Origin of the sequence: Synechococcus sp. RS9907, assembly GCF_014279615.1 — a bacterium.
Classification (GTDB): Bacteria; Cyanobacteriota; Cyanobacteriia; order PCC-6307; family Cyanobiaceae; genus Parasynechococcus.
Genome location: NZ_CP047944.1, coordinates 1,592,365 through 2,485,485, shown reverse-complemented (window position 1 = coordinate 2,485,485; position 893,121 = coordinate 1,592,365). Strand labels below are relative to the sequence as shown.

General features: G+C 60.6%; 903 protein-coding genes, 12 tRNA genes, 6 rRNA genes, 8 pseudogenes and 1 riboswitch (2 of these 930 cut by a window edge). Of the genes and pseudogenes, 475 read left to right on the top strand and 454 right to left on the bottom strand.

Annotation, left to right across the window (positions count from 1 at the left end):
- Both aspS and gcvT read right to left on the bottom strand, forming a co-directional pair.
- Positions 1-1,725, bottom strand: the 5' portion of a protein-coding gene (gene aspS / locus SynRS9907_RS13430) for an aspartate--tRNA ligase (protein ID WP_188021363.1). Its footprint begins 105 nt before the window's first position; 1,725 of the gene's 1,830 nt are visible here — the first part of the coding sequence; its start codon is at positions 1,723-1,725; the stop codon falls past the left edge of the window.
- A gap of 49 nt (positions 1,726-1,774) precedes the next feature.
- Positions 1,775-2,878, bottom strand: coding sequence for a glycine cleavage system aminomethyltransferase GcvT (gene gcvT, locus SynRS9907_RS13425; RefSeq protein ID WP_188021362.1), 1,104 nt, complete (start codon positions 2,876-2,878; stop codon positions 1,775-1,777).
- Positions 2,879-3,008: 130 nt separating this feature from the next.
- On the opposite strand from gcvT, the gene SynRS9907_RS13420 reads away from it, so the two are divergent.
- A complete protein-coding gene (locus SynRS9907_RS13420) occupies positions 3,009-3,221 on the top strand; it encodes a hypothetical protein (RefSeq protein ID WP_188021361.1) in 213 nt (70 codons plus the stop codon).
- An 84-nt stretch (positions 3,222-3,305) separates the two neighbouring features.
- A complete protein-coding gene (locus SynRS9907_RS13415; protein WP_115160958.1) occupies positions 3,306-3,701 on the top strand; it encodes a cyclic nucleotide-binding domain-containing protein in 396 nt (131 codons plus the stop codon).
- Here the strand turns inward: SynRS9907_RS13415 and speB are convergent.
- Together speB and speE are read right to left on the bottom strand one after the other, a co-directional pair.
- Positions 3,695-4,585 (bottom strand): agmatinase, encoded by an 891-nt coding sequence (gene speB, locus SynRS9907_RS13410; protein WP_188021360.1) that lies wholly within the window; start codon positions 4,583-4,585, stop codon positions 3,695-3,697. The two genes, SynRS9907_RS13415 and speB, sit on opposite strands and share 7 nt — an antisense overlap.
- Positions 4,582-5,424 carry a polyamine aminopropyltransferase gene (speE, locus tag SynRS9907_RS13405; RefSeq protein WP_188021359.1) on the bottom strand — a complete coding sequence of 281 codons (843 nt, stop codon included), beginning with the start codon at positions 5,422-5,424 and terminating at the stop codon, positions 4,582-4,584. Before speE ends, speB begins: the two co-directional genes overlap by 4 nt.
- 269 nt (positions 5,425-5,693) lie before the next feature.
- Here speE and arfB point away from each other — a divergent pair, with 269 nt between their 5' ends.
- The gene (gene arfB, locus SynRS9907_RS13400; RefSeq protein ID WP_115009815.1) at positions 5,694-6,125 is read left to right on the top strand and encodes an alternative ribosome rescue aminoacyl-tRNA hydrolase ArfB; all 432 of its coding nucleotides are present in this window, start codon (positions 5,694-5,696) and stop codon (positions 6,123-6,125) included.
- Here the strand turns inward: arfB and mazG are convergent.
- Together mazG and SynRS9907_RS13390 are read right to left on the bottom strand one after the other, a co-directional pair.
- Entirely contained in the window at positions 6,122-6,955 is an 834-nt protein-coding gene (mazG, locus tag SynRS9907_RS13395) for a nucleoside triphosphate pyrophosphohydrolase (RefSeq protein ID WP_188021358.1), read from the bottom strand. The two genes, arfB and mazG, sit on opposite strands and share 4 nt — an antisense overlap.
- 33 nt (positions 6,956-6,988) lie before the next feature.
- A complete protein-coding gene (locus SynRS9907_RS13390; RefSeq protein ID WP_188021357.1) occupies positions 6,989-7,471 on the bottom strand; it encodes a metal-binding protein in 483 nt (160 codons plus the stop codon).
- A gap of 58 nt (positions 7,472-7,529) precedes the next feature.
- On the opposite strand from SynRS9907_RS13390, the gene SynRS9907_RS13385 reads away from it, so the two are divergent.
- Positions 7,530-7,601, top strand: a tRNA-Val gene (locus tag SynRS9907_RS13385).
- A gap of 1,009 nt (positions 7,602-8,610) precedes the next feature.
- Here the strand turns inward: SynRS9907_RS13385 and SynRS9907_RS13375 are convergent.
- Genes SynRS9907_RS13375 through SynRS9907_RS13350 form a run of 6 tightly spaced genes read right to left on the bottom strand, consistent with a single transcriptional unit; the run spans position 8,611 to position 11,630 of the window.
- Positions 8,611-8,916 (bottom strand): TIGR03894 family protein, encoded by a 306-nt coding sequence (locus SynRS9907_RS13375; protein ID WP_115009834.1) that lies wholly within the window; start codon positions 8,914-8,916, stop codon positions 8,611-8,613.
- 57 nt (positions 8,917-8,973) lie between these two features.
- Complete coding sequence (locus SynRS9907_RS13370; RefSeq protein WP_115009835.1) at positions 8,974-9,210, bottom strand: high light inducible protein; 237 nt, start codon at positions 9,208-9,210, stop codon at positions 8,974-8,976.
- 38 nt (positions 9,211-9,248) lie between these two features.
- The gene (locus tag SynRS9907_RS13365) at positions 9,249-9,986 is read right to left on the bottom strand and encodes an MBL fold metallo-hydrolase (RefSeq protein WP_188021356.1); all 738 of its coding nucleotides are present in this window, start codon (positions 9,984-9,986) and stop codon (positions 9,249-9,251) included.
- Positions 9,983-10,393 carry a transcriptional repressor gene (locus SynRS9907_RS13360; protein ID WP_188021355.1) on the bottom strand — a complete coding sequence of 137 codons (411 nt, stop codon included), beginning with the start codon at positions 10,391-10,393 and terminating at the stop codon, positions 9,983-9,985. The genes SynRS9907_RS13365 and SynRS9907_RS13360 overlap by 4 nt, the downstream gene beginning before the upstream one ends.
- A 50-nt stretch (positions 10,394-10,443) precedes the next feature.
- Positions 10,444-11,352: an oxidoreductase gene (locus SynRS9907_RS13355; RefSeq protein ID WP_188021354.1), complete on the bottom strand. Its 909-nt coding sequence runs from the start codon at positions 11,350-11,352 to the stop codon at positions 10,444-10,446.
- A gap of 20 nt (positions 11,353-11,372) precedes the next feature.
- The gene (locus tag SynRS9907_RS13350) at positions 11,373-11,630 is read right to left on the bottom strand and encodes a hypothetical protein (protein ID WP_006852028.1); all 258 of its coding nucleotides are present in this window, start codon (positions 11,628-11,630) and stop codon (positions 11,373-11,375) included.
- A 54-nt stretch (positions 11,631-11,684) separates the two neighbouring features.
- Between SynRS9907_RS13350 and SynRS9907_RS13345 the strand changes: the two genes are divergently transcribed.
- Together SynRS9907_RS13345 and SynRS9907_RS13340 are read left to right on the top strand one after the other, a co-directional pair.
- Positions 11,685-12,134: a protein phosphatase gene (locus SynRS9907_RS13345; protein WP_186514280.1), complete on the top strand. Its 450-nt coding sequence runs from the start codon at positions 11,685-11,687 to the stop codon at positions 12,132-12,134.
- Entirely contained in the window at positions 12,131-12,754 is a 624-nt protein-coding gene (locus SynRS9907_RS13340; RefSeq protein ID WP_114987741.1) for a 2OG-Fe(II) oxygenase, read from the top strand. Before SynRS9907_RS13345 ends, SynRS9907_RS13340 begins: the two co-directional genes overlap by 4 nt.
- Here the strand turns inward: SynRS9907_RS13340 and SynRS9907_RS13335 are convergent.
- Both SynRS9907_RS13335 and SynRS9907_RS13330 read right to left on the bottom strand, forming a co-directional pair.
- On the bottom strand, positions 12,734-14,062 hold the full coding sequence (locus SynRS9907_RS13335) for a mechanosensitive ion channel family protein (RefSeq protein WP_188021353.1): 1,329 nt from the start codon (positions 14,060-14,062) through the stop codon (positions 12,734-12,736). The genes SynRS9907_RS13340 and SynRS9907_RS13335 overlap by 21 nt on opposite strands.
- Positions 14,062-15,270, bottom strand: coding sequence for an extracellular solute-binding protein (locus SynRS9907_RS13330; RefSeq protein ID WP_255445927.1), 1,209 nt, complete (start codon positions 15,268-15,270; stop codon positions 14,062-14,064). The genes SynRS9907_RS13335 and SynRS9907_RS13330 overlap by 1 nt, the downstream gene beginning before the upstream one ends.
- A gap of 129 nt (positions 15,271-15,399) precedes the next feature.
- On the opposite strand from SynRS9907_RS13330, the gene SynRS9907_RS13325 reads away from it, so the two are divergent.
- The 5 genes from SynRS9907_RS13325 to SynRS9907_RS13305 are packed head-to-tail and all read left to right on the top strand — an operon-like array spanning position 15,400 to position 21,366.
- A complete protein-coding gene (locus SynRS9907_RS13325) occupies positions 15,400-18,144 on the top strand; it encodes a valine--tRNA ligase (protein WP_188022497.1) in 2,745 nt (914 codons plus the stop codon).
- 4 nt (positions 18,145-18,148) lie between these two features.
- The gene (locus tag SynRS9907_RS13320) at positions 18,149-19,123 is read left to right on the top strand and encodes an ATP-binding cassette domain-containing protein (protein ID WP_188021351.1); all 975 of its coding nucleotides are present in this window, start codon (positions 18,149-18,151) and stop codon (positions 19,121-19,123) included.
- Positions 19,123-19,920 carry an ABC-2 family transporter protein gene (locus SynRS9907_RS13315; RefSeq protein ID WP_188021350.1) on the top strand — a complete coding sequence of 266 codons (798 nt, stop codon included), beginning with the start codon at positions 19,123-19,125 and terminating at the stop codon, positions 19,918-19,920. The genes SynRS9907_RS13320 and SynRS9907_RS13315 overlap by 1 nt, the downstream gene beginning before the upstream one ends.
- A complete protein-coding gene (locus SynRS9907_RS13310) occupies positions 19,920-20,708 on the top strand; it encodes an ABC transporter permease (RefSeq protein ID WP_188022496.1) in 789 nt (262 codons plus the stop codon). Before SynRS9907_RS13315 ends, SynRS9907_RS13310 begins: the two co-directional genes overlap by 1 nt.
- Positions 20,709-20,742: 34 nt before the next feature.
- Entirely contained in the window at positions 20,743-21,366 is a 624-nt protein-coding gene (locus SynRS9907_RS13305; RefSeq protein ID WP_188021349.1) for a TVP38/TMEM64 family protein, read from the top strand.
- Here the strand turns inward: SynRS9907_RS13305 and SynRS9907_RS13300 are convergent.
- The 3 genes from SynRS9907_RS13300 to SynRS9907_RS13290 are packed head-to-tail and all read right to left on the bottom strand — an operon-like array spanning position 21,342 to position 23,978.
- A complete protein-coding gene (locus tag SynRS9907_RS13300; protein WP_188021348.1) occupies positions 21,342-21,527 on the bottom strand; it encodes a hypothetical protein in 186 nt (61 codons plus the stop codon). The genes SynRS9907_RS13305 and SynRS9907_RS13300 overlap by 25 nt on opposite strands.
- Complete coding sequence (ligA, locus tag SynRS9907_RS13295) at positions 21,524-23,566, bottom strand: NAD-dependent DNA ligase LigA (RefSeq protein ID WP_188021347.1); 2,043 nt, start codon at positions 23,564-23,566, stop codon at positions 21,524-21,526. The genes SynRS9907_RS13300 and ligA overlap by 4 nt, the downstream gene beginning before the upstream one ends.
- Positions 23,559-23,978 (bottom strand): hypothetical protein, encoded by a 420-nt coding sequence (locus tag SynRS9907_RS13290; RefSeq protein ID WP_114987734.1) that lies wholly within the window; start codon positions 23,976-23,978, stop codon positions 23,559-23,561. Before SynRS9907_RS13290 ends, ligA begins: the two co-directional genes overlap by 8 nt.
- A 78-nt stretch (positions 23,979-24,056) precedes the next feature.
- On the opposite strand from SynRS9907_RS13290, the gene SynRS9907_RS13285 reads away from it, so the two are divergent.
- Together SynRS9907_RS13285 and SynRS9907_RS13280 are read left to right on the top strand one after the other, a co-directional pair.
- On the top strand, positions 24,057-24,599 hold the full coding sequence (locus SynRS9907_RS13285) for a SprT family zinc-dependent metalloprotease (RefSeq protein ID WP_115009846.1): 543 nt from the start codon (positions 24,057-24,059) through the stop codon (positions 24,597-24,599).
- A gap of 105 nt (positions 24,600-24,704) precedes the next feature.
- Positions 24,705-25,241, top strand: a complete 537-nt coding sequence (locus tag SynRS9907_RS13280) for a hypothetical protein (RefSeq protein ID WP_188021346.1) — start codon at positions 24,705-24,707, stop codon at positions 25,239-25,241.
- Here the strand turns inward: SynRS9907_RS13280 and SynRS9907_RS13275 are convergent.
- The 9 genes from SynRS9907_RS13275 to SynRS9907_RS13240 form a co-directional block, all read right to left on the bottom strand.
- Entirely contained in the window at positions 25,238-25,675 is a 438-nt protein-coding gene (locus SynRS9907_RS13275; RefSeq protein WP_188021345.1) for a hypothetical protein, read from the bottom strand. The genes SynRS9907_RS13280 and SynRS9907_RS13275 overlap by 4 nt on opposite strands.
- Positions 25,676-25,765: 90 nt before the next feature.
- Positions 25,766-26,365: a chorismate lyase gene (locus SynRS9907_RS13270; protein WP_188022495.1), complete on the bottom strand. Its 600-nt coding sequence runs from the start codon at positions 26,363-26,365 to the stop codon at positions 25,766-25,768.
- Entirely contained in the window at positions 26,362-27,054 is a 693-nt protein-coding gene (locus tag SynRS9907_RS13265) for a pilus assembly protein PilZ (protein ID WP_255445926.1), read from the bottom strand. Before SynRS9907_RS13265 ends, SynRS9907_RS13270 begins: the two co-directional genes overlap by 4 nt.
- A gap of 24 nt (positions 27,055-27,078) precedes the next feature.
- Positions 27,079-29,010: a tRNA uridine-5-carboxymethylaminomethyl(34) synthesis enzyme MnmG gene (gene mnmG, locus SynRS9907_RS13260; RefSeq protein ID WP_188021344.1), complete on the bottom strand. Its 1,932-nt coding sequence runs from the start codon at positions 29,008-29,010 to the stop codon at positions 27,079-27,081.
- Between the two features lie 39 nt (positions 29,011-29,049).
- The gene (locus SynRS9907_RS14140; RefSeq protein ID WP_255446054.1) at positions 29,050-30,465 is read right to left on the bottom strand and encodes an Ig-like domain-containing protein; all 1,416 of its coding nucleotides are present in this window, start codon (positions 30,463-30,465) and stop codon (positions 29,050-29,052) included.
- Positions 30,466-32,335: 1,870 nt separating this feature from the next.
- Positions 32,336-34,348: a SwmB domain-containing protein gene (locus SynRS9907_RS13255; protein ID WP_188021343.1), complete on the bottom strand. Its 2,013-nt coding sequence runs from the start codon at positions 34,346-34,348 to the stop codon at positions 32,336-32,338.
- 113 nt (positions 34,349-34,461) lie between these two features.
- Positions 34,462-35,865 (bottom strand): replicative DNA helicase, encoded by a 1,404-nt coding sequence (dnaB, locus tag SynRS9907_RS13250; RefSeq protein ID WP_115081281.1) that lies wholly within the window; start codon positions 35,863-35,865, stop codon positions 34,462-34,464.
- Between the two features lie 71 nt (positions 35,866-35,936).
- Complete coding sequence (gene rplI / locus SynRS9907_RS13245) at positions 35,937-36,395, bottom strand: 50S ribosomal protein L9 (RefSeq protein WP_114987727.1); 459 nt, start codon at positions 36,393-36,395, stop codon at positions 35,937-35,939.
- A gap of 78 nt (positions 36,396-36,473) precedes the next feature.
- Positions 36,474-37,331, bottom strand: a complete 858-nt coding sequence (locus tag SynRS9907_RS13240) for a fatty acid desaturase (RefSeq protein ID WP_255445925.1) — start codon at positions 37,329-37,331, stop codon at positions 36,474-36,476.
- A 201-nt stretch (positions 37,332-37,532) separates the two neighbouring features.
- On the opposite strand from SynRS9907_RS13240, the gene SynRS9907_RS13235 reads away from it, so the two are divergent.
- The 4 genes from SynRS9907_RS13235 to SynRS9907_RS13220 all read left to right on the top strand — a co-directional run bounded on the left by SynRS9907_RS13235 (position 37,533) and on the right by SynRS9907_RS13220 (position 42,566).
- Positions 37,533-38,825, top strand: a complete 1,293-nt coding sequence (locus SynRS9907_RS13235) for a methionine gamma-lyase family protein (protein ID WP_188021341.1) — start codon at positions 37,533-37,535, stop codon at positions 38,823-38,825.
- A gap of 10 nt (positions 38,826-38,835) precedes the next feature.
- Positions 38,836-39,225 carry a glycine cleavage system protein GcvH gene (gene gcvH, locus SynRS9907_RS13230; protein ID WP_188021340.1) on the top strand — a complete coding sequence of 130 codons (390 nt, stop codon included), beginning with the start codon at positions 38,836-38,838 and terminating at the stop codon, positions 39,223-39,225.
- An 87-nt stretch (positions 39,226-39,312) separates the two neighbouring features.
- Positions 39,313-42,183: an aminomethyl-transferring glycine dehydrogenase gene (gene gcvP, locus SynRS9907_RS13225; RefSeq protein ID WP_188021339.1), complete on the top strand. Its 2,871-nt coding sequence runs from the start codon at positions 39,313-39,315 to the stop codon at positions 42,181-42,183.
- 128 nt (positions 42,184-42,311) lie between these two features.
- Positions 42,312-42,566 (top strand): hypothetical protein, encoded by a 255-nt coding sequence (locus SynRS9907_RS13220; RefSeq protein WP_188021338.1) that lies wholly within the window; start codon positions 42,312-42,314, stop codon positions 42,564-42,566.
- A gap of 2 nt (positions 42,567-42,568) precedes the next feature.
- Here SynRS9907_RS13220 and SynRS9907_RS13215 read toward each other — a convergent pair whose 3' ends face one another.
- The 5 genes from SynRS9907_RS13215 to SynRS9907_RS13195 all read right to left on the bottom strand — a co-directional run bounded on the left by SynRS9907_RS13215 (position 42,569) and on the right by SynRS9907_RS13195 (position 46,790).
- Positions 42,569-42,775 carry a hypothetical protein gene (locus SynRS9907_RS13215; protein WP_011365459.1) on the bottom strand — a complete coding sequence of 69 codons (207 nt, stop codon included), beginning with the start codon at positions 42,773-42,775 and terminating at the stop codon, positions 42,569-42,571.
- Between the two features lie 89 nt (positions 42,776-42,864).
- Positions 42,865-43,620 (bottom strand): pirin-like bicupin family protein, encoded by a 756-nt coding sequence (locus SynRS9907_RS13210; RefSeq protein WP_188021337.1) that lies wholly within the window; start codon positions 43,618-43,620, stop codon positions 42,865-42,867.
- An 8-nt stretch (positions 43,621-43,628) separates the two neighbouring features.
- Complete coding sequence (locus tag SynRS9907_RS13205; RefSeq protein WP_188021336.1) at positions 43,629-44,144, bottom strand: NADPH-dependent FMN reductase; 516 nt, start codon at positions 44,142-44,144, stop codon at positions 43,629-43,631.
- Between the two features lie 36 nt (positions 44,145-44,180).
- The gene (locus SynRS9907_RS14155; protein WP_188022493.1) at positions 44,181-44,894 is read right to left on the bottom strand and encodes a rubrerythrin family protein; all 714 of its coding nucleotides are present in this window, start codon (positions 44,892-44,894) and stop codon (positions 44,181-44,183) included.
- A 93-nt stretch (positions 44,895-44,987) separates the two neighbouring features.
- The gene (locus tag SynRS9907_RS13195) at positions 44,988-46,790 is read right to left on the bottom strand and encodes a diflavin flavoprotein (RefSeq protein WP_188021335.1); all 1,803 of its coding nucleotides are present in this window, start codon (positions 46,788-46,790) and stop codon (positions 44,988-44,990) included.
- A gap of 50 nt (positions 46,791-46,840) precedes the next feature.
- Between SynRS9907_RS13195 and SynRS9907_RS13190 the strand changes: the two genes are divergently transcribed.
- Positions 46,841-47,941, top strand: a complete 1,101-nt coding sequence (locus SynRS9907_RS13190) for a hypothetical protein (protein WP_188021334.1) — start codon at positions 46,841-46,843, stop codon at positions 47,939-47,941.
- Here SynRS9907_RS13190 and SynRS9907_RS13185 read toward each other — a convergent pair.
- Positions 47,935-49,683: a diflavin flavoprotein gene (locus SynRS9907_RS13185; protein ID WP_188021333.1), complete on the bottom strand. Its 1,749-nt coding sequence runs from the start codon at positions 49,681-49,683 to the stop codon at positions 47,935-47,937. The two genes, SynRS9907_RS13190 and SynRS9907_RS13185, sit on opposite strands and share 7 nt — an antisense overlap.
- An 82-nt stretch (positions 49,684-49,765) precedes the next feature.
- Between SynRS9907_RS13185 and SynRS9907_RS13180 the strand changes: the two genes are divergently transcribed.
- Positions 49,766-51,061: an NRAMP family divalent metal transporter gene (locus tag SynRS9907_RS13180; RefSeq protein WP_188022492.1), complete on the top strand. Its 1,296-nt coding sequence runs from the start codon at positions 49,766-49,768 to the stop codon at positions 51,059-51,061.
- Between the two features lie 127 nt (positions 51,062-51,188).
- On the opposite strand, the gene SynRS9907_RS13175 is transcribed toward SynRS9907_RS13180, so the two are convergent.
- The 5 genes from SynRS9907_RS13175 to SynRS9907_RS13155 all read right to left on the bottom strand — a co-directional run bounded on the left by SynRS9907_RS13175 (position 51,189) and on the right by SynRS9907_RS13155 (position 56,742).
- Complete coding sequence (locus tag SynRS9907_RS13175; protein ID WP_188021332.1) at positions 51,189-51,581, bottom strand: Hsp20/alpha crystallin family protein; 393 nt, start codon at positions 51,579-51,581, stop codon at positions 51,189-51,191.
- Positions 51,582-51,747: 166 nt separating this feature from the next.
- Complete coding sequence (locus tag SynRS9907_RS13170; protein ID WP_188021331.1) at positions 51,748-52,227, bottom strand: MEKHLA domain-containing protein; 480 nt, start codon at positions 52,225-52,227, stop codon at positions 51,748-51,750.
- Positions 52,228-52,241: 14 nt separating this feature from the next.
- Positions 52,242-53,129 carry an SWIM zinc finger family protein gene (locus SynRS9907_RS13165; RefSeq protein WP_188021330.1) on the bottom strand — a complete coding sequence of 296 codons (888 nt, stop codon included), beginning with the start codon at positions 53,127-53,129 and terminating at the stop codon, positions 52,242-52,244.
- 2 nt (positions 53,130-53,131) lie between these two features.
- A complete protein-coding gene (locus SynRS9907_RS13160; RefSeq protein ID WP_188021329.1) occupies positions 53,132-56,329 on the bottom strand; it encodes a DEAD/DEAH box helicase in 3,198 nt (1,065 codons plus the stop codon).
- Positions 56,326-56,742 carry a hypothetical protein gene (locus SynRS9907_RS13155; protein WP_188021328.1) on the bottom strand — a complete coding sequence of 139 codons (417 nt, stop codon included), beginning with the start codon at positions 56,740-56,742 and terminating at the stop codon, positions 56,326-56,328. The genes SynRS9907_RS13160 and SynRS9907_RS13155 overlap by 4 nt, the downstream gene beginning before the upstream one ends.
- 25 nt (positions 56,743-56,767) lie before the next feature.
- Between SynRS9907_RS13155 and alaS the strand changes: the two genes are divergently transcribed.
- Positions 56,768-59,434 (top strand): alanine--tRNA ligase, encoded by a 2,667-nt coding sequence (gene alaS, locus SynRS9907_RS13150; protein WP_188021327.1) that lies wholly within the window; start codon positions 56,768-56,770, stop codon positions 59,432-59,434.
- A gap of 75 nt (positions 59,435-59,509) precedes the next feature.
- Here alaS and SynRS9907_RS13145 read toward each other — a convergent pair whose 3' ends face one another.
- Together SynRS9907_RS13145 and SynRS9907_RS13140 are read right to left on the bottom strand one after the other, a co-directional pair.
- Positions 59,510-60,997 carry a mechanosensitive ion channel family protein gene (locus SynRS9907_RS13145; RefSeq protein ID WP_188021326.1) on the bottom strand — a complete coding sequence of 496 codons (1,488 nt, stop codon included), beginning with the start codon at positions 60,995-60,997 and terminating at the stop codon, positions 59,510-59,512.
- A gap of 50 nt (positions 60,998-61,047) precedes the next feature.
- Positions 61,048-62,385: an ATP-dependent 6-phosphofructokinase gene (locus tag SynRS9907_RS13140; RefSeq protein ID WP_188021325.1), complete on the bottom strand. Its 1,338-nt coding sequence runs from the start codon at positions 62,383-62,385 to the stop codon at positions 61,048-61,050.
- Between the two features lie 186 nt (positions 62,386-62,571).
- Here SynRS9907_RS13140 and SynRS9907_RS13135 point away from each other — a divergent pair, with 186 nt between their 5' ends.
- Positions 62,572-63,282 (top strand): FecR family protein, encoded by a 711-nt coding sequence (locus tag SynRS9907_RS13135; RefSeq protein ID WP_188021324.1) that lies wholly within the window; start codon positions 62,572-62,574, stop codon positions 63,280-63,282.
- The gene (locus SynRS9907_RS13130; RefSeq protein ID WP_255445924.1) at positions 63,279-65,048 is read left to right on the top strand and encodes an adenylate/guanylate cyclase domain-containing protein; all 1,770 of its coding nucleotides are present in this window, start codon (positions 63,279-63,281) and stop codon (positions 65,046-65,048) included. The genes SynRS9907_RS13135 and SynRS9907_RS13130 overlap by 4 nt, the downstream gene beginning before the upstream one ends.
- 19 nt (positions 65,049-65,067) lie before the next feature.
- Here SynRS9907_RS13130 and SynRS9907_RS13125 read toward each other — a convergent pair whose 3' ends face one another.
- From SynRS9907_RS13125 to speA, 3 genes are all read right to left on the bottom strand, one after another.
- Positions 65,068-65,961 (bottom strand): methylglyoxal synthase, encoded by an 894-nt coding sequence (locus tag SynRS9907_RS13125; RefSeq protein ID WP_188021323.1) that lies wholly within the window; start codon positions 65,959-65,961, stop codon positions 65,068-65,070.
- 1,224 nt (positions 65,962-67,185) lie between these two features.
- Positions 67,186-69,060: a CHASE2 domain-containing protein gene (locus SynRS9907_RS13120; RefSeq protein WP_188021322.1), complete on the bottom strand. Its 1,875-nt coding sequence runs from the start codon at positions 69,058-69,060 to the stop codon at positions 67,186-67,188.
- Positions 69,057-70,988, bottom strand: coding sequence for a biosynthetic arginine decarboxylase (speA, locus tag SynRS9907_RS13115; RefSeq protein ID WP_188021321.1), 1,932 nt, complete (start codon positions 70,986-70,988; stop codon positions 69,057-69,059). The genes SynRS9907_RS13120 and speA overlap by 4 nt, the downstream gene beginning before the upstream one ends.
- Before the next feature lie 106 nt (positions 70,989-71,094).
- Between speA and ndk the strand changes: the two genes are divergently transcribed.
- On the top strand, positions 71,095-71,553 hold the full coding sequence (ndk, locus tag SynRS9907_RS13110) for a nucleoside-diphosphate kinase (RefSeq protein ID WP_188021320.1): 459 nt from the start codon (positions 71,095-71,097) through the stop codon (positions 71,551-71,553).
- A 15-nt stretch (positions 71,554-71,568) separates the two neighbouring features.
- Here ndk and SynRS9907_RS13105 read toward each other — a convergent pair whose 3' ends face one another.
- Positions 71,569-72,927: a ShlB/FhaC/HecB family hemolysin secretion/activation protein gene (locus tag SynRS9907_RS13105; RefSeq protein ID WP_188021319.1), complete on the bottom strand. Its 1,359-nt coding sequence runs from the start codon at positions 72,925-72,927 to the stop codon at positions 71,569-71,571.
- 431 nt (positions 72,928-73,358) lie between these two features.
- Between SynRS9907_RS13105 and SynRS9907_RS13100 the strand changes: the two genes are divergently transcribed.
- Complete coding sequence (locus tag SynRS9907_RS13100) at positions 73,359-77,153, top strand: autotransporter-associated beta strand repeat-containing protein (protein WP_188021318.1); 3,795 nt, start codon at positions 73,359-73,361, stop codon at positions 77,151-77,153.
- Positions 77,154-77,201: 48 nt separating this feature from the next.
- Positions 77,202-78,473 carry a CHAT domain-containing protein gene (locus SynRS9907_RS13095; protein ID WP_188021317.1) on the top strand — a complete coding sequence of 424 codons (1,272 nt, stop codon included), beginning with the start codon at positions 77,202-77,204 and terminating at the stop codon, positions 78,471-78,473.
- Between the two features lie 8 nt (positions 78,474-78,481).
- Here SynRS9907_RS13095 and thiO read toward each other — a convergent pair whose 3' ends face one another.
- From thiO to SynRS9907_RS13080, 3 genes are all read right to left on the bottom strand, one after another.
- Positions 78,482-79,600, bottom strand: a complete 1,119-nt coding sequence (gene thiO, locus SynRS9907_RS13090) for a glycine oxidase ThiO (RefSeq protein ID WP_188021316.1) — start codon at positions 79,598-79,600, stop codon at positions 78,482-78,484.
- A 7-nt stretch (positions 79,601-79,607) separates the two neighbouring features.
- Entirely contained in the window at positions 79,608-80,132 is a 525-nt protein-coding gene (locus tag SynRS9907_RS13085; RefSeq protein WP_188021315.1) for a cyclic nucleotide-binding domain-containing protein, read from the bottom strand.
- 179 nt (positions 80,133-80,311) lie between these two features.
- Entirely contained in the window at positions 80,312-82,777 is a 2,466-nt protein-coding gene (locus SynRS9907_RS13080; RefSeq protein ID WP_188021314.1) for a cyclic nucleotide-binding domain-containing protein, read from the bottom strand.
- A 109-nt stretch (positions 82,778-82,886) separates the two neighbouring features.
- Here SynRS9907_RS13080 and gatB point away from each other — a divergent pair, with 109 nt between their 5' ends.
- Both gatB and SynRS9907_RS13070 read left to right on the top strand, forming a co-directional pair.
- Positions 82,887-84,368 (top strand): Asp-tRNA(Asn)/Glu-tRNA(Gln) amidotransferase subunit GatB, encoded by a 1,482-nt coding sequence (gene gatB, locus SynRS9907_RS13075; RefSeq protein ID WP_188021313.1) that lies wholly within the window; start codon positions 82,887-82,889, stop codon positions 84,366-84,368.
- Positions 84,368-85,189: a 2OG-Fe(II) oxygenase gene (locus SynRS9907_RS13070; RefSeq protein WP_188021312.1), complete on the top strand. Its 822-nt coding sequence runs from the start codon at positions 84,368-84,370 to the stop codon at positions 85,187-85,189. Before gatB ends, SynRS9907_RS13070 begins: the two co-directional genes overlap by 1 nt.
- Here SynRS9907_RS13070 and SynRS9907_RS13065 read toward each other — a convergent pair whose 3' ends face one another.
- Positions 85,190-85,528 carry a transcriptional regulator gene (locus SynRS9907_RS13065; RefSeq protein WP_188021311.1) on the bottom strand — a complete coding sequence of 113 codons (339 nt, stop codon included), beginning with the start codon at positions 85,526-85,528 and terminating at the stop codon, positions 85,190-85,192. It abuts the gene before it with no gap.
- Positions 85,529-85,635: 107 nt separating this feature from the next.
- Positions 85,636-86,253, bottom strand: a complete 618-nt coding sequence (gene coaE / locus SynRS9907_RS13060) for a dephospho-CoA kinase (RefSeq protein ID WP_188021310.1) — start codon at positions 86,251-86,253, stop codon at positions 85,636-85,638.
- Between the two features lie 50 nt (positions 86,254-86,303).
- On the opposite strand from coaE, the gene argJ reads away from it, so the two are divergent.
- Positions 86,304-87,506, top strand: a complete 1,203-nt coding sequence (argJ, locus tag SynRS9907_RS13055; protein ID WP_188021309.1) for a bifunctional glutamate N-acetyltransferase/amino-acid acetyltransferase ArgJ — start codon at positions 86,304-86,306, stop codon at positions 87,504-87,506.
- A 207-nt stretch (positions 87,507-87,713) separates the two neighbouring features.
- Here argJ and SynRS9907_RS13050 read toward each other — a convergent pair whose 3' ends face one another.
- Positions 87,714-88,535, bottom strand: a complete 822-nt coding sequence (locus tag SynRS9907_RS13050; protein WP_188021308.1) for a hypothetical protein — start codon at positions 88,533-88,535, stop codon at positions 87,714-87,716.
- A 313-nt stretch (positions 88,536-88,848) separates the two neighbouring features.
- On the bottom strand, positions 88,849-89,505 hold the full coding sequence (locus tag SynRS9907_RS13045) for a sulfotransferase family 2 domain-containing protein (RefSeq protein WP_188021307.1): 657 nt from the start codon (positions 89,503-89,505) through the stop codon (positions 88,849-88,851).
- A 485-nt stretch (positions 89,506-89,990) separates the two neighbouring features.
- On the opposite strand from SynRS9907_RS13045, the gene SynRS9907_RS13040 reads away from it, so the two are divergent.
- From SynRS9907_RS13040 to SynRS9907_RS13030, 3 genes are read left to right on the top strand one after another with little or no spacing between them, the layout of a single operon-like run.
- Positions 89,991-90,563 carry a hypothetical protein gene (locus SynRS9907_RS13040; protein WP_255445923.1) on the top strand — a complete coding sequence of 191 codons (573 nt, stop codon included), beginning with the start codon at positions 89,991-89,993 and terminating at the stop codon, positions 90,561-90,563.
- A 45-nt stretch (positions 90,564-90,608) separates the two neighbouring features.
- Positions 90,609-90,920 carry a hypothetical protein gene (locus SynRS9907_RS13035; RefSeq protein ID WP_188021305.1) on the top strand — a complete coding sequence of 104 codons (312 nt, stop codon included), beginning with the start codon at positions 90,609-90,611 and terminating at the stop codon, positions 90,918-90,920.
- Positions 90,920-92,572 (top strand): AarF/ABC1/UbiB kinase family protein, encoded by a 1,653-nt coding sequence (locus SynRS9907_RS13030; RefSeq protein WP_188021304.1) that lies wholly within the window; start codon positions 90,920-90,922, stop codon positions 92,570-92,572. Before SynRS9907_RS13035 ends, SynRS9907_RS13030 begins: the two co-directional genes overlap by 1 nt.
- A gap of 21 nt (positions 92,573-92,593) precedes the next feature.
- Here SynRS9907_RS13030 and eno read toward each other — a convergent pair whose 3' ends face one another.
- Positions 92,594-93,886: a phosphopyruvate hydratase gene (eno, locus tag SynRS9907_RS13025; RefSeq protein WP_188021303.1), complete on the bottom strand. Its 1,293-nt coding sequence runs from the start codon at positions 93,884-93,886 to the stop codon at positions 92,594-92,596.
- Between the two features lie 112 nt (positions 93,887-93,998).
- Between eno and gloA the strand changes: the two genes are divergently transcribed.
- The 8 genes from gloA (at position 93,999) to rplL (ending at position 100,708) form a co-directional block, all read left to right on the top strand.
- Positions 93,999-94,397, top strand: a complete 399-nt coding sequence (gene gloA, locus SynRS9907_RS13020; protein WP_188021302.1) for a lactoylglutathione lyase — start codon at positions 93,999-94,001, stop codon at positions 94,395-94,397.
- A gap of 8 nt (positions 94,398-94,405) precedes the next feature.
- Positions 94,406-97,180 (top strand): ATP-dependent Clp protease ATP-binding subunit, encoded by a 2,775-nt coding sequence (locus SynRS9907_RS13015; RefSeq protein WP_188021301.1) that lies wholly within the window; start codon positions 94,406-94,408, stop codon positions 97,178-97,180.
- A gap of 70 nt (positions 97,181-97,250) precedes the next feature.
- A complete protein-coding gene (gene secE, locus SynRS9907_RS13010; RefSeq protein ID WP_006850159.1) occupies positions 97,251-97,493 on the top strand; it encodes a preprotein translocase subunit SecE in 243 nt (80 codons plus the stop codon).
- Positions 97,494-97,514: 21 nt separating this feature from the next.
- Positions 97,515-98,183 carry a transcription termination/antitermination protein NusG gene (nusG, locus tag SynRS9907_RS13005; protein ID WP_114987676.1) on the top strand — a complete coding sequence of 223 codons (669 nt, stop codon included), beginning with the start codon at positions 97,515-97,517 and terminating at the stop codon, positions 98,181-98,183.
- A 109-nt stretch (positions 98,184-98,292) separates the two neighbouring features.
- A complete protein-coding gene (gene rplK / locus SynRS9907_RS13000; RefSeq protein ID WP_006851160.1) occupies positions 98,293-98,718 on the top strand; it encodes a 50S ribosomal protein L11 in 426 nt (141 codons plus the stop codon).
- 72 nt (positions 98,719-98,790) lie between these two features.
- Complete coding sequence (gene rplA / locus SynRS9907_RS12995; RefSeq protein WP_038552494.1) at positions 98,791-99,498, top strand: 50S ribosomal protein L1; 708 nt, start codon at positions 98,791-98,793, stop codon at positions 99,496-99,498.
- 238 nt (positions 99,499-99,736) lie between these two features.
- Positions 99,737-100,264, top strand: coding sequence for a 50S ribosomal protein L10 (rplJ, locus tag SynRS9907_RS12990; RefSeq protein WP_006851480.1), 528 nt, complete (start codon positions 99,737-99,739; stop codon positions 100,262-100,264).
- Between the two features lie 54 nt (positions 100,265-100,318).
- Entirely contained in the window at positions 100,319-100,708 is a 390-nt protein-coding gene (gene rplL / locus SynRS9907_RS12985; RefSeq protein ID WP_114987674.1) for a 50S ribosomal protein L7/L12, read from the top strand.
- Positions 100,709-100,978: 270 nt separating this feature from the next.
- On the opposite strand, the gene SynRS9907_RS12980 is transcribed toward rplL, so the two are convergent.
- The gene (locus tag SynRS9907_RS12980) at positions 100,979-101,722 is read right to left on the bottom strand and encodes a DUF3747 domain-containing protein (protein ID WP_188021300.1); all 744 of its coding nucleotides are present in this window, start codon (positions 101,720-101,722) and stop codon (positions 100,979-100,981) included.
- A 51-nt stretch (positions 101,723-101,773) separates the two neighbouring features.
- Here SynRS9907_RS12980 and rnhA point away from each other — a divergent pair, with 51 nt between their 5' ends.
- The 6 genes from rnhA to SynRS9907_RS12950 all read left to right on the top strand — a co-directional run bounded on the left by rnhA (position 101,774) and on the right by SynRS9907_RS12950 (position 108,529).
- Positions 101,774-102,532 (top strand): ribonuclease HI, encoded by a 759-nt coding sequence (rnhA, locus tag SynRS9907_RS12975; RefSeq protein ID WP_188021299.1) that lies wholly within the window; start codon positions 101,774-101,776, stop codon positions 102,530-102,532.
- A gap of 8 nt (positions 102,533-102,540) precedes the next feature.
- Entirely contained in the window at positions 102,541-103,722 is a 1,182-nt protein-coding gene (locus SynRS9907_RS12970) for a quinone-dependent dihydroorotate dehydrogenase (RefSeq protein WP_188021298.1), read from the top strand.
- Positions 103,723-103,836: 114 nt separating this feature from the next.
- Positions 103,837-104,772: a hypothetical protein gene (locus SynRS9907_RS12965; RefSeq protein ID WP_188021297.1), complete on the top strand. Its 936-nt coding sequence runs from the start codon at positions 103,837-103,839 to the stop codon at positions 104,770-104,772.
- Positions 104,769-105,449: a PilN domain-containing protein gene (locus SynRS9907_RS12960; protein WP_188021296.1), complete on the top strand. Its 681-nt coding sequence runs from the start codon at positions 104,769-104,771 to the stop codon at positions 105,447-105,449. Before SynRS9907_RS12965 ends, SynRS9907_RS12960 begins: the two co-directional genes overlap by 4 nt.
- A complete protein-coding gene (locus tag SynRS9907_RS12955; protein ID WP_188021295.1) occupies positions 105,446-106,171 on the top strand; it encodes a hypothetical protein in 726 nt (241 codons plus the stop codon). Before SynRS9907_RS12960 ends, SynRS9907_RS12955 begins: the two co-directional genes overlap by 4 nt.
- Positions 106,172-106,240: 69 nt before the next feature.
- Positions 106,241-108,529 (top strand): type II secretion system protein GspD, encoded by a 2,289-nt coding sequence (locus SynRS9907_RS12950; RefSeq protein ID WP_255445922.1) that lies wholly within the window; start codon positions 106,241-106,243, stop codon positions 108,527-108,529.
- A 15-nt stretch (positions 108,530-108,544) separates the two neighbouring features.
- On the opposite strand, the gene SynRS9907_RS12945 is transcribed toward SynRS9907_RS12950, so the two are convergent.
- On the bottom strand, positions 108,545-109,330 hold the full coding sequence (locus SynRS9907_RS12945) for a pentapeptide repeat-containing protein (protein WP_188021294.1): 786 nt from the start codon (positions 109,328-109,330) through the stop codon (positions 108,545-108,547).
- A 49-nt stretch (positions 109,331-109,379) separates the two neighbouring features.
- Between SynRS9907_RS12945 and cobD the strand changes: the two genes are divergently transcribed.
- Positions 109,380-110,453 (top strand): threonine-phosphate decarboxylase CobD, encoded by a 1,074-nt coding sequence (cobD, locus tag SynRS9907_RS12940; RefSeq protein WP_188021293.1) that lies wholly within the window; start codon positions 109,380-109,382, stop codon positions 110,451-110,453.
- A 1-nt stretch (position 110,454) separates the two neighbouring features.
- On the opposite strand, the gene murG is transcribed toward cobD, so the two are convergent.
- Positions 110,455-111,531: an undecaprenyldiphospho-muramoylpentapeptide beta-N-acetylglucosaminyltransferase gene (gene murG / locus SynRS9907_RS12935; protein WP_188022489.1), complete on the bottom strand. Its 1,077-nt coding sequence runs from the start codon at positions 111,529-111,531 to the stop codon at positions 110,455-110,457.
- Positions 111,532-111,589: 58 nt separating this feature from the next.
- On the opposite strand from murG, the gene SynRS9907_RS12930 reads away from it, so the two are divergent.
- A complete protein-coding gene (locus tag SynRS9907_RS12930; RefSeq protein WP_255445921.1) occupies positions 111,590-112,327 on the top strand; it encodes a hypothetical protein in 738 nt (245 codons plus the stop codon).
- Here the strand turns inward: SynRS9907_RS12930 and SynRS9907_RS12925 are convergent.
- Complete coding sequence (locus SynRS9907_RS12925) at positions 112,324-113,211, bottom strand: NAD(P)-dependent oxidoreductase (RefSeq protein WP_188021292.1); 888 nt, start codon at positions 113,209-113,211, stop codon at positions 112,324-112,326. The two genes, SynRS9907_RS12930 and SynRS9907_RS12925, sit on opposite strands and share 4 nt — an antisense overlap.
- Before the next feature lie 72 nt (positions 113,212-113,283).
- Between SynRS9907_RS12925 and SynRS9907_RS12920 the strand changes: the two genes are divergently transcribed.
- Positions 113,284-113,649 carry a hypothetical protein gene (locus SynRS9907_RS12920; RefSeq protein ID WP_188021291.1) on the top strand — a complete coding sequence of 122 codons (366 nt, stop codon included), beginning with the start codon at positions 113,284-113,286 and terminating at the stop codon, positions 113,647-113,649.
- An 8-nt stretch (positions 113,650-113,657) separates the two neighbouring features.
- Here the strand turns inward: SynRS9907_RS12920 and pgk are convergent, their stop codons facing one another.
- Complete coding sequence (pgk, locus tag SynRS9907_RS12915) at positions 113,658-114,863, bottom strand: phosphoglycerate kinase (protein ID WP_115081229.1); 1,206 nt, start codon at positions 114,861-114,863, stop codon at positions 113,658-113,660.
- A gap of 118 nt (positions 114,864-114,981) precedes the next feature.
- Here pgk and ylqF point away from each other — a divergent pair, with 118 nt between their 5' ends.
- Positions 114,982-115,848, top strand: coding sequence for a ribosome biogenesis GTPase YlqF (ylqF, locus tag SynRS9907_RS12910; RefSeq protein WP_188021290.1), 867 nt, complete (start codon positions 114,982-114,984; stop codon positions 115,846-115,848).
- Complete coding sequence (locus SynRS9907_RS12905; RefSeq protein ID WP_188021289.1) at positions 115,845-116,849, top strand: RluA family pseudouridine synthase; 1,005 nt, start codon at positions 115,845-115,847, stop codon at positions 116,847-116,849. Before ylqF ends, SynRS9907_RS12905 begins: the two co-directional genes overlap by 4 nt.
- A 232-nt stretch (positions 116,850-117,081) precedes the next feature.
- On the opposite strand, the gene SynRS9907_RS12900 is transcribed toward SynRS9907_RS12905, so the two are convergent.
- The gene (locus SynRS9907_RS12900; RefSeq protein WP_188021288.1) at positions 117,082-118,722 is read right to left on the bottom strand and encodes an ABC transporter ATP-binding protein; all 1,641 of its coding nucleotides are present in this window, start codon (positions 118,720-118,722) and stop codon (positions 117,082-117,084) included.
- Between the two features lie 20 nt (positions 118,723-118,742).
- Between SynRS9907_RS12900 and SynRS9907_RS12895 the strand changes: the two genes are divergently transcribed.
- On the top strand, positions 118,743-121,076 hold the full coding sequence (locus SynRS9907_RS12895) for a bifunctional (p)ppGpp synthetase/guanosine-3',5'-bis(diphosphate) 3'-pyrophosphohydrolase (protein WP_188021287.1): 2,334 nt from the start codon (positions 118,743-118,745) through the stop codon (positions 121,074-121,076).
- Here SynRS9907_RS12895 and SynRS9907_RS12890 read toward each other — a convergent pair.
- Positions 121,073-121,546, bottom strand: coding sequence for a DUF2062 domain-containing protein (locus tag SynRS9907_RS12890; RefSeq protein ID WP_188021286.1), 474 nt, complete (start codon positions 121,544-121,546; stop codon positions 121,073-121,075). The genes SynRS9907_RS12895 and SynRS9907_RS12890 overlap by 4 nt on opposite strands.
- 54 nt (positions 121,547-121,600) lie before the next feature.
- Here SynRS9907_RS12890 and mnmE point away from each other — a divergent pair, with 54 nt between their 5' ends.
- Genes mnmE through SynRS9907_RS12865 form a run of 5 tightly spaced genes read left to right on the top strand, consistent with a single transcriptional unit; the run spans position 121,601 to position 127,727 of the window.
- Positions 121,601-122,953, top strand: coding sequence for a tRNA uridine-5-carboxymethylaminomethyl(34) synthesis GTPase MnmE (gene mnmE, locus SynRS9907_RS12885; RefSeq protein WP_188021285.1), 1,353 nt, complete (start codon positions 121,601-121,603; stop codon positions 122,951-122,953).
- 23 nt (positions 122,954-122,976) lie between these two features.
- Positions 122,977-123,816, top strand: coding sequence for a carboxylating nicotinate-nucleotide diphosphorylase (gene nadC, locus SynRS9907_RS12880; RefSeq protein ID WP_188021284.1), 840 nt, complete (start codon positions 122,977-122,979; stop codon positions 123,814-123,816).
- Positions 123,817-123,859: 43 nt separating this feature from the next.
- Complete coding sequence (gene argS / locus SynRS9907_RS12875) at positions 123,860-125,632, top strand: arginine--tRNA ligase (protein WP_188021283.1); 1,773 nt, start codon at positions 123,860-123,862, stop codon at positions 125,630-125,632.
- A complete protein-coding gene (locus tag SynRS9907_RS12870) occupies positions 125,629-126,747 on the top strand; it encodes a histidinol-phosphate transaminase (protein ID WP_188021282.1) in 1,119 nt (372 codons plus the stop codon). The genes argS and SynRS9907_RS12870 overlap by 4 nt, the downstream gene beginning before the upstream one ends.
- Complete coding sequence (locus SynRS9907_RS12865; protein ID WP_188021281.1) at positions 126,744-127,727, top strand: asparaginase; 984 nt, start codon at positions 126,744-126,746, stop codon at positions 127,725-127,727. Before SynRS9907_RS12870 ends, SynRS9907_RS12865 begins: the two co-directional genes overlap by 4 nt.
- On the opposite strand, the gene SynRS9907_RS12860 is transcribed toward SynRS9907_RS12865, so the two are convergent.
- The 6 genes from SynRS9907_RS12860 to prfB all read right to left on the bottom strand — a co-directional run bounded on the left by SynRS9907_RS12860 (position 127,711) and on the right by prfB (position 131,407).
- Positions 127,711-128,433: an MBL fold metallo-hydrolase gene (locus SynRS9907_RS12860; RefSeq protein ID WP_188021280.1), complete on the bottom strand. Its 723-nt coding sequence runs from the start codon at positions 128,431-128,433 to the stop codon at positions 127,711-127,713. The genes SynRS9907_RS12865 and SynRS9907_RS12860 overlap by 17 nt on opposite strands.
- Positions 128,434-128,468: 35 nt before the next feature.
- Entirely contained in the window at positions 128,469-129,062 is a 594-nt protein-coding gene (locus SynRS9907_RS12855; protein WP_188021279.1) for an aminodeoxychorismate/anthranilate synthase component II, read from the bottom strand.
- Between the two features lie 14 nt (positions 129,063-129,076).
- Positions 129,077-129,484 (bottom strand): diacylglycerol kinase family protein, encoded by a 408-nt coding sequence (locus tag SynRS9907_RS12850; RefSeq protein WP_244272960.1) that lies wholly within the window; start codon positions 129,482-129,484, stop codon positions 129,077-129,079.
- Between the two features lie 122 nt (positions 129,485-129,606).
- Positions 129,607-130,107: an rRNA maturation RNase YbeY gene (gene ybeY / locus SynRS9907_RS12845; protein WP_188021277.1), complete on the bottom strand. Its 501-nt coding sequence runs from the start codon at positions 130,105-130,107 to the stop codon at positions 129,607-129,609.
- Positions 130,108-130,109: 2 nt separating this feature from the next.
- On the bottom strand, positions 130,110-130,274 hold the full coding sequence (locus tag SynRS9907_RS12840; protein WP_071840165.1) for a DUF3285 domain-containing protein: 165 nt from the start codon (positions 130,272-130,274) through the stop codon (positions 130,110-130,112).
- Between the two features lie 4 nt (positions 130,275-130,278).
- Positions 130,279-131,407 (bottom strand): peptide chain release factor 2 gene (gene prfB, locus SynRS9907_RS12835; protein WP_188021276.1). Its coding sequence is split into 2 segments (ribosomal slippage): positions 130,279-131,331 and positions 131,333-131,407, totalling 1,128 coding nucleotides; the frame shifts between segments, so codons are not numbered across the junction.
- Between the two features lie 77 nt (positions 131,408-131,484).
- Between prfB and grxC the strand changes: the two genes are divergently transcribed.
- Both grxC and gshB read left to right on the top strand, forming a co-directional pair.
- Positions 131,485-131,742: a glutaredoxin 3 gene (gene grxC, locus SynRS9907_RS12830; protein WP_188021275.1), complete on the top strand. Its 258-nt coding sequence runs from the start codon at positions 131,485-131,487 to the stop codon at positions 131,740-131,742.
- Positions 131,743-131,745: 3 nt separating this feature from the next.
- A complete protein-coding gene (gshB, locus tag SynRS9907_RS12825) occupies positions 131,746-132,669 on the top strand; it encodes a glutathione synthase (RefSeq protein WP_188021274.1) in 924 nt (307 codons plus the stop codon).
- Here the strand turns inward: gshB and SynRS9907_RS12820 are convergent.
- A complete protein-coding gene (locus SynRS9907_RS12820; RefSeq protein ID WP_188021273.1) occupies positions 132,636-134,042 on the bottom strand; it encodes an isochorismate synthase MenF in 1,407 nt (468 codons plus the stop codon). The genes gshB and SynRS9907_RS12820 overlap by 34 nt on opposite strands.
- 70 nt (positions 134,043-134,112) lie before the next feature.
- Here SynRS9907_RS12820 and menA point away from each other — a divergent pair, with 70 nt between their 5' ends.
- The 3 genes from menA to SynRS9907_RS12805 are packed head-to-tail and all read left to right on the top strand — an operon-like array spanning position 134,113 to position 137,185.
- On the top strand, positions 134,113-135,057 hold the full coding sequence (gene menA / locus SynRS9907_RS12815; protein WP_188022487.1) for a 2-carboxy-1,4-naphthoquinone phytyltransferase: 945 nt from the start codon (positions 134,113-134,115) through the stop codon (positions 135,055-135,057).
- Positions 135,054-136,022, top strand: coding sequence for an o-succinylbenzoate synthase (gene menC / locus SynRS9907_RS12810; protein ID WP_188021272.1), 969 nt, complete (start codon positions 135,054-135,056; stop codon positions 136,020-136,022). Before menA ends, menC begins: the two co-directional genes overlap by 4 nt.
- A complete protein-coding gene (locus tag SynRS9907_RS12805; protein WP_188021271.1) occupies positions 136,019-137,185 on the top strand; it encodes an AMP-binding protein in 1,167 nt (388 codons plus the stop codon). Before menC ends, SynRS9907_RS12805 begins: the two co-directional genes overlap by 4 nt.
- Here the strand turns inward: SynRS9907_RS12805 and SynRS9907_RS12800 are convergent.
- Positions 137,156-137,605 carry a thioesterase family protein gene (locus tag SynRS9907_RS12800; protein ID WP_188021270.1) on the bottom strand — a complete coding sequence of 150 codons (450 nt, stop codon included), beginning with the start codon at positions 137,603-137,605 and terminating at the stop codon, positions 137,156-137,158. The two genes, SynRS9907_RS12805 and SynRS9907_RS12800, sit on opposite strands and share 30 nt — an antisense overlap.
- A gap of 59 nt (positions 137,606-137,664) precedes the next feature.
- Here SynRS9907_RS12800 and SynRS9907_RS12795 point away from each other — a divergent pair, with 59 nt between their 5' ends.
- Entirely contained in the window at positions 137,665-138,342 is a 678-nt protein-coding gene (locus SynRS9907_RS12795) for a hypothetical protein (protein WP_188021269.1), read from the top strand.
- Positions 138,343-138,346: 4 nt separating this feature from the next.
- Here SynRS9907_RS12795 and SynRS9907_RS12790 read toward each other — a convergent pair whose 3' ends face one another.
- Positions 138,347-138,691 (bottom strand): DUF2752 domain-containing protein, encoded by a 345-nt coding sequence (locus SynRS9907_RS12790; protein ID WP_370586613.1) that lies wholly within the window; start codon positions 138,689-138,691, stop codon positions 138,347-138,349.
- A 42-nt stretch (positions 138,692-138,733) separates the two neighbouring features.
- The gene (locus tag SynRS9907_RS12785; RefSeq protein WP_115009907.1) at positions 138,734-139,918 is read right to left on the bottom strand and encodes an NAD(P)H-quinone oxidoreductase subunit H; all 1,185 of its coding nucleotides are present in this window, start codon (positions 139,916-139,918) and stop codon (positions 138,734-138,736) included.
- A 54-nt stretch (positions 139,919-139,972) separates the two neighbouring features.
- Here SynRS9907_RS12785 and rsmH point away from each other — a divergent pair, with 54 nt between their 5' ends.
- Positions 139,973-140,857, top strand: a complete 885-nt coding sequence (rsmH, locus tag SynRS9907_RS12780) for a 16S rRNA (cytosine(1402)-N(4))-methyltransferase RsmH (RefSeq protein ID WP_188021268.1) — start codon at positions 139,973-139,975, stop codon at positions 140,855-140,857.
- On the opposite strand, the gene SynRS9907_RS12775 is transcribed toward rsmH, so the two are convergent.
- Entirely contained in the window at positions 140,854-142,026 is a 1,173-nt protein-coding gene (locus tag SynRS9907_RS12775) for a cysteine desulfurase family protein (RefSeq protein WP_188021267.1), read from the bottom strand. The genes rsmH and SynRS9907_RS12775 overlap by 4 nt on opposite strands.
- A gap of 26 nt (positions 142,027-142,052) precedes the next feature.
- Here SynRS9907_RS12775 and SynRS9907_RS12770 point away from each other — a divergent pair, with 26 nt between their 5' ends.
- Genes SynRS9907_RS12770 through SynRS9907_RS12760 form a run of 3 tightly spaced genes read left to right on the top strand, consistent with a single transcriptional unit; the run spans position 142,053 to position 144,298 of the window.
- On the top strand, positions 142,053-142,565 hold the full coding sequence (locus tag SynRS9907_RS12770) for a hypothetical protein (RefSeq protein WP_188021266.1): 513 nt from the start codon (positions 142,053-142,055) through the stop codon (positions 142,563-142,565).
- A gap of 39 nt (positions 142,566-142,604) precedes the next feature.
- Positions 142,605-143,342 carry a response regulator transcription factor gene (locus SynRS9907_RS12765; protein WP_188021265.1) on the top strand — a complete coding sequence of 246 codons (738 nt, stop codon included), beginning with the start codon at positions 142,605-142,607 and terminating at the stop codon, positions 143,340-143,342.
- Positions 143,339-144,298, top strand: a complete 960-nt coding sequence (locus SynRS9907_RS12760; protein WP_188021264.1) for an RNA pseudouridine synthase — start codon at positions 143,339-143,341, stop codon at positions 144,296-144,298. Before SynRS9907_RS12765 ends, SynRS9907_RS12760 begins: the two co-directional genes overlap by 4 nt.
- On the opposite strand, the gene bchM is transcribed toward SynRS9907_RS12760, so the two are convergent.
- Entirely contained in the window at positions 144,262-144,975 is a 714-nt protein-coding gene (gene bchM, locus SynRS9907_RS12755; protein WP_188021263.1) for a magnesium protoporphyrin IX methyltransferase, read from the bottom strand. The two genes, SynRS9907_RS12760 and bchM, sit on opposite strands and share 37 nt — an antisense overlap.
- 27 nt (positions 144,976-145,002) lie before the next feature.
- Entirely contained in the window at positions 145,003-146,190 is a 1,188-nt protein-coding gene (locus SynRS9907_RS12750) for an N-acetylglucosamine-6-phosphate deacetylase (protein WP_255445920.1), read from the bottom strand.
- A gap of 11 nt (positions 146,191-146,201) precedes the next feature.
- Between SynRS9907_RS12750 and purE the strand changes: the two genes are divergently transcribed.
- Genes purE through SynRS9907_RS12735 form a run of 3 tightly spaced genes read left to right on the top strand, consistent with a single transcriptional unit; the run spans position 146,202 to position 148,495 of the window.
- Positions 146,202-146,756 carry a 5-(carboxyamino)imidazole ribonucleotide mutase gene (gene purE / locus SynRS9907_RS12745; RefSeq protein WP_114987595.1) on the top strand — a complete coding sequence of 185 codons (555 nt, stop codon included), beginning with the start codon at positions 146,202-146,204 and terminating at the stop codon, positions 146,754-146,756.
- Entirely contained in the window at positions 146,753-147,382 is a 630-nt protein-coding gene (locus tag SynRS9907_RS12740) for an oxidoreductase (RefSeq protein WP_188021262.1), read from the top strand. Before purE ends, SynRS9907_RS12740 begins: the two co-directional genes overlap by 4 nt.
- A gap of 21 nt (positions 147,383-147,403) precedes the next feature.
- Positions 147,404-148,495 (top strand): AI-2E family transporter, encoded by a 1,092-nt coding sequence (locus SynRS9907_RS12735; RefSeq protein WP_188021261.1) that lies wholly within the window; start codon positions 147,404-147,406, stop codon positions 148,493-148,495.
- A gap of 220 nt (positions 148,496-148,715) precedes the next feature.
- On the opposite strand, the gene SynRS9907_RS12730 is transcribed toward SynRS9907_RS12735, so the two are convergent.
- Genes SynRS9907_RS12730 through SynRS9907_RS12710 form a run of 5 tightly spaced genes read right to left on the bottom strand, consistent with a single transcriptional unit; the run spans position 148,716 to position 152,053 of the window.
- Positions 148,716-149,546 carry a sulfotransferase gene (locus SynRS9907_RS12730; protein ID WP_188021260.1) on the bottom strand — a complete coding sequence of 277 codons (831 nt, stop codon included), beginning with the start codon at positions 149,544-149,546 and terminating at the stop codon, positions 148,716-148,718.
- A gap of 40 nt (positions 149,547-149,586) precedes the next feature.
- Entirely contained in the window at positions 149,587-150,366 is a 780-nt protein-coding gene (locus SynRS9907_RS12725) for a sulfotransferase family 2 domain-containing protein (RefSeq protein WP_188022484.1), read from the bottom strand.
- A gap of 21 nt (positions 150,367-150,387) precedes the next feature.
- Positions 150,388-151,041, bottom strand: a complete 654-nt coding sequence (locus tag SynRS9907_RS12720; protein WP_188021259.1) for a hypothetical protein — start codon at positions 151,039-151,041, stop codon at positions 150,388-150,390.
- Between the two features lie 18 nt (positions 151,042-151,059).
- Positions 151,060-151,695: an adenylyl-sulfate kinase gene (gene cysC / locus SynRS9907_RS12715; RefSeq protein WP_188021258.1), complete on the bottom strand. Its 636-nt coding sequence runs from the start codon at positions 151,693-151,695 to the stop codon at positions 151,060-151,062.
- A 31-nt stretch (positions 151,696-151,726) separates the two neighbouring features.
- Positions 151,727-152,053: a translation initiation factor gene (locus tag SynRS9907_RS12710; RefSeq protein ID WP_188021257.1), complete on the bottom strand. Its 327-nt coding sequence runs from the start codon at positions 152,051-152,053 to the stop codon at positions 151,727-151,729.
- 98 nt (positions 152,054-152,151) lie between these two features.
- On the opposite strand from SynRS9907_RS12710, the gene trpB reads away from it, so the two are divergent.
- Positions 152,152-153,408: a tryptophan synthase subunit beta gene (trpB, locus tag SynRS9907_RS12705; RefSeq protein WP_188021256.1), complete on the top strand. Its 1,257-nt coding sequence runs from the start codon at positions 152,152-152,154 to the stop codon at positions 153,406-153,408.
- A 10-nt stretch (positions 153,409-153,418) separates the two neighbouring features.
- On the opposite strand, the gene hrcA is transcribed toward trpB, so the two are convergent.
- Positions 153,419-154,393, bottom strand: coding sequence for a heat-inducible transcriptional repressor HrcA (gene hrcA, locus SynRS9907_RS12700; protein ID WP_188021255.1), 975 nt, complete (start codon positions 154,391-154,393; stop codon positions 153,419-153,421).
- Positions 154,393-154,749 (bottom strand): rhodanese-like domain-containing protein, encoded by a 357-nt coding sequence (locus tag SynRS9907_RS12695; protein ID WP_114987584.1) that lies wholly within the window; start codon positions 154,747-154,749, stop codon positions 154,393-154,395. The genes hrcA and SynRS9907_RS12695 overlap by 1 nt, the downstream gene beginning before the upstream one ends.
- Before the next feature lie 53 nt (positions 154,750-154,802).
- Between SynRS9907_RS12695 and SynRS9907_RS12690 the strand changes: the two genes are divergently transcribed.
- The 9 genes from SynRS9907_RS12690 to SynRS9907_RS12650 are packed head-to-tail and all read left to right on the top strand — an operon-like array spanning position 154,803 to position 162,310.
- Positions 154,803-156,383, top strand: coding sequence for a DUF3352 domain-containing protein (locus SynRS9907_RS12690; RefSeq protein WP_255445919.1), 1,581 nt, complete (start codon positions 154,803-154,805; stop codon positions 156,381-156,383).
- Positions 156,361-156,846, top strand: a complete 486-nt coding sequence (gene sixA / locus SynRS9907_RS12685) for a phosphohistidine phosphatase SixA (protein WP_188021253.1) — start codon at positions 156,361-156,363, stop codon at positions 156,844-156,846. Before SynRS9907_RS12690 ends, sixA begins: the two co-directional genes overlap by 23 nt.
- Before the next feature lie 16 nt (positions 156,847-156,862).
- Positions 156,863-158,053: a citrate synthase gene (locus SynRS9907_RS12680; RefSeq protein ID WP_188021252.1), complete on the top strand. Its 1,191-nt coding sequence runs from the start codon at positions 156,863-156,865 to the stop codon at positions 158,051-158,053.
- Positions 158,054-158,080: 27 nt separating this feature from the next.
- Positions 158,081-159,199, top strand: a complete 1,119-nt coding sequence (gene nuoH, locus SynRS9907_RS12675) for an NADH-quinone oxidoreductase subunit NuoH (protein ID WP_188022483.1) — start codon at positions 158,081-158,083, stop codon at positions 159,197-159,199.
- A gap of 59 nt (positions 159,200-159,258) precedes the next feature.
- Positions 159,259-159,906 carry an NAD(P)H-quinone oxidoreductase subunit I gene (gene ndhI, locus SynRS9907_RS12670; protein WP_186514118.1) on the top strand — a complete coding sequence of 216 codons (648 nt, stop codon included), beginning with the start codon at positions 159,259-159,261 and terminating at the stop codon, positions 159,904-159,906.
- Positions 159,903-160,502, top strand: a complete 600-nt coding sequence (locus tag SynRS9907_RS12665; RefSeq protein ID WP_038552703.1) for an NADH-quinone oxidoreductase subunit J — start codon at positions 159,903-159,905, stop codon at positions 160,500-160,502. Before ndhI ends, SynRS9907_RS12665 begins: the two co-directional genes overlap by 4 nt.
- Positions 160,502-160,831, top strand: coding sequence for an NADH-quinone oxidoreductase subunit NuoK (gene nuoK, locus SynRS9907_RS12660; protein WP_188021251.1), 330 nt, complete (start codon positions 160,502-160,504; stop codon positions 160,829-160,831). Before SynRS9907_RS12665 ends, nuoK begins: the two co-directional genes overlap by 1 nt.
- Positions 160,832-160,849: 18 nt before the next feature.
- On the top strand, positions 160,850-161,800 hold the full coding sequence (locus SynRS9907_RS12655; protein WP_188021250.1) for an NAD(+) kinase: 951 nt from the start codon (positions 160,850-160,852) through the stop codon (positions 161,798-161,800).
- A gap of 3 nt (positions 161,801-161,803) precedes the next feature.
- The gene (locus SynRS9907_RS12650) at positions 161,804-162,310 is read left to right on the top strand and encodes a CYTH domain-containing protein (protein ID WP_188021249.1); all 507 of its coding nucleotides are present in this window, start codon (positions 161,804-161,806) and stop codon (positions 162,308-162,310) included.
- Between the two features lie 208 nt (positions 162,311-162,518).
- Here SynRS9907_RS12650 and SynRS9907_RS12645 read toward each other — a convergent pair whose 3' ends face one another.
- Complete coding sequence (locus SynRS9907_RS12645; protein ID WP_011365335.1) at positions 162,519-162,797, bottom strand: helix-turn-helix transcriptional regulator; 279 nt, start codon at positions 162,795-162,797, stop codon at positions 162,519-162,521.
- A gap of 67 nt (positions 162,798-162,864) precedes the next feature.
- On the opposite strand from SynRS9907_RS12645, the gene SynRS9907_RS12640 reads away from it, so the two are divergent.
- Complete coding sequence (locus tag SynRS9907_RS12640) at positions 162,865-163,770, top strand: methylenetetrahydrofolate reductase (protein ID WP_188021248.1); 906 nt, start codon at positions 162,865-162,867, stop codon at positions 163,768-163,770.
- On the opposite strand, the gene SynRS9907_RS12635 is transcribed toward SynRS9907_RS12640, so the two are convergent.
- The 6 genes from SynRS9907_RS12635 to SynRS9907_RS12610 form a co-directional block, all read right to left on the bottom strand.
- A complete protein-coding gene (locus SynRS9907_RS12635; RefSeq protein WP_188021247.1) occupies positions 163,751-164,929 on the bottom strand; it encodes an NDP-sugar synthase in 1,179 nt (392 codons plus the stop codon). The genes SynRS9907_RS12640 and SynRS9907_RS12635 overlap by 20 nt on opposite strands.
- Before the next feature lie 46 nt (positions 164,930-164,975).
- A complete protein-coding gene (locus SynRS9907_RS12630) occupies positions 164,976-165,878 on the bottom strand; it encodes a segregation/condensation protein A (RefSeq protein WP_188021246.1) in 903 nt (300 codons plus the stop codon).
- Between the two features lie 58 nt (positions 165,879-165,936).
- Complete coding sequence (locus tag SynRS9907_RS12625) at positions 165,937-166,338, bottom strand: lipopolysaccharide assembly protein LapA domain-containing protein (protein ID WP_186509302.1); 402 nt, start codon at positions 166,336-166,338, stop codon at positions 165,937-165,939.
- Between the two features lie 67 nt (positions 166,339-166,405).
- Complete coding sequence (locus SynRS9907_RS12620; RefSeq protein WP_188021245.1) at positions 166,406-168,043, bottom strand: NAD(P)H-quinone oxidoreductase subunit 4; 1,638 nt, start codon at positions 168,041-168,043, stop codon at positions 166,406-166,408.
- 92 nt (positions 168,044-168,135) lie between these two features.
- Positions 168,136-170,145 (bottom strand): NAD(P)H-quinone oxidoreductase subunit 5, encoded by a 2,010-nt coding sequence (locus SynRS9907_RS12615; RefSeq protein ID WP_188021244.1) that lies wholly within the window; start codon positions 170,143-170,145, stop codon positions 168,136-168,138.
- Positions 170,146-170,179: 34 nt separating this feature from the next.
- Positions 170,180-170,911 (bottom strand): NnrU family protein, encoded by a 732-nt coding sequence (locus SynRS9907_RS12610; RefSeq protein ID WP_188021243.1) that lies wholly within the window; start codon positions 170,909-170,911, stop codon positions 170,180-170,182.
- Between the two features lie 81 nt (positions 170,912-170,992).
- Between SynRS9907_RS12610 and SynRS9907_RS12605 the strand changes: the two genes are divergently transcribed.
- Positions 170,993-171,982: a LysR family transcriptional regulator gene (locus tag SynRS9907_RS12605; protein ID WP_114987555.1), complete on the top strand. Its 990-nt coding sequence runs from the start codon at positions 170,993-170,995 to the stop codon at positions 171,980-171,982.
- Here the strand turns inward: SynRS9907_RS12605 and SynRS9907_RS12600 are convergent.
- Together SynRS9907_RS12600 and SynRS9907_RS12595 are read right to left on the bottom strand one after the other, a co-directional pair.
- On the bottom strand, positions 171,973-172,608 hold the full coding sequence (locus tag SynRS9907_RS12600) for a DUF3172 domain-containing protein (protein ID WP_115081177.1): 636 nt from the start codon (positions 172,606-172,608) through the stop codon (positions 171,973-171,975). The genes SynRS9907_RS12605 and SynRS9907_RS12600 overlap by 10 nt on opposite strands.
- Positions 172,605-172,952, bottom strand: coding sequence for an NAD(P)H-quinone oxidoreductase subunit M (locus SynRS9907_RS12595; protein ID WP_188021242.1), 348 nt, complete (start codon positions 172,950-172,952; stop codon positions 172,605-172,607). Before SynRS9907_RS12595 ends, SynRS9907_RS12600 begins: the two co-directional genes overlap by 4 nt.
- An 88-nt stretch (positions 172,953-173,040) precedes the next feature.
- On the opposite strand from SynRS9907_RS12595, the gene pds reads away from it, so the two are divergent.
- Positions 173,041-174,459, top strand: coding sequence for a 15-cis-phytoene desaturase (gene pds, locus SynRS9907_RS12590; RefSeq protein WP_188021241.1), 1,419 nt, complete (start codon positions 173,041-173,043; stop codon positions 174,457-174,459).
- A 3-nt stretch (positions 174,460-174,462) separates the two neighbouring features.
- Positions 174,463-175,371 carry a phytoene synthase gene (locus SynRS9907_RS12585; RefSeq protein WP_188021240.1) on the top strand — a complete coding sequence of 303 codons (909 nt, stop codon included), beginning with the start codon at positions 174,463-174,465 and terminating at the stop codon, positions 175,369-175,371.
- A 72-nt stretch (positions 175,372-175,443) separates the two neighbouring features.
- On the opposite strand, the gene SynRS9907_RS12580 is transcribed toward SynRS9907_RS12585, so the two are convergent.
- Both SynRS9907_RS12580 and SynRS9907_RS12575 read right to left on the bottom strand, forming a co-directional pair.
- The gene (locus tag SynRS9907_RS12580; protein WP_188021239.1) at positions 175,444-175,875 is read right to left on the bottom strand and encodes an RNA-binding protein; all 432 of its coding nucleotides are present in this window, start codon (positions 175,873-175,875) and stop codon (positions 175,444-175,446) included.
- Between the two features lie 61 nt (positions 175,876-175,936).
- Positions 175,937-177,130, bottom strand: coding sequence for a CCA tRNA nucleotidyltransferase (locus SynRS9907_RS12575; RefSeq protein ID WP_188021238.1), 1,194 nt, complete (start codon positions 177,128-177,130; stop codon positions 175,937-175,939).
- A gap of 32 nt (positions 177,131-177,162) precedes the next feature.
- Here SynRS9907_RS12575 and SynRS9907_RS12570 point away from each other — a divergent pair, with 32 nt between their 5' ends.
- From SynRS9907_RS12570 to SynRS9907_RS12560, 3 genes are read left to right on the top strand one after another with little or no spacing between them, the layout of a single operon-like run.
- On the top strand, positions 177,163-177,414 hold the full coding sequence (locus tag SynRS9907_RS12570) for a Ycf34 family protein (protein ID WP_011365320.1): 252 nt from the start codon (positions 177,163-177,165) through the stop codon (positions 177,412-177,414).
- The gene (tsaB, locus tag SynRS9907_RS12565) at positions 177,411-178,034 is read left to right on the top strand and encodes a tRNA (adenosine(37)-N6)-threonylcarbamoyltransferase complex dimerization subunit type 1 TsaB (RefSeq protein WP_188021237.1); all 624 of its coding nucleotides are present in this window, start codon (positions 177,411-177,413) and stop codon (positions 178,032-178,034) included. The genes SynRS9907_RS12570 and tsaB overlap by 4 nt, the downstream gene beginning before the upstream one ends.
- A complete protein-coding gene (locus tag SynRS9907_RS12560; RefSeq protein ID WP_115081171.1) occupies positions 178,034-178,609 on the top strand; it encodes a YdcF family protein in 576 nt (191 codons plus the stop codon). The genes tsaB and SynRS9907_RS12560 overlap by 1 nt, the downstream gene beginning before the upstream one ends.
- On the opposite strand, the gene SynRS9907_RS12555 is transcribed toward SynRS9907_RS12560, so the two are convergent.
- The 5 genes from SynRS9907_RS12555 to rpaB are packed head-to-tail and all read right to left on the bottom strand — an operon-like array spanning position 178,572 to position 183,240.
- Complete coding sequence (locus SynRS9907_RS12555) at positions 178,572-179,225, bottom strand: 1-acyl-sn-glycerol-3-phosphate acyltransferase (RefSeq protein WP_115081170.1); 654 nt, start codon at positions 179,223-179,225, stop codon at positions 178,572-178,574. The genes SynRS9907_RS12560 and SynRS9907_RS12555 overlap by 38 nt on opposite strands.
- Positions 179,222-180,118 (bottom strand): ACP S-malonyltransferase, encoded by an 897-nt coding sequence (fabD, locus tag SynRS9907_RS12550; RefSeq protein ID WP_188021236.1) that lies wholly within the window; start codon positions 180,116-180,118, stop codon positions 179,222-179,224. The genes SynRS9907_RS12555 and fabD overlap by 4 nt, the downstream gene beginning before the upstream one ends.
- A 28-nt stretch (positions 180,119-180,146) precedes the next feature.
- Positions 180,147-181,166, bottom strand: a complete 1,020-nt coding sequence (locus SynRS9907_RS12545) for a beta-ketoacyl-ACP synthase III (protein ID WP_188021235.1) — start codon at positions 181,164-181,166, stop codon at positions 180,147-180,149.
- A gap of 27 nt (positions 181,167-181,193) precedes the next feature.
- A complete protein-coding gene (gene plsX, locus SynRS9907_RS12540; RefSeq protein WP_188021234.1) occupies positions 181,194-182,513 on the bottom strand; it encodes a phosphate acyltransferase PlsX in 1,320 nt (439 codons plus the stop codon).
- On the bottom strand, positions 182,494-183,240 hold the full coding sequence (gene rpaB, locus SynRS9907_RS12535; protein ID WP_038552777.1) for a response regulator transcription factor RpaB: 747 nt from the start codon (positions 183,238-183,240) through the stop codon (positions 182,494-182,496). The genes plsX and rpaB overlap by 20 nt, the downstream gene beginning before the upstream one ends.
- A gap of 90 nt (positions 183,241-183,330) precedes the next feature.
- Between rpaB and radA the strand changes: the two genes are divergently transcribed.
- Positions 183,331-184,728: a DNA repair protein RadA gene (gene radA / locus SynRS9907_RS12530; RefSeq protein ID WP_006851231.1), complete on the top strand. Its 1,398-nt coding sequence runs from the start codon at positions 183,331-183,333 to the stop codon at positions 184,726-184,728.
- A gap of 1 nt (position 184,729) precedes the next feature.
- Here the strand turns inward: radA and SynRS9907_RS12525 are convergent, their stop codons facing one another.
- Complete coding sequence (locus SynRS9907_RS12525; RefSeq protein ID WP_006849793.1) at positions 184,730-185,251, bottom strand: photosystem I assembly protein Ycf3; 522 nt, start codon at positions 185,249-185,251, stop codon at positions 184,730-184,732.
- Positions 185,252-185,336: 85 nt separating this feature from the next.
- On the opposite strand from SynRS9907_RS12525, the gene SynRS9907_RS12520 reads away from it, so the two are divergent.
- The 3 genes from SynRS9907_RS12520 to holB are packed head-to-tail and all read left to right on the top strand — an operon-like array spanning position 185,337 to position 189,231.
- On the top strand, positions 185,337-187,664 hold the full coding sequence (locus tag SynRS9907_RS12520) for a cation-translocating P-type ATPase (protein ID WP_188021233.1): 2,328 nt from the start codon (positions 185,337-185,339) through the stop codon (positions 187,662-187,664).
- Complete coding sequence (gene tmk, locus SynRS9907_RS12515; RefSeq protein ID WP_188021232.1) at positions 187,661-188,290, top strand: dTMP kinase; 630 nt, start codon at positions 187,661-187,663, stop codon at positions 188,288-188,290. The genes SynRS9907_RS12520 and tmk overlap by 4 nt, the downstream gene beginning before the upstream one ends.
- Positions 188,287-189,231, top strand: coding sequence for a DNA polymerase III subunit delta' (gene holB, locus SynRS9907_RS12510; protein WP_188021231.1), 945 nt, complete (start codon positions 188,287-188,289; stop codon positions 189,229-189,231). The genes tmk and holB overlap by 4 nt, the downstream gene beginning before the upstream one ends.
- A gap of 15 nt (positions 189,232-189,246) precedes the next feature.
- On the opposite strand, the gene SynRS9907_RS12505 is transcribed toward holB, so the two are convergent.
- The 4 genes from SynRS9907_RS12505 to SynRS9907_RS12485 all read right to left on the bottom strand — a co-directional run bounded on the left by SynRS9907_RS12505 (position 189,247) and on the right by SynRS9907_RS12485 (position 191,348).
- Positions 189,247-190,035, bottom strand: a complete 789-nt coding sequence (locus SynRS9907_RS12505; RefSeq protein WP_011365307.1) for a response regulator transcription factor — start codon at positions 190,033-190,035, stop codon at positions 189,247-189,249.
- Between the two features lie 282 nt (positions 190,036-190,317).
- A tRNA-Asn gene (locus tag SynRS9907_RS12495) sits at positions 190,318-190,389 on the bottom strand.
- A gap of 16 nt (positions 190,390-190,405) precedes the next feature.
- Positions 190,406-191,143, bottom strand: a complete 738-nt coding sequence (locus tag SynRS9907_RS12490; protein ID WP_370586612.1) for an ABC transporter ATP-binding protein — start codon at positions 191,141-191,143, stop codon at positions 190,406-190,408.
- Positions 191,085-191,348 (bottom strand): hypothetical protein, encoded by a 264-nt coding sequence (locus SynRS9907_RS12485; protein ID WP_188022481.1) that lies wholly within the window; start codon positions 191,346-191,348, stop codon positions 191,085-191,087. Before SynRS9907_RS12485 ends, SynRS9907_RS12490 begins: the two co-directional genes overlap by 59 nt.
- A gap of 164 nt (positions 191,349-191,512) precedes the next feature.
- Between SynRS9907_RS12485 and psbD (SynRS9907_RS12480) the strand changes: the two genes are divergently transcribed.
- On the top strand, positions 191,513-192,568 hold the full coding sequence (gene psbD, locus SynRS9907_RS12480) for a photosystem II D2 protein (photosystem q(a) protein) (protein WP_006851499.1): 1,056 nt from the start codon (positions 191,513-191,515) through the stop codon (positions 192,566-192,568).
- Between the two features lie 52 nt (positions 192,569-192,620).
- Here psbD (SynRS9907_RS12480) and SynRS9907_RS12475 read toward each other — a convergent pair whose 3' ends face one another.
- Positions 192,621-193,361, bottom strand: a complete 741-nt coding sequence (locus tag SynRS9907_RS12475; protein ID WP_255445918.1) for a hypothetical protein — start codon at positions 193,359-193,361, stop codon at positions 192,621-192,623.
- 87 nt (positions 193,362-193,448) lie between these two features.
- Here SynRS9907_RS12475 and SynRS9907_RS12470 point away from each other — a divergent pair, with 87 nt between their 5' ends.
- Both SynRS9907_RS12470 and SynRS9907_RS12465 read left to right on the top strand, forming a co-directional pair.
- Positions 193,449-194,384: a hypothetical protein gene (locus SynRS9907_RS12470; protein ID WP_188021229.1), complete on the top strand. Its 936-nt coding sequence runs from the start codon at positions 193,449-193,451 to the stop codon at positions 194,382-194,384.
- Between the two features lie 29 nt (positions 194,385-194,413).
- Positions 194,414-195,904, top strand: a pseudogene (locus SynRS9907_RS12465) (DUF2079 domain-containing protein); the annotation flags it as partial.
- 7 nt (positions 195,905-195,911) lie between these two features.
- On the opposite strand, the gene SynRS9907_RS12460 reads toward SynRS9907_RS12465, so the two are convergent.
- Genes SynRS9907_RS12460 through SynRS9907_RS12445 form a run of 4 tightly spaced genes read right to left on the bottom strand, consistent with a single transcriptional unit; the run spans position 195,912 to position 201,540 of the window.
- Positions 195,912-197,360, bottom strand: a complete 1,449-nt coding sequence (locus tag SynRS9907_RS12460) for a DUF2079 domain-containing protein (protein WP_188021228.1) — start codon at positions 197,358-197,360, stop codon at positions 195,912-195,914.
- Positions 197,338-198,873, bottom strand: coding sequence for a glycosyltransferase family 39 protein (locus SynRS9907_RS12455; protein ID WP_255445917.1), 1,536 nt, complete (start codon positions 198,871-198,873; stop codon positions 197,338-197,340). Before SynRS9907_RS12455 ends, SynRS9907_RS12460 begins: the two co-directional genes overlap by 23 nt.
- On the bottom strand, positions 198,836-199,966 hold the full coding sequence (locus tag SynRS9907_RS12450) for a glycosyltransferase family 2 protein (protein ID WP_188021227.1): 1,131 nt from the start codon (positions 199,964-199,966) through the stop codon (positions 198,836-198,838). The genes SynRS9907_RS12455 and SynRS9907_RS12450 overlap by 38 nt, the downstream gene beginning before the upstream one ends.
- Positions 199,967-199,989: 23 nt before the next feature.
- Entirely contained in the window at positions 199,990-201,540 is a 1,551-nt protein-coding gene (locus tag SynRS9907_RS12445) for a glycosyltransferase family 39 protein (RefSeq protein ID WP_255445916.1), read from the bottom strand.
- 589 nt (positions 201,541-202,129) lie between these two features.
- Between SynRS9907_RS12445 and SynRS9907_RS12440 the strand changes: the two genes are divergently transcribed.
- The 5 genes from SynRS9907_RS12440 to SynRS9907_RS12420 all read left to right on the top strand — a co-directional run bounded on the left by SynRS9907_RS12440 (position 202,130) and on the right by SynRS9907_RS12420 (position 209,316).
- Positions 202,130-203,626 carry an iron uptake porin gene (locus SynRS9907_RS12440; protein WP_188021225.1) on the top strand — a complete coding sequence of 499 codons (1,497 nt, stop codon included), beginning with the start codon at positions 202,130-202,132 and terminating at the stop codon, positions 203,624-203,626.
- A gap of 221 nt (positions 203,627-203,847) precedes the next feature.
- Positions 203,848-205,506, top strand: a complete 1,659-nt coding sequence (locus SynRS9907_RS12435; protein ID WP_188021224.1) for an iron uptake porin — start codon at positions 203,848-203,850, stop codon at positions 205,504-205,506.
- 113 nt (positions 205,507-205,619) lie between these two features.
- Positions 205,620-206,588, top strand: a complete 969-nt coding sequence (gene cysK, locus SynRS9907_RS12430) for a cysteine synthase A (protein ID WP_188021223.1) — start codon at positions 205,620-205,622, stop codon at positions 206,586-206,588.
- The gene (locus tag SynRS9907_RS12425) at positions 206,585-207,253 is read left to right on the top strand and encodes a J domain-containing protein (RefSeq protein ID WP_115080533.1); all 669 of its coding nucleotides are present in this window, start codon (positions 206,585-206,587) and stop codon (positions 207,251-207,253) included. The genes cysK (SynRS9907_RS12430) and SynRS9907_RS12425 overlap by 4 nt, the downstream gene beginning before the upstream one ends.
- On the top strand, positions 207,250-209,316 hold the full coding sequence (locus tag SynRS9907_RS12420; RefSeq protein ID WP_188021222.1) for a glycosyltransferase family 39 protein: 2,067 nt from the start codon (positions 207,250-207,252) through the stop codon (positions 209,314-209,316). The genes SynRS9907_RS12425 and SynRS9907_RS12420 overlap by 4 nt, the downstream gene beginning before the upstream one ends.
- Here SynRS9907_RS12420 and SynRS9907_RS12415 read toward each other — a convergent pair.
- Positions 209,295-209,549 (bottom strand): NAD(P)H-quinone oxidoreductase subunit O, encoded by a 255-nt coding sequence (locus SynRS9907_RS12415; protein WP_006850906.1) that lies wholly within the window; start codon positions 209,547-209,549, stop codon positions 209,295-209,297. The two genes, SynRS9907_RS12420 and SynRS9907_RS12415, sit on opposite strands and share 22 nt — an antisense overlap.
- An 82-nt stretch (positions 209,550-209,631) precedes the next feature.
- Between SynRS9907_RS12415 and SynRS9907_RS12410 the strand changes: the two genes are divergently transcribed.
- On the top strand, positions 209,632-210,561 hold the full coding sequence (locus tag SynRS9907_RS12410) for a TIGR01777 family oxidoreductase (protein ID WP_188021221.1): 930 nt from the start codon (positions 209,632-209,634) through the stop codon (positions 210,559-210,561).
- Here SynRS9907_RS12410 and SynRS9907_RS12405 read toward each other — a convergent pair.
- Genes SynRS9907_RS12405 through SynRS9907_RS12385 form a run of 5 tightly spaced genes read right to left on the bottom strand, consistent with a single transcriptional unit; the run spans position 210,509 to position 213,051 of the window.
- Positions 210,509-210,781 carry a hypothetical protein gene (locus SynRS9907_RS12405; protein ID WP_115160820.1) on the bottom strand — a complete coding sequence of 91 codons (273 nt, stop codon included), beginning with the start codon at positions 210,779-210,781 and terminating at the stop codon, positions 210,509-210,511. The two genes, SynRS9907_RS12410 and SynRS9907_RS12405, sit on opposite strands and share 53 nt — an antisense overlap.
- Positions 210,778-211,947, bottom strand: a complete 1,170-nt coding sequence (locus SynRS9907_RS12400) for a lipid-A-disaccharide synthase-related protein (RefSeq protein WP_188022478.1) — start codon at positions 211,945-211,947, stop codon at positions 210,778-210,780. The genes SynRS9907_RS12405 and SynRS9907_RS12400 overlap by 4 nt, the downstream gene beginning before the upstream one ends.
- Before the next feature lie 14 nt (positions 211,948-211,961).
- Positions 211,962-212,129 (bottom strand): hypothetical protein, encoded by a 168-nt coding sequence (locus SynRS9907_RS12395; RefSeq protein WP_188021220.1) that lies wholly within the window; start codon positions 212,127-212,129, stop codon positions 211,962-211,964.
- A gap of 60 nt (positions 212,130-212,189) precedes the next feature.
- Positions 212,190-212,609 (bottom strand): hypothetical protein, encoded by a 420-nt coding sequence (locus tag SynRS9907_RS12390; protein ID WP_115009298.1) that lies wholly within the window; start codon positions 212,607-212,609, stop codon positions 212,190-212,192.
- 49 nt (positions 212,610-212,658) lie between these two features.
- On the bottom strand, positions 212,659-213,051 hold the full coding sequence (locus SynRS9907_RS12385; RefSeq protein WP_114987465.1) for an iron-sulfur cluster assembly accessory protein: 393 nt from the start codon (positions 213,049-213,051) through the stop codon (positions 212,659-212,661).
- A 70-nt stretch (positions 213,052-213,121) separates the two neighbouring features.
- Here SynRS9907_RS12385 and zds point away from each other — a divergent pair, with 70 nt between their 5' ends.
- Genes zds through SynRS9907_RS12370 form a run of 3 tightly spaced genes read left to right on the top strand, consistent with a single transcriptional unit; the run spans position 213,122 to position 215,509 of the window.
- Positions 213,122-214,588 carry a 9,9'-di-cis-zeta-carotene desaturase gene (zds, locus tag SynRS9907_RS12380; RefSeq protein ID WP_188021219.1) on the top strand — a complete coding sequence of 489 codons (1,467 nt, stop codon included), beginning with the start codon at positions 213,122-213,124 and terminating at the stop codon, positions 214,586-214,588.
- Positions 214,588-215,025 (top strand): SRPBCC family protein, encoded by a 438-nt coding sequence (locus SynRS9907_RS12375; RefSeq protein WP_115009301.1) that lies wholly within the window; start codon positions 214,588-214,590, stop codon positions 215,023-215,025. The genes zds and SynRS9907_RS12375 overlap by 1 nt, the downstream gene beginning before the upstream one ends.
- Positions 214,988-215,509: a hypothetical protein gene (locus SynRS9907_RS12370; RefSeq protein ID WP_188021218.1), complete on the top strand. Its 522-nt coding sequence runs from the start codon at positions 214,988-214,990 to the stop codon at positions 215,507-215,509. Before SynRS9907_RS12375 ends, SynRS9907_RS12370 begins: the two co-directional genes overlap by 38 nt.
- On the opposite strand, the gene SynRS9907_RS12365 is transcribed toward SynRS9907_RS12370, so the two are convergent.
- From SynRS9907_RS12365 to SynRS9907_RS12345, 5 genes are all read right to left on the bottom strand, one after another.
- Positions 215,485-216,282, bottom strand: coding sequence for a uroporphyrinogen-III synthase (locus SynRS9907_RS12365; RefSeq protein WP_188021217.1), 798 nt, complete (start codon positions 216,280-216,282; stop codon positions 215,485-215,487). The two genes, SynRS9907_RS12370 and SynRS9907_RS12365, sit on opposite strands and share 25 nt — an antisense overlap.
- On the bottom strand, positions 216,279-217,481 hold the full coding sequence (locus tag SynRS9907_RS12360; protein ID WP_188021216.1) for a glycosyltransferase: 1,203 nt from the start codon (positions 217,479-217,481) through the stop codon (positions 216,279-216,281). Before SynRS9907_RS12360 ends, SynRS9907_RS12365 begins: the two co-directional genes overlap by 4 nt.
- 65 nt (positions 217,482-217,546) lie before the next feature.
- The gene (locus tag SynRS9907_RS12355) at positions 217,547-219,148 is read right to left on the bottom strand and encodes a glycoside hydrolase family 3 N-terminal domain-containing protein (RefSeq protein ID WP_188021215.1); all 1,602 of its coding nucleotides are present in this window, start codon (positions 219,146-219,148) and stop codon (positions 217,547-217,549) included.
- Complete coding sequence (gene rbfA / locus SynRS9907_RS12350) at positions 219,129-219,551, bottom strand: 30S ribosome-binding factor RbfA (RefSeq protein WP_115080513.1); 423 nt, start codon at positions 219,549-219,551, stop codon at positions 219,129-219,131. Before rbfA ends, SynRS9907_RS12355 begins: the two co-directional genes overlap by 20 nt.
- A complete protein-coding gene (locus tag SynRS9907_RS12345; RefSeq protein ID WP_006850467.1) occupies positions 219,551-219,757 on the bottom strand; it encodes a DUF751 family protein in 207 nt (68 codons plus the stop codon). Before SynRS9907_RS12345 ends, rbfA begins: the two co-directional genes overlap by 1 nt.
- Positions 219,758-219,816: 59 nt before the next feature.
- Between SynRS9907_RS12345 and SynRS9907_RS12340 the strand changes: the two genes are divergently transcribed.
- Positions 219,817-220,542 (top strand): glutathione S-transferase family protein, encoded by a 726-nt coding sequence (locus SynRS9907_RS12340; protein ID WP_188022477.1) that lies wholly within the window; start codon positions 219,817-219,819, stop codon positions 220,540-220,542.
- On the opposite strand, the gene SynRS9907_RS12335 is transcribed toward SynRS9907_RS12340, so the two are convergent.
- Positions 220,508-221,185 carry a DUF6816 family protein gene (locus tag SynRS9907_RS12335; protein ID WP_188021214.1) on the bottom strand — a complete coding sequence of 226 codons (678 nt, stop codon included), beginning with the start codon at positions 221,183-221,185 and terminating at the stop codon, positions 220,508-220,510. The two genes, SynRS9907_RS12340 and SynRS9907_RS12335, sit on opposite strands and share 35 nt — an antisense overlap.
- Here SynRS9907_RS12335 and SynRS9907_RS12330 point away from each other — a divergent pair.
- Positions 221,184-221,447: a chlororespiratory reduction protein 7 gene (locus SynRS9907_RS12330; protein ID WP_188021213.1), complete on the top strand. Its 264-nt coding sequence runs from the start codon at positions 221,184-221,186 to the stop codon at positions 221,445-221,447. The genes SynRS9907_RS12335 and SynRS9907_RS12330 overlap by 2 nt on opposite strands.
- 3 nt (positions 221,448-221,450) lie before the next feature.
- On the opposite strand, the gene SynRS9907_RS12325 is transcribed toward SynRS9907_RS12330, so the two are convergent.
- Positions 221,451-222,026, bottom strand: coding sequence for a shikimate kinase (locus tag SynRS9907_RS12325; RefSeq protein WP_188021212.1), 576 nt, complete (start codon positions 222,024-222,026; stop codon positions 221,451-221,453).
- A gap of 51 nt (positions 222,027-222,077) precedes the next feature.
- Between SynRS9907_RS12325 and SynRS9907_RS12320 the strand changes: the two genes are divergently transcribed.
- The 5 genes from SynRS9907_RS12320 to SynRS9907_RS12300 all read left to right on the top strand — a co-directional run bounded on the left by SynRS9907_RS12320 (position 222,078) and on the right by SynRS9907_RS12300 (position 226,166).
- Complete coding sequence (locus tag SynRS9907_RS12320; protein WP_188021211.1) at positions 222,078-222,998, top strand: 6-carboxytetrahydropterin synthase; 921 nt, start codon at positions 222,078-222,080, stop codon at positions 222,996-222,998.
- Between the two features lie 11 nt (positions 222,999-223,009).
- Positions 223,010-223,723 carry a RibD family protein gene (locus tag SynRS9907_RS12315; RefSeq protein ID WP_188021210.1) on the top strand — a complete coding sequence of 238 codons (714 nt, stop codon included), beginning with the start codon at positions 223,010-223,012 and terminating at the stop codon, positions 223,721-223,723.
- A 105-nt stretch (positions 223,724-223,828) separates the two neighbouring features.
- Positions 223,829-224,515: a hypothetical protein gene (locus tag SynRS9907_RS14125; RefSeq protein ID WP_255445915.1), complete on the top strand. Its 687-nt coding sequence runs from the start codon at positions 223,829-223,831 to the stop codon at positions 224,513-224,515.
- A gap of 58 nt (positions 224,516-224,573) precedes the next feature.
- Positions 224,574-225,749 carry a GNAT family N-acetyltransferase gene (locus tag SynRS9907_RS12305; protein ID WP_188021209.1) on the top strand — a complete coding sequence of 392 codons (1,176 nt, stop codon included), beginning with the start codon at positions 224,574-224,576 and terminating at the stop codon, positions 225,747-225,749.
- Between the two features lie 9 nt (positions 225,750-225,758).
- Positions 225,759-226,166 carry a DUF4346 domain-containing protein gene (locus SynRS9907_RS12300; protein ID WP_188021208.1) on the top strand — a complete coding sequence of 136 codons (408 nt, stop codon included), beginning with the start codon at positions 225,759-225,761 and terminating at the stop codon, positions 226,164-226,166.
- Positions 226,167-226,169: 3 nt separating this feature from the next.
- Here SynRS9907_RS12300 and SynRS9907_RS12295 read toward each other — a convergent pair whose 3' ends face one another.
- Positions 226,170-227,744: a B12-binding domain-containing radical SAM protein gene (locus SynRS9907_RS12295; protein WP_188021207.1), complete on the bottom strand. Its 1,575-nt coding sequence runs from the start codon at positions 227,742-227,744 to the stop codon at positions 226,170-226,172.
- Positions 227,745-227,888: 144 nt separating this feature from the next.
- Here SynRS9907_RS12295 and SynRS9907_RS12290 point away from each other — a divergent pair, with 144 nt between their 5' ends.
- Entirely contained in the window at positions 227,889-227,981 is a 93-nt protein-coding gene (locus SynRS9907_RS12290; RefSeq protein ID WP_011365270.1) for a hypothetical protein, read from the top strand.
- On the opposite strand, the gene SynRS9907_RS12285 is transcribed toward SynRS9907_RS12290, so the two are convergent.
- A complete protein-coding gene (locus tag SynRS9907_RS12285; protein WP_188021206.1) occupies positions 227,974-229,197 on the bottom strand; it encodes an MFS transporter in 1,224 nt (407 codons plus the stop codon). The two genes, SynRS9907_RS12290 and SynRS9907_RS12285, sit on opposite strands and share 8 nt — an antisense overlap.
- A complete protein-coding gene (gene rimO / locus SynRS9907_RS12280) occupies positions 229,194-230,570 on the bottom strand; it encodes a 30S ribosomal protein S12 methylthiotransferase RimO (protein WP_188021205.1) in 1,377 nt (458 codons plus the stop codon). The genes SynRS9907_RS12285 and rimO overlap by 4 nt, the downstream gene beginning before the upstream one ends.
- Positions 230,571-230,655: 85 nt before the next feature.
- Between rimO and SynRS9907_RS12275 the strand changes: the two genes are divergently transcribed.
- Positions 230,656-231,585 (top strand): vitamin K epoxide reductase family protein, encoded by a 930-nt coding sequence (locus tag SynRS9907_RS12275; RefSeq protein ID WP_188021204.1) that lies wholly within the window; start codon positions 230,656-230,658, stop codon positions 231,583-231,585.
- A gap of 14 nt (positions 231,586-231,599) precedes the next feature.
- Here the strand turns inward: SynRS9907_RS12275 and nadB are convergent, their stop codons facing one another.
- The 3 genes from nadB to SynRS9907_RS12260 all read right to left on the bottom strand — a co-directional run bounded on the left by nadB (position 231,600) and on the right by SynRS9907_RS12260 (position 234,559).
- On the bottom strand, positions 231,600-233,258 hold the full coding sequence (gene nadB, locus SynRS9907_RS12270) for an L-aspartate oxidase (protein ID WP_188022475.1): 1,659 nt from the start codon (positions 233,256-233,258) through the stop codon (positions 231,600-231,602).
- Between the two features lie 70 nt (positions 233,259-233,328).
- Complete coding sequence (psbU, locus tag SynRS9907_RS12265; protein WP_188021203.1) at positions 233,329-233,736, bottom strand: photosystem II complex extrinsic protein PsbU; 408 nt, start codon at positions 233,734-233,736, stop codon at positions 233,329-233,331.
- Positions 233,737-233,848: 112 nt separating this feature from the next.
- Complete coding sequence (locus SynRS9907_RS12260; RefSeq protein WP_188021202.1) at positions 233,849-234,559, bottom strand: DUF3120 domain-containing protein; 711 nt, start codon at positions 234,557-234,559, stop codon at positions 233,849-233,851.
- Between the two features lie 110 nt (positions 234,560-234,669).
- Between SynRS9907_RS12260 and SynRS9907_RS12255 the strand changes: the two genes are divergently transcribed.
- From SynRS9907_RS12255 to rrf (SynRS9907_RS12215), 9 genes are all read left to right on the top strand, one after another.
- Entirely contained in the window at positions 234,670-235,533 is an 864-nt protein-coding gene (locus SynRS9907_RS12255; protein ID WP_188021201.1) for an undecaprenyl-diphosphate phosphatase, read from the top strand.
- 19 nt (positions 235,534-235,552) lie between these two features.
- A complete protein-coding gene (locus SynRS9907_RS12250) occupies positions 235,553-236,950 on the top strand; it encodes a TIGR03279 family radical SAM protein (RefSeq protein WP_188021200.1) in 1,398 nt (465 codons plus the stop codon).
- Between the two features lie 24 nt (positions 236,951-236,974).
- A complete protein-coding gene (locus SynRS9907_RS12245) occupies positions 236,975-238,726 on the top strand; it encodes a TolC family protein (protein ID WP_188022474.1) in 1,752 nt (583 codons plus the stop codon).
- Complete coding sequence (locus tag SynRS9907_RS12240; protein ID WP_188021199.1) at positions 238,720-239,523, top strand: inositol monophosphatase family protein; 804 nt, start codon at positions 238,720-238,722, stop codon at positions 239,521-239,523. The genes SynRS9907_RS12245 and SynRS9907_RS12240 overlap by 7 nt, the downstream gene beginning before the upstream one ends.
- A gap of 607 nt (positions 239,524-240,130) precedes the next feature.
- A 16S ribosomal RNA gene (locus SynRS9907_RS12235) occupies positions 240,131-241,616 on the top strand.
- A 184-nt stretch (positions 241,617-241,800) separates the two neighbouring features.
- Positions 241,801-241,874, top strand: a tRNA-Ile gene (locus SynRS9907_RS12230).
- Between the two features lie 9 nt (positions 241,875-241,883).
- Positions 241,884-241,956, top strand: a tRNA-Ala gene (locus tag SynRS9907_RS12225).
- 434 nt (positions 241,957-242,390) lie between these two features.
- Positions 242,391-245,258 (top strand): 23S ribosomal RNA (locus SynRS9907_RS12220).
- 110 nt (positions 245,259-245,368) lie between these two features.
- Positions 245,369-245,485 (top strand): 5S ribosomal RNA (rrf, locus tag SynRS9907_RS12215).
- Between the two features lie 177 nt (positions 245,486-245,662).
- On the opposite strand, the gene SynRS9907_RS12210 is transcribed toward rrf (SynRS9907_RS12215), so the two are convergent.
- Positions 245,663-246,058 (bottom strand): DUF4440 domain-containing protein, encoded by a 396-nt coding sequence (locus tag SynRS9907_RS12210; protein ID WP_188021198.1) that lies wholly within the window; start codon positions 246,056-246,058, stop codon positions 245,663-245,665.
- Between the two features lie 940 nt (positions 246,059-246,998).
- Between SynRS9907_RS12210 and SynRS9907_RS12205 the strand changes: the two genes are divergently transcribed.
- The 7 genes from SynRS9907_RS12205 to SynRS9907_RS12175 all read left to right on the top strand — a co-directional run bounded on the left by SynRS9907_RS12205 (position 246,999) and on the right by SynRS9907_RS12175 (position 253,820).
- A 16S ribosomal RNA gene (locus tag SynRS9907_RS12205) occupies positions 246,999-248,484 on the top strand.
- 184 nt (positions 248,485-248,668) lie between these two features.
- A tRNA-Ile gene (locus tag SynRS9907_RS12200) sits at positions 248,669-248,742 on the top strand.
- Between the two features lie 9 nt (positions 248,743-248,751).
- Positions 248,752-248,824, top strand: a tRNA-Ala gene (locus tag SynRS9907_RS12195).
- 434 nt (positions 248,825-249,258) lie between these two features.
- Positions 249,259-252,126: ribosomal RNA gene (locus SynRS9907_RS12190) — 23S ribosomal RNA — on the top strand.
- A gap of 110 nt (positions 252,127-252,236) precedes the next feature.
- Positions 252,237-252,353, top strand: a 5S ribosomal RNA gene (gene rrf / locus SynRS9907_RS12185).
- Together the 16S, 23S and 5S rRNA genes with 4 tRNA genes alongside form the textbook arrangement of a ribosomal RNA operon.
- Before the next feature lie 145 nt (positions 252,354-252,498).
- Complete coding sequence (locus tag SynRS9907_RS12180; protein WP_255445914.1) at positions 252,499-253,416, top strand: YihY/virulence factor BrkB family protein; 918 nt, start codon at positions 252,499-252,501, stop codon at positions 253,414-253,416.
- Between the two features lie 53 nt (positions 253,417-253,469).
- Positions 253,470-253,820 (top strand): hypothetical protein, encoded by a 351-nt coding sequence (locus SynRS9907_RS12175; RefSeq protein ID WP_188021196.1) that lies wholly within the window; start codon positions 253,470-253,472, stop codon positions 253,818-253,820.
- Here the strand turns inward: SynRS9907_RS12175 and SynRS9907_RS12170 are convergent.
- The 8 genes from SynRS9907_RS12170 to SynRS9907_RS12135 all read right to left on the bottom strand — a co-directional run bounded on the left by SynRS9907_RS12170 (position 253,796) and on the right by SynRS9907_RS12135 (position 259,505).
- Positions 253,796-254,149, bottom strand: a complete 354-nt coding sequence (locus SynRS9907_RS12170) for a DUF2834 domain-containing protein (RefSeq protein WP_188021195.1) — start codon at positions 254,147-254,149, stop codon at positions 253,796-253,798. The genes SynRS9907_RS12175 and SynRS9907_RS12170 overlap by 25 nt on opposite strands.
- A complete protein-coding gene (gene xseB / locus SynRS9907_RS12165) occupies positions 254,142-254,411 on the bottom strand; it encodes an exodeoxyribonuclease VII small subunit (protein WP_188021194.1) in 270 nt (89 codons plus the stop codon). The genes SynRS9907_RS12170 and xseB overlap by 8 nt, the downstream gene beginning before the upstream one ends.
- Complete coding sequence (xseA, locus tag SynRS9907_RS12160; protein WP_188021193.1) at positions 254,411-255,574, bottom strand: exodeoxyribonuclease VII large subunit; 1,164 nt, start codon at positions 255,572-255,574, stop codon at positions 254,411-254,413. Before xseA ends, xseB begins: the two co-directional genes overlap by 1 nt.
- Positions 255,564-255,740, bottom strand: coding sequence for a hypothetical protein (locus tag SynRS9907_RS12155; RefSeq protein ID WP_170950480.1), 177 nt, complete (start codon positions 255,738-255,740; stop codon positions 255,564-255,566). The genes xseA and SynRS9907_RS12155 overlap by 11 nt, the downstream gene beginning before the upstream one ends.
- Positions 255,741-255,853: 113 nt before the next feature.
- On the bottom strand, positions 255,854-255,994 hold the full coding sequence (locus SynRS9907_RS12150; protein ID WP_011365253.1) for a chlorophyll a/b-binding protein: 141 nt from the start codon (positions 255,992-255,994) through the stop codon (positions 255,854-255,856).
- A 93-nt stretch (positions 255,995-256,087) separates the two neighbouring features.
- The gene (hrpB, locus tag SynRS9907_RS12145; protein ID WP_188021192.1) at positions 256,088-258,592 is read right to left on the bottom strand and encodes an ATP-dependent helicase HrpB; all 2,505 of its coding nucleotides are present in this window, start codon (positions 258,590-258,592) and stop codon (positions 256,088-256,090) included.
- 223 nt (positions 258,593-258,815) lie between these two features.
- The gene (locus SynRS9907_RS12140) at positions 258,816-259,199 is read right to left on the bottom strand and encodes a hypothetical protein (RefSeq protein ID WP_006851931.1); all 384 of its coding nucleotides are present in this window, start codon (positions 259,197-259,199) and stop codon (positions 258,816-258,818) included.
- A 33-nt stretch (positions 259,200-259,232) separates the two neighbouring features.
- Positions 259,233-259,505: a DUF2973 domain-containing protein gene (locus tag SynRS9907_RS12135; RefSeq protein WP_186493916.1), complete on the bottom strand. Its 273-nt coding sequence runs from the start codon at positions 259,503-259,505 to the stop codon at positions 259,233-259,235.
- A 102-nt stretch (positions 259,506-259,607) separates the two neighbouring features.
- Here SynRS9907_RS12135 and SynRS9907_RS12130 point away from each other — a divergent pair, with 102 nt between their 5' ends.
- Complete coding sequence (locus SynRS9907_RS12130) at positions 259,608-260,780, top strand: trypsin-like peptidase domain-containing protein (protein ID WP_370586640.1); 1,173 nt, start codon at positions 259,608-259,610, stop codon at positions 260,778-260,780.
- A 10-nt stretch (positions 260,781-260,790) separates the two neighbouring features.
- Here the strand turns inward: SynRS9907_RS12130 and SynRS9907_RS12125 are convergent, their stop codons facing one another.
- Both SynRS9907_RS12125 and abc-f read right to left on the bottom strand, forming a co-directional pair.
- Entirely contained in the window at positions 260,791-260,979 is a 189-nt protein-coding gene (locus tag SynRS9907_RS12125) for a hypothetical protein (protein WP_114988709.1), read from the bottom strand.
- A 114-nt stretch (positions 260,980-261,093) separates the two neighbouring features.
- Entirely contained in the window at positions 261,094-262,818 is a 1,725-nt protein-coding gene (gene abc-f / locus SynRS9907_RS12120) for a ribosomal protection-like ABC-F family protein (RefSeq protein WP_188021190.1), read from the bottom strand.
- 70 nt (positions 262,819-262,888) lie between these two features.
- Between abc-f and SynRS9907_RS12115 the strand changes: the two genes are divergently transcribed.
- Entirely contained in the window at positions 262,889-263,065 is a 177-nt protein-coding gene (locus tag SynRS9907_RS12115) for a hypothetical protein (protein WP_188021189.1), read from the top strand.
- Here SynRS9907_RS12115 and SynRS9907_RS12110 read toward each other — a convergent pair.
- Entirely contained in the window at positions 263,043-263,273 is a 231-nt protein-coding gene (locus SynRS9907_RS12110) for a hypothetical protein (RefSeq protein ID WP_188021188.1), read from the bottom strand. The two genes, SynRS9907_RS12115 and SynRS9907_RS12110, sit on opposite strands and share 23 nt — an antisense overlap.
- A 47-nt stretch (positions 263,274-263,320) precedes the next feature.
- Positions 263,321-263,620: a hypothetical protein gene (locus tag SynRS9907_RS12105; protein ID WP_114988706.1), complete on the bottom strand. Its 300-nt coding sequence runs from the start codon at positions 263,618-263,620 to the stop codon at positions 263,321-263,323.
- A gap of 105 nt (positions 263,621-263,725) precedes the next feature.
- On the opposite strand from SynRS9907_RS12105, the gene SynRS9907_RS12100 reads away from it, so the two are divergent.
- Complete coding sequence (locus tag SynRS9907_RS12100) at positions 263,726-264,019, top strand: hypothetical protein (protein WP_188021187.1); 294 nt, start codon at positions 263,726-263,728, stop codon at positions 264,017-264,019.
- On the opposite strand, the gene SynRS9907_RS12095 is transcribed toward SynRS9907_RS12100, so the two are convergent.
- Genes SynRS9907_RS12095 through SynRS9907_RS12070 form a run of 6 tightly spaced genes read right to left on the bottom strand, consistent with a single transcriptional unit; the run spans position 264,016 to position 271,957 of the window.
- A complete protein-coding gene (locus SynRS9907_RS12095; protein ID WP_188021186.1) occupies positions 264,016-265,155 on the bottom strand; it encodes an anhydro-N-acetylmuramic acid kinase in 1,140 nt (379 codons plus the stop codon). The two genes, SynRS9907_RS12100 and SynRS9907_RS12095, sit on opposite strands and share 4 nt — an antisense overlap.
- A 4-nt stretch (positions 265,156-265,159) precedes the next feature.
- Positions 265,160-265,864, bottom strand: a complete 705-nt coding sequence (locus tag SynRS9907_RS12090) for a TrkA family potassium uptake protein (RefSeq protein WP_188021185.1) — start codon at positions 265,862-265,864, stop codon at positions 265,160-265,162.
- 24 nt (positions 265,865-265,888) lie between these two features.
- Positions 265,889-267,304: a TrkH family potassium uptake protein gene (locus SynRS9907_RS12085; RefSeq protein ID WP_188021184.1), complete on the bottom strand. Its 1,416-nt coding sequence runs from the start codon at positions 267,302-267,304 to the stop codon at positions 265,889-265,891.
- A gap of 29 nt (positions 267,305-267,333) precedes the next feature.
- A complete protein-coding gene (locus tag SynRS9907_RS12080) occupies positions 267,334-269,151 on the bottom strand; it encodes an SLC13 family permease (protein ID WP_188021183.1) in 1,818 nt (605 codons plus the stop codon).
- Complete coding sequence (gene hflX / locus SynRS9907_RS12075) at positions 269,139-270,815, bottom strand: GTPase HflX (RefSeq protein ID WP_188021182.1); 1,677 nt, start codon at positions 270,813-270,815, stop codon at positions 269,139-269,141. The genes SynRS9907_RS12080 and hflX overlap by 13 nt, the downstream gene beginning before the upstream one ends.
- Positions 270,812-271,957 (bottom strand): NAD(P)/FAD-dependent oxidoreductase, encoded by a 1,146-nt coding sequence (locus SynRS9907_RS12070; protein ID WP_188021181.1) that lies wholly within the window; start codon positions 271,955-271,957, stop codon positions 270,812-270,814. Before SynRS9907_RS12070 ends, hflX begins: the two co-directional genes overlap by 4 nt.
- 67 nt (positions 271,958-272,024) lie before the next feature.
- On the opposite strand from SynRS9907_RS12070, the gene SynRS9907_RS12065 reads away from it, so the two are divergent.
- Both SynRS9907_RS12065 and SynRS9907_RS12060 read left to right on the top strand, forming a co-directional pair.
- Positions 272,025-272,792 (top strand): phosphoadenylyl-sulfate reductase, encoded by a 768-nt coding sequence (locus tag SynRS9907_RS12065; RefSeq protein ID WP_188021180.1) that lies wholly within the window; start codon positions 272,025-272,027, stop codon positions 272,790-272,792.
- A gap of 6 nt (positions 272,793-272,798) precedes the next feature.
- A complete protein-coding gene (locus SynRS9907_RS12060) occupies positions 272,799-273,518 on the top strand; it encodes a type III pantothenate kinase (RefSeq protein WP_255445913.1) in 720 nt (239 codons plus the stop codon).
- On the opposite strand, the gene bcp is transcribed toward SynRS9907_RS12060, so the two are convergent.
- Positions 273,496-273,963 (bottom strand): thioredoxin-dependent thiol peroxidase, encoded by a 468-nt coding sequence (bcp, locus tag SynRS9907_RS12055; RefSeq protein WP_186496137.1) that lies wholly within the window; start codon positions 273,961-273,963, stop codon positions 273,496-273,498. The genes SynRS9907_RS12060 and bcp overlap by 23 nt on opposite strands.
- Before the next feature lie 92 nt (positions 273,964-274,055).
- Here bcp and SynRS9907_RS12050 point away from each other — a divergent pair, with 92 nt between their 5' ends.
- Entirely contained in the window at positions 274,056-274,553 is a 498-nt protein-coding gene (locus SynRS9907_RS12050; protein ID WP_188021178.1) for a thymidylate synthase, read from the top strand.
- A 303-nt stretch (positions 274,554-274,856) separates the two neighbouring features.
- Positions 274,857-275,489, top strand: a complete 633-nt coding sequence (locus tag SynRS9907_RS12045) for a protein phosphatase (protein WP_188021177.1) — start codon at positions 274,857-274,859, stop codon at positions 275,487-275,489.
- A gap of 21 nt (positions 275,490-275,510) precedes the next feature.
- On the opposite strand, the gene SynRS9907_RS12040 is transcribed toward SynRS9907_RS12045, so the two are convergent.
- Complete coding sequence (locus SynRS9907_RS12040; protein WP_188021176.1) at positions 275,511-277,703, bottom strand: AAA family ATPase; 2,193 nt, start codon at positions 277,701-277,703, stop codon at positions 275,511-275,513.
- 156 nt (positions 277,704-277,859) lie between these two features.
- Between SynRS9907_RS12040 and SynRS9907_RS12035 the strand changes: the two genes are divergently transcribed.
- From SynRS9907_RS12035 to SynRS9907_RS12025, 3 genes are read left to right on the top strand one after another with little or no spacing between them, the layout of a single operon-like run.
- Positions 277,860-278,933 carry an efflux RND transporter periplasmic adaptor subunit gene (locus SynRS9907_RS12035; RefSeq protein ID WP_188021175.1) on the top strand — a complete coding sequence of 358 codons (1,074 nt, stop codon included), beginning with the start codon at positions 277,860-277,862 and terminating at the stop codon, positions 278,931-278,933.
- Between the two features lie 9 nt (positions 278,934-278,942).
- Complete coding sequence (locus SynRS9907_RS12030; RefSeq protein WP_188021174.1) at positions 278,943-282,374, top strand: efflux RND transporter permease subunit; 3,432 nt, start codon at positions 278,943-278,945, stop codon at positions 282,372-282,374.
- Positions 282,374-282,667, top strand: a complete 294-nt coding sequence (locus SynRS9907_RS12025) for a hypothetical protein (protein ID WP_188021173.1) — start codon at positions 282,374-282,376, stop codon at positions 282,665-282,667. The genes SynRS9907_RS12030 and SynRS9907_RS12025 overlap by 1 nt, the downstream gene beginning before the upstream one ends.
- An 86-nt stretch (positions 282,668-282,753) precedes the next feature.
- On the opposite strand, the gene SynRS9907_RS12020 is transcribed toward SynRS9907_RS12025, so the two are convergent.
- Entirely contained in the window at positions 282,754-284,412 is a 1,659-nt protein-coding gene (locus tag SynRS9907_RS12020; protein WP_188021172.1) for an alpha-D-glucose phosphate-specific phosphoglucomutase, read from the bottom strand.
- A gap of 126 nt (positions 284,413-284,538) precedes the next feature.
- Here SynRS9907_RS12020 and SynRS9907_RS12015 point away from each other — a divergent pair, with 126 nt between their 5' ends.
- A complete protein-coding gene (locus SynRS9907_RS12015) occupies positions 284,539-284,874 on the top strand; it encodes a hypothetical protein (protein WP_255445912.1) in 336 nt (111 codons plus the stop codon).
- Positions 284,875-284,891: 17 nt separating this feature from the next.
- Entirely contained in the window at positions 284,892-285,131 is a 240-nt protein-coding gene (locus SynRS9907_RS12010) for a hypothetical protein (protein ID WP_186496112.1), read from the top strand.
- A gap of 12 nt (positions 285,132-285,143) precedes the next feature.
- On the opposite strand, the gene SynRS9907_RS12005 is transcribed toward SynRS9907_RS12010, so the two are convergent.
- On the bottom strand, positions 285,144-285,515 hold the full coding sequence (locus SynRS9907_RS12005; RefSeq protein ID WP_188021170.1) for a hypothetical protein: 372 nt from the start codon (positions 285,513-285,515) through the stop codon (positions 285,144-285,146).
- 190 nt (positions 285,516-285,705) lie between these two features.
- On the bottom strand, positions 285,706-287,745 hold the full coding sequence (locus SynRS9907_RS12000) for a tetratricopeptide repeat protein (protein ID WP_255445911.1): 2,040 nt from the start codon (positions 287,743-287,745) through the stop codon (positions 285,706-285,708).
- Between the two features lie 359 nt (positions 287,746-288,104).
- Here SynRS9907_RS12000 and SynRS9907_RS11995 point away from each other — a divergent pair, with 359 nt between their 5' ends.
- On the top strand, positions 288,105-288,317 hold the full coding sequence (locus SynRS9907_RS11995; RefSeq protein ID WP_188021169.1) for a hypothetical protein: 213 nt from the start codon (positions 288,105-288,107) through the stop codon (positions 288,315-288,317).
- Between the two features lie 1,011 nt (positions 288,318-289,328).
- Here the strand turns inward: SynRS9907_RS11995 and SynRS9907_RS11990 are convergent.
- The 8 genes from SynRS9907_RS11990 to SynRS9907_RS11955 form a co-directional block, all read right to left on the bottom strand.
- Positions 289,329-290,360 carry a reprolysin-like metallopeptidase gene (locus SynRS9907_RS11990; protein ID WP_188021168.1) on the bottom strand — a complete coding sequence of 344 codons (1,032 nt, stop codon included), beginning with the start codon at positions 290,358-290,360 and terminating at the stop codon, positions 289,329-289,331.
- 114 nt (positions 290,361-290,474) lie between these two features.
- Positions 290,475-291,875: a phosphatidylserine/phosphatidylglycerophosphate/cardiolipin synthase family protein gene (locus SynRS9907_RS11985; RefSeq protein ID WP_188021167.1), complete on the bottom strand. Its 1,401-nt coding sequence runs from the start codon at positions 291,873-291,875 to the stop codon at positions 290,475-290,477.
- A gap of 39 nt (positions 291,876-291,914) precedes the next feature.
- Positions 291,915-292,121 (bottom strand): hypothetical protein, encoded by a 207-nt coding sequence (locus SynRS9907_RS11980; protein ID WP_188021166.1) that lies wholly within the window; start codon positions 292,119-292,121, stop codon positions 291,915-291,917.
- Complete coding sequence (locus SynRS9907_RS11975) at positions 292,112-293,185, bottom strand: DUF4912 domain-containing protein (RefSeq protein ID WP_186541268.1); 1,074 nt, start codon at positions 293,183-293,185, stop codon at positions 292,112-292,114. The genes SynRS9907_RS11980 and SynRS9907_RS11975 overlap by 10 nt, the downstream gene beginning before the upstream one ends.
- A 184-nt stretch (positions 293,186-293,369) precedes the next feature.
- Positions 293,370-294,140: a phycobilisome rod-core linker polypeptide gene (locus tag SynRS9907_RS11970; protein WP_370586611.1), complete on the bottom strand. Its 771-nt coding sequence runs from the start codon at positions 294,138-294,140 to the stop codon at positions 293,370-293,372.
- A gap of 108 nt (positions 294,141-294,248) precedes the next feature.
- The gene (locus tag SynRS9907_RS11965; RefSeq protein ID WP_188021164.1) at positions 294,249-294,842 is read right to left on the bottom strand and encodes a phycobiliprotein lyase; all 594 of its coding nucleotides are present in this window, start codon (positions 294,840-294,842) and stop codon (positions 294,249-294,251) included.
- 98 nt (positions 294,843-294,940) lie between these two features.
- Entirely contained in the window at positions 294,941-295,279 is a 339-nt protein-coding gene (locus SynRS9907_RS11960; protein WP_188021163.1) for a hypothetical protein, read from the bottom strand.
- Positions 295,279-295,923 (bottom strand): metalloregulator ArsR/SmtB family transcription factor, encoded by a 645-nt coding sequence (locus tag SynRS9907_RS11955; RefSeq protein WP_188021162.1) that lies wholly within the window; start codon positions 295,921-295,923, stop codon positions 295,279-295,281. The genes SynRS9907_RS11960 and SynRS9907_RS11955 overlap by 1 nt, the downstream gene beginning before the upstream one ends.
- 158 nt (positions 295,924-296,081) lie before the next feature.
- On the opposite strand from SynRS9907_RS11955, the gene SynRS9907_RS11950 reads away from it, so the two are divergent.
- From SynRS9907_RS11950 to SynRS9907_RS11930, 5 genes are read left to right on the top strand one after another with little or no spacing between them, the layout of a single operon-like run.
- Complete coding sequence (locus SynRS9907_RS11950) at positions 296,082-296,438, top strand: ferredoxin-thioredoxin reductase catalytic domain-containing protein (RefSeq protein WP_038553034.1); 357 nt, start codon at positions 296,082-296,084, stop codon at positions 296,436-296,438.
- A 5-nt stretch (positions 296,439-296,443) separates the two neighbouring features.
- Complete coding sequence (gene sufB, locus SynRS9907_RS11945) at positions 296,444-297,883, top strand: Fe-S cluster assembly protein SufB (protein WP_188021161.1); 1,440 nt, start codon at positions 296,444-296,446, stop codon at positions 297,881-297,883.
- Between the two features lie 43 nt (positions 297,884-297,926).
- Positions 297,927-298,715, top strand: coding sequence for a Fe-S cluster assembly ATPase SufC (sufC, locus tag SynRS9907_RS11940; protein WP_115131764.1), 789 nt, complete (start codon positions 297,927-297,929; stop codon positions 298,713-298,715).
- A 2-nt stretch (positions 298,716-298,717) separates the two neighbouring features.
- On the top strand, positions 298,718-299,896 hold the full coding sequence (gene sufD, locus SynRS9907_RS11935; RefSeq protein ID WP_188021160.1) for a Fe-S cluster assembly protein SufD: 1,179 nt from the start codon (positions 298,718-298,720) through the stop codon (positions 299,894-299,896).
- Entirely contained in the window at positions 299,893-301,173 is a 1,281-nt protein-coding gene (locus tag SynRS9907_RS11930) for a SufS family cysteine desulfurase (RefSeq protein WP_188021159.1), read from the top strand. The genes sufD and SynRS9907_RS11930 overlap by 4 nt, the downstream gene beginning before the upstream one ends.
- A gap of 6 nt (positions 301,174-301,179) precedes the next feature.
- On the opposite strand, the gene SynRS9907_RS11925 is transcribed toward SynRS9907_RS11930, so the two are convergent.
- Both SynRS9907_RS11925 and SynRS9907_RS11920 read right to left on the bottom strand, forming a co-directional pair.
- Positions 301,180-301,374, bottom strand: a complete 195-nt coding sequence (locus tag SynRS9907_RS11925; protein WP_188022508.1) for a hypothetical protein — start codon at positions 301,372-301,374, stop codon at positions 301,180-301,182.
- An 80-nt stretch (positions 301,375-301,454) separates the two neighbouring features.
- Positions 301,455-303,392, bottom strand: coding sequence for a prolyl oligopeptidase family serine peptidase (locus SynRS9907_RS11920; protein ID WP_188021158.1), 1,938 nt, complete (start codon positions 303,390-303,392; stop codon positions 301,455-301,457).
- A 49-nt stretch (positions 303,393-303,441) separates the two neighbouring features.
- Between SynRS9907_RS11920 and def the strand changes: the two genes are divergently transcribed.
- The 4 genes from def (at position 303,442) to SynRS9907_RS11900 (ending at position 305,158) form a co-directional block, all read left to right on the top strand.
- A complete protein-coding gene (def, locus tag SynRS9907_RS11915) occupies positions 303,442-304,047 on the top strand; it encodes a peptide deformylase (protein ID WP_115009393.1) in 606 nt (201 codons plus the stop codon).
- A gap of 3 nt (positions 304,048-304,050) precedes the next feature.
- Complete coding sequence (locus SynRS9907_RS11910; RefSeq protein WP_006850702.1) at positions 304,051-304,248, top strand: hypothetical protein; 198 nt, start codon at positions 304,051-304,053, stop codon at positions 304,246-304,248.
- A gap of 50 nt (positions 304,249-304,298) precedes the next feature.
- Positions 304,299-304,928 (top strand): DUF3747 domain-containing protein, encoded by a 630-nt coding sequence (locus SynRS9907_RS11905; protein ID WP_188021157.1) that lies wholly within the window; start codon positions 304,299-304,301, stop codon positions 304,926-304,928.
- An 80-nt stretch (positions 304,929-305,008) separates the two neighbouring features.
- Positions 305,009-305,158, top strand: a complete 150-nt coding sequence (locus SynRS9907_RS11900) for a hypothetical protein (protein WP_006851286.1) — start codon at positions 305,009-305,011, stop codon at positions 305,156-305,158.
- Here the strand turns inward: SynRS9907_RS11900 and SynRS9907_RS11895 are convergent.
- The gene (locus SynRS9907_RS11895; protein ID WP_188021156.1) at positions 305,152-306,699 is read right to left on the bottom strand and encodes a YifB family Mg chelatase-like AAA ATPase; all 1,548 of its coding nucleotides are present in this window, start codon (positions 306,697-306,699) and stop codon (positions 305,152-305,154) included. The two genes, SynRS9907_RS11900 and SynRS9907_RS11895, sit on opposite strands and share 7 nt — an antisense overlap.
- A gap of 74 nt (positions 306,700-306,773) precedes the next feature.
- Here SynRS9907_RS11895 and SynRS9907_RS11890 point away from each other — a divergent pair, with 74 nt between their 5' ends.
- From SynRS9907_RS11890 to SynRS9907_RS11880, 3 genes are read left to right on the top strand one after another with little or no spacing between them, the layout of a single operon-like run.
- Positions 306,774-307,115: a histidine triad nucleotide-binding protein gene (locus SynRS9907_RS11890; RefSeq protein ID WP_115131770.1), complete on the top strand. Its 342-nt coding sequence runs from the start codon at positions 306,774-306,776 to the stop codon at positions 307,113-307,115.
- Between the two features lie 55 nt (positions 307,116-307,170).
- Positions 307,171-309,147, top strand: coding sequence for an ABC transporter ATP-binding protein/permease (locus SynRS9907_RS11885; protein WP_188021155.1), 1,977 nt, complete (start codon positions 307,171-307,173; stop codon positions 309,145-309,147).
- A 9-nt stretch (positions 309,148-309,156) separates the two neighbouring features.
- Positions 309,157-309,357 carry a chlorophyll a/b-binding protein gene (locus SynRS9907_RS11880; protein ID WP_188021154.1) on the top strand — a complete coding sequence of 67 codons (201 nt, stop codon included), beginning with the start codon at positions 309,157-309,159 and terminating at the stop codon, positions 309,355-309,357.
- Here SynRS9907_RS11880 and SynRS9907_RS11875 read toward each other — a convergent pair whose 3' ends face one another.
- The 4 genes from SynRS9907_RS11875 to psbX are packed head-to-tail and all read right to left on the bottom strand — an operon-like array spanning position 309,358 to position 311,471.
- Positions 309,358-309,834, bottom strand: coding sequence for a hypothetical protein (locus tag SynRS9907_RS11875; protein WP_188021153.1), 477 nt, complete (start codon positions 309,832-309,834; stop codon positions 309,358-309,360). It abuts the gene before it with no gap.
- Positions 309,831-310,361, bottom strand: a complete 531-nt coding sequence (locus SynRS9907_RS11870) for a hypothetical protein (RefSeq protein ID WP_188021152.1) — start codon at positions 310,359-310,361, stop codon at positions 309,831-309,833. Before SynRS9907_RS11870 ends, SynRS9907_RS11875 begins: the two co-directional genes overlap by 4 nt.
- A gap of 5 nt (positions 310,362-310,366) precedes the next feature.
- Positions 310,367-311,299, bottom strand: a complete 933-nt coding sequence (locus SynRS9907_RS11865) for a Ycf66 family protein (RefSeq protein ID WP_188021151.1) — start codon at positions 311,297-311,299, stop codon at positions 310,367-310,369.
- Between the two features lie 49 nt (positions 311,300-311,348).
- On the bottom strand, positions 311,349-311,471 hold the full coding sequence (psbX, locus tag SynRS9907_RS11860; protein WP_115009364.1) for a photosystem II reaction center X protein: 123 nt from the start codon (positions 311,469-311,471) through the stop codon (positions 311,349-311,351).
- Positions 311,472-311,551: 80 nt separating this feature from the next.
- Between psbX and SynRS9907_RS11855 the strand changes: the two genes are divergently transcribed.
- A complete protein-coding gene (locus SynRS9907_RS11855) occupies positions 311,552-311,884 on the top strand; it encodes a YggT family protein (RefSeq protein ID WP_255446049.1) in 333 nt (110 codons plus the stop codon).
- A 2-nt stretch (positions 311,885-311,886) separates the two neighbouring features.
- Here SynRS9907_RS11855 and accC read toward each other — a convergent pair whose 3' ends face one another.
- Positions 311,887-313,233 (bottom strand): acetyl-CoA carboxylase biotin carboxylase subunit, encoded by a 1,347-nt coding sequence (gene accC / locus SynRS9907_RS11850; RefSeq protein ID WP_188021149.1) that lies wholly within the window; start codon positions 313,231-313,233, stop codon positions 311,887-311,889.
- A gap of 120 nt (positions 313,234-313,353) precedes the next feature.
- Between accC and SynRS9907_RS11845 the strand changes: the two genes are divergently transcribed.
- The 3 genes from SynRS9907_RS11845 (at position 313,354) to msrB (ending at position 315,158) form a co-directional block, all read left to right on the top strand.
- Positions 313,354-313,435, top strand: a tRNA-Leu gene (locus SynRS9907_RS11845).
- 9 nt (positions 313,436-313,444) lie between these two features.
- Complete coding sequence (locus SynRS9907_RS11840) at positions 313,445-314,728, top strand: glycosyl transferase (RefSeq protein WP_188021148.1); 1,284 nt, start codon at positions 313,445-313,447, stop codon at positions 314,726-314,728.
- A 28-nt stretch (positions 314,729-314,756) separates the two neighbouring features.
- Positions 314,757-315,158 (top strand): peptide-methionine (R)-S-oxide reductase MsrB, encoded by a 402-nt coding sequence (gene msrB / locus SynRS9907_RS11835; RefSeq protein ID WP_114988670.1) that lies wholly within the window; start codon positions 314,757-314,759, stop codon positions 315,156-315,158.
- A gap of 25 nt (positions 315,159-315,183) precedes the next feature.
- On the opposite strand, the gene SynRS9907_RS11830 is transcribed toward msrB, so the two are convergent.
- The 3 genes from SynRS9907_RS11830 to SynRS9907_RS11820 form a co-directional block, all read right to left on the bottom strand.
- The gene (locus SynRS9907_RS11830) at positions 315,184-316,233 is read right to left on the bottom strand and encodes a PRC-barrel domain-containing protein (RefSeq protein WP_370586639.1); all 1,050 of its coding nucleotides are present in this window, start codon (positions 316,231-316,233) and stop codon (positions 315,184-315,186) included.
- Positions 316,234-316,323: 90 nt separating this feature from the next.
- A complete protein-coding gene (gene smc, locus SynRS9907_RS11825) occupies positions 316,324-319,932 on the bottom strand; it encodes a chromosome segregation protein SMC (RefSeq protein ID WP_188021146.1) in 3,609 nt (1,202 codons plus the stop codon).
- 50 nt (positions 319,933-319,982) lie between these two features.
- Positions 319,983-320,339 (bottom strand): hypothetical protein, encoded by a 357-nt coding sequence (locus tag SynRS9907_RS11820; protein ID WP_188021145.1) that lies wholly within the window; start codon positions 320,337-320,339, stop codon positions 319,983-319,985.
- Positions 320,340-320,398: 59 nt separating this feature from the next.
- On the opposite strand from SynRS9907_RS11820, the gene SynRS9907_RS11815 reads away from it, so the two are divergent.
- The gene (locus tag SynRS9907_RS11815; RefSeq protein ID WP_006850868.1) at positions 320,399-320,821 is read left to right on the top strand and encodes a YqjD family protein; all 423 of its coding nucleotides are present in this window, start codon (positions 320,399-320,401) and stop codon (positions 320,819-320,821) included.
- Positions 320,821-321,207, top strand: a complete 387-nt coding sequence (locus SynRS9907_RS11810; RefSeq protein WP_115080570.1) for a phage holin family protein — start codon at positions 320,821-320,823, stop codon at positions 321,205-321,207. Before SynRS9907_RS11815 ends, SynRS9907_RS11810 begins: the two co-directional genes overlap by 1 nt.
- Here the strand turns inward: SynRS9907_RS11810 and SynRS9907_RS11805 are convergent, their stop codons facing one another.
- Entirely contained in the window at positions 321,208-322,350 is a 1,143-nt protein-coding gene (locus SynRS9907_RS11805) for a class I SAM-dependent RNA methyltransferase (RefSeq protein WP_188021144.1), read from the bottom strand. It abuts the gene before it with no gap.
- A gap of 287 nt (positions 322,351-322,637) precedes the next feature.
- Between SynRS9907_RS11805 and SynRS9907_RS11795 the strand changes: the two genes are divergently transcribed.
- Entirely contained in the window at positions 322,638-323,720 is a 1,083-nt protein-coding gene (locus tag SynRS9907_RS11795) for a tyrosine-type recombinase/integrase (protein ID WP_255445910.1), read from the top strand.
- A 106-nt stretch (positions 323,721-323,826) separates the two neighbouring features.
- On the top strand, positions 323,827-324,150 hold the full coding sequence (locus SynRS9907_RS11790; protein WP_188021143.1) for a hypothetical protein: 324 nt from the start codon (positions 323,827-323,829) through the stop codon (positions 324,148-324,150).
- Between the two features lie 227 nt (positions 324,151-324,377).
- On the opposite strand, the gene SynRS9907_RS11785 is transcribed toward SynRS9907_RS11790, so the two are convergent.
- On the bottom strand, positions 324,378-329,042 hold the full coding sequence (locus SynRS9907_RS11785) for a lectin-like protein (RefSeq protein WP_188021142.1): 4,665 nt from the start codon (positions 329,040-329,042) through the stop codon (positions 324,378-324,380).
- Between the two features lie 675 nt (positions 329,043-329,717).
- Here SynRS9907_RS11785 and SynRS9907_RS11780 point away from each other — a divergent pair.
- Both SynRS9907_RS11780 and SynRS9907_RS13960 read left to right on the top strand, forming a co-directional pair.
- Positions 329,718-330,080: a hypothetical protein gene (locus SynRS9907_RS11780; protein ID WP_188021141.1), complete on the top strand. Its 363-nt coding sequence runs from the start codon at positions 329,718-329,720 to the stop codon at positions 330,078-330,080.
- A 611-nt stretch (positions 330,081-330,691) separates the two neighbouring features.
- Positions 330,692-330,955 carry a hypothetical protein gene (locus SynRS9907_RS13960; protein ID WP_223157664.1) on the top strand — a complete coding sequence of 88 codons (264 nt, stop codon included), beginning with the start codon at positions 330,692-330,694 and terminating at the stop codon, positions 330,953-330,955.
- A gap of 930 nt (positions 330,956-331,885) precedes the next feature.
- Here SynRS9907_RS13960 and SynRS9907_RS11770 read toward each other — a convergent pair.
- On the bottom strand, positions 331,886-332,464 hold the full coding sequence (locus SynRS9907_RS11770; protein ID WP_188021139.1) for an outer membrane protein: 579 nt from the start codon (positions 332,462-332,464) through the stop codon (positions 331,886-331,888).
- Positions 332,465-332,657: 193 nt separating this feature from the next.
- On the opposite strand from SynRS9907_RS11770, the gene SynRS9907_RS13955 reads away from it, so the two are divergent.
- On the top strand, positions 332,658-333,047 hold the full coding sequence (locus SynRS9907_RS13955; protein ID WP_223157663.1) for a hypothetical protein: 390 nt from the start codon (positions 332,658-332,660) through the stop codon (positions 333,045-333,047).
- A 52-nt stretch (positions 333,048-333,099) separates the two neighbouring features.
- Here SynRS9907_RS13955 and SynRS9907_RS11765 read toward each other — a convergent pair whose 3' ends face one another.
- On the bottom strand, positions 333,100-333,555 hold the full coding sequence (locus SynRS9907_RS11765) for a DUF3750 domain-containing protein (RefSeq protein WP_188021138.1): 456 nt from the start codon (positions 333,553-333,555) through the stop codon (positions 333,100-333,102).
- A gap of 387 nt (positions 333,556-333,942) precedes the next feature.
- On the opposite strand from SynRS9907_RS11765, the gene SynRS9907_RS11760 reads away from it, so the two are divergent.
- Positions 333,943-334,296: a hypothetical protein gene (locus SynRS9907_RS11760; protein WP_188021137.1), complete on the top strand. Its 354-nt coding sequence runs from the start codon at positions 333,943-333,945 to the stop codon at positions 334,294-334,296.
- A 504-nt stretch (positions 334,297-334,800) separates the two neighbouring features.
- Here the strand turns inward: SynRS9907_RS11760 and SynRS9907_RS11755 are convergent.
- The 9 genes from SynRS9907_RS11755 to SynRS9907_RS11720 form a co-directional block, all read right to left on the bottom strand.
- Complete coding sequence (locus SynRS9907_RS11755; protein ID WP_188021136.1) at positions 334,801-334,947, bottom strand: hypothetical protein; 147 nt, start codon at positions 334,945-334,947, stop codon at positions 334,801-334,803.
- Between the two features lie 351 nt (positions 334,948-335,298).
- On the bottom strand, positions 335,299-335,811 hold the full coding sequence (locus tag SynRS9907_RS11750) for an SHOCT domain-containing protein (protein ID WP_223157662.1): 513 nt from the start codon (positions 335,809-335,811) through the stop codon (positions 335,299-335,301).
- A gap of 31 nt (positions 335,812-335,842) precedes the next feature.
- The gene (locus SynRS9907_RS11745) at positions 335,843-336,298 is read right to left on the bottom strand and encodes a hypothetical protein (protein WP_188021135.1); all 456 of its coding nucleotides are present in this window, start codon (positions 336,296-336,298) and stop codon (positions 335,843-335,845) included.
- 121 nt (positions 336,299-336,419) lie between these two features.
- The gene (locus SynRS9907_RS11740) at positions 336,420-338,288 is read right to left on the bottom strand and encodes a VapE domain-containing protein (protein WP_370586610.1); all 1,869 of its coding nucleotides are present in this window, start codon (positions 338,286-338,288) and stop codon (positions 336,420-336,422) included.
- Between the two features lie 372 nt (positions 338,289-338,660).
- Positions 338,661-339,035 (bottom strand): hypothetical protein, encoded by a 375-nt coding sequence (locus tag SynRS9907_RS11735; protein ID WP_188021133.1) that lies wholly within the window; start codon positions 339,033-339,035, stop codon positions 338,661-338,663.
- A gap of 159 nt (positions 339,036-339,194) precedes the next feature.
- On the bottom strand, positions 339,195-339,338 hold the full coding sequence (locus tag SynRS9907_RS14185; RefSeq protein ID WP_370586609.1) for a DUF4278 domain-containing protein: 144 nt from the start codon (positions 339,336-339,338) through the stop codon (positions 339,195-339,197).
- A gap of 69 nt (positions 339,339-339,407) precedes the next feature.
- Positions 339,408-340,691 (bottom strand): hypothetical protein, encoded by a 1,284-nt coding sequence (locus tag SynRS9907_RS11730; RefSeq protein WP_188021132.1) that lies wholly within the window; start codon positions 340,689-340,691, stop codon positions 339,408-339,410.
- A 190-nt stretch (positions 340,692-340,881) separates the two neighbouring features.
- On the bottom strand, positions 340,882-341,034 hold the full coding sequence (locus SynRS9907_RS11725) for a hypothetical protein (RefSeq protein WP_188021131.1): 153 nt from the start codon (positions 341,032-341,034) through the stop codon (positions 340,882-340,884).
- Positions 341,035-341,702: 668 nt separating this feature from the next.
- The gene (locus SynRS9907_RS11720) at positions 341,703-341,927 is read right to left on the bottom strand and encodes a hypothetical protein (RefSeq protein WP_188021130.1); all 225 of its coding nucleotides are present in this window, start codon (positions 341,925-341,927) and stop codon (positions 341,703-341,705) included.
- Between the two features lie 111 nt (positions 341,928-342,038).
- Between SynRS9907_RS11720 and SynRS9907_RS11715 the strand changes: the two genes are divergently transcribed.
- Positions 342,039-342,524: a hypothetical protein gene (locus tag SynRS9907_RS11715; protein ID WP_188021129.1), complete on the top strand. Its 486-nt coding sequence runs from the start codon at positions 342,039-342,041 to the stop codon at positions 342,522-342,524.
- A 104-nt stretch (positions 342,525-342,628) separates the two neighbouring features.
- Complete coding sequence (locus SynRS9907_RS11710) at positions 342,629-343,132, top strand: DUF2808 domain-containing protein (RefSeq protein WP_255445909.1); 504 nt, start codon at positions 342,629-342,631, stop codon at positions 343,130-343,132.
- A 10-nt stretch (positions 343,133-343,142) separates the two neighbouring features.
- On the opposite strand, the gene SynRS9907_RS14120 is transcribed toward SynRS9907_RS11710, so the two are convergent.
- Positions 343,143-343,277 carry a hypothetical protein gene (locus SynRS9907_RS14120; RefSeq protein WP_255441776.1) on the bottom strand — a complete coding sequence of 45 codons (135 nt, stop codon included), beginning with the start codon at positions 343,275-343,277 and terminating at the stop codon, positions 343,143-343,145.
- Positions 343,278-343,395: 118 nt separating this feature from the next.
- Entirely contained in the window at positions 343,396-343,611 is a 216-nt protein-coding gene (locus SynRS9907_RS11705; RefSeq protein ID WP_188021127.1) for a Nif11-like leader peptide family natural product precursor, read from the bottom strand.
- A gap of 83 nt (positions 343,612-343,694) precedes the next feature.
- On the opposite strand from SynRS9907_RS11705, the gene SynRS9907_RS11700 reads away from it, so the two are divergent.
- On the top strand, positions 343,695-344,381 hold the full coding sequence (locus SynRS9907_RS11700; RefSeq protein ID WP_188021126.1) for an SDR family oxidoreductase: 687 nt from the start codon (positions 343,695-343,697) through the stop codon (positions 344,379-344,381).
- Positions 344,382-344,394: 13 nt separating this feature from the next.
- Here SynRS9907_RS11700 and SynRS9907_RS11695 read toward each other — a convergent pair whose 3' ends face one another.
- From SynRS9907_RS11695 to SynRS9907_RS11660, 8 genes are read right to left on the bottom strand one after another with little or no spacing between them, the layout of a single operon-like run.
- Entirely contained in the window at positions 344,395-345,246 is an 852-nt protein-coding gene (locus SynRS9907_RS11695) for a sulfotransferase domain-containing protein (RefSeq protein ID WP_188021125.1), read from the bottom strand.
- Complete coding sequence (locus tag SynRS9907_RS11690) at positions 345,230-346,006, bottom strand: sulfotransferase family protein (protein WP_188021124.1); 777 nt, start codon at positions 346,004-346,006, stop codon at positions 345,230-345,232. The genes SynRS9907_RS11695 and SynRS9907_RS11690 overlap by 17 nt, the downstream gene beginning before the upstream one ends.
- 3 nt (positions 346,007-346,009) lie before the next feature.
- On the bottom strand, positions 346,010-346,927 hold the full coding sequence (locus SynRS9907_RS11685) for a hypothetical protein (RefSeq protein ID WP_188021123.1): 918 nt from the start codon (positions 346,925-346,927) through the stop codon (positions 346,010-346,012).
- On the bottom strand, positions 346,924-349,209 hold the full coding sequence (locus tag SynRS9907_RS11680; protein ID WP_188021122.1) for an N-acetylneuraminate synthase family protein: 2,286 nt from the start codon (positions 349,207-349,209) through the stop codon (positions 346,924-346,926). The genes SynRS9907_RS11685 and SynRS9907_RS11680 overlap by 4 nt, the downstream gene beginning before the upstream one ends.
- A 39-nt stretch (positions 349,210-349,248) precedes the next feature.
- The gene (locus SynRS9907_RS11675) at positions 349,249-350,529 is read right to left on the bottom strand and encodes a capsular biosynthesis protein (protein WP_255445908.1); all 1,281 of its coding nucleotides are present in this window, start codon (positions 350,527-350,529) and stop codon (positions 349,249-349,251) included.
- Positions 350,530-350,564: 35 nt separating this feature from the next.
- On the bottom strand, positions 350,565-351,593 hold the full coding sequence (locus SynRS9907_RS11670) for a DUF6716 putative glycosyltransferase (protein ID WP_188021120.1): 1,029 nt from the start codon (positions 351,591-351,593) through the stop codon (positions 350,565-350,567).
- A complete protein-coding gene (locus SynRS9907_RS11665; RefSeq protein WP_188021119.1) occupies positions 351,590-352,897 on the bottom strand; it encodes a DUF6716 putative glycosyltransferase in 1,308 nt (435 codons plus the stop codon). The genes SynRS9907_RS11670 and SynRS9907_RS11665 overlap by 4 nt, the downstream gene beginning before the upstream one ends.
- Positions 352,898-352,923: 26 nt before the next feature.
- Entirely contained in the window at positions 352,924-353,604 is a 681-nt protein-coding gene (locus SynRS9907_RS11660) for a cytidylyltransferase domain-containing protein (protein ID WP_188021118.1), read from the bottom strand.
- Positions 353,605-353,636: 32 nt separating this feature from the next.
- Between SynRS9907_RS11660 and SynRS9907_RS11655 the strand changes: the two genes are divergently transcribed.
- Positions 353,637-355,634, top strand: a complete 1,998-nt coding sequence (locus SynRS9907_RS11655) for a capsular polysaccharide biosynthesis protein (protein WP_188021117.1) — start codon at positions 353,637-353,639, stop codon at positions 355,632-355,634.
- Positions 355,635-355,707: 73 nt separating this feature from the next.
- A complete protein-coding gene (locus tag SynRS9907_RS11650) occupies positions 355,708-357,693 on the top strand; it encodes a capsular biosynthesis protein (protein WP_255445907.1) in 1,986 nt (661 codons plus the stop codon).
- Here the strand turns inward: SynRS9907_RS11650 and SynRS9907_RS11645 are convergent.
- Genes SynRS9907_RS11645 through SynRS9907_RS11635 form a run of 3 tightly spaced genes read right to left on the bottom strand, consistent with a single transcriptional unit; the run spans position 357,644 to position 360,195 of the window.
- Positions 357,644-358,924 (bottom strand): beta-ketoacyl synthase, encoded by a 1,281-nt coding sequence (locus tag SynRS9907_RS11645; protein WP_188021115.1) that lies wholly within the window; start codon positions 358,922-358,924, stop codon positions 357,644-357,646. The two genes, SynRS9907_RS11650 and SynRS9907_RS11645, sit on opposite strands and share 50 nt — an antisense overlap.
- Positions 358,925-358,926: 2 nt before the next feature.
- The gene (locus SynRS9907_RS11640; protein ID WP_255445906.1) at positions 358,927-359,211 is read right to left on the bottom strand and encodes an acyl carrier protein; all 285 of its coding nucleotides are present in this window, start codon (positions 359,209-359,211) and stop codon (positions 358,927-358,929) included.
- Positions 359,212-359,253: 42 nt separating this feature from the next.
- Positions 359,254-360,195: a GNAT family N-acyltransferase gene (locus tag SynRS9907_RS11635; RefSeq protein WP_188021113.1), complete on the bottom strand. Its 942-nt coding sequence runs from the start codon at positions 360,193-360,195 to the stop codon at positions 359,254-359,256.
- Between the two features lie 120 nt (positions 360,196-360,315).
- Here SynRS9907_RS11635 and SynRS9907_RS11630 point away from each other — a divergent pair, with 120 nt between their 5' ends.
- Entirely contained in the window at positions 360,316-361,446 is a 1,131-nt protein-coding gene (locus SynRS9907_RS11630; RefSeq protein ID WP_255445905.1) for a polysaccharide biosynthesis/export family protein, read from the top strand.
- Between the two features lie 9 nt (positions 361,447-361,455).
- On the opposite strand, the gene purB is transcribed toward SynRS9907_RS11630, so the two are convergent.
- Entirely contained in the window at positions 361,456-362,751 is a 1,296-nt protein-coding gene (purB, locus tag SynRS9907_RS11625) for an adenylosuccinate lyase (RefSeq protein WP_188021111.1), read from the bottom strand.
- Between the two features lie 98 nt (positions 362,752-362,849).
- Positions 362,850-363,482 (bottom strand): hypothetical protein, encoded by a 633-nt coding sequence (locus SynRS9907_RS11620; RefSeq protein WP_188021110.1) that lies wholly within the window; start codon positions 363,480-363,482, stop codon positions 362,850-362,852.
- 201 nt (positions 363,483-363,683) lie between these two features.
- Here SynRS9907_RS11620 and SynRS9907_RS11615 point away from each other — a divergent pair, with 201 nt between their 5' ends.
- Positions 363,684-364,826: a hypothetical protein gene (locus SynRS9907_RS11615; protein WP_188021109.1), complete on the top strand. Its 1,143-nt coding sequence runs from the start codon at positions 363,684-363,686 to the stop codon at positions 364,824-364,826.
- Here SynRS9907_RS11615 and SynRS9907_RS11610 read toward each other — a convergent pair.
- The gene (locus SynRS9907_RS11610; RefSeq protein WP_188021108.1) at positions 364,775-365,986 is read right to left on the bottom strand and encodes a glycosyltransferase; all 1,212 of its coding nucleotides are present in this window, start codon (positions 365,984-365,986) and stop codon (positions 364,775-364,777) included. The two genes, SynRS9907_RS11615 and SynRS9907_RS11610, sit on opposite strands and share 52 nt — an antisense overlap.
- Positions 365,987-366,047: 61 nt before the next feature.
- On the opposite strand from SynRS9907_RS11610, the gene SynRS9907_RS11605 reads away from it, so the two are divergent.
- The gene (locus SynRS9907_RS11605; protein WP_188021107.1) at positions 366,048-367,112 is read left to right on the top strand and encodes a hypothetical protein; all 1,065 of its coding nucleotides are present in this window, start codon (positions 366,048-366,050) and stop codon (positions 367,110-367,112) included.
- On the opposite strand, the gene SynRS9907_RS11600 is transcribed toward SynRS9907_RS11605, so the two are convergent.
- Genes SynRS9907_RS11600 through SynRS9907_RS11580 form a run of 5 tightly spaced genes read right to left on the bottom strand, consistent with a single transcriptional unit; the run spans position 367,098 to position 374,951 of the window.
- A complete protein-coding gene (locus SynRS9907_RS11600) occupies positions 367,098-367,847 on the bottom strand; it encodes a peptidylprolyl isomerase (protein ID WP_188021106.1) in 750 nt (249 codons plus the stop codon). The genes SynRS9907_RS11605 and SynRS9907_RS11600 overlap by 15 nt on opposite strands.
- Positions 367,840-368,118 (bottom strand): hypothetical protein, encoded by a 279-nt coding sequence (locus tag SynRS9907_RS11595; protein ID WP_188021105.1) that lies wholly within the window; start codon positions 368,116-368,118, stop codon positions 367,840-367,842. Before SynRS9907_RS11595 ends, SynRS9907_RS11600 begins: the two co-directional genes overlap by 8 nt.
- Positions 368,118-369,374, bottom strand: coding sequence for an HlyD family secretion protein (locus tag SynRS9907_RS11590; RefSeq protein WP_188021104.1), 1,257 nt, complete (start codon positions 369,372-369,374; stop codon positions 368,118-368,120). Before SynRS9907_RS11590 ends, SynRS9907_RS11595 begins: the two co-directional genes overlap by 1 nt.
- Entirely contained in the window at positions 369,374-372,193 is a 2,820-nt protein-coding gene (locus SynRS9907_RS11585; protein WP_188021103.1) for a peptidase domain-containing ABC transporter, read from the bottom strand. Before SynRS9907_RS11585 ends, SynRS9907_RS11590 begins: the two co-directional genes overlap by 1 nt.
- A 22-nt stretch (positions 372,194-372,215) precedes the next feature.
- Positions 372,216-374,951, bottom strand: a complete 2,736-nt coding sequence (locus SynRS9907_RS11580) for a glycosyltransferase (RefSeq protein WP_188021102.1) — start codon at positions 374,949-374,951, stop codon at positions 372,216-372,218.
- Positions 374,952-375,043: 92 nt separating this feature from the next.
- Between SynRS9907_RS11580 and SynRS9907_RS11575 the strand changes: the two genes are divergently transcribed.
- From SynRS9907_RS11575 to SynRS9907_RS11560, 4 genes are all read left to right on the top strand, one after another.
- Positions 375,044-375,631 carry a hypothetical protein gene (locus SynRS9907_RS11575; RefSeq protein ID WP_188021101.1) on the top strand — a complete coding sequence of 196 codons (588 nt, stop codon included), beginning with the start codon at positions 375,044-375,046 and terminating at the stop codon, positions 375,629-375,631.
- Between the two features lie 584 nt (positions 375,632-376,215).
- Positions 376,216-378,501: a rhamnan synthesis F family protein gene (locus SynRS9907_RS11570; protein WP_188021100.1), complete on the top strand. Its 2,286-nt coding sequence runs from the start codon at positions 376,216-376,218 to the stop codon at positions 378,499-378,501.
- The gene (locus tag SynRS9907_RS11565) at positions 378,498-380,945 is read left to right on the top strand and encodes a polysaccharide pyruvyl transferase family protein (RefSeq protein WP_188021099.1); all 2,448 of its coding nucleotides are present in this window, start codon (positions 378,498-378,500) and stop codon (positions 380,943-380,945) included. The genes SynRS9907_RS11570 and SynRS9907_RS11565 overlap by 4 nt, the downstream gene beginning before the upstream one ends.
- Positions 380,945-382,216 (top strand): glycosyltransferase, encoded by a 1,272-nt coding sequence (locus tag SynRS9907_RS11560; RefSeq protein ID WP_188021098.1) that lies wholly within the window; start codon positions 380,945-380,947, stop codon positions 382,214-382,216. The genes SynRS9907_RS11565 and SynRS9907_RS11560 overlap by 1 nt, the downstream gene beginning before the upstream one ends.
- Before the next feature lie 2 nt (positions 382,217-382,218).
- On the opposite strand, the gene SynRS9907_RS11555 is transcribed toward SynRS9907_RS11560, so the two are convergent.
- From SynRS9907_RS11555 to SynRS9907_RS11545, 3 genes are all read right to left on the bottom strand, one after another.
- Complete coding sequence (locus tag SynRS9907_RS11555; RefSeq protein ID WP_223157661.1) at positions 382,219-383,343, bottom strand: hypothetical protein; 1,125 nt, start codon at positions 383,341-383,343, stop codon at positions 382,219-382,221.
- Positions 383,344-383,487: 144 nt separating this feature from the next.
- Positions 383,488-383,970, bottom strand: coding sequence for a dual specificity protein phosphatase family protein (locus tag SynRS9907_RS11550; protein WP_188021096.1), 483 nt, complete (start codon positions 383,968-383,970; stop codon positions 383,488-383,490).
- A complete protein-coding gene (locus SynRS9907_RS11545; protein WP_188021095.1) occupies positions 383,970-386,462 on the bottom strand; it encodes a tyrosine-protein kinase family protein in 2,493 nt (830 codons plus the stop codon). Before SynRS9907_RS11545 ends, SynRS9907_RS11550 begins: the two co-directional genes overlap by 1 nt.
- A 99-nt stretch (positions 386,463-386,561) precedes the next feature.
- Between SynRS9907_RS11545 and SynRS9907_RS11540 the strand changes: the two genes are divergently transcribed.
- The 46 genes and pseudogenes from SynRS9907_RS11540 to SynRS9907_RS11315 all read left to right on the top strand — a co-directional run bounded on the left by SynRS9907_RS11540 (position 386,562) and on the right by SynRS9907_RS11315 (position 438,573).
- Positions 386,562-387,623, top strand: coding sequence for a polysaccharide biosynthesis/export family protein (locus tag SynRS9907_RS11540; protein WP_255445904.1), 1,062 nt, complete (start codon positions 386,562-386,564; stop codon positions 387,621-387,623).
- A gap of 89 nt (positions 387,624-387,712) precedes the next feature.
- Complete coding sequence (locus tag SynRS9907_RS14180) at positions 387,713-387,772, top strand: hypothetical protein (RefSeq protein WP_188022469.1); 60 nt, start codon at positions 387,713-387,715, stop codon at positions 387,770-387,772.
- A gap of 627 nt (positions 387,773-388,399) precedes the next feature.
- A complete protein-coding gene (gmd, locus tag SynRS9907_RS11530) occupies positions 388,400-389,503 on the top strand; it encodes a GDP-mannose 4,6-dehydratase (RefSeq protein WP_188021094.1) in 1,104 nt (367 codons plus the stop codon).
- On the top strand, positions 389,500-390,468 hold the full coding sequence (locus tag SynRS9907_RS11525; RefSeq protein WP_188021093.1) for a GDP-L-fucose synthase: 969 nt from the start codon (positions 389,500-389,502) through the stop codon (positions 390,466-390,468). Before gmd ends, SynRS9907_RS11525 begins: the two co-directional genes overlap by 4 nt.
- A 93-nt stretch (positions 390,469-390,561) precedes the next feature.
- Complete coding sequence (locus tag SynRS9907_RS11520) at positions 390,562-391,968, top strand: nucleotide sugar dehydrogenase (RefSeq protein ID WP_188021092.1); 1,407 nt, start codon at positions 390,562-390,564, stop codon at positions 391,966-391,968.
- Between the two features lie 8 nt (positions 391,969-391,976).
- Positions 391,977-392,495: pseudogene (locus SynRS9907_RS11515) on the top strand (NAD-dependent epimerase/dehydratase family protein); the annotation flags it as partial.
- Between the two features lie 4 nt (positions 392,496-392,499).
- Entirely contained in the window at positions 392,500-393,462 is a 963-nt protein-coding gene (locus SynRS9907_RS11510) for a UDP-glucuronic acid decarboxylase family protein (protein WP_188021090.1), read from the top strand.
- Between the two features lie 8 nt (positions 393,463-393,470).
- Complete coding sequence (locus SynRS9907_RS11505; protein ID WP_188021089.1) at positions 393,471-394,331, top strand: ABC transporter permease; 861 nt, start codon at positions 393,471-393,473, stop codon at positions 394,329-394,331.
- A gap of 1 nt (position 394,332) precedes the next feature.
- Positions 394,333-395,565: an ABC transporter ATP-binding protein gene (locus SynRS9907_RS11500; protein WP_188021088.1), complete on the top strand. Its 1,233-nt coding sequence runs from the start codon at positions 394,333-394,335 to the stop codon at positions 395,563-395,565.
- Between the two features lie 2 nt (positions 395,566-395,567).
- On the top strand, positions 395,568-396,338 hold the full coding sequence (gene rfbF, locus SynRS9907_RS11495) for a glucose-1-phosphate cytidylyltransferase (RefSeq protein ID WP_188022468.1): 771 nt from the start codon (positions 395,568-395,570) through the stop codon (positions 396,336-396,338).
- Positions 396,338-397,450, top strand: coding sequence for a CDP-glucose 4,6-dehydratase (rfbG, locus tag SynRS9907_RS11490; protein WP_188021087.1), 1,113 nt, complete (start codon positions 396,338-396,340; stop codon positions 397,448-397,450). Before rfbF ends, rfbG begins: the two co-directional genes overlap by 1 nt.
- Entirely contained in the window at positions 397,447-398,940 is a 1,494-nt protein-coding gene (gene rfbH, locus SynRS9907_RS11485; protein ID WP_188021086.1) for a lipopolysaccharide biosynthesis protein RfbH, read from the top strand. Before rfbG ends, rfbH begins: the two co-directional genes overlap by 4 nt.
- Before the next feature lie 381 nt (positions 398,941-399,321).
- Entirely contained in the window at positions 399,322-399,771 is a 450-nt protein-coding gene (locus SynRS9907_RS11480; protein ID WP_188021085.1) for a 2OG-Fe(II) oxygenase, read from the top strand.
- Between the two features lie 29 nt (positions 399,772-399,800).
- On the top strand, positions 399,801-400,340 hold the full coding sequence (locus SynRS9907_RS11475) for a dTDP-4-dehydrorhamnose 3,5-epimerase family protein (RefSeq protein WP_188021084.1): 540 nt from the start codon (positions 399,801-399,803) through the stop codon (positions 400,338-400,340).
- Positions 400,337-401,185, top strand: a complete 849-nt coding sequence (locus tag SynRS9907_RS11470; RefSeq protein WP_188021083.1) for an NAD(P)-dependent oxidoreductase — start codon at positions 400,337-400,339, stop codon at positions 401,183-401,185. Before SynRS9907_RS11475 ends, SynRS9907_RS11470 begins: the two co-directional genes overlap by 4 nt.
- 168 nt (positions 401,186-401,353) lie before the next feature.
- A complete protein-coding gene (locus tag SynRS9907_RS11465) occupies positions 401,354-402,310 on the top strand; it encodes a hypothetical protein (protein ID WP_188021082.1) in 957 nt (318 codons plus the stop codon).
- A gap of 8 nt (positions 402,311-402,318) precedes the next feature.
- Complete coding sequence (locus tag SynRS9907_RS11460; RefSeq protein ID WP_223157660.1) at positions 402,319-403,008, top strand: cytidylyltransferase domain-containing protein; 690 nt, start codon at positions 402,319-402,321, stop codon at positions 403,006-403,008.
- 4 nt (positions 403,009-403,012) lie between these two features.
- Positions 403,013-403,501, top strand: coding sequence for a YhcH/YjgK/YiaL family protein (locus SynRS9907_RS11455; protein WP_255446048.1), 489 nt, complete (start codon positions 403,013-403,015; stop codon positions 403,499-403,501).
- Positions 403,494-404,246: an inositol monophosphatase family protein gene (locus SynRS9907_RS11450; protein WP_188021080.1), complete on the top strand. Its 753-nt coding sequence runs from the start codon at positions 403,494-403,496 to the stop codon at positions 404,244-404,246. Before SynRS9907_RS11455 ends, SynRS9907_RS11450 begins: the two co-directional genes overlap by 8 nt.
- A 69-nt stretch (positions 404,247-404,315) precedes the next feature.
- On the top strand, positions 404,316-404,897 hold the full coding sequence (locus tag SynRS9907_RS11445) for a hypothetical protein (RefSeq protein WP_188021079.1): 582 nt from the start codon (positions 404,316-404,318) through the stop codon (positions 404,895-404,897).
- Positions 404,898-404,900: 3 nt separating this feature from the next.
- Entirely contained in the window at positions 404,901-405,770 is an 870-nt protein-coding gene (locus SynRS9907_RS11440) for a 6-hydroxymethylpterin diphosphokinase MptE-like protein (RefSeq protein ID WP_370586638.1), read from the top strand.
- Between the two features lie 1,037 nt (positions 405,771-406,807).
- Positions 406,808-407,995, top strand: coding sequence for a glycosyltransferase family 4 protein (locus tag SynRS9907_RS11435; RefSeq protein ID WP_188021077.1), 1,188 nt, complete (start codon positions 406,808-406,810; stop codon positions 407,993-407,995).
- Between the two features lie 2,359 nt (positions 407,996-410,354).
- Positions 410,355-412,385, top strand: a complete 2,031-nt coding sequence (locus SynRS9907_RS11430; protein ID WP_188021076.1) for an acyltransferase family protein — start codon at positions 410,355-410,357, stop codon at positions 412,383-412,385.
- A 627-nt stretch (positions 412,386-413,012) separates the two neighbouring features.
- Positions 413,013-414,068 carry a glycosyltransferase gene (locus tag SynRS9907_RS11425; RefSeq protein ID WP_188021075.1) on the top strand — a complete coding sequence of 352 codons (1,056 nt, stop codon included), beginning with the start codon at positions 413,013-413,015 and terminating at the stop codon, positions 414,066-414,068.
- Between the two features lie 1,964 nt (positions 414,069-416,032).
- On the top strand, positions 416,033-416,983 hold the full coding sequence (locus tag SynRS9907_RS11420) for a glycosyltransferase family 2 protein (RefSeq protein WP_188021074.1): 951 nt from the start codon (positions 416,033-416,035) through the stop codon (positions 416,981-416,983).
- Between the two features lie 104 nt (positions 416,984-417,087).
- Positions 417,088-417,864: a bifunctional 2-polyprenyl-6-hydroxyphenol methylase/3-demethylubiquinol 3-O-methyltransferase UbiG gene (locus SynRS9907_RS11415; protein WP_188021073.1), complete on the top strand. Its 777-nt coding sequence runs from the start codon at positions 417,088-417,090 to the stop codon at positions 417,862-417,864.
- Positions 417,861-419,204, top strand: coding sequence for a glycosyltransferase (locus SynRS9907_RS11410; RefSeq protein ID WP_188021072.1), 1,344 nt, complete (start codon positions 417,861-417,863; stop codon positions 419,202-419,204). Before SynRS9907_RS11415 ends, SynRS9907_RS11410 begins: the two co-directional genes overlap by 4 nt.
- Positions 419,205-419,389: 185 nt before the next feature.
- Positions 419,390-420,460, top strand: coding sequence for a glycosyltransferase family 10 domain-containing protein (locus tag SynRS9907_RS11405; RefSeq protein WP_188021071.1), 1,071 nt, complete (start codon positions 419,390-419,392; stop codon positions 420,458-420,460).
- Positions 420,461-420,481: 21 nt separating this feature from the next.
- A complete protein-coding gene (locus tag SynRS9907_RS11400) occupies positions 420,482-421,525 on the top strand; it encodes a glycosyltransferase (RefSeq protein ID WP_188021070.1) in 1,044 nt (347 codons plus the stop codon).
- Positions 421,526-421,528: 3 nt separating this feature from the next.
- A complete protein-coding gene (locus SynRS9907_RS11395; RefSeq protein ID WP_188021069.1) occupies positions 421,529-422,578 on the top strand; it encodes a glycosyltransferase family 4 protein in 1,050 nt (349 codons plus the stop codon).
- 14 nt (positions 422,579-422,592) lie between these two features.
- On the top strand, positions 422,593-423,726 hold the full coding sequence (locus tag SynRS9907_RS11390; RefSeq protein ID WP_255445902.1) for a glycosyltransferase: 1,134 nt from the start codon (positions 422,593-422,595) through the stop codon (positions 423,724-423,726).
- Entirely contained in the window at positions 423,726-424,832 is a 1,107-nt protein-coding gene (locus SynRS9907_RS11385) for a glycosyltransferase (RefSeq protein WP_255445901.1), read from the top strand. The genes SynRS9907_RS11390 and SynRS9907_RS11385 overlap by 1 nt, the downstream gene beginning before the upstream one ends.
- Before the next feature lie 39 nt (positions 424,833-424,871).
- Positions 424,872-425,030 (top strand): hypothetical protein, encoded by a 159-nt coding sequence (locus SynRS9907_RS11380; protein WP_188021068.1) that lies wholly within the window; start codon positions 424,872-424,874, stop codon positions 425,028-425,030.
- A 96-nt stretch (positions 425,031-425,126) separates the two neighbouring features.
- Positions 425,127-426,254, top strand: a complete 1,128-nt coding sequence (locus SynRS9907_RS11375; protein WP_188021067.1) for a glycosyltransferase family 4 protein — start codon at positions 425,127-425,129, stop codon at positions 426,252-426,254.
- Positions 426,255-426,525: 271 nt separating this feature from the next.
- Positions 426,526-426,837, top strand: coding sequence for a Uma2 family endonuclease (locus SynRS9907_RS11370; protein WP_188021066.1), 312 nt, complete (start codon positions 426,526-426,528; stop codon positions 426,835-426,837).
- Between the two features lie 839 nt (positions 426,838-427,676).
- Positions 427,677-428,870, top strand: a complete 1,194-nt coding sequence (locus SynRS9907_RS11365; RefSeq protein WP_223157659.1) for a glycosyltransferase family 4 protein — start codon at positions 427,677-427,679, stop codon at positions 428,868-428,870.
- Positions 428,871-428,873: 3 nt separating this feature from the next.
- Complete coding sequence (locus tag SynRS9907_RS11360) at positions 428,874-430,028, top strand: glycosyltransferase family 4 protein (RefSeq protein ID WP_255445900.1); 1,155 nt, start codon at positions 428,874-428,876, stop codon at positions 430,026-430,028.
- On the top strand, positions 430,028-431,419 hold the full coding sequence (locus tag SynRS9907_RS11355) for an oligosaccharide repeat unit polymerase (protein ID WP_188021065.1): 1,392 nt from the start codon (positions 430,028-430,030) through the stop codon (positions 431,417-431,419). Before SynRS9907_RS11360 ends, SynRS9907_RS11355 begins: the two co-directional genes overlap by 1 nt.
- Positions 431,391-432,497, top strand: coding sequence for a glycosyltransferase (locus SynRS9907_RS11350; RefSeq protein ID WP_255446046.1), 1,107 nt, complete (start codon positions 431,391-431,393; stop codon positions 432,495-432,497). Before SynRS9907_RS11355 ends, SynRS9907_RS11350 begins: the two co-directional genes overlap by 29 nt.
- A 6-nt stretch (positions 432,498-432,503) precedes the next feature.
- Positions 432,504-433,055, top strand: a complete 552-nt coding sequence (locus SynRS9907_RS11345; protein ID WP_188021063.1) for a WcaF family extracellular polysaccharide biosynthesis acetyltransferase — start codon at positions 432,504-432,506, stop codon at positions 433,053-433,055.
- Entirely contained in the window at positions 433,055-433,882 is an 828-nt protein-coding gene (locus SynRS9907_RS11340; RefSeq protein ID WP_188021062.1) for a glycosyltransferase, read from the top strand. Before SynRS9907_RS11345 ends, SynRS9907_RS11340 begins: the two co-directional genes overlap by 1 nt.
- Positions 433,882-434,775 carry a hypothetical protein gene (locus SynRS9907_RS11335; protein WP_188021061.1) on the top strand — a complete coding sequence of 298 codons (894 nt, stop codon included), beginning with the start codon at positions 433,882-433,884 and terminating at the stop codon, positions 434,773-434,775. Before SynRS9907_RS11340 ends, SynRS9907_RS11335 begins: the two co-directional genes overlap by 1 nt.
- Positions 434,772-435,350: an ElyC/SanA/YdcF family protein gene (locus SynRS9907_RS11330; protein WP_188021060.1), complete on the top strand. Its 579-nt coding sequence runs from the start codon at positions 434,772-434,774 to the stop codon at positions 435,348-435,350. The genes SynRS9907_RS11335 and SynRS9907_RS11330 overlap by 4 nt, the downstream gene beginning before the upstream one ends.
- 48 nt (positions 435,351-435,398) lie before the next feature.
- Positions 435,399-436,385 carry a glycosyltransferase family 4 protein gene (locus SynRS9907_RS11325; RefSeq protein WP_255445899.1) on the top strand — a complete coding sequence of 329 codons (987 nt, stop codon included), beginning with the start codon at positions 435,399-435,401 and terminating at the stop codon, positions 436,383-436,385.
- A complete protein-coding gene (locus SynRS9907_RS11320; RefSeq protein WP_188021059.1) occupies positions 436,385-438,256 on the top strand; it encodes a nucleoside-diphosphate sugar epimerase/dehydratase in 1,872 nt (623 codons plus the stop codon). The genes SynRS9907_RS11325 and SynRS9907_RS11320 overlap by 1 nt, the downstream gene beginning before the upstream one ends.
- A gap of 176 nt (positions 438,257-438,432) precedes the next feature.
- Positions 438,433-438,573, top strand: a complete 141-nt coding sequence (locus SynRS9907_RS11315) for a hypothetical protein (protein WP_188021058.1) — start codon at positions 438,433-438,435, stop codon at positions 438,571-438,573.
- A 13-nt stretch (positions 438,574-438,586) separates the two neighbouring features.
- Here the strand turns inward: SynRS9907_RS11315 and SynRS9907_RS11310 are convergent, their stop codons facing one another.
- The gene (locus tag SynRS9907_RS11310) at positions 438,587-439,021 is read right to left on the bottom strand and encodes a hypothetical protein (protein WP_188021057.1); all 435 of its coding nucleotides are present in this window, start codon (positions 439,019-439,021) and stop codon (positions 438,587-438,589) included.
- 256 nt (positions 439,022-439,277) lie between these two features.
- On the opposite strand from SynRS9907_RS11310, the gene SynRS9907_RS11305 reads away from it, so the two are divergent.
- Complete coding sequence (locus SynRS9907_RS11305; protein WP_188021056.1) at positions 439,278-440,177, top strand: N-acetylmuramoyl-L-alanine amidase; 900 nt, start codon at positions 439,278-439,280, stop codon at positions 440,175-440,177.
- Between the two features lie 8 nt (positions 440,178-440,185).
- On the top strand, positions 440,186-440,935 hold the full coding sequence (locus SynRS9907_RS11300; RefSeq protein ID WP_188021055.1) for a YdcF family protein: 750 nt from the start codon (positions 440,186-440,188) through the stop codon (positions 440,933-440,935).
- A gap of 9 nt (positions 440,936-440,944) precedes the next feature.
- On the opposite strand, the gene SynRS9907_RS11295 is transcribed toward SynRS9907_RS11300, so the two are convergent.
- Positions 440,945-441,283: a P-II family nitrogen regulator gene (locus SynRS9907_RS11295; protein WP_186541119.1), complete on the bottom strand. Its 339-nt coding sequence runs from the start codon at positions 441,281-441,283 to the stop codon at positions 440,945-440,947.
- 125 nt (positions 441,284-441,408) lie between these two features.
- Between SynRS9907_RS11295 and queF the strand changes: the two genes are divergently transcribed.
- A complete protein-coding gene (queF, locus tag SynRS9907_RS11290; protein ID WP_188021054.1) occupies positions 441,409-441,798 on the top strand; it encodes a preQ(1) synthase in 390 nt (129 codons plus the stop codon).
- On the opposite strand, the gene SynRS9907_RS11285 is transcribed toward queF, so the two are convergent.
- The 7 genes from SynRS9907_RS11285 to SynRS9907_RS11255 form a co-directional block, all read right to left on the bottom strand.
- Positions 441,786-442,181, bottom strand: a complete 396-nt coding sequence (locus SynRS9907_RS11285) for a HEPN domain-containing protein (RefSeq protein ID WP_188021053.1) — start codon at positions 442,179-442,181, stop codon at positions 441,786-441,788. The two genes, queF and SynRS9907_RS11285, sit on opposite strands and share 13 nt — an antisense overlap.
- Positions 442,178-442,531, bottom strand: a complete 354-nt coding sequence (locus SynRS9907_RS11280) for a nucleotidyltransferase domain-containing protein (protein WP_188021052.1) — start codon at positions 442,529-442,531, stop codon at positions 442,178-442,180. Before SynRS9907_RS11280 ends, SynRS9907_RS11285 begins: the two co-directional genes overlap by 4 nt.
- Positions 442,528-443,856 carry a cytochrome c biogenesis protein ResB gene (locus SynRS9907_RS11275; protein ID WP_255446045.1) on the bottom strand — a complete coding sequence of 443 codons (1,329 nt, stop codon included), beginning with the start codon at positions 443,854-443,856 and terminating at the stop codon, positions 442,528-442,530. Before SynRS9907_RS11275 ends, SynRS9907_RS11280 begins: the two co-directional genes overlap by 4 nt.
- Before the next feature lie 5 nt (positions 443,857-443,861).
- Positions 443,862-444,575, bottom strand: coding sequence for a cytochrome c biogenesis CcdA family protein (locus SynRS9907_RS11270; RefSeq protein WP_188021051.1), 714 nt, complete (start codon positions 444,573-444,575; stop codon positions 443,862-443,864).
- Positions 444,576-444,629: 54 nt separating this feature from the next.
- A complete protein-coding gene (locus tag SynRS9907_RS11265) occupies positions 444,630-445,007 on the bottom strand; it encodes a DUF6165 family protein (protein WP_188021050.1) in 378 nt (125 codons plus the stop codon).
- Positions 445,007-446,245, bottom strand: coding sequence for an FtsW/RodA/SpoVE family cell cycle protein (locus tag SynRS9907_RS11260; RefSeq protein ID WP_255445898.1), 1,239 nt, complete (start codon positions 446,243-446,245; stop codon positions 445,007-445,009). Before SynRS9907_RS11260 ends, SynRS9907_RS11265 begins: the two co-directional genes overlap by 1 nt.
- Before the next feature lie 108 nt (positions 446,246-446,353).
- The gene (locus SynRS9907_RS11255; protein WP_188021049.1) at positions 446,354-446,554 is read right to left on the bottom strand and encodes a hypothetical protein; all 201 of its coding nucleotides are present in this window, start codon (positions 446,552-446,554) and stop codon (positions 446,354-446,356) included.
- A gap of 96 nt (positions 446,555-446,650) precedes the next feature.
- On the opposite strand from SynRS9907_RS11255, the gene SynRS9907_RS11250 reads away from it, so the two are divergent.
- Positions 446,651-447,457: a TlyA family RNA methyltransferase gene (locus SynRS9907_RS11250; protein ID WP_188021048.1), complete on the top strand. Its 807-nt coding sequence runs from the start codon at positions 446,651-446,653 to the stop codon at positions 447,455-447,457.
- A gap of 57 nt (positions 447,458-447,514) precedes the next feature.
- Here SynRS9907_RS11250 and SynRS9907_RS11245 read toward each other — a convergent pair whose 3' ends face one another.
- The 4 genes from SynRS9907_RS11245 to SynRS9907_RS11230 form a co-directional block, all read right to left on the bottom strand.
- Positions 447,515-447,715, bottom strand: a complete 201-nt coding sequence (locus SynRS9907_RS11245; protein WP_006851140.1) for a phycobilisome linker polypeptide — start codon at positions 447,713-447,715, stop codon at positions 447,515-447,517.
- A gap of 5 nt (positions 447,716-447,720) precedes the next feature.
- Positions 447,721-448,209 (bottom strand): allophycocyanin subunit beta, encoded by a 489-nt coding sequence (gene apcB, locus SynRS9907_RS11240; RefSeq protein ID WP_114989511.1) that lies wholly within the window; start codon positions 448,207-448,209, stop codon positions 447,721-447,723.
- A 39-nt stretch (positions 448,210-448,248) separates the two neighbouring features.
- Complete coding sequence (locus SynRS9907_RS11235) at positions 448,249-448,734, bottom strand: allophycocyanin (RefSeq protein WP_114989510.1); 486 nt, start codon at positions 448,732-448,734, stop codon at positions 448,249-448,251.
- Positions 448,735-449,139: 405 nt separating this feature from the next.
- Positions 449,140-452,097 carry a phycobilisome rod-core linker polypeptide gene (locus SynRS9907_RS11230; protein ID WP_188021047.1) on the bottom strand — a complete coding sequence of 986 codons (2,958 nt, stop codon included), beginning with the start codon at positions 452,095-452,097 and terminating at the stop codon, positions 449,140-449,142.
- A gap of 146 nt (positions 452,098-452,243) precedes the next feature.
- Here SynRS9907_RS11230 and SynRS9907_RS11225 point away from each other — a divergent pair, with 146 nt between their 5' ends.
- The 14 genes from SynRS9907_RS11225 (at position 452,244) to SynRS9907_RS11160 (ending at position 461,910) form a co-directional block, all read left to right on the top strand.
- A complete protein-coding gene (locus SynRS9907_RS11225) occupies positions 452,244-453,413 on the top strand; it encodes a bifunctional 2-polyprenyl-6-hydroxyphenol methylase/3-demethylubiquinol 3-O-methyltransferase UbiG (RefSeq protein WP_188022459.1) in 1,170 nt (389 codons plus the stop codon).
- Between the two features lie 46 nt (positions 453,414-453,459).
- Positions 453,460-453,798 carry a hypothetical protein gene (locus SynRS9907_RS11220; protein WP_188021046.1) on the top strand — a complete coding sequence of 113 codons (339 nt, stop codon included), beginning with the start codon at positions 453,460-453,462 and terminating at the stop codon, positions 453,796-453,798.
- Positions 453,799-453,822: 24 nt separating this feature from the next.
- Complete coding sequence (gene atpB / locus SynRS9907_RS11215) at positions 453,823-454,548, top strand: F0F1 ATP synthase subunit A (RefSeq protein ID WP_006852023.1); 726 nt, start codon at positions 453,823-453,825, stop codon at positions 454,546-454,548.
- 170 nt (positions 454,549-454,718) lie between these two features.
- Positions 454,719-454,967, top strand: coding sequence for an ATP synthase F0 subunit C (gene atpE / locus SynRS9907_RS11210; protein WP_006851467.1), 249 nt, complete (start codon positions 454,719-454,721; stop codon positions 454,965-454,967).
- A 69-nt stretch (positions 454,968-455,036) separates the two neighbouring features.
- Positions 455,037-455,501 (top strand): F0F1 ATP synthase subunit B', encoded by a 465-nt coding sequence (locus SynRS9907_RS11205; protein WP_006851720.1) that lies wholly within the window; start codon positions 455,037-455,039, stop codon positions 455,499-455,501.
- Positions 455,501-455,983, top strand: coding sequence for a F0F1 ATP synthase subunit B (locus SynRS9907_RS11200; protein ID WP_114989506.1), 483 nt, complete (start codon positions 455,501-455,503; stop codon positions 455,981-455,983). The genes SynRS9907_RS11205 and SynRS9907_RS11200 overlap by 1 nt, the downstream gene beginning before the upstream one ends.
- The gene (atpH, locus tag SynRS9907_RS11195) at positions 455,983-456,531 is read left to right on the top strand and encodes an ATP synthase F1 subunit delta (RefSeq protein ID WP_115010103.1); all 549 of its coding nucleotides are present in this window, start codon (positions 455,983-455,985) and stop codon (positions 456,529-456,531) included. Before SynRS9907_RS11200 ends, atpH begins: the two co-directional genes overlap by 1 nt.
- A gap of 59 nt (positions 456,532-456,590) precedes the next feature.
- Positions 456,591-458,111, top strand: coding sequence for a F0F1 ATP synthase subunit alpha (gene atpA, locus SynRS9907_RS11190; RefSeq protein ID WP_114989504.1), 1,521 nt, complete (start codon positions 456,591-456,593; stop codon positions 458,109-458,111).
- Between the two features lie 13 nt (positions 458,112-458,124).
- Entirely contained in the window at positions 458,125-459,075 is a 951-nt protein-coding gene (locus SynRS9907_RS11185; RefSeq protein WP_114989503.1) for a F0F1 ATP synthase subunit gamma, read from the top strand.
- A 103-nt stretch (positions 459,076-459,178) separates the two neighbouring features.
- Entirely contained in the window at positions 459,179-459,889 is a 711-nt protein-coding gene (locus SynRS9907_RS11180) for a TIGR02466 family protein (RefSeq protein ID WP_188021045.1), read from the top strand.
- Between the two features lie 32 nt (positions 459,890-459,921).
- Positions 459,922-460,251 carry a 2Fe-2S iron-sulfur cluster-binding protein gene (locus SynRS9907_RS11175; RefSeq protein ID WP_188021044.1) on the top strand — a complete coding sequence of 110 codons (330 nt, stop codon included), beginning with the start codon at positions 459,922-459,924 and terminating at the stop codon, positions 460,249-460,251.
- Positions 460,252-460,292: 41 nt separating this feature from the next.
- Positions 460,293-460,433, top strand: a complete 141-nt coding sequence (locus tag SynRS9907_RS11170; protein ID WP_255441771.1) for a hypothetical protein — start codon at positions 460,293-460,295, stop codon at positions 460,431-460,433.
- A gap of 23 nt (positions 460,434-460,456) precedes the next feature.
- Positions 460,457-461,482, top strand: coding sequence for a DUF3326 domain-containing protein (locus SynRS9907_RS11165; RefSeq protein ID WP_255445897.1), 1,026 nt, complete (start codon positions 460,457-460,459; stop codon positions 461,480-461,482).
- Positions 461,482-461,910 (top strand): YchJ family protein, encoded by a 429-nt coding sequence (locus SynRS9907_RS11160; protein WP_188021042.1) that lies wholly within the window; start codon positions 461,482-461,484, stop codon positions 461,908-461,910. The genes SynRS9907_RS11165 and SynRS9907_RS11160 overlap by 1 nt, the downstream gene beginning before the upstream one ends.
- Here SynRS9907_RS11160 and ald read toward each other — a convergent pair.
- The 5 genes from ald to SynRS9907_RS11135 all read right to left on the bottom strand — a co-directional run bounded on the left by ald (position 461,907) and on the right by SynRS9907_RS11135 (position 467,678).
- Positions 461,907-463,046, bottom strand: a complete 1,140-nt coding sequence (gene ald, locus SynRS9907_RS11155; RefSeq protein ID WP_188021041.1) for an alanine dehydrogenase — start codon at positions 463,044-463,046, stop codon at positions 461,907-461,909. The genes SynRS9907_RS11160 and ald overlap by 4 nt on opposite strands.
- Positions 463,047-463,119: 73 nt before the next feature.
- A complete protein-coding gene (locus SynRS9907_RS11150) occupies positions 463,120-464,805 on the bottom strand; it encodes an NAD+ synthase (protein ID WP_188021040.1) in 1,686 nt (561 codons plus the stop codon).
- The gene (locus tag SynRS9907_RS11145; RefSeq protein WP_188021039.1) at positions 464,805-465,386 is read right to left on the bottom strand and encodes a nicotinate-nucleotide adenylyltransferase; all 582 of its coding nucleotides are present in this window, start codon (positions 465,384-465,386) and stop codon (positions 464,805-464,807) included. Before SynRS9907_RS11145 ends, SynRS9907_RS11150 begins: the two co-directional genes overlap by 1 nt.
- Position 465,387: 1 nt before the next feature.
- Positions 465,388-466,683 carry a GTP-binding protein gene (locus tag SynRS9907_RS11140; protein ID WP_188022458.1) on the bottom strand — a complete coding sequence of 432 codons (1,296 nt, stop codon included), beginning with the start codon at positions 466,681-466,683 and terminating at the stop codon, positions 465,388-465,390.
- Positions 466,680-467,678, bottom strand: a complete 999-nt coding sequence (locus SynRS9907_RS11135; protein ID WP_188021038.1) for a CNNM domain-containing protein — start codon at positions 467,676-467,678, stop codon at positions 466,680-466,682. Before SynRS9907_RS11135 ends, SynRS9907_RS11140 begins: the two co-directional genes overlap by 4 nt.
- 87 nt (positions 467,679-467,765) lie before the next feature.
- Here SynRS9907_RS11135 and SynRS9907_RS11130 point away from each other — a divergent pair, with 87 nt between their 5' ends.
- Positions 467,766-469,091 (top strand): aminopeptidase P N-terminal domain-containing protein, encoded by a 1,326-nt coding sequence (locus SynRS9907_RS11130; RefSeq protein ID WP_188021037.1) that lies wholly within the window; start codon positions 467,766-467,768, stop codon positions 469,089-469,091.
- 41 nt (positions 469,092-469,132) lie between these two features.
- Here SynRS9907_RS11130 and SynRS9907_RS11125 read toward each other — a convergent pair whose 3' ends face one another.
- Positions 469,133-469,855 (bottom strand): TIGR01548 family HAD-type hydrolase, encoded by a 723-nt coding sequence (locus tag SynRS9907_RS11125; RefSeq protein ID WP_255445896.1) that lies wholly within the window; start codon positions 469,853-469,855, stop codon positions 469,133-469,135.
- A gap of 102 nt (positions 469,856-469,957) precedes the next feature.
- Here SynRS9907_RS11125 and SynRS9907_RS11120 point away from each other — a divergent pair, with 102 nt between their 5' ends.
- Positions 469,958-470,473, top strand: a complete 516-nt coding sequence (locus tag SynRS9907_RS11120; RefSeq protein ID WP_115010092.1) for a 30S ribosomal protein PSRP-3 — start codon at positions 469,958-469,960, stop codon at positions 470,471-470,473.
- Between the two features lie 169 nt (positions 470,474-470,642).
- On the opposite strand, the gene atpC is transcribed toward SynRS9907_RS11120, so the two are convergent.
- Entirely contained in the window at positions 470,643-471,053 is a 411-nt protein-coding gene (gene atpC, locus SynRS9907_RS11115; protein WP_115010091.1) for an ATP synthase F1 subunit epsilon, read from the bottom strand.
- A 74-nt stretch (positions 471,054-471,127) separates the two neighbouring features.
- The gene (gene atpD, locus SynRS9907_RS11110) at positions 471,128-472,591 is read right to left on the bottom strand and encodes a F0F1 ATP synthase subunit beta (RefSeq protein WP_115010090.1); all 1,464 of its coding nucleotides are present in this window, start codon (positions 472,589-472,591) and stop codon (positions 471,128-471,130) included.
- A 223-nt stretch (positions 472,592-472,814) separates the two neighbouring features.
- Here atpD and groES point away from each other — a divergent pair, with 223 nt between their 5' ends.
- The 3 genes from groES to SynRS9907_RS11095 all read left to right on the top strand — a co-directional run bounded on the left by groES (position 472,815) and on the right by SynRS9907_RS11095 (position 475,416).
- Positions 472,815-473,126, top strand: a complete 312-nt coding sequence (gene groES / locus SynRS9907_RS11105; RefSeq protein WP_006850452.1) for a co-chaperone GroES — start codon at positions 472,815-472,817, stop codon at positions 473,124-473,126.
- Positions 473,127-473,203: 77 nt separating this feature from the next.
- The gene (groL, locus tag SynRS9907_RS11100; RefSeq protein ID WP_188021036.1) at positions 473,204-474,838 is read left to right on the top strand and encodes a chaperonin GroEL; all 1,635 of its coding nucleotides are present in this window, start codon (positions 473,204-473,206) and stop codon (positions 474,836-474,838) included.
- Positions 474,839-475,059: 221 nt separating this feature from the next.
- Entirely contained in the window at positions 475,060-475,416 is a 357-nt protein-coding gene (locus tag SynRS9907_RS11095; RefSeq protein WP_188021035.1) for a hypothetical protein, read from the top strand.
- Between the two features lie 60 nt (positions 475,417-475,476).
- Here SynRS9907_RS11095 and SynRS9907_RS11090 read toward each other — a convergent pair whose 3' ends face one another.
- Both SynRS9907_RS11090 and SynRS9907_RS11085 read right to left on the bottom strand, forming a co-directional pair.
- Complete coding sequence (locus tag SynRS9907_RS11090; protein ID WP_255445895.1) at positions 475,477-476,901, bottom strand: hypothetical protein; 1,425 nt, start codon at positions 476,899-476,901, stop codon at positions 475,477-475,479.
- A 135-nt stretch (positions 476,902-477,036) separates the two neighbouring features.
- Entirely contained in the window at positions 477,037-478,251 is a 1,215-nt protein-coding gene (locus tag SynRS9907_RS11085) for a hypothetical protein (protein WP_255445894.1), read from the bottom strand.
- Positions 478,252-478,337: 86 nt separating this feature from the next.
- On the opposite strand from SynRS9907_RS11085, the gene SynRS9907_RS11080 reads away from it, so the two are divergent.
- Positions 478,338-479,450: a hypothetical protein gene (locus SynRS9907_RS11080; protein ID WP_188021034.1), complete on the top strand. Its 1,113-nt coding sequence runs from the start codon at positions 478,338-478,340 to the stop codon at positions 479,448-479,450.
- Between the two features lie 12 nt (positions 479,451-479,462).
- Here the strand turns inward: SynRS9907_RS11080 and secG are convergent, their stop codons facing one another.
- Positions 479,463-479,693 (bottom strand): preprotein translocase subunit SecG, encoded by a 231-nt coding sequence (gene secG, locus SynRS9907_RS11075; RefSeq protein WP_006849683.1) that lies wholly within the window; start codon positions 479,691-479,693, stop codon positions 479,463-479,465.
- The gene (gene gpmI / locus SynRS9907_RS11070; protein ID WP_188021033.1) at positions 479,693-481,330 is read right to left on the bottom strand and encodes a 2,3-bisphosphoglycerate-independent phosphoglycerate mutase; all 1,638 of its coding nucleotides are present in this window, start codon (positions 481,328-481,330) and stop codon (positions 479,693-479,695) included. The genes secG and gpmI overlap by 1 nt, the downstream gene beginning before the upstream one ends.
- 107 nt (positions 481,331-481,437) lie before the next feature.
- Here gpmI and pyrR point away from each other — a divergent pair, with 107 nt between their 5' ends.
- Positions 481,438-481,989 (top strand): bifunctional pyr operon transcriptional regulator/uracil phosphoribosyltransferase PyrR, encoded by a 552-nt coding sequence (gene pyrR, locus SynRS9907_RS11065; protein WP_188022454.1) that lies wholly within the window; start codon positions 481,438-481,440, stop codon positions 481,987-481,989.
- On the opposite strand, the gene SynRS9907_RS11060 is transcribed toward pyrR, so the two are convergent.
- From SynRS9907_RS11060 to SynRS9907_RS11050, 3 genes are all read right to left on the bottom strand, one after another.
- Complete coding sequence (locus SynRS9907_RS11060; RefSeq protein WP_025362490.1) at positions 481,973-482,194, bottom strand: ferredoxin-thioredoxin reductase variable chain; 222 nt, start codon at positions 482,192-482,194, stop codon at positions 481,973-481,975. The two genes, pyrR and SynRS9907_RS11060, sit on opposite strands and share 17 nt — an antisense overlap.
- A gap of 30 nt (positions 482,195-482,224) precedes the next feature.
- Positions 482,225-483,070 (bottom strand): hypothetical protein, encoded by an 846-nt coding sequence (locus SynRS9907_RS11055; RefSeq protein ID WP_188021032.1) that lies wholly within the window; start codon positions 483,068-483,070, stop codon positions 482,225-482,227.
- Between the two features lie 74 nt (positions 483,071-483,144).
- Entirely contained in the window at positions 483,145-484,719 is a 1,575-nt protein-coding gene (locus tag SynRS9907_RS11050) for an Hsp70 family protein (RefSeq protein ID WP_188021031.1), read from the bottom strand.
- A 62-nt stretch (positions 484,720-484,781) separates the two neighbouring features.
- Here SynRS9907_RS11050 and SynRS9907_RS11045 point away from each other — a divergent pair, with 62 nt between their 5' ends.
- The 4 genes from SynRS9907_RS11045 (at position 484,782) to SynRS9907_RS11030 (ending at position 486,277) form a co-directional block, all read left to right on the top strand.
- Complete coding sequence (locus SynRS9907_RS11045) at positions 484,782-485,066, top strand: hypothetical protein (protein ID WP_188021030.1); 285 nt, start codon at positions 484,782-484,784, stop codon at positions 485,064-485,066.
- 42 nt (positions 485,067-485,108) lie between these two features.
- The gene (locus tag SynRS9907_RS11040) at positions 485,109-485,336 is read left to right on the top strand and encodes a DNA-directed RNA polymerase subunit omega (protein WP_025362489.1); all 228 of its coding nucleotides are present in this window, start codon (positions 485,109-485,111) and stop codon (positions 485,334-485,336) included.
- Positions 485,337-485,346: 10 nt separating this feature from the next.
- On the top strand, positions 485,347-485,718 hold the full coding sequence (locus SynRS9907_RS11035; protein WP_115131815.1) for a DUF1818 family protein: 372 nt from the start codon (positions 485,347-485,349) through the stop codon (positions 485,716-485,718).
- A 313-nt stretch (positions 485,719-486,031) separates the two neighbouring features.
- Complete coding sequence (locus SynRS9907_RS11030; protein ID WP_006851681.1) at positions 486,032-486,277, top strand: DUF2811 domain-containing protein; 246 nt, start codon at positions 486,032-486,034, stop codon at positions 486,275-486,277.
- Here SynRS9907_RS11030 and SynRS9907_RS11025 read toward each other — a convergent pair.
- The 6 genes from SynRS9907_RS11025 to SynRS9907_RS11000 form a co-directional block, all read right to left on the bottom strand.
- Entirely contained in the window at positions 486,229-486,957 is a 729-nt protein-coding gene (locus SynRS9907_RS11025; protein ID WP_188021029.1) for a hypothetical protein, read from the bottom strand. The genes SynRS9907_RS11030 and SynRS9907_RS11025 overlap by 49 nt on opposite strands.
- Entirely contained in the window at positions 486,941-487,387 is a 447-nt protein-coding gene (locus SynRS9907_RS11020) for an EVE domain-containing protein (RefSeq protein WP_115081082.1), read from the bottom strand. Before SynRS9907_RS11020 ends, SynRS9907_RS11025 begins: the two co-directional genes overlap by 17 nt.
- An 85-nt stretch (positions 487,388-487,472) precedes the next feature.
- A complete protein-coding gene (gene murD, locus SynRS9907_RS11015; protein WP_188021028.1) occupies positions 487,473-488,858 on the bottom strand; it encodes a UDP-N-acetylmuramoyl-L-alanine--D-glutamate ligase in 1,386 nt (461 codons plus the stop codon).
- A gap of 42 nt (positions 488,859-488,900) precedes the next feature.
- Positions 488,901-488,972: transfer RNA gene (locus SynRS9907_RS11010), tRNA-Val, on the bottom strand.
- A 73-nt stretch (positions 488,973-489,045) separates the two neighbouring features.
- On the bottom strand, positions 489,046-489,825 hold the full coding sequence (locus SynRS9907_RS11005) for a photosystem II S4 domain protein (RefSeq protein WP_188021027.1): 780 nt from the start codon (positions 489,823-489,825) through the stop codon (positions 489,046-489,048).
- Positions 489,822-490,322 (bottom strand): hypothetical protein, encoded by a 501-nt coding sequence (locus tag SynRS9907_RS11000; protein WP_114989480.1) that lies wholly within the window; start codon positions 490,320-490,322, stop codon positions 489,822-489,824. Before SynRS9907_RS11000 ends, SynRS9907_RS11005 begins: the two co-directional genes overlap by 4 nt.
- A gap of 106 nt (positions 490,323-490,428) precedes the next feature.
- Here SynRS9907_RS11000 and serA point away from each other — a divergent pair, with 106 nt between their 5' ends.
- The 4 genes from serA (at position 490,429) to SynRS9907_RS10980 (ending at position 493,843) form a co-directional block, all read left to right on the top strand.
- Positions 490,429-492,015, top strand: a complete 1,587-nt coding sequence (gene serA / locus SynRS9907_RS10995) for a phosphoglycerate dehydrogenase (protein WP_188021026.1) — start codon at positions 490,429-490,431, stop codon at positions 492,013-492,015.
- Positions 492,015-492,902, top strand: a complete 888-nt coding sequence (prmA, locus tag SynRS9907_RS10990) for a 50S ribosomal protein L11 methyltransferase (RefSeq protein WP_188021025.1) — start codon at positions 492,015-492,017, stop codon at positions 492,900-492,902. Before serA ends, prmA begins: the two co-directional genes overlap by 1 nt.
- 155 nt (positions 492,903-493,057) lie before the next feature.
- The gene (locus tag SynRS9907_RS10985) at positions 493,058-493,357 is read left to right on the top strand and encodes a ferredoxin (protein ID WP_006043345.1); all 300 of its coding nucleotides are present in this window, start codon (positions 493,058-493,060) and stop codon (positions 493,355-493,357) included.
- Between the two features lie 99 nt (positions 493,358-493,456).
- Positions 493,457-493,843 (top strand): hypothetical protein, encoded by a 387-nt coding sequence (locus SynRS9907_RS10980; protein WP_188022453.1) that lies wholly within the window; start codon positions 493,457-493,459, stop codon positions 493,841-493,843.
- Between the two features lie 49 nt (positions 493,844-493,892).
- Here the strand turns inward: SynRS9907_RS10980 and psbV are convergent, their stop codons facing one another.
- Together psbV and rnz are read right to left on the bottom strand one after the other, a co-directional pair.
- Positions 493,893-494,405, bottom strand: coding sequence for a photosystem II cytochrome c-550 (gene psbV, locus SynRS9907_RS10975; protein WP_222929014.1), 513 nt, complete (start codon positions 494,403-494,405; stop codon positions 493,893-493,895).
- Between the two features lie 73 nt (positions 494,406-494,478).
- Complete coding sequence (gene rnz, locus SynRS9907_RS10970; protein WP_188021024.1) at positions 494,479-495,438, bottom strand: ribonuclease Z; 960 nt, start codon at positions 495,436-495,438, stop codon at positions 494,479-494,481.
- A 5-nt stretch (positions 495,439-495,443) separates the two neighbouring features.
- Between rnz and SynRS9907_RS10965 the strand changes: the two genes are divergently transcribed.
- From SynRS9907_RS10965 to SynRS9907_RS10955, 3 genes are read left to right on the top strand one after another with little or no spacing between them, the layout of a single operon-like run.
- Complete coding sequence (locus tag SynRS9907_RS10965; RefSeq protein WP_188021023.1) at positions 495,444-496,931, top strand: SpoIID/LytB domain-containing protein; 1,488 nt, start codon at positions 495,444-495,446, stop codon at positions 496,929-496,931.
- Complete coding sequence (locus tag SynRS9907_RS10960; protein ID WP_223157658.1) at positions 496,891-497,658, top strand: glucosamine-6-phosphate deaminase; 768 nt, start codon at positions 496,891-496,893, stop codon at positions 497,656-497,658. Before SynRS9907_RS10965 ends, SynRS9907_RS10960 begins: the two co-directional genes overlap by 41 nt.
- 19 nt (positions 497,659-497,677) lie before the next feature.
- Positions 497,678-497,941 carry a hypothetical protein gene (locus SynRS9907_RS10955; protein ID WP_114989473.1) on the top strand — a complete coding sequence of 88 codons (264 nt, stop codon included), beginning with the start codon at positions 497,678-497,680 and terminating at the stop codon, positions 497,939-497,941.
- Between the two features lie 30 nt (positions 497,942-497,971).
- Here SynRS9907_RS10955 and SynRS9907_RS10950 read toward each other — a convergent pair whose 3' ends face one another.
- The 3 genes from SynRS9907_RS10950 to truB form a co-directional block, all read right to left on the bottom strand.
- On the bottom strand, positions 497,972-498,142 hold the full coding sequence (locus SynRS9907_RS10950) for a Nif11 family protein (protein WP_071823080.1): 171 nt from the start codon (positions 498,140-498,142) through the stop codon (positions 497,972-497,974).
- Between the two features lie 105 nt (positions 498,143-498,247).
- Complete coding sequence (locus SynRS9907_RS10945) at positions 498,248-498,991, bottom strand: YebC/PmpR family DNA-binding transcriptional regulator (RefSeq protein WP_186495933.1); 744 nt, start codon at positions 498,989-498,991, stop codon at positions 498,248-498,250.
- Positions 498,992-499,044: 53 nt separating this feature from the next.
- Positions 499,045-499,953, bottom strand: coding sequence for a tRNA pseudouridine(55) synthase TruB (gene truB / locus SynRS9907_RS10940; RefSeq protein ID WP_188022451.1), 909 nt, complete (start codon positions 499,951-499,953; stop codon positions 499,045-499,047).
- Between the two features lie 41 nt (positions 499,954-499,994).
- Here truB and SynRS9907_RS10935 point away from each other — a divergent pair, with 41 nt between their 5' ends.
- On the top strand, positions 499,995-500,747 hold the full coding sequence (locus SynRS9907_RS10935) for a bifunctional 2-polyprenyl-6-hydroxyphenol methylase/3-demethylubiquinol 3-O-methyltransferase UbiG (protein WP_188021022.1): 753 nt from the start codon (positions 499,995-499,997) through the stop codon (positions 500,745-500,747).
- Positions 500,748-500,829: 82 nt separating this feature from the next.
- Here SynRS9907_RS10935 and rpmA read toward each other — a convergent pair whose 3' ends face one another.
- Complete coding sequence (gene rpmA, locus SynRS9907_RS10930) at positions 500,830-501,096, bottom strand: 50S ribosomal protein L27 (RefSeq protein ID WP_114989469.1); 267 nt, start codon at positions 501,094-501,096, stop codon at positions 500,830-500,832.
- Positions 501,097-501,141: 45 nt separating this feature from the next.
- Positions 501,142-501,507 (bottom strand): 50S ribosomal protein L21, encoded by a 366-nt coding sequence (gene rplU, locus SynRS9907_RS10925; protein ID WP_011365073.1) that lies wholly within the window; start codon positions 501,505-501,507, stop codon positions 501,142-501,144.
- Positions 501,508-501,639: 132 nt separating this feature from the next.
- On the opposite strand from rplU, the gene SynRS9907_RS10920 reads away from it, so the two are divergent.
- The 3 genes from SynRS9907_RS10920 (at position 501,640) to kaiC (ending at position 504,490) form a co-directional block, all read left to right on the top strand.
- Positions 501,640-502,524, top strand: a complete 885-nt coding sequence (locus tag SynRS9907_RS10920) for a circadian clock protein KaiA (protein WP_188021021.1) — start codon at positions 501,640-501,642, stop codon at positions 502,522-502,524.
- Positions 502,521-502,886: a circadian clock protein KaiB gene (gene kaiB, locus SynRS9907_RS10915; RefSeq protein ID WP_186509993.1), complete on the top strand. Its 366-nt coding sequence runs from the start codon at positions 502,521-502,523 to the stop codon at positions 502,884-502,886. The genes SynRS9907_RS10920 and kaiB overlap by 4 nt, the downstream gene beginning before the upstream one ends.
- 65 nt (positions 502,887-502,951) lie before the next feature.
- Complete coding sequence (gene kaiC, locus SynRS9907_RS10910) at positions 502,952-504,490, top strand: circadian clock protein KaiC (RefSeq protein ID WP_186509994.1); 1,539 nt, start codon at positions 502,952-502,954, stop codon at positions 504,488-504,490.
- Between the two features lies 1 nt (position 504,491).
- On the opposite strand, the gene SynRS9907_RS10905 is transcribed toward kaiC, so the two are convergent.
- A complete protein-coding gene (locus SynRS9907_RS10905; RefSeq protein WP_188021020.1) occupies positions 504,492-506,558 on the bottom strand; it encodes an ATP-binding protein in 2,067 nt (688 codons plus the stop codon).
- Positions 506,555-507,862 carry a phosphoribosylamine--glycine ligase gene (gene purD, locus SynRS9907_RS10900; RefSeq protein ID WP_188021019.1) on the bottom strand — a complete coding sequence of 436 codons (1,308 nt, stop codon included), beginning with the start codon at positions 507,860-507,862 and terminating at the stop codon, positions 506,555-506,557. Before purD ends, SynRS9907_RS10905 begins: the two co-directional genes overlap by 4 nt.
- Positions 507,863-507,920: 58 nt before the next feature.
- On the opposite strand from purD, the gene SynRS9907_RS10895 reads away from it, so the two are divergent.
- Genes SynRS9907_RS10895 through msrA form a run of 8 tightly spaced genes read left to right on the top strand, consistent with a single transcriptional unit; the run spans position 507,921 to position 515,730 of the window.
- Positions 507,921-508,829 carry a hypothetical protein gene (locus tag SynRS9907_RS10895; RefSeq protein ID WP_188021018.1) on the top strand — a complete coding sequence of 303 codons (909 nt, stop codon included), beginning with the start codon at positions 507,921-507,923 and terminating at the stop codon, positions 508,827-508,829.
- On the top strand, positions 508,826-509,578 hold the full coding sequence (purC, locus tag SynRS9907_RS10890) for a phosphoribosylaminoimidazolesuccinocarboxamide synthase (RefSeq protein WP_188021017.1): 753 nt from the start codon (positions 508,826-508,828) through the stop codon (positions 509,576-509,578). Before SynRS9907_RS10895 ends, purC begins: the two co-directional genes overlap by 4 nt.
- 43 nt (positions 509,579-509,621) lie before the next feature.
- Complete coding sequence (locus SynRS9907_RS10885; RefSeq protein ID WP_188021016.1) at positions 509,622-511,820, top strand: outer membrane protein assembly factor; 2,199 nt, start codon at positions 509,622-509,624, stop codon at positions 511,818-511,820.
- Positions 511,820-512,647: a UDP-3-O-acyl-N-acetylglucosamine deacetylase gene (gene lpxC, locus SynRS9907_RS10880; protein ID WP_188021015.1), complete on the top strand. Its 828-nt coding sequence runs from the start codon at positions 511,820-511,822 to the stop codon at positions 512,645-512,647. Before SynRS9907_RS10885 ends, lpxC begins: the two co-directional genes overlap by 1 nt.
- A complete protein-coding gene (gene fabZ / locus SynRS9907_RS10875) occupies positions 512,644-513,099 on the top strand; it encodes a 3-hydroxyacyl-ACP dehydratase FabZ (protein WP_188021014.1) in 456 nt (151 codons plus the stop codon). Before lpxC ends, fabZ begins: the two co-directional genes overlap by 4 nt.
- Before the next feature lie 5 nt (positions 513,100-513,104).
- Positions 513,105-513,929 (top strand): acyl-ACP--UDP-N-acetylglucosamine O-acyltransferase, encoded by an 825-nt coding sequence (gene lpxA / locus SynRS9907_RS10870; RefSeq protein ID WP_188021013.1) that lies wholly within the window; start codon positions 513,105-513,107, stop codon positions 513,927-513,929.
- The gene (gene lpxB, locus SynRS9907_RS10865; protein ID WP_188021012.1) at positions 513,929-515,110 is read left to right on the top strand and encodes a lipid-A-disaccharide synthase; all 1,182 of its coding nucleotides are present in this window, start codon (positions 513,929-513,931) and stop codon (positions 515,108-515,110) included. The genes lpxA and lpxB overlap by 1 nt, the downstream gene beginning before the upstream one ends.
- Positions 515,107-515,730: a peptide-methionine (S)-S-oxide reductase MsrA gene (gene msrA, locus SynRS9907_RS10860; RefSeq protein WP_188021011.1), complete on the top strand. Its 624-nt coding sequence runs from the start codon at positions 515,107-515,109 to the stop codon at positions 515,728-515,730. The genes lpxB and msrA overlap by 4 nt, the downstream gene beginning before the upstream one ends.
- 211 nt (positions 515,731-515,941) lie before the next feature.
- Here the strand turns inward: msrA and SynRS9907_RS10855 are convergent, their stop codons facing one another.
- On the bottom strand, positions 515,942-516,094 hold the full coding sequence (locus SynRS9907_RS10855; protein ID WP_188021010.1) for a hypothetical protein: 153 nt from the start codon (positions 516,092-516,094) through the stop codon (positions 515,942-515,944).
- Between the two features lie 231 nt (positions 516,095-516,325).
- Here SynRS9907_RS10855 and SynRS9907_RS10850 point away from each other — a divergent pair, with 231 nt between their 5' ends.
- The 5 genes from SynRS9907_RS10850 (at position 516,326) to SynRS9907_RS14110 (ending at position 518,034) form a co-directional block, all read left to right on the top strand.
- Positions 516,326-516,616, top strand: a complete 291-nt coding sequence (locus SynRS9907_RS10850) for a DUF3104 domain-containing protein (RefSeq protein WP_114989456.1) — start codon at positions 516,326-516,328, stop codon at positions 516,614-516,616.
- 198 nt (positions 516,617-516,814) lie between these two features.
- Positions 516,815-516,982, top strand: a complete 168-nt coding sequence (locus SynRS9907_RS10845) for a DUF4278 domain-containing protein (RefSeq protein WP_255445893.1) — start codon at positions 516,815-516,817, stop codon at positions 516,980-516,982.
- Between the two features lie 134 nt (positions 516,983-517,116).
- Positions 517,117-517,269 (top strand): hypothetical protein, encoded by a 153-nt coding sequence (locus SynRS9907_RS10840; protein WP_188021008.1) that lies wholly within the window; start codon positions 517,117-517,119, stop codon positions 517,267-517,269.
- Between the two features lie 196 nt (positions 517,270-517,465).
- Positions 517,466-517,633, top strand: a complete 168-nt coding sequence (locus tag SynRS9907_RS10835) for a hypothetical protein (protein ID WP_188021007.1) — start codon at positions 517,466-517,468, stop codon at positions 517,631-517,633.
- A gap of 218 nt (positions 517,634-517,851) precedes the next feature.
- Complete coding sequence (locus tag SynRS9907_RS14110; RefSeq protein ID WP_255445892.1) at positions 517,852-518,034, top strand: hypothetical protein; 183 nt, start codon at positions 517,852-517,854, stop codon at positions 518,032-518,034.
- 33 nt (positions 518,035-518,067) lie between these two features.
- Here SynRS9907_RS14110 and SynRS9907_RS10830 read toward each other — a convergent pair whose 3' ends face one another.
- The 5 genes from SynRS9907_RS10830 to SynRS9907_RS10810 form a co-directional block, all read right to left on the bottom strand.
- Positions 518,068-518,304: a hypothetical protein gene (locus tag SynRS9907_RS10830; protein ID WP_114989453.1), complete on the bottom strand. Its 237-nt coding sequence runs from the start codon at positions 518,302-518,304 to the stop codon at positions 518,068-518,070.
- Positions 518,301-519,770, bottom strand: a complete 1,470-nt coding sequence (locus tag SynRS9907_RS10825) for a leucyl aminopeptidase (RefSeq protein WP_188021006.1) — start codon at positions 519,768-519,770, stop codon at positions 518,301-518,303. The genes SynRS9907_RS10830 and SynRS9907_RS10825 overlap by 4 nt, the downstream gene beginning before the upstream one ends.
- 56 nt (positions 519,771-519,826) lie before the next feature.
- Complete coding sequence (locus tag SynRS9907_RS10820; protein WP_188021005.1) at positions 519,827-520,399, bottom strand: GIY-YIG nuclease family protein; 573 nt, start codon at positions 520,397-520,399, stop codon at positions 519,827-519,829.
- Positions 520,399-520,968 carry a hypothetical protein gene (locus SynRS9907_RS10815; RefSeq protein WP_188021004.1) on the bottom strand — a complete coding sequence of 190 codons (570 nt, stop codon included), beginning with the start codon at positions 520,966-520,968 and terminating at the stop codon, positions 520,399-520,401. The genes SynRS9907_RS10820 and SynRS9907_RS10815 overlap by 1 nt, the downstream gene beginning before the upstream one ends.
- A 95-nt stretch (positions 520,969-521,063) precedes the next feature.
- On the bottom strand, positions 521,064-521,771 hold the full coding sequence (locus SynRS9907_RS10810) for a response regulator transcription factor (protein WP_188022450.1): 708 nt from the start codon (positions 521,769-521,771) through the stop codon (positions 521,064-521,066).
- A 201-nt stretch (positions 521,772-521,972) separates the two neighbouring features.
- Here SynRS9907_RS10810 and SynRS9907_RS10805 point away from each other — a divergent pair, with 201 nt between their 5' ends.
- Together SynRS9907_RS10805 and tyrS are read left to right on the top strand one after the other, a co-directional pair.
- Positions 521,973-522,302: a DUF1825 family protein gene (locus SynRS9907_RS10805; RefSeq protein ID WP_011365051.1), complete on the top strand. Its 330-nt coding sequence runs from the start codon at positions 521,973-521,975 to the stop codon at positions 522,300-522,302.
- A gap of 60 nt (positions 522,303-522,362) precedes the next feature.
- Complete coding sequence (tyrS, locus tag SynRS9907_RS10800) at positions 522,363-523,610, top strand: tyrosine--tRNA ligase (RefSeq protein ID WP_188021003.1); 1,248 nt, start codon at positions 522,363-522,365, stop codon at positions 523,608-523,610.
- Here the strand turns inward: tyrS and SynRS9907_RS10795 are convergent.
- Positions 523,600-524,364, bottom strand: a complete 765-nt coding sequence (locus SynRS9907_RS10795; protein WP_223157657.1) for a hypothetical protein — start codon at positions 524,362-524,364, stop codon at positions 523,600-523,602. The two genes, tyrS and SynRS9907_RS10795, sit on opposite strands and share 11 nt — an antisense overlap.
- Before the next feature lie 233 nt (positions 524,365-524,597).
- Between SynRS9907_RS10795 and pyrF the strand changes: the two genes are divergently transcribed.
- Positions 524,598-525,335 (top strand): orotidine-5'-phosphate decarboxylase, encoded by a 738-nt coding sequence (gene pyrF / locus SynRS9907_RS10785; RefSeq protein ID WP_188022449.1) that lies wholly within the window; start codon positions 524,598-524,600, stop codon positions 525,333-525,335.
- Here the strand turns inward: pyrF and SynRS9907_RS10780 are convergent.
- Complete coding sequence (locus SynRS9907_RS10780) at positions 525,319-526,677, bottom strand: autotransporter outer membrane beta-barrel domain-containing protein (protein ID WP_188021000.1); 1,359 nt, start codon at positions 526,675-526,677, stop codon at positions 525,319-525,321. The two genes, pyrF and SynRS9907_RS10780, sit on opposite strands and share 17 nt — an antisense overlap.
- Positions 526,678-526,966: 289 nt before the next feature.
- On the opposite strand from SynRS9907_RS10780, the gene SynRS9907_RS10775 reads away from it, so the two are divergent.
- Positions 526,967-541,675, top strand: a complete 14,709-nt coding sequence (locus tag SynRS9907_RS10775) for a DUF4347 domain-containing protein (RefSeq protein ID WP_304623051.1) — start codon at positions 526,967-526,969, stop codon at positions 541,673-541,675.
- A 31-nt stretch (positions 541,676-541,706) separates the two neighbouring features.
- On the opposite strand, the gene plsY is transcribed toward SynRS9907_RS10775, so the two are convergent.
- The 9 genes from plsY to SynRS9907_RS10730 all read right to left on the bottom strand — a co-directional run bounded on the left by plsY (position 541,707) and on the right by SynRS9907_RS10730 (position 547,353).
- Positions 541,707-542,309 carry a glycerol-3-phosphate 1-O-acyltransferase PlsY gene (gene plsY / locus SynRS9907_RS10770; protein WP_188020999.1) on the bottom strand — a complete coding sequence of 201 codons (603 nt, stop codon included), beginning with the start codon at positions 542,307-542,309 and terminating at the stop codon, positions 541,707-541,709.
- 152 nt (positions 542,310-542,461) lie between these two features.
- A complete protein-coding gene (locus SynRS9907_RS10765) occupies positions 542,462-542,671 on the bottom strand; it encodes a Txe/YoeB family addiction module toxin (RefSeq protein ID WP_188020998.1) in 210 nt (69 codons plus the stop codon).
- Positions 542,668-542,910 (bottom strand): type II toxin-antitoxin system Phd/YefM family antitoxin, encoded by a 243-nt coding sequence (locus SynRS9907_RS10760; RefSeq protein ID WP_188020997.1) that lies wholly within the window; start codon positions 542,908-542,910, stop codon positions 542,668-542,670. The genes SynRS9907_RS10765 and SynRS9907_RS10760 overlap by 4 nt, the downstream gene beginning before the upstream one ends.
- Positions 542,911-542,981: 71 nt before the next feature.
- The gene (locus tag SynRS9907_RS10755; protein WP_188020996.1) at positions 542,982-544,001 is read right to left on the bottom strand and encodes a DUF3086 domain-containing protein; all 1,020 of its coding nucleotides are present in this window, start codon (positions 543,999-544,001) and stop codon (positions 542,982-542,984) included.
- A 109-nt stretch (positions 544,002-544,110) separates the two neighbouring features.
- Positions 544,111-544,503, bottom strand: a complete 393-nt coding sequence (locus tag SynRS9907_RS10750; protein WP_188020995.1) for a HEPN domain-containing protein — start codon at positions 544,501-544,503, stop codon at positions 544,111-544,113.
- Positions 544,500-544,841, bottom strand: coding sequence for a nucleotidyltransferase domain-containing protein (locus SynRS9907_RS10745; protein WP_188020994.1), 342 nt, complete (start codon positions 544,839-544,841; stop codon positions 544,500-544,502). Before SynRS9907_RS10745 ends, SynRS9907_RS10750 begins: the two co-directional genes overlap by 4 nt.
- Before the next feature lie 39 nt (positions 544,842-544,880).
- Positions 544,881-545,282, bottom strand: coding sequence for a DUF3119 family protein (locus tag SynRS9907_RS10740; RefSeq protein ID WP_188020993.1), 402 nt, complete (start codon positions 545,280-545,282; stop codon positions 544,881-544,883).
- Entirely contained in the window at positions 545,279-546,028 is a 750-nt protein-coding gene (locus tag SynRS9907_RS10735) for an ABC transporter permease (RefSeq protein WP_188020992.1), read from the bottom strand. Before SynRS9907_RS10735 ends, SynRS9907_RS10740 begins: the two co-directional genes overlap by 4 nt.
- Complete coding sequence (locus SynRS9907_RS10730; RefSeq protein WP_188022447.1) at positions 546,025-547,353, bottom strand: MFS transporter; 1,329 nt, start codon at positions 547,351-547,353, stop codon at positions 546,025-546,027. Before SynRS9907_RS10730 ends, SynRS9907_RS10735 begins: the two co-directional genes overlap by 4 nt.
- Before the next feature lie 131 nt (positions 547,354-547,484).
- Between SynRS9907_RS10730 and SynRS9907_RS10725 the strand changes: the two genes are divergently transcribed.
- Positions 547,485-547,555: transfer RNA gene (locus SynRS9907_RS10725), tRNA-Gly, on the top strand.
- Between the two features lie 4 nt (positions 547,556-547,559).
- On the opposite strand, the gene SynRS9907_RS10720 is transcribed toward SynRS9907_RS10725, so the two are convergent.
- Positions 547,560-549,665, bottom strand: coding sequence for a glycogen-debranching protein (locus tag SynRS9907_RS10720; protein ID WP_188020991.1), 2,106 nt, complete (start codon positions 549,663-549,665; stop codon positions 547,560-547,562).
- 41 nt (positions 549,666-549,706) lie between these two features.
- Between SynRS9907_RS10720 and SynRS9907_RS10715 the strand changes: the two genes are divergently transcribed.
- The 5 genes from SynRS9907_RS10715 (at position 549,707) to SynRS9907_RS10695 (ending at position 552,471) form a co-directional block, all read left to right on the top strand.
- The gene (locus SynRS9907_RS10715) at positions 549,707-550,366 is read left to right on the top strand and encodes an MBL fold metallo-hydrolase (protein WP_188020990.1); all 660 of its coding nucleotides are present in this window, start codon (positions 549,707-549,709) and stop codon (positions 550,364-550,366) included.
- A 134-nt stretch (positions 550,367-550,500) separates the two neighbouring features.
- A complete protein-coding gene (locus SynRS9907_RS10710) occupies positions 550,501-550,776 on the top strand; it encodes an HU family DNA-binding protein (RefSeq protein ID WP_006850925.1) in 276 nt (91 codons plus the stop codon).
- Positions 550,777-550,843: 67 nt separating this feature from the next.
- Positions 550,844-551,725, top strand: coding sequence for a tRNA glutamyl-Q(34) synthetase GluQRS (gluQRS, locus tag SynRS9907_RS10705; RefSeq protein WP_188020989.1), 882 nt, complete (start codon positions 550,844-550,846; stop codon positions 551,723-551,725).
- A gap of 66 nt (positions 551,726-551,791) precedes the next feature.
- Positions 551,792-551,980 carry a hypothetical protein gene (locus tag SynRS9907_RS10700; RefSeq protein WP_115080922.1) on the top strand — a complete coding sequence of 63 codons (189 nt, stop codon included), beginning with the start codon at positions 551,792-551,794 and terminating at the stop codon, positions 551,978-551,980.
- Between the two features lie 218 nt (positions 551,981-552,198).
- Positions 552,199-552,471, top strand: coding sequence for a hypothetical protein (locus SynRS9907_RS10695; protein ID WP_255445891.1), 273 nt, complete (start codon positions 552,199-552,201; stop codon positions 552,469-552,471).
- A 19-nt stretch (positions 552,472-552,490) separates the two neighbouring features.
- Here SynRS9907_RS10695 and SynRS9907_RS10690 read toward each other — a convergent pair whose 3' ends face one another.
- The 4 genes from SynRS9907_RS10690 to SynRS9907_RS10675 form a co-directional block, all read right to left on the bottom strand.
- Entirely contained in the window at positions 552,491-553,270 is a 780-nt protein-coding gene (locus SynRS9907_RS10690) for a prohibitin family protein (RefSeq protein WP_115080921.1), read from the bottom strand.
- Positions 553,271-553,383: 113 nt separating this feature from the next.
- Positions 553,384-554,112, bottom strand: coding sequence for a succinate dehydrogenase/fumarate reductase iron-sulfur subunit (locus tag SynRS9907_RS10685; protein ID WP_188020988.1), 729 nt, complete (start codon positions 554,110-554,112; stop codon positions 553,384-553,386).
- Positions 554,109-556,028, bottom strand: a complete 1,920-nt coding sequence (locus SynRS9907_RS10680) for a fumarate reductase/succinate dehydrogenase flavoprotein subunit (protein WP_188020987.1) — start codon at positions 556,026-556,028, stop codon at positions 554,109-554,111. The genes SynRS9907_RS10685 and SynRS9907_RS10680 overlap by 4 nt, the downstream gene beginning before the upstream one ends.
- A complete protein-coding gene (locus SynRS9907_RS10675; protein ID WP_188020986.1) occupies positions 556,025-556,651 on the bottom strand; it encodes a succinate dehydrogenase cytochrome b subunit in 627 nt (208 codons plus the stop codon). Before SynRS9907_RS10675 ends, SynRS9907_RS10680 begins: the two co-directional genes overlap by 4 nt.
- Before the next feature lie 226 nt (positions 556,652-556,877).
- Between SynRS9907_RS10675 and SynRS9907_RS10670 the strand changes: the two genes are divergently transcribed.
- From SynRS9907_RS10670 to SynRS9907_RS10625, 10 genes are all read left to right on the top strand, one after another.
- Positions 556,878-557,873: a hypothetical protein gene (locus SynRS9907_RS10670; protein ID WP_255445890.1), complete on the top strand. Its 996-nt coding sequence runs from the start codon at positions 556,878-556,880 to the stop codon at positions 557,871-557,873.
- The gene (locus tag SynRS9907_RS10665) at positions 557,870-558,958 is read left to right on the top strand and encodes a hypothetical protein (RefSeq protein ID WP_255445889.1); all 1,089 of its coding nucleotides are present in this window, start codon (positions 557,870-557,872) and stop codon (positions 558,956-558,958) included. Before SynRS9907_RS10670 ends, SynRS9907_RS10665 begins: the two co-directional genes overlap by 4 nt.
- A gap of 213 nt (positions 558,959-559,171) precedes the next feature.
- Positions 559,172-560,392 carry a site-specific integrase gene (locus SynRS9907_RS10660; RefSeq protein WP_188020985.1) on the top strand — a complete coding sequence of 407 codons (1,221 nt, stop codon included), beginning with the start codon at positions 559,172-559,174 and terminating at the stop codon, positions 560,390-560,392.
- A gap of 229 nt (positions 560,393-560,621) precedes the next feature.
- Positions 560,622-561,023 (top strand): hypothetical protein, encoded by a 402-nt coding sequence (locus SynRS9907_RS10655; RefSeq protein ID WP_188020984.1) that lies wholly within the window; start codon positions 560,622-560,624, stop codon positions 561,021-561,023.
- A 239-nt stretch (positions 561,024-561,262) separates the two neighbouring features.
- Positions 561,263-561,553: a hypothetical protein gene (locus tag SynRS9907_RS10650; RefSeq protein WP_188020983.1), complete on the top strand. Its 291-nt coding sequence runs from the start codon at positions 561,263-561,265 to the stop codon at positions 561,551-561,553.
- Complete coding sequence (locus SynRS9907_RS10645) at positions 561,550-561,846, top strand: hypothetical protein (RefSeq protein ID WP_188020982.1); 297 nt, start codon at positions 561,550-561,552, stop codon at positions 561,844-561,846. Before SynRS9907_RS10650 ends, SynRS9907_RS10645 begins: the two co-directional genes overlap by 4 nt.
- The gene (locus SynRS9907_RS10640; protein ID WP_188020981.1) at positions 561,831-563,057 is read left to right on the top strand and encodes an AAA family ATPase; all 1,227 of its coding nucleotides are present in this window, start codon (positions 561,831-561,833) and stop codon (positions 563,055-563,057) included. The genes SynRS9907_RS10645 and SynRS9907_RS10640 overlap by 16 nt, the downstream gene beginning before the upstream one ends.
- Positions 563,054-563,989: a hypothetical protein gene (locus SynRS9907_RS10635; protein ID WP_188020980.1), complete on the top strand. Its 936-nt coding sequence runs from the start codon at positions 563,054-563,056 to the stop codon at positions 563,987-563,989. The genes SynRS9907_RS10640 and SynRS9907_RS10635 overlap by 4 nt, the downstream gene beginning before the upstream one ends.
- A 649-nt stretch (positions 563,990-564,638) precedes the next feature.
- Complete coding sequence (locus tag SynRS9907_RS10630; RefSeq protein ID WP_188020979.1) at positions 564,639-566,261, top strand: phage major capsid protein; 1,623 nt, start codon at positions 564,639-564,641, stop codon at positions 566,259-566,261.
- Positions 566,262-566,322: 61 nt separating this feature from the next.
- On the top strand, positions 566,323-566,565 hold the full coding sequence (locus tag SynRS9907_RS10625) for a hypothetical protein (protein WP_188020978.1): 243 nt from the start codon (positions 566,323-566,325) through the stop codon (positions 566,563-566,565).
- A 153-nt stretch (positions 566,566-566,718) separates the two neighbouring features.
- On the opposite strand, the gene SynRS9907_RS10620 is transcribed toward SynRS9907_RS10625, so the two are convergent.
- Positions 566,719-566,791, bottom strand: a tRNA-Thr gene (locus tag SynRS9907_RS10620).
- Positions 566,792-566,834: 43 nt separating this feature from the next.
- Between SynRS9907_RS10620 and SynRS9907_RS10615 the strand changes: the two genes are divergently transcribed.
- Complete coding sequence (locus SynRS9907_RS10615) at positions 566,835-567,107, top strand: DUF3493 domain-containing protein (protein WP_370586607.1); 273 nt, start codon at positions 566,835-566,837, stop codon at positions 567,105-567,107.
- A gap of 600 nt (positions 567,108-567,707) precedes the next feature.
- Here SynRS9907_RS10615 and SynRS9907_RS14100 read toward each other — a convergent pair.
- The 10 genes and pseudogenes from SynRS9907_RS14100 to grrP all read right to left on the bottom strand — a co-directional run.
- Positions 567,708-568,268, bottom strand: a pseudogene (locus SynRS9907_RS14100) (low-complexity tail membrane protein); the annotation flags it as partial.
- A gap of 14 nt (positions 568,269-568,282) precedes the next feature.
- Entirely contained in the window at positions 568,283-571,630 is a 3,348-nt protein-coding gene (gene infB / locus SynRS9907_RS10610) for a translation initiation factor IF-2 (RefSeq protein WP_188020977.1), read from the bottom strand.
- 69 nt (positions 571,631-571,699) lie between these two features.
- The gene (locus SynRS9907_RS10605; protein ID WP_114989435.1) at positions 571,700-571,978 is read right to left on the bottom strand and encodes a YlxR family protein; all 279 of its coding nucleotides are present in this window, start codon (positions 571,976-571,978) and stop codon (positions 571,700-571,702) included.
- Positions 571,975-573,420 (bottom strand): transcription termination factor NusA, encoded by a 1,446-nt coding sequence (nusA, locus tag SynRS9907_RS10600; RefSeq protein WP_188020976.1) that lies wholly within the window; start codon positions 573,418-573,420, stop codon positions 571,975-571,977. The genes SynRS9907_RS10605 and nusA overlap by 4 nt, the downstream gene beginning before the upstream one ends.
- A 53-nt stretch (positions 573,421-573,473) precedes the next feature.
- Entirely contained in the window at positions 573,474-573,941 is a 468-nt protein-coding gene (gene rimP / locus SynRS9907_RS10595) for a ribosome maturation factor RimP (RefSeq protein ID WP_188020975.1), read from the bottom strand.
- Positions 573,942-574,051: 110 nt separating this feature from the next.
- On the bottom strand, positions 574,052-574,309 hold the full coding sequence (locus tag SynRS9907_RS10590; RefSeq protein WP_188020974.1) for a hypothetical protein: 258 nt from the start codon (positions 574,307-574,309) through the stop codon (positions 574,052-574,054).
- A gap of 58 nt (positions 574,310-574,367) precedes the next feature.
- A complete protein-coding gene (locus tag SynRS9907_RS10585; RefSeq protein WP_255445888.1) occupies positions 574,368-574,829 on the bottom strand; it encodes a hypothetical protein in 462 nt (153 codons plus the stop codon).
- Positions 574,829-576,028 (bottom strand): cyclophane-forming radical SAM/SPASM peptide maturase GrrM/OscB, encoded by a 1,200-nt coding sequence (gene grrM, locus SynRS9907_RS10580; protein WP_188020973.1) that lies wholly within the window; start codon positions 576,026-576,028, stop codon positions 574,829-574,831. The genes SynRS9907_RS10585 and grrM overlap by 1 nt, the downstream gene beginning before the upstream one ends.
- Positions 576,025-576,426, bottom strand: a complete 402-nt coding sequence (grrA, locus tag SynRS9907_RS10575) for a GrrA/OscA1 family cyclophane-containing rSAM-modified RiPP (protein ID WP_186513534.1) — start codon at positions 576,424-576,426, stop codon at positions 576,025-576,027. Before grrA ends, grrM begins: the two co-directional genes overlap by 4 nt.
- 40 nt (positions 576,427-576,466) lie before the next feature.
- The gene (gene grrP / locus SynRS9907_RS10570) at positions 576,467-577,327 is read right to left on the bottom strand and encodes an extracellular substrate binding-like orphan protein GrrP (RefSeq protein WP_188020972.1); all 861 of its coding nucleotides are present in this window, start codon (positions 577,325-577,327) and stop codon (positions 576,467-576,469) included.
- A gap of 183 nt (positions 577,328-577,510) precedes the next feature.
- Here grrP and SynRS9907_RS10565 point away from each other — a divergent pair, with 183 nt between their 5' ends.
- Positions 577,511-578,575 carry a trypsin-like peptidase domain-containing protein gene (locus tag SynRS9907_RS10565; protein ID WP_188022443.1) on the top strand — a complete coding sequence of 355 codons (1,065 nt, stop codon included), beginning with the start codon at positions 577,511-577,513 and terminating at the stop codon, positions 578,573-578,575.
- Between the two features lie 38 nt (positions 578,576-578,613).
- Positions 578,614-579,333, top strand: a complete 720-nt coding sequence (gene rpiA, locus SynRS9907_RS10560; RefSeq protein WP_188020971.1) for a ribose-5-phosphate isomerase RpiA — start codon at positions 578,614-578,616, stop codon at positions 579,331-579,333.
- Here rpiA and hisD read toward each other — a convergent pair.
- On the bottom strand, positions 579,326-580,633 hold the full coding sequence (hisD, locus tag SynRS9907_RS10555; RefSeq protein ID WP_115131862.1) for a histidinol dehydrogenase: 1,308 nt from the start codon (positions 580,631-580,633) through the stop codon (positions 579,326-579,328). The genes rpiA and hisD overlap by 8 nt on opposite strands.
- 108 nt (positions 580,634-580,741) lie before the next feature.
- On the opposite strand from hisD, the gene rpsT reads away from it, so the two are divergent.
- From rpsT to SynRS9907_RS10490, 14 genes and pseudogenes are all read left to right on the top strand, one after another.
- The gene (rpsT, locus tag SynRS9907_RS10550; protein WP_011365018.1) at positions 580,742-581,038 is read left to right on the top strand and encodes a 30S ribosomal protein S20; all 297 of its coding nucleotides are present in this window, start codon (positions 580,742-580,744) and stop codon (positions 581,036-581,038) included.
- 48 nt (positions 581,039-581,086) lie between these two features.
- A complete protein-coding gene (locus SynRS9907_RS10545; protein WP_038553492.1) occupies positions 581,087-581,875 on the top strand; it encodes a TatD family hydrolase in 789 nt (262 codons plus the stop codon).
- Positions 581,876-582,156: 281 nt separating this feature from the next.
- On the top strand, positions 582,157-585,450 hold the full coding sequence (gene rpoB / locus SynRS9907_RS10540; RefSeq protein ID WP_188020970.1) for a DNA-directed RNA polymerase subunit beta: 3,294 nt from the start codon (positions 582,157-582,159) through the stop codon (positions 585,448-585,450).
- Positions 585,451-585,498: 48 nt separating this feature from the next.
- Positions 585,499-587,403 carry a DNA-directed RNA polymerase subunit gamma gene (locus tag SynRS9907_RS10535; protein ID WP_115131864.1) on the top strand — a complete coding sequence of 635 codons (1,905 nt, stop codon included), beginning with the start codon at positions 585,499-585,501 and terminating at the stop codon, positions 587,401-587,403.
- A gap of 47 nt (positions 587,404-587,450) precedes the next feature.
- Entirely contained in the window at positions 587,451-591,539 is a 4,089-nt protein-coding gene (locus SynRS9907_RS10530; RefSeq protein ID WP_188020969.1) for a DNA-directed RNA polymerase subunit beta', read from the top strand.
- 35 nt (positions 591,540-591,574) lie between these two features.
- On the top strand, positions 591,575-591,727 hold the full coding sequence (locus tag SynRS9907_RS10525) for a hypothetical protein (RefSeq protein WP_006850847.1): 153 nt from the start codon (positions 591,575-591,577) through the stop codon (positions 591,725-591,727).
- Positions 591,724-592,782, top strand: coding sequence for a 23S rRNA (adenine(2503)-C(2))-methyltransferase RlmN (rlmN, locus tag SynRS9907_RS10520; protein WP_188020968.1), 1,059 nt, complete (start codon positions 591,724-591,726; stop codon positions 592,780-592,782). Before SynRS9907_RS10525 ends, rlmN begins: the two co-directional genes overlap by 4 nt.
- A 54-nt stretch (positions 592,783-592,836) precedes the next feature.
- Positions 592,837-594,433 (top strand): annotated as a pseudogene (locus SynRS9907_RS10515) (sodium:solute symporter family protein).
- Positions 594,434-594,463: 30 nt separating this feature from the next.
- Positions 594,464-594,589, top strand: coding sequence for a hypothetical protein (locus SynRS9907_RS14095; RefSeq protein WP_255445887.1), 126 nt, complete (start codon positions 594,464-594,466; stop codon positions 594,587-594,589).
- Positions 594,590-594,619: 30 nt separating this feature from the next.
- Positions 594,620-595,432, top strand: coding sequence for a HEAT repeat domain-containing protein (locus SynRS9907_RS10510; RefSeq protein ID WP_188020967.1), 813 nt, complete (start codon positions 594,620-594,622; stop codon positions 595,430-595,432).
- Positions 595,433-595,507: 75 nt separating this feature from the next.
- Positions 595,508-595,711: a DUF2997 domain-containing protein gene (locus tag SynRS9907_RS10505; protein WP_115010030.1), complete on the top strand. Its 204-nt coding sequence runs from the start codon at positions 595,508-595,510 to the stop codon at positions 595,709-595,711.
- Positions 595,711-596,103, top strand: a complete 393-nt coding sequence (locus SynRS9907_RS10500; RefSeq protein ID WP_186513516.1) for a DUF1257 domain-containing protein — start codon at positions 595,711-595,713, stop codon at positions 596,101-596,103. The genes SynRS9907_RS10505 and SynRS9907_RS10500 overlap by 1 nt, the downstream gene beginning before the upstream one ends.
- Before the next feature lie 3 nt (positions 596,104-596,106).
- Positions 596,107-596,457, top strand: a complete 351-nt coding sequence (locus SynRS9907_RS10495) for a ferredoxin (RefSeq protein WP_244272378.1) — start codon at positions 596,107-596,109, stop codon at positions 596,455-596,457.
- A complete protein-coding gene (locus tag SynRS9907_RS10490) occupies positions 596,457-597,656 on the top strand; it encodes an aldo/keto reductase (RefSeq protein WP_188020966.1) in 1,200 nt (399 codons plus the stop codon). Before SynRS9907_RS10495 ends, SynRS9907_RS10490 begins: the two co-directional genes overlap by 1 nt.
- 9 nt (positions 597,657-597,665) lie before the next feature.
- On the opposite strand, the gene rsmG is transcribed toward SynRS9907_RS10490, so the two are convergent.
- A complete protein-coding gene (gene rsmG / locus SynRS9907_RS10485) occupies positions 597,666-598,397 on the bottom strand; it encodes a 16S rRNA (guanine(527)-N(7))-methyltransferase RsmG (RefSeq protein WP_188020965.1) in 732 nt (243 codons plus the stop codon).
- Positions 598,398-598,422: 25 nt separating this feature from the next.
- Between rsmG and SynRS9907_RS10480 the strand changes: the two genes are divergently transcribed.
- Positions 598,423-598,962, top strand: a complete 540-nt coding sequence (locus SynRS9907_RS10480; protein WP_188020964.1) for a J domain-containing protein — start codon at positions 598,423-598,425, stop codon at positions 598,960-598,962.
- Complete coding sequence (locus tag SynRS9907_RS10475) at positions 598,904-599,176, top strand: DUF3143 domain-containing protein (RefSeq protein WP_255445886.1); 273 nt, start codon at positions 598,904-598,906, stop codon at positions 599,174-599,176. Before SynRS9907_RS10480 ends, SynRS9907_RS10475 begins: the two co-directional genes overlap by 59 nt.
- 11 nt (positions 599,177-599,187) lie before the next feature.
- Here SynRS9907_RS10475 and bioA read toward each other — a convergent pair whose 3' ends face one another.
- The gene (bioA, locus tag SynRS9907_RS10470) at positions 599,188-600,486 is read right to left on the bottom strand and encodes an adenosylmethionine--8-amino-7-oxononanoate transaminase (protein ID WP_188020963.1); all 1,299 of its coding nucleotides are present in this window, start codon (positions 600,484-600,486) and stop codon (positions 599,188-599,190) included.
- 30 nt (positions 600,487-600,516) lie between these two features.
- Here bioA and SynRS9907_RS10465 point away from each other — a divergent pair, with 30 nt between their 5' ends.
- Entirely contained in the window at positions 600,517-600,777 is a 261-nt protein-coding gene (locus tag SynRS9907_RS10465) for a hypothetical protein (RefSeq protein WP_188020962.1), read from the top strand.
- Positions 600,778-600,781: 4 nt separating this feature from the next.
- Here the strand turns inward: SynRS9907_RS10465 and SynRS9907_RS10460 are convergent, their stop codons facing one another.
- From SynRS9907_RS10460 to SynRS9907_RS10440, 5 genes are read right to left on the bottom strand one after another with little or no spacing between them, the layout of a single operon-like run.
- The gene (locus SynRS9907_RS10460; protein WP_170951106.1) at positions 600,782-600,937 is read right to left on the bottom strand and encodes a hypothetical protein; all 156 of its coding nucleotides are present in this window, start codon (positions 600,935-600,937) and stop codon (positions 600,782-600,784) included.
- Positions 600,934-601,593: a dethiobiotin synthase gene (bioD, locus tag SynRS9907_RS10455; RefSeq protein WP_188020961.1), complete on the bottom strand. Its 660-nt coding sequence runs from the start codon at positions 601,591-601,593 to the stop codon at positions 600,934-600,936. The genes SynRS9907_RS10460 and bioD overlap by 4 nt, the downstream gene beginning before the upstream one ends.
- Positions 601,590-602,354, bottom strand: a complete 765-nt coding sequence (locus SynRS9907_RS10450) for a methyltransferase (RefSeq protein WP_188020960.1) — start codon at positions 602,352-602,354, stop codon at positions 601,590-601,592. The genes bioD and SynRS9907_RS10450 overlap by 4 nt, the downstream gene beginning before the upstream one ends.
- Positions 602,336-603,025, bottom strand: coding sequence for an alpha/beta hydrolase (locus SynRS9907_RS10445; protein WP_188020959.1), 690 nt, complete (start codon positions 603,023-603,025; stop codon positions 602,336-602,338). Before SynRS9907_RS10445 ends, SynRS9907_RS10450 begins: the two co-directional genes overlap by 19 nt.
- Positions 603,022-604,161, bottom strand: coding sequence for an 8-amino-7-oxononanoate synthase (locus SynRS9907_RS10440; protein WP_188020958.1), 1,140 nt, complete (start codon positions 604,159-604,161; stop codon positions 603,022-603,024). Before SynRS9907_RS10440 ends, SynRS9907_RS10445 begins: the two co-directional genes overlap by 4 nt.
- 54 nt (positions 604,162-604,215) lie before the next feature.
- Between SynRS9907_RS10440 and SynRS9907_RS10435 the strand changes: the two genes are divergently transcribed.
- A complete protein-coding gene (locus SynRS9907_RS10435) occupies positions 604,216-605,136 on the top strand; it encodes a bile acid:sodium symporter family protein (RefSeq protein WP_188020957.1) in 921 nt (306 codons plus the stop codon).
- On the opposite strand, the gene SynRS9907_RS10430 is transcribed toward SynRS9907_RS10435, so the two are convergent.
- Positions 605,133-605,363: a hypothetical protein gene (locus SynRS9907_RS10430; RefSeq protein WP_188020956.1), complete on the bottom strand. Its 231-nt coding sequence runs from the start codon at positions 605,361-605,363 to the stop codon at positions 605,133-605,135. The two genes, SynRS9907_RS10435 and SynRS9907_RS10430, sit on opposite strands and share 4 nt — an antisense overlap.
- A gap of 245 nt (positions 605,364-605,608) precedes the next feature.
- Between SynRS9907_RS10430 and SynRS9907_RS10425 the strand changes: the two genes are divergently transcribed.
- Positions 605,609-608,383, top strand: coding sequence for an RNA helicase (locus SynRS9907_RS10425; protein WP_188020955.1), 2,775 nt, complete (start codon positions 605,609-605,611; stop codon positions 608,381-608,383).
- A 2-nt stretch (positions 608,384-608,385) separates the two neighbouring features.
- Here SynRS9907_RS10425 and SynRS9907_RS10420 read toward each other — a convergent pair whose 3' ends face one another.
- Complete coding sequence (locus SynRS9907_RS10420) at positions 608,386-609,819, bottom strand: class II fumarate hydratase (RefSeq protein WP_255445885.1); 1,434 nt, start codon at positions 609,817-609,819, stop codon at positions 608,386-608,388.
- Positions 609,820-609,879: 60 nt separating this feature from the next.
- On the opposite strand from SynRS9907_RS10420, the gene SynRS9907_RS10415 reads away from it, so the two are divergent.
- The 4 genes from SynRS9907_RS10415 to SynRS9907_RS10400 all read left to right on the top strand — a co-directional run bounded on the left by SynRS9907_RS10415 (position 609,880) and on the right by SynRS9907_RS10400 (position 613,346).
- Positions 609,880-610,395 (top strand): DUF1997 domain-containing protein, encoded by a 516-nt coding sequence (locus SynRS9907_RS10415; protein WP_255445884.1) that lies wholly within the window; start codon positions 609,880-609,882, stop codon positions 610,393-610,395.
- An 88-nt stretch (positions 610,396-610,483) separates the two neighbouring features.
- Entirely contained in the window at positions 610,484-611,245 is a 762-nt protein-coding gene (locus tag SynRS9907_RS10410) for a hypothetical protein (protein ID WP_188020954.1), read from the top strand.
- Entirely contained in the window at positions 611,245-612,093 is an 849-nt protein-coding gene (locus SynRS9907_RS10405) for an ABC transporter permease (protein ID WP_255445883.1), read from the top strand. The genes SynRS9907_RS10410 and SynRS9907_RS10405 overlap by 1 nt, the downstream gene beginning before the upstream one ends.
- A 44-nt stretch (positions 612,094-612,137) precedes the next feature.
- The gene (locus SynRS9907_RS10400; RefSeq protein WP_188020953.1) at positions 612,138-613,346 is read left to right on the top strand and encodes a sugar ABC transporter; all 1,209 of its coding nucleotides are present in this window, start codon (positions 612,138-612,140) and stop codon (positions 613,344-613,346) included.
- Positions 613,347-613,372: 26 nt separating this feature from the next.
- On the opposite strand, the gene SynRS9907_RS10395 is transcribed toward SynRS9907_RS10400, so the two are convergent.
- The 8 genes from SynRS9907_RS10395 to SynRS9907_RS10360 are packed head-to-tail and all read right to left on the bottom strand — an operon-like array spanning position 613,373 to position 625,743.
- The gene (locus SynRS9907_RS10395) at positions 613,373-616,852 is read right to left on the bottom strand and encodes a rhamnan synthesis F family protein (RefSeq protein WP_255446043.1); all 3,480 of its coding nucleotides are present in this window, start codon (positions 616,850-616,852) and stop codon (positions 613,373-613,375) included.
- Between the two features lie 42 nt (positions 616,853-616,894).
- Positions 616,895-618,031: a dTDP-glucose 4,6-dehydratase gene (rfbB, locus tag SynRS9907_RS10390; protein WP_188020951.1), complete on the bottom strand. Its 1,137-nt coding sequence runs from the start codon at positions 618,029-618,031 to the stop codon at positions 616,895-616,897.
- 58 nt (positions 618,032-618,089) lie between these two features.
- Positions 618,090-618,974 (bottom strand): dTDP-4-dehydrorhamnose reductase, encoded by an 885-nt coding sequence (gene rfbD, locus SynRS9907_RS10385; protein WP_188020950.1) that lies wholly within the window; start codon positions 618,972-618,974, stop codon positions 618,090-618,092.
- Complete coding sequence (gene rfbC, locus SynRS9907_RS10380) at positions 618,971-619,561, bottom strand: dTDP-4-dehydrorhamnose 3,5-epimerase (protein WP_188020949.1); 591 nt, start codon at positions 619,559-619,561, stop codon at positions 618,971-618,973. Before rfbC ends, rfbD begins: the two co-directional genes overlap by 4 nt.
- On the bottom strand, positions 619,551-620,489 hold the full coding sequence (gene rfbA, locus SynRS9907_RS10375; protein ID WP_188020948.1) for a glucose-1-phosphate thymidylyltransferase RfbA: 939 nt from the start codon (positions 620,487-620,489) through the stop codon (positions 619,551-619,553). The genes rfbC and rfbA overlap by 11 nt, the downstream gene beginning before the upstream one ends.
- Positions 620,490-620,497: 8 nt before the next feature.
- Positions 620,498-623,482 carry a rhamnan synthesis F family protein gene (locus tag SynRS9907_RS10370; protein WP_255445877.1) on the bottom strand — a complete coding sequence of 995 codons (2,985 nt, stop codon included), beginning with the start codon at positions 623,480-623,482 and terminating at the stop codon, positions 620,498-620,500.
- Positions 623,483-623,505: 23 nt separating this feature from the next.
- Positions 623,506-624,516: a tRNA dihydrouridine synthase DusB gene (gene dusB / locus SynRS9907_RS10365; protein ID WP_188020946.1), complete on the bottom strand. Its 1,011-nt coding sequence runs from the start codon at positions 624,514-624,516 to the stop codon at positions 623,506-623,508.
- Positions 624,517-624,519: 3 nt separating this feature from the next.
- Positions 624,520-625,743 (bottom strand): sulfotransferase family protein, encoded by a 1,224-nt coding sequence (locus SynRS9907_RS10360; RefSeq protein WP_188020945.1) that lies wholly within the window; start codon positions 625,741-625,743, stop codon positions 624,520-624,522.
- Between the two features lie 240 nt (positions 625,744-625,983).
- On the opposite strand from SynRS9907_RS10360, the gene SynRS9907_RS10355 reads away from it, so the two are divergent.
- The gene (locus SynRS9907_RS10355; RefSeq protein WP_188020944.1) at positions 625,984-626,433 is read left to right on the top strand and encodes a DUF1823 family protein; all 450 of its coding nucleotides are present in this window, start codon (positions 625,984-625,986) and stop codon (positions 626,431-626,433) included.
- Positions 626,434-626,447: 14 nt separating this feature from the next.
- On the opposite strand, the gene SynRS9907_RS10350 is transcribed toward SynRS9907_RS10355, so the two are convergent.
- Positions 626,448-626,831 carry a L,D-transpeptidase gene (locus SynRS9907_RS10350; protein WP_115010016.1) on the bottom strand — a complete coding sequence of 128 codons (384 nt, stop codon included), beginning with the start codon at positions 626,829-626,831 and terminating at the stop codon, positions 626,448-626,450.
- Between the two features lie 129 nt (positions 626,832-626,960).
- Between SynRS9907_RS10350 and der the strand changes: the two genes are divergently transcribed.
- From der to proC, 6 genes are all read left to right on the top strand, one after another.
- Entirely contained in the window at positions 626,961-628,328 is a 1,368-nt protein-coding gene (gene der / locus SynRS9907_RS10345) for a ribosome biogenesis GTPase Der (protein ID WP_188020943.1), read from the top strand.
- A gap of 3 nt (positions 628,329-628,331) precedes the next feature.
- Entirely contained in the window at positions 628,332-629,240 is a 909-nt protein-coding gene (locus tag SynRS9907_RS10340) for an energy-coupling factor transporter transmembrane protein EcfT (RefSeq protein WP_188020942.1), read from the top strand.
- A gap of 14 nt (positions 629,241-629,254) precedes the next feature.
- Positions 629,255-629,521, top strand: coding sequence for a PipX family protein (locus tag SynRS9907_RS10335; RefSeq protein ID WP_025362464.1), 267 nt, complete (start codon positions 629,255-629,257; stop codon positions 629,519-629,521).
- 4 nt (positions 629,522-629,525) lie between these two features.
- Positions 629,526-630,188: a YggS family pyridoxal phosphate-dependent enzyme gene (locus tag SynRS9907_RS10330; RefSeq protein WP_188020941.1), complete on the top strand. Its 663-nt coding sequence runs from the start codon at positions 629,526-629,528 to the stop codon at positions 630,186-630,188.
- Positions 630,189-630,263: 75 nt separating this feature from the next.
- The gene (locus SynRS9907_RS10325) at positions 630,264-630,830 is read left to right on the top strand and encodes a cell division protein SepF (protein WP_114989400.1); all 567 of its coding nucleotides are present in this window, start codon (positions 630,264-630,266) and stop codon (positions 630,828-630,830) included.
- Positions 630,831-630,874: 44 nt separating this feature from the next.
- On the top strand, positions 630,875-631,651 hold the full coding sequence (gene proC, locus SynRS9907_RS10320; RefSeq protein ID WP_370586605.1) for a pyrroline-5-carboxylate reductase: 777 nt from the start codon (positions 630,875-630,877) through the stop codon (positions 631,649-631,651).
- On the opposite strand, the gene cobI is transcribed toward proC, so the two are convergent.
- Entirely contained in the window at positions 631,648-632,358 is a 711-nt protein-coding gene (gene cobI / locus SynRS9907_RS10315; protein WP_188020939.1) for a precorrin-2 C(20)-methyltransferase, read from the bottom strand. The genes proC and cobI overlap by 4 nt on opposite strands.
- A 68-nt stretch (positions 632,359-632,426) precedes the next feature.
- Here cobI and SynRS9907_RS10310 point away from each other — a divergent pair, with 68 nt between their 5' ends.
- From SynRS9907_RS10310 to SynRS9907_RS10295, 4 genes are all read left to right on the top strand, one after another.
- Positions 632,427-632,987 carry an acireductone dioxygenase gene (locus tag SynRS9907_RS10310; protein ID WP_188020938.1) on the top strand — a complete coding sequence of 187 codons (561 nt, stop codon included), beginning with the start codon at positions 632,427-632,429 and terminating at the stop codon, positions 632,985-632,987.
- 21 nt (positions 632,988-633,008) lie between these two features.
- Positions 633,009-633,392: a hypothetical protein gene (locus tag SynRS9907_RS10305; protein WP_188020937.1), complete on the top strand. Its 384-nt coding sequence runs from the start codon at positions 633,009-633,011 to the stop codon at positions 633,390-633,392.
- Between the two features lie 107 nt (positions 633,393-633,499).
- A complete protein-coding gene (locus tag SynRS9907_RS10300; protein WP_255445875.1) occupies positions 633,500-634,066 on the top strand; it encodes a L,D-transpeptidase in 567 nt (188 codons plus the stop codon).
- Entirely contained in the window at positions 634,067-634,585 is a 519-nt protein-coding gene (locus SynRS9907_RS10295; protein ID WP_188020936.1) for an isoprenylcysteine carboxylmethyltransferase family protein, read from the top strand.
- 9 nt (positions 634,586-634,594) lie between these two features.
- Here SynRS9907_RS10295 and SynRS9907_RS10290 read toward each other — a convergent pair whose 3' ends face one another.
- From SynRS9907_RS10290 to hpf, 5 genes are read right to left on the bottom strand one after another with little or no spacing between them, the layout of a single operon-like run.
- On the bottom strand, positions 634,595-635,764 hold the full coding sequence (locus SynRS9907_RS10290; protein ID WP_188020935.1) for a glycosyltransferase family 4 protein: 1,170 nt from the start codon (positions 635,762-635,764) through the stop codon (positions 634,595-634,597).
- A 32-nt stretch (positions 635,765-635,796) separates the two neighbouring features.
- On the bottom strand, positions 635,797-637,176 hold the full coding sequence (locus SynRS9907_RS10285) for an MFS transporter (RefSeq protein WP_188020934.1): 1,380 nt from the start codon (positions 637,174-637,176) through the stop codon (positions 635,797-635,799).
- Positions 637,177-637,204: 28 nt separating this feature from the next.
- Positions 637,205-637,978, bottom strand: a complete 774-nt coding sequence (recO, locus tag SynRS9907_RS10280; protein WP_115080822.1) for a DNA repair protein RecO — start codon at positions 637,976-637,978, stop codon at positions 637,205-637,207.
- Positions 637,979-638,659: a 2-deoxyribose-5-phosphate aldolase gene (locus SynRS9907_RS10275; RefSeq protein WP_188020933.1), complete on the bottom strand. Its 681-nt coding sequence runs from the start codon at positions 638,657-638,659 to the stop codon at positions 637,979-637,981.
- A gap of 14 nt (positions 638,660-638,673) precedes the next feature.
- The gene (gene hpf / locus SynRS9907_RS10270) at positions 638,674-639,261 is read right to left on the bottom strand and encodes a ribosome hibernation-promoting factor, HPF/YfiA family (RefSeq protein ID WP_011364962.1); all 588 of its coding nucleotides are present in this window, start codon (positions 639,259-639,261) and stop codon (positions 638,674-638,676) included.
- A gap of 11 nt (positions 639,262-639,272) precedes the next feature.
- Between hpf and lipB the strand changes: the two genes are divergently transcribed.
- From lipB to queA, 5 genes are all read left to right on the top strand, one after another.
- Positions 639,273-639,971 (top strand): lipoyl(octanoyl) transferase LipB, encoded by a 699-nt coding sequence (lipB, locus tag SynRS9907_RS10265; protein WP_188020932.1) that lies wholly within the window; start codon positions 639,273-639,275, stop codon positions 639,969-639,971.
- A 28-nt stretch (positions 639,972-639,999) separates the two neighbouring features.
- Entirely contained in the window at positions 640,000-641,913 is a 1,914-nt protein-coding gene (locus SynRS9907_RS10260; RefSeq protein WP_188020931.1) for an AMP-binding protein, read from the top strand.
- Positions 641,914-642,005: 92 nt separating this feature from the next.
- Positions 642,006-642,449, top strand: coding sequence for a YlqD family protein (locus SynRS9907_RS10255; protein ID WP_188020930.1), 444 nt, complete (start codon positions 642,006-642,008; stop codon positions 642,447-642,449).
- 56 nt (positions 642,450-642,505) lie between these two features.
- The gene (locus tag SynRS9907_RS10250; protein ID WP_188020929.1) at positions 642,506-643,831 is read left to right on the top strand and encodes a dihydrolipoamide acetyltransferase family protein; all 1,326 of its coding nucleotides are present in this window, start codon (positions 642,506-642,508) and stop codon (positions 643,829-643,831) included.
- 12 nt (positions 643,832-643,843) lie between these two features.
- Positions 643,844-644,944, top strand: coding sequence for a tRNA preQ1(34) S-adenosylmethionine ribosyltransferase-isomerase QueA (gene queA, locus SynRS9907_RS10245; protein WP_188020928.1), 1,101 nt, complete (start codon positions 643,844-643,846; stop codon positions 644,942-644,944).
- Between the two features lie 75 nt (positions 644,945-645,019).
- Here queA and cysK (SynRS9907_RS10240) read toward each other — a convergent pair whose 3' ends face one another.
- The 5 genes from cysK (SynRS9907_RS10240) to psbD (SynRS9907_RS10220) all read right to left on the bottom strand — a co-directional run bounded on the left by cysK (SynRS9907_RS10240) (position 645,020) and on the right by psbD (SynRS9907_RS10220) (position 651,233).
- Positions 645,020-646,006: a cysteine synthase A gene (gene cysK, locus SynRS9907_RS10240; protein WP_188020927.1), complete on the bottom strand. Its 987-nt coding sequence runs from the start codon at positions 646,004-646,006 to the stop codon at positions 645,020-645,022.
- Positions 646,007-646,060: 54 nt separating this feature from the next.
- Positions 646,061-647,557, bottom strand: a complete 1,497-nt coding sequence (locus tag SynRS9907_RS10235) for a PLP-dependent transferase (protein WP_188020926.1) — start codon at positions 647,555-647,557, stop codon at positions 646,061-646,063.
- A complete protein-coding gene (locus tag SynRS9907_RS10230) occupies positions 647,554-648,696 on the bottom strand; it encodes a PLP-dependent aspartate aminotransferase family protein (RefSeq protein ID WP_188020925.1) in 1,143 nt (380 codons plus the stop codon). The genes SynRS9907_RS10235 and SynRS9907_RS10230 overlap by 4 nt, the downstream gene beginning before the upstream one ends.
- Positions 648,697-648,805: 109 nt before the next feature.
- On the bottom strand, positions 648,806-650,194 hold the full coding sequence (gene psbC, locus SynRS9907_RS10225; RefSeq protein WP_011364942.1) for a photosystem II reaction center protein CP43: 1,389 nt from the start codon (positions 650,192-650,194) through the stop codon (positions 648,806-648,808).
- Complete coding sequence (psbD, locus tag SynRS9907_RS10220) at positions 650,178-651,233, bottom strand: photosystem II D2 protein (photosystem q(a) protein) (protein WP_006851499.1); 1,056 nt, start codon at positions 651,231-651,233, stop codon at positions 650,178-650,180. Before psbD (SynRS9907_RS10220) ends, psbC begins: the two co-directional genes overlap by 17 nt.
- Before the next feature lie 188 nt (positions 651,234-651,421).
- On the opposite strand from psbD (SynRS9907_RS10220), the gene SynRS9907_RS10215 reads away from it, so the two are divergent.
- Both SynRS9907_RS10215 and SynRS9907_RS10210 read left to right on the top strand, forming a co-directional pair.
- Complete coding sequence (locus SynRS9907_RS10215) at positions 651,422-651,958, top strand: photosystem I assembly protein Ycf4 (protein WP_115009215.1); 537 nt, start codon at positions 651,422-651,424, stop codon at positions 651,956-651,958.
- Between the two features lie 4 nt (positions 651,959-651,962).
- Positions 651,963-652,634 (top strand): peptidylprolyl isomerase, encoded by a 672-nt coding sequence (locus SynRS9907_RS10210; protein WP_188020924.1) that lies wholly within the window; start codon positions 651,963-651,965, stop codon positions 652,632-652,634.
- Position 652,635: 1 nt separating this feature from the next.
- Here SynRS9907_RS10210 and ilvN read toward each other — a convergent pair whose 3' ends face one another.
- The gene (gene ilvN, locus SynRS9907_RS10205; RefSeq protein WP_011364939.1) at positions 652,636-653,166 is read right to left on the bottom strand and encodes an acetolactate synthase small subunit; all 531 of its coding nucleotides are present in this window, start codon (positions 653,164-653,166) and stop codon (positions 652,636-652,638) included.
- Positions 653,138-654,103, bottom strand: a complete 966-nt coding sequence (locus SynRS9907_RS10200) for an alpha/beta fold hydrolase (RefSeq protein WP_188020923.1) — start codon at positions 654,101-654,103, stop codon at positions 653,138-653,140. The genes ilvN and SynRS9907_RS10200 overlap by 29 nt, the downstream gene beginning before the upstream one ends.
- A 37-nt stretch (positions 654,104-654,140) precedes the next feature.
- Between SynRS9907_RS10200 and SynRS9907_RS10195 the strand changes: the two genes are divergently transcribed.
- The 5 genes from SynRS9907_RS10195 to SynRS9907_RS10175 are packed head-to-tail and all read left to right on the top strand — an operon-like array spanning position 654,141 to position 657,516.
- Complete coding sequence (locus SynRS9907_RS10195) at positions 654,141-655,271, top strand: N2,N2-dimethylguanosine tRNA methyltransferase (RefSeq protein WP_188020922.1); 1,131 nt, start codon at positions 654,141-654,143, stop codon at positions 655,269-655,271.
- A gap of 28 nt (positions 655,272-655,299) precedes the next feature.
- Positions 655,300-655,401, top strand: coding sequence for a cytochrome b6-f complex subunit PetM (gene petM / locus SynRS9907_RS10190; protein ID WP_011364936.1), 102 nt, complete (start codon positions 655,300-655,302; stop codon positions 655,399-655,401).
- A gap of 56 nt (positions 655,402-655,457) precedes the next feature.
- Entirely contained in the window at positions 655,458-656,420 is a 963-nt protein-coding gene (locus SynRS9907_RS10185) for an NAD(P)H-binding protein (protein WP_188020921.1), read from the top strand.
- A 53-nt stretch (positions 656,421-656,473) separates the two neighbouring features.
- Positions 656,474-656,689 carry a hypothetical protein gene (locus SynRS9907_RS10180; protein WP_186495858.1) on the top strand — a complete coding sequence of 72 codons (216 nt, stop codon included), beginning with the start codon at positions 656,474-656,476 and terminating at the stop codon, positions 656,687-656,689.
- A complete protein-coding gene (locus SynRS9907_RS10175) occupies positions 656,689-657,516 on the top strand; it encodes a methyltransferase domain-containing protein (protein WP_188020920.1) in 828 nt (275 codons plus the stop codon). Before SynRS9907_RS10180 ends, SynRS9907_RS10175 begins: the two co-directional genes overlap by 1 nt.
- Here the strand turns inward: SynRS9907_RS10175 and SynRS9907_RS10170 are convergent.
- The gene (locus SynRS9907_RS10170; RefSeq protein ID WP_255445865.1) at positions 657,449-658,111 is read right to left on the bottom strand and encodes a pseudouridine synthase; all 663 of its coding nucleotides are present in this window, start codon (positions 658,109-658,111) and stop codon (positions 657,449-657,451) included. The genes SynRS9907_RS10175 and SynRS9907_RS10170 overlap by 68 nt on opposite strands.
- A 201-nt stretch (positions 658,112-658,312) precedes the next feature.
- Between SynRS9907_RS10170 and infA the strand changes: the two genes are divergently transcribed.
- Entirely contained in the window at positions 658,313-658,582 is a 270-nt protein-coding gene (gene infA, locus SynRS9907_RS10165) for a translation initiation factor IF-1 (protein WP_006041809.1), read from the top strand.
- A 23-nt stretch (positions 658,583-658,605) separates the two neighbouring features.
- On the opposite strand, the gene trxB is transcribed toward infA, so the two are convergent.
- From trxB to SynRS9907_RS10150, 3 genes are all read right to left on the bottom strand, one after another.
- A complete protein-coding gene (gene trxB / locus SynRS9907_RS10160) occupies positions 658,606-659,988 on the bottom strand; it encodes a thioredoxin-disulfide reductase (RefSeq protein WP_188020918.1) in 1,383 nt (460 codons plus the stop codon).
- Positions 659,989-660,095: 107 nt separating this feature from the next.
- A complete protein-coding gene (locus SynRS9907_RS10155) occupies positions 660,096-660,344 on the bottom strand; it encodes a hypothetical protein (protein ID WP_255445864.1) in 249 nt (82 codons plus the stop codon).
- Between the two features lie 96 nt (positions 660,345-660,440).
- The gene (locus SynRS9907_RS10150) at positions 660,441-661,796 is read right to left on the bottom strand and encodes a DEAD/DEAH box helicase (protein WP_370586637.1); all 1,356 of its coding nucleotides are present in this window, start codon (positions 661,794-661,796) and stop codon (positions 660,441-660,443) included.
- A gap of 174 nt (positions 661,797-661,970) precedes the next feature.
- Between SynRS9907_RS10150 and SynRS9907_RS10145 the strand changes: the two genes are divergently transcribed.
- On the top strand, positions 661,971-662,204 hold the full coding sequence (locus SynRS9907_RS10145; protein ID WP_186510690.1) for a hypothetical protein: 234 nt from the start codon (positions 661,971-661,973) through the stop codon (positions 662,202-662,204).
- Between the two features lie 48 nt (positions 662,205-662,252).
- On the opposite strand, the gene SynRS9907_RS10140 is transcribed toward SynRS9907_RS10145, so the two are convergent.
- Positions 662,253-662,831: an EF-1 guanine nucleotide exchange domain-containing protein gene (locus SynRS9907_RS10140; protein ID WP_188020916.1), complete on the bottom strand. Its 579-nt coding sequence runs from the start codon at positions 662,829-662,831 to the stop codon at positions 662,253-662,255.
- 124 nt (positions 662,832-662,955) lie between these two features.
- Here SynRS9907_RS10140 and SynRS9907_RS10135 point away from each other — a divergent pair, with 124 nt between their 5' ends.
- The 4 genes from SynRS9907_RS10135 to SynRS9907_RS10120 are packed head-to-tail and all read left to right on the top strand — an operon-like array spanning position 662,956 to position 666,843.
- Positions 662,956-664,095, top strand: coding sequence for a Re/Si-specific NAD(P)(+) transhydrogenase subunit alpha (locus SynRS9907_RS10135; protein WP_244278586.1), 1,140 nt, complete (start codon positions 662,956-662,958; stop codon positions 664,093-664,095).
- A complete protein-coding gene (locus tag SynRS9907_RS10130; RefSeq protein ID WP_011364925.1) occupies positions 664,095-664,391 on the top strand; it encodes an NAD(P) transhydrogenase subunit alpha in 297 nt (98 codons plus the stop codon). The genes SynRS9907_RS10135 and SynRS9907_RS10130 overlap by 1 nt, the downstream gene beginning before the upstream one ends.
- Complete coding sequence (locus SynRS9907_RS10125) at positions 664,391-665,812, top strand: NAD(P)(+) transhydrogenase (Re/Si-specific) subunit beta (protein ID WP_188020915.1); 1,422 nt, start codon at positions 664,391-664,393, stop codon at positions 665,810-665,812. The genes SynRS9907_RS10130 and SynRS9907_RS10125 overlap by 1 nt, the downstream gene beginning before the upstream one ends.
- Positions 665,812-666,843, top strand: a complete 1,032-nt coding sequence (locus SynRS9907_RS10120) for an alpha/beta fold hydrolase (protein WP_188020914.1) — start codon at positions 665,812-665,814, stop codon at positions 666,841-666,843. The genes SynRS9907_RS10125 and SynRS9907_RS10120 overlap by 1 nt, the downstream gene beginning before the upstream one ends.
- 35 nt (positions 666,844-666,878) lie before the next feature.
- On the opposite strand, the gene SynRS9907_RS10115 is transcribed toward SynRS9907_RS10120, so the two are convergent.
- The 3 genes from SynRS9907_RS10115 to SynRS9907_RS10105 form a co-directional block, all read right to left on the bottom strand.
- On the bottom strand, positions 666,879-668,024 hold the full coding sequence (locus SynRS9907_RS10115) for a fatty acid desaturase (protein WP_188020913.1): 1,146 nt from the start codon (positions 668,022-668,024) through the stop codon (positions 666,879-666,881).
- 222 nt (positions 668,025-668,246) lie between these two features.
- Positions 668,247-668,609, bottom strand: a complete 363-nt coding sequence (locus SynRS9907_RS10110; protein ID WP_188020912.1) for a ferredoxin — start codon at positions 668,607-668,609, stop codon at positions 668,247-668,249.
- A gap of 2 nt (positions 668,610-668,611) precedes the next feature.
- Complete coding sequence (locus SynRS9907_RS10105) at positions 668,612-669,859, bottom strand: 1-deoxy-D-xylulose-5-phosphate reductoisomerase (RefSeq protein ID WP_188020911.1); 1,248 nt, start codon at positions 669,857-669,859, stop codon at positions 668,612-668,614.
- Between the two features lie 79 nt (positions 669,860-669,938).
- Here SynRS9907_RS10105 and SynRS9907_RS10100 point away from each other — a divergent pair, with 79 nt between their 5' ends.
- Positions 669,939-671,258, top strand: a complete 1,320-nt coding sequence (locus SynRS9907_RS10100) for a sodium-dependent transporter (RefSeq protein WP_188020910.1) — start codon at positions 669,939-669,941, stop codon at positions 671,256-671,258.
- 21 nt (positions 671,259-671,279) lie between these two features.
- On the opposite strand, the gene SynRS9907_RS10095 is transcribed toward SynRS9907_RS10100, so the two are convergent.
- The 7 genes from SynRS9907_RS10095 to SynRS9907_RS10065 all read right to left on the bottom strand — a co-directional run bounded on the left by SynRS9907_RS10095 (position 671,280) and on the right by SynRS9907_RS10065 (position 683,206).
- Positions 671,280-671,522, bottom strand: coding sequence for a hypothetical protein (locus SynRS9907_RS10095; RefSeq protein WP_370586604.1), 243 nt, complete (start codon positions 671,520-671,522; stop codon positions 671,280-671,282).
- Between the two features lie 287 nt (positions 671,523-671,809).
- Complete coding sequence (locus tag SynRS9907_RS10090; RefSeq protein ID WP_188020909.1) at positions 671,810-672,562, bottom strand: beta-1,6-N-acetylglucosaminyltransferase; 753 nt, start codon at positions 672,560-672,562, stop codon at positions 671,810-671,812.
- A gap of 22 nt (positions 672,563-672,584) precedes the next feature.
- Entirely contained in the window at positions 672,585-675,503 is a 2,919-nt protein-coding gene (locus SynRS9907_RS10085; RefSeq protein WP_188020908.1) for a glycosyltransferase family 2 protein, read from the bottom strand.
- 11 nt (positions 675,504-675,514) lie between these two features.
- Positions 675,515-677,101, bottom strand: a complete 1,587-nt coding sequence (locus SynRS9907_RS10080) for a sulfotransferase family 2 domain-containing protein (RefSeq protein ID WP_188020907.1) — start codon at positions 677,099-677,101, stop codon at positions 675,515-675,517.
- Positions 677,102-677,526: 425 nt separating this feature from the next.
- Positions 677,527-679,008 (bottom strand): cysteine--tRNA ligase, encoded by a 1,482-nt coding sequence (cysS, locus tag SynRS9907_RS10075; protein ID WP_188020906.1) that lies wholly within the window; start codon positions 679,006-679,008, stop codon positions 677,527-677,529.
- 46 nt (positions 679,009-679,054) lie between these two features.
- On the bottom strand, positions 679,055-682,015 hold the full coding sequence (polA, locus tag SynRS9907_RS10070) for a DNA polymerase I (RefSeq protein ID WP_188022435.1): 2,961 nt from the start codon (positions 682,013-682,015) through the stop codon (positions 679,055-679,057).
- Positions 682,016-682,039: 24 nt separating this feature from the next.
- On the bottom strand, positions 682,040-683,206 hold the full coding sequence (locus SynRS9907_RS10065) for an efflux RND transporter periplasmic adaptor subunit (RefSeq protein ID WP_255445862.1): 1,167 nt from the start codon (positions 683,204-683,206) through the stop codon (positions 682,040-682,042).
- A 51-nt stretch (positions 683,207-683,257) separates the two neighbouring features.
- On the opposite strand from SynRS9907_RS10065, the gene ychF reads away from it, so the two are divergent.
- On the top strand, positions 683,258-684,349 hold the full coding sequence (gene ychF / locus SynRS9907_RS10060) for a redox-regulated ATPase YchF (RefSeq protein ID WP_188020905.1): 1,092 nt from the start codon (positions 683,258-683,260) through the stop codon (positions 684,347-684,349).
- Positions 684,350-684,368: 19 nt separating this feature from the next.
- Here ychF and SynRS9907_RS10055 read toward each other — a convergent pair whose 3' ends face one another.
- Together SynRS9907_RS10055 and SynRS9907_RS10050 are read right to left on the bottom strand one after the other, a co-directional pair.
- Entirely contained in the window at positions 684,369-685,505 is a 1,137-nt protein-coding gene (locus SynRS9907_RS10055) for a hypothetical protein (protein ID WP_188020904.1), read from the bottom strand.
- Between the two features lie 6 nt (positions 685,506-685,511).
- On the bottom strand, positions 685,512-686,780 hold the full coding sequence (locus tag SynRS9907_RS10050; protein ID WP_188020903.1) for an MFS transporter: 1,269 nt from the start codon (positions 686,778-686,780) through the stop codon (positions 685,512-685,514).
- Between the two features lie 32 nt (positions 686,781-686,812).
- Here SynRS9907_RS10050 and SynRS9907_RS10045 point away from each other — a divergent pair, with 32 nt between their 5' ends.
- Entirely contained in the window at positions 686,813-688,459 is a 1,647-nt protein-coding gene (locus SynRS9907_RS10045; protein WP_255445861.1) for an alpha/beta hydrolase, read from the top strand.
- Here the strand turns inward: SynRS9907_RS10045 and SynRS9907_RS10040 are convergent.
- From SynRS9907_RS10040 to SynRS9907_RS09980, 13 genes are all read right to left on the bottom strand, one after another.
- The gene (locus SynRS9907_RS10040; protein WP_188020902.1) at positions 688,453-689,472 is read right to left on the bottom strand and encodes an ABC transporter permease; all 1,020 of its coding nucleotides are present in this window, start codon (positions 689,470-689,472) and stop codon (positions 688,453-688,455) included. The genes SynRS9907_RS10045 and SynRS9907_RS10040 overlap by 7 nt on opposite strands.
- Positions 689,472-691,031 (bottom strand): ABC transporter substrate-binding protein, encoded by a 1,560-nt coding sequence (locus SynRS9907_RS10035; RefSeq protein WP_188020901.1) that lies wholly within the window; start codon positions 691,029-691,031, stop codon positions 689,472-689,474. Before SynRS9907_RS10035 ends, SynRS9907_RS10040 begins: the two co-directional genes overlap by 1 nt.
- Before the next feature lie 89 nt (positions 691,032-691,120).
- Positions 691,121-691,357 carry a hypothetical protein gene (locus tag SynRS9907_RS10030; RefSeq protein ID WP_041435076.1) on the bottom strand — a complete coding sequence of 79 codons (237 nt, stop codon included), beginning with the start codon at positions 691,355-691,357 and terminating at the stop codon, positions 691,121-691,123.
- A gap of 101 nt (positions 691,358-691,458) precedes the next feature.
- Positions 691,459-692,766 (bottom strand): homoserine dehydrogenase, encoded by a 1,308-nt coding sequence (locus SynRS9907_RS10025; RefSeq protein WP_188020900.1) that lies wholly within the window; start codon positions 692,764-692,766, stop codon positions 691,459-691,461.
- Between the two features lie 92 nt (positions 692,767-692,858).
- Positions 692,859-693,281 (bottom strand): SufE family protein, encoded by a 423-nt coding sequence (locus SynRS9907_RS10020; RefSeq protein WP_188020899.1) that lies wholly within the window; start codon positions 693,279-693,281, stop codon positions 692,859-692,861.
- A 7-nt stretch (positions 693,282-693,288) separates the two neighbouring features.
- Complete coding sequence (locus SynRS9907_RS10015; RefSeq protein WP_188020898.1) at positions 693,289-693,732, bottom strand: hypothetical protein; 444 nt, start codon at positions 693,730-693,732, stop codon at positions 693,289-693,291.
- Between the two features lie 11 nt (positions 693,733-693,743).
- Complete coding sequence (locus tag SynRS9907_RS10010; protein ID WP_188020897.1) at positions 693,744-694,292, bottom strand: 5-formyltetrahydrofolate cyclo-ligase; 549 nt, start codon at positions 694,290-694,292, stop codon at positions 693,744-693,746.
- Positions 694,289-694,753, bottom strand: a complete 465-nt coding sequence (ruvC, locus tag SynRS9907_RS10005) for a crossover junction endodeoxyribonuclease RuvC (protein ID WP_115161318.1) — start codon at positions 694,751-694,753, stop codon at positions 694,289-694,291. Before ruvC ends, SynRS9907_RS10010 begins: the two co-directional genes overlap by 4 nt.
- 18 nt (positions 694,754-694,771) lie before the next feature.
- Positions 694,772-695,860 carry a magnesium chelatase ATPase subunit I gene (gene bchI, locus SynRS9907_RS10000; RefSeq protein ID WP_114988646.1) on the bottom strand — a complete coding sequence of 363 codons (1,089 nt, stop codon included), beginning with the start codon at positions 695,858-695,860 and terminating at the stop codon, positions 694,772-694,774.
- A 20-nt stretch (positions 695,861-695,880) separates the two neighbouring features.
- The gene (locus SynRS9907_RS09995) at positions 695,881-697,233 is read right to left on the bottom strand and encodes a DUF3370 domain-containing protein (RefSeq protein WP_188020896.1); all 1,353 of its coding nucleotides are present in this window, start codon (positions 697,231-697,233) and stop codon (positions 695,881-695,883) included.
- A complete protein-coding gene (locus SynRS9907_RS09990; RefSeq protein ID WP_188020895.1) occupies positions 697,230-698,375 on the bottom strand; it encodes a serine hydrolase in 1,146 nt (381 codons plus the stop codon). Before SynRS9907_RS09990 ends, SynRS9907_RS09995 begins: the two co-directional genes overlap by 4 nt.
- Positions 698,376-698,403: 28 nt before the next feature.
- Positions 698,404-699,150, bottom strand: a complete 747-nt coding sequence (locus SynRS9907_RS09985) for an RNA methyltransferase (RefSeq protein WP_188020894.1) — start codon at positions 699,148-699,150, stop codon at positions 698,404-698,406.
- A gap of 9 nt (positions 699,151-699,159) precedes the next feature.
- The gene (locus SynRS9907_RS09980) at positions 699,160-699,573 is read right to left on the bottom strand and encodes a c-type cytochrome (protein ID WP_188020893.1); all 414 of its coding nucleotides are present in this window, start codon (positions 699,571-699,573) and stop codon (positions 699,160-699,162) included.
- 56 nt (positions 699,574-699,629) lie between these two features.
- Between SynRS9907_RS09980 and petG the strand changes: the two genes are divergently transcribed.
- Complete coding sequence (gene petG / locus SynRS9907_RS14090) at positions 699,630-699,746, top strand: cytochrome b6-f complex subunit V (RefSeq protein ID WP_071823076.1); 117 nt, start codon at positions 699,630-699,632, stop codon at positions 699,744-699,746.
- Positions 699,747-699,756: 10 nt separating this feature from the next.
- On the opposite strand, the pseudogene rsmD reads toward petG, so the two are convergent.
- The 5 genes and pseudogenes from rsmD to SynRS9907_RS09955 form a co-directional block, all read right to left on the bottom strand.
- A pseudogene (rsmD, locus tag SynRS9907_RS09975) lies at positions 699,757-700,296 on the bottom strand (16S rRNA (guanine(966)-N(2))-methyltransferase RsmD); the annotation flags it as partial.
- Positions 700,293-700,934, bottom strand: a complete 642-nt coding sequence (hisH, locus tag SynRS9907_RS09970; RefSeq protein ID WP_188020891.1) for an imidazole glycerol phosphate synthase subunit HisH — start codon at positions 700,932-700,934, stop codon at positions 700,293-700,295. The pseudogene rsmD and the gene hisH, both read right to left, overlap by 4 nt.
- Before the next feature lie 26 nt (positions 700,935-700,960).
- A complete protein-coding gene (gene trxA, locus SynRS9907_RS09965) occupies positions 700,961-701,284 on the bottom strand; it encodes a thioredoxin (RefSeq protein ID WP_006851354.1) in 324 nt (107 codons plus the stop codon).
- Between the two features lie 180 nt (positions 701,285-701,464).
- A complete protein-coding gene (locus SynRS9907_RS09960) occupies positions 701,465-702,628 on the bottom strand; it encodes a GuaB3 family IMP dehydrogenase-related protein (protein WP_115081876.1) in 1,164 nt (387 codons plus the stop codon).
- Positions 702,629-702,691: 63 nt separating this feature from the next.
- The gene (locus tag SynRS9907_RS09955; RefSeq protein WP_188020890.1) at positions 702,692-703,246 is read right to left on the bottom strand and encodes a CAAD domain-containing protein; all 555 of its coding nucleotides are present in this window, start codon (positions 703,244-703,246) and stop codon (positions 702,692-702,694) included.
- Between the two features lie 90 nt (positions 703,247-703,336).
- Here SynRS9907_RS09955 and gyrA point away from each other — a divergent pair, with 90 nt between their 5' ends.
- Together gyrA and crtL are read left to right on the top strand one after the other, a co-directional pair.
- Positions 703,337-705,934, top strand: a complete 2,598-nt coding sequence (gene gyrA / locus SynRS9907_RS09950) for a DNA gyrase subunit A (RefSeq protein ID WP_188020889.1) — start codon at positions 703,337-703,339, stop codon at positions 705,932-705,934.
- A gap of 2 nt (positions 705,935-705,936) precedes the next feature.
- Positions 705,937-707,220: a lycopene beta cyclase gene (gene crtL / locus SynRS9907_RS09945; protein WP_188020888.1), complete on the top strand. Its 1,284-nt coding sequence runs from the start codon at positions 705,937-705,939 to the stop codon at positions 707,218-707,220.
- Positions 707,221-707,256: 36 nt separating this feature from the next.
- On the opposite strand, the gene SynRS9907_RS09940 is transcribed toward crtL, so the two are convergent.
- On the bottom strand, positions 707,257-708,852 hold the full coding sequence (locus SynRS9907_RS09940) for a glycoside hydrolase family 57 protein (protein WP_188020887.1): 1,596 nt from the start codon (positions 708,850-708,852) through the stop codon (positions 707,257-707,259).
- 109 nt (positions 708,853-708,961) lie between these two features.
- On the opposite strand from SynRS9907_RS09940, the gene SynRS9907_RS09935 reads away from it, so the two are divergent.
- Complete coding sequence (locus tag SynRS9907_RS09935; RefSeq protein ID WP_188020886.1) at positions 708,962-710,584, top strand: 2-isopropylmalate synthase; 1,623 nt, start codon at positions 708,962-708,964, stop codon at positions 710,582-710,584.
- A gap of 10 nt (positions 710,585-710,594) precedes the next feature.
- Complete coding sequence (locus SynRS9907_RS09930) at positions 710,595-711,419, top strand: carbohydrate ABC transporter permease (protein ID WP_188020885.1); 825 nt, start codon at positions 710,595-710,597, stop codon at positions 711,417-711,419.
- Here the strand turns inward: SynRS9907_RS09930 and SynRS9907_RS09925 are convergent.
- Positions 711,336-711,650 carry a hypothetical protein gene (locus SynRS9907_RS09925; RefSeq protein ID WP_188020884.1) on the bottom strand — a complete coding sequence of 105 codons (315 nt, stop codon included), beginning with the start codon at positions 711,648-711,650 and terminating at the stop codon, positions 711,336-711,338. The genes SynRS9907_RS09930 and SynRS9907_RS09925 overlap by 84 nt on opposite strands.
- A gap of 61 nt (positions 711,651-711,711) precedes the next feature.
- On the opposite strand from SynRS9907_RS09925, the gene SynRS9907_RS09920 reads away from it, so the two are divergent.
- Complete coding sequence (locus SynRS9907_RS09920; protein WP_188020883.1) at positions 711,712-711,957, top strand: Nif11-like leader peptide family RiPP precursor; 246 nt, start codon at positions 711,712-711,714, stop codon at positions 711,955-711,957.
- A gap of 30 nt (positions 711,958-711,987) precedes the next feature.
- Here the strand turns inward: SynRS9907_RS09920 and SynRS9907_RS09915 are convergent, their stop codons facing one another.
- Positions 711,988-712,197 carry a hypothetical protein gene (locus SynRS9907_RS09915; RefSeq protein WP_186510127.1) on the bottom strand — a complete coding sequence of 70 codons (210 nt, stop codon included), beginning with the start codon at positions 712,195-712,197 and terminating at the stop codon, positions 711,988-711,990.
- Between the two features lie 70 nt (positions 712,198-712,267).
- Positions 712,268-712,756 carry a hypothetical protein gene (locus SynRS9907_RS09910; RefSeq protein ID WP_255445860.1) on the bottom strand — a complete coding sequence of 163 codons (489 nt, stop codon included), beginning with the start codon at positions 712,754-712,756 and terminating at the stop codon, positions 712,268-712,270.
- 48 nt (positions 712,757-712,804) lie between these two features.
- Here SynRS9907_RS09910 and SynRS9907_RS09905 point away from each other — a divergent pair, with 48 nt between their 5' ends.
- The 4 genes from SynRS9907_RS09905 (at position 712,805) to SynRS9907_RS09890 (ending at position 714,540) form a co-directional block, all read left to right on the top strand.
- Positions 712,805-713,053, top strand: coding sequence for a hypothetical protein (locus SynRS9907_RS09905; protein ID WP_186510128.1), 249 nt, complete (start codon positions 712,805-712,807; stop codon positions 713,051-713,053).
- Entirely contained in the window at positions 713,053-713,355 is a 303-nt protein-coding gene (locus SynRS9907_RS09900; protein ID WP_115008649.1) for an MTH1187 family thiamine-binding protein, read from the top strand. Before SynRS9907_RS09905 ends, SynRS9907_RS09900 begins: the two co-directional genes overlap by 1 nt.
- Before the next feature lie 82 nt (positions 713,356-713,437).
- Positions 713,438-713,926: a hypothetical protein gene (locus SynRS9907_RS09895; protein ID WP_188020882.1), complete on the top strand. Its 489-nt coding sequence runs from the start codon at positions 713,438-713,440 to the stop codon at positions 713,924-713,926.
- A 26-nt stretch (positions 713,927-713,952) separates the two neighbouring features.
- Complete coding sequence (locus tag SynRS9907_RS09890; protein WP_188022431.1) at positions 713,953-714,540, top strand: RluA family pseudouridine synthase; 588 nt, start codon at positions 713,953-713,955, stop codon at positions 714,538-714,540.
- A gap of 30 nt (positions 714,541-714,570) precedes the next feature.
- Here the strand turns inward: SynRS9907_RS09890 and SynRS9907_RS09885 are convergent, their stop codons facing one another.
- Positions 714,571-716,661: an HDIG domain-containing metalloprotein gene (locus tag SynRS9907_RS09885; protein ID WP_188020881.1), complete on the bottom strand. Its 2,091-nt coding sequence runs from the start codon at positions 716,659-716,661 to the stop codon at positions 714,571-714,573.
- 70 nt (positions 716,662-716,731) lie between these two features.
- Between SynRS9907_RS09885 and folD the strand changes: the two genes are divergently transcribed.
- The 5 genes from folD to SynRS9907_RS09860 are packed head-to-tail and all read left to right on the top strand — an operon-like array spanning position 716,732 to position 721,187.
- Positions 716,732-717,613: a bifunctional methylenetetrahydrofolate dehydrogenase/methenyltetrahydrofolate cyclohydrolase FolD gene (gene folD, locus SynRS9907_RS09880; protein WP_188022430.1), complete on the top strand. Its 882-nt coding sequence runs from the start codon at positions 716,732-716,734 to the stop codon at positions 717,611-717,613.
- A gap of 8 nt (positions 717,614-717,621) precedes the next feature.
- A complete protein-coding gene (locus SynRS9907_RS09875) occupies positions 717,622-718,299 on the top strand; it encodes a TIGR02466 family protein (protein WP_188020880.1) in 678 nt (225 codons plus the stop codon).
- 40 nt (positions 718,300-718,339) lie between these two features.
- Complete coding sequence (gene crtE, locus SynRS9907_RS09870) at positions 718,340-719,230, top strand: geranylgeranyl diphosphate synthase CrtE (protein WP_188020879.1); 891 nt, start codon at positions 718,340-718,342, stop codon at positions 719,228-719,230.
- Complete coding sequence (locus tag SynRS9907_RS09865; RefSeq protein ID WP_115161337.1) at positions 719,227-719,739, top strand: divergent PAP2 family protein; 513 nt, start codon at positions 719,227-719,229, stop codon at positions 719,737-719,739. Before crtE ends, SynRS9907_RS09865 begins: the two co-directional genes overlap by 4 nt.
- Entirely contained in the window at positions 719,736-721,187 is a 1,452-nt protein-coding gene (locus SynRS9907_RS09860; protein ID WP_188020878.1) for an ATP-dependent RecD-like DNA helicase, read from the top strand. Before SynRS9907_RS09865 ends, SynRS9907_RS09860 begins: the two co-directional genes overlap by 4 nt.
- A gap of 1 nt (position 721,188) precedes the next feature.
- Here the strand turns inward: SynRS9907_RS09860 and SynRS9907_RS09855 are convergent, their stop codons facing one another.
- The 7 genes from SynRS9907_RS09855 to SynRS9907_RS09825 all read right to left on the bottom strand — a co-directional run bounded on the left by SynRS9907_RS09855 (position 721,189) and on the right by SynRS9907_RS09825 (position 728,426).
- Positions 721,189-721,875: a GAP family protein gene (locus SynRS9907_RS09855; RefSeq protein ID WP_188020877.1), complete on the bottom strand. Its 687-nt coding sequence runs from the start codon at positions 721,873-721,875 to the stop codon at positions 721,189-721,191.
- A 146-nt stretch (positions 721,876-722,021) separates the two neighbouring features.
- Positions 722,022-722,396, bottom strand: a complete 375-nt coding sequence (locus SynRS9907_RS09850; protein ID WP_188020876.1) for a hypothetical protein — start codon at positions 722,394-722,396, stop codon at positions 722,022-722,024.
- Between the two features lie 115 nt (positions 722,397-722,511).
- Entirely contained in the window at positions 722,512-722,793 is a 282-nt protein-coding gene (locus SynRS9907_RS09845) for an acylphosphatase (protein WP_255446042.1), read from the bottom strand.
- On the bottom strand, positions 722,760-724,187 hold the full coding sequence (locus SynRS9907_RS09840) for a cobyrinate a,c-diamide synthase (protein WP_188020874.1): 1,428 nt from the start codon (positions 724,185-724,187) through the stop codon (positions 722,760-722,762). Before SynRS9907_RS09840 ends, SynRS9907_RS09845 begins: the two co-directional genes overlap by 34 nt.
- A gap of 14 nt (positions 724,188-724,201) precedes the next feature.
- Entirely contained in the window at positions 724,202-725,488 is a 1,287-nt protein-coding gene (locus SynRS9907_RS09835; RefSeq protein ID WP_188020873.1) for a glucose-6-phosphate dehydrogenase assembly protein OpcA, read from the bottom strand.
- 56 nt (positions 725,489-725,544) lie between these two features.
- The gene (gene zwf, locus SynRS9907_RS09830) at positions 725,545-727,068 is read right to left on the bottom strand and encodes a glucose-6-phosphate dehydrogenase (RefSeq protein ID WP_188020872.1); all 1,524 of its coding nucleotides are present in this window, start codon (positions 727,066-727,068) and stop codon (positions 725,545-725,547) included.
- A gap of 167 nt (positions 727,069-727,235) precedes the next feature.
- Positions 727,236-728,426, bottom strand: a complete 1,191-nt coding sequence (locus SynRS9907_RS09825) for an FAD-binding oxidoreductase (protein WP_188020871.1) — start codon at positions 728,424-728,426, stop codon at positions 727,236-727,238.
- Between the two features lie 161 nt (positions 728,427-728,587).
- Between SynRS9907_RS09825 and SynRS9907_RS09820 the strand changes: the two genes are divergently transcribed.
- A complete protein-coding gene (locus SynRS9907_RS09820) occupies positions 728,588-729,109 on the top strand; it encodes an SRPBCC family protein (RefSeq protein ID WP_114988555.1) in 522 nt (173 codons plus the stop codon).
- Positions 729,110-729,236: 127 nt separating this feature from the next.
- Here the strand turns inward: SynRS9907_RS09820 and SynRS9907_RS09815 are convergent.
- Positions 729,237-729,309 (bottom strand) — tRNA-Glu (locus SynRS9907_RS09815).
- A 47-nt stretch (positions 729,310-729,356) separates the two neighbouring features.
- Positions 729,357-730,508, bottom strand: a complete 1,152-nt coding sequence (locus SynRS9907_RS09810) for a histidine kinase (RefSeq protein WP_188020870.1) — start codon at positions 730,506-730,508, stop codon at positions 729,357-729,359.
- 108 nt (positions 730,509-730,616) lie between these two features.
- Here SynRS9907_RS09810 and SynRS9907_RS09805 point away from each other — a divergent pair, with 108 nt between their 5' ends.
- The 3 genes from SynRS9907_RS09805 to pepN all read left to right on the top strand — a co-directional run bounded on the left by SynRS9907_RS09805 (position 730,617) and on the right by pepN (position 734,572).
- A complete protein-coding gene (locus tag SynRS9907_RS09805; protein ID WP_188020869.1) occupies positions 730,617-731,204 on the top strand; it encodes a hypothetical protein in 588 nt (195 codons plus the stop codon).
- Positions 731,205-731,366: 162 nt separating this feature from the next.
- Positions 731,367-731,777, top strand: a complete 411-nt coding sequence (locus SynRS9907_RS09800; protein WP_188020868.1) for a cAMP phosphodiesterase — start codon at positions 731,367-731,369, stop codon at positions 731,775-731,777.
- 191 nt (positions 731,778-731,968) lie between these two features.
- The gene (gene pepN / locus SynRS9907_RS09795; protein WP_188020867.1) at positions 731,969-734,572 is read left to right on the top strand and encodes an aminopeptidase N; all 2,604 of its coding nucleotides are present in this window, start codon (positions 731,969-731,971) and stop codon (positions 734,570-734,572) included.
- Here the strand turns inward: pepN and SynRS9907_RS09790 are convergent.
- From SynRS9907_RS09790 to SynRS9907_RS09765, 6 genes are all read right to left on the bottom strand, one after another.
- A complete protein-coding gene (locus SynRS9907_RS09790) occupies positions 734,562-734,771 on the bottom strand; it encodes a transcriptional regulator (protein WP_188020866.1) in 210 nt (69 codons plus the stop codon). The two genes, pepN and SynRS9907_RS09790, sit on opposite strands and share 11 nt — an antisense overlap.
- Before the next feature lie 55 nt (positions 734,772-734,826).
- On the bottom strand, positions 734,827-735,066 hold the full coding sequence (locus SynRS9907_RS09785; protein ID WP_255445859.1) for a hypothetical protein: 240 nt from the start codon (positions 735,064-735,066) through the stop codon (positions 734,827-734,829).
- A gap of 38 nt (positions 735,067-735,104) precedes the next feature.
- Positions 735,105-735,302 (bottom strand): hypothetical protein, encoded by a 198-nt coding sequence (locus tag SynRS9907_RS09780; RefSeq protein WP_156783098.1) that lies wholly within the window; start codon positions 735,300-735,302, stop codon positions 735,105-735,107.
- A 125-nt stretch (positions 735,303-735,427) separates the two neighbouring features.
- Complete coding sequence (locus SynRS9907_RS09775; protein WP_188020863.1) at positions 735,428-735,664, bottom strand: hypothetical protein; 237 nt, start codon at positions 735,662-735,664, stop codon at positions 735,428-735,430.
- Between the two features lie 32 nt (positions 735,665-735,696).
- Entirely contained in the window at positions 735,697-735,864 is a 168-nt protein-coding gene (locus SynRS9907_RS14175; RefSeq protein ID WP_188020862.1) for a DUF4278 domain-containing protein, read from the bottom strand.
- Between the two features lie 254 nt (positions 735,865-736,118).
- The gene (locus SynRS9907_RS09765) at positions 736,119-736,517 is read right to left on the bottom strand and encodes a hypothetical protein (protein WP_186493625.1); all 399 of its coding nucleotides are present in this window, start codon (positions 736,515-736,517) and stop codon (positions 736,119-736,121) included.
- Positions 736,518-736,601: 84 nt separating this feature from the next.
- On the opposite strand from SynRS9907_RS09765, the gene SynRS9907_RS09760 reads away from it, so the two are divergent.
- On the top strand, positions 736,602-737,333 hold the full coding sequence (locus SynRS9907_RS09760) for an AhpC/TSA family protein (RefSeq protein WP_188020861.1): 732 nt from the start codon (positions 736,602-736,604) through the stop codon (positions 737,331-737,333).
- A 16-nt stretch (positions 737,334-737,349) separates the two neighbouring features.
- Here SynRS9907_RS09760 and SynRS9907_RS09755 read toward each other — a convergent pair whose 3' ends face one another.
- On the bottom strand, positions 737,350-737,889 hold the full coding sequence (locus SynRS9907_RS09755; RefSeq protein WP_188020860.1) for a rhomboid family intramembrane serine protease: 540 nt from the start codon (positions 737,887-737,889) through the stop codon (positions 737,350-737,352).
- 44 nt (positions 737,890-737,933) lie between these two features.
- Between SynRS9907_RS09755 and SynRS9907_RS09750 the strand changes: the two genes are divergently transcribed.
- Together SynRS9907_RS09750 and SynRS9907_RS09745 are read left to right on the top strand one after the other, a co-directional pair.
- The gene (locus SynRS9907_RS09750; protein ID WP_188020859.1) at positions 737,934-739,469 is read left to right on the top strand and encodes an NAD(P)/FAD-dependent oxidoreductase; all 1,536 of its coding nucleotides are present in this window, start codon (positions 737,934-737,936) and stop codon (positions 739,467-739,469) included.
- Between the two features lie 43 nt (positions 739,470-739,512).
- Positions 739,513-739,713, top strand: coding sequence for a hypothetical protein (locus SynRS9907_RS09745; RefSeq protein WP_188020858.1), 201 nt, complete (start codon positions 739,513-739,515; stop codon positions 739,711-739,713).
- Here SynRS9907_RS09745 and SynRS9907_RS09740 read toward each other — a convergent pair.
- On the bottom strand, positions 739,704-739,955 hold the full coding sequence (locus tag SynRS9907_RS09740; protein WP_188020857.1) for a DUF6737 family protein: 252 nt from the start codon (positions 739,953-739,955) through the stop codon (positions 739,704-739,706). The genes SynRS9907_RS09745 and SynRS9907_RS09740 overlap by 10 nt on opposite strands.
- Entirely contained in the window at positions 739,933-740,541 is a 609-nt protein-coding gene (locus tag SynRS9907_RS09735; protein ID WP_188020856.1) for a PCC domain-containing protein, read from the bottom strand. The genes SynRS9907_RS09740 and SynRS9907_RS09735 overlap by 23 nt, the downstream gene beginning before the upstream one ends.
- An 85-nt stretch (positions 740,542-740,626) precedes the next feature.
- Between SynRS9907_RS09735 and SynRS9907_RS09730 the strand changes: the two genes are divergently transcribed.
- Entirely contained in the window at positions 740,627-740,863 is a 237-nt protein-coding gene (locus SynRS9907_RS09730; RefSeq protein ID WP_188020855.1) for a CopG family transcriptional regulator, read from the top strand.
- Positions 740,864-740,882: 19 nt separating this feature from the next.
- Here the strand turns inward: SynRS9907_RS09730 and SynRS9907_RS09725 are convergent, their stop codons facing one another.
- Together SynRS9907_RS09725 and SynRS9907_RS09720 are read right to left on the bottom strand one after the other, a co-directional pair.
- The gene (locus SynRS9907_RS09725) at positions 740,883-741,956 is read right to left on the bottom strand and encodes a transporter substrate-binding domain-containing protein (RefSeq protein WP_188020854.1); all 1,074 of its coding nucleotides are present in this window, start codon (positions 741,954-741,956) and stop codon (positions 740,883-740,885) included.
- A gap of 87 nt (positions 741,957-742,043) precedes the next feature.
- Complete coding sequence (locus SynRS9907_RS09720; protein ID WP_188020853.1) at positions 742,044-742,271, bottom strand: hypothetical protein; 228 nt, start codon at positions 742,269-742,271, stop codon at positions 742,044-742,046.
- 41 nt (positions 742,272-742,312) lie between these two features.
- Here SynRS9907_RS09720 and pdeM point away from each other — a divergent pair, with 41 nt between their 5' ends.
- The 5 genes from pdeM (at position 742,313) to SynRS9907_RS09695 (ending at position 745,538) form a co-directional block, all read left to right on the top strand.
- Positions 742,313-742,987, top strand: coding sequence for a ligase-associated DNA damage response endonuclease PdeM (gene pdeM, locus SynRS9907_RS09715; protein WP_188020852.1), 675 nt, complete (start codon positions 742,313-742,315; stop codon positions 742,985-742,987).
- A gap of 77 nt (positions 742,988-743,064) precedes the next feature.
- The gene (locus SynRS9907_RS09710) at positions 743,065-744,441 is read left to right on the top strand and encodes a hypothetical protein (RefSeq protein WP_370586636.1); all 1,377 of its coding nucleotides are present in this window, start codon (positions 743,065-743,067) and stop codon (positions 744,439-744,441) included.
- Between the two features lie 2 nt (positions 744,442-744,443).
- Entirely contained in the window at positions 744,444-745,013 is a 570-nt protein-coding gene (locus tag SynRS9907_RS09705) for a 4'-phosphopantetheinyl transferase superfamily protein (protein WP_188020850.1), read from the top strand.
- Positions 745,014-745,041: 28 nt separating this feature from the next.
- The gene (locus SynRS9907_RS09700) at positions 745,042-745,239 is read left to right on the top strand and encodes a hypothetical protein (RefSeq protein WP_188020849.1); all 198 of its coding nucleotides are present in this window, start codon (positions 745,042-745,044) and stop codon (positions 745,237-745,239) included.
- A 56-nt stretch (positions 745,240-745,295) separates the two neighbouring features.
- The gene (locus SynRS9907_RS09695; RefSeq protein WP_186497990.1) at positions 745,296-745,538 is read left to right on the top strand and encodes a hypothetical protein; all 243 of its coding nucleotides are present in this window, start codon (positions 745,296-745,298) and stop codon (positions 745,536-745,538) included.
- A gap of 274 nt (positions 745,539-745,812) precedes the next feature.
- Here SynRS9907_RS09695 and SynRS9907_RS09690 read toward each other — a convergent pair whose 3' ends face one another.
- Positions 745,813-746,145, bottom strand: coding sequence for a hypothetical protein (locus tag SynRS9907_RS09690; RefSeq protein WP_370586603.1), 333 nt, complete (start codon positions 746,143-746,145; stop codon positions 745,813-745,815).
- Positions 746,146-746,210: 65 nt separating this feature from the next.
- Entirely contained in the window at positions 746,211-746,654 is a 444-nt protein-coding gene (locus tag SynRS9907_RS09685) for a hypothetical protein (RefSeq protein WP_188020847.1), read from the bottom strand.
- A 470-nt stretch (positions 746,655-747,124) separates the two neighbouring features.
- On the opposite strand from SynRS9907_RS09685, the gene SynRS9907_RS09680 reads away from it, so the two are divergent.
- The 4 genes and pseudogenes from SynRS9907_RS09680 to dcd all read left to right on the top strand — a co-directional run bounded on the left by SynRS9907_RS09680 (position 747,125) and on the right by dcd (position 748,983).
- Positions 747,125-747,550 carry a cupin domain-containing protein gene (locus tag SynRS9907_RS09680; protein WP_188020846.1) on the top strand — a complete coding sequence of 142 codons (426 nt, stop codon included), beginning with the start codon at positions 747,125-747,127 and terminating at the stop codon, positions 747,548-747,550.
- An 81-nt stretch (positions 747,551-747,631) separates the two neighbouring features.
- Positions 747,632-747,974, top strand: a pseudogene (locus SynRS9907_RS09675) (hypothetical protein).
- Between the two features lie 295 nt (positions 747,975-748,269).
- A complete protein-coding gene (locus SynRS9907_RS09670; protein ID WP_188020845.1) occupies positions 748,270-748,422 on the top strand; it encodes a hypothetical protein in 153 nt (50 codons plus the stop codon).
- Between the two features lie 36 nt (positions 748,423-748,458).
- Positions 748,459-748,983 (top strand): dCTP deaminase, encoded by a 525-nt coding sequence (gene dcd / locus SynRS9907_RS09665; RefSeq protein ID WP_188020844.1) that lies wholly within the window; start codon positions 748,459-748,461, stop codon positions 748,981-748,983.
- Here the strand turns inward: dcd and SynRS9907_RS09660 are convergent.
- From SynRS9907_RS09660 to SynRS9907_RS09645, 4 genes are all read right to left on the bottom strand, one after another.
- Positions 748,980-749,270: a 2Fe-2S iron-sulfur cluster-binding protein gene (locus SynRS9907_RS09660; RefSeq protein WP_025362165.1), complete on the bottom strand. Its 291-nt coding sequence runs from the start codon at positions 749,268-749,270 to the stop codon at positions 748,980-748,982. The two genes, dcd and SynRS9907_RS09660, sit on opposite strands and share 4 nt — an antisense overlap.
- A 277-nt stretch (positions 749,271-749,547) precedes the next feature.
- On the bottom strand, positions 749,548-749,718 hold the full coding sequence (locus SynRS9907_RS09655) for a hypothetical protein (protein WP_188020843.1): 171 nt from the start codon (positions 749,716-749,718) through the stop codon (positions 749,548-749,550).
- Between the two features lie 326 nt (positions 749,719-750,044).
- Positions 750,045-750,314 carry a hypothetical protein gene (locus SynRS9907_RS09650; protein ID WP_188020842.1) on the bottom strand — a complete coding sequence of 90 codons (270 nt, stop codon included), beginning with the start codon at positions 750,312-750,314 and terminating at the stop codon, positions 750,045-750,047.
- A 34-nt stretch (positions 750,315-750,348) separates the two neighbouring features.
- Positions 750,349-750,822 (bottom strand): CBS domain-containing protein, encoded by a 474-nt coding sequence (locus SynRS9907_RS09645; protein ID WP_188020841.1) that lies wholly within the window; start codon positions 750,820-750,822, stop codon positions 750,349-750,351.
- Positions 750,823-750,853: 31 nt separating this feature from the next.
- Between SynRS9907_RS09645 and SynRS9907_RS09640 the strand changes: the two genes are divergently transcribed.
- A complete protein-coding gene (locus SynRS9907_RS09640; RefSeq protein WP_188020840.1) occupies positions 750,854-751,390 on the top strand; it encodes a CDP-alcohol phosphatidyltransferase family protein in 537 nt (178 codons plus the stop codon).
- On the opposite strand, the gene SynRS9907_RS09635 is transcribed toward SynRS9907_RS09640, so the two are convergent.
- A complete protein-coding gene (locus SynRS9907_RS09635; protein WP_188022429.1) occupies positions 751,359-752,279 on the bottom strand; it encodes an NAD-dependent epimerase/dehydratase family protein in 921 nt (306 codons plus the stop codon). The genes SynRS9907_RS09640 and SynRS9907_RS09635 overlap by 32 nt on opposite strands.
- Positions 752,280-752,350: 71 nt before the next feature.
- On the opposite strand from SynRS9907_RS09635, the gene hisA reads away from it, so the two are divergent.
- The 19 genes from hisA to fba all read left to right on the top strand — a co-directional run bounded on the left by hisA (position 752,351) and on the right by fba (position 768,601).
- Positions 752,351-753,118, top strand: coding sequence for a 1-(5-phosphoribosyl)-5-[(5-phosphoribosylamino)methylideneamino]imidazole-4-carboxamide isomerase (hisA, locus tag SynRS9907_RS09630; protein ID WP_188020839.1), 768 nt, complete (start codon positions 752,351-752,353; stop codon positions 753,116-753,118).
- 128 nt (positions 753,119-753,246) lie between these two features.
- Complete coding sequence (locus SynRS9907_RS09625; RefSeq protein WP_226424454.1) at positions 753,247-753,615, top strand: Fur family transcriptional regulator; 369 nt, start codon at positions 753,247-753,249, stop codon at positions 753,613-753,615.
- 68 nt (positions 753,616-753,683) lie between these two features.
- Positions 753,684-755,279 (top strand): DUF3685 domain-containing protein, encoded by a 1,596-nt coding sequence (locus SynRS9907_RS09620; protein ID WP_188022428.1) that lies wholly within the window; start codon positions 753,684-753,686, stop codon positions 755,277-755,279.
- A gap of 15 nt (positions 755,280-755,294) precedes the next feature.
- On the top strand, positions 755,295-755,861 hold the full coding sequence (locus SynRS9907_RS09615; protein ID WP_115009433.1) for a thylakoid membrane photosystem I accumulation factor: 567 nt from the start codon (positions 755,295-755,297) through the stop codon (positions 755,859-755,861).
- Positions 755,862-755,925: 64 nt separating this feature from the next.
- Positions 755,926-757,086: a F420-0:Gamma-glutamyl ligase gene (locus SynRS9907_RS09610; protein WP_188020838.1), complete on the top strand. Its 1,161-nt coding sequence runs from the start codon at positions 755,926-755,928 to the stop codon at positions 757,084-757,086.
- Positions 757,087-757,124: 38 nt separating this feature from the next.
- Entirely contained in the window at positions 757,125-758,156 is a 1,032-nt protein-coding gene (locus tag SynRS9907_RS09605; protein WP_188020837.1) for a hypothetical protein, read from the top strand.
- The gene (ruvX, locus tag SynRS9907_RS09600) at positions 758,156-758,632 is read left to right on the top strand and encodes a Holliday junction resolvase RuvX (RefSeq protein ID WP_188020836.1); all 477 of its coding nucleotides are present in this window, start codon (positions 758,156-758,158) and stop codon (positions 758,630-758,632) included. The genes SynRS9907_RS09605 and ruvX overlap by 1 nt, the downstream gene beginning before the upstream one ends.
- 20 nt (positions 758,633-758,652) lie before the next feature.
- Entirely contained in the window at positions 758,653-759,207 is a 555-nt protein-coding gene (locus SynRS9907_RS09595) for a DUF3727 domain-containing protein (protein WP_115009429.1), read from the top strand.
- Positions 759,195-759,716 carry a YqeG family HAD IIIA-type phosphatase gene (locus SynRS9907_RS09590; RefSeq protein ID WP_115081822.1) on the top strand — a complete coding sequence of 174 codons (522 nt, stop codon included), beginning with the start codon at positions 759,195-759,197 and terminating at the stop codon, positions 759,714-759,716. Before SynRS9907_RS09595 ends, SynRS9907_RS09590 begins: the two co-directional genes overlap by 13 nt.
- Entirely contained in the window at positions 759,713-760,786 is a 1,074-nt protein-coding gene (proB, locus tag SynRS9907_RS09585) for a glutamate 5-kinase (protein WP_188020835.1), read from the top strand. The genes SynRS9907_RS09590 and proB overlap by 4 nt, the downstream gene beginning before the upstream one ends.
- Before the next feature lie 35 nt (positions 760,787-760,821).
- Complete coding sequence (lpxD, locus tag SynRS9907_RS09580; RefSeq protein WP_188020834.1) at positions 760,822-761,865, top strand: UDP-3-O-(3-hydroxymyristoyl)glucosamine N-acyltransferase; 1,044 nt, start codon at positions 760,822-760,824, stop codon at positions 761,863-761,865.
- Between the two features lie 32 nt (positions 761,866-761,897).
- The gene (gene leuB / locus SynRS9907_RS09575) at positions 761,898-762,971 is read left to right on the top strand and encodes a 3-isopropylmalate dehydrogenase (RefSeq protein WP_188020833.1); all 1,074 of its coding nucleotides are present in this window, start codon (positions 761,898-761,900) and stop codon (positions 762,969-762,971) included.
- Positions 762,972-763,035: 64 nt separating this feature from the next.
- The gene (locus SynRS9907_RS09570) at positions 763,036-763,938 is read left to right on the top strand and encodes a phosphoribulokinase (protein WP_114987927.1); all 903 of its coding nucleotides are present in this window, start codon (positions 763,036-763,038) and stop codon (positions 763,936-763,938) included.
- Positions 763,939-764,005: 67 nt separating this feature from the next.
- Positions 764,006-764,293 carry a hypothetical protein gene (locus SynRS9907_RS09565; protein ID WP_115132082.1) on the top strand — a complete coding sequence of 96 codons (288 nt, stop codon included), beginning with the start codon at positions 764,006-764,008 and terminating at the stop codon, positions 764,291-764,293.
- On the top strand, positions 764,281-765,078 hold the full coding sequence (locus SynRS9907_RS09560) for an A24 family peptidase (protein WP_188020832.1): 798 nt from the start codon (positions 764,281-764,283) through the stop codon (positions 765,076-765,078). Before SynRS9907_RS09565 ends, SynRS9907_RS09560 begins: the two co-directional genes overlap by 13 nt.
- Positions 765,079-765,133: 55 nt before the next feature.
- Entirely contained in the window at positions 765,134-766,015 is an 882-nt protein-coding gene (accD, locus tag SynRS9907_RS09555; protein ID WP_115081815.1) for an acetyl-CoA carboxylase, carboxyltransferase subunit beta, read from the top strand.
- Positions 766,012-766,383 (top strand): hypothetical protein, encoded by a 372-nt coding sequence (locus SynRS9907_RS09550; protein WP_188020831.1) that lies wholly within the window; start codon positions 766,012-766,014, stop codon positions 766,381-766,383. The genes accD and SynRS9907_RS09550 overlap by 4 nt, the downstream gene beginning before the upstream one ends.
- A 1-nt stretch (position 766,384) precedes the next feature.
- Positions 766,385-767,467, top strand: a complete 1,083-nt coding sequence (locus SynRS9907_RS09545; RefSeq protein ID WP_188020830.1) for a Gfo/Idh/MocA family protein — start codon at positions 766,385-766,387, stop codon at positions 767,465-767,467.
- 60 nt (positions 767,468-767,527) lie between these two features.
- Positions 767,528-768,601, top strand: a complete 1,074-nt coding sequence (gene fba, locus SynRS9907_RS09540; RefSeq protein WP_114987921.1) for a class II fructose-bisphosphate aldolase — start codon at positions 767,528-767,530, stop codon at positions 768,599-768,601.
- A gap of 108 nt (positions 768,602-768,709) precedes the next feature.
- Here fba and SynRS9907_RS09535 read toward each other — a convergent pair whose 3' ends face one another.
- The 3 genes from SynRS9907_RS09535 to purS are packed head-to-tail and all read right to left on the bottom strand — an operon-like array spanning position 768,710 to position 770,564.
- Positions 768,710-769,663 (bottom strand): LD-carboxypeptidase, encoded by a 954-nt coding sequence (locus SynRS9907_RS09535; protein WP_188020829.1) that lies wholly within the window; start codon positions 769,661-769,663, stop codon positions 768,710-768,712.
- On the bottom strand, positions 769,663-770,313 hold the full coding sequence (gene purQ, locus SynRS9907_RS09530; RefSeq protein WP_188020828.1) for a phosphoribosylformylglycinamidine synthase subunit PurQ: 651 nt from the start codon (positions 770,311-770,313) through the stop codon (positions 769,663-769,665). Before purQ ends, SynRS9907_RS09535 begins: the two co-directional genes overlap by 1 nt.
- Entirely contained in the window at positions 770,310-770,564 is a 255-nt protein-coding gene (purS, locus tag SynRS9907_RS09525) for a phosphoribosylformylglycinamidine synthase subunit PurS (protein WP_188020827.1), read from the bottom strand. Before purS ends, purQ begins: the two co-directional genes overlap by 4 nt.
- A gap of 55 nt (positions 770,565-770,619) precedes the next feature.
- Here purS and SynRS9907_RS09520 point away from each other — a divergent pair, with 55 nt between their 5' ends.
- Positions 770,620-771,024: a hypothetical protein gene (locus tag SynRS9907_RS09520; protein WP_188020826.1), complete on the top strand. Its 405-nt coding sequence runs from the start codon at positions 770,620-770,622 to the stop codon at positions 771,022-771,024.
- 38 nt (positions 771,025-771,062) lie between these two features.
- Positions 771,063-771,377 (top strand): Tat pathway signal protein, encoded by a 315-nt coding sequence (locus tag SynRS9907_RS09515; RefSeq protein WP_188020825.1) that lies wholly within the window; start codon positions 771,063-771,065, stop codon positions 771,375-771,377.
- Here SynRS9907_RS09515 and SynRS9907_RS09510 read toward each other — a convergent pair.
- From SynRS9907_RS09510 to SynRS9907_RS09500, 3 genes are all read right to left on the bottom strand, one after another.
- A complete protein-coding gene (locus SynRS9907_RS09510; RefSeq protein ID WP_188020824.1) occupies positions 771,338-772,363 on the bottom strand; it encodes a mechanosensitive ion channel family protein in 1,026 nt (341 codons plus the stop codon). The genes SynRS9907_RS09515 and SynRS9907_RS09510 overlap by 40 nt on opposite strands.
- Before the next feature lie 65 nt (positions 772,364-772,428).
- The gene (locus SynRS9907_RS09505; RefSeq protein WP_188020823.1) at positions 772,429-773,046 is read right to left on the bottom strand and encodes a DUF938 domain-containing protein; all 618 of its coding nucleotides are present in this window, start codon (positions 773,044-773,046) and stop codon (positions 772,429-772,431) included.
- A gap of 2 nt (positions 773,047-773,048) precedes the next feature.
- Positions 773,049-773,366, bottom strand: coding sequence for a metalloregulator ArsR/SmtB family transcription factor (locus SynRS9907_RS09500; RefSeq protein ID WP_186510191.1), 318 nt, complete (start codon positions 773,364-773,366; stop codon positions 773,049-773,051).
- 60 nt (positions 773,367-773,426) lie between these two features.
- Here SynRS9907_RS09500 and SynRS9907_RS09495 point away from each other — a divergent pair, with 60 nt between their 5' ends.
- From SynRS9907_RS09495 to SynRS9907_RS09480, 4 genes are all read left to right on the top strand, one after another.
- A complete protein-coding gene (locus tag SynRS9907_RS09495; RefSeq protein WP_188020822.1) occupies positions 773,427-774,449 on the top strand; it encodes an ArsJ-associated glyceraldehyde-3-phosphate dehydrogenase in 1,023 nt (340 codons plus the stop codon).
- Complete coding sequence (gene arsJ / locus SynRS9907_RS09490; protein WP_188020821.1) at positions 774,446-775,693, top strand: organoarsenical effux MFS transporter ArsJ; 1,248 nt, start codon at positions 774,446-774,448, stop codon at positions 775,691-775,693. The genes SynRS9907_RS09495 and arsJ overlap by 4 nt, the downstream gene beginning before the upstream one ends.
- Positions 775,694-775,782: 89 nt before the next feature.
- On the top strand, positions 775,783-776,007 hold the full coding sequence (locus SynRS9907_RS09485; protein WP_188020820.1) for a hypothetical protein: 225 nt from the start codon (positions 775,783-775,785) through the stop codon (positions 776,005-776,007).
- Between the two features lie 46 nt (positions 776,008-776,053).
- Positions 776,054-776,791: a hypothetical protein gene (locus SynRS9907_RS09480; RefSeq protein WP_255445858.1), complete on the top strand. Its 738-nt coding sequence runs from the start codon at positions 776,054-776,056 to the stop codon at positions 776,789-776,791.
- Positions 776,792-776,955: 164 nt separating this feature from the next.
- Here the strand turns inward: SynRS9907_RS09480 and SynRS9907_RS09475 are convergent, their stop codons facing one another.
- The 4 genes from SynRS9907_RS09475 to SynRS9907_RS09460 form a co-directional block, all read right to left on the bottom strand.
- Positions 776,956-777,168 (bottom strand): hypothetical protein, encoded by a 213-nt coding sequence (locus SynRS9907_RS09475; protein WP_188022426.1) that lies wholly within the window; start codon positions 777,166-777,168, stop codon positions 776,956-776,958.
- A gap of 240 nt (positions 777,169-777,408) precedes the next feature.
- Positions 777,409-778,323 carry a polyphosphate kinase 2 gene (gene ppk2, locus SynRS9907_RS09470; RefSeq protein WP_188020819.1) on the bottom strand — a complete coding sequence of 305 codons (915 nt, stop codon included), beginning with the start codon at positions 778,321-778,323 and terminating at the stop codon, positions 777,409-777,411.
- Between the two features lie 68 nt (positions 778,324-778,391).
- Positions 778,392-779,717, bottom strand: a complete 1,326-nt coding sequence (locus tag SynRS9907_RS09465; RefSeq protein ID WP_188020818.1) for an ATP-binding protein — start codon at positions 779,715-779,717, stop codon at positions 778,392-778,394.
- A 1-nt stretch (position 779,718) separates the two neighbouring features.
- Complete coding sequence (locus SynRS9907_RS09460; protein WP_188020817.1) at positions 779,719-780,444, bottom strand: response regulator; 726 nt, start codon at positions 780,442-780,444, stop codon at positions 779,719-779,721.
- Positions 780,445-780,580: 136 nt separating this feature from the next.
- Between SynRS9907_RS09460 and SynRS9907_RS09455 the strand changes: the two genes are divergently transcribed.
- Positions 780,581-781,045 carry an EF-hand domain-containing protein gene (locus tag SynRS9907_RS09455; protein WP_188020816.1) on the top strand — a complete coding sequence of 155 codons (465 nt, stop codon included), beginning with the start codon at positions 780,581-780,583 and terminating at the stop codon, positions 781,043-781,045.
- Here the strand turns inward: SynRS9907_RS09455 and SynRS9907_RS09450 are convergent.
- From SynRS9907_RS09450 to SynRS9907_RS09440, 3 genes are read right to left on the bottom strand one after another with little or no spacing between them, the layout of a single operon-like run.
- Positions 781,030-781,398, bottom strand: coding sequence for a hypothetical protein (locus SynRS9907_RS09450; protein ID WP_188020815.1), 369 nt, complete (start codon positions 781,396-781,398; stop codon positions 781,030-781,032). The genes SynRS9907_RS09455 and SynRS9907_RS09450 overlap by 16 nt on opposite strands.
- A gap of 59 nt (positions 781,399-781,457) precedes the next feature.
- The gene (locus SynRS9907_RS09445) at positions 781,458-782,072 is read right to left on the bottom strand and encodes a DUF4335 domain-containing protein (protein WP_188020814.1); all 615 of its coding nucleotides are present in this window, start codon (positions 782,070-782,072) and stop codon (positions 781,458-781,460) included.
- Between the two features lie 7 nt (positions 782,073-782,079).
- Positions 782,080-782,628: a DUF3038 domain-containing protein gene (locus SynRS9907_RS09440; protein WP_188020813.1), complete on the bottom strand. Its 549-nt coding sequence runs from the start codon at positions 782,626-782,628 to the stop codon at positions 782,080-782,082.
- Positions 782,629-782,635: 7 nt separating this feature from the next.
- Between SynRS9907_RS09440 and SynRS9907_RS09435 the strand changes: the two genes are divergently transcribed.
- A complete protein-coding gene (locus SynRS9907_RS09435; RefSeq protein WP_188022425.1) occupies positions 782,636-783,190 on the top strand; it encodes an adenine phosphoribosyltransferase in 555 nt (184 codons plus the stop codon).
- On the opposite strand, the gene SynRS9907_RS09430 is transcribed toward SynRS9907_RS09435, so the two are convergent.
- The 5 genes from SynRS9907_RS09430 to dapB all read right to left on the bottom strand — a co-directional run bounded on the left by SynRS9907_RS09430 (position 783,181) and on the right by dapB (position 786,431).
- A complete protein-coding gene (locus tag SynRS9907_RS09430) occupies positions 783,181-783,393 on the bottom strand; it encodes a DUF2949 domain-containing protein (protein ID WP_115010222.1) in 213 nt (70 codons plus the stop codon). The genes SynRS9907_RS09435 and SynRS9907_RS09430 overlap by 10 nt on opposite strands.
- Before the next feature lie 20 nt (positions 783,394-783,413).
- A complete protein-coding gene (locus tag SynRS9907_RS09425; RefSeq protein WP_188020812.1) occupies positions 783,414-784,559 on the bottom strand; it encodes an FAD-dependent monooxygenase in 1,146 nt (381 codons plus the stop codon).
- A gap of 41 nt (positions 784,560-784,600) precedes the next feature.
- Entirely contained in the window at positions 784,601-784,852 is a 252-nt protein-coding gene (locus SynRS9907_RS09420; RefSeq protein WP_114987899.1) for a high light inducible protein, read from the bottom strand.
- Positions 784,853-784,930: 78 nt separating this feature from the next.
- Entirely contained in the window at positions 784,931-785,587 is a 657-nt protein-coding gene (locus SynRS9907_RS09415) for a hypothetical protein (protein ID WP_188020811.1), read from the bottom strand.
- Positions 785,588-785,597: 10 nt separating this feature from the next.
- Positions 785,598-786,431, bottom strand: coding sequence for a 4-hydroxy-tetrahydrodipicolinate reductase (gene dapB, locus SynRS9907_RS09410; RefSeq protein WP_188020810.1), 834 nt, complete (start codon positions 786,429-786,431; stop codon positions 785,598-785,600).
- A 117-nt stretch (positions 786,432-786,548) separates the two neighbouring features.
- Here dapB and SynRS9907_RS09405 point away from each other — a divergent pair, with 117 nt between their 5' ends.
- Positions 786,549-790,559, top strand: a complete 4,011-nt coding sequence (locus tag SynRS9907_RS09405; protein WP_188020809.1) for a magnesium chelatase subunit H — start codon at positions 786,549-786,551, stop codon at positions 790,557-790,559.
- Between the two features lie 80 nt (positions 790,560-790,639).
- Here SynRS9907_RS09405 and SynRS9907_RS09400 read toward each other — a convergent pair whose 3' ends face one another.
- The 4 genes from SynRS9907_RS09400 to SynRS9907_RS09385 are packed head-to-tail and all read right to left on the bottom strand — an operon-like array spanning position 790,640 to position 793,404.
- The gene (locus tag SynRS9907_RS09400; RefSeq protein ID WP_188020808.1) at positions 790,640-791,623 is read right to left on the bottom strand and encodes a GlcNAc-transferase family protein; all 984 of its coding nucleotides are present in this window, start codon (positions 791,621-791,623) and stop codon (positions 790,640-790,642) included.
- Complete coding sequence (gene folP, locus SynRS9907_RS09395) at positions 791,620-792,465, bottom strand: dihydropteroate synthase (RefSeq protein WP_255445856.1); 846 nt, start codon at positions 792,463-792,465, stop codon at positions 791,620-791,622. The genes SynRS9907_RS09400 and folP overlap by 4 nt, the downstream gene beginning before the upstream one ends.
- Positions 792,443-793,174, bottom strand: coding sequence for a triose-phosphate isomerase (gene tpiA / locus SynRS9907_RS09390; RefSeq protein ID WP_115010249.1), 732 nt, complete (start codon positions 793,172-793,174; stop codon positions 792,443-792,445). The genes folP and tpiA overlap by 23 nt, the downstream gene beginning before the upstream one ends.
- 32 nt (positions 793,175-793,206) lie before the next feature.
- Positions 793,207-793,404 (bottom strand): RNA-binding S4 domain-containing protein, encoded by a 198-nt coding sequence (locus tag SynRS9907_RS09385; RefSeq protein ID WP_041435023.1) that lies wholly within the window; start codon positions 793,402-793,404, stop codon positions 793,207-793,209.
- Between the two features lie 39 nt (positions 793,405-793,443).
- On the opposite strand from SynRS9907_RS09385, the gene SynRS9907_RS09380 reads away from it, so the two are divergent.
- Positions 793,444-795,189 (top strand): ABC transporter ATP-binding protein, encoded by a 1,746-nt coding sequence (locus SynRS9907_RS09380; protein WP_188020806.1) that lies wholly within the window; start codon positions 793,444-793,446, stop codon positions 795,187-795,189.
- Between the two features lie 49 nt (positions 795,190-795,238).
- A complete protein-coding gene (locus SynRS9907_RS09375) occupies positions 795,239-795,469 on the top strand; it encodes a DUF6447 family protein (RefSeq protein WP_188020805.1) in 231 nt (76 codons plus the stop codon).
- Between the two features lie 57 nt (positions 795,470-795,526).
- On the opposite strand, the gene SynRS9907_RS09370 is transcribed toward SynRS9907_RS09375, so the two are convergent.
- From SynRS9907_RS09370 to carB, 3 genes are read right to left on the bottom strand one after another with little or no spacing between them, the layout of a single operon-like run.
- Entirely contained in the window at positions 795,527-796,879 is a 1,353-nt protein-coding gene (locus SynRS9907_RS09370; RefSeq protein WP_188022424.1) for a sodium:alanine symporter family protein, read from the bottom strand.
- A 56-nt stretch (positions 796,880-796,935) separates the two neighbouring features.
- A complete protein-coding gene (locus SynRS9907_RS09365) occupies positions 796,936-797,601 on the bottom strand; it encodes a DUF3386 domain-containing protein (protein WP_186510211.1) in 666 nt (221 codons plus the stop codon).
- Positions 797,602-797,636: 35 nt separating this feature from the next.
- Positions 797,637-800,960: a carbamoyl-phosphate synthase large subunit gene (carB, locus tag SynRS9907_RS09360; RefSeq protein WP_188020804.1), complete on the bottom strand. Its 3,324-nt coding sequence runs from the start codon at positions 800,958-800,960 to the stop codon at positions 797,637-797,639.
- A 104-nt stretch (positions 800,961-801,064) separates the two neighbouring features.
- Between carB and SynRS9907_RS09355 the strand changes: the two genes are divergently transcribed.
- The 6 genes from SynRS9907_RS09355 to SynRS9907_RS09330 all read left to right on the top strand — a co-directional run bounded on the left by SynRS9907_RS09355 (position 801,065) and on the right by SynRS9907_RS09330 (position 805,328).
- Positions 801,065-801,700: a DUF3318 domain-containing protein gene (locus tag SynRS9907_RS09355; protein ID WP_186510213.1), complete on the top strand. Its 636-nt coding sequence runs from the start codon at positions 801,065-801,067 to the stop codon at positions 801,698-801,700.
- On the top strand, positions 801,693-802,049 hold the full coding sequence (rsfS, locus tag SynRS9907_RS09350) for a ribosome silencing factor (protein WP_038554011.1): 357 nt from the start codon (positions 801,693-801,695) through the stop codon (positions 802,047-802,049). Before SynRS9907_RS09355 ends, rsfS begins: the two co-directional genes overlap by 8 nt.
- 11 nt (positions 802,050-802,060) lie before the next feature.
- Complete coding sequence (locus SynRS9907_RS09345; protein ID WP_186510214.1) at positions 802,061-802,555, top strand: CGLD27 family protein; 495 nt, start codon at positions 802,061-802,063, stop codon at positions 802,553-802,555.
- 16 nt (positions 802,556-802,571) lie between these two features.
- Positions 802,572-803,540, top strand: a complete 969-nt coding sequence (locus SynRS9907_RS09340) for an asparaginase (protein ID WP_188020803.1) — start codon at positions 802,572-802,574, stop codon at positions 803,538-803,540.
- A 45-nt stretch (positions 803,541-803,585) separates the two neighbouring features.
- Positions 803,586-803,662 (top strand) — tRNA-Met (locus SynRS9907_RS09335).
- A 280-nt stretch (positions 803,663-803,942) separates the two neighbouring features.
- Positions 803,943-805,328, top strand: coding sequence for a hypothetical protein (locus tag SynRS9907_RS09330; protein ID WP_188020802.1), 1,386 nt, complete (start codon positions 803,943-803,945; stop codon positions 805,326-805,328).
- Positions 805,329-805,333: 5 nt separating this feature from the next.
- On the opposite strand, the gene SynRS9907_RS09325 is transcribed toward SynRS9907_RS09330, so the two are convergent.
- The gene (locus SynRS9907_RS09325; RefSeq protein ID WP_188020801.1) at positions 805,334-805,534 is read right to left on the bottom strand and encodes a DNA-binding protein; all 201 of its coding nucleotides are present in this window, start codon (positions 805,532-805,534) and stop codon (positions 805,334-805,336) included.
- 80 nt (positions 805,535-805,614) lie between these two features.
- Positions 805,615-806,319 carry a hypothetical protein gene (locus SynRS9907_RS09320; RefSeq protein WP_223157656.1) on the bottom strand — a complete coding sequence of 235 codons (705 nt, stop codon included), beginning with the start codon at positions 806,317-806,319 and terminating at the stop codon, positions 805,615-805,617.
- Positions 806,320-806,512: 193 nt separating this feature from the next.
- On the opposite strand from SynRS9907_RS09320, the gene SynRS9907_RS09315 reads away from it, so the two are divergent.
- Positions 806,513-807,013, top strand: coding sequence for a hypothetical protein (locus SynRS9907_RS09315; RefSeq protein WP_188020799.1), 501 nt, complete (start codon positions 806,513-806,515; stop codon positions 807,011-807,013).
- Between the two features lie 49 nt (positions 807,014-807,062).
- On the opposite strand, the gene SynRS9907_RS09310 is transcribed toward SynRS9907_RS09315, so the two are convergent.
- Genes SynRS9907_RS09310 through SynRS9907_RS09295 form a run of 4 tightly spaced genes read right to left on the bottom strand, consistent with a single transcriptional unit; the run spans position 807,063 to position 807,943 of the window.
- Positions 807,063-807,392 carry a hypothetical protein gene (locus SynRS9907_RS09310; RefSeq protein ID WP_188020798.1) on the bottom strand — a complete coding sequence of 110 codons (330 nt, stop codon included), beginning with the start codon at positions 807,390-807,392 and terminating at the stop codon, positions 807,063-807,065.
- A complete protein-coding gene (locus tag SynRS9907_RS09305) occupies positions 807,389-807,535 on the bottom strand; it encodes a hypothetical protein (RefSeq protein ID WP_188020797.1) in 147 nt (48 codons plus the stop codon). The genes SynRS9907_RS09310 and SynRS9907_RS09305 overlap by 4 nt, the downstream gene beginning before the upstream one ends.
- Positions 807,517-807,699 carry a hypothetical protein gene (locus tag SynRS9907_RS09300; RefSeq protein ID WP_188020796.1) on the bottom strand — a complete coding sequence of 61 codons (183 nt, stop codon included), beginning with the start codon at positions 807,697-807,699 and terminating at the stop codon, positions 807,517-807,519. The genes SynRS9907_RS09305 and SynRS9907_RS09300 overlap by 19 nt, the downstream gene beginning before the upstream one ends.
- A 22-nt stretch (positions 807,700-807,721) precedes the next feature.
- A complete protein-coding gene (locus SynRS9907_RS09295) occupies positions 807,722-807,943 on the bottom strand; it encodes a hypothetical protein (RefSeq protein WP_188020795.1) in 222 nt (73 codons plus the stop codon).
- A 298-nt stretch (positions 807,944-808,241) separates the two neighbouring features.
- Here SynRS9907_RS09295 and SynRS9907_RS09290 point away from each other — a divergent pair, with 298 nt between their 5' ends.
- From SynRS9907_RS09290 to SynRS9907_RS09280, 3 genes are all read left to right on the top strand, one after another.
- Positions 808,242-808,532 (top strand): type II toxin-antitoxin system Phd/YefM family antitoxin, encoded by a 291-nt coding sequence (locus SynRS9907_RS09290; protein WP_186513732.1) that lies wholly within the window; start codon positions 808,242-808,244, stop codon positions 808,530-808,532.
- Entirely contained in the window at positions 808,519-808,788 is a 270-nt protein-coding gene (locus SynRS9907_RS09285) for a Txe/YoeB family addiction module toxin (protein ID WP_188020794.1), read from the top strand. The genes SynRS9907_RS09290 and SynRS9907_RS09285 overlap by 14 nt, the downstream gene beginning before the upstream one ends.
- A gap of 108 nt (positions 808,789-808,896) precedes the next feature.
- Positions 808,897-809,346, top strand: a complete 450-nt coding sequence (locus SynRS9907_RS09280) for a hypothetical protein (RefSeq protein ID WP_188020793.1) — start codon at positions 808,897-808,899, stop codon at positions 809,344-809,346.
- Positions 809,347-809,451: 105 nt separating this feature from the next.
- Here SynRS9907_RS09280 and SynRS9907_RS09275 read toward each other — a convergent pair whose 3' ends face one another.
- Together SynRS9907_RS09275 and SynRS9907_RS09270 are read right to left on the bottom strand one after the other, a co-directional pair.
- A complete protein-coding gene (locus SynRS9907_RS09275) occupies positions 809,452-809,943 on the bottom strand; it encodes a hypothetical protein (protein WP_188022423.1) in 492 nt (163 codons plus the stop codon).
- Positions 809,944-810,952: 1,009 nt separating this feature from the next.
- The gene (locus SynRS9907_RS09270; protein WP_188022507.1) at positions 810,953-811,183 is read right to left on the bottom strand and encodes a hypothetical protein; all 231 of its coding nucleotides are present in this window, start codon (positions 811,181-811,183) and stop codon (positions 810,953-810,955) included.
- A 321-nt stretch (positions 811,184-811,504) separates the two neighbouring features.
- Positions 811,505-811,656, top strand: a riboswitch (cobalamin riboswitch).
- Positions 811,657-811,680: 24 nt separating this feature from the next.
- Here SynRS9907_RS09270 and SynRS9907_RS09265 point away from each other — a divergent pair.
- Positions 811,681-812,292, top strand: coding sequence for a HupE/UreJ family protein (locus tag SynRS9907_RS09265; protein ID WP_188020792.1), 612 nt, complete (start codon positions 811,681-811,683; stop codon positions 812,290-812,292).
- A 383-nt stretch (positions 812,293-812,675) separates the two neighbouring features.
- Here the strand turns inward: SynRS9907_RS09265 and SynRS9907_RS14085 are convergent.
- From SynRS9907_RS14085 to SynRS9907_RS09245, 4 genes and pseudogenes are all read right to left on the bottom strand, one after another.
- A pseudogene (locus SynRS9907_RS14085) lies at positions 812,676-812,888 on the bottom strand (hydantoin utilization protein A); the annotation flags it as partial.
- Between the two features lie 137 nt (positions 812,889-813,025).
- Positions 813,026-813,583 carry a GNAT family N-acetyltransferase gene (locus tag SynRS9907_RS14170; RefSeq protein WP_188020790.1) on the bottom strand — a complete coding sequence of 186 codons (558 nt, stop codon included), beginning with the start codon at positions 813,581-813,583 and terminating at the stop codon, positions 813,026-813,028.
- 1,374 nt (positions 813,584-814,957) lie between these two features.
- A complete protein-coding gene (locus SynRS9907_RS09250; protein WP_255446041.1) occupies positions 814,958-815,209 on the bottom strand; it encodes a DUF1651 domain-containing protein in 252 nt (83 codons plus the stop codon).
- A 348-nt stretch (positions 815,210-815,557) separates the two neighbouring features.
- Positions 815,558-815,779: a hypothetical protein gene (locus SynRS9907_RS09245; protein WP_188020789.1), complete on the bottom strand. Its 222-nt coding sequence runs from the start codon at positions 815,777-815,779 to the stop codon at positions 815,558-815,560.
- Between the two features lie 64 nt (positions 815,780-815,843).
- Between SynRS9907_RS09245 and SynRS9907_RS09240 the strand changes: the two genes are divergently transcribed.
- Entirely contained in the window at positions 815,844-816,026 is a 183-nt protein-coding gene (locus tag SynRS9907_RS09240) for a hypothetical protein (RefSeq protein WP_188020788.1), read from the top strand.
- 767 nt (positions 816,027-816,793) lie between these two features.
- Here SynRS9907_RS09240 and SynRS9907_RS09235 read toward each other — a convergent pair.
- Positions 816,794-816,937 (bottom strand): hypothetical protein, encoded by a 144-nt coding sequence (locus SynRS9907_RS09235; RefSeq protein WP_188020787.1) that lies wholly within the window; start codon positions 816,935-816,937, stop codon positions 816,794-816,796.
- Between the two features lie 1,386 nt (positions 816,938-818,323).
- Between SynRS9907_RS09235 and SynRS9907_RS14165 the strand changes: the two are divergent.
- The 3 genes and pseudogenes from SynRS9907_RS14165 to chrA all read left to right on the top strand — a co-directional run.
- Positions 818,324-818,716 (top strand): annotated as a pseudogene (locus SynRS9907_RS14165) (ATP-dependent zinc protease); the annotation flags it as partial.
- A 57-nt stretch (positions 818,717-818,773) separates the two neighbouring features.
- Positions 818,774-819,724, top strand: coding sequence for a 30S ribosomal protein S6--L-glutamate ligase (gene rimK / locus SynRS9907_RS09230; RefSeq protein ID WP_370586635.1), 951 nt, complete (start codon positions 818,774-818,776; stop codon positions 819,722-819,724).
- Positions 819,725-819,981: 257 nt separating this feature from the next.
- Positions 819,982-821,166 carry a chromate efflux transporter gene (gene chrA, locus SynRS9907_RS09225; RefSeq protein ID WP_188020786.1) on the top strand — a complete coding sequence of 395 codons (1,185 nt, stop codon included), beginning with the start codon at positions 819,982-819,984 and terminating at the stop codon, positions 821,164-821,166.
- Between the two features lie 90 nt (positions 821,167-821,256).
- Here chrA and SynRS9907_RS09220 read toward each other — a convergent pair whose 3' ends face one another.
- Complete coding sequence (locus SynRS9907_RS09220; RefSeq protein WP_188020785.1) at positions 821,257-821,586, bottom strand: metalloregulator ArsR/SmtB family transcription factor; 330 nt, start codon at positions 821,584-821,586, stop codon at positions 821,257-821,259.
- A gap of 73 nt (positions 821,587-821,659) precedes the next feature.
- Between SynRS9907_RS09220 and SynRS9907_RS09215 the strand changes: the two genes are divergently transcribed.
- Genes SynRS9907_RS09215 through SynRS9907_RS09205 form a run of 3 tightly spaced genes read left to right on the top strand, consistent with a single transcriptional unit; the run spans position 821,660 to position 824,061 of the window.
- A complete protein-coding gene (locus SynRS9907_RS09215; RefSeq protein ID WP_188020784.1) occupies positions 821,660-822,763 on the top strand; it encodes a rhodanese-like domain-containing protein in 1,104 nt (367 codons plus the stop codon).
- Positions 822,764-822,808: 45 nt separating this feature from the next.
- The gene (locus SynRS9907_RS09210; RefSeq protein WP_188020783.1) at positions 822,809-823,318 is read left to right on the top strand and encodes a rhodanese-like domain-containing protein; all 510 of its coding nucleotides are present in this window, start codon (positions 822,809-822,811) and stop codon (positions 823,316-823,318) included.
- On the top strand, positions 823,315-824,061 hold the full coding sequence (locus SynRS9907_RS09205) for a sulfite exporter TauE/SafE family protein (RefSeq protein WP_188022421.1): 747 nt from the start codon (positions 823,315-823,317) through the stop codon (positions 824,059-824,061). Before SynRS9907_RS09210 ends, SynRS9907_RS09205 begins: the two co-directional genes overlap by 4 nt.
- Before the next feature lie 88 nt (positions 824,062-824,149).
- Here the strand turns inward: SynRS9907_RS09205 and SynRS9907_RS09200 are convergent, their stop codons facing one another.
- The 6 genes from SynRS9907_RS09200 to SynRS9907_RS09175 form a co-directional block, all read right to left on the bottom strand.
- Complete coding sequence (locus SynRS9907_RS09200; RefSeq protein ID WP_188020782.1) at positions 824,150-824,359, bottom strand: DUF3104 domain-containing protein; 210 nt, start codon at positions 824,357-824,359, stop codon at positions 824,150-824,152.
- A 286-nt stretch (positions 824,360-824,645) separates the two neighbouring features.
- On the bottom strand, positions 824,646-825,140 hold the full coding sequence (locus tag SynRS9907_RS09195; RefSeq protein WP_188020781.1) for a phosphate-starvation-inducible PsiE family protein: 495 nt from the start codon (positions 825,138-825,140) through the stop codon (positions 824,646-824,648).
- Positions 825,141-825,145: 5 nt separating this feature from the next.
- Positions 825,146-825,361, bottom strand: a complete 216-nt coding sequence (locus tag SynRS9907_RS09190; protein ID WP_188022506.1) for a hypothetical protein — start codon at positions 825,359-825,361, stop codon at positions 825,146-825,148.
- A 300-nt stretch (positions 825,362-825,661) separates the two neighbouring features.
- Entirely contained in the window at positions 825,662-825,898 is a 237-nt protein-coding gene (locus SynRS9907_RS09185; RefSeq protein ID WP_188020780.1) for a hypothetical protein, read from the bottom strand.
- Positions 825,899-826,029: 131 nt separating this feature from the next.
- On the bottom strand, positions 826,030-826,254 hold the full coding sequence (locus SynRS9907_RS09180) for a DUF2811 domain-containing protein (protein WP_188020779.1): 225 nt from the start codon (positions 826,252-826,254) through the stop codon (positions 826,030-826,032).
- Between the two features lie 329 nt (positions 826,255-826,583).
- Positions 826,584-826,967 carry a hypothetical protein gene (locus SynRS9907_RS09175; RefSeq protein WP_188020778.1) on the bottom strand — a complete coding sequence of 128 codons (384 nt, stop codon included), beginning with the start codon at positions 826,965-826,967 and terminating at the stop codon, positions 826,584-826,586.
- An 857-nt stretch (positions 826,968-827,824) separates the two neighbouring features.
- On the opposite strand from SynRS9907_RS09175, the gene SynRS9907_RS09170 reads away from it, so the two are divergent.
- Together SynRS9907_RS09170 and SynRS9907_RS09165 are read left to right on the top strand one after the other, a co-directional pair.
- Positions 827,825-828,466: a hypothetical protein gene (locus tag SynRS9907_RS09170; protein WP_188020777.1), complete on the top strand. Its 642-nt coding sequence runs from the start codon at positions 827,825-827,827 to the stop codon at positions 828,464-828,466.
- Positions 828,463-829,107, top strand: coding sequence for a hypothetical protein (locus SynRS9907_RS09165; protein WP_188020776.1), 645 nt, complete (start codon positions 828,463-828,465; stop codon positions 829,105-829,107). Before SynRS9907_RS09170 ends, SynRS9907_RS09165 begins: the two co-directional genes overlap by 4 nt.
- A gap of 126 nt (positions 829,108-829,233) precedes the next feature.
- Here the strand turns inward: SynRS9907_RS09165 and SynRS9907_RS09160 are convergent, their stop codons facing one another.
- The 4 genes from SynRS9907_RS09160 to SynRS9907_RS09145 are packed head-to-tail and all read right to left on the bottom strand — an operon-like array spanning position 829,234 to position 833,565.
- Positions 829,234-830,832: a DNA primase gene (locus tag SynRS9907_RS09160; RefSeq protein ID WP_188020775.1), complete on the bottom strand. Its 1,599-nt coding sequence runs from the start codon at positions 830,830-830,832 to the stop codon at positions 829,234-829,236.
- The gene (locus tag SynRS9907_RS09155; protein ID WP_188020774.1) at positions 830,829-832,463 is read right to left on the bottom strand and encodes a DnaB-like helicase C-terminal domain-containing protein; all 1,635 of its coding nucleotides are present in this window, start codon (positions 832,461-832,463) and stop codon (positions 830,829-830,831) included. Before SynRS9907_RS09155 ends, SynRS9907_RS09160 begins: the two co-directional genes overlap by 4 nt.
- The gene (locus tag SynRS9907_RS09150; protein WP_188020773.1) at positions 832,460-833,389 is read right to left on the bottom strand and encodes a hypothetical protein; all 930 of its coding nucleotides are present in this window, start codon (positions 833,387-833,389) and stop codon (positions 832,460-832,462) included. Before SynRS9907_RS09150 ends, SynRS9907_RS09155 begins: the two co-directional genes overlap by 4 nt.
- The gene (locus SynRS9907_RS09145) at positions 833,389-833,565 is read right to left on the bottom strand and encodes a hypothetical protein (RefSeq protein ID WP_188020772.1); all 177 of its coding nucleotides are present in this window, start codon (positions 833,563-833,565) and stop codon (positions 833,389-833,391) included. The genes SynRS9907_RS09150 and SynRS9907_RS09145 overlap by 1 nt, the downstream gene beginning before the upstream one ends.
- A 415-nt stretch (positions 833,566-833,980) precedes the next feature.
- Here SynRS9907_RS09145 and SynRS9907_RS09140 point away from each other — a divergent pair, with 415 nt between their 5' ends.
- From SynRS9907_RS09140 to SynRS9907_RS09045, 20 genes are all read left to right on the top strand, one after another.
- Positions 833,981-834,730: a hypothetical protein gene (locus SynRS9907_RS09140; RefSeq protein WP_188020771.1), complete on the top strand. Its 750-nt coding sequence runs from the start codon at positions 833,981-833,983 to the stop codon at positions 834,728-834,730.
- Between the two features lie 110 nt (positions 834,731-834,840).
- The gene (locus tag SynRS9907_RS09135) at positions 834,841-835,734 is read left to right on the top strand and encodes a recombinase RecT (protein WP_188020770.1); all 894 of its coding nucleotides are present in this window, start codon (positions 834,841-834,843) and stop codon (positions 835,732-835,734) included.
- Positions 835,735-835,929: 195 nt separating this feature from the next.
- Positions 835,930-836,244: a hypothetical protein gene (locus SynRS9907_RS09130; protein ID WP_188020769.1), complete on the top strand. Its 315-nt coding sequence runs from the start codon at positions 835,930-835,932 to the stop codon at positions 836,242-836,244.
- Positions 836,245-836,301: 57 nt separating this feature from the next.
- Positions 836,302-837,198 carry a sigma-70 family RNA polymerase sigma factor gene (locus tag SynRS9907_RS09125; protein WP_188020768.1) on the top strand — a complete coding sequence of 299 codons (897 nt, stop codon included), beginning with the start codon at positions 836,302-836,304 and terminating at the stop codon, positions 837,196-837,198.
- Between the two features lie 23 nt (positions 837,199-837,221).
- Positions 837,222-837,578, top strand: coding sequence for a single-stranded DNA-binding protein (locus SynRS9907_RS09120; RefSeq protein WP_188020767.1), 357 nt, complete (start codon positions 837,222-837,224; stop codon positions 837,576-837,578).
- A gap of 82 nt (positions 837,579-837,660) precedes the next feature.
- Complete coding sequence (locus tag SynRS9907_RS09115) at positions 837,661-838,167, top strand: hypothetical protein (protein ID WP_188020766.1); 507 nt, start codon at positions 837,661-837,663, stop codon at positions 838,165-838,167.
- On the top strand, positions 838,167-838,511 hold the full coding sequence (locus SynRS9907_RS09110; protein ID WP_223157655.1) for a RusA family crossover junction endodeoxyribonuclease: 345 nt from the start codon (positions 838,167-838,169) through the stop codon (positions 838,509-838,511). Before SynRS9907_RS09115 ends, SynRS9907_RS09110 begins: the two co-directional genes overlap by 1 nt.
- Before the next feature lie 165 nt (positions 838,512-838,676).
- Positions 838,677-839,630, top strand: a complete 954-nt coding sequence (locus SynRS9907_RS09105) for a PD-(D/E)XK nuclease-like domain-containing protein (protein WP_188020764.1) — start codon at positions 838,677-838,679, stop codon at positions 839,628-839,630.
- The gene (locus SynRS9907_RS09100) at positions 839,630-840,163 is read left to right on the top strand and encodes a hypothetical protein (protein WP_188020763.1); all 534 of its coding nucleotides are present in this window, start codon (positions 839,630-839,632) and stop codon (positions 840,161-840,163) included. The genes SynRS9907_RS09105 and SynRS9907_RS09100 overlap by 1 nt, the downstream gene beginning before the upstream one ends.
- 96 nt (positions 840,164-840,259) lie before the next feature.
- Entirely contained in the window at positions 840,260-841,102 is an 843-nt protein-coding gene (locus SynRS9907_RS09095) for a sigma factor (RefSeq protein WP_188020762.1), read from the top strand.
- A gap of 101 nt (positions 841,103-841,203) precedes the next feature.
- Positions 841,204-841,572, top strand: a complete 369-nt coding sequence (locus tag SynRS9907_RS09090) for a hypothetical protein (RefSeq protein ID WP_188020761.1) — start codon at positions 841,204-841,206, stop codon at positions 841,570-841,572.
- A 25-nt stretch (positions 841,573-841,597) separates the two neighbouring features.
- The gene (locus SynRS9907_RS09085; protein ID WP_188020760.1) at positions 841,598-842,176 is read left to right on the top strand and encodes a hypothetical protein; all 579 of its coding nucleotides are present in this window, start codon (positions 841,598-841,600) and stop codon (positions 842,174-842,176) included.
- Positions 842,173-843,327, top strand: coding sequence for a hypothetical protein (locus SynRS9907_RS09080; RefSeq protein ID WP_188020759.1), 1,155 nt, complete (start codon positions 842,173-842,175; stop codon positions 843,325-843,327). The genes SynRS9907_RS09085 and SynRS9907_RS09080 overlap by 4 nt, the downstream gene beginning before the upstream one ends.
- A 204-nt stretch (positions 843,328-843,531) precedes the next feature.
- Complete coding sequence (locus SynRS9907_RS09075) at positions 843,532-843,672, top strand: hypothetical protein (protein ID WP_188020758.1); 141 nt, start codon at positions 843,532-843,534, stop codon at positions 843,670-843,672.
- A 3-nt stretch (positions 843,673-843,675) separates the two neighbouring features.
- A complete protein-coding gene (locus SynRS9907_RS09070) occupies positions 843,676-843,873 on the top strand; it encodes a type II toxin-antitoxin system HicA family toxin (RefSeq protein WP_188020757.1) in 198 nt (65 codons plus the stop codon).
- Between the two features lie 27 nt (positions 843,874-843,900).
- Positions 843,901-844,053 carry a hypothetical protein gene (locus tag SynRS9907_RS09065; RefSeq protein ID WP_188020756.1) on the top strand — a complete coding sequence of 51 codons (153 nt, stop codon included), beginning with the start codon at positions 843,901-843,903 and terminating at the stop codon, positions 844,051-844,053.
- Entirely contained in the window at positions 844,050-844,421 is a 372-nt protein-coding gene (locus SynRS9907_RS09060; protein WP_188020755.1) for a hypothetical protein, read from the top strand. Before SynRS9907_RS09065 ends, SynRS9907_RS09060 begins: the two co-directional genes overlap by 4 nt.
- Positions 844,421-844,693: a hypothetical protein gene (locus tag SynRS9907_RS09055; RefSeq protein WP_188020754.1), complete on the top strand. Its 273-nt coding sequence runs from the start codon at positions 844,421-844,423 to the stop codon at positions 844,691-844,693. The genes SynRS9907_RS09060 and SynRS9907_RS09055 overlap by 1 nt, the downstream gene beginning before the upstream one ends.
- 517 nt (positions 844,694-845,210) lie before the next feature.
- Positions 845,211-845,390, top strand: a complete 180-nt coding sequence (locus tag SynRS9907_RS09050) for a hypothetical protein (RefSeq protein WP_255445853.1) — start codon at positions 845,211-845,213, stop codon at positions 845,388-845,390.
- 142 nt (positions 845,391-845,532) lie between these two features.
- A complete protein-coding gene (locus SynRS9907_RS09045) occupies positions 845,533-845,727 on the top strand; it encodes a hypothetical protein (RefSeq protein WP_186514748.1) in 195 nt (64 codons plus the stop codon).
- 121 nt (positions 845,728-845,848) lie between these two features.
- On the opposite strand, the gene SynRS9907_RS09040 is transcribed toward SynRS9907_RS09045, so the two are convergent.
- Positions 845,849-846,301 carry a hypothetical protein gene (locus tag SynRS9907_RS09040; protein ID WP_188020753.1) on the bottom strand — a complete coding sequence of 151 codons (453 nt, stop codon included), beginning with the start codon at positions 846,299-846,301 and terminating at the stop codon, positions 845,849-845,851.
- A complete protein-coding gene (locus tag SynRS9907_RS09035) occupies positions 846,294-846,455 on the bottom strand; it encodes a hypothetical protein (RefSeq protein ID WP_188020752.1) in 162 nt (53 codons plus the stop codon). The genes SynRS9907_RS09040 and SynRS9907_RS09035 overlap by 8 nt, the downstream gene beginning before the upstream one ends.
- A gap of 72 nt (positions 846,456-846,527) precedes the next feature.
- Here SynRS9907_RS09035 and SynRS9907_RS14070 point away from each other — a divergent pair, with 72 nt between their 5' ends.
- Both SynRS9907_RS14070 and SynRS9907_RS09030 read left to right on the top strand, forming a co-directional pair.
- The gene (locus tag SynRS9907_RS14070) at positions 846,528-846,659 is read left to right on the top strand and encodes a hypothetical protein (RefSeq protein ID WP_255445852.1); all 132 of its coding nucleotides are present in this window, start codon (positions 846,528-846,530) and stop codon (positions 846,657-846,659) included.
- Positions 846,656-846,922, top strand: coding sequence for a Nif11-like leader peptide family natural product precursor (locus SynRS9907_RS09030; protein WP_188020751.1), 267 nt, complete (start codon positions 846,656-846,658; stop codon positions 846,920-846,922). Before SynRS9907_RS14070 ends, SynRS9907_RS09030 begins: the two co-directional genes overlap by 4 nt.
- A 54-nt stretch (positions 846,923-846,976) precedes the next feature.
- Here the strand turns inward: SynRS9907_RS09030 and SynRS9907_RS09025 are convergent, their stop codons facing one another.
- Positions 846,977-847,342: a hypothetical protein gene (locus SynRS9907_RS09025; RefSeq protein ID WP_255445851.1), complete on the bottom strand. Its 366-nt coding sequence runs from the start codon at positions 847,340-847,342 to the stop codon at positions 846,977-846,979.
- 304 nt (positions 847,343-847,646) lie between these two features.
- On the opposite strand from SynRS9907_RS09025, the gene SynRS9907_RS09020 reads away from it, so the two are divergent.
- On the top strand, positions 847,647-850,145 hold the full coding sequence (locus SynRS9907_RS09020) for a dynamin family protein (RefSeq protein ID WP_188020750.1): 2,499 nt from the start codon (positions 847,647-847,649) through the stop codon (positions 850,143-850,145).
- Positions 850,146-850,173: 28 nt separating this feature from the next.
- Positions 850,174-852,903: a DEAD/DEAH box helicase gene (locus SynRS9907_RS09015; protein WP_188020749.1), complete on the top strand. Its 2,730-nt coding sequence runs from the start codon at positions 850,174-850,176 to the stop codon at positions 852,901-852,903.
- Positions 852,904-852,980: 77 nt separating this feature from the next.
- Here SynRS9907_RS09015 and SynRS9907_RS09010 read toward each other — a convergent pair whose 3' ends face one another.
- Positions 852,981-853,790 (bottom strand): hypothetical protein, encoded by an 810-nt coding sequence (locus SynRS9907_RS09010; RefSeq protein WP_188020748.1) that lies wholly within the window; start codon positions 853,788-853,790, stop codon positions 852,981-852,983.
- Between the two features lie 150 nt (positions 853,791-853,940).
- On the opposite strand from SynRS9907_RS09010, the gene SynRS9907_RS09005 reads away from it, so the two are divergent.
- On the top strand, positions 853,941-854,276 hold the full coding sequence (locus SynRS9907_RS09005; RefSeq protein ID WP_188020747.1) for a hypothetical protein: 336 nt from the start codon (positions 853,941-853,943) through the stop codon (positions 854,274-854,276).
- Positions 854,277-854,351: 75 nt separating this feature from the next.
- On the opposite strand, the gene SynRS9907_RS09000 is transcribed toward SynRS9907_RS09005, so the two are convergent.
- The 10 genes from SynRS9907_RS09000 to SynRS9907_RS08955 form a co-directional block, all read right to left on the bottom strand.
- A complete protein-coding gene (locus SynRS9907_RS09000; protein ID WP_188020746.1) occupies positions 854,352-855,248 on the bottom strand; it encodes a restriction endonuclease in 897 nt (298 codons plus the stop codon).
- 30 nt (positions 855,249-855,278) lie between these two features.
- Entirely contained in the window at positions 855,279-857,411 is a 2,133-nt protein-coding gene (gene brxL / locus SynRS9907_RS08995) for a BREX system Lon protease-like protein BrxL (RefSeq protein ID WP_188020745.1), read from the bottom strand.
- A 3-nt stretch (positions 857,412-857,414) separates the two neighbouring features.
- On the bottom strand, positions 857,415-859,964 hold the full coding sequence (pglZ, locus tag SynRS9907_RS08990) for a BREX-1 system phosphatase PglZ type A (RefSeq protein ID WP_188020744.1): 2,550 nt from the start codon (positions 859,962-859,964) through the stop codon (positions 857,415-857,417).
- A 10-nt stretch (positions 859,965-859,974) separates the two neighbouring features.
- Positions 859,975-863,550 carry a BREX-1 system adenine-specific DNA-methyltransferase PglX gene (pglX, locus tag SynRS9907_RS08985; RefSeq protein ID WP_188020743.1) on the bottom strand — a complete coding sequence of 1,192 codons (3,576 nt, stop codon included), beginning with the start codon at positions 863,548-863,550 and terminating at the stop codon, positions 859,975-859,977.
- Positions 863,551-863,600: 50 nt separating this feature from the next.
- Positions 863,601-865,082, bottom strand: coding sequence for a DUF234 domain-containing protein (locus SynRS9907_RS08980; protein ID WP_223157654.1), 1,482 nt, complete (start codon positions 865,080-865,082; stop codon positions 863,601-863,603).
- 67 nt (positions 865,083-865,149) lie between these two features.
- The gene (brxC, locus tag SynRS9907_RS08975) at positions 865,150-868,641 is read right to left on the bottom strand and encodes a BREX system P-loop protein BrxC (protein ID WP_188020741.1); all 3,492 of its coding nucleotides are present in this window, start codon (positions 868,639-868,641) and stop codon (positions 865,150-865,152) included.
- Positions 868,638-869,252 carry a DUF1788 domain-containing protein gene (locus SynRS9907_RS08970; RefSeq protein ID WP_188020740.1) on the bottom strand — a complete coding sequence of 205 codons (615 nt, stop codon included), beginning with the start codon at positions 869,250-869,252 and terminating at the stop codon, positions 868,638-868,640. The genes brxC and SynRS9907_RS08970 overlap by 4 nt, the downstream gene beginning before the upstream one ends.
- On the bottom strand, positions 869,249-869,893 hold the full coding sequence (locus tag SynRS9907_RS08965; protein WP_188020739.1) for a BrxA family protein: 645 nt from the start codon (positions 869,891-869,893) through the stop codon (positions 869,249-869,251). Before SynRS9907_RS08965 ends, SynRS9907_RS08970 begins: the two co-directional genes overlap by 4 nt.
- 246 nt (positions 869,894-870,139) lie before the next feature.
- On the bottom strand, positions 870,140-870,847 hold the full coding sequence (locus SynRS9907_RS08960) for an outer membrane protein (protein WP_188020738.1): 708 nt from the start codon (positions 870,845-870,847) through the stop codon (positions 870,140-870,142).
- A gap of 72 nt (positions 870,848-870,919) precedes the next feature.
- Positions 870,920-871,852: a hypothetical protein gene (locus tag SynRS9907_RS08955; protein ID WP_188020737.1), complete on the bottom strand. Its 933-nt coding sequence runs from the start codon at positions 871,850-871,852 to the stop codon at positions 870,920-870,922.
- A gap of 98 nt (positions 871,853-871,950) precedes the next feature.
- Here SynRS9907_RS08955 and SynRS9907_RS08950 point away from each other — a divergent pair, with 98 nt between their 5' ends.
- Positions 871,951-874,125, top strand: coding sequence for an AAA family ATPase (locus SynRS9907_RS08950; RefSeq protein WP_188020736.1), 2,175 nt, complete (start codon positions 871,951-871,953; stop codon positions 874,123-874,125).
- 56 nt (positions 874,126-874,181) lie between these two features.
- On the opposite strand, the gene SynRS9907_RS08945 is transcribed toward SynRS9907_RS08950, so the two are convergent.
- From SynRS9907_RS08945 to SynRS9907_RS08935, 3 genes are all read right to left on the bottom strand, one after another.
- The gene (locus SynRS9907_RS08945; RefSeq protein ID WP_188020735.1) at positions 874,182-874,682 is read right to left on the bottom strand and encodes a hypothetical protein; all 501 of its coding nucleotides are present in this window, start codon (positions 874,680-874,682) and stop codon (positions 874,182-874,184) included.
- A 66-nt stretch (positions 874,683-874,748) separates the two neighbouring features.
- Positions 874,749-875,402, bottom strand: coding sequence for a hypothetical protein (locus tag SynRS9907_RS08940; RefSeq protein ID WP_188020734.1), 654 nt, complete (start codon positions 875,400-875,402; stop codon positions 874,749-874,751).
- A 66-nt stretch (positions 875,403-875,468) separates the two neighbouring features.
- Positions 875,469-876,641 (bottom strand): Fic family protein, encoded by a 1,173-nt coding sequence (locus SynRS9907_RS08935; protein ID WP_188020733.1) that lies wholly within the window; start codon positions 876,639-876,641, stop codon positions 875,469-875,471.
- A 149-nt stretch (positions 876,642-876,790) separates the two neighbouring features.
- On the opposite strand from SynRS9907_RS08935, the gene SynRS9907_RS08930 reads away from it, so the two are divergent.
- The 3 genes from SynRS9907_RS08930 (at position 876,791) to SynRS9907_RS08920 (ending at position 878,024) form a co-directional block, all read left to right on the top strand.
- Positions 876,791-877,306, top strand: coding sequence for a DUF4236 domain-containing protein (locus tag SynRS9907_RS08930; RefSeq protein ID WP_188020732.1), 516 nt, complete (start codon positions 876,791-876,793; stop codon positions 877,304-877,306).
- 201 nt (positions 877,307-877,507) lie between these two features.
- Positions 877,508-877,678 (top strand): hypothetical protein, encoded by a 171-nt coding sequence (locus tag SynRS9907_RS08925; RefSeq protein WP_255445850.1) that lies wholly within the window; start codon positions 877,508-877,510, stop codon positions 877,676-877,678.
- A gap of 94 nt (positions 877,679-877,772) precedes the next feature.
- Positions 877,773-878,024, top strand: a complete 252-nt coding sequence (locus tag SynRS9907_RS08920; protein ID WP_188020730.1) for a hypothetical protein — start codon at positions 877,773-877,775, stop codon at positions 878,022-878,024.
- A gap of 435 nt (positions 878,025-878,459) precedes the next feature.
- On the opposite strand, the gene SynRS9907_RS08915 is transcribed toward SynRS9907_RS08920, so the two are convergent.
- Genes SynRS9907_RS08915 through SynRS9907_RS08905 form a run of 3 tightly spaced genes read right to left on the bottom strand, consistent with a single transcriptional unit; the run spans position 878,460 to position 880,438 of the window.
- The gene (locus SynRS9907_RS08915) at positions 878,460-879,314 is read right to left on the bottom strand and encodes an RAD52 family DNA repair protein (RefSeq protein WP_255445849.1); all 855 of its coding nucleotides are present in this window, start codon (positions 879,312-879,314) and stop codon (positions 878,460-878,462) included.
- Positions 879,274-879,894, bottom strand: a complete 621-nt coding sequence (locus tag SynRS9907_RS08910) for a siphovirus Gp157 family protein (protein WP_188020729.1) — start codon at positions 879,892-879,894, stop codon at positions 879,274-879,276. Before SynRS9907_RS08910 ends, SynRS9907_RS08915 begins: the two co-directional genes overlap by 41 nt.
- A gap of 58 nt (positions 879,895-879,952) precedes the next feature.
- Positions 879,953-880,438, bottom strand: a complete 486-nt coding sequence (locus tag SynRS9907_RS08905) for a DUF2493 domain-containing protein (RefSeq protein WP_255445848.1) — start codon at positions 880,436-880,438, stop codon at positions 879,953-879,955.
- 792 nt (positions 880,439-881,230) lie between these two features.
- Here SynRS9907_RS08905 and SynRS9907_RS08900 point away from each other — a divergent pair.
- The 6 genes from SynRS9907_RS08900 (at position 881,231) to SynRS9907_RS08880 (ending at position 884,106) form a co-directional block, all read left to right on the top strand.
- Positions 881,231-882,046, top strand: coding sequence for a hypothetical protein (locus tag SynRS9907_RS08900; protein WP_188020727.1), 816 nt, complete (start codon positions 881,231-881,233; stop codon positions 882,044-882,046).
- A gap of 274 nt (positions 882,047-882,320) precedes the next feature.
- The gene (locus SynRS9907_RS08895; RefSeq protein WP_188020726.1) at positions 882,321-882,725 is read left to right on the top strand and encodes a hypothetical protein; all 405 of its coding nucleotides are present in this window, start codon (positions 882,321-882,323) and stop codon (positions 882,723-882,725) included.
- A gap of 5 nt (positions 882,726-882,730) precedes the next feature.
- The gene (locus tag SynRS9907_RS08890; protein ID WP_188020725.1) at positions 882,731-882,955 is read left to right on the top strand and encodes a hypothetical protein; all 225 of its coding nucleotides are present in this window, start codon (positions 882,731-882,733) and stop codon (positions 882,953-882,955) included.
- 49 nt (positions 882,956-883,004) lie between these two features.
- Positions 883,005-883,136, top strand: a complete 132-nt coding sequence (locus SynRS9907_RS14065; RefSeq protein ID WP_255445847.1) for a hypothetical protein — start codon at positions 883,005-883,007, stop codon at positions 883,134-883,136.
- A complete protein-coding gene (locus SynRS9907_RS08885) occupies positions 883,133-883,834 on the top strand; it encodes a hypothetical protein (protein ID WP_188020724.1) in 702 nt (233 codons plus the stop codon). Before SynRS9907_RS14065 ends, SynRS9907_RS08885 begins: the two co-directional genes overlap by 4 nt.
- Positions 883,834-884,106 (top strand): hypothetical protein, encoded by a 273-nt coding sequence (locus SynRS9907_RS08880; protein ID WP_188020723.1) that lies wholly within the window; start codon positions 883,834-883,836, stop codon positions 884,104-884,106. Before SynRS9907_RS08885 ends, SynRS9907_RS08880 begins: the two co-directional genes overlap by 1 nt.
- 16 nt (positions 884,107-884,122) lie before the next feature.
- Here SynRS9907_RS08880 and SynRS9907_RS08875 read toward each other — a convergent pair whose 3' ends face one another.
- The 3 genes from SynRS9907_RS08875 to SynRS9907_RS08865 are packed head-to-tail and all read right to left on the bottom strand — an operon-like array spanning position 884,123 to position 885,712.
- Entirely contained in the window at positions 884,123-884,353 is a 231-nt protein-coding gene (locus SynRS9907_RS08875) for a hypothetical protein (RefSeq protein ID WP_188020722.1), read from the bottom strand.
- Between the two features lie 17 nt (positions 884,354-884,370).
- The gene (locus tag SynRS9907_RS08870; protein WP_188020721.1) at positions 884,371-885,387 is read right to left on the bottom strand and encodes a glycoside hydrolase family protein; all 1,017 of its coding nucleotides are present in this window, start codon (positions 885,385-885,387) and stop codon (positions 884,371-884,373) included.
- A gap of 34 nt (positions 885,388-885,421) precedes the next feature.
- Positions 885,422-885,712, bottom strand: coding sequence for a hypothetical protein (locus SynRS9907_RS08865; protein WP_188020720.1), 291 nt, complete (start codon positions 885,710-885,712; stop codon positions 885,422-885,424).
- A 451-nt stretch (positions 885,713-886,163) separates the two neighbouring features.
- Between SynRS9907_RS08865 and SynRS9907_RS08860 the strand changes: the two genes are divergently transcribed.
- The gene (locus tag SynRS9907_RS08860) at positions 886,164-887,807 is read left to right on the top strand and encodes a GMC oxidoreductase (protein WP_188020719.1); all 1,644 of its coding nucleotides are present in this window, start codon (positions 886,164-886,166) and stop codon (positions 887,805-887,807) included.
- Here the strand turns inward: SynRS9907_RS08860 and SynRS9907_RS08855 are convergent.
- The 3 genes from SynRS9907_RS08855 to SynRS9907_RS08845 form a co-directional block, all read right to left on the bottom strand.
- Positions 887,788-888,054 carry a DUF2811 domain-containing protein gene (locus SynRS9907_RS08855; RefSeq protein ID WP_115081922.1) on the bottom strand — a complete coding sequence of 89 codons (267 nt, stop codon included), beginning with the start codon at positions 888,052-888,054 and terminating at the stop codon, positions 887,788-887,790. The genes SynRS9907_RS08860 and SynRS9907_RS08855 overlap by 20 nt on opposite strands.
- A gap of 209 nt (positions 888,055-888,263) precedes the next feature.
- A complete protein-coding gene (locus SynRS9907_RS08850; protein ID WP_188020718.1) occupies positions 888,264-888,419 on the bottom strand; it encodes a hypothetical protein in 156 nt (51 codons plus the stop codon).
- 41 nt (positions 888,420-888,460) lie between these two features.
- Positions 888,461-889,576 (bottom strand): sirohydrochlorin chelatase, encoded by a 1,116-nt coding sequence (locus SynRS9907_RS08845; RefSeq protein WP_188020717.1) that lies wholly within the window; start codon positions 889,574-889,576, stop codon positions 888,461-888,463.
- Here SynRS9907_RS08845 and SynRS9907_RS08840 point away from each other — a divergent pair.
- Positions 889,517-890,830, top strand: coding sequence for an FAD-binding oxidoreductase (locus SynRS9907_RS08840; protein WP_255445846.1), 1,314 nt, complete (start codon positions 889,517-889,519; stop codon positions 890,828-890,830). The two genes, SynRS9907_RS08845 and SynRS9907_RS08840, sit on opposite strands and share 60 nt — an antisense overlap.
- 30 nt (positions 890,831-890,860) lie before the next feature.
- Entirely contained in the window at positions 890,861-892,423 is a 1,563-nt protein-coding gene (locus SynRS9907_RS08835) for a SulP family inorganic anion transporter (RefSeq protein ID WP_188020716.1), read from the top strand.
- On the opposite strand, the gene SynRS9907_RS08830 is transcribed toward SynRS9907_RS08835, so the two are convergent.
- Positions 892,402-892,725, bottom strand: coding sequence for a hypothetical protein (locus tag SynRS9907_RS08830; RefSeq protein WP_188020715.1), 324 nt, complete (start codon positions 892,723-892,725; stop codon positions 892,402-892,404). The genes SynRS9907_RS08835 and SynRS9907_RS08830 overlap by 22 nt on opposite strands.
- A 90-nt stretch (positions 892,726-892,815) precedes the next feature.
- Between SynRS9907_RS08830 and SynRS9907_RS08825 the strand changes: the two genes are divergently transcribed.
- Positions 892,816-893,121, top strand: the beginning of a protein-coding gene (locus SynRS9907_RS08825) for an amino acid ABC transporter substrate-binding protein (protein ID WP_188020714.1). 756 nt of this gene lie beyond the right edge of the window; the window shows 306 of its 1,062 coding nt (coding positions 1-306); it begins with the start codon at positions 892,816-892,818; its stop codon lies beyond the right edge, outside the window.

Sequence of the window (893,121 nt, the reverse complement as noted above, 5' to 3'; positions counted from 1 at the left end):
CTGGGTCTTGGGGAAGGCGATCGTGTCGCGGATCGACTCCTCGCCCGCCAGCAGCATCACCATCCGGTCCACACCGAAGGCCAGGCCGCCGTGGGGAGGTGCGCCCACATCGAGGGCGTCCATGAGGAAGCCGAACTGCTCCTGGGCCTCCTCGAGGGGCAACCCAACCGTCTGCAACACCTGGCGCTGCAGGGCGGAGTCATGGATGCGCAGGGAGCCACCGCCCAGCTCAAGGCCATTGAGCACAAGGTCGTAGGCCTGGGCTCTGGCTCCGGGCAGGGTTTCGGCCCACTTCGACGCATCGCTGCCGAGATCCTCCGCATTGGGCGCGCAGAAGGGGTGGTGCAGGGCCTCGTAACGGTTCTCGTCGCTGTTGAACTCGAACATCGGGAAGTCCACCACCCAGAGGAAGTTCCACTGGTCGTTGTCGCGGTCGGCCTTCACCATGCCCAGCTCCTTGGCCAGGTACTGACGCACCCGGTCGAGGGCCTTGTTCACCGTTGCGGTGTCGCCGGCGCCGAACAACAGCAGGCTGCCGGGTTCCGCGCCGGTGCGGCTGAGCAGCTCCTGCTTCTGCTCATCGCTGAGGTTGTCCTTGATGGCGCCGATCGTGTCGATTTCACCGCCCTCGCGCACGCGGATGAAGGCCAGGCCACCGGCACCGGCTTTCTGGGCCTCGCTGAACACATCGCCGCCGGGTTTGATCCGCACGTTGCTCACCGCATCGTTGCCGCCCGGCACCGCGATGCACTTCACCGCGCCGCCGGACTTCACGGCACCGCTGAACACCTTGAAGCCCATGTCTTTGACGATGTCGCTCACGTTGGTGAGCTCCATGCCGTAACGGGTGTCAGGCCGGTCGGTGCCGTAGCGGTCCATGGCGTCATGCCAGGTCATGCGCGGGAAGGGGCGCGGTAGTTCGATGCCCTTCACGGCCTTCCAGATGGCGCAGATCAGTGATTCGTTCAGCTCCAGGATCTGCTCCTGATCCATGAAGCTCATCTCGATGTCCAGCTGGGTGAATTCCGGCTGGCGGTCGGCCCGCAGGTCTTCGTCGCGGAAACAGCGGGCCACCTGGTAGTACCGCTCGATGCCGCCCACCATCAGCAGCTGCTTGAACAACTGGGGGGACTGGGGCAGGGCGAACCATTCGCCGCCGCAGACCCGGCTGGGCAGCACGTAATCGCGGGCGCCTTCCGGTGTGGAGCGGGTCAGCACCGGGGTCTCCACCTCGATGAAGCCTGCGTCCTCCAGGAAGCGACGGGCGGCCTGGATGGTCTGGGCCCGCAGCCGCAGGTTGTCGTTCATGCGCTTGCGGCGCAGATCCAGGTAGCGGTGGCGCAGCCGCAGTTCTTCGCGGGTGTTCTCCTCGTCGTGCACTGACACGGGGAAGGGCAGGTTGCCTTTCACGCTGTTCAGCACGGTGATGCCGCTGGCGAGCACTTCCACAGCCCCCGTGGCCAGCTTGTCGTTCAGGGAGTCGCCAGGCCGGGCCCGCACTTTCCCCTCAACCTGCAGCACGGTTTCGCTGCGCAGATGCTCGGCGACGGCGAAGGCGTCGGCGCCCAGATCCGGGTCCACCGTGATCTGCACCGTGCCGCTGCGGTCCCGCAGGTCGATGAAAATCACCCCGCCGTGATCACGGCGTCGATCCACCCAGCCGCACAGTTGCACCTGCTGATCGATGTTCTGTTCGCGCAGGTCGCCGCAACCGTTGCTGCGCATGGGATGTCTCAACTGGAGAAGAGCGAGTTTCCCACAGCAGCGGTGAGCTTCAGGCGCGTTTGTAGAAGGGCTTGCGAACGACCGTTGCCGGCTGGGCCTTGCCGCGGATCTCAACGCTCAGTTCGGTGCCGAGCTTGGCGAGGGATGGAGGCACGTAGGCCAGGGCGATCGCTTCTTCCAGGGTGGGGGACCAGGTGCCGCTGGTGACGATGCCCACCGTCTCTCCGTTGTGCATCACGGGGTAGTCGTGGCGGGCGATGGCACGACCCTGCAGCTTGAGCCCCACCAGGCGTTTGGCTGGGCCGGATTCCGCCGTTTGCTCCAGCGCTTGCCGGCCCACAAAATCCACGGGCATTTCCAGGTGCACGAGCCAACCCAACCCCGCCTCGAAGGGGTTGGTTGTGTCGTTCATGTCCTGGCCGTAGAGGTGCATGGCGGCCTCCAGCCGCAAGGTGTCCCGTGCCCCCAGGCCGCAGGGGGTGACACCGCGGTCGAGCAAAAGCTGCCAGAGCTTTTGTCCGTCGTCTGCGTTGAGCAGCAGCTCGGCACCGTCTTCGCCGGTGTAGCCCGTGCGCGCTGTGAACACCGGCTGGTTCAGGCCGTTCAGGGTGAGCAGCCGGTGGCCGAAACGGGGCAAGCCGCTGAGGTCTTCGCCGCTCAGCTCCTGCAGCACTCCCATGGCCTCAGGGCCCTGCAGAGCGAGCAGCACGCCGTCCTTTTTGATGTCGGTCACCGTCAGGCCAGCGGGCCCCATCTGTTCACGGATCCAGGCGGTGTCGCTGTCGGCGCAGGCGGCATTGATCACCAGCACCAGCGCACCCCGTTCGGCATCAATGGCACCGCAGTCGTAAACGATGAGGTCGTCGCGAATGCCCCCGCTCTCGTTCAGCAGAACCGAGTAGCAGGCTTCGCCGGGACCGATGCGGTGCAGATCGCTGGGGAGCAGCCGTTGCAGCGCATCCTTGGGATTGGCACCTTCGAGGCGGAGCACTCCCATGTGGGAGATGTCGAACATGCCGACCCGTTCGCGAACGGCCTTGTGTTCCTGGATCAGGCCGCTGAACTGAACCGGCATCTCCCAGCCGGCAAACGGCACCATGCGGCCCCCGGCGCTGCGGCAGGACTCGAACAGGGGAGTGCGCTGCAGGGACATGGGGGCGGCCGATGAGAAGCGCATTCTTATGGAGGGCTTCACGATCCGGAAGGGAACCCGGAAATTTGCCCCTGTCCATGGTCCATTTCGCAGACCGTCACTAGTTTGAGCGCGTTTCCGGAGCGCTTGTTTGGCCGCCAGCTCCTGCTGTCGCAGTTGTCAATACTGCACCCTGCCGGCAGGTGCGAAGGGGTGGTGCCGTCTGCGCCGGTTGGAGGTGCATGCCGAGATTGCAGATCTGATGGTCTGTCACCACTGGACCCCCCGTTCCCCCAAGCTTCCCTCTCTGCAGAGCAGCGGTGTTGGAGAGCGTCAGCTGGAGCTGGATCGCAGCTTGACGTGAGCCTGGATCCATCCATGACTCCTCCATTGCTGATGGCCTCCACCGGATGGACGCGGGATACTGCAGCCAACCCCGGTTGTTGCCTTGTCCGCCTCAGCTCCGCTGACTCCTCTGGAACTGATCCAGGAACAGCCTGAGGTGGATCGCCTGACCCTTCCCACCGGCGCAACTGTTTTCAGTGCCGGTGAGCCTGTGCAGTTCATCCATGTGATTGAACGGGGATGGATGGAACTGAGCAGTGGTCCGTTGAACCGCATTCGCTTTGGTTCCGGTGAATTGTTTTTCTATGAGGATCTGGTGGATGGCGCCGAGTGTCACAGCCGTGATGCCACAGCGGTGACGCCTGTTTCGTTGTTCCGCCTGAGCCGCTCCAATTTTCTGGCGCTCATCCATCGGCACCCAACGCTGGTGCTGCAATTGCTCAGCAAGCAGCACAGCCGTTTGCGGCAGCAGCGGGCTGATGCCCGTCACTTCTATTGATCGCCACCCAGGAGCAGCAGGAGGCTGCGGGTCACCTTGGCGGCCAGCACGGAGCTGATGCCACTGGTGTCGAGTTGTGGGGCCAGTTCCACCACATCGGCCGCCACCAGGTGATGCTCTCGAAGCACCCCGATCAGGCTGGCGAAGTCAGACCAGTTGTAACCACCGGGTTCCGGTGTGCCGGTTCCAGGCAGAACGGCGGGGTCAAACCAGTCCAGATCGACGGTGAGATAGATGGGTTTCCCCTGCAAGGGAGCGAGGGCCTGTTGAAGGGCGTCGACGCTGGGCATCAGCCGGCCGCTCTCGTGCAGTTCGCTGAATTCCTCGCGCGTGCCACTCCGGATCGCGAGTTGAAACAGCGTCTGGCTGGGAAGAACCTCCAAACAGCGGCGCATGGCGCAGGCATGGCTGTGGCGGGCCCCCAGCCAGCTGTCCCTGAGGTCGGCATGGGCATCCAGCTGCACCAGCACCAGGTCGGGGTGGCTTTGTGCCACAGCCTCCACGGCACCTGAGCTGATCGAATGCTCCCCGCCCAGCATCAGGGGACTGAGCCCCAGGCTGAGCACGGCTTCGGTTGCTTGCTTCACCTTGGTGAGAACGGGCTCAGGGTTGCCGAAGGGAATCTCAACGGCACCAAGATCCGCAAAGTCGAGATCCTCCAGATCCAGGTTGAGTTGCGGGCAATAGGTCTCCAGGCCAGCGCTCACCTCTCGGATGGCGGCGGGGCCGAAGCGGGTGCCAGGGCGAAAGGAGGTGGTGCCGTCGTACGGCACACCAAACAGACCAACGCGGCAGTCGGCAGGGTTGCGACGGGATCCCATGAAAATGGTTCCGTCGCTGTCAAACAAACTGTCGAAAAGCCCACTCGGCGGTTGTGCGGTCATGGCTGCAGCTCCCGTTCGACGAAGGCCGGAATGGCGTCCATGGCACCTCTCTGCCAACGCGGGGACCAGATCTCGCAGCCTGCGGCGATGGCCTCGCTGCGCTCTGGGTCTGGAGTGCGGTAACGGGGTGTTGCCATCGCAGCGAAGGTCCAGCTCCACCAGCCGCTGGGGTACATCGGCACCCAGCCATAGAGCGGGTCGGCATGGTCAAACACCTCGCGTAACAGGCGCACCATGGCGATGTGGACATCGCGGAAGGCTTCCGGAGATTCGCTCTGCGTACCGAACACGCCCCCGGGCTTCAGCATCCGTCGGCAGTTTTCAAAGAAGGCGCGGTTGAACAGGCCTTCGGCGGGTCCGGCGGGATCAGAGCCATCCACCAAGACAACGTCATAGCTCTGGTCCTCAGCCTCAGCGGCCCAGGCGATGCCATCGCCCACCGTGAGCTGGAACCGCGGATCAGACCAGGCGGATCCGCCGATGTCGGGAAGGTGTTCCCGGCTGAGTTCCACTACACGCCCGTCAATCTCCACCATGTCCAGCCGCCGGACGCCTGGGTGGCGCAGGCATTCCCGCGCGGTGCCGCCGTCCCCGCCTCCGATCACCAGAATCCGCTCGATCGAGCTGGCGCTGCATAGGGCTGGGTGCACCAAGGCCTCGTGGTAATGGCGTTCCTGCTGTTCCGCTGTCATCCAACAGCCATCCAGGAGTAGCCCCCGCCCGTAGCGCTCACTGCGAATCACGCTGATCCGCTGGAACGGACTGGTCTCCTCGACCAGCACCTCTCCCTTCAATCCATAGCGGACGCCGCGGTGTTCTTCGTCAATCCAGCTGCTCATGGGCTGCGGTGGGCATCTCTCCAGCTAAGGACCCGGTGGGGCTGTTCCCAAACACCAGATGTAGTGCTCTTGGGATTGACGAACGCAAGATGTGGAGGTTGAATGTGTTTGGTTGGGGAGCTGCTGTGGAAGAGGGCAGCTCCAAAGCCTTTTTCGTCAGATCAAGGCTTTTGTTTTATCGGTAGGGGTCAGGGTTGGTGCAGGTGCTCCCTCTTCGAAGCATCAACCTGGTGGGAGCATCCTGTTGTTCTTGAGCCAGGAGATGGCTGGTGCAAGACCTGGTGGTGAACGAGCGGTTGACCATTCCGTCCAGGGAGCTGCGCTGGCGGTTCAGCCGCTCATCCGGCCCCGGCGGGCAGGGGGTCAACACCACCGATTCCCGTGTGGAGTTGCTTCTGGATCTAGCGAACTGTTCCTGTCTGGGTCCATTTCGCCGCGCCCGATTGCTGGAGCACTTCCAGACCCGTTTGGTGGAGGGCTGCCTACGGGTTGTGGTCGCAGAAGAACGCTCCCAATGGCAGAACCGACAGAAGGCTCTGCATCGCATGGGGGAGCTGCTGCGGGAGGGCTTGCAGCCAGCACCGCGTGCCCGAAAGGCCACCCGGCCGGGTCGTGGTGCCGTGAAGCGGCGCTTGGACACGAAGAAAAAGCGTGGTGACCTCAAGCGTCAACGGCGCAGTCGTCCCTCCCTGGACGACTAATCGGATCCAGAGGTGGGCGAGTGTTCTGCTCGGATCGCCGCTTTGGCCTGTTTCCAGAGGGCTTCCAATTCGTTGATGCTGCGGCCCTGCAGATCCCCTTCCAGGGCAGCTTCAACGCGGGAGAAGCGGTCGAGGAAGCGTTGATTCGTGCCGGCGAGACCCTCCTCGGGTTCGATGCTGCACCAACGGGCCACATTCACCAGGGTGAACAGCAGATCGCCCAGTTCCTCCTGGGCATGACCTTTGTCGCCGTTGGCCACCGCCTCCTTGAGTTCGTCCAGCTCCTCATGGACCTTCTCCCAGACGCCGGCCATGTCATCCCACTCGAAGCCGGCTTTGGCCGCTTTCTTGGAGATGGTCATGGCTCCAGCCAGGGCCGGCAGGCCCCGCACCTTGGTTCTGAGCCGGTCGCTGAGGGGGCTGGAGGAGCCCGCCAGGGTCTCGGCCTGCTCCTGGAGCTTGATGGCCTCCCAGCTGCGTCGCACCTCGTCACTGGTGCTGGCGACGGCATCGCCGAACACATGGGGGTGACGGCGGATCAGTTTGTCGCTGATGCCGTCGGCAATCGCATCCAAATCAAAGCGCTGCTGCTCCCGAGCGATCTGGGCATGCAGCACCACCTGCAGCAGCAGATCCCCCAGCTCTTCCTTCATCTCGGCATCGCTGCCCTGGCGGATCGCATCGGCCACTTCATGGGCCTCTTCCAGCACGTAGGGCACCAGCGAGGCATGGGTCTGCTCCAGATCCCAGGGACAGCCCGTTGTTGGATCCCTGAGTTGGGCCACAACATCGATCAGTCGCTGGATGGCGTCAGAAGGAGCGTTGGCCATGCCGGGGCAACAACTGGGGCAACGCCCACCTTCTCATCGCTGTCGTTTCTTCGACCATTCCTGGGGCCAGGGGTCGCCATCGAGGATCAGGTGGATCCAGGCACTGCCCTCCAAACCCACAAGCAGAGCGATGAACTCCCGTGGGTGCTGACGCATCAGTTGCTGGAGCGTCGTCAGCAGCACCGCTGGTGAGAGTGCTGGAACCGCCATGCTTACGATCAGGCACCAGGTGAGCAGCACCGCCAGGCGCGCGGTTGTTCCCAGCAGCGGGCCATGGGACCAGAGCGAGCGATGGGCAACCAGCAGGCGGTAGGGCCACCAGAGAAAGCCGAGGGCTCCCCACCGCCGCAGCGCATTGGAGCGGGTATCTAGGTCTGGGGACAGCCATAAACCGCCAGCCAGGCAGCTGGCGGCTGCGATCAAGGCTGCAGCCCATCCCAGCACCAAGCCCACAGCGATGCCGAGCGGGAGACTCAGGACCCAGATGCTCTGATCGTGGCGGCGACCCGTTGCCAAGTCTTCGGGGCTGTCGTGCGCCCCCAAGCTGACGCGTTAGGGCAGAATTTGCCGCATCGGGCGATTAGCTCAGCGGTAGAGCACCTCCCTTACAAGGAGATTGTCACTGGTTCGATCCCAGTATCGCCCATCTCAAAACCCGGTGCTGCACTGGGTTTCGTTGGTTTTTTGCTTCAGCCCGCTAACGCTCGTTCACCTGGGCCATCGCTTCCTGTTTGGGCGCTGAATTCACCGCGCAGGACGCCTTCTGCCCTTCGCATCATTTTCAGGCAGGTCTCCCTGTCAGCAGCGGCGTAGGCAGCATCCATGCATTGCACGTACTGCTCTTCAGGAGTCACAAGCCGTTTGCCGTTGGGCGGAGTATCGGTCCGATTCGAATGGCTTGCCGTAGCTGCAATTACTCATCCGCTCGGTGCGTCGGACGGTTGGGTGTGCAAAGGTGGGGCGACGCCAAAGAGCCTGATTGAAGGCCCACTGCGCGAGAACCGATAACTCGATTCCATGAACAGAAGATCCAGCACTCCCCCGAGGGAGTGGCGAAATGCTGGCAGCAATGCCAGCAGAATTGACCTCAGCGGCTATGCCTCATCTCAGCATCGCCGTTTCCTGAAGGCGGAAGCCGAGCAGGCCCCAGGGGAGCTCAGGCATCGCTGACGAGGTTCCTCCCTTCAGCGGAATGAAGACGCCTCAGCTGTTGCTGCCGTCATCCATGCCACGTCTGATCAGGCTTTGCATGAGCCAAAGCAGACCAATGAAACCGGCCGTGATGATCAACAGAGTCAAGATTCAGGCTGTGGTGCGGACGTAGAGACGTAGCTCGATTTGCCACCACATCATCATTGGAAGGTAGGCCTCAAAGGCACTTTGTGATGCAGTTGGTCTTGGCGCTTGTGGTTCCCGTGGTTCTGCTAGTGGGGTTCACTGCGCTGTTGGCAACTGGCAGGTTGTCGATCTCTCGCAACGCTGCGTGGTTGTTGGAACGCCAAGGCAGCATCTGGATGGCTGGAATCGTTGCCCTTGCTGCTGCGGCGGCTGTGGTTGCTCTGCAGCGTTAAGCCGTCTCGCCGAAGCGCTTTCAAAAGCTTGACCCATCCCCAGGGAGGGAGCGGGATGGGTGGCTTGCCATTTGGAGGTCTTGATCAGCGGCTGCTGGAGCGCTTGCGCACAACCCTGGGGGTCTCCCGCTCGGTCTTGGCATCGGTTTCAGACACCGTCTTGTCTTCGCCGGCTGCTTCTCCCTGCCCGGGCTCATCGTCGGGTTCCTGCGCCTCAATCACTCCAAGCACCATGGCGGCTTCTAGCTGATCACTCATGTCACCGATGGTGAGCAGAGCCTTTAAGACCAGCTGGGCGCGAGGCGCTTTGGGCAGGCCGGGACGAAGCTTTTTGGTGGTGTTCCACAGCTCCAGGGCCACTTCCTTCAGCAGTTCCTTGTCAGCAGCCATTCGATTCGAACGTGAATCGCACCATTCTCGTCATCGGGGGGTGGTCCCCCTTCCGAATCAGAAGCAGAAGGGCAGGAATTGGGTGCGGCAGGCGGCATAGCCATCCACCAGGGGACCCAGCCCGATCTGGTGAACGATGCCGGCACCGGTGAGCCCCTCGGTGATGATTCCGATCACGATGCCGACCATGGCGGCACGGCCGTTGAAGCGTTCGGCCTTTTTGAGCTGCTCCATGTGGATGTCGCGGGCAGCGACGCCTTGGAACCAGGAATCGCTCGCTTGCGTGGATTTCATCGAACTCAAGCTGTTGTTACAAAGCTTAATCCGAAAAATCAGTTTTTCAGCAGCAGTCGTTCCCCCGGTGTTGGATCGGTCCAGGAGCTGCTGGCGGGTAGCTGGGCTCCAGTGCTGGCTACGGATCCTTTCATTTGCAGGGCCCGACTCAAGGCGCCGCCAAAGCGCACGTCGCCGCCGGAGGTGCTGGCGAGCACCGTGGTGGGTTGGAAGCGTTCCACCAGTTGCGGCACCACGGAGCAGCCTTTGACGAACGCTCCAAGCGCCGGCAGCCCCAGATCCACCATCGGCGTGATCACGGCATCCAGGGGCTGTGGCTCCAGGGCTGGATCGAGAAAACCGTGGGGTTCGAGATAGAGCGACCCGGCCGGATGTTCGAGCAGATAACCGTTTTCCACCATCGGCACCGGTGCACCGGCGCTGGCGCGCACCCGCAGGCCCTGGTGGTTGGTGCTCTCTCCGGGGGAGAGGGCTTTCACGCTGGTGAATCCCAGGCGTTCCACCACCCGTGCAGCCGCCGCCGATCCAATGACGGGCAGGTCCTTGGGGAGAAGCGCCAAGGTGTCCGGATGGGCGTGGTCTGCAAGCCCCTGGGTGAGCAACAGCAGGTTCAGCTTCTCGGGCACCTTGCGCTCGCAGGGCAGTTCCCCTTTGAGCAGCCACTCTCCGGGGGGGAAGCTCAGGCTGCCGCGCAACCAGGGATCCACCAGAACGCGGAGATCATCGAATTCGAGCAACCAGCCATTGGCTCCGTAGTACGTGGCGGCCAGGGTCATGACGGGCTTTGCTGCCGCTCGCGGCAGTCGCTGCAGAGACCAAAGAATTCAAGCGTGTGAAACAGGAGATCGAAGCCTTTGCGACCGTCTTCGGGCACCTCCAGGTCGTGAATCGGGCAGTGGTCGAGCACCTGGGTCTTGCCGCAATCGACGCAGGTGAGGTGGTGGCGATCCCGCTCCAGCGGCGCATAGAGCGCCTCGCCATTGGGCAGGTGGCGGCAGCGCACCAGGCCCCGTTGCTGCAGCTGGCGCAGATTCCGGTAGACCGTGGCCAGGCCCATGGCCTGTTCGGGCTCCAGGCTGCGGTGCAGCTGCTGACCGCTCATCTCATCACCACAGGCCTGCAGGTTCGCCAGCAAGACCTTCTGGCGGGCATTGATCTGGGTGGCAGGGCGGCGAGTGGCCATGGTTTCAAAGGGCGACCAACCAGCGGCCACTCAACATCACAGCGTGGGATTTAGCCACCGATCAGCTGCTCGCTCAAGCTCCAGAGCCGCTGCCGTTCGGCAGGTTGGCTCGCTGCTGGTGCAACGCGGCAGAGCGCCGGTGCACCCCGCAAGCCGCCGAACTGCTCAGGGCCGTAGTGCTCGCCACCCTGAGCAGTCGCCGCGGTGGCGGCATGCAGTTGGGGCAGGGCACCCATGCCGGCGCTTTGGAACAGGGGATCCATCAGCCGGTAGGCAAGGGCCTCGAAGCGGTTGCCGACGCTGGCGATTGCGGTGGGCTGCAGTTCCGTGCGCGCGATGCCGGGATGGGCGGCCAGGGAGCGGATGGGGCTGCCCTGCTCGCGCAGGCGTGCATCCAGCTCAAGGGCAAACATCACGTTGGCGAGTTTGCTTTGGCCATAGGCCCCATAGCGGTCGTAGCTCTTGCTCCAGCTAGGGTCGTTCCAGCGGATCTTGCCGAAGTACTGCGCTCCGGAGGTCACCGTCACCACGCGGGGATCGGGCCGGTTCTGCAGCAGCGGCAGCAGGGCCTGGGTCAGGGCCATGTGCCCCAGGTGATTCACCCCGAACTGCAATTCATGCCCCTGGGCGGTGGTGCGGCGCGGCGGTGCCATCACGCCAGCGTTGTTGATCAGCAGATCAAGGCAGCCGTAGCGCTCCCCGACGGTGGCCGCCGCCTTTTGCACGCTGGTCAGGTCCGCCAGATCCAGGTCCACCAGATCCACCGCTCCCCCATCGCGCTCCTGCAGCAACTCCTGCTTGGCCCTCTCGGCTTTGCGGGGGCTGCGGCATGCCAACACCACGGTGGCCCCGCAGCGTTTCAAGGCGCGCGCGGTTTCCAGGCCCAGGCCGCTGTTGGCTCCAGTGATCAGGGCGACACGGCCCTGCTGGTTCGGGATGTCAGCCGCGGACCAACCCATCGCGTCACCTGAGCCTGGGCTCAGTCCTCAGGGAAGAGCAGCTCGGCCAGTTCGTCGGCGTCCACGTCGTAGACGCGGGCCAGGCTGGTTTCGATGGCGTTGGTTACCTCGCCCGGCAGGAAGCGCATTGAGTTGAGGGCGTCCTCGGCGATGTCGTCGGTGAGCAGCTTGTCGTCGCTGTCCAGCTTTTCGTCATTGATCACCGCCATCACCCAGCTCTGGTAGGCGTAGACCAGATCGGAGAACTCGAGTTCGGGATCGTTCAGGTCCAGGGCCATGGTGCGAATAGCCAGTCGTCCCAGTCTGACCTTTCGCAGGAGAGGATGAACAGCATGGATTCCGCTGATGCCACTGGCCTGCAGGCCACGCTGTTTGATTTTTCAATCGCTGAGCTGGTGCGGCAGCACCGGGAAAGCTTCCAACCCCTGTGGACGGCGGAAAGTTGGGTGAAGCTGCTGATCTGGTTGTCGCTGAATTGCGGCAGCTCCGGGGATGAAGCCGGCATGGCCCGGTTCGTCGAGGCGCTTGGGCCAAGCCTCACCACCCGGATGCGGCGGGTGTTCTTTGAGCGGGAGCTGGAGGCCCTCGATCTTCAGGTGATGGCCGATCCGGCTGAGCAGCAGGTGCTGGTGCTGCCGATGGGCCCGGGTGTTCCCCTGGATCTTGAGCGCGCTGCCACGGTGATCGAACAGGTGCAGTTGCAGGGCCATGTGGCTGACCGGTCGCGTTGGCAGCAGCTCGATGCTGTGGTGGCGATTCCTCGCGTGGAGGCCGCGGCATGAACCTGATCGGGCGCTACAGCAATCCCGGTTACGCCTCGGTGGCCGATGCGGTGCGTGAGTTCTTCGAGCGCCGGGTGGACTTACAGCGGCCTGGCGTGGCCTTCGGGCCTGAGGGTGAGGGGGAACCGGCGAAACAGAGCACCGACATCAGCCTGGTGGCGATTGATCGCTCGGAACCTGAATCCTTTGCCCTCTCGCAACTGATCCTGCGGGGGGTGACGGCCGGCTTGGAGCGCTATCTGCAGGAGCGGCCGTTGTTCCGGCAGTGCTGCCCGCAGCAGAGCCTGTTTGTGAATCCGATCTTCAACCTCCAGCACTACGCCCCGGGGGAAGGGTTCAAGCGATGGCACTGCGATTGGACCATCAGCGATGAGGCCACCGAACCGGTGCACCGGGTGCTGGCCTGGATTCTTTATTGTAACGACGTGGATGAGGCTGGCACCGAGTTCCACTGGCAGGACCACCACGAACCGGCGGAGCGGGGCAAGTTGGTGATCTTTCCGGCTGGTCCGTCCCACATTCACCGCGGACGGGTGAATGAGAGCGCCAGCAAGTTGATCGCCACCGGTTGGATCAACGCCGGACGCCAGGAGGACTACCTACGGCGTCTCGCCAGCTGAGTCGTTGGCAGGATCGCTGTCTGCTTCGGCCTGGAGCTGATTGCTGGGGCTGCCGAGCCGGTGGGTTTGTTCCTTGGAGGGGGGCCATTCCATCGGATACACCTGCCGCTGCGGGAAGGGAATGCCGATGCCGTTCTTGTCGAACGCCGTCCAGATGGCTTGCCGCAGATCGCTGCCCACAGCGAAGGCTTCCAGGGGATTGCGCACCCAGAAGAGCAGCTTGTAGTTGATCGATGAATCGGAGAAATCCACCGTGAACGCCTGTGGTGGTGGGTACTGCAGCACTTTCTGGTGCTGACGGGCCACCTCCTCAAGGACTGCGATCACCTGACTGGGTTCATGGTGATAAGCCGCCCCCACCACCACCGCGTCGCGGCGTGAGGTTTCCTCCGCGGTGTACGACTCCGCCTCCTGGGTGAAGAAGTTCTGGTTCGGAATCAGCAGTTCCGCTCCATCGCGGCCGCGCCGCAACTGGGTGGCCCGCAGGCCCAGCTTGCGCACGGTGCAGGGGTCGCCGTTGATCATCAGGATTTCGCCGGGGCGCACCGATCCTTCGAACAACAGCCAGAGGCTGCTGATGAAGTTGGAGACGATCTCCTTGATGCCAAAGCCGATGCCCACCGAGAGGCCCCCGGCCACGGCCACCAGGGCGGTGCCGTTGATGCCGACGTAGTACGCGACTCCCATCACGCCGACGCCAATCACCGAGTACTGGAGGATCACCTCCAAAGCCCGTTGCCCCTGGGGTTTCAGTCCGATGTAGTAGCCCCCCAGCCAGGCCACAAGCGCAGCGGGCCGCTTGGCATAGGCGACGATCAGGTAGGTGATTGTGAGGGCTGTGAACAGCTTGCCCACGGTGAGGGTCACCCCGAAGACGTCCCCGATTTCAATGATCGCCAGGGATTCGCGGCTGCCCAGGATCTGGAAGAAACTGAGCACCGTGAACAGCAGCAACAAGGGCCGGAACAGCATTCGATCCAGTTCATCCACCGGCAAGTTCGGAAAGCGCTGCTCAATCAGCAAGTTGATGGGTTTGAACAGCCGCCAGAGCAGCCAGAGTGTGGCCAGGTACTGCACCAAGCCACCGGGGAACCCCAACGCTTTGATGGCAGCCCCCAACAGGATCAATAACAAGGGGGAGGCCAGCTCGGCAAAGCTGCTGAACACCTCGGAGTTCAGGCGACGCGTCCATCGGCTGCGCTTTTCAACCAGCACCGTGCTCACCACGATTGCTAGCTGCAGCAACACGGAGCCCCGCTGGAGATAGCCCAGCCAGGTGACCACTTCCCGGTTCAGATCCTGGAGCATCAGCGCTTCTCCCTCAAGCCCTGGAGGATTTGTTCAGCCCCCTGCTCAGGTGTCTGGATGTCGTAGATGGTGTCGAGCAGGGCATCAGAGATGGTGTCGTAGCGAACGGGGTCGCGGAAGATCCGTGCCTTTACGCGCATCTTGCTCAGCGGCCGCTCGGCGCTGATGTAATTGCGCAGGGCTTCATTGCCGCCGGGGATTTTCGAGGCCACCACGGTGGCCGCCTTTTGGCTCACTGGCATGGCGTTGTTGGTGGCAAGGGAGTAAGTCTTCTGGGCCCAGGGCTTGGTGACGAAATCGAGCATCAACAGGGCCTTGCGCCGTTGAAGCGGGCTGGAGTTCCGGCCCAGGGCCCAGACCTCCAGACGCGTGGTGGCGGTGCGGTTCTGATTCGGTCCTTTGGGAAGGGCCGTCACCCCGAGCCTGTCGCCCAGCTTCTGCTTGAGACCTCTGAGGTTGTTGCTCCAGCAGGTGATCCAGTCGAGTTCGCCTCGTATCAGTCCGTCTCGGAGGTTGCCCTGGTTGTTGAGAAAGCGGATGTTCTGCTGGTAGCTGGAGTCCACCAGCCAGCGCAGCCAGGCGGTCACCTTCTCCCGATGGGCTTGAACTGTACTGGGGGAGTCCATCGCGGCCTTGAGGGCCGGGCTGGCATCGAAGGCCTCGGCACTCCAGAACAGGTCCTTGAGCTGAACGGCCATGCCGAAGGTGGCGTCACTGCTGCTTTGTTTCAGCTCCTCCAAGCTCCTTGGAGCCGTGGGCAGGCGCTCTTTGTTGAAGCAAGCCAGCTGCACGAATTGATTGACGGGGCGTGCCACCAGGGCACCGTCTTTGGCGGTGACCAGATCGAGCAGGCTTTGGGGGGTGTCCTGACGGTCCTGCTCCGAAAGTTGGATTGGGTCGATCAGCCGCGATCGATACAGCGTCAGTGCTGTTTCGCTGTCGGTGATGATCAAATCAGGCCCGAAGCCGCTCTCCGTTCGCTCGCGGATCTCGTCGATGAAGCGTGTCCGGGATGACAGTTGGAGTTGGGGATGGATCTGTGGATCGATGTCGCGGATCTGCTGGAACACCAGAGCGGAGATGTCCTCCAGCTGGTCGTAATCCTGCGTTGTGATGTTGGCTTTGTTGTCGATGGTGCGGACGATGTCCACCACCGCTGGCGGTTGCAGTGCATCGATGGCCGAACAGCCGCTCAACAGCCCGGCCATCAGGCCCAAGAGCCACGCTCGACTTAACCCAGCAGCCATGACGTCCAAGGCGTGAGCTGAGGTTAGTGAGAGTCGCCGAGCCCGTCAGCACCTTTTGCGACCATGGCTTGACTGAATTCCATGCCTCCTGTGCCCGAACTGGCCAAGACCTACGACCCGGTTGGCACGGAGGCCCGCTGGCAGCAGGCCTGGGAGGACCAGGGAGCGTTTCATCCCGACCCGAAGGCCCCCGGTGAACCGTTTTCTGTGGTGATCCCGCCGCCGAACGTCACCGGCAGCCTGCACATGGGCCATGCCTTCAACACGGCCCTGATCGACACGATCGTGCGCTACCAGCGCCTGGCGGGAAAGAACGTTCTTTGCTTGCCCGGCACCGATCACGCCTCGATCGCGGTGCAGACGATCCTCGAAAAGCAGCTCAAAGCGGAGGGCAAGACCCGCCACGACCTCGGCCGTGAGGCGTTCCTCGAGCGGGCCTGGCAGTGGAAGGCCGAAAGCGGTGGCCGGATCGTGGGCCAGCTGCGGCGGCTGGGGTATTCCGTGGATTGGAAGCGCCAGCGCTTCACCCTCGATGAGGGTCTGAGTGAGGCGGTGAAGGAGGCCTTCGTGCGACTGCACGAGCAGGGGCTGATCTACCGCGGTGAGTACCTGGTGAACTGGTGCCCCGCCTCCGGTTCGGCGGTGAGCGATCTGGAGGTGGAGATGAAGGAGGTGGATGGCCACCTCTGGCATTTCCGCTACCCGCTCAGCAGCGGCGACGGCCACCTGGAGGTGGCCACCACCCGGCCTGAAACGATGCTGGGCGACACGGCGGTGGCGGTGAACCCCACCGATGAGCGCTACGCCCACCTGGTGGGCCAGACCCTCACCCTGCCGTTCGTGGGGCGGGAGATTCCGATCGTGGCCGACGACCACGTGGAAAAGGAGTTCGGCACCGGCTGCGTCAAGGTGACGCCGGCCCATGACCCCAACGATTTCGCCATCGGCCAGCGCCACGGTCTGCCCCAGATCACGGTGATGCGCAAGAACGGCACGATGAACAAGGAGGCCGGCCAGTTCGAGGGGCTGGATCGCTTCGAGGCTCGCAAGGCTGTGGTGGCCGGTCTGGAGGAGCTGGGGCTGCTGGTGAAGGTGGAGGACTACCGCCACAGCGTTCCCTATTCCGACCGCGGCAAGGTGCCGGTGGAGCCGCTGCTCTCCACCCAGTGGTTTGTCAAAACCGAGCCCCTGGCGGCTCGCTGTCGTGAGGCCCTCGAGAAGCAGGACCCCCGCTTCATCCCCGAGCGCTGGGAGAAGGTGTATCGCGACTGGCTCACCGACATCCGCGACTGGTGCATCAGCCGCCAGCTCTGGTGGGGCCATCGCATTCCCGCCTGGTTCGTGATCAGCGAGACCGGCGGCAAGTACACCGACACCACGCCCTACGTGGTGGCCCGCAACGAAGCCGAAGCCCTGGAGAAGGCCAAGGCGGAGTACGGCGCGGCGGCGGAGATCGAGCAGGACGAAGACGTGCTCGACACCTGGTTCTCCAGTGGCCTCTGGCCCTTCTCCACCCTGGGTTGGCCCGATGCAGACAGCGCCGACCTGCAGCGCTGGTACCCCACCAGCACCCTGGTGACGGGCTTCGACATCATCTTTTTCTGGGTGGCCCGGATGACGATGATGGCCGGCGCCTTCACCGGTGAGATGCCCTTCCAGGACGTCTACATCCATGGCCTGGTGCGGGATGAGCAGAACCGCAAGATGAGCAAGAGCGCCGGCAACGGCATCGATCCGCTGCTGCTGATCGACCGCTACGGCACCGATGCCCTGCGTTTCGCCCTGGTGCGGGAGGTGGCCGGTGCGGGTCAGGACATCCGCCTGGACTATGACCGCAAGAAAGACACCTCCGCCACGGTGGAGGCCTCGCGCAATTTCGCCAACAAGCTGTGGAACGCCACCCGCTTCGCCCTGATGAACCTGGGCGGCGAAACACCGGCCCAACTCGGTGAACCCGACCCCGCGGCCCTGCAGCTGGCCGATCGCTGGATCCTCTCCCGCCTGGCTCGGGTGAACCGGGAGACGGCCGAGCGCTACAGCAGCTATGGCCTGGGTGAAGCCGCCAAGGGGCTTTACGAGTTCGCCTGGAACGACGTTTGCGACTGGTATCTGGAGCTGAGCAAGCGCCGGCTCAATCCCGGTGAGAACACCTCGGCCGAGGCCCTCGCCGATCAGCGGGTGGCCAAGCAGGTGCTGGCCAAGGTGATCAGCCAGATGCACCTGATGCTGCATCCGCTGATGCCCCACCTCACCGAGGAGCTCTGGCACAGCGTCACCGGTGAGCCGGAGACCATCTTCCTGGCTCTGCAGCCCTGGCCGGTAGTGGACGAAGCAGCCCTCAACGAAGACCTCGAAGCCTCGTTCGCTGAGCTGATCGGTGCCATCCGTGTGGTGCGCAACCTGCGCGCGGTGGCGGGCCTCAAGCCCTCGCAATCGGTGCCGGTGCGCTTCGTCATCGGTCGCGGTGAGCTGGCGGCTGTGCTCACTCAGGGCACGGCCGACATCACAGCCTTGACACGGGCGGAGTCGGTGGCGGTGATGGCGCCGGCGGAGGCCGATGCGGCGCCGATGGCCAAGGCCCTGGCGGGGGTGAGCGGTGAGCTGCAGGTGCTGCTGCCGATCGAAGGCCTTGTGGACCTCGATGCGCTGAAAGGGCGCCTGGAGAAAGACATCGCCAAGGCGGAGAAGGAGATCAAGGGCCTGGCGGGCCGGCTGGGCAACCCCAACTTCGCCGACAAGGCGCCGCCGGAGGTGGTGGCGGAATGCCAGGCCAACCTCGATGAGAAGCAGGCCCAGGCCGATCTGGCCCGCAAGCGCCTGGCGGATCTGAGCTGATTCGGTGATTCAGGTTGAGGGGCTGAGCAAGATCTACCGGGTTGCCGAGAAGCAGCCCGGCTTGGCCGGCACTCTGCGCCATTTCATCCGCCGCCGCACCCGGGACGTCACCGCGGTGCAGGACGTTTCCTTCCGGATTGAGCCCGGGGAGATGGTGGGCTTCCTCGGTGCCAACGGCGCCGGCAAAACCACCACCCTGAAGATGCTCTGCGGCTTGATCCACCCCAGCGCCGGCGAGGTGCAGGTGGCGGGGCACCGGCCCCAGCGCCGTCAGGCGGAGTTCCTGCGCCGGATCACCCTGGTGATGGGGCAGAAGCAGCAGCTGCTCTGGGACCTGCCGCCGATGGATTCACTGCGGGTGAATGCGGCGGTCTACGGCATTCCCGATGCTGTGGCCCGGAGGAGGATCAGCGAACTTGCCGATCTGCTGGAGCTGGGGGAGGAACTCACCCGGCCGGTGCGCAAGCTTTCCCTGGGCCAGCGGATGAAGGCCGAACTGTTGGCGGCCCTGCTGCATGAGCCGGAGGTGTTGTTCCTCGATGAACCGACCCTGGGGTTGGATGTGAATGCCCAGGCCCGGGTGCGGCAGTTCCTGGCGGAGTACAACCGCCGAACGGGGGCAACGGTGCTGCTCACCAGCCACTACATGGCTGACATCACGGCGTTGTGCCCCCGGGTGCTGTTGATCCACCAGGGGCGGTTGTTCCACGACGGCCCTCTGGAAGCGCTGGCTGATCAGTTGGCACCGGAGCGGGAGGTGCGGCTCGAGTTGGAGTCGCCCGTTGCAGCCGATGCCTTGGCGGGGTTGGGGCGTCTGGAGCAGCTGGAGGGCTGTGATGTGCGGCTGCTGGTGCCCCGCGATCAGCTCACCGCCGTGGTGGCGCAACTGCTGGATCGCTTCCCCGTGCGTGATCTGGATGTGACCGATCCACCGATCGAAGAGCTGATCGGTGGGTTGTTCCGGCAGGGGCGGGTCTGATGCGGATCTTCGGGCTGAACCGGCGGATCATCCGGGTGCTGCTGGGCTCCCAGTACGCCCACATGCTCGAGTACCGCGCTGAGATCGCCCTCTGGGCTTTGTCCGGGGTGCTGCCGTTCATCATGCTCAGCGTCTGGAGCGGCAGCGACGCGCGCTCGGGGCTGGGGCTGGATGGTGTGGCCCTGGATCGCTATTTCCTCAGCGCCTTTCTGGTGCGTCAGTTCTCGGTGGTGTGGGTGGTCTATGCCTTCGAGGAAGACGCCCTGCTGGGCCGGCTCTCTCCTTACCTGCTGCAGCCGCTGCATCCGCTCTGGCGTTATGTGGCCGCCCACCTCGGCGAGCAGCTCACCCGTCTGCCCTTTGCGGCCCTGATTGCGGCGGTGTTTGTTGCGGTGCGGCCCCAGGCTTTCTGGTTGCCGTCGTTGGGGGGCTTCCTGCTGGCCTGGCTGGCCACCTGGATGGCCTTCGCCATCGCCTTTCTGTTCCAGAGCTTGATTGCGGCCCTCTGCTTCTGGAGTGAAAAGGCCAGTGCCCTGGAGCGGCTTCAGTTCATTCCCTTTCTCTTCCTGTCCGGTCTGCTGGCACCGCTCACGGCCTTTCCGCCGGTGGTGCGGGCCCTGGCCCAGTGGACGCCCTTCCCCTATTTGATCGACTTCCCGGCCCGGGTGCTGGCCGGCCAGCCGGTGGATCTGTTGGCGGGCTTTGGGGCGCAACTGGCTTGGATCGCTCTGTTGTTGCCGCTGGTGCTGCTGCTCTGGCGGGCCGGCGTGCGGCGCTACAGCGCCATGGGGGCCTGATGGGGCGCTACTGGCGAACCCTGCGTCGCTTCTGGGGCACGGCCGTGGCCGTGCAGCTGGAGTATCAGGCCAACGTGCTGATCGAGCTGCTGGCGGTGGCGATGAGCCTCAGCGGCAGCCTGTTCCTGCTCTCGTTGTTCTACGGCCCTGATCAAACGTTGGGGGGCTGGAGCTGGGCCCAGGCCCTGATGGTGCAGGGGCTTTACACGGTGTTCGATGGCATGGCCACCACCTGGTTGCGCCCCAACCTCGGGGCGATCGTCACCCATGTGCGTGAGGGCACCCTGGACTTCGTGCTGCTCAAACCGATCGACAGCCAGTTTTGGTTGTCGCTGCGCACGCTCTCGCCAGCGGGGCTGCCGGAGATCGCCCTGGGGCTTGGGCTTCTGGCCTGGGGGTGCCATCAGGCCGGTGTGGTGTTCAGCCTGTCCTCTCTCTTCACCGTGCTGGTGATGCTGCTGGCCGGTGGCTTGATCCTTTATTCGCTCTGGTTTCTGATCGCTGCCACCAGCATCTGGTTCGTCAAAACCTGGAATGCCACTGAGGTGTTGCGGGCCCTGCTGGCCTCCGGCCGTTATCCCCTCAACGCCTACCCGCCTGCCCTGCGCCTGCTGTTCACCCTGGTGCTGCCGGTGGCCTTTCTCACCACGGTTCCGGCCCAGGTGCTGTTGGGTGAGGCCGCCGCACCAATGCTGCTGGCGGGCTTGGCTCTGGCGGTGCTGTTCTTTGCGGCGGCGCGGGCCTTCTGGCTCTTTGCCCTGCGCTTCTACACCTCAGCATCGAGTTAGTGCAATGCTCCACGCCATGTGTGGGTGATTCCGCTTGATCTCCTTGGTTCAGCACTGGCTGCCGGATGTGTTGGAGCTGCTGCGCTCCCCCGCTGGGGCTCTGTTGTTCATGCCGCTCTATGCCCTCTGGGTGACGCTGCTGCTGCCGGGGGTTTGGGCGTCGATGCTGGCCGGGGTGCTCTATGGCACCTGGCTTGGCAGTGGCCTGGTGTTTGTTGGGGCCTGCCTCGGGGCGGTGGTGGTGTTTCTGCTGGGGCGTTCGGTGCTGCGCGACTGGGCCCGGCGCCGGTTGGAGCAGTTCCCCAAGTTGCAGGCGGTGGAGCGGGCCGTGAGCAAGGAGGGCCTGAAGTTGGTGTTGCTGACGCGCCTCTCGCCCGCCTTTCCCTTCTCGCTGCTCAACCTGGCCTACGGCCTCAGTGAGGTGAGCCTGCGGGATTACAGCATCGGCTTGATCGGAATCCTCCCTGGCACGGTGCTGTTCTGCGGCTTGGGGGCCTTGGCCGGCGATGTGGCCCGGTTCGGTGAGGTGCTGGGGGGTGAGGCCGATGCAGGCACCTGGGCACTGCGGCTGGTGGGGGTGCTTGCCACGTTGGCCGTGGTCTGGCTGGTGAGCCGAGCCGCCCGGCGGGCGCTTCAGGATGTGGAGACGTCTCTCTGATCGGGATTGGGCAGACGCCAGTCCCGCAGGGCAGCGATCAGGATGAACCAGGCCAGGCGCACGCGGGCGGTGGGTCCGGTGCGCTGCTGCAGCTCAGCCAACTTGGCTCGTCCGCAGTCGGTTTTGATCCAGCGGTGCAGGGCAGGGGTGGATGGGCTCATGGCTGCAGCAGGGCAGTGAGGTCGGCTTCGCTGAGCACCGTCACCCCGAGGCTTTCGGCTTTGGTCAGTTTGCTGCCGGCGGCTTCGCCAGCCACCAAATAGTCGGTCTTCTTGCTGACGCTGCCGCTCACCTTGCCACCCGCTGCTTCGATCAGCGCTTTGGCTTCGCTGCGGCTGAGGTTGGGGAGTGTGCCCGTGAGCACCAGGGTCTTGCCCTGCAGCACGCCGTCGGCGTCAGCTCCGGCTTGGCTGGCGGCCTGCTGCTCGGAGGCACTCGCCTCCAGGGAGAGCCCAACGCTGCGCAAGTCCTGCAGCAGCTGTTGGTTGGCGGGGGTGCGCAGCCATTGGCACAGGCTTGCGCTGATTTCCGGGCCGATGCCATGCAGTTCGGCGATCTGCTCCGGGGCTTCCAGCGCTGCTGCCGCCAGGCTGTCGATGCTGAAGAAAGCGGCCGCGAGCGCTTTGGCGTTGACCTCGCCGATGTGGCGGATGCCAAGGCCGTAGAGCTGGCGGTGCCACGGCTGTTGTTTGGAGGCCTCCAGGGCCTCCACCAGGTTGGTGGCCGACTTGTCGCCCATCCGATCCAGGCTGGCGAGCAGGGCCGCATCCAGGCGGTAGAGATCCGCCAGCGAGCCCACCAGGCCGCGGTCCACCAGCTGTTCGATCAACTTGCTGCCAAGCCCATCCACATCCAGGGCTCCTTTGCTTACCCAGTGCCGCAGGCCACCCCGCAGGATCGCCGGGCAGCTGCTGTTCACGCAGCGGGTGGCGGCTTCATCGCCCTCCCGCACCAGGTTGGAGCCACATTCAGGGCAGTGCTGCGGCAGTTGCACCGGGGTGGCGTCGCTGGGCCTGAGCTCCGGCAGCACCCGCACCACTTCGGGAATGATCTCCCCGGCCTTGCGCACCACGATGGTGTCGCCCAGGTGCAGATCCAGTTCAGCGATCCGATCGGCGTTGTGGAGGGTGGCGCGGCTGACGCTGGTGCCGGCCAGGGCGACTGCCTCGAATTCGGCGACGGGGGTGATCGCACCGGTGCGGCCCACCTGAGCACCAACGCGGAGCAGACGGGTGGGGGCTTCTTCGGCTGGGTATTTGAGGGCGATGGCCCAGCGCGGGGCCTTCTGGGTGAAGCCGGCTTCGTCCTGCAGCTGAAGGTCGTCCAGCTTCACCACCACGCCGTCGGTGGCATAGGGGAGGTCATGGCGACCCTGCTCCCAGTGGTCGCAGAAGCGCTGGATGGCGGCCAGGTCTCCGCAGAGCTCTCGGTTCGGGTTCACGCGGAAACCGGCCGAGTTCAGCCACTCAAGAGCTGCCCATTGGCCGGGGGGTTGGGTGTCACCCGGCAGGTGCAGGGTGTAAGCGAAGAAGTCGAGCCGGCGGGCGGCCACCACCTTCGGATCCAGTTGGCGCAGAGTGCCGGCGCAGGCGTTGCGGGGATTGGCGAACAGCGCTTCACCCCGTTGTTCCCGTTCGGCATTGATCGCCGCGAGGGTGGCATCAGGGATGAAGGCTTCTCCTCGCACTTCCACCCAGTCCGGTGGGTTCTCGATTTGCAGCCGCAGCGGAATCGAGCTGATCGTGCGCACGTTGGCGGTGATCTCTTCACCGCGGCTGCCATCGCCTCGGGTGGCGGCTCGCTCCAGCACCCCATTGCGGTAGCTCAGGGCCAGGGCGTTGCCGTCAATTTTGAGTTCCCCCACCAGGGGCAGGCGGGTGTCGCTGGGACGGTCCAGCACCTTGAGCAGCCGCTCGTGCCAGGCCTGCAGGTCGTCGCGGTTGAAGGCGTTGTCGAGGCTGAGCATGCCCACGCGGTGCTCAACGCTGGTGAACCCCTCCGCCGGAGCTCCGCCCACCCGCTGGGTGGGGCTGTCGGACCGTTGCAGGTCCGGATGCTTCTGTTCCAGCTCGAGCAACTCGCGATAGAGGCGGTCGTAGACCGCGTCCTCCATCACCGGAGAATCGAGAACGTAATAGGCGTGGCCGGCACGGTTGAGCAGCTGCCGCAGTTCCGCGGCCCGCTCGTGCGGATCAGCCATTGACCTGGTTGATGCGGGCAATGCGCCAGTTGTCGTCCACCTTGGTGAAGGTGAAGTCGAGGGGGAGCTCTTCGTCGCCTTCGGACTTCAGCTTCACGGTGAGGATCAAGTTGCCCTCCTGCACGCGGGGGCGGCCGGACTTGAGATTGCGGAATTTGTTCAGCTTCAGGCCCGCCAGGAAGCGGATGAACTGCTGGCGGCTCACGTGCTGGCGGTAGGCCTTGGTGGTGAGCAGGTAGGCGGCATCGATGCGGCCGGCAGCCACCTGGGTGAAGAACTGCTTGATCAGGGGATTGATGCCGCGGGCGTCGAGCACCAGCTTCACGGCGTTGTAGATCCAGTACCCCAGCAGGGTGAGACCCCCGGCCAGCAGAGCTTTGCTGCCGATCTCCCGCACCAGTCCCAGTTCCATCACCAGCTGTCAAAGCAGGGCCGAGTCTGACTGACCACGGCAGGATGGCGCTGATTCGGATCTCCTCCCCCCCGTTCTGTGCCTTTGCAGCCCCTGCTGCCGCTGTTTCACCGCCTTAACCGGGAGCATTTCGGCGGTGCTTTGGTGGATGGGGGCCAGCCGCTGACGGCGGTGCGCTGGAGCGATGGCCGGATGAGCCGCACGGCGGGGTTCTACCGCCGTGGCCCCGGTGTGGGTGAGGGCCGCGGCAGCGAGATCGTGCTGTCGCGGCCGGTGCTTGAGCCCTTGCCGCAGATCGCCACGGAAAGCACGCTCTGCCACGAGATGATCCACGCCTGGGTTGATCTGGTGCAGCGTCGCCGCGAAAGCCACGGGCCGCTGTTCCGGGCCCGGATGGCCGCCATTAATGCGGCCCAGAGCCGGTTTCAGGTGAGCATCCGCCACAGCTATCCCGTGCCGCCCCGGCCGCCCCGCTGGCTGGCGGTCTGTCCCCGTTGCGGCCGCCGCACCCCCTGCCGAAGGCGCACACGCAATGCCGCTTGCCGGGCCTGTTGCGTCGAGCATTTCCATGGCCGCTGGGATGCCAGCTGCGTGCTCAGCTACGTGGAGGCGGAGGGTTAGATGGAGGTGTTCTGGCTCACCCTGGAGTGCGGCGGTGTGGTGATTGTGTTGCTGGGATTGCGGCGGGAACAGTGGTTGCGCCGCCGCCGTCGGTAACGTCAGGGGATGGAGGAGCGCTTCGATCGGTTGGACCGGTTCCGTGATCAGCGGGATCGCCGTCTCGACCAGTTCTTGGAAACCGGCCGTCAGCTCGTGGATGGGGTGTCCGGTCGGCGACCAGGACAACGGCCTGGAGGGCGGCGCTCCGGTTTGGATCTCGATTCGGTGGGCCGCTGGGTCGGCGAAAAGGTTGAGTGGCTGCTGGAAGAGGACGACGACTGGCAGGAGCCCTGGCAAGAGGCTGGCCGTGGCCGGCCAGAGCCCGCACGTTCGACGCGTTCAGCCCGTCGACCCCTTGAGGCGATCTCCCGCCGGAGCCGTCGCGGAGCAGCAGCGCAGGCTCCAGCGCCCCCATCAACGCCACCTGTGGCTCAGGAGTTCAACGCAGCAGACCAGGGCGAGTGGCCGGAGGACGACAGCTTTCGGGTGCAGCGCTGGTCGCGCTCTGCCCAGCCGGCAGCCCGTCCGGAACCCGAAGCCGCGCCCAATCCAGCAGGCTCTCGCCGGGCCTTGCCCCGCTCCAGCCGCCGCCGGATCGACTAATGGCTGGGGTGCAGTGAGCGTGGGCTGACCTGGTAGCGGCAGCCCCGTGCAGCGAGCTGGTGGTTCACATCCTCGAGCAGCTCTCCGGGCATCTCTTCGGCCATCTGGTCTGCTGTGGCGGTGATCGATGGGGATCCCACCTGCAGCGCTTCCAGCAGTTGGGTCCACTGCTCCACTTGCAGGCTGCGGCTCATCGGTTCATAGCCCTTCTGTTCCAGCAGCTGGCTGCAGACCGTGCGGTTCCAGAGAACCGTGCGTCCTTGGCCATGGGGGCCGGTCTGCATGGCGGCGTTGGCGTCGAGGGCGCTTTGGGTGGGGCGGCCCCGCCTGTCACGCCAGCCTTGATGTTCGAGGGTCTTGCCGCAGTGAATCGCCGAAATGCCGTAGATCCGACCGAGGTCGGTGAGGCTGAGCCAGGAGGAGGTGGCAGCCATGACACGGTGCACCGAATTGGCCACATCTTCCTGTGAGCACAACCAATGGCAAGTTGTCAAGAGCAAATCCCAACAAACCCGCAGGTTTGTTCATGAATTTTGTTGAAACTCCTGGCGCAGCGTGGGCCCGAGCCAGGTTTCGAGTTGCGGGCTGAACACTTCGCGAATCACGGTGAGGGCCTTGCCCTGGCGGAAGAAGCGGTAATGGCGGCTCCAGTAGGGGCCGCGATGGCCAAAGGTCTGGTCGAGCCAGTCCCCCTCCACCAGTGCCAAGCCATCCACCTCACGGAACAGCTCGGAACGGCCTTCGGTGAGGCTTTTCCAGATCGGCTGGTTGCGGTCCCGCAGATGCCAATCCGCTTCGGCCTGGTTCCACCAGCTTTCGGCCCAGGCCAGCGGGGTGCCGCCGCAGGTAAGCCACACCTGGCGGCGCAGCAGTGGTGCCATCAATTCCTTCACCTCCTTCGGTGCCCCGGGGTGGTCGGTCTGGTCGGCCTCCATGGCGATCAGATCCACGGCAACGGGCGAACCGGTGAGCAGGCGCAGGTGGCGGGTGGGGCTGCCATCGCCCAGCAGCATCAGCCGCCAGGGGCCAGGCAGTTGACGTGGCCCCTCCGCTGAAAGCACGGCGTCGGTGGGGGCTTGCCAGAGCTGGTGCGGTGATGGGTGAAGACGGGGGGCGGGGTTCAGAACAGTCCTCCCACCGAAAGGGTTTGGCGTTGGCCGTTGCGGCTGATCACGGCACCGCTGTCAGTGACCTCGCTGAGCACCCAGCCGCTGCTGCCGATCGCTTCACTGATGCCGGCGGACACCGATCCCTGCCCCAGTTGAAAAATGGCGGAACTGCTGCCACCGGGGCCCTTCACCACACCGGTGAGTTGCGGGGCCGGTTCCATTGGCACCAATCCCTGCTCGCTGTTCAGGGGATCGACCGTCAACGGCTGTTGGATCGGCGGCTGTTGGATCGGCAGGGTCAGCGGTTCCAGGCTTTGGATGGCATGGGAGGCCTCCTCGGGCGTTGCCATCTCTTCGGCGCGGTTTTGTTGGGCCGCCACTTGCTCGCGCAGCTGCTCGATCATGTCGGCGTTTTGCTTCCGTTCCAGCTCCAAGCGGGAGCGTTGCAGGCTGCTCACCAGCCAGGCGCTGCAGATCACTCCGGCAACGGCGATGCCACTGATCAGCGGCAGCAGCCAGGTGGAGGGGGAGCGGCGCTCGCTGGGTTCGCTTGGTTGGGTTGTTGGTTCGTGCACATCCACATCCACCGGCACCAGGTGCGGCTGGTTTTGGGCGGTACCCGTCTCATGGTCAAACACGCTGTCCACCACCTGCTCAGCCCGCAGGTTCCAGTAGGCACGTGAGGTGGGAACCCGGGCTGGCACTGCAGAGGTTTCAGGAGTCCAACGCTATCGAGCTTCTGCGGTGGGGGCGAGGGGTTGGCGTTCCCTTTGCTGCAGTTCCAGCCACATCAGCAGGGCGGTGATGTCGGCTTTGCTGACGCCGGGGATGCGGCTGGCCTGCCCCAGGGTGCTGGGTTGAATCGCCGTGAGCTTTTCGCGGGCTTCGTTGGAAAGTGTGCCGATGCCGGCGTAGTTGAGGTCGGCCGGCAGCTTGCGCTGGCTCTGGCGTTTCACCTGATCGATCTGCTGTTGCTGCCGTTGCAGGTAGCCGCTGTATTTGATGTCGATCTCCGCCCCCTCGCGCACCGGCAGAGGCAGATCGGCATCGGCCAGGCCATGGCGCACCAGATCGGCGGCGTGCATGCCGGGCCGGCGCAGCAGGTCGGCCAGGGTGATCGAGCCTTTGATCGCTGCACCGGTTTCCTCTTCCACGGCTGGGGCCACCGGATCGCTCACCTTGAGCCGCACGGTTTCCAGCCGTTGCTTTTCGCTCTCCATTGCCTGGAGTTTGTCTTCGAACAGCTGCCAGCGGCGGTCGTCGATCAGGCCCAGTTCACGGCCCAACGGTGTGAGGCGGCGGTCGGCGTTGTCGCCCCGAAGGATCAACCGGTATTCGCTGCGGCTGGTGAGCACCCGGTAGGGCTCGCGCAGGTCTTTGCTCACCAGATCGTCGATCATCGTGCCGATGTAGCTGCCCTCGCGTGGGAAGTGCACTGGCTCCTGGCCGCCGATCAGGCGGGCGGCGTTGACGCCGGCCACCAGGCCCTGGGCTGCGGCTTCCTCATAGCCCGTGGTGCCATTGAGCTGGCCGGCGCTGAAAAGACCGCGCACCCGCTTGGTCTCCAGGGAAGGCTTGAGTTGGGTGGCGGGCAGATAGTCGTAATCCACCGAGTAGGCCGGCCGCAGCATCACGGCTTGCTCCAGGCCCGGCAGGCTGCGCAGCAGTTGCAGCTGCATCGGTTCCGGCAGGCCGGTGGAGAAGCCCTGCACATAGATCTCCGGCGTGTCGCGCCCCTCCGGCTCGAGAAAGATCTGGTGGCTGTCCTTGTCTGCGAAGCGAACGATCTTGTCTTCGATTGAGGGGCAATAGCGCGGACCTTTGCTGTCGATCACACCGCCGTAGATGGCGGTGAGGTGCAGGTTGTCGCGGATCAGCTGATGGGTTTTGGCGGTGGTGCGGGTGATGTGGCAGCTCATCTGCTCACCGCTCACCCAGGCGGCGGGGTCAAAGGAGAAGAAGCGATCGGCCGCATCGCTGGGCTGCTCCTCCAGTTGATCGAGGGCGATGCTGCGCCGGTCCACCCGGGCGGGGGTGCCGGTTTTGAGCCGGTCGGTCTGGAAGCCGAGCTGCTGCAGCGCTTCGGTGAGCCCTTCGGCGGCCTGTTCACCAGCTCGGCCGGCGGCCATGGATTGATGCCCCACCCAGATGCGGCCGCCGAGGAAGGTGCCGGCGGTGAGGATGACGGCTTCAGCGCCATAGACGCTGCTGAAATAGGTGCGGATGCCGCAGATGCGTTGCTGGTCGCCTTCACCGCTGGTTTCCAGGCCGGTCACCATCGCTTCGCGCAGGGCGAGGTTGGGGGTGTGCTGCAGCAGCTGCAGCATCTGGCGGGAATAGAGGCGCTTATCGGTTTGGGCGCGAAGGGCCCACACCGCCGGGCCGCGGCTGGCGTTGAGGATGCGCTTCTGGATGGCGGTGGTATCAGCCAGGCGACCGATCACCCCACCGAGGGCATCCACTTCATGAACGAGCTGGCTTTTGGCGGGGCCGCCGACGGCCGGGTTGCAGGGCTGCCAGGCGATGCGATCGAGATTGAGGCTGAACAGGGCGGTGTTCAGGCCCAGCCGGGCGGCGGTGATCGCCGCTTCACAACCGGCATGGCCGCCGCCGACCACGATCACGTCGAAGGATTCGGTGGGGGCGGCGTTGAAGCTCATGGCTTCATTATCCGGTTCTGGAGAAGCGTCGGTATTGCCTCAGAGGTTGAGGTCTTGCAGGGATTGGATGGTCTGGTGGGAGTAGCTCCAGCTGCTGGAGGAGTTGTCGAAGCTTTGGTTGGAGAAGAGGTCTTGATAAATGGTTGTAAGTGAGGTGTTGCCGGTACTGTTCAGGCCATAGGCATTGACTTGGATAGTGGTGGGATTTGTGGAGTAAGTCGCAAGGCGATCGAGGGCGGAATTGAGATCTTTTTGCATCGCTTTCCATTGCCATTGGCCCTGGTTGTTTTTGAAAAAATGCGGGTTGCCCTGGTTGTCGTAGAGGAGGCCTGATGTGGTGATGTCTTCTTGGCCGAGGCTTTTTGGAAGCGGAATGGCCTGGCCGGTGATGGAATCAGATGCGGCATTGGTTCTGGTGTCCCACCAGCTGCGCCGCTCCGGCTTCCCATCAAGAACGAGGGCGATGGATGTGGACTGATCACGCTGGTTGGGGTTGTTGGCTTTTTTGGTCAGGAGATAGTCCAACCCTTCCAAGGCGCCGAGTAGTTCGGTGCCGGCATAGAGGTTGGAGGGCTCGTCTGATCGGCCTTGATAAAGGTCGTAGCGGTTGGGCTTAGGGAGGCCAAGTTTTTTCCATTGAGAATTTCCTTTTATTGAATTCCCAAATTGCTCTGCTGCTGTTTCTGTTGTCAAAATTCTCTGCATGATATTTAAGGCGCGTTCCGGTTTTTTATGTTTAAGCTTAAATTGCTTGTGATCAACGTAATAGCCATAAGTAATGAGGTGAATATTTAAGTTCCTGGTATTTGATTGATTTTGATCGCTAATAATGCTATATTTTTCAAGGCGCTGAGTCATTTCTTTGGCTGACTTCTTCGTGACATCTTGCAAAAAGTCCTCGAATAATATTGATTGTTTTTTGCCTTTGCGTTGAATTTCGAAGCCGGCATCCTCAAATTTTTCTGTTAGGGCCTGAAGGGCTAAAGAGTATTGAATTTTCTTGTGATTTTTAGCGTCTGATTGTTGCGTTGAATTGGAGTTGTCCAGAACGAGATAGATGTCTTCTTTGGGAGTATCTGGCTTTGCTTGAATTCGCTTGATGGTTAATGTGTTGTTCTGGTCTTTGCCGTCTCGGTTTTTTGTTCCATCGGCGCTGCTAAAGCTTTTGCTGGGAACGTGTATTTTGCCTCGCCAGCTCAATGACGAATCTGGCTTAAATATTGCCGTATAGGTTTTTTTGTCAATCTCTTTAAACTTTGATAAACCCCCTCCTTCTGCCTGGATGTCGGAAAGTTCAAAGTCGTCTGTTTTCTTTGAAGTTCTGAAATAAATTTTTGTTTTTTGGTGATCTTTGATTTGTGATTTTTTTGTCCAGACTCGTATTTTTGGTGGTTTGGATTCTTCCTTTGTTTTCTCTGGTCGGAAGGCGAGTGCGCCAGGGTCAGACAGTTGCATCTCGGCAGGGTCATTATCCCCGAATCGATTGTCCGTCAATGTGAGGTTGATGCCTTGAAGTTTCCCTTGGTTATCAAAGACAAGCTTGGCGCCATCGCCTTTAAGGGCGCCGGTATTATCGCGGCGTTGCGTGAAGTCATACCAGCCCTCTTGATCGATCAGGTTCCCATCAAGATCCTCGAGTGGTTGGCCACTGATTTGCGCCTGTTTAATCGAGTCCTGAGATACAAACTTGATGAAGCTGTTGACAGATTTCTCGTCAAGGTCCGACGCACGTGTGTCGATATAAACGTGGGCTTGGGTTCCCGCTCGTTGTGAATCAACGTCGGTCAGATTGACGAGTCCTTCTCTTGGCTTGAGTTCAAAGCCAAGGGGGGGCCAAGTGGTGAACAGACTCTCTCCCGTGGCTAAATCGACGGTTTTCTCGCCTGTTGATGGGTTGGTTGAAATGCTGTTGCCTGCATTAATTCCAAACGAATTGGTGTCGAGAAAATCAAGAACTCGGATGTTTTCAATTTGCAGGTTGTCATCATCGGGCTTGCTGTTTCTGGAGAGTGCTCCGATGTTGATGATGGCCTCAGAGTCCGTCAGCGTTCCCGCGTTGCCACTTTCGAAGTCGCTAACACTCCTCCAAGCCAGGGTTGCAAGGGCATTCTGCTCGGAGTCCTGTTTGCCATCGCCATTCATGTCTCCGATGGCACCTGCAATGCCCTGTGACGCAGCCAGGGTTGCGAGGGCTTCTTCTACCGTTGGTGGGATCCCGTCCTTGTCGTAGTCATCGTCGAGGCCATTCGTTTCTGTTTCGGCCTGTGGCGTGCCGTTGTTTATCTTGATCGTTCCGATGTACTTCACTCCGGTGCCGTCATCCTTGATGGTTGCGACCCCGATCGATGATCCTTCCGTGGCGTTGACAAGCAGTAAAAAGTCTTCAGAACCTTCGCGCGTGTTGTCCTGTTCTTCGGTGATGGTCACCCTGACAAACAAGGGCTGACTGTCGTCAAAGTCGGTTCCAGACACAATGGCAGCGCTGTAGGTCTGCCAGTTGTTTCCATCCCAGAACTCCAGATTTGGTGTTGTGATGCTTGTGTGATCATCACCGCTGTTCTGGTCCTGCAGGGTCAGCGTAATGTTCGATCCGCTGCTATGTCCTTTGATTGTGAAAACAACGTAGTCAGATGCTTCATTAACAATTGGGTTGTCGACCTTGATTCTACGATCATCGTTTCTGTTGGCTTTTGGATCATCTACGCCGCTATTATTGAAGACTGCCCCTATCCCTGCGTCACCAATAATGGCCATTGCGGTCACGCTTTTGTTGTCTGAGCGTCTTGCTCTGAGTTGGAAGGCATGGGCACCTTCATAGACCGTGTCATTAATTAAGGGGACCCGTGCTAGAAGGACTGAGCCTGCATTCGGAGTGGTGATTGTCTCGTTCAGGGAATGGTCAGCCCAGATTTTTCCGTCATAGATCTGAATCGCGTTGGTGTAATCGCTATCGACATACGCGCCTTGGGCATCGATTGCATTGATATCGTTGTCAGAGCCTTGATACCCCGGTGCTTGATCGCTAATGGAGAGTGAAAATGTTTGTTTGCCTGATGTTTCAACTCTGAAGACAACGTATGGGGATGCTTCATTGACAGTCACATCGGCGATCTCCAGCGTTGCTCTGGTGTCGTCGTCGGTATTTTTGACGGTTGTGGTGGTTGATTCGGTGCCTGCGTAACCACCGGTGTTGGATGCGGTGGCGGTGAGGGTGGTGGTGATATCGCCGTCGAGGAGGGTGTCATCAACGCCAGTGACGGTGACGGTTTGGGGAGTATTCCAGTTGGCGGTTGTGAAGGAGAGGGTGTCTGAACTGAGGGAGTTTTCAGATGTATCGAGCCCTGAGATGGAGACGGTGACGGTGTCTGTGGGTTGTGCGTCGAGGACGACAGTGAATGTGGAGGAGGATCCAGCTTCTGTGGTGAGGAGATCGGATCCGGAGGTGGAACCGGTCTGGGCAATGGTGATGCCGTTGGTGTCGTCGTCTGGTGTCGTCGTCGGTATTTTTGACGGTTGTGGTGGTTGATTCGGTGCCTGCGTAACCACCGGTGTTGGATGCGGTGGCGGTGAGGGTGGTGGTGATATCGCCGTCGAGGAGGGTGTCATCAACGCCAGTGACGGTGACGGTTTGGGGAGTATTCCAGTTGGCGGTTGTGAAGGAGAGGGTGTCTGAACTGAGGGAGTTTTCAGATGTATCGAGCCCTGAGATGGAGACGGTGACGGTGTCTGTGGGTTGTGCGTCGAGGACGACAGTGAATGTGGAGGAGGATCCAGCTTCTGTGGTGAGGAGATCGGATCCGGAGGTGGAACCGGTCTGGGCAATGGTGATGCCGTTGGTGTCGTCGTCTGTGTTTTTGACTGTTGTGGTGTCGGTTTCTGTGCCTGCGTAGCCACCGGTGTTGGAGGCGGTGGCGGTGAGGGTAGTGGTGATGTCACCGTCATCGACATCGTCGTTGACACCGGTGACGGTGACGGTTTGGGGAGTATTCCAGTTGGCGGTTGTGAAGGTGAGTGTGTCTGTATCTAGGGAGTTTTCTGATGTATCAAGCCCCGAGATGGAGACGGTGACGGTGTCTGTGGGCTGAGCGTCGAGAACGACGGTGAATGTTGTGGTGCTGCCGGCTTCTGTGGTGAGAAGATTGCCGGCACCATCGTCGGTACCGGTCTGGGCGATGGTGACGCCGTTTGCAATGACGCTGGAGTTATTAGTAACGGCTTTATTTGTTATGGAAGCGGCGTCATTTCCCTGGATGCCTTGAATAGCATTGACGTCGTTGTTATTTAGACTCGATCCAAGGTTGGGATCGCTGTAAGAAACGAGGACTGTCTGATCTGATGTGATCGTGTTGGTGAGAGTGAGCTCAACGGTGGATCCGGAGACGGCAACTGCAGTGACTGCATTGGCTGTGCCATCAGCGGTGACTGCAAAACTTGAGGAGGGGGCGATGGTGGAAGAGGTGCCGGTGTTAGGGGCATCCACCCAGTCGCTTGCTTCCTCATAGGAGAGGTCCTCGTCGTAGGTCAGAACAACTTTGCTGCCGTCTGTTGAGGTGGCTGCCGATTGGAAGATGGGCGCTTTTGTGTTGAAGCGAAGTTCGTCGACGAATGATCGATCACTTTTATGAGCAAGCTTTAATCTTGATACCTGTGTGTTTTCGGCGAATTCAATTTTGATGTCATACCACTGGCCAGCCACCAGATTATTGGCGACAACATCTCCCCATCCGTAACCGTTGTTTGCAAAGTTGGAAGAGTGATCAGTTGACCAATTTTGAGCTGCTTCACCATTAATCCAGATGCGGATTCTGTCGTCGCTGCGGGTTTCCCAAGTGTTTGTTCCTGTCGTATAGGCCTGGATTTGTCCGTAGCTGCGCGTTGACCAGGTCTCGTGATTTCCTCCAGCATCTGTTATGTAGCTGTCGTCAAAATATATAGTTTCTTCTTGCTGTCTTTGAATTAGTCCATCGAAGTTGATCCCGCTAAAGAGTTCAACTTGCAGGCCCTCTACGTAGGTGGAGTTGTTGGTAACTGCTGTTGCGGACAGTGAAGCGGCGTCATTGCCTGCGCTGTCTTGAACGGCATTGGCGTCGTTAGTTCCAGTGCTGGGATCGGTGTAGGCAACGCTGACGCTCTGATCCTTGAAAACAGGCGTGGTGAGGGTGAGTTCGACGTCGCTGCCGGAGGTGGAAACAGCGGTTACGACATTGGCTGAGCCAGCGGTTGTAACCGCGAAGTCCGAGGTGGCTGCGGTTGTTGAGGAGAGAGCCTGGTCGTAGCTGAGAGTGAGGGTTGAGCCGTCAGCCGAGGTGGCCGCCGACTGGAAGACGGGTGCGGTCAAGCTCTTGGAAGGCCTCTTACCGAATACTCCGAATAGGTCTCCCGTGCGTCATCACTCAACGCAGAAATCAACTGATTTATGTCCTTTTCGGACCAACAGCAGCGCTCTGCCGATCAGGCCGCCAGGTTGCGGAAGCGGGTGAACTGCGGCTCGAACAGCAGCTTCACCGTGCCCACCGGACCGTTGCGGTGCTTGGTCACGATCACTTCGGTGATGCCGCGATCCGGTGTTTCCGGGTTGTAGTACTCGTCGCGGTAGATCATCAGCACCAGGTCGGCGTCCTGCTCGATCGAGCCCGATTCCCGCAGGTCGCTCAGCATCGGTCGCTTGTTGGTGCGTGCTTCCACACCCCGGCTCAGCTGGGAGAGGGCAATCACCGGCACGTTCAGTTCCCGGGCCATCTGCTTCAGGCCCCGGGTGATGCGCGACAGCTCCTGCACCCGGTTGTCCGAGCCTGAGCCTTCCATCAGCTGCAGGTAGTCGATCATCACCAGCCCCAGCTCCTTGCCCTGTTCGGCCATCAGCCGGCGGCAGAGCGAGCGCATCTCCAGCACGCCGGAGTTGGGTTTGTCATCGATGAAGATCGGCAGTTGCCCAAGGCTGTTGATGCCCTGGCCCAGCAGCGGCCATTCCTCCTGCTGCAGGCGGCCGGTGCGCAGGCGGCCCGCTTCGATGCCCACCTCCATCGAGAGCAGGCGGTAGGTGAGCTGCTCCTTGCTCATCTCCAGAGAGAACAGGCACACCGGCAGGTCGTGCAGCTGGGCCACGTTTTTGGCCAGGTTCAGCACGATCGAGGTTTTGCCCATGGCTGGTCGGCCCGCCACGATGATCAGGTCGCTGCGCTGCAGGCCCTGGGTCATCGCATCCAGGTCGTAGAAATTCACCGGGATGCCGGCCACCGAGGTGCCCAGCGATCGGCTTTCGATCTCCTCAAAGGTCTGGGTGAGGATTTCGGCCGTGGGGGTGAGCCCTTTGGAGGGTTTCTCCTGGCTGATGGCAAAGATCTTCTGCTCCGCCTGGTCCAGCACCTGCTCCATCGGAAGGCTCTGATCAAAGCCCAGCTGGATTACTTCATTGCCGGAGCGGATCAGCTGGCGGCGCAGGAACTTGTCCATCACCAGCCGGGCCACCTGCTCGATCGAGGCGGTGGACGGCACCCGCTCCACCAGCTCCACCAGACGGTTGTTGCCGCCCACTTTCTCCAGGGCGCCGGTGTCGGCCAGCCAGGCGCTCATGGCGGTGAGATCCGTCGGCTTGCCCTGGCCGTGCAGCATCAGGGCGGTGCGGAAGATCTCCCGGTGGGCGTTCAGGTAAAACGCTTCGGGCTGCAGCACATCGGCCACGCGCCCGATCGCATCGGGATCGAGCAGGATGCCGCCCAGCACCGCTTCCTCCGCCTCCAGGTTCTGGGGCGGAAGCGAATCGGGCAGAGCCTCGAAATTAGGCTCATCGTCGCGGCCTTTGCCAAAACCACGGCGTCCCCCATCGTTGTTCTCTGGCAGGGGGACGCTCACCATGGCGGCAGGGCGTGAAGCGAAGGAATCACACTCTGGCTCGAATGAGCCGTTTGAGTGTCAATTGACAGCGATCAGTAGCCGACCACTTCCAGGTTGATTTCAGCGGTGACTTCGCTGTGCAGCTTCACCGTCACGGTGTACTTGCCGGTGCGGTGGATCTCAGGCACCACGATGTCGCGGCGATCGATCTCCTTCTTGGTGGCGGTTTCGATGGCCTCAGCCACGTCACCGTTGGTGACGGTGCCGAACAGCACGTTGTCTTCACCGGTCTGCTTCTTCACGGTGAAGCGACCAATGGTGGAGAGGGCGGTCTTGAAGTCGATGGCTTCCTGCTTCAGGGCGGCCTGACGTTCAGCTTCCTTGGCCCGGCGGTGCTCCACCTGCTTCATCACCGCAGGGGTGAGGGGCACAGCTTTGCCGAAGGGCAGCAGGAAGTTGCGCGCATAACCCGGAGCCACTTCCACCAGGTCTCCGTCCTTGCCGAGGCTGAGGATGTCCTCATTCAGAACGACTTGTACACGCTTAGGCATGGGACCGGTATGAAGGATGGAGACGGGTGCGATCGACCACGTTACGACGTGGCCGGTTGTTGAAGTTTGCTTTGAGCCTCAGGAGGCTCCAGGGACGTAGCGGGCCGTGCGGATCCGGCTGGCCAGTCCGAGGCGCTTGAGCAGGCGCACGTGCTGCCAGGTGAGATCGAACTCAAACCAGCGCAAACCGTGGCGTGCGCTGGCCGGATGGGCGTGATGGTTGTTGTGCCAACCCTCCCCAAAGGAGAGCAGTGCCACCCACCAGCAGTTGCGGGAGAGGTCAGGGCAATCGAAATTGCGGTAGCCGAAGGCGTGGGTGGCGGAGTTCACCAGCCAAGTCACGTGGTACACGACCACGAGGCGCAGAGGAATGGCCCAGAGCACCAGGCCAAGGCCACCGCCGTGCACCTGGGCGACTTCACCGAACCAGTAGAGCCCAAGGCCCAGGGGGATCTGCAGCAGCAGGAACCAGCGGTCGAGCCAGCGGTAGAAGGGGTCGCACTGAAGGTCGCCGGCGTAGCGGTCGAGTTCCTTCAGGGCTGGGATGTCGTGCAGCATCCATTCGCTGTGGGCCCACCACAGGCCACGGCCAGCGTCGTGGTGATCCGTGGGCTGATCCGAGAAACGATGGTGATGGCGGTGCAGACCCACCCATTCGATCGGGCCGCTCTGGCAGGCCAGGGTGCCCATCAGCACCAGGATGCGCTCAACCCACACCGGCACCACCAGGCTGCGGTGCGCCACCAGACGGTGCAGGCCCAGGGTGACGCCCAGCACCGTCATCCAATAGAGAACGCCGAAGGCCACAACGCCCTGCCAGCTCCAGAAGCCCGGCAGCAGCGCCACGGTGGCGAGCACGTGCATCACCAGCATGAAGCTGGTGGTTCCCATCTTGAATTTGCGCTGACGCGCGGGCAGTCGGTCACGCGGTGCCATTACCGCGGCCCGCTGCCGAAGCTCGCGGGTGTCAGCTGTTTGCGAGGAAACCAAGCGGATTCTCCTTGGATTGACAAAGCCGCTCAGACAGGAAAACCAGGGAGCGGATGGTGCCGTTAGTCACAGAAATCTAAAGGAGTTGCCGCATCGCAGCGGCTTCCCGAGTTGTGAATCCTGGCGTTGCCCAGGGTTTAGGAAGGCATGACATCCGTCAGGCAAGTGGTGATCAGTGCGTTTGCGGAGAACCTGATCAACGCGGTGGCGCGGGAGCAGGCCGACCTGGCTGCAGCGAGGACGGCGGCGGTGGAGCAACGCCTGCAGCGCGTGTTGGAGGCCCTGGCGGCGGAGCGCGTTGGTACCCAGCACTTTGCGTCGCTCACCGGTTACGGCCACGGGGATCAGGGGCGTGAGGTGGTGGATCGGGTTTTTGCCCGGGTGCTGGGGGCCGAAGCCGCCGCGGTGCGCCTGCAATTCGTCAGCGGCACCCACGCCATCGCCGCCGCGTTGTTCGGCGTGTTGCGGCCTGGGGATCGTCTGCTTTCGATCACGGGTCGTCCCTACGACACCCTTGAGGAGGTGATCGGTCTGCGCGGCAAGGGCCAGGGTTCCCTGGCGGAATTCGGGGTTGCCTACGACGAAATCGATCTGCAGCCGGATGGGGCGGTGGATGAGACGGCCTTGAACCAGGCCCTGGAGCAGCCCTGCCGGATGGTGCTGATCCAGCGCAGCTGCGGCTACAGCTGGCGTCCGTCGGTCACGGTTGAGCAGATCGCCGGGCTGTGTGAGCGCATCCATGCCCGCCAGCCCGACTGCGTTGTCTTTGTCGACAACTGTTACGGCGAGTTGGTGCAGGAGCAGGAACCGACGGCGGTTGGGGCGGATCTGATCGCTGGATCCTTGATCAAGAACCTCGGCGGCACCATCGCCCCCACCGGTGGCTACATCGCTGGACGGGCCGATCTGGTGGAGCAGGCCTGCTGCCGGCTCACGGCGCCGGGCATCGGCAGTGAGGGCGGCACTGGATTTGACCTGCAGCGGCTGGTGCTCCAGGGGCTGTTCCTGGCACCGCAGATGGTGTCGGAGGCCTTGATTGGTGCTGATCTGGTGGCAGGGGTGTTTGAGCGGCTGGGATTTCCCGTCAATCCAGCGCCCGGGGCCGTGCGCAGCGATTTGATTCAGGCGGTGCGGCTGGGCAGTCCGGACGCCCTCAAGGTGGTGTGCCGTGCCTTCCAGGCGATGTCGCCGATCGGGGCCTACCTCGATCCAGTGCCGGCCTCGATGCCGGGCTATGCCTCGGATCTGGTGATGGCCGGGGGGACCTTCATCGACGGTTCCACCAGTGAATTTTCGGCCGATGCGCCGCTGCGGGAACCGTTCAACCTTTATGTGCAGGGTGGCACCCATCGCGCCCACATCCGCCTGGCCCTCTCCCGTGCGTTGTGTGACCTCAATGCGGCAGGACTGATCAATCTCCCGCAGACTGGGACCACCTGATACTGCCTCGATGGCGTTCGCGTTCCCCGACTCTTTTCGCTTCGCCGATAGCCACGAGTACGCCAATGCCGATGGCGAGCTGGTGCGGGTGGGCATCAGTGCCTTCGCCGTTGATCAGCTGGGCGACATCGTTTTCGTGGATCTACCGGACGTGGGCGACAGCTTGGCGAAGGGCACCAGCTTTGGCTCGGTGGAGTCGGTGAAGGCCGTCGAAGACATGTATGCACCGATTGCCGGTGAGGTGGTGCAACGCAATGAAGCGGTGCTGGCCAGTCCGGAGGAACTGCAGAACGACCCCCACGGTGAGGGCTGGCTGCTGGTGCTGCGTCCGTCGGACCCCGCCGAGCTCGACAGCCTGATGACCGCCGAGGCCTACGGCGCCAAGGTCAACGCCGGCTGACATCAGCGCTGGCTGTCATCAGCATTCGCTCTCATCAGTGCCGGGGCTTCACTCTTACGATCCTCCGGTGGGCTGCTGCATTCGACGTTGACTTCTCCTTTTGCGCAGCGGCACATCGGCCCGAGTGAGGCGGAACAGCTCCGCATGCTCAATGACCTGGGATACAGCGATCTGCAGGAGTTCATCGCTGATGTCGTGCCCGCCGACATCCTTGATCCCAAGTCGCCGGTTGAGGCCTTGCCCGAGGGTTGCGGGGAGGCGGAGGCCCTCCAGCAGCTGAAGCAGTTGAGTGAAACCAACACGCTGCGTCGCTCCCTGATCGGGTTGGGTTACTACGGCACGGCAACCCCGGCCCTGATCCAGCGCCACGTTTTTGAGAATCCGGCCTGGTACACCGCCTACACCCCCTACCAGGCGGAAATCGCCCAGGGTCGTCTGGAGGCCCTGCTCAACTTTCAAACCCTGATCAGTGAGCTCACGGGCTTGCCGATCGCCAACGCGTCGCTGCTTGATGAAGCCACCGCCGCCGCCGAGGCGATGAGCCTCAGCTTAGGGGTGTGCCGTCGCCCTGAAGCGACACGGTTCCTGGTGGATGCCAATGTGCTGCCCCAGACCTGGGCGGTGCTGCAGACCCGCGCCGAACCCCTCGGCATCAGCCTTGAGCGGGTCAACCCGGCCACGGCGCCGATCGATGCGTCGGTGTTTGGTGTCCTGCTGCAGTTGCCCGGTGCTGATGGATGCCTCTGGGATCCATCCGCCGTGATCGAAGCGGCTCACGCTGCCGGTGCCTTGGTCACCGTGGCGATCGATCCCCTGGCGCAGACCCTGATGGCGCCCGTGGGATCCCTCGGGGCCGACATTGCCGTGGGCAGCGCCCAACGCTTGGGGGTGCCGATGGGATTTGGTGGTCCCCACGCCGCCTTCTTCGCCACCGTTGAGGCCTACAAGCGCCAGATCCCGGGCCGTCTGGTGGGGCAGTCCAAGGATGCGGAAGGCCGTTCGGCCCTGCGCTTGGCGCTGCAAACCCGTGAGCAGCACATCCGTCGCGACAAGGCCACCAGCAACATCTGCACGGCCCAGGTGCTGCTGGCCGTGATGGCCTCGTTTTATGCGGTGCACCATGGCCCCGATGGTCTGCAGGCCATCGCCCAGCGCATTGCTGGCCTGCGCAGCCAGTTGGAGCAGGGTCTGCGGGCCCTTGGTTATCCGCTGGAGCTGGCCGATCGCTTCGACACCGTCACCGTGCACTGTGCGTCGGCACCGGCTGTGCACCGCGCTGCCGCAACGGCTGGTTTCAATCTGCGGGTGCTGCCCGATGGTGCTGCGCCGGCGGACGCCACCGGATTCGGCATCAGCCTCGATGAGCTCTCGGATCAACAGGAGCTGCAAGCCCTGCTCGCTCTGTTGGCGGAGGCCTGCGGTCAGGCCACCCCGCAGCTCGAGGCTGAGCAGCTCCCGTCCCTTTCCCTGCCGCAGCGCAGCCAGCCCTGGCTGAGCCAGACGGTTTTTCATCAGTACCGCAGCGAATCAGAGCTGTTGCGCTACATCCAGCGGTTGGTGAGCCGTGATCTCTCGCTGGTGCACGGGATGATCCCGTTGGGCAGCTGCACCATGAAGCTCAACGCCGCCGCTGAGCTGCAGCCGGTGAGTTGGCCTGCGTTTGCGGCCTTGCATCCTTTTGCCCCAGCCGATCAGGCCCAGGGCTATCGCCGTCTGGCCGACGATCTGGAGCAATGGCTTGCCGCCCTGACGGGCTTTGCCGCCGTGTCGTTGCAGCCCAATGCCGGTTCCCAGGGGGAATACGCCGGGCTGCTGGTGATTCGCGCCTGGCACCGCTCCCGCGGTCAAGCCCATCGCGACATCTGTCTGATCCCCACCAGCGCCCATGGCACCAACCCTGCCAGTGCCGTCATGGCCGGCCTCAAGGTGGTGGCTGTCGGCTGTGATGACGAGGGCAACATCGATCAGCAGGATCTGGCGGCGAAGGCGGCCGAGCACGCCGACCGGCTGGCGGCGCTGATGGTCACCTACCCCTCCACCCACGGCGTGTTTGAAACCGGCATCCGTGAGATCTGCTCGGTGGTGCATCGGAACGGCGGGCAGGTGTACCTCGATGGGGCCAACCTCAATGCTCAGGTGGGGCTGTGCCGTCCTGGTGCTTTCGGTGCCGATGTGTGCCACCTCAACTTGCACAAGACCTTCTGCATCCCCCATGGGGGCGGTGGCCCAGGCGTGGGGCCCATTGGTGTTGCGGCGCATCTGGCGCCCTTCCTGCCGGGGCACCCTTTGCAGGCTGGCGCTGCATCGGCCATCGGTCCGGTGTCCGCAGCTGCGCTCGGTAGCGCCAGCATCCTGCCGATCAGCTGGATGTACCTGCGGATGATGGGGGCGGAGGCCCTGCGGCAGGCCAGTGCCGTGGCGTTGTTGTCGGCCAATTACCTGGCCCATCGGCTTGATGCCTCGTACCCCGTGCTGTTTCGCGGCAGCACCGGCCGGGTGGCCCATGAATGCATCCTTGACCTGCGCCCGCTCAAGCGGGATGCGGGGATCGATGTGGATGACATCGCCAAGCGTTTGATGGACTACGGCTTCCATGCGCCCACCGTCAGCTGGCCGGTGGCCGGCACGGTGATGGTGGAACCCACCGAAAGCGAAAGCCTGGCGGAGTTGGATCGTTTCGCCGATGCCCTGGTGGCGATCCGCGAGGAGATTCGCGCCATTGAAACCGGCAGCAGCGACCCTCAGAACAACCCGCTCAAGCGTGCTCCCCACACCCTGGCGGCCGTCTCAGCGGATGACTGGGATCGTCCCTACAGCCGTCAGCAGGCCGCCTTCCCGATGGAGGGGCAGCAGGAGAGCAAGATCTGGCCCGCGGTGGCACGGATTGATAACGCCTTTGGCGATCGCAACCTGGTGTGCACCTGTCCGTCGGTGGAAGCGGTGGCTGTGGCGGCTTGACGCCCTGGTCAAGGGGTTCAGAGCGTGTAAATTTTCACTGAAAGTGGAAAAATTGGTTTGATTCCGTTCATCGCCCTTGCGAGTTCGGTCAAACTGTTCGACAACTGATTCGTCTGTCGGGGGACACCATGGATCGGGACAACAACAAGAAATCTGCGCTCAGCAGCGTTGAAGGGCCTGCCCTTCCTCAACTTCCTGAGGGTCTGGAATCGGCCTTTAATCGCGGTCATGCCTTGTCAATTGAAGGAACCAATGTGATTCGGGTTCCCTTTGGCACGCGCCGTTCCCGTCGCAGCCGCCCCGAGCGGCCCGATCACTGGGCCACCTTGGTGATTCCTTTTCAACCGGTGGGCGATCCCACTCCACCGCCGGCAGCGGCCTGAGTTCAGGCCACGCCGATCTCTGATTCTTCCTGGGCCAGACGCCAGTCCAGCAGGGCTTTGACGTCGGCCAATGAGCAGGTTGGTGTGCGGAAGGGCAGCAATCGCATCGGGCTGCGTTCCGGCCTCACCAGCCAGCTCCGGTTGGTTTGAGGCATCAAAAGAAAGCCGCGGTACCGAACCGAGGCCTCCTGGCCGTTCATGAATCCCATCGCTCTAGGGATTGTTTGGAAGTGACCCCGTCATTTCAGGGCACAAGATCTGGTGTCGCGCACTTGCACCAGATCTTTTCCGGATTGCTTCACGCCAGGGCAAACAGCAGCACATCGGCGCGTTCACCGAGGCCGATCAGCTCGCTTTGTGTTGCTGCGTCCTGGATCAGGCCCACCCCATCGCCCCGCCGCAGCGCCTGCTTGGGGGAGCCTTCACGGTTGAGCGTCAGCTCCCCATCAATCACCTGAAGCCAGAGCCATCGCTCCTTGGCGGCGGGCAATGGCAACTGCTGTTGGCGTTGCGGTTGGGCACGCCAGAGGCGCACGGGACGTTCGATGGCCATCGCATCGCCGGTGGCGTCGGGCTCAATCAGGGGCGTCCAGCCCTCGCCGATGGCGAAGGGTTTCTGCTCATAGGCTGGCTGGATGCCCAGCTGTGCTGGCTCAATCCAGATCTGCAGCAGCCTGCAGGGATCGCCGGTCTGGTTGATTTCGCTGTGCACGATGCCGCTGCCGGCGCTCATCCGCTGCACTTCGCCGGCGTGCAGCACCGCGCTGTTGCCCATCGAGTCGGCATGGGTCAGCGCCCCCTCCACCATCACCGTGATGATTTCCATGTCGCGGTGGGGGTGCATGCCGAACCCCTGGCCTGCAGCAATGGTGTCGTCGTTGATCACCCGCAGGGGGCCGAAGCCCATCCAGTTCGGATCCTGATGGCTGCCGAAGCTGAAGCTGTGCCAGGAATCGAGCCAGTCCAGCTGGCTGTGGAAGCGCTTGTCTGCGGGTCGCAGGATCATGGTTGACGTGGTGGCGTGTTGACCTGTTGGCGGGGCCATCCGGGACATCGAGGTGCTCAGAGTTGGAGGGGTTGCATCTGCAGAAGCCGCTGCACCAGGTCTTTGATGCTGTCGTCCTGGGCTGGTTTGGCGTGGTTGCTCAGCAGCTGACGCCCCACCACCTGGGCCCCGAGGTGGGTGAGCTGGATGCGCAGCGACACCAGCAGTTCCATGCCGCCACCGCCGGAGAAGGTGGCCATGGCGATCGGCCGCCCGTTGAACAGGGATCGGAAGTCGTCGTCGGTCACCGAGAGCCAGGCGATGGCATTGGTGAGCGACGGCGGAATCGAGCCGTTGTATTCCGGGGCGCAGATCACCCATCGCGGTGTTTGGTGCAGCTGGTCGTGCAGGGCGACAAGGTCAGGGCCCGCCCCTGCTGCCTGGACCCGTGGCGTGAACAGGGGTAGGTCGAGCTGGGTGAGATCGATCAGTTCGGCGCTGGCGTTCTGAGCTGCGGCGGCCTGCACGAAGCGTTCCGCCAGCTTGCGGTTCTCGCCATTGCTCGCTGTCAGAACGATGAGATCAGAGGGCATGGAGACGAAGGCTCTTGATGGAATCGTGCAAGGGCATCAGGCTGTTTTCAATTCGGCTTCGCGGTAGGGAACGAAGCTGGCTTTGCGGGCGCCGCAGATCGGGCAGTGCCAATCGTCGGGAATCGCCTCAAACGGCGTGCCTGGGGCGATGCCGGAATCAGGATCCCCCTCGGCGGGGTCGTAGATCATCGAGCACACCTTGCAGATCCACTTGCCCGGGATCGGTTGATCGGCCTGGCCTGCGGTGCCCTTGCCTTGCAGGGCTTCGAGGGCAACGCCATAGGTTTCGGCGTGATGCTGCTCGATCGGGGTCAGCAGGCCGAAGTTCTTGGCGGCGGTGCGGAACAGGCCCGCATGCTCCTTGGATTCGCTGCTTTGCTCGGCGAATTCCGCTGCGGCTCCGCTGTCCCGGTCCTGCCGGGCCTGGGCGGCGAACTCCGGATACATCGTTGTGTACTCGTAGGTTTCGCCTTCAATCGCCAGCTCCAGGCAGCGGCTCAGGATGGCCTGCTTCTCCTCGTCGCTGAGCTGCTCGGGATCGTGCACCACCAACTCAGGGTGCAGCAGGCGGAAGTGGGCGAAGGCGTGTTCCGTTTCCTGCGCTGCGGTGTCACGAAACAACTTGGCCAGGTCCTTGTGGCCCAGCTGTTTGGCCACCTCTGAAAAGAACAGGTACTTGCGGTTGGCCATGCTCTCGCCACCGAAAGCGGCCTCGAGGTTGGCGTGGGTGGAGGGCTTGGAGATGTCCATCGATGGCGCCGGGGATCGTTCCATCAGCCTAGCTCTAACTCATAGTGAGTATGAGTTAGTAGGAAGTTCGGTTTGCCGGCTCAGGCCGTCAGCTCAGTAGTTGGCGCCGCTGCGGCGCTGGTGCACCGCGGTGCTGCCCTCTGGATCAAAAACCCCTCCGTGATCCACTTCGGCATAGATCAGCCAGTGGTCGCCGCATTCCATCCGCTGGCTCACCTTGCCGTCCAGCCAGGCCAGGGCATCCGGCAGCAAGGGCTGTTCGGCGGGGCTGGTGTCCAGCTCAAGGCCTGCAAAGCGATCAGCACCGGGTTCGAACGGTTGCAGGAACTGCTTCATCAGGGCGGTTTCGCGGCCTTCGGCCAGCACGTTCAAGGCGAAGCGATCGCCTTTGTGCAGCAGCGCTTCCACGGCGCGGTCCTTGGCCACGGCCACGGTGATGCCGGGGGGACTAAAGCTGGCCTGGCTCACCCAGCTGGCCACCATGGCGCCGCTCAGCTCCGCTTTGCGGGTGGTGAGCACGCAGAGGGAGCCGATCACACGGCCCAGGGCCAGCACCGCTGGATCGCTGCGGCTTTCGCTCAAGCCCCCTGCACTGCGCCGTTGCGCCCGTTTCTGGCTCTGCAGCAGCTGGCGGGCGAACCGGGTGCCGGTTTCCTCCAGCTCCTTCACCCGGGCGGCATCGGGACTGAACTTCACCCGGATCGGCTCGAAGCCAAAGCTGAAGCCGCCATCCCGCAGCTTCGTTTCCAGCAGGTCCACCGCCTCGCCGCTCCAGCCGAAGCTGCCGAACACCCCCACGGGCTTGCTGCGATCCCCCTCCGCCAACAGGGTGCCCAGGGCTGAGACGATCGGTGTGGGGGCATGGCCCCCCAGGGTGGGTGAGCCGATCAACACGGCATCGGCCTGCTGGATCGTGCTCACCAGTTCATCGGCGGGGGTGAATTCGCAGTTCAAGCTGTTCACCCGGATGCCGGTGCGGCTGACTCCGCGGGCCAGGGCATCGGCAATGGCTGCGGTGTTGCCGTAGGCGCTGGCAAACAGCAAAGCCACCGTCAGGCTGGCGTTCTGCTGGCCTTCGCCCCAGCGGCGGTAGTCATTCAGCAGGCTGCGCCAACTGGCTTCGATGGCCGGGCCATGGCCCGGCGCAATGGTGCGGATGTCGAGTTCTTCGAGCCGTTCCACCAGGGCATCCACCTGACGGGCCATGGGGGCCATCAGGCAGTCGTAGAAGTGCCGGCGTTCTTCTTCGGTGCTGCTGCGGTTGCTTTCGGCCCAGCTGTCCGTGCAGAGGTGGGCACTGAAGAACTTGTCGCTCATCAGCAGGCCCAGGCTTTCCTCGAAGGCCAGCAATCCGCCGGGCCAGCGGGGGGTTGGGGCCGGCAGCAGCATCAAGCTGCGCTGATGGCTGAGCGGAAGCGTTTGCTCCTGGCGGATCACCCGCAAGGGCGGCAGATCGGGCAGTGGTGGTTGCTCGCTCGTCTCACCGGGAGTGGCCGGCTTGCGCTGGCTCCACAGCTCTTCGATCAGCTTGGCGCCGGGGTTGGAGACGATCAGTTCCAGGCCGGCGTAGGCCTCCGCCAGATCCCGCAGCAGGGCAACGCGGTTGGGGTTGACGTGGCCCACCACCACCAGCAGCGGTGCGTCGCTGTTGGGTAGGGCTTCGGCAAGCACCGGCAGAAAGGCCCCGCTGTAGGCCACCCCCGGGGGATGGACCAGTACGGCAGTGGCGCCGTCACCAGCTTCGAATAAAACACTGTTGGCGGTGCTGCCCCGCTCCAGGGCGTATTCCAGTTCGAAGCGGTGCCGTTGAGGGCTCAGACCGCGCAGACCAACGACCCCATCGTCGATCGGCAGCTGGATCGTGCGACGCGTGGTTGCGGTGCTGGTCACGCTCATCTTCGAAGCCAGTTGAATGTAGGCGTGTTGTTGATGGGAGCAGCAGGCCGGTGGCCCAGAGCGTTGTTGTTCTCTCCTCCCAGCTGATCACCACCCTCTCGGCTCTGGCCTATCTGCGCTGGAGAGGCCTCAGGGGGACCCGGCTGGAGGTCGTCTCGCTCTATCGCGACGACCTCAGTCATTCGACCCGGGCCTTCCAGCCGCTGCTGCGGGATCTTGCGGCCCAGGATGGGCATGACTGCCAGTTCATCGCTGAGGACAGCGTGATGATCGAGCCGGATCAACGGGCCTGCAGCCTGTTGCTGCTGCCCCGGTTGGACGATCGCGAAGGCCAGCGGATGCTGCACACCTATCAGGCGTCAGAGGTGGTGGAGCTGGGGGAATCGATTGGGGTTGAGACGCGGCTGTATTCACGGGGTGGGCGTCGGGAACGCCAGCGGATGTTGCGGCGATTGCACTGCGCTGATGGCCAGCCTGTGGTCCGACAGGATCCCCTGATTCCGTTCAATCAGCCTGTCGATCCAGGTCGGCTGCGTTGTTTGCTCGAGCTCTGCGCTGCCTGTCGTGGCGTTTTGGCTGGCGCCACGTCCAGCCATGGCAATCCTGCCGGTGGGGTGATGCTCTGTTTGCCTTACCTCAAGCTGCAGACCTGGCGCTTTCGTTGGCGCTTGATGGGGCGATCCCTGGGCTGGCGCTGGACGCTAGGGATCAAGAACCGGGCCTATTTCCGCCGCGCCATCGGCGCCGCGTTGCGACCTTTGCCCGCCGATGCATCGTTGTGGGTGCAAGCCCATCCCAAGAACGAAACACACCATGGCTTGATCGAACGGCTGGTGGCTCCGCTGCGGTCAGGCAGACCCTGGCAGCTGCTCCCCGCCGATGACCCCCTGGAGGTGCGGCTGTCGACCGGATGGTCGTCTGAAGCGGGTGGATCTTGGCAGCTGCTGGGCTTCGGCACCAACCTCCTGGCCGCCGCGGTGTTTCTGGCGCCCCATCACCGTGGCGTCACGCTCTGCCAGCCGGCGGAGCAGGGTTGGTGGCGGCGTTGCTCAGACCCTTGGCTCAACCGTCGTGAATGGCGGAGAAGCCAGCACGTGGGTGCCTTGCTGAGCAACCTTTTGGATGCTCTGGATCAGCTGCCGGCTCAGTAGTGGTTCCCCACTTTGCGGTGGTGCACCGCCGTGCTGGCCTCGGCATCGGCCACATTGCCCTGCTCCACCACGGCGTAGATGATCCAGTGATCGGGGCCCTCCATCCGTTGTTCCACACGGCAGCCCAGAAATGCCAGGGCATCGGCGAGCACCGGGCCGCCATCGGCGGTTCCCTCCAGCACGTTCACCCCAGCGAAACGATCGGCACCGGGGGGGAAGCGCTTGAGGAAATGGCGCATCAGTTGTTGATGATTGTCCTGCCGTAGAACGTTCAGCACGAAGCGGTCGCCCACCTGCATCAGGGCTTCGATCGCCCGGTCTTTGGCGACGGCGATGGTGAGGCCCGGGGGGGTGAAGCTGGCCTGGCTCACCCAGCTGGCCACCATGGCGCTGCGGCGTTGCGATTCGCCCTCCCCCTGGCTGGCGGTCACCACATAAAGGCCACCGCTGATGCGACCCAGGGCCTTATCGAGGTCGCCATCGAGGCTTTTCATCGCCGCGATCGTCTTTTCTTTGGTCAGCAGCTGGCCGAGGTCGGTGCCCGACTCCTCACAGCGTTGGTAGTCGCTGCCCTGGGGCAGCTGTTTGATCCGCAATGGGCTGAAGGCTGGCTTCTGCCCCTGGCTGCGCAGTTGATCGGCGACGGCGTCGATCGGTTCATCGTTGCCGCCGAAGGCGTCGTACACCCCCACCACTTGTTTGGGATGCAGGGCCGCCAGCAGGGTTCCGATGGAGGCCTGGAGATCCGGCTCCGGTTCAGCGGGCCAGGTCGGCACCACTACGGCTTTGGCATCGCCCACCAGGGCGGTGAGTTCCTGGGGATCGGTGGCCCGCAGGTCCACCAGCTGCACTTGAGCATCCGCTTTGCCGATGCCGTGGGCAATGGCCTGGCTGATCCGATCGGAGAAGCCGTACTGGCTCAGATAACAAACGGCGGCATAGCTCTCGCCTTTGCTGCGCTGGCCGCTCCACTCGTGGTAGTCGCTGATCCAGTGGTTGAGGTGATGCCGCAACAGCGGCCCGTGACCCACCGCGATGGTGTTGATCTCCGGCAGGCCATCCATGCGCTTGAGGGCCTGCAGCACGCTGCGGGCATTGGGGCCCATCAGGCAGTCGTAGTAGAAGCGGAAATCAGGGGCGATGGCGCCGGGGTCGGCGTCGAAGACGTCGTCAGAGCAGTAGTGCAGTCCGAAGGCATCGCAGGTGTAGAGGATGCCGGTGCCGTGATCGAACGAAAAGATTGTGTCCGGCCAGTGCAGGTTCGGAGCACTGAGGAATTCGAAGCGGTGCTGGATGCCGCTCTCGGGGTTGGTGCCGAGATCCAATTCCTCGCCCGACTTAACCGCACGGGATTTGAACGGCCTGTGCACCTGGTCCTTGAGGAACTGCAGGGCCACCTTTGATCCCACGATTTCGATCTCGGGATTGAGATCGATCAGGTCACCGATCAATCCGGAGTGGTCGGGTTCGGTGTGGCTCACGATCAACACATCGATCGCGGTTGGATCGATCTGCTGCTTGAGCAGCGGAATCCAGGTGTCGCGGAACTTGGCGTGGCTGGTGTCGATCAGGGCGGTGCGTTCTCCCCGCACCAGGAAGGCGTTGTAGGTGGTGCCGTTGCGCAGGCCGAATTCAATGTCGAAGCGGCTGCGGTCCCAGTCGAGGGAGCGGATCGTGGTGGTGTCGGCGGCGATGGCCTCGCACTGCAGCGACAGCTTCGGAGCAGCGGGAGCAACGACCATGAAACCGACCGTGACGGAAGTCGACTCTACGGAGATTCAGCGGGGCAAAGCGGCGGAGACTGGTATCAACTGCAACCTTGTGATGGCGTCATCGACGCTGCGACGCAGCATTGGACCCGGGATCCTCTTGGCCGGTGCCTGCATTGGTGGATCCCACTTGATGTCGTCCACCACGGCGGGAGCCCGATTCGGCTTTGCGCTGGTGGGCCTGATCTTGCTCACCAATCTGATCAAGTACCCATTCCTGCGCGTGGGCACCCGCTTCACAGCGGCCACCGGACTGTCGCTGCTGGAGGGGTTCCAGAAACGCAATCCCCTCTACCTGCCGCTGTACCTGGTGGTGAGCCTGGTCACCGGCACCTTCACCATCGCGGCGGTGAGTTTTGTGGCGGGGCTGCTGCTCACCAACATTCCTTTGCTGGCGGGGCTGGACCCCTATGGACTGTCCATCGCCGTGCTGGTGGTGAGTGGCCTGGTGCTGCTGCTGGGGCACTACCGAGCGCTCGACCGTCTCTCCAAGCTGTTGGTGGTGCTGCTCACTGTGCTTACGGGAATCGCGGCTGCATCGCTGCTGATCCGGGGTCCCGTCGGGAATGTGGCGGCCAGTTGGGTCAGCACGGATCCCAGCCCCTGGACCCTGGCCAACCTGGCCTTCCTGATTCCCCTGATGGGCTGGATGCCCGGACCGGTGGAGATGTGCGTGTGGCCATCGTTGTGGATGTTCTCCCGGGCGCGCGACACCGAGCACACCGCAACGCCGAAGGAGGCCGAGTTCGATTTCAACCTCGGCTATGGCGTCACCGTGGTGACGGCCATGTTCTTTGTGATCCTGGGCGCCTACACGATGTACGGCAGTGGAGACGGAATGCTGGCCGGCAGTGGCGTCTCCTTCGCCCAGAAGCTGATCAAGCTCTACACCGCCGCCATGGGTGGTTGGGCGGCCTGGGTGATCATCCCGGCGGCCTTTTCCGCCATGTTCAGCACCACCCTCACCTGCCTCGATGCCTATCCCCGCAGCATTGCGGCGATCCAGGGGCTGCTGCGTCATCACGACAGTGGAGATTCAGCGCCGGGGCCCATGCAGCGTCGCTTCGACATCTGGGTGATCGTGCATTTCCTGGCCGCTGTGCTGGCGCTGGTGCTGGCCAAGAGCGGCGGGATCGGTGTGAAGGATTTTGTTTTCGGGGCGATGACCGGCAGTTTCCTCACCGCTCCTCTGTTCGCCTGGATGGCGATGGACACGATCAACAGCCCCTTGGTTCCAGTGGAGCACCGTTATGGGCGGCTCACCCAGGCCTTCTGCTGGTTCGGTCTGGTGTTTTTCAGTGGCTTCAGCCTGCTGTTCATCGGCCGTTTCTTCCTTGGCTTCGGCGGCTGATTCCGCCCTGGCTTCAACAAAAAACCCCTGCCGTGGGCAGGGGTTGGGCTTCCGTTCTTCTTGTCTTGGTGTGTTGGGCTTGTCCAGCCCAAGGCTTTCAGTGATCAGGTTCTGATTCAGGACCTGATCAGCTCTCCACCTTCACTGAGACGCTGGTGTGTTCCACCGCTTTGCCGGCGTTGATTTCAAGAATGCCGTCCCGATAGCTGGCCTTGAGCTGGTCGCGATCGAGGCTCTGGGGGAAACGGAAGCTGCGGCTCCAGGTGCCGCTGCGGAATTCGCTCAGCAGCGGTGCGTTGCTGTCATCGCTGCCTGTGGCTGGGCGTTCGGCGCTGATCACCAGGTTGCGATCGGTGGCCTTGACATCGATCGAGTTGCGGTCCACCCCGGGCAGTTCCAGTTGCACGGTGTAGCTGGTCTCGGTTTCGCGGATTTCGGCGTTGGGAACGCGCTCAGCGGTGGCCATTTGCTGCTCGAGTCGCTCGAACAGATCGAAGGGGGATTGGCGAAGGGTCAGCATGATGATGGCTCCGAAGAATGAACATCTGCGGACTGGGTTGATCGCCCGCCATCACAATCTGCGCCGCTTGGATGAGAACCAGAAGGGTGAGAACCGTCCGTTTGGATTCGGTCTCTACCACCAGGTTCGGCTGGCACCACAGGGATGGTGTTGAAACCGAATCTCCTTAAAGCCACCACCAGTCGCTGAAGCAGGCCGCCTGTCCGCAGACCCGCTCTTCTGCATCCCAGAGGGTCCAGATCCGGGCCTTGTTGATCATGAACCGCCGCCCTTTGCGGCTGATGCGAATGCCTCGATAGTTCTGTACTGCATCGAGGCGTTTGGCCTGGCCCAGGGCGCTGCTGCGTTCCGCCCGTTCGCTGTCCGGAGCGGTGAGCCGTGAGGGCATGCCGATCAGCTCATCCCAGCGGGTTTCCCACAGCTGCAGGGCCGCAGCGTTGGCGTAACTGAGCTCGGGATCCTGCTCCGTGCCGTGGGCCAGCACCGGAAAGCCGCAGGCGAACAGGTTCTGGCAGATCAGCCGCCTTGAGTGCCCCGGTTGGTGAGTGGCGATCAGCGGCCTGCTGAAGGCCCGTTGATGCGATTCCAGCAGCACTCCGGCGAGCTCTTGTTTGTTGGTGGTGAGCCAGGCGGCTTCGCTGGCCATGGCCCCCCTCCGCCTCAGCTGCCGGCTGCCATGGCCTGCAGCATCGCCTTCTGGGCACTGGCCTGGCCATGGGCCTTGAGGTTGCTCAGGAAGGTGCTGCGCGCATCGGCGAAGCGGGGGTCTTCGGCCAGCGGCAGCTCTCCGGCGGCATCGAGGCCCGTGTCGCCCTCCATGGCTGGGGTGATCACCACTAGGTCGCCATCGAGGCTGCGGTTGTAGCGCCACCACAGGGCCGGGTCCTGTATGGCCGCATGGGGTGGCAGCGCTGTTGCCTCTTGAGGTGTGCTGGCTGTGTTCGCTTCCTTGGCTGCCGCCGCCCGCTCGGCCAGGGCCTTGCGCCGGTGTTCCGCCAGATCTTCCAGCAGCCGAGCCCGGTTGCGGCCCCGCAGTTGGAACAGCACGAAGGGGTCTTCACTGAAGCGATCCCCCATCAGGAAATACACCGCGCTGATGTGTTTGCAGGGGTTGGCTTTATCGGGGCAGCTGCACTCGCTGCGCACCTCCTGCAACTTGAACGGGAACAGGCGTTTGCCGCTGGCGGCGAAGGCCCGTTCGATGTCGGAGGGCATGATCCCCGCCAGCAGCTGGGCCGACCAGCGGGCTTTCTGAGTCAGCGCTTCCAGCACATAGCCCCAGTCCTCATCGTTGAGCACATCCAGCCAGAGCTTCACCTTGTACGGCGCTTCATCGGTGCCCTGGACGCGGGCATGCACGCGGCGGCCTTCGAAGCGGATCGAGGTCACATGGCCTTCGCGGGCGTACCCCCAGGCTCGCTCCAACCGTTTCTTGAAGCGGTAGCCGTTGATCAGCTCCATCCACTGCTCGACCCACCAGGGCTGTTGGCCCAGGCCGTCGTCGCCGATGGCGGTGATGCCGTTGCTGCTGCCGTTGCTGAGGGTCATGGTCAGGTGTCCTCCAAAGAAACGAGATCGCGCAATTGATCGCCACCGAGGCTTCCCAGCCAATCTTCGCCGGAGCCGATCACATCTTCGGCCAGGCGTGATTTCTCGCGGATCATGCGATCGATCTTTTCCTCCACCGAGCCGCTGGTGATGAATTTGTGCACCATCACCCGGTTGGTCTGGCCGATCCGATAGGCCCGGTCGGTGGCCTGGTTCTCCACGGCTGGGTTCCACCAGCGGTCGATGTGGAACACGTGGCTGGCCCGGGTGAGGTTGAGGCCCACACCACCTGCTTTCAACGAGAGCAGGAACAGCTGCGGACCGCGGGGATCCTCCTGGAAGCGATCCACCATCGCCTGGCGCTCGCTCTTGCGGGTGCCGCCGTGCAGGAAGGGAACTTCCGATTTCCAGCGCTGCTGCATCCAGGCCTGCAGCAGATGCCCCCATTCGGCGAACTGGGTGAACAGCAGGGCCCGATCGCCCGCTTCGATCACCTCATCGAGGATTTCCTCCAGCCGCTGCAGCTTGGCCGAACGGCCCAGGAAGCCATCGTCCACGGCTCCTTCGCTCAGGGCCAGGGCGGGATGGTTGCAGATCTGTTTCAGTCGGGTGAGCAGGGCCAGCACCTGCCCGTGGCGCTGCCCGCGCGGCGCCCGGGCAATGGCATCGAGGGTGTCTTCCACGGTCTTGCTGTACAGGGATTTCTGCTCCTTGCTCAACCCCACCCATTCGCTCAGCTCCACCTTCTCCGGCAGATCGGAAATGATCGTTTTGTCGGTTTTCAGCCGGCGCAGGATGAACGGACCCACGCGGCCTTTGAGGTCCCGCAGGGACGACATGTCGCCATACCGCTCAATCGGCATCCGATAGCGCTGGCGGAAGAAGTCCTCTTCCCCCAGCACCTTGGGGTTGAGGAAGTCCATCAAGGCCCACAGCTCGCTCACCCGGTTCTCCACTGGGGTGCCGGTGAGGGCGATGCGGAAGCGGTTGCTCTTGCTGCGGCCGGTGCGGGCCAGATCCCGGGCGGCTTGGCTCTGCTTGGCGCCAGGGTTCTTGATCGCCTGGGCTTCGTCAATCACCACCCCCTGCCAGTCCTGGGTTTCCAGCAGTTCGCTGTCCCGCTGCAGCAGCCCGTAGCTGGTGAGCACCAGATCCACCTCCTTCAACGCTTTCTTGAGTTCAGCCGGTGTGGAGGGGCGGCGGGGGCCGTAATGCTCGGTGACCGTCAACTCCGGGGTGAAGGATTCCGCCTCCCGTCGCCAGTTGGTGAGCACAGATGTGGGGGCCACCAGCAGCACCGGGCGTTTCAGTTCCTGCTCCGCTTTGAGGTGCTGCAGAAACGCCAGCAACTGAATGGTTTTGCCCAGGCCCATGTCGTCAGCCAGGCAGGCCCCTTGATCGAAGCGGTGCAGGAAGGCGAGCCAGCCGAGGCCCCGCTCCTGATAGGGCCGCAGCTGACCGCTGAATCCTTCCGGGGCCGGCAAGGGGTCGGGGGCCTTCTGCTGGTGGTATTGCTCCAGCACCGATTGCAGCCGTGGGCCGGCGTCGAAACGGTGCACCGGCATCCGCATCAACAGTTCCCCTTCCGTCCCCGTCAGCCGCAACGCGTCGTCGAGGCTCAGTTCAGGTTTTGCCCCGCAGAAGCGTTCGGCATTTTTGAGGTCGTTGGGCCGCAGTTCGATCCAGGCCCCCTTGTGGCGCACCAGAGGGCTGCGCTTGCCGCTCAGGCGCTCCAGTTCCCGCAGGGTGAGCGTCACCCCGCCGATCATCAGATCCCACTCCCAGTCCAGACACTCACCCAACGTGAAACCGCTCGAGCGTTCGGGCAGTTCCGCTTTGATCGAGAGGCCCAGTCGGCTGGCCAGGCCACCGGAGAGGCTGGGCGGCAGCTCCACCCCCACGCCGGCATCCCGTAGCTGCCGGGCGGCCGTGCGCACCAGCACGAAGGCCTCGGCCGGGGTGAGCTGCATCGTTTCAGGTGTGGCGCTCTCCAGACCCCGCTCAATGGCCGGAAACACGCTCAGGGCGCGACCCATACCTTCCAGCAGCACTTCACCCGGTTGGTCCACCCGGATTTCTCCAAGCTGTAGCGGTTCCGCACCAGCCGCCCAGGCCGCGGCGGCCGGGAGCTTCAGGCTGGGGTCAGCTTCCGCCTGCAGCCCGAAGCGCAGCTCCCAGAGATCCTCCCCATCCGGTGGGGTGTGCAGTTCCAGGCAGGTGCGGGCCGCAGCAAAACCGCCGGCGATCCCTTCCCTCCAGTGATGGCTGGCGGTGGCCAGGCGTTCAGCCTCTTCATCACCGATCTCGATCACCCCGGTCTCCGACCCCAGGGCCTCCTGCCAGAGGGTCAGCAGGGGATCGAGTCCATCAGTGGATGGTTCAAAGTCCTTGCGCAGCTGCGCGTCCACCAGGTCTTCCAGCAGCGTCGCCACCCGCAGGCGTCCGCTGCGGGGCCGGCAGCTGGCCACAGGGTTGGCGGCCCGCATGGCCTCCGGTCGCAACCGGGTGGTGCGGTTGCTGCGGCGCCCCAGGGGTTCACGCCAGGGCAAGGCGCAGGTGGCCACCAGGGGCAGGCTGGCCGCCAGATCCTCCAGTCGGCGTCGGTCTTCTTCCCGGTTGAGCAAGGGCACCCAGCGGGCCCTATGGGGATATCCCTCGCCTTTGCTGAGCTCCATCTGGGGAATCCAGCGGCCCCGGGCCACCAGGCTCAGGGCCCAGCGCTGCAGATGGCTCCACCAGCGCAGTTCGTCAGCCAGGTCTGGATTGGTGCCGGAGAGGGGCAACCGGGACAGCCACTCCGTGGCCGCTGATGGTTCCACCGCGAGCCCTTGCACCTGCCAGGGCCACCATTCGGTTTGCTTGGGGATCGGTTCGCCGGCCTGCATTGGTAGCCCGGTCCAGCCCGGTGGTTCCGGCGTTGGCTCCTCTTTTTTGCTGCGGCTTTTGCGCGGCTTTACCGTGCGGCTCGGCAGGGTGAGACAGGCCGTGGCATCAATGCAGCCGCCTGGCAAAAGGTCGCGTTCGCTCAGCCAGGCCCTGAGGTCGTCATGGCTGAGGGTGAACGGGTGCAGCGCGGGGGTGAGGCCGGGGCCTTCCGGTGTGGCCACCCGCCAGGTGTCAGCCCAAACGAGCAGTGCCGGTTGACCGGAACTGCTGGAGGTGCGGATGGCGGGAAGCCAGGTGGCGTGCAGCAGGCTCATGGCCGCGACGCGGGCAGGAAGCGGAGGGTGCCGTGGAGCAGGAGAGCACTGCCGATCAACGGCAGCCAGGCCTTAAGTAGCTCCAGTACTAATGATGCCAGGCCATCGACCTGCCAGTTGTCAAGGGGTAGGGGCATGCCGAGGCTGCGCAACCCGCAGACCGCCCCCACCAGACCCGCCTGCAGATGCCCGTCATCAGGGTCCACCCGTTGCAGGTGGAAGGCCAGCAGGCCGTAAAAGAGGCCACAACCGCCCGAACGCACCGCAGCTTCCAGACCCCAGGGCAAGCTCAGCAGCCCTGCGCTGATGCCGGCAGCCAGCGCCCAACCGATCGACTGCAGCCGCAGTCGCTGGCGAATCTCGGGATCACTGGGTGGAACGGCCACGGGCGCCGGCGGTTCAAAGGCGATCATGACGGCAGGATCCCCCTTTCCTGTCATGGTTGCCGCCGCATCGTCGTCTTCTGCAGCGTCTGCACCGCGCAGTGGGGAGGAGATCCGTGAGGCTTTCCTCAACTTCTACGCCGAGCGCGGCCACAAGCGGATGGCCAGCGCCTCATTGATTCCCGACGACCCAACGGTGCTGCTCACCATTGCGGGAATGCTGCCGTTCAAGCCGGTGTTTCTGGGCCAGCAGGAGCGCCCCGCGCCCCGGGCCACCAGTTCGCAGAAGTGCATCCGCACCAACGACATCGAGAACGTGGGGCGCACGGCTCGGCATCACACCTTTTTCGAGATGCTCGGCAACTTCTCGTTTGGGGATTACTTCAAGCAGCAGGCGATTGAGTGGGCCTGGGAGCTCAGCACCGGTGTTTACGGCATCGACCCCAAGAACCTGGTGGTGAGCGTCTTCCGGGAAGACGACGAAGCCGAGCAGATCTGGCGCGATGTGGTGGGGGTGAACCCCAAGCGGATCATCCGCATGGATGAGGCCGACAACTTCTGGGCCTCCGGCCCCACCGGCCCCTGTGGCCCCTGCTCGGAGATCTATTACGACTTCAAACCCGAGCTCGGGGATGAGGGCATCGATCTCGAGGACGACGACCGTTTCATCGAGTTCTACAACTTGGTGTTCATGCAGTACAACCGCGACGCGGAGGGCACCCTCACGCCGCTGGCCAACCGCAACATCGACACCGGCATGGGCCTTGAGCGGATGGCTCAGATCCTGCAGAAGGTTCCCAACAACTACGAAACTGATCTGATCTTCCCGCTGATCCAAGCGGCCGCGGATCTGGCGGGGGTCGATTACCACCAGCTCAACGACAAGGGCAAGACGTCGTTGAAGGTGATCGGCGACCACAGCCGTGCGGTGACGCAGCTGATCTGCGATGGCGTTACCGCTAGCAACCTGGGTCGCGGCTACATCCTGCGGCGTCTGCTGCGCCGGGTGGCGCGCCATGGCCGCCTGCTGGGCATCGACAAACCCTTCCTCGTCACCATGGGCGAGGCGGCGATTGCCCTGCTGAAGGGGGCCCACCCCAGCGTGATCGAGCGCCAGGAGGTGATCCTGGCCGAGCTCCAGCGGGAGGAAGCCCGCTTCCTCGAGACCCTTGAGCGCGGCGAGAAGTTGCTGGCGGAGGTGCTGGCCTCCAAGCCCACCCAGATCAGCGGTGCCCAGGCCTTCGAGCTGTACGACACCTATGGCTTCCCGTTGGAGCTCACCCAGGAGATCGCCGAGGAGCAGGGCCTGGCCGTTGACCTCGATGGCTTCGAGGCGGCGATGGAGGAACAGCGCCAGCGGGCCAAGGCGGCCGCGGTGAGCATCGACCTCACCCTGCAGGATGCGATCGACCAGGTGGTGGCGGATCAGGCGGCCACCTGTTTCGAGGGCTATGAAGCCCTCGATCACGCCTCCTGTGTGCAGGCGTTGGTGGTGAACGGTGAACCAGCCAGCACCGCCAAGGCGGGCGATGCGGTTCAGGTGGTGCTCGACACCACGCCGTTCTATGGAGAGGGCGGCGGTCAGGTGGGCGATCGCGGCGTGCTTGCGGGCAGCGATCTGATTGTTCGGATTGAGTCGGTGAGCCGCAGCCGCGATGTCTTCGTCCATGCCGGGCGGGTGGAACGCGGCGAGATCGCCTTGGGCGACACCGTGAAGGCCCAGGTGGACCGTGCCTGCCGGCGTCGGGCCCAGGCGAATCACACCGCCACCCACCTGCTGCAGGCAGCGCTCAAGCAGGTGGTGGATCCAGGCATCGGCCAGGCCGGATCACTGGTGGATTTCGATCGCCTGCGTTTCGACTTCCACTGCCCTACGGCGGTGACGGCGGATCAGTTGCAGCAGGTTGAAACCCTGATCAACGGTTGGATCAACGAGGCCCATGCGCTGCAGGTGCAGGAGATGGCGATCGACCAGGCCAAGGCGGCCGGTGCCGTGGCGATGTTCGGTGAGAAGTACGCCGATGTGGTGCGGGTGGTCGACGTGCCCGGTGTGTCGATGGAGCTCTGCGGCGGCACCCACGTGGCCAACACCGCTGAGATCGGCCTGTTCAAGATCGTGGCGGAAAGTGGCGTTGCGGCCGGCATCCGCCGGATTGAAGCCGTCGCTGGTCCCGCTGTGCTCGCCTATCTGAACGAGCGCGATGCAGTGGTGAAGCAGCTGGGGGATCGCTTCAAGGCCCAGCCGGCCGAGATCGTGGATCGTGTGGCGGCCCTTCAAGAGGAACTCAAGTCCACCGGTAAGGCACTGGCCGCGGCTCAGGCGGAACTGGCGGTGGCGAAAGCCGGCGCTCTGGCCGCGAAGGCCGAGGCCGTGGGCGACTTCCAACTGCTGGTGGAACGCCTCGACGGCGTGGATGGCGCTGGTTTGCAGGGTGCAGCCCAGAGCCTGGCGGATCAGCTGGGGGATGGTGCGGCCGTGGTGATCGGCGGTCTGCCGGATCCCGGCGACATGGGCAAGGTGATCCTGGTGGCGGCCTTCGGCAAGCAGGTGATCGCTGCCAAGCTCCAGGCCGGCAAGTTCATCGGTGCCATCGCCAAGTTGTGTGGCGGCGGCGGTGGTGGACGCCCGAATCTGGCTCAGGCCGGTGGGCGCAACGGGGCTGCTCTGGATGGCGCCCTGGCGGAGGCTCGTCAGCAGCTGAGCGAAGCACTGAAGGATTGATCACCATGGAGGGGGGTTTGATTCAGCCCGATGCAACTCCTCTCCAGGCTCCGTGCTGCGCGAGGGGCTCGTTGTTTACGCGAGGAGCGTGTCAAAGAGTTCTTTGACACGCCCGAGAACATCGCGTCTTGTTGAAGGTGTGATCTCTTCTTGTGCATCAAGGCTGTTCAAAATCTCCTTGCGTTCACTGATCAGCTGACTGAATCTTTCCAGGAGTACAGGTTCTTCTTCGACCAGCTCCGCAATGGCCTGTCGATCAATCTCAAGAATGTCAGATTGACTGTGGCTTCGAATTGTTGCACTTCTCGGTGCATCGGTGAAGACTGTCATTTCTCCACAAATGTCGCCACTTCGCAGCTTGGCCACTTCAGTTGTCTGTCGCTCTGCGTTTGATTTGACGATTGACACTTGCCCGTCAATCAGCATGAACAGAGAGTCTCCGGATTCCTGTTCGACGGCAATGATTTCTCCAGGGCCATAGGAGCGGATCGGGCTCATTTCGAGCAGCTTGCTCAGCTGCTTGTCAGAAAGGATCGAGAAAAGATGATTGCGTTGTAAAAGTTCGGCAGCGATGTTCTGCAGACGGACCGTATCTTGTTGTGCTGTTGTTGCTTCCTCCTCCACTGTGCTGGTCAGCCGCACGTCGCGAACGCTGAAGGGGAAGCTGAATCCCTCGCGACGCAGTGCATACCAAAGTTGTTCTTGAAGATCGCCGCGAAGTGTGCGGTTTTTCCCGTAATCATTGAGCCAGTTAATCCATTCATAATTGACTGTGCTCTCTCCAAATGATTGGATTCTTACGACGCACGCTGGGTTGCGAAGCACCAGGGGATGATGCTCGGAAATGTGCTTCATGATGGATTTAGCCACGTGAGGTGGCATGTTGTAGTCGAGTCCGATCTCGAGCCGGGTGGCGTGGGCTCCGTTGGTTGTGAAATTTCGGATGCTTTTGGAGTTTGTATTGGCATGGGGCAATGTCAGCCTTGAGCCATAAAGACAGTTGAGCTCCGTGTCTCTCCAGCTGATCGACTCAACGCGCCCAATCTGTCCTTCGATTTCAACCCAATCGCCTTCTCGGATCACCCTTTCGAGCTGCAGGCTCAATCCACCCACCAGATCCTTCAGGGGATCCTGGGCAGCTAATCCCAGCACCGCCGTCAAAACAGCGGATGTTGTCACCAATCCAACCAGGTCGATGCTGGATTGCTCCTGCAGCGTCAGCGTCACCAACAGGCCGCTGCCAATGATGAACAGCAGATCTCGCAGGATTTTGGGGCTTGATGGGAGGAGTCGCAGTTTTGGCAGCAGTTCGAGAACCAGCCAGATGATTGAGCGACTGATGGCTACGGCAACGACAATGCTGATCAGGACATTGAGGTCAATTCCCGGAATGTGTGGGATGCCTAGTGCTTCCGTGGATTGCTCCGCTGCTTTGACAATCAGTGCAATCCAGAAGTAGCGCCAGGGAACGGGTGGAATGTGAAATCGTCTGCAAAGGCGCTGGGTCAGTAATCCCACGAACAGCACTGTCAGCACCAGGAACCATTGCAGTGCCACAGACATGACGAAAGGGTTGGATCGGTGGGAGTGTTTTCAGTGCAGGTCGCCTGGGTTCAGGCCGCAGTGGATTGGCGTTTCAGTGGGTTTTGCTGAGTTGCGCTGACCACACCCCGCCATAGAGCACTGTCCAGTTCGACCATGCGTCGCTCTTTGGTCGCCAGATGAATCGGTACGTGGGTGAAAAAATTGTTCCAGTAGCCAATCACCAGATTGGTCTTGCCGCTCATGCCTGCATGAACTGCATATTCAGCCAGCAGGTAGCAAAAGACTGCATCCGAGGCGTTGGCGGCGACGCTGCGGATGTGATAGCTCGGATCGAGGTATTTAATGCTGATGGGAATCCCCCTTTCGCTAAAATGAGCCACTATTTTTGTTTTGAGTAGCTCGCCGATATCATCTTTGAGTACGTTGCCCGAGGCATCAATGCGTGTTTGTGTGTCTTTGAATAAGTCTTGTCCGGCCCCTTCTGCGACGACAATCACAGCGTGATTATTTTGTGCAAGTCTTGTTTGAATTGCTTCGTTGATGCTGCTGGGGCCATCAACTTCAAAAGGGGTTTCAGGGATCAGGCAGAAGTCAACCACGGAGTTGGCCAAGGAGGCGGTGGCGGTGATGAAGCCCGAGTCGCGACCCATCAATTTGACAATGCCAATCCCATTTTCAGCTCCTTCAGCCTCGGTGTGGGCTGAGGTGATGATATCTGCGGCGATTTGAACAGAGGTTTCAAAGCCAAATGTCTTCTCAACAAATCCCAGATCATTGTCAATTGTTTTCGGGACGCCGACCACGCTGATGCCGGCGTTGCGGCGGTTGGCGGCTTCGGCGATGGCCTGGGCTCCCTTGAGGGTTCCATCGCCGCCAATGCAGAACAGGATGTTGATCTCTCTGGCTTGAAGTTCATCCACTATCTCTTCTGGGTCCTGGTTTCCCCGTGATGAACCGAGAATGGTTCCACCCTGTTTGTGGATCTGATCCACGCTGGATGATGTCAGGCGGATCGGTGGATGCTGTGATTGGCGGGTCAATCCTTTGTATCCGTAGCGGATGCCAAGAATGTGCTCCACGCCATAGCTCTCCTCCAGCACATTGACGAGGCCCTTGATCACATTATTCAGTCCTGGACAGAGGCCTCCGCAGGTGATGATTGCCGCTTTTGTTGATTCGGGGCGATGAAAGATCTTCTGGCGGGCTCCTGCTTTTTCGAAGGCGGGTAGTGATCCACCGGACTCGAATTGCTTCTTCAGGTTCTTGATCTGGCTGGAAAAGGCGATTGTTTCCTCGTCGCTCACGAAGACTTCATGGGTGCTGGGATTGGCGTGCTCACCTGGGCCCAGTTGTTGGACCTGGAAATCAAAATCACTGGGGTTGGCGAGGACGTTGTCGTATGCCATTCCCGGCAATCCCGTTGAGTCGACTCAATCTGACAACGGTGGCTTGCTTCGGCAACGTGATGTCAGCCCGTTGATGTGCTTTTCGTTGCCGGTTAGAGCCGGTCGCCGCTGTCGCTGGCAACCTTGATCAGAGAGTGGCTTCCGGTGATTAAACAGGCAGGTTTGCTTCAGGTGGCTGGGCTGCTGTTGCTGTCCAGTTCTGTGTGGGTTCAGCCGTCCCATGCGGCGCAACCGCGCATTGTGGAAGTGCCGGCGGGCCCGGCGTTTGTTCAACTGCCAGGGGCATCAGAGGTGACAGCCCGTTCTGGCCAGGCTTTACGAACCAACTCCGTGCTGCGGACCAATCAGCCGGGGCGGATGCAGGTGCTGCTTGGTAATGGTCGTCAATTTCGGATGGGAGGCGATGCCCAGCTGCGGTTGGGTTCATCCAACGTTGAATTGCTGAAAGGCTCGATCATTGGTTGGGTTCAGCCTGGACTCCACCAAGGGAATCCTTTCCGAATCAAGACGCGCCTGGCAACTGCTTCCATTCAGGGAACAACAGTGTTCATTGAATACACCGAGGAGCGTTTCAAGGTTTTCAGCTGGGAAGGCACCGTTACGGTGGAGACCCGCAGCGGTGAACGCTTCACCCTGACCAGCGGCCAGCAGCTTCTGCTCGATCTGAAGCAACAGATGGATGCCGTCAGCACCCGTCTGGATGGCCTGGAGGCCAGTCTGTCGGCGTTGGAAGCTGAAACGCCCGGTTTTCCCCAGTGGGAACGTCCTCAGCTCATCCCGCGGAAGGACGCGGAACACCGTCTGGAGAACAGCCCCCTGATCAATGGATTTTCCCAACCGTTGGAGACGTTGCCGGTGATTGAGCGTGAACTGGGGCTCTCGGCTCCCTCCCCTTGAGTCGGTTGCGTCGCCGTGTGCTGTTCGCCATTGTTTGGCGTCTCTTCCTTTTGTTCCCCTGGTTGCTGGCGCCGGCCCTGAACCGTGCCGATGCGGTGGGGAGGCAACTGCTGTTTCAGTGGCGCGGCTCGCTTGCCACACCAGACGATGTTGTGTTGCTCGGGATTGATGAGGCGTCTCTTGATCCTCAACTGTCCGACTTTGGTCCCTGGCCCTGGCCCCGTGCACAGCAGGCTGCATTGGCGCAAGAGGTGCTCAGCCAGGGAGCCCGGCGCGTTGTCTTCAACATCGTCCATGTCGGGCCCAGCAGTTTCGGCCCTGACGATGATCAGGCTTTCCAGGATGCTCTCAAGCCTTGGCAGGACCAGGTCCTGCTCAGTGCCTCTCTGGTGAGTCAGCAATGGGAGGGTCTGGAGCAGGTCCAGCTGAGACGTCCCTGGGATACGGGTTTTCAGGTGGGTTTGTCGGCCTTTTCCATCGATGCCCTCGGCATCGTGCAGGCCGTTCCGGGAACGGAACAACTCGAGCAGATGCTGGCACCGTTCCCCCGTCCCCATCCACATCCCATGGCCCATTTGGCGGCTGATGTTGGGACGGGTTTTGGGGATTACGGCATTGACTTCCTGGGGCCCAGTGGCCAGTTGCCGCTGGTCCCTGCCTGGGCTGTCAGTCGACATGCGGGGGATCTTTGGCGCGACAAAGTTGTCGTGATCGGTTCGACGGCTCCTTCGCTTGGTGATCAGCTTGAGACGCCGTTTGGTCAGCAAAGCGGATCCGAGGTTCTGTTGTCGGCGATCGCCGGATTGCAGAGCGGCCGTGGATTTCGCGGACTTGATCGTGAGCTGCTGGTGGTGGTTGTCGCGGCGTGGGCGTTGCTGTGTTGCTGGCGCCTCTCCCAGCCATCGACAGCTCTGGGAACGGCGATGGCCACCGCTGGTTTCACGCTCTTGGCGTCGGGATCAACGGTGCTGGCCTGGTGCTTCGGTCTCTGGTTGCCGGGAGCTGCCTTGCTGCTGATGCCTCTGGTAGCAGGCGTGGTGAGGACTACGGATCAGTTCCACAGGGAAAGTGCTCAGCGGAAATTTCTGCATTCGGTTCTGTCACGACGGGTGTCGCCGAATCTGATGCGTGACATGTTGCGCTCCAGTGCTGACAGCTGGACCCGTCTGGGTGGTCGGTGTGAACGGTGTGTGGTCTTGTTCACGGATCTGGTTGGATTCACGGCCCGCAGCAACGTGATGGATGCGGAGTCGCTATTCGCTTTGCTGAATCGCTACTTCGAGGCGATTGCCGCGCCAGTCCTGGCGGAGCAGGGGCTGTTGGACAAATTCATCGGTGATGCGCTGATGGCTGAATTCGGCGTCCCGGTTCATCGTGGTGACCGTGCCGAGGCCTTGGCAGCTGTTCGCGCTGCGCTGGCCATGCAGGCCAACCTTGATCAGCTCAACCACGCCTTGGAGATCGAGGGCGTGGAGCCCCTGCGTCAGGGCATCGGCATTCACTGCGGTGAGGTGATGGCTGGCAATCTCGGTTCCAGACATCGCCTGGAATACACCGTCATCGGTGCGGCAGTGAATTTGGCCAGTCGCTTGGAATCATTGACGCGGCAATTCCCCGATTACCCGATCCTGATGAGCGGAGACGTTCGGGACCTCATTGCGGATGTGGTGGTTGTCGAGGAGTTGGGTCTCCATGCCGTGAAGGGATGGCCACAACCTGTCGCTGTGTATGGCTTGGTTGCACTCCATCCCCACGAACCGGAGTGATGTTCTGCGCTGCTGGAGCTCAGCCGGCGTCGACCACTTTCTTCTGCCCTTGAACGTAGGCCTCAAGCACGTGATTGGGGATCAGCTCCCGCTCGGCTTTGCCGGAGAGCAGGTAATCGAGAATCGCCTCGCCGCTTTGCGGGTTGGTGGCGAAGGGAATCTGGTAGACATCGCACAGGCGACCGAGGGCTTCGATGTCGGCATGGTGCGGGTGGGACGACAACGGGTCGCGGAAGAAGATCACGCCACAGATGTTTTTGGTGGAGATGAGCGTTCCGACGGCTTGATCACCGCCAAGGGGGCCTGAGGCGACTTTCCGGCTCAGGCAAAGACCTGTTTTCTTGTACAGCATGCTGCCGGTCGTGCCCGTTGCGATCAGTGGGAATTTTTCAAGTTTGTCTGAATGCATATCGCAGAACTCCATTAATCCCTCCTTCATGTTGTTGTGAGCGATCAGGGCCAGATATTTCTTGCTATCGACATAGTTTTCTGCAGCCACCTGTTGTGCTCTAGCGGTTCCAATGGCCTGGAAGTACTGCTGGAATCGCATCGCTAGGGCTTGCTTTTCCTGCAGGAATTGATGGAAGTCATGAATAGTGAATCGTCCGACGGTTGAAGGCTCAATTGCCTTCACAGTGGCGAGGCGCGTTGCCTCTTCTGAAAAGAGGCTTTCACCCAGGAAATCCCCCTTTTGTTGAAGGGCCAGCTGACGCTCGCCATCGAGGATCTGCACTAATCCATCGATGATGAAGATCATCGAATCAGCGGGTTCTCCCTTGCGCATGACCGTGGCGTCGTTCTCGATTGCTTCGATCGACATGTGGGCGGCTAGCCGTTCAATCTCGGCAGCGTCAAAGGAATGTTTAAGGTTGCTTGCGCTTTGTAAGGCGTTGATCAGGTCGTTGCGATCCATGGGTCTTCGGTACTTGAGAGGACCTTAAGGGATTTTTCGTTTTTGGGCTGGCTTGTTCATTGGTATTTTCTGTTCTTCAGGACTTGATCCTCATCGGGAATCAAGCCATTACGTGACTCAGTCGGTTGTGATTGCGCGTGGCAGGGGTGAATTCCTGTGTTTACTTCGCTTCGGAATGAACAAGGTGCGACCCCGCTCCTCTTAAAAGAAAAGTGTTGATGCCATGCTTGGAGATGGCGCATTTAATTTCTGCTAGCGCCAATGCGATTGCCTAGATTCCTGCGTTGTTGCAAAATTGAAGCGCTTTGGTCGCAGCGCTGTAATAGAAGATGATCGTTAGGACTCTGAGCGGCTTGAGTTATTGATGAAGGTTGCTCCTGCTCCAATTGTGATCTCAAGCTGCTTGATCTGGAGTCGTTGATTCAGGACTTGCTTGCTCTCTCCCGTACACAGGGAGGGGCGAGTTGAAGGTTTCTTGACTCAATAAATATCAATAGGCTGCTTTGGTACTCTTATGTGAGGGCCATCCTGCTTTTGCAGGTTGCTCTTGGATCTTAGTGATGAAGATGTTTCCTGGTTTCCCCCCCAATGTTGCTAGCGTTTTGATTGCCTTGGTGGCACTCATCTTCGGTGATGTGTTCTGCCAAGAGGTCTATTCCAACAATCGCAGCACGTTCCCTGGTCGAAGGGTTGGTGGGGGGACTCGCGGTGAGTGCAGTGGGCGCATTTTGGTTCACTTAGTTCCGGAGAACAGTGTGTTTGCCCCTGGGGCGTCAGGCACCCTTGGACTTGTTCAAGGCCCAACGGCCAATCCTTTCAGTCTCGAGCTGAGTTTTCAGCCAGAAGGGGATGGTCCCGGAACCACCCGTACTTTGCCGGCGGCCCCAGCCAGTTTGACCCTCATCAGCCAGGCGTCCACCACCGTTCCAACCATCTGGGAATCGAATTTCAACTGTGAAACCGGTGATGGTGTCGACAACCTGCAAGACCCTCTCGCATTTGTACAAACAACCTTCCCTCCTGTGCTCAGCTTGCTTGTGCCGGATGCTGAGCCTGTTGACCAGCCAGTGCAATTGGCCTTGGCCTCGCTGCGTGCCAAGTGCGGGGGCACTGTCCCCTCCGTTCAGACTTTGGCGAAATTTGGACTGGCTGATCTAGTCACTGACGAATGGCCACAGCAGCTACCAGTGCGCTGCCCGTCTTGAACCCTGAGTTACGAACGCTTCAGACAGATGCTTTCGTGTGCTCGAATTTCAACTCACTTACATCCAGGGGTTCATCGCGTCCTTTGACTTGAATCTGACCCCAGTGGTTCAGCAAAAGTTTGTCGCGGAAGGCCTGGGGCAAGAGTTCAAGTGTGGCGCTGGAGAGCAGGACACGAAGCACACCCTCATGGAGATCCTTCTGATAGCTCTCCAAGCGCGAAGCGCAGTTCACGGCATCGCCGATAACTGCGTATTCGATCCGCTCGGGACTGCCCATAGAGCCCACCAGAGCTTCGCCGGAGTGAATGCCCATGCGCACGCGCATGGTGGGAGCTCCCTCAGCAATCAACGCTTCATTCAGTCGTTCCAGGCCGTCTTTGATTTCGAACGCCGCTTCGATTGCTGCCTGCGCCTCGGTTGAGGGATCACAGAGCAAGGGGACGCCGAACACGGCGAGCATGCCGTCGCCGGTAAACTTGTTCACCATCCCGGCTCGGTTGGTCACTGCTGGGACACAGACCTCCATACCCCGGTTGAGCCAGTCCATCAGCTCCCGTGGGCTCAGTCCCTCGGAGACGCTCGTGAAAGATGCCGTGTCGGTGAACAGTGCGGTGATGGGCAGCTGCTGCCCCATGAAGCGTCCGTTGCTCAGCAAGGCGTCGCGCTGTTCCCAGAGTTGCTGGGCAACTGCCGGGGAGGTGGTCTGACCGAGCAGTTGGCGGATTTGCTGAGAATGCTGCTGACTTTCCACACCGCGGCGCAGCCATGCCGCCCCACTGAGGGTCAGCAGACCCGACAGGGGCATGGCCATGCCCACCCAGATGTGATTCCACAGCAGCAGTGTGAATCCCCCAGCGCTCCCTCCCGCCAGGAACACCACCACGAGGATGCTCATCCTTTGCTTGGGAATACGTTCACCGAGCACCAGGCCGCAGGTGGCGAAGCCGATCACCAGCAGCAAGTTGCCCCATCCAGGCATGATCCCGCCCTGATAGAGCGTTGCGTTGCGTTCATCGATCAGGGTGGCTAGCCGGTTGGCATGCATTTCGACTCCTGAAACACGGAACAAGGTTTCCCCTTGATCGAACCGCGTATGGGCGACCTCAAAGAGGTCGCGTAATGACTCGGCCGTGCTGCCGATCAACACGATGCGATCGCGCATCTTGTCCTTCGGCACCCTGCCGTCGATCAGCTCCGACAGGGAGTAACTCGGATAACTACCGGGTTCCCGTAAACGCAGGAGGCGCTGATATCCCAGGCCGGCATTGATTTCGTTGACGTAGCCACCGCCATTGGCGCTCAGCCAGGCGCCTTGGTGCGTCCCGGCCTCAAGGGCAGCACGGATCGAGGTATCCCCTGTGGCGACTTCCAGCACGCGCATGGGGAAGGACACGGTGGCCTCGTCCTGGCCGGTGACATGCACCAGATCGCGGCGCAACACGCCATCCGCATCAAGGCTCATGTCGTTGTACGACTGCCGCTCGCTGGGAGTCCCAGGCACGGGGCCGATGTCCGATGCCACGTTGAAGATCGAGACCAGGGTGGGTTCGTCGCGGAAGCGATCCCGCAGGCATTGCTGATTGGGCCCGACCCCCTTGTCTCGGTAGATGTCAAACCCGATGGCATCGACGCCGGCGGCATTCAGTGCATCGAAGGCGTCGCAGAACAGACCGTCGTCGATCGGCCACCCGAAGCGTTGAATGTCACTTTCTTCGATGCCCACCAAGGTGATTGGCGTGTCCTGTCCGGAACCTTCAGCCCTCTGGCTGGTGATCAGGTCGTAAAGCACCAGATCAATGGTCTGGGCCAGGCCGGTGCTGCGCAGCAGAACCAACACCACCACGGCGGCCAGATAGGGCCCAGCGGTTAGGACCAGCTGGCGAATGCGCTTCATCCCTCGAGATAGGTGGTCTGATCCAGACTGGTCTTGAGATGGCTCATCAGCAGCCTGGCGTCTTCGATCTGCAATGTTCCGCGTTGGATCGCCGTTTCCGAGGCCTGCCGCAACCGTTCCAGCATCAAGTCGGGGTTGTGTTGCATCTCTTCGAGCACATCGGCGTTGGTGTGACCCCGCACCACGTGATCGAGCAGGTAGCCGTTGCCTCGGGGGTTGAGACGCACATGCACCGCGTTGGTGCTGCCGAAGAGGTTGTGGAGATTGCCCATCACCTCCTGGTAAGCCCCCCCTAGGAACATGCCGATCCAGTAGGGCTCTCCATCGTTGAGGGCATGCAATTCGAGCAGGGCTTTCTCGGCGCCGCCGTCGATGAACCGCGACAACTTGCCATCGGAGTCACAAGTGAGGTCGGCGAATTGCCCAAGCTCGCTGGGGCATTCATCGAGGCGATGGATCGGCATCACCGGAAACAGCTGATCGATCGCCCAGGTGTCGGGTGCGGAACGGAAGATTGAGAGGTTGGCGTAATAGGTCCAGGCCAGCGCGCGTTGCAGGCCGCGCAGATCCTCGTGGATCGGTTCGTCGTTGGGCAGGCGTGCGCTGATTTCTTTAGCGCAGGTCCAGCTCAGCTGCTCCGCCAGCGCGCGTTGGTTCAGCCGGATGTATCCCAGCCGGAATGCCGACAGGGCATCCTCCCGGAATTTAATCGCGTCATTCCAGGCCTCCTGCAGCAATGAGGGGTCCGGCGCGTCCAGTCCTCGGATGCGTTGCAGGGTTTCGCGCAGGTTGGCCACCGGCAGCGGTTCATCGGACTCCTGGGCGGGTTCTCCCTCGGGAGCGCGACCGCAGCCGAGCACGTTGAACACCAACACGGAAAAGTGACTGGCCAGGGCCCGGCCGCTTTCACTCACCAAGGTGGGGGCGGGGACGCCCAGCGGCACACAGCATTCGCGAATGGTGGCGACGACGTCGTTGGCGTAGTTCTGCAGCGAGTAGTTGGTGGACGCGGCGGTGGCGGTGCGGCTGCCGTCGTAATCGATGCCCAGGCCTCCACCCACGTCGAGGAATCCCATCGGGGCCCCCAGGCGTGTGAGTTCCACGTAGATCTGGCCGGCTTCCTGAAGGGCGTCCTTCAGCACGGCGATGTCATTGATCTGACTGCCGATGTGGAAATGCAGCAGGCGCAGATCCTGCAGCAGACCGGCCTCCTTGAGGGCCTCAACGGTTTGCAGCATCTCGGTGAGGTCCAGGCCGAACTTGGCGCGGCTACCCACGGAACTGCCCCAGCGGCCGGTGCTGCGGCTCGAGAGCTTGGCGCGAATGCCGATGAATGGGGATGCGCCCAGGGCCTGGCTGGCATCGATGATCCGCTGTATCTCGTCGGCCTGCTCAATCACCACCACCGGTTGGTGGCCGAGACGCCTGGCCAGGATGGCCGTCTCGATGTAGCGACGGTCCTTGTAGCCATTGCAGATCAGCAGCGCCTGCTGGTCCTGCATCAGCGACAGGGCAATCAGCAGTTCCGCCTTGCTACCGGCCTCCAGGCCGAAACTCCAGCGCTGTCCACTGTCCACCAGCTGCTCCACCACATGGCGTTGCTGGTTGCACTTGATCGGAAACACCCCCTGGTAGCGACCCTCGTAGTCGTAGAGAGAGATAGCTCGGTCAAAGGCGGCATGCAGTCGCTCGAGACGGTCTTCGAGAATGTCGTCGAAGCGGATCAGCACCGGTGGGTTCAGGTCACGGGCGGCCAGGCCCCTTACCAGCTCCACGAGATCGAGCGATCCACCCCGATCGCCGCGGGGCTGCACCACCACATGGCCCCGTGAATTGATCGAGAAGTAGGGGTCGCCCCAACGGTCCAGGCCGTATAGCTCGGCACTGCGGGCCACGGACCAGGACCGATCGGTTTCGGCCAGAACCATGACCCTTTAACGATGGAATAGTTGAAATGTAGGGACAGGGATTCCGGCCGTGCTTGCCAAGCGGTGGGTTGGCCGCGGACGATGGCCTCACTCTGATCCTTTTTTCATGGCTGCCGAACGTTCTTTCGTTGCGATCAAGCCCGATGGCGTGCAGCGGGGACTTGTGGGCGAGATCCTGGGTCGCTTTGAGCGCAAGGGGTTCAAGTTGGTCGGCCTGAAGCAGATCACCCCCAGCCGCGCCCTGGCTGAACAGCACTACGGCGTGCACAAGGAGCGCCCCTTCTTCGCTGGCCTGGTTGACTTCATTACCTCCGGCCCCGTGGTGGCGATGGTGTGGGAAGGGGACGGCGTGATCGCCAGTGCCCGCAAGTTAATCGGTGCCACCAAGCCCCTCGAGGCCGAGCCCGGCACCATTCGTGGCGACCTGGCCGTCAACATCGGTCGCAACGTGATCCACGGATCCGATGCGCCTGAAACGGCAGCCTTTGAGATCGGCCTGTGGTTCACCGCTGAGGAACTCAACGATTGGACCCCGGCGGATCAGACCTGGCGCGTCGAGGACTGACCTCTTCGCGGTTGATCAGAGCGAATAACGGACCTTGATGTGCAGACCATGCCCCAGGGTCCAATCGTTCCAGAGCCCTGGGTTGTCATCGGTGTTAAACGTATCAACCCAGCCGAGTTCAAATTGCCAGCGGCCATTGGTGTAACGACCTAGCAGGCCTCCGGAGCCAATGCTGTCCTCGAGAGTCACGCCGAGAACGTCGGTGTGGATGCCTCCGATACCAATGAAGGGCACCAGCTGCAAGGCTTGTTGGTCGCGTTTCCACGCGGTCCAGACCAGTTCGGTGCTGGCCAGCCAGCCGCTGTCGCCGCTCACCAGACTTCCCGGTAGACCGCGCAGGCCCACGTCACTGCCCAGGCTGAAGGCCATGCTGCTGGGGAGGGGAGCAAAGGCGTGCTGACCCGCGGCTCGTCCTCTCCAGACCAGATCCGGTGAAATCAGCCAGGACACATCCAGCAGTCCACCGATGGCGCGGGCCTCACCGATGTCAGTGCCCTGGAGCTTGAGGTTGTGGCGATGGCTGCCCTTCGTCACCCCGGCCAGGCCCTGCAGGAAATAGAGGTTGGCGTTCCAGCTGGAACGCGCCCGTTGGTGGCCGATGTTGGTGCTGAGTTTGAGATTTCCGCTCTTGAGGTAGCCATCCGGTCCGCCACCCAGCACCAGCGGGATGCTGTCTTCGCCTTCGAAGCTTGAGGTCCGATTGATGCTGATGCCGGTTGCAGCCGTCCAGCGCCAGGCATCGCTGTTCGTAATTTCTTGCTCAAACTGCAGAAGCCCCTGGGTGGTGCGGAAGTTGAAATCAAAGGCCGGCTTCCTGAATTCAACGAAGCGTCGGTAGCTGTAGCCGATCGATCCTGTGAGCGACAGGGTGTCGTTGAGTGGATAGCGATAGGTCAGGGAGGCGATCCCGGTGCCCAGTTCCAGTTGGCCATCGGCATCCAATTCGAAATAGACCAGGGCAAGATCGCCCCTTCTCATTAGATTCTGTTTGAGTAGGGTGGCGCTGCTTCTCCACTCACCACTTCCGACGTTGCCATTGTTGTCCAGGGCGATGTCTCCTTGCAGCGGAGACGGTGGCGAGGGGTCCACCGTGAGTTGGATCGCGGCACGGGACGGATCACTGCCCAAGCGCTTAATGCCACCACTGATCTGACCAAATCCGCTCTTTCTCAGGCTGACAAGAGCTTTCTTCAGAGTTGGCAAGTGGAGCACCTCGCCAATTAGTCCACTCAGCGCCTGTTCCGCTTTGACCTTCAGTGCTGGGTCTGGGCTGGTGACATTAACTTCACTGATTCTTCCCAGCACCACCTCAAGGCCACCAGGTTGAGGCTTCTGCAGCACATAAACCCGGCTATTGATATAGCCCTCGCTCAACAATTGAGCTGTCAGCTTTGCTGCACAGTTGTTTAGTGTTTTGGCCGCTGTTTCCCTGCGACAAGTTTTAAAGATGGTCGAAAGTTGCTCCTCGGTGAAGAAGGCATCTCCGACAACATTGGGTGCCCAAGATGTTGTCTTTGGCTTCAGATTGATTTCGTTTTTATTTGAGTCTAATCCGCTGTTGTCGTTGTCTGATTGCTCGAAGATAGGCTCATCTCCGGGTGAATTTCGTTGTTCAATGGTACTGCTGGGCAGACGTACTGGCCCGGGTTGCAGAGGGGGTGCAACCAGTTGGGCCAGGAGAAGCATCGAACTAGAGCCAATATTCATTGATTTTCACACCTGTTATCAGCTGGAAACACAATTTATGCTCAACACAGGATAATGCGTTACCGTTTGAAGGCCGTTGTATCTGCACGGATGGGGCCATGCATTCTTCGTCCGCTGTGGTGCGCCTGGGTGTAGGTCTTGTTCTTGGTTGCGGGCTGCTTCTCGCTGAGGGCTCTCCCGTCAATGCAGGGATTAGGTCAGAAGGAAAAAAGGGTTTATTCACGAAGGTAAATGGCAAGATCGACGGTTCTTGTGGATCAGGAGTTTGTAAAATTAGTGGTGGCATATCCGCAGGTAAGAATCTTTTTTACCGGTTCAGAAAGTTTGATACGCGTGGAAAGATTAAGGGTGTTGAGTTCGATTCAATCGGCAGAAAGAATGTCATCGTCGGTGTTACTTCTCCCAAGGGTTCATTTATTGATAAGTCAATAGGTTTGAGTTCTTCGGCAAGCCTGTTCTGGTTGTCGCCAGGTGGCATCCATCTAAGCCAGGGTGCCAGCTTCATCAATGTTCCAAGCCTTAACCTCAGTACGGCGAACACATTGCGCTTCGGCAATGGAAGCTTTGATGTGTTTCGCAGTCGTGCTTCTGATCTCACTGGCTTGTCAGGGCAGCCACTTCCGGGCGTGCTTGGCTTCCTTGTCGACCCGGATTCGGATCTGGCCGGAGGTGTCAACCGTTCAGGGATTCACCTCGATGGGATTGATGTGTCCATCGATGAATCGCTCTACATCGATGCTGTCGATGATTCTTTGACCGTTCGTTCAAGTGTTATATCGTTGGATTCGCCTCATAAGGTTGGTGGTTTCCTTACCCTAACGGGACAATCTATTGATGTGAGTGGTGTCACCCACTTGAGCGCCACCGGAGTCAAAGGTGGGGGTGTAATTCAGGTGGGTGGAAGTTGGCAGAACAGTGACCCTTCAGTTCGCCAAGCTACGACGAACACCGTCGGTTCTGACGTGGTGATTGATGCCTCGGCTGTTGAGGCTGGCAATGGTGGTGAGATTGTGATTTGGAGTGATATTAATGATCCTGTCTCAGTGACTGCTGTGGCTGGAAGTCTTCAGGCTCATGGGGGGGTAAATGGTGGCAATGGTGGTCATATTGAAACCTCTGGCTTTGATCTGGACATTGCAAATATGAAAATCAATGTTGGTTCTTTGTCTGAATTTAAAAATGGCGAATGGCTGCTTGATCCTTATGATTATACTTTAAATGACGTCAGTTCAATCAGTGCGGCTCTCTCTGAGGGGACTAATATAACCATCTCTACTTCGACTTCTTCCATTCCTTCTTTTGAATACGAAGATCTAAGCTCTGGCGAATATGTCACTACGTCGATTGGTGCGGATAATCCCAGTGACTCGAGCGGAGGATCTATTGTTCTCAATGATTCAATCATCGTTTCAGGGCCGGGTTCAGGTGATTTGACTCTGCAGGCCGATAAAAAGATTATTTTGAATTCTGATATCACCAATACGACTGGTTCGGGGAATCTCACGCTGCAATCGGCTGAGGGTATTGAGATGGGGTCTAGGGTTATTTCGGGTGAAGAGAATTACTCTGAGATATCTTGGGAGACAAGTGAATCAGGGTCGGTTAGATTAATATCCACTTCTTCGGGCGGCCTTTCTGGCTTGTCTTCAGAAAATCTAATTTATGTTTCACGTGGTTCGCTTGAGATTGATCAGGCTGGCGATTCGACTTTCCCCGGATTAATCAAAAATGTTTTCGCAAATACTGATTTGACAAAGTCTGGCTCAGGTCGACTGATTTTGTCGGGTGAAAATTCTTATGGTGGCATAACCTTGATTAAGGATGGAATACTGCAGATCACATCTTCTGATTCTCTTGGGTACGGATCGACCGTATTTCTTGATGGCGGAACGTTGTGGTTCTCGGTGGCAACGTCTGATGAAAGTAGTGACTTCCTGATTGGTACTGATGGTGGCGCGATCGGTGTGGACCTGGGCCAATCAGTCACCTTGGCTGGTGTTATTTCGGGGTCTGGAGCATTAACGAAGGAGGGATCTGGAACGCTGGAATTGTCGGGTGAGAATACTCATACTGGCGCGACGGAAGTGAATGCCGGAACATTGTTGGTGAGTGGAAGTCTTTCTGACGCGACGGCGGTGAGTGTGGAGCCAGGAGCTAGTTATGAACTTGGATCTGATGACACGGTTGGTTCTCTTTCTGGTGCTGGCTCAGTTTCATTGAACAGCTATCAGCTCGAAGCCGGAGGAGATAACACATCGACCACATTTGGTGGCGTGATCAGAGGTGTTGGTGGTTTTACGAAGCTTGGTACTGGTCAGCTGATTCTTTCGGGTGAGAACACCTACTCAGGTGCAACTACGGTCCAAAAAGGTTCTCTTTCCATTAAAGCACCGGCGAATACGTCTGGCCTGTTGTCTTCTACAGCTCTGATAGTTGAGTCGGGGTCGCTTTTTAAAGCCGAATCTGGTGGTAAAACCAATGTCGGCTCCCTCGCAGGAGCTGGAACGGTTGAGATTGTCTCGGCGAACGATGTTCTTGAGGTTGGAGCAAACAACTCTTCTACAATATTTAGCGGATTGATTACGGGTGCCGGCAGTTTGGCGAAAGTCGGTACGGGTACCTTGAATCTTACCAATGATGATAATGATTTTGGTTCTGTTCAAGGTGATCAGCAACCTGTTGTTTTGATTTCCGATGGTTCCCTGACTGTGGACTCTGACGGCGTATTGGGCACGGCTGTGGGTGATGTCTCCATTCTGGTTGAGAATAGTGCTGTCCTGGGATTCAAAGGTTCAACTACCCTTAACTCGGAGAGGGGTATTGAGTTTGGAGCTTCGGGCGGCAAAATTGAAGTTGATTCAGGATTCACCGTTGTTATTCCCTCCAGCATCAGTGGTGCTACGGACTTTGAAAAGTTAGGGGCAGGCACCCTGCAACTCACGGCGGCAAATCCTGCTTTCACGGGAACAACCACTGTTTCTGAGGGGAGACTCAATGTGACCAGTGCGAACCCCACAACGGCAACCTGCGCTAACTCGGCGTCATCCAATCTTTGTTCGTCGGGCTCTGACGGTCAATCTCCAACGCCGACGCCCGATGACACGGAGGCCTCCGCAACCCTCGCGGATTCGGGAGCGGATGAAAGCACTGTTTTGGAGGTGGTACAGCGCGTGGATGATCCCAGCATCACCACGGTGGTGACCTCGGATGATGAGGCAGCGGCGACACTGTCTCCAGCTGCCTCATCTGGCACTGAGTCCGGCTCCAGCTCCGCTACCGATGTGGCGTCCGGTTCCGGATCGTCGTCATCCATTCCAGTCAGCTTGTCTGCCGATGGTGTTGTCGTTGAGCTCGCCATGGAGTCGTCGTTCTCGATGAACAGTCCCGGCGATGACGCTTCGTCCTCGGCTGTTCCTGCTACGACCATTGCTGGGGATGGAAGCGGTGAGGTGTCCGCTGCCACAGGGACGGAGTCTGCGAATACAGAGTCATCCATAGATTCATCTTCTGATGCATCAGCCGAGGTCGGTGATGAGGTTGCTGCTGATAATCAGGAGCCCCAGTCCGACGGCGATGAGGTCGCTGCTGATACTCAGGAGCCCCAGTCCGACGGCGTTGGTGCTGACGATGGGGAGGCAGAAAGCTCCAAAGATGCAGGCGATGCGTCAGGTGCGATCACTCCTGACTCCGATCAGCCGCGATCGCCGGCTGTTGCGGTCATTCGGGTCAGCGCTGATCAAGCCTCGTTAAATCTGCAGAACGGTGATGCCGTGTCCACGCAACGGGCCGTCCGGGGGCTGAATCTGCCTGAGTTGTCCGGACGTTCGACACCCAGTGTGCAAGTCATCTCCGGCTTTCTCCAACAGCTCAGACAGTTGGTGGCGAATCCTTGATGATCTGCTGGAGTCTTTTGTGTCCTGTATTTATTCCTATTAATGGTCTTGATCAACATCCGCAAATCTATTGATTCCAGTGCCTTGCGGCGTTTTGTCTGTCGCCAGCGCCGTATGTATCAGTCTTTTCTTTTAGTGTTTGTGGCTGTGAGTTTTCCATTGGCGCCGGTCTCTGCGCAGCGCGCATCTTTCGATCCGAGTCGATACAATCCGGCAGTTTTACATATTCGTTTCACTCCTGCGAAAGGAAGGACTACGTCGGCTCGATCTGATGCCTTTTTAGATATGACGTTGATCTCTGCTGGGGGGGTCGTGGAAGGTGTCCGTGCTGAGTTGTCTTCAGCGGAATTCCGGCGACAACTCACCACCTTGTATCAACAATTATCGCGCCTCGAGTCGCTCGATACTGATGATCCCTCGTCACCATCCCGTCAGCTGCATGAGCTCTTGTTTGGTGAGATTGGGCATGTTATTGAGCGTGAAAAAGTCTCAACCCTATTGATTTCTGCAGACCGCGGTTTGCAAGCGCTTCCATTTGCTGCATTGAGTGATGGAAAACGCTTTTTTGGTGAACGCTTTGCATTTTCGATCACGCCGTCACTAGCCTTGATGGATTTTGACTTGCAACCACTCCAACAGGATAAGGATCGGTTGTTAGCGCTTGGGGCGTCGAGATTCAAAGGTTTAGTGGATTTGCCATTGGTGCCTCAAGAAACCAAAAGGATCGGAGATCCTCTCAAGAAAGATCTTTTTCTTGATCAAGAATTTACCTTGAGTACTTTGATCAATAAGGGCGCTGACCCTCGTTACGATCGGCTCCATATTGCTACTCACGCAGAATTCACTCCAGGCGGTCCCTCTTCGTCACGTCTTTATTCAGGTGTCGGACCAGTTTCGATGCAGGAGCTTGCCAACTTACGCAAAATGCGCCGGGGAATTCCGCTCGATTTGGTTGTCTTCAGTGCTTGCCGGACTGCTTTGGGGGATGAGGATGCTGAACTAGGTTTTAGTGGACTTGCTTTGCAGGCTGGCGCGCGTAGTGCTGTGGGGACACTTTGGTATGTAGACGACGTTTCTACATCGGCGTATTTCGTTCTTATGTATAGCTTTCTGCAAAAGGGTGTTCCGAAAGCAAATGCTATGCAGCTCACGCGTCAGGCTTTCTTGCGCGGTGATGTACGGCTTGTTGGGGATCAAGTGCAGGGGCCTGATGGTCAGCCGTTGCTGACTGAGCTCACGTCAGCTCAGCAACGTCGAGTTTCTAATGGCCTTGAAAATCCTTTTTATTGGGCTGGAATCACATTGATGGGTTCTCCGTAGTAACGGATCTATGAAGTCATTTCAAATCTGCTCCAGCTGAACCCTTGAATTAGGCTGAGAATCTGGGGATTCATCTTTTCACCCCTAACACCTCTGGCCGTGAGATCAGCCGTGATTGCAGCGAGGAGCACGCCATTGCGGTGATGGCCGCAAGCCAGCCATAGGCCGGCTATCGGGCCGGGGCCGAGTAGGGGCCCTTCGTCCGGCGTGCAAGGCCGGAACCCCCACCAACGCTCCATCGGGGGCCAGTTTGTCGCCGTTGGCAACAAACTGGCGATGCCTTTCTGCAGTTCTTTCTGGCCATCGGGCGTGAGGCCTTCAGCAAATTCGGCGTCCCGTTCGCTAGTCGCCCCCACCACAATCAATCCGTCTTCGCGCGGAACAAGATATGTACCGGGGCCGAAGATCACTCGCTTGAGAGCCTCCCGTGGACCCTGCAGCGACAGCATCTGCCCCTTGACAGGGAACACGGGCAGTTGCGGCACCAGTTGTTGGCTCCAGGCGCCACTGCAGAGCACCGCCTGCCGGCAGCCCAGTTGCTGATGTTCCCCTTCTGCGCTGCGCAGATGGATTCCGCAGAGCTGTCCATCGTCATCATCGATCAGATCAAGCACCTCAGCCCCTTCCATGAACTGCACGCCCAGGGACACGCAGGCGCGCTCCAGGGCCCGCATCAATTGCCTGCGGTTGTCGATCTGGCCGTCCTGCTCGAACAACAGCCCGGTGCTCCACTCCGGCCCCAAGCCTGGGATTTCCCGCTCCAGCCCTGTGCGGTCCAAGGCCAGCCCGAGGCTGGCGGTGGGGTAGTTGTCCCGTTCGGTCGCCGTTCGGAATGGCACCACGATGCCGCTGGTGCGCAGGCCGCAGCTCAGCCCGCTGTCAGCCTCGATCTGTGCCACCCAGCGAGGGATCCGCTCCAGGCTGGCTTGGCCCAGCTTCAACAACGGGCCGCTCAGGCCTTCGGCATGGGGCGCCAGCATGCCGGCAGCCACAAACCCTGCCGCTTCGCTGCGGCGGCGGCTGATCACGGTCACGCCTTCTCCGCGACGGGCCAGCTGATGGGCCACGGCCAGGCCCATCAAGCCCCCCCCCAGCACAAGCGTTGCTGGATTGTCTGCAGGGGTCATGGCTGGCTTAGGTCTCCAGGCGTGGTGGTGCAGCGTCCTTCAGCAGATGCTCCAGCTGGCCGGCCGCTTGTTGCATGCTGTCAGGCCCTCGGCGCAGCATGCCGCTGATGCGCGTCAGTGCTGACGTATCGCCACGAGCCGCGGCGTCAATGCCGTCCAGCAACTGGTTGATCATCTGATTGCTGTTCCGGCAGCGCTCACTGCTGATCAGAAGCATTTCAGCAGCCAGTTCGGCGTCAAAAAGGATCGAGCTCTGCAGAGCCTGACGCGAAAACCGCAGGATTTCCGTTGTTGCATCCAGCACCCGAACACTCGCGCTGTGGCGGGCCTCTCCGATGCCAAACAGGGCCATTTCCCCGAGCACGGCTCCCTTACCTAGTTCAGCAATGGTTCGGGATGCATTCCCCTCCTGTTGGATTTCGATGGCAAGACTGCCTTGCTGCACCAGCAAGAGCGAGTCGGCGACGTCACCCTGTTCAATAAGAACGTCATTGAGTCGAGGGTGCAGAAGTTCCGGTTCAAGCTGGTTCAAGTGGGCTCGAAGCAGGCTCTGCAGCCTGCGGTTGATTGGTCTTTGTTCCTCCTCTGCAGGATCCATGCCGTTCGGACCAAAGTCACTATTTTCTCATCCGTTTTCAGTCAGTGATCGCCAAAACAGACAGCATGGATGAGTAGCGGGTAAGTGATCGTTCAGTCGGAAGTTCAGATGCGCTAACAGTCGGACTGGCTGGGATCCGGATTGATGCGTTTGGCCAATTCCCGCAGCAGGCCGCGGTTGAACTGGGGTGATCGCTGCAGCAGATCCTCGAAGGCTTCGCTAGGGACCTCGAATAACGCCACCCCTTGCGGACCCGCCACGACCGTGGCGGAGCGTGGTTGCCCGGTGATCACCCCCATCTCACCGATGGTTTCCGCCGATCCCACTGCAATGGTGCACTCCCCCGAGACGACCTCCACGCTGTGGTCCACCACGATCGCGAGGAAGCTACTTTCTTCCCCCTTGCGAATCACTACATCGCCTGAGGCATAGCAACGCAGGTCGCCCTGTTTTGCCAGCCAGAGGAAATCGTCTGGGGTCAGGTCACTGAACAGCTCCGAGTCGAGCAGCGGTGCGCAGGCATCCACCAGTGCCGAGTTCTGGCCCTGAATCTGCTCCTCCAGAAAGGCCGAGCGTTCGCGATCGACTCGGGCCTGGCGCGTCAACCGTTCGGCGTGGGTAGCCCCCCGCTGACGTTCCACCATTAGGGCCCAACCGGCTGTGGAGGCTGAGGGGTCCTGCCAGAGCAGATCCATCGCTTCGTCTCGGTTCCAGGTTCCCTCGCTCGCCGCAACCAGAGGGGGATGCTGAGCTGCTGCCCAGGCCGGTTCAAGCTCAGCGGTGACCAGCTCCAGCTGCCGCCGCAGCACCTGGGCCAGGGGTCGGAGCAAGGGTTCGCGTCCACTGGCCTCCTGTAGGCCCCGTTGCAGGGTGTGGAGGTGCTGCCAGTCCTGATGCAGGGCCTGCAGCCGCTGCTGTTCCCGGTCGCTGGCCGGGCCAAAGCTGACCAGGCAGCTCTCCCAGGCGTCATCGCTGAGGCCGCTGCTCTGGCGCAGGCGATCCAGCGCCGTCTCGGTGCTGGCGGAGAGGCCGTTTCGATCGATCACCGCCAGACCACTCATTCGCATCAACTCCTCAATTTTTTCCCGTGCGGCGGCACATCGCAGCTCGCTTGCCTCCTGCTCCAGCAGGCTGCCGGCCAGCCCTGGACCCGCGCTGCGTTGCAGCAAGGCCAGCACCGCATGGTGGTCTTCGCGGCTCAGGTTCAGGCTGTTGCGCAGATCATCCAGTTCCACCAAGGCGCTCGCCTGAGACATCCGCCCTGTCTCAAACATGTCGCGCATCACGTCGCTGTAGATGCGTCGCGCGTTGTGATCGCCGATGGCCGGAATGGCCTTCACCAGGGTGAACACCTCCTCCGGTTGGAGAGCCTCCAGGGGGCGTCCGTCGAGGGCCTTCTCCAGCCCAGGCATGGCCTGGAGCTGACGCCGCAGGCTGGTGCTGCTGTTCTCGCGGCGGTAGGTGCCCTGGGTGCGCGACCAGCTGCGCGCCAGCCCCAGGCCGGTGATGAGCAGCAGCGCTGAGCGCAGCAGATGGTGGCCCGTGACCCCGAAGAGCCCCTGCAGGGGATTGGCGAACCAGAAGAACAGATTGATGGCGATCCAACTCCACAGCAACCGCACGTGCTGGCGGGCGCGCTGCTCCGGTTCAGGGCGACGGCTGCGCCGGTAGCGCTGGCTCAGAAGGACCTCCGCACGGCGATGCAGCCAGGCGGAGGCGAATCCCGCGGTGCTGAGCAGCACGGGAACGGCGATCAAGCGCGGAATGTTGAGCCCTGCCGCGATCGGCAGCAGCGCTGTATCGGCCGATCCGCTGCCGTCCATCTCCAGCAGAAGGAAAAACGCAAGGATCAGCCCGGGGTAGGAGCCCCAGGCCCAGTCCAGGCCGCGTTTGCCTTGCAGGTTGCTCCAGAAGGAACGTTCGGCATCGATGTCGATGCAGGCGCTCTGGCAGGCCACGCAGGCGCTTTGTTCGCGTCCGTCCGACGACAGCGTGCGGCACATCGATTGGGTGATGCGCGAGCTGGTGTTGAGGTGGGCGCTTTGCCCCAATGGGCCGCGCAGGCCTGTCAGCACCTGTTGCACCGGCCCCATCGGGCAGACGTACTGGCACCAGGCCTTGCCTCCGAAGGCCCAGCCCACGGCCAGGGCGGCCGCCACGGTGCCCAGGAGCAGCACCGCCAGCGGGACCGCACTGTTGTTCACAGCCAGCAGCCGCAGGCACAGCCCCGCGATCAGTAGCGTCCATTGCAACTGAACGTGGTGCTGCCCCAGCCAGGAGTCGGCGCGGATCTTCACCACATCCAAGCGGCCGTTGGCGCTGCGGGTCCGCCTCTGGCGATTCAGGGCCCGGGCCAGCTGCGAGATGAAGGCCAGGGGACAGATGCGACGCCAGAGCTCATGGCTCACAGCAGCGATGACCAGCAAGCCGCCGGGCACAACGCTGCCCCAGAACAAACCATTGCCGTTCAGGCCAGCTGCCGGCACCAGCAGCGACAGGATCAAACCGACCCAGCCGATCAGCAGCAGCCAACGCACCCGCCGCATCGTGCGTTCCGGCCACTGCCAGAGTTCCTGCATCACAAGAGGTCAGCTCCATCTACTTTGACGAACTCCTGAGATTTGGCTTTGGATGCGGGGGTGAATGCCATTCCATAGGATCCCGGAATCTGCTTCACATCACGGGCGCATGGCCGACGCAGCAACCCAACCGGCCTGGGAGGCCGTGATCGGTCTCGAGACCCACGTGCAGCTGGGTACGGACAGCAAAATTTTCACGGCAGCGTCCACCACATTTGGTGATGACCCCAACACCCACATCGACCCGGTGGTGTGCGGTCTGCCCGGCACATTGCCGGTGCTGAACCAGAAGGTGCTCGAGTATGCGGTCAAGGCCGCGATGGCGCTGAATCTCAACATCGCTGAGCACAGCAAGTTCGACCGCAAGCAGTACTTCTATCCCGATCTCCCGAAGAACTATCAGATCTCCCAGTACGACCAGCCGATCGCCGAGGAAGGCTGGATCGAGGTGGAGGTCGCTGAAAAAGGCAAGGACACTTACCTGAAGACCATCGGCATCGAACGACTGCACATGGAGGAGGACGCCGGCAAGTTGGTGCATGCCGGCAGCGACCGCCTTGCGGGTTCCACCCATTCGCTCGTGGACTACAACCGGGCCGGTGTGGCCTTGGCGGAAATCGTCAGTAAGCCGGACCTGCGCACCGGCCGTGAAGCGGCGGAGTACGCCTCGGAGATCCGCCGGATCATGCGTTACCTGGGGGTGAGTGACGGCAACATGCAGGAGGGATCCCTGCGTTGCGACGTCAACATCTCCGTGCGACGGGGGCCGGATGCGCCCTTCGGCACGAAGGTGGAGATCAAGAACATGAACTCGTTCTCGGCCATCCAAAAGGCCTGCGAGTACGAGATCAAGCGTCAGATCAAGGCCTACGAAACCGGTGAGCCGATCGTTCAGGAGACCCGCCTCTGGGATGAGGGCAAGCAGCTCACCAAGAGCATGCGCAGCAAGGAAGGCGCCAGCGATTACCGCTACTTCCCGGATCCTGACCTCGGCCCGATTGAGGTGAGCGCGGATCAGCGGGAGTCCTGGCGCGCTGAATTGCCGGAGCTGCCGGCCGCCAAGCGGCATCGCTATGCCGATGATCTGGGCCTCTCCCAGTACGACGCACGGGTGCTCACCGATGAGCGGCCGATGGCCGACTACTTCGAGGCGGTTGTGGGGGCTGGCGCTGACGCCAAGCTTGCGGCCAACTGGATCACCGGCGACATCGCTGCCCACGTGAACAGCAACCGGCTCAGCTATGCCGAACTGCCCTTCCGGCCTGAGCAGTTGGCCGAAATGGTGCAACTGATCGACGGCGGCAAGATCAGCGGCAAGATCGCCAAGGAGATTCTTCCTGAGCTGCTCGAGAAAGGCGGCTCACCCAAGGCGATCGTCGATGAGCGCGGTCTCGGCATGATCAGCGATCCGGCGGCGATCGAAGCCATCGTTGATGAGCTGTTGGGGGCCCATCCCGATGAGGTGGAGGCTTTCCGCGGTGGCAAGACCAAGCTGCAGGGCTTCTTCGTCGGACAGTTGATGAAGAAGACCGGCGGTAAGGCGGATCCCAAGCTGGCCAACCAGATTCTGAGCAAGAAACTCAAGGGTTGATGAGCAAAGCGGCAGCCATTCCCGACGCCTGGAAGGAGTGGCTGCTGCAGAACCGGGACCGCGGTTGTGATCCTGAGGGGCTGATGCAGCGGGCCTTGGATCAGGGGTTTGCTCGAGAGGCGATTGCGGCCGTTCTTGAGTCCACATCCCATGTGTCAACGTTCATGGGTGCACCCACGCCCGATTGGCTCGCCTGGTTCGAGGCACCCCTTACCCGGCAAAAGCACCGGCCTCGCGCCTGGCGCTTGGATACCTCACTCGCCCAGGTGTACGAGCTACCGGCTCTGCTCAGCCACGAGGAATGCCAGCAGGTGATCGACGCCATCAATGCGTCACTGCAGCCGTCGACGGTGACCCGCGGCAGCAGCGATTACCGCACCAGTCGCACCTGTCATTTGCGCCAGAACAATCCCCAGCTGGCAGCGAGCCTGGATCAGCGCTTTGCAGCTTTGTTTGGTGTGGATCCGCGCCTCTCGGAACCGATTCAGGGGCAGCGCTACGACCCCGGCGAATACTTCAAGGAACACACGGATTGGTTTACGCCGGGGACGGAGGAATACGCCACCCACACCGACAGTGGCGGGCAACGCACGTGGACGGTGATGGTTTATCTCAACCCTGTGGAGCGGGGTGGAGAGACGTTGTTCCGCCGCTTGGGGCGCTCGTTCACGCCTGTGCCTGGAATGGCGTTGGCCTGGAACAACCTCCAGGCCGATGGCACTCCCAACCCCTTCACGCTGCATGAGGCCTTACCGGTGCAGGCGGGCCACAAATGGGTGATCACCAAGTGGTTCCGTGCCGACTTCGGCCGGAACGGATGATCAATTGAACAATTCGCCCTCGTTGGATCCAGCCTCGATCGCTTGATGCAGCTCCTGAATCACTGACTTTCCATCGGGGGAAACCAGCACCATCGATTCGACCGTGGCGGGAAGCCCCAGCACTTCCCAGCCTGGAGGACCTCCCTGGAACTTGAATTCGAAGCCGTTGCCATCCTGTTGGGCCAGGCAGGGGTTGTTGGTCGGGTTTTTAAACATGCAGCTGGCGGGGTGATACAGGCGCAGCCCTCCATTCGCTGCGGCGGCACTGCTGCGTGCAAGGTTGATGGCGCGTTTGGGCGCCAGCGGGTCCTCTTGCGCCATTGCAGGGGAGGTCAACATCAGTCCCCCAGAGATCAGGGATAGCCAGGCCAGTGATGCCAAATGCATGGGTCGTTGTTGCGCTCAGCTGCATTGTGGACAAGAAGGGGTGATGTCTTGAACCCCGGTCAATTGTTCTGAGCTTGGTTCAGCAGACCCAAGGCTTGGGCTTGCCATGCGCCGGGTTGGCCTCGATTGGCAAGAACGTGATCTGCCAAGCCACGTTTGCGGCTCAGGGGCCATTGGGCGGCAATGCGGGCTTGAGCGGCGTCCGGGCTCAGCCCGTCCCGTTCGATCAAGCGCTCGAGCTGCTGGGATGCATCGCAGTCGACCAGCCAGATTTCGCTGCAGAGCGACTCCAGCCCCGCTTCGAATAACAGCGGAATCATCAGCACAACGGCTGGTGCCTTGGCATGGAGGCTGAGTGCTTGGTCGAAGCGCTCCCGCACGATCGGGTGAACCAGTTGCTCGAGCCACCGCCGTTCCGCGGGGTCCTGGAACACGATCTGACCCAGGGCAGCGCGATCGATGGCTGCGCCCCCTTCAGCCTGGACTCCAGCGCCGTACCGCTGGATCACGCTGGTCGTGGCCTGGCGACCGGGTTCGAGGGCCTCGCGGGCGAATTGATCCGCATCCAACACCGGCAGACCTTGCTGAGCCAACCAATGGCCCACGCTGCTCTTGCCGCTTGCAATCCCGCCCGTGAGTCCGATGCGTCGTTGCGAGAACGGCTCGCCAGGCGCCATGGTGTCGGAGCAGGATGCACCCAGTGTCTCGCGGCGGATCAGCGGTGGCGATGGCTTCTTCTTGGCAACCGATCCAGGGTGGTGTGACGGCACCGAATGGGTTCCAGGCCGCTGGCATCGTGGCCGGTCTCAAGCCCTCGGGTAAGCCTGATCTGGCGCTGGTGTTGGCACCGGACACGGCCGTTTGTGCGGGCACCTTCACCACCTCCGTGGTGCGGGCGGCCTGTGTTGACCTCTGCCGTGATCGCCTCGTCAGTACTGCAGGCCAGGCCCGTGCCGTGTTGATCAACTCCGGTCAGGCCAATGCCTGCACCGGCGATCGCGCTCTGGTCGACAGTCAGCGCGCCACCCAGGTGCTGGCCGATCAGCTTGGCGTCGATGCGGAGTCGGTGTTGATCTGCTCCACCGGAGTGATTGGTGTGCCGATTCCGATGCCCACCCTTTTGGCTGGGTTGGCTCCTTTGGTGGAGGCCTTGGATGACGCGGGTGGTGATGCTGCAGCCAACGCCATCCTCACCACCGATCTGGTGGACAAGCAGGTGGCTCTTGAACTGGAACTGGAGGGGCGCCGGGTGCGCATTGGAGGGATGGCCAAAGGCTCGGGAATGATTCATCCCGACATGGCCACAATGCTTGGCTTTTTCAGTTGTGATGCCGGCGTCGATGCCGGCGTTTGGCAGGGGATGGTGCGACGTGCGGTGCAGCGTTCCTTCAACGCCATCACCGTGGATGGAGACACCAGCACCAACGACACTGTGCTGGCCTTTGCGGCAGGCCCACCGCTGGGCCAACAACACCATGCCGTTCTGGAACAGGGCCTTACCCAGGCCATGCAACAGCTGGCCCAGGCCATTGCCCGGGATGGCGAAGGGGCGACTTGCTTAATCGAAGTGCAGGTGGAGGGTGCCGTTGATGAGGCCGCGGCCTTGCAGGTGGCGCGCACGGTCTGTGGCTCGTCTCTGGTGAAGACAGCGGTCCATGGCCGGGATCCGAACTGGGGGCGGATCGTGGCGGCCGCCGGTCGCTCTGGTGTGTCCTTCGATCCGGATGCGGTTGCTCTTTGGATTGGTCCTCATCAATTGATGGCGGCTGGTCAACCCGTGGCCTTTGATCGCGCTGCAGCCAGCAACGTTCTGCGGCAGGAGCATGTCCCGATTCGCCTCGGCCTGGGGCATGGTTCCGGCTTTGGTCAGGCCTGGGGATGTGACCTTTCGGATCAATATGTGCGCATCAACGCCGATTACACGACTTAAGCGTCGAAACGCGTACGCACACTAGTCAAGTTGGGGGTACGTGAACAGTGGGCTCATTTTGTTCACAATTAAATCATGTGGCAAATCCATTGATCTTAATAAATCAGGCTAGGAAAGGATTATTAATTGCAGCTCTGTTATGTTCAATAAATAGAGCCCAAGCCCTTTTGGTGATGGAGGCTGGGCTAGTGGTTTCAGCTTGAGTACTTATATAATTGATTTAATTCCTTCATCGAAATCTGTTCTTCTGCGCTCCCCGTTAAGCGTCAGAACCATATTTTTAGCCAAAATATCTTCAGCATCTTCTACTGATATGAGGCTATAACCGTGCCACTCCATTAATTCCATGGATTCCTCAAGAATTGAATTAATTTGCAAAATACCCTTGTCGCGCAAAAACTTTAAATGCTTTGGTAACATGTTAGAAATCTCGCTAATATTTGAGTTCTTCTTGCCTTTGATCAATGATGTCTGTACGTTATCTCCTAAGTGGTCTACATTAAATAATTCAAGTAATTTGATAGGGTTATTGCAAAAATCTTCGTAATTAATACGCAATTTGTTCGCACCATGAGCCTCGATATTATTTTTTTGAATCAAAGCGGCCTTTATCCATGTTTTTGCAACAACAGGAATTATGTCATTAAATTTTAAGAGCGTGTGGTCATAGGTCATTCCACGCCATTTAAATATCTTGCCATTTCTTGCGGAAAAATAGTTGTAAATGCATGATGCAATGAATGAATAAGGTGAAGATATGGAAAATATATATTGCCGGTCTTCAAATGAATCAAGTATTGAAGATACTCGCATTATATTAGGGGGACTGCATTCTATAAAGCATGACTTATTTTGATCAATCGCAAGCTTATCCCACTCTTTTTTTATGAATTGCCAGTCAAAAATAGAACTGGAATCCCAGGGTTTATTGCGCATTATTTTTTTTACCGATGGCACCATCTGTCCTTCGCAATTGCCAAAAGGTGGCAAGTATGAATCCCTTGTATGTGCCGCTAAATATTGACTCATTATTGTGGTTCCAGAATTATTCGGGGAGAAGATGAATTTGTAATGCACCTAGAGACTACGCGCCTTGGCCAAGTATACGGTGAAATTAAATCCTTTACTGATGCCATCTTTTAAAGTCATTATTATGTCTAGTGCTCTAGATTAATTGATTTTGCTTTTATAATCAGTTGGTATCTATTTTGAGCAAATAGCGCTGCAATAGCCTAAGAGCATAATGTATTTTTAGTTTTAGGGATCGACTAGCGCTCCCATCCAAAAATGCTTGAGGGGCGATATATTAGATGCGAGTATTTAAAACTGACTCCAAGCAGAATTATGGATTTCTTCTAGAAATCCAGTCGCAAGCAAAGTCTGATCGATAAAAATCTTTTATTATGTATAAATCTTCTTCGTTAAGGGTTGACTTGTTGGTTTTGGCCGACTTTCGACAATGTAAATCTGGCAGTTTGAGTCTCCATCTGTCTTCGAGATAAGACTTTAGCTTGGTATTAATTTCATTCATTTGGAAAATGTGCTCAAAGTAATCCTCATTGGTTCCCAAGATTAATGATTGAGGTGCAAAGTGATGGTCTAGGTAATTGAGGTTTGGATTCGCGCCATGAGGATGATCATTCGCTTTTACGAGATTTTCAAAGTCGCGGACGAACTCGCTGATCGTTGGTGGTGGATTTCCGCATTTCTTTTCCTTTTGGATTTTATCTTTATATATGCTCATAAAGCGATCAACTGGGTCCCTCACAATGCAGATTGAAGGTCCATCAAGCCATGGAATAAAGTTGCAAACTTCATATCCAATTTCCCGGAGCAGTTGATACGTTTTTTTGGTTTGGTTGATGTAGCCGTTGCCTTCGTCTTTAAGTGCTAATTCTCCTGTTTTTGCGAAATATATCCAGCTCCGAATGGTTGTGCCACCGCCCTTCGGGGCGTTGTAAATTGCAAAACCGTGCTCTTTGTCAATATATCGACCCATGTTCAATGCGCATTTACTATAGTATAACTCAGTATTTAAAATTTTTGCTTAGGAATGCAATGGTTTTCTTATGGAGTTGACTGTCAGGGATTAGGGGCTGTCTCTGGTGCAGGCTCAATTTCTACACTTAGCAAAGAAAGTTTGCATTGCAATGATAGTTCTTTTCTCGCTGTCGCCGTATTGAGTTTGAGAATAGATGTTGTTTTTGTGAATTGTGCGGCGATGCTGGTTTTTTGATTCTTAGCGTGTTTGGATTTTGTTTGACCTCTTCACAAGCATGTTCCATTGGTATTTATTTGCGATTGGACCTGCTCTTTGCACGCAAGCTCTCTGGTCAATTGATTCCATGGCTTCGTGGCTTGTTCTTTGCCACTAATAAGTAGTATTTTGTGTTTAATCGCATTGACTTGCAGAAATTTGTGAACAACGCCAGCTCCCATGACTCCCCTGCAAAAACACAATCCCGTTTTTGGGTGGGCCCCTTGGTGGCTGGTTGTTGTTTCGCCCTCGGTTATGGCATCACCGAGCGGGTGCTGACACTTCAGACCAATGCTGAGGACCCTGTCCCTGAGGCCTTCACCCCGCTCGCGTTTCCAGGGGATTCCCTGCAAGAGATTCGGGACCGGTTCAGCGACGACGATTCATCCCTGCAAGTGGATGTCACAGCCCTAGAAGCCGCCGAGGCTGCGAGCCGCCCAGCCCAGCCAGCGGTCAAGCCAGCGGTCAAGGAGACGCCCAAACCCGATGTGGCGCTGCAGACGCCCGAACCCCCCGTGTGGACGCCCCCCGCCTGGTCGGACCCCCAAACCATTGCCCCCGAGCTTGAGGGAGACGACGGGCTCGCTCCCTCATCCGCCCAGGAGCCTGCACTCGAGCTTGATGAAGGCAACGCCGATTCACTGGTGCTTCCTGAGGAGTCCCTCGAGGTGATGCCTGCTTTGGTTGTTCCAGACGGTGAGTCACCGGTGTTGGTGGCTGAGCCGGAACATGTCGTGCTGCCTCCTGGTGCGGAAGCCTTTTTCGAAGTCATTGAGCCTGTGACCCCGCCCCAGCCCTGATCTCCCGTTGGATCTGCCACAGTTGAAGCTGTCTGCAATCGGTCCATGGGCTCGTCGGAGGCCTTGATTCGCGCCACGGTGAACCGCATCAGTGCGCGCCTCGGTCACGGCGTTGCGGACGCGGCAGCGGAGTTGGCGGTCTTGGCGCAAGACGCCCCGCAACGGTTGCGCCAGGAATGGGATCTGTTTCAGGACGAGGTGCGTGCTGAGGCGGAACGGATTGAACGGGGTGATCAGGCCACGGTGAGCACTGATGGGGAGTCGTCGGCGGAACCACCGGAAACGCCGCAAGCGGTGATCGATCGACTCCGGGCCACGGTGGCTGATCTGAGCCAAGCGATCGAGGCACGCCCCTGATGCTCGGTCTTCTGCGAGCGCTGCGGATCTGGCGCGCCGTCCTGACGCTGCTGCTGCTGCTTTGGTGGGATGGGCAATCCTGGACCTATCGCGGTGGCGTCACCGCCGAGCGTCGTGCGCGCCGGCAGCAAGAACGCGCTCGTTGGTTGACGGCCGAGTTGCTGTCTCTCGGCTCCGCCTTCATCAAGCTGGGGCAACTGCTCTCCGCCCGCCCCGACATCCTCCCTGCGGGCTGGGTGGCCGAACTGGCAGCGCTTCAGGACAGCGTTCCGGCCTTCAGTTTTGATCAGGTTCAGTCTGTGCTCGAACAAGAGCTGGGACCGCGCTGTGCCGAGGTCATCGACCTCGACCCCGAGTCTCTTGGAGCTGCCTCGTTGGCCCAGGTGCACCGCGCCAGCCTGCGCAGTGGCCGCCAGGTGGTGCTCAAGGTGCAGCGGCCTGGGCTCGATCGCCTGTTTCGCCTTGATCTTGAGGTGATGCAGCAGGTGGCGGCGGTGTTGCAACGCAATCCTAATTGGGGACGTGGTCGTGATTGGCCTGCAATGGCACGCGAATGTCGACGTGTTCTGCTGCGTGAGCTCGATTTCCGTGTCGAAGCTCAATATGCGGCGCGTTTTCGTCAACAATTTTTGGATGACGAACGCATCAGGATCCCTGGTGTGGTCTGGGAGCTAAGCACGCGTCGTGTGTTGTGCCTTGACTATCTGCCTGGCATCAAGGTCAACGACCGTGAGGCGTTGATTGAAGCCGGCATTGACCCGGCCGCGGTGGCTGAGGTGGGTGCTGCCAGCTACCTCAAGCAGTTGGTGCGCTTTGGTTTCTTTCACGCCGACCCCCATCCCGGCAACCTCGCCGTTGCCAGTGATGGCGCACTCATCTACTACGACTTCGGGATGATGGGGTTGTTGTCGGACGGCTTGCGTCGACGTCTAGGGGCCATGGTCCGCGCTGCTGCCGCGAGGGATTCCGCGGCGTTGGTGGAGGAGATGCAGGCGGCCGGGGTGATCTCCGGCGGCATTGATGTGGGTCCGGTGCGCCGTCTTGTGCGGCTGATGCTGCAGGAGGCCCTTACCCCACCGTTCACGGCCAACGTGATCGACAAGCTGTCCGGCGATCTCTACGACTTGGTGTACGGCCAGCCCTTTCGGCTGCCGGTTGAACTGATCTTCGTGATGCGGGCGTTGTCCACCTTCGAGGGTGTTGGCCGCAGCCTTGATCCCGCTTTTAGCTTGGTGGCGATTGCCAAGCCTTATCTCCTACCTCTCATGACCTCCAGCGGCTCCGGCAGCAACGATCTATTCAACGAACTCGGCCGTCAGGTTGGGGCCCTCAGCAGCCGTGCTGCGGCCTTCCCAAGGCGGCTGGACGAAAGCCTGGAACGCCTGGAGCAGGGTGATCTTCAGCTCCAAGTGCGTCTGGGCGAATCGGATCGACAGTTCCGCCGGATGGCTCTGGCCCAACAATCGATTGGCCAATCGGTGTTGCTCGGATGCCTGGCGTTGGCCACCGCCATTGTCGGTGCCAGTGCCCGCCCGCTCTGGTCCATTCTTCCGGCTGCTGCTGCCTTGCCGGTGGGCTTGGGCTGGTTCCGAATGCAGGTCAAGATCCGTCGTGATCAACGGTTGGAGCAGTTGCCCGGCTCCAACCGTTGAACGTTCGACGGGGGCCTGAGATCAGGCCTTGCCGCGGGGGCCCTGGCCAACAGCACCGGCGTACACGGCCTGACTTCCCAGCTCGTCTTCGATGCGCAGCAGCTGGTTGTATTTGGCGACCCGCTCGCTGCGGCTGAGGGAGCCTGTCTTGATCTGTCCGGCGCGGGTGGCGACGGAGAGGTCGGCGATGGTGGTGTCTTCGGTTTCGCCACTGCGGTGGCTGATCACGCTGGTGTAGCCGGAGCGGCCTGCCAGGTCGATGGCCTGGAGGGTCTCGGTGAGCGAACCGATCTGGTTCACCTTGATCAGGATCGAGTTGGCCGTGGCGCTGTCGATGCCCTGTTGAAGACGTTTGGTGTTGGTCACGAATAGGTCGTCACCCACCAGCTGAACTTTGCCGCCGAGGTGTTCGGTCAGCAGTTTCCAGCCATCCCAGTCGTCTTCGGCCAGGCCGTCTTCGATCGAAACGATTGGGAATTTCTCCACCAGTTGCTCGAGTTGGCCCACCATCTCGGCGCTGGTGTAGCTGCCGCCATCGAAGGCATAACGGCCGTTCTCGAAGAATTCGGTGCTGGCCACGTCCAGGGCCAGGGAGATCTGTTCGCCGGGCTTGTAGCCGGCCTTGCTGATCGCTTCCACCAGGATTTCGCCGGCTTCCACATTGCCCAGATCGGGCGCAAAGCCGCCTTCATCGCCCACGGCAGTGCTCATGCCCTTGTCGCTGAGCAGTTTCTTGAGCGTGTGGAACACCTCGGTGCCCATCCGCAGTGCTTCGCGGAAGCTCGGAGCTCCGTGGGGCACCAGCATGAATTCCTGGAAGTCCAGGCTGTTGGCGGCATGGGCGCCGCCGTTGATCACGTTCATCAACGGCACCGGCAGCAGGTTGGCCATCGGGCCGCCGAGGTAGCGGTAGAGGGGAATTCCCAGCCCGTTGGCAGCAGCGCGGGCTGTGGCCATGCTCACCGCCAGGATCGCGTTGGCTCCCAGGTTGGATTTGTTGTCACTTCCGTCCAGTTCCAGCATTGCGGCGTCCACAGCCGCCTGATCCAGGGCGGAAAGGCCGCAGAGGGCCGGTGCGATCCGCTCTTCGATGTGGTTCACGGCCTGGCCCACACCCTTACCCATGTAGCGATTGCCGCCGTCACGCAGTTCGTGGGCTTCGTGGGCACCGGTGCTGGCACCACTGGGAACGATGGCCCGTCCCATGGCACCTCCTTCGAGCAGCACCTCGGCTTCAACCGTGGGGTTGCCGCGGGAATCGAGCACCTCTCGGGCAACGATGGTGTCGATGACGAGGTCGAGGGAATCGATCACGTTGGGACGGACGCTTAACCCGGGGATCTTATGGGTCGCCCCTCTCTCTCGTGTTGTGACGGGTCATACCTGGCCAGAATGACGGCAGGTTCACGCTGCACGACGCTTACCCATGCGGATGCTTCACACCATGCTCCGGGTCGCTGATCTGGAGCGGTCTCTGGGCTTCTACACCGAGGTCCTGGGCATGCAGCTTCTGCGTCGAAAGGACTACCCCAGCGGCCGTTTCACCCTGGCGTTTGTTGGCTATGGGTCGGAGAGCGACCACACGGTTCTGGAACTCACCCACAACTGGGACACCGACAACTACACCCTGGGTGATGCCTACGGCCACATTGCGCTGGGGGTGGAGGACATCCACAGCACCTGCGCTGGCATTGCCGACAAGGGTGGTCGTGTGGTGCGGGAACCTGGTCCGATGAAGCACGGCACCACCGTCATCGCCTTTGTTGAGGATCCGGATGGTTACAAGGTGGAATTGATCGAGATGTCCTCCAAAGCCCACGCCTGAAGAACCGGATGACTTCATCGCCAGCGTTGAACGGCAGCCTCACCCACGAGCCGGATCGCTTCAGCGACGCGGCCTGGGATCTGCTGCTCAGTGGTCAGGATGTTGCCCGTCGCTGGCGTCATGAGCAGTTGGATGTGGAGCACCTGATCCAGGTGCTGTTCACCGATCCCTCCTGCCGCCGCTTGGTGGAGCGCTTGCCCCTCCCCATCGATGCGCTCTTGGATCGCTTGGAGGATGTGCTGGCTGATCAGCCCTCCGGGCGAAGCGCAGAGCTCTTCATCGGTGATGACCTGGAACAGCTGCTCGATTCGGCTGATGCCATTCGTCGGCGCTGGAATGGTGATGTCATCGATCTGCCGGAAGTGCTGATGGCCATTGGTGCCGATCCGCGGATCGGCGCTGATCTGTTTGCCGGCTTTGGTTTGTCGGCCGATGCCCTGGAGCAGCTGATCCAACGCGGCATGGACCAAAGGGTTGCTCGGGCTTCGGTTCCACCCCAGGAGCGGTCGATGCCGCGGGCTCAGCCCGAGGTGCAGCAGGAAGCGCCCCGTCGTGAACGGGTGACGCGCGTTCCCTCCTCCTCCCGTGCGGGGCGCGAGCCAGAGCCTGTCGCCCCTGTCACTCCCCAGTCGCCTGCCCCTGAGGCCCCCTTGCAGGAGTCCCCCACGGCCTTGGAGTCCTATGGGCGGGATCTCACCGAAGAGGCGGAAGCAGGCAGCCTGGATCCGGTGATCGGTCGTGATTCTGAAATTCGCAACCTGATCAAGGTGCTCTCTCGCCGGAGCAAGAACAATCCGGTGCTCATCGGTGAACCCGGTGTTGGCAAAACAGCGATTGCGGAGCTGCTGGCGCAGCGGATCGTGGCAGGAGAAGTGCCGGAGTCGCTGCAGGGTCTGCGGCTGGTGGCGCTGGACCTCGGGGCTTTGATCGCCGGTGCCAAGTTCCGTGGTCAGTTCGAGGAACGCCTGCGCTCGGTGCTCGAGGAGGTGAGTGGTTCCGATTCCGGTGTGGTGTTGTTCATCGATGAGCTGCACACCGTTGTCGGCAGCGATCGCAGCAGCACCGATGCCGGCAGCCTGTTGAAGCCAGCTCTGGCCCGAGGAGACCTGCGCTGCATCGGTGCCACCACGCCGGAGGATTACCGGCTCACGGTGGAAAAGGATCCGGCCCTCAACCGCCGCTTCCAGCAGGTGGTGATCCGGGAGCCGGATCTGGAGCTCAGCCTCGAAATTCTGCGCGGCCTGAAGGAGCGCTACGAGCTCCACCACGGCGTCAGCATCACCGATGAGGCCATTCAGACCGCCAACCGTCTTGCCGACCGCTACATCAGCGATCGCTGCCTGCCGGACAAGGCCATTGATCTGATCGATGAGGCGGCGGCGCAACTGAAGATGGAGGTCACCTCTAAGCCGCAGGTGGTGGAGGAGGCCGAAGCGGATCTACGCCGCGTTGAACTGGCCCTGCTCGCCGCCGAGCAGGCGCCTGAAGCGGAGCGGATTCAGCTCCAGCGCAACCGGCTTGAAGTGTCCACGCGACTGGACGATCTGCGGCGGCGCTGGCAGGAGGAGCGCGGTCAGCTCGAGGAGCTCGGCCAGCTGCTCCAGCAGGACGAAGACCTGCGCCATGCCATCGCTGAGGCCGAGCGGGATGGTGACCTGGAGGAAGCGGCCCGCCTCCAGTACGACCAGTTGCATCGGGTGCAACAGCGCCGCGATGAATTGGAGGCGTCCCAGGCGGAGGCCCAGACCGCCGGAACCGCCCTGTTGCGCGAGCAGGTGGAGGCCGGTGACATCGCTGATCTGGTGGCCCGCTGGACCGGGATTCCCGTGCAGCGGCTTTTGGCGGGCGAGCGGCGCAAACTCCTGGATCTCGACGCCCATCTCGCTGAACGGGTGATTGGTCAGGGCGAGGCGGTGACGGCCGTTGCTGCTGCCATCCGCCGGGCCAGGGCCGGCATGAAGGATCCCCGTCGACCGGTGGGTTCTTTCCTGTTCCTGGGGCCGACCGGCGTCGGCAAGACCGAGCTAGCGAAGGCGCTGGCGGGGTCGTTGTTTGACGAAGAGGAGGCGCTGGTTCGCCTCGACATGAGCGAGTTCATGGAGCGGAACGCCGTGGCTCGGCTGATCGGTGCTCCTCCGGGTTATGTCGGTTACGAGGAAGGGGGGCAACTCACGGAGGCCGTGCGCCGCCGGCCCTATGCGGTGCTGCTTCTTGATGAAGTGGAGAAGGCCCATCCCGATGTGTTCAACCTGCTGCTTCAGGTGCTGGATGACGGCCGGCTCACCGATTCCCAGGGCCGCACCGTTGATTTCCGCCACACCGTGGTCGTGATGACCAGCAATCTGGCCAGCCCGGCGATCCTTGAACATGCCCGCTCGGGATCCACGGATGAGTCAGCCCTGCAACAGCAGGTGGATGCAGCGCTCTCCAGTCAGTTCCGGCCTGAATTCCTCAACCGCATTGATGAGGTGATTCGTTTCCGTCCGTTGGAGGTCTCCGATCTGGTGCGGATTGTGCAGTTGCAATTGAAGGATCTCGCTGCTCTGTTGGCTGAGCAGGGCCTGGCTCTGGTCGTGGATGATGCTGTCGCTGAGGCCATGGCCCGTCAGGGCCATGAACCGGAGTACGGGGCGCGGCCGCTGCGTCGGGTGCTGCGCCGCCAGCTGGAGAATCCGCTCTCCACGCTGCTGCTTGAGGAGCGCTTTGCCGGAGCCAGTGGCGTGACGGTGAGGCTGGGGGAGACCGGCACCGATGCCCTGGTGTTCGATCCGGTGGGGGTTTGAGGGCATCCGGTAGGGTGTCTGTTTGGCGAAGTGCCTACCGGCACCGTTGTCAACCTCCGGTCCCATCCCCGTGACCAGCCCCATCTCTGAGGACACCACCACTTCCGACGGCTCAAAAGCCGCTGCCGATTCCACCAAATCCGGTGGTTTTTTGGCGGACACGGTTGATGAGCTGAAACTCGTGGTCTGGCCCAGCCGCCAGCAACTGTTCAGCGAATCCATCGCTGTGATCCTGATGGTCAGCCTTTCGGCCGCCACCATCGCGGCTGTCAGTCGCTTCTTTGGGTGGGCTTCGTCCCAGGTGTTCCGCTGACTCGATATCACCCTTCTCGCCGTGCCCGACGACCTGACCACACCGGACGCCCCTGAGGTGCTTGATCTGCCGGCCCCGAATGAGGGGGAAGACGGCACCTTGCCTGCGGCGGCTGTCGCTAACACGGCCATCGCCCGTTGGTACGCCGTTCAGGTGGCCTCCAGCTGCGAGAAGAAGGTCAAGGCCACCCTGGAGCAGCGGGCCGTCACCCTCGGGGTGAGCAACCGAATTCTCGAAATCGAGATTCCCCAGACCCCTGCCGTCAAGCTGAAGAAAGACGGCACCCGTCAGTCCACCGAGGAGAAGGTGTTCCCCGGTTATGTGCTGGTTCGGATGGTGCTGGATGAGGACACGATGATGGCGGTGCGGAGCACTCCGAACGTGATCAATTTCGTCGGTGCTGAAGACCGGCGCGCCACCGGTAAGGCCCGTGGTCATATCAAGCCCCGTCCCCTCAGCCGTTCTGAGGTGGATCGCATCTTCAAGCGCGCTGCTGAGAAGAAGACCGTCGTCAAGGTGGATCTCACCGAAGGCGATCAGATCCTGGTGACTGCTGGTCCGTTCAAGGATTTCCAGGGCGAAGTGATCGAGGTCTCCGGCGAGCGCAACAAGCTCAAGGCCCTCCTCTCCATCTTTGGTCGCGAGACCCCGGTGGAACTGGAGTTCTCTCAGATCAGCAAACAGAACTGACCTGGCGGCGGCCGTCTCCCTGCGGAGGGCGGCCTTGGGAGTGGGCAACCATTCCGCCGCACCTGACCCGAGGGTCTGGTGATCCGCAGCTGTCCAAACCCCCCAGCCGATGGCCAAGAAAGTCGTAGCTGTGATCAAGCTGGCCCTAGACGCCGGCAAAGCCAACCCCGCGCCGCCGGTGGGCCCTGCCCTCGGTCAGCACGGTGTGAACATCATGATGTTCTGCAAGGAGTACAACGCTCGGACGCAGGACAAAGCCGGTTATGTGATTCCGGTGGAGATCTCGGTCTTCGAAGACCGCAGCTTCACCTTCATCACCAAGACGCCTCCGGCGTCGGTGCTGATCACCAAGGCCGCAAAGATCCAAAAGGGATCCGGTGAGTCCGCCAAGGGCAGTGTTGGATCGATCAGTCGAGCTCAGCTCGAAGAGATCGCCAAGACCAAGCTCCCCGACCTCAACTGCACCAGCGTTGAGTCCGCCATGCGGATCATCGAAGGCACCGCCCGCAACATGGGCGTTTCCATCAGCGACTGACGTCGCTGCATCGCTTCTCCAACCCAATTCGGGGGAGGCATCCCTGATGTCGTCTGAACCCCAACCCTGAACATGCCCAAAATCTCCAAGCGCCTGGCCAGCCTGGCCGGCAAGATCGAGGACCGTGCCTACGCACCCCTCGAGGCGATTGCCCTGGTGAAGGACAACGCCAACGCGAAATTCGACGAGACGATGGAGGCCCATGTGCGCCTCGGCATCGATCCGAAATACACCGACCAGCAGCTGCGTACCACCGTGGCTCTGCCCAACGGCACCGGTCAGACCGTGCGCATCGCCGTGGTGACCCGCGGTGAGAAGGTGGCTGAAGCCAAAGCCGCCGGTGCTGAACTCGCCGGTGAGGAAGACCTGGTGGAAAGCATCAGCAAGGGCGAAATGGATTTCGACCTGTTGATTGCCACCCCCGACATGATGCCCAAGGTGGCCAAGCTGGGTCGGGTTCTCGGCCCCCGTGGCTTGATGCCCAACCCCAAGGCCGGCACCGTCACCACGGACCTCGAGGCCGCGATCAAGGAATTCAAGGCCGGCAAACTGGAATTCCGTGCCGACCGCACCGGCATCGTCCACGTTCGCTTCGGTAAGGCCAGCTTCAGTGCCGATGCCCTGCTGCAGAACCTCAAGACCTTGCAGGAAACCATCGACCGCAACAAGCCCAGCGGTGCCAAAGGCCGTTACTGGAAGTCCCTGTATGTGACCTCCACCATGGGTCCTTCCGTTGAAGTCGATTTCTCTGCTCTGCAGGACATCGAGCAGGGGAGCTGATCCGGCTCTCCTCTACACTCAACGATTGGCGAAAGCCAAATCGGGCACGCGCCCGGCCAGAGACAGCAGGAAGTCCCTGGGCATGACGTCAGTCATTCCCGTTGATGTAATCCCTGCCGAGGCAGACGCGACACGGTTTTGTCCCATTCGGGATTGGATCGGCACGCGGCCTCGTCTTCCTTTCGAAGACTCGATCGGCCGTGTGCCCAGCTTGTTCCTTTGATCCGATCCAATCCCTATGGGCCGCACGCTGGAGAACAAGCAGCAGATCGTCGGAGAGCTCAAAGAGCTCCTCGCCGACGCCGAACTGGCACTTGTCCTTGATTTCAAGGGCCTGTCCATCAAGGAAATGTCTGACCTGCGGGATCGTCTGCGGGCCAGCGACAGCGTTTGCAAGGTGACCAAAAACACCTTGATGCGCCGTGCCATTGATGGTGACAGCAACTGGGCCAGCCTCGATTCCCTGCTGACCGGAACCAACGCCTTCGTCCTGGTGAAGGGCGATGTTGGTGCCGGTGTGAAGGCCGTTCAGACCTTCCAGAAGGAACTCAAGAAGTCCGAGACCAAGGGCGGCCTTTTCGAAGGCAAGCTCCTGTCTCAGGACGAGATCAAAGCCATTGCCGATCTCCCCTCCAAGGAGCAGCTCATGGCTCAGATCGCCGGTGCCATCAACGCCGTGGCCACGAAGGTCGCTGTGGGCATCAACGAGGTTCCCTCTGGTATGGCCAGGGCACTCAAGCAGCACGCCGAAGGCGGCGAAGGCTGATTCGGCCCTGCCGAGACCACTGTTCATTGATCTGTTGCTTCCCCTTTCAAAACCATGTCTGCAAAAACCGACGAAATTCTCGAATCGCTGAAATCCCTCTCCCTGCTTGAAGCTTCCGAGCTGGTCAAGCAGATCGAAGAGGCCTTCGGTGTGTCCGCCGCAGCATCTGCTGGTGTTGTGATGGCTGCCCCTGGCGCTGCTGGTGGCGGTGGCGATGCCGCTGAAGAGAAGACCGAATTCGACGTGATCCTCGAAGGCTTCGACGCCTCCGCCAAGATCAAGGTCCTCAAGGCCGTCCGTGAGGCCACCGGTCTGGGTCTGGGCGACGCCAAGGCTCTGGTCGAGGCTGCTCCCAAGGCCGTCAAGGAAGGTGTCTCCAAGGAAGACGCCGAGGCTGCCAAGAAGGCCATCGAAGAAGCAGGCGGCAAGGTCACCCTCAAGTGATCGCCTTGGGAGAGGGCTTGCCCCTCTCCCCCTGTGTTGTTCAGTAACCGGTCCTTTCGAGGGCCGGTTTTTTTGTGGTTTTCTTTGGTCAACAAAAAAGCCCCGCCAAAGGCGGAGCCTTTATTGAGAGGAACACGTTCAGGAGTCTGTCCTTGTTTCGACCCTGAAGAGGCGTTCAGCACTCCTCACACAAATTCAAACTAAGGGTGGGGAATCTATTGTCAGCCCCTGTCTGGTCGCCCTCTCAACTGGCACTGTGACGGTTGGTCCTCAGCGGCGATAGGGAATCACCTGCAGTCGGATCGGGGCATTGCTGGCCAGGCGTGTGGTGCGTTGGTGTGTGGTTCGCCGCCGTGTTGCTCGTGCCGTTGGCAACGGCGGTGGTGCGATCGGCGGCATCGGCGCTCCCAACCGCTGAAAGCCTGAACGCTGGCCGCGGCTGCTGGCCAGCGCAAGCAGCCGGTTCACCGGGGCTTGATGCGCGAAGTACAGGTGGTTCAACGGGCGACCCTGATAAACCCGGCGTTCCAAGGCCCAGCCTGGCTCCAGCTGCAGAGCCACAAACCCGTTGGGATCTCGGCGAGCTGGTATCGCGGCCTGACCCACCAGAAGTGGTGCCCGTTGCTGGGGGTCGAGGGCTTCGAGCCTCAGCGATGTGCCGGATGGCTTGAGCCGGAAGCGAAAGCGCGTTCCAAGGTCTTGGCCACCGCTGCGTAGCGAGTAGCCATTGCTGTCCAGGTAGCGCTTGCAGATGCCGCTGAAGTTGAAGCGATTCAGGCTGGGCTCCACCAGTCCGTCCTGGCGTGCCCTCCAGCAGCGCGGTTGGGTTTTGATCTGTTCCAGCACCAGCAGTTTCCACTGGGTTCTGCCGATGGGTTGGGCCAGCACAGCGAAGTGCTTCTGCGGTACAGCAGCGCTTTCAAACAGGGCCCGTGCTTTGCTCTCCTGCGACAGACCGGCGGCCAGGAACCCCACGGCAGTCAGACCGGCAGCCTGCAGGTAGGTTCGGCTCATCCACGGTGACGCCAGAAACCGTGTTGTACCGAACAGTGTTGGGACTGATCAATGGCGGAAGGACGGGGAAGGGTCGTGGCTGCAGCGACGGATGGTGCCTGCAGCGGTAATCCAGGTCCGGGAGGTTGGGGTGCGTTGTTGCGTTTCGAAGACGGCAGTGTCGAGGAATTCGGTGGCCACGCGCCCGACACCACCAACAACCGCATGGAACTGCAGGCGGCGTTGGAGGTGCTGCAACGGCTTGAGCAGCTGCCCCGTCATCCGGATCTCACCCTGCGCACCGACAGCAAATATCTGATTGATGGGCTGGGCTCCTGGATCAAAGGCTGGAAGCGCAAAGGCTGGAAAACGGCTGCGGGCAAGCCCGTGCTCAACCAGGACCTCTGGAAGGCCTTGGATGCCGCCCGTCTCGACGATGTCCCCCTCCGCTACGTCAAAGGCCACAGCGGTGACCCAGACAACGAACGGGTGGATCGCATCGCCGTGGCGTTCTCCCATAACGCCCAGCCGCCTTTGGCTCTGAAGCAGGGATCGTCGGAGCTGCCCTCCTCCAAGACCGCACCAGAAGCCCCATCTGAGGTGGCCCCCAAGCCTCTGCTGCAGCTGTTGTCCCGGCTAGAGCTGGCGGATCGTCTGGCGCAAGGTGGCTACAGCCTCTCGTTGCTGGAGCTGGCGCAGTTGGTGGAAAAGCCGCTCAAACAGCTGGAAACGAAGCGGGAGAGCTGGATCTGGAGGGATTGGACCGTCGAGCCCCAGGCGGAAGGTCGCTGGACCCTGCAACGTCGCGAGGCAGGATCAGAACAGTCCTGAGCCAGAGCATGTCGCCGTCCTCCTCGGCTGGACCGCTCAGCAGCGGTGCCTTCTATCAGCGTTGGCTTGGCCCCGTGTTGGCGCGGGACGAAGGGCTGGATGCGGAGCAGCTGTCGCGCACTGCGCTCACAGCGCTGGGTCAGGCCAGTCTGCGGCGCCGTTGGCCCGGGGTGTCCACGGTGCTGGATGGCGTTGCTGCGGATCTGCAACGGCGTGATCTGCGCCTGGAACAGGTGCTGTTTGGCTGTCGCTTCCCCAACCCGGTGGGTTTGGCGGCGGGATTCGACAAAAACGGTGTGGCTGCTGGCATATGGGATCGCTTCGGCTTTGGTTTCGCCGAAGTGGGCACGGTCACCTGGCATGGCCAGCCGGGCAACCCCAAACCACGCCTGTTCCGTCTGGCGCAGGAGCAGGCCGCATTGAACCGGATGGGATTCAACAACGATGGCGCCAAGGCGCTGTTGAAAACGCTGGAGCGTCAACGTCTGGACCCGCCCGGCCGACGGCCGGCGGTGCTGGGGATCAATGTGGGTAAATCCAAGATCACGGCCCTGGAGCAGGCACCGGACGACTACGCGGCGTCGCTGGAGTTGTTGTCCCCCTTGGCGGACTACGCGGTGATCAACGTCAGCTCCCCCAACACCCCTGGGTTGCGGGATCTTCAGGACACAGCCCAATTGCGGCGGCTGGTGGAACGGCTGCGCCGGCTGCCGGCTTGCCCGCCTCTGTTGGTGAAAATTGCCCCGGATCTGGACGATGAATCGATTGATGCGGTGGCCCGCTTGGCCTTTGAGGAGGGTCTGGCCGGAGTGATTGCGGTCAACACCAGTCTCAATCGGCTGGGTCTGGAGCAACGGCGGCTGCCGCAGACCGGGCGCACTCTGGCGGAGGAGGCCGGTGGTCTCAGTGGTGCTCCCCTGCGTCAGCGGGCCCAGGAGGTGATCCGCCGCTTGCGGGCCAGTGCTGGCCCGGCGCTGCCGTTGATCGGCGTGGGCGGGATTGACTCGGCGCAAGTCGCCTGGGAGCGCATCACCGCAGGGGCTTCTCTGGTTCAGCTCTACACCGGCTGGATTTTTCAGGGGCCGGATCTGGTGCCGCGGATTCTGGACGGTCTGCTGCTGCAGTTGGACCGCCATGGTCTGCGCACCATCGCGGAAGCATCCGGCAGCGGTTTGCCCTGGCAGGACTGAATCTGTTGTTTGAAAGCCACCTCATCCGCTCGATGTTGCGCCCTTAAATGTCTCTGAGAGCGAGTGATTCAAGCCAGTCATCGTCGATAGCATGAAGTCAGTGGGAATCGTTGTGTGCCACTGCCTGCTCTTGGTGAGCTGCCTCAACTCACAGCATTGAGCCTGGCTTGGCGACGTCTTATTGATGTCAAGCCGGTGTTGATGGCGGTGAACAACACGAGCTTGGTGTGTTGTTGGGATCAGAGCGGTCGTTGGCAGCAACGCGTTGTGGGCTGGCCCGATGGTGTGTGCCGTGATGGTGTGCCACTGCAACGGGAAGCCGTTGGTGAGTTGATCGCTGATCTGATCTTTGACTGCGACTGTCCAGGAGCCGAACTTGTGCTTTGTCTCCCTTTGGACGCTGCTTCATGGTGCGTGCTCGACGGCTATGGATCGGATGGTCCGCCTGGCCTTCTGCCCCAGGCGTTGCAGTCTGTTGATCTGCCGTTTGGGCTGGCGGAGAGCTACGTCACGTCGTCGCCGGTGCAGGAGTCCTTGGCGCTGGTGGGTGTGCCGCGGTCGTTGATTCAGGCTTGGAGCGAGGTTGCTGAACTGGGGGATGTGCCGTTGCGGCGCGTTGATTGGTCGCTGACGGCGGCCCAACGGGCCCTGCATCAGTTCACGCAGGTGTGGGATGGCGATCTGGCCTGGCTTGTGATGGAGGAGAAGAGCCTGCGTTTGCTGTTGTTCCGCCAGGGGGTTCCTGAGGTTGACCATGCACTTGAGGACCTCGACCCTCTGGTCTGCCAGCGCGAGATTCGGGCCTGTGTTGCTGCCTGGCAGGCCCGTGCGGATATGCCATCAGTACTGGGATGGTGGTTGTCGCTGCCGAGCGAACAGGTTGACGACTGGATGCCCCTTGTGGATGGGGCGGCAGGTGAGTGCTGCCTGAATCAGGCCTTGCCCACCTGGGCTGAACCGTCGGATGACGGCGCGGCTGGTGAGATGACTGATGTGCCATCAGCTTTGCAGCAGTTGGCGCTGCTGGCGCTGCACCAGGAGGAGCGATGACGTCGCGTCAGAACTGGCCCAAAGCGGACTTGTTGCAGCAGCGTCGGCTTGAGCTTGGCTTGCCGTTGGAGCCGGTCCCCGTTTTGCCGTTGTTCTCTCTCGTCTTGAAGGGCGGGATCGCTGGGGTGGTGTTGGTGATGTTGGCCTTGCTCACCCTGTTAGGTCTTCAGCATCGCCAGGGGCTGGTGCAGGCCGAGATCGATGCACTCAATCCAGTGGAGAAGCGTGTTGGTGATGCCAAGGCACGGCTTCGTGCCATGACGTCGCGCCGCTCCACCTTGGAGCAGCAGACGCAATCCATCGCTGGACAGTTGGTGGCGGTGCGCTCGGGGTCGGCGTTGTTGGAGCAATTGCGACGGGTCACGCCTCAGGGTGTGCGTCTTGTGTCGGTCGATGCCAACCCATCCAAGTTGCTGATCAAGGGGGAATCCCAAGGAAGGGATGCCTTCGAGCGGATCAACGCTTTGGATCTCAACCTTGAGGCTCTGCCAGACATGCTTCCTCATAGCACCACGGTGGTGAAAGCTGTGGCTGACAAACAGGGTCGGATTGCTTTCACCCTTGAAGCCAAGCTCGATCCATCGATGCAACCCACGCCGGAACACTTGCGGGGCCTGGGTGCTGAGGGCTTGGCCCGGCGCTTGGAGTTATTGCAAGACCAGGGGGTGTTGCCATGACCAATCTGTTGAACACATCACGACAGCCATGGCTCACACGGGGACGCTTGTTGGTGGGCTTGCCCTTGGGGATTGGTGTTGTGGCCAGCGCTGCCGTTCTGCTGGTGGGGGTGCTGCCTGTTGCTCAAGCGCTACGAAATCTCGAGGTGCGGCGGGATGCCTTGCTTAACCTTCAACGCAGTCGTCCTGCATTGGAACGCCAGCTCACCCAGGCTGAGGCTGAGGCTGAGCTGCTGATCGCTGAAGAGAAGCAGGCTCTCTTGGTTGGGTTGTTGGCCGGACGTGACAGCGTGCAGACCTTTCTGGCGCTGTTGAACCAGCAGGCCGTGGCATCGGGGGTGCAGATGCAGCGCTACGAACCGCTGCAAACCCCACCACCCGCCCAGGGCCCATCCCGGCGGAACAACAATCGATCCAAGTCGAAGCCCGAACCGCCGCAAGATCCGTTACAAGCCCTTGGCTACCGCAAGTCATCGGTTGCGCTTGAAGTCAGCGGTTCATTCGGTGGCTTGCAAACCTTTTTGCAGCGGATGGAAGCGCTGGAATTGTTGGTTGAGAGCAGTGATCTTTCACTGCAGGCCATTGCTTCTGCCAAAACGGATGGTGAAACAACTCCCAAGCAAGCGGATACCAAGCTCACACTTCAATTGAGTTTTTACGATTTGGCTCCCCAACATGCTGATCGCTCGATTGAGGCAGGTTCCAACGAAGAGCCTGTTTGAGCCTGGTTGGCTCCAGATCTCAGCGATACCATCCGCCCATAGTTCAGGCATGCGAGCGGTTTCGGTTTGGTGACCCCCCACTCCCGGCATTTTTTTCCGCTTCTGTTGATGTTTGGTATGGCTGGCCAGGGGCTGATTGATTCAATGTTGTTGGAGCAAGCGGCATTGGCTCAAACCGTCTCGCGGGTCTCTCTGAAGTTGCGCAAGGAGCCCAAGCATCTTGATCTGATGTTGGCCGGCATCGGCGATAGCGCTCGGGTGGTGCAAGAGCGGAGCAGCACCACCAGTTGGCGTGGTGAGATTGTCCGCTCGGATGAGGGCTCATCGACGAAAGAGGTGGCGCAACAGTTGGCCATGCCAAAGATGGGGTTGGCCAATGTTCGTCTTCGTGGATCGGGTTCCACGTTTCAGCTGGAGGTGACATCTGTTGCGGGCACTGTCTTGCCTAAGCCGCAAATCTTGGCTTCTGGAGATGATCTGGTGCTTCGTTTTCGTGGTCTCACAGGAGCTATTTCGACGCGACAAACCGGTTCGTTTGATTTGCGTCGTCCTGGGCGGATTCCACAGCCTGTTTATGCACCGCCGTTGCGGGCGAGGGCTGTCGCTCCGCCATTGGGGGACATGGCAGTGGGTTCGATGTTGATTGGCAATCGGAGTTTCGTGCAGGTGAGCGGGCCGCCTGTCACCCTCACGCTCAACAATGCGCCGGCCAAAGATGCATTGATGGCCTTGGCACGGATCGGCGACTATGGCTTTGTTTATGTCGGTTCATCGGAAGACTCAGGTCTGGGTGTATCGGAGGGCTCTGGCATCACGATGGCCTTCCGTGGTGAAAGTTATGCCAAAGCGCTGAACAGCGTGCTGATGGCTTCTGGTCTCCAAGGCAAGCTGGATGGGCGCACGCTGCTGGTGGGAACCTCTGTTTCATCGAAGACGTTTGGTCCCCAGATGTCGAAGGTGTTTCGGCTGAATCAAGTGGATGCGACCTCGGCCTTGAATTACCTCGGCAGCTTGGGCACGAAGGTCAATGTGGCCAATGCCAAAACGGTGACGGCAACGTCGCGGGAGGAATCATCGGGAAGCGGGACAGGGGATGCAGAAGCCAGCACGTCGGAAACCTCCGAGTCCACGACCGTGGAGTCCTATGGCGCTGAAGTGGGGCCATTGGTGGGCTTGGTTGGCACGGCTGATACCCGCTTAAATACGATTGTGCTTGTGGGCGATCCGAAGTTGATCAGTATTGCTGAGGCGTATCTAAAACAGATTGATTTGCGTAAGCGGCAAGTTGCTGTGAAAGTGCAGATCTTGAATGTTCGGCTTCAGGATGATGCCACAGTAGACTCCAGTTTTTCGGCCAAGATTGGAAACACATTCATTGTGAGCGAAAGCGGCAAGGCTCATATGAATTTTGGAAAGTACAAGCCAGGTGGCTCTGCAGGGACGGGTGTTTTTACGGGGAAAAATAGTCAAATTCCCGGTGTCTATTCAGATGCGCCCATTGATGAGGTTCTGCGGCCATTGCCCCCAGTTGTGCCACTGGCTGAAAGTTCCGAACTAATTCGGCTGGAGGATGACAATGGAAATTTAACTGGCTATGAGGTTGTGAAAAAGCCGCTTCTTGTGGATGGACAGGAGGTATTTGTCCCTAGTTCTAATCCCAATGAGGCCCAGGATCTTTTGCCTGTCTATGATAAATATGGCAGGCCTAAAATTGTCCCTAAAAAAGAGCTAAATCGTTATAATTCAAATTCGTTTTATTCGTATATCGAGTCGGTTGTTACTTCAGCGAACGCTAAAACCCTAGCGCAGCCAACACTTTTGGTTCAGGAGGGAGAAAAAGCATCTGTTCGCTCTGGTGTAAGCGTAATCACCGGTGTTGAAAAGTTTGAGGGGGCAAATGGATCAACGTCGTTCAGTAATACGCGTGAAGATGCTGGCTTGACGGTGGATCTTGAGGTTGAAAAAATCGATGACAATGGTTTTGTCACGCTGAAATTGGATCCCACAATTGCGGTACCAGTTTCTGCGGGTGTGCAGGAAGGTGTTGCGATCTCGGATATCAATGAGCGTACGTTGAAGTCCGGCAGTATTCGACTGCGTGATCGACAGACGTTGATCCTCACGGGTGTAATTCAAGAGGACGATCGTCGTTTGGCGCGTAAATGGCCACTGCTCGGCGACCTTCCGTTGATTGGTCAGCTCTTTCGCAGTTCTACTAATGCTCGTCTTAAAAATGAGCTTGTCATCATTGTCACCCCTTCCATTTTGGATGACGAGGATGGTGGTGCGTATGGCTATGGCTACAGGCCAGGAACGCAAGAAGCAAAACGCTTGATTGGTGCTGAATCCAGTCGTTAAGTCGTGGTTTCAGAATCACATTCCTCCTGGCACCAGAGTTTTCAGTGCAAGTGGAGCTAATGCACTCACTGTTGAGAGTGCTCCCCCGAGCAGTGCTGATCCCAGTCCATTGCCGGACTTGGAACCGTTGCCTTCATCGGCCTGCAGTTTGGCGACGACTTGGCGTATTTGTTCGCTCTGTTCCGGGGCGCCTTGGCGATCGAGCAGATCCGCTGCATGCAGCAAATCCTGAGCCGCCTTGGCTTCATTGCCTTGCTGGCCGCGGCTGAGTCCCCTCGCAATCCAGCTCATGGCTTGCTCTGGGTCCGCCTGAATGGCTTCTCCAAACAGACGTTCGGCCTGCGGCCAGCGACCGGCGTTGGCTTCATCCACACCTGCGTTGTGCAGGGACGCAGGGCTGCGTTGGCCTTGGATGATGCCCATGGCGCCCAGCCAGTGGCTGCGGTCGAGGGCACCAGGCTTGATCAAGGCTCCACTGAGATCTGCCTGTCGCAGATCCGTGCCATCCAGCCGTGCGCCCCGGAGGTCGCTGCCCCGCAGCGATGCCCCTTTCAGGCTGCTGAAGCGAAGATCTGCATCGCGGAGATCCGCCCCATCCAAGCGGGCTCTGCTGAGATTGGCCCGTCGCAGATCAGCTGCGTTGAGGTTTGCATCGCGCAGGTCCGCATGCACCAGATCGGCATCGGCCAGCGTGCAGTTCGGGCATGCTCGTGCCTCTAGCAACATGATCAAATCGTCCGCGCGGGCGGAGAGCGGGGCTCCGAGCAGCACTGTCAGCAGCAGCAACAGTGGGACTGGCATTGGCCGTGGGTCACGCTGGTGATGTCATTGCGTTGTAACGGGAGTCGGGATGGGCGTCGACCTGCGCCATGGCGGCAACCGGCAAGCGGTCGCGGATGTGTTGGGCTGTCGACCATCGCAGTTGCTGGATGCCAGTGCCTCACTGGCTCCTTGGACGCCCCGTTGCCCCCGTTTGACGGCGGCTTCCCTTCGTGATTACCCCGATCGAGACCAGGCGTCCCTGCGGCAGGCCATCGCTGCAATCCACGGGCTGTCTCCTGATTGGGTGCTGCCGGGCAATGGCGCTGCCGAGCTGTTCACCTGGGCCGCACGGGATGCTGCCGCCGTTGGAATGAGTGGCTTGCTTGCCCCAGGCTTTGCCGACTATCGGCGGGCCCTCCACTGCTGGGATGCCTCCTGGCTGGAGACGCCATTGGCATTGGCTTGGGACCACGCTGGTCCGTTGCATCACCCCTCGCTCGAGGGTGCCTTGGCCTGGATTTGTAATCCCCACAACCCCACCGGGCAGCTCTGGAGCCGTGCCTCGCTGGAAGCCATGCTCGATCGCCATGCCCTGGTGATCTGCGATGAAGCGTTTTTGCCTCTGGTACCCAATGGCGAGCAGCAGTCGTTGCTTCCTCTGGTTGCAGAACATTCGAACCTGGTGGTGATCCGCAGCCTCACCAAGCTCTATGGCATTGCCGGGTTGCGATTGGGCTACGCCGTTGCGCATCCCCAGCGCTTGCAGCGTTGGGCGGAGTGGCGCGATCCGTGGCCTGTGAACGGCATCGCTCTGGCTATTGGCGAACGGTTGTTGGCATCGCCGCAGCATCACCACCGTTGGTGCAAGCGAGTGCAGCGTTGGGTGGCCACAGAAGGAGCCTGGATGCAGCAACAGCTGGCGGCTCTGCCGGGCATCACCCCGATGCCGTCGGCGGTGAATTACCTGCTGATTCGCTCCAACCGCTCTCTTGTGCCGTTGCGGGAGGCGATGGAGCAACGGCATCGCATTCTTCTGCGTGATTGCCGCTCCTTTGAGGGCTTGGGAGAGAACTGGCTGCGGATCGGATTGCAATCGCGCCGCAACAACCGCCGCATTGTGAAGGCATTGCGTGAGGAGTTGCAGCGCAGCCCTCTGGCTTGATTCAGATCACCAGCGTCTGAAGCAAAGCCGCCAGTTGCCGTTCGGCATCCCGTTCTGCCAGGGCCTGCATGCCTTCACGCATCTGGGCGAGAGGATCGGCTGCTGAATCGGATCGTCCCAACCTCGCGCTCAGGAGCCGTTTCACGGTGTTCAGCAATGTGGGCTGATTCGGTTCGTGTTGATGCACGATCACGGCTGCACCGAGGGATGCGGCACAGGCGGCATTGGCCTCCTGATGCTGGTCTGCTGCTTGCGGGAATGGCACCAGTACAGCTGGGGTGCCGCAGACCGCCAGTTCACTGAGGCTGCCGGCCCCTGCGCGGCTGATGGCCAGATCGGCGTGTTGCAGCAGCCCTGGAATCTCATCGCTGAAGCGGCGTTCCACCAGTTGTGGGTGCCGCAGCTGCTCGATGTGGGGGTCGTTGTCGCCGGTGAGATGCACCACGCGGCAGCCCTGCTCCAACAGAGCCGGCACCGCCGCACGCACCATCCGGTTGAGGCCAACAGCGCCTTGACTGCCGCCCATCACCACCAGCAGTGGCCCGGCGCCATGGGGGACCCAGCTCGGCAGGGCTTGCGGGGCCAGAAAGCTGGAACGCACCGGTGTTCCCGTCAGCACCGGCTGGCTGCCGGGGATGCGCTCGGCGGCAGCGGGGAGGCCGATGGCCACAGCGCTGCAGAAGCGACCCAGCAATCGGGTGACCCGCCCCGGGATGGCATTGGATTCATGTAACACGACGGGAATGCCGCACCAGCGCGCCGCCAGGATCGCTGGTGCCGCGATGTAACCGCCTGTTGTGAACACCGCGTCGATCGAGTTCCGGCGAATCGCTCGCCGCACGCTGACGCTGGCGAGCAACAGCCGTAGCAGCTGCAGCAGCTTGGTGAGCCCGCGGCCCTGCAGTCCGCCGGCGTTCACACACACCAAACCAAAGCGTTCCGGCACCAGCTGTGTTTCGAGGCGATCGGGAACTCCAACCCAGCGCACCCGCCACCGCTCTTCAACGGCTTCAGCAACGGCCAGAGCGGGGAAGAGATGGCCGCCGGTGCCGCTGGCGGCGATCAGAAGCCGGGTCATTGCGTCGGCCGTCACCGCTCACCAGGCCTAACTTAATTGGGTTGTCGCGTTCCGGCCCGTGCGTCGTTTCCTGGGAGTCACGCTCGTCTCGGCCATGGCGATGCTGTTGTCTCCAACCCATTCCGTCGCGCAGCCCGCTCGCCAGGGCAGTGCCGTGGAACGTTTCAGCGATCGCCTGCAAACAGCCTTGAACAGCGGCAGTGCGTCATCGCTCGACACGCTGGCCAGCGTTGATCTGCAGCCGGTGCTGGCCCAGCGCCTTGCGCGATTCCAGCAGGATTTCCCCGAGGTCACCTGGCAAGTGAAACCCGCAGCGCCCACGCCGGATGGGCGCCCGACCCTGAGCCTGCGGGTGCGGGGTGTCGCTGAATCCGAGGGGCTGACCTATGCCCTGGAGGCCAGCGAAGAGATCGCGATTCGCTTGGACAATGGTCAGCTGGTGGAACAGGAACTGTTGACTCAGCAGTCGTTGCTGCGCAGTGGTGAACGCCCCTTGGCCGTCAAGGTCGCCATCCCCGATGTGGTGCTCACCGGCAGTCGCTACGACGTCGACTTGATCGTTGAAGAGCCGCTGGGCCAGGCCCTGGTGGCGGGCGGCTTGATCAACCTCACCGATGATCAGCTGTTGGCACAAGTGCGCCCCAATCTGCCGCTGGCGCCCCAGGGTGGTGGTGGGTTGTTCAAGAGCGTTCAGGCACCGCAGCAACCCGGTTCGCAGTCCTGGGCTGTGATGTTGGTGCATCCCGATGGGGTGGTGACGGCCACCAAGCGGGTGAGGGTGGTCAGCAGCAACTAGCTCTCCTGCCTCGTTTGGTTCCAGCGGTGCAGGGCGGCCACGTCCTCGTCACCATGGCCGTTGTTGATCAGATCGAGTTCCAGCTGTTCCACCAGCGTGGTGACGGGCAGATCCAGATGGACGGCCTTGGCTGCAGCAAGGGCAATCCCGAGATCCTTGCGATGCAGGCTGAGCCGGAAGCCAAGGGGGTAGCTGCCGTTCAGCATGGCGGTGCTGCGATGTTCGAGGGCCCAGGACCCGGCGGCGCCGGTTTTGAGGGCATCGATCACCTGTGGCATCGGCAGATCGAGCTGCTGGCCCAGGGCCAACGCCTCAGCCACGGCGGCATAGCTGCCGGCCACCAGCACCTGATTCACCGCCTTCACCTGCTGGCCTCGTCCCACGCCTCCGAAGTGGTGGATCGATCCGCCGATCACCTCAAGGATGGCCCGAACCCGTTCCAGTGGCTCGCTGGCTCCGCCCACCAGCACCGTGAGGCTGCCGCGTTTGGCCCCTTCCGTTCCGCCGGTGACCGGGGCATCCAGATAATGGACGTTCTGGTTGGACAGGCGTTTCCCACAGCGTTCGGCTGTGGCGGGAGCAATGGTGGAGCAATCCAGCACCACACTGCCGGCGCTCAGTTGTGATGCGGCACCGTTGGGGCCGAACAACACCTCTTCAACGGCTGCATCGTCGCTGACGCAGAGCAGCAGCACATCCACGCCAGTGCTGGTGTCTGCTGGGCTGGAACACCGAATCGCACCCTCGAGCTCCGGGCTGGTTTCAGCGCTGCGGCTGCGGGTGTGCACCCTGAGCCGGAAGCCGGCGCGGTGCAGGTTGATCGCCATGGGCAAGCCAAGAGCCCCCAGCCCCACGAAGCCCAGGCTCAGGTCACATCTGGTCATGACTCACGGCGAAGCAATCAGATCCTGATTGACGGATCACTCCAGAATGGATCCATCCCGATGGCCTGAACGATGCGTATCTCCACGGCTTCCCTTGCTTTCGCTGCTCTGTTGGCGGCCCCGGTGATCACGATCGCTCCATCGGATGCGGCTGGTGGTGACGAATCTCCCGCGCAGGCCGAGGTGATGTTCCAGGCCCGCAAGACCTGGTTCAAGGACAATTTCCAGCGTCGGCTCGATCTGCTGGAGAGCCATCAGAACTGCATTGATGCGGCCTCATCCATGCAGGAGTTCAAGACGTGCCGCAAGGACAAGAAAAAAGCCCGGAAGTCCCTGAAACGGGACTACCGGGCCTACATGAACAAGGTGCGGAATCAGCTGGGGCTTCCGGCGCGCGCCGGAAAACCCGTTGCCAACGGCCGCAGGCTCGAGGCCTGAACCGCTGATCAGGCGGCGTCGAGGGCGGCCACACCGGGCAGCACCTTGCCTTCCAGCAGTTCGAGGCTGGCGCCGCCGCCGGTGGAGATGTGGGACATCTTCTCGGCTAGGCCTGCCTTCTCGACCGCTGCCACGGAGTCGCCGCCGCCGATGATCGTGCAGCAGCCCTTGCCACTCAGGTCGGCCAGGGTGGTGGCGATGGCGTTGGTGCCAGCAGCAAACTTGTCGAACTCGAACACGCCCATGGGGCCGTTCCAGATCACGGTCTGACAGTCGGCCAGGGCGTCCTGGAACACCTTGATCGAGTCGGGGCCGATGTCGAGGCCCATCCAGCCATCGGGGATGGCGTTGATGTCAGCGGTCTGGCTGTTGGCATCGGGGGCGAAGTTGTCGGCCAGCACCACGTCGGTGGGCAGCAGCAGTTGCACGCCCTTGGCCTTGGCCTTGGCTTCCAGCTCCTTGGCCAGTTCCAGCTTGTCCTCTTCCACCAGGCTCTTACCTACTGAGAGGCCGCGTGCCTTGTAGAAGGTAAAGATCATGCCGCCGCCGATCAGCACCTTGTCGCACTTGTCGATCAGGGCTTCGAGCACGCCGATTTTGGAGCTCACCTTGGAGCCGCCGACGATGGCAGCCAGGGGGCGCTTGGGCTCATCCACAGCACCCTGCAGGTACTGAAGTTCCTTCTCCATCAGGAAGCCGGCGACGGAGGGCTTGAGGAACTTGGTCACGCCCTCGGTGGAGGCGTGGGCACGGTGTGCGGCGCCGAAGGCGTCGTTCACATACACCTCAGCCAGGCCTGCGAGTTTCTCAGCGAAACCGGCTTCGTTCTTCTCCTCTTCAGCGAAGAAACGCACGTTCTCCAGAAGCACCACATCGCCGTTGGCCATCGCGCCCACCTTGGCTTCCGCGTCGGGGCCGATGCAGCTGTCGGTTTTGGCAACGGGCTTGCCCAGCAGTTCGCTCAGGCGAGCGGCCACGGGGGTGAGACGCATGGCGTCATTCACCTGGCCCTTTGGACGGCCGAAGTGAGCCGAAAGGATCACTTTGGCGCCCTTGCCGATCAGGTCGTTGATCGTGGGCAGGGCGGCGCGGATGCGGGTGTCGTCGGTGATCGCACCGGCGTCGTTCAGGGGCACATTGAAGTCAACCCGCACGAGAACGCGTTTGCCGCTCAGGTCGCCGGCGTTGAGGCTGGCCAGGGAACGCTTCGCCATAGGGTTGTGTCGTGCGGTAAGAAAACGGGGTGAGATTAACCCGTGTGAATGGCAATAGCGCCAGCGCGTTCAAAGTGAATCTGCACCGGCTGGCCGTCTGTTCTGTGCGTTTGCGTTCGTGAGCACCCCAACGATCCAGTGGTATCCCGGCCACATCGCCAAGGCGGAGCAGCAGCTCAAACGCCATCTCGACAAGGTTGATCTGGTGATTGAGGTGCGTGATGCCCGCATTCCTCTGGCCACGGGCCACCCCCACCTCAACCGCTGGTTGAAGGGCAAACAGCATCTGTTGGTGATCAACCGGCGCGACATGGTCACCGCGGCCGCCAAGGAGGCCTGGGAGGCCTGGTTCAAGGCCAAGGGCCAGCGGACGGTCTGGTGTGATGCCAAGGCTGGGACCGGCGTGAAGCAGGTGCAGCAGGCCGCGATCCGTGCCGGCGACCAGCTCAACGAACGCCGCCGTAACCGGGGCATGCGGCCCAGGCCGGTGCGGGCTCTCACCCTGGGCTTCCCCAACGTGGGCAAGTCAGCGTTGATCAATCGCCTCGTGCGGCAGAAGGTGGTGGCCAGTGCCCGGCGGGCCGGGGTGACGCGCACCCTGCGCTGGGTGCGTCTGGGGCAAGACCTCGATCTCCTGGATGCCCCTGGCGTGCTGCCGCCTCGGCTTGACGACCAGCAGGCGGCCCTGCGGCTGGCCCTTTGCGACGACATCGGCCAGGCCGCCTACGACGGTGAACTGGTGGCCCAGGCCTTCCTGCAGTTGCTGCTGGATGCGGAATCGCAGGCTGCCGCTGGGGTGACGATTCCGCTGCTGCAGGAGCGTTATGGCATTCCCCTAAGCGGTGAAACGGCCGACCCGGCTCTTTGGCTGGATGCCGCAGCGGCCCGCCACACCTCTGGGGAAACAGCGCGCATGGCCCAGCGGTTGCTGGATGATTTCCGCAAATCCGCCCTCGGCAGCATTGCCCTGGAGCTGCCGGCATGAGTCCGCAGCAGTGGAAACGTCCTCCGTTGCCGGAGGAAACATTCACCGACTGCTTTGGCGAAGGCGAGGGAGAGCTGCTGACGCTCGCCTATCCCAAGCCGTTGCCGATGCGGCTGGACCGTTGGTTGGTGAGCCAGCGCAAGGAGCAGAGCCGGGCCCGGATCCAGAAGTTCATCGACGCGGGCTATGTGCGCGTCAATGGCAAAACCGGCAAGGCCAAAACCCCCCTGCGCCAGGGCGATGAAGTGCAGCTGTGGATGCCGCCACCGGAACCGCTGCCGTACCTCAAGCCGGAGCCAATGGATCTGGATGTGCTGTTTGAGGACGACCATCTGATCGTGCTCAACAAGCCGGCCGGGCTAACGGTGCATCCGGCGCCGGGCAACAAGGACGGCACCCTGGTGAACGGCCTGCTGCATCACTGCCCGGACCTCCCGGGCATCAGCGGCAAGTTGCGGCCAGGGATCGTGCACCGCCTCGATAAGGACACCACCGGCTGCATCGTGATCGCCAAGAGCCAGGAGGCCCTGGTGCGGCTGCAGGTGCAGATCCAGAAACGGATCGCTTCCCGCGAGTACTTCGCCGTCGTCCATGGGGTGCCGGCCGGCGACTCGGGCACGATCGTCGGCGCCATTGGCCGTCATCCGGCGGATCGCAAGAAGTACGCGGTGGTGAGCAGCGAAAACGGCCGTTACGCCTGCACCCACTGGACCCTGGTGGAGCGTCTGGGCGACTACTCCCTGTTGCGCTTCAAGCTCGACACCGGGCGGACCCATCAGATCCGCGTCCACTGCGCCCACATGAACCACCCCGTGGTGGGGGACCCCACCTACAGCCGCTGCCGCAAGTTGCCGATCGAGTTGCCTGGCCAGGCCCTGCATGCCGTGCAGCTGGGGCTGGATCATCCGATCACCCGCGAGCGGATGGTGTTCGAAGCTCCCCTGCCTCCAGTGATGGAGAAGTTGCTGGGGGTGTTGCGACGGCGTTCCGGGGCGGGCTAGGGCCGATTCACTTATGGGCTCAGTGAATGTTGACCAAGGGTTTTGGGCGCACTGGACAAGCCCTGAATCCGCCTTTTGATGGCGAAAAATTCACAGCCCCATCGATGGTCATCCGGGTGTGTTGCCGCAGAACTTGGGTTTCCGCGCTAATCCGTTCCGTGCGCCGTGAGGTGCTTCCTCCCTCCCTACGCCGGCACCTGATCGTGGTTGATCTGCCGAAAGCAGCCTGAGCTCATCGGGGCAGCCTTGGACAAGCCTCCACGAGGGTCTTGCTGATCGGCACCTGAGGTGCGCTGAAGATTCGATCCCCTGGCCCCTCTTCCACCACTTTCCCTTGGTCCAGCACCATCACCCGGTGGCAGAAACCACTGGCCACCGAGAGGTCGTGGGTGATGAACACGATCGCCAGCCCCAGCTCCTGCTGCAGATTCCGCAGCAGCGCGAGCACATCGGTCTGCACTTCCGCATCGAGCATGCTGACGCTCTCATCGCAGATCAGCACCTTGGGCTTCAAGGCCAACGCACGGGCGATCGCCACCCTCTGCTGCTGGCCGCCGGAAAGTTTCTTCGGCAGGCGATGTTGAAACTGCTCGGCCGGAGTGAGGCCGACCTGCTCCAGCAGCCGTCGGGCTTGCTCACGGGCTGCCGCTTTGGAGCAGAGACCATGGATCAGCAAGGGATCGGCGATGGCATCAGCCACCTGCAGGGCCGGATTCAGGCAGGCCAGAGGGTCCTGAAACACCATTTGGAGGGCCCGTCGGGCTGTCCGAAGCGCTTCTCCACGCAGGCTCAGCAGGTCTTCACCCAGCAGGTTGACCCGGCCGCCGCGGATGGGATTGAGCCCCATTAGGGCCCTGCAGAGGGTGCTTTTCCCGCAGCCGGAAGCCCCCACCACCCCGAGGCTTTCCCCGGCCCTGAGCTCGAAGCTCACACCATCCACCGCCTTCAGCCAGAGGGGAGACCATGGCATTCCCCCCACGGCATGCCAGCAGCGCATCTCTTCCACCCGCAGCACGCTGCTGTTGTCGGGCCGGGCCGGCGACCGTCCGCCTTCCCGGGCTTGGGCGGAGGCCACCAGCCGTTGCCCCACCGGCGACTGCGGCCGTGTGAGCAGCTGATGGCTGGGGCCGTCTTCCACTTTGCGTCCGCCATCGAGCATCGCCATGCGGTCGCACCAGCGGGCGGCCATGGCCAGGTCGTGGCTGATCAGCAACAAGGCACTGCCCAGTTCCTGGCAGAGGCCGCTGAGCTCCGCCATCACCTGTCCTGCTATCGCCACATCGAGGCTGGTGGTGGGTTCGTCGGCGATGAGCAGCGGTGGTCCCAGGGCAATCGCCAAGGCAATGGCCAGGCGCTGTCGCATGCCACCGCTGAGCTCATGGGGGTAGGCGCGGAAGCGGTTGGCCCCGATGCCCACCCGCTCCAGCAGTTCGCGGGCCCGTTCTCGGTGGGCCGCGGCATTGGTTTGAGGTCGGTGGGCCTTGAGGGTGTCGATCAAATGGCCGCCCACGCTCATCAGCGGATTCATCCGCGTCATCGGGTCCTGGAACACCAGGCCTACGGCTTCACCACGCAGCTGCCGCAATTGCGGTCGCCTGAGCTGCCGTGGATCCTGGCCGGTTAAGGCCAGCCGTCCTTCACAGAGCGTTCCCTGGGGCAGCAGCTGCATCACGGCCCGCGCCACCGTGCTTTTGCCGCAGCCCGAAGAGCCCACCAAGGCCAGGGTCTCTCCCGGCTCGAGGCTCAGATTTAGCCCATCCAGCGTCCAGGTGTCGCTGCCGGGGTAGCGCAACCGCAGCTGTTCGAGTTCCAGAACAGGCCGGCCCATGAACAGTGCTGCGGGAGCGACAGGGGGTCCTGCACTGAATACCATGGATTGACGCGATGGGTCGGATGCTCAACGCTGCCTCCACACCCAAAGAGCCCCGAACCAGCACGGGTTCGGCCAAGGTGGGCTGCGCGTTGCCCGAAGTCCGGCGCCATCCGATTCGTCATCCGGACGATTACGGCATCGCTCTCCCCGATTGGTTGCGGGAGTGCATCGCCAATGTGCCGCCCGGCATTGGCCAGAGCTGCCCCACCGATGCCGAGGCCCTGCTGGTGTCGGCCTTTGATTTCGGCTTTCAGCTCCACGAAGGCCAGTTCCGCGCCAGTGGAGACCCCTACATCGTCCATCCGGTGGCGGTGGCTGATCTGTTGCGGGACATCGGCGCCAGCGCTCCGGTGATCGCCGCGGGCTTCCTCCACGACGTGGTCGAAGACACCGACGTCACCCCCGATCAGATCGAACTGCACTTCGGTTCCGAGGTGCGTGAACTGGTGGAGGGGGTCACCAAGCTCGGCGGCATCCACTTCAACGACCGCACGGAAGCTCAGGCGGAGAATCTGCGCCGGATGTTCCTGGCGATGGCCAGCGACATCCGAGTGGTGTTGGTGAAGTTGGCCGACCGCTTGCACAACATGCGCACCCTGGGTGCGTTGAAGGAGGAGAAACGCCAGCGGATTGCCCGCGAAACCCGCGAGATCTATGCCCCCCTCGCCAACCGCCTCGGCATCGGCCGCTTCAAGTGGGAGCTGGAGGACCTGGCCTTCAAATTGCTGGAACCAGAGGCCTTCCGGGAGATTCAGGAGGAGGTGGCCACTAAGCGCAGCGAGCGGGAGCAACGGCTCGGCGTCACGGTGGGGCTGCTGAACGAGCGGCTGGAACGGGCCGGCCTAGAGCACTGCGAGGTGAGTGGTCGCCCCAAACATCTGTTTGGCATCTGGAGCAAGATGCAGCGCCAGCAGAAGGAGTTCCACGAGATCTACGACGTGGCGGCGTTGCGGATTCTCACCCCCAATGTCGAGAGCTGCTACCGGGCCCTCGCGGTGGTTCACGACACCTTCCGCCCGATTCCCGGCCGCTTCAAGGACTACATCGGGTTGCCGAAACCCAACGGCTACCAATCCCTGCACACGGCGGTGATCGGTCGGCATCGCCCGATCGAAGTGCAGATCCGCACGCTGGAGATGCACCATGTGGCCGAATTCGGGATTGCGGCCCACTGGAAATACAAGGAAGGCGGCTCACCGGCCAGCAGCAGCAGTGATGCGGAGCGGTTCAACTGGCTGCGGCAGCTGGTGGATTGGCAGCAGGAAGGCGGCAACGACGACCACAACGATTACCTGTCCTCGATCAAGGAAGACCTCTTCGACGAAGAGGTGTTTGTGTTCACCCCGAAGGGTGATGTGCTCGGTTTGCGCAAGGGGGCAACCGCAGTCGACTTCGCCTACCGCATCCACTCCGAGGTGGGCAACCACTGCCATGGCGTTCGCATCAACGATCGGCTGTGTCCGTTGGCAACGCCGCTGCAGAACGGTGATTTCGTTCAGGTGCTCACCAGCAAAACGGCTCATCCCAGCCTCGATTGGCTGAACTTCGTCGCCACGCCGACGGCACGCAACCGCATTCGCCAGTGGTACAAGCGCAGCCACCGTGACGAAACGATTGAACGGGGCAAGGATCTGCTGGAGCGGGAGCTGGGCCGTGATGGCTTCGATGCCCTATTGAACAGTGAGGCGATGCAGCGGGTGGCCCAGCGCTGCAATGTGCCCACCACCGAAGACCTCCTGGCCTCACTGGGATTTGGAGACGTCACGCTGCAGCAGGCACTCAACCGTTTGCGGGAGGAGATGCGTCTGCTGGCGGAACAGCAGCAGGCCCCACCCAGCAACGAAGACGTGGCCGCGGCGCTGCTGCCATCGAGGGATCTGGCGCCGGATCGTTCCGGAGGAGAAGGGGCGATTCTTGGGCTGGAGGGCTTGGACTACCGCCTCGGTGGCTGCTGCAGTCCGCTGCCGGGTGAGTTGATCGTGGGCACGGTGGCCCTCGGCAATCACGGCATCACCATTCACCGGCAGGACTGCTCCAACGTGGAGGCCATCCCGCGGGAACGGCGGCTCCCCGTGCGCTGGAACACCGCCCATGCCGAACAGGAGAAACAGCGCTTCCCGGTGCAGTTGCGGATCGAGGTGATCGATCGCGTCGGCATCCTCAAAGACATCCTGCTGCGTCTCTCCGATGGGGCCATCAACGTCAGTGATGCCCGGGTCACCACGGCAGCGGGCAAACCGGCCCGCATTGATCTGAGGGTTGAGCTGGAGGGTGCCGATCAGCTCAGCCGCACCATGGACCAGATCCGCTCAATGGCGGATGTGATCGGAATTGCCCGGGTGGGCACGAGCTAGCTGCCTTGGCTCACGACGGCACGGGCTTCACGCCGCAAAAACAGGCGGTAGGCCATCCAGCCGCTTACCAGCGCCAACACCATTCCCACTGCGGTGGAGCCGAGCAGGATGCGCTGGCTGAACTCCCACCCCTGGGCCCACAGGCTGCTGCGATTGAGCTCTGAAAGGTTGATCACGCCTTGGCCTGGGCCCAGCAGCCGGCAGCCCACCAGATAGTTGAACCAGTAGAGGGGCAGATAGGTGAGGGGGTTGCTCACCAGGGTTCCAGCGGCGGCGAGCAGGTGGTTGCCACGCACCACGCTGGCCACGCCAACGCTGAGGAAGATCTGCAGCCCGAAGAAGGGGTAGCAGCCGCAGAACACGCCAGCGGCCAGGCCACGGGCCCGTTGACCTGGGGTGCCTTCCTGTCTCCACAACCAGAGGACCCCGCGGCGCATCCGGATGCGACTGAGGCGCAGCAACCGGCGCATGAACCCAGCAGAAATCGGCCGGATCCTAGGTATGGATCATCAGCGGCGACTGCTGTGCCCAGCACCGACACGATTGCGGCCGTGGCCACCGCCGTGGCCCCAGGCCAGGGCGGCATCGCCGTGATTCGTCTTTCCGGGCCGGCTGCGGAAGCGACGGGGCGCAGCGTGGTGCACTGCCCGGGCCGGCAGGAGTGGGGATCGCACCGGGTGTTGTACGGCCATGTGATGGATGGCGAGGGCCGCCGTCTCGATGAGGTGCTGCTCTTGGTGATGTGTGGGCCCCGCAGCTTCACCGGTGAGGACGTGGTGGAGATCCACTGCCATGGCGGGGTGATCGCCGTGCAGCGGGTGTTGGAACAGGTGCTGCGGCAGCCGGGAGTGCGGCGGGCCCTGCCGGGCGAGTTCAGCCAGCGGGCCGTGCTCAATGGTCGGCTCGATCTCACCCGTGCCGAGGCGGTGAGTGAGCTGGTGGCGGCCCGTAGTCGCCGCGCGGCCGAGTTGGCGATGGCGGGTCTCGATGGCGGCATTCAGGCCCAGATCACGGCGCTGCGGGAACGGCTGCTCGATCAGCTCACGGAGTTGGAGGCTCGGGTGGATTTCGAGGAGGACCTGCCCCCCCTCGATGGCGAGGCTTTGCTGCACCAGCTGCAAGCCGTGCGTCTGGAGCTTCAGCAGTTGGTGCGGGACGGCGAGCGGGGCGATGCCCTGCGCCACGGCCTGCGGGTGGCCCTGGTGGGTCGCCCCAACGTGGGAAAAAGTTCCCTGCTCAATCGGCTCAGCCGACGCGAGCGGGCGATCGTGACCGATCTGCCCGGCACCACCAGGGATCTGCTGGAGAGCGAGATCGTGCTGGAAGGGGTGCCGATCACCTTGCTCGACACCGCCGGCATCCGCAGCACCGATGACGCGGTGGAGCAGCTGGGGATTGCCCGCAGCGAGGAAGCGCTGGCCACGGCAGATGTGGTGCTGTTGGTGCTCGACGGCCATGCGGGCTGGACCGCCGAAGACGCAGCCTTGCTGGCGCGCATCCCCAAGCAGATCCCCAGGATCCTTGTTGCCAACAAGGCTGACCTTCCAGCGGGGACCTTCCCCCAGCCGGTGGATGTTCAGTTGTCGGCCTTGGAGGGCACGGGGGAGGCCGACCTGGTGCAGGCCTTGCTGGAGCGTTGTGGTGCTGCAGGAACCGAAGGGGTGTTGCTGGCGCTGAACCAACGCCAACGCGATCTGGCTGCCCAAGCCGCCGAAGCCCTGGCCCGCAGCCAGGAGGTGGCGGCTCAGCAGCTGCCCTGGGACTTCTGGACCATCGACCTGCGGGAGGCGATCCGCGCGCTGGGGGAGATCACCGGGGAAGAGCTCACCGAAGCGGTGCTGGATCGGGTGTTTTCGCGCTTCTGCATCGGAAAATAGGTTCAGCGGACGTCTGAAACGGTTTGGACTGGCAATCCCCAGCACTCACCGCTGCCCTGGAGGCCTGGCTGGCGGAAGACATCGGCCGCGGTGATCTGACGGCGGCTGCCTTGCAGGGCCAGCAGGGTCAGGCCCATTGGGTCGCCAAACAGCCTGGCCGGTTCTGCGGTGGTCCGTTGGTGCAGCGCTTGTTCCAGCGTCTGGATCCCGGGGTGAGCCTTCGCCTGCTGCGGCAGGACGGCGAGGCCGTCGAGGCCGGGGACTGCCTGCTGGAGCTGCAGGGGCCTGCCACGGCTTTGGTGGCCGGGGAACGCACCGCCTTGAACCTGGCCATGCGGCTTTCGGGCATCGCCACCGCCACGGCTGAATTGGTGGCCCAGCTCCAGGGCACCGGTGTGCGTCTGGCCGACACCCGCAAGACCACCCCTGGGCTTCGTCTGCTAGAGAAATACGCGGTGCGCTGCGGCGGCGGCATCAACCACCGCATGGGGCTGGATGACGCCGCGATGCTCAAGGAGAACCACATCGCCTGGGCGGGGGGCATCACGGCGGCCATCGCGGCTGTGCGTGAGCAGGCCCCCTGGCCCACGGCCGTGATTGTGGAAGCGGAGACGGAGGCTCAGGCGCTGGAGGCGGTGCAGGCGGGCGCCAATGGGGTGCTGCTGGATGAATTCAGCCCTGAGCAGCTCACGCAGCTGGTGCCGCGCCTGCGGGACTGCAGCACCGGTGTGGTGGTGCTGGAGGCCTCCGGCATTCAGCCCGAGCAGTTGCAGGCCTACGCCGCCACCGGCATTGATCTGATCTCCACCAGCGCGCCGGTCACCCGGAGCCGCTGGCTCGATCTGAGCATGCGTTTCACCTGAAGAGGGATGATCAGAGCCGGATTCCCCCGGCCACGCACTGCCCATGCTCAGCCTGTCCCAGTCCCTGGATGCCCAGCTGCGGGCGGCGATGCAACGGGCCTTCCCGGAGGCAGATGCGGGGCTGGACCCCCAGCTGGCCCCTGCCAGCAAGCCGGAATTCGGCGACTTCCAGGCCAATGGCGCGCTGCCCCTGGCCAAGCCCTTGAAGCAGGCTCCTCGGCAGATCGCCACGGCGATCGTGGAACAGCTGCAGGCCGATCCCGCCTTCACCGATCTCTGCCTGGAGCCGCAGATCGCCGGGCCGGGCTTCATCAACCTCACGATCCGTCCGGAGCGTCTGGCGGCGGAGGTATCGGCCCGGCTGGGGGACGAACGGCTTGGCGTGCCGGCGGTGGAGAACCCGGCGCCGGTGGTGGTGGATTTCTCCAGCCCCAACATCGCCAAGGAAATGCATGTGGGGCATCTGCGCTCCACGATCATTGGCGACTCCCTGGCGCGGGTGCTGGAGTTCCGGGGCCATCCGGTGCTGCGCCTCAATCACGTGGGCGACTGGGGCACCCAGTTCGGCATGCTCATCACCCACCTCAAGCAGGTGGCGCCGGAAGCCCTGGACACCGCCGACGCGGTGGATCTGGGAGACCTGGTGGCCTTCTACCGCGAGGCCAAGAAGCGCTTCGATGACGATGAAGCCTTCCAGTCCACCTCCCGCGATGAGGTGGTGAAGCTGCAGGGGGGCGACCCGGTGTCGCTCAAGGCCTGGGGCCTGCTCTGCGATCAGTCGAGGCGCGAGTTCCAGAAGATCTACGACCGGCTCGACATCCGCCTCAGCGAGCGCGGCGAGTCGTTCTACAACCCCTTGCTGCCGGCAGTGATTGATGGCTTGAAGACGGCTGAGCTGCTGGTCACCGATGACGGTGCCCAGTGTGTGTTCCTCGAGGGTGTGCAGGGCAAGGACGGCAAGCCCCTGCCGGTGATCGTGCAGAAGAGCGATGGTGGCTTCAATTACGCCACCACTGACTTGGCGGCGATTCGCTACCGCTTCGGTGCGGCGCCGGAGGGGGATGGTGCCAGGCGGGTGGTGTACGTCACCGATGCCGGCCAGGCGAACCATTTCGCCGGGGTGTTCCAGGTGGCCGAACGGGCCGGCTGGATCCCGGATGGTGCGCGCCTCGAGCACGTGCCCTTTGGCCTGGTGCAGGGGGAGGACGGCAAGAAGCTCAAGACCCGTGCGGGAGACACCGTGCGTCTGCGGGATCTGCTCGATGAAGCCGTCGAGCGCGCCGAAACCGATCTGCGTTCACGTCTGAAGGAGGAGGAGCGCAGCGAGTCGGAGGAGTTCATCCAGCATGTGGCGGGCACCGTGGGTTTGGCGGCGGTGAAATACGCCGACCTCAGCCAGAACCGGATCACCAATTACCAGTTCTCCTTCGATCGGATGCTGGCGCTGCAGGGCAACACGGCGCCCTATCTCCTCTATGCCGTGGTGCGCATCGCCGGTATCGCCCGCAAGGGGGGCGACCTTGCGGCCACCAATGCTCAACTGCAGTTCAGCGAGCCCCAGGAGTGGGCCCTCGTGCGGGAGCTGCTCAAGTTCGATGCCGTGATTGCTGAGGTGGAGGAGGAGCTGCTGCCCAACCGCTTGTGCAGCTATCTGTTTGAGCTCAGCCAGGTGTTCAACCGTTTCTACGACCAGGTGCCGGTGCTCAAGGCCGATCCTGAAGCGCTGGCATCCCGCCTCGCCCTCTGCCGTTTGACGGCCGACACCCTCAGACTGGGGCTCGGACTGCTGGGCATCGCCACCCTGGACCGCATGTGAGCGACAACACTCAACCGTTCACACCCGGTGGTGCTCCAGCGGCTCGCGCAGCCGTGGAGCAGCTCAAGGCCTACAGCGCGCCGTTGGAGGGCCGCCGCCAGATGCTGCGGCTGGATTTCAACGAGAACACCATCGGCCCCAGCCCCCTGGTGGCCCAGGCGCTGCGCAACTTCAGCACTGAAGAGATTGCCGTGTACCCGGAGTACGACGGCCTGCGGGACGCGGTGCTCCAGAACCTGGTGGAAACCGGCTGCCGGCCTGGATTGAAGCCGGATCAGGTGGGCCTGTTCAACGGGGTGGATGCCGCCATCCATGCGGTGTTTCAGGCCTATGGCGATGCCGGTGAGACCTTGCTCACCACGGCGCCCACCTTCGGGTACTACAGCCCCTGCGCCGGGATGCAGGGAATGACGATCGAGGCGATTCCCTACGAGAGCGAGACGTTTGACTTCCCCTTGGCGGCCATTCGGGAGGCATTGGCGGCTCGCAGGCCGCGGTTGCTGTTGATCTGCAACCCCAACAACCCCACCGGCACGCGCTTGGCGGCAGAAGAGGTGCTTGCTTTGGCGGCCTCAGCCCCGGGCACCTTGGTGGTGGTGGATGAGCTCTACGAGGCCTTCACCGGAGACAGTGTGCTGCCGAGCGCAGATTTCACGGCCACACCGAATCTGGTGGTCTTCCGCTCCCTGGCTAAAACAGCTGGTTTGGCGGGTTTGCGGATTGGCTTTGCGATCGGTCATGCCGATGTGGTGGATCGGGTGAGCCGCGTCACGGGGCCCTACGACGTCAACAGCGTCGCCGTGGCCGCGGCGTTTGCTGCCTTGGCCGATCAGTCCTATGTGGATGCCTACGTGGCCGAGGTGCTGCGGGCCCGCGATTGGACCTTGCAGGCGCTGCGGGATGCTGGCGTGAAGCACCACTGCGATGGCGGCAACTATCTGCTGATCTGGCCCCATCGCCCCGTTGATGCCGTGGATGCGGCGTTGCGCGAGGCGGGAATCCTGGTGCGTTCGATGGCGGGCAAGCCTCTGATTGATGGGTGCTTCAGGGTGAGCATCGGCACCACCAGCCAGATGCAGCGCTTCATGGAGGCGTTCCTCCCCCTGGAGCCATGAACCGCCTGCTGCTGCTGGCCACCGGCGGCACCATTGCCGGCTGCGCGGCCGACAGCGCAACGCTGAACGACTACACCGCGGGCGTGCTGGGGGGCGATGCCCTGCTGGCGGCGGTGCCACAGCTGCAGGAGCTGGCAGCGATTTCGATGGAGCAGGTGGCCAATGTCGACAGCTCCGACCTGTTGTTTGCCCATTGGCGCGCGCTGGTGGAGCGCATTCGTGATGCCTTTGCATCGGACCCAGAGCTGGCTGGGGTGGTGATCACCCATGGCACCAACACGTTGGAAGAAACCGCCTGGTTGCTGCAGCTGTTGATCGATGATCCCCGGCCGGTGGTGCTGGTGGGAGCGATGCGGCCGGCCACGGCCCTCAGTGCCGATGGCCCCCTCAATTTGTTGCAGGCGGTGCAGGTCGCCTTGAGCCCCGCAGCGCGTGGCCACGGCGTGTTGGTGGTGATGGATGGACAGATCCATGCTGCCGAGCGGGTCACCAAGCTGGCCACCCAGGGGGTGGGGGCGTTCGCCAGTCTTGGTCGTGGGCCCTTGGGCTGGGTGGACGACGTTGGCGTTCATCTGCCCATGGCGAGCGGACCTCGGCAGGTGCCCTTCGCTGGCCTCGATCTGCCTGAGCAATGGCCCCAGGTGCCGATCATTTACGGCTGTGTGGAGCCTGAGCCGCTCGTGCTCAGCGCCTGTCTCAATGCCGGTGTTGCGGGCCTGGTGTTCACCGGCACGGGCGCCGGCCAGTTGTCGGCCGCTGAGCGTTCGGTGCTTGAGGCTTGGCCAGGGAAGCGGCCGTTGATGCTGAGGGCCAACCGCTGTGGGACCGGCCCAGTGCACAGGGATTCCGACGACGAACGGCTCGGGCTGTTGCCGGCAGGGAGCCTCAATCCCCAGAAAGCCAGGGTGATGTTGCTGTTGGCTGTGCTGGCAGGTTGGGACAGAAATCAGCTGAAGGCGCTGATCACTGCATCACTGTGATCACGGTGGTGTCGTCGAGGCGGCCTGGCAGGGTTTGGCTCCGGCCCACCCGGCGCACAGCGGTGCCACCCATGGCATCGAGGAAGGGCTGAACACCCTCCTGATCGCAGCCTTCAGGTGCCTCGTCGTTGACGTACTGCACAGGAATGACGCGCTTGGGATTCAACTGATTCACCAGCGCAGCAGCTTCTTCTGCGCTGTAGATCTTGCTGCCGCCACCCACGCCGATGATCAGCACATCGGGGTTGCCGAGCAGCACCCGGTCAGCAGCCGTGAGCTTTCCAGCGGTGGCACCGAGATGGGCAAAGCTGAGGCCTCCCTGCTGCCAGCGCCACAGGGTGGCATTGCCAAAGCGGCGTCCGCCCACGCGGTCGTGGGGATTGGCAAAGCCCTCAAGACTCAGGCCGCCGATGCGATAAGAGCCGGGCTGGGCGAGAAAGCGGCCGCCGGCCACGTCGCGGGCCCCTTCATCGGCGAGTTCGGAATTGGCCAGAACAACGCTGGCCGTCAGCCGAGGCTCGGGCAGGCCTGCTGCACAGCCCACGGCCTTGTAGGGGTTGAGCAGCACCGACTGGCCGCCCCCCTGGATCAGCAATGCCCGTTGCCCGTAGCTGCTGATCGACACCCCATCGCCCGCCAAGGCCGTTGACGTGAGGCTAAGTGCCAGGCCTGCAGCGGCGGTCACGGCGGAACGCAGGACGGACATGGGAGGGGTTGAACGTGATCCGGACGCTAACAGCGTTATCCCTTGGCTTCCCGCAGGAAATTGGCCAGCAGTTGGTGGCCTTGATCGGTGAGCACGCTCTCGGGGTGGAACTGCACCCCCTGAAGGTGGTGGTGGTCGCGGTGCCGCAGGCCCATGATCGTGCCGTCCTCGAGCCAGGCGGTTACCTCGAGGCAGTCTGGCAGGCTGTCGCGTTCGGCGATCAGGGAGTGGTAGCGGGTGGCCGTCAGCGGTTGGGGCAGTCCCGCGAACACGCCGTCGCTCTTGTGCAGCACGGGGGAGGTTTTCCCGTGCATCTGCTGCTGGGCGCGCACCACCCGGCCGCCGTACACCTGGGCGATGGCCTGATGGCCCAGGCACACCCCCAGGGTGGGCACCGTTGCGGAAAGCTCTTTGAGGATGTCGAGGCAGACGCCTGATTGATCCGGGTCGCCAGGGCCTGGAGAGAGCAGGATCGCGTCGGGTTTCAGGGCACGGATCTGCTCCAGGCTGATGGCGTCGTTGCGATGCACCTGCAGATCGGCTGCCACCGGATGCTGGGCGGCGAGCTCACCGAAGTACTGCACCAGATTGAAGGTGAAGCTGTCGTAGTTGTCGATGACCAGCAGCATCTGCGAATCGGGAGTCAGAGCCCCAGGCGGAGCAGGAGCGGCGGAAGCAGGAGAAACAGAGCGATCAGCAAGGAGCTGATGGCGGCTGTCAGCACGGCGGCGGCAGCACAGTCTTTGGCGATGCGGGCCAAGGGGTGATAACGCCGGCCAATGGCCAGATCCACCACCGCTTCCATCGCTGTGTTCAGCAGCTCCAACACCAGAACGGCAGCCACCGTAAGCACCAGCACGGCCAGGCGGATCAGATCCAGTTGCAGCCAGGTGGCCAGGCCAAACACCACCAGCCCCGTCACCACATGGATGCGGAAGTTGCGCTGGGTGAGGAAGGCGTAGCCGAGGCCCTGAGCCGCGTAGCGAAAACTCGAGGGCAGATCACCGGCGATGCGCCAGCTGCCCCGTCGTCGCATCGCGTTGGGCACCATGGCCACCTCCTCTGAAGCTGCGTCTGCGGAGGCTGTCCGGGGCGATTCAGTGGTCATCGGAACGGAACTCGGACTCCGCAGGCCACACGCCCGCTTTACGAAGACTACCCGGGTTGTCCAGGTCACCCATCCCCAAGAAGCCTCTCCTGCAGGGCCAGCATTGCGGCAAGGCTCTCGTCATCGGGATGGTCCCAGCCCAGCAGGTGCAGCAGGCCATGGCTCACCAGCCAGCGCAATTCCCGCTGCAGGCTGTGCCCCTGTTCCTGGGCCTGACGCCGGGCCGTCTCCAGGGAGACGACGATGTCTCCCAGTTCGATGCTGGGGCCTTCCATCCAGTCGCCGGCGTCGTCGAGGGCGGCAAACGACAACACATCCGTGGGGCCTGTTTTCTGGCGCCAGGCGCTGTTCAGATCCGCGATGGTGGCGTCGTCGGTGAAGCGCAGCCCCAGGCTGATCTCCTCAGCCGCACGCACCAGGGTTGGGCAGTCGAGGCTTGCATCCCCGCAGATGCCGTTGAGCCAGTGCTCCAGCTGCTGGAGCCAGGCCGTTTCATCGAGCAGATCGGTGCTGTCGGAGGGTTGCAGCGTCACCCCCTCCCGATCCAGTGCGAGGTCGAGCTCCATGCCTAACCCGGCAGGGTCGGCCGCCCCAGCCAAGCCACGAGGGTGATGAAGCCGAGGAAGCCCATGGCGGTGAGGCCGAAGTGAAACAGGCTCTTGCTGCCCTTGCGCACCATGTTGCGCATGGCCTGTTTGACGAAGCTCGGCGGTGGGGTGCTCTCGCTGGCCATGGGATCAGGAATCGGCGTCGGCGCCGGGGCTGTCGACACCCTGGCGTAAACAGGCATCGATAAACGGGTCGAGGGCCCCATCCATCACCGCTTGCACATCGTTGGTTTCTTCATTGGTGCGCAGGTCTTTCACCATTTGGTACGGGTGAAACACGTAGTTGCGGATCTGGTTGCCCCAGGCCGCTTCAACGATGTCGCCGCGAATGTCGGCGATTTCGGCGGCCCGTTGTTCCTGGGCGATCACCAGCAGCTTGGCCTTGAGCAGGGCCATCGCTTTTTCCTTGTTCTGAAGCTGGGAGCGTTCCTGGGTGCAACGCACGGCCAGGCCGGTGGGGATGTGGAGAATCCGCACGGCGGTTTCCACCTTGTTCACGTTCTGGCCGCCGGCGCCACCGGAGCGTGAGGTGGTGACTTCGAGGTCCTTTTCGGGGATGTCGATGTCGACTTCCTCCTCCAGCTTCGGCATCACCTCGATGCCGGCAAAGCTGGTCTGGCGCTTGTCGTTGGCGTTGAACGGCGAGATGCGCACCAGGCGGTGGGTGCCCTTTTCGTTGCGCAGGTAGCCGTAGGCGTAGCGCCCTTCGATCTCGATCGTGCAGCTCTTGATCCCGGCTTCCTCCCCTTCGGAGAGTTCGTCCACGGTCACCTTCATGCCGCGGTCTTCCGCCCAGCGGGTGTACATGCGCAGCAGCATCTGAGCCCAGTCCTGGGCATCTGTTCCGCCAGCACCTGCATTGATGCTGAGAACCGCACCCTCTTTGTCGTATTCGCCGCTGAGCAGACGCTCCAGTTCCCAGCGGTCCAGCCCCTGGCGCAGCTGGTTCAGCCCGTTCTGAGCTTCCTGCAGCAGGTCCTCATCGGGCTCCAGCTCATAAAGCTCAAGGGTGGCCTGGGCGTCGTCGACCGCAGCGCGCCATCCGGCCAGCTGAGACAGCTGGGCCTTCACCTCATCCAGACGCCGCATCTGCTTCTGGGCGTTCTGCTGGTCATCCCAGAAATCGGGCTGGGCCGCGAGTTGTTCGAGATCCTGTTGCCTGGCGTTCAGTGCAGGAACGTCAAAGACAGTCCTGGGCATTGCCCAGGCGGTCAGTGAGCTCGGAGAGATCGCGTTTGAAGTCGGTGAGATCCAGCAAGGACTCGGTCCTGATCAGCCTCTGACGCTATCAGCGCAGTAGCTGCATAGGATCCGACCACCGGCATCACCAACGCAATGGCCAAGGTTGAGATCTACACCTGGCAAACCTGCCCGTTCTGTGTCCGCGCCAAGGGGCTCCTGGATCGCAAAGGGGTGAGCTACACCGAACACAGCGTGGATGGTGATGAGCCGGCTCGGGATGCCATGGCGGCGCGGGGTGATGGTCGCCGCAGCGTTCCGCAGGTGTACATCGACGATCGCCACATCGGTGGCTGTGACGATCTTCATGCCCTGGATCGCGCCGGTGAGCTCGATGCGCTGCTGAAGGTCTGATCGATGCGCCAGCTGTTCGTTCTGGATCCGCTGGGGCAGATCAATCCAGCCAAGGATTCCTCCGCTGCACTGATGCAGGCCGCCCATCGCGCCGGCGATGAGGTGTGGGCCTGCACGCCTGCCGATCTGATTGCGCGGGGCGATGAACCCCTCGCGATTGCCCTGCCGGTCACGCCGGAGCCCTGGATCACGGTTGGGGTGGCGGAACGTCAGGCCCTGGCTGGGTTTGATGTGATCTGGATGCGAAAGGACCCGCCGGTGGATGAGGCGTATCTGTACGCCACCCATCTGTTGGAGGTGGCCGAGCGAGCGGGGGTGCGGGTGCTCAATCGCCCCAGTGCGCTGCGCAGCTGGAACGAAAAGCTGGGGGCCTTGCGCTTCAGCCGTTGGATGGCCCCCACGCTGGTGGCGGGGCGGGTGTCTGAACTGCTGTTGTTCGCCGAGGAGCAGCAGGAGATCGTGCTCAAACCCCTGGGAGGCCGCGCCGGCTTGGGGGTGATTCGGGTCAACGGCCAGGCGCCGGGCTTGAAGGCCCTGCTGGAGCTGGTGACGGAGCAGGAACGCCTGCCGGTGATGGCCCAGGCCTTTCTGCCGTCCGTGAGCGAGGGTGACAAGCGCATCCTGCTGGTGGACGGCGATCCCCTGGGGGCGATCAACCGTCGCCCGTCAGCCGGAGAATTCCGCAGCAATCTGGCCGTGGGTGGCCAGGCGGAGGCCACGAAACTCACCGAGCGGGAACGTCAGATCTGTGCGGCCCTGGCCCCGGCGCTGCGGGCGGAGGGGTTGTTCTTCGTGGGCATCGATGTGATCGGCGGCATGCTCAGCGAAATCAACGTCACCAGCCCCACCGGGGTGCGGGAAGTGGAGCGATTGATGAACCAGCCCCTGGCGGATCAGACGATCGAGCGGTTGCGCGCGCTGGTCTGAAGTTCCAGCTGGTCCGCCAGCACTGCCAGCTTCAGCCCTACCTCCTGCAGCTCGCGCTCGGCTATGGATCCCCGCACCAGGCCGGCTCCGGCGGTGAGGTCCAGCTCGCAGCCGCGGGCATGACCGCAGCGGATCGCCACTCGCAGTTCGGCATCACCGGCACTGTCGATCCAACCGATCGGCGCTGCGTAACTGCCCCGTTCAAACGGTTCGAGGGTGCGCAACCAGGCCATCGCGTCGCGTCGCGGCAACCCGGCAACGGCAGGGGTGGGGTGCAGCTGTTCAGCCAGCGCCAGCACGGGTTGACCCTGGGTTTCGGCCGTGATCGGGGTGTGCAGGTGGGTGAGGTTGCCGTGGCGGGCCAGTTGGGGCTGGCGGCGACGCCGGGGTGTCAAGCCGTTGCGGCGCAGTTGGTCAGTGATGGTTTCCACCACCAATTCATGTTCACGGCGGTCTTTGTCGGAGCGCAGCAGCTGCGCCCCGGAATCCCCTTGCCCCGCCGTGCCGGCCAGGGCATCGCTGCGCAGCCAACCGGCGCGCAGGCTGAGCAGCCGTTCCGGCGATGCACCGAAGAAGGCATCGCCGGTGTGACGCTGCCAGAGAAAACGGCAGCTGCCGGCCTGCTGCCGCCGCAGCCGCTTCAACAGCGGCAAGGGGTCGAAGGTGTCGGCCAGAACAATGCGGTGCCGCACCGCCAGCACGAGTTTGTGCAGGTCGCCGCTGTTGACCAGATCAATGCCGCGGGTGAGGGCTGCGGCGTAGCGCTGCCGCCAGGTTTCCGGTTCCGTTGCCGCCACCAGCGCCTGGGGCTTGAGGGGGGGTGGCGTCGTTGGCGTCTTGAGCAGCTGTTCGTGCTTGAGCCAGAGCTGTTCCGCCAGCTCACGGCAGTCCGCTGCACTGCTTACGACCCCATTCAGCCGCAGCCAGCCGCGGCGTCCCTGACGGCTGAGCTGCCAGCGGGGCAGCACCGCCTGCACCGATGGCACCACCGCTTCACTGCGGCGGCGTTCACTCACCTGGTCAAAGAAGCGGAAGCGCAGCAGCACCCGGGGCCGTGCATGGGCCGGGCTGTCCGCTGCCGTGTCGTGCAGCCGGCTGAGGCAGAGGTCGGCGAAGCGCTGGGCCTGCTCAAAGCGACGGCTGCCGGCCAGCTCCAGTTCCTGGCAGGGCCCTGCGGCAGCCAGACAGAGGCCCGGGGCGCTGTCCCACAGCACCTGCAGGCTTTCCTGCTCCGCCAGCTGCGGCAAGGCCAGAAGCGGATCGATCCCTTCGATCGGCAAGGCCAGGCTGAGCAGCGCTTCATCGCCGTCACAGGCCAACCATCCCCGCTGGGCAGCGGAGAGGAGGGTGCTGAAACAACAATCAGCCGACATCCGCGGCGTTTCCGGCCAGGGTTACTGCTCAAATGTATGGGTCTTCGCCCTGCGGGAACGGGTCCTGTCCATGTCTGAGCCGCAGGCTGTCGCATCCCGTTACGCCGATCGGCGCCGTTTGTGGAAGGCAGCGATCAAGTGGCCGATGTATTCCGTTGCCGTGATGCCTGTGCTGCTGGCGGCTGGATGGCAGTTCGGGGTGGCGGGCTCCCTGCGCTGGCTGCAGTTGGGGGGCTTTGTGCTGGCGGCGATCCTGCTGTTGCTTTGGGAAAACCTCAGCAACGATGTTTTTGATGCGGCCACGGGGGTGGATGCCACCGGCAAGCCCCATTCCGTGGTGAACCTCACCGGCCGCCGGGACCGTGTCGCCCAGGGGGCGACCGCTGCGCTGGTGCTGGGGTTGCTGGTGATGGCCGGGTTGGCCTGGAGCAGCAGTGGGGCCGTGCTGGCCCTGGTGTTGGTCTGCTGCGGCCTGGGTTACGTGTACCAGGGCCCTCCGTTCCGCCTGGGCTACCGCGGCCTGGGTGAGCCCCTGTGCTGGCTGGCCTTTGGACCCTTTGCCACCGCAGCGGCCCTCGTGGTGCTGCAGCCCCGGGGGGCAGCATCGATTCCCTGGGGCACGGCCTGGATCTTGGGATCAGGCCCCGCCCTGGCGACCACCCTGGTGTTGTTCTGCTCCCACTTCCATCAGGTGGAGGAGGACGCCGCCCATGGCAAACGCTCGCCGGTGGTGCGTCTGGGCACGGCCCGGGCGGCAGCTTTGGTGCCCTGGTTTGTGGCCTTGACGCTGGCGTTGGAGTGGGTGCCCGTGCTGCACGGGGACTGGCCTCCGACGGTGTTGTTGAGCGCTCTCGGCCTTCCTGCCGGTGTGCAGCTGATGCGTCTGCTCCAGCGCCACCACGACCGGCCGGAGCTGATCAGTGGCAGTAAGTTTCTGGCCCTGCGCTTCCAGGGCTGGAATGGTCTGGGGCTGAGTGCGGGCCTGGCTCTGGCGCGCTTCTGGACGGGCGGATGACGCTCCGGTTGCAGCGTCGCCGCTTCCGCTTTGCCCTGCTGCAGCCGCTGCGCACGGCAGCCGGCGAGCTGCGGGAGCGTTGTGGCTGGTTGCTGCGGCTGGATGACGAGCAGGGGGCCGTGGGCTGGGGCGAAGTGGCTCCGCTGCAGCCGCAGCAGTTCACGGCTTGTGAGCAGGCTCTCGCAGCGCTGCCGGACGAGCTTCCTGAGGCTCAGCTGGAGGCTGTGTTGCGGGAGGCCCCAGGGCCGGTGGGTTTTGGCCTTGGGGCGGCGCTGGCGGAGCTGCAGGGTGTTGTGGGTGCTGCTGCACCCCAGGGCTGGCTGAAGGCTCCTGCCCCGGCGCTGTTGCTGCCGGCTGGCGAGGCGATGCTTTCGGCCCTGGAGGTTGCTGCGGCATCGATGGGTGGCCTGGAGAGCTGCACCTTCAAGTGGAAGGTGGCCACGGCGCCGGATGGCCTGGAGCGTCAGTTGCTCGAGCAGCTGCTCCAGCGGTTGCCACCAACGGCCCGGCTGCGTCTGGATGCCAACGGCGGCTGGGATCGCAGCACGGCTGAGGCCTGGATGCAGCGGTTGCGCGATGACCCTCGCTTGGACTGGTTGGAGCAGCCGCTGGCGGTGGAGGATCAAGCCGGCCTGGAGCAGTTGGCGGCGCTGGGGCCGGTGGCCCTCGATGAATCGATTCACCAGCACCCCGAGCTGCGCAGCAGCTGGAGTGGCTGGCAGGTGCGTCGGCCTGCGCTGGAGGGCGATCCCCGCCTGCTGTTGCGGGAGCTGCAGGCGGGGCTGCCCCAACGGATGCTGAGCACGGCCTTTGAAACCGGCATCGGTCGGCGCTGGCTGGAGCATCTGGCCGGTCTTCAGGCCCAGGGCCCCACGCCGGCAGCACCGGGCCTGGCCCCCGGCTGGACGCCAGCGGGGCCGATGTTCTCCAACGATCCAGAGCAGGTCTGGGCCGCGGCGCCATGAGCGAGCTCGAGCGGCTGGAGCAGGGGCTAGCGGCTGGGCAGTGGATGCCCCTCTCGCCTGAGGCGGACGCGGCCCCCATCGCTCAATTGCCTCCAGGCCCGGGGGTGGTGGTGCGCAGTGGTGGCAGCACTGGCGGCAGCCGTTGCTGCGCCCAGCCGTCGCTGCATCTGGACCGTTCGGCCGCCGCCACCGCCCATTGGTTGACGGGGATTGGCGTTGACCCCGCCTCCACCCTGCTGCTCAACCCCCTGCCGCTGGCCCATGTGAGTGGTCTGATGCCCTGGTGGCGCAGCCGCTGCTGGGGCGCGGGGCATCAGCCACTGGTGCCGGGGTTGATGAAAACCCCCACCGAATTGCTTGCGTTTTGCCAGGGCCTGCCCGCTTGGGGAAAGAACAATGCATTGCTGTCGTTGGTGCCCACGCAGCTGGCGCGTCTGCTGGCCCATCCCGATGGGGTGGCCTTTCTGCAGCGGCTGCAGTTGATCTGGATCGGTGGCGCTGCTCTCCCGGCTGTGTTGGCGGAGCAGGCGCGGGCCTTGCAGCTGCCGTTGGCGCCCTGTTACGGGTCGACGGAGACGGCGGCGATGGTGGCGGCGCTGCCTCCGGAGCGTTTTCTTGCCGGCGAGCCCGGGTGTGGGGACCCGCTGGTGGATGTGGAGCTGCGGCTGGCGGCTGATGGGGCGCTTGAGGTGCGCACCGATCGGTTGGCCCTGGGGTATTGGCGGGCGGATCAGCCGGATCGGTGGGAACCGCTCAGGGATGGCGATGGCTGGTGGCGCTCCGGTGATCGGGCCGCGTTGACCCCAGGCCTTCAGATTGCGGGGCGCATCGATGGCGCCATCCACTCCGGTGGGGAAACCGTGTTCCCTGAACAGCTGGAGCAGCGCTTGATGGTGGCGCTGCAGGCTGCATCGCTCCCGGTGAGCGCCGTGCTGCTTCTTGCTGTGGATGATCCGGAGTGGGGGCAGCGGCTGGTGGCCCTGGTGGGCAGTTCTGATGCTGCGGTGCTGCAGCGGCTTGAGGCCCTCACTCGGCCTTGGCCGCCTGCGGAGACGCCACGGCGTTGGCTGTTGTGCCCTGACCTGGCCCCCTCCGCGCTGGGGAAATGGCAGCGCCAGCGCTGGCGGGAGTGGTTAGAGCGGTTGGATGCGGCCGAGGCTTGATGCTTCCAGCCAACGGTCCACGCCATCGGGCAGGGCACAGCGGCGCCGGGTTTGGGCGTCGATGGCCACATGACGAAGGCAGCCTTTGGCCACCAGCTGCTCCTCCAGCAGCACCTGGCTGTTCACCGCAAAACTGCTGGGATCGATCCGTTCCGGTTCCAGGCGGATCAGCAGCTTGTCGCCCAGCTGCACCGGGGCGCGGAAATCGGCATGGCAGTGCACGATCGGCAAAGCCACGCTCGGTTGCTCTCCGCGGCCGCCAGGGAAGACTGAACCCGCCGGCAGGCCGAAGCGTTCCAGGCTTTCCTCCCAGGCCTGGTGGCACCACCCCAGCAGCTGCTGGAAGTGCATCACGCCGGCGGCGTCGGTGTCGCTGAAGCGCACGGTTCGACTCAGCTCCAGCCAGGGGGCAGAGGTCATGGCGATGTGTTGTTCAAGCCGGTGCCGACTGTCACCCTGACAGAAATCCCGCCCGTACCATGGCCGCGCCGATCGCCTTCGAGCCTCCGTCCATTCAGAAGGCCTGGCAGGCCTTTCTGCAGCACATCCCTGTGGTGCTGGTGAGCTGGGTGGGCTCAATCGTGCTGTCGCTGCTGGCTGGTCTGGCCTATGGCCTGATCATCGTTGCCGTGTCGGCGATCATCGGCAGCAGTGATGCGGTATTGGGGCTCGGAGCGGTGCTCGCCCAATTGGTTCAGTTGCCTTTCTCCATCCTCGCCAGCCTGTTGTCGGTGCTGTTGGTGGCCGTTCCTGCCCTGTACTACGAGCGCGGTGAGGTGGTGACGATTTCAACGGCGGCTCAGCTGCTCACCGGCCGTTGGTGGCGTTATGTGCTGGCGGGGCTGTTTTTTTTGCTGGTCACCACCATCGGCTTTCTGCTTTGCATCCTTCCCGGGATTGCCGTGGCGTTGGTGACGCCGGTGTTTGTGAATCGCATCTTTGTCACCGACATGGGCATCGGTGAAGCCTTCTCCCAGTCGTTTCAGGTGGTGTATCGCTCGGAAAACGGCTTGAGCTTCGTGGGGCTTGAGGTGTTGACGGGCATCGTTGTGGGGCTGCTGGCCCTGGTGACCTGCGGTCTGGGGGGCTTTGTGGTGATTCCCATGGCCAGCTTCTTCCTTCAGAACGTTGCCTATCAGCGTGGACTGTTGCGCTGATCGCTCAGCCGCTGGGCCAGCTGTTGGTGCTCAGGCGCAGCAGCCAGTAGCTGATCAACCCTCCAGCCACCAACGGCAGGGGCCAGAGGGGAAGACCTCTGGGGATGAGACGCCGTTGCTGGAGCGCCAGCACACTCCAGAACACCAGCCCCAGGGCGGCAACGGGGCCAAACAGATGCCATTCCAGCGATCCGCTTAGATCACCGGTGAGTGCTGCCCCCGTCGCGCGGGTCAGAAAGCAGGTGGGGCAGGGCACACCGGTGAGGGCGCGAAGCGGGCAGCTGAGGCCGGGGATCCCTGGATGCAAGCCCTTCAGCCACATGGCGCCGGTGAGCACCGCGGGCAGCACATAGCCCGTGCCTTGCAGCCGCCGCAGAAAACGGTTCAGAGATCAGCGATCCACCGATCCCATGATCACGTCGATGGAACCGAGGATGGCCATGATGTCGGCCACCTTGTGTCCCTTGAGGATGTGGGGAAGGATCTGCAGGTTGTTGCTGTCGGCAGCGCGGATCTTGAAGCGCCAAGGGGTGACGTCGTTGTTGCCCTGGATGAACACGCCGATCTCGCCCTTGCCTGACTCCAGCCGGGTGTAGAGCTCGCCGTTGGGGATCTTGAAGGTGGGCGCCACCTTCTTGGCCACGTACTGGAAGTCGAAACCAGCGGCGTCGCTGCCCTTGCCTTCGTTGAGGCGCTTGGCCTCGAGGTTTTCGGTGGGGCCGCCGGGGATCATGTCGCAGGCCTGGCGCAGGATCTTGAGCGACTGGCGCATTTCTTCGATGCGCACGCGATAGCGGGCGTAGCAGTCGCCTTCCTTCTCCCAGGCCACCTGCCAGTCGAAGTCGTCGTAGCACTCGTAGTGATCCACCTTGCGGAGATCCCAGGGCACGCCGGAAGCGCGCAGCATCGGTCCGGAGAGGCTCCAGTTGATGGCGTCTTCCTTCTCGATCGTTCCCAACCCTTCAATCCGGCGCCGGAAAATCGGGTTGTTGGTGATCAGCTTTTCGTACTCATCGATCTTGGGGCCAAACCAGTCGCAGAAATCACGGCATTTCTCCAGCCAGCCCCAGGGCAGATCTGCGGCAACGCCGCCGATGCGGAAATAGTTGTTGTTGATCAGCCGCTGGCCGGTGGCGGCTTCCCACAGGTCGTAGATCATCTCCCGCTCGCGGAAGATGTAGAAGAACGGGGTCTGGGCCCCCACGTCTGCCAGGAAGGGTCCAAGCCAGAGCAGGTGGTTGGCGATGCGGTTGAGTTCCAGCATCAGCACCCGGATGTAGCTCGCCCGCTTGGGCACCGGGATGTTCGCCAGTTTTTCCGGGGCGTTCACGACGATCGCCTCGTAGAACATCCCCGCCGCATAGTCCATGCGGCTCACGTAGGGCACGAACATCACGTTCGTGCGGTTCTCGGCGATCTTCTCCATGCCGCGATGGAGGTAACCGATCACCGGTTCGCAGTCGACCACATCCTCACCATCAAGGGTGACCACGAGCCGCAGCACCCCGTGCATGGAGGGGTGGTGGGGCCCGAAGTTCACCACCATGGGCTCCGTGCGCGTTTCCAGCTGCGTCATGGGAGCCATGGTCCGATCGATGAGTAGATCTTAAGGAGTCTTCGCCTGCGGCTTGTGCCCCCCTTCAGCCATGTGCCCGTGCTGGCCGATGCGGTGCTGGATGCGGCCCGGCAGATTCCCCGTGCGAATGGCCTGTTGATCGACGCCACCCTTGGCGGCGGCGGCCACAGCGCCCTGTTGCTGGAACAGCATCCCGGCCTGCGCCTGATCGGACTGGACCAGGACGCCACGGCCCGGGCCGCGGCAGCGGAGCGTCTGGCCCCGTTCGGCGATCGCGTCTCGATCGTGGCCACCAACTTTGCCGACTATGTGCCGCCCGAGCCCGCCGTGATGGTGCTGGCGGATCTGGGGGTGAGCAGCCCGCAGCTGGATGTGGCGGAGCGGGGCTTCAGTTTTCGCCTGGATGGTCCCCTGGACATGCGGATGAATGCCGGCGGGGAGGGGGAGACCGCGGCTGAACTGATTGATCGCCTGGAGGAGAACGAGCTGGCGGATCTGATCTATGGCTACGGGGAGGAGCGGCTCTCCCGTCGTATCGCCCGGCGGATCAAAGCGGACCTCAAGGACAAGGGCTCCTATGAGGGCACCGCGGCCTTGGCCTACGCCGTGGCCGGTTGCTATCCCCCCAAGGCGCGGCGGGGGCGGATTCACCCCGCCACCCGCACCTTTCAGGCCCTGCGGATTGCGGTGAACGATGAGCTGGGGGTGCTGGATCGCCTGCTGCAGCAGGCCCCCGACTGGCTCGAGCCCGAGGGGCTTCTGGGAATCATCAGCTTTCATTCCCTGGAAGACCGTCGCGTCAAGACCGCCTTCCTGCGCGATGAGCGCTTGCAGCGGATCACCCGCAAGCCGGTGGTGGCCACCGAGCAGGAGGAGGAGGCCAATCCCCGCAGCCGCAGTGCCAAATGGCGTGTGGCCCAGCGTGTGGCCCCTGCTTAGCGACCGCTGAGGAACCCGGCGGCAGCTGCGGCGTCGGTGATCGCTGTGATGGCCTGATCCACGTCGCTGGCTGTGGTCTCGCGCCCCAGGCTGAGACGCAGGGAGGCTTCGGCTTCTGCCCGCGATCGGCCGATCGCCTGGAGCACGTGGGACGGCGCGCCGTTGCTGCAGGCGGAGCCACTGCTGCAGGCCAGGTGCGGGCGCAGGGCCCGGTGCAGGCGGCTGCCGTTCACCCCGGGCAGGCTGATGTTGAGGTTGTGGGGCAGGCGCGGCTGCAGGGCCCCATTGAGCAGCACGCCGGGGAGGCGCTGCTGCAGGCCCTCCCACAGCTGATCGCGCAGGTGCTGAAGATGGCTGTTGCGCTGCTCCTGTTCCTGCAGCGCAAGGCGGGCGGCGGCGGCAAAGCCCACGATCAAGGCGGTGGGTAGGGTGCCGGCCCGGAGCCCCGCTTCCTGGCCGCCCCCCCACTGCAGCGGTTCGATGGCGATCTCCTCCCGCAGCACCAGGGCGCCGATGCCCTTGGGTCCGTAGAGCTTGTGGGCACTGAGGCTGAGCAGATCAACGCCCAGGGCATCAGGTTTCAGCGGCAGCGTCCCGAAGGCCTGGGCTCCATCGCTGTGCAGGGTGATGCCATGGCGGCGGCAAACCGCTCCCAGTTGCTCGAGCGGCTGGAGCACGCCGATTTCGTTGTTGGCCGCCATCACGCTCACCAGCCGCGTTTCGGGGGTGATTGCCTCCTCCAGCTGCTCAGGGCTGATCAGTCCATCGGGGCCTGGGGTCAGCAGCGTGACGCTGAAGCCTTCCCGTTGCAGTTGCTGGAGTGGATCCAGCACGGCGTGGTGTTCGGTGGCCACGCTGATCAGATGGCCGCTCCCCAGGGCGCGGGCATGGCCCAGCAGCGCCAGGTTGTTGGCTTCCGTGGCACCGCTGGTGAACACCAGCCGTTCCGGTTTCACCTCCAACGCCTCCGCCAGCTGGCGCCGCGCCACGTTCACCGCGGCAGAGGCGCTGAGGCCGAGCCGATGCTGGCGGCTGGAGGGATTGCCCCAGTCCGCACTCCAGAAGGGCGCCATCGCCTCCACCACCTCAGCCGCACAGGGGGTGGTGGCCTGGAAATCAAAGGCGAGAGCGGAGCCGCTCAGGACGATGCAGGCAGATGTTGCGATCATGGTGCTGCATTGCGAACAGCACAGGCATGGGTCTGCGATTGCCGATGGCTCTGCTGGGCCTGGGCGGGCTGATCTGGACGCAGCCCGTCTGCGGCTTCGATCGTGAGCAGGTGCTGGAGCAGATGCGGCGGTCGCGGCCAGCCGATCTCAAGGTGCTGATCGAACGCCCGGCCCCCGTCGGCACCCTGTCGATCGGGATCTACGCAGTGAAACCAGCCTCGTCCAATCCCGATACCCGCAGTTATCAGCTGTGGGAGGAGTCGGCGTCGGATCTCAACGTCTACGTGGAGAGCGTTAATTGCTCCCCTGAGAAGCCCTTGCGGGTGAAACGCACGCCGTCGATGGTCTACGTGCGCACCCTCAATCCCGGCGGTCCGATCACTGACGTGAACCGCGAAGATCACCTGGTGTGGTGGGCGGCCTGTGTGCCGGAGGTGGCGGGAACCGACCCTGCCACGTTGCGTCAGAAGGCCCTGGATCTGGGCTTTTCCACCCTGATTCCCGAACAGCAGGAGCAGTTACCCGCACTGGCCCGTTGAGTCCGCTCTCCATACATTGCGGCCAGAGCGATTCCAGCCATGAGCGACGCGCCCACCCCCACCGCTGAATCTGAAGAGGCCGCGGCGCCCGCCCCGCGCCTGTTGCTGGTGGACGACGAGCCTGGTCTGCGCACGGCGGTGCAGGCCTACCTGGAAGACGAAGGCTTTGAGGTGACCACCGCGGTGGACGGGGAGGAAGGCTTCGTCAAGGCCCAGCAGATGCTGCCGGATGTGGTGATCAGCGACGTGATGATGCCGCGGCTGGATGGTTATGGCCTGCTGCAGAAGTTGCGCGCCGATGAACGGCTTGGCGGCACCCCGGTGATTTTCCTCACCGCCAAGGGCATGACGGCGGACCGCACCCAGGGCTATCTGGCCGGGGTGGATGACTACATCCCCAAGCCGTTCGATCCCGATGAGCTGGTGGCGCGGGTGCGCAACGTGGCCCAGCGCCAGCAACGGCTGCTGCAGGAGGCAGCGCGCTTTGCGGATACCGATATGGGCCAGATGGCCAAGCAGATCACCGAGATCCGTTCGCTGCTGGCCCAGGCCGAAGCGTTGCCCTCCACCGAGCCGGTGGTGCACAGCTTCACGCCGCGGGAGGCGAGTGTGCTGCAGCTGGTGGCGGAAGGATTGATGAACAAGGAGATTGCCCGGCAGCTGGAGACGTCGATCCGCAACGTGGAGAAGTACGTGAGCCGGCTGTTCAACAAGACGGGCACCTCCAGCCGCACGGAACTGGTGCGCTACGCCCTGGAGCACCGTTTGGTGACTTGAAGGCGGGCTGGCGCGAGGCGGCGTTCAACAACGGTTGGACCTACCGCGACCGGGTGCCGCGGGCCGCTGCCGGCACCTTGGTGAGCGAATGGCTGGCGGATCGCTACCGCCACTCTGATGCTGTGTTGTGGCAGCAGCGGATCGCCGCCGGTGAGCTGGATTGGAACGGAGCGCTGCTGGCCATTGATCGAGCCTTGCAGGGCGGTGAGACCCTCTGTTGGCGGCGTCCGCCCTGGTTGGAGCAGGCGATCCCCGATCAATGGGAGACGATCCACGACGACGGCGACCTGTTGGTGATCAACAAGCCTTCCGGTTTGCCGGTGATGCCCGGTGGTGGCTTCCTGCGCCACACGCTCACGGCCTTGCTTGAACCCACCGGGGCCCGGCCGGTGCACCGCCTGGGGCGCTTCACCTCCGGTTTGCAGGTGTGTGCCCGCACGCCGCAGACCCGCGCCCTCTGGTCGAAGCAGTTCCGGCCCGACGGCGGCTGCCGCAAGGTGTATCAGGCCTGGAGTGAGCGGGTGCCCGGGTTGGAATTGGGGCAGTGTTTGACGGTGAGCAGTGATGTGGTGGAACGGCCGCATCCACTCTTGGGCTGGATCTGGGGGCCGGAACCGTTCGACGATGCGCCGATCCGCAAACGGCTTTCCGCCCACTCCGAGCTGGAGCTGTTGGAGCGCACGGCCGAGGGCGATCGCCTGCAGGTGACGATCACCACTGGTCGGCCCCATCAGATCCGCATTCATCTGGCGCAACTGGGCAGTCCGCTGCTGGGGGATCCGCTTTATCTGATGAATCGCGAGATTTCAGCCACCGCAACGCCCGGTGATGGGGGCTATCGGTTGCATGCCTGGCGGCTTTCGGGTCTCCCTCACTTGAGGGAGATCAACCTCCAGGTGGAACCCCCAGGTGAGGGAGATCAGGCCTTGCGGAACTCGATCAGGCGCGAGAAGTAGAAGGGGGCCTTGTTCAGGCTGCGGCGTACCAGCTTGAAGCCGCAGGCTTCGGCTGCTTTCACGATGCCGTCTTCCTTGAGGGTATAGGCCCGGGTGGTTTTGCTGGGGCCGGGGAACAGCTGGCCGATGCCTTTCAACAGCGCCAGCAGCGGGGTGTAGGGAGCAAAGCTCACGATCAGGCGCTCTTCGGTGAGGCCGCAGAGGTGCTTCACCATCTCCTCAGCCGGTTGCTGGGGGTAGTGGATGAACACATCCAGGCAGCACACCGTGTGGAACGAGCCGCTCAGGCTTTCCAGGTCGCTGGCGAAGAAGTTCAGCTTGGCCATGTCGAGGCCGGCCTCGCGGGCCCGGCGCTCGGCTTCCTTGGCCATGGCCTCGGAAATGTCGCTGGCGCTGATGGAACCGGCCCCCATCGCCGCCAGCGGCAGGCTCAGGCTGCCAACACCGCAGCCTGCGTCGCAGAAGCTCGCCTGGCTGAGTTCACCGCTCTCCTTGATCCAGGCCAGCACTTCATCCACGGTTTTTTGGTGACCGATACGGATGTTGCGCTGCACCTTGTTCACCTCATCGCTGTCGCTGTAGATGCGGTTCCAGCGGTCGAAACCCGTGGTTTCGAAGTAGCCCTTCACCTCCTTCTTCTCGGCCTGTTTCTGCTCCAGCAGCTGATCGGGGGCCATGGCGGAAGGGTTTGCGTCGGCGGGATCCTAAGCAGCGCAGGCCCAGTGCAGCTCACCCTCCTTCAGCTGCCAGCGCAGCAGTTGCGTCAGTGGCCGTCCCATCAGGGCATCCATGCACCCCGTTGCATCGCCGATCACCCGCCGCGGTGCCACTGTTGCGCTCCAGATCGCAGCCCTGGGGGCGTCACTCCAGCGGGCCAGCCGTTTCACCCCCTCCAGTTGCGGCAGGGTCACTCCCGCCAGGGTGCCGTCTTCGAGACGACAGGTGCCGTTCTCCACCCGCAGCACCCGCTCGTCCCAGCGGTGCTCTCCGTCGGCCAGGCCGTAGGGGGCCAGCGCATCGCTCACCAGCACCGTCTGCTCCGGTGCCAGCCGTTGCAACAGCACCGCCATCGTGGGGTGCACGTGCACGCCATCGGCGATCAGCCCCAGGGCCACCCCTCCGCGCCTGCAGGCTTCCCCAAGAGGGCCGGGTGCCCGGTGGTGCAACCCCGGCATGGCATTGAAGGCGTGGGTGAGCATCGCCACTCCCTGATCGAACCCGGTGCTGGCCTGTTCGGCCGTGGCGGCGCTGTGGCCGAGGGCCACGCTGATGCCCAGCTCCCGCAGTCGCCCGATCACCGCAGCGGCTCCCTCCAGTTCGGGGGCCAGGGTCACCAGGGCAATCTCCGTTTCGAACCCACCAATCCGTTCCTCGAGAGCCTCCAGGCTGGGGCTGGCCAGGTGTTCACGGGGATGGGCACCGCGGCGGGCTTCGGCCAGAAAGGGACCCTCCAGATGGGCCCCTAGCAGCCGGCAACGGCCAGGCCGGTGCTGTTGCCGCGCCTGCCGCAGCACGGCCAGGGCCTGGCGCAGCGGCGTGATGCCGCAGGTCACCAGGGTCGGGGCGATGGCTTCGACCCCATCGCGCCACAACAGCTCGAGGAGTTGTTCCAGCCGGGGCAGATCCCTTTCACTCAGTTCCGGGAAGGCCAGTCCCAAACCGCCGTTGATCTGCAGGTCCACACCCCGGGGGCTGAGCCAGTCGCCGTTCCAGTCCGCATCGGTTTCTTGAGTCTCTTGTTGCGCCTTGCCGCCCATCGCCTCGATGCGGCAGATCAGACCCTGCTCGTCCAGGTCGATGGCATAGCGCTGGTCTCCGTCCCCCGGCAGGGGACCCGGAAGTCGAACGTTGGTGATCCGGTGCATCAACGCAACACTGGCTTCTGCAGCCATGGGGGGAGACGATGGCAGTCTTGCCCCTCTGCGTTGTGCCGCCAGTGCTCCCCCGTGTTGCCGTTGTGATGGGCAGTGACTCTGACCTGCCCACCATGGAACCCGCCGCCGCCATCCTGCGCGAGCTGGGGGTGGAGGTGGAGGTTCGGGTGCTCTCGGCTCACCGCACCCCTTTGGAGATGGTGAACTTCGCTCAAGCGGCCCGGGGTCAGGGGTTTGGGGTGATCGTCGCCGGCGCCGGCGGGGCCGCCCATCTCCCCGGCATGGTGGCTGCCCTCACCACGCTGCCTGTGATCGGCGTGCCGGTGAAAAGCCGGGCCCTGTCCGGGGTTGATTCCCTCCACTCGATCGTGCAGATGCCGGGGGGGATTCCTGTGGCCACCGTCGCCATCGGTGGGGGCCTCAATGCCGGCTTGCTGGCGGCGCAGATCCTTTCGGTGGCCGACGCTGACTTGGCCCGGAAACTTGAGGATTACCGCAGCAGCCTCCACGATGCTGTGGTCGCCAAGGATGCGCGCCTGGTTGATCTGGGCAGCACGGATTACCTCTCCCAGATGACTTCATGAGTGTTCCCGTTCGTTCCACCCTGCGATCCACGCTGCTTTGGGCGGTGGTGCCGGCGGCCATCGTCTATGCGGTTGCCCTGGTCTGGAGCGGAGCTGAGGGCATCAGCGCCAAGCTGGTGCTGAAGGACTTGGCCCAGTCCTGCAAGGCGCCTTTGGGAGAAGGTTTCCTCTCCAGCGTGGGCTACCTGCTCTGGATGGCGCCGGCGGCCATTGCCTTGTTTGCGGCGTCCACCCGGCAGATCCAAGGCTCCGTTCTGAACCGTCAATTCGCCTTCTGTGGGGGTGGATTCTCGTTGTGGCTCTGCCTTGACGACATGTTCCTGGTGCATGACCGCTACCTCGGTGAGGCGTTCCTCTACATCACCTACGCCTTCTTCACCGGGTTGCTTTTGTTCCGCTTTCGTGGCCCTCTGCGGCGCTTCGGTGGCGACACCTTTCTGGTGTCCGTGGTGTTGTTGGGCCTGTCGGTTCTGACCGATGCCCTCCAGGGGCTGTGGCCGAATTCCTACGAAACGGTGCAGATCTTTGAGGAGGGATTCAAGTTCCTCGGGATTGCCGCCTGGCTCAGTTTCTGGTGCCATTACGTCAGTTCCGCCTCCAAGCCGGCCGCCGTTGAGCAGCACTGATCGATTCGCGTCATCGCCTCGATGACGCCCTGGCCGGCCTGGTTGCGGCTTGGTCTTCTGCTGCCTGTTCTGGGCTTGAACGCCTTTGTGCTGAAGCGTTTGCTGGTGCAGTTCGCCCCATTCCCCGGGCTGTTCCTCACTGCGGCCTTGATCGCCTTTTTGCTGGACCTGCCCTGCCGCTGGCTCGCGCAACGGGGTCTTCCCCGCGCCTGGGCCATCGTCAGCGTGGTCCTGGTGACCCTCGGGCTGCTGGTCTGGGCCGCTGTGGCCCTGGTGCCTCTGCTGATCGAACAGCTCAGCCAATTGCTCAGTGCCTCGCCGTCTCTGCTCACGGCGGCGGAGCAGTGGATCGATCGGGGTCAGCTCTGGGCGCTGGACCATGGCCTGCCGGCTGATTTCGCTGACCTCAGCAGTGATCTGGTGGCCCAGTTCAGCCGTCTGGCGACGCAGTTGAGCCAACGCCTGTTGGGCCTGCTGGGGGCGACGGTGGGCACCACGATCAATGTGGTGATCGTGCTGGTGCTGGCGGTCTTCCTGCTGTTTGGGGCGGATCCGATCGTCGATGGTCTGGCCCGCTGGCTGCCCGACCGTTGGCGGGATCTGGTGCAGACGACCCTCGAGCGCACCTTTCGGGGCTATTTCGCCGGCCAGGTGGTGTTGGCGCTGATCCTCAGTGGTGGTCAGCTCCTGGTGTTCACCGCCCTGAACATTCCCTACGGCGTTTTGTTCGCCGTGCTGATCGGCTTCACTACCCTGGTGCCCTATGCCAGTGCCGTGTCGATCGTCTCGGTCAGTGCGGTGCTGGCGGTTCAGGCCCCCCGCACAGGCCTTGAGCTGCTCGCCGCGGCAATCGTCGTCGGTCAGATCGTGGATCAGGTGATTCAACCGCGGCTGATGGGCAGCATCGTTGGCTTGCAACCGGCCTGGTTGCTGATCGCCTTGCCCATCGGCGCCCGGGTGGGTGCGCTGTTTGGCGTGGGGGATCTGCTGGGACTGCTGTTGGCGGTGCCGGTGGCCAGTTGCATCAAAACCCTGGCGGATGCCGCCAGGACTGGTGACGTCGACCTCAGGCGGCGGGAATCACCCCTTTCCCGTAGTGAGGACCGACGATGAACTGCTTCTACAGTTAGCTCAATCGAGGAAGGAGGATTGGTTGCCAAGAACAACGTTGTCAACTATTGATCTGTCAATGGGACTTAAGACTATGAATATGTCAGGATCAAAAATTTCTCTAGAAAGGTTCCAAGTTTTTTCAATGCGTACGTAAATTTTCACGCTGATAAAAGTATAAAGTGATGTCGATAGCAATATTTATCTAATAAGAAGAACCTTTTTAAGTGCAATTTGACGAGAAATCACTGCCGAAAAATCTTGCAATAAATTCTTTTTCGGGTCGCAATTCCCGTTCAATACGCTCTTTTGTCTCCGTTGGGATTGTAACGGATTTGCTTGTTTGGTGATATGGCTTCGAAAGTAATTCGTTGTAATCTCCTTGCGGTATTCCAAGATGTTCTTCAATTCGTCGCATGAATTTCTGGGGGTCACTCTTTACTAATCCAAAAGGTAAATAGATGATCTTCTCCTTGCTGCTAAGAATTTGATTCATTATGGGTATGTGTCTGCTGTAACGGCCGCGATCAAGCTGCATCTTTAACCATCGATCAATAATCATCGATTCACTTTCACCTCTTTTGCTCCTCCTCTCTAGTGACATTCTTAGGGAGCTCAGTGCGCGATTGACCGGGTCGCGGATTATGTATAGATATTTGGTGTGTGGAAGGAGTTCATTCATTTTTGCTAGTTTGATTAAACCCATGCTTCCGTAACTTGGAGTTATTTCCCACGTTTTTGATGCATTAGGGGCGAGGGAAAAAAGCTCTAAGTAGTCTTCAAAAGTTATTCTTTTTGACTTGATAATTTTTTGAGACAATTCTGAAGTAATTTTTAATTTTCCATCTCTTATCTTTTGCTTTATTTTTTTAAGACGGCGCTTGCTTAGTGAGGCTGAGTAGATTTTCTTTTCATTGTCAGAGAAACTTGCTCCATCAAAAAAATGGAGCTCTTTGATTCCAGGGTTCCACAGGTTTGGGTGAACTTGAAGGCATTGTGAGAGCCAAGCCGTGCCTGCTTTCTGTGCGCCGATGCATATGAAGTCAGGACCCATTATCAAGCTGAATAATATACCTAAACTTTAGCATAAGTTGTCAAAAAGTATTCTCGCTTCCGCCATTGCTGAATAATCTTTGTTTTTTGATTTTTGCTTCGGTTAGAAACTTGTATATCTCTATATCTTGGGAGTAGTGTTGGTTGAGGTTTTCGATTGCAAGATCGCTTAAGGTGGTGTCGCTTTTTGTGGTATTGGCTTGGTGCGTTACAGCCCTATCTGTTGAGAGATTAAGTTCTTTCTTGAAATGAAGATTTTGGAGTAAAATTTGAAAATCTTCGCGCAAGGTTTCTTGTTCTAAAATGAAAAGAAGTTTATGTACGCGCTTTTCAAAGTAGGAAGGATTTGCAATCCATTTTGAAAGGGATGACTTTACATGTCTGATATTTTTCATTGCGCGCTTAGCTCTTCGTCGAATCTTTGGGTTGTCGGAGCTAAGTGCTTCAGCTAATTCATTTGGTGTGTTGAAGTGTTTAAATGCTCGCTTTTCTTTTATATTCCATGGGATATTGTAGCGAGGTTTGCCCTGTCTTTTGCGGCTGTAAAAGCCGCTCACGTATCTTGATATTGGGTTGCGTATGCAAAAGAAAAACCAGTCTGATTCGGGTATTTGTTTAAGTGTTTTGCCATGACCATGGAGAATGATTTGATCAAACCTGCCACTTAAGCGCTTGATTTCCAGTTCTGTGTTGTCTTTTAGTTTGTTGGCATTTGCGTAAATGTCTTGCTCCTTGATAGCCCTCTTTAATGCTTCTTTGATGGCGCTTCCACCGGTTTTGCCGATGTGTAAAAATGTACTTTTGAAGGCATTGTTTTGAATGAAACGAAAAGATGGATTGAATCAGAATATTTTGCTTATTCTTATAATTTGATCATGATTTGCCTTATTGTAATGATCTAAAATTGTTGTATATATTTCAATCCCTTTGTGGAATTCTGTGCTGGCATTGTTGAGCTCTGAGAGGGCGATCTCGTGAAGCTGCGATGTATTTAACTGTGGTGTTTCGATGTTGGAGGTGTTTTTTTTTGAAAACCCATGCTTAAGACTGAACTTATTTTGAAAAAACGTCTCAAGTCTTGAAAGGTGGTCTATTGGGACAACAAAGTCGACAAGAAAATTGTTGGCAACATTTTCATAGTAAAAGCTTACAGGGCATCGCTGCATTTGGGACCTGCAAAAGCTTCTGAAATCTGTTTCTCCTAGATATCTTTTTGGTCTTTTGGATTTAAGCCTTGGACGACTCCTGTATGTGTACCAGCTGATAATTTTTTTAACTGGATCGCGTGCTGTGCAGATTTTTTTAAAAAAAGGTGTATTGCATTCAGTTTTCAAAAAGGATTCCAATTTCTTGAAATTTTTTGGTGTTGTGTGTTTGCCTAGCTTTGTGGAGGTAATGCTGATTTCGCAATATTTGGAGATATATTTTTCAATGCTTGTTGTGGCGCATTTCGGGTTAGAGAAAAAGGCGAACTGATGTTCAAGAGATACAAGCATTGTTGATTTTGATTCCTGTCAGATGACGCTGTTTTCTTGTAGGGCTTTGATGACGAGCTCTACAGATTGCCCCAGCTCTTGCTTGCCTGTATCGATTTTTAATTCTGGATTCTCCGGTGCTTCGTAGGGGCTGGAGATGCCTGTGAATTCCTTGATCTGGCCTGCCCGTGCCTTGGCGTAAAGGCCTTTCGGGTCGCGGGATTCGCAAACCTCGAGATCGGCGGCGCAGAACACCTCGAGGAAGTCTCCGTCGCTCACAAGCTGCCTGGCTTTGTCCCGGTCAGCACGGAAAGGGGAGACAAATGCGGTTAGAACGATCACCCCGGCATCGAGAAACAATTTGGCAACTTCGCCAATTCGGCGGATATTTTCTTCTCGGTCGGCATCGGAGAAGCCCAGGTCTTTGCAGAGGCCATGGCGAATGTTGTCGCCATCCAGCACGTAGGTGGCCAGTCCTCGTTCAAACAGGGCTGCATTGACGGCATTGGCCAGGGTGCTCTTGCCGGAGCCAGAGAGTCCGGTGAACCAAAGAATGGCGCTGCGATGTCCGCGTTGCTTTGAGCGCTCGTCGCGGCCCACGGAGGCCTCATGCCAGGCGATGTTGGTGGACGCACCCTTGTTGGTGAGTTCTCCGTAGGTCTGACTGGCGGTCATGGCCTCAGCGTGAAGTGTTGGTAATTATCCCCTACCCTCCTGCCCGTTTCGGCCGGTATCCCTCTTTGTTGAGCAGCTCGAGCGTCAGATCCACCTGATCCCCTTGTAGTTCGATCATGCCGCCCTTGACGGTCCCGCCACTGCCGATGCGTGTTTTGAGCTTCTTCAGCAGCGCCTTGAAGCCCGCAGCATCCAGCTCCAGCCCACGGATCACCGTCACGGTTTTGCCCCCTTTGCCACCGCGGGTGGGCTGCACCCGCACCATTTGCTGCGCCTTGGCTGTGGGCTCAGCCGCAGGGCCGCTCGGTCGCTGCAGGCTTTCGGCACTGCTGAATTCCTGCCAGCCTCCCTTCGCCATCCATCCGTCGCAAGCGGATTTCATTGTCGATGACCGCCCATGCGGCACCCATGGCGTGACCGGCTGCTTACGCTGAGCCGACGCTCCGCCGTGGATCCGTGACCAGCACCCTGCCCAACGCCAGCACTCCGGATCCCTCCAGCCTGCAGCCAGCGGTGCGTCCCGGTGCCCATGGCCGCTTTGGGCGATTCGGTGGCCAGTACGTGCCCGAGACCCTGATGCCGGCCTTGGCGGAACTGGAGCAAGCGGCGGCTCAGGCCTGGAACGATCCGGCCTTCACCGCCGAGCTCAACCGCTTGCTCAAAAACTACGTCGGGCGGGCGACACCGTTGTACGAGGCCGAGCGTCTCACCGCCCACTACCGCCGTGCCGACGGTGGCCCCCGCATCTGGCTCAAGCGGGAAGACCTGAACCACACCGGTGCCCACAAGATCAACAACGCCCTGGGGCAGGCCCTGCTGGCCCTGCGCATGGGCAAGAAGCGGATCATTGCTGAGACCGGTGCGGGGCAGCACGGCGTCGCCACGGCCACGGTCTGTGCCCGCTTCGGTCTGGAGTGCGTGATCTACATGGGCGCTGAAGACATGCGCCGTCAAGCTCTCAACGTTTTCCGCATGCGTCTACTGGGCGCCACGGTGCAACCGGTGACGGCCGGCACCGCAACCCTCAAGGACGCCACCAGTGAAGCGATCCGCGATTGGGTGACCAACGTCGAGACCACCCACTACATCCTTGGATCCGTCGCTGGTCCGCACCCCTATCCGATGTTGGTGCGGGATTTCCATGCTGTGATCGGCGAAGAGTCCAAGCAGCAGTGTCAGGAGGCCTTCGGCCGGCTGCCCGACGTGCTGATGGCCTGCGTTGGCGGTGGCTCCAATGCCATGGGCCTGTTCCATCCCTTTGTTCAGGACACGTCTGTGCGGCTGATCGGTGTTGAGGCCGCTGGTGATGGTGTGGCCAGCGGTCGCCACGCCGCGACGATCACCGAGGGTCGTGCCGGTGTGCTGCACGGCGCCATGAGCCTGCTGCTGCAGGACGGCGACGGTCAGGTGATGGAGGCCCATTCCATCAGCGCAGGTCTCGATTACCCCGGAGTGGGGCCGGAGCACAGCTACCTGCGGGAGATCGGACGTGCCGAGTACGCCGCAGTCACCGACCAACAAGCCCTCGATGCCCTGCGCCTGGTGAGTGAGCTTGAGGGCATCATTCCAGCCCTGGAAACCGCCCATGCCTTCGCCTGGCTTGAGCAGCTTTGCCCCACCCTGGCCAATGGCACCGAAGTGGTGATCAACTGCTCTGGCCGCGGCGACAAGGACGTCAACACCGTGGCGGAGAAGCTGGGGGATCAGCTCTGAGGCTTCAGCTTCAGGCCAGCAGTAATTCCAGGTGGCGGGCCACCCTCTGTACGGCAGCCCGTGCCGTGGCATAGGCCATCCGCATCGGCCCCACCAGGGCTACATGGCCGAGCCCCTCGTTGCAGCGGTAGGGCGCCTGAACCACGGCACAGGCCTCCAGGGCTGGCTGCGGATGTTCGTCGCCGATCCACACCCGTGCGGATTCACCGCGGCTGATCAAGGTGGCGGGTTGGTCATCGATCAGTTCCAGCAGCGGCCGAAGGCTGGAGGTGCTTTCAAATTCCGGTTCGCTCACCAGCCTGGAAAGGCCATGCACCACCACCTGTGTGGAGTTGGCGGGGGTGGGCTGGTCCAGGGCGCTGCGCAGCACAGCACCGCTGCGTTGCAGCTGCCTGGGCAGTGCGTCCCAGTTCAGTTCGCCCTGCTCGAGCTGGGCCGACGCCCAGCGTTCCATCGCGGTGAGTTCAGCTTCAGCTCCGTGGGGCAGACGCAGGTTGAGGTGGCTGGCGCGGCCATTGGCTTCCACCAGCATCACCAGCAGTCGATCACCGCTGGGCACCAGACGGATCGTCTCCAGTTGCTGGTTCTCCTGCTGCGGTTGGGTGATCAGGCTCATCAGACCGGTGAAATCCGTCAGCCGCCGAGCCAGATGCATCAGCAGGTCGTCCAAACCGGCCCAACGAAGACTGAGGCCGGTGAGCTCCCGTTCCAGGTGTTGAACAGCGATGCCAGGTTCCGGCAGCAACGCGTCCACGTAGTGCCGGTATCCCATCGGACTGGGAACGCGTCCAGCGGACGTGTGCGGTTGATGCAGCAGTCCTCGGCGCTCAAGCGCCCCCATGGCGGAGCGAACGGTGGCGGAGCTGGCGGGAATGCCGAAGCGTTGCACCAGGGTGCGGCTGCCCACCGGTTCCATCGTGTCGACGTAGTGGTGCACCGTCGCCTGAAGCACCTGTTCTTGCCGAAGGGACAGGGGCTTGCTCATCAGTAGCGGGGAACGCTGGGATCCACCTGAAGGCTCCAGGCATCAATGCCTCCCTCAAGGTTCCACACCTCCAGGCCCCAGGGTTGGTCCAGCAGCCACAGGCCGAAGTGGTAACTGCGCACGCCGGCATGGCAGACCACCACGACGGGTTGATCGGGGTTGAGGTCGGCCTGCAGTGTTCCAAGCCATGCATTGGATTGGCTCAGGGGGCGGTGCAGCACCGCACCTGGGAAGGCGGCGATCGCAAGCTCAGCCTCCTCGCGCACATCCACCAGTTGCGGAGAAGGACGCTCGCTTTGCAGCCATTGCTGCAGTTCAGAGGCTTGGATTGGTTGTGGTTGTTGGGATTGGCCCATGGCGCCATTCTGCGGTGATGGACAAAGATGAGGCGACCCGAGACCGCCGGCCCATGAAGGCCCGCCCCTTCCTCAGCGCTGCCGGTGCTGTGCTGCTGTCGCTGCTTCTGCTGGCCGTTGGCCTGCTCTGGACCATGAACCGCCAGAGCCCCCTGCAGCTGGCGGAGCAGCCGTTGCATCTGCCTCGGGCGGCCCGGTTCGTGCCCCGGGATGCTGATCTCTCGCTCCATTGGCTGGCCGATCCAGGACGGCTGCCGGCCTATGCCCAGGCCGTGGCCCCTGCCTCTCAACGCCGCGATGCCCGTGATGGTGCCCGGCAGTGGCGTGAAGGCGTCTTTGCCTTGGCGGGCCTCCAGTTCGCCCTTGAGCTGGAGCCCTGGCTTGGTGAGGAGGTCAGTCTCACCCTCACCGATGGAGCCTCCAACGCCGGTTGGGTGTTGGCTTTGACCAGTCGGGATGACGACGGCGCCCGGCGCTTTCTGCAACGGTTCTGGCAGACCCGCAGCCTGGCGGGCACCGACCTGCAGATCAGCAGTTACCGCGGAATCGGTGTGATCAGCGGCCAGGGGGCGTTTGTGGGGCATGACCCCCAACCCCTGGCCACGGCCTTGATTGACGATGATCTGCTGCTGGTGGCCTCAGGCCGGGGCGTGCTGGAGCAGGCCCTCGATGTCTCTCAGCTCCCGGATCAGCATCAGCTGGGGGATCAACGCCTGCAGCGTCAGGTGGCTGAGCTCGGTGAAGGCGTGGCTCTGCTCACGGCATCTCCCCACGCCCTCGAGCATTGGTTGCAGGTGCCCGAGCTGGTGGCTCAGCGGGACGATCTGAGCGGACTCGTGGCATCACTGCGACCGGAGGGTTCAACCCTGGCGGTGGATGGGCGCCTCGGCTTCCGGCAAGCCCTTGACTCCGCCCCCTGGCCTGGGCTCACGGATCTGACGGCGTCGGCCGGAGGCCATGCCCGCTGGCTGGCTCAGCTGCAGAGTCCATCCCGTCTGTTGGATCCCAGCGAAAGCCATCCGCTGGCCCAATGGTTCGCTCCATGGCTGAAGAAGCACTTGGCGGGCCAGCCGGCGGCAGAGGCTGTTGTGGGAGCCGATGACGGTCCTCTGCTTTGGCAGGACCAACCCCAGGGCTGGCTGCTGGCCACCCGCCCGCAAAGCCCCTCCAGGGATGTGGTGGATGCGCGTCTGCAGGAGCAGGGCCTGACCCGTTCTGAACTGGAGGGGGATGGCGAGGCGTTGAGCGTGTGGACGCGGCTGGTGCGCCAGCGGGGACGCCAGCCGGGGGTGGATGCTCAATTGGCTGTGGCTCAGGTGCGCTCGTCTGCGTTGAACTGGTGGGGCGAGTCTCTGATGGCGTTGGCGCAGCGCCAGAACGGGCGTGCTCTCCAGCCCCGCTTGAACCAGTGGCAGGAGCTCACAGCCTCCGCCCAACCGGCGCAGGCCCTCCTGCTGGCGGATGAGCCTGCCCGTGCACTGTTGGGGCAATGGCGGCCCTGGGCCCTGCTGCAGGTGATGGCGGGGCGGCCGCTTCAGGATCAGGTCCGCGGCCTTGCGGTGGCCGTCGACGTTGATCGTCAGGAGCAAGGCAGTACCGAGATTCCCTTGCATGCCCGGCTCGAACTCGGCTGACCTGGTTCTGTTGCGGCATGGCATCGCCGAACCCCGCCAGGCAGGGCGTGATCATCCGGATCGTGCCCTGACCGCCGCTGGCCGTCAGCGCACCCGGCTGGTGATGGCGGCCCTGGTGAAACGGGGTCTGCGCCTGGATCGGCTGTTGACCAGTCCTTACCGCCGGGCCCTGCAAACGGCTGAACTGGCGCTGGAGGCGGGGCTCGCCTCCACGCTCGCGCTTGACGAACGACTCGAGCCGGGAGGGGACCTGGCAACGGTGCTCACGCCGTTCGATGGGGCCATCGGCCTGGTGGGCCATGAGCCGGACCTTGGCGATCTGGCCTGCGGTCTTCTGGGGTGTCCCCAGGGTGCCCTGGTGCTGAAGAAAGCCGGCGTGATCCAGCTGCGTCGTTCCGCGGGCCAGTGGCAGTTGAAGGCCTTGCTCCGACCGGCCCTGTTGATTGACGAATTAAGTTGCTGAGAGAGGCGATCGGCCCTTGGCTCAGCAGCAGACAGGAGACCTGCGCCATGCGCGGACCGGAATCGAACTGCGTCCGGGGCTTGATGGCGTGCCGGCAACCCAGTCGGCGATCTGCGACATCGACGGGGAGAAGGGGCTGCTCACCTATCGCGGCTACCCGATGCAGGATCTGGCGGCCAACAGCAGCTTCCTGGAAACGGCTTACCTGCTGATCTGGGGAGAGCTGCCCAGCCGCGACCAACTGGCGGAGTTTGAACACGCGGTGCAGATGCACCGGCGGGTCAGCTTCCGGGTGCGGGACATGATGAAGTGCTTCCCGGCCAGCGGTCATCCCATGGATGCCCTGCAGTCGAGTGCAGCGTCCCTGGGTCTGTTCTATTCCCGCCGGGCGATCGACGACCCGCAGTACATCTACGACGCAGTGGTGCGGCTGATCGCCAAGATCCCCACGATGGTGGCGGCGTTTCAGCTGATCCGCAAAGGCCAGGATCCGATTCAGCCTCGGGATGATCTGGCCTACTCCGCCAACTTCCTCTACATGCTCACGGAGCGGGAGCCGGATCCCCTGGCGGCGCGGATTTTTGACCGCTGTCTGATGCTCCATGCCGAGCACAGCCTCAATGCCAGCACCTTCAGTGCCCGGGTCACCGCCAGCACCCTCACCGACCCCTACGCCGTGGTGGCTTCAGCCGTCGGCACCCTGGCGGGTCCACTCCATGGCGGCGCCAATGAAGACGTTCTCGCCATGCTCGAGCAGGTGGGGAGCCCTGAGAACGCCGGCGCTTTCCTGGATGAGGCCATCGCGGCCAAGCGCAAAATCATGGGCTTCGGCCACCGGGAATACAAGGTGAAAGATCCCCGTGCGGTGATCCTGCAGTCGCTGGTGGAAGAGATGTTTGCCAGCTTCGGTCACGACGACCTCTACGACGTGGCCCGAGCCATCGAAGAGGAAGCTGCGTCGCGCCTCGGCCCCAAAGGCATCTACCCCAACGTGGATTTCTATTCGGGCCTTGTGTACCGGAAGCTCGGCATTCCCAGGGATCTGTTCACGCCGGTCTTCGCCATTGCCAGGGTCGCCGGCTGGTTGGCCCATTGGCGGGAACAGCTCGGGGCGAACCGGATTTTCCGGCCTTCGCAGATCTATTCCGGATCCCAGCCACGCTCATGGATGCCCATCGAGGAGCGTGTTTCGGCTCCGGCCGCCTAAGTTGCACCCACTTCCGTCGACACCATGGTGAGTCCGGGACTTGACCTGGAATTGAGCTTTAGCCAGGCCTTGCAGGGGTTTGGCCTCTCTCCGGAGGTGGCGAGGCTGCTCTGGCTGCCGCTGCCGATGCTGCTGGTCCTGGTGGCTGCAGTGGTGGGTGTGCTGGTCTCGGTGTGGCTGGAACGCAAAATTTCCGCCGCCGTTCAGCAGCGGATCGGTCCTGAATACGCCGGTGCCCTTGGCGTGCTTCAGCCTCTGGCCGACGGCCTCAAGCTTCTGGTCAAGGAAGACATCATCCCGGCGCGGGCCGACAGCCTGCTGTTCACCCTCGGCCCTGTGTTGGTGGTGGTGCCGGTGATCATCTCCTGGCTGATCATCCCCTTCGGCCAGAACCTGTTGATCAGCAATGTGGGCGTGGGGATTTTCCTCTGGATCGCCTTCAGCAGCATTCAGCCGATTGGTCTGCTGATGAGCGGCTATGCCTCCAACAACAAGTACTCGCTGTTGGGGGGTCTGCGGGCCGCGGCTCAATCGATCAGCTACGAGATTCCCCTGGCTCTGTCAGTCCTGGCCATCGTGATGATGACCAACTCGCTGAGCACGGTCGACATCGTCGGTCAGCAGACCGGTGCTGGCATTTTGAGCTGGAACATCTGGCGTCAGCCGGTGGGTTTCCTGATCTTCTGGATCTGCGCCCTGGCCGAGTGTGAGCGTCTTCCCTTCGACCTTCCCGAGGCCGAAGAAGAGCTGGTTGCCGGTTATCAGACCGAGTACGCGGGCATGAAATTTGCCCTCTTCTATCTGGCCGGTTACATCAACCTGGTGCTCTCGGCCGTCCTGGTCAGCGTTCTGTACCTCGGTGGTTGGGGCTTCCCGATCCCTGTGGAGTGGCTGGCCGGCTGGTTGAACCAGCCCATTGATGCCCCCGTGGTTCAGGTGATCACCGGAACCGTCGGCATCGTCATGACCGTGCTGAAGGCCTATCTGCTGGTGTTCGTGGCCATCCTGTTGCGCTGGACCACCCCCCGCGTCCGCATTGACCAGCTGCTCGATCTGGGCTGGAAATTCCTGCTGCCCCTCTCCCTTGTGAACCTTCTGGTGACGGCGGCCCTCAAGCTCGCCTTTCCTGTGGCATTCGGCGGCTAGGTTTTCCTACCTAGCATTCCTCCGCACCCGGCTCCGCTTCGTTCTCTCCCTTTCAGACCATGTTCGGCTTCCTCAAACAGGTCGGTGATTACACCCGGGATGCAGTCGATGCAGCCCGGAATCTGGCCCAAGGCTTTTCGGTCACGTTTGACCACATGCAGCGCCGTCCGGTCACTGTGCAGTACCCCTACGAGAAGCTCATTCCCTCCGAGCGTTATCGGGGCCGGATTCACTACGAATTCGACAAGTGCATCGCCTGTGAGGTGTGCGTGCGGGTCTGCCCGATCAACCTTCCGGTGGTCGACTGGGTGATGAACAAAGCCACGAAGAAGAAGGAGCTGCGCAATTACTCCATCGACTTCGGCGTTTGCATTTTCTGCGGCAACTGCGTCGAGTACTGCCCCACCAACTGCCTCTCGATGACGGAGGAGTACGAGTTGGCTGCTTTTGATCGCCACAGCCTCAACTACGACAACGTGGCCCTCGGACGCCTTCCCACCAGCGTTACCACCGACCCCTCCGTTGTTCCCCTCAGGGAACTCGCCTATCTGCCGGCGGGCGAGATGGATCCCCACGGTGTTGCCGCCGATCGTCCCCGGGCTGGTCAGCTGCCGTCTCAGGTGTTGGAGACCCTCACTCCTCCTGCCAAGTCCGCTGCCAAGAATGAGGGACAATCCTCCAGTGAGGCCAAGGAGGGCGACGCATGACCATCGCGACCACCACCGAGCTGATCTGTTTTCTGGTGCTGTCCGCCGTTGTGGTGATCGGCGCCCTTGGCGTGGTGCTGCTCAGCAACATCGTCTATTCCGCCTTCCTGCTGGGCGGGGTGTTCACCGCCGTTGCAGGTCTCTACTTGCTGCTGAACGCCAGTTTCGTGGCCATGGCCCAGATCCTGGTGTACGTGGGCGCGATCAACGTGTTGATCCTGTTCGCGATCATGCTCGTCAACAAGCGGGAAGACCTCAAGGCCATCGCCAACCTCACCACCCGCCGTGTGGTGTCCGCCGGCGTCTGCGCCGGTCTGCTGGCGTTGCTGGTTCGTGTTGTGGTCACCACCCCCTGGTCGCTGCCCGGTCCTGCCGCCGTGGGTGAGGAAGCCACGGCCCGCATTGGTGAGCACCTGTTCACCGATTACCTCTTGCCCTTTGAGGTGGCATCGGTGCTGCTGCTGATGGCCATGATCGGCGCCATCGTCTTGGCCCGTCGTGATGTGTTGGCCACCGATGTGGTCACCGGTGAGGTAGCTGATCAAGGCCTGATTGAGAAGGCCCGTACTCCCCTGCTGATGAATCGAGCGGACTGATGAGCGATTTACTTGCCACACTTCCCTCTCTGCAGGCCTACCTGCTGGTGGCCGCGATGCTTTTCTGCATCGGCGTCTGGGGTTTGATCAACAGCCGCAATGCGGTGCGCGTGCTGATGAGCATTGAGCTGATGCTCAATGCCGTGAACATCAACCTGATGGCCTTCTCCTCCTTCGTGGATGGTGATCTGATTCGCGGCCAGGTCTTCACTGTGTTCGTGATCACGGTGGCCGCCGCTGAGGCCGCTGTGGGTCTGGCGATCCTGCTGTCGCTTTATCGCAATCGCGTTACCGTCGACATGGAGCAGTTCAACCTTCTGCGCTGGTAACCCCCGCATACCTGGGTCATGCGTCTCGATCGGGTCTGGGTGATCTATCGGGCCGACAGCCAGCCTGCCCAGCGTGAAGCCCGGCAATGTGCCAAGGAGCTGAAAGCTCTCGGCACCCATGTGGTCACCGCGATGTCGGGGCCCCGGGTGAATCCTTTTCCCGGCCTTCTGGCCGTTGAGGAGTCGTTGCCCGACCTGGCGCTGGTGCTGGGGGGGGATGGCACGGTGCTGGGGGCTGCCCGCCACCTGGCGGTGCATGACATCCCGATCCTCAGCATCAATGTGGGAGGCCATCTGGGCTTTCTCACCCATGACCGGCGTGTGTTGCGCGGCGATCAGATCTGGCAACGCCTCCAAGACGATCAGTTCGCGATCGAACGGCGCATGATGCTTCAGGCGATGGTGGATCGACGCTCCGCGGAAGATCGAGCGGCTTCGCCCGGTCCGTTGCAGCAGCCGGATCTCGAAGACGATGAAGAGCACCACTGGGCCTTCAACGACTTCTACCTGCGGGCCTACCGCGATGAGATTTCGCCCACCTGCACCCTGGAGCTCGAGATCGATGGGGAAGTGATCGACCAGGTGCGTGGTGACGGCCTGATCCTCTCCACGCCCACGGGGTCCACTGGGTACGCCCTGGCGGCAGGGGGACCGATTCTTCACCCCGGCATCGATGCCATCATCGTTGCCCCGATCTGCCCGATGAGCCTCTCCAGCCGAACGCTGGTGGTGCCGCCTCGGGCCAGGTTGGCGATCTGGCCCCTGGGGGCTTGGGATCACCGCATCAAGCTGTGGAAGGACGGTGTGGGCTGCACGGTGCTGGAGCCTGGAGAGTGCTGTGTTGTTCAGCAGGCGCGCCACCATGCCCTGATGGTGTTGCTCAATCAAAGCCCGTCCTATTACCGAACTCTCTCCCACAAGTTGCATTGGGCGGGAAGCCTGCACGCGTCTCAGCCCTCGCAGAATTGAGCCATGGCCCTCGAGATTGAAAGGCGCTTTCTGGTGCGGTCGGAGGCCTGGCGCAGCAGTGCTGGCCCCGCACAGCCGCTGCGTCAGGGCTATCTGGCCGCCAGTGCCGACGGTGTGACGGTGCGGATGCGTCTGCGCGGATCGGATCAGGCCTGGCTCACCCTGAAGGCGGCGGCTGATGCCGTTGGCCTGGTGCGCCACGAGTTCGAATATCCGATTCCCGTGGCGGACGCCGAAGCCCTCTGGGAGCTGGCGCCGCACCGCCTGGACAAAGTCCGCTACGCCTTGGATTGCCCCGGTGGTGACTGGGTGGTGGATTGTTTCCAGGGCGAGAACGCCCCCTTGGTGTTGGCGGAGGTGGAGCTGGCATCGGCCCAGGCGGATCTTCTGATTCCGCCCTGGTGCGGCGAGGAGATCACCGGGGAGTCCCGCTGGAGCAATGCGGTGCTGGCCAGGCATCCGATTCAGTCCTGGCCTGAGGCGCAGCGTCGACGTTTTGGCTGGCCCTAAGGCTGGACTGGATTTGTCTTCAGATTTCCTTTAGCTTTGAGGAATTCTGATTGGTGGCTCCTTCCAGTGGTGGGTCTCTACGACACAACTGGAATGCTTCGCTTCGCTGGCTCCAGCGTGGAGGCCTGTCTGGAATACGCCACGCTGTTTCAGATCCCTGTGGGCCCCACCTCCCTGCAAAGCTTGCCGGAGCCTGTTAGCTCCACGATCAGGCTGAGGGGGGATCGTGTTCTGGAAGGACGCAACAGTTGAAGCCGTCCCGGCAGATCTTGCCGTTATCCATGGCCCAATTGAGCAGTGCCACCCGGTTCTTCGAGCCGGTCTTGGTGAACACGTTGCTCACATGGTTGTCCACCGTTCGTTTGCTGATGGTGAGACGGTCAGCGATTTCCTGATTGGTCAGTCCTTCGGCCACGAGCTCGATGATCTCGATCTCCCTGGCAGAGAGGGAGATCTCCAGAGGATCGGTACCGTCGAGGGAGGACATGGGCGACCACCGTTGGGATCATGCTAGTCCGGACGAACGGTCTGATCCTGCATAGTGGGCCGGTGAAATGGAACGAGATTTGAGCACGGCGCTGCAGCGCGCAATTGAGGCCGGGGATCAGGTGCTCACGGCCGAGGTGATGCCTCCCCGCGGAGCCGACCCCTCCCACATGTTGGCCATGGCCGCATCGCTGCAAGGCCGTGTCCATGCGGTGAATGTGACCGATGGCAGTCGGGCCGTGATGCGGATGAGCAGCCTGGCCTCCTGCAGGTTGCTGCTTGAGGCCGGTCTGGAGCCGGTGTTGCAGATGGCCTGCCGGGACCGCAACCGCATCGCCCTTCAGGCCGATCTGCTCGGTGCCCATGCCTTGGGGATCCGCAACCTGTTGTGTCTCACTGGCGATCCGGTGCGGGCGGGCGATCAGGCGGATGCCCGGCCGGTGAATGAGTTCGAGTCGGTGAAGCTGCTGCAGCAGGTGGATTCCCTCAATCAGGGTGTGGATCCCGTGCAGGGCACCCTGCCCGATGGTGCGACCACGCTGTTTGCCGGGTGTGCCGCCGACCCACAATCGAGGAGCTGGAGCGGTCTCCAGCGCCGGTTGCAGCGCAAGCAGGCGGCGGGAGCCCGCTTCGTTCAAACCCAGATGGTGATGGATCCTGAAGCGCTCGAGCGCTTCCAGCGCGAACAGGCCGGCCCCCTGGGCCTTCCCGTGCTCGCTGGCGTGTTTCTGCTGAAGTCAGCCAAGAATGCCCGGTTCATCAACCGCGTTGTGCCGGGAGCCTGCATCCCCGATGCGTTGATCCATCGGCTGGAGTGCGCCGAGAACCCTGCCATGGAGGGTGTGGCCATCGCCGCTGAACAGGTGAAGCGCTATCTCGGCATCGTTCGTGGCGTGCACCTGATGGCGATCAAGGCGGAGGAGCGGATCCCGATGATCCTCGATCGCGCCGGGCTCAGCTCGCTGCCTGGGTGAGGTCTGTGCCGAGCAGCTCCGCCATGGCCTTCTGCTGTGGGGAAGGCTCCACCAGGTCCTGACGACGGGCATCGGTGATCAGCCAGTCGAGTGAGGCCTCCTGCAGATCGAAGTGATCACCGTCCTTGCCCACGCAGTAGCGGCCGAACACCAGCTTCTCGAGCAGCTGCACGCCGGGTCCGATGCGCGAGTAGTCGAAGATGATCGAGTTATCGACGGTGGCACCCTCACAGATGTGGCAGCTGGGGCCGATCATCGTGGGCCCAACGATCGTTGCGCCATCTTCGATCTTGGTCATGCCGCCCACATAGACGGGGCCACTGACGTTGATCTTGTCCCAGTTGGCGGCCACATTCAGGCCGGTGTACACCCCGGGACGCACCTCCTTGCCGGGGATGCCCACCTGACGAACGTCACCCATCAACACGCTGCGGATGGCTTGCCAGTAGTCGGGAACCTTGCCGATATCCACCCATTCGAAATCCATCGGGATGGCATAGAAGGGGGCACCGAGCTCGGCCAGTTTCGGGAACAGATCCGAGCCGATGTCGAAGGACTGTCCCGAAGGGATGTGTTCAAAGATCTCCGGCTCGAAGATGTAGATGCCGGTGTTGATCGTGTCGCTGAGGGCTTCGTCGACGCTGGGCTTCTCCTGGAAGCTTGAAATTCTGTTCTGGTCATCGGTGACCACAACGCCGTAGCTGCTCACCTGATCCTTGGGGACCCGTTTGGTGACGAGGCTGGCGATCGCACCCTTCTCTTTGTGCAGGCGTACCGCTTCGCTGAGATCAAGGTCGATCAACGCATCGCCGCAGAGCACCACGAAGGTTTCGTCGAAGAAGTGCTGGAAATCCTGGATTTTTTTGAGCCCGCCCGCAGACCCCAGGGCACTTCCGATCAGTTCGCCGTCTTCAATCCGTCCTTCAAAGCTGTAGGCAATTTCAACCCCGAAACGCTGGCCATCCCGGAAGTAATTTTCAATCTCTTCGGCCAGGTGGGAGACGTTCACCATCACTTCGGTGAAGCCGTGCTCCTTGAGCAGTTCCAGCAGAAATTCCATCACCGGCTTCTGCAGGATCGGAATCATTGGCTTGGGGATCACATGCGTGATCGGTTGGACCCGCGTCCCCTTACCAGCCGCCAGAATCATCGCCTTCATTGGCGTTTCACGGGGTCAATACAAGGTAGTGACCATAGACCCGGACTTAGGCCGCTACGACCGTCCGGGTCGGCGACGGATCTGGCACCTGAAGGCTGCGGATCGGCAGTTGCGTTGCAGTGCCACTCGCGGGGATGAATTTCAGTCGCAGCGGTCCGTGGAGCCAGCCCTCCTGCTCCAGCTCAACCCGGCCCTGGGAGGAGAGAAACAGCAGGGCCCAGAACACCCCGACCCGGTCACGGTCCAAGTCCGCGGCGGCGGCCACCTCCCACTGATCCACCAGTTGATCGAAGCCCACCCAGTCCAGGGCGGTCTCCCAACCGTTCAGAAACACTCCCAGTGCTGCGGTTGTTTCCGGCAGCTTTTCGCGGTGGGCCAGTCCGGCCACCTGGGCGATGGCTTCACGGTTGCTGTAGCGCTTCTGCCGTTTGCGGCGGCGTGCCTCGAGTTCGTCTGATTCCAGCTGCTCGGCAATTGTTTCCAGCTGTTCGATCAGCTCCCCGAGGGTGACGGGGCGACGCAAGGGCGGGGGTGCCACGGGTCGCCGCTGCAGATGACGTTCCGGCCGTCGGGGCAGATCAAAGGCCGGATCCAGCCAGCCTTGCTCATCGAAGTCGGCGTCGAAGTGATCTTCGACGTCGGGCGGCGGCGGCAACATGCTGGTTTCAAGCATCTCTGCCTTGAGTCCCACCAGCACGGAGGCAGCCAGAAAGGCTTCGCTGCTATCAGCCAGGTCCCGCTCGTAGCTGCCGCCCCGTCCGGCCAGGGCGACCGCCACCTGCCCGGGAACTTCGATGCGTTGCCGGAGTTGATCCAGAAAGCCGTCGATGACGGCGATCACATCCACATCCCAGGGATCCAGATCCCCTCGCTCCGCTGCATCCTGCAGCAGCCGAATCGCAAGGCGGGCTCCAGCATCAGCGCCGTCGTTGGGGGCCACCTGGAGCAAGTCAATTCACCCTTTTCCGGCAAGGTATCGGTCCTCAACCGGTGTCGCCAGTGCTGCCTCAGGCCGCACTGCTGGCGTCGGTGACCTCCGCCTTGTCGCTGTCGTCGCTTTCAGCACTGGTCGCGCTGACGGTGGTGGCAGGCAGGAGTCCCAGCTGGGTTTCAACGGTGGAGCGGTAGCGGCTGAGGTCGGTCTCTAGCTCCTGGATCCGCACCTGCTGTGCTTCGTATTCGTTGGCCTTGCTGAACTGTTCAACGTTGTTGAGCATCCCGGTCCAGGCCGCGAAGAACCAGGCCGACACGGCTCCCAACCCCGCTGCCAGCAGCAGCAGACCTGCCAAAGGCAGGGTGTACTCGACCCCGGGCAACACATGAACCGTCGTGGGGCTGGTGTTCGCCAGGGTGAAGAACACCGTGATCAGGCCGAAGCTGAAGATCAGGCCGAAGTTGATCTGACGCATGGCAGAGGAGCGTTCCCCTGGAACTTACGGACGGTTGGCCGTGAATGAATCGGAATCGATACGTGATTTATGACGCGCCCACGGCGGGGGCTTGGATGATCGCCGGAACGGGGGCCTGACCTCGAATCAAGGGGGCCGTTGGCGAGATCACCTGTTCCATCGCACCCAGGTTTCGGCTCACCAGGGCTTCGATCGAGCTGCGGTAGCTGTCGGTCATCAGCTTGGGGTACAGCCCGATTCCGATGATCGGCACCAGCAGGCAGCCGATGATGTAGACCTCGCGCGGCTCCGCATCCACCAGGTTGGTGTGAGACACCAGCTCCTCTTTCTCCTTGCCGAAGAAAATCTCGCGAAGCATCGAGAGCAGATAGATCGGTGTGAGGATCACGCCGACGGCGGCCAGCCCGCAGATCACCACGCGGAAGGGCAGGGTGTAGGCCTCATCCGTGGCGAAACCGGCAAACACCATCAGTTCGCTCACGAATCCGCTCATGCCGGGCAGGGCCAGGGAGGCGAGGGCACACACCGTCCAGAGCGCGAACATGATGCGCATCTTCTGGCCAATGCCTCCCATCTCATCCAGCTGGAGCGTGTGGGTGCGGTCGTAGGTGGCACCCACGAGGAAGAACAGGCTGGCGCCGATCAAGCCGTGGCTGATCATCTGCAGCATGGCGCCACTGGTGCCCAGGGCACTGAAGCTGCCCACGCCAATCAGCACGAAGCCCATGTGGCTGATCGAGCTGTAGGCGATCTTTCGCTTGAGGTTGCGCTGGGCGAAGGAGGTGAGGGCGGCGTAGATGATGTTCACCACCCCCAGCACGATCAGGAGTGGTGCGAACTGGGAGTGGGCTGCTGGCAGCAGTTCACAGTTGAAGCGCAGCAGGGCATACCCGCCCATCTTCAGCAGGATGCCGGCCAACAACATGTGCACCGGTGCCGTTGCTTCGCCATGGGCATCTGGTAGCCAGGTGTGCAGGGGCACGATGGGCAGCTTCACGCCGAAGGCGATCAGCAGCCCGGCGTAGCAGAGCAGCTGAAAGCCCGTGCCGAAGTCTTTGGCCGCAAGAGCGGTGTACTCAAAACTGGGGGTGCCGTCACCGAAGAAGCCCATGGCCAGGGCGGCCAACAGGATGAACAGCGAGCTGCCGGCTGTGTAAAGGATGAATTTGGTTGCGGCGTACTGGCGTTTCTTGCCGCCCCAGATGGCCAACAGCAGATACACCGGGATCAGTTCCAGCTCCCAGGCCAGGAAGAACAGCAGCATGTCCTGCACGGCGAACACCGCGATCTGGCCGCCGTCCATGGCCAGCAGCAGGAAATAAAACAGCCGCGGTTTGAAACTCACCGGCCATGCCGCCAGGCAGGCCAGGCTCGTGATGAAGCTGGTGAGCAGGATCAACGGCATCGAGAGGCCGTCGGCTCCCACCGCCCAGGTGAGGCCAAGATCCGGCAGCCAGCTCACCCGTTCGGACAGCTGCAGACCACTCAGGCTCGGGTCGTAGCCGGTGAGGTAGGCCGCGACGGTGATCAGGAAGGTGATCAGCGTCACGATCAGGGCGTACCAGCGCACCTGCTTGCCCTCGCCTTTGTCGGGAACCAGCGGAACCAGCAGGGCACCCACAATCGGCACCAGGATCGACAGGCTCAGCCATGGAACGGTGGCCTGCACCGGCTCACTCACCCCGGCGACTGCGAATTCGAACACGCTGTCAATCCGATCCTTACTGGTTGGATCGTAGAAATCATGGCCGCTGTGTCATCACCTCGATAGGCGATGACACACATGGGCGTTAGGCCTTAAGCGATTGGTCCGCCGATCACGCCGAACAGCACCACCAAGCCGATCACGCCAGCAAACACGATCAGGGCATAGAACTGGGCCCGTCCGGTCTCGAGATATTTGAGACCTTCGCCGCTGCCGAGGGTGAGCAGTCCGGTGAGGTTGACCACGCCATCCACCACCTTGGCGTCCACTTCGAGCACCTCGCGCGCCAGTTTGCGGCTGCCGCGAACGAACAGCTTCTCGTTCAACACATCGAGGTACCACTTGTTGGCGAGGAAGGCATTCACCGCCGGGAAGCGACCTGCCACCAGCTGCCCCAGATCAATCCGACGCAGGGCATAGGCCAGAACGGCCAGGGTGATGCCGGCCACAGAGATGGCCACGGAGGCGCCCGCCAGCGGAAGGAATTCGCCCCAGCTGAACTGTTCGGCCATCTCGAGGGCTTCTTCCGGATTGAGAAGGCCCGCAAAGCGGCTGTTCCAGGGGGTGCCCAAGAGGCCAATCAGCACCGATGGCACCGCCAGCACCGCCAAGGGGGCAGCCATCGGCCATGCCGATTCATGCACGCTGCCGCCATGGGCATGGTGCTCGGAAGGATCCTTGCCAGCAGCGGTCAGCAGCTGGGCCTGCATGGCGGTGTCATTGCCGCGGAACTCCCCTTCAAAGGTGAGGAAATAGAGGCGGAACATGTAGAAGGCCGTCATCCCCGCCGTCAGGAAGCCCACCACCCAGAGCAGCGGGTAGCTGTTGAAGGCCTGGCCAAGAATTTCGTCCTTGCTCCAGAAGCCGGCCAGGGGCGGAATGCCACTGATGGCGATGCAGCCGATGAAGAAGGTGATCGAGGTGACGGGCATCTTTTTGCGCAGGCCGCCCATCAGGCGCATGTCCTGGGCCAGAACGGGCTCGTGGCCCACCACCTCTTCCATGGCGTGGATGACGGAGCCTGATCCCAGGAACAACATTGCCTTGAAGAAGGCATGGGTCACCAGGTGGAAGATGCCGGCGACCGGAGCACCGCAACCCATCGCCAACATCATGTAGCCGAGCTGGGAGACGGTGCTGTAGGCCAGACCCTTCTTGAGGTCCATCTGGGTGAGGGCAATGGAAGCCCCCAGGAAGCAGGTGATCGTGCCAACGACGGCGATCACGGTTTGAACGACGGGGAACTGGGCGTAGAGGGGATCGAGGCGGGCGACCAGGAACACCCCTGCGGCCACCATCGTGGCGGCGTGAATCAGCGCTGAAATCGGCGTCGGGCCCTCCATGGCATCGGGCAACCAGACGTGGAGAGGGAACTGGGCCGACTTGGCCATCGGACCCATGAACACCAGCAGGCAGAGCAGCAGCGCTGCCCATGGGGCCACCGTTCCGGCGGCCAGGCCGTTCTGCAGACCATCGGCGATTCCCTGGAAATCGAAGCTCCCGGTGGCCCAGAACAGGCCAAGGATGCCCAGCAGCAGGCCGAAGTCACCAACTCGGTTCACCACGAAAGCCTTCTGAGCGGCGTGGGCGGCACCGTCGCGGTCATACCAGAAGCCCACCAGCAGGTAGGAGCACATGCCCACCAGCTCCCAGAAGACGTAGATCTCGAGGAGATTTGGGCTGATGATCAGCCCCAGCATGGAGCTGCTGAACAGCGCCAGGTAGGTGAAGAAGCGCACATAGCCCTTGTCGTGGGCCATGTAGCCGTGGGAATACACCAGCACCAGCAGGGCGATGGTGGTGACCAGCGCCAGCATCACCGCCCCAAGCGGATCCACCACGTAGCCCATCGGCAGAACGAAGCTGCCGGCACTGGCCCAGACGAACAGGTGTTCAACGGGCGGGGCGCCATTGAGCTGGTTGAACAGGATGCTGTAGCTAAGGGCCGCAGCTGCACCAACACAGGAGATCAACAGCAGCGCAACGGGTTTCCGCAACCGGTTGATCGTGCGGTTGAAGCTGATCAATCCCAGCCCGGTCAGCACGGCGCCGAACAGGGGCAGAACGGGAATGAGCCAGGCGAGTTCCTCGGCCGAGGGCATCCGCAAACAGCAGGTTGAAGCGAGTGTAGGCAGCTCAGCCCAGCAGGTTCTGGAGTGCTGAATTGCGCATCAACTCAGCGGCCGTCGGAATGAAGCGATGGGCCCACCAGAAGACGCCGACGGCGATGGCGATGCCCAGTTGCGCGGGCCGGACAAATTCCTGCCACTGCAGCTGCTGGCGTCCATCCATAACGGCAGCGAACGGCACGATCGAGGTGCTGGCCTTGAGCTCATCAAAGGCTTCACCGAAGCGGGCCTTCAGGCGCCGGTCGCCATGCCACACGGCGAAGAGGTGATGGCCGATCAGGCCCACGCAGGTCACCAGCATGAAACTGCTGCCGATCCAGAGGGCGTGGGTGAGGCACCAGAGAATTTGCCCGATGGCCTGGGGATGGCGGCTGATGCGGATGATCCCCGTGGCGTAAAGACGCACCTGCGGTTTCAGCACCGCAGGGATCTCCAGCAGGTTGTAGGTGGCTGGATAGAGGAAGAGAAAACTGATGGCGGTTCCGATCCACACGAGTGGAATCACCCCAGGCACGCCCTGGAGATTCCACAGCCGCACCCCGTCGTAGCGATGGGCCAGGAACCATCCGATCACCACCACGGCCGAGGGAATGCTGGCTGCCGCGAAGATCAGGCGCCAGGCCCGTGCTCCGATCACGGCCTCAGCCCGGCTGCGCAGGGCAGCACCACCGCTGTGAATTACGGCAAACAGGATCAGCAGCACCAGCATCACGACGCTGCTGTGGTGGGTGGAGGCCATGGCGGCTGCGTTGGAAGGGCGTGATTCTGGCTGTCGAACGTGGCGGTCCTAAATTTCTGGTGTTCCTCCGGGTGTTCCGCGGTGGCCGATCTGCCGTTCACCCTCGACCAGCTGCGGATCCTTCGCGCGATTGTCAGTGAGGGCAGCTTCAAGAAAGCCGCCGACAGTCTTTACGTCACCCAGCCCGCCGTCAGCCTTCAGATCCAGAACCTGGAGAAGCAGCTGGAGGTTTCGCTGTTTGATCGCGGCGGGCGCAAGGCGCAGCTCACTGAGGCTGGCCATCTGCTGCTGAGTTACTGCGACCGGATCCTGAGCCAGTGCCACGAAGCCTGTCGGGCCCTGGATGATCTCCACAACCTCAAAGGTGGATCCCTGATCGTGGGGGCAAGCCAGACCACCGGCACCTACCTGATGCCCCGGATGATCGGCCTGTTCCGCCAGAAATATCCGGACGTGTCCGTGCAGCTCCAGGTCCACAGCACCAGACGCACGGGCTGGAGTGTGGCCAACGGTCAGATCGACCTGGCGATCATCGGTGGTGAATTGCCGGCGGAACTCAATGAACTGCTGCAGGTGGTGCCCTACGCCAGTGATGAGCTGGCGCTGGTGCTGCCGGTGAAGCACCCCTTGGCCCGACTGGCTGAACTCACCAAGGAAGACCTGTATCGCCTGGGCTTTGTCTGTCTCGATGCGCAATCCACCACCCGGAAGATGGTCGACCAGCTTCTGGCGCGCTCCGGCCTGGATGTGCAGCGCCTGCGCATCGACATGGAGCTGAATTCGCTGGAAGCCATCAAGAATGCCGTTCAGGCGGGCCTGGGTGCCGCCTTTGTTCCTGTGGTGTCGATCGAGCGGGAGTTATCGGCGGGAACGATTCACCGGCCCCAGGTGGCTGATCTGCAGGTGAGACGCCAGCTCAAGTTGATCACCCATCCCGCCCGCTACTGCTCACGCGCCTCGGTTGCCTTCCGCAATGACGTTCTGCCCGTCTTTGCCAGCGCTGATAGCCCGATTCGTCAGGCAGCGAAGGTCGTGCCTGAAGCGATCGGGGAGCAACTGGTTCAGAACTGATCGGCCTCGGGTGTCACGCCCACAGCGTCATCTGCCACGCCTCGGGTGAGGAATTTGTTCTCACTGATATCGGTTTGGTAGACGCAGCGCACCACGGGCTTGTCCCGAACAGAGCCGATGTAGGCAAAGGTGTTCATCCGCTGTTTGCACTCACGCTCCTGCTCGGCGGTGATGGCCCCCTCCTTGCGCAGCACCGACCAGTTCTCCCGACGGATCACACAACCCGGTTGCAGGGTTGGCTGGGTCACAAAGCTGCTGGAGGGGTTGAGCGTCGTGTACATCTCGATGTCCATGACGAAGGCGCTCGCCCCCCACTGGCGGCAGAACTCCGGGTCGGGAACGGCCATGTCCAGTTGCTGGGAGCTGGCGATGTTTCCCTGGTCTCCCGTGGTGGTGCTGGTGACAGCGCTGCCGATACCGATTCCCACCACGAGAACTCCTGCCAAGACGGCCACGGTGAGGGTGCTGAATTGAAAGCCGCCCTGGCCGCCTCCACCACCTGGTGGCGGGCCGGGAGGACGGCCGTATCCGCCCCGGGGTGGAGCGTCATAGCGGTCCCGCTCACCGCGGTCGTAGCGGCCATCACGCGGTCGGCGGCCGCCGCGGTCGTAGCGCGAGCCGGTCACAACAGTCCGGGGGTGCGGGGCAGGCCCATGGAGAAGTTCTGCACGCGGCCATCCGGGTTGTAGCTGAGTTCTCCGGCCTGGAGCAGTTGCCGGATGAATCCCTCCAGGTCTGTACCAATGCGGCGCAGGGTGTAGTCACTCAGTTCGCCGCCGGCTGCGGCATCCACCAGGTCCTTGAAGCGCCCCTGCACTTTGGTGAGGCTGGCGGCATCCCAGAGAAATTCGTTGTCGGGATCCAGATCCAAGGTCAGTTGGTCGTCCGAAGGAACCAGATCCTCCTCTTGGAGTGCTGCTGTGAACAGGCGCACGTGGCGGGTGGTGCACTTGAGAAGGGTGTCAGCCAAGACGCGCCCACGGGAAAGCTGACACGACTTTAAGAAGCGAACGGGGGTCAAGCCCTTTTAAGGTTGGTTTCACTTTCGAGACGGCCGCATGCGCGTCGCTATTGCCGGAGCTGGTCTTGCTGGACTCTCCTGTGCCAAATACCTGGCGGATGCCGGCCACACCCCCATCGTTGTGGAAGCCAGGGATGTTCTCGGCGGCAAGGTGGCGGCTTGGAAGGACGAGGATGGCGACTGGTACGAAACCGGCCTGCACATCTTCTTCGGGGCCTACCCGAACATGCTGCAGCTGTTCAAGGAGCTGAACATCGAAGACCGGCTGCAGTGGAAGAGCCATTCGATGATCTTCAACCAGCAGGACGAACCAGGCACCTACAGCCGCTTTGATTTCCCCGACCTGCCGGCACCGGTGAATGGTGTGGCGGCGATTCTGGGCAACAACGACATGCTCACCTGGCCGGAGAAGATCAGCTTTGGCCTGGGACTGGTCCCCGCCATGCTCCGGGGTCAGGGGTACGTCGAGGAGTGCGACAAATACTCCTGGACCGAGTGGCTGCGGGTCCACAACATTCCCGAACGGGTGAACGATGAAGTGTTCTTGGCGATGAGCAAGGCGCTGAATTTCATCGATCCCGATGAGATCTCCGCCACCGTGGTGCTCACGGCCCTGAACCGCTTCCTGCAGGAGAAGAACGGCTCCAAGATGGCGTTCCTGGATGGTGCACCACCGGAGCGCCTCTGCCAGCCGGTGGTTGAGCACATCGAATCACTGGGTGGTGAAGTGCATCTCGACAGCCCCCTGCGTGAGATCAAGCTCAATGCCGATGGTTCGGTGGCGGCCTTCCACATCGGTGGCGTGAAGGGCAAGGAAAGCTTCGATCTCACCGCTGATGCCTATGTCAGTGCATTGCCGGTGGATCCCTTCAAGCTGCTGCTGCCTGAGCCCTGGAAGCAGATGGAGGTGTTCCAGAAGTTGGATGGCCTCCGGGGTGTCCCCGTGATCAACCTGCACCTCTGGTTCGATCGCAAGCTCACCGACATCGACCATCTGCTGTTCAGCCGTTCCCCTCTGCTCAGCGTGTATGCCGACATGAGCATCACCTGCAGGGAGTACGAAGACCCCGACAAGTCGATGCTTGAGCTGGTCTTTGCTCCTGCCAAAGACTGGATCGGCCGCCCTGATGAGGAGATCATCGAGGCCACGATGGGCGAGCTCAAGAAGCTGTTCCCAATGCACTTCAGTGGCGACAACCCCGCCACCCTGCGCAAATACAAGGTCGTGAAGACGCCGTTGTCCGTCTACAAGACGACCCCCGGTTGTCAGGAGCTGCGCCCGGATCAAACCACCCCGATCAAGAACTTCTTCCTCGCGGGCGACTACACCATGCAGCGCTATCTCGCCTCGATGGAGGGTGCTGTTCTCAGTGGCAAGCTCTGTGCCAGTGCGGTGGACCGCAAGACGGGCCAGCTGGCATCATCGACCTCTTCCAGTGAGCCTGTGACGGCCTAAGCCATGCCCCTCGCCTCCCCGGATCTCGACGCAGCCTTTGAGGCCTGCCGTCGGGAGACCGCCGAGTGGGCCAAGACGTTCTATATCGGCACCTTGCTGCTTCCTCCGGAGAAGCGCCGTGCCATTTGGGCGATCTATGTGTGGTGCCGGCGCACCGATGAATTGATGGACAGCCCGGAGGCCCAGGCGCGTCCGGTAGATGAGCTTGCTGAACGGCTCGACCGCTGGGAGGAGAAGACCCGGGCTCTGTTTGATGGCCGGGTGGAGGACGACCTGGATGCGGTGATGGTGGACACCCTGGAGCGCTTTCCCCAGGGCATTCAGCCCTATCTCGACATGATTGAGGGCCAGCGGATGGACCTCACCTGGACCCGCTACCCCCGCTTTGAAGACCTCAAGCTCTATTGCTATCGCGTGGCAGGCACCGTTGGCCTGATGACCCAGGGGGTAATGGGTGTTGACCAGGCCTACACCTCAGCCCCCTGGAGCGACTGTCCCGACACCTCCGATGCCGCCGTCGCCCTGGGGATCGCCAACCAACTCACCAACATCCTCCGGGATGTGGGGGAAGACCGGGGCCGTGGTCGTATCTATCTGCCTCAGGAAGATCTCGAGCGTTTCGGCTATTCCGAGGAGGAGTTGATGGCGGGGACCCTCAACAACGCCTGGCGCGCGTTGATGCGATTCCAGCTGGAGCGGGCCCGCGATTGGTTTGCTCGCTCCGAAGCCGGAGTCCGTTGGCTGTCTGCCGATGCGCGCTGGCCGGTGTGGACGTCGCTGCGGCTCTACCGCGGCATCCTGGATGAAATCGAGCGGGTCGATTACGACGTGTTCAATCACCGTGCCTACGTGGCCAAGGTCAACAAGCTGCTTGATCTGCCCCGTTCATTCCTGCTGGCTCAGTCACGCTAAAAACCCCTGCCGGTCAAACCGGCAGGGGGTTGAAGTTGATCTGCTGTTTCCCTCAATCAGGTCGGCGACGGATCAAACTGCCGTCTTCTGGTTGGCCAGGAGATCCTTGAGCTTGGACAGTTCTCCGGCCCAGCGGGGGTCGGGAGCGCCCTCGTTCTTCGCATCGGAGTGAACCACTTTGTTCACGGCCTTGCGGGCCACTTGAGGCTGGCCGGCTGCGTTGGGGGCCCCACGACGGCTGCCACCAGCATTGTTGTCGCGACGCTCGGAGCGCTCGACGCGCAGAGCGCTGCCGCCGAACTCCTTGCCGTTCAGCGCCTCGATCACGGCATCAGCCAGCTTCGGATCGTCCACGTTGGCAAAGCCAAAACCGCGGCATGCACCGGTTTCGCGGTCGAGAACCGACTTGAACCGGATCCCTTCTCCCACCGACTTCAGCAGAGCCACCAGCTCCTGTTCTTCAAAGGTCTGCGGCAGGTTGCCGATGTACAGGCGGATGCTCATGAAGGAAAGGAAATGCGATCTGTCGGTGTCTGACCGTCATCATTGACACCAGGAAAGTTAATCACAGAGCCTCGCTTTCACGGGTCAAGAAATGTTGGGCTTCCTTCAGCGCCTCGCTTGGGGTTTGGATGCGCTCAAAGGCATGTTCGAGCTTCAGATGATGCAGCAGGCGTCCGAGACGGGGGCCAGGTTCGATCTCCAGGGCGGAGAGCAGGCCGTTGCCGTCGACCGGAGTTCTGGGGTGGAACAGAGGGTCCTCGGCGTTCCGCCATCGATGCAGCCAGATCCCTTTCTCGGGCATGGGCAGTTGCAGGGCCAGGGCGGGCAGATCCCCCTCGAGCTCCTCATGCAATTGCAGTCGATCGCTCTCGGACAGCGACTCTGGTGCCTGACCGGTGCGTTGCTGCCAGCTCCGCAGCCGTTTGCAGCGCTGGCGCAGGGCGCGACTGGCCCGGAGTTGGTTGAGGCCCTCATCGCTCACCAGGGCCGTCAGCCGCGCCAAGGGTACAGCTGCTGCGGCTTCCTCGCTGCTCAGGCCTTCCGTGTTGCCGGGCGTGGGAGGTTGCCCTCCGGCCGCCCAGGGATGCAGCAACGGCAGGCTCCTTAGGGCTGCAATCGCGGCGTCTGCATGGTCGCCCCGAACCAGACGCTGCAGTTCCGCCAGGATCCGCTCCGGTGCCGCTTCCGGCAACCGTGTGGCGTGGCGCTCAATCCAGTCCATGGTCTGGCTGGAGATGGTGAGCGGGATTTCCGCCATCAGCCGCAATCCCCGCAGCAGTCGCAGAGGATCGTCGATGAGGTTGGCTTCCGAGACGGCGGTCAGGCATCCCTGCTGGAGGTCGTTCAGTCCCCCTGTGGGGTCCCACAGCTCTCCCCAGGGTTGGAGCGATACGGCGATGGCATTGAGCCGGTAGTCGCGCCGCCAGAGGTCGTCTTCGATGCGGTCTCCGTCCTGTCGGGCGATGTCGACCGTCCAGCCCCCAAGCACCAGCCGAGCAATGCTCCGCTCCGCGTCCAGCACCACACACGTGCCATGGAGCTCCTGGGCCAAGGCCTTGGTCAGGGCGATGGCATCCGATGGCACCACCAGATCAAGATCCGGCTGCTCCTGGAGACGGTCCAGCAAGCCATCCCGCACGGCGCCACCCACCAGCGCCGTGCCCTCCGGAAGCCGTGCCAGGGGGAGAGGCCACTGGTCTGGCGCCAGTCGCTCTCGCAGCTGGTCAAGCAACGCGTCGCCGGGGCCTTGGGCCATCAGAATGGGGGGAGTGAACGGCCTCGGGAGGCATGTGCATCTGCGTGGATTGCAGCTGGGTCGACCGTTGTCAGGCCTATCACGCAGTTGAGCGTCAGCATGGTGTTCCTCATCTGGCCCAGACACCGGATTTTGAGCCAGACGCGCCCCGCATCCACGTGTCGGTGATGGATCTCCCCGATGGCCAGGCCGGGATTGAGTGGGATGTGCGTTCCTGCTCCAGCTTCAAGGCGGATCCAGGCCGGTGGCAGCGTTGTCGTCCTGGACAGGAGCTGCCCCGATGACGGCTCCACCGCTGCTGCTTGCCCTGCACAGCTGTTCCGACTGCTTTGGCATGGCGCTGCTGGATCCTCAGCAGCCTGGGGCAGACCCCCTGGTGCAGGCTCATCCGGATGGCCGGGGCCTGTCCAACAGCTTGATTTCGCGGGTTCAGGCGCTCCTCCCTCCTGAGCGTTGGCCCCAGTTGCAGGGCCTTGCCGTCGCGACGGGACCCGGCGGCTTCACCGGCACCCGCCTCACAGTGGTGATGGCCCGCACCCTGGCGCAACAGCTGGATTGCCCCCTGCTGGGGGTGAGCAGCTATGCCCTGATGGCCCCACGCCTGGAGCGGCAACTGCCCCAAGCCATGCAGGGGGAACCGTTCTGGATCACCCAGGAGTTGCCCCGGCGCGGGGTGGTGGGTGGTCAGTACCGGATCACGGCCGGGCATGTTCACGAACTCAGCCTGCCGACCTTGCTGCCTCAGGGGGCATCACCCAAGCCTGCTGTTGAGGTGCAGCTGGATGTGGAAGCGGATGTGGCGCGGCTCCTGCAGCTGTTGCAGCGCAGCCATGCCGTCGGGGCTGCAATGCCCTGGGCTGAGGTGCTGCCGATCTACCCCACCTCACCTGTTGGACAGGTCTGATGGCGGGCGTGCGTACAGGGCTACTGCTGGGAGCTGGTTTGATGGCCTGGCTGTTGGGGCCCGGCCCGCTGTCGCCCTATCGGCGGGCTCTGTTGGATCGCAGCCCGCCCCAGCTGGTGCTGGTGCTCGGGGGTGATGTGGACAGGGAACGAATGGGTGCCCGGTTGGCACGTCAGCTCGATCTACCCCTGCTGGTGAGCGGCGGCAGCAACCGTGAGTACGCCGAATGGATGCTCAGTGAGGAGCGCTTCAATCCCGACCGCGTCACCCTGGATTACCGGGCCCGTGACACCCTCAGCAATTTCACGTCTGTGGTGGATGAGCTGCAGGCGGATGGTGTTCGCCACGTGCTGCTGGTGACCAGCGAAGACCACCTGCCCCGTTCCATGGCGGTGGGCCAGGTGGTGGCCGGCAGCCGCGGAATTCAGCTCACCGGTGTTCCCGTGGCCTGCCGCGAGGACTGCACCCAGGAGGGACGCCTCAAGCAATGGAGTGATTGGCTTCGTGCGGTGGCGTGGGTGATGACCGGTCGCGACCTCAGGGATGCTGCGGACCCTGATCCAGCAGAGCGTTGATGCGTTCCTGCAGCAGAGCGGTGGTGGCATCCAGATCAGGCCTGCGGCGACTGGCCGGGGCTGGAATGGGGTCGCCGATGCGCAGCTGAATCGGCACAAGGCGCGGCCAGCTGCGCCCGCTGCCCAAGGCGCGGTGGCTGTTGCAGATGGCCACCGGCAGCAGCGGGGCTCCTGTGCGAGCCGCAAGCAGGGCCGCTCCGGGGAGTGGGTTGTTGATCCGGCCGTCGTTCTGTCGGGTGCCGTCCAGAAACACCCCCGTGGCCCAGCCTTCTTCGAGTCGAGCCGTTGCGGTGCGGATCGCTTCGCGATCGCTTGCACCTCGCCGCACGGGATAAGCACCACAGGCCCGGATCAAGCGCCCCAGCAACGGGATGCTGAACAGTTCTGCCTTGGCCATGAAGGCCACGGGGCGTCCCAGGGCATGGCCCAGCAAGGGCGGGTCCAGGTGCGAACCATGGTTGGCCACCACCACAAGGGGGCCTTGCATGGGCACTCGGTTGTTCCCGGAGGTCGATCCGCGGAACAGCAAGCGGAAGACCGGGAACACCAGCAGGCTGCTGACCAGCCGGTAGGTGAGGCTCGGCTTGGGGGTGCGGACGAGGCTGGATTGACTCACTGTCCGAGGTCTCCAGCCCCGGAGATCTGGGCGGTGGTGACCCCGCTCATGCTGCGTTTGGCCAGGCCGCTGAGCACGTTGCCCGGACCGATTTCCACCAGGGTGTTCACACCGCTGTCGGTCATCGCTGCCATGGTTTCGCGCCAGCGCACACCGGTGGTCATCTGCTGCTTCAGGCGCTGTTTGAGCTCGTCCGCACTGGTGCTGGCGCTGGCGGCGCTGTTGCTGAGTACTGGAACGCGGGCATCCAGGAAAGGCACGTTGTCCAGCTCGGCGGCGAAGCGTTCAGCCGCCTCCGCCATGAACGGGGAGTGGAAGGCTCCGGAGACGGCCAGGGGGATGGCGCGTTTGCATTGCAGGGCTCCACTCACGCGTTCCACGGCCTCTAGAGAGCCAGAGATCACCACCTGCGCATCGCTGTTGTCGTTGGCGATGCTGACGCCGTCCGTGGCGGCCACCAGATCCTCCAGCTGAGCGCGATCGAAGCCGATCACTGCCGTCATGGCGCCGCCCCCGGCGTTCGCCATCAGTTCTGAGCGGGTTTTCATCAGCTGCAGACCAGTCTCCAGCCCAAACACCCCTGCGCTGTACAGAGCAACCAGCTCGCCCAGGCTGTGGCCGGCCACCAGCGCAGGCTCGCGGCCCTGCTGCTGAAGGTTGTCGGCCAGCACCGATTCGATCACGAACAGGGCGGGCTGGGTGTTGCGGGTGTCGTTGAGGTCATCCAGGCCATCGCCACCGCCGCTTTCCCCTTGGCAGATCGCCAGCAGATCGCGCCCCAGCAGCTCTGAGGCCATGGCGAAACGCTCGCGGCTGCCTTCGATGCTGAGCAGCGCTTCTGCCATGCCCACTTTTTGAGAGCCCTGACCGGGAAAGACCCAGGCGATCGCCATTGCTGTGTTCTGCAGACCGTGCCGGAGATTAGGCGGGCCCGCTCCAGCGGAAGAGGGCTGCACCCCAGCTCAATCCCGCTCCGAATCCACTGCTGGCGATGCGATGGCCGGGTTGGATGCGGCCATCCCGCACGGCTTCATCCAGCATCAGGGGAATGGTGGCTGCCGAGGTGTTGCCGTAGTTGGCCAGGTTGCTGAGCACTTTTTCGGAGGGCACCGAGAAGCGATCCGCCACGGCATCAAGGATGCGCTGGTTGGCTTGATGCAGCAGCAGCCAATCCAGGGAATCTGCGGCGACACCACCCTGTGCAAGCAGCTTCTCGAGAATCGCCGGCACCTCGCGCACCGCGAATTTATAGACCTCCTGCCCGTTCATCTGGATGGGGCTGAAGCCGCCGCATTGATGGCTGGCGTCCCCCACCAGGGGCCGGCGCTGGTTCACCTGGGGCAGCTGGAGCACTTCGCCGCGGCTGCCATCGGAGCGCAACAGGAATCCGTCGAGATCGTCCTGACCGCTCTCCGAAGCTTCCAGCACCACGGCACCAGCCGCATCACCGAAGAGAACGCAGGAGCGTCGATCGTCCCAGTTCACCCAGCGGCTGAGTTGATCGGCCCCCACCACGAGAATGCGGCGCATTGCCCCACTGCGCAGGTACTGGGCGGCGGTCACAACGGCGAAGAGAAAGCCGCTGCAGGCAGCGGTGAGATCAAAGGCCGCGGCATGGGTGGCGCCGAGGCGCGCCTGCAGCCGTGGAGCCGAACCGAACAGGTCGTCCGGGGTGGAGGTGGCCAACAGGATGAGATCGAGGCTGTCGGCCGACCAACCGGCCATCTCCAAGGCCCGTTCCGCCGCCAGTCCGCTCAGTTCCGCCAGGGATTCGTCGCTGTTGACCACCCGTCGCGCGGCAATGCCGGTGCGACTGCGGATCCATTCGTCACTCGTCTCAACCCGCTGGCCAAGCTCAGCGTTGCTGATCGAGCGGCTGGGCGTCGCGCTGCCAGACCCTCGGAACAACACTCCGCTGGTTGTGCTGAGCGGCTCGACCAAGGCGGAGGTTGATTGACGTCGCGTCAGTCAATCACAACCCTGTTGCAGCGTGGCGAGATCCTCCATCACCCCATGGCTGGCTGCGGAGTGGGCAATGCGCAGGGCACTGACCACGGAGAGGGCTTTGCTGCTGCCGTGGCCGATCACGGAAATGCCGTTCACGCCAAGCAATAGAGCGCCACCGTGCTCGGCATGGTCAAGCCGCTTCTTGATGCGCTTCAGGTTGCTGCGCAAGAACGCTGAGCCAACCTTGCCGCGACGTCCCCGGGGCAACTCCGCCCGCAGCACCCCCAACAGAACACTGCCGACGGACTCGAGGAACTTGAGCAGCACATTGCCGGTGAATCCATCGCAGACCACCACATCGAAGTCGCCCGAAAGCACATCACGGCCTTCGCAGTTCCCGGCGAAGTGGAGCCTGGATTCGTCCCGCAGCAATTCGTGGGTCTTCAGGGAGAGATCGTTCCCCTTGCACTCCTCTTCGCCGATGTTCAGCAGGCCAATGCGTGGGCGTTTCACCTGAAGCACATCCCGGCTGTAGATGTTCCCCAGCAGAGCGAACTGGTGCAAGTAAGTGGGCTTGCAGTCCATGTTGGCGCCCACATCGAGCACCAACACCGGCTTGCTGGGATCTTTTGTGGGGAACAGGGCGCCGATGGCAGGACGGTCGATGCCCTTGAGCCGTCCCAGCCGAAAAATCGCTGAGGCCATCACCGCACCGGAATTACCGGCGGAGTAAACCGCCTCGGCCTTGCCTTTCTTCACGAGGTCCATGGCCACATTGATGCTGGCGTCCCGTTTGCGCCGCACCGCCGTGGCTTCGTCATCCATGCCGATGGAGGGCCCACTGGCCACCAGGTCCAGATGTCCTGCTGCCCGCGCACTCTCCAAGGCTTCGCGTAGGCCAAGGTTGTTGGCGTCAGCCATCACCCGGTCGATCTCCCCCACGAAGCGGATCTTCAGCGGCAGCCGGTCAATGGCGTCCAGGCATCCCTCCAGGATCGGCCCCGGCGCATGGTCACCACCCATGCCATCGACGGCCACCCAGAGGCGCTCCGCATCGTCGATCTCATCGGTATCGGTGCCCCCTTGCAGCCAGCGCAGGGGATCGAACCCCAGCGGTTGGAGCACGGTGCTGGCCACCGTGCCTGCTCCGGAGACCACGGTTTCCGCCACGTTGCCGGCCATTGAACCCGCGGCCGTTGCTGAGCTGGCAGCACCATCAACGATGGTTGTGACGGCGGCGTTGCGCCGATACCAAATCACCAGGCGACGGATCGCCCGAGGACGGTTTGTTTTATGCCGCGGCTGAGGAGCCGGGGTGGGATCAGGGTCCTTCGGAGGCAACGGAATCGACGATGCGCTGGAACAGGTAGCCGGTGCCCCGAGCTGTGAGGATCAACTCGGGATTGGCAGGATCATCCTCCAATTTGGAGCGCAGACGGGAGATATGAACATCCACCACCCGGGTGTCCACATGGCGCTCCGGGGTGTAGCCCCACACCTCTTTGAGGATCTCGCCGCGGTTGAACGGTTCGCCGGAACGGCTCACCAGCAGTTCCAACAGGCTGAATTCCATCCCCGTTAAGCGGATGCGTTCATCGCCGCGGAACACCTGGCGTTTGTTGGTGTCGATGCGCAGGTCGCTGACCTGGATCACGCCGGAGTTGGGAATGCCCGCCACCTGCTCTTTCTCCACCCGGCGCAGCACGCAGCGGATGCGGGCTTCAAGCTCCTTCGGGCTGAAGGGCTTCACCACATAGTCATCGGCACCGAGCTCAAGCCCGGTGATGCGGTCAGCCACGTCGCCGAGGGCCGTCAGCATCACGATGGGAACGTCGGATTCCTTGCGCAGCTCCTGGCAGACGCCATAGCCGTCCAGCTTTGGCATCATCACGTCCAGCACCACCAGGTCTGGCATGCAGGTGGGGAACAATTCCAGAGCTTCCGTGCCGTCGCAGGCAGTCACGACGTTGTACCCAATCATGGATAGACGGGTTTCCAGGATCCGTCGGATCGATGCCTCGTCGTCGACCACGAGGATCGTTTCCTTGGTGGGAGCCGTGGCCGTCATGGGCACCGAGGCGTTAGTCACTTCTCGCCACAAATAAAAGGGCAGCCCCCTGCTCCGTTCATTCAACGGCAACTTTCTTCACAGTTCGCAGTGCCCAAATCCACCGCTGTTTTCATCTGTCAGGTCTGTGGAGCCCGTGCCAGACAGTTTTTCGGCCGTTGCCCGGAGTGCGGCAGCTGGAATTCGCTGGTGGAGCAATCCCAGCCCGCCGACGATGGCCGTCGCCGCCGCAGTGCTCCGGATCCGGAGCAGGCCGCTGCCCCGCGACGGTCCACGGCCATGGCCTCGCTGGAGGATCAGCCGCTGCAGCGGCTGGCGACCGGGTCGGCGGAATTTGACCGCGTTCTGGGTGGTGGTTTGGTGCCGGGTTCGCTGGTGCTGGTGGGAGGCGATCCGGGTATCGGCAAGAGCACATTGCTGCTGCAGAGCGCCTCAGCCATGGCGGCCGGTGCATCAGTGCTCTATGTGAGCGCTGAGGAATCAGCGCAGCAGGTGAAGCTGCGCTGGCAGCGGCTTGCCGGGGGGGCATCGGAGCTGCAGTTGCTGGCCGAAACCGATCTGGAACTGGTGCTGGAGGAGCTGGAGGCCTTGCGCCCTGCTGTGGCGATCATCGACAGCATTCAGGCGTTGCATGACGCCAACCTCACCAGTGCACCGGGGTCCGTCGGTCAGGTGCGTGAATGTGCGGCTGCCCTGCAACGGCTGGCGAAACGCCAGAACATCTCGTTGTTGTTGGTTGGCCACGTCACCAAAGAAGGCATGTTGGCCGGCCCGAAGGTGTTGGAACACCTCGTGGATGCGGTGCTCACCTTCGAGGGAGACCGCTTCGCCAGTCATCGCCTGCTGCGGGCCGTCAAGAACCGCTTCGGTGCCACCCATGAGTTGGGTTTGTTTGAGATGCAAAGCGGTGGCCTGGCCGAGGTGGGCAACCCCAGTGAGCTGTTCCTCAGCGATGCCCGCGCCTCCGGTGTCGCCACGATCGTGGCCTGTGAGGGCACGCGCTCGTTGGTGGTGGATCTGCAGGCCTTGGTGAACGTCACCAGCTATGCCAGTCCGCGACGCACGGCGACAGGGATCGGCACCAACCGTCTGCACCAGATCCTCGCGGTGCTGGAGAAGCACATGGGACTGCCGCTCTCCCGCTTCGACTGCTATCTGGCCGTGGCCGGTGGCCTGGAGGTGGAGGAGCCCGCGGCGGATCTGGGGGTCGCTGCAGCGGTGGTGGCCAGCTTCAGAGATCTCACCCTGCCTGCGGGCACGGTGTTGATCGGCGAGCTTGGTTTGGGGGGGCAGTTGCGCCCTGTGGGTCAGCTGGAGCTTCGGCTCCAGGAAGCGGCCAGGCTCGGGTTTCAGCGGGCCGTCGTCCCCCGGGGTAGTGGCCTGGGCGATCTGGCTTCTGGTTTGGATCTCGCTCTTCTTGAGGCCGACAGCGTCACCGAGGCACTGGTGCTGGCGCTCGGTGATGCCGTGCAGCCCGACCAGGACTGATTCAGAAGTAGACGTCGACGTTGCTGCGGCCCGTGGACTTCAGCCAGTTCTCGATGTCCAGATAACCGCCGGGATTGAGGCGCACGGCCTGGGTCCAGACGTCAGCGGCCTGGTCGAACCAGCGATCCGCTGCGTCCTGCTCACCGCCTTCCTCGGCGATGCGGCCCCATTTCTCGTAAATCAGCCCCATGTTCTTAAGGCAGGAGGGCTGGTTCGGGTTTTCCTCGAGCGCCTTGCGGTAGGTCTCGATCGCCCGCTCCTCCTCGCCGTTGGACATGTAGATGATGGCCATGTTCTTGAGGGTTTCGCTCCGGTCGGTGGAGTTCTCCTCGAGCTTCAGGGCCTCCTCGTAGTTCTCCAGCGCTTCGGCGTAGTCGCCATCGTTCTGGGCGGAGAGGCCATCCCGGTAATAGACGTAGGCCTCCTTGGAGCGGGCATTGATCGGCAACAGCTTGACGATCAGGTCCGCCATCACCGTGAAGCTCTTGTCGATGAAGTTGTCGTTGCGGTTGCTGCGGGGCACGGCGCTCCGGCGGACGGACCCCCATCCTGACGGGACCAGAGCCCGACCTAGCCTGCTCGTAAAGATCCCTGTTGCGTAAACACCTGTGAGCCCTTCGGTTCAGACCGTCGTCCTGGATGTGGAAGGGATGAAATGCGGCGGTTGCGTCCGTGCTGTGGAAACCACTCTGCTGGATCAGCCCGGTGTTCAGCGCGCCGATGTGAATCTGGTCAGCCGCTCGGCCTGGCTCGATCTCACTGCCGGTGAGAGTGATGTGGATGGTGTCTTGAAAGCCCTGGCAGACAGAGGCTTTCCGGCCAAGGAGCGTTCCCTTGATGCCCCGATCGGAGCGGCGGCTGCCGGGCAGGCGCTGCCGGGCTGGTGGCAGCAATGGCGACAGCTGATGGTGGCCCTGGTGCTGCTGTTGCTGTCGGTGCTGGGGCATCTCAGCGAGGCCGGTCACCTGTCGCTTCCCTTGATCGGCAGCCTGCCTTTTCACGCCACGCTTGCAACGGTGGCTCTGCTGGGGCCGGGCCGTCCGATCCTGGTGGGTGGTGTTGCGGCCGCTCGCGCAGGGGCCCCCAGCATGGATTCCCTCGTGGGCCTGGGGGTGAGCAGTGCCTATGTGGCCAGCCTGGTGGCCTTGGTTTGGCCCCAGGTGGGTTGGCCCTGCTTTTTCAATGAACCGGTGATGTTGCTGGGGTTCGTCCTGCTGGGACGTTTCCTGGAGGAACGGGCCCGTTTCCGGACCGGTCAGGCCCTGCAGCAGCTGGCTGAGCTCCAGCCGGACACGGCGCGCCTGCTGTTGAGCGACGGGGAGATTCGTGAGGTGCGCGTTGGTGCTCTCAGGCCCGGTGAAATCGTGCAGTTGCTGGCCGGTGACCGCATTCCGGTGGATGGGGTGGTGCTTGAGGGGACCTCGGCCGTTGATGTGTCCAGCCTCACCGGTGAGCCCTTGCCACTGCAGGCGGAGTCCGGCACGGAGTTGTCCTCCGGCAGCCTCAATCTGGAGTCAACCCTGGTGCTGAAGGTCACCCGTGTCGGTGCCGAAACCGCCCTGGCCCGGATCATTCGTCTGGTGGAGCAGGCCCAGGCCCGTCGGGCCCCCATCCAGGGCCTGGCCGATCGTGTGGCAGGCCGTTTTTGCTACGGCGTGATCGGCTTGGCCCTCGCCACGTTTCTGTTCTGGTGGTTGTTTGGTGCCCAGCACTGGCCTGAGGTTCTGCAGGCGTCTGCACCTGGGATGCCCATGACCCATGCGATGTCCCATGGGATGGACCATGGCCATGGGATGCATCACGGCGGCTTGGGCAGTGGAGCCAGCACCCCGATGGGTCTGGCCCTGCAACTGTCAATCGCCGTGCTGGTGGTCGCCTGCCCCTGTGCCCTCGGTCTGGCGACCCCCACTGTGATCACGGTCGCCACTGGCTTGGCAGCACGGCGCGGCTGGCTGTTTCGCGGTGGTGATGTGATCGAAACCGCCGCCGGTTTGGAGCATGTGGTCTTCGACAAGACCGGTACCCTCACTTTGGGTCGTCCCCTCGTGACCGATGTGTACGGGGATGACCCGGATCATTTGTTGCAGCTTGCGGCCAGCCTGGAGCAAAGCAGCCGCCATCCCTTGGCCTACGCCCTGCTGCAGGAGGCCCAGCGCCGGGAGCTCGCACTACTGAACTGCGAGGACGTTCGCACCGTCTCCGGCCAGGGCCTGGAGGGCCACGTGGACGGTGCATCGGCTCAGGTGCTTGTTGGCAAGCCCGATTGGTTGGAGGAGCAGGGTGTTGCCATCGCCCCCGCCGCCGAGGACTGGCTCTCTGCCGCTGAAGGCTCAGTGGTGGCTGTTGCTGTGGGAGCTGTCCTGGTGGGCCTGGTGCAGATCGAGGATCAGCTGCGCCCGGATGTTGCCCCGGCGTTGCAACGCCTGCGCTCTCACGGTTTGGCGCTTTCGGTGTTCAGTGGTGATCGGCAGGCGGCTGTGCAGCGCCTTGGTCAGCAGCTGGGCTTTGCCGCCAAGGATCTGGGCTGGCAGATGCTGCCGGAGCAGAAGCTGCAGCGCCTCGAGCAGCTGCGTCAGGCGGAGCGGGTGGCCATGGTGGGCGACGGCATCAACGATGCGCCGGCCCTGGCCGCGGCTGATCTTGGGATTGCCATTGGCACTGGAACCCAGATCGCGCAGGACTCCGCTGGCTTGGTGTTGCTCGGCGATCGGCTCGACAATCTCCCCGAAGCCCTCAGCCTGGCGCGCCGCACCCTGGTGAAGGTGCGGCAGAACCTGTTCTGGGCCTTCGGTTACAACCTCATTGTTCTTCCGGTGGCCGCCGGTGCCTTGCTCCCCAGCCATGGGGTGCTGCTGTCGCCCCCGTTGGCGGCGCTGTTGATGGCCCTGAGTTCGATCACTGTAGTGCTCAACGCCCTGGCTCTTCGCTTGCCATGACAGGTCGCTTCATTGTTCTGGAGGGCATCGATGGCTGCGGCAAGACCACGCAGATCCAGCATCTGGTCGAGTGGTTGCCCAACAGCGGTCTGATGCCGAAGGGTGCTGCTGTGGTCTGCACCCGTGAGCCCGGAGGCACTCCCCTGGGCCGCTCAATCCGTGAACTCCTGCTGCACACGGCAGTCCAGGAGGCACCAGCTCCCACCGCTGAACTGCTGCTTTACGCCGCCGATCGGGCGCAGCATGTTGAAACGTTGATCCGTCCTGCTCTTGAGCGTGGTGACTGGGTGATCAGCGATCGTTTCGCGGGATCGACTCTCGCCTATCAGGGCTATGGGCGAGGTCTGGATCGGGACTTGATTCAGCGGCTCGAACAGATCGCCACCACGGGGCTCCGGCCCGATCTCACCCTCTGGCTGCGCCTTTCCGTTCAAGAGAGCCTGCGGCGCCGTCTCGGGGACAAGGAGGACCGCATCGAAGCCGAGGGAGCCGCATTCCTGGAGCGGGTGTCACAGGGTTTTGCCCAGTTGGCCCAGCAGCGTTCCTGGTGCACCGTCGCTGCAGATCAGTCAGCCAGCGCCGTTCGTGCTGCTCTGGAACGTCAGCTTCAGGAGCATCTGGCTTGAGCGCTCTGTTTGAGGATCTGATCGGCCAGCCCCGTGCCGTTGATCTGCTTTCGGCGGCCCTGGCCCAGGACCGTGTGGCCCCGGCCTATCTCTTTGCTGGCCCTGAAGGGGTGGGTCGTCAGTTGGCGGCGGTGCGTTTTCTGGAGGGACTGCTGGCCGACGGTCAGCCCTCGGCCCGGGAACGCCGACGCCTGCTGGAACGCAATCACCCCGATCTGCTCTGGGTGGAACCCACCTATCAGCATCAGGGCCGTTTGCTGACCCGCGCCGAAGCTGAGGAGGCGGGGCTCAGCCGCCGCACTCCGCCCCAGTTGCGCTTGGAGCAGATCCGCGACATCGGACGCTGTCTGGCCCGGCAGCCGGTGGAGGCGAAGCGCGGGATGGTTGTGATTGAGGCTGCTGAGGCGATGGCGGAAGCTGCGGCCAATGCCCTGTTGAAAACGCTGGAGGAACCCGGCCATGGGGTGCTGATTCTTTTGACCTCAGCCCCCGAGCGGTTGCTCAGCACAATTCGCTCCCGCTGTCAGTTGATTCGTTTCCTTCGGCTCAACCCCGAGGCCATGGCTCAGGTGCTCGAGCGCACCGGCTCCACAGCTCAGGATGCTCCGGAACTTCTGGCCTTGGCTGCCGGGTCTCCAGGGGCTTTGATCGACCATCGGCGCAGCCTTGCTGGTCTGCCCGAGGAGTTGGTTCAGCGCCTCGATTCGCTTCCCGCAACCCCAATGGAGGCGCTGGCGTTGGCGCGAGATCTCTGCGAAGCCCTTGATGGGGAGCAGCAGCTGTGGTTGATCGGCTGGTGGCAGCACCGGCTCTGGCGTTCCGGCAGTTCCGCGTCGAGGCTGAAACGCTTGGAAACGCTGCGGGCTCAACTGCTTTCGTTCGTTCAGCCGCGCTTGGCCTGGGAGGTGGCGCTGCTCGACCTCACCCCATCCGTTTCCTAGGGCGCCTAAGGGTGATCAAGCCGAGGCTCGATCGCCCTGCTGCTTGCGCTCTTCGCGGGCCATGGCCACCACGTCCTCCAGGCCGTCCATCTGGGCACTGGTGGGAAGTTCCAAGCAGTAGCCCGCTCCATACACCGTCTTGATGAAGCGCGGCTTGCGGGGATCGGGCTCCAGCTTGGTGCGCAGGTGCCTCACGTGCACACGAATGGTCTCGATGTCGTCATCGGGCTCGTAGCCCCACACCTCTTTGAGGATCAACGAGGGGGCAACGGTCTGACCGTGACGCTGAAGCAGGCAATGGAGCAGCTCGAACTCCAGGTGGGTGAGTCGTACAGGTTGATCGAACCAGATGGCTTCAAAGCGCTCGGGCACCAGGGTGAGTGGCCCGTAGCTGAGGATTTCGTTGTGGTTGGTGGATCCAACGGGCGCCCGGTCACTGCGACGAAGCAGAGCTTTGACCCTCGCCTGAAGCTCTTCCAGGTCGAAGGGTTTGGTCAGGTAATCGTCGGCTCCTGAGTTGAAACCGCTCACCTTGTCCTTGGTGCCGCCAAGAGCCGTGAGCATCAGAATCGGAATCCCAGCGGTGCGATCGTCGCGCCGCAGGCGCTGACACAGGGTGAGGCCGTCCACCTTGGGCAGCATCAGATCCAGCAGGATCAGATCTGGGGTGTACTGGAGCGCAAGAGCCTGACCCTTGATGCCATCGTCGGCGCGCTGCACATCGAAGCCGCTGTGCTCCAAATGGCCGCTGACCAGGTCGCGCATGTCCTGGTCATCTTCGATTAGCAGGATGCAGGGCTTCATCGGTTCGGCGGCAATTCGGCTGGAGAAATAAAGAGCGCTTGTCTGTAGGGATTAACGCTGAACGGATTCTCTCAAGCTTTTCAACTGTCTGCAGATTTTCAATAAAGGGACCGTCAGGTAGTTGCTTGTCGCAAATCGCTTTCAGGAACAGCGATTTGGCGGTTTTTTTGCTTGTCTTTCGCCGGCGGCTGTTTAGGAAGTCTTCCGCTTCCGGCAATCCCCCGTCACGAAATTCCTTTTTTCGTCAATAAAAAAGCCACAGCGTGCGCTGTGGCTTTGAAACTCCCCGGGCGGGATTCGAACCTGCGACCAATCGATTAACAGTCGACCGCTCTACCGCTGAGCTACCGAGGAATGAGACCCGAAGACCTTACCCCTCGAATGTGCCGCCCTGCAAGCGCCGTTGCAGTTCTGTTCCCCGGGTCCATGGCCCAATCCGGCCGTCCTGCATGCGGGCGGCGCCATCGGCGAAGGCCAATTCCCCAAGCCTGTGGGTGATCCACAGCGCCGTGATCGGCTTTGCGGGGTCCTTGCAAAGCCGTTGCACGGTGGTCAGCACGGTTGCTTGGCTGCTGGGATCGAGCAGGGCGGTCGGTTCATCGAGCAGCAGGAGCCCGGCGTCACTGGCCAGGGCTCCGGCAATGGCCAGGCGTTGTTTCTGGCCGCCGCTGAGGCTGTGAATCGGCCGCTTCTCCAGTTGGGCGAGGCCAAGCTGGCTCAGCAGGCCGCGCGCGGTGCTTAGGCGGTGCTGCTGGGGCCTTTCCGGGTCCATGCCCAGCATCAGATCGCTGCCGCAACTGGGGAGCAGCAGCTGATGGTCTGGGTTCTGAAACACCAGGGCCGTTTTGCTGCGGCAGGCGATGCGTCCGCTCTGGGGTTCGAGTAGTCCTGAAATCAGGCGGAACAGGGTGCTTTTGCCGCTGCCGTTGCTGCCCACCAGCATCCAGAGGCCTGGGCCAGGAATGACCAGGTTGCAACGGTTGAGGGCCTGCTGGCCGTTCGGCCAGCGGTGGCTGACGGCCTCAACACTCAGTTCGGCGGTTGAGGTGTCAGGAATCAAAGGAAAAGCCTGGACGCTTGCTGCCACCCGCTGCCGCAGCCTTCTCATAAAGCTGAACGGCGAGAATCTCACTGACCAGCAGCGTTACTTTCTTGCCTTCCACTTTCTCGCAGGTGAGCTCCAGCAGCCGCGGTTGGCCGTTCTCGAGGGCCTGGCGGATCTGCTGATACAGCGCATCGGCATCTGCATGCTCCTTGCGCTGAACAGACACCGGGACAGGACTCATGCGCAGGGCCAGTTCGATGACGTACACAGCGTTGGAAAGAAGCGATGCGTCATCTTCGCGGAGGGACCGGCATCCCGTCGGTCCAAAAATGCGCATTTCTACTCATCCCCTTGAAAAGGGTGCGGGGAGTCGCCCCATTTCGGTGATCACCCCCTAGGCTCGGCCGTGTAACGGATCATGAAGCACCTCTCATGACGATCGCTGTAGGACGCGCGCCACAGCGGGGATGGTTTGACGTCCTCGATGACTGGCTCAAGCGCGACCGCTTCGTTTTTGTCGGCTGGTCCGGCATCCTTCTTCTCCCAACGGCCTACCTGGCCATCGGTGGCTGGCTGACAGGCACCACCTTTGTCACCTCCTGGTACACCCACGGCATTGCCTCCTCGTACCTGGAAGGTTGCAACTTCCTGACCGCTGCTGTGTCCACCCCCGCTGATGCGATGGGTCACAGCCTGCTGCTGCTCTGGGGCCCTGAAGCCCAGGGTGACTTCGTTCGCTGGTGTCAGCTCGGCGGCCTCTGGGCCTTCGTGGCCCTGCACGGCGCCTTCGCACTGATCGGCTTCATGCTCCGTCAGTTCGAGATCGCTCGTCTGGTCGGCATCCGCCCCTACAACGCCATCGCCTTCTCCGGTCCGATCGCGGTGTTCGTCAGCGTCTTCCTGATGTACCCCCTCGGCCAGAGCAGCTGGTTCTTCGCGCCCTCCTTTGGGGTGGCTGCGATCTTCCGCTTCCTTCTCTTCCTCCAGGGTTTCCACAACTGGACCCTGAACCCCTTCCACATGATGGGCGTCGCCGGCATCCTCGGCGGTGCACTGCTCTGCGCCATTCACGGCGCCACCGTGGAAAACACCCTGTTTGAGGACGGTGAGCAGGCCAACACCTTCAAGGCGTTCGAGCCCACCCAGGAAGAAGAGACCTATTCCATGGTCACCGCCAACCGCTTCTGGAGTCAGATCTTCGGTATTGCCTTCTCCAACAAGCGCTGGCTGCACTTCTTCATGCTGTTCGTGCCTGTGATGGGCCTGTGGACCAGCTCCATCGGCATCATCGGCCTGGCCCTCAACCTGCGCGCCTATGACTTCGTGTCCCAGGAAATCCGCGCTGCAGAAGATCCCGAATTCGAGACCTTCTACACCAAGAACATCCTTCTGAATGAAGGTCTGCGTGCCTGGATGGCACCGGCTGACCAGCCGCACGAAAACTTCGTCTTCCCTGAAGAGGTTCTGCCCCGCGGCAACGCCCTCTGATCACAAGGCCGATTTTTTCCTCAACCGCCCAACCGGGCGGTTTTTTTTTGGTTCAGTTGCTGTCTGAATCAGGTCCCAGACGCAAGGTGAGATCGAGGCCGTTGCGTTGATCGAGCAGCGCTCGCAACAGTGCATCGATGAGCAGAACGATGCCAAGCAGTTCCAGCGCTTCCTCCAGGCCTGTAATGGCGCCATACCAGGGGCTATGCAGTCGGATCAGATTCGATCGAACGGCGAAGCTGCCGATCATCTCCATGCCGATGGCACCGCCGATGTAGACGGCCCCTGATCGCAGCAACCGTGATGCCGTTGCTCGGGAGATTGAGCCGAGGAAGCGGCGAAAGCGCCACAGCAGGATGAGGGCGAGCACGGCGTAAGGCACCACCCAGGTGGATGCCAGAGCTGGGTGCACCTGGTGCCTGAGCCCTGGAATGATCAGGATCTCGTGGATCTGAAGGGCTTCGTCGAGTGCCAGAAAAATGAAAATTTTCGACAGTAAACGCCAGTCCTGGGCAGCGATGCGATCACTGCTCTGCCCCAGTCGTTGCATCAACAGGGCCGCCATCAGCAACAGCGCGCTGCTGAACAGGGTGGGCAGGTTGAGTTCGCGGTCCATGTTGAGGCTGTCCAGCCAATGCTTCTCCGCCCCGAAGCCGTAAATGCCCACTTGCACGATGCTGTGGGCCAGCAAGAGCCCTGCGGTGATGGCCATCAGCAGCTTTCGGATCGATCGTGGCGTCAGCGGAATGATTCCGATCTGGCCTGGATCCGCTGCATTGGGTTGCTGAATCACGGTTGGCTTGTGCGGAGGGTGAACCCCGGTCTCAGAGTTCGGTTCTAAACCTCTGCTTAACCTGCGCTTTATGCAAGGGATGGCTTGGTGGCTGTGATCTACACACGGGGTCGCGCCCTCAAAACAGCCATCGCTTCATTGTTTCTGGTGGTGGCGGCTGCATCGCTGTTAACGGTGGCCGTGCAGCTGGTGATGTCTGCCTCTGGTGGTTCCCAACCTGATCTCGGTTGGGGTGTTGTGGCGGGGGTGAGCACGGGACTGGCGGTTTGGGCCACCCGTTCTCAGGCGCTGTTGCGGTTGCTGTCGGTTGCCGATCCGAGGGCCCATGGGAGCCGCACCCGTGCGGTGTGGGGTCTGCTGGCGCTTGTGGTTCTGCTGGTTGTCGGCTTGAAGACCGGCTCGCCGGACCGTGACGCCTACAAAAATCTGGTGTTTGGCGAGGGTGGCCTGGTGGAGTGGTGCCAGGTGCTGGTGCTTGTGCTCGCCAGCCGGACGGCCTGGTTGATCGGCTCCGACTTGAATGCGCGTTTGCAGGAACGCCGCCCCGGTCGGCTGTTCCAGGGCGGCGCGGCATGTCTTGCCCTGGTGTTGATTGAGGAGCTCGCCTGGGGCCAGGTGATCTTCAGCTGGCGGACCCCGCCCTTGTTGAACGAGATCAACGCGCAGAACGAGACGACTCTGCACAACATCGGCTGGTTTCAGGAACGACTGGATCTGGGCACCTTCCTGGCGACCCTTGGGGTTTTGGCTGTTGTGGTTCTGGCGCCGCGCTGGATGGGAGCGCTCACAAAAAACTGTTCTGAATCGATGGCGGCCGTGACTCGGGCCCTCACTCCCGCGGTCTACAGCTGGCCGCTGTTCCTGGCGGTTTCTGCACTGGCGTTCTGCATTGCGACGCGCACCTGCTCCGAGCTGATCCTCAATCGGGATCAGGAGTGGGGTGAGCTGGTGCTCTACGCCTCCATTTATCTGTTGTTGTTGCGCACGCGCGTGCTGCTTGGCCCCGTGCAGCACGCTCCGTAACCTGCCCAAAATCCTTCAAGGACGGCTGCATGCGTCGACCCAGCGGCATAGATGCGTCCTCCCCAACCCGTTGGCCACGCAAGGTGTTGGCGATGGCAGGTCTGTTTGCCCTGATCTGTTTTGGGCTGCAGGCCTGGCGGCTGTTCAGCCTCAGCGCCACCTATGACCAAGCCCTGTTTCTGCAGGAGCTCTGGGCCACGGCGCAGGGTCGCCCCTTTGAAAGCAGCCTGTCGTCGGTGTTGTCGGGGGCGGTGGTGGTCGGCGATGGTCTCCCGTCCATCGATTACTTGCACCTGGGGCAGCACGCCAACGTCTTAACCGTGCTGATGGCCCCCCTCGTGGCTGTGTTCGGGATGTGGGCGCTGCCGTTGCTTCAGGTGGGCCTGCTCACTGCCGCAGGTCTGGTGCTGTGGCGATTGGCTGACTCCCGCCTTCCGCGGCCCCTGGCTGAACGGATCACCCTCGCCTACTTCCTCAGTGGTGCGGTGATTGGCCCGGCTCTCGAGAACTTTCACGATCTGGTTTGGCTGCCCCTGTTGGCCTTTCTCGTGGTGGGAGGGCTCCTCGATGGCTGCCGTTGGCGGGTGTGGCTGTTTGGCGCTCTGTTGCTGTTGGTGCGAGAAGACAGTGGCTTGCTGTTGTTTTCCCTTGGCCTCTGGGCCTTGGTGCGCCGTCCCGACCAACGTATGACCGGAGCCTTACTGATGGGGGTGTCCTTCGCCTGGGTCGTGCTGGTCACCGGTTGGATTCAGCCGATGGTGGACTCCTCGTTGTCGGATCGCTTCCTGAAGGAGAAGTTCGGCCATCTGGTGGATGACCCATCGGGGGGAACGGTTTCTGTGCTTTGGGCCATGCTGCGCCAGCCTTTGGCGTTGCTCGAAGCGTTGGTGTCGCCGCCGGGGGCAACCCTCGGCTTTGTGCTGGCGTTGAGCCTGCCGCTGGTGCTGGTGCCCCTGTTCTCGGTGGATGCCGCTTTGCTGATGCTGGCCCCGCTGTTGATTGCTTTGCTCTCCCAAGGGCGATCGGCCTTGTCCGTCACCCTGCGCTACGTGCTGGCTCTGGTGCCCGGCCTTTATCTCGGTGCTGTGCTCTGGTGGCAACGTCATCCGGAGGGCTGGTCGAAGCCCTGGCTGCGCCGTTGTTGGACCGCGGCCCTGTCGCTTGGCCTGGTGCTCACGCTGGTGGGGAACCCCCACCGCACCCTTTCGGCCGTCATCCCCGACAGCTTTTCTCCGTGGGCCTATGTGTCTCCTCAGCAAATGCTGAACCGCCGCGAGGCGGCTTCACAGGCTGTGGCGCTGATTCCAGCGGATTCCAGCGTTGCTGCCGATACGCCTTTGCTGCCGTTGTTGGCCCAGCGAGAGGCGGCGATTCGTTTCCCTCGGCATGTTCAGTACCGCGATCGCCAGGGCCGCGTTCAACCGGCGGAATGGGTGGTGGCCATGCCCGGCTATCACACGCCGTTGGCTCCAGTGTTCAAGGGATCCCGCAACAAACAGCAGCGCATTCAGCGGGAACTGCGGAAGCTCAAGGCGTCGGGCGACTATCGCTTGGTGCATTGCCGCGGCGGGGCTGTTGTTCTGCAGCGGCAGGTGCCCGACACAGCTCCAGACCCGACGGCCAGTTCCGACAGCTCCAGTTCCTGTCCCTGGCTTGAGTAAGCAACGTCTTCTGCACTGTGCGGCTTGACCCCCAGCCCGGGTCATTTGGATTGAGCAGCAGCACGTTCCAAGGCCCAGCCTTGTGGGTTGGACTTTGCTTGTTCTTGGGGAAGCCGATGTTGGTGCGCTGGCTGAGCTGTGGCACCAGGTAACTGGTGGTCAGCACGGCATCCTGCGATTGGATCAGAGCCCGGGCCTCATTGACTCCTTGCAGCTGGGGCACTCGGGTCAGATAGGGCCCGGAGAAGAACCAGGGCTTGGCCAGCGCCAGCCAACAGGCCGTGGCCCAGCACAGCATCCAGGGAAAGCCCCGCTGGGGTTGGGGTTGCCCCCGCAGGGCATCAATGCAGGCCACCACGGCCACCAACGCCAGCGGCAGGCTGTAGTGATGCACCAGGGTGCGGTAGCTGGCGGATGCGGAGAGCAGATTCACCAGCACCAACGGCAGCCCGATCAGCAACGTGCTGAGGGAGTCCCGCCGCCACAGGGCGATGCAGGGCAGGCAAAGCAGCAGCAGATATTCCGCTCCTCCGGCCCAATCCAGGCCACTGAGAACCGTCAGCGGATCGCCGTTCAAATGGCTGAACATTCGCGATGCGGCCTTCGGACCGTCGCCATCCCTTAGCAGTGGATAGAGCCAACGGCTGAGCATCAGCAGCCAGCCGATGCTGAGGCCCCCCGCCGCCAGACTCCACCACCAACGCCGCCGGCACGCAAGATCGATGGCCATGCCTGCTGTGATCAGCACCAAGCCATCGCGGCAGCCCAGCATCAGCAGCAGCAAGCCAAACCAGAGCCGGGAGCGGCCGTTGCGCTCGGCCCAGAGCGCCAGGGTAAAGGCCGGCATCACCCAGGTTTCGGGGTGGAAATCAAACAGAGCTGTGTTGAACACCACCGGCTGCAGCCACCAGAGGCTGCAGGCCAGCCAGCACTGCCGAGGTCCCAAACCAGCCTGCTTCGCCAGCCACCAAACCGGCAGTGCGGTGCAACTCAGGGCCAGGGCCTGACTGGCCAGGAGCCAATGGATGCTGGGCAGGACTAGATAGGCCGCGCCCGCCAGATAGAGCATCCAGGCCCCGTGATCGGCCAGCACATGCACCTGCTCCATCGAGGAGATCGGTGCCGCTCCCGATCCGATCAGCCAGGCCCACTGATCGAACAGCCCCAGGTCGTAGGCATTGCTTTGCAGCAGGCCATGGCGTGCCGCTGCAACGCCCCAGAGCAGCAGGCCCAGCCCTGCGCAAAGCGCCAGCAGCAGCGGAGGACAGCCCCGCGGCTGCGATGGCCGGGAGTCAGCGTCGGGGCTGGAGGTCATCAATCGGGATCAGATAGGTCTGGCTGTGTGAGTCAACCCAGGCATGGGGGCTTGCCTCCACCATCTCCCGCAGGAGCTGTTGCCGCCGCTGCGGCATCGGCCGGTAGGTTTTGTCCCACACGAAGCTCCCGGCCAGATGGCTGGCTCCAGCTTGTTTCCAGCGCTGCAGTCGCTCCGGCGTCAGTTGTTTGCTGGAGATCAGCCAGCCCTGACGGCGGGCCAGGTTGAGCAGGGTGGGATCGGTGCTGGTGACACTCACAATCCGCGCGTCGCTGGGCAGATCCCTGCGGATGGTGAGGGCCAAGGGCATCCACGCCTCTCGCTGGCGATGCTCCACCGCCCAGTAATCCAGGGAAAGCACCGTGAGGCTCACCACCAGAGCAAGGCTCAGCAACAGCCGAGGCTGCCAGCGGGGCCGCTGCTGGTGCCAGGTCTGCCAGCCCAAGCCGATCAGTGGGGAACTGAACAGCAGCAGCGGCAGCTGGTAGTACTCGTGAATCGTGCTCGAGCGCATGGTGGCGATTGTGCAGAGCAGCACCCCCACCAAGCTGCTGATCGTGATCTGCCCGCCGCCGCTGCGCCAGCTCGCCTTGAGGCCGATCAGCAGAAACGGCACCCCCACCAGTGCCAGGAGCCGCAGGCTCACCCGCAGCAGCAGGTTGATCCAGCCGTTGAGGTCCAGCAGAAGACTGATGCTGCTGCGATCGGTTCCCGACCCCCAGAACCCGAAGCTCAGACCACTGGTCTGTCCCAGTTGATGGGCATGCCAGTACCAGCCGGCGATCGCCATCAGGCTGGTGCCGATGTAGAGCCAGAAGCCTGGATGCCCCAGCAGACGAAGCACGCGTCTGGGCAAGGTCTGCAGGGGTGGGGCCTGGCCTTGCGGGTTCGAGCTGAGCTGCACCATCAGCAGGGGCAGCCCCAACCAGAGGAGTGGAATCACCTTGATCAGGCCAGCGCTGGTGAAGCACACCCAGCTCAGAGCCAGGGTCCAGGGCAAACGTCGCTCACGCCAGAGGCTCAGGCTCTCCAGGGCCCCTGCGGCACAGAGGAGCAACAGGGCTTCGGCCTGAAAGGCGCGCCCGAAATACACCCCCAATGGTGCGATGGCAAAGGCCAGGCCCGCCCACCAACCGGCTTCGGGGCTGAACCAACGCCGGCCCAGGCGCATCACCAGCCAGATGGTCAAGGCGCTGCAGAGCACCGACAGACCACGGCCCAGCCACTCCTGGACGCCGATCAGGCTGTAAAGGCGGCTCACCAGAAAGGGGTAGAGGGGAAATTCCGACTCCACAAAGCCGGCACTTGCACCGCTCCAGTCGACCTGCGGCAGCCAGATCGGTGTGCCCGCCAGGCTGAAATGCCTGGCCATGGCCGCGGTGTCGGCTTGCCGCCAGCTGTGAACCCCCAGCACCGGCATCCAGATCTGCACCAGCCGCAGCAGGCTTCCAAGGCCGATGGGCAGCCAGGCCCGCTTAGGGGTTGTTCCAGACGAAGCGGGATGACGCCGCATAGTTCCAGACGTAGACGACAACAATGCCCGCCAACTGGGCCCAGAGCGTGTGGGCCTGGATCAGGGTGTAGAAACTGGTGGCCAGGCCAACGTTGGCAAGGGCCGGCAGGGAGGCCACCAGCAGGAACTTCAGCAACCCTCGGATCAATTGCCCTCCGCTCAGGCGCCGGTCGCGGAAGGTGAGGGCATTGTTCACCAGATAGTTCGAGCTTGCGGCGGTGATCACAGCCACAGGAAGCGCCTGTTGAAACGCCAGGTCGAACAGGCTCATCAGCAGTGCTGTGGACAGCAACTGCACCACCACGCCTGAGGCGCCCACAAGCCCGAAGCTGATGGCCCGACGCGGGAGCAGCCGCAGGGTTGCGGTGTGAATCAGGGACACGACGAAGTCCCAGAGGACGGCGAGATCGAGCTTGGAACTGCCATGCAGCCTTGGCTGAAAACGCAGTGGGATTTCTCCCACCTGCAGGCGGCCGCGACTGATGGCCAGGAGTTCGTAGAAGAATTTGAAACCATTCACGTCTACCTGACGCACCAGTGGCAGGCAGCGCTTGAGGCGCAGCACGATGAAGCCGCTCATGCAATCGCTCAGGTGCCGGTAGGACCTGGGCAGGCTCCAACGGGCCAGACGGTTGGCGAGGGTGGAGCCATCGGTGCGTCGATCGCTGAGGCCTCGGATTTCGGAGCGGTCGAGGAAGCGGCTCCCGGCCACCAGGTCCAGTCCCTCGCGATCCAGCAGCTGCACGGCTTCGCCCACGGAGGTCGGTTCGTGCTGTCCATCGCTGTCCATCACCACAGCGGTGGGATAGAGGGCTGCGATCAGGCCTTCCTTGATGGCGCTGGCCAGCCCGGAGCGTCCCACCCGTTGGATGATCCGGATCCTGGGGTCCTGGCGGGCCAGGGCGCGAACCAGATCTGGGGTGCCATCGCGGGAATCGTCATCGACGATCAGGATTTCGAGCGGATGATCCGTCCCCAGGTGAAGCAGGGATTCGATCACCTGGCGGATGGAACCACCTTCATTGAATGTGGGCAGCACGATGGACAGGCCGTTGTGGCTTGTCAGTCCTTCACGTTCCGCGGTGGACGACACAGTGCGCTCCAGTCGGGCTCAGGCTACCGACAGTTGGCCAGAGTCCATCGCCCCGCTTGGCCTTCGGTGATGCAGTCCTTCTGTGGCTTGTCGCTGAGACGGCGGCCTGGGCCACCTTTGAAGCGCTGAATGCGTTGTTCGGCATACCAGTTGAGGCTGGGGCGTTCGTCGTAACCCTTCAGCCTGATCTCGCCTCCAGGGTTGGCTCTGGCCAGGGCTGCCACCGGTTGCACGGGCCAGGTTTCGTTGAGCTCCCACAACCACAGGGGGGAGTGAAACAGCAGGGTCAGCGCTGCCACATTGCCGCAGCTGAGGCTGATCACCCCCAGGCGTCGTCGCTGTGGTGCGCCAGAGCGCAGCCACCATCCGCCGCCACACCAGCCGAGGCCCAGCACAACCGCCAGGCCGCGGTAGGGCACAAGGCTGCTGCCGATGCTGCTGAAGCTGCTCAGCCAAAGCAGCAGAAGCAGCATTCCGAGCCCGCACCAGAAAAAAGGAAGCTGCATCAGTAACCAGCGCCAGGGGGGCTGTGGGTTGCCAGGTGAATTCGACGAAGAAGAGGGTCGCTCCACCAGCCAGGCCAGCAGCGGAGCGCAAAGAAGAGCGATGGGCAACCAGAGCGGGTGGCTGTACCAGGGGAGCTGGGTGCGCAGCGGAAGAATGGCCCCGGCCAGGGTGAGCAGGCTGGCCAGCGACCAGCGGCCCCAGCGGCTCTGACGCCATCGCCAGGCCCAGACCAGGGCAAAGGGCAGCAGCGGCAGCCAGGGCCAGCCCCCCTCCAGCACTTCGATCAGCGGGACCCGCCAGCCCAGGTCACTGCCTTCGCCAGCATCCAGAAGCACCCTCCCAGCCCCATCTCCGCCCCAGAGCCAGAGCGCTTCGCTCCCCCGGATGTGGGCATGCCAGAGATGCCACCCGACTCCCGGCACCAGGCCCAGCAGCATCCCGATCAGGGCTGCCGACTTGTTGGTCCAGGATTTCCATTCCTGGCCCCAGGCCAGTGCCAAACCGGCGGCCACCGCTGCGGGCACCAGCAGCGGGGCTTTGAGCAGCAGCATGGCGCTGGCCATCAGGCCGGCGACGGCCCCCCAGAGTGCACTGCTGCGGCTGCCCTTGAGCTGCAGCAGGGCCAGCCACAGCAGAGCCATGGCTGTCAGCTGCGTGCCATCCAGCATGGCCAGACGTCCGTGCCGGGCCACCGGCAACAGCGTCAGCAGAATCACGCTGGTGGCGAGGGCGCTGGAACGATCTCCCGGCCGCAGCGTCCATTGCAGCCAGCCTCCAAGGGGCACCACCAGGCACGACAGCAAGGCGGGTGCCAGACGGATCGTCCACTCCGAAGGGAGCTGGTTGTGCTGTGTTGTGGCGCCGATCACGAGGGCGATCAGGCTGTGCAGACCAGGTGCCTTGTTGAGGTAGGGCTTGTCCCAGAGGGTGGGCAGCAACGGGGCTTCCCCGAGGCCGTGGCGAAGTTCGAGGGCCACCCGGGCCATGGTGGCCTCATCGAAGTCCCGCAAGGGGAGATCGCCGAGGCCGATCAGAGCCAGCACGGCAGCGGCTATGCCGAGCGCCACCAATGCGATCCAGGGTGCTGCGTCAGGAGCTGAGCCGGAGCGCATGGGGCCCCTCTTCACATCAAAAACTGAGTATGGTCCTGGTGTTCAGGATGCAGCGGCGTGGAGAGGTGAGTGCTTCCTTCGGGAGGTGTCCACAACTCCGAACGCGTTGCCGGCATTCACAATCCTTCAGGAGGAGGTGTCCATGATTTCCAGTTGTTTGATTCAGGGTCTGCTGATCGCGGAGAACGCCGGCTGAACGGCGCCTTCTGACTGATCATCCGGTTCCGCGGCAAAAGCGGACCCGGCGAGAGCCCCCGTCCGGATTTCTGGGCGGGGGCATCGTTTTTGAAATGGGAAGCGAGTGCCGCTGGCCATGCCTTGGTTTTGAACCTCGGGAAAAACGCCGATTGCGGTTCATCGCCACAGGCGGTGTGTTGAACGCGTGAACCTTGTTTAGGTGTCAATTCCTACAGTTTCAATTCGAAACAGAAGCCGTTGATACCTGTCGCTTGGATTACCGGCACATTGCGGGATGGTTAAGGGCTGGTTAGCTCCCACCATGCGGATTGGCGCAACTGCGCCTATTTCCTGTGTGAGGAATTCAATGAAGCTTTTCCAGCAACTGCTGGTGGCTCCCGCCGCCCTTGGCCTTCTGGCCTCTGGCGCCAATGCCGCCGAGCTGAACATCAACGGCGTTTCTGATTACGCGGCTTCCGCTGATCAGGTCACCAGCGTCACCCAATTCTCTGACGTTTATCCCACCGACTGGGCCTATCAGGCTCTGGCCAACCTGGTGGAGACCTACGGCTGCGTCGCCGGTTACCCCAACGGCACCTTCCGTGGCAACCGGGCCATGACCCGCTATGAAGCGGCTGCCCTGCTGAACGCTTGCCTCGACCGCGTCACCGAAGTGACCGACGAGCTGCGTCGCCTGCTCAAGGAATTCGAAACCGAGCTGGCCATCCTCAAGGGTCGCGTTGACGGCCTCGAGGCCCGCGTCGGCGAACTGGAAGCAACCCAGTTCTCCACCACCACCAAGCTGAAAGGTAAAGCGGACTGGGTCTTCGGTGCTGCTACTGCCTGGGACAAGGGAAGCAAGGCTTTCAAGTCCAATAGCGGCGGTACCTCCTTCAGCTACAACCTGGCGCTGAACCTGGAGACCTCCTTCACCGGCAAGGACCTGCTGTACACCCGCCTGCGTTCAGGCAACGTGGCCAACGTCTACGGCGATCTTTTCTCTCAGGAATACGCCATCGACACGGGTGACACCGTGAACGTTAACCGCCTGTATTACAGCTTCCCCATCGGTGACTTCACCGTGGTTGGTGGTCCTGTGGTCCGTATGGACGACATGCTGCCCGTCTGGCCCAGCGCTTATCCCGCTGCGATGACGTACGACTTCTTCACCTACGCCGGTGCTCCTGGCGCCTACAACCTGGCCATGGGCGGTGGTGCTGGTATCTACTGGACGTCTGACGACTTCAGCATCTCCACCAGCTACCTCTCCACCAACGCGAATGACAGCAACCCGAACACGGGTGGCTTCATGACTGATGGTGCTGGTTCCTCTGCTACCACTCAGATCGCTTACGCGCCTGAGAACTGGGGTATTGCTGCTGCTTACACCTACGCAAGTGGCGAAAATGGCCCTGGTCTCTATGTGGGTAACGCCACTGCCGGTGCAGCTGCCGCTTCCGCATCTTCGAACACCGATTCCTTTGGTGTGAGTGCATGGTGGATGCCCGAGGATTCCGGAATCATCCCCTCCATCAGTGCTGGTTATGGCGGCACCTGGGCTGAGTACCTTAACGACGACGTTTACACCAACTCCTGGTACGTCGGCCTTGAGTGGAGTGACGCCTTCATTGAAGGCAACTCCCTCGGCGTCGCAGTCGGCCAGCCCACCTGGATTGCTGAATCCGATGATGGCGATCTGAACGAAGAAGCCGGTTTCGCCTGGGAGCTCTTCTACAAGTTCCAGGTCACCGACAACATCTCCGTCACCCCTGCGATCACCTACCTGAGCAAGCCCTACCCCGAGCAGGGCTCCAACGGCATGGAGGCCTTCAGCGGTCTGATCAAGACCCAGTTCAAGTTCTGATCCTTGGTTTGAGGCCCCTGCTGGGGTCTCGTCCTCTTCAGATTCTTCAGCTCTCCACCTCGGTGGGGAGCTTTTTTTCGCTCCGGAGTCCGCAAGAAATGGTCTTAACCGATACATAAACAACCCTTGGGTTGCTGTTACCGACATGGTGATCAGGCGCCAATAGCGTGGAGCCGCTGGCATGTCTTGCCGGCACTTTTCTCTTGGTGTGAGAACCCAAAATGAAGCTTTTCCAGCAACTGCTGGTGGCTCCTGCCGCCCTTGGCCTTCTGGCCTCCGGTGCCAATGCCGCCGAGCTGAACATCAACGGCGTTTCTGATTACGCGGCTTCCGCTGATCAGGTCACCAGCGTCACCCAATTCTCTGACGTTTACCCCACCGACTGGGCCTATCAGGCTCTGGCCAACCTGGTGGAGACCTACGGCTGCGTCGCTGGTTACCCCAACGGCAGCTTCCGTGGCAACCGGGCCATGACCCGCTACGAAGCGGCTGCCCTGCTGAACGCCTGCCTCGACCGCGTCACCGAAGTGACCGACGAGCTGCGTCGCCTGCTCAAGGAATTCGAAACCGAGCTGGCCATCCTCAAGGGTCGCGTTGACGGCCTCGAGGCCCGCGTCGGCGAACTGGAAGCAACCCAGTTCTCCACCACCACCAAGCTCAAGGCCAAAACCGTCTGGGTGGCTGGTGCAACGCGCGCCAAAGGTGACAACTACAACACCGGTGGCGAAAAGGGTGCCCGTGATGCTTACAACGCTGAGTACGGCGCCTTCTCCTTCAGCTACGACCTGCGTCTCGGCCTGAAGACCTCCTTCACCGGTAAGGATCTGCTCTACACCCGCCTGCGCGCAGGCAACATGGACAACGCTGCCTGGGAAGGCAACGGCGTTGCTCTGAACAAGCTCGATACCGCTGCCGCTTCCGATAGCGCTGTTGAGGTTGATCGTCTCTACTACCGCTTCCCCCTCGGCGATAGCTTCACCATCCAAGCCGGTCCTTTGACCCGCAACACCGAGATGATGGGCTACAAGGCCAGCGCCTACGCCAAAGGTGGCAGCAAGATCCTCGACTTCTTCGGCGGCTCCCTGGGCACCCCTGGAGTCTGGAACAAGGAGATGGGCGCTGGTTTCGGTGCCATCTACACCAACAAGAAGCAAGTGGAGAAGGGCGACGCCTACTTCACCGTGGCTGCGAACTACGTTGCTGACGACGGAGAGGGTAATAACAGCAACCCCAACACGGGTGGCTTCATGACCGACAACTCCCAAGGCAACATCACCACTCAGATTGCCTACGGCAACAAGCAGTGGGGCTTCGCCGGTGGTTACCGCTACGGCCAGTGTGGTGCCAAGTTCCGCACCGCCACTGAGTTCGCCAAGAGTGACAAGTTCGGTACTCCTTGCACCGTTGAAGTCAATGGTGAAGACGAGCGCACCAATGCTGATAGCCACAGCTGGTCTTTCCACGGCTTCTGGCGTCCTGAGGAGTCCGGCTGGATGCCCTCCATCAGCGCTGGTGTCGGTGCGTCCTATCTGAACGGCAACGACGATTGGGATGACAACACCACCAAGCGGGCCATGGCCAGCTGGATGGTGGGTCTGACCTGGAACGACGTCTTCATGGAAGGCAACGCTCTGGGTTACGCCGTGGGTCAGCCCCAGTTCGTTTTCGATGTGGATAACGACAGCAACGACGACTTCGTGGCTGACGGCGGTTACGCCATGGAGCTCTGGTACAGCTTCCAGGTCACCGACAACATCCAGATCACCCCAGCCATCTACTGGCTGAGCCGTCCCTTCGGTGACGACACCCAGAACGTCAACGGCGACTACAAGTCCCTCGGCGTCTTCGGTGGCCTGGTTCAGACCACCTTCAAGTTCTGATTCCTTGGCCCAGCTTCGGTTGGGCCTTCAGAACAACCTTCCTCACACATACAACCCAAGCCCTCCCGAGCGGAGGGCTTTTTTTATGGTCGTTCTGCGGGCAAGCTGCAGCCATGAGCATTGCTCCTGACATCACGGCCTTGATCGGTGGCACGCCCCTCGTGCGGCTGAACCGATTGCCCCTGGCCTGCGGCTGCCAGGCCGAGATCCTGGCCAAGTTGGAGAGCTTCAATCCATCCGCCTCGGTCAAAGACCGCATTGCCAGCGCCATGGTGCTGGAGGCGGAGCAGGCCGGCACGATCGTTCCCGGTCGAACGGTGCTGGTGGAGCCCACCAGCGGCAACACCGGGATTGCCCTGGCCATGGTGGCGGCGGCCCGGGGGTACCGGCTGATTCTCACCATGCCGGACACCATGAGCACGGAGCGTCGCGCGATGTTGCGGGCCTATGGCGCCGAGTTGCAGCTCACCGACGGGGCCCAGGGCATGAATGGGGCCATCGCTCTGGCCAAGGAGTTGGTGGAGGAGATACCCAACGCCTACCTGCTTCAGCAGTTCGATAACCCCGCTAATCCAGCTGTGCATGAGCGCACCACGGCTGAAGAGATCTGGCGCGATACAGAGGGTCAGATTGATGCCTTTGTGGCGGGGGTGGGCACCGGCGGCACGATCACCGGCTGTGCCCGTCTTTTGAAACAACGCCAGCCGCAGCTGCAGGTGATTGCCGTTGAGCCCGAGGCCAGTGCTGTGCTGTCTGGCAAGCCCCCGGGGGCTCACCGCATTCAGGGGATTGGAGCTGGTTTTGTTCCTGCAGTGCTGGAACTCGATCGGATTGATTCGATCCTCACGGTGAGCGATGAGGAGGCCATGCAGGTGGGCCGGCGTCTGGCTCGGGAGGAGGGTCTGCTTTGCGGCATCAGCAGTGGCGCGGCCATGGCCGCTGCCTTGCGAGTGGGCCAAGCCCCCGCCATGGCGGGCAAACGCCTGGTGGTGATGCTGGCTAGTTATGGCGAGCGCTACCTCTCAACCCCGATGTTCAGTGCTGCTTCGCAGCTTCCCGCCCGGAGGGATGGTCAGCTGTGAGCGACCCCTACGCCGTGCTCGGTGTCAGCAGCACCGCCAGCAATGCTGAGATCAAGGCGGCCTACCGCCAGCTGGTGAAGCAGCACCATCCCGATGCCGGTGGCGACGACCAGCAGATGCTGGCCCTCAATGCCGCCTGGGAAGTTCTCGGGGATGCCGAGCGCCGTAAGGCATTCGATCGCACGCGGCCCCAGCCGGGCCGAGCGGCATCGCCGACGGACCTGCGCCGTGCCAGCCGTGCCCACGATCGTGCTGTGGCCGCTGACGATGCCCTGGTGGAGTGGTTGCGGCGGGTCTACGCCCCGATCGACCGCATGCTCGGTGAGGTGATCAATCCCTTCCCCAAGCAACTCAAAGCACTGTCAGCAGACCCCTACGACGACGAGCTGATGGAGGCGTTCTGCAGCTATCTCGAGGCGAGCGGACGTCGGATGGACAAGGTCAAGCAACTGTTCCAGTCGTTGCCCACACCGGCCTCGGCCCGTGGCTTCGGGCTGAGCCTGTATCACTGTCTTTCCGAAGTGGAAGACGCTCTGGCCGAGCTGGAGCGTTACACCATGGGATACGTGGATGGATATCTCCACGATGGTCGCGAGATGCTGCGGGAGGCCAAGCAGCGACGCAAGCGGCTCCAGGATGAACGGCGTCGCTTGGAGATCGTGTGAAGCAGCGCTGGCGTTTCTGGGCTTCGGTTGCCCTGATCTGGGTGCTCTCCACCCTGGTGGATCGGCTCTGGTGGACGCTCCAGACCGGCGTCCCCGCCTGGGATCAGGCTGATTACCTCAACAGCGCCATGGACCATGGCCGCGCCTTGGGCTTGCTTCCCGGTGGCGGGTGGCAGGGTTGGCAGGCGCTGCTGGATCTGTCTCCGAAGATTCCGCCCCTGGCCTCGCTGGTGAACGGCAGCGTGATGGCCCTGAGTGGTGATGCCCCGGAGCAAGCGGCCTGGAGCCTGAGTCTCTGGCACGGGTTGCTCCTGGTGGTGATGGCGGGTTGGGGGCGGCGGCTGCAAGGGGATGGCCTGGCCTTGATCGCCTGCCTGTTGGCGGCCTTGACGCCGGCCTTTCTGGATCTGCGCACGGATTACGTGCTGGAGATGGCCCTGGTGGCCAGTTGCAGCTTGGCGATTTGGCGTCTCGGGGTCTGGTGCGATCCCAAGAGCGGTGGCCGCTGGGGGCAGGCCTGGGGTTGCACCCTGGCAGCCATCGCTGCGGTGTTGGTGAAGCAGAGCGCCCTGCTGGTGCTTGTTCCTGCGGGACTCTGGGCTGCGGGAATCGCCGTGCGGCGGGGTGGCCCTTGGCTGCGTCAGGCTTTGCTGCTGCCCCTGCTCACGGCGGTCCTGATCGGCCCCTGGTTGCGTCACAACTGGATCACCAGCCTCGGTGGTACCAACCGAGCCGTGTTCGAGTCAGCGGCTCGGGAGGGCGATCCTGGCGTCTTCAGCCTGGCCAGTTGGCTGTGGTATCCCCGCCTATTGCCGGAGCAGCTGGGCCCGGTGCTTCTTGTGGTGGGCTTGTCGGGCCTGCTGCTTTGGTGCTGGCAGCGCCGGCAGCCCTCCGGCGACAACGCCTGGTCCTGGCGCTGGCTCCTGATCAATTTGGTGGTGGCCTGGGTGCTCACCACGCTGAGCCCCAACAAAGGCGACCGCTACATCGCTCCCCTGCTCCCCTCCTTGCTGTTGCTTCTGGCTCGAGGCTGGTGGCAATGGGGCCATTGGTTCGAGGCCAGGCGTTCCAGGCTGGTGTGGCCCTTGTTCGGTGCTGGGCTGCTGGCCTGTGTCCCAGCGGGCTGGTCCCATCAGCTGCATCGCTTTGAAGATCGGCCCCGTGGCCCGGTGGAGGCGCTGGTGGAGGCCGCCGGCGGCGCGGATCCCAGCACGTCTCCCGCCACGTTGATCGTGGTGCCCAGTACCTCCGATCTCAACCAGCACAACGTCAGCTTTTACGGTCGTCGCCATGGGGGACAGACCGTTGGCCGGCAGCTGGGGGGTAGCCGCCAGGACCGCGAGCCTGTGCTGGCCAGAACGGAATGGGTGGTGTTAGCGGAAGGGAACCAGGGATCCGTGCGCAAAGCGGCGCGACGGCTGGATCAAGCGGTGCGCAGCAGCGGTGTGTTCGAACTGGTTCATCAGTTTGAGCGCCCTAAGGGGGGGAGTTATTCCCTCTGGCGCCGCAACGCGACGCATCCGATTGCAGGCCCCTCTTTTGCGGAGCGCTTCCCCGAGCTCGCCGCTGGCCTGTCGGCAGGGCCGGTGGGGCTGGATCCGGTGTTTGCTCAGGTGGGGCAGGAGCACATGCTTGATGGCCATTTCAGCTATCGGGAGCCGGTGCGTTCTGAGGCCTTGGCGGCCTTGGCGCAGGATCCCGATGCTGTGCAACCGCGTTGGACCCTTGCGCTGCTGGCGGTGCTGGAAAACCGCCCGGCGCAGGCAGCGGAGCAGTTCGAGGCGCTGCAACGGCTGTTGCCCGATAACCCCTGGCCAGCGGCCTACCGCAGTGTGGTCAACCTGGCGGGGTGGAACCCCTGGCAGGCCGCCGCCGCTGCGGATGGGGCCGGCGTTTCGAATCCTGTGCTGGAGGCGCTGGGGGATCTCAGCGGTGTGCTCTCCGGTGCTGTTTGGCGCATCCCCGCCGCCATGACGTCAGTTCCAGCGGCCGTCACAGCCGTGGAGCAGGCCCTAGAGCCTGCCTCCAACCAAGATCAGGATCAGGAGCAGGCTTCCAGCTGATCCATGCGCAGCCATACATCGGGCACCGGACGGTTCCAGCGCACCTGGCCGTAGTCCCCTTTCACCACCAGCAGCTCACCGGGACCTTCAAAGATGTAGTCCGGTGCTGTGGGATCGCTGGCGCCAGCCTCAAGGCTGGAGCTGTAGGCGGCTCTGTTCACCTTGACCAAAGCCCCTTTGCGCAGCGCAGCAGGCTTGGCCTTGGCGGGGGCAGCGGCGTCGGATTCGGCCATGACAGGGGATGGTGATGGCAGCAGGCTAAAACCAATCGCCCACGAACCCCCTTAGCCTCCCAGCCGCACCACCCCCGCTTTCATGCGTCTGCTGCTGTTCGGCTGCACTGGTTTTGTTGGCCGTGAGCTCCTGCCGCTCCTGCTTGAGGCCGGCCATCAGCTCACGGTGGTCAGCCGCCGCTTGGCCCGTGGCTACGACGCTGAACGGGCGGATGGACGATTGACCTGGATGCAGTTCGACCCCGCCAGCAGCAGCACTTGGACCGATGCCGGGCTGTTGGATGCCCTGAACCAGGCCGATGCGGTGGTCAACCTGGCGGGGGAACCGATTGCCGAGAAGCGTTGGACCCCGACCCACCGGCAGCTGCTTGAAACCAGCCGTCTGGAGACGACCTCTCAGTTGGTGAAGGCGATTGAGGCCTGTACCACGCCACCGAAGGTGCTGGTGAATGCCTCGGCCATCGGCTTCTACGGCTCCAGCCTGGACAAGCGTTTTCTTGAATCGAGCACCCCTGGTGACGACTTCCTTGCGAGCTTGTGTGAGCGCTGGGAAGCGGCGGCTGGGGCGGTGCCTTCCGCTGTACGGCAGGTCACCCTGCGGATCGGCATTGTGCTGGCGGCCGACGGCGGTGCACTCGGAAAAATGCTTCCGGTGTTCCGCACAGGGTTTGGCGGTCCGATCGGCAGTGGCCGGCAATGGATGAGCTGGATCCACCGCACTGACCTCTGCGCCCTGATCCTTCAATCCCTCACGAACGAGAGCTGGAGTGGCGTGATCAATGCCGTGGCTCCTGAGCCCGTCTCGATGACGGCCTTCTGCAAGCAGCTGGGGCGCAGCCTGGGCCGTCCGAGTTTGTTGCCGGTGCCTGCTCCAGTGCTTCATGTGCTTCTGGGGGACGGCGCCAAGGTGGTGTTGGAGGGCCAGCAGGTTGCTTCGGAGCGGCTTGAGGCTCTGAACTTCAGCTTCCGCTACCCCGATCTGGCTTCAGCACTCGCCGCTGCCACCAGCTGAAGATGCCGCTCACCAGGGCCGCCATGATCAGCAGGCTGATGGCTGGGGCAAACAGGGGTTGCCACAGCAGCTGAACCTGGTCCATCAGCCAGTCATGGCCTTGGCCCTGTTGCACCACGGCAACGGCGAAGACCCCTGCGCCGATAAACACCAGCAGCACGTTCACCATCAGCAGGCGGTCGAGCCAGCGTTTCCAGGCCGGTTCAGGCGGCGCACTCATGCAAGAAGTGAGCAAATGGCTGCCGCCATTCTCGGGCCTCCACCAGCTTCCCCGAGGCGCCGTTTGGCCTCCTCTTGGCATTGCTGTTGCAAGTCAGGATCCCGTCGCGCACGTTCAAGCAGAGCCATGGCCAGCTCCGCTGTTCCCACCAAAGCCTCACGGCTGCCACTCTCCCCGTCGGCACAGAACACCGTGGGGCCCAGCAGGCGCCGTTGGGCTTCTGCGAATGCCGCTGTGAATTGAGGCCCCTGGCCAGGCACCTGCAGCACCGGTTTGGCCAGGCCAACGGCCTGCTCGATGGCCGTGCCTGCCATGCCGATCACCAGATCACTGTGCTGCAGCACGGCTCGGAAGGCCCCGCGGCGAACGTTGATCCCCCGGGCTCTCTCACGCTGCAGCACGCTGTTGTTCAGATGCCAACCGCATCGTTCGCTCAGCCGCCGCAAGCTGTTGTCATCGAGGCTGGGCACCAAGGCCAGATCCACGTTGCAGCGAACTGTGCTGGGCAGCAGCTCGATCAGCCGCAGCAACAGCTGCAGGTTCTGTTCCAGTTCCGGTCGGCGGCTGCCGGGCAGCAGACCGATGCGTGGCGTGCTGTTGGGCGGTGGGGTGGCCGCTGTGAGCACCGAATCCATGAACGGATTACCCAGAAAGGTCACCGGCCGTTGCAGTTGTCTGCTGAGGTCCTCGGCGGTGCGTTGATCGCGGCTGTACACCGCTTTGAATCGCTGGCTTTTCAACAGAGCGGCGCAGGGCCAGGGCAGGCGCAGCCTCCCTTCGTAGTGGCTGGAGTAGGCCACCAGGTAGGTCGCCACCGGGCGTTGGCTGAGCCATGCCGCGATCACAGGGATCACATCCCCCACCACCAGGATCAGATCGAAGCGACGCCGGTACCGCATCAGACGCATCAGGCGTCGGAGCAGATACAGCACTTGCCCTTGAGCGATCTCGGTGAGGCGGCCGCGAAGGCTGGTGTAGCCAATACCGCCGGTGCTGAATTCATGGCTGCGTCCCAGCAGTGGCACCCCGGCTTTCTGGTAGGCGCTGCCAAGGCCCACCAAAGGAAGCGCCTGCACGTTGTGGCCCTGCTGCTGAAGCTCCTGGGCCAGTAGGGCGCCGGAGAGGTCTTCGCCGTGGCCATTGCTCAGCAGCAGGATGCTTGCCATCGCCGGGCTGCCCATCACCACATCCAGGTGCTCGGATCCGGAATGCCGTTGGCGCGTCTGGCCAGTTGCAACCGTCGCGCTTCGCTGGCCAGGCGTTCCTGCCGCAATTGAGCCGAACGATCCGCTGGAGGCCGCACGCGAACCTGGGACGGCAGACGGCTGATGGTCCAGGTGGCTGTCATGCGGGGTTGGTCAGGCAGTGGCTGTCATGCAGTGGCTGTCAGGCAGAGCATCCGTTGTGATCAGAGCTCAAGCCAGGCTTTCACTTTTTCGAGGGCCTTCCAGCCGGGTTTGCGCTCAAGCCCGTCGGCGATCGAGGCCTTGAGTTCGCCGGACACCTCTGGGGCCAGGGTCATCACCTGCTGGACCACCTGGATGTGGTCACGCACACCTTTGGATTGGGTTTCCAGCAAGGCCAGGCTCAGATTGATCCTGGCCTGGGGGTCTTGGCCGTTGAGTCTCACGGCGAAACGTGCCGACCGCAGCGCCTCCTCTGGTTGGTCGCAAAGCAGCTGCAGCCAGGCGAGGCAGGTCCAGCCCGCCGATTGGCGAGGAGCGGCTTCAACGATGCGGGCGAAATCAGGGAGCACCTCTTCGGCCGCTGCGCCGTCCTGATATCGGGCCATGGCCTGCTCAAACAGGTTGTCCTGGGAAGTCTCCATCAACGGGGAGAGGGCAGTGATCTCACCTCAGATTCCCACGTGGCTTCGCTCACACGGCGAAGGAACTGCCGCAGCCACAGGTCTGGCTGGCGTTGGGGTTGGTGAAGTTGAAGCCACCACCGATCAGAGCCGTGCTGAAGTCAAGCTGCATTCCATAGATGTAGAGCAGGCTTTTGGGATCACAGATCACCCGGAAGCTCTGACCATCAGCCGCCATGTACTCGTAGGTCTCATCGTCGTCGAGGGTGTCTGAGGCGGGCACGAAATCCATCGTGTAGCTCATGCCGCTGCAGCCCCCAGACCGCACCCCGACGCGCAGCACCTGGTTCTCACCCTGTTCACCACACAGCTTGGCCAGCTGCTGCATCGCCGGTTCAGTGATCAGGATGCCCTTGCCGTCTTTGGCGGTATGGGCCGGCGCGGTATCGGGGGTGGAAGTCATGGTCAACGCAGGCTCGTGCTCTCACTCTATGAACGCTCATACATAGAGTCGCCTTAGTTGACCAGATCTTGTGCGGGTCGCGATCGTTGGTTCCGGCCTCGCCGGCCTCTCCGCTGCAGTGGACCTCGTGGATGCGGGCCATGAGGTGAATCTCTACGAAGCCCGTCCCTTCATGGGAGGCAAGGTGGGCAGCTGGGTGGATGAGGGCGGCAACCACATCGAGATGGGGTTGCACGTTTTCTTCTTCAACTACGCCAACCTCTTCGCCCTGATGCGCAAGGTGGGAGCGTTCGAGAACCTCCTGCCCAAGCAGCACACACACCTGTTCGTGAACAAGGGGGGCGACCTGCGGGAGCTGGATTTCCGCTTCCCCATTGGCGCACCCTTCAACGGCCTCAAGGCGTTCTTCACCACACCGCAGCTCAGCTGGATCGACAAGCTGCGCAATGCCCTGGCCCTGGGGACCAGCCCGATCGTGCGGGGTCTGGTGGATTACGAGGGGGCGATGCGCACCATCCGAGCCCTCGACTCCGTCAGTTTCCAGGACTGGTTTGTCGGCCATGGCGGCAGCCCCGAAAGCATCCGGCGGATGTGGAACCCCATTGCCTATGCCCTGGGCTTCATCGACTGCGAGGCCATCTCCGCCCGCTGCATGCTCACCATCTTCATGATGTTTGCAGCCAAGACGGAAGCCTCGAAGCTCAATCTGCTCAAAGGATCACCCCATCGCTGGCTCACGGGTCCGATCCTCGACTACATCCAGCAGCGTGGAGGCAAGTTGCATCTGCGTCATCGGGTGAAGCAGGTGGACTACAGCGAGGGTGAATCCCCTGAGATCACTGGCCTGCAGCTGGGAACGCCCGAAGGAGACATTCGTGTTGAGGCTGATGCCTATCTGGCCGCCTGTGATGTGCCCGGGATTCAGAAGCTGCTGCCCGAGGCCTGGAATCGTTACCCCCAGTTCAAGGCGATTCATCAGCTGGAGGCCGTACCTGTGGCCACCGTTCAGCTCCGCTACGACGGCTGGGTGACCGAGCTCGGCGATGCCCAGGAAGCCCAGCGCCGGGATGTGGCGACACCCACGGGGCTCAACAACCTGCTGTACACGGCTGATGCCGATTTCAGCTGTTTTGCCGATCTGGCCCTGGCCAGTCCTGAGGATTACCGCAAGGAGGGAGAGGGCTCCCTGCTCCAATGCGTGCTCACCCCTGGTGATCCCTGGATTCCCAAATCGGTGGATGAGATTGTGGCCCACACCGACCGTCAGGTGCGCGAGCTGTTCCCCTCGGCCCGCAGCCTCAAGCTCACCTGGAGCAACGTGGTGAAGCTGGCTCAGTCGTTGTATCGCGAAGCCCCGGGCATGGAGCCCTACCGCCCGGAGCAGCGCACGCCGATCCCTAATTTCTTCCTGGCCGGCAGCTACACCCGCCAGGACTACATCGATTCGATGGAGGGAGCCACCATGAGCGGTCATCTGGCGGCGGCGGCCATCCTCGATCAGCCGGTGAAGCTGGCCACCAATGCGGCGGTGGCCTGATGGGACGCTGGCTGGAACACACGGTCACCTCCGAGGTGCAGGCCCCGGCCGCCAAGGTCTGGGAGGTCTGGAGTGATCTCGAGGCGATGCCCCGTTGGATGCGCTGGATTGAGTCGGTCAAGCCCCTCGACGACCCTGATCTCACCGATTGGACCTTGGCGGCACAGGGCTTCCGCTTCAGCTGGAAGGCCCGGATCACCCAGCGGGTTGAAGCCCAGCAACTGCACTGGGAATCAGTGGGTGGCCTGCCCACCAAGGGCGCCGTGCGCTTTTACCCCGAAGCCGACGACCGCACTGTGGTCAAGTTGAGTGTGACCTACGAATTGCCGCGGGTCTTGGCACCACTCATGGAACCCAGCATCCTGGGGGGCATCGTGACCAAGGAGCTCCAGGCGAATCTTGACCGTTTCCGTGACCTGGTGGAAGCAGGCGGCTAAGCACTGGCTTGCCCCCGTTGCCGTGTTGGTGGTCGTGGGGGGCTGTGGTGGTGAAACGCCAACGGCCACGGCACTGCCTCCCGTTCCGGTGAAACCTGCGCCGCTGCCGGAAACGTCACCGCCGCCGGCCCCACCGATTGGCCTGACTCCTCTGCCTTCGGCTGAGGAGGTGCAGCAGGCTGCCCCCGGCGGACGGGCGGATCCCTTCGGTCCTCTTGTTGGTGTCGCTGCTGCGGATGCTCAGGACACCACCACTGGACTCCCCCAGCTGAAGGGCGTTCTGATGGTGGGAGATCAGAAACGAGCCATCGTGACCACCCCCAGCGGCAGCGGTGTGATCTGTGTGGGCTCCGATGGCCGCTGCGCCGAGGATGCTCCGCTGTTGCTACCTGCCGGATGGTCGGTGCTCAGCATCGATATGGCGCGCGGCTGCATTCGCCTGGCGCTGAATGATGAGCCTCAGGATCCCTTCTGCATCGCCTGAGCGCAGGCTTCGGCTAACCCTTCGAGATCATGGGGGTCGGCCTCAGCATCCACCCGGCCGAAGCATTGGCCGCAGCTGCTGCTGGTTTGGGGGCCGATCGAAACCAGCTTCACCCCCTCCAACCGTTCAGCCCAGGCTGGGCCGAAGCGCTGCTTCAGCAGCTGAGCGGTGTGCTCCGCTGTCTTGCCGCTGCTGAAGGCGATGGCATCGACCTTGCCCTCGTCCAGGGCAGTCGCTGTGGGCTCCGGCATTGCGGCGGGGCAGCCGGACTCATAGGCCGCCACCTCCACCACCCGCACCCCGGCTTCACCGAAGGCGTCCGCCAGCAGGGTGCGACCACCGCTCTGCACCCGTGGCAAGAGCATCTTGAGACCCCAGCCCGAAACCGGGAAGTGATCGATCAGGCTGTCGGCCACGAAGCTCGGCGGCACGAAATCAGCGGTCGCCCCCAGGTCGTCCAGCACCTGCGCTGTTTTGCGGCCCACCGCCGCAATCTTGAGACTGGCGGGGCGTCGTGCCAGGCAACGGCCCAGGCGTTGCAGCCGCTGTTCCACGGCCTGCACGCCATTGGCACTGGAGAACACCAGCCAGTGAAAGCTGTCCAAGTCCTCGAGGGCGTCATCCAGAGGGCCCCAGTGGTCGGGTGGTCCGATCACCAGGGCAGGAAGGTCCAGCACCGTTGCCCCCCGCTGTTCCAGCAGCTGGCGCGCCGCTCCCTGCTGGTCGGCGGCGCGGGTGACGACCACCGTTCGGCTTTGCAAGGGATGGCTCAAGCCACAGCCTCCCCGTCCAGCTTCACCACCCCCTGCACCCTCTCGCGCAGCTGCTCAGCCGCGTCAGCGTTTCCCTGGGCCTGAAGCAGGTTGATGGCGCGGATGAAGCTGCTGCGAGCGGCGTCGATGTTGCCGCCCAACAACTGAGCCACGGCATTGTTCTGATGGCACTCAGCGTTGTTGGGATCCAGGGCGAGGGCGCGCCCGTAGGCCTCCAGGGCCGCTGCGAGATCGCCGCGCCGCCGTTGCATCAGCCCCAGGTTGTACCAGGCGAGGGCCACTTCAGGTGCCCGCTGGGCGGCTGTTTGGGTGAGGCTGATCGCTTCCTCCAGGTTGCCCTGGTCCATCAGTCGAGCCGCCAGGTTGAGGCGGGCTCCAAGACTGACCCGTGTGTCCAGGGGAATCTCCAGGGCTTGCCGGTAGCAGCTCACTGCCTGGACGGGATCACTGGGGGTCAGGGCCAAGCCCAGGTGCAGCAGCAGCTCATAACGTTCGGCATCGGCCGTACCGCACTGCTTCAGGCCGTTCTGCAGCAGGGGGATGGCTTGGTCGGTCTTGCCTTCGCTGATCAGCAGACCCCCCAGCTTGGCGCTGGCGTAGGGATCACCGGGCCGCTCCTGCAGATCAGCTTCCATGGCCTGTCGCAGCCGATCGGCCTTATCGCTGCCCGCCAGCAGCTCGGGTCGGTAGCCGTCGTGGAGGATCGCTGGCTCACTGCAATCGGCGATGCGCCATTGGGGTTCCGTTTCCAGCAAGGCGCGAACGCTGTCGTCGATCATTGAGTGGTAAGGCCGGCTCCACCGGATCGAGGGGTGGCGCCGGAACAGACGGCTGACGCTGGAATAGGGCGCCATGGCAGCCCCCACCTCGTAGCGCAGCAGGTTGATCACCAGCACATCGGGCTGGGCCATCAGGGCCTTGAGTGCAGGGATGGCCTCAGCACGAAGCTGCTCGTCCGCGTCCAGCACCAGCACCCAGTCACCGTTGAGAAACTCCAGGGCCTGGTTGCGGGCTGGAGCGAAGTCCCCCGGCCAGCTGATCTGTTCAACCCGGGCTCCAGCCGCCTCGGCAATGGCCACAGTGGCGTCGATGGAGCCGGTGTCCACCACCACCAGCTCGTCGGCGAAGCCCCGCACGGAGGCCAGACATTCCCCGAGACGCGCTTCTTCATCGCGCACGATCATCGAGAGGCTGAGCATGACCGTCCGGTTGGAAGTTGGCGCGAGATTAGATGCGGTTGGCCAGTGCGGTTGGTTGGCGGTGGTCAGTCGGTGAATGCACCGCTGTTGCCCGTCGGCGTTGCGGTGGGGAACAGCGCGTTGAGCACCTGGCGTTGGGCTTCCTGCATCTGGCCGGCGGAATAGGCGGCAGGGCAGTTGCTGGGTAGCAGTGGCTGCAGGTTGTCCCACAGGTAAGGGCTGCCATAGACCACGACCCCGGCCAGCCGGTTGAGGGCGATCAGTTGTTGGATCGCTGCGGCCCAGGGTTCCTGGGCATCCCGCCCGGCCCGGAAGGGGTTGCCCCGCAGGAACAGCTGCAGCAGCACCGCTCCGTCGCCGAGCCGGTCCATTGCCAGGGGCGCCTTCGGTTGGTCGCTCCAGGGCGACAGGCCCTCGCCGTGCAGCACGAGCGAGCGGAACCCATGAGCTTCAGGGATGCGCAGGGCCGGTGACCAGCCGCTGAGGGCGGCTGCGCTGGGCACCAGGGCATCCACGCGCACCAGGTTGATGCCCGTGTTCGCCTGAACCGCTTCACCACGAATGCTGATGCTGTGGCGCACCAGCTCCGCCTCCAGGGCCCTGTCGGCTGCGTTAACGATCGGACTGGACGCAACACCGCCAGGGATTGATGCCAGAGCATCGGCCCGGCGCTGCAGGCTCTCGTCCAACCGCTCGAGAGGCAGCCGTCCGCTGCGGAAGCCGTCGCAGAGGCCCTCAATGGCGGCATCGGCATCCGCCGGCATCAGGATCAGGTCGGCCCCCGCTTCAACGGCCAGCACGGCCGCCTCTGCCGGGCCATGCCGCGCCCTGATCGCTTCCATCACCAGAGCATCGGTCACCACCAACCCGTTGAAGCCCATCTCCTGCCTCAGCAGATCGGTGAGCACGGCTTTGGAGAGAGTGGCGGGCTGCTGCGGGTCCAGCTCTGGCAGCACCAGGTGAGCCGTCATCACGCTGTCCACGCCGGCGGCAATGGCGGCCCGAAAGGGTGGCATTTCGATCTGATCCAGCCGCTCGCGGCTGTGGGGCAGCACCGGCAGGTCCAGATGGGAGTCGCTGGTGGTGTCGCCGTGGCCCGGAAAGTGCTTGGCGCATCCGAGAACACCCGCCTGCTTCAGCCCCTGCTGGAAGGCCACGGCCAGGGCGCTGGCACTCTTGGGATCTTCGCCCCAGGCCCGGACATTGATCACCGGGTTGGCGGGGTTGTTGTTGACGTCGCACACCGGCCCCAGCACCCAGTTCAGCCCGCAGCGGCGGGCCTGTTCGCCGGTGCAGCGGCCGTAGCGCTCACTCAAATTCAAGGCCAGCTCGGGGTCCTGCTTGTGGAGACGCCCAAGGGCCAGGGGCGGCACCAGCCAGCTGGCCCCTTCGAAGCGCTGGCCAACGCCCTCTTCAACGTCCGCGCAGACCAGCAACCGCTGCTCACTCCAGCCCTGCAGTTGCTGGGTGCGTTGTTGCAGCTCAACAGCGCTGCCCCCTAGCAGGATCACGCCACCAACACCGTCCCGCAGCAGGCGCTGCAGTTCGCTGTTTGGAAGGTCCCACTGCGGGTAGCGACGCTGCTGGTCGCTCAGATGACCACTGGCCCGCACCACCAGCAGTTCCGCTACGCGGCGCCGCAGGCTGTTAGCGGGCCGGCTGTTCATCACTGCCTGGCTGTTGATCACTCCCCGGTGGAATCTCGCCCCGCTGCTGCCGTTCGTCTTCGAGGCGATTCAGCAGTCCCAGGACGGAGGTGCCCCGTTCCAGGCCTCGATCCAGCTGGAACACCACCTCGGGGGCGCGTCGCATCTGCAGCCGCCGCCCCAGTTCTCCCCGCAGGAAGCCGCTTGCGGCCTGAAGGCCCTCGAGCACCTGGTCGCGCTCCTGGGCCTCTCCGAAAACGCTCACGAAGATCTTGCAGTGCTGCAGATCGCCGGACACCTCCACTTCGGTGATGCTCACCATGCCCTGGTGCACCCGTTCATCACGGATGCCGTTGATCATCAGTTCGCTGACTTCTTTGCGGATCAGGGCGGCCACCCGCTCCACTCGACGCCCCTGTGCCATCACGCCATCGGTGCTGAATTCACCATGGCACGCAGCACCAAGGTGAGGCTGATTCCACCGCTGATCAGGGCGCCGATCAAGGCCACGGCCGTGACCGGGTTGCTGCGGCGTGCGGCCAGGGGTTCGGCGACGGAGTTCATCACCCCGAGGGTGAAGGCGATTAAGTAACGGGGATAACGGGAGACGTTGAGGAAAAACTCCCGCATGGTTCTGGCGAGCTCATGAATCTGCTGGCTACTCTGCCGGGCCCATGGCTGTTTTGGACATGTTGGAGCTGCATCAATTCCGCCATTCCGCCTTCTGCCTCAAGGTGCGGATGGTGTTGCAGGCCAAGGGACTGAGTTTCCGCACCGTGGAGGTGACCCCCGGCGTCGGCCAGGTGGCCGTGTTCCGCCTGTCTGGCCAACGCCAAGTTCCCGTACTGGTGGATGGGGATCAAGTGATTGCCGACTCCACCGCCATTGCTTTGCACCTGGATCAGCGGGAGCCCGATCCAGCCCTGATCCCTGCTGATCCACGCCAGGCCGCCCAGGTGCATCTGCTCGAGGACTGGGCCGACACCACCCTGGCGATGGCCGGCCGTTCCTCCCTGGTGCAGGCCGCGGCGCTGGATCCTGAGCTGCGGGTTGCCCTGCTGCCCGACGATGTGCCCGATCCCGTGCGGTCGGTGATGGGCGTGATCCCCGGCGGTTGGGTGAGCAACATCACGGAACTGGTGAACCAGAAGGAACGCACCGAGTTGCTGGCCAGCCTTGAGCAGCTGGCCAAATCTGTGCAGGCCAGCCCCTGGTTGGTGGGCGACAGCATGACCCTGGCGGACATCGCTGTCGCGGCCCAGTTGTCGCTGCTTCGCTTCCCCTCCTCTGCGGGTTCGGCCCTGGCCGGCAAGGGCGTGCCCGGGCTGAGCGATCACCCCAAGCTTCAGCCCCTGTTCCAGTGGCGAGACCAGATTGAACTCAAATTGATGGAGCGGACCCTGGAAGAGGTGTGAAGCGCAGCTGGTAGTGGTGCTGGGCGATGGCCTGATCTCGCAGGCTCTCGCCCGGCGAGGCATAGCGCCCCTGCCACTGCTCGGCGCAGATGTCGTCGCCACAGCGGCTGTAGCGGCTCAGGGTTTCGATCCGGCTCAGCCGCGGTGGACCGGGGGCATGCAGGATCTGCAGCACCAGTTCGTCGGCCAGGAAGGTGTCAGCGCTCGGGGTCTCCTGGCGGCGGCCCGTCACCGTGGTCTCGAGATAGAGATCCCCCTTGAGTCGGGCAATCTGGCGGTTGGCGGAGTCGGGGTCTTCTTCCACCTTCAGCAGTTGCTCGCCAAGCAGGGCACGACCGATGGCTGTGGCGTTGAAGCTGCGATCGCCGACCAGTCGACCGCGCCGGTCGGCTTGAAACCGTGCTTGATGCAGCAGCGGTGGATCGTCTGGGGCATCGAGATCAATGCTCTCCACCTGCCAAAGCCCGGCAAACCAGTGGGGGTAAATCAGGTCGTCCCGATTTGAGGGCCGCGGCAACGGTGCCGGCAGGCTCCAGTCGGGCCAACTGTTCAACCGCTGCTCAAGACCTGTCTGGGCCCAGGCGGGGCTGCCACTGAGCAGGATGGTGAGGCCGATCAGCAGCATCCACATCTGCCGTTCCATGTCTGATCCCCTGATCCGTGCCCTTGATGACTATGTGGTGCTGGAGCCCGGCAAGCCGGAGCAGCTGCTCAGCGCTGCAGACACGTTGACATGGCTGAGCGGTTGGTTGCGCAGCCTCGATCAGTTGCCGGCCGATCTGGCCGATCAACCCGATGTGGATGCAGCGGCGCAGCGGTTGATCGACACGGCCTGTGATCTGGAGATCAGCCCCGGGGTGATCTTGCAGTGGTTTGCGGTGCGGTTGGAGCCGCCCACCGCTTGAGATTCAGTCGGTTCGGCGTTGGGTCGGATCCTTCAGCAGGCTTGGCACCAGTTGCAGGATTCCGTCGGCCACGGCCTCTGGGGTTTCGTCGTTGATCACCACCGTCAGATCGGCCTCGGCATAGAGGGGACGACGCTCGTTCAACAGCGCGTTCAAAGCCGCCTCTGGATCGGCGGTTTGCAGCAACGGGCGCACGGTGCTGTCAGCGTTCAGCCGCTGCAGCAACTGATCGGGCACCACATCGAGCCAGATCACGATGCCGCTGTGGAGCATTCCCCAGTTCTCCGGCTGGGTCACCACACCGCCACCTGTGGCCACCACCAGCGAGTGGCGCTGACTGATCGCACTGAGCACCTGGCTTTCCAGGCTGCGGAAGCCCGCTTCGCCATCCCGATCGAAGATGTCCGGGATGCTGCAGCCCGCCGCCTGTTCGATCACGGCATCGGCATCCACAAAGCCGTAGCCCAGGCGTTCGGCCAGGGGGCGGCCCGTGCTCGTCTTGCCGCTGCCCATCATTCCCACCAGATAGAGGCTGCGCCCGGCAAGACGCTGCTTGAGGGTGGTGGTGGAATCCGCCATGACTCGGAAACGGCACTAGCTCATTAGGATGCCTCGCGGCCGGAACGTCACATGACTGAAACGAAGTCACAAGCACGGCACGGCCAAGGTCGTGGTTGTGTCATCACCAGGAGGGCCTGTTTCAGTGCCAGCCATCGTTATTGGCTGCCAGAACTGTCTGCCGATGACAATGCCGCCCGCTTCGGGCCCTGCGCTTTGGCTCCTGGCCATGGGCACAACTACGAGTTGATCGTGTCCATGGCTGGTGGTCTGGACGCCGACGGCATGGTGCTCAACCTCTCGGAGGTGAAGCACGCCATCCGCAACGAGGTGACGGGCCAGCTCGATTTCCGCTTCCTCAATGAGGCCTGGGCGGAATTTGATGTTGCCACCGCTGAAGGTTGCCTCCCCACCACCGAGGCCCTGGTGCGGGTGATCTGGCAGCGCCTCAGCCCTCATCTGCCGATCACGGCGCTGCGCCTCTACGAACAACCGGGCCTTTGGGCCGACTATCTCGGACATCCCATGGACGCCTTCCTCACCATCCGCACCCATTTCGCCGCTGCTCACCGGCTGGCCCGCCCGGAACTCAGCCAGGAGGAGAACGAAGCGATCTACGGCAAGTGCGCCCGTCCCCACGGCCATGGCCACAACTACCTGGTGGACGTGACCGTGCGCGGTGAGATCGATCCACGCACCGGCATGGTCTGCGACCTCTACGCTCTGCAGCGCCTCGTGGATGATCTGGTGGTTGAGCCCTTCGACCACACTTTTCTCAACAAGGATGTGCCCTTCTTCGAGGAGTGCGTGCCCACGGCTGAGAACATCGCACTGCACATCGCTGATCGTCTCTCCAGCCCGATCAAGGCCATCGGCGCCAGCTTGCACAAGGTGCGATTGCAGGAGAGCCCGAACAATGCGGCCGAGGTTTACGCCGAAGCACCGCAACTGGAGATGTCCCCAGCTGCCCTTGATGCCGTGGCTGCTGTCTGATCGAAGGCTTGATGCCTCAACGCCTCACCCCTTCACGCCCCACTCCCACGCGTCCCTTCGTGCGGCTGGTGCTGGCCATCAGCCTCGATGGACGCTTGGCCCCGCCAGAAGGGGGTGCTGCCCAGCTGGGGGGTGAAGGTGACCGTCGTGCCCTGGAGCATGCCCTTGCCTGGGGGGATGCCTGCTTGATCGGTGCCGGAACCTTGCGGGCTCATCAGTGCACCTGCTTGATCCGCAGCCCTCAGCTGCTTGAGCAACGCCGTAGCGAGGGGCGAACCGAGCAGCCGGCCGCTGTGGTGGTGAGCCGATCGCCGGACTTCGATGAGGACTGGCTTTTTTTCAGGCAACCATTGCAGCGCTGGTTATTGGCGCCGGCTCCAGTGGAGGTTGGATTTCAACGTTGGATCCCTCTTGGTGAATCTTGGCCCCAGCGACTGGAAGCTCTAGGAGCCGCTGGTATTCATCGGCTGGTGCTGCTCGGTGGTGCCCGTCTCGCTGCGGACCTGCTGGCCGTGGATTGCGTCGATGCCCTGCAGCTCACCCTGGTGCCCCGGCTTCTTGGGGGCGGCAACACCTGGTTGCCCACAGCCTGTTCGGGGTTGCCTGAAGCGTTCAGCCTGCCGGAGGCCTGGACTGATGAGGGTGCACATCCCCTGGTTGGCGGGGAATGGTTGCTGCGTTATCGCCGTCTGCGCACTCCCCCAACTGGGGGAGTGCACGGCTGAATCCACTCCCTAGCCTGAGCAAAATCCATGGTGTAAATGGCGAAGAAACGTCGGAAAAAGCTCTTGGGAACGAACGGTGCCGATGAACTGATTGGGACCAAGAGAATGAAGCGGATCTACGGTCGTGGCGGCAACGACATCATTTCCACCCCGGAGGGCCGTTTCAAAGTTTGGGGGGGCGATGAGGCCGACACCTTCAAGACCCTCAACGGTGGGAAGGGCTATATGAAAATCATGGACTTCGACGCCGGTGACACGATCACCTTCTGCGGCTGTGCATCCACACGGATTGAACAGCGCGGCAAGGACGCCTGGATCGTCAAGGCCGACGACGTCAAAGCCGTGCTGAAGGGAATTGATGCTGAGGATCTGGACATCGATTTCGATAAAGCCGAGATCAAGATGAATGCGGCGTCGCTCAAAAAGCTTCGGGGTACGGAAGGTGCCGACGAACTCACGGGGACCCGCCTCAAGAAGTTGGTTTATGGCCTTGGTGGAGCTGATGTGATCGCCACCGAAGAAGGGAAATACCGTGTCTGGGGTGGTGAGGACGATGACACCTTTAAGACCCTCAATGGTGGGAAGGGGCACATGAAGATCATGGACTTTGAAGCGGGTGACACGATCACCTTTTGCGGCTGTAAATCCACGCGGATCGAGCAGCGTGGCGAGAACGCCTGGATTGTTAAGGGCGACGACGTCAAAGCCGTGGTGAAGGGCGTTGATGCCAATGATCTGGACATCGACTTCACCAAGGCGGTGATCACGATGAGTGCAGACCCCATGGCCTGATCGCCAGTGATGGCTCCCTGGTTAAGGTCATCGGATCAAGGCCAAAGACACCGTCGCAATGACGTCACTCACGGCCCGTTGGCATCGCTCCATCAACGAGATCCCGGAGCAGCAGTGGAACAGCCTGGTGGGAGCCGATGCGATCCCCTTTTACCGCTGGAGCTGGCTGGAGGCTTTGGAAAGCTCAGGCAGCATCATTCCCGAGCAGGGCTGGCAGCCCCTGCATCTGGCCCTCTGGCGTGATGACATCCCGATTGCGGTGGCTCCACTGTTCCTCAAGGGCCACAGCTATGGCGAGTTTGTGTTCGACCAGACCTTTGCCCGTCTGGCGGCGGACCTGGGGCTCCGCTACTACCCCAAGCTCCTGGGTATGAGTCCGGTCAGCCCAGTGCTGGGTTACCGCTTCCATGTGCGATCTGGAGAAGATGAAGCTCTGCTCACCCGGGAGTTGCTGCGGGCGATCGATCGCTTCTGCGAACAGAACGGCATCCTCAGCTGCAATTTCCTCTACGTGGATCCGCAGTGGCGGCCACTGGCGGAGGCCGCCGGCTGTGCCGCCTGGCTGAACCAGCAGAGCCTGTGGAGCCGCGGCGACGACCAGACGTTTGAGGATTACCTCAAGGGCTTCAATGCCAACCAGCGCCGCAACATCAAGCGGGAACGCAAGGCCGTTGCCAAAGCCGGGATTACCGTGACACCCCTCAGCGGAGATCAGCTGGATCTGCCGCTGTTGCAATCCATGCATCGTTTCTACGAGCAGCACTGTGCTCGCTGGGGACCGTGGGGCAGCAAGTACCTGGAAGAGGGCTTTTTTGAAGCGTTGGCACGGCTGCACCGCGATCAGCTGGTGCTTTTTTCTGCCCACCGCGGTGACCCGCGCGATCCGGTGGCGATGTCGATGTGCGTGCAGGACGGCCGACAGCTCTGGGGCCGCTACTGGGGCAGCCACGAGGAGATCGATTGTCTTCACTTCGAAGTCTGTTACTACGCTCCGATCGAATGGTCTTTGGCCAACGGCATCGTCAGCTTTGACCCCGGAGCCGGTGGCAGCCACAAACGCCGGCGAGGCTTTGTGGCACGGCCCCACGCCAGCCTGCACCGCTGGTATCAGCCCCAGATGGATCAGTTGATCCGCGCCTGGTTGCCCAAGGTGAATGGCTTGATGCTTGAGGAGATCGAGGCCATCAATGCGGAGCTTCCCTTCAAAGCGGAACCTCCGGCCTTGGCTTTGTAGGTTGAAGGCATGACCACAACTCCGGAAGCACCGGCATCCACCGCTGCGGCAATGGATGCACTTGATCAGCGCCTGTCCCAGCGGTTCATCGCTCTGGATCCCAGTGGGTATTTCCTGATCAAGCTGGATCGTGATGCTGCCGAACTGGTGCTTGAGCACTACGGCAACACCATTGATGACAAGGGGTTGGCCCGAGATTCTGAGACCGGTGAGGTGTTGCGCTGCGACGGGGGCAATGCACCTCGGCGCCCTTCAGCGGTTTACCGCGGCGGTACGGCCAAACAGCTGGGGATCCAGCTCACGGAAGGGGAAGCCCCACACCCGGTCAGTCTCCTCGACCATGCCCTTTATTTGGGGCGGGAGTTGCAGAAGGCTGAGCAGTGCCTGCGTGACGGCACGGTCTATGTGCAGGACTGAGGATCAGGCCGGCTGCAGTTCTTTGGCTGGTGTGGGTTCTTCGGGTGGTAGCGATTCCAGCTGTTCGCGGATTTCCTGCTGAACGATCGAGCGGTATTCGAGGAAGTGCTCGTTGTGGGCCAGCACCGATAGGAACTGTTCAAGCAGGGCGGGGTTGTTGCGTGCCATGCCGACCAGGTAACGCCAGAAGCGGGTTCGGGTGTTGCGCTTGATGCCCTGCCGCCACACCACGATGCTCAGCGCCTTGAGGTCCACCAGGCTGGGCAGTTTGGCCGCGGCTTTCCAGCGGGGTGCGCCCATCTTCAGGTAATAGCTGTAAACCCGATCCATATAGGCGTTGGGTTCATAGAGCGCGCAGAAGGCTTCCACGTACTCGTTGGCGATATCTCGGATCGGCCGGGTGGGTTCGAAGTTCAGCAGGTTCGTCTGGTTCACGCCCTTGGCGGCGTCTTCTCCTTGGATCAGGCGGCCTTCCCGCTCCAGCCGTGCCCAGAGGGCTGTTTTGGGCAGAGCCTGCAACATGCCCATCATCGCGGCGGGGATACCAGTGCGGGTCACAAAGTCCACGATCCGGCGCCCGGCGCCATCCTTCTCACCGTCGAAGCCGATGATGAAGCCCGCCATCACCCGGATGCCGTTGGCGGTGATGCGGTCCACCGCAGCATCGAGAGGATTGCGCGTGTTCTGCACCTTGCGCGCCGTTTCCAGGCTCGCCTCATCCGGTGTTTCGATGCCCAGGAAGACGCTTTCAAAACGGGCGTCGTGCATCATCCGCATCATCTCCTCGTCGTCGGCCAGATCCACGGAGGCTTCGGTGGAGAAGCTGAAGGGGTACCCGCGCTCCTCCTGCCAGGTGCGGATCTGGGGCAGCAGCAACTTGGCGTTGCGCTTGTTGCCGATGAAGTTGTCGTCCACCAGAAAGATCGAGCGCCGCCAGCCCAGGTCGTGCAGATACTGCAGTTCGGCCACCAACTGCTCAGGTGTTTTGGTGCGGGGCTTGCGGCCATAGAGAACGATGATGTCGCAGAACTCGCAATTGAACGGGCAGCCGCGAGAGAACTGAACGCTCATCGAGTCGTAGGCGTCCAGCTGAAGCAGATCGAAGCGCGGAATCGGTGTGGCGGTCACATCCGGCTTATCGCCCTCGGCGGTGAAGCGCCCTTTCGTTTCCCCCCGTTCCAGGGCCTCCAGGAACATCGGCAGGGTGATTTCCCCTTCATCGAGGATCTTGAAGTCCGCCAGATCCAGTTCCGGTGCATCTGGCGTGGAACTGGCGAAGGGGCCGCCGATGGCCACGGGCAGGCCCCGCTGCTTGGCTTTGCCGATCTGCACGGCCATGTCGTCCTTCTGGACGATCATTCCCGAGATGATCACCAGCTCGGCCCAGTCCCACTCCTCGTCCGTTACTTCCCGCACGTTCCGGTCCACCAGCTTCATCTCCCATTCCTGGGGGAGAAGTGCTGCCACGGTCACCATCCCCAGGGGAGGCAGCAGCACTTTGCGATTCACCAGCTCGAGAATCTTTTCGTAACTCCAGAAGGTCTTCGGGAATTCGGGGTAAACGAAAAGAGTGCGCATGGCGTCGGGCGTTGGTGGATGGAGGTCCGGTCGGCCCGGCTGGAGATACCTTTCAATTGGTATCAGCTGTTCACAAACCTTAAGCGCAATGGCCGGAACTCAGGCCTGTGTCTGATCTAATGGTGGCCACCTCCGTACTTGCACATGGGCGTCGGCATCTATCTCGGCCTGGTTGGTTCCGGACTGGTGACGGCTTTTGTGCTCACCAAGCTGCTCAAAGGAATCAAGCTCATCTGAGCGGTTCCAACGTCTTGGCTCCTCGCTTTCGTATCCAGAGCACAGCTACAGCTGCGCTGAGGCCGCCGGTGACGGCAAAAGCCGTGGAGAGATTGGTGAACATCACCATCTGGGCAACGATCAATCCGCTGAGCCCGCCACCGCCGAGGAAGGCGATCTGGCTGAGCCCAGCCATCCGGCCTCGCATCACTTGCGGTGAGCCGATCTGACTGATCAGGTTGCAGCTGCTCAGCAGCCCGGCTGTGCCGGCACCGATCAGAAAGGCCATGGCCAGGCTGAACACAGGCCCTGGAGTACGGGCCATTCCCAGTTGGGCCACTGCGGTAATCAAGCCAAACCCCCCGAGGGTGAGGAAAGGGCGCCGGCAGAAACGCTGGCTGTTGCGCTGCAGCACCAGGCCCCCCACGATGCTCCCGCCCGCCAGCACACTGGTGAACAGCCCAAGATCCGTGGGCTTGGGCCCAAGCTGATCGAAGGCGATCAACGGGGCCAGTCCCGGGTGATAAAACCCGATCAGACACAGCACAGCAGTGAAGCTGAGCACCCCTTGAAGGGTGCCACCGCAGTGGCGCCAGGCATTGAGCAGGCTGGCATCTTGACCGCTGCTGCTGCGCACTTCCCGATCCCGATGTGGGTTGAGCAAGAACATCACACTGGCGATTGGCAGCAGATAGCTGGCCGCATCAATACCCAGGGCCCAGGCCGGGCCAGTGGCCGCCAGCAACAACCCGCCGATCGGCGGGCCCACCAGCTTGCCCACGTTGAACACCACCGAAAAGCTGGTGAGGTAGCCCGCCAGCTGTTCCTGCCGCTCCACCAGGATCGAGCAGTACTTGTTGCGGGCCGTCAGCTCATAGGCACCGGCGATGCCCACCAACAGGGTGCTGCAGAGCAGCAGCAGCACCTGGGCCGTGCCCTCCAACAGGGGAATTGCCAATGCCCCCAGGCCAGAGGCAGCCAGCAGTGCCCATTGCGCCTGCACCAGCACCCGTTCACAGCCCATCCGGTCGGTGCGCACCCCCGCGGGACCACTCACCAGCAGGGTGGGAAGTGAAAGAGCGGCGAAGTTCAACGCCAGCACGAAGGGATCCACGCCCCCTTTCATCAGAATCCAGCCCTTGGCGGTGATGCCGGCAAACGAACCCGCCGTGCTCACGCCCGAGGCGATCAGAAAAAGCTGGCGTTGCTGCTCGTTCCGCAGTTTGAGGAGGGTCAACCCTGGCGTTTCGCTGCGGCCACCATGGCGCGGGCACCAACAATCCGCCCGCTGAGGTCGTAGATGTCAGCCCCGGTGATCTCCACCGGCACCAGGCTGCCCGGTGCAGCTTGCTGCCCATCGGCTCCGGGCTGCACCCGCACTTCACCGTCCACTTCCGGGGCAAATCGGGCGCAGCGCCCGATCATCTCGCCGGTTTGAGGGTTGTGCTGTTCGATCAGCACGTCAACAGTGCGCCCCACCCAGCGGCTGTTGCGTTCCTCCGAAATGGGTTGTTGCAGAGCCATCAGGGCATCCTTGCGAGCTTGGGCCACCTCGGGATCGACGCGATCGGGCAGGTCCGCCGCTGCTGTGCCGTCCTCCGGCGAGAAGGTGAACACCCCCACATGATCGAAGCGTTGGCGCTCGAGGAAGCCCATCAGGTGCTGGAAGTGCTCCTCTGTTTCGCCGGGGAACCCCACGATCAACGTGGTGCGCAGCACCGCATCGGGGAGTTGGTCGCGGATCTGATCCAGCAGGCGGTCGTTCACATCCGCCTGCCAGGGGCGGTTCATCGCCCGCAGCACTTCCGGATGGCTGTGCTGCAACGGCAGATCCAGATAAGGCACCACATTGGGGACCTCCCGGTAGGCCGCCAGCACGTCCGGCGTCAGCCCGGTGGGATAGGCGTAGTGGACCCGGATCCAGGGGATCTCCACGTCGCCAAGGGCCCGCAGCAGTTCCGCCAGCTTGGGTTTGCCGTAGAGGTCGAGGCCGTAGTTGGTGGTGATCTGGCTGATCAGGATCAGCTCCTGCACCCCCTGTTCCGCCAGTTGGTGGGCTTCAGCCACGATGGATTCGATCGGCCGACTGCGCTGATCCCCTCGCAGCTTGGGAATGATGCAGAAAGCGCAGCGGTAGTCGCAGCCTTCGGCCACCTTGAGGAAGGCCACCGCCTGGTCGGTGGTGCGTTGGCGTGGCAGGTGTTCGTCACCCACAAAGGTGGGAACGGCGCTCACCTGGTTCACCCGCTCCCCCGCTTCCACCCGCTGCAACACATCCACGATGTGCTGGTAGTCGCCGGTTCCCACGATGGCTTTGGCCTCGGGGATCGACTCCAGCAACTCCTCCTGGAAATGTTGGGCCAGGCATCCCGCAATGATCAATTCCTTGCCCTGTTCCGCCAGTCCCACAAGGGTGCGCACCGATTCTTCGCGGGCGTCCTGGATGAAGCTGCAGGTGTTCACCACCACCACGGCGGCATCGCTCTCATCGGTGCTGACGCCGTAGCCCGCTTCCGCCAGCAGCCCCACCATGTGTTCGGTGTCCACCCGGTTCTTCTCGCAGCCCAGGTGGGCGAAGGCGACCGTCGGTTTCGTCGGGGTGCTTGTCATCACGTCGCCGGCAGGCCAAAGATCACCCTACGAAGCGGCCTGATCACGCCGGAACTGACAGAATCCGATTACTTGAAGATCAAGGATGGGCACCACCCGTCTCGTCAGCCGTCGCCGCCAGGATTCCGGCGCCAAATGGGCCCGCATCGCCATGGCGGTGCTGGCCACCGCGGGGTTGATCGATACCGGTTCGATCACCCTCAAGCGCTGGGGTTTGCTTGGCAACCTCACCTGTCCGATGGGGGCCGACGGTTGCGACAAGGTGCTCAACAGTGCCTGGGGAACAGTCTTTGCCGGGATTCCTCTGTCGTTGGTGGGGGTGCTGGCCTACGGCGCCGTGCTGCTGATGGCGCTGCTGCCCCTGTTGCCAGGGCTGCAAGAGAACAAGGGTGACTTGTCCCGTCGCACCTGGTGGGGGCTGTTCGCCGTGTCCCTCGGTATGGCCGTCTTCAGCGGTGTGCTGTTGGGGGTGATGCTGCTCAAGATCCAGGCCTTCTGCTTTTTCTGCGTTCTTTCGGCTGCGCTGTCCCTCGCCCTGTTTGTGCTGTCCATCGTTGGTGGTGGTTGGGACGACTTCGGTCAGCTGCTGTTCCGCGGCGTGCTTCTGGCCCTGGCGGTGCTGCTAGGGGGCTTGATCTGGGCGTCCGTGGTGGATCCGAATCGGCCCGAGGCCGTGGCCAATGGATCAGGCGTCGCACCGCTTGTCACCACCGAGAGCACGCCAGCTTCGATCTCCTTGGCTGAGCACCTCACCAGCAGCGGAGCTGTGATGTACTCCGCCTACTGGTGCCCCCACTGCCACGAACAGAAGGAGCTGTTCGGCAAGCAGGCCTCGGATCAGTTGAACGTGGTGGAGTGTGCGCCGGATGGTGAGAACAACCAGGCCGACCTGTGCCGCAGCAAAGGATTGGAGGGTTTCCCCAGCTGGGAGATCAACGGCAGCATCGATTCCGGGGTGAAAGGGCTCGACACACTGGCTGAACTCAGCGGCTATGAGGGCGACACCGACTTCTGAAACAGAGATGCTCCTTAGTCCCGGACGGCACGGGTGAAGATCCCCCGCTGCCGTTGTTGCCGGGAATGCTGCCGCCATTGCGGCAGCGGTGCAGGAGCATCGCTGCGGTAGTGGCCTCCCCGGCTTTCTCCGCGAAACAGGCAGGCCTCCAGCATCAGCCGGCTGGTCAGCAACCTGTGGTGGAGATCCAGCAACAGGTTCAGATCGCGTCGGCTGCTTTCAGCCAACAGCCTGGGAGCACAGGGGTCGTCCCGTAGCAGGGCCTGGAGCAGCGCCTGCTGCTCCAGCTCTTGTTCGTGAGCTTTCACGTTGCCGAGGGCCTGGCGCAGTCCAGCGGCGGATCGCTCCACCCCCGCCCGTCGCCAGCAGAGCTGCCGCAGCTGCTCGATGGCGTCGATCAACTGCGAACTGCTGCTGCCGTTGAGGTCCAAGTCAAGCGGTTGTGTCGCGCTGCTGCCGAGGGCCGTTGGGACGGGGCCGAGCTCGATCTCTTTGAGGCGATGGGCGAACACCAGGCATTCCATCAGGGAGTTGCTGGCCAGTCGGTTCGCGCCATGCAGGCCTGTGCAGGCCACTTCCCCCACGGCATAGAGCCCCGGCAGTGTGGTGGCGGCCTGCAGGTCCGTGGCCACCCCTCCCATCCAGTAATGGGCGGCTGGTGCCACGGGGATGGGCCGTTCCAATGGATTCAGTCCGAGTTCGTCGCAGCGGTCCAGGATCGTTGGGAAGCGTCGCTCCGCCTGGTCGCGCGGGATGGCGGCGAAGTCGAGCCACATCTGTTTCACCCGCTGCCGCTGCATGGCCTGCATCAAGGCTCGGCTCACCTGGTCCCGCGGTGAGAGGTCGCGTTGGGGCAGGTGGGCGACAGGGCTGCCCCCCAGGGAATCCACCAGCACCCCCCCTTCGCCACGAACGGCTTCGGAGATCAGAAAGCAGGGGGCGTCATCCAGGCGGATGGCCGTTGGATGGAACTGAACGAATTCCAGATCTTCCACGGCTGCACCCGCCTGCCAGGCGAGGGCGATGCCTTCGCCGCAGGCCTGGGCTGGATTGGTGGTATTGGCAAACAGATGGCCCCCGCCGCCGCTGGCCAGCACCACGGCGCGGGCCTCGATCCCGTGAAGATGGGCCCCATCCAGCACCTGCACGCCGCAACAGCGCCCATCGCGCACCAGCAGCTGTGTCACGCGAACGCCGCGGCGATGCAGCAACCCCGGCCGTTGCTCTACACGATCCCTCAGCACATCCACCAGGGCTCGCCCCGTGCGGTCCTGCACATGCAGCACGCGTCTGTGACTGTGGGCTGCTTCCAGGGTGGTGGCCAGACCGTCCTGATCCCGGTCGAAGGCCATCCCCAGCTGCCCCAGGCGCTCCACGCAATGCGGCGCCTCCTGCACCAACAGCCGCACCGCATCACCATCGCAAAGGCCGGCTCCAGCCAATACGGTGTCCCCGGCATGGCTTTCGGCGCTGTCCTCCTTGCGCGTCACCGCGGCGATGCCCCCCTGGGCCCAGCGGCTGGAAGAACGCCGTCCCGTGTTGCGGTTGAGCAGCAACACCTTGAACTCCTGCGGCAGATCAAGGCAGGTCATCAAGCCAGCAGCCCCGGCACCGATCACCACAACGTCCCAGGGACCTGAGGGGATGGGATCAGAGCTGCGGGGCTGGGCCATCACGGGGACAAAAAAACCGCCGGTGGTCCGGCGGTTCAAGCAGTCACAACCAGTGTGACGGGGTCAGGAATCAGCGGTATTGGCCGTCGTTGATGCGGTCGTCGCCCTCGTTCAGAGCAATGGAAGGAGGGGTGACCGTGAAGTTGTCGCGGTACTTCGCGAACAGCTCTTGCTGACGCTCGGTCAGATCAAGAGACAGCACATCGTCAACACTGTCGTAGGGGCCACCAAGAACGATCTTGCCGGCCATGGTCGGGTACATCCCGGGAAACTGCTGGAAACGGCGCACGGAGGAATTGTTCAAATCCACCTTGCCGTCCCGTGCGGCAATTTTGTCGTCCGCGATGTTGCGGATTTCATTGCCGGAATACTTGTTGCGAAGGTCGTCCTCGGCGTAGACGCTGCTCGGGAGCACGAGGCCTGCCATCAGGCTCGCCATCACCAATGCGCCGGTCAGCCAGCTCAGAAGCCGCTTCATCTCAACTCTCGATCAGGGGTCAGAACGGGTCGACCGGCGGTGCCGGCTCGGGAAGACTACAAGTCGTTGCGCCGTTAAAGCCCTTGAACCTGGGCAGCTTTTGCAGTTCGTTTCACTCGATCAGGCCACTGAGCCCCGGCTGCAGCAAGGCTGAGAGCAGGAACAAGCCATCCACCCAAAGGGTGGTGATCAAGACGGCAGCGGCCATGGATCTCGCGTCACCGGTGAAACCGCCGCTGTTCCTGCTCAGCCGGCGTCCAGCCAAAAGAACGAGGACCGCTGAGATCACAAGGGTGACCAAAGGCAGTGGCTGGAGCAGATGGGTCCCCGCTTGATGCAGCAGCAGTGGCGCTTGATCCAGGGAAGCTGTCACCACTGCGGGCCAGAACTGCATCACGCCGGTGGCTGCCATGGCCAGGTCGGTGCAAGCTGTGCCCACCAGGGACGACAAATAGAACGTGGCCGCCAGGCGCCAGCGCCCCTGCAGGCCGCCCAAGGCCACGGGCACGGCGAAGGCTTCCACCGGCAGGTGCAGAACGGGATGGGCTCGCAGCCAACCCCAGAAAATGCACCCTGCCAGCCAGCTGCCGCTGAAACCCACCAGTAGGGAACCTAGATCGGATGTTGTCTGGGAGCGGCTCTGATGCATCACCAGTCCGGCTGCAATCAGAACTCCAGTGAACAAGGTGGCTGAGAACGGATCCAGCCTCACCCAGGGGGCTTGCAGGAACACCGGCAGCACCACCATGGCTGCGGCGATGCGGGCCACGGGAAAGGACCACGACCGATCGGGGGCTGATGTTTGCCAGGTGCCGCCGATCAAATGTCCTTTGTGAAGAAAGTCACGGAACCTTAGAAGACATCATCAAGTGACGCGGCTGACATGCCCGCTTTGCCTACCGGGGATACCGTCAGAGCGACACTCACACATTGATGGCGGACCCCTCTGCATCCCTCTCCCTGCTTGAGGCCTGCTGGCGTGATCTGGTGTTAGGGGTGGTCCAGGGACTCACTGAATTTCTGCCAATCAGCAGCACCGCCCATTTGAAGGTGGTTCCTGAGCTCCTGGGATGGGGCGATCCGGGTGTCTCCGTGACCGCCGCCATTCAGCTGGGCAGCATCGTCGCCGTTATCGCCTATTTCCGCACCGATCTCAGGCAGGTGTTGCGGGGCATCAGCCGCGCCTTTCGCAATGGCCAGTGGCGCGAACCCGAGGCGCGCCTTGGGTTCGCCATGGTGGTTGGGACCCTGCCGATCTTGCTGATCGGCTTGGGGATCAAATTCGCATGGGCCCAGGGCTACGAACAGTCAACCTTGCGCAGTGTTCCCTCGATTGCCATCGTCTCGATTGTGATGGCGTTGCTGCTGGCCTTGGCTGAACGGGTCGGCGCACGGCGCAAGCAGCTTCAAGAGGTTTCAGGCCGCGATGGCCTGCTGGTGGGGCTGGCCCAGGCCCTCGCATTGATCCCGGGGGTCTCGCGTTCCGGCAGCACCCTCACGGCGGCCTTGTTCGACGGTTGGCAGCGTGCTGATGCAGCCCGGTTTTCCTTTCTATTGGGCATTCCCGCCATCACCATCGCAGGTTTGGTGGAGCTCAAGGATGCTTTCGCCTCTAGCCCTGGCAACGGTCCCCTGCCGTTGCTGGTTGGAATTGGTTCGGCTGCAGTGGTGTCGTGGCTGGCGATCGATTGGTTGCTGAAGTTCCTGCAGCGCAACAGCACCTGGGTGTTCGTCGCTTACCGGCTGCTGTTTGGGCTGCTTCTGCTGGTCTGGTGGGGCGTTCACGGCGCACACTGAGTTCAGATGAAGCCGGCTTGTGTGGAATGAGCCATCCGCCGGGGTTGCCGTTGCAGCTCTGGATCCAAGTAGCAGTGGTCGTCAACCGCAGCCCGCGGTGGTGGCGTCCGTCGAGTCCGGCTCGATCGGGGAGGAGCTGGGTTTTGAGCCGGGTGATCAGTTGCTCAGCATCAATGGCATTCGCCCGCGTGATCTGATCGATTACCGCTACCTCTGCGTGGAGGAGGAGCTTTGCCTTGAGGTGCGTGATGCCAAAGGTGCACTGCATCGGGTGGAGTTGGAGAAAGATGCCGATGACGGTCTTGGGCTGGCTTTCACCGAGGCTCTGTTCGATGGCTTGCGCCAGTGCAATAACAACTGTCCGTTCTGTTTCATCGATCAGCAGCCCCCAGGGCGGCGCGACAGCCTCTATCTCAAAGACGACGATTACCGCCTGAGTTTTCTCTATGGCTCCTATCTGACGCTCACCAACCTGGGCGAGGCCGACTGGCAGCGAATTGAAGAGCAGCGTTTATCGCCGTTATTTGTGTCGGTGCATGCCACGGATCCCGAGCTGCGTTCACGGCTGCTGGTGAATCCGCGAGCGGCCCAGGTGATGGACCAGCTCGCCTGGTTTGATCAGCGCGATCTGCAAATCCATGCCCAGGTGGTGGTCTGTCCGGGACTGAATGACGGTCCTGCCTTGGAGAGAACCTTGAACGACCTCGCCTCCTTCGCGGCTGGCCCCTGGCCAGCGGTGCTCTCTGCAGCTGTGGTGCCGGTGGGGCTCACCCGCTTCAGGCCGGCTGACGATGGCTTGGTTCCTGTGGATCCGGACTGCGCCCGAAGGGTGATTGCGCAGGTGGAACCCATGCAGCAGCACTTTCAGGAGGTTTTGGGCACCCGTTTCGCCTGGCTCTCCGATGAGTGGTACCTGGTGGCGGGATTGCCCTTGCCACCCCGGGATAACTACGAGGATCTTCCGCAACAGGAAAACGGCGTGGGCAGCATCCGTGCCTTCCTTGAAGCATTGGATGAGGCAACTCAGGAGTTGCCCAGCGCGGTTGCTCAGCCCCGTCGTTGCAGCTGGGTGGTCGGTCAGATCGTGGCGCAGGCGTTGCAGCCTGTGGCTGAACGGCTGAATGCAGTGGATGGCGTCGAGTTTCACCTGATCGGGTTGCCCAGTCCCTATTGGGGGCAGGAGCAAGTGGTGACTGGATTGCTGACGGGACAGGATCTGCTCACAGGCCTGCAAGGCCGAGAGCTGGGCGATGAGCTGCTGCTGCCATCGGTGATGTTGCGGCAAGGGGAGCCCGTTTTCCTGGATGACATGACCCTGGAATCCCTGGCCGCGCAGTTGCCTGTCCCCATTCAGATCGTGCATGGGGCGGCTGACGTCGTGGACTCAGTTTTGGGTGCCATAGGAAAAAGTCCCTAAGCTCCGTGAAATTCCTTGATTGCTGTGCGCCGGATCACCGCGGGTATTTGTCTCGTAGCGAGCGTTGTCTCTTCCGGTGTTCCCCCTGCGCTCAGCCAAGACGCTGTTCAAGTTGAGTCGGCCTTGATTGATCAGGCCACCCTGCCGGACGCGATCGACTCGAAGGGTGCCCGTCCCAAGGCAGATCCTTCTGTGATCTCTCCCGCGGTTGATGCGCTGCCGCCTCCGCTTCTTCCTTTGGCGGCTCCCCCCAGTCTGGCTCTCCCTGATGCACCATCTCAGGTGCGTATCCATGAGCTGCGTCCCCTCACCCTCGAAGAAGCGCTTCAGCTGGCAGAGGTCAATAGCCCTCAGCTCAAAGCAGCGGCCAGTCGGGTGGATCAGGCCAAATCTGGACTACGTGCAGCCATCGCCGCCTGGTACCCCACCGTTGACCTTTCGGCCAGCGGACTTCCTGAATACTTCAAGTCGTACTCCTACCGAAATCCAGATTTCGTTCCCGATCGGATTGTTCAAAAACCTGATGGCCCGGTGACGCGGGATGGATACAACGAGCGTTATGGCCGTGAAAAGCGAGCCAACGTCAGCCTGCAGGTGAGCTGGGATCTCATTAACCCCGCCAGAGTTCCCCAAATTGCAGCAGCCCGAGATCGTTTTGAGCGAGCCGGTGATGCCTACCTGATCGCTCTACGGGAGCTGCGTCTGCAAACCCAGACAGCCTATTTCGACCTGCAACAGGCTGATGAAGGTGTGCGCATTGGCCAAGATTCCGTCAAAGCATCATTGGTGAGTTATCGGGATGCACGGGCGCGTTTCAATGCCGGCGTGAACACAAAGCTGGAGGTTCTGGAAGCGGAGACCCAACTTGCTCGTGACCGCAACACCCTGACCACCAACCTTGGTCTTCAAGATGTTGAGCGCCGCAATCTTGCTGCTCTACTCGACCTCCCTCAGGACATCACCCCGACGGCGGCAACCCCCTCACGACCGTTAGGCCTGTGGGAGCCTTCACTTCAGGAGAGCATCGTTGCTGCTTACAACTTCCGCGAAGAGCTTGATCAGCTGATCCTCGACATCTCGATCAACAACAGCGAAGCCAATGCGTCCCTCGCTGCTGTTCAGCCTGTCCTGCGCTTTTTGAACTCCACTACCGCTTCTCGTTCAAAGGGTCAAAGTGGTCAGACCTCTTGGAGTGAGATCGATATGGGCGATTTCACCTACGGGATGCAGAACAGTACGGCGCTGACTGCAAGCTGGCGTTTGTTCGATGGTGGTCGTGCTCGGTCTCAATACCGGCGTTCCAAGCAGGCCGCAGAAGAGAGTCGTTTCAATTTCGCAAGAACCCGTGATCAGATTCGGCTTCAAGTGGAGCAAAGCTTCTTTGGCTTGCGCTCGGCGATTCAGAGCATCGACACCACAGCCATTGAGGTTCTGTCATCACGAGAATCTCTTCGCTTGTCACAGCTCCGGGTTCAAGCGGGAGTTGGTGTTCAGCGGGAGGTGGTGAACAACCAGCGTGATCTCACCCAAGCAGAGTTGAAATACGCCCGTGCGATCAATCAATACAACACGAGTCTGGCTGAGCTGCAGCGTCGTACAGGTCTGGATGCCTTGATTGCCTGTAACGCGGTCTCATTGACGGGAACCAAGCCAGAACCGGAGCAAGAACCGATTCCGATCGAGCCCACGCCTCTGAAAGTCGCCTGCCCAGCGGTGGCCACCGCTGACTCGTCGCCCAATCAAACTGAGGCCAGTCCTGTTCAGCCTTTGTGGTGACGCTTGTGCTCAGTGACGATCAACTGGGCGCTGTTCATCTGTTGCTGGATCGCATCCGTGCTCGTCAGCTTCAGGATTTTGGTCAGATCGGCTCCGACGTGAAGCCCGATGGTTCTTTAATCACCGAGTGCGATCGCTGGAGCGATGCCGCTCTGGTGAAGGGGTTGGCCAGCATCGCCCCCGGCGAAGGCGTCCTCAGCGAGGAAGGATCGAAAACAGTTCCAAACACGCGGGCCTACTGGGTGGTGGATCCCTTGGACGGGACCACCAACTTCGCGGCGGGCATTCCTTATTGGGCGATTTCCGTGGCTCGCTTTGTTGATGGCCGTCCCAGTGAGGTTTTCCTCGATGTACCGGCGCTGAACCAACGTTTTGTCGCTCTGCGCGGTCGGGGTGCCACGCGAAACAATCAGCCGCTGACTTCGGAGACCCGAGCCCTCGCCACCAGTGCTTGTGTCTCTCTTTGCAGCCGCTCGATTCGGGTGTTGCAGCGCAAACCGGATCAGCGTTTTCCTGGGAAGATCCGTTTGCTTGGTGTCGCCAGCCTCAATTTGGTGAGCGTTGCGATGGGGCAGACCATCGCTTCCCTAGAAGCCACGCCCAAGATCTGGGATCTGGCGGCGGCTTGGTTGGTGTTGGATGAGTTGGGTTGTCCGATTCGTTGGTTGGATGCGGATCCAGCGCAGCTCTCTCCAGGAGAGGACGTTGCCGACCTTGGCTTCCCTGTGCTGGCGGCCGGTTCATGGGCTCATTTGGCGCGTTTTCTCCCCTGGGGAGAGGCCCTAGTGCAGCAATGAAGGGTCGCTATTGCGACAGCGGAGGTTGTGGTGTTATGTTTTTGGACTGCGCGGGAGCCGAGAGGCTGCTGTGCAGGCTGAAGCGCTTGAGGCGAAAGCTTTGATGTGTCTGAGGCGGCTTGCGAGACCAGAAGGGAGCGATCCCACGGTGTTGTAAGTTCTTCAAGCGGTCGCGAGAGGCCGCGATGACCAACCAACCGATCTCCTGAGAGGGAGTGAAGAGAAGTTTGGTCGCACCTGGACAATTGAAAAGTTTAGGAACTGACGCTTTTATCGCGTTTGGTTCTGAGCCAAGCCGAGAGGTGAGGTGAGGAGTCGAATGAAAGAGCGATGAAGGTGTGAGGTCCCGTCAAAAAATTTCGTTGCGCTGAAGCAATTCGCTGCAACGGGAGGGTTTTCACGAGCTCTCTTGTTGCCGGTGTGCGAATTGTGGAGCAACAACCGGATCTGAGATCCCGGAAAGTCATTGACAGAGAAATCTAGAGATGCACTCTTAAGAACCCTTTTGTGTCAGCGAAAGGAGGCCTCAACTGTTACCAGTTTTCACTGAGTAATGGGTGACGCAAATCATTTTGAGGACGTGAAAACGTCCAAGAGGAAATGATCTACAACGGAGAGTTTGATCCTGGCTCAGGATGAACGCTGGCGGCGTGCTTAACACATGCAAGTCGAACGAACCTTCGGGTTAGTGGCGGACGGGTGAGTAACGCGTGAGAATCTGCCCTCAGGAGGGGGACAACAGCTGGAAACGGCTGCTAATACCCCATATGCCGCGAGGTGAAATGAATTTCGCCTGAGGATGAGCTCGCGTCTGATTAGCTAGTTGGTGTAGGTAATGGCTCACCAAGGCATCGATCAGTAGCTGGTCTGAGAGGATGATCAGCCACACTGGGACTGAGACACGGCCCAGACTCCTACGGGAGGCAGCAGTGGGGAATTTTCCGCAATGGGCGAAAGCCTGACGGAGCAACGCCGCGTGAGGGATGAAGGCCTCTGGGCTGTAAACCTCTTTTATCAAGGAAGAAGATCTGACGGTACTTGATGAATAAGCCACGGCTAATTCCGTGCCAGCAGCCGCGGTAATACGGGAGTGGCAAGCGTTATCCGGAATTATTGGGCGTAAAGCGTCCGCAGGCGGCCCTTCAAGTCTGCTGTTAAAAAGTGGAGCTTAACTCCATCATGGCAGTGGAAACTGTTGGGCTTGAGTGTGGTAGGGGCAGAGGGAATTCCCGGTGTAGCGGTGAAATGCGTAGATATCGGGAAGAACACCAGTGGCGAAGGCGCTCTGCTGGGCCATCACTGACGCTCATGGACGAAAGCCAGGGGAGCGAAAGGGATTAGATACCCCTGTAGTCCTGGCCGTAAACGATGAACACTAGGTGTCGGGGGAATCGACCCCCTCGGTGTCGTAGCCAACGCGTTAAGTGTTCCGCCTGGGGAGTACGCACGCAAGTGTGAAACTCAAAGGAATTGACGGGGGCCCGCACAAGCGGTGGAGTATGTGGTTTAATTCGATGCAACGCGAAGAACCTTACCAGGGTTTGACATCCTGCGAATCTCTTGGAAACAGGAGAGTGCCTTCGGGAACGCAGTGACAGGTGGTGCATGGCTGTCGTCAGCTCGTGTCGTGAGATGTTGGGTTAAGTCCCGCAACGAGCGCAACCCACGTCTTTAGTTGCCAGCATTTAGTTGGGCACTCTAGAGAGACTGCCGGTGATAAACCGGAGGAAGGTGTGGATGACGTCAAGTCATCATGCCCCTTACATCCTGGGCTACACACGTACTACAATGCTACGGACAAAGGGCAGCAAGTTCGCGAGGACAAGCAAATCCCATAAACCGTGGCTCAGTTCAGATCGTAGGCTGCAACTCGCCTACGTGAAGGCGGAATCGCTAGTAATCGCAGGTCAGCATACTGCGGTGAATACGTTCCCGGGCCTTGTACACACCGCCCGTCACACCATGGAAGTTGGCCACGCCCGAAGCCGTTACTCCAACCCTTGTGGAGGAGGACGTCGAAGGTGGGGCTGATGACTGGGGTGAAGTCGTAACAAGGTATCCGTACCGGAAGGTGCGGATGGATCACCTCCTAACAGGGAGACAACACAATGATTTTGATGCCTGAGTGCTTTTATTCTTAGGCCGAAATCCTGTCACCTTAGGTCGATCGGTACCTCAGCTTTGAAGTCAAGGATCAGCAGCAATGTTGATTGCTTGATGGAGATTTTCAGTTCCTAAACTTTGTCTAGGTCACACCCCAAAAGGGATGAGACTCCTGGGCCATTAGCTCAGGTGGTTAGAGCGCACCCCTGATAAGGGTGAGGTCCCTGGTTCAAGTCCAGGATGGCCCATTCGGTGTTGGGGGTTTAGCTCAGTTGGTAGAGCGCCTGCTTTGCAAGCAGGATGTCAGGAGTTCGAGTCTCCTAACCTCCACTGACCGAACTTGATTCCCATCTCCAATTTTTTGGAGTTGAGCTCGATTGGAGTGTGATTTAGATGTGTCCGCTGGATGACCCCAGCTTCCTGTCATTCCAAGTTTTAAGTTAAAGCCTTGAATTTGGTTGATAAGATGCTGGGCTCGGATCAAATGATCAAGCAATTGATGATTTGATTTGAAGTTCTGGCAGAACCTTGACAACTGCATAGGTGAGTCTGGAAAAAACAAAGCATCTTACAGATGCATTGTTTTGAATCTGATCTTCTGAAAGGGAGATTGGATCTAGAACAATGAAAATTCTTTTGAGCAAGAGCCGAGACTCTTGAGCGTTCTTTGATTGGTGTCGAGCCAATCAGAGTTTGATCTTGTTTTTAGCAATAAAAACTTGAGAATCTGCTTTCAACGGCGGTAAGCGTTCAGGAGGTTAATTGGTCAAGCTACAAAGGGCTCACGGCGGATACCTTGGCACACAGAGGCGATGAAGGACGTGGTTACCTGCGATAAGTCTCGGGGAGCTGGAAGCACGCTTTGATCCGGGAATTTCCGAATGGGGCAACCCTTAATACGGCCAGCTGAATCCATAGGCTGGCACGAGCCAACCCAGCGAACTGAAACATCTTAGTAGCTGGAGGAAAGGAAAGTAAAAACGACTCCCTAAGTAGCGGCGAGCGAACGGGGAAGAGCCTAAACCGATACTTTCGAGTATCGGGGTTGTGGGACAGCAACGTGTATCAGGGAAGTTAGGAGAAGTGCTTGAATGGCACGCCACAGAGGGTGAAAGCCCCGTAACCGAAAACTGAACTGAGCTAGCTGTATCCCGAGTAGCACGGAGCACGTGAAATTCCGTGTGAATCCGCGAGGACCACCTCGTAAGGCTAAGTACTACTGTGTGACCGATAGCGAAACAGTACCGCGAGGGAAAGGTGAAAAGAACCCCGGGAGGGGAGTGAAATAGAACATGAAACCGTGAGCCTACAAGCAATGGGAGCCCTACTTATAGGGTGACCGTGTGCCTGTTGAAGAATGAGCCGGCGACTTATAGGCACTGGCGGGTTAAACCGGAAATGGTGGAGCCATAGCGAAAGCGAGTCTGAATAGGGCGTTTGTCAGTGTTTATAGACCCGAACCCGGGTGATCTAACCATGGCCAGGATGAAGCTTGGGTGATACCAAGTGGAGGTCCGAACCGACTGACGTTGAAAAGTCAGCGGATGAGCTGTGGTTAGGGGTGAAATGCCAATCGAACCCGGAGCTAGCTGGTTCTCCCCGAAATACGTTGAGGCGTAGCGTCTCGTGCTCCAGCAGGGGGGTAAAGCCACCATTTCGGTGCGGGCTGCGAGAGCGGTACCAAATCGAGATGAACTCTGAATACCCTGTGTGTAGCGAGGCAGTCAGACTGTGGGGGATAAGCTCCATGGTCGAGAGGGAAACAGCCCAGACCGCCAGCTAAGGTCCCCAAATCAACACTAAGTGATAAAGGAGGTGGGATTGCATAGACAACCAGGAGGTTTGCCTAGAAGCAGCCATCCTCAAAGGAGTGCGTAATAGCTCACTGGTCGAGCGATCCTGCGCCGAAAATGAACGGGGCTAAGTGTTGTACCGAAGCTGCGGATTTTTATGGTAGGGGAGCGTTCTATGTGGGGCGAAGCGTTAGCGTGAGCGGGCGTGGACTGCATAGAAGTGAGAATGTCGGCTTGAGTAGCGAAAACATGGGTGAGAATCCCATGCACCGAAACCCTAAGGGTTCCTCCGGCAGGCTCGTCCGCGGAGGGTTAGTCTGGACCTAAGGCGAGGCCGAAAGGCGTAGTCGATGGATAACAGGTCAACATTCCTGTACCGGTCATGTTTTGGGAAGAGGGACGGAGAAGGCTAGCCAAGCCAGATGTTGGTTACTGGTTCAAGCGTTCGAGGCGTTGAGGAGCGGTGAAAACGTTCCGAGCTGAGGCGTGAGTACGAGCTGCTACGGCAGCGAAGTTGGTGACGTCAAGCTTCCAAGAAAAGCTCTATACCCGTTAAGGCATGACTGCCAGTACCCGAAACCGACACAGGTGGGGTGGTAGAGAATACCGAGGTGCGCGAGGTAACTCTCTCTAAGGAACTCGGCAAAATGGCCCCGTAACTTCGGGAGAAGGGGTGCCACCGCAAGGTGGTCGCAGTGAAGAGGCCCTGGCGACTGTTTACCAAAAACACAGGTCTCCGCTAAGTCGCAAGACGATGTATGGGGGCTGACGCCTGCCCAGTGCCGGAAGGTTAAGGAAGCCGGTCAGCGTAAGCGAAGCTGGCGACTGAAGCCCCGGTGAACGGCGGCCGTAACTATAACGGTCCTAAGGTAGCGAAATTCCTTGTCGGGTAAGTTCCGACCCGCACGAAAGGCGTAACGATCAGGGCGCTGTCTCGGAGAGAGGCTCGGCGAAATAGAATTGTCTGTGAAGATGCGGACTACGTACACCTGGACAGAAAGACCCTATGAAGCTTTACTGTAGCTTGGTATTGTGCCCGGGCTCTGAATGCGCAGGATAGGTGGGAGACGTTGATCTCATGGTTGCGGCTATGAGTTAGTCACTGGTGAGATACCACTCTTTCAGAGCTAGGGTTCTAACGTTCACCCGTTATCCGGGGAGCGGACAGTATCAGGTGGGCAGTTTGACTGGGGCGGTCGCCTCCTAAAAGGTAACGGAGGCGCACAAAGGTTTCCTCAGGCTGGTTGGAAATCAGCTGATGAGTGCAAAAGCAGAAGGAAGCTTGACTGTGAGACCTACAAGTCGAACAGGGACGAAAGTCGGTTTTAGTGATCCGACGGTTCTGAGTGGAAGGGCCGTCGCTCAACGGATAAAAGTTACTCTAGGGATAACAGGCTGATCTCCCCCAAGAGTTCACATCGACGGGGAGGTTTGGCACCTCGATGTCGGCTCATCGCAACCTGGGGCTGAAGTCGGTCCCAAGGGTTGGGCTGTTCGCCCATTAAAGCGGTACGCGAGCTGGGTTCAGAACGTCGTGAGACAGTTCGGTCCATATCCGGTGTACGCGCAGGAACATTGAGAGGATTTCTCCCTAGTACGAGAGGACCGGGAGGAACGCACCTCTGGTGTACCAGTTATCGTGCCAACGGTAAACGCTGGGTAGCCATGTGCGGAGTGGATAACCGCTGAAAGCATCTAAGTGGGAAGCCCACCTCAAGATGAGTGTTCCCATGGGGTAACCCAGTAAGGTCACGGGAAGAACACCCGTTGATAGGCTCTACGTGGAAGTCCAGTAATGGATGCAGCGGAGGAGTACTAATAGACCGAGGGCTTGACCAACATTTTGGTTCTTGCCTGAAGACTCATTTCTTTGTTTGATTCAGACGTGCAGCGTTAGTTGCAGATCCTATGCAGTTCTCAGGGTTCATCCCTTGAGAATGTTTATCTATCCTGGTGTCCATGGCGGTGTGGTCCCACTCCGATCCATCCCGAACTCGGTTGTGAAACGCATCAGCGGCGACGATATTTGGGGGGTAGCCCCCTGAGAAAATAGCTCGATGCCAGGTAAAACATTCTCCAAATGGGTTGATGATGTGCTGATTGCTGAAGCGATCACCATCACCACCCGCGAAGAAGCCACCTCTCCTTGAGGTGGCTTTTTTGTTGGTTATTTTTGCTCAAGAAGGCCTCTCAAGAGTCAACGTGTCGATCCATGGAGGACCCTTCCTTTCGTTCCCCAGGCTTCAGGAGCGGTGAACGTGCACTTGTAACCAAGTTCCTTCGCTTTGTTGCCATATCCTTGTCTCGCAACAACGGGTTGTGATGGGTTCTCCGTTGTGGATTGTTTCAGTTAATCGGGTGTAACTCACCACGACTGCATCGTTGCTGAGCCAGCGCAGGTGAGGCCGAGCCATGGTGATGTTGACGGCAGTCGGTGCGCTTTGGCTCTGGCTCGCTAGTTCGAAGTAATAGCGGTGAAAAGCATGTCCTTCGACTAAGTGTCCCTCACTCTCGCCTTCGAAGCAGCTGATCTCGGTACTGCAGACCTGGGAGTACTTCTCCCAGTTACCAGCTGCCACGCTTTCAAGCATGGCTTGGTTGATGGCGAGTATCTCCTGATCACGAGGCAAGATCGTCACTCAGTGTCGTTTGCGAAGTCAATCCGATACTCCCAGAGGAAAAGCAGCACTGTCTCTGGATGTCGCGCATGCTGGTTTTGCATTTGTCTTGGCTTGGTTTAAGGCTGTAGCAGCAGCGACATTGTTTTGATTCGCTGACCGTCTTCAGGTCGCGGTGTTTCACGAGTTGGGGCCATGGCGACGGCCATGCAGGCGGTTGCGTCGCATCCATCGCAGCTCTGCTGAATGTCCACTTGTCTTCTCATGCCGGTATCGCTGGGAGTTGAAGGTGCCGAAACCTCAGTGCTCAGCACAGTTTTCCTGCGATTCCTTGCTGCGTCGCCAACTTCGCTTTCGGGGGTGGTTGCGAGAAGAGGGTTCAGTGGGTTATGTTTTTGGACTGCGCGGGAGCCGAGAGGCTGCTGTGCAGGCTGAAGCGCTTGAGGCGAAAGCTTTGATGTGTCTGAGGCGGCTTGCGAGACCAGAAGGGAGCGATCCCACGGTGTTGTAAGTTCTTCAAGCGGTCGCGAGAGGCCGCGATGACCAACCAACCGATCTCCTGAGAGGGAGTGAAGAGAAGTTTGGTCGCACCTGGACAATTGAAAAGTTTAGGAACTGACGCTTTTATCGCGTTTGGTTCTGAGCCAAGCCGAGAGGTGAGGTGAGGAGTCGAATGAAAGAGCGATGAAGGTGTGAGGTCCCGTCAAAAAATTTCGTTGCGCTGAAGCAATTCGCTGCAACGGGAGGGTTTTCACGAGCTCTCTTGTTGCCGGTGTGCGAATTGTGGAGCAACAACCGGATCTGAGATCCCGGAAAGTCATTGACAGAGAAATCTAGAGATGCACTCTTAAGAACCCTTTTGTGTCAGCGAAAGGAGGCCTCAACTGTTACCAGTTTTCACTGAGTAATGGGTGACGCAAATCATTTTGAGGACGTGAAAACGTCCAAGAGGAAATGATCTACAACGGAGAGTTTGATCCTGGCTCAGGATGAACGCTGGCGGCGTGCTTAACACATGCAAGTCGAACGAACCTTCGGGTTAGTGGCGGACGGGTGAGTAACGCGTGAGAATCTGCCCTCAGGAGGGGGACAACAGCTGGAAACGGCTGCTAATACCCCATATGCCGCGAGGTGAAATGAATTTCGCCTGAGGATGAGCTCGCGTCTGATTAGCTAGTTGGTGTAGGTAATGGCTCACCAAGGCATCGATCAGTAGCTGGTCTGAGAGGATGATCAGCCACACTGGGACTGAGACACGGCCCAGACTCCTACGGGAGGCAGCAGTGGGGAATTTTCCGCAATGGGCGAAAGCCTGACGGAGCAACGCCGCGTGAGGGATGAAGGCCTCTGGGCTGTAAACCTCTTTTATCAAGGAAGAAGATCTGACGGTACTTGATGAATAAGCCACGGCTAATTCCGTGCCAGCAGCCGCGGTAATACGGGAGTGGCAAGCGTTATCCGGAATTATTGGGCGTAAAGCGTCCGCAGGCGGCCCTTCAAGTCTGCTGTTAAAAAGTGGAGCTTAACTCCATCATGGCAGTGGAAACTGTTGGGCTTGAGTGTGGTAGGGGCAGAGGGAATTCCCGGTGTAGCGGTGAAATGCGTAGATATCGGGAAGAACACCAGTGGCGAAGGCGCTCTGCTGGGCCATCACTGACGCTCATGGACGAAAGCCAGGGGAGCGAAAGGGATTAGATACCCCTGTAGTCCTGGCCGTAAACGATGAACACTAGGTGTCGGGGGAATCGACCCCCTCGGTGTCGTAGCCAACGCGTTAAGTGTTCCGCCTGGGGAGTACGCACGCAAGTGTGAAACTCAAAGGAATTGACGGGGGCCCGCACAAGCGGTGGAGTATGTGGTTTAATTCGATGCAACGCGAAGAACCTTACCAGGGTTTGACATCCTGCGAATCTCTTGGAAACAGGAGAGTGCCTTCGGGAACGCAGTGACAGGTGGTGCATGGCTGTCGTCAGCTCGTGTCGTGAGATGTTGGGTTAAGTCCCGCAACGAGCGCAACCCACGTCTTTAGTTGCCAGCATTTAGTTGGGCACTCTAGAGAGACTGCCGGTGATAAACCGGAGGAAGGTGTGGATGACGTCAAGTCATCATGCCCCTTACATCCTGGGCTACACACGTACTACAATGCTACGGACAAAGGGCAGCAAGTTCGCGAGGACAAGCAAATCCCATAAACCGTGGCTCAGTTCAGATCGTAGGCTGCAACTCGCCTACGTGAAGGCGGAATCGCTAGTAATCGCAGGTCAGCATACTGCGGTGAATACGTTCCCGGGCCTTGTACACACCGCCCGTCACACCATGGAAGTTGGCCACGCCCGAAGCCGTTACTCCAACCCTTGTGGAGGAGGACGTCGAAGGTGGGGCTGATGACTGGGGTGAAGTCGTAACAAGGTATCCGTACCGGAAGGTGCGGATGGATCACCTCCTAACAGGGAGACAACACAATGATTTTGATGCCTGAGTGCTTTTATTCTTAGGCCGAAATCCTGTCACCTTAGGTCGATCGGTACCTCAGCTTTGAAGTCAAGGATCAGCAGCAATGTTGATTGCTTGATGGAGATTTTCAGTTCCTAAACTTTGTCTAGGTCACACCCCAAAAGGGATGAGACTCCTGGGCCATTAGCTCAGGTGGTTAGAGCGCACCCCTGATAAGGGTGAGGTCCCTGGTTCAAGTCCAGGATGGCCCATTCGGTGTTGGGGGTTTAGCTCAGTTGGTAGAGCGCCTGCTTTGCAAGCAGGATGTCAGGAGTTCGAGTCTCCTAACCTCCACTGACCGAACTTGATTCCCATCTCCAATTTTTTGGAGTTGAGCTCGATTGGAGTGTGATTTAGATGTGTCCGCTGGATGACCCCAGCTTCCTGTCATTCCAAGTTTTAAGTTAAAGCCTTGAATTTGGTTGATAAGATGCTGGGCTCGGATCAAATGATCAAGCAATTGATGATTTGATTTGAAGTTCTGGCAGAACCTTGACAACTGCATAGGTGAGTCTGGAAAAAACAAAGCATCTTACAGATGCATTGTTTTGAATCTGATCTTCTGAAAGGGAGATTGGATCTAGAACAATGAAAATTCTTTTGAGCAAGAGCCGAGACTCTTGAGCGTTCTTTGATTGGTGTCGAGCCAATCAGAGTTTGATCTTGTTTTTAGCAATAAAAACTTGAGAATCTGCTTTCAACGGCGGTAAGCGTTCAGGAGGTTAATTGGTCAAGCTACAAAGGGCTCACGGCGGATACCTTGGCACACAGAGGCGATGAAGGACGTGGTTACCTGCGATAAGTCTCGGGGAGCTGGAAGCACGCTTTGATCCGGGAATTTCCGAATGGGGCAACCCTTAATACGGCCAGCTGAATCCATAGGCTGGCACGAGCCAACCCAGCGAACTGAAACATCTTAGTAGCTGGAGGAAAGGAAAGTAAAAACGACTCCCTAAGTAGCGGCGAGCGAACGGGGAAGAGCCTAAACCGATACTTTCGAGTATCGGGGTTGTGGGACAGCAACGTGTATCAGGGAAGTTAGGAGAAGTGCTTGAATGGCACGCCACAGAGGGTGAAAGCCCCGTAACCGAAAACTGAACTGAGCTAGCTGTATCCCGAGTAGCACGGAGCACGTGAAATTCCGTGTGAATCCGCGAGGACCACCTCGTAAGGCTAAGTACTACTGTGTGACCGATAGCGAAACAGTACCGCGAGGGAAAGGTGAAAAGAACCCCGGGAGGGGAGTGAAATAGAACATGAAACCGTGAGCCTACAAGCAATGGGAGCCCTACTTATAGGGTGACCGTGTGCCTGTTGAAGAATGAGCCGGCGACTTATAGGCACTGGCGGGTTAAACCGGAAATGGTGGAGCCATAGCGAAAGCGAGTCTGAATAGGGCGTTTGTCAGTGTTTATAGACCCGAACCCGGGTGATCTAACCATGGCCAGGATGAAGCTTGGGTGATACCAAGTGGAGGTCCGAACCGACTGACGTTGAAAAGTCAGCGGATGAGCTGTGGTTAGGGGTGAAATGCCAATCGAACCCGGAGCTAGCTGGTTCTCCCCGAAATACGTTGAGGCGTAGCGTCTCGTGCTCCAGCAGGGGGGTAAAGCCACCATTTCGGTGCGGGCTGCGAGAGCGGTACCAAATCGAGATGAACTCTGAATACCCTGTGTGTAGCGAGGCAGTCAGACTGTGGGGGATAAGCTCCATGGTCGAGAGGGAAACAGCCCAGACCGCCAGCTAAGGTCCCCAAATCAACACTAAGTGATAAAGGAGGTGGGATTGCATAGACAACCAGGAGGTTTGCCTAGAAGCAGCCATCCTCAAAGGAGTGCGTAATAGCTCACTGGTCGAGCGATCCTGCGCCGAAAATGAACGGGGCTAAGTGTTGTACCGAAGCTGCGGATTTTTATGGTAGGGGAGCGTTCTATGTGGGGCGAAGCGTTAGCGTGAGCGGGCGTGGACTGCATAGAAGTGAGAATGTCGGCTTGAGTAGCGAAAACATGGGTGAGAATCCCATGCACCGAAACCCTAAGGGTTCCTCCGGCAGGCTCGTCCGCGGAGGGTTAGTCTGGACCTAAGGCGAGGCCGAAAGGCGTAGTCGATGGATAACAGGTCAACATTCCTGTACCGGTCATGTTTTGGGAAGAGGGACGGAGAAGGCTAGCCAAGCCAGATGTTGGTTACTGGTTCAAGCGTTCGAGGCGTTGAGGAGCGGTGAAAACGTTCCGAGCTGAGGCGTGAGTACGAGCTGCTACGGCAGCGAAGTTGGTGACGTCAAGCTTCCAAGAAAAGCTCTATACCCGTTAAGGCATGACTGCCAGTACCCGAAACCGACACAGGTGGGGTGGTAGAGAATACCGAGGTGCGCGAGGTAACTCTCTCTAAGGAACTCGGCAAAATGGCCCCGTAACTTCGGGAGAAGGGGTGCCACCGCAAGGTGGTCGCAGTGAAGAGGCCCTGGCGACTGTTTACCAAAAACACAGGTCTCCGCTAAGTCGCAAGACGATGTATGGGGGCTGACGCCTGCCCAGTGCCGGAAGGTTAAGGAAGCCGGTCAGCGTAAGCGAAGCTGGCGACTGAAGCCCCGGTGAACGGCGGCCGTAACTATAACGGTCCTAAGGTAGCGAAATTCCTTGTCGGGTAAGTTCCGACCCGCACGAAAGGCGTAACGATCAGGGCGCTGTCTCGGAGAGAGGCTCGGCGAAATAGAATTGTCTGTGAAGATGCGGACTACGTACACCTGGACAGAAAGACCCTATGAAGCTTTACTGTAGCTTGGTATTGTGCCCGGGCTCTGAATGCGCAGGATAGGTGGGAGACGTTGATCTCATGGTTGCGGCTATGAGTTAGTCACTGGTGAGATACCACTCTTTCAGAGCTAGGGTTCTAACGTTCACCCGTTATCCGGGGAGCGGACAGTATCAGGTGGGCAGTTTGACTGGGGCGGTCGCCTCCTAAAAGGTAACGGAGGCGCACAAAGGTTTCCTCAGGCTGGTTGGAAATCAGCTGATGAGTGCAAAAGCAGAAGGAAGCTTGACTGTGAGACCTACAAGTCGAACAGGGACGAAAGTCGGTTTTAGTGATCCGACGGTTCTGAGTGGAAGGGCCGTCGCTCAACGGATAAAAGTTACTCTAGGGATAACAGGCTGATCTCCCCCAAGAGTTCACATCGACGGGGAGGTTTGGCACCTCGATGTCGGCTCATCGCAACCTGGGGCTGAAGTCGGTCCCAAGGGTTGGGCTGTTCGCCCATTAAAGCGGTACGCGAGCTGGGTTCAGAACGTCGTGAGACAGTTCGGTCCATATCCGGTGTACGCGCAGGAACATTGAGAGGATTTCTCCCTAGTACGAGAGGACCGGGAGGAACGCACCTCTGGTGTACCAGTTATCGTGCCAACGGTAAACGCTGGGTAGCCATGTGCGGAGTGGATAACCGCTGAAAGCATCTAAGTGGGAAGCCCACCTCAAGATGAGTGTTCCCATGGGGTAACCCAGTAAGGTCACGGGAAGAACACCCGTTGATAGGCTCTACGTGGAAGTCCAGTAATGGATGCAGCGGAGGAGTACTAATAGACCGAGGGCTTGACCAACATTTTGGTTCTTGCCTGAAGACTCATTTCTTTGTTTGATTCAGACGTGCAGCGTTAGTTGCAGATCCTATGCAGTTCTCAGGGTTCATCCCTTGAGAATGTTTATCTATCCTGGTGTCCATGGCGGTGTGGTCCCACTCCGATCCATCCCGAACTCGGTTGTGAAACGCATCAGCGGCGACGATATTTGGGGGGTAGCCCCCTGAGAAAATAGCTCGATGCCAGGTAAAACATTCTCCAAATGGGTTGATGATGTGCTGATTGCTGAAGCGATCACCATCACCACCCGCGAAGAAGCCACCTCTCCTTGAGGTGGCTTTTTTGTTGTAAGGTTTTAGTAGTCTTTTGCGCTCATCTGTGCCAAGACGTTCATTGGTTCGACATTTAAGTGGCAAGATTTGGAAGGCTTGTCAGCGTTGGAATAATGCTGAGTGTGTTGATCTAAGTGCCGCTTTTGCATATTTCGTTCTTCAGTCGTTTTTCCCGCTGCTTCTTATTGCGCTGTCTGTTGCGGCGAGGGTGTTTGGAAGAACAGACAGTATGGATAATGTGTTGGCCTCAGTGACGCAGGTTTTGCCTCCGTCAGCAACCAGCCTGGTGGATTCCACCTTGCGTGGGTTGGTGGATCAAAATTTTGGGGCAGGAATTCTTGGTGTCGTCGTTTTACTTCTCACGGCCAGTAATGCCTATTTAACGCTCCAACGTGGAGCTGATCGCTTGTGGTCTGAGATTCTGCCCGAGCCATCAATCGGTTTGTCTTGGTGGCAACAGGTTGGACAGTTTTGTAGAACGCGTGTAGAAGCCTTCCTGACGGTTTTTGCTATATCTGTTTTGATCGTTTTTCAACAGTTGGTGCTCAGCATTGGGCAGCTTCCTGAGGACATTCTTGGCTTATTGGATGGTGTCGTTCCTGGCTTGATGGGGATCGTGCGCTCCAGTCCCATTCTTCCTCTCGGGCGGATCCTTGTACCCGCGTTGATCTTGTCCTTGACGGCTTGGTTGCTTCAGGTGGTGCTGCCCAGCCGCCGTGTCCCTACGATTCCCCTCATTCCTGGCTCATTGTTGATTGGCTTCGGTCTCACCTTTCTCAATAAGATTCTGAGTTTGAGTATTGTTTCCCTGGGTAATCGCTATCAGGCCTATGGCGTGATTGGTGGTGTTTTGGTGTTAACGCTTTGGGTTTGGTTGGTGGGCGTGATTCTTTATTTTGGCCAGTGTTTAAGCGTGGAATTGGCTGCAGTTCGTTTTTCGAAACCTCGGCTCGGGGAACCGAACAGCGCGGCGCCTTGAACTGTGATTCAACTCTGCGAAGCTGATTCAACGGACCTCTTCCGTTGAATCCCATGAATCGACCACCAGCAGTGTTGTGGATCGGAGTTGTGTTGCTCCTGCTGCTGCCAACCGCTGCAGGTCGTCTCTTGCTTGATCTCGCCGGTGGCGTGTTGCTGGCTCTTTTGGCACTTCCTTTGATCCTTTCCGGTCTTGGTTGGATTGGTTGGAAGCTTTTGCAGTCCCGGATGATCAGCTGTACTGCCTGCGGTGCTACTGGTCTGAAGGGGGCTGCAGTTTGTGCCGTCTGCGGCACTCCCTACGCCAATGCGGGAGACAGTCCGGCCGATGCGGCAGCTCCGTCTGCACCTGCCAGTGATCTCACCATTGACGTGGTGGCTCAGGATGTGGATTCCGATTCCTGAGCCTGCAGCTGCCGTTCTCGCAGGAACAAGAAAAACGGAGCAGCGCAGGCAAAGGCCACACCAAAGCTCAGGGGGATGGCCAGCCACCAGCCTTTGATCTTCTGGCGTGGTCCTTCCACGCAGATCCACAATGTGACGGCACTGGCCCCCACCAGCAGGTCAGCGCTCAAGGAGCGTGAGGCAGCTGTGCTGTTGGCATCAGCGATGAACCGCGCCAGATCGAAAGCCTGTCCACCCCCCTCGGCGATGAATTCTAGATTGGCCTTCCAGGGCAGGATCGCTCCCAACACAGCCAGAAGCAGATAGATCCAAGGCAGGGCTTTACGCATCGGTTGTGGCTTTAAGAGTTGTGGGATCAAGCTCGACAATCGACTGCTCCACGCTGTCGAGCAGGCTCTGACACCGGTTCAGATACACCTCGCCATGGAGCACTTTTTGCTGCAAGTCCGCCAACGGAACACTGTCGTTCTGTAGTTCAGCAAGCAGCAGATCCAAAGCCTGCATGGCTTCCTCGTAGCTCAGTGTCTCGGCATCCTTTCGCCACGTTTCGATGCGATCGCGTTGCTCTTTACTGATTTGGCGCTTGCTCATCAGGAGGAGGTGTTGGGTGCACTGGGCTGGATCTGATCGACCCGGGCTTCAAGGCTTCCGTCGCGCATTCGAATGTTGAGCTGATCACCGATTTTGACGGATTCCAGATCTGAAATGGGATCGCCGGCGGTGTTGCTGATCAGGGCCAAGCCACGTTTCAGCCAGCGTTCCGGTGATAGTGCCTTGAGCAATTGGTGCCTTTGAGCCAGTGCCTGGCGTTGGCGTTGGATCTTTTCCAGTGGAGACTGTTGCTGAAGGGCTACGTCTCGATCCTGAAGGCGCTGACGTTCGCGAAGGATTCTCCCCAGCAGCGCGTCTTTCAATCGGCTTTGCCGTTGCGCTAATCCCTGGCGTTCCGCCTCACGGTCGGGCAGCAATGCCACGATCGCTGCCGTGGGCGTGGCTGCACGATGGTCTGCCACCAGATCGGCGACGGTGAGATCATCCTCATGCCCCAGGCCTGTCACCACGGGTATGGGGTAGTTCGCCAGGAGGCGGCAAAGCGCCTCGTTGTCGAACACCGCCAGGTCTTCCCGGCTGCCACCGCCGCGGGCGAGCACCAAAGCTTCCAGTCCCAACTCATCTGTGCGCTCGGCCAGGGCTTCCAGGGTGCTGATAATCGTTGGTGCCACGGAACCCTGCACCGGAATTGGCACCACGATCAGCTGCGTCATGGGCCAGCGTTCCGCCGCGGTGCGGAGCATGTCGGCCAGGGCGGAACTGGGCACGCTGGTGAGCACCGCGATCGAGGCGGGTTGTCTCGGAAGCGGCCTCTGATGGCTTGGGTCGATCACCCCCTCCTGTTCCAGCAGTTGCCGCACCCGTTCAAAGTCGCGCAGCACCGTGCTGAGGCTTGGCCGGATGTCCAGCGCCTGAACGGTGAGGCTGGCTCGTGCTGCCCAGAAATTGAGCTTGCCCACCACGGTGACGCCGTCACCGTCTTTGGGTTGATAGCTCAATTGGGCCAGCTTCGAAGCCCACACCACACCGGAAATGCTGGCGGAGCCGTCGGTGAGGGTGAGCCAGAGGTGGCCCTTTTTGAGTTGAGGCCGGGAGACCGTGGCTTCCAGTAAAAAGCGCGGGGCAAAGCCGCGTTCCAGCAGGCTTCCGATGGCTGTGTTCAGCTCAGCAACGGAATAGGTCGGAAGACGATCAACGCTCAAGGCGGCTGTAGGCGTAACCCCAGTAGATGCAGACAACTGCAGAGATGCTGGTCAGCAGAACGCCCCAGTGCTGGTGGATCTGGGTGGCACCAATCGTGCAGATCACCAAGGCGCTGCTGAGCAGCCTTGATCCATCACGTCTGTTCTGAACGTAAAGCGGTGCCAACGACTGCCTCGGTGGAATCCTCCCCACTGTGCTGCATCAGCGGTGGCTGGTGGAGAGGCAACAAAAAACCCCTCGGCAAGCCGAGGGGTTCTGTGAATCCGTGGAGCGGAAAATCAGCCGAGGCCGATCTGGGACAGGATGCCCTGGCCGGTCAGCAGCTCGGTGCCGAGGCCGATCACGATGCCCAGCATGGCCAGACGACCGTTCCAGGTTTCAGCGAAGTTGACGAAGCCGAAGCGTGCGTTGTCGGACATTGGTGTGAACCAGGTGGATGTGCATCAATGTAACAAAGGTTGGAGTTTTGTTGCATGTGCCAAGGGCTACTCAATTGGTCCTTTGCCCGTGTTTCAAGGTTGTCGCCCATCCGATCTGGGTTTGGTCCGGGCTGTCGGCAGCGCCTGGCGGGGATCCTTGGGCCAGGGGTGTTTGGGGTAGCGCCCTCGCATCTCCCGGCGCACTTCCTGGTAGCTGCCTTGCCAGAAGCCTTTCAGATCACGGGTGCGCTGCAGGGGGCGTCCGGCTGGTGAGAGCAGTTCCAGCGTGACGGGAATGCGGCCATTCAGCACGTGGGGGCCGTCGTCAGATCCGAACATCTCCTGCAATTTCACGGCGAGGATCACCTCGTCGGCTGTGTAATGCAGCGCGGCCTGCCGGCCGGAGGGGATCGGGATGCGGCGCGGCAGCAGGTCATCTAGCTGTTGCCTGAAGCTCCAATCCAGATCGCCCCAGAGTGCTCCTTCTAAGGCTGTCGCGGTGATGTCGCTCCAGCCCAGGCAGCCCTCCAGGCTTGGACCTAGCCAGGTGTCGGCTTGCTCCAGCAGGGTTGTTAGATCGCGATCAGGCCAGGGGACGCCCACTTGTTGGTGCATCCATGCCAGCCGTTGGCGCAGCTGATCGCTGTTGTCCGTCCAGGGCAGGGCATCAAGGCTGGCATCCTTCTTCAGCTGTTCGATCAGCAGAGTGCGACACAGCCCTGCGGCTGGCGAAGGTTGTGGCGTTCGGCGCACCACCAATGCCCCCAGTTTGAGCTGCCGTTCGGCACGGACCCGCTGGCGTTCGGGATCCCAGCTGGCCTCGTCATGCCAGTGGCCATCTTGCTCAGCGATGCTCTCCAGGGCGCCCTGACTCAGGGCCACGGCCATCTGGATCCGCGTGTCCCGGCCGCCCATGTCGACCCTGGCGACGGCCAGGGCTGGACTGCCTTGGAGCGGATCCCAGGGCAGCAGGGTTGCTCCGCGGCCTTGCCGCAGCTGATAGCGACCGACCTGGCCTGGACGCTGTTGCGCCAGCCATTCCGGAAAGGCCGCCAGGATCAGCTCGCCAGCATTGACGGAAGCGTTTCGCTCCTGGGGTGAGGCACCCAGTCGATTCAGTTGGCGGCGAAGTTGCTGGCTGAGCGTTCGCAGGGATGGATGGCGCTGGATGCTGTTGAGCCTGGCCTCGAGATCGCTGCCGATCTGGCGGCGGTCAAAGGGATCCCGTTCACTGAGAATTGCCGCCAGATCACAGCCCAGCTGGGGGGCGCCCTGTTCATGGGCCTCCAGCAGCAGCATGCCGAGACGAGGGTGAACGCCGAGGCGGCCGATCAGTCGTCCCCGTTCGCTGATGCGGCCGTCCTGCTCCAGCAGGCCGAGCTGTTGCAGGCCGTGCTGTCCCTCCTGCATGGCTGCTGAGGGAGGAGGGTCCAACCACGGCAGCTCTTCCCCCAGCCCAGCCCCCCACTGGGCCAGTTCCATCAACACGGGCTGGGGATCGGCCAGCAACAGTTCAGGGGGGTGAAAGGGTGGCCGTCGCTGTTGCTCTGCCGGTGACCAGAGGCGGATGCAGCGGCCCGGGCATTGCCGCCCTGCCCTGCCCCGGCGCTGCTCTGCACTGGCCAGGCTGGAGACGGTGGTCTCCAGGCCCTCCATGCGGGTGTTGGGGTCGTAACGCAGTTGACGGCTGAGGCCGCTGTCAATCACCAGGCGCACCCCATCGATCGTGAGGGAGCTCTCGGCAATGGCGCTGGCAAGGATGATGCTGCCGTCCTGGCTTGGGTCGCAGCGCTGCAGGGCTGAACTCTGCTGCTGCAAAGGCAGTTGACCGTGCAGCGCCTGAATCTTCCAGTTCTGCAGGGAAGGGACGGCCGTCAGGGTCTGCCTGCAGCGTTCAATCTCCGCCAGCCCCGGCAGGAAGACCAGAACACCGCTGCCCTGCGGTTGGTCGAGGGCGTGTTGCTCGATGGCCCGTAAAACCTGCTTCGGCAGGGGTTCGTCCGGCCGTGGTGGTTGGTGGTGGGTGTCCACCGGGTAACAGCGGCCCGGGCTTTCCAGCACCGTCGCTTCGGGCAGCCGTTCCGTCAGATCGGATAGATCCAGCGTGGCCGACATCAAGATCACGGCGAGATCTGGATTCAGCAGCGGCCTTGCCTCGCGCAGCAAGGCGAGGGATAGGTCCGCATCGCGCCCCCGCTCATGAAATTCATCGAAGATCACGCACCCCACCCCATCGAGCGAGGGATCGCTCTGCAAGCGCCGCAGGAAGAGGCCGTCGGTGATCACCTCCACCTGGGTGCGGCCTGATCGCTTCTGTTCCCCGCGCACGGAATAACCGATGCGCGCACCGATGTCTTCTCCAAGGCTTGCAGCAAGGCGGGCGGCGGCAGCTTTGGTGGCCAGCCGCCGCGGCTCGATCATCCAGATTTTCTGATGCTCGTCAAAAATGCTCTGACCTTCCGACAGCGCCCCGATCAGTGCCAGGGGGACCCGTGTGGTCTTTCCTGCCCCGGGCGGTGCCTGGAGCAGAACTGTTTGGCCTGGGCGGACCGCAGAACAGATCTGCTCCAACAGGGCGTCGATCGGGAACTGGCTCAACGCGGTGTTGCCGCTCGATTCACGGGATGAGATTCATCAGGCCGAACAGCACCAGGCTGCTGATGGCGCCAACGGCCGCCAACAGCCGCACAAGCGGGCCGATGGAAACAACAAGAGAGGCCATGAAGACTTTCTTAAAGGCCGGATTGATTCCGGTCTAGCCCCCTTGCCTGCCGCGTCGCTGCATTCATTCGCACGCCTTTACACAACCCGCCCTGCTGGATCAACGCACGTGGCGGGTCCCATCCACGGGGTGGTACTCCTCTCCAGTGAGCTCCTCAAACACGATGGCCGGCAGGCCGGTCTCAAACATGGTCTGCAGTGCTTCCTTGAGATAGGGGTTCCAGCCTCCGGTGCTCACCTGGCCGTGGCGGACGGTCCAGTCCCAGGTGCCCTGAAGGTCGCGGGGGATCCGGCCTTCCCGGTCACGACGGGCCACCAGATCAAGAGATTCCACAAGTCCCACGGTGATGGGGTCCTTGCCGTAGGCCGGTGTCAGGCTCAGTTCCAGGCGAACGGGGTCTTCTTTCATCAGCCGAAGCCGGAACCGGGGAGGCAGCTTGAGGCCCTTGATGACCGCGGCAACGATGCGTGTTCTCTGATCCACTCAGGCGACCCCTGTCGACTCCAAGCGTCCAATTTATTCAGTGCCGGGTCCAGCGGCCGTCGAGGCATCGTCATCGTCACCGCCAAAGCGCACCGTCAGCAGGGCTTCTTCCGTGATGCGTCCCTCGCTGTCCAGCAGTTCTGGGTGGACGGTGACCTGGCCTGTGCGGTCGTTCGGAGCGTTACTGGGCGCGCTGTTGATCGGACCGCTGGCAGCGCGGAAACCCTTGCTCATCACGCGGAAGGCCTGCCACAACAGGGCCACGAACAGCGCTCCGTAGATGAGGGGAAACAGCGAACCGAGCATGAACCTTCGACCCAGCTGAACATCTGCATTCTCACGCTATCGGGACCCCGGTCGCATGTGGTCACAGCTTTGACACGGAACGTGGCTGTTTTCGGATCTGCTCTGCGTAGCGTCGAGGCAGCCGATCGCCCTGAAGCTGTGGTCAACTCCCCGTCCCGCTCGCTTGTCGCCTCTGCTCTGGCGGGGGGATTGCTGGTGGCCGGCGTGTCGTCGCTTCCCTTGATCGTTGGCCTCGAGCAGGCCGAGGCCCGCCCGGCGATCCGTCGGGACTCATTCGTTGCAGCCGCTGTGAAGCGCAGTGGTCCGGCAGTGGTCAGCTTGGAGACAGCGCGGACCGTCAATCAGTCCAGCGTTGCGGGTATGCCGCCGGCCTTGATGCAGGACCCTTTGTTTCGCCACTTCTTCGGCATCCCACGCGCCACAGCTCCGCGCTCCAGGGTGCAGCGTGGCCAAGGCAGTGGAGTGATCTTCGATGCCAAGGGCCTGTTGCTCACCAATGCCCATGTGGTGGAGGGGGCGGATCAACTCACCGTGGACCTCTCCGATGGCAGGAGGGTGCCTGCCCGAGTGGTGGGCAAAGACAGCCTCACCGATCTCGCGGTGGTGCGCCTGGAGGGCTCCGGGCCCTGGCCGGTCGCGGATCTGGGGGATTCCGACCGGCTCAGCGTGGGCGACTGGGCGATTGCCGTGGGCAATCCCTTTGGCCTGGAGAGCACGGTGACTCTGGGAATCATCAGCAACCTCAACCGCAACGTTGCTCAGTTGGGAATTTCCGGCAAACGTCTTGATCTGATTCAGACCGACGCGGCGATCAATCCTGGTAATTCGGGTGGGCCACTGCTCAATGCCGACGGTGAGGTGATCGGCATCAACACCTTGGTGCGATCAGGGCCTGGGGCGGGTCTGGGTTTTGCCATTCCGATCAATCGGGCTCGAACCATTGCCCAGCAGCTGGTGGATAGCGGGAAGGCCCGTCATCCGGTGATCGGCATCCGTCTGTCGCCGGTGCCACGGCCCACTCCCACCTCCCCGGTGCCGCCAGGTGCCGTGATTCGCGCTGTTCAACCTGGGGGGCCGGCGGACCGCGCCGGGCTCAAGGTGGAGGATGTGATCCTTCGCTTCGATGGCCAGCTGGTTGATGGCCCAGCTGCGGTGGTCAGTGCCATTGAACGCCGCGGTGTCGGTGCCACGGTTGTGCTCGAGGTGCAGCGAGCTCAGGAGCGGGTCTCGATCAACGTCAAGCCCGTCGATTTGTCGGCCTTGGCCCCAGGCTGAAGCTTTTGGCTCAGGCGTCGTCGGCGTCCCTCAGTTGTTCGACGCATTGGGTGATGCAGTCGCCATCGTCGAGCGAACAAGTGGTGATGCACTGGAAATAGGTTTCCACGGCGTCCCAGGTCTGCTCATGGGGGGGCGGACCGGGGGCTGTTGAACCGCCAACGGGTTCGCTGTTGCCGGGGCCGGGAACCATGCTCATCGGGGCTGGAAGGTCAGTTTTGTCAGCCTATGCAGATGAAAACAGCAGGTAAAGAGAAATAAGTCTTCCTGCCTAAACCTGTGTGAAGTTTTCGTTGCCGTCGCCTGATGTCAGTCAGGCCGCCTTTTTACGGCGGGCGTCGCGTGCCTTCTGCTTCTCTTTGTTGGCCTTCCGCTTGGCTTCCCGTTCTGCAGCCAGTTCTTTCTCCTTGGCGGCTGCCCTTTCCTCCTCTTTCTTCTCGAGGTAGTAGTTGTAATCCCCGCGATACATCACCAGTTCGCCGTCCCGCAGTTCCACGATGCGGTTGGCAACGCGGGAGATGAAATAGCGGTCGTGGGAGACCAGCAGCGCGGCTCCCTCGTAGGCCATCAAGGCGTCCTCGAGCATCTGCTTGGCGGGGATGTCGAGGTGATTGGTGGGCTCATCCAGGACCAGCAGGTTGCAGGGGGTGAGCAGCATCAGGGCCAGGGCCAGGCGGGCCTTTTCTCCGCCGCTGAGCTTCCCGACTTCCTTGAACACCGTGTCGTTGCTGAAGCAGAAACTGCCCAGCAGCGAACGAACCTGGGTCTGGGTCCAGTCAGGAACCGCTTCGTACATCGTGTCGATCACGGTCTTGGACAGATCCAGGGCTTCGGCCTGGTTCTGTTCGAAGTACCCCGCAATCACGTTGTGCTCCCCAAGCCGGGCACTGCCTTCATCGGGGGTTTCAACCCCCATCACCAGGCGCAGCAGGGTGGACTTGCCCGCGCCGTTGGGGCCCACGAAGGCAATGCGGTCACCCCGCTCGACCTCCAGTTCAGCCCCCAGGAACAGGATTTTGTCTCCATAGCTGTGGGTGACGTTGTCGATCAGGGCAACCTGGGCGCCGGAGCGCGGGGCAGGCGGGAACTGAAAACTCGGCCCGGCCACGGATTCGATCGGTGCCTCCACCCGTTCCACCTTGTCCAGCTGCTTCTCACGACTTTTGGCCTGGGTGCTGCGGGTGGCACTGGCGCGGAAGCGATCGATGTAGGCCTGTTGCGTGGCGATCTCCTTCTGCTGCCGTTCGAAGGCCGCCTGTGTGGCCTCCCGCTCCAGTTGTTTCTGCTCCAGGTGGGCGGTGTAGTTGCCGAGGTAGCTGCGGGACACCCCCCTTTCGGTGGAAACGATCTGATTGCAGACTCGGTCGAGGAAGGTGCGGTCGTGGCTGATCACCACAAGGGCTGCGCTCTGCTCCAGCAGGTAGTTCTCCAGCCACTGGATGGTCTCGACGTCCAGATGGTTGGTGGGTTCGTCGAGCAGCAGAAGATCCGGTTCCTGCAGCAGGATTTTTCCCAGGGCAATTCGCATCTGCCAGCCCCCGGAATAGTCCTTCACCTGCAGCTCAGCGCCCTCCGGGGTGAAGCCGATCGTGGGCAGGAGCTTGTCGATGCGGGCATCGAGTTCGTAGCCATGCAGTGCTTCGAAACGGCTTTGCAGCTTTCCCAGTTCTTGGATCAGCTGGTCCAGATGGTCGGGATCCTCCGCTGCCCGTTCGGAGCCCATCGCCTCTTCCACCTGCTGCTGCTGGTTCATGACCTCGGCCGCTTCGCCGAAGGCTTGAAACAGTTCCTGGCGCACGGTGCGCTCCAGGTCCACGTCGAATTCCTGCTGGAGGTAGGCGATGCGTGGTTCCCCCTGCCGAACCACCTGGCCGCTGGTGGGCTCTTCGTGTCCGGCGATCAGACGCATCTGGGTGGACTTGCCGGCGCCATTCACCCCCACCAGGCCGATCCTGTCTCCAGGTTTCACCTCCCAGGTCACGGCCCGGAGCACTTCACCCGTGGGGTAGATCTTGCTGACGTTTTCGAGTCGCAGCACCGGCGGAAGGCGTGATGCCCCCCATCATCCCTGTCGGCAAACTGGTGAAGGTTCCCGGAGGCTGGTCGCCATGCTGAAACTGGAGCAGCTGGCCGCTCTCGTGGTGGCAGCCGGCCTGGCGATCGTGAGTTATCTGCTCTTCTTCAGTTGGGCTGGAGGCGGCGGCTACGAACGCCGTCAGCGCGGTGAGCCCCAGGTCCTTCTGACGCCCGAAGCTCCAGAGCTCAAAGACCGCCTCTCGCCTTGACCAGCCAGCGCTTGCTGTCGTCGTCGTCGAGGCTGGCCAGATGGTCGCGCACCTCCTGGCTTGTCACGGGTAGCCCCAGCTGCTCGCCCAGGCTGCAGATGCTGGCCATGGCGCCGTTGGGATCCTGCAGCGCCTGACGGAACAGGGCCTGGGTCTGCTCCGGATTGCTGCTGATTCGGGCGTACAACGATGCGGCGTTGGAAGCCATCGCGATCTGAGCAACTGCTCAAACGCTATTCAGCACAGAGAGTCTTGTCAGGCAGCCTGTTCGATGCCGTCATCGTGCTGCCCGAGGGCCGAGGCGTCTTTCATGCTGCGGGCGTCCATGCAGAGCACCTTGCGCAGTTGGGCGTAGTTGGCGGCTTGGGTGCTGCGCCCTTCCTGGGAGGCGCCGTATTCGGCCCGTTGCAACACATGGTGCAGGTGGGTCAGCAGATAGGTGCTGATGACGGCTGACACCAGCACGTCGCTGTTTTCAGCGCTGCGACGGGGGCGTCGGGACCGAGCGCGGGTGCCGGCTGGGCTGCGACGGGAGCGGGGTGTGGCTTGGGTCATGGGGTACTCCGAGGAGGACCAATGCCCCCACCATAGTCATGGATACTACCCTTGACCATCTCTGTACACTTTTTAGTAGCAGAGCCCCTCCCAGGGGATCCGGTCGTGCCCACCCGTCAGACCTCATCCAGCGGGAAGCCCAAGTCCCCGAGAATTCAGGTGGTTCTGCCTGAGGATCTCTGTGCGCGTCTCACGGCGATGGCGGAGCTGGAATCCCGCACGGTGAGCAACATGGCGAGGGTGCTGATCCAGCAGGGAGTTCAGCGCCATGAGCAGGAGTTGGAGGCGACCGCACCGGCGCCGTCCCGCGAGGAGCGCCTGCGGTCCGCCCTGGAATCACAGCAGCCCCGCCGTCTTAGAGGCGCCCCCCGGCGCCTGCGCCTGCACCGTCACGGTTAGGCCGGATTCACCCGTGTGCCGAGCACGGCCTCCCGACAGGCTCCGGTGACGGCTGGCACATTGCCGGGATGCCCCCTGTGGTGCCACCAGGCCAGCAACGCGAAGACCAGCGCTTCTCGGGCTTCCGTCGGCACCCCCAGACTGCTGCTCGCATCGATCTGTGCGCCGCGGCAGCGCCGCCGCAGCTCATCGATCAACACCGGGTTATTGCTGCCGCCTCCGGCTGTGATCAGCTCGATCGGTGCGATCCCATCGCTCTGGCGCAGACGTTCCAGATCCTGGGCAACCACAGCGGCGGAAAAGGCCGTCAGGGTGGCGATGGCATCTGCCGCGGAGGCGCCACCGAGCTGACGTAGCCGTCTGTTGAGGTCGTCCTGCCCGAAACACTCCCGTCCGGTGGATTTCGGTGGTGCCAGCTGGAAGTACTCCTCCTGGAGCCAGCGCTGGATCCAGCCCTCATCCGCATGGCCCTGCGCTGCCATCGCTCCACCCTTGTCGAAGCTTTGGGCGCCATTGGTGAATTGGCGCATGCCCAGGTCAATCAGGCTGTTGGCGGGTCCGCAGTCCCAGCCCAAGATCGCGGCATGGCGTTCCACTCCACTGCAGGGGGGGATGAGGGTGAGGTTGGCAATGCCGCCCAGGTTGAGAAGTGCCCGCCAGCCCTGCGTGCTTCCCAGCAGGGCGGCATCGGCCCGAGGCACGAGCGGTGCTCCCTGTCCCCCCAGTGCCAGGTCAGCGGCGCGGAAGTCATGGATCACCGGCCTTTGCAGCAGATGGGCCAGCAGAGGGGCCTGCAGCATCTGCCAACTGGCCCCCCGTGCCCCTCGGGCCGGCGGACGGTGCCAGACGGTCTGGCCATGGCAACCGATCAGCTCAGCTGTTGCATCGGGGTCGCAGGCCTGCACTGCTTTGGCTTGAACCTCCGTGATGGCTTCCGCCAGCTCCAGCCAGCAAGATGCCGGCATCGGTGCACCCTGGCCGGATGACACCACCTGCTGCTGCAGTTCGAGCGGATAGGGCTGATGGTGGTGGCGAAGCAGGGACCACTGAGGATGCTGAGGTGGGCCGTCGAAGCACGCCAGCACGGCATCCACACCGTCAGCACTGGTTCCGCTCATCAGCCCGAGGCAGTGCATCCGCTCAGATCTTCGGCAGGCGTTGCAGGTCGTCCACCAGTCCCATCACCACAAGCAGGTGCCCCTCCTCCAGCACATGGGACGCCGGTGGGTTCACCATCAGGCTGCTTTGCGGCCCGGCCGCCAGCACGTTGACCCGGAAGTTCTTGCGCAGATTCAGATCCCGGAGCGACCGCCCCACAAACGGTTCCGGAACCTTGATCTCTTCGATGCAGTGCTGTTCATCCAGGGCCAGGCGCTCCATCAGGTTGGGGCGCACGAGTTCAAGACCCAGGCGCTCACCCTGCATCCGCGAGGGAAAGATCACCCGGTCGGCCCCCACCCGTTTCAGCATTTTTTCGTGGAGGTCGCTTGTCGCTCTCGCGATCACCTGGCGCACCCGACTCCCTTCGCTGTCTTTGGCGATCAACGTGGCGGTGATGCTGGCTTCGATCGGTTCGCTGATTGCCACCACGACGGTGCCCATTTCGAGCACGCCGGCCTCCCGCAAGGCCTCCTCGTCGGTGCAGTCCACAACCCGGGCTTCCACGCTGGGCTCCACCTGACGCAGTTCATCCACCGCCCGCTCAGAGCGGTCCACGGCCAGCACATCCGCTCCGTTCTGAAGCAGTTCCCGGCAAACGGCGATGCCGAAACGGCCCACGCCGATGATCGCGAAGCCGAGTCTTTCGCTGCCCTGGGCCGGGCTCCACTGCCACCACTCCTTCATCGCTGCCTCCCCCGCTGATCGCGCTCAGACATACAGATCCTCGCTGGGGTAACCGACTCGATTCTGGCGATTCATCTGGATTTGTTCCTGCGTCATCGCTTCCCAGATCGCACTCAGCAGCAACAGGATCCCCAGCCGTCCCACAAACATTCCCACCATCAGCACCGCCTGGCCGAAACGGGGGAGTTCAACGGTGACTCCCAGGTCCAGCCCCACCGTGGCAAAAGCGGAGATGCAGGTGAACAGCATTTCCATAAAGGTGAATGAATCCTTCCCGTTCAAATTGCTGGCGATGCTGATCAGCATCGCCATGGCCATCACGAACAGCAGGGAGCCCACCGTGATGCCCACGGCCCGCAGCACCACCTTGTCGCTGATGCTTCTGTTGCGGATCACCACCACCTCCCGGCCCCGCAGGGTGGAGCGGGTGGCCGCCATCAAGGCGGCCACGGTGGTGGTTTTGATCCCGCCACCGGTGCCGCCGGGGCTGGCCCCGATGAACATCAGCACCATCAGCAACAGCAGGCTCGATTCGGTGACGGTGTCGAGCGAGAGCGGAACAGTGCTGAAGCCGGCGGTGCGTGCCGTAACAGATTTGAACAGGGCCGTGAGCCAGCGCTCAGACCAGGGCATGCCCGCGAAGATCTCCCCCTGGTTCAACCATTCCGTCAGGGCCAGCCCCCCTGCCCCGAAGACGATCAACAGCAGGGTGGTGCGCAGCACCAGGCGGGAGTGCAGGCTCAGCCGCCGCCGGCTTCGCCGTCTGCGAAACAGCTGCGTGGTCAGATCGCTGGTGACCCGCCAACCCAGGCCGCCGGCCACGATCAGCAGCATCACCACGGCATTCACAAACCCATTGCTGCGGTAGCGCTCGAGGCTGTCGCTCCAGAGTCCGAAGCCCGCGTTGTTGTAAGCCGAGATGCTGTGGAACACCGCGGCCCAGAGGCGTTCGCCCTGGTTGGGGATGTCATCAAAGCCGAAGTGATACAGGATCACGGCCCCCACCAGGATCACCAGCGTCGCCGTCAGGGCAATGCCGCGAAACGTGCGCCCAACGCCCCCCACGCCGAATTCATCCAGGGCCTGGCCCCGGTCCAGCCTGCGCCGCAGGGCTGTTCCCTGCACCACAAAGCCCTGGAGAAACGTGGTGATGGCCATCAAGCCAAGGCCCCCCGCCAGGATCATCAGGGCCAGCACCGCCTGGCCGAAGGTCGTGAGATCGGTGCCGATGTCGATGATTGACAGGCCGGTCACGGTGATGGCCGATGTGGCTGTGAACAACGCTTCCCAAAGCCCTACGCGGTTTGAAGAGCACAGCGGAGTGGCCAGAAGCAACGTGCCGATCAGCACCACCAGCAATCCAGTCACCACGGTGAACTGGGGAACCGTGAGCCGACGATGCCAGCCCTGGCTGCGTTCGATGGCCCTTCCGATCGGCACAGGTGCGCGCGAGATCTGACCAGTGTTGTTCAGGATCCGCCGTAATGCCAGAGGATCAAGGCCGGCACGATGATGGTCATGATCAACGTCAGGCCAAGTCCGTAGCGGGTGACGTCCAGAAAGCGATAGCGGCCTGGACCGAACACCATCAAATTGGTCTGATACCCGACAGGGGTGAGAAAGGACTGACTGGCGCCGAACAGCACTGTGATCAGCAGGGCGGTGGGAGACAGCTGCAGGGACGGGGCCAGTTGAACGGCGACAGGCGCCAGCAGGGCCACCGAGGCCGCATTGCTCATCACCTGGGTGAGCAGCGTGGTGCCGATGAAGACCACCATCAAAGCGGCATAGCTCGGCCAGCCCGCCAGCCCCTGCTGGAGCACCAGGGCGAGGGCATCGGCGAGGCCCGTGCTCTGCATGGCAACGCTGAAACTGGTGAGGGATCCCAGCAGCAGAATCACGTCCAGCCGGATCGAACGCTGCAGTTCACCAAGGCGAAGGCAGCCGGTGGCGACCACGCTCACCATGGCCAGGAGCACCGCTGCTACGAGGGGGATGGGGGTGAGCGTCGGCAGCAGCAGCATCGCCATGGCAATGCTGACGGCCACGGGCTTGCGCCGCACGGTGGGCAGGTCATCCTCCAGTCGATCCAGCACCAACAGGTCGTTGCTGGCCTGCAGGCCGCGGATGGAGTCGATGGGTGCCTGCAGCAGCAGCACATCGCCCTCCCGCAGGATCACCTGGCCGAGGCGTTCCTGAACGGTCTCCTGGCCGCGGCGAAGGGCAAGCACCGTGGCGTTGTGGCGTTGCCGGAACCGCAATTCCCGCAGGCTGGCGCCGGCCAGGGTGGAACCAGCCGGCAGCAACACTTCCACGGTTTTCTGACCGCTTGACTCTTCGGTGTTGAAGCTGAACCCGGCGTTCTGACCTTGGGTTGTGAGCTGAACCGTGTGATCCTGCTGGAGACGCAGTAGATCCGGGCGGGTGACCCGCAACAGCAGATGATCGCCGGCTTCCAGCCGTCGGTCCGCCAGGGGGGGCAGCAGACGTTCTCCACCGCGCTGCAGTTCCAGCACGTCCACATCAAAGCGACGCTGCAGGCGACTGTTCCGCAGCGAGCGCCCCACCAGTTCCGAATCGGGTGGGATGCGCACCTCCGTGCAGTAGCTGCTGTCCTTGGGGTTGCCGCCGAGGTCATCGGTGCTGGCACCACGGTCCGGCAGCAGCACTCTTGGAGCCATCACCAGGTAGATGGCCCCAGCCAGCCAGACCGGCAGGCTGATCAGGGTGAAGCTGAACAGATCGAGGGAGCCATAGCCCAGTTGTTCGCTGATGTCGCTCACCAAGAGGTTCACCGAGCTGCCCAGCAGGGTCAGGGTGCCCCCCAGCACCGTTGAAAACGACAAAGGCAACAGCACCCGGGATGGCGAAATGCCGCGCCGTTGGCACCAGCCCTCCACCACGGGCAGCAGCGATGCCACCACGGGTGTGTTGGGCACAACTCCCGAGACCGGGGCGATCACGAAGGCCATCAGCGCAATCAGACGGCGCGAGGAGCGGATCCGCTCCGAGGCGATCAAAGCCCTCAGGCGATCCAGGGCACCGCTTTTGAACAGTGCAGCGGAGACCGGGAACAGGCCCAGCAGGGTGATCAGTGCAGGACTGCCGAACCCCGCCAAGGCCTCCTGGGGATTGAGCACCCCGGTGGCGATCAGCAGGCTCAGGCTCAGCAAACCGGTGAGCTCCGGGGCAATGACTCCGGTGATGAACAGCACCACCGCCAGCCCCAACACGGCCAGGGTGATCAACGCCTGGGGGTTCTGAAGAGCGCTGCTCAGCTCGGCCATGGCGGCGAGTCGCCGGTCGTCAATTGCGGCGATTCTGCCCCGGGATCAAAAAATTGCTCACGCAGCCACTGCTGTAGGCCCTGCAGCCCATCCCCCCGCACCGCTGAGAGAAACAGGGCGTCGGGTTCCCGCTGGTGAATCATCTCGATCTCAGACGCCTCACAACGGTCGATCTGATTGGCGATCACCCGGCGCAGGGCGGTGCTGTCAAGCTCATTGAGCAGTCGATGCACTGTGTCCAGGTGGCCTTGCCAGTCGGGGTCAGCAAGGTCGACCACCAGCAGCAGCACATCGGCATCCAGTGCCTCCTCCAGGGTGGCGCGGAAGGCTTCCACCAGTGGGGCGGGGAGATCACGGATGAAGCCCACCGTGTCGGTGAGCAGCAGCCGTTCAGGGCGTGCCCCAGGGCAGGGCAGGTCGAGTTTTCGGGTGGTGGGATCCAGGGTGGCGAACAACTTGTTCTCCGCCAGCACGCGATCACTGGCTCGTTTGCCGCATAAGGCATTGAGCAGGCTGGACTTTCCTGCGTTGGTGTAGCCCACAAGCGCCACCCGCGGCAGGCCACGCCGCTGATCCCGCAAGCGGCTGCGGTGGGATTGAAGTTGGCGTTGATCTCGAAGCAGTCGTTCAATGCGCCGGCTGATGGCCCGACGGTCTTTTTCCAGTTGTGTTTCCCCTGGGCCGCGCGTGCCGATGCCACCGCCCTGTCGCGACAGGCTGCTGCCCCGTCCCAGCAGGCGTGGCAGCCGGTAGCGCAGCTGAGCCAGTTCCACCTGAAGCCGCCCTGCAGCACTGCCGGCCCGCTGGGCAAAGATGTCGAGGATCAGCTCACTGCGATCGGAGACCGGACAGCTGAGCAGCCGTTCCAGATTGCGGGCCTGCACGGGAGTGAGCTCCCTGTCGGTGATGACAAGGGAGGCCTGGCAGCGGCGGATCTCGAGAGCGGCTTCCTGAAGTTTTCCGGAGCCCCAGAGCGTTTGGGGATTGGCTTGGCCCCGGCGCTGGCTGGTCCGGGCCACCGGTATGGCGCCGGCACTGCGCACCAGGCCTTCCAGCTCAGCCAGATCCCGCTGGTCGCGCTGTTCATCGCCACTGGTGAGCGTGAGCAGCAGCACTCGCTCGTCTCCGGCCGCGGCGCCGATGCTTTGGGGATGGGGTTCATCCGGTGTGAGGACGCAAAGATCCCTCAGGTCGCCCTGTTCAAACGATCTCCAGCCATCGGCTTGAGACGGGTCCGGAATCAAGAGTTCAGCCGGACGAGCTCCATCGGCCGCCGGACACGGTGCAAAGCGAAGCCAATGCCGAGGAGCGATGTCGAGGGCGACCACGGCGTCGCGGGGATCTGAGTGCAGCCCCTTGCGGGCGAAAGGGCAGCTGATCAGTCGCCATCCCCCGCTGCTCCGCCGCGGCGCCGCCGGCAGATGCTGCAGCAGCGAATCGCTGCCGGTGAGAGGCCCCAGCCAGAGCAGGCGGCAAAGGCCACGGCCGTCCAGCACCAGATGCAATTCCATCTCCAGCTCCAGCACCAGGTCGGCCAAGCGTTCGAGGCTCAGCAGATCGGCGCCGCAGTCCTCGGGATGACGGCGATGGCTCAACCGCTCCAGCTGCCGTTGCTGGCTGGGGCGCAGGCCGCGGCAACGCCCGCCAAGGTGGGATTGCTTCAACGGTTCAGCAACCAGGCACCTGCCGAGCGCAGACCCAGGGAGAGGCCTGGCAGGCGGGTGAGATAGGTGGCTCGTCGCAACTGGAAAGCCAGGGGACCAGCCAGGGTGAGCCCCATGCCGGTGAGGGTGGCGTCACCGACACCGAGGCTGAGCATTTCACCGCGGTCCTCGAACTGAAAGGGTTGCGGCTCTTCCCCCGTCCGCAGCTTCGCGATGGCTGCCGCTGTTGCATCGCCCTGTTGCATCGCCACCTGAGCGCTGGCGGGCCATGGGCTGCCTGGCCGGGCTGAGAGATCCCCGAGGGCGAATGTGTTGGCGCTGCCCACCAGGCGCAGGTCCTCGTTAACGGCCAGACGCCCCCGTTCCAGCACAGGTGTGGGTGAGATGGCGGGGATGGAGGGGCTGCTCCCTGCGGTCCAGACCAGGCCTGCGTGACGCAGAACAGCACCATCGGCAAGAACCGCGGTGCTGGATTTCACTTCGCTCACGCTGGTGTTGAGCTGGACCACCACTCCCTTGCGTTCCAGCGCGGCCTGGGCTCTCTCCCGATTGAACGCTGTGCTGCCGGGAAGGATTTCATCGCCCATCTCCACCAGTCGAACGCTGGCGGCACCGTCGATCAGATCCGCCAGCTTGCAGGCCAGTTCCACGCCGGTGGGCCCCGCGCCAACAATGATCAGACCGGCCGCTTCAACCCGTTGCTGGTGCTGGTTGTTCAGCCATTGCTTGAGGCGACTCACATCCCCGAGGTCACGGAAACCTGAGCTGTGTTCCTTGACCCCTGGAATCCCGAAATCATTGGCTTTCGAGCCCGTCGCTAGCACCAGTTGTGACCAGCCCAAGAGGTCTCCGGAGGCCAGCTCAATGCTTTGGCTGGTTTGATCGATGCCAACAACGCTGTCTTGGATCCAGCAGATGCCGTTGTTCAGCAGTTGGTCGTAGCGAGGGGCCACCTCCCAGCCTTGAAGTTCATCGCTGAGAAGTTCGTACAGCAGTGGTTGAAACAGGAATCGATCCCGCGGTTCGATCAGAACGATGGGGCAGTAGGGCTGTCGTCGCTGAAGGGCAAGTGCTGTGAACAGCCCGCCGAATCCACCGCCAACGATCACCACGGCATCCGATGGGGACGAGGGTGAACGCATGGAGGAATCTGCTTTTACACAAACGATAGGAACCACACCCGGTCCCACGACAGGGGAAGATGGCGTGATGACGGAGGCTCCTGAGGCCATGGTGCCCATGGCGGTGCAAAACGAGTTGCTCGAAGGGCGCAGGCTGCTGGAGTCGATGGAGCCGCAGCAGCGTCTGGCTTGGGGATTGGACCAGTTCGGTGAGAATTTTGCTCTCACCACGAGTTTTGGCATCCAATCGGCTGTGCTTCTGCACATGCTGAGCACCCTCCCCGGGGGTGATGCTGTTCCGGTGATCTGGATTGACACCGGATATCTGCCTCCGGAGACCTACACCTATGCCGCTCAACTCACCCAGCAGCTTGGGATTCGTCTGGTGGTGAGTCAGAGCGAAATGTCCCCGGCTCGGATGGAGGCCCTGCACGGGCGGCTCTGGGAATCCGGTCGCGTGGACGATCTGGAGACCTATCACCGGATCCGCAAGGTTGAACCCCTGGAGCGAGCGCTCAACGACCTGGAGACGCGGTGCTGGGCCAGCGGCGTGCGGCGTGGGCAGACCGATCACCGCCGCTCCATGACCGCGTTGGATCCGATTCGGGAGCGTTGGTCTCTCAGGCCTTTGCTCGAGTGGACGCAGCGAGACGTCTACTACTACATGCAATCCAACAACCTCCCCCAGCATCCGTTGTTCGAGCAGGGCTATTCCACCGTTGGCGACTGGCATTCCAGTGGCCCTGATGTGGGAGACCTGAGTGGCCGCGACACCCGCTTCGGTGGGTTGAAGCAGGAGTGTGGAATTCATGTGCCCCAGGAGGCCAACGAAGGGCTGATGGGGGAAGGCATCTGAGTGACGGTGCCTGCACCGGACGTCAGCCGTGCTCTGCTGATCGGCAACAGCCGTTGGCATTGGGCGCAGCGGCAGGGCAACACCGTCCGCATTGAGCACGGTCCTCCCGACCCTGGTCGCATCGGGATCGACCCTCCGGTTTGGGCCGCGGTGGGGCCTGTGCCCGAGCCGCTCATGGCCCACCAGGATCTGCGCATTCGCCTTGAGGATGTGCCCTTGCCTCAGGCTCCTCCTTGGTTGGGGGTCGACCGCGCTCTCGGGGCTTGGATGGCCTGGCGTTGCAGTCAGGAGCAACAGCTCGACTGTTCCAGGGGGTTGCTTCTGGTGGATGCCGGCACCGTGTTGAGCCTCACACGGGTGACGGCGGACGGCTGTTTTGGAGGCGGCCAGCTGATCCCGGGCTATCGGCTCCAGCTCCAGGCCATGGCCGAGGGAACCCTCGGCTTGCCATCAACCCCTGAGGATCTCAACAACGACGCACTGCAGGAGGTGTTTCCACAGCAAACCGTGGCCGCCATGCAACGCGGTGTTCTGGAGGCGATGTTGGCCTCCATTGCAGCGGCTCAGCAGCATGCCCAAGGGTTGCTGTGGATCTGCGGTGGGGACGCTGCCCTGTTGAAGCGTCATTGGTCCGGTGCAACGGAGTTGTTGCAGCTGGAGGGTGATCTTCAGTTGCAAGCACTGCTGAGCCTGGGGGCTGGGCTCAGCTCAGGCCGAGATCGCTGATCAGGGTGTCGGCCATGGTGGCCGCTTTCACCTTGAGATAAATCCGCTCGAGTTTTCCTTCTTCATCGATCAGGAAGGTGTGGCGCATCATGCCCATGTATTCGCGCCCCATGAACTTCTTCAGCCCATAGCTCTCATAGAGGCTGGCCACGGCACAGGGCTCCTCATCGGTGAGGAGGGTGAAGGGGAGCTCGTGCTTGTTAATGAATTTGTTGTGGGAGGTGGCTCCGTCCTTGCTGACACCCAGAACGGTGATGTTGTTGGCTTTCAGTTGCTCCCAGCGATCGCGGAAGTTGCAGGCTTCTTTGGTGCAGCCCGGGGTGTCGTCCTTGGGATAGAAGTACAGAACAACCTTCTTTCCGCGCAGTGAGGCGAGGCTGATGGGATCACCGTTTTGATCGGGAAGGGTGAAGTCGGGGGCGGCGTCGCCGATTTGCAGACTCACGGAAAGGGCTTGGTCAGTGGCGGCAGCGTACGGCCCTCAGGACAAGACTGTCCGTGCTGTCTACGTTGCAAGCAACCTGCAGCTGTTGGGCCATGGCGTCGCGGATTCGGGTCGAGCAAATCGCGCGCTCCCTGGCGGCTCTGGGCCTTTTGGCCATGGGCTTGAGCGCACTTGTTGCTCCGCGAGATGGTTTCTCGTTTGATCACGTTGTTCCTCAGTCATCGCAGGCGAATCTCAGCCGGAGGCTGATGCAGCGCGAGGTCACCCTGCATCAACGCAGCGAGGCCGAAACCCTGCTGAAAGAGTTCACCCTTGCGCAGATGACGCGTCATTACTGGGGTGAATTCGCAGGCTCGCTTCAGGATTTGGGACTGTCGTCCGGGTCGCAGTTCCAGGCAACGGTGAATCGCGATGCTGTTCGGACCCGGCTGTGGCTTGAGCCCCATCACGGCACAGAGGCCTATCTGGCGGAGGTGGAGCACTCCCGTGGTCGGCTGCGGATGCACCACTGCCGTGGTGATCGGAAAGCAGCAGGCCAGGCCGAGGCCGGGAATTGCCCAGATGGCTGGCAACGCATCTCTTTGAAGTGATCAGAGCGATCTACTTTTGATTCCTCGTTAGGACGAACTGATCTCAAGTGCTGGGTTTCAGGTGGCTCTGCCCGGCGAGATGGTTTTCAGCCTATCCATGCTTTGTAGGTGGCCCAGTTCGGGCACAATCCCCTGGCTTTTTTGTTTCAAGCTGGTCCAGATCGAGCCGAATTATCGAGTCTTGCGCGTCTCTTTTGCCGGAAGTTAGTTCTCTCAATGTTTCCCAATTCTTAAGCAATTGAGTGATGTCGGTGTTTCTTATTGAGGGGGCTAATTTTTTATTTGACGTGCTCCTTGTCGTCCGTGTTTTCTCGTCTCGCTGCTGGCCTGCTGGCTGGTGCATCCCTCGCTGCTCTGGCCGTTCCTGCTGAAGCAGGCACCTCCCGCCCCGTTCGCTGGAACACCGGCGGCGCCGTGTGGACCACCACTTCCAAGGATTTCAAGTCTTTCCTGAAATCTGGTGACATCAACGACCGCGCCCTGCTGGAAGGCATCAACAACTCCGGCTGGACCGCTGAAGAGATCCAGGAAGGCATGACCAAGACCTATGCCGTTGACATCATCGGCGTCTCCCGCTTCCTGTACTCCGACGACGGCGTCAAGTTCCTGAAGGACCAGACCCGTTCTTACTTCCCCTATTGGAAGATGAAGTCCACCTCTGTGGTGGCCTTGCGTTCCGCGATCGTCGCCGACTCCATCGACGGTGAAATCTCTTCCGCCGGCATCATGGCCGAGTTGCCCGTGGACTTCCGTCTGGCTGACACCTGCGGCACCTACGACGGTATCCAGAACGTCTGTGCCCCCAACCATTGCGAAGGAGACGCCCAGTGCACCTCGCTGCTCTCCTGGTACGTGTTCTTGCCCGCCTGCGTTCAGGCCAACTCTGCGCTGCCCGAGCCCGCACCTCGCGTCGCTCCCGCCCGTCCCCTCTGGTGATCAGCTCCTCAGCTCTGCGCTTCAACCCCGGCTACGGCCGGGGCTTTTTTGTGGCGTGTTGCGCTCGCCAGTGATCAATTGATGGCGCATTGGCAGTCGTAAACCACCCTCTCCAAGGCTGTTCAGTGACCGGCGCAATTCCTTCATCACGTCCGTGCTGATCTCCCCCATGGCCTGCCGGTACGGCGACCCTTCGGTGAGCCATCGCTCAGCCAGTTCCGTGCCCCCTGGAAGCGTGAGATGTTCCAGCCACTCCTCACAACGGAGCTGCCAGCCGGCGTTCTTTAACAACTCGTCCGGCCGCTGCTGCCGCTCAAGCCATTGCTGTTCCTGAGCCACAAGATCGCTGAACAGCTCTTTTGGATCGCCGTCTTGTCGCAATGCACCAGCGGGCCCCAGTTCGGCGCGGCTGATCAGCAGCCGTAAGCCTGTTGTCGGCTCGGCATGTTGGTTGATGGCCTCCAGCAGTGCTGTCCAGTTCTGCCCTTGCAGGTCGGCAGCGGCGAGGCGTCCTGCGATCCAATCGAAGGCCTGGAGTGTGGGCAGTGCGTCGAGGTTGCCGGTCAGCAGCTCTGGCCGATGCTCCGGCTCGAGCAGATCCATCTGTGCTGCCAGCCGGCGCCGGTCAGCTTCGTTGTCGCAAAGCACCGTCACGCCTCCTTCCGGGGCGGCCCTTAATGGATCAAGGGCCCAGATCAGCGAGCGCATCCCCAACAACAGCACCCGATCTCGGCGGGTCCAGGGGATGTCCCGCCAGAGCCGCTCGCGCAGGCGCTGCAGTCGCTCTCCCTCCTGCCCCAGTTGGCGCTGCACCCAGCGGTCCACGCCCGGTCGGTCGGGCCCACTGCTCAGCAGCAAGGGCTGGTCGGCCGCCAGCTCCGCGGCTGCGGCGAGTTGGGCCGCCCGGCGTTCCGCCATCCGCTCGCGTCGTTCTCCTTCCCACCCGAGTTGTCCGGGCTGCCAGAACACTTCCCCTTGCAGGGCTGTGGGGAGGTATTGCTGCTCCACCCAGTGTTCGGCGTAGGCATGGGGGTAGCGGTAGCCCGCGCCATCGCCGAAGGCGGCTCCATCCCGATTGGCATCGCGCAAATGCCCGGGCACGTCCTGTTTTTGCGCATCGCGCACGGTTTTGAGGGCATCAAAGAAGCCCAGAACGCTGTTGCTCTTTTCGGTGCCCGCCAGGTACAACGCAGCCTGGGCCAAGGGATACAAGCCTTCGGGCAGCCCCACCCGTTCGAAGGCCGCGGCACAGGCTTCCACCACAACCATGGCCTGCGGGTCGGCCAGGCCGATGTCTTCCCCCGCTGCAATCAGCATCCGCCGAAAAATGAAGCGGGGGTTTTCACCGGCTTCCACCATGCGTGCCAGCCAGAACAGCGCTGCATCGGCATCGGAGCCCCGCAGCGATTTGATGAAGGCGCTGATCGTGTCGTAGTGGGCATCGCCGTGCTTGTCGTAGAGCACGGCACGCTGCTGGATGGATTCCTCGGCGATGGCCAGGTTGATCTGAATCACGCCTTCGCCATCGGGCTCCGAACTCTCCACCGCCAGTTCAAGGGCGTTGAGCAGGCTGCGGGCGTCTCCGCCTGCCACATCAACGAGATGGTTGGCGGCATCGCTGCTGATGGCGATGGCGCGGTTGCCGTAGCCCCGCTCGTCGTCTGCAAGGGCGCGTTGCAGCAGCCGCTGCAAATCCTCTGGTTCCAGAGGAAGTAAACGAAACAGCCGCGATCGGCTGACCAGCGCCTTGTTGACTTCGAAATAGGGGTTTTCTGTGGTGGCACCGATCAGGGTGACGGTGCCGTTCTCCACCCATGGCAACAGCGCATCCTGCTGAGCGCTGTTGAAGCGGTGTACCTCGTCGATGAACAGGATTGTGCGCAAGCCATGCCGTTCAAGGCGTTGGCGTGCGGCATCCACCTCGATTCGTAAGTCTTTGACGCCTGCCAGCACGGCGTTGAGGCTGCTGAAGTGAGCGCGGGTGTGATTAGCAATGATCCGCGCCAGGGTGGTTTTGCCGACCCCGGGCGGGCCATGCAGGATCAGGTTGCCGACCCGATCAGCCTTGATGGCACGGCGTAGGAGCCGTCCGTCCGCAAGGATCCCGCTCTGGCCCTCAAATTCCTCCAGCGTGCGCGGGCGCATGCGGTCGGCCAGAGGGGCCAGCCGCCGCCGTTGCTGCTCACCGTGAAAAGCGAAGAGGTCCTGGCTCAACGAACAATCGGCGTTGACCCAGTGTCCCTGACGTTCTCAATCAGCGCTTGAGCTGGGCCGAATCGAACATTTTTTGGGATGCCTGTTTCGACACGTCGAAACCTTCGCGGACAAGCTCTCACGAACTCCCCATAATCCGGCAAAACCCTTTTTCCCGTGCGTCATCCGCAGCGACTCCTGCTCACCCTCGCGGCTCTGATCACAGTCAGTTCCTGCAAGAGCGAAGCACCGAAGCCGCCGCCGCCGAAGGTGCAGGCCGTCTCCGCCCAGTTGGCCGAATTCACTGAGGGTGTCGACACCGTCAGCACCTTGGAGGCCAGCAACCTGGTCGAGCTCGCTGCTCAATCGGGGGGTCGGATTGAGCAACTCAAGATCAGCCAGGGTGATGAAGTTGTGCCCGGTCAGCTGTTGGTGGTGCTCGATCAAGTCGAGAAGAAAGCCAAAGCCGACAACGCCAAAGTCAACTACGAGCGCTACGCCTATCTGGCTGAGACGGGCGCTGCGTCGCAGAAAGACTTGGATCGTTACCGCACCCAGTACATCTCAGCCAAGGCGGAGCTCGACTACAGCAATCTCACCTCACCCGCCGCCGGCACGGTTGCTGACGTGAAAGTGAAGGTGGGCGATGTGATTCGGCAGGGCGAGGTGTTCACCAGCCTGGTGCAGAACAACGAACTGGAAGCCCAGGTTGAGGTGCCGGCGGTGTTCTCGACGCGTCTGGCGTTGGGCCAGCCGGTGTTGCTCAGTGCCCCAGGCAGTGAGGATGTGATTGCAACCGGGCAAGTCGGTTCGATTGATCCCCGGATCAACAAGCAGACCCAGGGATTGTTGGTGAAGGCGGTCTTCCCCAACACCGATGGGCAATTGATGGATGGCCAGCGTCTGCGCACCCGGGTGCAGATCAAGGCTGAGAAACAACTGGCCGTTCCTTTCGCTGCTGTCACCCAGACCTCCGGTCAGAGCTTCGTCTTCCGTCTCGGCAGCTTTGAGGAACTCAAAGAAAATCCGGGCAAGGCTGATCTCGAGAAGCTGGAGAAGGGCATCAAGGCCGGCAAACTTCCCGCTGATGCCAAGTTCGCCCTGCAGACGCCGGTCACGGTGGGCGAATTGGAGAACCAGCTGTACCCGATCACCAAAGGCCTCGAAGCCAATCAGATGGTGGCCACAACCAATCTGCTCAACCTGAAACACGGCATGCCCGTGCAGGTGCAACCCGCCAAGGCGAACTGAGGTTGATCGATGTCTGCTTCCAATAACTTCATCACCCGGCCGGTTCTCAGCACGGTCTGCAGCCTGCTGATCGTGATCGTTGGTTTGATCTCGATTCCGATCCTTCCGATTGAAAACCTCCCCGACATTGCACCTCCAACGGTGAAGGTGCAGGCCACCTACGTGGGTGCTGATGCTGTTGCCGTTGAGCAGGGGGTCACCTCCGTGCTCGAGCAGCAGATCAATGGGGTGGAGAACATGGACTTCATCACCTCCAACAGCTCGTCGGATGGTGTGAGTTCGATCTCCGTGTCGTTCGACAGCGGCACCGACGGCAACATCAACCAGGTGAACGTGCAGAACCGCGTTTCCCTGGCGGAACCACAGTTGCCGGAGGAGGTGCGTAAGTCGGGTGTCACGGTGAACAAGGCCTCCAACTCGATCCTGCTCGTCTACAACTTCGTCAACGAAGACCCCGCCAAAACCGAATACTCGGTGGAGACGATCAGCGGTTATCTCGACAAGAACCTCACCGACAACGTCAAACGAGTGAAGGGCGTCGGCGATGTCACCTACTTCGGCAACCGCAAGATCGCCTTCCGCCTTTGGCTGGACCCTGAGAAGCTGACCGCCAACAACCTCACGGCCACCGATGTGGTCAACCAGCTGCGAAGCCAGAACCGTCTGGTGCCCGCCGGCAAGATCGGCGGCGCCCCTGCCCCTGAAGGTCAGGAATACACCTTCACGGTGCAGCTGCAGGGTCGTCTGACCAGCACCCAGGAGTTCGAGAACATCATTCTCAGATCCACTGATGCCGGTGGCTTGGTGCGGCTCAAGGATGTGGGCCGCGTTGAGCTCGGCGGTGAGACCTACGGCATTGACGCCATGGATCTCAAAGGCACACCTTCGGTTGGCATCGCGATCTACCAGCTCTCCGGAAGTAATGCCATCGAGGTCTCCAATGGCGTCAAGGAGGTGCTGGCCGAGTTCGAGCAAACCCTGCCGGTTGGCCTCGGGGTCCAGAAGATTTACGACACCACCGACTTCATCAACCAGTCGATCAAAGGAGTGACCAACTCCCTTCGGGACGCAGTGATCCTGGTGGTGCTGATCCTGTTCCTGTTCCTGCAGAACTGGAAAGCCACGCTTGTGCCCGCGATTGCGATTCCGGTGGCCTTGATCGGCACCTTCGCCCTCGTGCTGGCCTTCGGTTTCTCCCTCAACCAGCTCACCCTGTTTGGTCTTGTGCTGGCCACCGGCCTTGTGGTGGATGACGCCATCACCGTGGTGGAAGACACCTCCGCCAAGAAGGCGGAAGGGATGACCTCGGTGCAGGCCGCCATGGAAACCATGGATGAGCTGTTCGGGGCTGTGATCGCCACCTCTCTGGTGAAGATGGCGGTGTTCCTGCCGGTGCTGTTTTTCCCAGGTGCCACCGGAACGATCTACAAGCAGTTCGCCGCCACGATCCTTTTCTCGATCGGCATCTCCACCTTCAACGCCCTCACCTTCTCGCCGATGCTGTCGGCCCTGCTGTTGTCTCGCGAGACCAAGGATCTCAGCCGCAATCAGTACGCCACGGCCGGTGTGGTGCTTGGTTTCATTTACGGCTTGCTCAGTGCTGGCAATGGAGCGGCGGCAGCGCTGATCCCAACGGTGATCGGTGCGGTGGTCGGCTTCATCGCCGGCAAGATCAGTGGTCTGCCCCTGCGTCTTCCCTTCACCGCCGGTGGTGCTGCGGTGGGTGTGATCACCACAGGGGTGATCGTCTCCAATCCGATCCCGGTGGTGTTGTTCACCGCTATTGGAGGTGGCGTTGGCTACTTCATCCCGGTGATCTTCACCAACTTCAACCGTTTGTATGGCGGCTTTGAGAAGCGCTATGCGTCGATCCTCGATGCCGTGCTCAAAGCCCGTCCGATTGTGATGGCGGCCCTAGCGGCCGGGATCCTGCTGACGGGATTCGCCTTCACCCGCATTCCCGGTGGATTCGTGCCGATCGAAGACCAGGGCTATGCCATCGGTTTCGTGCAGGCTCCTGAGGGTGTCTCCAACGAGAAAACCCTGGCGATCAACCGTCAGGTGGCTGAGGTGTTGCGCTCCGAGGAGGACATCGCATCAGCGGCCTTGTTCAGCGGCGCCAGCCTCGATGGCAACGCCCCCAACAAGGGTCTGTTCTTCATCGGGATGAACCACTGGGATGATCGGCCCGGCAAGGACCACACCGTGGGAGCGGTGGTGAAGCGTCTCAACGCCAAGTTGTATGGCGCGATTGATGGGGGTCGGGTGTTTGTTGTTGAACCCCCGTCGATTCCCGGTTATGGCACCGGTGGTGGCTTCGAGTTCCAGCTGCTGGACCAGAGCAGTGGCGTCTATTCGTTGAATGAGTTTTTCGGATCTGCTCAGCAGATCATTCAAACGGCGAACAGCGATTCCGTTCTCAATCAGGTTTACACGCTGTTCTCCCCCCAGGCTCCGCAATACAAGATCGATGTGGACCGGGAGCAGATGGCTTCGCTCGGTGTCGATTTCGCCTCCGCGATGTCTGTTTTCAGCGTCAACTTCGGTGGGCAATACGTGAATGACACCTTCCAGGAGGGCAAGGTGCGCAGGGTGTATGTGCAGGCCGATGAGGTCAGCCGGGCCACCCCCCAGCGTCTGTCGGCCATCTATGTCGCCAATGCCAAGGGCGAGCAGATTCCCCTCTCGGAGTTCTTCACCGTGAAGCAGACGGTGGGGCCCAGCGTCATTCCCCACTTCAACCTCTACCGCTCGATCAAGATCGACGGCACTCCCAAAGAAGGCAACAGCTCAGGACAGGCGATCGGGGCGATGAAGCAGATCTTCAACGCTGGCAGCTACCAGGGTCTTGGTTTCGACTGGACCGGTATCTCCCGCGAAGAAGTGAAAGCTGGATCCCTGGCGGTGGTGATCTTCGCGCTCGGCATCCTGGCGGTGTTCCTGGTGCTGTCGGCTCAGTACGAGAGCTACACCGACCCGATCATCATCCTGCTCACCGTGCCGACGGCGTTGCTGGGGGCCTTGGTGTTCCTTGGCGGTGCCGGCCAGGTGCTCAACATCTACGCCCAGGTGGGTCTGGTGATGCTGATCGGTTTGGCGGGCGGCAACGCGATTCTGATCGTCGACCTGGCCAACCAGAAGATGGGTGAGGGCGAGTCGGCCCTGGAGGCTGCCAAGTTCTCCGCCAAGTCGCGTCTGCGGCCGATTCTGATGACGGCGATCTCCTCCCTCACCGGCTTCCTGCCGCTGATGCTGGCCAGTGGTGCGGGTGCCCAGAGTCAGTCGTCCCTGGGCCTGGTGGTGTTCGGTGGTCTGTTGGTGGCCACCTTCCTCTCCACCCTTGTGGTGCCTGTCTTCTACGTGGTGATGAAGACGTTGCTGGGCGAGGCCGATGCCAAGCCTCCTGAGGACGGTCCTACCCCCACCCCGCAACCGAGCTGATGACTGAGTTGAAAACCGAGGTGAATCAACGCAAGCCCTTCAGTGGCATGCGTGTGTTGATTGCAGTGGCCATAGGTGCCGGTCTTGGTCTGGCGGTGGCCTATTTCCTCAAGGTGCTGATCGATAACAGCCCGGCCGAGATCGCGCTGGGCCGTTTGCGCCTCTTTTATCTGATGGTGATCACCTCGGGAGGCCTGGGGGGCTTTGCGATTGAGACGATGCGCCAGCTGCAGGAGGAAGCCACCGATCCTGCCTATCGGCACAGCAAGGCTCACCGCGGCCGTCGTCCCTGAGGGATCCACAAGAGCCAGCAAAAAGCCACCCCGAGGGGTGGCTTTTGCATGTCAGATGGGATGGTCCCGGTTCAGGTGATCACTGTTCAGGTGATCACGGTGGGTTGGTCCATGCCCGTGCGTTGCTTGATCTCGGCCAGGTCGTTGATGGCGCTGATCATGTCGGCCAGGGCAACCTGGGGATCCTGGTTCAGGTCGCCGCTGCTGGGCACGTAGCTCTCCAGGTAGACGCGAATCGTCGCTCCCTTTGTGCCCGTGCCGGAGAGGCGAACCACCACCCGGCTGCCGTCGTCCAAAAGGATGCGCAGACCCTGGCCCGCGGTCACAGAACCATCAACCGGATCGGTGTAGCTGAAGTTGTCCGCTGTGCTGATCTTGCGTCCGGCAAAAGCCTGGCCCACCAGGCTGGGAAGCATGGATTCGAGGCGGTCGTAGAGACCATGGGCGGCGTCGCTGGCGACGGCCTCGTAGTCGTGACGTGAGTAGTAGTGGCGTCCGAAGCGCTTCCAGTGTTCGGCCATGATCTCGGCGACGCTGCAGCGGCGCACCGCCAGGATCTGCAGCCAGAACAGCACCGCCCAGAGGCCATCTTTCTCGCGAACGTGGTTGCTGCCGGTGCCGAAGCTTTCTTCCCCGCAGAGGGTGATCTTGCCGGCATCCAGCAGGTTGCCGAAGAATTTCCAGCCCGTGGGGGTTTCGAAGCAGTCAATTCCCAGCTCCTTAGCCACCACATCCACCGCGGCGCTGGTGGGCATCGAACGAGCCACCCCGGCCAGACCATCGGCGTAGGCCGGAGCCACCGTGGCGTTCGCCGTGAGCACGGCGAGGCTGTCGCTGGGATTCACAAAGCAGCGCTGGCCCAGGATCATGTTGCGATCGCCATCGCCGTCGCAGGCGGCGCCGAAGCGGTACTCATCTCCCTCGAGCAGCAGTTCAGCCAGGTCGTGGGCGTAGGTGAGGTTGGGGTCGGGATGACCGTTGCCGAAATCTTCCAGGGGTGTGCCGTTTCGCACGCTTCCCGCCGGTGCACCCAGCAGCCCCTCGAACAAGCGAGTGGCATAAGGCCCGGTGACGGCATGCATGGCGTCAAAGGCCAAGGGGAAGTCGCTGCGAAGCAGATCGCGGATCTGATCGAAGTTGAACAGCTTCTGCATCAGATCGACGAAATCGTCGACGCCGTCGATCACCTCCACCTGCATCGCGCCGATGCTGTGCAGACCAGAGGCATCCAGTGGGATTTCTGGAGCCTCAACAATCGTGTATTGCTCCAGGGTCTTGGTGCACTCGAAGACTGCATCGGTGAAGGAGGCGGGGGTGGGGCCACCGTTGGCGCCGTTGACCTTGACGCCGAAGTCACCGTTCTCACCACCAGGGTTGTGGCTGGCGGACAGGATGATGCCGCCGATGGCCTGGCGCTGCCGGATCAGATTGGAGGCGGCGGGCGTGGAGAGGATGCCGCCGGTGGTGACGATCACCTTGCTGAGACCGTGGGCGGCGCCCATCCGCAGGATCACGTCGATGGCACGGCGGTTTCCGTAACGGCCATCGCCCCCCACCACCAAGGTGCCGCCCTGCACGCCCGGCAGCGTGCGAAGCGATGCTTCGATGAAGCTCTCCAGGTAATGGGGCTCCTCGAACTGGCGACTGCTTTTGCGTAGGCCGGAGGTCCCAGGCTTCTGGTCGGTGAAAGGGGTGGCCAGGGGCACCTGGCGTTGGGTCGGTTCCGCAGGGGCCGAGGTGGTCATCACGACGGATGGAGGCTGTATGCGGAACCTAAACATGGAAATCCATTTCCAAAGCGTCGGTCGCGACCAGTTGACGCCGCTACCCTTTGGCCCGCATCAATTCCGACGACCATGCATCGCTGTCTGTTGCTGTTGTTCGTCGGAATGGCCTGCACGACCTCTTCCGTTGTTGCATCACAAAGCTGGAAACGGGCCCTTCCTCTGCCGGAAGCCTCTCAGGAGGCCGTGTCTGCCGCCAATGCTGTAATCAATCAGTCAGGTTCGGAAGAATGCCTGCGCGGCAAGTTTTCCAATGCCATCTTGAGATTGTCCAACAGTTGTGATGTCTCTGGCCACTCCTCCACCGCGTGTGAGTTGGCCTCCGAAATTGCTGGTCAGGAAAGCGAACTCAGCATGGGCGACATGATCGCCACATCCGAGATCCTGCTCGATCTGCTTGGCGATTCGGAGACATCCCACTGATCGCCTCTGTTTCTTCGATGGACGTCACCCATCCCGGTTCCAAGCCACTCGACGCTGATCAACTCAGTCTTCTCGAGACGTTTCGCGGCAAGGTGGATTCCAGAATCACAAACCATGGACTGACCGCTGCCGACGTGCAGATGTTTGTGGACGAAATCAAGAAGCACCCCGATGTGAGCGTGGCACTGCTCGATGCCGTTCGCGGTGAGGTGGCCACCCTGATGCAGGGGCAGCGGTTCAGCTTCGACTTTGATTGACGTCCACCAGGCTCAGCCCTGACGTGATTTGGGCTTCTCTTTTTTGATCACAGGCTCGGCGCAGACCCTTGGGATCCGCCGAGCGGTGTTGGTGATGGCGTCCTGACGGCGAAAGTCGTTGGTGCTGGCAATCTTGGCTTCATCCATCAGGGACCACAGCACGTCTTTGCAGAGCCCCGGCAACCTTGAGTGATCCATCAAAGGATCGGCCAGCTGACGCACCCGCGCGCAGGCTTCCGTTGTGTTGTCACGGGAGCAGGCGTAGGCGGCCAGCTCAATGCTGCGAAGTTGATCCTTGCTGGGCCATGGCTCGTAGGGCTCAGCTGCGATCACGGGACTGGCGAAGGCGAGCAGCAGCAGGAAGCGTGTGATCTTGAATGTCATGGGACCAGTTTGGCGTTCTTTTGCGCAGTTGAGCCAATCAATCGTTTGAAAGATCAATCAGCGAAGCATTGGACCGTCTGGATGACGAAAGTTTCCGTATGCCTTGCTCGTTTCAGGTGAAACAAGATGATTCATTTTCGTTTGTTGAGGGCATGGGGGCTTTTGTCGTTGATTGCCTCGGTGAATATTTCTACAACGGTTTGTAGGCCCAGAATTGATACATGCTTTGAAATGTTGATGGATTGTCCTCCTCGAATTTTCCCCAGTTGCTGAGTGAGGTGCCATCGATGTCTTCGGGGAAGTGGCTTTGATAAGACGTCTTGATGGATTTCGGAAGCATGAATCCGCAAAATGCCAAGTGCTCGGCCTCTAAAAGTTTTTCCAGGATCTCGGTGGTGAAATGATGCTCTTGAACGTGAAAGCAAAGGTCGCGACACTCGGAGAGCGAATAGAAATCACTTGCAAGTTCAGATAAGTCTTTTAGTTCGTGCTGATCATCGTTAAATACTTGCTTGCGAAAATTTCTGATGTCTTCTGGTGTGCTTTGAATGCCCAGGTTTTTGATCAGTTTTCGTGCTGCAGAGACTTTCTGTCTGGCAAGTTTGCTGTATAGACCAATCTTGAAATAGCCTCCTGGCTTGAGTTTGCTGTTCAGTGCTGCCAGGCCCTCGGCGGGGTTTTGCATGTGATGCAGCACCCCGCTGCACTCAATCACGTCGTAGATGTCTTGAAGCTGATTGGCATCCAGGATGTCCAGTTGCTGGAGCCGAACATTGCGCATGTTGGTCTCCTGAATTTTTCTTGCTGCGTAGGCCAGGCTGTTGGTGCTGATATCAATTGCCGTGATTTGCGCATTTTTATAGCGACTGGCGTTAATGATTTGGTTGCCCGTTCCGCATCCAGCGATCAAGATCTTTGGGCTGGAGTTGGGTGTTGAGAGTTCATTGCAGAAGGAGGGATTTTCAATGGTTGTCTCTAAGGAGATGAACTCAGCTGTTGGTTTTGCAAAAAGGGGATAAGTGTGGTCTGCATGTTTGTATCGAGGGTAGGGATTTTCTTCGTACATCTGTTGTACGTCGAGTGATACCTCATTGGTTATTTTCTTGCTATGGCCGAGGCGGGCTTTGATGTCCTGCTCTGTTTCGACCTCATTGAATTGGGTGTTGATGAAGGCTTTACTCTCATCGCTGTTGATGGGATATGAGTTGATTTCTTCTTTTGTGGTGATGCCGTGGATGGGTCGATAGCAGCCAATCATGGGCAAGGATTGATTGAAGGCTTTTTTTCTTTTCCTTGTGTCTTCAATCAGATCATCAATCCATTGTTGCTCCTCGTCTGATTGCCAATAGACGTATTCGTTGAGGAAGCATTGCGTCGCAAGCGCCTCCAGCAGGGGTTTGAGCTCTGGGAGTGTAGAGCTGTGGTTTTTGATGTGCGCTAGGAATTCCTTTCTTAGGCGTGTGAGGAATTCCTCTGTCTCCTTGTGGGTTGGGATCAGTAAGGTCAGCGCTGTTCTGAACCTCCAGTCTGATGCGAGGCGATGAAAGGCCTGGTTTTGGTCTGAGATGATTGGGTTTGAACCTGCGGCCGCTTGGATGTCATCCAGGTGGACTTGCACGAAGAGTTGGCCGATTTTGCGATGGGAAAAGTCATCGCAATTGAGAAGCTTTTCGTAGGCTTTGTTCGCGGAGTCTCTGTTGAATGCGTTTACCTCGATGTCGCTGGCGAGGCTTTTCAGGTTCTGCAGCGCTTCGATGTTACCTTCATCGCATTCAATGGCGTTGATGGTGGCTGTTAGCGCTCTGTCTGTTTCTCCGAGGTCTCTGTAAATACTGCCGAGATTCATCTGGACAGTTGATTGCTCATGATCAAGATCGAGTGATTTCAGCGTGAATTTCAGGGCTTGATCAAGATTTCCGGTGTCCCGGTATAGATTTCCGATGTTGCTGTAAATCTGGGGGTCTTCAGGTTCGAATTCCAGGGCTTGTTCATAGTGTTCCAGGGCTTCGTTAATACGGCCACTGTTTTTGCAAAGGATTCCAAGATTGCAAAACACTGCAGGATCAGATGTTCCTGCAGTGATCATTTTCTTGTAAATCGCTTCTGCTTCTCTGAACCGGCCTGTCTTGTGAGAATAAATGGCTTGGTTGAACCATTTCTGAAAGTTCAGTTTCGGCTTTTTTGTTGATTTTCCCGCTTTGCCATCTGCTGCTCCTCCAAAACCAGCCACTGCATTTCCGTGCGCTTGCTGGAGTTTAGAGCTAAGTCAGTTCTCTTTACCGTCTCATTCCCCCCATCTCCTGACTTCGTTAGGCGTGTGGCGCAACTCCTCTTTCAGTTATAAACACCCACGGCTTTATGCTCCTGGAAGGTCGGACAGTCTCTTTGGGGGACCATCCTGATTCCATGATTACTGAGGTCTACTTACTCCTAAATGGCAAATCAGCCCATATGATTGTCGGGAAGGAGGTGCTGATGGTTTCTTTTTTCAAAATCCAGATGGATTTGGGAAAAAGGCAGCAATTAAAGTCAAAGATTTCACTTCAAGTGATGGAGATAGTTTTCTTGTAGATAAAAATATTCTTGATTTTGGCAAAAAAACTAAAAATAAAAAAAGTCGTCGGCAATAATGCAGCATTTAAACGAGTGAGTAAAAGTAATAAAGACATTGTCTTTGATGAGAAGAAAGGATTTCTTTACTTCAATGAGAATGGTAAGCAAAAAGGATGGGGAGATGGTGGTCTATTTGCCAGACTTCAAGGTGCTCCTGAATTAGGTGCTGATGATTTCACCATTGTCTGACTGCCTCGGGAAGTAGGGGTACAAAGTTGCATCTCTATGGTTCCAGCAGGTCAAACAAAATCCCGTCAGAACTCAGGAGTCGATCTCTTTCCCGTGCCTTGTGCTCTTCGTGAGGCAGCACAGAAGGCATCTGCTTCGTTGTGTTTGCTCTGGAAGTGCTTCCAGGAACCGAACCGGTCCTGGTAGCCGATTTCGACTCTTATACCACCAGACCCTCCATTTCTTGGAGAAGAACTCGGTTGAGTCGGTCGTCGCACCCGACAACCATCTGGGGGTAGATGGTCCCCTGATGGTATGGGGCATATGCAGCAGCACAAACCTCCTGGGTTGCTGCTTTCCACTTGTTCAGGGTCCTTGGTTCCAGTTGCTCCTTAAGTGCTTTGTTGGACTCCTCCCATCGTTGGGAAGCACACCACCTCATCTCAATGGTGTTAATCCCAGGGCACTGAATATCGGGTTCCTCTGCTTTCGCAGGCATCAGAGGTAAGAGGAGTAGAGGCACAAGGAGTGTTCTCATCGATCCTCCATTACTCTCTCCACAACAGCATCCTTCACCCTGTCCTGAAAGGTCTTGCCGTCTTGCTCAGGGGCAATCGCATTCGCAGTTGCTCTCAGCAGGTCTGCGGTGACCTGTCTTGCTTCTGGGTTCGTGAAGAGGATGAACCCCACTCCGACTCCGACAAGAATTTTCAGCACTTGACTGTCTCCTGTTCCTTCACGATGCGGGTGATGGCTGCGATGGCAAGTCCTGCCTTTTGCCTGATGGACCGGTAGAACCCACCTTCTTGGCGCAGACGGATCACTTGGGACTCCTTCTTGGCGAAGATATTAGTTCTTCCCCCTACGATTCTCTCCTGGCTTTCTTCCGTTTTTTGAAGGTTGATCGCTTTCTGGTCCTAGCCACCTCCTAAGCCACTCTCTTTCCCTCTCATCCTCTCTCCACCCATCCCTCTCCACGGATCAGTTGGCGGTTGAGTTTCCGTTGAGGTTATGGAAGAGTTGCGAAGTGGCTCAGATGAACTCCAAATTGCTGCCAGTCAGATCAGGAGCACCTTTAAGGATGGCAATGATGCCACCTTCGCCAAAGCCTTTGTCTGCCCCATTTTCGTTGAAGTAAAGACCACCCTTCTTCTCGTCGTAAAGGAAGTCAAAGTCCTGCTTGGCAAGTTTTTTTTTGACTGCCTTCTTGTTCTTGCCAGTGGCAAAGGTGGCAGAGCTATCGATGCCAAAGCTGTCGGTATCAATTTCCAGGGTGTCGGTAGATGGATTGAAGTTGGTGATTTTGTCTGCTGACTTCTTGTTAAACTTTTTAGGTGCGTATATTGCATCCCCGACGGAATCTAAACCGTCCGAAGAACTATTGTTGCTATAAGGGCTCCAAATTTTGTTTAGAGCTTGCTTGTCAGCCTCTTGGAACCAAGCCATGATATTTCCGTCTTGGTCTCTATCTGTATACCCCATGACAGTCCAAGGGGTATATGAATTTGAGTTTTTGACGCCCGGTGCCTGGTCTCCGTCCGCTTTTTCCCAAGGGTGTTCCAAGCCCATGAGATGCCCTAGCTCATGAACAAAGATCTTTCTCCAGGTCTCCCTTTCATCTGGTCCGTGTGGATAATTCTCGGGCTTTGACCAAGCATCTGGATACTTGTCTCCTTCTAGTCCCGATTTGAATCCCATGTGTAGTGAATTGGTACCGTCTTCCCAGTTTTCTGCGACGGCATCTACACCAGGTACATTGAAAATCTCGATGGTCGCATTGGATTTGTGTGGCTTAGAAACTTCTTTTACTTTTAAGTTAAATTCCTGGTTGGCTCTTTTGATCGAGTCTCTAATAATGGAAAGCTGCCATTTTTCTGGTTTTTCAGTTTTGGCTGAGACTTCACGCTGTTCATGATCATTCCAGACAGTGTGAGTGTGATTGGAGCCACCTGGGTCAATAAAAATATTCAGTTTTCGATTCTTGCCGACAGCAGCTTTGGTTCGGCTGATCCACTTCTTTGATTCGATTAATTGAACTGGCTCAAACCCAAGAGGAATTGCCATATGAGCTCACGATTTATTATTTAATATAGCATTATCGCCTCTTCTAGATTTGTAGTTGCCACGCATAACCCCTAAGCCACGTCTCAAGCCACTCTCCCTCATCTCTCAACCTTCTCAGCCCCTCTCCACCCCATCGCCGCATCGAATCTTTTGACGCTCAAGTTTGCGTTGGATGTGTGGTGTGATCCCCAGTTCAGCGCTTCCCCAAAGGCGATCCATCTCATGGGTGAAGTGTTTGGCGAGTTGAGGTGAGTGGATCACCAGCAAGGTTTCGTCGTTGGTGTGTGCTGCTGAAGGCGACCAATTGAAGCTCCCCGTGATCACTGTTTTGTTGTCGATCACGGCAAATTTGTGATGGAGCTTGTCACCACGGGCAAGGCGGGGAGTACCGACGCCTTTGAGGGCTTGATCCAACGGCTGATTACCCTCTTCTACCTTGCAGGTGTGATCTGGAAGGCTGACGCCCAGCAGATCGAGCACCTCGGAGAAGGGGCGGCTTGCAAACCCAGGATCGGCGACCAGCCGGATTTCAACGCCTTGTTCGATTTTCGCTCGCAGCATGTTGGTGAGTTGCTGTGCGGAAAACACAAACAGGGCCATATCAAGGCTCTTTTTTGCGGCTTTCAGCTGCTCTGCCAACAAGTTGAGCCCGTGATTGCTGTCCCTCTTGGGATGGGGTGAAAACAGCACATCCACGTGGATGTTGCCTACCTGCACGGTTTGCACGCTCCCTTTTTCCTTCTGCAGGCCAAAGCGACTGTCCTGCTTGCCGCCGGGGCCATCGCCCCACATCTGGACGAATTCCTGGCGGAACACCAGGGCCAGCTCAGGGCTGTTGACCCGCAGCAGGTGATTTACATTGCCGCGACTGGACGGCCGGCCCGCATCACCGTGAAGGCCAGAACTGGTGAGATTGGCGCTGCCTGTAATCACTGTTGTTTGGTCGATCACCAGAAACTTGTGGTGCATCAGGCCGCTGCCGCTGCTGCCGTCTTCGGTGTCGTCAATCAGTGGAATGTTCGCTGCTTGGAGTAGCGCCACGGCATCACCTGGGAAGGCTTCGTCGGCAGTGGTGGTGCCGTCGCGATCGCTGTCGGCCAAGCGGTTCAACTGATGCCACCGCTGTCGTTCCCGTTGGTTCAACCGGCTGGGTCGTTGCTCACTCCAGGCCTGCCGGTAGTTGTTCTCGAGGATCACCTGAACAAGAACACCGCGGTGTTTTGCCGCGATCAGGGCCTGGGCAACCCTTGGCAGGCTCAGCTCCTGAACGGCCACCAGCACCTCCTCGGTGGCGCCATCAATGGCTTCAATCAGCCACGCCTCCATGTCGTCACCATTGCGCCACTCCCCTGTAAGGGGTGAGCGGTAGCGCGATCTGGCGTTGTGATTAAAGACCACATCGATCTGCTTGGGCATCGGCAGTTCTGCCGGAGCCATGCCCACGATCGATCCCGGCTGGCTGCAACCTCCGCAGACAAGAGCCGCTGCCATCCAACCCAGCGTGTTCTTCAACATCGAGACCAAGACCTTGCCTTGATCAGAGTTCCCCGATTTTTAGTGGGGCATCTCCGATGTCTTCAGCATCGCCACAAACCAAAGTCCACTCAGAACAAGGGCGACGCCCACACCGGCTCCGATGCCCGCCCGGGCCATCACCAAAGGCACCACTAACGGAAAGACCATCGCCCCCGCGAGGGGGGTGATGGCCACGAACCAGCGAAGGGTTGCTGGTGCTTTGGAATCGGAAGGGTTCAGAACCACTCGGCGCGAGCTTCGCTGGCAGGGTTGCTGTTGTCTTCAGGGGTCTCACGCTTGAAGTTGAGCGTGATGTTGCGCTTCTGCTCTCCATCGGAAGCCGTGGCTTCGATGGCATACATCTGCTCGCCATCCCGGAACGGCACCTGAATTCGGAAAGTACCGTCGGTGGAGAGAGGCACTTCTTCGCCACCGATGGTGAGGCGAGCGGAAGGGTCGGTGGCGCCGTAGACGATCAGTTCGGCGTCAGCCACCAGCCAGAAGGAGCGTTGGCGGGGAGCCACGCCACCAAGGCCAGATTCGTTGCGGCCGCTGGCCCAGAGGCCAGCCCCTGAGTCATTCAAGCCACTGCTGTCGCCAGAAACGTCAAAGCCCTCCTGGAATTCTTCCGAGCCAACCCGACGGCGGCGGAACTGAACCGTGGCGCTTTGGTAGAGCCGCTCATGCAGGCCACTGTTGCTCGACTCGATCGGCGCGACGGGAGCTGGAGCGGATTCAGCCGGTGCTGCCTCAAGGCTGAAGGGCACGAACTGATCAAGGATCTGCTCGCTCGGGTGAAGAGCGGGCACGCGTGCCACGGAAGAGAAGGCCAGAGACATCCAGCTGGCGCCGATGCGATAGCCCAACTCAACGCGGTAATCCCTGTCACAGAGGGGTACGGGCAAATACCACTCGGTGCTGTGACTGTCGACGGGGACTTCTTGGAGGGTGTGGGGATGGGCATTGCCGTCTTGCATGCCGGTTACGTCAGCCAGGCGCAGGCAAAGTCGGCTGGCGCCGTCCTTCTGGGCCACCTTGCGATCGGCGTCGGAAATTTCCCAGAACACGTAGGCCCATTGGGGGTCGCGAGGCAGGAACACCACGCGGGTGTCGCTGCTGCCCATGGCCGGCGCGTTGAGTTCCGCCTCGATGGCCTTCAGATCTCCACCACGCTTTTGCTGACGCTGGGCAACCTCGTCGACCAGGGTCTCTTTGCTTTTGCGGCTGTAGAGCGGCACCCCTAGGTCGCTGGCGATCTGACGCAGTTGACGAAGGGTGAGACGTGCCAGGGATGAAAGGGTTTGGGACACGTCCAAAAACTCCAGGTTTCGTTTGGGATCATTGTGATCTGAAAAATTCCTTTTCGAAGCGTCAAGCGGCCAAGGGTCAGTGGATGCTGACCACTGGGTGAACGTCGATCCCGGGGATCACTGTCAGAGACACAAAAAAAGCGGAGCCGAAGCCCCGCTTTTTTGAAAATGGTCGAGGCCGGGATCAGCGGCCGATGCTGCGGTAGGGAACCTTCGACATGTAGTCCATGTCGGCGCCACCGCTGGGGGCAACTCCACGGGGTCCGCCCATTTCTGCCACCCAGGCCATGTAGTCCTGAGGTGAACCACCCTTGCGGATTTTGGCGCGGGCAGGAACTTTCTTGGCGGGGCCGCCGGTGAAGACGATCTGGGGGAAGCCCAGGATTCCCCGGTAGTACTCGTCGTAGCGGGGGGTTGTGATGTTGAACGGCGTGTCGCCCAGCTCCCGGCCGGGAAGCACGCGGTTGCGTTGGTAAGGAACCGTGTCGTAGCCGAAGGCGTCGAGGTACTCGGCGCTGTCCAGCAACACATCGACAAGGCCTTCCAGGCCTTTGGTCGCAATCACGATCGACCAGGAGAGCTCTTCGCCTTTGCCGTTCACCTTGCGGCCAAGGATCCGCTCGCAGAGGTGGCGAACAACTTTGTAGTTGCTGTTGAAGCCATAGAAAGTGCGCTTGAAGGTGTCAGAGAGCACCAGGCCACGAATGAAGTCGCGAACCGTGATCTGGCCATCCTTCAGCTGGGACTCAAGGTTGACGTCCCGGTCTGTTTTGAAGGCGTGGAAGAAGATCTGCCGATAGGCGGCTTCCACAACGGTGTCGAGGTTGTCCCGGTCGTCTGCAATTTCCAGGGAGTAAGCCCGTGATCCCTCGTCGGAGCCGACACGGAGGTTCGGAACACCCGCTCTCAAGGAGTTCTGGGTGATCTGTGCGTACTCCAGAAGAGGAATGGCCACGCGAGCTACAGCATCCACTGCTGGCGATCGTAGAAGTGCTGGGTCTTGCCCCCTTCAGCTGCTGTTGCAGCGATTACATGCCGTAATACTTTCTCTAAGTACTTTTGCTTACCAGCCGAAGGGGGCGAGAGCGGCCCCGCTCGTAGCTATGGCTGGGCTGGGCTGATCAACATCGTCCAGCTGCCGGGTCTCGATGCAGAAGGAGGCGTTGTTGGAGAGCCCCTGCACCGTGCTGGTGCGCAGCCGCACGTTCTCGCTGGCGAACCAGAAGCGCTCCAGGGAACTCATCATTTCGTAGTCGGTGGTGAGGATCAGGCCGTTTTCGTCGTCCATGCGGAACTGTCCCGCCACCGGCGCTTTCTCGGCGTAACCGCGATCCCGCAGCAGCAGTCCCCGTCGCCCCGTTTCGTCTTCGGGGATCAGTCCGAACATGGTCTGGTCTTCATGGGATTCACCGGCCCGATCCCAGGCCATCGATCCGCTCCAGCGCACCCAGCAGCCCCCCACGATCTGCTCAACGCTGGCGTTGTTGCGTGCAGCGATCTCCGCAAGGCGTTCGTCGCCCTTCAGCAGTTCCTCCACAACGATGAAGGAGGCGCCGGCTTCGGCGCGGCGATGCAGCAGGTGGTGCTGGCTGCGCTGTGAGGTCCAGCGGCCACAGCTCAGACGAAAGAAGCTGAGGGCGTCCGAGATCTCAAGCATCGCCGGCGTTGAGGAAGTGAGTTGATGATGGCAGCCCGACCCAGTCAGCCAAGACAGCCGTGTCAGTCACGGCAGCCAGGCCACCCCAGACGGCCATGTCAGCCACGGCAGCGGGCTTCGGCGGCGCTGATCAGATCGTCGAGGGTCAGCGCCAAGGGAGGCTTGCCCAGCTCAAGCGCCAGTTGATTCAGCTGATCGGCGGCAGCATTGAGCTGCAGCAGCAAGGTGTCGAGGAATGCTGGATCGTCAGCGACCACGGGTTGCTGCTGGCACCAGCGGCGCCGTTGGTTTTCGTCGGGGATTGCACCAGTGCTCCCTGGAGCGGCCATGGATTGAAAGCTGTCCAGGCAGTGGCTCAGCAGCCGCAGGTGATGGCGATCGAGCTGGGGCAGCAGGGTGGAGTCGATGCGTTCAATCGCGGCTCGGTCGATGGCCATCAGCCCTGCGCCAACGGAGTGATGCGGAAGCCGCAGGCGTGGCCGCCCTCGAGCCGCCAATGCACCCGTTCCACCCGGCAGTCCGGCACGGTGCGCCGAATCAGCAGCAATTCCTGGTCGCAGACCGCGGGAAATTCCTCAGCAATGCGCTGCACCGAACAGTGGGCCTCCTCGAGCCGCCAACTCACGCCGTCGTCGTCCCGGCTGCAGACGGTCACATAGCCCTCGTCGCGTCGCAGCCGTGCCAGACGTTCGAGGCGAGCCTCCAGGGAGGCTTCGCCAAGGCTTTGCCGGTACTGGCTGGCCTTCGACTCCGCCTGCTGATTGAGCAGCTGGCGCACCGTCGCTTCGGGGAGATGGCTGCGCATCGAATCCAGCAGGCCAAGGGCGAAGCGGCCGCTGCCATCGGGGAACTGGGCCCGTCCTTCGTCGGTGAGGCACCAGCGGTTGCTGGGACGCCCCGGGCCGCTGGCATTGCTGCTGGCGCAGACCAGGCCGCTGTCGGCGAGGGAGCGCAGGTGCCGCCGCATGGCCTGAACCGAAATGCCCACGGCATCGGCAAGGGTGCCAGCGTCCTCCTCCCCGCGCTCCAGCAGCAGGGAGAGCACGGCGTCGCGGGTGCTGGCGGGGGCCGAGGCGCTCATGAGGAGGCGAAACCTCCCCACACGATGCCATCGAATTGCCACGTCATGTTGGCCGTGTTGAGGGTCACAATGGGGAGCCCGCTGACCGGAGGCCTGTTGGCCTAGGCTTCCAGTAAGGAAACCGCGGGGTTTCGTAATTCGCCGCTCCCTCCACTTCCATGTCCGACGCCCCTCAAGAGCCGACAGCAGAAAGCCTGGAGGTCATCCGCAAGTTCGCTGAAACCTACGCCCAGCGCACCGGCACGTATTTCTGTGCCGACCCCAGTGTCACCGCTGTTGTTCTGAAGGGTCTGGCACGTCACAAAGACGATCTGGGGGGAGCGCTGTGCCCTTGCCGCCATTACGAAGACAAAGAGGCCGAGGTCTCGCAGGCCTTCTGGAACTGCCCCTGCGTTCCGATGCGCGAGCGCAAGGAATGCCACTGCATGCTCTTCCTGACCGAGGACAACCCCTTCGCTTGCCCTGAGAAGACGCAGACCATCACCACCGAAACGATCAACGCCACCGCCGGCTGAGCTGAATGACCAGTACCTCCACACGGGATCTCGTCAGCCAGCCGTACAAGTACGGCTTCGTCACCGAGATCGAGACCGACAAGATCGCCAAGGGTCTCAGTGAAGAGGTCGTTCGCCTGATCTCGGCCAAGAAGGAAGAGCCGGATTTCCTGCTGCAGTTCCGGCTCAAGGCGTTTCGCCACTGGCTCACCCTCGAAGAGCCTGATTGGGCTGCTCTGGGTTATCCCGAGATCGATTACCAGGACATCGTTTATTACGCGGCTCCCAAGCAGCAGGAGAAGAAGGCCAGCCTCGATGAGGTGGATCCGAAGCTGCTGGAAACCTTTGACAAGCTCGGCATCCCGCTGAGCGAGCAGAAGCGCCTCGGCAACGTGGCGGTGGACGCTGTTTTCGACAGCGTTTCGATTGCCACCACCTACAAGGAGAAGCTGGCCGAACACGGGGTGGTGTTCTGCTCCTTCAGTGAGGCGGTCAAGGAGCATCCCGAACTGATCGAGCGCTACCTCGGCACAGTTGTCTCCAGCAACGACAACTATTTCGCCGCCCTGAACTCAGCTGTGTTCAGTGACGGATCCTTTGTCTTCATTCCGAAGGGCGTTGAGTGCCCGATGGAGCTCTCCACCTACTTCCGGATCAATTCCGGCGACACCGGACAGTTCGAGCGCACCTTGATCGTGGCCGAAGAGGGTGCCTCGGTGAGTTATCTCGAGGGCTGCACGGCACCGATGTTCGACACCAACCAGCTGCATGCGGCTGTGGTGGAACTGGTGGCCCTCGACGATGCCTCAATTAAATATTCAACGGTTCAGAACTGGTACGCCGGTGATGAAAACGGCGTCGGCGGGATCTACAACTTCGTGACCAAACGCGGCCAGTGCCGCGGTGATCGCAGCCGCATCAGCTGGACCCAGGTGGAGACCGGTTCTGCCATCACCTGGAAGTACCCCAGTTGCGTGCTGCAGGGTGCTGATTCGGTGGGTGAGTTCTATTCCGTGGCCCTCACCAACAACTGCCAGCAGGCCGACACCGGCACCAAGATGGTCCATGTCGGACCGCGCACCCGCTCCACGATTGTGAGCAAGGGCATCAGTGCAGGTCGCTCCAGCAACAGCTACCGCGGTCTCGTGCAGATGGGGCCCAATGCCAAGGGCGCCCGCAATTACAGCCAGTGCGATTCGATGCTGATCGGCGATCAAGCCGCTGCGAACACCTATCCCTACATCCGTTCGCAGCAGCCGCAGGCGGCCATCGAGCACGAGGCCAGCACCTGTCGCATCTCCGAAGACCAGCTCTTCTACCTGCAGAGCCGTGGCATCGGGTTTGAAGAGGCCGTCTCGATGATGGTCAGCGGCTTCTGCCGCGACGTCTTCAATCAGCTGCCGATGGAGTTCGCCGCTGAGGCCGACAAATTGCTGGCCCTCAAGCTTGAGGGGTCCGTGGGCTGATCCCCTCCCCCACCTTGTCTCTGTTTTTTTAACGACGCTTTCCGTGATTCGCCCTGACGCTGAGCTGCTGCTCGACATCCAAGACCTGCATGCCTCCGTCGAGGACAAGCCCATCCTCAAGGGGGTGAATCTGCAGGTGAAGGCTGGTGAAGTCCATGCCGTGATGGGTCGCAACGGCAGTGGCAAGAGCACGCTCTCCAAGGTGTTGGCCGGGCATCCGGCCTACCGGGTCACAGGCGGCAGCGTTCGTTATCGCGGCCAGGACCTGTTTGAGCTGGAGCCTGAAGAGCGGGCCCGTCTGGGTGTGTTCCTCGGATTTCAGTACCCCGTTGAAATCCCTGGTGTCAGCAACCTGGAATTCCTGCGGGTGTCCACCAATGCCCGGCGGGAAAAACAGGGGGAAGAGGAGCTCGACACCTTTGCCTTCGAAGATCACGTGCACGACAAGCTGAAGGTGGTGCAGATGGACCCTGCCTTCCTTGAGCGCAGCGTGAATGAAGGCTTCTCCGGGGGCGAGAAAAAGCGCAACGAGATTCTCCAGATGGCTCTGCTGGAGCCCGTGGTGGCGATCCTGGATGAAACCGATTCCGGCCTGGATATCGATGCCCTGCGCATCGTGGCCGGTGGTGTGAACCAGCTGGCGACGGAAGACAACGCCACTCTGCTGATCACTCACTACCAACGTCTTCTCGACGAGATCACCCCGGACTATGTGCATGTGATGGCGGCAGGCCGGATCCTGCGTACCGGTGGACGGGAGCTGGCCCTTGAGCTGGAGCAGACCGGATACGACTGGGTGGATCAGGAGCTGGCCGCTCAGGGAGCCGCTTGACCATGGCAAGCAGTGTGCTGGCGCCAGTGCAGGAGCGCGGTCGAGCCGCGCTTGAACAGCTTGGTCTGCCCAACCGCCGCCAGGAGCCCTGGCGCCTCACCGATCTCAAACGGCTTGCGGCTGTCTCGGAATTGCCGGCCAGTGCCTCGCCACTGTCCACGCCCCTGCCGGCCAGCCTGGACGGGGTGACCCGTTTGGTGCTCAATGGTTTTGATGATCCCCTGGCCGGCCAGGTGCTTCCGGAGGGAATCACGGCGCTGAATGCCGAAGAGCTGCAGCAGGCCCTCGGCCACACCCTGGATCGCTGCGGTTGTGCCCAGGTCTGGCCCGTGGAGTTCAACCATGCCAAAGCCCAGCAGATCCTGGCCCTCAGGGTGCGGGGACGGGTTGGCCCGTTGGAGCTGGTGCTGGCGGCGGGTGCCGGGTTGAACGCCACGCGGGTGCTGCTGCTGTTGGAGGAAAAAGCTGAGCTGGAGCTGATGCAGGTGCTGCTGGCTGAGGGGGCGTCGGCCCACAGCCATGTGCTGGAAGTGCATCTGGGACAGGAGGCCCAGCTGCGCCATGGCGTGCTGGCGACGGCGGATGGTGCGTCATCGCTGATGGCCCATTTGGCTGTGGAGCAGGAGCCCCGCAGTTCCTATGCCCTCACTTCGGTGGTGCAGGGCTGGAATCTGGGACGGGTGGAGCCCCGGGTGGTGCAGGTGGATGGCCAGGCAGAGACCGTGCTTAAGGGTCTGACCGTCACCGGCGCCGAGCAGCAGCTGGCCACCCACACCGCGGTGCGCTTCGACGGGCCGGAGGGGGAGCTGGATCAGTTGCAGAAATGCCTGGCCGGCGGCCAGTCCCACGCGATTTTTAACGGCGCCATCAGTGTTCCCCGCGATGCTCAGCGCACCAACGCCGCCCAGTTGAGCCGCAACCTGCTGCTGTCTGATCGGGCCCGGGTGGACACCAAGCCCGAGCTGGAGATCGTGGCGGACGATGTGCGCTGTGCCCACGGCGCCACCGTGTCGCAGCTTCAGGACGATGAGCTGTTCTATCTCCAGAGCCGGGGCATCGCTGCGGCGGATGCAACGGCGCTGCTGCTGCGGGGGGCCTGCCAGGAGGTGATCGCCGAGCTTCCTGCTGCCGCGCAGGCGTGGCGCCCCTTGGAGCGCGTGATGGAGAGCCTCGCCCCATGACGATCGCCGCCGAAGCACGATCGAGTGCTGATTTCGTGGATTTATCGTCTCGATATCGTGCCGATTTCCCTATTCTCGAGCAGCTGGCTCCGGATGGCCGCCCGCTGATCTATCTCGATCACGCTGCCACCAGCCAGAAGCCCCGTCAGGTGCTCGAAGCGCTGCAGCAGTACTACAGCTGCGACAACGCCAACGTGCATCGCGGTGCGCACCAGCTCAGTGCCCGCGCCACCGATGCCTTTGAGGCGGCCCGCAGCACGACGGCGGCCTTCGTGGGTGCCGCCAGTGCCCGCGAGATTGTCTTCACCCGCAATGCCAGTGAGGCCATCAATCTGGTGGCGCGCACCTGGGGTGACGCCAACCTCAAGCAGGGGGACGAAATTCTCCTCACGGTGATGGAGCACCACAGCAACCTGGTGCCCTGGCAGCTGTTGGCGCAGCGCACCGGCTGCGTGCTGCGCCATGTGGGCATCACCGAATCCGGTGAGCTGGATCTGGAGGATTTCCGGGCCCAGCTCAACGAGCGCACCCGGTTGGTGAGCCTGGTGCACATCAGCAATTCCCTCGGTTGCTGCAATCCCCTGGATCAGGTGATCCCCGCAGCCCATGCCGTTGGCGCCTGTGTGCTCGTGGATGCCTGTCAGAGCCTGGCCCACAAGCCGATTGATGTGGCGGCTCTGGATGCGGACTTTCTTGTCGGCTCCTCCCACAAGCTCTGTGGCCCCACCGGCATGGGTTTCCTCTGGGCGCGGGAGGCGCTGCTGGAGGCGATGCCTCCCTTTCTGGGCGGCGGGGAGATGATTCAGGACGTTTTCCTGGCCCACAGCACCTGGGCGGTGTTGCCCCATAAGTTCGAAGCGGGAACGCCTGCTATCGGTGAGGCGGTGGGCATGGGGGCCGCGATTCGCTACCTGCAGGCGGTGGGTCTGGAGGCGATTCAGGCGTGGGAAGCTCAGCTCACCCGGCATCTGTTCGCCCGGTTGCAGGCCATTGATGGTGTGAGGGTCCTGGGGCCGACGCCGGATCAGCAGCCCGAGCGAGGTGCTCTCGCCACATTCCTAGTGGATGGCGTGCATGCCAACGACATTGCCGCTCTGATCGATGCGTCCGGGATCTGCATCCGCAGTGGTCACCACTGCTGTCAGCCCCTGCACCGTATTTATGACGTGACGGCTTCAGCGCGGGCCAGCCTGAGCTTCACCAGCACCTTTGAAGAGATCGACCGCTTCAGCGAAGAGCTTGCTTCCACGGTCGCTTTCCTGCGCGAGCACAGCTGACCTGGCTCAGGCCGCCAGCTGATCGTTGCTTGCTGCGGCCTCGCGTTGACGCAGGGGAACAACCTTGTTGGGCTCGATGGCGTACTTCACCCAGCGGTAGGAGCGTGCGCCGGGACGGGGAGCCGCGTTGATCGGTTCAGGGCTGGCATAGCTGCTGCCGCGATAACGCAGGATCCGCATCGGTGCTGTCGAAACAGCCATCACCTTTTCAGGCTTACCGCTTCTTGATGGGTTCCGTGGAGCACAGGTTGATGGTTCCTGCTGGTTGCCGGCCCTACCCATCACATCTGCTGAACGGGGTTGTGTGCTTTGTAACCGTCTGTTAGCCCCAATTCCCGCCTGAAAAAGGCCTCGGTTTGCTCGAGCACCTCGATCTGGGTGGCTTGGCTGCGGAAGCCGTGGCCTTCCTCCTCGAACAGCCGCACCTCCACAGGGATGCCGTTGCTGCGCAGCGCCTCGGCCATGCGTTCGGTTTGTTCCGGAGGCACCACCTTGTCTTGCAATCCCTGGAAAAACAGCACCGGACAGCGGATTTGGTCGGCATGCAGCAGCGGCGACCGCTGCTCGTACAACGCACGCGCTGCGGGCCATTCCCCCACCAGGCCATCCACGTAGCGCGCCTCAAATCGGTGCGTGTCTTCGGCCATGGCTGTGAGATCACAGACCGCATAGCGGCAGGCTCCGGCCCTGAACACGTCGGTGAAGCACAGCGCTGCCAGGGTGGTGAAGCCGCCGGCACTGCCGCCTTCGATAGCGATCTGGCCGGGATTGGCGCGACCGGCCTCGATCAGGGCCTGCGCTGCGGCGGCGCAGTCGGCCACATCCACCAGGCCCCAGCCCCCGTTGAGGCGCTCCCGGTAGTCCCGGCCAAACCCCGTTGAGCCGCCGTAATTCACATCCACCACGCCCCAACCCCGGGAGGTCCAGTACTGAATCGCCAGGCTGAGGCCGCGGCGAGCCATGGCCGTTGGTCCGCTGTGGCTTTTCACCAGCAGTGGCGCAGGCCCTGGTGGTTTGCCGCTGGGGGGGTAGTACCAGGCATGGGTGCGTTCACCCTGGTGCCCGTTGAACCACAGCGGTTCGGCCACGCTGATCGCCTCAACCGACAACGGTGACGTGATGGCGGGGCTGTGGCTCCAGATCGGGGTGGCCGGCCGCAAATCGATTTCCAGCAGCCCGGCCACGCTGGTGCTGTTGCTGGCCACGGCCACGGCGCGGCCGTTGCAGGCGCTTAATCCCGCAAGGTCGTCAAACGGTTGCGGCAACAGCTGCACCGTTCCATCCAGGCTCAGCCGTTGCAACGACCAGGCCCCGCGGCTGCAGACGGCGGCGATCAGCTGCTCGCCATCCCAGGCCGTGGTGCTCATCCCATAGATCCACTGGGGCATGGCCGTTTCGGCAGGCATCGGCCAGGGCCTCTCCCAGGCGGCGTCGGCACTGGGCTGGAGCATCAGGTTCCACCAACCGGAGCTGTCTTCCGCCACAAGCAACTGCCCGTCGGGCAGCCATTGGGGTTGAAACACCGAGATGCCATCGCCTCCGGCCAGCTGACGGCTCTCGACCAGCCCGCCCGTGTCGCTGAACTCCGCGCACCAGAGACGGCTGCTGTCCCAGGGCATGGCGGGTTGCTGCCACTCCACCCAGGCGAAGCGCTGGCCATCGGGGCTCAGGCAGCCATAGCCGGCAAAGTCCGTCGGCTGGTGCAGCAGCAGCGGCGTCTGATCCGATGCGTTCAGCGCCAGGCTCACCAGCTCGTCACGGCCTTCGATTTCACGGATGCCGATCCAGCGCTGCCTGGGTAGATCGAGCACGCCATCCGCCAGCTCCCAGTCCCCTTCTCGGCTGAGCCGTTGGGGTGCAGCCAGGGGGGTGGGTTGCTGGGGGCTTGCCTGCGGCAGGCGCCAGTCCTGACGCCAGAGGCAGCCGCGCTCGATCCAGGCCAGGATCAGCCTGTCCTGTTCCACCGCGGTGGCGAGTACGCCGCCGCCGTAGTCATGCACCCGACTGCGCAGGTTGCTGGGGGCCGGCGTCAGCTCCTGTGGTCCTGCCTCTGAATCACCAAAACGCCGGATCAAGGCAGTGGTGCGGCCGCGCTCCTGGGGGCGCTGTTCCAGCCAGATCAGCCACAGCGTTGCATCGGGGCCACTGACCAGGGCCGGTTCCTTGAGACCCGGCAAACGGCCGACGGCATGTTGCGCGGATAACGGAGCGGCTCCCATAACGGCTGATTCAGGCCGCTTACCATGCTGAATCAACGCGGCGTTGGTCTTGGCAGGAAGCTTTGCAGAGTTGGCCCGTCAGGCCGATAAGTCGCGGGACACGATGCTGGTGCCCAAGACGGCCCTGGAAACCCCGCCGCTGGAGATTCACACCCTGGGCGATGAGGTGTTGCGGCAGCCTGCGCGCCGCATCGGCAAGGTGAATGAGCAGGTGCGGGAGCTGGCCCGCGACATGCTCCGCAGCATGTACACCGCCAAGGGCATTGGCCTGGCGGCTCCTCAGGTGGGGATTCACCAGCAGCTCCTGGTGATTGATCTCGACCTTGAAAATGCAGCCACGCCGCCCCTGGTGCTGATTAATCCGGAGATCACGGCGGCCAGCGCCGGGCTCGACACCTATGAAGAGGGCTGTCTCAGCATCCCTGGGGTGTATCTCGATGTGGTGCGCCCCACCGCGATTGAACTGAGCTTCCGCGATGAGATGGGTCGGCCCAGGAAGATGAAGGCCGATGGCCTGATGGCCCGTTGCATTCAGCACGAGATGGATCATCTCAATGGCGTGTTGTTCGTCGACCGCGTCACTGATGAAGACGGTCTGCAGAAGGAGCTCAAGGAGAAGGGCTTCGAGCGCCAAGATGTGCGGAGCGTCGCCTGAGTTATGCCGATGAAACCCCTGGCCGGCGTCTTCCTGGCCCTCGCCTGTGTTCTGGGTATTGCCAGCACCGGCTGTGTGTTTGAACTGGCCTACGGCGATCCCGACCTCGGGGTCAAAACCACCAGCTGGATCCTGGCCCTGGCAGCCCCTGGAACCGTGGGGACCCTTCTGTTCGCCATTCGCCTGAACAAACCGGCCTGATCGGGGGCGACCGATCCAGGCATCACTTTTACGATCCGCTCAGTTCCTCCATGGACGTGATGGCACGCTTTCGAACCGTGGCCGCTGCCGGCCTCGCTCTCGCAGCGACCTCTGCACCGGTGGCCCTGGCCCAGGGTTCGCTGTTCACGGCGGTGCCCGTGGAGTTAAGCAAGTTCGTCTTGGTGTCGGCCCCGATCGGTCAGGGCGAGCGTTCGCAGTTGAACATCTACGAGCAGCGCACCACAAAACGCCCCTGTTTCGCTGTGGCAGCGGGATCACCGGCCATGGTCGATCCCTTGTTGTCCACGTTTGATTTCACCGGGGTTTGCAACCGCTATATCGACGGCAACGGCTATTCCCTGCGGATCGGTGGTGACGACCTTGGCACTCGCTACCGGCTCAGCGTGGTGAACACCGGTCGGGATATCGAGTTGCTGGCCACGCCCACCAAGAATCCCTCCCAACCGACCATGCTCGTGGCCCGGGCCGGTGGTGCCGCCAGCGGCTTTGTTCAGCTCAAGCTTGAGCCGGGCTGGACCTTGAAGCGACGGGCCTACGGCAAGAAGAGCCTCGGCCATCTCTACGTTTATCGGGCCAGTGCACCAGGGGCGGGTTCCAGCCCGAGCCCTGCACCGGCGGCGTCTGAACAGCCTGACAGTTCCGTAGCTCCGTCTTACTGAGCTTGCGCAGAACCGGTGAAAACACCTGTTGTCGTCCTCTGTCAGTGATTTCACACTGAAGACAGACCCAGGAGGACGTGATGAAAACAACGGTTGTTCAGTGGTTCCAGTGGTTCGGTGAAGCGATGACCCATGCCCTGGGTTCGTTCAACGACCGCCATCTCCAGCCCCCGCCGATCGGCACCCAGCCCTACCGGGATACACCGGACAAGCGTGCCCGCGACTACTGAGCACCAGGCTGCTTGAGTAGATCTGTGCAGCGGAAGCAACTCGCTTCTGCCACGGCGGTTCGATCGACGCTGGCATGGTCGTTGAGATCGGCAATGGTGCGCGCCACGCGCAACAGTTGAAGGCTGCTGCGCGTGCTCAGGCCGCGTTGGTTGATCAGCTGTTCCCAGAGCTCGAGTGCCGCAGCCTCGATGGCTCCGGACTGCCGCAGCGCTGCTGCCGACAGCTGCCTGTTGCTGTCTCCACCCGGATTCCGCCTCTGCATCCGTTGCCGGGCTCGTTCAATCCGGGCGGGGTTGCACCAGGACGCTGAAGCTTGCATTGGGCTGGGCTGCTTCAGCACCGCTGCCACCTCCTTGGCGGAGCGCCGTTCCAGTCGTAGTTGCAGATCGAGCCGATCCAGGAGCGGGCCGGAGAGCCGCTGCCAGTAGCGCTGGCGCTGGCTGATGCTGCAGCGACAGCCATGGTCGCGATCGCCATGCCAGCCGCAGGGGCAGGGATTTGTGGCGGCCACCAGGGTGACCAGGGCCGGGAACACCGTGCTCTGCTGGGAACGGCAGATCTGCACGGCGCCGTCAGCCAGGGGCTGCCGCAATTGATCCAGGACCGTCCGCGGAAATTCCGCCAGCTCATCGAGGAAGAGCACGCCACCGTGGGCCAGGCTCACCTCCCCAGGACGGGGTGAGCGTCCGCCGCCGAGCAAGGCGGCTGCGGAGCAACTGTGGTGCGGCGATCGAAAGGGGCGCTGCTGCTGCAGTTGATCGATGCCATGCAGTTGGCCGGCGACGGAATGGATGCGCGTGATGGAGAGCGCTTCCTTATGGCTCAGGGCCGGCAGCAGTCGCGGCAGTTGATGGGCGAGGCGGGTCTTGCCGCAGCCGGGGGGACCCACGAGCAGCAGGTGGTGGCCGCCGGCTGCCGAGAGGGCCAGGGCGCGGGAGGCGAGGCTGCTGTCCAGGCAGGGCCAAGGCTCCGGCTTGGTTGGCCGGGTTGAAGATCGGGCGCTGCTGCAACTGGTCGCTGGCCAGGGGTGCTCGCCTTTCAGCTGCTCCACCAGCGTGCGCAGGTTGGCTGCGGTGCGGATCGTTAGCCCCTCAATCAGGCTGGCCTCCTGAGCATTCTCAGGGGGAACCACCAGGGCCTGGGCCTTCTGCTGCTGGGCCTTTTCGGCGAGGGCAATCACCCCGCGACAGGGCCTGAGGCTGCCGTCGAGCCCCAACTCGCCCGCACACCAGAGGCCCTCCAGCTGAGGGCGGGCGAGCTGCCCGCTGGCCACCAACAGGGCCAGGGCGATGGGGAGGTCAAAGGAGGGGCCTTCCTTGCGCAGATCGGCCGGAGCCAGGTTGATCACCACGCGCACCAGGGGGCCGCGGAAGCCGCTGTTGCGCAGGGCGGATCGGACCCGCTCCCGTGATTCCTGAATGGCCTTGTCCGGCAGACCCACCAGCTGAACGCCCGGCAGGCCCGGGGCAAGATCCACTTCCACCACCACTGGTCTGGCCTCCAGACCCTGCAGGGATGCACTGAGACAACGTGCCAGCATTCTGTGGAGGGTGACGCAGGAGATTCATGCCCCTGCTGTCACACCGGTCCGGCTGTTCCCTCTTTTCAAGGCCCATGGCAGACGACACGATCTTCGGGAAGATCCTTCGTGGCGAGATCCCGTGCGATGAGGTCTACAGCGATGAGCAGTGTCTGGCCTTTCGCGATGTCGCGCCCCAGGCACCCGTTCACGTGCTGGTGATTCCGCGCAAGCCGATCGAGAGCTTGCGCTCCGGTGCTGCTGAGGATGCGGCCCTGCTGGGCCACCTCTTGCTGGTGGCTGCCCGCGTGGCCAAACAGGAGGGTCTGGACGATTTCCGCACGGTGATCAACAGTGGCGCCGGTGCTGGCCAGACGGTGTTTCACCTCCATGTGCATGTGATCGGTGGACGTCCTCTGGCGTGGCCTCCCGGTTGAGGTCAGCGGCGAAGCGGCGCGGCGACAGCCAGACTGAGCACAGTTCAGCAGTGGCATGACCCACCAGCTTCAGAACCTGCGCAATCAGGCCGCCAAGCTGCGTCGGCTTTCGCAGCCCTACTTCTTCCCCTACACCGAAGACAACGGCTGGCAGTTCCTTGGACTGCTGGTGAGCCTGCTCTTCTGTGTGGCCGGGATCGTGCTGTTCCTGGTCACCGGCTTGATGAACGGCCTGTCGTGGCTGTTTCCGGAGTTGTCCGGCCAGTACCTCGGTGGCGTCCAGTCGTCCCTGGGCATGCTCTGGTCCCGTGGATGGGGGGCGGGCATCAGTGCCCTGTTCGTGCTGGGGGCTGTGGTGTTTGCCTCCGTGCGGGGCCAACTCAGGCATCGCCGCTGGTTGCCTTGGCTGTTTCTCGGCCTGATCATCCTGATGCTGTTGAGCGTGAACGGCATCAACGCCGGCATCACATTCCTCGCCAGGGATCTGACCAATGCGTTGATCGCCAGGGATGGCGATGCGTCGTATCGCAACCTCTGGATCTACGGCGCCTGTTTTGCGGTCGCGCTGCCGATTCGCAGCCTGCAGTTTTATTTCACCCAGAAACTTGGGCTGTTCTGGCGCGAATGGTTGTCGTTGAGCCTGGTGGACGATTACCTGCGGGATCGGGCCTATTACGTGCTCAATCCCAATGATGAAGCGGCCACCAATGTTGATAACCCCGATCAACGTATTTCCGAGGATGTGCGTGATTTCACGGCACAGGCCCTTGGTTTTGCGCTGAATATTTTTGATTCGATCCTCACCTTTTCCCTCAATATCCTCATCCTTTATTCGGTGAGTGAGGGGCTCACCTTTGCCCTTCTGGCCTATGCAACCGGGGTGTCTGTCCTGATGATTGTGGCTGGTCGCAAGTTGGTGCGGTTGAACAATTTCCAACTGCGTTTTGAAGCGGATTACCGCTATGGCCTCGTACGGGTTCGTGACAACGCCGAGTCGATTGCCTTCTACGCCGGTGAGCAGCAGGAAGCCAAGGAGGTGACGCGTCGCCTGGCCACCGTCGTTGAAAACTTCAATCTGCTGATTGTCTGGGAAGTGCTGCTGCGGGTGCTGCAGCGCTCCAGCATTTACGCCAGCAATTTCATCCCCTATCTGATCCTTGCGGCACCGATTCTCGCCGGTGAGATGGATTACGGCGGCTTCGCCCAGGCGAACGTCGCCTACAACCTGGTTGAGGGATCGTTGTTTTTCATCATTTACAACATCGAAGCCCTGGCCCGGTTCTCGGCATCCATCAACCGGCTTGAAGGCTTTCAATCCAACATCTCCAACCTCGATCCGGAGGAGTGGAGTGATTACGTGCCGCGGATCGTGCCCTCTGAGCGCCTGGCGCTGCAGGGGGTGACGGTCAAAACACCGCGTACCGACAACGTGCTGGTGCGCGACCTCAGTTTTTCCCTGGGCAACGCTGAGGGGCTGCTGGTGGTGGGACCCTCCGGCTGTGGCAAGACGTCTCTGCTGCGGGTGGTGAGTGGCCTGTGGGGCTCGCCGACGGGCACCGTTTATTCCCCGGGGCAGGGCGATCTCCTTTTCATCCCCCAGAAGCCCTACATGGCCCTGGGATCTCTGCGCGAACAGCTCTGTTATCCGCTTGATCAGGCCCGTTTCAGCAATGAACAGCTACGGGCGGTTTTGGATCAGGTGATGTTGGGCAAACTTCTGCAGCGCTATCCCGACCTCGACATCAAGCAGGACTGGCCGCGGCTGCTTTCTCTGGGTGAACAGCAGCGACTGGCCTTTGCGCGGCTGCTGCTCAATTCGCCCAAGGTCGTGGTGCTGGATGAAGCCACCAGTGCCCTGGACGTTGAGACCGAATCCCGCCTTTATTCCCTGTTGCGGGATCGGGAGGTGGCGTTCATCAGCGTGGGCCACCGGCCAACCCTGAAGGACTTCCATGACACCGTTCTGGAACTCAGCGGTGATCACGACTGGCGGCTGATCCCGGCGACCAGCTATGACTTCGGGCGTTCGTGAACCGGCCGGATGACCTCCACCAGCGAGACCCCTGACACCACGTCCGTTCCGGAGACGTCCGCCACCACCAACGATGTGCCTGCCTTCGGCTGGAGCGGCTATGCAGAGCGGGTGAATGGCCGCTTCGCCATGGTGGGTTTTGTGGCGGTGCTGGTGATCGAGGTGCTCAGTGGTGACACCTTTCTGCACTGGGCTGGGCTGCTGCCCTGATCAGGGCAGGCGGATCAGATCCACATCCCAGCGTCCGTTCCGGCTCACTTGCACCGCCAGTCGTCGGCCTGAACCGTCCAGGCTGACGCTTCGGGGCACACCCGGTGGATCCAGGGGCAGTCGTTGTGTCGCCCCGACGTTGCGCCGGTAGAGCACCAGTTCGGTGCGGTCCTCCCGTTGCTGGACCACGGCCAGGCGTTGTCCATCGGCACTGACGCTGACGCTGATCGGTTGGGCATCAGCACGGTTGAGGCCCGGCAATGGGACGGGGCTGCGGCTGCGCAGGTCGATCAGTTCGACCCGCTCCCGTCCATTGCGTTGGCCCAGGCTGGCCAGCCACCGTCCCCCCAGGGATGGATCCCGCCGGCTGTTCACGGATTGACGCAGCAGGCCGTTGAGGTCGGGCCGGGGCGTGGGTCTGGGGCTGCTGCAGCCGATCACCAACACCAGGCTGAAAATCAGAACGACGCGAATCATGGCTCTGACGAGAGCGCCGGTGTGGAGAGGCTCTGTCCCGGAGGACGATCCGGCTCGAGCAGATCACTCAGATCCAGCAGTTCCACGCGCCACCTCCCCTGATCCGTCACCTGCAGGGCGATCTGCTGGGCATCCGGCGCCAGGCTGAGCTGCACCGGGTCTCGCCCCCCGGGCAGCGGCAGGGGATGCATGCGTCCGTTCAGGCGGTCGGTCACCACCGCGAGTCGGCGGCGCCCCCGCTGGGTGATTGCTGCCAGGTAACGGCCGTTCCAGCTCAGGGAGGGCGAGCTGTGGGGCTGATGTCGGCTCAGCTGGGGAACGGAGACAATCGATCCGTCGCTCAGGCGGCGCAGCTGCACCGTGGGTCGGCCGCCGCGATCGCTGACGACCGCCAGCCACTCACCACTGCCACTCAGGGCTGGGGCCTGCTGACTGGTGGCGAGCAAGCCACCACCGGCCCGTTCACTACGACCGTTGCAGCCCACCAGCGCCAGGCTGGCGAGCAGGATCAGCAGCGGACGAGGCAACTGGCTCAGTCGTCGAAGCGGGAGCTGTTGTCCCGCGGTCTGCCGGACGAAGGCCGTGAGCTGCGGGGGGGTTGGCGGTTGCTGCTGGGCCGGTTCGACGCCAGGGGCGGCTCAGGGGATCGCCTGGAGTCGCTCGCGGCGTTCGGGTTGGCGCTGGGGCGTCCCCGGTTCGGGGCCGAACTGCTCGGCGCTGAACTGCGGCTGGGGGCAAAGGCGGCATCCTCGGCTCCTGAAGGAGCGCGTTCGCCGGAAGGACGCTCAGGCCGCCCCATGGGACGGCTGCCACGGCGTTGTTCCTCTCGATCCGTCCGTCTGGAGCCAAAGTCAGGACGCCGCTCATCCCGGGCTTCGCCGGCACGGAAACGAGCCATGCGGCGGGAGCGCTCGTCGTTTTGGACCCAGCCGGAATCGCCTTGATCACGGTCTGCGGAGCGACGGCTGGCGGCTGCCTCAGGAATGGCGGCACGGCTGGCGCGGCGCGGTCGGTAGAACTCCTCTTCCGGCCGTTCTTCGGCGTCATCGTCACGGCCTGAGAAGCGCCGCCGCATCGGCTGGGGCTCATCAAAACGGTCGTAACCGCCGTCATCCCAGCCGCCCCGTAGGCCCCCAGGGCTTCCGCCCCTGGCCGGCGCCGGTTCGTCATCGAAATAGGCGGAACGCCGGGCCTGCTCCGTGGCCACGCCGCGCAGTCGCACGCTTTCGTAGGCGAAGAACACGGTGGTTCCCGCCAAAAGGAACTGGCCGAACTGAAGAATCGGGTCGAGGCGCCAACCCTGGAAGAACAGGATGCCGCCGCAAAGCAGCCCGATGGCTGCAAAGAACACGTCGTAATCCCGCGCCAGGGCGGGCTTGAACGACCGCATGAAATAGAGCAGAGCGCCGCCGACGGCCAAAACGATGCCGACGATGCTGGCCCAATTGAGACTGGCGTTAACCAAAGCTCTGCTCCCGCTTGGGAGTCAGTCTACGAGGGGCGCCAGGGGCGGATCAGAGCTTGCGGTCGACCTGGTCGGTCTGGCTCAGCAGGATCAGGGCGATGGTGGCAGGAATCACGACGATCACACCTCCCCAAACGAGGCTGCTCAGGAAGTTGGAGAGGGAGGGGGTCATGGGGTTGCTGCTGTCTGCATCAAAGCCGCGCTGATCTTAAGAAGCGATGCCGTCTTTCTACGATGAGGGGACGATTTGCTTTGAGCTTTGTGACGCCGCCGCTGCTGCTGCAGGCCCTGCCAGTCCTCCATTTGCTTCTGGGCTTGCTGCTGGCGGCCTGGACCCTGGCGTTCCTGCTGCGCATCGTGCTCACCTGGTACCCCCAGGTCGATCTGAGCCAGGGCGCCTGGCCCCTGGTGGCCTGGCCAACGGAACCTGTGCTCTCGCTGAGCCGCCGCGTGATCGCCCCGATCGGTGGAGTCGATGTCACACCAGTGATCTGGGTGGGCTTGATCAGCCTCGTGCGTGAGTTGCTGGTTGGCCAGCAGGGGCTGCTCTCTCAGATCCTGATGCACGCCCAGGCCGTGGCCTGAGCTCAGGGCAGCATTTCCTGCTCCACGAATTTGGTGTGCACGTCGCCGTTGATGAACTCCGGCCGATCCAGCATTTCCAGGTGGAAGTCCACCGTGGTTGGAATCCCGGTGACGGCACATTCATTCAGGGCCCGCTTCATCCGGGTCATGGCATGGTCGCGGTCCTTGCCCCACACGATCAACTTGCCGATCAGGGAGTCGTAGAAGGGCGGAATGTCGTAGCCCGTGTAGACGTGGCTGTCGACGCGCACACCCGGCCCGCCGGGGGGCAGCCATCCCGTGATGCGTCCGGGGGCGGGACGGAAGTTGTGCCGGGCATCTTCAGCGTTGATCCGGCATTCGATCGCATGGCCAGTGAGCTGGATGTCTTCCTGGCGCACGCTGATGGGTTCGCCACCGGCGATGCGCAACTGTTCAGCGATCAGATCCACACCCGTCACCATTTCAGTCACCGGATGCTCCACCTGGATCCGGGTGTTCATCTCCATGAAGTAGAAGCCACCGCTGCGATCCAGCAGGAATTCCACCGTTCCGGCGCCCTCGTAATTGATGCTTCGGGCGGCAGCAACGGCGGCTTCGCCCATGCGGCGGCGCAGGTCAGGATCCAGGGCTGGGCTGGGGGCCTCCTCCAGCAGTTTCTGGTGACGGCGCTGAATCGAGCAGTCCCGTTCACCCAGGTGAACGACGTTGCCGTGGCGGTCGGCCAGCACCTGCACTTCCACGTGGCGGGGCCGATCGATGAATTTCTCCATGTAGAGGCCGGGGTTGCCGAAGGCGGCTTCCGCCTCCCCCTGGGCCGCTTTGTACAGGTTCTCCAGCTGGCTGGCGTCCGGTACGAGGCGCATGCCGCGACCACCGCCGCCGGCGGTGGCTTTGATCATCACGGGATAGCCCATCTCCTCGGCCAGGGCGGCCGCCTGGCTGGTGCTGCTGAGCAGACCCTCGCTGCCGGGCACCGTGGGAACACCCACCGATTGCATGGTCGATTTGGCGGTCGACTTGTCCCCCATCGAGCGAATCGCGTGGGGGGACGGGCCAACGAAGGTGAGGCCGTGATCACGGCACATCTCGGCGAACTTGTCGTTCTCCGCCAGGAAGCCGTAGCCGGGGTGGATGGCGTCAGCACCGCGGGAGGTGGCTGCCGCCAGGATGTTGGGAATGTTGAGGTAGCTCTTGCTGCTCAGGGCTTCACCCACGCAGACCGCTTCATCGGCGAGCTGCACGTGCAGAGCGTCCTTATCAACGGAGCTGTACACCGCCACGGTGGCGATGCCGAGCTCGCGGCAGCTTCGAATGATCCGGAGGGCAATCTCGCCGCGGTTGGCGATCAGCACTTTGCCGATGGGCATCCCGCAGCATGTTCAGGCCTGACGCCGGATCGTATCAGCGCCGACCGAAGTTGCCGAGGAGCGAAGACCCCGCCCGGTATGATCTGACCTCGACAGCACCCGAGCGGTGAAGTCGACCACGCGGATGTGGTGGAATTGGTAGACACGCACGTTTGAGGGGCGTGTGGCTTCGGCCTTGCGAGTTCAAGTCTCGCCATCCGCATTTTTTTCTTTGGCCCGTCCCCGCGCAGCAGAACCAGGACCGGCCGTTGTTCTCGTTTCGAACGGTCCCGGCGAACTGACCACCTGGGTTCGTCCCCTGGCGGAACGGCTGCACGCCAGCCTTCGTCTGCGCCCCCGGTCTCAGAGTGCGCCAGCTTCGTTGCATTTGGTGTTGGTGCCCTGCCCCAATGCCACGGGCCAAGAGCGTGCGGCCGCGGAGCCCTGGGGTTTGTTCGAGCGCATCGTGCCGGCAGGCCGCTTCTGGTCGCTGCTGCTGCGTCCCCAGCGCTACGGCCCATGGCCGCAGAAGGGTGTGGTGGTGTTCCTGGGCGGTGATCAGTTCTGGACCGTTCTGCTTTCGGCTCGTCTCGGCTACCGCCACATCACCTATGCCGAGTGGGTGGCGCGTTGGCCGGGCTGGAACGATCGGATTGCGGCGATGTCGGACGCGGTGCGGCGCCAGCTGCCGGTCCGTTACCAGCCCCGGTGCCGCGTGGTCGGTGATCTGATGGCGGATCTGTCGTCCTTCGCTCGTCGCGAGGAGCCTCTCCCCGAGGGCCAGTGGGTGGCCCTGTTGCCGGGATCGAAGCCGGCCAAGTTGAGCGTCGGCATGCCGTTTCTGCTCGATACCGCCGATCGTTTGGCCCGATTGCAACCCGGATGCCGTTTTTTGCTGCCGCTGGCTCCCACCACCAGCGTTGATGAACTGCTGCGTTTCGCCGGCGCATCCAACCCGATTGCTGCCCGCTACAGCGCCACCGTTGCTTCGGTGGAGCAGGGGGAGTCGGTGACGGAGTTGGTGACGGGTGCGGGCACACGGATTCGTCTGCTGGAGCAGCATCCGGCCCATGGCCCCCTGAGCCAGTGCGCCCTGGCCCTGACCACGGTCGGCGCCAACACGGCCGAACTTGGCGCCCTTGCGGTGCCGATGATCGTGATTGTTCCCACCCAGCACCTGGAGGTGATGCAGGCCTGGGACGGCGGGCTGGGGCTGCTGGCGCGTCTGCCGGGTCTGCGGCGTCTGATCGGGGTTCTGTTGACCCTCTGGCGTTTGCGCAACAACGGCTTGATGGCCTGGCCCAACATCAGTGCAGGCCGTGCTGTGGTGCCGGAGCGGGTGGGGGCGATCACCCCGGAGGAGATTGCGAAGGAGGCCTGCGATTGGCTGAACGCCCCTGAGCGGCTTGAGGGCCAGCGCCAGGAACTCCAGGCGTTGCGGGGAGAACCCGGGGCGGTGGCCGCATTGGCCGCCGAGGTGAGGGGTTTGCTTCCCCGAGAGCTCAACGCTTCCTAGGCTGCGCCCCACTCTGGTTCCGACGACCATGTCCCCGTCCAATCCGGTCGAACGCAGCGCCGAGGAGTGGAAGCAATCCCTGACGCCGGAGCAGTTTCAGGTGGCTCGCTGCGGCGGTACCGAGCGGGCGTTCACCGGGGCTTACTGGAACAACAAGGCCACGGGGATGTACCACTGCGTCTGCTGTGGTGCGCCGCTGTTCAGCTCTGAGACCAAGTTCGATTCAGGCACGGGTTGGCCCAGCTTCTGGGACGGTGTGAGTGCCGAGGCGATCACCACCAAAGAGGATCTGACCCACGGGATGGTGCGCACCGAAATCAACTGCGCTCAATGTGATGCCCACCTCGGACACGTCTTCCCGGATGGTCCCGCCCCCACGGGCCAGCGTTACTGCGTCAACAGCGCATCGTTGAACTTCAAGGCGTCCTGAACACCGTTCAGCGCCTCAGGCCCGATCACCAGGGATCGTCGAGATCCTGGCTCCGGCGCTGGGGCGCTGCATCCTCCATCGGTTCCACATCCAGGGGTTCACCCGACTGCTGAACCGCGCGACGGGAGGCAGGCATGGCACGCCGCGGCGGCTGTTCCTCGTAGGCAGGCTGCTGATCGAAGGGTGCGGGCTCGTTGTAGGTCTGTGCTCGCTCAGCCGGCCGCTCGTCGTAGCGGGCAGGTTCGGCGTAGCGCTGCTCGTCGTACCTCTGGGGCTCATCGAGGTAGCGGCGTTGCTGCATGGACTCCTGCCGCCGGTCCTCCAGCTCCACATATTCCAGTTCTGCATCAGCCTCAAACCGCTCGGCTTCTGAAGCCTGGAGACGCCGTTGCTCTTGCTCCTGGGGTTGTCCGGAGGTGAGCTGATTTTCCACGGGCACCAGGTTGACCCGGTAGCGCTCTCGCTCCTGTTCTTCCCAGCTGGGGCCACCGACGCCCAGTTTTTCCAGAACGCCGCTGTTCAGCTGTTTGAGCTTGTCTTCGGCTCCCTCGTAAACAATGATCCGGTCCGGCCCGCTGCTGACGATCTCCTCCACCGGCATTTCCCAGGTGCTCAGCACCCCTTCCCCCAGCAGGGGCACGCCAAGGGCACCCATCACCAGGGTGGTGAGCTCGCCGGTTTCGATGTCGAAGGCAAAGCCGAGCACCCGCCCCAGCTGTTCGCCGGACTCGGTGATCACCTGGCAGTTGATCACCCGGCTGTAGCGCTCAGGGTTGAAGTTTTCGCTCAGGGAGTCGGCCGAATCCACCAGGATCACGTCGCCCACCTGACGGATCCGGTCCAGGGGCATCCAGCGCGGCAGGCCGGGCAGGAAACGGGTCAGGGGGTTGTCCCGCAGCCCCACAGCCACCACTTCACGGCGGTCGATATCGACGATCACTTCACCCACAACCCCAAGACGGCGGCCGGTGTCACGGGTGATCACCTGGGTGCCCATCAGTTCGGAGCGCAACCAGAGGCGATCGCTGGGTACGCCAGTGGTGATGGCGTCGTTTGGGGTAGGGGTCGGGGTCAAGCGCGGGCCCTCGGCCATGGACATTCAGACCATTGTGGCGCAGGGGTTCCGCCTGTCACGTTCAGATTGCACAGCGAAAACTCCGATCGTTCAGGCGGCATCCGGTAAACCCACCACCTGGGTGTGGGCGCCGCGGGCCTGGGTCACCCCGATCGTGCGCTGGGCTGCGCCGATCATCGGGCGGCGGTGGCTGACCACCATGAATTGGGCTGCCTCGGCCTGACGGGCGATTAGGGCTGCGAGACGCTCCACATTCACGCCGTCCAGGAAGCTGTCCACCTCGTCGAGGGCATAGAAGGGCGACGGCCGGAAGCGCTGCAGGGCGAACAGGAAGCTCAAGGCGGTGAGTGATTTCTCTCCCCCCGACATCGAGGCCAGGCGCCGCACGGTTTTGCCCTTGGGATGGGCCACCAGGGTGAGGCCACCTTCCAACGGCTCCTCCGGGTTCTCCAGTTGCAGGTGGCCATCACCATCGGAGAGCGAGGCAAAGATCTCGCGGAAATGGCCATCCACGGCGGTGAAGGCTTCCATGAAGGCGTCCTGGCGCAGGGTGGCCACGGTTTCGATCCGCAGCAGCAGTTCCTCCCGCTCGCTGTTGAGCACGTCGAGCCGTTCGTTGAGTTCGTTGAGCCGCTCTTCGAGGGCCTCGAGTTCCTCCAGCGCCAGCATGTTCACGGGTTCCAGCGCTTCCATGCGTTGCTGGATGGCCTGCAGATCGGTCTGCAAGGCTTCCAAGCCCGCCAGCCGCAGGGCTTCCGGGATCTCCGGCCTCGGGTTCGGCAGGGCCTGTTCCATCTCCTGCAGGCGCACCGCACCGCTGCGCTGTTCTTCGATCAATCCTTCGCGGTCTTCCTTGAGCCGCTCCAGGTTCCATTCGGCCTGCTGCAGGGCCTGACGCTGGCGGCCCACCTCGGCTTCCGCGGCGTCCCGGGCCCGGCGCTGGCTGCCGAAGCGCTCCTGCAGGTCGGTCTGCTGCTGCTCGAGCTCTTTGCGCTTCTCCGCGAGGTCGCTCTGCTGCTGGCGCCAGGCCCCATGGGCACTGGCGAGGGCCTTCACCGCCTCCTGCAAGCGGGTTTCTTCGGCGGCCAGAGCCTTTTCTTGATCCCCCAGGCGTTCAATCGCCAGCTGCCGCTCGCGGCGGGCATTCAGCAGCTGGTCGCGTTCGCGGCGGGCCGCCTCCAGCCCTTGGTCGGCGGCTTCCTGTTCCGTCTGAAGTTGGGCCCAGGCGGCGGCATCGTCGTTGTTGCCGCTGTTGCGCTCCGCCTCATCCAAGGCCTGCAGTTCCGCGGTGAGTGGGGTGAGTGCAGTGCTGATGGCTTCGAGCCGCTGCTGTTGCTCGGTCTGGTCCTGCTGCAATTTGCTGAGCCGTTCGGCCCGCTGGCGGCTGCGCTCGAGCAGGGGGCCGTGGTTGCGCCGGGCGGCATTGCGCTCGGCGATCAAGGCCGCCTGTTGCTTTTCCAGTTCGCGCAGCTGGGGTTTCTGCTGTTCGATCAGTTGGGCCAGCTTCGACTCCTCCCGCCGGCAGGCCACCAGGGATTCCCCCAGTTCCAGCAGGCGCCGCCGCAGGGGTTCAGCTTCGTCCTGATCGCTGCTGCGGCCGAAGCTGAGGCTGCTGCTGCGCTGGGAGAAACTGCCGCCGGTCATGGCGCCGCTCTTCTCCAGCAGCTCCCCATCCAGGGTCACCGCCCGGGAGCGGCCCAGTTGTTGACGGGCGCTCGCCAGGTCGGAGAACACAAGGGTGTCGCCGAAGACGTAAGCAAACACCTGGTCATAGACCGGTTCGAAGCGCACCAGTTCCACGGCCCGGCCGATCAGGCCAGCACCGCTGTCCCCACCGGGGCGTGCACCCCGGGCAAAGGCGGCTGAAGAGCCGCCGCCCCCTGGCGCGCGGATCTTGTTCAGGGGCAGGAAGGTGAGCCGGCCAGCACGGCGGCTCTTGAGCAGTTCGATGGCGCGGGCGGCGATGCGGTCGTCGTCGACCACCACCTGGCCGAGACGGGCCCCCGCGGCCACTTCCAGGGCGAGGCGATGGCGATCCTCCACCTCTCCCAGCTGGGCCACAGGGCCGTGGATGCCATCGAGGCCGGCCTCCAGCAGCAGGCGCAGGGCTCCGGTGCCGCGGCTTTCCTGAAGGGCATCCCGCCGGCTCTCCAGCCGAGCGATCTCCCGTTCCAAGCGGGTCTGCTCCTGCTCCAGCCGGCTGCGGGTGCGCTGTTGGATGGCCAGTGACTCGGCGGTCTGCTGGAGCTCCTGTTTGCCGTCGGCAATGGCTTGCAGCAGGGTTTGCCAGGTCTCCTCCAGGGTTGCGAGCTGTTGCTGCACGGCGTCGCCGTCGGCGCCGTCCTGGTGCTGCTCCTGGGTGAGCTCTTCCAGCCGTTCCCGTTCCTGGCGCAGCCGTTCCTGCAACTGCTGCTGCTCCTCTAGTAGGGGAGCGACGCTGCTTTGCAACTCCTGCCGGCGACCGCTGCGGCGCTTCTGTTCCTCGACCCAGGCGCCGGAGCGGCCCGCCACATCCGCCAGCCGGCGGCGGGACATTTCCACAGCGGCTTCAGCGGCCCGGCAGTTGTCTTCGGCGGCGCTGAGGGCGTCCTGATGGGGATCGCGTTCCAGTTCCCGTGATTGCAGCTGCCACTGCTGGCGACGGGTGGCGAGGTCCTGGCGCTGCGCCTGCAGTTTCTGGCCTTCGTCCTGGTGGAGGCTGGCCTGGCGCTCCAGTTCACGGCTGCTGGTGTCGAGGCCAGCCAGTTCCGCCTGAACCGCCAGCAGCTGGTCTTCCCCAAGGGCCTTCACCTGCTCCTGGAGCAAGTCCAGTTCGGCCACGGCCTTGTTCAGCTGCTCTCGGCCGCTGGCAATGGCCGCGGCGTCCCTCTGTTCCTGGGCTTCCAGCGCCTGTTGGCGCGTGGCCAGATCCTTGAGGGCCTGCTGGGCGGCTTCGAAGGCCAGCACCATCTCCTGGCGGCGTCCCAGTTGCAGCCGTTCCCGCAAGTCCTGGTATTGCCGGGCCTTGGCGCAGTCCTTCTCCAACCGTTGGCGGCTGGCCAGCAGTTCCTGCTCAATGATCCCGCAGCGCTCCTGGCGCTCCTGCACGTCATCGAGCTTGCGGCGGGTCTGTTCGATCCGGGTGTCGAACAGGGCAACACCGGCCAGTTCATCGATCAGGCCGCGGCGGTCGCGGTTGCTCATCGAGACGATGCGGGTGACGTCCCCCTGCATCACCACGTTGCTGCCCTCGGGATCAATCCGAAGGCGGCGCAGCTGGGTCTGCAGCTGCTGCAGGTTGCAGGGCACCCCGTCGGCGCTGTAGCTGGAGCTGTAGGAGCCCCCCGGCATCACCCGCAGTTTGCGGGTCACCGTCCATTCCGTTTGTCCCGGTTGAATCCAGGGCCCCTGCGCTGGTGCCTCCAGGCCTTCCTCAGCGGCATCGGGGGTCCAGTCGCTCAGGTCAAAGCGGACGCTGACGGTTGTTTCAGCGGCCTTGCCGGCCTTGAGCATGCCGCTGTTGACCAGGTCCGGCAGGCGGTCAGCCCGCATGCCACGACTGGTGGCCAAGCCCAGGCAGAACAGAACGCCATCAAGGATGTTGCTTTTGCCGGAGCCATTGGGTCCGGTCACGACGGTGAATCCCTCTTCAAGAGGGATCGTCATCGCTCCGCCGAACGACTTGAAGTGCGTCAGCCCAACCTGATTGATATGAACCAACAGGATCTGGGGCTGTCAGCGAGTCGAAATTAGCGGAACCCACGAAAAGCTCAAGGGTTCGATATGGAGCAGTGCCCGGAATTGATGCGCAGGCAGCCCTGGAGGTCGCCCTCGAGCTGCAGGGTGACGTCTGCATCCGCGGCGTTGGGGAGCACTCCGCTGTAGCTGCCGGCATGAATGCGTTCGGCCCAGCCCCGATTGCCCGAAACGGCAGCACTGCGGGGTTCCAGCCAGACCTTTCGATGGGCAGGCAGGGGAACCGCTGGTTGGGCTGCTGCATTGAGCTGCGGCACTGTGGCCAGTCGCCAAGTTCGGCAGCTGTCCCCGTCCTCCAGCAGCAGATCGATGTGGCATCCGCTGGGGTCGTCCGGTGCTCCGGTGTGACGCAGCAGGGCGTATCGCGGCAAAGACTTTCCCTCAGCCTTCAGTCTCCCTACCCTTCTAAAGCGTCCTGCCAACGGTCTTCATGGCCTCGCCATCGCCGCAGTCCAACGGCAGATTCGAGCACCACTTCCGTGAGCGCTTTGAAAGCCTGCTGCCGACGATCCAGGAGCGCTGGCCGGATCTTGCTGAGCACACCCTTGAAGCCACACGGGGGAGTGTGGATGAGTTGGTTCGTTTGATTGAACAGAACACAGGCCTGACGCCCCAAGGGGTTCGGGAGCAACTGGAGGAGCTTCTCCACAGCGCCGGTGATCGCAGCCGCGACTGGGCTGACAGCCTGGATCCCCTCGAAGAGCAACTGGAACAGTTGCTGGATGAGTTGAACAGCACCCTGCGGCCGAAGATCGAGGCGCCTGTGCGTCAGCGACCACTGCTGGCTGTGGGTGTTGCTCTTGGTGTTGGGTTGCTGCTGGGCAGCATGCTTCGCGGGGGGCGGCGTTCCTGATGGCCGATCAGAACTCTCCCCGCGGATTTGGAGCGGCAGCTCGGGTGACAGCACTGGCGGCGTCAGTGATGGATCTGCACGTGCGGATTGCCCTGCAGGAAGTGGATCGGGAAAAACGCCGACTGATCAGCGGTGGCCTGTTCCTCGCCATTGGAGGCACGGCCATGTTCCTGGCCTTGCTGGCGGGCGAAGCGTCGTTGCTGCTTTGGATTCAGGCCCAGTGGGATCTGGACTGGATCCGCGCACTGTTGAGCCTTGCGGTGGCCAACCTGGTGCTGGCGGGCATCAGCTTGCGCATTGGCGGCCAGGTGCTGAAGGGCCCGTTCCTGCCTCAGACGTTGGAGGGACTGATGAAAACGGTGCGGGCAGTGATGGGACGGGTTTGATCAGCGGATGTCGTAGTGCAGCCAGCGGCAGTCAATGCCGCCGTTGCTCACGGGAATCCGTTGCTCGGCCTTCAGACGCAGGGCTCCCGTCAGGTTGCGATTTCCACTGAGCAACCAGAGCTTCCACCCCTTGGCCTGGCCTTTGACGTAGTTGCCAAGCTCTCGATACAACGCCTCCAGCGCCGCTTCATCGCCGATCCGTTGGCCGTAAGGGGGATTGCAGACCAACACCCCAGGCCCCTCCGGAAGGGGTTGATCGCTGAACGTGCCCGTGCAGATGTGGATGACTCCACTCAGCCCAGCGGCTTCCACATTGGCCCGGGCCTGATCGGCAATGGTGGGATTTGCCTCAATCCCCAGGAGCGGCGGAAGGGTGAGGTCCCCCCTGCGCCGTTGCCGGGCGCGATCAGCTTCTCTGTCCCAGAGCTCCGGCTGGAAATCGGCCCATCCTTCGAGGGCAAAGCGGCGCTCCAACCCCGGGGCCTGCTGCAAGGCGGCCAGGGCCGCTTCGATCAGGAGCACTCCTGAACCGCAGCAGGGGTCCACGAGGGGTTGGCTTCCATCCCAGCCCGTGAGGCGGATCAGCCCAGCGGCCAGATTTTCCTTCAACGGTGCCGCACCCATGGCGGCCCTGTAGCCACGACGGTGCAGGCTGCTGCCACTGCCATCCAGGCTTAGCTGTGCTTCCCCGCGGCCGAGGTGCAGGTGCAGGGAGAGATCGGGGTCGTCGAGATCGATGGAGGAACGCTCTCCCCAAAGATCCCGTTGTGCGTCCACAAGGGCGTTTTTGACCTGCAACGCCGTGAAGTGGCTGTGGTTCAGCCCCGGTGCCGTTCCGGTCACATCCACCCGGAAGGTCATCGAGGGATGCAGCCAGCGCTCCCAGTCGAGCGCTTCGCGGATGCCGTCATAGAGGTCGTCCCGGCCCTGGCAGGGGAAGTGCGCCACCTGGCGCAACAGCCGGAAGGGCAGTCGAGCCTGGAGGTGCAGCCGGTAGAGGCAGGCCATGTCTGCCTGGAAGCTGACGGCACGCCTGCCGGGCCTCACGGCATGGGCGCCAAGGGCGCTGAGTTCGTCGCCAGCTGCTGCCTCCAGGCCTTGTGGCACAACGGCCACGGCGGATAGCCGGTTTGTTCGACCCAAGGGCGTTGTGCTCCAGGTCCCCACTCCTGTCAGAATGACAGGGTCCGGCTTCGTCGGACTAGGTGATCCACACCAGTGTTTCGGACAGCGGTTCGATTCCGCTCAGCTCCATTCCCCCATCTCGGGGCTGCAATGGTTTCGACGGGGCATGAGGAGGGTGACTGAAGCCTGCTCGGTGAGAGCAAACCCGTAACTGCGAACAACATCGTTCGTTTCTCCCGTCAAGCAGCCCCTGTTGCTGCCTGACCCTTTAAGGGAGATGGGGTGAGGTCAGCCTTATCACCCAAATGACTCATGGGGGCTGGAAGGCCCCCTCAAACATTGCCCCAACAGGCGTTTCAGTCATTACGACTGAAGGTGAAAATTCGGCTGACGACAAATCGACGACAAATCTGCCATCGGTCTTGGCAGGTATGGAGCGCCACGAAGCATTGGCGTTTGTCTCGAAGCTCTATGACCACGCCAGAGCTGGACACAGCGTCTGGGGCGACAAGTTGCTGCTGCGCAAATTCCTTGGGCAGTGCAGCCGCACGAACAGTGCTGAGACTCGCAGCGGTTACATGCGCGAGCTGCGGCATTTCACACGTTGGCGCGAGGCCAACTACCCAGATCTGCTGCTTCGACAGATTGATCCCCACGTGATGCAGCAGTGGGTTGATGACCTTCGGCAGCGTGTTGATGCCGGTGATCTGAAGCCCAACAGCTACAACCGCAGAATCTCAGCGGTGTCTGCTTTTTATCGGTGGGCATCGGAGCCAGCGCGTTGCACGACAACTGGTGTCCCAAGGAATCCAGTTCCACCGCGATGCTTGCTTCATGCACCGAAAACGACCAAATCCGTCAGAGAAGAAGACTTGGCAGCACTGCTGTCGGTGATTTCAAGATCTGCTGTCACCAGCCTCAAAGCTCGTCGTGACTATGTGCTGGTTAAGGGCAGTTATCTGCTGGGGTGTCGCGTGAGCGAAATATCGCGGTTGAAATGGGGTGATGTTGAGCGTTTGAGCCATGGCGGCCAAATTCAACTGTTCGGCAAAGGTTCCAAATCAAGAGTGGTCCGCGTTAGCGGCGACACGATGGATTTGTTTGAGTCTCTGGGCCGCGGCGCACCATCCGACTACATCTTCAAAGGGCAACGGCCAGGAACACACCTGACGCGCCAAGCAATCGCGTTTTCAATGCGGAAGTGGGGAAAGCTCGCTGACCTTGAGCTGCACCCACACCGTTTACGGCACAGTCACGCGACACACGCTGTGCGCCGTGGTGTTGACGTGTTCACTCTGCAGAGCACATTGGGGCACGCGTCTTCAGCAACTACTGGTCACTACGTTGCTGCCAACCCCGAAGACAGCAGTTCGCTGCGGCTGGGCTGAGCTTGACTCGTTCATCACGCGAGTCGAACGCGACAGGTTCGTGGCGTGGCACCTGGGCGTGAGCCTGTAGTTCGATTGGGCGAGAATCAAAACCGGAGGTGACACCTTGAAATTCAACTACCTTCCGCCACTCCTGATCTTTGCCATTGCCTGTGTGCTCTTAATCGCACAGCAAAACCAACAGCAACAACAACCAGCAAGCAAACGTTTTATCAAAGGCAACATCCCACTCGAGGAGATCTTTGCCGAATGGAGCACCAAAGGCCTGAAGGGGCCTCGCTACATCTGCTTGTGTACCCAAACTAAATGCGATACACGACCTAGTTGGCCCCAACGATCGTTTGCTAAGGGTGAAGCTATTCCAGTTCTCGGAGACTTCAACAGAAACCGCAAACAACAGATGGGCTTCACGCAATGCTCTCCCCACTGAATCCCTTTGCCTTGAAACCGTCGTAATTGATAATCCGTCTAAAGAATACTTTCTACTGGAAAGATCTGATATCAGAGCGAACAGCTGTCGTCTCCAATTCGGCTGTGTACTCTCGTGGCAGGTGTACCTGAAAACATTGCTTACGGTAGTCAATTAGTTGGGTGAAGATGTGTCCTGATTCTTTGAGTTTTTAAAAAGCCAAGCAGGATAAGCTCAAAGCAGAGACATCAGAATGAAACGATTTCTGCAACAAAGTTTTTCAGTGATTCCATGTCATTGCCAATCAAGTCTTGAATCACACCTGATCTCTGGTCACGCTTTGGATCTTTGTAAGAGAGCAATAGCTCTTGGGTGGTTGGTGACAGTTGTTTTTTCAGTTCAAAGATGACAACTGTATCTTCTTCTTCAATTGTGGTTCCCTTGACTTTCATTCTCTTACCATCAGCTCTCAATTTAATGCGCGAACGCTTGACCTTGCCAGGCGCAATAATCTCGTCAAACTCTAAATAAAGTTGACCATCATCAATATAGGCTTCTTCAAGAATTGGCCCCTGCTCATCAGGAGCTGTGACATCAGGGGCGAAGTTCTTAAACGACGCCAGGTCAGAGCCGTATCCGTCCTGAATCACTCCATCAGCCTGATCACCATTCAAGTCTTTATAAGATATGAGAACATCATCTCCAAACTCAATATTCTTGTTGATGTTGACCTCGATATAACCATCCTCTGGGAAGAGTTCAGCTGAATCGACCTTTGCCTTCTTGTTATTGACCTTGACTTTAAAACGCTTCTTAGAAAGCTTTGTACCACTCAACTGCTCATTAAAATCCAGGGTGATGAGACCATCTTCTGCCTCACCACTGACGAGTTCTAATTTTGATTCCTGAGGCGAAGCATTTTCGACATCTATGTTGAACGAAGCAAGGTCATTGCCATCAATATCTTGAACGACGCCATCGCGTTGATCTCCTTCGGCGTCTGTGTAAATCAGTGTGGCAGTCTCATCAAAGCGAATGAAGCGAGACAGCGTAAGAGTTAACTGCCTTCCATCAGGATCGAGAACTGCATCATCAATAGAAACCTTCCTTCCATTGGCTTTAAATCTAAATGGTGCCAATGATGGACTCGTATCATCCAGTTCCCTATTAAAAGCAACGAGGACTTTATTGCCATCGACCTCAGCAAAAAGCACACCTAATTCTGTTGTTGCACGTTCAGTCTGGTTTTCAACAACCCAATCATTGATAGAGCCTAAGTCATAGCCATCACTGTCCTGAACAACCTCACTTAACTGATCGCCAACAAGGTCTCTATAGCTCAAAGTCACATCTGATTGGCTATCAACAGGTTGATCTAACGTGAGTAGTATTTTGCCTACAGAAGCTCGTTGTTCAATTGATGCAATTACTACTTTTTTACCATCTTCTTTGATGGTCCAAAAGTCTAAACTTGGTGAGTTCTCAGAATCAAGGGGTTTATTGAAATCAAGGGTGAGTACATCTCCATCAATTGTGGCCTCCAAAAGCTCTAGCTTGTCGATCGGCTCTGGCAAGTCATTCACTGATAATTTGAACGACTCTGCATAAGTCAGGCCAGAAGAGTCTGTGGTTTGAAGTCGAATCGAGTAAGAAGACTGCGCTTCAAAGTCTGGTGAACTGTTTATTGTCAGGCGGTTGCCATCAATTGTGAATGCACTGTTATCAGCATCCCCATCACCACTGACCAGTGCATAAGTGAAGGTGTCACCAGCATCGATATCAGCACTGCTTAAGGTGGCAACCGCATTACCACTGGCAATGTTTTCATCAAAGCTTGATGCTGAGACCGTCAGTGCACTCGGTGCTTCATTGATATCATTCACAGAGAATGTGAATGCCTTCTCAAAGGTTAGTCCTCCAGAATCCCGAGTCTGCAGTCGAATCGAATAAGACGACTTGGTTTCAAAATCTGGTGAACCAACAATCTTCAGTTGATCTCCTTGAACAACAAATGCACTGTTATCAGCATCTCCATCACCTTCCACCAATTCGTAGGTGTGGCTATCACTGGAGTCTGAATCAGTACTACTTAGGGTTGCAACTACTGAGCTACTATCAATGTTTTCATCAAAATTAGATGAAGAGACTGTTAATACGGTTGGAGCTTGATTGGTCTCAGTAGATATTTCTCCTTTTGCACTAACGACACTTTCAAATGTGCCATAACCATCCAAATAACTCACCACTCCACGCAATTGCTTGCCGACCTCTGTCGTGGTGAGGGTGTAGGAGTCATCACCATCAGTGGCATCAGCACTGTTCAGCTCAGTCCAGGTGGTGCCGTTGTCTTCAGAGACTTCCCATGAGTATTCATAGGTAGGAGTCCAACCTTCAAAATTATCGGCATCGTCTATGCCTGATGCATCGATGCTTATGGTTTGTCCGACTTTGAAGTCTCCGTTTAGGGTTGGATTTCCCGTAGGCGTGTTGTTGGGGGCTAAAGGGATTTCAGCTAATCCAGTAAAAGCCTGATCAGAATTAGGTGGATTTGATCCAAGATCACCCCATTCACCATTAATATGTCCTAGCTCCAAATATCTGTTATCTAAAAATGAAATGGTTGCGTAGTCCTCTCCATCTTTGTCATACCAACTAGCATTTTCAGGTTGATTCTTTGCCCAGTTGGCAAATATAATTTCTTCACCTGTAGGTGTCAGCCAATATCCCTCTGTAATTTTATCAGTTGCGCCAATCCATAAGGAGAATGTTTCGTTTGCAATTTGATTGGGCGCGGCTAGTGCAGCTTCACTTCGACCTACAGTTTTGAATGTTTCTACGATCCACTCATTCTCCACCGCATCATTAATGGTCACCAAGTGACCGCCGAGAGCAACTGCATTGGCTTCTGCTTCTTCCCAAGTAGGACCTTCAACGATCACATAGGCAGAATCACCACGGCGGATAAAAGGGATTTCGGCGATTCCATTTAATTCGGGTATTTGTTTGTCATAAGCAATATGTGCTTCCAAAAATGTATTATTCCAGTGCACCCCGGCTTCATAGTTGTAAGCACCCTCAGGAGCTTTTATTATTTGAACATAATCTTCAGTTCTGTCCTCTAATGGATAATCATATTCTTCAGGAAGCACATAATTTGAGGGTGCTCCTGGACCCCATGCCTGGAACTCGTAAGTTTCACCTGAACTCCACTTCCACACTCCTTCAATCTCTATATCATTTAACCCTATCCATGCATTCAGCTCCCAATTTTCTTTGCCATAATACTTCTGATTAAAGGCATCAGCCTTATCTCCAAGCCATCTATTTTCTTCTCTTGTGTTAACTGTCACAAGATTTCCGCCTAGCTTTACCGCGTTTGCTTCAGCTTCTGTCCACGAGGGTCCATCGACGATGGCGTAAAGGCTATTGCCACGGACAATCGGATAAGGCTGTTCTATTAATGAGTTATCTGATTCCACCACCTCATTCGTCCCATAACCATCCAAATAACTCACGACACCACGCAGCTCTTTCCCAACTTCGTCTGAGGTGATGGTGTAGGAGTTATCTCCATCAGTGGCATCAGCACTTGTCAGTGCACTCCAGGTGGAGCCATTGTCATTGGAGACTTCCCATGAGTATTCATGTGTAGCAGTCCAGTACTCATGGTTGTCGGCATCAGCTATTGAGGATGCATCGATACTGATGGTTTGTCCAACCTGGAAGTTTCCAGTGAGTTTTGGAGTTCCTGTTGGAGCGTTGTTGGGTGCTAGTGGTATTTCGGCGATTCCGCCGACAATACTTTCTGGGAACAACTCGTTCCTGCTATCGTTCCATTTTGGTGATACCCAGCCGAGATGAAGATAATTTTCTATACCTAATCCGTTACTGGGTTCGCCTATATCCCAATTTGTATATGAGACTTGCTCCCCGCTGCTCCATTCCCAAACTCCTTCTTCTTTTAAATCATTTAAACCTGCCCAATAAAGGTTGGTCTGTGAGCCGTCTAAGCCGTCTCTAACATTGCTAGAGATATCATATTTAAAATGTAGCCACTCATTCTCCTCTGCATCATTAATGGTCACCAAGTGACCGCCGAGAGCAACTGCATTGGCTTCTGCTTCTTCCCAAGTAGGACCTTCAACGATCACATAGGCAGAATCACCGCGGCGGATGAAGGGGATCTCGGCGATGCCTTTTGGATTGGACATGTTGCCATATCCATTATTTCCGGCATCAAACCATTGAAGTGCTCCAAGATATGCATAAAATTCACTGGCGGGAAAATCAGGAAATCCTGGTGCCCAATTGGAGTAAGTTGAATCTTCACCACTTATCCATTTGTAGCCAGAGTTGGAAGACTCTTGGTAATAACCTATCCATTTACCTTTAAAGTCTTTTCTCTCATTTGAAGCTAGCCAAGCATTTTCTACTTGATCATTGATCGTTACGAGATGACCCCCAAGACTTTGAGATTGGTCTTCAGCTTCTGTCCATGAGGGTCCACTGACGATGGTGTAAAGACTGTTGCCACGGATAATCGGATATTTCTGTTCTAATCCAATATTTCCTTGCATTGACGAGTGAGAAGAGCAGTAATACAACAGCTCTTCTGTGTCTGATGCTGAATCAGTAAATTCAATTGTGAAGGACTGATTGCCGGTGATGCCTTGAGATGGGCTGCCATAGCCTGTGATCAGCAGTGCATCAGACGAACCTTGCTTGAATCCGGTGTCGGAGATGTAGAAGGGGTGTGAGGTCGCCTCGTTCAGTCGCCGGAAGGTGTAGCTCTTGCTGGTATCCAGGACGAGGTTTTGCAGCTCCTGACTGCCTGCTGCGTCTGCGTAGAAGCGGTAGTAGGGGGCCTCAAAGCCACCGGCAGAGACCCATAGGTCGATGTTGTGGGCTGACATGCCAGATCAGACCAATAAGAAATTCCTTTATAATACCTTAAGACTTTTGCTCTCTTTTGGAATTGCGGGTTGGGTAATTCATTTTTGATCAAGTTTTACTAGTTAAAGTTGTTTGTTTATCATTATTGGTCGCCCTTTTGTCGATTTAATGAATGCCTTTGCGTTAAAAAATTTTTGCTCATCGTTTTAGTGTAGTTGTCTGGCAATAGATCCAAGCCTTAATGAATTTTCATTTTCCCTTGGCAATTATGATAGCTGGCAACTGTTCTCGCTATGAGGCTGCTCATGCGATATGAGGTTTATTTCTTCCATTTCTGATCACCCTTGCGATCTGCAATGGAGCTATTGGTCAGCTGGCCGCCTACCGTCTGCAGCTTCTTGATTTGATCCTTCTCCTCGCAGTATTGACGTTGTTTTGACCTGTGCTTACGGATAGAATATTGTCAGTTTGTTTTTCTAATAATTCCGCAGATGTTCCTTGTGGCACTCTTGAATGATCAGTCCTGTGCTGCAGCTTCTGTCTGCATCATTGGCAGAAACTATGACATCAATCATTGATGATGGTTGCTTTCCAAGGGTTGCGCCAGACTTGATTCCACCGCAAATGATTCTGATTCATATCCTCCAACGTGATGTCATCAGCAATCATCTTTTAAATGTTGAACCCGACTGGCCATGGGCAAAGCAACCAACGAGACCATAAAAACGCGCGTTGCTGCCCTTAAGGGATTGATCCTTAGCGGCTCTTCCAACAGCACTTGTGTCGAGCATGCGGCACAACAGTGGGGGTTATCGCGTCGTCAGTCGTATCGCTTGCTGAAACGGGCATGGTCTGAAGTCCGCGAAGACGTGCATGCCAGTGGAGTTGATCGTCAGGAAATGGTTTGCTGGACCATTCACCAGTTGATGACCGCTGCCGGTGAAGGCATCAAACATAAGCAGCCGTCTGTCACTGTTGGCGCGTGTCGTCAGCTGGATGCGCTGCTGGGGTTAGGCGTCAACAGCTCACAACGTGCTCGTTATGGCCGGGGACGCTAGTTTGACGCAATGCGTGTTGTGACTGATGAAGTCACTGAAAACATTAATGCAAGGAATATGTGCGACAAATCATTTGTTAAGAATACATTTGCTTTTAGGTGTACTGATGCGCAGGTGCATATCGTGCAATTAGTAGAGTTTTGATTGCTTTGCAATTCAAATTTAGGCGCTGTTTTGTTGGATTGACTGCTTTATCAGTTGCAGCAAGTGTTGCAGCTGCTCCCGCCTGGTCTTTGCCAACATCGACCCCTCAGGGATTTGTTGACTATCTAAATGCTGACAAGAGCGGCTGGAGAGGCGGAGACAAGCTGAAATTCAAATGGCTGAGTGAGTGCTACAAAAAATATAGCTCTAGCGGAAAAGAAAAAGCTTATGTATGCACAAATGGTGTCGTCATTCGTACATCACCAAAGGGGGAAAGGACAAGTTGCAGTGTAAATAGCGTTAAAGTGAATAGAAAGGCAAAAATCAAGCTTACTTACTCCAATTGCAAGTATGAATAAGATTTTGACTAGAGGTAAGCAAAGTATTTTTAGTCTTGAGCTGCTTCTGCGTGATTAATCTCTTTGCAAGCACTCATTTGTTTACTGGCGCAATAACGCTTGCGACCGATGAAATTTTTTCTGCTATTTATTTATATTGTTTTAAGTGCGCCTTTGCAGGCTCGGCCGCAGTTCTTTGGCGAACAGTTAATTGCTGCTGGGGATTGCGAAAACGAGTTGGTTGACGTTGAGAGTGCTTTGCTTTGTCTGGAAAGCTCCCAGGATCGTCAGATTGATCCTGAGAAATACGATTCATTAGGGAAAACTCCCGATCAAAATGAGTCCAGGCACTGCTCAGAAATTAAAGTACTACGCTTCCAAAAAACCTCATAAGTTGCAGGTTGTTTTTAATGAAGCATTGATTGAGCATCTTTTAGGTTTCTATTCACCCGCTCAAATACTCGATATCGCCAAACGAATTGACAGGTTTCAAGATTCGCAGATGGCTCTTGAGGCTTCGCAATTAGCCGAGGAGTATTGATTCGTGGAATCAATGACAGACTCCATAGCGAAGTGCGTTTCAAGACGTGTGATCGCTGATTTGCGAGAATTTATGAATCGCAAATCATTTCTAGACGGCAGAAATAGGGGTGACGATATTTCGACGCTTAGCGGTATTTTGCAGGAAGTTCAGCAATTAAGACGCGAAGTTGAAATCCTGAAGTCTCTTCTGTAATCCTCTCTGGTTTCTCATCATGGCTATCAAACACGGCAACAAGATTTACTATCAGGTCTTGCTGGATCCTGCTAGGGGCAGTCTTCTTGAGTCAATGGCTAATGCCCAATCACTCATAAACAACATCGCTTATCCGCGATATTGTTTATGGGTGGTTGGCTTCTTCAGCCGATTCTGAACTGTTTGAAATATCGTCAAATTATGATGCTGAGGTTTGGAAAAAATCAGTTCAAAATAGGGTGGAGGGTAAGCGTAAAAAAACGGCCTGAAAAAGCGGTTTCGCCTAAGTCTTCCCCCCGTGAGTTATTTCTCGGGGGTGACTTTCCCCCTGTATCCCCCATGCCGCACATTGCTACTCAGTCGTGACACCCTATGGCAGTGTGGCAATAACCATGGTGGCTAAATCACACGGCAGCTGCAAGAGATCCGGCAGGCACTTCAGTCCCTAGAGGACAGCAAGACTGTCACTCTCTAAGGACTTTGTTTTGGTGTGGCCTCTAGGATCAGGTGATAGTCCATAATGCGTGTTGCGACCACAAAAAAAGTGCCCCCCATTGGAGGGCAATTAATTGAATTCTGATTAATTCTCAGAATGCAAAGCGAATTCCTACAGTTGCTCCAAATTCGCCATTTGAATCGTAATCAATGCCGTCGATCTCTTGCTCAGGAGTGAATTCATAGGCGATCTCACCGTAAAGATCGATTTTTTCAGAAGCGGCATAGGCAACTCCTGCAATTGCAGAGAAGCCGTAAGCATTGTCATCGGCGTCATCAGCCCATGAGGTGCCCACGCCCACGCCCACGTAAGGGGTGAACTTGCTGTCGTTGTTGAAGTCGTATTCCAGGTCAAGACCAATTCCCCTGCCATAGCCTGACTCGTCGACGTCGTACTTGACGCCACCCACGGTCACGCTGTCGACATCAGCTGTAGACAAGGTCACTTTGCCTTCGAGACGAATGTTTCCGAAGTCGTAACCAAGACCAACGCCACCGCCAAAGGTTGTGCGGGCGTCGACATCGAAGTCGATTCCGTTGACGTCGCCATCAACATCAGTTCCGAAGCCTGTGCCGATGCCGAGGTTGACATAAGGGCCGGCCATCGCTGGAGACGCGACAGCGGATGCGGCTACTGCAGCTGCAGCAAAAAGTTTGGTGAAGAGTTTCATGGGTTACCACTCACATTGCTTGTTTGTATCAGGCGACATCTGTGCGGGCCTGCCTGACTCGTGCCGGTTTCTGCTTCGTCTCAGAACGTGTCTTTAAGTGTTTGCGCGAAATTCTGGGATGAGCGGGGGCTGCCTGATTTCGGGTCTTATGCCGTTCGCGCATGAAAGGAAGACGTAAAACAGCTTGCGACTGATGAAAAAAGTTTTTCTATTTTTACTTTTTTATTCGCTGGGTTGGTGTGTCCCCGTATTGGCATATGAAGAGGCCATAATTGGTGCACCCACTCGACGTGAGTGGACTGATATGTGGTGTGGTTACCAAGTTGAGAAGGATCACTATGTCAGGCAGCACAGAGGTCCAGAATGCGTAATAGAGATTCGTGGCGACTATTTAGTCGTCAATCGAAGCGGGAAAATTCATAGAGATCAAGTTGTACATCTTTGGGGAGGCGGACCTGGTTTTCTCGTGACTTTCAATGAGGGCGAAGAAATACGCACTATTGCTTTTGGGACTGAGCATGGCAGTAGGAGCGCATCACTTTGGGTCATGCTTAATCTTTGGCTTTATGCGGGTCAGCAATAATTCGGTCTGCTTTCCGTAAAGCTGGTTGCGACTGATGCGGATGAACGTGTCGTCAGAAAAGCTGCTTTCGGTTTGTATTGGTTTGATGTTTGTCTGGCACTGGAAAGTTTCTGCCTATTGCTCTTGAGCAGAGTGTTGTCTTGTCTTGGACTACCCATTGGGCAAATGTGTTGCTGTTCGGCCCAGGCCAGTATCTGTACTCATTGATGAAGGGATAGGTATCTGGAGATGATTCAATTTTCTCGATTATCGATATAGCCTCTTCGTCTATCCACGTTTGAATTAATTGTGATGGCCCGTTGCCAACGCCTTGGTAGGGAGCCAGAAGATTTCTATGAAGGTGGCCCCAGCATGAATTGTTGCAGTGAGCTTCTTGCCATATCTCCCATCTATCGCATTTCTGAAGCTTGTTGCCCTCACCGCTATGAAATACCAGTAGCCAATAGTGATCAGCAATGATTCCTGGGATGCTGGGAATCTTTGCGGCGCGAAGCTCGACTCTGCTCAAGCTTGCCTCCTTAGGGCATTTGTTCTTTTGCGAAGGCTAATTGCTTTAAGAGCTGCTGTCAGTTGCTTTCCGTCGCCCTTAGTGATGACGAGGATAAAAAAAGGGGTCGGTTATTCACCAGTCCCCCTTTCTTTGTTGATTGCCAGGGCATCTCCAACATCTCTATTTTAGTATGGATCAGTGCTTATTTTTTGGTTGTTTTTGATGGGGAATAATCCCCTTGCCAATGATTTCCAGCGATCTCGTGAAGGTCGTAACGGTTCTTGCGTCCACTCACCGGCGTTACCCGGAGACGTTGCCCGAGGTGCTGCCGCTCTTCGCCGCAGTCCTGAAGATGACCCACCGGGAACTGCTCGTTCACCTGTGGGAGGAGGAGGCTGACTGGCCATGGCACGAGCCACCGCAACAGAGACAGCGGACCGGGTTGAACTCCTCGCCGGAATGATCCTGGCCGGGTCCAACAACACCGAATGTCTCGTATATGCGAGACAAGCATGGGGGGTCTCAAGAGCCCAGGGCTACAAGCTCGTGAAGCGGGCGTGGGCACAGATCAAGGACGACATGGACGCCACCGGCATCGACCGGCAGGAGCTGCTGAGCTGGGCCATCCAGACGCTCATCACCGCGTCAGGTCAAGCCATGAAGCAGAAGAACCCCGGCGCTGTGGTGGCCTGCATCCGGCAGCTCGATCACATGACCGGCACCGGATACAACTCTAACCGCGGCCAACTACGGCGTTGAGAGCTCAGATCAGCTTGGAGCGTCCCAGCAGATATCCCGCAACGAGGCCAGTAGCGGCCCCTTGAAATTGCCAAAGCTGCTTCCGGTACTTCCAACCAGCTCGGTCCAGAGCAAGTCCAGCCCAGATGGATGCCGCAATAACCAAAAGCAGGAGAAGGTTTTTCATCTGCTTCTTAGCCGAACTCCCAGGTCACAAGGATTGCCATAGAGGTGAGGACGAGGAAAACCAACCAGTTCCCACCGGCACCGAATGCGAAGATCGCCGCGATGACCGTCGCACCAAGAGCGACCTTTAGGCGGTCATCCATCCTCTGAACTGCGATCTCGCCGATACCGATCAGGGCTGAAAAACCAAATGATCAGCCGGGTGGTGAACCAGGCGAGCAAGACGCCCAGAACTATCGAGACAAGCGCCTCCACAACAAGTATTCAGAGAACATCAGCCGGAGCTGGATGTCCTCAATATGCCGTGCTGATCAAGGGCTGAAGAGCGACCGTTAACGGTCAGTCGCGAACTGGTTCGTCCTTGTCTTTGGTGGCCTCGACCTGAGGCTGAGGTTTGGCTGCCGACTTTGAAGCCAGAGAAGCCTCAAGACGCTGCAGCTGCGCTTCACGCAGAGCGGCGGAAATGCTGAGGGTGTGGTCAGTCATCGATTGGCGTTTCCAAAAGCGGAGGCGCAGGGCCTAGTGCTGTCGAAAGGGGGCCTACAGATCAAAAGACTGATGAACCATAAGGAACTACAGGCAGCTGACTAGCGAGTAGAAGTACTCAGGGTCAGCAACCCCTGACTGCTTACGCCTTTGGACAGATGTGGTGGTGATGCCGCCCCCTGAGTCAATGCGCCAGTCAGCTCATGTATTCAGCTGAACAGTTGAGCCAGAACAGAGTCACTACGGGACGGGCTAAGTCCAGCTACATAAACGACTGATTGCGTCGAAGCCGGGTTGCGGGGGGAACTGCACCCGGCTTTTCCATGCGCAATAGGAGTTACGTCAATTTCTTCAGAGCAACTTCGCTTTGGCTGCGGCGAACTCCTCGTCGCTGAGCAAACCTTTTGCCTTCATCTCCGCGAGCTTTTCAAGCTGCCCTGCAAGGTCATCCCCCGCTGATGGTGCGGATGCCTGGTTTTTGCCCAGTTGAAGTTTCACGTTTGAGAGGAAAGTCTCTGCAACCCCTTTGACGTGACCTCCTTGGATGGGCCCAAGCCCGAAGTTTGAACTGTTCACGGCAACTGTGGTTTTTGCGCCGGATGCAGAGAGATTCACCTCGAGCTTGGCCGGATTTGCAAAGCCCAGCCTGACCTTCTCGTTTGCCACAAAGCTTTGGCCTGCATCCTTTTTCACCAGCATCTGCATCTCGTTCAAGGCGAAACGGCAGGCTTGGGCGGCCGCCTCTAGATCGCAATCAAAAGTCTGTGCATCTTTGTAGGATGACATTGCTTTGCTTTGGTCGCCTTTAGTTGTGCTCAGTGTGGCGACGTAACTCTGATTGCGAAAGAAGGCCCCCAGATCCACTGGGGCGCAGGGGGCCGGTGAAGCGTCGTAATCAGGTTGCGACTGTCAACTGAATTGCGTCGCCTCCTTGTTTTTCGGCGATGGCTCTGGCGCGGGCCTCGGCCTCATCGGACTGTTGTTGGGCGGCCTCCATCTTTTCGTTCATGTCCTCGTGCCACTTGTCGGCCATGTGCTGACCCGCAAGGAACGCCACGGCTTCCGAGGCTTCCTGGAAGGAGACCCCATCCCCGGAGAAGGTGTTGCAGACGTAGTCCCAACAGCACTCGCAGTCGCGCTGCATCGCCGAGAAGGTGCCGCCGAAGGCACGCCAGGTGCCTTCCCCGACATATTCGACTTGTTTCGGCATCTCCTGGTACTCGTCGGTGTACTTGAGGAGGTCCGCTTCCAGCACCTTCAGGTTTTCGCGTTTTGCCTCGTAGAGGTGACGCTCCGCATGGAACCGCTGCGAAGCGGCAAAGAACTGATCGCTGAGTGTTTGCTTGGTCATGGGTAATGAAAGAGATGGTGTGTCCCGCCTGTCCCGTCTTTTTTCTCCAAACAGTTGAAGAAGAGAAGGGAAGAGGGGGGGATGTTTTCTGTGAAATGCCCGGGACACCCGGGACAGCCGCTCACTCGTCTGCCTGTTGGCCGACGTGATCTGGGAAGAACGCCCATTTGCGATCCCGCGATCCACCAATGCGCCGGCGGGTATAGACCCACCCGCATTTGGTCGCGATCTCTTTGATGCGCTTCGCGTTGTCGGGAACCTGCCGGACGGCGGGGATGTCCAGCAGTTCGTAGATCTCCTGGAACGTGACGTAGGGCGTCTGAGCCTTTCGTTTCAGGAAGTCGCCAATCGGCTCCTCCCATGGGTCCGGCATGTCGTAACCGGCGTTCCGTCCAACGATCTGGTCCAGCTCGGCGTCAGTGCTGTAGCTCTGAAACCCGTCCCGGTAAGCAGCCAACGCCCGCCTCCAGAAGGCGTCGCGATCCAGGGAGACCCTGCCCAGCGGCAGCTTCTTGTCGGGTAAGTCGATCAGGCAAAACCGGGTCGATCCCGTTCGATCGGTGAGCGGACTTCTGTTCGCCGTCCCCCAAAACACGGATCTTCTTTGGATCCGTTCGGTGCCCTTGCCGTACTTCCGCCGGCAGATGTCGGTCGTCCTGGAGATGAACGCCTTGAGCCTCTCCGCGCTGGTCTTGCGGGTGAAGCCGTCGAACTCAGCGAACTCAACGGCCCAGCAGTGAGCCATCAGGGTCACGTCGTCGACATCCATGGCCGAACGGATGCCGTCGCCGTACCACTGGTCGCTGAACAGAGCGCGCCCTAGCTCGCTCTTGCCGATGTACTGCTCACCCAACAGGACCGGCACCTGCCGTTGTTGGCACCCGGGCTCAAACACCCGCTGGACCGCCGCCACCGCGTACCGCTGCATGAAGCGCGCAGTGATGGGGTCGTCGATGTTGAAGAGCCATTGGTCCAGCCGCTCCCAGTTCTCTTCCGACAGGGGCTCTGCCTTCAGGTTCCCGAGATAGGCCATCACCGGGTCGAACGGACACTCACCCGCGAGGGTGTTGAACGTGTCCATCGCCAAGGTCTTGGGCCAACTGGACGGGCCACGGCTGAGGAACAGGTAGAGGTTCGACACCTCGTCCTGAGTGAACTCCCGTCCGTGGCAATGGACGAAACGGCTGCGGACGTTGAGCTTCGGGGCATCCCCCAGCTCCTCCTGCATCTTTGCCAGGGCCTCGCCGGCCTGGACCACGCGCTTTTTCCGTAAGTCAGGTTGCGCCTGATGCACCCGGAACAAAGCGGCTTCGCCGACGGCGGTTCGTTTGTCGCCGACGTAGGCCCAGGTCTTGCCCCCCTTGTCGATGGTTTCGCCAACGGCGAGCACCGGCGGTCTCCATCTGGAGCCTTTGTGGCAAAGGATCGCGGCGCCGTCCCCGCTGATCCGACAGTCCGGCTCCGTCCGCCCGCAAATCGGGCATGGGATGCAGTCCCGCCACCCATCGTTCTGCGCCGGCATGTGCCGGCCCGTCAGACCCGGGCCTGACGGGCCGGACTTCTTGATGGTGTTTTGCCATACCTCCCACCAGTCGTCGGGGATCTCTGCGATCTCCGCTGGGGTGCCTTCGAGCCAGAGGTATTCCCCACCGCTGATGCGGTGTTCGCCGGCAACGATGCACTGGCCCGAGTCCCAGAAGATCTCGATGTTTTCACCGGTCTCGGTCTGCATCACCACCTTCCCGGGGAGACCCTCCCAGCGATCTTTCGGCACAAGGAAGAACAACTTGTACCGATGGCGGTTGTTTGCTCTTCCGACCTTCCAGGTGCCGCCGGGATCAGGGTCGGCACCCAGCTCGATCGCTTTGTTGATGGCTTGGATGCCATCAATGTCGACGCTCATAAGCCCACCGGCATCAGGGCCAAGGCGTGTGCCGACACACAGCACCTTTGATCCCATTCCCGCGATCTCCTCGGGGGAATAGGCCATGGATGGCCAGTTGCTTGCTGGATACCCAGTGGCGGGATCCATCGGGGCTTTGAACTTGTCGCCTGCTCCGCATGGGATCAGGGGGAGGCCGGTGAGCTGCGGGAGCAACTCCGACCTCCAATCTGTTGTCACTGACATGGGGCTGCCTCCAGTCAGTGCCGCGGACTGCCGGACGCGCTGAAGGTTTCAACCTCCGCCGCCGGCTGCCGCTTGTGATCCCACAGGCTCTGGAGAGCCTGCTCTTTGTTCCATCGGATCTTCAGTTTCCCGAGTCCGATGTATTGCCAATCCCGGTGCTGCTTAAAGGGACCTCTGGGGTCCCGCTTCATCCGAAGAATGGTCTCTGGACTGAGCTGAGCCGCCTCCGCGACTTCAGCGGTTGTTGACGCAATTGGCATTGCTCTGCTGGCGTCCCGATTCCGTGGACTTGTCTCGGTTGACCTTCTCCAACGCCACCCACTTCTGAACAATTCGCCAGAAGTGCAGACGCTGGGCACGAGTTAGGCGCTCAGCGTTTTGGGGCAGGTCATGGCCGCCCTTGAACACCAGCACCACGCCTTTCTCGCCGAAGCGAACGTGGCACCGCTGCCAGCGCGGTTCTGAAACGTCCCAGCCAGCCCGGAAGGCGAGGTTCACGAAGTGAACGAACTTCTCCCGATGGGGCTCAAGCCATGCGGGGAGCTTCACACCCTTCGTCCCGTGGATGGGGCGGAGGTGTCTTCCGGTGGGGGCGTTGAGGGTGGTCACCCGAAACGATGAAATCAGGGTGGATGGGAATCACCCGCCGAAGCGGTTTAGCGGTGACAACTGGCCGCATATGTTCCTGTCCGAGGGCAACGTAACACCACTGATCGGGATCGTCAGCCAATTTTCCCACCGATGACACTACGGGTGGTGTTACTCCCACTAGAGCTGCTTCTCGTAGTTAACGCCTCGATAAGTGAGGCTCACAACTTTGTTGATCGCCATCTGAGCTTGCAGTCTGTTGAGGATGTACTCCCCCCTCCTGTACTGCATGAGGTGGATGCGCTCAGAACTTTCAGCGACCAACGCTCACCACCGGGAAAGCGGGATGAAAGCACTAATTCGCCCGATGAAATCTGTAGCTGGGCAGGAGCTTCAGCGGGGCAACGGAATCGTGCCGGTCTCGGCTGCGAAGTCCCGGGTCCTCATGCCCAGGGTCATGGTGCGATAGCTGCGCATGTGCACCGCTTCGGAGTGCCCCATCGCGTCGCAGATCGACGCCACCGGCACCCCCTCTCGGTGGCAGCGGATCGAGTAGCTGTCCCTGAAGCTGTATGGCCGCAACCACTGGCTCGGCTTCTGGTTGGCGTATTGCTCCACCAGCTCCGCCCAATAGGTCTGAACCGCCCCGCTGGGCTTGCCGGTCGATCGTGACTTCCGGTGGATGTAGGTGTTAACAGAACTCCCGGAGAGCTTCCGTGCATCGCCATCCCTGCCGGTAGGGAGCAGCAAGGTTCCGTCCGCCATCGCCTGCTCCAGTGGCCACGTCATCGGCTGATCGTTGGCGTCGCGGACGTACATCGCCTCCAGGAATCGGGGCTCGGTTTCCTCTTCGCCGCCGACCTTGCAGTAGTCGCACCAGATGGCTGGCTTGCCGTTTACCGGGTGGGGCCGGCTGCTCAGGTGCTGAAGCTCGATCGGTCGCAATCCAAATTGCGTCAACAGCCTGAACACGTTGCCCCACCTGGGGTTTACGGAATCCGCCAACTCGATCAGGCGCAGCATCTCTGCGTCGGTCAGCACCGCCTTGAGCTTTGGCTTCGCTGCCTTCGGGATCAGTTCGTCCTTGTCGAACTTGCTGATGAGCCACGTCCCCGGGGCGTTGTGCCTGGAGACCGCGAACTGCATAAACAAGCCCAGGTAGCGCCCGCACTCAACCTTCATCGTTGAGGAGCCTTCCCAGTTCTTGAGGGCCGTCTTCAGCAGGCTGTAGCCGTCGTGGACCTTGCCGGTGTTGATGAGCTTCACGGCGTGGTCGATGAATGGCCGCCAGTTCTTCCGGAAGGTGTCGGCGCTGCACTTCTCTGACTGCTGCACCCGGGACGCCTCCAGGGCGTCAGCGATCTGCTCCCACGTCAGCGTGTGATCTGCGCCGGTCTTGTCGCTCTGGCCGGAGATCTCCTTCAGGGCAGCCTTCAACGTCAGGCTCCCGTCGTTCCAGACCCGATACAGCCGCTCGATCCACCTGATCGCGTCGCGGTGGTGAGCCTCGTCCCAAGTCAGTGGCCGCGGCAGCGTGACGGATTCGGCAGGCCGCCCACGCTCTCGAAGGCGCACCACGATCCGATCCCGCACCCGCGACATCCCCCAGCCGTTCCACGGCTCGGTGGTGTCGATCAGCCTCTGCTCCCAGCGGGGGCGCGAGTCACTTGGGGCCAATGTGTTGCCAAAACTGTTGCCAAAAAGATCCTATTCAGTCGTCCTCTGTCGTCAAGGGTTGCCAATAGATCAAGGCAGTGACTATGTTTTGCGCGGTATCCCAGTTTCCGTAAGGAAAACGGTCATTTGTATCACCCAAATGACCCATGGGGGCTGGAAGGCCCCCTCAAACATTTCAGGACGGGCGATCTCAGCAGTCGCCCTTTTTGGTGTTCAGGCGCTTGGGGGGCATGGTCAGCCGCCCTTGCAATGCCTGACCCTCTCCGGAGAAAACGGTGGGTCCCAGCCAGCTCTGGGGGTCAACACGCAGATCGCTGAAGGGATGGTCTGAAGCAGCAAGCAAAACGCAATGACCAGCAATGCGAAGCCTGTGCCAGGGGCGTGGATGTTGGCTTGGAACCAGGGTTTTTGAGCCATGTGATCAGTTTGGCGCTGACATGGAACCGCGTCTCGCCAGATGCGCTCCGGAAAGAGAAGCATCTTGATGGTGACATCGGTTGGTCGATAGAGGATCGGCTGAGGTTGGCTTCTGGTTGAAAGCTCGTTTTATTGGGGCAACAGCTGACGCAACGTGGTCCGCACCCTCAAAGATCAATGGTTCGCTTTGGCGTTGGGAGCCACTGCGCTCATTGCATTGTTCTGGCTTGAGTTGCTGGCCACCTAGCAAGGATTCTTGAAACCAGATGTTGTCCTCACGCTGCTCTTTTGGGTTGATTGCTGTTTGGGTGCTGGTGACATGTGCTCCGGCTGCTCGTTCTGATGCGTGGGTGAGTTGCAAGCGTGATGCTTCCACAGGGCAGTTGCTCTGGTTGCGAGGGAAGTCCACTGAGCTTCTGAAGAACGCTGAGTACCGGCCTGGTGCCACCAACCCTGATCTGGGCACTTGCTTGGTGAGCAATGAGCAACTCCGTCAAGCTCATGGTCTGAGGTTTTGATCACTGCTTGGCTTGGTCCTGTAAAACCTTGCTCATGAAGGTGATTAGCCCTTTCTTCAGGCCAAGATTTTGAATTTCAGCGGTTTCTTAAGCGCCTGATCTGTGGGATCACCAGAAGATCCATTAGTGCGAATGTGATCAGGCAGGGGATAAAACCTTTTCCCACAACATTGCAAACCCAGCGTTCCTGATCCCATTGGCAGATCACCAATTCGGATAACCAGAACAAACCCACCTTTGCTGCAAATGACGTCAGGGCAAACCGCCATTCCGATGCGCTCAGACGCAGCTTGAACGGCACAGCACTCTTGAAACTGCTGAAAGTCTGATGGCAGAACCGCGCACAAGCGTAGGCTCAGGCTGCGTCTGATGCGTCTCGTCTTTGCTGATTCGCCTGCTTCTCGCTTCTGCCTTGCTGGCTTCCTGGGCAGCCCCTGCTCGAGCGATTTCGCTTTCAGCGCGCACGGATCGGTTGATTGATCGGCTTGAGCAGCTGGGTGTTGTGATCGATCGGCTCGAGCGGTGTGGCCCCGGGGCCGAACGCGCCGCCTACAACATGGGCGTGAACCGTCTCTGTTTATCGCAGGGGCTGCGCGATCAGCCAGGGCTTCAGTTGGATGTTCTGACCCATGAGGCGATCCATGTCGTTCAAGACTGTCTGGATGGTTTGGAAACGCCGTCGTCCTCCACGATCAGCTTGATGCTGCAGGCGCAGGGTGGTTTCAGCCCCGCGCAGGTCGATCGGTTTTTGGCGCATCATCTCGACCGTTCTACGGCTGCCCACGTGCTGACGGTGACCCAGTCGCTCGGGCCGCTGCAGCGCCAGCGGGAAGTGGAGGCCTATGCGCTCCAGGGCCAGACCGGAATGGTCGAATCCTTGCTGGCCAGGCATTGCTGATCCCCATCGAAGGATGGAGCTTGATCCTGAGATGTTGTTCTGTTTGGCATCGCTAGCCTGGATTGATTCGTTGGAACAATCGGGTGAAGCACCAGTGGATTGCGATGCTTTTGTGGGCTCCACTGATATGGCTGCAGGTGCCCTCATCGTTCGCCCAATCGTTGTTTGATCGCCCCCCAACCCGGGTGATGATTCATAACCCTGAATCAACTGAAGGCTTGCGCAATCGCACCACGATTTCGGTTGTGGTTCCTGAGGATGCTGGTAATTCCTTGGGCGCGATTGTTTTGCGGCAGTTGCCCAATCTTGATCAGTGGGATTGGGGCCGCCTGGAGCCTCGGGTTTATCTCGGCGATTATTCCCTTCGCGGCAAAGGAGTAAGAGGATTGGCCAGGGCTGTTCTCTCAGGCCCTGAAGAGGATTTGAGCATCGAATTCAATCCAGCGATTGAGCCCGGACAAGCTGTGAATGTTGTGTTCCGTGGCTTCAATCCTCAGTCCAGTATTTATCAATGGTCCACAGAACTCCTGGCGGATGGTGAGGACCCCGTCCGTTATCTCGGCCCCACCTTGCGTCTGAATGTTTATCAGCAGGATCCGTACCGTTAGTTTTTGCTTCCTAGAGCAAGTTTGGGTAGGCATTGAGGAGTCCCCAGATCACCAGTGCGGTGATTGAGGCAAAGATCACGGCCGTCCATGCCGCCAGATCGGCGTTGTTGCTGGACCCTTGCAAAAGCTGAAGTAGGCGTGCCATCAGAAGGAATGCAAGCCCTTCGGTTCTGGCTCAGCTGGAGGGCAAATTCCAGTCTTGTTTGCGCGTCCTCATACATCCAGGGGATCTCGATCGATCCGGCCGGCTTGCTCCAGCCTTGTTAGTGATATTCCCCGGGGTGCTGAATCTTGGTGAGGCTGACGCCGGAGGAACTTTTGCCGGAAAACCGCAGAAGTTCATCGCCGGAGACCTCATAACCCAGTTCTTGGGCAATCAGGGCAGCAGCATCGGCGCTCACGGCCTTCAGCACTTGCTCCCTGAGCGAAGGATCTCTGGAGATGTGAGCAAAAAATTGCCGGAGTTGGTCCGTGCTCATGCGGTTGGGGGTGTCGTGCCGATTCTGCCCGGTCTGGTGTTTCCTTTTGCCTGTTGACTGGTGCGCAGATCAGGGCTGATGGGATGACGCAACTCGCGGTGTCTGGCGCCTCCGGCAAAACCGGATGGCGCGTGGTGGAGCAGGCGCTCAAGCGTGGTCGATCGGTCCGAGCCATTGTTCGGCCGGCTTCCGTGCTGCCCGCTGCCCTGGCCCAGGCCGAGCAGGAGGGACGCCTGGAGGTGCGTCGCCTGGAGCTGGACTCGGCGGAAGCGTTGCTCCATGCGCTGCAGGGCTGCGCGGCATTGGTGATCGCCACGGGTGCTCGCCCTTCGATCAACCTGGCCGCTCCCTTGCAGGTGGACGCCTGGGGTGTGCAGGTGCAGGTGCAGGCCTGCCGCTCTCTGGGGCTGAAGCGCGTGGTGCTGGTGAGCTCCCTCTGCGCTGGCCGTTGGCTGCATCCCCTCAATCTGTTCGGCCTGATCCTTGTTTGGAAGCGGGTGGGGGAGCGCTGCCTGGAGCGCAGCGGTCTTGATTGGACTGTGATCCGGCCTGGAGGCCTGAGTGAGGACGACAGCCGCAGCACCAAGGAGGGTGTGCTGGTAACCGACGCCGATCAACAACAGAACAACAGCATTCCTCGCCGCCTTGTGGCACAGATGTGCCTGGATGCTCTGGAGCAGCCTCAGGCCTGTGGTCGCATCCTGGAAATCACCAGCTCCCCAGCCCAGCCCAAGCAGCCGCTGGGCCAGTGGCTGGATCAGAACGCTTGATCTGAGAATGGGCTCAATTCCAAGCCCAGGTTGTGCTGGGCCGGCCTGTGCTGGCCAGGAAGCGTTCGCTGTCGGGGCGAATCAGATCAATGGTTTGTTGTTTGAGCTCGTCGCTCCAGCCGGGTGCCGCAACGTTTTTTCGTCCTTTCGATCCCGCTGGATTCAACAGCGGCAGTTGCCCCTTCTCCAGCAGTCCGGCGCAATCCGGCGTGGCGCCGATGAAGCGGAGGATGCGTTCCAGGCTGGTTTTGGGGTTCGCGCTGAGCTCTTCCGTCGTCATGCTCAGCATCGATTGCTCCGGAAAGACGCGGCGGTAGCGCTGCCATTGCTGGTGATACAGCGAGGCGTCGATGACGCGTTGCCTCAGGCGGGGAGAGCGGAGCAGTTGATCAAACGGCGGGCAGTCTTTGATGCGTCCGCGCCAGTGGCGCCAGTGGGATTCAATCCGGCGAAGGGGGTGGCGCACCAGATAGATCAGCGGAATGGGGCCGAGGTGGTGATGAATCAGCTCCGGAGTGCTGGCGTAGGTGCCGTAGGACGAGCTGTACATCGTGCTGGCTTCGCCCCGCAGGGGGCGTTGGGGATCCTCCGCAAACTGACTTGCGTACCACTGCCAGCCCCGCAGGTAGTGACGTCCGAAGAATTTCGGTTCCATCGACCGGCTGATCTGGATCTCGGGATGGCGGCCCAGGGTCGTGGCCAGGCTGGTGGTGGCTGACTTGGCTGCTCCGATGATGATGAAGGTGGGCAGCCGGGAGCGGTACAGCGCCGCGATGTGATCGTGCCTCCCCTGCAGGCTGCGCTTGATCTGATGCCGGCTACGCCAGGTGTCCAGCCAGCTCGTTGGATCAGCGTCCGAAGCCATGGGTCCGCAGCCAGTTGGACAGCTTCAAGCCCGTGCTGTGCAGGGGGTTGATTGATGGAAGGGGGGCGTTCTGGATCAAGTGATCCACAGACACGTCGTTATAGAAAAGGCGCACATCATCGCCATAGATCTGCATCGTTTTTTCGATCAGAGCATCGCTGTTGAAATAATCCTGCAGGCCGCCACGATCACTGCGTCGTACATTTTTCTGCGGTAAAGACTCCATCACATCGATGCCGCGTCGGGCCAGGATGTCGCGCAGTTCTGCCCAGTGTTCGTTGATCTGTTCAACGCGTCCCACAAATTTGGGCACGATCTGGTTGCCGATGCACAGCAACTGGTTCTGAGGCAAAACGTGAACGTCATAGTGCTTGAAGTGCGTCTCGATCAAAACATCGAGAAAGGCTTCAAACGACATGCCATGGGTGATCCCCATGTTTTGCATCGGTAGAGGTGGCGCCTCGATTTCGATCACTTTGTTGTTGTAGGCCGCGATCAGTCGGTCGAACGGGTTGCGCACGAAGCTGAAGCTGAAATGGCTGCGCCGATACTTGCGCGCTCGACGCAGGGTGATCAGTTCTGTTTCCTGATTGGTTTCGTGCTGCCAGAACTTGTCTGATGTGGTTTTGGTTCCTTTGGGAGGCCTCTCACTGAGCAGACGGCATAGGGCTGCTTTGATCGAGGAATTGGCCGCTTTGGGAACCCGCCCATAGAGCAGGTTGTGGCGCTTCATCCGGATGAAGTGGTGCGGTTGAGCCATGGATCAGCGTCTTTTGGCGAAATTCTTTTCGAGGAACTTGCGAAACAGCTTCCATTCACTCCTGTTGAACAGGGGTCTTGCTTGGATCGCCAGCTCAAGTCCCCGTTCGTTCAGGCCCGGATTGGTGGTTTTGTGCAGATTCTCATTGTTTGTGTTGGCCTCCAGTTGCTGCCTGATGCTGTCGGCTTGCTGGGGCAGGGACTGCTTGAGCACATTCCACAAAAAAGTGCTGGGCTCTTGGGGATCGCTGGCTTGCTCATAGTCAATGCTCACGACCTTCAAATCGCGTTTGCTGCCCAGTTTCGTGAGGCTCTGCTCCAGTTGTTGGTGATCGGTGTGGGAGAAATCAGCGGTTTGTCGGAATGTCTCGAAAAGGCTGGTTTCCGGCGTGTGGCGCCCTTCCTTGAGCAGTTGGGTGTGGCAGGAGCGGATGAAGGCCTCTGGATCTCTCTTGGCAAATAACACGGTCCATGCGATCGATTGCTGTTCGAGGCTGTCTTCCAGGCCGATCATCAACCGTTTGGTGCGCGACTTGGCGTAGCGATACAAGCCGGTCTTGCGTTCTTTGTTGGGTGCGTTCCTGCGTTGTTCGTCGACAAGGCCGCTGCGCAAGGTTCCAAAAATGGCTTCGAAGGAGAAAAAGATGGTGTGGATCCTCTCCGGGTGCTCCCCCGCCAGTTCCAGCAGGGTGGCGCGGGTTTGGGATTTCAAGTTTTGGGGTGTCTTGCGATCCCAGCGTCCCCATTGCAGGTGTCGCCACAACTCCGGGCAACGCTTTTTGAAGGTATTGGGGCCCAGATAGAGCACGCCATGTTGCAGCAGAAGCTCGCGGTTGGTCTGCAGGTTGCGCTGGATGTAGGTGCTGCCCGTTTTGTGCAGACCGCAGTGCAGCACGATCCGATCCGGTTTGAGCTGGCTCACGCGACCTGCGGTTGTGGGCTGGCAACAACACAGCTCTCGAGGCGTTCAAGAGCAAGCCAGGCCCCTTCGCCGTTGTTCTTGTGGCCCTGCCAGATTTCGGGGATGAAGGAGGCATTGGGGGCGAGCTTGTCCATGAGGCTGAACAGCTGAACCCAGTCGATTTCACCGTCGTGAATCTGCAGGCCCTCCCCATCGACCCCTTTGGCATCGGCCAAGTGCAGATGTGCTGTGACGGGAAGGATCGCCTGGAGGAAAGCGCTGAAGGAGGCGTTGAGATGGGTGCACGCGAGCTTGGAGTGGGACACATCCAGGCAGACCCGCATGCCCGTTTCCTTGCAGAACTCCAGGATGAAGTCGGTGTCGACAAAGAGGTTGTGGTACCGCTGCCCGCCGAAATGCCAGGGGAAGGGGGGCATGGTCTGGGGAATGATCTCCACCTCACCAGCGGTGTTGATCTGCTGAAGGCTGTCGATCAGCCGTTGGCGCAGCGGCTTCAATTCATGCTGCTCGAGATGGTGGTGTTCTGAGAAACCGCCGACGTTGGTCACCAGCAGAACGGGATCGGGGCAGTCGAAACGACGGCGCAGATCACGGGAGATGTCGACCACGCGTTGGAGTTCCCGAATCGAGTGGTTCCGATAGGCGTGTTCAGCACTGCAGAGATCCAGGGTGTGATCACCGGCGAAGAGTTCGGGGGCATGCACCACCAGGCCGAGTTGTTGCGGCGTGGGCAGCACCTGATCGAGTTCCACTTCGAGATCCTTGTAGCTGAGATGGATTTCAACGAGGTCGAGATTGCTTTTGGCAGAAAAGCTTTCAATGTCGTGATAACGAACCGGCAGCCCAAAGCGATGGAGGAATCGGTAAAGGCGCGGGGTGGCGGCCGGGGTCTCGAGGTCGGAGGGGAAGAAAAAGTCGCCAGCGGCTTTGCTCACTGGCAGGGTCTTGCCGATGAGGTCATTGAGACGGTTGGGCTGCAGTCCTTGCCCCGGGCTTTGAATTCCCACCATCGCCTCGGTGATCTCCGTGCCGGCGGGGACAGCACAGGTGGCGATGAGACTCTTGGCCAGCACCTCGCGATTCATCATTTCGCCCTGGCTGATGCTGCGTTCGCCATTGCTGCCCATTGATTCCTCCACCCGGCGAATGCCCTGGACCATCTGGGCGAATTCATCGGGCAGCAGGCTCACTTTGTGATCGTTGCCCTCCATCGAGCGGTCGAGGGTGATGTGTTTCTCGATCACCACGGCGCCGAGGGCGGCGGCGGCAATGGGCACTTCGATGCCGCGCTCATGGCCGGAGTAACCGACGGGTGCCTCTGCTAAGTCCCGCAGCCGCTCGAGATAGCGCAGGTTGACGTCCTTGAATGGGGTGGGATAGGTGGAATTGCAGTGGAGCAGCACGTAGCCAGCACCCTCGTTCTGGAGATGCCGGATGCCGGAGCGGATTTCCACTTCGGAGGCCATGCCTGTTGAGCAGATCAGGGGCTTGCCGGTGGCCGCGAGGCTGGAGAGTAGGGCGTGGTTGGTGAAATCCGCCGATGCCACCTTGAAGCCTTCCATCCCCCAGTTGTTCAGCTTGTTGAGGCTGGCCTCATCCCAGGGGGTGCAGAGAGGGACTAGCCCTTTGCTCGCCGCGTGGTCAAAGCAGCGGAAGAGCTCGTCGTTGCTGAGCTGAAAGCGTTCGAGCAGATCCAGGGTGTACTGAGTGCCCAGATCCGACGCCATGTCGTTGCTGTCGCCTGCATTGCGGTAGAGCCTGCTCATGTCCCGCATCTGGAACTTGGCGCAGTCCGCTCCTGCCGCGTGGGCGGCATCGATCAGTTGGAGTGCAGTGTTGAGATCTCCGTTGTGGTTGTTGCCGATTTCAGCGATCAGGAAGCAAGGGGCGTCATCGCCGATGCGATGGGAGCCGATCTGGAGGCCGTCGGTGGCACGACGAGCGACGGCAACGATCCGGCCGTGGCTGTCGAGCAGCGGCAGCGCAATGATCCTGGAATTGAGCTGGGCGCTGAGATCATTGGCACTGGTGCCTTCCGCCGCCGAGCGGCAGTTGGCATTCATGGCCGCGGTGACGGGCCGGTTGAGGTCGATCTCGCCACACCCCGCAATCCAGCGGCGGAAGTCACCATCGGTGAGCACACCCTGGAGGATGCCGCTTTCTGAGACAACAAAGATCAACCGTGACTGGTTTGCTGTGATCTTGCTCAGCGCCGAAAGGATGCTGTCTTCGGCGAAGACAACGAACTGGGTGAAATTCCGCTCAATCAGGATGCCTCTCACCGTTCTGTCCGGCCACCTGGGTTGAGTCAGGCGTCGAACTTACTTCAGTTCTCTGTAGGAGATCAGCAGGGCGATCTGCCGCAGCAGGGGGTTGGATTGGCGCACGGCCCAGGAACGGCGAGCGACGCCGCGGTGAAGGGGGCGCATCAAATGGGCCTGGCAGAGCAGCTCCCGTGCATTGGTCCAGTCGCCAGTGGCTATGGCGGCTTCAGCTCCCAGGCGTAGTTGGTTGAAGCTGGATTGGGCGTTGCCCGGGTAGCCGATCCTGCTCGTGAGGGGTTGCGGTGGTTGTTGTGCCAGCTCGTTCAGGGTCTCGAGCAAATTGGAGGGGCTGAACTTCTGGCTGTAGCCCATCCATTCCAGCCAGCGCGGATCCGTTGATGGCCCCTCAGCATCCAGGGCATCCAGGTTGGGGATGGCCTCGAGAGTCCGCCATACGCCGCTGCCGGCATACACGTGGCCGCCGTAGTTCGGCTGCAGGCCCAGATCGCTGATGGCAATCACCCGGCAGCCGAAGTCGAGGGCGTCGAAGAATGCCGTTGAGGAGAGTGTGGCCAGCAGCCTGGCCTGCTTCAACAGCACCGGTAGGGGGCGATAGTCCAGCCGCAGGTTGGCCGGAGGCACCCCCAGGGTTTGCTTCAGGGTTGTGCTGATGTGGGTGTCGACGTCGTGGAAGGTGGCGTCTCCCGGGGCGATCCGGGGTTTGATCAGCACTTCCCAGTTGGGGGAGCGACGGGCCAAATCGCTGAGCAGCCGCACGAGCTGGGCCCGTTCGCCGGCGGATGCGGGCATGATCACCTGCTCGGCAAACACCAGGCGCCGTGGGCGCTTCTCTAAGGGAATGAGGTCTGTGCTGGGGGCGTTGCGCCGCAGACCGGTGAGCACGGTGCGCTGCTGCGCAAACGGTGTTCCCGCCACCAGCTGCTCCAGGGCGTCCTGATCGCGCGGGCCGCTGAGGCAGATCAGGTCGTAGCCCAGCCTCCAGCTCAACCCTTCAATGAAGTGGTCCAGCACCACACCGTTGAAACCACAGAACAGCAGGGGGCGCTGGGGATTCCGCTGCAGGGCGAGGCGGATGTCGTTGAGCTTGCTGCCCGTCAGGAAGACGCCGATGGCATCAAAGCCCTGCAGACGGCGATCGCGCAGCAGCCGGGCCAGGCTCTGACGGTGCAGGGTGGCCCGCTGGGCGAGACGCTCCAACAGCGCCCGGGGGGTTCCATCCCGCGGAATCACGTTGATGGTCCAGTGCACGTGCAGCACGGTCGGCGCGCTGCAGAGGGCCTCGCAGGCCAGCAGTTGGCTGTCACTGTCGGCAACCAACAGCAGTTTGAGCGTTGACTGGGTGGGTCTCGCCGTCATGGCTTCTCCCGGCGGGGGATGGCGTTCAGGGCTGAGAGCAGGCGGTCGGGGCCATCGGCGATCGCTGCGCCCATGCCATCAAGCCAGGCCTGGTTGGCCATCGGCAGTTCGCTCACGGCATCGAGGTGGGGGATGCTGCGCAGGCGATGCATGGCGCCGCAACCGAAGAAGCCTGTCGTGTTCTGTTCATCGTGGATGCCGTAGTCGCCCACGATGATCGGGATGCGGCCCCAGGCCATGGCCGCCAGGCTCCAGGGTGAGCTCACCGTCAGGCAGGCGCTGCAGGATCCCAGCAGTGGCAGCAGCTGTTCAGGGGTGGCTTCCACCAGGTTGTCGGCCAGAGGTGCGTCAGTGGGCAGCAGCGGCGTCGTTCCGCTCCAGCTGTGATCGCGTTGCAGCATCACGGTCCAGTTGGGCCGTTGCCTGGCCCAGGTGTTGAGTTGGCGCAGCAGCTGATCGCGGGCCCCCAGGTGGGTGGGGATCTGCTCTTGGATCAAGGCGAGCAGGAGGGGCTTGTCCGCCGGGGCAGACGGTGCTGTTCTGGCGAACCAAAAGCCCGTGCTGATCACGGGAGGCACCGGCAGGCTGGCGGGCCAGTTGAAGCTGAGCGATTGGAGCTGCCGGCGCTGGTGGTCGCCGCTCACCAGCAGCAGATCACAGCCCATCCGGAGGCTGAGATCGCGGATCAGGGCATCCCCCACCAAAGGCACGAGGGGGCCGCTGAACAAGGTCGCTGCCTTCCGTTCGCGTGCGCTGCAGAGATTTTGATAGGTCTGGACGAAGAGCTGAACCTGTTTCGGCTCCTGCAGGAAGAGGCCAATGGCGGAGACCTGGTCCAACAGGGGGTGTGCCGCCAGTTGCTGCAGGCTGATCTCCAGCTGAGCGGCAGGGGTGGCCAGGGGCTGGTGACCCTGGAGTGCTGGCCCCGCCGTGATGCAGCGCTGCCCCTGCTGGTCCAGCGCTTCTGCCATCAGCCCGCAGGCCGAACGCTCCAGCCCTCCGTCGCTGACCAGCAGCAGGGTCATCGTTCCCGCAGCAGTTTGGAGAGCCAGCCGAAGCCCACCACGCTGTCGCGCAGGCTGCGCAGCATGCGACGGGTGCGGTGACGTTTGCGCTGGCTGGAGCGGGCACCACCGGTGCTGAGCATGCGCCGGCCTCCGTTCTGCAAGGCGGCCTTCTGCCAGGCCGTGCTGCCCCAGCTCAGGGGGCCATGGCCAGAGTGTCCAAGGGGTGCCGCCGGTCTGTTCAGCCGGTCCACCAGGGCCGTGATGAAGCGATCCTCACCGTCCTGTTGCAGCCCTTGCTGTTCAAGCCACTGGGCATCGTGGATGAGCTCGAAGGGGTTGGCTTTGATCGCGGCAAAGCTGGCGATGGCCCCCGAACTGGCAAAAAAGTGGTTTCCGAGGGTTTCGGTTACCCCCAGATCTCCGACGATGCGCGTGCTGATGCCCATCGCCATCGATTCCATCGCCGCCGTTGACGAGACGGTGATGGCGCAACCGCACTGGCGCAGCAGCAGGGTGGCAGGTTTGAAACTCAGGCGCAGATTCGACTGATCACGCGTCATCCTGTCGATCACGCTGGCCATCTCCCCATGGCGCCGGTGCAGGGTGCTCTCGATGCTCGATGTGCGTGGTTTGAAGATCACGGGGTGATTGGGCCAGGCGGCGGCCAGTTCCCTGATCTGCTCACAGAGGAACCTCCTCTGCAGGGGATGCACGGGAATCGAGGGTTGCTCGAAGAACACGATCGAGGGGTTCTCCGGGACTTCCCCGCGCTGTTTTGTGCGCCAGAGAATCGGCAGCCCTGTCACCACGGCATTGCTGCTGTCGAGGCCCAGGGCTTTGCGGCCACGGCCATAGAGGGCCAGATCGTCTGCACTGTTGAGGCAGAGCAGGTCGGCGCCCGAGCGATCCATCATTCCTTCGAGACCGAAGCGGAACAGGATCCCCGGGTAAGCGCTGATCAGGCGTGGGCGCTTCTCCTGCTTTGCCCAGATGCTCTGCAGTTGGAGTAGGGCATCGCGGCTGCGCTGACCATCCAGACCAAGGATCAGGGCATCGACAGCCCCCGCCATGGTGCCCGTGAGCTGGCGCAGGTCGTTCCAGTTGTGTCTCTCAATCCGGGTCTTGGGGTCGATCCGCCGAATCTCGAGCCGCTGCCGCCGGGAGAGGGCTCGGTTGTTCAGTTGCAGCAGCAGCAAAGTGGTCTCGGCTCCCTCCCGCCGGCAGGCCGCCAGCATGGTCATGGCCAACTTGCCGAAGGAATCGAAGCAGGCGACGGCGGTGACCTTGCGGCCGGCGAGGCGCTTGGGTTCTGCGGGCGCCATCAACTCCGAGGCTTTCCTCTTCAAAATTACTCGGCTTTTTGGGCTGCGATGCTGCGACAGAGGGCCAGATCCTTGGGCGTGTCAATTTCCGGCCCCACATGCTCCACCACCACCGGCCTGGCTGGGGGACAGAAGCGGCTGCAGCTGCGCCGGAATGCTGCAACGTTCATGGCGTAGATCGCGCCGGTTTCGAGAAACGCCGGTTCGAGGTCCTGGCGGCGTTGGCGGGGCAGCTCAGGGTTGTGGTTGATGCCACGACCATCGGCGCGCCAGAGGAAGCCATGCCAGGGGCTGACGGCGAAGCTGCTGTTGCAATCATCTGCCTGCAGGGCACGCAGCACTTCATCGATCTGCTCGCCGCTTGTGAAGGGGGAGGTGCATTGCAGAAACACCAGCTCCGCCTCCAGCGGTCCCTGCTGTTCCAGCACGTCGAGGGCATGCAGCAGTGCCGACTCCGAACTGGCGGTGTCGCCGGCGATGGCGGCGGGGCGGCGGATCACAGCGGCGCCCTCCGCTTCGGCGGCGGCCGCAATGGCGTCAGCGTCGGTGCTCACCACCACCCGACCCACCCCCTGGCTGGCCTGGGCGGCACGGATGCTGCGGCAGACCAGGGGCACATCCCCCACCGTTTGAAGGTTTTTGCCGGGAATGCCTTTGGAGCCACCGCGGGCGGGAATCAAGGCCAGCGCACCAAGGGGGACTGCCATCGGTGAAGATTCAGTGCGTCCTGTCTTACCCGATGACCAGGCCTGCTGCTTTGCGGCTCGGTGTTCCAGCCCGGGGGATGCTTGTCCACCGCACGCTGCCGCAGCTCCTGGCTCCGCATTGTTTGCTGCCGGGCCGCCGTCGCGATGTGGATGCGCTGCTGGCCTGGGGGCGGCGGCCCAGCGCCCGGCGGGTGGAGCGCCTGGCTCAGCGCTGGGATCTGCCGGTGTGGCATCTCGAGGACGGTCTGCTGCGTTCCGTGGCCAAGGGCCGGGAGCATCCACCGCTGTGTTTGCTGGTGGATGCGCTGGGGGTGCACTTCGATGCCACGGGCCCCAGCCGGATGGAGCAGTTGATTGCGGCGCCGATCACGGCGGATGAGGCCGATCGCGCCAGGGCGCTGCAGCGCCGATGGTGTGAGCAGCGGCTCAGCAAGGTGAATCCCCCGGTGGAGGCGGAGGCCCCGCAGGAGCCTTACGTGCTGGTGGTGGATCAGTCGGCGGGGGATCGATCGATCGCCCTCGGCCTGGCGGATGCCCGCTGTTTTCAGCGGATGCTTCAGGCCGCCCTGGAGGAACATCCAGACTGCACTGTGGTGCTGAAGGTGCATCCGGATGTGATCTCCGGCCGCGCCCGGGGCCATTTCAGTGGCCGCGAGCTGGCCCATCCCCGCGTCAGCCTGAGTGCGGATGGTGGCCACCCGGCCGGGCTGCTGGAGCGGGCCCGGGCCGTTTATGTGGTCACCTCCCAGATGGGCTTTGAGGCCCTGCTCTGGGGCCGGCCCGTGCACTGCTTCGGCATGCCCTTCTACGGCGGTTGGGGCTTGACCCACGACCGCTGCCCCCCCCCGGCCCGGCGACGCCAGGGCGCCAGCCTCGAGGCCCTGGTGCATGCCGCCCTGGTGGGGGCCTGCCGCTGCATCGATCCGCACCGGCATCAACCCTGCAGCGTCGAGACCCTGATGGGAGCCATCGGTCTGCAGCGGCGCCTGCAGGGGCAGCAGCCGAGGCGCTGTGTGGCTTTCGGCTTCACGCCCTGGAAACAGCGCAGTCTGCGTCGCTTTCTGGCGGGCAGCCAGCTGCGGTTCCGCGCCCCATGGCGGCGGATTCCCCAGGGCGTTGATGCCGTGGTGGTCTGGGGCCGGCGCGCCAAGCCGCGGCTGCTGGCTGCCGCCGCGCGGCGGCAGTTGCCGGTGCTGCAGGTGGAGGACGGCTTCCTGCGCTCGGTGGGGCTGGGGGCTGATCTGGTGGATCCGGTGTCCTGGGTGGTGGACCACCAGGGGGTGTATTACGACGCCACCCGGCCCAGTGATCTGGAAACACGCCTGGCCACGGGGCAGTGGACCGAGGCCCAACGCCAGCGGGCCGCGGCGTTGCGGCAGCGGTTGGTGGAGGAGGCGATCACCAAATACAACCTCCAGGCGGAACCCTGGAGGCGTCCCGCTGGTCGGGATCGGGTGGTGCTGGTGGTCGGTCAGGTGGAAAGCGATGCCTCGATCCGCTATGGCGCCCCGGGCCTGCGCAGCAACCGCGCCCTGCTGGCGGCGGTGCGGGCGGCGGAGCCGGAGGCCTACCTCGTTTACAAACCCCATCCGGATGTGGTGGCTGGGCTCTGCCGCGCCGGTGCCGGCGAGGACAATGCCGCTGAGTTGTGTGATGAGGTGCTGACGCAGGGCTCGATCCAGCAGCTGTTCACCCAGATCGATGCCCTGCATGTGCTCACCTCACTGGCGGGGTTCGAGGCGTTGCTGCGGGGCCTGGAGGTGCACTGCTGGGGCTTGCCCTTCTATGCCGGCTGGGGCCTCACCCACGACCGCGAGCGTTGCGACCGGCGGCAGCGGCAGCTGTCGCTGGATGAGCTGGTGCATGCCGCCTTGATCGACTACCCCCGCTATGTCAGCCGCGAGAGCGGTTGGTTCATCACGCCGGAGCAGGCGATCGACGACCTGGTGGCCTGGCGTGCCGCTCCGCCGCAGCGACGCACGCTTGTGCAGGCCCTGTTCCGCCACTGGGGCCGGCTGCGGCGCCGTTGAGGCGTGCCAGGATTTTGCCCATTGATGGGCGTGACGCAGTTTGGCCAGGGGACGGGCGCCAGCTCTCGTGCAGGTGCGGATCGACGGACCGGTTCTGTTGTTGATGGGCCCAATCGGTCTTTTCTTCGCACGTTTCTGTCGCTATTTGCAGGGCTGTGGCATTCCTGTCACCAAGGTGGCGTTCCCCCTGCGGGAATTCGGCTTTCCGGCTGATGTCTGTGTGCCCTACAGCAAGGGGATGGAGTCGTGGCGGCCGTTCCTGCGCCAGCTGATCGAGGAACGGGGCATTCGCCACATTTTTATGTATGGCGATTTCATCATTCCCCACCGAATCGCCATTGAAGAGGCGCGGGAGTTCGGTGTGGAGGCCTGGGTGTTTGAGCTGGGGTATCTACGGCCGAACTACGTAACGCTGGAACGGGACCGGGTCAATGCCCGCTCCAACCTCAACCAGCCTGCGGCTTTCTATCGGGGGCTGCCCCAGTGCGATCAGCTGCCGCAGAACATCGTGCTGGATCCGGGCTGGCGTTGGCGCAAGGCCTGGAAGGCGCCGACCTTCATCCAGCACGCCTTCACCCGCTACCCGATCATCGAGGGTGAGCACAAGCTCCAGCCTTCACCGCGGTTCCTCTGGTGTCAGGTGCGTGGTACCTGGCGTTACTGGCTCTATCGCTGGCAGGAACGGGCGTTGAAGCAGCGGTTGCTGGAACACTGTTCCTTTTTCCTGGCGGTTCTTCAGGTCTCCAGCGATTCGCAGATCCAGATGGGGTCGCCCTATAGGGGCATGCACGACTTCATCGAAGACGTGATCCGTTCCTTCGCTGGCCACGCTCACGCGTCCGAACACCTGGCCTTCAAGCACCATCCCCGGGATCGGGGCTACAACAACTATGCCTCGCTCATCCGTCTGCTCGCCCAGCAATACGGCGTGGCGGGCCGGGTGCATTACTTCCACGATGGTCCCCTCAGCCGCTATCTGCGCACCTGCCGTGGGGTGATCACGGTGAACAGCACCGTGGGGCTGCAGGCCCTGTTCCATGCGGTGCCCACCAAGACAATGGGGGACACCTTCTACAACCTGGAGGGTCTGACGGATCAGAAACCGCTGGATGCGTTCTGGCGTGATCCCCAGCCCAGCGATCGAGCCCTCTTTTATCGCTTCTACAACCACCTGGTGCTCAGCACGCAGGTGAATGGAAATTTCGATGGAGACTTCCCTTTCCGCACCACCTTCCCGATCGGCCCAGAGGCCCGTCAGCTTCCCGCCAGCCCCGAGCTGCCGACTCCGAAATCAGCGACGTTGCGCAATCCTGTGCTGCTGCTGGGGCGGCTGACGGCACGGCTGGCCTGGGCCGCTCTCGGGTTCACGTTGTACGGCCTGCAGCTGCCGGCGATGCTGCTGCGCCGGCCAGACTGGGCCGCCGTATTGATGGCCATGGCCTCTTCGGTGGCCCTGCGGGCCCTGGGCATTCAGGTGGTGGTGGATGACAGCCAACCCTCAGAGCCGGCCGGCATGCCCCTGGTGCACATCTTCAATCACCGCAGCCCCTGTGATGGCCTGGTGATTCAGGGGGTGCTGCGCATGCCGGGGATGACCACCGCACAGCTGCATCTTCGCTGGGTGCTGCCGGGCTATGCCGCCGCGGCGCGCAATGCCGGCTCGGCGGTGCTGGACCATCGCCAGCCCCAGTCGCGACTGGCCGGAATGATGAGCGCTTCCACCCTGCTGCGGGACCACGGCGAAATCATGATCGCCCCCAATGGCTCGCTGGTGACGCCGATCGAGGAGCGGGTGTCGCCGAGTGCCTGGATGCTGGCTCAGCACTATGGCGGTCGGGTGGTGCCCTGGTTCTTCCGCTACGACGGATTGGAAGGGGCTGTGGGGGCGCGCTACAAACCGCTGCAGCTGTTGCTGGGTCGACTGACGGCACCCTTGGGCACGATTCACTGCCGTCGTGGGCGAGCGGATGACCTTCAGTTGCCCGCTGATCCCCGGGACCGTGAGGGATTCAGCGTTGCTGTTCAGCGCTACTACCGGGAGCAGAGAGCACCAGGCTGACGTTGTGACCGCCGAAGCCGAAGGCGTTTTTGAGCATCAACCGCTCCGATCCTGAGCCCAAAAGTGCGACGGGCGCTTGGCAGTTCACGGCGAGCTCCACCTCGGGGTCCAGGGGCTCTGAATTGATGCTGGGGGGAAGCACCCCCTGCCGTAGCGCCTGTACACCGAGGATCGCCTCCACAGCTCCCGCAGCTCCCAGCAAATGGCCGAGCTGTCCCTTCGGTGCGAAGACGGGAATGTGATCGGCCGCAGCACCGAGGCTGCGGCGTAGTGCCCTTGCTTCAGCCAGGTCTCCCAGACTGGTGCCTGTGGCGTGGGCCTGAATGGCACAGAGATCGCCAGGGTCTACCCCAGCTCGCCGCAAGGCATCCTCGATCGCCAGGCTGGCCTGGGTGCCCTGGGGCTCTGGAGCCACGATGTGATGGCCGTCGCTGCTGCTGCCGCAGGCCAGTTGCCAGCCCAGGGCGGCTCCGTTGGGAGTGTCTTCCTCCCGCATCATGGCCAGCACCCCGGCTCCCTCCGAGAGCACGAACCCGTCCCGGGTCTTGCTGTAAGGCCGGGAGGCTTGTTCGGGAGCATCGTTGCGGCAGGAGAGGGCCCGCATGGCGGAAAAGCCCACGAGACCCAGCCGGTTCACCGGTGCTTCGGTGCCACCGGCCAGCACGAGATCAGCTCGCCCGTCATTGAGCAGCATCTGGGCCAGCATCATTGCTTCGGCTCCGGACGCGCAGGCCGAGACGGGGGTGTGGGCACCACCATGCAGGCCAAGGTCAATCGCCACTTGGCCAGCCGCAGCATCGGGAATCAGCATTGGTACCGTGAGGGGATTGACCCGCGATGGCCCTCCGGCAGTGAGTTGGTTGTGCTGTTCATGCATCGTGTGGAGTCCGCCGATACCAGTCCCCAGCACCACGGCCACCCGGGCTGCATCAATGGCGCCGATGGCCGCTGAGGCCATGGCCCAGGCCTCCCGCGCGGCCAGCAAACCAAGCTGGGTGCAGCGGTCGGAGCGCCGCAGCAGGAGTGGTTCCAGGGATTGGGTGGCGGCATCGGGCACGCAACCCGAAATGCGAACGGGAAGATCTTCGCTCCAGGCTGATGTCAGGGCTTTGATGCCGGACCGACCAGCGAGCACACCCTCCCAGGTTGATGCTGCGTTAAAGCCCAGAGGCGAGACGGAGCCCCAACCAACGATTGAAACCCGCTGGGCGCGTCGTTGTTGAACAACCACGGTCAGGCGGTTCTGGAGCTGATTACTTCGATGTTGAGCGATTCCAGGTGGCTCTGGATGTCACCCACCGTTTTGAACTGCAGCAGTTGCTCCTCTTGGATGCGAATGCCGAAATGGGTGTCGGCTTCAATCAAGATTTCGTAAAACCCCAGCGAGTCGATGCCGATGTCTTCCATCAGGCGGGCATCAGGAGTAATCACCGCTGGATCAGCGCCGGAAATGCGATGCAGGATCTCGACGAGGTGTCCTTCCAGCTGCTGCTTATCGGGAGTTCCCTCGCTCAACACCACCGACCATTTGGTTTGGCCAAGGTACCAGCGTTGCTTCGTTTATGGCTCGCCCCGGTACCAGCTGAACTGCTGGTAGACAGGTTGATGGTCAACGTCGATGAAAAAGGACAGGCGATCCTTCGGCAGGCCTGAGAGGTCGGCAGCCATCAGGATCTCGGTGATCTGATTGAAATCACGGGCCAAGGAGAGGTTGCAGACCTTGGCTTCCATCAGGTTGAAATACTGACGCAACAGCACCGGCAGGCGGAAGTTGTCGCTGTGCTCCTGTCGAATTGCAACCTCAAGAGCCTGAATGTTGCCGATCGGGTGCGAGCTGTCGTCCGGATGGATGTCGTTGATCGGGTGACGCGGGGGAGGCAAGGCCGGACGTGTTCTACGGTAAGGAGGCCGCATCAATGCACTCAGGAAGGCCTTGTTGACGGCATCGCTGTGGGCGAAGTGGTTGTAGGAGACCAATCCATGCAGGATGCTGAATCCCGAGCGCGCCGCGATCAGGAGCCCTCCGCGGAACAGGGCCATCAGGGAGGGTGGTTGACGCTGAAAGCGTGGGGCCAGGGCGACCCGACCAATTTCCACGTGGTGGCACTGCTCCGCCAGCATGGCTTTGATGCCGGGGTAGACGTGCTCCATGTAGGACTGCTGGCTGCCAGGGAGGTCTTCAGCTGCCTTGAACTGTGGAATGAATTGCAATCGTGCGGATCCCGCCAGGACTCCGCTGCTGGGCTCTAAGAGAATCAGATGGTCGTAGGCCCCGTCGCGACCGTCGAGATCGCGGCTGTTACCAGAGCCGGAGAGTTGTTGGCGGTAGGTGGATTCCCGCAGGGTACCGACCGCGTCAGCGACATCCTCAAATCTTGAGCCGGCGATCAAATGCAGCTCAAGACCATCCAATCGGAACAACAGGCTGTCAGCTCTGTCTGCTTCGCTCCAGCCTTGAGGTAGCAGAACGTCGTGCTGAGCTGCTGATCCGGTCTGCGTCATGGGCCATGTGCCTAAACCGCATTATGCGGGAAGATTGGCATCCATTTGGCGGTCATCCCCGTTCCACCCATGGTTGTGCCCTCAAGGAGCGGTCTTTCCGCAGCTGTTGCGACTGCGGTGGTGGTTTCGGCTCCTGCGTTGTTGGGCGGTGAGGTGAAGGCTGAGGAGCGGATCAACTGGCTGAAGACTCCGGTGGCAGCCGCCAGCAGGTCTCTACAAGCTCCTCCACCGTTGCCATCTCAGCCCAGCCTGCCGCCACAGACCTACCGCTATCGCTTGGCTCCGGGGGATCGGCTGGTCACTTCAGTGTTCAAGATTGAGGGTTACGAGGCTCAGGTTCAGGTGTTGAGCGATGGCACCATCAACTTGCCGCGACTTGGCACGATTCAAGTGTGGGGCTTGACCCTGGAGGAGGCCCGCCAGCGGATCACGGCTGGCTACAGCCAATTTCTGCGTCGCCCGTTGGTCTATCTCGACCTTGTGGAGCAGCGTCCGGTACGGGTCACTGTGACGGGACAGGTTCTACGGCCTGGTGTGTTCACGCTGCCGGTCAACAGTCAGGGATCCATCGGCGCCTCTGGTGACTCGACCGCTGTGGGTGCCGATGGTGGCGGCTGGCCCACGATGATTGATGTGATCCAGAAAGCTGGTGGAATTTCTGCTACAGGCGATCTGGCACGGCTGGAGCTGCTGAGGCCATCTCCTATCCCGGGTGGTCCCACCCAGAGCTACGTCTTTGATTACCTCACCGTGTTGAAAGACGGAGGTTTTGCCCCCAATCCGTTGATCTATGACGGCGACAGCATCCGGGTTCACAAAGCAACATCCCCAGTCAATGTCGACCTGCTGACGACTGCGGCTTCTAACTTCGCTCCCGCTGTGATCAATGTGCAGGTTGTTGGAGAAGTCTTCGCCCCAGGAGTGGTTCAGATCGGATCCAACGCTCCGTTGTCCCGCGCGATCCTGGCTTCTGGAGGCGTGACCCGCCGCGGCAGCGTCAAGCGGGTTGACTTGATCCGTATGGACATTGAAGGACGAACCACGGTGAAGCAGTTGCGTTACGACCCCAATGCTGTGCTGAGCAGTGCCAACAACCCACCGCTGCGCAACGGTGATGTGGTTGTTGTCGATCGCAACACCCTCACCAAGGCCACTGATGGGATGAACGATGCCATGCAGCCGCTGACGCCGATTGTGAATGCGGCTTCAGTGTTCCGGCTGCTGGGCTTGCCGACGGGTGTGAGCAACTGATCGGGCAGATCAGATCCCCAGCCGTTCCCAGATCACGCCCAGGTTTTCCTGGTGCAATGCTGTGCTGAAGCAGTCGGCCAGCTCCGCTGCGCTGAGGCGGCTGGTCACATCACCATCCTCTTCGAGGTTGGCGCGGAAGTCGCCGCCGGCGGTGTTCCAGGCCGTGTGGGCGTTCCGCTGGACGACCCGGTACGCCTCCTCTCGGCTCATGCCGGTGCCCACGAGGGCGAGCAGCACCCGCTGGCTGAACACCACACCGCCGTACACATTCATGTTGCGGCGCATGTTCTCGGGGTAGATCCCAAGACCCTTCACCACGCTGGTCATTTCCCGCAGCATGAAGTGCAGGGTGACGGAGCAGTCGGGCAGCATCATTCGCTCCGTGGAGCTGTGGCTGATGTCGCGCTCGTGCCAGAGGGCCACATTCTCAAGGGCAGCAATGGTGTAACTGCGCAGCACCCGGGCCAGACCACTGATCCGTTCGCTGCGAATCGGGTTGCGTTTGTGGGGCATGGCGGAGCTGCCCTTCTGACCCTTGGCGAAGTTCTCCTCCACTTCCAGTACATCGGTGCGCTGAAGGTTTCGAATCTCGGTGGAGAAGCGCTCCAGGGAGGCCCCCACCAGGGCGAGGGTCTGCACGTAGTCGGCATGGCGATCGCGGGAGATCACCTGGGTGCTGGCGGTGTCGGGGGAGAGCCCGAGAATCTCGCAGGTGATGGCTTCCACCTGGGGATCGGTGTTGGCATAGGTGCCCATGGCACCGCTCACCTGGCCCACAGCCACATCCTGCTCCAGCCGTTCCAACCGAATGCGGTTGCGCTCGGTTTCCGCCAGCCAGCCGGCCACCTTGAACCCGAAGGTGATTGGTTCGCCGTGGATGGCGTGGGAGCGGCCGATCATTTCGGTGCCCTTGTGGGCCCGGGCCAGTTCGCGCAGGGCGTTGGCCAGGGCATCGAGTTCGGTGCGCAGCAGGGCCACGGAACGTTTCAGCTGCAGGGCCACGCCCGTGTCCAGCACGTCGCTGCTGGTCATGCCCACATGGATGTGTCGTCCGGCATCACCAACGTGCTCATTCACGTTGGTGAGGAAGGCAATGACGTCGTGGCGCACCTCGGCTTCAATTTCGAGGATGCGCTCCACCTCAAAGCTGGCCTTGGCCTTGATGGTGTCGAGGGCCTCTTGGGGCACCCGGCCTAGGCGACAGTTGGCTTCTGTGGCGGCGATTTCCACATCAAGCCAGCTCTGGAATTTCGCCTGCTCACTCCAGACGGCTCCCATCTCGGGAAGGGTGTAACGCTCAATCACCGGCGCGCTCGGTTGAACAACCCAACAAATCTATGCTGCGACGTACAAGCCAAAAAAAAGCCCCTCCGAGGAGGAGCTTAATAAACAAACCAAGTGGTTCAGGCCAGATTGATTTTGATTCCAGGGATTTCCGCGCCTTTCTTGATATCTTTGTAATCGAAGGTGTCTTTGCCAACGACAAGCTTGTCTTTCTTGTCGAAGTTGTTGATGACTACAGAGCCCTTCTTGACTTCCTTTCCGAACTTAACAACGTCTTTGCCGCCTTTGCCCAAATCAATGGTCGTCTTGCCTTTGAAGGTAGTGCCCTTGGCGAAAGTGATTGAATCACCACCCTTGCCAAGATTGATTTTGCCCTTATTGACAGTTGACTTATTGCCAAAGCTGACGGAGTCTTTCTTTTTGCCGCCAGTGATTTTGCTCTGGTTGAATGTGCCGGTGTTGGACTTGACCTTACCAGCGCCCTTGCCGGTGACTTTGATATCGCTCTTGGTGAAGTTGGTGTTCTGAAGAACGACCTTGGGAGTGTTTTTCTTGGTGGACTTCAGGTCAACCGAAGACTTGGAGACACCTTTACCTACAAAAGCCGCATCACCAGTGACTGTGGTCTCCAATTTGGAAACGTTCTTAAGGGCAACGATTTCAGTGCCAGCCTTTAGTTCTTCAACTTCAATTTTTTTCTTGGCGCCCTTTGGAAGGACAACCTCGAGGTCGCCGGTCGTGATGGTAGCCACTTTGATGAAGAAAATCTCCCCGTGACACTACTTGTGGTTCCTGGGAATTGCTAAAGGCGGTGGTCGGTTTGGTGGTTTGTCACCCCAGCCTTGCGATTGGCCACAATCGTTTTAAGGGCGTTTTCGCAGGTGATGACTGCTTTCTCCAGGGTTTTGAGGTGCCGGCGTGAGTTGTCAGTGGATGCTGACGACGGACTGAGGTTGCTTAATCTTGCCAATGCCTGTCGACTCGACGATCAACTGACGGAGGCGTTGTGCTGGGCGCAGTGGTCGGTGCGCCCGAATAGTTGGCCCGACGGGGTGGTGGATGCCCGAGCGGCACAAGGTTTGGCCAATGTGCTCTTGGATTTGGGTCGTTTCGAGGCAGCGGAGACCTGGTTCAGCAAAGCCGATCCTGCCTTCTGCCTGGCTGAGGTGCAGTGGAATCGCAGTCGCATCGCCCTCGCGCGGGGGGACCTGCTACGCGCTTGGCAGTTAGCGGAAGGACGTTGGCTGTCGATGCCAGTTCATCGAGGTTGTCCAGCGCCACCCTTCTGGCAGGGCTGGCAGGAAAGCGAGGCGGTGATCGTCTGGGATGAGCAGGGGTTCGGTGACACGTTGCAGGCCCTGCGCTGGCTGCCGCTGTTGTGCCAACAGCATTCGGGACGGGTAGAGCTACTGGTGCGCAAGCCCTTGCTGCGTCTGATTCAGCAGGGGATGGCATGGCTCGGCGCAGGATTGCAAGTCGTTCCCTGGTCGCCGCAGGAGGCCCCCCATCCTCTTCTTGGTTGCCATGGATCGATATTGAGCCTGCCGCTTCTGATGCAGTGCAGGTGTTGGGCAGACGGTGCCGTACTAAGGCTGCCGCCGCCTGCCAGGCGTGAAAACGCTGCGCTGCGAATTGGCTTGGTCTGGGAAGCGGGCCGTTATCTCGACGAGCCCGGTCAGGCTCTGGAGTACCGCCGTAAGTCGTTGCCCCCCCTTGTTCAGCAGGAGCTATGTCGGCAGCTGCGGGCTCGGAGCCTTGAGGTTGTCTTGCTGGAGCCAGGCTCGCACCTCCCTGCTTCCGCCGACTTCCTTGAGCAGGCGCAGTGGATTCAGCGCTGTGATCTTTTGCTCAGTGTGGATACGGCTGCGGCTCATCTGGGCGGTTCCATGGGGCACCCCACCTGGTTGCTTCTCCCCTGGGCATGTGCCTGTCGCTGGGGCCGCTCGTCCGTTTCGACACCCCTTTATGCCTCGATGCGCTTGTTTCGGCAGCCGCGCCATGGGGATTGGCAGGGGCTGATGGCGAAGTTGTTAGACGCTTTGGATCAGTGGTTGCTGGAGCGTTCCGCTGCTGTGAGCTCCTCAAACAGGGCCTGATATCTCGGAAGAGTGTGGCGGAGGTTGAAGTGTTGCTCCACCGTGCGGCGGGCGGATTGCCCCAGGGCACGGCGTTTGTTGGGATCATTGAGCATGCGGATTATGGCCTCGGCCAGTTGGTGATGGTCGTTGAACGGAACCAGCACACCGTTGGTCCCATCGCGGATCGATGCTGAGATCGGGCTGCCCGGATTGCTGATCAGGGGCGCTGCACAGGCCATCGCTTCCAACACACTCCAGGACAGGGTGTAGGGGTAACTCAGGGCGAGATGGCAGGCGCTGCACTGCAGCACGGTAAGCATCTCCTCATGCTCTAGCCACCCCACAACGTGGATGCGGCTGCGATTGACTTCCGCCGGTAAGGCCAAGAACGCATCGTTCAGGTGGCTGTCGCTCCTCGGTTCCTCCAAGCCGTAGCCGCCTTCGTCCCCTCCTACGAGCAGCAGGTTCGCGTCGGGAACGGCTGCGCTCACGGCTGGCCAGGCCCACAGCACCTGGCGTAGCCCCCGCAGGGGTTCGAGCTCTCGGGACACCAGGGTGACGAGGGGGTCTCCAGCTCGAATGGGTCGACCATTCAGTAGGAGTTGGGCGGCTGGATTGGGGCTGATGGCCTCAAGGTCGACCCCTTCTGGCAGCACCCTGAGTTGCTGTTGCAGGTCTGGCGGGAAGCTGTCCCGCTGGCTCGGGCTCGCCACCATGGACACGCTCGCTGTCTCAATCCCCTGGCGTGCCAAGTTGTTTTGCTCAATGAACAGCTCAGGATCGGGCCAATCGCCTCCGATTGACTGGTCAAAGCCATAGCCCAAGGCAAGGGGGGAGCCCCAAAGTTCGGGGAAGGTAATCAGTGGCCGGTCCGGCCAGATGGTGTTCAGGCCAAGGGCTTCTCCCCAGGCTGTGTGCACGAGCACCAAATCAGGTGCCTGATCCCTGGCCCAGAGATGGCGGCAGATTTCAGCAACTGCCGCACCCCGTTGTTCCGCCGAGGGGTCGTCGTCATTCTTGAGGTGATATCGCAGATAACGCAGCCCTTCCCAGGCTTTCCCCTCTGGAGCATCGCTGCAGGATCCAAGGGCTGTGATCTGGTGCCCCGCAGCGAGCCAAGCGGGAGCTAAATCTCTGAACTGACCGGGAAAATTCTGGTGGATCAGAAGCAGATGCATCCCTTTGCCTTTGGTGCAATCCGCCAACACTCGTAACTTAGGGCCCAAGTTGGAGTGGTCCATGGGTATGCGCCGCTGGATGTTGCAACGCCTGGCTGGACTGGGCTCAGGATCGAACCGCTTTGAGCTGCTCCATAACCAGGGTGAGGAGTTGTTGTTGCCCCAGTGGGCCGAGCTGGACCTTCGGCTCTCGGAACGCCCCTGGTCTGTATCGCGGATGTCGGTGCTGCTGCAGGAAGCTGCACTGCAGCCCTCGGTGGTGACGCTGCAGGCGGCGCGTCAAGTGCGGCATCGCCTCTCAACCTTCTGGCTGGAGGCCCCCACCGATCATCTGGAAGACCTGTATCAAGGGCCGCTGGGGGCGTTGCAGCAGGAGCTGATGCAGGGGCCTCTGATGCGGCAGGTCTTGGCGCGGGATGAGCGGCAGTGGCTGGACCAGCTCACGGCCGCACTCTCGCAACCGGATCAGAAACCAAGGCAAGCGAATCTGCTCGTGGCCTGGATGCCCTACGCCAGCGCGATCGGGATGACAGTGGTGGATCCCAGCCATGCTCTGCCGCAGTGGTTGCTGTCGGATTACGTACGTTTCTGTGACCCCGGGCTGGAGGAGGAGCTGAACCGCCCTATGGCGCTGCTGGAACCGGCTGATCCGCCGCAGGTTGAGGAGATAACGCCCTTGAGCAACCGTCGGGGAGAGGAGGCGATGGCCTGGTTTAAAGACGAAGCAGCCCTGTCCCGTGTGGTGGCGCTGATCAATCAGTACGGGCTGAATCCTGCCGATCAGGATGTGCTGGAGGAACTCAGCGGGCTGCGCAGTGTGGTCGCTCAGCTCTGGTTGGATGTGGAACCCGAGCAACTCAAAACTCTGTTCGACACACCGGTGGGGCTGGTCACCCAGAGCTTGATCAGCAGCGGCTTCGGCCAGGAGCTGGTGGATGACGACGACGAACGGGCCCGCCGGGAGTTGCCCGGGTTGATGCCGGATCTTTCTGATCCCCAGGCCCAGGCGGTGCTGCTGGCGTTGATGCTCTTCTACCCAAGCGGTGCGGTGACGGTGGAGGACCCCTCCGTGCTGCCGGAGTGGCTGGGGGTTGTGGTTGAGAGCCTGCAGTCAGCGGCTGGGTAGGGGGCCGGGGACCTCGCCGGCCAGCAGCTGCATCACCCGGCGGTCGAGCCAGGCCTCGAACAACTCTTCGCGCAGCTCCTCGCGGGTGGCGCCATCCAGCCTGGCGCGCTGCCAGTCGTCCAGGCGAAGAATCAGCCACACGTCTTCGAGGAAGAACGGCGCGAGCAGTTCCCCCGGGCGACTGGTCCGCAGCTTGTGCACCACCGTGTCGTGGGCCTGGTTCAGCGCCACCGGCCCCACGCATCCGCCCCGTTCGCGCTCGGATCCGAGGGAGTATTGCTGAGCGAGGCCGGCAAAATCCGCTTCGCCATCCAGCAGACGCTGGTGCAGCTCAAAGGCGAGATCGCCGTCCTCAACGCGGATGAGGGAATAACTGATCTGATCGCGCTCCAGTTTCTGGTCGAGAAAGCGCACCTCCACTTCGGAGTCGAACATCTGCTGTTGAAAGCGTTCGAGCCGTTCGCTGCGGGTGGCGAAGTAGAGCAGGTCCTCGGCGGTCCACCCCTTGCTTTGAAGGTAGGACTCCTGTTCCGCTGCGGTGCTGATCTCCAGCTCCTGCAGGTAGTCCTCCACCTCTTGCTCCTCAACCGCCACGGGAAGCGTCACCGCCCGGCAGATTTCGTCGTACACCGCCGCTTGGGCAATGGCCAGGCACAGCCCCTGCTGACGGGCGATGCGGTTCAAGGTGATGGCATCACAGAAGGGAACGCCGGGATGCAGTTCGATTTCAGCCATGGAATTCCCTCCACACCAGCCGGTACACCAGCCATCCCAGGGGCGGCACCAAAACCAGGGGCAGCAGCGCCGCCGCAGTGATCATCGGTTCCCCGAACAGCCAGGGCAGGCACCAGCTCAGGCTGTAGACCCCAAGAATCAGACCAATGCGCTGCCGGCGGCCCTGCAGCCAGCTCCAACAGCGCCGGCAGTGCAGCCGGAGACGGTCCCGGCGCCGCTGGCGCTGCTGAGGCAGGTACCGCCAGAAGGGATGGGGATCGGCAGTTGCCATCAACGCAGACGCTCCAGGCTGCGGCGCTTGTCGTCAAACAGACCGGTGATGGCAGAGATGAAGCGGCGATCTCGCAGGTGCAGGCTGGCAGTGAGGCTCATGCCCGCCTGTAGGGGGAGCGACCGCCGCCCCACCTGCAGGGTTTGGCTGCTGAGTTTCAGGATGGCGGGAAAGTGCAGGCCCTGGGCGTCCAGCCCCAGCTCCCGACGTTGTTGTTCTGGCGTGAGTGCATCGGATCCGATCCGCTGCACCGTGGCGGGCAGATCGCTGAAATCCCCGGCCGGAAATGCAATGAGCGAGATATCAGCGCGTTGGCCGGTCTGGACGAAGCCGATGGCGCTGTTGGGGAGATACACCTTGGCCTGAAGGGCATCTGTGGGGACGATCCGCAGCAGGGGACGGTTGCTGTCTCCCCGTTGCACCACGCTGCCGGGACGGACCTGAAGGTCGAAGACCACACCATCGGTGCTGGCTGTGAGGCTGCTGCTCTCGAGCAGCAGTTCGGCTTCGCTGATTTGGCGGCGGAGCACCTGCATTTGTTGCCTCAGCCGTTCGTTCTCCTTGCGCAGGCTGACGTTTCGGCTGGCGATGCCCGCCGCTTGATTGGCGGACAGGCGCTGTTCTTCGCGGCGCTCGGCCTCCAGGTCGGACTGCAGTTGGGCCAGCCTCTCGCGGGCCGAGAGCACCTGCAGTTCACTGCTGGCGCCAGCTTGCAGCAGCTGCTGGTACCGCTCCGCCACCGTTTCGGCGGTGGCGATGGAGCGTTCCAGGCCCTGGATCCGCACCTGGCTGCGGGCCAGGGAGGCGGCTTCGCTGCTCTGGCGTCCTCGTTGTTCCTGCTCCTGATTGCGGTAAAGCTCGCGTTCTTCAGGGGTTAAAGCGTTTTGGATCCCCTCCCCCAGCAGCACTTGGTTCACCTTGAACTGACGTTCCAGGCTGGCGAGGCTGATTCGCCCTGCATCCCGTTGGGCGGTGGCCTTCTGGGTGTCGAAATGGAGCAGCACGGTGCCGGCTTGCACCTGCTGCCCCTCCTTCACTGTCACCTGGTCCACCACCCCGGCTACCGGCGCAGTAACGGCCTGGGCGGGCCGCAGCGGCTGCAACTTGCCCTGCACTATCACGGTCTCCGGCAAGGGCGCCCAAAAGGCCCAGAGTGTTGTCAACCCGGTGGCCCCCACAAGCGTCCACACCAGCACCGAGGAAGCGTGGCGGGTCTTGTTCAGCAGCACCGGCTGATTGAAACTCCATGGTTCCATCAGCTCAGACCCTCCTGGGCCTGGCTTTGGTAGAGGGCGTAGTACCAGCCCTGTCGCTCCAGCAGGCTGGCGTGGTCGCCGATCTCCATCACGGCGCCCTGATCCATGACCACAATCATGTCGGCAGGACGGACGGTCGAGAGGCGGTGGGTGATGAAGAACACCGTGCGGCCGCGGAAGGCCTCGAACAGATTGCGGCAGACCTGCCGTTCGGTGCGGGCGTCAAGGGCGCTGGTGGCTTCATCGAGGATCAGCATGCTGGGGTTTTGCAGCACCGCCCGAGCCAGGGCCATGCGTTGTCGCTGCCCACCGGACAGACCAGCCCCCCGTTCGCCGACCGAGCTGTTGTAGCCCTCCGGCAACTCCATGATGAAGTCGTGGGCGCAGGCGATTCGGGCGGCCCTCATGAGCTCGTCGCTGGTGGCATCCGGTTTCACCATCAGCAGGTTTTCCTTGATCGTCCCGTCGAACAGAAGGGAATCCTGCGGAACCACGCCGATCTGCCGCCGCAAGGAGTACAGCTCCACCTTGCTCACATCGAGCCCATCGATCTGGATCTGGCCCGATTCCGGGCTGTAAAAGCGCGGCAGCAGCTTCAGCAGGGTGGATTTGCCTGAGCCGGAACCGCCCACCATGCCCACGAAGGTGCCCTGGGGCACATCGAGGCTCACGTTATGGAGGATGGCGGGCCCATCGTCCGTGTAGCGGAAGTCGACGTTGCGAATGGTCACGGCTCCCTGCAGGGGTGGCATGGGGATGTTGCGAGCACCGCTCTCGCTCTGTTCGGTGGGCCGGTCCACCACATCAGCTGCCAATTTGAGGTTGCGGGACTGGATCTTGAACTGCTGCCAGGTCTGCACAAGCTGCACCAGCGGTCCGGTGACGCGGTCGCCGATGATCCGAAAGGCGAACAGGGCTCCGATCGAGAGTTCGTTGCGGGAGACCAGCCAGATCCCCACTACCATCGTGGCGATGCCGGAGAGGTCGCCGATGCATTTGGCGAGGGCTCCCACGGTTTCACCGCTCACCTTGAGTTTGAAGTCTTCGCCGATGAAGCGGCTGTAGCGGTCCTGGAAGGCCCAGCGGGTTTTCAGCTCCGCGTTCTGGGATTTGATCGTCTGGATTCCGGTGATCGCCTCGGTGAGGTAGCTGTTGGTGTTGACGCCCTCGTGCACCACCCGATCGATCTGATGTTCCACGACAGGGTTGGCGATCAAGGCCAGCACGATGAAGAGCGGCAGGCTGCTGAGGGTGATCAGGGTGAGCAGCGGGTTGAGGCTGAGCAGCACCGCCAGATACAGCAGGCTGAAGCTGAAATCCACGAGGGTGGTGAGTGCCTTGCTGATCAGGAAGTCCCTGAGCCGATCCAGTTGGGTGAAGTAGTACGTGATCTGGCCCACGGGCCTTGCGTCAAAGAAACCTTGTGGCAGACGCACCAGGCGGTCGAGGATGGTTTCGCGGGTGTCCATGTCCACCCGGTTGGCGATGCCGGTGAAGATCAGGCTACGCACGGCCGTAATCAGGGCCTGGACGACGCCTGCCAGCACAAGAATCACTCCGATGCTGATCACGGCATCGAGAGAGTCGCTGCCGGAGGTTTGGGCGTTGATCAGACGCATCACCCCCAGGGGGGTGACCAAAGCAAGAACATTGACCGCGGCAGAGCTGGCCAGCACTTCGATTAACTCGCGCCGATGGGGGCGCAGGTAGGGGGCATACCAGCCCCAGCTGAAGCGCTGTTGCTTGCCCCCCGGCCGCCGGCGCAGCAGCAGCAGCAGCAGGGTTGCGTCACCCTCGGCGATGGCGGACGCCGGCACCCGCAGCGGCCCCAGTTCCGGGTCCAGCAGCCGCAGCTGGCCGTCGGGATCCACGCCATCCACTAGGGCCAGGCAACCCTCGTGTTCAATCACCGCTGGGCTCGGAACTCGTTCCAGCTGCGCGATTGGGATGTCGGAGAGGGTGACCGATAAATCAAGGCTGCTGAGTAGCTGCCCCATATTCACCAGATTGAGGCGTTGCTGCTGCTGCAGGAAGGAGCTGATCTGATCGCGCAGATCGTCGTGGTCCAGGGGCACCTGCAGATAGCTGGCGACGGCGTCGCACAGCGCCAGCGGGATGGCCTCGGGGCCACTGGCCCGGTTGAGCCGAAGCACTGCAGTGTTCTCTGGCTTCGGCCCCTCCTTCGGGGCTGGCGTCAGTTGCTCCAGTTCCAGCTTCAGCCGCTGTTCTGCAGGGTCGGGCAGCCAGAGCAAGCGCTGTTGCAGGGGTGGCGTTGGCGGTTGCTCCGGCCAGCAGCGCCCATCCGGCCAGTGCCATTGGCCGCCGGGCTTCGGATCCGGTGCGCTGTCGATCGACCAACGGCAGCTGTCGATCAGGCTCGACCAGTGATCCAGCTGGCGACTGCGGGAGGGATTGGCGTGGGCCAGATGCAAGAGCAGATGCACCAGTTCGGTCCGGGGCGTCTGGGCAGCGCACCAGTTGCGCAGGGCTGCACTGCAGCTCCAGAGCTGGTGAAACCGATCGGCGGAGAGCTCGAACAGGTCAGTGGGTTCGGCGGCGCGGAGGTGTTCGATCGCCCGTCCGTGCGCCACCCCCAGCCAGCCCACCAGGGTGCCGGCACCATGGCGCTCCACCGTGCGCCATTCCTGCCGGGGCGGCAGCTGCATCAAGCTGCGCAGACTGCCCCGTTGCACCCACCAGATGCAGTTGGGCTCTTCCCCGGCATCGAGCAGCACCTCACCGGTGCCGAGGTGTCGCTGCTTCGCTCCCTGAATCAGCAGGAGCTCCAGATCAGCATCAAGAACCGGCTGCTCAAGCATGGTGGACTGCAGTGGACATAACTTATCCGGTCTGTTTGGGACTCTCCAGCCGTAGGCCTGAATGGATCGGCGCGAGTTGCTGGGCCAGATCGGTCTCCAGGCTGGGGAAGCTGAGCAGCGGTTCCGGGCTGGGGCGATGCTGCCGCCAGTGCTGCAGGGCTTGGATCAGGGCGTCTGGATCCTGTGCCGGAACGGCTGTGCCACAGGGGGCCAGTTGCAGGAGCTTGGCGGCATTGCTGCTGCTGCTGGCGATCAACCAGAGCCCGGCGCTCACCAACTCCCGGGCAAGGCGGAGGTCATCGGCATGGACCTGATCGGCGATCACCAGCAGGTCCTGGTGGGCCAGCAGCGCCTCGAGCTCCTGATCAGTGGCCGGCGCGCACCAGTCCACAACACTGCCCCCCCAGTGCTGGGGTTGTGGGCGGGGTGTTTTTGGGGAGCCAAGCAGCACGGTGAGCCGCACGGCCGGCGCCTCGTTGCGCTGCAGTGCCTCCTGCAGCGTCAGCAGGCCACTGCTCCAGTGCCCATCGGCCAGGCAGAGCACGTGCGGTTGATCGCGCGGTTGCTGCTGGTGGCGCGATCGCGGCTGCCAGGGCAGAACGAGGGGCGGGTGGACTCTGGCTCCGGCCGCCTCGGCGTACTGGAGCAGTTCGGGGGAGGCGCTCAGGCAGCCCGTCACCGTTTGCAGTAGTGAGTTGGCGGCCAGTGCGGCGTTGCCGTTCAGATGCAGGAGGGTGGGGATCTGAAGGCTGCGGGCCACTGTCGCCACGGTGCTGGCGAGGGGTCCTGCCCCTAGCAGGTGGATCAGGGCCGGCGGGTGGGTCATCAGCCAATCCTTTACCGGTTCGTTGAGGTCGGGGGCCGGTGCGATCCAGCAGTGGCGCGTCGGTCCGATGGCCGTTATCGATTGCTGGTCTGGTGGGCCCAGGACCATCCAATCGACCGCCTGCTGGGGCGGTTGCAGCAGGTTGCGCAGCAGATCCCGTCCCAGCCGATCGGGGGGATCCAGAGGCGCGCCGCTGATCTGTTCACTCACGAGCAGCACCCGTCGGGGTGCACGGGTTTGGGCCTGCAGTAGAGGGGCCCAGAGCGCGGCCGCGTGCTCCTGCCTCAGCCGTTGCCACGCCAGCTGCTGGGCCTGCTGCACCAGCTGCAGCCGTTGGCGCGGATGGCGCAGCAGTTGGTTGATCTGTTCCACCCAGTCCTGAGGCTGGCTGGCAAAGCGGGTGTGCACGCCGTGTTCGAGCAGGTCGGTGCAGCTGCGGATTGGGCTGAGCACCGTCGCTAGGCCCATCAGGCTGCATTCCATCCAGCGGTTGGGGCTCTTGGCATCGGTAAAGGGCCCGGGTTCCAGCACCATCAGGCCGATGTCGGCCTCCGCCAGGCGTTGGAGGTAGGTGCTGAAGTCGCTGTGGCCGCGGCAACGAATGCGTTGACGGAACGGTTCTAGCGGGGCCGCCAAGGGCACGCTGCCCAACAGATCGAGTTGCAGCCGGGGGTGCTGTTGCATCAGCTCCACCAGGGCGGGCACCAACTGCTGGTGCCAGGCCAAAAGGTGGGGGGTGCTGGCGCTGGCTACCACCAGGCGCAGCCGGCCGCTGCGCTGGCGGAGCTGCCGAATCTGGGGCTGGCGCCAGGCGGCCTGCAGGGGCGCTGGAATCAGGTTGGGCCAGAGCTGCACCGGAACAGACGGGATGTCCCTGGCGCGGCGGTAACGCTGCCAGCGTTCGGCAATTTCCGCGGTGCTGAACAACAGGAGATCTGCTGCCGCCAGGGTGGCCTCGAGCTGCGGTTGGGTGGCCTGGAAGCGGCGGTGCTGCTCGGGCGTGATGCTGCCCGCGTAATTGGCCAGCGGTGGTGGTGCGTGCTCGGGGTCGAACAACAGATCATCCAGATCCACCACCACGGGAATCCCCTGACGCCGGGCTTCGGCGATGAGCTCGATCACTGAGGCTTCCGCTTTGAGCCGCTGGATCAGCAGCCCCTCCACGCCCTGCAGCCTTGCCGCCAGGCTGGTGCTGTTGTGGAGCTGCTGGAGCTCCTGGCGTTCCAGCAGCTGGGCCTGGCCGCCGAGCGCTTTCAGCTGCTCCTGTTTTTGTTGCACCCGGTAGAGCCAGCACTGCGGTAAGCCGCGGTCGCCGCAGAGCAGCCAGCGGCGACGCGGCCCCGGCCATGGGTTGGGGCGTGGTGGCAGCCCCTGTAGCCAGGTCTGCGTGATCTGGCGGTTCAGCTGCTTGGCTTTGGTCTGGAAGAACGGGGCGGGATGGAGCACCGCTCGGGCCGTGAGCGCATCCAGACCCCCATCGCGCAGATCGCGAGCCTTCTGCGTGCCATTCCAGTAGGGCTCGAGCGACAGCCCATTGGCCCAGGGACCCAGCGCCAGCAGCCAGGCCCGGGCCTCGTCGTGCCAGCCAGCAGTGATCAAGCCGGAGGTGATCATTCTCCACTCCTCAATCACATGGGCGGGCATGGCGCTGGTCTGCAACGCTTCATGCACCGTGGCTGCGGCCTGGTGGTTGGTGGTGGCGACGCGCACCCTTGCGCACCAGTACAGCCCCGCACACTGGATGTGATCCCTGCAAGGGCTCAGCAGCTCTAGAGCAGCGTTGGGGTTCCCGAGGGCGAGCTTGACGCGGGCCAATGCAGCCCTGGCGTCGACCGCCACAGGTTCCCCTTGAAGATTTTCAACAAGGGTGGATTCTGCATCCAACCAACGATGCTCTTGGATGAGCTCTTCAGCCGTAGAGACATCCAGCACCACAGATCAGACTTTTCAATAACGAGTAACGATTCACAGATTATCCTCTTTCAATAGCAGATGCCTGTTCTGTGCTGACTTTGGTTGGATATGTGTCCATGCAGCGAACTTGGAGTTCGTTGGGTGTGGATCATTATTTGTCGTCTGTTTCGTGGAATGTTGAGGAGTTGACTCGGGCCATATTGAGTGTTGGTTACGCTCTCCTCGCTCAAGAAAAATATGAAGATGCTTATCTGCTGATTGCTAGTGCGCGTAGGGCTGAGTTGGTAGACCCCTGGTTGGCAGATTGTGAAGCCCGTGCACTGCTTTTTCAGGGTAAGTCTTTAGAGGCAATTGCTATCTGGCAATCTTTGCTTGCAGGTGGAGATGAGCGCATGGAGAGCAATTGCCAGCGAATGCTGTCCTACGCCGGAAGTTTTCGGCGAAAACTTGAAGATGAATATGTTAAATCTGAGCTGCTGAATGCTCGTGAAGACATGGGATTCTTGCTTGATCTTTGGACGCAATATCCTGAATCTTTGCCCTTGGAACATGCTGTGTATGAGCTGATCCGCAGCCGCCTGTCTTTGGAGGATCCGGAGTGGAGTTTCATTGATTCGTCCATTCAGGATCATCTGGTTGCTCTAGAGGCACAGGTTGCATGGCTTGCGTCGCTTCAATCCTGGAGATCAGATGGCTGATCAGGGTTCGGCTGGAGCGTTGATGCTGTTGGTATTGCTCCAATAGTTGGTGTTGAAGGGCAATGGTTTGACTTCTGGCCTGCTCAAAGTCACACCATGCGGCAATGGGGTCGAGATTCGGGTCTGATATTGGCGCTGGCTCTCCCCGAAGCCGATAGGCAGTTTCCAAAATGTCGGGATGAGTGCGATTCAGTGCCTGAATCAACCCCTTGATATGGGGATGGGTTGACTCAGTGTTTTTTAGATCACAACGCAGAGAAAGCCGCCTTGTTTGATGCCAGTGCTTGAGCTCCTCATACCCTGCACGCAGGTCGTCTTGATTCAGCTGAAATGTCTTTGTACGGGTCGTGCAGGCCAAGAGGACGTCTTCTGGCAGGGGTACCACGAGAATCCCATCGCTGGGGCAGTGCTCAGGTGTTTGTGTCCAACGCCTCAACCCTTCTTGGCGAAGTTGTTCTAGGACACCGGTCAGGAGTGGAAAGGGGCACCACCAGAACGCCATTTCTGCTGCTTCAGTGTTGGAATCATGGCTGTTGCCTCCAGCTTTGATGACCCGCTGGTTGTGCCGAGTGCTCCCCGAGGAGTTGGCCGCTCTGCCTGAGCAAACCGAAGATGCGCTGACCCTTGGGATTCAGGGCTGGCTTTTGCCGGTTCAGCAGAACACTGTTTCTGATCTGCTAAGGCTGTTGAGCGACTGGCCGGCTTCGATGCAGCTCTGCTTGGAGTTGCTCGAGTTGGAGTGTCCGCTCGATCTTCTCGATCAGGCACTCTTCCATCCTTCGCGGGCGACATTTCAGGGGCGCCCAATGCTGCTGGTGCGGCCGGATGGTGAGTTTCCGGTTGCGGTCTTGGACCATCTGGGGCTACACCAAGTGGCGGTTTTCGGCCCCTGTGCAAAGAAAGAGTTTTGTGGCTTGGCGGGTTGGATTCCGCCTGCGGATAGCAATGGCCTTTTGAACTACGCATGGTTCCTCAAGCGCGCCCATTTCCGCGGAGCACATCCTGATCTGTTGTTGCCTGCGGTGCGAGCACTCGACCTGGATCAGATGGATGCTTTTGTTGCGGCAGATGCCGAGATGTATCAAGCGTGGCTGCAGTTGGAAAGCGCTTGGAGTGCCTTGCAGGTCAATGGAGAAGAAGACGCAACGGTTCTGATTGATTCCTGGGTCGGACATCAGCGCTGGTGGGGTCCCGAACAAACGTCATCTACGACGACCTGCCAACCCCAGAATCTCAGGGAAAGATCAGACTCAGAGCGTCAATGGGGGGTGATGCACCCCAGTCATCTCGCGATTGCCATTCATGGTTTTTATCTCGATCGCATGGCGTCCATCCTTCAGCAACTGCCCCCGGGCGGCGATCAAGAAGGGTGGCCGCCATTGGATCTGTATGTGAGTACTCCATCCCATCAGCTCGCGACGGCGGCGGAATGCATTCGCCGGCTGAATTGGCCACGGGTGCGTGTGTTTGGTGTTCCCAATCGTGGTCGCGATTTTGCCCCTTTTGTGCTTCATCTGTTGCCCGCAATCCTTGAGGTCGGCCATGGATGTGTTCTGAAACTGCATACCAAAGCATCCACGCACATGAATTTTGGAGGGGCATGGGCGTATCACATGGAGAGCTCTCTATTGTCACCTGCCTTATTCGAACATTTTCAGGAATCGGATGAGCTTGGTGTGGTTACACCGCAGGGCACTTTGTTGCCGATGAGTTTGAATCTTGCTGACAATGTTGCTTGGATGCAGCATCTGGCGGCTCTGAATTCAGTTCCAACGTCTTCTCTTTTGGGTTGTCATTTTCCCGCAGGCAGTATGTTTTTTGCGAAAACAGATGCACTTTTGCCTTTGCTGAATTTTGACCTGTCTTTGGATGATTTTGAACCTGAAGCAGGGCAGGTGGATGGGACACTGGCCCACGCTCTGGAGCGATGGACTGGTGTTGCAGTTGAATCACGGGGCTATCGCCAGGCACATGCGCCGGGTGATGCATCCTTGGTCCCTGACTTTGGTTTTCGTCATGCTCTGAGGACGGTCCCCAAAATTCAAGCCCCGGCCAAGGCGTTGCCGCTCTATCAGGAGCCCGGTGATTTCGAGCCGTTTCAAATCCAGGCGCAGGAGCTTTGTGATCAGGGATTCACCGTGGTGGATCTCGGGCACGATCGCATTGCAGCGCTCGCCGAGCGCATCAAGACCGACCTGGGGGAGAATTTCGACCTTGTGGCCTGGCGAGCTCAAGGAGGCGAGGGTGATCTGCGCCTGCAGGATGCTTGGCGGAACAGTTCTGCTGTGAGGGAACTGGCGCTGTTGCCGGAGTTGCAGCAGTTGCTGCGCTGCTGCTGGGGGCGTGAGCCCTTTGCTTTCCAGACGTTGAATTTTCCAGTGGGTACTCAGCAGCATATTCATAGCGATGCGGTGCATTTCCACACGGAACCGCCCGGCTTTATGTGCGGGATCTGGGTTGCGCTTGAGCCGATTCATCCACATGCCGGCCCCTTGGAGTATCTGCCCGGCAGCCACCGTCTCCCGTATCTTCAGTGTCGTGATGTGGGTGTATTGCAACAACCGGGTGTGACACCAGATCAACGGATCTTTCACAACCGTTGGACTGAAGCAGAGCATCGCTACGGTCTTGAACGCCAGCAGTTCACACCTCAACTGGGACAGGCCCTGATTTGGTCTGCGAATCTGATCCACGGAGGTTCCGCGGTGATCGACCCGGCACGTACGCGATGGAGCCAGGTGACCCACTATTTCTTTGAGGGCTGTTCCTACTACACGCCGCTGCTCAGCGACTGGCCCGATGGGGACGTGGCCTGGCGCCAGCCCCTGAACATCGCCCGTGATAACTCCCCTGCGGAGGTGGACCGGTGAAACCGATCGCAACAGTTTTCTACGGGGTGGAGCAGTCCCACGGCTGCGAAAATGACCAGGACATGTTGCTTTATTTGGGCGACAACACCGGCAATCTGCTGTTCCGCTATGCCCTTCAAAAGCGGATCGTCGATTTTTCAGGCTATGAGTTGGTGACGTTGCCTGCAGGCCTTGATCTGTTCAGCCGCCTGGATGTCGAGACCTGCCGCAAGGTGCTTTCCAGTGCACTGGTGATCTATCCGGTGGCGAACCTGCTGCGCAGTCGCGAACAGTACGAAGCCATCGGCCAGATTCAGAACGAGACTCGCTTCCTGACGCAGCTCTGTGATCTGTTCTCCTGTCCGATTCTTGTGATGGGGCTGGGCTTTCAGGGGAGGCTCGAGAGCCAGGGGAAGCGCTTGCCTGAGCTCCATCCCGCTCAGATTGAGCTGGTTCATCGTTTATTGGAGCATTCAGGTTTCATTACGGTTCGGGGCCAGCACACTCGGGCGCTGTTGCGCCAAACCCCGTCGCTGAGGCATGCCCTGATCGAATCTCTGGGCTGCCCCAGCCTGATGATCTCCTCCGACCACCAGCACGGGGCGATGGTCGCGGGTCTGGCGGCGGAACGCCAGCGCAAGGTGGGGTTGGAGCGGATTGCCCTCGGACTGCCCAGCAACAAGCTGGGGGATGCAGTGTTGATGAAGCATCTCGCGCAGTTGGCGAAGGACCCACGGGTGCATGTGGTGCTGCAGGACCTCACGGACCTCGAGGCCTGTCGCCAGCTGGGGCTGCCTGAAGAGCGGCTGCACATGTTCTGCGATCTGGACGCCTGGGTGGCCTTCCTGCGCGGCTGTGACCTCTGCATCAGCGCCCGGATCCACGGCTCCCAGGTGGCGATGCTGGCGATGACGCCCTTCCTGCTGATCGCCACCGACAGCCGCATTGAAGAGCTGGCGCAGCAGATGGCGTTGCCTTGCATCCGCTCCGATGAACCTGAGCTGGCGCCGCTACTGGCCGACCCGTTGCGGGCCCAGCGCCGGGCTCTGGAATTTGATGGTGAGGCCTACGACCGCAACCGCCAGCAGCTGGCACGGGCCACGGTGCGCTTGCTGGAGTTCAGCGGCCTGCCGCCCCATCCGGATCTGCTTGCCCTGGCGGGCCAGGCTGGGGAAGTGACGGAACCACCGCAAACAGTGGCCAGCCCGCTGGCGCGCATCGACGTTCGCGATTACCTGGAGCGCCACCCGGAAGACCCTTTCCTCTCAACCCAGAACCCCCTGGGCATCGCCTTTCATGCGGTGACCACCGGTCTGAAGTGGCAAGCGTTTCCCGAGGATCAACCGCTGCAGGAGCGGCCTGTTGTCGATGAACCTGTGCAAGGGCATCTGGACGCGGTGCTGCGAATCAGCGACAGGCATCTGGTGCTGGTGGGCTGGTGTTCGGATCTTGCCGATTCCGCCTCTCTCAGCCTGGCGGAGCCGAACGGACCGGCCATGTCTCTGCCGCTTGGTCCAGTACGGATCCGACGGCCGGATGTGCAGGAGGCGCTGGAGTGGTGCTCTGGGCGCCGTCCTGATTTCGGATTTTTCCGCATCGTGGAGCGATCGGTGGATGCGACCCCTCTTCAGCTGACAATCGGTGCTGAGGTCTTTTCGTTGGAGGAACTGGATCTCCGGGAGGAGGGTTATCAAGTGGTTGCCGAGCGCCTGCTGGATTCCTGCCAGTGGTTTCACACGCCGGTCACCAGAATCGACGGCTTGATGGAGCGGGATCTCGGCGAGGCGTTCCGGGTGTTGTGGCAACGCCGTCGCGCGGCCCCTGCGGGAGATCCCGACGTGCAGCTCCAGAGCCTGCAGCAGCTCCAGCCCGATCAAACGGTTCTGCTGGTGTGTCTGAACTCCACGGTGATGGCCAGGCTTCAGCTGGATCGCCTACGCCGCTACCCCTCCGTGCAGTCCGGCGGTGTCCGCCTGGTGGTGGCTGTGCAGGACGGTGTCAGCTGTTGCTACTCAGGCTGTCTGCTCTTTGATCTTCTGAGTGATCTGTTGGCGTCGCTGCCCTCGGCGCTGTTGCTGTCGAAAGGTCCGGAGATTCGTTGGAGCCAGATGGTGCGGCAGGTGCGGCGGTGGAGTGCGGCGGAGCGCTTTGCTTTTTTGGGCCCTGGAGTGCTCACCTCCAGCAGCGATTGGTTGGCAGAGATGTCAGCGGGGTTGAGCGAGCTGCCGCCGGGTCTGTTTGATGGAGGCCGCCCTCCACTGCAGACCGCTTTGGGACAGCCGGTGGATCGGATGGATGCTTATTTGTTGCTGGGTTCGGAGGCCTCCGATGTGGCATCGACCAATGTTTGTGAAATCAGCAGCGCACCCCTGGTGACGTTGGCATCTGGTTATGAAACGCCAAGTTTGCCAAGCCAAAGCAGGCCGTATTGGCAGCAGGCGGTTGAAGCGTTCCTGGGGGGGTGATGGGAATGCAATCAACAGTGCTGGTGCTCAGCCATGGCCACCCGGCCATCCGGCCCGGGGGTGGTGAGAATGCGGCTTATGCCCTGCATGGGGAGCTGCTGCGGCAGGGAGCTTGGCGCAGTGTGTTCCTGGCGGCAGCACCAGCCGAGCATTTCCAGGAGGGAGAGGATCTTCGGCCTTGCTCGGCCGCGGACACCGCTGGCAGCGAGTGGTTGGTCAAGGCCAGCAGCGATTGGCTGACGTATCAATCGGCCTGTTCTCTCCTCAACGGTAGTCCGTTGCATCAGCTTGTGTGTGATCTGCAGCCTCAGGTGATCAGTGTTCATCAGATCATGCATCTGGGCGTTGATCTGATCCTGCGGTTGAGGGATTGGTGCCCGCAGGCCCGGATCGTCTACACCCTGCATGAGTTTCTGTTGCTGTGCCCGTTCAACGGTCAGCTCAAGACCCGTGAGGGCTTGTACTGCCAGGGTCCGACGCCGTTGGGGTGTCGGCAGTGCCTGCCGGAGATTTCGAGTGAATTGCTGCTGCTGCGTTCAGCCCGGATCCAGCTGTTGATCGATCAGGTGGACTGCTTCATTTCACCCAGCCGGGTGGTGAAGGACTGCTTTGTTGCTTGGGGGATTGCCCCGGAACGGATTGAGGTGATTGCCAACTGTCTTGCGGATCTCCAGCCAGAGCCGCCCTCTTTGTTACGGGATGAAAGTGCATTGCACAGCGTGTTCGGGTTCTTTGGCAACTGCACGGAAGCGAAGGGCCTGGATCTGGTGCTGGAGGCGATGCTTGGGCTGGTGCGACGCCAGAGCGAGGCCCGGTTGGTGGTGCATGGACCGGTTCAGAGGCTCCTGGAGGAGAGGATCCCCCGGCGAGATCCCTATGCCATCAAGCTGCAGCACCTGTTGGCGCAGCTGGGGGATCATGTGTCTTGTCCCGGGCCCTATCGCCAGGAGGAAATTCCCCGGTTGATGGGGCGTGTGGGCTGGGTGCTGATGGCCTCGCGTTGGCTGGAGAATGCACCGGTGGTGATTCAGGAGTCACTGGCTTGCCGACGACCGCTGCTGGTGCCCGCGTTGGGGGGGATGGCTGAGCATGTGCGCAATGGTCTGGACGGGTTGCACTTCTCCCCCGATTCTTCGGCGTCCTTGCAGGAGCAGATGGAGCGGATCTGCCGTGAGCCTCAGCTTTGGGCGGATCTACAGCGTTCGTTGGCGGCCCCACTATCGATTGATGTGGCCCTGAAATCGCACTTTGAAGTGTTCAGGGGGGCTTGAATTCAGAACTTCATATCCAGCGACAAGCGGAAACTCCAAACAGCCCGCTCGGTGGTCATGTTGTCGGGAATCGGTGCACCCTCCGGATAATCAGGGACATCAACTTTGCAGCCATAGTCGCAGTTTTGGAGCAAGTTGTTCCACATTGAGGTGAACACCAGGCCGAAATCCTCAAATGGCCGCACACTGAAGCCAAGATTGAGGTTGCGGCCACTCCATTCCCCAATGGCATTAAGGCCGGGGTAAACCTCTATGGCGGCAGCCCCAATGGGGGTCAGCTGGCCGTAGTTGGCGGCATCAAGGACTGCCCTGCGGAGGGTGTCGCTGTTGCAGGGCTTATCGGCGAGATATCCGTAGGTGGAGCAGCCGGCGGACCGTTGGGCTGCGATCGACGAGCGCACTTGCTCGTCTAGGGGCCGGAATTCGCCATTGCCCATCCCGGCGGTGAGATAGGCATTGGGAAACCAGCTGTTTTGATTCGGGTTGAGACGGAAGCGCTGGCTGATTACCCCGTAGGCACTCTTGGGAAACCCGCAATCGAGACCACATTCTTTGACGTCAATCCAGTTTTTGACACCAACTCTGACTGCGGTATCGGGGCCGATGTTGCGTGAGAGATCTACCCCTAAATAGTAATTACTGAGAATATTCTTGTCTTCGTTGGTGTTCCGATCACCGATTGGTAGGTTTGTTTCTTCAAAGGATCCTGTGAGGGTGATGCCAAAGAGTTTTTCGGCATCACCGAAGCCCAGGGCGATGTCGGCCTGAGCCTCACCGAATTCTTCCAGTTGGCGTTGGTAATCATCCCAGTCTTCGGGCTGGGTGCAGATGCCACTGGCGGTGCAATCAATGCCAGAGATGCCGATGTTGGCCATAACCCCCTTGGGGCCAAAACCAATCGGCACCGTGTTGCTGATCTGAGGATGCCACTGGTCATCGCGCCAAAGGGCCCTGTCGTTGGCGAAAGTGGTGCCGCTAGGCAGATCAACAACAACGACGTCTGAATCTGATGTCTCGGACTCTGTCTCAGCGTGAATGACTTCTGCTGGTTCCACTGCTTTCCACTGTGGAACAGGGGCTGATTTTGGTGTTCCTTGATTTTTTAAATCTGTTGTTTGGTTCACCAAGCTCCATTTCAGAGGAGATGGATCATTCGGCTCGGTGGTTCGCTGCCAGGTTTGTGCATCAGCGCTGGGATGAACCAGGGCAAGGGATGCAGTCAGTGCCACTTTGTACCATTGAAAACTATGAATTAGGCTTCGCATTTTGAATCAGCGCTTGATCTGTGTGAGGAGTTCTTGATGCAGGCCATGAAGCAATTTCAACTGCCCTGGCAACGGATTGGTCCCAGGATGCTGTTGCATCAGGTAATCGAGGGCCCTCTCGGGAGTCATGCGGTGTTGACGCACCAGCCAGGCCAGGCAAACCAAGGGTGATCGCTCCATTGCGGCCACACAGTGCACGAAGACAGGCCCGTGTTGCTGCAGTTCAGCCAGGTGCCCCAGTGCTGTTTTCAGTTCATCCAGGGTGGGCAAACGTCCGGCGCGATGGTCCGGCAGCACATAAAGACTGGTTCGGAATCCTTCTCCCAATCCTGAAGGTGGTGTGGCTTCGTCATGGGAGCAGAGGCTTAGAACGCAGTTAATTCCGGCTTTATGCAGACGATCGAGGTGCCGTTCAGAGCGAGGGGCTGGCCCAATGGCGAGTTGATCAACCAGCACCCAGTCGATGCGGAAATAACGTGAGCGTTGCATCAGTTGTCCAGCCACGTCATCAGTCGTTGAAGCTGGGCTCGCCAACGATCGCGCAGATTCGGGGCTTTGTCGCCGTCTGTTCCGCTGCCGTTGTTTGAGGGCTGCAGGCTGCGGCGCTTGCGGGTTGTCACGGCTGCGGCTGAATCGCCGTTGTCACCGGGTTGGGTCTCCTCTTCGTCATTGGCGTAGTAGGCGTAGGCAGCGGAGGTGTCGTAGGCGGCGTAGCCATAGCCGCCGTAACCGCCATAGACATAGCCATAGTTGCCGTAGCGGTACTTCCCATATCCATACTTCTCATCGCCATAGGAATGGCTTTGCTTCTGCGGCTTAAGGTCGTTGGTCACGATGCCCAGAAGTGGCGCACCGCTGCTGCGGATGCGGGAGACGGACTCCTTGGGTAAGGAGCGATCGACGCGATCCAGGCTCACCAGCAGCATCAGACCATCGCAGTGTTCAGCTACCAAGGCTGCATCAGCCAGACCAAGCACAGGAGGCGTGTCAAACAGCACTAGATCGAACTGCCCGCATTGCACCAGTTCGTTCACCAGCGCGCGCATGCGGTTGGAGCTGAGTAGGCGGGTGGGGTCGGGCGGCCGGCGGCCGGCGGTGAGCGCGCTCCAGTTGTCGTAACCAGGCACGCTCTGAACGGCATCGCGCCAGGTCTGGTCATCTTCCGTGAGCACGTTGCTGAGGCCGCTGAGGTTGTTAAGGCCGAGGCGCACGTGCATCTGTGGTTTGCGCAAGTCAGCATCGATCAAAAGCACCCTCTGGCCCATCTCTGAGAGGGTCTTCGCCAGCAACACGTTGATCAGCGACTTGCCCTCTGCCGGCAGCGAACTGGTGAGGGCGATGGAGCGGAGCGGCTGATCGCTGTTGAGGAAGCGGATCGAGGTGAACAGGTTGCGGAAGGCTTCCTGGTAGAAAAAACGCTGATAACGGCGCTTTTTGGCGGTAGCGGGATCATCGTCAGAGTCTGAGGTCACCGATTTGTCTAGATCCTGCAACAGGAAGCGTTTGTCTTCCCGCACCCCCTTGAAGAAGTCCACGTGGGGGATGTATCCGAGCAGAGGCAGGCCGAGATCGTCTTTGACTTCGCCGGGGTGATGGAACACGTGGTCCATCCGGTCGCGCAGCAGACCGGCTGCAGCGCCGGCCACCAGGCCCAGGACGGTGCCAAGGGCCAGGTTCTTGGGAACCGATGGCTTGATCGGATTGGGGTTGAATGTCGGTTCTGCGATCACGCGCCAAGGCACCGTGCGCTGGGCCATTTCCAATTGGAATTTCTCTCGAGCTGATTCGAGCCCTAGAAGATTTCGCTTGGCGATACCCAAACGCTGCTGTACAGCCTCGTACTGCTTGATCAGGCCTGGTTGTTGCAGGAACTGCCGGTTAAGGGTGGCTTGCTGGGTGCGGGCGGTTGCCAATCGGCCGGTGTTCAAGCTGAGGGCGGCATCAACAGCTTCCAGCTGGTTCTGACGCAACAGCGGCCTCAACTGCTTGAGGCGTTCCTCCAGGCCTTGCACCATTGAGGATCCGGGGGTGTATCTGGAGCGAGCCCCAGCTAACTCTGTTTCCACTTTGAGCAGCTGTTGCAGAAGGCTCTGATCCACATCGCTGACGGTGAGACCTCCGCTGGAACCAATGGCTTCCTGGAAGCCCCGAGCTGTCAGGGTGCCACGAGAGATCTCGCTTCGCACTTTGATCAAACGGCTGCGTTCGGCTTCCAGCTCAAGAACCATGGCGGCCTTGTCGGTTTCCCGTGATTTCAACGCACCTGCTTCTGCGGTGGGCTCCAGCAGTGAATATCGGGTGCGGAAGTCGGCCAGTTCTCCCTGGATTTGATCGACCTTGCTCTGAAGTGATGGTGCCTGCTTGTTCAAAAAGGCGAGGCCATCGGATAAACGTCGCCGACGCTCCTCAAGGGCTGCTTGGAGGTAGGTGCTGCTCAGGGCCTTAAGTAGGCGCTGACTTTCACTGGGATTGCGGCCGGTGAGATTCACTATCAGAACCCCTTTAGATTCCTTGCTACGGGTCTTGATGGAAATGCGTCGACTTAAATCATCTGCCGAAAGATCGAATTGATCGGCAAGCGGTCGAAGCAACAACGGACTCCGGAGAACTTCGATCAAGGTTGGGGTGTCGTTGCTGGTGGTATTGATGGCCAACCTTTCAAATACCGTTCCACCCACGCCGCTTCCCCCGTTTTTGCTGTTGAACGGGTCGGTGATCAACAGCCGAAAAGAACCCTGATACACCGGACTAGTTATCCGTTGGAATGCCGTATTGACAGCCGCCAATACGATCACGCCTCCAGCGACAACCGTTACCAGTTTTTTGCGGCGCAGCAGGGCTCGCCAGAGCTCTCTCCAATCAATATCGTCATCGGAAAGATTGTCGACAGTTGCTGAACCTAGATCCCTCACCCGCACGGCCTCAATGGTGCGGGGCTCGAAATCCGGTGATTGCCCCGGAGCGGCCACCAGATTCGACATTCAGTACAACGTGACGGATTCGCAACTTAACCCGCAGTGCTCGTCTTTCCAAGAACGCATGGGACACTTGCGAACTCATTCCGGCTGACAAGAGCCTCGATGCCTGTTCTTCGATCCCTGGCGTTGACGTTGGCCATGGGAGTTGCCGTGCTGCCCGTCGGGGCAATGCCGACAGATCAGTCCGTGTCCACGCTTCAGGAGGACGCTTACATCATCGGCCCCGGCGATGTGCTGGATCTGAAGCTGTTTGACGCCAAAGAGCTGTCTGGTTCCCTTGAGGTGTTGAACGACGGCAGTGTGCCTCTGCCGCTGGTGGGCAGCGTGCGGCTGAGCGGCTTGACGCTGCAGCAGGCGACGCAGTGGGTGCAGCAGCTGCTGAGCGAAGAGTTGCTGCGGCCTGATCTGCAGCTGCGGGTGGTGAAACCGCGCCCGATCCGTGTGGCCTTGGTGGGGCAGGTGGAACGCCCCGGCATTTATTCACTCACAACCAGCGAAGCTTCAACAGCTGAAGGAGTTGTAAACACAATCAGCGGTTTGCCTACGGTGGTGGATGCAATTCAGAAGGCCGGCGGGATCACGCAGAACGCCAATTTGAGGGGGGTGGTGCTGCAGCGCCGTCTGCCAGGAACAGAGAGCGAGCTCAGTCACAAGCAGACGGAGCTGGATCTGCTGGATCTGGTCCTGGATGGCAATCAAAGCCAGAACCCCTTTCTCTTTGATGGAGACACGATTCGAATTTCTAAAGCTGAGGAAACCCCTGAGGAAGCTATGGAGTTGGCGGCTGTAAATCTGTCGCCGCAGGTGATTTCCGTGAACGTGATCGGTGAGGTTCTGAAGCCTGGCTCGGTTCAACTGCAGGCCAATACGCCATTGGTACAAGCGGTGTTGGCCGCAGGTGGCCCGAAGAACTGGCGGGCTAGCACCGGCAACGTGGAGTTGGTGCGGATCAACCGCAATGGCAGCGCCACCCTCAAAAAGTTCCGGATTGACCTGGAAGAAGGAGCCTCGAACGAGAAGAACCCTCCGCTGCGGGACGGTGATTCGGTGAAGGTGAACCGCAGCACCCTGGCGCGGGCCAGCGATGCGATCAATGCGGTGAGTCAGCCGTTGGGCGGTCTGGTGCAGATCTGGACCCTGTTTCGCTTGATCAACACCTACTGACTCTTTTCCGTCTATCCCGGGAGTGAAAGTCGTCCCACTAATTTCAATGAGATTTCGGCTCGCGGAGATAACCCTCATTCCCAGCCCGCATCCAGGCCCTCCCCCTGGAGCCGCTCGAATCCCTGGCGAAGGCCCTGCTTGATTTTTAGGACGCTGATGACTTCGCTGCCTGCTTGGCCACGGTTCAACGTCGCGATTGACCCGACCTGCTGCACCACCTCCTGCAGTTGCTGGCATCCACGGCCTCATGCCGTCATGGTTACCGGTAATGCTGGCTTTCAGCGCGTCTAGGCCTTTCAAGTCCGAGTGGTTTCTTGCGCTTGTTGCAGTGCCCAGCGTTGTGGTGGTTGAACTGCACGACAGGCCGAAGCCGCATTTACTTCGGTGTGACACGTTTTCGTTGCGTAATTGACGCGTAGTCGTGTCAATTTGCTCGCTCTCTCTCTCTCTCTCTCTCTCTCTCTCTGTCTCTCTCTGTCTGGCTTGCTGGCGCATCTGCTTCTCCTGTGTCCGTGGCAATCGATGCGATCGATCCATGGCAAACTCCTGTCACAACATCAGTCGAGGCGGTCGAGCTCTGCTCCCGTCCACTGCTGTTACGGCAGTCGTCGTGTGTCCACTCCTGCGTGGCTGAACGCTGAAAAGGTTGTTCTGGCTTGCTGAAGGGCCACTTTCGCTGAGTGAAGCTTCCGCGAGATGATCTGAAGCCGTCTAGAACCTCCCGCAGGCTTCAACCTGAACCCCTCAACGACACCCCCGCACCTCCCCTCACCCCCATGCCCACCCCCGCCGCCAAAACTGCCTTGATCACCGGCATCACCGGGCAGGACGGCAGCTATCTGGCGGAACTGCTTCTGGAAAAGGGCTACCAAGTACATGGCATCAAGAGGCGTGCGAGCAGCTTCAACACCAGCCGGATCGATCACCTTTACCAGGATCCGCATGAAAGCGATCCGCGCTTGACCCTTCACTACGGGGACCTCACCGACAGCACCAATCTGATCCGGATCATCCAGCAGGTGCAGCCGGATGAGATCTACAACCTCGGTGCCCAAAGCCATGTGGCGGTGAGTTTTGAGAGCCCGGAGTACACCGCCAACAGCGATGCGCTGGGCACGCTGCGGATCCTGGAGGCGGTTCGGATCCTGGGGCTCACCGAAAAAACGCGGATCTATCAGGCCAGCACCAGCGAGCTCTATGGCTTGGTGCAGGAGATCCCTCAAAAGGAGAGCACGCCCTTCTATCCGCGCAGCCCCTATGGGGTGGCGAAGCTCTATGCCTACTGGATCACGGTGAACTACCGCGAGAGCTATGGGATGTACGCCTGCAACGGGGTGTTGTTCAACCATGAGAGTCCGCGGCGGGGTGAAACGTTTGTAACGCGCAAGATCACGCGCGGCCTGGCGCGGGTGGATGCCGGACTGGACGATTGCCTCTACATGGGCAATCTCGACTCGCTTCGCGATTGGGGCCACGCCCGCGACTACGTTGAAATGCAGTGGCTCATGCTCCAGCAGGAGCAGCCCCAAGACTTCGTCATCGCCACCGGCCGGCAGGAGAGCGTACGTCGCTTCATTGAGCTGACAGCGCAGCAGCTGGGCTGGGGACAGGTGTTATGGGAGGGTGAGGGCACCACTGAAGTGGGCCGTCGAGGCGATACTGGTGCTGCGGTGGTGCGCATCGATCCGCGTTACTTCCGACCGGCTGAGGTGGAGACGTTGCTTGGTGACCCGAGCAAAGCCAAGGAGAAGTTGGGTTGGACCCCGACGACCACCCTGGAGGAACTGGTGGCTGAGATGGTTGCGGCTGATGTGGAGGAAGCGAAGAAAGAGGCTTACCTCAAGCGCAAGGGTTTTGCTGTGGTGGGGGCACGGGAATGAGCACTATTAACTCGAACGATCGTTTCGCGATTTTCGGTGCCCGGGGCATGGCGGGCAGTGCCATCAGCCGCGCTTTGGACCGCGCCGGCTACCAGCAGCAGCTCAAACCAAGCCGCCAGGAACTGGATCTGCTCGATCTTGCGGCTGTGCAGAGATGGTTCAGCGAACAGCAACCCACTGTGGTGGTGCTGGCTGCTGCGAAGGTGGGCGGCATCCAGGCCAACAACAGCTACCCGGCGGACTTTCTGCTGGAGAACCTCAAGATTCAGACCCATGTGATCGAAACGGCCTGGCGATCGGGAGTTCGGCGCTTGCTGTTTCTGGGCAGCAGCTGCATCTACCCGAAGTTCGCCGAGCAGCCGATCAAGGAGGAGGCGCTGCTCACTGGGCCTCTTGAGCCCACGAATGAGTGGTATGCGATCGCCAAGATTGCCGGCATCAAGCTCTGCGAAGCCCTTCGCCAGCAGCACGGCTTTGATGCGATCAGCCTGATGCCCACCAACCTCTACGGGCCCGGCGACAATTACCACCCGAATAACAGCCATGTACTGCCGGCGTTGATCCGCCGCTTTCACGAAGCTGCGGAAGCCGATGCCCCAACCGTCACCTGCTGGGGGAGTGGCACGCCCCTACGCGAGTTCCTCCACGCCGATGACCTCGGTGAGGCCTGTGTCTTCGCGCTTCAACACTGGCAACCGGGGCCGGGCGATCCCCCCTTCCTCAACGTGGGCACGGGCGTGGATCTCACGATTCGCGCGCTGGCGGAAGCCGTGGCGCAGGCCACGGGATACCAAGGCGAAATCCTGTGGGACACCAGCAAACCCGATGGCACCCCAAAGAAACAGCTGGACGTGAGCCGCCTGGCGCGGCTGGGCTGGCGTGCGCAGATCCCTTTGGCGGATGGCTTGGCGAGCACGGTGGCGTTGTTCCGCGAGCATCTGAGCCAGGAGCTGGTTCGGCTGTAGGCCTTGAACACGGCATCCCCTGATCACGATTAAAGAGGGTGTTCAGCCCTTAATCTCCGACGACTTATTCGCTTGAACGCCCGCCTCATTTCGATGCCACCAGACAGCTCCAGCCCAACAGTCACCTCCATCTGCTGCATCGGCGCCGGTTATGTCGGCGGGCCAACGATGGCGGTCATCGCCGACCGTTGCCCGGATGTGCAGGTGACGGTGGTGGACATCAACCAGGCGCGGATCGACGCCTGGAACGCTGCCGACCTCAGCCAGCTGCCGGTGTATGAGCCGGGGCTGGATGCCGTGGTGGCTCGCGCCCGTGGCCGCAACCTTCACTTCTCCACCGCTGTGGAGGAGCACATCGCCGCGGCAGACATGGTGTTCATTTCGGTGAACACCCCCACCAAAACCAAGGGGATCGGGGCTGGCCAGGCCAGCGACCTGCGCTGGGTGGAGGCCTGCGCCCGTACGGTGGCCAAAGCAGCCACCGGCCACACGATCGTGGTGGAGAAGAGCACCCTGCCGGTGCGCACCGCCGAGGCGGTGCAGGCGATCCTCGCTGCTGCCAACCCCAACGGCGGCTCGCGCCGTTTCTCTGTGCTGTCCAATCCTGAGTTTCTGGCGGAGGGCAGCGCCATCACTGATCTGGAGGCGCCGGATCGGGTGTTGATCGGCGGGAACGATCCGTCTGCGATCGAAGCCCTTGCCGCCCTCTACGCCAGCTGGGTGCCCCAGGAGCGGATTCTGCGCACCAACCTTTGGAGCAGTGAGCTCTCCAAGCTCACCGCCAATGCCTTCCTGGCGCAGCGGATCAGTTCGATCAATAGCATCGCGGCGTTGTGCGAGGCCACGGAAGCCAATGTGCAGGAGGTGGCGCGAGCGATCGGCACCGACAGCCGCATCGGACCGAAGTTCCTCAAAGCTGGCCCCGGCTTCGGCGGCAGCTGCTTCCAGAAAGACATCCTCAACCTGGTGTATCTCTGCCGCCACTACGGCCTGGAGGAGGTGGCGGCCTACTGGGAGCAGGTGGTCAGCCTCAACCAGTGGCAGCAGCAGCGCATCGCCCATGTGCTGATCACCAAGCTGTTCGGCACGGTGAGCGGGAAGCACATCGGCGTGCTGGGCTTTGCGTTCAAGGCCGACACCAACGACACCCGCGAATCACCGGCCATCCGCATCTGCAAGGAGCTCCTGGAGGAGGGTGCGATCCTGCAGATCGTGGATCCCAAGGTGAGTGAGCAGCAGTTGGCGCAGGATCTTGGTCAGGCTTCAGGGGCCGGCGAAGGACGCTGGCACCAGGTGCCCGATGTGGAACAAGCGGCCACGGGCGCCGATGCCCTGCTCTTGCTCACCGAATGGCAGCATTTTGCCCAGATCAATTGGCCGGCTGTGGCTGCGTTGATGCGCCAGCCGGCCTGGCTGTTTGATGCCCGTGCCAAGGCCGATGCCAACGCTGCCCGCGCAGCGGGACTGAATGTATGGACCGTTGGGGAGGGCCAGCTGTGAAGACCATTTTCGGCACGGCCTACGGCCTGCCCAGCGTGATCTTCCGTTACTTCAACGCCGCCGGCGCCGATCCAGCCGCTGATCTGGGCGAACACCACACCCCGGAAACCCATCTGATCCCGCTGCTGCTCGATGTGATGCTGGCTCGCAAGCCCTATCTGCAGATCTTCTGCGACGACTACCCAACGCCCGATGGCACCTGCATCCGCGATTACATCCATGTTTCCGATCTGGCCGATGCTCACGTGTTGGGGCTGCAGAAGCTGCTCGCCGATGCCGGCCATCATGTGTTCAACCTCGGCAATGGCACGGGCTATTCGGTGCAGCAGGTGATCGATGCGGCCAAGGCCGTCACGGGCCGGGGCCTGCTGGCCCATGTGGCTCCGCGCCGTGCCGGCGATCCCCCGGTGCTGGTGGCATCGGCTGAGAAAGCCCGCAAGGAGCTGGGCTGGCAGCCGCGCTACCCCGAACTGAACAGGATCCTGGAACATGCTTGGGCTTGGCACCAACACCTTCACCAGAGCTGATCCGATGCCTGCTTCCATTACCCGCAACCTGATCACCGGCGGCGCTGGTTTCCTCGGCTCCCATCTCTGCGATCGCTTGATGGATGCCGGCGAAGAGGTGATCTGCCTCGACAACTACTTCACCGGCCGCAAGGCGAACATCAGCCAGTGGATCGGCCATCCGCGCTTTGACTTGATCCGGCACGACGTGACGGAACCGATCAAGCTGGAGGTGGACCGGATCTGGCATCTGGCCTGCCCGGCTTCGCCTGTGCACTATCAGTTCAATCCGATCAAAACAGCCAAAACAAGCTTTCTCGGTACGTACAACATGCTGGGTCTGGCCCGGCGGGTGGGGGCAAGGTTGCTGCTGGCCAGCACCAGCGAGGTGTATGGCGACCCGGAGCTGCATCCCCAGCCGGAGAGCTACCGCGGTTGCGTGAACACGATCGGCATCCGCAGTTGTTACGACGAGGGCAAGCGCATCGCCGAGACCCTCTGTTTCGACTATCAGCGCATGCACGGCACCGAAATCCGGGTGATGCGCATCTTCAACACCTACGGTCCGCGCATGCTCCCCGATGATGGACGCGTGGTGAGCAATTTCATTGTGCAGGCACTGCGGGGTGAACCGCTCACCCTCTATGGCGATGGCAGCCAGACCCGCTCGTTCTGCTACGTGGATGATCTGGTGGAAGGGATGATCCGGCTGATGAACGGTGATCACTGCGGTCCGATCAACATCGGCAACCCCGGCGAGTTCACGATCCGTCAGTTGGCGGAACTGATTCGCGCCAAGGTGAATCCGCAGGTCGAACTGATCGAAAAGCCATTGCCGCAGGACGATCCGCTTCAGCGCCAGCCGGTGATCGCGTTGGCGCAACGGGAGCTGGGCTGGCAGCCCAGTGTTTCTTTGGAGCAGGGGCTTGAGCCCACCATTGCCTACTTTCAACAGCTGCTGCAGGCTGCAGCATCAGGAGGTCATTGACTTTGCCTATGACCACTGTGCCGACACTCCCCACCCGCACCTACACGCCGGAAAGTCCGCTTGCTCACCCTGGGAAACTTTGGCAAGAGATGGTGCAGGATCTTTGGGCTGGCCGTGAACTGGCCTGGCGCCTGGCTGTTCGAGACATCAGCGCCCAGTACCGCCAGAGTGTGCTGGGGGTGCTCTGGGCCCTGATCATTCCATTCTCCACCACGGCCGTGTGGTTGTTCCTCAGCGCCAGCAAGGTGGTGCAAGTGGGCGCCACGCCGGTTCCCTATCCGGTGTTTGTGTTCACCGGCACGCTGTTGTGGTCGATCCTGATTGATGCGCTCAATGCACCGCTGCAGCAGGTGAATGCCAACAAGGCCCTGCTGGCCAAGATCAATTTCCCCCGGGAAGCATTGATTCTGAGTGGGGTCTATCAAACCCTTTTTAATGCTGCGATCAAGCTGGGGATTCTGCTGTTGGTGCTCCCTTTTCTTGGGGTGCATCCGGGCTGGGGGGGGCTGTTGATTCCGTTGGGATTGTTCAGTCTGGTGCTCACCGGTACGGCCGTGGGCCTGCTGCTCACGCCTCTGGGAGTGCTCTATGGGGACATCGGCCGCGCTATCCCGCTGATCACCCAGTTTTTGATGTACCTGAGCCCGGTAGTTTTCCCCCTTGCTACTTCGGGCTGGTCTGCTCAACTGATGCGGCTCAACCCGCTCACGCCGCTGATTCTCAATGCCCGCGCCTGGTTCACTGGCCAGCCGCCGTTGCTGTTGGCTGAGTGGGCATTGGCGGTGGGCAGTTCAGCGATCCTGCTGCTGCTGGTGTGGATGCTGTACCGGTTGGCGATGCCCATTTTGATCGAACGGATGAGTGCCTGAGATGACTGACGATGTCCTGGTGAGAGTGGAGAACGTGAGCAAGCGGTTCTGCCGCAGCCTTAAGCGTTCGCTTTGGTATGGCCTGCAGGATCTGGGCAGCGAGATCGCTGGCCGCCGCCATGGCGGAGGGAGTGGTCTACCCCAGAGCAGCGCTGATGTGCAGCTGCGGCAGGATGAGTTCTGGGCGGTGAAGGATGTGAGTTTTGAGCTGAGGCGGGGGGAGTGCCTGGGATTAATCGGTAGAAATGGGGCGGGTAAGACCACGCTTCTGCGTATGCTGAATGGGTTGATAAAAACAGATACAGGAAAGATCAGTGTTTATGGTCAAACAGGAAGTCTTATCGCTTTGGGTGCGGGGTTTAATCCAATACTGACGGGCAGAGAAAATGTTAAAATAGCTGGCTCAATTTTGGGCCTTAGTGAATCTAAAATTAGGGAAAAGTTGGATGAAATAGTTGACTTTGCCGAGATCAGTGATTTTATTGATTCTCCAGTGCAAGGTTACAGTTCTGGAATGCAGGTTCGGCTGGGGTTTGCAGTCGCGACAGCACTCAATCCAGATGTGCTTATATTAGATGAGGTTTTAGCTGTAGGAGATCTTCAGTTCCGAATGAAATGTTATTCGCAAATAGATAAGATGCGAAAAGACACAGCGGTCATATTTGTTAGTCACTCTTTAGAGCATATTGGTCGCATTTGTACAAAAGGACTGCTTTTGTCGCATGGTAGCCAAGCCTATCAAGGAAATGTGTCCGAGGCTCTTTCTGGCTACGCTGACTCTTTTAATGCTAAGGGGTCCACATCGAACAAGGCGACATATTGCGACCAAGATTTTTTTTATGATGTAAATTCAGAGGTCTTAGATGCTGAAAATTTGAATACCGGAGATCCTCTGCGCATAGCATTAAAATTAACTGCGCGCACAGAAAGCTTTGTCCATGTCAGAGTCGGTTTGTTTTCGTTATCTACAGGTGAGATTGTTGGAACTGCTGAATCAAGGCTGTCTTGCCCTGGTGGACTTTCTTTGAAGGAAAGTGAAGTCCAGGTGCTGCATCTTTCTATCTCGTCTATTCCTTTGAGGTCTGGACGGTATGATTTAAGGTTATCGATTTTTAATGCAAGAGATAATACCCAGGTCTATTCGTCGTCTCGCCATCACGACCTTGAAATTCAATCATCGTTTTTCGGTGAAGTACCTACGATGATCCCGTTGTTTTCGGAGGGGGCTATATGAATATGAAAGCTGTAATACTTGCTGGTGGTCTTGGAACGCGTATTAGTGAAGAAACTCACCTCAGGCCAAAACCAATGGTGGAAATTGGTGGAAGACCCATTCTATGGCACATTCTCAAAATCTTTAGTGCGCACGGCATTAATGAGTTTGTGATCTGCTGCGGTTACAAGGGCTATGTGATCAAGGAATACTTTGCCAATTATTTTTTGCATATGAGCGACGTGACCTTTCACATGCGTACGAATTCCATGGAAGTTCATCGTAAGCAAGCTGAGCCATGGGAGATCACCTTGGTTGATACTGGCGAAGCCACAATGACTGGTGGCCGCCTCAAGCGTGTTCAAAATTACGTTGCTGAGGAGCCTTTTTGCTTCACTTACGGCGATGGTGTGGCCGATGTGGATATCACCGAACTGGTCGCTCATCACAACAACCATGGTCGCTTAGCGACCGTGACAGCTGTACAACCTCCAGGCCGATATGGAGCCTTGCAATTAGGAGACTCCAATGCCGTAAAAGGTTTTCAGGAGAAGCCTCAGGGCGATGGTGGTTGGATTAATGGAGGGTTCTTTGTCTTAGATCCAGCTGTTATTGATCGCATCGAGGGAGACGATACTGTCTGGGAAGATGGACCTTTGAAGGGTTTAGCAAGAGAAGGTCAGCTTACTGGTTATCACCATGAAGGTTTCTGGCAACCGATGGACACACTGCGTGATCGCCGAGAATTAGAAGCCCTTTGGGCAAATGGTCATGCTCCTTGGAAAATCTGGTGATGGCTAACGCTTCTTTTTGGAATGGATGTAGGGTTTTACTGACTGGGCACACTGGTTTTAAGGGTAGTTGGTTAGCTCTTTGGCTCTCTGAACTGGGTGCCGATGTATGCGGGGTTGCACTCGAGCCCGAGACCACGCCATCCCTTTTTAATCAGTTGGGCTTGGCCAAACAACTCTTAGGTCATCACCTGATCGACATTCGTGATTGCACCGCACTAACCTCGATTATTGGTAAGTTCCAACCTCAGGTTGTGCTGCATTTGGCAGCCCAGCCCTTGGTTCGTCGGAGCTATCAGGATCCTTTGGGGACTTGGGCGACCAATGTGCAAGGCAGCCTGAATCTTTTAGAAGCGCTAAAGCCTTTGAAACATCCCTGCGCCGTCGTGATGGTGACAACTGACAAGGTGTATGCCAATCAGGAGTGGGATTATGGATATCGAGAGGAGGATCGTCTTGGTGGACATGATCCCTACAGCGCCAGTAAAGCTGCCGCTGAACTGGCAATCTCCAGCTGGCGTAATAGCTTCTGCGGAGAGGCTTCCCACCAAACGCCTCATCTCTCTATCGCCACTGCACGCGCAGGAAATGTGATTGGAGGGGGTGATTGGGCTGAAGACCGCATTGTTCCGGATGCCGTCCGCTCGCTGTGTTCTGGTGAGCGAATTCCTGTGCGTCGCCCGGAGTCCACTCGGCCCTGGCAACATGTGCTCGAGCCGCTTTCGGGTTATTTGCTTCTTGCCGAAAAGCTTGTAGAAGATGGTAATTCGTTTTCCAGCAGCTATAACTTTGGTCCGATGCTGGAGGCGAATCGGAGCGTGCGCGATTTAGTGGAGACGTTGTTGAGTTATTGGCAAGGTGGATGGCAGGATTGTTCAGATTCGATGACTCCCCACGAAGCAGGACGACTTCACTTACAGATTGATAAAGCCCACCACCAGCTTGGTTGGAGGCCCCGTTGGTCTTTTGACACGACTGTGAAACGTACAGTGCTCTGGTACCGGGCCGTACACGAAGGGGAGTCTCCTTTGGAGCGCTGTTTGGATGATCTTCAGGCCTACAACACAGTTACCAATCCCAACTCAACTTCGAGCACAGACAATTCATCAATATGAACGACGTCGCATCACTCCGAGAACAAATTCTCCGATTAACCCGTGAGTATTCACGCCAGGCCCATTCGGGTTTCCGCCCTGCTGCCGATCCCGATCGCACGCCTTGGCAGGAAGGGGCCAACATTCCCTATGCCGGCCGAGTCTTCACAGAAGATGAGGTCGAGGCAGCTGTGGCGAGCACCCTTGATTTCTGGCTGACGCTGGGAGCGGAGGGTGAAGCTTTTCAGCGAGAGCTGGCAGCATTTTTGGGGGTGCGCCACAGCTTGTTGGTGAACTCAGGCTCCAGCGCGAATCTTATTGCGATTTCTGCGCTTACGTCTCCCAAACTTCCTCAGGCGAAGCGTATTCGTCCTGGGGATGAGGTGATTACGGTTGCGGCTGGATTTCCCACCACTGTCGCCCCAATTATTCAAGTTGGTGCGGTTCCCGTCTTCATTGATGCTGATCCAATTACTGGTAACGCTCGATGTGATCAACTAGAAGATGCATACGAGGCTGGTAAAACCAAGGCCGTGATGATGGCGCACGCTTTGGGAAATCCCTTCGACATTGCGGCAACACTTGCCTTTTGCCAGAAATACGACTTGTGGTTGGTTGAAGACAACTGTGATGCCTTGGGTTGCAGTTATTCCATGCCGCGCTCACTTGCTGAAAGTTTGGGTATTAAGGAGAACAGTCCAGGCCTGGATGAAGGCCCTGACCGAGTTGTACGCTGGACCGGAACTTGGGGTGATATTAGTACCCAAAGCTTTTATCCTCCTCACCATCTCACCATGGGTGAGGGTGGTGCAGTGAATATCGTGAGTGATGCGAAGCTTAAGGTGATTGCTGAAAGTTTTCGTGATTGGGGGCGGGATTGCTGGTGTCCAAGCGGTATCGATAACACCTGCAATAAGCGCTTTGGTTGGCAACTTGGTGAATTGCCTGAGGGTTATGACCACAAGTACACCTATAGTCATTTAGGATTCAATGTTAAACCACTTGATCCCCAGGCAGCGATTGGCCGGGTTCAGTTGAAGCGTTTGCCAGAGTTCATTGAAGCCCGTAAGCAAAATTGGGAGACTTTGAGAGTAGGCCTTGCTACCCAGGAGTATTCCCTTGAATTTGCGCTTCCCACTCATGCAACAGCATGGGATCCCGAACAGGGCTTTACCTGGGACGGTTCTGGTTGCCGAACGGACTGCAGTTGGTTTGGCTTCAAAATTGCTGTGAAGGCTGAGGCACCCTTCACGCGCACGGAACTGGCTCAAGAGTTGGACCGCAATAAGATTGGCAATCGAATGCTGTTTGGAGGAAACCTCGTTCGTCAGCCTGCATTTGTTCAACTTCGCCAAGACCGGCCAGAATCAATGCGGGTTGTGGGTGATCTAGAACATTCTGATAAAATTATGAATAATACTCTGTTTCTTGGAACATATCCAGGCCTTACCTTGGATATGCTTAAGTATGAAGTCAACGCTATAGTGAATTACTGCAAATCCTTTAATTAATTAAATTATACTTTTACGTTAAAACGCAATCAATGATTCTTTCCTGTTCTACCTTGTCACTTTTGTCCAGCAATGATGCGTCGTCTTCTTATATCAATGCATCCCCTTTCCCGCATTATGTAATTGATAACTTTTTCGAAGAGTCATTAGCCGCTTCCATTGCGAGCGAATTTCCTTCTTATGATTCACAGTTTTTAGATGCATATTCAAATCAAATAGAAGAAAAAAAACTGGTTAACCATTGGAACCGTTTTGGTCCGTCGACGTATCAAGCCTTTACGTATCTCTGTTCCTCTGCATTCACCCTTGCATTAACTCAATTCATCAAATCCGAGAATCCCTTGTCGGCAGATTACGGGTTGAATGGGGGCCGGTTTGCACATGCATAAAAACGGCGGAAAGCTCAATGTTCATATGGACTATTCGATTCATCCTAAGCTTAGCTTGCAAAGGAAATTAAATATTCTTGTTTATATGACGCCAGAGTGGGATGAGAAGTGGGGAGGAGTTTTAGGTCTTTACGATAATCAGTCCCAAGAGAAGCCCGGTGAATTGGTAGAAGCAGTAGTCCCTGTTTTTAATCGTGCTGTGGTCTATGATGTGACCATGAACTCATGGCATGGATTGCCTATGCCAATTAATTGCCCTGATGGTGTTTCACGTAATTCATTGGCGATTTATTATTTGCAATCGCCAGATAAAACTGCTCAGCCAAGCAGAAAAAAAGCCTTGTTTGCACCATCACCTTGGCAAAAAGATGACAAATCTGTGCTAGAGCTTATCAAAAGACGTTCGGAAGTGGGTTCAGCATCTTCAGCTTATTTAAGTTGATTTGCAAGTGTTTTTGTTATCCATTTTTCATGAATAATCTAGTCATTCTTCAAGAGCCATTGCCAAATGTCTTTGTTCTTAACTGTCCACACTCCTTTGATAATCGCGGCGATTTTACTAAGTTATTTCATTCGGACCACCTACTAACTCAAGGAATTAACTTTGTGCCAGCAGAGTCATTTTTGACACGTTCTAAGAGAGATGTTCTCAGAGGTATGCATTTTCAGGTCGAAGAATCGGCGCATGACAAGTTGGTCACTTGTATCAAAGGTGCTGTTTTAGATGTCGTCGTTGATGTTGATCCAAACAGTCCAAATTTTAACAAACCATTCGCTATTGAACTTTCTAAAACCAGCAATCAAGCACTCTTAATTGGTAAAGGGTATGCACATGGATTTCTAAGTCTCTCCGATGACAGTTGGATGCACTATACAACATCTACAGTTCATAACCCGTCGTTAGATCGTGGTGTTCGTTGGGATTCAATCGCCTTTGATTGGCCTAACCCCCAACCAGTGATGTCTGATCGAGATCGTCTCCATCCAAAAATCGAGGATCTGGCACGATGAATATTGCCCTTACCGGCGGCACTGGGTTTATTGGGTCACATTTCCTAAAGCAGGCACTTGATGCTGGGCACAACATCACTGCAATCAGACGGAGTCCTTTAAGTGCTCCACGTATCTCGCTTACTCAATCCCCTTGCTGGCTTGATCGACAATTAAGCGAAGTCAGATCAAGTGATCTAAAAGACTGCGAAGTTCTCGTGCATCTTGCTGCTCATACCGGTAATGTTCCATATGATACTCTTGCAAATTGTCTTCATTGGAATCTAATTACAGTTTTAAATCTCTTTGAACAAGCTCGTTTATCTGGAATTAAGAGATATATTGTAGCCGGAAGTTGTTTTGAATATGGTCGTAGCGGTGAACGCTTTGAAGAGATACCTATAACTGCACCACTAGAACCAACGAATAGTTACGCAGCATCTAAAGCAGCTGCATCAATTGCTCTATGTCAATGGGCTAAGGAGCATAAAATTAATTTAGAGATCCTCCGTGTTTTTCATGTTTATGGAGAAGGAGAATTAGATACAAGATTTTGGCCATTGCTTCGAAAAGCGGCATTTTCTGGTGAGAACTTTAAGATGACATTGGGTGAACAAATGCGTGATTTTCAGCCTGTCGAGCGAGTTGCTAAAGCATTCCTTTCAAGGATCGTATCTACAGATTATAATTCACATGGGGTGTCTGTCTATAATTTGAGTTCCAATAATTTCCTCAGTATTCGCGAATTTGCAGTACAAGAGTGGTCTAGTTGTAATGCACCAGGCTCTCTTCTTTTTGGGGAATTACCCTATCGTGATAATGAAGTTATGAAGTTTGTACCCGGCCCAGATTTTCTGTTGATATAGGAAACAAAGATTGACTGATTTATGCCGAATGGCTGATATTTCATTAATTTATGGCTTTGACTTGTAATCATAAATATATTTGCACTGGCCTGCTCTCATTTGATGTTAAATTTCTTGCGTTTCTGATTGTCCATGTGTTTATCAATTGTAATTCCCACGGTTAGGTATATGCCCTCTTTGGATGAGGCAATACGATCAGTATTTGATAACGTAACAGTTGACTTCACTATTAATGTTAGCGTAAACAATCAAAGCCTAGATTCATTTTTGTCTTCTAGGTATATAGATCATTGCGATGTTAATTGGCTCTGTACTAATGCCCAAACAGTTCCTATTTGGGACTCCTTTAATATAGCTGTTGAGAGTGCAGGCTCGGAATGGATTTATATATTAAGTGACGATGATTTAATTTTGCCAGGATTTCTCAAGGGTGTCGACTTAAAGAAAAAAGATAGCGGCTACTTATACGCTACTAAAATTATTGTAGAAGACCATATGTGTCGTAGAGAGTCTTGTTCGCCATCACAAGAGCAACTTAACAACAATAATCCCTTAGATTTATTTTTTGCTAAACAAGTCTTCCATAATCATATTAGCTTGTTCGTATTTAATATAAAAATGTTTCACGACGTTGGTGGCTTTCAAAGAAGAGGTTATCCAAATGGCTATTTTGTCGATACCGTATTTCATTCACACCTACTAGCTAATTCTACTCACGTAGAGGTTTCCGATGGTCCTGTCTTTTTAAGGAAACAAACCTCAAATCAAGGTTCGGCTAAATTCTATCTCAATCGTATTGTAAATTCGTATATACACGAAGTGGTCGAAGGCTTTTGGAGCAATGATAAATGTAGGGAATATCTCAGATTTGTGTATGGTAATCAGCGAATTCATAGGAAGCATCTTTTTTATCAACGATTTGGAACCGAAATATCGAAGTTGAATAATAGAGTTTATAATCAAAGTGCTTTCAAAGCCTTCTTAGATACTTCATGGCTTAGTTTTAATGCTATTTTTACGTGGCGCACTGATTTCTCGTCAAAGAAAAAAATTATTTCTATATACTTAGGCTATTGCCGAAAAGCACTTAAGTGCATTTTAAAAAGAATGTTATTTTTTAAATAAGTGAATCGATGGATAATAATACAATGGATCTAAACATTATTGCAATGGTTCCTGCTCGCCTCGGGAGCCAGCGTTTATCGAAAAAAAACCTGCGCCTCTTAAATGGTATTCCACTTGTGTCCAGGGCTTTAAAAAAGTGTCTTGAGAGTGAGTGTTTTGATGAAATTTGGATGAACTCTGAAGATCTAATTTTTAAAAACTTTGCAGATCAGCATGGAGTAAATTTTTACAAAAGACCAGCTGAACTATCTAACAATACAGCGACGAGTGAAGACTTTGTTTGTGATTTTCTAACCAATGTTGAATGTGATTACATTGTTCAGGTGCACAGTATCGCCCCTCTTCTTAGCGTAGAATCAATTAAATCATTCGTAACTCACCTCAAGCATAGGCAGCCTGATGCTCTTATGTCAGTTGAACTTATTCAGCTTGAGGCATTATTCCAAAATAAACCTATCAATTTTACTTTTGAACAGAAGACTAACTCACAGGATTTGTCACCTGTTCAGCGCATATCATGGAGTATCACCGCATGGAAGCGAGATACGTTTCTGCAGGCAGTCCAAGCTGGCGAGTGCGCTACTTACTTTGGAAAAATAGAGTTTTTTCCAGTCAATGCAATGGCAAGCCATGTGATCAAAACCGAGCAAGATCTGAAAATTGCAGAAGCACTTTTACCCTTGATTGACAACTCTTAAATCGATGTTTTGTTCCTCATTAGTTAATAGAAATCATTGGTCTCCATTGTTGTCGGATAATGTTTGGCGCAAGTCGTTAGCCTGGCTTTTGCATAACGCTTCCTCTGCTGAGCTCGGCACATATCGGCTCGGGCAAACTGATTGGTTTGCCAACGTCCATGAATACAAAACAAAGGATCAAGAGCTTTGCGTCTGGGAGTCACATCAACACACCATTGACATTCAATATGTCATCTCAAGTTCAGAACAGATCTTATGGATGCCTACGACAGAACTAGAGGGGCCTACTAAAACCTTTGACAACATCGATCGGCAAGAGTGGAAAGTTAAGGAACATGGATCACCGCTTCCAAGTAAAATAGTTCTATCAGCTGGTTACTTTGCTATTTTTCTTCCGAATGAGGGGCATTGCCCAATGATTAAAGACGAAAATCCAGCTTTGATTCGGAAAGCTGTCATTAAAATCCCCTTAAGTCTTCTGCGTGATGGATAATTTCGAGCTTCTTCAACTCGCAAAAGATTCTGCATATGAAGCTGGAAATCTTCTCATCTCCAAATATTTAACTAACACTGTTGTTCGTTCGGATATTGGCAAGGATATCAAGACCGAAGCGGATCTTGCTGCAGAGGAAATCATTATTTCAAAACTTAAATTCACCAATATTCCAATCGTATCTGAAGAACAATTCTCCACAAATCCAGAATTATCTTTTGATCTTGATCAATATCAGTGGATCATCGATCCCTTGGATGGTACGTTGAATTTCACTCGTGGGTTCCCCTTCGCGAGCATATCTATTGCTCTATGGAACGCCGGTAACCCCGTTCTGGGGGTCATCTATGACCTTGAAGCGCGTTCAACCTGGTCTGCACTTATTGGCCATGGTGCTTTTTTGAATAGCACTCCCATCCATGTTTCTGATGTATCCAGGATTGACCAAGCAATCATTTCCAGCGGTATTCCTTCAGGAAGTTCGTGTGATTCAACCCAGTTACAAACACTTCAGCAATATATTCAAAAATTTAAAAAAATACGCATGCTTGGGTGTGCATCGTTGATGCTTGCTCAAGTCGCTGCAGGAAGGTTTGATGCCTATGAGGAAAATGGTATTTACATCTGGGATGTTGCAGCAGGTCTTGCTTTGGTTTTCGCAGCCGGTGGCAAGTTCCGGCTGCAGCCCGGTTCGAGTAGCTCCCGATACAAGGTGACTGCATCCAATGGCAAGCTTGATATTTGAAACCGATTCCCCGTTTAGAACGCTATCATTATCGTACTCTTAGCAAACCCAAAACAACCAACCGTACCTATGACTCTTGCTACCCCTCCTACTCAGAAACATCAATCTTTCGCAGATTTCGAAAATCTTGAGCAAAAGTTCCAATCAGCAATTGCATCAGATGAGTATCAAAAGCTGGTTGATCTCTTTGATCGATCAAAGAAAATATACGTTGTTGCTAATGGTGGTCTACACTATGTTGGCAGCCATATGGCGACAGACCTAACAAGACTTGTGCCGGGCAAAGTTGTTAAATCCTTTGATAGCTTTGGTTTTATCTCGTCCAACGCAAATGATCACGGTTGGGAGAATACTTTCCTACGCTGGCTTGAAACATCAGCCATTCTCGATGATCCATCTTCAACGATGGTGTACGGGATGAGCTGTTCCGGTAATTCCCTTAATGTGATCAAAGCATTTGATTATGCTATTAGCCACTTTGGATTTGAAACTTTCCTGCTCAGTGGTAGGCCTTCAAAATCCAAACCTCAGAAAACGTTAGAACTCACTCTCAATGCCGAGTATTATCATACTGTAGAGACAATTGGTCTCATGCTCTTCTATGATATTGTTCATAAGCTTGGTCACGCCTGTCCGGCAATCAATAGATAGCATATTGATCATTTATATTTCTATAAAAACAACCTTGCATCTTTTTTCAATCAGTTAAAAATCTTCAACGCTCAAATCAATTATTTTGATCACTATTCATTCAGGTTAAATAAATTTGGTCTGCCTTCACCTTATGTTAAGCAAGGTTATCAATCTAAATTGGCCAATCTTTATAATTCTCGAAAAGGCGAAAGAGCAGTAGTTATTTGCAACGGACCATCGCTCAGTGATACACCTGTAGACTTCATTAAATCTTCTGTGTCAATCGGTTGTAATGGCATCTATAAACAATTTTCTGATTGGGGTTTTACTACAGATTATTTAGTCTTTGAGGATGTTCAACAATTTGAAATTCGCTCACCTGACCTCGCCAAGGTTAAAGGTCCACTTAAATTAGCTGCTTTGTACAATTCCTATGCAGTAAGCGACACTCGAGGATGGGTTTTCTTTAATTCTCCTCGGTCCGTTGCCCATCAATATTACTGGAGTGATGGCCTTTATCCGCAATTTTCTTTGGACTTTGCATCTATTGTCCACTTGGGTTCCACGGTTACGTACATAATGCTTCAGCTTGCTTACTTCCTCGGTTGTGATCCTGTATATATTGTTGGCTTAGATTTCTCTTATGGAAAACTTTCCGATATGTTTCCTCCTGGTAAAATAGTTATAACACCTGAAAATTATGACATTGTCAAAACATGTCACGTGGATCCCAACTATTACAAAATTGGTGATATTATAGGTGTCCCAAATGCCAATTTGCAGCGTCGTTCGTTTGCCAAGGCAAATCAAATTTTTAATTTGTCAGGCCGTACATTGTTGAATGCTTCTGCAAGATCCAGCTTAGATGTTATAAAAAGAGTCTCTATATAGAATGTAGTCATACGCTCTCCATATACATTTCTTTTGCTTAATTCTTTGTATTGTCTAATAATCTGTATTTACTTAGTGTCTTCTTATTGCTTTATTGTATTGTGACTCCCGGTCATGCTTGTTTTAGGCAATCGTTCGGCGCATTTTAACAGATAAATTTTTATAAATTGCTTGCGATCTGTGTCGATCAGGTACATCTTACCTTGTAAACCTCTTTGTAAGTGCAAGGTTTAAGGCACTGCAGGTTGCAAGATCAAGTGAGCTCAGTACGGTCAGTATCTCTTTGAGGAACTGCCACAAAGCCAAAGCGGATTTCTCTCACCAACTACATGTCATTAGCGGGTCTAATGCTGAGTTTCGATCGTGATTACCATGCTCACAGGCGTAAACGGCTTATGTAAGAGCACGATCCTTCCGGCAATCGCTTAGGGTTTGGCGAATGACTCACCCTCTACATAGTTTGACGGACATTGGCTCTCCCCGCACAGGCTACATTTATCAATAGGTGATGGGTGCATTTATGCTTGCAAAGCCCCAAAGGGCTCTGGTGGCCTGATGCAGTCCTACATCTATGCCCCAACTGCTGCGAACCCACCTCTAGGAAAATTACAACTTGAGTAAGACTCGAATTACTAATGCATGAATTGGACCACGTCAACAGTCACCTGCTAAAAATAAGCGGTTTTATTACGTGCTGACATCTCTATACTTCAAAATAAATTATACATTGCATGTACTCAATTAATTATCTTCTTTGAATCCATGCGAAATAATTTTTAATCCCTCCTGGTTGTGACTCTTTATTCTTGCTATGATTAAATCTTTTCTCCCGCTTTTGTTCGAAAACTTTAGTGAACAGAATTCTTATCAAAACCATTGAATCTCCGTTTCTAGCAGATATGGTCATTTGCTTTCCTGCAAAGAATGGTGGCAGAAGTGATTCTGGTTTACAATCTAATGGACCTTATTGTTTTGTTGATTCTATAGCTGAAATCAACTTATAAGTCGCATCCATCTTCTTTTCTACCTTTGGCATTATGCATAAGGCTAAAAAAATCTTGTTTATTGCAAATTCGCTAGGAGATCCTCATGGAAGCTCTCAAAGTGCATTGGATGTTATTAACTCACTTAGAGGGCAATATTCCATTTACTTGATCACTAAAACTTTTCCCTACGTTAATCCTTTTGTCGCGAAAACTTATAACGCCTTCTTCTTTTCTTGCTGTCTTGAGCGCACCAAGGTCGGATGGATCTTTGGCCGTTTTAAATTATTTAGGTTGATATCTATTCTGGATCTGCTTTTTCTGCGTTTGCAATTATTAGGCTCATCATTTGACCTTGTAATAGTGAATGGTTATGAATCAATGCCTTGCTGGCTGAGCTTCAAGAAGTGCTTTTCTAATAAATATAAAACGTGTGTGATCTCACGAGAATCGCCTAGGCATTTTTCTCAAGGAGATATAGACATCAGCTTAGATTCCCAGCAAAAGTTTTTGTTAGATTTTGATCATATTATATTTGTTTCCTCGATTCTTAAAGCCGAATGGTCCTCGAGTCTAAAATTGCGCAACGCCTGTTACTATCTACCGAATTGTTGTAATGAGGACAGATTTTTGTCTATCGCCAATGCTTTAGATCGCAATCTAGAAATGCGTTGCAATTTACGTATAGATGATAAGTGTTTTCTTATAATAAATATTGGCGGTGTCGAGCGAAGAAAGGGGCAAGATGACCTTTTTGAGCTTGCAGCTAGACTGCATCATAAATATTCTGTAAACTTCAAGATCGTTTGTGTTGGCCCTATAAATACAGATTACGGTGCTACATTTAAAAGCAATGTACTATCCTCTATTGTTGGATCAAGGTTTATCTTTACTGGGGCTCTTAATGATGTTTCTGTTTGGTTCCGAGCTGCTGATTTACTGATTTTTACAAGTAGAGCTGAAGCAATGCCTAGAACAATTCTAGAAGGTATGGCTTCTGGTATTCCGATTATCAGTTCAAATGTTGATGGTATACCTGAACTCATCCAGCACGGTGTCTCCGGATATATGTACACTCCTGGGGATATAGACGAACTAGAAAAGTTTGCATTTAGTCTTATGACTAATTCTGTTGTTTCTAAGAGCTTTGCTTCTAAAGCAAGAAATAGATACCTTGACATCTTTTCTCGCGCTAATCATAGGGCTAGATTGCATGGAATAGTCGATGATATGTTGTCTTGATTCTCTTGAGCCGCTTTATTTGAATTATCCCTGTTGAAATCAATAATTATGTCTTGTGCTGGCCTCAACTTCATTTGCTTGTATTGTACTTGCTTTCACGTTAACCTTTATTTTTGTTATCCGATTCGTTTTTTGTTTTTCTCGCTTCGCACTTGCTAGTTATCGCACTTCAGTATTGTTACGCAATTTGATTGGTGTGTGGATTCTTTTGAATCTCTCCGCCCTTAGTGCATGCACTTTTTTCTTTCCTTGCTTTTGAAATAATCTCTTCTGGCATACAAGGTTACTTATTCAGGAAGTTTTGCATCCACATCAATGACAAACCTCTACTCCTCGTTTGTTGAGTCTGCCCGCTGGCTGATTCCCTCGTTATCATCGTCTTGTATCCATAACCACTTTAAATCATCGGATCGATTACCTTTATCAGGTGAAGGTGAATGACTACTTCAAAATTTAATGCCTTGCCGATCACGAAGCTTTCGACCCCTCCCTAGATTTTAATTCTCCTCGCGATCTCTGCCGCCTTACTGCAATCATCTATTAGCGAGAATCTCCTTCGTTTTGCTTTCTGGTCATCCGCATGGTGAAACGCTTGAATTGAATTCCTCAAAATATGCATACATGTATCCAGGTTTGCTTGGTCTCCAGTTAGCTCGAATCACATTTTACTGGATTCATGACCCAGCGGTCAGCTTGTGAGAATCATCTCCGTTCGGCCGACTTTCGTTTCCGTATCGTGTTCCACGGCCGTATTCCATCTAGCTGGTCCAGCCCCTTCTCCAACGCAGCCAAGTGATCTTGTTTATGTCTGATTTTCAATGCTTGTTTGTAGCTGTTGCTGGTGTTGGCTTTCGGTTTGGTGCCGGTTCTGCGGGCTATTGAAAATGACATTCCTGAGCTGTAGCTGTACGAGCGCATTGGGTTGCTTGTGAATATGAAACCGGTCAGCAGTCTGCCCAGCTTGCGTCACTGAGCGTTTACTCACTGCTTTCAGCGCTGTTCTACGAACTAGTTTCCGCTAGTAGCATCTAGATACAACGTAAACCGCTATCTGGAGAGATGACTTGCGCCGTCTTTGCAACAATGTACCCCTGCCCGCCTACACCTCCCGATCCGCACGGCTGACGTTCGCCAGACACCTCCTCTGGTAGATCCACGCTTTTGCAGTCATTACCTATCACGCAGGAGTCGTCCCCATCCACTGCGGTTTTCAATGAGCTTGCTGCGGGGCTTTGGCCTTATTGAGCCTGCGGGGCTCCGTGTATCTAGCTAATGAGTGCTTGATGTTGTCAGAATTATTTTGCATCGTCTTCAAGCGAAATTTGTTTTTGACCAGTATCCGGGGCCATCTCATAACGCCTGCCAAATCTGGAGAGAATTTCGATTTCAGCCCTGTATGGTTTTAGTATTTCTACAAGAATCGTTGATTCCACACTCAGTCATGGCTCAATAGGCCTTGGGACCCTGCCCTCATTCCTAGACCAAGCTTGTCGATCAGTTAAAGAACACTATGGCCGATCATGTGTTCGTTCTCGCTGTCATCGGTCTTGCTTCTAGTTTCTTGGATGCATTTAATGACCTCCTCAGGCCGTATCTGCAGGAAGGCCGGGGTGTTTTTTGCGTTTCACTGGTCGTTGTTGTGCGCTGCTGACCAGTGTCCTTGTCTGGCAACAACCTACGATCGCTATAATTTTCGTTAGCAGTTTCTACCAGATGCGAGGCTAGCTTTGCCAATACTTGATGACCAACATTTGCTTGGGACTGATTGCCAAGAGTATGCTGTGCTTTGCAACAAGTCCTCGCGGGCTTCAGTCCGAACCGTTCACCTCCTGCTGAATGTTGCACCGCCTCATAAAGCATCATTTTCGACTGAATTTGCCTCTGCGCTTTTGAAAAACTTGATCGCTACTAAGTACCTTAGTTAAGTATACTTTGCAGTCTTTCTGGGGTCATCTCAAAAATCACACGACGTTTATCCAGAGGCTCGTGGGCGAACCCACTAATCTCAGGATCTCTCAGATTCTGGTTTCGATGTGAGATGTATTGTTAATTAGCACTTTCTTACTGACTAAGGCCCTTAACGCAGCCTTGGAAACCCTTTTCTCCAGCGCACTTGGTATTTCACGTCATCTCTGCAAGGTGCTCTTCAAAGTCATCACGCTGGTTTAGTTGTTGTATCTTACAGTTGTCAGTAGCCAGTGAGGTGTGAGAGCATTACGTCTGAGACTACATCCATAACATTGATTTATCACACCTTCCAGTTGAACAACGCCACCAAACATTATTCTTTGCTCGTTGATAGTTGAATGAAATTTGCAAGAATTTCGTTATTTTAAAAACCTTTTCACGTATTGACGTCATGAGTTCCAGTATTCGACCTAACTCTGTTAGATACCGCCCAGAAATTGATGGTCTAAGAGCTTTTGCTGTGATTGCCGTCATTATTAATCATTTCAACAAGGATCTTTTGCCAAGTGGGTATTTGGGCGTTGATATTTTTTTCGTAATCTCTGGTTATGTCATCACCTCATCTCTGGCGGGAAGGACGTCCAAAAACTTCCTGGATTTTCTATCGGGGTTTTATGTACGGCGAATCAAGAGGCTGGTTCCTGCACTAGTGATGTTCGTCCTGATAACAAGTGTTCTCATCTCACTTTTTAATCCAGATCCAAAAGTTCCTCTAGACGTTGGTTGGAGGTCGCTTTTTGGTATCTCCAATATCTTTTTATACCAAGAATCAACTGACTATTTCGCTCAATCTGCTGAACTCAACCCATTTACACACACTTGGTCACTAGGAGTAGAGGAGCAGTTTTATCTTCTGTTTCCATTTCTGATTTGGTTCTCAGGGTTCGGCCGTCAGGAGCCAAAGGGAGCAAGAAACCTATTCTTATGTGTAGCAGTACTTACAATTGCGTCACTTATCGGATTTATTAGTTTGTATCCGGTTGATCAACCTGCTGCCTACTTCCTTATGCTCCCTCGTTTTTGGGAGATGGCAGCTGGATGTTTGACGTTTATTGTTTTTGAGAAACGAGTAAAGATTAAGCAAGCACTCGAGCGAGTTCCCCCTTTCTTAGTATGTGCAGCAATGGTTGCTGTGATGTTTCGGCCTATCGGAGGAAGAAGCGGTACAATTGCAATAGTTTTCTTGTCAGTAATTCTGATTGCCTGCCTGCAAAAAAGAACTGCTGCATACCAAATCTTTACCTACAAAACTATTGTCTATATCGGCCTTATTTCATACTCCCTGTACCTATGGCATTGGGGAATACTATCTATCAGTCGCTGGACAATTGGCGTTTCATGGTGGAGTACCCCAATACTTTTAGCGCTTATTTTTATTATAGCTATACTTTCTTATGAATATATAGAAAAGCCTCTTAGAAAGAAACTCTTTAATCATTCATGGGGATATTTTTTGATCGGAGCTTCAGTATTGAGTTTTTCAGCAATTTTTGTAAACATGTTGGCGACGCCATTCGTAAGCGCTAAATTACGCATTGTTAGCGATGATGATGGAATATTCCAAAAAGGGAGAGAGAGTCAGTCAAATTATACCGGACCTGTGACTGGCAGGAAAAATAGGGATTGTGGTATTTCTGCATCCAAGTTAACTCAGTCCGTGATTCATTCTTCTCTTGGAAAATGCTTATGGGTTGGTGAAGATAAAAGAGCAGTAATTGCCATCTTGGGGGATAGTCATGCTCATCAGCTTTTTCCCATCGCAGAAAATATCGCGAATGACAAAAAGCTTTCCGTATATAACTTTCAATATTCAGGATGTTTGGTTCCCCAAGACCCAATAAAAATCGACGATAAGTGTGAAAATGTAAACAAAGTTCCTGTTTGGGTTCATAGAGAGTTAGGCCAACCAGTAATCTTTGTAATTGCTTCAATTGCAGATCCTGTCTATCATTTTCATACAGCTGCGTTGCAAAAAGAGAGAGTTGAGGCCTTTATTTCCTCATTTAAAGAGGTGCTCGACGCGGGGAACTATCTTATAGTAGTAGCACCCAATCCTAAATTCCACGATATTAATAATCACACATCGGATGTTTGTGGAAGAGGTGGTGTTTGGACAAAGTTCAATCCAGATTGCAAGAAGGAATATAAATTTCTCGCCAAAACACAGCGCGATCAACGCAAAGTGTACCTTGATGGGCTTTATAATTGGTCATCAAGTGACCAAAGAGTCGCAATTGTGAATCCATATGATATTTTGTGCGGAGAAATAAACGGCTATTGTCATGCAATTAGTCATGGTTTGGCCAAGTACTGGGATGCTAGTCACTTGAATCTAGGTGCAGTCCAATCCACATATCCACTGTATAAGATTGCCGTTGATCAGCTCCTCCAGGTACACGCTAAATCCATCACTAATAAATAGTGTGCTTGCTTTTTATCCAAAAAATATTCTTCATTGGTTAATGCTATGTATCACCACTAGTAGTTCACCTAATATCTTCTTTGAGGTGTATGTACAGCCAATCTGGCGTGAGGTCGCTATTGATTCATGTTTTGACTCGTCACCGAGACATCCTATTTACGCAAACCCACATTGTCTTCTTACGCAGAAGATTTTGTTACCCCACTCTTTTCAGCACCTCAACGATCTTTGCATCCTGTCAGAGGTAATTGCAGAAGCAGTTATTTTCTTTTGCTGTGTGACCATTGGCCCGTGCGCCGCCGCGCAGTTGGCGTTAGCCCACTGGCGAATTGACGCAGTATTAGCCGCCACCAGCGGCTAATAGTCTAGTGTTGACGGTAGGGGCGGGCGATGGCTGCCGGCGCATGCAAGTTTTAATCATTTATAATACTTTTCCACTAATGCATCACTTACTTCGAATCAAAAGTAATTTAAACAGTATTGATGAAATAGCAATCTTTTTTATTATGCGATGTTTCGTCATGGCTTTTGCGTGCATGGCATTCAGATTATTTGGTGCTTGACTTGTTGTGTAGCTTTGACTTATGATTATATTGGACTTAAGATTTATTTCATCGCCGTTTTTTTATGCGATCTAGCGCTGAAGTTTCTGAAAAGAATTTTCTATATAATTTGCCCTCCAAAAGTTTAGATATTATAATTCCATGCTTCAAGCGTCCTCACGATGCTATAGTCTGCGCCAAAAGTGTCCTAAAGCAAATTAAGAGATATAAGTTATCTCATTTAGTTAATGTAATCATATGGGATGATTCCTCTCCTGGTTTTAATCCTTCCTACTTCGTTGAGGCTCTTTCTGTTTTTAATGATCTATTTTATGTGGGGCAGAATCCTGCAAACAAAGGTATGAGCAAAAATATTTTTGACTTGATTTCTTCTTCCAAGTCAGTATTCTGCACGATACTTACCGATGACGATTGGCTTGAAGATGGTTCTCTGCTAGAAATCCTCGACGAGATTGATTTTATATCTTCTTCTGATGACCCTGCTCGCTCCCTAGATATTGGGGCTTTCTTTGTCCCAAGATATTCTTATCTAGAAGATGGATCGCTCCACTGCATTGAATGTAAGCCCTTTGATTTTGACAAGTTGATTTCTTCTAGTCCCTCGAACGTTATTAGATATTGTCGCAATGCTTTTATTCTTACAGGCCTTTTTTTTCGCCCCGCTTTGATTGATTTTTCTTTATGGCGTACGCACATTGATAATGCTTTTTTCCCATTATTCTATTATGCTTCAATTTCTGCTTCCAATGAAGTTAAGTTTTTGGACAGAAAATGGTTTCACCATACTTGCAACAACATCTGTCACTGGGAATCTTGGGGTGATACTCGTTTTCAGCAATATTCACGTTTGCACTCGGACTATCTCAAGGCACTTTTGTTGATTGCACACAAATATTCTCCAAGGAATTCTCCCGATAGTTTCAGATGCATCAAGTATCTATGGAAAGCGTCAGTACACCAGCTTCTCTCGTATGAAGGGCCTTGGCATACACAATTTTTGATTGTCTTGTCTGTTTCAAGGCTCTCGTTAATTCCTCTATTTGCTTTCTTTCGTATACTCTTGGTTCGATTCGGTTGGTTTATTCGTTCTAAGTTACGTCTATTGATAAGATGGCTCTGATTTTTCAATTTCTGGATATCTTAAGTGCGGCTGATCTTTCTCGGCACAATCGCTTCCCGTCCTTTAATTTTAACTCAGCGGTTGATATTGATACTAATGTAGCTTAGGCGATGATGAGCGCTTCTGCTGTATGAGACTTTGATATTTCACATGCTTGCAATTCACAAATAGTTCCACCAAATTTTCACCTACTAATTTCATTCTTGATGATCATCGTTACGTCTTGTGGCCACTGTGTGCTGCTATCCAACCTTGTTCCGGAGCCTGAGCTTTTTTTACATAAATTTTATCGATATTGGGTTACTTGCCATGACAGCTTGACCGGTTTGATGTGATTCTTGGTCACTTTGTAAAGTGGCGCTGAAGACGGTTGTTGTATTATTATTTACCCTAGTTTTGGCCGTTTTAGTAAGTGTGGCCGGCTGATTGACCCTGCCTAACTTTTTAATCCCTTTCACCATCTGGAGATGTCTTCTTGGTTGCATTGTGACTGGAGTTGTATCTACTTTCAGTAGATTGCCGACAAACTACCCCCATATGTATGGATGACTTCAAGGGAGCTGCCGTTACTCTCAGTTTTTTGCCTACCGGCCTGCTGTAGCTCTCTCAATGAGTAAAAGACTTATGCGAATGGTATGGTGTGGAGATTGCCTGAATTGGCTCAGTGCTTCCGGTGCAGAGACTGACTTTGACCATTGCCATCTTGCTAACTAGTCACCATCACGTAGTCCTAATTAGGCCATTAGTACAACACCTTCGCTACTTCCGCCTGCTTACACAGCAACTGCTCATACCCAGTGAGGATATTCATCAGTCGCGCCGATGGCTCTATTTGCCTTATCCTCTATGTGGATGACTTTATGAGGGTTCATGAAACTCATTAGATGGAGTCTATAGCACTCGAAGGGCGATCCATGGCGAAGCTTTTATCTTTGAACATTCGTTCCCTTTTTGATAAACTTACACTGTAAGCATGCTGACATCCAGTTGGTGTAAATTCTCTTCTATGTCGACCTCTACAACAATTGTTGCTAATTCACAAATACAACATTCTCCAGTCTGGTTACTTCGCCAATTTAGGTGAATTTTAGGTGTTTTCCGCTCCCTTGGAGTAAGAGCCAAGATCTTTCTTGGATCTTTATGTATGACATGCCATGTTGCATATCTTCCTCAGTAGTGTCGTGTATCGACTTCCTTGACTAACGGTAATCCGCCATGTATTGATTGTTAGATCTATCTCTTCCATTTTGGGTTCTGTTAGGTGTAGATCCCGTAAGTGCAAATATGGGGCTTTGCCTGCCGAGCCAGGTAAATAATATGCTGATCGATATTGATGTCCATTCCCCCACCCCAGCAAGTAGAGGCAACATTTTTTTGTTCACCTCGAAGGAGCCTGTATTATTGCTATCGAGATTGGCTCGTCAAACCTATTTCTTTCAGCAATTCAGCTGATGTTATCACTTCGTCAAATCTTTTTTGTCGCCTTATATTCTTGAATTAATGAGTGGTATTTAAATTTAATTTGACCTGCGACACTAAACTAGTGATTTAAATCCCCTTGTTCCCAGGCGAGGCTCAAATATAGAATCAACTAGTATGTATCCGTAAGAATGCACATTAGATATCGATTTTTGCTTGCTTATGGTCAGGCCTTGCTCCTTTTTGGGCCCCAACTAATTCGCCTAGCTTTATCGCATATTCATTGTTAACATTTAGATGAGTCCTTTGATTGTTAACTGGTTTATGCTCCCAGTGTTTATGGGCTTTGTATAAATTTTTTTAATGATGATTTCCCGTCTCGTTGTATTGATGCATCGCAGAAGATTTCTTGTTTTCTGCTTTTTCCATTCGCGACGAAGTCTATGCGGCATTTATGCAATATACTATATCTTTGAGTCAATCTGCATGCATACGCGTGTTTCTGTCCATAAGTCAAGCTGAGCGAGTGGTTTAGAGTTTTATTGATGAATCCTGCTGACACCCCCCTTCTATTGATCATTTGGCGCCGTCCACACACCTTGCGCCAAGTCATAAATGCCATTCGGCCTGTGGCGCCGAAGCGCTTGTATGTTGCCTGTGACGGCCCTGACCCCCTGCGACCGGGCGAAGCCGAGAAGGTGGCTGCCACCCGCGCGGTTGTTGAACATGAAATTGACTGGCCCTGCCAGATTGAGCGTCTGTATTCCGATGTGAACCTGGGTTGCCGCTTGGGCGTGAGCCACGCCATAACCTGGTTTTTTGATCAGGTGGAGGAGGGCATAATTCTTGAGGATGACTGCGTCCCCCATCCTGACTTCTTCTTTTACTGCTCCTCTCTTTTGGAGCGCTTTCGCCATGATACAAGGGTATGGTGTATCAGCGGAAACAACTTTCAGGACGGACAGTGGCGGGGTGACGGTAGCTATTACTTCAGCAACTACAACCACTGTTGGGGCTGGTCGAGTTGGCGCCGTTGTTGGCATCACTACGACAGTGATCTCAGACAGTGGCCTGCTCTGCGTGAGTCCGGCCTTCTCGACACGATCTTTGAAGACCCACTCGAGCACAAATATTGGAGTTGCGTTTGGCAGCGGCTTCTGGAATCTGGAGAACCCGATACCTGGGACTACCAATGGATGTTCACCTGCCTTGTCAATCGCGGCCTTACAGCCCTGCCCAACCGCAATTTGGTGAGCAATGTCGGGTTTGGCGAAGATGCAACGCACACCACCCATGTTGCCGACCCCACGTTGGCGGATCAGAGCTTGGGGAGGCTGAGACATCCAACCTTTGTGCTCAGGAATGCCTCAGCTGATGCCTACAGCTTTGACCATCACTTTGGTGGCGTAGAGATGCGCCGGAGCCGCAAACTCATCCCCCGCGTAAAAGCGCGTCTACGCCACCATTGGTATCAACTTCAACACGTTTCTCGGTGATCGATCCCAATCAATACAGTCTCACTCCTTCTGAGCGCAGCGCCATAGAGCAACAACTGGTCGAGGTTGGATCTGATCCAAGCTTGGAGCAACTTTGGGGTCTGATGGACCAGGCATGGGTCCGCTGCGGTTGCGTCAACCACAATCCTGATCCCGATCTGTTGGCCACCTTTTACAACGACCCTGTATGGCTGCTGAATGGCATGTTCATTGAACAGCATGCGATTTCGATGGGGCACCGCCAAGCCATCACCTCCGCAGTTGCCTCACTGGCCCCAGAGCAAGTACTTGACTTTGGCGGCGGCTTCGGCACTTTGGCGCGCCTTTTGGCCACTACGCTCCCAAACGCTGATGTTGCCATCTGCGAGCCTTACCCGCCACGCCACGGTATCGAGAGCTGCAAGCCTTTCCCCAACATTCGCTTCATCCCCGAACTCGAAAGCCAGAGCGTCGATGTGCTGGTCAGCACCGATGTGCTGGAGCATGTGCCCGATCCACTCTCCCTTCTCGCGGCCATGGTGGATGCCGTGAAACCCTGTGGCCACTTGTTTATCGCCAACTGCTTCTATCCGGTCATCGCCTGCCACCTGCCTTGCACCTTTCATCTGCGTTACAGCTTTGATGCCTTTTGCCAGGCCCTTGGGCTGGAGTCGCTCGGCCTCTGCGAGGGAAGCCACGCTTCGGTCTATCGAAGATCTCAGGTGGTGCAGCCCGATTGGCAGCGTCTGCGGGCGATGTATCAACACAGCCAGCGACTGTTCCCATGGCGTGAGTGGAAGTCACGCCACATCACACCATGGCGAATTCGAGCGAAGCTCGCTGTGACCCACCCTTTGTATTACCCCCGCAAGCTCCTTAATGCTGCCGGCCCAAAGTCTTGAATATCATCCAAGTCAACGCGTCTGACATCAGCGGTGGTGCCGCCCGCGCCGCCTACCGCATTCATCGAAGCCTGGTGGAGCACGGAACTGCCCATGGCCTGACATCTCAGATGCGGGTGGTTACCCAGTTGACTGACGACCCCACTGTTACTGGCGGGCCGCCTGCAGGCCAGAGCAGGATCTGGCGCCACCTGCAGCCCCGCCTGTCCCAACAGGCACGCCGCGGCTTCCAAACTTGTAACCCCACATTACACTCAGTCGCCTGGCCAACCACGGGTTTGGGCACTGAACTGCTGCAACGCCACCGCCAGGGCCAGGCTGATCTGGTGCACCTTCACTGGCTGGGTGATGGCACCCTCTCAATCCAAGAGATCGGCCGCCTGCCCATGCCCCTGGTGTGGACACTTCACGATCAGTGGGCCTTTTGCGGTGCCGAGCACTACACGAGCCCCCCTCTGTCCGGCGAAACTGGTAGTAGCGATGAGCGCTTCGCAGAGGGCTACAGCCCTGCCAGCCGCCCTGGCCATGAAGCCGGGCCCGACCTTAACCGCCGCACTTGGTTGAGCAAGCGCCTTGCTTGGAGCAGGCCCATTCACATCGTGTGCCCTAGTAACTGGCTTGCCGATTGCGCCCGTCGCAGCACCTTGATGGGCACCTTGCCGATCAAGGTGATTCCTCATCCGATCGACCTTAATGTTTGGGCCCCCTGCGATCAGGCCCAGGCCAGAGCACTGCTTGGGCTCCCAGCTAATCGTCCATTCGTGTTGTTTGGCGCTATTGGCGGTGGTGCCGACCCTCGCAAGGGAGCAGATTTGCTTTTGGAGGCGTTGAGGCGTCTGCGCAGTCAGGTTGCCGGCACGCCACTGGAACAGCTGGAGTTGGTGGTGTTCGGCCAGAGCCGGCCGGCTCATCCCCCCAACTTGGGTTTCCCCATCCACTACACCGGCCATCTCCAAGACGACCTCAGCCTGCGCTTGTTCTATGCCGCTGCCGATGTGATGGTCGTGCCATCGCGCCAGGAAGCTTTTGGGCAAACAGCGTCAGAAGCTCAGGCCTGTGGCACCCCCGTGGTGGCCTTTTCTACCGGCGGATTAGTCGACGTCGTAGACGACCGCATGACAGGGTGTCTAGCTGAGCCGTTTGATCCGGCCTCTCTGGCGGAGGCAATTCACTGGGTGCTCGTGGATCCGCAGCGACGGCTTAAGCTAGGGATGGCCGCGCGGCAGCGGGCCGAGCGGCTGTGGCAGCCAGCGCGGGTAGCTGGGTTGTATGCGGATGTATACGGCCAGGCGCTCAAGAGCGGTTTCCGGAATCGGCACCACACACCCTTTCTACGCTGAAATCCCTGCCGGCCTGGAACAATGACTCTCACCACCATCCCACCCACAGCTGTGAGCCTGCCCCCGGGATCTGCAGCTCACGGAGTTGCAATTGTCACTAACTAGAAAGTAAAATATTCGGCATAAGCTTGATTTGGCTTGTGTTTAAATTATGTATTTATTCTTCTTCGTAATACTTCCATCACATGCCTTCAATCGCATTCTGCTCTGGTCTTAACTCCGACCTTTTTGAAGGGCGTTTTGGTGATATTTTCTACTCAGAGAGTTCTTCGTCCTATCCTAGTGAATACTGGAGATATCCTTTGCGCTTGCTTGCGCAACGTCTGATTCTTTCCGGTTGGACTATTCAGCCAAATTCCCCTGATTCAGAATTTGATGTTTTGTATTTGAGGGATCTGCCCAAAGATCCTGTTGCTCTAGCCGCTCTTGCCAAAAGATCTAAGACGCTTGTTGTTCATCTTGCCGAGAGTCCTCTGCGGTCAGTTTCCGGAATAAAACTCTTAGAGCAGCTGCGACAATATGCCTCCCTCGTGATTTCTTACATGCCAATGCCTCAAGGTATTGGCATTCCATGGTTAACGGTCCCACTGCCTTTTTTGACTCCACCAGTCTCTCCTTTGGTTCATCCTAACGCACTCCAACATTTCGATCGCCGTAGGCATTTGTGCATGATAAGTGGATGTGATCGCTTCGGTTGGAGAAGGCGTCTTTCAGAGCCCTTGCTTTTCTATTCTGGCTCTAGACAAAAGAATCCAGTAAAAATGCCTCGGTATGTGCTCGCAGATTCCATAGCGCGGGTCGCTCCTGACTCATTTGATATCTACGGCTATTCATGGAATTTTGCTCGATCAGCATCAAAAAAGTGTTGGCGTAGATCAAGTGCTCAAAAAAATGACATACTTACTTCGTATAAATTTTATTTTGCCTTTGAAAATTTTAAGGGATCAATTGGGTATATTACGGAAAAAATATTTGACGGTTTCCGCTCTGGCTGTATTCCAATTTACGCTGGGGATCTGTCGATAGATGATCACATTCCAAGCGATGCTTACATTGACGCGCGGCAATTTTCTAATATTCGGGAAATCCTCGACTTTCTGCAGACTTTCAATTCTGATAAATGGTCTGCCATGTCACTAGCCGGCGTAGAATTTATGAAGACTCAATTCGAGTCGAGTCCTTTTTCGCCTCAAATCTTTGTTGAAAAAGTGGCGAGTTTTATTCTTTGTAATGCTTTGAAGGATGATCATTGTTGACGTTCATTTTCTTGATTTGGCATGAACATTGCTGTTTTTACTTGGTCTCACGAGGTTCCACCTCGTCACTACGGTGGAATTGAGAGAGTGTGTCATATGCTTTGCAAAGGTCTTGTTAAGCAGGGGCACACCGTCCATTTGTTATCGTCTCCAGCTTCTTTAGGTTACAATGGATTAACATTCGGTTATGCAAATCCTAGTCCGTCTTGTATAGATAGAATTTATCGACGTGTTGTATTTGAGTCCAAATCTGCTTTTCTGGCATTCAAGTCCGACTTAATATATTCTTTCCGATTCTGGCCCGAATCTTTTTCCCTTGCCAATCAGCTAAAAAAACCTTTTATTTATTCCCAGCACAATACCAGCCATCGTTCAGACCTCTCGCGTGTCTTGGCGGCTAATTCGCGCTTCGGATTCTTGCAGGGAATAAGTGACGACCAAATTTCTTCTATCGATATGGACTCTAAATCAAATCGAGTCTTTCGGGTTTATAATGCAGTTGATTGTGATGTCATAAAACCTGTGTTATCTCCCTCTTCTGATTATCTCGTTTATCTTGGCAGGCTTAATTATGATAAGGGTGTTGACATTGCGGTGGAAATTTCTTTGAAAAGTGGAATCCCCTTGATCATTGCTGGTGTCCTGAGGCGCGATGAGTCCGACGCATATAGTTTGTTCCGCGAGAAAGTAAAACCTTTTCTGGGCAAGCATATTAAGTTTATTGGGCCAATCACTGACGAAGACAAATCAAATCTTCTTGGTAATGCTCTTGCCCTTTTGGTTCCTAATAGGTGGCGGGAACCCTTCGGGATTGTAATGGCGGAAGCTTTGGCGGCTGGTACGCCTGTTCTTGGAACTCCCTTGGGCTCAATCCCTGAGGTTATCTCTCATGGACAAACTGGACACCTTTTTGGTTCAGTCGATGAATGTGTAGAAATCCTTTCCGATATTCATTCAATTAGTAGAATGGACTGTAGACGCCGTGCACTTTCTATGTTCAGCGAAGCTTCGTTTATGAGAGATATTAATTCAATGTTCGACAGAATTTTAAGCCTTTCTCTTTGATAAGTGAAAATATTACTGGTCGCCGATCCCCATATTCCCGTACCTCCCGCGCACTATGGCGGGGCTGAGCGGGTTGTTGCTCTTTACGCGCAGGAGTTCGCTCGCCTCGGTCATCGTGTTGATTTGCTTGCTGGGCCTGAGTCAAAAGCTTATGGAGGTAGTTTGCATCTCCATCGAGCCCCGTCGAGAAACTATTTAAGCCGCGCATATCGGAAGATTCGTTTTCAATTGCAGAGTGTTCTGGCTGCTAGAAATTGTGATGTTGTTTACAATCACGGAAGATTTGATTATTTGGAGTCTCTGCTTGCATTGAGTAAGCCTACTTTGAGTCTATTCCCGAATCCGATTGATCAAGGTCAAATAGATTTCGCCGAAAGGAGGATTCGCTCTTCTGCAGCATTTCACTTTATTAGTGCTAATCAGCAATCCCATGCACAGGTTTCAGTGCCTTCTTGCGTAATTCCTAATCCTATTGATTCTAGTCGCTACTCATTTGGCAATGGTTCTGCTGGTTATTTGGCTTTTCTAGGACGCCTCACCTCCAGCAAAGGTGTTGACTTGGCGATTGCCGTTGCTCGCCGTTCGAATCGTAGGCTGGTTATTGCAGGTAACGTATCGAACGAAGAGGGAGGCGAGCACTTTTTTCGCGAACAAGTTGAACCGTTTATTGATGGCGATCAAATATGTTGGATTGGGCCTGTGGATGATGCCGAGAAGCAGCAGTTTCTCTGTCAGGCAGAAGCGTTGCTGTTTCCTATTCGTTGGGATGAGCCCTTCGGGATTGTCATGATTGAGGCGATGGCCTGCGGTTGCCCTGTGATCGCTACGCGTCGTGCTTCCACGCCAGAAGTGATTGATCACGGCGTCACGGGTTGGCTCTGTGACCCGGAAGAGCCATCTGTCGACGCTTTTGTGGATGCTGTGAATCGGTTACCTGAACTGAATCGAGAAGCTTGTCGTAAGGCAGTGGAGCAGCGTTTTGATGTTCGTGTATTGGCGCCTCGGGTTCTTGATGTGCTGCAGAAGTTGGCTCAGCGTCAGCCCATCGTCTGAATAAATCGAATCACGTGGCACTCCTGAAGTCGGCGACAAATCGCGATGGACGACTTCTGATCGTTCTCACCTCACTTGTGGCAGAAGGCTGCCCCCAACTGGCCTTGCAGCTGGCTCGCCATTGGCAGCAGCAAGGCATCCATGTTGAGCTGCTTTGTCTGCAACCGCAACCCACCGATCTGCGCCCGGAGTTTGAAGCACTCGGCATTTTGATCCATACCTTTTCGCTGGGCAGTGGCCTCGCCCGCTATCCCCGTCTGGTCTGGCAGAGCTACCGCCTCTGCCGTCGCCTTGCGCCCCAAGCGGTGTTGAGCTTCCCCCTCGGCTGGCATGCCTTCATTGCGATGGGCGCACGGCTCGCGGGGGTGCGTTGCGTCTGCGCTCATGTCGGCAACCTGCCGCCGGTGTGGACGGGCCGTGCCTTTGCCAAGTTCAAACTGCTGGTGCAGCTTGGCCGGCCGTTCACGCATCGGTTGCTCTGCTGTTCCGCATACATCCGCGATGCCACGGTGCGCGATTTCGGCGTCGCCCCCCGCGAGGCGCGGGCCGTGTTCAACGCTTGCGACCTGAAGCGGTTTGCAGAGGTGGATCGCAGCGGCTCTTGGCCTCATCAGCCGCTGCGGCTCGGCATGGTGGCGCGCTTGGAGCAGCACAAGGACCAGCCCAGTCTGATTCGCGCTCTGGCCCTCCTGCGTGATCAGGGCGTTCAGGCTGAGCTCTGGCTGATCGGTGCGGGCAGTCAGCGCCCGCAGCTTGAGGCTCTGATCGCTGATCTCCAGCTTGAGCAGCAGGTGCAATTGCTCGGTAGTCGGCGGGACATCCCCTCGCTACTGAGTCAGCTGGATCTGTTTGTATTCTCAGCCCGGCCTGATGAAGGCTTCGGAATTGCTTTGGCGGAAGCAATGGCGGCCGGTGTGCCGATCGTGGCAACTGATGTGGGGGCCTGCCGCGAGGTGCTGGAAGACGGCCGTTGCGGCCTGTTGGTGGAGCCGATCAACCCCCAGGCGCTCGCTCAAGGGATCCGCCAGGCGTTGGCAGACCCCCACGCCACCATGCAGCGCGCAGCCGCTGCTCGTGAACGGGCCCTGCGTGATTTCAGCGTGGCGGCGATGGCCCAGGCCTATGGCGAAGAGCTGGGAATCCGCTGATGCGCATCCTCCACGTTCTTAGTGGACTGCACGCCGCCGGCATCGAAGCCCTGGCATTGCAGCTGATCGGCCATAGCCCAGAGGGCGTGCAGGCCGAACTGCTCAACACCAACCGTCAGGCCCAAGAGCAGGCCCCTGCCTTTGCTGCGCTGCAACACATTGGCAAACTGACGGCGCTCCATCAGTGGTCCAGTTGCGATGGCCCGAGGCTGGCCTGGAGAAGCTTTCGGCTCTGCCGCCGCCGCCGGCCTGATGCTCTTCTTATCTACCCCTGCAACCGCCCGATGCTGTGGTTGGCACTCGGTGCGAGGCTGGCAGGTGTGCGCCGGATGGCCGTGCATCTTGGGAACACGGCCCCGAGTGATCCTGCTGGTCGCAGGGTTTGGCAGCGCTTGCTGCTCTGGTTTCAGCGGCTGGGTGTAGTGGCGGTGCCCTGCACCCATGCGATTGCTGATTCGCTGCATCCGTTGCCGCCGGCTCTGCGCCTGGGGCCCGTGATCAGTAACGGCTGCGACGTTGCTGCCATCGCCGATCGGGCCGAGGCAGCACGCTGCTGTCGCCCCGCTGGTGACGCCAGGCGAGTTCTGATGGTGGCCCGGCTTGATCCGATCAAGGATCAGGCCACCCTCCTACGGGCTTTTGCTGCAGCACGAGCCCCTGGCTGGCAATTGCAGCTGGTGGGTGAGGGGCCCGATCGTGCTCGCCTCGAAGCCCTCGCCAGTGGGCTGGGCCTTGATCCTGCTCAGGTTTTCCTTGGCCGTCGCAGCGACATTCCCGAATTGCTCGGCCAGTCGGATCTGTTCGCTTTCTCCACCACCCCTTCTGAGGGGTTTGGGATTGTGCTGATTGAAGCGATGGCCGCCGGTCTGCCGATCATCGCCAGCGATGTGCCCGCCTGCCGCGAGGTGCTGGTTGATGGCGCCGCTGGTGAGTTGCTGCCTCCTGTCGATGTCGGCGCGTGGGTGGGACAACTACAAAGCCTGATGGTCTTTGCCGATGAACGCAAGGCCCTCTCAACCAAAGCCCGCTCTCATGCCTTCTACTACGACATCCGCACCACGGCGGAGCGTTGGTGTCGATTACTGGCGTCCAGATCAAAGGTGTGACAACAACATGACCACGGATTCGGAGCCATTTCAGATCTGATGCCAGCCCTGCTAGCTGCCTGCCGTCCGCGGCAATGGCCCAAAAATCTGCTGGTGTTCCCGGCGCCGCTGTTTGCCGTCCGGTTCGATGCTGACGTCTGGCTGAGTGTCAGAGGAGCGCTGGCTGCCTTCAGCCTGATTTCCAGCGCGATTTATTGACTGAATGACGGCCTGGATGTGGCGCCAGAGCGAGCTCACCCCAAGAAGCGAAATCGCCCGATCGCTTTCAATGGCTCGGAGACTGCAGAAACAGGGATGAATCCCCGCCACCTTCTCTGCTGCGGCGATGCCACTGATCTGGCCACCTGGAGCAACATTCCCTATTTCCTGCTGCAGGCAGGCCTCAGTCAAGGATTGCTGCAAGGCGGCTTGAAACTCCAGCCCCAGCAGCTGCGCCGGCGCGGACGGCTTTGGAACCTGCGCCAGTTGTTCAGTACTGGCAAGGTGGGCGGCTATCAGTATAGCCCTGGATTTACGCGCGCCCTGCTGGCTCAGGCCCAGTTGCCGGCTGATCACCCCCTGGCACTGCTCAGCCACTTCCCTCTCTTGCCCGCCTGGCCCTGGCCTTCCGCCTGGCGCGTCGATTTCTACATCGATGCCACCACCCGCCAGGTGTTCAACGACTACGGCAGCGGTGAGCGTTTAGCCCCCGGATATTGCAGCCAGGTGCTGGAGCGCGAACGGTTGGCTTATCAACAGGTTCCTGTGATCGTGTGCATGGCCCAATGGGCCGCCGACTCAGTAATTGGCGATTACGGCATCGATCCCTCCAAAGTTCATGTGGTGCCCGGTGGCGCCAATCTCGATGAAGCCCAGCTGGCACAACTGGCGCAGGCAGCACCACCGCCGCCTCCCTCCCCGCAGCAGCCCCTCCGCCTCGGTTTTCTGGGTAAGGAGTGGCAGCGCAAGGGCGGCCCCTTCCTGCTGGAGCTGGCCGATGCGTTGCAACAACGCGGCATCCCCACGGTGATCCGTGCCATCGGCCCCGATCCTGCGGCCTTGCCCGCCCATCCAGCCCTGCAGCCCCTCGGCTTCATCAACAAGCAAACCGACACCGCCCGCTTCGTGGCTGAACTGCAGAGCTGGCATTTCGGCACACTGTTTTCAGAAGCAGAAGCCTTCGGGATCTCCAACCGTGAATGTCTGCGCCTGGGGGTACCTGTTCTGGCCCATGCGGTGGGCGGCATCCCCTCCACCTTGCCCGATGCCGGCTGCGGCCAGTTGTTTGCGCCGCATCCTGGCGCCGCTGAGGTGGCCGATTGGATCGCGGCACGGCTCACCCCGTATGAGGGCTATCTCGCCTGGCGCGCAGCGCTCGCGCTCCGCTGGCGGGAGTTCACTTGGGCGGCTGCGGTGGAGCAACTGGCAGGGATTCTGGGGTGATCAGCCTTAGGCCAGGTAAGGCGTGCCGGCAGCGCCGAGGGTCGCGGGTTGGCAAGGGACAGCGAGCGATCACTGCATGGGCACCGATCAGGAAATCCGACAAGATCGATTCCCTCCTGTCCCCTCTGGCTCGATACTTGGCATGGGCGGGGGCGGAACGAAAGGCAGCCTTTCTGGGTATTGGCCAGTGGTCGTAAAGGTGGCGGGGCAGCACGGCCCCTAGCACTCAATCTGGTAACAAGCGAAGGCCACCTCCCCAAAAATCAGCGGGTTGATCGCCACAGGCCTTGCCCTCACACACGCCAGCAGCGTTTCTGTGATCCAGCGCTGCCATTGGGGACCGGCAGTCATCACATCCAAAAGCACGCAGGAATCCACCAGCCCCGGCCTTTCCCGTGCTGCCCATCAAGCCTCACCCCGGCATGGGGTCAGGATCGCGTCGGTGCTCAGCCCCGATGCCGCCCTGGTGCGGCTGGAGCGTTGGCTGGTCCTTGCACCCAAGCAACGGCGCAGCTTTCCGCCCCTTTGCCCCGATATGGTGGTGGGTCTGGCCAGCCCCTCCGTAGCCGCAGACTTCTTCTAAGGAAGTTGTAGGCCACCACAGCGTTAGCGCCCTCCGCCAGAAGATGAAGCCTTATCCAGCAACGGCCCCTAGCTCGGGGGGGGTGCTACTGCCCACTGAAGGGTCGTAGAGATCTGGCGCGTCGATGCCACCTGCCCTCCCGAGCGGCTGCAGCCTACAAATGCGCTTGACGCTGGGGATCTGCTCCCTGGCTTGCACCTGAAGCTGCAGAGGTGTGGGCGGGGTGATCAATCCCTGCGGAAGGGATGCACCACCCCTACGCTTGTGGAAAGGAATGGCGCTCATTGCGGTTACCACGTGCATACCGCTCTTCAGGGCCGTGGCCGCCAGAATCAGGTAGGCCCGGGATGGCTGATCTCGGTGGAGAGCCGCCCCCAACGTTGGGTGATGAGAGTCTGATAGGCAGGATTCGTATTTTTAGGTTGTCCAGCCATCGCTGCATTTGTGTTGCAAAAGCTGGGTCAGTGGGGTGTTTGAGGCGGTTGTAGTCTGCTGAGGCAATCACTATTGGGGCGGGTTTGCCGCGTCGCGACACCAGCTGGGGCTGAGTAGCTTGTGCTCCAGGGCAGCGAACGGCTGCTGAGTTAGGTGCCACCGATGATGTGGAGTTTTGGATGGCTCAATACCCAGCAGCACCTCGGCTCTAGCAAGGCAGACTGCTCGAAGCTTTCGCGCAGTGGCGTTATCGTTTATTTCTCTACCGGCCGGCCACCTACCCCTTCGACGTTTATTCTCTGCGTCGATGGTCGCTTCCAAAGCTACGACGACAAAGTTCTCGTCATCTACAGCAGCTCCGTCGATGCCGTGGCATGGCTGTTTTGTGATGTGGGGTGAGTGTTGTGGCTGAATCGTTCCCGCAGCGACGCTATGCCGTCTTGCAGGCCGGTGCCCGCATGCACTATGCGGTACCTGCCCTGTTGGCACGTGCCAATGCGCTCGCAGCCTTTTATACCGACCTGCACGCCAGTCATCGGCCCTTGCAACTCCTCAAGGCACTTTGGCCGGCCAACCACCAACCCAAGCCTCTCAAGCGTCTGCTCGGCCGCACCCTGCCGCCAGCCGTGCCCCGCCAGCTGGTGCGCGATCAACCCCTCGCTAGCCTGACTCGGGCGCGGTGCAGTGATCGCAATGATGCGATGGTGCTTGAACGCGCTCGCCGCGAGCTTTTTGGTGGCGCCAATGCGGTGTATACCAATTTTATTAACAACGATATTGATGCGATTAAGCAGGCGAAAGATCAGGGCCTGCATGTGGTGCATGAATTGTTTATTAGCCCCGATGTCGGCCGGATCATGCTTGAGGAGAGGCAGCGCCATCCAGGGATCGAACCTGCTGGTGAAGGGTTGGCCGAAGTTGAGGCAGGGATCGCACGTGATCAAAGGAAATGGGCTTTAAGTGATCAGGTGTTATTGCCTTCGGAGTATTGCCGGCAGAGCGCGACTTCCCTTGGCTGTGCGCCTGTCAAGATCAGCTTGGTGCCTTATGGCATTCCAGAGCATTGGTTTGATCTCCAACCTGATCCGCAACCAGGCCGAATCCTGTTTGTTGGCCAGGTAGGGCTGCGCAAGGGCAATCACGTCTTAGCCGAAGCCTGCAGGTTGCTCTCGGCCCGTGGCATTCGCTTCGAATGCCGTGTGGCTGGTCCACCTCAGGTGGACACCAGGTTGCCCCTGTTTGAAGGACCCACCTATATGGGCCAGGTGCCTCGCAGCCAGATCCAGGAGGAGTTCTGCCGCGCCGATCTGTTTGTGTTGCCCACACTGGCCGAAGGCATGGCCCTAGTGCACTTGGAGGCAATGGCCTGTGGTGTGCCAGTGATCACTACCCACCATTGTGGGTCGGTGGTGCGTGATGGTTTGGATGGCTTCATCGTGCCCATTCGCGATGCTCAGGTATTGGCCGATCGCATGCAACAGCTTCTCGAAGATCGATCCTTGCGGGCTCGGATGGGTGCTGCCGCCCGCGAGCGGGCCCGAGATTTCACTTGGCAGCGCTATGGCGAACGCCTGCTCGAAGCTCTTGGTGTGTTTTGAATCGTGCGTGTTCTGATTGCCCTCCATCGCATCGGGCCTTATCACCACGCCCGCTTCCAGGCTGCTGCCCGTCAGATTGATCTGCAGGTGCTCGAAACTCGACCCGACTCCCAGGAGTATCTCTGGCAGTTTCAAGCGGATGCTGATTACAGCCGGCATCAACTCAGCGGCCAGCCTTCACCGGAAACTGACCCACCTTTGCCAGAGCTTGACCGCCAGCTCAATGAACTGCTGGATGAACTGCAGCCCCAAGTGGTGTTGAGTGTGGGTTGGGCTGATTGCGCTTACCAAAGGCTGTTGACCGCCTGTCACAGGAGCCGCATCCCCCTGGTAATCGTGAGCGACAGCCGCCAGCGGGATGAACCGCGGTCTGCAGCAAAGGAATGGATCAAGCGCCAGCTGCTGCAGGGGTATTCCGCAGCTTTGGTGGCTGGCAGTGAAAGTCGCTCCTATCTCACCCAGCTTGGATTTCCTGCAGACGCAATCAGCCAGCCCTGGGATGTAGTGGATAACGACCTCTTTGCCGCTGGTGCGTCGCCGCCTGTAACGGGATGCGCTTCACCCCATTTTCTCTGCGTCAGCCGCCTGGTGGAGAAGAAAAACCATCGCGGCCTGCTCGCTGCCTTTGCCACTTACCAGAACCAGGGCGGTACCTGGGGCTTGACGCTGATTGGCTCGGGGCCGCTGGAGCGCGAGCTGCGACAGGGTATTTCCCAACTGCCTCATCCTGGACGCGTCATACTTCAGCCTTTTCAGCAGCTCTCTAATCTCACGGCCAGCTATGCCCAGGCCTCAGCATTTGTGCTGGCCAGCAGCGCCGATCAATGGGGCCTGGTGGTGAATGAAGCCATGGCAGTTGGTCTCCCATGCCTAGTGAGCAATGCCTGCGGCTGCGCTGTGGATCTGATCGACCATGGCCGCACCGGCTGGAGCTTTGATCCCAGCGAGCCGCAGGCTCTGGCGGTCTTGATGCACCAGGTCGAGCGTCAATCGCCACAGGCAAGGGCCGCCATGCAGCAGGCCGCACGCCAACGCTTGGAGGCTTTCACGCTTGAATCGTTTGCGGCAGGCTTATGCCAGTCCGTTTCCAGTGCCCAACGGATGCCTCGTCGCTCCAGGCGTGCTGCCCTGATCGCTGATCTCTTGTCGCGACGCTGATGTTTGGTCTTGACCTGCTTGATTTCGACCAGCTGATTCTGGTGCTGGCCCTGATTGCTTTGATCGGCTGGGAAGTCATGAGTGCCTATCGTTCACCCTCTCCGCTGAAGGTGTATCGGCCTACCTTGTTTGTGGCAGGTGTGCTCTTGTATTACGTGCTGTTTGGACCCCTGCAAGCGTTGGCATCGGGTGAAGGGCTGGATTACCGCGGCCTCGATCACCGTGATCTGGTGGTGTGGGGTTGGTTAGGTGCGCTTGTCTTCTATGCCTCCTTGCTGCTCGGTTTTTATGCGAAGCCTCGAGCGCCTGCGCCAAAACGGCTGGCGGTACGTGTCACTCCTGAACGTTTGCATCGTCTGGGTGTGCGGCTGTGTCTTTTGGGCTTTGTAATGTTTGCCTTTGTCGGTGGCACAAGGGTTTTTGCTCTTCTCAATCCGTTGGCGGCCAGGGGATTAGTTGATGGTGGTTTCGGTGAAGGCGGTGTCGATGTGGGTGCCATTGCTAATTACTTTAATTACGCCATTAACTTTCTGATTCCAGGCATTTTGCTGCAGGCAGCGTCCTGGCTAAAGCAGAGAAAACACACATCCACCCTCTTGATCTGGCTGGTATCTGCTGCAGGTATTTACGTCAGTCTGGGTTTTCGCTATCGCCTTGTTCTGTTGGCGGTGCCATTGATATTGCTTTGGTTCATGGCGCGCTCGCGACGCCCCAATTTGTTCATCGTCAGTATCTTTCTTGTGGCTTTTGTGCTTTTCAATGGCCTGATTGGTCTTACGCGCGCTTACGGTCGTGGTCTTGATCTTACGAATCTTGAGCAAGGCATTGATCTCTACGCACTGACCAACAGAGGCGTGAGTGAAACAGGAGTGTTCTTGGCCTCCTCTGGCGTGATTGAGCAGACTCCAAGCCCTGGTTCCCCGTATGTGGGTTTGCAGCCGCTATTGGCCACAGTGCTCTTTCCGATTCCGCGGGCTTTATTGCCCAGCAAGCCGGATAATTCATATCTCACTAATGCATTGTCTGAATTGTATGGAGGTGAGATTTTTGCTAATGGTTCTGCTGTCATGGGCTACGCAGAATATTATTTAATTGCGGGTTTTCCGTCCTTGATTCTGCTCAGTTTTGGGCTTGGTTATTTGATCCGACGCTTGTGGAATTGGTTTTTGGTCCGATCGTATGAGCCGTTTGCTCAATGTATTTATTTGCTCTCGTCTTCTTATCTATATGTCGTAATTTCTCGCGGCTACATGCCTCAAGTATTGATGCTGTTCGTTTTCACTGTGGCGCCTATGTTTTGGTTGTATCGCCGTTGGTCCACGCCGGTCTCCGCGTTTCAACAGCACTCTGTAATCCGTGGACATGATCACCCATCTCTCCCACGCCAGTAGTGCCGTCGATGGTGGTATCGCCACGGCCGTTGCTGACCTGCGCACAGCCCAATTGGCCGCCGGTTTGTCGCCTGCGTGGTGCACGGCTGATCAGCATCAGCCGTGGCATCGCGATCGTTGCTTGTATGAGGCTGTGAGAGCCACGGCTCCTCAGCTCGTTCACGTCCATGGCCTCTGGCGCAGCCCCACCCGCATTGCCAAACGGCTGGATGCTGCAGGCCTGCCCCTGGTGATCGCACCCCACGGCATGCTCGATCCTGGTGCTCTTGCCATCTCGCGTCGCAAAAAGCAGCTGGTCTGGCGTCTTTGGGAGCGGCGTGCTCTGGCATCCGGCCGTTGTTTTCATGCCCTGTGCGCTGCTGAAGCAAAGGCCATCCGTGCAGTGCTGCCTGGGGTTCCCATCGCCGTGATCCCCAACGGCGTAGCACTGCCTCAGGTCTCCGATGCTGCGTCGCCCGCAGCACCGCCCTGGGCTGGTGCAATCCCCTCCGGCGAATCGGTTCTGCTGTTCCTCGGTCGCTTCCACCACAAAAAGGGTCTGGAACCGCTGCTCAGCGCCTGGCAGGCCGTCGCTCCCGCTGCTGCGCGCCATCGCTTCTGGCTCGCCCTGGTGGGCTATGGCGATGAGGGTGCCCTGGCCTTGCGTGTCGCCCAGGCTCAGGAACGCGGCGAGCTGCAGCGTGTTCGTGTGCTCGGGCCGGTGTTCGGCGCCCAGAAGGCTGCAGTGCTTGCTGCGGCCACCGCCTTTGTGCTCCCCTCCTTCTCCGAAGGCTTGCCGATGGCGGCTTTGGAAGCCATGGCCTACCAGCTGCCTTGCCTGCTCAGTGCCGCCTGCAATCTGCCGGAAGCGTTTCATGTTGAAGCGGCCCTGCCCGCCGAGCCCGAACCCGCGGCCTTAGCGGCAGCCCTCGAGCGCTGTTTCGAGCTGAGCCCCACTGAACGCATGGCCATGGGCAAGGCAGGCCAGGCCCTCGTGCGCGAACGTTTCAGCTGGCCCCAGGTCGCCGCCCAGACCCGTGAGCTCTATTCCTGGGTGCTTGGCGGTGGTGCACCGCCGGACTTTGTGGAGCTGGGTTGATCCCTCATGCAGCAACGCCTTGATCGCTACCGCACACCGCCTAGCTGGCATCCCGGTGCTCCTGTGCCGCAGCAGGTCTTCTGGTTCTGCCTTGGTTCGCCTTTGCTCAGTGCCCGTTGGCTGCCAGGCTCCGCCTGGCGGGTACTGCTCCTGCGCGTTTTCGGGGCCCGCATCGGTTCGGGTTGCCGGATCAAGCCCGGCCTGCGCGTGAAATTCCCCTGGCGCCTGCTGGTGGGTGAGGCTTGCTGGCTTGCGGAAGACGCCTGGCTCGACAACCTCGCCCCCATCACCCTCGGCGATCGCGTCTGCATTTCTCAGGGCGCCTACCTCTGCACCGGTAACCACGATTTCCGCTCCCCCGGCTTCGAGCTGCGCCTCGGCCCGATCACCATTGGCAGCGATGCCTGGATCGCTGCCTCCGCTGTGCTGGCGCCCGGCACCAATGTGGGCCCCGGTGCCGTCGTGGCCCTTGGTGCCGTGGTGAGTGGCACGGTCGAACCAGGATCCATTGTGCGGGGGAATCCCGTTGTCGTGGTCGGACATCGCCCCAATCATTGATGAGTTCTTTCTTGCCCATGGGTTTGTGTCGCTCGTCGTTGTTGATCGTCGTGCCGACGCTCAACTCCCATGCCCTGCTGCCGCGTCTGCTCGATTCCCTGCAGCAGCAGAGCTGGCCCCACTGGCAGCTGCTGTTCATCGATGGTCCCTCCGGCGCTGAGCACCGCCAGTGGCTGATCCAGTGCTGTGCAGGCGACCCCCGTTGCCGCTGGGTGGAGCAGAGCCCAGCCGAGGCGGGGATCTTCGGGGCGATGAACCAGGGCTTTGCGTCGGCTGGCCCTTCCGACTGGCTGCTGTTCTGGGGCTCGGACGACTGGGCCGCCGCTCCCACCGTGCTGGACCGGGTGGCGGTTGCTCTGGAGCAGGCGGCATCCCAGGGCACCACACCTGATCTGTTGGTGTGCCGTGGTCGTTATGCCGATCCCGCCAGCGGTGGCCTGGCCCGCTCCACCGTGTTCCAGCCCGCCGGCCTGCTCAGCAGCGCCGCCTACCGCCGCGCCCTGCTGCTTGGGTCCACCCCCCCGCACCAGGCCACCCTGTTCGGGCCCGGAGCCCGCCAGCGCCTGGCGCGTTATGCCCCCGGCTTTCGCCTCTCGGCTGATCTCGACTATTTCCTGCAGCTGAGCCGATCGACCGATCTTGTTGTGCAGTGCCTCGATCTGGAGCTGGTGCACATGGCTGTCGGCGGCATCAGCGGCCAGCAGACGCAACGCCGCCTCCAGGAGGTGAGTCGCGCTTACCGCCGCGCTTTTGGTTGGCGTTGGTGGCTTCCATTCGTGCTGCGCTATCTGCGCAGGGTGATGAGTTGGCTGGAGTGCAACGGCTGATGCAGCTCCATCTCTTCGGTGCCGCCACACCCACAGGCGAAGCATTTCGCCACTACGCCGCCCTTGCTGAGCCCAGCTGGCCGCTCCACGCCTATTCCCGCCGCTCAACCACCCATCCCGCCGATTTCCGGGATCCCGCGGCCTTCCGCCCGGATGGTGAGGCGGGAGCGCCGGCGATCTGGATCAGCTTCGGGCCCATCTGGTTGCTGGCTCCCTTCCTCGAACAGCTGGCCCGAGTCCACCCGGAGCGATTGGCCGGGTTACGCGGCCTCATTGCCTGCTCCTCCTCGTCGGCCCTCACCAAGCGCTACGCGGCTAACGGCTTCGATCGGCAGTTGGTGGGCAGCCTCACCAGCGCAGAAGAGCAGCTGCTCACCACTTGTCGCCACCTGCAGGTGAGCTGCCGCATCCTCCAGCCCACCCTCATTTATGGCCAGGTCGGTCCCTACAGCGACCGCAATCTGAGCCGCCTGCTGCAGCTGTTGCGCCGTCTGCCGCTGCTTCCCCTGCCTACCCCCACCGGACTGCGCCAGCCGATCCACGCCCGGCAGCTGGCGGCGGTGGCCGTCCGCCTGGCTCAGCAGCTCAGCCGCTGTGAGTGGGATCCGGCGCTGCCGCACCGCATTCCCCTCGGTGGCGACGTGCCACTCAGCTACCGCGCCATGCTCGAGAGCCTGCAGCAGGCCCAGCCCAGCGGCGACCGGGCCAGACGTTGCCGCCTGTTGCCGATTCCCAGCCGACTGTTTTATCTGCTTGCCGCGCCGCTGCTGTTGCGCTCCCCCAAGGCCTTTGAAGCCGTGCTGCGCATGGGCGCCGATCTTGCGGGTTTCATCCCTTGCCATCAGCTGCTCGACGAGCCCCCGCAGCCGTTTCCGTTGCCCGATTCGCCTTGAAACGGCTCTCCTTGTTGGCTCTTCTCTCGGCTGCCGGTTTGCTCTGGTGGCACTGGCCCAAGCTCGCCCTGCTCCTGCCCCTGCGTGGCCCTGCCACGGCGATCGTGGTGCTCGCCGATGATCCCCGTCGCACTGAAGCTGCTCTGGATCTCTGGCAGCAGCTGCCAGAGCAGGCGTTCTGGATTCTGGGCAGCGACTCACTGCAGCGGGCCTCGCAGCAGCAGCTTCTATCGCGTGGTCTTGATCCTTCTAGCCCACGGCTGGGCGTTTTGCTGCAGGGAGACGACACGGTCGGCCAGCTCACATCACTGAGTGGCCGCTTGCCCCAATCGATTGGTCGCGTGATGCTGATCACGGATCAGTCCCATCGCGATCGCGCCCTGGCGATTGCCCTCCAAGCCCTGGGAACCCAAGGGATTCATGTGCAGGCTCCACCGGCCCGGCAGTTGCCGCCGGCATCCCCGCCAGAAGATCCGCTACGTCTGCATCGCGACGTTCTGCGCGTTCAGCTCTGGAGAATCTGTGGTTGGGATGGCCGTGAGCTTGGCCTCTGGTTGCGCCGACACATTTTTTGAAGTCTGCTGAGAACCTACTTTTATCTTTTCCTGTTTCCACTTGCCCTGGTGCTGCTGTTTTCGGCCTTAACGAGCGGAGTGCTTCTCTGGGCTCTGCTCCCGCAGCTGCGTCGTCGCCTGTTGGATCAACCCAACGCCCGCAGCTCCCACCAGCGCCCCACCCCGCGCGGTGGTGGTCTTGCCTTTGTTCTTGTGACCGCACTGTCCAGTGCTGTTGCGTTATGCGGGGGGCTTCCGGCCGGTGCTGCCTTCAGTGGTGTGGTGATGTGTGCCCTGCCATTGGCTGTTGTGGGTTTCCTCGACGATCGTCACGATCTGGGTTCCGCTGTGCGCTTTGGGGTCCAGTTGGCCACCACACTGCCGTTGATGCTGCTCAGCCCCTTGGCCGTCACCTTGCCAGCAGTTCTTGCGGCAGCAACTCCGCTCGGTTGGTTGGTGTCACTACCGGCACTTCTGTTGCTGGTCATCGCCATCACTGCCGTGATCAATTTCACCAACTTCATGGATGGCTTAGATGGCCTGGTGGCCGGATGCATGGCAGTGTCCGTCGCCGCCCTGGCGTCGGCCTTGGATGCGCCCTGGCCGTTATGGGCTCTGGTGGGTTCGCTGCTTGGTTTCCTCATTTGGAACTGGAGCCCCGCCAAGGTGTTCATGGGAGATGTGGGTAGCACCTTTCTTGGTGCAGTGTTTGCGGGACTGGTCCTTCAGGCTTCCAGCTGGACAGAGGCGTTTGGCTACCTCCTTGTGGCCACGCCACTGCTGGGGGATGCTTTGTTCTGCGTTCTTCGTCGTTTGCTGGCTGGTCAGCTGGTGTTCCAGGCTCATCGGCTTCATTTGTTCCAACGCCTGCACCAGGCTGGCTGGCCTCACTCCCGCGTGTCTGTCATTTATATCGCGGCCACCGCAGTGCTAGCCGTGGCCATGCTTGTCGGGGGCTTGCCCTTGGTTTTGAGTCTTTCTGTTGCTGAATTGTTGCTCGGAGTCTGGCTGGATCAACGGTTTGCTGTGCCCTTCGCGGTTGCATCAGAAAGCTGATGGTTTATTCCTTCTCCACAAAAGGATTGGTGAATTTGCCACCAGTGGCTAGGCGGCTTCTGCTCATCGCCATTGATGCGCTTTTGCTGCCTTTTGCGGTGTGGCTCAGCTTCTGGTTGCGGCTGGCCCATCCATTCCATCCCAACTTCACCGCTGCTGGCAGTTGGTTGTTGCTGGCAGTGGTCTTGGTGGGGCTGCCCCTCTATGCCTTCACGGGGCAATACAAGGGCCTCACCCGTTACGTCGGTAGTCAAGCCATCTATCGCCTCGCTTGCCGCAATGGTCTGTTGGTGCTGTTTTTGGCCGGCATCGGGGTCATGTTTCGACTGCCGATGCCGCCCCGCAGCAGCTGGATTCTGTTGTGGTTGCTGCTCACCGGATTCACGGGGGCGTTGCGCTTTGCTCTGCGGGATGTGTTGCTCAACCTGCGCTCCTCTCAGCACAAGCAGCAGCTTCGTGTCGCCATCTACGGGGCCGGTGAGGCCGGGGCTCAGTTGGCAGCGGCTCTGCGTTTGGCGGGCAACCACAGGATTCTCACCTTCCTCGACGACAACCCGGCCTATTGGAATCGTTCGATCAACGGGGTTGCGATCCAACCGCCTCAGAAATTGATCGAAATGGAGGACTCCATTGATCAGGTGCTCCTGGCGATTCCTTCTCTTCCTCGCAGTGAACGCCGCCGCATCGTCGACAGTTTCCAGAGTCTTGGCATCACCATATTGCAGGTGCCGTCGGTGGATGACCTCACCTCCGGTCGCGCCCGCATCGATGCCCTCAGGCCGATCGCGATTGAAGATCTGCTCGGACGCGATGAGGTGCCTCCCGACCCCCAGTTGCTTGGGCTTGGCATTCGTGAGGCGGTGGTCTGCGTCACCGGTGCGGGCGGCTCGATTGGCTCGGAGCTCTGCCGTCAGATTCTTGCCTTATCTCCAGCCCGGCTGATTTTGCTGGAGCGCAGTGAACCGGCGCTCTATGCCATCGAGCAGGAGCTTCGTTCCCTGCTGCCGGATGATGTGCTGCTCCAGCCAGTGCTGGGCAGTGCCACCGATCCGCAGTTGCTGCAGCACTTGTTCGCCGATCAGGCGGTGAATCAGGTGTTCCATGCGGCTGCTTACAAGCATGTGCCCCTGGTGGAGGCCAACCCGTTGGCGGGGCTGGCCAACAACGTGGGGTCCACCGATCAGGTGTGTCGCGCCGCCATCGCCAACGGCGTGGGTCAGGTGGTGCTGATTTCCACCGACAAGGCCGTGCGCCCCTCCAACGTGATGGGAGCGTCCAAGCGTCTGGCTGAATTGGTGGTGCAGGCTCACGCTGCTGAAGCCACCAGCACCCGTTTGTCGATGGTGCGCTTTGGCAATGTGCTCGGGTCCTCAGGTTCGGTGGTGCCCTTGTTTCGCCGCCAAATCGCTGCCGGTGGACCGATCACCCTCACCCACCCGGAGATCATTCGCTATTTCATGACCATCCCCGAGGCGGCCACGTTGGTGCTGCAGTCGTCTGTGCTCGCCCAGGGCGGGGATGTGTTTCTGCTCGACATGGGCGAACCGGTGCGGATCAAAGCACTGGCTGAGCAGATGGTGCGTCTGAGTGGCTTGTCTCTGCGCGATGCCGCCCATCCCGATGGGGACATTGAAATTGTGTGTACCGGTTTGCGGCCTGGCGAGAAGCTCTACGAAGAGCTGCTGATCGATGCTGCATCCCAGCCCACACCGCATCCGCTGATTTATCGGGCACAGGAACGGTCGTTGCCTCCTCGTGAGCTCTGGCCTCAATTGGATGCCTTACAGACAGCGATTGCGGCCCAGGATGCGGATACAGCGCTCAGGCTTTTGGCGGGGCTGGTGCCGGAGTGGCAGAGGTCTAAGGCCTGAAGCGCGTTGCGGCATGGGTCATGGCTCACTTGGGCATTGACCTGCTTGGCCGACATGACCTGCCTTAGGACTGCCTGCCATAGGAAGCCGAATCGGCTTTCAAGGTCAACGCGCCCTAGCCTGGCGATTCGGACTTCAGGGGCTGTCGTTGATCTCGAGCTGGTGAATCAGCTGCGGTGAGAGTTGCCGTGATCTCCCTGCTGGATCCTCAGCTTGTGCATCATCAAGAGATGCTGGTGAGCTTCGATTCCAGCATCAACACACGGGTCGTCCATGGTGGACAGGACGCCCTGCACTTGATTCGATCCTCGCCTTGATCATTCGTCCTGATCAGTCGAAAAAGCGTTTGCCGTCCACCCTTTTGGTCACATTGCGACGGGCGTTGCGGCGGGTGAACTCGCTCACCGTCGGATTGGCGGCGCTGGGATCCACATGGGCCACCTGCTCCCAGAGATCCCGCGGTGCCCAGCGCACCGTGTGCGTCACCGCATTGTGTTTGATCACGTGGCACCAACGGCTACTGCTGCATTTCGGGCAGAACAGCTCCTCCAGCCACTCGTTGCTCAGCACCAGCACCGGGTAGGCGTTGATGATCAGCTGCGCCTTCCTGGCAGAAATGCCGCGCTGCTGCAGCTGCTCCTGCTGCAACAGATGCAGAAAGTACTTCTTGCCGTTGCCCTGGATACGTTGCTCAGGGTGGGCCGGACAAAACAGTTCCCGTTTCTTGGGGCGGCGGTTGCGGCGGGCAGGTTGTGCTGCGCTCATCCAAAAAAGGATACTTTTTCACCTTAGGGCCCAGGTGCCATTGCTCAGCCCAAGGCCTCTGGGCTCATCCTCTTGGGAAAGACGTCCCGGCATTGACCAAGTGCGATGACCACAGCAGGCTTGCTCAGGAGCGGGGTTGGCTGCGAAGCGCTTAGCCCAGTTGTGCGGCGCATGCACGGTCACGGCGTCATTCTCATGCCCCGTCGACGGATTGCCGCCGCTTGGCCACCCTTGGCCAGAGGTCTTGGTTTGCACGATGGCTGCTGTCATCTATCTGCACTGGACGGCCACGGGTTACGACTGGATCCGGCCCGGCCACTATCACTCGATCATCGGCGGCGACGGCCGGGTGCACCGGCTCCATGCCTACAGCGTGGATCTGCCGGCCCACACCTACGGCCGGAACCGCAACAGCGTTGCTCTCTCCTGCGCCTGCATGGGCGGCATCCCCAACCCCTGGACCCTGCCTCCCACGTCCGCCCAGCTCACCAGCCTCTGCGCGGAAGCCGCCGCGATCGCCCGCAGCTGGGGCTGGCAGGCATCTGACATCAGCCTTCAGTCGGTGCTGACCCACGCCGAGGCCGCCTCCAACCGCGATGGCCGTGTGATGCACGACAACTACGGGCCCGTGATCTGGGGCGGCACCGGCGAGCGTTGGGACCTGCTGCAGCTCGAGAAGAATGGACCCAGCGATGGCGGCGATCAGCTGCGCCGGCGCATCCGCGCCCTGCTGCGCGGTGATCGCTCCCCTACGCCTCCCTCGCCCTCGGCCTTCAACGGCGAAACCATGATCCAGTCCCGTGGCGAGGATCTTGCAGTGCAGATCGATGAGTTTGGCCGTTCTTGGGCGATCGCCGCTGATCTGCTCAGCCGCTATGAGATTCCTTATGCCTGGGATGCCAGCCTCCGCCGCATCCTGATCGGGTCCATCGATGTGGCTCCCACGTACCGGGACGATGCCGTGCAGGCTTCGGTGGGCTGGCCGTTGGTGGAGCTCACCCTGCAGACGGGCAACGCGCCGGTGATTCTTACTGGCATTCTTCGGCCAGGGCCCGATGGTGATCGCGCTTGGTGCCGGGTGGTGGAGTTTGCTGAGGAGTTTGGGGTCTCCATGAGTTACGACCCTCTGGTGCTGGCTGAGCGCAGAGGCGGCTAGTGCTCTGGATGGCTTATTTCCTCAGCAAGTTGCTTCCCCTGGCCGTCCTGCCACTCGGTATCAGCCTGATCCTCTTAGTGGTGGGTTGGATCTGCCGTTGGCGTTGGCCCGTCTTCACCGCCATGTTGCTGCTTTGGGTGTTCTCCTTGGGTTTGGTGAGCCAGGTTCTCTGGCGTTGGCTCGAGGCCCCCTGGCAGCGCCGTTCTGCCTTGGAGGCCCCCCAGGCCGATGCCATCGTCGTGCTTAGCGGCGGACGTCATCCGGCCCCCGGTGCTGCCCGGGTGAGTGAGTGGGAGGATCCCGACCGCTTCCTCTCTGGCCTCGACCTGTTCCGTGCCGGCAAGGCGCCGCGCTTGCTGTTCACCGGGGGTGCCAGCCCATTTCGTCCCGGTCAGCCGCCGGAAGGCCAGCGCTACCTGCAGGAAGCGCGCCAGCTTGGAATTCCTGCTGCCGCCATGGCGAGCACGTCACTCGTGGTGAACACCGCGGAGGAAGCGGCCGCCATTCGTCAGCTGCTGCCGGCACGTGCCCGCATCCTGCTGGTCACCAGTGCCTTCCACATGCGCCGCGCCCAGCGCCTGTTTGAACGCCAGGGCTTGCAGGTGCTGCCGTTCCCGGTGGACTTCCAGGCCCGTGGCCGCTGGGCCGGTCCGCTCTGGCGTGACCCAACCCAGTGGCTTCCCAGTGCTTCAGCCCTGGAGAACTCCTCCAGAGCCCTGAGGGAACTGTTGGGGCGGTTGGTGTACCGGGCCTGGTAAGCCCGATGCTCAGAGCGCCGTGCTGTCGCGGTCGCCGGTGCGGATCCGAACCACCGATTCCACCGGGCTGATGAAGATCTTGCCGTCACCGATTTCGCCGGTACGGGCGGCATCGGCGATCGACTTGACCACGTCTTCCACGCGGTCGTCTTCCACGACCACTTCGATTTTCAGTTTCTGCAGGAACTCAACGGTGAATTCCGAGCCGCGGTAGCGCTCCACCTGGCCCTTCTGGCGGCCGAAGCCCCGCACTTCGCTCACGGTCATGCCGATGATGCCGGCTTCTACCAGCGCCACCTTCACGTCTTCCAGCTTGAAAGGACGAATGATCGCTTCGACCTTTTTCATGTGGGCAGTACTGATCTGGTTCCAAGGATGCCGTGCTTCCTAGAGCCGTGCGTGACCGCTGTTACAGAACGCTGCCGAAGCTTGACTTCCTAAGGTCGCTGATCAGAACAGGCCCCAAGCGACCTTTGACCCAGACCCCCCTCTACGGCGAGCGCGCCATCGCCGAAGCCGAGCTGATCTGTTTCGACAACCCCCGGCCCGGCCGCCCCTATGAGGTGTCGATCGAGCTGCCGGAATTCACCTGCAAGTGCCCCTTCTCCGGTTACCCCGATTTCGCGGTGCTGCGCTTGCTCTACCAACCCGGGCCGCGGGTGGTGGAGCTGAAGGCGATCAAGCTTTACGTGAACAGCTACCGCGACCAGTCGATCTCCCATGAGGAGGTGACCAACCGCATCCTCGATGACCTGGTGGCCGCCACCGATCCGGTCTGGATGCAGCTGGAAGCCGATTTCAACCCTCGCGGCAACGTCCACACCGTGGTGCGGGTCAGCCATGGCACACGTCAGCCCTGCTGATCGAGGGCCTCAAGGATGTTGAGCACTTCAGCGGCTGTTGCCAACGCCTGTTCGGCATCCGTCGGGTCAAATAGATCGGATGGTGGCGTTGCGTCCAAGGGGTAGCGCGACTGGATCGCCATCCGACTGAGCCCCCTTAAGGGCAGCGCTTTCAGTTGATCGGTGTTGAGACCGTTGTCCCCCAAGCGTTGCACCAGATCGTTGAGCACGTGGGTGTGGGGTGGTTCGATCCCGAGCTCCAGCAAGGCTCCTTTCAGCCCCTTTTCAGCGGCTTGCGAGGCGTAGTAGCAACTTTGGGCCAGAAAACCGTTGTCTTTGGCCAAATGAGCCAGCGCGAGATCGTTGTGGGCTTGACGCAACCATGCATCCGGACGGGAATTCATTGCGGCTCCTCCAGTAGTGGTTGTGCATCACGGGCTACGCCCCGCCAGATGGCCGAAGGATGGGCTGGCAGTTCCATCCAGGCCTCGTGATCCATGCCGATCACGTCCTGGGCCAGGCCGCGGTCCAACAGCAGGTTCACCCAAAGCTCCGCAACAGATTTGCTGGTCCCCACCACCAGTAAATCGGTATCCGACAGCCCATCCCAGTCGCCCCGGGCCCGTGAACCAAACAGGTAGATTTGATCCGGGTGGGGCCTGTGTTCTTGGCTCAGTAATTCTTGGAGCTGCCGTTTCAGCTCGGCCAGCCAGGCCCCGTGGCGGTGTTGGCGCAGCTGGCGGAAGCTCGTCATCCCATGGTCGATTCAGATCCATTCTGCGTTGAATTGCGAGTGACCACCACCCGCTCCAGTAGTTCCGGCAATTCGGTAGCGAAAGCGGCGAGGTTGCGGTTGCAGAGGCCACCCACGCTGAGGGTTCCATCGGCTGCGATGGCCCAAAGCTGCCGGGTGGCCACGAGGCTCAACCCACCGCCCACCAGCAGCACTGCGAAGCCCAGGTACACCAGCGGTACTCCTGGATCCCGTTTGAGCAAAAGTCCGCTGGCCGGCAGCACCGCGTCCACCCGCATCGGCAAGCCCTTTACCTCCGCGGCGGGACCACCCGGTCGCAGTCGGGCCAGTTGCTGGCCGTCGGCATCAAACACCGTGGCGGGTCCCTGTTCGCTCTCCAGGCTCAGAAACACCGGTTCGGTTCCATCGGGGCGTGTCGGTAGCACCAGGCCCCAGATCTGATCACCCAGCTCCGGATAGGTCTGTAGCGGCAGCTCCAGCACGGGGCTACGCCCGATCTGCAGACTGATCGTCGCCAGCGACCAATCCGCCTGATAAATCGTGATGCCCCGGTGCCGCAGCGGGTGATTGACGCTGATCTCGGTTTCCAGGCTTTGGTTGGGCCCCTGCAGTTGCAAGGCAGAACGGAACTGTTCTGTGCGGCCCGCCGGATCCCGATCAATGGCGAAGCGATCCAGGGTGATCGTCAGTTGGCTGGTGCCATCGCGATCCAGCAGGTCGAGGCTGCGGCCGGGGGCCAGGAAGCGCTCAATGCGGTTCCCCGCCAGCGCCCCCCAGGCCGCCCCCAGCATCAGCAGCACAAGGCCGGTGTGCACCAGCAGCGGCCCCACCCGGCCGATGGCGCCGCGTCGGGCCGCCAGCCGCTGTGGCTTGCGTTGCACCTCCCATCCGCCGGACCGCAGCACCGTTTCCAGTTGCGTCAGCCCCTGGCTGGGGTCAGCAAAGTGCAGGCTTTCGGCGATGGCCAGTTTGCTCAATTGGCGCGGGGTGCGGTAGTCGATCCAGCGCCGGGCCGCCACCAAGGCCGGCAACTGTCGCCGCCAGCTGCAGAGGATCAGGGCGAGCCCCAGCCAAGCCAGCAGGGCGAGGAACCAGCCGCTGGAATACACGTGATCGAGCTGCAGCTGCAGCACCTGTTCGCCGTGGAGCAGCCCCAGCCAGGGGGTGTCGGCATAAGCATCGATGTAGCTAGCCGGGGGATCCCCCTGGGGGATGCCGGTGCCCACGGCACTGGCTAGAGCAATCAGTAGCAGCAGCACGATGGCTAGCCGCAGATCACTGAGCCACCCCGCCAGGCGTTTCAGCAGGCCCATCCCTCTTGCCATCGCCATTAGCTCCAGCGGGCCAGCAGGGTGAGCAGACCGCTGGTAAGCAGCACAACACCGCTTGCCGGCGGCACCCAGCGGCTGATGCCCCGCAGGGCCAGCAATTTGGGAATGGCGGCCGCAAAGGTGCCCGCCAGCAGCAGGGGTAGCACCTGGCCGATTCCGAAGCTGCTCAGCAGAGCCACCCCCGCCAGGGGACGACCGCTCTGAGCGATCCAGCCCAGCAGCACCGCCAACACTGGCGTGGTGCAAGGGGAGGCCGCCAGCCCGAAGGCCAGCCCCGCTGCCACCGGCGCCAGCGGGGCCGGCACCTTCTGACGCCATTGCTCTGGGTCTGGACCGCTTGGCAGTGGAATCCGCAGCACCCCCAGCAGGTTGAGCCCCATCGCCACCGCCAGGATCGCCACCAATGTGGGGATCAGTGCCGGCACTTGGCCGTAAATCCGGCCCAGCAGACCGCTGACGCTGCCCAGCACCACAAGGGCACCGACGATGCCGCCGCAGAAGGCGAGGCTGCGCTGCCAGGGCGGTTGGCCATCCTCAAAGCCCGCCAGATAGGCCAGCGTGACCGGCAGCAACGACAGCGAACAGGGTCCCAGGCTGGTGAGGGCGCCGCCACCGAACACCAGCGCCAGGGTGAGCGGACCCGGCTCTTCCAGGGCGCTCCGCAGCAGCTGTTCGCTGCTCTGGGCCAGATCGGAGAGCAGCAGCAGGTCCACAGGTGCCCTTGAATTCCCAGAGCCTATCCAGGCAAGCCCTTAGGCAGGCCTGGCTCAATAGGCGGCATAGCCCTTTTCTTCGATCAGGTGAGAGCCGGTGGCGGTGTTGATCTGCCGTTTCAGCGCAGCCCGCTGGTCATTGCAGCGGTACACCGAGCGGGCCAGCGCGATGAAGCGATCGTCAAAGCATCCGTTTGCCTCTTGTTCACGGATGTCGTCTTCGATCGTCCAGAGCTGCTGGTTGATCTCAGAGAGCGCGTCAACGAGCTCCGTTGGCAGCTCCACCCCACATCCGGCCAAGACACCCTCCAGCAGCGTGAGCTCCCGTTGCACATTGCTTAGGGCTTCACCGCTGAACCTGTTGGCCTTGATCTGCAGGATGGTGATCTTGTCGACCAACTCACCCACCGACACTGGAATCAGAATCTCCATCAGTTTTGGTGCGCCCTTGAGCGTTGGCCGGACGATCGCCCACCGATCAAGCCGGTGGATTCCAGTGAACAGCGGATCAGCAGGCCCAGGATCACCAGGCTCGACATCAGCGAGTTGCCGCCATAGCTGATCAAGGGCAGTGGCAGACCGGTGGTGGGCATCGCCCCAGAGGCCACCGCGATGTTCAGGATCGACTGGCCCACCAGGATTGTGGTGCAGCCGATGGCCACGAGCCGGGCCTGGTTGCTTCGGCAGCGCAGGGCCACCCGCAGCCCCACCCAGGCCACCAGCATCAGGAACAGCAGCAGCAGCAATGAACCCACGAATCCAAATTCCTCGGCGAACACCGCGTAGATGAAGTCGGTGCTCTGGATCGGCAGGTATTGGAGCTTCTGGGTGGAGAGGCCATAGCCCTGCCCCATCCAACCGCCCGATCCGATCGCCAGCAGGCTCTGCACCAGCTGATAGCCATCTCCCATCGGGTCGTTCCAGGGATCCAGAAACGACACCACCCGGATCCGCTGGTATTCATTGATCAGAATGCTTGCGGTGCCAAGCAGCGATCCGGCCAGGGCGGTGCCCAACAAGCTGCGCCACCGCAGTCCAGCCGCCAGGGCCACCATCCAGAGGGTGAGTCCCATCAGGGCCGCTGTGGAGAGGTTGGGTTGCTTGAGGATCAGCAGCAGCAGCCCGCCGAAGCTCCCCAGCCAAAGCAGCTTCTGGTCGAGGCTCATGCGGCTCCAGGGGGCGAACAGGTTGGCGGCCTGCAGCACCACGAAGGGTTTGACCAGCTCCGAGGGCTGCATCTGCAGCGGACCCAGCACCAGCCAGCGGCTGGCGCCGTTCACCGTGGTGCCCATCACAAGGGTGGCGGCGATCAGCAGGCAGCCCATCCACAGCCCTGGGCCTGACCAACGCAGCCATCGCCGCAAGTTGGTGGAGATTGTGATGCCCAGCAAACTCCAGCTGGCCATCAGCCAGATGGCCTGCCGCTTGAGGTAGAAGCCGCCGTCGCCCATTTCTCGCAGGGCCACCCACCAACTGGCGGACGCGAGCACCACCAGTCCGGCCACACTCCAGAATCCCGCCAGTCCCATCAGCAGGCGAGCTTCCGCAGGCCAGAGCTGCCAAGGCAGGGGCAGCAGCCGCTGAACCAGAGCTGAAGTCTGGTTTTCTTGTCTACCCCGTCGTTTCGAAGCTCGTTTTAGGGCTGTCGCTTGACCCAAACGTTCGCTCAACCAGCATCCATGATCCATTGAGCCGTGAAATGGTTGCCTTGCCAAGACACTGATCGAACAAACTGATGGCTGGGAGTTTTGGCAGGGCATGGTGAGCGGTTGCTTTGCTCACGCGATGTTCAAGCGCTCATGATCCACTTCCCATTGCAGATGGGATCCCCATGATTGCTGGCGCACCCAGCAGCGTCCCCCGCGGCAGTGAAGCACCTGGAAGGGTGGCAGGTCGCAGGGCTGATTATCGAGCCGCACAAAGCTGCCCGGCCGCAACAGCGGCACCACCTTGGCGGGTTTGGGGCGGTGCTTGGACACGTCCCTCGACGCGAATTGAGGAAATCCTCCAGGCAGAACACGTTCCAGCCGCTGGATCGCCGGTTTTCTTCGGGATCGGTCTGCTTTTATGTCGCAATGGCGTCCAAACAGCGTCTTGATCTGGAACTCCTGACCCGTGGATTGGTCAGTTCACGCCAACAGGCGCAGCAGTTGATTCGTGCTGGGAAGGTGCGGGATGGTGCCGGCACCCTGTTGGATAAGCCCGGAACAGAGGTGACGCCGGAGCGAGAACTGCGGGTTGAGCAGCCCCCCCGCTTCGTCTCTCGAGGGGGTGAAAAACTATTGGCGGGTTTGAAGGCTTTCCCTGTACTGGTGGAGGGGCGCGTCTGCCTGGATGGCGGCATCTCCACCGGCGGCTTCACCGATTGCCTGCTGCAGCATGGCGCCACCCGTGTTTATGGCGTTGATGTGGGCTATGGCCAAACGGCCTGGAGCCTGCGAACCGACGAACGGGTGGTGCTGCGGGAACGCACCAACCTGCGCCATCTGCAGCCCGACGATCTCTATGGGGCCGACGACCCCTGGCCCAGTTTGGCGGTCACCGATGTGTCGTTCATTTCCCTGCGGCTGATTCTTCCGGCGTTGCGCCGGTTGTTGCGGGGTCCCGACACCGATGCTCTGGTGCTGGTGAAGCCGCAGTTTGAGGTGGGCAAGAGTCGCGTCGGCAAGGGCGGCGTGGTGCGTGACCCAGCGGCCCACCGGGATGCCCTTGAATCCGTGATTGCAGCGGCAGCAGAATCGGGGTGGCAGCCCCAGGGCTTGGTGGCTTCGCCGATCACTGGGCCTGCCGGCAACCACGAGTATGTGCTCTGGTTGGGGGAGGGAGATGCCGCTGTTCTTCCGGACCTCGATGCTTTGGTGGCGCAGACCCTCCAAGGTTGATGGCCAATAAAAAAGCCCGGTGATGAACCGGGCTTGGATTTCGCTTGGGAGAGGAGTTCAGTTGCCGACGTTGACTTGCTGACCCCCGGTGCAGAGCTCCACCTTGATGATGCGGCCACCCTGCTTTTGGATGCGCTGCTGTTCAGCGAACCAGCTGTCGTAGGGCACCCACTTGGTGAAGAAGGTGTTCTGCAATTCGCGCTGCGTCCGAACCTTTTCAGGGCTGGGGATGCAAGCGGTGACTTTGAACAACCGCATGGGGCTCAGTTGCCGAGACCGGAGCAGATGTAGTCGAAGTAGACACCCATTTCTTTGCCGGCGTCAGGGCCGACCAGTCCGGCAGTGACTTCCTTCATGGCCTGGATGGCCTGAACGGTGGCGCCGATGGGCACCCCCAGGGAGTTGTAGGTCTCCTTGAGGCCGTTCAGAACACGCTCATCGAGGATCGAGGTGTCACCGGCCAGCATGGCGTAGGTGGAATAACGCAGGTAGTAATCCAGGTCGCGGATGCAGGCTGCGTAGCGGCGGGTGGTGTACATGTTGCCGCCAGGACGGGTGATGTCCGAGTACAGCAGAGCCTTGGCCACGGCATCACGGATGATGGCCGAAGCATTGGCGCTGATGGTGGCGGCAGCGCGCACGCGCAGTTCACCACTGGCGAAATACGACTCGAGGCTGCTCATCGAAGCCGTGTCCAGGTAGAGACCCTGGACGTCCGACTTGTTGATGACGTTGGTGATGGCGTCTTGCATGGATCCGAGAGGAGACGAGAGGGGAATTCAGCGAGCGGTTCAGGCGAGGGCGCCAACCACGTAATCGAAGTAGGTGCCGGCTTCCTCTGCGTCGGCTCCGGTGAGAAGGCCCATGGCGACGATCTTCATCTCGCGCACGGCTTCTGCCATGGCTTCCAGGGGAGTGCCCAGGGAGCGGTAGAGCTCTTTCGCGCCGATCACACCGATCTCTTCGATCGGTGTGACGTCACCGGCAACAATGCCGTAGGTGACGAGGCGGAGGTAGTAGTCCATGTCACGCAGACATGTGGCGGTCATCTCTTCGCCGTAGGCATTGCCGCCGGGGGAGATGACGTCGGGACGCTTCTGGAACAGCTGACCACCAGCCTGTTTGACGATGCGCTCGCGGCTTTCGCACAGGACCTGGGCCACGCGCAGACGGCGTTGACCGCCGGTGACGAAGGCTTTGATCTGGTCGAGTTCGCCAGGGCTGAGGTAGCGGGCTTCGGCGTCCGCGTTGATGATCGAGTTGGAGACGATGCTCATGCAGTTCTGCCTCGAAACAAGCGGCCGCCCGTAGGAGACCGGTATCCGGTGAATAAGGGGTGATCCCGAGGGATCGCGTCTCAGACTAAAGGCTGAGACAGGGGGTCGAAGCGTCGGGAGTGAGACTTGTTCACAACGGTCAACACTGATCGTTGTGGCCTCGCTCCGTTGGAATCGGCTGATGCATTCTGCGCTGGCGACGGCCTGGGATTTTTGCCCGGGTAACAGTTCTTCACGGCATCAGCCATGCGCGGAAAACCGTTGCCATGACTGCGATTTACGCCATGGTTCGAGAGGCTCCCAAGACGCAAAAAATGATCCCGATAAAGCGGCACTTCACCGGGATCCAATGAAAACAACCGCTGTGAATTGGGTGGTTGTTTGTCCGGAAAATCGCCGTTTGGCTTAGATCGCGTCGCCCGTGGGGGGATTCAGGCCGGCATTGCCGCGATAAAGCGAGGCCGTCCGTTGGATGGTGGCCTGGCTGACCCCTGCCGCCGTGGACATGCCGTCGATGCGGGGCACCGTTGTGCTGATCCGTTCTGCCAACAGCTCGGTGACAGCTGCACCCTGACCGGCTTGTGCGCGGGTGATCAGGAAGCGGCTGGTCTCCGCTGGGGTGGTGGCCCGTCCAAGCAGCGCCAGGCCTGCAGCGGAGGCAGCCCGAAGCGGAGCCATGGAGGCGATGCGGTTCTGGAACGCTTCGCTCATGGCCAATTCAGCGATGAAATCAGGCAGGTCGATGTCCTGGTTACGCAGCCGTGACTCGGCGGAGACCAGGCGCTCGCTTTCCGTTGGAACGCGGTTCAGCAGTTGCCGATACGTCGCATCGAGCACGGTGCGAAGTTCAGACTCGCTGCAGGGCTGTTTCAGCTCCAGCATGGCTGGGAGCCCTCCCCGCAGCTGGAATCCAGAGGCATCGGAGTTGGCCAGTGCCTGCCCCATGGTCGAGAGGGCCTGGGTTTTGCCGGTCGCCACGGAGCGGCTCTTGACGGTCCATGAGGGGCCATCAAGCTTGCTGGGCTCGGATCCGCTGGCCCGACGCATCGGGAAGCCGGTTTGCTTCGAGGCCAGGCTTTGCTGGCGGACCACCGACAGCCAACGGGAGTCGGCACCGCTGGCGCTGGCGCCACTGTTGGGCGTCCAACTTCCTTGGGACGCCGACTTGGTATCGACCAGGTTGCGGGGTGTGATCGTGCCACTGCTGCGGAAGCCTTCCGATGGCCGCGCTTCGGGGCGGCTGCTCTGGGTGAGATCGGCCACGGCGGCGAGATTGAGCGGGCGGGCCCAGCCGGGGGCACGACGGGCGTTCACATCGCCTGGGGTGATGAATCGCTCAAAGGGGACCGTGTCGGATCCAAAAGCTTCGCTGTATTCACGGCTGTCGATCAGGGCGTCCACCACCCCGTAGAAGCCGTGGCGGGCAGCGGTGTCAAACAGGGCATCGATTTCCCAGCGGCCGAAGGTGGGACGTCCCAGCAGACGGCGGTGCATCACTTCGATCGCCTTCACGATGTAAAGGCCACTCCAGTAGCGGCGACGGAAAGCATCGGAGCGGGCGACCGCGCGCACGAAATCCTTCAGGGAGATGTCACCATTCTCGAGTCGGGCTTCGGCTGAGCCCATGCGTTCTCCCGCATAGCCACCGTTGCCCAGCACCTGCACATACACCGCCTTGATCACGGCTTGGGTGCTGGCTTCAGTGGTGCGAACGCTGGGGTTTCCGCCGCGACGGGGATTGACGGTTCCCCCGGTTGCGATCTGCTGAAGGCGGACCACCCGTGGCCCCACCTTGCGGGGGCGGCTGCCGCGGAAGCTGGCGCTGTCCAGCTGTCCGGGGCTGTTGAGACCGTTGCTCACCAGCAGGCGGCGGCTGTCGTAGCCGTAAGGCGCCGGCCGTGTGGCCACCGAGGCGGTTCCGCTCGGGAAGATGGCGCCGTACTGGTTGGCCACCGGATCATTGCCGCCGCCGTAGACGTGCTGATCAGCAAAGGGCTGGCGATAGGAGGCGTAGAGGGTGACGTATTGCGGCGCGCCTTCGAAGGGGGCGCTGAAGTTGAACAGCTTGCGATTGGAGCCCCAACCGGCGCTCTCCTGAGCTTCAGTGCCGAGATCCCGCAGGTAGGGAACGGTCTCCTCACCAAAGGCCTGGGCGTATTCCGAGGAATTCACCAGCACATCCACCAGACCGTTGAGGCCCTGGTCGCTGAGGATTGCGAATGACTTGCGGAATTCCTCAAGGGAGCTGATGCCACGGCCGAGGAAGTGGCGGTACGCCAGTTCCACCACACGGCTGTTGACGAAACCGTCGTGGAACTGCTGGCGGTATTCCTTGCTGCGGCCGAGGGCGCGAACGAATTCACGCATTGAGATCTGTCCCTGGGAGACAGCACTGGCTTTGTCCGCACAGGGGGTCTGGGAGTAGCCCTTGGCGATGTCGCGCTCAAACACCTGGCGGTAGGCGGCGCGGATGATTTCTGCTTTTTCTGCTCCGGACAGACCGGGACGCATCTCAAACAGCTGTCGTCCCTCTGAAGCCAGGGCATAGATCGCCGGCAGCTGCAGGCCCTGTTGCACTGCACTCCCCTGGCGCTGCTTCGTGCTGGGGGTGGGGATGGCCAGCTCCTGCAACAGCACGTTGAAGCAGTCGATGGTCATCTGACGGGCTTCAGGACGATCCCGCAGCAGTTCCGCTGAAGCAGCCCGCATCTCCTGAAGAGCCACGTTGGTGGCTGCCAGAGAGCAGTTCTCCAGAAGGATGTCCCGCAGGCCGCGGGTGTTCACCGCAAGGATGCTGGGGTCTCCGGCGACCAGGGCATAGCCCACGTAGCGCAGGAACCAACCCATGTCGCGCACCGACTTGCGCATGAAGGCCGGGCCGTACTTGGCCACGCTGATGGCGTTGAAACCGGTGGGGAGTACAACCCGCACGTCGGCATCGCCGCCGGCTCCTTCCAGCAGGCGCGTGAGGAAGTTGCCCCGCTTGGTGCTGTTGCTGTCGCCCGTGAAGGTGCGCACCGACTGCTCAAACGCGGCTTGGTCAGCAGCCAGCGGAGTGCCTTCCTGAGCTGTTGAACGCCCGGTTTCGCCCGTTGTCAGGGGTGCTTCAAGGAAGGAGAGAGGCGTACCTCCCACAAATATTCTGTTGGCGGCGCGGGCCACGATGGCCTCGGCGTTGGCCGCAATGATCCGAGACGCTTCGATCCGGTCCTGACCGGTCCTGAAGAAGGTCACAAGACTGTCCAGTTCCCCGTTGTCAGGGAAACGGTCCTGCTGCTCTGCCTGACGGACGCTGGAGAGCGGCAGCGTGTCGAACAGTTGGGGAGACACGCGCGGGCTGCCGCTGCTGGCGGTCACTGTCATCGACGAAAGCAAGCCGGATCGCGCCACGTTACGGCTGCTGGGATGGCCCTCCGTGGCCCCATGAACAAATGTTTGCAGGCCTTGCGGTGCTGCAGGGGATCCATGGGCCTGACGTGAAAAGCTCGCAGGCGCGAAATCAGCGCTGCATGACCCACCCCAAGCCCAGTGATGCTGCGACTCCCGTGGTGAGTGCGTTTTATGACCGCTTCCCCTTCCCGGGGGATCCACTGCAGGACGGCCCGCCACCTGGATACAACTGGCGTTGGTGTCATCGCAGCGTTCTGGCCGCTGTGCACGGCTCGATCCCTGCAGGGATGGAGGCGCCGCGGATCCTCGATGCCGGTTGCGGAACCGGGGTGAGCACCGATTACCTCTGCCATCTCAATCCGGGTGCTGACGTGCTCGGGGTGGACATCAGTGATGGGGCTCTGGCGGTGGCGCGGGAACGCTGCCAGCGCTCCGGGGCGCCTGAGCAAGTGACCTCCCTTCGTCAGGAGCAGCGCAGTCTTCTTGATCTGGCCGACGAAGGGGCCTTCGACTACATCAATTCGGTGGGGGTGTTGCATCACCTGGATCAGCCGGAGGCGGGGTTGCGCTCTTTGGCGGATCGCCTGGCTCCGTCGGGTCTGCTGCATCTCTTTCTGTACGCCGATGCCGGTCGCTGGGAGATCCATCGCACCCAGAAAGCGCTGAGTCTTCTGAATGCCGGCACAGGCTCGGAGGGCCTGCGTTTGGGGCGGGAGCTGTTCGAGACCCTGCCCGAGGGCAACCGCCTTGCCCGTCATCACCGGGAACGTTGGGCCGTGGACTGCGCACCTGACGCGAATTTCGCGGACATGTACCTGCACCCGCAGGAAACCAGTTACGACCTCGAGCGCCTTTTCGCATTCATCGAAACGGCGGGTCTGCATTTCGCCGGCTTCTCCAATCCGGAGGTTTGGGATCCATCCCGCCTTCTGCAGGGAGAACTGCTGGAGCGAGCCCAGGCCTTGCCACCGCGTCAGCAGTGGGAGCTTGTGGAGCAGCTGGATCCCGACATCAGCCACTTCGAGTTCTTTCTCTCTGCGGCACCAGTGGAGCGAGCTTGCTGGAGTGATGAGGCCCTGGGCCTCGCCAGGGGTTTGGTTCAGCCCTGCCTCTGGGGAGAACCCGATCCGATTCTTGGTCGCAACATGGAGCCCATTCAGCTCACGGATGCCGACCGCTCCCTGCTGCGGACTGTCGCTGAGCAGCCGGAACAGACGCTGGGGGCCCTTGCGTCTCCGGATCAGATCCGCGATCTTGTGGATCGCCAGCTGCTGCTGTTGCAGGAATAACAGCAGCGAGCGCGTGATAGATTCCGCGCGCCATTTCAGGCAGCGCTTGGAGGATTTTTACCGTCTTCAACGTCGCCTGCTGTTGGCCACCGTTCTGGTGTCACTCGTCACGGTTCCGATCGTGGCTCTCACCATGAATTTCTCGGTGGCCGGCAGTGTTTTTGTGGGCTCCTGCGCCGGACTTCTGTACGTGCGCTTGTTGGCTCGCAGTGTGGCCCGGCTCAGTGACCAGTCCCGTGGACTGGGGCGTTTTCAGCTCATCGTTCCAACACTGCTTGTGGTTGGTTCGGCCAAGCTGCCTCAGCTCGATCTGCTGCCGGCCTTCCTGGGATTCCTTCTCTACAAGCCCGCCCTGATTCTTCAGCACGTCTTCGACGACCGCTGAGTCTGAGCACTTTTCTCTGCACCCATGGCTTTGTTGCCCTTACCACTCCCGTTCGCTGAACTGGAAGTGGGTCACCACCTGTACTGGCAGATCGGCGATCTGTATCTGCACGGTCAGGTGTTCCTGAGCTCCTGGATCCTGATCGGAATTCTCCTGGCTGTGGTGCTTGTCGGCACCCGCGGGATGAAGCGTGACCCGATCGGTCTGCAGAACCTGCTCGAATTCCTCTGGAATTTCATCCGCGATATCGCCCGCGACAACATCGGCGAGAAGTACTACCGCGACTGGCTGCCGTTCATTGGCACCCTCTTCTTGTTCATCTTCGTGAGCAACTGGGGCGGAGCCCTGATCCCCTGGAAGATCTTCGAACTCCCTGAGGGTGAGCTCGGCGCTCCCACCGCAGACATCAACACCACCGTGGCGATGGCTCTGCTGGTGTCACTGGCGTACTTCTACGCCGGCCTGAGCCGTAAAGGTCTGCGCTTCTTCGAGCTGTACGTGGAGCCGACCCCGATCATGCTCCCGTTCAAGATCATCGAGGAATTCACCAAGCCTCTCTCCCTCTCCTTCCGTCTGTTCGGAAACATCCTTGCCGACGAATTGGCTGTGGGCGTGCTGGTTTACCTGGTTCCGTTGATCGTGCCCCTGCCTGTGATGCTTCTGGGTCTGTTCACCAGTGCCATTCAGGCTCTGATCTTCGCGACCCTGGCGTCCTTCTACATCGGTGAAGGCCTCCACGAGGCCCACTAAAAACCGACCCCCTCTATCGCCTGAGAACGGCGATCTGCTAAACACATCCGCGCGCAGGTCCGGCGTTGCACCCGGGCCCGTTCCTTCGGGAATGTCCCTGCGCGGGGGGAACCGATCCCCAAGTCCATTCCGTACAGCGCTCCCCAGCGCTTCCCCTTACACCACCCAACATGGATTCCATCACCTCCGCCGCTTCCGTTGTGGCTGCTGGCCTGGCAGTCGGCCTCGCCGCCATCGGCCCTGGTATCGGTCAGGGCACCGCGTCCGGCGGCGCTGTTGAGGGCATCGCCCGTCAGCCCGAAGCCGAAGGCAAGATCCGCGGCACCCTGCTGCTGTCCCTGGCATTCATGGAATCGCTGACCATCTACGGCCTGGTGGTGGCTCTGGTGCTTCTGTTCGCCAACCCCTTCGCCGGCTGATCAGTGCAGGGGGATCGCTGATCCCCCTCCTGAACTTCTTGTTTCGATTCCTTCCCAGCGCACCTTTCCATGACCTGGCTTCTGCTCGCTGAAGCAGGTGTTCCGGAGGGAGGTCTTTTTGACCTCGATGCCACCCTTCCGCTGATGGCGGTTCAGGTGGTTCTCCTCACCTTCCTTCTCAATGTCCTCTTCTTCCGTCCGGTCGGCAAGGTCGTGGAAGATCGTGAGGGCTACATCTCCACCAGTCGCGCTGATGCCAAGCAGAAGCTTGCTCAGGTTGAACGCCTGGAGGCTGATCTGGCTGAACAGCTGAAAGGTGCCCGCCAGGCCGCTCAGGCCGTGATCGTTGAGGCGGAACAAGAAGTTGACCGGCTTTACCGCGAAGCACTGGCCCAGGCGGAAGCTGAAGCCAACCGCACCAAAGAGGAAAGCCGTCGTGCCATCGAGGCCGAGCGTGAGTCCGCCCGAACCCAACTCAAGGGCCAGGTGGATCAGCTGAGCACCACGATCATCAACCGTTTGCTGGCCGCGTGATGTCTCTCAATTTCAATCCGCTCGAAACCAATCTGGTCAACCTGGTCATTGTGATCAGTCTCCTGGTTTGGTTCCTGCGCGGTTTCCTGGGAGGAATCCTGGAACGCCGCCGCGCCGCCATCCTTCAGGACCTGCAGGACGCAGAGTCCCGCCTGAAGACCGCCACCGAAAACCTGAGCCAGGCTCAGTCCGAGTTGGCTGCTGCCCAGCAGAAAGCCGAGAAGATTCGTGCTGATGGTCAGGCCCGCGCCGCAGGCATCCGTGCCGAAGGCGAGAAGCGCACCATCTCTGCGATGGCTGCCGTCAAGGCCGGTGCCGATGCTGATGCCGAGGCCGATGCTGCCCGGATCAAGGACAGCCTCCGTCGTGAAGCTGCTCTGGCGGCAATCGACAATGTTCTTGCCCAGCTTCCGGGTCGTCTCGACGCCAGTGCTCAGGCCAAGTTGATCGATTCCACCATCAAAAATCTGGAGAACGCCTGATGCCTCTCCTCAACTCTCTGGCCACCCCCTACGCCGAAGCATTGCTTCAGGTCACCGAAGCTCGAGGTGAGTCTGAAACCGTTGCTGATCAATGCAAGCAACTGCTTGCGATCTGGAACGATTCCGAAGACTTCCGCGACGCCATGGTGTCTCCGGTTCTTGAGCCGGATGCCAAAAAGCAGGCCCTCAAGGCCCTCGTGGGTGAGCAGGTCACGCCGTCCGTTCTCAACCTTCTCAAGGTCTTGGCGGATCGGCAGCGACTCCTTGCCTTCGATGCGGTGATGCTCCGCTACCTCGAGCTCTATCGCGAGCAGCAGGGCATCACCCTGGCTCAGGTCCGCTCAGCCCAGGCTCTCAGCGAAGAGCAGCAAGCGGCCCTCTCCAAGAAGGTGCAGGCCATGGCCGGCACCAACAAGGTCGACATCGACCTCAGTGTGGATCCGTCCCTAATCGGCGGTTTCGTCGTGAGTCTCGGATCTCAGGTGATCGACGCCAGCTTGTCTGGCCAGGTTCGTCGCCTCGGTCTGGCACTCGCCAAGGCGAGCTGACCTCACTTCTTCCTCCACCGCTTCTTCCCCCCCCCCACTCCCAGCTGGGATCACACGCCATGGTTTCCATCCGTCCCGACGAGATCAGCGCCATCCTCAAGCAGCAAATTGAGGACTACGACAAGTCGGTTTCCGTCAGCAATGTCGGCACCGTTCTCACCGTGGGCGACGGCATCGCCCGCGTTTACGGCCTGCAGCAAGCCATGGCCGGTGAGCTCCTCGAATTCGAGGACGGCACCGAAGGCATCGCCCTGAACCTCGAAGACGACAACGTCGGAGCGGTGCTCATGGGTGAGGGATACGGCATCCAGGAAGGCAGCACGGTGAAGGCCACCGGCAAGATTGCTGCTGTGCCCGTGGGTGAAGCCATGCTGGGCCGGGTGGTGAACTCCCTGGGCCGTGCCATCGACGGCAAGGGTGAAATCGCCACCAGCGAGACGCGCCTGATCGAATCCATGGCGCCCGGCATCATTCAGCGCAAGTCGGTGCATGAGCCGATGCAGACCGGCATCACCGCCATCGACGCGATGATCCCCGTCGGCCGTGGCCAGCGCGAGCTGATCATTGGTGACCGCCAGACCGGCAAGACCGCCATCGCGATCGACACGATCCTGAACCAGGCGGATCAGGACATGATCTGCGTCTACGTCGCCGTGGGTCAGAAGGCTGCTTCTGTGGCCAACGTCGTTGAAGTGCTGCGTGAGCGCGGCGCCCTCGACTACACCGTGATCGTGGCGGCCAACGCTTCCGAGCCCGCTGCGCTGCAGTACCTGGCTCCTTACACCGGCGCCTCCATTGCCGAGTACTTCATGTACAAGGGCAAGGCCACCCTGGTGATCTACGACGATCTCTCCAAGCAGGCTGCTGCCTACCGCCAGATGTCGCTCCTGCTGCGTCGTCCGCCCGGTCGTGAGGCTTACCCCGGCGACGTCTTCTACTGCCATAGCCGTCTGCTCGAGCGTGCAGCCAAGTTGTCTGACGCCATGGGCAAGGGTTCCATGACCGCCCTGCCGATCATTGAGACCCAGGCCGGTGACGTTTCGGCCTACATCCCCACCAACGTGATTTCGATCACGGATGGTCAGATCTTCCTCAGCTCTGACCTGTTCAACTCCGGTCTGCGTCCTGCGATCAACGTGGGTATCTCCGTGAGCCGGGTGGGCGGTGCTGCCCAGACCAAGGCCATCAAGAAGATTGCCGGCACCCTCAAGCTGGAGCTGGCCCAGTTCGACGAGCTGGCCGCCTTCTCCCAGTTCGCTTCTGACCTGGATGCTTCCACCCAGCAGCAGCTGGAGCGCGGCAAGCGTCTGCGTGAACTTCTCAAGCAGCCTCAGTTCAGCCCCCTGATCCTGGCTGAGCAGGTCGCCATCGTTTACGCCGGTGTGAAGGGCCTGATCGACGACGTCCCCGTCGACAAGGTTGTTGATTTCTCCCGCGAACTGCGTGAGTACCTCAAGTCCAACAAGGCTGAGTTCATCACCGAAATCCAGGAGAAGAAAGTGATGAGCCCTGAGGCTGAGGCGATCCTTAAGGACGCCATCACCGAAGTCGTGTCCACCATGGTCGCCTCCGCGGCCTGAAGGAGCTGCCGACATGGCGAATCTCAAGGAAATCCGAGACCGAATTAAGTCGGTCAAAAACACCCGCAAGATCACCGAGGCCATGCGCCTGGTGGCTGCGGCCAAGGTGCGCCGCGCCCAGGAGCAAGTGCTCCGCAGCCGTCCCTTCGCGGATCGGCTGGCCCGGATCCTGGAAAACCTCCAGTCCCGCATGGGTTTCGAAGATGCGGCATCTCCCCTGATGCAGCAGCGCAATGTGGAGACCATCACCCTGGTGGCGGTCACCGGCGATCGCGGCCTGTGTGGTGGCTACAACGCCAACATCATCAAGCGCACGGAACAGCGTTTTGCTGAGCTGAAGGGAAAGGGTTTCGACGTGAAGCTGCTGCTGATCGGCACCAAAGCCATCGGCTACTTCACCCGTCGGGACTACCCGATCCAGGCCACCTTCTCCGGTCTGGAACAGGTGCCCACCGCCGATGAGGCCAACACGATCTCCACGGATCTGCTGGCTGAGTTCCTGGCCGAAAGCACCGACCGCGTTGAGCTGATCTTCACCAAGTTCATCAACCTGGTGAGCTGCAAGCCCGTGGTTCAGACCCTTCTGCCCTTGGATCCTCAGGACATCGCTGATCCCGAGGATGAGATCTTCCGTCTCACCACCAAGGACGGCCTTCTGACGGTGGAGCCTGGTGCAGGCCCTGCTAACACCGAGCCGAAGATTCCTTCGGACATCGTGTTTGAGCAGACCCCTGAACAGTTGCTGAATGCACTGCTTCCGCTGTATCTGCAGAACCAGATGCTGCGTTCCCTGCAGGAATCGGCAGCCTCCGAGCTGGCCAGCCGGATGACGGCCATGAACAACGCCAGCGACAACGCTAAGGAATTGGCCAAGAGCCTCACCCTTGACTACAACAAGGCCCGTCAGGCTGCGATTACCCAGGAGATCCTGGAAGTTGCAGGCGGTGCGGCCGCTGTTGGCTAACCATTTCGGTTGATCTTTTCGGTCGATCGAGTCATAGACAGCCGGTCCTTCGGGGCCGGCTTTTTTGTGCTGTGTTTACGGTGAAGCGGAGCGGTTTGAGGGTGTGGGCGTGCTTCAGCTTCATCAGCTCTTCCCCACCGTCGTGGCAACGACGCAACTTCCTCTCGACCCTCTGCAGCAGGCGTCCTGCATGCAGGCTCTGCTGGAGCTTCGCGGCGAGGCAGAGGGCAACCCCAATGAAGGCTGCGCCTGGACGGGGGACCTGCATGGGGTGTGGCAGCTGCATCAACAGCAGCCCTTTCAGGCCTTGGCTCAGTTGGTGGTTCAGCAGGCCTGGTGCTATCTCGATTCGCTTGGGTTTGAGCGAAGCCAAGTGGCCCTGCATCTGCAGCGTTGCTGGCCGGTCATCAGTGATTGGGATCAAGCGGTTGGCCGCCACCATCACCCCAATGCCCATCTCAGTGCTGTTCTGTACCTCACGGGTAACGGCTCGGGAGAAGAAGGCATGTTGCGGCTGCATGCGTCCGATCAACCCAATGAGTTGGTGGCGGGTTTGGCGGTGGGTTACGGCGGCCCGATTGCTGAAGGCCACCCGTTCAATCAGGCCCACTGGGATCTGGCCCCACGCCCCGGTTTACTGGTGCTGTTTCCGTCGAGCCTGCACCACAGCGTTCTGCCCAACGACGCCCGAGACGAGCTGCGCTGTTCCATCAGTTTTGATTTCGTGCTGACAGCACCCGTGCAGGGTGGTTCGCCGGAATATCTGGCGCCCCACCCCAGCCACTGGGACTCGCTGGACGAGCCCATTGCCTGAGAGAATGCTGCGTCTTCCTTGTTGAGCCCGGCATGTCCGACGTGGCCACTTACACCGTCCGCGCCGAGTTCGAAGGCGAAACCCACAGCTTTCCCTGCCGCGCTGACCAGACGGTGCTGAATGCTGCTGAGGCCGCTGGCATCACCCTCCCCAGCTCCTGCTGCTCCGGGGTGTGCACCACTTGTGCTGCGGTGATCAGCGAGGGCAGTGTTGAGCAGCCCGATGCCATGGGCGTGAAGGGTGAGCTTCAGCAGCAGGGCTACAGCCTGCTCTGTGTAGCTTTCCCGCAGGCTGATCTCACCCTCAAGGCGGGGCAAGAGGATGCGCTGTACGAAGCCCAGTTCGGTCAATACCAGAAGTGAGGCTCCACAGCCTGCAACGCCAGTTTCCTTGGCCCGCTGATGTGCCATTGGTTGAGCTGCGCAGCTGGATCCGTCAGCAGTTGGCTCAGGAGGGTGATCTGCTGCGGTGGGCTCTTACCGCAGTGCACTCCAGTGCCGATGGTGCTCGCACCCTTCAAGTGGAGGCAGTGATCAGCGCGTGAGCTCGGCACCGATGCCAACGCTGATGCTGGTGCCCACAGGCATCGGTTGTGACATCGGTGGCTACGCCGGTGACGCCCTGCCGTCTGCACGCTTGCTGGCTGCAGCGAGCGGCTGCCTGATCACCCATCCCAATGTGATGAACGGGGCTTCGCTGTATTGGAGCGATTCCCGCGTGCTCTATGTGGAGGGCTATTGCCTCGATCGGTTTGCCGTGGGTGACTGGGCCCTGCGGCCGGTGCGAAGGCAGCGGATCGGCTTGCTGCTGGATGCCGGCATCGAGCCCGAGCTGGCCCAGCGCCAGATTCAGGTGGCTGAGGGCTGCCGGGCCAGCCTGGGTTTGGAGATCGGTCCGGTGGTTTCGACGGATGCGCCGCTTGAGGTGACGCTTGAGTGTGGTGCCAGTGGCGCCAGCTGGGGGCGATTGGGGCGTCCTGATGCCTTGTTGCGAGCCGGTGAACGCTTGAAGCAGGCCGGGGCGACGGCGATTGCAGTGGTGGCCCGCTTCCCGGAGGATCCGGAGAGTGACGCGTTGGCGGCGTATCGACAGGGCAGTGGCGTGGATGCTCTGGCCGGTGCTGAAGCGGTGATCAGCCACCTGCTGGTGCAGCACTTGCAGATCCCCTGTGCCCACGCTCCGGCCTTGGACCCCTTGCCCCTGGATCCGCAGCTGGATCCAAGGGCGGCGGGTGAGGAGCTCGGCTACACCTTCCTGGCCTGCGTGCTGGTGGGGCTGAGCCGGGCACCGGATCTGGTGAGCGCCCCCCGGCAGCCTGGCGATCTTGATGCGACGCAATTGGGGGCGGTTGTGGTGCCCGCAGGCGCCCTGGGGGGTGAAGCGGTGCTGGCTTGTCTGGAACGGAATGTTCCGCTGATCACAGTGGAGAACCCCGCGGTGCTGTCGGTCACGGCCGATGCCCTTGGCTTGAGCCAGGGCGTTCTCCATGCAAGCAGTTACAGCGAGGCAGCAGGGTTGGTGCTGGCGCTGCGGGAGGGCTTGAGTCCGGCGTCCCTGGGCCGGCCACTGCCAGCACTGCAACGGTTGGATTGATGCCTGGCGGTTTCGGCGGAGCCTCCGATCAGAGCTCTTGCCCCTGTGGGGGTGGTGTTTATCGCAGCTGCTGCGGGCCCTTGCATCGCGGCGATCAGCGTGCCGAAACGGCTGAACAGTTGATGCGATCCAGATATTCAGCGTTTGCGCGCGGCGAGATCGACTATCTGCTCGCTACCCATCCCGAGCCGGATGTTCCAGCACAGCAGCGGCGGCGTTCCCTGGAGCGGAGTTGCCGGCAGACCCGTTGGCTCGGCCTGAAGGTGCTTGAGGTCAGCGCCGGCGGCCCGCGGGATCTGGAGGGAACGGTGCGGTTTGAAGCCCGTTACCGCGGTGGGGTGCTGAAGGAAACCTCCCTGTTTCAGCGGCGCGACGGCGCGAAGGATGGTCCTTGGCTTTATGTGGGTGCACTCCACTTGGAGGGCTAACGCAGGCAGGCCATCGGATGCCGCGGCGGCACCCCAAGTGCTTTGGCCACGCCGGGGTGGCAGACCGATCCCTGCACCGTGTTCAGGCCGGAGATGAGTTCCGGTCGTTCCGTCACCGCTTCCTCCAGGCCCCGCCCGGCGATGCCCAGGATGTACGGGAGGGTCACGCTCACCAGGGCTTCGGTGGAGGTGAACGGCACCGCACCAGGCATGTTGCCCACGGCGTAGTGCTGCACGCCGTGGATGGTCACGGTGGGATCGCGGTGGGTTGTCTCCTGGCTGGTGGCGATGCAGCCGCCTTGGTCGATGGCCACATCCACGATCACCGAACCGGGCCGCATCTGCTTCACCATCTGCACGTCCACCAGGGTGGGGGCGCGCCCACCGGGGGTAAGCACGGCTCCGATCACCAGATCCGCCGTTGGCACCAACCGTTCCAGAAGCCCGCGGCTGCTCACCACACTCATCAAGCGACCGCGCCGGTCGGCCTCCAGGCTGCGCAACCGCTGGGGTGAGCGGTCGAGCAGCAAAACCTCCGCATCCATGGCGGCGGCCGTTCGTGCGGCATTCCATCCCACGGTGCCGGCGCCAAGCACCACCACCCGGGCCGGCTGCACGCCGGTGCAGCCCCCCATCAGCACGCCGCGGCCGCCGTGGGGTTTCTCCAGCAGGTGAGCTCCCACCTGGGCCGCCAAGCGCCCCGCGATCTCGCTCATCGGTGCCAGCAACGGCAGGCTGCCGTTCTCCAGCTGCACGGTTTCGTAGGCGATGGCAGCTGTGCCTGCCTCCAGCAGGGCCTCGCCAACGCTGGGATAGGCGGCCAGGTGCAGGTAGGTGAACAGCACCATGTCCTTCCGCAGGTAGGCAAATTCCTCCGCCTGCGGTTCCTTCACCTTCACCACCAAATGGGCGCCCCAGGCCTCGTCGCGGCTCACCATTTGGGCACCGGCGGCGGCGAAGGCGTTGTCACCGATTCCCGCTCCAGCCCCGGCTCCGGTTTCGATGCGCACCTCCAAGCCTTGGCTCACCAGTTCCCGCACCGCATCGGGAGTCAGCGCCACGCGCTGCTCATCGAGCTTGATCTCCTTCGGCACACCGATGCTGGCCATCGGGGCCGAGAGAACGGAGGCGGCCATGGCGGCTTCAAGGAGATCCCTTCAATCTGGCTCCGCTGCGCGCAACCCGCCACATCTCAAGGGTGGGATGGCTTTAGGCCGCTGCAATGGGCAACCGCCAGCCGCTGCCGAAGGCCTGGGGGCTCACCTTGAGCAATGGTGCCGCCTGGCGTCGCTTGAACTCGGCCCGTTTCAGCAACCGTTCCACCCGTTGAACAAGGGCGGGATCATGGCCGGCCGCCACCAGGGTTGGTCCAGACTGGCGCTCCTGGATCAGCGCTTTGAGCAGGGCGTCCAGGGCGTCGTAGTCGGGCAGGGAGTCGCTGTCTTTCTGGTTGGGCCTGAGCTCGGCGCTCGGGGGTTTGCGTCGAATCGCCTCCCCCACCAGCTCCCCCTGGGTCGGGAGTCCCAGCGCCTGGCGGCAGCCCCGGGCTGCGTCGCTGTCGAGCCAGTCGCACAGGGCAAACACGCTGGTTTTGTAGAGATCGCCAATCACCGCAAGCCCGCCGTTCATGTCGCCGTAGAGGGTGCAGTACCCCACGGCCAGCTCGGATTTGTTGCCGGTGGTGAGCAGCAGTTGGCCCTGCTGGTTGGCCACGGCCATCAGCAGGGTGCCGCGAATGCGTGATTGCAGATTTTCCGCCGTCACGCCCTGGGGCGTTGCCCCCAGCGGTGCGGTCAGGGCCTGGTCGTAGCCCTCCATCAGGCCGGCGATGGGCACTGTGTTGGTCTGCAGTCCCAACCGTTCGGCCAAAGCCAAGGCATCGTCGATGGATCCAGACGAGCTCCAGGGGGAGGGCATCAACAGCGCTGAGACCGCCTCATTCCCAAGGGCTGCGGAGGCGATCACGGCCACCAGCGCTGAGTCGATGCCGCCGCTCAACCCCAGCAATGCCTTGTTGAACCCGCATTTTCGGGCGTAGTCACGCACCCCAAGCACCAGGGCGCGGAACAGCCGCTCCAGGGGATCCATGGGTTGGATCTGGCCGTGGGACTGCACAGGGGTGGGATGGCCGCTGTCCCAGACCGCCAGATGCTCCTCGCAGACGGGGAGCTCCATCTGCACGGCGCCATCGGCTCCCACCACAAAACTGGCCCCGTCGAAGACCAGCTCGTCATTGCCCCCCACTTGGTTGAGGTAGATCAGGGGGCAATTGAGGCGTTGCGCCGCTGCCGCTGCCAGCTGTTGGCGTAAAGCTGGCTTGGCGGCATCGAAGGGGGAGGCCGCCAGATTGATCACCAGATCCGGCTGTTCGGGGACCAGTTGATCGATGGGATCCGGTCCATCCAGGCGCTCGCGCTGCAGGCCGTCATCCACCCAGAGGTCTTCGCAGATGGTGAGGCCCAGTCGTTTCCCGTTGGGCAGGCTGAGCAGGCAGGGCCCATGGCCCGGGCGGAAGTAGCGCCGCTCATCAAAGACGTCGTAACTGGGCAGCAGCTGTTTCTGGGCAATCGGCCGCCAGCCCAGGCGATTCACCAGCACCACACCGTTGTGCAGCCGTGGACTGCGGGCATCTGATGCGGGCAGCGCAGCTCCCACCAACAGGGTGACGCTGCTGTGCAGTTGGTTCACCAGCCACTGCAGCAGCGTGTTCTGTTGCTGGATGCGGCTGGGCTCGAGCAACTGGTCCCGGGGGGGATACCCCCAGAGGGAGAGTTCAGGGGTGAGCACCAGCTCAACAGCCTGCTCTTCTGCCCTGCGCACGGCCTCCAGAATCCGCTTCGCGTTGCCCTCGAAGTCGCCGACCACGGGGTTGAGTTGCGCCAGGGCGATGCGCATCAGCAGAGGCTCCCCGAAAGGCCATAAAGATTGTGCTGGAGCAACAGCGGCCACACCGCTTCAGGGATCTGAGCTTGATTCGGTTGCTGGCGCAGTTGCGAACTGGCGGTGGCGGGAACCTCCAGATCCAGCAGCTCCACCCGTCCGCCCAGATCGCGCAGGGCCTGCAGCGTCGCCTCCTCGAGGGGCCATCCCTTGCGGGGGGCAATGGCCAGGCGGCACTGCGGCAGCCAGCAATCGCTCTGTTTCCAGCGGGGAATCTGGCCGGCGAGATCGCTGCCCACCACAAACACAAGGTTGCGATCAGGCCAATGCTGGGCGGCCCGTTGCAAGGTGATCAAGGTGTAAGGGCTGCTCAGATGCTGGGCCAGCTCCAGCCGTTCATCCTGCAGTTGCTGCACCAGCTGGCCGAGCAGCATCGCTCGCAACTCCAGGGGGGCATCGTGCTGTTTCAGGGGGTTGTCGCTGGCCCATGTCGCCACCTGGCCGTAGCGGTTCAACAGTCCCTCCAGCAGCACCTGATGGCCGCGGGTGGGTGGATCGGCGCTGGTGCCCAGCAAAGCGATGGCAGCAGCGGTCATCTCAGGGCAGCAGTGGTTGCAGATCCTGCTCCAGGGCTTTGGGCCAGCGCAACAGCCAGTGGTGCACCACGGGATCACGTTCGGCCAGGCGGCGCAACAGCGCACCGGGTTGCCCCCCGCGCCGTCGCAGCAACTGCTGGGCCACCAGACGCCCCGTTCGGCGGCTGGCATGCACCGCCAGGGCGGCCTGGGCCAGGGCCACCGGGGCTGCAGGGGCCATGCTGGCGCCGCCGCTCACCGGCACCAGCAGCAGCAGGGCCTGCTTGAGGGCCGCCAGCCCCAGCTGCACCCCGCCCAACAAGGCGTTGTGGCTGGAGAGTCGGGTGAGCAGCAGCCGTGCCGCCGCTGGCGTCATCGGCAGGTTGTAGAGACGGCTGAGCTGCAGCACCAGTGCGGTGTCGCAGGCCATGCCTCCTGCCATGTCCAATGCCATGACAGGGTTGACGGCCACGCCGGTGGCTTTGGCGGCTGCATAACGACCGATCAGGCTCTGGGCCGTGCGGCGGTGCTGTTGCAGCCGCAGTTCTTGGCAGGCCCTCTGGAAGCGGTCGGCCTGGCGCAGCGACTGAATCGCCAACAGCAGGGTGCCTTCGTTCTCCAGCTGCCGGCAGAGCTGCTTCTGCAGATCCTGCACCTGCGGCGTCGCGATCGTGCTCTGCACCCGCCCATCGGCCTGGATCTGGGGGCTGCGGGGCGCTGCCGCTGCCGCGGTGATCGGCAGATCCACCGGCAGCCGGGCGCGGATGCTGCGCAGCAGTTCGGCATGTTCCCGCTCTGGCCAGCGATCGCTCCGGTTCAGCACCAGCTGCAGGGGCTTGCCGCTCTCCAGCAGCGTTTGTAAAGCCGCCAGGTCGGCCCGGGTCAGGTCGCTGTCCACCACAAGCAGCACCAGATCGGCCCCCATGGCCACGCGGGAGGCCAAGCGCGCCCGCCCAGCGGCATCGATTTCATCAATGCCGGGGGTGTCCACCAGTTCCACCCTGGTCAGCCCGGCAATCTCCACGGGCCAGTCCACCGCCTGCTGATGGCGGGTGCTGCCGTGGGCGACATCCGTTGCCAGCAGTGGGCGGCGGATCAAGGCATTGATCAGGCTGGATTTGCCGACCCCCACCCGACCAAACAGAGCAATGCGCAGGCGCCGTTGCTGCAGCCGTTGCAGCTGACGATCCAGCAGCTGCAATTCACCCCCCAGCAGTCCCTGATCCCGTGGGCTCAGCTGAAGCTGACTGCGCCACTGCCCCAGCAGCAGCTGGCAGCGCTCAACGGTGTGGGGCGGGGTGGGTTGCATCCCGCTCATGCTGCCGGCTTGCGCCACCAGCCGGCCAGCACGGCCAGCACCGATTCGGCCCCGATTACGCCCACAAAGCCACCGAATTCATCCACCACAACGCGCACGCCACCGCTGTCGCGCCGGAAGCCCGTCAGCAGCCGATCGGCCCGGATCATCTCGGGCACATATTCCACCGGTTCGCAGAGGTCAACGGGTGTGAGCAGGCCGCGGTTCTCCAACAGCGCGGTGAGCACCCGCTCGCGGCTGGCCACGCCAAGCACCTTGTCCACTTGATCGCCCAGCACCACCCACCAGGGGTCGTTGGTGCTCATCAGCTTGGCCCGCTGGGCTTCGATGCTGAGGCTCCCATCCAGGGTGGGTGCCGCCACCCGCGGCGTCATCAGGTCGCGGGCGGTGAGGTCGTTGAGCTGAAACACCTTGCCGATCATCGCGGCTTCATCGGCTTCGATCTCTCCTTTCTGAGAGCCCAGGCGAGCCAGCAGACGGATCTCCTCTTCATTGGTGCTGAGTTCCGCTTCCGCGGTGATCGCCGGCAGCATCCGTTCCAGCAGCAGCACCAGCGGCCGCAGGGCCAGGCCAAGCCAGTGCAGCAAGGGTGCGCTGGCCAGGGCCACCGGCAGGGCCAGGCGGCTGCCGAGGGCCTTGGGCAGGATTTCCCCCAGCAGGATCACCAGCACAGTGAGGACCACCGAGAACACCGGCAGGGCGGCACCGCTGACGTTGCGCTGCTCGAACACCCAGGCGGCATAACCGCCCAGCATCAGGCTGCCGAAAATATTGAAGCCGTTGTTGGCGATCACCAGAGCCGACAGGGTGCGTCCCAGCCGCTTGCGCAGCTGGGCAAGCCGCCGGGCCCCGGCCACGGGGCGATCCCGGGCCGCCAGCTCGTGCACCCGGATCGGACTCACGGTCAGCAGGGCGGCTTCCACTCCGGAGCAGAGGGCCGAACCCAGCAGCACCACCAGAACCAGCAGCAACAGCACCAGGAGATCGGAGCTCATTGCCGTCTGACACTCCTTGCATCGTAGAGGCCATGACCAGTTCGGCCTTGCCAACTGCCATCCTGTTCCCCTGAACGCTCTGCTGCTGTGAACGGTTTCGACTCCGGCATCCACGCGCGTCGTCGCGCCCTGTTCATGGAGCTACTCGGCGCTGCCGCCGCGGTGATTCCGGCCGCGGCATTGGCGACCCATCACGCCGACTGCGAATGGCCCTTCCGGCAGGACAGCGATTTCTTTTATCTCACCGGTTTTGATGAACCGGATGCGGTGGCTCTGCTGCTGCCGCATCGACCGGAAGGCGAGCGCTACGTGCTGTTTGTGCAGCCCAAGGACCCGGCGGCTGAGGTGTGGACCGGCTTCCGCTGGGGCACCGAAGGCGCGGTGGAGCGCTATGGGGCGGACCTGGCCCATCCGCTGGATCAGTTGAGCGAAAAACTGCCCGAGTACCTCGCCGGTGCCGAAGCCATTGCCTTCCGGGTGGGCCGAAACACGTCGGTGGAATCGATGGTGCTTTCGGCCTGGGGGCGGCAACTGGACACCTATGCCCGCACGGGGACGGCGGCCCTGGGCCTGGTGGCACCAACACCGATCCTGCATCGCCTGCGCCTGCGCAAGGAGCTCCATGAGTTGGAGCGTTTGCGGGAGGCCTGCCGCATCTCCTCAGAAGCCCACGAGCTGGCCCGATCGATCACCCGCCCGGGCATGAACGAAGCCGAGGTGCAGGCGGCGATGGAGGCCCACTTCCGCAGCAACGGGGCCCGCGGTCCGGCCTACGGATCCATTGTTGCTGGCGGTGATAACGCCTGCGTGCTGCACTACACCGCCAACACGGCCCCGCTTCAGGACGGCGACCTGCTGCTGATCGATGCCGGTTGTTCGCTGGAGGATTACTACAACGGCGACATCACCCGTACCTTCCCGGTGAATGGCCGCTTCACGGCGGAACAGCGGGAGCTCTACAGCCTGGTGCTGGAGGCTCAGGAAGCTGCGGTTGCCCTTGTGGCTCCCGGCGGCACGGCGGAGACGGTGCACGACACCGCCCTGCGAATTCTGGTGGAGGGCCTGGTGGACCTGGGCCTGCTGATCGGAGATGTGGACGGCATCATCGAGCGAGGCGACTACCGCCACTTGTACATGCACCGCACCGGCCATTGGCTGGGTCTGGATGTGCATGACGTGGGGGCTTACAGGCTCGGTGAGCAACCTGCGCCGCTGGAGCCAGGCATGGTGCTCACCGTTGAGCCCGGTCTTTATGTCAGCGATCGCCTCAGCGTGCCGGAAGGACAGCCAGAGATTGACGATCGCTGGAAAGGCATCGGCATCCGCATCGAAGACGACGTTGCCGTCACCGAGACCGGCCATGAGGTGCTCACTGCCGGCGCCCTCAAGAGCGTTGCTGCGATGGAGCGCTGATCGCCTCGATCAGCGGGGAGTTTCGCGGACCGCAGTTGCCCTTATCCCGCAGCTCCTTCCCAGTGCAAGACCGCTTCAGTGGTCGTCAGCACTTGATCGGCGCCCGCTTCCCGCAGCCGTTGCTCATAGATGTCGCGCGCCGCAGCCTGCTCTGGGGTTTGCAGGTGAGGCGGTGCCACCGCCAGGCTCACGAATGGTTGTTCCGGCCAGCGTTCCCGGGCCCGGATCACGGTGTTCACATCGGCCACGGTGTCGCCGAGATAGGCCACCTGAACTCCCTCGGCACTGGCCCCCAGTGCTTTGGCCAGGCGGATTAAGCCTGTCGGGTCCGGTTTGTCGGGGGCATCCCCCATCGCGATCAGGGGCGGGTCCTGGAGCCCCAGGCGCTGCTGAAGTACGAAGCGGGCTGAGGGTGGTTCAGCTCCACTCACAAATCCCCAGCGCAACTTGCGCTTCGACAGTGTGGTGAAAAAGCTGGCGTCCACCAGAAGAGGCTCATCACCGATGAAGCCCGTCCATTGGCTGGGGTCTCCATCCGGATCTCCGCCGAAGTAGAAGCCGCTGAACACATCGATCAGCGCGGCGCGATCCGGCAGCTCAGCACCATGACGCCGCAGCAGTTCAAGGCTGGCGTCCCAGTCGTTGTTCCAGGCTCCCTCAGCCTTCAACGCATCGATCACATCAGCGCTGGGCTGCCAACCGCAGTAGTGCTGCACAGTGCATTGAAGGGCCCGTCGATAGCTGCCCGCGACATCGCGGATCACACCATCGATGTCGAACAGCAGGATGGTTGGGGATCCCAGAACGTCTCATGGGGAGCGGCTGGTAGGTTAGTTGTTTGTATTTCTGTCTTGAGCGCTGACACCATGACGGTCACCGAAGGCGCTGCCCCTACCGACCAGGAGGTCGCGACTCCGTCCGCCGACGCGGCTGAAGGCGCCACCCAGGCAGCTGAAACCACTGAAAAGCCTGCAGCCAGCGAGGGTGAAGGCCGTCCTGTGCTGAAGGGCGCCGCCGCGGCTCTGGCCACGGCCACCATCGATGCTGATGGTGTTCCTTCCGGTTACACCCCCAAGGCCGATGAGGGCCGCTTCCTGCTGAAGATCCTCTGGCTTCCCGACAACGTGGCCCTTGCGGTTGATCAGATCGTTGGCGGTGGCCCCAGCCCCCTCACTTCCTACTTCTTCTGGCCCCGTGAGGATGCCTGGGAAAGCCTGAAGACCGAACTGGAAGGCAAGAGCTGGATCACCGACAACGAGCGGGTTGAAGTGCTCAACCAGGCCACTGAGGTGATCAACTACTGGCAGGAAGAGGGCAAAGGCAAGAGCCTCGACGAGGCCAAGGCCAAGTTCCCCGACGTCACCTTCTGCGGTACCGCCTGATTCCGCTTTTCAAGTTGATGATGCAAACCTGCCTTCGGGCAGGTTTTTTTATGCCTTCCCGTGGCTTGGCTGGTGTTGGGATGACGAAAGGACAAACCACACCACGAAAAAGGCCAGGGGCGGTAACCCCTGGCCTTTGGCGACGTCATCCTTGAAACAGGGGGATGAATCAGTCGGCGGTTTTGCTGGCCTGAAGGCGAGCGCGGGCTTCATTCAGCTGTTGCTGCGCCTTGAGTTTTTCCGGCGAAGCAGGTTGGCCTTCCATGCCAGCCACCACGGTGGAGGCCTTCTGGAAAGCGGCTTCGGCGGCAGCGGCATCGATGGAGCTGCCCAGTTCGGCCTTGTTCACCAGAACGGTGACTTCATCAGCATCCACTTCGGCAAAACCACCCATCAGAGCGATGGAGTTCCAGGCACCGTTGGCACGCACCCGCAGCACACCGATGTCGATGGCGGTGAGCAGGGAGATGTGGCCGGGCAGGATGCCGAGTTGACCGGTGGTACTGGGCAGGATCACCTCGTCGGCGCTGCCATCAAAGACGTTCTGGTCTGTTGCCAGCACGCGGAGGGTGAGGGACATGAACCTTGGTTCGAAAAGAGAACGGACTGTCGAGAAACACGTGATTGGGGGTGTGAATCACACCCCCGCAGGGATCACTTGGTTTCGGCGGCGATCTTCTCGGCCTTGGCTTTCACTTCCTCGATGTTGCCCACCAGGTAGAAGGCGGCTTCGGGGAGGCTGTCCAGCTCACCGGAAAGGATCTGGTTGAAACCAGCGATGGTCTCCTCCAGCTTCACGTACTTGCCGGGCATGCCGGTGAAGATTTCAGCCACGAAGAAAGGCTGGGAGAGGAACTTCTCCACCTTGCGGGCACGATCCACGGTGCGACGGTCGTCTTCCGACAGTTCGTCGAGACCCAGAATCGCGATGATGTCCTGCAGTTCCTTGTAGCGCTGCAGGGTGGACTGCACGGCGCGGGCGGTGCGGTAGTGCTCGTCACCCACCACAGCTGGCTGGAGCATGGTGCTGGTGGAATCCAGAGGATCCACAGCGGGGTAGATGCCCTTGGAGGCCAGGGCACGGTTCAGCACCGTGGTGGCGTCGAGGTGGGCAAAGGTGGTGGCCGGGGCGGGGTCGGTCAGGTCGTCAGCAGGCACGTAAACGGCCTGGATCGAGGTGATCGAACCTTCAACGGTGGACGCAACACGCTCCTGCAGGGCACCCACGTCGGTGCCCAGGGTGGGCTGGTAGCCCACAGCGGAAGGCATGCGGCCCAGAAGTGCGGACACCTCGGAACCGGCCTGCACGAAACGGAAGATGTTGTCCACGAACAGCAGCACGTCCTGCTTGTTCACGTCGCGGAAGTGCTCAGCCATGGTCAGAGCGGAGAGGCCCACGCGCATGCGGGCGCCGGGGGGCTCGTTCATTTGGCCGTAGCAGAGGGCCACCTTCGACTTGGACAGGTCGTCGGCGTTGATCACGCCGGATTCCTTGAATTCCTCGTAGAGGTCGTTGCCCTCACGGGTGCGCTCACCCACACCACCGAACACAGACACACCGCCGTGCTCCTTGGCGATGTTGTTGATCAGCTCCTGAATCAGCACGGTCTTGCCCACGCCGGCACCGCCGAACAGGCCGACCTTGCCGCCCTGGCGATAGGGAGCCAGCAGGTCGATCACCTTGATGCCGGTCTCGAACACCTTGGGCTTTGTCTCAAGCTCGGTGATGTTGGGGGCATCCCGGTGGATGGGAGCGGTGGCCGTAGTGTTGACGGGACCCTGCTCGTCGACGGGCTCGCCCAGCACGTTGAAGATGCGGCCGAGGGTGCCTTCACCAACGGGCACGGAGATCGGGGCACCGGTGTCAACGGCTTCCATGCCGCGCACCAAACCGTCGGTGCCACTCATGGCAACGGCACGAACCCGGTGATCACCCAGAAGCTGTTGAACCTCAGCGGTCAGGGCGACGTCGTCACCTGCGGGGTTTTTCCCCTCGATGCGCAGGGCGTTGTAGATCTTGGGCAGTTTCCCGGCGGGAAATTCCACGTCCAGAACCGGGCCGATCACCTGACGGATCACACCCTTGGTGCCAGCAGATGCAGGAGCAGAAGCGACCATAGGAAGGAGAGTTGCGGGAACAGGCGCTGCGCGCTCGGACCCATTCAGAGCGGCGCAACCATACCACCGCTGTGGTTGCACCCCCTCCGGTTCGGTCACCCGCACAGCTTGGGGTATGGCCCGGGGGGTGGTCGCTTGCATACGTTGGCACTCATCGGCATCGAGTGCCAACTCGCGTCGATGCGTGGCGCACTGCGCCCTGTCCCTGCTCCTGCAAGTACCCATGGCTGCTGTTTCTCTCAGCGTCTCGACCGTTAAACCCCTCGGCGACCGCGTGTTCGTCAAGGTCTCTGAATCCGAAGAGAAGACTGCCGGCGGCATCCTTCTGCCTGACACCGCCAAAGAAAAGCCCCAGGTGGGCGAAGTGGTTCAGGTGGGCCCCGGCAAGCGCAACGACGACGGCAGCCGTCAGGCTCCCGAAGTTGGTGTGGGCGACAAGGTGCTCTACAGCAAGTACGCCGGCACCGACATCAAGCTTGGCAGCGATGAATACGTGCTGCTGTCCGAGAAGGACATCCTGGCTGTCGTCAACTGAGATCAGCCCCGCTGCATTGCGGCTTGAGTCTCAACTCAGCCTCCCTTAACCATCCTCTTCATTAGGAACCGCCTTCCATGGCAAAGCGCATCATCTACAACGAGAACGCCCGTCGCGCGCTCGAAAAAGGCATCGACATCCTCTGCGAATCCGTTGCCGTGACCCTGGGCCCCAAGGGCCGCAATGTGGTGCTCGAGAAGAAGTTCGGTGCACCCCAGATCATCAATGACGGCGTCACCATCGCCAAGGAGATCGAGCTCGAAGACCACATCGAGAACACCGGTGTTGCTCTGATCCGTCAGGCCGCCTCCAAAACCAACGACGCTGCCGGTGACGGCACCACCACCGCCACCGTTCTGGCCCACGCCATGGTCAAGGCGGGTCTGCGCAACGTGGCTGCGGGTGCTAATGCCATCACCCTGAAGAAGGGCATCGACAAGGCGTCCGATTTCCTGGTCAGCAAGATCAAGGAAATGGCCAAGCCCATCGCTGACAGCAATGCCATCGCTCAGGTCGGCACCATCTCCGCTGGCAACGATGAAGAAGTCGGCAAGATGATTGCCGATGCCATGGACAAGGTTGGCAAGGAAGGTGTGATTTCCCTCGAAGAGGGCAAGTCCATGGAGACCGAACTCGAGGTCACCGAGGGCATGCGCTTCGATAAGGGCTACATCTCTCCTTATTTCGCCACCGACACCGAGCGGATGGAAGCCGTCCTCGACGAGCCTTACATCCTTCTCACCGACAAGAAGATCGGTCTGGTGCAGGATCTGGTGCCCGTGCTGGAGCAAATCGCCCGCACCGGCAAGCCTCTGCTGATCATTGCTGAGGACATCGAGAAGGAAGCCCTGGCCACTCTGGTGGTGAACCGTCTGCGCGGTGTGCTGAACGTGGCCGCTGTGAAGGCTCCTGGTTTTGGTGATCGCCGCAAGGCCATGTTGGAAGACATGGCTGTGCTCACCAACGGTCAGCTGATCACCGAAGATGCCGGTCTCAAGCTGGAGAACGCCAAGCTCGAGATGCTGGGAACCGCCCGTCGCATCACCATCAACAAGGACACCACCACCATCGTTGCCGAGGGCAATGAGGCTGCTGTCGGCGCCCGCTGCGAACAGATCAAGAAGCAGATGGACGAGACCGATTCCACCTACGACAAGGAGAAGCTGCAGGAACGCCTGGCCAAGCTGGCCGGTGGCGTGGCTGTGGTGAAGGTGGGTGCAGCCACCGAAACCGAGATGAAGGACAAGAAACTCCGTCTCGAGGACGCCATCAACGCCACCAAGGCGGCTGTTGAGGAAGGCATCGTTCCTGGCGGCGGCACAACCCTGGCTCACCTGGCTCCGGCCCTGGAGCAGTGGGCAGCCTCCAGCTTGTCCGGCGAGGAACTGATCGGCGCCAACATCGTGGCTGCTGCTCTCACCGCTCCGCTGATGCGCATCGCTGAAAATGCAGGTGCCAACGGCGCTGTTGTGGCAGAGAACGTCAAGGCTCGCGCTGGTGCCGAAGGCTTCAACGCTGCCTCCGGTGAGTACGTCGACATGCTGGCTGCCGGCATCGTCGACCCCGCCAAGGTGACCCGCTCCGGTTTGCAAAATGCCGCATCCATCGCTGGCATGGTGCTCACCACCGAGTGCATCGTGGCTGATCTGCCTGAGAAGAAGGAAGCAGCTCCTGCCGGCGGCGGCATGGGCGGCGGCGACTTCGACTACTGATCGACCTTCGGGTGGTCGGGAGGCCACCCGATCACCCGAACTCAAGTCATGCCAAGAGGTCCTGCGGGGCCTCTTTTTTGTGTTCGGATGCTGTCTTGTAAGAACTAGTTTTTACAAGACATATGGTGCCTGGGGGTCGGCGTTGGTTGCCGGCCATGAAGGATGTGAGGTGCGGAGAGGCGCCGGCTAGTGTCTTACTATGGATTGATCTGTCGGGACAAATGCCCCAGCGCCCCGGAGCTTTTGCCGCCCAGTTCGCTCCTGAGACGCTGCGGCGTTTCAAGGCCCTTTGCCGACAGCAAGACAAGGCCTACTCCAAGGTGTTGGAGCGTCTTGCCTTGTTGTACGTCGAAACGGATGGAGGCATTCTTTCCCCGGCCAGCACGGCTTCTGTTCCCTCAAAAGGCGTCCAAAAAAGGCAAGTTCAGGTTGAATCTTTGCAAAACAAGCTGTTGGAGGATCTGTTGAAGCGGGTTGAAATCCTTGAAAAGAAGGAAACAAAAACGTTGTACGAGCTTGATCGGGTCTACAAGGAGCTTGCCTTTTTTAAATCGGGTTTAAAAGTGCCAGAGATTTAATTTGTTTTCATGAAAAATTTGAGCCGTTGGTGAGTTTGCGGTTCGCCATTGCATTGCTCTTTAATCGCGCAACTCCAGCATTTCTTTGATCATGTTGATTACAATTTGAACCTTGATGCTGTAGCTGATTAAACCACTGCCTAATCTCTCCTTCCCTTTGCCTTTTGTAAATAGATTTCCAACATCTTTTACGAAAGATTTGTCTACTGATTTCACGGTTGTATTGTTAATTCCTGTAGGGAAAACACAATGCTTCTCATTTGAGTGAAGGATCCCTGGTTTTTTGCAAAACCGATGTGGAACGAGTTGCCCAGCACCGGCATTGGCGATGAAAAAATCAGCAGATTGACAGTACTGAATTTTTTTTCGATAGGTTTTTCCTATAAGGCTAACAACAGAAGTGTTTGGATGTAGCAAAAGTTTTTTCCGTATCGAATGAATTACTACAAGATCTTGTTCTATTGGTATTGATTTGGTTCCTTTTACTGTTTCGTATTTATTGTTTTCGTAGTTCGTGAATCCATCAATTAAAAAAATAAATGAATCGAACCAAGGCTTTAATTCTTCGACCAATGCGGGAAGAAACTCCTCTTGTTCGATCCAAATCCTTTTTTGACCGGAAATACCAAACCAAAGAGTAAGGGTATTGTTATTTCCTGATATTTTCTTGATATCTTTAATGAATTTACTCCATCGATAATTGAGCATGCTGATTCCAAAGCCTTTCAGGCTGTCTTGACAGACAACTTTTTCCATTTTATCGGTATACTGATCAAGCTTCATTCCCATCTGGTTTGAACCAATGACCAATGGAAACATAGAAAATGTGGGTTCGGTTGTGCGCTTAAATCTTTTGATTTCGTCTAGGTATTTAGGCCTGAAAAAAGAATTCTGGCTGACAATTGGCTTCGTATTGTTTAGGTGCACCATCCATTTAAGTTGGTCGTAGAAATGATGATATGGTCGTGTTTGGTCAAGCAAATAACCAGCAAAAACTGCTTTATTTTTTTTCGAGTTTTGTTGATTCTTTTTGTTTTCTTTTTTTAACACTCGTCTGAGTGAGTTTATTATGGTTTTATCGTTAATGGATAACTTATGTTTTCCATAATCTTTTGTAGAAAATAGTGCATCCACGAATGATGTCCCTTGGCACAGGATCCATTCATTATTGTGGTTTAAGTCGCTAAAAAATATAAAATTGCACATGCCTTCGCGCCTACTTTTAGTGGGAAATGTATCCATTGATTTCTTGAAAGGGTGTGGTAAGCATGGCGACCTTGGTTCTTTGTCAATTGTGTTGATCAACTCAAGGATTGGTTGAACCTCTCCATGCTCAATTGCGTCGATAATCTTTTTCCAAATTGGGTTGCAGACCTTCTGAGCCAGGGTATCTGGTAGCTTTTTTAAGGGAATTTTGAATTGAGTCTTAACTGAATTATTTAAATCTGTATTTTTTTTCATTTTTTTGTCAGGCTTTGCGCTCACTCATAGCATACATGCACTCAGGTCATTTTTGCACTAATGCCAACACACAAAAGATCAAAACGTGATCGATTTTCGGCGTATAGATGCTATCAGATGTATGAAGGGTATATTGCTGATTTCATGCTGATACGAGCATCAATCTTTAAGAAGTTCTTTCGTTGCATGTTCCAGTAGTCGTGAGAGCTTGAGTGCCTTTGGCCGATTTTGCTTGGCTAGTTGTAAGAGTTCGACTTCTGTTTCTTTCGACACTCGTCCTGACTGGCTTAATTCGATGATCGCATCAACCGTATCATTCGATAGCTTTCGCTGCGACTCATTGCTTAAGACCTGTGTGAGTGCTTCACCGATAAGATCTATAGATATGATTTCTTCTTCGCGAACTTTTTTTTGGTTTTGTGGTGAATTAATTTGTTTGGCTGATTCTTGGCTGAAATTTAATAGTGAATTGAGCTTTTCTGTTGGGTCAAGGAATTTATTGATTGCCTGAATGTATGCGTCGTTTGTTTCGTAAATTTTTTTTAGATGTTGCGTTGTTATTTTGCATTGCTGCGACTTAAGCTTTGGTTGATTTGTGATCAGTGCATCCGATATTTTTGTGCTAATCCATGGAAATTTTTTAGCATAAAGGGCATTTATTGTGGTGAGAGTTTCGAGTTCTTTCCGGCTTAGGCTTCTGTTTACTATAGCATCCTTCATTTGGGTCTCTGGGTATTTTTCTTCGGAGCCGATTACCTTAAAAAGTAAGCGTGAAATGTCTTGTTTGTGTTTTGAATAGTTAATCAGTGTGTGTTTGACATTGTATTGATGCATTAGGCTTATTATTTCCGCTGCTTTGACGTGATGGGATGAAAGAAAGTTTCTTCTGCGAAGAAATTGTCCTAGGGGAATACAGTCGCCATGCCGCTTGACGCGCTGTTGGTATTCAGAGGAGAGCATTTCGTCGATCTCCCTGACTGCCAGGATTACATGGATGTCAATATGTTCATCCCATGCGTCCTTGTCTTTTATGAAGTCTGATATTAGCCAAAAAAGTGATTCGGAGCTTAAAACTATTTTCGAATAGTGTTGGTTGTCTTGTGTAAGTTTAATAAGTTGTTCGCTTAATTTTGACTCAGGCTGTGCTTTCCAATTGCCAGAAGTTATTTCAAGATGAGAGGCTTTGTCTCGGAGAGATTTTGAGATCGGATAGTATATGCCTATCTTGGATAAATCTTCGGCAGCGATAGCCAGCGCAGACTGAATTGCGGAAGTTCCGGTTTTTCCGTGGCCAATGTGCAGGAAAAGCTTTGTTTTTTTCACTACACTCCTTTCTATCCTTTTTATTTTAGCATCGTTTCTATCTGGATTCATTGCATTGTGTCGCCATCCATTCGGGCATTGCTTTCGACCGTTATTTTGTTCTAATATTTTTAAAAATAGGGGCTGTGAGGTTTTAGGTGTCGCGACGACTGGTCATTCATGTCGGGGCGCAGAAGTGTGCGTCTTCTTCGTTGCAGGCTTCTCTTCGTCTTGTGGCGCAGGCGTCGAAGGGTGCTCTCGGATTTTGTTTTTTGAACCCTGCTCAGCTTCGCAATGCTGAGCAAGCCTTGCGGCAGAACCGTGACATTGCTTTTGACTATATTGATCGCGTTTTGTCTGCCCAGTTATGCCCGCAGGTTGTTGTTAGTCATGAAATGCTGGGCAATCGACCGGCATTGGTGTGTTCAATTGCAGAACGTGCTTTGGCACAGCATAATTTTGATCAAATTGTGGTTTCTGGATATTCAAGATTGCAGTCTAGTTATCATATATCGGCCTTTTCTCAGTGGTTCTTTCGCGATAGGAAAAAGCTTCATGAAGATCTCAAGGTGTTGGCTGGCTATGGTCTTGACTGGAAGAAATTTACAGCGTTAGAACGAAGTCTTCTCGCGCTTTCTCTTGTTGGCCAAGATCGCAATTGGTTTGGTAATTATCAACGCTTGTGTGGTGGTGTCAAAAGCATGAGTGAGTCCGTCACTGTGGTGAGTTCGCACATCCCAACACGATCTCTCCCTTATTCCTTGCTTGAGCACTTTCTGTCTTCAACGGGTCTGTCCCTAGATCTTAGTGACCTCAGCTCATTCGATGTTCGTAAGAATCTTTCCTTTAATCAGTCATTGATTTATGCCATGTCTGCCCATCTCAGTGCTCTGCGGCCGCGCCAGCAATCGTTTTTTCCGAGACCTCATGAGGGAAATCGTTGGCTTTTCCGTGTGTGCAAACGACTCGCGGCCGCAGATCGATTGATGTCTGAATTTGATGCATTGTTTTGCCCCCATCTCAAACAGTCTCTTGTTGGTCACCTTGATAGCAGAGCATCCTCAAGCAACCAGCAGTATTGCGACTTGATGTCTGTCGACTTCAATTATTTCAAGCCATCGGAACAGGCTGCTTTGTTGACGGAGGATGAATTAATTGCTCTGGCTGGTGATATCGCGCAGAGTCGAAATTCTCAAGATATAAAGCAATTTAATCGCCAAATTGAAAATGCCTGTATGCAGAGCATGCGTGCTGAGATTGTGAGTACCTAAAGGGGGCTTGCTTCAGTTCAACCAGCCAGCACTCAGGATCACAGCCAAGGATAAAAACAACGCCAGGCATGTCCATGTCAGACGGTTCAACGTTGCTTCTGCGCTGCTGGCGCTGCTGAACATGGAGCTGCCGCTTGCCGCCAAGCCACCCATGCCATCACCTTTGGGGCTATGCAGCAGCACCAAGACGATCAACAGAAGACCGGTGCCGATCCAGCTCCAAGACAAAATTGAGGTGAGCATCAAACGGAAAGAGGAAGGCGAGCGGTCTTGGGGGTGGGGTCCATGTTGGACATGGGTGCAATCAGGCTTTGGCCAGTCATGGCCGCCGGTTGCGGAAGGTCAAGAATTTGCAGCAACGTCGGAGCAATATCGGCCAGCCCCCCGTTATTGCGCAACGTGATGGCGTTGCCATGGCCGGGCAGTTTGCGCCGTTCTCCTTCGATCAGAATCGCAGGCACAGGATTGGTGGTGTGGGCTGTCCAGGCTTGGCCATCCGGACCCTCCATCAACTCGGCATTGCCGTGATCAGCTGTGATCAGCATGGTCCCCCCCTGGCGTCCCACCGCATCCAACAACCGGCCAATGCAGGCATCCACGGTTTGGATGGCTTCCTTGGCGGCCTCCATCACACCGGTGTGCCCGACCATGTCGGGGTTGGCGTAGTTGATCACAATCAGCGAATAGTCTGCCTTTTCAATGGCTGAAATACAGCTGTCGGTGAGTTGCTCGGCCGACATCGCCGGTGAGAGGTCGTAGGTGGCGACCCTCGGCGATGGCACCAAGTGACGGTCTTCTCCCGCCAGTGGCTGTTCGATGCCACCGTTCATGAAGTACGTGACGTGAGGGTACTTTTCCGTTTCGGCAGTGCGGTACTGCTTCAGCCCAGCGTCTGCCACCACTTGCCCCAACAGTTGGTCGAGCGGCTCGGGAGGGAAGGCGACTTGAACGGGTAGGTCTTGTTCCACCTGGGTGAACGTGACCACATCCAACTCCGGCCTTTGGCTGCGCTCGAAGCCCTCGAAATCCGAAAGGCATAGCGCTTGCACGATCTGGCGGGCGCGATCCGGCCGGAAGTTGAACACCAGAACGCTGTCGCCGTCCTTGATGACGCTGTTCTGAAGCCGCACCGGTTCGAGGAATTCATCGGTGATGTTCTCGGCATAACTGTCCGCTAACACCTGCTCTGCCGTCCGGCTGTCAACGGCGATGTTGGGATCGGTGTAGAGGTTGTAAGCCTTTTCGATTCGCTCCCAGCGCTGGTCACGGTCCATGGCCCAGTAGCGGCCACAGAGGCTGGCAATGTGACCGACTCCGCTTCGGCTCAGGGCCGCTTCCACCTGGCTGATGTATCCCGGTGCGCTTTGGGTGGGTGTGTCGCGACCATCGGTGATGGCATGCACGGCGACATCGGAGATGCCGCTGTCGGCTGCCCACTGGATCAATCCACAGAGATGGTCCACATGGCTGTGGACGCCCCCATCGGAGCAGAGGCCGAGCAGGTGCAGGGTGCCGCCCCGCCCTTGGGTGCGTTCCGCCAATTCCTTGAGTGCCTGCGTGTCGCCCAGTTGGTTGCTGCGCACCGTGTCGCTAATTCGCACCAACTCCTGGCGGATGATGCGGCCGGCTCCGATGGTGAGGTGGCCCACCTCAGAGTTGCCCATCTGTTGATCGGGGAGGCCCACATGGGAGCCACTGGCCTCAATCAAGGTGTGTGGATAGGCATGCCAGAGGGCATCCATCACAGGAGTGCCGCCTTGCTGAATCGCGTTGTGCTCGCTTGCGTTCCTGTAACCCCAGCCATCCAGAATGGCGAGAACGACCGGTGCCACTGTCCCGGAGCGTCCTGAACCGTTGGTAGTGCTTTTCCCCACGTTCACCCGCGACCGACGGTTCTTAAGGACTCTTGCAGAATCAACTTAACGCCACGCCAGCCCTCAAGCTGCAGCTTCAGCCAATTCCCACACCCCGCAGCGCTCAATCCTCCATGGCCGACCCTGAACGGATCGAAATTCTCTCGGAGCGTGAGCTTGGTCTAACGCTGTCGCGTTTGGCGTCGCAGGTGTTGGAGACTGCCGAAGATAGCCGTCGGTTGATGCTGTTGGGGATCCCCACCCGCGGCGTTCAGTTGTCCAGGGTTTTGGCGCGGGAATTGGAGCGGTTGACAGGCCACGCCATCTCCCAGGGGGCCATTGATCCCACGTTCCATCGCGATGATCTGGAGCGCATCGGCACCCGTCTGCCCCAGCTCACGACTCTCCCCACCAGCATTGAGGACCGCCAGGTGATTCTGGTGGACGATGTGATCTTCACGGGGCGGACGGTGCGTGCCGCCCTGGAGGCCATGCAGAGCTGGGGGCGCCCGCAGCGGGTGATGTTGCTGGCCATGGTTGATCGAGGCCATCGGGAGCTTCCGATTCAGCCTGATTTCTGTGGTCGCGTTGTGCCGACCCGACGCAGCGAAACCATCGAGCTCCGCCTCAGGGATGTTGATGGTGAGGAGGGGGTGTTCCTCAGCCGACTCAGCCGGCAGGCTTGAGTTCGTCGGCGCGGAAATGGGCCTTGTAGCGGCCGAAGGCAACGATCACAGGAAGTGTTGGGCTGATCACCCGACCCTTCCAATCATTGAGAACGTTCGCCACCTCTCCGGTCTGCCCTTTCATGTCAAAGGCCTGGCCCCGGTGTTCGGGATGGTTGAACACAACGACGGATGCCTCCACCGTCACCCTGTCGCCCGCCTGCATTGCACCTGAGTCATCCACGGGCTCATCTTGTCACGGGCTCGGGGACGAGCGTCGACAGAAACTTTCCGGGCCGTCCTCTTCGACGCGACCACCAAGGTCGCTGCAGCCCATCGAAAAGGCCGTCCAGGGGTCCAGGCCTTGGAGCAACTGATCCTCGACGGCGGCATCCAGCCGATCACCGCTGATGACGTCGGCACGCACCGCTGGGTGCTGTTGGTGTTGCTGGGCCTCATCGAGGGCCTGAATGGCACTCTCCACCTCTTGACGGGTGGCACTTGCCTGCTTCTGCCACCAGGGATGGTCGAGTTTGTTGAGGCTGTCCAAGGCCTCCCACCAGCGTTCTTGCTCCACCAGTTGAACCAGCCGACGCTGTTCCAATTGGTTGCGGTTCCAGATCTCCATCAGCGTTGCACTGAGTTGGCTGATGGAGCTGCGCGCGCTGCCTTTGAGGGGATCCAGCAACGCGAGTGCCTCCTGCAGGTCTCCCTCACGAAACAGAGCAATCGCCTGATCCATCAGAGCCTGGCGCCAGCGTTCGAGGGTCTTGCGATGGAGGGCAAGGTCGCCATGACCCGAAGTGACCAGTTGCTGCTGCAGCGTGAGGGCAGCGATCGGATCGCCTTGGTCCCAGAGATGCTCGGCGTGCTTCTGGCGGCAGAGGGCCTGCTCTTCCGGTGCGCCCTCCCCCAGCCAGCGCAGGGAGGCGAGTTGCTCACTGGTACGGATGCAGGCCTCGTAGTCGTTGGCAGCGAGGGCGCTCTGCAGCCGCTCCGGCAGTTGTTGTTCCCACCAATAGGCACCTGTCGCAATCGCCAGCACCAGTCCCAGGGTTCCAACACCCCAGAGCCGTAGCAGCAGTTGACGCGGTGCCGCCACGAAGGGTGGAGCTGAACGTTGGTTCTGTTCTATGGATTGTTGGCTCCCGTTCCAAGGGCCTGTGGACGGACGTCTTATCGGACAGCCCCCAGCGTTGGCGGGGACCACGTCCGACCTGAACGCAGATCGTTGATCTCCAGCTGAAGCTGCGCTTCTTGATCAATGCTCCAGCGCAGCCGCAGGCAGTCTTCGCCCTGCTCTCCGGCGGGTTCTAGAGGCAGCACCAGCTCGGTGCCCGGCCAAGGCTGGTGGGAGACCTCCCCGGCGGTCTGCTCCTGCAGGGTCGGCAAACCATCGATGAAGACCACGCTGTGGCTCCCCTGGGGGATGGGCTCCCCCAGCACCAGCTCCAAGCTGCGTTGGCCGGTCCGGCTGGCGGCCAGCACCAGCTCCAGGGGGGCGGGGCTCGGCCAGGGTTGACCGGCCACGAAGAGGGGATGCCAGCGGTGGCTGTTGCTGCGCTGATCCCAGAAGCGGAGAGAAACGCCGTGTTGAAGCACATCCCGGATGGCGACCCCTGGCGTGAGTTGAAGCGCGCCCAGGGCCACGGCTTCCACCGGTGGCGGCGTGAGCAAGGGTGCTGGCGCCGTGTGCTCGCTGAGCCACTGGCGCAGGAGGGGCAGCTGGGCACCGCCGCCGACGGCCACCACACCCTTCAGATCTTCAAGGCTGCAGTTGTTGCGGCGTCCGCCGGCGAGACAGGTCTCCAGCAATTGTTCGAGCGCGTCTGCGAAGCCTCGCTCCAGCAGAAGCGCGTTGAGTTCCCTGCGCGACAGGCGGAGCACATGCTCTTGCTCGTCCACCGCTAATTCCATCAGGGGCTCGTTGTCCGCCACGGCGGTGTCGCTCAGCCGGCATTTGAGCCGTTCGGCGGCATTGAGCAGGGGGGTGCTGGCGGGTTGTCCCGGGCAACAGCGGTCCACAATCCAGCGATCGATATCACGGCCACCCAGGCGCAGCCCCGCTTTGCCCAGCACCTTGGCTGTGCGCAGCATCTGGCGGCTGTTATCCCCCAGGCTGCGTCCCCCCAGCCGCAGCAATTGGGCGATCGGTGCAGCCCGACCTTCCCCGCCTTCCAGAGCCACCAGGGCTAGATCAAGGGTGCTTCCGCCCAGGTCCACCACCAGCAGGGTGGAACCAGCCGGCAGCCCGGCACCCATGGCGGCTGCTGTGGGTTCATCCACCAGGGCGATCTCGGCCACCGGCAGCGTGGTGCAGGCCTGCAGCAACCAGCTGCGATACGCCCTGTAGCACTCCACCGGGGCCGTCAGCACCAGCCGCTCGACCGCGAGATCGCTGGGGAGCCGGCTCCAGATCTGTTGAAGCAACTGTTCTCCAGCCCAGCGGGCTGCGTCCTGCTCTGGGGCGTCCGCTTGACCGATGCGGCCCTTGAAGTCGCGATGCAGACGGCTGTCCACGGCGTCATTGAGGCCTGACTCGAGCACCTGCCGGCCAATCAGGGGCCGTTGCGTCGCGTCCCACACCAGGCTGGGAATTTCACCGGCCCGGCTGCAGATGGCGGGCAGGTTCAGTAGATCGGCTGTAGTGGATGTCGCTCCCTGATAGGCCACCACCGTGGTGGTGCTGCCCAAATCGATGGCGAGCGTTCCGCCCCGTTGATCTGAATGCTGAAGCTTTTCTTCGCCCACGCGATCTCTGACCGTGCTCAGGGCACGGTGAAGTCAGGATGAGACTAGGGGGACTGGCGGCGATGGATCGATTGCAACAGCTGATCTTCTCCTTCTACCGAGAAGATCCTGAACTGCAGGACAGGCTGAAGCCGCTGCGGAGCTGTCGCATGCGTCGCAGCTGGGGCAGCATCCGTATCGAGTGCATCGACGATGCGCATCTCGAGGAATTGAGTGGATTGGTCGCTGATTTGCGTTTGCCCCTGGCGGCCCTGGGGATGGGGCGCCAGATCGTTCTGCGGGTTCCAGGCTCCCGTCAGCGGGCTTACCCCATGCACGTGCCTTTTCACACCGACCAGCTGGCCTGAGACGGCCACCACTTAGTCTCAAGTTGTTTGATCTAGAAGCCTGTGCTTTCGGCCGGAGTCGATTCCAAGGATCTCGCCAAGCGTGGCGAAAGCTTGATTCGCCAATCAAGCAACCGTTATCTGACGACGGTGCGGATTGCCTTCCGGGCCAAGCAGCGCCGCTTCGACGACTTCGACGGTCTGCTGGAGGAGTCCAGCGTCAAGCCGGTGCAGCGGGCCATCGTGGAATTGAGCGACGAGCAAGACCAGCCCGATCTGCTGCCTGGTTGATCCATCGGCTGTGATTCAGCAGGAGGGGGACGGATGGCGGGTGTCGCACGACCCCTCCCGCGGCGAATTTTGCGTTCTTGTTGGAGGAGAACGCTGGGCGTTTGAGTTGACCGAGCCGGAGTGGCGGGATCTGGTGGATCTTGTGGCAACCCTGGAGCAGCAGCACAGGGGTCTGGTTGACCAACTGATGCCGGAGGAATCGATCGAGCTGGAGCTGGATCGTGGCGTGTGGTGGGGATGCTTGAGCGGTGATCGCAGCCAATGGGAGTTGCGCATCCTGCTCACCCCGTTGGAGGGACGTGCGGCGCAGGGGGAGTGGCCGGCCCCAGCGGCGGCGGCGGCCGTAGCGGCCTTGAGAACGTTGTGGGACTCGCAGCATTGATTAATCCAGCTAATCGTTTTTGAGCTATTGATTTCCCCCGCCTTTTCCCTGGTGCTCTGCACAGTTTTTCCACAGGCCATGGGCCGTTAACGCCGCCCTGGCGGCTTTCTGTGGAAATTCCCCGTTTGTCGTTGTTTTTGCTTGACGATGGCAGCGGGCTGCGCAGTTCCGTCTAAGCCGGCATTTCGACCAGTGCAGGAGTGGCTTTCTGGCAGGGATCTCGCTTGGAGATTCGTGAGACTGGCTCGTTGTTGGGGGTTCTTGACGGCGGCGCCGTGGTGTGGAGAACTAGTGTTCGTTTCGAAGAGAAAAGATGCCGGAAGGCCTTGAGCAAGCCGCGGCTGAGACCAGTGTTGTGAGTTTCCAATCGGAAGTGCCGCAGCCCCTTCAGCAGGCCATGACCCAGTTCATCGAGGGGCATCCGAACTGGGATCAATACCGTTTGGTTCAGGCGGCGCTTGCCGGCTTCCTGGTCCAGAACGGCCAGGCATCGCGGGAGATCACCCGGGTTTACGTCGGCAACATGTTCCGCCGGGAATCGCTGATCAATGGGGTCTGAGGCCGGCAGCAGGCCATCAGCACCAGGGCGCTGAAGGGGAGGCTGAGCAGCAGCCCTAGGGTGGCCCCGATCAGCCCCAGAAGATTGAGGCCGAGCAACATGCCCAGCAGCGCCAGCACCTTGAGCCCGTTGCGGTGCACCAGCTGGCGGCTGTGGTCCATCGCCTGAAGCGCTCGGCAGCGCTCGTGCACGAGCAGGGGCAGGGCCAGGGTTTGGCTGAACAGCCAGCTCAGCAGCACCACTCCCCCCAGCAGCACGCTCAGACCTGCCAAGGCCGTGCTCCAGCGTCCGAGCGCCCAGCTCAACGACTGAATCAATCCGACGCCCCCCAGCACCAGCACCAGCTCAAGCAGCACCAGGGTGAAGGCCTGGCGCAGCAGCTGTCTCCAGCTCTGTTGGGGGCGGTCGTCGCGTCGGTCGGGGAGCAGGCCATCCGTCAGTTGCAGCAGGCCCAGGAGAGGCAGCAGCGGAAGCACCAGGCTGATCAACACCGAGAGGTCCCCCAGCCGATTGAGCCATGGGGATCCCGCCAGGCGCAGGTCGTGGCCGATCACCGCAGGGCCGCTGGCACTGATCAACACCAGCGCCGCCAAGCCAACACAGCGCCAGGGCCCCCGGCTGAAGCCGATCCAGGCCCGAGGCAGCAGCGTGACCAGTGGGATTTCAGTGGAGCTGGCCAAGCCGTGAAAGGAGGTCGTTGGCGGTATCGGTGGGGACCGGAAGGATCGAGAGCCTGTTGCCGCGTTTGATCACGGGCAGCTGCTCTTCGCTGTAGAGCTCCCGCAGCTGGTCGAGGCTGAGCAGGGCGTCGAATTCGCCGAGGAATCGCAGGCGTGCGCAGTCCCAGCGTGGTTTCTCGGGGCTTGATTTGGGGTCGTAGTACTTGGCCGTGGGATCAAATTGCGTCGGGTCCACCAGGCCGGTCTCCATCACTTCCATCAGCCCGATGATCCCGGGGGGCTTGCAATTGGAGTGATAAAAAAATGCTTGGTCTCCCACCTCCATGCTGCGCATGAAATTGCGGGCCTGGTAGTTGCGAATGCCGTCCCACAGCGTGGTGCCCTCGCGCCGCAGATCATCGATCCCGTAGGCGTCGGGTTCGCTTTTCATCAACCAGAAGGCCACGTCGCAAGGCTTGTTTCACACCATCATCGGACCGTTAGGCCCAGATGCATCCCATTGCGTTCGTTTGGTCTCAGCCGACGTCCAGCAGGGGGGTGATCAGGGTGCGGAAGTGGTCTCCTCTGGCCTCGAAATCCCTGTATTGATCAAAGCTGGCGCAGGCCGGTGACAGCAGCAGCGATGAGGCTTGATGCCGCTGTACGGCCGTTTCAGCCAGGTTCACAGCGCTCTCGAGCTCCGGGCACTGCAGCAGTTCGCCGGGGTATCCAGCCGTTTTGGCCAGGCTGGCCAGCTCATCGGCCCCCGCACCGAACAGGATCAGGCTGCAGGCCTTGGTGTGCAGCTGCTCGAGCCAGCCACTGGCATCGCCCTGTTTGGTCTGCCCCCCGGCCAGCACCACGACGGGCCCCTGCACGGCCCGCAAGCCAACCTCGGCTGCGTCGTAATTGGTGGCTTTGCTGTCGTTGAACACGCTGGCTCCCGCCAACGTGCCCAGTTGCTCAAGCCGGTGCGGTACGCCCGGAAATGTGCGCAAGGCGTCGGCGATTTGCTGGGGGGAGAGGCCGACCTCGAGGGCGGCAGCGGTCACCAGCAACAGGTTTTGGCGGTTGTGGCAGCCCGGCATCGCCAGGGCATCAGCCGCAAACAAGCGGGTGGTGGTGTTGCGCACCATGCCCTCGTCATCAATCCAGAGGTCGGCGGGCTGGTTGTCCGGGCGCGCGCCCTCACTGCTCACCCAGGTGCCGCTGTTCCAGCTGCTGCGCTGCTGGCGCAGGTCCGGATCATCGGCATTGAACAGGGCGCACGCCGAGCGTTCAAGCAGCCCGCGTTTGATGGCCCGGTAGGCCTCCAGGCTGCCGTGGCGTTCGAGATGGTCTGGGGTCAGCGTGGTCCAGATGCCGATCTTTGGGGCCACGGCGGGCGCCGCCTCAATCTGGTAGCTGCTCAGTTCCATCACGAGCCAATCCGGCCGCGGTGTGGCCCCTGAGCTGATCTGGCAGGCCAGTTCAGCGGCGGAGAGGCCCATGTTTCCCCCCATCGGTGCCGTAAGGCCTGAGGCTTCCAGCACGTGGTTGAGCAGATGGGTGACCGTGGTTTTGCCGTTGGTTCCTGTGATGCCGATCCAGGGGATCTGTTGAAGGGCATCCCAGGCCAGATCCATCTCGCCGCGCACCTGGATGCCCTCGGATCGCAGCTCAACCAGGATTGGATGATCCCAGGGGATGCCAGGGCCGATCACCACTGCGTCCAGGTTGTCGCGCCAGGCGTCAAAGCTCTCCAGGGTCAGGGGCTGCCCCAGCACCACCTCAATGCCCTCTTCGGCGAGGGTTTTCGAGGTGTGTTGGAGGGCTTCGTTATCGCCCCGTTCGAACACAACAACATCGCGATTCTGCTGTTTGAGCAGACGCGCAGCTCCCAAACCAGATCGACCCAAGCCAACGACAATCGTGCGTGTCATCGCGAGGTCTGAAGTTCGAAAACGCAGTCCCGACAGGGAAAGTGGGCGATACTGGATTTGAACCAGTGACTCCTACAATGTCAATGTAGTGCTCTACCCCTGAGCTAATCGCCCGACATCGATCAGTTTGAAATCTTGTGATTTCATCGACCGAGGCTGAACAGTAGCAGCTGGTGGGCAGCTCAACTCAACTGCGGCGCAGTTCAACGCGCCAGCGCTCCCGTTTGGTGCGCGTGAGCGAGAGCACCTCCACCGAGCCGCGATCCTGCAGCTGCAGCCGGTCGCCCACCACCAGTTCACGGCTCGCTTGACGCACGTTGCCCCAGTTGAGCCGTAGGCGCCCAGCTTTGACGTGGGTCACGATCTTGGCTCGGGACAGCCCGAATCCAGCCGATGCAATCGCATCCAGGCGACAGGAGGCTTCCACCGTCTGCAGGGTGCGGACGCTGCGTTGCACAGGCTGCTGCAACTGCTCCACAGGACGGGATTCGCAGCGAATCTCCACCTCGCGCACGGCCCCCAGGCGGCCATGCAGGGCTTCGGCAGCACTGGGGGTGCAGATCCCTTGCCCGCCGCGATCGCCGCGCACCCAGAGATCGCCAATGTGGTCTGCGTCGACGCCCATGGCCTTCAACGCTTCGCGTAGGTCCTCGGGGGAAAGGGGGTCGAAGAGGAAATTGCCTTCAATCAGCAGGCCTTGAACCGGGGCTGCTGGATCAGGGCTGTCGTCGCGACGGTGGCAGAGCAGCCGTTGGCGTTCGGCGCCTGGATAGCCGCCATCACTGATCCAGGTCAATTCACTGAGGCTGCCCAGGCGAGCCAAGGCTTCCTCCCGCAGCGGTGCGCTGAGAAAGGGGCTCCAGGCCGGTTGCCAGGTGCGCAACACCTGCTCCGCGAGATCGATCAGAACCGTCAGCCCTTCAGGGTTCTGGGCCCCTGCCAGCAGCTCCTCCCGGGGCAGCGTCACAGGTCGTCCAGGCGAACCACCTGCTGCGGCCGCGACTTTTGAATCACCTGCCAGGGGGCCTCGATGCCATTGGGTGTTTCCAGCAGCACCAGCCAGCGTCCTTCGTCGCGGCGGTTGCGCAGGATCCGCACGCCTGCATCGTTGTCTGAATCCACGCTGGCGGCTGCGGCGTAGCTCCCCATCAGGCCGGAGCCCATGCCCAGCAGGCCGCCGATCAGGGTTTCACCCCAGGGACCAAAGCTGGCGAAGGTGGTGAGGGTGGTGATCTTGGTGAAGGTGACCCCTGCCAGGAACCCGAATGGCATCAGCCAGCGGGCCATGCCCCGTTGCCGCTGTTGGCGCGTGAGGTTGGGGTTCAGCAGGGCAACCTTGTCGATGGCATCCCCATCTGGGGGGATCGTCAGACACTTCAGCAGCGGCAGATCGGTGTCCCGGAGCCGCTGGGTCAGGCCTTCCGCCGCGGGGGCATCGGCCATCACCATCACACAGACGGGCATGGGGCATTCAGATCCAATGCGCTGAATTCTGAACCCTGTGCTTCGAACTGGAGGGGGTGGAGGATGTCGATCTCTACAGTTCACCGCGGCAGTTCTGCGCCTTTCGATGACGAAAGTTCTTGTCTCCGATCCGATCGACCAGGCCGGGATCGACATCCTTGGCCAAGTGGCGCAGGTGGATCAGCGCACCGGCCTCTCGGAGGAGGAGCTGATCGGGATCATCGGTGAGTACGACGGATTGATGATCCGTTCCGGCACCCAGGTGACCGCAGCGGTGATCGCGGCGGCGAGCCGGCTCAAGATCATCGGCCGCGCCGGCGTCGGCGTCGACAACGTTGATGTGCCTGCCGCCACCCAGCGGGGTGTGCTTGTGGTTAACTCGCCGGAGGGCAACACCATCGCTGCAGCGGAGCACGCTCTGGCGATGATGCTGACCCTCTCGCGGCACATCCCTCAGGCCCATGGCGGCATGCGGGCCGGCAAGTGGGACCGCAAGAAATACGTCGGCAACGAGCTCTACAAAAAGACTCTGGGGGTGGTCGGTCTCGGCAAGATCGGATCCCACGTCGCCCGGGTTGCCCAGGCCATGGGCATGGAGGTGATCGCCTACGACCCCTTCATTGCTGCTGACCGGGCTCAACGGATGCAGGTGAAGCTGCTGGAGCTGGATGAGCTGTTCCGCACCGCCGACTACGTCACCCTGCACATCCCGCGCACCAAGGACACCGAGAACCTGGTGAATGCGGAGCTGCTGCGCACGATGAAGCCCACGGCGCGGATCGTGAACTGCGCCCGCGGCGGCGTGGTGGATGAGGCGGCGATCGCTGAAGCCATCAACAACGGTGTGATCGCCGGTGCGGGCCTGGATGTTTACGCCAGTGAGCCCCTGGCGGAAGACTCCCCCCTGCGGGCGGTGGAGCGTGGTCTGGTGCTGACGCCCCACCTCGGTGCATCGACGGAAGAGGCCCAGGAGAATGTGGCGATCGATGTGGCGGAGCAGATCCGTGATGTGCTGCTGGGTCTGCCGGCCCGCAGTGCTGTCAACATTCCCGGCCTCAGCGCCGAGATCATGGAGCGGCTCAAGCCCCATCTCCAGCTCGCCGAGACGGTCGGTCTGCTCGTCAGTCAGCTGGCTGGCGGTCATGTGAAGGAGATGGAACTGCGCCTGCAAGGTGAATTCGCCAGCCATCCCTCCCAGCCTCTGGTGATTGCTGCCCTGAAGGGTCTGCTCAGCGCTGGCCTGGGTGACAGCATCAACTTCGTGAATGCCTCGCTGGAGGCCAAGGCCCGCGGCATTCAGGTGCTGGAGGTGAAGGATGAGAGCAGCCGCGACTTCGCCGGAGGCTCATTGCAAATCACCACCCGTGGTGATCAGGGCAGCCGCAGCGTCACCGGTGCCGTCTTTGCCGATGGCGATCTGCGCATCACCAGCATCGATGCCTTCCCGGTGAATGTGACCCCCAGCAGCCACATGCTGTTCACCCGGCACCGGGACATGCCCGGAATCATTGGTCACCTGGGATCCCTGCTGGGCGAACACAACGTCAACATCGCCTCCATGCAGGTGGGCCGCAAAATCGTGCGCGGCGATGCGGTGATGGTGCTCAGCATCGATGATCCGATCCCAGCAGATCTGCTGCAGACGATCACGGCCATCGATGGCATCCAGGAAGCACACCCGGTCACGCTCTGATGTGGTGGCGCCTCACACTTCCGTGTCCTCCGGAGCTGGAGGAATCGCTGGTGTGGAAACTGACGGATCTGGGGCTGCATCGCCACGCGGTGCAGCATGCTCCGGAAACGCCTGATCGCAAGACGCTACTGGTCTGGCTCCCGAAGCCGGAGTGGCCGGAGACTCAGCGGCGGGAGCTGGTTGCCAGCCTGCAGCCGCTGGCGGAGCCCTTTGGACTCAGCCTGCCCGATGGGCACTGGGACGATGTGGCCGACGAGGATTGGAGCCTCAGCTGGAAACAGCATTGGCAGGCCGATCCTGTCGGGACGGGGCTGTTGATCCTGCCGGCTTGGCTGGAGGTACCGCCGGAGCATGCCGATCGGCTGGTGATCAAGATGGACCCCGGCAGTGCCTTCGGCACCGGAAGTCACCCCACCACCCGGCTCTGCCTGGAGGCGTTGGAACAGTCGCCTCCGCAGGGGGCGCTTGTGGCCGATCTGGGCTGCGGCAGCGGGGTGCTGGGCCTCGCTGCGCTGGGTCTGGGGGCGGAGTCGGTGGTGGCCGCTGACACCGATTCCCTGGCGGTGCGTGCCACAACGGACAACCGCGGCCTCAACGACCGATCGGAGGCTGAGCTTCAGGTGGCTCTCGGTTCTGTGGAGACCCTGAGCGAGCTGCTCGCGCCCCGTCGCGCTGATCTGCTGCTCTGCAACATCCTGGCTCCGGTGATTGAAGCCCTCTCCCCGGGTTTCGAGGGGCTGCTTCAGCCCGATGGGCGCGCTCTGCTCAGTGGGCTCCTGGTGGATCAGGCACCGCGCCTGAAGGAGGTTCTCGGGGGCTTGGGCTGGTTGGTCACCGCCGAGGCGGCACAGGGCCGCTGGGGGCTGCTGGAGATCCGCCGCCGCTAGACCTGGCCCTATAAGCCAGGCTTATCAGAGTGGGGCCTCCGATTGGTCCTCCTCCCCAGTGGCCCCGGAATCGTCAGGTTGAGCACCTATTTGAAGTAAAAATGTGGCGTTCTGCAGGACCGGGTTTTCCGGAACCCTGTACGCATTCATCAATCATGGCTTCTTACAAGGTCACCCTGGTCTCCGAGAGCGAAGGTCTGAACAAGACCATCGAAGTGCCCGACGATCAGTACATCCTCGACGCTGCTGAAGAGCAGGGCATCGACCTCCCCTACTCCTGCCGCGCTGGCGCTTGCTCCACCTGCGCCGGCAAGATCACCGCTGGCACCGTCGACCAGTCCGACCAGAGCTTCCTGGACGACGACCAGATCGAAGCTGGTTTCGTGCTGACCTGCGTCGCCTACCCCACCAGCGACTGCACCATCAAGACCCACGCCGAAGAAGAGCTCTATTGAGCCTCTGTCCTTCAACTGGACGTGTCCTCAACCACCCCTTCGGGGGTGGTTTTTTTTGGTCTGGTCGTCTTCCATGCGTGTCCCTTGTCTTCTCCTGCCGTGAGCCGCCCCGAAGTCGACGATCTTCTGGAGCCCGGCAGCGTTCACACCAGCCCCGGCGGTCAGTACAGCTTCCGCGTCATCGGGCCCTGTTGCCGGTTGTTTGATCGCGAAGAACTGCCCTGGCCCTGCTGTCGTCTGGCCTGGCGCAGCAAGGAGCCGAGCTGGCGACGGATCGGACGGCGGTTTGTGCCCGACCTGGCGGCCCGGCGTTGCCCCTCCTACGCCGTGGAACTGCTGCAGCCGGGAGGACGACCCACACCCACCGTGCTGACCCTGTTCTCCGTTCGTTTCAGCCGGGATCTGCAGGAGTGGTGGTACAGCCGCCATCCCAGCTCCATGGCCCCTGAGCAGGTGAGTCCCCAAAAAAAAGCCCCGACGACCTGAGGCCGCCGGGGACGAACGATTTTGATTGGAGTTGATCGGCAGAAGCTGATCAGAAGTAGATCTTTCCACCACCCCAGGCGCTGCCCTGGACTTTGGGCGACACCAGGATGTAGCCAGCCATCAGGCGCAGGTCCTCATCATCGAGATCGCGCATGGCGGGGTAGAGCTCAGCGTCGCGCATGCTCGGGTGCAGGTCGGCAATGCTGTACTCACCGTCGTAGGAGGTGGGGTCCTTCATGTAGTCGACCAGGGCCTCAACGTTGTCGCGGGCCGGGGTGGCCAGGGCCAGGGTCTCAGGATCCAAGCCCACGTTGTGGTTGGTCTTGGTGATGCCGCCGGCGTGGCAGGTGCCGCAGCTGGTGTTGAACACCTTGCGGCCAGCATCGATTTCACGATCGCTGAAGGTCACCTCTGTGCCGGAGGGATCTGCCGGAACCGTCAGGGTCTCAGCGTCCCACTGGGCCGCCTGAGCCGGAGAGATAACGGCCAAACCGATCAGCACCGGGATGAGGACCAGAAGGCCCTTCAGGGACCGTCGCAAGGAAGAGAACACAGAGGCCATGAAGGTAAGGGGGTGTGACGCATTCACCGCACCAAGCTCTTGTATCACGGGGAAGTGACCCTCTGTGGCCGGATCACGAACTGTTGCAGCGTGGTTTGACGTCAATGCTGAGGAAGTCCTTGGCCAGCAGCGTGTTGGGGAAGATCGCCTTGGCCTCGTTCAACAGGTCTTGGGGCGTGACCGGGTTGCCCGGCACGTAGCGCGGGCTGAGGTGGGTGAGCACCAGCTGCCCCACACCCGCTTCGGCGGCCGTCTGGGCAGCCATGGTGCTGGTGGAGTGCTGTTTCTGGAACGCCATCTCCGCCTCGCCATGGGCAAAGGTGGATTCATGGATCAGCAGATCCGCGCCGCGCGCAAGCTCGACGGCCGCTTCGCAGAACACGGTGTCGGTGCAATAGACGACGCTCACACCGGGCCGCTCCTCACCGCAGAGGCTGGTGCCGTCGATGCTGCGACCGTCCTCCAGGGTCACCATTTCACCCCGCTTCAACTGGGCGTACACGGGGCCGGGTGGGATGTTCAGTTCCCGTGCTTTCTCAATGTCGAAGCGACCGGCCAAGGGCTTCTGTTCGATCCGGTAGGCGTAGGCCGGCACTCGGTGGGTGAGCGGGGTGCAGCGCACCGTGAAGTCGTCGTCCTCGAACAGCAGCGTGCCCTTCTCGGCTGCATCCCGGACCCTGTGGATAGCGAGGGGGTAGCCGATCCGGGTGGAGCTGGTGCGCAACACACCATTGAGGTAACTCTCCAGCGGGTCCGGCCCGTAGAGATCCACCCCTGCGGCGCTGCTGCCGGCGAGCCCGAGGCTGGCGAGCAGACCAGGCAGGCCGAACACGTGGTCGCCATGCATGTGGGTGATGAACACCCGGCGCAACTGCGACAGCCGCAGATCACTGCGTAAAAACTGATGTTGGGTTCCCTCGCCGCAGTCGAACAGCCATATCTCCGAGCGCTGCGGCAAGCGCAGAGCCACGGCTGAAACGTTGCGGGCCCGGGTGGGTACCCCAGAACTCGTACCGAGAAATGTGACCTGCAAGGCCGGTGCTCCTCAGGGCTCATGCTGCCATCTGGCTGAACCCAGGAACAGGCGGCACACTGGGGCGCCTGTTGATCTCCAGCGTGCGCCCCGCCTCCGTTGCCGTCGGTCTGGTGCTCGTCGCTGTGATCGCTCCATCACCGGTGGCGCTGGCCCGCGGCCGCGAGCCGCAGATGCGCGTGCTGCTGCAGGAGAGCAACCGGGTCAGCCTGCGCTCCGATGGCGCACTGCCGCTGCGGGTGCAGGGACTCCCCGGCGGCGAGCGACGGCCAAAGCGGCTGCAGCTCAGCCTTCAAGGGGCCCGCCTGAGCGCCACTGTGGATGGCCGATCGATGCGGCTGGCCCCCAGCACCCTGGTGACGGTGCAGAACGACGATCCACGGGGCATCTGGTTGGGAGGGCGTCGCTACCGGGGTGTGCTCCGCGTCAGCGGCCGCGACGGCACCTTGCGGGTGGTCAACAGCCTGGGCGTTGAGACCTATCTCGCCAGTGTTGTCGGCAGCGAAATGCCCCACCGCTGGCCCCTGGCTGCCCTGCAGGCCCAGGCCGTGGCCGCGCGCACCTATGCGTTGAAACAACGCAGCCGCGGTGGTGCCTGGGATGTGAAGGCCTCGGTGGCGAGTCAGGTGTACCGCGGAGTGGAGTCGGAAACGCCGAGCACACGCAAGGCGGTGGCGAGCACCCGTTCGCTGGTGCTCGTGCACGGGGGTCGCCTGATCGATGCCGTCTTCCACAGCAGTTCTGGCGGGGTGACCGAGGCGAGTGGGATGGTCTGGCGCCGCCAGCATCCCTATTTGGTCAGCGTCCCCGATCACGATCAGCACAGCCCGGTGCACCGCTGGGAACAATGGTTCGATTCGGCTGGGCTGCGTCAGCGGCTGCCCGAAACCGGTGGGCTCCAGGACGTTGAGGTGCTGAGTCGTTCCGCCAGCGGACGGGTGCGTGAGGCCCGCGTGCGCGGGCCCCGCGGATCGCTGGTGCTCAGCGGCGGCGAGCTGCGCAAGCGGTTGGGACTCAAAAGCACGCTGGTGAACTTTGAGATGGTGGCGGGGGGGCAGCGTTCTCCCGTGGAGCCTCCGGTGCGGCGGGTGACTGCAACCGCTCGCCCGGGCTCCCGCATTGAGCGGATCACCGCATCGGCGGCTCGCCAGCGGGGAGCACGGCCGCCCCTGTTGGTGGCCCCTCCGCCGGTGCTGGTCAGCAAGACGTCGGTGCGTCGTTGGTCCGCTGGCGGACTCCAGCTGCTGGTGAAGGGCCAGGGCTATGGCCATGGCGTTGGCATGAGTCAGTGGGGAGCCCATGGTCTGGCGGAGCAGGGGGCTCACTTCCGCTCGATTCTTCGGCACTACTACCGCGGGGCTGAGGTTGTTCCCTACCAGCCGCACCACGACCCATCGCTGGCGCTGAAGCCCCCAACGAAGCCACTCTGGAGAGACATGCCGGTTTCGCCCTTTGGCACGGTTTCCCTGTCGTCTGCAACGCCATTCCAGTGACACGGATCTCTGCGCTGTGTTGGCGGCCCATCTGGAGCGTCATCTGCGCAGTTGGCAGGGGCCTGATCCCCTGAAGCCCTTGGGCCTCGCTACGGGACGCACGATGGAGCCGCTTTATCGCACCCTGGTGGAACGGCTGCTGTCGTGGTCTGCCGATGAGCTGGAGGCCCTGCGGGCCCGATGGTGCAGCTTCAATCTGGACGAATACCTCGGACTTTCGGCGGACGATCCTCGGGGCTACAGGGCCTACATGACCCACCACCTCGCTGCACCCCTGGGCTTGCCCGCCTCAGCGGTGCATCTGCCCGACAGCACTGCCGCTGACGGAGCGGTTGCCGCGCGGCGCTACGGCGAGCAGCTCAGCGGCTGCGGGGGCATCGGCCTGCAGCTTCTGGGGCTCGGCAGCAATGGTCATGTGGGTTTCAACGAGCCGCCTTGTCCCCCTGATCAGCACTGCCATGAGGTGGAGCTGACCCCTGCAACCCGGCAGCAGAACGCGGTGCTCTTCGATGGTTGCGTTGAGGCTGTGCCGCAGCGGGCCATCACCCTGGGCCTGTGGGAGATCCTCGAGGCTGCTGAGATTCATCTGGTGGTGACCGGCGCCGCCAAGGCCGGCATCCTCAAGCGGTTGTTGGACTTAACGGAGCCGGATCCTGCGCTGCCCGCCAGCTGGCTGCTGACCCATCCCAATGTCTGGCTCTGGTGCGATGCAGCGGCTTTAGCTTGAACAGCCGAGAGCAGCGGCGATGAGCATCGACCCCGTGGAACGGCGCCTTGAGCAGAGCTTTGAGGCGGAACGCTGGACGCGCTTCATTCAGGACTGTCAGGACCTTGAGCAGTTGCGCGAGACGGCCCTGGCGTTGGTGCAGCAGCTGGCCCAGCAGAAGGCGGCCAGTGCCTGGATGGCCACCCGGGCCTCGGAATCGGAAAACGCCAAGTTGGAGATGCTGGCGCGGATGATCCGTCAGCAACCCGATGGCGAGGAGGAGAAGGCGACTGAGTCCCCCTGAGGGAGCCCCAGCCGCCGGCCTGGTCGGGTGTCAGTGTTCCTTTTGCCAGCGGCTCAGGTGTGCTGGCGAGAACTTGTGGCCGTGTTTGGCCCCGACCTTGACCACGCAGGAGTTGTCCTTGCCGCAGCGCTGCACCTCATCGCGGATCGAGTCGTTGCTCTGCACCCGCGACATGAACGTCTCCAGCTGTTTCATGGACATGGCGATCCTCCAGAAGGGATGTCTTCGGCCTAGCGCTGGGGTTGATCGGGGCTCAGGGCCTCAAGCTTTGGTGCGGATTTGCTGACGACAAACTTCAAGGAGGCGTCAGTCGAGTTCCAGGCCGTCGGCGAGATCAAGGTTGGCGCTGACGCTGCGCACATCGTCGAGCCCGTCGAGGGCATCCAGCAGCTTGAGGCAGCTGCGGGCGGTGTCGGGATCGTTCACAGAGACGCTGGTCTGAGCAGACCAGTGATGGCCCCATTCCCGCACATTCCAGTCCGCCCGTCGCAAGCCGTCCTGAAGGCTCTCCAAGGCCTCAAAGGGGCCGTGCACCATCACTGATTCGTCCAACAGCTCATAGCCATCGGCCTCCAGCTCCAGGAGGCTTTCCAGTAACCGTTCCTCGTCGTCGGGGCCGGCGTTGAGGATCACTTCGCTGCGGTGTTCAAACAGGTAGGCCACGCAGCCGTTTTCCCCCAGATTTCCGCCGTTCTTGCTGAAGGCCAGCCGCAGATCCGCCGCGGTGCGGTTGCGGTTGTCCGTGAGCGCTTCCACCAGCACCGCCATGCCGCCGGGGCCGTAGCCCTCGTAGCGCACCTCCTCGAGTTGGGCTCCATCACCGGCCTGACCTGACCCCTTGGCGATGGCCCGCTCGATGTTGGAGGCGGGCACCCCAGCGGCCCGGGCTTTGCTGATGGCCGTTCGCAACTGAAAATTCCCGGCGGGATCGGCTCCGGCACGGGCCGCCACCATGATTTCCCGTCCCAGCCGGGTGAACACCGCACCACGTTTGGCGTCGACGACGGCCTTGGTGCGTTTGATCTGGGACCATTTGCTGTGGCCAGCCATCGCGTCAGGGCAGGGCGGGATGCGCTCGGAGAGTACTGAGCGACCGGTTGGTTTCAGCCTGCTGCATCGAAGACCACCTTGGGTCGCAGCAGACCTTCGCTCTCGCGGTGGCCGATGCCGGCCATGCTTCCATCCGCATTGCACACCACCACCGCCTCTCCAGGCCCTGGATCCATCGCGATGCGTCGGCCGCAGCGCCAGTCGATCTGCTCGGCTTCGCTGAGATCACGCCGGGGCAGGGCCCCCAGGGCCAGCAGCGGCGAGAGGGGATCGGGCGGCACAGCGTCTCGCTCCGGCAGGGGATGGGCCTGATGCGCATGGAACCCCAGGGCTTGGGTGCGGCGCAGGGAGGCCAGACAACCTCCGCAGCCGATGCGGTCCCCCAGATCCCTGGCGATCGAGCGGATGTAGGTGCCGGCGGAACAGTGCACCTCGATGCTGAGCTGCCCCAGGGCCGCATTCCAATCCAACAGCTCCAGCCGGTGCACGGTGACGGCCCGTGGCGGCAGATCCATGGCTTCACCGCGCCGTGCCCTGGCGTGGGCCCGTTCGCCATCCACATGCACGGCGGAGACTTGCGGAGGACGCTGTTCAATCGCGCCCCGGAACGCCTCCAGGTTGCTGTTGAGCTCGGCTTCGCTTAAGGATGGCCAGGCCTGCTGCTCCAGCAGCTCTCCGTCCAGATCGTCGCTGCTGGTGCGCCGGCCCAGCTGAATCACCCCGGTGTAGGTCTTCTCCCCGGGGAGGTAGGGCAGCAATCGGGTCGCCGGCCCTAGGGCAATGGGGAGAACCCCGGTGACGGCAGGATCAAGGGTGCCCCCATGGCCCACGCGCTTGAGGCCGTAGCTGCGGCGCAGGCGGCTGACGCAGGCATGGGAGGTGAGGCCTGCGGGCTTGTCGATCACCACAAAGCCGAAGGGGCCGTTCACCGGGGCTGGAGCGGGGTGCCCTGACTGTTGCATTCCGCCGGCTGCGTAGGTTGGCCGCTCTTTGATGCCCATCCATGCCCCAGCTCCGCAGCAGCACGGACGTGGACGTCTCCGCTTTTCTGGCGGACGGTTTGGGCATCAAGCAACACCTCAGTCGCTACCTCGACCTGACGCTGGATCAGCTTGAGCAGCGTCTGCCCAGCAGCACCGACGACCTGGCGGATCTGCATCCCGGTGCGTTCCGGCCGGAGGACGCCACCGCCTTCTATGAGGACACGGTGGGGACGGGACACCTGCTGGAGCTGGCGGCCTGGCACCTCTCCAGTGCGGACTACATCGCCGACACGCTGCGGCTGCAGGGCATGGCGGTGCAGGGCCAGGTGCTGGATTTCGGCGGTGGCATCGGCACCCACGCCCTATCAGCGGCGGCGCTGCCGGAGGTCGATCACGTCTGGTTTGTCGACCTCAATCCCCACAACCAGGCTTTTGTTCAGCAACGGGCGCAAAGCCTGGGGCTGGCGGACAAGCTTTCGGTGCATCGCGACCTCAGCAGCACGGGCGATGTTCGTTTCGATGCGGTGGTCTGCCTCGATGTGCTGGAACACCTGCCGGATCCCTCGGCGCAGTTGCTGGAGTTTTACCAGCGGATGTCCCCCGGGGCCATCGCGCTTCTGAACTGGTACTTCTTCAAAGGGCATCAGGGGGAGTACCCCTTCCATTTCGATGATCCGGCCCTGGTGGATGGGTTTTTCCGCACCCTGCAGGCTCAGTTCCTGGAGTTGTTTCACCCCCTGTTGATCACGGCCCGGCTCTACCGGCGTTCCTGAGGCTGCGGCAACACAAGCTGCCAACAAAAAAGCCCCGGTGCCAGCTGGCACCGGGGCTTTGGATTGATGTTGGCCTTGAAACTCAGACCGCTGCAGTGATGTTGATGCGCTTGCGGTTGCGCAGGCCACGGCGGATCGATTCGAACTTCACGATGCCGTCGGTGAGGGCAAACAGGGTGTCGTCCTTGCCTTTGCCGACATTGACGCCGGGCAGAACGGAGGTGCCGCGCTGGCGGATCAGGATGGAACCGGCGGTGACGGTTTCGCCGCCGTAGGCCTTCACACCAAGGCGTTTGGCGTTCGAGTCGCGGCCGTTACGGGTTGAGCCTGTGCCTTTTTTATGTGCCATGAGAAGAGATGCTGGTGGGGCGGTTGATGGAGCGAGGGGGAGAGGTCAGCTGATGGCCTTGCCGCCCACGGAGATGGACTCAACCATCACCCGGGTGAGTTCCTGCCGGTGACCATTCTTGCGGCGGGTTTTCTTTTTGGGGCGCATCTTGTAGACGATCACCTTGGGTCCACGGCGATGGGCCATCACCTTCAGGGACACGGTCGCGTCCTTGACGTAGGGCTGGCCGAGGGTGGTGCCCTTGCCGTCCTTCACCAGGAGAACGTTCTCAAGCTTGATGGTGTCATCCACCTCAGCTTGGAGCCGATCGATGTCGTAGTAGCGGTTGGGCTGCAGCCAGATCTGGGTGCCAGACGCCTCAACGATGGCGTAGGTACCGCTCTGTTCCGCGGCTGGTTTGGTGTCGGCCATAAGGTGAAAAGACGCGTTCAGGCTCGGCGAACCGATTCAGGCCTGAGCCGCAATCGAAAGACAAACAAAGATCTTCGTCTCTGACGCGCCCCATCGTCAAGATTCAGATACTTCGATCTTCCGGACGCTCGGATGGCCAGGCCGGCCCTAACTGTTGCTCTTGTCCTGGGCAGCCCTGCTTTGGTGGAGTCCTGCCGTCAGTGGCTGCCGTCCAACCGTTATGAATCGGTTGTTTTAACCCTTGAGCCTGGCGAGGCTCTGGCGGATGTTCTGGGTCCCCGCCAGGACGACTTCGACGCTGTGGTGCTCGAGCAGAGCCTGCTCGATGCTTCAGCCAAGGAGCAACTGCTGGCGGCGGGTCTGCTTTTTCCCGCCGTGATCGTTGGGGAGGTGAAGGGGCAGGTGGATTACCACCCCGAGGAGCTGCATCTGCCCGACGACCAGCTGGCCCAGCTGGGTTACAACGTGGATGCGGCCATTTCGCGTTTTCTGCGTCAGGGTCGTGCCGACGGACGCACGGACGACAGCAGCTCCTCCTCCCGCGCCGTCAGCAACCTTTCCGATCGCCTGCAGGAGCGACTCGGCTACCTAGGGGTCTTTTACAAGCGAGATCCATCGCGCTTCCTGGGCAGCCTGCCCCCCGAGGAGCGCCGGGATCTGCTGCTGTCGCTTCAACGCACCTATCGAGACCTGCTGGCGAGTTATTTCAGGGATCCGGCCGCGGCCAATCAGGCCTTGGAAAGCTTCGTCAACACCGCTTTCTTCAGTGATCTGCCGATCACCCGCACCGTTGAGATCCACGTGGATCTCATCGATGAATTCTGGAAACAACTGAGTTTGGAGGGCCACAAACATGACTTTCTTCAGGATTACCGCCTTGCGCTTCTTGATGTGATGGCGCATCTGTGTGAGATGTACCGGCGCTCCATTCCGCCGGACCTTCCTCTGTCGGGCACGGCTTCCAGCCGTGTACGTCGCCCGACGGATCAGCTCGATGCCTCGGAGGAGTCGTCATGAGTCCCCGCAAGACCTACATCCTCAAGCTCTACGTGGCGGGCAACACGCCCAATTCGATGCGGGCGTTGAAAACGCTGCGCAACATCCTCGAGACCGAATTCCGGGGGGTGTATGCCCTCAAGGTGATTGATGTGCTCAAAAATCCGCAACTGGCCGAGGAAGACAAGATCCTGGCCACGCCGACGTTGTCCAAGATTCTTCCCCCGCCGGTGCGCCGCATCATCGGTGACCTCTCCGATCGCGAGCGGGTGCTGATCGGTCTGGATCTGCTTTACGACGAGCTGTCTGATGCGTCGCTCAGTTCGAGCTTGATCGATGCGGTCGATGAGGAGACCGACACGACGATTTCTTCAGATCCTTAAGCGACATGGTGCGCTCCAGCACGGTTCATCTCCTGCTCACTACGGTCAAGTCATAGGTGGTTGCCATGCAGTTTCCCCCGACCAGCGGTCAGCCTCAGATGCAGGTTCAAAAGCTCCCGACAGGGATCGAGGGCTTTGATGATGTGTGCCAGGGCGGCCTGCCGATTGGCCGCAGCACGCTGATCAGCGGCACGTCCGGCACCGGCAAGACGGTGTTTTCGCTGCACTTCCTCCACAACGGCATCAAGCAGTTCGACGAACCCGGCATCTTCGTCACCTTTGAGGAATCACCCCTCGACATCCTGCGCAACGCCGCCAGTTTCGGCTGGAACCTGCAGGAGATGGTTGAGCAGGACAAGCTCTTCATCCTCGACGCCTCACCGGATCCTGACGGCCAGGACGTGGCCGGCAGTTTTGATCTCTCCGGTTTGATCGAGCGGATCAACTACGCCATCCGCAAATACAAGGCCAAGCGCGTCGCCATCGACTCGATCACGGCGGTGTTCCAGCAGTACGACGCTGTGTTCGTGGTGCGCCGTGAGATCTTTCGGCTGATTGCAAGGCTCAAGGAAATCGGTGTCACCACGGTGATGACCACCGAACGGATTGACGAGTACGGCCCGATCGCTCGCTACGGCGTTGAGGAATTCGTCTCCGACAACGTGGTGATTCTGCGCAACGTGCTCGAGGGAGAGCGGCGTCGGCGCACCGTTGAGATTCTCAAGCTGCGGGGCACCACTCACATGAAGGGCGAGTTCCCCTTCACCATGGGAACCCACGGCATCAGTATCTTCCCGCTCGGGGCCATGCGCCTCACCCAGCGGTCATCCAACGTCCGGGTCAGTTCCGGTGTGCCGCGCCTGGACGACATGTGCGGCGGAGGTTTCTTCAAGGACTCGATCATCCTGGCCACCGGCGCCACCGGAACGGGCAAGACGATGCTCGTCTCCAAATTCATCGAAGACGCCTGCCGCAACAAGGAACGCGCGATTCTGTTTGCCTATGAGGAATCGCGGGCTCAGCTGCTGCGCAATGGCACCAGCTGGGGCATCGACTTCGAGCAGATGGAGCAGGACGGGCTGCTCAAGATCATTTGCGCCTATCCCGAATCAACGGGCCTTGAGGATCACCTGCAGATCATCAAGACGGAGATCAGCCAGTTCAAACCGTCGCGGATGGCGATCGATTCCCTCTCCGCCCTGGCGCGAGGTGTGAGTCACAACGCCTTCCGTCAGTTCGTGATCGGGGTGACCGGCTACGCCAAGCAGGAGGAAATCGCCGGCTTCTTCACGAACACCTCCGAGGAGTTCATGGGCAGCCATTCGATCACCGACTCCCACATCTCCACGATCACCGACACGATCCTGTTGCTGCAGTACGTGGAGATCCGCGGAGAGATGGCCCGCGCCCTGAACGTGTTCAAGATGCGCGGTTCATGGCACGACAAGGGCATCCGCGAATTTGTGATCACGGGCAATGGCCCTCAGATCAAGGATTCCTTCTCCAACTTCGAGCGGATCATTTCCGGTGTGCCCCATCGGGTGACCACCGATGAACGCAGCGAGTTGTCGCGCATCGCCCGCGGCGTCTCCACCGAGGACTGACCTAAAGCTCCACGGCCTCGGAGATGGCGTTGCGGCTGCGTCGTTCCGCTTGCAGCTGCAGCTCATCCTTATCGGCTTCCGCCAGGGGCAGCTCGAACCAGAAGGTGGTGCCGATTTCGGGCTCGCTCACCATTTGTACTTGAGCACCGTGCTTTTCGAGGATGCCTCGCACGATTGAAAGACCCAGTCCGGTGCCCACTTCCGTGTGAACGGCGTTCTCGACCCGGAAGAAGCGATCAAAGATCCGCTCCTGATCGGCGCTGCTGATGCCACAGCCCGTGTCGGCAATCTCCACCCTCAGCTTGGGCAGCGGTGAGGTGAGGGCGCAGGTGGGTCCATCACTGCTGGTGATCGCCGTTCCCTCCACCGAACAGGTGTCGGGCCAGGGATAGGCCCGCAGCGCCAGGGGGCCGCCGGGGCGGCTGAACTTCAGAGCATTGCCCACCAAGTTGTCGAGCACCTGCAGCAGCAGGTCCCAGTTGCCCAGCACCTCGGGCAGTTCTTCGGGAACATCCAGCACCAGTTCCACCTGGCGATCCTCGGCATTCAGCCGGTAGGTGCGCAGGGTCTGCTCCATGGCCGGGCGCATGCTGATCGGTTCGAACTGCAGCGTCCGGCCCGACTCCAGCCGGGAGAGGTCCAGCACATCGTTCACCAGCCGGGTGAGTCGATCGGTTTCGTCGTTGGCGACCCCGAGAAACTCCTTCTGTTCATCGGGGCTGAGCTGATCGCCGAGGTCGTGCAGGGTTTCGACGTAGCTCTTGATGTTGAACAGCGGCGTGCGCAGTTCATGGGAGACGTTGCTGATGAAGCGGCTCTGGGCCGCATTCAGTTCCACCTCGCGGGTGAGGTCTTGGATGGTGACGGCGATGCCCTTGAGGGTTTCACCGCTGGCATCACGCACCGCTTGCAAAACGATGCGCAGGGTGCGGGCCGGTTCCCCCACGCTGCAGCGCAGGTCTTCACTGTCTGCTGCGCCACCGAGCAGGGAATCGAGGGGACTGTGCAGTTCGATGGCCAGCAGTTCCGGCAGTTCTCCCACCAGCTCCTGGCCTTCCAGGCTGCGCCCTTCCCAGCGGAACAGACGCCGTGCCGTGGGATTGGCCAGCACGATGCGGCCGTCGGCATCCAGCAGCATGGCGCCGTCGGCCATGGTGGCGATCAACGACTGCTGCTTCACCTGGGCGGCGGTGAGCTCCTCGATGTTGGCCTCGTCATAGGCCTCGAGCTGGGAGGCCATGGCGTTGAAGCCGGTGAGCAGTTCCCCCAGTTCTCCACCAACTGGCAGGTCAACCCGGGCACCGAAGTTGCCGGAGGCGACGGAGCGCACCCCGCGTAGCAGCTCCTTCACCGGGCGGGTGATGGTGAGGGCGTTGAACACCGCGCCCAGGATCACCAGCACCCAGATTGAGATGAACACGGCCACGGTCACCTCCCGGGTGAGGGCTGCGCTGGCCAGGGCGGTCTCATTCGGGTTCACTCCAAGGCCGAGAACGCCGTAGTACTGACCCCCGCGTATCAGGGGGACGAACACATCGGTGACGGCACCCTGGGGCGTGAGGTGTTGTCGTACCAGGGGGTTCTGGGGGCGTCGACGCAGCTCCTCAGGCAGCTCCAGTCGTCGGTTGAGACGAAGCTCTCCATCGCCACTGCTGGGGGTTCCGCTGATCGGGATGCCCAGGTAGACGACGCCTTCGGGGTCGGCGAAGAAGATGTAGCGGACGCTGCGGCTGGAACGCCAGAACTTTTCGGCCACGTTGGCCAGCTCACGGTCCTGGCCCTGCGCCACCATCTCAGTGACATTGCCGGCCAGCAGCAGGCCCAGATCCCGGGCGTAGCGCGTGTCGTTCATCACGGCATCGCGCTGAATTCCGTTCAGCGCGAAGAAGGTGATGCCCGTCATCATCAGGCTCACCACCAGGGTGGCAATCGCCAGAAGCTTGGTCTGGAGGGTGAATTCCGCCCACCAGGCGGTGATGCGGTCCCAGAGGTTCTGGTCGTCCCCCGGCGGCTTGCCATTGGGGGGAAGCGCCCAATCAGCGATTGCTGCTCCGCTGCCGCTGCTCATCCGCCCGAGCGCACCTGATGGCCGATGTCTCGACGGTAGGTGATTCCGGCGTAATCCAGCTGATTGAGGCCGTTGTAGGCCCCGGCAAAGGCGGCATCGAAGTCATCGCCCTGGGCGACGACGGCCAGCACCCGGCCCCCTGCGGTGAGCAGTTCGCCTGAGCTGTCGCGGCGGGTGCCGGCATGGAACAGCTGATGGTTGGGGCTGGGGGCGAGGTCGATGCGAATCGCATCGCCTTTGCGGGGAGCCTCCGGGTAGCCCTCGGCGGCCGCCACAACGCAGGCACTGCAGCGCTCGGCGATGCTCAGCTGCGGGGCCAGATCGAGGCGTCCCAGGGCACAGGCCTGCAGCACGGCGCCGAGCTCAGGGCCGAGCAGGGGCATCAAGGTCTGGCATTCGGGATCGCCGAAGCGACAGTTGAACTCGATCACCTGGGGCCCATCGGCCGTGATCATCAGGCCGGCGTAGATCACACCGCGGTAATCGATGCCCCGTTGGCGCAGGGCCTTCAAGGTGGGCTCGAGCACGATGCGGCGCACCTCCTCGAGGCCCTCGGTATTTAGAAGCGGGGCGGGGGCATAGGCGCCCATGCCGCCGGTGTTGGGTCCGCGATCACCGTCCTTGAGCCGTTTGTGGTCCTGCGCCGGGGGCAACAGCACCATCCGCTCCCCATCGCAGAGGGCGAACACCGACACTTCAGGGCCCTCCATCCGCTCCTCCAGCACCAGCTGGGAGCCGGCGGCACCGAAACGCCCTTCAAAGGCTTCGCGGATGGCGGTTTCCGATTCCTCCACGCTGTCCGCCACCGTGACGCCCTTGCCGGCGGCCAAGCCATCGGCTTTGACCACCAGAGGCCGTTGCACCTCCTGCAACACCGCCAGGGCCTCGGCTTCACTGGTCACCGCCCAGTGGCCAGCGGTGGGGACCCCCGCCTCCTGCATCAGCTGCTTGGCCCAGGCTTTGCTCGCCTCCAGTTGGGCCCCCTCCGCTCCCGGGCCGAACACGGCAAAGCCCGCATCGCGCAGGGCATCGGCAACACCAGCGGCCAGCGGCGCTTCCGGACCCACCACCACCAGGTCGACGCCGTTCTGCTGGCATAGCGCGATCAACCCAGCGCTGTCGGTTTCGCCCACCGCCATGGCGCTGCCTTCCGTGCCGCCGTTGCCAGGGGTGATCCAGACCGTGTCCAGGCCCTGACAACGGCCCAGGGCCCAGGCCAGGGCCTGTTCCCTGCCGCCGCCACCGACGACGAGGGCACGTTGGAGGGCGGGCAGCGTGGTGGGACGGGTGGACGACATGGCCATGGTTGCGGGAGGAACGGTTTGGGCCTCGTAGGTTTTCCTTTGTAGACCGCAGCCCGCCATGGGGACTCCCCTTTTCCCCTTCGCCCTCACCCTTCTGGCTGCTGTCACGGCAGCCCCGGATCCGCAGGTGATGCGCGAGGAACGCTTTCAGAGCGTTCTCGCTGAGATGGATCTGGCCGCGGCGGAGCAGGCTTGTCTCAACCCCCGCATCGCCAACTCCGACGGCCGTCGCCAGGCCTTGCGTGATCGGCTGCTTGAGCTGCATCCGGTGATCGATTCCTTGGAGCTGGTGCTGGCGAACGCCGAAGCCCTGATGAGCTGCGGTGCCCCCGAAGCTGCAGCCGTGGTGCTCAACCGCTACATCCCCCGCGTTGGCGATGAACGGAGTCAGTGGTTGTTGTTGCGCTGGCGTGCAGCAGCAGCGGCCCTGGATCACCGCCAGGCGGCTTTGGCACTGCGCCGTTTGGTGGATGGCAATCTGAAAGCCCTGGATGCGCCTCTGTTCCCTGATCAGCCGTTGCCGGATCAGGGCAATGGGCTCGATCAGTTGGCTTTGCATGAAGCGGCTCTGGGCCATAACGCTGTGGCTGTGGAGCTGCAGCTGTTGGGCGATCTGACGGGCGTTCAGGGGGCGAAACGACTGGCGCGGGCGGTGCAATGGCTTGATGCCGACCAGTTCGAGCAGGCCGATCAGCTGCTGGAAACCGCCTTGGACCAAGCGGCGGCAGCGGAGGCCTGGGGACTGGCCATGGACCTGCTGCACCAACAGCTGCACCTGCAGCTGGCCGCTGGGGGCGATGGCGCGCGGCCGCGGCAGCGGATCCAACGGCTGGCCACTGTTCTTGATGACCGTTATGCGCTCCAGCAACTGCAGCCGGAGGCTGAACCCGATCCCCTGCTGCGTTCACCGCGGGATCCCGGAGGCCATGCTGATGTAAGACCGTCAGCCGTTGCACCGCCGCCATGACGCCCGATCACGGAGAGCTGCTTTACGAAGGCAAGGCCAAGCGGGTGTTCGCCAGCACGGATCCCGACCGGGTGCTGGTGGAGTTCAAGAATGACGCCACCGCCTTCAATGCCCAGAAGAAAGCCCAGCTGGACGACAAAGGTCGGCTGAACTGCCAGATCTCAGCACGCTTGTTCGAGCTGCTGGAGCGTGAGGGGGTGCCGACCCATTACTGCGGTCTGGCCGGGGAGACCTGGATGCTGGTGCGTCGGGTGGAGATCATTCCCCTCGAGGTGGTGCTGCGCAACACCGCCACCGGATCGCTGTGTCGCCAGATGCCGATCGCGGAGGGCACAGCCATCGAACCCGCCCTGCTGGATCTCTATTACAAGGATGATTCCCTGGGCGATCCCTTGCTGACGGAGGCGCGCGTGCAGCTGCTTGGTGTGGCTGACCCAGCGCGACTGTCAGCGATTGAACAACTGGCCCGCCGGGTTAATGCCGTGCTCCTGCCGTTCTTTGAGGGGCTTGATCTGCAACTGGTGGATTTCAAGCTGGAGTTGGGGCTGGCCTCGGATGGAACGCTCCTGCTCGCCGATGAGATCAGCCCTGACACCTGCAGGCTCTGGGATCGCCGCAGCAGCAATGTCGAAGATCGGATTTTGGACAAGGACCGCTTCCGCAAGGATCTCGGTGGGGTGATGGAGGCCTACGGGGAGGTCCTTAAACGGGTCCAAGGCAGCTGCCCCAACCCCCGCAACTGCCTGTAAGGTCGGCGAACCTATTTGTGGCTTCGGCCCAGCCTGCGTCTCGATGATCCGCCGTTCGTCCCGCCGCTCCTCGGTTGCTGTTCGTGGCACGGTTCTGGGTCTGATGCTGGGGATCCCTCTGGTGGCTCCACCTGTGATGGCTCAGGAGGCCATGCCTGGGAACCCAGCTGCTGAGGCTGAAGGGGGCGTTGGTGAAGACACCGCTATCGAAAACACCCTGGTGGAACAGCCCCGGGTGCTGATCTCCGAGGTGATGATTGAGGGCATCGAGGGCCATCCGGAAGAGGAACGTCTTCAGATTTCCATCTACGACGCCATGCAGGTGCGTCCAGGGATGCGTGTGACCCGCGAGGAGCTGCAGAACGATCTGAATGGCATTCAGGCCACAGGCTGGTTCTCGGATGTGCGGATCGTTCCTCAGAACGGACCGCTCGGGGTTCAGGTGGTTGTTCAGGTGCAGCCCTTCCCTCCGCTGAGTACCGTGGAGATCAACGGTGACGAGGAGAATCTCCTCTCGGATGAGCTGATTGAGGAGACGTTTGCCTCCGATTACGGCCGCACGCTGAACCTCAACGATCTGCAGCAGCGGATGAAGGCCCTGCAGACCTCCGTGGCCGGTCAGGGCTATTCCCTAGCGCGGGTGTCCGGTCCGGAACGGGTCAGCCCTGAGGGTGTGGTCACGCTGAAACTGCTGCAGGGCAGTGTGTCTGGCGTTGAGGTGAAATTCCTTTCCAAAGAGGGTGATGACACCGATGAGAACGGCAATCCCATCCGCGGCAAGACCAAGGAGTGGGTGATCACCAGGGAGGTTTCGATTCAGCCCGGTGATCCGTTCAACCGCAACCAGCTTGAGCGGGACATCAAACGCCTGTACGGCACCCAGCTGTTCAGCGATGTGAAGGTCACCCTGCGGCCTGTGCCCGAAGAACCCGGCGACGTGGTGATCGTGCTGGGCATCGTTGAGCAGTCCACCGGCCAGCTTTCCGGCGGTCTCGGTTACAGCCAAAGCCAGGGTGTGTTCGGCCAGGTTCAGGTGCAGGAAACCAATCTCCTGGGCCGCGCCTGGAATCTGGGCACCAACATCACCTATGGCCAGTACGGCGGACTGGCCAACCTTAACTTCACGGATCCCTGGATCTACGGCGACAAGCACCGCACGCGCTTCAGCACGTCGGTTTTCCTGAGCCAGCAGGTGCCCCAGGTCTTCCAAAGTGAAGACAACGGCAACATCCGCACCGCGAAGGACTACGCCGACAACGGCTCCAACAAGGCCTACGACACTGGCCGCAGCTACGGATTCACCGACGGAGACAAGGTTCCGGGCGAGGTCAACAAGGCCGACAGCGAGTATCCCAACCGCAGCTGGTTCGACTACGAGGGCGACACGGTTGTGCTGCGCAAGATCGGCGGCAACTTCTCTTTCTCCCGCCCCCTCAACGGTGGTGATCCCTACCAGGACAGCAAGTGGAACGTGCTGGCCGGTATGTCGTTTGCTGAAGTACGGCCGATCAACTTTGCCGGTGATACCAGGCCCTATGGCGTGTCCAACAAGAACTTGCGCAATGGCAAGGCCAACAACGACGACGTCATTTGCGTGTCGTACAACTGCGCCGACACCAACAGCCTGGTGGGGGTGCGTTTCGCCACCACCTACAACAATTTCAACAACCCTCGGAACCCCACCAGCGGCAACTTCTTCACCGCCGGCACCGAGCAGTTCCTCGGCATCAACAACGATTCTCCCACCTTCAACCGGCTGAGGGCGAGCTACACCCAGTTCTTCCCTGTGGACTGGCTGAAGATCCACAAGGGTTGCCGTCCCAAGGCCGGTGAGCAGACCGATTGCCCCCAGGCCATCGGTGTGCAGATCAAGGGTGGCGCGATCATGGGCGAAGCGCCTCCGTATGAGGCGTTCTGCATGGGTGGATCCAACTCGATTCGCGGTTGGTACGACTGCGATATGGCGGTGGCCAAGGCCTTCAGCGAACTCACGATCGAGTACCGCTTCCCGCTGATCAGCATTTTCTCCGGCGAGGTGTTCATGGATGCCGGCACCGATTTCGGCACCCAAAAAGATGTGCCCGGTAAGCCTGGTTTGCTGCTGGGCAAGGACGGCTCCGGTGTCTCCCTTGGTACCGGTGTGATCGTGACCACGCCCGTCGGCCCGATCCGCGTTGAGGTGGCCACCAAGGACTTCACCTCCGATTACCGCTTCAACCTGGGCGTGGGCTGGAAGTTCTAGTGACCAGCTGGCCTTTGGACTACTCCGCTGCCTGGACACTGGCGGCGGAGACATCACGCTCCGGCGTTGGCCTCCATAGTGGAGCGGAGGCCACGGTGGAGCTTCGGCCCGCGGATCAGCCGGGGTTTCATATTCGTTTGCCGGGGATGGATCAGCCGATCCAGCTGCGGCCTGATCAGGTGCGCGACAGCCAGTTATGCACCACCTTGGATCTGGGCTCCAGCAAAGTGGCCACCGTTGAACATCTGCTGGCCGCCTTGGCCGGTTGTGGGCTCAGCCATGTGGAGATTGGCCTCAACGGCCATGAAGTGCCCCTGCTGGATGGCTCAGCCTTGGGTTGGGTCGAGGCCATTGCCACCGCTGGGTTGGTGCCGGCGGCCACCCCGCGGCCGGCTGCACCGCGGCTGGAGCAACCCCTGCTGCGTACCCGCGGCAACAGTGTGATCACCGCCACTCCGGCCGATTGCTTTGGCGTTGTGGGCATCATCGATTTCCCGCAGGCGGCCATCGGGCGACAGCAATTCGCCCTGGAGCTCACGCCCCAACGCTTCGTCGATGAGATCGCTCCAGCACGCACCTTTGGCTTCCGGGAGCAGGTGGAGCAGCTGCGCGCTGCGGGATTGATCCAGGGCGGAGCCCTGGACAATGCCCTGGTCTGTGACGGTGATCAGTGGATGAATCCACCGCTGCGGTTCGAGGATGAACCGGTGCGCCATAAGCTCTTGGACCTCATCGGAGACCTGGCCCTCGTCGGTTTTCCCCAGGCACAGGTTCTTGTGTACAAGGGATCCCATGGTCTTCACACCGATCTCGCAGCCGCTTTGTGACTGAATCCACCACCCCAAATGTCGTGCTCACCAGCGAGCAGATCGCCGGTCTGCTTCCGCACCGTTACCCCTTTGCGCTGGTGGATCGGGTCATCGCCCATGAGACCGGGGTTTCGGCCACGGCGATCAAGAATGTGACCATGAACGAGCCCCAGTTTCAGGGGCATTTCCCCGAGCGTCCCCTGATGCCAGGGGTGCTGATTGTCGAGGCGATGGCGCAGGTGGGTGGACTGATCGTCACCCAGATGCCCGATCTGCCCAAGGGTCTGTTCGTTTTTGCCGGGATTGACGGGGTACGCTTCCGGCGTCCTGTGGTTCCTGGAGATCAGCTGGTGATCCGCTGTGAACTGCTCAGCCTCAAGCGCAAACGTTTCGGCAAGGTGAAGGCGGAGGCCACGGTGGACGGCGATCTGGCCTGCTCCGGGGAATTGATGTTCTCCCTGGTGGACTGAGCGAGATGTCGCAGCAAACGGCGTCACAGCAAATCCACCCCACGGCGGTGGTGGACCCGAAGGCCGAGCTGGCCTCCGGTGTGGTCATCGGCCCGGGTGCGGTGGTCGGCCCTGAGGTGGTGATCGGAGAGAACACCTGGATCGGTCCCCATGCCGTGTTGGATGGTCGACTGACCCTGGGTCGTGACAACAAGGTGTACCCTGGCGCCTGCCTCGGGCTTCCGCCGCAGGATCTCAAGTACCGCGGCGCTAACACCGAGGTGTTGATCGGTGATCGAAACACGCTGCGGGAATGCGTGACGATCAACCGCGCCACCGAAGAGAGCGAGGTGACCCGCATCGGCAACGGCAACCTGCTGATGGCCTATTGCCATCTGGGCCACAACTGCGATCTCGGCAACAACATCGTGATGTCCAATGCCATTCAGGTGGCGGGCCACGTGGTGATCGAAGACCGTGCGGTGATCGGTGGCTGTCTGGGCATTCACCAGTTCGTTCACATCGGTGGGATGGCGATGGTGGGCGGGATGACTCGCGTTGACCGGGATGTTCCCCCCTATTGCCTGGTGGAAGGCCATCCGGGCCGCGTGCGGGGGTTGAACCGTGTGGGCCTGCGGCGCAGTGGCCTGGCTGCCAACCATGACGGCGCTGAACTCAAGCAGCTTCACGAGATCTGGACCCTGATGTATCGCTCTGACCTGGTGATTGCCGATGCGCTTCAGCAGGCCCGCAGCCAGACTTTGTTGCCGGCGGCTGACCACTTCTGCCGGTTCCTTGAAGCCTCCACGGGTCAGGGCCGACGGGGCCCGATGCCGGTGCAGGGCCGCTGATGGTTCGGCTGCTGATCAGCACCGGGGAGGTCTCCGGTGATCTGCAGGGCAGCCTGTTGATTCGCGCCTTGCGGTTGGAGGCGGAACAGCGGGGGCTTGAGCTGGAGGTGTTGGCCCTGGGTGGCCCGCGCATGGAGGCGGCGGGTGCGGTGTTGATCGCCGACACCGCTCCGATGGGGGCCATCGGCCTTTGGGAGGCCGTTCCGTTGATTCTTCCCACGCTGCGGCTGCAGGCCCGGGTGGATGCGCTTTTGGAGGAACAGCCCCTTGATGGGGTGGTGCTGATCGACTACGTCGGGGCCAATGTGCGCTTGGGCACACGCCTGCGGCGCCAGCAGTCTGAGCTGCCGATTACGTATTACATCGCTCCCCAGGAGTGGGCCTGGCGCTTTGGCGATGGCAGCACCACCCGTCTGCTGGACTTCACCGACAGGATCCTGGCGATCTTCCCGGCAGAGGCCGAGTTCTATGCCGCCCGCGGTGCGGATGTGAGCTGGGTGGGCCATCCCCTGCTGGACAGCTTCCAGAACCTGCCCGATCGCGCCAGTGCCCGCCGCCAACTGGGTTTGGATCCTGAAGCGCCGGTGTTGTTGCTGCTGCCGGCCTCGCGCCCCCAGGAGTTGCGTTACTTGATGCCACCGTTGGCCCAGGCGGCAGCCCTGTTGCAGCAACGCCACTCTGATCTTCAGGTGCTCCTGCCCGCTGGACTTTCCCAGTTCGAAGCCCCCCTGGCGGCAGCGCTGCAGGAAGCCGGTGTGCGCCACGCCCGGGTGATTCCCGCCGCTGAAGCTGATGGGTTGAAGACCACCTTCTGTGCGGCGGCGGATCTTGCCCTAGGCAAATCCGGCACAGTGAACCTGGAGCTGGCCCTGCAGGGGGTTCCCCAGGTGGTGGGGTACCGCGTGAGCCGACTGACGGCCTGGGTTGCCCGCCACGTGCTGCGCTTTCAGGTGGATCACATCTCGCCGGTGAATCTGTTGCTCAAGCAGCGGTTGGTGCCGGAGCTGCTCCAGGACGAACTCACGGCCGAAGCTCTGGTGGAGAGGGCGCTTCCTCTGCTGACTGACACCCCAGAGCGCCAGGCCATGCTGGAGGGGTATGCACGGCTGCGGACCAACCTGGGTGCTCCTGGGGTCACCGAGCGGGCGGCCAAGGCCATCTTTGATCAGGTGATCGGATGAAACGAACCCTGCTGCTGCTGTTCACCTGCCTGATGCTGCTCAGCTGGCCCCAGCGCGCCATGGCTGAGCTGCAGACGGCGGTCTTTGCCGGTGGCTGTTTCTGGTGCATGGAGCACGACCTGGAACGTCTTTCTGGGGTGCGTGATGCCGTGAGCGGCTACAGCGGCGGGCAGCTGGAGCGCCCCACCTACCGGCAGGTGAGCAGTGAGACGACGGGGCATCAGGAAGCGGTGCAGGTGCGCTTTGACCCGGATCAGATCAGCTACGCGGAGCTGCTGCGCAGCTACTGGCGCAATGTGGACCCCCTCGATGGCGGCGGCCAGTTCTGCGACCGCGGTGATTCCTACCGGCCGGTGATCTTCACGGCTGATGACGCCCAGGCTCAGGCGGCTGAGGCCAGTGCTGTGGCGGCGGCCCTTGAGCTCGGACAAACCCGGTCTGCCTTGAAGGTGGAGCTCCGGCAGGCGGCTCGCTTCTGGCCCGCCGAGGGATACCACCAGAACTACGCGGAGAACAACGCCGTCAAATACAACTTCTACCGGTTCAGCTGTGGTCGTGACCGTAGACTTGACAGTGTCTGGGGGGACAACGCTCGCTCCGGTAACGCCTGGGGGAAGTAGGGCTGCCGCAGCCTCATTCCTCGGCAGAGCGCCCGCGGATGCGGGCACGGTCGCTCAGCCAGATGATCACCCGCGTGATCGCCCACGCGAGGGCGACGCCTAACAGGATCGAGAGCAGCCACTCCACAGCACAGCACTTGAGGACACCGGCAGTTGCCGGATGCTCCTCAATATGCCGATCTGATCAAGGAATGCATGGGGACTGTTGCGATCAGTCGCTTGCTTTGGCGTCCTTGTACTTCTCTTTTGCTGGCTGTGTTGTGGCCTGAGGCTTGGATGCCGCCTTGCAGGCCAGGGAGGCTTCCAGGCGCTGCAGCTGCGCTTCGCGCAGGGCATCGGAAATGCTGAGAGTGCGGTCAGTCATCGATTGGCGTTCTCGACGGCGGCAGGCTCAGGGCCTTGTGCGATCGAAAGGGGGCCTACGGGGCTGAAGACTTTCGAAACCTAGACGCCCACGGGTCAACGTCCAGGGAGCAAAAGTGCTTACGTCAGTGTCTGGCAACACGTCTGCGCTTCAACGCCAGCGCGATTGACGGCTTGCCAAACCCATATCGCCATGACTATGAGTACAGGTGTGCTGATTCCCGGGTGGCTCATGTCGGTTGATCACGGTGATCTCGCGGTGAAGGCGGAGGCTCCCTTTCTCCACGTCCGCCCAGGGCACTTTGTGATCGTCGCTGGAGACCAGCTCGATCAAGGGGATTGGTGGATGGGGCAGGTGCTCTTCTGCGAGGGAAGTGCTCGCCACCCCAGGCTTCCGTCGCTGTTTCAGGTGGCTGACGTGGATACGGGCGTAATCAAATGGATCAATGCCGATGCGGTCTCGGATGTGATCTGGTCGATGGATGGATGGCCCACCAGTGCGCCTGTCTCTTCCGGCTGTTGATCGAGAAGGGCTGTTGATCGAGTAGGGGCCTTGATCAAGGGGCGGTGTGTATTCGTGCGAACGGCACGGGCTTGACGGCTGTCTTATAAATTATTTGTAGCAGTTGCTACAAAACGTTCACCCCCCCCCTCTCTCTTGAGGGGGCGCAGATCCTCCAAGCCATGGAACGGGGACTTGGATTTCTTCGAGGAACATCCAATGACTGCACTTCTCTATCGAGGCCACACCTACGCAGCGGCTCCAGCCACTCCCAAGGCCTGCGTTGAATTGACCTGCCGCCGCGAGCACTACAACACCTGCCGCCAGGAGCTGATTGGCGAAAGCCGCCGCACCCTCACCTACCGGGGCGTCACCTACACCAAGTAGTCCGAAGCACCCGTTGGTTCCTGCCCCTGCCCCCTTTCAAGGGCAGGGGCTTTTTGTTGGGCAGTCGGATGGAGGTAAGTCACGGTCCAAGGGAGATCCCGACATCCTGTGGGCGAGCCACTCAGCATTCGCCGATGGGATCGGATCTCACCGCCATCGTGATCTCCTCGGTGTTTCTTGGGGTGGGTTTTGTGATTGCCAAGTTCTTTCCCGAAGCCGCGTTGCTGGCGGCGGTGTTCCTGGTGGGGTTGGCGATTCTCAACGTCGCCCTTGTTCTTGTGGTCTGATGCCCAAAAAAGAGGGGGTGTTCCCTAAGTACCCCCGCTCGACGCATTGCCCCCTTCACCGAAAGAAGCCCCCGCAGGATGGCCTGGGCTCCCGTGGCTGGTCGTCGCCATTACGACAAAAAGGTCGGGCTCTGCGGGCGCCCTCGCTGCGATGACAGGGGCCGCACCATGAAGATGTTCACTACGAACTCTTTTCATGGCAAACGTCCGTGAGATGGTCAACACCCATCTGCCCGTCGCGCTCAAGCTGATCAACAGCGCCGCCCTGGTTGCGATCGCGCTTTCAACCCTTTGTGCTGCTGGCTCTCTGCGTGAGATGTCTGGCAGGTCTGCTGCTCCAGCGGTTGTCACCGAAGCCAACTGAGCCCGACGAAATGGAGCGATACGGGGTATTGCTCCATTTCGTCGGCCGTTACTTGATCAAATCTGGTCGAATTCCTTAAGAAACCAGCATCCAACCTGTTGAAAAGATTAAGCGCGGCAACCTGATTGATTCAGCAAGTTCTCAGTGAACAGACGGGTTTCCGGCCATCGACGATGCTTCAGCCCATGCTTACGATCAGGCGGTGAGAGGAGGGTTGTATGTATCTGCTGACAATTAAGGATGGTCTTGGCACCCGTCATATCGGTCCCTACGCGTCACCGAAGCACGCATCTGATGATCTTGATCGGGTGTTGGAAACTTGCTCCGAGCGAGCACGGTGGCAGATTCATGCATTGGAAACACCAGACCACACCCTCGAATTGCAGGCGGTTGCTTCCTGACAGGTAGTTTTGTCCTGAACCAGGGCGACCTGATCAGTTCTGACGTCGTCCTGGAAAGCCTCGGGTCAGTCCGCTGTCGATCATCAGGCCGATGCCGGCATTGATGCAGATCAGGCTGAGGGTTCCGTACCAGAACCAGGGACCTGCGTCCTTGCCCAGCATCTGAACCACCTTGCGGCTCACCGCCTCGCCGAACAGGCAGAGGCCCACCGGGAGCAGCAGCACCCCCAGCTGGGCCTTGATGTACCAGCGCACCGGGGAGCGGCTCATGACTGGGCCAGCACCCAGTTCACCAGGGTGCGCACGCCGTAGCCGGTGGCACCAGCGGGATTGACCCCTTTGCCTTTGTCACTCCAGACCGGGCCGGCAATATCGATGTGGGCCCAGGCGGTGTCTTTGGCCACGAACTCCTTGAGGAACAGGGCTGCTGTGATCGAACCACCGGGCCGCGGGCCGGTGTTCTTCATGTCGGCCAGCAACGACTTCAATCCATCCCTGTAGGACTGCCGCAGTGGCATGCGCCAGAGGCCTTCACCGCCCGTCTGAGCAGCGGCATCGAGGGCCTCCGCCAGATCGTCATTGTTGGACCAGAGCCCGGCCATCTCATCCCCCAGAGCAATCACGCAGGCTCCGGTGAGGGTGGCCAGATCCACCACGGCATCGGGCTTCTGCTCACAGGCGTAGAGCAGGGCATCGGCCAGGGTGAGGCGGCCTTCGGCGTCGGTGTTGTTGATCTCAATCGTCATGCCGTTGGCGGCCGTGACGATGTCGCCGGGGTGGACGGCGGAGCCATTCACCATGTTTTCGCAGGAGGCCACCACCATGTGCACCTCAACGCCGGCCGGCTTGAGTTCGGCGATGCTGCGCATGGCACCGATCACAGCGGCACTGCCGCCCATGTCGAACTTCATCATGTCGATCTGGGCGGCCCCCACCTTGAGGTTGTACCCGCCGGAATCGAAGGTGAGGCCTTTGCCCACCAGGGCAACGCGGCGTTTCACCTCGCCCTCGGGGCGATAGATCAGGTGGATGAACTTGGGGGGTAGATCAGAGCCCTGGCTCACCGCCAGGAAGGCCCCCATGCCCTTGGCTTCGCAGTCGCTGCGCTCGAGCACCTTGAGCTCAAGGCCGTGGTCCTTGGCGATGCCAGCGGCCGTGTCGGCCAGGGCCGCCGGGGTGACCACGTTCGGAGGGGCCGCCACCAGCTCACGGGCCAGTTCCACACCGGCGCAGGTGGCATTGACGGCCGCAAAGCCGCTTTCGGCGGCGGGGTCGAGGTCGATCAGCTCCAGGGCCCCGGGGATCCGGCGCGGGTCGGGCTCCTTGCGGAAGCGCTGGTCTTTGTAGAGGCAGAGCCGCACCGCTTCAGCACAGATGCGGGCGGCTTCTGAGGCATCGGTTCCCGCCCAGGGCAGGTGCAGGCCGAGGCTGCCCTCACAACCGATGGCGGCCTGGGCGGCTCGGGCGGCGGCGCCGCGCAGGCGCTCGGCGTCAATTCCATCGCTCTCGCCCAGGCCCAGCACCACCAGGCGCTGCGGGCCTCCGCCCAGGGGGGTGATCACCAGTTGATCACCGGGCTTGCCTTTGAACTCCTGTTGCTTGAGGGCCTCGGTGATGCCGGCAAAGCGTTGTTCCAGGGCCGTTGCCGTGGCATCGACATCGCCCTGGGGCAGCCCAACCGCCAGCACATCGCCGTTCCACTCCTGCAAACCGGCGGAGGACAGGAAGAAGCGCATGGGTGGACGCGTCAACAAAGGATGAGCGTAGCGATCCTGTGCGACGCCCTCGGCCCCTAGAGCTCTGCGGTGAAGGGGGTGGCCCAGCGCTGGCGGGTTTCCTTGTTGAAGGGCGGCCACCAGCGTTGGATCAGCTGTTGTTCCAGGGCCCGCCGGGCGCGGGTGGCCCGGGGCACATCACAGCTGAAGCGGATGCTCAGCTGCGCGCTGAGCTCACAGCGCTGCAGGGCTTCGCCGTAGGCGGCGAGGTAGGCCTTGCAGTCGTGATCACCTTTCCAGCGGCGCTCGGCCGCCAGGGTTTCGCCCACATACAGCAGAAGCGGCTGCTCCAGCTGGGCTGGCCTGTCCATCACCAGATAAATCGCTGCTCCGCGGTGGGACGGTTCCGGCCAGCGCCAGAAACTCATCGCCAGGGGGGTCAGGGCCAGTGGATCGATGGCCACCGCAGCGTCATCGGGGCTGGCACCGAACAGATCCCCCTGGGCCGTGCTGGCGCTTTCGCCGCGGAACAGCGGTGCCTGATGGGCATGCAGCCGCTCTTGCCAGGCGAGCAGCTGCTCCCGTTGCAGGGGCAGGTCGGGCCCGTTGTTGAAGGCCAGCGCACCGGTGGAGAACAGATCCCCCTGCATCAGGGCAGCGGCAGGCTGGGCCCGGCGCGGCGGCTGCCGAAACTCACCCGGCCGATCAGGGCTTCCACGCTGCTGGCGGGCAGGCAGAGCCGCTCCTGCAGATCGGCCAGATCCTTGAAACCGGCGCGGCGGCGTTCGCGCATCAGGTTGGCCAGCCGTTGTTCCGACCAGCCCAGCAGCGCCAGCTGATCGACGTTGGCGTTGTTGAGGTCGAGGGGAGCGGCCTGCGGCTGCGGTGGGGCATCGCCGTGCCACTGGAAGAGCAGATGGGGGGTCCAGAGCCTGGCCAGATCGCTCGGCAGCTCCAGCAGCCGGAACAGATCATCAGCACTGGCGAATTGCACCCCACCCCGCTGCAACCGCACCAGCAGATCGGCTGTGTCCTGGCTGCAGCCGGGCAGTTGCAGCCACTGATCGCGGCTGGCCCGGTTCACATCCATCATCCAAGCCGGCGGCTCGGGCACGGTTGCTAAAGGCTGCGGCAACGGCTGCTTAGGTGGTGCTGGCAGCTGTCCGGTGGCCTGCAGCACCCGTCTGGCCAGGGGATCCAACCAGTGGCTGCGGGGCATGTTGCTCAGCAGAGATGGGCTGACCTTAACGAGGGTGCAGGGGCTGCGTCAGCGCAACTTGAGCACCTTGCCGCCGTGGCACGGATCGGGTCACTTCAGGCCGAGGGGGTCCAGCGGGGAATCGGCAGCGGTGGATCCACCAGGTTGCGCTGAAAGGCGATCAGCACCGCCTGGGTGCGGCTTTTGGCATCGAGTTTGTGCAGCAGTCCGGTGACGCAGTGCTTGGTGGTTTCAATCGAGAGATGCAGCTGATCGGCAATCTCCTGATTGCTGAGGCCCTTGCAGAGCCCCCGCAGCACGTCCTCTTCCCGCAGGCTCAGCACGTCGCTGAGGGGATGGGCGGCGCCTTTGGGGCCACGGTCGTGGTTGGCCACGCCGGCAATCACCGGATCCATGTGGCTGCCATCGCTCTCCATGGCGCGCAGCACGCTGAGCAGGCCGCCGTAGCCGATGCGCTCATGGCTGCAAAGCCCTTCGCATTGCGCCTTGGCCGCGGCGTGAATCGTGCTGAGCAACGGACGCTGAATCAACATCAGGCAGCGCAGGGAGGGCTGCTGGGCCTTGGCGGCTGCCACCAGGGAGGGGCCGGTGCCGCGCTCGAGCTGGTCGCTGCAGATCAGCAGATCAGCGGCTGTGTTGCGAAGGCAGGCGAGGGCTTCTGTTTCGGTGCTGGCGGCCCCCACCAGGGAGCCGATGCCATCAAGGCTGTGCACTAGGCCGCTGATCAAGACGCGATCCGCGGAGGCCGCCACAATGCGGCGCCCCTCCAACAGGGGCCGATGGCGCTGGGGAAGCTCACGCATCGCGCCGAGCTGAGCGGTGAAGTCCACATCCTGGAGGCGGCCCGAAACTCACCATGAATTCGGATGCCACCGGAGGGTGGTGCGGGTCAGCAAGACCGTACAAAACCTGTGCGTGCACGGCCATCAAAGGTGCGGCGATCACCCCCGTTACCACTGGCACATCCTTGGCAGACTTTGCCAAAGCAGTGCGCAACGCCGACGATGGCCTTCTTCGATTCCGACATTGTTCAGGACGAAGCTAAGCGCCTGTTCAGCGATTACCAGCAGCTGATGCAGCTGGGCAGTGAGTACGGCAAGTTCGACCGGGAGGGCAAGAAGAAGTTCATCGAGACGATGGAAGAGCTGATGGGCCGCTACCGGGTGTTCATGAAGCGCTTTGAACTCTCGGAGGATTTCCAGGCCAAGCTCACGGTGGAGCAGCTGCGCACCCAGCTCAGCCAGTTCGGCATCACCCCCGAGCAGATGTTCGACCAGATGAACTCCACCCTCGAGCGGATGAAGGCGCAGATCGAGCAGCCGCCTTCCAGTTGAAACAGCCTTAGCTGAGCCAGCACTCGTACGATCGCCAGCGCTCGCTCGTTGCGCCTCCCCATGCCGGACTCCATCCCGTCGTTGCCGGATTGGTTGTCGCGGGGCATGGCCGACCTGTTCCCGGCCGGGGATCCCAGTGATGCGGATCAGGCCCTGGCGGCCCGGTTGGCCCAGGCCGAAAAAGAAGGCCGGCCGCTGCGGGTGAAGCTGGGCATCGACCCCACCGGCAGCAACATCCATCTTGGTCACAGCATCCTGTTCCGCAAATTGCGGGCCTTCCAGGACGCGGGCCACACGGCGGTGCTGATCATCGGCGATTTCACGGCGCGGATCGGAGACCCCACCGGCAAGAGCGCCACGCGGGTGCAGCTCACCAAGGAGCAGGTGGCCGCCAACGCCTCCACGTATCTGCGCCAGTTGGGGCAGGACCAGCCGAAGGAAACGGCGCTGCTCGATTTCGAGACCCCTGGCCGCCTGGAGGTGCGATATAACTCCGAGTGGTTGGAGGGCATGGACCTGCCGGCGGTGATCGGCCTGCTCGGCACCGGCACCGTGGGCCAGATGCTGGCCAAGGACGACTTCTCCAAGCGCTACGGCAGCGGCACCCCGATCGCCCTGCATGAATTCCTCTACCCGTTGTTGCAGGGCTACGACTCGGTGGCGGTGAATGCGGATGTGGAGCTGGGGGGCACCGATCAGAAGTTCAACGTCGCCATGGGCCGCGACCTGCAGCGCCACTTCAACAAGGGCACCCAGTTCGGCCTGCTGCTGCCGATCCTGGTGGGGCTGGATGGGGTGCAGAAGATGAGCAAAAGCCTCGGCAACGTGGTGGGTCTGGAGGAGGATCCGCTCTCGATGTACTCCAAGCTGGAGAAGGTCGGCGATGCGGCGATCGACGACTACGTCACCTTGCTGACCGATCTGGATCTGGCGTCGTTGCCGGAGAACCCGCGCGAGAAGCAGAAGGCGATGGCATTGGCGGTGACCGCCAGCCGCCACGGCATCGAAGCCGCTCAGAAGGCCCAGAGCGATGCCGCAAGCCTGGTGGGGGGCAGCGGTGATGCCGGGGCCGATGTGCCCGAGGCGTCGCTGGCGGAGGTGAATTTCCCGGCCAAGGCCTTTTATTTGTTCAGCGCTGTGGGCATCTGCGCCAGCAGCAGCGAGGCCCGCCGTCAGATCAAGGGCGGCGCGGCGCGGCTGGAGGGGGAAAAGATCACCGACCCCAACCAGGAGTTCGCCTCAGCGGCGGAACTGGAGGGCAAGGTGCTGCAATTGGGCAAGAAGACCTTCCGGCGGCTCACCGTCTGAGCAGACGCAGCACCTCTTCGGCTGGGGTGATGGCTTGTTCCCATCCGGCCAGCTTTGTCGCGAACAGTTCCTCGATCGTTTTTTCAGCGGTAAGGCGATTTTTCAGCCGAGCCTGAATGGCCTCTTTGATGAAGTTGGGTACATTTTTTTCTTTTGTGGGATCAAAGGCAAAAAAGCGGTTCACATAGTTGCGTTCGATCTGCTTTTCACTGCTTGAACGATTGGTGTGGGTTGGCAGGTGCTCGCTCAGGTCACTGAGTGCCTTTCCTTCAGCCGATAGGGCTCTGATCAAGAGATCTCCAGGGGCTTTGGATCGCTTTGTGAAGTCATTGAAGTCGATCCCAATCACGAGCCCTTTCAGCCGTTGTTGCAGATCCTCGATTAGGCGTGGGTAGTTGAAATGGAACCGTTGGAGGTGGCTACGGTTTTGGGTCGAGAATGTTCCCTTGGCAGCGATCAGGTGGCCTGTTGCTTCGAATTCGAGGACGGCTCTGGCAACCGTGTAATTGCGCCCTGAATAGGAGAGTTGGGCGTAGAGCGAGCGGTATGCAGAAAACGGTTGGCGAAAGCAGAGCACCCAGGCCACATCACTGACGCCCGCTTGTCGCAAAGTTGTTTCGATCCGTTCGGGTTTGTCGGTGTGGAGCACGTATTCCAGGTTTTCGGCTGAAATCAGCAGGCATGCATGGTCACCGGCCCTCTTGCGGGTCTTCCTGACCAGCCTTTTGAGCCAGTCCAGGTCGGCTTGATCCACGAGCCGGTTGTGATGTGTCAGTCCTTCAACATGGGGGTAGTGGATCTTTTGTTGGAGAAGCTCCTCGTGCAGATCGAAGCAGCAGCGTTGGAATGACGATGTTCCGGTTTTGTGTAGTCCCGCATGAATCACTGCTCGCATGATCAGGCTGTTCCGGCGAAGTGAGCAGGCGCACTCAACCCTATGGGCTCAACGGCTCGAGCTTCAGGATGGAAGCAGATCAATGGCTTGCCTTGGCTCCGTCGCTCTCCGCTCACCCCGCCGACCGGATCATCGTGGCCCTCGATGGCATGGCGCCTAAACAGGCGCTGGGCTTTGCCGCCCAGGTGAACGGGCTGCGCTGGGTGAAGGTCGGTCTGGAGTTGTTTGTGCAGGCCGGCCCGGAGGTGGTGGCCCAGCTGCGTGAGCAGGGGCTGCGGGTGTTTCTTGACCTCAAATTTCACGACATCCCGGCCACGATGGCCGGTGCTTGCCGGCGGGCCGCTGCACTGGGGGCGGAGCTGATCACGGTGCATGCCTGCGCTGGCAGTGAAGCGCTGCAGGCCGCCCAGGCCGCGGCGGTTGAGGGGGCCCAGACAGCAGGCCTCGATGCCCCGACCCTGTTAGCAGTGACGGTGCTCACCAGCTGGGAGGAGCAACGGCTGCAACGGGAACTCGCCATCACCCAGGGCATCGCCGAACGGGTGCCGGCGTTGGCGCAGCTGTCGGCGACCGCCGGCATCGGCGGTTGTGTTTGCTCACCCCTGGAGGCCGCGGCGTTACGGGCGCAGCACCCCGAGCCCTTCGCCTTGGTCACCCCGGGCATCCGCCCCAAAGGGGCTGCGGTGGGGGATCAAGCTCGGGTGATGGGGCCCGCCGAGGCGATTGCAGCGGGCGCCAGCCAGCTGGTGATCGGCCGACCGATCACCAAAGCCGACGATCCCAGTGCTGCCTTTGCGCTGTGTTGCAGCGAGCTCAGAAGCGGAAGCTGAGACCGCCCTGCACCTGCCAGGAGGTGCCCCGCTCGCCCCAGATCACCACACCGGTGCGGGCGTAGACGCCCATGGAGGTGTCGTTGAAGTTGAAACTGGTGTAATCGAGGCCTAGCTCGATCAGGGCGCCGTGGTCGGCATCGCCGTTGATGCCGAAGCGGTAGGTCTCGCCGGAGTCGATAGTGCTCACCCTCTGGCTGCCACCGCTGTTGCCCCAGTCGGCGGCCCAGCCCAGGCGCAGGGAGGGCATGAACAGAGAGCGCTGACCGTCGCGGATCGGGTGGGTGAACTTCATCGCCAGCTCGGTGTCGACGTTGTCGATCTCCATGGCGTGATAGCGCAGACGCTTGGAGCGCTTGACGCCGCCTTCGCTGAAGCGGTCCATGCTGGTGTTGGTGTAGCTCACCAGGGCCTGGGGTTCGAGGATCCAGTCGCCGGAATCAAAGGGAGCCCCAAGACTCACCACCCCGCTCCAGGAGTTGCCGCTGCGGTTGCCGCTGGCGGTGTTGCCGTTCACCTTGCGGCGGTGGTCGCCGTCATAGCCGCCACCGCTGATCATGCCGCGCAGGTAGAAGTTGTCGGTCCAATACTCGGCGTAACCGCCACCGCCCCATCCGTCGGCATTCCAGCTGCCGCGGGATCCGTCGTCAGCATCCATCACGGCATAGGTGCCGAACAGACCCACCCGGGTGGTGTTGCTCAGGGGAATGTCGAAGCCGAGCTGGGCGCCACCTTTGTCGATGTCGGCGTAGTGGCCGGAACGCGCGCCGTTGGGGCTGCTGCCCCCGAAGCCCCGCACCCACACATTGATGCCGGGCTCGTTCACCGTGCGGCTGATCATCACGGTGTTGGGCTCGAGCACCTCCACGTAACTCATGCCGTCGACGCGCACGATCGGTGCGGCCGCACTGTCGAGACTGCTGCTGCTGGCCTGGGCCAGTTGCACATGGCGCAGGGTGCGCTCGAGGTAGGCCTCGGCGGTGGCGTGATCGAGGGCATCACTCTTGAACCAGAGCGGCCGGATCGGCTCCGGCTCGGGTTCCGGTTCGGGCATCGGCTCGGGTTCCGGCTCTGGTGCAGCGACTTCCTCGTACTGGCGGTAGGGCGTTGGCGGTGGGAACTCTTTGCAGGGCCCGAAGCAGTCGAAAATAATCACTGGATCATCTGGATCATCTGGATCATCTGGATTGTTGTCAGGCAGACACACCTCAGCACCGAAGGGATCCACTTCGCAGGCCTGCGCTTCTGCTTCTGGAGGGGAGACCAGCATCAACGTCAGCAAAACAGCCGCGCTGCTCGGCAGCAGGGGCAGGGTCCGCAGCTCAGAGAAGAGGGATCGCATCGCGGCGTCAACAGGCGGATATCAACGAATTCTGTGAAGCCTCCATGGCGTTGGCAGAGCCATCCCACCGCTTCAGAAATTGTCCAAGTTGTTGCTCTGCAGGGCATTTGTTGCAGGAGTTGATTCCAATGAGTTGCTTGCAAAAAATGCTCTTTTTGTACCAAGCCAGTGCATAGCAGGGCTGATCGAAGTGAATGAACAAGCGACTTAACAAACTCCCTCAAATGGGGGAGTGAGAACAGGCTGAAAAATCGCTAACAAAAGGGAATCACTGCCCATCAGCAGCGACATGCAGCTCTCCTGCTTCGCCGTGGATTCCGTTCAGGCTCAGATGCTCGACCATCTGCTGGTCGCCGACCTCCACTGTTCGCAGATCCAGGCCCTGGTGGCAGAGGCGCAGTTGCCGGTGCTGGATGGCGCGCACCAAGGACATCCGCTGGAGTGGATCAGCCGGGGCTTGCGGCAGCGGCGAGCGGAGGGAGATCCGCCGCGGGTGTTGCACCTGATCGCCCATGGCCGGCCGGGGGCCTTCCGCTTCGCCGATCAGTGGGTTGATGCCGAGGCGTTGAAGGCCCATACCGCCGACCTGTCGCATTGGGGTGTGGAGACGATCGCCCTGTGGAGTTGCCATGTCGGCGCCGATGCCAGTTTTGTGGCGCTCTTGGAAGAACTCACCGGGGCGCGGGTGTTGGCCAGCAACAGCTGGCTGGGGCGTGATGCTGACGGCAATGAGCAGTTGCAGCTGAGCACATGGCAGCTCAGTGATCTGGTGGATGCGTCGGCCTGGCCGGCTCAGTTCCGGTTGGAGGATTTTGATGATGAGTTGACCGGATCGAACAAAGCCGACCAACTCAACGGAGGTAAAGGCATCGATGCCATCGATGGAGGTGCCGGCGCTGACGACTTGAGTGGCGGCCAGGGGGATGACGTTCTCGATGGCGGCCAGGGCGACGACAGCCTCAGCGGTGGTGAGGGTCGTGACGACTTTGAGCTCTCCGATGGCGATGACGTCATCGTCGATTTCAAAGACAGCACCGATGTGATTTCGGTCCGCAGCTACAGGGATCTGAGCCTGGAGCAGGACGGCGACGATGTGCTGATCATCCGGGGGGATGAGCAGACCCGGGTGCTGAATTCCACTGTCGATGCAGTGGCTGATTCGTTGGTGCGCATTGATGCGCGCCTGGAGAACAGCCCGTTGACTGATGGGCAGCGGGATGACCTGCGTGCGGCCTTCCGCAGATTGCTGGCGGGCAAGGCCGTGGATGCGAGTGCCATCGGTGATGAGCTCAGCAAAGACCAGAAAAAGGGCTTGCTGCGATCGCTCCGTTCAGTGATGAAGCGCGAGCCGCTCGTTTCCGACGATGCCCTCAGCCAGTTCTCCGATGAGCAGAAAGACGCCCTGCTCACGGAGGTGAAGCAACTGCTGAATGGCCGGGAGATTTCAGCGGGGCAGCTGGGATCGATCTTCTCGAACGATGAAAAAGAGGCGTTGAAGGATTACCTGGCAGGGATGTCGGTAGCGGCCTATGGGGGGAAGTCCAAGTGCGATTCATTCAGCTCTCTTGAGTTTTCGCTTGGCTATCTGGGAGCTCAGATTCAAGACGGGAAGAATGCTGAGCAGGTCAGCCTGTTTGATTCCCTTGGTATTTCGAGTCTTGAACTAAGCCCTTCGGCGACTTCTACTTCAGACAAGCAACATGGAAATGATGTTGATGTCGATATTGTTATTTCCTACGAGGGTGGGCAGCTCAAACTGGCTGGAGCACTGGCCTGGCAGAAAAAGAAACAAGGGGGTGGAGCCCCAACACAAATCCTTGGCGTCACGGTGAGTGGGGATAACAGCCAGCGTGATCAACAAGCTTTCAGGAATCTGTTTGGCTTGGATGTTGGTGTTGGCAAAGGACGTGCAAGTTTTGCGCTGCCGCTGGAAGGTGCACCCGTCTACCAGGAAGGTGATTCAATTGAGGGATCTGCAGATAAGCCGCAATGCAAGGATCTTGGCGGATTAACACCTGCTCCAGAACTGCCAACTGACTCGGTCTCTTTGGTGGACGTTGACGAAGTGATTCCCCTGGCAGTGTGCGAGGCCAGCGACACCGATGCTGATAACGAAGCCACCTATTCCTTCCAGGTGGTGCTTGATCAAGCCACCAACGCAGAGCAGGTGTTCAACTATGAATTCACGCCTGAGCGAAATGGCCAGGACTATGAGGTGCTGGAGGTATCGCTGATCAACGGATCCTCAACAGATCTTGAGCAGAAAAGCACGAAAGGTGAAATCACAGTTGGCAAGGGTGTGAAGAGATTTGAGGTTGCGGTGCGGGTGCAGGCGGTAAAGGAACTTCGCAAGTCCGACAGCCTCAGCCTGGCAGTGAAGGCAAAGGATCTGGATGGCGCCCGCCAAGAAGATGCAGAAGCGCGCCTGCGTGATGAGGATCTGCAGAACTGTGCCAATGACGGTGTTGGTGTGACCCCGATGGTCCGCAGCATCCGTGGATCCGCGGATTGCACAGATGACTCGATCGAGGGTGTCTATACGTTTCAGGTGGATCTGGAGAACGCGAAGGCAGGGTTATTGCCGTATGCGTTCGTGAGTGGCGATGAGGCGGCGGAAGGAGTCCTGGATGACGTCCTGCTCTATATCAAAGATCTTCAGGTTCTCGATGCTGATGGGAATCCCACAACAGCAGTGTCGTTCCCTACTCGTGAAGTAGCGGCTCAGGGAAGCCTGGCGCTGACCGGTGAGTTGGACGGGTTCCAGATTCAAGCCCGCGTGCAGCGGCCGGATGGTAAAAAGCTGTTTGGCACAGAAAACCTGAAGCTCAGCGTGTCAGGCGCAGAGTCGGATCAGGTGTTTGTGAACGAGACCGAGTGTGAGCCTGACAAGCAAGAGCCCGGAGTCACACCGGATCCGAAAGTCTCCATCTGTGCCTGGAAGGGTGAGGGGTGCTTTGGCACTGATGCGCAGCAATGTGCCGATGCTGATCTGATCTTCAAGGTCGAGGGTGAACCGAGTGCCTTGGTGCGTTATCAGGCGTTTGTGAATGACAATGCCGTTGATCCAATCAATCTGCAGACGAGCCAAGATGCCGAGACGTGGGCGGATTATTTAAAGAGTGATTTTGGGGAAGACCAATGGGGTGAGTTGGTGAAACTGGATCAGAATGGAGAAGGCTATGTACGAATGCCCAAGACCAAGGTTGATGAGCTTAATGTCTCAACGTTGAAGGTTGAGGTTGAGCAGATTGCTTCAGGCCTTGAAACTGGCAATCCCATCATTGATCTCAACTACCACGATCTTTATATCCATGAGGCAATCGCCACTGGTGGTGATGCGCTGGACGTGGGGGGTCCTGAAAAGCAGTGGACGGCCAGCGCAGGCTGGGATACCAGCCCTACAAGAGAAATTCTTTCCGGCGAGGGGCAGTACACCTATCCCAGCATTTTGAAAAGCATCGAGGGTAAGGATTATTTTCTTCGTGCGGTTGTCGATTATAAATTCGAAGGTCTTTATAATTTTATATTCGATGATCCAAAGAATTCCTTTGGTGATCAAGGTGAAGATGAATTGCCTGGTGGAGGATCCCGGAAAGAACGATTCCAGCCCAAGTTTGCTGTGATGCAGGATAATCGATCGTTTACTGATGATGGACGCGGTGGTGGTGCTGTTGAGTTCACTTGGAATTTTTACTTAACAACAGATAAAAGTGTGGATCCGGATGACCCTGAAGGCGAGGGTGTTCCTGTTCAGCTCAAGAACTTTTTTCTGGAACCCATTGATATGGACGGAAGTGTTCGAGACTATTTGGACGCGGAGTGGAATGGCGAAGATGGTTACTTTACTTCTGGGCTTGAAGGTATAAAGAATAAATTTCCTTACATCGAAGATGGTCGAGGAAATGTAGATAAAAATGCTGAGGACTTTGCGCTTCCCTATACTTACGAATTCTTTGAGATCAATGTTGGTCAGTACAGTGATCTTACGGTTGAATTTCCTGACAATAAACCGGGCGATGTGGGTTATCGGCAACCCTTTGAAAACAATACGATTGAAGAATTTGAGAACTTGCCTTACGAGGACACCTATCCTCTGATTCCTGAGGGATTTACCCGTTATGGTGCATTGCCCCAGGCGAAGGCTGGTTGGCCAGGCTGGAATGAAGGATCAGACTACCCCGAAGGAAAACCACCTTGGGGCGAAAGAACCAACGGGCTGAGCAACGAGCCCGCTGCCTCGGCAATCTTTGATTTTAATGGTGCTGTTGGTGGCGAAGATAATCCGTTGGTGTTTGTCTACGGAACATCAGACCAAGGCAATAATTTAAATAATAATGATGTCACGAAGGGGAATCGCTTCTTTTCCCTGCAGATGGGCGGGGATAACTTGCAAGGGAATCCAGGCCTCGAGCTCGATAATTCTGGTGATGATGCGACGATTGAGGTTGTGGAGTGTGTGGATGGATTGGTGCAGGAAATTACGCCGACAGGAGCATGTATTGATGATAATGAAGCGAATAAGGCAGTGTTTGCCTATCAAGTGAGATTGAGCGCAGCGTATAACCAGGAGCAGGAGTATTACTACGAATTTAAGGGTAATAAGAATTTAGATGATTATGAGGTGACGGGGATTTATGTGAATGGCCGATTGGCGGATCGAGCCACGGGTGCGTCGGGAAGCTTCATTATTCCGAAGGGAGAAGCAGTTTCAACGAAGGGATTCACAGTTTCAGTTGGAATTACAGCGAAGGATGTGCTGGAGGGAGATGAAGCACTGAGGCTGAAGCTCTCCAATGAGCCGAACTTCGAGAAATCGGAGACGAAGAGTGCAGAAGCAAAGATCAAGAACTTCGATGATTGCGGAATCGATGGATTGGTGGAGAAGGTGGATCCAAAGGGATTCTGCCTTGAGGATGGCAGCGCCAAGAACGCAACATTCACGTTTGATGTGGTGTTGAGCGGAGCGTATAACCAGGATCAGACGTATTACTTTGAATTTAGTGGGAATGGGATTGCGGCTGATGAGGTGAAGGGAATGACGCTCGTGATCGAGGGTCAGGAAGCACGCGAGCTGACAAAAGACGAGATTGAGAAAGGCAAGTTCACGATTAAAAAGGGTGCCTATGAAGAGGGTGCGGAATTCAGTGTTGAAGCGTATGTGAAGTCGGAGGATAAGTTAAAAGAGACTGATTCACTGACGCTGACGATTGATAACAAGGAATTGGATAAGGAATCACTCAGTGGGGAGGCATTGATTGGGAACTTTGATGATTGTGTGATTCCTGGATTGGTGGAGAAGGTGGATCCAAAGGGATTCTGCCTTGAGGATGGCAGTGCCAAGAACGCAACATTCACGTTTGATGTGGTGTTGAGCGGAGCGTATAACCAAGATCAGACGTATTACTTTGAATTTAGTGGGAATGGGATTGCGGCTGATGAGGTGAAGGGAATGACGCTCGTGATCGAGGGTCAGGAAGCACACGAGCTGACAAAAGACGAGATTGAGAAAGGCAAGTTCACGATTAAAAAGGGTGCCTATGAAGAGGGTGCGGAATTCAGTGTTGAAGCGTATGTGAAGTCGGAGGATAAGTTAAAAGAGACTGATTCACTGACGCTGACGATTGATAACAAGGAATTGGATAAGGAATCACTCAGTGGGGAGGCATTGATTGGGAACTTTGAGAGTTGCGTGATTGATGGACTGGTGGAAGACGTGACTGCGGAGGGAGTGTGTTTATTGGATGGCAACGCGAAGACCGCGGAGTTTACGTTTACTGTTGAATTGAGCGGAGCGTATAACCAGGAGCAGGAATATTTCTATGAATTTAGTGGGAATAAGGATGCAGGAGAGTATGAGCTGATCGGACTGTCGGTTGTGTATGGGGAGAGTGTGTCCCCAGTGGAGCCTGGCCGAGGAAAAGCAGGAAGCTTTGTGTTGCCAGCGGAGGTATCAGGCGAGTTCAGTGTGTTGGCGACGATCCGCGCAGAGGAGAAGCTGACAGGAGATGAGTCGATCACGCTGACGATTGATAACCAAGAGTTGTCGAACAAGAAGCTGCATCCGACTGACACAGCAAAGATCAAGAACTTTGAGAGTTGCGTGATTGATGGACTGGTGGAAGACGTGACTGCGGAGGGAGTGTGTTTATTGGATGGCAACGCGAAGACCGCGGAGTTTACGTTTACTGTTGAATTGAGCGGAGCGTATAACCAGGAGCAGGAATATTTCTATGAATTTAGTGGGAATAAGGATGCAGGAGAGTATGAGCTGATCGGACTGTCGGTTGTGTATGGGGAGAGTGTGTCCCCAGTGGAGCCTGGCCGAGGAAAAGCAGGAAGCTTTGTGTTGCCAGCGGAGGTATCAGGCGAGTTCAGTGTGTTGGCGACGATCCGCGCAGAGGAGAAGCTGACAGGAGATGAGTCGATCACGCTGACGATTGATAACCAAGAGTTGTCGAACAAGAAGCTGCATCCGACTGACACAGCAAAGATCAAGAACTTTGAGAGTTGCGTGATTGATGGACTGGTGGAAGACGTGACTGCGGAGGGAGTGTGTTTATTGGATGGCAACGCGAAGACCGCGGAGTTTACGTTTACTGTTGAATTGAGCGGAGCGTATAACCAGGAGCAGGAATATTTCTATGAATTTAGTGGGAATAAGGATGCAGGAGAGTATGAGCTGATCGGACTGTCGGTTGTGTATGGGGAGAGTGTGTCCCCAGTGGAGCCTGGCCGAGGAAAAGCAGGAAGCTTTGTGTTGCCAGCGGAGGTATCAGGCGAGTTCAGTGTGTTGGCGACGATCCGCGCAGAGGAGAAGCTGACAGGAGATGAGTCGATCACGCTGACGATTGATAACCAAGAGTTGTCGAACAAGAAGCTGCATCCGACTGACACAGCAAAGATCAAGAACTTTGAGAGTTGCGTGATTGATGGACTGGTGGAAGACGTGACTGCGGAGGGAGTGTGTTTATTGGATGGCAACGCGAAGACCGCGGAGTTTACGTTTACTGTTGAATTGAGCGGAGCGTATAACCAGGAGCAGGAATATTTCTATGAATTTAGTGGGAATAAGGATGCAGGAGAGTATGAGCTGATCGGACTGTCGGTTGTGTATGGGGAGAGTGTGTCCCCAGTGGAGCCTGGCCGAGGAAAAGCAGGAAGCTTTGTGTTGCCAGCGGAGGTATCAGGCGAGTTCAGTGTGTTGGCGACGATCCGCGCAGAGGAGAAGCTGACAGGAGATGAGTCGATCACGCTGACGATTGATAACCAAGAGTTGTCGAACAAGAAGCTGCATCCGACTGACACAGCAAAGATCAAGAACTTTGAGAGTTGCGTGATTGATGGACTGGTGGAAGACGTGACTGCGGAGGGAGTGTGTTTATTGGATGGCAACGCGAAGACCGCGGAGTTTACGTTTACTGTTGAATTGAGCGGAGCGTATAACCAGGAGCAGGAATATTTCTATGAATTTAGTGGGAATAAGGATGCAGGAGAGTATGAGCTGATCGGACTGTCGGTTGTGTATGGGGAGAGTGTGTCCCCAGTGGAGCCTGGCCGAGGAAAAGCAGGAAGCTTTGTGTTGCCAGCGGAGGTATCAGGCGAGTTCAGTGTGTTGGCGACGATCCGCGCAGAGGAGAAGCTGACAGGAGATGAGTCGATCACGCTGACGATTGATAACCAAGAGTTGTCGAACAAGAAGCTGCATCCGACTGACACAGCAAAGATCAAGAACTTTGAGAGTTGCGTGATTGATGGACTGGTGGAAGACGTGACTGCGGAGGGAGTGTGTTTATTGGATGGCAACGCGAAGACCGCGGAGTTTACGTTTACTGTTGAATTGAGCGGAGCGTATAACCAGGAGCAGGAATATTTCTATGAATTTAGTGGGAATAAGGATGCAGGAGAGTATGAGCTGATCGGACTGTCGGTTGTGTATGGGGAGAGTGTGTCCCCAGTGGAGCCTGGCCGAGGAAAAGCAGGAAGCTTTGTGTTGCCAGCGGAGGTATCAGGCGAGTTCAGTGTGTTGGCGACGATCCGCGCAGAGGAGAAGCTGACAGGAGATGAGTCGATCACGCTGACGATTGATAACCAAGAGTTGTCGAACAAGAAGCTGCATCCGACTGACACAGCAAAGATCAAGAACTTTGAGAGTTGCGTGATTGATGGACTGGTGGAAGACGTGACTGCGGAGGGAGTGTGTTTATTGGATGGCAACGCGAAGACCGCGGAGTTTACGTTTACTGTTGAATTGAGCGGAGCGTATAACCAGGAGCAGGAATATTTCTATGAATTTAGTGGGAATAAGGATGCAGGAGAGTATGAGCTGATCGGACTGTCGGTTGTGTATGGGGAGAGTGTGTCCCCAGTGGAGCCTGGCCGAGGAAAAGCAGGAAGCTTTGTGTTGCCAGCGGAGGTATCAGGCGAGTTCAGTGTGTTGGCGACGATCCGCGCAGAGGAGAAGCTGACAGGAGATGAGTCGATCACGCTGACGATTGATAACCAAGAGTTGTCGAACAAGAAGCTGCATCCGACTGACACAGCAAAGATCAAGAACTTTGAGAGTTGCGTGATTGATGGACTGGTGGAAGACGTGACTGCGGAGGGAGTGTGTTTATTGGATGGCAACGCGAAGACCGCGGAGTTTACGTTTACTGTTGAATTGAGCGGAGCGTATAACCAGGAGCAGGAATATTTCTATGAATTTAGTGGGAATAAGGATGCAGGAGAGTATGAGCTGATCGGACTGTCGGTTGTGTATGGGGAGAGTGTGTCCCCAGTGGAGCCTGGCCGAGGAAAAGCAGGAAGCTTTGTGTTGCCAGCGGAGGTATCAGGCGAGTTCAGTGTGTTGGCGACGATCCGCGCAGAGGAGAAGCTGACAGGAGATGAGTCGATCACGCTGACGATTGATAACCAAGAGTTGTCGAACAAGAAGCTGCATCCGACTGACACAGCAAAGATCAAGAACTTTGAGAGTTGCGTGATTGATGGACTGGTGGAAGACGTGACTGCGGAGGGAGTGTGTTTATTGGATGGCAACGCGAAGACCGCGGAGTTTACGTTTACTGTTGAATTGAGCGGAGCGTATAACCAGGAGCAGGAATATTTCTATGAATTTAGTGGGAATAAGGATGCAGGAGAGTATGAGCTGATCGGACTGTCGGTTGTGTATGGGGAGAGTGTGTCCCCAGTGGAGCCTGGCCGAGGAAAAGCAGGAAGCTTTGTGTTGCCAGCGGAGGTATCAGGCGAGTTCAGTGTGTTGGCGACGATCCGCGCAGAGGAGAAGCTGACAGGAGATGAGTCGATCACGCTGACGATTGATAACCAAGAGTTGTCGAACAAGAAGCTGCATCCGACTGACACAGCAAAGATCAAGAACTTTGAGAGTTGCGTGATTGATGGACTGGTGGAAGACGTGACTGCGGAGGGAGTGTGTTTATTGGATGGCAACGCGAAGACCGCGGAGTTTACGTTTACTGTTGAATTGAGCGGAGCGTATAACCAGGAGCAGGAATATTTCTATGAATTTAGTGGGAATAAGGATGCAGGAGAGTATGAGCTGATCGGACTGTCGGTTGTGTATGGGGAGAGTGTGTCCCCAGTGGAGCCTGGCCGAGGAAAAGCAGGAAGCTTTGTGTTGCCAGCGGAGGTATCAGGCGAGTTCAGTGTGTTGGCGACGATCCGCGCAGAGGAGAAGCTGACAGGAGATGAGTCGATCACGCTGACGATTGATAACCAAGAGTTGTCGAACAAGAAGCTGCATCCGACTGACACAGCAAAGATCAAGAACTTTGAGAGTTGCGTGATTGATGGACTGGTGGAAGACGTGACTGCGGAGGGAGTGTGTTTATTGGATGGCAACGCGAAGACCGCGGAGTTTACGTTTACTGTTGAATTGAGCGGAGCGTATAACCAGGAGCAGGAATATTTCTATGAATTTAGTGGGAATAAGGATGCAGGAGAGTATGAGCTGATCGGACTGTCGGTTGTGTATGGGGAGAGTGTGTCCCCAGTGGAGCCTGGCCGAGGAAAAGCAGGAAGCTTTGTGTTGCCAGCGGAGGTATCAGGCGAGTTCAGTGTGTTGGCGACGATCCGCGCAGAGGAGAAGCTGACAGGAGATGAGTCGATCACGCTGACGATTGATAACCAAGAGTTGTCGAACAAGAAGCTGCATCCGACTGACACAGCAAAGATCAAGAACTTTGAGAGTTGCGTGATTGATGGACTGGTGGAAGACGTGACTGCGGAGGGAGTGTGTTTATTGGATGGCAACGCGAAGACCGCGGAGTTTACGTTTACTGTTGAATTGAGCGGAGCGTATAACCAGGAGCAGGAATATTTCTATGAATTTAGTGGGAATAAGGATGCAGGAGAGTATGAGCTGATCGGACTGTCGGTTGTGTATGGGGAGAGTGTGTCCCCAGTGGAGCCTGGCCGAGGAAAAGCAGGAAGCTTTGTGTTGCCAGCGGAGGTATCAGGCGAGTTCAGTGTGTTGGCGACGATCCGCGCAGAGGAGAAGCTGACAGGAGATGAGTCGATCACGCTGACGATTGATAACCAAGAGTTGTCGAACAAGAAGCTGCATCCGACTGACACAGCAAAGATCAAGAACTTTGAGAGTTGCGTGATTGATGGACTGGTGGAAGACGTGACTGCGGAGGGAGTGTGTTTATTGGATGGCAACGCGAAGACCGCGGAGTTTACGTTTACTGTTGAATTGAGCGGAGCGTATAACCAGGAGCAGGAATATTTCTATGAATTTAGTGGGAATAAGGATGCAGGAGAGTATGAGCTGATCGGACTGTCGGTTGTGTATGGGGAGAGTGTGTCCCCAGTGGAGCCTGGCCGAGGAAAAGCAGGAAGCTTTGTGTTGCCAGCGGAGGTATCAGGCGAGTTCAGTGTGTTGGCGACGATCCGCGCAGAGGAGAAGCTGACAGGAGATGAGTCGATCACGCTGACGATTGATAACCAAGAGTTGTCGAACAAGAAGCTGCATCCGACTGACACAGCAAAGATCAAGAACTTTGAGAGTTGCGTGATTGATGGACTGGTGGAAGACGTGACTGCGGAGGGAGTGTGTTTATTGGATGGCAACGCGAAGACCGCGGAGTTTACGTTTACTGTTGAATTGAGCGGAGCGTATAACCAGGAGCAGGAATATTTCTATGAATTTAGTGGGAATAAGGATGCAGGAGAGTATGAGCTGATCGGACTGTCGGTTGTGTATGGGGAGAGTGTGTCCCCAGTGGAGCCTGGCCGAGGAAAAGCAGGAAGCTTTGTGTTGCCAGCGGAGGTATCAGGCGAGTTCAGTGTGTTGGCGACGATCCGCGCAGAGGAGAAGCTGACAGGAGATGAGTCGATCACGCTGACGATTGATAACCAAGAGTTGTCGAACAAGAAGCTGCATCCGACTGACACAGCAAAGATCAAGAACTTTGAGAGTTGCGTGATTGATGGACTGGTGGAAGACGTGACTGCGGAGGGAGTGTGTTTATTGGATGGCAACGCGAAGACCGCGGAGTTTACGTTTACTGTTGAATTGAGCGGAGCGTATAACCAGGAGCAGGAATATTTCTATGAATTTAGTGGGAATAAGGATGCAGGAGAGTATGAGCTGATCGGACTGTCGGTTGTGTATGGGGAGAGTGTGTCCCCAGTGGAGCCTGGCCGAGGAAAAGCAGGAAGCTTTGTGTTGCCAGCGGAGGTATCAGGCGAGTTCAGTGTGTTGGCGACGATCCGCGCAGAGGAGAAGCTGACAGGAGATGAGTCGATCACGCTGACGATTGATAACCAAGAGTTGTCGAACAAGAAGCTGCATCCGACTGACACAGCAAAGATCAAGAACTTTGAGAGTTGCGTGATTGATGGACTGGTGGAAGACGTGACTGCGGAGGGAGTGTGTTTATTGGATGGCAACGCGAAGACCGCGGAGTTTACGTTTACTGTTGAATTGAGCGGAGCGTATAACCAGGAGCAGGAATATTTCTATGAATTTAGTGGGAATAAGGATGCAGGAGAGTATGAGCTGATCGGACTGTCGGTTGTGTATGGGGAGAGTGTGTCCCCAGTGGAGCCTGGCCGAGGAAAAGCAGGAAGCTTTGTGTTGCCAGCGGAGGTATCAGGCGAGTTCAGTGTGTTGGCGACGATCCGCGCAGAGGAGAAGCTGACAGGAGATGAGTCGATCACGCTGACGATTGATAACCAAGAGTTGTCGAACAAGAAGCTGCATCCGACTGACACAGCAAAGATCAAGAACTTTGAGAGTTGCGTGATTGATGGACTGGTGGAAGACGTGACTGCGGAGGGAGTGTGTTTATTGGATGGCAACGCGAAGACCGCGGAGTTTACGTTTACTGTTGAATTGAGCGGAGCGTATAACCAGGAGCAGGAATATTTCTATGAATTTAGTGGGAATAAGGATGCAGGAGAGTATGAGCTGATCGGACTGTCGGTTGTGTATGGGGAGAGTGTGTCCCCAGTGGAGCCTGGCCGAGGAAAAGCAGGAAGCTTTGTGTTGCCAGCGGAGGTATCAGGCGAGTTCAGTGTGTTGGCGACGATCCGCGCAGAGGAGAAGCTGACAGGAGATGAGTCGATCACGCTGACGATTGATAACCAAGAGTTGTCGAACAAGAAGCTGCATCCGACTGACACAGCAAAGATCAAGAACTTTGAGAGTTGCGTGATTGATGGACTGGTGGAAGACGTGACTGCGGAGGGAGTGTGTTTATTGGATGGCAACGCGAAGACCGCGGAGTTTACGTTTACTGTTGAATTGAGCGGAGCGTATAACCAGGAGCAGGAATATTTCTATGAATTTAGTGGGAATAAGGATGCAGGAGAGTATGAGCTGATCGGACTGTCGGTTGTGTATGGGGAGAGTGTGTCCCCAGTGGAGCCTGGCCGAGGAAAAGCAGGAAGCTTTGTGTTGCCAGCGGAGGTATCAGGCGAGTTCAGTGTGTTGGCGACGATCCGCGCAGAGGAGAAGCTGACAGGAGATGAGTCGATCACGCTGACGATTGATAACCAAGAGTTGTCGAACAAGAAGCTGCATCCGACTGACACAGCAAAGATCAAGAACTTTGAGAGTTGCGTGATTGATGGACTGGTGGAAGACGTGACTGCGGAGGGAGTGTGTTTATTGGATGGCAACGCGAAGACCGCGGAGTTTACGTTTACTGTTGAATTGAGCGGAGCGTATAACCAGGAGCAGGAATATTTCTATGAATTTAGTGGGAATAAGGATGCAGGAGAGTATGAGCTGATCGGACTGTCGGTTGTGTATGGGGAGAGTGTGTCCCCAGTGGAGCCTGGCCGAGGAAAAGCAGGAAGCTTTGTGTTGCCAGCGGAGGTATCAGGCGAGTTCAGTGTGTTGGCGACGATCCGCGCAGAGGAGAAGCTGACAGGAGATGAGTCGATCACGCTGACGATTGATAACCAAGAGTTGTCGAACAAGAAGCTGCATCCGACTGACACAGCAAAGATCAAGAACTTTGAGAGTTGCGTGATTCCTGGATTGGTGGAAGGAATTGATGCCTCCGGGCACTGTGTTGAAGGCGGTGATGGTGATCAAGCGAGGTTCACCTTTAAGGTGAAGCTTGATTCGGGATACAACAACCGAGGTCAAGTCTTCTCGTATCGCTTTGATGCCTCAAAGGCTTTAGCTGATGGCTATGACATCACGGCTTTTTATATTAACGATGAAAAGCATGATGTGCCAAAGAAGCAAGGCTCTTTTGCGATTCCTGCGAATGATTTTGGCTCTGTGAATACGTTGAAAATCGAGGTCCAGGTTCAGGCCTCTGGACCGCTTGATGGGACAGAATCGTTGAAGTTGACAATCGACAACACCTCATCGCCTGCAGAGCTGACCGGCGATTCCCCCAGCAAGAAGGCCAAGATCAAAAACATTGATCAATGCCTTGATGGAGTGAATTCCACATCGGAGGTGGCGCTCTACCTGCTGCTTGATAATTCCACGTCGATGCTGCAGCCCGATCCCTCTACGAAAAAGGCCTCCCGTTCCAATCGCCTCGAGGCCCAAGACCGCGTCGCCCTTTACTCCTACCAGAAGGCCTTGAAGGAGGCCGGTTACGGCTTCAGCCGCAAGGGGGCTGATGAGGTGCTCAGCGATACCGACTTCCGCAAAATAGTGATTAACAACTCAGCTGGTGATCTCGCCAAGGCTTTGAAGGATTTCAAAGTGATCGTCGATCCGGATCGCTCGGGCGGCGTGCAAGCAATGACGGTGCATCTGATCCAGTACGGCTACGCCGTCGACTACGGCAAGGTGAGCTTTGATGCCGGCGAGACAAAGGCGGCATTGAAGGCGGCCAAGACGATCTTGGACGTGAGCACTCCCGATCAGGAGTTCGGCAATTCGATCAACCGTAATGACACCTGGAAGAACAGAGATTTGCCCGAGCCGACTGCTAACGACTACTACAAGGGTAGAGGCCGTCCCAGCTCCAACCTCTATTCCGGCACCGAAATGCTGGGTGCACTCACGGGGCTGGAGAACCTGCTGAGGCTGCAGGCCCGCAGCGCCGGCGCAGAGCAGCCCACCACCTTGATTTCCATGTTCACCGATGGCCGGCCTGAACGCCGGCCCTGGTGGGACACCCGCAAGGGGCCTGGGTCGGATTCGATCACGGGTGAGTCCATCCCATTGCCGGATCGTCTCGGAGGTGATGCCATCACCACCTCTGGCTTGATCTACGACATGGACGGCAACCACAAATTCCTCAAAGACAACAAAGGCACCAAGCCCTGGCCCAAGATGCAACGCAAGCTCAACGCCGTGTTGGACCACATCGCTAGCAAGAGCGATCCGCAACAAAGAGAAAGCGCGGTCCAGGTGCAGGTGTTGGGTGTGGGGGACAGCAGCGATGCCGACTTCCCTGCGATCTATGACGACCTCTTTGGCAAGCGCACGTTTGATGAAGCCAACGGCGGCTGGAGCTTCAAGTCCTACGCCAGTTACACATTGCCGGAGTTCCTTTGAGGGCTGACCCTTGGTCAGAAGTAGTAGCGGATCACGCCTTCTGCTTCTGCCCGATCTTAGGTTCGGTGCCCGCCAGCAGCCGCTTGATGTTGGTGCGATGGCGCCAGAGCACCATCAGGCTGGCCACCAACGCCACCACCACATAGGCGCTGCTGCCCCTGGAGAGCGCCATCAGCACCGGCAATCCGATGGCGGCCACCACGCTCGAGAGCGACACGATCCGGAAGATCGAGATCACCGCCATGAACAGGCCAAAGCAGGCCAGTCCCACCGGCCAGGCCAGGCCGAGGAACATGCCCAGGCCGGTGGCCACCGCCTTGCCGCCCTTCCAGCCCAGCCATACCGGCCAGATGTGACCAGCCAAGGCCGCCAGGCCCGCCAGCACCTGCAGCCAGTCGCTGAGACCAACGCTTTTCGCCAGCAGCACCGCCAGGGCGCCTTTGCCCACATCGATCAGGAACACCACCAGGGCTGGTCCTTTGCCCACGTTGCGCAGCACGTTGGTGGCGCCGGTGCTGCCGGAGCCGCAGTCGCGCAGGTCGATGCCCTTCACCCAGCGGCCGGCGAGGTAACCGCTGGGGAAGGCTCCCAGCAGGTAGCCGATGGCCAGGAGCAGCAGGGCAGTCAGGATCACAGGAACGTGCGTGGTTGCGAAATCGCGACTGAATCGAAGCACGGCGCGGGGCATTTTGCGCGGAGCCTGGGCTCGCTCAGCCGCTCAGCCGCTCAGTCGTATTGGCTCCACAGGCGCAGCACTTTCACCAGCTGTTGATCGGCTTCAACGCTTTAGACGAGGCGATGTTGGATGTTGATGCGTTGGGAGTAGGCCCCTCGCAGGTCACCCACCAGTGCCTCGAAGGGGGGTGGGCTCCGCCAAGGGTCTTCAGCCAGCAGGTCGATCAGCTCCTGGGCCCGCTGTTTCAGGGCTGGTGAAGCGGAGGCGAGTTTTCGGGCATCCTTCTGGGCTTGTCGGCTGAAAACCACCCGCCAACTCACCAGCCAGGCTTCTCACTCATCGCATCGGCTGGTGTGGCCATCCCTTCAACAATGGAGTCGCGCATGCCCGGGATCGAAGTGAGATACAACGTTTGCTGGATCGCGCGCCAGTCCTCTTCCGAGAGGAGAACGGCGCTGCCCCTTTTGCCTTGAATCTCAATCGGTTCGTGGGACTCGCGCACGTCGTCGATCAACGAGAACAGGCGTTTTCGCGCTTCTGTCACGGAGATCGATGCCATCAGCCCAAACCCATGTACGCAATGGCGTACCGGTGATCGCCTGAGGTGTCAGGGATCGATGCGCTTGCTGCTCACAGCAGATCGTCGTCGTCGAGGCGTTCACCTGGGCCGGCCGCGAAGGCTAGCCAGAGCGGGAACTGAAGCACTGGGATGTCGACGCTCCGCTCGGCGGCATCGATCAGGATCAAGGGCACTTCGCCGCGCTCCTCCAGCCGGTCGGCCCGCTCCACCAGCGCTTCCGGGCGTTCGAACAGCACGATGCCGCTGCTGGGGCCGAAGTCTTCCCGGCCCAGGCCCAGGGCATCCTGCAGGCCGCGCCGCCATTCCCCGAGCCGTTCGGGGCCGCCGGCCAGCACCAGGCACTGGAACTGATCGCCGTACAGCTCGCCGATCACTGCGATCAGGGCCGCGCTCACCAGGATGTTGCGCGGCCGGGTGCCGCGGCTGGGCTGGGCGCCCCGTCCGCCTTGATTGAAGAACCAGTCCTCCAGCAGGGCGGTGTCGCGCGCGTCGATGCTGCGCCGTAGGTTCCAGGGGTCGGCGTAGACGTCGGGTTGCTTGAGGAAGCGTTCAAGGGACTGGCGGATCAGCTCTTCATCGGGGCGGAAGGTGTCCGACACCGCTGGCGGCGGTGCGCTCTCTCCGGCCTTCTCTGTCGCCGCTCCGTTGTCTGACGTCTGATCGAGGGGGGAGGGCTGCACCACCATCGGCTGCACCACCAGCTCCAGGTTTTCCACGCTCTGCACCAGGTCCTGCAGGGCGCCACCCAGGTACTCCTGGAAGCCCTTCACGCGGCGGGCGATGGCGTCGGATTGGCCGGCGAAGTTGGCCTTCAGTTCGCTCTCGAGTTGCTGCTTGCGGGAGCTGAGGGCGTTGATCTCCGCTTCCAGGGCATCGCGGCGTTCCTGCAGATCCTTTAGGGCCAGCTCCATCACGGGATTGGCTTCTGCAGCGGCGGGCTCGGCACCGGTGGCGCCGGCGGGGTCAGTGCTGGTTTCGCCGCTGGATTCCGCCGGGGCCTGCTCCGGTTCAGGCGCCTGGGGGGTCAGGTCGGTGTCGTCGGGCATTGCGTCGGCGGCCGTGCTCTCCATCCCTCCATTCCAGCCGACCAGAGGCCAAGGCACCAGCAGGGATCTGGGTTTTTATCGATTTGGTGCAATATTGAGGGAATATCCATTCAAAATCGTGTAAATATCGTGCCTATGGTTGAAGGCTGGCTTTCGCGAAGGCCAGCACGTGCTCTGCAACGCTGCGTGCTTGCTCGCTGTCCTGCTGGTCAAAGCGATCAGCTGGGGCTTCGCTGTCGCTCGGATAGCGCGTCTCGCTGTTCATTCGGCTGAGGGCTTTGAGCCGTATCTCGCGCAGTGGTTGAACATCCAGCCCTGCTGATTCGAGACTGTCAACCAAGCGTTCCAAGGCGTGGCTGTAAGGCGGCAGTGAGCCCAGCGAAATCAACAACGCCTTGAGCGCTTTTTCGGTTGCCTGGCCGTAGTGGTAACAGGCCTGGCTGTGAAAGCCCTGCTCTGCCGTGAGTTCAGCCACGGCCCAGTCGCTGTTGGCCTGGCGCATCCAGGCGTCAACGCGTGGGGTCATGGTGCGCCCAGGCGAACGGCATCGCGTCCGATGGCGCGCCAGTAGGGATCATCCCCGTTCCGTCGCTCCTGCCATTCCTGCTCCGTGAGGGCCAGCACGTCATCGGCCATCCCATGCCGCAGCACCGCATCAGCCAGGTCGCTGGCTTGATCGCGGTTCGAAGCAACGGCCAGCACATCCACATCCGAAAAACCGTCCCAGTCGCCCCTGGCCCAGGACCCGAACAGCCAGAGGCTGCCGCCAGGTTCCTCTCCCAGCACAAGGTCGGCCTGCTGCTGCAGCGCGCTGAGCCGCTCGGCCTGCTTGCGGCGGCGGATGTCTGCAACCGTGATGGCCATGCTCTGACGCTATGGGCAGATCGCCCTTGCCGCAAGCGTTCAGTCAGCGCTGGTGGCTGGCACTTCCAGCGCTCCCACCCGCAGTTCCAGTTGTTCCCGCAGCTCTTTGGGGCTGAACAGGATCGGCAGGAAGTGAATGCTCTGGGTTTCGCGGAAATAAAACAGTCCCGGCAGCCAGGGGGCGAACAACCGCCAGCTCAGCCATTGGTCGTAGGGGAAACGCCGCAGTTCGCGGCTGTTCTGCCACACGATCAGAGCGTCTTCCTTGAATTCCAGCCGCAGGCTGGCGCTCTGGATCAGCAGAAACAGGCCGAACAGCGCCACCATCAAGGTGGGCCAGGGGGAGAAAGGCAACGGCAGCAGCGCCAGACCGAGGGCCACCACCAGCAGCGGCAGCCGCACATCCGGCTTGAGGGTGACGGGGGCGGGGGTTGAACTCATGCTCCGAATAGAACCTGGGTGAGAACGACATCCATCAGGGCCACCAGGATCAGGATCATCACCACCGCTCCGGTGGTGCTGGTGCCCACTTCCTTGGGGCCGCCACGGGTGGTCAGGCCCCAGCCGCAGGCCACCGTGGCGATGATCATCCCGAAGACCACGGCCTTCACCAGCATGAACGGCAGGTCAAGCGGGGCCATCCAGGTGCGCACCGAAGTCCAGAACACCGCCGGCGGAATGTTGTAGAGGGCTGTGCTGGTGAGTTGGCCCGACCACACCGCCACCAGGAAGAAGAAGAAGCACTGCACCGGTGCCATCACCACCATCGCGATCATCCGGGGCACCACCAGATACTCCACCGGATCAGTGCGCAGCATCGTGATCGCGTCGATCTGTTCGGTCACCTTCATCGTGCCCAGCTGGGCGGCATAGGCGGTGGCCACCTTGCCCGCTAGCAGGCAGGAGGTGAGCAGGGGTGCGATTTCCCGCGCCAGGCCGATCGCCAGGATGCCGCCCACCGTTGAGCCCGCCCCCTGGCGGGTGAGTTCTGCCGCCACCTGAATGTTGAACACCGAGCCGGCGGCCACCGAGATGATCAGCACGATCAGTACGCTGCCCGGGCCAGCATCCAGCAGTTGCTCAAACAGCTCGCCCCGATCAATGCGGCCGCGCAGGGTGGCGGTCACGGCCTGAGCTCCGATCAGCAGGCTGGCGCCCAGGCGTTTGATCGAACGGGGCGTGTTCATTCGGCGGCCTTTTGCAGGTGGGCTCCACGGTCGGGCCAGCCTCGCATCACCACAAGGCCAAGCAGCACAAGGATGGCGGGAATCAGGCCCATGCAGAGCCGGATCGCCAGCAGGGCTGAATCCGGCTGTTCGATGAAGCTCAGTGCTCCACTGCAGTTGCCTCCCTTGGCGGAGATGTAGCCGGTGAGCGAGAGCAGGCTGCCGAACACCGACATGGTGAGGCCGATGATCAGCTTCTGACCAAACACCATCCAGGCGGTGTAGAGCCCGGCGGGTTTGCTTGGGTCAGCGTCGATCGCATCCGGCAGCAGCGACCAGGGGATCAGATAGGCCGTCGCCGCTCCCACCCCCACCAGGGCAATCAGCCCCACCAGCGGCAGCATTTGCAGCGGGCCGGGATCCGCCGCAAGGGGTGGGAACAGCATCGAGAGCAGGCAGGCGCTGATCCACAGCCCCGCGCCCCAGCGCAGGGTGGCTACGCGGCCGATGCGGTTGCTCATGTTGCTCCATAGCTGCAGCCCCAGCAGGGCAGCGATCTGGAAGGGCAACAGGATCCAGGTGGAGAGGTTGGCGGGCACGTGCACCACCTGCACTAGCCAGATCAGGGCCACCACCTGCATCAGTTGCAGGCCAAACCAGAGCAGGAGGTAGAGCCCCAGCACCTGGCGGAAGCGGGGGTTAGCCAGCACCCGTTTGAGCTGCTGCATCGGCGGTTCGTTGTTGGGCACCGGGCGTTGGGCTCGCTTGGCGTAGGGGGCCAGCCCCCAGCAGCAGAGCAGCGTGGTGGTGGCGGCGATGCTGCCGGTGATCCGGCCCATGGCCAGGTAGCCCCCACCTCCATCGGTGAGCACCACCGAAGCCACGATCAACCCGCTCAGGCCCGCCAGGATCGAGCCGGTGAACCGCGCCGCATTGAGGCGGGTGCGAATGGCGGTGTTCGGCGTGAGTTCGGTGCTGAGGGCGGCGTAGGGCAGGTTGACGCTGGTGTAGGCGGTCATCAGCAACACCGCCATCACGGCGTAGTACGTGGTGCGCTGCACCGTGTCGCCCGGGGGCACCCACCACATCGCCGTCAGGCTGATGCCCAGGGGCAGGGCTGCGGTCAGCATCCAGGGCAGCCGCGGGCCCCAGCGGCTGCGGGTGTGATCGCTGAGCCAGCCGATCAACGGATCATTCAGTGCGTCCCACACCTTGCTCACCGTGAGCAGGGATCCGGCGATGAAGGCCGGCAGGCCTGCGGCGCAGATGAAAAAGGGAAAGAGGTAGAAGCCCAGCTGGGTGGCGGCAAGACCGGTGCCGGCGTCGCCGAGGCCGTAGGCGAGCATCAGCCTGCGGCGGGATCCCTGCAGGGATGCGTCGGTCGATGTCACGCGGAGGCTGGGGTCAGGCGGATTGCCATAATGAATGCGTGCTCACGTCTCCACCAGCCCCTGGGGCAGTGGTTCGTTTGTACTACGCGGGTGTTGTGTAATGGTAAGACCTCAGCCTTCCAAGCTGATGACACGGGTTCGATTCCCGTCACCCGCTCTGATTACAACCGAAGGCCTGAGATTTCCTCTTCGGCGAGCAACAGCACGAAGCTCCGGCTCTGCAGAGGGATCTCCACGCCACTGAAGTTCACTGGTTCGGCCGGGAAATCCTGGGGGCTGGGCAAGGAGGTGTCGATCACCCGCTTCCAGGGAGAGGCCGGAATCGGCAATTCAAAGCTGAGACTTTCCTTGTAGGCGTTGAAGCCCATCCAGAGCAGGGCGCCGCGGCTGCCGCAATGGAGGCTGGTGGCCGTGGTGCGGCTCCAGGCCGCCCAGTCGGGTTTGGCCAGGCTCACACCGTGCCATTGCCGCCAGAGATCGCTTCGCGCTTCGGATGGCTGTGGCACTGATTTTCGGGTGCTTTCCCGTGGCGGCACCAGCGGATTGAACAGCTGCGGCAGGGCCTGGCGCAGCCGCAGCAGCCGCTGCAGAAACAGCTTGAGCTCCAGATCGCAATGGTCTTCATCCCAGACCATCCATCCCAGCGGACTGTTCTGGCACCAGCTGTTGTTGTTGCCTCCCTGACTGCGACCCACTTCATCGCCCATCAGCAGCATCGGCACGCCGCGGGCCAGCAGCAGTGAGCTGAGCAGGTTGCGTTGCTGCCGCCGCCGCAGGGTCTGCACCAGGGGATTGCTGCTGGGGCCTTCGATGCCGTGGTTCCAGCTGTTGTTGTGGTTCTCGCCGTCGCGGTTGTCTTCGCCGTTCGCCAGGTTGTGCTTGCGGTTGTAGCTCACCAGATCCGCCAGGGTGAAGCCGTCATGGGCGGTGATGAAGTTCACCGAACGCCCCAGGGCCACGGGCTTGCCGTCATAGAGATCAGGGCTGCCCTTGAACCGCTGGGCCAGGGTCCAGGTGCTGTGGTCGTCACCTTTCCAGAAACGCCGCACGCCGTCGCGGAAATGGCCGTTCCAGGTGCCGATCCGCTTGGCGGGGAAATCCTCCAGCCGATAGAGACCGCCGCAATCCCACGGTTCGCTCACCAGTTTGAGGTCGCTCAGCTGCGGGTCGGCCCCCATCGCCGTGAACAGGGGCGGGTCGTTGAGGGGTTTGAGTTGATTGCCGCGGCTCAGGGCGATTCCCAGGTCGAAGCGGAAGCCATCCACCCCCAGCTCAAGGGCCCAGCAGCGCATCGATTCGAGGATCAACTGGGTGCTGATCGGTGCATTGGCGGCGATCGAGTTGCCGCAGCCGCTCACATCCAGATAATCGCCGTCGTCGTTCTGGTGGTAGTAGACGTTGTCGGCGCAACCCCGCCAGCTCAGGGTGGGGCCATGGCGGTTGCCTTCCGTTGTGTGGTTGTAGACCACATCCAGCAGCACTTCGATGCCGGCGTCATGGCAGGCGGCCACCAGTTGGCGCACCTCATGGCGGGCCTGCAGCGGATCGCTACTGCTGCAGTAGCCGTGGTGGGGCGTGAACCAGCTCAGGGGGCTGTACCCCCACACGTTGTCGCGCCCTGGGGGGGCATCGGCCGGATCGAAGCAGAACACCGGCAAAAGCTCCACCGCCGTGATGCCCAGCTCCTTGAGGTAGGGCAACTTCTCGATCAAGCCCAGGTAGGTGCCGCGGTGCGCTGCGGCAACTCCGGCATCCTCACGGCGGGTGAAGCCCCCCACGTGCAGCTCATAGATCACCGTGCGTTGCCAGCTGTGGCGCGGGCGCGGATGGGCCTGGAAATCAAACAGATCCCGCTCGCACACGACCGCCTTAAGGCAGGCATGGGCATTGGGTGAGGGGCCGGTGGCCAGCACCCGGTCGTAGACGTCCCAGCCGCTGATGGCGCGGGCGGCGGGGTCCAGCAACACCTTGGAGGGGCGGAAGCCATGGCCCCCTGGTGCCAGTGGCCCGAAGACGCGGTAGCCGTAACAGCAGCCTTCGCCGACTCCTTCCACCTCCACGTGCCAGTAGTCGCCCGAGCGGTGACGTCGAACATCCAGTTCGATCACCCGTTCCGGGCTGCGGTCGTTGCTGTTGCTGTAGAGCAGCAACTCAATTCGGTCGGCCCCGGGGGCCGACAGCACGAAATTCACCCCCCGCCTGGTGAGGCTGCTGCCCAGGGGCCAGGGAGAACCGGGGTGAATGCCACTCAAAGCCCGTTGGGGCATCTCCACTTCAAACTAGTGGTTTGGTCCGTTGTTTTGAACCAATGGCGATGACCACCACACTTGAGGCCGGTCGGCCACCGCAGCAGCTGCGTGACGACCTCTGGTTGTTTCCGCCCAACCGCGACAGCCAGGGCGGCAGTTCCTGGTGGCTGGATCTGGACCCCGAGCCCGTGTTGGTGGACTGTCCGCCGTTGACGGAGGCCAGCCTCACGGCCCTGCGTCAGCTGGCGGGAACCCGCAGCCCAAGGATCCTGATCACCAGCCGTGAAGGCCATGGGCGCCTGCGTCGGGTGCAGGAGCGCCTGGGCTGGCCCGTGCTGGTGCAGGAGCAGGAGGCCTATCTCCTGCCCAATGTGGAGCCGTTGCAGACTTTCTCTGAAGACCACACCACCGCCGGTGGTTTGCGGCTGTTGTGGACGCCGGGTCCGACGCCGGGAAGCTGTGTGGTGTTCGCTCCGCCACCAAAAGACCTGTTGTTCTGCGGGCGTTTGCTGACGCCATGGGCACCCGGTCAGCTCGCACCGATGCGCCATGCCCGCACCTTTCACTGGCCCAGGCAGCTGAACAGTCTGGCCAAACTCAGGGCTTGGATTCCCCCAGATGCCAGTCCTCAACTGCTATCTGGGGCGGCGCTTGGTGCTTTGCGTGGTGAACGTCTCGTGCCCTTCAGTGGTTGGAGTGATGTTGCGGAGAACTGCTAAAGCGTTGCGGCACAGCACGTTTCGCTTGCAGCAACCGGTTGCTCTCCATACGATTGGGCCGCTTGGGGAAGGCAGCGGCGAGCCCACGACGCCGTATCTGAGCCGTCTCCCGCCCCCCCGACTCTCTCGAACCAATGAACAAAGCTGATCTGGTGAATCTGGTGGCTGCTCGCACCGAGCTCACCAAGACCGACGTTTCCATGGTCGTCGACGCCGCCATCGACACGATCATTGACTCCGTGGTGGAAGGCAAGAAAGTGTCCATCCTGGGTTTCGGCTCCTTTGAGCCCCGTGAGCGCTCCGCCCGTCAGGGTCTGAACCCCAAGACCGGCGAGAAGATCGCGATTCCCGCCAAGCGTGTTCCCGCCTTCACCGCTGGCAAGATGTTCAAGGATCGCGTTCAGGGCTGATCGACGTCTCAACCTTGTTGTCCAGGCGGCCCATTGGGGTCGCCTTTTTTGATGGCTGTTTTTGGTGATGGCTCTGCCGGAGCATCTGCAGCAGCAGCTTGAGGCGGGTCGCGCCCTGGCTGCCAGCGGTGGTTACCGCGGCCGTTTTGCTCCGTCGCCGACGGGGCTGCTCCATCTGGGCAACCTGCAGACGGCCCTGCTCTCGTGGCTGGCAGCGCGTCAGGCCGGTGGTGATTGGTTGCTGCGCATCGATGACCTCGACACACCGCGCAACCGCGCCGGTGCGATCGAGGCGATCCAAAGCGATCTGCGCTGGTTGGGCCTGGAGTGGGATGGTCCGGTGTTGCTGCAAAGCGAGCGGTGTGGCCTCTACCACTCCTGGTTGTCGTGGTTGCGCCGATCCGGACGTTTGTTTGCCTGTCGCTGCTCACGCCGGGAGCTTGCCGATCAGCCGATCTATCCCGGCTTCTGCCGGCAGGCCGCTCACAATTGGGGCTGGCAGCGGCAGCGGCTCCCGAGTTGGCGACTTCGGGTTGCCGACGACGATCCCCACGGCAGTGGCGATGTGGTGCTGCGGCGAGCCGATGGCTTCATCGCCTATCAGCTCGCCACCGTGATCGACGAACTCAGTTTCGGCATCAACGAAGTGGTGCGTGGTGCGGATCTGCGCGAGGCCCTGCCGGCCCAGCGCAGCATCTTTGCGGCCCTGGGTGAAGCTCCGCCCCGCTTCCGCCATGGGCCGCTGCTCTGTGATGCCAGCGGCCAGAAACTCTCCAAGCGTGAGGCCAGTGCAGGCTTGAAACCCTTGCGTGAGGAGGGGCTGGATGCGGCTGCGGTGATTGGTCGTTTGGCCTCAGGCCTTCAGCTGGTGGCCCCTAAGGCACGTCTCAGTGCAACAGAGTTGCTCGAGCACTTGACGCAGCAAGAGATCAATGCAGTGATTTCTTAAGGAACACTTCGGGATCAGCGGCGGGTTTTCCACCCACACTGAATCCATCGTCTGATCCTTGGGATCATGTGCACGTGCACCGTCTGTGGAGGCAGTGGGATGCAGCGGGTGTCGGGGGACCGCTTCCGCACCTGCATCGTCTGTCTGGGGACCGGTCAGATCAGTTCAGCGGTGCAGTCGGCACCGTTGAACCACCAGCCCATCAACACCCCAGGTCTGGCCAAACTCAGCTGTCCGACCCGGCCCCTGGCTTGATCCTCAGCCCAGGGGAGTCTTCTGATCGTTCTGGATCACGAAGTAGGCGGCCGTCGCCACAACGATCAACAGCGGCACCGCGGTGAACAGCAGCAGGGCAATGGCGGTCCAGTCGGTGTACACGGCGGGGCGATGGGTCGAAGTTGAGGCATCATCTCAGCAAATCGCCCCCCTGAGCCCTGCTCGCGCGCTCCGTCACAGTCCTGCTGCTCCTCGCCATGGCGGCCCCTGTGGTGCGTGCCTCGCCCTTGGCAGCCTTTCAGGCCCGAGCCAGGCGCTGCTTTGAGGCCGGTCAGCCTCAGCTCTGTGAACAAGCCTTGATTGAGGCGGAGGCCCTGCAGCGACAGGCGTCAGCCCGCAGTGACTATCCATGCCAGACCCTGCTGTTGGGGGTACAGGCGGATCTGGTGATGCAGCAGCTGCAGGCGGGCCGCGGCGCCGATGCCATGGCCGACCTGCAGGCCGCAACCCGCGGCTGCGCTGGACCCTGATGCAGTCAGTTGCATCCCGTTATTGGCCAACGATCACCGGCGGCGTGCTGCCCCCACGAATGGGCGGAACCACTTTTGTTTTTCCGTCCCACTTGTCGAGGAACAGCTTGTAGAGAACGCTGTCATTGAGCGAGCGGGTCAAGGTCTGAAACTTCAGGGCCTCCTGCTCGGCGATCTGAACTTCTGTTTTGGCACGCAGAAGTTGCTGTTGTGCGATCTGCTTCTGCTCGATGGCAGCTCGGTATTCCTCAGCAATCTTGAGGCCCGTGATGTCCAGGCCTTTGACGGCCACATAGTCGAATTTGCTCAGCTCATTGGAGACGCTTTCCTGCACAAGGGTGGAAATGTTGTTCCAGTCGGTGGCGATGGTGTCGAGTTCATATTTTGAGAACACCGATTTCAGTGATTTCAGCAGTGATGGCTGAATGACCCTGGCGTAAATCGCAGAGTCATCAGTGGCAATCGTGCTGTAGATCCTGGGGGCTTCTCCGGGCTTCACCGCATATTTCACCGTTGCAGTGGCTTCGATCACCTGCAGGTCTTTGGTGAGTGTTGAAAATTTTTCGGGGATGACCTGCGTTCTGACGCTAAAATTATGGGTCGACTGAATGAACGGAAGTTTGAGGTTCAATCCTGGCTCTCTTGGGGTGTTGGAGACTTTGCCAAGGGTGGTGACCACACCAACTTCACCGGCGGGAACAACAAACACACTGGAGAGCAGAGCAATGCCGCCAATGAAAACCGTGGTCACGCCCACCACGGTTTTGGTGATCTGCTCCGGCTGGGGGTTGGCTTGCATGCTGCTGGCTTGAGTCGATCCTTAAAACGGTAGTGATTTGTTGTTGGTTATTGGCAAAAAGTTTCTGATGATCTCTGGGCTGGTGCAGCAGCGATTGTGGTGTTTTGGCGCAGTCAGATTCTGCGTTCCCGGTGCATCCAGCTGATCCAGTCTGCGGAAATCTCCTGAGGACAGACCGCCTCGCATTCGAGGTTGCTGCTGCAGCTGCCGAAGCCCTCGGCCTCCATCTGGCGTTGCATGGCGTCGGCGCGGCTGGCCCGTTCCGGTTGCCCCTGCGGCAGTTGCCCCAGGTGCGCCAGCTTGGCGGCCACGAAAAGGCTTGCCGAGGCATTGCGGCAACTGGCGACGCAGGCGCCACAACCGATGCAAGTTGCCGTGCTGAAGGCGCTGGTGGCCTGCTCCCGGCCCACGGGCAGGGCGTTGCCATCGGGGGCCTGGCCGGTGCCCGTTGAGCAGTAGCCGCCGGCGGCGATCAGCCGGTCAAAGGCGGAGCGGTCCACCATCAGATCCTGGATCGGAGGAAAGGCCTTGGCGCGCCAGGGCTCCAGGGTCAGCACCGCACCATCGTTGAACTCCCGCAGGTAGAGCTGACACACGGAGGTGGCGGCCCGCGGTCCATGGGCCTGGCCGTTCACCAGGAAGCCGCAGCTGCCGCAGATGCCTTCGCGGCAGTCGTGCTCGAAGCTCACCGGCCGTTCCCCGGCGCTGATCAGTTGTTCGTTGAGCTGATCGAGGGCCTCCAGCAGGGAGAGGTTGGGGGAGACGTTCTCCAGCTGATGGCTCTGGTAACCACCGGGTTGATCGGCGCTGCTCTGGCGCCAGATGCGCAGGGTGAGTTTCATTTGTAGCTCCGGGTGCTGGGTTGCAGCGCGGTGAACTGCAGCGGTTCGCTGTGGCGGATCGGCTCACCGTTGGTGTTGTACTCCCAAGCGGCGATGTGGGCGAAGTTCACGTCGTCCCGTCGGGCTTCGCCCTCGTCAGTTTGGTATTCCTCGCGGAAGTGGGCCCCGCACGACTCCTCCCGGGCCAGGGCATCCCGCAACATCAACTGGGCCAGCCCGAAGAAGTCTTTAACCCGCAGGGCTTTCTCCAGCTCGGCATTGGGACCGCTGGCTTCGCCGGGCACCCGTACTTCGGCCTCGAACCGTTCTTCCAGTGCCTTCACCTGCTGCAGCCCCTCCCGCAGACCATCGGCATGGCGGCTGATGCCGCAGCGGTCGATCATCACGCTGCCCAGCTCGCGATAGAAGCTGTCCACAGGGGTGTTGCCTTCGCTGTTGATCAATTGGCTGATGCGGCGCTGGGTGCTTTCCAAGGCCTCGCGGCAGGCCGGGTGATCGGTGGCTACATCCTGCGCCGGGTTGTCCGCCAGCCAGGCCGTGACCGTGGACGGCGCAATGAAGTAGCCATCGGCGAGCCCTTGCATCAGGGCGCTGGCGCCCAGGCGGTTGGCGCCATGTTCGGAGTAGTTCGCTTCCCCCAGAACAAACAGGCCGGGGATGGAACTCATCAGGTGGTAGTCCACCCAGAGGCCGCCCATTGTGTAGTGCGGCGCGGGATAAATCCGCATCGGCTTCTTGTAGGGGTTATCGCCGCTGATGCGCTCGTACATCGTCATCAAGTTGCCGTAGCGGGCGGCAATGGCGTCTTTGCCTTCGGCTCTGATGGCATCGGTGAGGTCGAGGTAAACCGAGCGTCCCCCTGGGCCGACGCCCCGCCCCGCGTTGCAGAGTTCTCTGGCCCGCCTGGAGGCGACGTCCCGCGGCGTCATGTTGCCGTAGGTGGGATAAAGCCTCTCGAGGAAGTAGTCGCGTTCCTCTTCCGGTATCGCATCGGGTTGGCGTGTTTCGTCTGGGTTTTTGGGCAGCCAGACCCGCCCGTCGTTGCGCAGGCTTTCGCTCATCAGCGTCAGCTTGCTCTGGAAGACATCGCCACTGGGAATGCAGGTGGGATGGATCTGGGTGAAGCAGGGATTGGCGAACAGCGCCCCTTTGCGGTGGGCCCTCCAGATCGCACTGGTGTTCGACTTCAGTGCGTTGGTGGAGAGGAAGTAGACGTTGCTGTAACCGCCGGTGCAGAGCAGAACGGTGCGGGCGGTGTGCACCTCCAGCTCACCGCTCAGCAGATGGCGCGCCACCACACCACGGGCCACCCCATCCACGGTGATCAGCTCGAGCACGTCCCGGCGGGTGAGCAGTTGAACGCGGCCCAACTCAACCTGGCGCATCAAGGCCTGGTAGGCGCCATAAAGCAATTGCTGACCGGTCTGCCCCCGGGCATAGAAGGTGCGGCTCACCAGGGCCCCGCCAAAACTGCGGGTGGCCAGGCTGCCGCCGTATTCGCGCGCGAAGGGCACCCCCTGGGCCACGCATTGGTCGATGATGCCGCTGCTGATTTCCGCCAGCCGCTGGCAGCCCGCTTCCCGCGCGCGGAAGTCGCCGCCTTTGAGGGTGTCTGCGAACAGGCGGCTGACGCTGTCGCCATCCACCGCCACAGAACGTGCGGCATTGATGCCCCCCTGGGCCGCCACCGAATGGGCACGCCGGGGGCTGTCGTGAAAGCTGAGCACCGTGACCCGGTAGCCCTGTTGGGCCAGAGTCGCTGCTGCGGAAGCGCCCGCAAGGCCGGTGCCCACCACGAGCACATCCATCTGCCCTTTGCGCAGAGGGCTGATTAGCGGCAGTCCTTCGCGGGTCCGTCGCCAGGCATCGGCGAGCGGCCCGGCGGGAATCCTGGGATCAGGCAGGCCCTTTGTCATGCCAACCCTCCGAGGGCCAGTCCCAGGCTGATCAGCAGGAAGCCTCCTCCGATTCCCGCCGCCAAGAGTCGACCTCCCCAGCGGATGCTGAGGCCGTTGGCCGGGTTAAGCAGACCCAGGTTGCGGTGGGCTGCTTCCGCGCCGTGGAGCAGATGCAGGCCAATGCCCAGGCTGCCGGCGGCATAAACCACAAGGCTGATCGGCTGCTGCAGCACCTGCTGCAGCAGCTCACGCTCCAGCCCATCGCTCGGGCGTGGCCAGCGCAGTTGTTGCAGATGCAGGGCCAGAAATCCAAGGGTGATCACACCGGCCGCCATCTTGCTGCGGCTGGCCAGAGCGTCCAGGGGACGACCGCGACGGCTACGCAGCGCCGCTGTGTTTCCAGCACCTCGATTACGCAGCATTTTGGCGATGGTGCAGCTCAGATGCACGGCTGCGCTGGCGGCCAGGCCGACCTCCAACACCGGCAGCCATGGCTGGTGATGCAGGGCCGTGGCGTAGTGCTCGAACTGCACCGGTGCGATCAGCGCGGGCAACAAACCGGCCAGATGAACCACCAGAAACAGCACCAGCAGCAACCCGCTGATGGCCGAGCCAATGCGCATCAAGGTTGGATCCTGCATGAACCCCAGGCCACAGGATTTCGGCTGGGACGATACCTGCGATCGACGCGTTGTTTCGACATCAGGGTCGTCATTGATTCCCAACCCAATCGTATTCAGATCGTGGAAAAGGCTGGTTCCGTGCTGGTCCCCGTCGTTCAACCTTGTCATCGTGGGGAGGTTGTGAACGCTGGCTGGCGTGAGGCTGAGGTCCCGTCGATGGACATGGCGGCTTGTCTGGGTTGCTTTGGCCTGCGCGCTCAGCCTGTCGATGGCGCAGTTGGGATGGAGCGCCAAGGCCGATGTCGACCCGAGGCCCACTCCGATCGACTGGGGGTCGTCTCCGGTGGAGCGGGTGGAACCAGCAGGGCCGCCGCTTCGGATCGGCGCCTACGTCACCAACATCAGCGATATCGATCTTCTGCAGGACCAGTTCTCTGTGGAAATGTTGCTCTGGACCACCTGGGCTGGTGATCCGCAGGCCGATCCCAGTGATCAGCTGATGATCCTCAACGGGATCTACGACGGCGACATTCAGCGGTTTGAGCGGGTGAGCCACGAGCAAACCGCGGCCGGCGCATGGAACCTCTACCGGGTGCGTTCGGCCGTGGTCAAACGTTGGCGGCTGCAGCGCTATCCCTTTGACGACCAGATGCTGCATGTCCAGATCGGCCTGGCGGATCCACTGGCTGCAGTGAATCTGGATGTTGCCGATCCCGATCCATTTGCCGTGTCTCCCGATCTGGTGCTCCCGGGCTGGACGCTCGAGCAGCCCGGTGCCTATGCCTCGAGCGTCAGCTTGATGAGTGAGCTTGGGCGCCCCCTCGTTGATGGAGAGGTGATTCGTCGTCAACCGGCCGTGTCGCTGGATCTGCTGATCCGGCGCCGCAGCCTCCTCTACGTGGCGCCGGATTTTCTCGGCTACATGCTCGCCATCGGATTGTGCTGCATGAGTTTGCTGATTACCCACAGCCGGGATGATCTGATCCTGGCGGCTGTGGTGTCAGCGGGGGGCAATTTTGTCTACATCGCTGGGAAGCTGCCGGTCACCGCCATGGCGGGCTTCATCGGCAATCTGCAGCTGATTATTTTCCTGGGGATTTTATATGTGGTGGCGGCTGATGAGTTGATTGACAGCCATCTGATTGTTCTCAACGAGCGCGTTTCCCAGGTGATGCGCGTGCTGCTGTTGCCCAGCTATGTGGGCATCACGCTGCTCGCCATATTCATGATCATTCCGTGACTGAACCATCCCGCACCGAGATGACGGAGTCGCAGACCAAGGGGCTGGGGGCTCTGGTGACGTCGTTCTTGACGCTGGTCCTCCTGGCTCTGGGAGCCCTGTTGATTCAGCCCCGCTTGACGGAACGCCGCCAGCTGTTGCCCGATCGCTATGTCCTGACGGCGGATGAAGTTGCAGCACTGCCGCAAGGCACGCTTCCCGTGGTGTTGGATCGACGCCTCGGTCAGGATCAGAACGACTTTCGCTTTCGCTTGCTGAAGCTGGTGCTGGAGCGCAGCGGCACACCATTTGCCCTGGGTTTCAGCGCTGCCGTTCAGCCGCAGGATGAGGCGATTGCAGCGCTCGCGGAAGGGCAGAAGGCGGGTCGGCGGAACCCTCTGCGGCTCTCGGTTGGTGTTTACGGTGCCGGCCCTGAGTTGAACCGTCGTCTGCGGGCGGTGCCCATTCCGGTGACGGGTGGAATCCTCGGGCTGCGGGCAGGATGGACCAATCAGGCATCCCTGGCCGAACTGCAAACGATCCGCAGCCTTCAGGACCTCCAAGGCATCGTTTTGGTGCAAGGACTGGGCTGGAGTGATGTTGAAATTTTCGATCGTTCTGGGTTGCGCACCTACACCGCCCGGTCGGAAAAATTGCTGCGCCTGGTGAATGACAACCGGGTGCAGTTGTTCCCCCGCGGTCTGGCGGAACTTGAAGCAGAGAATTCGGTTGTGAGGTCGTTGTACCCGCAGATGCTGCTGGATCCCCATCTGTTGATTGTTTATCCCTTTGCGGGTTTCTTCTATGTGGCTCCAGAGAACACGGAGCTGGCAGCCGCGATTCAGACCGGTTTTGAACGGGTGATCGCCGATGGCTCGTACCAGCGTCTTGTTGAAGAAGCGATCATGACGCCCTGGTTAAGGCGCCAGCTCAAACTGCGGTCGCGAAGGATCCTGGTGCTTCAGAATCCTGAGGCGGCTGACGTGTTGGCTGATGTGAATCCAGATCACTGGATTATTCCCTGGAATGATCTTCTCAGTGGAAGGATCACCAGCGGGAATGATCTCTGCTCGTCTTCGGGATTGAAGCGGCTATGTGTTAATTAGATGCGCATTGAATCTGGCTGATTCAATGCACCACTGCTTAAAAAGCCGATGACCTGACTTGAACAGGCGACCCACGCTTTACGAACAGGTTTTAGGTAGTAGTTGCTGAAAGGGCTAAAAGGCAAAATCCAGTTTTTGCAAGGGTTTTGGCGAACGCTGGCTAATGCTGTCTGGACCCTGTAAGCTGTTTTTGTCCACTTTTTGTCCACCTGCATGGCTTGGGAGGCACTGGCTCGGGGCCAGGTAAAGTCGCTTGGAGGCAAACTTCAGAAGACGTATCTAACAATTAATCCCAATAAAGGGCGCGTTCAGGTCAAGCGCCGTGTCCCTGATTGCCCGCAGGAAAGTGTCATGCTTTCGTATCGCTGGCATGAAGATGACTGGGGCGATGCTTACACCAGAATTCGCAACATCTTTTCGTACATACAGCAGGGGCATAATTTAAAAAAGGCGGCAGAATTAGCCGAAGGTAAATCACCTGTTGCACGGATTAATTGGGAAGCTGCTGTTGATAAATTCCACGAATATAAGACTTGTTCAGATAACGCCATCAAGGAAATTACATGGCGCGAAAATTATGCAGGTTTTCTTGGGATGGCAATTGATCTCTTAAATGATAAATCTAAGGTAGTTACGATTAACGACATTTTTCGTCAAGTTCTTGGTAAGTGGGAATCTGGCAGCGGTCAGCGAAAAGAAGCATCAGGATATATGGCAGCATTCTTTAGGTTTTGTGTCGAGGAATTGCGTTTTGATGAAAAATGGCTGCCGCCTGATAATTTGAAAAAATATATTGGCAGAAAGCCGATTGAGAGTGTTGGTAAGACTCAAAAGGGCGACGCTTTAACTGACAAACAAATACTTGATCTGATTGATTCGCTCCCAATTGATGAAGCCGGCTTGCGATGGAGCAATGCTATTAAATTAATGTCGGTTTATGGAGTGCGTCCTGTTGAGTGCAATCACATTATCGTAAAATATGACGAAACTTGTGGCGAACCCTACTTATTTTGCACTTATATCAAAAGAACTGGTAAAGGTGAGACGTTTGCTGGAGAAGTGCAACCTTTGCCGCTGCGTGATACTAAAGGTAGGGAAATTCATTGGAATATTGTTGAGCAAATTTCAAGCGGTAATTTTGTTCTGCCTGTTATGAATCGTGGCGCTGCAAATACTTATCTTGGCCGACAGCGTGGCTGGAGAAAATTGCGTGAACAGATGCAGGCCGAAGGTAAAAATGCCGTTCCGTATTCCTTCCGGCACTCGTACTCTCTGCGAGCGCATCAGCTCGGCATCATTCCCGAAAATGTCGCTTTGAGTATGCGACACAGCGTGCAGGTGCATTTTTCAAGTTATCCCTATACGAATCGGCGCAGCATGCGGGCTGACTTTGCAAGAGCGCGTCAGGACAACAGGATGGCAAACACCGCCTGAAAGAGTACACGGTCGTGAATAAGCGTCGTCACACCGTCAAAAACCAGTGATACCAATGTTTTTGAAGCTTGATCTAGTCAATCACTAGGAACTAATGGCAGCCGTTGTGTTGACACTGACTACAGATCGCCATACCGTTAAAGCACTTCAGTTTCGTACTGTCGCACAATTATGTGCGGTGGATTGATGAGAGAAGCCCAAAGGTGTTACCACCGTTGCTTCTTTTGTTATGACTAAAAAACCAAACAAGTTTTCGGAGATCAGTCCGGACATCAAAATTAATGGCAAGTTCATCACTTCTAATCGTGGTGATGTGGTGCGCGACTTTCTGGTGCTGGCTGACAGGCGGTGGTACCAGTATTTAGAAGAATTGGTTAGTCGTCCTGATGCACCAAACCCGTTCAAGCAAATTGTTGAACCTGATTTACTTTCCGCAGTTCAAGCTCGCGGATACCTTGCCGACAAGGAAACTATTTTGAAGTGTGCTGAAGAGTATCAGCGGCACTTAGAAAATGGTGGCGAGATTTTTGGTAATCATCGATTCGTCAATGGTGTTGGTGATACCAGCCGCAAAATTGAAAAGATCCGCGCTGGTGAGCATGGATTTCAAGGATCATTTTCCGTTAGCTAACGCTTAGCCATGCAACACAATCTATCTCCTCGTTATGTCTCTAAACGGGACATTGCAGAGCATTTTGGTGTCTCTGAACGCACAATTGACCGTTACAGGAAATTTGGCATCTTTCGTTCTGGAATCCACTATGTTCGTAAATTCCCAAACAGCAATAACAGTCCGCTGTTGTTCTTGGTTGACCAGTGCGACGAGGCTTATCGCCAAGAGTTTATTGTCAAAAATTTAGAGCTTGCAAAATGACAACACAAAATAATCCTTACTGGACGGCGCAAAAAATTGAAGAATCTGCCAAAGCTTTGTGCGATGACCTGCTGGTCGATTTAAACGATCACGGCAATCAGGCCACTGCCATGTTGGTATCAACTTTAATCGTGCAGCATCAACAATTAGTTGAAGCGTTGCGTATTAATGCAGAACGGTGGCAGAAAACACATGATTTAGTGCTGGAGTCTTTGGCATCGCAACGTGTCAGTAATGCTGCAACATCTAAACGGTTGGAAGCATTAGAAACCAAGAGAAATAAATGAAAAAACCCGTGCGCCAACACGGGTCAAGTGAATCTGAACTTAAGGCCAGAATAGCGCAGGCACTTGCTAAACAAAAAGCAGACCGGCTTAGGCGTGAAGCTTTAGACATCGATCTTGACCCGACAACACCAGTACCTGATCCAAAGGTAATTTTTGAAATCGAAAAAGAAATGTGGCGTGAGCTTGCAATTCTCCGTGCATTGCAACTGCTTGGTGAGGATGAGAATAGATGGAATTACGGATTAACAAGTAGGGAACAACTAATGATTTGGCAGCCATGGACCGTCAAATAGATGGCGAAGCAGAATTTCAAATTCTTCAGCAACGTCAGGTTCTTAGTTTCAACGAAACATACGATCCAGCTAAGGCTGAGCTATATCTCGCCAAACGTAAGGCTGATGACAACAAAAATAGACTTGAAGCACAAGCTACCGAGAGCCGGTCTATATCAAAAGCGTCTAAATCAGTCAGTCACGAGAGCCGGTCTATACCCAAAGTGTCTAGACCTATCGAAGCCGCAGAGCCTAGATCCGCTGCTAAGTCGCTAAAACTCCGCAAACCCACGGTTTGGATTGTTTCTGAATTTGGTGCTGCTGGTGCTTTAGTAATTCTTGCCGCTGAAAAAGGCACTGGTAAATCATCGCTTTGCTATGCAATGGCGGCTGCGATTAGTGACGGTTCAAAGTTTTTGAACCAATGCGAGACAGTAGAAAGCAAGGTGCTTATTTGGCAGGCCGACGAAAGCGAAGGCGATATGTTTAATAAGCTCGCCATCATGGACCTACAAGCATCTTTTGATTTTGTCACCAATGCAGATATCGGCTGGCACAGATTTGATTTGGATTTACTGAGAAACAAGATTAGAAAGCACTGCTATTCAGTGGTGTTTATTGACAGTATTACAACGATATTTTCGCAGGAAGGCACGAGGGTTAATGATACCGAGTACGCATATCAAATTTATGATCTTCGCCAGCTTGCAGACGAAGAAAATTGTCTAATCGTTTGTACGGATCACCTGCGCAAGCCTGAAACACAGCGGCAGCAGGTTGATATGAATGACATTATTGGTGCCGGTCAAAAGACTGCTGCTGTCTCTGATGTCTGGGCTTTATGGAAACCAAAAGAACCACAGTTTGACGAACACTTTGTACTTAAATGCCTTGGAAAGCGAAATTGCAAGCAGGGTACTGTCTGGAATTTGCAAGGTAACGAAGAAGACTATTCATGGGCGTTGCATAGCGTTGGTGATGAAAGTCTTTTGCCAACTATTCGCATTGACTACAAGCAACAGATCCTGAAATTAATCTACGAAAGTAAAGAGTGGTTTACTGGTAAGGATCTTGCTGATGTGCTGGGTTGCAATGAGCGCCATGCACGCAATTTGGCAAAAGAACTTTTTATCGAGACAGAAATAGATCGCAAGCGGTTGCCGTCTGGTGGTGGTCGTTGTCGGTATGTCTATGGGCCAAATCAATTAAACACGCAGGAGCAATCGTCATGAGACGCACTAAATCACAAATTGACGACATCAAAACAGCAATCTACTTGCTATGTGAACAATACCAACCCATGACAGTGCGCCAGCTATTTTATGCGCTGACTGTTAAGGGTGTTATTGAAAAAACAGAATCTGAATATAAAAATGTAGTTTGTCGACTTACGAAGGAAATGCGTTTGGCTGGTGAATTGCCTTGGGATTGGTTGGCAGACCATACACGCTGGCAACATAAGCCACGTACTTATGGTGGAATTTCTGATTGCCTTGAAGAGTCACAAGCAGCATATAGACGTGCATTATGGGATCCTAAGACAAATTCTAACTACGTTGAAATATGGCTTGAGAAAGATGCGTTGACTGGTGTTTTTTATGACGTTACTAGTGAATATGACGTGCCATTGATGCCATGTCGTGGATACCCATCTTTGTCATTCTTGCGTAGTGCTGCCGCCACTATCTCTTGGAGGCAGAAAATTTTGACAGACAAATGGATAGAAGAAAAGGATGAAGATCTTGTAAGGACTATGCCTAGGCTTACTATTTACTACTTTGGTGATTTTGACCCTACTGGTGTTGATATTAGTAGAAATATTGAAGATCGTATTCGCTCGTTTTTGATTGAAATGGATAGCGAATATAGTCGTGATTTTCATTTTAATTTTAAGCGGGTTGCGATCAATGAGAATCAAATAAAAGATATGAATTTATCTACTCGGCCAACTAAGCAAAGCGATACACGCGCTAAGAAGTTTGGTCATAACGTATCCGTTGAGCTTGATGCTGTTGAGCCAAATAAGCTAAGGCAAATGATTCGTTCTTGCATATTGGAAAATATTGATGAAAGTGAGCTTCAACGTATAAGGCAAACAGAAGTGGCTGAGCGTAAGCTATTGGATCAAGTGTTGAATTTCGCTGAGAGTATTGAGGTGAAGTGACAAATTCAAATCATGTACTGGCACCGTTGCCGATTTCCGCCATGTTGCCACCGGTAATGTTGCCACCGCCTATTCGCCACACCGTGAGGGGTTTGGTTTTGTGGGTCTAGTCTTACAAGTGGCAATCTCGAGCGCATCGACACTTCTGGTAAGTACCGGCTCTCGGCACTGACTGCTTTAGACACTTGTGGTTAGTCGCCGGTCTCGGGTGTTTTTGCTGGTAACACCAATTCCTTGCTGACTCGTTTCAAGCTTCCGTCGATATACGCTTCCCATTGCTCGCCAAGGTCAGCAACAAGCAAGATCGGTACCAGGCGGCCACGGTGTTGATATTGAGCACAAATCGGGTCGAGCATTGTTTAAGTATTTGTGCGGTTTGTAGGTTCTTCCTGTGGCTTTCAATCAGGGTATTCTCGAGCCGCATTGACAAGCTAGCGTCAGAATAGTTGGGCCTTAAAATGTGCCACTTTTTAGCGCCGTATAAGGCCCTATATGCGCATATAACGACGCTTTTGGACCAATAAGGTCAAATAGTCGGCAACTGGCCATCATAGCCGATAGTAGTGGTTTTTGACCTGTTTGCCGCCCAAAAGCCTGTTTGACATTGGGTTTTGCTGATTAAAAATGATGGTGTCGGCTTCCATAATTTATGAGAACAAGCCAATTACGCCAGCGCTATATGACGCTGGAGCATACAGATGCAGAAAGTGACGAATTCACGCTTTCGTTTAGCAGCGAAATGCCTGTTGACCGTCCGCGTGGCACCGAAATTTTGTCGCATGATGCTGATGCCGTAGACCTTTCACGGCTAAACGACGGTGCGCCGCTGCTGATGAACCACAACGCCGACAAGCTGCTTGGCGCAGTGATGTCAGCAGAGATTTCTGGTGGCAAAGGCCGCGCAGTTTGCCGTTGGGGTACGTCAGATCTGGCACAACAAGCTAGGGCTGATGTTGCACATGGTGTTTTGCGCAATGTCTCTGTCGGCTACGAAATTATCGAAGAAGAAACTGATGAATCTGGTCGCATCGTTGTGACGCGCTGGATGCCCTTGGAAATTTCACTGGTGTCAGTCCCTAGCGATCCATCAGTTGGTGTTGGCCGCAGTCACAAGCGTTCAACTCGCAAAACAAAAAAATCTGTTTCCCAACCCATGACTCAAACCCAATTCCTGCCTGTCACTCCGATTGCCACTGGCTTTGACGAGTATTCCCGCGAATCCAACGAGTTCAGCATGGTGCGCGCCATTCAGGCAGCGGCATCAGGTGACTGGTCACAAGCTGGCCGCGAACGTGAAATTAATCAAGAGCTGCAACGCCGAGAAGGAAAGCGCACACAGGGTTTTCTTGTTCCTGAACAGGCTTGGTCGAAACGTGCTTTTACTGCTGGTACTGCAACTGCTGGCGGCAATTTGATTCAAACCGAACTGCTGGCCGGTTCGTTTATTGATGCCCTGCGTGATCGGCTGGCTATTGCTGAACTTGGTGCTCAAACCCTTCCAGGACTTGTCGGTAACGTCAATATTCCCAAGCGCACCGGCAGCAGCACCGCTTACTGGTTTGGTGCTGACAATGCTGATGCTGTTACTGAAAGCACCGGCACGATTGGGCATGTTTCGATGCAGCCACGCACTGTTGGCGCATACAGCAAATTTTCGCGGTTGATGCAGCTTCAAAGTACGCCCGAAATTGAGTCGCTGATTCGCGCCGACTTTGTGGCTCTTCTTGCTGATGCCATTGATTCTGCGGCTATCAACGGTTCTGGTTCTTCAAATCAGCCGACAGGTATCTTGCAAACCAGTGGTATCGGCAGTGTGGCCGGTGGTACCAATGGGTTGGCACCTACTTTGGATCACCTGCTGGATCTGAAAAAAGAAGTTGCTGTTGATAATGCTGACCTTCCGACATGTGGCTATCTAACTAATGCCAAAGTCGAGAACGTGATTAGTAAGCTTACCGACAGTAACAATGCCTATCTTCTTTCTCCTTACGGGTCAGAACTGGGTCAGTCACAAATTGCTGGTCGTCGTTTTGTTGTCAGCAACAATGTGCCTTCTAATCTGACAAAAGGAAGCGGCACAGACCTTTCTGCCATTATCTACGGCAATTTTTCGGATCTGCTGATCGGCCTTTATGGCACGTTGGAAATTCTCACCGATCCATACACTGATTTCGCTAAGGGTACTGTCGGTGTTCGTGCTCTTCAGAGCATTGATATTGCAGTTCGCCATGCTGAATCATTTGCTGCAATGACTGACGCAATTGCAAGTTGAGTTAAAATTAACTTGCAGAACGAAGGGCGGTTTAGGAGTTTCCGCCCTTTTTTATTGCCTTATGAAAGCCCTTGATTATGAAGAGCATTTGCCATCGCGTTTAATTTCGCGGCAGCAAGTTGCAAGGCTTTTAAATTTTTCGGTGGCTGACAGTCAGCAGTACGAAGAATGGCTGCGCAGGGTGAAAAAAATGATTCCAGAAGTTCAACCAGACAAGTATCCCTTTGGCTTGGCAATCATGCTCGGAAAATTTGTCAAAACTCGACAGTGGCTGGACCGTGTTCCTTTGGCTCCCAAAAGCTGACATTTCAGGCTGCAAAGCCCTGTCATGCCAATGCCTTTGGCCTTCCTGTCCACAAGCGGCGTTTGTCCACCATTTGTCCCCCGCTGCTGGACCAGATTGTGACCGCGTGAAACCTCGATGCTGAGATCCCTTGCGGTGCAGTCGTTTTGGAAAAGCCGATGACCTGACTTGAACAGGCGACCCACGCTTTACGAAAGCGTTGCTCTACCGGCTGAGCTACATCGGCGTCACAAGCAATTTAACATTTGCTCTGAATCCAACTTGGACGTTTGCCCGATAATCCCCGCCCCAAATCTGGCCTGGATCCCGCCCTGCGGGAACGGTTGCTCAAGGAATCACAGACCCCCTGGCGTGGGCTCAGACGGCTCGTCTGGTTTGCTCTCTTTGCTTCCGCTGGACTCGGCCTGTTCACGATGGCTTTCCGTGCTTCCGCCGGCGACACCGTCGATCTGGCTGACTTCGGCATCCAGGGGGGTGCTCTCCTGCTCTTCACCGGTCTGCTCTGGTTCGACCGCAACAGGGACAGCAGCAGCGACGCTTGATTTGTCGGCGTCAACCGCATGGATGTCTTCAGCGTCGTCGTCTTCCGACATGTCGTCTTGATCCTCTGCATCGACCGGTTCCAGCGCTTCGGGCTCGACGTCATCAGACTCTTCAGCCGTCGCGGTGTTGATGGCTGAACTTTCGTCGTCTGGCTCTTGGTTGTCTGGTGCTTCGTCGTCTGGTTCTTCGTTGTCAGGGCTGATGTCGGCGGTGCTGACGTCTTCAGTGCTGCTGCCCTGTTCCGGCGTGGTGTCTTCCATGTCTTCCACGCCGATGGCCTCATCGGCGTCCTGATTGCTTGTTGGAGCAGCCTCTTCAGCATCATCAGACGACTCCTCGTCAGCTTGAGCTTCGGCAACGACGGGCTCAGGAGCGGTTTCGGGATCAGCTTCGTCAGACATTGCAACCGTCACCGGTTTGTCGGCTGAACTTTCCCCGTCGGGTGCTTCGTTGTCAGCGCTGGCTTGATCAGTAGTGGCTTGATCAGTGCTGTCGTTCGTTTCCGTCGCGGTGTTTTCCATCCCGATGGTCTGATCGGGCTCTTGCTTGATCGGCTCCAGCGCAGGCTCCGGCCAGTCCAGGCCGGGGAGGTTGAGAATTTGAAGGCCCAGGCTGGTGCGTTGCGTTGCCACAGCGTCAGCACGAAAAGCTGAATCGGCAGGGGCAACGGTTGCTGGTGATCCAAGCAACAGCGCTGCGGCTTGAATCAGCTGCTGCACCTGCCAGACCATCAAGGCCAGCAATGGGCTGACCAGCAACAGGGTGACCAGACGGGATTGTCCCGAAACCGGGGAAAATTCACTCGCCAGCACCGCTGAATCGTCCATCCACCAGAGCACGGGCAGTAGGACCACTGCGGCGATCACCACAGCGGCGCGGCTGCTCAAGCCCCCGTGCGAGGCACTGATGCGGAGTTGATCGCTGTTGCGGCTGGCCAGCGGCTGACGCACGAACAGCAGTGAGCCCCAGTCGGCGGGCCGTCGCCACAACGCGACGGCTGGGGCCAGGACCCCCACCCCCCAGATCAGGAATCGCTCCACGCCTGGTACAGGACCCGGATCCGCGCCGGCCAGAACCAGGCGGATCAGCAGCAGCTCCAGTGGGATGGCTCCAAAGGCCAGGCACTGAAGCCAGAGCAGGGGCTCGCTGCGGGGCTGCACGATCGCTTGCGGGGTCAGGTGGTGAGTTTGCGGCGTTGGGTGACCATCTTGAAGGCTTCAATGCGATCGCCCTCTTCCCAGTTGGCGAACCGATCGGTGCCGACACCGCATTCGAAGCCCGTGGCCACTTCCTTGACGTCGTCCTTGTTGCGACGCAGGGAGTCGAGGTCGCCCTCGTAGACCACCTGTTTTCCGCGGTGCACCCGCACCCGGCAGTTGCGATGCAGCTTGCCGGTGGTGACATAACAGCCGGCCACGGCGCTCTTGCCGATGGTGAAGACGGCACGCACCTCGGCTTCGCCCAGGGCCTCTTCCACCAGTTCCGGCTCCAGCAGACCTTCCATCGCCAACTGGATGTCTTCCAGCAGCTTGTAGATCACGTCGTAGTCGCGCACATCCACGCCGGTGGCATCCGCCGCTTTCTTGGCGCCGGAGGCCATGGAGGTGTTGAAGCCCACGATCACCGCGCCGGAGGCGGCGGCCAGGTCGACGTCGGTTTCGGTGATCTCGCCAGGTGCCGACAGCAGCACCCGCACCTGCACCTCATCCTTGGGCAGCTGCTCGAGCGATCCGAGGATGGCTTCCACGGAGCCTTGAACGTCGGCCTTGAGAATCAGGTTGAGTTCCTTCAGCTCACCGTCATTGGCCTGGCCGGACATGGCCGTGAGCGAGACGCGTCGTGACGCCATCTGCTGAGCAAGACGGGTGGCACGGGCATCGGAGGCGCGATCGCCCACCACGGCCCGGGCCGATTTCTCGTCGGGGTACACCTCGAACTCGTCACATGCGGTGGGCACCTCGCTGAAGCCCAGGGCCTCCACAGCAAAGGAGGGGCCCGCTTCCTTGAGGCGTTGGCGGTTGTCGTCCACCATGGCGCGCACCTTGCCCAGCACCGGACCAGCGGCGACGACGTCGCCGGTCTTGAGGGTGCCGTTCTGCACCAGAAGCGTGGCCACGGGGCCTTTGGCCTTGTCGAGGTGGGCCTCGATCACGGTGCCGCGAGCCAGACGATCCGGGTTGGCCTGCAGGTCTTCGACTTCGGTGACCAGCAGCAGCATCTCCAGCAGCTTGTCGATGTTTTCGCCCTTGATGGCGCTCACCGGCACCATCACCACATCGCCGCCCCAGTCTTCCGCCAGCAGGTTTTGCTCAGACAGTTCCTGTTTCACCCGCTCGGGCGATGAACCTTCCTTGTCGATCTTGTTGATCGCCACCACGATTGGCACTTCAGCGGCCCGGGCGTGGCTGATGGCTTCCAGGGTCTGGGGGCGGACGCCGTCGTCAGCGGCCACCACCAGCACAGCCACGTCGGTCACCTTGGTGCCGCGGGCTCGCATGGCCGTGAAGGCTTCGTGCCCCGGTGTGTCCAGGAAGGTGAGCTTGCGCTGCTCGTTGTTGTGCTCGATCTCAACCTGATACGCACCGATGTGCTGGGTGATGCCGCCGGCCTCACCCGCCGCGACGCGGGCCTGACGGATGGCATCCAGCAGGCTGGTTTTGCCGTGGTCGACGTGGCCCATGACGGTGACCACGGGCGGACGTCGGATCAGGTGAGCCTTGTCGGCCTCTTCGATCATCTCGACGGTCTTCTTGGCCGCCTCCTCCACGTCGTCCTGCAGTACCGGCACACCGAATTCGTCGGCCACGGCCTCGATCGTGGGCATGTCCAGGGTCTGGGTGACCGTGGCGATGATCCCTTTGAAGAACAGGGATTTGATGATCTCTGAGCTTTCGACGCTCAGCATGTCCGCCAGTTCCTGCACCGTGAGGTTGTCCTCCGGCACCACGATCATTTCGGGACGCACCTGCTTGGCTTCCCGGGCTGCCCGCAGCTCCATGGCACGCCGGCGCTGACGCTGACGGGCGGTTTCCTTCTTGCGCTTGCGCATCGCCGCCACCGGCTTGGGTGCGGTGCGCTGCTGCGACTTGGGCTTGGCGGGACGAGCCAGGCTCGCCGAGAGAACCATATTCTCCTGTTCACCAGCGAAGCCGCCGGTCTGTGCCGCCAGGGAATCATCGTTTTCACCGATGATGTGCACCTTCTGGCGCTGCTTCTGCGGCGAGCGGCTGCGCAGAGCATCGAGCCGTGCGCTGTCATCCCAGTCGGGACGGCCAGGCCGCCGCTGGCCACCAGGGCGGAAGCTGGGACGGCGGGGCGCTGAGGGGGCATTCGGACGCGCCACGGGCGGGGTGGCTGTTCCTGCACCTGCACCGGCTTTGGTGGGTGCATCCGGACGGCGGGGTGCCGGTGCCGTTGGCCTGCCGACAGGCTTCTGCAGCTGCATGAGCTCACCGGGAGCCACCGGTTTGCGCATTCCAGCAGGCATGCCCGGACGTCCAGGAGCTCCAGGACGGGTGGGCGATCCAGGACGGCCGCTACCTGTGCTGCTGCCGTCGCGACGAATCGGCTTGCCGACCAGTTCCAGGGTGTTGCCGCTGCGGGGAGGCATCCCGGGGCGACCCCCCTGTCGGGTGGGGGCTCCGGGACGGCTTGGACCGCCCTGGCGTTGAGGCACGCCGGTGCCTGCCGGACGGCGGGGCACAGGTTTGCCCACCAGTTCAGGCCGCGGCGTGGGCCGTGAGGGTGCACCAGGCTTTGTGGGGGCGCCGGCACGGGTTGGCGCGCCGGGCCGAGATGGAGCGCCTGCGCGGACAATCTGTGGCTTGGGCTGCCCCTGGCCAGGGGTGGGCCGCGCTGGGCTTCCAGCACCTGCGGGGCGTGGCGTCGGTCGAGCCGGTGTGGGCCGCGGCGTGGGTGCCGTGGGTTTGGCAGCAGCCTTGGGCTTGCTCACCAGTTCCGGTTTGCCTGCAGCCGGCTTGCTGACAACCTGCGGCTTGGCCGCGGCAGGTCGTGGAACGGGTTTTGCCGCCGTCGGCCGCGCCGGGGCTGCGGTGGGGGTCTGAGGAGCGGCGGGCCGCGTCGGTGCTGCTGAGGCTTTCACCGGTGCAGCCGCTGGCTTGCTGATGACCGGTTTGGGCGTGGCCGCTGCGGGAGGCTTCGGGGCCGCCTGCGGTTTGGCAGCCGCCACGGGTTTGGTGACCACGGGCTTGGCAGCCACAGGCTTGGCGACCGGTTTGCTCACCGCTGGGGCGGGCTTGGTTGGTGCGGCGGGGGCCGCTTTCTTCAGCGAGAGGATGGCCTTGCCAGCTGCGGGCTTGGCAGGCGCCGCGGCAGCGGGTTTCGCACCATTCCCGCCCTTGCCGAGGAGCGAACGGATCTTTCCGGCTTCAGCGTCACTGATCGAGCTGCTGTGGCTCTTCGCAGCGATCGACAGCTTTTCAGCCGCATCCAGCACGTCCTTGTTCTCAAGGCCGAGGTCCTTGGACAGCTCGTAAATTCTGACTTTGCCGCTGCTGGTCATTCAGTTCGGGTCTCCGATCGGTCCGGGCATGGAATGCCGCGGTGGCCACGCACAAGGTGGGGCCAATGTTCAGTCTGCCTCAGCGGATTCACCAACGCTTTGGTTAAGCCGCTGTTTCAACACCGCAAGCACTGTTTCGGGCACCTGACAACGCAGGGCTTTCTGCAGACGCTTGCGACGGGTCGCCTCCTCAAGGCAGTTCTCCTCGCGGCAGAGATAGGCCGAACGGCCCATCCCCTTATCGAGGAGAACTCCGTCCTGATGGTCGCGGATCACCCTCCAGAGTTGGCGGCGATCCAAGAGCTGGCGGCAGGCCACGCAGCGACGCAGGACGGGGCGGTCACTCACCGGACCTGCTCCTGATCGGGATCGGCCTCAGCCGCTGCGTCCGTGCTTTCAGCTTCAGCCTCGAGCTCGGTTTCGCTGCTGGCTTCCACCTCAGCGGGCTCCTCCTCAGAGAACTCCTGCTCGGCCTGCTCCTCGCCGTACTCCTCTTCGTCTTCGGGCAGCGGATACAGCTCCCGCAGGCGTGCATCCTCTTCAGCCCGAGCGGCCTGTTCGGCGGCAAGTCGTTCTTCGGCTTGCTGCTGGAGGGCTTCCTCCTCCTCCCGCTGGGAGATCAGCTCTGCCACCACGGCATCCTCGGCCTCTTGGTCGTATTCGGTGGAGTTCTTGATGTCGATCTTCCAGCCGGTGAGTCGGGCGGCCAAACGAACGTTCTGGCCTTCGCGGCCGATGGCCAGGCTCAGCTGATCGGGGGGCACCAGCACATGGGCGTGCTGGCCCACGGGATCCACCAGGCGCACCATTTCCACCCGAGCGGGGCTGAGGGAGTTGGCGATGTACTGGCCCGGATCCTGCGACCAGCGGATCACGTCAATTTTTTCTCCACGCAGTTCGTTCACCACCTGCTGAATCCGGGAGCCGCGGGCGCCGATGCAGGCGCCGACGGGATCCACCTCGCGTTCGATGCTGTCGACGGCCACTTTGGTGCGGGGGCCCACGGAACGGGAGGGGGGATTGGCCTCACGGGCCACGGCCACGATCCGAACGGACCCTTCCTGTATTTCGGGAACTTCGTTCTCGAACAGGTAGACCACCAAACCGGCATTGGAGCGGCTGACGAACAGCTGCGGTCCCCGGCGGGGCACTTCGCTCACCTCTTTCAGGAACACCTTGAAGGTGGCGTTGGCGCGGTAGTTGTCGTTGGGCAGTTGATCGCGCCGGGGGAGTTCAGCCTCCACTTCCGGACGGCCCAGGCCTGAGCTGACCGCCATGATCACCGACTGGCGCTCGAAGCGGATCACCCGGGCCGTCAGCACCGGATCCTCCAGATCAGCGAATTCCTCCTGGATCATGCGGCGCTGCTGATCCCGCAGCTTCTGGGCCAGCACCTGCTTGGTGGTGGCGGCGGCCATCCGGCCGAAGTCCTCTTTCTCTGGGGTGACATCCAGCACCACCGTGTCGCCCACCTGGGCGTCATCGGCCACCTGCATCACCTCAGCGATTGCGATCTGGTGGTCTTCGCTCTCCACCTCATCAACAATGATCTTGCTGGCGAGAACTCGGTAGCCCTCCTCCTCAAGGTCGAGGCCAACGTCGAAGTTGCTGAAGTACTCCTCATCAAAGGGGTCTTCGCTGATGCCGATGTAGAGGGTGCGCCGGTAGCGCTCATAGCCCTTCAGCAGGGCCTCCCGCAGGGCCGCCTCCACCACCTGGGGCGGCAGCTTCTTCTCTTCGCTGATGTCGTCGATCAGGTTGCTGAGGCCGGGAAGCAGAACGAGAGCCATCGCGTTGGGTTAGGGAAAAGAAAGGAGCGGTTGCAGGGGTGTGAACGCTGGGTTCAGCTGCCTGGACTCGTGAGGCGGACACCGATCACGCAATCCCGGGGAATCCGTTTGATTCGCCCGCGAATGTTGATCTGCAGCGTGTCGGCGTCGCGTTCGAGCAAGAGGCCCTCCAGGCGTTGCTCGCTGTCGTCCTTGTCGCGGTGATGAACCTCCACGGGGAAGCCGCGGAAGGTTTCAAAGTCGCGATCGCTGGACAGATGGTCGCCGATGCCGGGACTGCTGATCTCCAGAACATACGCGTCAGTGAGCAGGGTGGAGGCCTCAAGGGCATCCCCCAGCACGCCACTGAAACCGGCGCAGTCATCAAGGCTCACATCCGCTCCACTGCTGTGTCGGATCTGCACTTCCAGGGTCATCGGGCTCATGTGGGTGAGCAGCTGAATGCTGCAAAGGGCCAAGCCTTTGCTGGCGGCCACATCGGTGACCAGCGTTTCGAGATCCGGAAGCAGAGGATGAGGCAACGCGAACTGAGGGCGGACGTCGGCCCGACGTGCATTTCAGTTGTGACCGATCTCCCGCAGGGAGATGCCCGTCGGACACACCTTTAATGTACGGGACCGTCTGCCCGCCGTCAGCTGTTGCCCAGATCGATGGCCGGTGCATCGGGGAAGGCGTCGCCCGGCTGTTCAGCGCCGCGCCCTTCGGAATCCTGATTGATGCAGAGGCGTCGACGCTCGGGATCGGTCACGTACTGGCAGACGCGGCTCCAGAGTTTGCTGCGGCTGCCCTGGGGGCCATTGCTGAACGTCACCACATCGGTAAGGCCAGGGCGCTCTTCGATCACGACCTGGCAGAGCTCACAGCGTTGTGTAGCGGCGGTTTCACTCAAGGATGAAGCCCACGAGACGCTTCGACCTTAAGCAGTGCACTCCAGAGCTGCTGTGTGTTCACTGGCAGCCCTGAACGGAAATGCGGTAACTAAATCCAGTGGCTTGCGGATCCTTGTTGGCGCCGATCCTGAAATTCACCTGGCTGATGCTCTTGCCCGGCACCTGCTGGAAGGGGCCGAACATTCGTCCGGTGCCCACGGGCGGCTGCAGTTGTTCATCGGCCACCTTGCGGTTGCTGCCGTCGCTGAATTTGAGGAAGGCCTGGACCGGATAGCTGCTGGGGTCACTGGAATCGGCCGTGAAAAACAGTTTGAAGCTGCGGTAGGGCTGATCCACCAGGAAATCGGTGTTCCAGTTGGTGCGGCCGATGGCTTTGCCGATCAGCCCCTTGGGACGCTCCACCTTCTTTTTCACAATCGGGTCACCGCCCCCCACCGGAGGCAGGAAGCTGAAGGCTGCATTGGCCTGTAGCGGCATCAGCAGCAGGCCCAGGACGGGCAGAACAGCGATCGATCGCATCAAGCCCCCGATGGATTGGGTGTGAGTGGCGTCAGGGGAGGGCCCTCTTCGAACCGCTCCAGTAGCACTTGCGTGGGGATCTGGGTGCCGAAGCGGCAGGCGTTGGTTTCGCTGGAGGCGAGGGTGCCGTGTTCCCAGAACTTGTTGCTGCCGTTGCCACCGCCGCAGAGGCCGAAGTATTCGCAGCTCTTGTGGCAGGTCTCCACGCCGCTGCTCATGTCGGCCATGAGCCGACGGAACTGCTCGGTGTGGGTGGACTCCACCAGCGACAGATCCTTGAGATTGCCGAGGTTGAAGCTGCCGTAGCGGTCGCTGGCCACCGAAAGCAGCTCAGGGTCGAAGGTGGAGAAATTGCCCTCCCAATCCACGCTGAGGATCGAGAACGGGCGATTCAGCTCGTTCTGGGTCATCCGCGCATTGCCTTGGATCAGGCTGATCACCTGCTCGAATTCGCGCAGCACCACGGGATAGCCGTCCTGCTCGCTGAGCCGCCAGAAGGCCCGAAGGAAGTCGCGGTACTTCTCCTCCATTACAGAGCCCTGCATCGATGAAGTGGTGTTGATCCCCTCCTGCTCCTCAACGTTGAAACCCACGTCGTTGATGCCGTTGTCGCGGAAGAAGCGGTACATCCGCTCCGGTTGCTCCATGGCATCGGCGGTCACCACCGAGATGCAGTGGAAGGGCACATCGTTGCGATGCAGGGCTTCAATCCCCTTCATCGCCATGGCGTGGGAGCCGCGCCCGTTGCGGAAGCGCCGGTGGGCGTCGTGGATGTCCTCCGGGCCATCCACACTGATGCCCACCACAATCTTGTTGCGCCGGAAGCAGCCGCACCACGCGTCATTGATCAACGTGGCGTTGGTCTGCACGTGCTGGGTGAAGTCCAGCCCTCGGGCGTTGAACTGCTCCAGGCTGCGATACAGGATCGCCGTTGCCTCGTCGTACCAACTGGTGGGCAGGGTGAGTGGCTCCCCGGCGTGCCACACCAAGGCAATTTCCGGCCCGGCATAGGGGCTTTCCAGAATCCGCTGCATCAGCAAGGGCAGCAGATCGAAGTCAAAGACCCGCTTCTTCTGCCGGTCCGGCAGATAGCAATACGAGCAATCGAGGTTGCACAGCGAGGTGGACTGCACAACTACGAGGCCGATGGGCCCGAACCGGTTGAGGTCGGGCCCGACGTTGGGAGAGGAAACGATCACCAGTTCACGAAGCCGCCGCCACCGTTGCCCCAGGCACCGCCACCGTTGCGCCAGCCGCCGTAGTAGCGACCGTTGCCCCATGTGTTGCGGCTATTGCTCCACTTGTTGCCGCTCTTGCCGTTGCCCCATTTGCCTTTGCCGTAGCTGTTGCCGAATTTCTTGCCCTTGCCGTTGCCCCACTTGCTCTTGGCAACCAGCTCACCTTCGATCTCAGGATCCTGAAGCAGGCTGCCCCAGTCGGTGTTCCGCACCGCTTCAATCCGGGCTTCGATGCTGTTGGCTTTGGCCGGGCCGGTCAGCTGCTCGGGGGCGGTGTAGGTGGAGCTGGCTTCAGCGGTTTGGCAAAGCACGGCGCTGGAGGCCAGCAGTGCTTGAAAAGCAATCAGTGAACGCTTCATGACTGTTGGTGGATAGAGAACAAAAGCAATCGAGGAGTCGTCAGATTCCCGGTGTGGCTGGAGTGTTGATTTCTGCTGTGATGCTGAGGATCAGGCCGTAAAGGGAGCGGATCACGTCCTGGCTCAGACCCACATCGCTGCCGGGGCCGATCCAACGGTTGATCATGCGGCGCGTTCCCGCATCACCATCCATGTAGGCCTGCATCATCTGGCCCAACGCGATGTTGGTGGAGGAGAGCAGCTTGCCGTTGTTTTGGTTGACGATGCAGCTGATGCCGGAGCGGCCGTAGGGACGGAAGGGCAGCAGTGCCGTCTTGTCGATGCGGCTGTTGGCGGCCAGCCAAAGGGTTCCGCCCCCAAGGATCGGCACGTCACCCGCGTAGAAGGCATCCAACGCTTCCTTCGGGGTGGTGAAACTCTTCAGCGTGGCGCCGGGCACCACGTTCTTCAGCACCTGGGCGGAAGCGGTGTCCTTCACCACACCAATGGTTTGGCCCTCCAGTGAGGCGGGGGTTCCATCGACGGTGGTGTCGTTGGCCATCAGCAGACGGGTGCCACCGATGCCGAAGGGCAGGCTATAGGTGACCTGCGTGGAGCGGCCCCAGGTGAAGGCCACGCCGCAGGCGATGTCGGCCTTGCCGGTGATCACGGCGCCGATGCCATCGTTCACCGACTTGGCCACCCGGTAGTCCACCTTGCGGCGCTTGGCCTGGATCCGGATCTGTTCGAGAACGTCAACCCCGAGGCCTTCGTAGCCGGCATCTGTTTTGTGATACAGCGGCTTGACCTCCTCAAAGATCACCGCCTTGAGCGTTGTGCTCTCCGCGGAGGCCTGAGGGGTGAGGGCAACCGGGCCAGCCAGGGCAAGCAGAGCTGCCGCTGGAGCCAGAAGTGCACGCATGCGAAAACTGCGTTTGCTGATTTGTTAGCTGGAATGTCCAAGCTCGACCGCGCATCGCAATGGAGGTTCTGAGATTGCGATCGATTTGGACCAGGGCCCGTTTCTCCGGCTGGATCCGATAAAAAGAAGGCAATGAGAGGTCTTGTGTTGCGGTACGCCCTGCGTCAACTCCTGGCCGTTCTGATGGCCGTAGCGGTTCTGGTCGGTGAAGGTGACTCAGCGCAGGCCCTGGAGCACAGCTTTGTGGCCGATGCCGTTCAGCGGGTGGCGCCGGCGGTGGTTCGGATCGACACCGAGCGCACCGTGGAACGTCAGCCGTTTGACCCCACGCTGCTTGACCCCCTGCTGCGGGACCTGCTGGGGGACCCTCCGGCAGGTCCGGAGCGGGAACGGGGCCAAGGCTCTGGTGTGGTGATCGATGCCAAGGGCCTTGTGCTCACCAATGCCCATGTGGTGGATCGGGTGGAGTCCGTCAGCGTCACCCTGGCCGACGGGGAACAGCGGGATGGACGGGTGGTGGGCACCGATGCTGTGACAGACCTGGCCCTGGTGCGTCTCGAGGGCGATCAACTGCCACCACGGGCTCCCCTTGGTGATTCGGAAGCCATGCAGGTGGGCGATTGGGCGATCGCCCTCGGCACCCCGTTCGGATTGGAACGCACGGTGACCCTGGGCATCGTCAGCAGCCTGCACCGCAACATCAACAGCCTTGGCTTCGCCGACAAACGGCTGGAACTCATTCAGACCGACGCCGCCATCAACCCGGGCAATTCCGGTGGACCGTTGGTGAACGGCGATGGCCAGGTGATTGGCATCAACACCCTGGTGCGGTCGGGCCCTGGGGCCGGCCTCGGTTTTGCCATCCCGATCAACCTGGCCCGCCGGGTGGCTGATCAGCTGCAGCAACAGGGTGAAGTGGTGCACCCCTACATCGGTCTGCAACTGGTGGCGCTCACACCGCGCATCGCGCGCCAGCACAACAAGGACCCCAATGCCCTTGTGCAGCTGCCGGAACGTAGTGGTGCCCTGGTGCAAGCCGTGCTGCCCGATGGCCCGGCTGAAAGCGCAGGACTGCGCCGCGGCGATCTGCTGATCACGGTGGATGAGCGCGACATTGCCGACCCTCAGGCGCTGCTCGAGGTGGTGGATGCCGCCGCCATCGATGTTCCCCTGCCTCTGAAAGTGCTGCGGGCCGGCCGCGAGCTCACCCTGTCCGTCAAACCTGAGCCCCTTCCTGGGATGGCCTGAAACCCCTTGCTACGGTCGCGCCCAAAGGACGTGACCCGATGGCTGATCTACAGACCCAGATGAAGCAGGCGGTGGCTGATGCCGCCGTGGAACAGATCAAGGACGGCATGGTGCTGGGCCTGGGATCAGGCTCCACCGCCGCTCTGATGATTCAGGGCCTGGGGGCCAAGCTCACCAGCGGAGAACTCAAAGACATCGTCGGTGTCACCACCTCCTTCCAAGGAGAGGTGCTGGCCGCTGAGCTCAACATTCCTCTGCTCAGTCTCAACGCCGTCAGCCGGATTGATCTGGCCATCGATGGTGCCGACGAAGTCGACCCTGGCTTCCAATTGATCAAGGGTGGTGGCGCATGCCACGTGCAGGAGAAACTCGTGGCGGCACGGGCGGATCGGTTTGTGGTGGTGGTGGACTCCACCAAACTGGTGGATCGTCTCAACCTCGGTTTTCTGCTGCCGGTGGAAGTGCTCCCCGGGGCCTGGCGCCAGGTGAAGCAGCAGCTGGAAGCACTCGGGGGCAGCGCTGAGCTGCGCATGGCCCAGCGCAAGGCCGGCCCTGTGGTTACCGATCAGGGCAACCTGGTACTGGATGCCAAGCTCGACGGCGGCATCAGCGATCCAGTGGCCCTGGAGCAGACGATCAACAACATTCCCGGTGTGCTGGAGAACGGTCTGTTCGTCAACATCACCGATGAGGTGTTGGTCGGTGAGATCACCGATGGTGTGGCGGGTGTCCGCAGCCTGGAGAAGCGCCTCAGCTGAGGCGCCGCCGCACCGATTCAGCGTGGCTGTGCAGGCCTTCACTGGTGGCCAGCTCCTGCACAGCTGAACCCGTTGCTTCCAGGGCAGCCCGGTTGAAACCGATCAGCGAGGTGTGGCGCATGAAGGTCTCAACACTCAGGGCCCCGCTGAAACGCGCGGCTCCACAGGTGGGCAGCGTGTGGTTTGGGCCTGCCAGGTAATCCCCCACCGCTTCTGGGGACCAGGGGCCCAGGAAAATGGCTCCGGCGTTCTGAATGCGATCCGCCAGGGGTTCGGGCCGCTCCACCAGCAGCTCCAGGTGTTCGGGGGCGAAGCTGTCGCTGAGGCGGGCACAGCTCTCGAGGTCGCCGCAGACCACCACCAGCCCCCAGTCCCGCAGAGCGGCTTCGCAGATCTCCTGGCGGGGGTGATCGGCCAGCTGTTCGGCTACTGCGGCGTTGATCCCGTCGGCCAGTGCAGGGTCGGTGGTGATCAGCACCGCCGCCGCCAGGGGGTCGTGCTCCGCCTGCGCCAACAGATCCGCTGCCACCTGATCGGGCTTGGCGGAGTGGTCTGCGATCACCAGCACTTCGCTTGGTCCCGCCAGGGAATCGATGGCCACCTGGCCGTACACCGCCTGTTTCGCCAGGGTGACGTAGAGGTTCCCGGGGCCACTGATCACGTCCACCTTGGGCACGCTCTCGCTGCCGTAGGCCATGGCGGCAACAGCCTGGGCACCTCCGAGGCGGAACACCGTTTTCACGCCGGCCAGGTGGGCCGCTGCCAGCACCACGGGGTTCACCGCACCATCACGTCCGGCGGGGGAACAGATCACCACGTCTTTGACGCCGGCGACCCGGGCTGGCACCGCATTCATCAGCACGGTGCTGGGGTAAGCCGCCCGTCCTCCGGGCACGTAGAGACCCGCCCGCTCCACCGGCCGCCAGCGCCGCCCAAGCTGTTCGCCGTGGGGGCCCGTCACCGCCAGATCGGCGGGACGTTGGCGTTGGTGGAAGTCGGTGATGCGGCGATGGGCCAGCTCCAGGGCATCCCGCAGGTTGGTCGGCAGCGACGTCCAGGCCTGCTCGAGGGCCTCGGGGGACACCGCCATCGGTTCGGGCCGGAAGCCATCGAACCTTTCGGTGAAGTCGGCAATGGCGGCATCACCGCGATCGCGCACCGCTTTGAGAATGGCTTCAACCCGCTCACGGGCTTCACCCTGCTGGGTTTGTGTGGTGCGGCTCGACAACCGTTTCAGCTCAGTCTGGGCCCGGTCCAGATCCCGCACGATGCGAAGGGGAGCAACGGCCGGCTGGCTCACAGACAAAGGAACAGGGGGAGAGTTCGGTCAAGTTAGGACTCCACAACCCAGGGAAGGGGGTCCTGTCAAGGAGTAAGGTGCTGGATTGTTCGCAACGTTGAAGCCTCAGTGGCCAATAACAAGTCAGCCAAGAAGCGGATTGAGATTGCTGAGCGCAACCGTCTGCGCAACCGCACCTACAAGTCGTCGATGCGCACCTTGATGAAGCGCTGCTTCGCCGCCTGTGACGCGTACAGCGCCACCCCTGGCGATGAAGCCAAGGCCAGCGTGCAGACCTCCATGCGTGCCGCCTTCAGCAAGATCGACAAGGCCGTGAAGGTGGGTGTGCTGCACCGCAACAACGGTGCCAACCAGAAATCCCGCCTCAGTGCGGCCGTGCGCAAGGTGCTCGAGCCCGCCAGCTGAGTCGGTTTCAACCGTCAGAATGGGCCGAAAGCGCGTTTCGGCCCAGCTGTGTCCCCCACCCCGACGTTGATCGACAGCCACTGTCACATCGTCTTCCGCAACTTCGACGACGACCTCGATGAGGTGGCTTCACGCTGGCGTGAGGCCGGTGTTGGTGCACTGCTGCACGCCTGCGTCGAACCCTCCGAAATCCCGGCGATCCGCGCCCTGGCGGATCGATTCCCGGAGATGCGTTATTCCGTCGGCGTCCATCCACTGGACACCGAGCATTGGCGGGATGACACGGTGGCGGTGCTGCGCCGGGCAGCTCTGGAGGACGATCGGGTGGTCGCCATCGGCGAACTCGGCCTCGATCTCTTCCGAGACAAGAATCTCGAGGAGCAGCTTGCTGTGCTGCGCCCTCAATTGGACCTGGCGGTTGAGTTGAACCTGCCGGTGATCATTCACTGCCGGGATGCCGCCGAGCCGATGCTGGAGGAACTGCGGGCCCGCAAGGCGCAGGGCCGTTGCCCCGGAGGGGTGATGCATTGCTGGGGCGGTACCCCCGATGAAATGCACCAGTTCCTGGAGCTCGGCTTCTACATCAGCTTCAGCGGCACCGTCACCTTCCCCAAGGCGGAGCCCACCCACGACTGCGCCCGTCAGGTGCCGGAGGATCGTTTCCTGGTGGAAACCGACTGCCCCTTCCTGGCCCCTGTGCCCCGCCGCGGCAAGCGCAATGAGCCGGCCTTCGTGGCCTCTGTTGCCACGCGGGTGGCTGAGCTGCGCGGCGTGGATCTCGACAGCGTGGCCTGCAGCAGCACCGCCAACGCCCGGCGTTTGTTCGGACTCCCATAACCGGAGTTCCAAGGGTGTCGAGTCCATATGTAAGATGTTGTATTGGCCTGGCCATGCGCAGGATTCCGTCTTGTGTGTGGTGCCTGAAGCGTCCATTTCCTTCCGGTGCACTTGTCGTCGTCAGCTGATCTGACCCGCGATTTCTGAACAGCAGCAGCGGCGCTGTCGGTTCCGTCCTGGAAACCGTCGGTGCCGCTGTTGTGTCGAATCGTCCTGTCAGGTGAGCTTCTGCCGCCAATCCAGTCCTCCCCAGTCCCTTCGTCCTCTCTGCCGGTCCCCGCATGAGCAGCAGCGCGATTCAGGTCGCCAAGACCGCCACCTACCTCCCTGATCTGGTGGAGGTGCAGCGGGCCAGCTTTAAGTGGTTTTTGGATCAAGGTCTGATGGAGGAGCTGGAAAGCTTCTCTCCGATCACGGATTACACCGGCAAGCTGGAGCTGCACTTCATCGGTAGCGAGTACCGCCTGAAGCGCCCCCGCCACGATGTGGAAGAGGCCAAGCGCCGTGATGCGACCTTCGCGTCACAGATGTATGTGACCTGCCGCCTGGTCAACAAGGAGACCGGTGAGATCAAGGAGCAGGAGGTCTTCATCGGCGAACTGCCGCTGATGACCGAGCGCGGCACGTTCATCATCAACGGCGCTGAGCGCGTGATCGTGAACCAGATCGTGCGCAGCCCTGGTGTCTATTTCAAGGATGAAATGGACAAGAACGGCCGGCGCACCTACAACGCCAGCGTCATCCCCAACCGGGGTGCCTGGCTGAAGTTTGAAACAGATAAGAACGATTTGCTCCACGTTCGTGTGGACAAGACCCGCAAGATCAACGCGCACGTGCTCATGCGTGCCATGGGTCTGTCCGACAACGACGTGCTCGACAAGCTGCGTCACCCCGAGTTCTACAAGAAGTCGATTGATGCAGCCAACGACGAGGGCATCAGCTCGGAAGACCAAGCGCTGCTTGAGCTCTACAAGAAACTCCGTCCGGGTGAACCCCCCTCAGTGAGTGGCGGTCAGCAGCTGCTGCAGACCCGTTTCTTCGATCCCAAGCGCTACGACCTCGGTCGGGTCGGCCGCTACAAGATCAACAAGAAGCTGCGCCTCACCATCCCCGACACGGTGCGCACCCTCACCCATGAGGATGTGCTCTCCACCCTCGATTACCTGATCAACCTGGAACTGGATGTCGGCGGCGCCAGCCTTGACGACATCGACCACCTCGGCAACCGCCGCGTGCGTTCCGTGGGCGAACTCCTGCAGAACCAGGTTCGGGTGGGACTGAACCGTCTTGAGCGGATCATCAAGGAACGGATGACCGTCGGCGAAACCGATTCGCTGACCCCGGCCCAGTTGGTGAACCCCAAGCCCCTGGTGGCGGCGATCAAGGAGTTCTTCGGCTCCAGCCAGTTGAGCCAGTTCATGGACCAGACCAACCCTCTGGCTGAGCTCACCCACAAGCGCCGCATCTCGGCCCTTGGACCCGGCGGTCTCACCCGTGAGCGTGCCGGCTTCGCCGTCCGCGACATTCACCCCTCCCACTACGGCCGTCTCTGCCCGATTGATACGCCGGAAGGCCCCAACGCTGGTCTGATCAACTCCCTGGCCACCCACGCCCGGGTCAACGAGTACGGCTTCATCGAAACGCCGTTCTGGAAGGTGGAGAACGGTGTCGTTCTGAAGGATGGCGATCCGATCTACCTGTCTGCCGACCGGGAAGACGAAGTGCGCGTCGCCCCTGGTGACGTGGCCACCGAGGACGACGGCCGGATCTCGGCGGATCTGATTCCTGTGCGTTACCGCCAGGACTTCGAGAAGGTCCCCCCTGAGCAGGTCGACTACGTCGCCCTGTCACCGGTCCAGGTGATCTCCGTGGCAACGTCCCTGATCCCCTTCCTGGAGCACGACGACGCCAACCGCGCCCTGATGGGCTCCAACATGCAGCGTCAGGCTGTGCCGCTGCTGCGTCCCGAGCGTGCCCTGGTGGGCACCGGCCTGGAAACCCAGGTGGCCCGCGACTCCGGCATGGTGCCGATCTCCCGGGTGAATGGCACCGTGACCTATGTGGATGCCAACGCCATCGTTGTTCAGGACGAGGATGGCAACGACCACACCCATTTCCTGCAGAAGTATCAGCGCTCCAACCAGGACACCTGCCTGAACCAGCGCCCGATCGTCCGCTGCGGCGATCCGGTGATCGTCGGCCAGGTGATGGCGGATGGTTCCGCCTGTGAAGGCGGTGAGATCGCTCTGGGTCAGAACGTTCTGATCGCTTACATGCCCTGGGAGGGTTACAACTACGAGGACGCGCTGCTGGTCAGCGAGCGTCTGGTCACCGACGACCTCTACACCTCGGTTCACATCGAGAAGTACGAGATCGAAGCGCGTCAGACCAAGCTCGGACCTGAGGAGATCACCCGCGAAATTCCCAACGTCGCTGAGGAAAGCCTGGGCAACCTCGACGAGATGGGCATCATCCGCGTGGGCGCTTTCGTTGAAAGCGGCGACATCCTCGTGGGCAAGGTGACGCCCAAGGGTGAATCCGATCAGCCGCCGGAAGAGAAGCTGCTGCGCGCGATCTTCGGTGAGAAGGCGCGCGACGTGCGCGACAACTCCCTGCGGGTGCCCGGCACCGAGCGTGGCCGCGTTGTGGATGTGCGCATCTACACCCGTGAACAGGGTGATGAGCTGCCCCCCGGCGCCAACATGGTGGTGCGGGTGTATGTGGCCCAGCGCCGCAAGATCCAGGTCGGCGACAAGATGGCTGGCCGCCACGGCAACAAGGGCATCATCAGCCGCATCCTTCCTCGGGAGGACATGCCTTATCTGCCCGACGGCACCCCGGTCGACATCGTGCTCAACCCCCTGGGTGTGCCGAGCCGGATGAACGTGGGTCAGGTGTTCGAGCTGCTGATGGGTTGGGCCGCGTCCAACCTGGATTGCCGCGTGCGCATCGTTCCCTTCGATGAGATGCACGGTGCTGAGAAGTCCCAGCAGACCGTCGAGACCTTCCTCAAGGAAGCCGCCAAGCAGCCCGGCAAGGGTTGGGTGTACGACCCTGAGGATCCCGGCAAGCTGCAGCTGAGGGATGGCCGCACCGGTCTGCCCTTCGATCAGCCCGTGGCCGTGGGTTACTCCCACTTCCTCAAGCTGGTTCACTTGGTGGACGACAAGATTCACGCCCGTTCCACCGGCCCCTACTCCCTGGTCACCCAGCAGCCCCTGGGCGGTAAGGCACAGCAAGGTGGTCAGCGTCTGGGTGAGATGGAGGTGTGGGCCCTCGAGGCCTATGGCGCCGCATACACCCTGCAGGAACTTCTCACGGTCAAGTCCGACGACATGCAGGGCCGCAACGAGGCCCTCAACGCCATCGTCAAGGGCAAGCCGATTCCCCGCCCGGGTACACCGGAATCCTTCAAGGTGCTGATGCGCGAGCTTCAGTCCCTGGGTCTGGACATCGCCGTTTACACCGACGAAGGCAAGGAAGTGGATCTGATGCAGGACGTGAACCCACGTCGCAGCACCCCCAGCAGGCCCACCTACGAATCCCTCGGCATCGCGGATTACGACGAGGACTGACGGATCAACGAACGAACCGATTCCCCGCTCCTTCTTCCTTAACCGTCAATGACCAACAGCAACCTCCGCACCGAGAACCACTTCGATTACGTCAAGATCACCCTCGCCTCACCCGATCGGGTGATGGAGTGGGGACAGCGCACCCTGCCCAACGGCCAGGTGGTCGGTGAGGTCACCAAGCCGGAGACCATCAACTACCGCACCCTCAAGCCCGAGATGGACGGGCTGTTCTGCGAAAAGATCTTTGGCCCGTCCAAAGACTGGGAATGCCACTGCGGCAAGTACAAGCGGGTGCGTCACCGGGGCATCGTTTGTGAACGCTGCGGTGTGGAGGTCACCGAGAGCCGCGTGCGTCGTCACCGCATGGGCTTCATCAAGCTGGCGGCCCCCGTCTCTCACGTCTGGTACCTGAAGGGGATCCCCAGCTACGTGGCCATCCTGCTGGACATGCCCCTGCGGGATGTTGAGCAGATCGTCTACTTCAACTGCTATGTGGTGCTGGATCCCGGCGACCACAAGGACCTGAAGTACAAGCAGCTGCTCACCGAAGACGAGTGGCTGGAAATTGAAGACGAGATCTACGCCGAAGATTCCGAGATCGAGAACGAGCCCGTGGTGGGCATCGGTGCCGAGGCCCTCAAGCAATTGCTGGAAGACCTCACCCTCGATGAAGTGGCTGAGCAGCTGCGTGAGGAGATCAACGGCAGCAAGGGTCAGAAGCGCGCCAAGTTGATCAAGCGTCTGCGCGTGATCGACAACTTCATCGCCACCAACGCCCGTCCCGAGTGGATGGTGCTGGATGTGATCCCGGTGATTCCGCCCGACCTGCGCCCGATGGTGCAGCTCGATGGTGGTCGCTTCGCCACCAGCGATCTCAACGATCTCTACCGGCGGGTGATCAACCGCAACAACCGTCTGGCGAGGCTCCAGGAAATCCTGGCCCCTGAAATCATCGTCCGCAACGAGAAGCGGATGCTGCAGGAGGCCGTCGACGCCCTGATCGACAACGGCCGTCGCGGTCGTACCGTCGTGGGTGCCAACAACCGTCCGCTCAAGTCATTGAGCGACATCATTGAAGGCAAGCAGGGCCGCTTCCGTCAGAACCTCCTGGGTAAGCGGGTCGACTACTCCGGTCGTTCCGTGATCGTGGTGGGTCCGAAGCTGAAGATGCACCAGTGCGGTCTGCCCAAGGAGATGGCGATCGAGCTGTTCCAGCCCTTCGTGATCCACCGCCTGATCCGCCAGAACATCGTCAACAACATCAAGGCGGCCAAGAAGCTGATTCAGCGGGCCGACGATGAAGTGATGCAGGTGCTGCAAGAGGTGATCGACGGCCATCCGATCCTGCTGAACCGTGCTCCAACCCTGCACCGTCTCGGCATTCAGGCCTTCGAACCCAAGCTGGTGGATGGCCGTGCCATTCAGCTGCACCCCCTCGTCTGCCCAGCCTTCAACGCTGACTTTGACGGTGACCAGATGGCCGTTCACGTGCCCCTGGCCATCGAGGCGCAGACAGAGGCCCGCATGTTGATGCTGGCCAGCAACAACATCCTGTCGCCTGCGACCGGTGAGCCGATCATCACCCCGTCTCAGGACATGGTGCTCGGCTCCTATTACTTGACGGCGCTGCAACCCGGTGTTTCCAAGCCCGGCTTCGGCGATCGCAGCTGCACGTTCGCGGGTCTGGAGGATGTCATCCACGCCTTTGAAGACAACCGGATCGGTCTGCACGACTGGGTGTGGGTCCGCTTCAACGGTGAAGTTCAGGACGATGAAGAGCTGGATGCGCCCAGCAAGAGCGAATCCCTCAGCGATGGCACGCGCATCGAAGAGTGGAGCTACCGCCGCGACCGTTTCGATGAAGACGGTGCCCTGATCAGCCGCTACATCCTCACCACTGTGGGCCGCGTGGTGATGAATCACACGATCATCGACGCGGTGGCCGCCGCCTGAATCAAGCCAGACGTCCTTCCTCCTTAACTCCTGATCCGCGCGCAGCCATGACCTCGTCCTCGAAATCCCGCAAGTCCAAATCCAGCAAGGCCTCCAAGGCCGCCAAAGAGGCTCCCGTGAGCGCATCGCGTCCGCTCTCGAAGACCCCACCGCCGTTCCGCAACCAGGTCATCGACAAGCGGGCTCTCAAGCAGCTCGTCGCCTGGTCCTACAAGAACCACGGCACTGCGGTGACGTCGGCGATGGCCGACAACCTCAAGGATCTCGGCTTCAAGTACGCCACCCAGGCGGCTGTGTCGATCTCCGTCGACGACCTCAAGGTGCCCGAGGCGAAGAAGGATCTGCTGGGCCAGGCCGAGGAACAGATCACGGCCACCGAAGAGCGCTATCGCCTGGGTGAAATCACCGAGGTGGAGCGTCACACCAAGGTGATCGACACCTGGACCGAGACCAACGAGCGTCTGGTGGATGCCGTCAAAAAGAACTTTGACGAGAACGCACCGCTGAACTCGGTGTGGATGATGGCCAACTCCGGCGCCCGGGGAAACATGTCCCAGGTGCGTCAGCTGGTGGGCATGCGCGGCCTGATGGCCAACCCGCAGGGTGAAATCATCGACCTTCCGATCCGCACCAACTTCCGTGAGGGTCTGACGGTCACCGAGTACGTCATCTCCTCCTATGGCGCCCGGAAGGGTCTGGTGGATACGGCGCTGCGCACCGCCGACTCCGGTTACCTCACCCGTCGTCTGGTGGACGTTGCCCAGGATGTGATCGTCCGTGAGGACGACTGCGGCACGACCCGCCACATCGTGGTGGACGCTGAGGACGGCAAATTCGGCAGCCGGCTTGTGGGTCGCCTGACCGCCGCCCAGGTGGTGAATGCCGATGGCGAGGTGCTGGCTGAGCGCGACACCGAAATCGATCCGCCGCTGTCCAAGTCCTTCGAGGCCGCTGGCGTCAAGGCCGTGAGTGTGCGTTCGCCGCTCACCTGTGAAGCCAACCGTTCCGTTTGCCGCAAGTGCTACGGCTGGGCGCTGGCCCACAACGAACTGGTCGACCTGGGTGAAGCCGTCGGCATCATCGCGGCCCAGTCGATCGGTGAGCCTGGAACCCAGCTCACCATGCGGACCTTCCACACCGGTGGTGTGTCCACCGCTGAGACCGGTGTGGTCCGCTCCAAGGTGGCGGGCACCGTCGAGTTCGGCAGCAAGGCGCGGGTGCGTCCCTACCGCACCCCCCACGGTGTGAACGCCCAACAGGCTGAGGTTGATTTCAACCTCACGATCAAGCCGTCCGGCAAGGGCAAGGCCCAGAAGATCGAGATCACCAACGGCTCCCTGTTGTTCGTCGACAACGGTGCTGACATCGATGCCGACGTCACCGTGGCGCAGATCGCCGCTGGTTCGGTCAAGAAGAGTGTGGAGAAGGCCACCAAGGACGTGATCTGCGACCTGGCTGGCCAGGTGCGTTACGAGGAGGCGATCCAGCCCCGTGAGGTCACCGACCGCCAGGGCAACATCACCCTGAAGGCCCAGCGTCTCGGCCGGATGTGGGTGCTTTCCGGCGACGTCTACAACCTGCCGCCCAACGCTCAGCCCGTGGTCGGTAGCGAGACCCAGGTCACTGAGGGTCAGGTGCTGGCCGAAGCCAGCCAGCGGAGTGAGTACGGCGGTGAAGTGCGCCTGCGCGACTCCATCGGTGATTCCCGTGAGGTGCAGATCGTCACCACGGCGATGACCCTCAAGGACTTCAAACTGCTGGAGGAGTCCACCCACTCCGGTGAGATCTGGAACCTCGAGGCCAAAGACGGCACCCGTTACCGCCTCAACACCATCCCCGGCAGCAAGATCGGTTCCGGTGAGGTGATCGCTGAACTGGCGGATGACCGCTTCCGCACCGGCACCGGTGGTTTGGTGAAGTTCGCCCCTGGTCTGGCGATCAAGAAGGCCCGTTCCGCCAAGAACGGTTACGAGGTCAACAAGGGCGGCACCTTGCTGTGGATCCCCCAGGAGACCCACGAAATCAACAAGGACATCTCCCTGTTGATGATCACCGACGGTCAGTGGATCGAGGCCGGCACCGAGGTTGTCAAAGACATCTTCAGCCAGACCGCGGGCATCGTCACCGTCACCCAGAAGAACGACATCCTGCGCGAAATCATCGTCCGCAGTGGTGAGTTCCACCTCTGCACCGATGCCAAGGCGCTGGAGCGTTTCGAGGGTGATGGCCAGATGGTCAACCCCGGCGAAGACATCGCCAAGGGGCTGTCCGTTGACACGATGAAGTACGTGCAGACGGTGGAGACCCCCGAAGGCAAGGGTCTGCTGCTGCGTCCTGTTGAGGAGTACACCATTCCCAACGAGGCCCAGCTGCCTGAGCTGTCCCATGTGAAGCAGGCCAATGGCCCTCACCTCGGCATCAAGGCCACCCAGCGTCTGGCGTTCAAGGACAACGAACTGATCAAGTCCGTTGAAGGTGTGGAGCTGCTCAAGACCCAGCTGCTGCTCGAGACTTTCGACACCACCCCGCAGATGACGGTGGATGTGGAGAAGGCTCCCGACAAGCGGGCCAAGACCATTTCCCGTCTGCGCCTTGTGATCCTCGAGTCGATCCTGGTGCGTCGCGACACCATGTCCGACTCCAGCCACGGCTCAACCCACACCGAGCTGCAGGTCGAAGATGGTGTGTCTGTGAAGGCTGGCGATGTCGTCGCCACCACGCAGATCCTCTGCAAGCAGGCCGGTCTGGCGCAGTTGCCTGAAGCCACTGAAGCCGACCCCGTGCGTCGGATGATCGTGGAACGCCCCGAAGACACCACCACCCTGAGCACCTCCGGAAAGCCGGTGGTGAGCGTCGGTCAGCGGATTGTCGATGGCGATGCCCTTGCCGACGGCGAAACCGCCACCTGCTGTGGTGAGATCGAGGCCGTCAGCGGCAACAGCGTCACCCTGCGTCTGGGACGTCCCTACATGGTGTCGCCCGACTCCGTCCTGCACGTGCGTGATGGAGATCTGGTGCAGCGTGGTGATGGCCTGGCCCTTCTGGTGTTCGAACGCCAGAAGACCGGTGACATCGTTCAGGGTCTGCCCCGAATCGAGGAATTGCTGGAGGCCCGTCGCCCCCGTGAATCCGCGATTCTCTGCAAGAAGCCCGGCACCGTTGAGATCAAGCAGGGTGAAGACGACGAGTCTCTCGCCGTCAACGTGATCGAATCCGATGACGCCATCGGTGAATATCCGATCCTGCTCGGCCGCAACATCATGGTGAGCGACGGCCAACAGGTCACCGCTGGGGAACTGCTGACCGATGGCCCGATTAACCCTCACGAGTTGCTCGAGTGCTACTTCGAAGATCTGCGCAGCCGCAAGCCTCTGATGGAGGCCGCCCAGGAGGCGATCGCCAACCTGCAGCACCGTCTGGTGACTGAGGTTCAGAACGTCTACAAGTCCCAGGGCGTCTCGATTGACGACAAGCACATCGAGGTGATCGTCCGTCAGATGACCAGCAAGGTGCGGGTCGAAGATGCCGGCGACACCACCCTGTTGCCCGGTGAGCTGATCGAACTGCGTCAGGTGGAAGACACCAACCAGGCCATGGCGATCACCGGTGGCGCTCCCGCCGAGTTCACCCCGGTGCTGCTGGGTATCACCAAGGCGTCGCTCAACACCGACAGCTTCATCTCCGCCGCCTCCTTCCAGGAGACGACCCGGGTGCTCACCGAAGCCGCCATCGAGGGCAAGAGCGACTGGCTGCGTGGTCTCAAGGAGAACGTGATCATCGGTCGCCTGATTCCTGCAGGCACCGGCTTCAGCGGCTTCGAAGAAGAGCTGCAGAAGGAGGCTGGCCCCCACCCCGACATCCTTTCGGAGGATCCAGCCGGCTACCGCCGCATGCAGAACCTGCGTCCCGACTACACCGTCGACATGCCCCCTGCGGCCAGCGCCAGTGCGGTGCTGGATGACCCCAGTGACGCCGACCTCGAGGCCACCCGCACCCGCCACAACATCGACCCCTCGGCGAGCAATTTCGCCGCGTTCACCCGTCCGGACGCCGACAATGAGCTGAAGGAAGAGCAGGTGGTCGATGCTGAAGCCGTTGAGGGTCTTCAGGAAGAGGGCCTGCTCTCTGACGAATGAGCTCCGCTCAATCGTTCACCATTGCAGCCCCTTCCATGCTTGAGCCCACTGAGATCCCCAAGAGACGCCTGCCCAAATATGGGTTCCACACCCATACCGAGCGGCTGAATGGACGTCTGGCCATGCTTGGCTTCATCGCCCTGATGGCGGTGGAGATCAAGCTTGGCCATGGTCTGCTGATCTGGTGACCCAGGCTCTGCTGGGTCGCAGCGCGGCCGAGCTGCAGGACTGGGCCGTCGCCCAGGGGCAAAAGCCGTTCCGCGGCCGTCAGCTCCATGACTGGATCTATGCCAAGGGGGCTCGATCCCTGGCCGACATCACGGTCTTCCCCAAGACCTGGCGTGCCGCCTTGTTGGAGGGCGGCATTGATGTGGGCCGGCTGAAGGAAGTGCATCGTTCGGTGGCCACGGATGCCACCACCAAATTGCTGCTCTCCACCGAGGACGGCGAAACCATCGAAACGGTCGGGATTCCCACCGACCAACGCCTCACCGTCTGTGTGTCCAGCCAGGTGGGTTGTCCCATGGCCTGCCGCTTCTGTGCCACCGGCAAAGGGGGGTTGCAGCGTTCACTTCAGACCCACGAAATCGTGGATCAGGTGCTGAGTGTGCGTGAGGCGATGGACCGTCGTCCTTCCCACATCGTGTTCATGGGCATGGGCGAGCCCCTGCTCAACAGCAGCGCTGTGCTGGAGGCGATCCGCTGCCTGAATGATGATCTCGGCATCGGCCAACGGCGCATCACCGTTAGCACGGTGGGTGTTCCGAAAACCTTGCCGCAACTCGCGGAACTGGCCATGCAGCGGCTGGGCCGCGCCCAGTTCACCCTGGCGGTGAGCCTCCATGCCCCCAACCAGCGGCTGCGCGAGGAGCTGATTCCCACAGCCCATGCCTACCCCTATGAGGCTTTGCTCGAGGATTGCCGTCACTATCTGGAGGTGACCGGTCGGCGGGTGAGTTTTGAGTACATCCTGCTCGGTGAACTCAACGATCAGCCCGAGCACGCCGCAGAGCTGGCGGATCGCGTTGGTGGTTTCCAGAGCCACGTGAACCTGATCGCCTACAACCCGATTGAGGAGGAGGAGTTCAAACGACCAACGCCGCAGCGGATCGAGGCGTTTCGTCGTGTGTTGGAGCGGCGCGGTGTTGCCGTGAGCCTCAGGGCCAGCCGGGGGCTCGATCAAAATGCGGCCTGCGGTCAGCTCCGGCGTCAGCAGATGGCCCCCAATTCATCCGGCAGCTGACGGGTGGGCTGATGCCCTGTTCCTCAGCAGACTGCTGAGGAACAGGGTCTGCGCATGACAGCGATCGATTGGCTGCTTCTCGCTGCTTACCTCGTTCTCACCCTGGTGTTGGGGTTGTGGCTGGCCCGCCGCAACAGCGGCGAGGCGGATTATTTCGTGGCTGGCCGTCGTCTGAACGGCTGGTTGGCCGGCGCCTCGATGGCGGCCACCACCTTCTCCATCGATACGCCGCTTTACGTCGCTGGCTTGGTGGGTGCCCGCGGCCTGGCGGGCAACTGGGAGTGGTGGAGCTTTGGTTTGGCCCACGTGGCCATGGCTGTTGTCTTCGCACCCCTTTGGCGCCGCAGCGGTGTGCTCACCGACGCCGCCTTCACCGAGCTGCGCTATGGCGGAGCGGCGGCGGCTTGGTTGCGCGGCATCAAGGCTTTTCTGCTGGCCGTGCCGGTGAACTGCATCGGCATCGGCTATGCCTTTCTCGCCCTCCGCAAGGTGGTTGAAGCGCTGGGGCTGGTGTCGGGTCAACCCGCAGCACTGGGACTGACGGACACGGTCTGGCTCTTGATGGTCGTGGCTCTGCTTGTGATGAGTTACACCGTGGCCGGTGGGCTCTGGGCCGTCGTGGTCACCGATCTGGTCCAGCTTGTGCTGGCGTTGGCGGGTGCCCTGGCCGTGGCTGCGGCTGCCCTCCATGCCGCAGGAGGGATGACAGCGTTGTTGGAACAACTGCAGGCGCTGCAGCGGCCGGAGCTGCTGTCTCTGGTGCCCTGGACCTGGGATGACGCGGGCTTCCACTGGTTGCAGGGCAGCGGCATCAGCATTCCGATGTTCACGGCTTACATCGCTGTGCAGTGGTGGAGTTTCCGCCGCAGCGATGGGGGTGGCGAGTTCATCCAGCGCATGCTGGCCACCCGCGATGAGCAGCAGGCGCGGCTGGCGGGTTGGGTGTTTCTGGTGGTGAATTACCTCCTGCGCAGCTGGCTCTGGATCGTGGTCGCGTTGGCGGCCCAGGTGCTGTTGCCGGCCGGCGCTGATCTTGAGCTCGGCTATCCCGCCCTGGCCGTGCAACTGCTGCCCCCCGTGGCGCTCGGCCTTGTGGTGATCTCTCTGGTGGCGGCGTTCATGAGCACCGTGAGCACCTCGGTGAACTGGGGAGCCAGTTACCTCACCCACGACCTCTATCAGCGCTTTGTTCGTCCCTCTGCTGGTTCGCGGGAGCTGTTGCTGGTGGGACAACTCACCACGGTTCTGCGGCTTTTTCGTTGGGGTGTTCACCTCGGTGGTGCCCCTGGTTCGGATCGAGGATTACGGGGTTCGCATTGCGATGATCACCGGCCTCTCCGCTGTGGTCTGGTTGACGGTGATGCTGAGCACACCGCCGGAATCGGACGCTGTCTTGGAGCGGTTTGTGCGGACGGTGCGTCCTCCGGGCCCCGGTTGGTCACGCCTGCGCCAGCGCTTCGGCGTCATGCCGATGGAGTCGTTGCCCGCCATGCTGCGGCGCTTTGTGCTGGCCTGTGGTGTGTTGTTTGGCGGCCTGCTCGGCACCGGAGGCTTCCTGCTGCATCAACAGTGGAGTGGCTGGATCGGTCTGTCGGTGCTGATCCTCTCGATCTGGCAGTTGCGGCGGCGTGTCGATGCCGTGCCCTCTTGAGCAGAATGACGCCTTGATTGGCCTGTTCCGGTGTCGTTTTTTCGTTCCACGCTTCTGCCGGCTCTGATTGTTCTCCTGTTCGCCGTGGCGTTGTTCGCTGTGAGTGCCCGCATCTGGCTTCCCGGTGACATGCTGGCCCCAGCTCCCATGGGTTGAGCTCTGGAATGGCTCCCGTAGCATCCCCTCATGACTGACGACCGCAGCCAACAGAAGGACCAGGGGCTGTCCAGCCTTTCCGTGGATCCTGATCTGCTGGCGCGTGAGCTGGCTGCGGAAGACGACGTTGATCCGCTTGATGCGATCCAGCTCGACGATGCCGAGCAGGATTCCTCCCTGGAGATTGCCCGGGCCTGCGACCAAGGCCTGGTCTGGTTGCGTGGCAACCATGGAGAACGGCTGCAGGGCCTGCAGGTGTTCTGTGAACACCGTGATCCCCGGTCGATTGCCCTGCTGCTGCCCTTGCTCCAGAACTCCTGTCCGGTGGAGCGGATGAGTGCCGTCTACGCCTTGGGTCGCAATCCATCGCCGCCGGCTGTTGAGCCGCTGTTGCAGCTGCTGCAGCTCGATGCCAATGCCTACGTCCGCAAGGCTGCGGCCTGGAGCCTGGGCAATTTTCCTGATGCTCCGGTGCTCAATCCGTTGATCCGGGCGCTGCAGACGGATGTCGCAGCGGTGCGCCTCTGGTGTCCGGGATCCCTGGCGGAAGCCGGCAGCCGTTCCCCGGTCAAGGCCGACCCCGCGGCGGGGCAATTGCTGGTGAGTCTGCGCATCGACAGTGAAGCGGTGGTGCGCAGCAACTGCATCTGGGCTTTGGGCCGTTTGATGGATCAGCTGGTGCAGCCGCGGCAAGCCGAGATCGTTGAAGCCCTTGTGAGTGCTCTGCTCCATGACGGGGAGATCTCCGTGCGCGATGAGGCCAGAACGGCCCTCGAGCAGCTGGAAGATCCGCTGGTGCTGGAACGCCTTCAGGCTTTGATCAACGACGGTTTCGTCCTGTAGCGCCGCTCTTGTAACGGCAAACGCAACATTCAGGGGTGACCCCCACTAGATTGCTGCGCAAATCACGCTTCTTCGATGCCCCAGAAGACCATTCGTTTCACCATTCGGCCTGACGGCCGTGTGGAAGAACGGGTCGAGGGTGTTGCTGGTGAAGCGTGCCAGCAGCTCACTGAAGAAGTGGAAGCTGCTCTTGGAACGGTTGAACGTCAGGAATCCACATCCGAAGCGTTTCTGCAGCCTGAGGTCCAGTCCCAGTCTCTTCCCGCTCATTTGAACTGATGTCGCATTTCAGCACCGTCAAAACCGAACTGCGTCAGCTGGAGCCTCTGGTGAAAGCGCTGGAAGACATGGGCTATGCCCCCGATCAGGGTGAGCGTCCCGTTCGCGGCTACCGCGGCCAGACCGTCACCGCTGACCTGGCCATCGCCGTGCAGGACGGTGGTGACATCGGTTTCCGCTGGAACAGCGCATCGCAGTCCTATGAGCTGGTCACCGACCTAGATCTGTGGAAGCAGCAGATTCCTGTGGAACGTTTTCTCTCCAAACTCACCCAGCGCTACGCCCTGAACACGGTTCTGGCTGCCACCACCAAGGAAGGCTTTCAGGTTGCCGAGCAGACCCAAACCGAGGATGGTTCGATCGAACTCGTGGTGACCCGCTGGGACGCCTGAATCCTGGCTGATCCTTCGTCTCACGCCTTTTCCGCCCCCGCTCGCCCGCAGGAGCAGGCCACCGGGAGGGAGCCCCTGCTCGGGGGCGACATGCGCGATCAGGCTGTCTGGGTGGATGAAGCCGTCTGCATCGGCTGTCGCTACTGCGCCCACGTGGCTGCGAACACCTTTGTTGTTGAGCCGCATCTGGGACGCTCCAGGGCCATCCGACAGGACGGTGACTCCACCGAATGCATTCAGGAGGCCATCGACACCTGTCCTGTGGATTGCATTCACTGGGTTCCCTTTGAATCATTGGAAACGTTGCGGCAAAACCTGATTCGCCAGAATCTGCAACCGCGTCCCCAAGGTTGATGGCGCTTCCCACCCGCCGATTCGGCCGCACGGAGCTTGAGATCCCCCTGTTGTCTCTCGGGGGAATGCGCTTTCAGCAGAGCTGGACCGACCTTCCAGCTGATGAGATCACGCCTGCATCGCAGACCCAGCTCGAGGCGACCCTGAAGCGCGCGGTGGATCTGGGCTTTCACCATGTGGAAACGGCGCGGCACTACGGCAGCTCCGAACGTCAGCTGGGCTGGGCCCTGCCGCGCACACCCGATCCCTCCCGTCTGCTGCAGAGCAAGGTGCCTCCCCGGCCCGATGCCGACGCCTTCGAGGCGGAACTGGAGCTCAGTTTTGAGCGGTTGGGCTGTGATCGCCTTGATTTACTGGCCATCCACGGCATCAACCTGCCGGAGCATCTTGAACAGACCCTTCAACCCGGGGGCTGCATGGAGGTGGTGCGCCGCTGGCAGGCGGAGGGCCGTATTGGTCACGTGGGCTTCTCCACCCATGGCCCCACCGCCTTGATCGCACAGGCCTGCGACTCCGGTGCCTTCGATTACGTGAATCTGCACTGGTATTACATCCGCCAGGACAACGGCCCTGCCTTGGATGCGGCCCGCCGTCAGGACATGGGGGTGTTCATCATCAGTCCCACTGACAAGGGCGGCCATCTGCACACGCCATCCCAACGGCTGTTGGAGCTGTGTGCACCGCTGCATCCCATCGTCTTCAACGACCTGTTCTGTCTCCAGGATCCGCGGGTTCACACCATCAGTGTGGGAGCGGCCCGGCCGGAGGATCTCGAGCTTCACCTGGAGGCGTTGCACCTGCTGCCGGAGGCAGCGGGCTTGATTGCTCCGGTGGATCAGCGGCTTCGGCATGCGGCCGATGAAGCATTGGGTCGTGACTGGATGGCCACCTGGTCCGTCGGGCTGCCGCCTTGGCATGCGACGCCTGGGGAGATCAACCTGCCGGTGTTGCTTTGGCTGTACAACCTTCTGGAGGCCTGGGATCTCGAGAGTTATGCCAAGGCCCGCTATGGGTTGCTGGGCTCCGGCGGCCACTGGTTTGCCGGGGCCAATGCCGATGGCTTTGATGCGGAGGTCAGTGCCGAAGAGCTGCAGAGCGTCCTGCAGGAGAGCCCGTGGCGTGAGCGCATCCCAGAGATTCTGCGCAGCCTCAAGCAGCGGCTCAAGGGCGAATCCCAGATGCGTTTGTCGAGCGTCTGAGCGTTCCTTTTAGCTCCCCAGAGGATCCCGGCTGGGTGTTCCCACCGCCCTTGGGTAGCTGCGGGGGCAGGGGCCGTTCGGTTGCACCCGCAGCAGGTGCCGCGTGCCGCGATCACCGGGCAGTTGCCGGTGCTGCACCTCGATCAGATGGCCCTTCAGCAGCCGCAGGGCCCTGTTGAACGGCACGGCATCGCTGTCCGTCCACTGGCCCCGATACAGCAGGGCCTGGCCGTCGCTCTTCAGCAAGGGCACCAGGTATTCGGCCACCACGGGAGCTGCTGCCACAGCCCGGGCCATGGCGCGATCGAAGCTGCCGCGGAAGTGGCGATCGCGCCCGGTGGTTTCGATCCGCTCGGTGCGGACCCGCACCCGATCGGCAAGGCCCAGGCTTCCGGCCATGGCCTCCACGGCGGCGGTCTTGCGTCCGACGGAATCCAGCAGGGTCACCTGTGCCTGGGGCAGGGCAATGGCGATGGCGAGGCCGGGGAAGCCTCCCCCGGTTCCCACATCAATCCAGTGCTGCGGCTCGTCCGCTGACTGGAGTTCCGCCGCCAGCGGCCAGAGGCTGTCGAACACCTGACCAATCCAGAAATCGTCGCCGTTCACCAGGCGCGTCAGGTTGACCCGTTCATTCCAGCTCTGCAGCAGGCCCTGAAGCTCCACCAGCTGGTCGCGCTGCGCCTGCGATGGCTGCCATCCCAGGGCGTCCCAGAACGCCGGTTCAGGCGCGGTGGCGGCCATGGCTGCAGCAACAACTCTTCTTAGGATGAAGGACCGGCCGTCCCCTGTGTCCGAAGCCCGCCCCAGCCATCACGAACGGCTAGGCGTGCGTCCCGGGGTTGACGCTGAAACCTTGCGCCAGGCCTTTCGACGTCAGTCCAAGGCCCTGCATCCCGACACCACGCAACTGCCGCCCGAGCAGGCCAGCATTGCGTTTCAGCAGCTCAAGGAGTCCTACGACGTTCTGCTGCGCCAGAGCCAGGCAAGCCTCAGTCCTGGCGCCCAGGCGCCGTCATCGCCCCCGCCACTGCAGCGTGAGTCCCGCCCGGATGCCTGGCAGGGCATTGGTCAACGCAGGCCCCTCTCCGGTGGGGAATGGTTCTCGCTGGTGCTGTTGAGCATCGCGCTGTTGCTCAGCCTGGTGCTGGGATTGGGGGTGGCGCTTGCCCAGGGCCGCGATTGGCAGGTGTCGCCGAGTTGGCTGGCGGATGAGCAGACTCAGAACACATCCGTGCGTTCGCAACCTGATGGCCGCCCTGCCCCCGGAGAGCACCCCGCTGAATCAGCACTCTCTCCCGGCGCTTGAGGCCTGGCTCCAGCAGCTGGGTGCAGTCCGCATGGACGACAACCCCTGCCAGTGGATGCTCGAGCGTTCTGAATGGCGAGCGCTGCTGTTGCTGGAACGGGAGGACCTCAAGGTGATCTGGCATCCGGGTTCCCTGGAGGCGATGGTGCAGTGTTCGCTTCCCTATGGCCTCTCAAGGGCCGATATCGAGGCGGCGATTCAGGCAGGGCCCTGAGGCCACCAGCTTCAGAGCTGATCGAGGGCCTGCTCCAGCACCGAATAGCAGCGTTCCAGCTGGGCATCGCTGATGCAGAGCGGTGGCAGCAGATAAACCACCTGGCCCAGGGGGCGAAGGAAGACGCCGTTCTCCATCGCCAGCCGTTTCAGCTTCGGCCCCGCCGGGTTGAGGTAGCCCGAGCTCCCCTCCACAACGAGGTCGAAGCCGGCCACCGTCCCCGTCAGCCTGGGATGTTGCACCTTCCGATGGCGCGCCAACCGTTCGAGGTGCGGACGATGCCGTTGTTCGAACTGTTGAAAGGCAGCGGGGTTGCGCTCCAGCAGGTCGAGGCTGGCGTTGGCCGCGGCGCAGCCCAGCGGATTGGCCGTGAAGCTGTGGCCGTGCCAGAGGGTCAGGCAGGGGTCGTCACCGACGAAGGCTTCGAACACCGCTTCGCTGGCCATGGTCACGCCCATCGGCAGACATCCCCCCGTCAAGCCTTTGGACAGGGCCATCAGATCCGGCCGGATGCCCGCCCGCCGGCTGGCGAACCAGTCGCCGCAGCGTCCGAAGCCCGTGAGCACTTCATCGGCGATCAGCAGGGCTCCCGCCTGGCGGGTGCGTGCCTCCACCTGTCGCAGAAATTCGGGCCGCACCATGGCCATGCCCCCGGCCCCCTGCAGCAGCGGTTCGAGGATCACCGCCGCTGTCGGTGTCTCCAGCACGCGCTCGAGCACCTCGAGTGCCGCCGATTCCTTGGCCTCCACGGCATCGTCGTCCCACCAGGTGGCCGGCCAGGGAACCCGGGCGACGGGAAAGAGCTTGTCTTCGAAGGGGGCGCTGAACAGGTTGCGTTCGCCAACGGCCATCGCTCCGAAGGTGTCGCCGTGATAAGCCCCGTCGAAGGCGACGATCTGATAGCGCGCTTGGCCCCGGTTGGCCCACCACTGGCAGGCGATCTTGAGCGCCACTTCCACCGCCGTGGAGCCGTTGTCGGAGAAGAACAGCCGTTGCAGGCCGCAGAGGCCGCTCAGGCGTACGGCCAGCTGTTCCGCAGGCTCATGGGTGAAGTCGGCAAAAATCACCTGCTCGAGGCGGGCGGCTTGATCGGCGATGGCCTTGGCCAACACCGGATGGGCATGGCCGTGCAGGGTGACCCACCAGCTGCTGATGGCATCGATCAGGGGCTCGCCTTGCTCACGGATCAGCAGGGCACCGTCTCCAGATACCACCCGTTGGGAGTTGGCTGCGCTGGCCATCTGGGTGAAGGGGGGCCACAGATTCGGATGGCGGATCGACCCCATGGCAGCAGCGGCAGCTTTTGCCATATTGAATCTGGAGCTGTTGGAGATGCCCGGATGGCTGCCCCACGCACCCGTCGTCCATCCAAGCGTTTTGTTCCCACCACGCGGCCTGAGCCGTCGGCCAAGCGACGTCTCGTTGTCCCTGAGGGCGACTGGCAAGAGATTCGCAATGATCTCGAGCTGCGGGGTTGGTCCTCGTCCCAGCTGGAGGTGATCCAGGCTGAACTCAGTCACGGATGGCCGCTGCGGGTCGCCGTGCGCCATGCCGCGATGCGTCTGGGCACCTGCCCCACCGGTTCAAAGGCCCTTGGCTGAGGGGTCAGCGGCAGACGTCACTGTTCTTTTCCGCCTCTGTGGCGATGGCGCTGCAGTTCACCCAGCGCACCAGCTGCACCTCGATGTCGGTGAACAGCACCAGAATCCCAACGCAGAGTGCTGAAACAGCCAGGGTCGCCAGGGTTTGACGTGAAGTCACGGGGACGAGCGCTTCAACACGTCTCGGAATGTAGTGGTGAGATTCTGCTCGTGCCAAAGCCGCTCCAGAACCGTTGCTGAGAGCGAGGCCTGGGGCGGGAGCTGCGCCAGAACGGGGACGTCACCGAACTGCTTGAGGGTCCCCGGGTTGTCGGCATGGAGGGGGCCGTTGAGGATCAGTCCCAACACCGTGAGATTCCGCCGTCTCAACGCTTCCAGGCTGAGCAGGGTGTGGTTGAGGGTGCCCAGTCCACTGCGGGCCACCAGAACGATGGGCAACTGCCACTCCACCAGTTGATCGATCTGGAGCCAGTTGCGGGTGAGGGGCACCATCAACCCTCCAGCCGTCTCCACCACCAGGGATCCCTGATGCGGGGGAATGGTGAGTTGGGCAGGGTCGAGTGGCGTGTCGTCCAGTTCGGCGGCCCAGTGGGGGGAGACCGGCTCTCGGAAGGCATAGGCCTCGGGCAGCATCCGTTCCGGCGGGAGGTTCAACAGCTGCCGCACCCGTTCGCGGTCACCGCCGCCCTCCAGTCCGCTCTGCACCGGTTTCCAGTAGCTGGCCTGAAGCCCCTGCACGAGCCACGCGCTCACCACGGTTTTGCCGACGTCCGTGTCGGTTCCGCACACCACCAGGCGACTGACGCTGCCGTTCATCGCTTCACCATCAGGACCCACATCCTCCAGGTCAGGGCGAACCCGGCTGATGCATCGGCTTGGGGCCAAGCCCGGAAGACGGCCTTCCATTGGCCTGGGGAGAGCTGGCACCCGTTGGTGACGGAGGCGCCGATGTTGCTCATCGGTCGCAGCAGCCGCAGTGGATTGGCGGCGCGTTGGGTGAAGCTCAGGCACTCGTCCCGTTGCACCACCCCATCCGGCAGGGCTGCCATCAGTTGCTCCCGCACCGGCATGGACAAGGCCGTGCAGGTTTGATTCGCTGCCCGGGCGGCGTGCTGCCATTGCGGAAAACTTCCAGCCACCGGCACCGCCAGGGCCAGCCAGCCCCCCTTTGGCAGGGCATCCACCCAACGCCGAAGCTGCTGGGCTGGATCCGGCAACCAATGCAAAACAAAGCTGGAGGCCAGCAGTTGCGGAGGCTCACTCCAGTTCGGTAACCCGCGGCTCAGGTCATGCCGCAGGGTGTGGGTTCCATGGGGGTGGCTGTTCAACATGGCGGCACTTCCGTCAAGACGGATCACCTGCTGGCCTGGATGAGCGACTTCCAGGGCTGCGGCCAGATGACCGGTGCCGCTGCCGAGGTCAGCCCACAGGCCGCGCCGGATGGAGCAGCGACAGCTCAGTTGGGCCAGGCGCCAGGCCATCGCCCGTTGCAGCAACGCCTCGCCTGCATAGGTCGGTGCTGCGCGACTGAAGCGCTCCAGCACCTGGTCGGGGCGAATCACAGGGCCCCCAGCCATTGCTGCACCACCGAGAGCACCGTTGGTGTGATCAGTGCGTGGCCCCAATGCGGATCCCGATGCAGGGTCAGCGGCTGCGCTCCGAGGTCATCGATCAGCTGCTGTGCTGATGCGGCGTGCACCACAGCGTCCTGTTCGCCCTGCACCACCAGCACAGGCACCGCTTCAGGCCAGCCCGTTGGCAGGCTCTGGCAGCGCGCCAGAAGCTCCAGATCCTGCTGCAGCCGCTGGCGCCCCAGGCTCGTCAAACCCCCCAGCAGGGGGGCCGGGGGCAGGGCGCTGCGGGCATGGGGTGAAGCGGCTTTGTCGAGGAAGCGCTCCAGCATCATCAGTTCTTCGTCGGTGCCCAGGGCCGCCTGCATTCCCTTCAGAGCCACCGCCACCGCGCGCCCTGCGCGCCCGTGGGGCACGAAGGCGCTGAAGCTCCCCAGCAGCACCACCGCATCGGCCTGCGCCAGCACAGCTGCCGGCAGCAGGTGCAGCCCCAGGGAGTGGGCGATCAACAGGTTGCGTCCTGGGCCAGGGGGCCATGCCGGAGCAACGGTCTCACCGCCGCTGTAGCCCCGGTCCGCGCTGGACCATTTCGCTCCCCCGTCTTCAAAGCGTTGACGCCAGTGGGACCAGGTGCCGGCCTGGCCAGCCCAACCATGCATCGCCAGGACCTGCATCATCGAGAGCCGAGGGCTGCGAGCAGTTGCTCCAATGTGCCCTCCGGCAGGTCCCGCCGCAGCACCAGGCGCAAACGGGCGGTCCCCTCCGGCACGGTGGGCGGCCTGATCGCCACCGACAGCAGCCCCGCCTGCTCCAGCTGTTGCTGGAGGTCGAGCGCCTCCTGGTCGTCCCCGACCAACAGCGGGAGAACGGGGCCGTGTCCTGCCGGTTTCGCCCAGCCCTGGTGCGCCAGTGCTGTCCTCCAGCGTTCCGAGCGCTGGCTCAGCTCGCTTCCCCAGTTGGGATGGGCTTGGATCAGGCGCAGGGCAGCCTGGGCTCCCGCCACCAGCGGTGGGGCCAGGGCCGTGGTGTAACGGAAGGCCCCACTGGTTTGCAGCAGCCGCTCCATCGTGGTGTGGTCCCCAGCCAAAAATGCACCTCCGCTGCCGAAGGCCTTGCCGAAGGTGCCGCACACCAAGGCCATAGGCCGTTGGAGTCCATGGCAAAGCCCACGGCCGCCGGGCCCCAGCACCCCCAGGCCATGGGCTTCGTCCACCAGCAGCTGTGCGCCGTGGTGGGCACAAAGGTCGGCGATGCCCTGCAGATCAGGGCTGGTGCCTTCCATGCTGAACAGGCTTTCCGTCACCACCAGTGGTGGCCGTGTTGTCGGCTTGAGCCGCTGCAGCCGCTGGTCGAGATCTTCAAGATCGTTGTGGGCAAAGCGTTGCAGCCGCGCCCCACTGGTGCGGACGCCGGCCAGCAGCGAGTGGTGGATCAGCCGGTCCACCAACACGGTGGTGTGCCTGTCACTCAGGGCCGTTAGGGCGGCGATGTTGGCTTGAAATCCGCTGGGGAACAGCAGCACCCGGTCACGGTTCAGCCAGGTGGCGAGAGCTGCTTCCAGCTCCAGATGGCGTGGTCGGGTTCCGGTGATCAGCCGAGATCCACCGGCACCAACGCCATCGCAGGCCATGGCCTCCGATGCCGCTGCGAGCACATCGGGATGACGGCTGAGCCCGAGGTAGTCGTTGCTCGCCAGATCAACCAGCTGACCGGCTCCGGCGGGATCCTGCAGCTGCCAGGGCTCCTGGCCGGAGTTCAAGCTCCGCAGGCGTCGACGGCGGGCTGGGGGGATGGGAGAAGCGTGGTCCCGCATCACAACAGTCTGGAATCCGCCCTGAACAAGGATGGCCGCAGTCCTCTGACTGTCATGACCTGGGAGCGTTTCACTCTGCTCTTTCCGCTTTGGACGTTGCTGGGAGCTCTGCTGGCCTTGCTGCATCCCCCGCTGTTCATCTGGTTCAAGGGGCCACTGATCGCCCTTGGACTCGGCGTGATCATGCTCGGCATGGGCGTCGGGTTGACACCCGCTGATTTCGTGCGGGTGGGTCGACGCCCCCGCGCCATGTTGCTGGGGGTGCTGGCGCAGTTCCTGGTGATGCCGGCCCTTGCCGCTGGGATCGCGGCGGCGCTTCATCTGCCTGCCCCACTTGCTGTGGGCTTGATTCTGGTTGGCTGCTGCCCGGGGGGGACCGCCAGCAATGTGGTGGCTCTGATCGGCCGTGGCGATGTGGCGCTGTCGGTGGTCATGACCACGATCAGCACCCTGGCGGCGGTGGTGTTGACCCCGCGTCTCACGCAGGTGTTGGCGAGCCAGTACGTGCCGGTGGACGGTTGGGCCCTGTTCCTGGCCGTGCTTCAGGTGGTGTTGCTGCCGGTCACCGTTGGGGTGGTGCTCAAGCGTGGTCTGCCCGGTGTGGCCCAGCGGATTGAGCCGGTGATGCCTCCCCTGGCGGTGATGGCCATCGTGATGATCGTCTCCAGCATCGTGGGCAGCCAGACGGCTGTGCTGCGTCAGCAGGGGCCCGTGCTGATCCTGGCTTGCCTGCTGTTGCATGGCGGCGGCTTCCTGCTCGGTTGGCTGATTCCCCGGCTGGCGGGGCAGAGCGTGCAGGCTCAGCGCACCATCAGCATCGAGGTGGGCATGCAGAACTCAGGACTGGCCGTGGTGCTCGCCCGCAGTGGCGGGTTCACCAGTCCCCTCACGGCGTTGCCGGGTGCCATCTCTGCAGTGATTCACTGCCTGATCGGCAGCGCCCTTGCTGCCGTGTGGAGGCGCCGGTCGCCCTAGGTCGAGTCCCCGTTGTGGAGTTCAAACAGCAGGCGGGCGGCGAGGCCACGGGAGATGCGTCGTGCCACGAGCAGATCGCAGATCCAGGTGAACAGCGGCGGCGCATCGGTGGTGGATGCCAGGCGTTGTTCGAGGGCCTTCAGCTCCTTCACGTCGCGGCAGCCCCTCAGGGCATCGATCAGGGTGTCTTCAGCCGGCCGCGGCTTGGTGAGCTGAGAGCTGGTCACAGGCAGTGGCCCTAAATCCCCTCTGTCATGGCACCGGCGCAGTGCCCCTGTCACCCTTCGCCGCAGCGCAGGCAGGCACAAAAAAAGCCCCGGTGGGCTCACCAAGGCTCGAAGCATTCTCTTCATTATTTTTCATGATCTGGCTTGGTTCCGTCAAAGGAGGTCGGCACATCTGATTGATTGCATTGGCGTGGCTTATCGCTTGTTTGAAAAGAGTGCTCAGCCAGGCTCCTTAAGATCATTTGATGAACCAATCGACACCGGCCACGCCCCGATCCGAGCCCGATGTCGATCGCAGTGCCCCACTGAATCCCTCAGAAATCTTTTCCTTCCAGCTGGATGATTTCCAGCTGGAGGCCATGGATGCCCTCAACCAGGGACATTCAGTTGTGGTCAGTGCCCCCACAGGATCTGGCAAAACCCTGATCGGTGAATACGCCATTCATCGCGCCCTGGCCCACGGCCAGAAGGTCTTCTACACCACACCGCTGAAGGCTCTCTCCAATCAGAAACTGCGCGATTTCCGCGATCAGTTCGGTGCGGAGAACGTGGGTTTGATGACCGGTGACCTCAGCGTGAATCGCGAGGCCTCCATCGTGGTGATGACCACGGAGATCTTCCGCAACATGCTCTACGCCGAGGCGGATGAGCATGACGATCCCCTGGCTGATGTTGAAGCGGTGGTGCTCGATGAGTGCCACTACATGAACGATTCCCAGCGCGGCACGGTCTGGGAGGAGTCGATCATTCACTGCCCACCCACGGTGCAGCTGGTGGCGCTCTCCGCGACCGTGGCCAATGCCGGGCAGCTGACCGACTGGATCGAGAAGGTGCATGGTCCGACCACGTTGGTGATGAGTGATCACCGGCCGGTGCCGCTGCAGTTCAGCTTCTGCAGTGCCAAGGGGTTGCATCCACTGCTGAACGAAGCCGGTACGGGTCTTCATCCCAACTGCAAGGTCTGGCGCGCGCCCAAGGGGCACAAGCGCAAAGGGCGTTCCCAGAGGCCGCCGCAACCCGAGCCACCACCGATCAGCTTTGTTGTGGCTCAGATGGCGGAGCGGCAGATGCTCCCGGCCATCTATTTCATCTTCAGCCGGCGCGGTTGTGACAAGGCGGTGCGTGATCTGGGGGTGCAGTGCCTGGTGACCCAGGAGGAGCAGGCGCGGATCAAGGAACGCCTAACCGCCTACAGCCACGACAACCCCGAGGCCGTTCGGGATGGAATCCACGCTGATGCGCTGCTGCGGGGCATCGCGGCCCACCACGCCGGTGTTCTGCCCGCCTGGAAGGAGTTGATCGAAGAGCTCTTCCAGCAGGGGTTGGTGAAGGTGGTCTTCGCCACGGAGACCCTGGCGGCAGGCATCAACATGCCGGCCCGCAGCACGGTGATTGCGGCCCTCTCCAAGCGCACCGAGCGGGGGCATCGCCCGCTGATGGGCAGTGAGTTCCTCCAGATGGCTGGCCGGGCCGGCCGGCGGGGCCTCGATTCTCAGGGCTACGTCGTGACGGTGCAAAGCCGGTTCGAAGGTGTGCGTGAGGCAGGTCAGCTGGCGACAAGTCCCGCCGACCCCCTGGTAAGCCAGTTCACCCCCAGCTACGGCATGGTTCTCAACCTGCTGCAGCGCCACGATCTGGCCAAGGCCCGAGAGTTGGTGGAGCGCAGTTTTGGCCGCTACCTGGCGGGGCTGGACCTCGTGGAGGACGAGGAGAGCCTGTCCCAGCTGCGGTTGCAACTCAGCCAGCTGGAGGGCGTCGCTGGCGACATTCCCTGGGAAGACTTTGAGGACTACGAAAAAATGCGTGGGCGGCTCCGCGAAGAGCGGCGCTTGCTCCGCATCCTTCAGCAGCAGGCCGAGGAGACGCTGGCCAATGAGCTGACGATGGCCCTGCAGTTCGCCAGCACCGGCACCCTGGTCAGCCTCAAATCGCCGCAGCTGCGGGGGCGCGTTGCGCCCGCGGTGATCGTTGAGAAGGTGAAGGGGCCCGGTCAGTTCCCGCTGCTGCTCTGCCTGACCGATGAAAACGTCTGGATCCTGCTGCCCTGTCAGGCCGTGGTGAGCATCCATGCGGAGCTCAGTTGCCTGCAGGTGGATGGGCTGGATGTCCCGGAGCTGTCCCGCTCCGGTGAGTTGCGCCATGGCGATCAGGCCAGTGGTGGTTTGGCGTTAGCCGTGGCCCACATGGCCCGGCGCCACGACATGACCACCCCGCAATACGACCTGGCCGGAGAGGTGTTGACCCAGGCCCGACTGGTGCGGGATCTGGAGCAGGAGCAGGAGCAGCATCCGGCCCATCGCTGGGGAGATCGCAAACAGCTGAAGAAGCACCGCCGGCGCATGGAAGATCTGGAGCTGGAGATCGCTGAACGGCAGCAGCTGTTGCATCAGCGGGCTAACCGCCACTGGGAGACCTTCCTGGCCTTGATGGAGATCCTGCAGCATTTCGGATGTCTTGATGAGCTGGATCCCACGGAGATCGGCCGCACCGTTGCTGCCTTGCGGGGCGACAACGAACTCTGGCTGGGGCTAGCGCTGATGAGTGGCCATCTCGATGACCTTTCCCCCCCAGACCTGGCGGCGGTGTTCGAGGCAATCAGCACCGAGGTCAACCGCCCCGACCTGTGGAGTGGCTTCCCTCCTCCTGCGGCGGCTGAGGAAGCCCTGCAGGACCTTTCGGGGCTGCGTCGCGAGCTGCTGCGGGCCCAGGAACGCGCCGGTGTGGTGGTGCCGGCCTGGTGGGAACCCGAGCTCATGGGCCTTGTGGATGCCTGGGCGCGGGGAACCTCCTGGAGCGATCTGATCGCCAATACCTCGCTGGATGAGGGCGATGTGGTGCGCATCATGCGCCGCACCGTGGACCTTCTGGCCCAGGTGCCCTACTGCGAAGCGATCAGCGAGCAACTGCGCAGCCATGCCCGTCAGGCTCTGAAAGCGATCAACCGCTTCCCCGTGGCCGAGGCCGAGGATCTGGTGCCGGCCTCCGCTGCGCTCAACCCGGCAACGGAGCGGGCCGCCTGAGTTCAGGCGTCCGGAGCGGCCATGGCACCGGGATTCACCTGCTGATCAAAGTCGGCTTCGCTGATGTGGCCTAGCTCCAGGGCCGCCTGCTTCAGCGTCAACCCCTGGTGGTGGGCATGCTGAGCGATGGCACTGGCCTTCTCGTAACCAATGCTGGGGGTCAAGGCGGTGACCAGCATCAAGGAGCGATCCACGAACCGCTGAATCTGCTCCCGATCCGGCTCCAAACCCTCCACCAGGTTCTGGCGGAAGCTGGTCATGGCGTCTTTGAGCATGCGGATCGACTGCAGCAGGTTGAAGCCGATCAAGGGCTTGTAGACATTCATCTGCAGATGGCCGCCTGCGCCAGCGGCTGCCACGGCGCCATCGAGACCGATTACCTGGGTGCAGACCATGGCCATGGCTTCGCACTGGGTGGGATTGATCTTTCCCGGCATGATCGAGCTGCCGGGTTCGTTGGCGGGCAGCCGCAACTCGCCCAGACCTGCCCGAGGGCCACACCCAAGCAGCCGCACGTCGTTGGCGATCCGGAGCAGGGCCACCGCCAGCAGGCGAAGTTGGCCCATCGCTTGAACGAGGGCGTCATGGCCGGCCATCACCGCGAAGAGGTTGTCAGCGGGACGAACCTTGACGCCAGCGACCCGGCTCAGCTCTTCTGCAACGGCACGGCGGAAGCCCGGCGGCGTGTTCAACCCCGTGCCCACGGCGGTGCCTCCCAGGGGAAGATCGCCAAGGCTGACCAGACAGTCCTCCAGCCATGCCTGGGCTTGCTTGAGTTGATCCCGCCAGGCGCCCACTTCATCGCCCAACCGCAGGGGCACCGCATCCTGCAGATGGGTGCGGCCAATCTTGACGATGGGCATCCAGGCCTGAGTTTTGGCATCCAAGGCCCGCACCAGGGCATCGAGAGCCGGCAGTAGTCCGTCCTTCAGGTACTTGGCCGCGGCGACGTGGATCGCTGCGGGAAACACATCATTGGTGGATTGCGACCGATTGACGTGGTCATTTGGGTGCACTGGGGTGTGGCTGCCGAGGGCGGTGCCTGAAGCCTGAGACGCCAGATTGCTGATCACCTCGTTGATGTTCATGTTGGTCTGGGTCCCGCTTCCGGTCTGCCAGACCCGCAGCGGGAACTGATCGTTGTGCTGGCCAGCGGCAATGGCATCGGCCGCCGTGCAGATCAGCTCCACCTGTTGAGGGTTCAGAAGCGCATGCTGGCCGTTCACCGTTGCGCAGGAACGCTTGATCCAGGCCAGGGCCTGGATGATTTCAAGCGGGATTCGTTCGTCGCTGATGGCGAAGTTCTGAAGCGACCGCTGGGTCTGGGCTCCCCAGAGCGCTTCGGATGCCACCTCAATGCCACCCAGGCTGTCGGTTTCAATCCTGAACGGCTGCGTCATCGGATCCTCGGCGCGATCGAGCGTTGCATCGATCATCCGTGATCACTGTCCGTTGGTCGTGCCATCGTTCCGCATCAACTGTTTCGGTGGTTTCCGGTGCAGGTTCACCGCTCCCATGGCATCGCTTTGCAGGTGCCTGATGCCTCTCTGCCTCAGCTGCAGGATTATCTGATGCAGCCTGGGCGCCCATTGAAGGCACTGTTGAACCGCAACAAGGTGGAGCGGCTCGCGGATGGCCGCTTTCTGTATGAATCCCGGCCCTATCAGTTGCTGAATTTCCAGCTTCAGCCTGAGGTGGTGTTCCGCGCCAGCTGGGATGGCGATCAACTCACCATTGTTTTTGAGTACTGCACGATTCATGGCCTCGGGCGGCTGCAGGACCTGGTCGAGTTCCAGTGCCAGGCCTGGATCCGACCCGAGCAGGAACGGTTGATGGCCAAGGCAGAGCTCAGTCTTGAACTCACCCCGAATGGAGCAGGGGCTCTGTTGCCGAAGCCGCTGCTGCACCGCACCGGAGATCTCGCACTGCGTTTGGTGACGGATCGCTTGGAAAAGCGTTGTCGTACAGGATTGATCAAAGGTGCTCTGAAATGGGTTGCACGACACCCCTGAAGCTGCTTGATTTCCTGGTGGTAAGGTCGGCGAATTGGATCCTTCTACGTCTGGTGTTGTGGTGAGTGGGACTGCTTCAGCCAGACCGATGTTGACCTTCCGTGACTTCTCTCTACGTTGCGACCCGTCAGACTCGTCAATTGGTTTTAAAAATGTTTGGAACTGGAGTTTTTTGGAGGGGAAGAGAACTGCTGTTATTACAAATAATTTATTCTTAAAGTACCAACTGGTTGGGGCATTGGCTGGACATCTTGCGCCAATTTCAGGTCAAATCTTATTTGATGGTGTGATTGGTTGGCCTGTTGGTGGAGAAGGAGGATTGGACAGTAAGTTGCGGATTTCCCATGCCCTGGATTTTCTTGTTGCAGTCTATGGAGATTGCCTTGAAAAGTCCTTCATGAGGATGGATCTTTTTTGGGATCTGCTGTCGCGAATGGAAATACATTCCGGATTGATCATCAGAGATCTCTCTCTTCTGCAAAAAGATTACTTCTTTTTAGCGGTATCAGTTCTCTTTTCGTTTGACTTGTATTTGATTCCTAGGACGAAATTTTTAATGTCTAAGTCTGCTAAGCCCCTCCGGCCATTTTTGCATAATCAGTTAGAGTCTAAGACTCTTGTGTCTACCTCAGCCAATAAATCCTTTCAGCGTGAATTTTGTACAGATGGTCTTGTCTTGGGGGAGTTTGGAGAACTTCTCTTTTCTGGCGGTCTTGATGAGGCTATTCGATGGGCTGATCAAAATCTTGAAGTATCTAATTCTGCGGACTCAGACGATGAGCAATTTGGGACTGGCTTAAATCTACTCAATTTGGATTCTTCGGATGATGGGGCGGATGACTTTATTTAGTGGGTATCAGTATTATGAATTTTATTAGCAGGTTGTTTTTAGGAATGCGACGTCAGGTCGCGATCGTTTTCGCAATTTCTTCCTATGATATCGACAGGAGGTCAACAGGATCTTCGATTGGGGCATGGGAAAGTATTGTTAATCCATTACAAATCATGCTGTTCTTCATCGGCATGCGAGTTGGATTCAGTCTTTTAAGGGGCTCAAGTAGGTACGCAGCTGGTGGATCGACGGATATGTATTTCAATATTGTTGTGTTTATAGCATCTGGATTTTGTATTGCCTTCCTCTTCCGAATGGTCGCGATTAAGGCTCTTAGCGGATTGAAGCTAAGGGCGCCTCTGTATTACCCCAGGATTAAGCCTTTGGATATTCTTTTGGCTATGGCCCTTAACGACTTCAGAGCTTTAGCCACGATTTCTCTTGGGATTCTAGGACTGGTTTGGTATTTCACCTGGAGCTTCCAGCTTGATAGTCCAGGGTTGGCGATTAGTGTTTATTTGATAACTGTCTTGATGGCGTTGGGTTTTGGGATTTGCCTTGTATTTCTGGGTAGGCTCAATAAATGGATTACCAGGATTGTCAAGCGTATTTTGAATCGATTGATAATTTTTACCTCTGGAATATTTTTTGCGACTTTTGAGCTGCCCGAGTATGTGAGGCCTTTGGTCACTTGGAATCCAGTCCTTCATGCTGTTGAACTGTTTAGATATTCTTTGAATAATCAATATCCAATACCCGATATTTCTCTTGCATATCTGATTTGGTGTTCGTTGGTTCTTTTTGGTTTCTCGCTTATTTTGTACCGAACAAATGAGTCGTTGTTGCTTGAGTCCAATAGTGAATAATTCTTGATTGTTGTCTTTTGCTTTTTTTGATTTAATTTTTGGTTATGCCTGAATTCATTCCGACTTCCAGTTCTTCAACCTCTCAGAAAAACGATTTGGCATCATCCTATCGGATCACTAGTTCACTGAGTTTCCCCCGGCTAACTCCGGTCTGGCGTGAGCGGTTTGAGAGGTTTACTAAGCCAAGGTTTCTGATTTCAGCTTTTCTGGCTACTTCAGCGTTGTACTGTTTTGTTATTGGTAGGGATCGTTATACAGCTGTTTCTGAATTTGTCATCCAGCAGGCGATGCCCCTGCAGGGATCATCGGCTTCAGTTTTGGCTGGAGCAGCTGCGGCTCCTCAAGTACTGACATCCCTCGTGGATGGTCAGTACCTCCAAGTTTATCTTGAATCTTCTGATGTTAAGGCTCGTTTGTTTCCTGATGGGAAACAGCTTGAGCGGGACTATCGCATCAAGTTCCCGGATTTATGGACTGGCTTGCGTGCCAACACTTCTGCACCCAAGCAGCTTGATTTTTATCGCAGACAACTGTCTGCTGCGCCTCAGCCCTTGAGCGGTTCAGTTATTTTGACCACGTCAGGATTTACGCCAGAACAGGCTTTCAATCTAAACAATGCGTTGCTCAAGCAGTCTCGGCGTTTTGTGAATGAGGTCAACCAATCCATCAATGCTGATCAAAATCTATTTGCCAAGAAAGAGGTGCACCTCGCTGAAATTAACCTCAAAGCAGCAACTAGAAAGCTTGAGCTTTTCAGGGAAAAGCATGGGAATCTGAGTGTTGAGACTGAACAAGCCACGACAAGTTCATTCATTTCTGGTCTTGAATCTCAACTGGTTGAATTGAAAGTTGAAGAAGCGGCATTGCGTCGTCAATACCGGGATCCCAACGCCCCTGAGGTGGCCTTTGTTGCAGACCAGGTGAAGGAGCTTGAGCTTCAGATTCGTCAGGAGAGAGACCGTGCTCTCAGCAAAGATGGTCGAGATTTGAACGCCCTTGTGCTTGAAGAAGCCGAGTTGATCTCGGATGTTGAGTACGCGACCACAAATCTACAATCTGCTCGTTTGGCGGCTGATAATAGTCGTCGCGAGAGCCAGCGCCAGCTCAAATTTGTGGTTGTGCTGAGTCAGTCACAGCTGCCCGTTGGGCCTGATAACAACTGGCGTTGGCAAGCTTTCCTCGCGTCTATTGGAATTGTTGTTGTGGCTTGGGGTGTGGGCGGCTTCCTGCTTAATGCAATGCGTAAAAGCTAAATTAGTCTCAAATTTTCGATCTACTACTAAGGGCGTATCTCACCACGCCCTCTGCCTGCTAGGTAGTAGCCACAGGCTCGTGCGAAATGAAGCCTCCGGCGCTTCATGAGATCGTCATTGCTGATGTCTGGATACGATTTTTGTGCTTGAAGATCACTTGCACAAGAGCGTTCAACCATTTGCAGAACCTGTTGTTTTGTTGTAGGCAGTTTTTCGCCAAGCATTTGGTTGTAAAAGTGCCACTCTGTGTTGGCGCGCACGACTGTTTCGCGAAAACCATATTCATGGGAATGGCGTACAACAGCTGTTGATGCATAGGCTTTTTTGTAGCCCTTTCTGAGGATTTCCTGCGCCCATAACTGATCTTCGCCGTAGACCACATCGGGCAGGGGCAGAGTCTTCCAGATGGACTTCCTCAGGCAGGAATTGTTGTCGGAGTAGAAGCGTTCATGGGTTGAGACAACGCCATTTGCTGTCTGTCGCCCAGCATCCAGCTCAATCGGTTGTCGATGGCTCCTGAAAATCCAACGGTTGAAATGCTGATCAAGGTCATGGGCAGTGAGTTGTCCATGATCGGTATGGGCGATGTGACAGCCGAAAACACCGGCCACATTGGGGTCGCTCTGCAGTGGGGCGATCAGATTCATCAGCCACATGCGATTTGCGGGGATGGCGTCCTGGGTGATGAAAGCGACGTACTCACCTCGGGCCAGCTCAACGCCCAGGTTGCGGGTACGCCCATGGCCGAAATCTTCTTTCTGAATTCTGTGAATCCGCAGCCGCTCGTCCTCAGGCAGTGCCTTCAGGCCTCCGTCGCTGGAGGCACTGTCGATCAATAACAACTCATACTCTTCATTGAGATCCTGGGCGAGACAGGCCTCAACGACGGTTTTGAGCATTGTGCCCCCGTTGTAGACGGGAATGACAACCGTCACCAAGGGAGTGGATGGTTTAACCGGCTGAGGTTGCACTGGCCTTGCTGGCAGTGACTCTTGAATGAAAGTTTCAATCAATTTGTTGGAGCCATCCCAGTTGAGGTGTGCGGTGGCGGCGAGCCCGGCTCTGGCACAGTTTTCCCGGAACGACACATCATTCAACAGGCGACTTAATGCTGAGGCCAGGCCTGCTGGTGTTCCTTCGGCCAAGACAGCTGTGTCGGGTTGATAGGACACCCGCGTGTGTTCAGCATCAATGTCAACAACCGGCAGCCCGCAGGCCATCATTTCGTTGGGAACCAAGGAGTAATTGGTTCCTGAAAGGACCAATCCAACGGTGCATTGGCGATAGAGCTTCGCCAAGTCGTCGGCATCAAGAATTCCTGCATGACGCACTTTCACAGGAATTCCCAGATCGGGTAGATCTTTTTCGCCAAAGGTGATGATTTCAAAATGGTCGCCCAGATCAAACAGTTCCCTTAGGGCAAGCAGCCCCAGTTCATAAAGCCTTCTGGGTGTGCTGCGTCTCACATAGAAAGCAATCGCATGATCACTGCGTTGCTGTTCGCTCTTGGGGTGATAAATGCTGTGGTCAACAGCGAGGGGGAAGGAAACAGCTGAGTTGCCAAAGCTTTCCATCTTTTGCTTCAACCAAGGGCTGGCACAGATGCAAGCAAAGTTATTTTTGGATGCATACGATTGTTCGGTGAGGATGCTCGAGGTTCCTTGTGCAAAAAAGTAGGGCTCGTAATCCTGAACGAAATAAAATCTTTTTTGAAACTTCCTCATCCCAAGTACCGGGTAGGTGCTCATCCGGTCTGTTGCAATGACGATATCGCCACTGATGCGATCAAGATCTTCCTGGTTGTTGCCAAGCATGTAGACCTGATCGGTTTGTAGTGAAATGAAATGTTGATCGATAACACGTTTGTGCAGCCAGCTCAGACGACTTGGCTTGTCGTTGCCTTTGAGTTCAGAATGAACCCAGATTGTGCATTGGTGGCCACAACGTTCCAGAAAATCAATCGTTCTGAAAATGGTCATGTGGCCACCAAGGCCAGGTGTGAAGTTGGGTATGACCCAGTGGATGTGAAGTGATTTTGGGTCGATATTGTTGTGTCGTGACCAGTCTGGCTCGAGCTGCTGAGGTTTGAATTGGATGACTTTTTCAAAGCCCTGGATTTTGAGCTTGTTCCGGCCTTCAATGATGGATTTGTCGGTTAGATGTTGCTTTGAGAGGAAGTATCCGCAGTAGGTCGTTTTCAGGTCTTGGTTGAATAGTTCTGTGGTTGACAGGCCAATGAGTCGTTCAATGCTGTGGGCGATGGTCCCGTCGATCTGCCCGCCTTCTTCGTCAAAGTCTTTCCAGGTGAGATTCCAGTCAAGCAGGGGTTTCAGGAGTGCTGGCTTGCACCAGAACATTGTTCCAGTGGGGAAACGGAACTCGCTGTCTCTTGTGATGTGGTCGAGATTGAAGCGTGTCAGGAAGGGATTGGCTTTTTTGTAGTTGCCATCTTCATGACCCCAGCAGGAATCGTGTTTAATCCCAAGGCTGATGGCGTAGTTCTCAATTGGATAGACAATTCCTGTTCGTGGGGATTGAAGGGCTTTGAGGTTGGTTGCTGTGATGGCTTCGCTGCCAATCAGGTTGTCGAGGCAGTGAAGGAACCAGCCGCTGAGTGCATTGCTGTGAGGACTCTTTTTGGAATGCAGCTTGAGGATGTAGTCGTAATTGAGGATCTGATCTCTAAAGCCAACGATGAATGGAGCGACGTCGCGTCCGATATTGCTGAAGTGTCTGACTTCGATCGTTCGTGCATTGTCAACCTGTGCGAAAGTACTTTGTAGGGCCTCGACTGAATCTTTCCTCGTGGAAATAAAGACGTCGATACTGCAGGGTATGTTCTTGAGGTAGGTGGCAATTGTTTCAGCCAGTTCGGGGTAGAAGATGTGCAGGAAAACGCCAACTTTTTTATCTTTTAGTTCGTCTTGAATGCAGTCCAGTGTGTTTGGATCAGGCCTTTTGATATCGGCCATTTTTCGCATGAAATGGATGTTGTCCATTGAATAGCGGCTTTCGTTCATGCCGAACTTGAAGCAGTGGACCATCGGGTTGAGTCCACTTTCTTTAACGTCGGGATATTTGCTCAGATAGTTTTCTGTGTCGAATAGGTCGCTCGGGTCGATGCCCTGTCGATGGCCCGATCGGCAGTAATGGAGGATTGCATCCCCGATGCTTATGATTTTCCCGGCTTCTTCGGGTTCGAGTTGAGCTTTGTAGTACTCAATGTCGAAAACGTAAGCGTAATGAGCTAATTCACGGAAGTCGCGAATTATCTTTCTGCTTGTCTCTCTATTTTGTAGCTCTTTGAGGTAATTCTGAAGTTCAGGCGTTATCTTTTTGCGCCTGTTGTTGGGAGGGCTTGGGTGTCTGGTTTGGCCCAGTCGGTTGAGCTGCCTTCTAAGTGCTTTGGGCAGAATCTTCTGCTTCCCCATTGCAGAAGCAGAGCGTTTAAGGGCCTGCCTCGTCGAGTTGGAGAGAGTGGAGAGCGGATGACGTCGCTTAGGCATGCCGCTCAACAAGCAGGTCTTTGAAAAGTGGGTCGAAACCTATCACTCGTCGGCTTCGTTTCTCGTTGTTTTTATGCCCAATCTGCTGCCGTCATATCCCGCCCGCTCGCGTACTTTGCTGCACCACTCCTGATGGGATAGGTACCAGTTCACAGTCTCCGCCAAGCCCTGTTCCACATTGTGGCGAGGGCTCCAGCCCAGCTCGGAACTGATGCGGCCCGGGTCAATCGCGTAGCGGCGGTCGTGGCCCGGACGGTCGGTCACCGGAGTGATCAAGTTGGCGTGGGGAGCTGATCCAGGGCGGCTCTGGTCCAACTGCTCGCATATGGCGTGAACAACTTCTTTGTTGGTGCGCTCACCGTGGCCACCCACGCAGTAGCTGCGGCCGGATTCACCCTTGCAGGCGGCCAGAAGCAGGGCATCGACGTGGTCCTCCACGTATAACCAATCCCGCACATTCAGCCCGTCGCCGTAGAGAGGAATCGATTCACCTCCAGCTGCCTTCAGGGTGACCACAGGGATGAGTTTTTCAGGGAACTGCCATGGGCCGTAGTTGTTGGAGCAGTTGGTGAGCACCACAGGTAGCCCAAAGGTGTGGTGCCAGGCCTGAACGAGGTGATCGCTGGCGGCCTTGCTGGCGGAGTAGGGGCTGCGGGGGTCGTAGGGCGTTGTTTCTGAGAAGCGCCCCTCGGCGCCCAGGGACCCGAAGACTTCGTCGGTGCTGATGTGGTGCATCCGGAAGGCATCACGGCGTTCCCCGCTCAAGCCCTCGTAATGGCCCCGCACCGCCTGCAGGAGGTTGTAGGTGCCGTTGACGTTGCTCTCGATGAACACACCAGGGCCGGAGATGGATCGGTCCACGTGGCTTTCCGCTGCCAGGTGCATCACCAGATCGGGGTCGGCCTCCCGCACCGCAGCCTCAACCGCTGCTGCATCGGTCAGATCCACCTGCTGAAGCCTGTGCCGATCGTTCGCCGCGCCCCCCAGTTCGCTCAGCACCTCCTCAATCGAGGACAGGTCGCTGGCATAGCCCATCTTGTCGAGATTGAAGACGGTGGCTGTTGTCTCCCGCAACAGCCTGCGCACGACGGCGCCGCCAATGAAGCCTGCACCTCCGGTGACCAGAACTCTGCGGCGATCTCCCAGCAGGTCGGAGGCGGAAGGCATGGACGGAACCATTGGTGAGAGCGGGTGGTGGGGCGTTGTTTGGGGTTGGAGTGTTGGACTCAGTCGCTCTTCATGGCGTTTTGGCTTGCTGCAACACGGTTTTCAGCGCTTGCTGCCAGTGCTCGCCGTTGAGGTCCAGGGCGGCTCGGGTGGCGGTGCAGTCAAGAAGCGAATAGGCCGGCCGTTCAGCAGGTGTCGGGTAGTCCGCTGTGGTGATCGGTTGAACGGCTGCGGGTGTGTCGATGAGCCCCAGCTCAGCACCGATTTGGCCAACGGCTACCGCCACGTCGTACCAGCTGGCGGCGCCGGCATCACTCCAGTGCATGACAGCTGGCAATTCGCGGTCACCAGCGCTCTGAAGGGTTTGCCAGCAGGCTTGAGCGAGGTTGAGGGTGCTCGTGGGACAGCCCACTTGATCGGCGACAACACCCAGTTGATCCCGTTCCCGGTGGAGGCGGAGCATGGTGAGCGCAAAGTTTTTGCCCGCGGGCCCGATCACCCAGCTGGTGCGCAGGATCAGACCCCGGCCTCCTGCTCCAAAAATCGATTGGACCGCCGCTTCTCCAGCAGCTTTGCTTGCTCCGTAAACACCGAGAGGGTCGCGGGCCTGCTCGGGTTGATACGGCGTTCCCTGGGTTCCGTTGAAGACGAAGTCGGTGCTGATCTGGAGCAGGCGTCCCCCTTGTTGATCAAGAGCGCGGGCGAAGGCCTCCGGTGCCCCGGCATTCACGGCGTTGGCCAGTTCGGGCTCCGATTCGGCCTTGTCCACCGCTGTGTAAGCACCGGCGTTGAGCACCCAGTCGGGCTGGTGCTGTTTCACAGCGCCGCGGCAGGCTTCAGGGTCCGCCAGGTCCAGCTGCTGACGGCTGGTGGCCACCAGCTCGAGTCCCTCAGGGGCGGAAGCGATCAGAGCCTGACCCAGCTGACCGCCAGCTCCGGTGAGCAGCACCTTCATGGGAAAACGTCTCCAGCCACCTCAGCGGCTTTGAACCCTGCTGCTTCGGCATCTTTGCCCGAGAGGCTCACCTCGACCCCTTGCAGCCGCTCGATCGGCCAGGCAATGGCCAGATCTGGATCGTTCCAGACAATGGCCCGCTCACAAGCCTTGTTCCAGAACCCTCGCGCCTTGTATTGCACTTCAGCAACATCGCTGAGGGTGAGAAAGCCGTGGGCGAAGCCCTCAGGAATCCAAAGCTGGCTTTTGTTCTCGGCACTCAGTTCAGCGCCGATCCAGGCGCCAAAGGTTGGTGAGTTGCGTCGGATGTCGACGGCGACGTCGTAGATCGCTCCGACCGTGGCACGCACCAGCTTGGCCTGGGGTTCCGGCGAGAGCTGGTAATGCAGTCCCCGCAGCACGCCTTGGATCGAGCGGGAGTGGTTGTCTTGCGAGAACAGCACCGATGCGCCGACGCCTTCATCGAACTTGCGTTGGTTCCAGCTTTCGTAAAACCAGCCACGGTCATCGCCGAAGGCCTGGGGCGTGATCAGCAGGGGACCCTGCATCACCTCGCCGGACGGTGTTTTGAGTTGTTCAAGCTGCATGGCTCACCTCCAGGCTGGATTGCAGGGCAGCGTGATCGCTCACGCTTTCCTCGAGCATTTGAAGGAGATAGGACCCGTAACCACTCTTCTTGAGGGGCTGAGCGAGTTGTTCCAGCTGTTCCGCCGTGATCCAGCCCTGGCGCCAGGCCACCTCCTCCGGGCAGCCCACCTTCAGCCCCTGGCGATGTTCGAGCGTGCGGATGTAGCTGCCAGCATCGTTGAGGGAATCGCAGGTGCCGGTGTCGAGCCAGGCCATGCCACGACCCATCAATTCCACCCGCAGCAACCCTTCATTCAGATACATCTGATTGAGATCGGTGATCTCCAGCTCGCCACGTGCTGAAGGCTTCACCTGGCGGGCCCGTTCCACGACGCTGTCGTCGTAGAAATACAACCCAGTCACGGCGTAGCGGCTCTTGGGCTTCTGAGGTTTTTCCTCCAGGCTCAGCACGCGGCCATCGGCATCGAATTCGGCCACGCCATAACGCTCGGGATCACTGACGGGGTAGGCAAACACCGTCGCCCCTTGGGCTTGAGCGTCGCTGTTCACCAGCTGGGGCACCAGATCGTGCCCGTGGAAGAGGTTGTCTCCCAGCACTAGGGCGGCGGGGTGGCCTTCCAGGAAGTCGGCACCAATCAGAAACGCCTGGGCCAAACCGTCCGGGCTCGGTTGCACGGCGTACTCGATCGTCATGCCCCAGCGGTGGCCGTCGCCGAGCAAGCGCTGAAAGGACTCCCTGTCGTGGGGGGTGGTGATGATCAGCACCTCGCGGATCCCCGCCAGCATCAGGGTGCTGAGGGGGTAATAAATCATCGGCTTGTCGTAAACCGGCAGCAGCTGTTTGCTGACGGCCTGGGTGATCGGATGCAGCCGCGTGCCGCTCCCCCCAGCCAGGATGATTCCCAGTCGCTTGGATGCGGTGCTCATCGACTGGCTCACCGAGGTGAAGTCGGCGCCATTACAGCATGAGCCCCCTTGCGATCACTTCCATTCAGTCGATGGCGCAGCCGTTCAAGCAGTTGCTGTAACCCTGGTTTCGGCCGCAGTTGGCGTTTGATGCTGGCCGCCAGCTGAGGGTTGCGTCGGCCGATCACCTCGGGCCAGCTGTCGACGGTTTGCCTGGTGGGGTTGTCGCGCAGCAGGCTCACCTTGAGGAAGGGGAAGCCCCGTTGCTCAATCAACTCCTTCCACGCGTAGTGCAGAACATTGCCGTTGGCGTTGTGGGTGTATAGGCTTTCGAGCTTCAGTCCAGCTGCCCGCAGCTGCACCGGTAGGCCCACCTCGCATTGTTTGACCAGGTCCCGTTTGCGGGGCCAGATCTGCAGGCCCCCCCAGAAGCGATCAAAGCTGGGGCATTGCAATGCCTTGGGTTTGTAAGCCGTGAAGGCGGACGACAGATGCGGTTCGTACATCAGATCGTCCGTCAGCCCAATGACATCCGCTGTGCTGGCGTGCAGGCGTCGGAACAGATCGTCGAGGGGCGTGATCGGTCCCCAGAAGCTGTCGTTGGTGAGCACCACGAACGCCGCCTGTTCAATGTCTTGCCGATGCAGCTTCAGGGCTGCTTTCCAGCTGCCGAAGTCGTACCCCTGGTTGCGCCGGATCACGAGCGCGGCACAGCGTTGGCGCAGCCGATGCAGGGTTCGTGGATGCCAGCGCAGCCCGCTGGCTGACGACACAACGATCACGTCGGCGAAGCGCTGGTAGGCATCAATCAGGGGGAAGAGATCGTCCCGAAACCGGTTGTCGGCTGAAAAATGCGCCAGCACAACGATCGGTCGTTGATGGCTGGGCTGGAAGTTTGGATGTCTCCAGTGCATCAGCACGGCATCGGCCACCGGGCCTTTCGAGCGCGGCGCGGGCTCCCGGGGTTGGTAGCGATTGCTGTGGGGGTGAATGCATGAACTGGTGAGGGGATCACCGGTGGCGAACAGCTCGGCGTGCTTGGCCCGCAAATAACCCGACTCCCGTTGATGCCGGCCCAGTGCAGCGCCTTCGCGGTCTTTGCCGCGACTGATTGATTCGTGGTGAACGATCTCCACAAACGGGGTCACCACCACCGAACCACCGCTTTGCCTCAGACGCAGGCAGAGGTCCACGTCGTTGAACACCACGGCGAGATCTTCATCGAAGCCTTGAATGCGATCGAAATCGCTGCTGCGAAGCATCAGGCAGGCTCCGGTGGCGGCAGTGAATTCCTCCTGCACCAGCAGGGGGGTGAGGGTGGCCAGCACGGCGGGGCTGTGCAGGTGTTTGCCAGGCTCCACCACACAGCGGCGCTCCCCCTTCACCAGGGCAACTCCTTGATGCTGGATGCTCCCGTCGGGGTAGTTCAGCCTGGCCCCCACGGCGCTGGTGCTGCGGTAGGCGAAGGGGTCCAGCAGTGCCTGAAGCACCTCGGCGGATCGGAATTCGATGTCGTTGTTCAGCAGCAACAAATGGCTGCCCTGGGCATGGCGGCGGCCGATGTTGTTGAGCCGCGAATAGTTGAACGGCTCGTCCACCCGCACCACGCACACGTCATCGAGCTGTGCCTGTGCGTCCAGCCAGGCCTTGGTGGCGGCCTCCTCACTGCCGTTGTCGATCAGGATCAGCTCGTAGGCCACAGCTCCGGCGCAGCGGCGCAGGGAGGCGACGCAGCTCTGGGTGAGATCCACCCGGTCGCGAAATGGGATCAGAACCGACACCAGAACCCTGGGGTCGGGGCGGAGCTGCAGCTGATGGCAGGCGCCCAGCGATTGAGTGGGTGTGAGCTCCCCGCCCGGCAGGAGAAAGCCGGGGCTGTGTCGCTGGCTGATCGCCAGGATCTCAGTGCTGAGCTCAGGGGTCCAACAGTGGCGGTCGGCCGGGGAGGCAACGTCGGGCACGGTCGGGTTCGCTCGGATGGATCGCTGCAGCAACACCTCCGAGCAGTGGGCCACGGCGTCGCCGCGGCGGCAAACCTGCAGCGCCAGATCCAGCAGCAGGGCATGCAGCGAACCGGTGGATGCCGGCAGCTTCAGCTGTTGAAGCGTCGACCAGCGCAGGGTCACCAGGCCGCCGATGCATCCCCGGCAGAGCAGTCGAAACGGTGTGATGGCTGTTCTGTTCTGGCGGTTCCCCGCAGGAATGCCTGCGTCGTCACTCCAGCGCAGGGTTTCATCGCTGGTGAGCAACACCGCTTCAGGGTGTTGCGCTGCGCAGTGGGCCATGCGCAGGCCTGCCTGGGGATCCAGCTGATCACTGGCGTGGCAGAAGCTGACGAGGGTTTCGTCGTCTGGGAATGGAGTTCTGATCCATCCAGAGGGATCTTCGAGGGAGGCGTGTCGGATCTGGCCCCAACCTTCTCGTTGTGAGTTGCGCGCCGACTCGGCCTTTGCTTCTTGTGGGGTTGGGTGGAGAACCACCAGGATCGAGGCCGCTGAGGGAGTGGGCCCGCTTGGTGCCGGGTCCGGTCGGGGGGGCTGGTAGCGATCGAGATCCATGCCTAGGGGCCGTCCCTGCTGGAAGCGTTGACGGCCGATGCCCCCGAGGTGCTCCAGGGCACTGAGGGAGTCTTCACGTGCTGCTGGTCTCAACCCATCCCGATAGGCCTGGAGATGCACCGGCGGTAAATCCATGAACAGGCTGCGCTGTCCCAGGGCGATTTCGCCCAGGCGACCGCTGCGCAGTAGTTGCTTGGTGTCTGTGAGGTCCCGGTGGCAGGCCAGAAGATCGATGGGATCCAGCCCGCTGTCCTCAGGGGACCACTGGCTCGGGTTGCGCAACAGAGCGATGGGCAGCAACGACGGATCCAGCAGGTCTTGTGGGAGCCAGGGAAGCTGCTGGTGGAGCTGTTGCTGCCAATGCTCGATTTCTTCGGCGCCGGCGCGACCAGACCGCCAGCGCTGCCAGGCCTGAGCATCAAGCGTGCTGTTGTCTTGACCGCATGCAGGCTCCACGCCCTGATCGTCGGGGCATCCAGTCAAGCGGACGCGGCAAAGGCATCGATCTGCTGGGTCAGCAGATCCCTGGCCTGGGCGGGCGTGGGGGCTCGCATCAGGTCATGACGCAGTCGCGAGGCGCCGGGGAAGCCCGTGCAGGTCCAGCCCATGTGTTTGCGGGCAATCAGCAGCCCGTGGTCGCCGCGATCCTCCACCAGACCGTTCAGTTGATCGCGGGCCAGTGCAAGCCGTGCTGACGGGTTGGGTGTGGCGGGGATTGCACGACCGGCCAGGGCGGCGTCGATCTGTCCCACCAGCCATGGAGCTCCCATCGTGCCTCGGCCCACCATCACTCCCGCTGCGCCGGTTTGCTTCAGGCAGCGCAGGGCATCGTCGGGGCTGTTGATGTCGCCATTCGCGATCAGGGGGATTGTGAGGGCTTCTCTTACTTGGGTAATCGCGCTCCAGTCCGCAGCGCCCTTGAAGCCCTGTTCGCGGGTGCGTCCATGCAGTGTGAGCAGTTGTGCACCGGCTTGTTCCAGCTGTTGGCACCAGTGCACGGGATCGGCATCACTGCCACACCAACCCAGGCGTGTCTTCACCGTGACGGGCACCGCCACGGCATCTGCCACCGCTTCCACGATCTTGATGGCGAGCTCTGGATCACGGATCAAGCCGGAACCACCCCCTTTGCGGGCAATCTTGCGCACAGGGCAGCCCATGTTGATGTCGATCAGAAAGGCCCCACTGGCTTCAGCCCGTCGTGCTGCATCAGCCATGGCCTGGGGGCGATGGTCGAACAGTTGCACGCCGATGGGCCCGGATTCCTCGGCGAGCGACTCCACCTTGCAGAGCCCATGCCCCATCTCGAGGCTGGTGGCATTCACCATTTCGGTGAAGAGCAGGGCATCGGGTGCCCAGCCTCGAACAAGTGATCTGAAGACCCTGTCACTTACACCGGCCAGTGGCGATTGGAGCACTCGCGAATGCAATTGGCGCGACTTCCCATTGCCCTCGAGGAATAAAGGATTCTCGAAAAATGGACTTACCATGTTTCAGTCCTTGAGGGGTTTACGTTTGCTGCGGGATTTAAGTGCGCGAAGATTGGTTTTGTCTCGTCGTGATGAAAAAACGACCCTTAATGGAGCAGAAAGCTGCCACCAGATTGTTCTGGTCAGGTCATCGAATTCGTTCATGGCATCTTGGTAGCGCTTTCTTGTTGATTGTCGGAGGCGCTTGACTCGTTCGAGCTCATTTTTGGTGACCAGTATTTGTTCTTTGTTTTGATTGATCCAAGAATGCAAGGTTTGAATGTCTTGTTTTAGTTTGCGTATTTCGTTTTGGTGTTCTTCTGATTTTTTGTAGTGAATAGCGAAAAGGTCTTTGAATTTAGATGCAGTGCTTTTGCCTGATAGGTCTTGATTGGCTTCAATTAAGGTTCGGCGGGCGACCGCTAATGCGCTTTTGAGCTCAATTTCGTAATTGATGACATTTGGATTGAAATTTTTCAGCAAAGTGTTAACTTTTCGGCTGGCGGTATCAATTGGGCTTGGTTCTGGAGATATTTGTTGGTAGTGGCGCAAGTTTTTATCGAGAAAATGTTCGGAATAGGTCTTAAATCTGTCTTCGTTGATTTGTCTGTTCAGGAAGGCGGAGAGTGCTTTAATTTCGTTGCGTGTATTGCTGATTAGGTTGTCGTAATTGATTATTAATAGTTCGCTTGGGCTCAGGCTTTCGAGTAGATTGATGTAATAAGTGCACCATATGGAAAGCGCTTTTTCGGCGCCAATTGAGTCACGCTTGTGTATGGAGCAAGCTGTTGGTAATGGGTTTCGATGTGAGGCAATGAAATAGCATTTTATTGCGTTGTCTTGGCAGGCTTTTTGCCAGAAAGGTATGAGATTGCAAAGTCTTGGGTCCTTGAAGCAGATAATCTCTTTGTTTTTGGCTTTGCTTTTTAAGAGTGAACATGCATTAGTCCCTTGACTCTCTGCTAAAGCTATAAGTTCTTCGGGATTGATAAGTTTTGGTTCATCCCAAAGTTGTCCTGTCTGCCTTAAGAGGTCGTCGTTGAAAGTGACAAAATCCTCGTCTTCCCAATAGCCCTTGACGTTGTCTTCGCTCGCTCTCATTAAATTGTCGCTGTGATCAATGCCAAGGGTTGACATGGCTCGAGACAGCGCGCTCGATCCACTCCTGTGCATCCCTGTGATGAATACAATTTGAAGAGAATTTTTTTGATCTATCTCTAGAGTATTTTGTTCTCCTTTGAGGCTCATGATCTCGACGGCTTTGTTCTGTTTTTTTATCACTGGTGATCCAATTTTATGCAGTTAGGGATCCTTCATTGGCACAGGCGGTTTGGTCGGTCCATCTTTCTGATGAGCCGTGTCTTCATGAAGATTTGGAATAGCTTGGTCGTGAATCGGTTAACCACGCCGTGGCCAGCTCAGTCTATTTAGAAAGTTTACAGGTTTGGTGTTTTGTATCTTTGATTGATGTTCTGTGTGCCTATGGCGATGGAGCTTTGGCCTCTCAGTCGAAATCTGTTGAATCAGATTTTGGAGGACCGCTGCAGCGATCGCTTTGTCTGCGAAAGGATCTGGGAGCGTCTGGGCTATCAGCCTGCTGAACCGCAGTGGTGCGCCGGTCCCGACACACCCTCTGGATGGGCCGACGCCTTCCCTGAGGCTCCCGAGCTGATCGCGGAGCGTCCGGCGTCGGTTCGTTTGACCCGCTCGGTTCCCAAGGAACACAAACAGCTGCTCAAACAACAGCTCAATTTCGCGGGGTACCGCATCGGTGAGTTGTACCCCCGCCGAACCCGACGGGCTACCGCCGTGAACTGGCTGTTGGCCTGGCTGGCCCAGAGGAGCGAGCCCCTGCCGGAGCAGGGGCCCCTGGGCCCTGAGCTTCCCCCTCCTGCCTATCCGGTGCAGGGGCACCCCGGCGATCTGCCGGTGAAGTGATCCGGTGGCCTAACTCAGGCCTGAATCGTGATGGGTGTGCCTTTCGGGGTGTTGTGGAACAGCCAACGGGCGTGGTTCAGCGGCATGCGCACACAGCCATGGCTGCGGGGCACGCCGAAGGGTTTCCCGGCGTTCTCCTGCCAGGGAGCAGCGTGGAGACAGATGGCCTCGTTCGGGCTCACACACATCGTGAACGGCACCCCGGGAACGGTGTAAGTGCGTCCATACATCGTGGTGGACCGGTACTTCGTATAAACCTTGCTGTTGAAGATCGGCGTCGGTGTTGAGGCCTTGCCGGTGCTGACCGGAATCACGCGAACCACCTCCTGATCGCTGTTATAGACAGTCAGGCGTTGGTCGGAGAGGTCGACCACAAGGCTGGCGACGAGCTCGAGCATGGCGAGGGAACAACTGGATCCGCCCTAGCTGTCTCGATTGAGACTCATTAGTCTCGCCCCAAAAGAATTTAGTTTGTCTTTGGGCTTTATGGCGTCTCTGTAGGGTGAAAGATTGGCCTGAGCAGACCCTTGGCGCGTCCTGTCGTCGCAATCATCGGACGCCCCAATGTCGGTAAGTCGACCTTGGTGAATCGGCTGTGCCGCAGCCGGGAAGCCATCGTTCACGATCAGCCTGGCGTGACGCGTGATCGCACCTACCAGGACGGCTACTGGGGCGATCGGGAGTTCAAGGTCGTCGACACCGGTGGACTGGTGTTCGACGACGACAGTGAGTTTCTGCCGGAGATCCGGGAGCAGGCGGCTCTGGCGCTCGAGGAAGCCAGTGTGGCTCTGGTGATCGTGGACGGTCAGCAGGGGCTTACAGCCGCTGACGAGTCCATCGCGGAATTTCTACGCAGTCACCGCTGTCCCACGCTTCTGGCGGTGAACAAGTGCGAGTCGCCGGAACAGGGCCTGGCGATGGCCGGCGAATTCTGGGGCCTTGGCCTGGGTGAACCCCATCCGATCTCGGCCATCCACGGCGCCGGCACCGGAGAACTGCTGGATCAGGTGCTCACCTTTTTTCCCCCGAAGGATCAGGAGGGTGACGAGGAGGAGCCGATTCAGATGGCCATCATCGGACGGCCGAATGTCGGGAAATCTAGTTTGCTGAATGCCATCTGCGGAGAGCAGCGGGCGATTGTCAGCCCGATCCGCGGCACCACCCGCGACACGATTGACACCAGCATCATTCGTGAGAATCGTCCCTGGCGCCTGGTGGACACGGCGGGCATCCGCCGGCGGCGCAGCGTCAACTACGGCCCGGAATTCTTCGGCATCAACAGGAGTTTCAAGGCCATTGACCGCAGTGATGTGTGCGTTCTGGTGATCGATGCCCTCGATGGGGTGACCGAGCAGGATCAGCGCCTGGCGGGTCGCATTGAAGAGGACGGCCGTGCCTGCGTGGTGGTTGTTAACAAGTGGGACGCGGTGGAAAAAGACAGCCACACCATGACGGCGATGGAAAAGGAGCTGCGCTCCAAGCTCTATTTCCTCGACTGGGCTCCGATGCTGTTCACCTCGGCGCTCACCGGCCAGCGTGTGGAGAGCATCTTTGCCTTGGCCGCCCTGGCGGTTGAGCAGCACCGTCGCCGCGTCAGTACTTCCGTTGTGAACGAGGTGCTCAAGGAGGCGCTGAGCTGGCGCAGTCCCCCCACCACCCGCGGTGGACGCCAAGGAAAGCTGTATTACGGCACCCAGGTGGCCAGCCGGCCGCCCAGCTTCACCCTGTTCGTCAACGACCCCAAATTGTTCGGAGAGACCTACCGGCGCTATGTGGAGCGTCAGATCCGTGAGGGCCTCGGTTTCGATGGCAGTCCGCTGCGTCTGTTCTGGCGCGGCAAGCAACAGCGTGATGCCGAACGCGACCTGGCCCATCAGCAGAGTCGTAAAGGCTGAGCCATGGACTGGTTGCGCCAGGTCCCGATGGGTCAATACATCGATGGGTCCACGGGTTGGCTCCGGCGCTTGGACCCTCGCCTGAAGCTGGCCTGGTCCCTCGTCTTTCTGCTTACGCCTGTTCTGGCGGGGCCCCTCTGGCGCGTTGGCCTGGTGGTGGCTCTGGTGCTGATCACCCTCGGCAGTGGACTGGCTCGTTCGCTGTGGTGGAGGTCTGTGCTGCTGCTGACGACCTTGGCCGTTGTGGTGGGCCTCCTGTCGATGTTCTTGCCGGCTGTGGATCCCCCTGCGGCCTTCCCACTGCGCAATCCAGCCGAGCTTCCGGGGCTCGAGACGGAAGGCCCCTCCTGGGATCTGTTGCGCCTCGGCCCCCTGCAGTTGGGCGGTTTCCAGCTGGGGCCGCTGGTGGTGGATCGGGCCTCGGCGCTGCTGGGGCTGCGAACGTCCACCTTGATTTTCACCGTGATTCACAGCGTCAACCTGATGCTGATCACGACCCCGCCTGAGGATCTGGTCTGGGCCCTCAGCTGGTGCCTGGCTCCCTTGAAGTGGCTGGGATGTCCTGTGGAGCGGCTGGGGTTTCAATTGCTGCTGGCACTTCGCTTTCTGCCTCTGGTGCAGGAGGAGCTCCAGAATCTGCTGCGCTCCCTCGCCAGCCGTGCGGTCAACCTGCGCCAGCTGGGCTTCAAGGCCAGTTTCGGCCTGGTGCTGGCCGTCGGAGAGCGACTGCTCGCCAACATCCTTCTTAGGGCTGAGCAGGGGGCCGATGCCCTGGTCGCCCGTGGGGGTCGAATTCTCGGTCCGTCGTACTTCCGCATGCCTCCCGATCGGGCTGCTCCCCTGCTGAATGGCCTGGCGATGGTCGTTCTTGTTTTGGTGATTGGGCTCCGCGGTCAGTACGGTGATCTATGACCTCCGATCACGGCATGGCGTCCGAGCGTTATCTGAATCACCCCACCTTCGGGATGCTCTATCGGGTGGCTCCGGCAGGTGAGGGCCGTGACGTCTACGCCACGTTGTATGCCCAGCGCATGTTCTTCCTGGTCACCCTGCAGCCCCGTGGTGCCCAGTTCGAAGTGATCCCCTACGGGGATGCGCGTCACCACGCTGAGGTGCATTTGGGCCGTTGCCGTCGTGATGGCTCGGACGACCTGGAGTCCTGGAGTCAGCTCTTCGATCAGACGTTCATCTGAACCCTTGACCGATTCCTTCGCGGCGCGTTGGCAGGCGCTCCAGACAGACCGCCCCTCTTCATCCAGGCTTCTGGCCGTGAGCAAAGGGCATCCAGCCGAGTCCGTGCGTTGTGTGGCGGAGCTTGGTCAGTGTGATTTCGGGGAAAGCCGCGTTCAGGAGGCTCTGCCGAAGCAGGAGGAGCTGATCGATCTGAACTTGCGCTGGCATTTCATTGGTCGCCTGCAAAGCAACAAGGTGCGGCCGGTGGTGAAGGCCTTCGACGTCATTCACTCGGTGGATTCTCTGGCGCTGGCCGAACGGGTGTCGCGCATCGCCGTGGAGGAGGGTCGTCAACCTGAAGTGCTGATGCAGGTGAAACTGCGGCCCGATCCCAGCAAAGGGGGGCTGTCGGCCGATGAACTCGGTGCCATTTGGTCTGATCTGCAGGCTCTGCCGGGGTTGCGGATCTCGGGTCTGATGACCATGGCGCCGCTCGAAATGGCCCCAGATCAGCGCAAGTCGTTGTTTTCCGACTGCCGCGCCCTGGCGGATCGGCTGGCCTTGGCGGAGTGCTCGATGGGGATGAGCACGGACTGGAAAGAGGCTGCTGAAGCGGGCAGCACCTGGCTCAGGATCGGTTCGGCCCTGTTCGGTCCGAGATTGGTGTCAACAGACGCTGCGAATTGACTTGCCCCGCCGCAGCGAAAACGGTATCCAGGGGCATGGTTTTCGAACCACATTCAGACCGAGAGGAATCCCAAGGTGTCGCTGATCTCCCGTCTCCGTGCTGTCGTCGCTGGCGATGACTATCTCGATGGCGAATTGGATGATTTCGCCTACGACGACGAGCAAGATGACCAGGACCAGCGCGCCCTGCAGGCTGACGGTGGTGCACTGGCCACCATTGGAGACTCCAACCCGTTTGACCTGGGTGGTGATCTGCCTGGATCCAACGTGATCGGCATGCCCGGCATCAGCAATGCTGTGTCCGAGGTCAATGTGATGGAACCCCGCAGCTTCGATGAAATGCCTCGGGCCATTCAGGCGCTGCGGGAGCGCAAGACGGTGATCCTCAACCTCACGATGATGGAGCCCGACCAGGCCCAGCGTGCTGTTGATTTCGTTGCTGGTGGCACCTTCGCGATCGATGGACACCAAGAGCGCGTCGGCGAGAGCATCTTCCTGTTCGCCCCCAGCTGTGTCACCGTGACCAACACCGGTCAAGACGAAGCCTCGGCTCCAACGGTGGTGAGCCGTGAGGCCGATGTGGCGGATGTCGACGAATCCGCCAGCGCACCTTCGCCCGCCTGGGGGGCAGCCGCTCTCTGAAGCCCGCAGTGCAGCCCGCTTTCGGTGTGATCGGCCTGGGTCGAATGGCTCAGGCCCTTGTGGTTCCTCTCTTAGAGCGTGGACGGATTCCGGCCGACCAGCTGTTGGCAGTGGTCGGAGGATCCGGCTCCCTTGAGCAACGACGTGGGGGCCTTCCAGCTGGCATCGGTTTGGTTGCGGCTGATGACCCTTCCGCCCAGCAGGTCTGGACGGCTCCGATCCAGCTGCTTGCGGTGAAGCCGCAGCAACTCGATGCTGTTGCGACAGCTGCAGGACCTGTTGTGGGTCAACCGCTGTTGATCTCTGTGTTGGCGGGGGTGTCTCTGGAGCGGTTGCAGCATTTGTTTCCCGGTCATTGCTGTGTGCGGGCGGTGCCCAACACCCCTGCGCTGGTGGGAGCTGGTTTGACAGCTCTGGCCTGGGGGGAGGGGATCGACCAAGGGCAACGGGATCAGGTGCGGCAGCTGTTCGCCGATGTGGGCGAAGTTCTGGAGTTGGCGGAAGCCAAGCTCGATGCGTTCCTTGCCCTCACCTCGTCGGGCCCTGCCTTTGTGGCCCTGGTGGCGGAAGCCATGGCCGATGGGGCTGTTGCTGCCGGTCTTCCCAGGGACCTGGCCCTGCGGCTGAGCCACCGCACCCTGGTTGGAACGGCTGAGCTGCTTGACCGTCGCGATCTGCACCCTGCCCAGCTCAAGGACATGGTCACCTCCCCGGGGGGCACCACCATCGCCGGTGTTCGCGCGCTGGAACGCATCGGCCTGCGCTCCGCCTTGATCGAAGCGGTGGTTGCTGCTGCGGAACGCAGCCGAGAGCTGGCCTAGGGCAGCACCTCCGGCCATCCCTGCCGGATCAGCAGCAGCGAGAAGTAGGGGCGAGGTTCGGCCGCAACGGCATCCGCGCAACAGATCTGCTGGTCGGGCCAGCCGACCCGCTCGGCAAACAGGGCTTGTTGCAGCAGGCCTCGCTGCTTCAGCAGGGGTTGCACCCAACTCCAGCGCCGACCCAGCTTGAGCAGGGCCAGAACTTGTCCCATTGCCGCGGCGGTGTCCAGCACCCGCTCCAGCTCCTCGGGTGTGTCGGGGCAGGGCCGCAACAGCAGTTGGTCCTGCTGCAGAGCGAGGGGCCAGAGGCCCGCAGCCGCGGCTGCCGAGCAGGAGGTGATGCCGGGAATCACGCTGATCGAACAGTCGGGCCACGCCTGACGAAGGGCCAGCAGCACGTAGCTGCAACTCGCAAACAGCGACGCATCTCCCTCACACAGCAGTGCCACCTGCTGGCCGGAACGGATGGCCTGCTGCAGCTCCTGCGCCGCCGCTCCCCAGGCGGTGCGACGCGGTTCGGCGGCTTCCACCATCGGGAACAACAAGGGCAGACGCTGATGGTCGCTGCGGATCCAGGCCGCGGCGATTTTGGCGGCCATGCTTTCGGCCCCCGCTCGTCCGACCGGGTAGGCCACCACCTCCGCTTGGCGGATGGCTTCAACGGCGGCCAGGGTGAGCAGGGAAGGATCGCCGGGGCCGACCCCCACCAGTGTGAGACCCCCAGTCGTGGCGGGATCGATGATGGTCAGCAGTCGATGCGCCCGGGGTCCAGACGATGAGTCGTCTCAGCATCTTTCCAGACGAAAGCTCAGCCCATGCTGTGAATGGGCCCATGCCTGCGCTGGAGAGCAACGATCCGGCCGTGATTCAGTCGGAGCTCAGCCGCCGGGGCATCGGCTTTGAGCAATGGCCGGCGGAGCAGGGTCTGCCGGAGGGGGCCGACCAGGCCACCATCCTCCAGGCCTATGCCGATGCGATTGCCCGGGTTCAACGCGATGGTGGTTACGCCACGGTCGACGCGATTCGGATGACGCCGGATCACCCCGATCGCGAGCCCCTGCGCCGCAAGTTCCTTGAGGAGCACACCCATGCCGAAGACGAAGTGCGCTTTTTTGTGGAAGGGAGCGGCTTGTTTGTGCTGCACATCGGTTCCGAGGTGCTCAGCGTGCTGTGCGAAAGGGGCGACCTGATGCGGGTCCCTGCCGGGACCCGTCATTGGTTTGACATGGGCTCTCAGCCTCAGTTCTGTGCTGTGCGTTGGTTCAACAACCCCGAGGGATGGGTGGCGCAGTACACCGGCAGCAGCATCGCCCAGCGATTTCCCAGGCTTGACTGAGGGGGCGTTCCAGACACCTTGATGCGTCTCCACCGCTTCCTTGCTGCGCTGATGCTGGGCCTGCCCATGGCAACACCCATCCCTGTCGCTGCCGAGGATGCTCCTTTGGCACCCGAGGTTCAGCGCCGGGTTGCCGTGGTGGTGCTGGCCCGCCGCATTCGCGGCTATGCCGCCATGGCCAAGGCCAGCAGCGATTGCCAGGTGGACAAGGGGCGTCTTCCGCGCCGCCAGGCCAGCCAAGCCTTGGCGATTTCGCTCGAGGAGTTGGGCATCAGCCGGCGCGTGCTGACCAATCCCCTGGTGGTCGCCGTCAGCCCACGCCTGCAGCGCCTGCTGGACGACAGCTGCGCCTTGGATCCAACCAAGGAGGCTGAAGCGCTGCGGCTGGCCGAAAACGAGCTCTGAATCTTTTCTCGAGCTGGGTCTCAGAAGGGGACAGTGAGAGCGCTGGCTTTTATTTCCTCAGCGAATAAAAACCGCCCATAGGGTTCCGGCCTGTTTGCCCGGCTCCTGTGGTCGTTCGGTCGTGTCTCGCGTTGAAGCTGCTGGCGCTGTTGGTCGTGCCCTGTTCTGCCGCTGAGATGGATCTGGCCTCTGCCTCCAGGCTCCCCACCACGTCGCCATCGATCTCCACCTCCGCCAACGAGTCGGTCTTGGTGCTGAACCGCACCACGCGATCGCTCCCGCGCACGGGCGATCCCATCTGGAGTCTGCGTTTGGAAACCCCAGGTCAGCCCGTGCAGCACTTCGATGCCGTCAGCGGTCGGGCCCACCGTCAGAACGCCGATCGCCATCGCTCCGGCACCCGCGCGCCGCTCCCCGCTGGTCGCTACGTCCTTGGGCCGGTGGAGCCCCTGGGTCCCGCTGATCCACGCGAGCTCGGGCCGATCTGGATTGGGATTGAACCGCAGTTCCCCACGGGGCGAGGCCATCTGGGCATTCATCTCGACCCCAGTGCCAACCGCAATGCCAACAGCGGCACGCTCGGCTGTGTGGGCTTGATTCGCTGGGACGACATGCAGGCCCTGGCGGGTCTGGTGCAGCGCCGTAACGTCCGAACATTGGTTGTCAGCGAGTGAATGTTCTCCGATTGGGGCTTCAGTTGGGGCGGCTGGTTGGACAACCGCCGGGGTGAGTGGTGGCTGCTGGCCCAGCTGCTGCTGATCACGGCCCATCTGCTGCCGGTCTGGCCAGCTCCCGCCAGCTTCGGTGTGGCGATTTGGCCCAAACCCCTGTTCGGGCTGGGCCTGCTGCTGTTGGCTTTTGGTCTGTTTCGGGCCCTTGAGGCGTTTCGCTGTCTCGGGGCCAGCCTTTCGCCGCTGCCGGCGCCCAAGCCGTCGAATCAGTTGATCGCCACAGGTTCCTACGCCATCTGTCGGCATCCCTTGTACCGGGCGGTGTTGCTGTGTTCCGCAGGAGTGGTGCTGGCCACAGGCAGCCCGCTGCATCTGTTTTTGTTGGTCAGCCTGGCGGCTGTGCTGCGGGGCAAAGCCCGCTTCGAGGAGCAGGGGTTGCGGGCGTTGCATCCGGATTACAGCCAATACGCCGCAGTCACCCCAGCGATTGTGGGCTGGGTTCCTGGCTTGGACTGGCGCTGATGGCCTGGCTCAGGCGGCGACCGTGCTGGTCGGCATCAGGTCGGCATAGAGCTGTTCGAGGGCATCGATGTTGCTGGAAATCGTGTAGCGCTCCAAGGCGCGGAGGCGGGCTTTGCGGCCCAGTTCCGCGGTCAGCACCGGCTGGTCCCTGAGCACCGGCAGCAGCGTGCGCAACTGGGTGGTGACGCCCTGGGTGCTCAGCACGATTCCCGCCCCTTGCTCCAGCACCTCGCCATCGGCACCGGCATCGGTGGCCACGCAGGCTGTTCCGCTGGCCATCGCCTCCAGCAAGGCCAGCGACAGGCCCTCCACAAGGCTCGGCAGGATGAAGACCTCAGCGCACTGGAGCAGAGCAACCCGGGTGTCCAGGTCTGGCTCGTGGCCCCACCAGAGGATCCGATCGTCGTTGAACTGGTTCATCAGGCTGTTGCGCAGCGGCCCGTCGCCGACGATCACCAACCGGCAGCCCTCCGGTGAAACCAGCCGCCAGGCCCGCAGCAGGGCTTCAACGTTCTTCTCCGTTGCCAGGCGTCCCATGTAGAGGAAAATCCGTTCTCGGCCCAGCCGTTGCCGCACCTGCTGATGCATCAGCGAAAGGGTGCCGGGGCTGGTGGGGCACCAGCGGTCGGTGTCCACACCATTGGGAATCACCGTCAGTCGATCGGCGGGAACGCCCAGGCGCTCGAGAAAGTCCGCCTGAAGCTGTGAAAACACGATCACCCGGTCGTAGCGGGCCAGGGCCGGTGCATACAGCTGGTACGTGAGCTGTTGGGTGCCCGCCGTCAGGTTGCGCAGGCCTGCATCGAAGGGGGGATGAAAGGTGGCCACCAGGGGCACGCCCAGCTGCTGACACAGCTCCGGTAGGCGGAAATCCAGAGGCGAAAGGGTGAGGCTGGCGTGCACGAGATCGGGCTGCAGCCGCTCCAGGGATTCCCTCAGCTCCCGCTGCGCCCCGGGGGAAGGGATCGTGTAGACCTGCGATTTGACCAGATAAGGCAGGCTGACGTCCGGGTCGTTGGCCAGCAGCGATGTGTCGTCGCGCTCTGGGCTGCGCGGGTTATCGAAATGGATGAAGTGCACCTGATGCCCGCGTTTGCGCAGGGCCTCCGTGGTGCTGATCCCGTAGGACACATTCCCGCAGAAGGGAGACTTCTTGCCTAGCCACGCAATCTGCGCCAAGCGGGTTGGGCCTCCTCAGGCGAAAAAGCAAGTTAGCAGCGCTGCCACGGTCGTTCGATCAACGCCGCCACCAGGGCCAACCCTGCCAGCAGCCACAGCACCGGTTGAAGACCAATGCTGCTCACCAGGGTGCCCGCCAGCACCAGCGGCAGGCTGAGGGCGATGTTGATCAGGTTGTTCTGCAGTCCGAACACCCTGCCGCGCTCGGTTTCGGGGGTTTCTTCCTGAATCGTGGTCTGCGCGGGGATCGCCACCAGAGCTGCGCCGATGCCCAGGATTCCGCAGAGGCTCAGGGTGAAGGCCAGGGATCCCCGCAGCTGGCTGAGCAGCACCAGGGTCCAGGTGATGGTTCCCAGGCCTGCTGCCGTGAGCCGGCGGCGGCTGAACCGATGGCCCAGCTGGGCGATCACCACAGCTCCGATCGCCATGCCCAGTCCACTCATGGCCAGCAGGGCACCAAAGCCTGAGGGCCCCAGGTTCTCGATCAGGGCAGCCAGCTGGAGCGCCAACACGTAAAGCGCTGCCAACAGGCTGTAGAGCAGCACCAGATGAATCATGGCGCCACGCACTGAAGGCACCCGGCGCAGCACCTGCAATCCTTCGCCGATCTCCGTCCAAACTGATGTATTGGAGGGGGGCTTGGGGGCTTCCTGCAGCTTCAGGCGCGACAGGCTGAGGGCTGCAAGGCAGTAACAGAGCGGAAGCAGCAGAAACTCGCCGCCATCGATGCCGATGATCGCCAGGCTGCTGTGCAGGGCACGAAGAATCGGTTCCCCCAGCGCGAAGCCCAGGATCGTTGCCCCCATGCTGGTGGCTTGGTAAAGGGAGTTGGCCGCCAACAGGTGATCTCCCGGCACCACCACAGGAATCGTGGCCTGTTCCGAGGGGGCGAAAAACTGGGTCAGGATCGACTCCAAGAAGGTCATGACCACCAGCCCCCAGTAGCCCCAGGGCAGACCAAGCCAGACGGGTCCCGGCAGCAGACAGAGCGGTGCGAACACCACCAACAAGGCTCGGATGGCATTGCTGGCCACCATCACCCGACGCTTGGGCCAGCGGTCAGCCCAAACGCCAGCCACCGTTCCCAGCAGCATGGCCGGGATGGTGTTGGCCACAAAAATGCCTGTGGCCAGCAGTGTGATCACCTGGGTGCGTGTGCTGATGTCGAGGCCGTAATCCGAGGCCATCTCCGCCAATACGCCACTTCCCTGCCCCTTCAGCAGCAGGTGCTGATCGATCAGGAAGACCATCAGCACGATGTAGAACTTGTCCGCCAGCTGGGAAAAGATCTGGCCCAGCCAGAGTTTGCGGAAGTCCTTGAGGCGCAGCACGGCTTCCAAGCCACGCTTTCCCTCCGGGTTGCTGCCGGTGGGCAGAGCGGGTTCAGGGGTGGTGAGGCTCGGTCCGCTCAAGGGGCAATTGCATCGCGGCCATGATGGCTCACGCGCCTGCCAGGAGCGTCTCTCGCAGCATGGCCAGGGCTTTGCTGGGGCGGTTCAGATGCGTCCGGCTCCAGATCTCAACCACCCGCAGCAGCCGGCGCCACACGGCTGGGGGGCCCATCAGCGCACCGTCGCGGCGCCGGGGCAGTTCGGCCCGGGTCAGTCGCTGCAGCAGAGCCAGTTCGGAGGGATTTAGCTGAATCGCTGCCCCAGGCTGCTCATCAATCGCAAAGCCGTCCTGCGGCAGCAGGCTGCAGCGCCAGTCCCACTGCCCCAGCGGAGGGTCCAGGGGATTTCCCGTGATGCAGCAGGTCTGCAACGGCAGTCCATAGCCGCCCAGGGTGAGCAGATGGATGCAGGCCTGGACCGTGCCGGCCAGCACTAGCTCCGGGTCGGCTCGGTGCTCCTCCAGGCGTTCGAGGTGCAGTTGCATCGTGTCCAGCAGCCCGTCCACGGGGTCCTGGGCGGCCAGTTGAAGGCACAGATCACACAGCGCCTGCGCCGCAGCCAGGGTTTCCAGCTGTTGCCCGAGGCCGGAAAAACTGCGCAACACCCGCAGTTGTCGCACCCGGGCAAGGCCGCTTCGTCCTCCCACCTGGAGTTCCAGCAGGGTGAGGGGGGCCGCGGCGGCCAGACTGCTCTTGGGTCGGCGTGCTCCGGGAACGGCGAAGCGACTGACGCCCTCCGCATCACTGAGCAGGCTCAGCAGGCGGTCGTGTTCGCCGAGTGGGCCCACCTTGAGGGCGAGTCCGGTGAGGCGTCGTTCTGCCATTCAGGCCGCGGGGCGGCGCTGGGCCTGCAGAAGAGTCGGCGCGCTGCTGGTGCCCAGCAGATCCGCCCCCGCCAACAGCAGCTCTCCAGCGTGGCTGAGGCTGTGGATGCCCCCGGCTGCCTTGATGGCGCAGCGTTTGCGGATCAACTGTTTCAACGCAAGGATCTGATCGGCATGGCAGGCCGGGCCAAAGCCGTTGCTGGTCTGCAGTCCCGCAGCGCCAGCATCAATGGCGGCCTCCACGGCCAGTTCCAGCTGTTCGCTCTCCAGACGGGCCATGTCCAGGACGGCCCGCACGGGAAGCCCCAGTTCGCAGAGGGTGGCAAGTTCCTCGGCAAATGCGCCTGACTCGCCGTTCGCCAAGGCGCTGAAATCGGGAACGACATCGAGCTCCTGGGCGCCATGGGCGGCACACCACTCCGCTTCCGCCAGCTTGAGCTCAGCGGGAATGGCTCCGAAGGGAAAGCCGATGGCCGCCACCAGGCGAGGGCCTGCGTCGGTGGTCCCGATGCGGTCCCGCAGCAGCGGCAGCTGACGCGGTGTGGTGCAGATGGCCCGCACGCCCTCATGCATTCCGGAATCACAGAGGGCTTGAAGCTGGTCCCGGGTCAGCAGGGGGTCGAGGATCGCCTGATCAAGCCGGGGGAGTAGGTCGGGGAGTTCTTGGGCTGGATCAGCCATGGCGGGCCGGGAGGTCACTCACGAGCCTGAATTACCCCATACCCACCGTGGTTGCGTCGGTAGATCACCTGCAGCTGATCGCTCTCCTTCTCCCGGAACAGGTAAAAGTCGTGGTCGATCAGATCCAGCTGACGGCGTGCCTCCTCCAGGCCCATGGGCGGCATGGCGAAATATTTGCGCCGCACCCCTGGATCAGGCAGCTCAGCCTCTCGCCCTTGCAGAAGGGAGGCTTCAACGGGGGATGCGTCGTTGACCACATCCGTGCTGGGGGTGTGACTGGCGCTGTGGCCGTGGCTGTGGTGGTGATCGCTGTGGCGTTCCTTCCAGCGACGCAGTTGGCGGGCCAGTTTTCCGGCGGCCAGATCAATGCTGGCGTACAGGTTTTCACTGCGTTCCTGGGCGCGGATCACCGTGCCGTTGGCAAAGACCGTCACCTCGGCGGTCTGCTGCGGCACCCGGGGATTGCGGGCCACGGAGAGATGGACGTCGGCCTCGCGAACAGCATCACCGAAGTGCGATGTGGCCCGCTCCAATTTGGTTTGGGTGTAATCCCGCAACGCCGGCGTGATCTCGAGGTTGCGACCATGGATCAGCAACTTCATGCCGCACTCCTGTGCCGGTTGTTATCGGCAAGCTAGATACGCAGCACGATTCGGCCCACCCCCAGCGTGCATTTCTTTTCGAGCCCGGTGATCCGGTTCGATTCGATGCCGCCTGGTCGGCGCAACAGCGCTGGCAGAGCACTCTTCTTGCTGATCCATCGGCTCCGGAGGCGGTCTGGATCCTGCAGCACCAGACCTGTTACACCCTTGGCCGTGGTGCCAGCGAGGAGCACCTGCATTTCGATCCCGCTGACCCACCGGCACCCCTGTATCGGATCGATCGGGGCGGGGAGGTGACCCATCACCTGCCCGGCCAACTGGTGGCCTACCCGGTGTTGGACCTTCAGCGCCGCACGCCCGATTTGCACTGGTATCTGCGTCAGTTGGAACAAGTCGTTCTGGATGTTCTGGCGGAGTTGGGCCTGGAGGGTCAGCGTCTGCCGGGGTTGACCGGCCTCTGGTTGGACAACCGCAAGGTTGCCGCCATCGGTGTGGGCTGTCGCCGCTGGATCACCCAGCACGGCCTGGCCCTCAACGTTGATTGCTCGATGCAGGGGTTTGAGCGAGTCACCCCCTGTGGGCTCACCGGTCGGGCGGTCGGGCGGCTTGCGGACTGGTTGCCAGGGCTGACGTCGGCTGAGGTGCAGCCGTTGCTGCGGCAAGCCCTGGCCCATCGTTTCGGTCTGGTCTGGGAGGAGGAAGCGAGATAGACCTGAGCTGTTTGAACCCCTGCCTCGGATGACGGCCAGCTGGAGCCCGACAACCCGTGAAACGGACGCATTGCAGCGTCATGCCCATGTTCAGAAGTTGCAGAGGGTCGATGCGGTGTGGCCCTGGCTCGCCGACCGCCATGGGCTGATTGCCGCCGTCGATGCGCCCCATGTGGCGCATCCCGAACGCTTCAATTTCGGCGAACTGGCGGAGCGCATCGCCACCGCTGCCGCCGCCTTCCGGCGCCATGGCGTGAAGGATGGGGATGTGGTGGCTCTGTTTGCTGAGAACAGCCCCCGCTGGCTGGTGGCGGATCAGGGCCTGATGCGTGCCGGTGCCGCTGATGCCGTGCGCGGTGCCTCGGCCCCGGTGGAGGAGCTGCGCTACATCCTTTCGGATTGCCGGGCAACGGCCCTGGTGGTGCAGAACGCTGATGTGTGGCGTCGTCTGGCCCTTCCCCCAGAGCAAAGGGCTCAGCTCCGTTTCGTGCTTCAGCTGGAAGGGGAGCCTGCCGAGGGCGCCATGGGCTGGGAGGCGTTTCTGGCGTCAGGGGCCGGCCTTGATCCCGTTGCCCCGGCGGGGGGGAGAGACGCCGTGGCCACTGTTCTGTACACCTCGGGTACGACCGGCCAACCCAAAGGGGTCCCGTTGACCCACGCCAATCTGCTGCATCAGATGAGCTCACTGGCCTGTGTGGCCTATCCCGATCCCGGTGCTCCGGTGCTGAGTGTGTTGCCCATCTGGCATGCCTACGAGCGCAGTGCCAGCTACTTCTTCCTCTCCTGCGCCTGCACGCAGACCTACACAACCATCAAGCAACTCAAGAAGGATCTGCCGCGGGTCCGGCCGATCGCGATGGCCACCGTGCCGCGGCTGTGGGAAGCGGTGCAGGCTGGATTTGAGGATGTGCTCAAGACCTTCCCCCCCTCCCGGCAGCGCCTGCTGCGGGCGGCCTTGGCCAACAGCGCTGCCCAGCGCAAAGCCGTGCGCAGGGCGCGCAACCTCCTGCTGGAACCGGTGTCAGCCTCCGGCCTGCTGCGTGCCTGCGGCTCCGCGGCCCTGCGCTGGCCCCTGCATGCCCTGGCCTCAACCTTGATCTGGCCGAAGCTGCGTCGCCAGCTCAGTGGCGGTCAGCTCGCCTATCCGATCAGTGGTGGCGGTGCCATCGCGCCCCACATCGATGCTTTTTTTGAAGCCGTGGGGATTGAGCTGCTGGTGGGCTACGGCCTCACCGAAACCAGCCCTGTGGTGAGCTGCCGCAGGCCCTGGCGCAACATCCGCGGCAGCTCTGGGCTGCCGATGCCCCAGACCGAATTCCGGATCGTCGATCCCGAGAGCGGCCAGCCCCTGGGCTTCCGGCAACGGGGGCGGGTGATGGTGCGGGGCCCCCAGGTGATGGCGGGCTACCTCGGCAAACCCGAGGCCAGCGCCAAGGTTCTCGATGCCGCGGGATGGTTTGACACCGGCGATCTCGGCATGCTCCTGCCGGATGGTTCGGTGGCCCTCACAGGCCGGGCCAAGGACACGATTGTGTTGAGCAGTGGCGAGAACATCGAGCCCGGCCCCCTGGAAGAGGCCCTGGTGGCCAGCCCCCTGATCGAGCAGGTGATGCTGGTGGGTCAGGACGAACGCCAGCTCGGTGGCCTAATCGTTCCCCGTGCTGAGGCGATCGTGGCCTGGGCGGCTGAAGCCGGCGTGAGCGTGGCGCAGGATCTGGGCGGCCAGCCCGGTGATCCGGCCCTGCTTCGTTTGTTGATGCGCGAATGCAACCGCTTGCTCAAGCAGCGGTCGGGTTCCCGGGGTGATGAACGGCTGGCCGGGGTGGTGCTTGTGGATCCCTTCAGCATTGAGAACGGACTCCTGACCCAGACCCTGAAGCAGCGCCGTGATCGCATCACCAGCCGCGATCAGCAGTTGATCGATGGCCTTTACGGACGTTGACCGCGCCTGACGAGGCTTGGGGGGTGGTCGGTTGTCCGGTGATTGACCCCACGTGAAAGGGCTGACACGCTTTGGCCGTCTCCCAAGAACCCATGTCCGACGGCACCTTCCTGACGATCAAGCGTCCGATCACCGTCCGCGCCGTCGTGACGCCCACCTGGAAAGAAGAAGCAGAGCGCGAGCTCAGCAATGGCATTGCCACCGCTGACCAACAGCTGGCTCAGCTGGAACAGGAAGGCCAGGACGTGGTGGACCAGGTGCGTCGTCAGAGCGCCAACCCCCTTGATCCCCGCGTGCAGGATCAGGTGGCGCAGATCCAACAGCAGGTGGCGGCCAAGCGCGCCGAGCTGGAGGAGCAGAAGCGCAACCTGCTCCAGCAGCAGGCCCAGGTGCGTGAGCTGGAGATGGACCAGATCGTTGAGCAGGGTCAGCTGGAGAGCAGCTGTGAGCTGAAGGTCGGCGACAACCTGGTGCAGAAGATGCAGGTGGCCATCGTTGTGAAGGATGGCGTTGTGCAGTCGATTGAGGAAGCCTGATCGGCTGGCCTCTGCTGACTCGTAAACTCCCCTGATCTGCCCTCCCGGAGACGGTTTTGGCGACCACAGACATCTTCATGCCTGCCCTCAGCTCCACCATGACGGAGGGGAAGATCGTAGAGTGGCTGAAACAGCCCGGAGACAAGGTGGCTCGGGGCGAGTCGGTCCTTGTTGTTGAGTCCGATAAAGCGGACATGGACGTTGAGTCGTTCCAGGACGGCTACCTCGCTGCGGTCCTGATGCCTGCTGGCAGCACGGCACCGGTGGGCGAAACCATCGGTCTGATTGTCGAAACTGAAGCTGAGATTGCTGACGCGCAGGCCAAGGCCCCCAGCGCTCCTGCTGCGGCGCCTGCCCCGGCCCCAGCTCCGGCTCCCACACCAGCCGCGGTCCAGGTTCCCGCACCCACACCGGCTCCGGCTCCAACCCCTGTCGCCGCTCCTGCTCCCTCGGCACCGGTGGTGAACGACGGTCGCATCGTGGCCAGCCCCCGGGCCAAGAAGCTGGCCTCCCAGATGGGTGTGGATTTGGCCACCGTGCGCGGCAGCGGCCCCCATGGCCGGATTCAGGCGGAAGACGTGGAGCAAGCCTCCGGTCAGCCCATCTCCGTGCCCCGGGTGGCGGAAGGAACGGCCCCCGCTGCTTCCGCGGCTGGCGCTGCAGCAGCAGCGGCCCCAGCAGCACCGGCGGGCAACAGCTTTGGTCGGCCCGGCGAGACCGTGGCCTTCAACACCCTCCAGGGTGCGGTGAACAAAAACATGGAGGCGAGCCTGGCGGTTCCCTGCTTCCGCGTTGGTTACACCATCACCACCGACAAGCTGGATGCCTTCTACAAACAGGTGAAGCCCAAGGGCGTCACGATGACGGCGCTGCTGGCCAAGGCTGTGGCCGTCACCCTGGCGCGTCACCCCCAGGTGAATGCCGCCACCACCGCCGCTGGGATGGCCTACCCGGCCGATGTGAACGTGGCTGTCGCCGTGGCCATGGAAGACGGTGGCTTGATCACGCCGGTGCTGCGCAATGCCGATCGCACCGATCTGTATGAGATGTCGCGTCAGTGGGGTGATCTGGTCAAGCGCTCCCGCAGCAAGCAGCTGCAGCCGGAGGAGTATTCCACCGGCACCTTCACCCTCTCCAACCTCGGCATGTTCGGTGTTGATCGCTTTGACGCGATCCTTCCCCCAGGCACCGGGGCCATTCTCGCCGTCGCCGCATCACGCCCCACGGTGGTGGCGAACAAGGACGGATCCATCGCCGTCAAGCGTCAGATGCAGGTGAACCTGACGGCGGACCACCGGGTGATTTATGGCGCCGATGGCGCCGCATTCCTGAAGGATCTTGCCGATCTGATCGAGAACCGTCCAGAAAGCCTGGCGCTCTGATCGGTCGCCCGCGTGCCTGACCCCAGGGACCTGCAACTCAGCAGCTACGACTACCCGCTGCCGCCTGAGCGCATCGCTCAGGCACCGGTCGAGCCCCGCCATAGCGCTCGCTTGTTGATGGTTCCCCCTGAGGGGGAGCCCTCAACGGATGCCGCTCACGGCCAGGTGTGGGATCTGCTCGAGCAGCTGCAGCCTGGTGACCTGCTGGTGGTGAACGACACCCGGGTGTTGAAAGCCCGTCTGGCGGTGCGGCGTTCTGGGGGTGGGCTGTCTGAGTTGCTGGTGCTGGAGCCGCGGGGGGAGGGCCGCTGGCTGTGTCTGGCCCGTCCTGCCAAGCGCATGCGGCCCGGCGACAGCCTCACGATTGATGGCACTTCGATCAGCCTGACGGTGCTTGCAGAAGACCCCGCCAGTGGTGGACGGGTGGTGCAGTTCCCCAGTGATTGCAGGGATGCCGAAACCATTGAGGGTTTGCTCAATGACGTGGGCGAGGTGCCTCTACCGCCCTACATCGAACGGCACGACCCCAGCGACAGCCAGCGTTATCAGACCCGTTACGCCGATCGCCCTGGTGCGGTGGCGGCCCCAACGGCGGGGTTGCACTTCAGTGATGAACTGCTGGAGGGCTTGCAGCAGAAAGGGGTGGATCTGGCCCGGATCACCCTGCATGTGGGCCTCGGCACCTTTCGCCCCGTTGAAACGGAAGACCTCACCGCCCTGGAGTTGCACAGTGAATGGGTTGATGTCAGCCCTGCTGTGGTGGAGGCGGTGCAGGCTTGTCGAGGCCGGGTGATTGCGGTGGGCACCACAAGTGTTCGTGCCCTGGAGGGGGCTGCTCAAGCCCACGGCGGTGTTCTCAAGCCCTACACCGGGCCTGTGGATCTGGTGATTCAGCCGGGCTACCAGTTCAAGGTGATTCAAGCCCTGCTCACCAACTTCCATCTGCCCAAAAGCTCTCTGCTGCTGTTGGTGAGTGCCCTGATCGGCCGGGAAACCCTCTTGAAGCTCTACGCCGAAGCGATTGAGAGGAGCTACCGCTTCTTCTCCTACGGCGATGCCATGTGGATTGATGCAGCGGCGGTGCAGCCCCAGGCCCGCCCACCGGCACGCTGAGGTCTTAAGGGTTCACCGTGAGGCCATAAAAAAAGCCCCGTCAGTGACGGGGCCAAGGCTTCTGGTGGAGCCAGCTCAGACAGCCACCGGTTGCTCGATGATGCCGGTCGGCACTTCAGCGAACATCACCGAGGAGAGGTAACGCTCGGCCAGGTCGGGCAGCACCACCACGATGGTTTTGCCGGCGTACTCATCTTTTTCGGCCAGACGAATGGCCGCTGCAGCGGCGGCACCGCAGGAGATGCCCACCAACAGTCCTTCCTCCTGGGCCAGGCGCAGGGCCATGGCAACGGACTCCTCGTTGGTCACCTGCTCCACCTTGTCGACCACGGAGAGGTCGAGGTTTTTGGGGATGAAGCCGGCACCGATGCCCTGGATTTTGTGGGGACCGGGTTTGACCGCCTCACCGTTCATGGTCTGGGTGATCACCGGGCTGTTGGTCGGTTCAACGGCCACGGATTCGATCGCCTTGCCCGCTTCATTCTTGATGTAACGGGAGACGCCGGTGATGGTGCCACCGGTGCCGACGCCGGCCACGAGCACGTCAATGGCTCCATCGCAGTCGTTCCAGATTTCAGGACCGGTGGTCTTGAAGTGGATTTCGGGGTTGGCGGGATTGTCGAACTGGCCGGGCATGAAGTACTTGGCCGGATCGCTTTCAGCGATTTCCTTGGCCTTGGCGATCGCACCGGGCATGCCTTTGGCGGCCTCGGTGAGGATCAGCTCAGCCCCGAGCACGGCCATGACCCGACGCCGCTCGATCGACATCGACTCGGGCATCGTCAGGATCAGCTTGTAACCGCGGGCCGCGGCGGTGAAGGCCAGAGCGATGCCGGTGTTGCCGGATGTGGGCTCAACAATCACCTTGCCCTTGGTGAGCTTTCCGCTCTTTTCTGCGTCCCAGATCATGTTGGCGCCGATCCGGCACTTGACGCTGTAAGCGGGGTTGCGCCCCTCAACCTTGGCCAGCACAGTGGCCTTGCAGTTTTTGGTGACGTTGTTCAGCTTGACCAGCGGGGTGTTGCCGATGGCCTGGCTGTTGTCGTCGTAAATGCGGGACATGGAGCTGCTGTAGAGGGGCCCGAAGAAAACAAACTAATGATCAAAAGCCTCTCCTCACCCGGTTGTTAAGGGCTTTTTCAGAGTCTCACCGGACTCTTCGTCAGCAAACGCTTGCTCAAATCGCATCCACAGTGCCTCGGGGTCTTCCAGACCAACGGACACCCGGAGCAGATCAGCCGGCACACCGCATTGCTCCGCCCAGCTCAGTTCGTCGTAGTGGGCCAGCTGGGTGTAAGGGCACACCAGGCTGAAATCGGTTCCAAGGCTGGGGCCTTTGCTGATCCGAAGCGCGTCGTAAACCCGTTTGGAGTGCTCTTGGCCTCCCTTCAGTTCAAACGAGAGCAGGCAGCCGTGGCCAGCTCCGCTGCGCATCAAGGCGCGGAAGTTGGGGCAGCTCTTTGGATGCAGCACCCGCTGCACGGCTGGATGGGCTTCGAGCCGTTCCGCCAGAAGCAGGGCGTTCGCATCGAGTTGCGGCACCCGCTGGAGCACATCCCGGCTGGCGATCTCCAGGGCGATGGCATCGGCATCGCTGAGCGGGGCAACCTCTGGAACCGCCGCCAGCAGGGAGGCCGCCCAGGGCGACTGCGGGCTCACCAGCACACTGCCCGCCATCACATCACCGCGGCCGGCGAAGCTCTTGGTGAGTGAGGTGAAGATCAGATCGGCGTAGGGCAGGGCATTGAGGTTGATGCCGGTGCCGATCGTGTCATCGGCAATCACTGGAATGCCGCGGCTGCGGGCCAGGGCCGACACGCCCGGCAGATCCATGCAGCGCAGCAGCGGATTGCTGGGCAGCTCCACAATCACGGCCGCCGGCTGGAGCTGATCCAGGACCGCTTCCACCTCGGTGAGGCTCTGCGGTTGCAGGAGCTCACCGCCGTGAAACACCACCTGCGGCTGCTTCAGCACATCCACATAGGGGAAGCCCAGCTGCAGCGTGGGCTTCCCCGGCCGCAGCGTCTGGATGGCGCAGAGGGCCGCATGCAGGCCGGCCATTCCCGCTGGATGCAGGCTGATCTGTTGGGGGTCGACGCCATGGATGCCAGCCAAGCGCTTTCGAATCAGCTCGCGGGCCGCGTCGCCGGATGTCCTGCTGGGGGATGTCTCTTTGCCCAGGGCGATGGCGGCCTGGCGGGAGGAGAGGCCCAGGCCGGTGTGCTGCCAGAACGCTTTGGCATGGGGGCTCGCCGCTGCATCACTGCGCAGGCAGGTCACCCCAGCAATGGCGATCAGCTCCGAGCGGCTCTTCGGTGCCTTGCGTTGGCAGTGGGCCAGGGCTGCCTGGGCTGCCGCTTCGGTGGGGTAAGGCCAGACCGTGCTGCCTGCAAGCTCCGAAGGCTGAACCAGTTGTCGGATCAGCGGATGCAGGCCGAAGCGGGGATAGATCGTCTGCAGGGCATCGCGGCAGGCCGGATCCTTCTCCTCGTAGGCGATCACATCGCACCAGCGCGGCAGCGCCACAGACACCGCATGGGGGGAGTCGGGCAGGGGATGGCCGAGATCAGAGCCCTGCCAGGCCGGATCGACAAGCAGATTGCGGGGACTCACGCCAGCAGCTCCAGGGCCTGGTCCAGATCGGCATGCAGATCGGCGAGGTCTTCGCAGCCCACGGAGAAGCGCACCAGGCCATCGTCGATGCCCAGTTTGGCCTTCACCTCAGCCGACACCGCGGCGTGGGTCATGGTGGCGGGGTGGCAGATCAGGCTTTCGATGCCGCCCAGGCTTTCGGCCATGGTGAACCAGCGCAGCTGTTTGCAGAGGGCATAGGTCTGCTTCTGGCTGGCGTTGAAGCTCACCGTCATGATGGCGCCACCGGCACGCATCTGACGGGTTGCCACCTGATGCTGCGGGTGATCGCTGCGGTGGGGGTAACGCACCCAGTTCACCTTCGCGTGCCCCGCCAGTTGATCGGCCAGGGCCGCGGCATTGGCCATCTGCTGCTTGAGCCGCAGCGGCAGGGTCTTGATGCCCCGCGTGATCAGCCAGCAATCAAAGGGGGAGGGCTGCAGGCCCAGGGCCTTCTGGGAGAACACCATTTTTTGGTGCCACTCAGGATCGTTGGTGCACACGGCTCCCCCGAGGGCATCGGAGTGGCCGTTGATGTACTTGGTCGTGCTGGTGAGTGAGAGGGTGGCGCCAAGCTCCAGGGGGCGCTGCACCAGGGCGGTGGCGAAGGTGTTGTCCACCACCACGGGGATGCCGAGGGGTTGGGTGATGGCGCAGACCGCCTGCAGGTCGATCACCTTGAGCAGAGGGTTGGTCGGGCTCTCCAGCCACACCATCGCCGGCTTCTGGGCTTGGATCTGCTCGAGTGCGGCTGGTTGGGTGAAGTCCACCCACGCGGTTTTCAGGCCGAACTTGGCGAACACCTGCTCGAATAGCCGCACGGTGCAGCCGTAGAGGTTCTCTTCGCAGAGCACCAGATCGCCCTGCTTCAGCTGGGAGACCACGGCGGTGATGGCGCTGACGCCGGAGGCGAACACGGTGGCGTGGGCGCAACCTTCAACCGAAGCGAGCACCCCATCAAGGATGCGGAAGTTGGGGTTGCCGGAACGGGTGTAATCAAATCCGCCGGCGTTGCCATGGGCAAAGGTGCTGGTGGGGAAGATCGGCGGCATCACCGTGCCGGTGTCTCCCGCAAAGCTGTCGCCGTGGTGGATCACCCGGGTGTTCAGGCCTGTGTTCACGGACGATCCATCGATTCGGACAGGCTAAGAAATCGCCTCTCCCATACCAATAAAAAACCCCCGCCGTACGGCGAGGGTTGATGACGATCGTTTGGGTTGAACCGGTGGATCAGTCGAGGTCGGGCATGCCGAGCACAGGCTCAGCTTTGCGGTCGATGCCTTTCTCGAAGCCAGCAGCAGCAGCGCGAGCGCGGCCGGCGTGCCAGAGGTGACCAACCAGGAAGAAGAAGGCAAGCACGAATTGCGTTGCACCCAGCCACTGGCGGAGGTTCACGTAGTTCACCGAGTTGGGCTCGGTGATGATGCCGCCAACGGAGTTGATCGAGGCGTTGGGAGCGTGGGTCATGTACTCAGCCGCTCGGCGCACTTGCCAGGGCTGAATGTCGTTCTGCAGCTTGTCGAGGCTGAGACCGTTGGGGCCACGCAGGGGCTCCAGCCAGGGACCACGGAAGTCCCAGAAGCGCATGGTTTCACCGCCGAAGATGATTTCACCGGTGGGTGAGCGCATCAGGTACTTACCAAGGCCGGTGGGGCCCATGGCGGAACCGATATTGGCGCCGAGGCGCTGGTCACGCACCAGGAAGGTGAAGCTCTGAGCCTGGGATGCCTCAGCGTTGGTGGGGCCCCAGAACTCGGAGGGATAAGCGGTGTTGTTGAACCAGATGTAGGCCGAAGCGATGAAGCTCATGAAGCTCAGAGCGCCAAGGCTGTAGCTCAGGTAGGCCTCACCGTTCCAGATGAAGGCGCGACGCACCCAGCCGAAGGGCTTGGTGATGGCGTGCCAGATGCCACCGAAGATCAGGGTCAGACCCAGCCAGATGTGGCCACCGATGATGTCCTCCATGGAGTTCACACCGATGATCCAGCCCTCGCCACCGAAAGGAGCGCGGAACAGGTAGCCGAAGATCACGCCCGGATCGAGGGTCGGGTTGGTGATCATGCGGACGTCACCGCCGCCGGGGGCCCAGGTGTCGTAGACGCCGCCGAAGAACATGGCCTTGAAGACCAGCAGCAGGCAGCCGACGCCCAGAAGGATGAGGTGATAACCAATGATGTTGGTCATCTGGTTCTTGTCACGCCAGTCCTGGGAGAAGAAGGAGGAATAGTTCTCCAGGATCTCAGGACCACGCAGGGCGTGATAAAGGCCGCCGAGGCCGAGCACGGCGGAGCTGATCAGGTGAAGGACACCGACCACGAAGAAGGGGAAGAGATCAGTGACCTCACCGCCGGGGCCCACGCCGTAGCCAAGGGTGGCGACGTGGGGCATGCAGATGAAGCCCTGCTCGTACATGGGCTTGTCGAAGGTGAAGTGGCTCACCTCGAACAGCATCATCGCGCCGGCCCAGAACACCATCAGACCAGCGTGGGCCACGTGGGCACCAAGCAGACGGCCGGACAGGTTGATCAGACGGGCGTTGCCGGACCACCAGGCATACCCGGTGGAGGGAAGGTCTTTGCCGCCAGTGGCGCCAAGACCGGGATTAGAGAGCGTTACCACGGGGCAGAACCTCTTCAGGGAAGACGAAGTTTTCGTGCGGCTGGTCAGCCGGTGCCATCCAGGCACGCAGACCTTCATTCAGAAGGATGTTCTTGGTGTAGAAGGTCTCGAATTCGGGATCTTCTGCAGCGCGGATTTCCTGTGACACGAAGTCATAGGCGCGCAGGTTGAGGGCCAGGCCGATGATGCCGATGGAGCTGGTCCACAGGCCCATCACAGGCACGAACAGCATGAAGAAGTGCAGCCAGCGCTTGTTGGAGAAGGCGATACCGAAGATCTGACTCCAGAAGCGGTTGGCGGTGACCATGGAATAGGTCTCTTCTTCCTGAGTGGGCTCGAACGCCTTGAAGGTGTTGGCCTGTTCACCGTCCTCAAACAGGGTGTTTTCCACGGTGGCGCCGTGAATGGCGCAGAGCAGTGCACCGCCGAGGATGCCGGCGACGCCCATCATGTGGAAGGGGTTCAGGGTCCAGTTGTGGAAGCCCTGGAGGAAGAGAAGGAAGCGGAAGATCGCAGCCACACCGAAGGAGGGCGCGAAGAACCAGCTGCTCTGGCCGAGGGGGTACATCAGGAAGACGCTGACGAACACCGCGATCGGACCGGAGAAGGCGATGGCGTTGTAGGGGCGGATGCCGACCAGACGAGCGATCTCGAACTGACGGAGCATGAAGCCAATCAGTGCGAAGGCGCCGTGCAGGGCCACGAAGGCCCAGAGGCCGCCGAGCTGACACCAGCGAACGAAGTCACCCTGGGCTTCAGGACCCCAGAGCAGCAGCAGGCTGTGACCCATCGCATCAGCGGGGGTGGACACAGCAGCGGTCAGGAAGTTGCAACCTTCCAGGTACGAGGAGGCAATGCCGTGGGTGTACCAGGAGGTGACAAAGGTGGTGCCTGTCAGCCAGCCACCGATGGCCAGGTAGGCCGTTGGGAGAAGAAGGATGCCGGACCAGCCGACAAAAACGAAGCGGTCGCGCTTGAGCCAGTCATCGAGGACGTCAAACCATCCCCGCTGTGGCGCGCGTCCTACAGCGATCGTCATGAGAGGTGAACGGTGCGTAAAGCCGCAGGCTGTGGGATACGCCGCGACCTTAACAATCTTCACGCGACCTGCGGGGCTGATTTGCGCGAGCTGAAACGCCCTGTATCGCTCTGTTTCTTAGGGATTTTTTCCTATTTCGTCGTCGGGGCCTTTCTGCGGTCACAATGGCGCTTCGTTCTGGCTGGGTCATGTCCGCAGCAGTGCTCGAGCAACCCGTGCTCGGCTCCCGTCGTCTCTCGAATTTTCTGGTGGCCTCGGCCGTCACGATTGGGGGCGTGGGCTTCCTTCTGGCTTCGCTCTCGAGCTACCTCGGTCGCGACCTGCTCCCCCTCGGACACCCCGCTGCGCTGGTGTTCGTGCCCCAGGGACTGGTGATGGGTTTGTACAGCCTGGCTGCGGCGTTGCTGGCCACGTACCTCTGGTACGTGATCGCCGTGAACGTTGGCGGCGGCAGCAATCGCTTCGATAAAGATGCCGGCGTGGTGACCATCAGCCGTCGTGGTTTCCGCAAACCCGTTCTGGTGGAAATCCCGCTCAAAGATGTCAAGGCGGTGAAGGTGGAGGTGCGCGATGGCTTTAATGCTCGCCGCCGCGTCGCCCTGAGAATCCAGGGACGCCGTGACATGCCGCTCACCCGCGTTGGTGAACCGCTTCCTCTGGCGCAGTTGGAGAAGGACGGTGCTGAACTGGCCCGCTTCCTGGGCGTCAACCTTGAGGGTCTTTGATCCGATGCGTCGTCTTCGTTCCTGGACGCTGTTGCTGCTCATCCCGTTGTTGGTGAGTTGCAGCCCTTCCCCGCGCGCTTCGGTGGTGACCGGTTGTGCCGATGCTCAGGCGGCCTGCCTGCAGGGCCTGGCCACCGTCACAATGCAGACGAGCCAGGGCGAGTTCACGATTGAAGTGAACGGCGATGCCGCTCCTCTCACCTCCGGCAATTTCATCGATCTGGTGCGGCGCGGCACCTACGACGGCACCATGTTCCACCGCGTTGTTCGCGAGCCCGTTCCCTTTGTGGTTCAGGGGGGCGATCCGCAATCCAGTGATCGATCGGTTCCCCTGGGGCAGCTCGGTACCGGCAGTTTTGTGGATCCCGACAGCGGCCAGGCGCGGATGATCCCGCTTGAGATCAAGTTCCGATCCGAGCCGCAGCCCCGCTACAGCAGGGTCAGCACCAATCCGGCAGAACTTGATGGCCTGGAGTTGACCCATGAGCGCGGAGCGGTGGCCATGGCCCGCTCCCAGGCTCCTGACTCCGCCAGCGCCCAGTTCTATGTGGCCTTGCGTCCCTTGCCGGAACTCGACGGTCGTTATGCCGTCTTCGGCCGTGTGGTGGATGGCATGGAGGTGGTGGATGCGATCCAGCAAGGAGATCGCATCACCAAGACTGTGATCACGCAGTAACTCAGGCCGGCACCCGGCTTTGGCTGGGAGACACCTTGAGCATTTCGGTGTTCACGCCTGAGGCCCGCTCCAGGGCCACCTTCCCGGTCCGGGCGATCTCGAGAATGCCGAAGGGAGCCATCAACCGTTCAAGGGCCACCAGCTTTCCGGGATCCCCCACCACTTCCAGGGTCAGGGCTTCATCGGCCACGTCCACAACCTTGGCCCTGAACACCTGAACGAGTTCGATCACGGCGCCCCGGGATGCTGCCGGTGCTGAAACTTTGAGCAGCATCAGCTCCCGCTCCACGGCCGGGCGTTGGGTCAGGTCGAGCACCTGAAGCACATTCACCAGCTTGTCCAGTTGTTTGGTCATCTGCTGGAGCGTCTGGTCGTCGCCCTCAACAACCATCGTCAGGCGCGATTGCCCTTCGGCCTCCGCTGGGCCGACAGCCAGGCTGTCGATGTTGAAGCCGCGTCGGGCGAAGAGTCCTGCGATCCGGCTGAGTGCGCCGGATTCGTCTTCAACCACCACCGAAAGGGTGTGTTTCATCGCCGCTGGTCGTCCCCTGCCGGTCTGGTCCTCCCAAGTTACGGTCCAGCCAGGGCAACAACACAGCCAGGAAGCGATCAGGCGCTTCGTCATGGGGGCAGTGGCCGCAGCGATCGAGCACCCTCAGCGCGAGTTCTGGGTGGCTGGCGGCCACGGATTCCCCAATGGCCAGGGGCACAAACCGATCCTGACGGCCCCAGATCAGCAGCATGGGCGCCCGCAGTTGCTCGAGCAGGGCTGGGGCGGTGGCGCCTCGGGGACGGATGGCCATGCCCAGGCTCATGCCCCGCAGGGCCCGGGCCGCTGTCGGGCGCCGGGCAGGACGGGCGATCAGCTGCAGCAGCTCCGGGTCGGATTGGATCGACTGCCAGTAGGCCCCCTGAAGTCCGGCTTTGAGCAGGCCCGTGCGCGCGATCAAGGGCACCACAAGTTCAAGCGGGAGCACGTGCAGCACCAGGGCGAGCAGGCGCCGCTGCCAACGCCGCCGCCAGGGCGCCCGTCGTTTCGGCAACGGTTGAATCAGGGCAGGGTCCGGTAGGGGCGCGGCGACCACCGCCCGCACCCGTTTCGGCGCCAGCACCGCCGCGGTGAGTGCGGTCAGACCCCCCAGGGAATTGCCGATCACCACTGCTGGCTCTTGCACCACCTGATCGAGGAAGGCGCATACCTGCAGGGCCCAGAGCCGGTTGTCCATCGGCCGCGCCGGCTGGGCGGATTGGCCGAAACCCAGCAGGTCCAGGCTGTAGACCCTCCAGCCCTGGTCAGCCAGGCGCGGCGCGCAGTGGCGCCAGTGTCCGCTGGCGGCGCCGAACCCGTGCAACAGCAGCAGGGCAGGGCCCCCTTCAGGGCCGCTGACCCGCCAGTGGCAGGGCCAGCCTCTCCACTGCCAGGTGCTCTGGGCCCCCCACTCGGCAGTCTGGACAGCAGCAGGCGGCACCCTTCTGACCTCAACCGATCATCACTATCGCGAAGGTTTGGCTCAGCTCAGCCTTGGCCCAGGCTTTTTCAGGCCTGAGTCGCGTCCGGCCCGGGACCTTTCGGTGTTGCTGGCCCGTCACCAGAGCCTCAACGCCACGCGGCCCCTGCGCTGGCTGGATCTCATGGCCGGTTGCGGGATTAGGGCCCTGCGCTGGGGGTTGGAGGCGCTGGCCAACCCGGCCGTTGAAACGGAGCTCTGGGTCAACGATGGGGATCCCGACCGGCTGCCGCTGATCCAGGCCAATGCGGCGGGACTCGGGTGTTCAAACCGGCTCACGGCTGAGGCTGCAGACCTGCTGCTGCACCGCTCGATTGTTGAGCGCCACTGGTTCGATTTCATCGACCTTGATGCCTTTGGTGCTCCTGGGCCTCTGATTCAGCCGGCCCTTCAGGCTCTGCGCTTCGACGGCCTGTTGTTCCTGGCCTCCACGGATGGTCGCTCCCCCACCGGCCACGACCGGCCGGGCGCCATCCGCAGCCTCGGGGCTGCCGCTCGCGCCCATCCCTCCAGCTGGGAAATGGCATTGCGGCAGCAGATCGGGCTGGTGGCGCGGCAGGCCTGGATGCTGGGCCGCGGACTGCAGCCGCTGTTTAGCTTCAGTGAAGGCCGCACCTTTCGCCTTGCCCTGCGCCTGCGGCGTCAGATCCCCGCGGGCGATGAACAGAAGCTGGGGCTGGTGGCCCGTTGTGAACGCTGCGGAGCCCAGCGGGTGCAGCCCCTGCTCAAGCTCAGCGGCTGGCCCGCCTGTGATTGCGTGGCTGGGCAGGGGCGCTGGAGCATCAGCGGCCCACTGTGGATCGGTCCCTTGCAGGAGCCGCAGTTGTTGCAGCAGCTGATTGCCGAGGCTCAACAGCTGGGGCGTCAGCAGATCAGCCCCGCCACCCTTCGATTGATGCAGCGCCTGCAGGCGGATCCCGGTGATCGCCCCACGGTCTGGCCCACTGATGAGCTGGTTCGACGGCTGGGCATCGGCGGACCACCAGCTCTGGGGCCATTGGTGCAGGCGCTTCAGGCGGCGGGTTATCGCGCCAGTGCCAGTGGCGTCATGCCGGGCCAGGTGCGAACAGATGCGGAATTACCGCAGCTGTTACAGATCTGCGCCAGCCTGCGGGGGGAAGGGATTTAAATGGGCGAGTGATCGCTTTGCCCAGACCATGGCTGCTGAGATTTTTGGAACTGCTGCGATCTTCTGGGTCTTGATTCCCGTCGGCCTCGCTGGTGGTGCTCTACTGCTGAAACTGCAAGGCGACGACTGAAGCAGTCGCTTTGGTACTAGGGCCATTAAGCTCCACCCTTCGTGAGGAAGGCGCCGATGCAAGTGCTTGTGGTGGGTGGCACCGGCACCCTGGGACGACAGATCGCCCGTCGTGCCCTTGATGCCGGTCACCAGGTGCGTTGCATGGTGCGGACCCCCCGCAAGGCTGCTTTTTTGCAGGAATGGGGCTGTGAGCTGACCCGGGGTGACCTGTTGGAGTCCGACAGCCTCGATTACGCCCTCGAGGGCATGGATGCCGTAATCGATGCATCCACCAGTCGCCCCAACGACCCCCGCAGCATCTACGAAACGGATTGGGACGGAAAACTCAATCTGCTCCGTGCCTGTGAGCGCGCAGAGGTGAAGCGTTTTGTCTTTCTCTCGCTGCTGGGCGCGCATCAGCACCGCCAGGTTCCCTTGATGGACATCAAGGCCTGCACGGAGAAGCTGCTGGAGTCGTCTGATTTCGACTACACGATCCTGCAGGGTGCCGCCTTCATGCAGGGGGTGATCAGTCAGTTCGCCATTCCCGTTCTGGAGAGCCAGACGGTGTGGGTCAGTGGCAGCCCCACGGCCATCGCCTACATGAACACCCAGGACATGGCCCGCTTCGCCGTTGCGGCGCTCGAGCGGGAGGAAACCGTGCGTGGCACCTACCCCGTTGTTGGCCCCAAGGCCTGGAACACCGGCGAACTGGTGCAGCTCTGTGAACGCTGCAGCGGCAAGACAGCCCGCGTGTTTCGTGTGCAGCCCGTCCTGATGAGCCTGATGCAGGGGGTGGCGTCCTTCTTCGAGCCTGCCGTCAACGTGGCGGAGCGCTTGGCTTTTGCTGAGGTCACCGGCAGCGGTCAGACCCTGGATGCCCCCATGCAGAACAGCTACGCCGCCTTCGGTCTTGATGCCTCGGAGACCACGGACATGGAGGGCTACATCGGTGAGTACTACGACACGATCCTGAAGCGCCTTCGCGAGATGGAAGCCGATCTCGACAAGGACGCGAAGAAAAAGCTGCCTTTCTGAACCTTGATCCCTCTTGGTTCTTTTGTACTATCGCTTCAATTGCTCCTGTTCTGATGGCTGTCGCTCAGCTCAAAAATCTGCAGCGGCGTCTGCAGTTGTTGTCGGATGAGGCGGAACAAGGCCTCAACCGCGTCTGTGGCCATGAGTTGTGGAAGTCGGTGGGCCCCGATGCGGTGGATGGCGTGGAGGACCCCGATCGACGGGCTGAGGCCAACTACTGGTACGGCCAGTGGAATGTGGTGCGTGAGCTGCAGGAGTCGATCGGTTGATGGCGGAACCGTGTTGTTCGTCCCCAGTGCCCCAGTCGCTGGATCAAACCCAGGCGGTGGAAGCCCGCTATGGGGCTGCGGCCCAAGAACAGGAAGCCTGCCTTTGCACCCCGGTCGGCTTCGACCCTGCCCTGCTCAAGGTGATTCCTGATGCAGTCGTTGAACGGGATTACGGCTGTGGTGACCCCACCCGCTGGGTGAAGCAAGCGGACCGCGTGCTGGACCTGGGCAGCGGCAGCGGAAAAAACGCCTTCATCTGCAGCCAAATTGTCGGTGCATCCGGTCGCGTGACCGGTGTGGACCGCAACGCCGACATGCTGGCCTTGTCGCGTCAAGCGATCCCGGTTGTTGCTTCAGCCCTCGGCTTCGACAACGTCCGTTTTGTTGATGGGGCCATCGAAGCCCTGGATGCCCCCACGGCCACAGGTGAACCCCTGATCGCAGACGCTTCGATCGATGTGGTGCTGAGCAACTGTGTGCTCAACCTTGTGAACCCATCAGCACGCGACAGGCTCCTGGCCAACATTCGCCGGGTCCTGGCCCCCGGTGGTCGCGTTGCCATCAGCGACATTGTTTGCGATCAGGTGGTGCCCCTGTGTTTGCAGCAGGACCCTGATCTCTGGAGTGGCTGCATCAGCGGCGCATGGCAGGAGCAGGCCTTCCTGGAGGCCTTCGAAGCTCTTGGCTTTGAGCAGGTTCGCTACGCCGATCGCAGTGAGCAGCCCTGGCGTGTGGTGGAGGGCATTGAATTCCGGGCGGTCACCCTCGTCGGTGCCCTCCCCGCCGATGTCCTCCCCGCTGAGCACCAGCCCTTGAGCTGCTGCTGATCAGCCGGTTGAGCCGTTCCTGTTCAGCTGCAGTCACCACTCGCCAACTGCCGGGTTGAAGGTCCGTTAGGTCCAGCGGGGGACCGTTGTCCATCAGATCGATGCAGCAGCGCACCAGACGCAACGTCGGCAGGCCAACAGCCGCCGTCATCCGGCGCACCTGCCGGTTGCGCCCCTCGGTGAGGGACAGCTCCAACCAACTGGTGGGAATAGCAGCGCGAAAACGAATCGGAGGTGTTCGCTCGGGCAACGTCGGTTGGTCTTGGCCCTGAAGCCAGCGCGCCTTCGCCGGCAAGGTCCGGCGCCCCTGGACCACAACCCCATCGCAGAGCTGTTGCAGTTGAGTGGTGTTGGGAGTTCCTTCCACCTGTGCCCAGTAGCTGCGCCAATGGCCAAAGCGAGGGTCGGTGAGGCGCTGTTGGAGACGGCCGTTGCTGGTGAGGATCAGCAGCCCCTCGCTGTCGGCATCGAGCCGGCCCGCGGCATACACCTGGGGCACATCAACAAAGTCGCTCAGGCAACGCCAGCGGCTTCCTTCCTCCGGCGTGAATTGACTCAAAACCCCGTAGGGCTTGTTCAGCAGCAGCGTCGTCAAGTCAGCTTGCGTTTTCGCGCATCCTCCACAGGTTGACCACGCCAATGGAGATCAACAGCAGGCCGAGATCCAGGCTCAACGGGGGGAGAATCACGGCAGGGGGATGTGTGTCGGCGTTGGAGCCTAAGGGCTGTGTTGTCTCTGCGGGGTGCAAGTGGCCTTCTAAACTGGCTGTAGCAAGACAGAACTGGCCACCAGCGCATGATCGAAACCTCGGGCGTGATCGAGAAGGAACAGGGCAACGGGTTCTATCTGGTCACCCTCGAGCAGCCTGCTGGCCACCAATGCCTCTGCAGAGCCGCTGGAAAGCTCACCAAGTTCCGGATCAAATTGCTCGCTGGTGACAAGGTGCTGGTGGAGATCAGCCCCTACGACCTCACCCGCGGCCGCATCACCTACCGCGAGCGCAATGCCGGTGCTCCCGGCGGTCGTCCCGGCGGCAACCGCCCCGGCGGACCGCGCCGCCGCTGAGGGCTGCCTGAGGGCTGTCGCCCTCAGGCAGCAGCCTGAAGGCAAGCTTCAATCGCAGCTTTGAATTCACTTCGCTGCTTCACGCCGCGCCACTGCTTCACCATGGCCTTGTTGTGGAACAGTTGCACCGTGGGTGTGCCGTTCACTCCGGCCTGTTCAGCGATCTCCTGATCGGCTTCGATGTCGATGACAACGGCTTGGGCGGATCCATCAAGTTCTTCAATCACCCGCTGCAACTGGGGTTTCAGCACGTGGCAAGGTCCACAACTCGGTGAGGTGTAAATCACCAGCAGCGGCTTGGCGCTGTCGTGATAAAGCTTGCGCAGGGCAAAGCTCCCTTTCTGCCAAAGCCCTTGGGGGTCGTAGGTGGCTTCCGTGGTGACATCCACATTCACCGGGCGTTCGGCCACCGCCGGCTCCAGCTGCTCACGCTGCACCCGGGTGGCCAGGTTGTGGTGACTCAGCCAGCGCTCCGCTGCCAAGGCCGCCTTGCAGCCGCTGCCAGCTGCGGTGATGCCCTGTCGCCATTCGGCATCGGCCACATCGCCGGCCGCGAAAACGCCTTCCATGGACGTTTCCGGTCGTCCGGGTTGCGTTGTCAGGTAACCCTTGTCGTCCAGATCGATTTGCCCCTGAAGCAGATCGGTGTTGGGGGTGTGGCCGATGGCATAGAAGAGCCCCTTAACGGCGATGGTGGATGAACTGGCCTCGATGCGATTGCGCAGGGTCATCGACTGCATCCAGTCGTCCCCGCTCACGTCCTCGATTTCGCTGTTCCAGTGCACCGTGATCGCGTCGTTGGCCAACACCCGATCAGCCATCGCGGCACTGGCGCGGAGCTTGTCGGAGCGCACCACCAGATGCACATGGCTTCCGTACTTGGTGAGGTACACCGCCTCCTCGCAGGCGGAGTCGCCGCCGCCCACCACGGCGAGTTCCTCATTGCGGAACTGCGGTGTGGCGCCGTCACAGATCGCGCAGGCGCTGATGCCTTTGCTCCAGAAGGTTTGCTCTGAGGGAAGTTGGAGGCGGTTGGCACTGGCGCCGGTGGCGATCACCAGGGCGTGGGTGCGGATGGTCTGCCCCTCGACCTCAATGCGGTAGGGCTTGGAGCTCAGATCAATGCTGTCGGCATCTGCTTCCAGCAGGTGGGTGCCCCAACGCACCGCCTGGGACTTCATCAGGTCCATCAGGTCGGGCCCGAGCACACCATCAGGGAAGCCCGGAAAATTCTCCACATGGGTGGTGGTCATCAGCTGGCCACCGGGGATGCCACCGCGTTGGAACCCAGTGATCAGCAGCGGTTGAAGGTTGGCCCGTGCTGCGTAGATGGCGGCTGTGTACCCGGCTGGCCCTGACCCAACGATGACCAGGTTTTCGATGTGATCCGTACCGGCTTGACCCACCGCTTAAGCGAACTGACTATGAGTTAAATCTAAAGCCCTGCTGGAAGCCGACGTGAGCAAAGGCTTGGAAATGAATGAATGAGATTTAGAAGAATTTAAGAAAAACTTTAGATTTCAACTTGTGAGTCGTTGGCGCTGGGGTCGTGAATCGGACGCCGTTTGCTCGGGTTGCGCGGAGCTGCCAAAACATTGGCCTCAAGCATCTCCACGTTTTCGCCGATGCATGTGATCCATTCGCAGAATTCTTGCGTTATCGCATAACTGTCTTCATAGCGCTCTTCCTTGTCCAGGACTGCGATGCGCGTGGATGCCCAGCCCGTTGCAACGACGATCCGGCGTTCCATTGCGGCGTCCATGACTGTCTCCTTGATGTTGATCAGGTTGGCGGATCGGGGGTCCCTTTCAGCCACCCATTTGCACAAATTCGCATTTTCCTCTGGCCAATGCTGTGCTCAGCGCTGCAAAAAAGCGGGTAATTCGGGCGTTTTCAGCCGGATCACAGCGCCGGCTCCGTCCTCCACCGCTTCCAGGGGAAGGCTCGGTCCGCGCCAGGCGCCAACCCCCGGCTGCTCGTCTTCGGCCTCCTGCTCCTGAGGCCGCAGCACGTAGGGCTCAGCCACCGACCATGAGCGGGCGTACTCCATCAGCAGTGGGTCTGCTGGAGCAAACACGTAGGAGGCTTCCCTGGGGATGGCTTCACGGGCGGCCAGTTCAGGAGTCATTCGCACAGCCCGGGTGATGCCCTGCACAAACCGGCTGCGGGTCACCACGGTGGTCAGGTAGGCCACCACCCGCAGACGTGGCGCATCAAAGCCTTCCGCGCACATGTCGATGCTCACCAGCCAATCGGCTTCACCGCTTTGGAAGGCGTTCAAGCGCTCCGTTGCTTGTGGGCTCTGGGAATGGATCAATTCCACCCGGTTGCCGTCGTCCATCAACACCCGGCTGATGGCTTCGGCGTGGCTGATGTCGCGGGCGATGACAAGACCAGCAGCCTGCGGTTGTCGCTCACGCAACTGGTTCAGCTTCTGCTGGGCGCGCAGCAGCACCTGCTGGCCAATGCTGCTGCTGTCGGCCAGGCGAATGGCGCGACGCAGGTTTCGCGCGCGCCAGCTTTCCCGTTGCTCCGCCGAGAGGGGGGAAACGTCGCGGTCCGGGTGTCCTTCGCGGCTGTGTTCCACCCAGCCGTCCTGAAAACGGAACTCCAGGGGCCGCACATCCCCTGCGGCGATCAAGTCCCTGGGTTCAACGCAGAGATCCGGTCGGATCTGCTCAACCCAACCGCTGTCATCAAGCCGCACCCGCATGCGCCGGGCGGCGCAGAACGCCAGGTTGTCGGCACGAAAGGGGGTGCCGGTGAGCCCCAGGCGCAGCCGCACGCTGCCGGTCAGCTCCAGAAAGGTCTGCCCCCAGGCGGTGGCATCCGGTTCGTCGGGATCAACGCCGAGATGATGGGCCTCATCGGCGATCGCCATGCAGGCGCTCAGGCTCCATTGCTTGAGCCGTTCCCCCAGAGCCTCGCGCTGGCGACCGGCCCCCTGATAGGTCACCAACAAGCCATCAGCGTCCTGGCTTTGCTCCGGCGGGCAGGGCCACTCCTCCAGCCGCAAGCCAAGACGCGCCGCGGCGGATTTCCACTGATTGAGGATTGAGGTCCGGTGGCAGAAGACCAGGAAATGGTCCAGCCGGCCCTGATCGCGCATGGCACGGAATCCCAGCAGCGCCCCGAGGGTTTTGCCTGCTCCGGGGCCTGCAAACACCAGCAGGTCGCGGCTGCTGCCCTCAAGCTCGAGCCTGCGCCGCAGCAGCTGGATCAGCTGTTGCTGCCACTGCCTTGGTTGAACGTGTCTCGGTTGAACTGGTCTTGGTTGCCCTTGGCCGGCTTGGGCTTCGTTCGTGGTCTGCCTGGCCGGGAGGTTGAAGCTGACGGCTGAGATATCACCTCCCGGGAAGATGAGTCTTTTTAACCATTCCTTTGCGCCGTGGCATCTCTACCGTCCGGCCATCAGCTCCATCGGGATCGGGTCCCGCCCATCGCCATGGCCCAACGTCGTTTCTTCAGCAGCCCCCTCGATCAGCAGCGCGACCGGCTCGATGGCTGCTGGCAACTTGAATGCGACATCGATCCGTTGATTCTTCGGGCCCGCGTCCTGCACCGCCGCGGAGAGGTGAACGGGGCCGCCGGCCTCGAACAGGAAGTGCTGCCGATCGTCTGATCCGGCAGCACGTCTTGGATCATCAGCGCTTGCTTGAGAGCGCCTGCTTCAGAGCGCTTCGGCGTGGTTGACCACCAGGTGCTCCACTTCCTTCAAGGCCTCCTCCGAGGCGGAACGAGCTGCCGTGAAATCCCCCTTGGCGGTGTCCAGCAGCTGCTGAGCGAGCCGATCCAGCAGCTCCTCTTTGTGCTCCTCAAGCATCGCCACGATCTCGGTCTCCACCAAGGTGCGCACCGCCTGAATGCGCAGGTCGTCGTTGTCGGCCTCCGCGAAGGTGCCCTGCACGAGTTCCTGGATGAACAGGCGGTGCACCTCGCTGCTGCGCAGGAAGCTTTCCGTGGCGTTGATCATCCCGTCCACCAGGGTGCGATCGGGTTCGCTCTCGCCGTCGTTGAGCTTGAACTCCCAGTCGAGATGGCGTCGCTGCCAGCCGGCCGTGTGCAGGCTCGGCATCACGCTTTGCGAAAAGGTGTCGACGGAGATTTCATAAATCCGCTCCGCCAGCCGTTCACACCAGTCTTTGCCGTGCAACTGGAGGGTGGACTGCATGGTTTCTCGTTCAACGGCATGGCCACCGTGGTGGCTGTGGCAGAGGCCGTCCGGACACTCGATTGCGCTGAGACCCATGGGGAGCACAGAGGGTGCACTTCACGTAGCAAGAGCGACAGAACTGAGGGCCTTTCTTCAGGAAGGTTCCTGATCGCGAGAAGGCGACCTCGTAACCTCGCTTGGGTCGGTGGTTGTGTTCGCCTTGCCCAGACTTCTGATACCGGTGGAGTCGACACCGGGAGAAACCCGGGTCGCGGCAACGCCGGACACGGTCAAAAAATTCGTCTCGTTGGGCTGCAGCGTCGCAGTCGAATGCGGAGCCGGTACTCCCTCCGGATACCTCGATGAGGCCTACGCCGAGCAGGGCGCAGATCTCATTGAGAAAGGAGACACGTCGGCCTGGGGTCAGGCCGACGTTCTCCTCTGTGTTCAATCGCCGAGCGCAGCCACCCTGGCCCGCTTGCGCCAGGGAGCGCTGGTGGTCGGTCTTCTTTCCCCCTACGCCAACGAAGAGCTGACGGCCGCCCTGAAGCGCAGCGGCCTTTCAGCCATGGCGCTCGAGCTGTTGCCCCGGATCAGCCGGGCGCAGTCCGCCGATGCGCTCTCCTCCCAGGCCAACATCGCGGGCTACAAGTCGGTGCTGCTGGCCTCCGCCGCGCTGGACCGTTATTTCCCGATGCTGATGACGGCGGCGGGCACCGTTCAGCCGGCCAAGGTGGTGATTCTTGGAGCCGGTGTGGCGGGCCTTCAGGCCGTGGCCACGGCGCGACGTCTGGGTGCTGTCGTGTACGTCAGTGACATCAGACCTGCGGTGAAGGAGCAGGTGGAATCCCTCGGCGCCCGTTTCATTGAGCCTCCCGAAATGGAGGACAAGCCTTCGGAATCCGGTGGCTATGCCAAACAGGCCTCCGATGCCTTCCTGGCGGCCCAGCGTCAGCAGCTGTCGGATCAGCTGGCGGAGGCCGACGTGGCCATCTGCACAGCCCAGGTGCCCGGCCGCCGCGCTCCGCGTTTGATCAGCGAAGACATGCTCGATCGGATGCGCCCCGGCGCGGTGGTGGTGGATCTGGCCGTGGCCCAGGGCGGCAACTGTGCCGACACCGTTCCTGGCAAGACCGTGGATCGCAAGGGTGTGAAGCTGATCGGTGGTAACGACCTGCCCTGCAGCGTTCCCAATCACGCCAGTGCGCTCTACGCCCGCAACCTCGTGGCTCTGCTGGAGCCCACCTTGAAGGACGGCGTCCTCAGCCTTGATCCCGAGGATGAACTGATCGCCGGCTGTCTGATCGCCCAGGACGGCACCATCCGTCGTGGCGATGTCCTTACCCCAGGTGCCAACTGATGTTTGTTGAATTCCTCTGGGTTCTCCTGCTTGGCAGCCTGCTTGGGCTGGAGCTGATCGGCAAGGTTCCCCCCACCCTGCACACTCCCTTGATGAGTGGTGCCAATGCCATCTCGGGCATCACCGTGTTGGCAGCACTCACCGCCATCATCAAAGCCGGCGACAACACCGTACTGTTGCTGCTCGGTTCCGTCTCGCTGGGCTTTGCCCTGTTCAACGTGATCGGGGGCTTCCTCGTGACCGATCGCATGCTGGCCATGTTCAGCCGCAAGCCTGCTCGCAAGGAGAACCGCTGATGTCTGACCTACTCAAATACGCGATCGAGCTGGCTGCGGTTCTGCTGCTGGCCCTCGGCATCAAAGGTCTCTCCAAGGTGCGTTCCGCCAGGGGCGCCAACCAGCTGGCCGCTGTGGCCATGGGCCTTGCGGTGCTGGGTCTGCTGATCAACTACCTCGGCACCAGCGGCATCAGCATCGCCGCCTGGACCTGGATCATCGCCGGAACGTTGGTGGGTGGTGTGCTCGGCGCCATCACCGCCCAGCGGGTGCCGATGACCTCGATGCCGGAGACGGTCGCCCTCTTCAACGGCTGCGGTGGCATGTCGTCACTGCTGGTGGCTCTGGCTGCTGCGCTTTACCCGGCGGCCCTCGATGCGGCAGGCCCTGTGGCCGTGGTGTCGATCGTTGTCTCCGTGTTCGTGGGTGCGATCACCTTCACCGGCTCGATCGTGGCCATGGCCAAGCTGCAGGGTTGGCTGTCCACGCCGGCCTGGATGCAGAGCAAGGCGCGCCACGCCGTGAACATTGCGCTGGCGGTGGCATCCCTTGTGGGTGCCGTTGAGATGCTGCGCAACGCTGATTCGAGCACGGGCCTCTGGCTGCTGGTGGTGGCCTCCGGCCTGCTGGGAATCGGGGTGACGCTGCCGATCGGCGGCGCCGACATGCCCGTGGTGATCTCCCTGCTGAACAGCTATTCCGGTGTGGCTGCCGCTGCTGCCGGTTTCGTGGTGGGCAGTCAGTTGCTGATCGTGGCCGGCGCCATGGTTGGTGCTGCTGGCCTGATCCTCACCCAGGTGATGTGCAACGGCATGAACCGATCCCTGGTGTCTGTGCTGTTCGGTGGCGCCCTGGGTGCCACGACCGCTGCAGGCGGTGGCGGCGGTGAATACATCAACATCACCAGCTGCAGTGTTGAGGAGTGCGCTCTCACCCTTGAGGCCGCTGAACGGGTGGTGATTGTTCCGGGCTATGGCTTGGCCGTGGCTCAGGCGCAACACACGCTCAGGGAAGTGACTCGGGTGCTGGAGAGCGCTGGTATCGATGTGGCCTATGCCATTCACCCGGTTGCCGGTCGTATGCCGGGTCACATGAACGTGCTCCTGGCTGAGGCCGATGTGCCCTACGAGCAGCTGCAGGAGATGGATCAGATCAATCCCGAGTTCCCCGCCACCGACGTGGTGTTGGTGCTGGGGGCCAATGATGTGGTCAATCCCCAGGCCAAGAACGACCCCAATTCGCCGCTCTACGGCATGCCCGTTCTGGATGTGCAGGACGCCCGCACGGTGTTCGTGGTGAAACGGGGCATGAGCGCTGGCTACTCCGGCATCAAGAACGATCTGTTCGAGCTGGCCAACACCTCGATGCTGTTCGGCGATGCCAAGAAGGTGCTCGGCGACCTCCTGGTGGAACTCAAGGATCTGGGCCTGGGCAAGAAGTGATGGGCCGCGGCGTGGATAACCCCCAGCTGCGAGAGCGGCTGGGGGTTCCGTCGTTTGAGCAGCGCTGGCCGTGGATCGGCGGCGACCTGCAAACCCTGCGCGACACCCTGCGCGAGGTGGATCTCCCCCACGATCAAGGGGTTCCGATTGAAATTCCCGTGCCAGCCCTGCCCAGTGGAGCGGCGGCTGCCGGGTCGTTGCTGGCCCTGCTCGATCAGCCGGAAGGGGACCCCAAGGGCTTGGTTTTGCTGCTCCATGGGCTGGGTGGATCCAGTTCCCGGGAGGGCCTGAGGCGGATGGGTGTGGCGCTCCAGGCCGCCGGTTTTGCAGTGCTGCGCCTCAACCTGCGCGGTGCTGATCCAGGCCGCCACCTTGCGGGTGGCACCTATGCAGCACGCTGCAACAGCGATCTGCTGCCGGTGATTGCGCGGGCCCGAAGCTTGGCGGCGGGTCGCCCACTGCTGGGGGCAGGCATCTCCCTGGGCGGCACGATGCTGCTCAATGCCGCTCTGGCTTCCCCCGGTGTGCTTGATGGCCTCTTCTGTGCCAGCAGTCCCCTGGATCTGGCGGCCTGCAGCGCCTCGATCGAGCGACCGCGCAATCGGGTTTACCAACGCTGGCTGCTCAAGCGGTTGGTGCGTCAGACCCTGGCAGATCCCTTTGGGGTGAGCGTCGACGAGGAAGCCCAGCTGCAGGCGACGCCCCCTCGTTCGATTCGTGAGTTCGACAGTGCCGTGACGGCTCCCCGCTGGGGGTTTGCGGATGTGGAGGCCTACTACCGCGAGGCCTCACCCCTGCAGCATCTGGTGCCCGCCTGCAACGCGATGCCGCCCACCTTGCTGCTGCAGGCCCTGGATGATCCCTGGGTTCCTGCTTCCTCTGCAATGGATCTCGCAGAGGCGCTGCCTCCGGAGGCTGCGATTAGCACCTTGTTCACGCCACGGGGAGGGCACAACGGCTTCCATGGCCGCGACGGATGCTGGGGCGACCAGCTGGCGGCGGCCTGGCTCAGGGACGTTGTTGCTGCTTAAGCCGTGATCCCCACATGTTGTGGGGCCCTCTCGCCTCAGTAGTAGAAGGCCCGATCGCTTGGGTTCTGGTACACAGCGCCACCACAGCGGGTGGCAATCCTCCACAGCGCTTTGTGGATCGGTGTGTAGTCGTAGCGCACCAGCTCAGGAAACCTCTGCTTCAGCAGTTGAGTTCCACGCCAGGCGTTGTAGTGCGGAATCGATGAATTCACGTGATGGCACACGTGGGTTGAGCCGATTCCATGGTGCAGCAGGTTGAGGATGGGCCCGTAGGGACGATCAACCGTTTGCAGGGCTCCCTTCGACCACGTCCAGGTTTCGTTGGAGAAGTGAGGGATATCGGTGTTGGTGTGCTGCAGCCAGGTGTAGGTGGTCAGCCACATGTTGATCACCAGGTAGGGCAGGCCGTAGACGCACAGCACACGGAGCAGGGAAAACTGCACTGAGGCGATGATCAAGAAGGCAACCATGGCGAGCAATCCCAGGTTGGATCGCAGCATCCACTTGCCGAAAGACTGCGGGAAAAGGCGGCGTTTGCCGTTGAAATTGCGCTTGCGATTCCAGAAATGAGAGGTGGGGGAGTCGTAGTCCTCGCCGCCGGTGGCGCCCAGGAAGAGATAAAGCTGCCAGCCAATCACGAGGTGATTGAACAGAGAAATGATCCCGAAGACGGTGGGATTCAACCTCTGCTTGAGCTGTTCTGTGGTTCGTCCCATCGGTGACGTTGCCCGCGGCGGAACATGGGTTTCTCCCTGTTCCAGGTGATTGCAGTGGGCGTGGTGCACCGCGTGGCTGTGGGCCCAGCTGTAGTACGGCACCAGCAAAATGCTGTGGAGCACAAATCCCACAACGCCTTCAATCCGGCGGTTGGGGTGGAAGGCGTGGTGGCCGCATTCATGGGCGATCACCCAGCAGCCCATCGCGATGGTGCCGGTGATCACGCCGTAGAGGAGCCAGAGGGGGATGGCGTCTGCCGAGAGCGGAATCAGGGTTCCCAGGCCGACGGCCAGAAGCGAAAGCCCAGCAGACATGGCCAGGCTCGCCCAGGACTTCGCTGGGCTCAGCTTTGAGAGCTCTGCTGGCAAGGCGCTGAGCAGCTCAGCCTTGCTCGGGTAGAGGATTGATTCAGCGCTGTCTTCCGGGGCTGGATTTGCGGGTCGGGTCGCTGTTGCAAATGCCAAATGGAAGCCTCAAGACAAGCGCTCATCTGTTGGCGCTTAAGATTTTCATCATAATTGCCTGGGCTGCGACCTGTGGGCGCATGGTGCTCCAGAGCCCAATGGCAATTGTTCGGATTTCGTTGTTTGGAATTCCGGCTGAGTTTGAACCTCTTTTTGCTCAGAGTTCCTTCTCTTGGGTGCAAATTTAGCCTTTCGCTAATGCTTTGCTGGATTTATTTGGGATCAAATTTCGCCTGAAGGGGCGCCAGTGGTTGTCTCGAATGGTGTTCTTTTGAGGATCCATTCTTCAACGGGTTGTTGGCCGATGATGTGTTGTTCGATGATTCTTTTGACGCGATCAGGCGAAACGTCGGCGTACCAAATTCCGTCTGGCCAGACCAGAAGAATCGGCCCTCGCTCGCACACCCTGAGGCAATCGGCTTTGCTGCGCAGAACAATTCCCTCCGGGCGTTCCGTGTTTTCGAGATTCAGTTCGCGAACAACGCTCTTCAGTTCATTCCAGGTTTGTGCTCCAACCGCTGAATCGCAGCATTTGGCTTTGGTGGCGGTTGCACAGAGCAGGAGGTGATGGCTGACCCGTTGCATGCCTAAGCGGCGAGCGCTCCCATGGGCAAACGGGTCACCCCGCGGTTCACCTGTTCTCGCACGGCGGTTCGCGCCCACTGATCCACCCGCAGCACGTCGTCCAACTGGGGTTGGGCCATCAGATCGGGTTTATGACGCTCGCAGGCGGCCTCGATCACGGCTGGGATGTCGAGGAAGTGAATTTTCTCCTCGAGGAACTGCGCCACGGCTTCCTCGTTGGCAGCATTCATCACCGCAGGCATGGTGCCGCCGGCGCGTCCGGCGGCGTAGGCCAGCTCCATGCAGGGGTACTTGGCGGGATCGGGGGCCCGGAAGCTGAGCTGACCCACTTCCGTGAGATCCAGTCGCCGCCATGGCGTCTCCAGGCGAGAGGGCCAGCTGAGGCAGTAGAGGATCGGCAGCTTCATGTCGGGCCAGCCCAGTTGGGCCAGCACGGAGGAATCCGCCAGTTCGATCATCGAATGGATGATGCTCTGGGGATGGATCACGATCTCGATGTGGTCGTAATCCAGGCCGAACAGGTAATGGGCTTCGATCACCTCCAGCCCCTTGTTCATCAAGGAGGCGGAATCCACGGTGATCTTGCGGCCCATGCTCCAGTTGGGGTGACTGGTGGCATCGGCCACGGTGGCCTTTTCAAGGTCGGCGGCCGTCCAGTCGCGGAAGGCGCCGCCGGAGGCTGTGAGCTGAATCCGGCGCAGCCCCGGTGTGGGCACGCCGGTGGAGAGGCGTGCGTTTTCAGCCCAGGGGGTTCCCTGTAGGCACTGGAAAATTGCTGAGTGCTCCGAATCCGCCGGCAGCAGACGGCTGCCGCTCTTCTTCAGCTCCGGCAGCACCACGGGGCCGGCTGCAATCAGCGTTTCCTTGTTCGCCAGAGCCAGGTCTTTGCCGGCGCGGATCGCCGCCAGGGTCGGCAACAGACCGGCGCAACCAACTATGCCCGTCACCACCAGGTCGGCGCTGTCCCAGGCGGCAGCAACGTTGAGACCATCAGCACCTCCCACCAGCTGGGGTGCATCAGCGCCTGTGACGCCGGCGTCCTGCAGACGCTCCTGCAGTTCGGGCAGGAGATCGGCATCGGCCAGGGCCAACACCTCAGGGCGATGCCGCTGAACTTGGTCAACCAAAAGCTTCAGGTTGCGGCCGGCCGTTAGGGCCACAACGCGGAACTGCTCTGGAAACTCCTCAGCGATCTGGAGGGTCTGGGTGCCGATCGAACCGGTGGATCCCAGCACGCTGATGGCTTTCATGCTGTTCCGGCAGTTGCGACAAGTCTCCCACCAAGACCGTTGAACGCTGGCAAGCTGGCGGACAGCTTGTGGAGAGCGCATGGTGAAGGAACAGTGGCGATCGGGCCTGGGGTTTGTCCTGGCGGCTGCGGGCAGTGCCGTGGGTCTGGGCAATCTCTGGGGCTTTGCCTACCGCGCCTCCCAGGGAGGTGGCGGCGCCTTCCTGCTGCTCTACGTGGTGATTGTGCTGTTGGTCTGCCTGCCGGTGCTGGTGGCCGAAATGGTGCTGGGGCGCAGCACCGGCCAAAGCCCCCTGCTCGCGCCAGTGGCGGCCGCAGGTCGCCGTTGGCAGCCGATGGGTTGGCTGTTCGTGCTGGCGGCCAGCGGAATCCTGGCCTTCTATGCCGTGTTGATGGGGTGGACCGGGGCCACCCTGGTGCAGACCCTCACCCAGGGGCTCCCGGCGGATATCGCTTCAGCGGAAGCCTTTTTCGCCGGCCTCAGTGGCGGCCGCTCCGCCTTGATCGGCCAGCTGCTCAGCTTGGTGGCGACTGCTGCTGTGGTGGCGGCCGGCGTGCGCGGAGGCATTGAGCGGTTGTCCCGCTGGGGGCTGCCGCTGTTGTTTGTGCTGCTGATTGGCCTTGCGGTCTGGGCCGCTGGTCTTGACGGGGCCTCGGAGGGCTATCGCACCTTCCTGCTCCGCTGGGACAACAGCCAGCTGCAGGATCCAACAACGATTCGCAATGCCTTCACCCAGGCCTTCTTCTCGATTGGCACGGGCATCGGCTGCATCCTGGCCTATTCGGCCTATCTGAGCCGGCGCGCCCATCTGCCGCGGGAAGCCGTGGCGGTGGTGGGGATGGACACCGCTGTGGGCTTGCTGGCCGGCATGGTCACCTTCCCCGTGGTGATGAGCTTTGGCCTCCAGGATGTGATCAGTGGCTCAACCCTGGGCACGATCTTCATCGCGCTGCCCACGGGCCTGGGTTCGCTGGGCGCCACAGGTCAGTTGGTGGCGGTGCTCTTTTTTGCTCTGGCTCTGATTGCAGCGATCACCTCAGCGGTGTCGCTGTTGGAGGTGCCGGTGGCCTGTTTGATCGATCGCCTGGGGTGGAGCCGCTCCCGGGCCGTCTGGGTGTCCACGGCGTTGATCTTTGTGGCCGGTCTTCCAGCGGCCACCTCCATGGACGTTCTCGGCTGGATGGATTCCGTGTTCGGGGGCCTGCTGCTGATTCTGGGGGGCTTGCTCCTGGCCCTGTTGCTGGGTTGGGTGCTCCCCGCCCGTTTTCAGGAGGAGCTCAGCCATTCGGGGAGCCCGATCTTGCTGCAGCGCTTTCTGCTGGTGATGCTGCGCTGGATTTCGCCGCCGGTGATCGCCGTTGGTCTGGTGATCAGCGTGATTGATCTGATCACCAGCTGAAGGGATTCACCTGGCGGGTGCCTACGGCTGATCCGAGGAATTGAGCATGGATTCCATCTTGCGAATCCTCTGCAGCATCTTGTCCCACACCTCTGCTTTCCAGGCTTGCTCCCCATCGCCCGTGGACGCGGCCAGTTGCTTCTGAGCCGTGAGCTTCGCCTCAAGATCCTCGCCGGCATCAAGGGCCTTCATCAGCTCCATCTCGAGCTTGGCGGTTTCCATGAAGTTCAGCTTCTTCAGCCAGAGCATGGGGATAGAAAGCATTCAGGTTCATTCTGATTGATCAGGCTGCATGACCTAGCCACTATGAAGTATTTATTCGTTTACTATAATTTTAAGATCTTTTGATTTGCCTATTTCAATTTTTGTTGTGATGCGCAGTGCTGTATGCGATCAAAGATTGCAAGTGATTTCGCATGAGAGAAAATTGTGGTGGCAATTTAAAAAAAAACTTGAGATCAATGCGCTATCAACTCCCTGGGATGCTAGTGGTCTTCTGAGATAATATAATCTAGGCCCCCTCAGGTACTGGATTCGTTCCTGAAGCATGCTTATTCAGATATGAGTTTAGAGTAATATTTTTCAGACTGGATGTCTGAAAACCCTGCTACTTTTCTTATGAATAAGTAGCCTCTTGATCTTGTGTAATGAAGTAATTCACTATCGACAATCCATGACAAAGACTGCGTTTTTGTAGGATCATCATTGACAAAGATAAAATCTGAATCACTGACTGCATTCCCTTTTATGATTAACTGATTGGCCCAAAAGTATTCGTCTGGAACTTCTTTGCAGGGAAAATTATCAATATCAACATTTTTGATGGCATCGAAGTCAGCCTTAGTGATAGAAAAGAACATATTCTGCTTCACTAGATTTTTTGTTGATGGAAGATTGTAAAATTCTCTAATCCTATTATGTTCTCGTTGGTTCTTTTTGATTTGGTATTGGTGGAGACCATCTATAGGTTGTAGTGAGAATAATGTTTTAGTGCACAAGTTGCAAATTGTCTTGAAATTCCAAATGGGGAGTGAGTCACCAGATAGAAAGATGACTGCTTGACAGCCGTCGTCGAATGCTGTTTCTAATAACCTCTTAGTTGCATGCACTAAACTAATTGATGCCCATTCAGTCACCAATGGATGAGGATCAATAAAAACATTATCGAGAGCAGTTGAAACAACATTCGACTTTGCATGAATATAAATCGAATAACTTGATCTATCTGCCATGCTGAAAAATTTTTGCCATTTTTTTTGATATGAAATATTGTTTTTAACTAAGAAGCAAAATCCGATTTTCATCTTATTTTTTTGAGGATCTAAGTTATTTTAACATGAGTGGAGTATGGTTAAAGTCGAATAGATCGAAATCAATTTCTCTGAACCCATGCGACAGGAGCACCTTATCTATATTCTCATAGTTTTTATTTTGAGTGATTTTTTTGATTAGATTAAAGTCTCGGAGTTCTTTATCTTTTCTAGGGCTCATTCCCAATGAAGTCTCTGCAGACCAGTGAGAGAATTCGTTGATACTAGTATCTTTAAATTCTACAAATGTAACATCCTCTGATACTAGACGCTCAACACTATGAAGTGAGAATATTTGTTCCCAAAGAATTTCTTTAACGAAAAATACACCAGGAATATTGTCGAATATTCTCGCCTCGAATTCGTGAGCAGATTGGCGGCAATAAAATTTACTATTAGCACCCTTGAAAACTGTAAGCCCTTTCATAACACCAAAAACAGTAGAATCCACGCGAGTGGATTTTGTTTTCAAGACTTTTTTTAAAAAATCTTGAAAAGATTTTTCCATTGACTTAGGCAAAAACATATCACCGTCCCATTTACAAACTTTGCTGAAATTACATTTTTTCAGGCTGTAATTATAGAATGATGCTAAGGAATTCGGGCTATTTTGAGGCTCAATAAAATTATCTAGTCCACATCTTGCGATGTTAAATTTATAATGGTGGAGTTTTATTTTTGCTTTTAACAGCGGATGGTCATTCACGGCTCTTTTGATTTCCGAAATTGTATTATCAGCACTATCGTTGTCAACGATGACAATTTCATCGAAGCAGTTTTTTATTGAATTCAGCACATTGTAGATATTATCTTCTTCGTTTTTCAGCCTAATCATGGCACTTATTCCAGGCTCTTTTGCAACTGTTGTACCTCGATTGTCAAGATATAAAAACCTTTTGCTTAGATCATTTAAGTACGATTTTAATTCGCTTGAATTTTTTTCTAAAGATAGTTGTGCTCTTTCAGGGAGCTGCAAATTTTCTAATAAATATACTTCGGAAAAGCGTTTACTGCTTAATAGATCGAGGTTATTGTCTAAGTGCTTGGCATATTTTGATAAATAGATGCTTCTATAGTAATCATATGATTTTTCTAGTTGTTTTGGTGAGAAAAGCTTCGATTTAAACTTTAATTTGCTGGAAATTTCGCTGTCAATTTTATCAACAAAAATTTCCTTTAGCTTTACTTTATTGAAGCCGATACTGTTTTTGTTGATTAGATCATCAAGCAAGTCTTGGCTAGCCCTGCTTCTGTTTACTTCTTGGTTGCATTTAACTTTGTTTTCGTAAACACTTAGGTCGGCTTCTGATAAATAATTAGCAAATTTTAAAGGATCATTTTTGTAATCTTCAAAGCATGAAATTGATGTCGCGGCGCTTATTTTCTTAAGGTCGGAAAGTAAATACTTCCAATCACATTTTGCGAGATCATTTGTGCCTACAAAATCTCCGTCGAACTCCTTAAAAGGTCGCCACTTTAGGAATTCAGAATGTCTTGACAAGAGATAGTCAAAGTAGTTTCTCACGGTATAGATAATTTCTATTCTACCTTCAAAAATTTTGCTGACTTTTTCAAGATCACTAAGATCATATCCATTTCGCATGCATGCACAGGAATAGTTGGATGCACTATGATAAGCATCTGCTGAAATCCATTTGCTGAAAATATCTTGGCTCGGGCGTATTAAGTTCTCCTCTGAAATGATTAACATACTTGGCAACCCAAATGCTAAATTAGCAGCCTGTTTACAGATTGCGTATGCTAATCTTTTGCCAATATCTGCATTTCCTATTTCTTGCCGGGCCTTTATGAAGTCCTCTCTTAACTGATCATGATGAATGAAAATAGTATTTTGTAATGCTAGGTCGTAACGCGCTTCGAATAAAATATTTTGAATATAAGTTGTTGCTGTTTTATGAGCACCACAATGAACTTTAATTCTGGAGTGCTTGAATATTTCACTGAGCATTTCGTCAGATCTACTCTTAATATTTTCAGTTAAACTCTTAATACTAAGAAGTAGAGGCCTTTTCTCGCTCTGATCAATGTAGGTTTTTTCTATATAGCTTGTCAAGCAAATGCTTCTAGAGTATTTGATAAAATCTTTTGCTTTTTGGTTAAGCTTGGATGAATCTATTAGTTCAACAAATGATTGGGTATCCTTGATTTCACGCTTTAAGATGGTCTTAAATGGATTAGAATTAACACCAAATAATATCTCCGAATATCTCAAGGTATAATTTAGTGCGAGTTTATGCTCGGCAAATTCTCGAGAATCTGGTGCTGATGACGGGGCTCCTTCTTCAAACTTAACAAGGCCCTGAGGATAATAATATATATTTGGCAAAAACCGTATAATCTGAAGGGTAAAAAGTGCTCCATTGAAATATGTACAGGTTTCTGGAAGATGAAGATTGAATAGTCTTATGCTCTTGCGATTAAGAACTAATCGACTGCAATTGTGCCAGTCCTCTTCGTTAACCAGAGATAAAGGGATCTTGACAGAGGAATCTTCTTGCTCAGAATTTAAGCCTGGAATTTTCGTGGTATCCAGATCCTTGGTGTCTTGCAGATAAAGTGCTTGTGCTTTTGATTGCACAAGTCTCTCTATAATATTCGAGATCGTTTTATTGTCATCCAAAATAACATTTTTATCGATACACCATATATAGTCACCCGTTGCACATGAAATTCCTTCATTGTAAAGCGAGGATAAGTGCTCTCGCTTGAGGAATGACAAGTGGCTTGAGCGCTTGAGCTCATCTTTATATACGAGGAAGTCTAAGATGATTTGATCTTTAGTGTTGACTCTATTCGATATGACAATGATTTCAATATTTGAATAGTCTTGTGACTGTGCTTGCTCAAGGATGCGTATATAATCATTTTGGTTATGATCAATAACTAAGATAAGTGAAAGTTTGGGTTGGTTCATTCTCTTATACCTCATTTAAATTTTTTTGGGCGGGCTACCATTGATGTTATCCAAAGCATAAACGATCTTAGAAATGGGTTTTTAGCTGAAACGGCAAGTAATCGCAGTAAGGTATTGAAACTACTTTTATTAAGACAATATGCTTGGATTAGTAATTCTTGAGCTGACTTGTAGTTCTTATTCTTAATCCTTTTTTCGGCTCTTCGGCGGAGCGTTGAAGGGTTCACTCCGATCGTTTCATCGTAAAAGGGGAAGAAGCCTGTTAATGCTGAACTTATTCGTCTCGGAAGTTCTAATTCAAGATTTTGTGTTGTCTCAAGAACTTTTTTTGCTTGATGATCTCTTTCAATAGATATTCTTTTAATCTCTTCTTTGGATTCGAGATTTAATTCTTTGAGCGCACGTGATTCAATGAGCAATTCCTCGGCCGTTCTTCTCGATAGTTCTTCAAGAACAACAAGCTGTTTATTTTTGATTATTAAATCGCTTATCTCTTTCTCATGGCGACGTAATGCTTCTTTGTTCTCTGAATACATTTTATTTTGTAGCGCCTCTATCTCTGAAATGTGGTCTTTGATTGAGTCCTCGATTTTTGCTTGCTGTTGATTTTTGAGTAAATCTAACTCTGACGTATGCTGCTTTTTAATTGAATCTATTTTGGCTGAATATTGGGCTTTGATCGAATTCTTCTCTTCCTCGATTTTGTTTATCTTTTCTTTGCCTAGACTATGCAACTCTACAGCACGATTCGCTAAGGATAGAAAGGTATTAATTGATTTTAGTTCTTGATTGCTTGGTGGGCTTTGTTGATGTTCGTCTACTCTCGCGTAAGCAAGCTTAAAATTTGAAAAATCTTCTGAGTATCGCCCACATGCAATAGCTAGGTTTTGAGTGCTTAAGAAGCGTCTACTGTTGCTAAGTGGATTCTCGTTGACATGAGGGAACCTGTCGATAATAACAGTATCTGAAGTGTAGCCCAAGTGTTTATTGATTTGAATTCTAAGTTCTGTCCATCCTTCTTTCTTGGTGATATCAATTTTATCTAAGAAGGGCAAGATTTCTCTGGGGACTATTTCGCTGATCGGCGATGCGTGAGATGCTTTTTCGTTTTTAAAAATAGACCCCTTGGTGAGGAGGATATTTGCGATTTCATTGAAGTTGTCGAGAAAATTGTCTGTGTTTGTGTAGGGCTGAAGAAGTGGGTTTTTGTTTATTCGCTTATCCTTTATTTCTCGTTGATAGAAAGGTGTGCTTTCGAGGAGGTATTTTGAGCATATTGATGAACAAAGTCTGTCTATAGGGTCGCGAATTACCAGTATTTTTTTATAGTTCTCGTCCGCGAAGATTCGTTTTAGATTCCTTGTAGAGCTGTCCTGTGTGGATTTGAGATGCGTGTGTATGCACAATTCTTTTGTGTATTCGTGCGAAAATGTTTTTTCATATTCCCTGCTGGGCTCGACCAGGTTATCGTATAAGGACTTGAATATTGATGTGGAACCGCATTTTTGGGGGGCAATTACAAGTAATTTATGCTTGTCGTTAATGAAGATGCAATAGCCGGCAAGTCTCTTGGATAGATATTCAATGTAGCCGTTCATGGTTTCTCTCGAGTTTGCCATTGCCTCCCGGATTATTGCACGGCCTTGGTTTCTGAGTCAGGCCTCCTGAATCTATGAAGCTTCCGCCTGCACTTGCTTATCGAATCAATTGCGTGGGCTTAGGTCGGTAAGAGTGGTTGTTGATGATATGTGCTGGTTTGATAGGAATCTTGCATTGCTTCTCCTTCAGGCCTGCTCTTTGTTTCAGGCAATGCGGCTGTGATCAGCTCGTTTGGCCGGGTTTTCAATTTTTTATATCTGACTGTACGAAATTTGAGCTTTTGGGGCTTCTGTCCCGGCTTTGTTGATTCTTTTTTGCTCATATGGGTTCTAGATTTCTCTTCTTCTAATCCACTTTTTACAGCGCTTCGCCTTCCTGTATTGTTTCGCGTCTTCAATCGATTCAGAACTAGGTCTTGCCGGGATCAGGTGCGGATCCACTCCGTCACCCCGCCGGGTTTGTCGATCAGCTCCACCCCTTGGGTGGCCAGCTCATCCCGGATCCGGTCGGCCTCCGCGTAATCCTTCGCCGCTTTCGCCGCCCTGCGTGCCGCGATGGCTGCATCAATGGCACCGTCGTCGAGGCTGGTGGCGGCTTCCGCTTCCGAGCGGAGTCCCAGCACCGCCGCCAGGTGTCGCAGCAGCTGCCAACGGCCCTCCAGAACCTTCAACTCCGGCTCAGGCAGGGCGGCGTCTTCCCCCCGTTCCAGCCGGTTGGCGAGGGCCCGCAGGGGCTTGGCCAGATCGAACAGCACGGCCAGTCCGCCCGAGCTGTTCAGGTCATCGTCCATGGCGCTGATGAAGCGTTGTTCGAACTCCACCAGAGCGGTGTCGGCTGGACCTCCGTTGGCGGTCATGGCGCCCTCTGTGAGCGGTGCGGCGATGCTCCAGCCAAGGCTCTCGCCGTGGCGATCGCCAAGGCTCAGGGCCGCATTCAGACCCTTCCAGCCGGTGGCTGCGGCCTCAAGGGACTCGGCGGTGAAATCAAGCGGTTTGCGGTAGTGCGCCTGCAGCACAAACAGGCGAAGGGTCATCGGCGAGATTCCACTGTCCAGCAAGGCGCGGATGGTGGTGAAGTTGCCGAGCGATTTGGACATCTTGGTGCCACCGACATTGACCATGCCGTTGTGCATCCATAGCTTCGCCAGGGTTGTGCCGTTGGCGGTTTCCGATTGAGCAATCTCGTTTTCGTGGTGCGGGAACACCAGATCTCCGCCACCGAGGTGAATGTCAATGGTTTGCCCCAGTTCCTGGCGCACCATCGCTGAGCATTCGATGTGCCATCCCGGGCGGCCTGGCCCCCAGGGGGATTCCCAGCTGGGTTCTCCGGCTTTGGCCCCCTTCCACAGGGCGAAATCAAAGGGATGACGCTTGCGGCTTTCCTCTCCATCAGCGGTTCGACCGCTGGCTCCTTGCTGCTGGTCGTTGGGGTCGCGGCCGCTGAGCTTGCCGTAGTTCTTGGCCTTCGAAATGTCGAAGTAGACATCACCGTCTGAGCTGTAGGCGGCTCCTTTGGATTCCAGTTCGCTGATCAGTGTCTGGATGCCTTCGATGCAGCCGGTGGCCCGAGGCATTCGGTCGGCCGGCAGAATATTTAGACGCCCCATGTCGACCTCGAACGCTTCGATATTGCGTTCGCTCACCGCCTGCATCGTGATGCCCTCCTCATTGGCGCGGTTGAGGATCTTGTCGTCGATGTCGGTGTAGTTCTGGACGTAGGTGACGTCGTACCCGCGCCAGATCAGATAACGGCGCAGAACATCCCAGTTGATGTAGCTGCGGGCATGGCCCAGGTGGCAGAGGTCGTAGACCGTCACGCCGCAGCAATAAATGCTGGCTTTGCCCGCGGTGAGGGGCTCGAACGCTTCGGTGCGGCTGGTGAGGCTGTTGGTGAAGCGCAGGGACACAGCTGATCAGGAGCTCAGGATGAGGCTACGGCCTGTTCGGCTGCGCTTATTTCGCTTCCATCCAGTTCGCGCCGACGCCGGTCTCCACCACCAGGGGAACACTCAGCGCAACAGCCTGTTCCATGGTCTGCACCACCAGCTCTCGGGTGGCGTCCAGGGCGTCCGGCGCCACCTCGAGCACCAGTTCGTCGTGCACCTGCAGCAGCAGCTGGGCCGGTAGGCCCTGACGCTGCAGGGCGTCTTGCAGCTGCACCATCGCCACTTTGATGATGTCGGCACTCGAGCCCTGAATTGGGGCGTTAGCCGCTGCCCGCAGTTGCTGCGCCTCCATGCCGCCGCGGCGGGCCACATCCAGGTCGATCTCCAGCGGGTCCTTGCCCAGCAGCCGCCCCAGGCCGTTGCGATCGAAGTGGAACGGCCGCCGGCGGCCGAGAATCGTTTCCACATAACCGCGGCTGAGGGCGAGCCGCTCCTGCAGCTCGAGGAAGGCGAACACCTTCGGGTAGCGCTGCTTGTACTTGGCCAAGAACTCCTTGGCTTCGCTCTGGCTCACGCCGGTTTCCCGGGCGAAGCGCTGGGCTCCCATGCCGTAGATCACGCCGAAGTTGATCGTTTTGCCGAGTCGACGCTCGTTCGGGCTGACTTCGTCCTTGTCCAGCAGCAGCCTGGCGGTCAGTGCGTGCACGTCGTCGCCGCTGCGGTAGGCCTCCTGCAGCACCTCTTCTCCCGAGAGGTGGGTGAGGATGCGCAGCTCGATCTGGGAGTAATCAGCGCTGAGCAGGGTCCAGCCCTCCTGTGGCAGAAAGGCCTTGCGGATCCGCCGGCTGTACTCGGTGCGCACCGGAATGTTCTGCAGGTTGGGGTTGCTGCTGCTCAGCCGCCCCGTTGCCGTCACCGCCTGGTTGAAATCGGTGTGGACCCGCCCGGTTTCCGCTTCCACCAGCTGCGGCAAGGCGTCGATGTACGTGCTCTTGAGCTTGCTGAGCACCCGGTGCTCCAGTACCAGGGGTACCACCGCGTGGTCGTTGCCGAGTTTCTCCAGCACGGTGGCGTCGGTGCTGAAGCCGGTTTTGGTGCGCCGGGATTTCTTGCGATCCAGGCCAAGGGTGTCGAACAGCAGCTCCCCCAGCTGCTTGGGTGAGGCCAGGTTGAAGTCCACTCCAGCGGCCGCTTTGGCATCGGACTCCAGCTGCTGCAGGGTGGAGCCCATCTCCTCGGAAAGGCCCTGGAGATAGGGCACATCAATGCGAATTCCGGTGGATTCCATCCGGGCCAGCACCGGTTCCAGCGGCTGCTCCACCTGCTCCAGCAATGGCAGCAACTGCGGACCCATGGCCTCCAGCTGACGTCGCAGCAGCAGGGCGAGGCGATGGGTGACGTGCACGTCCATGCCGCAGTACAGGCTGGCGGGCTCCAGCGGCACATCGGCGAAGGTTTGCTTCTTGCCCACCAGATCGGTGAAGGCGGTGGGCTGGAAGCCGAATTCCCGTTCCGCCATCAGCTCAAGACCGTGTTTGGCTGCGGCATCTCGCAGGTAATCAGCCAGCAGCGTGTCGATCACGACGCCCTCCAGGGCAACGCCATGCCGCAACAGGATCAAGCGGTCGTATTTGGCGTTCTGCAGGGCCTTGGGGTGGTTGCTGCTGGCCAGCCAGGGGGCAAGGGCGGTGAGCACGGTTTCCAACGGCAGCTGCTCCGGGCTGCTGTCTTCGCTGCCTTTGTGGCCCAGCGGGATGTAGGCGAGCGCGTCTAGGGCCTCTCCCCAGCAGATGCCGATGCCCACCAGTTCGGCACGGAACGGGTTGAGGTCGGTGGTTTCGGTGTCGAAGGCCACAGGCAGGCTGCTGTCGGTGCAGGCCATCAGCCTTTGCACCAGGGCATCCAGGGCCGTTTCGGTCTGGATCAGCTGCGGTTTCAGGGCCGGCAGCCCCACGTCGTCGTTGGTTGCCGGTTCGGTTGCGGCTTCGGCCGCAGGCTGTTCCGCGCTGGCTGAGCGGCGCGGGGTCTTGGCTGCAGCGGCCTCTGCATTGACCCCGTAGCCCCCTTCGGAAAACGCCGCCACAAAGCCCCCCACCTGGCGCAGCAGGCTGTTGAGCTCGAGGTCTTCCAGGCAGCTGCTCAGGCCATCAGCATCCACCGACGACAGCGGCAGGCTGGGTTCCTTGGGCAGGGGAACATCCACGAGAATCTCGGCCAGCTTGCGCGACAGGTAGGCGTTGTCGCGGTCGGCGCGCAGCTTCCCTTTCAGTGCACCTTTGATGGCGCCCCGGCTGGCTTTCGGCCCTTCGGCTTCCACTTGCTCGAGGGTGGCGTACACCGCGTCGAGGTCGCTGTTGTCTTTCAGCAGGTTGATGGCTGTTTTGGGGCCAACCCCGCGCACGCCGGGGATGTTGTCGGAGCTGTCCCCGGTGAGGGCCTTGAGGTCCACCACCTTGTCGGGCATCACGCCGAGCTTGCCGAGCACCCCTTCTTCGCGGATCAGCGTTGGGCCACTGCTTTTGGCGTAGGGGCCGCCACCCATGTAAAGCACTGCGATGTCACGGCTGTCATCCACCAGCTGGAACAGGTCGCGGTCTCCCGAGAGGATCCGCACGCCCCATCCCGAGTCGGCCGCTCGGTTCGCCAGGGTTCCCAGCACATCGTCGGCTTCGTAGCCCGGTGCCATGCAGAGGGGGAGCTGCAGGTGCGTTTCGAGGATCTGCTGCAGCTGGTCGAGGTCCTGGAAGAACACCTCAGGGGCCACATCCCGGTGGGCCTTGTAGTTGGCGTCAGCCTTGTGGCGAAAGGTGGGCTCGGCTGTGTCGAAGGCGATGGCAACGCCTTCGGGCTTCAGGGTTTTGCTGTTGTCCAGCAGGGCTTTGAGAAAGCCGTAGGTCACGCTGGTGGGCCGGCCGTCTTTGGTGGCCAGCCCCCCTTCCCCGCCCTTGCTGAAGGCGTAGAAGCTGCGGAAGGCCAGGGAATGGCCATCCACAAGCAGCAGAAGGGGCTTGGCGGTGGCCTCGGGCATGACGGTGTTGAGCACGTGGGTGGATCAATCGCGGCGATCAGCCCAGGGGGGCAGATCGATGAACACGCGGGTTCCTGATTCGAGACCGTTCAGGATCGCAGTCTTGTCGCCGCTGCTGTTGCCCAGCTCCACCGGCTGAAAACGTGGTTGCTGGTTCTCACCAACCAGCAGCACACCCTGTTGGCCGTCCTCCAGGGTGATTGCCACGGTGGGCACCAGGATTTTGGGGGTACTGCGGCCGGTCTGGAAATTGATGTCGGCGGTCATGCCGATCTTCAGTTTCTTTTGGGGGTTGATGAAGTTCAGCTTCACTTCAAAGGAGGTGACGCTGTTTTCTTTCACGGCGCGGGGGGCCACCTCACTCACCGTTGCCTGGAAGCGCTCATCGGGATAAGCATCCACCCGGATCTCGGCGGTTTGGCCGGGCTGGATGCGGCCGATGTCGCTTTCTGGAACGCGGGCCCTCACCTCCAAGCCTTGCGAGAGCTCAACGATCGAAGCGCTGGTGGCACCGGCTGTTGCCGAGGCGGCGGTGGTGGGGGTCACAAACGACCCTGGTTCGGCGTAGCGCGCTGTGATCGTCCCTGAGAAGGGGGCGCGGATCGTCTGTTCGCGGCTCTCCTGTTCAAGTTGCTCCACCCGTTCTCGGGCTGCCACCAGACCCGCCTGTCTGGCCAGCAGGTCGAAGCGGGCACCACTGAATTCGTCAGCGCTGATCACGCCGCTGGCATACAGCTGGTTTTGACGCTCGAATTCCTCTTTTTTGCTCTTGAAATTGGCTTCGGCCTGGCGCAGCAGAGCCTGTTTCTCCTGCAGCCGATCATCGAGATCACCGCGATCCATCACCGCCAGTACCTGATCTTTTTCCACCACATTCCCTTCATCCACCTTCAGCTCCGCCAGCAGACCCTGCTTGCGCGGACTCACGTTCACCTTCTGCTGGGCCTGCAGTTCGCCGCTGGCGTTGATCACACCAGAGAGCACGCCGCGCTCAGCGGTGGTGGTGTAAGGCTTTAGATCCCGTTGACGGTTGCTCCAGGGACCGAAACGCAGCAGTAGCCCACCCCCGCATAGGGCCAGCACGAGCAGCCCCACCATTGCGGCTTTGGGCCGTCTGGATCGTGCTTTTGCCACTGAGGCCAGCTCTGCTTCAGGCGGTGGGGACGCAGGGGAGCGCAAGGACTGCAGCATGGGCCCACAAAACTTCACAACAGTCTCGCCGCTGGCCGGTAGATTCCGCCGATGCTCAAAGCCGGAATTGTCGGATTGCCCAACGTGGGTAAGTCCACCTTGTTCAATGCGTTGGTCGCCAACGCTCAGGCGCAGGCTGCCAATTTTCCGTTCTGCACGATCGAGCCCAACGTCGGCACCGTGGCGGTGCCTGATGAGCGACTGGACCGGCTCACAGAACTGAGCAAAAGCCAGGACACCATTCCGACCCGGATGGAGTTTGTCGACATTGCTGGTCTGGTGAAAGGCGCCAGCCAGGGCGAAGGTCTGGGCAACAAGTTTCTGGCCAACATCCGTGAGGTGGACGCGATCGTTCACGTGATCCGCTGTTTCGAGGACGATGACGTCATCCACGTTTCAGGGTCAGTGGGTCCCTCCCGGGATGCGGAGGTGATCAATTTGGAGCTGGGTCTGGCGGATCTGGCTCAGATTGAGAAGCGCCGGGAGCGTCTCAAGAAGCAGATGCGCACCAGCAAAGAAGCGCAGGTGGAAGACGCTGCTCTTGAACGGATTCAGGCGGTGCTCGAGAACGGTGGTGCGGCCCGCAGCGTCGATCTGAACGATGAAGAAGCGGTAATGATCAAGCCCTTGGGGCTGTTGACCGCCAAGCCGATCATCTACGCCACCAATGTGAGTGAAGACGACCTGGCTGAGGGCAATGCCTTCTGCACCGAGGTGGTTGAACTGGCCGCCAAGGAAGGTGCTGAAACGGTGCGGATCTCTGCCCAGGTGGAAGCAGAGCTTGTGGAACTGGGAGATGAGGAAACCGCGGACTATCTGGAAGGTCTTGGGGTGACGGAAGGCGGTCTGCAAAGCCTGATTCGGGCCACCTATCGATTGCTCGGGCTGCGCACTTACTTCACGACCGGTGAAAAGGAAACAAGGGCCTGGACGTTCAAAGCCGGGATGACCGCTCCGCAGGCTGCCGGTGTGATTCACACCGATTTCGAGCGAGGCTTCATCCGCGCTCAGACCATCGGTTGGGAGAAGCTGCTGGAAGCCGGCTCACTGGCGGAAGCCCGCAACAAAGGCTGGCTGCGCAGTGAAGGAAAAGAGTATGTGGTGGCTGAAGGCGATGTGATGGAGTTCCTGTTCAACGTCTGATCACGATCCGGTCCACGTTTTATCGGCGCAACATCATCCTGATCAGTCGTTTCAGCGCTGAGAAATGTCCAGCGGCTTGTTGTTGCTTGATGCGATTCAGCAAGCGTTGCGCAACAGCATGCATTCGAACTTCGGCTTCGATGGATGGAGGGGCATAGGCCGTACGCCTGCGTTGTGTGTCTGGGTTGGATGTGGAGAAGGCATCGTTCCAGCTGCAGTTCCAAGCAGCCTGGGCAAACCGGTCGTTGTTGGCTTCGAAATGACGTGTCACCTTCTTGGTGAGCTTGCGTGAATAGCCCCAGAAGGATGGATCGTTCCAGCGTCGTTGACGCTCCTCGTTGAGGATGATTTGAGAGGAATTGCCAATGCTCTTGGGGGAAATGCCGTTCTCCCTGAGGAGTTGGCTGAGCACCCGTGCCAGCCACACGCCTCGGGTCCTTGGGCTGCGGTTGTAGTGCTTCCGGGGGCAAGATTTCCAGGGCAGTGTTGTTGAGAGGTTGATGGTGCGAATGAACTGCTCAAAAGGATCAACGCCTTCCTGGCGGAATGGCAGAAAACTCACGTTCAAACCCTTGGCTTTTGCTTTCAGCAAAGGCTGGAAGTAGTTCCAGAAATCAAACACATCCTGCCGGCGTTTGATTTTGCCTCGCTTGGGTTTCTCGTTCTGAAGTTTTCCCTGCAAGGCATCATCAACAAATTGCTCAAAGGTTTGGTGGTGATAAAAACGCCGCAGTGAGTAGATGTAGCGCGAGTTGATGTAATCGAGTTGGCTGCGAATGAAAATCACGATGTGAAGCTCATAGCCCGCTGCATCCGCCAGAGCCTCAAGTTGCCGGATGCATTGGGGATCAGTGAGCGGCACGGCGAATTGCTCGGCACTGAGCAGGCAGTGCTGGCCCTCTGGCTGTTGCATGAAGAACGCCTTCCAGCGTTTGGTCCTTCGTTTGCACAGCTCAGCGGCCAGTTTTTTCGGTTTGGGTTTGCATTCGAGAGGGTCCTGCAGGCTGATGCCTTGGCTGCTCAGAAGCTTGCGATTGCGGTGCAGCCGTTCCTGGATGTAGGTGGAGGCTGTTTTATGCGTACCGGCGTGCACGATCAGTTGAGGCCGTTGGCTCTGAAGGGACTGATCTGCCTGGCCTGATCGGGTCTGCGTCATGGTCCTTCAGTGCGGAGTCATTCTCCTTGTTTCCGCTGAACCAACAGAGCCATCAGCCCCAACGACCGCCGCGCCCCCGTCCTGGAGAACCCCAGCTTCAGAGCTTGTTGTAGCCCCGTAGCGCGGCTTGAGACTGCGCAGGGTGGGGAGCACGACCAGGCAGGCTCCACCCATCAGCAGCCAGAGCAGCAGGCCGTTGTTTTGAAGGTCGAGCAAGGCTCCTCCAGCCAATGGGGCCACGATGGCGCTGATGGCGAAGCACTGGGAAAACAGCGCCATCGCCAAACCACGGTGTTCTGGTGGTGTCTCTTCAATGACGGCTTCCGTGGCCGTGGGCAGGAAAGCGGCCTGGGCGAAGGCCATTGGCAGCAGGGCTGCAAGCACCAGGATCGTTCCGTTCTCGAATAAAGAAGACAGGGCAATCAGGCTGCAGCCAAGGCTGAATCCCGCCAGACTCAAGCCGAGGCCGAAGGCAACGCTGCGCTCCGCCAGCCAACGGCCCACCGGCCACTGCAGGCTCACCAACAAGGTCAACTGAAGGGCGATTAGGGCACTGCTGTGGCTTTCGCTCAGGGCCGGTCGCACCAGCCCGCCGCGCACCAGATCGAGGGGAAGCGCACTCTGTTGAAGGGCCAGGATCCCTGTGGCCACCAAGCTGATCAGCAGCACCGGCAGCAGGGGTAGCAGCCAAGGAAGCCGGGTCATCGGCCGTGGTCGTTGACCAACCGGATCTGGTCTGTTGCCGCTGAGGTTGCGGTAGGGCGGACCGTCCTGGAGTGGAACAAGGCTGATCAGCACCAACACGGCGCCCATACAAACCACCTCAACGCTGTACACCGTTCGCAACACTCCCAAGCTGGCGGCGATGGTTCCGATCAGCGTTCCAATGCCGATCCCCAGGGCATCGGCACTGCGCACCAGGGCGTAGCCCCGGCTGGAGGGAAGGTTGCCGCAACTCAGGGGAACGGCCAATTCGATGGCAGGCCAGTACAGACCCGCCGCGCAGCCCAGCAGCAGTTGTCCGAGCAGGTAGCTGTTGTAGTTGTCGGCCTGCAGCAGGATCAGATCAGCCGCAATAGCCAGCAGGGTTGTGCCCCGTACCGGCCAGGAGCAGCGGATGCCGCGATCGAGCAAAGCACCACTCAGCAGGCGCACCACCGTGCCGATCAGGGCAGAGACGGCCAGGCCGCTTCCCACTTCACGCGCTGAGAAGTCGATCGCATGAAAGATCAGCGGCGTCATGAACATCACCCCGCCGGCACCGATGGACGCCATGAACCTCAGTCGGGTGACATTTCTCAGGGGTGATGGAAACTGGTTCCACCAACGCAGAGGGTCAGGCGTTGCTGCGCGGACGCTTAACAGGACGATGCATCGCGATGGGCTTGATGGGCAGTCTGCTGCTCAGCACATGCGGATCGTGGCCTGTTGGCTCCACAGAACGTGTGGAGGTCAAGATCGACGGTGTGGTTCTTCAGATTTCAGTAGAGGAACTCGGAGCCTTTGTTCGCTCGCCGACGGCTGATCTGGCGCAGCTTTCGCGATCGGAGTTGTCCACCTGGATGGGGCTTCTCGCTCCCGAGAGCCGCAAGGGGCTGATCCGTCTGCTCCAGGCTCCGGTGCTCTCCCGCCGCAGCCTCGGCCGTCAGCTGCTCAGCAGCTGGGGGGCGGGTCCGCTGCTGGATGCGCTGGGGGAATTGATTCGCGTGGAGGACGGTCAGCGTCTCAACCGTTCCCTGGTGCTCTCCACGCTGGAGCAGCTGCTCGAACGGCAGGAAACCGTTTCAACGCTGGATGTGTTGGAGGCGTTGCCCACCCCGCAGTTGCGTCTGGATCTGGATGCATTGGTGGCTGCTGCCAACCGCTGGCGGCTGGAATTGAAGCGTCATCAGGCCTTGATGCGGACTTTGGCTCGGGAAGAGGCTCGGCTGCAGCCCCTTCAGGGCAGGGCGCGTTCTGCCTCGGCTGATGCGCTCCGTCACGAAACGCTTGCAGTGGGCCATCGTTCGCGGCCATTGCGCCTGGAAGGTTGGATCCCCCAGTCGCCTCGATCGGATCAGACATGGGTCTTGATGATGCCGGGGCTGGGCGGTGACCCCAACCACTTCCACTGGCTGGCCCGTTCGCTGATGCAGGCGGGCTGGCCCGTGCTGGTGCTGGAGCATCCCGGCAGTGATGCTGCCGCTGTTCAGGGTTTGCTGGAGGGGCGGCAGTCGTTTGATGGCGCCGCAGCACTTCGTGATCGGTTGGCTGATCTGAAGGCGGTGCTGGAGGCGCAACGACGGGGCGATTTGAACATCCCCGGGACCGAGGTGGTGCTGATGGGCCATTCCCTGGGTGCCTTAACGGCCCTCCTGGCCAGTGGTGCGGAGCTGCTGCCCGGGATGGCTCAGCGCTGTGAAGCGGCCCTGGCTGGCTTGCCCCTGACCAACCTGTCGGAATTGCTTCAGTGCGAACTGGCGGCAGGCCGTGTGCTCGAGAGCAAAGCAATGGACTCGCTGCCCCGGGCGGTGGTGGGGCTCAACAGCTTTGGTGGGTTGATCTGGCCGCACCGCGCCAGTCGGGCGTTGCCGATTCCGCTATTGATGGTGGGTGGCACCCTCGATCTGATCACCCCTCCTCTGGATGAGCAGCTGGCTCTTTTGGCTGGATTGGCGGAGCATCCCGCCAGCCGGGTGGTGGTGGTGGAGGGGGCCAGTCACTTTTCACCGATTCGTGTGGATGGCCAGGGCAAGGCGTCAGAGGGGGACGACATCTTCCGGCTCGGCGAAGAGTTGGTGGGCGTCAATCCCCTCAGCGTTCAACGGGTGATTGCTTATGAAGTCATCCGTTTTCTTGATTCCCTGAACTCCCCGTCAGCCAGCAACGATGCCGTTCACCTGATGGACGCCAGTTCCAAGACGCGCTGGCATCGCTTTGGCCGTCGCAGGGCCCTGCAGCTGCTGGATCAGTAGCGCACCCGTGGATCGAGGCTGGCCACCAGCAGGTCAACGGCAACACTCACCAGCACCACCAGGGCGGCGATCACCACCACGATCCCCTGAACGACGGGGTAGTCCCTCTGGTTGATGGCTTCCTGCAGCCGCAAGGCAATGCCTGGCCAGGAAAAGGTCACTTCAATCAGCAGGGCTCCCCCGATCAAGGAGGCCACGGTGATGCCAGCAATGGTGAGCACCGGCAGCAAAGCATTGGGCAGTCCGTGGCGCAGGATCACCTGGCGCTCACTGAGGCCGCGGCTGCGCGCCGCTTCCACGTGGTCGCCGCGCAGGGTGCGCCGCAGGTTCAGTCGCAGGGCGGTCGTGAAGGTGCCGCTGAGCAGCAGGGCCAGGGTCCCCGCGGGCAGGATCAGATGACGCACGGTGCCTCGGAAAGCGGCCCAGTTGTTCTGCAGAGCGCTGTCCAGCAGGAAAAATCCGCTGCCCTCGGGGGGGAGAAGGCTGGGGGGGAAGCGCCCGCCCACAGGCAACCAGCCCAGGCTGACGGCGAATACCAGCTGCACCAGCATGGCCACCCAGAAGGGCGGCAGGGCATAGGTGCCCAATCCATAGAGGCGTCCGCCCAGGTCAATCTTTCCCTCGGGCCGGGCAATGCCGCTGAAGCCAATGCTCAGCCCCACCACGGCAGCCAACACCAGGGCGATCACGCTCAGCTCCAGGCTGGCGGGCAGGGTTTTGCCGATGATGGCTCGCACCGGCTCCTGGTTGATCAGGGCCTGCCCCAGATCGCCGTGGATCAATCCATTGAGATAGCTGAGGTACTGATCCAGCAACGATTGATCCAGGCCAAGCCGAGCTCGCATGGCGGCTTTGGCGGCGGCGGGGGCACGGCTGCCGAGCACCGCATCCACGGGATCCCCTGGGGCGACGCGCAGCAACAGGAACACCAGGCTGGCGATCAGCCACAACATCAAGGGCGCCAGGGCGAGGCGGGTGGCGCTGTAGCGGGCGAGGTCTCGGGCGCGTCCCATCAGTTGTTCGTTGCTCCGTCCTGGCGGCGCTCCAGCTCAGCGAGCATCAGCTGACCACTGCCATCAAATCGTGGAGGGTTGAGGTTCAGCTGGGCCCAGGCCCGAGGTGAATCCAGCCAGACGGGGATGTAGGCGGCACCGTCGGCGGAGAGATGGTCCACACGATCCAGGGCGGTGCGGCGGGCATCGCCCGTCAGCGTGTCGGATTTCAGCAGGGCGGTCTGCAATCCGGGGGCACTCCAGAAGCTGCCGCTGATGGCTGCTTCCCCTTCCATGCAGATGTTGCCCTCCACCGAGGTGCAGCTCAACAGCGGCGTCAGATAGGCCTCCGGATCGGGGTAGCTGCCGCGCCAATCCATCATCACGGCTTTGAAGGCACCTTCCCCCAGCTGGCGGTAGATGGTGGTCGACTCGACACCATCCAGATCCAACACCAGGCAATCCGAGAGGTCCCGTTGCACCTGGGCCTGCCAGGTGAGGGCCAGCAATTTGTCGGCGGGCACATTGGAGCGGAAAGTGAGCGGAAAGCGCAGGGTGCTGCCGTTGCAGTAGCCCGCCGCCTGCAGCAGCTTTCGGGCCTGCTCGGGGTTGTGTTCGGGCCATGGGGCCATGGCGCCACCGGCCAGGCTGGGGGGCACCAGCGCCCGCAGCGGACGGCGCAGCCCGTAGCTCACCCGTTCACTGATCTCGTTTCGGTTCAGGCTGACGGCCAGGGCCCGTCTGAGGTTGGGGTCCTGGAATGGCTCCCGGTTGCTCAGCAGGGTGATGTAGCCGATCTCCATCGCCGGACCCACTGACTCGTGCAGCTCCCCCGCGCTGGCCCGTTCATGCAGGGTATGGCGCTGGTCTTCGTCGATCGAGGCGGAGAGCAGCAGATCCACCTCGCCACTGCGCAATGCCCCGTAGAGCGCCGTGGAGTTGCTCAGCGTGATCAGATCGAGGCCGTTGTTGCGAGGCGCCTCACCCCAATACTGGGCAAAGGGCTCCAAGCGTTGCTGATGTTCGCTGAAGCGGGTCAGTTGGTAGGGGCCTGTCCCCACAAAGCGGTCGTGCAGAAAACGGTCCTGGTGGTTGCTGTAGGCCGTTGGTGAGATCGGGGTGAGGTTGATCGACGTCAGCAGACCCTGGAGGGATGTGGAGGGGCGACTGAGCCGCAGCCGCAGGGTGTGGCTGTCGGCTTCCTCCACCGCCGCAATCCGATCGCCCACCACATAGCTGAGGGTTCCAATCTCGAGGAAACGCCGCAGGCTGAAGGCCATGGCTGCGGCATTGAACGGCGTTCCATCGTGAAAACGCACGTCGGTGCGCAGGGGAACCGTGACGGTGCGACCGCCATCACTCAGAACGGGAGCCGATGCCGCCAGGCGAGGTTCCAGGGATCCATCCCGCTTCAGGCGATAGAGCGGATCCCCCAGGGCGCTGATCAGCTGCGTGGCGCCGAGGGTGCTGGCCTGGGCTGGATCCAGGGAGCTGATTCGGCCCGCCGAGGCCACCGTGATGCGGCTGGTGGGCGGCGGGGCCTGACACCCCATCTGGGTGATGGCCAGGGCCAGAGCCATCAGCGCGCCACCGCACGTCCATCTCGTGGGGCGATCGATGCGCTTCAACGGGCCTCAACCATCGACGGTTCGGCCCATTCAACAGGGACTTACCCGACCTGGCGAATCCTTTCCAACGAGATTTCGAACACCGGTGAGCCCTCGTTGCTCTGCAGGGGCCAGCGGCGCACCCAGCAGCGGTCATGGTCACCATCCACGCCGATCACTTGATAGGTGTCGTCGTCACTGTCGAGATTGACGCAATCTCCCTGGTGCACCGTCATCGGATTCACCCCCTCCTCTAGGGGGCAGCCTTGACCGGGACTCGAGCAGGTGAGGTTCTGCATGAACCGTTTCGAGCACAGATCTGAGGATTCAGGCCTGTGCCGTGAAAGTTCTTGACACTCTGACGCACGCCCGGGGGCATTCGCCAGGGCGGAAGCTCTCCTTAGAGGCAGCCGAGGTGAGTGGCCAGGCCAGACACCTCCGGCAAAGCCTGGATGGCGTCGAGCGCTTCATTCATCTGGCGTTGGCTCACTTCATGGGTGATAACAACGATCTCGGCGCCGGCGTCGCTGGCATTGAACTGCACGATCGACTGGATCGACACGTTGCGTTGGCCGAAGCAGCCACCCACCTTGCCGATCACGCCGGGGGCATCTTTTGTCTTGAAACGCACATAGTGGCGTTGGCGAATGTCGCCTGAGTCGACCAGAGCGCAGGGTCGCCAGCTGCTGGCCGCCAGCAGAGGGTCCACGTTCCCCGGCCCTTCACTGGCCTGGCGGATGCCAGCGATGTTGAGGATGTCGGCCACCACCGCAGAGGCGGTCGGGCCGGCTCCCGCACCAGGGCCGTAGAACATCACCCGGCCAATGGGGTCACCTTCCACAAGGATGGCGTTGTTGACGCCGTTCACGCCGGCCAGGGGGTGGTCCTTGGGCACCAGCGTGGGCTGCACTCGTAGCGAGAGGGGCAGGGGATCGCCGCTTTCGGCCATGCGCTCGGCCACGGCCAGCAGCTTCACGCCGTAGCCCAGTTGATTGGCGTAATCCACATCCACGCCCTGCAGGCCACTGATGCCGTCGGTGGGAACGGCAGCCCGATCCACGCTGCCGCCGAAGGCCAGGGTGGCCAGGATTGCGATCTTGTCGGCCGCATCAAGACCGTCCACATCCGCTGCCGGATCGGCTTCGGCGTAGCCCAGCTCCTGGGCATCCTTGAGCACCGCGTCATAGGCGGCCCCCTCCTCAGCCATGCGGGTGAGGATGTAGTTGGTGGTGCCGTTGATGATGCCGCTGACGCGGTTGATGCGGTTGCCCCCCAGGGACTGCTTCAGCGGCTCAATGATGGGAATGCCGCCACCAACGGCGGCCTCGATCAGCACGTACACCCCCGCGGCGGCCGCGGCTTCAGCGATTTCCTGACCGTGGCGTGCGATCACGGCCTTGTTGGCGGTCACCACGGATTTGCCGGCTGCAATCGCCTGGAGAATCAGGCTGCGGGCCGGCTCCAGACCACCGATCACCTCCACCACCACGTCCACGGCTGGGTCCTGAATCACCGACGATGGGTCGGTGGTCAGCAGGCTTTCGTCCAGGGCGACGGGCCGGGGGCGGTTCAGATCGCGGACGGCAACACGGATCAGCTCCAGTTCACCCACCAGCGGGTGACGTTCGCTGGGGTTCTGGAGGATCGACGCCACTCCACCGCCAACCGTGCCCAGTCCCAGCAGACCCACGCCGACCTTTGCTGCCATCCCCTGTGATCCGTGTTGGAACGTTTGCGAGCGACTCTATGTATTGACGTGATTTGGCTTCTGTTCCTGTTCCTGTCCTGATCAGCGCTTGATCAGCTGTCCAGTTGACGGGCCTGCTCCTGCATGGCCAGAAGGATGTTGAGGAAGCCATTGGCGCGGGAGGGCGTCAGGCTGGCCTGCAGGCCTGTTGCCGCAATGAAGGCCGGGTCCACAGCCTGCACCTGGGCCGGCGTCAATCCATCCAGCCCCTGGATCAACAATGCCAGCAGTCCCTTGGTGATCAGCGCATCGGAGTCCCCCTGCCAGCGCATCACTCCCTCATCGAGGGCACCCCGCACAAACACCTGCGACACACATCCCTTCACCTTGATGTCGTCGGTCTGCTGCTCGGCCGGCATGGGCGCGAGCTTCTTGGCCAACCAGAGCACGTACTCATAGCGGCGCTTTGGATCGGCGGTGCCGCCCAAGCGCTCCACCATCCGGTCGAGGGCATCACTGCCGGTGCTGGTGGCCATGCGGGGCTCAGTCGTTTCGACGTCGCACGCTAACCAGCAGCCCCACCATCACCAGGCTGAAGGGGAACATGACCACCTCGTTCAGATCCACTTCGCCGTTTTGAACGGGAAGTTCGAGGTAGTCGCGGTGGCCTGGACCTCCGTCCACCTGGAGATCAACGGTGCCGTTGCCAACGCTGCTGAGATCGAGGCTGAGGCGTCCCTCGGCATCGGTGCGGCCCAGTTCCTGCCCTGGCGTGCCATCGGCATTGAGCAGGCGAACAACGGCCCCCTGGGTGGGCTCACCGTTGGAAAAGCTGCTGCTCAATTGCAGATCACCATCGAGATACTGCAGAGCACTTTCGATCTGATGGGCCTTGGCAGGGGCCAGCAGCGCGCCCTGCAGCACCGAGCCGAGCAGAACCAGTGGAGCCAGCAGACGCAGCATGGAAGGGCGTTCAATGGTGCCCATAATGCGGCCCCTCAGGCGGGCCGGCCAGCACCCTGTTCCGTGATCCAGCCGGTGAACGGAACATCCCAGGACTCTCGAGGCAACGCCTCGGCCGCAAGGCAGGTTGAGGGCAGCACCACCCAGGCCGGTACGGCAGCCCAGGCGGGATCAGCCCTGAGCCGGTCGTAATACCCACCGCCGTAGCCCAGGCGGATTCCCGCGCCGTCCACCGCCAGAGCCGGCACCAGCAGCAGCGCCAGCTGATCGGGTTGCAGAGCATCTCCAGCGGCAGGCGCGGGAATGCCGCAGCCATCGGGCTGAAGCGGCTCCTCACCCCAGCTCCGGTAGATGAGCCGGCCGTTGCCATCGGCCACCGGCAAGGCCAAGGGCGGATGGGGACCATCCCGCAGCGGCCGTACATCCACCTCCCCCGGAAGGGGCCAGTAGATCCCCACATGGCGGCTGCCGCAGTTGAACTGGCCGATCAGCGCCGCCACGGCGTTCTGGATGGATCGTGTGGCGGCTTCCTCCAGATGACGCTGGGCTTTGAAGTGACGGCGCAGGGTTGGCTTGCTGCTCATCGCTGCAACCAGGCCGTCAGCGCCACCGCCAGGGCATCGGCCGCATCGTCCGGGCGGGGCGGTTCCTCCAGGTTCAACTCCCGCATCACCGCCTCCAGCACTTCATCCTTTTCGGCATGGCCGAACCCCGCCACGGCGAGTTTGATCTGCATCGGAGGGAACTCCACCATCGGGATCTTGAAGCGGGCCAGGGTCATCACCACCACGCCCCGCGCCTGCACCACGTTGATGGTGTTGCTGGATCGGTAGAAGAAAAACTTCTCCACGGCTGCCAGTTCCGGGCGCCAGATCCGGATCAGCTGGCGCAGGTCGCCAGCAATCTCCACCATCCGATCACCATCGGATCGACCGGAATCGGTCTGGATGATGCCGCAATCGAGCATGCGCTGGCATCCGTCCTGGATGTCAATCACCCCATAGCCCACCCGGGCGAGGCCCGGGTCGATGCCGAGGATCCGCATGGGCTGATTGTGGGGGGATCAGGCGGCGAGGGCCAGTTCGAAATCAGCGCGGTCGCTGCTCTCGCTGCGCTCAAACACCTTGCAGAACACTTTCACCACGCGGTCGCCCGAATCCACCTGCTCCAGGGGGTCCTTGCGCAGCCGGTGGCGCAGGCAGCAGGAGGCCACGCGGGCCACGTCTTCCTCGCTCACTTCCGTGCGTCCCTCGAAGGCAGCCAAGGCTCGGGCGGCACGGTTGGTGACGATGTCACCCCGCAGACCATCCACATCCAGCTCGCCGCAGACGGCGGAGATGCGTAGGCGCAGATCCTCATCGATGGTCACCTGGCCGAGGCGTTGCTGGGCCTCCACCACCCGCTGTTGCAGGGCGTTTTGATTGCCCTCCACGGCGGTGCTGAAGCCATCGGGATCGCTGTCGAAAGCGGTGCGCTGGTCCACCACCTGCACCCGCAGCTCCGGATCACGCACGGTGCGCACTTCCACGCTCATGCCGAAACGGTCGAGCAGCTGGGGGCGGAGTTCGCCTTCCTCGGGGTTGCCGGAGCCGATCAACACGAAACGGGCAGGGTGGCGCACCGAGACGCCTTCCCGTTCCACCGTGTTCCAGCCGGAGGCCGCCGAATCAAGAAGGACGTCGACGAGGTGGTCGTCGAGCAGGTTCACCTCATCCACGTAGAGCAGGCCGCGGTTGGCCTTGGCCAGCAGGCCGGGCTCAAAGGCGCGTACGCCTTCGCTCAGGGCTTTCTCGATGTCGATGGTGCCGCAGAGGCGGTCTTCCGTTGCACCGAGGGGCAGGTCCACCATCGGCACCTGCCGCGGTTCGGTGCTCAGGGTTTCCCCCTGCTGCATCCGCTCGCGCACCTCACTGCTTTGCAGGTCGGGATCGCTGGCCGAGCTGTTGTAAGGATCGCCGGCGACAACGTCGATGTCCGGCAGTAGATCAGCCAGGGCACGGATCGTGGTGGATTTGCCGGTGCCACGGTCTCCCATGATCATCACGCCGCCGATGCGCGGATCGATCACGTTGAGAAGCAGGGCCAGCTTCATCTCCTCTTGACCGATCACCGCAGTGAAGGGGAAGACCCTGCGCTTCCGGGGTGCAGTCACGAGCAATTCTCTAGGCGTGCTCAGGATTGTTTCACAGGCTGCACGGTGATGACCTGCGGTGGCGTGGCATCAGCGGGATAGACCAGGCGAACGCGCACCTCTTTGTCCTCCCCTGGCTTGAGCATCAGCTGCCCCAGGGACGGCCCCTGCTGCCCCTGGCGAAGCACCAGGTGCTGGGTCTGGCGCCCCTTGGTAACACCCTCTGAATCCTCCAGACCCGTGGTCTGCACAGGCCCGCGGAACATCACCGGACCGTTGAGGTCATCGCGGAAGCGCAGCAAGGAGGTGGTGCTGTTGCCTTTGAGGGGCGAATCCAGCGACAACTGCAGCGTGACCGCGGCTGAACCGGTGTTTTTCAGCGGCAGGGTGAGGTCGTACTCCACCCCATAGTTGCCGTGGGCCGCCCAGGCGGTGCCGGGGTAAAAGCTTTTGAGTTCCGCGGTTTGCACCTGGTTGGTGGCGAGGGTGCCGCGCTCCAGGCTGCTGATCGGCCAGGAGATGGGTGCCGTTGGTGCGGCCAGCACTGGGCTGCCCGGGTCGGTGATGCGCGCCCGCCAGCTGCTGCCGATCTGAATACCGCTCACCCGGGAATAGATGATCTTGCCCTTGCTGCCCCGTGGGGTGGGTTGGTGCTCCTTGTTGCTCATGCGCTGGTCTTTGAGCAGCTGCAGCCAGTGCTGTTCGCTTGGAGCCTTTCCGTTTTCACCGTGGGCGGCCAGGGTGGCCAGCGCCACAGGGCCGGAGCTGTGGAAGCGCAGTTGCAGGTTGCGGCCGTTGAGCAGGGGATCGAGACCGGCCACGGGAATGGGCAGCAGCAGCAGCTGTGTGGGTGCGCCCGGTGCCAGGCTCCAGCGGCGGGTGGTGAGTTCCGCTGCGCGGCGGCCGGCCAACAGATCTCCGGCCACACGGCTGCCGGGGCCAGACGCCACCACGTCGGTGGTTTCCGGCATCAGGCTCGGCAAGGGCAGGAAGGGGGCCTGGGTCTGGCCGGGCCCTGTGGCCTGCGAGAGCGAGGTGCTTCCCGAGAGCAGCTGCAGGGTCACAGGAGCGTTCCCCAGCGGAGCCGCCAGCACCGCCAGCCACAGGGTTGAGCTGGGGCTGCCCTCCGCATCACCGGCATACACGTGGTGGCTGAACAGGTCAAAGCGACCGTTGAGCACCACCGGAACTGACGCCGCCTTCCCGTCGGGGAAGGTTGAGATCAGGATGCCGTCGTCCTCGATCAGTTCGGGGTTGTTGTCGTTCACCATCAACACGCTGTCGAGGCCTCCCGGCAGGGGGCGAACGCTCTGTTGACGCTCAATCACCTCCGCAGCGCCGGGCATGGCTGTAACAGCCAGCCAGGCAGCAGACAACAGCGGAGCGAACTTCATGGCTTGGGCGGAACAGGGATGGGTTTGAGGTGCGGTGCCATGGCAGCGGCGAGCCGACGGATCAGTTCGGTGGATCGGGGGTCGTTGAAGGGGCCCTCCACCAGAAATCCCGCCACAGCGCGTCGTCCGTCGGGGAGTTCGATCAGTCCGGCATCGGCGTAGGCGATGCCGATGTCACCTGTTTTGTTGTAGACGCGGTACCCCTTGCGGGCCAGGCTTGCGTCCGGTTCGCCCTGGGCGCCACCGAGGCCGCGCATCAAGCCCCTGGGCAGCAGCGTGTTGGTGATCGACGTGCCCATCACCTCGCGAAACAGATCCCGGCTGCGGGGAGCCAGCAGCTCCCCGCTGTCCACCAAGGCGATGGCCCGGCTGAGATCTCTGGCACTGGTGGTGTTGGTTCCGTCGAGATCCGGCAGCCAGTTGTTCACCACGGTGGAGGGCAGGTCCAGCTCCTGAAAGCGGGCGTTGATCGCATCCATTCCGCCCGCCCGGGCAATCATCAGGTTGGTGGCGGAGTTGTCGCTCACCCGGATCATTTCCGTGGCTACCTCATGGGTGGGGAAGCGACTGCCCAGGGGCCGGGAGGCCATCCAACCGGCGCCTCCCCCCACCAGCTCCTCGGTGAGCGTGAGCGGTTCGTTCCACTGCAGTGTTCCCTGATCCAGCAGTTCCAGCACTGCGAGCAGGATCGGCGTCTTGATCGAGCTGGCGGCAGCCATCGGCCGTTCGGCCTGCATGGCCGCAAAGCGCCCGTCGTCGAGGATCAGCATGTAGGCGCTGGCCTGCAGATCGCTCTGTTGTGCGGCCAGCTCCAGCCAGCGCTCTGAGAGCGCCCTGATTTCCTGCCTGGGGGCGAAGCGTGCCTGCTTCAGGCCTTTCGCCACGACAGAAGCAGTTCTCTTCCCTGGGGCGTTTTCAGTGCTGGGCGGCTCCACGGCGTCACCGAGCAGCGTGGTGATCAGCGCTTGATCGGCCAGCCAGCTGGGTAGGGCGATCTCCTGTTGCTGAACGCGCGGCGCCAGCAGCCGCAGGCCGCTGCCGGTGAGCAGTCCAAGACCCACCCCCATCAGCACCAGCCGCAGGATGAGCTGGGCCGGACCTCTCCAGCCGGCGGAGCGACGTGACGAACGACTGCTGCTCAACCTTTCAGCCGTGACTGTTCGGCAGAGATTAGGGGCGCTTGGCGCGGATGGCCCAGCGCAGTTGGCGCACCATTCCCCGCAGCAGAGCCACCTCTTCGGCGCGCACCGTGGCGCGTTGCAGCAGATCCCGCACCTTGGCCATGCGGGCGGCGGCGGTGTGCTCCAGCAGGAAACCGGCCTCCAGTAGCAGGTCAGTGGCGTCGTCAAGACAGGCTGAAAGCGCCTTGGCGGCTGCCGGGTCCGGCGATGGGGGCTCGATGCAGCGGGTTTCCGTGCTCCCGCTGTTGAGTCGGGCCAACTCATGCAGCACCACCGCCACGGCGTGGGAGAGATTCAGCGAGGGATAGGCCTCCCCGCTCTGCAGGCAGAGAACCCTCTGGCAGAGCCGCAGCTCACTGTTGCTGAGTCCGCGGTCTTCCCGACCAAACACCAAGGCCACGGGGGCGTCTGAGCTGGAGCTGCTGCCATCGCTGGCCAGCAACCAACCCAGGGCCTGCTCGGGTGTTTGCAGGGGGATCTCGCCATGGTCCAGGCGTCCGCAACTGCCCACGGTGCGGCGGCAGTCATGGATGGCCGTCAGCAGGTCGGGAACCACCACGGCGCCCTGAAGCAGCGCCTGGCCGTGCACGGCCATCAGCATGGCCTCCTCGCTGAGGTGGTCACAGCGGGGGGCCACCAGCCGCAGTTCGCCCACCCCGAAATTGGCGCAGAGCCTGGCCACGCTTCCGATGTTCAGGGGGCCGGCCGGCTCCACCAGCACGACAACGGCATTCAAGGCAGCGGCTCAGCTGAGGGTGTGCAGGTAGGCCAGCAGATCGGCCATCGATTGCGGTTCCATCTCAAAGCTCGGCATGGGGGGAGTCTCGCCGCTGATGATCTGGTGCACCAGAACGGGGTCTTTGAGTTGGTTGCTGACGCCCTGAAGTTGAGGGCCCACCAACCCCTGGCCGGCAAGGCCATGGCAGCCGGCGCAATTGATTCGGAACAGCTGGCCGCCGTGGTCAACGGCCCCCTGCAGTTCAAGGCTGGCCTTGATGTAAGGGTCCTGCTGGGCGCTGCCCAGAACCCAGAGCACCAGCACCACGCAGGCCGTGGCAGCCGAAACCACGAGCGCGGCGATCAGGCCGCGACCCCGATCGCTCGAACCATTTGCATCAGCTGATGCCGATTCGGCCGCAATTCGTGACGGCTGGACCACAGACCCGGAGTTCCAATGAGAGAATTCTCTCTAATTCTGATTGCTGACGCGACGCGATGATCGAACCTCTGCTCTGCGGCATCGTTCTGGGTCTGATCCCCGTCACGTTGATGGGTCTGTTCGTGGCGGCATGGAACCAGTACCGCCGTGGTGGCAGCGCTCTGGGGGGCTGAGCAGCATCACGCTGCTGATGCCGTAGCGGCGTTGATCCACCACCCTCCAACCTGAGCCCGGTTCTGGGTTCAGGTTGGAGCGGTGTTCACACACCACCAGAGAATTCTGGTGAAGCCAATTCCCCTCCGCGAGAGCGATCAGGCAGGGTTCGTAGAGGCCCTGGTCGTAGGGAGGGTCGAAATAGACGATGTCGAAGGGCTCCTGGCTCCAGCCCTTGCGCAGCCACGAGATCAGTTCCCGCCGTTCGGTGCGGATTTCCGGAGCCGGTGAACGGCTTGCCGCCACGGCACTGAGGTTGCTGCGGCTGACGCGGATGCATTGCGGGTCTTGATCAACGGCCACCACACAGCGCGCTCCCCGCTGCAGGGCCTCACAGCCCATCACGCCGCTGCCGCTGCAGAGGTCGAGCCAGCGGCAGTCCTGCAGTTGCGGGGCGAGGATGTTCATCACCGCTTCGCGCACCCTGGAGGTGGTGGGCCGGGCCGTGCGCCCCCCGGGGCTCAGCAGCCGTCGCCCACCGCTGAGGCGCAGTTGCCCGCCACCGCTCATGGGCAGGGTTCAGCCCCGTTGCGCAGCCAGGTCAACCAGCGCTTGAGCATCTCTTCTCCGGCATCGGACGACTTCTCTGGATGGAACTGGCAAGCGCCGACGCGCCCCCGCCACACCACAGCGGTCACCTCCTGATCGCCGAAGGGGGCCGAGGCCTTGAGGTCATTTCGATCGGTGGGAACAGCGGCGTAGCTGTGCACGAAATACACCCACTCCGAGGGGGCATCACTGCTGAGCAGCGGGCAGCTGCCGTGATGCTTCAACGGAGCCCAGCCCATGTGGGGGATGCGTTCGCCGCTGTTGCTGGGCAGGCGGCTCACCCGTCCGCCCAGGAGCCCGAGGCCTGGATCGCTGCCTTCGTCGCTCTGCTCGAATAGCAGTTGCAGGCCGAGGCAAATGCCGAGCAAGGGGCGATCCTCCTGACCCCAGCGCCGCAGGTGGGGCACCAGTCCGGTGGCCCTGAGGTTGGCCATGGCCGGATCAAAAGCGCCGACCCCGGGCAGGATCAGCGCATCGACGCCCTTCAGATCATCGGCGTTATGAATTAATGAGCAGCCTTGATCCAGCCGCTCGAGGCATTTCTCCACGGAGTGGAGATTGCCCATGCCGTAATCGATTAACCCGAGGTTCAGACTCAACCGGTCGATCCGTTCTTGAGACGGATTCAGAGGTACTTGGAAATGGTGCCTGACAGGGTTGCCTTGGGAACAGCGCCCACGACGGTGTCAACCTTCTGGCCGCCCTTGAACACCATCAGCGTCGGGATGCTGCGGATGCCGTACTGGCTGGCCACGTTGGGGTTCTCGTCGGTGTTGAGCTTGAACACCTTGATCTGGCCGTCGAATTCCTTGGCGATCTCTTCAACGATCGGAGCCACCATGCGGCAGGGTCCGCACCAGGGTGCCCAGAAGTCCACGAGAACCGGCACGTCGCTTTGGAGCACGTCCTGCTCGAAGGATGCGTCGGTGACAGCAGCAGCGCTGGACATATGAGCAGGGGAATTTAGGGAGAATTTAGCAACGGTTTTGAGCGAAAACACAGCTCTTCTCTGCTGAGAAGGGAACTGTGACAGTCGCTCTCCACAAAGAGTGAAAGCCCGATCGCGCCGGGCCGGGGGGTGTGAGGAGTGTGTGGGCCGAAGCCCGCACAGCTCCAATTTAGCCCTGCCTTACTTGCCCATTCCGAGGTGCTGGGCCTTTTGGTAGACCTTGCCTTCCGTCAGCAGGGAGGGTGCCACGACCACCTCCACCTGCTGCATCTCCTTGATGGTTTGGGCGCCGAGGGTGCCCATGGATGTCTTGAGGCAGCCCAGCAGGTTGTGGGTGCCGTCGTCCAACTTGGCCGGGCCGCGCAGGATGCGTTCGATGCTGCCGGTGTTGCCCACATTGATGCGGGTGCCGCGAGGCAGCACCGGGCTCGGGGTGGCCATGCCCCAGTGGAAGCCACGGCCGGGAGCTTCCTCAGCCCGGGCGATGGGGGAACCGATCATCACGGCGTCGGCGCCGCAGGCGATGCACTTGCAGATGTCACCGCCGGTGACGATGCCACCGTCAGCAACGATCGGCACGTAGCGACCGCTTTCCTTTTCGTAGTCGGCCCGGGCGGCAGCACAGTCGGCCACTGCGGTGGCCTGGGGAATGCCCACGCCGAGAACGCCACGGGAGGTGCAGGCGGCACCGGGACCGATGCCCACCATCACGCCGGCGGCACCAGCCCGCATCAGCTGCAGGGCCACGTCGTAGGTGACGCAGTTGCCGATGACCACGGGAACGCCCATGTCGCGGCACAGGGCTTCAAGGTCGAGGGTCTCCTGGCCTGCAGGGCCGGTGTGATCCGTCGAGACCACAGTGGCCTGCACGAAGAACAGGTCGGCTCCGGCTTCGGCGATGGCCTTGCCGAAACGCATGGCTGCCACCGGAGTGCCGCTAACGGCGGCGATGCCTCCCTGGGCCTTGATGTCCTGGATGCGTTTGCGGATCAGCGCCTCTTGAACCGGCTGGCTGTAGATCTCCTGCATCAGCGGGACGAATTCGTCCTTGCCGACGGCGGCGATGCGATCCAACACCTGGTTGGGGTCTTCGTAGCGGGTCTGAACACCCTCAAGGTTCAACACGCCGAGGGCGCCCAGTTGAGACAGGCGAACGGCCATGCCCACGTCCACCACGCCGTCCATGGCGCTGGCGATGATCGGGATCTCGCGCTCGATTCCGCCCAGGGTCCAACGGGTATCGGTGACCTCGGGGTCCACCGTGCGACCCCCAGGCACCAGGGCGATTTCATCGATTCCGTAGGCCCGGCGAACGGTCTTGGAGCGTCCGAGCTGAATGTCCACCGCGCGACTTCAATAAAGTTAGATCAAACTACCAATCGGGATGATCGCCTCAGCTTGATCTGGTCAGCTCGATCGGCCCGTCACGCGGGTCCAGGTGGAGCGGGCACCCTTGATGAAGTTGTCCCGATCGCTGTTGCGGATCAGGTTGCGCAGGGCGAAGTTCACCAGCCAGATCACGCCGGCCAGCTCCAGCAGGCCTGGCACCAGAGGGATGCTGTTGATGGTGTTGAGCACGCCGGAGTAAACCGTCGCCACCAGGCTGAACACGATCAGGCCGCCCACCACCCGCAGCGGCAGCTGGGCTTTGGTCCAGAGCTCAGCCAGATCGTTCTGCTCGAGCCAGTCCTTCACCTTGCCCACCAGCAGCTCCCACTCGCCGCCGTCCCCATCGGCGCTCTCCTGAGCAGGGATCGACACGGTGGAAGCAATCACCGGGTCTGGTGTTGGAGCGGGGGTTGGTGCCGGAGTGGGTGCAGGAGTCGGCGCAGGTGTTGGGGCTGGAGTGGGTGCCGTAGTCGGCTCAGGTTCCGGCGTTGCTGCGGGCGAGGGCTCCGGTGTGGGCGTGGGGTCGCTGCCTGAGGTTTCGGCTTCAGGGCGCGGCTCGTCGACAGGACCCATCACGTCAGTGGAAAGCATCGGGATTTTATCCGGACTTTTCTGCTCTCACCACCGTCCGAGATAGACTGACAAAGGACGTCTGATGCACGTATGACGGATTCTGTGGGGCCTGTCGGCGGCGGTCCCGGCGATTCCGACGATCGGATCATTCAGACGGACCTGCGCAACGAGATGTCGCGCTCCTATTTGGAGTACGCGATGAGTGTGATCGTGGGTCGGGCCCTGCCCGATGCCCGCGACGGCCTCAAGCCGGTGCATCGCCGGATCCTGTACGCGATGTACGAGCTGGGCCTCACCAGCGACAGGCCTTACCGCAAGTGCGCCCGTGTGGTGGGCGAAGTGCTCGGCAAATATCACCCCCATGGCGACACCGCCGTGTACGACGCCCTGGTGCGCATGGCCCAGGACTTTTCCATGTCGATGCCCCTGATCGATGGGCACGGCAACTTCGGTTCGGTGGACAACGACCCACCGGCGGCCATGCGATACACCGAATCGCGGTTGCGGGCGCTGACCACCGACAGCCTCCTGGAGGACATCGAGGCGGAGACCGTTGATTTCGCCGACAACTTCGATGGCTCCCAGCAGGAGCCCACGGTGCTGCCGGCGCGGATCCCGCAGCTGCTGCTGAATGGATCGGCGGGCATCGCCGTGGGGATGGCGACGAACATCCCTCCCCACAACCTCAACGAATTGATCGACGGGTTGCAGGCGCTGATCGCGAACCCCGAGATCACCGATCAGGAGTTGATCCAGCTGATCCCCGGCCCCGACTTCCCCACCGGCGGTCAGATCCTGGGACGTGAAGGCATCCGCGAGACCTACCTGGGCGGCCGCGGTTCGGTGACCATGCGCGGCGTGGCCAACATCGAAACGATCGAGGCGCCGGGGCGGCCCGATCGCGATGCGGTGATCATCACCGAGTTGCCGTATCAGACCAACAAAGCGGCGCTGATCGAGCGCATCGCTGAATTGGTGAACGACAAGAAGCTCGAGGGCATCTCCGACATCCGCGACGAGAGCGACCGCGATGGCATGCGGATCGTGGTGGAGCTGCGCCGCGACGCCTACCCGCAGGTGGTGCTGAACAACCTGTTCAAGCTCACCCCGCTGCAGAGCAACTTCAGTGCCTACATGCTGGCGCTGGTGAACGGTGAGCCGATCCTGCTCACCCTGCGCAAGATGCTCGAGGTGTTCCTCGACTTCCGGGTCGAGACGATCGAGCGCCGCACTCGCTACCTGCTGCGCAAGGCCGAAGAGCGCGACCACATCCTGCTGGGCCTGCTGCTGGCACTTGATCAGCTCGATCCAATCATTGCCCTGATCCGGGCTGCCCCCGATACGGCCACGGCACGGCAACAGCTGCAGGATCGCCATGGCCTGTCCGACATCCAGGCCGACGCCATCCTGCAGATGCAGCTGCGTCGTCTCACCGCTCTTGAGGCCGACAAGATCCGGCTCGAGCACGAGGACCTTGTTACCAAGATCGCCGACTACAAGGACATCCTTGGCCGGCGTGAGCGGGTGTTCGGGATCATCCAGAGCGAGCTCGCTCAGCTGCAGGAGCGCTACCCAACGCCGCGCCGCACCGAAATCCTCGACCTTGGCGGTGGCCTGTCTGACATCGACCTGATCGCCAACGAGCGGTCGGTGGTGCTGCTCACCGAGACCGGCTACCTCAAGAGGATGCCGGTGAGTGAATTTGAAGCCACCAGCCGCGGCACTCGCGGCAAGGCCGGCACCCGCAGCCAGGGTGAAGATGCGGTGAAGCTGTTCATCAGCTGCAACGACCACGACACCTTGGTGCTGTTCAGCGACCGTGGTGTGTCGTACGCCCTGCCCGCCTACCGCGTTCCCCAGTGCAGCCGTGCGGCCAAGGGAACGCCGGTGGTGCAGCTGCTGCCGATCCCCCGGGAAGAGGCGATCACCACGTTGATTCCGGTGTCGGAGTTCAGCGACGACACCGACCTGGTGATGCTCACCCGAGGTGGCTTCATCAAGCGCACCCGCCTTTCGGCCTTCAGCAACATCCGCTCCAATGGCCTGATCGCCATCAACCTGGAGGAGGGCGATGCCCTCACCTGGGTGCGCCTGGCGGTGCCGGGTGACAGCGTCTTGATCGGCTCCAAAGCCGGGATGACCATCCACTTCCGCCTCAGTGATGAGGAATTGCGGCCTTTGGGACGTACAGCCCGCGGCGTGCGTTCGATGAACCTGCGCGATGGCGATGCCCTGGTGAGCATGGATGTGCTGCCGGTGGAACTCGCCGATCAGGTGGCCGCCAGCGCAGACGATGAAGAGGATGCCGCCAGTGAGGGCCCCTGGGTGCTTGTGGCGTCGGCCTCGGGTCTGGGCAAACGGGTTCCGGTGACGCAATTCCGCCTGCAGAAACGGGCTGGCATGGGCCTGCGGGCGATGAAGTTCCGCACCGACGCCGATGAACTGGTGGGGCTGAGTGTGCTTGGTGCCGGTGAGGAGTTGCTGCTGGTGAGCGAGAAAGGGGTGATCGTGCGCACCAGCGCCGATGCCATCCCTCAGCAGTCCCGTGCTGCCACAGGGGTGCGTCTGCAGAAGCTCGACAAGGGCGACCGGCTGCTGAAGGTGGTGCTGGTGCCGCCGGAAGCGGAAGACGACTCTGCTGACGACACAGAGTCCAACGACACCGAAGCTGACGCGCAGGACAGCTGACCTTGGCTGAGCCGGTGGATGTGCTGGTCCTGGGGGGTGGTCCTGCTGCCCTCTGCATCGCCTCGGAACTGAACCAACGGGGTGTGGCTGTTGCCGGCATTGCCCCGGAACCGGTCGACGATCCCTGGCCGAACACCTACGGCATCTGGGCCGATGAACTCAAAGCGGTGGGGCTTGAGCAGCTGCTGGAGCACCGCTGGAGCGACACCGTCAGCTATTTCGGCGAAGGCGGCTCAACGGCTCAGGATCAGAGCCATGCCCATGGGATCGACTACGGCCTGTTCGATCGGGCGGCTCTGCAGCGCCATTGGTTGGAGCGGGCTGATGGGGTGGTTTGGCATCAAGACACCGTTACGCGGGTGGAGCTGAATGGTGCAACCACCAGCGTGCGCTGCGCATCGGGAACGATGTTGCATGCGCGCTTGGTGATTGATGCCTCCGGTTCGCGCACGCCTCACATTCGCCGCCCCGATCAGGGGCCGGTGGCAGGCCAGGCGGCCTACGGCGTGGTGGGGCGTTTCTCCAAACCGCCGATTGAGGAGGGGCGGTTTGTGTTGATGGACTACCGCTGTGATCACCTTAGTGAGGCGCAGCGCAGCGAACCGCCCACGTTTTTGTACGCGATGGATCTGGGCGATGGGGTGTTCTTCGTGGAAGAAACCTCACTCGCCTTGGCGCCAGGGGTTCCCTACGACGTGCTCAAGCAGCGGCTCCAACAGCGCCTGGATCGGCGCGGCGTGGAGATCATTGAGGTGATCCATGAGGAGTTCTGCCTCTTCCCGATGAACCTGCCGCTGCCAGATCGCAATCAGCCGGTGCTGGCCTTTGGGGGCGCGGCAAGCATGGTGCATCCGGCCTCGGGCTACATGGTGGGATCGCTGTTGCGACGGGGGCCTGATCTGGCTGATGCCCTCGCCGCCGCTCTCGCCAATCCAAGTTTTGGCTCAGCGGCCCTGGCGCAACGGGGTTGGCAAGCGCTCTGGCCGATCGAACTGGTGCTGCGCCATCAGCTCTATCAGTTCGGATTGGGCCGGTTGATGGGATTCAACGAAGCGTTGTTGCGCACCCATTTCGCCACGTTCTTCTCCTTGCCGCGGGAGGAGTGGTTTGGCTTCCTCACCAACACCTTGCCGTTGCCCCGCTTGATGGGGGTGATGCTGCGCTTGTTTGCCCTTTCGCCCTGGGAGCTGCGTAAAGGCTTGGTGCTGGGCGCGGCGAAGGATCAAGCCCCGCGGTTTTGTGATCGTTTCAGGAAAGACCCGATCCCTCAGATGAGGGAGGGTTGAACATCCACGCCTCCCTCATCAGAGGGAGGTGTTTGTCTATGCGCTCGGCGCAGAAGGCTGAGGAGTGGGTTGAACCGGAGCCCAGTCCAACGGCTGAATCAACGGGAACAGGCGGTCGTCCGTCTGCACCTCCTCGAGCCAGCCTTCCGGTAGTTCGCTGGTGCCATCAATCGCCTGCATCAGCTGCCAGAAGCGGCCCAGGTGGCGTTGCACCCGTTCTTTGGCCAGTTCGGTGGTGGTGCCGGCCCTGAGGATGAAGCTCCAATCCGACGACTGCGCCAGCAACAGTTCCCGCGCCGCCTGTTGCAGCCACTGCATCGCCTGCTCGCTGCCCACGCCGCGGCTGCAGCGCTGCACCATCGCGGCGCTGGCCTTTTCCCACTCAGGAATGATCCAGGCGTTGCTGTCGTTCAGCCAGTAGTCGTGATAGCCCCCTTGCCCCCAGCTGGAGGGGCAGGGATCGCAGAGCTGAAGCTGGCCAACGCTGTTCAGCACATCGCGCAGGCGGGTGAAGCTCACCCCTTCCTGAGGCGCCTGTTGGAACAGCTGGCTGAGAAAAGCCGGCCCTTCAAACCACCAGTGGCCAAACAGTTCGGCATCGAAGGGGGCCACCAGCAGGGGGGACACGTCCATGGCAGCACCGAGCTGATCCAACTGCCGCCGGCGGCCCTGCAGGTAATCGGCGGCATGCTCTTTCACCCGTTCCGCCGCCACCCCCGGTTCGTAGGGGCGTTTGCGGTCCAACGGAGCGCTGTGGTCGGTGACCCGATGCAGCTTCAGGCCGAGCGGTCGCGGCTGGTCGAGCCCCAGGGGCTTGAGCTCTTCGATCGGCAGGTCCCAACCCAGATCCCGGTGGAACTCGCGGTAATGGGGGTCGCCGGGGTAGCCGTCCTTGGCCGACCACACCGGCAGCGTGGCGTCACTGTCGCGCCCGAAGAAGGCCACCCCATTGCGGCTGCAGATCGGGGCGTACACCCCGTAGCGGGGCCTGGGCCGGCCGTGCAGCAACCCGTGACCGTCCAGCACGGCGTAGCGCAGCCCCGCATCGCGCATCCAGCGATCCAGGCCCTCGTAATAGGCGCATTCAGGCAACCAGATCCCCAAGGGGCGTTCGCCCACGAGCCGTTGGTGTTCCCGCACCGCCGTGCGCAGTTGTCCGCGCACCGCTTCCGGGTGATGGCGCAGCAGGGGCAAATAGCCGTGGGTGGCGCCGCAGGTGAGCAGGTCCACCACCCCCTGGAGTTGCAGGGCGGCGAAGCGCTGGATCAGATCACCATCGCAGCTCTGCCAGGCCCCCCGGTGCCGCTCGATCGTGGCCGCCAGGTGTTCGGCGCCTGCGCGCAGGGATGGGTCGGCCTTGGGCAGAAGCTCCAGCCGTTCGTTCAGCCAGTCGGGGAAGCGCTGCTTGAGGTCTTGATCGCTGAGCAGCGACAGCAGCGTCGGCGACAGGCCGATGGTGAGCTTGGGCTGCTGGTGGGGGTCGGCGCTGGCTATCTCCAGCGTTTCCAGCAGCGGCAGATAACACTCGATCAGGGCCTGGAAAAACCAGTCCTCCTCCAGGGAGCCAGGTTGTGCCGACCGCACGTAGGGCAGATGGGCATGCAACACCAGGGCGACAGCGCCTTTGGTCACGAACAAGCCCAAACGGTGGCTGAATTTAATCCGATTCCCCCTCGGGGGCTGAACTAAGATGGGTTAACTCATAGTCATTCCGACTAAGACCTCCGCTGGAGCCCCTTCCATGGCCAAGGACCCCGGTCGCGTCCTGATTTTTGACACCACCCTGCGGGATGGTGAGCAGTCGCCCGGGGCGAGCCTCAACCTGGAGGAAAAGCTGGCCATTGCCCAGCAGCTGGCGCGGCTCGGTGTGGATGTGATCGAGGCGGGATTCCCCTTCGCCAGCCCCGGTGATTTCGCCGCCGTGCAGCGGATCGCCCAGCAGGTGGGTGGCGACAACGGCCCGATCATCTGTGGTCTGGCCCGTGCCTCAAGGGCCGACATCAAGGCCTGCGCCGATGCCGTGGCGCCAGCCCCGCGTCGCCGCATTCACACCTTCATCGCCACCAGCGACATCCACCTCGAGCACAAGCTGCGCAAGAGCCGTGCCGATGTGCTCGGCATCGTCCCCGAGATGGTGAGCTACGCCCGCTCTCTTGTGGAGGATGTTGAGTTCTCCTGCGAAGACGCCGGCCGCAGCGATCCGGAGTTCCTCTACGAGGTGATTGAGGCGGCGATTGCCGCGGGTGCCACCACGATCAACATTCCCGACACCGTTGGCTACACCACCCCCTCGGAGTTCGGTGCGCTGATCGCTGGCATCAATCAGCACGTGCCCAACATCGGCGATGCCGTGATCTCGGTGCACGGCCACAACGATCTCGGTTTGGCCGTGGCCAATTTCCTCGAGGCCGTCAAGAACGGCGCCCGTCAGCTCGAATGCACGATCAACGGCATCGGCGAACGGGCCGGCAATGCCTCTCTAGAGGAGTTGGTGATGGCGCTGCACGTGAGGCGTCGTTACTACAACCCCTTCTTTGGCCGGGAGGAGGACAGCCCCACGCCGCTCACGGCCGTGCGCACCGAAGAGATCACCAAGACCTCAAGGCTGGTCTCCAATCTCACCGGCATGGTGGTGCAGCCCAACAAGGCCATCGTTGGTGCCAATGCCTTCGCCCATGAATCCGGCATTCACCAGGACGGCGTTCTCAAGAATCGGCTCACCTACGAAATCATCGACGCCCAGACGGTGGGCTTGTCCGACAACCGCATCTCCCTCGGCAAGCTGAGCGGCCGCAGTGCCGTTCGCGCCCGCCTGGAGGAGCTGGGCTACGACCTCACCCGTGAGGACCTCGATGAGGCTTTTGCCCGCTTCAAGGAACTCGCCGATCGCAAGCGTGAGATCACCGACCGTGATCTGGAGGCGATCGTCAGCGAACAGGTGCAGCAGCCGGAAGCCCGCTTCCAGCTCAAGTTGGTGCAGGTCAGCTGCGGCAGCAGCCTGCGCCCCACCGCCACCGTCACCCTTTCGGATGAAGAGGGCAGTGAAACCACCGGTTCGGCGGTGGGAACCGGTCCGGTGGATGCCGTCTGCCGTGCCCTGAATGATCTGGCGGGTGTGCCCAATGAGTTGATCGAGTTTTCGGTGAAGTCGGTCACCGAGGGCATCGATGCCATGGGTGATGTGACCATTCGCCTGCGCCGCAACGGTGCGCTCTATTCCGGCCACGCTGCCGACACCGATGTGGTGGTGGCTGCGGGGATGGCCTTTGTGAATGCCCTCAACCGCCTGGTGGCCGGTGAGGAGCGGCAGTCATTGCATCCACAGAAGGATCCTGTTGTTCTGGAGACCCGACCGACGCTCTAGAGCCGACGCCATGCGCACCTCCACCGCCCGGGTTGTTCAGCTGGTGCTGCTGATTCTTCTGGCGCTGCTGGTGCTCACGCCATTGCTCTGGTTGGTGAGCACCTCGCTCAAGGGCCCGGCGGAAGACATCTTCAGCAGTCCACCAGCGTTGCTGCCCGCCCAGCCGAGCTTCGATGCCTATGTGCGGCTGTTTCAAGACAATCCCCTCACCACTTACCTGCTCAACAGCACCGTGGTGAGTGGTCTGGCGGTGCTGGCCAACCTGCTGTTCTGCTCCCTGGCCGCCTACCCCCTGGCCCGGCTGCGCTTCGCCGGCCGGGGCTTGGTGCTGGGCCTGGTGGTGGCCACGATCCTGATTCCCTTTCAGGTGGTGATGATTCCGCTGTATCTGCTGATGGTGCAGCTGGGCCTGCGCAACACCCTGCTGGCCCTGGTGATTCCGCAAGCCGCCACCGCCTTTGGCCTTTATCTGTTGCGCCAGAGCTTCCTTGGTGTTCCCAAGGAGCTGGAGGAGGCGGCACGCATCGATGGCTGCAGCCGCTTGGGTGAATGGTGGAACGTGATGATCCCCGCCGCCAAAGCCGATCTCATCACTCTGGCGATGTTCGTGTTCATCGGCACCTGGAGTGATTTCCTCTGGCCGCTGGTGATCCTCGACGACCCGTCCCTCTACACCTTGCCTCTGGGGTTGCAGCAGCTCTCCAGCAGCTTTTCGCTGGATTGGCGGATCGTTTCCGCCGGCTCGGTGGTCTCAATCCTGCCGGTGTTGGTCTTGTTCGTTCTCTTGCAGCGCTTCATCCTGCCCAATGCCAGCGGGGATGCGGTGAAGGGATGAAGCGGCCGAGGTGCGCATGGCCGCGAAAGCATCCATGCGTTCTTGCATCAGCCCCATCTGTTGGCTGAGCAGTTCGCTGTGGGCAATGTTCGGCGAACCTTCCTCCAGATGATCGATCCGCTCCTGCAGCGCCTGGATGCGTTGGTTCTGTTGTTGCAACCCCCGCGTCAGGGTGACGACGAGAACACTCACCAGGGCGAGGCTGCCGCAGCTGATCAGTTTCAACAGCATCCAACCTCCCCAAACAGGTCGATGCTGACTTGAATGGGAGCAATCAACAAGTGCTGGCGGGATGTCGCTCGAGGATCTGGATCGATTTCTGAAGCTTCGGGACAGCGATCCTGATCTGGCTAAGGCTTTTGGGCAGCCCATGGATCTTGAGCGGTTTCTCGGGCTCGCAGCCGAGCACGGCTTTGCCCTGAGTGAGGCGGATGTCTTCGCGGCACAGCAGCGTGAACACCAGGCGCGAACGGCAGCTGAGCTTCAGCAGGATCAAGCCGCCGAATCACGCCGCCTGCGCAATTTCATCCACGGCTGATCACCACCACGTTTCAGTTCCCAGATCCAGTCACTGATCCAGCTTCACCACGTCCGGTGTTTCTCCGTGCACCTCGCCGATCCAACGGGCGTGGGTGACGGCACCCTCATGGGTGTGAAAGATCCAGGCCCTTTCGGGGGAGGGTTGCCGTTCAATCTGTTGATCCACGGCATTGACGCCGAGATAACCGCCGGCTGAACAGGACCGCAGCACGTAGCGTTCGGCGTACTTGGTGAGCATGGGTGGAGAGGGCTCTACCTGTTCGCTAGCGGTGCGTTTCGGTGGCTCCGCGCGTTCTGCGGAATTCCTTTCACTTTTCTTTCTTGAGGGTTAATAGGGTTTGTTGTTGCCAGCCCAACCCCATGGGCGCAGCAAAGCGGCTTTGATGCCCGCCCTCCCGGAACCAGGGGCTGCTGAGGGCTTCGATCTGAAGCTCGTTGGGGTTGAGCGACCAGGTGTCCTGCAGGTAGCGGCGCAGTTGCTCGGGTTCCGGCGGATCGGCCTGTTGCCAGTGCACCACGGCCAACTGCCCCGGCCGTGAGCGGAGAATCGCCAGGCGGTGATTCGGATCGCCGTCGTTGGCGGGCTGAATCGATTCCTCCAGCTGCTCGTCGCAGACGTAGAGCCGCAGCGGTGCACTGCCATCGGCCTGGGGAAGTGGATATTTGTTGAGATACAGGGCACGTGCTTTTTGAAACGCTGCCCCCGGAGCCTTCACCATCAAGGCGTTGTAGGCCTGCTGCAGCTGTTCACTCATGCCCTTTGCGTCCCGTTGCTGGCTCCAGTGTGGGAATGCCATCGGGTCAGGGCCATGGGAAGATGGTGACACTTCCGGGATTGGACTGCGATGGCCAAGCATCGCTCCCGCTACCGGTTGGTTGGCCTCGACGGTCAGCCGCATCCGGTGCTCGACGCCCCTTACGACACGTTGGAACTGGCCCTTGCTGATGCCAGCGATTGGTGCACGGGACAAGGGGCCCGCTGTTCCATGGGTCAGCAGGGCATTGCGGTTGAAGTGCGAACCGACAGCGGCAGTTGGCGCACCATCGACTACCCCGTCAGTTGCTTGAGCCGATCCAGTTCGATGGCGGGCTGATGTGGGTCAGTGTTGATCTCTGCGTGGTGCCGATCGGTGTGGGCGTCAGCCTTTCGCCCTACATCGCCGCCTGTGAGCGGGTGATCGCCGCTACGGGGCTGACCCATCAGCTGGGGCCCAATGGCACAGCGATCGAAGGCCCATGGGACGAGGTGATGGACTGTGTAAGGGCCTGTCATGCCGAGTTGCACGGCATGGGAGCCCCGCGTCTTTACACAACGCTCAAGCTCAACACCCGCACCGATCGGCAGCAGTCGTTTGCTGAGAAGGTCACGTCCGTGGAGCAGCTGCTTGACGACTGAAAATCTGTAGAACTTCGGTGGGAATCAAGCCGGCTTGAGCCGATCTTGAGACCAATGAGATTGTTCTGTGGTCCCTGGCTTGATGGGTCGCCGTTTCAGGGCTGCGCTGTTGGTTCTGCTGGTGTTGCAGCTCACGGGCAGTGCTGTTCAAGCCTCAACCTGGGATCGCATCGCCAGTTACCTGCGGCTGCTGCAGCGGGCGGGAGTGAAGGCCCTGGTGGCACCTGACTGCCCCTTGGGCTTGCTGGGGGCCTTCCATGAGGGCAAGCAGGCCCTGTTGATGTGCGGCAACAACCTGCCCGACGATCCAGCCGTGGTTTGGGTGGTGCTGGCCCATGAATCAGCCCATGTGATGCAGTCGTGCCATGGCGGCAACCTGATGCCGGCGGCCTTGCTCAGCCGTGAGGTGGAGGCGGCCCGCCAGCAGGACCCCAACCCTTTTCACGAGTTGCAGCTGTATCACTCCAGTCAGCATCATGTTGAGGCTGAAGCCCGGCTGATTCAGGCCCTGCCAGAGGAGCAGGTGGTGGCCTTGTTTGAAAAACACTGCGCCAAGCGGCTCTCCCCTTGAAGCTGCTGATCCGGGACCCGTGGCTGATGGCGGTCGACAAGCCCGCCGGCCTGCTGAGCCAACCGGGCCTGGGGCCTGAGCAAAGCGATTCCGTGATCACCCGCCTGCAGCAGCAGGACCAAGGCCTGCGCCTGGTTCACCGCCTGGACCGCGACACCTCGGGGGTGCTGCTCTTGGCCCGAAGCGTTGACGCCCTGCGGCGCCTGAGTGCCCTGTTTGCTGAACGGCAGATCAACAAGCTGTACCTGGCGGATGTGGAGGGGGAGCTCCATGGCCGCGGTTGCATCGCCAGCCCCCTGGCACGCCTCTCGCGCCAACCGCCGCGCTACGGCAGCCACCCCGAGGGACGTCTGGCACTAACGATCTGGAGAGCCCGCGCCGCTGGTGCCCGCAGCACGCGGCTCTGGCTGCGTCCGCTCACGGGGCGTTCCCATCAGCTGCGGGCCCATCTGGCCGAACGGGGTCACCCCATCGTGGGCGATCCCATCTACGGGGATGCCGGCCGGTCCTGCCGCTTGCATCTGCATGCCCAGGCCCTGAGCTTTCGTCATCCCTTCACCCAGCAACGCGTCCGTTTGATCGCGCAGGAGGTTCCCTTTGCCACTGAGTGCTGAACTCGTGAGTGCTGAATACAGACGCTGCGGTCAGCGTCGGGCCGGGATTGGATAGGGGATGCGGCGGTGGCGCATCCGCCGCCACACCTGCACGAAGGCACGAATCACCAGTTCCACTTCGCTGCGGTTGAGGCTGCTTTTGCGCAGTTGTCCATCCCGCTGCCGCGCTTCCACAATCCGCCTCACCGTGTCCACCGCCTGGGCATCGGAGGTGTCGGGGGGGAGGGATCGAAGCGCTGCCTCACAGCCGTCGGCAAGCATCAGGATCGCCGTTTCTTTGGTGCGGGGTTCCGGGCCCCTGTAACGGAAGCGGCGTTCCTCAACCACCCCGCCCCGCTCCTGGGCCTTGTGCAGGAAGTAGCCCATTTTCAAGGTGCCCTGGTGCTCAGGGATGAAATCGGCGATGGGCCGGGGCAGGCGGTGGCGCCGCGCCAGCTTCAGCCCTTCATCCACATGGGCTTGAAGCACCGCCGCACTCGCCTGGGGGTCATCCAGCGCGTCGTGGGGATTGGGTCCGTCCTTCTGGTTCTCGATGAACCAGTCCGGCGCATGCAGCTTGCCCACGTCGTGATACAGCGATCCGGTCCGGATCAGATCCACATCCGCACCAATCGCCCGCGCCCCTTCCTCCGCCAGGCCGCAGATCATCAGGGTGTGTTCAAAGGTTCCCGGGGCTTCGCAGGAGAGGCGGCGCAGCAGGGGGCGCTCCTGATCCGCCAGTTCCAGCAGCCGCGCCCGGGTGAGCAGGCCAAAGGAGCCCTCGAGCATCGGGATCAGCAGCAGGCTGAACATCAGCAGCACACCGAGCACAAAGGAATCGGTGGCCAGTTCATCCAGGCTTGGATTCAGATTTCCCCAGAGCCGCAGGCCGGTGATCGGTTGCAGCTGCAGCAGCAGCCACTGCCCCACAAAGGCGCCAATCGGCAGCAGCACCGTGAGTTGCAGCAGCTGGCCGCGGCTGCGCTGACGACCTGCGATCACGGCCCCAGCGGCAGCCACCGTCGCCGCCACAATCAGGCGACCATCTCCTAACCCCTGAACGGGTTCTGGCCAGAGCAGAGCGGCCACCCCCATCCAGACCAAGCCGCAGCCGGTGCCGAGGCCTTCCGCCAGCACCAGGGTGGGCGCCACCAGCACGGCCAGAGGGCTCACGGAGCTTTTGAACCAGAGCTTGGCTCCCTGCACCAACAGCAGCAGGCCCACCGCCAGCAGCGCATGGCGCACCTCCAGGCCAGGCCGCTCACGCCGCATCACCAGCAGCATCACGGCGCAGGCTGCAGCGGCTTCAACGAACCGTTGGAACCAGATCAACGGTTGGGGTTCGCGGCGCACGCGGCCGAAATAATCCAGCACGTCGTAGGCCTGGGGACTGATCAGCTCGCCCTTGCGGGTGATCAGATCCCCCTTGCGCACCTCGATCGTGGGAATGGCCTGTTTGGTCAGCTGTTCCTCGATCAGCTGCTTGCTCAGGTTCGGGTCCGTGCGCAGGTTGGTGCTGCCGCGCATGGCGCTGGTGAGCACCTTGCCGGCCAGGGTGCGCGCCGCTTCTGGCTGCAGGGCAACCGCCTTGAGTTGCTGGTCGGCGGCCTTGCGCAATTGCTCAATGGCCAGGTTGCTCACAAGCCCTTGGCTGAGCATGCGATCAGCGGTGCTGCGCACCGCTTTATCCCAGGCCAGATGCTCCCATTCGCTGCGTTGTTCCAGCCACCTTTTCTCTTGATCAGACAGGTTCACCGGCCCGATCCGGTCTCCAGATCCGGTGTTGGTGACCTCCTGCAGTTGCAGCAGTTGTTGCTCGAGCCGTTGTTTGAGTGCTTGGGTCTGCTCCTGATCGATCACCTGCACCACCGATCGCGCCACCAGCGAGGCCCGCTGCTGCTCGAGGGCGGTGCTGTCCTGCACCAGGGCATCCTTTGGAGCGATGGCTTCAAACGGGGCCAGTGATCCGGGTTGAAGTTTTGGCTTGATCAGCCAGGGCAGGCTTGAGGCTGCGGCCACGGAAAGGCACAGCAGCAGCACAACAAAGGTCTGCAGTCGCGTCCAGCGCAGCAGGCGTCGCCCTGGGCCTTCGAGCCGCACCCAGTTCCGCCAAAGGCTGCTCAGCCGTGGAACACGAACCAAAAAGGACCCTGTAGCGGCTTAACGCTAGCTCTCCTCAGAGGGCATGCTGGAGGGAGTGCATGGGAATGCCATGGCCCTGCGTTTGGACGGCAAGGTGCTGGCAAGGGATGTGGAGCATCGTCTTCAAACCCTGATCGAACGGTGTCTGGCCGAGGCGGGGCGACCGCCGGGCTTGGCGGTGCTGCGGGTTGGTGATGATCCCGCCAGCGCCGTTTATGTCGCCAACAAGGAAAAAGCCTGTGCTCGGATCGGGGTGGCCAGCTTTGGAGATCACCTCCCCGGCGACACGCCTCCAGCGCAGGTGCTTCAGACGATTGAACGGCTTAATGCCAACCCTGCAGTGGACGGGATCCTCCTGCAGCTGCCTCTTCCTGCTGGCCTCGATGAGGGCCCGCTGCTGATGGCCATTGATCCTGAAAAGGATGCCGATGGTCTGCACACCCTCAATCTCGGACGGCTGCTCAAGAGGGAGCCGGGCCCGCGCAGCTGCACCCCCGCCGGGGTGATGGCGATGCTGCGCAGCAATGGCATCGATCCTGCGGGCAAGCGCGCCGTGGTGATCGGCCGCAGCATTCTCGTGGGGCAGCCAATGGCCTTGATGCTGCAGGCCGCCAACGCCACCGTCACCATCGCCCACTCCCGCACGGCCGATCTGGCGGCCCACACCCGCGAAGCCGACATCCTCGTGGTGGCAGCAGGCCGTCCTGAGTTCATCGGGGCCGAGCACGTGCGGCCGGGAGCTGCGGTGGTGGATGTGGGCATCCACCGCAAGCCGGAAGGCGGACTATGCGGGGATGTTTGTGCGGCTGAAGTCGAGTCGATCGCTGCTGCGCTCTCGCCCGTCCCCGGCGGTGTGGGGCCGATGACGGTGACGATGCTTCTGGTGAACACCGTTGTGGCTTGGTGCAGACGCCACAACCTTGACCATGATTTGGACGATCTCGTGCCCTGATCGGTTCCATGGCGCTGCACTGGCTGTTCCCCACCCCCGTTCTGCAGGTGGACCTTGAGCCGGATGCCGCCACAGCCGCAGCCATGCAGCAGCAGCTGGAGCAGTTCGATGCCCAGGTGTATCAGCACCCTGAGTTCAGCGATCGCAATAACCTCACCGGAGATCTGCTGGGCCATGCCGGCCTGGATCAGTTGCATCGCATGGATGCGTTCCAGTGGCTGAACGGGCAGTTGGCTGAGCACGTTTCGGCCTATCTCCGTGCGCTGTTGGGCCCGGATCACGGTCTGATGGCCCACATCCAGAAGGCCTGGCCTGTGGTGTGTGCGAGGAATGGCGGAACGGTGGATCTGCACAGCCACCGCAACGCCCAGTTGAGCGCGGTGTTCTACGTGTTGACGGATCCTGCGAACGAGAGCGGGGAGCTGGAATTTGAGGCGCCCGACGATTACTTCAGCCATGTGATGGCGATTCCCTACCGCGATGCGGCGGTTTCCGGTGGGGTGTTTGCGCCGTTACCCCACCGTCTTCTGCTGTTCCCTTCGGACCTGCGCCATCGGGTGCTCCCCTATGAGGGAAGCAGCCCCCGCTATTCGGTGTCCTACGACCTGGCCATCACCACGGCACCGGGCAAGGGACGCGAGATGCGAACACCCCATCCGATGGATTGGGTTCCCCTCGGCAGCTAAGGGCTCGGCCTGAGAGAATCCCGCCAGCCAGGGTCCACCCATGAGCGCCGAGTTCGATTTCAAGGCCTATCTCGGCAAGGCCAAGGAGCGGGTGGAAGCGGCCCTCGATGGATCGCTCGGTCCGGAGCGGCCGGAGTCCCTCAGGGAAGCGATGCGCTATTCGCTGCTTGCCGGTGGCAAGCGCCTGCGCCCGATTCTCTGCCTTGCCGCCTGCGAGCTGGCGGGCGGGGAAGCGACGCAGGCCCTGCCCACGGCGGTGGCGCTGGAAATGATCCACACCATGTCGTTGATCCATGACGATCTACCAGCCATGGATGACGACGACCTGCGGCGTGGTCGTCCCACCAACCACAAGGTGTACGGCGAAGCCGTGGCCATCCTTGCCGGTGATGCCCTGCTGACCCGAGCCTTTGAAATGGTGGCGCTGCGCAGTCCGGATGTGCCGGCTGAGCGTCTGCTCAAGGTCGTGGGAGAACTGTCGTTGGTGGCCGGCGCCCCTGGCCTGGTGGGCGGCCAGGTGGTGGATCTGGAAAGCGAAGGCAAGGAGGTGGATCTTGAAACCCTCGAGTACATCCACCTCCACAAAACCGGAGCGCTGTTGAGTGCCTGTGTGATCACCGGGGCGATGATCGGCGGCGCCGATGAGGCGCTGATTAAGGCCCTGCGCACCTACGCCAGGGGGATCGGCCTCGCCTTCCAGATCATCGACGACATCCTCGACATCACCGCCAGCAGCGAGGTGCTCGGCAAAACCGCCGGCAAGGACCTCATCGCCGACAAGACCACCTATCCCAAGCTTCTCGGGCTCGACGAGTCCCGCCGTCGGGCCGATGCGTTGGTCAGTGAAGCGAAAGAGGCACTTCAACCCTGGGCTGAGAAGGCGACTCCCCTGCTGGCCTTGGCTGACTTCATCACCAGCCGCGACCGATGATCGACGCCACGCCCTCCCATGCGGTGCTGCGGGAGTTCTTCGACAACAGTTCGCTCACCTGGGGCTTGATGGCCTGTGGCGTTGCCCAGCTCTCGAAGTTGTTCCTTGAGTTGCTCCTGCATCGCCGTTGGCGTCCGGCGGTGCTGATCGAAACCGGTGGCATGCCGTCGAGCCACTCCGCCCTGGTCACCGGTACGGCGGCCTGTGTGGGCTGGACCCTGGGCTTTGATCACCCCCTCTTCGCCCTTGCGGCGATGGTGGCGTTCGTTGTCATGTACGACGCCAGTGGCATTCGTCGCGCCGCCGGGCTGACGGCGGAACGGGTCAATGGTCTGCCTGATTCGCTCTGGCCGGACGCTCCGGAGAAACCCCTCAAGGAAAGCCTGGGCCACAGCCGGCTGCAGGTGCTGGTGGGCAGCCTGATGGGTCCCGCCGTTGCTCTGCCTGGTTTGGAATTTGTGGGATCACCGCTGCATCTGCTGTCGGGTCTTGGAGCTGGGCTGGGGTGACCGCTGCCGCGGACCTCACCGCTGATCAGCAGGAAGCGGCGGACGCCTTTGCGGCCTGGCTCAAGCAGCCCGTGGATGGCACGCCCTTCGTGCTCAGTGGTTTTGCCGGAAGCGGCAAAACCTTCCTCTCCATGCGCCTGCTGCGCCAGGTGGAGGCCAGTGGTTTGTGCTGGACCGTCGTGGCACCAACCCATAAAGCGGTGGGCGTTCTGCGCCAGGCGTTGGAGTTGGAGGGTCTCCAACCCACCTGGTACCCCTCCACCATTCATCGCTTGCTGCGGCTGAAGCTCAAGCGATCCGCCGACGCTGAACTCTGTGAACCCACCGAGCAGACGGCCATGGCCCTGGAGAACCTGGGCCTGGTGCTGATCGACGAAGCCTCGATGGTGGACAGCACCCTGTTGGGCATTGCCCTCCAGTGCGCCCATCCGTTCAAGACCCGTCTGGTGTTCGTTGGCGACCCCGCCCAGTTGCCTCCGGTGGGTGAGCCGAACAGCCCCGTGTTTGCGATGCAACGGTCCTGTTCCGCCAGCTTGACCCAGGTGGTGCGGCATCAAGGCCCGGTGCTTCAGTTGGCGGCGGGGCTGCGGGAGGGGCGCCTGCCCTGCCAGATGCCGCCGCTGCTGCCGCCGATTCGTTCCCCGCAGGGGCAGGTGCGCAGCCTGGTGCAACGGGAGTGGCTGGATCAGGCCAGGCGTGCATTGCGCGACGCCTCGGTGCAAGACAACCCCGATGCCGCACGCATCCTCTGCTACACGAATCGCACCCTGGATCGTCTGGTGCCCCATGCGCGCCGGGCCATTCATGGGGAGATGGCGGATCAGATGCCGGTGCTGCCCGGTGAGGTGTTGATCAGTCGCATTGCGGTGATGGCCCCGGCCTCAAGGGACGGAGACGAGGCCGGTGAAGAAGCCGACATGGTGCTCGGCTCCAACCGCGAAGTCACGGTGCGGGACGTCAAGCCGGAGGCCTGTGACCTGGCGGATTTCGGCCTCTCCTCCGCCGATGGGCCCGTGCCGGTGATTGAGACCCTCTCCGCATCGGTGAATGCGGGGGATCTGGAGCTCACCCTGCGCCTGCAGCCGCCGATTGGCAGCTCGGGTCGTCAGGAGCTTGATGCGGTGATGCAGCGGCTGCGCAAGCAGGCCCGTGATGCCGGTAAGAAAAACGGTCGCGCGATCTGGCGGCAGTACTTCCTGATTCGCGATGCCTTCGCTTCCCTGGGACCTGCGGCGGTGCTCACAGTGCATCGCAGTCAGGGCAGCAGTTTCGGGGATGTCTTCGTGGCGCCGGATGTGTTCCGGGCCGATCCAGCCATCCGCCAGCAGCTCTGTTACGTGGCCGTGTCCCGGGCCCGCACGGGGGTTTGGTTGCTCGGCGGGGAGACGTCGCCTGATCTGCGCGCCACCTGGCAGCGCCAATTCGACACCACGCGGGATTCCGAGTGAATCAGTTGATCATCAAACCTCTGATGCCCTGCCAGCCCAGATAGGAGCCCAGTCCGAAGCTGAGGCTGCCCACCACCAGCTCCCCCCGGCGCAGCAGGGCCGTTTTGCCGCGTTGCAGCAGCGGAAGAACCCGCTCGCGTCCGATCAACACGGCCAGGAACGGAACCAGCAGCAGGGCAGTGGCGGCGGTGCTGAAGCCGATGCTGCAGGCAATCTCCTCCTGCAGGGGCAGTTGCGCAGCCAGGATCAAGGCGGCGCTTTTGGCGAACAGCAACAGGTCGTCGGGACTGATCACTTCAGTGACGCTGCTGATCAGCAACAGCAGGGGAAGCGGCATCGCGGCGAAACGATCCACGGCGCCGCTCCAGGCGGGGGCTGCGCCGTCATCCAGCAGCCCTCGGATCAGTTCACGTCCGCCCAGGGCGATCAAGGCTCCCCCGCCGATCAGGTCCAGACCGGTGCGGTGGTCGGACCCATGGGTCATGTCCAGCAGCAGCCCATGGCCCAGCGTCAGCAGCCCGATCACCGCCAGGGCGCTGGTCAGCAGCCAGCCGCCCACAAACAAGCCACCGCGCCGCAGCGGCGAGCCCCCCAGCAGCAGCAACAGCGGCAGAACGATGTGGATGGGCGACAGCGCCACGCCAAGCCCGTAGGTCAGCAGTTCCGTCCAGATCCGGGGTTCCGCCATGGGCCGTGCTCAGAGCTCGCAGCTCACAGTTGCAGGATCAGGGCCGCCAGGCCGATGCTCACCCCCAAACTCACAACGCCGAGCAGGGCTCTCCAGAAGGCTTTGTCTTTGGTGTCGAGGAAGTTGCTCAAGACATGCCAGGGGCGTTATTCGCCAGTTGTGCCATCTGGCAGCAGGTAAGGGAAGGTGCGATGAATCGGGCGGTGCAGCGACCGCAGCGTTTTGTTGTAGTGCACGCCGGGCACAACGCTGTAGCGGCGCCCCAGCACCAGCGCATGGTCCAGATCGGCCTCGCAGCTGCGGATGTCGGTCTGCACAGGCCGCGCCTGCGTTGACACCGGTGCAGCGGCGGGAATCAGGGCCGAAAACTGTCCTTCCCTGAGCCGCCAGCTCTGACAGGCGTCGAGGGCTTCTGCTGCGGAATCGAACACCTGCTTGGTGGTTTCCCGTCGTGTGCTCATGGCCTCCATGCCGAGCAGGGGCAGCGCAGTGATCAACAGGACAAATCCGAAGCGGAGCATGCGGCAGGCGCGAAGGTCCTGCTTCAGCCGTAGCGAGATGGGCGGAGCGTGGAGGCCTCCTTCCCAATTTTTTCGCGTCTATGTCTCAGCGCACTTCGTCTCAGTGCACGTCGTCTCAGTAGCGCACTTCGAACCAGTCGTCGCCCGTGATCGGGAGCTGGCTGAGGGTCACCCGAACCACCTGAGCGCCCGGCGGCCCGACCTCGCACCAGGCCCGCAGTTCAGACAAGGCCAGCGGTGGCCCCTCGGCCTGCACTTCCACACGGCCATCACTCAGGTTGCGCACCCAGCCGCTGATGCCGAGATCCAGGGCACGCCGATTGCAGCTGGCGCGGAACCCCACCCGCTGAACACGGCCTTCGATTACCCAGCGCCAGCGTTCGACGAAGGCTTGGATCCGCGGCGGTTGCTGACGGCTGACGAAGCGCTTGCCAATTTTTTCTCCCCGGCTTCGAGCGCGGCGCGCCATCGGGAGCAGATCGTCGTAGAGCTTGCCCAGTGCAGGTGAACCCAGCTCGCGTGAACCGTCTGATCGACCCATCCTTCCGAATGTCGATGGACTTTCCATCCCTCAATGTCCCACAGCACTGACCTGTCGGAGGACGGCCGGTTGGTGTGCAGTTCCCAGCGGTGAAATTCATGGCCCACCAGCTGCTGACCGCTCTCCACCACAGGGCTGTCCCGCCGCGCCTGCAGGCGGCGATAGCCCACCTGCAGCGGGCCGCGCTGGGCTGTGAAGGGAAGCAGGCCCGCCATGGGGTGGCTGGTGCCATCGAGGTCGGTCAGCTGCTCTCCGAGCACAAGCATCCCGCCGCATTCGGCGTAGAGCGGTCGCTGCTGCACGAACGCCCGCAGCGAGCCCAGGCTTCGCGTGCAGCCGCTGAGCTGGGCAGCGTGCTGTTCGGGGAAACCGCCCGGCAGGATCAGGCCCTTGGCGTCTGCAGGGATGGCCTCATCGGCCAGGGGGCTCCAGCGGAGCACGGGCATGCCCATGTGCTCCAGCAGTTCACTGGTTTCCTGGTAGCGGAAGTGAAAGGCGGCATCACTGGCCAGAGCCACCGGCAGGGGCTGGCCCTGCTCCACGGGGATGTGGGCTAGGGGATGCGGCCCGGGGCGGGGCGCCTGCAGCAGGGGGATCAGGCGTTCCAGGTTCAGGTGCTGGCTGGCCAGAGCGGCCCAGGCCTGGCGTCGCTGCTCGGGGGCCTCCAATTCATGGGCCGGGGCCAAGCCGAGATGCCGGCCCGGCAGGGCCAGGGCTTCGCTGCGCGGCAGGCAGCCCAGCAACGGCACCTCCATGCGCTCAAGAACCTCGGCCAGCAGCTCCCGGTGCCTGGGGCTGCTGACTTTGTTGAGCACCACTCCGGCGATGCGCAGCTGGGGATCGTGATCGCGGAATCCGCGCACGATGGCGCCGAGGGAGGCGGCCTGACCACCGGCATCCAGCACCAGCACCACCGGCAGGTCCAGCAGGCGGGCCACGTCGGCCGTGCTTCCGGTTGTACTGCTGCCGATGCCATCGAAGAGCCCCATCACCCCTTCCACGAGGGTCAGCTCAGAGGCACCGCCGTAACCGTGAAAGGCCTGGCGAACCCAGGGTTCTCCGCAGAGATTGAGATCGAGGTTGCGGCAGGGCTGCCCCGAGGCCTGGCTGAGCAGCTGGGCATCGAGATAGTCCGGTCCCACCTTGAAGGCCTGGATCTGGCGTCCGTTCTGCTGGGCCCAGCTCAACAGCGCCAGGCTCAACAGGGTTTTGCCGCTGCCACTGGCTGGTGCAGCGATGACAGCGGCCATGGCTCAGATGCGGATCAGCCCAGCAGCCTGGCAGCCAGCGGAGCCGCAGCGGCCAGCAGGGGATTGGTGCTGTCGTGACCGCCGCCCAGCAGGCGGGCCACATCCATTTCAGGGGTGTCGTGCTGCACGGGAACCACTTCCTCATGCAGCTCGAGATTGGCCATGCCTCCTCCCTCCAGACGCATGCAGCCCCCGGATTCAGCGCAGAGAATCACGCACACGCCCTGGCCGTTCTCCGGTTCAGCGATCAGCCGCAGCCCCACCATCTGGCCGGCGTGCACGTTGGGCTGAGCGACTGGCACGGCCATCAGTTGGAAGCGCACCTCGGTGCCATCGGAGCGCTTGAACTGGGCGGTTGTTCCGTTTTCGACCGCAGCGGTCGAGAGCAGCGTCCAGCCCAGTCGATCGGCGATCCAGGCGGCCAGCAGCAGCCCCTGGGCAGGGTGATGGCCCTCAACATCGATGTCGAGACGGGTGATGTGGCTCAGGGCATCACGCCGTTGCGGCGGGTCGAACACCATGGCCAGGGTCTCGCGCCAGCTGCGCAGGCGCAGCCAGTTGAGATCGTTCACCGCCTGGCCGCTCTCCACGCGGTGACGCAGAAGCTCAAGGCACTGATGTGGATCCCCCAGCGCGGTGTCGATGATCAGGCGCCGTGGTGCGCTGGTGAGCCGTTTCATCAGCTCCGGTGCTTCGTCGATGCAGCCGTTCCACCAGACCCAGGCCGGCATCGATTCCGGCAGCAGGGGGTCGAGAATCGAAAAGCCCTCATGCAGGGCGCCATGGCCGCCCCGCAGCACCACCACATCGCCGCAGGCGGCGGTACCACCGCCTTCTTCAGGCAGCGGGCAGTAGGCGGCCACGAGTGTTTCCAGGGGCTGGGCCGCATCGATGGTGGGTGCCAGGGTGATCAGGCGCCGGGGCATCAGTGCACTCAGGGCTGGGTCGATGTACTGCCCACGCAGGTCTTCGGCGTTGGCTTGCCCTTCCAAATCAGCCACCGCCTTCACCACAGCCCCATCCAGGGGCGGCGTGCTCAGCGGGAGGTCTGCATCCAGCACCGCCTGACGTCCCGCAGCAATCAAGGGGGCGGACTGCTGTCCGGTGATCGGCCCTGACAGGCGACCACTGCGGATCAATTGCTGCTCGGCCCAGGCGGGCTGCCAGATCAGCAGGCAGAAGGTGTTGGCCCCGGTGCCCGTGCTGCCCTGCTGCTCGGGGGACCAGAGCTGTTCGAGGTAGTGGGGCACCTCCGCCGGTGCCAGTTCGAGCGGGGTTTGCAGGGTGAGCTGAGGGGACATGGTGACGGATGAACGAGACGTGGAGAGCTGAACAACAGGGCTGTGAACGTGCGCTGTCAGGGGCGTCGCCAGAGCAGTCCGTCCTTCGCCAGCAGGGCATCTGCGGCGGCCGGTCCCCAGGTGCGGGATTCATAGGGATGAACCGGCAGCTGCCAGGGACTGTCTTCAATCAGTTCCAGCAGCGGGGTGTAGAGCCGCCATGCCGCTTCCACCTCATCGCTGCGGGTGAACAGGGTGGGGTCGCTGAGCATGGCGTCAGCCAGGAGCCGCACATAGCCCTCATCGGAGGGTTCCCCGAAGGATTCGTCGTAGGAGAACTCCATGTCGATCGGGCGGCTGCGCATGCCAGATCCGGGTGACTTCACCTCGAAGCGGAATTCGGCCCCCTCATCCGGTTGGATGCGCAGGATCAGCTGATTGGCCGTGGGGCCTCCGGTGGCTGCATCAAACAGATGCACCGGTGCTTCACGGAAGGTGAGCACCACCTCACTGGTGCGCTTGGCCAGCCGTTTGCCGGTGCGCACATAGAACGGAACCCCCTGCCAGCGCCAGTTGTCAATGAACAGCTTCATCGCCACGTAGGTCTCGGTGGTGCTGTTGGGATCCACGCCGGGTTCATGGCGGTATCCGGCCAGGGGCGATTCCGCCGAACCACCGGGTCCGTACTGGCCACGGATGCAGCAGTTCCAGGGTTCGAGCTCATCGGCCAGGCGGGCGGCCTGCAGCACCTTGGCTTTTTCGTTGCGGATGGCTTCCGGGTCAAAGCGCCCTGGCGGTTCCATGGTGGTGATCGCCAGCATCTGGGTCAGGTGGTTTTGCACCATGTCCCGCAGGGCACCGGCCGATTCGTAGTACCCGGCCCGTTCCTCCACGCCAACCGTTTCAGCGGCGGTGATCTGAACACTGGAGATGTAATTGCGGTTCCAGATCGGCTCGAAGATCGTGTTGGCAAAGCGCAGAACCATGATGTTCTGGACGGTTTCCTTGCCCAGGTAATGGTCGATGCGAAAGATCTGGTTCTCCTGACCGCAGGCCTGCACCACCCGATTGAGGGCCTGGGCACTGCCGTAGTCGCGTCCGAAGGGTTTCTCGATCACCACCCGGCTGCGTTTGGGGTCCTTCAACAGGCCAGCGTCGGCCAGTGAACGGCAGCCACTGCCATAGAACTTGGGGGAAACGGAGAGATAAAAGGTGCGGTTGCCGCGGGTGGCGCACTGTTGATCGATCTGCTCCAGCCGTGTGCCCAGCCGCACCACATCCTGTGGTTGTTGAAGGTCAACGGGTTCGTAGAACAGTTTGCCGACGAACTGCTCCCAGGCCTGGGGATCGTCCTGGATCGAGCTGGCGAGTGCCTCCGCCATCTTTCCGCGGAACTCCTCGTCACTCCACGGCCGTCGGGCACAGCCCAGCAGGGCGAACTCACTGGGCAGACGCCGTTGCTTGAACAGCTCGAACAGGGCTGGCACCAGTTTGCGGTGGGTCAGATCACCGCTGGCGCCAAAGATCACCAGACACTGCGGCGCGATCACGCGCTCCTGACGCAGTCCAACCCGTAGGGGGTTCGTCATCGTGGCAACCATGGAGCGTCCAGGCTTCTGACGCTGGTTTAGGCACGGAACCGGCATCAGACATCGACTCGCCACTTTGTTTCCGTGTTGGTTTCAGCTTTTGTTGCCAACCGAAAAAAAAAGTCCACCCCGAAGGGTGGACTGGGAGATCGATGGCTGGTTGCTCAGCTCCTGATCGATCAATAGGTTTCCACGTGCCAGCGGTCCGCCTTCTTGAGCTGAGGGCGCAGTTCGGCCCAATCGAGACCTTTGGCGGCGGCGGCAGCTGTCATGGCTTCGTCGATGCCCGGCTCCATGCCGCGCAGACCGCACATGTACACGTGGGTCTTGGGGTCTTCGATCATCGCGAAGATCTCTTCGGCATGCTCCAGAACGCGGTCCTGGATGTACATCCGGCCGCCCTTGGCGTTCTGCTGTTCGCGGCTGATCGCCTTGGTGTAGCGGAAGTTATCGGGGTACTCCTTCTCGTAGTGGAGGAAGTCCTCGTCGTAGAGCAGGTTGGCGGTTTTGGGCGCGCCCATGAACAGCCAGGCTTTGCCGCGGAATTTCCAGCCGTTGGCCTCCTGTTCGCGGGGCTCGAACATGCGGCGCAGGTAGGTGCGCATCGGAGCGATGCCCGTGCCCGTCGCCAGCATGATGATGTTGGCGTCCTCGTCGTCAGGCAGGAGCATCTCCTTGCCGACCGGACCGGTGATCTTCACCTTGGTGCCGGGTTCGATGTCGCAAAGGTAGGTGGAGCACACGCCGTAGATCTGCTCACCGGCGTCGTTCTTGTACTCGAGCTGGCGAACGCAGAGGGAGACGGTGTTGCCTTCCAGGTTGTCGCCATGGCGGGTGCTGGCGATGGAGTACAGGCGCAACTTGTGGGGCTTGCCGTTGGCATCTTCCCCTTCAGGAATGATGCCGATGCTCTGGCCTTCGATGTACTTCAGCTGCGGGTCGCCGCCGGACAGATCAAAAGTGATGTGCTGCACACGGCCGATCGCACCGTCTTTGAGCAGGGAGTAATTCTCTGTGACCGTGCCCATGAACGGTGTTTTGGGCTTGTAGGTGTTGACCGGAACGTCCGCGTGGGGCTTTTTCTTCGGGGCGCTTGACGTCACGGCTTTCTTGGCGGGTTTTTTGGCAGGTTGTTTGGCAGGTGCCGGGGTGGCGGCAGCGGGAGAGGCGGAACCCTCTTCGCCCGCACCATTCACAGAAACGATCTTGGCGCCCGTGGCCCCCAATCGTTTGAAAAGTGCGGAAAACTGGTTCATTGCAACGGTGTAGGTCTGAACCACGGACGGCTTGGCGCCGACCTGGGGACCACGAGCCACAACAGTGAACAGAGCTTCATTGCAGTGCTCCGTCGCTGCATTGGACACCCGCATAGAAATCACCTGCCTTTGGTGGCGCGACTATAGGCGTGGCCTTTGATTTCACACAAAAAGGTTGCTGTTCGGAACAGAATCTGATGTGATCCAGGCGACCTCATTAGGATCCTCGGGTTCGGCTCCTTATCTCGGCGTCTCTTTTGGTTTTCCCCCAGACAATGTTTGGACGAGGGCTTCAAACCTCCGCAGATTCAGGGACTGCGATCGAGCAGACCATGGAGCGGCTGCCCCAGGGGACGCGGCGTCTGGCAGCTGAACTCAAATCTCCACTGCCTGTTCAGCTGCTCTGGGATGTGCTGACGGATTACGAGAATCTGTCCCGTTTCATCCCCAACCTCAGCACCAGTGAGTTGATCCAGCGCCAGGGGCAGACGGTGCGGCTCCAACAGGTGGGCAGTCAGCAATTGCTGGGGCTTCGCTTCTCAGCCCAGGTTCAGTTGGAGCTGACGGAATACCGCCAGGACGGGCTCCTGCAGTTCCGCATGGTGAAAGGAGATTTCCGACGTTTTGAAGGCTCGTGGCAGATCCGTCAGCGTCCTGACGGCAGTTCATTGCTGTACGAGCTGACGGTTCAAGGCTGTCTTGGCATGCCGATCGGTCTGATCGAGGAGCGGCTGCGGGACGATCTCTCCAGCAACCTCAACGCCGTTGTGCAGGAAGCCCACCGCAGAAACAGCTGATCGAACAGCAAGCGCTCAGGAATTTCAGCCCGCCTTCAACGATCAACAGGCTCTCAGGCTTGAAACGCCACAAAACGGGCGATTTGGTAACCAATTCATCATCAAATCAAGTTTGATGATGACGTCATACCCCCAAGGGGATTCGAACCCCTGTCGCCTCCGTGAAAGGGAGGTGTCCTAGGCCTCTAGACGATGGGGGCGAGGCCGTAATCAGCGAGCTGTCTGTGCTCCTGATCACTTGTGAACACTAGGGCTTGGTCGGACCCTCCGTCAAGACAGCTTGACCCCATTCGACAGCTTGTCCTTGCCAGATCGGCACCGTGAAGGTGAAGCAGGCGCCTTCGCCAGGGTCAGACACCACCCAGATCTTGCCGCCGTGCACTTCGACGATGCGTCGACAAACCGCAAGTCCCACGCCGTAACCGGTGGTTTGGTCGGAGGTTTGTGGCAGCCGCACCCGATCCAGGAAAATCCGCTGCTGTTCCGTTTCCGGAATGCCCGGGCCGCTGTCACAAACGCTCACCTCCACCCGCTGGCTGGTGCGGTGCAGCATGGTGAGCGAAATGTGCCCGCCGTCGTTGGTGTATTTCAGAGCGTTTTCGAGCAGATTCAGCAGCACCTGTCGCATGCGGCGCTGATCGGCGAAGACCTTGGGCAGGTCTGCGGGAATGTCGGTTTTGATTTCGACGTTGCGACCCAGCCACAATTTTTCGAGCTCGAGGATCACTTCGGCTGAAACGCTGGCCAGGTCAAGCCGCTGCGGGTTGAACAGGGTTTCCCAGCGGGTGGTGCCCACCTCCAGCAAATCCTTCGAGAGGGCCTCCATCTCTTCCAGGCGGCGGGTGATCACGTCCTGAAAGCGATCCATATCGATCTGGCCCAGCTTCTGGCTTTGCAGGGCCAACGCCGCTGCCGTGAGTGGGGTGCGCAGTTCATGGGCCACCATGCGCAACAAGCGCTCCTGGGCGCTGACGCGATCAATCAGCGTCTCGTTCTCCTGACGCAGCACCAGCAGTTGATCTTCCAGCTGGAGTTCCTTCTGGGTGCGACTTCCATCGAGTTCGGTCGGTCTGAGGCTGAGGCCAAGGCCGCTCACCACACCATCCTGTTTCCAGCGGGGCACCCATCCTTTGAGTTGCTGAAGGATGTTGCTGCCCGCGAACACCTGTTTGGGGTTCGGTGAGAGTTTGATCAGCGCTGGCGTCACCACGAGGCGATGTAGCTCAAGCAGTTCAGGTTGCTGGGCGGGATCGGCCACCTGCAGCGTTACTTCAAAGCCCAGGTCTTCCCGTTCCAGGAACTGCACCAGGGCACGAAGGTCCTGACCCGACAGGTGGTGCCGAGCGGCCACAAGCAATAGCTTCAGTGTTTGCCGTGTCTTGGGAGCGTCCTTGACCACGCGGACTGCAAGACAGCAAAAACCGATGCTCACCTTATGGGTTTTTGACTGCAGCGCCAGCAGCGCTAAGACGAACAGGAACACTCCGTTGCGTCATCGACGCGGTCCATGTCGCTTTTTTCCGCGCAAAACCGTGTTCCTCTGGCCGTTCCCGGCGGAGAGGCTGTCCAGCCTTCGATTCAGGTGGATAGCAACCTGCGCCGTTGGTTCAGCCGCAATCTGGGGTTGTGGCGTTCCCGTCGGCAGTACACCTTCAGTGACGATCAGGTTCTCCATCTGGACATGAACCTGAAGATGGAGGCGTTTGCGCACCCCCAGGTGGGTGAGAGCCGCTACCGCTTCAGCTGGTGGTCTGATCAAGAAGACCAGCATTCCGACGAATTCTTCGCTCGCAAGCCCTGGTTTGAGCGCAGTGGCGTGATGGAAGCCACGTTGTGGGGCCATCAACTCCAGAGAAGTCGCGGTTATCTGACGGGAGACCCGGTGCGCACCCGGCTGCGACAGGTGGATGAGCACGAAACCATCCTCGAATCCCACTATCAACAGTGGGACATCCTTGAGCACATTCGCCTTGTCGATCAGGACCGCTACCGCTATCGCGCCATCTACAGCTGGGAAAACGGTGACCTCTCGATCGTGGAGCACCATCACGAGATCCGACTGTCCGATCCCCTGCCACCGATCGAAGACGACTGATCCAGGTCGACTGATCAGAGACGATTGATCGAAGACGAGTGATCAAGAACGACTGAACGGCGCCGTTTGGCTCATGGCCCAGTTCAACAACCGCGCCTAGCCCTCGTGCGACCTTGGCTTGGGCGGTAAGTTTCGAAAAATTGAAGCTGCTCGGGAACCAAGGTGATTCGTCGTTCATTTGCTGTAGCGGCTCTTTTGCTCGCAGCCCCATTGCTGTCCCCGGCTACCGCCCTGGCTCAGGCCTCCAAAGACAAGCCCACCCCTGCCACAGCCATGGAGGTCAACACCTATGGCGTGATGTCGATCGCCACCTTCTGTGAGGCGAGGGCGCAGAAAATCGATTTCAATAAGTCCCTGGCCGTGGCCTTGGCGGGTCAGCTGCATGTGATCTACGGCAAGCACGGTGGTCTGCTGCCCGGCGCCAAGGATCCTTTGCCTGAGAAGCAGTTTCTGAACAATGCCGGTTTCATGATTGTCGGTGGTGCACTGAAGTTCTGCCCTAAATCAGTTCCAGCCGCAGAAAAAGCACGCTTCGAAAAAGCTGCTGCATCCTTGAAGCCTTCGAAAAAATAAGTTCTCTTCAAGCTTCAATGTTGAAGAACGCCTGGCCGATTTCGGTCAGGCGTTTTTTATTTGTGTTCATCTGCTCTGATGTCTTTGATCACCTGATGGCCGGCACCTTGTGATGAACGACACCCTGGCTGAAGCGTCCCGGTTTTGAGCTTCGTCCGTCAGGATCAACCCGTCCTCGCGTGGTTCGACCCATGACTGCAGCTGTTTCGGTTCGCCTCGCCGACTACACGCCATGGGCCTTTGCGCTTCCCGACATCGCCCTGGACGTGACCATCCAGGATGACCACGTCGTCGTTGCCTCCAGGTTGAGCCTTGAACCGCGTCGCCCTGGTGAGCCCTTGGAGCTTTGCGGCGTTGATCTGATCATCGAATCCCTGGCGATCGATCAGGAGCCATTGCAGCCCGGGGATTACAGCTTCACCGACGGACATCTCGTCATCCCAAACGTGCCGGGCCAGCCGTTTGTGCTCGAGACCCGTTGCCGCCTGGATCCCTACTCCAACAGCTCGCTTGAAGGCTTGTACGCCAGTGGCGGTCTGCTGAGCACTCAGTGCGAGGCCGAGGGGTTCCGGCGCATCAGCCTCCACCCCGATCGTCCGGATGTGCTGAGCCGGTGGCAGGTGCGGATTGAGGCCAGCCGCAGCAGCTGCCCTGTGCTGTTGAGCAATGGCAATGCCGTACGGGAGGAATCCGTTGGCGCTGATCGTCATGCGGTCACGTGGGATGACCCCTTCCCCAAGCCCTCCTATTTGTTTGCCCTGGTGGCGGGAGATCTCAGGGAGATCCGTGATCACTACACAACGGCATCGGGCCGGCAGGTCACCCTGCGGTTGCATGTGGAGGAGGGGGATGAACCCTTCACAGCCCATGCCATGGCTTCGTTGAAACGATCCATGCAATGGGATGAATCGGTTTACAACCTCGAATACGACCTAGAGGAGTACAACATCGTTGCCGTCCGTCACTTCAACATGGGCGCGATGGAGAACAAGAGTCTGAACATCTTCAACTCAAAGCTTGTTCTGGCTGATGCGGAAACAGCCACCGATGCTGAACTTGAACGCATCGAGAGTGTGATTGCCCATGAATACTTTCACAACTGGAGCGGAAATCGCATCACCTGCCGGGATTGGTTCCAGCTGTCGCTCAAAGAGGGGCTGACGGTGTTCCGGGATCAATGTTTTACCGCAGATCTGCATTCCGAAGCGGTCAAGCGCATCGAGGATGTGGCGATGTTGCGCAACACCCAATTCCGTGAGGATGCTGGCCCAACGGCCCACCCGGTGAAGCCAGCGGAGTACCAGGCCATCGATAACTTTTACACAACCACCATCTACGAAAAAGGTGCGGAGTTGATCCGCATGCTGCACACCCTGCTTGGACCGGAGCGGTTCATGAAGGGAATGGAGGTTTACGTGCAACGTTTTGATGGCACGGCCGCCACAACGGAGGACTTCGTTCAGGCGATCGCGGATGGTGCCACCAGTCAGGGCGAGCCCCTTGGCTTTGATCTGGAACGCTTCAAGCGCTGGTATCACCAGGCAGGAACTCCGGAACTCAGCATTGAACGTCAGTGGAACCCTGAATCGGGGCAGCTGACGGTCGACTTGCACCAGGCGACCCCTCCCACGCCGGGACAAGCGAACAAACAGCCCCTGGTGCTGCCGGTTGCCATGGCCCTGGTGGGTGAGCAAGGCCGTGTTGGAGACGAGCAGCTGCTGGTGATGGAGGCTGAGCGCGTCAGCATCACCCTGCAGGGCCTGCCGGGCGACACCCCTCCTGCCCTTTCGGTGCTCCGCCGCTTTTCGGCGCCGGTGCACGTGCGTCTCGATCAGCCGCTGGAGGAGTGCCTGCAGCTGTTGGCTTCCGACGATGACTCCTTCTGTCGCTGGGATGCGGCCCAGCGCCTGGCACGCCAGGTGCTTTTGGCGCGGGCTGACAACCAGCCGAAGCCTGCGGTGGAGGCGGCACTGATTCAGGCCCTTGATCAGCGGATCTGCGCCTACGACGGTGGTGATGGCATGGGCCTGGCGGCGCTGCTGGCGCTGCCGGGAATGGCGGAACTGGAGGCGTTGCAATCTCCGGTGGATCCGCTGGCGCTGGATCAAGCCTTCCGGGCTTGGACCCAGGAGCTGGGCTTTCAATTGCAGTCGTCCCTGCGACGACTCCTGGAGCTGGCCCGGGCTGACTGGCCCCTGGCTTGGCCGGCTGGCCAGGGCGGCCGTGCCCTGACGGCCTTGGCCTGGCGTTGGCTTGCTGCTGCGGGCGATGCCACGGTGCAAGCGGACGCCTTGGCGGCGGTGTCTGGACCCTCGATGACCCTGGCGCGGGGAGCCTTGCGGGCCTTGTTGCCGCAGGAGAGCGCTGAGCGTGAGCAGGCGATGGCCCTGTTCTACGAGCGTTGGCAAGACAAGCCCGTGATCCTGGATGCCTGGTTTGCGATGGAGGCATCAGCCCCCAGATCCAACGCCTTAGAGCGGGTTCAACAGCTGTTGGACCATCCTCGCTTTGATCCCCTGGCGCCCAATTCCCTTCGTGCTGTTCTCGGTGGATTCACCGCCAACGTTCAGGCATTTCATGCTGCCGATGGCAGTGGTTACCGATTCATGGCGGAGCAGATTGCAGCGGTCGATTCCCGCAATCCGATCACCGCGTCACGGATGGCCAAGGTGTTCAGCCGCTGCACCAGTTACGGCCCCGAGCGGCAAACGGTCATGCGTCAGGCCATCGACCAGTTGGCTGCCAAGCCCTTGTCGGCGAACACGGCCGAGGTGGTGCAGCTGCTCACGACGTGACCACCACCAGCACGATCACCGCGATCAGCAGGATCACCAACCAGAGCTTCCCGTTGTTTCGTCGGCTGCTCCGGGGCGTCGCACGGATAGCTCGGCTTCCAGCAGGAGTGCCGCAGTCTTGACAGACCAGCCGACCGCCCATCGATCGGTCTGAACGAAACCGTCGGCTTCCGCAGTTCTGGCAGACGGTGACGGCCAAGATCTCTCAATCAGTTTTTACCAGCTTGGCGGGAGTCAGTGAGTCAGTCAGGTAGTTATTCCCGTCCCCAGCTATCGCAGCCGGCTTTGGCGCGTTGGCGTTTGGTGCGCCGGTAGCTCTCGTTCTGTTGGGCCAGAGCTTCACTGGCGGCAGCAACGGCACTGCTGTCATTGCCTTCCGCAATGATCAATCGATTGATCGCCATGGCGTTGCCCAGGCGATTCAGCACCTGATCGATCAAGCGACACTGATCAAATTCGGCGCGCCCCGCGGACGGAATTCCTACCAGGACCAAGGCCCAACACGCAGCACGCCAACCTTTCATCAATCAGCTCATGGGCTGTAGGTGATGGTGCACTGATAGCGGCTGCTGGCTCCCACATCAATGCTTTTGCAGTGTGTGTCGGTGATCGTTGCCCCTTTTGGGATCACCCGCATCGCCTCGGCAGTGGCGAACTGCTCGGAAGGCCCTTGGGCTGTGGCCCGCTTGCCGCCCGCAAGGGCCGTGGATGCCAAAAGGAGGCTGGCCATCAACAGAGCCGCATGCCGCATCTTTGGCGCCCGATGGAAGTGCTTCTTCCTTTGGTTTACACACAGCGAGGCCAGCTGACAGCCGTATTGATTTCAGCAGGCACTGCGCTAAGCAGCTACTGCGTTCAGCAGCCGCCACGGCACCAGCGTTGGCGTCGCGGTTTTGGTTCAGCCCTGGCTTCGCCGGTTTGTTTGATGTCCGGCACTGGAGGTGGCGGCAACAACGCTGCGGGCTGGACGGGAAGACGGCGTGATCCCCATGAGGCATCAAAGGGGACCACCACCAGGGGGATCGGTTCAGCACTCTTTGCCGGCAAGGCCAATGCGCTGGCTGCGATCAGGACTGTGATCAGAAGTCTCATCACGCCATTTTGCCGGCCAAGCCCTAGGCGTCTTAGGATTTGGAGTAAGAGACGCCGCGGTAGGTCAGAGCAACAGAATTGCGAACGGCTTGGATTTGCTCAGCGCGATAACTTTTCCCCATGTATTTCAGTTGAACTGTTGGTCTCATAGATACTGCTTCCGTTTTTGCGTATTTGTTGCCTAGGAAAGTGAGTTCCATCGGTTAATTAGGGAAGAATAAAAAACTTTTTAGGTTCTACGGTCGATACAAAAGTTTCGCAAGGTTCCACTGGATACCTTGTTCTTTAGTGATTGTTAAAGCCGCGTCGGCTTGATACAAGTTCTGCCCTCTGCCCTTGCCCTGAGAGGAAATGGGTTTGATGCGGTTTACGCAATCTTGTTTTGGTTGTTGTGAAGTGGTTGAAATATTTTGTCGATGTTGCTTGTGCCGTTGAACTTCTTTGATTGATTTGTTCAGTCTTGAGGCTTGGAGCGTTCTTCTGTTTGCGCTTTGCTGCAGCGTTGGCAAGCAGAAATTCTGTCCTTGTGGTGTTCCGGCAGCGTCAGCCGGAATGGATCCACATCAAATTCGTAGCCGCAGGAGCAGCGGGCATGGAACTTCAGTTTCTTGGCTTTTTTGAGTCGCTTTAACAGCGTCACGTTGCCAAAAACTTGCTCTGGCTTGAAGCGCTCCAGCTTCGTGCGTTCCTCCGGGGCATGCTTGACCCGGGCCTTATGCAGGGCGTTGCGCACGGAGTTTTCACTGCCTTTGCCCAGGATCTTGGGGATCTGAAGGATCGATCGCCCTTCCTGCAGATAGAGACGCTTGATCTCCTCGATCTCAGCACTTGTGAAGCCAGATTTCTTGCCCACCTGCCTCCTTCCTTTGATTTGAGTCTCTCAGGCGGCGCTCAAGCGCCATCCACGTTCTCGGCTGTGGAATGTCAGCCTGTCGGGATGATTCCCTTAGAACCACTGCTGCAACGGCTGGCCGGAGTCGCCGGCATGGAAAGCGGCTGCAAGCGCCTTGTTGTTGTCTTGGGCCAGCTGGGGGATTTCGACTCGATCGAATACGCCCAGGCTCTGGTGCCAAGGCTTCCCCAGTTGGCTGCAGCAGGGGTCAAGGTTCAGCTGTTCGGCATTGGCAACGCCGCCAGCGCTTCGCGCTTCGCGACCTTCACCGGGTTTCCCCTGCAGCAGCTGATCGCTGATGCATCACCGGTGTTGCATCAGGCCCTGGGGTTGGAGTCCGGCTTGAAGCTTCCCGGTGGGCCCTGGCCTGGTTTTCTGTTGATGTGCGCTGGCGTCGGTTCGCCGGGCACCCTGCGCGAGGTGTTGCGCGGCTACACCGGAGATCGCTCCGCTGCCCAGATCTTTGACGACGAGGAGTGGGTTGAAGCGTTTCCTCTGCCGCGCTTCCGGGGTGCTCTCTTTCGCCGGGCCGGTGGTGCTGGGTTCCAGCGACCGTTCGAGCTCGCCACCAAGCGTCTGCGCAACATGAATGAAGTGCTCCGCAACTGGCGCACCTATGTGCCCTGTGACGACCACATCACCCAGCGCGGCGCCACCGTGTTGCTCGATGCCGATGACAGCGTGATCTACTACCACCGCGATCAAAGCCTGCTCGGCTACTCCGCAACCATGGAACGCCCCTTGGCGTTTCTGGACGCGGTTCTGTCTCAAGGCTGAGCTCAACCGGCTGCCTTCAACTGGCGGTGGGCTCGCGATAGACCGCCAGGGCTGCCACCAAGCCGCCGATGAAGCCTGCGCTGTGGCCGATCCAGCTGACGCCGGCGGGGGAAACGCCGGGGATCAAGGCGATCAGGGCTGAGCCATAGAGCCAGAACGCCACCAGGCCCAAGACGATGGAGAGGATGCGGCGTTCCAGCCAGCCGATCAGCAGCATGTAGCCCAGCAGTCCGTAAACAACGCCCGAGAGTCCATGGCTGCGGGCCGGCCAGAACAGGGCGACGGGAATGTTGATCAGCAGCACCGACATCCAGACGCTCAGGTAATCGCGCATCCCCCGGCTGAGCACCAGCCAGCTCAGGGGCAGAAAGGCCAGGCTGTTGGAGATCAGATGCCCGAAGCCGGCATGGCTGAACGGCGCTGTGATCACCCCCCACCACGGTTGATCCGGCCCCATCGGCAGGTTCCATTGCCCCGCAAAGAGCAGTTGGTCGATCAGCTCCTGCCCCCAGGCCAAGGCCAGGATCAGCAGAGGAAGCAGCAGTCGAGTGCGCATCGTCTTGCGCCAATGACCACAATGATGACGCGGATGCTGAGCGGATGATCAGAAGCGACGTTGACGTTCTGGTGATCGGCAGCGGCATCGGCGGACTCTGTGCCGCAGGTTTGTGTGCCCGCGCCGGCCGGGAGGTGCTGGTGCTGGAAGCCCATCACCAACCCGGTGGAGCTGCCCATGGCTTTCAACGCCAGGGCTATCACTTCGAATCCGGTCCATCCCTCTGGAGTGGCCTGGGGCGTTGGCCCAGCAGCAATCCCCTGGCCCAGGTGCTGCGCGCGCTGGGGCAGAGCGTGGAGGTGATTCCCTATCGCAGCTGGGATGTGCAGTTGCCGGAAGGGGATCTGCGCATCGCCGTTGGGCACGACGATTTTGAGGCTGTGGTGCGCAGCCTGCGCGGCCCCGAGGTGGCCGCCGAATGGCGCCGCTTTGTGGACGCGCTGCGGCCGATTGCCGCCGCTGCCGATGCTTTGCCCTTGCTGGCCCTGCGCCCTGGGGTGGATGGCATGGCGCAACTGCTGAAGCGCGGTGGACGCCTGTTGCCGCACCTTGCGGCGATGCGTCACCTCTCCGGTTCCTTTGGCCCCCTGGTGGATCGTCACCTCAGCGATCCCTTCCTGCGCCATTGGGTGGATCTGCTCTCCTTCCTGATCAGCGGCATGCCGATGGGAGACACCAACGCTGCAGCCATGGCGACGCTGTTCGGCGAGTGGTTTGAGCCGGATGCCCATCTCGACTACCCCGTTGGCGGCAGTGCTGCGGTGGTTGAGGCCCTGGTGCGTGGCCTGGAGGCCCATGGCGGCAGCCTGCACACCGGCACGGCGGTGCAACAGCTGCGGGTGGAGGGGGACCGCGTTGTCGGTGTGACCCTGGCTGATGGAACGCAGATTGCGGCGCGGCAGGTGATCTGCAATGCCGACATCTGGTCCACCCTTGCTCTGCTGCCGGAGTCCGTGGCGCCGAAGTGGCAGCGTCAGCGCCAGGCCACGCCGGCCTGCAACGGTTTCCTGCACCTGCATCTGGGTTTTGATGCCACGGGGCTGGAGGATCTGCCGATTCACACCGTCTGGGTCGACGACTGGGAGCGCGGCATCGACGCCGAGCGCAATGCGGTGGTGTTGTCGATTCCGTCGGTGTTGGATCCCTCGATGGCGCCGGCCGGTCGCCATGTGTTGCATGCCTACACCCCAGCCAGCGAACCCTGGGAGATCTGGGCTGATCTGGAGCGCGACAGTGCGGCGTATCAGCAGAGAAAACAGGAGCGATGCGCCGTGTTCTGGCGGGTTCTTGAGCGCCGTATCCCCGACATCCGCGACCGCTGCGAGTTGATCATGGAGGGAACGCCGCTGACCCACAGCCATTTCCTCAATGTTCATCAGGGCAGTTATGGCCCTGCCCTTTCAGCGGCTGAAGGCCTCTTCCCGGGCGTGACGACACCCTTGGCCAATCTCTGGCTGTGTGGTGCCAGCACCTTTCCCGGTATCGGCATCCCCCCCGTTGCAGCGAGTGGTGCGATGGCGGCTCATGCCGTCCTTGGCCGGGAGACGCAAAACAGTCTGCTGCGGGAGCTGGAGCTTTGAAGCAGCTGCGTCATAACCTCGGTTTGGAACGCCGACGCAGTCCATGTCTTCCAATGCCCGGATCGATGCGCTGCAGCTGATGCTCACGGATCTGCGCATGCGCAACGAGCCGATCCGTCACAAAGCGGCGTTTCGTGGCTGCCAGCCGGAATTTCAGGCGTTGGTGAGTCGTTTGATCGAGCAGCTGGAAGGGGAATTGCTGGACGAGAAGCAGCGCTCCCGTGAAGCCTCACGTCAGGCCTGATCTGAGGCCGACCGGTAGGCGGCGGGCACGAGCACCAGAAACAGAAGCCACCAGGCCAGCACGCCCAGGCTCAGGGGAAGGCTGATCCAGAGGCGGTGCAGTAGCGCCCAGGACCCGCCGACCATCAGCATTCCCGTGGAGATGATCGACCAGGGCTGGCACCACCAGGGTTTCAGCGACCAGAACGGTGGCTGTTTCTGAGGTGGCTGCTCCGGCTGATCAGCGGAGGGCGTTGAGTTCACCGGCGGCTTGCATGGCGGCGAGATCGTCGTAGCCACCAATCACCGATCCGTCGATGAACACCTGGGGGAAGGTGGTCATCCCACTGCGCTTCTGCACGGCCTCGAAGGCTGCGTCGTCGTTGACGGTGGTGACGGTGTGGGGCAGATCCAGGGTTCTCAGGATGCGCAGGGCGCGGCTGCACCAGGGGCATCCCGGCAGCACGGCGATCTCAATCCGGGGTGCTGCTGCTGCGGTCTGACGGGCGGGGCGGCTTTCGCGTTGCTCCAGCACGCCAATCAGCAGATCAACGCCCTTCTGCACGATCGTGCCGGGCTCCAGGTGGCCTCCCCACACCTGACAGGCCCCATCCGAGAGGCTCAGGTGCAGGTGCACGCCCTCGGGTGAAAAGGTTCCATTGAGGGTGATCACCTCGAGATCGCCCTCCAGCACGGTGGGCTCTGCTTGGCCGGGGCACTGGAACGAAGCCTTGGTCAGATTGCCGACCACGCCGAGAACAAATCCGCTGATGCCCTCCCGCTGGGCCAGTTCTTCGAGGCTGAGGCGCAGATCACTGCCGGGAGCAAGCTTCAGCGGCAGGGGTTGCATGGCGCCTCAAAAAGTGTGTCCAAGATTACGCAATCTTGTCCAGCACGATATCGTTTATTTAATGTGAGCAGATTGTCACGAAATCGTGTCTCTCATTCAGGATCTGGTTCAGGAGTTGCAGCAGCGGATTGAAGGCCAGGCCGCGGCTCCCAGCACGGCTGCGGTGGCGGATGCGGCTGGTTCCGAGCGCATCAACGTCACCCTGCCCCGCGGGGTGATGGATGACCTCAAGCGTCATGCCCTCGCTGAAGGTCGCAGTTGCGGCAATCTGGCCGCCTATCTGTTGGAAGAGGCCCTGCGTCGTCATCGCCCGCTGGGCTGAGTGGGCTGAGGTTTCCGTTTCAATCCAGCAGCCGGTTGGCAATGGCTGCAACCTTCCCCTGCCGTTGCAATTTGAGGATGGAGACGTCCATGGGCGTGCGCAGGGGGCTGCCTGGTTTGATCACGAAGCCGTAGGTCTCTTCCGAGATGGTGAAGGGGGCGAGGCGCAGGGCGAGATCGGGATTGTTTTTGAGGTGGTAGCGAATGGCCGGTCGATCAAAGATCAAGGCATCAGCCTTCTGATCCACCAAGAGTTGAACGGCGCTGCTGAGGTTGGCCGCGCTAACGATCCGCATGTCGCCGCGTTGGGCCAGCTCCATGCCACTGGTGCCTTCCACCACAGCAACCCGACGCCCGTTCAGTTGTGCAGGTGCGCTGATGCCTGATTCGGTGGCACCGGAGAGGAACAGGGTGAACGCCGAAGCAAGGCTGGCGGTGAGGGACGATACCGCGATCAGGGAGGTCACCATCCAGGCACCGGTGATGCCCCGGCCCGTCCGTGTGATCGGTGCCTTGTCGCCATAGCCCACCGTGGTCAAGGTCACCAGGGCGAACCACATGCCGCTGCTGATGCCCGGTAGCCAGTCCCGCGGAAACTGCTCACTGTTGCGGTTGCGTTCCGCCAGCCAGATCAGGCTTCCCACCACCAGCAGAACGCTGATCAGCACCAGCACCGAGGAGATCACCGCCCAGCCGAAGAACACCTGCACGCGGCTCAGGATCGAGGGCGGGCGCATCGGCAGCAATACACCGGATTTGCCCAGGTAGTAGGGCTGGGTGAAGTCAATGCCAGGCATGGCCAGGCGGCGTGAGGTGATGCTGATCGGACCCACCAGCACGTCGATCTCACCGTCATCCACCGCCTGAATCCCGGCTTTGGGGGATGGCTGCTCCACCAGCTCGTAGCTGAGGTTGTTGTCTTCGGCGACGCGGCGCCAGATGTTGAGGCTGATGCCGCTGAGCTGATCGCCGTTCCTGATCACGAAGGGGGCCGATCCACTGATCCCCACTTTCAGTTGATTGGCCTGCAGGGGCAGTGCGTTGCCAAAGCAGGCCAGCGCGAGGAGGACGGACCAGCGCCGGACCCTTCGCATCAGCGCTGTTCCAGACGACGCACGATCACAGCCATTGCCGCCAGGGAACCCGCCAGCGCGATCAGCAGGGCAACGGTCATGGAAGAGTCAAGAAAATGATGGTGCGCTCAGGTTGGCATCCCTGGCCCCAAGCAGCCAGTCGGCAACTTCCATCCTCAGGGCGTAGGCACATTCGAAACGGCCTTCCTCTTCCAGCAGGCTCAAGCGTTTTTCGAGCGTGCGCAGGGTTGAACTCGCGACCTGGTAGAGGCCATTGCTCCGCGCCAAAATGAGTCTTCTGGAGGCCCCCGAAGCTTGCGGCACGACGTCAGCCATCCAATGCAGCCAGCGCTACAGATCTGCGATCTGCATCGTTCATGACCGCATTGGAGTGGTCCTGGGGCGACAGCCCACTCACGTTCCTGCCCCAGCGGGCCCTGTGGCGGGCTGAGGGGCGGGAGCTGTTTGTTGCCGACCTGCATCTCGGCAAGGCCGAGGTGTTCCAGGCCCACGGCATCCCCATGCCCAGCGATGGGGATCAAGGCACCCTTAATCCGCTGCTGGAGCTCTGCCATGCCTGGTCACCGCAGCGCCTGTTCGTGCTGGGTGATCTCGTGCATGCCCGGATCGGTATCACCGCTCCCCTGCGCGAAACCCTGCTGGCGCTGCCCGATCTCTGCGGTTGTCCGGTGGTGCTGATCGGTGGCAACCACGACCAGGACAGCTGGATTGAAGGCTTGCCCCAGCAGCCTTCTCAGCGTCTGGGCCATCTTTGGTTGAGCCACATGCCCGAACGGGTGCCGGAGCCGGGGTTGTTGAACGTGTGCGGTCACTTGCACCCCACCACCCGGATTCGCAGCCGTTCCGATCAGTTGCGTTTGCCCTGCTTCGCCTTTGATCCGGATGGGCCGCGTCTGGTGATTCCTTCGTTCGGGCAGTTGACGGGAGGCCATGACTGCGGCGAGCGTTACCAGCAATGGCTGGTGGCCGAAGGCTCCATCGTTCCTTGGTTCGACCCAACCCCCAACAACCGAGAGCGAAGGGTCGCGTGACTCAGCCTGCTGCGCCGCGACCCAAGCCCCGGCCAAAGCGCAGGATCCGTCTGCGCAAGCGCTGGCTGTTGCTGGCCATGCCGTTTGTGGTGTTCGGCGGCCTGATCGCCTTGGCGCCTGTGGCTCCCGAGCGCTCCGAGCTGCAGGAGCAAGCTGGCCGTTCGGCCCAGCAGCGCGGCCGGGATGCCAAGCCGTTCCGCTACATCCCCGACGATGAGGTCTACGCGTTGGATCTCGATCCACGGCGGGTGCGCTTCGGGCTGCTGGAGGGTTGGGATCGCGAGCAGGACGCCTACCAGGACAGCGCTGCCCTGGCCTACGTGTCCGGCCCGATGTACGAGCGCCATGTGGACGACGATGGCCGCGAGATCACGGTTCCACTGGGGGATCTGAAATTCGGCAAGCAGGTTTGGCGCGGACGGAACCGCTCGGCTTCACGCCAACGGGCCTTCGTCGGCATCCGTCACGACGGCAGCATTGATTTCGGCTACGGGGAGCTCACCGATGAGCGCAGCCGCACCTACGACACCTTCATCGGCGGCCTGCACAGCCTTTACAACGACATCGAGGCTCCGCCGGAGAGCTACAAGGGGGCCTACAGCATCAGCATGGGCCAGCGCATCCGCTACTACCTGCCGCGGATCCGCATGGTGATGGGCCTGCGTCAGGACGGCCACATGGAGGTGCTGATGAGCCGTGATGGCCTCACCCTCGAGCAAACCAAAGACCTTGCCCGTCGCCGGGGCTATCTGGCGGCCTACATGCCCGACCATGCCTCGAAGAGTCGTTTGATCATCCCTGGGGTGAAGGGCTTCACCGAAGAAGACGCCAACTGGATCAGCGGCGGTGCCACCAGCTTTGTGCATGTGCCCTACCTGCTGCGGTTGAGCCCCCGCCAGATCCCTCTGCAGGGCAATCTGATCGCGGCGCTGACGCCCAAGCTTGCGCTGGATGAGGGTTGCGATGGCCCGCTCGACTGTGTGTCGTCCTTCGGCAATCACCTCGCCGATCGCGCTCTGGCGGGCCTGAACCGGGTGATGGAACAGGGCGTGGAACCCCTGGCCCGGATGATCTGGGGGCCCTCCAACACCCTCACCAAGCCGGGTGTGCCCGCGGATGCCAACGACCGCAGCGTCGATCTGGACCGTGCACCCCTGAGGGAACCCCCGATCACGGCGGATCCTTTGGTGTTGCGCGAGCCAAAGGCTGTGATCCGGGAGCCGGAGCCGGCTGAACCCGGTTTCGATGACAGCTCAGATGCCAGCTCCGATGACAACTGGACAGAGCCGCAGCTGTTTGTGCCGTTGCCCCCCGATCTGCCGCCGCCGATTGTGCTCGATGAGCCGATGCTCAACCCCGCCGAGGTCCTGCTGGATGAGCCAGCCCCATCGGTGATGCCGCCGCCAGCTTTGCCGCCCCTGCCGCCGGTGCCAGTGCCGCCTGTTCAGGATTGAGCTTGGACGCCGTTTGGTCCTGGTGGTCGATCCCCAGCACGCAACGTCGGGTGTTGGTGGCCCATCTCGCTCAGCCGCCGACGCGCGCTGAGCAGCGCACCTTGAGCGACAGCCTCACCTGCCGGTTGTTCGCCGATGCAGGCCAGATGGTTGCTGCGGACGACATCGGCCGCACGATCTACGGCAAGCCGCAGCTGCGCAATTCCCCGCTGCACCACAGCATTTCCAACACCGGATCCCTCAGCATCGGCGTGGTGGGGCCAGATCCGATTGGCATTGATGTGGAAGCGCTGGACCGGCCGTTGCGTGTGGCATCTGACCTGCTGACGCGGCGCATGTTTGCCTCGGCCGCTGAAGCGACGGACTGCCTGGAGCATTGGACGCTGATTCAGGCCTGGACGGCGAAGGAGGCTGTGTTGAAGGCAGCGGGTTTAGGGCTTGGCGGCGGACTGGCGAACGTGACCATCGCTTCGGACGGGGCCGCGGCATGGCTGCATGGTTCGCCTTATTCGCTCCGCCTCTGGACCCAGGAGGGCTTCAGCGTTGCGGTCGCTGAGGGCATCCGTGGCTAGAGGAAGGGATGGAGCATCGAGCAACAGCGTGAGATCTCTTTTGCAGCGGCGTCTCGCCGAGGCCAACAACTTCCAGAAGGCGTTGATCACTTCTCTGCTCGCCTGGGTGGCCCTGGGGGTGTGGAGCTATCTGATCGTCGTGCCGATCCTTTCGGCTGTGGCGTTCCTCTGGCTCGGGGTGACGGGCTGGCTGGTGTGGCGGATCTGGCGTAAACCCGTCGGCTGAACCAGGGAATTGCGGTTCAGCAACTTAGAGTTCCGGCCGGTTTTGGTTCGCGTTCGGTGGAATTCACGGTGGTGATTCTGAGTGAGCAGGTTGGCTCCTACCCAAAAATCAACTGGACGGAATGGAAAGATCGCAACCGCAAGCAGATGAAGAGTCAGGGCGATGTGTGGTCGATGGCAACACTCTCTGGAGCCACGATCTGGGATTGTTTGGACAACAACAAGATCGACCGACTCCATCTTGTGCAGTGGAAACCCGCTGACGACACGATGTATCAAGTGAGCCTGCCGCGCCGCTGAGATTGAACTGGCAACCAACGGTTCTTGATATTTCATTATTCACAAAAAAGCACCTGTTCGATTCGAGCAGGTGCTTTTTGATTGATGCTGAGGATCAGTCTTTTCTCTTTAGAGCAGGAAGAGGAAAATCACCATAAACATGGAACCCAGCAGGAAGATCGAGTCCTCCTTGCGGTTGATGTCAAAGGGCTCGTGGGGCTCTGGAATCATTGGACGGTCTGTTGAAGCCGGCAAGCTAAAGGACTCGGCTGTCCCTTTGCGGTTTGATCCTGTTTCAATCGCGCCAATCCCTGTGCTGAGCTCCATTCCATCGCTCACTCGATAACACCACTTGGAGTTGATCCACTGCAGACTGTTTCGCCGCATTCCAGTCTTGGTCTGTGAGTCTGATCAGATATTCGTGCTGAATGCCTGAGCCTCTTTGCCTTGATGTGATGATTGAAACGTCGTCGTAGGTGATGGGAAAGGGGTTGCCAGCTGGTGCTCCAAGGGCAGCTTCTGAGGCAAACAACAGGAAATCAAAAATCACTGGATTGAAATATTCTTCGCTTTCATCCAGATCCCCACAAGCCAGCATTTGTTCCCTGGTTTGTGGGGTGTAGGTCACAAAAGAAAAGCAGCAGGGATCACCGGTGGCTTGCAGGTAGAGCCCTTTGAACCGACGCGTGCTCATCAATCAGCCTGCCGCCAGATGGGAGAGTTGGGATCCCAGACGGGTTTGGCGTAGGTGCCCTTTAATTGTCGTTGAGGCTGGTCAATGCCCAGCTGGGTATGGCATTGGCTTGCAAATTCAATCGAGTTTTTGTGGTAGTCCTTCCAGGCAACCAAGGTTTTGCCATTCCAGATCGGCGGTAACCCTGTTTCTTTGAGCAGCTGATCAAAGGCATCAAAGTGGTTCTGCAGTTGGTCGTCTGTGATCACAGCCTCTGGCCTCGGCACCCTCAGAGACTGTTTGAAGGGAGCGCTCTCCATGCATGCTTCAAAGCGCTTTGTGAGTTCCGCTTGATGGCTCCAGGCTTTCTGTTGGTCCACTCCAAAGACAACGAGGCCAATCAGCAAGAGCCCGATTCCGATGATCGCGCTGAGATGACCAGCCGGCTCTCTGGTGTTGTCCATTGGCTCGCTCCCCCCAGCCAAGCCTAAGAAGGCATTTCTTCTCCGCGGCCCACCACTGACTGGCTCGCCCGAGCAGACTGGAACTCCTTGTCCTGCCTGCGGATGCGAGTGCTGCTCGCGGCTCTCTTCTCACTCGCTGCTTGTGCGCTGGTGTTGGCGACTGGGGCGAAGAGCACCGAGCGTTTCACGATCCACATCGGTTCGCGGCTGCCGCCAGCACAGTTGGGTTGCGTCCAGTCAGGAGACGTTCAAACCGATGAGGGGCGCCGGCTCAAGGTTTTCAAATGTCCGGTTTGAGGGTGGTCAGACAAGGGTGATTGAACCCGCTGCACCTCCATAACCAAAGGATTGAACGTTGATGCCGCACGGGTGGTCGGTACCGCAGCACAAAAAAATCAGTCAGCAGTCGCCAGCAAGACGTTCTTCCCAGAAAAAAGCTGAGAAACTTGCTGGGAATTTGTGCTGCTGCCATGTTTGGTCTGTTTCAGAAGAAGCCTGAGGTCTGCAACGTTCTTGGTGACGCGATCACCTTGCGCCTCACTGCTGAGCAAACCAATGGAAAGTACAGCGTTGCTGAGTTTGCGACCCCTGGTGGAGTCGGTCAGCCTCCCCACACCCATGCCTGGGACGAAACCTATCTGGTGCTGGAAGGAGAGTTGAACCTCAACATCAATGGCCAGCCAACCGTTGTGGGAACAGGCGGTTGCTATCAGGTCAAAGCCGGTGTGGTCCATGCCCCCACCCCCAACGGTGACTTCTGCCGTTATGTCATGGTCGGCCAGCCTGGCGGCGTTGAGTCTGTCTTCAAGAGCCTTAAGGCGAACGAGAAGGACCTCAACGACATGGGCAAGGTTGTCGAGATCGTGACCAAGGAAGGGGTCAACATCGCTGGTTGATTCACGAGCGGTGCTCGCATTCAGAAATGCGGCGCGTCTTTTGATCGCCGCTCTTCCATTCACTCCCACGCCTTATCAGCAATGGCATCAAAATTTTTCCACGTCCATCATGAGTTCCGCGCTGGCAAAGCCCAGCAGTGGTGGGAGACAGCACAAGCAGCGATGGCGCCCGGTGGTGGCTGGGATGAGGCTGTAGCCAAAAACCTAGAAGCGGGCTTCTACAACCATGCGTTCTGTCCCATTGGCCCTGAGGGCCCTGCCTTTTGCATCTGGGAAGTCCGCGAGGGAATCAGTGCAGAGGAATTCCAGGAATTCATCGACGGCCCCAATGGCGTGAACTTCGGCTTGGGGGGCATGGATGAACATCTGCCGGGAGATCAACGTTGAGATGGCAGGAAATCCCCCTTACCCAAGGAAGTTCTGATATCGAATTGTCGACAACCTCGGGGTGCTGATGTTGTCGCTATCCATCTCCCGACAAAAAATCACCCCGTCGTAAGACGGGGTTTTTCACTGCCTGATCAACCGTTGGCCGCCTTGGTCAGCTTGTAGAGGTTCAAGGCGAAGAGGGCCATGCCGAAGCTGCCGAACGCGATGAGCAGGTCTTGGGTGGTGAAGGCCACGGCTCTCGTTACAAAACTTTGTTGACTAATGTAACGGAGGCGCAGGGATGCGTCGTCGAGTCGTTCCGAGGGGACTCTGGGCGGTCCTCTTTTTTTATGACCTACCCCTTTGGTGCCATCAAGACAGACCTCGAAAAAGCCTTCCGGCTTCCCGGCGCTCCACCGCTTGAGCAGCCTCAGAAGCAAGACGCTGCCGAGCTGAGCGAGTCAGAACGGTCGACGGTTCTGTTTGAGCACCCCGGCGTCTGAGGCGTCCATACTCATGGTCCAGCAAGGGATTGACCCATGGCGGTGCTTGGACGTCAGGCCATTCTTCAAGCGATTCACGACGGCCTGATCGCGATCAGGCCCTTTAATGCCGACCATGTTGGGCCGGCATCGGTGGACCTCACCCTTGGCTCCACGTTTCGGGTGTTCCGCAAGGTGCATGAAGTGATCGAGGTTCGCGATCACACCGACTACCGCGAATGCACCGACAAGCTGGAGATCCCTGAGGGCGGGCACATCCTGATCATGCCGGGGGAGACCGTGCTGGGGATCACCCGCGAACGGGTCAGGCTCGGCCCAGGCCTTTGCGGTTGGCTTGAGGGCCGCAGCCGCTTTGCGCGCCTGGGGCTGATGGTGCACATCAGTGCACCGTTCATGGGGCCGGGGATCGACAGTCAGCAGGTGCTGGAAATGAGCAACTTCGGTCCGGCTCCGCTGGCGGTGGTGCCGGGCACGCTGATCTGTCAGTTCATCTTCCAGCGCATGGATGGCGAAGAGCACTACGCCGGCCGCTTCGCTGGGCAGAGCCAGAGCAGTTTTTAGAGGTCTTCTTCGGCTTCTCCTTTGATCTGGCAATCACTCGTTGGGTAAGCCACGCAAAGCAGGGCAAATCCTTTGGCGATTTGTTCATCGTCCAAAAAGCTCTGATCCGACTGATCCAGAGAGCCACTCGAGAGCTTGCCTGCGCAGGTGGAGCAGGCACCAGCTCGGCATGAATAGGGCAGATCAGCACCAGCTTCCTCTGCAGCATCAAGGATGTACTGATCGTCGGCACAGGCAAAGCTGGAAGAGCCTTCCGATGTGGTGATCGTGATTTGATACGAAGCCATTGGTTCAATCAATGCATGCATCAATCAAAAATCCAATTGGATACCTTCGCTGATGCATTCAAGGAAGACTTCGGGATCGGTGTAGCAAGTCATACCGGATTGATTTTGATGTTCTTGATCACTGATTTTGCAGGTCAGATTGATTGCTGTTGAGGGTGTTTTGAGTCAACCGCTCAACTCAGAAAACCCCGGTTGCACTCAGGCAAATCAGGGTTGTGGCGAGCAGCACCCAGCCCACCAGCTGAAGCCATTGCGTGAGTGGCGTTCCCATGGCTTGTCAGTCGAGTGGGTCGTCCCAAAGGGGTGGTTCATCAAATTCTTCCAACAGCGAGTTGGCTTCTAATTCCTTGCCAGCCAGCAGCAGTTGAATCACTTGATTCCAGATGAATCGAGTCAGCCGTTCTGCTTCCTTTCCCTGATGCCCGGTCTCGAACTTGATCGGAGGCACATCACCTGTGCCGTCGTGAAATCGTGAGATGAGCGACACAGGGCTGGGCGCATCAACTTCTCCGTCGTAACTCTCCTGGTTCGACGGTTGACGTATCAACTGACTCCGTTTGTTCGCACACGTTGAAAGCCAAACAAGGCCTCGCCATGGGCAAGCCAACGGCGCATGCTCGAGCCATGCAAGCCAAAACATCGGAAGGCTTAGAGGTTCTCGCGGCTGTTGTTGTCACCGCTGGCCTGGTGGCAGGAAACCTCGTGCTGTTTTCGCCGTTGCGCGTGGACAACCGCGTGCTGCCTGCTCCGGCATCGCAAACCGCGGAACGCCCTTCAACGCTTGAACACGCCGTTGCAGTCGCCTGGAGCAGGTTTCACAAAGCAGTGCCCCTCAACAGACCAGTACCCCAGGGCAGGAAATGCCAGACCTTGGGCCCGGGCTTCGGCGTTAACGGCATCAACGCCTCGGGCCTGGATCAGCACGTTTCCCTCGCCATCCACCAGGTCCAGGAAATCCATTTCCTCGGTCTCAGCCGTGGGGTTGGCGTGGCCCTGCAGGGGAACAACCACCAGCACACAGGCCATGAGGAAGGAGCGCAGCATCGGCCTGGAAAGGGGGAACGAAGGATGAGTTGAATCAGCCGTCTTGATGGGAGGCGAGGGCACGCACCACGTCGCCCCGGGTGATCACGCCGACAGGGCATTGGTTCCCGTCCAGCACGAACAGGCGTTGCGTGCCCCGTTCATGCAGCTGGGATGCCGCCTTGGGCAGCGCTAACGACGTGTCGCAACTGTGGGAGTCCTTGCGCATCAGATCGCTCACCTCGGTGCCGAGCACCTGGTGCACCTGCTTGTCCCAGTTCAAGGGATTGCGCAGGTAGATCACGCTGTCCAGCAGCATCACGTAGGGGCCGGCATCAACACCGCTCTCCCGCACCATCAGGTCCTGCTCCGTCAGCTCGCCGATCAGACGCCCCTCTGCATTCACCACCGGCAAACCACTCACGTGGTGGTCGCTGATCATCTGCACGGCCTGCTGCAACGGGGTGTCGGGCGTGACCGTCAGCACCGGCTGGGTCATCACATCAGCCACCGTCAGCTGCAGGACCATGATCAAGGTTCAGCTCCTCACATTCTGAGCGTTGTTTCTGTCTTTGCGTTCGATTGCCAACGGGCTCACCGTGGCGCGAGCCGTTGCCGGTTTCCCGCTGATCCTTGCCCTGCAGTTCGGCTGGCAGGGCTGGGCCTGGTGGTTGCTGCTGCTGGCCGGGCTCAGTGATGCGGCCGATGGCTGGCTGGCCCGGCGCGCCGGGGGAGGCAGCAGCTGGGGCGCCCGCCTCGACCCCCTCACCGACAAGGTGCTGATCGCGGCACCGTTGCTCTGGCTGGCGTCGGCCGCTGTGCTGCCGCTTTGGGCGGTTTGGTTGTTGCTGGCCCGTGAATTGCTGATCTCGGGCTGGCGCTCCCAGACTAGTGATGGCGGGCCGGCTTCGCTGTCGGGCAAAGCCAAGACAATCCTTCAGTTCCTCAGCCTGCTGCTGATGCTCTGGCCCTCCGGCTGGATTGCTGCTGCCGGGCTTCAGAGCCTGGGCTGGTGGCTGTTCTGGCCCTCCCTCGCCCTGGCTCTGAGCTCAGCTCTGGGCTACATCACGCCCCGATCAGCGCCTCGTCAGAACTGAAGTCTGGCGCTGCGGTTGGGTTCAGGGAGTAGTCGTTGGCGTAGCTGTCGGCCAGGCCCTTGGCCAGGTCGAAGCTGGGTTGCCAGGCCAGTTCGCGTTCCACCCGGGTGATGTCGGTGAGGAAGTGATTGAGCCGCAGCGGGAAGGCCTTGCGGGCCTTGGGGTCCAGATCGCTGGGGTTGAAGCTGCGCAGCTCGAGGCCGTCGGGATCGCGGCCGCAGGCCACGGCGGCGGCGCGGATCAGGCCCCGGAAGCTGATGCCCTGCTTGCCGGAGCAGTTGTAGATGCGATTGGCGGCAGCATCCACCTCGATGCAACGGGCCATTGCTTCCGCCAGATCCTCCACATGGCCCAGTTGGGTGATCGTGCTGCCGTCACCGGGAAGCGGAATCGGGCGGTTGTGAACGATGCGATCGAAGAACCAGCGTTCCACCGGGTTGTAGTTGCCCGGGCCGTAGATGTAGGTCGGCCGGAAGCTGGTGAAGGGGATGCCCTCCTTGCGCAGCCAGGCCTCGGTGTCGGCCTTGCCGGCATGACGGCTCTGGGGATCGGTGGGGCTGGATTCATCCAGGGGCCACTGTTCCGAATCGGCGTACACCCCGGCTGAACTCACATACACAAAGCGATGGCTGGGGGCCCCGGTGATGGCCACCACGCGGCTGCTGTCCTCCTGCTTGCGTCCGGAGCTGTCGACGATCACATCGAAGCTGCGGCCCTGCAGCGCGCTGAGACCTTCATCGCTGCTGCGATCGCCACACAGGTGTTCCACGCCGGCGGGGACGGGGTTCTTGCCGCGGGTGAACAAGGTGAGTGCATGGCCCTGGGCCTGCAGGCGGGCCACCAGGGGCCGGCCCACGAAGCGGGTTCCCCCCATCACCAGGATCTTCATGCAGTTGGGCCCGAAAAGCGCAGCCATTGAAGCGTGGCGCTGCAGGATGGAGGGTCTCTGGTCCGACCCCGATGGAGATCATTCCCGCCATTGATTTGCTCGATGGAGCCTGTGTTCGGCTTCACCAGGGGGATTACGACCAGGTGACTCGATTCAGTGAGGATCCTGTGGCGCAGGCCCTCAGCTGGCAGAGCCAGGGGGCAACCCGTTTGCACCTGGTGGATCTCGATGGCGCCAAACGGGGTGAGCCGATCAATGACGCAGCGGTGCGGGCCATCACCGCCGCCCTCGACATCCCTGTTCAGCTCGGTGGTGGTGTGCGCTCGCTCGAGCGCGCCGAAGAGTTGATCGCCTGTGGCCTGGATCGGGTCATCCTCGGCACGGTGGCGATTGAACAGCCGGAGTTGGTTCAGGAGTTGGCCCAACGCCATCCCGGCCGCATCGTGGTCGGCATTGATGCCAACGATGGCCGGGTGGCCACCCGGGGCTGGATCGAGCAGAGCGATGTTCTGGCCACCGATCTGGCCAAGCGGTTCAGTGCCGCCGGCATCGCGGCGATCATCACCACCGACATCGCCACCGATGGCACCCTCGCCGGCCCCAACCTGGAGGCCCTGCGAACCATGGCGCAGTGCAGCGCCGTTCCGGTGATCGCCTCCGGTGGCATCGGCTGCATGGCCGACCTCCTCTCGCTCCTGCCCCTGGAGCCCCTTGGTGTGACGGGGGTGATCGTTGGCCGAGCCCTCTACGACGGCCGTGTCGACCTGGCGGAGGCCATCGCCGCGTTGGGCGAGGCAAGGCTTCAAGACGTCACCGCCGTGGCGGCAGACATCGCCTGAGCTGGCCTAGGGCCTTATGGTTGAAGCAGCAGGCACCTTCTGTGGTAAGTGCAGCCGCTGGCAAGAACAGCACGCCGTCCCCCGCGGGCAGCTTGCAGGAGGTGTTTGAGCAGTGCAGGCGGCTGGGCATGCGTCTCAGCCGTCAGCGGCGCATGGTGCTCGATCTGCTCTGGAGCGAGAAGAGCCACCTCAGCGCCCGCGACATCTTTGAACAGCTGAATCTGAGGGGCCGCAGCATCGGCCACACCTCGGTGTATCAGAACCTCGAAGCCCTGCAGTCGGCTGGGGTGATCGAGTGTCTCGACCGCGCCAGTGGTCGCCTCTACGGCTACCGCAGTGATCCCCACAGCCATCTCACCTGTCTGGACAGCGGTTCGATCGAAGACATCGATGTTGTTCTTCCCGACGATCTGTTGCGTCAGATCGAACAGCGCACCGGCTTTCGCATCGAGTCGTACACCCTGCAATTGAACGGCCGGCGCACCCTGGAGAACTGAGCAGAAGCTCGTTACCTTGAGCCCAACTGTTTCGGGTTCAACCCTTGGTCTCCCCTTCGCCGGTGCGGATGTTGCTGCTTGCTCCGGATCTGCTCGGGGAGTCGCTGGCGCTGAAACTCACCTCCGCCCGGGAGGAATGGGAGGTGGTGCTTCGCCCTGAGCGCCTGACGGGTGCCCCGGCGTTGGTGATCTGGTCGATCGACACCGTGGCCTCATTGGCGTCGCTTCAGCAGGAGCTGTTCGCTCTGCAGGAGCGCTGGCAGCCCGCCCCGGTGCTGCTGCTGCTGCCCAGCGAGTTACGCCTGTCCCGGGAACAGCTGCTGGAGCTGCCGGCGGCCGGCCTGCTGCAGAACGTTGATGCCCAGGGCCTGCAGAACGCCATCGAAACCCTGTTGCAGGGGGGGCGGGACATTCGCCTAGAAGCTGCGCCGGAGACGCCAAGCCAGCAGCAGACCATGGGTCTGGGCCAGTGGTTGCTGGTGAGTGGCCTGCAGCAGGTGAGCCGCGATCTGCAACGGGTCGAGGCTCTGCTCAATCCGCCCCCGGAGCAGCCCTTGCTGTTCCTGCTGCTGCAGGGGCGCCGCCGTGAATTGCGCTTCGCCAAGGGCTTGCTGCTCTGGCTCTGGGGACCGCTGCAGATGGGCCTCGAGCATGCAGAACCCCTGGGCCCCTCCGTGTCCAGCGATGGATCAGCCACCACCACGGCGATCAGCCTGCGCGAACGCAATGCCGTTGCCGTATGGGATGCCATCCGTGACCGCATCGATGCATCGGTTCAGGCTGGATTGACCAATTCCACCGGCCGTTTGCTGGCAATTGAGGGTCTGCACCCGGATCGTCGCCGGGAGTTGCTGCTGGCCCTGTTGCAACAGCTTGATCAGGTCTTGCAGCGCCTGCGCAGCCGCCAGGACGGCACGGCGATCGCTCAGGCCTGGGATTCGTTGCAGCCCGAGTTGCGCCAGCAGGCCCTCACCGCCCTGGCCGGCAGTTACGTCCAGATCCCCTGCGACGGCGAGCTTCAGCCGGTGGTGGCTTCGCTGCTCAGCCGTGCTGATCTCACCGGCGCCGATGGTGAGCTGCCCGATCCAACCGGGATGCTGGCACCGCTGGTGGCCGATCAACCGATGCTGGTGAACGGCCTGCTGCTGCCGGCCGATGACCCCAGGGCCTTCCTGCAACTGGAAACCCTGGTGAGCAATTGGCTGGTGAGAACGGCGGAACTGATTGGTGCGGAATTGCTCGATGCCTGTGGTGACTGGCCGGAGCTGCGCCGTTACCTGTTGCGGGACCCCCTCCTGGCCACCCGGGAACTCGACCGGCTCAGGAATCGCTTGAACACCCAGCTGCGCTGGGCGGATTGGGTGGAGCGCCCCATTCAGCTCTACGAAAGCCAGCGCACCCTGTTTCAGTTGCGCTCCGGTCGCATCGAACCGCTGCTGCTGACGGAGCCCCGCGACAAGGAGCTCAATCAGCTGGGTTGGTGGCAGCGGCAGGTGGCCTTAGTCCTGGAGGCCCGGGATGCCCTCGCACCCCAGGTGCAGGCCCTGGTGCGCCGCATCGGCGACCTTGCCGTGATCCTGCTCACCCAGGTGCTGGGGCGCGCCATCGGTCTGGTAGGGCGTGGCATTGCCCAGGGCATGGGACGCAGCTTCGGCCGCGGTTAGGCCCCTGGGTCCACAATGGCGATCCGCTGCTTCGGCTTGATGCTTGCTTTGGTGCGCTGTCTGATCACCGTTTCGATCGCCCTGCTGCTCCATGTCGCACCAGCCGCTGCTGTGTTGAACAGCGACAGCTACGACGGCAACATCTACGCCCTCTACGCCGGCAATGGCTCGTTGGTTCCTCCCGCCAGCACCTTGGAGGAGTCCCTCGCTGAGGGACGCACAGCCGTGATCGTCTACTACCTGGACGACAGCGCCGTGAGCAAACGCTTCGCTCCGGTGGTGTCGGAACTGCAACGGCTGTGGGGCCGCAGCATCGATCTGCTTCCCCTCTCCACCGATCCTCTGCAGGGCCGTGAATCCTTGGGCGCGGGTGATCCAGCCACCTATTGGTCGGGAACCATTCCGCAGGTGGTGGTGATCGGCACCGATGGCCGGGTTGTGCTCGACCAGAACGGTCAGGTTCCCCTGGCGGCGATCAACGACGCCATCAGCGCCTCCACCGGTCTTCCCGCTCCGGATCTGGGACGCATTGACCAGGAAGGCAGCTTCAACGAAGTGAACATCGAAGTCACCGCCAACTGAGACGCACACCGCCATGGCGCCTACGCTGCCGGCCAGTTGTCCCGGTCGCTGAGCCGGATCCGCTGTGTCGCTGCTGCTTGCTCCGCTCGGCCTAGGACTTGCTGTGGCCTGGCTGGAGCTCCGCCATCGCCTCAGGCCCGCCTCACCGTTGCGGATGACCCCTCGCGACTGGCGGGTTGATGATCTGGGCGGGCGGCTCCGTATCGAGGGGGTGCTGGAGATCAGCAACCCCCACCCCCGCATGGAGATTTTTGTGCCGGAGCTGCGGGTCGAGCCCGTGCTGTTGGGGTCCTCTGATCCCGCCGGCCTGGAGGTGACAACGCGGATCATTGCCGACCATCCCGACGAGGAGACCCGCGCAGACGGCTACTGGGCGGCCTACATCGTCAAAGGGCGCAAAACCACGCGTGCCCGGGTCTCGATCGAGATCACCGGCCCGACCCCATCCGCTCGGGTCGACAGCCTCTGGGTGGATGCCCATTGGGTGAATTACGGACCCTTCGGTCGCCTGCAGCGCCGTCAGGGCGTGCTGGTGCCCTTGAGCCGTCCCCAACCCCTGCAGCCCGATCAAGCCCACTTCCGCCAGGGGGAAGGCTGCCGCGTCTTGCCGCTGCGCACCCACCTGCTCGGTCCCCTGGACGACGCCATCGACGTCCTGCGCACCTACGCCGCTGATCTGGTGCAGCCCGGCGACATCCTCACCATCGGCGAGACCCCCGTGGCTGTGATCCAGGGTCGCTACCGCCATCCCAGTGAGGTGGAACCCGGCATGGTGGCGCGCCTGGCCTGCCGTGTGTTTCACCCCACCAGCAGCCTGGCCACGGCCTGCGGCATGCAGACCTTGATCGATCTGGTGGGGCCCACCCGGGTGCTGGCCGCCTGGCTGGGGGGTCTGCTGATGAAGCTGGTGGGCATCCCCGGTGGCTTCTATCGCCTCGCCGGTGACCAGGCTCGCTTGATCGACGACATCACCGGCACCACACCGCCCTATGACCAGACCATTGTTCTGGGGCCATCCCGGGCTGAGCAGTTCTGTCGTGATGCTTCTGCCGAACTCGGGGTCGACGTTGCCATCGTTGACGTCAACGACCTCGGCCGAGTGAAGGTGCTGGCCTCCAGCCCCGGCTGTGATGAGGGCTTGCTGGGTCGGGCCCTGCGTCCCAATCCCGCCGGCAATGCCAATGAGCGCACCCCCCTGGTGTTGGTGCGGCCAGGCCTGGAATGAGCGATACATTGTGAGCAGTTGGGATTGGAGGGTGTCCGGTGACAGAACCCAAGACCACCTCCATCCGCATTGAGCCCCTCAATCCGGCCCACCTGGCCCAGTGGGTTCAGGATGCGCCGATCGATCAGCTCTCACGGTTTCAGGGCTTTCTGATCGGTGAATGGCTCTCCAGAGTTGAGCAACGCTTTCCCGATCTGCTCCCCAGCCGCTCGCCCCGTTGCCTGATGGCCCTCGCGGGGGATCGCCCGGTGGCCAGTGTGGTGGCCCGGCCGTTCAACCGCCGCGGCAGCTGCTGGATTCTTCATTTGCCGGAGCTGCTGGGCCCGCTGGACGATCACAGCCATCGCACCATTCAGCAGTCCCTGCTTCAGCAGGCTTTGCAGTCGTGGACTGCTCAGATCTGCAGCTGGGTGATCCGCTGCCCGGCCACCGATGCCGATGCCATTGCCCTGCTGCGGGAGCTGGGCTTTCAACCGCTTCGTCCGTATCAGTGCTGGTGTCCACCAGGGGCTGGGGTTGATCCAAATGGCACCGATCCGTTGCCAGGGGGTCTACGCTGGGCGGCCTTGAACCGCCGCACCGCCCAGTTGCTCTGGCCGATCGAGCAGGGCGGCAGCCACAGCCATCTGCGTCAGATCACCGACCGCCATTGGCTGGATCTGCTGGACCGTAACGGCCCCGGCTGCGGCGTGCTGATGGCTGGAGATGCTGTGTTGGCGGGCTGCATCCGCCTTCCCGATGCGGGAGAGGCAGGGTTCCTGGAACTGATGCGCGATGTCGCCTGGGATCCCCGGCTGGATCAGGCCCTTCCCCAGGTTTTGAACGGGATCCTTCAGTGCGGCCGCCCCCGCGGACTGCTCACGGCCTTTGACGATGCCCCCCTCAGCCGGATCCTGGAGGCGGAGGGCTGGACCCGCGGCGACGAGCAGCTGCTGCTCGGACGCAGCATGTGGCGGCGTCAGTCACCCCAGCGCAACCTGCAGCTGACCCGATCGCTCGATCAGGTGCTGGGCCGATTGCGGCCCCAGGGCACACCCTTGCCCACACCAAGCCTGGGTGATCGGCACTGATGCGGCCGCGTCCCTGTTCGATCCTCAGCCTCGATGTGGGCCGGCGGCGCATCGGCCTGGCCGGCTGCGATGCCCTGGGCATCAGTGTCACGCCCCTCGCTGCCCTGCGTCGTGGTCGCTTTGATGCGGATCTGCTCGTTCTGCGGGCCCACTGCCGTGAACGGTCGGTGCAGGGGCTTGTGGTGGGTTTGCCTCTGGATGCCGCGGGCCAGCCCACGGCCCAGGCGGAGCATTGCCAGCGTTACGGCCTGCGCCTGGCTGCCGCCCTCGATCTGCCCCTGGCCTGGGTGAATGAACACAGCAGCACCTGGGCGGCCGGTGAACAGTTCGGGCTGACGGGCGATCGCAGCGGACGTCTGGACAGTGCAGCTGCTGCCCTGCTGCTGGAGCAATGGCTGTCGGAGGGTCCGGAGCTCAAACCGGCCCAACAGAGTGCGTCAAGGTCGGGCGCCGGGGCGGGCGATGGTGGATCCTGAGCCCAGTCAGAGCCGCGTCGATGTCTGAGTCGGGCCCCGGTAAGAGCAGCGATCACCCCACCCTGCTGGTCCGCGACCGCGAGGGCCATGACCTGCTGTGCTTCCTCGAGCATCTGATCCCCATCGAGGGGCAGGACTACGCCCTGCTCTCGCCGGTCGACACACCGGTGTCGCTGTTTCGGCTCAATGACGATGCAGAGCCGGTGCCGATCACGGAAGTTGCCAGCAGCGAGCCGATTCTCTCGGTGGCTGATGTGGTGCTCCAGGAGCACGACCTGGTTCTGGTGCGATCGGCGATCACCCTCACCGTCAGTGGTGAACTGGAGGAGCCAGATCAGGACGAGCTCGACGAGCTGGAAGAGGACGACGACGTTGATGAGGACGCCGAGACCTTTGAGCTGCTGGTGAGCTTCATGGTCGACGCGGAGGAATACGGCCTGTACATCCCCCTCGACCCGTTCCTGGTGTTGGTGCGGATGGTGGATGGTCAGGCGGTGCTGCTGAGCGACGATGAGCTTGACCGCGTTCAACCCCTGATTGAGGCGGAACTGGAGGAGCGTGAATGGCCGGATTGACGGCACAGCACTGGTTGACCCCCGATTGGGATCCCCACCTCACCATTGCCCAGCTTTCGCTGCCTCACCTCACGGCCCATGGCCTGAAGGCCGCCGTGATCGACGTTGACCGCACCCTTCTGCCCGGTCGTGACGTGACCCTGCCAGGGCCAGTGCGCGACTGGCTGGTGGATGCCGGCCGCCGCCTGCAGTTGCATCTGTTCAGCAACAACCCCTCCCGCGACCGGATTGCTGCCGTGGCTGATCAGCTGCAGGTCAGCTTCACCTTTGGTGCCGGCAAGCCCCGCCGTGGCGCCCTGCGCAGCGTGGTTCGCGATCTCGCGCTGCCCCCGGAGGCGATCGCGATGATCGGCGACCGCCTGTTCACCGATGTGCTCTGCGGCAACCGAATGGGGCTCTACACGGTGTTGGTTCGCCCGGTTCGAGACGACGGCAAGCCCTGCCGCCATGACCGTGTTCAGCGGTTTGAACGCGCCATGGCCCGCGTGATGGGGGCGCCTTCAGCATGACCCTGTGGGTCGTGAAAATCGGCACCAGCCTGCTTCGGGGGGAGACCGCCACCACGATTGATGGCTACGCCCGCTGCTTTGCAGGGGCCATGGACCGCGGTGACCAGGTGGTGCTGGTCACCAGTGGTGCCGTTGGCCTGGGCTGTCAGAAGTTGGCCCTCACCAACCGACCCGACACGGTGGTGGCCCTGCAGGCGGCTGCGGCCATCGGCCAGGGCGCGTTGATGGCGCTGTACGAACGGGCCATGGAACGCCATGGTCGTTCTGTGGCGCAGGTGCTGCTGACCCGCTCCGACCTGGCCGATCGGCGTCGGTATCAGAACGCTTCGGGCACCTTGCGGCAGCTGCTGAGCTGGGGTGTGCTGCCGGTGATCAACGAGAACGATGCCCTCTCGCCGGCGGAGTTGCGCTTTGGCGACAACGACACCCTCTCGGCGTTGGTGGCCGCCGCCGTTGAAGCCCAGCAACTGATCCTGCTCACGGATGTTGATCGCCTCTATTCCTCGGATCCGCGGGTTGATGCCAACGCCGAACCGATCTCGGATGTTCGCCACCCCCGGGAGCTGGACTCGTTGGAACAGGGGGCTGGCGACGGTGGGCGCTGGGGCACCGGGGGCATGACCACGAAGCTGTCGGCAGCCCGCATTGCCACCGCCAGTGGCATCACCGTGCAGCTCGCCGATGGCCGCGACCCCGCTCGTCTCGAGGCTTTGTTGCAGGGGGAACGGGGGGGGACGGTGTTCCATCCCCACCCCGAACCCCTGGGCAACCGACGCAGTTGGCTGGCCCACGTGCTGCGGCCTGAGGGTGAACTACAGCTGGATGCGGGGGCCTGTGCTGCGCTGCAGCACCGTGGTGCGTCCCTGCTGCTGGTGGGTGTGACCGCGGTGCGGGGTGACTTCGCCGCCAATCAACCCGTTCAGTTGCTGGACCCCGATGGAGAAGACCTGGGCCGTGGCCTTTGTTCGATGGACAGCGACCAGTTGCGGGCCGCGATGAATGACCCATCGCCGGGGGAGTCCTCCCCGGTGGTGGTGCATCGCGATGGTCTGGTGCTTCGCAGCCGTTAACCACGTCTACGATCCGCCGGACTGCCCTGGCCTCCATGCGTTTCAGCACCCTGATCAAGGTTCTGCAGACCGGTGATGCAGGCCTGCGTTGGAGCCAGCCGGGCTTGGACCCATGGCTTGAGGGTGCCGCTTCACTCGATCAGGCCTCAGCCGCCCAGCTCAGCTTTCTGGAGAAGGGCAACGCTCTCACCGCGGCCTTGGGCGCCAGCGGCGTGGGTGCCCTGTTGCTGCCCGATCAACAGGATCTGATTGATCTGGCTTCGCAGCGTGGCATCGCCTTTGCGGTCTTCGCGGATCCGCGTCTGGCCTTTGCTGAAGCCCTCGATCAGTTGCATCCCCGCCGCCGGCCCTTGGCGGAGATTCACCCTTCGGCGGTGATCGATGAACGGGCTGTGGTGGGCCCCGGTACAGCGGTGGGCCCGCGGGTCTGCATCGGGGAGGGAAGCCGTCTTGGTGCCGACTGCATCGTTCACCCCGGGGTTGTGATTTACGACAACGTGGTGGTGGGTGATGGCTGCGAGCTGCACGCCAATGCCGTGATCCACCCCGGCAGCCGTCTCGGGCGTTGCTGTGTGGTGAACTCCAATGCCGTTGTCGGCTCCGAAGGGTTCGGCTTCGTGCCGACGGCCAAGGGCTGGCGAAAAATGCCGCAGACCGGCCAGGTGGTTCTTGAAGACGGCGTTGAGGTGGGTAGCGGCACCACCATTGATCGTCCTTCCGTCGGGGAGACCCGCATTGGTGCCGGCACCAAGATCGACAACCTTGTGCAGATCGGCCATGGCGTCACCACCGGCCGTGGCTGTGCCTTCGCCTCCCAGGTGGGCATCGCCGGCGGCGCCCACATCGGCCAGGGGGTGATCCTGGCGGGCCAGGTGGGGGTTGCCAATCGTGTGGTCGTGGGCGATCGCGCCATCGCCAGCTCCAAGAGCGGCATTCACGGTGATGTGGCCCCCGGAGAGGTAGTGAGTGGTTTTCCCGCGATTCCGAATCGCCTCTGGCTGCGATGCGCCACCACCTTCAGCAAGCTGCCGGAGATGGCCAAGACCCTGCGGGAGCTCAAGCGGGACACCCCTCAGTAACCTCAGCGGTCGACCTGCCGCACCGCACCGTCATGGCTCAGCACCGCGTTGTTCTCCTGCCCGGTGATGGCATCGGCCCCGAGATCACCGCTGTCGCCCGCCAGCTGCTGGAGGTGGTGAGCCAGCGCCATGGCTTTTCGTTGAGCTTTGAGGAGCAGCCGATCGGCGGCAGCGCCATCGATGCCACCGGTGAGCCGTTGCCCGCCAGCACCCTCGAAGCCTGCAAGGCAGCCGATGCGGTGTTGCTTGCCGCCATCGGCAGCCCCCGTTTCGACAGCCTTCCCCGAGAGAAACGCCCGGAAACCGGCCTGCTCGGCCTGCGCGCCGGCATGGAGCTGTTTGCCAATCTGCGGCCGGTGAAGATTGTTCCGGCCCTCATCGATGCCAGCAGCCTCAAGCGTGAGGTGATCGAGGGGGTGGACCTGATGGTGGTGCGGGAACTCACCGGGGGGATCTACTTCGGTCAGCCCAAGGGACGCATTGAGACCGAGGGGAACGAGCGCGGCTTCAACACCATGACCTACTCCGCCTCGGAGGTGGATCGGATCGCGAAGGTGGCCTTTGAGATCGCCCAGGAGCGGCGGGGCCGGCTCTGCTCGGTGGACAAGGCGAATGTGCTCGATGTGAGCCAGCTCTGGCGGGACCGCGTGGATGCCATGGCGCCCAGCTACGGCGCTGTGGAGGTGAGTCACATGTATGTGGACAACGCGGCGATGCAGCTGGTGCGTGATCCCCGCCAGTTCGATGTGCTGCTCACCGGCAACCTCTTCGGCGACATCCTCAGCGATGAGGCGGCGATGCTCACCGGCTCCATCGGCATGCTGCCCTCCGCCTCCCTCGGCAGTGAGGGCCCTGGTTTGTTTGAGCCTGTGCACGGTTCAGCTCCCGATATCGCCGGTCAGGACAAGGCCAATCCCATGGCCATGGTGCTGTCGGCCGCAATGATGCTGCGCATCGGCCTCAAACAGGCCGCGGCTGCCGATGATCTTGAGGCCGCTGTGGATGCCGTTCTGGCCGGTGGCTTCCGCACGGGTGATCTCATGGCAAAAGGCTGCACCCAGCTGGGTTGTCGCGCCATGGGTGAGCAATTGCTCAAAGCTCTGTAAGCCAGAGATTGGTGCAATCGGGCCCTGATCTGGCAGGATCGCCGGGTCCGTAGTCCCTGCGTCGATGTCGAAGCGTCATCCGGTTGTCGCTGTTACCGGTTCTTCCGGAGCTGGAACCAGCACCGTCAAGCGCGCCTTCGAGCACATCTTTGCGAGGGAAGGCATTACCCCTGCAGTGGTGGAAGGCGACAGCTACCACCGCTACGAGCGGATGCCCATGAAACAGGCCATGGCGGATGCCTTGGCCAAGGGTGAGAACTTCTCCCACTTCGGCCCTGAGGCCAACCTCTTCGACAAGCTCGAGGAACTGTTCCGCACCTACGGCGAAACCGGTGCTGGTCAGAAGCGCTACTACCTCCACAGCGTTGAAGAAGCGGCTGAACACAATGCCCGTCTTGGCGTCAACCTCGAGCCGGGCCAGTTCACGCCTTGGGAAGACATCCCGACCGGCACTGACGTGCTGTTCTACGAAGGCCTCCATGGCGGTGTGAAGGGCGAGGGCTACGACGTGGCCGCCCTGGCCGACCTCCTGGTGGGTGTGGTGCCGATCACCAACCTTGAGTGGATTCAGAAGATCCACCGCGACAACGCTGAGCGTGGTTATTCCGCTGAAGCGATCGTTGACACGATCCTGCGCCGGATGCCTGATTACATCAATCACATCTGCCCGCAGTTCAGCCAGACAGACATCAACTTCCAGCGTGTTCCCACCGTGGACACCTCCAACCCCTTCATCTGTCGGAACATCCCGACCCCGGATGAAAGCTTCGTGATCATCCACTTCCGTAAGGGTGCTCGTGAGAAGTGGGGGATCGACTTCGGTTACCTGCTGAACATGATCCACGATTCCTTCATGTCCAGCCCCACCAGCATCGTGGTGAACGGCGGCAAGATGGGCTTCGCCATGGAACTGATCCTCACTCCGATCATTCACCGCATGATCGAAGAGAAGAACAAGCTCAGCTGATCGCTTCTCCTATCAACAATCGTCTCTACTATGGGCTCATCTGAGTGATCAGGTGGGCTCTATTTCTTTGTCAACGCCCTCCTTTGAAATCCGCGGGGCCTCGGGGGCGCCCTCGACGCCCCGCTGGGACCGCATTGACAGCCGCTCGCTGATCGCCCAGGCCCGTCGCATTTATTTCGCCTATCTTTCCAGCACCCCTGCGGGGCAGGAGCCTCTCGGTGTTGTGGTGGATCCGCAGGAACCCGATGGCCGCGTGGTCTTCGAGACCCCTGTTCTTCTGCCGGACGAAGAGTTCATTGCCATCGATCTGATCCGGGGGCGCACGAGTCGTGGTCGGACCCGATGGAAGGGTTGATCCTGGCTTGGACCGGCCTGCTGGGCGCCTGCGTCGGCAGCTTCACCAACGTGGTGGCCTGGCGCTTGCCCCGCCAGGAATCGGTGGTCTTCCCCGGCAGCCACTGCCCCAAATGCGGCCATGCCATCCGCTGGCATGACAATCTCCCGGTGCTCGGTTGGCTGCTGCTGAGGGGCCGCTGCCGCGACTGTGATGCAGCGATCAGCTGGCGCTACCCCGCTGTGGAGGCCCTGAGTGCCGGCCTCTGGATCTCGGCGCTGTTGGTGTGGCCTGGTGCTGGTGGGGAGCTGCCTGATCTCTGGCTCCCCTGGGCTGGTTTCCCCCTGATCGCGCTGCTGCTGCCGCTGGTGTTGATCGATCTGGATCACCTTTGGTTGCCGGAGCCCCTTTGCCGCTGGGGGGTGGTGCTGGGCCTGCTCGTCAGCACCGCTGCTGGCATTCCTGTTCTGGCCAGCCATTTGATCGCCGCGGTGCTGGCCCTGGTGCTGTTGGAAGGCCTCAGTGCCTTGGCCGAGCGGTTGTTGGGACAGCCTGCGCTGGGCCTGGGCGATGCCAAGTTGGCGGCGCTGGGTGGGGCATGGCTGGGCCCCGGGGGCATCGCAGCGGCAATGGCCCTTGCGGTTGTCTCGGGAGCTTTGGTTGGAAGCACCGCTCGTCTCAGCGGCCGGTTGGGCCCCAGGGAACCGTTCCCCTTCGGTCCCTTCATTGCCCTGGGCATTTGGCTGGTCTGGTTGACCGGTCCTCAGTGGTGGTGGAGCACCTGGTTGATGCTGTTGGGCGCTTGATTCCCCAGCGTCTCTTCCCAGTCCGGCTTTTAATGGTGTGAGCTGACGGCCCTGTGTGTCTCTGTTCGATTGGTTTGCTGATCGCCGCAAGGGTCAGTACGTCGCCAACGTCAAGCAGGAACCCGATGAAGGCGATGGGCTGTGGAGCAAATGCCCGGAGTGTGGTCAGGTCGTTTATCTCAAAGACCTGAAACTCAATGCCAGTGTTTGCGCCAACTGCGGCCATCACCACCGGATCGACAGTGCTGAGCGCATCGCACTGATCGCGGACCCCGACAGCTTCCAGGTGCTGAATGCGGATCTGTCACCGGTGGATCCCCTCGGATTCAAAGACCGGCGCGCCTATGCCGACCGGCTGCGGGAAAGTCAGGCCTCGACAGGGCTGCGGGATGGTGTCGTCACCGGGCTCTGCCGGGTGGAAGGCATCCCCATGGGCCTGGCGGCAATGGACTTCCGCTTCATGGGGGGATCGATGGGCTCGGTGGTCGGGGAGAAAATCACCCGTCTGATCGAGGAGTCCACCGCCCGCAAGCTGCCGCTGCTGATCGTTTGTGCCTCCGGTGGTGCCCGGATGCAGGAGGGGATGCTCAGCCTGATGCAAATGGCGAAGATCTCCGGAGCGCTGGAACGCCACCGCGAAGCCGAGCTGCTCTACATGCCCTTGCTCACCCACCCCACCACGGGGGGTGTGACCGCCAGTTTCGCCATGCTGGGCGACCTGATCCTGGCGGAACCGAAGGCGTTGATTGGTTTTGCTGGCCGCCGGGTGATTGAGCAGACCCTGCGGGAGAAGCTGCCTGACAATTTCCAGACGGCTGAATATCTGCAGGAGCACGGCTTCGTGGACACGATCGTTCCCCGCACCCAGCTGCGCTCCACCCTGGCCAATCTTCTGCGTCTGCATGGCTGCAAACCGATGGAGCTCACCAGCGCATGATCCGAGCTGGTTGTGTGCTGATCCTGGCCTTGGTCTGTTGGGTTGCCCCCGTGCTGGCGGGCCCCGTGGAATGGATCGAGGTACCTGCCACCGACGCGGGCCAGCAGTGGTGGGACCGCGGCAGTGTGCGCATCGATCGGGATGGATACCGCACCGTGCTCAGCCGGTTCACCCCAGCGGCCACTGAAGATGGAGAGCAGCCCCCCGGCGAGCTCTATGTGATGCAGCTGGACTGCTCCCAGGAGCTGTATCGCGACAAACAGGTGAATGGTTTGCCGCGTTTTCGTGCCCAATGGCAGCCTTCCGGCGATGACGGGCTGATCACCTCCGTGATTGAGGCTGTCTGCACCGAACCACTCTCCAGCTGAGATGTCCCCACAACCCCTTGGTGTTGCCGTAGCCGGTCTCGGCTTCGGGGAGAAGGTGCACCTGCCGGCCCTTGAGGCAGCGACTGATCTCGAGGCAGTGGCGCTTTGGCACCCGCGCCAGGAGCGCTTGGATGCCGCCACGGCCGCCCATGGCTTGAAGGGATTCAGTGACTGGGATGCCCTGCTGGCCGATCCCGCGGTGGACGCGGTGATCATCGCCACCCCACCGGCACCCCGCTTTGACCTGGCCCGTCGGGCCCTGGAGGCGGGCAAGCATCTGCTGCTGGAAAAGCCCATCGCGCTGCATGCCGATCAAGCCCGCGAGCTGCAGCGGCTGGCCCTGGCAAGGGGGCTCTCAGTGGCTGTGGACTACGAATACCGGGCTGTTCCCCTGTTCATGCAGGCCGCACGCCTTCTGCAGGCCGGTGCTGTCGGTACGCCCTGGCTGGTGAAGCTCGACTGGTTGATGGGCAGTCGTGCCGATCCCCAGCGCGGCTGGAACTGGTATGCCCAGGCGGATCAGGGCGGCGGTGTGATCGGAGCCCTCGGAACCCATGCCATGGACATGCTGGCCTGGCTGATCGGTCCCCTGGGGGCCGTCCAGGCCCTGAACAGCGTTTCAATCAAGCAGCGCCCCCACCCCGATGGTGGCCTGGCCGCCGTGGACGCCCCCGATGTGTCGCTGCTGCAGACCGTGGCCCATTGGCAGGGGAGGCAGGACCTGCCAGTGCCGGCGCAGGTCAGCCTCAGTTCCGTGTCGCGCAACGGTCGCGGGTTCTGCCTGGATGTGGTGGGGTCGTCGGGATCGCTGCTGCTCAGCAGCACCAATCAGAAGGACTACGTGCATGGCTTTGAGCTGCAGCACGCCCCGCTCGGTGAGCCCTTCCGCGCCGTGGAAGCCGATGCCGATTTCGCCTTCCCTGAAACCTGGTCGGATGGCCGCATCGCCCCTGTGGCCAGGGTGCTGGGCTGGTGGGCCGAGAGCATCCGCAGTGGGCGACCGATGCTGCCTGGACTGGCCGAGGGCGTGGCCAGTCGTGTGGCCTGCGATCAAGCAGCAGGCGGCACATTGGATCTTGCGTAACACGCGGTAAAATTGCCGGCGATTCGTCTTTGACGACCCCAACCCTCCGAGGATTTATCCATGGCGCTCGTTCCGCTTCGGCTCCTGCTCGACCACGCCGCTGAGAACGGCTACGGCATTCCTGCGTTCAACGTGAACAATCTTGAGCAGGTCCAGGCCATCATGGAAGCGGCTGACGAGACCGACAGCCCTGTGATCCTCCAGGCCTCCCGCGGCGCCCGCAGCTACGCCGGTGAGATCTTCCTGCGTCACCTGATCCTGGCCGCAACCGAGACCTATCCCCACATCCCCGTGGTGATGCACCAGGACCACGGCAACGCCCCTGACACCTGCTACTCCGCTGCCATCAACGGTTTCACTTCCGTGATGATGGACGGTTCCCTGGAAGCCGACGCCAAGACTCCCGCCAGCTACGACTACAACGTCAACGTCACCAAGCAGGTGGTGGACTTCGCCCACTCCGTGGGTGTGAGCGTTGAGGGTGAGCTGGGTTGCCTGGGCTCCCTGGAAACCGGCAAGGGTGAAGCCGAAGACGGCCACGGTTTTGAGGGCGAGCTGTCCAAGGACATGCTGCTCACCGATCCCGCTGAGGCTGCCGACTTCGTCGCCAAGACCAAGTGCGACGCCCTGGCCATCGCCATCGGCACCAGCCACGGCGCTTACAAGTTCACCCGCAAGCCCACGGGTGAAGTGTTGGCCATCAGCCGCATCGCTGAGATCCACAAAGCCATCCCCAACACCCACCTGGTGATGCACGGCTCCTCCTCCGTTCCCCAGGAATGGCTGGAGATGATCAACAAGCACGGTGGTGCCATCCCCGAGACCTACGGCGTTCCCGTCGAGGAAATCCAGGAAGGCATCCGCAACGGTGTGCGCAAGGTGAACATCGACACCGACAACCGTCTCGCCTTCACCGCTGCTGTGCGTGAAGCGGCCATGGCCGATCCTTCCAACTTCGACCCCCGCCACTTCAACAAGCCGGCTCGCAAGTACATGAAGCAGGTCTGCCTGGACCGTTACCAGCAGTTCTGGGCTGCCGGCAACGCCAGCAAGATCCAGCAGCAGAGCATCACCTACTACGCCGGCCTCTACGCCAAGGGTGCTCTTGATCCCAAGGCTGCCGTCGCTGCCTGATCATCACGATCAACAGATCAACAGATCACTCGCTGGGGGCCGAAAGGCCCCTTTTTTTGTGGTGCTGCTCGATCGGGAGCAGCGTCACGCTTTGATCAGGTCATCGCATCAGGCCATCAGGCTGAGCAGGCCGTGCTTGCCGTCCAGCTGTGCCTGCGCTCCCAGGGGCAAGGCCTGGTTGGGCCGTCCATGGCCCAGCGGCAGATTTAGCACCAGTGGAATGCCCAGATCACCAAGGCGTTCCTCCAGGATCTCGTCCATTGTGAAATCGCCGGGAAGGATGTCGTCTTCAGCCCAGCTGAAGCGGCCGCAGGCCACCCCCGCCAACTGCTGCAACAGGCCTGCGCTGCGCCACTGGGTCAGCATCCGATCCACCCGGTAGGGCGCTTCGCCCACGTCTTCCAGCACCAGGATGGCCCCCTTCAGGGAGGGAAGCCAGGCTGTGCCGATCAAGTGGGTCGCCACGGTCAGGTTGGTGACCACCAAGGGTCCGCGGGCGATCCCCCGCCGTCGTGGCTCGCCCAGCAGGGGGGCCACGGGACGGCCACAGAGCAAGTCCACCGTGCGTTGCCATTGCGCCTCTGTGCCGCCGCTGGATCCATGGATGGCCCCCGGCAGGCCAGCAGCCCACTGGGCCAGCAGCAGGGAGCTGGTGTCGGAGAACCCCAGGCTCCATTTGGGATGGCGCGGAAAACGAAAACCGGCTTCGAGCACGCGGGCGGCCCCCCAGCCCCCGCCAAGGGTCACCACGGCATCCACCGTTGGATCGTTCCAGGCTGACCTCAGATCCTCAACCCGTTCCTGGTCGGTTCCTGAGAAATAGCGCCATTGACGGCTGACGGCTGCGGGAATCTCCAGATGCCACTGCTGTTGATCACAGCGTTCGCGCAAGGCTTGAAGATCCGTGTCCGGATCCATCCAGGTGCCGGGGTTCACGGCGCGGATGCGTGATCCAGGCTTCAGTGGTCTCAGCCTGCGCTGGGCCGCCATGGCCCTGGGGGAGAGCAGGGCCGTGATGATCGTGGATGCCCCTGAGATCAGCAGCGTCCGGCGGGTTGGCATCAACCCAGCAGGGCTTCCAGCATGCGGCGGCCGTCGCTTCCTCCCGTGGCCGGATCACAGGCCCGCTCGGGGTGGGGCATCAGGCCCAGAACGCTGCCGCTGGCATTGGTGATGCCTGCGATGTCGGACACCGACCCGTTGGGGTTGTTGCCGTAGCTCAGGGCGATGGCGTCGTCGTCCTGCAGCTGCTTGAGCGTGTCATCGCTGCACTGGTAGCGGCCTTCACCGTGGGCGATCGGCAGGGTCAGGGCCCCGTCGTTGTACCCCTGCATCCACGCCGTGCGCTGGCTCACCACCTTGAGGGGTGCGTCTTCACAGATGAAGTGCAGATCCCGGTTGCGGGTGAGGGCACCGGGGAGCAGGCCCAGTTCCGTGAGCACCTGAAACCCGTTGCAGATGCCGAGCACGCGACCGCCCTTGGCGGCAAAGTCGATCAAGGACTGCAGGGCTGGTGCGAAGCGGGCAATGGCGCCGCAACGCAGGTAGTCGCCATAGCTGAAACCGCCCGGCAGAACGATGGCATCAAAGCCACTGAGGTCGGTTTCCTCATGCCAGACCCGACGCGTGCTCATTCCAAGGCAACCCTCGGTCGCCCATTGCACATCCCGGTCGCAGTTGGAGCCGGGAAAAACGATGACCCCGATGCTCATGACTGCTGCAGCTCCAGGCTCCAGTCTTCGATCACCGGGTTGGCCAGCAAGCGATCACTGAGCAGTTCCAACCTGCGGCGGGCCTCGGCCTCATCAGGAGCCTCAATCTCCATTTCAACGGCTTTACCGATCCGCAGCTTGCTGAGGCCTTCCACCCCAAGTCGTTCAGCGGCACCACGCGCGGCTTCTCCGGCTGGATCGAGTACGGAGGGGCGCAGACGCACGAGGACGCGGGCTTGAAAACGCGGCACGATCAGCAACTGGTCTGATCAAATCCTGACAGACACCAAACCCTGAAGAGATCCGGTGCGCCTCAACGGCGTGACCATCGCCCGGCCCCATGGTGAAAAGGAGGCCTTTCGCCAGCGTGCTTCCGAGTCTGTGTCTGTGTTTCGCATTCAGCTCTGGACCGCGGCTCTGCTGCTGATGGGCAGCTCTGCAGCTGGAAGCTCAGCAGCAGCGGCTTCGATGCGCTGCCGGATCGCGCAGCAGGCCTGGAGTCCCTGTCGGATGGTGGCGTCCAGTCCTGGAGAGCGCTGGGTGTTGACCTGGAATCAGCAGCGCGTCGAATTTGTCCATGACGGCAGCAGCCAGATGATGATGCGGGTTGGTGAGGGCGCGGACTGGCGGGAGGTGCAACCCTTCTGGACGGCGGACCACAGCCTCTGCTGGGGTTCTGTTTGTGCCACGGGAGACGTTCCGTTGGAGTGAAACCGGGGTGATAGATCTGAATTGAGGGCAGATTCCCCATGGCAGTTTTTTCTCTCCCTTGTTCCAGCTGTGGAACACCCGTTGAGATTCCGGGGCGTTACGGCTTCAAGTTGAAGAGTGCAGGCGTCACCAACACGGTGTGCACCCGCTGCCGGCAGGGGGCATTTCTGGCGTCACGACGCGACAACCTCTCCAGCCCGATCGCCCTTGCTTCCAATTCTGATCGTCGTCGCCTGATTCCCCTCACCGCTGCTGTGGCGGCCTTGGCCCTGTTGATCGGTGGTGTTATTTGGCGCTCTGCTGTGCCGACGGCTCAGGAGGCTTTGCCGGCGAGTGAATCTCCCTCCAAGTAGAGCGTCCTGCTTGGGAAGGCAAAGTCGATGCCTGCTTGGGCGAAGGCCTCCATGATTCCGAGGTTGATGGCTTGCTGTTCGTTCAGAGCGACCGTGAAATCACGGGTGTCGATGTAATAAACCAGTTCAAAATTCAAGCTTGAATCAGCAAATTCGGTGAAGTGGCAGCGGTTGAAGGTGCTGTGGGCCTGATCATCGATCACGGCCTGAACCATCGTCGGGATTGCCTTCATCTGCTCGAGCGATGTGCTGTAGGTGACGCCAATCGAATAGATCATCCGGCGTTGCGCCATTTCAGCGAAATTGAGGATGGTGGAGCCTGTAAGGGTTGAGTTGCTCATCACCACCTGTTCGCCGCGCAGGCTGCGCAGATGGGTGGAGCGAACACCGATGCGTTCCACTGTTGCTGAGGTGGAGCCCACCGTGATGAATTGCCCAACGGTGAAAGGCTTGTCCAGAAGAATCATCAGGTAGGCGAACAATTCCTGGGCCGGTTCTTTCAGGGCCAAGCCAATGCCGATGCCGCCGGCACTGAGCAAACCCCAGATCACCGTCATCTTCACGCCCAGGCTCTGCAGCAGCACCAAGGTGCCGATCGCCCACACCACGGTTTTCAGAAGCGGGAGCAGGCTTTGGAGGAGTTGTTGAAGATCATCCGCGCCTGCACGGCGCACCAATCCGAAAAGGAATCGCGCTCCGATTCGGTTGACCAACCGAATCAGAATGATCGTGCCGACAATGCGCAGCGAGGTGTCGTAAGCCCTGGCAATGTTGTTGGGCATGCGCAAATCATCCTGGGCAAGAATCAGGGTGACCACCAAGCCGAAGGGCACCACCGAAGCGGTGAAGGCGTTGAGCACGAAGTCGTCGAAGTCGGTTTTGCTTCGCTTCGTGAACCGAGGAAAAACTGTCTTACAAAGGAACGCCAGGGTCAGGGTGATGGCTGAACCGAGCAGGAGCTTCGCTAAGAAATCAGTCAGATCCATCGCTCACACCGGAGATACTGCGTGATTGTCGACGGCCTTCCAGACGCTGGCAAGCGAGGTGGGGCTCAAGCGCGCTGAAACACCAAAGTCAGATTGTTGGCGGGCATGGAGACCACGTTTTCGGTGTTGAAGCCAGCCTTGGCGGCGATGGCTGTTACGTGATTCAGCTCCCTCAACCCCCATTGATGGTTGCGTTCCCTGAGGGATTGGTCGAAGGCGGCATTGCTTGCACTGGTGTGAGCACCATTGCGCATGAATGGGCCATAAATGATCAAGGGGGCGCCGCTGGGCAGCAACAGGGCGGATTCCTCGAGCACGGCATCGGTGCAGCTGGCTGGGCTGATGTGCAGCAGGTTGATGCACACAACAGCCTTCACGGCCCCGTGGAGGTTCCGGGGCAGGGGCCAGGGGCGGTGTTCAACATCGAGGTTGAGGGCTGCTGGCATCACCTGGCCCAGACCCTGGTGCTGGATCCAGGCGTTGATGCTGGCGCGATGGTCTGGATCCGGATCGCTGGCCTGCCAGCGCAGATGGGGAAAGCGCTGCTGAAAGCAAACGGCGTGCTCACCACTGCCGCTGGCCAGTTCCAGCACGGCTCCTGAGCCAGGCAAGAGCTGCTTCAGCAGATCTCCGATGGGGCCGCGGTTGCGTTCGGTGGCCGGGAAGAAAAGCCGTTGGTCCATCGTCAGCTTGGGCAGGGGGTAGCGCTCTGGCTGCAGTGGCGGCGCAGTTCGGCCAGCCAGGCTTCCAGGGCTGCCAGGGCATCCGGTTGCAGCCGGTAGTAGATCCAGCGGCCGCTCTGCCGATCCGTCAGCAGCCCCGCCTCTCGCAGCACCCTGAGGTGGAACGAGAGCTTCGACTGGGAGAGGTTGAGCTCACCGGTGAGGTCACAGACGCATCGTTCCCCCTGTGCCAGCGCATGGATCACGTCGAGACGGATCGGGTCGGCCAGTGCTTTGAGCAGCTGCCTCGACTGCTCCCTGTTGAGGGTGTTCTGGATCACAGGAGCAGTGTCCCCCGCTCTGTTTGGATCAAGATAATTTGATTGATCAAAGGAGCTGGTATGCGGATCGGCATCAATGGCTTTGGACGGATTGGTCGCCTGGTGTTCCGGGCCCTCTGGGGACGGCCCGGCATCGAACTGGTGCATATCAATGATCCCGCTGGCGATGCAGCAACGGCGGCCCACCTGCTGGAGTTCGATTCTGTGCATGGTCGCTGGGATCGAGGAATCACCAGCAGTGCTGATGGATTCAGCGTGGAGGGATCCGCACTCACCTGGTCCAGCGAGAAGGACCCCACCGCCGTGCCCTGGAGCGATCGGGGGGTGGAGATGGTGCTTGAAGCCAGCGGCAAGATCAAAACGCCGGAGACGCTCAATCCCTATTTCGATCAGCTGGGCCTCAAACGGGTGGTGGTGGCCTGTCCCGTGAAGGGTGTCGTTGCCGGTGAGGACGCGCTCAACATCGTTTACGGGATCAATCACCACCTCTATGAACCGGCGCGCCACAAGTTGGTGACGGCCGCCTCCTGCACCACCAACTGCCTGGCGCCTGTGGTGAAGGTGGTGCACGAGAGCTTCGGCATCGAGCACGGCCTGATCACCACCATTCACGACATCACCAACACCCAGGTGCCGATCGATTCCTTCAAAAGCGACCTGCGCCGGGCCCGCTCCGGGCTCAGCTCACTCATTCCCACCACCACCGGCTCGGCCAAGGCGATCGCGATGATCTTCCCTGAGCTGGAGGGCAAGCTCAACGGTCATGCCGTTCGTGTTCCCCTGCTGAATGGATCGCTCACCGATGCGGTGTTCGAGCTCAAGCAGAGCGTCACGGTGGAGCAGGTGAATGCTGCGTTCAAAGCTGCTGCGGAAGGGCCTCTGAAGGGAATCCTGGGTTACGAGGAACGCCCGTTGGTGTCCTGCGATTACACCAACGACAACCGCAGCTCGATTGTCGATGCCCTCTCGACGATGGTTGTCGATGGCAACCAGTTGAAGGTGTTTGCCTGGTACGACAACGAATGGGGCTACAGCTGCCGCATGGCCGATCTCACCTGCCATCTGGTTGGGCTCGACGGATGAAGCTCTCTCCTCTGCAGCAATACGGCATCGTCACCGCCAATTACTGGGCCTTCACGCTCACCGATGGGGCCCTGCGGATGTTGGTGGTGTTCCACTTCCATCAACTCGGCTACACCACCCTCGAGATCGCGTTCCTGTTTCTTTTCTATGAGTTGTTCGGGGTGCTCACCAACCTGTACGGCGGTTGGATCGGTGCCCGCTACGGGCTACGGCTCACCCTCTGGGTGGGAACGCTGCTGCAGATTCTTGCGTTGTTGATGCTGATGCCCGTCGCCGCCAGTTGGCCGAAACTGTTGAGCGTGATCTATGTGATGACCGCACAGGCCATCAGCGGCATCGCCAAAGATCTCAACAAGATGAGCGCCAAGAGTGCCATCAAGACGGTGGTTTCAGAAACGCCGGAGGATCAGCAGCAGGGGCAGCAGCAGCTTTTCAAGTGGGTGGCGATCCTCACGGGATCCAAGAACGCCCTCAAGGGTGTGGGCTTCTTTCTCGGTGGGGTGCTGCTCACCGCCTTTGGCTTCAATGCTGCCGTGGGCTGGATGGCGGCAGGTCTTGCCCTGGCCTTCGTGCTCACGCTGGTGCTGCCTGGGGAGATCGGAAAGATGAAGTCCAAGCCGGCCTTTTCGTCGCTGTTCTCCAAATCCCAGGGCATCAACGTGCTGTCCTTGGCGCGCTTCTTTTTGTTTGGTGCCCGGGATGTTTGGTTCGTGGTGGCCTTGCCCGTCTTCCTTGAGGCCTCCCTGGGCTGGAGTTTCTGGGAGATCGGTGGCTTCCTCGGTCTCTGGGTGATTGGCTACGGCATCGTTCAGGGATCAGCGCCTGGTCTGAGACGGCTTTGGGGGCAGACCACATCCCCGGGACCATCTGCTGTGCAGTTCTGGAGTGCTCTGCTCACCGCCATTCCCGCCCTGATCGCGGTGGCGCTGTGGCGCCAGGTGGATGTGGCGGTCGCCATCACCGCAGGCCTAGCCGCCTTTGGGGTGGTGTTCGCGATGAATTCGTCGATCCACTCCTACATGGTGCTGGCTTACACCGATGCGGAGAGCGTCAGCCTCAATGTGGGCTTCTATTACATGGCCAACGCTGCCGGACGCTTGGTGGGCACGTTGCTCTCGGGGGCAGTGTTCATGCTCGGCCGAACCGAAGCCGCGGGCATGCAGGCCTGCCTCTGGGCTTCATCCCTGCTGGTGTTGTTGTCGTGGTTCAGCAGCCTCAGATTGCCGGTTGTGGCCAAACTCTGAATTTCTGCTGAATATCGCCGCGTTGGTAGGGATTCAGACACCCGCAAGCAGCGATTTTCTACTGAATGGATGAAATCACTTCTGATCCCATGCGTGACGAGCCTGGCAGCCCCGATTGTCGTTTGGTGATCGATGCCAAGCGATCCCTGGAGGATGTGCTGCGTTTGATCGCTGATCTGCCCCATACCGACCACATGCGGCGGCAGCTCTTGTCGGTCTACAACCAGCTGGAGGGCATGCACGACCTGAAACGCAGTGGTGGCGCCAATGTGTCGTTTCGTTCGGCCGATTGGAGTTCTTCGGCGAAGTCATGACGTTCCAGCCGTCGCTCATCAGACTTTGAGTCGCTGATTGGAATCTGTGGCCTGGCTGGTTGCTTCCCTCTGTGTTCTGGCGATTGGAAGTTGCCATTGGTTGGCCGGTTGGGTTGCCTCATGCCCAGAGCAACAACAGCAGCGCTGGGCGTCCGTTGGAGGGGGCGCCGGCTTGGCTTATGTGTTCATCCATTTGCTGCCGGAGTTGGCATCAGGCGGATCTGAACTCTCCGACGTTCGAGGGCTCATCGATTACGTGCCGGCCCCTTTGGTGGATGCCTTGCTGTTTCTGGTTGCTCTGGGCGGTGTGCTCGTGGTTTTTAGCTTGAACGTGCTGATGAAGCAAAGGCAGGGTGCACCGCCTTATGCGGTTTGGCTGCAGCTCTTCAACTTTGCTGCCATCAATTACCTCTATGCCTACTCCTTGCCGTCATTGATCACAACAGGTGTTGGGTACGGAATTTTGTTCACGGTGGCGATTAGTGCTCATGTGTTGTTGATGGACCGCTATGCAGCCGAGCACCATCCGCAGCGATTTCGTCGTCGCAATCGCTGGATTGGAAGTGCTGCCCTTGTTCTGGGTCTTCTGCATGCCTTTGTGTTTCACCCAGTGGATGCGCTCACGCTGGCCACTGCGACGGCGTTCTTGGGTGGAGGCCTCTTGATGACGGTGTTTCGTGACGAATTGCCGGATCTTCAACAGGCTCGTTTGCCTTGGCTTTTGGCGGGATGTGGCGGGATGGGAGGTCTTTTGCTGCTGCAACTCTTGATCTCTGGCCATTAGCTAGCAGCATGGATAAGGTCAGGTGTCGCCTTTCGTTGTCCTGAGAGATGTTTGAAAACGACCGACGTCCGGCTTGGCTGAACTGGGTCTTCCTGGGGATGTTCCTCTGGTCGTCGTGGCAGCTGTTTGGGTTTTGGTCCCAGCGGCTGAGTGGTTGAAGGGCTTTAGACCAACATGCCGGTCAGACGCAGAGTTCCCCACAGATCGAAGACGCAGAAAATCAGTCCGATCACGATGATGTCCCAGGCTTTGTGGCGGATGGCCCATGGGGCAAGGAACAACTCCGCAATCCCATGCAGTGCCGTTCCAATGGTGATGTGCTCCAGCACCAGTAGACCGTGGGCCACCAGGAACAGTGCGCTGGCGATACACCGCATTAGGACTTGCCAGGAACCGAGCAAAGCCTGCAGAACTGGAAGGTCAATCACCTTAAAGCGTGCTGCTGTGTGAACTCAAGCCAAGCAAGGTGGTTTTTTTGCGGGTCGGCTTGCTTTTAATTGAGGAAATGAACGGGAAAATAATTATTTTTTGCATGAAAAAAGCTGCTTCATTGAAGCAGCCCAGGCTGATGATTGATCTGAACTTATTGCTTTTTTCTTGTTGTGCAGTATTTTTTCTCAGTCCTTGTATGGATAGTTGTTGGGTACAAAGAATTGCTCGTTGAAGGGAGGCCGTTTGTAGCTTCCTTGCTTCGGGCGCTTCGGCATCTTGATGGGTGGTGGTGTCATGTCTTCATAGGGCACCTTGCTGAGGATGTGGCGCAGGCAATTCAAGCGGGCGCGGCGCTTGTCATTGGCCTCCACGGTGAACCATGGGGCTTCCGGGATATGCGTCTTGGCAAACATGGTGTCCTTCGCTTTCGAGTACTCCACCCAGCGGTTGCGCGACTCGATGTCCATCGGACTCATCTTCCAGCGACGCTCTTCGTTATCAATGCGTTCCTGGAAACGTTTTTCCTGTTCGTCATCGTTGATGGAGAACCAGTATTTGAGCAGCAGGATTCCGTCCTGCACCAGCATTTGCTCAAACTGTGGGCACGACACATAAAACTGCTCCACTTGTTCGCGTGTCGCGAAGCCCATCACCTTTTCCACGCCGGCCCGGTTGTACCAGCTCCGGTCAAAGACAACGATTTCTCCGGCACTGGGAAAATGCTCCACATAGCGCTGGAAATACCACTGGCTTTTCTGATGCTCTGAAGGCGTGCCCAGGGCCACCACCCGGCATCCCCTGGGGTTCAGGGGCTCCGTCAGCCGTTTGATCGATCCTCCCTTGCCTGCGGCGTCCCGTCCTTCGAACAGGATGATCATGCGAAAGCCTGTGGCTTTCACCCAATACTGCATCTTCACCAGCTCCGTCTGGAGTTTGGCCAGCTCTTTTTCGTAGACCTTTTTGTTCAGCCGTTTGTGCTTGTTGGAGCAACCCTCCTGCAGCTCCACCATGATTTCCTGCGGTTGGTCGACGTCGCCATCGCTGTAGTGATCGATGGCCTCGAGGACGGCTGTCATGTCGTGGTCGACGGGCTGGCTCATGCTTTCGTTAGATCGCCAGTTCAGTTCTGCCAGCGCTGCAATCTGCGGGGTCGATCTGGTCCGATTTTTTACGGAATGTCTGGTGTTTTCGTCTCTTGCATCGGAAGAGTGATGATCACGGCAAAGCGGCCCGGGTCGCCGTTGCCCTGCTGGAAACTGAGCCGTCCAGCATGGGTGCGAACGACATGGTTCACGATTGCCAACCCCAAGCCGCAATGGCCTTGACGCCCCCGTGCTGAATCCAGGCGCTGAAAGGGTTGCAGGGCCCGTTCCCAGGCGTTGCTGGGCATTCCCTCCCCCTGGTCCCACACTTCAATGGCAACCTCCGCTGCCCGCCTGCGCAGCCGTACGACAACTGGTGCGGTGCCATGGCTGAAGGCGTTGTCGATCAGGTTGCTCACGGCGCGGCCCAGGGCCACCGGCCGAATCGGTAAATCGATCGAACTGAGCTCGAGCAGAAGCTGGTCCTTCGGTTGGCTTGCCACGGTCTCAGCCAGCCACTGATTCAACGGACAGGCAACACACGCTTCCCGTTCACCGCCTCCGGCGTAGAGCAGAAACTGGCCTGTAATCCGCTCCAAAGCCTCCAGATCGCTTTGGCAGCGCCTTCGTTCCTCGGTGTTGAGCTCCGGCATCGACAAACGAAACTGCAGCCGTGTGAGGGGTGCTCGCAGATCGTGGGCAATGCCGGCCAGCATCGTGGCGCGCTCTTTTTCCCCTTCTGCCAGGCGGCGCACCATTGCGTTGAAGCGACGGGAGATCCGCCGCACTTCAGCGGATCCTTGCTCGGGGACAGGCTCACGGTTGATGTCTTCTCCGACCCGAGAGACGGCGTCCTCAAGCTTGCGAAGAGGACGGGCAACATCGAGGAGCAGATAGAGCACCCCGGTCATCACCGTCGCACCCACCAGGGCCAGCAGCAGCAGTGTGGGTGGGGGCGGCCAGGTGCGGGCCATGGGCAGGGGGCTGCGTAGCCAGACCGGCTCCAGAGGAGAGAACAGTTCAATCCACACCTCCGGCGTGCCCGTCCTGCTCGGGGCAGGCCGGAGCTCACGGCAGTGCGAGAGGCGGGAGCAGAGCACCTGACGCAGCTCCTGGCGCCGCTGGGCCGAAGCCTGGGTCTCGCGATCTGGCGCCGCTGGTTGTGAGCTCACCTGGAGCTCCAGGCCCGTGAGCTCGCTGATCAGTGATGGGGGGTAACGCTCGAGGGTTAGTTCGCTGAGGCGGATGTTCAAGGCCAGGTCCCGACCCAACTGCAGCGTCTGAATCCGTTCCAGTTGCCGGCCGAATAGCACCTGCAGCAGCAGCAGGGCCAGCATCCAACAGGCCAGCAGGGTTGTCCCCCAGGCGCCGAAGCGAGCCAGTCTTCGTGTCAGTCCCCGTTGGCGAGGCATGTCAGCGGGATCTCGGCGTGCCGTCCGGAACAAACACGTAGCCATACCCCCAAACCGTCTGCACGTAGCGGGGGCGGGTGGGATCCGGTTCCACCAGCTTGCGCACCCGCGACACCTGAACGTCCATGCTGCGGCTGTCGGTGTCGCTGCCGGGACCTCGGGCGAGTTCGATCAGACGTTCCCGCGAGAGGGGGCGATGGGGATGGCGTACAAAGGCGGCCAGCAGGCTGAACTCACCGCTGGTGATCACCACCGGCGCGTTGTTCTGCAGCAAGGTGCGGGCGGAGAGATCCAGTTGGTTGTCGCCAAAGCGGATGCATTCCCCACCTTCCACCGGCGTTCCCGCCGGCATGGCTTTGCGTCGCCGGAGCACGGCTTCAATGCGGGCCGTGAGTTCTCGGGGCAAGAATGGTTTAGCGAGGTAGTCATCGGCTCCCTGTTCGAGGCCGATGATCCGATCCACCCCATCGGCCCGCGCAGTGAGCATCACCACGGGAAGATCATCCCCGGCATCCCGCAGCCTGCGCAGAGCCGTCAGACCATCATCGCCGGGCAGCATCAGGTCAAGAACCACCAGATCTGGCCGTTGGCACTCCAGCCGTGCCTCGAATTGCTTCACATCGCAGAGGCTGCGCACGTCATAGCCCTGGTCGATCAGGTAGGTGCCGACCATCTTTCTCAGTTCCGGGTCGTCGTCCACCACCCAGATCATGGTGTTCTTGGCCATGGCCATCAGCGGATGGGCTGATGGTATGCAGCGCTTCGGCGTCTGTCCTTCTCCGGTAGGAGCCGGTCACAGCTCAGCCGCCTCCTGTCATGCATCAGTCATCGTCAGAGCTGCTCAGGCTCCATAGGCTGGTGGCATGACTGCGCTGAACGTCATCCGTGTGCTCGGCCCTTTGGCGTTGGCGCTGAGTTCGATGGCGTTGCAGGCTGCTCCGGGCGACAAGACCATGCGTGTCTACAGCACCAGGATGGAAACTCTGTTCATCCGCCTGGACGTCAACGCAGACGGTCGATTGGATGCCTCGGAAGTGCAGGGTCGACGTGCCCTGAGCCGTGTGCTCAAGAGGCAGAACAATCGCTCCTATCTCCTCTTGAAGGACCTGCGTTTTCAGGATTCATCGCCCAGTGGCCCACGTCTGAAGCGCCATTTCCGCCAGGCCGATCGCGACCGGAACCATCGCTTGAATCGGCAGGAAGCCAAGCGCATTCCCTGGATCAGTCGCAACTTCAACGCTTTGGATGGCGATCGGGATGGCAGCGTGACCCTGGAGGAGTTGTGGAACCATCAGCGCTCGCTGGCACCGCCTCAGCGCCTGCCTTGAGTGGGGGGAGAGACCACCAGGCGGATGATGCGCATCAACCTCCAGAGCGCACCAAGCAAGAGTATGCCCGCCAGAAGTGCGATGGCAGCGATCAGCACGATGGCGGCGAGCCCGAGCATGGCTTCCAGCAGTTGCTGAACGCCGCCAATCAGGTCGTCAATGGCCTGGCTCAGCAGCAGCATGATGTCCACCTGCTGGGGCAGCTGATTCAGCAAGACAGCGATCCCTGCGGCAGCAGCCAGCATCAGCACGACAACCGTTAACTGCCGCAGGACGGGGCCATAGGGGAAGCGGCGACGGGGGCGGAAGACCCGTCGTTGATCACGTGTGCTGCTTCGGCGCGCCTTCCTCATGGCATCGGTGTGATCAGGGTGCCGTCATTGCGGCGATTCTGAAGCGTGTTTCCTGCACGTCAACGGTCGGACTGCGTTTCAGGCTTGTCCAATGGTGCTGCTGCCGGCGATGTCTCCTTGGTCTCCTGGGGCAGAGGCAGAAGCCAGGCGGTGGCGATGCTGCACGCCAGAGCAACCCCAGCCAGAAGGGGAGGTCCGAGGCGTTTCTGCAGAGGAATGCGATCGACGATCTCCTGACGCTTCAACGGGCGGTCTTCGGGGAACGTCCAGGTCAGCTTGACCCGGTTGTCGAGCCGCAAGCGATCGAGGCAACGCACCAGATCGGCCAGTTCGGCGTCATCGAGTTTGAGCTGCAGTGGCTCGACGCCCTCCCGGCTGCTGCGCAGTTCCAGCCGATGGTTGGCTTGATCCGGCGCGATGCTCACAAAACCGTTCTCCAGGCCAAAGCGGCGCTGCACGCCGGACAAGCGATGCCTGGCGTAGGGCATCACCGCTGCCATCAGAGCCTCGAGATGATCCCGGGTTCCTTCCAGTTCCGGTGCTCCGATCAACTGCAGCCGCCAGGACGACAGGATGCCGATCACTTCATTCGAATGTCCGGCGGAGAGGTCAGGCAAGCCCTCCACCACCAGCCGTGCTGCGGTCTGTTCGTATTGGTATGTCGTTTTCAACATGGTCGGCCTAGGGCGTGGGGTCGAGCAGGGTTGCGCGGAGACGATCGATTCCTCCTGGGCCTGCGCAGAACGCCAGGGTGCTGATCAGCTGGCGGTGCAGAGGGCCCGCCGGTTCTATGGTGAGGAGGCGCACAACGGCTTCCCGGCGCTGATTCATCCGCTCTTCGATGAGGTCCCGCAGGCGCTCGTGGAACAACTGCCAACGCTGTTGGGTGAGCTGTTCCGGTTCGCGGCTCGAGAGGAGTTGATGAAGCATGGGGTAGAGCCGATCAGCCATGGCACACACCAGGCAGATCAGCGATTCGGCGTCCACCGGGTCGAGCTGGTCCCGCCGGGTGGTGCGCCGAAGCGGGTTATGACAGCGCCGCTTCCAGAGTTCAACCCGGTTGGGGAATTGCGACTGGAGGCCCATCTGCTGGCTGGTCCAGACCATCGCCTCGCCACCATTGAGATCCAAAGCCTCAATGGTCAGCAGCAACAGGTCGAGACGCTCGACGCCCCGCCGGCTGAGACGCGCGCCGTCGGTGGGTGCGCTGGGGGCTGAAGCTTCAGTCATGGCTGCGATGATGCCAGGGGCACCGCCATTGCGTCACCTGGATTTGGATCTTCAGTCGCACATTCGCTCAATTCCAGATTTTCCCAAGCCTGGAATTCTGTTTCGAGACATCAACCCCCTGCTGCGGTCGCCTGAGGCCATGGCCGAGGTGATCCGCCAGCTGGGTGCGTTCTGCGACCAGGTGAAGCCTGATCTGATCGTGGGGATCGAATCCCGGGGATTCATTTTTGGGGCACCTTTGGCCCGCGACCGACGGCTTGGCTTCGTGCCTGTCCGGAAGCCCGGAAAGCTGCCCGGTGAGGTGGTGGGTCTGGATTACGCCTTGGAGTACGGCACCGATCGGCTGGAGATCCAAGCCGATGCATTTGAGAATTCACCCCGGGTGCTGGTGGTGGACGATCTGTTGGCCACCGGTGGAACGGCTGCAGCAACGGGAAAACTGGTGGAGCAGGCCGGTGGTTGCCTGGTGGGCTTTGCCTTCGTGATCGAGCTGGAGGGGCTCGGAGGCCGTCAGGCCTTGCCCGCAGGCCAGCCCGTGGACGCGTTGTTGCGCTACGGCTGACTGTTCTGCCAGTCGAAGACGTCTTCCAACTGCTGCAAACTCAATAACCCGAAGCTCCACAGCACGATCGGGAGGGGGGCTTGTTCCAGTTCCGCCTGGCGTTGCCCCAGCTCCAGGGCGCTTGGACTCAACCCCAAACGCCGCTGAAGAAATTGCAGCAAGGCGTCCGTTGCTGGGGGTTGCCGCTGGCTGGACATCACCATGGTCGCGACCCGCGCTTGGCTCAGTTTGGCAAGGCCCGCCAGAGCTGCATGGGGCCGTCACTCATGGCCCGCAAGCTGAGCTGGCGCAGTCCAGAAAACTGTTTCAGCAGCAGCAATGCAAAGCGCCGCAGGGGAAGCAACAGTGGTTGGCGGTTGGAGAACACCCGCACCAGAAGATCCGTCGCCACACCCACCTGGAGCACATCGAGCCAGCGGCTCATCCCGTAGCGCCGAGCGATTGTTGTGGCGCTGCCGCCCCGTTCCACGGCGCGCAGCAACCCTTCCACATCACGCCAGCAGAGATTGAGCCCCTGGCCTCCCACGGGATGGCAGCGGTGGCCCGCTTCGCCGATCAGCACGCCCCGTCCGCGATGAAAGCGGCGAGCCAGCAGCCATTGTTGGGGGAAGGCTCGGGGCTGATCTAGAAGGAAATCCGGTTCAATCCCCTCCGGCAGAACAGCGGCCAGCTGATCGAGAAAGGCACTGCGCTGCAACGTGCTGCGCTGCTGGCAACGCTGCCAGGGTGCACTCCACACCACCTGGAACCTGCCCTGCCCCAAGGGCAAAACAGCGAGAGGGCCTTCCGGGCGAAACAACTCGCAGGCCCTGTCGTGGGGGAGTCCCCGCAGGGCAACCTTGGCGGTGAGACACCCCTGGCGATAGCGGATGCCCCAGTGACGGATGCCCCAGGCCTCTCGTGTGGGGGAGCGCGGTCCATCAGCCGCCACGATCAGAGCATCAGCGCTTGGATCAGGGCATGGTTCGGCAAAGTGGATCGCCACGTTGCTATTGGACTCCAGCCGAGCCAGCAACAGCTTCATCAAGGGTCGGTGATCGAGGATCCACCCAATGCCGTCGTGGTGTCGATTGGCTGCTGCCAGGTCCTCCTGGCCGAAGAGAACGCGGTCGTTGGTGGCCCCGTCCCGCAAATCCAGATCACGGAAAGGCACCAAGGCATCGCCCAGGTCGTGCCAAAGCCCCAGGTTGGTCAGCAGTCGGCGGCTGGAGTGGGTGATGGCGTACGCCCGACTTCTGGTTTGAAGTTCCGATGCCGTCAGCGGGTCAAACAGGACCACGCGCTGACCACGGAGGCCGAGGGCAAGAGCTGTGAGGGCGCCGGTGGGGCCAGCGCCCAAAACATGAATCTCTGGAGGGGATGGAGCCATTCAGGGAGTCTGGCCAGCCATCCCGATCCAGCGCGAGGCGATCAGCCCAGGCCGAGCAGCCCGTGAACGAAGGATTCGCCGCCCAGGGCCAACTCAGTGGCCAGCAGGGCAATGAAACCGAGCATGGCCATGCGGCCGTTCAGTTTTTCAGCGCGATCATGGAAACCCCAACCCTGGGTTGCTTCAACCACTTCCATGCGGGGTTCCGTGGCGAAGGCGTTGAGGCGGCCGCCGTCTTCCGTGGTGACCTGTGCACCGCGCACGACAGGAGTGGTGGGAGAGGACTGGGACATGGATGCCGCCGTTTGATTACTAAGAAGTGTAAACCAGGTTTAAGAAATGTTCAGCAGTGGCTGCTCGACGCCGGCTGTTCAACGCCGGCTGTTCAGGCGGAGTCGGCAGAGCTCCTCAAAGGCGGGACGGAGCAGGAAGGGGTACTCGCCAACCCACATCCGCATGCCCGGCAGCCAGGCATCGCTGAGGGCTCCGATCTTTGAAAAATCCTTGCGCTCGCTCAGCACCAGGCAGCGGATCAGGCTGCCGCGGCGGATCGACTGGTGCTTCTTCTCCATCGGAAAGGCCACCCGGCCGAGGTAACCCTCCTCGTCTTCAAGTTCGAGCAGCATCCAGGTGCGTCGGTTCTCCACGAGTTCCAGCCGCCCGCTGCTGTCGGCCTGCTCGTGGCGGTTTTCCACCCGTTCACGCGTGATCACGTCCGCCACCTCGCCCTCAAACAGGGCAGCCGCGGGATAGCGCCGCAGGGTGGCGTTGCGCTGGCCGGCCTGCACAATCGGGCCCCAAAGCACATAGAGAAAGAACACAACGCTGATCACCAGCCAGACGGGGCCCCAGCGGCTACCGAGCTGCGCCTGGTTGTAGATCAGGAACGTGATCACACCACCGATGGCGGCGATCATCAGGCGCTGCAGCACCTCCTGGGGGTTGCCGAGGGCAAAGCGGAACTGATTGCCGGTGGCAACGGCGGGGATCAGCCGTTGCAGTTCACCGGGGCGGAGGGGAATGAGCATGGTGTCGCCTTCAGATCAGGCGCTCAAGGCCGTACACAAGGCTGCCGAGGCTGCCCACCTTGCGCACCGTGAGCAGCACCCCGGGCATGTAGGCGGAACGATCAATGGTGTCGTGACGCAGGGTGTAGGTCTCTCCCGGGGCACCGAACATCACTTCCTGGTGAGCCACCAGGCCCGGCAGCCGCACGGAGTGCAGCCGCAGGCCACTGTCCCGCTGTCCGCCGCGGCAGCCCGCCAGGGATTCGTGCTCATCCACTTCCTCGGGATTGAAGCTCTTGCCCAGCTCTTCCATCAGCTCAGCGGTTTTGATGCAGGTGCCGCTGGGGGCATCCGCCTTGCGGTTGTGGTGCAGTTCCGTCAGTTCCGCGTGGTCGTAGAACCGTGCCGCTGCTGCTGCCGCTTGTTGCAACAGCACCATCCCCACAGAGAAATTGGGGATTACGGCCCCACCCACGGACGCTTTGGCCGAGAACTCGGTGAGGTCGTTGAGTTGTTCAGGCGAGAGTCCAGTGGTTCCGATCACGGGGTGAACGCCATAGGCGATCGCCGCGCGGGTGTGCTCATAAACAACGGAGGGGTGGGTGAAATCCACCAACACGGCGCCGCTGCCGCTGTCCCGCACCGATTGGCTCACAGCGCAGAGACAGCCTTCGAAATCAGCCGTCACGGCCACCTCCAGCTCGCCAAGGCCCAGCTCCAGACCCACGTCTGCCCCTTCTTTGCCGGGGGTGTTGTCGATGGCGCCAACCAGGCTGCAGTCTTCGGCTCCCACCACAGCCTTGATCACCTCGGCGCCCATGCGCCCCAGGGCACCGGCAACAACGACGGGAATCGGAGCGGACATGAAAGCGCAGCAGACGCTCCAAAGCCTATGGGTCGGCTCGTGTAACGGCCGATCAGAAATCCTCGCGCCCTATGGGCCAGTCGCCGTAAGGTTCTTCACATTGCTCAAAGCGCGCTGATGTTCACACAGGTCCGCTCCGCCGATCGCCGCGTTGCTCCTGTGGAGGGCCAGAACCACAAGTCCGTCATGAAGGCGGTTTATGTGGTGCTGGAGCCCCAGTACCAAAACGCCCTCACCCAGGCAGCGACGGCTCTCAATGCCTCCGGTGGAGATCTCGGAATCGAGCTCAGCGGCTATCTGATCGAAGAACTCCGCGACGACGACAACTACGCCGGTTTCTGCGCCGACGTGGCTGAGGCTGATGTCTTTGTGGCCTCCTTGATCTTCATCGAAGATCTGGCGCAGAAGGTTGTGGACGCCGTTGCCCCCCACCGCGACCGACTCAAGGCGGCTGTGGTCTTCCCGTCCATGCCGGAGGTGATGCGTCTGAACAAGCTAGGCAGCTTCTCCATGGCCCAGCTCGGTCAGAGCAAGAGCGCCATCGCAGGTTTCATGAAGAAGCGGAAGGAAGCCGGAGGTGCTGGCTTCCAGGACGCGATGCTCAAGCTGCTGAACACGCTGCCCACCGTTCTCAAGTACCTGCCGGTTGAGAAGGCGCAGGATGCCCGCAGCTTCATGCTCAGCTTCCAGTACTGGCTGGGTGGAACCCCCGACAACCTGCGCAACTTCCTGTTGATGCTGGCAGACAAATACGTCTTCCCAGCTGCAGAAGGTGAGGAGCGCCCGGCAATGGAGGTGGCGGAGCCCGAAGTGTTCCCCGACCTCGGCATCTGGCACCCCCTGGCTCCCACGATGTTCGAGGACCTCAAGGAATATCTGAACTGGACCTCCAGCCGCACCGACCTTTCAGAGGAAGCCCGCAAAGGGCCGGTGATCGGCTTGGTGCTGCAGCGCAGCCACATCGTCACAGGTGACGATGCCCATTACGTGGCCACCATCCAGGAGCTGGAGTTCCGTGGAGCTCGCGTAATTCCGATCTTCTGCGGCGGTCTCGACTTCTCCAAGCCGGTCAACGCTTTCTTCTACGACCCGCTCAATCCCGAGCAGCCCCTGGTGGATGGCATCGTCTCCCTCACCGGTTTTGCGCTGGTCGGAGGCCCGGCCCGTCAGGACCACCCCAAGGCGATTGAGTCGCTGAAGAAGCTCAACCGGCCTTACATGGTGGCGCTTCCCCTCGTCTTCCAGACCACCCAGGAGTGGGAACAGAGCGACCTTGGCCTGCACCCGGTGCAGGTGGCCCTGCAGATCGCCATTCCGGAACTGGATGGCGCCATCGAGCCCATCGTTCTTTCGGGTCGCGACGATGCCACCGGCAAGGCGCACACCCTTCAAGACCGGGTTGATGCCATTGCTGAACGGGCCATCCGCTGGTCGTCGCTGCGGATCAAGCCCCGCAACGAGAAGAAGCTGGCGATCACCGTGTTCAGCTTCCCTCCCGACAAGGGCAACGTCGGTACGGCGGCTTACCTCGACGTCTTCGGCTCCATCCATCGGGTGATGCAGGAGATGAAGGCGAAGGGATATGACGTGCAGGACCTGCCTTCCACGCCTCGAGAGCTGTTGGAGGCCGTCATCAACGACGCCGATGCCATGCAGGGCTCTCCGGAGCTGTCGATCGCCCATCGGATGAGCGTTGAGGAGTACGAGCGTCTGACGCCTTACTCCGAACGGCTCGAAGAGAACTGGGGCAAGCCCCCCGGCAACCTCAACAGCGATGGCCAGAATCTGCTGGTTTTCGGTCGCCACTTCGGCAACGTTTTCGTTGGCGTTCAGCCCACCTTCGGCTACGAGGGTGATCCGATGCGCCTGCTCTATTCCCGCAGCGCCAGCCCCCACCACGGCTTCGCCGCCTACTACACCTATCTCCAGAAGATCTGGAAGGCTGATGCGGTGCTCCACTTCGGCACCCATGGCTCCCTTGAGTTCATGCCCGGCAAGCAGATGGGCATGAGCGAAACCTGCTACCCCGATTCACTGATCGGTGCGCTGCCCAACCTCTACTACTACGCCGCCAATAACCCCTCCGAGGCCACCATCGCGAAGCGGCGGGGTTATGCCTCCACCATCAGCTACCTCACCCCTCCGGCTGAAAATGCCGGCCTTTACAAGGGCCTGAAGGAACTGGGTGAGCTGGTGGGCTCCTACCAGCAGCTGCGTGAGGGTGGCCGCGGGATTCAGATCGTCAACACGATCATTGAGACTGCACGCCAGTGCAACCTCGATAAGGACGTTGACCTTCCTGAAGACGATGCCTCGACCCTCGACCTGGAGGGACGTGATGCCCTGGTGGGCGCCGTTTACCGCCAGTTGATGGAGATCGAAAGCCGTCTCCTTCCCTGTGGCCTTCACACCATTGGCAAGCCCCCCACCGCAGAGGAAGCCGTTGCCACCCTGGTGAACATCGCTGCTCTCGAGCGTGAGGAGGATGGGCTGCGCTCACTCCCCGGCCTGCTGGCTGAGGCCATGGGCCGCTCGATCGAAGACATCTACAAAGGCAACGACGAGGGCGTCCTCGCCGATGTGGAACTCAACCGCACGATCACGGAGACATCCCGCGCTGCCATTGGCGCCATGGTTCGCACCCTCACCGGCCGTGATGGTCGCGTCAGCCTGCGCAACAGCTTCGGTTGGTTCTACGACCTGCTGGCCAAGTTCGGCTTCAAGCTCCCCTCGCCTTGGCTGCGGGCCTGCTGCAGCGCTGGCTTTGTGCAGATCGATGCCACCGAGCTCGACAAGCTCTTTGCCTATCTGCGTTTCTGCCTTGAGCAGGTGTGCGCCGACATGGAGATGGAGAGTCTGCTGAAGGCTCTCGATGGTGAATACATCCTTCCGGGCCCCGGTGGTGATCCGATCCGGAATCCTGGTGTGCTGCCCAGCGGCAAGAACATCCACGCCCTCGACCCGCAGGCGATCCCCACCCGTGCCGCGGTTGCTGCAGCAAAGAGTGTTGTCGACAAATTGATCGAGCGTCAGCGCGAGGAGCAGGGCACCTGGCCCGAAACCATCGCCTGTGTGCTCTGGGGAACCGACAACATCAAGACCTACGGCGAATCCCTGGCCCAGATCCTCTGGTTCGTCGGCGTCAAGCCGATGCCGGACTCCGTGGGTCGGGTGAACAAGCTTGAGTTGATTCCCCTGGAAGAACTCCGCCGCCCCCGCGTTGATGTGGTGGTGAATTGCTCCGGTGTGTTCCGCGATCTGTTCATCAACCAGATGGCGCTGATCGATCAGGCCGTGAAGATGGCTGCCGAGGCCGACGAGCCTCTGGAGCAGAACTTCGTTCGTAAGCACGCTCTTGAGCAGGCGGAGAAAGAAGGCACGAGCCTGCGGGATGCGGCCTGCCGGGTGTTCTCCAACGCCAGCGGCAGCTACAGCTCCAACGTGAACCTCGCGGTGGAGAACAGCACCTGGGAGGAGGAAGGTGAGCTGCAGGAGATGTACCTCTCCCGCAAGACCTTCGCCTTCAATGCCGACAACCCCGGTGAGATGAATCAGAAGCGGGAGGTGTTCGAGAACGTGATGAAGACGGCGGATGTCACCTTCCAGAACCTCGATTCGGCTGAGATCTCCCTCACCGATGTGAGCCACTACTTCGACTCCGATCCCACCAAGTTGATCGCTGGCCTCCGTGACGACGGCAAAGCTCCCACCAGCTACATCGCCGACACCACCACGGCCAACGCTCAGGTGCGTTCGCTGAGTGAAACGATCCGCCTGGATTCACGTACCAAGCTGCTGAATCCCAAGTGGTACGAAGGCATGCTCGACTCCGGCTATGAGGGTGTGCGTGAGGTGGCCAAGCGCCTCAACTTCACGCTTGGTTGGAGTGCCACCAGCGGCGCCGTTGACAACTTCGTCTACGAAGAGGCCAACGAAACCTTCATCAACGATCCCGAGATGCGCAAGCGTCTGCTGGAACTCAATCCCAACAGCTTCCGCCAGATCGTGGGCACCCTGCTTGAGGTGCATGGCCGCGGATACTGGGAGACCTCGGATGAAAACATCGAGCAGCTTCAAGAGCTGTACCAGGAGGTTGAGGATCGGATTGAGGGTGTTGTCACCGACTGATCGTCGACCAAGTGTTGAACATCAAAGCCAGAGTTCCTACCGGGCTCTGGCTTTTTTGTTGGCGATGAATGATGGGCAACTCAGGCTTTCAGGGCCTTGAATTCTGCATCTCTTGCGGCTTGGCTGATCTCTGCCGTTTTGAAATCAATTCCAGCCCATTGTTGATACATATGCAGGCTACGTTTTCTCCCTAATCCGAAGGGTTCAAGTTCTCCAGACTGATCATTGAAGCAGCGGATTGATGCCGGTGCGTTGTTGAGACTGCCGAGCAGTGTGTGTACACGTTTGAGTGCGTGAAGGTTGTAATCGTGCCAATTGCTGTGATCGCCCCAATGGGTGGCTGCATGCTCTTGATCGGTATGTTCTGTCTTGTAGAGATGAAACAGCAGCAGGCGATTCGGGGCGTAGATGTTGAAACCCGACGTCCAGAGTCGTGCCGACATGGCAATCTCTTCCCCATAGAAGTAAAGCTCGGGGTCGTAGGGCACTTCGCTCACGATTGAGCCAGGGCCGAACAGGAAGCCTCCGGCGATAAACGCCCCGGGGATGGGGCGATCGGGTTGTTCTTCTGGAAGTTGGAATCGGCTGATGCCTCGCAGCTTGAGGATGCCGTTGGTATCAAAGCCGGCAGCTCCCATCACAGGCAGGGTTGATGTCTGCAAACGGCACGGCAGTTGAAAGCCGTTCGGGTAAACACTGAGAACGGCACGCGCATCGCTGCATTCCTTCCAGGTTTTCAGAAGCAGCTCATCCCAGTGCTCCACGGCCCGCATGTGGCTGTCGATCTGCAGCAGAAAGTCTTCCCCGCCGTAAACACTCTGGGCCTGTCGACGGGCCCAGCAGGCACCACGGCTTTCCGCGGCATCGAACCGGATGAACTCCAGCTGGGGATGATCCGGAAATGCGCTTGTTCCCCAGTGGGGCGGGTCATCAGCCGCCAGTTGGAGGCAGATGCCGAAGCGCAGGCGCTCTGGCTTGGCCGCCCGCTCGATCAGGTTGTGCAGTGTGGCCGGGAGATCCGGATCCCTGTAGGCCGCGATCTGAACAAAGATCGTGGAGATCACCAGAGTGCAGCCGCCATGCGCAGCGTCTGGCTGATGGGCCCCACATCGTGCACCCGCAGCACGGCAGCACCCGCTTGGGCGCAGCGGCAGGCTACGGCAGCAGTTCCCCAGAGACGCGCTTTGGGTCTGGGTTCATCCAGAACCGCACCGATGAAGCGTTTGCGCGAAGGGCCGATCAGCACCGGTCGCGGTCCTGCTGTGAGTTGTTCCAGATTCCGCAGCAGCTGCAGGTTCTGCTCGTGGGTCTTGGCAAAGCCGAGACCTGGATCCCAGATGATTTGGCTTTCATCAACGCCGGCTTGAATCGCAGCTTCACTGCGCTCCAGCAACGCCGCTTTCACATCTGCCACGACATCGGCATAGGTCGTGAGCTGATCCATGGTTTGGCTGTCACCGCGGCTGTGCATCAGCACCACCGGACAGCCCGCATCGGCGACCACCCGCAGCAGATCGGGATCCCGCCGGCCACCGCTCACATCATTGATCCAGTTGGCCCCTGCTTCCAGTGCTTTGGCGGCCACCGGCGCCAGAAACGTGTCGATGGAGATCAGCGCCTCTGGGCAGTGTTGCCGGATGCTCTTCAGCGCTGGTAGGAGACGCCTCAACTCCTCTTCGGCGCCCACCTCCTCTGCTCCGGGTCGGGTGCTTTGCGCCCCCAGATCCAACACGTCCGCACCACGGCTCAGTTGCCGCTGAGCTTCAGCAAGGGCCCGTTTGCTCGCCAGAAATCTCCCTCCATCACTGAAGGAATCCGGGGTGACGTTGATCACCCCCATCACAGCTGTGCGTTGGCCCCAACCCTGGGGCCAGCCGCCTGAATCAAGCCGCTTGGTAGTTGGCAATCCGTCCAAAGCTTTCGGGCTCCAAGGAAGCACCCCCCACTAGCACTCCGTCGATATCGCTCATGCCCATCAATTCATCAATGTTGCTGGGTTTGACGGAGCCGCCGTACTGAATTACCAGATCGGGGGAGCCCACCCAGCTTCGGATCAGACCGCAGATGCGATTGGCTTCTTCGGCAGCGCAGGTCTTGCCTGTGCCAATCGCCCAGATCGGCTCATAGGCCACCACCAGTTTCTCGGCATCGAGACCCTCCAGGCCCTGCTCGATCTGGCGGCGGATCACCCGTTCAGCTTCGCCCCGCTCGCGCTGCTCATCGCTTTCGCCAACGCAAACGATCGGAATCAGACCGTTGGACTGGGATGACCTAGCCCGGTGGTTGATCTGCTCGTCGCTTTCACTGAAATATTTCCGTGGTTCGCTGTGGCCCACGATCGTGTGAGTCACCCCGTGCTCTTTGAGCATGGCTGGGGAGATCTCCCCGGTGAAGGCTCCCTGACCTTCCCAGTGCACGTTCTGGCTTGACAGGCAGACGCGAGAGTTCTGGCTGAGTTCCGCCATGGTTGACAGCGCCGTGAAGGGTGGTGCCAGCACCAGGTCGCGGTCGTCAGGGGTGTCAGCAATCAACGGCAGGAAGGCTTCCATGAACTCCCGCGACTGGGCACAGGTCATGTGCATCTTCCAGTTGCCAGCGATCACCGGTCTGCGCACGCCTTGCTTCCCCATGGAATGTGGCAGCCAACTTACGGCCCGGTCGCGTTCTCATCCCCGACAACGGACTCCTCACCAGCAAGCACAACCCGATCTCCCGGGGAAAGCTGACGGCCCCGCCGGGTTTCAACGCTCCCATTCACCTCCACTTCACCCATCTGGATGCGTTGCTTCGCTTCACCGCCGGTGGAGACCCAACCCTTCCATTTGAGGAACTGATCCAGCTTCATTGGGCAGATTTTTGAGCTCACCATTGATACTGTGCCGCGATGCTGACCCCATCCCAGGCTGGATTCCGCCGGCTGCTGCCGTTGCTTCGCCCTCATCTGCGGGAACTGCTCTGGGGGGGCTGCTGCATGGTGATTTACGTCGGCAGCTTTCCGCTGCTCGTTCAGCTGGCCGGGGACTTGTTTCCCGCGCTGGGATCGGGTGATCTGGCTCGCGTGCTTCAGCTGATCGGGCTGGCGTTGCTGATCTTTGCTGTTCAGAAGATCGCTCAATTCGGTCAAGACTCGCTTCTTGCCGGGCCTGCATTGCTGGTGAGCCAGGACTTACGGCGTGATCTGTTCCGCCGCCTGCAGACCGTGGAGCTGGGGGCACTGGAGAAGCTCTCGGCCGGTGATCTCACCTACCGCTTCACCGAAGACGCCGATCGCGTCAGCGAGGTGCTGTACAAGACCATTCACGACACGGTCCCCAGCGTTCTTCAGCTCGTTGCGGTGCTGGGGATGATGCTCTGGCTTGACTGGAAATTGACGCTGGCCATCCTTTTGCTGGCGCCGGTGATCGTCTGGCTGATCAGCCTGTTTGGTGCTCGCGTGATGGCGGCCACGGAACGCAGTCAGAAAAAGGTGAGCGAACTGGCCGGTCTGCTGGGTGAGGCCATCGAAGGTTTGCCCCTGGTGCGTGCTTTTGCCGCCGAACCCTGGCTGCAGGACCGTTTCGAGACGGAAATCGATCAACATCGGCAGGCCCGCCACCGCACCTACAGCCTTGTGGCGCTCCAGCATCCGGTGGTTGGCATCATCGAGGTGGTGGGTCTGTTTGCCGTTCTGGCCCTTGGAGCCTGGCGAATCCAGAGTGGTGATCTGAGTATTGCCGGGCTGAGCAGCTACCTGACAGGGCTGATCGTGCTGATCGATCCCATTGCCCACGTCACCAACAACTTCAACGAATTTCAGCAGGGTCAGGCGTCGCTGCGACGTCTGCGGGAGATCGAGCGAGAGCCTCAGGAGGCTGCGGATCCAGCTGATGCGCAAGCCATCGGTGCACTTCAGGGTGATCTGGTCTTTGACCAGGTGAGCTTCGGCTATGACCCAGCCCAGCCGGTGTTGCGTCAGCTGAATCTGCGGGTGGATGCGGGCCAGGTGCTGGCCATCGTTGGCCCCTCCGGTGCGGGTAAAAGCACCCTGCTGTCGCTTCTGCTCCGGTTCAACACGGCGCAACAGGGCGAGATCCGTCTCGACGGCACCGACATCAGCTTGATGCGGGCCCGTGAGCTGCGTCAGCAGGTGGCTTTGGTTCCACAGCGCACAACCGTGTTTTCAGGAACCATTGCCGAAGCGATTCGGTTCGGCCGTCGTGCGACGGATGACGAGGTGCGCGATGCGGCGCGCTTGGCCAATGCGGATGATTTCATCCGTGCCTTGCCCGATGGGTATGACACCCAGCTCGAAGAACGGGGAACCAATGTTTCCGGTGGCCAACTGCAGCGGATTGCCATTGCCCGGGCGGTGCTTGGCAACCCAGCGCTGTTGCTGCTGGATGAAGCCACCAGTGCCCTTGATGCTGAAGCCGAGGCTGCGGTGCAACTCGGCCTGAAGCAGGCGATGAAGGGACGAACGGTGTTGGTGATCGCCCATCGTCTGGCCACGGTGCAGGAGGCCGATCGCATTGTGGTTCTTGAAAAAGGTGCGGTTGTCGATCGAGGAACCCACGACGAGTTGATGCAGCGTGGTGGGCGATATCGCGAATTGTGCGAACGACAGTTCATTCGAGATCGGCAAAAGTCCTGAATCCCTCTACGATCTGGCCGCTGGTTCCACGCAATCCCGGCAACGAACGATGACTGACTCCGCAGCTAACAACCCTGTCTTGACCTTTGAGGGCAAGCGCTACGACCTCAATACGCTTCCCGATGAGCTCAAGGAGCTCGTGCGTGGCATGCAGGTTGCTGATGCTCAACTGCGGATGCATGAAGACACCCTCAAGGTTCTGGCGGTGGGTCGTCAGAGCCTCGCCATGCAGCTCAATGAAAAGCTCCAGTCCGTGACGCCGTTGCCTGATCAGGGTTGATTGACTGCCAATAAAAAGGGGGCTGTTACGCCCCCTTTTTTATTACGGTCGTTCTGCTCACTCGCTGAAGCTATAGGCCTTGGTGAGTTTGAACACGGTTCCGGACAGCAGGATTAAGGCCACAAGGTTGGGCAGAGCCATCAGGCCATTGAGGGTGTCGGCAATCGACCAGATCACGCCGCGGTCGCCGGCGACAGCACCGATCACGACCACAGCCACCCAAGTCAGACGAAAGGGCAGCACGGCGGAATCACCGAATAGGTAGGTGGTGCAGCGTTCGCCATAGAAGCTCCAACCGAGGATGGTGGTGAAGGCAAAGACCACCAGTCCCAGGGTGACCACCACGCCGCTGCCGGCGATGCCGGTGTTGAAGGCAGCGATGGAAAGGTCTGCGCCGCTGAGCTTGTCGCCGGCTGCATCGAGGATCAGATTGGCTTTGGTGGTGATGATCACCAGGGCGGTCATCGTGCAGATGATCAGGGTGTCGATGAAGGTGCCCAGCATGGCCACCGTGCCCTGACGAACGGGATCATCGGTTTTGGCAGCTGCGTGAGCGATTGGAGCGCTGCCCAGGCCCGCTTCATTGGAGAAGATGCCCCGTTTGAAGCCCATCAGCACCACCTGACCGAGGGCCCCACCGGCTGCGGCTTGGCCAGAGAAGGCGTTGGAGAAAATCGTGGCGAAAGCTTCAGGCACGCTGCCCAGATTGGCCAGCAACACCAGAAGGCATGCCGCGACGTAGAGGATCGACATCAACGGAACAATGGCGGAGGCCGCCTGGGCGATGCGTTTGATGCCCCCGATTACAACAGCGAAGACCAGGGCCGCCAAAACGACTCCGGTCGCCAGCTTCGGGATGCCGATCAGGCTCAAGGCAGACGACACCTCAAAAGCCTGAACCCCATTGCCGATGCCGAATCCCGCCAACATGCCGAAGAGGGCAAACAGGCCCGCCATCCAGCTCCAGCCGCTGCCGAGTCCGTTGCGGATGTAATACATCGGCCCACCCACGTGGTTGCCGTCCCCATCGGTTTCGCGGAACTGAACCGCTAGCACCGCTTCGGCGTACTTGGTTGCGATGCCGAAGATCGCGATGATCCACATCCAAAAGACGGCACCAGGTCCACCAACGGCGATGGCTCCGGCAACACCGGCGATGTTCCCCGTGCCGATCGTGGCCGACAACGACGTCATCAGGGCTTGAAAGGGACTGATCTCCCCTTCTGTTTGTGTTCCAGCCGGCCGCAGCATCATCGAGATGCCATAGCCCAGCCGTTGCAGGGGCATGAACCGAAGGCCCACCATCAGAAGAATGCCCGTCGCGGCAATCAAAAGGACGGTGGGCCATCCCCAGACGACGCTGTTGATCGGGCCATTGATGGCCTGAATGGTCGACTCGACTCCGCCCATGCCTTTCAACAGGTTTGGGCGGATGGTCTCATAGCCGGCTTGCACCGGCAATCAACTCAGAGCGATTCGAGATCTTCAAAACGGAAGGTCTGACTTCCGGCGGGGGTATCGCCATGGGCCTCGGTGGTCACAACCCGCTCGGTCAGCACCCAGGGACCATCTCCAGGAAGAGCAGCGAAGCTGTCTTTGAAGCTGCTGCGGCCGCCCCGGGCTTCTCCCGTTGCCGGGTCGGCGTACTGACTGGTGTAGGTGTGGCTGAGGTAGCCCGCACCCGTGTCGGTGACATCGGTGGTGTAGATCGTCACGACGGTGCCGTGGATGTGGCGATGAACCATGGTCACCACGTCATCTTTGATGCGGTATTTGTCCCCGGCTCCCTTGCCGCCGACGAGCACTTCGGTTCCCACTTCGTTGGTGTCTCCCGCGGTGAAGGTGTTCTCACCGTGGGTCTGCTCGAAGCTGCGACGCACACGATGGATCGCGACTTCCCAGAGCTGGGAATTCACCGCCTTGAGGATCTCTTCGTTTTCAATGCCGTCCACCTTGGCTTTGAGATCGGCACCGATCTCAAAGGTGCCCTCGACCCGTTGATCGCCCTGCTGCCAGATGCAGCGGCCGCGATAGCCGGAGAATCCAGGCGCCCAGGTGTAGCGGTTCTCGTAGGCGCGACGGAAGTCATCACGCAGGTCGCTTCCAGGCTTAACGGGAACGGAGGCTGTCACAGCGTTGAGGTGGCTCTCGCAACCCTACCGGTGGCCTAACGCTGCATGGCGTGCACGTCCTGCAGGGCATGGATGCTGAGCCTCGGCTCTTGCTGGAGCGCTGAGATCGCCTCCACCGCTGCCCGTGCTCCCGCGAGGGTCGTCACCGTTGGAACGGCGTAATCGAGCGCTGCCCGACGCAGATACTTGTCGTCATGGGCGGCTTGGCGGCCAATCGGTGTGTTGATCACCAACTGCACCTGATTGGAGCGGATCTGATCCTCGATGTTGGGGCGCCCCTCGTGCACCTTGAGCACCGATTGCACCTTCAATCCCGCGTTGGCGAGCGCCTGAGCCGTGCCTGATGTGGCCGTCACATCGAACCCGAGTTCGATCAGACGAGCGGCGATGGGCACCAGCGCCTGTTTGTCGCGGTCGTGGGTGGAGAGGAACACCGTCCCCTGGGTGGGCAGCGCTTCTCCAGCGCCGAGCTCAGCCTTGGCATAGGCCATGCCGAAACTGTCGGCGGAACCCATTACCTCTCCCGTGGAGCGCATTTCCGGCCCCAGTACCGAGTCGGCCCCCGGGAAGCGCCGGAACGGCAGCACCGCCTCCTTGATCGACTGAAGCGGCGGCTTCGGCTCGCTGGTCATGCCGATGTCGGCCAGGGTTTCGCCCGCCATCAGTCGGGTTGCCAGGCGAGCGAGAGGTTGACCTGTGGCCTTGGCGACGAAGGGGACCGTCCTGGAGGCGCGGGGGTTGGCTTCGATGATGTAAACCACTTCCGAACCATCGGTGTTGCGCTGCACGGCGAACTGAAGGTTGATCAGACCCCGCACCTCGAGCGTTTGCGCCAGGGAGCGACTCCACTCACGAATTGTGTTCAGTGCCGCCTCGCCGAGGGAAACCGCGGGCAGGCAGCAGGCTGAGTCGCCGGAATGGATTCCCGCCGGTTCGATGTGCTCCATCAGACCACCGACGATCACAGCACCGGTGTGATCGCAGAGGGCGTCCACGTCCACCTCAACAGCATTTTCGAGGTACTGGTCAATCAGCACCGGATGGTCGGGCTCCACCTGTACGGCTTCGCGCATGTAGCGGTTGAGTTCCTCTTCGTCGAACACCACTTCCATGGCTCGTCCGCCCAGGACGTAGGAGGGACGCACGACGACCGGGTAGCCCACTCGTGTGGCCACGGCCCGTGCTTCCTCCTCGCTGCGTGCCAAGCCGTTGCGGGGTTGGCGGATGTTCAGATCGCGGAGGATGGCTTCGAACTGCTCGCGGTCCTCGGCCCGGTCGATCGATTCAGGGGAGGTGCCCCAGATGCTGGTGCCCGTGGCGCGCCCTTCATTGCTGTCCAGCCAGCGCAGCAGAGGAATCGCGAGTTTCAGAGGCGTTTGTCCACCGAATTGGACCACCACGCCATCGGGACGCTCCGCTTCGATCACATTGAGAACGTCCTCCAGCGTGAGCGGTTCGAAGTAGAGGCTGTCGCTGGTGTCGTAATCGGTGGACACCGTTTCCGGGTTGCTGTTCACCATCACCGTGGTGATCCCTTGATCCTGCCCTGCAAAGGAGGCATGGCAGCAGCAGTAGTCGAATTCGATGCCCTGCCCGATTCGGTTGGGTCCACCACCGAGGATCATCATCTTGCGGCCGTCTTCGCGACGACTCACTTCGGAGGAAGCGGGAAGGGGCTTGAGGGATCCGTCGGCCTGCAGGGTCTGCAGGGGACGCTCGTAGGTTGAATAGTGATAAGGAGTGGAGGAAGCGAACTCCGCTGCGCAGGTGTCGACGGTTTTGAAGACGGCGCGAACATCGAGCTGATGGCGCCGCTGACGTACCGCCAACTCGTCGCTTTTGGTGTGCCAGGCGATCTGTCGGTCTGAAAAACCCAGCTGCTTGGCTTCAAACAAGCTGTCGGCATCCAGCTGATCCAGGCTTTTGCCCTTGATCAGCCTGGCCTCCGCCTCAATGATCCGCCGCAATTTGGCGAGGAACCAGGGGTCAATCCAGCTGATCCGATGAATCTCCTCATCGCTGCGTCCGCGCACCATCGCCGTTCGCACGCTGAGGATGCGCTCCGGAGAGGGGGTCCTCAGTTGACGATCCAGTTCAGCATCAGTGAGTTCCGGTTCCTCCCGGTCGCCTCCCCAGCCCGAGAACCCTGTTTCCAGGGAACGCATGGCTTTCTGGAACGACTCTTCGAAACAACGGCCGATGGCCATCGCTTCGCCCACCGATTTCATTGAGGTGGTGAGCACCGCTGGACTGCCTCGGAATTTTTCGAAGGCGAAGCGCGGAATCTTGGTGACGACGTAATCGATCGTCGGTTCGAAGCAGGCAGGGGTCTTGCCGGTGATGTCGTTGAGGATTTCGTCGAGGGTGTAACCGACGGCGAGGCGAGCGGCGATCTTGGCGATCGGGAAGCCGGTGGCCTTGCTGGCCAAGGCCGACGACCGGCTCACCCTGGGATTCATCTCAATCACCACAACGTCGCCGTTGTCGGGATTGATCGCGAACTGGATGTTGCTGCCGCCCGTTGCGACACCGATCTCCCGAATGATGGCGATTGATTGGTCGCGCAACCGCTGGTATTCCCGGTCCGTGAGGGTCTGGGCCGGAGCCACCGTGATCGAGTCCCCGGTGTGCACCCCCATGGGGTCGAGGTTTTCGATGCTGCAGACGATCACGACGTTGTCCGCCAGATCACGCATCACCTCAAGCTCGAATTCCTTCCAGCCCAGGAGCGATTGCTCGATCAGAATCTGAGACACCGGACTCGCTTCAAGCCCGCTCTTGCAGATTGCTGCGTATTCCTCGGGGTTGTAGGCAATGCCCCCGCCACTTCCCCCCAGGGTGAAGGCGGGCCGGATGATCCGGGGGAAGCTTCCGATCGCTGCCCCGACGGCTTCAGCTTCTTCTTGAGATGAGGCGATGCCCGAAGGGCAGACCTTCACCCCGATGCGCTCCATGGCCTGCTTGAACAGCAGACGGTCTTCTGCCTTCTGGATCGCTTTGAGATCGGCACCGATCAACTCAACGCCAAAGCGATCGAGGGTGCCGTTTTCCGCCAGGGTGACCGCCAGGTTGAGGGCGGTCTGCCCGCCCATGGTCGGCAGCAGAGCATCCGGGCGCTCCTGCTCGATCACCCGTGTCACCACGTCCGGCGTGAGCGGCTCGATGTAGGTGCGATCCGCCATCTCCGGGTCGGTCATGATCGACGCCGGATTGGAGTTGATCAGGATGACTTCATATCCCTCGGCTCTGAGGGCCTTGCAGGCCTGGGTTCCGGAGTAATCGAACTCACAGGCCTGGCCGATCACGATCGGACCAGATCCCAGTAGGAGAATGCGACGCAGATCAGACCGCCTCGGCATGGGAAATCGTCCTTGGCCAAACAGATCAAGCCTCTCACGCGGCCTCGCCCCAACTGGGGGACTTGGCCTCGCTACGGTGAAGAGAGATCAGCACCAGAGTTGCAATGAGTGAGCTCCAGCGCCTGAAGGGGCTGCTGCCACCGGAAATGCAGAGCTGGGTGTTTGTGGAGTCAGCTGCTGCAGTCGATCCTCCATTGATCACCCTTGAGGAAATCGGCCGGGATGAAGTGGAGATCCAGGTGGATCTCGACGAATGGGATGCCCTCGCGTTGGATCACCGCAATTTGCTGTTTTGGCATGAAGTTGGTCGGATCCAGAACGACACGATTCCCCGGGACGGTTGGGAGATGGCTGCTCTGGCCATCGGTCTTGGCGGTGCCATCGGTGAATTGTGGGTTCAGGACGGCCTGCTGCTGTTGATGGCCCTCGGCCTTTCCGGCTTTGCGGGGTATCGGCTTTACCTGAAGAACAATTCCGAAAAACGCCTGCAGGACGCCATCAGTGCCGACGAGCGTGCGATTGATCTGGCCTGCCGATTTGGCTACAGCGTTCCGAACGCTTATCGCAGTCTTGGCGGCGCGTTGAAGGAGCTGGTCGAAAAGACCCGCAAGAAGAGCCGCCGCAGCTACTACGAAGACCGGCTTGAGGCGCTGCGCAAGAGTGCCAGCAAGGCCAGAGCTGAAATGGCCCAACAGGAGGGCTCACGCAGCTCCGTTACCAGTGAGAACGTTTATGGATAGCGAAAAGCTTGCTGAACTGGTGGCCGATGCCTGCGATGACCGCAAGGCCACCGACATCCGTCTGATTCGTGTGGATGAGGTGTCCAGCCTGGCGGATTGGATGGTGATCGCCGGCGGCCAGTCCGACGTTCAGGTGCGTGCCATTGCCCGGTCGGTTGAAGACCGCCTGGAGACTGAGGCTGACCTGCTTCCCTTGCGCAAGGAAGGGTTGAATGAGGGGCGCTGGGCGCTTCTTGATTACGGCGATGTGATCGTTCACGTGCTGATGCCCGATGAGCGCGGTTACTACGACCTTGAGGCGTTCTGGAGTCACGGCGAAAGCCGAACCTTCTTACCGTCGGTGAAGTAGCCGCTTGATCCATGCCAGAAGCGGTGTCCTGCCCCGTTCCACCGGAGCAGCGGCCTCTTGAGGAGTTTCAACAGCTCTGCGAGTCATGGTTTTTCTCCTGGCCAGCGGGTCAGGAACCTCGCCTGAGCCAACGCCTTGTGGGCTTCTGGTTGCTGATGCTGCCGGTGTGCAGCCTGATCGCCAGTGGGAGCTGGACCCTGAAGCAGGATCCGCCCCGGCTCCTGGCTGCAGCCGCCGTGGCTGCTCTTGTGCTGCCCCTCCTGTTGCTGGTGCGGCAATGGCTGGGCTGGACCTACGTCATGCAGCGGCTTTTGCGTGAGTCCGTCGACTATGAGGAGTCCGGCTGGTACGACGGACAGACCTGGGAAAAGCCTCTGTCCTGGCGGGAACGCGACCTGCTGGTGGCCCGGCATGAGGTCCGTCCGATCCTGGGTCGTCTGGGACGGGCCATGGCCACCTCAGCGGGTTTGATGCTGGCCGGTGCCAGTCTCTGTCAGGCTCTCTGAACCAATCGGGGTTCCGATGACTTTGCCCTCGGGCTTCAGCCCTGCAGCCCGGTCCGGGTCAGCCCCCCTTGAGGTCTGCTTGCGGCGCGGATCGATCACGGAATCGGTGCACCGTGTTCATGCCGTGGTCTGTGATGGCCGAGGACGGGTGTTGATGTCGGCAGGAAACCCCGGCTTGGAAAGTTTCATTCGTTCGGCACTGAAGCCTTTTCAGGCCCTGCCGTTTCTCAGCAGTGGCACCGCCGACCAGCTGGATGTTGATGAACGGGGCATCGCCATCAGCTGCGCGTCCCATGCGGGCACCAATGCTCACGCCCGGGAAGCCTTCCGGTTGCTCTGGAAAGCGGAGTTGGACAGCGCATCACTTCAATGCCCTGTGCCGAATGGGGCTGACAGTCCGCTTCAGCACAACTGTTCCGGCAAGCACGCTGCCTTCCTGGCCACCAGCCGAAAGATGGGCTGGCCGATCGAGACCTATCTCCAGCAGGACCACCCGCTGCAGGTCGAAGTGAACCGCAGGGTCGCTGAACTGATCGGTTTGCCTGCTCAGGAATTGGTGGCCGAACGGGATGACTGTGGCGCTCCCACCCTGGTGTTGCAGTTGGCGCAGATGGCCTTGCTCTATGCCCATCTCGGTGCCTCACAACATGCCGAACTCGAGCAGATCAGTCGGGCGATGCTGAGTCATCCCGACCTTGTGGCCGGTGAGGGTCGTTTCGACACCGAGCTGATGCGGCGCAGCCACGGTCAGGTCTTGAGCAAGGGCGGTGCAGAGGGCATTCAATGCCTCAGCCGTGTTGGTGAAGGTCTTGGAGTAGCCATCAAGGTCGAAGACGGCTCCCGTCGTGCCAAGCAAGCGGTTGCCCTGCACCTCTTGCGTCAACTCGAGTGGCTCACACCCATGGGGCTAGACGAGCTCGATGAGCAGTTGCTGGTCGTGAACCCGAGCGTCAAGCTCAGCGTGTCCGGTGCCTTGCAGTCGTGACTTTGCTGTCATCTGCGACACCGACATGTATGATTTTCAGGTCGCCGCGGGGTAGAGCAGTCTGGTAGCTCGTCGGGCTCATAACCCGAAGGTCGGGAGTTCAAATCTCCCCCCCGCCACCAAATCACACTCCTGACAGGCCCTGGAAACAGGGCCTTTTTTATTGCTCTCACTGGCGTTTGCTTTTCGGGGTAGATCGGCGCAACCGATGCGATTCCTGACAGGAAAAGTCGACTTAGGACGTCTGGTGGGTGACCTGGGTCACCCAGTAAATGGCGGTCTCGGTAGCCTGAAGGGAGCGTGATCGCGAAAAAACTGTTCAATAAACGAACCGTTTTAGTCGGTCCACCTCGAAAGCTGGCACATCAGCCGGCTGGCCCTCCACCAGCTTTGAGGAACGCAATGGCACCTGGATCACGTCGAAAGGTCTCCGAGTGGGAGAAGTGGCAGCGACGGCTCGCTGAAGAGCGCTGCCGGTATCGGATGCGCAAGCAGGCACGCTCGCCCGTCATCTACATCCGGGAGTTCTTTGACGGGCAGCTCGTCAACGAATTCAGCTCTCGGCACTGGCGCCACGAAAGTGACGCGGACATCAAGGCCTGCGCCGAGAAGTGTCTCGAGGCTCATCGCAAAGGCTGGGCGAATGCTGTCGGCCCTGCTGCGGCCAAGGGCAAGGGCCACACCTGGATCACCCTGATGGACGCCTTCTGGGCGAAGTACAGCGAGCGAGTCGTGAAGGAAGGTTCACAGGCAGATAACCGAAGCTTCCTGCGTCAGTGTCAGACGTTCTCAGGTCCTGTTCGGATCGAGCGCCTCGAGGCATGGATCAACCAGACCGATCCATACAAGAACTGGAGCAAGCACCGGAAGCAGTTTCAATTCCTCTCCGATCTGAAGAAGTACGGCTTCATGGGCGGCGAGGCCTATGACCTGATGCTCGAGAGGCAGAGCGCACGGCGGCCCACGAAGCAGGAGCGCGAGCGGGTGACCGGCGGACAGAAGCCTCGATCCATCCCCAGCGACCAGGTTCTTTACGAATGGCTGAAGGCGATCGAGCGCCCTCTGCATCAGTGGGCCTTCGCGATGGTGGCTGTGTATGGCCTGCGGCCCTCGGAGCTCTGGCACCTGAAGGGCATCAATGAGGCGGGGTTCGTGATGGTTCCCGCCAAGCCCCTTTGCAAGACCTTCCGCCATCCCGCCCGGGCCTGCCCGATTGATTGGATCGAGGAGTTCGGACTGCGCAGGAACTTCGATCGCTTCCATGCGGAGTGGATCGCCACCTACAAGATCAAATGGGCGGAAGGAGCCCGCGGCATGGAGCCGCTCAACAATTCCCGGGTGGCCGACGCTGGCCTCGGCCAGCAGCTCACCAGGGGCAAGGTGAAGCCGTTGATGGGCGCCTCCTGGGACGCGGGCCCCGAATCGGATGAGGATGCGCCTTGCATGGTTTACGACCTGCGGCATGCCTACGCGATCCGGTTGTTTACCCATCCGGAGACCCGTCACCTGACGATGGAGAAACACGCCTTCTGGATGGGGCACTCCCTCCAGCAGCACAAGAACACCTATCTCAAGTGGATGCCTGAGGATCTGCTGATGCGCTCAGAGATCGAGGCCTTCACGGAGTCAGCGAGCAAGGCCGTCAACACCATCACGCCCGCCAAGGTTCTGGTGGAAGCAGCCAGCACTTCCGCGGAGATGGCCACGTTGATGGCTGAGCTGGAGAAGCTCAAGCGCCAGAACGCCAAGCAGCGAAAGATGATCGACGCTCTTCAGGACGAAGACTGAGCTGCTCAGACGCGGCCGAGGCGGAGCAAGGTTCGGGTCTGGTGCCAGAGGTGGTTCGAACGCGGAGCTTCCGGGTTGACCTTGATCCAGTGGCCGCTGGTCCCACCTTCCCGCAGAAAGCCAGTGGCCTGAAGCCGGCGCAGGGTCCGGGTGCTGCAGGCTGCGATGGCGGCCATTTCGTTGGTGCTGACCCAGTCGCTCTTCATGGCCAGCCGCATCTGCTTGCTCAAGCTATCTGGATTCGAACCAGTACAGATTTGAGTCCGCGGCGGTTTCCCAGGGGCGGCTACGCCGCTGCGGTCTTCTGGCAGGTCAAGGTCGCGGGGTCGCGCCTGATGGCTGACAGCATCCTGTGGGAGAAGAAGGGTTGCTTGAGCCAGGCGGTGATCAGCTCCTCGAGGTCGATTCCGTTGTAAGCGCTGGGCAGGCAGCCGGTTGAGACCAGCATCCGGAAATCGCGCTCCCGCTGGGCGAGGCTCACGTTGCGGTAGGCGTCAAAGCAGCGGGCCCGGGCCACGGAGGACATGGAAATCGCTGTCAGCGGGTCCACCTTCACGGCATCGTCCAGCAGCTGCGTCGGCACGAAGCTCGCCTCAAAGCAAGGGACGAAAGCCCACCGATCCGCATCGCCGGTGATCGATTTGTTCATCACCGCTTCCAGCGAGGCTGGCCAGGTGACTGGGTCGAGCAGGGTTTCCATCGCGCTCAGATGTGGCCTGTAGACGCGGCTCCCTCCGCCCATCGGCTCCCAGTGCTCCACCTCAAAGCAGTAACCGAGCTGCCGCTCGTCCATGTCCCAGACATAGACCTCCCTGGAATCGAGCATCTCGGGCAGCAGGGCCATCGGGGTCCAGTGCCCGTGTTCCATCCAGAGCTGGATGTCGTTGTGCCATCCGGCGACGACCAGGATGTAGTCGCCATCCGGCAGGTTGAGCCGATGGCCTTGCTCAGGGCGCTGGGACGCCATGCGGATCGCGACGCGTTGCCCCACCTGTTAGCTGCGGCAACGTTGCTCGTCAGCACTGTGCTGACTCAGAGGTCTCTCAGGCATCCCTCAGCTGAAGCCCATGGCGCGCTGTTTTTCACTGTGGGTAGCTTTCTTGTACGACTACGAACTGGTTCTTGTTCGAACACATTCTGTTCGGAATCGAATCAGGGTTATTGGAGTTTCCCCGGAGCTGTTCATGCGCGATCTCCTTCTCGCCACCCTCGGCACCGCAGCGGACATTGATCAGCTGCTTGAGCACAACGCATGGGACCCGATGGTTCTCAGTGCCAAGGGCCGGGACATCGGTCGGATCGAAGTGATCGATGTCGCCACCTGCCAGGCCACCCACGGCTTCTCCGTGAAGCGTTGGATTGAACTCGATGCAGGTCTCCAGCTGTTTCGCCCTGTCGTCGGCGAGATCGACTGCTATTTCGATCCGATTCAGTTCAAGCAGACCCTCGCCCAGGACCTCTCAATGCGGGTCTTTGGTGATCCCACCCGCTCAGCGATGCACCTCTGCATCGAGCCACACATCCATGCGCTCCACTACTGGAGCGAGGTGGATCAGGACGAGAAGGCTTACACCCACGCGGTGACCAACTGCTCCCAGAACTCCAAGGACCTCCGCGATCTTCCGCACTTCAACCAGGCAATCAGCACCATCCAGAACTTCACGCGCATCCATTGCTCCGCCTGACTGAAGCGCGGGCGGTGTCGGTGCTGGGCCCCGCAAGAGGGCCCTTTTTTCATGGCTGCTCGTCGTCGTCGTCGTCGATGCAGGTGGCCTTCAGGCGCATCGGACCACCGAGCGGTGTATCGCCCTGCTCCTCTTCCGTGAAGAGGAAGCGCTCGTCGTCCTGCTGTGACCAGGTCTCGACCAGCTGCTCGGCCTGCAGGTCAACGTCGCGCATGCTGAGCTGGGCGCGCCAGCCCGCCCAGACCACGATCCAGTTGTCGTGGCACGACCGCAGCCATGTGTTGTCCCTGTACTGACCGGCATCCCACAGGCGCCGGATCACCTCAACGGAGAGCGCCTGCAGGGTTTCAGTCAGCGTGAACACGCGATCGCGGCTCACTGGTTGGTGTGGCTCTGGTGGGGGAACAGCTGGCGGGCCGTTGCCAGCAGCTGCTGGACGATGCCGTTCCCCTTCCAAGGCGTGAAGGGAAGAATCTCGGAGATCAGGAAGAGGATCAGGCCAATCAGGGCTGCGGATTCCATCGGGTCGAGGAATGAGTGCCCTGCAGGGTTCCAAGGCCGATCAGCCGTTCCCCTTGGCGATGCTCTGAGGGGATTGCATGCCCTGGCTGCAGATGCGGCGTTCCAACGGGGTGATGCGAGAGAACCCAGCCGCCGGCGGATGCCGGCCGCTGGGCAGACGCCAAGGCGGAGCCGAGGCCCGCTGGCTCAGAGCACCGAGACGGAGACCCCTGGGGTGCCCTGCAGCTTGCGGGCGATCTGATGGGCCCGCTCAGCGGGAATCAGGCGCATTTTTTTCACCGGCTTGCCGCGCTTGCCCAGCCACCGCTGCTCGCAGGGGCTGGCGCCACCTTTGCGGAGGCCGGGGGTATAGCGATGGATGCAGAGGAAACGGATCGGGCAGGAGAGTGCTGGAACTGCGGAGGCCATGGAGCGCTATCGCGAGGGACCCCACCGGTGAGGCACGGCAGCGCAGCGCAGGCAAGGACACCCCGCAGGGGTGCATGGCTTGATCCTTGCCGAGCGAGCAAGCCAGTGCCTCGATGGGGTTGCCCTCGCGTGCTCCGGGTCAACCGACAGGGTTCAAGTCACGCAGGCCAACCATTTCCGGTGCCCTCCAAAGCCGTATGGCTCCCCCGCAAAGGGGTATTGGTCACGATCTGAACAGTGCTGCAGCGTGACGCGCCAGCCGGCTCTAGGGTGTTGTACAAGAACTTGGACGAGTGCAATGCAGGTCGTCACCTTTTCCGAGGCCCGCGAGAGCTTTAAGGCGGTTCTGGATCGCGTCGAATCGGATGCCGATGTGACTCTGATCACGCGGCGCAACTCCCAGAGCGCCGTGGTGATGTCGCTTGACACCTACAACAGCCTGATGGAAACAGTCCATCTGCTTCGCTCTTCCGCCAATGCTGCCCATCTGCAGCGCTCCCTGGAACAGGCCGAGCGCGGTGAGCTGCTGAGGCATCCCCTGATCGATTCCAATCAGCACGAAGTCGATTCGCTCGATGCCGGCAGCTGATCGCCTGGCTTGGACTGCCGCTGCCTGGGAGGACTACCTCTACTGGCAGGGTCAGGACCGCAAGCAGCTGCGACGGATCAACCAACTGATCCAGGCTTGCCTGCGTGATTGCTTCGTTGGGATCGGCAAGCCGGAACCGCTGCGTGAAAACCTTTCGGGCTGCTGGTCGCGCCGCATCGATGACGAACATCGCCTCGTCTACCGACTGGAGGGCGACACACTGGTGATCCTGGCCTGCCGATACCACGACCGATGAGGCGTGCAGCCAGCTTGGTAATGACCATCGACGTTGCGGGCTGCTGGTGACTCCAGGTGAGGCTGCGGATACCTGCTTCTGATTAGATGCCAGCTCCAGGACTGCGAGTTGACGCTGCAGCAGGGCCTGGAGGAGTACTGGCGAGCCAACGGACTGAATGACACCCGCCGGAAGGCCGACTCCGCGGCGGCCGCTTTCTTCACCCGTCACGATGCATGCCACGTGATCTTTGGGACGCACACTGCCGACCTTGATGAAGCCTGCAATGACAGGTACACGCTGATGTGCGTCGACGTCGACATCGCGTCCTATCTCCGCGGTTACTTCAGGACCGAAGAGCCGAAGCAGATCAACGCCTACTACTTCAAATGGGACACGCTGCGCACCTTCTGGCGCTCTCTTCTGCTCGTGCCGGCGCTTTGGCGAAAAAGCCGCTCAGTCCACAAAAAATGGCGTGGGCAGTTCCCGCCGGAACTCTTCGCTGTTCCACTCGTGGAGCTCAGAGCAGCCCATGGCATTGAGGTGGTTCACCCCGAGGCAATGTGGGCTGCCCGTTGAAGATTCGATCACCTCAACGATGAACTGCAATCGTCAGTTTGAAGTGGTGATGCCTTGGGATCGAACTTGTGACTCTTTAGAGGTACAAATTTGAAGTACGCCGAGTCAAAGCATTTCAGGACGCAATCGGCTCGGCCGATAAGAGATCAGGAAGGCCTGTTGGCCGGCGGCCTCTGATTTCACGGCAGTGATCAGGTCTTCACCGGTGTTCCAGACCCAGACCTGGTCGTTATGGCTTTCGTGGTCGAGGCTCGTGCTCAGCGGTGGCCCATGTTGGGCGCGCAGGCCTGCAAGCACCTCCGTCATGTCATCAATGGCGAACTCGTAAGCCAGGTTCGTCAGCCCTTGTTCTGGGTCAACTTCAAAGGTGGCCTGTGAAACGGGGAGTCGATCCAGAAACACATCTCGCTTGACGTAGCGACCGGCCTGCTCTTGGCTCAGAGCTTGGCCTTCACCCAGATGGATCGCCACTTGCTCGAACGGCATGCCCCAGGCCAGGCCTTCGACGCAGGCGTCCACCCGGCCAGCACCGTAGGCCAACAGCAGGCCGAGAAACGCCGTGATCAGAAGGTTCTGGAGCTGTCGCAGCACCTTCATATGGTGATTCATCACTGTTCAGATTTTGTTGGTTCGTGGGTCTGTTGCCTACCACTTGTTGTGAGGGCAAGCCCTGGATCAGCCGATCAAGGTTGTGTCGCTGTCCTTTAAGCCGCCTCGGTACCGATCACTGTCGGATTGGGATGTGATCAAAAGCTGCCCAGGACTCAGCCCAGTTGCGGGTGAATTCCGAACCACTCGCAGCAGTAGCCCAGCTTCAAAATCAAAGCGATCAAGACCATGAAGGCTGCTGCCAAAAAGGCGATTCCAATAGAGAGCTGCCGGTTCTTCTCGTTCTGCGCCGATCGGACCATTGCGGAGGGAGAGGGTGGGAGTCGCTTTCGCATCCGAGACTCATTCATGCCAGTTGTTCTTGGCAATTCAGCAGTTTTTGCCGAGCATTCCAAATTCCAACAACACAATTAGAAGTGCCTGTGTGTCACCAACACAGGCACCCAAAAAAAGGCGGGTCCCACCCCGTCTACTTGACGCACTCACCAACCTCGGTGGGTCAGCACCTCAATCATAGGTTCGTCCCGCTACACAACCAACGGGAGAAATGCTTGCGCCCATACGCCCTACCCACAATCACCAGTCGCCTGGCTGTCTCCTGACAGGTTTTGGCAGCAGGCAATTTCGCTTGGTCGTGCTGGTTCGCTCAAGGTTCCTTAGAAACTCCTCTGCGTTCCACAGACCTTGGACTGATCGACAATGACCAGACCGATCGCAAACTCTGTAGAGGTTATCGCCAACAGCATCCAACGTTGAACCCTTTGGCGTTTGCGCGATGCGAATGAAAGGCATCAGTGCTCCGCTTCTACCTCTGCCGTAGCGAGATCACGAGTGACTCACAAGTGTTGTGGCGTCAAGGGAACTTGCGCTAATTCCGCACTTATGGGATCACGCCTGGGATCAGGATGGACTTGATAAAACCATGAAGATCCATTTACGTGCAGCATCCTGGGTCTGATTTCCCGTCACCCGATAAAGAGCACTCTGCAAGTCGTGGTTAGGGAGTTACAAGGTCGATGAGGCTCCCTTCGCCATCAACGATCCTGAACCGCTTTCCTGTCGCCCTCGCTCTCGTCTTGGCAGTCCTGTAGGCATCGCCCTCGTTGTGCTTCTCACCCCACCTCTTCCAGGACCCGAACTGATCCTGGTATTGGAGGACGTACTTCATCTGAGCGAGTGCTGGAGCGGTGAGGGGCAGGAGCAATAGGGGGAGAAGCAGAAACCTCATCAGTCGCCCATCAACGACTTGATATTGATGGATCCACTTCATGGAGGACTTCTCCGTCCTCGCCCAGAACTCGGGTCTTCCTACCAATCATCCTGGCGATCCTGTTCGCTTCTTTTGAGGCGACCTCTAACGACGGCGCTGAAGCGTGGAGGTGCCATTCCATGAAGGGATTCAGTTCTTGAACTCGGAACTGGTCTCCTGCCATCCCTCAGTCGCCCTCCACAACTGTCTCCACTACTGCGTCCTTCACCCTGTCCTGAAAGGTCTTGCCGTCTTGCTCAGGGGCAATCGCATTGGCAGTCGGCAAGGGGCGGTAGAAAAGTTATAAGTGGGTATGACGGATCGACCTCCTAAGAGGTTGGCAAAACGAGGAAAGTGCGGTGAGGGAGTCCCCAAGTCCGCCGCTGTCCCGCAACTGTGATGGGGTTCGCCGCCCCTCAGTCAGAACACTCGCCGTCTCCAATCCCATTCGTTCTCGGCGAGGACCGAGGCATTCCATGAAACGTTCCCTTTTCCCCCTGGTTGCCCTGACCGCTGGATCCGCTGTGGTCCTTGGCACCCATCCCGCTCTTGCTCATGGCACTGCTGGTGGTGGCGCTCTTAGCGGTCTGACCCACCCACTGCTGGGGTTAGATCACCTGCTCATGCTGATGGCAGTTGGCACTGCTGCGTCCTTCATCTCCTCCCAACTGCTGCTGTGGGCACTGGGCGGGGCAGTAATCGGTGCTGTTTTGGGATTCACAGGATTCACCGTCACCTCTGCGGAAGTGCTGGCGGCACTGGCGATCTCAGCGGTAGGTGCGTTGATCCTGGTAGCGGGCAAAGTCGCCAAGACCTCCAACCTCACCACCATCAGCGGGGTGGTGGTCGCAGGAGGCATCGCTATTCACGCCATGCTCCATGGACTGGAGGCACCCAAGGACAGCAGCACCCTGATCTGGTGGAGCGGTGCTCTTCTGAGTTCAGTGCTGGTGTGCGGCGGTTCCTATCTGCTTCTCAAGAAACTGCCCACATCGGTCAGCAAGGCGGCAGCAGTTGCCTTCCTTGCCATCGGTGGGTTGCTCGCCTTTGGTCCGTTGGGTCTGCTGGCGGGTGGCGCTGGGGCATGACCCTGAACTGCTGAGATCGCCAGTGCCGCCAGCACTTTCGACGCATTAGTCCCCTTCAGTGGCGGCATTCCCTGCCGCCTTTCTTATTGCTTACTGGCAACCGAACCTTGATAGGTGCCCACTACCTCTCCCGACGGTTCTCCTGTTCCTGACAGCGGAACACTTGGAAGAGGTTGGTTGGGAGGTGCCATTCCATGAACGGATTCAGTTCTTGAACACGGAACTGGTCTCCTGCCATCCCTCAGTCGCCCTCTACAACTGTCTCCACTACGGCATCCCTCAACTGAGGGAGGGCGAACCCCAGAGACTCAGGGCAAACTGTCGCCGCTCACAGGTAGGTGAGATGTGCTGGGAGACCCGCACCCTTTCCTGTCACCAGACCCCGCCCAGGAGGACATGGCCTCAACGTGGGCGAGGCCCTTGATGCCGATGGCGATCAGGGCGAGAACAATGACCCCGGCGGAATGACCGGCACCCCAGGCCAGGCCGCTGCGGCAGGCGGCGAGGGGTCGGTTGAGGGAGAAGGGAGCCATCGCCACGAGGTGATCCGCGCCGCCGACGACATGAACAGCGCCTGCGGCCAGTCCGGTTAGAATGGAACAAACATCGGTACTGACGGTTTTCGATCCAGGCCTTTGATTCCCTGATACGGGGGGCTTGCTGGGCATCTTGACCCTGCACGACTCGCCCCGTGATTGGCGCTTGAACTCTGGGTTCAATCACCTCAACGTCATCACCACAGTTGTGCGTGCATCAGAGCTGGATGACACCTCAACTCGATGGGGTGTTGGAGTTCCTTCCCTTTGGCACTGATCCCCTGCCATCCCATCGGTTGCGTCAATGGAAATGGAGGCTTGACATTGATGGCTTGTTGACGATCAAACCCGAAGCGGCCGTAAAAGGCAGGATCCCCATACACCAGGATTCGCGGCTGATGGCTGCTCAGGGCATGCCTGATGGCGTGATCGACTAATTCAGAGCCAAGCCCTTGGCCTTGATGGGTGGGGACTATGGCAAGGGGAGCAAGAATCCAACCCACCATTTGGCTGTCTTGGGTTGTGATGCTGCTGAGGCTGAGATGTCCAACGATGGTTGTCTGGTGCGCGGTGATGACCCAGTGCAGCGCTGAATGTGTTGCATCTGTGGTGTCAGACCAAAGCTCGTGAATGACTTGGATGATCTGTTCACCCTCTCCAGCTGGAAAGGCTGCGCGATGAAGTTGAAGGACCGCTGGTAAGTCTTGCTCTGATGCTTTGCGCAGTGAGGGGATGCTGCTTTGACTGCTGCTCACAGGGCATCGTTTGCTTTTCCATCATCATGGTCTTGTTTCTGGGACGGAAGAACGGCTGATACCCGGTTGTTGCCGGAACAGGTCTGAGGGGCTTGTCCCTGAGTTGTCCCTGGTTTTTTGTGCAATTGGGCTGAATGATGTGCAACTGAGCCGTCTATCGACGGAGGTGATCTCAGCTCCGTGGATCACCAAGGCTTGTTGCGGATCACCGACGACCGGTGGCATTGGATTGGCGAGCTTCCCGCTTCATGGTTCTGGACCATGCACTTGGATTGCCACGCCGTTCCAACAATCGGGCGTTCTGCCTCATAAGGCAATGAGCAGGACAGCTGATTGCCTGATGCCCCATCGCTTCCGAGAGTGTGTGCATCGAGATCGGAGGAGCCCATGACGGCCGACACTCCACCTGAGCAAATCGCAGAAGCAGCCTGACTTTTCTGGCCCCTGCTCCAACTTTTCAACCCAACCGTGAGCATTTCGTCTGTGACGACAACTGTGGACGTCTGATCAGTCGACTCTCCTCAGCACCGTGCGTAGGTGCCCCGCAGGAGTCCCGCTTCACACCTGGTCCAAATGGCCCCAGGGTTGCCACAAGCCAGACGCTTCGACCTTCCTCTTTCAGTCCCATTGCCAAGGAGATCCCCAAAGGCAACACGTACTGACTAGGTCGACTGCAATGCATAAACGAGCGAGTTAGGCCGTCTCTTCCATCTGGGAGGGGCGGCCTCCTCTTTTGTTGAAGTGCAGGTGAGCAGTTCCCTAGGACGACGTGCTGTTTTTGCACGGGCGTTCACCTCGCTTCAACTTGAGCCACATCGCTTTCTCAAGCGCCGTCAGCTTTGGATCTGTCTCATGCATTGCAGCTTCCGCACGTCTCCTGGCGGCAATGATGAAGCGGTCTGTCTTATCGACTCCGTCGAATCCCATGTCCCTAAAAAGGACGACACTTGCAAGGTAGACATACGAATCGTGCGTGCATCGAATGCCAGTGAGCCCTCACTTCAAGCGATGGCCAGAGCTGACTGGGGCTTTAATCGCTCGAACAAATCTTGGCCGTTGCGAATGATTTCTTTCACGCCGATGCCTGTTCAGTCGTGTCATCGAGGACATCTTGCTGAAGCTGCTGAACAGCGCAGAGGGCTTCATGCGCTGGCCATCCATGGACGTCCATCAACTCCTTAACAAGCGCATCAGGGGCCTGAGTGATCGAGGTGCGAATGGCATTGACAACCTTGTTGTCCCTTGCGAGTGCAGACAGCCGTAGAGCCCTAAGTCGCTGTGTGTTCGGCTGTTTCATGACCGCACTCTGGACTACTGCTGGTTTTGCTCCAATTGCCAACGACTCGTAAGAGCTTGGTTGCCCCGTTCACTGCCCTATCGAAGAGGACCGGCGCATCTCCTCCAGCCCATTGATTTGAGTGCATTCCATTTTTCCAGCGCCTCTTGTCGCGTCATCAGTTGACTCCCCTGAGGAATCGGGTCGTCAGGTGGCCGCCAATGGAAGCTACGCATGACGATTGACTCGCCTTGAGAACCATCCTTGGAAGCAGTGAATTGGTAGTAAAGCTGCTGTGGCTTATTGACAAGCCACGCGCCAACTGACTTGTAGGAGAGTTCTTCAGTGATGAGTTCGCCCCATGGGAGAGGTGCCTGATCGATCGCTCAGACGGTCTTTTTTGTAGGTGAGCTGACGGAGCTTTTCGATGTGCTGTTCATGTTCTCCGCTGCTCCAGTGCTGTGGGTAGGCAACCCGGGCTTGAAGCTCCGAGATTTGGTTGTTGAGTTCTCTCGCTGGGTCCTCGAACCGAAGGTCCTCTCCACAGTGGACCATCACCTCCCCCTTCTGGTGAGGGAAAAGTGAATCTCCCTAATAACTCCCGGTGGGTCCCCCCGGGCCATCCTTCATTTGACGCGGCTACTCCCTCTGACTCACGGCAGCTGCAGTTGAGGCCGTGAGCTTCTAGTAGCCAAAGGTCAGTTCTGCTTGACCTCTTCGGCGTATTCCCGCTCGAGGTGATCAAAGCGGGCCAAGCACTCTTCTGCGTCAGCCCAGCGACCAAAGCGGCTGAACCAACGGCTGCGTAGCCCTTCCCACCTCATGCCCCAATGCAGTGACTCTGCGTAGGTCCGGCCTGCGCCACCGCTGTATGTGAGCCGACTTCGCGTTGATCGTTCAGCCATTGGAGCCTCCTCCATGAAGGAGACCCGTGGTGTGGGAATCCATGGATAGCTTCTAGTGGGGTTGGCCTGTCAGCTGCGGGTGACCAGCCTCTATCCGCAGGTGAGTTGTCTACTTCTGGGCGTAGTCGATCAAAAGTTGCTTTTGGAAGTTGAGCTGACGCAGCTTTTCGATGTTCTGCTCATTCTCTTCTTTGCTCCAATGACGTGGATTGGCGATTCGGGCCTCAAGCTCCGATATTGCGTCGTTGAGATTTGTCGTTGAGTCCTCGGTCCAAGGTTCACCTCCACAGTGGACCATCGGGTGATAACCATGGCTGAGGTGAGTAAATATCCTTTTTTGCTACTGATGCCATCTCGTTCGGCTGTTATCAGTATGTGGGTGTCGTGCTCGTGCAGACCTCCTCTAGGTCGGTGGTCAAACTGAGGCGACGGGATGAGGGAACAGTTGGGTTTGTGTAACCTGCCCTCATCGCACCACGGTTAAGCAGCCAAAGTTGCGATGCTGCTTAGCATGCAGCATGAAGGGCAGAGCATGACGAACAGCACTCCGAACCTCATCGCTTGGCTGGCTGAATACAGAAAGTATTTAATCCTCGTCGCCGATGGTGCCAACGATGAGGCTGCACTTCTAAGGCAAGAAATTGAGGAGGGTCTCAATTGGGTTGAGCGGGGTTGAGCTGAGTTGGGCTGCCCTTGAGTTTGCGAATGATTCTGATCAGTCTTTGCGCCATTGATTATCCCGTCCGTGTTGTGGCACGCCTGTGGCTTTGAATCAGGTGAAGTACGGGAAGCCGATCGGCGGCTCGGAGCAATACGTCTGTAGACCGTTTGAAGATTTTCTCAGTTATGGCAATCCATCTTTCAGGCGGCGCGCCAATAGGTTCGCTCATCTTTGAAGGGATGCACGCTCCTTTTCGTGCTCTCGCCTGTCCATTGCACGCAATATCAACGGGCTCAGAGGAATCTCCTTTGGATTCAGCTCAAAGCCGCCGCGCACGTCGCGCTTGAAGATTCACTAGCGGAGCAATCTCAGGCCGCCTCTGTAGATCCAGCTCCATCGTCGGGGAAGGCCCAAGGCTCTTCCGCCTCTTTTGCTCTGCGCTTCTGCCAAGCCTCAAAGCTGTCCTCCTCTTGCTGCTCAAGGAGCGGTTGATCGGCTGGATGGATGCCCATGTCGGCACCCTATGGGATTTTTTCGGTCTTAGAAAAAGTCTCAACTCGCTTCAGGAGCCCAGCTCATCTCGTTCTGCTACATGAAAGGCCTAGAAGCTAAAGAAATTAAGGACTGCTTCTAAGGCTCCAAGCCCTAATAGGAAGGTGCCCGCGAGCAAGGCGAAGTCTTTTTTTGATCTAGCCATGGTTGCAACGATTGTCCCCGCGAATGCCATAAGCAAGAACCTAAAGAAAATCGGAAGACCCAGCATTGAGTTCCATGTAGTTCCCGAATGAGTTTTGTAAACCCTCTGCAACGCAGTGGATTATCCGCTCGATACCAACTTTGAGTGCCTTAATTTCTCTCACAGGGAGTAATGCTTATGACGAGGTCTGCCCCCGTGCGGTGACTACTTTGAGTTTTCCGCTCTGCTCAGTCAACAAAAAAGGGGTAGACCCCCTAAGTCCGCCCCTTCGTATTTGTTCGACGCAGAGAAGGGCACCACTGACCTCTCCTCAACACTGACTGGGTAGGTGCCGATATGTAACCCCCTGAACACCAATTAGGCATTAAGACTCTTGAGGGGGAAAGCCAATTATTTGATGATTTCGATGGCGCGAGCACCACTGCCAGCGCTCCGGGAGATGTAGTTCGCGGGTCCCCCTAGCCCGCGTCTCCCTCAACTATCCAGCCTCAGGGGCCTAGTCGACTTGCTTCTGCCAGGTGGTTCTCCAGAGCTTGCAGCTCTTCTTTAGGTGTTCATCCTGCTGCAGCTGCCACTGTCAGAAGGATCGGGCAATGAGACGCTCACTGCCGCAATGATGATCGCCGTTGCATTGGGCTTGAACCGCGCATAGCTCTTTAGGTGAACCTCGATGGTGCGCCCCATTGCTTCGGAGATGTTGGCGATTGGCGCGTTCTAGGTATGCATCCCCTTGGCGTAGCGATACCGGAATGAATACGAGGTGAGATGGCGGCAACCGGCGTGGCGGCTTGTGCTGTTCTGCGCCGGAGTGGGTGGTTTGACCCTGGCCTGATCCATTCCTCTGCAGAATCACTGCATTGATGGGGAGTGTGGTGGCTGGAGCTGGTGTGAATCCTGCTGATCAGCGCTGGGGTTTCTGGCCGCTGCTGCCACTTGGGTTTTAGTTGCAGGAAAAGGTCTGAGGGGCTCGTCCCTGAGTTGTCCCTGGAATTTTGTGCAACTGGGATCAATGGCGTGCAATTGAGCCTTCTATCGACTGAGGTGATCTCAGCCCCAGCAGTCATTCATCGGCGGATCACCAACACCTCTTTTGAATCGTTTGATCGATGCCAGTCGTGCCCAACAAGCCCCAAAAATTGGCTAGGGGTGTCTTCAGCCGATCTAGGATCTTGTGTTCTCTCGATAAGGACCCACAGAGGCCTTGACCAACAAACTCATCGTCGGCAGTGAGGAGTGGTGCTCCCTGCCAGGGCTTGGATTGCCGGCGATTAAGGCACGCGTCGATTCCGGCGCGGCGACGTCGTCGTTGCATGCCTTCAACATCGTCCCCTTCCAGAGGGATGGTGAACTGTGGATCAGTTTTGAGGTGCATCCGCTCCAGAACGACCGCAGTGTGGTGGTGCGCCATGAGGCGCCGGTGCTGGAGCAACGCAGCGTGCGCAACACCAGCGGCATCTCTGAAAACCGCTATGTGATTCGGGAAGAGTTGGTGCTCGGCGAGCAGCGTTGGCCGATTGAACTCACCCTCACCAACCGGGATGCGATGGGCTACCGCATGCTGCTGGGGCGTGAGGCGATGGTGGGGCGCGTGCTTGTGGATCCTGAGGGGAGCCATCAACTGGGTGATGTTGAACCAGCCCAGTTGGAAGCGATGTATGCGGCGTTGCGCACCGAACGCACAGGGCTCCGCATTGCTCTGTTGGCTTCGGATCCCGAGCTCTACAGCAACCGCCGATTGCTGGAGGCGGGTGAGGAGCGCGGTCACCGCATGGAATTTCTCAACGTCAAGCAGTGCTACATGCGGCTTGATCCACAGAACCCCGAGATGCATTACCGGGGCGGCAATGTGCTCGAGCGAATCGATGCGGTGATTCCTCGCATCCGTCCAAGCGTCACCTTCTACGGATGCGCGATCACGCGTCAGTTTGAGTCGATGGGAATTCGTGTGCTCAATGCTGCTGAGCCGATCAAACGATCCCGCGACAAACTTCTGGCGTCACAGCTGTTTGTGCGCCATGGGCTGAGCATGCCGGTCACCGGTTTTGCCAGTTCTCCGCTCGACACCAAGGATCTGATCAAGATGGTGGGCGGTGCACCGTTGATCCTCAAGCTTCTCGAGGGGGCTCAGGGACGTGGCGTGGTTTTGGCCGAAACCCAGAAGGCAGCAGAGAGTGTGATCAATGCCATGAAGAGCCTGAACGCCAACCTGCTGGTTCAGGAATTCATCAAAGAAGCCGGTGGCAAGGACCTGCGTTGTTTTGTGATTGGCAACAAGGTGGTGTCGGCCATTGAGCGGACAGCAGCCGTGGGCGACTTCCGCTCCAACATTCATCAGGGCGGTTCCGCCCAGGCGGTGCGCATCCGGCCTGAGGAGCGCAAGCTGGCTGTGGCGGCGACACGGGCGCTCGGCCTTGATGTGGCCGGTGTGGACATCATCCGCTCGGAGCGTGGGCCCTTGCTGTTGGAGGTGAATTCCAGCCCTGGGCTCGAGGGAATTGAAACGGCGACGGGTAAGGATCTTGCTGGCCAAATGATTCAGGAAGTGGAGCGAAAACTGGGTTGGGTTCGCTCCTGTTCGACCCCTGCTCTGGTCGCTTCTTGATCGGGTTCTTGGGCGGAAACCTAGGTTTCCAGCCCCATCAGATGTTCACTTTTCCCTCTTAATTGTTTCGATGCTGGCTCTGCTGGTGTTGGTGATTTGGCTTGCTTCAATCTCCTGGCGATTGTCGAGGCGACGTTGAGATCAATGGTTTGTGAGGCTTCATCGCTTCCTCAGCTGAGCCGCGAGATTCTTTGTGTTCTGCGTGCCCTACGGATGGCTAGGGCCTGAATAGCGTCATGCGAAGGGATTGGAGGCTGATGCCCGCTTCGCTGCAGGTGTTTGTTCAGTTTTTCGTGTTGGGGTTGACCTCCTTCGGTGGCCCCGTGGCGCACCTCGGTTATTTCCACGAGCGCTTTGTGCAGAGGGAGCGTTGGATCACCGCTGAGGCCTATGCCGATCTGGTTGGGCTCTGTCAGCTGTTGCCGGGCCCTTCGAGTTCCCAGGTGGGCATGGGTCTGGGGCTGATCCGGGCCGGTTGGCTTGGCGGCCTGGCGGCCTGGGCAGGGTTCACCTTGCCTTCGGCTGTGTTGATGGTGCTGGCGGCGTCGCTGCTTTCAGCTCATCCCCGTTGGATCGATGGGGGCTGGGTGCATGGCTTGATGGTGGCGGCTGTGGCCGTGGTGGCCCAGGCCGTTCTGGGCTTGCAGCGCAAGCTGGCTCCCGATCGGCAGCGGGTCAGCCTGATGGTGGCGGCTGCTGTGCTGGTGCTGTTGGTGCCTCGCGTCTGGGCTCAGCTGTTGGCCCTGCTGCTTGGCGGATTGGTGGGTTGGTGCGCGTTGACCCCATCTGCTCTGGAGCCATCGGCATCGGAACGTCTCGTGGTTCCGCTGCGGCGTTCGGTGGCGGTGGTTTTGCTTGGGTTGGCTGTGCTGCTGTTGGTGGCTCTGCCCTGGTTGTCTGCTGAGGCCAGACCGCTGCTGGTGCAGCAGCTCAGTGGTTTCCTGCGCACCGGTGCCTTGGTGTTTGGCGGTGGTCATGTGGTGCTCCCCTTGCTGGAGCAGGCGCTGGTGCCCAACGGGTGGATCGACCTGCAGCAGTTTCTGGCGGGGTATGGCGCTGCCCAGGCGGTGCCAGGTCCGATGTTCAGTTTTGCGGCGTTTCTTGGCTTTGATCTGCAGCCTGGGCTTCAGGGCATCGCCGGTTCTGTGATGGCACTGATTGCCCTCTTTTTTCCTTCGTTCTTGTTGATTGGCGGGCTCTTGCCCTTCTGGAGCGACCTCGGCCGATTGGCTCCGATGCGTCGAGCCCTGCTTGGCATCAACGCTTCGGTGGTGGGCATCCTGCTGGCAGCGTTATTTCAACCCGTCTGGCAGACAGGCATCCGCAGTAGCGCTGAGTTCAGCCTGGCGTTGGTGGCGTTTTTGCTGTTGGTGAGTTGGCGCCAACCGGCGTGGCGAGTGGTGCTGTTTTGCGCCGCGGTGGGTGGTTTGACCCTGGCCTGATCCTGTTTTTTGCCGAATCACTGCTTGAAGGGGGGCGTGCTGGCTGGCTTTGATGTTGTGCAACTCAGACGTTCATCCACTGCGGTGTTCTCAGGCCTGGAGCGTCTTCAATTTGTCTTCCAGGGTCTGCCGAAGCCGCTGGCTCACCAATGAACAAAGCTCGTCCACCAAGGGATCGTCGGCATGAAAGATGAGCCGTTGGCCTTGGCGCTCGCTTCGCACCAGGCCGGCCTGGCTGAGTTGGCTCAATTGCCTGCTGATGTGTGACTGAGAAAAGCCGGTCTTGTTGATCAACGTCTGCACGTCACTGGGGGATGAGCGCAGTTCGCAGATCAGCTGCAGACGGGCGGGTTCACTCAGCAGCCTGAAAAATCGGCTGATTTCGGCGAGCTGGTCAGGGGTCGGCGTGGATGCAGGCAATCGCGTGAGGCTTTTCCCAATTATGAATTGATGCGGTTATGCGTGTATCGTCATAAAAGAGTTTGGCTTGGTGATGGGGCCTTCCATTGCTAGTGATGCAGCGGGTGCGAGTTCTCTGCTGTTCCGGCAGATGTGGGATTCAGGCACCGGAACGTTCACGTACCTCCTGGCCGATCCGTCTGCCTCAGAAGCGGTGTTGATCGATCCGGTGTTCGAACGCCACAGCCGTGATCTGGCGCTGGTCAACGAACTAGGCCTTCATCTGGTGGCTTCCATCGACACCCACGTTCATGCCGACCACGTCACCGGAAGCTGGTGTCTGCATGCCGCCACCGGCTGCTCCATCGCTCTTGCAGCCGTAGCTGGTGCCGACTTCGTCAGCCAACCGCTTGCCCATGGCGACAGCATTGCGTTCGGAAGCCGTTCGCTCTCCGTTCGCGCCACACCGGGGCATACCGAGGGTTGTCTCACCTACGTGCTGGATGACGCCTCGATGGCCTTCACCGGCGATGCCTTGTTGATTCGCGGCTGTGGTCGTTGTGATTTCCAGCAGGGCAGTGCCGAGGCTCTATGGCACTCGATCCACCAGCAGATCCTCTCGCTGCCACAGCACTGTTTGCTGTACCCGGGGCACGACTACGAGGGCCGCTCGGTGACGAGCGTGGCGGAGGAAGCCCGTTTCAATCCGCGGTTTGGTGGTGCAGCACGACAGCAGGATTTCATCGGCACCATGGCCAACCTTCAGTTGCCTCACCCGCGCCGCATTGATGTGGCCTTGCCCGGAAATCTGCGCAGTGGACGTCCGCTGGAGGAGTCCGAATCCAAGAGCGACTGGGCACCCTTGCAGCGCAGCTATGCCGGACTTGATGAGATCACCCCTGACTGGGTCGCCGGCCATCTCGATGCAATCACCCTGTTGGATGTGCGCTCAAACGAGGAGTGGCTGGGGCCTGACGGTCGCGTTGCTGGAAGTCTTCACCTTCCACTTCCCGACTTAATGCAGAGCCTGGAGATGCTTCCCCGAGATCGACCCGTGGTGGTGGCTTGTTATGCCGGCAGCCGCTCCGCTCTGGCCACCCAACAGCTGCAGCGAAATGGGTTGAAGCAAGTTGCCAATTTGCGTGGAGGCTTGCAGCGCTGGGCTGACGAGGGCTACCCCCTGGAGCTGCCTCAGTAGCCATTTGTTCTTTCTACGACCTTTTCATCGCCGTATCGCTTGTCCATGTCGCAACATCTCTCTCCCTCAGATCTTCAGACCCGTCTCGATGCAGTGACGGTGGTCGATGTGCGCCAGCCGATGGAAGTGGCTGGTGGTCGCATTTCCGGCAGCCGGTGCATTCCCCTTGATCGGCTGCCGCGGGCTGAACTTCCTGAGGGGGATCTCGTCTTTGTCTGTGCCAGCGGCAATCGCAGCTCGCAAGCGATTGCTGTGGTTCAGCAGCGTTTTCCGGGGCGCCCTGTGATGGACCTTGCCGGTGGCCTCGAGCAATGGCAAAGCGAGGGGTTGCCCGTTGAACGGCAGGCCGGAGCTCCCATGCCACTGATGCGTCAGGTGCAGATCGCCGCTGGGTCTCTGGTGCTGTTGGGGCTGATCGGCAGCCATTGGTGGGCTGCCGCCTGGATTGGTCTGAGCTGGTTTGTTGGAGCGGGCCTTGTTTTCGCTGGAGTGAGCGGTTTTTGTGGCATGGCTCGCCTGCTGGCTTGGATGCCCTGGAATCGGGTGCGGCTGTGACTGATCTGCTGCTGCTTGCCGGTGGTGCCTTGATTGGAGCGTTGCTGGCCTTGCTGGGTGCCGGAGGCTCGATCCTTCTGCTGCCCTTGTTGGTCAGCGGTTTGTCCCTGCCGATGCGCGAGGCCGTGCCCCTGTCGCTGATCGTTGTGCTGTTGCTGGCCCTGATGAATCTTGTGCCGGCGTTGCGGCAACGGCGCGTGTCATGGCGTTTCGCTGGGTGGATGGGGGCTCCAGCCCTACTGGGCAGCTGGATTGGAGCCGCTTGGGTCAAAGACGGTCTGATCGGCCCGAACCAACAGTTGCTGCTGTTTGCCTTCGCGGCCGCTGCTGCAGCCGTCTTGATGGCGCGGCCGGTTTCGGCAAGCTCTGCATCCACAGGGCCAGCGCGTTGGTGGTGGCTTCCGCCCCAGGGCTTGGGCGTTGGCTTGCTCACCGGGATTGCGGGTGTCGGCGGAGGCTTTGCTGTTGTTCCTGCGCTGGTCCTTCTGGGCCGGTTGCCCATGGCCTTGGCCTCCGGCACCAGCCTTTTGGTGATCGCCGCCAGCTCCTTGATGGCGTTGCTGGCTCACGGGGAATGGAGCCTGGAGGGCCTACGGCTGCTGTTTCCCTTGTTGATTGGCGGTGGTTTCGGTGTCCTGCTTGGACAACGTTTGGCTCCCCATATGCCAGAACAACGCTTGCGCCAGGGATTTGCTGCGTTGCTGCTGGTGTCAGCGGTGTCAAGTGGCGTTGAAGCCCTGTAACCCAGGGACGCGCATGGTGTGCAGCCCTCTGCCTTGAACGACCGAGCACCGATTGCTTCAATTCTTCAACGTCTGTCGCCTCACTGAATCAGAGGGTTGGGACGATGTGGGTCACCCGATTGGCATCAACCCAGGTGATGAATCCAGATCCAACTTCAGCAACTTTGAACCTGCTGGGAATGGATTCATTTTCACGATATTCAACATTCAATACATCTGCAATCCACCAATTACCATCGCCTTCAGTGATGCCAACAGTCATTCCTGTTTTGACGTGAAAATAAACCTGGTCCTCCATTTGTGCAGTCAAGGCGATGCCGCGACTTATCTATTGTTTTCGCATCACGTTCCTGATTGGTTGTATCGCTCAATACATTGATATCGTTTTATTTGGTTGCTCAATGGGGCTTCTGCTGGTTGCAAGGGCTGAAGCCAGGGGCTTCGGCCTTCCTGTCTCAGTTCCCTGGCTGGAGGAGATTTTCCAAGACATCAGACACTGAAGTTGGGCTCGATTGCTATGGGCAAGCGAGCGAGTTAGGCATCTTTCCACCGGTGAGGGTGGCCTCCCTTTTGTTCGTTAAGCCTCAGTCTTGGAAATCAAGCTTGTTGGCTGATCCTCCGCGGCCCAGTCGTTTGCGGGAGGGAGTGGCGTTCGCACGTTTCACCAACCAGTAAGCGGCTGAAAGTGAGAGGACTGCGATCCCGAGGCCTACCAACAGCTGGGGTTTGTTTTCAGCACCGGAAGGCAGCACGATCACTTTGCGAGCCACAGCCGTTAGCGAGGTGACCAGAACCAGTTCGATCTGCACCACATGGCGCCTCAGGTAACTGGTGATGTTTTGCAGCACCTCCAGCGCGATCAATACGGTGAGCAGATCGCCGAGGGTCTTGATCAGGTCATCGCCCAGCCACGTTGCCGCTGACCCAGTCAGCAGCTTGGAGCCCAAGGCAACCGTCAGCTGGATGATGGCGGCACTGATCACCACAGCCGTGATCAGGGTGAGCAGTCGGGCGACCTCGCGCTCACCCGCATCAACGAAACCGAGGAAGCTTCTCTTGGAACGCGTGGGTTCACTCATGGGTTTCAGTCGTTGAAGGGGTTGTAGTGAGGGCGAGCCTTGGTGTCGCTGGCCGGGTTGACCATTTTGGTGTCGCAGATGATGGAGCCATCCCTCGGCTTGCCGCGCTTGCCCAGCCACCGCTGCTCGCAGGGGCTGGCGCCACCTTTGCAGATGCCATGGAGCGCTATCGCGAGGGACCCCACCGGTGAGGCACGGCAGCGCAGCGCAGGCAAGGACACCCCGCAGGGGTGCATGGCTTGATCCTTGCCGAGCGAGCAAGCCAGTGCCTCGATGGGGTTGCCCTCGCGTGCTCCGGGCCCGCATTGCTCTGAACGCTCTGAGCTGGGCCTGCTGCCACCCTGTAAAGCCAGGGAGGTGGCGAGGGCGGTTTCTACGCTGCGCCGGCTCTGCTTGATGGCATCGCACGGCTGAGGCTGGCCCTGCCAGTGGTCGCAGTACGACCGCCAGCGCTCGGCGCTGTACGGGGCCTGAGCAGCGGATGCGTTGGGAGCGGTTTCCTGCTGTTGCCGCCGCTGGTGTCAGGCAGCAGCAGGGTTGCGCTGTTGTGGCCCAGAGATGCGGTTCCTGCGGGACCGCCGCAGGCTGTGCACCGGCGCCGGCGGTTGGGCGCGCAGCAGACGCTGCTGACTGGCGGGATCCAACAAGGCCCGCACCTCTTCTCCAGCCTGGTCGCTGTAGACAAACAACTGCAGGTCAGAAGGAACAACAGTGCAGGCTTGTTTGCGGCCGTCACGCAGCAGGAAACAGGACGACATCTGAGTGATGGCGAGGGGGCAGTGAATGGCCTCATCAAGCGCCAGGGGCCGCCACTGCGCTGGCGTTGTTGTGGCAGCTCAGGGAGCTGCTGCTCTGCACTTGCTTTGGATCTCAACAGGGTTGCAGAGCCCTAGGAATGCAGAGCATCCGGGGTGCAGGTCTGCTGGTGAAACAGGCCTGCGAGGTAATGCTGCGCAACAGCACGCTCCTTGCAGCCTTGCTGAAAGAGGAAGCCCGCAATGGCGGCCTGAACAAGGCGGTACTGGTCCCACTGCGGATGGTCGGCGATAAAAACTCCCATGGCGCGATGCAGATCTTCCGGCAGTTGGTTTTCCACACTCACGTGGACTGGCATCGCATCGGGTGTCTCGTTCAACTCGTCCCATGGCTGTCAACCCAGCCATCAGGCCATGGCGCCTGCAGTGATGTCAAAAAAGCGGTCTCGCTCCGCTTAAGCGATGCACCCCATCAAGAATCAAGGCCAGCACTGGGCTCGGCTCTTTGGTATGTGTCGTGGGGCACAAAACAGAACGGCGTGAGATCCGCCTGTCAAGGGGCAGGCTCGTTTTCCCCGAAACACCCGGAACCGATTGGCAGGCCTGGATTGCGCTCTGACGGAGTTGTGGAAAAACTGTGGAAAGACGGCTTTGTTCAGTGAAGAAGTGCTCTGTTCACGGCTGCTGATCAGTCGATGAGGGGGTCAGCAGGAATGGCAATTCCCTGCGGTTTGAGCAGTGGTCCATCACGGTCCGAGCGGAAGCGCACGGTGCTTCCTTCCGCAATGTCCAGAAGGCCCTGGAGGATCGCCTCGAGGGCTGTTGATGTCACCTGGGCGCCGGTGCTCATCCCTTCCGGGCTGCTGAGCAGAAGGCGCAGCCTGTTGCTGGGCAATAGCTCAATCCATGCGGTGACCAGCAGAGCCTGGTCCCCGCAGGCAAGCTTGACTTCGGCATTGCGCGGGTCCAGCCATTCCAGCTGGCCTCCAAGCCGGCCGGTGAGCTGGCTGAGCGCCTGGCGACGATCGGGGCTATCGACCACCCCGTCCATCCAGGCCTCCAATCGCGCCATGGTTCCTCCTCAGGAGCCTATTTTCCACGAACTCAATGGTGCTGCGGTTGCTCCAGCCAGCGAGGTGATCGGTCGCAGCGGACAGGCCGGCTGAGTGTTGCCGAAAGAACCGGCCGCTACCTATCAATGAAGCGGTGTTCATGTTCCCTAGGCAGTAGCGGATGCGCCTTCTAACAACGCTTTTCCGGCGATGATGGACGAGAGGTTTTTGGTCGCGCTGTAGACGCGTGAGTCCAATTGACACCCCCCCTCTTCTTCTCTCCCTGAAGCGGACTTGAGCGTTCTCCGCTCTTGGGTGTCCGCGTGTGACGGCTGTTCCGATCTGCAGCAGGCGATTTGTCGCTGCACATCACCGCAGGAGATCATCGATCTAGCGGCAGGAGATGGGTATGGGATCAGCCTCAAGGCTTTGCGCTCCTGTTCTCGCGAACTCACCGCGCCCTACTGGCCGTGGTCCGAGAAAGGCCACGTGTGGCGGCGAGCTTTTTTTGATCCATGAGCCAAACTTTTGCTTGGTGGTTGCACGGTTGTGCGATCGAGAGGTGTTTCAGCTCTGATCAGCTTTGATCACTGCCTTGCGCAGTCTCTCGATTCCCTTGAGCTGCTGGGGGCTGTACGGAATCTGAGCAGTGGTCCCGTTTGCCTCAGCCGGTCATTGTTGTGAGAATGCACGGGGTGTGGGTTCAAAGGGCAGTGTTGACTACCGAGACTGATGAGCTCATACCTTTTGTCCGCCGCTGAATAACGTGGTGCGACTACACACTTAAATATCCCAGCTTTATTCGCGGTCAGTGGTGGGGATTTGCAAGTTTTACTAAACTCTGAAATCAAATCAGTAATTGCGATTACCAGCTCAAATGAAAGCACTTGTTCTAACACTCCCTTTTCTTCTGATTCACTCTGTTCATGCAGAGGGCTTGGATGATGCTTTTCATCTAATAAAAAAAGCTGGTGGCCTCACGCAATTATGTGTGAGTAACCCCGAGATTGAAGAATGCAAATTGGCAATCGGAAAATGGAAGCCGCAAGAACTGGAAAAAGTCAAAGCAATGGCTCCTTATTGCTATGAGCAGTGTGAATATGATCAGTATGGATTTGTGAAGTCTTCAGGAGGAGGGCCCGAATTTCCAATGGTCGTCACTAAAGATTTTGATGGGTCGTCGGCTAGCCGTGGCGTTGAATTTTTTATGTTTCCAGTTGCTCTTAAGGCTTATAAGTATGAGGGATGTGTTGGCTGTTCTCTCACCAAGAGGTATCCAAGTCGAGTTGATATTGTTCAAAGAGGTTCTCGGTTAATTCAACTACCAAGGCTTTCGCGTGGAACGTTTTATATGACTTCTGCGGCCAGGGGGTACGCCATGAAGCTCTCGCGTTCTTCCGAAGATATGCTAGTGCGGCTTAGTTTTAGCGAAGATGTCGAAACAAGAAGAATTTCTAAGATAGCTTTAAGGTCATATTCTCTTATGTTATCAAGCTTGAAGTATGATTTAGTGCAATGAAAAAAGCTGCCTTTGTCGCCATCATGATTGGGGCTTTCGCTCTGTCTTTGCCGCCAGGCTTAAATGCACAATTTAACGAGCAAGTCCTCTGCCAGAGAAGAAAAGTTGGTGTTGATAAATACAAGAAGCTTGCTGTTGCGGATGGGTATGACAGTGTCGAGACTTATATGCTTGATTCAGACTTTAGGAAGCCCGCAAAAGACATCCCTTGGTCTGAAACGAAAATACTTGAAGATCCGGTAATTGGTGAAAGAGTTGGAGTTCTCGATCGTAATTACATTCCAAATGCCAGTAGGATCCATACAGGTTGGTTTAGGAATTTGATTATCGCTGAGGGTATTGACTACAATCCTCAGCTTGGCGTGACAAGGCGATATGAGTTTGATGTCATGATGATTCCATCTGGCGATTCTTATTATGTATTAAGAGGATGTGACGGCAGATTTCCGGTCACCGAGGGGCTTGCGAATGCACTAAGAACTCAGCCGCCTGGTAAAAATGTTTTTATCAAGCTTTATGCTGAAGGTTTCGGTGGCGGAATATTGAATCAGATTGGCGCTGGAACTGTTAAGGAGTGGGGTAAAATTTATGCTAATTGGGATCAGCCAAGCAGCGTTCGCCCAAGTGAGTTGGGATTTTAGTGATATCAGCATTTAAAAATTGACTTCCCTTGGGCCGTCTTTCTTTTCTTAAGTGCTCTGTCTCGCAATAAGAGAGTGAATTTGACTTTGTTTGATGAGGTGTTCTGACGCCTCATTAACTCGGTGTCATGCCGGTGCTGTTGCTGATGAGGCCATGCCGGCTCTCTGCGGTGCGTGGTGTGGGAGGCTGACGCCAATGTTGTTGTTGTTCGAATCGTGATAGGTCTTGGACATAAGGGCATTCCAGGCCTGTTCCAATTCCTCCTGGGGGTTGGCGGTGATCACACGCAGCACCTCCGGGATCGGACGCAGCAGCGGCCGGATCACGTCATAGAGCGCCTCGTCCCGCTTGAGCACCTTGGCCAGCACCTGCGGAATGGCCTGGTGGCTGGTGCCCATCGCCTGCAGCATCCTGATCAGGGTCCAGGCCTTCGCGAGCATCGGGTCCCGGTACTCCAACAGCGAGAGGGCCTGGATGTGGTCCGCGCGGGTGGTGTGGAAGTAAAGCCGTAGCGCGCGGCGCTCAGCCCAGTGGCCGCGGTCGATCTCCCTTTGGGTTTGCAGCTTGGCAGGGCTGACCATTGGCACCACCCGAAGCACGTCTTGCGCCCGTTTCCTCACCCAAGCGCGCAGTGCTCCCTCGGGCAGGATCCGCAGAATCTGCTTCACGCCTTGCTCAGCGCTGGCGATCGTGGCCGGGTCGCTGGGATCGATCCTCGCGACGGCAGCCTCGACGAGGTGCTCCACCCAGCTGACGCTTTGCGTCCGCAGCTGCTCGAACTCCTCAGCGCAGTCGGCAGGGTCCTTGCCCGCCGGGAGCATCAGGATCTGGAGGTCGAGCTCTCCGCGCAAGGCAAACTCCTGCAATGCGGTGATCGCGCGCTCGGCTGCTGTCGCGCCGCCCAGGTCGCCGTCGAAGCAGAGCAGCACCTGATGCAGCCGGGTGCTGCGCACCAGCTTCTCCACCATCCCCGGGGTCAGGCTCGAGCCGGACACCGCCACGACGTTGCGGATTCCCTCCTGCCACAGACGGATGACGTCGAACTGGCCCTCGGTGATGATCACCCGCCCGCTGCGGACGATCTCGGGCCGTGCCTTGTCGAGGCCGAACACCAGCTCCGACTTATTGAAGAGGATGTCGTTGGGGCTGTTCTTGTATTTCGGCTTCTGCTCCCCCAGCACCCGGCCGGTGAAGGCGATGGTGCGCCCCTGGGGATCGCGCAGGGGGACCATCAGCCGCTGAGCGCCGGCATTCCAGCCGATGCCCCACGCGACCACGGTCTCCTTGCTCAGGCCACGCATCTTCAGATAGGTCTTCGCTTCTGGTGAGGTGAAGAGAGCCGCATGGAATTCGCTCTCCTGCTTGCTCCGCTTGGCATACAGGGCCGAGCGTTCGGCGTTGCGCTGCGCGATCTTCTCGGCGTCTTCTGGATTGGCCGGCTTGACCTCGACGTTGTATCGCTCAGCCAGATGGGTCACGGCTTCGGTGAAGCTCAGGCCGTGCTGGTCCTGCACCCAGCCGATGGCGTCGACACCCTTGGCGCAGACGTGGCAATAGGCGAAGCCCTTCTGGGGACTGATCGAGAGGCTGGGCCTGCGGTCGTCGTGCCACGGGCAGCGGGCAGCGAACTCATGGCCGACCCGCTTGAGCTGGGTTCCTTCGAACTGGTCGAGGATCCTGGCCCTCTCCCGGACCTGGGTGATGGTGTGCTCGTGCAGCCTCATGCGTCACTCCCGTCGGTGAAGAAGCAGAACTCGCGGTCGACGGAGACCTCGGTCACGTCTTCTGAGATGAAGTCGCCGGCAGCGTTGTTGTTGCGGCCGTCCTGGATCTCGCGCTGGCCGTTGCGGAATTTGGCGTGGACGATGTCGAGTTGGTTCGGGCTGAAGGGGGTGTTCTCCTCGTGCTTCGGGAACTCGAGCAACCACACAGCGGTGGCCAGCTGAGCCAGCACGTCGGTGCCGTTGATGTGCTCAAGCCCCGGGCGCTGCGCCAGGCAAGCCTCGCGGTTGAGCTGCGCCATCACGAACAGATCCACCTCGCAGGCCTTGCCCACCTGGTGCAGGTAGAGGGCCCGGGCCTCCATCTCCGCGCTCCGATGCGAGAACCCCTTCATCGAGCTCATGATGTGGAAGTGGTCGATGAAGACCGCGCTGAGTTCCGGGTTCTGGGCCTTGGCGGCGTAGATGTATTCGCCCATGACTTCGGCGTTGGCCTGGAAGTCACCCTTGACGGTGAAGGAGCCGTAGCCGTCCCGTTGGCGGTCATTGGCCCAGCTCCTGCGCAGTTGCTGGAACTCAGGCGGCACCGAGGTCCGGCGTCCCCGCCCTTCGATGATCCAGCTCGGGACACGGCAACCCCGCCGGTAGCTGTAGTGCGCCAGGCCCCGGGCCATGATTTCCCTGCGGCTGAGCTCGCAGCTGATGAACAGCACATGCGCGCCGTTCATGCAGAGCCCCATCGCAGCCGCGACGCCGAGGGTGGTCTTGCCGACCCGGGTGCGGGCGCCGATCACGTTGAGCTTGCCGGGATCATCGGGATTGATCCCGCCCTGGAGGTCGATGTCGAGGGCGCGGACGCCGGTGGAGATCACCCGCCCCTTCTCGGCGGTCATCACCTGCTCGAGCTCATCGAACATGCTCTCGGGGGTGTCGAAGCTTTCGCCTCCGCGCAGCCGGCCCCGCACCAGGTTCATCGCCTGGCTGCTGGAGCACACCAGCTGCTGGACGACCTCCTCGACGGGGAGATCGGCGCGGAGCTTGAACTCGACCGAGCGGATCGCCTCCCGGATCATTGAGCGCGCGCAGCGGCTCTTGAGCAGATCGACGGCGATGTCGAAGTCGTTTTTGCCAAGGCCGGCGGCGGCCGCCTCGAGGGCGTTGATCGACTGGGTGAAGGCCTGGAAGCTGCCGAGGACCTGCTCGTTGTCCAGGCGCTCGCGGTAACCGGCGATCAGGGCCTTGCCGTTGATCTTGCGGACGTCGCCCTTCTTGCCGCGGAAGACCTGGTCGATCTCGTGGGCCACCCGGGCGTGGAGCGGATCCCCCCAGAGCTCAGCCGGCACCGGATCCTTGGGATCAAGGCCGATGGCCTGGCGGAAGGCGGCCCAGCGAGCGGAGCGGTCAACATTTCCTTCCAGTGCGAAACCGAGGATGATCTGCTCCTGGGGATGGCTGTCGTCTTCCCGAGCAGAAGCAAGCTTCTTCTCCTCGCGGCGCTTGTCGAGCTCGCCGTCGACATCGCTGCCATCGGGAAGGGTGAGACCTGCGTCGGTCTCCACCAGCTCACCGGCGGCGATCGTCTGATCGATCAGACCGACGGCCCATTCGTTGAATTCCAGGTCGTCGAGGCTCATGCGGATGTCTGCTGGGAATAGAAGGCGAGGGCTGCGGCTGCGCGGGCCTGCTTGTCTGCGACGGAGGCGAACGTGACGCCGGAGCGGGCGATCAGGCGACCGCTGGGGTTCGGCCGGAAGAAGTCCGGGTGCTCCAAGCGATCCGGATCGCGTCCGGCCGTTGCGGCGCTGGTTCCCTTCGCGAGGGCGCGATCGACCATCTCCTCGAAGTGGGCCTTGGCGGTGTTGCCGGTGCCCATGAAGTTGGCCCAGCTCATCCGCTTGGACCGCCACCAGGAATCAGCAGCGGCTTCCGTCAACGCCAGCGGCAGCAGCTCGAGAAACGTCTCGAATCCACCCAGCTGTCTGGCCAGGTGCTCGACCACCCGCATCCGGGTGCCCATGGTGGCGATGGACTGCCAGGCCTTCGGTTTGTGGGTGTTCCAGACCGCAACGACCCGGTCCGTCTGGGCCGGTGTCTGCGGTTTCGGGGGTTGGGGGTTTTTCTTGTTCTTGTGGGTCTGCTTCTTGCCTTCTTCAAAGTGACCCTGCATCGGGGACACCGGTGACCCCAGATCGGAGAGACCCTGACCCTGGATTGAGGACACCGGTACCCCTGCATTGGGATCACCCTGAGCCGGATCCGGGGACAGGGGTTTCGGGCCTTCGATTCCATTCAGACGGATCTCGGTGCCAGCGTTGTTGCCCCGCCGGATGGCGACATCGATCCAGCCGATCCCGGCCATGCGCTGGAGCACGGCGGCCACCTTCTCGGGCTTGACGCCGATGGATTTGGCGAGGCTGCGCTGGCTGATCCGGCATGCGTGACCGCGGGCCCGATGCTCGAGAAATCCATAGAGATCGAGCATCACCAGCGACTCGGCATGGCTGACGCCGGCGATCCGGCGAACATGGGCCAGCAGGGGCCGCGGGAAGTTGTAGGCCATCAGCGGACCTCCTGCTGTTGCTGGCCCCTGGGCTGGATGCTGGCCAGGACGTTGCGCCGTGCTGCGGTGGGGCTCAACCCGTTGACCCTGCTGCAGGCGGCCGGGGTCGCCAGAGCACGGGTGGGGATCCACTGCAGCCGCCGCTGACGCCGTTCGGCGCTGCTGCGGACGTTCACAGGTGCAGAGGGGGACGGTGTGGATGTTGGGAAGCTACCCAGGTCAGCTTCTGCGGCTTCGGGGCTGGTGGATCAAGGCCTGCCGCCTCATGCGATCAGGATCAACCGCAGGGTCTGTCAGGGTTCGGATTGCCATCCATCGCCAGGCGCGGGCCGCTCGACCGCCTGGTCTTGGCTTGAATCCATTGGGGAACAGGAGATCTTCTTCCGTCGTCTCCGGCCGCCGGACCCGTGCCGTGCACCCGTCTCAGCCAATTATCAGAAACAGCACAGGGGCAGCTAACTTGTATGGGTAAGGATTCGGACAAGCTGGTTCGACAGGATTGCAACCGTTACAACCCGCAGACCACGCCCGCTCGCTTGCAAGCCAACTTTTTTCGGACCTCCCACCGCTGCACCCCTCGCTAGACAACAGATGGCCAACGCAACCGCCACCGCGCCGCCGATGACCTCCGCAGGCCCTCTCTCGGGAGAAGAACGCAGGGAGGCTGGCCGCGCCTATTTCACCAAGGTGCTCACCCATGTTCTGGCCAACATCTCCCACCCGGAGATGGCGGCCCTGGCGGACTGGGCGACGAATGAACCGGGATGTCTGCACACCTCCCAGCTGAGTCACCTCCGCAACGCCAAGATGCGCATGCTTGGCGTCAAGAGCCTCGACGCCCTCGGCCGGATCAACGAATGCGCCTGGGCGTTCCACAACGATCGACGGGGTCAGTTCAAGGCGATGGGAACCGCCCAGACCACCGTCAAGATCGAGCAGTGCCTTGAGCGTTACGTCCCGGTGCTTCACCCGGACAGCGGTCGCCCGATCAATGCCGGCGATCTGATGATGATTTATCTGGGCTATCTGAAGCTGGATCTTCCCGGGGATGATCCCGTTGCGGCCGCCCGGTGGGGATCGGTCGCCGCGGAACTGGGCCACTGGTTCGAGGCTCTGCTGGAGGAGCGTGATGTGCGCTTCCGCGATGCCGTGAAGATCATCGATTCGGCCTGGTCTGGCACCAACAGCCAGAAGCTGAAGTTGGTCGCGGTTCTCTCCGGCCTGGATGACTACAGCGCTGATGAGGTCGCCGAGGCCTGGCCGGCCATCACCAAGGCGGTGGCCGTGCTGTTGGACGAGACCATCAGCGAGAGCGAGCTGATCGAGATCGTGGCGAAGTGAGGCGGAGCGAGCGGGGTTGACCCGGGAAGGGGGCTGAGGCCCCCTTTTTTTGGGCATGTTTTTGGGGTGCAGGCTGACCCGGGTAGCCTGATGAAGCCACGGCATTCACCTTGAGCACCACCCCCGCCCCCTGGACCGATCAGCAGAAAAAGCTGGTGTTTGCAACGGTCGCGAAGGGCCTGAGTCCAGCCGATCAGGCCCACTTCGAGGCCGTCTGCATCAGCTCCGGGCTCGATCCCCTGCGCAAGGAGATCTACGCCGTGAGCCGCGGCGGAACGCTGTCGATTCAGACCGGAATCGACGGCTACCTGAAGCTGGCCAACGCCACCCGTGAGTTGAACGGGATGGAGGTGCTCTTCTATGACAACGCAGGCCAGGCAACGGAGGTCTGGCTCAGCCCGAAGCCGCCGGTGGCCTGCCTGGTTCGCGTTTACCGCAAGGGGGCGGACTATCCCTTCACCGCCAGCTGTCGCTTTGAGGCGTATCGGCAAGGCGGACCGATGTGGCAGAAGTTCCCGGAAACGATGCTCGCCAAGGCCACGACGACCTTGGCGCTGCGGCGCGGCTTCTCCGATGTGATCGCAGGCATTGCCAGTGCCGACGAGATGGACCAGGCCGGACTCGCCGCTGCGGAAGCATTGGGCCAGGGCACGCCCGAGGCGGCCCCCGCCCTTGCCGCTGAATCGCCCACGTCGGCCCCCAAGCGGAAGCCGCAACCGCAGCAGAAGCCGCAGCCCCAGGCACCTGCTGCTGAGGCGGCCGCCGAACAGCTGGCCAAGGCCACCGGCGGGACGGTGGTCGAGCCGCCGGCGAGTCCGACCGCTGATGACCTCAAGGCCGTCGGCCTCGAGCTGGGGCTGACCACCCACGCCATCGAAGGAATCCTCGGCTTGATTCAGGGGGACATCGTCAAGGGCATCGCGACGATGCAAGCCAAGAGCCAGGCCGAGATCACCAAGCTCAATCAGAAATTCGCCCCTGCCCCTGCCCCCGAGGACTGGTGAAGCCGATTTCAAGCTGACCTCGCACCCTCAGGGCTTCGGTCCTGGGGGTGTTGTGTTCTCAGGAAAGATTCAGCCAGATCTGTTGCGAGACGAAGTGCAACGGGGTCATGCTGTACGTATCCGAACAGGATGGATGGGTGGCCTTCTCGCTCTCCCACCAGCCAGCCCTCAGTCCCTTGCGCTGCCCCCCTGGCCATGACCATCACGCCCCCCTCTTGCCTGGTGCGCCCCGCTCACCGTCCCGGTCAACGCGCCGGCGGTGCGGCAGGCGTTCTGCCGACCGAGCGCCTGCTGTTGCAGTTTCTCTGCGCCCATCTGCCGGTGGAGGAGCTCGAGCAGGTGGTGACCATCACCCCGAACAGCATCGAGAACGCCGACATTTGGCAGGGCCATGGGGAGCTGCTTGAGCTCTGGGACCTGCTGCACTTCTCCACCCAGGAGCGGCTGGTGGCTCAGCTCCGGCACAGCCTCTTCCGGGCGCTGGCTGACGCTGAAGGCTTTCTGCTCTGAACGCGTTTCGGTCTGAGCTGATCCTGTTCGACTTTTGACCCAAACAACCCAATTGCTATGGCTGCTGCAACGTCACTCGAGTTCTTCTTCCAGCAGATGGGTCGCTTTGAGCGGCTCGATCAGGCCACCACCACCGCCCTGGCCGCTGCGGTCCAGGCCTGGCAGGGCCATCCCGCCGGTCCCGATGCCGCCCCGATGCGGGTGCGGATCAAGGGCCAGGCGGCCCGCGACAAGCTGGTGCGTCACAACCTGCGGCTGGTCGTTCACATCTGGCGCAACAGCTATTCGCTCAAGCTGCCGGTGCAGCACCCCGGTGTGATCGATGCCCTGCAGACCGCCGCCATGAACCTGGTGCGGGCTGCGGAGAAGTACTCCCCTGCGCGGGGTACGACCTTCAGCACCTACGCCGCCGCCTGGATTCACAAGGGCCTGCGCGACTACCTGACCGACGAGGAGCGTCTGGTCCGGATTCCGGCCAACAGCTTCCACATCATCAAGGCCGCCAGCGCGATCATCTGCAGGGCCAGGGCGCTGGGGGAGCCGATTCCCACCGCTCAGCAGCTGGTCGATGAGCTCCGCCTCACCCGCAAGCACGTCCCGACCGCGACGAGCCTGGCCCACTGGCTCGACGCGGCATTGAAGACCGATGCCCTCAGCCTGGACGCCAGGGTTGGGCGCCTCGAGGAGGAGGGCGGCACGCTGATCGACAGCGTGGCCGACCCCGCCAGCGCCGAGGCCGATGAGCAGCTCGAGCGGGTCCATGAGGCGATGGAGTTCCTCAGTGATGTGGAGCGGACGGTGCTGAGCAAGCGCTATCTGGGCAAGGGGGTGGTGCGCCATGCCGCCATCGCCAGGCAGGTGGGCCTCAGTCGCTCCCGCGTGCAGCAGATCGAGCAGCAGGCGATCCATGCGATTCGGAACCTGGCAGGCCTCCGGCCGATCCGGGTAGCTTGACCCTGTCTCGATTCGAACTAATCATGGCCAATCTGTCTATTCATGGAAACATCGGCCGGGCGCCTGAGCTCCGTCAGGCCGGTGCCTCCCAGGTGCTGAGTTTTTCGGTGGCTGACAAGGGCTTCATCTATTCCAAGACCGGCGATGCGCCGCCCCAGTGGTACGACGTCGAGGTCTGGGGCCGGGAGGCGGAGCGCCTCAGCACTGTTCTGGCCAAAGGCTCCTCTGTGGTGGTCTACGGGCAGCTGATTCAGCGGCCGTACGCCAAGAAGGACGGCACCCCGGGCCTGGCTCTGGATGTGAAGGCCCACGCCATCGAATTCGCCGGCAGAAAAGCCGATGCCGCTGCCGCCGCCAGCTTTGGCGAGGTTCCGTTCTGAGCGCTCAGGCGAATCAACGTGGGGCTCAGCTGAGCCCTCTTCTCGTTTTTCTTTGTCCTGTCGTTCTGTACGGATTCGAATCGTGACCCTGTCGCTCGTGAATGACGATCTGGCCGGCCTGGGTGAAATGTTCGGCGCGGTCCTGTTCGAGGAGACCCCGCGGATCAACCCGGCCCGGGTCCGTCCCTTTGTCTTTGCGGTTCTTCTGCTCCGGGCCGCCGTGCGCGCTTCGGAGGTGACCGCTTCCCTCGGCTGTCACGTCCATCCCGATGACCTTCGCCGCGGCGACGGCGAGGCGAGCCAACTCGATCGGGTGGTGCAGCACACCCTTATCGATCTGGTGCAGCGCGGTGTCCTCAGGGATCGCGGCGATGGCCTCTACGTGCTCAGCAGCAGCAGCGAGGGCTGCCGCCTCGCGATCTCGATCGCCGCTGCCCTCGACGCCCAGCTGCCCGATCACCTGCTGCAGGAGATCGGCCGTGGCCCCTTTGCTGGCCTGCCCCTGCGCGATGCCCCGGGCCAGCGGGAGGGCCGGAACCCTTCGGCATGGAAACCCGAGAGATCAAGATTCGCCTGGATCTGCCGCTGATGAGCAAGGCCAGGCCCCGCTTCGGCAAGGGCCGCAGCTACCTCCCCGCCAGCTACCGGCAGTGGAAGCAGCAGGCCCGCCAGCTGCTGCGGATGTTCTGGGAGGCCCATGGGCTGGAGACCCTCGACCAGTTCGAGCTTCACGTTGAAGCCCACGGCCCCGGTCGCTGCGATGCCGACAACCTGATCGGATCGATCCTGGATGCCGGGCTCCCCGACAAGACAAGCGGCTTCCGCGGCTGCTGGCGGGACGACCGGGTGACGGTGATCCCGGTGATCAGCTTCCGCTGGGTCCGCTCAAAGCAGCAGTTCTGGGATGTCCAAATCCTGACCCGGGTAGCTTGATCTGGAGGATCACAGCGGGGCGCGCCAACGCTGGCCAGGCCTGACAACCTCGGAACCGGACCCGCCAGACAAGGGTGTCCACCACGGAAGGAAAGGGGCCTGCGGGCCCCTTTTTTCATGTTCAACAAGCTGTCCCGGGTAGCTTGAGTCACTGAATCTGGATCGATGTCCAAGCTGCTGATCGGAGAAGGCTGCGAGGTCCGCTACCACCAGCCCGACCGGGACTACCGGCGTGCCCAAGGCCGCAGCCAGTCCGAACTCAAAGAGGTTCTCCGCTCACCGGCGCACTGGCTGGCCCGCTACGGCCCCAACGCCGAGCCCAGCTTTCCGAGCGCCGCGATGATCATCGGCACCGCACTCCACGCCAAGGTCCTGGAGCCCGAGGCCTTCGATGGCCGCTTCTACGACCGCTCCCAGGCCGCCAAGCCGCTCAGCGTTGCCGAGCTCAAGGCGGCCCTGGCGCAGGAGCAGGTGGAGATTCCCAAGGGGGCCAGGAAGGCCGACCTCGAGGCCCTGCTGTATCCCGATGGCAAGCCGGTGGACCAGCGCACCGGCCTCGCGAAGGAGGACTTCGCGCTCGTCAACGGCATGGCCGAGGCCCTGCGCAGCCATGCCGTGGCGGGCTGCTGGTTTGACCCGGGCCGCAGCAACTACCGCAAGGCCAATGAGATCAGCATTTATGTCGATCAGGGGCACAACCCCTACGGACTGCCGATCAAGGGCCGGATCGACCGGCTGGAGAAGACCGCCGAGGGGTGGCTGATCCTGGACCTGAAGACCACTGACGACGCCAGCCCTGATGCCTTCATGAAGAAGGCGTTCAACCTCGGTTACCACCTGCAGGCGGCCTTTTATTGCGACCTGGTGGCCAGGGCATTCCAGAACGCGAACGTGCAGTTCATCTTCTGCGCGATCGAGCGCAAGCGTCCCCATGGCATCGCGCTGTACCAGGCGAGCCCTGCCTTTCTGAGCGCCGGGATGGAGAAGGTCCAGCAAGCCGCCAGCGCGCTGCGCCATGCCCTGGCCACCGACAGCTACGGCGGTTATCCCCAGCAGATCCAGCCGCTGGACTTGCCCGCCTGGGCAAAATCGGGGCAGCGCCAGCCGGATCTGTTCTGATGCCCCTGACCCCTGCCGAACGGATGGCCCGGACGCGGGCCCGCCGGCGGGGTGAGGTGGCACCACAGCCCACCTGCAGTGTCTGCGGCAAGCCGATCAAGGACTCCGGCAATGGCCGCGCTTTCGCCTCCGGGCTCTGCCACAGGCACTGGCTGGAGTCCGATGCGGGCAAGGCGTTCGTGGCTGATCAGCGCCGGCTCCGCAGGGAAGCCAAGACCGGCCCGAAGCCGTTCCGCTACTTCGGCGCGCCTCCCGGCGAGGAGGCCTGGCCCGAGGGGCCGTTCAACCGGCTGCGCCTGGCGGTGAGCAGCAGCTACATCGGCAAGGGCAAGCCGCGCGGCAAGGTCTGGATCGTCTGGAGCGATGACGTGGTCACCGAGCACGAGGGGGTCACTCAGGCCCACGTTGGTGTGATCACCCGCGACGACGGCATCGCGGTGGACCGCTCCGATCTGGCGGCCCAGGCCAGGCAGGTGGATGCCCTGACCGAGCGGGTGCGGCATTACGGCCATGCCGACGTCTATCTGGTCTGAGGAACCCCGTCTGCCGGATCCGGGCGAGCCGTCCGGGGCAGGGGCAGAAGGTTGAGCTGGGTACCCTGTCTGAGTTCGTATCGCAATAGGTCGGTGATGGCGGGGCACCTCGACTTCAAGCTCACCAAGCAGCAGCAGGCCTTCGCGGCAGAGCACGTTCGTCTGGCCTGCCATGAGGCCCATCGCTTCTCCCGCCGCACCGGCATCGCCTACGAGGATCTGGTCGGTGCCGCCCACATCGGCCTCGCCAAAGGTGCCCATCGCTTTGATCCGGGCCTGGGCTACAAGCCCAGCACCTATCTGGTGAGCCTGATCCGCGGTGAGCTGCTGCATTACTGCCGCGACAAGACCTACCTGCTGCGGATCAGCCACCGGGTGCGTGAGCTTTGGTTGCAGGGCCGGGGGTTCATTCCCCTCGGCCACAGCGATCAGCAGATCGCCGAGGCGTTGCAGGTGGAGCTGGCCGTCTGGCTGGAGTGCCGTCAGGTCTGCTCCGGTCCGCCGGTTCCGTTGAACGAGGCTGTGCATGAGATCGCCTCCCCCGGGGCGCACGGACGGCCCCAACTGATCGAGGACGATCGAACCGGCGGCTATCTCGCTGCGGTGCGCCAGGCCTGGGACGCCAATCCCCATGACGCATCCACCCTGTTCTGGAGCATCCGCGGGAGCCTCGGTGCCATCGAGCAGCGCCAACGGGCCCTCGTGCGCGTGCTGGAGGCGGCCGCGCTCGCGATGGATGACGTTGCGCTGCCCAAGGCTGAACCCCAAACGGCTGAACCCCACAAGGCTGAAGCCCAGAAAACGGAACCCCTGAAGCACAGGCGGGTCAGTGCTGTTGAGGGCGACGCATCTGAGCCTGCGCCTGCGCCTGCGGTTGGGATGGCCGTTGCCGAGGCCGACCTGGGCAGCGGCCGGGTTCAGATGACCCTGCCGTTTTGATTCCTGTAAGGATTCGAATCGAGATAGATTGAAGGGTTGCTGCTCTTCCGTGACCCCCGCTCTGATTCGGCTCCGTTGCCCGGCTGTGGCCTCCCCCGTCCATGGCTAGGGGGGCCGCCTACTACCGCAGGCACCGTGAGGCGATCCTCGTTCGGCATGCCCATCGCCGCATCACCCGCCACAAGCCCGATGGCGTGACGCCCAGGGCGCTGCTGCTGAAAGTCCGGCTCCGTTGCCTGGCCCTGGGTTTTGACCCGGGCAGCACGCCGGCCATGCAACTGGCGGCGATTGAGATCTATCTGGAGGCGGTCCCCTACTCGGCGGAGTGGTGTTGGTTGCACCCCGATGAGATCCACAACCGCTCCATCGCCTGGGCCCAGAAATGGCGCAATCTCCCCCGCCTGCGCCAGCGGGTGACTGAAGCCTTCAACGCCCTCGCCCCGGATTGTCAGTCACCGCTGGCTGGTTGAACCCGTCCTGCATTTTCTGATCAACATGCTCGCCAAGCTCGCTCCACCCGTCGCCTCGGTGCTCGACCCGACGGGACCGCGGACCATCGCCACCGAGATCAGCGCCCTTGACCTGCGTCTGGGCGAAATGATTCGTGAGGTGGCCGCCGCCAACGGCTACGACAGCCCCGAAACGATTGCTGTTCTCGAACGCCACGGCCTCAAGACCGCAACCCAGTTCGTTCGGCCGTTGATGCTGATTCTCCAGCGTCCGAGCGAATCGCCGCTGCGCAAGCTCACCGCTTTTGAAATCGAGGCCCTGTTCTGCGCCAACGACCGGCAGCAGCAGGAGGTGCTCACGCTGCTGGAGGAGGAGTTCGACGCCGGCCTCACCCCCGAGATCACCACCGGCATCGTCACCCGCCTGCTGGCCAAGGGGCGGGCCCGGCGTGCTGCCGCCAAGGTGCGTGAGGGGCGACCGGTCACCCGCACCCGTGACGATTACGCCCTCGAGGCCGCCCAGCTGCGCGAACGGGTTCAGCGGCTCGAGCACCACATCGAAAGCCTCGCCCAGGCCGCTGATAACGAGGAGGTCAAGGCCCTGATCCTGGAGGTGCTCCAGTGATCAACCTCGACAAGCTCAAACGGGCCAGGCATGAGCGTCAGGCCGCCTTGATCGATGAGGTGGTGAGCGATCCCCTGGCGGGCCTGTCTCCGGATGCTGCGGAGCAGCGGCTCCGCGATGAGCGCAACCACGGTCGCCGCGCCCGCCGTGCTGCGGCCCGCGAGGAGCTCAAGGCCCAGGCCCGCCGCCAGGCCTTCGCTCGGCTCGATCAGGTGGGGGAAGCGGTTGAGGCCTATTACGGCAGCCAGGCCCACGCCGCTGCCCCGGTGCTGCGGGGTGGCTCGCTGGTGGTTCAGGTCTCCGATGTGCACTTCGGCTGCGTTGTGCGCGGCCTGGAGCAGCGGGACAACGCCAACACCTGGGATTCCCAGGTGGCCTGCAGGCGCTTCAAAACCCTGGCAGAAGCGGCGAAGTTCCACGGCATCTCCCATGGCGCGGAAGAACTGGTGGTGGCCCTGACCGGCGATCTGTTCGACAGCAAGATCGGCAAGGAGCGCTACGACAAGCTGCTGAACAGCGAGACCGCTGCGGCGCTGACCTACATGCGCGGCAAGGATCTGCTCATTCAGTTCATCGACGACCTGCGGGAGAGCGAGATCTTCGGGGCGATCCGGGTGGTGGGCATCGCCGGCAACGAGGCCCGCCTCTACGCCGACCGGGGCCACTCCCACATCATGGCCAGCGACAACTGGGATGCCCTGCTCAACGCTGATCTGGCGGCCCGCTACCGGGGCTCCGATGTGGCGTGTGAGTTCGGGGTGAATCGCTACGTCGCTGAGATTCAGGGGTGGCGGATGCTGCTGATCCACGGCGATCAGGGTCGCTTCAACCCCACCAACCAGACCCAGATCCAGAGCCTGCTGGGGAACCACGACGCCGACTTCGGCATCAGCGGCCACATCCACGACACCCTGATCACCGGCAAGTGGATCCGCTGCGCCTCGATGATGGGAACCGACGCCTACGCCGGCGATGGCCTGGGCCTCGAGGGGATGGCGGCCCAGACCATCCTCTGGCTGGCACCGGGGGTGCGTCACGCCTATGCCATCGACCTGCAGAACCCGAGCGAGGAGTTGGTGCCGTATCAGCTGTTCGACTATGCGGGCGCTTTCGGCTTTGCCGACAACCTGTTCGGATTCGAACACCAATAGTGCTGTGGCCTGGCGCTGGTGCTCGATCCCTCAGGCGACTCTCAGGTTAGAACGTTGCGTCATGGCCCCTCTCTGGTCAGTCTGTGTTCAGAGGATGATTCTGGCCATCGACGGTGTCTCGCCGCCGTTCCTCCCGTCAGGGCGTCCTGCAGACCCAATCGCGTTGCCAGCAACCAATTCGAATCCGAACCCTTACAGCTTGAGATGACTCACTGCGCCGTCACCCTCCTCGATCGCCGGGGCGCCTGCTTCACCGAAACCGTGACCGCTCGCGGCCCGCTCGAGGCAATTCACCACGCTGCCAGCCGTTTCAACGGCCGTGTCATTCGTTGTTTCCCTGCTTGAGCCATGACCAAATCCATCCGCGACATCCTCAACATTGCTGCTTTGGAGGGCTTTCACCTGCATCGCTCCAGCGGCAAGCACCTTGTGTTCCGTGGCCCCGGTCGCAGCACTGTCGTCACCTCCAAGACCGCCTCCGATCACCGCACCGCCAAAAATTTCGTCTGCCAGATGCGCCGCGCCGTGGCCGCCTCGGCTGGTTGAACCCTGTTGCTATTCGAACCCTGATCAATGCTGAACACCCCGATCAAGACCGCCGCTCAGGCCCATACCGCCATCGCCCAGCTCTTTGCTCGCGCTGCGGCCTGTGCGTGTCCGATCCAGGCCCAGGCCCTGGTGCTGCTGGCCGAGGACCTGCTCGCTCTCGCCCGCGAGTTGCCGTGACCCGTCGCCCCATCTCCCCCCAGCCGATCAGCACCCATCGCCTGGATCGTTCTGCCGAACGCGTCATCGCCCATCGGCTGATGGCTGCTGCTGTGGATCCTGCGGATCGTCCTGGGGGCTGTCACCCCAGCATTCGGGTGTTCCTTGAGCGCTCGGGTTGTGGATCCAATCGCTTCAAGGCGGCCAGGGTGTTGCGGACTCTGCTCAGTGATCTGGGGCCGGGCTGCTACCTGACCCGCTTTGGCTCCGGCCCGTTGTTCAAAGCCGTGATCCATGGCCGGTTCTGCAGCGGAAGCCTGGATCAAGTGATCGAGCAGGTCGGCCTGCTCCTGCCCGCTCACCCGTTTTTTTGCCCGCTGCAGCGCTGATGCGCATCGGCGTTGACCGGCAAGGGCCAACAACCAAAGGAGGCGACGCGATGACCGGTAACTGGGTGAAGCGGTTGATCACCGGTGTGGTGGTGGCGACGGCGGCCTGTGCTGTTCTGCTGTTTGCAGGCTGCAGCACTGGAGCATGGACGAGCGACCAGTGCGATGACGGTCAGGACCGGGCTTTTGGGGTGCTGTCCGGGCTGCTCACCACCGTGATGGGCCTGGCGATCCGGCTCGATGCCCTCGATGACGCGCGACAGCAGCGCTGATCAGTCGCAGTCCTGGCGGCCAAAGAAAAGAGGGCGGCCCCTCAGCCAACCCTCTCAGACGCATTCAGAGGCAACCGCCCCTGCCCCCATTGTTGTGACTCACCTGGCAGCACCGCGCTTTGCAGGTGCCTTCTTTCCAATCAGCCTTCATCAGGTTGGGAGGTGGGAGTCACTCGAATAAGAACTGAGGCCCGCTGAGCAAAACCCAGCGTTGACGAACGACTCTTCTGATCTGATGCAGCCACCACCGTTGCAGCCACCACCGTTGCAGTCACCGCAGCGATGGTGAAGGATCAGCGGCCTCCAGCGCCTGCGCACGCCTGGTTTTTGCCTCAGAGCCGGTAGGGAAAGCCGAATTGCGCTTGAAAATGTGTTGCTGATGGACCCGCCCCAGTGCTGCTGAGCACGCTGATCGTTGAGCGTCCTCGATAAATTACAGACATCGTTGGCCTGCCCTTTGCAGGTGCAGTTCGATCCGGGGTCATGCAACGGGGACCCGGACACTGTGGAGACGTTGATGTCACCTCTCGACCTCGTCAAGCGCGCAACCCAGCGCAAGCAACGCCTCACTGAGGCTCAACTGGCCCATTTGCGTGTCACCGCCTATCGCGGTGTCGACACTTCAGCCCACCTTTCTCCGACCATTGCTCGCAGCTCTGCCGCCTGCACCGATCGGGGCGTGGCTACCACCAGCTGAACTGGTGCCACTGATCGGCAAGCCAGCGCCCCCTCGAGGGGCGTTTTTTTTTGCGCATTAAAAGCTTTCTCGATGGTTTGTTTCAACACAGTTCTCACCCCTGGAGGAGCCTTACAACGGAAACACGATTGAAGGAGCTTCCATGAGTCGATCAAGGTCGTTCAACCGCTTTCATCGTTATCTGGCACGGCAGAAACGCCGTGGTCTGCGCTCTGTTCTGCCGCAGTTCCAGATGGACTTCGAGATCTACGGATCTCCCATCGATCACAGCCGCGACATGCTCAACAGGTTGAAAGGGCGTGAAGTGGAGCTTGAGCTGCTTGACGCTGAAGCCTGACTTCAGCGCTCAGGAAGCCACCACCTTCAGCAGCCGGTCAGTGTTGATCCATGGCATGACGTCGATTGCTCCATCAGCCACCTTGGACAACATTGCGATGACCAGGTTGATTTTGCTGCCATCAATCCAAGCGGGGGAGTTGTTCGTCCGCTGGGATGGCTTGAGCAGCTTTCAGCAGCGGACGCATCGAGACGAAAGGCTTTCCTGACTGGCGAACAAGCCACGCATGGATTTCTAGACCGTTGTAGATCACGTCGAACGTGCCTTCTGGATTGATGCGCACTGCGATCAGGTAAGTGTTCAGGCTGGGGCGACGCTTGGAGAGCATCACACCAGCCGCTCGGCTCGTCACGGTTTTGATCTGAACCATTCGCCCGTCCGATGTATGGGCATCAATTCCTTTGGTCATCGCCTTGCAGAGGTTGAGTCCGAAAGCTTCAGCGACCAAAACCTCTCCAAGGTTGCCCAGTTGTTGTCCACTCGGTAGAAAACTTCTGCCTGGGATCTCCTCTTCCAATTGCTGAGAAACAGCAAAAAGTTGTTGGGTTAGCTGTGCAATCTTCTCCTTATTCATCTGCTTCCGTCGTCTCCACCATCCATCCCAGTAGGTGCTCAAGCACATCGCCACGACTTCTCAATCCCCACTCCTTGCGCTTCAGGTCGATCATGGTTGCGAGCTCATCTGACAGGTGAATCGTGATGGCTTTTTTGTTTTTGATGTGATGCATCAGGAGCCGACTGCTGGACTAAGAATGGCAGTGTTCTCCAGCTTCAGCTGCCCAGACGTCCACACCTGAGCGTTGGCTCCAGAGTCGCTTGGCCGATCGGCAGGCAACGGCAGGGTCGTGATTGGTAGCGAAGTGAACCTGGTCATTGCCTCGATTGACGGCATGCTGCAGATCACCCGGGAGGTGGAGGTGCAGCTTCTGTGAGCAGGCAGGAACTCGAGCGGTTCGTCGATGATGCCGAGCAGGATTCCTCGATCCGCTGGCTGCTGCGCCACTGCCGCACGAACGATGCCCTGATCCTGGCGGGCCGCAAGCTCGGCTATCGGATCACCCGCGTGGACCTGCAGCGGGCGATGGAGGAGGAGCGGGAGGAACAGCGCATGTGCTGGCTGGATAAACAGTGCGAAACGATCAGTCCTGCAGAAGCCATGGCATGGCTGCAAGCCGAGCAGAAGGAACGGTTGTGAACGGCTCGATGCAGCAGCACCGCTGAACAGTGGATCTGGAGGGTGCTGGAGCCCTCAGCCGCCATCCGAACCTCCATTGGCTTGGCGTTGCAGGGACTGTTCTCGTGGCCCCTCCAGCTGCTGCTCCAGGGCACGATCAATTTCATCAATGCGCTGCAGGCAGCGGCTGATCGCCGGGATCACCTCCTCCTCCAGGCGGGTGAGCTCCTCTTCTCCATAGGGGTGATCAATCCAGCAGCGCTGCAGGGGTTGCTGAGAGGCATGCCTCAGGATGCGCTCCACCGCCTTGAGCGTGGATTCCAGCAACAGGAATGGATCCTCCTGGGGGGAGGCAAAAGCGGCAGCAACGTGGGTGGGTGCCATGGTGATCGGCGCCGGTGCGGCGCAGCGATGGGACCGAGCCCAGCGGGGGCCCGACATCAGGAGGGCCTCAGACTGGAGCGGCCCGGAGCAAGCCAACAGCAATGAATGATGTTCGCACCAAGCTTTATCCATTTTTTGAGCAAAAAAATTTGCTTGCTGCTCTTTATTCGATAAAAAAGAAAATCCGCTTTTGTTCATGCTGTTGCGCCTCAACGTTTTGAGACAGATTCATGAACAATCGTAAACCTATTCAAAATATGCATATTGGCCGACCGTTGAGCCGATAACTGCGCCGGATGTGATTCCATAGACAGCATGTTGCGGTATTTTGTGCTAGTGCAGAACTGTTAAGCGTAGGGTTATGAGTGAAGCAGGGATTCCTGACACTTCGCATTGGCCGCAAGATCTCGAAAGCTTGCGTCCCAACACGCTGCTCGAATGGCTAGAAGGTTCTGCGCAAAGATTTCTAGAAAAATATGCACCTGAAAAACTAGAAGCCATTGATGCTGACAGACGCCGACTAAAAAACTTGCTTGATGGTGAGGAAGGCGTGACTATATGTTTTCTAGGCAATTCAGGTGTAGGAAAAAGTACGTTACTTAATGCACTTGCTGCTGGTGAATTTCAGGTTTTGCCTGCTGGTGGCATCGGACCTCTTACTGCACAAGCAACCGAGGTAAGGTATAGCGCAGAAAAAAGGTTTCGGGTCACATATCATCCTAAAAAAAAATTATGGCGACTGGGATTTGCCCTCGAAACTAGGCTTCAGGCATTAAGGCGATCTGAAAAAGCCGAAGTAGCTAGCAATACAAACCAAGGAGAAGAATTGAATGCCCAGTTCGAGACATCAGAACTGGCTAGCAATTTGACAAGCGAGGAGAGAACAGAAGTTCTAGAACAGGCAACATCAACGGATGAAGAATCCAATACAGCAGAGGACCCTTTAGAAGGCTACATCAAGCAAGCAAAAAATATTGTAAGCGGGAAACAGTTTACCGATATAAGTCTTGAGTACTTGGTAGATGCAATTAGAAGTGCCTGCAACTACACCATTAAATGGAATTCAATCATTCAAGAGGAAGATCAAGAGCGTATTGAAAGAGTTAGAGAAATAATGCAGTGCTCAGATGATGAGCGTGTTTATGAAAAGTGTGAGGGTGATGATCCCAGGGGATTCCAAGAAGAAATGTCGGCGCATGCTGCAGGTTTTCTATCACCTTTGATTGAAAAAATTGAAGTGGGTTGGCCTTCTGACCTTTTAGAGGCAGGCGTGATTTTGGTGGATTTACCTGGAGTTGGTATTGCTCAGGATTCTTATAGGGATGTCACGAAAAGCTATGTCAGAGATAAAGCAAGAGCTGTTGTTTTGACCGTTGATAGGGCTGGCCCAACAGAATCAACGATGGATTTAATTCGGAGCAGTGGTTTCTGGGAGCGGTTAGTAGGTGCATCAGATGATCCCGATAGTGACGCATGTGCAATGTTAATTGCAGTAACTAGAGTTGATGATGTTACTCAAACCGAATGGCAAATTAGGTCAACGAATATCGAACCCGGAACCAAAAAGCCAAAAAAACGGGAGGTTTTCGCAGAACTAGTAGAGGAGTTCAAGCCAAGAATGAAATCACAAATTGTCGAGCAATTGGAAAGAATTGGCAGCTCATCCAATGAGTCGGTCAATGAGGCCAGGACTCAAGCAAGAAATAATATTATCAACTCTCTAGAGATACATCCAGTATCTGCTCCTGAGCTTAGAAAAATTTTGGCTGATGACGAAGACGATCGTTCTTTTCTGACAGATATTGATCAAACAGGAATTCCAGATCTACAGGCGTCTCTTAAAAAGTTTGCTGAAAATGAAGCGCTAATACGTGCTGATGCGATTAATGAAGTTAGCAAAAGATTGGCGATGACATTAATTAGTGAATTGAAATTGATAGAATCGAAGTGGGAGCAAAGGACGCGTGCTGCGGAGGATGCAGAAAGGTTAGAAATAGCCTTAAAACCAATTTTAGCTGAGAAGCAGGAGGAATATCGCGCTCGCGCGTCTTCCTTTCGTAATTTTCTGGATGAGACGGTTCCTGCAAAAATTGAAACGCTGGTGTTTGAAGCTCGTGAAGTTGCTGAGGAAGAAGTAGGAAAGTATCTGAGGAGTTTAAAAGGAGCACACTGGAGGACTCTGCAAGCAGCTGTTCGCAGAGGAGGGACTTTTTATGGACAGCGCAGTATTAACCTCCCTGATGATATTACGGGCTATTTCCTGGAGCCTATGGCTGCAGTTTGGGGACAAAAACTGTTGAAAGACATCCGCAGGAAAACAGGTGAGCTTGCAAGCGATACTGAACAAATGGTTATTGAATTGTGTACGTGGGCTAAAAAAGAAGGAGGAGCATCAGTGAAAGCCGAGACCCTTCAAACACAGCAAGACAGAATATCTGCGCTCGCAAAACAAATAAAAACAGTCGGAAAAGAAGCTGTAGATGAGTTAAGATCTACGGTTAAAAGTGAGCTTACGGCAACCATAAGAGAGCCAATTAAGCAGTCATGCAAGGATTTTATTCAAGCCGGAAATGATCGAGGAATCGGAGTTAAAAATAGAATTTTAGAACTTTTTTCGGAATTAGCTAAAGAATCAACACTTGCCGCCAAAGAGCCTGCTATTCGAATTCTTCAGCAAAATGCAACAAGAGTGCGGATAGAAGTCCAGCAAGAATTGAAAAAAGGTGGAGATCCTATCCAAGATACAGCTGATTTAATTGTTGAACGGCATGAGATGCGTATGAAGAGATCTGACGCACAAAAACGAACATTAGTTCTAAAAGAAATCAAAGAATTGGCACAAGATCTCACTAATTCTTAAATAAAACAATTCTGCACCAAGAACATCAATGCTTGTCAAGTACTCTGGTTTTCCAAAAGCAGTATTGCGTACTGTTGATGATTTTGGCTTTGTTTCTTATGACCTTGTCGGCTTGCCTAGGCGGTTGCTTGAGAGCAAGGCTGTGCAGAGTCTTGTAGAAACAAGTATTGACAAACGCAGAACGAATGATATAAAAACACCTGCCACTCAGTTATTAACCTTCAAACATTCGGAAGATGATAACTGGCTTGCGCAATCCACCCGCAGTCTTTCTCGTCTTTACGCGGCTTTCTTGATTGCCGAGGATCCACAAAGACGCCTTGATGTCCGCAAAGTTTCGACACTCATGCATCAAGTGAGTCTTGTTCAGCATATTTTGCAGCGACCAGAACTTAAAAAAGTCCTCATCGGGGATGAAGTTGGACTTGGGAAGACAATTGAAGCGGGGCTCCTTGTACGTCAGATACTTGAGCAAGATAATCGAGCCAGAATCCTTTATCTTGCACCAGCTAGACTGGTCAGTAATGTATCAAGGGAATTTCGCGATAATCTAGATATTGATGCCAGAGTTTGGGCCTCCGGTAGTGAGTCTGATGCACGCCTTGAGGACGATAAGATTGTTATAGCCAGTATTCATAAGGCTGTATTTGGGAAAAATTTAAGCAAAGTAGCTAAAAGTGGTCCCTGGGACGTAGTAATAGTCGATGAGTGTCATCACTTATCCGATTGGGGTGTTACCGGCGGTCAACCCAACCGGTCATTCAAGTTGGTGAGCCAGTTGGTGAAGGATCAACCAGAGGATGGACGCTTAATACTGATGAGTGGAACACCACACCAAGGTAATGAAGTGCGATTTAAGAATATTCTGCGACTGTTATCAGACGACGGAAAAAATTTCGAAAATGCTGCAGGCCGAGTTATTTTCAGAACCAAGGATCGCGTTAAAGATTGGTTCGGCAATCCACTTTTCCCTCCCCGTGATGTTCGTGAGCCACTTGTGATTGATCTTGGCGAGAAATATAAAAAATGGTATTCATCTGTTGCTAACTTATACAATAGTAATGGCTTGAAAGGTGTTCGCCTTCGTGCAGCGGGCTGGGCTAAGGGCCAAGCTCTGCAATGGGCGGCATCAAGTGTTCAAGCTGGTTTAGGGTTTTTGACCCGTTTAGCCATAAGGAGGCTTGGCTGGGATTTGGAGAATGAAGCCCTTAAGCAAGCAATATCGGCACTACGCCCATACCGGGGAGGCCCCAAAAATGAGCCACTAGAACTCCTCTATCAACGTCTCTGCAAGCAAATCGGTAAGGGCATGACAAACGGTTCTCTCCAGGACGACGAAGAAGAAGTTGAAGAATATGACTGGATTCCGGATCCTGTTCTCCTGGAAAAACTGATACTCGATGGGATAGAACTCATTCGTGATAAAAGCTCTATGGCTAAATGGGAAGCTGTGTTTGATCTTATCGATCAGTTGGATGGAGAGAAAGTTGTTTTGTTTGCTCAACCTGTAGAGACCGTCACGGTCGTGGCTTCTGAATTAGAAAAACGATATGGGTGTAAGCCTGCCTTAATCATCGGAAACCAGGATAACGTTGAGCGAGCTGGTCAAGTTGAATCGTTTCAATCACAAGATGGACCTCGCTTTCTTATTTCGTCAAAAGCAGGAAGCGAAGGTCTGAATATGCAATGTGCTCGATGCTTGATTCACCTTGACGTGCCGTGGAACCCCATGGAGCTTGAGCAACGTGTCGGACGTGTTCATCGATTCGGCTCTCAGAAGACCATTATTGTTAATACTGTTGTGGCAGCTGGCAGTAGAGAGGTGGATATGTATCGTATTGCACGTCATAAACTATCTTTGGTGGCTCAGCATTTAGCCCCAGACCAATTTGAAGCTCTCTTTAGTCGAGTCATGTCTTTGGTGCCACCCAAGGAGCTAGAATCGATATTAGGAAATTCATCCAATCCCTTAAAACCTGAATCTACTGATGGGCATAAGTTAGGAAGACTTGTGGATGAAGGATATCGCAATTGGAGCAACTTTGACGACGTCTATCGTGTGCAAGCGGAGCAGATTCGTGAATCGAGTCCTGGCGAGGCGACTTGGGAAGATCTCGCGGCGTACTTGGTTAAATACCATGGAGCGAAGCCTGGTACTTCGGCTCATTTCCCCTCATTTCGGTTTTCTAAAGATGAAATACAGGCGGTTAGAGAAGAAGTTCCAACCATTTTATTTGATGGTACTTCTTACTCTTGTGGCGATACAAGTGGTTTAAAAGCAATTTCGGTAGAGGGCGACGTCTCCACTCCCCTGGGCTTGAATTTGGATTGGGTGCGGGAAAAATTAAAAAATACTTTTGTGACTCAGAAAAGGTCTGACGTTGCCTATGTCAATCTTCATTCGATTGATCAAAATAAAGTTCCCTTGAATGATTTGACCACTTATTTGTTTTTCTTGAGACAGAGGTTGCAGGTTGATTCGGGCCGTTGGTCGGAGAATGCAACAAATCTCTTTGCATATGCTCTACCTAACAAAGGAGGGCAAGAATTAATCACAGGCTTGCAGCTTTCTCGACTTGTCAGATGTCTCAGCAAGGCAAGCAGGATTAAGGATCCGTCATCATTGGAGGTTCGGCAAGATCTAGTAGATGTAGAAACTGAGCTATTTGGTGAGTTGAGGCAATTAACACAAGAAGATATTGAGAAGGGCTTTAGATATGCAGTCTGGCCACTTTGTGCAGTTGTAGCGGTGCCATAGCCGCTGCAGAATTTTTATCTTGATTTCTTGGTGGATATTCGAGAGTGCAATCTTCCCTTCAGGCGTTTCTGGTTCGCTCAGCTGCAGTGAGCGGCTGCTGCTGCAGCGCGGGCGCCATGGGCGGGAAAGCTGATCACAAAGGGCCGATCGGCCTGGGCGCAGAGGGGCAGACCAAAGCGGCCGCCACAGCTGCTGCACTGAATCCTGGGGCCGGCACCGGAGCGGCAGGCCGGACAAGCGACAAAGCGCACGCCCTCGTGGTGGAACACCGCTGGTGCATCGGCTGGCACAACGCAGACCGCCGGGATGCCCTGGCGCACCAAGGCCGCTGCCTTGGTGCGGGACTCGGTGGAGGCATTGATCACCAAACCCTTGGCCGCTGCTTGCCGCAATGCGGCCTGATTCTCGGGGCTCATCGGGTAGTGGGTGAATGACCACGCTGCCCGCAGATGACGGCAGGCCCGCGCCAGCTGAAGCAAGAGGGCTTGATCGATGCGCAGCGGATCGGCTGGATCCGGCCATTGATCACCGGCGACGCAATGGCGAAACAGAACCCCGGCCGGCAGCGCCAGCACCTGCTTGATCAAGGCAGCAGGACTGATTCCAGTGGCACCGGAACTGAGCCGATCCCAGTGCAGCCTGGTGTGGTAGCCCGCTTCTGCGTAGCAACCCTGATCACCGGCCAGAGAGCAGCTGGAGGGGCAGGTGTGGCGGCTGGTGCTGGAGACCGCAATCGGCCCGGTTTTGGCATTGCCTGATGGAAAGGAGAGAGAAGCGCGATGGGACGGATGAGCAGCCACAGGTGAGGTGACGCAGGACCCGCCCTGCAACCGCGCCGTCCGGCAAGGGCCAGCCACCGACCGATGGCGCAGCGCAGCGGAGCCCAACGACCAGCCCGGCTGGCTGGTGCAACCCTTGCCCAGGCGCGAAGCATGGAAGGACCTGCGGCATGTCCCCCTTCCGCTGTTGCCAACCAGCGACGCGGCAAGTCGGCACACCGGAGCTAAAGAAAGGGGCAAGCAAGTCATCAGCAATCGATGCAGTTGATCCAGTTGGAACGGGAGGACTGGAATTTCTTCTGCCCATCCACAGGCCAGCCGGTGTTCAACGACACCGGTGAGCCGAACGCTTCAACCGTGCGTGGGTTCTGGTGCCATGAGGTGCCCGATGAGCCGGAGCTGCTGTGCACAGAGCTGCAGGCCCAATGGGCTGCCCATCTGGCGATTCAAGATGCTGCTGATGAGGCCGTTGATGTGGTGGCCTTTCTCAACAGCGTTGACCATCCAGGCTGGGTGGCTTTTGAAATCACCACCTGCGGCTTTGCCTGCGGTCCAGTGAGCACAACCACCTGGACCGTGCTGGATCTCAGCTGAAGTCAGACCCTGTGCAGGCAGAGTTCAGATTGATGAGATGGTGGTGAATGTCGCAGGCAGGGGAGGCGAACCCCTTCAATCCTCACCACCAAAGAAGTCGAGATCGATTTTGGAGATCTTGATCACCTCTTTGGTTTGGATGCCAACACCATGCTGAATCATCAAATTGGCGAGCTTGTCCCCATCGACGAGAACAAGACGTGGATCCCGAATGCTCTCAGCAAAGCGCATGGCATCAGCCGTGAACTTGCTGGTGGTGACAAAGACTCCTTTACGGCAACCGCCTGAGGTCATGGCTCCAACGAAGGCCTGAACTTTCTCGCTGGAGACGGAGTTCTCCGAATAGCGCTTCGCCTGCATGTAGATCTGATCCAGGCCAAGCTTGTCTTCGTTGATCCTGCCGTCGATGCCCCCATCAGGTCCCCGCGGGACTCCCTGCATCGCTTGCCTTGATCCCCCGCCGTAGCCCATGGCAGCGAGTACGTCTAAGACCAGACCCTCAAAGTCGTGAGGATCCATCTCTTTCATTTGATCCAGCAGGTCAGAGACCAGCTGCTCCTTGATTTGCTTGACGCCCGCTTCGATCAGATCTTCTGGGGTGCTGTCTTCGGTGTTGAGGTCGCTCGTGCTGTCCGGTGTCGATTGGCTTTTCGCTTGCTTGGCGGCGTGATGCTCTTGCCACTGCTGAAATCCAGTGAGATCAGCCCGTTTGATCGGTCTGCCAAGTTCGAACAATGAATTTGCGTTTGGGCCTAACGCGAAATAACCGCGTTTTGGGCCAATCAGCGCTCCTGCTGTTCGTAGATAGGACGATGCCCAACCAATCCGGCCCCGGGCGACACTCTTACCATTGCTCTCTTGGCTGATGGCCAATTGCTCATCCGATAAACCGACTCTCTGTACGACTTCATCGATGGCGTCATTCCTCGAGAGCTCACCCTTTTCTTTGAGCACCTCCAGGAGAGGAAGCATGAACTCATGCCACTTGGGAAGATCAGCCACTTAGCCCTCCTTCTCGACCCGTATAAAGCTCACCTCACACCCCTTGGTCAGCCTCGCCTCCTGCAGATTGGTGGCGGCATTGAAGGCTGAGCTTTCAAACCACTGGAAGATGTCGAGGCCGCGGTCGAGGCTGATCTTCCAGCCGTGATTGGTGGTGATGCTGCGGGCGTGGAAGTTAGGGCTGGCATCGAACTCGAAGCTGAACGGTGTGGCCGTCTCGGCGAAGGAGTCTTTGACCTGGTTGAGGTTCTCCATCTGTTTCTCAAACTTCTCGGGGGCATCACTGTCTGCCCCAGTCACCAAATGAATGCTCACTTCATCGCCTTGGGGGGTGAGTTCATTCACCATCCGTAGGAACTCCACCAGGTTGCGGATTTGGTGGAAGGCACGGATGTATGGGTCTTTGATGATGATGCCGCTGCATCCCCGCACGTAATCGCCAAAGATGCGGCGATAGCTCCAGCCCTTGCTGTTTTCCGGCACCACCAAGTGATGTTCTTTCAGCTCCGGGTCTGCTGAAACGGAGGCAGCTGATGGCTGGGCTTCTACATGCGTGCCTGCCGTGTGTTCAGTTGTTGTGGCCGACTGCTCGTCAACTGCGGGATCAGAGCCACCGGCCGAATCCACAAGCCCAGGCCGGAGGTTGGCGAACTGTGGATACTGCTTCTCTTCTGGGGTTTGCACGCGAACCGCTGCACCACCCGCCAGGGGCTTGTAGTCAAAGTCGTTGGCTTTGAAGGTGGCATCGATGCGCAGGATTTGCTCGCGCACACGCCGCCGGCATTCCATGGCGAACTCCAGCAGTTCGCTGATCTCATCGGGTGTGGCTTTGCCATCGGGGTGAATGATCTTCATCAGACCTGAGAAGGTCTTCTCAAAGCCGGTTTGATCGCGGGTGGAGACTTCTGAGCTGATCTCGAAGTGCTGCTTGTAGAGGCCCGTGAAGTCTTCGGTGCGCAGATGCTTCAGCACTTCAGCGATGTAGTCGACCACGAAGCCATAGCCGGTGCAGAACAGTTCATGGCGCACCGGCTGTACTTCCCAGCCTGGGTTGAAGGCGTGGATGCGATCAAGGAAAGCCGAATCGATGTATTTGTCCGGGAGCGGTTCGTAGAAGTGGGAGTTCTTGAGCATGTAGGCCACCGACTTCTGGGTGTTGCCCATGAAGACCATGGAGGCTTCCGCTGACAGCTGTTCGATGCCCCGCGAGAAGGTGCGGTTGGCCATGTAGTTCTTCATGATGTCGACCAACGTCTTGTCGACCTTCTTGTCTTTGCCGGCGAACTCGTCGAAGCAGATGCAGTCCCAATAACCAACCAGGCCGATCTTGCCGTTGGCGTTGCTGACAAACAGCTTGGGGGCCGTGACCTCAGAGCCCGAGATCAACATCCCGTGGGGTGAGAACTCGGCATAGACGTGCGACTTACCGGTGCCTTTGGGCCCGAGTTCCAGCAGGTTGTAGTTGCGCTCGCAGAAGGGGATCAGGCGGATCAAGGTGAGCAGCTTTCCGCGCCGCGTAAATGGCTCGGGATTGAAGCCAACGCTCTGCATCAGCACATCCATCCACTCATCGGTGGTGAACTGAGCTCGCGCTTTCAGGAAGTCGTCGTGGTCGACGCCGGCCACTTGGATCGGCTTGAGGCCAGCGATCTGCCATGGGCTGGCTTTGGGATCCACCGGGAGTTCGTACTCCACATCGGTGATGGCCCAGATGCCACCGACCAGCAGCTTGGGAAAGCGTTTGACGTAGGAGTCGTCGATCGGAACCTTCTTGATTCCGAGGTTGGTGAACTCCACCTCGTGGAAGCCCGCCTTTTCGTTGAACGAAACGGTGAGCTTGTCGATCACCTTGTGGCTGCCCCGATCTTTGATCGTGGATTTCACCAGCTCCGCCTGGTTCCGGTGCACGTAGTGCTTGGCCAGGATGCGGCGCACGGATTCGAGCCCGTCTTGGATCTGCTCGGGGTCGTCAGTGGCGCAGTGCTGCCCGAGCAAGTACTCGAGCACATAGGTGGGCACCACCGCGTTTTGCTTGAGCTCGGTGGTGAGGTCTTTGCGCACCACCAAGCCAGGGAAGTGCTCCAGGATCTTTTGATCCAGGGGGCTGTGGGCGGCAGGGGTGCTGATGCTCATGGCTTATCCGAAGTCGTCGAAGTCGTTGCCGAAGGGCTGGAGCAGCTTCACCTCCCTAGTTTCGAGGCGAACAGGCGTCTGCACACCCTCCAGCACCCGATCGATTCTGAGCTCAAGCAGCTGGTTGTTGTAACCCCCAGCGGCATTGGAGAGCTTGAGGTCGATCAGTTGCTCCCGTTCTCGAGGCTCCACAGCAGTGGAATCCAGCCTCAGCGTGACTGGTTCACAAAGCAGCTCCTTCTCATTGGCCTTGGGAACAACGGTGATGCGCAGGGTGATGGGGAGGAAGCGCTTGGCTTCACAGGGTTCGTCTTGGAAGAGGCTGAACTTGAGCCGGGCTGTGGTGATCTTCTCGGGGACCCGCAACAGCTCCGCCTTCACCTCGCGGCTTTCGTCTTTGCGCTCTTTTTTGAGCGTGATCACCGGTACCACCACTTCTTGGAGTGAGGTGCCGCCGTGCACAAAGCGGTTGCCGGCGCCGGAGCGGGGGAAGCGATCCAAGCCCAGGGGGAACACTGCCTGCCAATCGCCCTCCAGCTTCAGCTGCTCTGCCGTGAACACCTTCTGGCCGGCTGCAGGTTCGATGCCTGAGCCAATGGCAAAGCGCTTTTTCTTAATCGTGAGTTCCTTGGCGTCGGGAAAGGCAGAACGGTCGTTGGCATCCACGGGCTCCTGTTGAAACAGAAAACCGTGGTCGGCCGTGATCACGGCTCTGTTGCCTTTGAGGCTGCTGATCTTGCGCAAGATCTGTTCGAGCTCCGCGAAGGCGTCTTCCACGGCTTTGCAGGTGTCGGCTTCGCTTTCGCGCTTGTCGCCAATGTGATCAATGCGGTTGTGATAGATCACGATCAAGTCGTGGTGCTTGGTGAGCTCAGCGCCGTCGGTGCTGGTGGCGAGGTTGAGGAAGTCTTCGGCCTGGATTGCGATGCCACGCTCCTTGGCGTAGGCCTTGAGGATTTTGTCGCGGTTGTCGGTGCCGCTGGCACTGCTTCCATCCACCGTTACTGGAGCATTGCTATCGGCGGTGTTGATGGCGCGCTTGTTTCCGGGCAGAAGTGATGCCATGCCCAGTTGGGTGTAAGAGGGCAGCACACCCAGCACGGCATCAACCTCGGCTTGCCAGCCTTTGCCGGATTGGGCCTTGAGGCGACCGGCAAAATCGCGAGCGGCCTCGTAGCGCAGGGCATCGGAGATCACCACAAACAGGCGCTTGACCTCTCTTGAGGAAAGAGGGGCATGCACATAACGCATGTGGAATTGCTGCTGAGCCGGCAGGGCCTCGCAACTCCAGCTGCTCATCTCAGTGACCCGATCACTCCAGTGGTTGGTGAGGGGCAGCAGCACGTTGTTGACGTACTGGTTCTCCATCCAGCTGCGCAGGGATTGCATCAGCTTTGGCTGGCCGTAGCTGCGCACGTGAAAGCTGAAACGGCGGTAGGCCTGATCGAGCTTCCACCAGCTGTTGCAGTAGCGCTTGAGCCCTTCATCAATGCTGGGCACCTGCAGATCGGCATTGGCCAGCAGGCTGCGGAACTGCAAGGCCTGCTTGATGGCGTGATAGCCGTGTTCGTGCTGTTCGAACCAGCAGGAGCTGCTGCGTTGGCGGATCGTCTCCAATAGTTCGCTATCGGTTGCCGTGGCGTGGAAGCGCTCCAGCAGGCGGCGAATGCAGAACTGCTCGATCAGTTGGTAGCTGTCGTCATCGCCTGGATCAAAGCCCTGAGGGGGATCCATTAAGAACGCTTCCACCTTCAGTTGATCAGCCAGGTGGTTGCTCCACTGCTCAAAGGCGGAGCGGTTCTTAACGCTGTCTTTCCACCAGCTGAGGAAGACGCGGGCGTGGCTTTCCAGATCGCCTTTGGGGGGGACACAGCTGGCGCTGCTGAACAGGGCAACGGCGAAGTCACGCAGGTTGGGTTGGGGATTGATGTAGCCGAACTTGCTGGCGACCGCTGCCCAGAAGTGTTCGGTGAGTTGATGCTTGCCGTAGAGCTCTTCAATCGGATCCTCGGCATCGGGATCGGTGGGATCGATCTGGGTGAAGGCATGCAGCAGCAGCAGATCAATCGAAGCGTCTTGCTTGGCCAAGATCGCCAGCATCTTGAGCCGCACGACCCGTTCGTCGTCGTTGGGGCGCAGCAGCTGCTTGAGCTTGGTGGTGCGCACCGGTGAGCGAAAGAACGCCTTGTGCTGCTGGGCGAGGTCTTTGAACTCAAGGGTGAGGCCGGCGTCTTCTAAATCGAGGGAGGCACGATCAGCCTTGAACTCATGGCCTGCCAGGAGCAGATCCAGGAGCCAGTTGTCGGCTTCTGCGGGCTTGGCCGCCGGGAAATAAAGCAGAAAGCGCTGATCCAACTCAGCACGGCTGATCTCCACCTTCAGCGAGAACTCGTTGCCGTTGACCTGTCGCTTCTCGACCCCTACAGGTACATAGCTTTCGTATTCGCTAGCCCACTCCGCCTCTGGGTCGAACCAGAACACCACGCGTTTGCGCGCTAGAGCCGTATTGAGGCTGTCGTGGATGCGGTTGGTGGAAAGCGGCGTACGGGTCATGGCGAGTTCCTCAATCCCCCTTGGCAGCCAGGCCCGGGATCTTGGCGAGCACCTCTTGGAGCTTGAGGTAGTTCACCTTCACGCCATCGTCGAGATCCAGTTCGATGCGCTGCTGAGCAAGGGGCATAAGAGCGTCTTGCTCCCAGGCCTGGCATTCCTTGAGCACTTTGGTGATCTTTTCGGCTTCCTTGCGGGCTGCAGTTTGTTCGCGCTTGGGCAGCGCGTCGTTGCTTTGATCCCGCTCTAACTGTTCTTGCCTTGCTTCCAGCTTTTGCAGGTAGGGCCTGAAGTAGTTGTTGAGCACCTGCAGCAATGTGTCTGGGGTGTAGCGGTGTAGGTAGATAAGGCAAGCGAAGCCCGCTTTAGGGCTTTGCACCATCCAGTAGATCGGCCGTTTTTTGTAGGTCTGCAGGTGATCCTTGTAGAAGTCTTTGCAGAAGTATTTGCGGATATCTTTGCCGATCGAGTCTTCAATGAAACGAAGATTTTCAGCAACGCTGCTTTCTGGGAAGGTGACCTTTAGGAACTCACGGGTGCGGGCAACGATGTCATCTTCAAACCATTCGCCATCAAGCACGGGAATGATTGCGTCGGCATCAGGCTTGAATTGAATCTCGTGGATTGTCTTACCGGTTTTTGCTTCATAGGCAGCGATCTGTTCGTCTTGATTGTTGCGTGAATCGGCAAGAATGAGGCCTGGATGATCAAGGCTATAGCGGCCCATCATGCAACCGGTGGCATAAGACAGAAGCTCAGCCATGGAGTCGCGCTGGAAGCGTTCCCATTTCTCTTCTTCTGTTGCATCACCTCCGTAGCGATAGGCAGGATTGATTGTGAGTGTAATTTGCTGGATTGCTACGCTTGGGTCAATCTCTTTTTCCAATGAAAAAGCATCAATGAATAAGCTATTATTTCTCTCCTCGAGGCGATTCATCTCTTCAATTCTGAGCTTGTTGGATGAGATCCAGGAAACGTAGCTGGCTTGAAGATTAAACTTGTGATTCGAGGCATTAAGGAGAGGTAGTGATTGAAAGTTCCAGGAGCGTTCATAGGTATCCCAGTCTTCTCTTGCCAATTTGACCAAATCCTTGACTGTGTTGTCTATGAGGCGCTTTCGCTCGTATACGTTATGCAATAGAATCGGAAGTGCAGAAACATTGCCTACTTGGAAGTTAAGAGTTGGATTCATCACCTTCATAAAGGAAAATGCTTGTTTAGAGCAGAGGAATCCCGTGACCCAATGATGATCATCAGCGGCTGGGAATGCAGATGATCCGCCAACATCGAATAGCGAGCCAGCATCCGAATGCCTGACTCCAAAGTATGATGAGCTTACAAAAGACCAAGTAACTGATGGTTGGAAATAGCAGCTAGGATTTCGAATAACTGAACGGGGCTTAAAGGCTTTGACCTCCAGGCCATCATTTTCCCAGTTGAGTAGATATTCATTATTTCCGAACCACTTTCTGAACTCGCCGCCCTTGTTGTATGGAAACCACTTTCGCGAACTTTCTGCTGCTTCATTGCTATTTTTAAAATCGAATCCGCACTTCGCCAGGCTCACCTCAGGCCAGGTGCGAATGAATCGCTCATTGTCTCCGGTTTGCATGCCAGCTGCAACATTCGTTAACTGACCAAGAGGTGTGCCCTCTTTAAAAATATGTCGAATGCTGTTAGTCGTCCAATAAGCGATTGGGGTACCAGCGACCTTTTCGAATTCTGATTGTGCAGCTTCAAAGAGCCAGCCGCACTCACGCTTTCTGATTGCATGCTTAGCACTAGCAGCCATCTCTTCGTCGCCACCTTTAAATTCAACAAGTCGTATGAAACTTGCTTTTGCTCCATCAATTCGCTTTTTGCTAAGTACATATGAACAAATCTGTACTGTTGCCCCCTTGAATCCAGTGAGTGGAAGCTCAATAAGACTTTCGAGTTCTTGGTTAGATAATAGATACTTCCTCAGTTTCTCATGAGAAGAAATATACATCCATACATTTGGGCACATAATTCCAATGCGTGCCATGTCTGAGCCCATTTCGGTGCAGCGGACGGTGAAGGCTGAAAACAGGTCAGATTTCGTATCGACATAACGATCTGAGAGAAAGGCCTTAATCTCTCCGTTGAGTGATTTGCCGCCCATGTATGGGGGATTCGCTACAACTGCGCTGTAGCGTCTTGACAGCAAATCAGCCTGTTTGAGTAGATCTTTCAAGTAATTAAGGGTGGCCGTTAGTGAAAAGTCTTTCTCTCTTCCTTCAAATTTATCTATTATTTTGCTTGATTGAGAAACAATCTCGCTGGGAATTTGAATCAGTGATCCAAATGTCCTAGACTTCTTGAAGTACGAATCTAATTCCGACAGGCAATTAACTTCTGAGCTGTTCTCGAGAGGATTAATTGACTCTAATAGGCTGCCAAGAGAGTGATTGGCGCTATTTTTAAATGCCATGATATTAAACTTGGGGTTGCGGTCAAGTAGTCTTCGGTCATCTGCTCGCCCCTTCATCGTCAGCGCAAACGTTGTAAGTTGAACCGCCCTTTTGTCAATGTCAAGCCCAAACAGATTCTTCTCAAAGATTAGCCTTGGAATTTCTCGTAGTTGATACCCCTGCTCCAAATAAATAGCCTTAAAAATTTCGTAGGCCTCTACCAAGATGTGCCCTGAGCCACAGGCTGGATCCATCAAGGTGAGTTCTTCTGGATTCAAGCTTGTTGGCGTGATTTCAGCCAGTTTTGCTTTCACCTCATCGGTCTGCTCAGCAGGCTCGATGTAGAACTCCATCTGTTCCCGCAGCGGGCTATCGGGATAGGTGGCCAACCACTGCGCGCCAATGGTGTTTTGCACCATGTACTTCACGATCCAATTGGGCGTGAAGAGCTGGGTTGCTGCAGGGATGTCTTCTGATTTGACGACCTTGCCGATGACTTCGTCTTTCTTCTCGGAGATATAGAACTGATAAAGCCACCCGATGATTTCGACGTCCTCGCAATCTGAATCAGAGATCGCACTGCGGAAGCTGCCAGCAATCGATCCTTCCGTCAGTAGATCATCGGGGAGCAGAAGTTCGGATGCATCATCCAATCCTTCAAACAGATCGGGCAGCAGGTTGTGATAACTGCGGCAGGCCGCCAGCACCAGTTCCCGGTACACCTCTCCTTGGGCATCACCACCGGGGATGGCCGTAGGGATCTGGCCATCCAGCAGTTGATTCAGCCGTTGCTCGTTGGTGAAGGTCTTGAGATCTTCCGGCAAGCTGCCCGAGCGCATCAACTTCAGCAGTTCCGGCTGGGTTTCACTGCCATCCGCTGGCATCAACACCTTGCAGCCAAACGGATGCCATCCCTTGGCATCCAAGTAGCGCAGCGCGCAGAGCCGGTTGAACCAGGTGTAAGCCACCCGCTCCAACAGTTGCTCGCGACTTTTCTCCTGCTCGTCTCGCAGTTCAGCGATTTGCTTGGCGTAGGTGCTGAGGGTGTCGGGCGTTTGGCTGTTCAGCAGCAGATCCAACTTGCGGCCCACCGCTTCCATCAGCTGCCGGCGCATCGCCGGAGCGAAGGTTTTTAGTGCAGCGGTGTTGACGGCCATGGGGTAGTGAACGCTGAGTGGGGCGAAGGATTAAGGGTCTGGGATCGGCTTTACGGGCTGTATTGGTTTGCTGCCCGGAGTAGGCCATCTGTGAGATCCCCTAACGATTGCGGGAGATATCCAGCTGCTTCGATGGCCCGTCGGTGTTCACTTGATAGGGATGGTGCGATAGCGACTTTTTCCACTTCCCAGTTTTTAAATTTGGGAAAGGCCTTGAGAAAGCGGGCAATGTGTCCATCAAAACGGCTGAGATCTTTGACAAGTGCGTCTTCTGATCGCTTGCAGCTGCCCAACCGGACCCTCTGCGTCGATTCATCGAGGGCCACGAGGTCGATCTCGGTATCTTTACTGTCCCACCAGCCCTCGATGCGTGAGCTCAGCTCAAAGTCGCCAATGCCGAGTCGGCTGCGCTCCTCATAGAGCTGACCCACCAGCCGCTCCAGGCCATGGCCTTCCGCTGTCATCAGTCGTTGATCAGCTTGCTCCACTAACCCCTTCAGTGGGCGAAAGTTGATGGCGGCTGTGGGCACCGCTAATGCATCCAACCAGCTCCGCAGGAAGTTATCGCGAATGGAGTAGTGCCCTTTTCGAGCTTTGTTGGGCTTGGCGAACACTGGCAACCGTTTATCGACCATTTCGTAGCGTTCCTCAAGTGTCTTGAGGTAGCCGCCCACCTGGGTGCTGTTCTTTGGGGTGACTGAATCCGCATGGGCCTGCAGCTCGGCATGGGTACAACCAGGGTGGCGGGCGACATACTTGAGAACTAGGTCGTATCGGCCCCGTAGCTCACGCAAGAACCAGTTGTCTGCTTCCGTGCGCAGCGGTGAGCTGCTGCTGAAGAACATCCTCTCCAATAAACGTTGTCGATCTGCGTTAATCACCCCCTGCTCGAAGCAGTCGCGGTAAAACTTCGGCACGCCCTCAAACAGATTCCAGAGAAATAGCAGGCGCTCCGGGGTGGTATCTGCATGGGCCTGCAGAAGCTCAAGTACTGAGGCAATGTCGAGGTGACCGAGGCTGATGGTGTCAGTGAGGCGTTGATACAGAGGTGCGCTGCGATCTTCCAGCAATGCCTGCATCTCGGTGTGGAGTGAACCCAAAACGATCAATCCACCCGAGACGTCTCGTGACGCCGCCAGGCGATCAACTTCTGATTGCAGTTCCGATGTGAACGGATAGAGAGACTTGCGGCTGAAGTACTGAAATTCATCGAGCGCAACGATCCAACCTTCCGCGCAGAGTTCACCAATTCGAACGGCCAATGAGCGCAGATCATGCGGCAAGCGTTCGCCAACCCCGAAGTTCTCCATGAAATCGCGTGCCGTGCTGACGACACCAGCCGGGTCTGAGTCGGGGATCTGGATGTAGAGCACTCGCTCCCGTTGCTCTGGCTGCAGCAGTTCCTGCACCAGCCTTGTCTTGCCAATGCGACGGCGCCCTGAGATCTGCAGGAAGAACCAGCGGCCTCGGTTGAGGACCTGCGCCAGTTCCGCACGTTCCCGCCTCCTTCCGTAGAAGCCCCATTCCGCCATATTGCTCATTACTTAATTCTTTTTAAGTTAGCTGGCTTGTCCAGTGCTGGCCTTTGTTTTGAGCTCATTAGAGGCTGATCCGGTGCCCCTGATTGAGCTCTGTCTCAGCAGCTGTGCGCAGTGCCTCCAGCCACTGCTCCAGCTCCTGGGCATTGGTGATCTGGCTGAGGTTGCAGGTGGGCTGCAGGCTCGAGGCTGGAACCACCTTGAATTCAGGTTTGTCATCGCCTCCGGCACCACCGCTTGGCGCTGCGAGTTTTGCAATCTGCGCCAACTGCTTCGGCTTGTCGCTGTCCCGGTAGCGGTTCAAGCGCAACGTCACTGCACTTGGTTTTGCTGCGTTTTGGAGGTCGGCCTTAGCAGCTGCGCAGGCTTGCAACACCTGGCCCTGTTGCTCAGGGGTGAGCGCTTGAAAGTCTTTACCCGCTTTGAGTTGGTTTTCCTGTTGTTCGAGGGAGGCTTCGGCGGCTTCGCGGGCCTGTTGAAGTTGCTCCTTGAGCTTTTGCTCCAGGGCGGTTTGGGCGCTGTTGGCTTTAGGGATCAAGCCGCCGGCATAGGGCGTTGAACTTTCCAGCAACTCGGTGATCGGTTGCAGTTGCTCGGCCGGCAGGCTGCTGAATTCATCGCTGTACTTCGCCGCAAAGGCTTTCACCGCGTCGTACACCTTTTTCTGGTTGCCGTTGAGGAATTGCTTCAGCGGCGTCAGCAGGTCTTCTTCCGCGTCCAGCCAGTCGTCTTTGAAGTCGTCGAGCTGGGTAAGCAGATAACTGTTCTCCTTTTCGGCCATCGCTTTGGCCTTCGTGGCCCACGGCTTCACAGCATCAAGGAAGGGATAAATCTCTGCCTGGGCCGCCATGGTGTTGAGATCTTGTAGTTCATCTTTCATTGCGCACCGGAAGGCCTCGCAGGTGCTGCGAGCCTCAGTGCCGCTGCTTTCACTTCCGAAAAGCTCACGGTGGAATTTCCTGAGAGCATTGATCTGGCTGGGTTCGTAGGCCTCCTGCTTGCGGATCGTTACGCCGCCCAGCTTGCGGCTGTTGCACAGCGCTTCGATCACTTCCCGATCGCTGAGCAGTTCCTTCTCCCGCAGTTCCAACTTGTTCAGACGGTACAGGCGAGCAATGAAGGTGAGCGTCGCCCACTGGCTCCAGCCGTAGGGGCGCCCTTCAAACTTGCGCACCAACGCTTCGGCGCTGAGCCGTTCACCACTGTTTTGGTTGCGGAACACCTCGGTGAGAACTGCGTCTTCCGCTTCTGAAAGCTGGATTGCTGAGCCCTCGAGGAGATCGTCTTGGTCTTCAATCACCTTGCTGATGGTGCTTTCGTTGAAGACCCCGCGGATCATCTTCAGGTTCGGATAGGCCGAGCGAATCAGCTCTTGGTAGGCCTTGCCAAAGCGTGTTTTGGGTTCTCCCTCGCCAACGGTGAGGGTTTGCCCGTTCACAATCAATTGGGCAGTGCGTAATTGCTCCTTGACGATCCCTTCAAGTGCATTGCGCCGATCTGTGTTCTGACGGCTACGGACAGCCAGGATCGATTCCAGCAATTCATCGTCGCTTCCGCTGTTCTTTTTGATGTAGAGATCAGTTTTGAGATAGCTGCGCAGTTGATTGAGCAAACTGTCTTGATTGGGCAGGATCGCCAACAGTTCCACCCCGCCCATGTTGTTGCCGAACAGCACCGCGTCGTTGCCGTAATTGCTGTGCTCAGGAGTAATCAGATTGATGGCAATAGCGGCATCTTTGCGTGACACCAAACCGTCATCAATTTTGTGGGCGATGGCGTAGTCGTTGTTGTTGTCTTGAAAGCGCACCTTGCCCGTCGAGCCAAGCACGTCGTCAAACACGATCCCGTGCAGTTGCTTCAGCACCTGGGAGTCGCCCACCTCCTCTCGTTTGATCTCCTGCTCCACATCTTTTTCCTTGTCGGTGAGGAACTCGTAGACCTCGCCGTTGCGTTGCAGGTAGCTCTGGCGCTCCAGGTTGATCAGGGCATCTTTGATTCCTTGCTCATGGCTGCGGATGTCGAAGTTGGGCTGATTGATCAGCAAGATGGCGATGTTGCGCGCCGTGCTCTTGAACTGCGGCACCCACTTGAGCAGGAACAGGGCTTTGAGGATGCGCAGCTCCAGATCGGAGACCTGGTTCTGGGCGGTCGCCATCGTCTGCTTTTTGTCGCCGCGCATCACCCCGCTGATGCCGTCGTAGAGCTGATCGAAGCTGGCCAACTGCCCCACCGGCAGTTCCTTGATCGCCTTGGCCACGTCTTGGAACACCGCGAGCATCGAACGTTCGCCGACGGATTGGCTTCGGCCTTCAAAAATGCTGTGGGACGCCAGGCTCTGGATCGATTCCTGGAAGAGAGCCAGTTGGTAGGGATGGAAGGGGTAGAGCCCGCAGAAGCTTTGGCAATCACTCCAGCCCTTCAGTTGGCGTGAGTCGTCGCTGAAGCGGAACAGGGTTTTGAAGTTCTCCTGCTCGCGCTCGTAGATCTCAATCAGTTGCGCGGGTTCCTCAGGGGTTTTCGCCAAAAGCCGCCGTTGGATTACCTCCTGAACATCAGCACTGGCAAGCGACAGCTTGGTTTTGAAGCGGCCCTGAATCTTGCTGAGGTCATCAGCCTGCTCAAATTTCACCTGCCCCAGCACCCCTTCCAGATCCGCCTGGGAGGTGATGAACACCGTGGCCCGGCCGTCTGTGGCGGTGGCCAGGCTTTCCACCACGGTTTGCAGATTGAGCAAGCGGCTGCGTTCCTGGCCGATGAACTGGCCGGCCTCATCCACAAAGAAGTTGAGCCGGAAACCGTCTTCCTGCTGATCGAGATACTCCCGCACTCGCTTGGCAAAGCCTTCAATTGAAAGGCGGTAGTTCTTTTTGGCGTCGTTGATCACTGTGATCGCGTCGTCTTCGCTGCCGCCGAAGTGCTCGGCATAGGCCTTGGCGAACTTGCGCTTGGTCACCGTGGCCACAGCATCACGGTCGTCACTCCACTGGCGATTGTTGACCCGGGCGTAGGTCTGCTGGAACGGTTCGAACTCGCCCCGGGTGGCCATGTCGTGCTCGAGCTGCGCCACATAGCCCTGGTTGCCGTAATAGCCCTGCAGCTCATTCAGCACCTTCATGAACACCTCCAGCACAGGGGCTTCATGGGTGCCACCGATGCCGTCGTATTTCTGATCGATGTTGAACAGCAGGCTGCGCGACGGGATCGCGGTGGCTTTCTTCAGATCCGCGCGCAGGATTTCGTCGTCAACCTTGGGCAGCAGGATGTCTGCAGGCCGTTGGTCTTCCACCTGCTTTTCGCTGTCGAGCATGAGCGAGAGCATCTTCAGCAGGTGCGACTTGCCAGAACCGAAGAAACCTGAGATCCAGACGCCATTGGCGGTGGGATTATTCAGGTAGGCATCGCTGAACACATTCAGCCCCTTCGCTACCTCGCGGGTGACGACGTATTCATCCAATTCGATCTGCAGATGGCGTTCGTCGTCGGCCTTGATCACGCCATCAATCGGCCGATCAACGGGTTTTTCGAACAGCTCTTGGATAGTGGTGGCGGTCATGGTTCGCTGCTGTCGAAGTAATCGAGGTTGGTGGCGCGGTAGTGGGGGTTTTCGATCTTGCTGAGGGTGCTGGTGCCAAAGAGCCGTAGATAGGAACCACCATCGGCGTCTTGTTTGTATTCACCGGGGAAAAAGATCACCACCGGGTGGCGCACCATCGCCGGTTGCAGGGCCTCAAGGATGGTGTGGGTGCGCAGGAAGGGGTACACCCGGCCTGATCCGGTGATCAGGCTCACCTGGCTGTCGTCTCCCAGGGCCTCCATCAACTTCGGCACCAGGGCGCTGGTGGGCTCAGCGACGTTTTGCAGGGTGTCGAACAGATCGCTCTTGCTCCAGTCGGGCTCTTCCTCCAACACCACATCCAGATAGCCCTTGGCGTCGAGCAACTCCAACACCAGCTCAAATAGATCCACGTGCTTCACCCGGATGCCCTGCTGGCGCAGCACCTGCTCCGTGCCATCCACCACCCGCCGCAGCTCATCGTCATCAGCGGGGTTGTAGGTCTGAATGAAGATCGGCACTTCCTTGGCGACGCCGCGCATTTCCAGGAATTCCGGCCGAAGCAGGATGTCTTGGAGGCGTTGATCGAGGCCTTTGACGCTGCTGCTCATCGCCTTGCCCTCCGCTGTGTCGGCTTCAGCAGAAACCCTGCCCGCAGATCGGGGTCATCGCCAATCAAAGCGAGAGCTTGAGGACTGAGGCTTGGGCGTTGCACCGTGCCGAGTTGGCCGGAGCGGTTGGCTTTGCCCTCCAGCAACCCTGCTTCGCGCAGCATCGAAAGAACAGTGGAGCGCACCTTCTTCTGGGAGCTCACCGACAGAGCCTGAAGTTCTGGGTGCTGCTGCTCGGAGGCCTCATAGAAGCCAGTCATGTCAGAGCGTCTGAGCAGGGCATCACTGCCTTCCAGTTTGTTCAGCAACAAATCGCGCGTTAGCTCCACGGTGAGATGAATTCGCTTCAGCACGGCCAGCCACGCCATGGCAAGGCGCTCATCGCTGGATCCTTCGGCCAAGAGCGTGAGTTGGTCGGAGTTGAGCAGTTGCAGGCGCTGACGCAGTTCTGTTTCAAGCCGTTTGGCGCTGGCGAGCGAGCGTGTTTGCAGCGCGTTGCGCTCCAGCACCAAGGCGCGCGTTTGTTTCCAGCTACCGGTTTCGCCATGCGTGCGGGCGATCACTGCTGCCAACTCAGGCTTGAGGCCGGCGGCGGTGAAGCTCAGGCAGTACCTTCCTGCCTCACGCACCGCCTTCGCCATTGCCCTCCTCACCCCCAACGGTTCCCAGCTTGGCAGTGGTGGATGGAGTGAAACACACTTGGTTCCAGTGATGCAGTCGCTTTTCACAGTCTTGGATGAAGCGGTGCCCCGTTCTGCATCTTTTGAATGGAAGAGATGACCTTCTCTGAGGTCGAGCGAACGTGCTCACTCGACCTCGCGTTCTTGAAGATTGGGCACCAGGCGAGCACAGGCTCAGCTTCAACCATGTGCTCCCCTCGTTACAGATCAGAAGCGATAGCGAGCCCCCAGACGTGCCCCCCAGCTGCTGAGCGGGTCATACGACACACCATCAACTGTGAAACCAGCTGTGCCTTGATAAGTCGCCTCAACAAAAACATCTGTCTTTTTGCTGGCCAGATAGCTGATTCCCAGCTTCCCTTGATAACCAAAAACACCCTGATTCCCAGCACTCTGCTTCACATTGGTTCCCAAAGCGGAGACGCTGTAGCTTCCCCAGGAAACATTTGTATACCCAATGCCGCCTCCTAGATAGGGGGAGACGCGGCCTTTGGTGGGAATGTCGACATAGGTGGATACCATCACGGAATTGGTGTTCACATCGCCGCTACTGACGGATGATGTGATTTCCTGGCCTAGAGCTTTAACCTTCAGACGATCGAGTGATGCATTGTTGTAAAGATAAGTGAGCTCTGTCCTTACATTACCGAAGTCATATCCGGCACCAACTTCTCCGGCGAAGCCGACACCCAGGCTGTATTGACCCTTCACATCAATATCCAATACTGTGCTTTTGCCGGTGACATCCTGAGGCCATGCAGCCCCGGCTCCGGCCGTGACATAAAAGCCTTTGTCCTGCTCCGCTTGAGCAGGTTGCTCTTCTGCTTCTTGCGCATGGGCCATCGGCATTGCAGCGCAAAAGAGCATTGCTCCGGCGAGAGATGATCTCTGCAGAAGCTGGACAACAGAAGTCATGGCCGGAATTGTTCAATCACAACCAGCTCATCAAAACCCAGGGCCACGTACCACAGTGCATGGATCGATCGCTTAATTGCCCCTGGATTTTCTGGATGCTGATTCAGAATCTGCATCAAATTCTTGTTGTTGGCCGCTGAGTTGATTGCGCAGCTCCTCCAGTTGGGGATGGCTTCGCCAAACCGTTTCGAGTGCGACAAGCCAGACCTGGTCTTGAACGGGTTTGGGCCATGGCCGCCAGTACCAACTGTTTAGGGCACGCTCAAGCTGAGCAGCCCACGCAGCGGTGGCTGCAACGGGAACCTGCACGTCCTCTAGCCACTTCGCCCAACTGCCGGCAGCGTGGCAGCTTTTTGGGGCGTAACGGCATCGCCATTGTGTCTGCCGCACCATGGCACCAAGACCTGGCGCGAGGCTGTCTGTTGGAACAGCAATGGGGCTCCAACGATGAAGGACGTCTGGCTGGGTTGGCGGACAGAGCAACCCCATTGCCGATGACCCCACTGGCAGCAAGGCAAAAGCGCCCCATACCGTGATCGGTTGATCTGATGGCAAGGGTTCTGGGCAGATCAGCTCGAGATCGAAACCACTGATCAGCACCAGGTCGAGAACATGGGCCTGCAGCAGGATCCGCCAGCTCATGTCATGGCGTAACTGAACAGGATTTCTGACAACAGTGTTGAAGGCCGGCAGGACTGCCTCAACCCAGGGGCAACTGCCCAGTCGCCAGGCTCCCGCCATCAAGCGGTGATGTTGCGCGGCTTGGCGGAGTAACTGCAGACAGGCACTGGATCCATGGCGCAGGGCCCCGGGATCACGGTTGCCTGTGGATGACACCAAGCCCAGATCATGAATCAGCCGCCTGCTATGGCGGCTCACGGTTGGCTGTGAGAGGTGCAGCGCCTCGGCAGCAGCCAAGGTGCTGCCGGCCAATTCCACAAAGTCGAGAATTTGAATCGGGCGCAACACGTCGGGAACGCGATAAGTGGCCTGAAATCGGCCCATGAATGAACAGCACACCTGGATGCGATCAGGTTTTCCCGCGAAGCCCCGAAACGGGCCATTGTTCGTGCGAAAGAGTGGAAAGCGATCTGAGCCTCCCGATGTCGCCGCTGCGCTGCCACCTGCTGATCGGACAGCCTGCTAGCGGCAAGACCACCCTTGCCAAGGCCCTGGCGCCCCTGCTCACCTCTCCGGGTGAACCACCGGCGCAGGTGCTCTCCACCGATGCCATCCGTGCTGAGGTGTTTGGTGATGCTGCAGTGCAGGGCCCGTGGGTCGACATTCAGCAGCGTCTGCATCAGCGCATCCAGGAGTGCGTGACCGCTGGTGTTCCGGTGATCGTCGATGCCACCCATGCCCGCCGCGCTTGGCGTCTGGCGATGACCCAGGCGTTGACGCTTCCCACCCCAGTTGAATGGATTGGTTGGTGGCTTTACACCGATCTCCCCACGTCATTGGCTTGGAATGCCCGGCGTGAGCGTGTGGTGCCTGTGCCAGTGGTGCAGGAAATGGCTGCTGCACTGGCTGACCCGCATTTCGGGCCCTCACGTTCTGAGGGGTTCGCTGCGATCTGTGCTGTGGTGCCCAACCACCATGACGACCTGGTGCCTGTGCTGCAGGCTGAATTGAGCGGTCTTGATCACCGCATTCGCTCCGCCATTAACCGCGAGCGAAAAGTGCAACGGCATGGCTACTCCCAGCTGCTCGATCTCGAACGGCTGCTGTACCTGATCCGGCTGTTGAGCATTTGGCCGGATCTGACGGCAACCGATCCCACCAGTGCTGAGCAGTTGGAGGCCATCCTTTCTCCACTTCCCCAGGGGGATCTGGCTGATCGGGCTGCCGCTTTCCTGGGTGCCATGCACGGAGCCTGTTTTGCCGATGCCACTGCCATCCGCAATGACTTGCTTTGGATGGAAGCCAATGGTTTTTGCCGTGCGATTCCCAGCACGGAAGCCATTCAGTTGGCGCCCGCCTCGTTGGATCAAGGTCCTATCCATGGCGGGCTGCCGCCGATGGGTGACGGCCCGGTTTTCGTGCGGGTGATGACACTGTTGCGCCACATGTTGCAGGTGCCCTTTGACCGGCCAGCCGAGCGCGGTAGCGGCCTCCATCAACACCTGGTCAGCGCTGTTGAAACGATTCCCGGTGCCTACCTGCCGGGCGAGACAGCGACCCTTCGCAAGGACCTTGAGAAAATTCTCACCCCGTATGGCTTCCGAAAACGCAACGACAATGTGCGCCACGGGTACTGCCTGGGGAGTGCCGTGCTTTCACCAGCGCGGTTGCAGGAGGTCCACAACGTGGTGCATCAGGCGGCGTCCCGCTTGGCGGATCCATCAGCCCAGGACCTGCTGGCCGAATTAGACGAACGCCTCTCCTGGGCTGGAATCAGCACCACTGACCTCCCGCCGGTGCGCAGTTTTGCCCGCCATACGGTGGTCGATACCCAGTTGGTGCGCCGTGATTCGCTCGCTGCTCCCCATCGTGCGGAGTTAATCGAGGCAGCCATCGTGGCTCACCGCCGCGTGCTGCTGCAGCGTTATCCCGGTATGGGACGGTTTGACGAAAGCCCTGCTGGGGAGCTGTGCGTCTGGCCATTGCAGCTGATTTTTCACAACGTGGGTTGGTATCTGCTTTATGAAGAAGACAACATTGGCCGTGAACATGGATTAATTCGCAGTGAAAGACTTGATCGCCTTTCCGTGATCCGTGCTGATCGAGACCTCCGCCGCAGTCGTGAACAGCATGCCGCTGCCATCCAAAGACTGGAGCGGTTGCTGACCTACAGCGGTGGCATTTTCTTCGGAAGTGATTTGGATCGGCAGCTGGCTTTAGCCAGTCACTCAAGACAAAAACGTATCGAGGCATTGGTCACCCTCAGGTTTTATTGCAACGACTGGTCGTTTGCATTCATTCGCGAGGGGCTGAATCGCTACCCGATCGAGCACACACGTTTTTCCAAGCCGCTCCCTGAAGACAGCTGGTGGTATCACCCCAAAGCGCCACACGTGCTGGAACCCGGCTCTGCTGACTCCACGCATCCATATCCGGTAGAGCTGGACTTGCCGCACTGGACTGTGGCTTCCGATATTGATCTGCGTAGCTGGTTGTTTGCCTTTGGGGGTGGTATCCGTATTGAACAACCCGACAGTCTGAGGAAGGAGCTTCTACAACGCTGCGAAGAAGCAATTGCTGTGAACGAAGAACAGCAACCGCAGCGAACTACAGGGTTGATGAAGCCGTTTTCTTCCACTCGGCTTCGCAGAGACTGAAGTCACTGGTTGACAAGTTTCAGCCTTATTAGCCGTTCTTAGCGTGGTTGCGACGCTCAACCCACAGCAGCATTTGCCAGCAGTCGATTCAGATTCACGCCTGCATCAAAGGCGGCGCGGTGCAGCTCCTGACGTTGCGCATCATCCAGGCCATCCCAGAAGGCATGGAGCAGATCCACCGAGGCCTTGCCCAGGCCAACGAATCCCACCAGGGCCAGGGGAACGCCGAGCCAGGGGAAGACCAGCAGAACGACGCTGAGCACCAGACTGACGACCGCACCATGTTTGGCCGATTCCCAGACGCTGGAGGCAATGGCCTGCACCTGAGTTGGCCGGTCGATCTCGCCGCGCTTGCGGAGCGCTTCCGTGCGCAGTGCCGTGAGCAGAGCCTGATAGATCGCGTAGACCGCGACACCACCGAGGGTGGATTCACCGATGAACTCGCGGCCGCTCCAGGCACCACCATTGCCGTTGATATCGATAGCAGCCAGGCCAGCTGCCGGCGCTACTTCCCAGCGGGCTTTGGGAATCCGGTAGGGATCAATCTCGCGGCTCATGCTGACGAACGCGAATGGAGCTGAATTCCATTTTGCTCCCGCCGGCTTGGATGTGGCCAGTCGCCCTCAGGGGTTGATGTCGGTGGCCTCGAGCCGTTCCAGCAGCAGGTCGAGTTTGCGGTCCTGGCGCTCCAGCTGGTGCAGGAAGCCAGCACTGATCAGCGCCAGGATCACCAGCCAGACCGCTGAGGTGAGGCCCACCCACTTCAGGATCGATTGCTGAGAGAGGCCAGCTCGAAGTGGACCGTGGGAGGAGGTTGAACGGTCGTTGCTGAGCACCAGATCCAGCACCTGCTCAGCACTCACCGGCACCAATGCTGAACTGGCTTCTGCATGGCCTCCTTCAGAAGCCAGTTGTTCACGGCAGCGCTGCAGGCCGCCGCCGGCCCAGAACAGCCCCCAGGCGCGGTTGTCCATCTGCAATGCCACCCAACGGTTGGGGCGGGCGTCATTGCGAATCAGTTGCGCAGCCTTGGCCATGCTCCAGCTGCGGCCCTGTGCCACAGAAGGAGCGGCGTGGAGCAGCAGTCGCCCCTGGGGATCACGGCTGTAGCCGCTGACCACCTCCAGCGAAAAGACATCGACGATCTGCACCCGTCCATGCAGCCGTGGCCTGCTGCGCGGCAACCCAGCGTCCAGATGTGCGCTGGCCGGTGACCAGAACACCAGGGCGCCGCGCACTTTGCTGATGCAGGCGTCGGTGAGCAGGTTGACGGGCATGGCCTGGCCACCGTGAAGGGTTGGAGGGGTCAGTCTGCCTGCGGTGCTCTTGCGGGGGAACTTGATTTAGAGCGGCTCCGTACCTTCGCTGAGGATCGCCAGGTAAGCGTCGTAGGCGAACAGGCGATTGCGCCGGCCACCCGTGACTTCCCGGGCGATACCGAGCTCCACCAGAGCGTCGATTGCCTTGCCGGCTGTCGGAAAGCTAAGGCCACTCAGCTCCTTGAGTTGCTTGGTGCTGGTGAGAGGCCGTCGCTGGAGAGCTGCGTAGCCCAGGCGCACGCTGTGGCCTGATCGGCCCAGGTCCTGCAGTTGTGCTTCATCCCTTCGAAACAGCTCGAGCAGCCGCTGTGCCGTGGCTACCGCAGCGGAAGCTGTGCTTTGAACCCCTTCAAGGAAGAAGTCGATCCAGGCCTCCCAGTCGCCCTGCTGGCGCACGCCGTCGAGCAGCTCGTAGTAGCGGCTGCGGTGTTGCTTGAAGAACAGGCTCAGGTACAGCAGCGGCTGTTGCAGCACGCCGGCCTCGATCAGCATCAGCACGATCAAGAGCCGGCCCAAGCGGCCATTGCCATCGAGGAACGGGTGAATCGTCTCAAACTGCACATGGGCCAGGGCGGCGCGCACCAGCACTGGCAGTGAATGCTCACCCTGGTGGTCGCCATGGATGAACTGCTCCAGCTTCCCCATGCAGTCCTGCACCAGAGCCGGCGGTGGAGGCACGAACTGCGCATTGCCTGGGCGGGTTCCACCGATCCAGTTTTGGCTGCGCCGGAAATCCCCTGGCAGGCGATCGGCACCACGACCCCGGGCCAGCAGCCGGCCGTGGATGTCCCGCAGCAGGCGTGATGAGAGCGGGAAACCTTCGCTCAGTCTTGCCAGACCATGCTCCAGGCCTGCCACATAGCTTGAGACCTCGACGACGTCGTCAAAAGGAACGCCGGGCGCTTCCTCCAGCTCGAACAGCAGCAGATCGGATAGCGACGACTGGGTGCCCTCAATCTGGGAGGAGAGCAGAGCCTCGCGCCGCACGTAGGAGTAGAGGAAAAGGTCGGGATCGGGCAGGAGGGAGGAAACACCATCCAGACGGCCACAGGCCAGCAGCGCCTGTTCGTGCAGAGCGTGAAGGGATCCAGCCAGCACTACCGGCGGATCAGGGGGGAGCGGCGCTGGCACGAAAGCCAGCACCGATTCGCCGGCGGTGCTGGTGGCTACGTAGTGGCCGGTGGCCTCACGCCGCACGGCAGAACCCCCTGAACGAACTTTGAATAGATGGTCAGCTTATTTAAAGAACTAGGCGTTTCCTTGAATAGCCGCCTGGTTAGGGCTCGTCTCTCGCCGCTCGCACCAGACGCTATTGCCCGCAGAACTGCTGATCTGTTGTTAATGCCATGGCCTTTCGTTTTCGCAAATCCGCCCGGCTGGGCCCCCTGCGGTTCCACTTCTCCACAAACGGGCTGAGCTCGATCTCCGTCGGTGGCCGGGGTGCTTCCTTCAACATCCCGGTGAACCGCAGCGGCGGCAATCGCAGCACGGTGGGCCTGCCGGGCACCGGTCTGAGCTGGAGTGTCGAGCATGAGGCAAGCGCTGCCAGGGGCCTGCCCAACAGCCGCCGTTTGAAGCCTGGTCAGCTGGAATTGCTCAAGCAGCAGTGCCTGCAGATCCTGCATCAGGAGCTGTTTGCGCCTGGCAACGATGCCCATCGGCTCTGGAGCGAAGGCCTGATCAGCCGCCTGTTGGCGGATCCCCGCATGGGTGGACGCAATGCTGGCTTGCTGGCGCTGATCGAAACCCCGGAAGCGATGGCGGCCTACATCCAGCGTGCACGCAGCCAGGATGATGTCAAACGCCGCAGCCAGCGCTGCATTGAGGCCGCCGAGCTAGCGGCTCGGTGGCTGAATCGGTGATTTCAAACACTGCCGGCATGGGGGTGCTGCGCCATAAAGGTTGCAAGGGCGAGCCAAGCCCTGAGAGCACGGACGGCGGCAGGCGTGAGACCCCTGCCGTTTTTGCTGCCTGGGCCTGTCGCCGGCGACACCCCACTCAAGCTATCCCCGAATTAGACCGAATTGAGATGCATGAGATCAATGGGCTTCGCTGTTGCGCGCATGCCCCGTGGATCGTTGATCGAGCGGCTTGAGACAGGGGTCTATCGAATCTGCGATCGCGATCACCACTGCCGAGAAGTGCAGGGCCTGTGGCAAGCACGGGAGCTGGTGCGTGAACTGGAGCTGCAGCAGCAGCTGTTTCAACCCTGCACCATCGCGGGGGAGGAATGACGCTTCAGCAAGCGTCACATTGAAAGGTTGTCTGGGGCACAGCTTTTCTGCCCTGTTCTGTGAATGCTGGACAAGCGTTGGCCTGTTGAACGTCATGGCAGCACCGCGCCGCTACCGCCTGATTGACGCTGCCCTGCAGCCCCATCCCCATCTCGACGAGGAATACAGCTCCCTGCCGTACGCCCTCGAAACGGCGATCCATTGGAGTCGACTGCTGGCCTTTGATCCGATCCAGGCCTCGATTGGCGTGGAGGTCAGCACCGCCAGCGGCGGCTGGCGCACGTTGCAGAACCCCACCACGACGGCTGCCGTTGCCACCTCTTGTGTCGAACGCAGCAATCGCTGAATGCGTGATGCAGGAAGCAGTCAGCCCGGGCTGTGGTCCCGAACCGGTGGTGAACGGTGCTGATTTGCTTATTTGATCTGCATGATTCCTGAAATAAATTGCAGTTTGCGGGTCAAATTTCGCGCGCGCTGCAGTCTCTCCACAGAGTGATGGAGTGCTCGAGATGTTCACGGTTGAACGCCTCGTCGATCACGGATGGACCCGGGAATTTCGTTTCAAAACGGAATTCAAGGCCTTGATCAACGCCCGCTCCCAGTGCATGGCGACGGGGGACACCTATCGCGTGATCAACAGAGATCGAACAGTGGTGTGTGTGATCACGTTGGATGATTGCAAGCGTCGGCTCCGGGCGAGATCAGCCCCGGAGCCGATGCCTCAGCAGTGCGTTTCGTCATCGGCCAGCACCCAGCGCCTGATGGTGGCCAGTGGCATTGATCAGCCTGAGGTCGCAGCAACTGTGCGGGGCCGGTGCTGCAACAGAAACGCTTCAATCCAGTCGTGATGCCGCCGCTGGTTGATGCGATCGGCGATCGATGTCGCCTCTGCGGGTACCTGGAACCGCTTGCGGAACGCCTTGGTGAAACCCTCCAGCTCCGGTCGAGGCAACCTGCGGACCGTGGCCAGGATCGTCTGGACCGTGGCGGCATCAAGGGGCTCCAGGCCGCCCTCTGCCTTTGCGTTGCTCACGGCGCCCGGGCGTTGAGCCGTCAGCCGGTGGCGGGTGTTGGGTGGTGTGGATGATGACGGGCTGGTGACCTGCCGCTGCTGCTTGTCGTAGAGGGCCAAGCCAAACGGATTGCCAAAGGTCATCAATGCCCGCTTCATCGCATCGGTTTCGGCTTCCTTGAGCGCGGATTCATGGGCCTGGCCCAGGTCGGCGTCGATGCCATGGCCGGCGCCGCTGCCTTCCCGGATCACTGCACCGACGCGGATACGGACGCGGGCGGTGTAGGTGACGCCCCAGCCAGAGCGACCATCGCGGCCAATCGAGCGCTCGCTCTGGTTGACGCATGCCAGGGCGATGGTTTCGCGCTGCCAGCCGTCAAAGCCAAAGATGCGGTTGGCTTCTGCAATCGCTTGCCAACCCTCCAAGTAGGCGAGGGATCGCCCGGCCTGCTGGCGGGTCTGAACCTTGGCGCGATCGAGGGGAGCGGAGAGGGCTGCGAGCTGCTCAGGGGAGAACCCAGCGGTGGTGGTGTGCATGGCGTTGGAAGGAGAAAGGAGGACGGTCGACAGGGGATGGGCCGGATTAACGGATTCGCCAGCTGCGGCGGGAGAGGAGCTGCGCACCGGTGATTTGCTGGCCGGCTTTGAGGGCCTCTTTGATGGCGGCCTTGTCCGGTTTGCTGGTGGTGGTGAAGCTCAACCACTGGGCATCGAGGGTGTTCTCGTCATCGATCACCACGGCCGAAGACTGACGGGAGGTGAGCTCGTGATTCGGCAAGGAGAAGCGGGTGGCTGAGGGCTGCAGCCGGGTGAGAACAAGCAGCAGCAAATCCTCCAGCGCATCGGCTCGGCTGGCATCGGCGCGGGCCAGTTCGGTGAGGCGCTTGGCCTGCTGCTGGCGGTAAGCCGCCTGAGCACGCAGGTGCTCGATCACCCAGCAGCTGGCATCGGCCTTGGCGGTGAGGGCTTGTGTGTTGTTCTCCTCCGCCAGAAGTGCAGCCTCCAGCTCAGCCAGTGCTGAGGCGCGCTGCTCTGGGGCATCGGTTTCCAGCTGTTCGGCCAGCAGGCCGATGGAGGTGGTGAGCTCCTGGGCCTCGATGCCCAGCTGCCAGAGGGAACCGGAACGCTGGATCGAGCAGGACGGCCCGGCGGCCTGGGGGGCAGCAGGGGAGAGAGGCGCAGTGGATGAGGAACGAACGGCCATGGACAGACAGGCGATGGGACAGGGATTGGAGACAGGGACAGCGACGGGACGGGGCGCTCTAAAGGGCAGGAACCGCCCAGAGGCCGGCGGTGGCGCTGACCTCAGCAATGGCGATCGGCACCGGAGAACGGGGCGCCATGCGGCGGGCCAGATGCAGCAGTGAGGCGGTGCCGGCACCGCCGGGAAACGCCACCACCAGCACTGAGGCGATCGCGCTCGGGCCGGTGTGCAGCACCGCTTGAGCGATGGCCCGCTTCAGCAGCGCGCGGTTGCGGATCGGCCCGGCGGCTCGGCCATGGCGCTGCCATTGGGCGGGCATCACCAACGACGGCCAACCCAGCTGATGGGCTGCTTGGCCGATGGCGGCATCGGCACCGCGGGCACCGCCATGGAGCAGCAGATGCACCAGCCGGCCGCTGCTGCGGGCCAGCAACTCAGCGGCAACCCGCTGATGCGGCCAGGCGAGATCACGGCCGCCGCCAGCTGCGATGACAAGCGAACGGGCTGGAGCAATCTCCGGCCGGGATTGAAGAGATAACACCATGAAATCAGTTGCCTTCAGTGACAACTGATCGGGGCATCAAACCGCTCAGAACAATGCGGTATTGATGGCGAGATCAGAACAGGAAGTTGCCGCAGGCGATGGGCTCGTGGCCTTTGGATCTATCCATATTTTAGGTGCTTCAGTGCGTTTTTGGCCAGCCAAAACCACGGTGTGGCAATGGATCTACACATGCCAGGGCCATCACTGATCCCCTCAAAAAGTGAATCATCTGAGCGGGTAAAAATCAGCACTTTCTTGTTGTTTCACTCTTCACTTGTGCCAGGCAAAATCGCCACGTGCCTTCACCTTTCTGAGTTCACTGAAGCGCACCAGAGCCGGGCCACCGCAGCCGCGGGAGAGCCGCTACGCCAACCACCTCACATCAGCCCCGGAGCGAAGGGCGGCGGCGGCTGGCCGATGCACGCCGCGGCGCAGCCGTGGCACGCTCAAGGTCGGCCGCTGTCGCACGAACCGGTGCGTACTGCCGATCAAGACGCAGCCCTGTGGTATCGAGATCTGTGCTTGTGTCGCAGGTTATTTCGCGGTGTGTTTTGTGCGGCTCATTTGAGTGGCAGGCCTCGAAGGGCGTGGCTATGAGCAGTGTCGAGACGAGATCGCCACGGGTTGGCGGTCTTGGCTCAGGTGATCAGCGCCCGCGGCATCCGGCGCATCACCTTGCCTGGATGGAGGCTCGATTCGTCTGTACTCCGAACGGATCGGCCCTCTGCCTGATGCCGATTTGGTGTCGTTGGCGGCCCGATCGGAACCCTTGCGCACCGTTGGGAGTGCGCCTTGCTCAAACCTGCCGCTGCAGCCCTGCTGCTCTCGGCCCTTGCCGCTACCGTCTCGCCGGCGACTGCATCGTCGGCTGCTGGCACCGCTGGGCTGGATGCCGGCCACCTGCAGCTGATCGATGCTCTTCACGCTGCTGGTGTCTCGGTCCAGATCGGACACAGCCACGGCATCTGCGCGACGGCGCTGGGGGCGTATCTCTCGCTCGATCGCCTTGTGGTGGTCTGCACGGATGAGGCCAGCGGCGTCGATGCCGAATCGCTCGACACCCTGCGCCATGAGGCCATCCATGTCGCCCAGGATTGCCGCGGTGGTGGCGGGATCGGTGATCTCGCCCTCAAGGAAGGCCAGACCATGGCCGATTCCGCTGACCTGGCCAGGCGGGCCGGCCTCGATCTTGATCTGGCCCTGGATCCCTATGTCCGCTACGGCGATGGGATGGAGGTGCTGCAGCTGGAGGCGGAGGCCTTCTCCGCTGCTGCTGCCTGGAGCGCTGAACAGGTGATCGACCACCTCAACAACAGCTGCCGGCTTGCAACGCCTGATTCCGTGGCGGCCACGCCTGGCTGGAACCCTCAGGCAGGATCAGCCGAGACCATGCCCCAAATTCTGCGGATCAACTTCAAGAGCGGTCGTCGTGCTGAGCGCATCGGTGACGACGAGACCGTGGTGGCCTTGTTCGATGCCGACAGCGAGGAGCTGATCGACTGCGTCATGGCGCAGGACAGCGAGACCGGTGCCTGCGCGATTTTTGCCAGGGAGGACGACGACCGCTGGGAGCCGGTGGAGTTCATCACCTTCCAGTTCGGGGATTGATCGTTGTCCCTTCTTCTGGAGGAATCCCGTCCCTGGTTTGGGTGCACCCCTGAGCCTGATCCGGGGACGCCCGTGTTCCGGATTCAGAAGCACCGGTGTTCCCGCTTCCGGCTCACTCTGACGAACACAGAAGAAGAAGCAGCAGAACAAGAAAGAACCCCCTCCCCCCTTCAGGTCCTGCTAGCTGGATCTGCGGGTCCCTGATGCTGCTGCTGTCAGGACTCGAATCAAGCTGGGTAGCTTGTTCGCAATCGAACAGAGCCCTGCGTCTGGCATGGAGATTGAACCATCCTCTCAACTGCTGATCGGTGGCGATGCCTTCTCCTCTCCGGGTGGGCGCTTCCTGTACGTGGTCAGCGGGCCGGTTTGCCGGCTGTTTGATCGCGAGCAGTTGCCCTGGCCCTCCTGTTCGTTGCTCTGGCGGGGCAAGCAGCCCTCCTGGAATCGGGTGGGATGCCGCTTCGTGGCTGATTTGGCTGCCGCCCGCTGCCCGTCCTATGCCGTCGTTGGCCTCGACGCCAACGGCCTCCGCTGGGAGGACGTGATCACCCTCTACGGAGAGATGCTCGTCGCTGATCTGCGCCGGTGGTGGATCACCCGCAAGCCGGTGTCGGCACCCTTTCCAGGGCTTCCCGCTGGCTCCCTGAGGCCTCCCCTGGATCCCGTTCTTTGCCCTTGAGTTGTATGGATTCGAACAACTGCAACAAGGCCCTGGCTGGTCTGGCCGATGCCGCCATGGGTTTGATCGAGCTGCAGGTCAGCATCGACGCCGAGATCCTGGCTGACACTGTGCAGGATCTGCTCAGCCTTGCTCCCGGCAAGCGCGCTGCAGCCATCGAGGACTTCGCCGCCGTTGACCCTCTGCTGGGCTCGAAGCTGCGCGCCGCCATGGCCTTCGCTGTCTCCTGAGCTTGTCATGATTCGAACTCATACTGCTTGGCTGCATCCTGTTGTTCTGATGCTCCTCGAGGCGGTCGAGATCGCCCGCGGCCGCTACGCCGCCTCCGGCTCGGACGAGGACCGCTACCAGCTCGTCCGCTACGAGGGCTTGCTCGCCGACACTCTCCGCCGCCTGGGGGGACGCGCATGAACGCTGCTCTGCTTCGCGGCCTTTCGGCTGCAGCTCTCGCACCGCTGCTCTGCTCAGCCGCACCCATCTCCCAGGGGGGTGATGGCTCAGTTCAGCCCCTGCCGCCGTCCATCAGCCGGCGCAGCAGCGGCTCCAGCCTCGCGGCTTTTCATGGCTCCATTGCCGAGCCATTGAGCAGCCTGATCGCGAAGGGGGAGTCGTCATCTGCTGGCGGGTACGACGCCGCCAACAACGGCCAGGCCATGGACCTCGGCAGCTCCGGCATCGTTCGCGTCTTTGGCCGCAAAGCCGATCAGGTCTCCGTTGCTGAGATCCTCGCCGCCCAGGCCCAGCGACTGATCCATGCCGTCGGCCGCTACCAGATCATCGGCAGCACCCTGCAGCAGCTGGTTGATCAGCGCTGCATCACCGCTGCCCAGCTGTTTTCCACTGCGGTTCAGGACCAGGCCTTTCTCTGCCTGATCCAGGACAAGCGCCCCGCTGTCTGGCGCTTCATCACCACCGGTGATGGCCTCTCCCAGGCCGCCGATGCCCTCTCCATGGAATGGGCGTCGATGCCGTACCGCAATGGCCGGACCTTCTACAGCAACGGCAGCGACCGCGCCCATGCCACTCGCGTTGACCTGCTGGCGGCTCTCGAGGCCTGCCGCCAGCGCTACCGGAATCGGAACCCTGAAGCCCACTTCCATCTGGCTTGATGAGATTCGATCCCGAATTTGGACGCCTGCTGGCCCTGGCTCTCTCCATTCACATGCGCGATGAGGTGGCGGTGCAGCAGTTCGCCGCCCAGATCGCCCGCGAGGTGACCTTGGACGTTGAGACCGATCAGGCTCTGGCTTCACTCCGCTCCGGATCGGAAGACCAGCGTCAGGAGCGGATGGCCCAACGCATGCAGGACCGCCTGATCGGCCTGCGCGCCCTGGTCGATGCCGATGGCCTCGCCTGGCTGCGTCAGATGCTGCCGGCTTGAGCAAACGGAGCTCATTTCAGGGATCCTTCGTCCAGAACGCCGACAGCTGATCCACGGGCAGCGTGACGCTGAAGCTGAAGCCAATCGGCTGGATCCACCAGCACAGCCCTTTGGATGTGATGCAGTGGCTCAACACCGGCTCCGGGATGCCGCCTTGTCTGCCGGCGGCATTGCGTTCCATCTGGCCGACGCCGCAGCAGATGACGTCGTAGCCGTTGAGGCAGCTTGGAGAGATTCGGCGGTGCATGGATCAGATCATTCCGTTCATGATTCCGATCCCTTCGCCAGGATCATCCAGCCGCTGTTCGCCCCCTCGACCATCCACCTGGGGCCGAAGTTGCGGCGGCTGTAGCGAACGCCGGCTCCGCTGCCGACCGCGTTGCTGACATAACCGCCGGGAATCAGTGCTGCCTCTCCATTGGGGTCATGGACCACCAGTTGGTCCTCCTCGAAGCCGATCACGGTCGACCAGTGGCCGCCGCCCGATGGAGCAGAAACGTGGCCGTGGTGCAGCCAGCCGACCGGGACGGGAAAGCCCCTGGTGATCTGCTGCTCGATCAGCGCGAAGCAGCCGGTGGTGATGAAGTCGCACACGACCCCGAAGGAGCGCAAGGCCTGCACCTGGGCCTGGGGGTCGGTGGTGTCGCCGTAGCGCTCAACCGCCAGCAGGTAGTCGAGATCGCCATTGATCTCGGAGAGAACACCCGGCTGCAGGGTGTCGAGAAGCATGGCGCACGAGGAGGTGAAGCATTGCCGGTATCCCTCCGCTCCGTTGTCGTGTTGGTGTTGGGCGCGCACGTTGAGGATCCGGCCCGTGCTGGCTGCGGGCCGGTGCTCCAGCCCGGACAGCGCCAGCTTCAATTCAGCGGCGCGCCGGCGAACAAGACCCGGAAGCACGCCGTTGCCGCCCTTGTTCCATCGGGGCAGCTCCTGTTCGAGCACCGACCCGATCGGCTCGCCCGCGTTGAGCCGCCTCAGCAGGCTGCTGGCCGCGAAGGCGGCTTCTCCGATGTTGAACACGAAGGAGGTCAGCGCATCAAGCACCGACTGCGGCAGCTCGACCTCCACCAGGTCCAGAGCGGCCACCGCTGCCTCGAGGTCCTCGACCAGCATCTCCTCGGCCCGTTCAACCGTGATCACATCCCAGGGCTTCACCCCATGGGCTCGGCCATGGCCGATCGTCCACGGTTCTCCACCGGTTCCCGGATCGGGATAGGCCGAGGCAGAAAATCCTTCGAAGCTCTTGATCAGCTCGACAGCAGCAGAAGAGAAGCAGGCCACAGCAGGGGAGGCTCAGATCTCCCCAGGGTTCCGATCAGAAGTCCTCGTTCTGGTGGAGTCGTTTCCGCATGCTCTGCAGGTGGCGCTCCTGCTCATAGACGTGGAAGTCCAGCTTTTCCTCGAAGCGGTGCAGCGTGGAGAAGAGACGCTCCATTGCCAGCTCGAAGTCTTTTTTCGTCAGATACAGCTCGGCGACCTTGAGTTCAAGCCTGTCGCTCTGGGCGGCTGCTCTCTGGGCCAGGCTCACGGCGTGCTCGGACCGGCGCCAGGTGAAGGCGCCCCACCCGAGAACGGTGGGAATGATGATGCCAAGGAGGGGTTCCATCGCTGCCAGGTGATCACCTCAGAGTTCCGCCCCTCGTTTTCGCTCAATCAATAAGTAAGAGGACCCGGATCGGGCCCAGGTGGTTCAGAGCCCAACGCGGTGTGGTGAGTGATCGTCGCCATCGTCATGATCCATGGCGTTAGTAACAGTGTTTCGGCGAACGTTGACCTGGCTCGATGACACGAATGGGCTCTCTTTTCCTTGTTCGGACCCCTCTTGACAAATTTCGGAACCCTCTTGACAAAGGTCCCGAGGAGATGGGGATGGAGAGCGTCTGGGTGAGTATGGTGGGTGAGTAAAAGTGAATAGCCCAGTGGGGACGAGGGGTCTTCAAGGGTGGTACCGGGCTCATAACCCGAAGGTCGGGAGTTCAAATCTCCCCCCCGCCACCAACTCTGATTGAATAAATAATCTCCCTTTCGGGAGATTTTTTTTTGTCTGTCGTACCTCCATGAGCAGTCGCTCCATGAACTGCGATGGCCCCTGGGACGCCATTGTTGTTGGCTCGGGAGCGAGTGGCGGCGTGGCCGCCATGACCCTGGCTGAAGCAGGAGCTCGGGTGCTTGTGGTGGAGGCAGGACCTGACCTCAACAGCACGCAAGCCTTCGGGGCTGAACCGGGAAATCTGCTGCGTCGGATTGTGGGCCTGACCAGCGGCAGCCATCGCCAGCAGTCCCAGCATCCCGGCTACTGGAAAGCCAACCCTCGTCTGTATGCCGATGAGCGCCTGCATCCCTACGAGCACCCGGCGGATCAGCCGTTTCTGTGGACGCGAGGCCTGCAGGTTGGCGGGCGCAGCCTCACCTGGGGTGGCATCACCCTGCGTCTCTCGGATGAAGATCTGGCCGGTGTGGATGTGGAGGGTGAACAGGTCCGTTGGCCGTTGCGCAGCGGTGAGCTGAAACCGCACTACGCCGAACTGGAGCGCTGGCTGGGCGTTCGTGGTGGGCGCGATGGTTTGCAGCATCTGCCGGACGGTGAAACGCAACCGGCTCTGGCGGCGACGCCGGCGGAACAGCGTTTTGCTGAAGCTGTGCAGCAACGGTTGGGCTATCCCGTGATCCCCTCGAGGGGGTTTGGTCCGGCGCCGCAGGGAGAAGATCCCGCCTGGCCCCGCTCCAGCAGTCGCGGCAGCAGCCTTCCTCGCGCCATGGCCACAGGACGCACCCAGCTGCTCTCTGCGCATCTGGTGGAGCATCTCTTGATGGATGCCGGCGGAGACAAAGCCATCGGTGTTGTTGCCGTTGACCAATCCAATGGCAACCGCAGGGAGTTGAAGGCGGATCTCGTGGTCCTGGCCGCTTCCACGATTCAGACCGTCTCCATCCTGTTGCGCTCCCTTCGTGGCGAACAGAGCAACGGTCTGGACGACCCTTCAGGACGACTGGGCACACGCTTGATGGATCATGTCTCCACATCGCAGTTTTTTGCCTTCCCCGAGAATGTTCAGGGGGATCAGCCCATGCTCACGGGGGCTGGAAGCTTTTTTGTTCCGTTTGGCCGACACCTGCCATCGGCTGATTTTCAGGGCGGCTATGGCCTCTGGGGTGGCATTGGACGGTTTGATCCGCCGCGATGGTTACGGCGTCGCCCTTCAAGCATCACCGGGTTCCTGATAGGTCACGGCGAAGTTCTTCCCAGGGCTGACAACAGGGTGACCCTGAGTGAGCGCATGGATCGCTGGGGCGTGCGTGTTCCCTCGATTGCCTGCCGTTGGAGCAGCAATGAACTGGCCATGGTGAGGCACATGCGCGCCTCGATCCAGGCCTGCATTGCCGCCGCCGGAGGCGAAGCCAAATCGATCAAAGACCTCTTTCACCTCCCCTTGGTTGAACCTTTCCTGGAGGGTGCTGTCGCTCTTTCTGAAGGTGCAGCCCCCCCGGGGTATTACATCCATGAGGTGGGAGGGGCTGCGATGGGGAGAAGAGAGACCAGCAGCGTCGTTGATTCCTCCAACCGTCTTTGGCGTGCGCCCAACGTTCTTGTGGTGGATGGCGCCTGTTGGCCGACGTCGGCCTGGCAGAGCCCAACGCTCACGATGATGGCCCTGAGCCGTCGGGCCTGCCTGCTGGCCCTCAGTGGTCGGGGCGGATGAACAGATCGTCGAGATACCGCTCGGTCACGGCGCGGTCGTCACAGCCGTTCTGAAACAGGAAGTGGGCAAGAGCAGAACTCATTACGCGGTATTGGTCCCAGGTGGGGTGCTCCCCGATGAAATCCTTCATACCTCGATAGAGCACCTCGGGAATTTCCGTCTCAAGACTCACGTAGCTGGCTTTTGAAGCAGTCCCGCGCTCCGTGGTTCCCATTTCATGGCATCGCTCGAGGTGATTTCGATCCATTCCGTCCAGCTTGTCCCTGTCCAACGCCCACCAAGAAAGCCACATCACCGGCGCTTGCGTCAAAGCCGTCGCCATTTGTTGAATTGCGGCTGAGACGAGATGAGACAGCAGTCTGTGACTGGGTTTGGGAGTGCGGGAATTGACGAGGTGCGGTTGCTCTAGGCCGAATAGACGGTCTGTCAACCCGGTGGTGCGATTCCCTCGGAAATTCACAGGTTGACCGTTGCAGCCGGCGAGCCAACTTCAGCCTGTGGAAAACGACGTTTTTTTATGTGGAAAAAGGGGGTGAAACCTGGCGCAGCAATTTTGATAAGAAAACCTGATCTTTGCTCCGTCGCTGCTGTCGCTTTCGAGAACCGTGTCATTGGCGACAAGCCAGCCGCAGGTTCTCTTTGGATCCATGGAATCAATCCTTAGGGATCCCGTTATTGCGTTTCAACGTGGTAGGTCCAAGCGGATGGTCGGCATGGGGGTACGGGGGGTGATGGTGGTCGTGGTTGTGGTCCGAGCCATGGCTGTGATCTGAGCCATGGCTGTGATCTGAAGAGTGGCTGTGGTCATGGCCAATCGGGATGCCGTCGAGTTGGCAGGCACCCGTGCACTCCAGTTCGCAAAGCGTGCAGCTGTCCGCAAGGCCTTCCACATGGTGGTGGTGGCTTTCCTGGGCGCGTCCCACGTCCTGTTCGAAGCCCAGCACCTGGGCGCGGTACTTGCAGAGCGAGCAGTTCATGGCGGTGTCCCCCCGCAGCACCTCCTCGACCCGTTCTTTGAAGGTGTCCACCACCAGGGTGTGGTCGCCCAGATAGCCCGCAGAGAGAAACTCCACCTCGGGGTGATCGGCAGCCACAAGCTCGGTGTGTTGGCGGATTCGGCTCACCAGAACCCCTGAAAAGAGGAAATAGGGCACCACCACCACCCGGCGGAAGCCCAGTTTCACGGCGTGACGCAGCCCCGGTTCCACCAGGGGGAAGGTCACACCGGAATACACCGTTTCTCCCCAGCCGAAACCAAATCCTTCCACCAGCAGCCGCGTCACCTTGGCCACGTTGGAGTTGGCGTCTGGATCCGAGGAGCCTCGACCCACCACCACCAAGAGAGTTTCGGCCAGGGGAACGTCGTGCTCAGCGGCATTCAGGCACTCCTGAACGCGAGCCCCGGCAGCCGACACCATCAACCGGTCCACCCCCAGCTCCCGGCCGTAATCGATCGGTAACCCCGTTTCGGCCGTGTACGTGTTCAGAACGGAGGGGATGTCGTTCTTGGCATGCCCCGCTGCGAAAAGCATGGCGGGAATGGCCAGCACCTTGGTGACGCCTTTCTCGCGGAGCGCTTCAAGACCATCCCGAAGGATGGGGCGGGCAAATTCCAGGTAGCCGTGTTCCACCGGCATCGGGGCCAGCCGAGGCCTCAGGGCGTCCACCATCTGGGCGAACTCCTCAACGGCCAGTCGGTTGCGACTCCCGTGGCCGCAGATCAGAACGCCAAGACGCTCGTTGCCGGTTTCCGCGTGCTGTTCGGCCAAAAGGTCGCTCTGCTGTTCCAATGGTTTGACGATATCGGTCGCATCGCAATGGATTCAGACCGTCCCGTTTTCTTCAATGCGCAGGCGGCTGATGCGAGGCGATCCGGTCTGGTCTCCCCTCGACCAGCGGAGTTGGCGGCTTTGGTTCAGAACTGGTCCGGTCCACGGCCGCTGCGTCTCTGTGGCGGGGGCACCACATCTCGGGCCGCCGTGGCCGACCACTGGACCCTGGATCTGCAAACCCATTTCCAACGTGTGGAGTGGCAACCCGCGGATCAGTCGGTCTGGATTGACGCGGGCTGCCGCATGGGAGGCGTGCTGGAGGCCTTGCTTCCCTATGGCCGAACCGTGGCGGCTGGTTTGTCGGGTCTGCCTGGGCTTGGCTATGTGCTCACGGGTGGCATGGGACCGCTGAGCCGGCAGGTGGGGCTTGCTGTAGATCAAGTGCTCGAGATCCATGGGGTCTGGGGAGATGGCAGCCCCTTTGCCCTGTCTCGGGCTGCCGATGCTGGTTCGCTGGAGTGGAGAGGCCTCTGCGGTGCAGCCCCGTTTCTGGGGGTGGTGAGTGCGCTGCGCATGGCCACCCAGCCGCTCCTGCCGCTGTGGGTGGAGCAGTGCGTGGTGTTGCCGGATCAACTGCCTGAGCTCATGCTCAGGGCCGAAGCGTCAAACGCCAGCACCAGCCTGCAGTGGCATTGGGAGAGGGCTGACGCGGTGCAGTTGCTCCGGATTGCCGATTCCCCATGGGCCGGTGCACAGAAGATTGAAGGGTTGCACCAGCTCCCACCCTTGCGGGGATCAACCCCGATGCCTTCGCGATCTCACACGGAGGTGGTTGGCTTGCTGGGGCCGGCCGCTGCTGAGCTCTGGAAGGCCGTGATGCCGGATTTATGCCGTTTGCTGCAGCATCGTCCTCATCCCTTCTGCAGCCTGGCCTGTCAGCAGCTGGGGGCGGCGACGCAACAGGTTGCCGTGGAGGCCAGCTCGTTCGTGCACCGCACGGCCGAGTGGAAGCCCTGGATCACCGCCGCCTGGACTCCGGGAGATGCTTCGGGTCAGAGGCGCAGCCTTGCTTGGTTGGAGGAGGTCTGGCAGGTCCTTCAGTCGGTCTGCCCTGGTGTGCATCTGGCGCAGTTTCATGACCATCTGCCCTTTCATCACAAGGAGTTGGAGGCGGCGTTCGGCTCCTGGTTGCCCGAGTTGCGAAAGCTGAAACAGCGCTTGGATCCAGCAGGCACCCTGCCGCCGCTCTGATTTACGGTCGCCCCTAATCGGCATCCTTTGATGGCCAAACGATCCAGCCCAACCCTGGTGAATCAGTGGTTGGCCAACCCCAGCAAAGATCTGCTCTCGGGTCTGGTGGTGGCTTTCGCGATGATTCCCGAGGCCATCGCCTTCTCGGGGATTGCTGGGGTGGACCCCAAAGTGGGCCTGTTCGGAGCCTTCTGCCTGTCGCTGACCATCGCCGTCGTGGGTGGTCGCATGGCCATGATCACCTCAGCCACGGGCTCCACGGCCCTGTTGATGACAGGTCTTGTGGCCACCGGCGAGGCTCGGGGGCCAGGCCTGGGGGTCCAGTACCTGATGGTGGCGGGGCTGGTGACGGGTCTGCTGCAGATCCTCTGGGGGTATCTGCGTCTTGCCTATCAGATGCGCTTTGTCCCCCAAGGGGTGCTGAGCGGCTTCGTTAATGCGCTGGCTTTGCTGATTTTTCAGGCCCAGCTGCCCCAGCTCGGTCTCAACCTTCACGCTGGAGATGGTGACCATGGGGCCTCATCGTTGCTCCCCCACGGCGGCCAGATCCCCGTTGTCTGGGGCTTGGTCCTGCTGGGCCTGGTGATCATCTATGGCCTTCCCCGGATCACCCGGGTGGTGCCTTCACAGCTGGTGGCCATCATCGTGTTGACCGCGATCAGCGTGGGATTCAGCTTCGACATCCCCACGGTCAGCAGCCTCGGCACCCTTCCTTCAGGTCTGCCTTCCTTCAGCCTTCCCTTCGGTGAAGGGGGCGTTCCCTTCAGCTTGGACACCCTTGGCTTGGTGCTCCCCACCGCCTTGGCCATCTCCCTTGTGGGTCTGATGGAAACCTTCCTGACCCAGGACATCCTCGACGACAAGACCGACACCACCACCAACAAAAACGTTGAGGCCCGGGGGCAAGGCATCGCCAACATCGTTTCCTCCCTGTTCGGTGGCATGGCCGGCTGTGCCCTGGTGGGTCAGTCCGTGATGAATGTGGACAACGGCGGCCGCACGCGACTGTCCACCCTGTTCTCGGGGGTGAGCCTGCTGGCGATGATCCTGCTGGCCGGGCCCTGGCTCAAGCAAATTCCGATGGCGGCTCTGGTGGCCGTGATGATCAGCATCGCTGTCAGCACGGCTGACATCAACGGTCTGCGCAACCTGCGTCGCATCCCCAAGAGCGACACCTCGGTGATGTTGATGACCTTTGCCGTCACGATGCTCACCACCCCGCACAACCTCGCCCTTGGCGTGTTGGCCGGCGTGGCGCTGGCAGGAATTCTGTTCAGCCGCAAGGTGGCCAAGGTGATTCAGGTGGAGGCCGTCGAGATCAGCGATCAGGAGCGGTTGTACCGGGTGCGGGGGCAGCTGTTTTTTGTGAGCAAGGTGTATTTCCTCCAAGGATTCGATCTTCACGACCATCCCGAGCGCATCACGGTTGACCTCTCCCAAGCCCACATCTGGGACCAGAGCGGCGTGGCTGCGCTGGATCAGGTCATTCGCAAGTACCGCAGCGGTGGATCTGTGGTCAGCGTGATTGGCCTGAACGAGGAAAGTCTTGATCTGTTCGAGCGGATCGGCGGTCAGGAATCAGCCCATGCATGAGCCTCAGCTTGGTCTGCAAGACAGGCCCTGAGGTCTTGGCGCATCGCCATGAGCCGCTGCTGGATCTGCACGTCCTCAGGGTTGGTCTCCACGTACCGCTCGGTGACGTCGTTGCTGATGCTCATCAACAGGCAAAGGGTCTGAACATCACGTCCGGCCCGTTGCTGAGCACTCTCTAGAAGAAAGCCCAACAGCTCCATTTTGTTGTTGTAAGTACCACGGTCGTGCTCGTCCCACGCGACAGCAGCGGAAGTCGTGCTTCCAGCGATCAGTCCGGCCAAAAGGGGGGCCCAGACCTTCATTGCAGCCAGGCTGATTGGCGTGAACGTAGGTCGGATGTGGGGGATGTGCTCGGGATCTGGGACAATCCCACCCGATCCGTACCAACGCTGATGTTCCGATCCAGTTCGCGTGTTCTGATCGTTGCGTTGGCGGGGTTGTCCTCGTTCCTGGCGTCCTGCGCGTCACTGGACAGTGCAGCTGGCTCGCGTCTGGATCTGGTCAAAGCGCGAGGCGAGTTGCTTTGCGGGGTGAGCGGCAAGATTCCAGGCTTCAGTTTTCTCAGTCCTGATGGGCGTTACACCGGCCTGGATGTCGACATCTGCCGTGCCATGGCTGCTGCTTTCGTTGGTGATGCCGAGAAGATTCAATACCGGCCCTTAACTGCGCCCGAGCGGTTCACGGCCTTGCGATCGGGT

Bases quoted from the DNA above. Each gene is read 5' to 3' on its own strand.
- SynRS9907_RS09340 (WP_188020803.1), top strand. From the start codon at position 802,572: ATGACTTTGCCCTCGGGCTTCAGCCCTGCAGCCCGGTCCGGGTCAGCC.
- SynRS9907_RS11610 (WP_188021108.1), bottom strand. From the start codon at position 365,986: ATGCATCTGCTTCTGATCCACCAGAATTTTCCCGGTCAGTTCAGAGAT.
- SynRS9907_RS09775 (WP_188020863.1), bottom strand. From the start codon at position 735,664: ATGAGACTTCTGATCACAGTCCTGATCGCAGCCAGCGCATTGGCCTTG.
- SynRS9907_RS10505 (WP_115010030.1), top strand. From the start codon at position 595,508: ATGCCCCAGAAGACCATTCGTTTCACCATTCGGCCTGACGGCCGTGTG.
- SynRS9907_RS10425 (WP_188020955.1), top strand. From the start codon at position 605,609: ATGAACCAATCGACACCGGCCACGCCCCGATCCGAGCCCGATGTCGAT.
- SynRS9907_RS09015 (WP_188020749.1), top strand. From the start codon at position 850,174: ATGCTTGTCAAGTACTCTGGTTTTCCAAAAGCAGTATTGCGTACTGTT.
- SynRS9907_RS10340 (WP_188020942.1), top strand. From the start codon at position 628,332: ATGGACTGGTTGCGCCAGGTCCCGATGGGTCAATACATCGATGGGTCC.
- SynRS9907_RS08890 (WP_188020725.1), top strand. From the start codon at position 882,731: ATGGATTCGAACAACTGCAACAAGGCCCTGGCTGGTCTGGCCGATGCC.
- SynRS9907_RS11525 (WP_188021093.1), top strand. From the start codon at position 389,500: ATGAGCACTATTAACTCGAACGATCGTTTCGCGATTTTCGGTGCCCGG.
- SynRS9907_RS08970 (WP_188020740.1), bottom strand. From the start codon at position 869,252: ATGAGCAGCAGCGTCAAAGGCCTCGATCAACGCCTCCAAGACATCCTG.
- SynRS9907_RS09270 (WP_188022507.1), bottom strand. From the start codon at position 811,183: ATGAGGTTTCTGCTTCTCCCCCTATTGCTCCTGCCCCTCACCGCTCCA.
- SynRS9907_RS11505 (WP_188021089.1), top strand. From the start codon at position 393,471: ATGACCACTGTGCCGACACTCCCCACCCGCACCTACACGCCGGAAAGT.
- dnaB (WP_115081281.1), bottom strand. From the start codon at position 35,865: ATGGTGAGCGTCCCCCTGCCAGAGAACAACGATGGGGGACGCCGTGGT.
- SynRS9907_RS09380 (WP_188020806.1), top strand. From the start codon at position 793,444: ATGCTGACCCCATCCCAGGCTGGATTCCGCCGGCTGCTGCCGTTGCTT.
- SynRS9907_RS11120 (WP_115010092.1), top strand. From the start codon at position 469,958: ATGACGGTCACCGAAGGCGCTGCCCCTACCGACCAGGAGGTCGCGACT.
- SynRS9907_RS10295 (WP_188020936.1), top strand. From the start codon at position 634,067: ATGTTCTCCGATTGGGGCTTCAGTTGGGGCGGCTGGTTGGACAACCGC.
- SynRS9907_RS10535 (WP_115131864.1), top strand. From the start codon at position 585,499: ATGACCAACAGCAACCTCCGCACCGAGAACCACTTCGATTACGTCAAG.
- SynRS9907_RS12395 (WP_188021220.1), bottom strand. From the start codon at position 212,129: ATGACAGCCACCTGGACCATCAGCCGTCTGCCGTCCCAGGTTCGCGTG.
- SynRS9907_RS12665 (WP_038552703.1), top strand. From the start codon at position 159,903: ATGACCATCGCGACCACCACCGAGCTGATCTGTTTTCTGGTGCTGTCC.
- SynRS9907_RS10400 (WP_188020953.1), top strand. From the start codon at position 612,138: ATGCCTGAATTCATTCCGACTTCCAGTTCTTCAACCTCTCAGAAAAAC.
- SynRS9907_RS09265 (WP_188020792.1), top strand. From the start codon at position 811,681: ATGAAACGTTCCCTTTTCCCCCTGGTTGCCCTGACCGCTGGATCCGCT.
- SynRS9907_RS09000 (WP_188020746.1), bottom strand. From the start codon at position 855,248: ATGCTTCCTCTCCTGGAGGTGCTCAAAGAAAAGGGTGAGCTCTCGAGG.
- SynRS9907_RS10530 (WP_188020969.1), top strand. From the start codon at position 587,451: ATGACCTCGTCCTCGAAATCCCGCAAGTCCAAATCCAGCAAGGCCTCC.
- SynRS9907_RS10660 (WP_188020985.1), top strand. From the start codon at position 559,172: ATGGCTTGGGAGGCACTGGCTCGGGGCCAGGTAAAGTCGCTTGGAGGC.
- SynRS9907_RS12625 (WP_186509302.1), bottom strand. From the start codon at position 166,338: ATGCGTCAGATCAACTTCGGCCTGATCTTCAGCTTCGGCCTGATCACG.
- purC (WP_188021017.1), top strand. From the start codon at position 508,826: ATGACGCCCGATCACGGAGAGCTGCTTTACGAAGGCAAGGCCAAGCGG.
- SynRS9907_RS11135 (WP_188021038.1), bottom strand. From the start codon at position 467,678: ATGAGCTCCGATCTCCTGGTGCTGTTGCTGCTGGTTCTGGTGGTGCTG.
- SynRS9907_RS09165 (WP_188020776.1), top strand. From the start codon at position 828,463: ATGAAAAAAGCTGCCTTTGTCGCCATCATGATTGGGGCTTTCGCTCTG.
- SynRS9907_RS09140 (WP_188020771.1), top strand. From the start codon at position 833,981: ATGGCCAACGCAACCGCCACCGCGCCGCCGATGACCTCCGCAGGCCCT.
- polA (WP_188022435.1), bottom strand. From the start codon at position 682,015: ATGCCCGAGGCCACCGCCAAGCCCCTTCTGCTGCTTGTGGATGGCCAT.
- SynRS9907_RS11445 (WP_188021079.1), top strand. From the start codon at position 404,316: ATGACTCTTGCTACCCCTCCTACTCAGAAACATCAATCTTTCGCAGAT.
- cysK (WP_188021223.1), top strand. From the start codon at position 205,620: ATGAGCATTGCTCCTGACATCACGGCCTTGATCGGTGGCACGCCCCTC.
- rplA (WP_038552494.1), top strand. From the start codon at position 98,791: ATGCCCAAAATCTCCAAGCGCCTGGCCAGCCTGGCCGGCAAGATCGAG.
- proC (WP_370586605.1), top strand. From the start codon at position 630,875: ATGGCTCAGGCCCTTGTGGTTCCTCTCTTAGAGCGTGGACGGATTCCG.
- SynRS9907_RS08895 (WP_188020726.1), top strand. From the start codon at position 882,321: ATGGAGATTGAACCATCCTCTCAACTGCTGATCGGTGGCGATGCCTTC.
- SynRS9907_RS09155 (WP_188020774.1), bottom strand. From the start codon at position 832,463: ATGAGCCTCGACGACCTGGAATTCAACGAATGGGCCGTCGGTCTGATC.
- SynRS9907_RS14175 (WP_188020862.1), bottom strand. From the start codon at position 735,864: ATGGAACTCACTTTCCTAGGCAACAAATACGCAAAAACGGAAGCAGTA.
- SynRS9907_RS10410 (WP_188020954.1), top strand. From the start codon at position 610,484: ATGTTGACCTTCCGTGACTTCTCTCTACGTTGCGACCCGTCAGACTCG.
- SynRS9907_RS09570 (WP_114987927.1), top strand. From the start codon at position 763,036: ATGTCGAAGCGTCATCCGGTTGTCGCTGTTACCGGTTCTTCCGGAGCT.
- SynRS9907_RS08945 (WP_188020735.1), bottom strand. From the start codon at position 874,682: ATGAGCCGCGAGATTGATCCCTACCGGATTCCCAAAGCCCGCTGGGAA.
- SynRS9907_RS10085 (WP_188020908.1), bottom strand. From the start codon at position 675,503: ATGAACCAACCCAAACTTTCACTTATCTTAGTTATTGATCATAACCAA.
- SynRS9907_RS09375 (WP_188020805.1), top strand. From the start codon at position 795,239: ATGACTGACTCCGCAGCTAACAACCCTGTCTTGACCTTTGAGGGCAAG.
- atpE (WP_006851467.1), top strand. From the start codon at position 454,719: ATGGATTCCATCACCTCCGCCGCTTCCGTTGTGGCTGCTGGCCTGGCA.
- SynRS9907_RS11140 (WP_188022458.1), bottom strand. From the start codon at position 466,683: ATGAGCGGGATGCAACCCACCCCGCCCCACACCGTTGAGCGCTGCCAG.
- SynRS9907_RS11235 (WP_114989510.1), bottom strand. From the start codon at position 448,734: ATGAGCATCGTCTCCAACTCGATCATCAACGCGGACGCCGAAGCCCGC.
- SynRS9907_RS08875 (WP_188020722.1), bottom strand. From the start codon at position 884,353: ATGCACCGCCGAATCTCTCCAAGCTGCCTCAACGGCTACGACGTCATC.
- SynRS9907_RS11175 (WP_188021044.1), top strand. From the start codon at position 459,922: ATGTCCGACGTGGCCACTTACACCGTCCGCGCCGAGTTCGAAGGCGAA.
- SynRS9907_RS09070 (WP_188020757.1), top strand. From the start codon at position 843,676: ATGACCAAATCCATCCGCGACATCCTCAACATTGCTGCTTTGGAGGGC.
- SynRS9907_RS09685 (WP_188020847.1), bottom strand. From the start codon at position 746,654: ATGGACAACACCAGAGAGCCGGCTGGTCATCTCAGCGCGATCATCGGA.
- recO (WP_115080822.1), bottom strand. From the start codon at position 637,978: ATGGCAGAACGACGCCTCACCGGACTCGCCCTCAAGGTGGGCCCACTC.
- lpxD (WP_188020834.1), top strand. From the start codon at position 760,822: ATGCGTTTCAGCACCCTGATCAAGGTTCTGCAGACCGGTGATGCAGGC.
- SynRS9907_RS11920 (WP_188021158.1), bottom strand. From the start codon at position 303,392: ATGGGAGCCGCTCCGTTATCCGCGCAACATGCCGTCGGCCGTTTGCCG.
- speE (WP_188021359.1), bottom strand. From the start codon at position 5,424: ATGAGCAGCTGGATTGACGAAGAACACCGCGGCGTCCGCTATGGATTG.
- proB (WP_188020835.1), top strand. From the start codon at position 759,713: ATGACCCTGTGGGTCGTGAAAATCGGCACCAGCCTGCTTCGGGGGGAG.
- SynRS9907_RS12735 (WP_188021261.1), top strand. From the start codon at position 147,404: ATGACGCCCTGGCCGGCCTGGTTGCGGCTTGGTCTTCTGCTGCCTGTT.
- SynRS9907_RS12580 (WP_188021239.1), bottom strand. From the start codon at position 175,875: ATGAGCATCCGCCTGTACATCGGCAACCTGCCGCAGACCTTTGAAGAA.
- gyrA (WP_188020889.1), top strand. From the start codon at position 703,337: ATGACGGATTCTGTGGGGCCTGTCGGCGGCGGTCCCGGCGATTCCGAC.
- SynRS9907_RS12945 (WP_188021294.1), bottom strand. From the start codon at position 109,330: ATGCCAGTCCCACTGTTGCTGCTGCTGACAGTGCTGCTCGGAGCCCCG.
- SynRS9907_RS09680 (WP_188020846.1), top strand. From the start codon at position 747,125: ATGTTTGGTCTGTTTCAGAAGAAGCCTGAGGTCTGCAACGTTCTTGGT.
- SynRS9907_RS10125 (WP_188020915.1), top strand. From the start codon at position 664,391: ATGTCTGACCTACTCAAATACGCGATCGAGCTGGCTGCGGTTCTGCTG.
- SynRS9907_RS12710 (WP_188021257.1), bottom strand. From the start codon at position 152,053: ATGGCGAAGGGAGGCTGGCAGGAATTCAGCAGTGCCGAAAGCCTGCAG.
- SynRS9907_RS08910 (WP_188020729.1), bottom strand. From the start codon at position 879,894: ATGGCCGTTCGTTCCTCATCCACTGCGCCTCTCTCCCCTGCTGCCCCC.
- gcvH (WP_188021340.1), top strand. From the start codon at position 38,836: ATGGCGTTCGCGTTCCCCGACTCTTTTCGCTTCGCCGATAGCCACGAG.
- SynRS9907_RS10885 (WP_188021016.1), top strand. From the start codon at position 509,622: ATGATCCGCCGTTCGTCCCGCCGCTCCTCGGTTGCTGTTCGTGGCACG.
- SynRS9907_RS10565 (WP_188022443.1), top strand. From the start codon at position 577,511: ATGGCCGTAGCGGTTCTGGTCGGTGAAGGTGACTCAGCGCAGGCCCTG.
- apcB (WP_114989511.1), bottom strand. From the start codon at position 448,209: ATGCAAGACGCCATCACCAACGTCATCAACAAGTCGGACGTCCAGGGT.
- SynRS9907_RS09840 (WP_188020874.1), bottom strand. From the start codon at position 724,187: ATGGCCGCTGTCATCGCTGCACCAGCCAGTGGCAGCGGCAAAACCCTG.
- SynRS9907_RS09415 (WP_188020811.1), bottom strand. From the start codon at position 785,587: ATGCTCATTCCCCTCCGCCCCGGTGAACTGCAACGGCTGATCCCCGCC.
- SynRS9907_RS10805 (WP_011365051.1), top strand. From the start codon at position 521,973: ATGGCCTTCTTCGATTCCGACATTGTTCAGGACGAAGCTAAGCGCCTG.
- SynRS9907_RS09460 (WP_188020817.1), bottom strand. From the start codon at position 780,444: ATGGCCAAGAACACCATGATCTGGGTGGTGGACGACGACCCGGAACTG.
- SynRS9907_RS12065 (WP_188021180.1), top strand. From the start codon at position 272,025: ATGACGGAGGCTCCTGAGGCCATGGTGCCCATGGCGGTGCAAAACGAG.
- SynRS9907_RS10645 (WP_188020982.1), top strand. From the start codon at position 561,550: ATGAAAAAACCCGTGCGCCAACACGGGTCAAGTGAATCTGAACTTAAG.
- SynRS9907_RS09405 (WP_188020809.1), top strand. From the start codon at position 786,549: ATGTTCACACAGGTCCGCTCCGCCGATCGCCGCGTTGCTCCTGTGGAG.
- SynRS9907_RS10130 (WP_011364925.1), top strand. From the start codon at position 664,095: ATGTTTGTTGAATTCCTCTGGGTTCTCCTGCTTGGCAGCCTGCTTGGG.
- sixA (WP_188021253.1), top strand. From the start codon at position 156,361: ATGCCCGGCTCGAACTCGGCTGACCTGGTTCTGTTGCGGCATGGCATC.
- SynRS9907_RS10030 (WP_041435076.1), bottom strand. From the start codon at position 691,357: ATGCAGAACCTCACCTGCTCGAGTCCCGGTCAAGGCTGCCCCCTAGAG.
- SynRS9907_RS10185 (WP_188020921.1), top strand. From the start codon at position 655,458: ATGCAAGTGCTTGTGGTGGGTGGCACCGGCACCCTGGGACGACAGATC.
- hrcA (WP_188021255.1), bottom strand. From the start codon at position 154,393: ATGAGCAAGCCCCTGTCCCTTCGGCAAGAACAGGTGCTTCAGGCGACG.
- SynRS9907_RS13145 (WP_188021326.1), bottom strand. From the start codon at position 60,997: ATGTCTGTGGCACTGCAATGGTTCCTGGTGCTGACAGTGCTGTTCGTG.
- SynRS9907_RS10310 (WP_188020938.1), top strand. From the start codon at position 632,427: ATGAGTCGTCTCAGCATCTTTCCAGACGAAAGCTCAGCCCATGCTGTG.
- SynRS9907_RS10360 (WP_188020945.1), bottom strand. From the start codon at position 625,743: ATGAGCCTCAAAGGAGAACAAAATACTCTAGAGATAGATCAAAAAAAT.
- speA (WP_188021321.1), bottom strand. From the start codon at position 70,988: ATGGTTCTGGCCGAAACCGATCGGTCCTGGTCCGTGGCCCGCAGTGCC.
- gmd (WP_188021094.1), top strand. From the start codon at position 388,400: ATGCCCACCCCCGCCGCCAAAACTGCCTTGATCACCGGCATCACCGGG.
- SynRS9907_RS13080 (WP_188021314.1), bottom strand. From the start codon at position 82,777: ATGCAGGAACTCTGGCAGTGGCCGGAACGCACGATGCGGCGGGTGCGT.
- SynRS9907_RS09100 (WP_188020763.1), top strand. From the start codon at position 839,630: ATGCCCCTGACCCCTGCCGAACGGATGGCCCGGACGCGGGCCCGCCGG.
- SynRS9907_RS12750 (WP_255445920.1), bottom strand. From the start codon at position 146,190: ATGGCTGCAGAAGCCAGTGTTGCGTTGATGCACCGGATCACCAACGTT.
- rplL (WP_114987674.1), top strand. From the start codon at position 100,319: ATGTCTGCAAAAACCGACGAAATTCTCGAATCGCTGAAATCCCTCTCC.
- SynRS9907_RS11480 (WP_188021085.1), top strand. From the start codon at position 399,322: ATGCATAAAAACGGCGGAAAGCTCAATGTTCATATGGACTATTCGATT.
- atpH (WP_115010103.1), top strand. From the start codon at position 455,983: ATGCCTCTCCTCAACTCTCTGGCCACCCCCTACGCCGAAGCATTGCTT.
- SynRS9907_RS12805 (WP_188021271.1), top strand. From the start codon at position 136,019: ATGAGCGAGCTCGAGCGGCTGGAGCAGGGGCTAGCGGCTGGGCAGTGG.
- pdeM (WP_188020852.1), top strand. From the start codon at position 742,313: ATGACCGCATTGGAGTGGTCCTGGGGCGACAGCCCACTCACGTTCCTG.
- SynRS9907_RS12020 (WP_188021172.1), bottom strand. From the start codon at position 284,412: ATGACCACCTCGGCCCCTGCGGAACCGACCCAACGCCAGGTGCCCCTG.
- prmA (WP_188021025.1), top strand. From the start codon at position 492,015: ATGTGGTGGCGCCTCACACTTCCGTGTCCTCCGGAGCTGGAGGAATCG.
- SynRS9907_RS09590 (WP_115081822.1), top strand. From the start codon at position 759,195: ATGGCCGGATTGACGGCACAGCACTGGTTGACCCCCGATTGGGATCCC.
- SynRS9907_RS11770 (WP_188021139.1), bottom strand. From the start codon at position 332,464: ATGAAACTCTTCACCAAACTTTTTGCTGCAGCTGCAGTAGCCGCATCC.
- carB (WP_188020804.1), bottom strand. From the start codon at position 800,960: ATGCCGAGGCGGTCTGATCTGCGTCGCATTCTCCTACTGGGATCTGGT.
- SynRS9907_RS11340 (WP_188021062.1), top strand. From the start codon at position 433,055: ATGAGTTCTTTCTTGCCCATGGGTTTGTGTCGCTCGTCGTTGTTGATC.
- SynRS9907_RS09890 (WP_188022431.1), top strand. From the start codon at position 713,953: ATGGCGGTCGACAAGCCCGCCGGCCTGCTGAGCCAACCGGGCCTGGGG.
- SynRS9907_RS13335 (WP_188021353.1), bottom strand. From the start codon at position 14,062: ATGCTCCAGGATCTGAACCGGGAAGTGGTCACCTGGCTGGGCTATCTC.
- thiO (WP_188021316.1), bottom strand. From the start codon at position 79,600: ATGACCCCTGCAGACAATCCAGCAACGCTTGTGCTGGGGGGGGGCTTG.
- SynRS9907_RS12730 (WP_188021260.1), bottom strand. From the start codon at position 149,546: ATGGGTCCTGACTTCATATGCATCGGCGCACAGAAAGCAGGCACGGCT.
- SynRS9907_RS10690 (WP_115080921.1), bottom strand. From the start codon at position 553,270: ATGCAAGCCAACCCCCAGCCGGAGCAGATCACCAAAACCGTGGTGGGC.
- SynRS9907_RS09930 (WP_188020885.1), top strand. From the start codon at position 710,595: ATGCGCACCTCCACCGCCCGGGTTGTTCAGCTGGTGCTGCTGATTCTT.
- SynRS9907_RS13195 (WP_188021335.1), bottom strand. From the start codon at position 46,790: ATGAGCGTGACCAGCACCGCAACCACGCGTCGCACGATCCAGCTGCCG.
- SynRS9907_RS09620 (WP_188022428.1), top strand. From the start codon at position 753,684: ATGTTGCTGCTTGCTCCGGATCTGCTCGGGGAGTCGCTGGCGCTGAAA.
- serA (WP_188021026.1), top strand. From the start codon at position 490,429: ATGACGAAAGTTCTTGTCTCCGATCCGATCGACCAGGCCGGGATCGAC.
- SynRS9907_RS12150 (WP_011365253.1), bottom strand. From the start codon at position 255,994: ATGTCCGACAACGCACGCTTCGGCTTCGTCAACTTCGCTGAAACCTGG.
- SynRS9907_RS13180 (WP_188022492.1), top strand. From the start codon at position 49,766: ATGGCGTCATCGACGCTGCGACGCAGCATTGGACCCGGGATCCTCTTG.
- SynRS9907_RS10465 (WP_188020962.1), top strand. From the start codon at position 600,517: ATGGCTGCCCCACGCACCCGTCGTCCATCCAAGCGTTTTGTTCCCACC.
- SynRS9907_RS10045 (WP_255445861.1), top strand. From the start codon at position 686,813: ATGGAAACTGGTTCCACCAACGCAGAGGGTCAGGCGTTGCTGCGCGGA.
- SynRS9907_RS14140 (WP_255446054.1), bottom strand. From the start codon at position 30,465: ATGCAACTGTCTGACCCTGGCGCACTCGCCTTCCGACCAGAGAAAACA.
- SynRS9907_RS11275 (WP_255446045.1), bottom strand. From the start codon at position 443,856: ATGGCAAGAGGGATGGGCCTGCTGAAACGCCTGGCGGGGTGGCTCAGT.
- SynRS9907_RS08940 (WP_188020734.1), bottom strand. From the start codon at position 875,402: ATGCCCGTCAACCTGCTCACCGACGCCTGCATCAGCAAAGTGCGCGGC.
- SynRS9907_RS11085 (WP_255445894.1), bottom strand. From the start codon at position 478,251: ATGAATCCAGATAGAAACGATGCTAAAATAAAAAGGATAGAAAGGAGT.
- lpxA (WP_188021013.1), top strand. From the start codon at position 513,105: ATGTCGCAGCAAACGGCGTCACAGCAAATCCACCCCACGGCGGTGGTG.
- gshB (WP_188021274.1), top strand. From the start codon at position 131,746: ATGCGCCAGCTGTTCGTTCTGGATCCGCTGGGGCAGATCAATCCAGCC.
- SynRS9907_RS11145 (WP_188021039.1), bottom strand. From the start codon at position 465,386: ATGACCGCTGCTGCCATCGCTTTGCTGGGCACCAGCGCCGATCCACCC.
- SynRS9907_RS11700 (WP_188021126.1), top strand. From the start codon at position 343,695: ATGACGCAACTCGCGGTGTCTGGCGCCTCCGGCAAAACCGGATGGCGC.
- SynRS9907_RS10155 (WP_255445864.1), bottom strand. From the start codon at position 660,344: ATGGACGCCGCAATGGAACGCCGGATCGTCGTTGCAACGGGCTGGGCA.
- murG (WP_188022489.1), bottom strand. From the start codon at position 111,531: ATGACCCGGCTTCTGATCGCCGCCAGCGGCACCGGCGGCCATCTCTTC.
- SynRS9907_RS10050 (WP_188020903.1), bottom strand. From the start codon at position 686,780: ATGGCGTCCATCGGTGCCGGCGGGGTGATGTTCATGACGCCGCTGATC.
- SynRS9907_RS12640 (WP_188021248.1), top strand. From the start codon at position 162,865: ATGGAACGAGATTTGAGCACGGCGCTGCAGCGCGCAATTGAGGCCGGG.
- SynRS9907_RS11150 (WP_188021040.1), bottom strand. From the start codon at position 464,805: ATGCGCATCGCCCTGGCGCAACTCAACCCCGTGGTCGGCGACTTCGAG.
- SynRS9907_RS11955 (WP_188021162.1), bottom strand. From the start codon at position 295,923: ATGAGCGCCTCGGCCCCCGCCAGCACCCGCGACGCCGTGCTCTCCCTG.
- nusA (WP_188020976.1), bottom strand. From the start codon at position 573,420: ATGGCTCTCGTTCTGCTTCCCGGCCTCAGCAACCTGATCGACGACATC.
- pglZ (WP_188020744.1), bottom strand. From the start codon at position 859,964: ATGACCCGTACGCCGCTTTCCACCAACCGCATCCACGACAGCCTCAAT.
- SynRS9907_RS10810 (WP_188022450.1), bottom strand. From the start codon at position 521,771: ATGCGTGAGCTTCCCCAGCGCCATCGGCCCCTGTTGGAGGGGCGCCGC.
- SynRS9907_RS13035 (WP_188021305.1), top strand. From the start codon at position 90,609: ATGGGCTCGTCGGAGGCCTTGATTCGCGCCACGGTGAACCGCATCAGT.
- SynRS9907_RS10140 (WP_188020916.1), bottom strand. From the start codon at position 662,831: ATGGGTCTCAGCGCAATCGAGTGTCCGGACGGCCTCTGCCACAGCCAC.
- SynRS9907_RS12690 (WP_255445919.1), top strand. From the start codon at position 154,803: ATGAAGGCCCGCCCCTTCCTCAGCGCTGCCGGTGCTGTGCTGCTGTCG.
- SynRS9907_RS14155 (WP_188022493.1), bottom strand. From the start codon at position 44,894: ATGGACATCTCCAAGCCCTCCACCCACGCCAACCTCGAGGCCGCTTTC.
- nuoK (WP_188021251.1), top strand. From the start codon at position 160,502: ATGAGCGATTTACTTGCCACACTTCCCTCTCTGCAGGCCTACCTGCTG.
- SynRS9907_RS12005 (WP_188021170.1), bottom strand. From the start codon at position 285,515: ATGACATTCAAGATCACACGCTTCCTGCTGCTGCTCGCCTTCGCCAGT.
- SynRS9907_RS12135 (WP_186493916.1), bottom strand. From the start codon at position 259,505: ATGCTCGGTTCGCTGTTTCCCCTCATCTACGGAGCGCTGTTCGTGGCC.
- SynRS9907_RS13015 (WP_188021301.1), top strand. From the start codon at position 94,406: ATGACTTCATCGCCAGCGTTGAACGGCAGCCTCACCCACGAGCCGGAT.
- SynRS9907_RS09835 (WP_188020873.1), bottom strand. From the start codon at position 725,488: ATGTCCCCTCAGCTCACCCTGCAAACCCCGCTCGAACTGGCACCGGCG.
- sufB (WP_188021161.1), top strand. From the start codon at position 296,444: ATGACCAGTACCTCCACACGGGATCTCGTCAGCCAGCCGTACAAGTAC.
- SynRS9907_RS11545 (WP_188021095.1), bottom strand. From the start codon at position 386,462: ATGTCGAATCTGGTGGCCGCTCCGGGGCAATCACCGGATTTCGAGCCC.
- SynRS9907_RS10950 (WP_071823080.1), bottom strand. From the start codon at position 498,142: ATGTCCATGAAACAGCTGGAGACGTTCATGTCGCGGGTGCAGAGCAAC.
- SynRS9907_RS11385 (WP_255445901.1), top strand. From the start codon at position 423,726: ATGCGCATCCTCCACGTTCTTAGTGGACTGCACGCCGCCGGCATCGAA.
- SynRS9907_RS12855 (WP_188021279.1), bottom strand. From the start codon at position 129,062: ATGCTGCTGGTCATCGACAACTACGACAGCTTCACCTTCAATCTGGTG.
- SynRS9907_RS10630 (WP_188020979.1), top strand. From the start codon at position 564,639: ATGAGAACAAGCCAATTACGCCAGCGCTATATGACGCTGGAGCATACA.
- SynRS9907_RS11590 (WP_188021104.1), bottom strand. From the start codon at position 369,374: ATGGAACCATGGAGTTTCAATCAGCCGGTGCTGCTGAACAAGACCCGC.
- SynRS9907_RS13355 (WP_188021354.1), bottom strand. From the start codon at position 11,352: ATGGGTTGGTCCGCGGCTGACATCCCGAACCAGCAGGGCCGTGTCGCC.
- SynRS9907_RS09180 (WP_188020779.1), bottom strand. From the start codon at position 826,254: ATGCCAGTCCACGTGAGTGTGGAAAACCAACTGCCGGAAGATCTGCAT.
- SynRS9907_RS10025 (WP_188020900.1), bottom strand. From the start codon at position 692,766: ATGGCAGCAAAGGTCGGCGTGGGTCTGCTGGGACTGGGCACGGTTGGC.
- SynRS9907_RS12110 (WP_188021188.1), bottom strand. From the start codon at position 263,273: ATGGCTTCCAACGCCGCATCGTTGTACGCCCGAATCAGCAGCAATCCG.
- SynRS9907_RS10730 (WP_188022447.1), bottom strand. From the start codon at position 547,353: ATGCTCGCCTACGGCCTCGGCGACGCCGGCACCGGTCTTGCCGCCACC.
- SynRS9907_RS10335 (WP_025362464.1), top strand. From the start codon at position 629,255: ATGGCGTCCGAGCGTTATCTGAATCACCCCACCTTCGGGATGCTCTAT.
- SynRS9907_RS09925 (WP_188020884.1), bottom strand. From the start codon at position 711,650: ATGCTGTTGAAACTGATCAGCTGCGGCAGCCTCGCCCTGGTGAGTGTT.
- SynRS9907_RS10855 (WP_188021010.1), bottom strand. From the start codon at position 516,094: ATGACTGACCGCACTCTCAGCATTTCCGATGCCCTGCGCGAAGCGCAG.
- lpxB (WP_188021012.1), top strand. From the start codon at position 513,929: ATGGTTCGGCTGCTGATCAGCACCGGGGAGGTCTCCGGTGATCTGCAG.
- SynRS9907_RS11475 (WP_188021084.1), top strand. From the start codon at position 399,801: ATGAATAATCTAGTCATTCTTCAAGAGCCATTGCCAAATGTCTTTGTT.
- SynRS9907_RS11695 (WP_188021125.1), bottom strand. From the start codon at position 345,246: ATGGCTTCGGACGCTGATCCAACGAGCTGGCTGGACACCTGGCGTAGC.
- SynRS9907_RS11900 (WP_006851286.1), top strand. From the start codon at position 305,009: ATGAAAACAACGGTTGTTCAGTGGTTCCAGTGGTTCGGTGAAGCGATG.
- ruvX (WP_188020836.1), top strand. From the start codon at position 758,156: ATGCGGCCGCGTCCCTGTTCGATCCTCAGCCTCGATGTGGGCCGGCGG.
- trxA (WP_006851354.1), bottom strand. From the start codon at position 701,284: ATGTCCAGCGCTGCTGCTGTCACCGACGCATCCTTCGAGCAGGACGTG.
- SynRS9907_RS08855 (WP_115081922.1), bottom strand. From the start codon at position 888,054: ATGGATCGAAATCACCTCGAGCGATGCCATGAAATGGGAACCACGGAG.
- SynRS9907_RS10755 (WP_188020996.1), bottom strand. From the start codon at position 544,001: ATGGAGAGCACGGCCGCCGACGCAATGCCCGACGACACCGACCTGACC.
- SynRS9907_RS11595 (WP_188021105.1), bottom strand. From the start codon at position 368,118: ATGGCAACTGCCGATCCCCATCCCTTCTGGCGGTACCTGCCTCAGCAG.
- rfbH (WP_188021086.1), top strand. From the start codon at position 397,447: ATGAACGACGTCGCATCACTCCGAGAACAAATTCTCCGATTAACCCGT.
- ald (WP_188021041.1), bottom strand. From the start codon at position 463,046: ATGGCCGCCTCCGTTCTCTCGGCCCCGATGGCCAGCATCGGTGTGCCG.
- SynRS9907_RS12970 (WP_188021298.1), top strand. From the start codon at position 102,541: ATGTCGCCGTCCTCCTCGGCTGGACCGCTCAGCAGCGGTGCCTTCTAT.
- SynRS9907_RS11665 (WP_188021119.1), bottom strand. From the start codon at position 352,897: ATGGCGCCCGCAGAACCCAAGCGCCTCGCCGGCCGCAAGGTCACCGCC.
- SynRS9907_RS13955 (WP_223157663.1), top strand. From the start codon at position 332,658: ATGAAAAAAGTTTTTCTATTTTTACTTTTTTATTCGCTGGGTTGGTGT.
- pyrR (WP_188022454.1), top strand. From the start codon at position 481,438: ATGGCCGACCCTGAACGGATCGAAATTCTCTCGGAGCGTGAGCTTGGT.
- argS (WP_188021283.1), top strand. From the start codon at position 123,860: ATGCTCAGCCTGTCCCAGTCCCTGGATGCCCAGCTGCGGGCGGCGATG.
- SynRS9907_RS12105 (WP_114988706.1), bottom strand. From the start codon at position 263,620: ATGACCCAAGCCACACCCCGCTCCCGTCGCAGCCCAGCCGGCACCCGC.
- SynRS9907_RS12775 (WP_188021267.1), bottom strand. From the start codon at position 142,026: ATGATCGCAACATCTGCCTGCATCGTCCTGAGCGGCTCCGCTCTCGCC.
- SynRS9907_RS13155 (WP_188021328.1), bottom strand. From the start codon at position 56,742: ATGATCGCCTTTGAACCGCCGGCGCCCGTGGCCGTTCCACCCAGTGAT.
- SynRS9907_RS11655 (WP_188021117.1), top strand. From the start codon at position 353,637: ATGACCAGGCCTGCTGCTTTGCGGCTCGGTGTTCCAGCCCGGGGGATG.
- SynRS9907_RS10065 (WP_255445862.1), bottom strand. From the start codon at position 683,206: ATGCTGCAGTCCTTGCGCTCCCCTGCGTCCCCACCGCCTGAAGCAGAG.
- SynRS9907_RS09185 (WP_188020780.1), bottom strand. From the start codon at position 825,898: ATGTCGTCCTGTTTCCTGCTGCGTGACGGCCGCAAACAAGCCTGCACT.
- SynRS9907_RS11345 (WP_188021063.1), top strand. From the start codon at position 432,504: ATGCAGCAACGCCTTGATCGCTACCGCACACCGCCTAGCTGGCATCCC.
- SynRS9907_RS12720 (WP_188021259.1), bottom strand. From the start codon at position 151,041: ATGCTTGTATCTCTTGAACATCAGTTCGCCTTTTTCTCTAACCCGAAA.
- zwf (WP_188020872.1), bottom strand. From the start codon at position 727,068: ATGGTTGCCACGATGACGAACCCCCTACGGGTTGGACTGCGTCAGGAG.
- SynRS9907_RS09955 (WP_188020890.1), bottom strand. From the start codon at position 703,246: ATGGGTCCTGTCGACGAGCCGCGCCCTGAAGCCGAAACCTCAGGCAGC.
- SynRS9907_RS12355 (WP_188021215.1), bottom strand. From the start codon at position 219,148: ATGAACAGCCGGCCCGCTAACAGCCTGCGGCGCCGCGTAGCGGAACTG.
- SynRS9907_RS11415 (WP_188021073.1), top strand. From the start codon at position 417,088: ATGGACCAGGCATGGGTCCGCTGCGGTTGCGTCAACCACAATCCTGAT.
- SynRS9907_RS11875 (WP_188021153.1), bottom strand. From the start codon at position 309,834: ATGATTCGCGTCGTTCTGATTTTCAGCCTGGTGTTGGTGATCGGCTGC.
- rfbG (WP_188021087.1), top strand. From the start codon at position 396,338: ATGGCTAACGCTTCTTTTTGGAATGGATGTAGGGTTTTACTGACTGGG.
- SynRS9907_RS11030 (WP_006851681.1), top strand. From the start codon at position 486,032: ATGCCGGAAGGCCTTGAGCAAGCCGCGGCTGAGACCAGTGTTGTGAGT.
- SynRS9907_RS14120 (WP_255441776.1), bottom strand. From the start codon at position 343,277: ATGGCACGCCTACTTCAGCTTTTGCAAGGGTCCAGCAACAACGCCGAT.
- SynRS9907_RS09545 (WP_188020830.1), top strand. From the start codon at position 766,385: ATGTCCCCACAACCCCTTGGTGTTGCCGTAGCCGGTCTCGGCTTCGGG.
- SynRS9907_RS12905 (WP_188021289.1), top strand. From the start codon at position 115,845: ATGAGTCCGCAGCAGTGGAAACGTCCTCCGTTGCCGGAGGAAACATTC.
- grrA (WP_186513534.1), bottom strand. From the start codon at position 576,426: ATGAAGCGTTCACTGATTGCTTTTCAAGCACTGCTGGCCTCCAGCGCC.
- SynRS9907_RS09865 (WP_115161337.1), top strand. From the start codon at position 719,227: ATGATCGACGCCACGCCCTCCCATGCGGTGCTGCGGGAGTTCTTCGAC.
- SynRS9907_RS09075 (WP_188020758.1), top strand. From the start codon at position 843,532: ATGACTCACTGCGCCGTCACCCTCCTCGATCGCCGGGGCGCCTGCTTC.
- grxC (WP_188021275.1), top strand. From the start codon at position 131,485: ATGGCCAAGGTTGAGATCTACACCTGGCAAACCTGCCCGTTCTGTGTC.
- psbV (WP_222929014.1), bottom strand. From the start codon at position 494,405: ATGGCCTCTGTGTTCTCTTCCTTGCGACGGTCCCTGAAGGGCCTTCTG.
- leuB (WP_188020833.1), top strand. From the start codon at position 761,898: ATGGCTCAGCACCGCGTTGTTCTCCTGCCCGGTGATGGCATCGGCCCC.
- SynRS9907_RS12455 (WP_255445917.1), bottom strand. From the start codon at position 198,873: ATGCGGCGTCATCCCGCTTCGTCTGGAACAACCCCTAAGCGGGCCTGG.
- SynRS9907_RS09370 (WP_188022424.1), bottom strand. From the start codon at position 796,879: ATGGGCGGAGTCGAGTCGACCATTCAGGCCATCAATGGCCCGATCAAC.
- SynRS9907_RS13345 (WP_186514280.1), top strand. From the start codon at position 11,685: ATGGATTCCGCTGATGCCACTGGCCTGCAGGCCACGCTGTTTGATTTT.
- SynRS9907_RS13215 (WP_011365459.1), bottom strand. From the start codon at position 42,775: ATGGGATTCATGAACGGCCAGGAGGCCTCGGTTCGGTACCGCGGCTTT.
- gloA (WP_188021302.1), top strand. From the start codon at position 93,999: ATGCGGATGCTTCACACCATGCTCCGGGTCGCTGATCTGGAGCGGTCT.
- SynRS9907_RS10440 (WP_188020958.1), bottom strand. From the start codon at position 604,161: ATGCGGGACCACGCTTCTCCCATCCCCCCAGCCCGCCGTCGACGCCTG.
- SynRS9907_RS12090 (WP_188021185.1), bottom strand. From the start codon at position 265,864: ATGAAGGAGTGGTGGCAGTGGAGCCCGGCCCAGGGCAGCGAAAGACTC.
- SynRS9907_RS11540 (WP_255445904.1), top strand. From the start codon at position 386,562: ATGCCTGTTCTTCGATCCCTGGCGTTGACGTTGGCCATGGGAGTTGCC.
- SynRS9907_RS12650 (WP_188021249.1), top strand. From the start codon at position 161,804: ATGGCCCTCGAGATTGAAAGGCGCTTTCTGGTGCGGTCGGAGGCCTGG.
- SynRS9907_RS10815 (WP_188021004.1), bottom strand. From the start codon at position 520,968: ATGCCCCGCAGCCACTGGTTGGATCCCCTGGCCAGACGGGTGCTGCAG.
- SynRS9907_RS11435 (WP_188021077.1), top strand. From the start codon at position 406,808: ATGCATAAGGCTAAAAAAATCTTGTTTATTGCAAATTCGCTAGGAGAT.
- rsmG (WP_188020965.1), bottom strand. From the start codon at position 598,397: ATGGCCGCCACCGCGCCTGAACCGGCGTTCTGGGACGCCCTGGGATGG.
- SynRS9907_RS10105 (WP_188020911.1), bottom strand. From the start codon at position 669,859: ATGAAAGCCATCAGCGTGCTGGGATCCACCGGTTCGATCGGCACCCAG.
- SynRS9907_RS09660 (WP_025362165.1), bottom strand. From the start codon at position 749,270: ATGGCTTCGTATCAAATCACGATCACCACATCGGAAGGCTCTTCCAGC.
- SynRS9907_RS09645 (WP_188020841.1), bottom strand. From the start codon at position 750,822: ATGGTCCTGCAGCTGACGGTGGCTGATGTGATGACCCAGCCGGTGCTG.
- SynRS9907_RS10120 (WP_188020914.1), top strand. From the start codon at position 665,812: ATGGGCCGCGGCGTGGATAACCCCCAGCTGCGAGAGCGGCTGGGGGTT.
- SynRS9907_RS11250 (WP_188021048.1), top strand. From the start codon at position 446,651: ATGGCGTCCAAACAGCGTCTTGATCTGGAACTCCTGACCCGTGGATTG.
- SynRS9907_RS13160 (WP_188021329.1), bottom strand. From the start codon at position 56,329: ATGAGCCTGCTGCACGCCACCTGGCTTCCCGCCATCCGCACCTCCAGC.
- SynRS9907_RS11470 (WP_188021083.1), top strand. From the start codon at position 400,337: ATGAATATTGCCCTTACCGGCGGCACTGGGTTTATTGGGTCACATTTC.
- groES (WP_006850452.1), top strand. From the start codon at position 472,815: ATGGCTGCTGTTTCTCTCAGCGTCTCGACCGTTAAACCCCTCGGCGAC.
- SynRS9907_RS09910 (WP_255445860.1), bottom strand. From the start codon at position 712,756: ATGGCATTCCCACACTGGAGCCAGCAACGGGACGCAAAGGGCATGAGT.
- SynRS9907_RS10500 (WP_186513516.1), top strand. From the start codon at position 595,711: ATGTCGCATTTCAGCACCGTCAAAACCGAACTGCGTCAGCTGGAGCCT.
- SynRS9907_RS09170 (WP_188020777.1), top strand. From the start codon at position 827,825: ATGAAAGCACTTGTTCTAACACTCCCTTTTCTTCTGATTCACTCTGTT.
- SynRS9907_RS09475 (WP_188022426.1), bottom strand. From the start codon at position 777,168: ATGCGGTGTATCGCCAGCGCACTGTTCCTGGTGGCCCACGGTCTACTG.
- SynRS9907_RS11350 (WP_255446046.1), top strand. From the start codon at position 431,391: ATGATCACCCATCTCTCCCACGCCAGTAGTGCCGTCGATGGTGGTATC.
- SynRS9907_RS10820 (WP_188021005.1), bottom strand. From the start codon at position 520,399: ATGCAGGGGGATCTGTTCTCCACCGGTGCGCTGGCCTTCAACAACGGG.
- SynRS9907_RS10055 (WP_188020904.1), bottom strand. From the start codon at position 685,505: ATGACGCAGACCCGATCAGGCCAGGCAGATCAGTCCCTTCAGAGCCAA.
- SynRS9907_RS12920 (WP_188021291.1), top strand. From the start codon at position 113,284: ATGCGTATCTCCACGGCTTCCCTTGCTTTCGCTGCTCTGTTGGCGGCC.
- SynRS9907_RS12340 (WP_188022477.1), top strand. From the start codon at position 219,817: ATGTTGGAGCTGCATCAATTCCGCCATTCCGCCTTCTGCCTCAAGGTG.
- SynRS9907_RS12505 (WP_011365307.1), bottom strand. From the start codon at position 190,035: ATGAAGCCCTGCATCCTGCTAATCGAAGATGACCAGGACATGCGCGAC.
- SynRS9907_RS10700 (WP_115080922.1), top strand. From the start codon at position 551,792: ATGTGCACGTGCACCGTCTGTGGAGGCAGTGGGATGCAGCGGGTGTCG.
- SynRS9907_RS12335 (WP_188021214.1), bottom strand. From the start codon at position 221,185: ATGGAACGGCAGATGTGGATGCTGCTGATCGGCCTCACCATCCTGCTC.
- menA (WP_188022487.1), top strand. From the start codon at position 134,113: ATGTCTGAGCCGCAGGCTGTCGCATCCCGTTACGCCGATCGGCGCCGT.
- SynRS9907_RS13030 (WP_188021304.1), top strand. From the start codon at position 90,920: ATGCTCGGTCTTCTGCGAGCGCTGCGGATCTGGCGCGCCGTCCTGACG.
- rimK (WP_370586635.1), top strand. From the start codon at position 818,774: ATGTATGCGGCGTTGCGCACCGAACGCACAGGGCTCCGCATTGCTCTG.
- SynRS9907_RS09045 (WP_186514748.1), top strand. From the start codon at position 845,533: ATGAGTCGATCAAGGTCGTTCAACCGCTTTCATCGTTATCTGGCACGG.
- SynRS9907_RS09160 (WP_188020775.1), bottom strand. From the start codon at position 830,832: ATGAGGCTGCACGAGCACACCATCACCCAGGTCCGGGAGAGGGCCAGG.
- SynRS9907_RS12325 (WP_188021212.1), bottom strand. From the start codon at position 222,026: ATGGCGGATTCCACCACCACCCTCAAGCAGCGTCTTGCCGGGCGCAGC.
- SynRS9907_RS13170 (WP_188021331.1), bottom strand. From the start codon at position 52,227: ATGGCCAGCGAAGCCGCCTGGCTCACCACCAACAAACAAGAGCTCGCC.
- ndhI (WP_186514118.1), top strand. From the start codon at position 159,259: ATGTTCGGCTTCCTCAAACAGGTCGGTGATTACACCCGGGATGCAGTC.
- SynRS9907_RS09510 (WP_188020824.1), bottom strand. From the start codon at position 772,363: ATGGATCTGACTGATTTCTTAGCGAAGCTCCTGCTCGGTTCAGCCATC.
- SynRS9907_RS09035 (WP_188020752.1), bottom strand. From the start codon at position 846,455: ATGCATCACATCAAAAACAAAAAAGCCATCACGATTCACCTGTCAGAT.
- SynRS9907_RS10435 (WP_188020957.1), top strand. From the start codon at position 604,216: ATGACCTGGGAGCGTTTCACTCTGCTCTTTCCGCTTTGGACGTTGCTG.
- SynRS9907_RS12070 (WP_188021181.1), bottom strand. From the start codon at position 271,957: ATGCGTTCACCCTCGTCCCCATCGGATGCCGTGGTGATCGTTGGCGGT.
- psbD (WP_006851499.1), bottom strand. From the start codon at position 651,233: ATGACGATCGCTGTAGGACGCGCGCCACAGCGGGGATGGTTTGACGTC.
- SynRS9907_RS11950 (WP_038553034.1), top strand. From the start codon at position 296,082: ATGTCCGACGCCCCTCAAGAGCCGACAGCAGAAAGCCTGGAGGTCATC.
- rpmA (WP_114989469.1), bottom strand. From the start codon at position 501,096: ATGGCACATAAAAAAGGCACAGGCTCAACCCGTAACGGCCGCGACTCG.
- SynRS9907_RS11430 (WP_188021076.1), top strand. From the start codon at position 410,355: ATGAGTTCCAGTATTCGACCTAACTCTGTTAGATACCGCCCAGAAATT.
- crtE (WP_188020879.1), top strand. From the start codon at position 718,340: ATGAGCGCCGAGTTCGATTTCAAGGCCTATCTCGGCAAGGCCAAGGAG.
- SynRS9907_RS10895 (WP_188021018.1), top strand. From the start codon at position 507,921: ATGGGGACTCCCCTTTTCCCCTTCGCCCTCACCCTTCTGGCTGCTGTC.
- SynRS9907_RS11305 (WP_188021056.1), top strand. From the start codon at position 439,278: ATGGCTGCTGTCATCTATCTGCACTGGACGGCCACGGGTTACGACTGG.
- SynRS9907_RS11745 (WP_188021135.1), bottom strand. From the start codon at position 336,298: ATGACCAAGCAAACACTCAGCGATCAGTTCTTTGCCGCTTCGCAGCGG.
- SynRS9907_RS09750 (WP_188020859.1), top strand. From the start codon at position 737,934: ATGATCAGAAGCGACGTTGACGTTCTGGTGATCGGCAGCGGCATCGGC.
- kaiC (WP_186509994.1), top strand. From the start codon at position 502,952: ATGCAGTTTCCCCCGACCAGCGGTCAGCCTCAGATGCAGGTTCAAAAG.
- SynRS9907_RS10480 (WP_188020964.1), top strand. From the start codon at position 598,423: ATGAAGGACCGGCCGTCCCCTGTGTCCGAAGCCCGCCCCAGCCATCAC.
- SynRS9907_RS09855 (WP_188020877.1), bottom strand. From the start codon at position 721,875: ATGGCGGAACCCCGGATCTGGACGGAACTGCTGACCTACGGGCTTGGC.
- SynRS9907_RS12255 (WP_188021201.1), top strand. From the start codon at position 234,670: ATGGCGGACCCCTCTGCATCCCTCTCCCTGCTTGAGGCCTGCTGGCGT.
- SynRS9907_RS13165 (WP_188021330.1), bottom strand. From the start codon at position 53,129: ATGACCCTCAGCAACGGCAGCAGCAACGGCATCACCGCCATCGGCGAC.
- SynRS9907_RS12770 (WP_188021266.1), top strand. From the start codon at position 142,053: ATGGGTCTGCGATTGCCGATGGCTCTGCTGGGCCTGGGCGGGCTGATC.
- SynRS9907_RS12390 (WP_115009298.1), bottom strand. From the start codon at position 212,609: ATGGAGACTTCCCAGGACAACCTGTTTGAGCAGGCCATGGCCCGATAT.
- rfbD (WP_188020950.1), bottom strand. From the start codon at position 618,974: ATGAAGGTGCTGCTCACCGGAGCTGGCGGTCAGCTGGGTCAGGCTCTG.
- SynRS9907_RS10635 (WP_188020980.1), top strand. From the start codon at position 563,054: ATGAGACGCACTAAATCACAAATTGACGACATCAAAACAGCAATCTAC.
- rimO (WP_188021205.1), bottom strand. From the start codon at position 230,570: ATGACAAGCACCCCGACGAAACCGACGGTCGCCTTCGCCCACCTGGGC.
- cysC (WP_188021258.1), bottom strand. From the start codon at position 151,695: ATGACCGCCAGTCAGACCTACGGAGAACTCACCAACAAGGGTGCGTCC.
- SynRS9907_RS09150 (WP_188020773.1), bottom strand. From the start codon at position 833,389: ATGGCCTACAACTTCCCGCGGCCCCTGCTGGCCCATGTTCGCCGGATC.
- bchM (WP_188021263.1), bottom strand. From the start codon at position 144,975: ATGGCCCCCGATCAGCTGCTGGAGCAGAAACAGGCCGAGAAGAAGGAG.
- SynRS9907_RS09455 (WP_188020816.1), top strand. From the start codon at position 780,581: ATGACTGCGCTGAACGTCATCCGTGTGCTCGGCCCTTTGGCGTTGGCG.
- SynRS9907_RS11205 (WP_006851720.1), top strand. From the start codon at position 455,037: ATGACCTGGCTTCTGCTCGCTGAAGCAGGTGTTCCGGAGGGAGGTCTT.
- SynRS9907_RS10720 (WP_188020991.1), bottom strand. From the start codon at position 549,665: ATGCCCCAACGGGCTTTGAGTGGCATTCACCCCGGTTCTCCCTGGCCC.
- SynRS9907_RS12860 (WP_188021280.1), bottom strand. From the start codon at position 128,433: ATGTCCGTCCTGCGTTCCGCCGTGACCGCCGCTGCAGGCCTGGCACTT.
- SynRS9907_RS13960 (WP_223157664.1), top strand. From the start codon at position 330,692: ATGAAATTTTTTCTGCTATTTATTTATATTGTTTTAAGTGCGCCTTTG.
- infB (WP_188020977.1), bottom strand. From the start codon at position 571,630: ATGACCAGCAGCGGCAAAGTCAGAATTTACGAGCTGTCCAAGGACCTC.
- pds (WP_188021241.1), top strand. From the start codon at position 173,041: ATGCGCGTCGCTATTGCCGGAGCTGGTCTTGCTGGACTCTCCTGTGCC.
- rsfS (WP_038554011.1), top strand. From the start codon at position 801,693: ATGGATAGCGAAAAGCTTGCTGAACTGGTGGCCGATGCCTGCGATGAC.
- SynRS9907_RS11960 (WP_188021163.1), bottom strand. From the start codon at position 295,279: ATGGCCATCGACCGAGCCGCGATTGAACGCATCGACTCCACCCTGCTG.
- SynRS9907_RS09430 (WP_115010222.1), bottom strand. From the start codon at position 783,393: ATGGTGATGTCCAGCCAGCGGCAACCCCCAGCAACGGACGCCTTGCTG.
- SynRS9907_RS09560 (WP_188020832.1), top strand. From the start codon at position 764,281: ATGGAAGGGTTGATCCTGGCTTGGACCGGCCTGCTGGGCGCCTGCGTC.
- SynRS9907_RS10010 (WP_188020897.1), bottom strand. From the start codon at position 694,292: ATGAGCAGCAAGCCAACCCTGCGCCGTCACTTCAAAGCCCAGCGTCAT.
- SynRS9907_RS09435 (WP_188022425.1), top strand. From the start codon at position 782,636: ATGATGCCAGGGGCACCGCCATTGCGTCACCTGGATTTGGATCTTCAG.
- SynRS9907_RS12785 (WP_115009907.1), bottom strand. From the start codon at position 139,918: ATGACGCAGCTGGAAACGCGCACGGAGCCCATGGTGGTGAACTTCGGG.
- rfbC (WP_188020949.1), bottom strand. From the start codon at position 619,561: ATGCAGCTTGAACAACTCAAAACACCGTCCGGCGAGGTGATGCAGGGT.
- SynRS9907_RS11785 (WP_188021142.1), bottom strand. From the start codon at position 329,042: ATGTCAGCCCACAACATCGACCTATGGGTCTCTGCCGGTGGCTTTGAG.
- SynRS9907_RS09245 (WP_188020789.1), bottom strand. From the start codon at position 815,779: ATGGAGGAGGCTCCAATGGCTGAACGATCAACGCGAAGTCGGCTCACA.
- SynRS9907_RS13275 (WP_188021345.1), bottom strand. From the start codon at position 25,675: ATGGCTGCCACCTCCTCCTGGCTCAGCCTCACCGACCTCGGTCGGATC.
- rplJ (WP_006851480.1), top strand. From the start codon at position 99,737: ATGGGCCGCACGCTGGAGAACAAGCAGCAGATCGTCGGAGAGCTCAAA.
- SynRS9907_RS11265 (WP_188021050.1), bottom strand. From the start codon at position 445,007: ATGGAGATTCTGATTCCAGTGTCGGTGGGTGAGTTGGTCGACAAGATC.
- SynRS9907_RS09025 (WP_255445851.1), bottom strand. From the start codon at position 847,342: ATGTCGGGCCCCCGCTGGGCTCGGTCCCATCGCTGCGCCGCACCGGCG.
- menC (WP_188021272.1), top strand. From the start codon at position 135,054: ATGACGCTCCGGTTGCAGCGTCGCCGCTTCCGCTTTGCCCTGCTGCAG.
- SynRS9907_RS11230 (WP_188021047.1), bottom strand. From the start codon at position 452,097: ATGACAGTGACCGCCAGCAGCGGCAGCCCGCGCGTGTCTCCCCAACTG.
- accC (WP_188021149.1), bottom strand. From the start codon at position 313,233: ATGCCCATCGGCAAAGTGCTGATCGCCAACCGCGGCGAGATTGCCCTC.
- SynRS9907_RS12320 (WP_188021211.1), top strand. From the start codon at position 222,078: ATGACTGAAACGAAGTCACAAGCACGGCACGGCCAAGGTCGTGGTTGT.
- SynRS9907_RS13340 (WP_114987741.1), top strand. From the start codon at position 12,131: ATGAACCTGATCGGGCGCTACAGCAATCCCGGTTACGCCTCGGTGGCC.
- SynRS9907_RS11095 (WP_188021035.1), top strand. From the start codon at position 475,060: ATGCCCCAGCGCCCCGGAGCTTTTGCCGCCCAGTTCGCTCCTGAGACG.
- SynRS9907_RS13185 (WP_188021333.1), bottom strand. From the start codon at position 49,683: ATGGTCGTTGCTCCCGCTGCTCCGAAGCTGTCGCTGCAGTGCGAGGCC.
- SynRS9907_RS09295 (WP_188020795.1), bottom strand. From the start codon at position 807,943: ATGGCCTCCGCAGTTCCAGCACTCTCCTGCCCGATCCGTTTCCTCTGC.
- SynRS9907_RS11200 (WP_114989506.1), top strand. From the start codon at position 455,501: ATGTCTCTCAATTTCAATCCGCTCGAAACCAATCTGGTCAACCTGGTC.
- SynRS9907_RS12645 (WP_011365335.1), bottom strand. From the start codon at position 162,797: ATGTCCTCCCTCGACGGTACCGATCCTCTGGAGATCTCCCTCTCTGCC.
- SynRS9907_RS10355 (WP_188020944.1), top strand. From the start codon at position 625,984: ATGGAGCTTTGGCCTCTCAGTCGAAATCTGTTGAATCAGATTTTGGAG.
- SynRS9907_RS12795 (WP_188021269.1), top strand. From the start codon at position 137,665: ATGGCCGCGCCGATCGCCTTCGAGCCTCCGTCCATTCAGAAGGCCTGG.
- SynRS9907_RS08830 (WP_188020715.1), bottom strand. From the start codon at position 892,725: ATGAAGGTCTGGGCCCCCCTTTTGGCCGGACTGATCGCTGGAAGCACG.
- SynRS9907_RS12385 (WP_114987465.1), bottom strand. From the start codon at position 213,051: ATGACTTCCACCCCCGATACCGCGCCGGCCCATACCGCCAAAGACGGC.
- SynRS9907_RS09805 (WP_188020869.1), top strand. From the start codon at position 730,617: ATGTCGCTTTTTTCCGCGCAAAACCGTGTTCCTCTGGCCGTTCCCGGC.
- SynRS9907_RS13330 (WP_255445927.1), bottom strand. From the start codon at position 15,270: ATGGCCGGGCTGTTGAGCGGCTGTTCGGCCATCGATGCACTGCAACCG.
- tmk (WP_188021232.1), top strand. From the start codon at position 187,661: ATGACAGGTCGCTTCATTGTTCTGGAGGGCATCGATGGCTGCGGCAAG.
- bioD (WP_188020961.1), bottom strand. From the start codon at position 601,593: ATGAACGGCAGCGTCAGTCGCCTGGTGGTGTGCGGAACCGACACGGAC.
- SynRS9907_RS09420 (WP_114987899.1), bottom strand. From the start codon at position 784,852: ATGTCCCAGTCCTCTCCCACCACTCCTGTCGTGCGCGGTGCACAGGTC.
- SynRS9907_RS09050 (WP_255445853.1), top strand. From the start codon at position 845,211: ATGTCACCTCTCGACCTCGTCAAGCGCGCAACCCAGCGCAAGCAACGC.
- SynRS9907_RS09900 (WP_115008649.1), top strand. From the start codon at position 713,053: ATGTGGGTCAGTGTTGATCTCTGCGTGGTGCCGATCGGTGTGGGCGTC.
- SynRS9907_RS12125 (WP_114988709.1), bottom strand. From the start codon at position 260,979: ATGAGCATGGTTCCCGGCCCCGGCAACAGCGAACCCGTTGGCGGTTCA.
- rpaB (WP_038552777.1), bottom strand. From the start codon at position 183,240: ATGACGGCCACGGCTCCCACCAAGGAAACGATCCTCGTGGTCGACGAC.
- argJ (WP_188021309.1), top strand. From the start codon at position 86,304: ATGGCTTCTTCTTGGCAACCGATCCAGGGTGGTGTGACGGCACCGAAT.
- SynRS9907_RS11355 (WP_188021065.1), top strand. From the start codon at position 430,028: ATGTTTGGTCTTGACCTGCTTGATTTCGACCAGCTGATTCTGGTGCTG.
- SynRS9907_RS09200 (WP_188020782.1), bottom strand. From the start codon at position 824,359: ATGGAGGACCAGGTTTATTTTCACGTCAAAACAGGAATGACTGTTGGC.
- psbD (WP_006851499.1), top strand. From the start codon at position 191,513: ATGACGATCGCTGTAGGACGCGCGCCACAGCGGGGATGGTTTGACGTC.
- fabD (WP_188021236.1), bottom strand. From the start codon at position 180,118: ATGGCGATCGCCTGGGTCTTTCCCGGTCAGGGCTCTCAAAAAGTGGGC.
- SynRS9907_RS11740 (WP_370586610.1), bottom strand. From the start codon at position 338,288: ATGGCCTATTCCCCCGAGGAGATCGCGGGAATGGGATCAAAGGTGCTG.
- SynRS9907_RS09935 (WP_188020886.1), top strand. From the start codon at position 708,962: ATGGCCAAGGACCCCGGTCGCGTCCTGATTTTTGACACCACCCTGCGG.
- SynRS9907_RS10905 (WP_188021020.1), bottom strand. From the start codon at position 506,558: ATGAGCAGCGGCAGCGGAGCAGCAATCGCTGATTGGGCGCTTCCCCCC.
- SynRS9907_RS12560 (WP_115081171.1), top strand. From the start codon at position 178,034: ATGGCGGGCGTGCGTACAGGGCTACTGCTGGGAGCTGGTTTGATGGCC.
- SynRS9907_RS10985 (WP_006043345.1), top strand. From the start codon at position 493,058: ATGGCTTCTTACAAGGTCACCCTGGTCTCCGAGAGCGAAGGTCTGAAC.
- SynRS9907_RS11660 (WP_188021118.1), bottom strand. From the start codon at position 353,604: ATGGCAGTCCCCCTTGGTGCGCTGGCCTTGATTCCCGCCCGCGGTGGC.
- SynRS9907_RS11165 (WP_255445897.1), top strand. From the start codon at position 460,457: ATGCTGGTGCCCACAGGCATCGGTTGTGACATCGGTGGCTACGCCGGT.
- purE (WP_114987595.1), top strand. From the start codon at position 146,202: ATGGCAGTCTTGCCCCTCTGCGTTGTGCCGCCAGTGCTCCCCCGTGTT.
- SynRS9907_RS09385 (WP_041435023.1), bottom strand. From the start codon at position 793,404: ATGAAGCTGGATCAGTTCCTCAAATGGAAGGGTTGGGTCTCCACCGGC.
- SynRS9907_RS08850 (WP_188020718.1), bottom strand. From the start codon at position 888,419: ATGACACGGTTCTCGAAAGCGACAGCAGCGACGGAGCAAAGATCAGGT.
- SynRS9907_RS12925 (WP_188021292.1), bottom strand. From the start codon at position 113,211: ATGACCAGATGTGACCTGAGCCTGGGCTTCGTGGGGCTGGGGGCTCTT.
- SynRS9907_RS09210 (WP_188020783.1), top strand. From the start codon at position 822,809: ATGTCGCAACATCTCTCTCCCTCAGATCTTCAGACCCGTCTCGATGCA.
- SynRS9907_RS09505 (WP_188020823.1), bottom strand. From the start codon at position 773,046: ATGGACCAACGGCTTTTCTTCCCGGCCACCGAACGCAACCGCGGCCCC.
- SynRS9907_RS13370 (WP_115009835.1), bottom strand. From the start codon at position 9,210: ATGAAATCCACGCAAGCGAGCGATTCCTGGTTCCAAGGCGTCGCTGCC.
- SynRS9907_RS13220 (WP_188021338.1), top strand. From the start codon at position 42,312: ATGGATCGGGACAACAACAAGAAATCTGCGCTCAGCAGCGTTGAAGGG.
- SynRS9907_RS12655 (WP_188021250.1), top strand. From the start codon at position 160,850: ATGCGTCTCGATCGGGTCTGGGTGATCTATCGGGCCGACAGCCAGCCT.
- SynRS9907_RS11560 (WP_188021098.1), top strand. From the start codon at position 380,945: ATGGGAATGCAATCAACAGTGCTGGTGCTCAGCCATGGCCACCCGGCC.
- ilvN (WP_011364939.1), bottom strand. From the start codon at position 653,166: ATGAAACACACCCTTTCGGTGGTGGTTGAAGACGAATCCGGCGCACTC.
- SynRS9907_RS09615 (WP_115009433.1), top strand. From the start codon at position 755,295: ATGGCGATCCGCTGCTTCGGCTTGATGCTTGCTTTGGTGCGCTGTCTG.
- SynRS9907_RS09275 (WP_188022423.1), bottom strand. From the start codon at position 809,943: ATGAAGGTGCTGCGACAGCTCCAGAACCTTCTGATCACGGCGTTTCTC.
- SynRS9907_RS09915 (WP_186510127.1), bottom strand. From the start codon at position 712,197: ATGCTCACCAAGTACGCCGAACGCTACGTGCTGCGGTCCTGTTCAGCC.
- SynRS9907_RS11465 (WP_188021082.1), top strand. From the start codon at position 401,354: ATGCCCTCTTTGGATGAGGCAATACGATCAGTATTTGATAACGTAACA.
- SynRS9907_RS09595 (WP_115009429.1), top strand. From the start codon at position 758,653: ATGTCTGAGTCGGGCCCCGGTAAGAGCAGCGATCACCCCACCCTGCTG.
- xseB (WP_188021194.1), bottom strand. From the start codon at position 254,411: ATGAGCAAGCGCCAAATCAGTAAAGAGCAACGCGATCGCATCGAAACG.
- SynRS9907_RS10260 (WP_188020931.1), top strand. From the start codon at position 640,000: ATGACGGCCAGCTGGAGCCCGACAACCCGTGAAACGGACGCATTGCAG.
- SynRS9907_RS12030 (WP_188021174.1), top strand. From the start codon at position 278,943: ATGTCTGCTTCCAATAACTTCATCACCCGGCCGGTTCTCAGCACGGTC.
- SynRS9907_RS10835 (WP_188021007.1), top strand. From the start codon at position 517,466: ATGGCAAACGTCCGTGAGATGGTCAACACCCATCTGCCCGTCGCGCTC.
- SynRS9907_RS09130 (WP_188020769.1), top strand. From the start codon at position 835,930: ATGACCATCACGCCCCCCTCTTGCCTGGTGCGCCCCGCTCACCGTCCC.
- SynRS9907_RS11815 (WP_006850868.1), top strand. From the start codon at position 320,399: ATGGCCTCGCCATCGCCGCAGTCCAACGGCAGATTCGAGCACCACTTC.
- SynRS9907_RS10490 (WP_188020966.1), top strand. From the start codon at position 596,457: ATGGCGCTTCCCACCCGCCGATTCGGCCGCACGGAGCTTGAGATCCCC.
- SynRS9907_RS11425 (WP_188021075.1), top strand. From the start codon at position 413,013: ATGCGATCTAGCGCTGAAGTTTCTGAAAAGAATTTTCTATATAATTTG.
- SynRS9907_RS09005 (WP_188020747.1), top strand. From the start codon at position 853,941: ATGCAGTTGATCCAGTTGGAACGGGAGGACTGGAATTTCTTCTGCCCA.
- SynRS9907_RS10180 (WP_186495858.1), top strand. From the start codon at position 656,474: ATGGCTGTCGCTCAGCTCAAAAATCTGCAGCGGCGTCTGCAGTTGTTG.
- SynRS9907_RS08925 (WP_255445850.1), top strand. From the start codon at position 877,508: ATGCCCCGTGGATCGTTGATCGAGCGGCTTGAGACAGGGGTCTATCGA.
- cysK (WP_188020927.1), bottom strand. From the start codon at position 646,006: ATGTCCCGCATTTACGACGACAACAGCCAGGCCATCGGCAACACCCCG.
- gluQRS (WP_188020989.1), top strand. From the start codon at position 550,844: ATGGCTCTGCCGGAGCATCTGCAGCAGCAGCTTGAGGCGGGTCGCGCC.
- rfbB (WP_188020951.1), bottom strand. From the start codon at position 618,031: ATGGTTCCGTCCATGCCTTCCGCCTCCGACCTGCTGGGAGATCGCCGC.
- SynRS9907_RS11605 (WP_188021107.1), top strand. From the start codon at position 366,048: ATGGGTATGCGCCGCTGGATGTTGCAACGCCTGGCTGGACTGGGCTCA.
- SynRS9907_RS10625 (WP_188020978.1), top strand. From the start codon at position 566,323: ATGAAAGCCCTTGATTATGAAGAGCATTTGCCATCGCGTTTAATTTCG.
- SynRS9907_RS09110 (WP_223157655.1), top strand. From the start codon at position 838,167: ATGAGCAAGGCCAGGCCCCGCTTCGGCAAGGGCCGCAGCTACCTCCCC.
- SynRS9907_RS12435 (WP_188021224.1), top strand. From the start codon at position 203,848: ATGAAGCTTTTCCAGCAACTGCTGGTGGCTCCTGCCGCCCTTGGCCTT.
- SynRS9907_RS11400 (WP_188021070.1), top strand. From the start codon at position 420,482: ATGAACATTGCTGTTTTTACTTGGTCTCACGAGGTTCCACCTCGTCAC.
- SynRS9907_RS12275 (WP_188021204.1), top strand. From the start codon at position 230,656: ATGGGCACCACCCGTCTCGTCAGCCGTCGCCGCCAGGATTCCGGCGCC.
- SynRS9907_RS10750 (WP_188020995.1), bottom strand. From the start codon at position 544,503: ATGACCCCACGCGTTGACGCCTGGATGCGCCAGGCCAACAGCGACTGG.
- rpiA (WP_188020971.1), top strand. From the start codon at position 578,614: ATGGCTGATCTACAGACCCAGATGAAGCAGGCGGTGGCTGATGCCGCC.
- SynRS9907_RS10100 (WP_188020910.1), top strand. From the start codon at position 669,939: ATGGTGAAGGAACAGTGGCGATCGGGCCTGGGGTTTGTCCTGGCGGCT.
- SynRS9907_RS11550 (WP_188021096.1), bottom strand. From the start codon at position 383,970: ATGCAACGCTCACGTTATTTCCGCATCGACTGGGTGCTGGTTGATCAA.
- SynRS9907_RS11600 (WP_188021106.1), bottom strand. From the start codon at position 367,847: ATGGCTGAAATCGAACTGCATCCCGGCGTTCCCTTCTGTGATGCCATC.
- SynRS9907_RS10510 (WP_188020967.1), top strand. From the start codon at position 594,620: ATGACTGACGACCGCAGCCAACAGAAGGACCAGGGGCTGTCCAGCCTT.
- alaS (WP_188021327.1), top strand. From the start codon at position 56,768: ATGGTTGCCGCCGCATCGTCGTCTTCTGCAGCGTCTGCACCGCGCAGT.
- rfbF (WP_188022468.1), top strand. From the start codon at position 395,568: ATGAAAGCTGTAATACTTGCTGGTGGTCTTGGAACGCGTATTAGTGAA.
- SynRS9907_RS09745 (WP_188020858.1), top strand. From the start codon at position 739,513: ATGTCTTCCAATGCCCGGATCGATGCGCTGCAGCTGATGCTCACGGAT.
- SynRS9907_RS10175 (WP_188020920.1), top strand. From the start codon at position 656,689: ATGGCGGAACCGTGTTGTTCGTCCCCAGTGCCCCAGTCGCTGGATCAA.
- SynRS9907_RS11460 (WP_223157660.1), top strand. From the start codon at position 402,319: ATGGATAATAATACAATGGATCTAAACATTATTGCAATGGTTCCTGCT.
- SynRS9907_RS10715 (WP_188020990.1), top strand. From the start codon at position 549,707: ATGGCGATGACCACCACACTTGAGGCCGGTCGGCCACCGCAGCAGCTG.
- SynRS9907_RS10445 (WP_188020959.1), bottom strand. From the start codon at position 603,025: ATGATGCAGGTCCTGGCGATGCATGGTTGGGCTGGCCAGGCCGGCACC.
- SynRS9907_RS10525 (WP_006850847.1), top strand. From the start codon at position 591,575: ATGCTTGAGCCCACTGAGATCCCCAAGAGACGCCTGCCCAAATATGGG.
- SynRS9907_RS11890 (WP_115131770.1), top strand. From the start codon at position 306,774: ATGGCAGACGACACGATCTTCGGGAAGATCCTTCGTGGCGAGATCCCG.
- SynRS9907_RS10080 (WP_188020907.1), bottom strand. From the start codon at position 677,101: ATGAACGGCTACATTGAATATCTATCCAAGAGACTTGCCGGCTATTGC.
- SynRS9907_RS09875 (WP_188020880.1), top strand. From the start codon at position 717,622: ATGGCGCTGCACTGGCTGTTCCCCACCCCCGTTCTGCAGGTGGACCTT.
- truB (WP_188022451.1), bottom strand. From the start codon at position 499,953: ATGCAACAGTCAGGGCACCCCGCTCCAGCCCCGGTGAACGGCCCCTTC.
- SynRS9907_RS09780 (WP_156783098.1), bottom strand. From the start codon at position 735,302: ATGGCCAGCCTCCTTTTGGCATCCACGGCCCTTGCGGGCGGCAAGCGG.
- pgk (WP_115081229.1), bottom strand. From the start codon at position 114,863: ATGGCGAAGCGTTCCCTGGCCAGCCTCAACGCCGGCGACCTGAGCGGC.
- SynRS9907_RS10210 (WP_188020924.1), top strand. From the start codon at position 651,963: ATGCGTCGTCTTCGTTCCTGGACGCTGTTGCTGCTCATCCCGTTGTTG.
- SynRS9907_RS10955 (WP_114989473.1), top strand. From the start codon at position 497,678: ATGAGCATCGACCCCGTGGAACGGCGCCTTGAGCAGAGCTTTGAGGCG.
- SynRS9907_RS10450 (WP_188020960.1), bottom strand. From the start codon at position 602,354: ATGGCTGGGGGCCCTGTGATTCGCCCCGACCAGGTGCTGGAGCGCTTC.
- SynRS9907_RS12585 (WP_188021240.1), top strand. From the start codon at position 174,463: ATGCCCCTCGCCTCCCCGGATCTCGACGCAGCCTTTGAGGCCTGCCGT.
- SynRS9907_RS11500 (WP_188021088.1), top strand. From the start codon at position 394,333: ATGACTGACGATGTCCTGGTGAGAGTGGAGAACGTGAGCAAGCGGTTC.
- SynRS9907_RS09895 (WP_188020882.1), top strand. From the start codon at position 713,438: ATGGGTCGCCGTTTCAGGGCTGCGCTGTTGGTTCTGCTGGTGTTGCAG.
- chrA (WP_188020786.1), top strand. From the start codon at position 819,982: ATGCCCGCTTCGCTGCAGGTGTTTGTTCAGTTTTTCGTGTTGGGGTTG.
- SynRS9907_RS13050 (WP_188021308.1), bottom strand. From the start codon at position 88,535: ATGAGTCAATATTTAGCGGCACATACAAGGGATTCATACTTGCCACCT.
- SynRS9907_RS13205 (WP_188021336.1), bottom strand. From the start codon at position 44,144: ATGCCCTCTGATCTCATCGTTCTGACAGCGAGCAATGGCGAGAACCGC.
- SynRS9907_RS11755 (WP_188021136.1), bottom strand. From the start codon at position 334,947: ATGACTGACCACACCCTCAGCATTTCCGCCGCTCTGCGTGAAGCGCAG.
- SynRS9907_RS13360 (WP_188021355.1), bottom strand. From the start codon at position 10,393: ATGGCCACTCGCCGCCCTGCCACCCAGATCAATGCCCGCCAGAAGGTC.
- pepN (WP_188020867.1), top strand. From the start codon at position 731,969: ATGACTGCAGCTGTTTCGGTTCGCCTCGCCGACTACACGCCATGGGCC.
- SynRS9907_RS12175 (WP_188021196.1), top strand. From the start codon at position 253,470: ATGAATCGACCACCAGCAGTGTTGTGGATCGGAGTTGTGTTGCTCCTG.
- dapB (WP_188020810.1), bottom strand. From the start codon at position 786,431: ATGTCCGCTCCGATTCCCGTCGTTGTTGCCGGTGCCCTGGGGCGCATG.
- SynRS9907_RS11185 (WP_114989503.1), top strand. From the start codon at position 458,125: ATGGCGAATCTCAAGGAAATCCGAGACCGAATTAAGTCGGTCAAAAAC.
- SynRS9907_RS08930 (WP_188020732.1), top strand. From the start codon at position 876,791: ATGGCCTTTCGTTTTCGCAAATCCGCCCGGCTGGGCCCCCTGCGGTTC.
- rfbA (WP_188020948.1), bottom strand. From the start codon at position 620,489: ATGAGCACCGCATCCAAGCGACTGGGAATCATCCTGGCTGGGGGGAGC.
- SynRS9907_RS09710 (WP_370586636.1), top strand. From the start codon at position 743,065: ATGCCGTTTGTGGTGTTCGGCGGCCTGATCGCCTTGGCGCCTGTGGCT.
- SynRS9907_RS12980 (WP_188021300.1), bottom strand. From the start codon at position 101,722: ATGAGCCGAACCTACCTGCAGGCTGCCGGTCTGACTGCCGTGGGGTTC.
- SynRS9907_RS11020 (WP_115081082.1), bottom strand. From the start codon at position 487,387: ATGAAAAGCGAACCCGACGCCTACGGGATCGATGATCTGCGGCGCGAG.
- SynRS9907_RS10685 (WP_188020988.1), bottom strand. From the start codon at position 554,112: ATGAAACTCACCCTGCGCATCTGGCGCCAGAGCAGCGCCGATCAACCC.
- SynRS9907_RS11895 (WP_188021156.1), bottom strand. From the start codon at position 306,699: ATGCTGGCACGTTGTCTCAGTGCATCCCTGCAGGGTCTGGAGGCCAGA.
- SynRS9907_RS09920 (WP_188020883.1), top strand. From the start codon at position 711,712: ATGTCGCTCGAGGATCTGGATCGATTTCTGAAGCTTCGGGACAGCGAT.
- SynRS9907_RS12360 (WP_188021216.1), bottom strand. From the start codon at position 217,481: ATGCTCAGCCTCTCGATGATCGTGCGCGATGAAGAAGCGCGTCTCGGG.
- SynRS9907_RS09720 (WP_188020853.1), bottom strand. From the start codon at position 742,271: ATGGCTGACGTCGTGCCGCAAGCTTCGGGGGCCTCCAGAAGACTCATT.
- SynRS9907_RS13365 (WP_188021356.1), bottom strand. From the start codon at position 9,986: ATGACCCTGGCCGCCACGTACTACGGAGCCAATGGCTGGTTGCTCGAA.
- SynRS9907_RS12405 (WP_115160820.1), bottom strand. From the start codon at position 210,781: ATGAGTGCGCCGCCTGAACCGGCCTGGAAACGCTGGCTCGACCGCCTG.
- SynRS9907_RS08960 (WP_188020738.1), bottom strand. From the start codon at position 870,847: ATGACTTCTGTTGTCCAGCTTCTGCAGAGATCATCTCTCGCCGGAGCA.
- SynRS9907_RS10255 (WP_188020930.1), top strand. From the start codon at position 642,006: ATGTCCGACGGCACCTTCCTGACGATCAAGCGTCCGATCACCGTCCGC.
- SynRS9907_RS10015 (WP_188020898.1), bottom strand. From the start codon at position 693,732: ATGGGCACCATTGAACGCCCTTCCATGCTGCGTCTGCTGGCTCCACTG.
- mnmG (WP_188021344.1), bottom strand. From the start codon at position 29,010: ATGAGCTTCAACGCCGCCCCCACCGAATCCTTCGACGTGATCGTGGTC.
- SynRS9907_RS14065 (WP_255445847.1), top strand. From the start codon at position 883,005: ATGCTCCTCGAGGCGGTCGAGATCGCCCGCGGCCGCTACGCCGCCTCC.
- SynRS9907_RS08980 (WP_223157654.1), bottom strand. From the start codon at position 865,082: ATGGCGGAATGGGGCTTCTACGGAAGGAGGCGGGAACGTGCGGAACTG.
- SynRS9907_RS11670 (WP_188021120.1), bottom strand. From the start codon at position 351,593: ATGACCCTGCTGCTGGTCAGCGACGGAGGGCTGGAGCGTTCGGCCTGC.
- SynRS9907_RS11045 (WP_188021030.1), top strand. From the start codon at position 484,782: ATGGATCGATTGCAACAGCTGATCTTCTCCTTCTACCGAGAAGATCCT.
- SynRS9907_RS11245 (WP_006851140.1), bottom strand. From the start codon at position 447,715: ATGCGGTTGTTCAAAGTCACCGCTTGCATCCCCAGCCCTGAAAAGGTT.
- SynRS9907_RS10035 (WP_188020901.1), bottom strand. From the start codon at position 691,031: ATGGCTCTGGCCCTGGCCATCACCCAGATGGGGTGTCAGGCCCCGCCG.
- kaiB (WP_186509993.1), top strand. From the start codon at position 502,521: ATGAGTCCCCGCAAGACCTACATCCTCAAGCTCTACGTGGCGGGCAAC.
- SynRS9907_RS09125 (WP_188020768.1), top strand. From the start codon at position 836,302: ATGGCTGCTGCAACGTCACTCGAGTTCTTCTTCCAGCAGATGGGTCGC.
- SynRS9907_RS09095 (WP_188020762.1), top strand. From the start codon at position 840,260: ATGGCGGGGCACCTCGACTTCAAGCTCACCAAGCAGCAGCAGGCCTTC.
- gatB (WP_188021313.1), top strand. From the start codon at position 82,887: ATGGCCGACGCAGCAACCCAACCGGCCTGGGAGGCCGTGATCGGTCTC.
- SynRS9907_RS12050 (WP_188021178.1), top strand. From the start codon at position 274,056: ATGGCGTCGCGGATTCGGGTCGAGCAAATCGCGCGCTCCCTGGCGGCT.
- SynRS9907_RS09305 (WP_188020797.1), bottom strand. From the start codon at position 807,535: ATGGAATCCGCAGCCCTGATTGGCCTGATCCTCTTCCTGATCTCCGAG.
- SynRS9907_RS08955 (WP_188020737.1), bottom strand. From the start codon at position 871,852: ATGGGCCGATTTCAGGCCACTTATCGCGTTCCCGACGTGTTGCGCCCG.
- SynRS9907_RS12400 (WP_188022478.1), bottom strand. From the start codon at position 211,947: ATGGCAAGCATCCTGCTGCTGAGCAATGGCCACGGCGAAGACCTCTCC.
- SynRS9907_RS11510 (WP_188021090.1), top strand. From the start codon at position 392,500: ATGCCTGCTTCCATTACCCGCAACCTGATCACCGGCGGCGCTGGTTTC.
- SynRS9907_RS09635 (WP_188022429.1), bottom strand. From the start codon at position 752,279: ATGAAGATCCTGGTGATGGGGGGAACCCGCTTCGTGGGCCGGCCCCTG.
- SynRS9907_RS11760 (WP_188021137.1), top strand. From the start codon at position 333,943: ATGGCACGAGCCACCGCAACAGAGACAGCGGACCGGGTTGAACTCCTC.
- SynRS9907_RS13120 (WP_188021322.1), bottom strand. From the start codon at position 69,060: ATGAAGCGCATTCGCCAGCTGGTCCTAACCGCTGGGCCCTATCTGGCC.
- SynRS9907_RS11780 (WP_188021141.1), top strand. From the start codon at position 329,718: ATGGGCAAAGCAACCAACGAGACCATAAAAACGCGCGTTGCTGCCCTT.
- SynRS9907_RS12895 (WP_188021287.1), top strand. From the start codon at position 118,743: ATGCTCAACGCTGCCTCCACACCCAAAGAGCCCCGAACCAGCACGGGT.
- SynRS9907_RS12080 (WP_188021183.1), bottom strand. From the start codon at position 269,151: ATGGCCGAGCTGAGCAGCGCTCTTCAGAACCCCCAGGCGTTGATCACC.
- SynRS9907_RS13375 (WP_115009834.1), bottom strand. From the start codon at position 8,916: ATGGCTGCTGACAAGGAACTGCTGAAGGAAGTGGCCCTGGAGCTGTGG.
- SynRS9907_RS11520 (WP_188021092.1), top strand. From the start codon at position 390,562: ATGCCACCAGACAGCTCCAGCCCAACAGTCACCTCCATCTGCTGCATC.
- rnhA (WP_188021299.1), top strand. From the start codon at position 101,774: ATGGCGGAAGGACGGGGAAGGGTCGTGGCTGCAGCGACGGATGGTGCC.
- SynRS9907_RS12330 (WP_188021213.1), top strand. From the start codon at position 221,184: ATGTCTGATCCCCTGATCCGTGCCCTTGATGACTATGTGGTGCTGGAG.
- SynRS9907_RS09195 (WP_188020781.1), bottom strand. From the start codon at position 825,140: ATGAGTGAACCCACGCGTTCCAAGAGAAGCTTCCTCGGTTTCGTTGAT.
- tyrS (WP_188021003.1), top strand. From the start codon at position 522,363: ATGCCGGACTCCATCCCGTCGTTGCCGGATTGGTTGTCGCGGGGCATG.
- SynRS9907_RS13240 (WP_255445925.1), bottom strand. From the start codon at position 37,331: ATGGCACCGCGTGACCGACTGCCCGCGCGTCAGCGCAAATTCAAGATG.
- SynRS9907_RS13175 (WP_188021332.1), bottom strand. From the start codon at position 51,581: ATGCTGACCCTTCGCCAATCCCCCTTCGATCTGTTCGAGCGACTCGAG.
- SynRS9907_RS12800 (WP_188021270.1), bottom strand. From the start codon at position 137,605: ATGACCTCTGCCCCCTGGCTGGAGCTGAGTCGAACCGTGCGCTTCAGC.
- SynRS9907_RS12635 (WP_188021247.1), bottom strand. From the start codon at position 164,929: ATGAAGGCGATGATTCTGGCGGCTGGTAAGGGGACGCGGGTCCAACCG.
- SynRS9907_RS12695 (WP_114987584.1), bottom strand. From the start codon at position 154,749: ATGGGCCAATCCCAACAACCACAACCAATCCAAGCCTCTGAACTGCAG.
- SynRS9907_RS14110 (WP_255445892.1), top strand. From the start codon at position 517,852: ATGTATCTGCTGACAATTAAGGATGGTCTTGGCACCCGTCATATCGGT.
- SynRS9907_RS09345 (WP_186510214.1), top strand. From the start codon at position 802,061: ATGCCAGAAGCGGTGTCCTGCCCCGTTCCACCGGAGCAGCGGCCTCTT.
- SynRS9907_RS10935 (WP_188021022.1), top strand. From the start codon at position 499,995: ATGCCCCAGCTCCGCAGCAGCACGGACGTGGACGTCTCCGCTTTTCTG.
- SynRS9907_RS11810 (WP_115080570.1), top strand. From the start codon at position 320,821: ATGGCCGATCAGAACTCTCCCCGCGGATTTGGAGCGGCAGCTCGGGTG.
- SynRS9907_RS09450 (WP_188020815.1), bottom strand. From the start codon at position 781,398: ATGAGGAAGGCGCGCCGAAGCAGCACACGTGATCAACGACGGGTCTTC.
- SynRS9907_RS09485 (WP_188020820.1), top strand. From the start codon at position 775,783: ATGCGTGACGAGCCTGGCAGCCCCGATTGTCGTTTGGTGATCGATGCC.
- SynRS9907_RS12415 (WP_006850906.1), bottom strand. From the start codon at position 209,549: ATGGCCGAATCCGACGCCGCTGCCCCCGCCAAGGCCAAGCCTGCTGCG.
- SynRS9907_RS11705 (WP_188021127.1), bottom strand. From the start codon at position 343,611: ATGAGCACGGACCAACTCCGGCAATTTTTTGCTCACATCTCCAGAGAT.
- SynRS9907_RS09440 (WP_188020813.1), bottom strand. From the start codon at position 782,628: ATGACTGAAGCTTCAGCCCCCAGCGCACCCACCGACGGCGCGCGTCTC.
- msrA (WP_188021011.1), top strand. From the start codon at position 515,107: ATGAAACGAACCCTGCTGCTGCTGTTCACCTGCCTGATGCTGCTCAGC.
- SynRS9907_RS09820 (WP_114988555.1), top strand. From the start codon at position 728,588: ATGTTTGGACGAGGGCTTCAAACCTCCGCAGATTCAGGGACTGCGATC.
- ybeY (WP_188021277.1), bottom strand. From the start codon at position 130,107: ATGGAGCTCGACCTCGCACTGGATCGGGAGGGGGTGACGCTGCAACCC.
- atpB (WP_006852023.1), top strand. From the start codon at position 453,823: ATGGCTTTGTTGCCCTTACCACTCCCGTTCGCTGAACTGGAAGTGGGT.
- SynRS9907_RS11335 (WP_188021061.1), top strand. From the start codon at position 433,882: ATGCAGCTCCATCTCTTCGGTGCCGCCACACCCACAGGCGAAGCATTT.
- SynRS9907_RS12095 (WP_188021186.1), bottom strand. From the start codon at position 265,155: ATGCACTGCCTCGGGCTGATGAGCGGAACCAGTGCTGACGGTGTGGAT.
- SynRS9907_RS11295 (WP_186541119.1), bottom strand. From the start codon at position 441,283: ATGAAAAAGGTCGAAGCGATCATTCGTCCTTTCAAGCTGGAAGACGTG.
- SynRS9907_RS12740 (WP_188021262.1), top strand. From the start codon at position 146,753: ATGAGTGTTCCCGTTCGTTCCACCCTGCGATCCACGCTGCTTTGGGCG.
- hisA (WP_188020839.1), top strand. From the start codon at position 752,351: ATGGAGATCATTCCCGCCATTGATTTGCTCGATGGAGCCTGTGTTCGG.
- SynRS9907_RS11905 (WP_188021157.1), top strand. From the start codon at position 304,299: ATGGACGTGATGGCACGCTTTCGAACCGTGGCCGCTGCCGGCCTCGCT.
- ychF (WP_188020905.1), top strand. From the start codon at position 683,258: ATGCTCAAAGCCGGAATTGTCGGATTGCCCAACGTGGGTAAGTCCACC.
- SynRS9907_RS09445 (WP_188020814.1), bottom strand. From the start codon at position 782,072: ATGTTGAAAACGACATACCAATACGAACAGACCGCAGCACGGCTGGTG.
- SynRS9907_RS09040 (WP_188020753.1), bottom strand. From the start codon at position 846,301: ATGAATAAGGAGAAGATTGCACAGCTAACCCAACAACTTTTTGCTGTT.
- SynRS9907_RS10740 (WP_188020993.1), bottom strand. From the start codon at position 545,282: ATGAGTTCAACCCCCGCCCCCGTCACCCTCAAGCCGGATGTGCGGCTG.
- SynRS9907_RS11280 (WP_188021052.1), bottom strand. From the start codon at position 442,531: ATGACGAGCTTCCGCCAGCTGCGCCAACACCGCCACGGGGCCTGGCTG.
- SynRS9907_RS11585 (WP_188021103.1), bottom strand. From the start codon at position 372,193: ATGCTTGAGCAGCCGGTTCTTGATGCTGATCTGGAGCTCCTGCTGATT.
- SynRS9907_RS10845 (WP_255445893.1), top strand. From the start codon at position 516,815: ATGACTGCACTTCTCTATCGAGGCCACACCTACGCAGCGGCTCCAGCC.
- SynRS9907_RS13100 (WP_188021318.1), top strand. From the start codon at position 73,359: ATGCATTCTTCGTCCGCTGTGGTGCGCCTGGGTGTAGGTCTTGTTCTT.
- speB (WP_188021360.1), bottom strand. From the start codon at position 4,585: ATGACCGCACAACCGCCGAGTGGGCTTTTCGACAGTTTGTTTGACAGC.
- SynRS9907_RS13045 (WP_188021307.1), bottom strand. From the start codon at position 89,505: ATGGGTCGATATATTGACAAAGAGCACGGTTTTGCAATTTACAACGCC.
- SynRS9907_RS12850 (WP_244272960.1), bottom strand. From the start codon at position 129,484: ATGGTGCCCAACGCGATGCGACGACGGGGCAGCTGGCGCATCGCCGGT.
- SynRS9907_RS13235 (WP_188021341.1), top strand. From the start codon at position 37,533: ATGACATCCGTCAGGCAAGTGGTGATCAGTGCGTTTGCGGAGAACCTG.
- SynRS9907_RS10640 (WP_188020981.1), top strand. From the start codon at position 561,831: ATGGACCGTCAAATAGATGGCGAAGCAGAATTTCAAATTCTTCAGCAA.
- hpf (WP_011364962.1), bottom strand. From the start codon at position 639,261: ATGAAGTTGCTGATCCATGGTCGCAACCTCGAGATCACGCCGGCGTTG.
- SynRS9907_RS11225 (WP_188022459.1), top strand. From the start codon at position 452,244: ATGACCCACCCCAAGCCCAGTGATGCTGCGACTCCCGTGGTGAGTGCG.
- rbfA (WP_115080513.1), bottom strand. From the start codon at position 219,551: ATGGCACAGGGGCGTCGAGTGGAGCGGGTGGCCGCCCTGATCCGCAAA.
- SynRS9907_RS12960 (WP_188021296.1), top strand. From the start codon at position 104,769: ATGACGTCGCGTCAGAACTGGCCCAAAGCGGACTTGTTGCAGCAGCGT.
- SynRS9907_RS12820 (WP_188021273.1), bottom strand. From the start codon at position 134,042: ATGTCGGCTGATTGTTGTTTCAGCACCCTCCTCTCCGCTGCCCAGCGG.
- sufD (WP_188021160.1), top strand. From the start codon at position 298,718: ATGGCAAGCAGTGTGCTGGCGCCAGTGCAGGAGCGCGGTCGAGCCGCG.
- SynRS9907_RS11455 (WP_255446048.1), top strand. From the start codon at position 403,013: ATGTTTTGTTCCTCATTAGTTAATAGAAATCATTGGTCTCCATTGTTG.
- SynRS9907_RS09290 (WP_186513732.1), top strand. From the start codon at position 808,242: ATGCAGGTCGTCACCTTTTCCGAGGCCCGCGAGAGCTTTAAGGCGGTT.
- purQ (WP_188020828.1), bottom strand. From the start codon at position 770,313: ATGAGCATCGGGGTCATCGTTTTTCCCGGCTCCAACTGCGACCGGGAT.
- SynRS9907_RS10775 (WP_304623051.1), top strand. From the start codon at position 526,967: ATGCAGCTCTCCTGCTTCGCCGTGGATTCCGTTCAGGCTCAGATGCTC.
- SynRS9907_RS11420 (WP_188021074.1), top strand. From the start codon at position 416,033: ATGAATCCTGCTGACACCCCCCTTCTATTGATCATTTGGCGCCGTCCA.
- SynRS9907_RS10215 (WP_115009215.1), top strand. From the start codon at position 651,422: ATGTCCGCAGCAGTGCTCGAGCAACCCGTGCTCGGCTCCCGTCGTCTC.
- infA (WP_006041809.1), top strand. From the start codon at position 658,313: ATGATCGAAACCTCGGGCGTGATCGAGAAGGAACAGGGCAACGGGTTC.
- SynRS9907_RS10110 (WP_188020912.1), bottom strand. From the start codon at position 668,609: ATGCAACGGGTCAGCCATCACCTCCTGCTCTGTGCAACCGCCACCAAA.
- SynRS9907_RS09175 (WP_188020778.1), bottom strand. From the start codon at position 826,967: ATGGCGCGATTGGAGGCCTGGATGGACGGGGTGGTCGATAGCCCCGAT.
- rplK (WP_006851160.1), top strand. From the start codon at position 98,293: ATGGCCAAGAAAGTCGTAGCTGTGATCAAGCTGGCCCTAGACGCCGGC.
- SynRS9907_RS09105 (WP_188020764.1), top strand. From the start codon at position 838,677: ATGTCCAAGCTGCTGATCGGAGAAGGCTGCGAGGTCCGCTACCACCAG.
- SynRS9907_RS09120 (WP_188020767.1), top strand. From the start codon at position 837,222: ATGGCCAATCTGTCTATTCATGGAAACATCGGCCGGGCGCCTGAGCTC.
- SynRS9907_RS11450 (WP_188021080.1), top strand. From the start codon at position 403,494: ATGGATAATTTCGAGCTTCTTCAACTCGCAAAAGATTCTGCATATGAA.
- groL (WP_188021036.1), top strand. From the start codon at position 473,204: ATGGCAAAGCGCATCATCTACAACGAGAACGCCCGTCGCGCGCTCGAA.
- SynRS9907_RS09755 (WP_188020860.1), bottom strand. From the start codon at position 737,889: ATGCGCACTCGACTGCTGCTTCCTCTGCTGATCCTGGCCTTGGCCTGG.
- SynRS9907_RS11985 (WP_188021167.1), bottom strand. From the start codon at position 291,875: ATGTTGAAGAACACGCTGGGTTGGATGGCAGCGGCTCTTGTCTGCGGA.
- SynRS9907_RS09850 (WP_188020876.1), bottom strand. From the start codon at position 722,396: ATGCTCCGCTTCGGATTTGTCCTGTTGATCACTGCGCTGCCCCTGCTC.
- SynRS9907_RS11405 (WP_188021071.1), top strand. From the start codon at position 419,390: ATGCCTTCAATCGCATTCTGCTCTGGTCTTAACTCCGACCTTTTTGAA.
- SynRS9907_RS09650 (WP_188020842.1), bottom strand. From the start codon at position 750,314: ATGCTGCGCTCCTTCCTCATGGCCTGTGTGCTGGTGGTTGTTCCCCTG.
- SynRS9907_RS12765 (WP_188021265.1), top strand. From the start codon at position 142,605: ATGAGCGACGCGCCCACCCCCACCGCTGAATCTGAAGAGGCCGCGGCG.
- SynRS9907_RS11710 (WP_255445909.1), top strand. From the start codon at position 342,629: ATGCTTTTGTGGGCTCCACTGATATGGCTGCAGGTGCCCTCATCGTTC.
- SynRS9907_RS11060 (WP_025362490.1), bottom strand. From the start codon at position 482,194: ATGCAGGCGGGCGACAGGGTGACGGTGGAGGCATCCGTCGTTGTGTTC.
- SynRS9907_RS14125 (WP_255445915.1), top strand. From the start codon at position 223,829: ATGAAGCGGATCTACGGTCGTGGCGGCAACGACATCATTTCCACCCCG.
- SynRS9907_RS09355 (WP_186510213.1), top strand. From the start codon at position 801,065: ATGAGTGAGCTCCAGCGCCTGAAGGGGCTGCTGCCACCGGAAATGCAG.
- petM (WP_011364936.1), top strand. From the start codon at position 655,300: ATGGCTGCTGAGATTTTTGGAACTGCTGCGATCTTCTGGGTCTTGATT.
- SynRS9907_RS09085 (WP_188020760.1), top strand. From the start codon at position 841,598: ATGCTCGCCAAGCTCGCTCCACCCGTCGCCTCGGTGCTCGACCCGACG.
- SynRS9907_RS13290 (WP_114987734.1), bottom strand. From the start codon at position 23,978: ATGGAACTGGGACTGGTGCGGGAGATCGGCAGCAAAGCTCTGCTGGCC.
- atpD (WP_115010090.1), bottom strand. From the start codon at position 472,591: ATGGTCGCTTCTGCTCCTGCATCTGCTGGCACCAAGGGTGTGATCCGT.
- SynRS9907_RS09330 (WP_188020802.1), top strand. From the start codon at position 803,943: ATGGCACCTGGATCACGTCGAAAGGTCTCCGAGTGGGAGAAGTGGCAG.
- SynRS9907_RS09315 (WP_188020799.1), top strand. From the start codon at position 806,513: ATGCGCGATCTCCTTCTCGCCACCCTCGGCACCGCAGCGGACATTGAT.
- SynRS9907_RS13065 (WP_188021311.1), bottom strand. From the start codon at position 85,528: ATGTTGACCTCCCCTGCAATGGCGCAAGAGGACCCGCTGGCGCCCAAA.
- ppk2 (WP_188020819.1), bottom strand. From the start codon at position 778,323: ATGAGCCAGCCCGTCGACCACGACATGACAGCCGTCCTCGAGGCCATC.
- SynRS9907_RS12295 (WP_188021207.1), bottom strand. From the start codon at position 227,744: ATGCGCACTCTTTTCGTTTACCCCGAATTCCCGAAGACCTTCTGGAGT.
- purD (WP_188021019.1), bottom strand. From the start codon at position 507,862: ATGGCCATGTCGTCCACCCGTCCCACCACGCTGCCCGCCCTCCAACGT.
- SynRS9907_RS11880 (WP_188021154.1), top strand. From the start codon at position 309,157: ATGACCTCCACCAGCGAGACCCCTGACACCACGTCCGTTCCGGAGACG.
- dcd (WP_188020844.1), top strand. From the start codon at position 748,459: ATGGCGGTGCTTGGACGTCAGGCCATTCTTCAAGCGATTCACGACGGC.
- SynRS9907_RS10710 (WP_006850925.1), top strand. From the start codon at position 550,501: ATGAACAAAGCTGATCTGGTGAATCTGGTGGCTGCTCGCACCGAGCTC.
- SynRS9907_RS11320 (WP_188021059.1), top strand. From the start codon at position 436,385: ATGGTTTATTCCTTCTCCACAAAAGGATTGGTGAATTTGCCACCAGTG.
- SynRS9907_RS12025 (WP_188021173.1), top strand. From the start codon at position 282,374: ATGACTGAGTTGAAAACCGAGGTGAATCAACGCAAGCCCTTCAGTGGC.
- SynRS9907_RS11930 (WP_188021159.1), top strand. From the start codon at position 299,893: ATGACGATCGCCGCCGAAGCACGATCGAGTGCTGATTTCGTGGATTTA.
- pglX (WP_188020743.1), bottom strand. From the start codon at position 863,550: ATGGCCGTCAACACCGCTGCACTAAAAACCTTCGCTCCGGCGATGCGC.
- SynRS9907_RS10680 (WP_188020987.1), bottom strand. From the start codon at position 556,028: ATGACAAAGGGCCTGCCTGATCCCAGGATTCCCGCCGGGCCGCTCGCC.
- SynRS9907_RS09670 (WP_188020845.1), top strand. From the start codon at position 748,270: ATGACCTACCCCTTTGGTGCCATCAAGACAGACCTCGAAAAAGCCTTC.
- SynRS9907_RS12890 (WP_188021286.1), bottom strand. From the start codon at position 121,546: ATGCGCCGGTTGCTGCGCCTCAGTCGCATCCGGATGCGCCGCGGGGTC.
- SynRS9907_RS08905 (WP_255445848.1), bottom strand. From the start codon at position 880,438: ATGGTGTTATCTCTTCAATCCCGGCCGGAGATTGCTCCAGCCCGTTCG.
- SynRS9907_RS09825 (WP_188020871.1), bottom strand. From the start codon at position 728,426: ATGCGGGTGTCCAATGCAGCGACGGAGCACTGCAATGAAGCTCTGTTC.
- SynRS9907_RS11925 (WP_188022508.1), bottom strand. From the start codon at position 301,374: ATGGCTGTTTCGACAGCACCGATGCGGATCCTGCGTTATCGCGGCAGC.
- SynRS9907_RS12345 (WP_006850467.1), bottom strand. From the start codon at position 219,757: ATGCGGGAGTTTTTCCTCAACGTCTCCCGTTATCCCCGTTACTTAATC.
- SynRS9907_RS10395 (WP_255446043.1), bottom strand. From the start codon at position 616,852: ATGCCTAAGCGACGTCATCCGCTCTCCACTCTCTCCAACTCGACGAGG.
- SynRS9907_RS09055 (WP_188020754.1), top strand. From the start codon at position 844,421: ATGCGCATCGGCGTTGACCGGCAAGGGCCAACAACCAAAGGAGGCGAC.
- SynRS9907_RS09515 (WP_188020825.1), top strand. From the start codon at position 771,063: ATGGCAGTTTTTTCTCTCCCTTGTTCCAGCTGTGGAACACCCGTTGAG.
- SynRS9907_RS13210 (WP_188021337.1), bottom strand. From the start codon at position 43,620: ATGTCCCGGATGGCCCCGCCAACAGGTCAACACGCCACCACGTCAACC.
- brxC (WP_188020741.1), bottom strand. From the start codon at position 868,641: ATGACCGCCACCACTATCCAAGAGCTGTTCGAAAAACCCGTTGATCGG.
- SynRS9907_RS10735 (WP_188020992.1), bottom strand. From the start codon at position 546,028: ATGAACACGCCCCGTTCGATCAAACGCCTGGGCGCCAGCCTGCTGATC.
- SynRS9907_RS10825 (WP_188021006.1), bottom strand. From the start codon at position 519,770: ATGCGCTTCTTCCTGTCCTCCGCCGGTTTGCAGGAGTGGAACGGCGAT.
- gcvT (WP_188021362.1), bottom strand. From the start codon at position 2,878: ATGTCCCTGCAGCGCACTCCCCTGTTCGAGTCCTGCCGCAGCGCCGGG.
- SynRS9907_RS12865 (WP_188021281.1), top strand. From the start codon at position 126,744: ATGAACCGCCTGCTGCTGCTGGCCACCGGCGGCACCATTGCCGGCTGC.
- SynRS9907_RS08950 (WP_188020736.1), top strand. From the start codon at position 871,951: ATGTCGCCGCTGCGCTGCCACCTGCTGATCGGACAGCCTGCTAGCGGC.
- SynRS9907_RS09465 (WP_188020818.1), bottom strand. From the start codon at position 779,717: ATGCCTCGCCAACGGGGACTGACACGAAGACTGGCTCGCTTCGGCGCC.
- SynRS9907_RS13140 (WP_188021325.1), bottom strand. From the start codon at position 62,385: ATGGCATACGACAACGTCCTCGCCAACCCCAGTGATTTTGATTTCCAG.
- SynRS9907_RS10655 (WP_188020984.1), top strand. From the start codon at position 560,622: ATGACTAAAAAACCAAACAAGTTTTCGGAGATCAGTCCGGACATCAAA.
- SynRS9907_RS09325 (WP_188020801.1), bottom strand. From the start codon at position 805,534: ATGAAGAGCGACTGGGTCAGCACCAACGAAATGGCCGCCATCGCAGCC.
- SynRS9907_RS10350 (WP_115010016.1), bottom strand. From the start codon at position 626,831: ATGCTCGAGCTCGTCGCCAGCCTTGTGGTCGACCTCTCCGACCAACGC.
- SynRS9907_RS10420 (WP_255445885.1), bottom strand. From the start codon at position 609,819: ATGATCGATGCAACGCTCGATCGCGCCGAGGATCCGATGACGCAGCCG.
- SynRS9907_RS12840 (WP_071840165.1), bottom strand. From the start codon at position 130,274: ATGGCCAGCGAGAGCACCCCACCGCCGAGCTTCGTCAAACAGGCCATG.
- SynRS9907_RS10850 (WP_114989456.1), top strand. From the start codon at position 516,326: ATGTCGGTTGATCACGGTGATCTCGCGGTGAAGGCGGAGGCTCCCTTT.
- SynRS9907_RS12315 (WP_188021210.1), top strand. From the start codon at position 223,010: ATGCCTCAACGCCTCACCCCTTCACGCCCCACTCCCACGCGTCCCTTC.
- SynRS9907_RS12610 (WP_188021243.1), bottom strand. From the start codon at position 170,911: ATGGCCTCCACCCACCACAGCAGCGTCGTGATGCTGGTGCTGCTGATC.
- brxL (WP_188020745.1), bottom strand. From the start codon at position 857,411: ATGAGCATCAGCACCCCTGCCGCCCACAGCCCCCTGGATCAAAAGATC.
- SynRS9907_RS09905 (WP_186510128.1), top strand. From the start codon at position 712,805: ATGGCCAAGCATCGCTCCCGCTACCGGTTGGTTGGCCTCGACGGTCAG.
- SynRS9907_RS12615 (WP_188021244.1), bottom strand. From the start codon at position 170,145: ATGCCCTCGGCCGAGGAACTCGCCTGGCTCATTCCCGTTCTGCCCCTG.
- SynRS9907_RS11300 (WP_188021055.1), top strand. From the start codon at position 440,186: ATGGCTTATTTCCTCAGCAAGTTGCTTCCCCTGGCCGTCCTGCCACTC.
- SynRS9907_RS12115 (WP_188021189.1), top strand. From the start codon at position 262,889: ATGCTGAAACTGGAGCAGCTGGCCGCTCTCGTGGTGGCAGCCGGCCTG.
- SynRS9907_RS12490 (WP_370586612.1), bottom strand. From the start codon at position 191,143: ATGAGAAGGCTGCGGCAGCGGGTGGCAGCAAGCGTCCAGGCTTTTCCT.
- SynRS9907_RS11965 (WP_188021164.1), bottom strand. From the start codon at position 294,842: ATGCTTGAGATCTCGGACGCCCTCAGCTTCTTTCGTCTGAGCTGTGGC.
- SynRS9907_RS12900 (WP_188021288.1), bottom strand. From the start codon at position 118,722: ATGGTATTCAGTGCAGGACCCCCTGTCGCTCCCGCAGCACTGTTCATG.
- SynRS9907_RS13280 (WP_188021346.1), top strand. From the start codon at position 24,705: ATGGAGGAGCGCTTCGATCGGTTGGACCGGTTCCGTGATCAGCGGGAT.
- SynRS9907_RS13310 (WP_188022496.1), top strand. From the start codon at position 19,920: ATGGGGCGCTACTGGCGAACCCTGCGTCGCTTCTGGGGCACGGCCGTG.
- SynRS9907_RS10020 (WP_188020899.1), bottom strand. From the start codon at position 693,281: ATGGCCACCAGCACCGGCAGTGATGCCCTCGACCGGATGGTGGAGCGC.
- ndk (WP_188021320.1), top strand. From the start codon at position 71,095: ATGGCTGCCGAACGTTCTTTCGTTGCGATCAAGCCCGATGGCGTGCAG.
- SynRS9907_RS10675 (WP_188020986.1), bottom strand. From the start codon at position 556,651: ATGCAGGATCCAACCTTGATGCGCATTGGCTCGGCCATCAGCGGGTTG.
- SynRS9907_RS12440 (WP_188021225.1), top strand. From the start codon at position 202,130: ATGAAGCTTTTCCAGCAACTGCTGGTGGCTCCCGCCGCCCTTGGCCTT.
- mazG (WP_188021358.1), bottom strand. From the start codon at position 6,955: ATGGCCAACGCTCCTTCTGACGCCATCCAGCGACTGATCGATGTTGTG.
- SynRS9907_RS09995 (WP_188020896.1), bottom strand. From the start codon at position 697,233: ATGAAGTTCGCTCCGCTGTTGTCTGCTGCCTGGCTGGCTGTTACAGCC.
- tsaB (WP_188021237.1), top strand. From the start codon at position 177,411: ATGACGGCTCCACCGCTGCTGCTTGCCCTGCACAGCTGTTCCGACTGC.
- SynRS9907_RS10095 (WP_370586604.1), bottom strand. From the start codon at position 671,522: ATGCTTTCTATCCCCATGCTCTGGCTGAAGAAGCTGAACTTCATGGAA.
- arsJ (WP_188020821.1), top strand. From the start codon at position 774,446: ATGAAGCTCTCTCCTCTGCAGCAATACGGCATCGTCACCGCCAATTAC.
- SynRS9907_RS09625 (WP_226424454.1), top strand. From the start codon at position 753,247: ATGCGTCTCAGCCGTCAGCGGCGCATGGTGCTCGATCTGCTCTGGAGC.
- psbU (WP_188021203.1), bottom strand. From the start codon at position 233,736: ATGAAGCGGCTTCTGAGCTGGCTGACCGGCGCATTGGTGATGGCGAGC.
- SynRS9907_RS10780 (WP_188021000.1), bottom strand. From the start codon at position 526,677: ATGCGATCCCTCTTCTCTGAGCTGCGGACCCTGCCCCTGCTGCCGAGC.
- SynRS9907_RS09215 (WP_188020784.1), top strand. From the start codon at position 821,660: ATGGGGCCTTCCATTGCTAGTGATGCAGCGGGTGCGAGTTCTCTGCTG.
- ligA (WP_188021347.1), bottom strand. From the start codon at position 23,566: ATGGCTGATCCGCACGAGCGGGCCGCGGAACTGCGGCAGCTGCTCAAC.
- SynRS9907_RS09425 (WP_188020812.1), bottom strand. From the start codon at position 784,559: ATGGCTCCATCCCCTCCAGAGATTCATGTTTTGGGCGCTGGCCCCACC.
- atpA (WP_114989504.1), top strand. From the start codon at position 456,591: ATGGTTTCCATCCGTCCCGACGAGATCAGCGCCATCCTCAAGCAGCAA.
- SynRS9907_RS11285 (WP_188021053.1), bottom strand. From the start codon at position 442,181: ATGAATTCCCGTCCGGATGCATGGTTGCGTCAAGCCCACAACGATCTC.
- SynRS9907_RS11690 (WP_188021124.1), bottom strand. From the start codon at position 346,006: ATGGCTCAACCGCACCACTTCATCCGGATGAAGCGCCACAACCTGCTC.
- SynRS9907_RS08965 (WP_188020739.1), bottom strand. From the start codon at position 869,893: ATGGCGAAGGCGGTGCGTGAGGCAGGAAGGTACTGCCTGAGCTTCACC.
- SynRS9907_RS11795 (WP_255445910.1), top strand. From the start codon at position 322,638: ATGACTCATGGGGGCTGGAAGGCCCCCTCAAACATTGCCCCAACAGGC.
- SynRS9907_RS11910 (WP_006850702.1), top strand. From the start codon at position 304,051: ATGCCGATGAAACCCCTGGCCGGCGTCTTCCTGGCCCTCGCCTGTGTT.
- rplI (WP_114987727.1), bottom strand. From the start codon at position 36,395: ATGCCTAAGCGTGTACAAGTCGTTCTGAATGAGGACATCCTCAGCCTC.
- psbX (WP_115009364.1), bottom strand. From the start codon at position 311,471: ATGACCCCCTCCCTCTCCAACTTCCTGAGCAGCCTCGTTTGGGGAGGT.
- SynRS9907_RS12290 (WP_011365270.1), top strand. From the start codon at position 227,889: ATGGGCGTCGGCATCTATCTCGGCCTGGTTGGTTCCGGACTGGTGACG.
- SynRS9907_RS10745 (WP_188020994.1), bottom strand. From the start codon at position 544,841: ATGGCCATCACGGTTGCAGACATCCGCCGCCGCAAGCAGGCCGAGCGG.
- SynRS9907_RS08865 (WP_188020720.1), bottom strand. From the start codon at position 885,712: ATGGAACCCCTCCTTGGCATCATCATTCCCACCGTTCTCGGGTGGGGC.
- SynRS9907_RS13315 (WP_188021350.1), top strand. From the start codon at position 19,123: ATGCGGATCTTCGGGCTGAACCGGCGGATCATCCGGGTGCTGCTGGGC.
- SynRS9907_RS11990 (WP_188021168.1), bottom strand. From the start codon at position 290,360: ATGGCAATTCCTCTTGGGTTTGAGCCAGTTCAATTAATCGAATCAAAG.
- SynRS9907_RS09535 (WP_188020829.1), bottom strand. From the start codon at position 769,663: ATGCCAACCCGCCGGACGCTGCTGATCTCAGGGGCATCCACGATCATC.
- SynRS9907_RS11310 (WP_188021057.1), bottom strand. From the start codon at position 439,021: ATGAGCGCAGCACAACCTGCCCGCCGCAACCGCCGCCCCAAGAAACGG.
- ruvC (WP_115161318.1), bottom strand. From the start codon at position 694,753: ATGCGGATCCTCGGCATCGACCCGGGCCTCGCCCGGGTGGGCTATGGG.
- SynRS9907_RS13350 (WP_006852028.1), bottom strand. From the start codon at position 11,630: ATGGCCCTGGACCTGAACGATCCCGAACTCGAGTTCTCCGATCTGGTC.
- SynRS9907_RS12410 (WP_188021221.1), top strand. From the start codon at position 209,632: ATGCGTCTGCTGCTGTTCGGCTGCACTGGTTTTGTTGGCCGTGAGCTC.
- SynRS9907_RS12300 (WP_188021208.1), top strand. From the start codon at position 225,759: ATGACCACAACTCCGGAAGCACCGGCATCCACCGCTGCGGCAATGGAT.
- SynRS9907_RS10760 (WP_188020997.1), bottom strand. From the start codon at position 542,910: ATGGCATCGATCTCCGTGACAGAAGCGCGAAAACGCCTGTTCTCGTTG.
- SynRS9907_RS09285 (WP_188020794.1), top strand. From the start codon at position 808,519: ATGCCGGCAGCTGATCGCCTGGCTTGGACTGCCGCTGCCTGGGAGGAC.
- coaE (WP_188021310.1), bottom strand. From the start codon at position 86,253: ATGGCGCCTGGCGAGCCGTTCTCGCAACGACGCATCGGACTCACGGGC.
- SynRS9907_RS13070 (WP_188021312.1), top strand. From the start codon at position 84,368: ATGAGCAAAGCGGCAGCCATTCCCGACGCCTGGAAGGAGTGGCTGCTG.
- SynRS9907_RS12575 (WP_188021238.1), bottom strand. From the start codon at position 177,130: ATGGCCCAAGGCCCCGGCGACGCGTTGCTTGACCAGCTGCGAGAGCGA.
- SynRS9907_RS10920 (WP_188021021.1), top strand. From the start codon at position 501,640: ATGGCCAGGCCGGCCCTAACTGTTGCTCTTGTCCTGGGCAGCCCTGCT.
- SynRS9907_RS09235 (WP_188020787.1), bottom strand. From the start codon at position 816,937: ATGGGCATCCATCCAGCCGATCAACCGCTCCTTGAGCAGCAAGAGGAG.
- SynRS9907_RS10695 (WP_255445891.1), top strand. From the start codon at position 552,199: ATGGCGGCCCCTGTGGTGCGTGCCTCGCCCTTGGCAGCCTTTCAGGCC.
- SynRS9907_RS08885 (WP_188020724.1), top strand. From the start codon at position 883,133: ATGAACGCTGCTCTGCTTCGCGGCCTTTCGGCTGCAGCTCTCGCACCG.
- SynRS9907_RS10305 (WP_188020937.1), top strand. From the start codon at position 633,009: ATGCGTCTCCACCGCTTCCTTGCTGCGCTGATGCTGGGCCTGCCCATG.
- SynRS9907_RS10040 (WP_188020902.1), bottom strand. From the start codon at position 689,472: ATGGGACGCGCCCGAGACCTCGCCCGCTACAGCGCCACCCGCCTCGCC.
- SynRS9907_RS09550 (WP_188020831.1), top strand. From the start codon at position 766,012: ATGATCCGAGCTGGTTGTGTGCTGATCCTGGCCTTGGTCTGTTGGGTT.
- SynRS9907_RS13300 (WP_188021348.1), bottom strand. From the start codon at position 21,527: ATGAGCCCATCCACCCCTGCCCTGCACCGCTGGATCAAAACCGACTGC.
- murD (WP_188021028.1), bottom strand. From the start codon at position 488,858: ATGACACGCACGATTGTCGTTGGCTTGGGTCGATCTGGTTTGGGAGCT.
- SynRS9907_RS13125 (WP_188021323.1), bottom strand. From the start codon at position 65,961: ATGGATCGCAACGACCTGATCAACGCCTTACAAAGCGCAAGCAACCTT.
- SynRS9907_RS11885 (WP_188021155.1), top strand. From the start codon at position 307,171: ATGACCCACCAGCTTCAGAACCTGCGCAATCAGGCCGCCAAGCTGCGT.
- SynRS9907_RS12375 (WP_115009301.1), top strand. From the start codon at position 214,588: ATGGGACGCTGGCTGGAACACACGGTCACCTCCGAGGTGCAGGCCCCG.
- rplU (WP_011365073.1), bottom strand. From the start codon at position 501,507: ATGGCCGACACCAAACCAGCCGCGGAACAGAGCGGTACCTACGCCATC.
- SynRS9907_RS11375 (WP_188021067.1), top strand. From the start codon at position 425,127: ATGAATCCCCGCCACCTTCTCTGCTGCGGCGATGCCACTGATCTGGCC.
- SynRS9907_RS09735 (WP_188020856.1), bottom strand. From the start codon at position 740,541: ATGCAACCCCTGCCGCTGAAGCTTGCTCCCGGCAGTGATCTGCGCCTC.
- SynRS9907_RS08835 (WP_188020716.1), top strand. From the start codon at position 890,861: ATGGCCAAACGATCCAGCCCAACCCTGGTGAATCAGTGGTTGGCCAAC.
- SynRS9907_RS10275 (WP_188020933.1), bottom strand. From the start codon at position 638,659: ATGGCTGATCCAGCCCAAGAACTCCCCGACCTACTCCCCCGGCTTGAT.
- SynRS9907_RS12955 (WP_188021295.1), top strand. From the start codon at position 105,446: ATGACCAATCTGTTGAACACATCACGACAGCCATGGCTCACACGGGGA.
- SynRS9907_RS12170 (WP_188021195.1), bottom strand. From the start codon at position 254,149: ATGCGTAAAGCCCTGCCTTGGATCTATCTGCTTCTGGCTGTGTTGGGA.
- SynRS9907_RS10585 (WP_255445888.1), bottom strand. From the start codon at position 574,829: ATGCGATCGATCGCTGTTCTGCCCGTCCTGGGCCTGCTGCTGATGCCG.
- SynRS9907_RS10090 (WP_188020909.1), bottom strand. From the start codon at position 672,562: ATGAAAATCGGATTTTGCTTCTTAGTTAAAAACAATATTTCATATCAA.
- fba (WP_114987921.1), top strand. From the start codon at position 767,528: ATGGCGCTCGTTCCGCTTCGGCTCCTGCTCGACCACGCCGCTGAGAAC.
- SynRS9907_RS12570 (WP_011365320.1), top strand. From the start codon at position 177,163: ATGTGCATCTGCGTGGATTGCAGCTGGGTCGACCGTTGTCAGGCCTAT.
- SynRS9907_RS12460 (WP_188021228.1), bottom strand. From the start codon at position 197,360: ATGACCTCCAGCCCCGACGCTGACTCCCGGCCATCGCAGCCGCGGGGC.
- nadB (WP_188022475.1), bottom strand. From the start codon at position 233,258: ATGGCCCAGCCCCGCAGCTCTGATCCCATCCCCTCAGGTCCCTGGGAC.
- SynRS9907_RS09725 (WP_188020854.1), bottom strand. From the start codon at position 741,956: ATGCGAAGGGTCCGGCGCTGGTCCGTCCTCCTCGCGCTGGCCTGCTTT.
- SynRS9907_RS09495 (WP_188020822.1), top strand. From the start codon at position 773,427: ATGCGGATCGGCATCAATGGCTTTGGACGGATTGGTCGCCTGGTGTTC.
- SynRS9907_RS08880 (WP_188020723.1), top strand. From the start codon at position 883,834: ATGAGATTCGATCCCGAATTTGGACGCCTGCTGGCCCTGGCTCTCTCC.
- petG (WP_071823076.1), top strand. From the start codon at position 699,630: ATGATCGAACCTCTGCTCTGCGGCATCGTTCTGGGTCTGATCCCCGTC.
- SynRS9907_RS09760 (WP_188020861.1), top strand. From the start codon at position 736,602: ATGATTCCCTTAGAACCACTGCTGCAACGGCTGGCCGGAGTCGCCGGC.
- SynRS9907_RS10650 (WP_188020983.1), top strand. From the start codon at position 561,263: ATGACAACACAAAATAATCCTTACTGGACGGCGCAAAAAATTGAAGAA.
- folD (WP_188022430.1), top strand. From the start codon at position 716,732: ATGGCCCTGCGTTTGGACGGCAAGGTGCTGGCAAGGGATGTGGAGCAT.
- SynRS9907_RS11160 (WP_188021042.1), top strand. From the start codon at position 461,482: ATGCCTGGCGGTTTCGGCGGAGCCTCCGATCAGAGCTCTTGCCCCTGT.
- rpoB (WP_188020970.1), top strand. From the start codon at position 582,157: ATGAGCAGCAGCGCGATTCAGGTCGCCAAGACCGCCACCTACCTCCCT.
- dusB (WP_188020946.1), bottom strand. From the start codon at position 624,516: ATGGTAAGTCCATTTTTCGAGAATCCTTTATTCCTCGAGGGCAATGGG.
- bioA (WP_188020963.1), bottom strand. From the start codon at position 600,486: ATGGCAAAAGCTGCCGCTGCTGCCATGGGGTCGATCCGCCATCCGAAT.
- SynRS9907_RS09065 (WP_188020756.1), top strand. From the start codon at position 843,901: ATGCTGAACACCCCGATCAAGACCGCCGCTCAGGCCCATACCGCCATC.
- msrB (WP_114988670.1), top strand. From the start codon at position 314,757: ATGTCCCCGTCCAATCCGGTCGAACGCAGCGCCGAGGAGTGGAAGCAA.
- SynRS9907_RS11380 (WP_188021068.1), top strand. From the start codon at position 424,872: ATGCCAGCCCTGCTAGCTGCCTGCCGTCCGCGGCAATGGCCCAAAAAT.
- cobD (WP_188021293.1), top strand. From the start codon at position 109,380: ATGGGCGTCGACCTGCGCCATGGCGGCAACCGGCAAGCGGTCGCGGAT.
- grrP (WP_188020972.1), bottom strand. From the start codon at position 577,327: ATGCGTGCACTTCTGGCTCCAGCGGCAGCTCTGCTTGCCCTGGCTGGC.
- SynRS9907_RS09090 (WP_188020761.1), top strand. From the start codon at position 841,204: ATGGCTAGGGGGGCCGCCTACTACCGCAGGCACCGTGAGGCGATCCTC.
- SynRS9907_RS10945 (WP_186495933.1), bottom strand. From the start codon at position 498,991: ATGGCTGGCCACAGCAAATGGTCCCAGATCAAACGCACCAAGGCCGTC.
- SynRS9907_RS11000 (WP_114989480.1), bottom strand. From the start codon at position 490,322: ATGCCCGTCTGTGTGATGGTGATGGCCGATGCCCCCGCGGCGGAAGGC.
- SynRS9907_RS12010 (WP_186496112.1), top strand. From the start codon at position 284,892: ATGGACGTCACCCATCCCGGTTCCAAGCCACTCGACGCTGATCAACTC.
- SynRS9907_RS10830 (WP_114989453.1), bottom strand. From the start codon at position 518,304: ATGAGCCGCTCCCCGGTGCGCTGGTACATCAAGGCCCAGCTGGGGGTG.
- secG (WP_006849683.1), bottom strand. From the start codon at position 479,693: ATGCTCACCTCAATTTTGTCTTGGAGCTGGATCGGCACCGGTCTTCTG.
- SynRS9907_RS11635 (WP_188021113.1), bottom strand. From the start codon at position 360,195: ATGACGCAGACCGGATCAGCAGCTCAGCACGACGTTCTGCTACCTCAA.
- SynRS9907_RS12305 (WP_188021209.1), top strand. From the start codon at position 224,574: ATGACGTCACTCACGGCCCGTTGGCATCGCTCCATCAACGAGATCCCG.
- SynRS9907_RS08920 (WP_188020730.1), top strand. From the start codon at position 877,773: ATGGCAGCACCGCGCCGCTACCGCCTGATTGACGCTGCCCTGCAGCCC.
- SynRS9907_RS10475 (WP_255445886.1), top strand. From the start codon at position 598,904: ATGGCCGCCCTGCCCCCGGAGAGCACCCCGCTGAATCAGCACTCTCTC.
- SynRS9907_RS09020 (WP_188020750.1), top strand. From the start codon at position 847,647: ATGAGTGAAGCAGGGATTCCTGACACTTCGCATTGGCCGCAAGATCTC.
- atpC (WP_115010091.1), bottom strand. From the start codon at position 471,053: ATGTCCCTCACCCTCCGCGTGCTGGCAACAGACCAGAACGTCTTTGAT.
- SynRS9907_RS10840 (WP_188021008.1), top strand. From the start codon at position 517,117: ATGGGATCGGATCTCACCGCCATCGTGATCTCCTCGGTGTTTCTTGGG.
- SynRS9907_RS08860 (WP_188020719.1), top strand. From the start codon at position 886,164: ATGAGCAGTCGCTCCATGAACTGCGATGGCCCCTGGGACGCCATTGTT.